810 protein-coding genes, 6 tRNA genes, 1 other RNA gene, 11 pseudogenes, 3 riboswitches and 1 other annotated feature (1 of these 832 only partly in view) are annotated in these 892,973 nt (G+C 49.5%); of the genes and pseudogenes, 641 read left to right on the top strand and 187 right to left on the bottom strand.

The window, feature by feature from the left end; genetic code table 11:
- Positions 1 to 328 precede the first annotated feature (328 nt).
- Entirely contained in the window at positions 329 to 922 is a 594-nt protein-coding gene (locus ACTJKB_RS06835) for a TetR/AcrR family transcriptional regulator (RefSeq protein ID WP_440832659.1), read from the bottom strand.
- Between the two features lie 54 nt (positions 923 to 976).
- Between ACTJKB_RS06835 and ACTJKB_RS06830 the strand changes: the two genes are divergently transcribed.
- Complete coding sequence (locus ACTJKB_RS06830; protein ID WP_440832762.1) at positions 977 to 2,458, top strand: MDR family MFS transporter; 1,482 nt, start codon at positions 977 to 979, stop codon at positions 2,456 to 2,458.
- A gap of 387 nt (positions 2,459 to 2,845) precedes the next feature.
- On the opposite strand, the gene ACTJKB_RS06825 is transcribed toward ACTJKB_RS06830, so the two are convergent.
- The 3 genes and pseudogenes from ACTJKB_RS06825 to ACTJKB_RS06815 all read right to left on the bottom strand — a co-directional run bounded on the left by ACTJKB_RS06825 (position 2,846) and on the right by ACTJKB_RS06815 (position 5,979).
- Positions 2,846 to 4,006 carry an alpha/beta hydrolase gene (locus ACTJKB_RS06825; protein WP_440832657.1) on the bottom strand — a complete coding sequence of 387 codons (1,161 nt, stop codon included), beginning with the start codon at positions 4,004 to 4,006 and terminating at the stop codon, positions 2,846 to 2,848.
- A gap of 221 nt (positions 4,007 to 4,227) precedes the next feature.
- Positions 4,228 to 5,283: a HAMP domain-containing sensor histidine kinase gene (locus ACTJKB_RS06820; protein ID WP_440832655.1), complete on the bottom strand. Its 1,056-nt coding sequence runs from the start codon at positions 5,281 to 5,283 to the stop codon at positions 4,228 to 4,230.
- A 1-nt stretch (position 5,284) separates the two neighbouring features.
- A pseudogene (locus ACTJKB_RS06815) lies at positions 5,285 to 5,979 on the bottom strand (response regulator transcription factor).
- 315 nt (positions 5,980 to 6,294) lie between these two features.
- On the opposite strand from ACTJKB_RS06815, the pseudogene ACTJKB_RS06810 reads away from it, so the two are divergent.
- Positions 6,295 to 6,458, top strand: a pseudogene (locus tag ACTJKB_RS06810) (S-ribosylhomocysteine lyase); the annotation flags it as partial.
- A gap of 276 nt (positions 6,459 to 6,734) precedes the next feature.
- Here ACTJKB_RS06810 and ACTJKB_RS06805 read toward each other — a convergent pair.
- A tRNA-Pro gene (locus ACTJKB_RS06805) sits at positions 6,735 to 6,811 on the bottom strand.
- Between the two features lie 260 nt (positions 6,812 to 7,071).
- Here ACTJKB_RS06805 and ACTJKB_RS06800 point away from each other — a divergent pair.
- The 15 genes from ACTJKB_RS06800 to ACTJKB_RS06730 all read left to right on the top strand — a co-directional run bounded on the left by ACTJKB_RS06800 (position 7,072) and on the right by ACTJKB_RS06730 (position 24,266).
- A complete protein-coding gene (locus ACTJKB_RS06800; protein ID WP_440832653.1) occupies positions 7,072 to 7,269 on the top strand; it encodes a hypothetical protein in 198 nt (65 codons plus the stop codon).
- A 26-nt stretch (positions 7,270 to 7,295) separates the two neighbouring features.
- Positions 7,296 to 9,929 carry an alanine--tRNA ligase gene (gene alaS / locus ACTJKB_RS06795; protein ID WP_440832652.1) on the top strand — a complete coding sequence of 878 codons (2,634 nt, stop codon included), beginning with the start codon at positions 7,296 to 7,298 and terminating at the stop codon, positions 9,927 to 9,929.
- A 394-nt stretch (positions 9,930 to 10,323) separates the two neighbouring features.
- Positions 10,324 to 10,599, top strand: coding sequence for an IreB family regulatory phosphoprotein (locus ACTJKB_RS06790; RefSeq protein ID WP_440832761.1), 276 nt, complete (start codon positions 10,324 to 10,326; stop codon positions 10,597 to 10,599).
- A complete protein-coding gene (gene ruvX, locus ACTJKB_RS06785) occupies positions 10,599 to 11,015 on the top strand; it encodes a Holliday junction resolvase RuvX (RefSeq protein WP_440832760.1) in 417 nt (138 codons plus the stop codon). The genes ACTJKB_RS06790 and ruvX overlap by 1 nt, the downstream gene beginning before the upstream one ends.
- 14 nt (positions 11,016 to 11,029) lie before the next feature.
- Positions 11,030 to 11,338 carry a DUF1292 domain-containing protein gene (locus ACTJKB_RS06780; protein WP_038588104.1) on the top strand — a complete coding sequence of 103 codons (309 nt, stop codon included), beginning with the start codon at positions 11,030 to 11,032 and terminating at the stop codon, positions 11,336 to 11,338.
- Positions 11,331 to 11,639 (top strand): DUF1292 domain-containing protein, encoded by a 309-nt coding sequence (locus ACTJKB_RS06775; RefSeq protein ID WP_440832650.1) that lies wholly within the window; start codon positions 11,331 to 11,333, stop codon positions 11,637 to 11,639. Before ACTJKB_RS06780 ends, ACTJKB_RS06775 begins: the two co-directional genes overlap by 8 nt.
- Positions 11,640 to 11,857: 218 nt before the next feature.
- Complete coding sequence (gene mltG, locus ACTJKB_RS06770; RefSeq protein WP_440832648.1) at positions 11,858 to 12,907, top strand: endolytic transglycosylase MltG; 1,050 nt, start codon at positions 11,858 to 11,860, stop codon at positions 12,905 to 12,907.
- Positions 12,908 to 12,960: 53 nt separating this feature from the next.
- Positions 12,961 to 13,893 (top strand): peptidase U32 family protein, encoded by a 933-nt coding sequence (locus tag ACTJKB_RS06765; protein ID WP_440832647.1) that lies wholly within the window; start codon positions 12,961 to 12,963, stop codon positions 13,891 to 13,893.
- Positions 13,894 to 14,159: 266 nt separating this feature from the next.
- Complete coding sequence (locus ACTJKB_RS06760; RefSeq protein WP_440832645.1) at positions 14,160 to 15,491, top strand: peptidase U32 family protein; 1,332 nt, start codon at positions 14,160 to 14,162, stop codon at positions 15,489 to 15,491.
- A 229-nt stretch (positions 15,492 to 15,720) separates the two neighbouring features.
- Positions 15,721 to 18,012, top strand: coding sequence for a methyl-accepting chemotaxis protein (locus ACTJKB_RS06755; protein WP_440832643.1), 2,292 nt, complete (start codon positions 15,721 to 15,723; stop codon positions 18,010 to 18,012).
- A gap of 203 nt (positions 18,013 to 18,215) precedes the next feature.
- The gene (locus tag ACTJKB_RS06750; RefSeq protein ID WP_440832642.1) at positions 18,216 to 20,102 is read left to right on the top strand and encodes a sensor histidine kinase; all 1,887 of its coding nucleotides are present in this window, start codon (positions 18,216 to 18,218) and stop codon (positions 20,100 to 20,102) included.
- A gap of 22 nt (positions 20,103 to 20,124) precedes the next feature.
- Positions 20,125 to 21,405, top strand: a complete 1,281-nt coding sequence (locus ACTJKB_RS06745; protein ID WP_440832758.1) for an ABC transporter substrate-binding protein — start codon at positions 20,125 to 20,127, stop codon at positions 21,403 to 21,405.
- A 58-nt stretch (positions 21,406 to 21,463) separates the two neighbouring features.
- Positions 21,464 to 22,528: a LacI family DNA-binding transcriptional regulator gene (locus ACTJKB_RS06740; RefSeq protein ID WP_440832640.1), complete on the top strand. Its 1,065-nt coding sequence runs from the start codon at positions 21,464 to 21,466 to the stop codon at positions 22,526 to 22,528.
- Between the two features lie 41 nt (positions 22,529 to 22,569).
- Positions 22,570 to 23,358, top strand: coding sequence for a class I SAM-dependent methyltransferase (locus ACTJKB_RS06735; RefSeq protein ID WP_440832638.1), 789 nt, complete (start codon positions 22,570 to 22,572; stop codon positions 23,356 to 23,358).
- A gap of 56 nt (positions 23,359 to 23,414) precedes the next feature.
- The gene (locus tag ACTJKB_RS06730; RefSeq protein ID WP_440832637.1) at positions 23,415 to 24,266 is read left to right on the top strand and encodes a hypothetical protein; all 852 of its coding nucleotides are present in this window, start codon (positions 23,415 to 23,417) and stop codon (positions 24,264 to 24,266) included.
- Positions 24,267 to 24,442: 176 nt separating this feature from the next.
- Here ACTJKB_RS06730 and ACTJKB_RS06725 read toward each other — a convergent pair whose 3' ends face one another.
- From ACTJKB_RS06725 to ACTJKB_RS06715, 3 genes are all read right to left on the bottom strand, one after another.
- The gene (locus tag ACTJKB_RS06725; RefSeq protein ID WP_440832635.1) at positions 24,443 to 25,627 is read right to left on the bottom strand and encodes a glycoside hydrolase family 130 protein; all 1,185 of its coding nucleotides are present in this window, start codon (positions 25,625 to 25,627) and stop codon (positions 24,443 to 24,445) included.
- 1 nt (position 25,628) lies between these two features.
- The gene (locus ACTJKB_RS06720) at positions 25,629 to 26,858 is read right to left on the bottom strand and encodes an AGE family epimerase/isomerase (protein WP_440832633.1); all 1,230 of its coding nucleotides are present in this window, start codon (positions 26,856 to 26,858) and stop codon (positions 25,629 to 25,631) included.
- An 82-nt stretch (positions 26,859 to 26,940) separates the two neighbouring features.
- On the bottom strand, positions 26,941 to 27,891 hold the full coding sequence (locus tag ACTJKB_RS06715) for a glycoside hydrolase family 113 (protein WP_440832632.1): 951 nt from the start codon (positions 27,889 to 27,891) through the stop codon (positions 26,941 to 26,943).
- Positions 27,892 to 28,166: 275 nt separating this feature from the next.
- Between ACTJKB_RS06715 and ACTJKB_RS06710 the strand changes: the two genes are divergently transcribed.
- The 8 genes from ACTJKB_RS06710 (at position 28,167) to ACTJKB_RS06675 (ending at position 39,272) form a co-directional block, all read left to right on the top strand.
- Positions 28,167 to 28,928 (top strand): response regulator transcription factor, encoded by a 762-nt coding sequence (locus ACTJKB_RS06710; protein ID WP_440832631.1) that lies wholly within the window; start codon positions 28,167 to 28,169, stop codon positions 28,926 to 28,928.
- 394 nt (positions 28,929 to 29,322) lie between these two features.
- On the top strand, positions 29,323 to 30,696 hold the full coding sequence (locus tag ACTJKB_RS06705) for an ABC transporter substrate-binding protein (protein ID WP_440832630.1): 1,374 nt from the start codon (positions 29,323 to 29,325) through the stop codon (positions 30,694 to 30,696).
- A 126-nt stretch (positions 30,697 to 30,822) separates the two neighbouring features.
- Entirely contained in the window at positions 30,823 to 31,704 is an 882-nt protein-coding gene (locus ACTJKB_RS06700; protein ID WP_074084708.1) for a carbohydrate ABC transporter permease, read from the top strand.
- A 5-nt stretch (positions 31,705 to 31,709) separates the two neighbouring features.
- On the top strand, positions 31,710 to 32,543 hold the full coding sequence (locus ACTJKB_RS06695) for a carbohydrate ABC transporter permease (RefSeq protein ID WP_440832629.1): 834 nt from the start codon (positions 31,710 to 31,712) through the stop codon (positions 32,541 to 32,543).
- A 60-nt stretch (positions 32,544 to 32,603) separates the two neighbouring features.
- Positions 32,604 to 33,629: a glycoside hydrolase family 130 protein gene (locus ACTJKB_RS06690; RefSeq protein WP_074109612.1), complete on the top strand. Its 1,026-nt coding sequence runs from the start codon at positions 32,604 to 32,606 to the stop codon at positions 33,627 to 33,629.
- A 544-nt stretch (positions 33,630 to 34,173) separates the two neighbouring features.
- Positions 34,174 to 35,133, top strand: coding sequence for an acetylxylan esterase (locus ACTJKB_RS06685; protein ID WP_440832628.1), 960 nt, complete (start codon positions 34,174 to 34,176; stop codon positions 35,131 to 35,133).
- A 42-nt stretch (positions 35,134 to 35,175) separates the two neighbouring features.
- The gene (locus ACTJKB_RS06680) at positions 35,176 to 37,242 is read left to right on the top strand and encodes a methyl-accepting chemotaxis protein (protein WP_440832627.1); all 2,067 of its coding nucleotides are present in this window, start codon (positions 35,176 to 35,178) and stop codon (positions 37,240 to 37,242) included.
- 233 nt (positions 37,243 to 37,475) lie between these two features.
- Positions 37,476 to 39,272, top strand: a complete 1,797-nt coding sequence (locus ACTJKB_RS06675; protein ID WP_440832626.1) for a peptidoglycan D,D-transpeptidase FtsI family protein — start codon at positions 37,476 to 37,478, stop codon at positions 39,270 to 39,272.
- Here ACTJKB_RS06675 and ACTJKB_RS06670 read toward each other — a convergent pair.
- Positions 39,233 to 40,432 carry an AI-2E family transporter gene (locus tag ACTJKB_RS06670; protein ID WP_440832624.1) on the bottom strand — a complete coding sequence of 400 codons (1,200 nt, stop codon included), beginning with the start codon at positions 40,430 to 40,432 and terminating at the stop codon, positions 39,233 to 39,235. The genes ACTJKB_RS06675 and ACTJKB_RS06670 overlap by 40 nt on opposite strands.
- A 184-nt stretch (positions 40,433 to 40,616) precedes the next feature.
- Here ACTJKB_RS06670 and tnpB point away from each other — a divergent pair, with 184 nt between their 5' ends.
- The 5 genes from tnpB (at position 40,617) to ACTJKB_RS06645 (ending at position 47,545) form a co-directional block, all read left to right on the top strand.
- Complete coding sequence (tnpB, locus tag ACTJKB_RS06665; RefSeq protein ID WP_440832622.1) at positions 40,617 to 41,696, top strand: IS200/IS605 family element RNA-guided endonuclease TnpB; 1,080 nt, start codon at positions 40,617 to 40,619, stop codon at positions 41,694 to 41,696.
- Positions 41,697 to 42,004: 308 nt separating this feature from the next.
- Positions 42,005 to 43,384 carry a polysaccharide deacetylase family protein gene (locus ACTJKB_RS06660; RefSeq protein ID WP_440832620.1) on the top strand — a complete coding sequence of 460 codons (1,380 nt, stop codon included), beginning with the start codon at positions 42,005 to 42,007 and terminating at the stop codon, positions 43,382 to 43,384.
- A 172-nt stretch (positions 43,385 to 43,556) separates the two neighbouring features.
- The gene (locus ACTJKB_RS06655; RefSeq protein WP_440832619.1) at positions 43,557 to 45,179 is read left to right on the top strand and encodes a spore germination protein; all 1,623 of its coding nucleotides are present in this window, start codon (positions 43,557 to 43,559) and stop codon (positions 45,177 to 45,179) included.
- 8 nt (positions 45,180 to 45,187) lie between these two features.
- Positions 45,188 to 46,417, top strand: coding sequence for a Ger(x)C family spore germination protein (locus ACTJKB_RS06650; protein ID WP_440832618.1), 1,230 nt, complete (start codon positions 45,188 to 45,190; stop codon positions 46,415 to 46,417).
- Between the two features lie 33 nt (positions 46,418 to 46,450).
- Positions 46,451 to 47,545, top strand: coding sequence for a GerAB/ArcD/ProY family transporter (locus tag ACTJKB_RS06645; RefSeq protein ID WP_440832616.1), 1,095 nt, complete (start codon positions 46,451 to 46,453; stop codon positions 47,543 to 47,545).
- Between the two features lie 271 nt (positions 47,546 to 47,816).
- On the opposite strand, the gene ilvD is transcribed toward ACTJKB_RS06645, so the two are convergent.
- Both ilvD and ACTJKB_RS06635 read right to left on the bottom strand, forming a co-directional pair.
- The gene (gene ilvD / locus ACTJKB_RS06640; RefSeq protein WP_074109619.1) at positions 47,817 to 49,502 is read right to left on the bottom strand and encodes a dihydroxy-acid dehydratase; all 1,686 of its coding nucleotides are present in this window, start codon (positions 49,500 to 49,502) and stop codon (positions 47,817 to 47,819) included.
- A gap of 302 nt (positions 49,503 to 49,804) precedes the next feature.
- The gene (locus ACTJKB_RS06635) at positions 49,805 to 50,845 is read right to left on the bottom strand and encodes an acyltransferase family protein (protein ID WP_440832615.1); all 1,041 of its coding nucleotides are present in this window, start codon (positions 50,843 to 50,845) and stop codon (positions 49,805 to 49,807) included.
- 205 nt (positions 50,846 to 51,050) lie between these two features.
- Between ACTJKB_RS06635 and ACTJKB_RS06630 the strand changes: the two genes are divergently transcribed.
- From ACTJKB_RS06630 to mgrA, 4 genes are all read left to right on the top strand, one after another.
- Positions 51,051 to 51,791, top strand: a complete 741-nt coding sequence (locus tag ACTJKB_RS06630) for an alpha/beta hydrolase (RefSeq protein ID WP_440832613.1) — start codon at positions 51,051 to 51,053, stop codon at positions 51,789 to 51,791.
- Between the two features lie 33 nt (positions 51,792 to 51,824).
- Positions 51,825 to 52,595 carry an HAD family hydrolase gene (locus ACTJKB_RS06625; protein WP_440832611.1) on the top strand — a complete coding sequence of 257 codons (771 nt, stop codon included), beginning with the start codon at positions 51,825 to 51,827 and terminating at the stop codon, positions 52,593 to 52,595.
- A gap of 30 nt (positions 52,596 to 52,625) precedes the next feature.
- Positions 52,626 to 53,363 (top strand): NAD-dependent protein deacylase, encoded by a 738-nt coding sequence (locus ACTJKB_RS06620; RefSeq protein ID WP_440832609.1) that lies wholly within the window; start codon positions 52,626 to 52,628, stop codon positions 53,361 to 53,363.
- Between the two features lie 228 nt (positions 53,364 to 53,591).
- The gene (mgrA, locus tag ACTJKB_RS06615) at positions 53,592 to 54,596 is read left to right on the top strand and encodes an L-glyceraldehyde 3-phosphate reductase (RefSeq protein WP_440832607.1); all 1,005 of its coding nucleotides are present in this window, start codon (positions 53,592 to 53,594) and stop codon (positions 54,594 to 54,596) included.
- 759 nt (positions 54,597 to 55,355) lie between these two features.
- Here the strand turns inward: mgrA and ACTJKB_RS06610 are convergent.
- A complete protein-coding gene (locus ACTJKB_RS06610) occupies positions 55,356 to 56,216 on the bottom strand; it encodes an AraC family ligand binding domain-containing protein (RefSeq protein ID WP_440832606.1) in 861 nt (286 codons plus the stop codon).
- A 236-nt stretch (positions 56,217 to 56,452) separates the two neighbouring features.
- Between ACTJKB_RS06610 and ACTJKB_RS06605 the strand changes: the two genes are divergently transcribed.
- The 13 genes from ACTJKB_RS06605 (at position 56,453) to pulA (ending at position 74,607) form a co-directional block, all read left to right on the top strand.
- Complete coding sequence (locus tag ACTJKB_RS06605; protein ID WP_440832605.1) at positions 56,453 to 57,631, top strand: galactokinase; 1,179 nt, start codon at positions 56,453 to 56,455, stop codon at positions 57,629 to 57,631.
- A gap of 1 nt (position 57,632) precedes the next feature.
- Positions 57,633 to 58,619 carry a UDP-glucose 4-epimerase GalE gene (gene galE / locus ACTJKB_RS06600; RefSeq protein ID WP_074084689.1) on the top strand — a complete coding sequence of 329 codons (987 nt, stop codon included), beginning with the start codon at positions 57,633 to 57,635 and terminating at the stop codon, positions 58,617 to 58,619.
- Between the two features lie 26 nt (positions 58,620 to 58,645).
- On the top strand, positions 58,646 to 60,226 hold the full coding sequence (locus ACTJKB_RS06595; protein WP_440832603.1) for a UDP-glucose--hexose-1-phosphate uridylyltransferase: 1,581 nt from the start codon (positions 58,646 to 58,648) through the stop codon (positions 60,224 to 60,226).
- A 180-nt stretch (positions 60,227 to 60,406) separates the two neighbouring features.
- On the top strand, positions 60,407 to 61,570 hold the full coding sequence (locus ACTJKB_RS06590) for an iron-containing alcohol dehydrogenase (protein ID WP_440832601.1): 1,164 nt from the start codon (positions 60,407 to 60,409) through the stop codon (positions 61,568 to 61,570).
- 184 nt (positions 61,571 to 61,754) lie between these two features.
- Positions 61,755 to 62,291, top strand: coding sequence for a protease (locus ACTJKB_RS06585; protein WP_440832600.1), 537 nt, complete (start codon positions 61,755 to 61,757; stop codon positions 62,289 to 62,291).
- Positions 62,291 to 63,841, top strand: a complete 1,551-nt coding sequence (locus ACTJKB_RS06580) for a flotillin family protein (RefSeq protein ID WP_440832598.1) — start codon at positions 62,291 to 62,293, stop codon at positions 63,839 to 63,841. The genes ACTJKB_RS06585 and ACTJKB_RS06580 overlap by 1 nt, the downstream gene beginning before the upstream one ends.
- A gap of 92 nt (positions 63,842 to 63,933) precedes the next feature.
- Positions 63,934 to 64,644 carry an ABC transporter ATP-binding protein gene (locus tag ACTJKB_RS06575; RefSeq protein WP_440832596.1) on the top strand — a complete coding sequence of 237 codons (711 nt, stop codon included), beginning with the start codon at positions 63,934 to 63,936 and terminating at the stop codon, positions 64,642 to 64,644.
- The gene (locus ACTJKB_RS06570) at positions 64,637 to 66,253 is read left to right on the top strand and encodes a hypothetical protein (protein ID WP_440832595.1); all 1,617 of its coding nucleotides are present in this window, start codon (positions 64,637 to 64,639) and stop codon (positions 66,251 to 66,253) included. Before ACTJKB_RS06575 ends, ACTJKB_RS06570 begins: the two co-directional genes overlap by 8 nt.
- Positions 66,254 to 66,403: 150 nt before the next feature.
- Positions 66,404 to 67,273 carry a glucose PTS transporter transcription antiterminator GlcT gene (gene glcT / locus ACTJKB_RS06565; protein ID WP_440832593.1) on the top strand — a complete coding sequence of 290 codons (870 nt, stop codon included), beginning with the start codon at positions 66,404 to 66,406 and terminating at the stop codon, positions 67,271 to 67,273.
- Positions 67,274 to 67,544: 271 nt separating this feature from the next.
- On the top strand, positions 67,545 to 69,608 hold the full coding sequence (ptsG, locus tag ACTJKB_RS06560; protein ID WP_440832592.1) for a glucose-specific PTS transporter subunit IIBC: 2,064 nt from the start codon (positions 67,545 to 67,547) through the stop codon (positions 69,606 to 69,608).
- 101 nt (positions 69,609 to 69,709) lie between these two features.
- A complete protein-coding gene (locus tag ACTJKB_RS06555; RefSeq protein ID WP_440832591.1) occupies positions 69,710 to 69,985 on the top strand; it encodes an HPr family phosphocarrier protein in 276 nt (91 codons plus the stop codon).
- On the top strand, positions 69,978 to 71,690 hold the full coding sequence (gene ptsP / locus ACTJKB_RS06550; RefSeq protein WP_440832590.1) for a phosphoenolpyruvate--protein phosphotransferase: 1,713 nt from the start codon (positions 69,978 to 69,980) through the stop codon (positions 71,688 to 71,690). Before ACTJKB_RS06555 ends, ptsP begins: the two co-directional genes overlap by 8 nt.
- 520 nt (positions 71,691 to 72,210) lie before the next feature.
- Entirely contained in the window at positions 72,211 to 74,607 is a 2,397-nt protein-coding gene (gene pulA / locus ACTJKB_RS06545) for a type I pullulanase (protein WP_440832588.1), read from the top strand.
- A gap of 145 nt (positions 74,608 to 74,752) precedes the next feature.
- Here pulA and ACTJKB_RS06540 read toward each other — a convergent pair whose 3' ends face one another.
- Together ACTJKB_RS06540 and ACTJKB_RS06535 are read right to left on the bottom strand one after the other, a co-directional pair.
- The gene (locus ACTJKB_RS06540) at positions 74,753 to 76,243 is read right to left on the bottom strand and encodes a diguanylate cyclase domain-containing protein (RefSeq protein ID WP_440832586.1); all 1,491 of its coding nucleotides are present in this window, start codon (positions 76,241 to 76,243) and stop codon (positions 74,753 to 74,755) included.
- Positions 76,244 to 76,965: 722 nt separating this feature from the next.
- The gene (locus ACTJKB_RS06535) at positions 76,966 to 77,280 is read right to left on the bottom strand and encodes an ABC transporter permease (RefSeq protein WP_440832585.1); all 315 of its coding nucleotides are present in this window, start codon (positions 77,278 to 77,280) and stop codon (positions 76,966 to 76,968) included.
- 180 nt (positions 77,281 to 77,460) lie between these two features.
- Positions 77,461 to 77,747 (top strand) — a binding site (T-box leader).
- Positions 77,748 to 77,812: 65 nt separating this feature from the next.
- Here ACTJKB_RS06535 and pheS point away from each other — a divergent pair.
- From pheS to ACTJKB_RS06490, 9 genes are all read left to right on the top strand, one after another.
- A complete protein-coding gene (pheS, locus tag ACTJKB_RS06530) occupies positions 77,813 to 78,847 on the top strand; it encodes a phenylalanine--tRNA ligase subunit alpha (protein ID WP_440832583.1) in 1,035 nt (344 codons plus the stop codon).
- A gap of 338 nt (positions 78,848 to 79,185) precedes the next feature.
- On the top strand, positions 79,186 to 81,630 hold the full coding sequence (gene pheT, locus ACTJKB_RS06525) for a phenylalanine--tRNA ligase subunit beta (protein ID WP_440832582.1): 2,445 nt from the start codon (positions 79,186 to 79,188) through the stop codon (positions 81,628 to 81,630).
- A gap of 196 nt (positions 81,631 to 81,826) precedes the next feature.
- Positions 81,827 to 83,998: a cell division protein ZapA gene (gene zapA, locus ACTJKB_RS06520; protein ID WP_440832580.1), complete on the top strand. Its 2,172-nt coding sequence runs from the start codon at positions 81,827 to 81,829 to the stop codon at positions 83,996 to 83,998.
- Between the two features lie 139 nt (positions 83,999 to 84,137).
- Positions 84,138 to 85,121, top strand: coding sequence for a sugar-binding protein (locus ACTJKB_RS06515; protein WP_440832578.1), 984 nt, complete (start codon positions 84,138 to 84,140; stop codon positions 85,119 to 85,121).
- A complete protein-coding gene (locus ACTJKB_RS06510; protein WP_440832576.1) occupies positions 85,118 to 86,551 on the top strand; it encodes a sensor histidine kinase in 1,434 nt (477 codons plus the stop codon). The genes ACTJKB_RS06515 and ACTJKB_RS06510 overlap by 4 nt, the downstream gene beginning before the upstream one ends.
- A 30-nt stretch (positions 86,552 to 86,581) precedes the next feature.
- The gene (locus ACTJKB_RS06505; protein ID WP_440832575.1) at positions 86,582 to 88,162 is read left to right on the top strand and encodes a response regulator; all 1,581 of its coding nucleotides are present in this window, start codon (positions 86,582 to 86,584) and stop codon (positions 88,160 to 88,162) included.
- Positions 88,163 to 88,399: 237 nt separating this feature from the next.
- Entirely contained in the window at positions 88,400 to 89,458 is a 1,059-nt protein-coding gene (gene xylF, locus ACTJKB_RS06500) for a D-xylose ABC transporter substrate-binding protein (protein ID WP_440832574.1), read from the top strand.
- 78 nt (positions 89,459 to 89,536) lie between these two features.
- Entirely contained in the window at positions 89,537 to 91,048 is a 1,512-nt protein-coding gene (locus tag ACTJKB_RS06495) for a xylose ABC transporter ATP-binding protein (RefSeq protein ID WP_440832572.1), read from the top strand.
- An 83-nt stretch (positions 91,049 to 91,131) separates the two neighbouring features.
- The gene (locus ACTJKB_RS06490) at positions 91,132 to 92,244 is read left to right on the top strand and encodes a sugar ABC transporter permease (protein WP_440832757.1); all 1,113 of its coding nucleotides are present in this window, start codon (positions 91,132 to 91,134) and stop codon (positions 92,242 to 92,244) included.
- 117 nt (positions 92,245 to 92,361) lie between these two features.
- Here ACTJKB_RS06490 and ACTJKB_RS06485 read toward each other — a convergent pair whose 3' ends face one another.
- On the bottom strand, positions 92,362 to 92,754 hold the full coding sequence (locus tag ACTJKB_RS06485; protein WP_440832571.1) for a cupredoxin domain-containing protein: 393 nt from the start codon (positions 92,752 to 92,754) through the stop codon (positions 92,362 to 92,364).
- Between the two features lie 260 nt (positions 92,755 to 93,014).
- Here ACTJKB_RS06485 and ACTJKB_RS06480 point away from each other — a divergent pair, with 260 nt between their 5' ends.
- Positions 93,015 to 94,100, top strand: coding sequence for a diguanylate cyclase (locus ACTJKB_RS06480; protein ID WP_440832570.1), 1,086 nt, complete (start codon positions 93,015 to 93,017; stop codon positions 94,098 to 94,100).
- Between the two features lie 78 nt (positions 94,101 to 94,178).
- Here the strand turns inward: ACTJKB_RS06480 and ACTJKB_RS06475 are convergent, their stop codons facing one another.
- Positions 94,179 to 94,526: a phage holin family protein gene (locus ACTJKB_RS06475; RefSeq protein WP_440832568.1), complete on the bottom strand. Its 348-nt coding sequence runs from the start codon at positions 94,524 to 94,526 to the stop codon at positions 94,179 to 94,181.
- Positions 94,527 to 94,678: 152 nt separating this feature from the next.
- Between ACTJKB_RS06475 and ACTJKB_RS06470 the strand changes: the two genes are divergently transcribed.
- The 7 genes from ACTJKB_RS06470 (at position 94,679) to ACTJKB_RS06440 (ending at position 103,849) form a co-directional block, all read left to right on the top strand.
- Entirely contained in the window at positions 94,679 to 97,045 is a 2,367-nt protein-coding gene (locus ACTJKB_RS06470; RefSeq protein WP_440832566.1) for an endonuclease MutS2, read from the top strand.
- Positions 97,046 to 97,076: 31 nt separating this feature from the next.
- Positions 97,077 to 97,496: a DUF350 domain-containing protein gene (locus ACTJKB_RS06465; RefSeq protein ID WP_074084671.1), complete on the top strand. Its 420-nt coding sequence runs from the start codon at positions 97,077 to 97,079 to the stop codon at positions 97,494 to 97,496.
- A 128-nt stretch (positions 97,497 to 97,624) separates the two neighbouring features.
- The gene (locus ACTJKB_RS06460) at positions 97,625 to 98,170 is read left to right on the top strand and encodes a hypothetical protein (protein ID WP_440832565.1); all 546 of its coding nucleotides are present in this window, start codon (positions 97,625 to 97,627) and stop codon (positions 98,168 to 98,170) included.
- 69 nt (positions 98,171 to 98,239) lie between these two features.
- Positions 98,240 to 99,451: an MFS transporter gene (locus ACTJKB_RS06455; protein WP_440832564.1), complete on the top strand. Its 1,212-nt coding sequence runs from the start codon at positions 98,240 to 98,242 to the stop codon at positions 99,449 to 99,451.
- Positions 99,452 to 99,487: 36 nt separating this feature from the next.
- Positions 99,488 to 101,113, top strand: coding sequence for a DcuS/MalK family sensor histidine kinase (gene dcuS, locus ACTJKB_RS06450; RefSeq protein WP_440832563.1), 1,626 nt, complete (start codon positions 99,488 to 99,490; stop codon positions 101,111 to 101,113).
- Positions 101,088 to 101,804, top strand: coding sequence for a response regulator (locus ACTJKB_RS06445; protein WP_440832562.1), 717 nt, complete (start codon positions 101,088 to 101,090; stop codon positions 101,802 to 101,804). Before dcuS ends, ACTJKB_RS06445 begins: the two co-directional genes overlap by 26 nt.
- A 515-nt stretch (positions 101,805 to 102,319) precedes the next feature.
- Positions 102,320 to 103,849, top strand: a complete 1,530-nt coding sequence (locus ACTJKB_RS06440) for a flavocytochrome c (protein ID WP_440832561.1) — start codon at positions 102,320 to 102,322, stop codon at positions 103,847 to 103,849.
- 120 nt (positions 103,850 to 103,969) lie between these two features.
- Here the strand turns inward: ACTJKB_RS06440 and ACTJKB_RS06435 are convergent, their stop codons facing one another.
- Positions 103,970 to 105,196 (bottom strand): NAD(P)/FAD-dependent oxidoreductase, encoded by a 1,227-nt coding sequence (locus ACTJKB_RS06435; RefSeq protein ID WP_440832560.1) that lies wholly within the window; start codon positions 105,194 to 105,196, stop codon positions 103,970 to 103,972.
- 176 nt (positions 105,197 to 105,372) lie between these two features.
- Between ACTJKB_RS06435 and ACTJKB_RS06430 the strand changes: the two genes are divergently transcribed.
- The 12 genes from ACTJKB_RS06430 to ACTJKB_RS06375 all read left to right on the top strand — a co-directional run bounded on the left by ACTJKB_RS06430 (position 105,373) and on the right by ACTJKB_RS06375 (position 114,747).
- Positions 105,373 to 105,609, top strand: a complete 237-nt coding sequence (locus ACTJKB_RS06430; RefSeq protein WP_054939665.1) for a hypothetical protein — start codon at positions 105,373 to 105,375, stop codon at positions 105,607 to 105,609.
- A 46-nt stretch (positions 105,610 to 105,655) separates the two neighbouring features.
- The gene (locus ACTJKB_RS06425) at positions 105,656 to 106,042 is read left to right on the top strand and encodes a spore coat protein (RefSeq protein WP_440832558.1); all 387 of its coding nucleotides are present in this window, start codon (positions 105,656 to 105,658) and stop codon (positions 106,040 to 106,042) included.
- A gap of 173 nt (positions 106,043 to 106,215) precedes the next feature.
- Entirely contained in the window at positions 106,216 to 106,716 is a 501-nt protein-coding gene (locus ACTJKB_RS06420; protein WP_074084663.1) for an Lrp/AsnC family transcriptional regulator, read from the top strand.
- A gap of 15 nt (positions 106,717 to 106,731) precedes the next feature.
- Positions 106,732 to 107,949, top strand: coding sequence for an aminotransferase class I/II-fold pyridoxal phosphate-dependent enzyme (locus tag ACTJKB_RS06415; protein ID WP_440832557.1), 1,218 nt, complete (start codon positions 106,732 to 106,734; stop codon positions 107,947 to 107,949).
- A gap of 134 nt (positions 107,950 to 108,083) precedes the next feature.
- Positions 108,084 to 108,341 carry an aspartyl-phosphate phosphatase Spo0E family protein gene (locus ACTJKB_RS06410; RefSeq protein ID WP_083606739.1) on the top strand — a complete coding sequence of 86 codons (258 nt, stop codon included), beginning with the start codon at positions 108,084 to 108,086 and terminating at the stop codon, positions 108,339 to 108,341.
- A gap of 82 nt (positions 108,342 to 108,423) precedes the next feature.
- A complete protein-coding gene (locus ACTJKB_RS06405) occupies positions 108,424 to 109,368 on the top strand; it encodes a phosphotransferase enzyme family protein (protein WP_440832555.1) in 945 nt (314 codons plus the stop codon).
- Between the two features lie 142 nt (positions 109,369 to 109,510).
- On the top strand, positions 109,511 to 110,074 hold the full coding sequence (locus tag ACTJKB_RS06400) for a cob(I)yrinic acid a,c-diamide adenosyltransferase (protein WP_074109657.1): 564 nt from the start codon (positions 109,511 to 109,513) through the stop codon (positions 110,072 to 110,074).
- Between the two features lies 1 nt (position 110,075).
- A complete protein-coding gene (locus ACTJKB_RS06395; RefSeq protein WP_440832554.1) occupies positions 110,076 to 111,170 on the top strand; it encodes an RluA family pseudouridine synthase in 1,095 nt (364 codons plus the stop codon).
- Positions 111,171 to 111,432: 262 nt separating this feature from the next.
- Positions 111,433 to 111,798, top strand: coding sequence for an arsenate reductase family protein (locus ACTJKB_RS06390; protein WP_440832553.1), 366 nt, complete (start codon positions 111,433 to 111,435; stop codon positions 111,796 to 111,798).
- Between the two features lie 45 nt (positions 111,799 to 111,843).
- Complete coding sequence (locus ACTJKB_RS06385) at positions 111,844 to 112,770, top strand: 5'-3' exonuclease (RefSeq protein WP_074109660.1); 927 nt, start codon at positions 111,844 to 111,846, stop codon at positions 112,768 to 112,770.
- A gap of 191 nt (positions 112,771 to 112,961) precedes the next feature.
- Complete coding sequence (locus tag ACTJKB_RS06380) at positions 112,962 to 114,458, top strand: alpha-N-arabinofuranosidase (protein WP_440832552.1); 1,497 nt, start codon at positions 112,962 to 112,964, stop codon at positions 114,456 to 114,458.
- Positions 114,459 to 114,471: 13 nt separating this feature from the next.
- Positions 114,472 to 114,747 carry a DUF6171 family protein gene (locus tag ACTJKB_RS06375; RefSeq protein WP_440832550.1) on the top strand — a complete coding sequence of 92 codons (276 nt, stop codon included), beginning with the start codon at positions 114,472 to 114,474 and terminating at the stop codon, positions 114,745 to 114,747.
- Here ACTJKB_RS06375 and ACTJKB_RS06370 read toward each other — a convergent pair.
- The gene (locus ACTJKB_RS06370) at positions 114,737 to 114,877 is read right to left on the bottom strand and encodes a hypothetical protein (RefSeq protein WP_440832549.1); all 141 of its coding nucleotides are present in this window, start codon (positions 114,875 to 114,877) and stop codon (positions 114,737 to 114,739) included. The genes ACTJKB_RS06375 and ACTJKB_RS06370 overlap by 11 nt on opposite strands.
- 16 nt (positions 114,878 to 114,893) lie before the next feature.
- Positions 114,894 to 115,832, bottom strand: a complete 939-nt coding sequence (locus ACTJKB_RS06365) for an ArsR/SmtB family transcription factor (protein WP_440832548.1) — start codon at positions 115,830 to 115,832, stop codon at positions 114,894 to 114,896.
- Positions 115,833 to 115,957: 125 nt separating this feature from the next.
- Positions 115,958 to 116,149: riboswitch (cobalamin riboswitch) on the top strand.
- 198 nt (positions 116,150 to 116,347) lie between these two features.
- Here ACTJKB_RS06365 and ACTJKB_RS06360 point away from each other — a divergent pair.
- The 17 genes and pseudogenes from ACTJKB_RS06360 to ACTJKB_RS06280 all read left to right on the top strand — a co-directional run bounded on the left by ACTJKB_RS06360 (position 116,348) and on the right by ACTJKB_RS06280 (position 133,743).
- Positions 116,348 to 117,115, top strand: coding sequence for an energy-coupling factor ABC transporter permease (locus ACTJKB_RS06360; RefSeq protein ID WP_440832547.1), 768 nt, complete (start codon positions 116,348 to 116,350; stop codon positions 117,113 to 117,115).
- Complete coding sequence (locus tag ACTJKB_RS06355) at positions 117,112 to 117,399, top strand: energy-coupling factor ABC transporter substrate-binding protein (RefSeq protein WP_440832546.1); 288 nt, start codon at positions 117,112 to 117,114, stop codon at positions 117,397 to 117,399. Before ACTJKB_RS06360 ends, ACTJKB_RS06355 begins: the two co-directional genes overlap by 4 nt.
- Positions 117,392 to 118,180, top strand: coding sequence for a cobalt ECF transporter T component CbiQ (gene cbiQ / locus ACTJKB_RS06350; RefSeq protein ID WP_440832544.1), 789 nt, complete (start codon positions 117,392 to 117,394; stop codon positions 118,178 to 118,180). The genes ACTJKB_RS06355 and cbiQ overlap by 8 nt, the downstream gene beginning before the upstream one ends.
- Before the next feature lie 211 nt (positions 118,181 to 118,391).
- Entirely contained in the window at positions 118,392 to 119,087 is a 696-nt protein-coding gene (locus tag ACTJKB_RS06345) for an energy-coupling factor ABC transporter ATP-binding protein (protein ID WP_440832542.1), read from the top strand.
- Positions 119,088 to 119,193: 106 nt separating this feature from the next.
- Positions 119,194 to 120,021, top strand: a pseudogene (cobJ, locus tag ACTJKB_RS06340) (precorrin-3B C(17)-methyltransferase); the annotation flags it as partial.
- Positions 120,022 to 120,087: 66 nt separating this feature from the next.
- A complete protein-coding gene (locus ACTJKB_RS06335) occupies positions 120,088 to 121,782 on the top strand; it encodes a CbiX/SirB N-terminal domain-containing protein (RefSeq protein ID WP_440832756.1) in 1,695 nt (564 codons plus the stop codon).
- Between the two features lie 5 nt (positions 121,783 to 121,787).
- Complete coding sequence (cobK, locus tag ACTJKB_RS06330) at positions 121,788 to 122,567, top strand: precorrin-6A reductase (protein ID WP_440832541.1); 780 nt, start codon at positions 121,788 to 121,790, stop codon at positions 122,565 to 122,567.
- A 9-nt stretch (positions 122,568 to 122,576) separates the two neighbouring features.
- Positions 122,577 to 123,248, top strand: a complete 672-nt coding sequence (locus ACTJKB_RS06325) for a precorrin-8X methylmutase (RefSeq protein WP_440832540.1) — start codon at positions 122,577 to 122,579, stop codon at positions 123,246 to 123,248.
- 53 nt (positions 123,249 to 123,301) lie between these two features.
- Complete coding sequence (locus ACTJKB_RS06320) at positions 123,302 to 124,453, top strand: cobalt-precorrin-5B (C(1))-methyltransferase (RefSeq protein WP_440832539.1); 1,152 nt, start codon at positions 123,302 to 123,304, stop codon at positions 124,451 to 124,453.
- On the top strand, positions 124,446 to 125,690 hold the full coding sequence (cbiE, locus tag ACTJKB_RS06315; RefSeq protein WP_440832538.1) for a precorrin-6y C5,15-methyltransferase (decarboxylating) subunit CbiE: 1,245 nt from the start codon (positions 124,446 to 124,448) through the stop codon (positions 125,688 to 125,690). The genes ACTJKB_RS06320 and cbiE overlap by 8 nt, the downstream gene beginning before the upstream one ends.
- A gap of 48 nt (positions 125,691 to 125,738) precedes the next feature.
- Positions 125,739 to 126,467, top strand: a complete 729-nt coding sequence (cobI, locus tag ACTJKB_RS06310) for a precorrin-2 C(20)-methyltransferase (RefSeq protein WP_440832537.1) — start codon at positions 125,739 to 125,741, stop codon at positions 126,465 to 126,467.
- Positions 126,464 to 127,266, top strand: a pseudogene (cobM, locus tag ACTJKB_RS06305) (precorrin-4 C(11)-methyltransferase). Before cobI ends, cobM begins: the two are co-directional and overlap by 4 nt.
- Entirely contained in the window at positions 127,259 to 128,365 is a 1,107-nt protein-coding gene (locus ACTJKB_RS06300; RefSeq protein WP_440832755.1) for a cobalt-precorrin 5A hydrolase, read from the top strand. Before cobM ends, ACTJKB_RS06300 begins: the two are co-directional and overlap by 8 nt.
- A gap of 1 nt (position 128,366) precedes the next feature.
- Positions 128,367 to 129,860: a cobyrinate a,c-diamide synthase gene (locus tag ACTJKB_RS06295; protein WP_440832535.1), complete on the top strand. Its 1,494-nt coding sequence runs from the start codon at positions 128,367 to 128,369 to the stop codon at positions 129,858 to 129,860.
- Positions 129,861 to 130,481: 621 nt separating this feature from the next.
- On the top strand, positions 130,482 to 131,363 hold the full coding sequence (locus ACTJKB_RS06290) for an ROK family protein (RefSeq protein ID WP_440832534.1): 882 nt from the start codon (positions 130,482 to 130,484) through the stop codon (positions 131,361 to 131,363).
- 279 nt (positions 131,364 to 131,642) lie between these two features.
- Entirely contained in the window at positions 131,643 to 132,662 is a 1,020-nt protein-coding gene (locus ACTJKB_RS06285) for an HRDC domain-containing protein (RefSeq protein ID WP_440832533.1), read from the top strand.
- A 136-nt stretch (positions 132,663 to 132,798) separates the two neighbouring features.
- Entirely contained in the window at positions 132,799 to 133,743 is a 945-nt protein-coding gene (locus tag ACTJKB_RS06280) for a 1-phosphofructokinase family hexose kinase (protein WP_440832531.1), read from the top strand.
- A 71-nt stretch (positions 133,744 to 133,814) separates the two neighbouring features.
- Here the strand turns inward: ACTJKB_RS06280 and corA are convergent, their stop codons facing one another.
- Positions 133,815 to 134,750 carry a magnesium/cobalt transporter CorA gene (gene corA, locus ACTJKB_RS06275; RefSeq protein ID WP_074084643.1) on the bottom strand — a complete coding sequence of 312 codons (936 nt, stop codon included), beginning with the start codon at positions 134,748 to 134,750 and terminating at the stop codon, positions 133,815 to 133,817.
- Between the two features lie 427 nt (positions 134,751 to 135,177).
- Positions 135,178 to 135,316, top strand: a riboswitch (SAM riboswitch).
- 87 nt (positions 135,317 to 135,403) lie between these two features.
- On the opposite strand from corA, the gene metA reads away from it, so the two are divergent.
- From metA to ACTJKB_RS06255, 4 genes are all read left to right on the top strand, one after another.
- Positions 135,404 to 136,333, top strand: a complete 930-nt coding sequence (metA, locus tag ACTJKB_RS06270; protein WP_440832530.1) for a homoserine O-acetyltransferase MetA — start codon at positions 135,404 to 135,406, stop codon at positions 136,331 to 136,333.
- A gap of 146 nt (positions 136,334 to 136,479) precedes the next feature.
- The gene (locus ACTJKB_RS06265) at positions 136,480 to 137,646 is read left to right on the top strand and encodes an aminotransferase class I/II-fold pyridoxal phosphate-dependent enzyme (protein ID WP_440832528.1); all 1,167 of its coding nucleotides are present in this window, start codon (positions 136,480 to 136,482) and stop codon (positions 137,644 to 137,646) included.
- Positions 137,647 to 137,889: 243 nt separating this feature from the next.
- Positions 137,890 to 139,026 (top strand): cyclic dehypoxanthinyl futalosine synthase, encoded by a 1,137-nt coding sequence (gene mqnC, locus ACTJKB_RS06260; protein WP_440832527.1) that lies wholly within the window; start codon positions 137,890 to 137,892, stop codon positions 139,024 to 139,026.
- 284 nt (positions 139,027 to 139,310) lie between these two features.
- Positions 139,311 to 143,645: a bifunctional 2',3'-cyclic-nucleotide 2'-phosphodiesterase/3'-nucleotidase gene (locus ACTJKB_RS06255; RefSeq protein ID WP_440832525.1), complete on the top strand. Its 4,335-nt coding sequence runs from the start codon at positions 139,311 to 139,313 to the stop codon at positions 143,643 to 143,645.
- 175 nt (positions 143,646 to 143,820) lie between these two features.
- On the opposite strand, the gene ACTJKB_RS06250 is transcribed toward ACTJKB_RS06255, so the two are convergent.
- Positions 143,821 to 144,003 (bottom strand): transcriptional regulator, encoded by a 183-nt coding sequence (locus ACTJKB_RS06250; RefSeq protein ID WP_440832524.1) that lies wholly within the window; start codon positions 144,001 to 144,003, stop codon positions 143,821 to 143,823.
- A 162-nt stretch (positions 144,004 to 144,165) separates the two neighbouring features.
- Between ACTJKB_RS06250 and ACTJKB_RS06245 the strand changes: the two genes are divergently transcribed.
- Positions 144,166 to 145,008, top strand: coding sequence for an SPFH domain-containing protein (locus ACTJKB_RS06245; RefSeq protein ID WP_440832522.1), 843 nt, complete (start codon positions 144,166 to 144,168; stop codon positions 145,006 to 145,008).
- A 12-nt stretch (positions 145,009 to 145,020) separates the two neighbouring features.
- Positions 145,021 to 145,191, top strand: a complete 171-nt coding sequence (locus tag ACTJKB_RS06240) for a toxin-antitoxin system HicB family antitoxin (RefSeq protein ID WP_074109682.1) — start codon at positions 145,021 to 145,023, stop codon at positions 145,189 to 145,191.
- Between the two features lie 158 nt (positions 145,192 to 145,349).
- Here ACTJKB_RS06240 and ACTJKB_RS06235 read toward each other — a convergent pair whose 3' ends face one another.
- Complete coding sequence (locus ACTJKB_RS06235; protein ID WP_440832520.1) at positions 145,350 to 145,661, bottom strand: hypothetical protein; 312 nt, start codon at positions 145,659 to 145,661, stop codon at positions 145,350 to 145,352.
- A 57-nt stretch (positions 145,662 to 145,718) separates the two neighbouring features.
- On the opposite strand from ACTJKB_RS06235, the gene thrS reads away from it, so the two are divergent.
- The 17 genes from thrS (at position 145,719) to ACTJKB_RS06150 (ending at position 167,316) form a co-directional block, all read left to right on the top strand.
- Positions 145,719 to 147,656, top strand: coding sequence for a threonine--tRNA ligase (thrS, locus tag ACTJKB_RS06230; RefSeq protein WP_440832518.1), 1,938 nt, complete (start codon positions 145,719 to 145,721; stop codon positions 147,654 to 147,656).
- 432 nt (positions 147,657 to 148,088) lie between these two features.
- Positions 148,089 to 148,664 (top strand): 3D domain-containing protein, encoded by a 576-nt coding sequence (locus ACTJKB_RS06225; protein ID WP_440832754.1) that lies wholly within the window; start codon positions 148,089 to 148,091, stop codon positions 148,662 to 148,664.
- Between the two features lie 167 nt (positions 148,665 to 148,831).
- Complete coding sequence (locus tag ACTJKB_RS06220; protein WP_178382567.1) at positions 148,832 to 148,969, top strand: hypothetical protein; 138 nt, start codon at positions 148,832 to 148,834, stop codon at positions 148,967 to 148,969.
- Between the two features lie 257 nt (positions 148,970 to 149,226).
- Positions 149,227 to 150,306 carry a cell wall-active antibiotics response protein LiaF gene (liaF, locus tag ACTJKB_RS06215; RefSeq protein WP_440832516.1) on the top strand — a complete coding sequence of 360 codons (1,080 nt, stop codon included), beginning with the start codon at positions 149,227 to 149,229 and terminating at the stop codon, positions 150,304 to 150,306.
- A 2-nt stretch (positions 150,307 to 150,308) separates the two neighbouring features.
- Positions 150,309 to 151,364, top strand: a complete 1,056-nt coding sequence (locus ACTJKB_RS06210) for a HAMP domain-containing sensor histidine kinase (protein ID WP_440832514.1) — start codon at positions 150,309 to 150,311, stop codon at positions 151,362 to 151,364.
- Between the two features lie 78 nt (positions 151,365 to 151,442).
- Positions 151,443 to 152,096 carry a response regulator gene (locus tag ACTJKB_RS06205; protein WP_440832513.1) on the top strand — a complete coding sequence of 218 codons (654 nt, stop codon included), beginning with the start codon at positions 151,443 to 151,445 and terminating at the stop codon, positions 152,094 to 152,096.
- Positions 152,097 to 152,522: 426 nt separating this feature from the next.
- Positions 152,523 to 154,196, top strand: coding sequence for a S1C family serine protease (locus tag ACTJKB_RS06200; protein WP_440832511.1), 1,674 nt, complete (start codon positions 152,523 to 152,525; stop codon positions 154,194 to 154,196).
- 124 nt (positions 154,197 to 154,320) lie between these two features.
- Complete coding sequence (locus ACTJKB_RS06195; RefSeq protein WP_440832509.1) at positions 154,321 to 155,007, top strand: response regulator transcription factor; 687 nt, start codon at positions 154,321 to 154,323, stop codon at positions 155,005 to 155,007.
- 1 nt (position 155,008) lies between these two features.
- A complete protein-coding gene (locus tag ACTJKB_RS06190) occupies positions 155,009 to 156,460 on the top strand; it encodes a sensor histidine kinase (protein ID WP_440832507.1) in 1,452 nt (483 codons plus the stop codon).
- 59 nt (positions 156,461 to 156,519) lie between these two features.
- Positions 156,520 to 157,476 carry a 4-hydroxy-3-methylbut-2-enyl diphosphate reductase gene (locus tag ACTJKB_RS06185; protein ID WP_440832506.1) on the top strand — a complete coding sequence of 319 codons (957 nt, stop codon included), beginning with the start codon at positions 156,520 to 156,522 and terminating at the stop codon, positions 157,474 to 157,476.
- Positions 157,477 to 157,780: 304 nt separating this feature from the next.
- Positions 157,781 to 158,827: a 3-deoxy-7-phosphoheptulonate synthase gene (gene aroF / locus ACTJKB_RS06180; RefSeq protein ID WP_440832504.1), complete on the top strand. Its 1,047-nt coding sequence runs from the start codon at positions 157,781 to 157,783 to the stop codon at positions 158,825 to 158,827.
- Between the two features lie 282 nt (positions 158,828 to 159,109).
- The gene (gene glnA / locus ACTJKB_RS06175) at positions 159,110 to 160,534 is read left to right on the top strand and encodes a type I glutamate--ammonia ligase (protein ID WP_440832502.1); all 1,425 of its coding nucleotides are present in this window, start codon (positions 159,110 to 159,112) and stop codon (positions 160,532 to 160,534) included.
- A gap of 673 nt (positions 160,535 to 161,207) precedes the next feature.
- The gene (locus tag ACTJKB_RS06170; protein ID WP_440832501.1) at positions 161,208 to 163,943 is read left to right on the top strand and encodes a GH36-type glycosyl hydrolase domain-containing protein; all 2,736 of its coding nucleotides are present in this window, start codon (positions 161,208 to 161,210) and stop codon (positions 163,941 to 163,943) included.
- A gap of 315 nt (positions 163,944 to 164,258) precedes the next feature.
- Positions 164,259 to 165,143 (top strand): hypothetical protein, encoded by an 885-nt coding sequence (locus ACTJKB_RS06165; protein WP_440832499.1) that lies wholly within the window; start codon positions 164,259 to 164,261, stop codon positions 165,141 to 165,143.
- 105 nt (positions 165,144 to 165,248) lie between these two features.
- Positions 165,249 to 166,340, top strand: coding sequence for a 3-phosphoserine/phosphohydroxythreonine transaminase (serC, locus tag ACTJKB_RS06160; RefSeq protein ID WP_440832752.1), 1,092 nt, complete (start codon positions 165,249 to 165,251; stop codon positions 166,338 to 166,340).
- A gap of 133 nt (positions 166,341 to 166,473) precedes the next feature.
- The gene (gene trmL / locus ACTJKB_RS06155) at positions 166,474 to 166,938 is read left to right on the top strand and encodes a tRNA (uridine(34)/cytosine(34)/5-carboxymethylaminomethyluridine(34)-2'-O)-methyltransferase TrmL (protein ID WP_440832497.1); all 465 of its coding nucleotides are present in this window, start codon (positions 166,474 to 166,476) and stop codon (positions 166,936 to 166,938) included.
- A 123-nt stretch (positions 166,939 to 167,061) separates the two neighbouring features.
- Entirely contained in the window at positions 167,062 to 167,316 is a 255-nt protein-coding gene (locus tag ACTJKB_RS06150; RefSeq protein ID WP_025706451.1) for an AbrB/MazE/SpoVT family DNA-binding domain-containing protein, read from the top strand.
- A gap of 57 nt (positions 167,317 to 167,373) precedes the next feature.
- Here ACTJKB_RS06150 and ACTJKB_RS06145 read toward each other — a convergent pair whose 3' ends face one another.
- From ACTJKB_RS06145 to ACTJKB_RS06135, 3 genes are all read right to left on the bottom strand, one after another.
- Positions 167,374 to 167,520 carry a hypothetical protein gene (locus tag ACTJKB_RS06145; RefSeq protein WP_440832495.1) on the bottom strand — a complete coding sequence of 49 codons (147 nt, stop codon included), beginning with the start codon at positions 167,518 to 167,520 and terminating at the stop codon, positions 167,374 to 167,376.
- 225 nt (positions 167,521 to 167,745) lie between these two features.
- Positions 167,746 to 168,813, bottom strand: coding sequence for a phosphodiester glycosidase family protein (locus ACTJKB_RS06140; protein WP_440832493.1), 1,068 nt, complete (start codon positions 168,811 to 168,813; stop codon positions 167,746 to 167,748).
- On the bottom strand, positions 168,810 to 169,217 hold the full coding sequence (locus tag ACTJKB_RS06135; RefSeq protein ID WP_440832491.1) for a hypothetical protein: 408 nt from the start codon (positions 169,215 to 169,217) through the stop codon (positions 168,810 to 168,812). The genes ACTJKB_RS06140 and ACTJKB_RS06135 overlap by 4 nt, the downstream gene beginning before the upstream one ends.
- A gap of 281 nt (positions 169,218 to 169,498) precedes the next feature.
- Between ACTJKB_RS06135 and ACTJKB_RS06130 the strand changes: the two genes are divergently transcribed.
- The 4 genes from ACTJKB_RS06130 (at position 169,499) to ACTJKB_RS06115 (ending at position 173,855) form a co-directional block, all read left to right on the top strand.
- Positions 169,499 to 170,155, top strand: a complete 657-nt coding sequence (locus tag ACTJKB_RS06130) for a DNA-binding response regulator (RefSeq protein WP_440832490.1) — start codon at positions 169,499 to 169,501, stop codon at positions 170,153 to 170,155.
- A gap of 68 nt (positions 170,156 to 170,223) precedes the next feature.
- Entirely contained in the window at positions 170,224 to 171,441 is a 1,218-nt protein-coding gene (locus tag ACTJKB_RS06125; protein ID WP_440832488.1) for a PLP-dependent aminotransferase family protein, read from the top strand.
- 921 nt (positions 171,442 to 172,362) lie between these two features.
- Positions 172,363 to 173,055, top strand: coding sequence for an ABC transporter ATP-binding protein (locus ACTJKB_RS06120; RefSeq protein ID WP_440832486.1), 693 nt, complete (start codon positions 172,363 to 172,365; stop codon positions 173,053 to 173,055).
- A 26-nt stretch (positions 173,056 to 173,081) separates the two neighbouring features.
- Positions 173,082 to 173,855, top strand: a complete 774-nt coding sequence (locus tag ACTJKB_RS06115; protein ID WP_440832485.1) for a hypothetical protein — start codon at positions 173,082 to 173,084, stop codon at positions 173,853 to 173,855.
- 68 nt (positions 173,856 to 173,923) lie between these two features.
- Here ACTJKB_RS06115 and ACTJKB_RS06110 read toward each other — a convergent pair whose 3' ends face one another.
- Entirely contained in the window at positions 173,924 to 174,784 is an 861-nt protein-coding gene (locus ACTJKB_RS06110; protein WP_440832484.1) for a DUF2161 family putative PD-(D/E)XK-type phosphodiesterase, read from the bottom strand.
- Positions 174,785 to 174,958: 174 nt separating this feature from the next.
- Between ACTJKB_RS06110 and ACTJKB_RS06105 the strand changes: the two genes are divergently transcribed.
- Positions 174,959 to 176,854, top strand: a complete 1,896-nt coding sequence (locus tag ACTJKB_RS06105; RefSeq protein WP_440832482.1) for a PrkA family serine protein kinase — start codon at positions 174,959 to 174,961, stop codon at positions 176,852 to 176,854.
- A gap of 258 nt (positions 176,855 to 177,112) precedes the next feature.
- On the opposite strand, the gene ACTJKB_RS06100 is transcribed toward ACTJKB_RS06105, so the two are convergent.
- A complete protein-coding gene (locus ACTJKB_RS06100) occupies positions 177,113 to 177,838 on the bottom strand; it encodes a hypothetical protein (protein WP_440832481.1) in 726 nt (241 codons plus the stop codon).
- A 398-nt stretch (positions 177,839 to 178,236) separates the two neighbouring features.
- Here ACTJKB_RS06100 and ACTJKB_RS06095 point away from each other — a divergent pair, with 398 nt between their 5' ends.
- Positions 178,237 to 178,701, top strand: a complete 465-nt coding sequence (locus ACTJKB_RS06095; protein WP_440832480.1) for a DinB family protein — start codon at positions 178,237 to 178,239, stop codon at positions 178,699 to 178,701.
- A gap of 241 nt (positions 178,702 to 178,942) precedes the next feature.
- On the opposite strand, the gene ACTJKB_RS06090 is transcribed toward ACTJKB_RS06095, so the two are convergent.
- From ACTJKB_RS06090 to ACTJKB_RS06075, 4 genes are all read right to left on the bottom strand, one after another.
- A complete protein-coding gene (locus tag ACTJKB_RS06090) occupies positions 178,943 to 180,484 on the bottom strand; it encodes a DUF3502 domain-containing protein (RefSeq protein WP_440832478.1) in 1,542 nt (513 codons plus the stop codon).
- A 137-nt stretch (positions 180,485 to 180,621) separates the two neighbouring features.
- A complete protein-coding gene (locus ACTJKB_RS06085; RefSeq protein ID WP_074084613.1) occupies positions 180,622 to 181,506 on the bottom strand; it encodes a carbohydrate ABC transporter permease in 885 nt (294 codons plus the stop codon).
- Positions 181,507 to 181,518: 12 nt separating this feature from the next.
- Positions 181,519 to 182,505: an ABC transporter permease gene (locus ACTJKB_RS06080; RefSeq protein ID WP_083606735.1), complete on the bottom strand. Its 987-nt coding sequence runs from the start codon at positions 182,503 to 182,505 to the stop codon at positions 181,519 to 181,521.
- Positions 182,506 to 182,799: 294 nt separating this feature from the next.
- Complete coding sequence (locus tag ACTJKB_RS06075) at positions 182,800 to 185,028, bottom strand: helix-turn-helix domain-containing protein (RefSeq protein WP_440832476.1); 2,229 nt, start codon at positions 185,026 to 185,028, stop codon at positions 182,800 to 182,802.
- Between the two features lie 211 nt (positions 185,029 to 185,239).
- Here ACTJKB_RS06075 and ACTJKB_RS06070 point away from each other — a divergent pair, with 211 nt between their 5' ends.
- Complete coding sequence (locus ACTJKB_RS06070; protein ID WP_440832474.1) at positions 185,240 to 186,805, top strand: glycoside hydrolase family 43 protein; 1,566 nt, start codon at positions 185,240 to 185,242, stop codon at positions 186,803 to 186,805.
- Positions 186,806 to 186,822: 17 nt separating this feature from the next.
- Positions 186,823 to 188,277, top strand: a complete 1,455-nt coding sequence (locus ACTJKB_RS06065; protein ID WP_440832472.1) for a glycoside hydrolase family 28 protein — start codon at positions 186,823 to 186,825, stop codon at positions 188,275 to 188,277.
- Between the two features lie 32 nt (positions 188,278 to 188,309).
- Here the strand turns inward: ACTJKB_RS06065 and ACTJKB_RS06060 are convergent, their stop codons facing one another.
- Positions 188,310 to 189,173 (bottom strand): AraC family transcriptional regulator, encoded by an 864-nt coding sequence (locus ACTJKB_RS06060; RefSeq protein ID WP_440832470.1) that lies wholly within the window; start codon positions 189,171 to 189,173, stop codon positions 188,310 to 188,312.
- Positions 189,174 to 189,245: 72 nt separating this feature from the next.
- Here ACTJKB_RS06060 and ACTJKB_RS06055 point away from each other — a divergent pair, with 72 nt between their 5' ends.
- Genes ACTJKB_RS06055 through ACTJKB_RS06045 form a run of 3 tightly spaced genes read left to right on the top strand, consistent with a single transcriptional unit; the run spans position 189,246 to position 192,367 of the window.
- Positions 189,246 to 190,136 (top strand): pectinesterase family protein, encoded by an 891-nt coding sequence (locus tag ACTJKB_RS06055; protein WP_440832468.1) that lies wholly within the window; start codon positions 189,246 to 189,248, stop codon positions 190,134 to 190,136.
- Positions 190,137 to 190,180: 44 nt separating this feature from the next.
- Positions 190,181 to 191,209, top strand: coding sequence for an alpha/beta hydrolase family protein (locus tag ACTJKB_RS06050; protein ID WP_440832466.1), 1,029 nt, complete (start codon positions 190,181 to 190,183; stop codon positions 191,207 to 191,209).
- Between the two features lie 42 nt (positions 191,210 to 191,251).
- Positions 191,252 to 192,367 (top strand): glycoside hydrolase family 88/105 protein, encoded by a 1,116-nt coding sequence (locus tag ACTJKB_RS06045; protein WP_440832464.1) that lies wholly within the window; start codon positions 191,252 to 191,254, stop codon positions 192,365 to 192,367.
- Here ACTJKB_RS06045 and ACTJKB_RS06040 read toward each other — a convergent pair.
- On the bottom strand, positions 192,362 to 192,847 hold the full coding sequence (locus tag ACTJKB_RS06040; protein ID WP_440832462.1) for a DinB family protein: 486 nt from the start codon (positions 192,845 to 192,847) through the stop codon (positions 192,362 to 192,364). The genes ACTJKB_RS06045 and ACTJKB_RS06040 overlap by 6 nt on opposite strands.
- 156 nt (positions 192,848 to 193,003) lie before the next feature.
- Here ACTJKB_RS06040 and ACTJKB_RS06035 point away from each other — a divergent pair, with 156 nt between their 5' ends.
- On the top strand, positions 193,004 to 193,927 hold the full coding sequence (locus ACTJKB_RS06035; protein ID WP_440832460.1) for an AraC family transcriptional regulator: 924 nt from the start codon (positions 193,004 to 193,006) through the stop codon (positions 193,925 to 193,927).
- Positions 193,928 to 194,178: 251 nt separating this feature from the next.
- Here the strand turns inward: ACTJKB_RS06035 and ACTJKB_RS06030 are convergent, their stop codons facing one another.
- The 4 genes and pseudogenes from ACTJKB_RS06030 to ACTJKB_RS06015 form a co-directional block, all read right to left on the bottom strand.
- Entirely contained in the window at positions 194,179 to 196,065 is a 1,887-nt protein-coding gene (locus tag ACTJKB_RS06030; protein WP_440832458.1) for an FtsX-like permease family protein, read from the bottom strand.
- 82 nt (positions 196,066 to 196,147) lie between these two features.
- A pseudogene (locus tag ACTJKB_RS06025) lies at positions 196,148 to 196,546 on the bottom strand (ATP-binding cassette domain-containing protein); the annotation flags it as partial.
- A gap of 140 nt (positions 196,547 to 196,686) precedes the next feature.
- On the bottom strand, positions 196,687 to 197,682 hold the full coding sequence (locus tag ACTJKB_RS06020) for a sensor histidine kinase (RefSeq protein ID WP_440832456.1): 996 nt from the start codon (positions 197,680 to 197,682) through the stop codon (positions 196,687 to 196,689).
- Positions 197,679 to 198,380: a response regulator transcription factor gene (locus ACTJKB_RS06015; RefSeq protein ID WP_440832454.1), complete on the bottom strand. Its 702-nt coding sequence runs from the start codon at positions 198,378 to 198,380 to the stop codon at positions 197,679 to 197,681. Before ACTJKB_RS06015 ends, ACTJKB_RS06020 begins: the two co-directional genes overlap by 4 nt.
- 294 nt (positions 198,381 to 198,674) lie before the next feature.
- Here ACTJKB_RS06015 and ACTJKB_RS06010 point away from each other — a divergent pair, with 294 nt between their 5' ends.
- Complete coding sequence (locus ACTJKB_RS06010; RefSeq protein ID WP_440832452.1) at positions 198,675 to 200,177, top strand: alpha/beta hydrolase family protein; 1,503 nt, start codon at positions 198,675 to 198,677, stop codon at positions 200,175 to 200,177.
- A gap of 143 nt (positions 200,178 to 200,320) precedes the next feature.
- Here ACTJKB_RS06010 and ACTJKB_RS06005 read toward each other — a convergent pair whose 3' ends face one another.
- Both ACTJKB_RS06005 and ACTJKB_RS06000 read right to left on the bottom strand, forming a co-directional pair.
- Positions 200,321 to 201,715, bottom strand: coding sequence for a SpoVR family protein (locus ACTJKB_RS06005; RefSeq protein WP_440832450.1), 1,395 nt, complete (start codon positions 201,713 to 201,715; stop codon positions 200,321 to 200,323).
- Between the two features lie 427 nt (positions 201,716 to 202,142).
- Complete coding sequence (locus tag ACTJKB_RS06000) at positions 202,143 to 204,287, bottom strand: alpha-amylase family glycosyl hydrolase (RefSeq protein WP_440832449.1); 2,145 nt, start codon at positions 204,285 to 204,287, stop codon at positions 202,143 to 202,145.
- Positions 204,288 to 204,907: 620 nt separating this feature from the next.
- On the opposite strand from ACTJKB_RS06000, the gene ACTJKB_RS05995 reads away from it, so the two are divergent.
- From ACTJKB_RS05995 to ACTJKB_RS05970, 6 genes are all read left to right on the top strand, one after another.
- Positions 204,908 to 205,819, top strand: coding sequence for a DUF4362 domain-containing protein (locus tag ACTJKB_RS05995; RefSeq protein WP_440832448.1), 912 nt, complete (start codon positions 204,908 to 204,910; stop codon positions 205,817 to 205,819).
- A gap of 114 nt (positions 205,820 to 205,933) precedes the next feature.
- Positions 205,934 to 206,662 (top strand): response regulator transcription factor, encoded by a 729-nt coding sequence (locus ACTJKB_RS05990; protein WP_440832446.1) that lies wholly within the window; start codon positions 205,934 to 205,936, stop codon positions 206,660 to 206,662.
- Entirely contained in the window at positions 206,659 to 207,594 is a 936-nt protein-coding gene (locus tag ACTJKB_RS05985) for a sensor histidine kinase (RefSeq protein WP_440832445.1), read from the top strand. The genes ACTJKB_RS05990 and ACTJKB_RS05985 overlap by 4 nt, the downstream gene beginning before the upstream one ends.
- 138 nt (positions 207,595 to 207,732) lie before the next feature.
- Positions 207,733 to 208,650 (top strand): ABC transporter ATP-binding protein, encoded by a 918-nt coding sequence (locus tag ACTJKB_RS05980; protein WP_440832443.1) that lies wholly within the window; start codon positions 207,733 to 207,735, stop codon positions 208,648 to 208,650.
- A complete protein-coding gene (locus tag ACTJKB_RS05975; RefSeq protein ID WP_440832441.1) occupies positions 208,634 to 209,335 on the top strand; it encodes an ABC transporter permease in 702 nt (233 codons plus the stop codon). The genes ACTJKB_RS05980 and ACTJKB_RS05975 overlap by 17 nt, the downstream gene beginning before the upstream one ends.
- A gap of 327 nt (positions 209,336 to 209,662) precedes the next feature.
- Positions 209,663 to 211,327 (top strand): ATP-binding protein, encoded by a 1,665-nt coding sequence (locus tag ACTJKB_RS05970; RefSeq protein ID WP_440832439.1) that lies wholly within the window; start codon positions 209,663 to 209,665, stop codon positions 211,325 to 211,327.
- 906 nt (positions 211,328 to 212,233) lie between these two features.
- On the opposite strand, the gene ACTJKB_RS05965 is transcribed toward ACTJKB_RS05970, so the two are convergent.
- The 6 genes from ACTJKB_RS05965 to ACTJKB_RS05940 form a co-directional block, all read right to left on the bottom strand.
- A complete protein-coding gene (locus ACTJKB_RS05965; protein ID WP_440832437.1) occupies positions 212,234 to 213,079 on the bottom strand; it encodes a DegV family protein in 846 nt (281 codons plus the stop codon).
- A 174-nt stretch (positions 213,080 to 213,253) separates the two neighbouring features.
- A complete protein-coding gene (locus tag ACTJKB_RS05960) occupies positions 213,254 to 214,114 on the bottom strand; it encodes an AraC family transcriptional regulator (RefSeq protein WP_440832750.1) in 861 nt (286 codons plus the stop codon).
- A gap of 114 nt (positions 214,115 to 214,228) precedes the next feature.
- On the bottom strand, positions 214,229 to 215,917 hold the full coding sequence (locus ACTJKB_RS05955; RefSeq protein ID WP_440832435.1) for a glycoside hydrolase family 13 protein: 1,689 nt from the start codon (positions 215,915 to 215,917) through the stop codon (positions 214,229 to 214,231).
- A gap of 281 nt (positions 215,918 to 216,198) precedes the next feature.
- Entirely contained in the window at positions 216,199 to 218,517 is a 2,319-nt protein-coding gene (locus tag ACTJKB_RS05950; RefSeq protein WP_440832433.1) for a glycoside hydrolase family 65 protein, read from the bottom strand.
- Between the two features lie 293 nt (positions 218,518 to 218,810).
- On the bottom strand, positions 218,811 to 219,473 hold the full coding sequence (gene pgmB / locus ACTJKB_RS05945; protein ID WP_440832431.1) for a beta-phosphoglucomutase: 663 nt from the start codon (positions 219,471 to 219,473) through the stop codon (positions 218,811 to 218,813).
- A 303-nt stretch (positions 219,474 to 219,776) separates the two neighbouring features.
- The gene (locus ACTJKB_RS05940) at positions 219,777 to 220,814 is read right to left on the bottom strand and encodes a LacI family DNA-binding transcriptional regulator (protein WP_440832430.1); all 1,038 of its coding nucleotides are present in this window, start codon (positions 220,812 to 220,814) and stop codon (positions 219,777 to 219,779) included.
- A gap of 742 nt (positions 220,815 to 221,556) precedes the next feature.
- Between ACTJKB_RS05940 and ACTJKB_RS05935 the strand changes: the two genes are divergently transcribed.
- Positions 221,557 to 229,155, top strand: coding sequence for a pullulanase (locus ACTJKB_RS05935; RefSeq protein WP_440832429.1), 7,599 nt, complete (start codon positions 221,557 to 221,559; stop codon positions 229,153 to 229,155).
- A gap of 148 nt (positions 229,156 to 229,303) precedes the next feature.
- Here ACTJKB_RS05935 and ACTJKB_RS05930 read toward each other — a convergent pair whose 3' ends face one another.
- A complete protein-coding gene (locus tag ACTJKB_RS05930) occupies positions 229,304 to 230,335 on the bottom strand; it encodes a LacI family DNA-binding transcriptional regulator (RefSeq protein WP_440832749.1) in 1,032 nt (343 codons plus the stop codon).
- Positions 230,336 to 230,638: 303 nt separating this feature from the next.
- Here ACTJKB_RS05930 and ACTJKB_RS05925 point away from each other — a divergent pair, with 303 nt between their 5' ends.
- Together ACTJKB_RS05925 and ACTJKB_RS05920 are read left to right on the top strand one after the other, a co-directional pair.
- Positions 230,639 to 232,138, top strand: a complete 1,500-nt coding sequence (locus ACTJKB_RS05925) for a DUF5605 domain-containing protein (RefSeq protein ID WP_440832427.1) — start codon at positions 230,639 to 230,641, stop codon at positions 232,136 to 232,138.
- 11 nt (positions 232,139 to 232,149) lie between these two features.
- Complete coding sequence (locus ACTJKB_RS05920; RefSeq protein ID WP_440832426.1) at positions 232,150 to 233,184, top strand: Gfo/Idh/MocA family protein; 1,035 nt, start codon at positions 232,150 to 232,152, stop codon at positions 233,182 to 233,184.
- A 242-nt stretch (positions 233,185 to 233,426) separates the two neighbouring features.
- On the opposite strand, the gene ACTJKB_RS05915 is transcribed toward ACTJKB_RS05920, so the two are convergent.
- Positions 233,427 to 235,172 (bottom strand): alpha-glycosidase, encoded by a 1,746-nt coding sequence (locus tag ACTJKB_RS05915; protein ID WP_440832424.1) that lies wholly within the window; start codon positions 235,170 to 235,172, stop codon positions 233,427 to 233,429.
- Positions 235,173 to 235,616: 444 nt separating this feature from the next.
- Positions 235,617 to 236,015, bottom strand: a complete 399-nt coding sequence (locus tag ACTJKB_RS05910) for a hypothetical protein (protein WP_440832423.1) — start codon at positions 236,013 to 236,015, stop codon at positions 235,617 to 235,619.
- Between the two features lie 28 nt (positions 236,016 to 236,043).
- Between ACTJKB_RS05910 and ACTJKB_RS05905 the strand changes: the two genes are divergently transcribed.
- The 6 genes from ACTJKB_RS05905 (at position 236,044) to ACTJKB_RS05880 (ending at position 244,581) form a co-directional block, all read left to right on the top strand.
- Complete coding sequence (locus ACTJKB_RS05905; protein WP_440832421.1) at positions 236,044 to 237,381, top strand: sugar ABC transporter substrate-binding protein; 1,338 nt, start codon at positions 236,044 to 236,046, stop codon at positions 237,379 to 237,381.
- Positions 237,382 to 237,495: 114 nt separating this feature from the next.
- Entirely contained in the window at positions 237,496 to 238,809 is a 1,314-nt protein-coding gene (locus tag ACTJKB_RS05900) for an ABC transporter permease subunit (RefSeq protein WP_440832419.1), read from the top strand.
- Positions 238,806 to 239,654, top strand: a complete 849-nt coding sequence (locus tag ACTJKB_RS05895; RefSeq protein ID WP_440832418.1) for a sugar ABC transporter permease — start codon at positions 238,806 to 238,808, stop codon at positions 239,652 to 239,654. Before ACTJKB_RS05900 ends, ACTJKB_RS05895 begins: the two co-directional genes overlap by 4 nt.
- Positions 239,655 to 239,756: 102 nt before the next feature.
- Positions 239,757 to 241,811, top strand: coding sequence for a methyl-accepting chemotaxis protein (locus ACTJKB_RS05890; protein ID WP_440832416.1), 2,055 nt, complete (start codon positions 239,757 to 239,759; stop codon positions 241,809 to 241,811).
- 196 nt (positions 241,812 to 242,007) lie between these two features.
- Complete coding sequence (locus ACTJKB_RS05885; protein ID WP_440832415.1) at positions 242,008 to 242,958, top strand: AraC family transcriptional regulator; 951 nt, start codon at positions 242,008 to 242,010, stop codon at positions 242,956 to 242,958.
- A gap of 108 nt (positions 242,959 to 243,066) precedes the next feature.
- Positions 243,067 to 244,581 carry an alpha-glucosidase/alpha-galactosidase gene (locus ACTJKB_RS05880; protein ID WP_440832413.1) on the top strand — a complete coding sequence of 505 codons (1,515 nt, stop codon included), beginning with the start codon at positions 243,067 to 243,069 and terminating at the stop codon, positions 244,579 to 244,581.
- A gap of 145 nt (positions 244,582 to 244,726) precedes the next feature.
- Here ACTJKB_RS05880 and yhbH read toward each other — a convergent pair whose 3' ends face one another.
- Positions 244,727 to 245,884, bottom strand: coding sequence for a sporulation protein YhbH (gene yhbH / locus ACTJKB_RS05875; protein WP_440832747.1), 1,158 nt, complete (start codon positions 245,882 to 245,884; stop codon positions 244,727 to 244,729).
- 210 nt (positions 245,885 to 246,094) lie between these two features.
- Between yhbH and ACTJKB_RS05870 the strand changes: the two genes are divergently transcribed.
- Positions 246,095 to 247,036 (top strand): hypothetical protein, encoded by a 942-nt coding sequence (locus ACTJKB_RS05870; protein ID WP_440832412.1) that lies wholly within the window; start codon positions 246,095 to 246,097, stop codon positions 247,034 to 247,036.
- Positions 247,037 to 247,145: 109 nt separating this feature from the next.
- Here the strand turns inward: ACTJKB_RS05870 and ACTJKB_RS05865 are convergent, their stop codons facing one another.
- A complete protein-coding gene (locus ACTJKB_RS05865) occupies positions 247,146 to 247,547 on the bottom strand; it encodes a hypothetical protein (RefSeq protein WP_440832410.1) in 402 nt (133 codons plus the stop codon).
- 173 nt (positions 247,548 to 247,720) lie between these two features.
- On the opposite strand from ACTJKB_RS05865, the gene ACTJKB_RS05860 reads away from it, so the two are divergent.
- Positions 247,721 to 248,098: a DUF423 domain-containing protein gene (locus ACTJKB_RS05860; RefSeq protein WP_440832408.1), complete on the top strand. Its 378-nt coding sequence runs from the start codon at positions 247,721 to 247,723 to the stop codon at positions 248,096 to 248,098.
- A 104-nt stretch (positions 248,099 to 248,202) separates the two neighbouring features.
- Here ACTJKB_RS05860 and ACTJKB_RS05855 read toward each other — a convergent pair whose 3' ends face one another.
- Positions 248,203 to 248,739: a hypothetical protein gene (locus ACTJKB_RS05855; protein ID WP_440832407.1), complete on the bottom strand. Its 537-nt coding sequence runs from the start codon at positions 248,737 to 248,739 to the stop codon at positions 248,203 to 248,205.
- A gap of 219 nt (positions 248,740 to 248,958) precedes the next feature.
- Here ACTJKB_RS05855 and ACTJKB_RS05850 point away from each other — a divergent pair, with 219 nt between their 5' ends.
- The 9 genes from ACTJKB_RS05850 to ACTJKB_RS05810 all read left to right on the top strand — a co-directional run bounded on the left by ACTJKB_RS05850 (position 248,959) and on the right by ACTJKB_RS05810 (position 259,517).
- Positions 248,959 to 249,261, top strand: a complete 303-nt coding sequence (locus ACTJKB_RS05850; RefSeq protein WP_074102771.1) for a YunC family protein — start codon at positions 248,959 to 248,961, stop codon at positions 249,259 to 249,261.
- Between the two features lie 294 nt (positions 249,262 to 249,555).
- On the top strand, positions 249,556 to 250,017 hold the full coding sequence (locus ACTJKB_RS05845) for a Dps family protein (protein ID WP_074109741.1): 462 nt from the start codon (positions 249,556 to 249,558) through the stop codon (positions 250,015 to 250,017).
- 294 nt (positions 250,018 to 250,311) lie between these two features.
- A complete protein-coding gene (gene sufC / locus ACTJKB_RS05840) occupies positions 250,312 to 251,094 on the top strand; it encodes a Fe-S cluster assembly ATPase SufC (protein WP_074083897.1) in 783 nt (260 codons plus the stop codon).
- A 27-nt stretch (positions 251,095 to 251,121) separates the two neighbouring features.
- The gene (sufD, locus tag ACTJKB_RS05835; RefSeq protein WP_440832404.1) at positions 251,122 to 252,423 is read left to right on the top strand and encodes a Fe-S cluster assembly protein SufD; all 1,302 of its coding nucleotides are present in this window, start codon (positions 251,122 to 251,124) and stop codon (positions 252,421 to 252,423) included.
- Positions 252,420 to 253,646 carry a cysteine desulfurase gene (locus tag ACTJKB_RS05830; RefSeq protein ID WP_440832402.1) on the top strand — a complete coding sequence of 409 codons (1,227 nt, stop codon included), beginning with the start codon at positions 252,420 to 252,422 and terminating at the stop codon, positions 253,644 to 253,646. Before sufD ends, ACTJKB_RS05830 begins: the two co-directional genes overlap by 4 nt.
- The gene (sufU, locus tag ACTJKB_RS05825; protein WP_440832401.1) at positions 253,633 to 254,073 is read left to right on the top strand and encodes a Fe-S cluster assembly sulfur transfer protein SufU; all 441 of its coding nucleotides are present in this window, start codon (positions 253,633 to 253,635) and stop codon (positions 254,071 to 254,073) included. Before ACTJKB_RS05830 ends, sufU begins: the two co-directional genes overlap by 14 nt.
- A 19-nt stretch (positions 254,074 to 254,092) precedes the next feature.
- Complete coding sequence (sufB, locus tag ACTJKB_RS05820) at positions 254,093 to 255,490, top strand: Fe-S cluster assembly protein SufB (RefSeq protein WP_074109745.1); 1,398 nt, start codon at positions 254,093 to 254,095, stop codon at positions 255,488 to 255,490.
- A gap of 401 nt (positions 255,491 to 255,891) precedes the next feature.
- Positions 255,892 to 257,661 carry an ABC transporter ATP-binding protein gene (locus ACTJKB_RS05815; protein ID WP_440832400.1) on the top strand — a complete coding sequence of 590 codons (1,770 nt, stop codon included), beginning with the start codon at positions 255,892 to 255,894 and terminating at the stop codon, positions 257,659 to 257,661.
- Between the two features lie 32 nt (positions 257,662 to 257,693).
- The gene (locus ACTJKB_RS05810; protein ID WP_440832746.1) at positions 257,694 to 259,517 is read left to right on the top strand and encodes an ABC transporter ATP-binding protein; all 1,824 of its coding nucleotides are present in this window, start codon (positions 257,694 to 257,696) and stop codon (positions 259,515 to 259,517) included.
- Between the two features lie 52 nt (positions 259,518 to 259,569).
- Here ACTJKB_RS05810 and ACTJKB_RS05805 read toward each other — a convergent pair whose 3' ends face one another.
- The gene (locus tag ACTJKB_RS05805) at positions 259,570 to 259,818 is read right to left on the bottom strand and encodes a DUF7667 family protein (protein WP_440832398.1); all 249 of its coding nucleotides are present in this window, start codon (positions 259,816 to 259,818) and stop codon (positions 259,570 to 259,572) included.
- Positions 259,819 to 260,171: 353 nt separating this feature from the next.
- Between ACTJKB_RS05805 and licT the strand changes: the two genes are divergently transcribed.
- The 3 genes from licT to ACTJKB_RS05790 all read left to right on the top strand — a co-directional run bounded on the left by licT (position 260,172) and on the right by ACTJKB_RS05790 (position 264,624).
- Positions 260,172 to 261,017, top strand: a complete 846-nt coding sequence (gene licT / locus ACTJKB_RS05800; RefSeq protein WP_440832396.1) for a BglG family transcription antiterminator LicT — start codon at positions 260,172 to 260,174, stop codon at positions 261,015 to 261,017.
- Between the two features lie 241 nt (positions 261,018 to 261,258).
- A complete protein-coding gene (locus ACTJKB_RS05795) occupies positions 261,259 to 263,118 on the top strand; it encodes a beta-glucoside-specific PTS transporter subunit IIABC (protein WP_440832394.1) in 1,860 nt (619 codons plus the stop codon).
- Positions 263,119 to 263,166: 48 nt separating this feature from the next.
- The gene (locus ACTJKB_RS05790) at positions 263,167 to 264,624 is read left to right on the top strand and encodes a glycoside hydrolase family 1 protein (RefSeq protein WP_440832392.1); all 1,458 of its coding nucleotides are present in this window, start codon (positions 263,167 to 263,169) and stop codon (positions 264,622 to 264,624) included.
- 787 nt (positions 264,625 to 265,411) lie between these two features.
- Here ACTJKB_RS05790 and ACTJKB_RS05785 read toward each other — a convergent pair.
- Positions 265,412 to 266,452, bottom strand: a complete 1,041-nt coding sequence (locus tag ACTJKB_RS05785; protein ID WP_440832391.1) for an HD-GYP domain-containing protein — start codon at positions 266,450 to 266,452, stop codon at positions 265,412 to 265,414.
- Positions 266,453 to 266,539: 87 nt separating this feature from the next.
- Positions 266,540 to 267,253, bottom strand: coding sequence for a molybdenum cofactor biosynthesis protein (locus tag ACTJKB_RS05780; RefSeq protein WP_440832389.1), 714 nt, complete (start codon positions 267,251 to 267,253; stop codon positions 266,540 to 266,542).
- Positions 267,254 to 267,406: 153 nt separating this feature from the next.
- Between ACTJKB_RS05780 and ACTJKB_RS05775 the strand changes: the two genes are divergently transcribed.
- The 15 genes from ACTJKB_RS05775 (at position 267,407) to ACTJKB_RS05705 (ending at position 284,751) form a co-directional block, all read left to right on the top strand.
- Positions 267,407 to 268,846 carry a bifunctional metallophosphatase/5'-nucleotidase gene (locus tag ACTJKB_RS05775; RefSeq protein WP_440832387.1) on the top strand — a complete coding sequence of 480 codons (1,440 nt, stop codon included), beginning with the start codon at positions 267,407 to 267,409 and terminating at the stop codon, positions 268,844 to 268,846.
- Positions 268,847 to 268,923: 77 nt separating this feature from the next.
- Positions 268,924 to 269,751, top strand: coding sequence for an undecaprenyl-diphosphate phosphatase (locus ACTJKB_RS05770; protein ID WP_440832385.1), 828 nt, complete (start codon positions 268,924 to 268,926; stop codon positions 269,749 to 269,751).
- Positions 269,752 to 269,860: 109 nt separating this feature from the next.
- On the top strand, positions 269,861 to 270,964 hold the full coding sequence (locus ACTJKB_RS05765) for an HD-GYP domain-containing protein (protein ID WP_440832383.1): 1,104 nt from the start codon (positions 269,861 to 269,863) through the stop codon (positions 270,962 to 270,964).
- A gap of 222 nt (positions 270,965 to 271,186) precedes the next feature.
- A complete protein-coding gene (gene yfkAB / locus ACTJKB_RS05760; protein WP_440832381.1) occupies positions 271,187 to 272,323 on the top strand; it encodes a radical SAM/CxCxxxxC motif protein YfkAB in 1,137 nt (378 codons plus the stop codon).
- Positions 272,324 to 272,341: 18 nt separating this feature from the next.
- Complete coding sequence (locus ACTJKB_RS05755) at positions 272,342 to 273,700, top strand: hemolysin family protein (protein WP_440832379.1); 1,359 nt, start codon at positions 272,342 to 272,344, stop codon at positions 273,698 to 273,700.
- Positions 273,701 to 273,982: 282 nt separating this feature from the next.
- A complete protein-coding gene (locus ACTJKB_RS05750; RefSeq protein WP_440832377.1) occupies positions 273,983 to 274,867 on the top strand; it encodes a carbohydrate ABC transporter permease in 885 nt (294 codons plus the stop codon).
- An 18-nt stretch (positions 274,868 to 274,885) separates the two neighbouring features.
- The gene (locus ACTJKB_RS05745; protein ID WP_440832375.1) at positions 274,886 to 275,719 is read left to right on the top strand and encodes a carbohydrate ABC transporter permease; all 834 of its coding nucleotides are present in this window, start codon (positions 274,886 to 274,888) and stop codon (positions 275,717 to 275,719) included.
- A 6-nt stretch (positions 275,720 to 275,725) separates the two neighbouring features.
- Positions 275,726 to 277,486: a cache domain-containing sensor histidine kinase gene (locus tag ACTJKB_RS05740; RefSeq protein ID WP_440832373.1), complete on the top strand. Its 1,761-nt coding sequence runs from the start codon at positions 275,726 to 275,728 to the stop codon at positions 277,484 to 277,486.
- A gap of 11 nt (positions 277,487 to 277,497) precedes the next feature.
- A complete protein-coding gene (locus ACTJKB_RS05735; protein WP_440832371.1) occupies positions 277,498 to 279,126 on the top strand; it encodes a response regulator in 1,629 nt (542 codons plus the stop codon).
- Between the two features lie 114 nt (positions 279,127 to 279,240).
- Positions 279,241 to 280,632 (top strand): ABC transporter substrate-binding protein, encoded by a 1,392-nt coding sequence (locus ACTJKB_RS05730; RefSeq protein WP_440832369.1) that lies wholly within the window; start codon positions 279,241 to 279,243, stop codon positions 280,630 to 280,632.
- Complete coding sequence (locus tag ACTJKB_RS05725; protein WP_440832367.1) at positions 280,632 to 282,569, top strand: alginate lyase family protein; 1,938 nt, start codon at positions 280,632 to 280,634, stop codon at positions 282,567 to 282,569. The genes ACTJKB_RS05730 and ACTJKB_RS05725 overlap by 1 nt, the downstream gene beginning before the upstream one ends.
- Positions 282,570 to 282,793: 224 nt before the next feature.
- Positions 282,794 to 283,009 (top strand): spore coat associated protein CotJA, encoded by a 216-nt coding sequence (locus ACTJKB_RS05720; protein WP_074109764.1) that lies wholly within the window; start codon positions 282,794 to 282,796, stop codon positions 283,007 to 283,009.
- Positions 283,010 to 283,011: 2 nt separating this feature from the next.
- Positions 283,012 to 283,278, top strand: a complete 267-nt coding sequence (locus tag ACTJKB_RS05715) for a spore coat protein CotJB (RefSeq protein WP_074109765.1) — start codon at positions 283,012 to 283,014, stop codon at positions 283,276 to 283,278.
- Positions 283,279 to 283,395: 117 nt separating this feature from the next.
- Entirely contained in the window at positions 283,396 to 283,965 is a 570-nt protein-coding gene (locus ACTJKB_RS05710) for a manganese catalase family protein (RefSeq protein WP_440832365.1), read from the top strand.
- Between the two features lie 183 nt (positions 283,966 to 284,148).
- On the top strand, positions 284,149 to 284,751 hold the full coding sequence (locus ACTJKB_RS05705) for a hypothetical protein (RefSeq protein ID WP_440832364.1): 603 nt from the start codon (positions 284,149 to 284,151) through the stop codon (positions 284,749 to 284,751).
- 104 nt (positions 284,752 to 284,855) lie between these two features.
- Here ACTJKB_RS05705 and ACTJKB_RS05700 read toward each other — a convergent pair whose 3' ends face one another.
- Positions 284,856 to 285,446: a TetR/AcrR family transcriptional regulator gene (locus ACTJKB_RS05700; RefSeq protein WP_440832363.1), complete on the bottom strand. Its 591-nt coding sequence runs from the start codon at positions 285,444 to 285,446 to the stop codon at positions 284,856 to 284,858.
- A 145-nt stretch (positions 285,447 to 285,591) separates the two neighbouring features.
- Here ACTJKB_RS05700 and ACTJKB_RS05695 point away from each other — a divergent pair, with 145 nt between their 5' ends.
- From ACTJKB_RS05695 to ACTJKB_RS05640, 12 genes are all read left to right on the top strand, one after another.
- Positions 285,592 to 286,593, top strand: a complete 1,002-nt coding sequence (locus tag ACTJKB_RS05695; RefSeq protein WP_440832362.1) for an NADP-dependent oxidoreductase — start codon at positions 285,592 to 285,594, stop codon at positions 286,591 to 286,593.
- 12 nt (positions 286,594 to 286,605) lie between these two features.
- Entirely contained in the window at positions 286,606 to 287,616 is a 1,011-nt protein-coding gene (locus tag ACTJKB_RS05690) for an NADP-dependent oxidoreductase (protein ID WP_440832360.1), read from the top strand.
- Positions 287,613 to 288,389: an SDR family oxidoreductase gene (locus ACTJKB_RS05685; protein ID WP_440832359.1), complete on the top strand. Its 777-nt coding sequence runs from the start codon at positions 287,613 to 287,615 to the stop codon at positions 288,387 to 288,389. Before ACTJKB_RS05690 ends, ACTJKB_RS05685 begins: the two co-directional genes overlap by 4 nt.
- Before the next feature lie 127 nt (positions 288,390 to 288,516).
- Positions 288,517 to 289,269 (top strand): SDR family NAD(P)-dependent oxidoreductase, encoded by a 753-nt coding sequence (locus tag ACTJKB_RS05680; protein WP_440832358.1) that lies wholly within the window; start codon positions 288,517 to 288,519, stop codon positions 289,267 to 289,269.
- A 49-nt stretch (positions 289,270 to 289,318) separates the two neighbouring features.
- Positions 289,319 to 290,398, top strand: a complete 1,080-nt coding sequence (locus tag ACTJKB_RS05675; RefSeq protein ID WP_440832357.1) for an alkene reductase — start codon at positions 289,319 to 289,321, stop codon at positions 290,396 to 290,398.
- A gap of 868 nt (positions 290,399 to 291,266) precedes the next feature.
- The gene (locus tag ACTJKB_RS05670) at positions 291,267 to 291,944 is read left to right on the top strand and encodes an Lrp/AsnC family transcriptional regulator (protein ID WP_440832356.1); all 678 of its coding nucleotides are present in this window, start codon (positions 291,267 to 291,269) and stop codon (positions 291,942 to 291,944) included.
- Between the two features lie 66 nt (positions 291,945 to 292,010).
- A complete protein-coding gene (locus ACTJKB_RS05665; RefSeq protein WP_440832354.1) occupies positions 292,011 to 292,829 on the top strand; it encodes a patatin-like phospholipase family protein in 819 nt (272 codons plus the stop codon).
- Positions 292,826 to 293,128, top strand: a complete 303-nt coding sequence (locus ACTJKB_RS05660) for a phasin family protein (protein WP_440832353.1) — start codon at positions 292,826 to 292,828, stop codon at positions 293,126 to 293,128. Before ACTJKB_RS05665 ends, ACTJKB_RS05660 begins: the two co-directional genes overlap by 4 nt.
- A 13-nt stretch (positions 293,129 to 293,141) precedes the next feature.
- A complete protein-coding gene (locus ACTJKB_RS05655; RefSeq protein WP_440832352.1) occupies positions 293,142 to 294,800 on the top strand; it encodes an ABC1 kinase family protein in 1,659 nt (552 codons plus the stop codon).
- A 120-nt stretch (positions 294,801 to 294,920) separates the two neighbouring features.
- Entirely contained in the window at positions 294,921 to 295,961 is a 1,041-nt protein-coding gene (locus tag ACTJKB_RS05650; protein WP_440832351.1) for a putative ABC transporter permease, read from the top strand.
- 31 nt (positions 295,962 to 295,992) lie between these two features.
- Positions 295,993 to 298,458 (top strand): efflux RND transporter permease subunit, encoded by a 2,466-nt coding sequence (locus ACTJKB_RS05645; RefSeq protein ID WP_440832350.1) that lies wholly within the window; start codon positions 295,993 to 295,995, stop codon positions 298,456 to 298,458.
- 185 nt (positions 298,459 to 298,643) lie between these two features.
- The gene (locus tag ACTJKB_RS05640) at positions 298,644 to 299,459 is read left to right on the top strand and encodes a serine/threonine protein kinase (protein WP_440832349.1); all 816 of its coding nucleotides are present in this window, start codon (positions 298,644 to 298,646) and stop codon (positions 299,457 to 299,459) included.
- 404 nt (positions 299,460 to 299,863) lie between these two features.
- On the opposite strand, the gene ACTJKB_RS05635 is transcribed toward ACTJKB_RS05640, so the two are convergent.
- Together ACTJKB_RS05635 and ACTJKB_RS05630 are read right to left on the bottom strand one after the other, a co-directional pair.
- Positions 299,864 to 301,114 (bottom strand): sugar efflux transporter, encoded by a 1,251-nt coding sequence (locus ACTJKB_RS05635; RefSeq protein ID WP_440832348.1) that lies wholly within the window; start codon positions 301,112 to 301,114, stop codon positions 299,864 to 299,866.
- Positions 301,099 to 302,439, bottom strand: a complete 1,341-nt coding sequence (locus tag ACTJKB_RS05630) for a DUF6271 family protein (RefSeq protein ID WP_440832346.1) — start codon at positions 302,437 to 302,439, stop codon at positions 301,099 to 301,101. Before ACTJKB_RS05630 ends, ACTJKB_RS05635 begins: the two co-directional genes overlap by 16 nt.
- A 312-nt stretch (positions 302,440 to 302,751) precedes the next feature.
- On the opposite strand from ACTJKB_RS05630, the gene ACTJKB_RS05625 reads away from it, so the two are divergent.
- Both ACTJKB_RS05625 and ACTJKB_RS05620 read left to right on the top strand, forming a co-directional pair.
- Positions 302,752 to 303,759 carry a S8 family peptidase gene (locus ACTJKB_RS05625; protein ID WP_440832345.1) on the top strand — a complete coding sequence of 336 codons (1,008 nt, stop codon included), beginning with the start codon at positions 302,752 to 302,754 and terminating at the stop codon, positions 303,757 to 303,759.
- A gap of 22 nt (positions 303,760 to 303,781) precedes the next feature.
- On the top strand, positions 303,782 to 305,251 hold the full coding sequence (locus ACTJKB_RS05620) for a M6 family metalloprotease domain-containing protein (RefSeq protein WP_440832344.1): 1,470 nt from the start codon (positions 303,782 to 303,784) through the stop codon (positions 305,249 to 305,251).
- Between the two features lie 166 nt (positions 305,252 to 305,417).
- Here the strand turns inward: ACTJKB_RS05620 and ACTJKB_RS05615 are convergent, their stop codons facing one another.
- Both ACTJKB_RS05615 and ACTJKB_RS05610 read right to left on the bottom strand, forming a co-directional pair.
- The gene (locus tag ACTJKB_RS05615; protein WP_440832342.1) at positions 305,418 to 307,154 is read right to left on the bottom strand and encodes an SGNH/GDSL hydrolase family protein; all 1,737 of its coding nucleotides are present in this window, start codon (positions 307,152 to 307,154) and stop codon (positions 305,418 to 305,420) included.
- Between the two features lie 180 nt (positions 307,155 to 307,334).
- Entirely contained in the window at positions 307,335 to 308,444 is a 1,110-nt protein-coding gene (locus ACTJKB_RS05610) for a GerAB/ArcD/ProY family transporter (RefSeq protein ID WP_440832341.1), read from the bottom strand.
- A 183-nt stretch (positions 308,445 to 308,627) separates the two neighbouring features.
- Between ACTJKB_RS05610 and ACTJKB_RS05605 the strand changes: the two genes are divergently transcribed.
- The 6 genes from ACTJKB_RS05605 (at position 308,628) to ACTJKB_RS05580 (ending at position 313,327) form a co-directional block, all read left to right on the top strand.
- Positions 308,628 to 310,115: a spore germination protein gene (locus ACTJKB_RS05605; protein WP_440832744.1), complete on the top strand. Its 1,488-nt coding sequence runs from the start codon at positions 308,628 to 308,630 to the stop codon at positions 310,113 to 310,115.
- A gap of 9 nt (positions 310,116 to 310,124) precedes the next feature.
- A complete protein-coding gene (locus ACTJKB_RS05600) occupies positions 310,125 to 311,348 on the top strand; it encodes a Ger(x)C family spore germination protein (RefSeq protein WP_440832339.1) in 1,224 nt (407 codons plus the stop codon).
- A gap of 5 nt (positions 311,349 to 311,353) precedes the next feature.
- Complete coding sequence (locus ACTJKB_RS05595; RefSeq protein ID WP_440832338.1) at positions 311,354 to 311,584, top strand: hypothetical protein; 231 nt, start codon at positions 311,354 to 311,356, stop codon at positions 311,582 to 311,584.
- 56 nt (positions 311,585 to 311,640) lie between these two features.
- A complete protein-coding gene (locus tag ACTJKB_RS05590) occupies positions 311,641 to 312,222 on the top strand; it encodes a TetR/AcrR family transcriptional regulator (protein ID WP_440832337.1) in 582 nt (193 codons plus the stop codon).
- Positions 312,223 to 312,242: 20 nt separating this feature from the next.
- Positions 312,243 to 312,665: a GNAT family N-acetyltransferase gene (locus ACTJKB_RS05585; RefSeq protein WP_440832336.1), complete on the top strand. Its 423-nt coding sequence runs from the start codon at positions 312,243 to 312,245 to the stop codon at positions 312,663 to 312,665.
- Between the two features lie 107 nt (positions 312,666 to 312,772).
- Positions 312,773 to 313,327, top strand: a complete 555-nt coding sequence (locus ACTJKB_RS05580) for a hypothetical protein (protein WP_440832334.1) — start codon at positions 312,773 to 312,775, stop codon at positions 313,325 to 313,327.
- Between the two features lie 112 nt (positions 313,328 to 313,439).
- Here the strand turns inward: ACTJKB_RS05580 and ACTJKB_RS05575 are convergent, their stop codons facing one another.
- Entirely contained in the window at positions 313,440 to 313,733 is a 294-nt protein-coding gene (locus ACTJKB_RS05575; RefSeq protein WP_440832332.1) for a phosphatidylinositol kinase, read from the bottom strand.
- 180 nt (positions 313,734 to 313,913) lie between these two features.
- Between ACTJKB_RS05575 and ACTJKB_RS05570 the strand changes: the two genes are divergently transcribed.
- The 4 genes from ACTJKB_RS05570 to ACTJKB_RS05555 all read left to right on the top strand — a co-directional run bounded on the left by ACTJKB_RS05570 (position 313,914) and on the right by ACTJKB_RS05555 (position 317,736).
- Positions 313,914 to 314,852 carry an aldo/keto reductase family protein gene (locus ACTJKB_RS05570; RefSeq protein ID WP_440832331.1) on the top strand — a complete coding sequence of 313 codons (939 nt, stop codon included), beginning with the start codon at positions 313,914 to 313,916 and terminating at the stop codon, positions 314,850 to 314,852.
- An 18-nt stretch (positions 314,853 to 314,870) separates the two neighbouring features.
- Positions 314,871 to 315,893, top strand: coding sequence for an SDR family oxidoreductase (locus ACTJKB_RS05565; RefSeq protein ID WP_440832329.1), 1,023 nt, complete (start codon positions 314,871 to 314,873; stop codon positions 315,891 to 315,893).
- A 67-nt stretch (positions 315,894 to 315,960) separates the two neighbouring features.
- Positions 315,961 to 316,620: a class I SAM-dependent methyltransferase gene (locus tag ACTJKB_RS05560; RefSeq protein WP_440832328.1), complete on the top strand. Its 660-nt coding sequence runs from the start codon at positions 315,961 to 315,963 to the stop codon at positions 316,618 to 316,620.
- Between the two features lie 123 nt (positions 316,621 to 316,743).
- Positions 316,744 to 317,736: a CapA family protein gene (locus ACTJKB_RS05555; protein ID WP_440832742.1), complete on the top strand. Its 993-nt coding sequence runs from the start codon at positions 316,744 to 316,746 to the stop codon at positions 317,734 to 317,736.
- Between the two features lie 86 nt (positions 317,737 to 317,822).
- Here the strand turns inward: ACTJKB_RS05555 and ACTJKB_RS05550 are convergent, their stop codons facing one another.
- Both ACTJKB_RS05550 and ACTJKB_RS05545 read right to left on the bottom strand, forming a co-directional pair.
- On the bottom strand, positions 317,823 to 318,275 hold the full coding sequence (locus ACTJKB_RS05550) for a hypothetical protein (RefSeq protein WP_440832327.1): 453 nt from the start codon (positions 318,273 to 318,275) through the stop codon (positions 317,823 to 317,825).
- 22 nt (positions 318,276 to 318,297) lie between these two features.
- A complete protein-coding gene (locus tag ACTJKB_RS05545) occupies positions 318,298 to 319,167 on the bottom strand; it encodes an AraC family transcriptional regulator (protein ID WP_440832325.1) in 870 nt (289 codons plus the stop codon).
- A gap of 109 nt (positions 319,168 to 319,276) precedes the next feature.
- Between ACTJKB_RS05545 and galA the strand changes: the two genes are divergently transcribed.
- From galA to ACTJKB_RS05510, 7 genes are all read left to right on the top strand, one after another.
- Positions 319,277 to 321,655, top strand: a complete 2,379-nt coding sequence (galA, locus tag ACTJKB_RS05540) for a beta-galactosidase GalA (protein ID WP_440832323.1) — start codon at positions 319,277 to 319,279, stop codon at positions 321,653 to 321,655.
- A gap of 174 nt (positions 321,656 to 321,829) precedes the next feature.
- Positions 321,830 to 323,566 (top strand): sensor histidine kinase, encoded by a 1,737-nt coding sequence (locus ACTJKB_RS05535; RefSeq protein ID WP_440832321.1) that lies wholly within the window; start codon positions 321,830 to 321,832, stop codon positions 323,564 to 323,566.
- Positions 323,567 to 323,603: 37 nt separating this feature from the next.
- A complete protein-coding gene (locus tag ACTJKB_RS05530) occupies positions 323,604 to 325,175 on the top strand; it encodes a response regulator (RefSeq protein ID WP_440832320.1) in 1,572 nt (523 codons plus the stop codon).
- Positions 325,176 to 325,358: 183 nt separating this feature from the next.
- On the top strand, positions 325,359 to 326,285 hold the full coding sequence (locus ACTJKB_RS05525) for an ABC transporter permease (protein ID WP_440832318.1): 927 nt from the start codon (positions 325,359 to 325,361) through the stop codon (positions 326,283 to 326,285).
- A 17-nt stretch (positions 326,286 to 326,302) separates the two neighbouring features.
- Positions 326,303 to 327,226 (top strand): carbohydrate ABC transporter permease, encoded by a 924-nt coding sequence (locus ACTJKB_RS05520; protein ID WP_440832316.1) that lies wholly within the window; start codon positions 326,303 to 326,305, stop codon positions 327,224 to 327,226.
- Positions 327,227 to 327,290: 64 nt separating this feature from the next.
- On the top strand, positions 327,291 to 328,871 hold the full coding sequence (locus ACTJKB_RS05515; RefSeq protein ID WP_440832314.1) for an ABC transporter substrate-binding protein: 1,581 nt from the start codon (positions 327,291 to 327,293) through the stop codon (positions 328,869 to 328,871).
- Positions 328,872 to 328,970: 99 nt separating this feature from the next.
- Positions 328,971 to 331,331, top strand: coding sequence for a beta-galactosidase (locus ACTJKB_RS05510; protein WP_440832312.1), 2,361 nt, complete (start codon positions 328,971 to 328,973; stop codon positions 331,329 to 331,331).
- Positions 331,332 to 331,487: 156 nt separating this feature from the next.
- Here the strand turns inward: ACTJKB_RS05510 and ACTJKB_RS05505 are convergent, their stop codons facing one another.
- Positions 331,488 to 332,324 (bottom strand): carbohydrate ABC transporter permease, encoded by an 837-nt coding sequence (locus tag ACTJKB_RS05505; protein WP_440832311.1) that lies wholly within the window; start codon positions 332,322 to 332,324, stop codon positions 331,488 to 331,490.
- Positions 332,324 to 333,214, bottom strand: a complete 891-nt coding sequence (locus ACTJKB_RS05500) for a carbohydrate ABC transporter permease (RefSeq protein WP_074107327.1) — start codon at positions 333,212 to 333,214, stop codon at positions 332,324 to 332,326. Before ACTJKB_RS05500 ends, ACTJKB_RS05505 begins: the two co-directional genes overlap by 1 nt.
- 226 nt (positions 333,215 to 333,440) lie before the next feature.
- Here ACTJKB_RS05500 and ACTJKB_RS05495 point away from each other — a divergent pair, with 226 nt between their 5' ends.
- The 5 genes from ACTJKB_RS05495 to ACTJKB_RS05475 all read left to right on the top strand — a co-directional run bounded on the left by ACTJKB_RS05495 (position 333,441) and on the right by ACTJKB_RS05475 (position 341,500).
- A complete protein-coding gene (locus tag ACTJKB_RS05495; protein WP_440832309.1) occupies positions 333,441 to 335,270 on the top strand; it encodes a histidine kinase in 1,830 nt (609 codons plus the stop codon).
- The gene (locus ACTJKB_RS05490) at positions 335,263 to 336,909 is read left to right on the top strand and encodes a response regulator transcription factor (RefSeq protein ID WP_440832308.1); all 1,647 of its coding nucleotides are present in this window, start codon (positions 335,263 to 335,265) and stop codon (positions 336,907 to 336,909) included. Before ACTJKB_RS05495 ends, ACTJKB_RS05490 begins: the two co-directional genes overlap by 8 nt.
- A 124-nt stretch (positions 336,910 to 337,033) precedes the next feature.
- Complete coding sequence (locus tag ACTJKB_RS05485) at positions 337,034 to 338,365, top strand: ABC transporter substrate-binding protein (RefSeq protein ID WP_440832306.1); 1,332 nt, start codon at positions 337,034 to 337,036, stop codon at positions 338,363 to 338,365.
- A gap of 400 nt (positions 338,366 to 338,765) precedes the next feature.
- Positions 338,766 to 340,862, top strand: coding sequence for a glycoside hydrolase family 36 protein (locus tag ACTJKB_RS05480; protein ID WP_440832304.1), 2,097 nt, complete (start codon positions 338,766 to 338,768; stop codon positions 340,860 to 340,862).
- Positions 340,863 to 341,242: 380 nt separating this feature from the next.
- Complete coding sequence (locus tag ACTJKB_RS05475) at positions 341,243 to 341,500, top strand: AbrB/MazE/SpoVT family DNA-binding domain-containing protein (protein ID WP_042211697.1); 258 nt, start codon at positions 341,243 to 341,245, stop codon at positions 341,498 to 341,500.
- Positions 341,501 to 341,637: 137 nt separating this feature from the next.
- On the opposite strand, the gene ACTJKB_RS05470 is transcribed toward ACTJKB_RS05475, so the two are convergent.
- Positions 341,638 to 341,868: a hypothetical protein gene (locus tag ACTJKB_RS05470; RefSeq protein WP_440832302.1), complete on the bottom strand. Its 231-nt coding sequence runs from the start codon at positions 341,866 to 341,868 to the stop codon at positions 341,638 to 341,640.
- A gap of 84 nt (positions 341,869 to 341,952) precedes the next feature.
- Here ACTJKB_RS05470 and ACTJKB_RS05465 point away from each other — a divergent pair, with 84 nt between their 5' ends.
- From ACTJKB_RS05465 to ACTJKB_RS05430, 8 genes are all read left to right on the top strand, one after another.
- Entirely contained in the window at positions 341,953 to 342,636 is a 684-nt protein-coding gene (locus ACTJKB_RS05465; RefSeq protein ID WP_440832301.1) for an HAD family hydrolase, read from the top strand.
- Between the two features lie 316 nt (positions 342,637 to 342,952).
- Positions 342,953 to 345,517: a LuxR C-terminal-related transcriptional regulator gene (locus tag ACTJKB_RS05460; protein WP_440832740.1), complete on the top strand. Its 2,565-nt coding sequence runs from the start codon at positions 342,953 to 342,955 to the stop codon at positions 345,515 to 345,517.
- Between the two features lie 165 nt (positions 345,518 to 345,682).
- The gene (locus ACTJKB_RS05455) at positions 345,683 to 349,000 is read left to right on the top strand and encodes a GLUG motif-containing protein (protein WP_440832299.1); all 3,318 of its coding nucleotides are present in this window, start codon (positions 345,683 to 345,685) and stop codon (positions 348,998 to 349,000) included.
- Between the two features lie 34 nt (positions 349,001 to 349,034).
- Positions 349,035 to 350,231 (top strand): S-layer homology domain-containing protein, encoded by a 1,197-nt coding sequence (locus ACTJKB_RS05450; RefSeq protein ID WP_440832298.1) that lies wholly within the window; start codon positions 349,035 to 349,037, stop codon positions 350,229 to 350,231.
- Positions 350,232 to 350,510: 279 nt separating this feature from the next.
- On the top strand, positions 350,511 to 355,403 hold the full coding sequence (locus tag ACTJKB_RS05445) for an S-layer homology domain-containing protein (protein WP_440832296.1): 4,893 nt from the start codon (positions 350,511 to 350,513) through the stop codon (positions 355,401 to 355,403).
- A 319-nt stretch (positions 355,404 to 355,722) separates the two neighbouring features.
- Complete coding sequence (locus ACTJKB_RS05440; protein ID WP_440832294.1) at positions 355,723 to 357,672, top strand: serine hydrolase domain-containing protein; 1,950 nt, start codon at positions 355,723 to 355,725, stop codon at positions 357,670 to 357,672.
- A 57-nt stretch (positions 357,673 to 357,729) separates the two neighbouring features.
- Entirely contained in the window at positions 357,730 to 358,407 is a 678-nt protein-coding gene (locus tag ACTJKB_RS05435; protein WP_440832293.1) for a response regulator transcription factor, read from the top strand.
- A complete protein-coding gene (locus tag ACTJKB_RS05430) occupies positions 358,404 to 359,762 on the top strand; it encodes a HAMP domain-containing sensor histidine kinase (protein WP_440832291.1) in 1,359 nt (452 codons plus the stop codon). Before ACTJKB_RS05435 ends, ACTJKB_RS05430 begins: the two co-directional genes overlap by 4 nt.
- Before the next feature lie 431 nt (positions 359,763 to 360,193).
- Here ACTJKB_RS05430 and ACTJKB_RS05425 read toward each other — a convergent pair whose 3' ends face one another.
- The gene (locus ACTJKB_RS05425) at positions 360,194 to 360,382 is read right to left on the bottom strand and encodes a hypothetical protein (protein WP_440832738.1); all 189 of its coding nucleotides are present in this window, start codon (positions 360,380 to 360,382) and stop codon (positions 360,194 to 360,196) included.
- A 186-nt stretch (positions 360,383 to 360,568) separates the two neighbouring features.
- Here ACTJKB_RS05425 and ACTJKB_RS05420 point away from each other — a divergent pair, with 186 nt between their 5' ends.
- From ACTJKB_RS05420 to ACTJKB_RS05410, 3 genes are all read left to right on the top strand, one after another.
- The gene (locus tag ACTJKB_RS05420) at positions 360,569 to 360,793 is read left to right on the top strand and encodes a LuxR C-terminal-related transcriptional regulator (protein ID WP_440832290.1); all 225 of its coding nucleotides are present in this window, start codon (positions 360,569 to 360,571) and stop codon (positions 360,791 to 360,793) included.
- Between the two features lie 17 nt (positions 360,794 to 360,810).
- A complete protein-coding gene (locus ACTJKB_RS05415) occupies positions 360,811 to 360,885 on the top strand; it encodes a hypothetical protein (RefSeq protein WP_440832736.1) in 75 nt (24 codons plus the stop codon).
- Positions 360,886 to 361,017: 132 nt separating this feature from the next.
- Positions 361,018 to 365,358 carry an S-layer homology domain-containing protein gene (locus ACTJKB_RS05410; protein ID WP_440832289.1) on the top strand — a complete coding sequence of 1,447 codons (4,341 nt, stop codon included), beginning with the start codon at positions 361,018 to 361,020 and terminating at the stop codon, positions 365,356 to 365,358.
- Between the two features lie 106 nt (positions 365,359 to 365,464).
- On the opposite strand, the gene ACTJKB_RS05405 is transcribed toward ACTJKB_RS05410, so the two are convergent.
- From ACTJKB_RS05405 to ACTJKB_RS05380, 6 genes are all read right to left on the bottom strand, one after another.
- Positions 365,465 to 366,514 carry a YheC/YheD family endospore coat-associated protein gene (locus tag ACTJKB_RS05405; RefSeq protein WP_440832288.1) on the bottom strand — a complete coding sequence of 350 codons (1,050 nt, stop codon included), beginning with the start codon at positions 366,512 to 366,514 and terminating at the stop codon, positions 365,465 to 365,467.
- Between the two features lie 62 nt (positions 366,515 to 366,576).
- Positions 366,577 to 367,098, bottom strand: coding sequence for a GNAT family N-acetyltransferase (locus tag ACTJKB_RS05400; RefSeq protein WP_440832286.1), 522 nt, complete (start codon positions 367,096 to 367,098; stop codon positions 366,577 to 366,579).
- 31 nt (positions 367,099 to 367,129) lie between these two features.
- Positions 367,130 to 368,242 (bottom strand): YheC/YheD family endospore coat-associated protein, encoded by a 1,113-nt coding sequence (locus tag ACTJKB_RS05395; RefSeq protein WP_440832285.1) that lies wholly within the window; start codon positions 368,240 to 368,242, stop codon positions 367,130 to 367,132.
- On the bottom strand, positions 368,239 to 369,612 hold the full coding sequence (locus ACTJKB_RS05390; RefSeq protein ID WP_440832284.1) for a YheC/YheD family endospore coat-associated protein: 1,374 nt from the start codon (positions 369,610 to 369,612) through the stop codon (positions 368,239 to 368,241). The genes ACTJKB_RS05395 and ACTJKB_RS05390 overlap by 4 nt, the downstream gene beginning before the upstream one ends.
- 40 nt (positions 369,613 to 369,652) lie before the next feature.
- Positions 369,653 to 370,795, bottom strand: coding sequence for a YheC/YheD family endospore coat-associated protein (locus ACTJKB_RS05385; protein ID WP_440832283.1), 1,143 nt, complete (start codon positions 370,793 to 370,795; stop codon positions 369,653 to 369,655).
- Between the two features lie 10 nt (positions 370,796 to 370,805).
- Complete coding sequence (locus ACTJKB_RS05380) at positions 370,806 to 372,173, bottom strand: YheC/YheD family endospore coat-associated protein (RefSeq protein WP_440832282.1); 1,368 nt, start codon at positions 372,171 to 372,173, stop codon at positions 370,806 to 370,808.
- Positions 372,174 to 372,310: 137 nt separating this feature from the next.
- Between ACTJKB_RS05380 and ACTJKB_RS05375 the strand changes: the two genes are divergently transcribed.
- On the top strand, positions 372,311 to 372,655 hold the full coding sequence (locus tag ACTJKB_RS05375) for a YlbF family regulator (protein WP_074084006.1): 345 nt from the start codon (positions 372,311 to 372,313) through the stop codon (positions 372,653 to 372,655).
- 117 nt (positions 372,656 to 372,772) lie between these two features.
- Here ACTJKB_RS05375 and ACTJKB_RS05370 read toward each other — a convergent pair whose 3' ends face one another.
- Positions 372,773 to 373,348 carry a hypothetical protein gene (locus ACTJKB_RS05370; protein WP_440832280.1) on the bottom strand — a complete coding sequence of 192 codons (576 nt, stop codon included), beginning with the start codon at positions 373,346 to 373,348 and terminating at the stop codon, positions 372,773 to 372,775.
- Positions 373,349 to 373,523: 175 nt separating this feature from the next.
- Here ACTJKB_RS05370 and ACTJKB_RS05365 point away from each other — a divergent pair, with 175 nt between their 5' ends.
- Entirely contained in the window at positions 373,524 to 373,811 is a 288-nt protein-coding gene (locus ACTJKB_RS05365) for a hypothetical protein (protein WP_440832279.1), read from the top strand.
- Positions 373,812 to 374,019: 208 nt separating this feature from the next.
- On the top strand, positions 374,020 to 375,354 hold the full coding sequence (locus ACTJKB_RS05360; RefSeq protein WP_440832278.1) for a DRTGG domain-containing protein: 1,335 nt from the start codon (positions 374,020 to 374,022) through the stop codon (positions 375,352 to 375,354).
- Between the two features lie 165 nt (positions 375,355 to 375,519).
- Here ACTJKB_RS05360 and ACTJKB_RS05355 read toward each other — a convergent pair whose 3' ends face one another.
- From ACTJKB_RS05355 to ACTJKB_RS05340, 4 genes are all read right to left on the bottom strand, one after another.
- Positions 375,520 to 376,371 carry a leucine-rich repeat domain-containing protein gene (locus ACTJKB_RS05355; protein WP_440832277.1) on the bottom strand — a complete coding sequence of 284 codons (852 nt, stop codon included), beginning with the start codon at positions 376,369 to 376,371 and terminating at the stop codon, positions 375,520 to 375,522.
- A 32-nt stretch (positions 376,372 to 376,403) separates the two neighbouring features.
- A complete protein-coding gene (locus tag ACTJKB_RS05350; RefSeq protein ID WP_440832275.1) occupies positions 376,404 to 376,691 on the bottom strand; it encodes a YtpI family protein in 288 nt (95 codons plus the stop codon).
- A 69-nt stretch (positions 376,692 to 376,760) separates the two neighbouring features.
- Entirely contained in the window at positions 376,761 to 377,264 is a 504-nt protein-coding gene (locus ACTJKB_RS05345) for a hypothetical protein (RefSeq protein WP_440832274.1), read from the bottom strand.
- A gap of 7 nt (positions 377,265 to 377,271) precedes the next feature.
- Positions 377,272 to 377,595: a YtrH family sporulation protein gene (locus ACTJKB_RS05340; RefSeq protein WP_074084013.1), complete on the bottom strand. Its 324-nt coding sequence runs from the start codon at positions 377,593 to 377,595 to the stop codon at positions 377,272 to 377,274.
- A gap of 145 nt (positions 377,596 to 377,740) precedes the next feature.
- On the opposite strand from ACTJKB_RS05340, the gene ACTJKB_RS05335 reads away from it, so the two are divergent.
- From ACTJKB_RS05335 to pyk (ACTJKB_RS05310), 6 genes are all read left to right on the top strand, one after another.
- On the top strand, positions 377,741 to 381,484 hold the full coding sequence (locus ACTJKB_RS05335; RefSeq protein ID WP_440832272.1) for a DNA polymerase III subunit alpha: 3,744 nt from the start codon (positions 377,741 to 377,743) through the stop codon (positions 381,482 to 381,484).
- 73 nt (positions 381,485 to 381,557) lie between these two features.
- A complete protein-coding gene (locus ACTJKB_RS05330; RefSeq protein ID WP_440832271.1) occupies positions 381,558 to 382,058 on the top strand; it encodes a phosphatidylglycerophosphatase A family protein in 501 nt (166 codons plus the stop codon).
- A gap of 146 nt (positions 382,059 to 382,204) precedes the next feature.
- Entirely contained in the window at positions 382,205 to 382,393 is a 189-nt protein-coding gene (locus ACTJKB_RS05325; RefSeq protein ID WP_074111519.1) for a glutamate decarboxylase, read from the top strand.
- Positions 382,394 to 382,468: 75 nt separating this feature from the next.
- A complete protein-coding gene (gene accD / locus ACTJKB_RS05320; RefSeq protein WP_074084017.1) occupies positions 382,469 to 383,362 on the top strand; it encodes an acetyl-CoA carboxylase, carboxyltransferase subunit beta in 894 nt (297 codons plus the stop codon).
- 1 nt (position 383,363) lies between these two features.
- A complete protein-coding gene (locus ACTJKB_RS05315) occupies positions 383,364 to 384,365 on the top strand; it encodes an acetyl-CoA carboxylase carboxyltransferase subunit alpha (protein ID WP_440832270.1) in 1,002 nt (333 codons plus the stop codon).
- A 330-nt stretch (positions 384,366 to 384,695) separates the two neighbouring features.
- Positions 384,696 to 386,120: a pyruvate kinase gene (gene pyk, locus ACTJKB_RS05310; protein WP_440832269.1), complete on the top strand. Its 1,425-nt coding sequence runs from the start codon at positions 384,696 to 384,698 to the stop codon at positions 386,118 to 386,120.
- A gap of 123 nt (positions 386,121 to 386,243) precedes the next feature.
- On the opposite strand, the gene ACTJKB_RS05305 is transcribed toward pyk (ACTJKB_RS05310), so the two are convergent.
- Positions 386,244 to 386,987, bottom strand: a complete 744-nt coding sequence (locus tag ACTJKB_RS05305; protein ID WP_440832267.1) for a G1 family glutamic endopeptidase — start codon at positions 386,985 to 386,987, stop codon at positions 386,244 to 386,246.
- A 117-nt stretch (positions 386,988 to 387,104) separates the two neighbouring features.
- On the opposite strand from ACTJKB_RS05305, the gene ACTJKB_RS05300 reads away from it, so the two are divergent.
- From ACTJKB_RS05300 to ACTJKB_RS05290, 3 genes are all read left to right on the top strand, one after another.
- Positions 387,105 to 388,286 (top strand): MFS transporter, encoded by a 1,182-nt coding sequence (locus tag ACTJKB_RS05300; protein ID WP_440832266.1) that lies wholly within the window; start codon positions 387,105 to 387,107, stop codon positions 388,284 to 388,286.
- 80 nt (positions 388,287 to 388,366) lie between these two features.
- The gene (locus ACTJKB_RS05295; protein WP_440832264.1) at positions 388,367 to 388,894 is read left to right on the top strand and encodes an acyl-CoA thioesterase; all 528 of its coding nucleotides are present in this window, start codon (positions 388,367 to 388,369) and stop codon (positions 388,892 to 388,894) included.
- Positions 388,891 to 389,289, top strand: a complete 399-nt coding sequence (locus ACTJKB_RS05290) for an FxsA family protein (RefSeq protein ID WP_074084022.1) — start codon at positions 388,891 to 388,893, stop codon at positions 389,287 to 389,289. Before ACTJKB_RS05295 ends, ACTJKB_RS05290 begins: the two co-directional genes overlap by 4 nt.
- Positions 389,290 to 389,404: 115 nt before the next feature.
- On the opposite strand, the gene ytvI is transcribed toward ACTJKB_RS05290, so the two are convergent.
- The gene (gene ytvI / locus ACTJKB_RS05285; RefSeq protein ID WP_440832263.1) at positions 389,405 to 390,520 is read right to left on the bottom strand and encodes a sporulation integral membrane protein YtvI; all 1,116 of its coding nucleotides are present in this window, start codon (positions 390,518 to 390,520) and stop codon (positions 389,405 to 389,407) included.
- 388 nt (positions 390,521 to 390,908) lie between these two features.
- Here ytvI and citZ point away from each other — a divergent pair, with 388 nt between their 5' ends.
- From citZ to ACTJKB_RS05265, 4 genes are all read left to right on the top strand, one after another.
- Positions 390,909 to 392,021 (top strand): citrate synthase, encoded by a 1,113-nt coding sequence (gene citZ / locus ACTJKB_RS05280; protein ID WP_440832262.1) that lies wholly within the window; start codon positions 390,909 to 390,911, stop codon positions 392,019 to 392,021.
- A 159-nt stretch (positions 392,022 to 392,180) separates the two neighbouring features.
- On the top strand, positions 392,181 to 393,476 hold the full coding sequence (icd, locus tag ACTJKB_RS05275) for an NADP-dependent isocitrate dehydrogenase (protein ID WP_074111510.1): 1,296 nt from the start codon (positions 392,181 to 392,183) through the stop codon (positions 393,474 to 393,476).
- Positions 393,477 to 393,562: 86 nt separating this feature from the next.
- On the top strand, positions 393,563 to 394,504 hold the full coding sequence (gene mdh, locus ACTJKB_RS05270) for a malate dehydrogenase (RefSeq protein ID WP_440832260.1): 942 nt from the start codon (positions 393,563 to 393,565) through the stop codon (positions 394,502 to 394,504).
- A 122-nt stretch (positions 394,505 to 394,626) separates the two neighbouring features.
- Positions 394,627 to 395,052 (top strand): hypothetical protein, encoded by a 426-nt coding sequence (locus ACTJKB_RS05265; protein WP_440832259.1) that lies wholly within the window; start codon positions 394,627 to 394,629, stop codon positions 395,050 to 395,052.
- 182 nt (positions 395,053 to 395,234) lie between these two features.
- Here the strand turns inward: ACTJKB_RS05265 and ACTJKB_RS05260 are convergent, their stop codons facing one another.
- Positions 395,235 to 395,660, bottom strand: a complete 426-nt coding sequence (locus tag ACTJKB_RS05260) for an NUDIX hydrolase (RefSeq protein WP_440832258.1) — start codon at positions 395,658 to 395,660, stop codon at positions 395,235 to 395,237.
- A 235-nt stretch (positions 395,661 to 395,895) separates the two neighbouring features.
- On the opposite strand from ACTJKB_RS05260, the gene ACTJKB_RS05255 reads away from it, so the two are divergent.
- The 5 genes from ACTJKB_RS05255 (at position 395,896) to thiH (ending at position 399,997) form a co-directional block, all read left to right on the top strand.
- Positions 395,896 to 396,765, top strand: coding sequence for an SDR family oxidoreductase (locus ACTJKB_RS05255; RefSeq protein ID WP_440832257.1), 870 nt, complete (start codon positions 395,896 to 395,898; stop codon positions 396,763 to 396,765).
- A gap of 168 nt (positions 396,766 to 396,933) precedes the next feature.
- Positions 396,934 to 397,035, top strand: a riboswitch (TPP riboswitch).
- A gap of 123 nt (positions 397,036 to 397,158) precedes the next feature.
- The gene (locus ACTJKB_RS05250; protein ID WP_440832255.1) at positions 397,159 to 397,761 is read left to right on the top strand and encodes a thiamine phosphate synthase; all 603 of its coding nucleotides are present in this window, start codon (positions 397,159 to 397,161) and stop codon (positions 397,759 to 397,761) included.
- 53 nt (positions 397,762 to 397,814) lie between these two features.
- Positions 397,815 to 398,018 carry a sulfur carrier protein ThiS gene (gene thiS / locus ACTJKB_RS05245; protein WP_440832254.1) on the top strand — a complete coding sequence of 68 codons (204 nt, stop codon included), beginning with the start codon at positions 397,815 to 397,817 and terminating at the stop codon, positions 398,016 to 398,018.
- Between the two features lie 71 nt (positions 398,019 to 398,089).
- A complete protein-coding gene (locus ACTJKB_RS05240) occupies positions 398,090 to 398,854 on the top strand; it encodes a thiazole synthase (RefSeq protein WP_440832253.1) in 765 nt (254 codons plus the stop codon).
- 30 nt (positions 398,855 to 398,884) lie between these two features.
- Positions 398,885 to 399,997, top strand: coding sequence for a 2-iminoacetate synthase ThiH (gene thiH / locus ACTJKB_RS05235; RefSeq protein WP_440832252.1), 1,113 nt, complete (start codon positions 398,885 to 398,887; stop codon positions 399,995 to 399,997).
- A 569-nt stretch (positions 399,998 to 400,566) separates the two neighbouring features.
- Here thiH and yfbR read toward each other — a convergent pair.
- On the bottom strand, positions 400,567 to 401,211 hold the full coding sequence (gene yfbR, locus ACTJKB_RS05230; RefSeq protein ID WP_440832250.1) for a 5'-deoxynucleotidase: 645 nt from the start codon (positions 401,209 to 401,211) through the stop codon (positions 400,567 to 400,569).
- A gap of 103 nt (positions 401,212 to 401,314) precedes the next feature.
- Here yfbR and ACTJKB_RS05225 point away from each other — a divergent pair, with 103 nt between their 5' ends.
- The 12 genes from ACTJKB_RS05225 to ACTJKB_RS05170 all read left to right on the top strand — a co-directional run bounded on the left by ACTJKB_RS05225 (position 401,315) and on the right by ACTJKB_RS05170 (position 421,539).
- On the top strand, positions 401,315 to 402,988 hold the full coding sequence (locus tag ACTJKB_RS05225) for a fumarate hydratase (protein WP_440832249.1): 1,674 nt from the start codon (positions 401,315 to 401,317) through the stop codon (positions 402,986 to 402,988).
- A 515-nt stretch (positions 402,989 to 403,503) separates the two neighbouring features.
- A complete protein-coding gene (locus ACTJKB_RS05220; RefSeq protein WP_440832247.1) occupies positions 403,504 to 406,473 on the top strand; it encodes a carbohydrate binding domain-containing protein in 2,970 nt (989 codons plus the stop codon).
- A 72-nt stretch (positions 406,474 to 406,545) separates the two neighbouring features.
- The gene (locus ACTJKB_RS05215) at positions 406,546 to 410,343 is read left to right on the top strand and encodes a carbohydrate binding domain-containing protein (RefSeq protein WP_440832245.1); all 3,798 of its coding nucleotides are present in this window, start codon (positions 406,546 to 406,548) and stop codon (positions 410,341 to 410,343) included.
- An 864-nt stretch (positions 410,344 to 411,207) separates the two neighbouring features.
- Positions 411,208 to 413,001, top strand: a complete 1,794-nt coding sequence (gene pnpS, locus ACTJKB_RS05210; protein ID WP_440832244.1) for a two-component system histidine kinase PnpS — start codon at positions 411,208 to 411,210, stop codon at positions 412,999 to 413,001.
- Positions 413,002 to 413,196: 195 nt separating this feature from the next.
- Positions 413,197 to 413,925, top strand: a complete 729-nt coding sequence (locus ACTJKB_RS05205) for a response regulator transcription factor (protein ID WP_440832242.1) — start codon at positions 413,197 to 413,199, stop codon at positions 413,923 to 413,925.
- Between the two features lie 255 nt (positions 413,926 to 414,180).
- On the top strand, positions 414,181 to 414,936 hold the full coding sequence (gene pstB / locus ACTJKB_RS05200; protein ID WP_074084040.1) for a phosphate ABC transporter ATP-binding protein PstB: 756 nt from the start codon (positions 414,181 to 414,183) through the stop codon (positions 414,934 to 414,936).
- Between the two features lie 68 nt (positions 414,937 to 415,004).
- On the top strand, positions 415,005 to 415,664 hold the full coding sequence (gene phoU, locus ACTJKB_RS05195) for a phosphate signaling complex protein PhoU (protein WP_440832240.1): 660 nt from the start codon (positions 415,005 to 415,007) through the stop codon (positions 415,662 to 415,664).
- A gap of 206 nt (positions 415,665 to 415,870) precedes the next feature.
- Positions 415,871 to 418,543, top strand: a complete 2,673-nt coding sequence (polA, locus tag ACTJKB_RS05190; protein WP_440832239.1) for a DNA polymerase I — start codon at positions 415,871 to 415,873, stop codon at positions 418,541 to 418,543.
- 50 nt (positions 418,544 to 418,593) lie between these two features.
- A complete protein-coding gene (mutM, locus tag ACTJKB_RS05185; RefSeq protein ID WP_440832238.1) occupies positions 418,594 to 419,430 on the top strand; it encodes a DNA-formamidopyrimidine glycosylase in 837 nt (278 codons plus the stop codon).
- A 196-nt stretch (positions 419,431 to 419,626) separates the two neighbouring features.
- Positions 419,627 to 420,373 (top strand): manganese efflux pump, encoded by a 747-nt coding sequence (locus ACTJKB_RS05180; protein ID WP_440832236.1) that lies wholly within the window; start codon positions 419,627 to 419,629, stop codon positions 420,371 to 420,373.
- A 9-nt stretch (positions 420,374 to 420,382) separates the two neighbouring features.
- Complete coding sequence (coaE, locus tag ACTJKB_RS05175; RefSeq protein ID WP_440832234.1) at positions 420,383 to 420,979, top strand: dephospho-CoA kinase; 597 nt, start codon at positions 420,383 to 420,385, stop codon at positions 420,977 to 420,979.
- Positions 420,976 to 421,539 (top strand): lytic transglycosylase domain-containing protein, encoded by a 564-nt coding sequence (locus ACTJKB_RS05170; RefSeq protein WP_440832734.1) that lies wholly within the window; start codon positions 420,976 to 420,978, stop codon positions 421,537 to 421,539. The genes coaE and ACTJKB_RS05170 overlap by 4 nt, the downstream gene beginning before the upstream one ends.
- Before the next feature lie 117 nt (positions 421,540 to 421,656).
- Here the strand turns inward: ACTJKB_RS05170 and ACTJKB_RS05165 are convergent, their stop codons facing one another.
- A complete protein-coding gene (locus ACTJKB_RS05165) occupies positions 421,657 to 421,875 on the bottom strand; it encodes an alpha/beta-type small acid-soluble spore protein (RefSeq protein WP_074084046.1) in 219 nt (72 codons plus the stop codon).
- 165 nt (positions 421,876 to 422,040) lie between these two features.
- On the opposite strand from ACTJKB_RS05165, the gene nrdR reads away from it, so the two are divergent.
- The 7 genes from nrdR to ACTJKB_RS05130 all read left to right on the top strand — a co-directional run bounded on the left by nrdR (position 422,041) and on the right by ACTJKB_RS05130 (position 428,006).
- Positions 422,041 to 422,517 carry a transcriptional regulator NrdR gene (gene nrdR, locus ACTJKB_RS05160; protein WP_074084047.1) on the top strand — a complete coding sequence of 159 codons (477 nt, stop codon included), beginning with the start codon at positions 422,041 to 422,043 and terminating at the stop codon, positions 422,515 to 422,517.
- Between the two features lie 304 nt (positions 422,518 to 422,821).
- Positions 422,822 to 422,897, top strand: a tRNA-Ala gene (locus tag ACTJKB_RS05155).
- Positions 422,898 to 422,909: 12 nt separating this feature from the next.
- Positions 422,910 to 422,982, top strand: a tRNA-Lys gene (locus ACTJKB_RS05150).
- 671 nt (positions 422,983 to 423,653) lie between these two features.
- A complete protein-coding gene (locus ACTJKB_RS05145; protein WP_440832232.1) occupies positions 423,654 to 424,250 on the top strand; it encodes a hypothetical protein in 597 nt (198 codons plus the stop codon).
- Entirely contained in the window at positions 424,133 to 424,993 is an 861-nt protein-coding gene (locus ACTJKB_RS05140; protein ID WP_440832732.1) for a reverse transcriptase domain-containing protein, read from the top strand. Before ACTJKB_RS05145 ends, ACTJKB_RS05140 begins: the two co-directional genes overlap by 118 nt.
- A gap of 1,102 nt (positions 424,994 to 426,095) precedes the next feature.
- Positions 426,096 to 427,106 carry a zinc-dependent alcohol dehydrogenase family protein gene (locus tag ACTJKB_RS05135; protein WP_440832230.1) on the top strand — a complete coding sequence of 337 codons (1,011 nt, stop codon included), beginning with the start codon at positions 426,096 to 426,098 and terminating at the stop codon, positions 427,104 to 427,106.
- Positions 427,107 to 427,217: 111 nt separating this feature from the next.
- A complete protein-coding gene (locus ACTJKB_RS05130) occupies positions 427,218 to 428,006 on the top strand; it encodes an SDR family oxidoreductase (RefSeq protein WP_440832228.1) in 789 nt (262 codons plus the stop codon).
- Between the two features lie 152 nt (positions 428,007 to 428,158).
- Here ACTJKB_RS05130 and ACTJKB_RS05125 read toward each other — a convergent pair whose 3' ends face one another.
- The 7 genes from ACTJKB_RS05125 to ACTJKB_RS05095 all read right to left on the bottom strand — a co-directional run bounded on the left by ACTJKB_RS05125 (position 428,159) and on the right by ACTJKB_RS05095 (position 434,503).
- Positions 428,159 to 429,466, bottom strand: a complete 1,308-nt coding sequence (locus tag ACTJKB_RS05125; RefSeq protein ID WP_440832226.1) for a TerD family protein — start codon at positions 429,464 to 429,466, stop codon at positions 428,159 to 428,161.
- Between the two features lie 57 nt (positions 429,467 to 429,523).
- Positions 429,524 to 430,084 carry a hypothetical protein gene (locus ACTJKB_RS05120; RefSeq protein WP_440832225.1) on the bottom strand — a complete coding sequence of 187 codons (561 nt, stop codon included), beginning with the start codon at positions 430,082 to 430,084 and terminating at the stop codon, positions 429,524 to 429,526.
- A gap of 112 nt (positions 430,085 to 430,196) precedes the next feature.
- Positions 430,197 to 430,685, bottom strand: coding sequence for a GNAT family N-acetyltransferase (locus ACTJKB_RS05115; RefSeq protein WP_440832224.1), 489 nt, complete (start codon positions 430,683 to 430,685; stop codon positions 430,197 to 430,199).
- A gap of 3 nt (positions 430,686 to 430,688) precedes the next feature.
- Complete coding sequence (locus tag ACTJKB_RS05110) at positions 430,689 to 431,687, bottom strand: ABC transporter ATP-binding protein (RefSeq protein ID WP_440832223.1); 999 nt, start codon at positions 431,685 to 431,687, stop codon at positions 430,689 to 430,691.
- The gene (locus ACTJKB_RS05105) at positions 431,684 to 432,466 is read right to left on the bottom strand and encodes an ABC transporter permease (RefSeq protein ID WP_440832221.1); all 783 of its coding nucleotides are present in this window, start codon (positions 432,464 to 432,466) and stop codon (positions 431,684 to 431,686) included. Before ACTJKB_RS05105 ends, ACTJKB_RS05110 begins: the two co-directional genes overlap by 4 nt.
- A 28-nt stretch (positions 432,467 to 432,494) precedes the next feature.
- The gene (locus ACTJKB_RS05100; RefSeq protein ID WP_440832220.1) at positions 432,495 to 433,313 is read right to left on the bottom strand and encodes an ABC transporter permease; all 819 of its coding nucleotides are present in this window, start codon (positions 433,311 to 433,313) and stop codon (positions 432,495 to 432,497) included.
- The gene (locus ACTJKB_RS05095) at positions 433,313 to 434,503 is read right to left on the bottom strand and encodes a serine hydrolase domain-containing protein (protein WP_440832219.1); all 1,191 of its coding nucleotides are present in this window, start codon (positions 434,501 to 434,503) and stop codon (positions 433,313 to 433,315) included. Before ACTJKB_RS05095 ends, ACTJKB_RS05100 begins: the two co-directional genes overlap by 1 nt.
- 253 nt (positions 434,504 to 434,756) lie before the next feature.
- On the opposite strand from ACTJKB_RS05095, the gene ACTJKB_RS05090 reads away from it, so the two are divergent.
- From ACTJKB_RS05090 to ACTJKB_RS05075, 4 genes are all read left to right on the top strand, one after another.
- The gene (locus ACTJKB_RS05090; protein ID WP_440832217.1) at positions 434,757 to 435,533 is read left to right on the top strand and encodes a lysostaphin resistance A-like protein; all 777 of its coding nucleotides are present in this window, start codon (positions 434,757 to 434,759) and stop codon (positions 435,531 to 435,533) included.
- A gap of 115 nt (positions 435,534 to 435,648) precedes the next feature.
- Positions 435,649 to 436,725, top strand: coding sequence for a sensor histidine kinase (locus ACTJKB_RS05085; protein WP_440832216.1), 1,077 nt, complete (start codon positions 435,649 to 435,651; stop codon positions 436,723 to 436,725).
- A complete protein-coding gene (locus tag ACTJKB_RS05080; RefSeq protein WP_440832214.1) occupies positions 436,725 to 437,381 on the top strand; it encodes a response regulator in 657 nt (218 codons plus the stop codon). The genes ACTJKB_RS05085 and ACTJKB_RS05080 overlap by 1 nt, the downstream gene beginning before the upstream one ends.
- 270 nt (positions 437,382 to 437,651) lie before the next feature.
- A complete protein-coding gene (locus ACTJKB_RS05075) occupies positions 437,652 to 438,962 on the top strand; it encodes an APC family permease (protein ID WP_440832212.1) in 1,311 nt (436 codons plus the stop codon).
- Between the two features lie 74 nt (positions 438,963 to 439,036).
- Here ACTJKB_RS05075 and ACTJKB_RS05070 read toward each other — a convergent pair whose 3' ends face one another.
- Positions 439,037 to 439,405, bottom strand: coding sequence for a VOC family protein (locus ACTJKB_RS05070; RefSeq protein ID WP_440832210.1), 369 nt, complete (start codon positions 439,403 to 439,405; stop codon positions 439,037 to 439,039).
- Positions 439,406 to 439,608: 203 nt separating this feature from the next.
- Here ACTJKB_RS05070 and ACTJKB_RS05065 point away from each other — a divergent pair, with 203 nt between their 5' ends.
- Entirely contained in the window at positions 439,609 to 440,478 is an 870-nt protein-coding gene (locus ACTJKB_RS05065) for a LysR family transcriptional regulator (RefSeq protein WP_440832208.1), read from the top strand.
- Between the two features lie 130 nt (positions 440,479 to 440,608).
- Positions 440,609 to 441,268, top strand: a complete 660-nt coding sequence (locus ACTJKB_RS05060) for a type 1 glutamine amidotransferase domain-containing protein (protein ID WP_074108909.1) — start codon at positions 440,609 to 440,611, stop codon at positions 441,266 to 441,268.
- Positions 441,269 to 441,352: 84 nt separating this feature from the next.
- On the opposite strand, the gene ACTJKB_RS05055 is transcribed toward ACTJKB_RS05060, so the two are convergent.
- Entirely contained in the window at positions 441,353 to 442,240 is an 888-nt protein-coding gene (locus ACTJKB_RS05055) for a fructose bisphosphate aldolase (RefSeq protein ID WP_440832205.1), read from the bottom strand.
- 132 nt (positions 442,241 to 442,372) lie between these two features.
- Between ACTJKB_RS05055 and pyk (ACTJKB_RS05050) the strand changes: the two genes are divergently transcribed.
- The 6 genes from pyk (ACTJKB_RS05050) to ACTJKB_RS05025 all read left to right on the top strand — a co-directional run bounded on the left by pyk (ACTJKB_RS05050) (position 442,373) and on the right by ACTJKB_RS05025 (position 450,319).
- Positions 442,373 to 443,482 carry a pyruvate kinase gene (gene pyk, locus ACTJKB_RS05050; RefSeq protein ID WP_440832203.1) on the top strand — a complete coding sequence of 370 codons (1,110 nt, stop codon included), beginning with the start codon at positions 442,373 to 442,375 and terminating at the stop codon, positions 443,480 to 443,482.
- Between the two features lie 195 nt (positions 443,483 to 443,677).
- Positions 443,678 to 445,753 carry a serine hydrolase gene (locus tag ACTJKB_RS05045; protein WP_440832201.1) on the top strand — a complete coding sequence of 692 codons (2,076 nt, stop codon included), beginning with the start codon at positions 443,678 to 443,680 and terminating at the stop codon, positions 445,751 to 445,753.
- Between the two features lie 46 nt (positions 445,754 to 445,799).
- On the top strand, positions 445,800 to 446,483 hold the full coding sequence (locus ACTJKB_RS05040) for a response regulator transcription factor (RefSeq protein ID WP_440832199.1): 684 nt from the start codon (positions 445,800 to 445,802) through the stop codon (positions 446,481 to 446,483).
- Complete coding sequence (locus ACTJKB_RS05035; RefSeq protein WP_440832197.1) at positions 446,480 to 447,550, top strand: sensor histidine kinase; 1,071 nt, start codon at positions 446,480 to 446,482, stop codon at positions 447,548 to 447,550. The genes ACTJKB_RS05040 and ACTJKB_RS05035 overlap by 4 nt, the downstream gene beginning before the upstream one ends.
- Positions 447,551 to 447,636: 86 nt before the next feature.
- The gene (locus tag ACTJKB_RS05030; RefSeq protein WP_440832195.1) at positions 447,637 to 448,422 is read left to right on the top strand and encodes an ABC transporter ATP-binding protein; all 786 of its coding nucleotides are present in this window, start codon (positions 447,637 to 447,639) and stop codon (positions 448,420 to 448,422) included.
- Positions 448,423 to 448,438: 16 nt separating this feature from the next.
- Complete coding sequence (locus ACTJKB_RS05025; protein WP_440832193.1) at positions 448,439 to 450,319, top strand: FtsX-like permease family protein; 1,881 nt, start codon at positions 448,439 to 448,441, stop codon at positions 450,317 to 450,319.
- A gap of 17 nt (positions 450,320 to 450,336) precedes the next feature.
- On the opposite strand, the gene ACTJKB_RS05020 is transcribed toward ACTJKB_RS05025, so the two are convergent.
- Positions 450,337 to 451,227 carry an AraC family transcriptional regulator gene (locus ACTJKB_RS05020; RefSeq protein WP_440832190.1) on the bottom strand — a complete coding sequence of 297 codons (891 nt, stop codon included), beginning with the start codon at positions 451,225 to 451,227 and terminating at the stop codon, positions 450,337 to 450,339.
- Between the two features lie 145 nt (positions 451,228 to 451,372).
- Between ACTJKB_RS05020 and ACTJKB_RS05015 the strand changes: the two genes are divergently transcribed.
- From ACTJKB_RS05015 to ACTJKB_RS05000, 4 genes are all read left to right on the top strand, one after another.
- Positions 451,373 to 452,287, top strand: coding sequence for a nucleotidyltransferase (locus tag ACTJKB_RS05015; RefSeq protein ID WP_440832188.1), 915 nt, complete (start codon positions 451,373 to 451,375; stop codon positions 452,285 to 452,287).
- Positions 452,288 to 452,314: 27 nt separating this feature from the next.
- Complete coding sequence (gene uvrA / locus ACTJKB_RS05010) at positions 452,315 to 455,182, top strand: excinuclease ABC subunit UvrA (RefSeq protein ID WP_440832186.1); 2,868 nt, start codon at positions 452,315 to 452,317, stop codon at positions 455,180 to 455,182.
- A 190-nt stretch (positions 455,183 to 455,372) separates the two neighbouring features.
- Positions 455,373 to 455,445 (top strand) — tRNA-Lys (locus ACTJKB_RS05005).
- Between the two features lie 76 nt (positions 455,446 to 455,521).
- Complete coding sequence (locus tag ACTJKB_RS05000; RefSeq protein WP_440832184.1) at positions 455,522 to 456,424, top strand: PhzF family isomerase; 903 nt, start codon at positions 455,522 to 455,524, stop codon at positions 456,422 to 456,424.
- Positions 456,425 to 456,492: 68 nt separating this feature from the next.
- On the opposite strand, the gene ACTJKB_RS04995 is transcribed toward ACTJKB_RS05000, so the two are convergent.
- Together ACTJKB_RS04995 and ACTJKB_RS04990 are read right to left on the bottom strand one after the other, a co-directional pair.
- On the bottom strand, positions 456,493 to 457,260 hold the full coding sequence (locus tag ACTJKB_RS04995) for an ABC transporter ATP-binding protein (protein WP_440832182.1): 768 nt from the start codon (positions 457,258 to 457,260) through the stop codon (positions 456,493 to 456,495).
- Complete coding sequence (locus ACTJKB_RS04990; RefSeq protein ID WP_440832180.1) at positions 457,260 to 458,366, bottom strand: FecCD family ABC transporter permease; 1,107 nt, start codon at positions 458,364 to 458,366, stop codon at positions 457,260 to 457,262. Before ACTJKB_RS04990 ends, ACTJKB_RS04995 begins: the two co-directional genes overlap by 1 nt.
- A 196-nt stretch (positions 458,367 to 458,562) precedes the next feature.
- On the opposite strand from ACTJKB_RS04990, the gene ACTJKB_RS04985 reads away from it, so the two are divergent.
- From ACTJKB_RS04985 to ACTJKB_RS04965, 5 genes are all read left to right on the top strand, one after another.
- A complete protein-coding gene (locus ACTJKB_RS04985; RefSeq protein WP_440832178.1) occupies positions 458,563 to 459,630 on the top strand; it encodes an ABC transporter substrate-binding protein in 1,068 nt (355 codons plus the stop codon).
- Positions 459,631 to 459,998: 368 nt separating this feature from the next.
- On the top strand, positions 459,999 to 461,054 hold the full coding sequence (locus tag ACTJKB_RS04980; RefSeq protein ID WP_440832176.1) for an LLM class flavin-dependent oxidoreductase: 1,056 nt from the start codon (positions 459,999 to 460,001) through the stop codon (positions 461,052 to 461,054).
- Positions 461,055 to 461,069: 15 nt separating this feature from the next.
- Positions 461,070 to 462,401 (top strand): SMI1/KNR4 family protein, encoded by a 1,332-nt coding sequence (locus ACTJKB_RS04975; RefSeq protein WP_440832174.1) that lies wholly within the window; start codon positions 461,070 to 461,072, stop codon positions 462,399 to 462,401.
- A 107-nt stretch (positions 462,402 to 462,508) separates the two neighbouring features.
- Positions 462,509 to 463,183 (top strand): hypothetical protein, encoded by a 675-nt coding sequence (locus tag ACTJKB_RS04970; protein ID WP_440832172.1) that lies wholly within the window; start codon positions 462,509 to 462,511, stop codon positions 463,181 to 463,183.
- Between the two features lie 209 nt (positions 463,184 to 463,392).
- Positions 463,393 to 466,563, top strand: a complete 3,171-nt coding sequence (locus tag ACTJKB_RS04965; RefSeq protein WP_440832170.1) for a choice-of-anchor I family protein — start codon at positions 463,393 to 463,395, stop codon at positions 466,561 to 466,563.
- 67 nt (positions 466,564 to 466,630) lie between these two features.
- Here the strand turns inward: ACTJKB_RS04965 and ACTJKB_RS04960 are convergent, their stop codons facing one another.
- From ACTJKB_RS04960 to ACTJKB_RS04950, 3 genes are all read right to left on the bottom strand, one after another.
- A complete protein-coding gene (locus ACTJKB_RS04960; protein ID WP_440832168.1) occupies positions 466,631 to 467,596 on the bottom strand; it encodes an aldo/keto reductase in 966 nt (321 codons plus the stop codon).
- Between the two features lie 103 nt (positions 467,597 to 467,699).
- Complete coding sequence (locus ACTJKB_RS04955) at positions 467,700 to 468,110, bottom strand: MerR family transcriptional regulator (RefSeq protein WP_440832166.1); 411 nt, start codon at positions 468,108 to 468,110, stop codon at positions 467,700 to 467,702.
- 188 nt (positions 468,111 to 468,298) lie between these two features.
- Complete coding sequence (locus ACTJKB_RS04950; protein ID WP_440832164.1) at positions 468,299 to 468,838, bottom strand: hypothetical protein; 540 nt, start codon at positions 468,836 to 468,838, stop codon at positions 468,299 to 468,301.
- Between the two features lie 119 nt (positions 468,839 to 468,957).
- Here ACTJKB_RS04950 and ACTJKB_RS04945 point away from each other — a divergent pair, with 119 nt between their 5' ends.
- Entirely contained in the window at positions 468,958 to 469,545 is a 588-nt protein-coding gene (locus tag ACTJKB_RS04945; RefSeq protein ID WP_440832162.1) for a TetR/AcrR family transcriptional regulator, read from the top strand.
- A 26-nt stretch (positions 469,546 to 469,571) separates the two neighbouring features.
- Entirely contained in the window at positions 469,572 to 469,955 is a 384-nt protein-coding gene (locus ACTJKB_RS04940; protein WP_440832160.1) for an iron chaperone, read from the top strand.
- A gap of 96 nt (positions 469,956 to 470,051) precedes the next feature.
- On the opposite strand, the gene ACTJKB_RS04935 is transcribed toward ACTJKB_RS04940, so the two are convergent.
- Positions 470,052 to 471,743, bottom strand: a complete 1,692-nt coding sequence (locus ACTJKB_RS04935; RefSeq protein WP_440832158.1) for a M3 family oligoendopeptidase — start codon at positions 471,741 to 471,743, stop codon at positions 470,052 to 470,054.
- A 139-nt stretch (positions 471,744 to 471,882) separates the two neighbouring features.
- On the opposite strand from ACTJKB_RS04935, the gene ACTJKB_RS04930 reads away from it, so the two are divergent.
- Positions 471,883 to 472,350: a DUF1801 domain-containing protein gene (locus ACTJKB_RS04930; protein WP_440832156.1), complete on the top strand. Its 468-nt coding sequence runs from the start codon at positions 471,883 to 471,885 to the stop codon at positions 472,348 to 472,350.
- Between the two features lie 5 nt (positions 472,351 to 472,355).
- On the opposite strand, the gene ACTJKB_RS04925 is transcribed toward ACTJKB_RS04930, so the two are convergent.
- Positions 472,356 to 473,096, bottom strand: a complete 741-nt coding sequence (locus ACTJKB_RS04925; protein WP_440832154.1) for an alpha/beta fold hydrolase — start codon at positions 473,094 to 473,096, stop codon at positions 472,356 to 472,358.
- 182 nt (positions 473,097 to 473,278) lie between these two features.
- Here ACTJKB_RS04925 and ACTJKB_RS04920 point away from each other — a divergent pair, with 182 nt between their 5' ends.
- Positions 473,279 to 473,716 (top strand): GNAT family N-acetyltransferase, encoded by a 438-nt coding sequence (locus tag ACTJKB_RS04920; RefSeq protein WP_440832153.1) that lies wholly within the window; start codon positions 473,279 to 473,281, stop codon positions 473,714 to 473,716.
- A gap of 115 nt (positions 473,717 to 473,831) precedes the next feature.
- Complete coding sequence (locus tag ACTJKB_RS04915; RefSeq protein WP_440832151.1) at positions 473,832 to 474,713, top strand: GNAT family N-acetyltransferase; 882 nt, start codon at positions 473,832 to 473,834, stop codon at positions 474,711 to 474,713.
- 113 nt (positions 474,714 to 474,826) lie between these two features.
- Here the strand turns inward: ACTJKB_RS04915 and ACTJKB_RS04910 are convergent, their stop codons facing one another.
- The 6 genes and pseudogenes from ACTJKB_RS04910 to ACTJKB_RS04885 all read right to left on the bottom strand — a co-directional run bounded on the left by ACTJKB_RS04910 (position 474,827) and on the right by ACTJKB_RS04885 (position 480,385).
- A complete protein-coding gene (locus tag ACTJKB_RS04910) occupies positions 474,827 to 475,291 on the bottom strand; it encodes a GNAT family N-acetyltransferase (protein ID WP_440832149.1) in 465 nt (154 codons plus the stop codon).
- A 201-nt stretch (positions 475,292 to 475,492) separates the two neighbouring features.
- Positions 475,493 to 475,957 (bottom strand): hypothetical protein, encoded by a 465-nt coding sequence (locus ACTJKB_RS04905; RefSeq protein ID WP_440832147.1) that lies wholly within the window; start codon positions 475,955 to 475,957, stop codon positions 475,493 to 475,495.
- A 270-nt stretch (positions 475,958 to 476,227) separates the two neighbouring features.
- Positions 476,228 to 477,550 (bottom strand): annotated as a pseudogene (locus ACTJKB_RS04900) (phosphotransferase).
- A 172-nt stretch (positions 477,551 to 477,722) separates the two neighbouring features.
- On the bottom strand, positions 477,723 to 478,661 hold the full coding sequence (locus tag ACTJKB_RS04895; RefSeq protein WP_440832145.1) for a VanZ family protein: 939 nt from the start codon (positions 478,659 to 478,661) through the stop codon (positions 477,723 to 477,725).
- Between the two features lie 172 nt (positions 478,662 to 478,833).
- Positions 478,834 to 479,307 (bottom strand): hypothetical protein, encoded by a 474-nt coding sequence (locus ACTJKB_RS04890; RefSeq protein ID WP_440832143.1) that lies wholly within the window; start codon positions 479,305 to 479,307, stop codon positions 478,834 to 478,836.
- Positions 479,308 to 479,569: 262 nt separating this feature from the next.
- The gene (locus tag ACTJKB_RS04885) at positions 479,570 to 480,385 is read right to left on the bottom strand and encodes a sugar phosphate isomerase/epimerase family protein (protein ID WP_440832141.1); all 816 of its coding nucleotides are present in this window, start codon (positions 480,383 to 480,385) and stop codon (positions 479,570 to 479,572) included.
- Between the two features lie 176 nt (positions 480,386 to 480,561).
- On the opposite strand from ACTJKB_RS04885, the gene ACTJKB_RS04880 reads away from it, so the two are divergent.
- The 3 genes from ACTJKB_RS04880 (at position 480,562) to ACTJKB_RS04870 (ending at position 483,773) form a co-directional block, all read left to right on the top strand.
- Positions 480,562 to 481,554 (top strand): Gfo/Idh/MocA family protein, encoded by a 993-nt coding sequence (locus ACTJKB_RS04880; RefSeq protein WP_440832139.1) that lies wholly within the window; start codon positions 480,562 to 480,564, stop codon positions 481,552 to 481,554.
- A 38-nt stretch (positions 481,555 to 481,592) separates the two neighbouring features.
- Positions 481,593 to 482,405 (top strand): GNAT family N-acetyltransferase, encoded by an 813-nt coding sequence (locus ACTJKB_RS04875; protein WP_440832136.1) that lies wholly within the window; start codon positions 481,593 to 481,595, stop codon positions 482,403 to 482,405.
- Between the two features lie 75 nt (positions 482,406 to 482,480).
- Positions 482,481 to 483,773, top strand: a complete 1,293-nt coding sequence (locus ACTJKB_RS04870; RefSeq protein ID WP_440832134.1) for an amidase — start codon at positions 482,481 to 482,483, stop codon at positions 483,771 to 483,773.
- Between the two features lie 50 nt (positions 483,774 to 483,823).
- Here the strand turns inward: ACTJKB_RS04870 and ACTJKB_RS04865 are convergent, their stop codons facing one another.
- A complete protein-coding gene (locus ACTJKB_RS04865) occupies positions 483,824 to 485,077 on the bottom strand; it encodes a S8 family peptidase (RefSeq protein ID WP_440832132.1) in 1,254 nt (417 codons plus the stop codon).
- 205 nt (positions 485,078 to 485,282) lie between these two features.
- Between ACTJKB_RS04865 and ACTJKB_RS04860 the strand changes: the two genes are divergently transcribed.
- From ACTJKB_RS04860 to ACTJKB_RS04825, 8 genes are all read left to right on the top strand, one after another.
- Positions 485,283 to 485,609: a hypothetical protein gene (locus ACTJKB_RS04860; protein ID WP_440832131.1), complete on the top strand. Its 327-nt coding sequence runs from the start codon at positions 485,283 to 485,285 to the stop codon at positions 485,607 to 485,609.
- A gap of 208 nt (positions 485,610 to 485,817) precedes the next feature.
- Positions 485,818 to 486,558: an alpha/beta fold hydrolase gene (locus tag ACTJKB_RS04855; protein ID WP_440832129.1), complete on the top strand. Its 741-nt coding sequence runs from the start codon at positions 485,818 to 485,820 to the stop codon at positions 486,556 to 486,558.
- Positions 486,551 to 487,546, top strand: coding sequence for a hypothetical protein (locus ACTJKB_RS04850; RefSeq protein WP_440832128.1), 996 nt, complete (start codon positions 486,551 to 486,553; stop codon positions 487,544 to 487,546). The genes ACTJKB_RS04855 and ACTJKB_RS04850 overlap by 8 nt, the downstream gene beginning before the upstream one ends.
- Before the next feature lie 370 nt (positions 487,547 to 487,916).
- On the top strand, positions 487,917 to 488,894 hold the full coding sequence (locus tag ACTJKB_RS04845; protein ID WP_440832127.1) for a phosphotransferase enzyme family protein: 978 nt from the start codon (positions 487,917 to 487,919) through the stop codon (positions 488,892 to 488,894).
- A 38-nt stretch (positions 488,895 to 488,932) separates the two neighbouring features.
- Entirely contained in the window at positions 488,933 to 489,655 is a 723-nt protein-coding gene (locus tag ACTJKB_RS04840) for an MBL fold metallo-hydrolase (protein WP_440832126.1), read from the top strand.
- A gap of 3 nt (positions 489,656 to 489,658) precedes the next feature.
- The gene (locus ACTJKB_RS04835) at positions 489,659 to 490,498 is read left to right on the top strand and encodes a phosphotransferase (protein ID WP_440832125.1); all 840 of its coding nucleotides are present in this window, start codon (positions 489,659 to 489,661) and stop codon (positions 490,496 to 490,498) included.
- 238 nt (positions 490,499 to 490,736) lie between these two features.
- Complete coding sequence (locus tag ACTJKB_RS04830) at positions 490,737 to 492,161, top strand: FAD/NAD(P)-binding protein (protein WP_440832124.1); 1,425 nt, start codon at positions 490,737 to 490,739, stop codon at positions 492,159 to 492,161.
- Between the two features lie 446 nt (positions 492,162 to 492,607).
- On the top strand, positions 492,608 to 494,440 hold the full coding sequence (locus ACTJKB_RS04825; RefSeq protein ID WP_440832730.1) for a UbiD family decarboxylase: 1,833 nt from the start codon (positions 492,608 to 492,610) through the stop codon (positions 494,438 to 494,440).
- A 121-nt stretch (positions 494,441 to 494,561) separates the two neighbouring features.
- Here the strand turns inward: ACTJKB_RS04825 and ACTJKB_RS04820 are convergent, their stop codons facing one another.
- Positions 494,562 to 495,728 carry a copper amine oxidase N-terminal domain-containing protein gene (locus ACTJKB_RS04820; RefSeq protein ID WP_440832122.1) on the bottom strand — a complete coding sequence of 389 codons (1,167 nt, stop codon included), beginning with the start codon at positions 495,726 to 495,728 and terminating at the stop codon, positions 494,562 to 494,564.
- Between the two features lie 207 nt (positions 495,729 to 495,935).
- Here ACTJKB_RS04820 and ACTJKB_RS04815 point away from each other — a divergent pair, with 207 nt between their 5' ends.
- From ACTJKB_RS04815 to ACTJKB_RS04800, 4 genes are all read left to right on the top strand, one after another.
- Entirely contained in the window at positions 495,936 to 496,508 is a 573-nt protein-coding gene (locus ACTJKB_RS04815; protein ID WP_440832121.1) for a GNAT family N-acetyltransferase, read from the top strand.
- A gap of 4 nt (positions 496,509 to 496,512) precedes the next feature.
- Positions 496,513 to 497,430: a helix-turn-helix transcriptional regulator gene (locus tag ACTJKB_RS04810; protein WP_440832120.1), complete on the top strand. Its 918-nt coding sequence runs from the start codon at positions 496,513 to 496,515 to the stop codon at positions 497,428 to 497,430.
- A gap of 284 nt (positions 497,431 to 497,714) precedes the next feature.
- Positions 497,715 to 498,734, top strand: a complete 1,020-nt coding sequence (locus tag ACTJKB_RS04805; protein ID WP_440832118.1) for an SDR family NAD(P)-dependent oxidoreductase — start codon at positions 497,715 to 497,717, stop codon at positions 498,732 to 498,734.
- Between the two features lie 82 nt (positions 498,735 to 498,816).
- Positions 498,817 to 499,209: a MerR family transcriptional regulator gene (locus ACTJKB_RS04800; protein ID WP_440832116.1), complete on the top strand. Its 393-nt coding sequence runs from the start codon at positions 498,817 to 498,819 to the stop codon at positions 499,207 to 499,209.
- A gap of 369 nt (positions 499,210 to 499,578) precedes the next feature.
- On the opposite strand, the gene ACTJKB_RS04795 is transcribed toward ACTJKB_RS04800, so the two are convergent.
- Positions 499,579 to 500,739 carry a glycosyltransferase family 4 protein gene (locus ACTJKB_RS04795; RefSeq protein WP_440832115.1) on the bottom strand — a complete coding sequence of 387 codons (1,161 nt, stop codon included), beginning with the start codon at positions 500,737 to 500,739 and terminating at the stop codon, positions 499,579 to 499,581.
- Positions 500,740 to 501,087: 348 nt separating this feature from the next.
- On the opposite strand from ACTJKB_RS04795, the gene ACTJKB_RS04790 reads away from it, so the two are divergent.
- Positions 501,088 to 501,774: a response regulator transcription factor gene (locus ACTJKB_RS04790; protein ID WP_440832113.1), complete on the top strand. Its 687-nt coding sequence runs from the start codon at positions 501,088 to 501,090 to the stop codon at positions 501,772 to 501,774.
- A gap of 15 nt (positions 501,775 to 501,789) precedes the next feature.
- The gene (locus ACTJKB_RS04785) at positions 501,790 to 503,238 is read left to right on the top strand and encodes an ATP-binding protein (RefSeq protein WP_440832111.1); all 1,449 of its coding nucleotides are present in this window, start codon (positions 501,790 to 501,792) and stop codon (positions 503,236 to 503,238) included.
- A gap of 123 nt (positions 503,239 to 503,361) precedes the next feature.
- Here ACTJKB_RS04785 and ACTJKB_RS04780 read toward each other — a convergent pair whose 3' ends face one another.
- Positions 503,362 to 504,342, bottom strand: a complete 981-nt coding sequence (locus ACTJKB_RS04780) for a zinc dependent phospholipase C family protein (protein WP_440832110.1) — start codon at positions 504,340 to 504,342, stop codon at positions 503,362 to 503,364.
- A 270-nt stretch (positions 504,343 to 504,612) separates the two neighbouring features.
- Between ACTJKB_RS04780 and ACTJKB_RS04775 the strand changes: the two genes are divergently transcribed.
- The 3 genes from ACTJKB_RS04775 to ACTJKB_RS04765 all read left to right on the top strand — a co-directional run bounded on the left by ACTJKB_RS04775 (position 504,613) and on the right by ACTJKB_RS04765 (position 508,305).
- Positions 504,613 to 505,029 carry a VOC family protein gene (locus ACTJKB_RS04775; protein ID WP_440832108.1) on the top strand — a complete coding sequence of 139 codons (417 nt, stop codon included), beginning with the start codon at positions 504,613 to 504,615 and terminating at the stop codon, positions 505,027 to 505,029.
- 567 nt (positions 505,030 to 505,596) lie between these two features.
- Entirely contained in the window at positions 505,597 to 506,328 is a 732-nt protein-coding gene (locus tag ACTJKB_RS04770; RefSeq protein WP_440832728.1) for a helix-turn-helix transcriptional regulator, read from the top strand.
- A gap of 186 nt (positions 506,329 to 506,514) precedes the next feature.
- Complete coding sequence (locus ACTJKB_RS04765; RefSeq protein WP_440832107.1) at positions 506,515 to 508,305, top strand: methyl-accepting chemotaxis protein; 1,791 nt, start codon at positions 506,515 to 506,517, stop codon at positions 508,303 to 508,305.
- Here the strand turns inward: ACTJKB_RS04765 and ACTJKB_RS04760 are convergent.
- Positions 508,285 to 509,190 (bottom strand): NAD-dependent epimerase/dehydratase family protein, encoded by a 906-nt coding sequence (locus ACTJKB_RS04760; protein ID WP_440832106.1) that lies wholly within the window; start codon positions 509,188 to 509,190, stop codon positions 508,285 to 508,287. The genes ACTJKB_RS04765 and ACTJKB_RS04760 overlap by 21 nt on opposite strands.
- 92 nt (positions 509,191 to 509,282) lie before the next feature.
- On the bottom strand, positions 509,283 to 510,044 hold the full coding sequence (locus ACTJKB_RS04755) for an RNA polymerase sigma factor (RefSeq protein ID WP_440832105.1): 762 nt from the start codon (positions 510,042 to 510,044) through the stop codon (positions 509,283 to 509,285).
- 179 nt (positions 510,045 to 510,223) lie between these two features.
- Here ACTJKB_RS04755 and clpP point away from each other — a divergent pair, with 179 nt between their 5' ends.
- The 22 genes from clpP (at position 510,224) to ACTJKB_RS04645 (ending at position 534,756) form a co-directional block, all read left to right on the top strand.
- The gene (gene clpP, locus ACTJKB_RS04750; RefSeq protein WP_074112810.1) at positions 510,224 to 510,805 is read left to right on the top strand and encodes an ATP-dependent Clp endopeptidase proteolytic subunit ClpP; all 582 of its coding nucleotides are present in this window, start codon (positions 510,224 to 510,226) and stop codon (positions 510,803 to 510,805) included.
- A 20-nt stretch (positions 510,806 to 510,825) separates the two neighbouring features.
- On the top strand, positions 510,826 to 511,032 hold the full coding sequence (locus ACTJKB_RS04745; protein ID WP_074112809.1) for a hypothetical protein: 207 nt from the start codon (positions 510,826 to 510,828) through the stop codon (positions 511,030 to 511,032).
- A gap of 299 nt (positions 511,033 to 511,331) precedes the next feature.
- A complete protein-coding gene (locus ACTJKB_RS04740; protein ID WP_440832103.1) occupies positions 511,332 to 512,324 on the top strand; it encodes a YiiG family protein in 993 nt (330 codons plus the stop codon).
- A 194-nt stretch (positions 512,325 to 512,518) separates the two neighbouring features.
- Positions 512,519 to 512,869, top strand: a complete 351-nt coding sequence (locus ACTJKB_RS04735) for a hypothetical protein (protein ID WP_440832101.1) — start codon at positions 512,519 to 512,521, stop codon at positions 512,867 to 512,869.
- Positions 512,870 to 513,482: 613 nt separating this feature from the next.
- Complete coding sequence (locus tag ACTJKB_RS04730) at positions 513,483 to 514,682, top strand: saccharopine dehydrogenase family protein (protein WP_440832100.1); 1,200 nt, start codon at positions 513,483 to 513,485, stop codon at positions 514,680 to 514,682.
- A gap of 11 nt (positions 514,683 to 514,693) precedes the next feature.
- On the top strand, positions 514,694 to 515,839 hold the full coding sequence (gene nspC / locus ACTJKB_RS04725) for a carboxynorspermidine decarboxylase (protein WP_440832099.1): 1,146 nt from the start codon (positions 514,694 to 514,696) through the stop codon (positions 515,837 to 515,839).
- Positions 515,840 to 516,105: 266 nt separating this feature from the next.
- Positions 516,106 to 517,086, top strand: a complete 981-nt coding sequence (locus tag ACTJKB_RS04720) for a phosphotransferase enzyme family protein (protein WP_440832097.1) — start codon at positions 516,106 to 516,108, stop codon at positions 517,084 to 517,086.
- Positions 517,087 to 517,324: 238 nt separating this feature from the next.
- Positions 517,325 to 517,948: a deoxynucleoside kinase gene (locus ACTJKB_RS04715; RefSeq protein ID WP_440832096.1), complete on the top strand. Its 624-nt coding sequence runs from the start codon at positions 517,325 to 517,327 to the stop codon at positions 517,946 to 517,948.
- A complete protein-coding gene (locus ACTJKB_RS04710; RefSeq protein ID WP_074086031.1) occupies positions 517,945 to 518,598 on the top strand; it encodes a deoxynucleoside kinase in 654 nt (217 codons plus the stop codon). Before ACTJKB_RS04715 ends, ACTJKB_RS04710 begins: the two co-directional genes overlap by 4 nt.
- Before the next feature lie 257 nt (positions 518,599 to 518,855).
- On the top strand, positions 518,856 to 520,181 hold the full coding sequence (locus tag ACTJKB_RS04705) for a sensor histidine kinase (protein ID WP_440832094.1): 1,326 nt from the start codon (positions 518,856 to 518,858) through the stop codon (positions 520,179 to 520,181).
- Complete coding sequence (locus ACTJKB_RS04700; RefSeq protein ID WP_440832092.1) at positions 520,178 to 520,921, top strand: response regulator transcription factor; 744 nt, start codon at positions 520,178 to 520,180, stop codon at positions 520,919 to 520,921. Before ACTJKB_RS04705 ends, ACTJKB_RS04700 begins: the two co-directional genes overlap by 4 nt.
- A 417-nt stretch (positions 520,922 to 521,338) precedes the next feature.
- Positions 521,339 to 522,253 (top strand): ABC transporter ATP-binding protein, encoded by a 915-nt coding sequence (locus tag ACTJKB_RS04695; RefSeq protein WP_440832091.1) that lies wholly within the window; start codon positions 521,339 to 521,341, stop codon positions 522,251 to 522,253.
- 1 nt (position 522,254) lies between these two features.
- Entirely contained in the window at positions 522,255 to 522,959 is a 705-nt protein-coding gene (locus tag ACTJKB_RS04690) for an ABC transporter permease (protein ID WP_440832089.1), read from the top strand.
- Positions 522,960 to 522,962: 3 nt separating this feature from the next.
- Positions 522,963 to 523,835, top strand: coding sequence for a DUF4097 family beta strand repeat-containing protein (locus ACTJKB_RS04685; protein ID WP_440832088.1), 873 nt, complete (start codon positions 522,963 to 522,965; stop codon positions 523,833 to 523,835).
- A gap of 81 nt (positions 523,836 to 523,916) precedes the next feature.
- Positions 523,917 to 525,095 carry a MalY/PatB family protein gene (locus tag ACTJKB_RS04680; RefSeq protein WP_440832087.1) on the top strand — a complete coding sequence of 393 codons (1,179 nt, stop codon included), beginning with the start codon at positions 523,917 to 523,919 and terminating at the stop codon, positions 525,093 to 525,095.
- A 108-nt stretch (positions 525,096 to 525,203) separates the two neighbouring features.
- The gene (locus ACTJKB_RS04675) at positions 525,204 to 526,154 is read left to right on the top strand and encodes a nucleoside hydrolase (protein ID WP_440832086.1); all 951 of its coding nucleotides are present in this window, start codon (positions 525,204 to 525,206) and stop codon (positions 526,152 to 526,154) included.
- Between the two features lie 116 nt (positions 526,155 to 526,270).
- Entirely contained in the window at positions 526,271 to 527,515 is a 1,245-nt protein-coding gene (locus ACTJKB_RS04670; protein ID WP_440832085.1) for a stalk domain-containing protein, read from the top strand.
- 213 nt (positions 527,516 to 527,728) lie between these two features.
- Positions 527,729 to 528,688, top strand: a complete 960-nt coding sequence (locus ACTJKB_RS04665) for a radical SAM protein (RefSeq protein WP_074086040.1) — start codon at positions 527,729 to 527,731, stop codon at positions 528,686 to 528,688.
- Between the two features lie 612 nt (positions 528,689 to 529,300).
- Positions 529,301 to 531,337: a methyl-accepting chemotaxis protein gene (locus tag ACTJKB_RS04660; protein WP_440832083.1), complete on the top strand. Its 2,037-nt coding sequence runs from the start codon at positions 529,301 to 529,303 to the stop codon at positions 531,335 to 531,337.
- Positions 531,338 to 531,544: 207 nt separating this feature from the next.
- Positions 531,545 to 532,846 carry a response regulator transcription factor gene (locus ACTJKB_RS04655; RefSeq protein ID WP_440832081.1) on the top strand — a complete coding sequence of 434 codons (1,302 nt, stop codon included), beginning with the start codon at positions 531,545 to 531,547 and terminating at the stop codon, positions 532,844 to 532,846.
- A 275-nt stretch (positions 532,847 to 533,121) separates the two neighbouring features.
- Positions 533,122 to 533,388, top strand: coding sequence for a CD3324 family protein (locus tag ACTJKB_RS04650; RefSeq protein WP_440832079.1), 267 nt, complete (start codon positions 533,122 to 533,124; stop codon positions 533,386 to 533,388).
- 219 nt (positions 533,389 to 533,607) lie between these two features.
- On the top strand, positions 533,608 to 534,756 hold the full coding sequence (locus ACTJKB_RS04645; protein WP_440832078.1) for an amidohydrolase family protein: 1,149 nt from the start codon (positions 533,608 to 533,610) through the stop codon (positions 534,754 to 534,756).
- Positions 534,757 to 534,916: 160 nt separating this feature from the next.
- Here the strand turns inward: ACTJKB_RS04645 and ACTJKB_RS04640 are convergent, their stop codons facing one another.
- Positions 534,917 to 536,191 carry a histidine--tRNA ligase gene (locus ACTJKB_RS04640; RefSeq protein ID WP_440832076.1) on the bottom strand — a complete coding sequence of 425 codons (1,275 nt, stop codon included), beginning with the start codon at positions 536,189 to 536,191 and terminating at the stop codon, positions 534,917 to 534,919.
- A 348-nt stretch (positions 536,192 to 536,539) separates the two neighbouring features.
- Here ACTJKB_RS04640 and ACTJKB_RS04635 point away from each other — a divergent pair, with 348 nt between their 5' ends.
- Both ACTJKB_RS04635 and ACTJKB_RS04630 read left to right on the top strand, forming a co-directional pair.
- On the top strand, positions 536,540 to 537,202 hold the full coding sequence (locus tag ACTJKB_RS04635) for an HD domain-containing protein (protein ID WP_440832074.1): 663 nt from the start codon (positions 536,540 to 536,542) through the stop codon (positions 537,200 to 537,202).
- A 36-nt stretch (positions 537,203 to 537,238) separates the two neighbouring features.
- The gene (locus ACTJKB_RS04630) at positions 537,239 to 538,684 is read left to right on the top strand and encodes a DEAD/DEAH box helicase (protein ID WP_440832073.1); all 1,446 of its coding nucleotides are present in this window, start codon (positions 537,239 to 537,241) and stop codon (positions 538,682 to 538,684) included.
- A gap of 708 nt (positions 538,685 to 539,392) precedes the next feature.
- On the opposite strand, the gene ACTJKB_RS04625 is transcribed toward ACTJKB_RS04630, so the two are convergent.
- Positions 539,393 to 541,654, bottom strand: a complete 2,262-nt coding sequence (locus ACTJKB_RS04625; protein ID WP_440832727.1) for an FAD-dependent oxidoreductase — start codon at positions 541,652 to 541,654, stop codon at positions 539,393 to 539,395.
- Positions 541,655 to 541,784: 130 nt separating this feature from the next.
- Between ACTJKB_RS04625 and ACTJKB_RS04620 the strand changes: the two genes are divergently transcribed.
- Positions 541,785 to 542,537, top strand: a complete 753-nt coding sequence (locus ACTJKB_RS04620) for a helix-turn-helix domain-containing protein (protein WP_440832072.1) — start codon at positions 541,785 to 541,787, stop codon at positions 542,535 to 542,537.
- 168 nt (positions 542,538 to 542,705) lie between these two features.
- Here ACTJKB_RS04620 and ACTJKB_RS04615 read toward each other — a convergent pair whose 3' ends face one another.
- Positions 542,706 to 544,421, bottom strand: coding sequence for an ABC transporter ATP-binding protein (locus ACTJKB_RS04615; RefSeq protein ID WP_440832071.1), 1,716 nt, complete (start codon positions 544,419 to 544,421; stop codon positions 542,706 to 542,708).
- Positions 544,422 to 544,637: 216 nt separating this feature from the next.
- On the opposite strand from ACTJKB_RS04615, the gene ACTJKB_RS04610 reads away from it, so the two are divergent.
- The gene (locus ACTJKB_RS04610) at positions 544,638 to 544,739 is read left to right on the top strand and encodes a YjcZ family sporulation protein (protein ID WP_440832069.1); all 102 of its coding nucleotides are present in this window, start codon (positions 544,638 to 544,640) and stop codon (positions 544,737 to 544,739) included.
- A 201-nt stretch (positions 544,740 to 544,940) separates the two neighbouring features.
- A complete protein-coding gene (locus tag ACTJKB_RS04605) occupies positions 544,941 to 546,170 on the top strand; it encodes a CynX/NimT family MFS transporter (protein WP_440832067.1) in 1,230 nt (409 codons plus the stop codon).
- An 11-nt stretch (positions 546,171 to 546,181) separates the two neighbouring features.
- On the opposite strand, the gene ACTJKB_RS04600 is transcribed toward ACTJKB_RS04605, so the two are convergent.
- Positions 546,182 to 546,790 carry a LysE family translocator gene (locus ACTJKB_RS04600; RefSeq protein ID WP_440832065.1) on the bottom strand — a complete coding sequence of 203 codons (609 nt, stop codon included), beginning with the start codon at positions 546,788 to 546,790 and terminating at the stop codon, positions 546,182 to 546,184.
- Positions 546,787 to 547,254, bottom strand: a complete 468-nt coding sequence (locus ACTJKB_RS04595) for an Lrp/AsnC family transcriptional regulator (RefSeq protein WP_440832063.1) — start codon at positions 547,252 to 547,254, stop codon at positions 546,787 to 546,789. The genes ACTJKB_RS04600 and ACTJKB_RS04595 overlap by 4 nt, the downstream gene beginning before the upstream one ends.
- 223 nt (positions 547,255 to 547,477) lie before the next feature.
- On the opposite strand from ACTJKB_RS04595, the gene ACTJKB_RS04590 reads away from it, so the two are divergent.
- The 3 genes from ACTJKB_RS04590 to ACTJKB_RS04580 all read left to right on the top strand — a co-directional run bounded on the left by ACTJKB_RS04590 (position 547,478) and on the right by ACTJKB_RS04580 (position 551,410).
- Positions 547,478 to 547,561, top strand: a tRNA-Leu gene (locus tag ACTJKB_RS04590).
- Positions 547,562 to 547,718: 157 nt separating this feature from the next.
- Positions 547,719 to 551,192 (top strand): PAS domain S-box protein, encoded by a 3,474-nt coding sequence (locus ACTJKB_RS04585; RefSeq protein ID WP_440832061.1) that lies wholly within the window; start codon positions 547,719 to 547,721, stop codon positions 551,190 to 551,192.
- A gap of 29 nt (positions 551,193 to 551,221) precedes the next feature.
- Entirely contained in the window at positions 551,222 to 551,410 is a 189-nt protein-coding gene (locus tag ACTJKB_RS04580; RefSeq protein WP_440832060.1) for a DUF6954 family protein, read from the top strand.
- A 25-nt stretch (positions 551,411 to 551,435) separates the two neighbouring features.
- Here ACTJKB_RS04580 and ACTJKB_RS04575 read toward each other — a convergent pair whose 3' ends face one another.
- The 3 genes from ACTJKB_RS04575 to ACTJKB_RS04565 are packed head-to-tail and all read right to left on the bottom strand — an operon-like array spanning position 551,436 to position 554,367.
- On the bottom strand, positions 551,436 to 552,311 hold the full coding sequence (locus ACTJKB_RS04575; protein ID WP_440832058.1) for a TIGR03943 family putative permease subunit: 876 nt from the start codon (positions 552,309 to 552,311) through the stop codon (positions 551,436 to 551,438).
- A gap of 29 nt (positions 552,312 to 552,340) precedes the next feature.
- Positions 552,341 to 553,330 carry a permease gene (locus ACTJKB_RS04570; protein ID WP_440832057.1) on the bottom strand — a complete coding sequence of 330 codons (990 nt, stop codon included), beginning with the start codon at positions 553,328 to 553,330 and terminating at the stop codon, positions 552,341 to 552,343.
- Positions 553,327 to 554,367, bottom strand: coding sequence for a CobW family GTP-binding protein (locus tag ACTJKB_RS04565; RefSeq protein ID WP_440832055.1), 1,041 nt, complete (start codon positions 554,365 to 554,367; stop codon positions 553,327 to 553,329). The genes ACTJKB_RS04570 and ACTJKB_RS04565 overlap by 4 nt, the downstream gene beginning before the upstream one ends.
- 199 nt (positions 554,368 to 554,566) lie before the next feature.
- Here ACTJKB_RS04565 and rpmG point away from each other — a divergent pair, with 199 nt between their 5' ends.
- From rpmG to ACTJKB_RS04520, 9 genes are all read left to right on the top strand, one after another.
- A complete protein-coding gene (gene rpmG, locus ACTJKB_RS04560) occupies positions 554,567 to 554,716 on the top strand; it encodes a 50S ribosomal protein L33 (protein WP_074086058.1) in 150 nt (49 codons plus the stop codon).
- Positions 554,717 to 554,781: 65 nt separating this feature from the next.
- On the top strand, positions 554,782 to 555,987 hold the full coding sequence (locus ACTJKB_RS04555; protein WP_440832054.1) for a GTP-binding protein: 1,206 nt from the start codon (positions 554,782 to 554,784) through the stop codon (positions 555,985 to 555,987).
- Between the two features lie 305 nt (positions 555,988 to 556,292).
- Positions 556,293 to 557,000 (top strand): metal ABC transporter ATP-binding protein, encoded by a 708-nt coding sequence (locus tag ACTJKB_RS04550; RefSeq protein ID WP_074112773.1) that lies wholly within the window; start codon positions 556,293 to 556,295, stop codon positions 556,998 to 557,000.
- The gene (locus tag ACTJKB_RS04545) at positions 556,946 to 557,779 is read left to right on the top strand and encodes a metal ABC transporter permease (RefSeq protein WP_440832725.1); all 834 of its coding nucleotides are present in this window, start codon (positions 556,946 to 556,948) and stop codon (positions 557,777 to 557,779) included. Before ACTJKB_RS04550 ends, ACTJKB_RS04545 begins: the two co-directional genes overlap by 55 nt.
- 20 nt (positions 557,780 to 557,799) lie before the next feature.
- On the top strand, positions 557,800 to 558,852 hold the full coding sequence (locus ACTJKB_RS04540) for a metal ABC transporter substrate-binding protein (RefSeq protein ID WP_440832052.1): 1,053 nt from the start codon (positions 557,800 to 557,802) through the stop codon (positions 558,850 to 558,852).
- Between the two features lie 42 nt (positions 558,853 to 558,894).
- Positions 558,895 to 559,164 carry a 30S ribosomal protein S14 gene (gene rpsN, locus ACTJKB_RS04535; protein ID WP_440832723.1) on the top strand — a complete coding sequence of 90 codons (270 nt, stop codon included), beginning with the start codon at positions 558,895 to 558,897 and terminating at the stop codon, positions 559,162 to 559,164.
- Between the two features lie 189 nt (positions 559,165 to 559,353).
- Complete coding sequence (locus ACTJKB_RS04530) at positions 559,354 to 559,512, top strand: DUF6157 family protein (protein ID WP_440832051.1); 159 nt, start codon at positions 559,354 to 559,356, stop codon at positions 559,510 to 559,512.
- Complete coding sequence (locus ACTJKB_RS04525) at positions 559,482 to 560,240, top strand: GNAT family N-acetyltransferase (RefSeq protein ID WP_440832049.1); 759 nt, start codon at positions 559,482 to 559,484, stop codon at positions 560,238 to 560,240. The genes ACTJKB_RS04530 and ACTJKB_RS04525 overlap by 31 nt, the downstream gene beginning before the upstream one ends.
- Before the next feature lie 14 nt (positions 560,241 to 560,254).
- Positions 560,255 to 560,881, top strand: a complete 627-nt coding sequence (locus ACTJKB_RS04520) for a class I SAM-dependent methyltransferase (protein ID WP_440832047.1) — start codon at positions 560,255 to 560,257, stop codon at positions 560,879 to 560,881.
- Positions 560,882 to 560,940: 59 nt separating this feature from the next.
- Here the strand turns inward: ACTJKB_RS04520 and ACTJKB_RS04515 are convergent, their stop codons facing one another.
- Together ACTJKB_RS04515 and ACTJKB_RS04510 are read right to left on the bottom strand one after the other, a co-directional pair.
- Positions 560,941 to 561,747 (bottom strand): MBL fold metallo-hydrolase, encoded by an 807-nt coding sequence (locus tag ACTJKB_RS04515; protein WP_440832046.1) that lies wholly within the window; start codon positions 561,745 to 561,747, stop codon positions 560,941 to 560,943.
- A gap of 294 nt (positions 561,748 to 562,041) precedes the next feature.
- The gene (locus tag ACTJKB_RS04510) at positions 562,042 to 562,626 is read right to left on the bottom strand and encodes a helix-turn-helix domain-containing protein (RefSeq protein ID WP_440832044.1); all 585 of its coding nucleotides are present in this window, start codon (positions 562,624 to 562,626) and stop codon (positions 562,042 to 562,044) included.
- 201 nt (positions 562,627 to 562,827) lie between these two features.
- On the opposite strand from ACTJKB_RS04510, the gene ACTJKB_RS04505 reads away from it, so the two are divergent.
- The 10 genes from ACTJKB_RS04505 to ACTJKB_RS04460 all read left to right on the top strand — a co-directional run bounded on the left by ACTJKB_RS04505 (position 562,828) and on the right by ACTJKB_RS04460 (position 569,754).
- Positions 562,828 to 563,115, top strand: a complete 288-nt coding sequence (locus ACTJKB_RS04505) for a Dabb family protein (RefSeq protein WP_440832043.1) — start codon at positions 562,828 to 562,830, stop codon at positions 563,113 to 563,115.
- Positions 563,116 to 563,335: 220 nt separating this feature from the next.
- Positions 563,336 to 563,776 carry a DUF86 domain-containing protein gene (locus ACTJKB_RS04500; RefSeq protein WP_074086069.1) on the top strand — a complete coding sequence of 147 codons (441 nt, stop codon included), beginning with the start codon at positions 563,336 to 563,338 and terminating at the stop codon, positions 563,774 to 563,776.
- A 74-nt stretch (positions 563,777 to 563,850) separates the two neighbouring features.
- Positions 563,851 to 564,516 (top strand): helix-turn-helix transcriptional regulator, encoded by a 666-nt coding sequence (locus ACTJKB_RS04495; protein ID WP_440832042.1) that lies wholly within the window; start codon positions 563,851 to 563,853, stop codon positions 564,514 to 564,516.
- A gap of 103 nt (positions 564,517 to 564,619) precedes the next feature.
- Complete coding sequence (locus ACTJKB_RS04490) at positions 564,620 to 565,069, top strand: YtxH domain-containing protein (protein WP_440832040.1); 450 nt, start codon at positions 564,620 to 564,622, stop codon at positions 565,067 to 565,069.
- Positions 565,070 to 565,292: 223 nt separating this feature from the next.
- On the top strand, positions 565,293 to 566,099 hold the full coding sequence (gene racE / locus ACTJKB_RS04485) for a glutamate racemase (RefSeq protein WP_074112763.1): 807 nt from the start codon (positions 565,293 to 565,295) through the stop codon (positions 566,097 to 566,099).
- A gap of 242 nt (positions 566,100 to 566,341) precedes the next feature.
- Positions 566,342 to 567,550 (top strand): M14 family zinc carboxypeptidase, encoded by a 1,209-nt coding sequence (locus tag ACTJKB_RS04480; protein ID WP_440832039.1) that lies wholly within the window; start codon positions 566,342 to 566,344, stop codon positions 567,548 to 567,550.
- A 267-nt stretch (positions 567,551 to 567,817) separates the two neighbouring features.
- Positions 567,818 to 568,069 (top strand): hypothetical protein, encoded by a 252-nt coding sequence (locus tag ACTJKB_RS04475; protein WP_440832037.1) that lies wholly within the window; start codon positions 567,818 to 567,820, stop codon positions 568,067 to 568,069.
- 125 nt (positions 568,070 to 568,194) lie between these two features.
- Complete coding sequence (locus tag ACTJKB_RS04470; RefSeq protein WP_038589576.1) at positions 568,195 to 568,497, top strand: HesB/IscA family protein; 303 nt, start codon at positions 568,195 to 568,197, stop codon at positions 568,495 to 568,497.
- Between the two features lie 41 nt (positions 568,498 to 568,538).
- Positions 568,539 to 568,778 carry a DUF1450 domain-containing protein gene (locus ACTJKB_RS04465; protein ID WP_074086075.1) on the top strand — a complete coding sequence of 80 codons (240 nt, stop codon included), beginning with the start codon at positions 568,539 to 568,541 and terminating at the stop codon, positions 568,776 to 568,778.
- Between the two features lie 151 nt (positions 568,779 to 568,929).
- Positions 568,930 to 569,754 carry an aldo/keto reductase gene (locus ACTJKB_RS04460; RefSeq protein WP_440832035.1) on the top strand — a complete coding sequence of 275 codons (825 nt, stop codon included), beginning with the start codon at positions 568,930 to 568,932 and terminating at the stop codon, positions 569,752 to 569,754.
- Between the two features lie 80 nt (positions 569,755 to 569,834).
- On the opposite strand, the gene ACTJKB_RS04455 is transcribed toward ACTJKB_RS04460, so the two are convergent.
- Complete coding sequence (locus ACTJKB_RS04455; RefSeq protein WP_440832033.1) at positions 569,835 to 570,974, bottom strand: THUMP domain-containing class I SAM-dependent RNA methyltransferase; 1,140 nt, start codon at positions 570,972 to 570,974, stop codon at positions 569,835 to 569,837.
- A 193-nt stretch (positions 570,975 to 571,167) separates the two neighbouring features.
- Here ACTJKB_RS04455 and ACTJKB_RS04450 point away from each other — a divergent pair, with 193 nt between their 5' ends.
- Entirely contained in the window at positions 571,168 to 571,797 is a 630-nt protein-coding gene (locus ACTJKB_RS04450) for an O-methyltransferase (RefSeq protein WP_440832031.1), read from the top strand.
- Positions 571,798 to 571,816: 19 nt separating this feature from the next.
- On the opposite strand, the gene ACTJKB_RS04445 is transcribed toward ACTJKB_RS04450, so the two are convergent.
- Positions 571,817 to 573,034 carry an MFS transporter gene (locus tag ACTJKB_RS04445; RefSeq protein WP_440832029.1) on the bottom strand — a complete coding sequence of 406 codons (1,218 nt, stop codon included), beginning with the start codon at positions 573,032 to 573,034 and terminating at the stop codon, positions 571,817 to 571,819.
- 223 nt (positions 573,035 to 573,257) lie between these two features.
- On the opposite strand from ACTJKB_RS04445, the gene hemE reads away from it, so the two are divergent.
- The 10 genes from hemE to ACTJKB_RS04395 all read left to right on the top strand — a co-directional run bounded on the left by hemE (position 573,258) and on the right by ACTJKB_RS04395 (position 584,029).
- Positions 573,258 to 574,325: a uroporphyrinogen decarboxylase gene (gene hemE / locus ACTJKB_RS04440; protein WP_440832028.1), complete on the top strand. Its 1,068-nt coding sequence runs from the start codon at positions 573,258 to 573,260 to the stop codon at positions 574,323 to 574,325.
- Positions 574,326 to 574,371: 46 nt separating this feature from the next.
- Positions 574,372 to 575,328 carry a ferrochelatase gene (gene hemH / locus ACTJKB_RS04435; protein ID WP_440832027.1) on the top strand — a complete coding sequence of 319 codons (957 nt, stop codon included), beginning with the start codon at positions 574,372 to 574,374 and terminating at the stop codon, positions 575,326 to 575,328.
- On the top strand, positions 575,325 to 576,815 hold the full coding sequence (gene hemG / locus ACTJKB_RS04430) for a protoporphyrinogen oxidase (protein WP_440832025.1): 1,491 nt from the start codon (positions 575,325 to 575,327) through the stop codon (positions 576,813 to 576,815). Before hemH ends, hemG begins: the two co-directional genes overlap by 4 nt.
- Positions 576,816 to 577,055: 240 nt before the next feature.
- The gene (locus tag ACTJKB_RS04425; RefSeq protein WP_440832023.1) at positions 577,056 to 578,441 is read left to right on the top strand and encodes a CapA family protein; all 1,386 of its coding nucleotides are present in this window, start codon (positions 577,056 to 577,058) and stop codon (positions 578,439 to 578,441) included.
- A 39-nt stretch (positions 578,442 to 578,480) separates the two neighbouring features.
- Entirely contained in the window at positions 578,481 to 579,212 is a 732-nt protein-coding gene (locus tag ACTJKB_RS04420; protein ID WP_440832022.1) for a glycerophosphodiester phosphodiesterase, read from the top strand.
- Positions 579,213 to 579,252: 40 nt separating this feature from the next.
- Entirely contained in the window at positions 579,253 to 579,876 is a 624-nt protein-coding gene (locus ACTJKB_RS04415; RefSeq protein WP_440832021.1) for a fumarylacetoacetate hydrolase family protein, read from the top strand.
- Positions 579,877 to 579,900: 24 nt separating this feature from the next.
- Positions 579,901 to 580,701 (top strand): DUF92 domain-containing protein, encoded by an 801-nt coding sequence (locus ACTJKB_RS04410; RefSeq protein ID WP_440832721.1) that lies wholly within the window; start codon positions 579,901 to 579,903, stop codon positions 580,699 to 580,701.
- Between the two features lie 75 nt (positions 580,702 to 580,776).
- A complete protein-coding gene (locus ACTJKB_RS04405; protein WP_440832020.1) occupies positions 580,777 to 581,382 on the top strand; it encodes a TetR/AcrR family transcriptional regulator in 606 nt (201 codons plus the stop codon).
- Between the two features lie 45 nt (positions 581,383 to 581,427).
- On the top strand, positions 581,428 to 583,356 hold the full coding sequence (locus tag ACTJKB_RS04400; protein ID WP_440832018.1) for an ABC-F family ATP-binding cassette domain-containing protein: 1,929 nt from the start codon (positions 581,428 to 581,430) through the stop codon (positions 583,354 to 583,356).
- A 187-nt stretch (positions 583,357 to 583,543) separates the two neighbouring features.
- Positions 583,544 to 584,029: a tetratricopeptide repeat protein gene (locus ACTJKB_RS04395; protein ID WP_440832016.1), complete on the top strand. Its 486-nt coding sequence runs from the start codon at positions 583,544 to 583,546 to the stop codon at positions 584,027 to 584,029.
- Between the two features lie 193 nt (positions 584,030 to 584,222).
- Here ACTJKB_RS04395 and ACTJKB_RS04390 read toward each other — a convergent pair whose 3' ends face one another.
- The 6 genes from ACTJKB_RS04390 to ACTJKB_RS04365 form a co-directional block, all read right to left on the bottom strand.
- Positions 584,223 to 585,056, bottom strand: a complete 834-nt coding sequence (locus ACTJKB_RS04390) for a hypothetical protein (RefSeq protein ID WP_440832015.1) — start codon at positions 585,054 to 585,056, stop codon at positions 584,223 to 584,225.
- Positions 585,040 to 586,083, bottom strand: a complete 1,044-nt coding sequence (locus ACTJKB_RS04385) for a M42 family metallopeptidase (protein WP_440832014.1) — start codon at positions 586,081 to 586,083, stop codon at positions 585,040 to 585,042. Before ACTJKB_RS04385 ends, ACTJKB_RS04390 begins: the two co-directional genes overlap by 17 nt.
- Positions 586,084 to 586,279: 196 nt before the next feature.
- Positions 586,280 to 586,600 (bottom strand): LapA family protein, encoded by a 321-nt coding sequence (locus ACTJKB_RS04380; protein WP_440832013.1) that lies wholly within the window; start codon positions 586,598 to 586,600, stop codon positions 586,280 to 586,282.
- Between the two features lie 86 nt (positions 586,601 to 586,686).
- Positions 586,687 to 588,477, bottom strand: coding sequence for an oligoendopeptidase F (pepF, locus tag ACTJKB_RS04375; protein WP_440832012.1), 1,791 nt, complete (start codon positions 588,475 to 588,477; stop codon positions 586,687 to 586,689).
- A 206-nt stretch (positions 588,478 to 588,683) separates the two neighbouring features.
- Positions 588,684 to 588,854, bottom strand: a complete 171-nt coding sequence (locus tag ACTJKB_RS04370) for a hypothetical protein (protein WP_379153789.1) — start codon at positions 588,852 to 588,854, stop codon at positions 588,684 to 588,686.
- Positions 588,855 to 588,860: 6 nt separating this feature from the next.
- Positions 588,861 to 589,094 carry a hypothetical protein gene (locus ACTJKB_RS04365; protein WP_074086091.1) on the bottom strand — a complete coding sequence of 78 codons (234 nt, stop codon included), beginning with the start codon at positions 589,092 to 589,094 and terminating at the stop codon, positions 588,861 to 588,863.
- 172 nt (positions 589,095 to 589,266) lie between these two features.
- Here ACTJKB_RS04365 and ACTJKB_RS04360 point away from each other — a divergent pair, with 172 nt between their 5' ends.
- Complete coding sequence (locus ACTJKB_RS04360; RefSeq protein ID WP_019911834.1) at positions 589,267 to 589,464, top strand: cold shock domain-containing protein; 198 nt, start codon at positions 589,267 to 589,269, stop codon at positions 589,462 to 589,464.
- Between the two features lie 180 nt (positions 589,465 to 589,644).
- Here the strand turns inward: ACTJKB_RS04360 and ACTJKB_RS04355 are convergent, their stop codons facing one another.
- On the bottom strand, positions 589,645 to 590,880 hold the full coding sequence (locus ACTJKB_RS04355; protein WP_440832011.1) for an MFS transporter: 1,236 nt from the start codon (positions 590,878 to 590,880) through the stop codon (positions 589,645 to 589,647).
- 225 nt (positions 590,881 to 591,105) lie between these two features.
- Here ACTJKB_RS04355 and ACTJKB_RS04350 point away from each other — a divergent pair, with 225 nt between their 5' ends.
- From ACTJKB_RS04350 to ACTJKB_RS04335, 4 genes are all read left to right on the top strand, one after another.
- A complete protein-coding gene (locus ACTJKB_RS04350) occupies positions 591,106 to 592,188 on the top strand; it encodes a tetraprenyl-beta-curcumene synthase family protein (protein WP_440832719.1) in 1,083 nt (360 codons plus the stop codon).
- 64 nt (positions 592,189 to 592,252) lie between these two features.
- The gene (pfkA, locus tag ACTJKB_RS04345; protein WP_440832010.1) at positions 592,253 to 593,224 is read left to right on the top strand and encodes a 6-phosphofructokinase; all 972 of its coding nucleotides are present in this window, start codon (positions 592,253 to 592,255) and stop codon (positions 593,222 to 593,224) included.
- 118 nt (positions 593,225 to 593,342) lie between these two features.
- Positions 593,343 to 595,799 (top strand): CoA-disulfide reductase, encoded by a 2,457-nt coding sequence (locus tag ACTJKB_RS04340; RefSeq protein WP_440832008.1) that lies wholly within the window; start codon positions 593,343 to 593,345, stop codon positions 595,797 to 595,799.
- A gap of 15 nt (positions 595,800 to 595,814) precedes the next feature.
- On the top strand, positions 595,815 to 596,075 hold the full coding sequence (locus ACTJKB_RS04335) for a metal-sensitive transcriptional regulator (protein ID WP_074086095.1): 261 nt from the start codon (positions 595,815 to 595,817) through the stop codon (positions 596,073 to 596,075).
- 45 nt (positions 596,076 to 596,120) lie between these two features.
- On the opposite strand, the gene ACTJKB_RS04330 is transcribed toward ACTJKB_RS04335, so the two are convergent.
- The 4 genes from ACTJKB_RS04330 to ACTJKB_RS04315 all read right to left on the bottom strand — a co-directional run bounded on the left by ACTJKB_RS04330 (position 596,121) and on the right by ACTJKB_RS04315 (position 600,340).
- Positions 596,121 to 597,491, bottom strand: a complete 1,371-nt coding sequence (locus ACTJKB_RS04330) for an MATE family efflux transporter (RefSeq protein WP_440832006.1) — start codon at positions 597,489 to 597,491, stop codon at positions 596,121 to 596,123.
- A 126-nt stretch (positions 597,492 to 597,617) separates the two neighbouring features.
- Positions 597,618 to 598,868, bottom strand: a complete 1,251-nt coding sequence (locus ACTJKB_RS04325; RefSeq protein ID WP_440832004.1) for a putative glycoside hydrolase — start codon at positions 598,866 to 598,868, stop codon at positions 597,618 to 597,620.
- A gap of 283 nt (positions 598,869 to 599,151) precedes the next feature.
- A complete protein-coding gene (locus ACTJKB_RS04320) occupies positions 599,152 to 599,340 on the bottom strand; it encodes a hypothetical protein (protein ID WP_178382026.1) in 189 nt (62 codons plus the stop codon).
- Positions 599,341 to 599,512: 172 nt separating this feature from the next.
- The gene (locus tag ACTJKB_RS04315) at positions 599,513 to 600,340 is read right to left on the bottom strand and encodes a YitT family protein (RefSeq protein WP_440832003.1); all 828 of its coding nucleotides are present in this window, start codon (positions 600,338 to 600,340) and stop codon (positions 599,513 to 599,515) included.
- A 317-nt stretch (positions 600,341 to 600,657) separates the two neighbouring features.
- Here ACTJKB_RS04315 and ACTJKB_RS04310 point away from each other — a divergent pair, with 317 nt between their 5' ends.
- The gene (locus tag ACTJKB_RS04310; protein ID WP_440832002.1) at positions 600,658 to 602,316 is read left to right on the top strand and encodes a DEAD/DEAH box helicase; all 1,659 of its coding nucleotides are present in this window, start codon (positions 600,658 to 600,660) and stop codon (positions 602,314 to 602,316) included.
- An 86-nt stretch (positions 602,317 to 602,402) separates the two neighbouring features.
- Here ACTJKB_RS04310 and ACTJKB_RS04305 read toward each other — a convergent pair whose 3' ends face one another.
- The gene (locus tag ACTJKB_RS04305; RefSeq protein WP_074086101.1) at positions 602,403 to 602,498 is read right to left on the bottom strand and encodes a dihydroorotate dehydrogenase; all 96 of its coding nucleotides are present in this window, start codon (positions 602,496 to 602,498) and stop codon (positions 602,403 to 602,405) included.
- 179 nt (positions 602,499 to 602,677) lie between these two features.
- Here ACTJKB_RS04305 and ACTJKB_RS04300 point away from each other — a divergent pair, with 179 nt between their 5' ends.
- The 3 genes from ACTJKB_RS04300 (at position 602,678) to ACTJKB_RS04290 (ending at position 604,348) form a co-directional block, all read left to right on the top strand.
- Positions 602,678 to 603,511 carry a YesL family protein gene (locus ACTJKB_RS04300; RefSeq protein ID WP_440832000.1) on the top strand — a complete coding sequence of 278 codons (834 nt, stop codon included), beginning with the start codon at positions 602,678 to 602,680 and terminating at the stop codon, positions 603,509 to 603,511.
- 93 nt (positions 603,512 to 603,604) lie between these two features.
- Positions 603,605 to 603,796: non-coding RNA, 6S RNA (gene ssrS, locus ACTJKB_RS04295), on the top strand.
- Between the two features lie 162 nt (positions 603,797 to 603,958).
- Positions 603,959 to 604,348, top strand: coding sequence for a DUF1499 domain-containing protein (locus ACTJKB_RS04290; protein ID WP_074086103.1), 390 nt, complete (start codon positions 603,959 to 603,961; stop codon positions 604,346 to 604,348).
- A 166-nt stretch (positions 604,349 to 604,514) separates the two neighbouring features.
- Here the strand turns inward: ACTJKB_RS04290 and tpx are convergent, their stop codons facing one another.
- Entirely contained in the window at positions 604,515 to 605,033 is a 519-nt protein-coding gene (gene tpx, locus ACTJKB_RS04285) for a thiol peroxidase (RefSeq protein ID WP_440831998.1), read from the bottom strand.
- Positions 605,034 to 605,149: 116 nt separating this feature from the next.
- On the opposite strand from tpx, the gene ACTJKB_RS04280 reads away from it, so the two are divergent.
- Both ACTJKB_RS04280 and ACTJKB_RS04275 read left to right on the top strand, forming a co-directional pair.
- Positions 605,150 to 605,776, top strand: coding sequence for a rhomboid family intramembrane serine protease (locus tag ACTJKB_RS04280; RefSeq protein WP_440831996.1), 627 nt, complete (start codon positions 605,150 to 605,152; stop codon positions 605,774 to 605,776).
- Between the two features lie 14 nt (positions 605,777 to 605,790).
- A complete protein-coding gene (locus ACTJKB_RS04275) occupies positions 605,791 to 606,705 on the top strand; it encodes a LysR family transcriptional regulator (RefSeq protein ID WP_440831994.1) in 915 nt (304 codons plus the stop codon).
- Between the two features lie 37 nt (positions 606,706 to 606,742).
- Here the strand turns inward: ACTJKB_RS04275 and ACTJKB_RS04270 are convergent, their stop codons facing one another.
- Together ACTJKB_RS04270 and ACTJKB_RS04265 are read right to left on the bottom strand one after the other, a co-directional pair.
- Positions 606,743 to 607,417 (bottom strand): zinc metallopeptidase, encoded by a 675-nt coding sequence (locus tag ACTJKB_RS04270; RefSeq protein ID WP_440832717.1) that lies wholly within the window; start codon positions 607,415 to 607,417, stop codon positions 606,743 to 606,745.
- Between the two features lie 40 nt (positions 607,418 to 607,457).
- Positions 607,458 to 607,889, bottom strand: a complete 432-nt coding sequence (locus tag ACTJKB_RS04265) for a MerR family transcriptional regulator (protein ID WP_440832715.1) — start codon at positions 607,887 to 607,889, stop codon at positions 607,458 to 607,460.
- 579 nt (positions 607,890 to 608,468) lie between these two features.
- On the opposite strand from ACTJKB_RS04265, the gene ACTJKB_RS04260 reads away from it, so the two are divergent.
- The 3 genes from ACTJKB_RS04260 to ACTJKB_RS04250 are packed head-to-tail and all read left to right on the top strand — an operon-like array spanning position 608,469 to position 611,728.
- Positions 608,469 to 609,863: an ammonium transporter gene (locus ACTJKB_RS04260; RefSeq protein WP_440831993.1), complete on the top strand. Its 1,395-nt coding sequence runs from the start codon at positions 608,469 to 608,471 to the stop codon at positions 609,861 to 609,863.
- 36 nt (positions 609,864 to 609,899) lie between these two features.
- Positions 609,900 to 610,982, top strand: coding sequence for a DUF294 nucleotidyltransferase-like domain-containing protein (locus ACTJKB_RS04255; RefSeq protein ID WP_440831992.1), 1,083 nt, complete (start codon positions 609,900 to 609,902; stop codon positions 610,980 to 610,982).
- The gene (locus tag ACTJKB_RS04250; protein WP_440831990.1) at positions 610,979 to 611,728 is read left to right on the top strand and encodes an exonuclease domain-containing protein; all 750 of its coding nucleotides are present in this window, start codon (positions 610,979 to 610,981) and stop codon (positions 611,726 to 611,728) included. Before ACTJKB_RS04255 ends, ACTJKB_RS04250 begins: the two co-directional genes overlap by 4 nt.
- Here ACTJKB_RS04250 and ACTJKB_RS04245 read toward each other — a convergent pair.
- Positions 611,715 to 612,185 carry a Mov34/MPN/PAD-1 family protein gene (locus tag ACTJKB_RS04245; protein ID WP_440831988.1) on the bottom strand — a complete coding sequence of 157 codons (471 nt, stop codon included), beginning with the start codon at positions 612,183 to 612,185 and terminating at the stop codon, positions 611,715 to 611,717. The genes ACTJKB_RS04250 and ACTJKB_RS04245 overlap by 14 nt on opposite strands.
- Before the next feature lie 148 nt (positions 612,186 to 612,333).
- Between ACTJKB_RS04245 and ACTJKB_RS04240 the strand changes: the two genes are divergently transcribed.
- Positions 612,334 to 612,894 carry a TlpA family protein disulfide reductase gene (locus ACTJKB_RS04240; protein WP_440831986.1) on the top strand — a complete coding sequence of 187 codons (561 nt, stop codon included), beginning with the start codon at positions 612,334 to 612,336 and terminating at the stop codon, positions 612,892 to 612,894.
- 101 nt (positions 612,895 to 612,995) lie between these two features.
- On the opposite strand, the gene cimA is transcribed toward ACTJKB_RS04240, so the two are convergent.
- A complete protein-coding gene (cimA, locus tag ACTJKB_RS04235) occupies positions 612,996 to 614,615 on the bottom strand; it encodes a citramalate synthase (RefSeq protein WP_440831984.1) in 1,620 nt (539 codons plus the stop codon).
- 278 nt (positions 614,616 to 614,893) lie between these two features.
- On the opposite strand from cimA, the gene ACTJKB_RS04230 reads away from it, so the two are divergent.
- The 3 genes from ACTJKB_RS04230 (at position 614,894) to ACTJKB_RS04220 (ending at position 618,218) form a co-directional block, all read left to right on the top strand.
- Complete coding sequence (locus ACTJKB_RS04230; protein WP_440832714.1) at positions 614,894 to 616,186, top strand: DNA polymerase IV; 1,293 nt, start codon at positions 614,894 to 614,896, stop codon at positions 616,184 to 616,186.
- 159 nt (positions 616,187 to 616,345) lie between these two features.
- Entirely contained in the window at positions 616,346 to 616,588 is a 243-nt protein-coding gene (locus tag ACTJKB_RS04225; protein ID WP_025705212.1) for a ferredoxin, read from the top strand.
- A gap of 193 nt (positions 616,589 to 616,781) precedes the next feature.
- The gene (locus ACTJKB_RS04220) at positions 616,782 to 618,218 is read left to right on the top strand and encodes a L,D-transpeptidase (RefSeq protein ID WP_440831983.1); all 1,437 of its coding nucleotides are present in this window, start codon (positions 616,782 to 616,784) and stop codon (positions 618,216 to 618,218) included.
- Here the strand turns inward: ACTJKB_RS04220 and ACTJKB_RS04215 are convergent.
- A complete protein-coding gene (locus tag ACTJKB_RS04215) occupies positions 618,215 to 618,352 on the bottom strand; it encodes a hypothetical protein (RefSeq protein ID WP_167374753.1) in 138 nt (45 codons plus the stop codon). The genes ACTJKB_RS04220 and ACTJKB_RS04215 overlap by 4 nt on opposite strands.
- Positions 618,353 to 618,563: 211 nt before the next feature.
- Here ACTJKB_RS04215 and ACTJKB_RS04210 point away from each other — a divergent pair, with 211 nt between their 5' ends.
- The 15 genes from ACTJKB_RS04210 (at position 618,564) to ACTJKB_RS04140 (ending at position 634,084) form a co-directional block, all read left to right on the top strand.
- Complete coding sequence (locus ACTJKB_RS04210; protein ID WP_440831981.1) at positions 618,564 to 619,658, top strand: quinone-dependent dihydroorotate dehydrogenase; 1,095 nt, start codon at positions 618,564 to 618,566, stop codon at positions 619,656 to 619,658.
- A gap of 28 nt (positions 619,659 to 619,686) precedes the next feature.
- Positions 619,687 to 620,499: a GTP pyrophosphokinase gene (locus tag ACTJKB_RS04205; protein ID WP_440831979.1), complete on the top strand. Its 813-nt coding sequence runs from the start codon at positions 619,687 to 619,689 to the stop codon at positions 620,497 to 620,499.
- Positions 620,489 to 620,953, top strand: a complete 465-nt coding sequence (locus tag ACTJKB_RS04200; protein ID WP_440832712.1) for a DUF309 domain-containing protein — start codon at positions 620,489 to 620,491, stop codon at positions 620,951 to 620,953. The genes ACTJKB_RS04205 and ACTJKB_RS04200 overlap by 11 nt, the downstream gene beginning before the upstream one ends.
- A gap of 61 nt (positions 620,954 to 621,014) precedes the next feature.
- Positions 621,015 to 622,562, top strand: coding sequence for an RsmB/NOP family class I SAM-dependent RNA methyltransferase (locus tag ACTJKB_RS04195; RefSeq protein WP_440831978.1), 1,548 nt, complete (start codon positions 621,015 to 621,017; stop codon positions 622,560 to 622,562).
- A gap of 3 nt (positions 622,563 to 622,565) precedes the next feature.
- On the top strand, positions 622,566 to 623,330 hold the full coding sequence (locus tag ACTJKB_RS04190; protein WP_440831976.1) for a pseudouridine synthase: 765 nt from the start codon (positions 622,566 to 622,568) through the stop codon (positions 623,328 to 623,330).
- Positions 623,331 to 623,438: 108 nt separating this feature from the next.
- Complete coding sequence (locus ACTJKB_RS04185) at positions 623,439 to 624,239, top strand: Cof-type HAD-IIB family hydrolase (protein WP_440831975.1); 801 nt, start codon at positions 623,439 to 623,441, stop codon at positions 624,237 to 624,239.
- 244 nt (positions 624,240 to 624,483) lie between these two features.
- Positions 624,484 to 628,593: an HNH endonuclease gene (locus ACTJKB_RS04180; RefSeq protein ID WP_440831973.1), complete on the top strand. Its 4,110-nt coding sequence runs from the start codon at positions 624,484 to 624,486 to the stop codon at positions 628,591 to 628,593.
- Positions 628,593 to 629,030, top strand: a complete 438-nt coding sequence (locus ACTJKB_RS04175; RefSeq protein ID WP_440831971.1) for an SMI1/KNR4 family protein — start codon at positions 628,593 to 628,595, stop codon at positions 629,028 to 629,030. Before ACTJKB_RS04180 ends, ACTJKB_RS04175 begins: the two co-directional genes overlap by 1 nt.
- A 336-nt stretch (positions 629,031 to 629,366) precedes the next feature.
- A complete protein-coding gene (locus tag ACTJKB_RS04170) occupies positions 629,367 to 630,701 on the top strand; it encodes a hypothetical protein (protein ID WP_440831970.1) in 1,335 nt (444 codons plus the stop codon).
- A gap of 16 nt (positions 630,702 to 630,717) precedes the next feature.
- Positions 630,718 to 631,041: a DUF6572 domain-containing protein gene (locus tag ACTJKB_RS04165; RefSeq protein WP_440831968.1), complete on the top strand. Its 324-nt coding sequence runs from the start codon at positions 630,718 to 630,720 to the stop codon at positions 631,039 to 631,041.
- A 24-nt stretch (positions 631,042 to 631,065) separates the two neighbouring features.
- A complete protein-coding gene (locus ACTJKB_RS04160) occupies positions 631,066 to 631,722 on the top strand; it encodes a hypothetical protein (RefSeq protein WP_440831967.1) in 657 nt (218 codons plus the stop codon).
- A gap of 179 nt (positions 631,723 to 631,901) precedes the next feature.
- A complete protein-coding gene (locus ACTJKB_RS04155; RefSeq protein ID WP_440832710.1) occupies positions 631,902 to 632,117 on the top strand; it encodes an immunity protein YezG family protein in 216 nt (71 codons plus the stop codon).
- Between the two features lie 122 nt (positions 632,118 to 632,239).
- A complete protein-coding gene (locus tag ACTJKB_RS04150) occupies positions 632,240 to 632,662 on the top strand; it encodes an HNH endonuclease (RefSeq protein WP_440831965.1) in 423 nt (140 codons plus the stop codon).
- Positions 632,616 to 633,437, top strand: a complete 822-nt coding sequence (locus ACTJKB_RS04145; RefSeq protein WP_440831964.1) for a hypothetical protein — start codon at positions 632,616 to 632,618, stop codon at positions 633,435 to 633,437. The genes ACTJKB_RS04150 and ACTJKB_RS04145 overlap by 47 nt, the downstream gene beginning before the upstream one ends.
- The gene (locus ACTJKB_RS04140; RefSeq protein ID WP_440831962.1) at positions 633,434 to 634,084 is read left to right on the top strand and encodes an SMI1/KNR4 family protein; all 651 of its coding nucleotides are present in this window, start codon (positions 633,434 to 633,436) and stop codon (positions 634,082 to 634,084) included. The genes ACTJKB_RS04145 and ACTJKB_RS04140 overlap by 4 nt, the downstream gene beginning before the upstream one ends.
- Before the next feature lie 356 nt (positions 634,085 to 634,440).
- Here the strand turns inward: ACTJKB_RS04140 and ACTJKB_RS04135 are convergent, their stop codons facing one another.
- Positions 634,441 to 634,668, bottom strand: a complete 228-nt coding sequence (locus ACTJKB_RS04135; RefSeq protein WP_440831961.1) for a hypothetical protein — start codon at positions 634,666 to 634,668, stop codon at positions 634,441 to 634,443.
- Between the two features lie 50 nt (positions 634,669 to 634,718).
- Here ACTJKB_RS04135 and ACTJKB_RS04130 point away from each other — a divergent pair, with 50 nt between their 5' ends.
- From ACTJKB_RS04130 to ACTJKB_RS04120, 3 genes are read left to right on the top strand one after another with little or no spacing between them, the layout of a single operon-like run.
- The gene (locus ACTJKB_RS04130) at positions 634,719 to 635,237 is read left to right on the top strand and encodes a hypothetical protein (RefSeq protein ID WP_440831959.1); all 519 of its coding nucleotides are present in this window, start codon (positions 634,719 to 634,721) and stop codon (positions 635,235 to 635,237) included.
- Entirely contained in the window at positions 635,216 to 635,875 is a 660-nt protein-coding gene (locus ACTJKB_RS04125) for a hypothetical protein (protein ID WP_440831957.1), read from the top strand. The genes ACTJKB_RS04130 and ACTJKB_RS04125 overlap by 22 nt, the downstream gene beginning before the upstream one ends.
- Complete coding sequence (locus ACTJKB_RS04120) at positions 635,872 to 636,078, top strand: hypothetical protein (RefSeq protein WP_440831955.1); 207 nt, start codon at positions 635,872 to 635,874, stop codon at positions 636,076 to 636,078. Before ACTJKB_RS04125 ends, ACTJKB_RS04120 begins: the two co-directional genes overlap by 4 nt.
- On the opposite strand, the gene ACTJKB_RS04115 is transcribed toward ACTJKB_RS04120, so the two are convergent.
- Genes ACTJKB_RS04115 through ACTJKB_RS04105 form a run of 3 tightly spaced genes read right to left on the bottom strand, consistent with a single transcriptional unit; the run spans position 636,035 to position 637,903 of the window.
- Positions 636,035 to 636,400: a GntR family transcriptional regulator gene (locus ACTJKB_RS04115; protein ID WP_440831954.1), complete on the bottom strand. Its 366-nt coding sequence runs from the start codon at positions 636,398 to 636,400 to the stop codon at positions 636,035 to 636,037. The genes ACTJKB_RS04120 and ACTJKB_RS04115 overlap by 44 nt on opposite strands.
- The gene (locus ACTJKB_RS04110; RefSeq protein ID WP_440831952.1) at positions 636,397 to 637,053 is read right to left on the bottom strand and encodes an ABC-2 transporter permease; all 657 of its coding nucleotides are present in this window, start codon (positions 637,051 to 637,053) and stop codon (positions 636,397 to 636,399) included. Before ACTJKB_RS04110 ends, ACTJKB_RS04115 begins: the two co-directional genes overlap by 4 nt.
- On the bottom strand, positions 637,046 to 637,903 hold the full coding sequence (locus ACTJKB_RS04105; protein ID WP_440831951.1) for an ABC transporter ATP-binding protein: 858 nt from the start codon (positions 637,901 to 637,903) through the stop codon (positions 637,046 to 637,048). The genes ACTJKB_RS04110 and ACTJKB_RS04105 overlap by 8 nt, the downstream gene beginning before the upstream one ends.
- A gap of 181 nt (positions 637,904 to 638,084) precedes the next feature.
- Between ACTJKB_RS04105 and ACTJKB_RS04100 the strand changes: the two genes are divergently transcribed.
- The 21 genes from ACTJKB_RS04100 to ACTJKB_RS04000 all read left to right on the top strand — a co-directional run bounded on the left by ACTJKB_RS04100 (position 638,085) and on the right by ACTJKB_RS04000 (position 664,840).
- Positions 638,085 to 640,388, top strand: a complete 2,304-nt coding sequence (locus ACTJKB_RS04100; RefSeq protein WP_440831949.1) for an AAA family ATPase — start codon at positions 638,085 to 638,087, stop codon at positions 640,386 to 640,388.
- Between the two features lie 2 nt (positions 640,389 to 640,390).
- Complete coding sequence (locus ACTJKB_RS04095; protein ID WP_440831948.1) at positions 640,391 to 640,963, top strand: DUF4255 domain-containing protein; 573 nt, start codon at positions 640,391 to 640,393, stop codon at positions 640,961 to 640,963.
- 276 nt (positions 640,964 to 641,239) lie between these two features.
- On the top strand, positions 641,240 to 642,778 hold the full coding sequence (locus tag ACTJKB_RS04090; protein ID WP_440831946.1) for a phage tail sheath family protein: 1,539 nt from the start codon (positions 641,240 to 641,242) through the stop codon (positions 642,776 to 642,778).
- 23 nt (positions 642,779 to 642,801) lie between these two features.
- The gene (locus ACTJKB_RS04085; RefSeq protein WP_074087859.1) at positions 642,802 to 643,245 is read left to right on the top strand and encodes a phage tail protein; all 444 of its coding nucleotides are present in this window, start codon (positions 642,802 to 642,804) and stop codon (positions 643,243 to 643,245) included.
- Positions 643,246 to 643,387: 142 nt separating this feature from the next.
- A complete protein-coding gene (locus ACTJKB_RS04080) occupies positions 643,388 to 643,756 on the top strand; it encodes a hypothetical protein (protein ID WP_074087861.1) in 369 nt (122 codons plus the stop codon).
- Positions 643,753 to 643,938, top strand: a complete 186-nt coding sequence (locus tag ACTJKB_RS04075; RefSeq protein ID WP_074087862.1) for a DUF6760 family protein — start codon at positions 643,753 to 643,755, stop codon at positions 643,936 to 643,938. The genes ACTJKB_RS04080 and ACTJKB_RS04075 overlap by 4 nt, the downstream gene beginning before the upstream one ends.
- A 9-nt stretch (positions 643,939 to 643,947) precedes the next feature.
- Entirely contained in the window at positions 643,948 to 644,424 is a 477-nt protein-coding gene (locus ACTJKB_RS04070; RefSeq protein ID WP_440831944.1) for a phage tail protein, read from the top strand.
- Positions 644,425 to 645,981 (top strand): hypothetical protein, encoded by a 1,557-nt coding sequence (locus ACTJKB_RS04065; RefSeq protein WP_440831942.1) that lies wholly within the window; start codon positions 644,425 to 644,427, stop codon positions 645,979 to 645,981.
- Positions 645,981 to 646,592, top strand: a complete 612-nt coding sequence (locus ACTJKB_RS04060; RefSeq protein ID WP_074087865.1) for a CIS tube protein — start codon at positions 645,981 to 645,983, stop codon at positions 646,590 to 646,592. Before ACTJKB_RS04065 ends, ACTJKB_RS04060 begins: the two co-directional genes overlap by 1 nt.
- 12 nt (positions 646,593 to 646,604) lie before the next feature.
- Entirely contained in the window at positions 646,605 to 647,648 is a 1,044-nt protein-coding gene (locus tag ACTJKB_RS04055) for a phage late control D family protein (RefSeq protein WP_440831941.1), read from the top strand.
- Positions 647,645 to 648,367, top strand: coding sequence for a phage baseplate assembly protein V (locus tag ACTJKB_RS04050; protein ID WP_440831940.1), 723 nt, complete (start codon positions 647,645 to 647,647; stop codon positions 648,365 to 648,367). Before ACTJKB_RS04055 ends, ACTJKB_RS04050 begins: the two co-directional genes overlap by 4 nt.
- A gap of 15 nt (positions 648,368 to 648,382) precedes the next feature.
- Positions 648,383 to 648,778, top strand: a complete 396-nt coding sequence (locus ACTJKB_RS04045) for a PAAR domain-containing protein (RefSeq protein WP_440831939.1) — start codon at positions 648,383 to 648,385, stop codon at positions 648,776 to 648,778.
- 3 nt (positions 648,779 to 648,781) lie between these two features.
- On the top strand, positions 648,782 to 649,177 hold the full coding sequence (locus ACTJKB_RS04040) for a GPW/gp25 family protein (protein ID WP_440831937.1): 396 nt from the start codon (positions 648,782 to 648,784) through the stop codon (positions 649,175 to 649,177).
- Positions 649,177 to 652,815 carry a putative baseplate assembly protein gene (locus ACTJKB_RS04035; protein WP_440831935.1) on the top strand — a complete coding sequence of 1,213 codons (3,639 nt, stop codon included), beginning with the start codon at positions 649,177 to 649,179 and terminating at the stop codon, positions 652,813 to 652,815. Before ACTJKB_RS04040 ends, ACTJKB_RS04035 begins: the two co-directional genes overlap by 1 nt.
- A 26-nt stretch (positions 652,816 to 652,841) precedes the next feature.
- Entirely contained in the window at positions 652,842 to 653,714 is an 873-nt protein-coding gene (locus tag ACTJKB_RS04030; RefSeq protein WP_440831933.1) for a hypothetical protein, read from the top strand.
- On the top strand, positions 653,711 to 654,460 hold the full coding sequence (locus ACTJKB_RS04025) for a phage tail protein (RefSeq protein ID WP_440831931.1): 750 nt from the start codon (positions 653,711 to 653,713) through the stop codon (positions 654,458 to 654,460). The genes ACTJKB_RS04030 and ACTJKB_RS04025 overlap by 4 nt, the downstream gene beginning before the upstream one ends.
- 27 nt (positions 654,461 to 654,487) lie before the next feature.
- Entirely contained in the window at positions 654,488 to 657,340 is a 2,853-nt protein-coding gene (locus tag ACTJKB_RS04020) for a tail fiber domain-containing protein (protein WP_440831930.1), read from the top strand.
- A gap of 18 nt (positions 657,341 to 657,358) precedes the next feature.
- Positions 657,359 to 657,541, top strand: a complete 183-nt coding sequence (locus ACTJKB_RS04015) for a hypothetical protein (RefSeq protein WP_440831929.1) — start codon at positions 657,359 to 657,361, stop codon at positions 657,539 to 657,541.
- 37 nt (positions 657,542 to 657,578) lie between these two features.
- Complete coding sequence (locus ACTJKB_RS04010) at positions 657,579 to 663,374, top strand: tail fiber domain-containing protein (RefSeq protein WP_440831927.1); 5,796 nt, start codon at positions 657,579 to 657,581, stop codon at positions 663,372 to 663,374.
- A gap of 219 nt (positions 663,375 to 663,593) precedes the next feature.
- Entirely contained in the window at positions 663,594 to 664,490 is an 897-nt protein-coding gene (locus ACTJKB_RS04005; RefSeq protein WP_440831925.1) for an RCC1 domain-containing protein, read from the top strand.
- A gap of 104 nt (positions 664,491 to 664,594) precedes the next feature.
- On the top strand, positions 664,595 to 664,840 hold the full coding sequence (locus ACTJKB_RS04000) for a hypothetical protein (protein ID WP_074087884.1): 246 nt from the start codon (positions 664,595 to 664,597) through the stop codon (positions 664,838 to 664,840).
- An 87-nt stretch (positions 664,841 to 664,927) separates the two neighbouring features.
- Here the strand turns inward: ACTJKB_RS04000 and ACTJKB_RS03995 are convergent, their stop codons facing one another.
- Positions 664,928 to 665,755 carry an SDR family oxidoreductase gene (locus ACTJKB_RS03995; RefSeq protein WP_440831923.1) on the bottom strand — a complete coding sequence of 276 codons (828 nt, stop codon included), beginning with the start codon at positions 665,753 to 665,755 and terminating at the stop codon, positions 664,928 to 664,930.
- Between the two features lie 143 nt (positions 665,756 to 665,898).
- On the opposite strand from ACTJKB_RS03995, the gene ACTJKB_RS03990 reads away from it, so the two are divergent.
- The 5 genes from ACTJKB_RS03990 (at position 665,899) to ACTJKB_RS03970 (ending at position 670,332) form a co-directional block, all read left to right on the top strand.
- The gene (locus ACTJKB_RS03990; protein ID WP_440831921.1) at positions 665,899 to 666,510 is read left to right on the top strand and encodes a TetR/AcrR family transcriptional regulator; all 612 of its coding nucleotides are present in this window, start codon (positions 665,899 to 665,901) and stop codon (positions 666,508 to 666,510) included.
- A 172-nt stretch (positions 666,511 to 666,682) separates the two neighbouring features.
- On the top strand, positions 666,683 to 668,155 hold the full coding sequence (locus tag ACTJKB_RS03985) for a DHA2 family efflux MFS transporter permease subunit (protein ID WP_440831920.1): 1,473 nt from the start codon (positions 666,683 to 666,685) through the stop codon (positions 668,153 to 668,155).
- A gap of 157 nt (positions 668,156 to 668,312) precedes the next feature.
- Complete coding sequence (locus ACTJKB_RS03980) at positions 668,313 to 668,906, top strand: YkoP family protein (RefSeq protein ID WP_440831919.1); 594 nt, start codon at positions 668,313 to 668,315, stop codon at positions 668,904 to 668,906.
- Positions 668,907 to 668,933: 27 nt separating this feature from the next.
- Positions 668,934 to 669,632 (top strand): polysaccharide deacetylase family protein, encoded by a 699-nt coding sequence (locus ACTJKB_RS03975; protein ID WP_074102498.1) that lies wholly within the window; start codon positions 668,934 to 668,936, stop codon positions 669,630 to 669,632.
- 139 nt (positions 669,633 to 669,771) lie between these two features.
- Positions 669,772 to 670,332, top strand: coding sequence for a hypothetical protein (locus tag ACTJKB_RS03970; protein WP_440831917.1), 561 nt, complete (start codon positions 669,772 to 669,774; stop codon positions 670,330 to 670,332).
- A 119-nt stretch (positions 670,333 to 670,451) separates the two neighbouring features.
- Here the strand turns inward: ACTJKB_RS03970 and ACTJKB_RS03965 are convergent, their stop codons facing one another.
- Positions 670,452 to 671,225: an AraC family transcriptional regulator gene (locus tag ACTJKB_RS03965; protein WP_074107809.1), complete on the bottom strand. Its 774-nt coding sequence runs from the start codon at positions 671,223 to 671,225 to the stop codon at positions 670,452 to 670,454.
- A 5-nt stretch (positions 671,226 to 671,230) separates the two neighbouring features.
- Positions 671,231 to 671,821, bottom strand: a complete 591-nt coding sequence (locus tag ACTJKB_RS03960; RefSeq protein ID WP_440831916.1) for a LysE family translocator — start codon at positions 671,819 to 671,821, stop codon at positions 671,231 to 671,233.
- Between the two features lie 168 nt (positions 671,822 to 671,989).
- Here ACTJKB_RS03960 and ACTJKB_RS03955 point away from each other — a divergent pair, with 168 nt between their 5' ends.
- Both ACTJKB_RS03955 and ACTJKB_RS03950 read left to right on the top strand, forming a co-directional pair.
- Positions 671,990 to 672,874: an AraC family transcriptional regulator gene (locus tag ACTJKB_RS03955; RefSeq protein WP_440831915.1), complete on the top strand. Its 885-nt coding sequence runs from the start codon at positions 671,990 to 671,992 to the stop codon at positions 672,872 to 672,874.
- Between the two features lie 51 nt (positions 672,875 to 672,925).
- On the top strand, positions 672,926 to 673,408 hold the full coding sequence (locus tag ACTJKB_RS03950) for a DinB family protein (RefSeq protein ID WP_440831913.1): 483 nt from the start codon (positions 672,926 to 672,928) through the stop codon (positions 673,406 to 673,408).
- 180 nt (positions 673,409 to 673,588) lie between these two features.
- On the opposite strand, the gene ACTJKB_RS03945 is transcribed toward ACTJKB_RS03950, so the two are convergent.
- Positions 673,589 to 673,816 carry a hypothetical protein gene (locus tag ACTJKB_RS03945; protein WP_440831911.1) on the bottom strand — a complete coding sequence of 76 codons (228 nt, stop codon included), beginning with the start codon at positions 673,814 to 673,816 and terminating at the stop codon, positions 673,589 to 673,591.
- Positions 673,817 to 674,095: 279 nt separating this feature from the next.
- On the opposite strand from ACTJKB_RS03945, the gene ACTJKB_RS03940 reads away from it, so the two are divergent.
- From ACTJKB_RS03940 to ACTJKB_RS03920, 5 genes are all read left to right on the top strand, one after another.
- Positions 674,096 to 674,650 carry a hypothetical protein gene (locus ACTJKB_RS03940; protein ID WP_440831909.1) on the top strand — a complete coding sequence of 185 codons (555 nt, stop codon included), beginning with the start codon at positions 674,096 to 674,098 and terminating at the stop codon, positions 674,648 to 674,650.
- 148 nt (positions 674,651 to 674,798) lie between these two features.
- On the top strand, positions 674,799 to 675,197 hold the full coding sequence (gene tnpA / locus ACTJKB_RS03935; protein ID WP_074103530.1) for an IS200/IS605 family transposase: 399 nt from the start codon (positions 674,799 to 674,801) through the stop codon (positions 675,195 to 675,197).
- A gap of 139 nt (positions 675,198 to 675,336) precedes the next feature.
- Positions 675,337 to 676,392, top strand: coding sequence for an RNA-guided endonuclease InsQ/TnpB family protein (locus ACTJKB_RS03930; protein WP_440832708.1), 1,056 nt, complete (start codon positions 675,337 to 675,339; stop codon positions 676,390 to 676,392).
- A 177-nt stretch (positions 676,393 to 676,569) separates the two neighbouring features.
- Positions 676,570 to 677,022: a hypothetical protein gene (locus ACTJKB_RS03925; RefSeq protein ID WP_440831906.1), complete on the top strand. Its 453-nt coding sequence runs from the start codon at positions 676,570 to 676,572 to the stop codon at positions 677,020 to 677,022.
- A gap of 45 nt (positions 677,023 to 677,067) precedes the next feature.
- Complete coding sequence (locus ACTJKB_RS03920; protein WP_440831905.1) at positions 677,068 to 678,075, top strand: HD domain-containing protein; 1,008 nt, start codon at positions 677,068 to 677,070, stop codon at positions 678,073 to 678,075.
- Positions 678,076 to 678,096: 21 nt separating this feature from the next.
- On the opposite strand, the gene ACTJKB_RS03915 is transcribed toward ACTJKB_RS03920, so the two are convergent.
- A complete protein-coding gene (locus tag ACTJKB_RS03915; RefSeq protein WP_440831903.1) occupies positions 678,097 to 678,960 on the bottom strand; it encodes a hypothetical protein in 864 nt (287 codons plus the stop codon).
- A 227-nt stretch (positions 678,961 to 679,187) separates the two neighbouring features.
- On the opposite strand from ACTJKB_RS03915, the gene ACTJKB_RS03910 reads away from it, so the two are divergent.
- On the top strand, positions 679,188 to 680,090 hold the full coding sequence (locus ACTJKB_RS03910; RefSeq protein WP_440831901.1) for a WD40/YVTN/BNR-like repeat-containing protein: 903 nt from the start codon (positions 679,188 to 679,190) through the stop codon (positions 680,088 to 680,090).
- Here ACTJKB_RS03910 and ACTJKB_RS03905 read toward each other — a convergent pair.
- From ACTJKB_RS03905 to ACTJKB_RS03890, 4 genes are all read right to left on the bottom strand, one after another.
- Positions 680,087 to 680,893, bottom strand: coding sequence for an alpha/beta fold hydrolase (locus ACTJKB_RS03905; protein ID WP_440831899.1), 807 nt, complete (start codon positions 680,891 to 680,893; stop codon positions 680,087 to 680,089). The genes ACTJKB_RS03910 and ACTJKB_RS03905 overlap by 4 nt on opposite strands.
- A gap of 284 nt (positions 680,894 to 681,177) precedes the next feature.
- The gene (locus ACTJKB_RS03900; RefSeq protein ID WP_440832706.1) at positions 681,178 to 682,074 is read right to left on the bottom strand and encodes an alpha/beta hydrolase family protein; all 897 of its coding nucleotides are present in this window, start codon (positions 682,072 to 682,074) and stop codon (positions 681,178 to 681,180) included.
- Between the two features lie 33 nt (positions 682,075 to 682,107).
- Positions 682,108 to 682,983 carry an AraC family transcriptional regulator gene (locus ACTJKB_RS03895; protein WP_440831898.1) on the bottom strand — a complete coding sequence of 292 codons (876 nt, stop codon included), beginning with the start codon at positions 682,981 to 682,983 and terminating at the stop codon, positions 682,108 to 682,110.
- Positions 682,984 to 683,093: 110 nt separating this feature from the next.
- Positions 683,094 to 683,351, bottom strand: coding sequence for a hypothetical protein (locus ACTJKB_RS03890; RefSeq protein WP_440831897.1), 258 nt, complete (start codon positions 683,349 to 683,351; stop codon positions 683,094 to 683,096).
- A 192-nt stretch (positions 683,352 to 683,543) separates the two neighbouring features.
- Here ACTJKB_RS03890 and ACTJKB_RS03885 point away from each other — a divergent pair, with 192 nt between their 5' ends.
- From ACTJKB_RS03885 to ACTJKB_RS03875, 3 genes are all read left to right on the top strand, one after another.
- Entirely contained in the window at positions 683,544 to 683,927 is a 384-nt protein-coding gene (locus ACTJKB_RS03885) for a hypothetical protein (protein ID WP_440831896.1), read from the top strand.
- 160 nt (positions 683,928 to 684,087) lie between these two features.
- Positions 684,088 to 684,585 carry a nucleoside kinase gene (locus ACTJKB_RS03880; protein WP_440831894.1) on the top strand — a complete coding sequence of 166 codons (498 nt, stop codon included), beginning with the start codon at positions 684,088 to 684,090 and terminating at the stop codon, positions 684,583 to 684,585.
- Between the two features lie 63 nt (positions 684,586 to 684,648).
- Positions 684,649 to 684,990: a hypothetical protein gene (locus tag ACTJKB_RS03875; RefSeq protein WP_440831893.1), complete on the top strand. Its 342-nt coding sequence runs from the start codon at positions 684,649 to 684,651 to the stop codon at positions 684,988 to 684,990.
- 409 nt (positions 684,991 to 685,399) lie between these two features.
- Here ACTJKB_RS03875 and ACTJKB_RS03870 read toward each other — a convergent pair whose 3' ends face one another.
- A complete protein-coding gene (locus ACTJKB_RS03870; RefSeq protein WP_440831892.1) occupies positions 685,400 to 687,274 on the bottom strand; it encodes an LTA synthase family protein in 1,875 nt (624 codons plus the stop codon).
- 229 nt (positions 687,275 to 687,503) lie between these two features.
- On the opposite strand from ACTJKB_RS03870, the gene ACTJKB_RS03865 reads away from it, so the two are divergent.
- The 5 genes from ACTJKB_RS03865 to ACTJKB_RS03845 all read left to right on the top strand — a co-directional run bounded on the left by ACTJKB_RS03865 (position 687,504) and on the right by ACTJKB_RS03845 (position 692,624).
- On the top strand, positions 687,504 to 688,193 hold the full coding sequence (locus ACTJKB_RS03865) for a response regulator (protein WP_440831890.1): 690 nt from the start codon (positions 687,504 to 687,506) through the stop codon (positions 688,191 to 688,193).
- The gene (locus ACTJKB_RS03860; RefSeq protein ID WP_440831888.1) at positions 688,190 to 689,194 is read left to right on the top strand and encodes a sensor histidine kinase; all 1,005 of its coding nucleotides are present in this window, start codon (positions 688,190 to 688,192) and stop codon (positions 689,192 to 689,194) included. The genes ACTJKB_RS03865 and ACTJKB_RS03860 overlap by 4 nt, the downstream gene beginning before the upstream one ends.
- Positions 689,195 to 689,753: 559 nt before the next feature.
- Positions 689,754 to 690,509, top strand: a complete 756-nt coding sequence (locus tag ACTJKB_RS03855) for an ABC transporter ATP-binding protein (RefSeq protein ID WP_440831886.1) — start codon at positions 689,754 to 689,756, stop codon at positions 690,507 to 690,509.
- Positions 690,506 to 692,434, top strand: coding sequence for an FtsX-like permease family protein (locus ACTJKB_RS03850; protein WP_440831884.1), 1,929 nt, complete (start codon positions 690,506 to 690,508; stop codon positions 692,432 to 692,434). Before ACTJKB_RS03855 ends, ACTJKB_RS03850 begins: the two co-directional genes overlap by 4 nt.
- 31 nt (positions 692,435 to 692,465) lie before the next feature.
- Positions 692,466 to 692,624: a hypothetical protein gene (locus ACTJKB_RS03845; RefSeq protein ID WP_440831883.1), complete on the top strand. Its 159-nt coding sequence runs from the start codon at positions 692,466 to 692,468 to the stop codon at positions 692,622 to 692,624.
- A 238-nt stretch (positions 692,625 to 692,862) separates the two neighbouring features.
- Here the strand turns inward: ACTJKB_RS03845 and ACTJKB_RS03840 are convergent, their stop codons facing one another.
- Both ACTJKB_RS03840 and ACTJKB_RS03835 read right to left on the bottom strand, forming a co-directional pair.
- The gene (locus tag ACTJKB_RS03840; RefSeq protein ID WP_440831881.1) at positions 692,863 to 693,696 is read right to left on the bottom strand and encodes a DUF6544 family protein; all 834 of its coding nucleotides are present in this window, start codon (positions 693,694 to 693,696) and stop codon (positions 692,863 to 692,865) included.
- Between the two features lie 5 nt (positions 693,697 to 693,701).
- On the bottom strand, positions 693,702 to 694,169 hold the full coding sequence (locus ACTJKB_RS03835) for a MarR family transcriptional regulator (RefSeq protein ID WP_440831880.1): 468 nt from the start codon (positions 694,167 to 694,169) through the stop codon (positions 693,702 to 693,704).
- A gap of 237 nt (positions 694,170 to 694,406) precedes the next feature.
- On the opposite strand from ACTJKB_RS03835, the gene ACTJKB_RS03830 reads away from it, so the two are divergent.
- The 3 genes from ACTJKB_RS03830 to ACTJKB_RS03820 all read left to right on the top strand — a co-directional run bounded on the left by ACTJKB_RS03830 (position 694,407) and on the right by ACTJKB_RS03820 (position 698,053).
- Positions 694,407 to 695,972 carry a DNA-binding protein gene (locus ACTJKB_RS03830; RefSeq protein ID WP_440831879.1) on the top strand — a complete coding sequence of 522 codons (1,566 nt, stop codon included), beginning with the start codon at positions 694,407 to 694,409 and terminating at the stop codon, positions 695,970 to 695,972.
- Positions 695,973 to 696,221: 249 nt separating this feature from the next.
- The gene (locus ACTJKB_RS03825) at positions 696,222 to 697,235 is read left to right on the top strand and encodes an ATP-binding cassette domain-containing protein (protein WP_440831878.1); all 1,014 of its coding nucleotides are present in this window, start codon (positions 696,222 to 696,224) and stop codon (positions 697,233 to 697,235) included.
- Positions 697,236 to 697,240: 5 nt separating this feature from the next.
- Positions 697,241 to 698,053, top strand: a complete 813-nt coding sequence (locus ACTJKB_RS03820) for an ABC transporter permease (RefSeq protein WP_440831877.1) — start codon at positions 697,241 to 697,243, stop codon at positions 698,051 to 698,053.
- Positions 698,054 to 698,154: 101 nt separating this feature from the next.
- Here the strand turns inward: ACTJKB_RS03820 and ACTJKB_RS03815 are convergent, their stop codons facing one another.
- Positions 698,155 to 699,165 (bottom strand): ABC transporter substrate-binding protein, encoded by a 1,011-nt coding sequence (locus ACTJKB_RS03815; protein WP_440831876.1) that lies wholly within the window; start codon positions 699,163 to 699,165, stop codon positions 698,155 to 698,157.
- Between the two features lie 87 nt (positions 699,166 to 699,252).
- Positions 699,253 to 700,878, bottom strand: a complete 1,626-nt coding sequence (locus ACTJKB_RS03810; RefSeq protein WP_440831875.1) for a helix-turn-helix domain-containing protein — start codon at positions 700,876 to 700,878, stop codon at positions 699,253 to 699,255.
- A 124-nt stretch (positions 700,879 to 701,002) separates the two neighbouring features.
- Here ACTJKB_RS03810 and ACTJKB_RS03805 point away from each other — a divergent pair, with 124 nt between their 5' ends.
- Entirely contained in the window at positions 701,003 to 701,878 is an 876-nt protein-coding gene (locus ACTJKB_RS03805) for an alpha/beta fold hydrolase (protein ID WP_440831874.1), read from the top strand.
- Between the two features lie 76 nt (positions 701,879 to 701,954).
- Here ACTJKB_RS03805 and ACTJKB_RS03800 read toward each other — a convergent pair whose 3' ends face one another.
- Positions 701,955 to 702,773 (bottom strand): lipase family protein, encoded by an 819-nt coding sequence (locus tag ACTJKB_RS03800; protein ID WP_440831873.1) that lies wholly within the window; start codon positions 702,771 to 702,773, stop codon positions 701,955 to 701,957.
- A gap of 201 nt (positions 702,774 to 702,974) precedes the next feature.
- Here ACTJKB_RS03800 and ACTJKB_RS03795 point away from each other — a divergent pair, with 201 nt between their 5' ends.
- Positions 702,975 to 704,093: a copper amine oxidase N-terminal domain-containing protein gene (locus ACTJKB_RS03795; protein WP_440831872.1), complete on the top strand. Its 1,119-nt coding sequence runs from the start codon at positions 702,975 to 702,977 to the stop codon at positions 704,091 to 704,093.
- Positions 704,094 to 704,167: 74 nt separating this feature from the next.
- On the opposite strand, the gene ACTJKB_RS03790 is transcribed toward ACTJKB_RS03795, so the two are convergent.
- Entirely contained in the window at positions 704,168 to 704,608 is a 441-nt protein-coding gene (locus ACTJKB_RS03790) for a DUF6376 family protein (RefSeq protein ID WP_440831871.1), read from the bottom strand.
- Positions 704,609 to 704,733: 125 nt separating this feature from the next.
- On the opposite strand from ACTJKB_RS03790, the gene ACTJKB_RS03785 reads away from it, so the two are divergent.
- The 3 genes from ACTJKB_RS03785 (at position 704,734) to ACTJKB_RS03775 (ending at position 706,817) form a co-directional block, all read left to right on the top strand.
- Positions 704,734 to 705,291 (top strand): cysteine hydrolase family protein, encoded by a 558-nt coding sequence (locus ACTJKB_RS03785; protein ID WP_440831870.1) that lies wholly within the window; start codon positions 704,734 to 704,736, stop codon positions 705,289 to 705,291.
- Between the two features lie 143 nt (positions 705,292 to 705,434).
- Entirely contained in the window at positions 705,435 to 705,851 is a 417-nt protein-coding gene (locus tag ACTJKB_RS03780; RefSeq protein WP_440831869.1) for an RrF2 family transcriptional regulator, read from the top strand.
- Positions 705,852 to 705,947: 96 nt separating this feature from the next.
- Positions 705,948 to 706,817 carry an aldo/keto reductase gene (locus tag ACTJKB_RS03775; protein ID WP_440831868.1) on the top strand — a complete coding sequence of 290 codons (870 nt, stop codon included), beginning with the start codon at positions 705,948 to 705,950 and terminating at the stop codon, positions 706,815 to 706,817.
- Here the strand turns inward: ACTJKB_RS03775 and ACTJKB_RS03770 are convergent.
- Positions 706,810 to 707,658, bottom strand: coding sequence for a helix-turn-helix transcriptional regulator (locus ACTJKB_RS03770; RefSeq protein ID WP_440831867.1), 849 nt, complete (start codon positions 707,656 to 707,658; stop codon positions 706,810 to 706,812). The two genes, ACTJKB_RS03775 and ACTJKB_RS03770, sit on opposite strands and share 8 nt — an antisense overlap.
- A 169-nt stretch (positions 707,659 to 707,827) precedes the next feature.
- On the opposite strand from ACTJKB_RS03770, the gene ACTJKB_RS03765 reads away from it, so the two are divergent.
- From ACTJKB_RS03765 to ACTJKB_RS03700, 14 genes are all read left to right on the top strand, one after another.
- Entirely contained in the window at positions 707,828 to 708,130 is a 303-nt protein-coding gene (locus tag ACTJKB_RS03765; protein WP_440831866.1) for a Dabb family protein, read from the top strand.
- A 90-nt stretch (positions 708,131 to 708,220) separates the two neighbouring features.
- Positions 708,221 to 710,866 (top strand): LuxR C-terminal-related transcriptional regulator, encoded by a 2,646-nt coding sequence (locus ACTJKB_RS03760; protein ID WP_440831865.1) that lies wholly within the window; start codon positions 708,221 to 708,223, stop codon positions 710,864 to 710,866.
- Between the two features lie 112 nt (positions 710,867 to 710,978).
- Positions 710,979 to 711,905, top strand: coding sequence for an NAD(P)-dependent alcohol dehydrogenase (locus ACTJKB_RS03755; RefSeq protein ID WP_440831864.1), 927 nt, complete (start codon positions 710,979 to 710,981; stop codon positions 711,903 to 711,905).
- Between the two features lie 196 nt (positions 711,906 to 712,101).
- Entirely contained in the window at positions 712,102 to 712,473 is a 372-nt protein-coding gene (locus ACTJKB_RS03750) for a DUF952 domain-containing protein (RefSeq protein ID WP_440831863.1), read from the top strand.
- Positions 712,474 to 712,502: 29 nt separating this feature from the next.
- Complete coding sequence (locus ACTJKB_RS03745) at positions 712,503 to 713,978, top strand: protein adenylyltransferase SelO (RefSeq protein ID WP_440831862.1); 1,476 nt, start codon at positions 712,503 to 712,505, stop codon at positions 713,976 to 713,978.
- Between the two features lie 23 nt (positions 713,979 to 714,001).
- Complete coding sequence (locus ACTJKB_RS03740) at positions 714,002 to 714,541, top strand: DNA topology modulation protein (protein ID WP_440831861.1); 540 nt, start codon at positions 714,002 to 714,004, stop codon at positions 714,539 to 714,541.
- Complete coding sequence (locus ACTJKB_RS03735) at positions 714,538 to 714,864, top strand: class I SAM-dependent methyltransferase (RefSeq protein WP_440831860.1); 327 nt, start codon at positions 714,538 to 714,540, stop codon at positions 714,862 to 714,864. Before ACTJKB_RS03740 ends, ACTJKB_RS03735 begins: the two co-directional genes overlap by 4 nt.
- A complete protein-coding gene (locus tag ACTJKB_RS03730; RefSeq protein ID WP_440831859.1) occupies positions 714,854 to 715,147 on the top strand; it encodes a hypothetical protein in 294 nt (97 codons plus the stop codon). Before ACTJKB_RS03735 ends, ACTJKB_RS03730 begins: the two co-directional genes overlap by 11 nt.
- Before the next feature lie 82 nt (positions 715,148 to 715,229).
- The gene (locus tag ACTJKB_RS03725; protein ID WP_440831858.1) at positions 715,230 to 716,462 is read left to right on the top strand and encodes an NAD(P)/FAD-dependent oxidoreductase; all 1,233 of its coding nucleotides are present in this window, start codon (positions 715,230 to 715,232) and stop codon (positions 716,460 to 716,462) included.
- Positions 716,463 to 716,607: 145 nt separating this feature from the next.
- The gene (locus ACTJKB_RS03720; protein ID WP_440831857.1) at positions 716,608 to 717,078 is read left to right on the top strand and encodes an NUDIX hydrolase; all 471 of its coding nucleotides are present in this window, start codon (positions 716,608 to 716,610) and stop codon (positions 717,076 to 717,078) included.
- Between the two features lie 46 nt (positions 717,079 to 717,124).
- Positions 717,125 to 720,295, top strand: a complete 3,171-nt coding sequence (locus tag ACTJKB_RS03715; protein ID WP_440831856.1) for an N-acetyltransferase family protein — start codon at positions 717,125 to 717,127, stop codon at positions 720,293 to 720,295.
- Complete coding sequence (locus ACTJKB_RS03710) at positions 720,282 to 721,157, top strand: amidohydrolase family protein (protein WP_440831855.1); 876 nt, start codon at positions 720,282 to 720,284, stop codon at positions 721,155 to 721,157. Before ACTJKB_RS03715 ends, ACTJKB_RS03710 begins: the two co-directional genes overlap by 14 nt.
- 92 nt (positions 721,158 to 721,249) lie before the next feature.
- On the top strand, positions 721,250 to 722,806 hold the full coding sequence (locus tag ACTJKB_RS03705; protein ID WP_074087970.1) for an ABC-F family ATP-binding cassette domain-containing protein: 1,557 nt from the start codon (positions 721,250 to 721,252) through the stop codon (positions 722,804 to 722,806).
- A gap of 247 nt (positions 722,807 to 723,053) precedes the next feature.
- Entirely contained in the window at positions 723,054 to 724,175 is a 1,122-nt protein-coding gene (locus ACTJKB_RS03700) for a PTS transporter subunit EIIC (protein ID WP_440831854.1), read from the top strand.
- A 95-nt stretch (positions 724,176 to 724,270) separates the two neighbouring features.
- On the opposite strand, the gene ACTJKB_RS03695 is transcribed toward ACTJKB_RS03700, so the two are convergent.
- Positions 724,271 to 724,924 (bottom strand): VOC family protein, encoded by a 654-nt coding sequence (locus ACTJKB_RS03695; RefSeq protein ID WP_440831853.1) that lies wholly within the window; start codon positions 724,922 to 724,924, stop codon positions 724,271 to 724,273.
- Between the two features lie 233 nt (positions 724,925 to 725,157).
- Here ACTJKB_RS03695 and ACTJKB_RS03690 point away from each other — a divergent pair, with 233 nt between their 5' ends.
- Positions 725,158 to 726,558 carry an ADP-ribosylglycohydrolase family protein gene (locus ACTJKB_RS03690; RefSeq protein WP_440831852.1) on the top strand — a complete coding sequence of 467 codons (1,401 nt, stop codon included), beginning with the start codon at positions 725,158 to 725,160 and terminating at the stop codon, positions 726,556 to 726,558.
- Between the two features lie 115 nt (positions 726,559 to 726,673).
- On the opposite strand, the gene ACTJKB_RS03685 is transcribed toward ACTJKB_RS03690, so the two are convergent.
- Entirely contained in the window at positions 726,674 to 729,262 is a 2,589-nt protein-coding gene (locus tag ACTJKB_RS03685; RefSeq protein WP_440831851.1) for a glycosyl hydrolase, read from the bottom strand.
- 224 nt (positions 729,263 to 729,486) lie between these two features.
- On the opposite strand from ACTJKB_RS03685, the gene ACTJKB_RS03680 reads away from it, so the two are divergent.
- Positions 729,487 to 729,924 (top strand): DUF1259 domain-containing protein, encoded by a 438-nt coding sequence (locus ACTJKB_RS03680; protein ID WP_440831850.1) that lies wholly within the window; start codon positions 729,487 to 729,489, stop codon positions 729,922 to 729,924.
- A gap of 240 nt (positions 729,925 to 730,164) precedes the next feature.
- On the top strand, positions 730,165 to 730,983 hold the full coding sequence (locus ACTJKB_RS03675; protein ID WP_440831849.1) for a hypothetical protein: 819 nt from the start codon (positions 730,165 to 730,167) through the stop codon (positions 730,981 to 730,983).
- 275 nt (positions 730,984 to 731,258) lie between these two features.
- Here the strand turns inward: ACTJKB_RS03675 and ACTJKB_RS03670 are convergent, their stop codons facing one another.
- Together ACTJKB_RS03670 and ACTJKB_RS03665 are read right to left on the bottom strand one after the other, a co-directional pair.
- Complete coding sequence (locus ACTJKB_RS03670; protein ID WP_440831848.1) at positions 731,259 to 732,206, bottom strand: VCBS repeat-containing protein; 948 nt, start codon at positions 732,204 to 732,206, stop codon at positions 731,259 to 731,261.
- A gap of 283 nt (positions 732,207 to 732,489) precedes the next feature.
- On the bottom strand, positions 732,490 to 733,209 hold the full coding sequence (locus tag ACTJKB_RS03665) for a class I SAM-dependent methyltransferase (protein WP_440831847.1): 720 nt from the start codon (positions 733,207 to 733,209) through the stop codon (positions 732,490 to 732,492).
- Positions 733,210 to 733,313: 104 nt separating this feature from the next.
- Here ACTJKB_RS03665 and ACTJKB_RS03660 point away from each other — a divergent pair.
- Positions 733,314 to 733,442: pseudogene (locus tag ACTJKB_RS03660) on the top strand (DUF255 domain-containing protein); the annotation flags it as partial.
- Positions 733,381 to 733,650, top strand: coding sequence for a hypothetical protein (locus ACTJKB_RS03655; RefSeq protein ID WP_440831846.1), 270 nt, complete (start codon positions 733,381 to 733,383; stop codon positions 733,648 to 733,650). The pseudogene ACTJKB_RS03660 and the gene ACTJKB_RS03655, both read left to right, overlap by 62 nt.
- Positions 733,651 to 733,765: 115 nt before the next feature.
- Here the strand turns inward: ACTJKB_RS03655 and ACTJKB_RS03650 are convergent, their stop codons facing one another.
- Positions 733,766 to 733,990 carry a helix-turn-helix domain-containing protein gene (locus tag ACTJKB_RS03650; protein WP_440831845.1) on the bottom strand — a complete coding sequence of 75 codons (225 nt, stop codon included), beginning with the start codon at positions 733,988 to 733,990 and terminating at the stop codon, positions 733,766 to 733,768.
- A gap of 123 nt (positions 733,991 to 734,113) precedes the next feature.
- Here ACTJKB_RS03650 and ACTJKB_RS03645 point away from each other — a divergent pair, with 123 nt between their 5' ends.
- From ACTJKB_RS03645 to ACTJKB_RS03605, 9 genes and pseudogenes are all read left to right on the top strand, one after another.
- Entirely contained in the window at positions 734,114 to 734,386 is a 273-nt protein-coding gene (locus ACTJKB_RS03645) for a DUF6809 family protein (RefSeq protein ID WP_440831844.1), read from the top strand.
- 124 nt (positions 734,387 to 734,510) lie between these two features.
- The gene (locus ACTJKB_RS03640) at positions 734,511 to 734,954 is read left to right on the top strand and encodes a hypothetical protein (protein ID WP_440831843.1); all 444 of its coding nucleotides are present in this window, start codon (positions 734,511 to 734,513) and stop codon (positions 734,952 to 734,954) included.
- A 556-nt stretch (positions 734,955 to 735,510) separates the two neighbouring features.
- A pseudogene (locus ACTJKB_RS03635) lies at positions 735,511 to 735,724 on the top strand (DUF255 domain-containing protein); the annotation flags it as partial.
- Positions 735,725 to 735,968: 244 nt separating this feature from the next.
- Positions 735,969 to 736,598 (top strand): TetR/AcrR family transcriptional regulator, encoded by a 630-nt coding sequence (locus ACTJKB_RS03630; protein ID WP_440831842.1) that lies wholly within the window; start codon positions 735,969 to 735,971, stop codon positions 736,596 to 736,598.
- The gene (locus tag ACTJKB_RS03625) at positions 736,595 to 737,569 is read left to right on the top strand and encodes an alpha/beta hydrolase (RefSeq protein ID WP_440831841.1); all 975 of its coding nucleotides are present in this window, start codon (positions 736,595 to 736,597) and stop codon (positions 737,567 to 737,569) included. The genes ACTJKB_RS03630 and ACTJKB_RS03625 overlap by 4 nt, the downstream gene beginning before the upstream one ends.
- 180 nt (positions 737,570 to 737,749) lie before the next feature.
- On the top strand, positions 737,750 to 738,352 hold the full coding sequence (locus ACTJKB_RS03620; protein ID WP_440831840.1) for a lysozyme inhibitor LprI family protein: 603 nt from the start codon (positions 737,750 to 737,752) through the stop codon (positions 738,350 to 738,352).
- Positions 738,353 to 738,651: 299 nt separating this feature from the next.
- A pseudogene (locus ACTJKB_RS03615) lies at positions 738,652 to 738,809 on the top strand (DUF255 domain-containing protein); the annotation flags it as partial.
- Between the two features lie 88 nt (positions 738,810 to 738,897).
- Positions 738,898 to 739,719: an AraC family transcriptional regulator gene (locus ACTJKB_RS03610; RefSeq protein WP_440831839.1), complete on the top strand. Its 822-nt coding sequence runs from the start codon at positions 738,898 to 738,900 to the stop codon at positions 739,717 to 739,719.
- 184 nt (positions 739,720 to 739,903) lie between these two features.
- Positions 739,904 to 740,338: a VOC family protein gene (locus ACTJKB_RS03605; RefSeq protein ID WP_440831838.1), complete on the top strand. Its 435-nt coding sequence runs from the start codon at positions 739,904 to 739,906 to the stop codon at positions 740,336 to 740,338.
- 198 nt (positions 740,339 to 740,536) lie between these two features.
- On the opposite strand, the gene ACTJKB_RS03600 is transcribed toward ACTJKB_RS03605, so the two are convergent.
- Complete coding sequence (locus ACTJKB_RS03600; protein ID WP_440832704.1) at positions 740,537 to 740,677, bottom strand: multicopper oxidase domain-containing protein; 141 nt, start codon at positions 740,675 to 740,677, stop codon at positions 740,537 to 740,539.
- A 340-nt stretch (positions 740,678 to 741,017) separates the two neighbouring features.
- Here ACTJKB_RS03600 and ACTJKB_RS03595 point away from each other — a divergent pair, with 340 nt between their 5' ends.
- The 11 genes and pseudogenes from ACTJKB_RS03595 to ACTJKB_RS03545 all read left to right on the top strand — a co-directional run bounded on the left by ACTJKB_RS03595 (position 741,018) and on the right by ACTJKB_RS03545 (position 747,950).
- Positions 741,018 to 741,359 (top strand): hypothetical protein, encoded by a 342-nt coding sequence (locus ACTJKB_RS03595; RefSeq protein ID WP_440831837.1) that lies wholly within the window; start codon positions 741,018 to 741,020, stop codon positions 741,357 to 741,359.
- Between the two features lie 9 nt (positions 741,360 to 741,368).
- Positions 741,369 to 742,010: a hypothetical protein gene (locus ACTJKB_RS03590; protein ID WP_440831836.1), complete on the top strand. Its 642-nt coding sequence runs from the start codon at positions 741,369 to 741,371 to the stop codon at positions 742,008 to 742,010.
- 14 nt (positions 742,011 to 742,024) lie between these two features.
- Entirely contained in the window at positions 742,025 to 742,285 is a 261-nt protein-coding gene (locus ACTJKB_RS03585) for a helix-turn-helix domain-containing protein (protein WP_440831835.1), read from the top strand.
- Between the two features lie 67 nt (positions 742,286 to 742,352).
- A pseudogene (locus ACTJKB_RS03580) lies at positions 742,353 to 742,519 on the top strand (DUF255 domain-containing protein); the annotation flags it as partial.
- A gap of 241 nt (positions 742,520 to 742,760) precedes the next feature.
- Positions 742,761 to 742,913, top strand: a complete 153-nt coding sequence (locus ACTJKB_RS03575) for a hypothetical protein (RefSeq protein ID WP_440831834.1) — start codon at positions 742,761 to 742,763, stop codon at positions 742,911 to 742,913.
- 56 nt (positions 742,914 to 742,969) lie between these two features.
- Positions 742,970 to 743,131 carry a hypothetical protein gene (locus ACTJKB_RS03570; RefSeq protein WP_440831833.1) on the top strand — a complete coding sequence of 54 codons (162 nt, stop codon included), beginning with the start codon at positions 742,970 to 742,972 and terminating at the stop codon, positions 743,129 to 743,131.
- A 230-nt stretch (positions 743,132 to 743,361) separates the two neighbouring features.
- Positions 743,362 to 744,006: a hypothetical protein gene (locus ACTJKB_RS03565; protein WP_440831832.1), complete on the top strand. Its 645-nt coding sequence runs from the start codon at positions 743,362 to 743,364 to the stop codon at positions 744,004 to 744,006.
- Between the two features lie 253 nt (positions 744,007 to 744,259).
- Positions 744,260 to 744,709, top strand: a complete 450-nt coding sequence (locus ACTJKB_RS03560; RefSeq protein WP_440831831.1) for a hypothetical protein — start codon at positions 744,260 to 744,262, stop codon at positions 744,707 to 744,709.
- A 203-nt stretch (positions 744,710 to 744,912) separates the two neighbouring features.
- Entirely contained in the window at positions 744,913 to 745,656 is a 744-nt protein-coding gene (locus tag ACTJKB_RS03555; protein WP_440831830.1) for a toll/interleukin-1 receptor domain-containing protein, read from the top strand.
- A 169-nt stretch (positions 745,657 to 745,825) separates the two neighbouring features.
- Positions 745,826 to 745,987, top strand: coding sequence for a DUF255 domain-containing protein (locus ACTJKB_RS03550; RefSeq protein ID WP_081759022.1), 162 nt, complete (start codon positions 745,826 to 745,828; stop codon positions 745,985 to 745,987).
- Between the two features lie 37 nt (positions 745,988 to 746,024).
- A complete protein-coding gene (locus ACTJKB_RS03545) occupies positions 746,025 to 747,950 on the top strand; it encodes a thioredoxin domain-containing protein (RefSeq protein WP_440831829.1) in 1,926 nt (641 codons plus the stop codon).
- A gap of 120 nt (positions 747,951 to 748,070) precedes the next feature.
- Here the strand turns inward: ACTJKB_RS03545 and ACTJKB_RS03540 are convergent, their stop codons facing one another.
- On the bottom strand, positions 748,071 to 748,859 hold the full coding sequence (locus ACTJKB_RS03540; protein ID WP_440831828.1) for a PaaX family transcriptional regulator C-terminal domain-containing protein: 789 nt from the start codon (positions 748,857 to 748,859) through the stop codon (positions 748,071 to 748,073).
- A 205-nt stretch (positions 748,860 to 749,064) separates the two neighbouring features.
- On the opposite strand from ACTJKB_RS03540, the gene ACTJKB_RS03535 reads away from it, so the two are divergent.
- Positions 749,065 to 749,751 (top strand): metal-dependent hydrolase, encoded by a 687-nt coding sequence (locus ACTJKB_RS03535; RefSeq protein ID WP_440831827.1) that lies wholly within the window; start codon positions 749,065 to 749,067, stop codon positions 749,749 to 749,751.
- A 161-nt stretch (positions 749,752 to 749,912) separates the two neighbouring features.
- Positions 749,913 to 750,899 (top strand): aldo/keto reductase, encoded by a 987-nt coding sequence (locus ACTJKB_RS03530; RefSeq protein WP_440831826.1) that lies wholly within the window; start codon positions 749,913 to 749,915, stop codon positions 750,897 to 750,899.
- 187 nt (positions 750,900 to 751,086) lie between these two features.
- On the opposite strand, the gene ACTJKB_RS03525 is transcribed toward ACTJKB_RS03530, so the two are convergent.
- Complete coding sequence (locus ACTJKB_RS03525; RefSeq protein WP_440831825.1) at positions 751,087 to 751,305, bottom strand: hypothetical protein; 219 nt, start codon at positions 751,303 to 751,305, stop codon at positions 751,087 to 751,089.
- Between the two features lie 165 nt (positions 751,306 to 751,470).
- Here ACTJKB_RS03525 and ACTJKB_RS03520 point away from each other — a divergent pair, with 165 nt between their 5' ends.
- From ACTJKB_RS03520 to ACTJKB_RS03490, 7 genes are all read left to right on the top strand, one after another.
- Positions 751,471 to 752,310 carry a DegV family protein gene (locus ACTJKB_RS03520; RefSeq protein WP_440831824.1) on the top strand — a complete coding sequence of 280 codons (840 nt, stop codon included), beginning with the start codon at positions 751,471 to 751,473 and terminating at the stop codon, positions 752,308 to 752,310.
- A 309-nt stretch (positions 752,311 to 752,619) separates the two neighbouring features.
- On the top strand, positions 752,620 to 753,324 hold the full coding sequence (locus ACTJKB_RS03515; protein WP_074088018.1) for a response regulator transcription factor: 705 nt from the start codon (positions 752,620 to 752,622) through the stop codon (positions 753,322 to 753,324).
- The gene (locus ACTJKB_RS03510) at positions 753,302 to 754,720 is read left to right on the top strand and encodes an ATP-binding protein (RefSeq protein ID WP_440831823.1); all 1,419 of its coding nucleotides are present in this window, start codon (positions 753,302 to 753,304) and stop codon (positions 754,718 to 754,720) included. Before ACTJKB_RS03515 ends, ACTJKB_RS03510 begins: the two co-directional genes overlap by 23 nt.
- Positions 754,721 to 754,754: 34 nt before the next feature.
- Complete coding sequence (locus ACTJKB_RS03505) at positions 754,755 to 755,861, top strand: AI-2E family transporter (protein WP_440831822.1); 1,107 nt, start codon at positions 754,755 to 754,757, stop codon at positions 755,859 to 755,861.
- Between the two features lie 106 nt (positions 755,862 to 755,967).
- Complete coding sequence (locus ACTJKB_RS03500) at positions 755,968 to 756,315, top strand: Asp23/Gls24 family envelope stress response protein (protein WP_440831821.1); 348 nt, start codon at positions 755,968 to 755,970, stop codon at positions 756,313 to 756,315.
- A 79-nt stretch (positions 756,316 to 756,394) separates the two neighbouring features.
- A complete protein-coding gene (locus ACTJKB_RS03495; protein ID WP_440831820.1) occupies positions 756,395 to 756,760 on the top strand; it encodes a hypothetical protein in 366 nt (121 codons plus the stop codon).
- 134 nt (positions 756,761 to 756,894) lie between these two features.
- Positions 756,895 to 757,911: a S66 family peptidase gene (locus tag ACTJKB_RS03490; RefSeq protein WP_440831819.1), complete on the top strand. Its 1,017-nt coding sequence runs from the start codon at positions 756,895 to 756,897 to the stop codon at positions 757,909 to 757,911.
- 49 nt (positions 757,912 to 757,960) lie between these two features.
- On the opposite strand, the gene ACTJKB_RS03485 is transcribed toward ACTJKB_RS03490, so the two are convergent.
- The 7 genes from ACTJKB_RS03485 to ACTJKB_RS03455 form a co-directional block, all read right to left on the bottom strand.
- Positions 757,961 to 758,257 carry a YxcD family protein gene (locus ACTJKB_RS03485; protein WP_440831818.1) on the bottom strand — a complete coding sequence of 99 codons (297 nt, stop codon included), beginning with the start codon at positions 758,255 to 758,257 and terminating at the stop codon, positions 757,961 to 757,963.
- A 1-nt stretch (position 758,258) separates the two neighbouring features.
- Complete coding sequence (locus ACTJKB_RS03480; protein WP_440831817.1) at positions 758,259 to 758,696, bottom strand: hypothetical protein; 438 nt, start codon at positions 758,694 to 758,696, stop codon at positions 758,259 to 758,261.
- Between the two features lie 197 nt (positions 758,697 to 758,893).
- On the bottom strand, positions 758,894 to 759,472 hold the full coding sequence (locus ACTJKB_RS03475; protein WP_074088029.1) for a beta-class carbonic anhydrase: 579 nt from the start codon (positions 759,470 to 759,472) through the stop codon (positions 758,894 to 758,896).
- Positions 759,473 to 760,127: 655 nt separating this feature from the next.
- Positions 760,128 to 760,589 (bottom strand): nucleoside deaminase, encoded by a 462-nt coding sequence (locus ACTJKB_RS03470; protein WP_440831816.1) that lies wholly within the window; start codon positions 760,587 to 760,589, stop codon positions 760,128 to 760,130.
- A gap of 197 nt (positions 760,590 to 760,786) precedes the next feature.
- Positions 760,787 to 761,995, bottom strand: coding sequence for a tyrosine-type recombinase/integrase (locus ACTJKB_RS03465; protein ID WP_440831815.1), 1,209 nt, complete (start codon positions 761,993 to 761,995; stop codon positions 760,787 to 760,789).
- Positions 761,996 to 762,073: 78 nt separating this feature from the next.
- Positions 762,074 to 762,484 carry an ImmA/IrrE family metallo-endopeptidase gene (locus ACTJKB_RS03460; protein ID WP_440831814.1) on the bottom strand — a complete coding sequence of 137 codons (411 nt, stop codon included), beginning with the start codon at positions 762,482 to 762,484 and terminating at the stop codon, positions 762,074 to 762,076.
- A 17-nt stretch (positions 762,485 to 762,501) separates the two neighbouring features.
- Positions 762,502 to 762,936, bottom strand: a complete 435-nt coding sequence (locus ACTJKB_RS03455) for a helix-turn-helix transcriptional regulator (RefSeq protein WP_440831813.1) — start codon at positions 762,934 to 762,936, stop codon at positions 762,502 to 762,504.
- A gap of 217 nt (positions 762,937 to 763,153) precedes the next feature.
- On the opposite strand from ACTJKB_RS03455, the gene ACTJKB_RS03450 reads away from it, so the two are divergent.
- Genes ACTJKB_RS03450 through ACTJKB_RS03440 form a run of 3 tightly spaced genes read left to right on the top strand, consistent with a single transcriptional unit; the run spans position 763,154 to position 763,831 of the window.
- On the top strand, positions 763,154 to 763,375 hold the full coding sequence (locus ACTJKB_RS03450) for a helix-turn-helix domain-containing protein (protein WP_440831812.1): 222 nt from the start codon (positions 763,154 to 763,156) through the stop codon (positions 763,373 to 763,375).
- Positions 763,372 to 763,560 (top strand): helix-turn-helix domain-containing protein, encoded by a 189-nt coding sequence (locus ACTJKB_RS03445; RefSeq protein ID WP_440831811.1) that lies wholly within the window; start codon positions 763,372 to 763,374, stop codon positions 763,558 to 763,560. Before ACTJKB_RS03450 ends, ACTJKB_RS03445 begins: the two co-directional genes overlap by 4 nt.
- Before the next feature lie 55 nt (positions 763,561 to 763,615).
- Complete coding sequence (locus tag ACTJKB_RS03440) at positions 763,616 to 763,831, top strand: hypothetical protein (RefSeq protein ID WP_440831810.1); 216 nt, start codon at positions 763,616 to 763,618, stop codon at positions 763,829 to 763,831.
- A 46-nt stretch (positions 763,832 to 763,877) separates the two neighbouring features.
- Here ACTJKB_RS03440 and ACTJKB_RS03435 read toward each other — a convergent pair whose 3' ends face one another.
- The gene (locus tag ACTJKB_RS03435) at positions 763,878 to 764,045 is read right to left on the bottom strand and encodes a helix-turn-helix domain-containing protein (RefSeq protein WP_440831809.1); all 168 of its coding nucleotides are present in this window, start codon (positions 764,043 to 764,045) and stop codon (positions 763,878 to 763,880) included.
- Positions 764,046 to 764,207: 162 nt separating this feature from the next.
- On the opposite strand from ACTJKB_RS03435, the gene ACTJKB_RS03430 reads away from it, so the two are divergent.
- From ACTJKB_RS03430 to ACTJKB_RS03200, 47 genes are all read left to right on the top strand, one after another.
- The gene (locus ACTJKB_RS03430) at positions 764,208 to 764,570 is read left to right on the top strand and encodes a hypothetical protein (protein ID WP_440831808.1); all 363 of its coding nucleotides are present in this window, start codon (positions 764,208 to 764,210) and stop codon (positions 764,568 to 764,570) included.
- Positions 764,571 to 764,666: 96 nt separating this feature from the next.
- Positions 764,667 to 765,071 (top strand): hypothetical protein, encoded by a 405-nt coding sequence (locus ACTJKB_RS03425; protein ID WP_440831807.1) that lies wholly within the window; start codon positions 764,667 to 764,669, stop codon positions 765,069 to 765,071.
- Positions 765,064 to 765,453, top strand: coding sequence for a hypothetical protein (locus ACTJKB_RS03420; RefSeq protein ID WP_440831806.1), 390 nt, complete (start codon positions 765,064 to 765,066; stop codon positions 765,451 to 765,453). The genes ACTJKB_RS03425 and ACTJKB_RS03420 overlap by 8 nt, the downstream gene beginning before the upstream one ends.
- Before the next feature lie 117 nt (positions 765,454 to 765,570).
- On the top strand, positions 765,571 to 766,743 hold the full coding sequence (locus ACTJKB_RS03415) for a hypothetical protein (RefSeq protein WP_440831805.1): 1,173 nt from the start codon (positions 765,571 to 765,573) through the stop codon (positions 766,741 to 766,743).
- 281 nt (positions 766,744 to 767,024) lie between these two features.
- The gene (locus ACTJKB_RS03410; protein WP_440831804.1) at positions 767,025 to 767,387 is read left to right on the top strand and encodes a hypothetical protein; all 363 of its coding nucleotides are present in this window, start codon (positions 767,025 to 767,027) and stop codon (positions 767,385 to 767,387) included.
- Positions 767,388 to 767,401: 14 nt separating this feature from the next.
- Positions 767,402 to 768,949 (top strand): PcfJ domain-containing protein, encoded by a 1,548-nt coding sequence (locus ACTJKB_RS03405; protein WP_440831803.1) that lies wholly within the window; start codon positions 767,402 to 767,404, stop codon positions 768,947 to 768,949.
- The gene (locus ACTJKB_RS03400; RefSeq protein ID WP_440831802.1) at positions 768,946 to 769,947 is read left to right on the top strand and encodes a DUF3102 domain-containing protein; all 1,002 of its coding nucleotides are present in this window, start codon (positions 768,946 to 768,948) and stop codon (positions 769,945 to 769,947) included. The genes ACTJKB_RS03405 and ACTJKB_RS03400 overlap by 4 nt, the downstream gene beginning before the upstream one ends.
- Positions 769,947 to 770,231, top strand: coding sequence for a hypothetical protein (locus ACTJKB_RS03395; protein ID WP_440831801.1), 285 nt, complete (start codon positions 769,947 to 769,949; stop codon positions 770,229 to 770,231). The genes ACTJKB_RS03400 and ACTJKB_RS03395 overlap by 1 nt, the downstream gene beginning before the upstream one ends.
- Positions 770,215 to 770,511 (top strand): hypothetical protein, encoded by a 297-nt coding sequence (locus ACTJKB_RS03390; RefSeq protein ID WP_440831800.1) that lies wholly within the window; start codon positions 770,215 to 770,217, stop codon positions 770,509 to 770,511. Before ACTJKB_RS03395 ends, ACTJKB_RS03390 begins: the two co-directional genes overlap by 17 nt.
- Before the next feature lies 1 nt (position 770,512).
- The gene (locus ACTJKB_RS03385; protein WP_440831799.1) at positions 770,513 to 770,836 is read left to right on the top strand and encodes a hypothetical protein; all 324 of its coding nucleotides are present in this window, start codon (positions 770,513 to 770,515) and stop codon (positions 770,834 to 770,836) included.
- Positions 770,837 to 771,015: 179 nt separating this feature from the next.
- Positions 771,016 to 771,543 carry a hypothetical protein gene (locus ACTJKB_RS03380; RefSeq protein WP_440831798.1) on the top strand — a complete coding sequence of 176 codons (528 nt, stop codon included), beginning with the start codon at positions 771,016 to 771,018 and terminating at the stop codon, positions 771,541 to 771,543.
- Positions 771,536 to 771,736: a hypothetical protein gene (locus ACTJKB_RS03375; RefSeq protein WP_440831797.1), complete on the top strand. Its 201-nt coding sequence runs from the start codon at positions 771,536 to 771,538 to the stop codon at positions 771,734 to 771,736. The genes ACTJKB_RS03380 and ACTJKB_RS03375 overlap by 8 nt, the downstream gene beginning before the upstream one ends.
- Complete coding sequence (locus tag ACTJKB_RS03370; RefSeq protein WP_440831796.1) at positions 771,733 to 772,377, top strand: hypothetical protein; 645 nt, start codon at positions 771,733 to 771,735, stop codon at positions 772,375 to 772,377. Before ACTJKB_RS03375 ends, ACTJKB_RS03370 begins: the two co-directional genes overlap by 4 nt.
- 197 nt (positions 772,378 to 772,574) lie before the next feature.
- A complete protein-coding gene (locus ACTJKB_RS03365) occupies positions 772,575 to 772,952 on the top strand; it encodes a hypothetical protein (RefSeq protein ID WP_440831795.1) in 378 nt (125 codons plus the stop codon).
- Positions 772,953 to 773,105: 153 nt separating this feature from the next.
- The gene (locus tag ACTJKB_RS03360; protein WP_440831794.1) at positions 773,106 to 773,954 is read left to right on the top strand and encodes a hypothetical protein; all 849 of its coding nucleotides are present in this window, start codon (positions 773,106 to 773,108) and stop codon (positions 773,952 to 773,954) included.
- 629 nt (positions 773,955 to 774,583) lie between these two features.
- Positions 774,584 to 776,434 (top strand): hypothetical protein, encoded by a 1,851-nt coding sequence (locus tag ACTJKB_RS03355; RefSeq protein ID WP_440831793.1) that lies wholly within the window; start codon positions 774,584 to 774,586, stop codon positions 776,432 to 776,434.
- 300 nt (positions 776,435 to 776,734) lie between these two features.
- A complete protein-coding gene (locus tag ACTJKB_RS03350) occupies positions 776,735 to 777,268 on the top strand; it encodes a hypothetical protein (RefSeq protein ID WP_440831792.1) in 534 nt (177 codons plus the stop codon).
- Entirely contained in the window at positions 777,255 to 779,084 is a 1,830-nt protein-coding gene (locus ACTJKB_RS03345) for a phage terminase large subunit family protein (protein WP_440831791.1), read from the top strand. The genes ACTJKB_RS03350 and ACTJKB_RS03345 overlap by 14 nt, the downstream gene beginning before the upstream one ends.
- 10 nt (positions 779,085 to 779,094) lie before the next feature.
- Positions 779,095 to 779,358 (top strand): hypothetical protein, encoded by a 264-nt coding sequence (locus ACTJKB_RS03340; RefSeq protein WP_440831790.1) that lies wholly within the window; start codon positions 779,095 to 779,097, stop codon positions 779,356 to 779,358.
- 13 nt (positions 779,359 to 779,371) lie between these two features.
- A complete protein-coding gene (locus ACTJKB_RS03335; RefSeq protein WP_440831789.1) occupies positions 779,372 to 779,695 on the top strand; it encodes a hypothetical protein in 324 nt (107 codons plus the stop codon).
- Positions 779,696 to 779,703: 8 nt separating this feature from the next.
- On the top strand, positions 779,704 to 781,365 hold the full coding sequence (locus ACTJKB_RS03330) for a phage portal protein (RefSeq protein WP_440831788.1): 1,662 nt from the start codon (positions 779,704 to 779,706) through the stop codon (positions 781,363 to 781,365).
- A complete protein-coding gene (locus ACTJKB_RS03325) occupies positions 781,346 to 782,488 on the top strand; it encodes a head maturation protease, ClpP-related (protein ID WP_440831787.1) in 1,143 nt (380 codons plus the stop codon). Before ACTJKB_RS03330 ends, ACTJKB_RS03325 begins: the two co-directional genes overlap by 20 nt.
- Positions 782,489 to 782,493: 5 nt before the next feature.
- On the top strand, positions 782,494 to 782,865 hold the full coding sequence (locus ACTJKB_RS03320; protein ID WP_440831786.1) for a head decoration protein: 372 nt from the start codon (positions 782,494 to 782,496) through the stop codon (positions 782,863 to 782,865).
- 15 nt (positions 782,866 to 782,880) lie between these two features.
- Entirely contained in the window at positions 782,881 to 784,023 is a 1,143-nt protein-coding gene (locus ACTJKB_RS03315; RefSeq protein ID WP_440831785.1) for a major capsid protein, read from the top strand.
- 14 nt (positions 784,024 to 784,037) lie between these two features.
- Positions 784,038 to 784,385: a hypothetical protein gene (locus ACTJKB_RS03310; protein ID WP_440831784.1), complete on the top strand. Its 348-nt coding sequence runs from the start codon at positions 784,038 to 784,040 to the stop codon at positions 784,383 to 784,385.
- Positions 784,372 to 784,689 (top strand): hypothetical protein, encoded by a 318-nt coding sequence (locus tag ACTJKB_RS03305; RefSeq protein WP_440831783.1) that lies wholly within the window; start codon positions 784,372 to 784,374, stop codon positions 784,687 to 784,689. The genes ACTJKB_RS03310 and ACTJKB_RS03305 overlap by 14 nt, the downstream gene beginning before the upstream one ends.
- A complete protein-coding gene (locus ACTJKB_RS03300; RefSeq protein ID WP_440831782.1) occupies positions 784,686 to 785,270 on the top strand; it encodes a phage tail protein in 585 nt (194 codons plus the stop codon). Before ACTJKB_RS03305 ends, ACTJKB_RS03300 begins: the two co-directional genes overlap by 4 nt.
- A gap of 28 nt (positions 785,271 to 785,298) precedes the next feature.
- Complete coding sequence (locus ACTJKB_RS03295; protein WP_440831781.1) at positions 785,299 to 785,718, top strand: hypothetical protein; 420 nt, start codon at positions 785,299 to 785,301, stop codon at positions 785,716 to 785,718.
- On the top strand, positions 785,715 to 786,086 hold the full coding sequence (locus ACTJKB_RS03290) for a hypothetical protein (protein ID WP_440831780.1): 372 nt from the start codon (positions 785,715 to 785,717) through the stop codon (positions 786,084 to 786,086). The genes ACTJKB_RS03295 and ACTJKB_RS03290 overlap by 4 nt, the downstream gene beginning before the upstream one ends.
- Entirely contained in the window at positions 786,076 to 787,524 is a 1,449-nt protein-coding gene (locus tag ACTJKB_RS03285) for a phage tail sheath family protein (protein WP_440831779.1), read from the top strand. The genes ACTJKB_RS03290 and ACTJKB_RS03285 overlap by 11 nt, the downstream gene beginning before the upstream one ends.
- 15 nt (positions 787,525 to 787,539) lie before the next feature.
- Positions 787,540 to 788,055 carry a phage major tail tube protein gene (locus ACTJKB_RS03280; RefSeq protein WP_440831778.1) on the top strand — a complete coding sequence of 172 codons (516 nt, stop codon included), beginning with the start codon at positions 787,540 to 787,542 and terminating at the stop codon, positions 788,053 to 788,055.
- A gap of 11 nt (positions 788,056 to 788,066) precedes the next feature.
- The gene (locus ACTJKB_RS03275) at positions 788,067 to 788,384 is read left to right on the top strand and encodes a phage tail assembly protein (protein ID WP_440831777.1); all 318 of its coding nucleotides are present in this window, start codon (positions 788,067 to 788,069) and stop codon (positions 788,382 to 788,384) included.
- A gap of 199 nt (positions 788,385 to 788,583) precedes the next feature.
- Positions 788,584 to 791,448: a phage tail tape measure protein gene (locus tag ACTJKB_RS03270; RefSeq protein WP_440831776.1), complete on the top strand. Its 2,865-nt coding sequence runs from the start codon at positions 788,584 to 788,586 to the stop codon at positions 791,446 to 791,448.
- Positions 791,445 to 791,648: a tail protein X gene (locus tag ACTJKB_RS03265; protein ID WP_440831775.1), complete on the top strand. Its 204-nt coding sequence runs from the start codon at positions 791,445 to 791,447 to the stop codon at positions 791,646 to 791,648. Before ACTJKB_RS03270 ends, ACTJKB_RS03265 begins: the two co-directional genes overlap by 4 nt.
- 11 nt (positions 791,649 to 791,659) lie before the next feature.
- On the top strand, positions 791,660 to 792,682 hold the full coding sequence (locus ACTJKB_RS03260; RefSeq protein ID WP_440832703.1) for a phage late control D family protein: 1,023 nt from the start codon (positions 791,660 to 791,662) through the stop codon (positions 792,680 to 792,682).
- Between the two features lies 1 nt (position 792,683).
- Entirely contained in the window at positions 792,684 to 793,079 is a 396-nt protein-coding gene (locus ACTJKB_RS03255; RefSeq protein ID WP_440831774.1) for a phage baseplate assembly protein V, read from the top strand.
- Positions 793,076 to 793,480, top strand: a complete 405-nt coding sequence (locus ACTJKB_RS03250) for a phage tail protein (protein ID WP_440831773.1) — start codon at positions 793,076 to 793,078, stop codon at positions 793,478 to 793,480. Before ACTJKB_RS03255 ends, ACTJKB_RS03250 begins: the two co-directional genes overlap by 4 nt.
- Positions 793,477 to 793,812 (top strand): lysozyme, encoded by a 336-nt coding sequence (locus ACTJKB_RS03245; protein ID WP_440831772.1) that lies wholly within the window; start codon positions 793,477 to 793,479, stop codon positions 793,810 to 793,812. The genes ACTJKB_RS03250 and ACTJKB_RS03245 overlap by 4 nt, the downstream gene beginning before the upstream one ends.
- Complete coding sequence (locus ACTJKB_RS03240; RefSeq protein ID WP_440831771.1) at positions 793,813 to 794,943, top strand: baseplate assembly protein; 1,131 nt, start codon at positions 793,813 to 793,815, stop codon at positions 794,941 to 794,943.
- Positions 794,936 to 795,487, top strand: coding sequence for a phage tail protein I (locus ACTJKB_RS03235; protein WP_440831770.1), 552 nt, complete (start codon positions 794,936 to 794,938; stop codon positions 795,485 to 795,487). The genes ACTJKB_RS03240 and ACTJKB_RS03235 overlap by 8 nt, the downstream gene beginning before the upstream one ends.
- A gap of 12 nt (positions 795,488 to 795,499) precedes the next feature.
- Entirely contained in the window at positions 795,500 to 798,475 is a 2,976-nt protein-coding gene (locus tag ACTJKB_RS03230; protein ID WP_440831769.1) for a phage tail-collar fiber domain-containing protein, read from the top strand.
- A 2-nt stretch (positions 798,476 to 798,477) separates the two neighbouring features.
- A complete protein-coding gene (locus ACTJKB_RS03225; protein WP_440831768.1) occupies positions 798,478 to 799,149 on the top strand; it encodes a hypothetical protein in 672 nt (223 codons plus the stop codon).
- A 22-nt stretch (positions 799,150 to 799,171) separates the two neighbouring features.
- Positions 799,172 to 799,558 carry a hypothetical protein gene (locus ACTJKB_RS03220; protein ID WP_440831767.1) on the top strand — a complete coding sequence of 129 codons (387 nt, stop codon included), beginning with the start codon at positions 799,172 to 799,174 and terminating at the stop codon, positions 799,556 to 799,558.
- 30 nt (positions 799,559 to 799,588) lie between these two features.
- Positions 799,589 to 799,717, top strand: coding sequence for a hypothetical protein (locus ACTJKB_RS03215; protein WP_256701914.1), 129 nt, complete (start codon positions 799,589 to 799,591; stop codon positions 799,715 to 799,717).
- A 215-nt stretch (positions 799,718 to 799,932) separates the two neighbouring features.
- Positions 799,933 to 800,157, top strand: a complete 225-nt coding sequence (locus tag ACTJKB_RS03210) for a hypothetical protein (RefSeq protein ID WP_440831766.1) — start codon at positions 799,933 to 799,935, stop codon at positions 800,155 to 800,157.
- 100 nt (positions 800,158 to 800,257) lie between these two features.
- On the top strand, positions 800,258 to 800,665 hold the full coding sequence (locus ACTJKB_RS03205; RefSeq protein ID WP_440831765.1) for a phage holin family protein: 408 nt from the start codon (positions 800,258 to 800,260) through the stop codon (positions 800,663 to 800,665).
- Positions 800,665 to 801,351 carry a M15 family metallopeptidase gene (locus ACTJKB_RS03200; protein WP_440831764.1) on the top strand — a complete coding sequence of 229 codons (687 nt, stop codon included), beginning with the start codon at positions 800,665 to 800,667 and terminating at the stop codon, positions 801,349 to 801,351. The genes ACTJKB_RS03205 and ACTJKB_RS03200 overlap by 1 nt, the downstream gene beginning before the upstream one ends.
- Before the next feature lie 93 nt (positions 801,352 to 801,444).
- Here ACTJKB_RS03200 and ACTJKB_RS03195 read toward each other — a convergent pair whose 3' ends face one another.
- From ACTJKB_RS03195 to ACTJKB_RS03185, 3 genes are all read right to left on the bottom strand, one after another.
- Positions 801,445 to 802,005 carry a hypothetical protein gene (locus tag ACTJKB_RS03195; RefSeq protein ID WP_440831763.1) on the bottom strand — a complete coding sequence of 187 codons (561 nt, stop codon included), beginning with the start codon at positions 802,003 to 802,005 and terminating at the stop codon, positions 801,445 to 801,447.
- Positions 802,006 to 802,094: 89 nt separating this feature from the next.
- Entirely contained in the window at positions 802,095 to 802,250 is a 156-nt protein-coding gene (locus ACTJKB_RS03190) for a hypothetical protein (protein ID WP_440831762.1), read from the bottom strand.
- A gap of 59 nt (positions 802,251 to 802,309) precedes the next feature.
- A complete protein-coding gene (locus tag ACTJKB_RS03185; protein ID WP_440831761.1) occupies positions 802,310 to 802,519 on the bottom strand; it encodes a hypothetical protein in 210 nt (69 codons plus the stop codon).
- 130 nt (positions 802,520 to 802,649) lie between these two features.
- Here ACTJKB_RS03185 and ACTJKB_RS03180 point away from each other — a divergent pair, with 130 nt between their 5' ends.
- Positions 802,650 to 802,946 carry a helix-turn-helix domain-containing protein gene (locus ACTJKB_RS03180; RefSeq protein WP_440831760.1) on the top strand — a complete coding sequence of 99 codons (297 nt, stop codon included), beginning with the start codon at positions 802,650 to 802,652 and terminating at the stop codon, positions 802,944 to 802,946.
- A 110-nt stretch (positions 802,947 to 803,056) separates the two neighbouring features.
- Positions 803,057 to 803,449, top strand: coding sequence for a hypothetical protein (locus tag ACTJKB_RS03175; protein ID WP_440831759.1), 393 nt, complete (start codon positions 803,057 to 803,059; stop codon positions 803,447 to 803,449).
- A gap of 39 nt (positions 803,450 to 803,488) precedes the next feature.
- On the opposite strand, the gene ACTJKB_RS03170 is transcribed toward ACTJKB_RS03175, so the two are convergent.
- From ACTJKB_RS03170 to ACTJKB_RS03160, 3 genes are all read right to left on the bottom strand, one after another.
- On the bottom strand, positions 803,489 to 804,184 hold the full coding sequence (locus ACTJKB_RS03170) for a hypothetical protein (RefSeq protein ID WP_440831758.1): 696 nt from the start codon (positions 804,182 to 804,184) through the stop codon (positions 803,489 to 803,491).
- A gap of 205 nt (positions 804,185 to 804,389) precedes the next feature.
- Positions 804,390 to 804,803 carry a type II toxin-antitoxin system HicB family antitoxin gene (locus ACTJKB_RS03165; RefSeq protein ID WP_440831757.1) on the bottom strand — a complete coding sequence of 138 codons (414 nt, stop codon included), beginning with the start codon at positions 804,801 to 804,803 and terminating at the stop codon, positions 804,390 to 804,392.
- Positions 804,804 to 804,853: 50 nt separating this feature from the next.
- The gene (locus ACTJKB_RS03160; protein ID WP_440831756.1) at positions 804,854 to 805,069 is read right to left on the bottom strand and encodes a type II toxin-antitoxin system HicA family toxin; all 216 of its coding nucleotides are present in this window, start codon (positions 805,067 to 805,069) and stop codon (positions 804,854 to 804,856) included.
- A gap of 233 nt (positions 805,070 to 805,302) precedes the next feature.
- On the opposite strand from ACTJKB_RS03160, the gene ACTJKB_RS03155 reads away from it, so the two are divergent.
- The 10 genes from ACTJKB_RS03155 to ACTJKB_RS03110 all read left to right on the top strand — a co-directional run bounded on the left by ACTJKB_RS03155 (position 805,303) and on the right by ACTJKB_RS03110 (position 813,155).
- On the top strand, positions 805,303 to 805,560 hold the full coding sequence (locus ACTJKB_RS03155) for a YolD-like family protein (RefSeq protein WP_440831755.1): 258 nt from the start codon (positions 805,303 to 805,305) through the stop codon (positions 805,558 to 805,560).
- 234 nt (positions 805,561 to 805,794) lie between these two features.
- Positions 805,795 to 807,312, top strand: a complete 1,518-nt coding sequence (locus ACTJKB_RS03150) for a carboxypeptidase M32 (protein WP_440831754.1) — start codon at positions 805,795 to 805,797, stop codon at positions 807,310 to 807,312.
- 93 nt (positions 807,313 to 807,405) lie between these two features.
- Positions 807,406 to 808,053: a PAQR family membrane homeostasis protein TrhA gene (gene trhA / locus ACTJKB_RS03145; protein ID WP_440831753.1), complete on the top strand. Its 648-nt coding sequence runs from the start codon at positions 807,406 to 807,408 to the stop codon at positions 808,051 to 808,053.
- A gap of 148 nt (positions 808,054 to 808,201) precedes the next feature.
- A complete protein-coding gene (locus tag ACTJKB_RS03140) occupies positions 808,202 to 808,558 on the top strand; it encodes a putative DNA-binding protein (protein WP_440831752.1) in 357 nt (118 codons plus the stop codon).
- Between the two features lie 21 nt (positions 808,559 to 808,579).
- Positions 808,580 to 809,965, top strand: a complete 1,386-nt coding sequence (gene ffh / locus ACTJKB_RS03135; RefSeq protein WP_440831751.1) for a signal recognition particle protein — start codon at positions 808,580 to 808,582, stop codon at positions 809,963 to 809,965.
- A gap of 393 nt (positions 809,966 to 810,358) precedes the next feature.
- The gene (gene rpsP / locus ACTJKB_RS03130) at positions 810,359 to 810,631 is read left to right on the top strand and encodes a 30S ribosomal protein S16 (RefSeq protein WP_019910363.1); all 273 of its coding nucleotides are present in this window, start codon (positions 810,359 to 810,361) and stop codon (positions 810,629 to 810,631) included.
- A 22-nt stretch (positions 810,632 to 810,653) separates the two neighbouring features.
- Entirely contained in the window at positions 810,654 to 810,884 is a 231-nt protein-coding gene (locus tag ACTJKB_RS03125) for a KH domain-containing protein (protein WP_074088041.1), read from the top strand.
- Positions 810,885 to 810,989: 105 nt separating this feature from the next.
- On the top strand, positions 810,990 to 811,514 hold the full coding sequence (gene rimM / locus ACTJKB_RS03120; RefSeq protein WP_440831750.1) for a ribosome maturation factor RimM: 525 nt from the start codon (positions 810,990 to 810,992) through the stop codon (positions 811,512 to 811,514).
- Positions 811,514 to 812,266 (top strand): tRNA (guanosine(37)-N1)-methyltransferase TrmD, encoded by a 753-nt coding sequence (gene trmD, locus ACTJKB_RS03115; RefSeq protein ID WP_440832701.1) that lies wholly within the window; start codon positions 811,514 to 811,516, stop codon positions 812,264 to 812,266. The genes rimM and trmD overlap by 1 nt, the downstream gene beginning before the upstream one ends.
- Positions 812,267 to 813,081: 815 nt before the next feature.
- Positions 813,082 to 813,155: transfer RNA gene (locus ACTJKB_RS03110), tRNA-Pro, on the top strand.
- A 174-nt stretch (positions 813,156 to 813,329) separates the two neighbouring features.
- Here ACTJKB_RS03110 and ACTJKB_RS03105 read toward each other — a convergent pair.
- Complete coding sequence (locus ACTJKB_RS03105; RefSeq protein WP_440831749.1) at positions 813,330 to 813,536, bottom strand: hypothetical protein; 207 nt, start codon at positions 813,534 to 813,536, stop codon at positions 813,330 to 813,332.
- Between the two features lie 230 nt (positions 813,537 to 813,766).
- Between ACTJKB_RS03105 and ACTJKB_RS03100 the strand changes: the two genes are divergently transcribed.
- Positions 813,767 to 814,018: a hypothetical protein gene (locus ACTJKB_RS03100; RefSeq protein ID WP_074088046.1), complete on the top strand. Its 252-nt coding sequence runs from the start codon at positions 813,767 to 813,769 to the stop codon at positions 814,016 to 814,018.
- Between the two features lie 92 nt (positions 814,019 to 814,110).
- On the opposite strand, the gene ACTJKB_RS03095 is transcribed toward ACTJKB_RS03100, so the two are convergent.
- Positions 814,111 to 815,058 (bottom strand): hypothetical protein, encoded by a 948-nt coding sequence (locus ACTJKB_RS03095; protein ID WP_440831748.1) that lies wholly within the window; start codon positions 815,056 to 815,058, stop codon positions 814,111 to 814,113.
- 366 nt (positions 815,059 to 815,424) lie between these two features.
- On the opposite strand from ACTJKB_RS03095, the gene ACTJKB_RS03090 reads away from it, so the two are divergent.
- The 11 genes from ACTJKB_RS03090 (at position 815,425) to ACTJKB_RS03040 (ending at position 824,746) form a co-directional block, all read left to right on the top strand.
- Entirely contained in the window at positions 815,425 to 815,712 is a 288-nt protein-coding gene (locus ACTJKB_RS03090; protein WP_440831747.1) for a hypothetical protein, read from the top strand.
- 148 nt (positions 815,713 to 815,860) lie between these two features.
- A complete protein-coding gene (gene rplS, locus ACTJKB_RS03085; RefSeq protein WP_074088051.1) occupies positions 815,861 to 816,205 on the top strand; it encodes a 50S ribosomal protein L19 in 345 nt (114 codons plus the stop codon).
- 190 nt (positions 816,206 to 816,395) lie between these two features.
- The gene (lepB, locus tag ACTJKB_RS03080) at positions 816,396 to 817,016 is read left to right on the top strand and encodes a signal peptidase I (protein WP_440831746.1); all 621 of its coding nucleotides are present in this window, start codon (positions 816,396 to 816,398) and stop codon (positions 817,014 to 817,016) included.
- Between the two features lie 29 nt (positions 817,017 to 817,045).
- Complete coding sequence (ylqF, locus tag ACTJKB_RS03075) at positions 817,046 to 817,906, top strand: ribosome biogenesis GTPase YlqF (RefSeq protein ID WP_074088054.1); 861 nt, start codon at positions 817,046 to 817,048, stop codon at positions 817,904 to 817,906.
- A gap of 199 nt (positions 817,907 to 818,105) precedes the next feature.
- Positions 818,106 to 818,717, top strand: a complete 612-nt coding sequence (locus ACTJKB_RS03070; RefSeq protein WP_440832699.1) for a ribonuclease HII — start codon at positions 818,106 to 818,108, stop codon at positions 818,715 to 818,717.
- A 153-nt stretch (positions 818,718 to 818,870) separates the two neighbouring features.
- On the top strand, positions 818,871 to 821,090 hold the full coding sequence (locus ACTJKB_RS03065; protein ID WP_440831745.1) for a hypothetical protein: 2,220 nt from the start codon (positions 818,871 to 818,873) through the stop codon (positions 821,088 to 821,090).
- The gene (locus ACTJKB_RS03060) at positions 821,087 to 821,389 is read left to right on the top strand and encodes an EscU/YscU/HrcU family type III secretion system export apparatus switch protein (protein ID WP_440831744.1); all 303 of its coding nucleotides are present in this window, start codon (positions 821,087 to 821,089) and stop codon (positions 821,387 to 821,389) included. Before ACTJKB_RS03065 ends, ACTJKB_RS03060 begins: the two co-directional genes overlap by 4 nt.
- Positions 821,386 to 821,772, top strand: a complete 387-nt coding sequence (locus ACTJKB_RS03055; protein ID WP_440831743.1) for a YraN family protein — start codon at positions 821,386 to 821,388, stop codon at positions 821,770 to 821,772. The genes ACTJKB_RS03060 and ACTJKB_RS03055 overlap by 4 nt, the downstream gene beginning before the upstream one ends.
- A 132-nt stretch (positions 821,773 to 821,904) precedes the next feature.
- Complete coding sequence (locus ACTJKB_RS03050; RefSeq protein ID WP_440831742.1) at positions 821,905 to 822,321, top strand: hypothetical protein; 417 nt, start codon at positions 821,905 to 821,907, stop codon at positions 822,319 to 822,321.
- Between the two features lie 45 nt (positions 822,322 to 822,366).
- Positions 822,367 to 822,876: a metallophosphoesterase gene (locus ACTJKB_RS03045; RefSeq protein ID WP_440831741.1), complete on the top strand. Its 510-nt coding sequence runs from the start codon at positions 822,367 to 822,369 to the stop codon at positions 822,874 to 822,876.
- A gap of 199 nt (positions 822,877 to 823,075) precedes the next feature.
- Entirely contained in the window at positions 823,076 to 824,746 is a 1,671-nt protein-coding gene (locus tag ACTJKB_RS03040; RefSeq protein WP_440831740.1) for a YifB family Mg chelatase-like AAA ATPase, read from the top strand.
- Positions 824,747 to 824,844: 98 nt separating this feature from the next.
- Here ACTJKB_RS03040 and ACTJKB_RS03035 read toward each other — a convergent pair whose 3' ends face one another.
- Positions 824,845 to 825,273: an organic hydroperoxide resistance protein gene (locus ACTJKB_RS03035; RefSeq protein ID WP_074107692.1), complete on the bottom strand. Its 429-nt coding sequence runs from the start codon at positions 825,271 to 825,273 to the stop codon at positions 824,845 to 824,847.
- A gap of 147 nt (positions 825,274 to 825,420) precedes the next feature.
- Between ACTJKB_RS03035 and ACTJKB_RS03030 the strand changes: the two genes are divergently transcribed.
- The 67 genes and pseudogenes from ACTJKB_RS03030 to ACTJKB_RS02700 form a co-directional block, all read left to right on the top strand.
- Positions 825,421 to 825,885, top strand: a complete 465-nt coding sequence (locus ACTJKB_RS03030; RefSeq protein ID WP_440831739.1) for a MarR family winged helix-turn-helix transcriptional regulator — start codon at positions 825,421 to 825,423, stop codon at positions 825,883 to 825,885.
- A gap of 350 nt (positions 825,886 to 826,235) precedes the next feature.
- Positions 826,236 to 827,393: an ADP-forming succinate--CoA ligase subunit beta gene (gene sucC, locus ACTJKB_RS03025; protein WP_440831738.1), complete on the top strand. Its 1,158-nt coding sequence runs from the start codon at positions 826,236 to 826,238 to the stop codon at positions 827,391 to 827,393.
- Between the two features lie 30 nt (positions 827,394 to 827,423).
- Entirely contained in the window at positions 827,424 to 828,353 is a 930-nt protein-coding gene (gene sucD, locus ACTJKB_RS03020) for a succinate--CoA ligase subunit alpha (RefSeq protein ID WP_074101788.1), read from the top strand.
- A 198-nt stretch (positions 828,354 to 828,551) separates the two neighbouring features.
- On the top strand, positions 828,552 to 829,670 hold the full coding sequence (gene dprA / locus ACTJKB_RS03015; RefSeq protein WP_440831737.1) for a DNA-processing protein DprA: 1,119 nt from the start codon (positions 828,552 to 828,554) through the stop codon (positions 829,668 to 829,670).
- Positions 829,671 to 829,702: 32 nt separating this feature from the next.
- On the top strand, positions 829,703 to 831,799 hold the full coding sequence (topA, locus tag ACTJKB_RS03010; RefSeq protein ID WP_440831736.1) for a type I DNA topoisomerase: 2,097 nt from the start codon (positions 829,703 to 829,705) through the stop codon (positions 831,797 to 831,799).
- 24 nt (positions 831,800 to 831,823) lie between these two features.
- Complete coding sequence (gene trmFO / locus ACTJKB_RS03005; RefSeq protein WP_440831735.1) at positions 831,824 to 833,182, top strand: FADH(2)-oxidizing methylenetetrahydrofolate--tRNA-(uracil(54)-C(5))-methyltransferase TrmFO; 1,359 nt, start codon at positions 831,824 to 831,826, stop codon at positions 833,180 to 833,182.
- 115 nt (positions 833,183 to 833,297) lie between these two features.
- Positions 833,298 to 833,840 carry an ATP-dependent protease subunit HslV gene (gene hslV, locus ACTJKB_RS03000; RefSeq protein WP_440831734.1) on the top strand — a complete coding sequence of 181 codons (543 nt, stop codon included), beginning with the start codon at positions 833,298 to 833,300 and terminating at the stop codon, positions 833,838 to 833,840.
- Between the two features lie 32 nt (positions 833,841 to 833,872).
- Entirely contained in the window at positions 833,873 to 835,273 is a 1,401-nt protein-coding gene (gene hslU / locus ACTJKB_RS02995; protein ID WP_440831733.1) for an ATP-dependent protease ATPase subunit HslU, read from the top strand.
- Between the two features lie 378 nt (positions 835,274 to 835,651).
- A complete protein-coding gene (flgB, locus tag ACTJKB_RS02990) occupies positions 835,652 to 836,059 on the top strand; it encodes a flagellar basal body rod protein FlgB (protein ID WP_440831732.1) in 408 nt (135 codons plus the stop codon).
- A gap of 6 nt (positions 836,060 to 836,065) precedes the next feature.
- Entirely contained in the window at positions 836,066 to 836,515 is a 450-nt protein-coding gene (gene flgC, locus ACTJKB_RS02985; protein WP_440831731.1) for a flagellar basal body rod protein FlgC, read from the top strand.
- Positions 836,516 to 836,548: 33 nt separating this feature from the next.
- Positions 836,549 to 836,857: a flagellar hook-basal body complex protein FliE gene (gene fliE, locus ACTJKB_RS02980; protein ID WP_440831730.1), complete on the top strand. Its 309-nt coding sequence runs from the start codon at positions 836,549 to 836,551 to the stop codon at positions 836,855 to 836,857.
- A gap of 34 nt (positions 836,858 to 836,891) precedes the next feature.
- The gene (gene fliF / locus ACTJKB_RS02975) at positions 836,892 to 838,481 is read left to right on the top strand and encodes a flagellar basal-body MS-ring/collar protein FliF (protein ID WP_440831729.1); all 1,590 of its coding nucleotides are present in this window, start codon (positions 836,892 to 836,894) and stop codon (positions 838,479 to 838,481) included.
- Between the two features lie 4 nt (positions 838,482 to 838,485).
- Positions 838,486 to 839,502, top strand: a complete 1,017-nt coding sequence (gene fliG / locus ACTJKB_RS02970) for a flagellar motor switch protein FliG (RefSeq protein ID WP_074088093.1) — start codon at positions 838,486 to 838,488, stop codon at positions 839,500 to 839,502.
- Positions 839,495 to 840,346 carry a FliH/SctL family protein gene (locus ACTJKB_RS02965; protein WP_440831728.1) on the top strand — a complete coding sequence of 284 codons (852 nt, stop codon included), beginning with the start codon at positions 839,495 to 839,497 and terminating at the stop codon, positions 840,344 to 840,346. The genes fliG and ACTJKB_RS02965 overlap by 8 nt, the downstream gene beginning before the upstream one ends.
- Positions 840,327 to 841,652: a flagellar protein export ATPase FliI gene (gene fliI, locus ACTJKB_RS02960; RefSeq protein WP_074088096.1), complete on the top strand. Its 1,326-nt coding sequence runs from the start codon at positions 840,327 to 840,329 to the stop codon at positions 841,650 to 841,652. Before ACTJKB_RS02965 ends, fliI begins: the two co-directional genes overlap by 20 nt.
- 6 nt (positions 841,653 to 841,658) lie before the next feature.
- A complete protein-coding gene (fliJ, locus tag ACTJKB_RS02955) occupies positions 841,659 to 842,102 on the top strand; it encodes a flagellar export protein FliJ (RefSeq protein ID WP_440831727.1) in 444 nt (147 codons plus the stop codon).
- Between the two features lie 18 nt (positions 842,103 to 842,120).
- Positions 842,121 to 843,068, top strand: coding sequence for a MotE family protein (locus ACTJKB_RS02950; RefSeq protein WP_440831726.1), 948 nt, complete (start codon positions 842,121 to 842,123; stop codon positions 843,066 to 843,068).
- A 25-nt stretch (positions 843,069 to 843,093) separates the two neighbouring features.
- On the top strand, positions 843,094 to 844,632 hold the full coding sequence (locus tag ACTJKB_RS02945) for a flagellar hook-length control protein FliK (protein ID WP_440831725.1): 1,539 nt from the start codon (positions 843,094 to 843,096) through the stop codon (positions 844,630 to 844,632).
- Positions 844,633 to 844,656: 24 nt separating this feature from the next.
- Positions 844,657 to 845,142: a flagellar hook assembly protein FlgD gene (flgD, locus tag ACTJKB_RS02940; RefSeq protein ID WP_440831724.1), complete on the top strand. Its 486-nt coding sequence runs from the start codon at positions 844,657 to 844,659 to the stop codon at positions 845,140 to 845,142.
- Positions 845,139 to 845,522, top strand: coding sequence for a TIGR02530 family flagellar biosynthesis protein (locus ACTJKB_RS02935; protein WP_440831723.1), 384 nt, complete (start codon positions 845,139 to 845,141; stop codon positions 845,520 to 845,522). Before flgD ends, ACTJKB_RS02935 begins: the two co-directional genes overlap by 4 nt.
- Positions 845,523 to 845,638: 116 nt before the next feature.
- Positions 845,639 to 846,457, top strand: coding sequence for a flagellar basal body rod protein FlgG (flgG, locus tag ACTJKB_RS02930; RefSeq protein ID WP_440831722.1), 819 nt, complete (start codon positions 845,639 to 845,641; stop codon positions 846,455 to 846,457).
- Positions 846,458 to 846,578: 121 nt separating this feature from the next.
- Complete coding sequence (locus ACTJKB_RS02925; RefSeq protein ID WP_074088105.1) at positions 846,579 to 846,803, top strand: flagellar FlbD family protein; 225 nt, start codon at positions 846,579 to 846,581, stop codon at positions 846,801 to 846,803.
- Positions 846,800 to 847,267, top strand: a complete 468-nt coding sequence (locus tag ACTJKB_RS02920; RefSeq protein ID WP_440831721.1) for a flagellar basal body-associated FliL family protein — start codon at positions 846,800 to 846,802, stop codon at positions 847,265 to 847,267. The genes ACTJKB_RS02925 and ACTJKB_RS02920 overlap by 4 nt, the downstream gene beginning before the upstream one ends.
- A 44-nt stretch (positions 847,268 to 847,311) precedes the next feature.
- Entirely contained in the window at positions 847,312 to 848,310 is a 999-nt protein-coding gene (gene fliM, locus ACTJKB_RS02915; protein WP_074088109.1) for a flagellar motor switch protein FliM, read from the top strand.
- Positions 848,300 to 849,595 carry a flagellar motor switch phosphatase FliY gene (gene fliY / locus ACTJKB_RS02910; protein WP_440831720.1) on the top strand — a complete coding sequence of 432 codons (1,296 nt, stop codon included), beginning with the start codon at positions 848,300 to 848,302 and terminating at the stop codon, positions 849,593 to 849,595. The genes fliM and fliY overlap by 11 nt, the downstream gene beginning before the upstream one ends.
- A 27-nt stretch (positions 849,596 to 849,622) precedes the next feature.
- Positions 849,623 to 849,988, top strand: coding sequence for a response regulator (locus ACTJKB_RS02905; protein ID WP_019910416.1), 366 nt, complete (start codon positions 849,623 to 849,625; stop codon positions 849,986 to 849,988).
- Between the two features lie 9 nt (positions 849,989 to 849,997).
- Positions 849,998 to 850,528: a flagellar biosynthetic protein FliO gene (locus tag ACTJKB_RS02900; protein ID WP_440831719.1), complete on the top strand. Its 531-nt coding sequence runs from the start codon at positions 849,998 to 850,000 to the stop codon at positions 850,526 to 850,528.
- Entirely contained in the window at positions 850,525 to 851,289 is a 765-nt protein-coding gene (fliP, locus tag ACTJKB_RS02895; protein ID WP_440831718.1) for a flagellar type III secretion system pore protein FliP, read from the top strand. The genes ACTJKB_RS02900 and fliP overlap by 4 nt, the downstream gene beginning before the upstream one ends.
- A gap of 22 nt (positions 851,290 to 851,311) precedes the next feature.
- Positions 851,312 to 851,581 (top strand): flagellar biosynthesis protein FliQ, encoded by a 270-nt coding sequence (fliQ, locus tag ACTJKB_RS02890; RefSeq protein ID WP_074088117.1) that lies wholly within the window; start codon positions 851,312 to 851,314, stop codon positions 851,579 to 851,581.
- 10 nt (positions 851,582 to 851,591) lie between these two features.
- A complete protein-coding gene (fliR, locus tag ACTJKB_RS02885) occupies positions 851,592 to 852,377 on the top strand; it encodes a flagellar biosynthetic protein FliR (protein WP_440831717.1) in 786 nt (261 codons plus the stop codon).
- A 21-nt stretch (positions 852,378 to 852,398) separates the two neighbouring features.
- Positions 852,399 to 853,493 (top strand): flagellar biosynthesis protein FlhB, encoded by a 1,095-nt coding sequence (gene flhB, locus ACTJKB_RS02880; RefSeq protein WP_440831716.1) that lies wholly within the window; start codon positions 852,399 to 852,401, stop codon positions 853,491 to 853,493.
- Between the two features lie 21 nt (positions 853,494 to 853,514).
- A complete protein-coding gene (flhA, locus tag ACTJKB_RS02875; protein ID WP_440831715.1) occupies positions 853,515 to 855,548 on the top strand; it encodes a flagellar biosynthesis protein FlhA in 2,034 nt (677 codons plus the stop codon).
- Positions 855,545 to 856,966 carry a flagellar biosynthesis protein FlhF gene (flhF, locus tag ACTJKB_RS02870; RefSeq protein WP_440831714.1) on the top strand — a complete coding sequence of 474 codons (1,422 nt, stop codon included), beginning with the start codon at positions 855,545 to 855,547 and terminating at the stop codon, positions 856,964 to 856,966. The genes flhA and flhF overlap by 4 nt, the downstream gene beginning before the upstream one ends.
- On the top strand, positions 856,963 to 857,844 hold the full coding sequence (locus ACTJKB_RS02865; RefSeq protein WP_440831713.1) for a MinD/ParA family protein: 882 nt from the start codon (positions 856,963 to 856,965) through the stop codon (positions 857,842 to 857,844). The genes flhF and ACTJKB_RS02865 overlap by 4 nt, the downstream gene beginning before the upstream one ends.
- 35 nt (positions 857,845 to 857,879) lie before the next feature.
- Positions 857,880 to 859,280 (top strand): protein-glutamate methylesterase/protein-glutamine glutaminase, encoded by a 1,401-nt coding sequence (locus tag ACTJKB_RS02860; RefSeq protein WP_440831712.1) that lies wholly within the window; start codon positions 857,880 to 857,882, stop codon positions 859,278 to 859,280.
- A gap of 34 nt (positions 859,281 to 859,314) precedes the next feature.
- Entirely contained in the window at positions 859,315 to 861,393 is a 2,079-nt protein-coding gene (locus ACTJKB_RS02855; protein ID WP_440831711.1) for a chemotaxis protein CheW, read from the top strand.
- A 28-nt stretch (positions 861,394 to 861,421) separates the two neighbouring features.
- On the top strand, positions 861,422 to 861,883 hold the full coding sequence (locus tag ACTJKB_RS02850) for a chemotaxis protein CheW (protein WP_074088129.1): 462 nt from the start codon (positions 861,422 to 861,424) through the stop codon (positions 861,881 to 861,883).
- A 36-nt stretch (positions 861,884 to 861,919) separates the two neighbouring features.
- Positions 861,920 to 862,513: a chemotaxis protein CheC gene (locus ACTJKB_RS02845; RefSeq protein WP_372237746.1), complete on the top strand. Its 594-nt coding sequence runs from the start codon at positions 861,920 to 861,922 to the stop codon at positions 862,511 to 862,513.
- Positions 862,506 to 863,003: a chemotaxis protein CheD gene (locus tag ACTJKB_RS02840; protein ID WP_440831710.1), complete on the top strand. Its 498-nt coding sequence runs from the start codon at positions 862,506 to 862,508 to the stop codon at positions 863,001 to 863,003. Before ACTJKB_RS02845 ends, ACTJKB_RS02840 begins: the two co-directional genes overlap by 8 nt.
- Positions 863,004 to 863,005: 2 nt before the next feature.
- The gene (locus tag ACTJKB_RS02835) at positions 863,006 to 863,425 is read left to right on the top strand and encodes a hypothetical protein (protein ID WP_440831709.1); all 420 of its coding nucleotides are present in this window, start codon (positions 863,006 to 863,008) and stop codon (positions 863,423 to 863,425) included.
- A 50-nt stretch (positions 863,426 to 863,475) separates the two neighbouring features.
- Positions 863,476 to 864,264 carry a FliA/WhiG family RNA polymerase sigma factor gene (locus ACTJKB_RS02830; protein ID WP_074088136.1) on the top strand — a complete coding sequence of 263 codons (789 nt, stop codon included), beginning with the start codon at positions 863,476 to 863,478 and terminating at the stop codon, positions 864,262 to 864,264.
- Between the two features lie 30 nt (positions 864,265 to 864,294).
- Entirely contained in the window at positions 864,295 to 865,698 is a 1,404-nt protein-coding gene (locus tag ACTJKB_RS02825; protein WP_440831708.1) for a DUF342 domain-containing protein, read from the top strand.
- 79 nt (positions 865,699 to 865,777) lie between these two features.
- Entirely contained in the window at positions 865,778 to 866,086 is a 309-nt protein-coding gene (locus ACTJKB_RS02820) for a hypothetical protein (RefSeq protein ID WP_440831707.1), read from the top strand.
- A gap of 36 nt (positions 866,087 to 866,122) precedes the next feature.
- A complete protein-coding gene (locus ACTJKB_RS02815; RefSeq protein WP_440831706.1) occupies positions 866,123 to 866,698 on the top strand; it encodes a hypothetical protein in 576 nt (191 codons plus the stop codon).
- Positions 866,695 to 867,351 carry an endolytic transglycosylase MltG gene (locus ACTJKB_RS02810; protein WP_440831705.1) on the top strand — a complete coding sequence of 219 codons (657 nt, stop codon included), beginning with the start codon at positions 866,695 to 866,697 and terminating at the stop codon, positions 867,349 to 867,351. The genes ACTJKB_RS02815 and ACTJKB_RS02810 overlap by 4 nt, the downstream gene beginning before the upstream one ends.
- Before the next feature lie 188 nt (positions 867,352 to 867,539).
- On the top strand, positions 867,540 to 868,241 hold the full coding sequence (rpsB, locus tag ACTJKB_RS02805; protein WP_020434093.1) for a 30S ribosomal protein S2: 702 nt from the start codon (positions 867,540 to 867,542) through the stop codon (positions 868,239 to 868,241).
- Between the two features lie 133 nt (positions 868,242 to 868,374).
- Complete coding sequence (tsf, locus tag ACTJKB_RS02800; protein ID WP_074088145.1) at positions 868,375 to 869,025, top strand: translation elongation factor Ts; 651 nt, start codon at positions 868,375 to 868,377, stop codon at positions 869,023 to 869,025.
- Positions 869,026 to 869,123: 98 nt separating this feature from the next.
- A complete protein-coding gene (gene pyrH / locus ACTJKB_RS02795) occupies positions 869,124 to 869,852 on the top strand; it encodes a UMP kinase (protein WP_074088146.1) in 729 nt (242 codons plus the stop codon).
- Positions 869,852 to 870,406 carry a ribosome recycling factor gene (gene frr / locus ACTJKB_RS02790; RefSeq protein ID WP_074088147.1) on the top strand — a complete coding sequence of 185 codons (555 nt, stop codon included), beginning with the start codon at positions 869,852 to 869,854 and terminating at the stop codon, positions 870,404 to 870,406. The genes pyrH and frr overlap by 1 nt, the downstream gene beginning before the upstream one ends.
- Before the next feature lie 78 nt (positions 870,407 to 870,484).
- Complete coding sequence (locus ACTJKB_RS02785) at positions 870,485 to 871,255, top strand: isoprenyl transferase (RefSeq protein WP_440831704.1); 771 nt, start codon at positions 870,485 to 870,487, stop codon at positions 871,253 to 871,255.
- 21 nt (positions 871,256 to 871,276) lie between these two features.
- A complete protein-coding gene (locus ACTJKB_RS02780; protein ID WP_440831703.1) occupies positions 871,277 to 872,077 on the top strand; it encodes a phosphatidate cytidylyltransferase in 801 nt (266 codons plus the stop codon).
- Between the two features lie 24 nt (positions 872,078 to 872,101).
- Entirely contained in the window at positions 872,102 to 873,241 is a 1,140-nt protein-coding gene (locus ACTJKB_RS02775; RefSeq protein WP_440831702.1) for a 1-deoxy-D-xylulose-5-phosphate reductoisomerase, read from the top strand.
- Between the two features lie 146 nt (positions 873,242 to 873,387).
- Positions 873,388 to 874,662 (top strand): RIP metalloprotease RseP, encoded by a 1,275-nt coding sequence (gene rseP, locus ACTJKB_RS02770; protein ID WP_074088155.1) that lies wholly within the window; start codon positions 873,388 to 873,390, stop codon positions 874,660 to 874,662.
- A gap of 138 nt (positions 874,663 to 874,800) precedes the next feature.
- Entirely contained in the window at positions 874,801 to 876,249 is a 1,449-nt protein-coding gene (gene proS, locus ACTJKB_RS02765) for a proline--tRNA ligase (protein WP_440831701.1), read from the top strand.
- 181 nt (positions 876,250 to 876,430) lie between these two features.
- The gene (locus ACTJKB_RS02760) at positions 876,431 to 880,756 is read left to right on the top strand and encodes a PolC-type DNA polymerase III (protein ID WP_440831700.1); all 4,326 of its coding nucleotides are present in this window, start codon (positions 876,431 to 876,433) and stop codon (positions 880,754 to 880,756) included.
- A gap of 244 nt (positions 880,757 to 881,000) precedes the next feature.
- A complete protein-coding gene (rimP, locus tag ACTJKB_RS02755; protein WP_074088160.1) occupies positions 881,001 to 881,468 on the top strand; it encodes a ribosome maturation factor RimP in 468 nt (155 codons plus the stop codon).
- 26 nt (positions 881,469 to 881,494) lie between these two features.
- Positions 881,495 to 882,592, top strand: a complete 1,098-nt coding sequence (gene nusA / locus ACTJKB_RS02750; RefSeq protein WP_074088162.1) for a transcription termination factor NusA — start codon at positions 881,495 to 881,497, stop codon at positions 882,590 to 882,592.
- Positions 882,593 to 882,627: 35 nt separating this feature from the next.
- Positions 882,628 to 882,936 (top strand): RNase P modulator RnpM, encoded by a 309-nt coding sequence (gene rnpM, locus ACTJKB_RS02745; RefSeq protein WP_019910454.1) that lies wholly within the window; start codon positions 882,628 to 882,630, stop codon positions 882,934 to 882,936.
- Positions 882,929 to 883,247: pseudogene (locus tag ACTJKB_RS02740) on the top strand (YlxQ family RNA-binding protein); the annotation flags it as partial. The gene rnpM and the pseudogene ACTJKB_RS02740, both read left to right, overlap by 8 nt.
- On the top strand, positions 883,245 to 885,908 hold the full coding sequence (infB, locus tag ACTJKB_RS02735; RefSeq protein ID WP_440832697.1) for a translation initiation factor IF-2: 2,664 nt from the start codon (positions 883,245 to 883,247) through the stop codon (positions 885,906 to 885,908). The pseudogene ACTJKB_RS02740 and the gene infB, both read left to right, overlap by 3 nt.
- Positions 885,909 to 885,925: 17 nt before the next feature.
- Complete coding sequence (gene rbfA / locus ACTJKB_RS02730; protein ID WP_020434078.1) at positions 885,926 to 886,279, top strand: 30S ribosome-binding factor RbfA; 354 nt, start codon at positions 885,926 to 885,928, stop codon at positions 886,277 to 886,279.
- A 21-nt stretch (positions 886,280 to 886,300) separates the two neighbouring features.
- Positions 886,301 to 887,278, top strand: coding sequence for a DHH family phosphoesterase (locus tag ACTJKB_RS02725; RefSeq protein ID WP_440831699.1), 978 nt, complete (start codon positions 886,301 to 886,303; stop codon positions 887,276 to 887,278).
- Positions 887,275 to 888,189, top strand: a complete 915-nt coding sequence (gene truB / locus ACTJKB_RS02720; RefSeq protein ID WP_440831698.1) for a tRNA pseudouridine(55) synthase TruB — start codon at positions 887,275 to 887,277, stop codon at positions 888,187 to 888,189. The genes ACTJKB_RS02725 and truB overlap by 4 nt, the downstream gene beginning before the upstream one ends.
- Positions 888,190 to 888,228: 39 nt before the next feature.
- A complete protein-coding gene (locus ACTJKB_RS02715) occupies positions 888,229 to 889,176 on the top strand; it encodes a bifunctional riboflavin kinase/FAD synthetase (protein ID WP_440831697.1) in 948 nt (315 codons plus the stop codon).
- Positions 889,177 to 889,326: 150 nt separating this feature from the next.
- Complete coding sequence (gene rpsO / locus ACTJKB_RS02710) at positions 889,327 to 889,596, top strand: 30S ribosomal protein S15 (RefSeq protein WP_019910460.1); 270 nt, start codon at positions 889,327 to 889,329, stop codon at positions 889,594 to 889,596.
- Between the two features lie 461 nt (positions 889,597 to 890,057).
- The gene (gene pnp, locus ACTJKB_RS02705) at positions 890,058 to 892,160 is read left to right on the top strand and encodes a polyribonucleotide nucleotidyltransferase (RefSeq protein WP_440831696.1); all 2,103 of its coding nucleotides are present in this window, start codon (positions 890,058 to 890,060) and stop codon (positions 892,158 to 892,160) included.
- A gap of 243 nt (positions 892,161 to 892,403) precedes the next feature.
- Positions 892,404 to 892,973, top strand: the 5' portion of a protein-coding gene (locus tag ACTJKB_RS02700; protein ID WP_440831695.1) for a polysaccharide deacetylase family protein. The gene runs 417 nt beyond the window's last position; the window shows 570 of its 987 coding nt (coding positions 1–570); it begins with the start codon at positions 892,404 to 892,406; the stop codon falls past the right edge of the window.

The raw sequence follows: 892,973 nt of genomic DNA, 5'->3' as shown, positions 1-892,973 counted from the left end.
TGCCATCTACTACGGGTGTGCGGATACGGTTACGGGCCTTGCCTTTACCACCGTGGATGAGTTGCTTAAATATATGAGGGAATACCCTTTGGAGATTGAGGAATAGCATCAATGAACAGTAGCAGGGCGGTAATATTAAGGCATAATTGAGACGACAGGATTTGACCTTGCGGCTTCTTGCTCCCGATGTAATGGGGCGGGGGGCTTTTGGTGTTTATGGGGCTTGGAGTTGAGAATCACCTGATGCACTGAGCAGGATAAAATAATGTTGAATAGGAAACCCATTGTATATCATATGGAATATTTGCGGAGGGACAGGCGTTGGTAATCACCGCTTCAATACAAGTGGCAAGAACACTTCGTCCACAAGATTAGTAATCGTCTGCTCGGACATTGGTTTGTTATACAGCATTAGCTCATGGCGGGCCAGATCTGCCGGCAAAGTAAGCATCCGGGGCGTAACGGCTTCGGCCGACACCTCTCCCCGGTCAACGGCCCGCTGCAGCACAATCGTCATTGTCCTGTTATGACGCCCTTGGGGGAATAATAAGGATGCAAGCGGCATGGCGCCGATTTCCGTTACGAGCCCATAAAAGGCCTTTATCATCACTTCAATGTTGTTCTGATTCATCGATCGAAGCACGCCGCAAACATCGTCCCTCAAATTCCCGTAATCGGGTACCTCCTCCAGCGGGAGAGGCACGCGTTCCCGGATCGCCGCTAGTACAATCTCAGCGCGGTTGGCCCATCGACGGTACAGCACGGCTTTGCTTGTCCCCGCCCGTTCCGCCACTCCATCCATCGTAAGATTAGAATAGCCTTGTTCTGTCAACTCTTCCCGCACGGCTTGCAGGATAGCCGCTTCCAGCTCTTTGCCTCTGCGTCTGTTTTTCAATTTATCCGGGTGTTGAGAATTGGACATGTTGTTCTCGTACTCCTTTAAGAAAATTCGTTGCGTTTCATATAGGGATAGTATATCATAAACGCAAATAAGAAACTAAAAGTTTCTTATTTTTCGATCAAAAGGGAGGCAATCAACTTGCAAAAACAAGGTTCTACAGCGCTTGAATCAGTTGAACAGCAGGCAGACGAGAAGAAATTGATGTGGATTCTAATGGTTGGTATTCTGGCTCCGCTATTCGACACGACGATAACGAATGTGGCAATTGATACGCTGGTTCGGGACTTCAATACCTCGGTGTCAACCATTCAATGGGTTATGACCGCTTATCTGCTTGCGCTTGCTATGGTCATTCCCTTCAGCGGCTGGGCGGTGGAGCGATTCGGGGGCAAGCCGATGTGGCTATTTTCGCTTGGCATGTTCTTGCTCGGTTCTGTGCTATGCAGCTTGGCATGGAACGTGGACAGCCTGATTTTTTTTCGTACCATTCAAGGGATCGGCGGGGGATTGCTGATGCCCATTATGCAGACTTTGGCAGTACGCGCCTCTGGAGGACGAAATATGGGCAAAAAGATGGCCACGGTGGCCTTGCCGGCGCTGCTTGGGCCGATACTCGGGCCAGTGGTGGGAGGCCTTATCATCAATCATCTGAGCTGGAGATGGATTTTCTTTGTAAATATTCCGCTCTGCATCGTTGCCATCATTATGGCGTGGAAGGGGCTGCCTAATGAACAGCGCCGAACCCGAACGTTGCGGCTGGATCTGTTGGGACTGATGCTGCTCTCCCCAGCCATCGTGCTCATTATTTACGGTCTTGGGGAAGTGAGCTTGAGTCACGGTTTCGGTCATGCTGCGGTTCTCGTTCCCGTTATAGCAGGGTTAACGCTTTTGGCTGGGTTTGTTGTTTATGCCGTTCGAAAAGGAAACGAAGCCTTGCTTGATGTTAGGCTGTTCCGGGTGCGTTCCTTTACCGTGTCCGCGGCACTGCTTTTTCTATCCGGCCTGACTTCCTACGGGGCAATGCTGTTGCTGCCGCTGTACTTCCAGCAAGTCCGCGGCGAATCGGTGCTTCTATCCGGTCTGCTGCTTGTTCCGCAAGGGGTCGGGATGCTGTTGACAAGATCGCTTGCCGGCAAACTAACGGATCAGATCGGTTCGAGGCCAGTCGTTCTTGCCGGAACCCTCCTTACCATGCTTGGAACATGGCCGCTTACGCAGCTTAGTGGAGATACGAGCTATTATTATTTGAGCGCGGCATTGATCGTGCGGGGAGCAGGATTAGGCGCTGTTTTTCTGCCGGTCATGGCTTCCGCCTATATTGGCCTGTCTTCGAAGCAAATCCCGCATGCCAGCAGCACCACTCGTATTATGCAGCAAATCGGCGGCGCCTTTGGCGTATCGGTTATCGCTATTATTTTGCAGAACGAGCTTAATTCAGTCATGTCACATGATCCGGCGATTGTGGCTGTTGCGTTCGATCATACGTTTATCTGGTCGATTGCCTTCTCTACATTGGCGCTAATTCCAGCGGCACTTCTGCCGAGAATAAAAAGATAAATTCGAGTGAATTCACTTCGTGATAGCCCCTGAGCGTAAACTGTATAACTCGTATAAATCTAGTGAAATAAGGGGAATGGCTGTTACCCGACTAAAAATCTAAACAAACGGAATTTGGCCCCTTTATTAAGTAAATGGGTGGCAAAGCTATGTCGTATAGCTTAATTTCCTTCTACCAGAGTAAGAGATTTGCTCTGCGTTTACGGAAGATATTCGTATCCGCTGAGGGTTATCCCAATTCGTTCGGTGAATAATTCAGCTTGTATTCCTTGGGACTCATCCCTCATAAAGAGAGAGCTTGTACAGGATTCTAAGGACGATATTCCTGAACAAGCTCCATCGGAAATGTTTCAATAAATCTACTGCTTTATGATGTTATGACAATCCCTAAGACTGGCGGGGCGCGGCTGGACCAAGCCCAATGGAGCAGAGCCAATTCAGCGCTACCTCATGCAGCACGTTGATGTTGTCTACCTGACAGTGTTCTAATCCGCCAAGTCGTCTATCCTCTATCGCGTAGAATGTCTTGTTTTTCGAACCCGCCTGCTCGTAATTCTTCATGGCTTGTGTCAGCGGATTGGGCTGAACCAATATCTCTTCCGCTCCATGCATTACAAGTAGCGGACATTCGATCTGGTGGAGTACGCCCTCAAGATCATAGGCAAAACGCGGATTCCCCGCAAAATCCTCCAGGCTTTCTGCCCCCAGAATTCTCATGCCGTGTACGGCCAGACTTGGCGGCATCCATGTAAGCATGGCTTTCCAGTCGAAGGCATGCGTACCGCCGTCGGAGATGACGGCAGCAATCCTGTGATCGAACGAAGCGAAACGCAGCGAGTCGTAAGCCGCAAAACTCTCCCCGTGCACGATAATTTTATCGGGATCGACTTCCGGCCGTGTTAGAAGAAAGTCGATGGCCCGGGAATGGAAAGCCTCGCTGTCCGCCCGTCTCCCCTTCCCCTTTTCGTACAGCGAGAGGCCGGTGCCGGGCTGGTCATAGACCAAAAAGTTATATCCACACGAAATGAAGGCAGGACCTAGCCAGAAATAATTTTCAATGGACCACTCGTCACCACCGTTAAGCGCAAACACGGTCGGCTTTGGGCCTTTGATCCAGGAAGGGGAGAAGAAGTATCCCTCCAGCTTGACATCCTCGTAATCGACCTCGATTTTCTCCGGGCGGACATCGAAGTACTTTCCGGCAGCTTCGAAGAGTTCATTAACCTTCTTAAAAATACGGATTTTCTCGGTGTCATCATCCATCACCGCATACTCTGCGATTCTGTAGTAATTGCAGGCACGAATGTAGCAGTTCCGTGCGGTATACCAGTTTCCAGCCGTTTCGGCCTCCTTGCCGTGTCTTTCCAATGCCTGAGCGGTGATGAGCCATTCCCTGTGCCACGTATCCTTGTCATCAGGGTCGATTTTTTTGCAGGCCTCGTAGATCTCAGTGACGTCCGTAGCACCGAGACTTGCCATACCCAAAGCTTTGGTAACTTGGTATGACATCATGTAGTTATTGGGCCAGCGGCTGAACTCAATTGACATTGCAAAATCCTCCTTTTCCGGTTCTAGTGATTGTAGTTTTTTTACTACAAGTAATTTTTACATCCAAAGATAAAGCTTCTTTAAAGGAAAAATAAATGTTTATAAAGAGAATATAAAAAACTATAAACCGCTAAAAAACAAAGTTAAAGGCTATCGCCTGGGTGTTGACACCCGGCAGCAGCCTTTAACTTTGTTGTAAAAGAAGATATGCAAAAATAAAGTTAGCGTTGTGCCGCCCGGGGAAGGCTGAATCTTATCCCCAAACCGCCATATTCGGAAGAGTAGGCAACAATTTCGCCCCCGTGATGTTCAATAATGGATTTACAGCTTGCAAGCCCCAGCCCGAGTCCGCCCTTTTGGATTTGCCGCGATTTATCCACAGTGAAAAATTTGAGGAACAGAGAAGAAATATCCTTATCAGGCACTCCAATTCCATTATCCTCGATTTGGAAATAGGCATAACGTTCTAGCGGGTATCCGGTCATATACACTTTCAGCTTATTTTTCCCTCCATATCTTACAGCATTGCTAAAGAGGTTGCCGAAAACCCGGCGGATCATAGGTTCATTGACCATTAGCAATATATTTTCCGTGAATGAATGACGGCAAGTAAGTTCGTAGTCAAGTCCCGCTAACTCGTACTCATATTCAAGAGCAATTTTTTCAAAAAATATTGATGCTTGTACAGGTTTAGCTACCATGGATTCCAACTCCAGTTTTTCTTTGGTGAAGCTGGAGAAATCATTGATGAGTTCGACCATATATTCTGACTTCCTTTGAATCAAATCATAATATTCCTGCTTTTCAGTTTCTGGTAAGTCCTTGTGTGTAGCCAGCAGTTCAGTAAAACCGTTAATAGATGTCAGGGGTGTTTTCAAATCGTGGGTGATTGTCGCAATCATATCGGTTTGCTCTCTGTGGGCGAGTTGAAGCCTATGCTCCATCTTATTGAAGTGCTTATAAAGTTCTCCGATCTCGTCATTACTCCTCAAAGCTAACGGAGGCATGGGATGTACAATATTTACTTCTTCCAGCCTGGTATTTAGAAGCCGAATGGGCTTCTCTATGCAAAAATAAATATAGATAATCAGAATAATAAATATACAACAAGCGATGGCAAATATGGGCAGAAGCAATGCTATATAGCGTGAGTCCAACAATGTACCGCGTATAGGGGAATATACTGCAAAGACAAACTTCAAGTACATTCCAATGGAAAACATAAGAATTAGAAGCATCAGCAGGAATAAGAGGGGAAGTTTTATTTTCAGTTTCATACTATTGCTCTCTTTCCGTATATTTGTATCCTATGCCCCATATGGTTTTAATAAAGTTATGATCAGGACCCAGTTTTTTACGGATATTTTTGATATGGACCGTTACGGTATTTATTTCTCCGTATTCGTCTCCCCAGACATTCTCATAGATCTGCTCACGACTCAATACCTGATTAGGGTGACGCATAAGAATAGACAAAATTTGAAATTCTTTCGTTGATAAGTCGAGCTTCCTGCTATGCAGGAAGGCTTCAAACGTTTTATCGTTCAAAATGAGCGGAGCATCCGCCTTTTCGCTACTGGGACTAAGTTCATCCCACTCTTTAAACAGCCTGTCCAATTTCTGAAGTGGGCCTTTATCCTGGAGGCAAGCTCCTGAATACTAAATGGTTTGGTCATGTAATCGTCAGCTCCTATTTCGAGGCCGACGATTTTATCAATGTCCTGATCACGCGCACTTAGAAACAGGATGGGAACATTATAAGATTTTCGGATACTTCTGCAGACATCATGTCCATCCATATCAGGCATCACTATATCCAAAACGATAAAATCAATGTGGTTTTCATCCAATGCAGATAAGGCTTCTTTCCCGGAACTTGACGTGATTACTGCAAATTGCTCGTACCTTAAACTCTTTGTGATGAGTTTTACGATTTCTTCATCGTCGTCTACAACTAATATCGTTTTTGACATTTTTCTACCTCCCAACCGCTTTAAATGGACTGCATTTATAACACAAGAGCCGTATGGACTTGAATTGACAAAAAAATGGAGCTCAAAGCGCCTCTACAGTTCCGGATACGCTGGAATAAGAGCTTGAGCAACGCCATTTCAAGTTCCAGAATTCTTTGGTACCGGCTAGTGTAGGCTATTCTTAAACAATTGATGATCAGAATTACGCAAACGAATCTGGTATAAATAATATTCTCTTCATCTTGTTGATGCAATTGTCCACTTCGTAAATAGAATCAAGGCATAAATATTGAATTGCATAGTCCATAGAAGTACGTGCACCACCATGAACACAAAGCTTGGGGTTTGGATCATGACGAAAAAGGGAGTGCGATTCAAAATATGATTTGAGTTTTTTGCAGCCCAATGCCGATATCATTCCGACAGCGGCGGTACACACGCTTGAGCACTTATTGGCCACGCATTTGAGGGATGGGATTTTGTATTCTTGGAGAGGAATTAATTCAAAATAGGGGGGATCATTATTTAGAGGAATAAAGGCTTTCTGCATTATGGGATTACGTTTGACTAACAATTTCTTTTTTCAGTTATTGAACGGTCATTCGTTCCTTCTGTATAAATGAAGTTTATTAATTAAATCGTGTCGAAATCATATATGTTTGTTAGTCGAGTAAACGAAGAAAAAGAGTTTTTATCGATTCATCCTAATTCGAACAAAAAAACCCTTATTAATCAAGGGTTTTAGCATTTTAGCATGGTCGAGACGACAGGATTTGAACCTGCGACCTCTTGCTCCCGAAGCAAGCGCTCTACCAAGCTGAGCCACGTCTCGTCATTACAGGTTAACCCGTTGTTAACCGCAGGGTTGCTCTGAACAATCCACATTATACGCCTGCAAGTAAGCGCTGTAAATAATCATTTTTCTGCTTCATTTCGCCCTTTTCTCTACCCGAGATTGACAGAAATAGGGGCGCTGGCTATACTTGAAATGTTAAAATGAAAATCGGAAAAAACGTTGATGAAATAAAGTACGCCGGAGATTGGCTTGGATCAGAGAAGAGGTTCCTTTTACGATAGTCTTCGTAATTGGCTGTGAGAACCTTGAAGACAGGCCGGCGGAAAGCTGATTTCGGAGTGCGGGGACAATCCCGCCGGGGGCACCCGTTAACAGCCACACAAGGCGATCGTCTGACCATGGTCCGTGACTTCACGGATATTGGCGATAACCAGGGTGGTACCGCGATAATCATCGTCCCTGAATTTATTCAGGGGCGTTTTTTTTGTTTTTAATAATTATGAGACAGGGGCTGTACATGATGAAAGCAAGTGAAATCCGTTCCAAATGGCTGCAGTTTTTTGAGAGCAAAGGCCACCGTATCGAGCCGAGCGCATCGCTCGTGCCGCATAATGACCCGTCGCTGTTATGGATCAACGCCGGGATGGCTCCGCTGAAGGCGTATTTTGACGGCCGGGAAATCCCGGAGAATCCGCGTCTGACCAATTCGCAGAAATGCATTCGTACCAACGATATTGAGAATGTAGGCAAAACGCGCCGCCACCATACGTTTTTTGAGATGCTGGGTAACTTTTCCATTGGTGATTATTTCAAGGAAGAAGCGATAACCTGGGCTTGGGAGTTTCTGACCGGAAAGGAATGGATCGGCTTTGATCCGGAACGCATTTCCGTAACGGTATATGCTGAGGACGAAGAAGCCTTCAAGCTGTGGAATGAAAAGGTCGGCCTGCCCGCTGAGCGCATCATTAAGCTGGGTGACGACAACTTCTGGGATATCGGCGAAGGTCCTTGCGGTCCTTGTTCGGAAATCTTCTATGACCGCGGCGAAGCCTACGGCAGCGACATGTCCGATCCAGAAATGTATCCGGGCGGGGAGAATGAACGCTGGCTCGAAGTGTGGAACCTCGTATTCTCGCAGTTTAACCATAATAAGGACGGCAGCTATACGCCGCTTCCGAACAAGAACATTGATACCGGTGCAGGTCTGGAACGCTTCGCGTCCATTCTGCAGGATGTGGATTCCAACTTTGACACCGATCTGTTCCAGCCGATCATCCAGAAGACGGCCAAGCTTGCAGGTGTAACCTACAAGGACAACCTGGAGCAGGATATTGCTCTAAAAGTAATCGCCGACCACATCCGGACTGTAACGTTTGCTGTAGGGGATGGCGTGCTTCCTTCCAATGAAGGCCGCGGCTACATTATCCGACGTCTGCTCCGCCGCGCGGTGCGCTATGGCAAGACCTTGGGTCTGGACCGTCCGTTCCTGTTCGACCTTACGGAGACTGTGGGCGAAGTGATGGGCGTCTACTATCCATCCGTTGTCGAGAACCGTGATTACATCGCCAAGATCATCCGTACCGAGGAAGAGCGTTTCCATGAAACGCTGTCCGACGGTCTGGCCATCCTGGGCGAGATCAGTGCCAAAGCTAAGGCTGACGGGCTCAGTGCCATTGCCGGCGCCGATGCGTTCAAACTGTATGACACGTATGGCTTCCCGTTTGACCTGACTGAGGATTTCGCCTCCGAGCAGGGCCTCACCGTGGACCGCGAAGGCTTCGACGCTGCCATGCAGGAGCAGCGCGACCGTGCCAGAGCCGCCCGTCATGACGGCGGCAGCATGAAGGTTCAAGGCGGACCGCTGGCTGAGCTGACGGTTAAAAGTGAATTTGTTGGTTATACTGACTCCGTAGCAGAGTCTAAGATATTGGCTATTGTTGCAGGCGGTACATTGGTGGACATCGCAGGCGAAGGTACCGATTGCCAGGTTATCCTGGAATCGACGCCATTCTATGCTGAAAGCGGCGGCCAGGTCAGCGACACCGGTCTTCTGACTGGAGGTTCGGTGACAGCCAAGGTGACGGGACTGTTCAAAGCTCCGCACGGCCAGCATGTTCATCTGGTTACTGTGGAAGCCGGGGAGCTGAGAGTGGGCGACAGTGTCCGCGCCGAAGTGAACCGGGAGCAGCGTGAAGACATTGTTAAGAACCATACGGCAACCCACCTGCTGCATAAAGCACTCAAAGAAGTGCTTGGTGGTCACGTGAATCAAGCCGGCTCTTTAGTAGAAGGCGCACGTTTACGTTTTGACTTCTCACACTTCGGCGCAATTACGCCGGAAGAGCTGAGCGACATTGAACACCGGGTGAACGCGCAAATCTGGCGCGGCCTGGATGTAGTGATTGAGAACAAGCCGATTGATGAAGCCAAGGCTATGGGTGCCATGGCGCTCTTCGGGGAAAAATACGGCAACATCGTACGTGTGGTTCAGGTTGGCGATTACAGCCTTGAGCTGTGCGGCGGTATCCATGTTTCGAACACCTCGCAGATCGGGATTTTCAAGCTGGTCAGCGAGAGCGGCATTGGCTCCGGGGTGCGCCGGATCGAAGCGGTAACCGGACGTTATGCGTACCAGTTCACCGAAAGCCAGCTGGATCTTTTGAAGCAATCGGCAGGACTGCTGAAGTCTTCGCTAAACGATGTGCCGAAACGGATTGAAGCGCTGCATGCCCAGGTCCGTGAGCTGTCCCGTGAGAATGAATCCCTGCAATCTAAGCTGAGCGCAACCTTTGCTGCCGAACTGACCAGCAGTGTGAAAACGGTAGGCGGCGGTACACAGCTGCTCGCGGTTGCCGTTCAAGCTGGTAATATGGACGCGCTGCGCTCCACTGCCGATGAATTGAAATCCAAGCTGCCGGATGCTGTACTTGTGCTGGGTGCGGCTATGGACGACAAAGTCAACTTTGTCGTATCGGTACCGCAGGACCTCGTCAAAAAAGGCTTCCACGCTGGTAAGCTGGTGAAGGAAATCGCAGCGGTATGCGGCGGCGGGGGCGGTGGACGTCCGGATATGGCGCAAGCCGGAGGCAAGGATGCTTCCAAGCTGGGCGAAGCTCTTCTGAAAGCCGAGGAGCTTGTAGCCGCTCAGGGGTAAGCGGTAAAAGTGACGGAGCAGGTTTCGCAGCTGCTGCATAACGCCAGGGATTGATGGATTTCGCAGCGCAGACAGATGGACAGGGAAATCGGAAATGAGGGTTGCCGCAGCGGTACTGAGAGCAATATATCAGTACCGCTGCTTTATTCACGCGAAGCTGGAAAATGTATATTTTTTGTCAATATTCACTTTCAGCGAACATCTGCAATAGCTTAAAACCCAAAAAAATCTCTATTTTTGTAGACGAAATACCAAAAAAAGCGTTATCACGGTGGCAGGATTTCCTCGTTGGGCCATGAATATGTTATGATGAGAGCAGCAAGTCAGCTGTACAGCAGCAACTTTGCGAAGCCGCCCAAGAAGCGGGTGATTTTGCAGAAGGAAGGTGTCACAAATGGACTCCATGGACAAAACGGTCAAATTCAATGTAAAGGGCGATGAGAAGGAAGCCTCCTCCGAGGAGATACTGCTCGCAGTATACGATGCGCTGGTGGAGAAGGAATACCATCCCATCAACCAGATCGTAGGGTATCTTATTTCTGGAGATCCGGCTTACATTCCGCGCCACAACAATGCGAGAAGTTTGGTCCGGAGGAAAGAACGTGATGAGCTGATTGAGGAACTGGTTCGTTTCTACCTCGCCAATCATCGGGTGGATCATCCGAAATGATGAAGAAGCTGGGTCTGGATTACGGCGACCGCAGAATCGGAGTTGCCACAAGCGATATTTTTGGATGGACAGCACAAGCTCTGGAGACGATTGAGCGGCGCGGCAACGGAAATGAGTTCCAGCGTATCCGCGAACTGGTCAAGGAACATGAGATTGGAGAGATTGTAGTTGGCCTTCCGAAGAATATGAACGGCTCCGTAGGACCCCGTGGTGAGATCTGCATTGAGTTTGCCGATCAGCTACGGGAGCAATTCGAAATGCCCGTACACCTTTGGGATGAGCGTCTGACGACAGTATCCGCCGAACGGGTGCTGATTGAAGGGGACGTCAGCCGGAAGAAACGCAAAGGGATTGTGGACAAAATGGCCGCAGCCCTGATTTTGCAAAATTTTTTGGATGCTAACAGTAAAAGGTGAGGGGTGTGTTGGATATGACAAACGAGCAGATTGGCCAAGAAGAAGAACCGGAAATTATCTACATTCCTGATGAGGAAGGTAATGAAGAGGAATTTGAGGTCATTATGAAATTTGAAGTCGACGGTTCGGATGCCAAGTATATGATGGTGGTTCCACTGGATTCCGAGGATGAAGAGAGCGATGAGGTGTATGCGTTCCGTTATGAAGAAGACGGTGATGATCTTCAGCTCTTTATGATCGAGAATGATGAGGAATGGGCCATTGTTGAAGAGACCTTCAATACCTTGGTAGATGAGCTGGACGGAGGAGCGGAGAATGACTGATTTTTCCGCCGATCAGGTAGTTTGGACTTCAAAGCTCAAAGAAGTATATGGAGAAACAGTGGAACTGGAAGACGAGCAGGGCAAATCTTCCGTTTACGATATTATTGCCGAATTTGAAGTTGGTGACCGCGCGTATGCGGTGCTTGCCGGTTCCGGGAAAGGCGCCGAACAGGAGATTCTGCGGATTGTGGTTTCGCCTGACGGGCTTCCTGAACTGGAGAGCATCGTGGATGATGAGGAATGGGAAAATGTCAACGAGCTGTATGATGAGCTGACTTTTCCTGCTGACGAGAGCGAATAAGCTTCCATATGTACGCTATAGCATGAGTAGCACGGAAGAGGGCGGGAATTTTTCCGCGCTCTTTTTGCTTGAAATAGAAGTTTTGGAGAAAAAAAGCCGCCTCTTTCGGAGGATAGCGAAGCCTTCCACTTGAGCAATTCATACTGTTCGCAAAAATATATGTTGAATTTGAGACAATACAATTTTATACTTTATAGTCGGAAAGTGAGGAGTGACATTTGAAAGCCGCAATCCGCACCTTGGCTCTTATTATCCTTTTGCTGGCTGCAATTGGCGGGGGAGGAGTCTGGTACATCTGGAATGGCATGCAGCCGGTGAAGCCGGCAGGCCCGCCGGTAACCTTTACGATAGAGAAGGGTATGGGCAGCGCGCAAATTGCCGACCTGCTCGAACAAAACGGCATTATACGCAAAGGATTATTTTTTAAAGGCTACTTGAAATGGGTCAAGGAAGGGTCCAGCTTCAAGGCAGGCACCTATACCGCCAGTCCAGGCGAAACCTATGATTCACTCATTGCCCGCCTGAATGCAGGGGATGTGGTGAAGAAGGATACCGTTTCATTTACGATTCCGGAGGGATATACGGCCAGGCAGGTTGCTGATAAGCTTGCTGCAGCCTGGAATCAGAAACCCGAAGTATTCCTGAAAATTATAGATTCTGGAGCGGGCCTTGAAGCCGTGGGCAGACTGGGTATTCCTGAAGACAACAAGCTTCGCCACCGTCTGGAGGGATATTTGTTTCCGGAGACGTACGAGCTTGTGAAGGAGAGTACACCGGAGCAGGTTGTTGAAGCGATGCTGGAGCAGCTTGAGAAGAAGCTGGACAGTATTGAAGGCTGGCAAGGCAAGCTGAAGAACCGCGGACTCTCCCTGCATGAACTGCTGACTGTGGCCTCGCTTGTAGAGCGTGAGGTTGTAGTGGACAGTGAACGTCCGATTGTGGCCGGAGTGATCTACAACAGGCTGGATAAAGGGCAGAAGCTGGAGATCGATGCGACTGTTCAATACCTGCTGGACAAACAGAAGGAACGGCTGTATGAGAAGGATCTGAAGGTCGACAGTCCTTATAATACCTATAAAAATGAAGGTCTGCCGCCCGGGCCGATCAGCAGCCCCGGTCTTGCGTCCATTGAGGCGGCCCTGACACCGGAAGCTTCGGATTATTATTTCTATGTAACCAAAAAGGATGGCTCACAGGGCCATTTATTCGGCAGGACCTATAAGGAACATTTAGCCAATATCAAAAAAAGTGAACAAAATTCGCAGTAACCTATTAAAATAGAGTGTGATGCGGTTTGAACCGCGAAGTAGGAGGGTGCAACATGAATAACAAACCGGAGCTGCTGGCGACAGCCGCTTCCTTGGAAGAAGCGGCTGTACTGCTGGAGGCCGGGGCAGGCGCGCTGTTGATTGGCGATGACCGCTTTGGCATGCGTCTGGCAGGCCATTTCTCGCTGGAGGATACAGCGAAGGTCGTCAAGCTGGCTCATGCTAAAGGCTGCAAAGTCTACGCAGGCCTGGGCGGTCTAATGTCGAACCGGCTGCTGGACGAGCTTCCCGCTTATGTAAAAGCCATTGGAGAACTGGGTGTAGATGGCATCGAATTTGGTGATCCGGCCGTGCTCGCCGCAGTGAAGAAGGAAGCGCCGGGACTGAAGCTGCACTGGAATGCAGAAATGACTTCAACCAATTATGCAACCGCCAATTACTGGGGACGCAAGGGGGCTTCACGGGTTGTTCTGGCCCGTGAGCTGAACATGGATGAGATGACCGAAATGGTGCCCTTGCTGGAAGTTGAAGCCCAGGTGCAGGTACACGGCATGACAAATATTTATCACTCCAAGCGCAAGCTAGTCGCAAGCTACATGTCCCACCAGGGCCGCCCGAGCGATGGCGGAAGCCTTGGCAAGGAGCGCGGATTGTTTCTGATCGAAGCTGAGCGCCCCAATGAAAAGTTTCCGATATACGAGGATGAGAACGGCACGCATATTATGAGCTCCGATGATATTTGCATCCTGGAGGATTTACATTTTCTGCTGAAGGCAGGAGTGCAGAGCCTGAAGATTGAAGGACTGCTGAAGCCGGTTGCCTACAATGCAGCCGTCGTTAAGGCTTATCGTCATGCGATTGATCTCTACGCTGCAAATCCTGAAGGCTATGCCTTCCAAGAGGATTGGATGGATGGCATACGTGCGCTGCAGGACCCTGATCGCGAGCTGTCCTTCGGCTTTTTTTACAAGGAACAGGTATATTAAAATATAATAAAAAAAGCAATGACTCAGCTTTTTAAAATAGATCTATAAACAACATTCAGGTGTAGCAGTGGAGGGGAAGTTTGGAACTGTAGGAGCGTCAGCGTCCGCCTTTAGGTTTGGATTTCTACTGCGGCCAGCGGTTAAATTCAGGAAATCCAAACCTAACAGCGGCCGGAAGTCCAAACATTCTCCGCAGCTGCGTTCAACACCAAAGTGTAAGGTTTTTAGCTATTTTAACTGGTGAGACAATGGAGGGGAGAACAGGAATGGGAACCATGACCAAGCCGCAATACAAGGGCAAACGTTACCGTCTGGACAAACCGGAGCTCCTCGCTCCGGCGGGTAATCTGGAGAAATTGAAATTCGCCGTGCATTATGGTGCGGATGCAGTATATATTGGAGGACAGAAATATGGCCTGCGCTCGGGAGCAGATAACTTCAGCTTCGAGGAGATGCGCGAGGGTGTGGAATTTGCCAAAAAATACGGCGCCAAGGTTTTTGTCGCAACGAATATTTATGCCCACAATGAAGATATCGCGGGGATTGAAGAATACCTGCGTAACCTATATGAAGCGGGAATCGCTGCCATTATCGTGGCCGACCCTGCCATCGTCGATACCGCCCGCCGCCTGGTGCCGGGTCTTGAAGTTCATCTGAGCACCCAGCAGTCCACACTCAACTGGCAAGCCGTATCCTTCTGGAAGGAAGAAGGACTTCCGCGTGTCGTCCTCGGCCGTGAAACGAGCCTTGAGGAAATCGCTGAAATCAAGCAGCATGTCGATATTGAAATCGAGAGCTTCATCCATGGAGCGATGTGCTCCTCGTACTCCGGCCGTTGTGTGCTGTCTAACCACTTCACGGACCGCGATTCGAACCGTGGAGGCTGCTGCCAGTCCTGCCGCTGGAAATACGATCTGTTCGAGGATGCCCGCCCTGAAGGTACTTGGGTATCCGAGGAAGAACAGGCTCAGGCACAGCAGTCTCCTCTGCCGCTGCAGCCGGGGGTAACCCAGCTTCCGCTGCATCAGCCGGAGGATAACCCGTTCTCGATGGGTTCCAAGGATTTGTGTATGCTGGAGAGTATTCCTGAGCTAATCGAAGTCGGCATAGACAGCTTCAAGATTGAAGGACGGATGAAGTCCATCCACTACGTGGCGACGGTTGTCAATGCTTACCGCAAAGCCATCGATGCCTATATGGCCGACCCGGAAGGGTACGTACTGAAGCCGGAATGGCTGGAAGAGCTGCAAAAGGCGGCGAACCGTCCACTGAACACCGGGTTTTTCTACGATACACCGGATCATGAGGATCATATTTATGAGCCAGAAGAAAAGGCCGCGCCTTATGACTTTGCCGGACTGGTGATGGAGTACGATGCGGCCAGCGGAACCGCGCTGATTCAGCAGCGAAATCACTTCAAGCCAGGGCAGGAAGTGGAGTTCTTCGGACCTGACAATACGTTCTTCAAACAAACGGTAGGCGAGCTGTGGGACGAGGAAGGTCAGCCGCTTGATGCTGCACGTCACCCGCTGCAGCGGGTGCGCATGAAGGTAGATCAGCCTGTGGCCTATTTCGACATGATGCGTAAGAAGAAATAGTGTGTTATTGAGTTATAATTGAGTACTTTGAAAGGAATGCCCCTAGAGGGATGCACCTCTTATGAGGGGCATTCCTTTTTGACATATAGGATAAAATGGAAAATGACTAAAATATATAAAGATTCTGTGGTAATTTCTAAAGAAAACTAAGAAATTATACCTAAACTGCCGATATAAATAGGAGCGAACGCTTACATATGTCTTCTATTCTAACTGGCAGGTGATTATGATGGTTGCTCCTAAACGGGAGAGCAATGGGGAAGAGCGGAAAGAGAGAAGGATGAAATTGTCGAAGAAGAATAAGTCCAATAAGAAACCGCCGTCGAACGTCCAGAAATCTGAGCCAAACCTTACAGATGCAGTACAGGAAGCAGTTAATAAAGCTGCGCCAGCCAAAAAACGTATAGGCTCAGGTCTTTCTGTTAAGGGTATGCTGCATAGTTCGGTAAGTCAGGTCAAGAGAGTCAATCCCAATAAGTCGGTTGGGGTTAAGCTGTTCCTGATCTTTTTATCCTCCATTGTGGTAGTTGTATTGGCTTTAGGGCTATTGTCCTATAATAAAGCTAAGAACACCATTAAGGATAATGTGTCGGAAGCTAACCGCCAGACGATTATCCAGACCTCGGAGAAGCTTGATATTACATTGAAGCAATATGAAAATTTGGCCATGCAGCTCTTTTTTGATCCGCAAATGCAGAACAATCTGACAGATCTGGCCTCTGCGCAATCCAGTTACGATAAATTCGTGGCTACGGATGCGTTGAATAAAAAGCTATCCAGCCAGACGACTACAGACGCTAATATTGTGGCGATTACACTGGTTCCGACTTCCCCAGGTTTTGATATTATCACAAGTGGAAGCTCCAGCATGCAGTTGGATAGTGTAAAAGATCAGGAATGGTTCAAAACAGCGGTTGCAAATGCAGAGAATTATAAGAACTATTATTCCACAGAGGAAAAATCGGCACAGAATTATTGGTTCCCTACATCCGTAGCAGGAGAAAACGGGAAGAATATTGCGATGGTCAGAGTGCTGAAAAATCTTGGAGCCAATTCAGGATATGTGATTATGCTAGAACTGAAGAATTCACTGCTGGAGGAAGCCTTCAAGAGCGTAACACTCGGAGACGGCTCACGGATTCAGCTCGTTGCACCCGATGGAACCGTAGTGGCCTCCTCCATCCCTGAAGAGGATGGTAAGGTATCAGAGCTTGGATTTATTAAAGAAAGCAAGACCAACAGTAAGAGTGAGGATGCCACGGATTCAAAAGGCGAAGACGTTTTGGCTGTCTACAATCCTATGACCAAAGCGGACTGGAAGCTGACAGGTATTGTCCCTACCGGTGAACTGGTGAAGGCTGCTACTCCAATCCTGTTCACAACATTTATGGCTGCTGTTGCTGCTGCGGTGCTGGCCGTTCTGGTCGGTATTGTAATGGTACGGATGATTGCCCGCCCACTGGCACGTTTGAAGGATCTTATGGTGGAAGGCGCAAAGGGCGACCTGAGTGTACGCACGGAATATGTATCCAAGGATGAAATCGGTGAATTGTCTGCATCCTTTAATACAATGATGGAGCGGATCACCGAACTCGTTGCCCAGACGACGGATACCGCACGCGAAGTGCTGGAAACCGCCGGAGAGCTTGGAGATGCTTCCCGCAAGACGGCAATTTCCGCTAAGGAAATCGCGGCAGCTACCGAAGAGATTGCCGGTGGCGCCGGAAGTCTGGCGCAAGAGGCTGAGCGTGGCAATGAGCTCACGGATCTGATTGGAACTCAGATGCAGAGCGTCATCACAGCGAATGCCGAGATGGATGAAGCGGCCCGCGGAGTGGGAGAAGCCAGCGGTCAAGGTGCAAAGCAGCTGGAAGAGCTGCTGACGCAGACCAGCCGTACGGGTGAGATGACTACTGCGCTGGTTGATCGGGTCAACAATTTGAAAGACACGGTATTCTCGGTCATCAAAGTACTGGATGTGATGAAGAATATCACACAGCAGACGAATATCCTGTCGCTCAATGCCACGATCGAGGCAGCAAGAGCGGGTGAAGCTGGACGCGGATTTATGGTCGTAGCCGATGAGGTCCGGCAGCTGGCTGACCAATCCAAACAGTCCATCGCCGTCGTCGCCGGCATTACCGATAAGATTATTACGGAAATGAATGAGACAGTGGCAGTATTGTCCGAGGTTGCACCGCTCTTTAAACAGCAGATGACTTCGGTGAAGAGCACCAGTGATATCTTTGTATCCGTACAAGGACAAATGGAAGATTTCATATCCAGCCTGGAGTCGGTTACCGGAGCCATTGACAGTCTAAATCATTCGCAGGGTGTCTTGTCGGATGCCATGGGCAATGTAAGTGCAGTGGCTCAACAGTCTTCGGCCACCTCGGAAGAGGTTGCTTCCTTGAGCAATGAACAGCAGAATGTCAGCGATCAGCTCGTTGCGCTGTCCGGCAAACTGGAAAGTGTCTCAACCCAGCTGAAAGACAAGCTTTCACTGTTTACGATTAAATAAAGAAAAAGAGTTTCCAAGATCTAATGAACAAGCGTTCCGCAAGCCGGCAATCGGCAGCGGGGCGCTTTTTTTTGCAAGATATTCAAAGCTTGGGAATGTAAATTCCTTGTACATCAGGGAACTAACACGTATAATTATTTTGTTAGGGGATTGTTATTTTTTCTTGAAATGTTAGGTGAAGCTGGAACAAGGAGAAGGACCGAATGAAAGTAAAACGCAGTTACACCTGGTGGTCCTATGTGGGAGACATGAGCATGGAACGCAAGTTGCTCCTGGTCTTCCTGATTATTATTACGCTTCCGCTTTCGTTCATTAGTGTGATCAGCTTCAAGAGCTACTCCGAATCGATTCAGGCGAACACCGTTGCCTATTCAGAGAAGCTGATTGACCAGATGATGGATTCCATTGATGACTACATAGAGGATATGAAACGGATTTCGTCCATGCCTGCCTATGTAAACGATATCAAGCAGAATTTGATCCGCTCGAACCGCTACTATGAACAACAACAGATGATGGAGAGCAAGGGGAACAGCACTCAGGTTGCTCCTGGCGACTTCGATTTACTCCTGTCCATTCAGCGGGGTATTGAAGGGAATATCTCCTTCATTAACAATATTAAGCGGGGAACCAATTCGGTATATATTTTCGACGGCTACGGCAATGGATATTATTCTGCCAAGGATGGCGGTGTTCGTCTGGATCTGAAACAGAGCTACAAATTTTGGAGCGAGCAGGCCAAGAATTCCAGTGGCGAGGCGCTGCTCTTTGGCACCCAGGCGTATACGAGTAATCTGCAGAGCACCCGCTATGCTTTCACTGTGGTCCGCAAAATTGTTGACGGGCTGTGGAATCCGATTGGACTGATTGCAGTTGAAGCCAACATCAGCAATCTGGAAAATCAGGTGGCCGAGCTGGATACCGTAACCCACGGTAAGTCAATCATTGTGGATGAGGACGGCAAAGTGATTTTTGACAGCGAGCAGAGACTTCTGACGACCGATATTTCCCATACCAGCTTGTTCCGTCAGGCTTCAGGCAATGCCGGGAGTTTTTATGATACCGTGTCAGGCGAGGAACGGCTTAATATTTATTCAAGCTCTTCCAAGACCAACTGGAAGGTCATCATTTCTATTCCTGTGGATGAGCTAACGCGCGGGGTGAAGCTGACCCGTAACGCTACCTTTGCCGCTACCCTGATTATTATCGTACTGGCGCTGATCATTTCGATTATTCTGTCGTTTGCCTTAACCAAACCGCTAACCCAAATGATCGAGCTGATGAAAAAGGTGCAGAACGGCGATCTGGATGTGACTTTCCGCGTCAGACGGCGGGATGAGATTGGCCTGCTCGGCCATCAATTCAACCGGATGCTGGCCCGTATCCGGCAGCTGATTCAGGATATATACCGGATTGAGGAACAGAAGAAAGAAGCAGAGCTGCAGGCGCTGCAGAGCCAGATCAATCCGCATTTTATATACAATACTTTGGAATCCATCCGTATGACTGCAGAGATCAATGATGACGTGGAAGCCGCGGATATGATCTCCATTCTGGGCAAACTCCTGCGTTACAGCACCAGTGAGTTGTCCGGTATAACAACCATGAAGCAGGAACTGTTGTATGTCCGCAATTATGTCGAGCTGCTGGGCTGCCGGTATCCCGGAAGGTTCGTACTGCAGATCGATGTTCCCGAGACGCTGGACAACTACTCCATGATTAAGCTGGTTTTTCAGCCGATTATTGAGAATGCCGCTTACCATGGATTGGATGATACCAAGGACCAGATGCATCTGAGCATTAAATGCGAAGTGACAGAGCACAAGCTTCTGTTCCATATCCGGGATGACGGCTGCGGGATGGAACAGGCTACACTCGATAAGCTGAGCGACAGTCTGAAGCATGAAATGCCTCCGAAGAAAAGCATCAATGGCGGGATTGGGATGAAAAATGTTCATCAGCGGATACAGCTTCATTACGGAGCGGCCTATGGTATTGAGGTCTTTAGTGAGGCGGGAGTAGGGACGGATGTGATTTTATCTCTGCCGCTGCTGAGCCCGCTAGACCAGGAAATGAAGGGAAGAGAATAGAGGAGGAATCCGCTTGAAACGGATGAAATTACGTTGGCCCATGCACACCATCCTGCTGCTGTTCCTGCTGTCTGCCGGCTGTGACAGCCAAGGCAGTCAACAAGCATTGCCCTCACCATCTCCGGCTGGAGGCGATAGTCCGCCCGAATTGTCCGGTACCATCGTAATGCTGACGAACCGGATCGATCTGATTGAGAACGGGACGTTCAAAGGCTACGCCGATAAGTTCAATAAGAAATATCCGGGAGCCAATGTGGAATTTGAGGGTTTGTCCAATTATGCTACTGACATTCTGGTCCGCCTGTCTACCAAGGATGCGGGGGACGTGCTGCTGCTTCCGGTGAACCTGCCGGCTAAAGAGCTGGGACTTTTTTTTGAACCCTTGACCGATGAATTGGCTGCACAGGAGAAGTTCACCACCTTCGCCACGTATGACGGCAAAAGATATGGGTTGTCCACCGGCACCACTACGAGCGGAATTGTCTACAACAAGCAGGCTTTTAAAAAAGCCGGGATTGAGAAGGTACCTCAAACGCTTAATGAATTCTATGCAGCCAGCGCCAAGCTGAAACAGGCAGGCATTATCCCGCTCTATATGAATTACGGTGCTGTCTGGCCGCTGCGGGATTGGGGCGACAACCTGGTTAATTATATGTCAGGCAATCCTGATTACCTGAACAATATGGTACATGAGGACAGTCCCTGGAAGATCGGCAATGAATGGGGCCAGGCGCTTGAGATTGCCAGGACCATGCTTGCCAAAGGTTATGTGGAGGATCAGCTGTTCTCAAATAACTGGGAGATCTCCAAGACCATGCTGGCCAAGGGGGAAGCAGGGATGTATCTTCAGGGGAACTGGACGATCCGACAGATTCTGGATGCCGGTGCGAAGTCAGAGGATATTGGCTTTTTCCCGTTCCCTTATGATAATAGTACCAGCCACAACGCCCTGCTGAATCCCGATTGGTTCATAGGGGTGAGCAGGTATAGCAATAACAAGGAGCTTGCGATGGCCTGGGTGAAGTTTTTTGTAACAGAAACCTCTTATACCACGAACTCGGGATTTCTGCCGGCTGACGACACGGAGGAGCCCTCGATGCCGCAATACAGCGAGTTTCTCTCCTATCATCCCAAGCTGATCGAGGCTACTGTGCAGTCAGACGCCTTCATCGACATGTCGAACCGGGCGAAGCTGTCCTTCTGGTCAGGAGATTATATTCAGGAGCTGCTCGCTGCACCGGATTTACAAAAGGCTTTTGACGTATTAAATGAGAAGTGGAAAGAAGCACGGGCAGGCCAATAAGCTTCTCCCGGACCACAGGCGGCTGCTGTGCAATCAAGATAATCTGGAGGTATTTCCTATGGCAAAAAAAGTGACCATGCAAAAGATCGCCGACCACCTCGGTGTATCCAAGTTCGTAGTCTCCAAATCGCTTTCCGGAAAAGGAGGCGTCAATGAAACCACCCGGGAGCGGGTCATTCAAGCTGCGTCACAGCTGGGGTATTTTACTCAGAAGAATGCATATGTGCAAAATGTGAAACGCCCGTCTCCGGTGTCCGGCAATGACCGGGGCAAGCAATCTGTGCTCGTTCTGATGCCGAATATCCGGGCGCAGACCCAGGATTCCCTCTATTGGGGGAAAATTATCGATGGCATCGCGCTGGCTCTTGATCAGGAAGGCCTGGGCATGGTCATTGTCTCGGAGCACCGCGCCGATAACTTCATCCATATTCTCAATCCGAGCGGTCTGCTTGGTCTAGTGGGGGTGGGGCAGATTTCCACTTCACTCCTGCTAGAGGTGCACCGCATCGGCCTGCCGATGGTGCTGATTGACCATGAGGACCCGCTCATTCCCAGCGATACCGTGTTCGCCAACAACATTGATTCCATGACCCGGCTCAGCAACCATCTGATGGGTATCGGACATACGCTGTTTCATTTTATCGGCAATATCCGTTATTCCCGGAGTTTCCGTGATCGCTGGATCGGCTTCCGAAGTGCCCTAGAGGAGAATGATATGAAAACGCCAGCCGGTGACGACGAGATGCTGCTGCTGGGGGGCATGGATGACGGCTCGTTCCGTGATGAATTCAAGCTCTGGATAACCAAACGCAAAAAAGCCAAAAACCTGCCGACCGCACTTATCTGTGCCAACGACTCCACGGCCCTGTCCGTGTGTGAAGTCCTTAGAGAAGAAGGGGTATCCATCCCCGCTGATATTTCCGTTACGGGTTTTGATAATATTGAGGATGCCATGCGCGGCGTTCCGCCGCTCACAACCGTACATGTGCCCAAGGAAGCTATGGGCCGGGCCGCGGTGGAGAAGCTGCTGAGCCGTATCCACAACCCGTCTGCGCCGCTGGAAAAAATTCTGATCTCCGCTGATATTGTCCACCGGGATTCGGTGGCAGGACCGCGGGAGTAGCAAGCATTCAGCTATCTTTTATGAACAGGGAGGTTGATGAATTGACAGCAGCGCTTATAGACCCGACAACACTCAAAGACTGGATTATGCCGCATTCGTTCCAGTGGTATGCCGGGCTGGGAAGTCTCACCGGGAAATACGCCTATCCCTGGAATTCAACGATCACGGGGCCGGATGCAGAGCAGATATTTGCGCAGGAGGTCGCCGGAATGGTTCCGGGGAAAAAAGTGCTCGACGTTGGCTGCGGCCATGGCGATTTTACGATTGGGTGGAGTCCTGTTGTCCAGCACATAGTCGGCCTTGATGTTACAGCCGATTTTATACATACCGCGAACAGCACTGCCCCTGCCAATGTGTCCTTTGTTACGGCTAATACCAAGATCAGGCTCCCTTTTGAGCAGAATGAGTTCGATTGTGCGTATAACCGTAAAGGGCCCACATCCGCATACCCTGAGCTAACCAGAATTATTCGAAAAGGAGGACAGCTGATTGCTCTCCACCCCGGTGACCGGTTGTCTCCTGAATTGTCAATCCTGTTCCCTGGGTTGTATGGTCCACGGCAGGAAGGGACTCCAGTATTGGACAAGATTAAGCAGCGGCTTGATGCGAGCGGATTTGCTGAAGCTGAAATAGAGACGGTGCTCAGTACACAGTACCTGCATGGGCCTATAGACATTGTACGACTTCGCTGCTTTGGGCAAACGTCTGCCGTACATGAAATGGTTATGGAGAGCAGTCTGCCAGAGATCAGCCGGATCTTCGCTCAGCATCAGACTGCCCATGGCCTGCCGACCACGGTAGAATATTACATCGTGCGGGCTACAGTTTAGAGTAGTCGGTGGCCGGAAACGCTGCTGAAACAGGATGGAAAATGGAGGGGGATATGATGAAACCGAAGTTAGTTCTGGTTGAGGGGCTACCAGGTTCCGGCAAAACAACAACGGCTCAAGTGGTTCATGAAATCCTTACGGAAATGAATCTTAAATCCCAACTGTTTTTAGAAGGGGATCTGGAGCATCCGGCTGATTATGATGGAGTCGCCTGTTTTAAGAAAAGTGAATTCGATGAATTATTGAGTACCTATGAAAAGTGTAGAGATTTGTTGAGTAATCATGTGATTATACATGGTGATAATTACTTCCTGGAATATCGGAAGATGAAAAATAAATTCGGGTCAACTTTCCCGGATGAATTACTGGATACAGTCGCTAAAAATGATGTGTATGAATTGCCGCTGGATCAGCACAGGAAACTGATAGCAGAGCGATGGGAGAAGTTTGCGGCAAATGTGATGAATGGCTCAGATACCTATATTTTTGATTGTTGTTTTATACAAAACCCTGTAACCATGGGGATGATTAAATATGGCGCAAAGAGGCAAGACGTTATTAGTTATGTTACAGAACTGGCTACGATTGTTGAGCGTCTGAATCCACTGTTGATTTACGTGAAGCAGAACGATCCTGATTATTCATTCAGAAAGGCTGTTGAAGAAAGGCCGAAAGAATGGTCTGAGGGATTTATTGAATATTATACAAGCCAAGGGTATGGGAAAAAACAGGGTTGCACAGGGTTAGAAGGAACTTTACAGGTTCTGAAGGCAAGAAGTGGATTGGAAGAAGAAATACTGAACAGCATCAAAATGGCCACGGAAATAGTGGATAACTCTTCTTATGATAAAAACGAATATAAGCAAATTTTAGTGGGGATTGTATCAGAATATTTCACTAACTTATAACAAAGACGGCCCAGTGGAATTCCACTGGGCCGCCTTTTACCTCTGCTTACTCTCTTATAAAAGAACTTCAGAAAATAACATTAAGGGTGAAGTAACGGAGGGGAAGTTTGGAACTGAAGGAGCGATAGCGGCCGGAAGTCCAAACATTCCCCGCAGTTACGTCGACACCCGACATGCTAGGCTTTCAGGTTCATTTTAACATTCCGGTCAATCATCGCAATCCGCTGCTGCACGCACGCATAGGAGCGAAGCGGGTCTTCAGGTGTATTCAGCACATAATCCAGCATCTGGTCAACCGTTGTGGTAGCCACGTGGATGCGGGTGTCGGAGGACGCATAATAGATGTAGATGTCTCCGTTATCCCGTGCGATCACACCGTTGCAGAATACAACGTTGGATACATCGCCAACACGTTCTTCGCCATCGGGAGCGATGAAATGTCCGCCTGGTGCATGCGTGACTTTATTAGGCTCTTCCAGATCGGACAGGAAGGCATACAGCACATAGCGCAGCCCTGCGGCGGTGTTGCGGACACCGTGAGCGATGTGCAGCCAGCCGCGTGGTGTTTTGATTGGCGCCGGGCCTTGGCCGTTCTTCACTTCTTTGATCGTATGGTAGTAACGCTGGTCCATGATGGACTCGCTCGTAATTACAGCGTTCTCGATGGTATCCGACAAACCCCAGCCAATGCCGCCGCCGGAACCGGCGTCGATGAATCCATCCTGCGGACGGGTGTAGAAGGCATACTTGCCGTCAACAAACTCAGGGTGCAGCACCACATTGCGCTGCTGTGCAGAGCCGGTCTTCAGGTCAGCAAGGCGTTCCCAGGTCTTCAGATCCTTGGTACGGGTAATACCGCATTGGGCAACTGCGCTGGACAGATCGCCGTGAGGGGCATCAGGGTCTTTGCGTTCGGTGCAGAACAGGCCATAAATCCATCCGTCCGCATGCTTCACGAGGCGCATGTCATAGACGTTGATATCCGGGTCTTCCGTTTCAGGCAGCACTACCGGGTGATCCCAGAAGCGGAAGCCGTCCACGCCACTGTCGCTTTCGGCTACAGCGAAGAAGGATTTGCGGTCATTGCCTTCTACACGGGCAACAATATAAAATTTGCCGCTGAGCTCAATGGCTCCGGGATTGAAAATACCGTTAACCCCGATTCTTTCTGCGAAATAGGGGTTGGTCTCCGGATTGAAGTCGTAGCGCCAGATCAGCGGTGCGTGTTCGGCAGTGAGCAGCGGGTACTGGTAGCGGTCATAGATGCCGTTGCCGTAAGGAACCTTCTCATTTTTGCGGCCAATCAGTGCCTCGTAGCGCTCCGTAAGCTTCTGTTTGCGTTCTTGAAAGTTTGCAGTCATTTTATTTTGTCTCCTTTATGGTGGATGTTGAGGTAAGGCGTCCGATCATTTCGAAGCAGGCTCTGCTGTTATGATATGGACATTTCCAGGCGCTGACCTTGGGTGCATGGGCTAGCGGCTGCAGGGCTTCGTCAATCCCCCAATACCATTCGCCATACTTGTGGTCGACGATATATTTGTCAGTGAACGCCCAGGCATTCTCGGCAGCTTCCAGGAAGCGTTGATCATCCGTCAACTGGTACGCATTGTAAAAGCCCACAATGGCTTCAGCCTGCGGCCACCAGTCTCTTGACTCTTCAGACGTGTCAATGAATCCGTTCTTGTCCGCTTCATTCCAGATTCCGCCATCCTCAGCAATGCCTTCGGCAAGCACGGCGTCGGCCATGGAAATAGCCACCTTGCGCACACGCTCAAGCAGATCTTCATCTCCAAGCACTTCTGCGGCTTCAACCAGCAGCCAGCTCCCTTCGATGTCGTGGCCAAAAGATATGCTCTCGGATTTGACATGCCACTCTTCGTCCAGGAACAGGTGGAAATGTTTGCCGTCGGCATCAATGATATGCTCCAGCATCGTTTCAATCAGTTCGGCCAGCTTGCTCTTCAGTTCTTTCGATTTCCATACCCGGTACAGGCCGGTATAGCCTTCCAGCACATGCAGATGGGTATTCATGGATTTCTTCTCGTTCATATCCTTCGAGCTGAGACTCAGATTATCTGTCATTTGCCATTCACGGGACAATGCTTCAATATAACCTTTATAAATGGGATCATAGCCGTATTTCTCTACCATATGGAACAGGTCAATCGCTTGCTGCAGCGCATCAGCACGTCCCGTAGCATGGTGGAATTCAGCAAGCGCATATATGGCAAAAGAATGGCCGTAGATTTGTTTCTTCGGCTGGGAAGGGACTCCATGCGCATCCACCATCCAGAACAAACCGCCATGCTCTTCATCTATGAAATGCTGGTTAAGATAGTCGTAGGCACGTTCAGCCATCTTTAAGTATTCAGCTGTGCCATACAGGCGGTAAGCGCTCGCAAATGTCCATAGAATCCGCGCATTGAGCACAAGGCTTTTCTCGGCACCGGCAATGACATTCATCTGGTTGTCGATCTCGCCCACAAAGCCGCCATGTGCTTCATCCAGTGTGTGTTCCATCCAGAAGCGCAAAATATTACCCTTCAGCTCCTCCTCCAGCTCGTTCAGCCATACCTGAGGTGAATTCTTCATTTTGTTGTAGTTCCTCCTTTAAGTTTTGTAAGCATCTGCTTACAGTATTACTTCGTACAACACCCGCTTTTGAAGCAAAAACTTAAGTGGTAGTCTTGGAACTGTAATACTCCTTAATAACACCTGCCGCCGATTTCCCGTACATGCAGTAGTCATCGTTCACTGCCGCCGTCTCCAGTGGATAAAGGCGCGCCGGCCAATCCCAGAGCATAAAGCCCTGGACCCATTCCCGGCCCTCACAGCTGCGGAACATGGCCTCATAAAAGCGCTTTTGTTCCTCCTCGCTCGGTTCACCCTTCAGTGACCAGTCGTTTGGAATGGCGGCACTGCCGATGCGGCTTGGGCAGCCCGCTTCCATGAAGAAGAAGGGCTTGCCAATGCGTTTCACCACTGCCTCAATCCGGTCAAGCTGCGCTTCCCAATCCGACTCGGGGTAATAGCCGCTCGAAGAAATTACATCCAGGGCATCCCACCAGGTCACATTGTCCTCTTGATACTTGTCGCAATTATAAGTAAGGATTCCGCTGTATACGGTGCGCACTTCTGCAATCAAGGCCCGCCACTCTGCAGCCCGTCTGTCGGACATGACCAGCTCGCAGCCGATGCAGAACATCTCGCAACCGCTTTCTTCTGCGATCGCGGCAAAATGCAAAATAAAGGCAGTGTAAGAACTGAACCAGTCCGACCATTTGGGCTCGCAGGGAACATCCTTATCAAAGAAATTGATGTGAGCGCGCCAAGTGCCGTCTGCACAATTTACAATCGGTTTCAGGCATACCTTCAGACCAAGCGAGTGCGCCTTGCGGATTGCCCAAAAGACCTCATCGTCGGTAACTGTGGGTTTATCCCCATAGGGAATTTCCGTGGATTGCGGAGTAGCCTGAACCGCACTTAGAGCGATAGCCGTCCAGTTCGCTCCAGTGACCGACTTCATAAGCTCCATTGAAGCTTCAGCCTCTTCATTTGCCCAGGTCCCGCGTGTGCCCATGAAACCCCAGGTAACGCCTCCGACATATTCATTCTGCAGTGACATCTCAGTAACCTCGCTTTGTCGGAATAGTAGGATAAAGGGATCGAAACATTTAGGTATTTTGTTATCTTGTTATTATTATTTTGTTATTTAACAATAACAACAATATAATTTAGTTATAACCCTTTTCGGGAGTGATTTCAAGGATAAAATGGGCAAAGTAAATTCAAGACTAGAAAAGTACATTAGAGCACATATGCTAATAAGAAAATGAAGCTTATAATTGATAATGATAGCGCAAACATTTGTGGCAGTAACTAGACTGGAGGCGATTTGTGGTGATCAGGGTCATGATTGCGGACGATGAGGAAGTGATTCGCCGTGGGCTTGAGAAAATCACTTCCAGAATGGATTTGGAAGTTGAGGTTATCGGTTCCTACGGCAACGGGCTGGAGGCCTGGAATCATCTGCGGGAGCTCAGCCAGAATGATATAGACCTTCTTATTACAGACATTAAGATGCCAAGAATGGATGGCTTCAAGCTGATTGAAGAGGTCAGAGGGCATCTGAAGCATCTCCCCATAGCGGTATTGAGCGGGTTCAGTGAATTCGAATATGCCCGCCGGGCCATGCGGCACGGAGTGCTCGATTATTTGCTTAAACCCATTGAGAAGGCCCAGCTTTACGATTTGCTGAAAAGTGTGGAAGAGAATAAAAAGCTTCAACTTGTAGAGGCAGAGCCGGAAGGTACAGCGCAACTGGCCCCCGAGGGTGGGGAACATTATGTGGTTGAACAGACCAAAAGTATCCTGGAGAAGGAATACGGCCATAACTTTGAACTCGAACGGTTGGCGGAGACGGTGGGAATGAACGCGAGCTACATCAGCCGGTTGTTCAAATACAAGACAGGTCAGACGATTACAGACTATCTGATAGGCATTCGCATCGCCAAGGCCAAGGAACTGCTGATCGGTCAGCCGGATTTGAAGAATTACGAAATTGCTGAACGGGTCGGCTACAGTGATCCGGTATATTTTAATAAGCTGTTCAAAAAAATGTGCGGCATGACGCCGAAGGATTATAAGAGCCGTTGCAGATAGATGGAGGAGCGGCCGAGATAATCATGGTCGAGAAAAATCTTATAATACAAATTTAGCCCCGCTTTGCTGCGGGGCTATTCTGCGTGTACTGTATGAAGGCGGATTCCCTGCAATGGGGAGATTTCCTTTTTCTTCATATAATAGTAGATAACAAATTGGATATATAAAAAACAAAAATAACAAATTGAAGACCAGAAAAAACAATTGAAACCATCGTTTTGGGTTTGGAAACGATTTATAATGTGTTTGTAAGCGATAACATCATCACTTTTCAAACGAAATAGAGAATCAACTGATTTTTCTGGAGTAAAATCGTTAATTTGTGGTGATTATTGTTAGTGTTTTGTTATTATTTGGTTCAAGGTTCAAAATGAAGAGAGGGGTCAAAAAAACAATGAAGAATACCAAAGCAGTTACTAGTCTGGCAGCACTAACACTGATGGCGGGTTTGTTCGCAGGTTGTTCATCGAACAACAATAACACAGACAATGCTGCAGCAACCAATGCAGGCAATACTGGAACAAACACCGAGGCAACAGCAGCGCCTGAAGGTGACGCAGCCAAGGATATCAAAGGGGATATCACGGTCATCACACAAAGAACGGATATTGTTGATACCGTATTCAAAGACTATGCAGCCAAATTCAATGAGAAATATCCGAATGTCAAAGTAAACTTTGAAGCGCTGTCCAGCTACGAAGATCAGATTAAAATCCGCATGAGCACAAATGATTACGGCGATGTTCTGCTGCTGCCTACAAGTGTAGCCATCAAAGACCTGCCGGACTTCTTTGAGCCGCTGGGTAAAATGTCCGATCTGGAGAAGCAATATACCGGGCTGGAAGAACGCAGTGTAGATGGTATCTCTTACGGGATTCCGATCACAGTTAACTTCTCCGGTGTCATCTACAACAAACAAGTATTCAAGGATGCCGGAATTACTGAGGTTCCAAGAACGTTTGACCAGTTCTCTGCTGCGCTGAAGAGCATCAAGGACAAAACGGACGCAGTTCCTCTCTATACGAACTACGCTGCCGGTTGGACACTGACACAGTGGGAAGCGGATCTGGCTACCGTAGCCGGAAATCGTGATTATGTAAATATCGGACAAGTAGCATCGGACGATAACTTCGTTCAAGGCCAGCCGCACTACGACTTGTACAAAGTATTGTATGACGCTGCCAAGAATGGCCTGATTGAAGAAGACCCTACGACTACAGACTGGGAATCTTCCAAGGCTGACCTGGCTAATGGCAAAATCGGTACCATGATGCTGGGATCTTGGGCAATCGGTCAAATCAAAGGCCTGGCAACCAACCCTGACGATGTAGGCTTTATGCCTTTCCCAACTAACGCCGACAAAGTTTTGGTTCCACTGTCTGACGACTATAACCTGGGTGTAAGCATCCACAGCAAAAACAAAGAAGCTGCAAGAGCCTGGGTGGACTGGTTCATCAACGAATCCGGCTATCCTACCACTGAAGGCGGCGGCATGAGCCCGGTTAAAGGCGCTGAGCTTCCGGAAATCCTGAAACAATTTAATGGTACGGATGTAACGTTTGATACGATTGCCCCTGCAAAAGCCGGTGAAGAAGGCTGGGTTGATGCCATCGACAAAGAAGCTGAAATTGGCCTCTGGCAGCCTGACTTCAAGAAAGTGATCATCGAAGCAGCGATCGGCAACAGAAAAGATTCCTATGACGACATTATGAAAGATCTGAATGATAAATGGAAAGCTGCAAGAGCCAAAGTAACGGCAGCTAAGTAAATTTTGATCATACGCAGGAGTGAAGACAGATTGAAGAGAACGGGGAGATGCCGGAAGCGGCGTTTTCCCCTTCACTTTTGTGGTGTGGAGAAGGATTTGGAGTGATAAGCAGTCTTCTTAGGAGGTGTGGAGAGATTGTCCAACTTAAGTTATAAAAATCAGCGGATATTGATCATTGTTTTATTCTCATTAGTTCCGGTAGTTCTGTTGCTGACGTTCTCATATTTGCCTGTATTTAAAATGTTCCAGTACAGTTTCACAAGCTGGAATGGTCTTAGCAAAAACATGGAGTATATCGGCTTTGACAACTACAAGACGATTTTCACCAAACCAGAGTATTTCGCCGTGTTCAAGGTGAGTTTGTATTATTTCTTCGCCACCTTCGTCCAAATGGGGCTGGCGCTGTATTTTGCCACGATCTTAAGTTTTAATGTCCGCATGAAGAACTGGTTCAAAGGAATCCTGTTCTTTCCGACACTCTTGAACGGTGTGGCCATCGGATTTATTTTCCTGTTTTTCTTCAAGCCGGAAGGCACCCTGAACACCATCCTTGATCTCGTTGGACTTGGAGCCTGGCAGCAGAAATGGCTGCTCAATCCCCACCTGATCAATATCTCCCTCGCCTTTGCATCGGTATGGAGATATATGGGGATGAACTTTATCATCTTCCTTGGAGCGATTTCCTCCATCGGCAGTGATATTTACGAAGCTTCCGAAATTGACGGAGCCAACCGCTGGCACCAGTTCCGACACATTATTATTCCGAGCATCAAACGCATTCTGCAGCTCAATCTGATCCTCGCGGTAAGCGGAGCGATCGGTGTATTCGAAATTCCGTATGTCATGACCGGCGGTTCCAACGGCAGCGGCACCTTTGTCATCCAGACCGTCGATGTGGCCTTCAAATACAGCAAGCTGGGTCTTGCTTCGGCAATGGCCGTAGTGCTACTGGGTATTGTTGTTCTCGTCACCATTCTGCAGCGTGTTCTGATTAAGGAGGAGAAGTAAGAACTATGCATACTTTAAAATACAACGTAGCCTCTTTCTTCAAATACCTCAGTTTGATTTTGGGAGCGCTGATGGCCCTTATTCCGATTGCTGTCGTCTTTTTCGCTTCATTAAAAACGAATGAAGAGTATGCGACAACGGGTCCGCTTACCCTGCCGGAGAACTGGCTGAATTTCGCCAACTATACCAAAGCTTTTGTGGACGGGAATATGCTCCTGGGCTTCTTGAATACTCTTATTATTGTAGTCATTTCTATTGCCGGTGCTACACTTACCGGATCGATGATGGCATACATTCTGGCACGTTTCCGGTTCAAAGGCAGCAAGCTGCTGATGGGCGCTTTTCTGCTCGCGACGCTGATTCCCGGAGTTACGACACAGGTAGCCACCTTCCAGATCATCAACTCGCTGGAATTGTTCAACACCCGCTGGGCACCGATTCTGATGTACCTAGGTACGGATATTATCGCCGTCTATATATTCATGCAGTTCCTGGACTCTATATCCGAATCGCTTGATGAATCAGCAATGCTGGATGGAGCTTCATACTGGACAATTTACTGGAGAATTATCCTTCCGCTTCTGAGTCCGGCCATTGTAACGGTGATTATTGTGAAGGGCGTAAACATCTACAACGACTTCTATACCCCTTTCCTGTATATGCCAAAAAGCAGCCTGCAGGTGGTCTCCACCGCGCTGTTCAAATTTAAAGGTCCGTATGGTTCACAGTGGGAGGTTATCTGCGCCGCTATTATGATCGCCATTATCCCTACACTGATAGCCTTCATTGCTTTGCAGAAGTACATTTACAACGGTTTTGCCCAAGGGTCGGTAAAATAAAATCGGTTCTTCATTTAAATTATTCGCAGCACCGCTGCGCTCACGGAGGGAATTGTACTTATGAAAGAAGTTAAGTTGATCGCCAGTCAGAATATCCCGAATATACCTTGGCAGGACAGACCTGCAGGCAATGATAGTCCGGTATGGAGACACAGTGATAATCCGGTGATCAAACGCAACCCGGCAAAAGGCGTGGCACGTATTTTCAACAGTGCGGTTATTGCTTATGATGGCAGCTTTCTGGGGGTATTCCGTGTAGAGGACAACACTACCCGTCCTCATCTGCGCATGGGCCACAGTGCAGACGGCTTAGACTGGAAAATCGACGATGCACCGATTCAGTTTATAGATGAAGCAGGCAATCCGTACATGCCTCGTTATGCTTACGACCCGCGTCTGGTCAAAGTCGAAGATACCTATTACATCATCTGGTGTACGGATTTCTACGGCGCCGCGATCGGTGTTGCCAAAACCCAGGATTTCAAAACCTTCGTCAGCCTGGAAAATCCGTTCCTGCCGTTCAATCGTAATGGCGTACTGTTCCCAAGAAAAATAAACGGCAACTTCGTGATGCTGTCCCGTCCGAGCGACAGCGGCCATACGCCTTTTGGCGATGTGTTCCTGAGCGAAAGCCCTGATTTTGTATACTGGGGTAAACATCGACATGTCATGACCAAAGGCGGTCAAGGCTGGTGGCAGAGTACCAAAATCGGCGGCGGCCCTGCCCCTATCGAGACCACCGAAGGCTGGCTGATGTTCTATCACGGCGTTACTGGAACCTGCAACGGCCTCGTATACAGTATGGGTGCAGTCATCCTGGACAAGGATGAGCCATCCAAGGTCAAATACCGCTCCAAGAACTTCGTGCTTACACCAGAGGAGTGGTACGAAGAAAGAGGCTTCGTGAACAACGTGCTCTTCCCTTGCGCCACCCTGAATGATGCTGAAACTGGCCGCATCGCCATCTATTATGGCGCAGCAGACACCTATGTAGGCGTTGCTTACACCACTGTTGAAGAAATCGTCAACTACGTGATCGAAACCCATGAGGAAGTCGGCGACGACGCCGGATTGGGCAAGATCTAAACTGGAAGTTGCAGTTTGAGCAGATGTAAATGTCTGCGAAGCGGCATTAAGGAATCTATGAGGTAGTTGAATCTGTGAGCTTTATGCCCTTACCTTTGCAGCGAGTGGCGGCCATCTCTGTGGCCGTCACGTTGCTGCATCAACCCAAAACCCATGCTTAATGGGTTTTTCATTTTGTTTTTGATCTTAAAGGTTTTGATCTTAAGGTTTTGATCTTAAGGTTTTGATCTTAAGGTTTTGATCTTAAGGTTTTGATCTTAAGGTTTTGGTCTTAACGGTTAAATCCGACTTATTGGATTTAACTTGTTCTTGCAAACCCTGTTGGTGGATGGGGAGTGGGGAGTAACGGAGGGGAATGTTGAGTGGAGAAGCGGAGCGTTCGCCTTTGTTCCCGGATTTCTACCGCCTGGCGGTACAAATCAGGAAATCCGGGAACAACAGCGATCGGAACCAACATTCCCCGCAGTTACGCCGTACACTCCCCATGCCTGCAACCAACGCATTTTGCCAACACAATTCAATCCAACCCTAAGGAGGATTTCTTATGTCCGAAAGATCCCTGCCCCAACTAAAAGCCTACGAAGGCTCCAGCCCGAAGCCTGCCGATTTCGATGCATTCTGGGAACGCGCCCTGGCTGATCTCGAGGCACAGACGCTGGATTACGAACTGGTACCTGCGGAGTTTACCAGCGAGCTGGCGGAATGCTTCCATCTGTATTTTACCGGAGTAGGCGGTGCCAAAGTGCATTGCAAATACGTGAGACCGAAGAAATCGGAACAGGTGAAAGGACCAGGCGTGGTCATGTTCCACGGCTACTCTTGCGATAGTGGCGATTGGATGGAGAAGGTTACCTACGCCGCACACGGCATTAGTGTACTTGCTATGGATTGCCGCGGACAAGGCGGCTTGTCCGAGGACAACCTTACGGTCCAAGGCACAACCATCCGCGGTCATATCATCCGTGGAATCGATGATCCGAGTCCGGACAAGCTCTATTACCGGAACGTGTTCCTGGATACCGCCCAGACGGCACGGATTCTAATGAATATGCCCGAAGTAGACCCCGCACGGGTCGGCGCATTCGGCCTGTCCCAAGGCGGAGGACTTACCGTAGCCTGTGCTGCCCTTGAACCACGGATTAAGCTGGCCGTTCCGGTCTATCCGTTCCTTTCCGATTATAAACGGGCATGGGAGCTGGATATTACGACTTCCGCCTATGAAGAGATTAACTACTATTTCCGCTTTTTTGATCCGCATCATGAACGGGAGGAAGAGGTTTTCAACCGGCTCGGGTACATCGACATTCAGAATCTGGCAAGCCGAATTCAGGCCAAAGTGCTATGGGTAACCGGACTTGTAGATACGATCTGTCCACCTTCGACACAATTCGCAGCATACAATAAAATCACAGCAACAAAAGACCTGATGGTATATCATGAATACGGTCATGAGTATCTTCCATATCTTGCCGATCGGACGCTACAGACCTTCATGACCTTGTAACGGGAATCCGTGCAAGAATATCGTAGATCTGGCGGTGATTTTTTGAGTAAACCAGCAGCAGGCAGCAAAGGATTTCTTACTCGGCTGCACCCCTCCAAGTCGCTAGGGGTGCGGCTCTTTCTCGTGTTTTTCATTGCGACGATGGGGATTGTATTATCCCTTGGATACACCTCATACTCTGTAGCCAAACGAACCATAGAGAGCAACGCCTTGACATCCAATCAGCAGACCGTCGAGCAAACGGCAGAGAAGCTGGACGTTATCCTGATGCGATTTGAAGACAGTCTGGGTCAGCTTTTTTACAGCAGGGATATTCAGGATGCAGTCAGCCAGGGAAGTGCGAGCATGGACAGCAGTGCTGAGCACGAGAATCCGACGGAACGAATCAATAGCGAATTGAAACGCTGGATGTCTTCGGTCAATGGAGTCCAGGCAGTCTACCTGATCCCGCTAAATGAGGACCTTCCTGTATCTGCGACCGGAACTAAGGATAATACATTTATGGATGGGATCAGGAAGGCTTCCTGGTTCAAGCAGCTGAAAGAGAAGCCTCAGAGCTTGTTTGTTACGGAAGGGTTGAAGCAGGGGGATACTTCGGGTGTATTTCATTTAGCCAAGTCCATCGCAGCGGATTCGGAAGGAATGGGCTATATTGCTGTTGCCGATATCAGTACGGGAGAATTGGATAAGCATATGAAAAAGGTTAACCTTGGGACGGATTCCTACATCCAACTGCTGACAACCAAAGACGAGCTGATCGCCTCTTCCCAGGAGCAGGCGGATTCCTATCTGCGCTTGGGAGGAACCTTGTTCAAGGGGCTGACCGAGGCCTCAGGGTCTTTGCCGACCGAAGACGAAAAAGGCAAATCCATTCTGGCAGTCTACGGCACACTGCAGAGCTCAGGCTGGAGAGTGCTTGGTGTTGTGCCTTCAGAGAATCTGGTTAAGGATGCAGGCCGTATTCTGTCTACGACCTACATCGCAGTTGCGGCCGCTGCGTTCATTGCAATTCTGATCGGATTGTGGATGGTCAGAATGGTATCCCGTCCGCTATCCCGGCTTAGGGACCTGATGTTCAAGGGTGCGGAAGGTGATCTGCGGGTCCGGACGGCAGTGTCTTCCCGCGATGAAATCGGCCAGCTGTCGGGCTCTTTTAATTTGATGATGGAGCGGATCACTGAGCTGGTAGTGCATACCAACGAGACGGCGCGTGAGGTGCTGGAAACGGCGGATGCGCTGGGCAGCGCTTCGCGGAAGACGGCTGCGTCGGCCAGGGATATTGCGGCGGCGACGGAACAGATTGCCGGTGGAGCCGGAAGCCTTGCGCTGGAAGCAGACCGCGGCAATGAGATGACAGCACAGATCTCCGGGCGGATGGATATGGTGATATCTGCGGCCCACGAGATGGAGAGCACCGCACATGATGTGGGACAATCCAGTCAGGAAGGTGTTGGGAAGCTTCAGGAACTACTTACCAAAACGCAGACAACAGGCGATATGACCAACAAGCTCGTCATGAAGGTCAATGAACTGAAGGATACCGCTTCTTCGGTCATTAGAGTTCTGGATGTGATGCAGAGCATCACGCAGCAGACCAATATTTTGTCGCTGAATGCGTCGATAGAAGCGGCTCGTGCAGGTGAAGCAGGTAAAGGATTCACGGTGGTGGCCGATGAAATCCGCCAGCTGTCGGAACAGTCCAAGCGCTCCATTGCCATGGTGGCTGAAATTACCGACAAAATTATGTCGGATATGAATGGGACAGTAGCTGCTCTGTCTGAGGTAGCTCCACTCTTTGAGGAGCAGACCGTTTCAGTCCGGAACACGAGTGACATCTTTGTAACGGTTCAGGGCCAGATGAATCATTTCATTTCCCGGCTGGAATCTGTGGGAGCATCCATTGATGGGCTGAATCAATCCCAGCATGTGCTGTCGGAAACGATTAGCAATGTCAGCTCCTTTGCAGAGCAATCCTCGGCAGCCTCACAGGAGGTGGCTTCCCTCAGCGGAGAGCAGCAAAGTGTCAGCGATTATCTCGTCGACCTCTCCGGCAAGCTGGAGCTCGCTTCAAGTATGCTGAAAGAAAGACTCTCGAAGTTTAATGTATAGGCAAGGTGCAAAGGCTGTGGGCCGATGTATTTATATGAACACTTCAAGCAAAGACGCCTCTTTCCAATCGGGAAGAGGCGTCTTTTGGCGTGCAGGAAGCTGAAGAGAAACGTCCATACGTGGAGAGGTATGGGATGTAGCGTTTTGAACGCTTCAGGTAATATATCCGCCATGTGGGCATAATAGATGCCATGGAGCTTTTAGTGAGTTAACAAACATCAGGAGGAATGGCTTTGCACAAGCTTGCTCATAAACGTATCATTTGGGGTTCGCTCATCTTGTGTGCTCTGGTGGGGGTGTTGATTCTAAGGCTTGCTTGGGTCCAGCTGTTGCTTAAGGACCGTAAGGTACCGGGGGCGGAATACTCTATGGCACAAATGGCTGCCATTCAGAGTGAGCGGGAGATGGTGCTGGACAGTGGTCGTGGCCGTCTGTATGACCGCAATGGCCAGCCGCTGGCGGGTGAAACCGTGTGGACTGCGGCCTTTTTTCCGCAGGAGGAGACTAAAGCTGCGGCGGACAGTACCGCGGGCAAGGAACAGCTGCAGCGTCTTGCCACTGTGCTGGGTGTGACCTATGAGCAGCTTCAAACAAGGCGCAGGGGGCTAAAAGAACCGCTGCTTTGGCCGTCCGGCAGTGGCAAGAATCCTCTGGAGCTGACCCTGGGACAGGCTGAAGAGGTGGAATCACTTGCCATCGACGGTGTGCGGGCGCTTCCTTTTGCCCGCAGGTATGAAGAGCAAGTTACAGGGCGCCAGTGGCTTGGGTACATGTCAGAAGCTTCGGCAGCCCAGATGAAGAAATCAACAACGGGTTTAAGAATTCCAATGACGGGAACCGACGGGCTGGAGAAGACGCTGGAACCCCTGCTGCAGGGGGTGGGCCATACTGAAGTGTATGCGCAGGTAGATGCGCGGGGCAACCGTCTTCCGGGTAGTCCCCTTAAGGTAAGGGCACCGGGAAATCCGTATTATCCATTGTCCTTATACACAACGATAGATAAGCATCTTCAGGAAGGGATTGAGAAGCTGGTTGTGAAATCCGGAATTAAGAAAGGCGCAGTTGTTGTTCTGGATACGAAAAACGGGGATATTGAGGCCATGGTTTCATTCCCATTCTATAATCCGGGGCACATCTCGCCTGAGGGCGGTGAGTGGAACAACCGGGCGCTGCAGGCGGCGGTTCCTGGCTCGATCTTCAAAATTGTTACCGCCGCTGCGGCACTGGAAGCCGGACTAACCTCTCCCGAAGACAAGTTCTTTTGCTCTGGACATTACGGGAAATATGGATTGTCCTGCCGGAAAGGCAAAGGACACGGCTCCCTTACCCTGGCGCAAGGGTTCGCCGTGTCCTGCAATACCGTATTTGCTTCACTGGCTGAGCGCCTGAACGGGGCGCAGCTGGAGTCCGCAGCCCTTGCTCTGGGACTAGGCAGGGATATCAGCTGGCAAGCGGAGAATACGCTTGGACTGCCGCTGCTCCGACCGTTGTCGGGAGAGCAGCCGGGTAGCATCTTCACCACCCTGCTGCCGGATGACGGCGGGGCCAGAGTGCAGACAGCGATCGGCCAGCGCGATGTCCGGGTTACACCGCTGCAGGCAGCTAACCTGTTAGTCACGCTGCTGCATGGTGGCGAAGTGCGGGCACCGCGCATTCTGGAGCGGGTGGCGTTTGCCAACGGTCAAACGCTTCAGGAGCTGCCGTCGCATCTGTCTCCGGTTCCGCAAGGCAGTATCTCGCCATCGACAGCCCGGGTGCTCCTGTCCCTAATGCGCAAGGTTGTAACGGATGGAACGGGCAAAAGCCTGCTGGGCACGAAGTGGCCCGTAGCAGGCAAGTCAGGGACAGCCCAGACATTAGTGAAGGGGGTGTCCCGCAATAACCAATGGTTCATCGGTTATGGGCCGGTTGGCCATCCCAGATATGCTGTATCCGCTCTGGTAGAGGATGTGGCTCCTGGGAGTCCGCATGCCGCCACCCGGCTGTTCGGTCAGGTGTTTGAGCTTCTGTCGGAATCTGCGGGAGCCTGAGCTCCGTCCCCTTCCCCTGAAACCGCTGCTCCTCCCGGTGTCGATGGCTCACCGGATGCAGCAAATGGCGAGACGATGAACTCTTCCTGCGGCAGGAAGATCCAGCGCTGGAGATAACCCTGCTGTAACAGCTCCTTGAGCAGAATGAGCAGGATCGGCGAGAGGATCAAACCTGCGAATCCGAAGAGAGAGCTGGACAAAATCACGAACGATAGCATCAGGAACGCCGAAGATACACCGATGGAGTTACCTGTGATCTTGGGCTCCAGCAGCTGCCGCACAATCAGCACTACTACAAGCAGCACAAGCAGCCCAATGGCAAGCGAAGTATTTCCGACAATGAACAGATATACAATCCAGGGAATCAGAATCGTGGACACGCCGAGCAGCGGAAGCACATCGAACACGGCACAGACCAGTGCCATGGTAATTTCATTACCGCTCCTAAGAATGAAGAGGCCCACCAGCACAATCACAAACGTAATGCTGATCAGAATCAGCTGCGCTTTAAGATAGGAGCCGATAGCTTTGAAGACATTGCCCTGCAAAAAGGCGAAAGCGGTCTTGAAGGTTTTCGGCATTTTGTCATGCGCAATTTTACGCCAGTCTTTAATCTCCATGCTGAGAAAGAATGCTAAAATAATGGCAATGCCGAAATTAGCCATAAATGACGAGAAGGAGCCAAGAACTCCGATCATATATTTAAGAAAGATCACCAGCCAGCCCGAAAGAACATTGGTTGCCTCTTTGAAATAACCGTTGATTTTGTTAGTAAGATCAGGAGGGAGCGCATCGACCTTATGCTGCAAATAAGTAGTTGTCTCAGCAAACTGCTGCTGGACTATATATGTATATCGGGGTAGATCATCCTGGAACTGGAGCGCTTGCATCGTAATGAGAAGTCCGGCGCCGAACAAAACGCCCAGTAATACAATCAGGAACAGGATTACCGAAATGGCGGATGCGAACGATTTGGCTATTCCCCGGCGGTTAAGGAAACGGGCCAGCGGCTCGATCAGCAGAAATACGAAAAAGGATAAGAATACAGGCGCTGCTAAGCGGTAAAGCATACTGAAAGCTAACATTACAAGATACACTGTCAGTACGACCAGACCGATGTCGAAGAAGGTGCGCCAATATTTTTTGTACAGAGGCAGCATAGGTATAAACGACTCCTTTTTAGATAAATTTACAAATTAACCACTAGTTGTTAGAATTCCCCTCGCTTCTAAAGTGGTGGGATGAATGTAAACGGTCTTTCTAATCCAAAGGAAATGAACATCCATGCATGCGAACATTTGTGCTATAATAAATTCGTAAATTCCTGGAAAGGAGTTGTGTGGCATGTTCGTACTCCAAGCGTATAAGTACCGGATCTATCCCAACCACGAGCAACAACAATATCTAGCCAAGGTGTTCGGATGTGTCCGGTTTATCTACAACAAAATGCTTGCGGATAAGATCGAACACTATAAACAAACAGAGAAAATGCTCCATAATACACCTGCCCGGTACAAGAAAGAATTCCCGTGGCTGAAAGAAGTGGATAGCCTGGCATTAGCAAACATTCAGCTCCACCTAGAGAAAGCTTATACGCATTTTTTTCGGGATAAGAACGTGGGCTTCCCTAAATTCAAAAGCAAGAAAACGAACAACCATAGCTTCACAACAAACAATCAAAACGGAACGATAGCCATTGATGATGGAGCGATTAAAATTCCGAAACTAAAGACAAGAATCCGAATCAAGGTCCATCGTCCATTCACCGGGCGAATCAAATCCTGCACCCTATCCAAAACACCATCAGGAAAATATTTTGCATCCGTACTGGTGGAAACAGAACGAATCCCTCTGCCGAAAACAGAAAAGAAGATTGGCGTGGATCTGGGACTAAAAAACTTCGCGATTACTTCGTGTGGCGAAGTCGTTGCAAACCCGAAACATCTTCGTCACTCTGAACACCGATTAGCCAAGTTGCAAAAGGACCTGTCGAGAAAGAAAAAAGGAAGCCATAACAGAAATAAAGCAAGACTGAAGGTTGCCAAGCTTCATGAAAAAATAGCGAATCAGCATAAAGACTTCTTGCACAAAACGTCCACCCAAATGATACGCGATAACCAAGTGATCGTGATGGAAGACCTGCGTGTAAAGAACATGATGCAGAATCACAAATTAGCGAAAGCCATATCCGAAGTATCATGGAGCATGTTCAGAGAAATGCTGACCTACAAATCAGAATGGTACGGTAGAGAATTGATGATTGCGCCTAAACACTTCGCAAGTAGTCAATGTTGTTCCTGCTGTGGGTACAAAAACTCAGAAGTGAAGAACCTTGCTGTACGTGAATGGACATGTCCTGAATGTAGTGCACAACATGACAGAGATGTAAACGCAGCTAAAAACTTACTGAAATTAGCCATATAATATGGCAAGGATTTGGGCTAGGAACTAGCCTATAAGCTTGGGTAAACTTGGAGCAGTAGCTCTATTGACCAAGAAGCACCCACCTCTTAGGTGGGGTGTAGTTCACCTTGAATTCATTGTACACGATTTTAACAAAAAAGCGTCTATTTCTTTGATACCTGTGTTAAAATAGGGGGTAACGTTTTTTCGTGGGACTCTGCCTACCTAAAAACCATGAGGCATACTTTACTCTACTTGGCCGTATCACAGAATCTGCTTGCAGACGTATAGGCGAGCCAAAGTCAACTCTGGAAAAGCGGGGAATTTACATGCAGACTTTGCTGCTCTGGTTATTTTACATTTCATCCTTCTATGCATTTATCCCTGGCATGATCAGCCGGATATTTGGATATCGTGTCTTTCGCAAAGGGACCGGCCGCACTGAATTTGCCCTTACCTTTGATGACGGACCAGACCCGCAGTATACCCCGGTTTTGCTTGATTTACTGAAGCGTTACGGGGCTAAAGCTACTTTTTTTGTTGTCGGTTCCCATGCGGAGAGCAATCCGGAAATTATCAAGCGCATGCATGAAGAAGGGCATTTGATCGGGATTCACAACTACGTGCACAAGACAAACTGGCTCATGCGTCCGCCTACCGTGAAACGACAAATCCAGCGCACCGACGATATCATTTACAGCATTACCGGTGAACGGAGCACCTATTACCGTCCACCTTGGGGAATCGTCAATTTGTTTGATTTCTCCAAGCGCCGTCAGGTGCAGATCGTGCTGTGGTCAGCCATGTTCGGCGATTGGAAGGAGAAGCTTGGCGCGGACCGGCTGACGGAGAAGCTGATCAGCAAGCTGAATCCGGGTGAAGTCATGCTGCTGCATGATTGCGGCAATACGCTTGGTGCGGATCCGAAAGCGCCTGAACATATGCTGATTGCCCTGGAACGAATGCTCCAGGAGGCGGAACGGCGCGGGTTGCGCAGCATTCGGATCGACGAGATGATCAAGGGGGGGCAGAGTTCTCCCATTCAGCAAATTTCTTTTGGCAAAAGACTGATTGTCGGCTTGTGGCTGGCATGGGAACAGCTTTTTCAACTGATGTTCCGGCTGAAGACCATCTCCCCGGCAGATCCGTTCCTGCATTACCGCATACGCAAATATCAGGGTGGACCCGTGCAGATGGAAGGCGGGGAGCATCTAAGTAAAGGCGATAAGGTGATAGAGCTGCATATCGACAACAGGCAATTGTTCGAGCTCGGTATGCATTCCCGTTCCTCGGCGCAGCTGGCGATCCGCATGATCCGCCGTATGGAGAAGGATATGCCAGTGCTTGCGCAGCGGATTGCTGCAGATGTGGACCTCGCCGAAGCGAAAGCGCTGTACGGTGTCAGTATGATTAACCGCGGGCCGGAGAAATTCGGGTTTATGGTGCTGGATCTGCCAAACGGCTGGTTTGCCCGGTCAACCAAGTTCTACCTGAGTATTCTGCTGAGTGTCATTCATCCTGCTGGAGGGGCAAGGCTTAAGGAACGGAGCGAGGTACTGGTTCCCAAAATGATGCTGATGCCCATCTCCCAGCTGCTGGACCAGATGAATCAACAGCGTCCGCAGAAACAAGTCAAGCCGCGTGAGCGGGTAAGGGAAGAAGAGATGACCCTGGAAGCCGAGCTTCCCGCAGCCACGGTCGTGCATTAGCAAATCGTAACATAATGAAATAGCAATTATTAGCTTCAGTGGCCTTTGGGTCCTGGAGCTTTTTTATGTTTTCACATGGATTTTTTCAGCCCAGCAGTTTGTTTATGGATGTCCTGCTATGCATACAATGGGGAATCACCGCAAATAGTATACACAGGAGAGGAGGTTAGTTATGCTAAAAAACTGGATTAGAAATGTATTTAAACCAGCGAAAGGTTCCAGCCAAGATGTGGAAAAGTCCAAACTTGAGGCCTTGAATGAACCTATAAATATATCATTAGCCAGTACCCTTAGCACTCTTAAAAAGAGACTGGGTCAAAGCCCTGACTTTACCATCCGGGACTTCTCCGCTGATCCTGAGCATACCGGACCTCTTGCTATTTGTTATATTGAAGGGCTAATCGATTCAGGTCTGTTATCCGATCTTATTGAAAGTTTAGTTAAAGAAACAGCACACGCACCCTCTAACCATTTAGAAGAGAATCTTGCTGCTTCTTTATTAAAAAAAACACTGCCTGCAGGAAATATTCAAATGATTGATTCACTAAATCAGATCTATCAAGCCGTCCTTACAGGCAATGCCGTCATTGTACTAGACGGGTTACAATCTGCTCTGGCCGTCTCTATTGCCGGCGGGGTCAGAAGGGCCGTAGAGGAACCTACTTCACAAGGTGTGGTCCGGGGGCCGAAAGAGGGTTTTACAGAGGATATCTCAACCAATATTACTCTGATTAGAAGAAAGCTGCGGACACCTGATCTTAAGTTTGACAGCCACATTATCGGACAATATTCACAAACCATGGTTATTGCAACTTACATAGAAGGTATTGCTGATCCTGGTGTGGTTCAGGAGATCACTAAACGGCTTCAGGCCATTGATACAGATAGTATCCTTGAAAGCGGCTATATCGAAGAATTCATTCAAGATGCGGCGCTCACTCCCTTTCCCACAATGCTAAATTCAGAACGCCCGGACACCGTTGCTGGAAGTCTTTTAGATGGACAAGTAGCCATTTTGGTGGATGGGACACCATTCGCATTAATCGCCCCGGTAACTTTTTATAATTTTTTTCAGACAGCGGAGGACTATTACCAGCGCTACGACATTTCATCTTTTTTGCGTGTGATCCGTCTGATATCGTTCCTGGTTTCCTTGCTGCTTCCTTCCCTATTCATTGCTTTGACAACGTTCCATCAAGAAATGATTCCTACCATCCTGTTAGTAACTCTGGCCGCACAACGGGAAGGGGTCCCATTTCCAGCTCTACTGGAAGCCTTGCTGATGGAATTAACTTTTGAAGTGATTCGAGAAGCAGGTGTCCGGATGCCCCGTGCGATTGGACCTGCTATATCCATAGTAGGAGCTCTGGTTATTGGGCAAGCGGCTGTGGAAGCAGGTCTGGTCTCGGGAGCAATGGTAATCGTTGTTTCCTTTACGGCGATATCAAACTTTGTCATTCCATATTTCAGTATGGCAACTGCCGTACGATTATTGCGTTTTATTCTCATGCTGCTGGCAGGAACTCTCGGTTTATTCGGGGTCATGGCAGGGGTTGTTCCTATTTTAGCTCATCTGCTCTCTCTTAAGTCGTTTGGTATTGACTATCTATTGCCATACAGTCCATTTTACAAGTCAAATATGAAGGATCTAATTATTCGGGCACCCTGGTGGGCAATGAAAACAAGACCCAATTTAAAATCAGGAGCTAATAAAAAAAGACAGGCATCTCATCAATATCCTGTCGGTTCGAATAATATTGTCCGTAACTCAGACGAGCCTGAGCCCAATGCGTAAAGGAGTGGATGTATGTGCACCGATGCCGGGGAGTTGCCATTTTGCTTGTTACAGGACTAATGCTTGCAGGATGCGGAAACCGCATTGAAATGAACGAATTAGGCATTACAACAGCAACGGGATTTGATGGACAGCAGGGGGACTGGACCATTACTTACCAGGTCATCATTCCACCGGCAATGTCTTCCGGTGCAGGCGGATCATCCGGCGGGGCCGGATCTCAAGCGGCTGTGCATACCTTCTCTGCACATGGCAAAACCATCAGAGAAGCTTTAGCGGCCAGCAGCCGGGAAAATCCGCGTAAGCTGTATTTTGCACATACTAATATTCTTATTATTGGTAAACAAGCAGCAGAAACCGGAATTGAAGAAATTCTAGACACGTATTATCGTAATCCGGACGCGCGGGAAACCGTTAAAGTCTTAATAGCCAACGGCGTAGCCAGAGATTACTTGAATAAGCTGATTCCCCCGGAGAAGCTTCCCGGCAGAGCGCTATCCGAAATACTGGAAAAAAATAAGCAATTAAGTTCGTATTATCCTTCGGTATCCGTACACGAATTAGCGCTCGGCATCAGTTCAGAGAGCGCTGCCGCCGGGGTTCCACAAATATCCATAAGGGGCACTGACAGCTCAAGTTTGGAGTCAGCCAATGTATTCCAACAGACTTCGACCAGCAGCAAATTAAAAATTTCCGGGTTAAGCGTCTTCCACAAAGCAAAAATGGTTGGAACACTGGACCAAAACGAGAGTTTGGGAATTTCCTGGCTCACCAATCATATTCATTTAACCACATTAAGCTATAACAGTAAGGACGATACCGATGTGTCCGCATTCCTGGTTCGTAACGCTAAGGTTAAAGTTACACCAGTAAAAGGAGCCCTGCACTATACATTAAAAGTCAAGGCTAAAGTGGTTGTAGGTGAGTTTTTGGAGACCACTACCCATGAAGATCTTTTGAAAACGCAAAGTATAGGCAAGCTGGAGCAGCGGGCAGAAGAGATCATCCGCGCGCAAATCCTGGAAGGATGGAAAGCTGTACAGCATCTAAAAATCGACCTTGTGGGAATCGGCGATAAAATCCACCGTAAATCTCCTAAGGAATGGAAAAGATTGAAGAAAGATTGGCCCGGAGAATTAGCAAACATGGACATTGAAGTCGATGTAAAAGTGAACCTGAAACGACCGGGTTTATTTCAAAGTTCATTTAGCCGGCTCCTCCAATCTGATGAGGATTAATGATTACACACACCTAAACAGGAGATGAAATAAATGAGCCAACGCACTTCAATTCGGCTATCGGAGCTGGCCATATGTATTTCATTATTCGAGGTAGGCAGTACAACTTTATTTTTTATTGGAGGGGAAGCTAAGCAGGACGCCTGGTTAGCCATGCTGGTAGGGGCATTAGCAGGTCTATTTGTACTCCTGATGCACTTAAGTATTCATCATCAGGAACCTCTTTTAGATCTATTTTTATTGTTTCGGCGCTATATGGGGAAGTATCTCGGGACATTCGTGAATCTTTTGTTTGTGGGCTATTTCTCGTATGAAGCTTCGCGGAATTTGCGCGATTTTGGCGAAATCACTGTAATGACATTGTTAAACCAGACATCACTTTGGATTATCATGCTGATCGTTGTCCTTGTTATATCCAATTCGATCCGTTATGGATATAGAGTAATGTTCCTGATGTGTGTCATTTTTTTTCCTGTTGTGTTAGTTAGTTATGCCCTAATCAGTATTCTGATTCCTGTCACGGGCCTCTTCCACTTTGAATTTATGTTTCCTGTTTTGGAATCGGGGTGGAAGCCCGTGCTAAATGCGGCTTTACCGGAGATTGTCTCTTTTCCGTTCGGACAAACTGTTTTATTTCTTGTGTTCTATCCCTATGCCCGCACAGGAAAAGGACTTAACAAAGCTGTGATTATCAGTTATGTGCTTACAGCACTCTCACTAACATTCATTAATCAATTGAACATTTTTGTTTTGGGGCCAAAGATTGCACTATACAGCACTTTGCCACTTCTGGAAACCGTTCAATTGATTGACTTGGCAGAAGTATTTGAGCGGCTGGACGCTCTATTTACCTTGCTGCTTTTTCTTGGATTAGGTGTAAAGATGGGAGCTTTTTTTAATGGTGCCGTAATCGGACTCGAAAAAATAACTGGTGTTACATATAAAAAGTGGGTGGTGCCTGTAGCCATTTTAACTTTCGGATTGGCCTTCTTATCTCCAAATTATACCCATCATATCGTTGCAGGCAGACAAATTGTTCTTAATTACCTTTTTCCATTTTTTCAGATCATTCTACCTTTGTTGCTGCTTATCATCATCCTTATCAGAAAGCGGACAAGGCAGGATTAACGTGAGCACTTGGGTGTACGCTCCGCGAACGAAACGTTGTTCCAAAATCCGGAGACCAAGGCGACCGCTACCGCTTTTCCACAATCATTTCGTTCTCTCCGCTGTTTAAGCGGGAGATGTACCTTTCACTTGCCCACAATCTAATGAAGCAAGCCGCAAATGACCAAAAACGCAAAACAGCGATCCTCCGATAACCGGAGGATCGCTGTTTTGCTGCTTTTTTACTCTTTCAAGAGCCTGGTTTTATAGTGCGCTATCCTTTAAAACAATATTAAATCTTCAGCACGCCGCCCTTGCTGGCATTGGTAACCAGCTTGGAGTAGCGGGCCAGATAACCGGTTTTCACCTTTGGCTCAAAGCCCTTCCAGCCAGTGCGGCGGACAGCCAGCACTTCTTCATCAACCAGCAGCTCGATCTTGCGGTTGTTGAGGTCCAGCTCGATGATGTCGCCGTCCTCAACAAAGGCAATCGGTCCGCCTTCAGCGGCTTCCGGCGAGATATGTCCGATACTGATTCCACGCGAAGCGCCTGAGAAGCGGCCATCGGTGATCAGTCCTACCTTAGCGCCAAGACCCATGCCGACGATCTGCGAGGTTGGAGCGAGCATTTCCGGCATGCCTGGTCCGCCCTTAGGACCTTCATAACGGATAACAACGACGTGCCCTTCCTTGACCTTACCGTTGGCGATACCTTCCAGCGCCTCTTCCTGAGAATCGAAGCAGATAGCGGGACCTTTATGGTAGCCGCCAACAGAAGCATCTACAGCACCGACTTTGATGATCGAGCCTTCAGGAGCAAGGTTGCCGTAGAGGACAGATAGACCGCCTACTACGGAATAAGGATTGTCCAGCGTATGAATGACACTCGTATCCTGGATTTCATGCCCGGTGACATTTTCAGCCAGTGTTTTGCCGGTAACCGTCATACAATCCCCGAAGATTGCCCCCGGCTTCTTGAGTAGCTCGTTCAGCACGGCGCTTACGCCGCCTGCCCGGTCCACATCCTCGATGAAGATATCGGATGCCGGAGCCAGCTTGGCCAGGTAAGGGACACGGTTGGCAACCTCATTGATACGTTCCAGCGGATAATCAATTTCAGCTTCCTGAGCGAGTGCCAGTGTGTGAAGCACAGTATTGGTAGAACCGCCCATCGCCATATCCAGTGCAAAGGCATTGTCAAGTGATTCCTTGGTTACGATATCACGCGGTTTCAGATCCAGCTTGATCAGCTCCATCAGCTGAGTCGCTGATTTGCGTACGAAGGCTCTGCGTTCTTCTGCTACAGCGAGGATAGTGCCGTTACCCGGAAGGGCGAGGCCCATCGCTTCAGCCAGACAGTTCATGGAGTTCGCTGTGAACATCCCGGAACAAGAGCCGCAGGTCGGACAGCCGTATTGTTCAAGTTCAAGCAGCTCAGCATCGTTGATTTTGCCGACCTGGTGAGCGCCGACGCCTTCGAATACGGAAGTGAGAGAGAGCTTTTTGCCCTTGCTGTCTACGCCAGCCTTCATTGGCCCGCCGCTGACAAAGATGGTCGGGATATTCACGCGCAGGGCGCCCATCATCATGCCCGGGGTGATTTTATCACAGTTGGGAATGCAGACCATGCCGTCGAACCAGTGTGCGGAAACGACAGTTTCCAGTGAATCGGCAATGATCTCGCGGCTTGGCAGGGAATAACGCATCCCGATATGCCCCATGGCGATACCGTCATCGACGCCAATCGTGTTGAATTCAAAAGGAACGCCGCCGGCTTCACGGATGGCTTCCTTGACGATTTTGCCGAATTCCTGCAAATGCACGTGGCCGGGAACGATATCGATATAGGAGTTGCAGACCGCGATAAACGGCTTGCCGAAATCCTCCTCTTTTACGCCTGCTGCCCGCAGAAGACTACGGTGCGGAGCGCGGTCAAAGCCCTTTTTGATCATGTCTGAACGCATTTTCTTGTCTGCCATGATGATATTCCCCTCCTAATTAAATGTAAACCGGATATATTGTCGCATTAACGCATTACAATCCCAAAAGCTGCGTATCTGCGGTTTATAGAAGGAACGGGGTCCAGCTTCTTACGGAAACAGAAGGAGGGCGAAGCCGTTTCTATAAAATATCAGCGGATATAATACGAACGTTATTAGAGAGTCTATCACAAAAGACCTCATTTTTCTACCGGACAATGTGAAGTTTGTCGAGAGGAGACTCCCTTGCTGGACGTGAAAAAAAGCCCATCCCGGATGGGATCGGCTCATTTGGAATTATGTTACAGTGAACGGCGCAGGGCGGCGCGCTGCAGGGTAATCATCCAGTCTACGGAAGGCTCGACCAGGGGATGGAGCAGGCGCTTGACTACTGGCTGGGCCAGAAGGACCGTGAAGGAGACCGCACAGAGCAGTACAATTGCGGCCCCGGCGGCATTGCCAAGATACGCGTAAATCCCTGACACGGCAGCAAGGCGGACCACAAATCCGTGAAGCAGGAAGACGTAGAGTGTGCGGCGGCCCCAGTCGGTCATCCGGCTCAGCCGATAAGGCACCCATCCCAGAAAAGCGAGGGAGGCAGCAAACTGTAGCCCGTACATTCCCAGCCGGTACACCCCCGCATACCATTCAGAAGCATCAAGCTGCATATAGGTCATGCTGCCGTACAGCCAGCCCAGCGGTAGTTGTGAACCGAGTGTGCCCAGAAGAAGGAGCAGCAGTATAGATGCGGCAGCGGCAGTGATTTTGACAGTTTTGGTATAGATCCGGGCCAGCGCCTCGAAGGAGAAATGATAGCCGATGACGAAAAATGGCAAATAGACAAAGGTACGGCTGATGCTGAACCAGACACCGTCAAGCTGCAAATAGCCGACCGCAACACCAGCAGAAACAGCGAAAATGATTTGTGCGGCTTTACTCCATCTGCCCATGCCGAGCATCAGGAGACGCCAGCAGGCATGACTGGCCAGGAACCACAGCAGCAGATAAGGAGCGAAGAAGGAGTGGTGAATATTGGATACGCGGAAGACGGAAACGTCCAGCGCTGAATACAGAGTCTGAAAAATAAGGTATTGTAGTCCAATCTGGAGCAGAACCTTGCGGCCAGCGGCTCCAGTGAGGCTTTTTCCGGCAAAATAGCCTGTTACGAGTACGAACAGCGGCATATGGAAGCTGAAAATCCACAAATACAGGCTGTGCATTCCGCTAAGGGTGCCAATCAGAGGCTCAATCGCATTGCCGGCAAATACGGTGACAATAAGCATGAAGCGCAAGTTGAGAAAAAAGGTTTCTCCGCGTGCTGCAAGCGAGCTTTCCCCTGCCATGAACTAACCTCCAATTTGGTTGCGTTTAGCAAATTACTTTAATTTTAAAATACAAGATTTCTGTAAAAACAATTGTGAAATACATCACAATACCACCTATAGTAAGCGTTATCATAGCGGGTAATTGTGGCGATGTCTTGAAGGTTGTTTGATTTCATTGATTCCTCTATAATTTTCTGTATGCAGTAATCGGGAGTGAACACCATTGAGAAAAAAAATAACCAAGCGCCGCGTTCTTTTGGGGATTCTAATCATTCTGACTGCGGCGGGTTTTTGGGTATGGAGATATCTGACACCTTACACACCGGGAATAAGGGCTGAGAATGCACTGATTTCTGCAGGTGGTGTCAGCGTGAAGCAAAATGATAACTGGATTTCGTTTGAGCCTTCCGTCACGCTCGGAACGGCTGTGATTTTCTATCCGGGTGCGCTGGTTGAAGCGGAGGCTTATGCTCCCCTGGCCAAAAAAATCGCCGCTGCGGGGCATCCCTTCTACATCGCCAAAATGCCGCTGAATCTCGCAGTGATCAAAAGCGATGCCGCTGAAGAGATCATCCGTGTGCATCCGAAGCTGTCATTCGTGCTGGGCGGCCATTCGCTGGGCGGGGTTATGGCTTCGCGTTTTGCGGCAGAGCATCCAGACCAGTTGAAAGGCGTGTATTTTCTGGCCTCCTATCCGGATGAGAAAGGCAGTCTGAAAGATACTACTTTATCTGTTTTGTCGGTTCTGGGCACCGAGGATCAAGTGGTTGATCAGGATAACTACAATAAAGGACGTTCCTATCTGCCAAGCAATACCGTATATTATTCGGTCAAAGGCGGAAATCATGCCCAGTTCGGAAGCTATGGCAAGCAGAAGGGGGACGGGGAAGCAACCATCTCAGAGGATGAGCAGCAGACGCTTACCGCACGGTCAGTGCTGGATTGGCTCAGCAACCTGCGTTAACCCATATCCTGTCCACAGGAAAGGAGCCGGAAAATGGCCGTACTGCATGTAAATGAGTTAGCTGTACCCTGCAAGGGTATATTGTTCGATAAGGATGGCACCCTGCTTGATCTACTCGCTACCTGGGGAACCTGGGCAGAACTGATGCTTGAAGGACTGGAGAATCAACTCGCACTTATTGGAAAAGAAAACCGTCTGGGCTCAGGCATCGCCAAGGTGCTGGGCACGGTCCATGACGCCGCGGGGAAAGTGATCGGCTATGACCCTGCCGGACCACTGTCGATGGCTACCGCAGAGGAGACGGGGGGCATTCTGGCCTGGCAGCTGTATTCAGCTGGAGTTCCCTGGAATGAAGCTCTGGCCCGTGTAACGGCCATCGGCAAGGAAGCGATGAACGAGCTGCGCCGCCGTAAGTCGGCACAGCCGCTGCCGCATCTGCTGCCTTTTCTGCAGCAATGTGCGGCAGCCTCATTGAAGCTTGGCGTAGTCACCTCCGACAGTTCTTCCACCACCGGGGAGCAGCTGGAATGGATGGGGATCACGGGTTATTTTGACACTGTGGTTACGAGAGACCGTGTGACCCACGGCAAGCCTGCGCCTGAAATGGCGGAGACTGCCTGCAGGGAGCTGGGCCTCAGGCCTGCGGAGACGGTTATTATCGGCGACAGCAATGCCGACATGCAGCTCGGCAAAGGCGCAGGCCTGCGGCTGTCCGTTGGCATATCCCCAGCCGGGAGTACTGCCCATTTACTGGATGCGGATACTGTTATCTCGGGTTTTCATCAGCTTAGCCTCACAATCTGAGCTATATATAGAAAGGATGCGTGCAGACTTATGGATTCATTGCAGACACTGGTTTCCTGGATCAAGGACAGCGGCAACATCGTTTTTTTTGGAGGCGCCGGAACATCCACGGAAAGCGGGATTCCGGACTTCCGCTCGGCGGCAGGTCTATATAGGGAGCAGCACAATTCACCTTATCCGCCGGAGGTGATGCTGAGCCGCAGTTTTTTTATGTCCTCTCCGGACATTTTTTTTGACTTCTACCGCAGTAAAATGATTCATCCGGAAGCGAAGCCGAACGGTGCGCATCTGCTGCTGGCGGAACTGGAGCGCGGTGGCAAGCTTAAGGCTGTCATTACGCAAAACATCGACGGCCTGCATCAGCTTGCCGGAAGCCGGCGCGTGCTGGAGCTGCATGGTTCCATTCACCGCAACCATTGTATGGATTGCTCGCGTGCGTATGAACTGGACCAGGTGCTTGCGAGCAAGGACATCGTTCCGCGCTGCCCGGCCTGCGGCGGGATCATCAAGCCGGATGTGGTGCTCTATGAAGAGGAGCTGGATCATGATGTCCTTATGGAATCTGTCGCGGCCATCGCGGCTGCAGATATGATTATCATCGGAGGTACTTCGCTTACTGTGCAGCCAGCCGCCAGCCTGATTACTTATTTCCGTGGCCGGCACACAGTGCTGCTGAACGGAGAACCGACCCCGTATGATCATAAGGCAGACCTGATCTTGACGGATCGGATCGGCGCAGTGATGGGCAGAATACAGGAGTTGCTGTAGCTCTCTGCAAATGCCATACGGTCACTGTAGTACATACTGCATGATCCGGTGGGAGATTACATTCATTCCGAGAGGTTTAAAATAAGGAATAGAACGTGAACTTGAGAATGTTTGGCACATCATTGCGGAATGCTTTGTTATTCAAGGAGATTCCGTATTGATCGTTACCCATTCTCAAGTTCATCTTGTATTGCGCGACATCAGCGAAACGAGAGGCAGGGATGGATAATGGTATATGTGGCTAGCGAGGAGCGGTATGAAGTGATGCGTTATAACCGCACAGGCAAAACCGGCCTCAAGCTTCCGGCAATCTCACTGGGACTCTGGCATAACTTCGGCGGGATCAATGCCTATGAGAATGGCCGGGACATGATCACCCGTTCGTTCGATCTTGGAATTACCCACTTTGATCTGGCCAATAACTACGGCCCGCCTGCGGGGTCCGCAGAGGAGATGTTTGGCAGGGTGCTCGCCCGCGATTTGGCGCCTTACCGCGATGAGTTGATTATTTCAACCAAGGCGGGGTATTTTATGTGGCCGGGTCCTTATGGGGACTGGGGTTCACGTAAATATATGCTGGCGAGCCTCGATCAGAGCCTGAAACGGCTTGGGCTGGATTATGTGGATATTTTTTATTCGCACCGTCCTGACCCGGAGACGCCGATGGAAGAAACCATGGGTGCACTGGATACTGCTGTCCGTTCCGGCAAAGCGCTGTATGTGGGGTTATCCAACTACACAGCGGAGCAGACCATGGAGGCCGTCCGTATTCTGAAAAACCTTGGCACACCGCTGCTGATCCATCAGCCCCGTTATTCCATGCTTGACCGCTGGATCGAAGGCGGCTTGCAGGATGTGCTGGAGGAGCACGGCGTCGGCAGCATCGCCTTCACCCCGCTCGCACAGGGCCTTTTGACTAATAAATATCTGAACGGCATTCCGGATGATTCCCGGGCAGCAGGCCCGTCCGTATTTCTGAACGAAAGCCGGATTACACCCGAAGTGCTGCGCAAGATCCACGCGCTCAATCAGCTTGCCGTCTCGCGCGGCCTGTCCCTGGCGCAGTTCGCGCTGCTCTGGACCCTGCGCGGCGGCAGAGTCACTTCCGCGCTGATCGGCGCAAGCCGGGTCAGCCAGATCGAGGAGAACATTGCCGCATTATCGCATGGCGAGTTCTCACAAGAGGAGCTGGACCGGATCGAAACGATCCTGAAGACGGACAGCGAATCCTGAGAGCAGCCGCTCTTATAATCATCTGCACTCACATAGCAAAAGCCCGCTTCCTGGTAGGAAACGGGCTTTTGCTGCAAGCGGATGAGAGGCAATTGCTGCGGCGTGCCAATTCGAATAGCAGCATCTCGTATTCAATTCTAAGGGATGGTCACCCATTCGGAGAACAGCTGATGATCCGTGAGCGAAGTGGAAAAAGTAGACCTTATTCGAGACATTTGGCCATTCAAGCACCAATAGTGGGAATAAGTAGACCTAATCTGCTCCATATCGAGTAATCATCCTCATTTGGCTCAAAATAGGTGTGCAAAATCCACTAAGCGTCTGTGCGAGGTGGAATTCTACAGATTAGTGATACAAATTCCAACATAGCACTCATCGGGTGCTGGATGCAGCCGAGTTGGTGCTGCATCAACGCACCGGATCGATGAAATTTCTGCTGCGCTCCATCCGGGGGACTACTGTGCGCTATCCATTGCCAACTGTTGCGCCATCCAGTGCACTACTGTGCGCAATCATTGCCTACTGCGAGCCATCGGGGAGGATTACTGTGCGCATCCAGTACCTGCTGTCGCACCATCCGGGGGACTACTGTCGCGCTATCCAGTGCTTACTGTTGCTGCTATCCGGGGGACTACTGTCGCGCTATCCAGTGCTTACTGTTGCGCCATCCAGCGGCCTACCATCCGCAGGCTCTTGTCTGCAAGCTCCGCCCTTAGCCAAAGGACATACATTTGTTCTAAGTTACAACATATGAACAGCCTATTTCTTCTCTCCATGCCTTGCCGTTGTAATGCGGTAAGAGGTGGGGGATTGGGCACAGAGGCGTTTGAACTGGCGGGAGAAGTACAGAGCGTCCGTCAGTCCGACTGAGGCGGCAACCTGCTCGACGGACAGCTCCGGGCGCTCGCGCAGGAGCTGCCGTGATTTCTCGATTCGCAGCTTGAGCAGATAGGTGACGGGCGAGAGGCCCGTTTCCTGCTTGAAGATGCGTGAGAGGTAGGCGCGGTTGTAGCCAAGGCTGGCGCACATCTGCTCTATCGAGACGGGATGGGCATACTGGGCGGCCATGTAGTGGATCATTTGCTTCACGGTGCGCTTCACTTGGGATTCTGCGCCGGGGAGCCGGGAGGAGGAGAGAAGCAGCTCGGCTGCTTCGCCGACGATCAGGTATAGATAGCCCAGCGAGGTCAGATGGGCGCTCTCTTTGCCCGCATAGAAGGCACGCATCATCCCGGCCATCGCGCCGGGAAAGGCACTGCCTTCGAGGGTGGACAGGACCGGCTTCTGCGGAGTGAAGCCGGCCTGCAGCACGAGCGCGTCTGCGTCCGTGCCGGTGAATGCAGCCCAGCGGTAACGCCAGGGCTGGTCTTCATCAGAGAGATAGCTGACCAGCTGTCCGGGATGAATCAGGAAGCAGTCTCCCGGTCCCAGCTCGTATTTCCGCTCTTCCGTCCGGAAGGTTCCAAAGCCGGATTCGATGAAATGCAGCAGGAAGTAATCATAGATTTTGGGGCCGGCCTGATGCAGCGGAAGCGTCTGGCTCTCGCCGGCAAAAAGCACATGTAAATGCTGACTGTCGTAAACCACCGGATTTGATCCTACGGAATAAGTATGTTCCACACTGGAACCGCCTTTCCCCCGTTAGCGCTATCATAGCCCTAAGGGCGGGTGAATGAGATGAATAATCTTACTTTTGATTATATCGCTTCTTTTACGGGAAGTCACATTTGTCCATACATTACACACATGATTGCATTATCAGGGCAAGTCTGATTTTATTATAATGTAAGCATAAACGAAGCAATACGATTTCCAAAAGTTAAAACGAGAAGCAGCGAAAGGATGGAGTGGCATTAATGAGCATACAGGATCTGAAAGTCAAATTTATCGAGAAATACGGAGAGAGCACAGAGGAGGCGCGTGTATTCTATGCTCCGGGCCGGGTAAACCTCATAGGTGAGCATTTGGACTACAACGGAGGTTACGTGTTTCCGGCAGCGCTGGACTTCGGAACTACACTGATCGTGCGTCCGCGCAAGGATGGCAAGGTTCAGTTTGCATCGACGAATTTCCCATATGAGGCCTCGATTGACTACAGTGAAATCGGCAAAGCCAAAACTGGTGAATGGGTAGACTACCCGGTTGGTGTGATGGTGGAGCTGGCCAAAAAAGATCTTCCGGTATCCGCAGGCTACGACCTTCTGTTCCACGGCGAAATTCCGAACGGCTCAGGCCTGTCCTCCTCGGCTTCCATCGAAGTGGTCACCGGGTTTGCCTTCCTGACGCTGCTTGGCGGAGATACGGATACTGTAGAAATCGCTTTGTTGTCCCAACGTGCGGAGAATCAGTACGTAGGTGTGAATTCAGGAATTATGGACCAGTTCGCCGTAGCCAACGGCAAGCGTGACCAGGCGATCCTGCTCATGTGCGACACCTTGGAGTACAGCCTGATTCCTTTTGTAACCGGCTCCTACAAGCTGGTGATCGGCAACACGAACAAGAAGAGAGGCCTGGTGGACTCCAAATACAATGAGCGCCGCAGCCAGTGTGATGAGGCCTTGGCGATTTTGAAGCAGGAGGTTCCTTCCCTGTCTTACCTGGCAGAGATGAAACCCGCACAATTCGAAATATACAAGGATAAAATCACTGACGAAACGGTAAGACGCCGCGCCCGTCATGTAGTGGAAGAAAATCAGCGTGTGCTCGATTCTGTAGAAGTACTGAAGAAAAACGACCTGAAGCAGTTCGGTTTATATATGAATGATTCCCATGTCTCGCTCCGCGACCTCTATGAAGTCAGCTGCGAAGAGCTGGATGTTATGGTGGAAGAAGCACAGAAGATTCCTGGTACGCTCGGCTCACGCATGACCGGTGCAGGCTTTGGCGGCTGTACCGTATCGCTGGTGCATGAAGATGATGTGGAACGGTTTATCCGTGAAGTAGGAGAAGCCTACAAGAACAGAACCGGCCTGACCGGTGAGTTCTATGTATGCGGAATCGGCAATGGAGTAGAAGAACTGAAAGGAGTGAAGTAAGATGGCGATTCTAGTAACAGGTGGAGCAGGGTATATCGGTTCTCATACAGTAGCGGAGCTGCTGGATCGTGGCGAAGAGGTTGTAGTGATCGATAATCTGCTGACAGGGCACCGTGAGGCGCTTCTGGGCGGCAAGCTGTATGAGGGCGACCTGCGTGACAAGGTAACACTCTCCAAGCTCTTTTCGGAAAATAAGATCGACGCCGTCATCCACTTTGCTGCAAGCTCACTGGTTGGCGAGAGCATGAAGGACCCGGTTAAATACTACGACAACAACGTTTACGGCACACAATGCCTTCTGGAAGCGATGCAGCATGCCGGTGTGGACAAAATCGTCTTCTCTTCGACAGCCGCAACCTATGGAGAACCGGAAAAGGTGCCGATTGAGGAAACCGACCGCACCGAGCCGGCGAATGTATACGGCGAAACCAAGCTGACCATGGAACGGATGATGTCCTGGTTCGACAAGGTGCTGGGCATCAAATATGTGGCGCTGCGCTACTTTAACGCCGCAGGTGCACATGCCAGCGGCAAGATCGGTGAAGATCACCGTCCGGAGAGCCACCTCATTCCGCTGGTGCTGCAAACCGCGCTGAAGCAGCGCGAGAGCATTGCGGTATTCGGTGACGATTACCCGACAGAAGACGGAACCTGTGTGCGCGACTATATCCATGTCAGCGATCTGGCCGATGCCCATGTACGGGCCGTCAACTATCTGCGCAGCGGCAGCGCCAGCAATATTTTCAACCTGGGCAACGGGCTGGGCTTCTCCGTCAAGCAGGTCATTGAAACTGCGAAAAAGGTAACCGGCCTTGATATTCCGGTGGTAATTCAGGAACGCCGCGCCGGAGATCCGGCTGTACTGGTAGCTTCCTCCGACAAAGCCCGCTCTGTGCTTGGCTGGAATCCGCAGCATGCTGATGTTGAGGGGATCATTCAAAGCGCCTGGAACTGGCATTCGGCCAATCCGCAAGGGTACGGGGAATAAGCTACAGCACATGAAGGAGAATTGAAATGAATAACGATAATAGTGCCGCTCCAGCTGCGGTAAAGGCGCTGTATGCGATCGAACAGCTGGTAGGCTTTGCTATCCACAAGCAGTTGATTCAGCCCGCGGATGTGGACTACAGCCGCAATGAACTGCTGGATCAGTTTGGTTTCAGCGAGCCGTATGCTGCCGAATTCGCAGAAGCTCCGCTGGAGAGTCCGCAAGCCCCGCTGGATGTTCTGATTGACTATGGTTTTGAAATGGGCCTGATTCCCGAAAATTCGGATACGTACCGCGACCTGCTGGATGCCAAGATCATGGGCCTCCTCATGGCCCGTCCTTCCGAGGTGAATGCCGAATTCTACAGCCTCACAGCTGAAAAGGGCATTCAGGCGGCGACGGACCGCTTTTACAAGTTAAGCATAGATTCCAATTATATCCGCATGGACCGGATCTCCAAAAACGTGTTCTGGCTGCAGGAATCGCCGTACGGCGACATCGAAATGACGATTAATCTGTCCAAGCCGGAGAAAAACCCGAAGGAAATTGCCATGGCCCGGCTGCTTCCTCCTCCGGTCTATCCGAAATGTCTGCTGTGCCGCGAGAATGTCGGTTACGCCGGAAGGCTCAATCATCCGCCCCGGCAAAATCTGCGTGTTATTCCGCTGAAGCTGAATAATGAGAAATGGTTCCTCCAGTATTCGCCTTACGTCTACTACAACGAGCACTGCATCGTGTTCCATCACGATCATGTGCCGATGAAGCTGACCAAAGATACGCTTAAGCGTCTGCTGAGCTTCGTGGAAACCTTCCCGCATTACTTCATCGGTTCCAATGCGGATCTGCCGATTGTCGGCGGCTCGATTCTGACCCATGATCATTTCCAGGGCGGCCGCCACACCTTTCCGATCCAGAAGGCGCCGAAGGAGGCTACCTTCACTCACGATGCTTATCCGGGTGTAAGCCTCAGTATCGTGAAATGGCCGATGTCGGTACTGCGTTTGCAGGGTTCAGATCCGGCAGTGCTGCTGGAATGCGGGAATTCGATCTATGAAGCCTGGCAAACCTATAGTGATCCTGCAGCTGAAATACTGGCCTCAAGCGAGGTGGACGGGGAGCAGACGCGGCATAATACCGTTACGCCTATCGTGCGCCGGGCGGAAGACGGCGGTTTTGAAATGGATCTGGTACTGCGCAACAACCGGACCAGCGAGGCATATCCTGAAGGGATTTTTCACCCGCACCGGGAAATGCACCATATCAAAAAAGAAAATATCGGCTTGATCGAAGTCATGGGTCTCGCGATTCTTCCAGGCCGCCTGAAGGAAGAACTGGATGCCATTGCCGGTATTCTGGCGGGGGATACGGCTCTGCTGGATGCTGTCCAGTCCCAGGCAGATCACGCGCTGGCTCAGCATGCTTCATGGATTCAGGAACTGACCGTCCGCTTTGGCACGGCCATGGACCGTGAAAAAGCAGTCAAGACAGTGCAAAATGAGGTCGGCATCAAGTTCACCCATATTCTTGAGCATGCCGGTGTGTATAAGCGTACCGCGGAAGGTCAGGCGGCGTTCCACCGCTTTGCCAACAGCCTTGGCTTCAAGTGAGCCTACACGGCTCCTGCTAATCCAATAGCTCTACCCTGTGAGATGTCCCCTGCCGCTTGGCACGGGGGCATCTTTTTACGGAGAGCGGCTGTTCGCCAGGAGCTGATTTGAATGCTGCCGATCAGAGGTCTATAATAGAATATTGCATCACATTCCTGAACTAAACGGAGGTTCGTCCTTATGCGCAAGTTTGAATTTTATAATCCTACCAAGTTGATTTTTGGACAAGGTACCCTTAGTGCACTCCAGACGGAAGTGCCCAAATACGGTAAGAATGTACTGCTTATGTACGGCGGCGGCAGCATTAAGCGCAGCGGTCTGTATGCGAATGTAATCAACGAGCTGAAGGCCATTGGTGCAGTAGTTACGGAATTGTCCGGTGTAGAACCGAATCCGCGTCTGTCCACAGTACATAAGGGTGTAGCCTTGTGCCGAGAGAATGGTATTGACCTGATCCTCGCCGTAGGCGGCGGAAGTGTCCTGGACTGTGCCAAGGCGGTTGCAGTGGGTGCGAAATATGACGGGGATATGTGGGACTTTGTAGAGCGCAAGGCCGCTCCGCAGGGGGCGCTTCCGCTGGGAACCGTGCTCACTATGGCTGCTACAGGCTCGGAAATGAACAATGGCTCCGTGATCACGAATGAAGTCACCCAAGAAAAAATGGGTTGGGGCAGTATTCACGCCTTCCCGGCTTTCTCGATTCTTGATCCGGAGAATACCTTCACTCTGCCGCGTGACCAGACCGTTTACGGGATGGTGGATATCATGTCCCATGTACTGGAGCATTATTTCCATACTGACGGTAATACACTGGTGCAGGACGGGTTCTGTGAGGCGCTGCTTCGCACAGTGATTGCCACTGCGCCGAAGTTGGTTGAAGACCTGAACAACTACGAACTGCGCGAGACGATTATGTACTGCGGCACGATGGCACTGAACGGAATGGTAAGCATGGGATTTGCGGGAGACTGGGCAACCCACAATATTGAGCATGCCGTATCGGCTGTATACGATATTCCACATGGCGGCGGATTGGCGATTCTCTTCCCGCACTGGATGAAATACAACCTCAGCACGAACCCTGCCCGTTTCCGCCAGCTGGCTGTTAATGTATTTGGCATTGATGCTGCCGGCAGATCCGATGAAGAGGTGGGTCTTGAGGGTATCGAAGCGCTGCGCCGTTTCTGGGATTCCATTGGCGCGCCGAAGACACTGGGCGACTATGATATCGATAACAGCGAAATTGGCAATATGGCCGACAAAGCCGTCCGCTTTGGACCGTTTGGGAATTTCCGCAAGCTGCAGCGTGAAGACGTTGTGGAAATTTATACAATGGCACTGTAAGAGAAACGGCAGCCTTTTGCCGGTCAATACTTAAATGAGCGAAGAACCGTCCCTTTCGGGGGGCGGTTTTTTGTTTTCCAGTATACAATATTGAGATATTTACCCAAGATTGTGAAACCGGGGACATGTTTTGTGCGTTTAACTTAGTATGACAGTCCGGAAGTAAAGACGGGAGGAGAACGATATGGAGACGCTGTATTTGGGCTGTTTGGCGCTTGGCGTCATTTTTGCCGTGGTCAGTGTGATTGTTGGAGATCTGATCGGCAGTGCCCTTCATGGCATTTTTGATGTGGTTTCCTTTCATTTCATCAGCCCTGCGGTTCTGGCGGGAGGCATCACCGTATTCGGGGGAGCAGGCATTCTGCTGACCCGATACAGCAGCCTGGAGGAAGGCCCAATTCTGGCCCTGTCCTTGCTGTCTGCGGCGTTCATGGCTGTTGTCATGTATTTGGGAGTAGTAAAGCCCATGGACAAGAGCGAGATGTCCAGCGGGTTCTCTATGAGCGAGCTGCCCGGCAGAATCGGTGAAGTAACGGTTCCTGTTCCGGCACAAGGCTATGGCGAGATTATGGTGAAGTTCGGTGCAAGCAATAGTCTGCATACAGCGGCAAGCTTTGATCATCTTCCGCTTCCTGCCGGGATTAAGGTTGTAGTGGTTGAAGTCAAAGAAGGGGTTGCGGTTGTGTCTGAATTCGAAAAGCGAAAAGGAGAGGACGCGTAATGTACGGTTTGCCTGAATACTTATTTATACCTGCGGTGGTTGTTGCGGTGCTCTTTGTGCTCGGTATTGCATTTTGGGCACGGTATAAAACGGTTGGCCCAGATGAAGGGATGATTGTCACCGGTTCATTCCTGGGTAACAATCATATTTCCGATGATGGCTCCGGCCGCAAAATTAAGATTGTCCGCGGGGGCGGAGCGTTTATTCTACCGGTTTTTCAAAAGGCTGAATTCATGTCACTGCTGTCCCACAAGCTGGATGTGACGACGCCGGAGGTGTACACCGAGCAGGGGGTACCTGTAATTGCCGACGGGGTGGCGATCATCAAGGTGGGCAGCTCCACCGAGGACGTGGCTACGGCAGCTGAGCAGTTCATGGGGAAGCCGATTGAAGCCCTGAAGAGCGAAGCACAGGAGGTGCTAGAGGGTCATCTGCGGGCGATTTTAGGCTCTATGACGGTGGAGGAGGTATACCGCAACCGGGACCGTTTTGCCCAGGAGGTTCAGGGGGTAGCGGCGCGTGATCTGAAGAAGATGGGGCTGCAGATCGTTTCCTTCACGATTAAGGATGTGCGCGACAAGCACGGATATCTGGAAGCGCTCGGGAAGCCGCGGATTGCGGCCGTGAAGCGCGATGCAGAAATTGCCGAAGCCGAAGCGCTGCGGGATGCGCGAATCCAGAAGGCGAATGCGGAAGAACAGGGGCAGAAGGCTGAACTGCTGCGCGATACGAATATAGCCGAAGCGTCCAAGGAAAATCAGCTGAAGGTTGCTGCCTTTAAGCGTGATCAGGATACCGCGAAGGCGGAAGCCGACCAGGCGTACCACATTCAGGAGGCGCGTGCCAAGCAGACGGTGGTTGAAGAGCAGATGAAGGTCGAACTGGTGCGTAAGGAACGGGAGATTGATCTGCAAGCCAAAGAAATTCAAGTGCGTGAGAAACAGTATGATGCCGAAGTGAAGAAGAAAGCCGAAGCTGACCGCTATGCGGTAGAGCAGGCGGCGGAAGCCGATAAGGCCAAAAGAATGCGTGAGGCGGATGCCCTGCAATACAGTATAGAAACTCAGGCCAGAGCCACTTCAGAGCAGAAAAGGCTGGAAGGTCAGGCAGTGGCGGATGCCGAGCTGGCTAAAGGTAAAGCAGAATCTGAGGTTATCCGGTTGCGCGGTCTTGCGGAAGCGGAAGCCAAAGAGAAGCTTGCGGAAGCGTTCCAGAAATTCGGTGAGGCCGCAGTGCTCGATATTATCGTGAAAATGCTGCCTGAGCTGGCTGGACGTATCGCTGAGCCGCTGGCTTCCATCGATAAGCTGACTGTGGTGGATACCGGCAACGGAGAGGGAGCTGCCCGTGTCAGCAACTATGTGACTCAGCTAATGGCTACGGCTCCTGAAATGCTCAAAAGCGTCTCTGGGATTGATGTAGAAGCCTTAATCAAGGGATTGACGGCAGGAAAGGGAGGCTCCAAAGCGCCGGCGGCTTCACCTGTCAGCCAGCCTTCAGCTCTTACGGCTCCCGCACCTGTTACGCTGGCAGAGAAGCCCGCAGAATAACAGGACCATGAACCTGGGGATGACCGGCAGCTTCAGCCTATCATCCCTTTATTTTTTAGTACTCGACTTAATGAGAAGTGTAGGGAGGCCATATGCAGCTGATTCTGGATAATATCCGCAAAAGCTTTGATGACAAATCTGTACTTAAGGGCATCGACTTTACATTTGAAAAAGGTAAAATTTACGGCTTGCTGGGGCGCAACGGTGCCGGCAAAACTTCACTGTTCAACTGCCTGAGCGGAGAAACACGCATGGACAGCGGAGGCGCTTTTCTGCGAAGAGATGAAGTCAGTCTGCCGCTGCTCGAAGAGGAGATCGGATATGTATTTTCGCTGCCCATTCTCCCTGAGTTTCTGACAGGTTATGAGTTTGTGAAATTCTATATGGACATCAACCGGGACAAAATCCAGCCGGGCAAAACCATCGGGGACTATTTTGATATTATCCGTTTCGAAGAAGAGGACCGCCACCGGCTGATCAAAGGCTATTCTCACGGCATGAAGAACAAAATCCAGATGCTGTGCTTCATCATCACCCGCCCGCCTCTGATTCTGCTGGACGAGCCGCTTACTTCGTTCGACGTAGTGGTGGCGCTGGAGATCAAGAAGCTGCTCCGTGAGATGAAGCGGGATCATATTATTATTTTCTCGACCCATATTCTGCAGCTTGCCGCCGATCTGTGCGATGAGCTCGTGGTGCTGAATAATGGCGTGCTTCAGGAGATCCCTGCAGACATCCTGCATAGTCCTGAGTTTGAGGAACGGATTATTGCATTGCTGAAGGATGGCGGCGAACATGATTAGCACGCTGAGCACCATTATGCAGATCCGGGGGGCCTCGGGTGCGAACCGTCTGCTGTATTATTTTGGGAGATTACCTCTGGTCGGCAAACTGGTGAATGACAGCGTGTATTCCCGGACCTCCCTGAAGAAGACTTTTACCATAGTGGCCCTTTTTCTGAAAATCATCTGGGGTTTCCTGTCCAAGTTTGCCTATCTGGGGCTTATCGTGTATCTGCCTGTCGTTCTCGCCGCCAAGGAGCTTCCGCTTCCTGAGCAATACGATCTGTACCTGCAAGTGCTTGTATTGCTGAGTTTTGGGGTGGGCACTGTGTCCAATGCCATAATTTTGGAACCGAAGCGGGATAAATATATTTGTGTCAAGCTGATGAGGTTGCCCGCCGACAAGTACATGCATGCTGTCCTGACGCTCAGGTCGCTGACTTTTTTTATTTATTTTGTGCCTGCGATGATGGTATTTGCTCATGTATATAGCGCACCGCTCTGGCAAGGACTACTTTTGTCCTTACTGCTTTCATTATGGCGTATTGCTGGTGAAGCGCTCCATCTGTGGATATTTGATACGAGGGAAATGGTGCTTGTCAAAAAAAACGGTCTGGTCTGGTCCGCCATTGGAGTGGGTTACCTGCTGGCATTTGTGCCTCTGTACAGGGGAAACGCGCTAATGGATATGGATGGAGTAATATTCAACCTTCCCCTGAGTGTGGCGCTTGTGGTCCTAGGAGCTTTGTCTGCATTGTATATTGCCAGGTATCCCGGCTACCGTAACGCAGTGGACGCGGTCACCAAGATTGATGATCCGCTGCTGGATATGGGACGGATGATGAAAGAGGCAAATAGGAAGCAGGTCGAGACGCATGAGAAGGATTTCACATCCAATCAGCTGCGGCCCGGACAATTTGCGGACAAAACCGGCTATGCCTACCTGAACGCGATCTTTTTCTCCCGGCACAGACGCTTCCTGATTCAACCCATCCAGCGGCGGCTGCTGATTATTGGCGCACTGTTTGCAGCCGGTCTGCTGATTCTGCTGACTGCGCCGGATACATTCACGAAGCTGGTCCAGTATGTAATGAGCACTCTGCCCATGCTTGTCATTGTCATGAGTTTCACCTCTATTGGGGAGCGGGTATGCAAGGCGATGTTTTTCAACTGCGATCTTAGTCTGCTGCGGTATGGCTTTTACCGTGAGCGGTCTGCAGTCCTGAGCAATTTCCGCGTTCGACTGCTTCGCATCAGTGGTCTTAATCTGATTCCGGCTGCAGCGATCTGTGTGGTAGTGAATGTGCTCATTCTCTTATCGGGGGAAAGCTGGGGAATGACGGACACGCTGATTTTCAGCGGTGTGATTCTTGGCCTGTCGCTGTTTTTTTCCGTGCATCATTTGTTTATGTACTATATTTTTCAGCCCTACAGCACAGAGCTGAACGTGAAGAATCCGTTTTTCAGTATCATGAACAGTATTGTATTGGGTGTGGGCATTATATGCATGCAGTTTCAGAGTACTCCAGCCCATTTTGCAGTAACGGTGCTGCTGGCTTCTGCTGTCTATGTGCTGATTGCCTTGTTTCTGGTCTACAGATATTCGGCAAAAACCTTCCGGGTGAAATGATTACTTTCGCTGCTGTTTACTGATTCTGGACTAAAAAACATGTATTATGGCTTGATGTTTAGAATGAATATTAAGTATAATGGTGTTTAGTCTTATTTTAAAGTATTTGCTGCTTAAGTTCGAAATCCGTAATTCGAAGAGGTGTACGTAGTGAGCAGCATAACAGTAGCGAAAGTACTCAACAATAATGTGATTATCGCCCAACATCCCCAATATGCCGAAGTGGTTGTCATTGGCAAGGGCATCGGGTTTAACCGTAAAACACGCGACCGGATCAATCTGTCCTCTGTGGAGAAGATGTTTATTCTCCGCAACCAGGAGGAACAGGAACAATATAAGCAGCTCATTCCCCAGGTCGAAGAGAAGCTCATAGAGGTCATGCAGGAGATTGTTTTGCACATTATGCAGAGCAGCCGCCAGCCGCTGAATGAGCATATCCATATAGCGCTCACTGACCATATCTCGTTTGCCATCCGCAGAAACGAGCAGAATATAGCTATTCATAATCCGTTTCTGTACGAAACCAAAGAAATCTACCCGGAAGAATACAACCTGGCGGAGTATGCGGTGGAGCGGATTAACGAGGCGATGGGGGTAAGGCTGCCGCCGGATGAGATTGGTTTTGTTGCCTTGCATATTGTCAGCGCACTCAGCAACCGGCATATCTCTGAGGTCAAGCAGCATTCCCTGTTGATCGGTGATATGGTGAACCTGGTGGAAGACAATCTGGATTATCATATCCCGAGAGACTCGCTGGATTATTCCCGTCTCGTGACCCATCTGCGTTTCGTACTGGAGCGCCTGCGCCGGGGGGAGACTGTGCGGGAGACCTCATCGCTCGATGGACTGATGAAACGCGAATACCCTGAGATGTATATGCTGGCCTGGAAGCTGACTAAGGTCATTGAGCAGCGGGTGCATATTCCCGTCTATGCTGCAGAGGTAAGCTACCTGACGATTCATTTGCAGCGGCTGGCCCAGAAAAAAGAGGATGAAGCAGATATGGAGCTTCTGGAGTAGGAAACAAAACAAAATAACCCTGCATTTGTAGGGCTATTTTTGTGCTTGCATGTTCAAAAGAACGGTGCTACAATGATCCCTGGTTAAACTAAACAGAATACAAAGCGTGTAACTGATTCGATCAGGCATGAGTGATTTACAGTATTTTGGTTGTCCAGCCCCAAGTCGGGGTAATCTAACCTTGTGTTAGAGGAACAACCTGTATGCTGTGTTGCTCATGCCTTTTTTGGCTTCTGTTTGAACGAAATTAACAATTAAGGAAGTGACCTCAATGTTCAAAAAACTGTTTGGTGTGTTGCAAAGGGTCGGTAAGGCGCTTATGCTTCCAGTGGCCATTCTGCCTGCGGCAGGCTTGCTCCTTGGGATCGGCAACATGCTGGTTAACCCTGACTTCCTTCAATACGTTCCGGCACTGGAGAATAATGTGGTTCAAGCCATTGCCAATGTATTGATGAATTCAGGGCAAATTGTCTTCAGTAACCTGTCACTTCTCTTTGCGGTCGGGGTAGCCATCGGGCTTGCCGGCGGTGAAGGGGTAGCCGGACTTGCGGCTATTATCGGGTTCCTGGTCATGAACGTGACTATGGGAACCGTGCTTGGCATCAATGAATGGGTGCTGAGCAAGCAAGACTTCGCCTATGCCAGTGTCTTGGGGATTCCAACCCTGCAGACCGGCGTATTCGGCGGTATCCTCGTCGGGGTCTTGGCTGCGTCCATGTACAAAAGGTTCTTCCGCATAGAGTTGCCATCCTATCTCGGCTTCTTCGCGGGTAAACGTTTTGTTCCAATTATGACGGCAGTAACTTCCCTGCTTCTCGGGCTTGCACTGACGATCATCTGGCCGCCGATCCAGCACGGCCTGAACTATGTATCACAGAGTATGATCAATACGAATCTGACGCTGTCGGCCTTTATCTTTGGGGTGATCGAGCGTTCCCTGATTCCGTTTGGTCTGCATCACATCTTCTATTCACCGTTCTGGTATGAATTCGGAAGCTATATCGATAAAGCGGGAAACCTGGTCCGCGGGGACCAGCGGATCTTCATGCAGCAGCTTCGTGACGGTGTGGATTTCACAGCGGGTACCTTTACAACCGGTAAATATCCGTTCATGATGTTCGGTCTGCCTGCAGCGGCCCTGGCGATCTACCATGAAGCCAGACCAGAGCATAAGCGGGTTGTCGGCAGTTTGATGGTTTCAGCAGCACTGACTTCCTTTCTGACCGGGATTACTGAGCCACTTGAATTCTCATTCTTGTTCGTGGCTCCGCTGCTGTTCGCCGTACATGCAATATTTGCCGGCTTGTCCTTCATGACCATGCATATCCTGAATGTCAAAATCGGGATGACCTTCTCCGGCGGTTTCATCGACTATGTATTGTTCGGTGTGATTCCGAACCGTACAGCGTGGTGGCTGGTTATTCCGGTAGGTCTTGTGCTTGCGGTCATTTACTACTTTGGATTCCGCTTTGTAATTCGGAAGTTCAACCTCAGAACACCGGGACGTGAAGATCCTTCCGATGATGAGGAGGAAGTAAGCACAGAGAATGTATCCAGAAGCGGTGATGATCTGCCGCGCAACATTCTGTCCGCACTGGGCGGCAAAGAAAACATTACTCACCTGGACGCTTGTATTACACGTCTTCGTGTAGAAGTTAAAGATAAGGCCGGCGTGGATAAGAACCGTCTGAAGAAGCTTGGTGCATCAGGCGTACTCGAAGTCGGCAATAACGTGCAGGCGATCTTCGGAACCCGTTCCGATACGATCAAATCACAGATTCAGGATGTAATGAACGGCAGAACTCCAGCCGCTTCACCAGCCGCAGCTGCTCCACAGCCTGAGCTGGAGAAAAAGGCAGGAGAAGAAGGCACAGCGATTATTCCTGAGGATATCGTATCTCCGGTCAACGGGGAGCTGCTCGATATTACACAGGTGCCGGATGCGGTGTTCTCCCAGAAGATGACCGGTGACGGCTTTGCGTTCCTGTCAGACGACGGTAAGATTGCTTCGCCGGTATACGGTAAAGTGTTCAACGTCTTCCCAAGCAAGCACGCGATTGGCATCATGTCCGATGGCGGCAAAGAGGTACTGGTTCATATCGGCGTAAATACGGTCAAGCTTAAAGGTCAGGGTTTCACGATCCTGGTCGAAGAAGGCGATCTGGTAGCCGCAGGACAGCCGATTATGGAGGTTGATCTGGAGTACGTTAAGGCTCATGCGCCTTCCGTAATTTCACCAGTCATTTTCTCCAATCTGCCAGAAGGTTCTGCAGTTACGTTGAAGAAGCCGGGTAAAGTGGTTATCGGCGACAAGGATATCATCAGTATCCTGTAGAATGTGCAATGGGGCAGCGCTTCCTTTATACTTAAAGGGAGCGTAGCCTTCACCATAAAAAAACAAATCCTATATGAACAGAAAGCGAGTTGGATATTATCATGCAAAAAACATTCAGAATTATCGACGAAGACGGAATTCACGCACGCCCGGCAACAGCGCTGGTAAATACGGCAACAAAATTCAAAGACACCGAAGCTTTTGCAGAAGCTAAAGGTAAAAAAGTAACACTCAAGTCCATCCTTGGCGTTTTGTCTTTGGGTCTTGAAGCAGGCGACACTCTGACTTTGATTACTGAAGGCAGTGAAGAGTCCGAAGCGCTGAGCGCACTTCAGGAAGTTATGGTTAAAGAAGGGCTGGGAGAGCTGCATGAGTAAAATTTCAGGAATCGCGGCTTCAGCAGGTATTGCCGTAGCCCGTGCCTTTATCCTGGAACATCCGGATTATACCATTACGAAAACGGCTGTAGGCGATGTGGAGGCAGAGGTTGCCAAACTGACAGACGCGCTGGAGAAGTCCAAAGCCGAGCTGCAGAGCATCAAGGAACGCACCCTCGCTGAACTGGGCGAGAAGAAAGCGGAGATCTTTGAATCCCATCTGTTGATTCTGGAAGATCCTGAGCTGATCAGTCCCGTAATGGACAAAATCCGTGAGGAATTGGTAAATGCGGACTATGCCTTAAATGAAGTTGCCACTCAGTTTATTGAGATGTTTGAAAATATGAAAAGCGCGTACCTTCAGGAACGTGCAGCCGATATGCGCGATGTGACCAAACGGGTGCTGAACCACCTGCTGGGTATCCATTATGTCAGTCCTGCCGAGATCAGTGAGGAAGTCATTGTTATCGCTCAGGATTTGACGCCTTCCGATACAGCACAGCTGAACCGCAACTTCGTTAAGGGCTTCACAACGAATATCGGTGGACGCACCTCGCACTCGGCCATCATGGCCCGCTCCCTGGAAATTCCGGCGGTAGTCGGCACCAAGAATGTACTGTCCGAAGTCAAGGCAGGAGATCTGGTGATTGTGGATGGTCTGAACGGTGATGTTCTGATCAACCCGAGCGATGCTGAAGTAGCGGAGTACAAAGCCAAGCAGGCAGCCTATGATCTGCAAATCGCCGAGTGGAAAAAGCTCCGCGACGAGCCGACCGTATCTGCTGACGGCAAGCATGTGGAGCTGGCTGCCAACATCGGTACACCCAACGATGTGAACGGTGTGATCGAGAACGGCGGCGAAGGTGTAGGTCTGTACCGGACGGAGTTCCTGTACATGGGCCGCGACAAGCTGCCTTCCGAAGAAATCCAGTACAATGCGTACCGCACAGTGCTGGAGAACATGAACGGCAAGCCTGTTGTTGTGCGCACGCTGGATATTGGCGGCGACAAGGAACTGCCGTATCTGGATCTGCCTAAGGAAATGAACCCTTTCCTCGGTTTCCGGGCGATCCGCCTGTGTCTGGACCGTCAGGACATTTTCCGTACCCAGCTCCGCGCACTGCTCAGAGCAAGCGCCCACGGTGATCTGCGGATCATGTTCCCTATGATCGCTACACTCGGCGAGTTCCGTGCAGCACGTGATCTGCTGCTGGAGGAGAAGGCCAAGCTCCGCGAAGAAGGCAAGGAAGTGTCTGACAACATTCAGCTTGGCATAATGGTGGAGATTCCTTCCACCGCTGTTCTGGCTGACCAGTTCGCCAAGGAAGTGGATTTCTTCAGTATCGGAACCAATGACCTTATCCAATATACAATGGCTGCAGACCGGATGAACGAACGGGTATCTTACCTGTATCAGCCATACAATCCAGCCATTCTGCGCCTTGTCAAAATTGTAATCGATGCTGCGCATGCTGAAGGCAAATGGACCGGCATGTGCGGTGAAATGGCTGGCGACAGCACGGCGATTCCGCTGCTGCTGGGCCTCGGTCTTGATGAATTCAGCATGAGTGCCACTTCTATCCTCCCGGCACGGAGCCAGATTTCCAAGCTCTCTGCCGCAGATATGAAGGAAATGGCTGCCAAAGCGCTGCAACTCGGTACCGCCGAGGAAGTTGCTGCCCTTGTGCAAAGCAGTGTGAATTAATTATTGCTTCAAGCATTACTCCGTTTTATAGCAAGTCTACTTTTCCAACTACTTTATACCAGCCTCCTAATTGGGGGGCTGGTTTTTTTATTACTAAGCGGATCGCCTGTGTCTAAATATAAGTTGTAACATTGTGCATTGGTGCTGCGTCAGAAGGATATGACCGGCTATGAGTGAGTACATAACATCAATTTACAGTAGCTATCCAATCCATAGCAGGTTATACTTCCGATAGAATAGCTGCTTTCGCTTGATAAGCTTAATTGGGAAGTCATTACTACCGATATAGGAAGTATAGACAGCAGAATAGGCTGCTGGACCCAAACTTGTGAACATCGTGTTACATATAATATGTTGAGCCAAGTCATGGGTTGGACCTGAGTAAAGACTGTACTCTTAATGCTCTGCTTGCAAAGCCGTGCAAGTATTATTTTTAAGTGATATGGAAATAGTTGGATACTAATAGCAGTAGATCCGTTTTCCGGCAACTTTGGGGAGAACACTGGGATGGTGATTATGAATGAACAGCAATTATATAAATGCAGAGAAAGAAATAGAGATCTATACAGGCAATGATCTTGGATTGACCTATACTGCGGATTACAGCCTCTTCAAAGTATGGGTGCCCACAGCCTTCACCGTGTCGCTGGTATTGTATGATACCGGGGGGAATGGGATAGAAACCGTGAACTATGGTGGCCGGGACAGCGGCCGTATCGTGAATATGCAGCGTCAGGAGGGTGGGATCTGGCAGGCCCGTCTCTCTGGGGATTTGAAAGGCAAATATTATATGTACCGTGCCGTTTTTGAAGACGGAACGATTAAAGAGGCAGCGGACCCTTATGCTAAGGCGGTATCAGCCAACGGTATACGATCAGCCATTGTGGACTTGCGTGGCACCGATCCGGAAGCTTGGCTCTTAGATAGGTCACCTGCTCTGCCTCATCCTGCTGATGCCGTGATCTATGAGCTGCATGTACGGGACTTCTCTTCGTCAGAGGACTCTGGGATGCTGCATAAAGGCAAATTCAAGGCTTTTACTGAATTCGGGCTGCGGGATCCTGAGGGACATGCAATGGGCATTGATCATTTGAAGGAGCTAGGCATTACCCATGTGCATCTGCTTCCCGTATTTGATTTTCAGACCATCAATGAACTCGGAGCAGACAGCAGAAGAGGAGCGGAGCCGTATTTCACCGAATACAACTGGGGATATGATCCTCAGCACTATAACGTTCCGGAAGGTTCGTACAGCACCAATCCGTCAGATCCGGAAACCCGCATTCGTGAGATGAAGGAAATGGTGCAGGCACTGCACAGTAAAGGGATATCCGTGATTATGGATGTGGTATACAACCATACCTATTCTGTGGAAAAAGGACCTTTTCAGCCGTTGGTTCCCGATTATTTCTATCGGCATGACTATAACGGCCGCCTCTCCAATGGTTCCGGTGTCGGCAATGAGCTGGCCACGGAACGGCCGATGGTCCGCAAGTATATTAAGGATTCATTGGCCTACTGGGCTTCCGAATATCACATTGACGGGTTCCGTTTTGATCTCATGGGACTGATGGACAGTGTAACCATGCGTGAACTTACGGAAGAACTGCGTCTGGAGATCAACCCGAATCTGCTGCTCTACGGTGAGCCGTGGACCGGCGGGGATTCTCCGCTAGCTACCAAAACACTAAAAGGTGTGCAAAAGGGCAAGGGATATGCTGTTTTCAATGACAACTTCCGGTCTGCAATCAAAGGCGACAGCGATGGCTGGGGCAAAGGCTTCGTAACCGGGGAATATGGCAAGGAAGGTGCGGTTGCTTCCGGAATCAAGGGAGCTATTCATGAATTTACCGATTCCCCGGTGGAAACGGTGAATTATGTTACCGCACACGATAATTTGAATCTGTGGGATAAGGTACTTGCCACGCAAGGCCTGCGCCAGGCGGCCAAGCTGCCGGAACTGGAGAATGGACGGCTGAAGAACGGTGGTGCGTTGGAAGCAGCAATTGCCGAAGCCGATCCTTACTTCGCGGTTGACCGGCAGGATGTTCTCGGCGATGAGACTGTACGGCGGTCTCTGCTGGCGAGCGGGATCATTCTGACTTCACAGGGCATTCCCTTTCTGCAAGCCGGTGATGAATTCCTGCGTAGCAAATACGGTGACCACAACAGCTACCGGAGCCCCGACGCCATCAATGCCATCCGTTGGGTGAACAAAGCAAAGTTTCTTCCTGTCTTTGAGTACTACAAAGGACTTATTGCGCTGCGGAGCAACCATCCGGCCTTCAGGCTGCATGGACGCCAGGAGATCGAGCGTTCGCTGGAATTCCTCCGCTGTGACGGCGGAGTGGTCTCCTATCTGCTCAAGAATAACGCCGGCGGTGACGTTTGGAACAATATCGTGGTGATTTTTAATGCAAATTCCGGGCCGATCAGCCATAAGCTCCCCGAAACGGATGGCTGCTGGAATATCGTTGTGGACCATACCTCTGCAGGAATAGATGCCTTCCGTACTGTCGAGGGTGCAGAGGTAGAGCTTGAAGGGTTGTCCATGATGGTCCTCTATGATAAATACGGTCAGCCTGAGCCAAGGTCCAAAATCATTGAAATCCACTATGAACGTCCGGATGGTGATTACCGGGGCTGGAACCTATGGTTGTGGGGTACAGGCATCCAGGATGGACAGTGCGATTTCCGGGAGATGGAAAATGGCCATGCTGTAGCGCGGATCGAAGTGCTTCCAGAGACTACGTCGGTAGGCTACATTCTGAGGTTGAATGACTGGGAAGAGAAGGACGGGGCCGGAGACCGCTTCATCGACTGCTCCGGCAGCGAGGAGCCAGTTAAGGTAACCATCTGTGAACGATTGCAGGAGAACAGCGGGGGGAAGGATGATCCGCTGCAGCTCTCCAGTTAAGATACAAAAAAAGAGCTGTTCTGTACGGCAACCCATCAGTGGGCCGTCAGAATAGCTCTTTTTGTCAAGATATAAGAATTTAGTTTTGACTTGGAATATCAGTTATATGTCCTCTGGCGCCAATGCTCCCCCTTGCAGGATTAGCTTATTTGGGCTGGTCCGAATATTCTTCATCCACAAACTCGCTGTACAGATTAGCTTCGTTGCCGCCGTGATTCTTGGAGCGGTACATTGCCAGGTCGGCAGCCCGGAGCAATGCATTAATACTGTTGCCGTGCTGCGGGTACAGCGCTACTCCTATGCTGGCTGATGTATGGAAGCTGGAGCCTTGGTTGATCGACCAGGATTTATTGAAGAGCTGCAGCAGCCGGTCCAGGATCTCATCGAGCATCTTAGGGCTGGTAAAACGGTGCAGCACCACCGCGAACTCGTCTCCTCCGATCCGGAAAGCCTGGCCTGACCCCTTGACGGTCTGCTGCAGCTCACGTGAGAGCAATTGCAGGAATTCATCTCCGGCCAGATGGCCGAGAGTATCATTCAACTGCTTGAACCGGTCACAGTCGAGCAGGGCCAGCGCAATATTCTGTTTGCGTTCCTCCGGCTGATTGATCAGATTCTCCATGTACATTTTGAAATGGGCTCTGTTAGGAATTGCAGTCAGATGGTCATAAAAGGCCAGCTTGTGCAGGCGTTCCTCATATTGCTTCCGCTGGGTGATTTCACGCGATACCAGCATGAACTGCGCCGGAAAAGCACCGCTGCCCTTAATCGGGGTAACCTTTGTTTCAAGCCATACCCAGTGTCCCTCAACTGAACGCATCCGCAGCTCGGAAATCCGCGGGGTAGCCTGTACCACGCTTTTGAGCTTCGCCCAGGTAATCTCCGCTTCCCGGATATAATTGGAGAGCGGAACCCCCTTAGACGGGATATATCCGAGCAGGCCGGAATGGGAAGGGGAAGCATACAAGATCAACCCGTTAGGATCCGTCAAAATAATAAAGTCGGACATTGTCTCCCCAATCAATTGATACAGGGACTTCTCCTCAAGCATTTCATTTTGAAGGGTAATCAGCTTGCGGCAGAGATAAATTATAACGAGCACCAACAAAAACAAGAATAAAGAGTATAACGCAAACAGCGAGCTTTTTTTATCCCGGAATTCCTGTGTTACCTGCCGTGCATAGCCGTCAATCAATTGCTCGGATTTGTCTAGAGGGTCACGGACTTGCTCCAGCAGCCCATTGGTTTGGAGTGGAGAGAAAGATTCGGGGTTCCAGTTGCTCTGCACCCGCTGTGAGATAAGTTCCCTGCCTGTATCCTTCCAGGTTTGAAAAGGGCCTTCGACGTCTTTCAATACATTTTTGAGCTGAGTAAGCTGCAGTTCACTCTGCTTCATCCCGCTGAACGGATTCTCCACGGAGTTGATATTATAGCTGGCCATGCTAAGACGCTGCTTCGCCTGGGCATTGTTTTCTTCAAAATCCTGAGACAGTTTGCTGCGCTCCTCGCTGGTAATATTTGCGTTTATAGCAGTATGGAGGGCTAAGGCAGACTGGTACAGGTCGCGGTCGGCATTCAGAATAAGCTCGGAATTCTGATACACATCGTTATATAAGGAAGCTGACAATTTGTTCATTGTGTTGTTTAAATATAGGAGGGAAGCAATACTGATACCCACCAGAAGAACGGAGATAGCGGCAAATAAAAGGATTAGTCTGCGTGTGTTTTTGATCTCGGGAAAACCTGCCACTTCATCCACCCCCTGCAAAAACTATTAAGTATTCTACAATGCTGTCTAATAACACACTAAGGTATATCCATAAGTGGACCTTTTGCTTGTGTGAGCAGGATAATGAAGAGATTGTGATCCAAGCGAGTCATACAGAGCAGGGGAAGAATAAGGTGGCAGGAATGGGAATCTCCCGGTATGATCGAAGTTTCTTCTCATCAGTATAAAGGAAGCACTTATGTTGAGCAATCGCCTGGGTAAAAGTGGATATAGCTTAATAATCTCCAGACTCCGGAAGCTTCGGCTCAGGTTCAGATCCGTGATCCGGGGGAAATTTGTCTTGAAATCTCAGATTTATGGTCGCGAAACATAAATCCTTATTATAAAAAAAGATTATGTATAGCCTGCTTCCTTATAGATATTCCAGCCCTTGAGTCCTATTACCCAACTTTTCCGCAAACGATACCCTCTCTGATTAATAATCCGCATAGAAGGGTGCAGGGTCATAGGCATAACGCAGCATTCCAGGCAAAAAAAAGCCGGAATTCTCCCAAAAAAAGCCACAAACCTCCAAAAAAGAGGCTTGCGGCTGTATGTCTTGCATAAACATGGGTAAAACCAACTATAGTCTATTCATTGTGCAGGGCGTAGATAGGGCGCATTCTTGCCGCTTTGTTCGCAGGCATCATTCCAAATACCACACCGATAAACAAAGAGAACAGGAATGAGATGATCACCATGTTCCAGGAGGTGGCTACATTCATTGAGGTGTAATGTCCAACCGCCCAGCTGATGCCTAGTCCCAATCCGACACCAATCAAACCGCCAAATCCGCTGAGTACAATAGACTCGATCATAAACTGTATCAGAATATTGATCTTCTTGGCGCCGATTGCTTTGCGGATACTGTTCCTTATCTTTCTCGCTGAAACGGAAAATATCAAATCCGGCAGAACGCCCGCTGAAAATGATTCCTGAAATACGTCTTGAAGCTTAAGGGAAGCTTAAAAGAAGATAAAAAATTGGCCCGGATTTGTCCCGCTTGTCAAAACGGCTAATTTTGCATATAATATATAAACATATCTTCTTAAGCAGAAGATGCGATTGATTCAGCAGCATCCATGATAAATGCAGTGATGGAGAAGAGTACGCAGTGCCTGGCTTACAGGGAGGAGACGCCGTTGATTGAGAGCGTTTCTAGGAAGCAGAGCTGCCGAAGTTCACTCCGGAGCAGTTCCTTGAATTTCTTTCAAGCCGTGCTTGATGGAGAGCGTAGGGGAAACCGGCCGCAGACCGTTATTTCTGCTAAAGTGAGACAGGTCTATGTCATGCCGAAAGCAGGAATAATGCTATTAGGGATGTTCATCAGGCAGTCTAACAAGGGTGGTACCACGGTCTTTTCGTCCCTTACCGGGAGGAAAGGCCTTTTTTTGTTGCAAATAGGACAACACCATGATAAGGGGGCAGTACACGGCCATGAAAGAGAAGCTTGAAGCATTGAAGGTCGAAGCGTTAGGGAAGCTGAAGGAAGTTACCGATCCGCAGGTTCTGAATGATTTGCGTGTAAAGTACTTGGGTAAAAAAGGCGAACTTACAGAGGTTCTGCGCGGTATGGGCGGACTCAGCGCGGAGGAGCGCCCGGTGATCGGCCAGGTAGCCAATCTGGTGCGGGGCGCCATTGAGGAAATTATCGAAGCCAAACAGGAGGCCTTCCAGCAGCAGGAGACACAAAACCGCTTGAATGCGGAAAAAGTGGATGTAACCCTGCCGGGCCGCAGTCTGCCGCAAGGCGGGATTCATCCGCTGAGCCGGGTGGTTCAGGAGATCGAGGATATTTTCATCGGCATGGGTTACCAGGTGGCGGAAGGGCCAGAGGTGGAAACGGATTACTATAACTTTGAAGCGCTCAACCTGCCGAAGAACCATCCGGCCCGCGATATGCAGGATTCCTTCTATTTGACGGAGGATATCCTCATGCGCACGCAGACTTCACCGGTTCAGGTCCGCACTATGCAGGCGATGAAGGGCGAAGCCCCTGTCAAAATCATCTGTCCCGGCAAGGTATTCCGACGCGATGACGATGATGCAACCCACTCCTTCCAGTTCCATCAGATCGAGGGTCTGGTGATTGACCGTCATATCCGCATGAGCGATCTGAAGGGCACGCTGCAGCAGTTTGCCAAAGAAATGTTCGGGCCACACGCGGGCATCCGCTTGCGTCCAAGCTTCTTCCCGTTCACCGAGCCGAGTGTTGAGGTGGATGTGAGCTGCTTCAAATGTGGTGGAGACGGCTGCCGTCTGTGCAAGCAGAGCGGTTGGCTGGAAATCCTCGGCGCCGGCATGGTTCACCCGAACGTGCTGGAAATGGGCGGCTATGATCCTGCCGAGTACAGCGGCTTCGCCTTCGGTATGGGTGTCGAACGGATAGCAATGCTGAAGTACGGTATTGATGACATCCGTCATTTCTACACGAATGATATGGCTTTTGTGAAGCAGTTCAAAGGGATTTAATTTTTTGGCGGGTGAGAGGCTGGGCGGGCAGGATCAGCTATCGATGATCTTTGTTTCTGTTTTATCAATCTGTAAAAAATGGACCGGAGGGGAAGTTTGGAACTGGAGGAGCGAACGCGTCCGCCTTTAGGTTTGGATTTCTACCGCGATCAGCGGTTTAAATCAGGAAATCTAAACCTAACAGCGGCCGGAAGTCCAAATATTCCCCGCAGGGACCCTATTAACAGTATGATTTTAAAACGGAAGTACAGAGATCCAATGCTGCTCACTGTTTCCGCATTGCCAAGTAAACCCGGCACGTAGATAAATACATCTGAAACAAAAGGAAGTGTGCGAATATGAAAGTATCAACCTCCTGGCTCACGGATTATATATCGCTTGAGGGCGTTACCGCAGATGAGCTGGCAGAGAAAATTACGACCGCCGGCATCGAGATCGACGGTGTGGAGCGCCGCAACAAAGGCCTTTCCGGCATCGTGGTCGGCTATGTCAAATCGAAAGAAAAGCATCCTGATGCCGATAAGCTGAATGTATGCATCGTAGATGCAGGACAAGACGAGGATCTGCAGATTGTCTGCGGAGCCAAGAACGTGGCCGCTGGACAAAAGGTTCCGGTAGCACTGGTGGGTGCCAAGTTGCCCGGTCTGGATATCAAAAAAGCCAAGCTTCGCGGCGTATTGTCGCAGGGGATGATCTGTTCCGCCAAGGAGCTGGGGCTGAACGATAAATTGCTGCCCAAGGAACTGCAGGAGGGCATTCTGGTGCTGCCTGAGGACACCGAAATCGGTCAGGACATTCTGAAGGTGCTGGATCTGAATGATGAGGTTCTGGACTTCGATCTGACGCCTAACCGTTCAGATTGTCTAAGCATGATTGGTGCCGCCTACGAAGTAAGCGCAATTCTCGGACGTGAGCTTAAGCTGCCTGATCCGGCAGCTGATCTGGTAGAATCGGGTGGCTCGGCCTCCGACTCCATCTCCGTCCGGATAGAGGACAAAGACTATTGCACGAATTATTCGGTTCGCTACATTGCCGGAGTGAAGACTGCCCCATCCCCGCTCTGGATTCAGAACCGCCTGATGGCAGCGGGGGTCCGTCCGATTAATAACATCGTGGACATCACCAACTATGTGATGATGGAGTACGGACAGCCGCTGCATGCATTTGACGGCGACAAAGTGGAAGGCGGCATCCTGGGGGTGCGGTTTGCCAAGGACGGCGAGATTCTGACCACGCTTGACGGGCAGGAGCGCAAGCTGGAGCCTCAAATGCTGGTGATTGCCGATGGGGTGAAGGCTGTGGGTCTGGCCGGAGTCATGGGCGGACTGCAGACTGAAGTAACAGATGAAACCATCAATATTGTACTGGAGTCGGCCAAGTTCGACGGCGGGACGGTCCGCAAAACCTCACGCCAGCTGGGTCTGCGCTCCGAAGCTTCCCTGCGCTTCGAGAAAGAAGTCGATCCGAATGCCGTGATCTCTGCATTGAACCGTGCGGCTTCCCTGATAGCCCGATATGCCGGAGGTTCTGTGCACGAGGGTATTGTGCAGGCTGGGACGGGGACTGCGGAAGAGAAGGTACTCACCTTATCCATGGAGAAGCTGAACCGTTATCTCGGTACAGAACTGTCACTGCTGGAAGTGAAGACTTTGTTCAGCCGTCTGCACTTCAAGTGCGGAGATGCGGGACAGGAGCTCGTAGAGGTGCAGGTTCCGACAAGACGTGGTGATATCAGCTATGATGTCGATCTGATTGAAGAAATTGCCCGGTTATACGGCTATGACAATATCCCTACAACTTTGATTGAGGGTGTGACTACACCTGGAGCGCTGACCAGCGAGCAGTCCCAGCGCCGTGAACTGCGCCGTCTGCTGGCACATGGGGGCTATCAGGAGGTTATGGGGTATTCCTTCATTCAACCGGAGCAAAGCAAGCTTTTCCCGGCGCTTGCTGAAGGCAAGCTTTCTGTCAAGCTGGCGATGCCGATGAGCGAGGACCGCAGTGTGCTGCGCACCAGTCTGATTCCACAGCTGCTGGAAATTGCCCGCTATAACACGAACCGCCGTCAAAGTGATCTGGCGCTGTTCGAAATTGGGAATGTGTTCTTCACAGACGAAGAGCAGCTCACCCGTCAGCCCCGTGAGCTGCCGGTGCTCGGACTTCTGCTGAGTGGAAGCCGTGCGTCCAAGCAATGGAATGTAGCAGTGCAGCCTGTGGACTTCTTCGACCTGAAGGGTGCGGTGGAAACTGTATTTAGCCACTTGGGCCTTGCGGACAGCGTGGTTTATGAAGGCGATGCTCCTGAGGATTACCACCCGGGGCGTTCGGCTTCGATATACTTGCAGGGTACCGAAGGCCGGGTGAAGCTGGGAACGCTTGGACAGCTTCATCCAGAGCTGCAGCGCGGGTTGGATCTGGAAGATACGTACGTGGCGGAGCTGCTGCTTCAGCCGCTCTACAGCAACGCACGCACCAATATACAGTACACTGAGCTGCAGCGCTTCCCGGGCATGGAGCGGGATATCGCAGTTGTGGTGGATTCTGCAGTGCCTGCAGGTCACCTGCTGGCTTCCATCCGTGAGAACGGCGGAACTCTGCTGCAGAATGTTCAGGTATTTGATGTGTACACTGGCGGCAAGATGGAGAGCGGCAAGAAGAGCGTAGCCATTTCCCTGCTCTACCGCCATACCGATCACACACTGACCGACGAAGAAGTTGTAGAAGTTCATGATAGGGTCGTATCAGCACTTCAGCAAACTTTTGGCGCAGAATTAAGAAAGTAGCAGGAATTGTGCAAAGCCGCAGCGAATCCATTTACAAACGGAGTTCGCTGCGGCTTTTTTCTAACCCTTGGAGCTACGGCGGCTACCGGCAGAATCTATGAATGAACGGCTTTTTGGCAAAAGAGAATAAATGACGCTACAATAGGAGCAGGGATACCAGCTTAGAATCCGCACACATACAAAGGAGGGCACAACTGTGGCTATGGACCGGACTCGTGTCGCCGTGGAGATATATGGAACATCTTATAAACTTGTAGGAAGCAGCACTGAATATATGAAACAGGTTGCCCGCTATGTAGACGAGCATATGCGCGCAATCTCCAAATCACATTCCCAATTGGATACTCCGCGGATCGCGGTGCTTGCTGCCGTGCATATGGCGGAGCAGGCCATCCAGGTGCAGGACTTTAAGAATGAGTTGAATATGCTGACCGGAGAGCGTACGGAACTGCGTATTGAAGTCACACGCCTTACGGAAGCGCAGAAGGAGCGGCAGGAAGAGTACGAACGGATGGAGGCGGCAGCCAAGGAGGAGGCCGCCCGTCTGATTGCCGCTGCCGAAGAGGAGCGCAGGCGGCACCTGGAGATCCAGGAGCAGGAGCGGAAGCTGCATGCCGAGGCGCTGCTGGAAGCGGAGACGGCTGCAGCTGCTGCCCGCGAGCTGCTGGCTGAAGAGCTTAAGGCGCGTGAAGCGGAGCTGTTGACCCTGCGCGAGAGCTATGAGCAGGAGCAGACTGCTGCCCGTGAGAGCCGCCGGCAGGAGCTTGCTGCCGCTGAGGCGGCCCGTCTGCAGCAGCTTGAAGAACTGAAAGCTGCTCACCTCAAGGAACTGCAGACCCTGCGCGAGACATTGGAGCGGGAGAAGGCGGAAACGCTATCCCAGCTTGAAATGGAGCTCACGCAGACCCGGGAGTCGCTCGGAGGCGAGATTGTGGAGATCCGCTCGTCACTCAGCAAGGAGCTGGCGGATACCAAGTCTGCACTGGAGAAGGAGCTCACAGAGGAGCGCGAGGCGCTCCAGAAGGAGCTTGCCAAGAATAAGGAACTGCGGCAGTCGCAAGGCACGCAGGAGCATCGGCACAAGCAGCAAGTACTGGAGCTGGAGAAGCAGCTTGGTGAGCTGCGCGGCGGCACCGGGCAGCTGCAGTCCAGGCTGCGTGCAGCCGAAGCTGGCCTGAAGGGCGAGCGTGATGCACGTATGACCCTGCTGGCTCAATACGAAGCGGTGCTGAAGCGCGAGGAGCAGCTGACAGAAGAGCTTCATACCGCCGCACAGCAGGGAACATTGCAGCATGAAGAGCTGGAGAACCTGCGCCAGCGTCATGAGGCCGTGCAGAACGAAGCGGCAGGGCTTAGAACTTCGCTGCAGGAAACTGCGGAGAGCCTGAGCCGGATGCAGGAAGAGCTGCGTTCTGCTAATGAACTCGGAGACCTGCTCAGTGACGAACTGGGAGAATTGCGCCAGCGTTATGAGGTGAAGCAGGAAGAAGCTTCAACGCTTCGCCATTCCCTCGCTGAAGCTAAGGCCAGCCTGCATCAGCTGCAAGGTCAGTTCACCCAGTCCGCAGCGGAAGCGGCAGACTGGAAAGAGCTTGCCGACAAGCATATGGAGGATATCGGGGAGCTGGAGATGAAGCTGCTGGAAGCGGAAGAGAAGTCTTTAGCTCTGCAGCGTGAGATCGATACGCTGCGGGGGCAAGCGGACGGCATGGTGCAGCAGCTTGACCATGAATCCGGACTACGGGCCGAGGCGGAGACCGAAAGCCGTCAGCATCGCGAAGAAGCTGAAGCCTCCCGTAAGGAACTGGTAGCGCTCCGCGGACGTTATGAGGAGCTTATCGCGCAGTATGATGAGGTGCTGCAGGACGGTGAACAGCTGAAAGAAAGATACGAGCTTTTGGAGGCGGAAGGTGAAGAAAATGCCCGCCGTCTGGAAGAGCTGTATGAGGCTGGGCGGGAAGCCGCCGCTGCGGCGGTGGAGCAGCAGGAAGCGCTGCGGGAAACCCGCGAGGTGGAAGCTTCCTGGAAGCGCAAGTACGAGGAGCTTCAGCAAAATCAGCGGCTGTGGAACGAGACGGAAGCACAGCTGCGTGAGGAGATTGAGATTTGGGAGCAGGAAGCCGGCGAGGCCGAAGCGAAAACGGACTCCATGAGCCGGGAGCATGCTCAAGTCCAGCAGCAGCTTGCTGAGATCGGCGAGAACTATGAGCTGGTTCAGGGCCAATTGCGCCTGGTACAGGCACAGTTTGAACTGCGGCAGGAAGAGCTGGACAAGCTGTCAGAGGAGCATCGCAGACTTCAGGCGGAATATGCCAAGCTCCAGCGCGAATATAATGAATGGATTCAACTGATCGAACAGGACAGTTGAATAGCGGACGCATGAAGAGAAGGGGCTGTCCCAAGCAGAGGTTCTGCATGGGGAACAGCCCTTTTCTGTCTGGAAAAGATCATACGCAAATATTGCAACCGTTTACATTCCGGGTTAGGATGTGGATGAGGTGACTTGAATGGATAAAAAATGGCTGGGCGGTGTCATTGTATTATTTCTTCTGCAGGCTTATCTATTTATTGGTTTTGCAAATCATTCCGCCCGCATGGGCAACATTGTTAAGGAATTAAGCGGGCATCCGGGTGACAGTAAGCCTGGTTACCATATTGTGCTGATCGAACAGGAACGATATCACCCGTATTGGGAGATGGTTGAGAAGGGTGCAAAAGAAGCCGCAGAGAAATACGGAATTAATATTGAATTTACCGGTCCCGTCCGCAATAACATGGAGGAGCAGATCAGTCTGCTGGAAAAAGCGATTGCGGCCCGCGTGGACGCCATTATTGTACAGGGACTGAATGATGAGAAGTTCACTCCAGTGATCGATAAAGCCGTGGAGCGTGGAATTCCGGTGATTACCATTGATACCGATGCTCCGGAGAGCAAACGACTGGCTTATGTAGGGACCGATAATGTAGCAGCGGGCGAAACCCTTGGCCGCATGGTTGTGCAGACAACCGGAGGGAAAGGGAAAATCGGGGTGATCATCGGCAGTGAGTTGGCCAAAAATCAGCTACAGCGTCTGAATGGCTTAAGCCATATTGTGAAGAACTACAGCGGGCTGGAAATTGTGGATGTCCGCAGCTCCAACATTTCCCATATGGAGGCGATTCAGCAGGCTGCTGACATGCTGCGGTTGCATCCTGAAATTGATGTGATGGTGGGGACCAGCTCCACGGACGCGCTGGGGGTTCTCAAGGCTTCCAAAAGTTTAAAGAGCGGTTCGCTGACGATCATAGGCTTCGATAACCAGGAAGAGACACTCGCTGCGATAACAAGGGGCGAGATCAAAGCCACTGTGGCACAGCAACCCTTCCTTATGGGAGATACGGCTGTAAGGCTGCTTCATGAACATTTTCAGGGAACCTCGCTCCAGCGGGAATATTACACTGAGGTAAAGGTACTGGACAAATCCAATGTCCAGGAAGGGGAGAGCCTGTGAGTATCCGCAAAAAGCTGTTGCTGTGTATTCCGCTGCTTGTGTTGCTGATGAGCTCTGTTTCCTTTTTTCTGTTTGAGAGCGGGAAAAATGTGCAGGAGAGCTATCATCTGATGATGAACCGGATTTTGCTATACAAGGAAGTTTCATACGAGGTTGGGGAGACCATGCGCTCGATGAACCGTTTTATCATGCAGGTGGATGCAGACAGCTTTCCGGAGATGGAAAAGCATTTGAACGCCGTGAAGGAATTGCGGGAGAGGCTGGAGAGAGTGGAGACGATAGGCGGCAGCGATCTTCCGCTTATGAACTACCGGAATATCATTGATACGTTTCTGGACCAGGCGGAGCGGATGATTGCGGAGATTGATGATCAGGATTCCAATACGTTGGCCGGGGCTTATATCGAAACGGAGCAGACGGAAAAGTTCATCCGTGAGGAGGCGCAGGCTCTGGTTGATATGGAGCTGGATCAGTATAAGCCGATATATGAGGAGATCATGTCCACGACGGACAAGCTCAACGAGCTGGGGATTCTACTGGTTATCACTGCGGCGGTGCTGAGCATCTTTATGGCGATCTGGCTTTCGAGCAGTATAACGGGACCGATTCGCCGTCTGGTGGCGACCGCCAAGCAAATATCGAAAGGCCGGATGGATACCAAGGCTCCGGAAAGTATTAACAACGACGAAATCAGTATTTTATGCCGGGCCTTTAACGGAATGATCGATAATATCCAGGAGCTGATGGCGGAGAATATCAAGAGCCTGGAGAAGGATCGTCTGGTCAAGGAGCTGGAGCTGAAAATGCTGCAAAGCCAGATCAACCCTCACTTTCTGTTCAATACGCTGAATTCTGTTGCCAAGCTGGCTTATCTGGAAGGGGCAGCCAAAACAAGTGATCTGACCGTCTCCGTTTCGCGTCTGCTCCGATATAACCTGCAGAAGCTGGATCAGGCTGTTCCGCTGCGTGAGGAGGTGGAGCATGTTACAGAGTATATCAATATTCAAAAGGCGCGTTTTCGCGACCGGATTACCTTTGTTATGGATATTGAGGAGCAGGCGCTGGAGGGGATGATTCCTTGTCTGACGCTGCAGCCGATTTTTGAAAATGCCTTCGTGCACGGACTGGAGCAGATGGAGGAAGGGGCGGTGCTGGAGCTGTCGATCAGACATGACGGCGGACGTGTCAATATCAGGATCAGTGACAATGGCGTAGGGATGAACCGGGAGACCGTAGCCCGGCTGATGGAATCAATTCGCGAGGAAGCCCCCCGTTTTAGCGGGAAAGGCCAGTCTACCGGACTTGGCACACACAATGTATTCAAAAGGCTGCATTTATTTTTTGAAGGAGAACAGCAGATTGAAATCGACAGCAGTGAAGGGCAAGGGACAGCCGTACTGTTCAGACTGCCTTACCGCCCGTTGGTTTAAGACCTGGGAATCAGAGAGGGGAATACACGGATGTACAACCTGCTTATTGCTGATGATGAACCACTGGAACGGGAAGGCCTGGAGCTGATGATCCGGCATTTTTTTTCGGATATGTTTGAATTTCTGCATGCTGAGAATGGACGGAAGGCCATTCAGCTTGCGGAGGAGCACAGGCCGGATTTTATCTTCATGGACATCAAAATGCCGGGCATTCAGGGATTGGAGGCGGTCCGGCAAATTTCGGCTAAGCACCCTTCAGCTAAAATAGTCATGATTACTGCCCATGATTACTTTTCCTACGCAAAGGAAGGTCTGTCGCTGGGGGTGCGTGATTATTTGCTGAAGCCGGCCAGACGTGAGGAAGTAATAGAGGTACTGAAACAGCTGATTGCCGAGACACAGGAGGAGAGGCACAGGCGGAATGAACAGCTCGAACTGCAGGAGAAGCTGGCCCACCTGGTCCCGCTCGCCGAGAATGAGCTTTCCCTGATGCTGATGCTGGAATATGTGCAGGAAGTGGAGGTTGAACAGCTGGCCGGGCTGCTGAACCTGCAGTGGAGCAAAGGGTACGCCATGCTGCTGTCATTTCCCCGGCACTCAAAGGAGGAATGGAAGGACTTCCAGTTGGTCAAGCGGGATATTTACGAGGCGGTTAAGCAATTTGCAAAGTCGGGTCTGGGCTGCATCGCCGGACCTGTGATTGGCCATCAGATGGCCCTGTTTATCCCGTTGTCTCCGGGCCGTACGGGGTATTCCCAGCGTGTCAGCTCCCTGGACTGGGGGGAGCGTCTCCGCAGCCTGGCTGAGGACCGGTTTCAACTGCCGATCTCTGTCGGCATCGGGTCCATACGGGAAGGCTGGGACGGGCTTAGCCGTTCCTACCGGGAAGCAGTTCGTGTATGTGCTGACAACAACGATCCGCTGAGTGTACGCCATTTTGATGATATGATACAGAGCTCAGGCCAGACAGCCATTTCATTGGATGATGAAAAAAAACTGCTGGATGCCCTGCTGCAGCATAATAAACAGGAGGCTGTGGAGCGCTTTGGCGTATTATATGACCATTTTGAGGAAGACGGAAACCGCTCCTTTGCTGCTTTGCGCGGGGAAGTAATTGGCTTGCTGCTGTTTCTCTCCAGAGGAGTACATTTCGGTGCTAGCGCGGAGATGATTGCTACGCTTAATGCTTTGGAGGACCACAGCTCTTTGAGGGTGACGGCAGAGTCCTGGCTGGAGGCTATCTTTGACAGCCTGAGAGAAGAGCGGGAGCACAGCCGTTCCCATGTGCAGCAGCGGGCGCTCTCCTACATCAGCCAGAAATATAAAGAGGACATTTCCATGGAGCAGACAGCAGAGTATGTGAATCTGAGTCCCCATTATTTCAGTAAATTATTCAGGCAGCATGCAGGTGAAACCTTTATTGACTACATTACGCGATTAAGGATCGATGAGGCAAAACGTCTGATTTCCGAAGAGCGCTTAAGCCTCAAGGAAATCTGTTACGAGGTAGGGTATAAGGACCCGAATTACTTCAGCAGGGTCTTCAAAAAAGCTGCCGGCATGACGCCGAGCGAATTCAGACAACAGCACGAGAAGCAAAGTCCTTGTTAACCGACAAGGACTTTTTTGTGCTGTATCCCCGTTTTTTCCTATGAAAGCCGCCGGGAAGAATTTCATTACATAAGAGAACAACGGAATGCAGGCGGAAGGTAAAAGAGTGCAGGTATTGGGGGCACCGGGGCTGGAAAAAACATGCTAGAATTTTTTTGTAAGCGCAATCAAATTAATTTGACGGAGAAAAGGGGCGAAGAAAGCGTGAGAAAATACGGGAAATTGATTTCTTTAGGGATGGCTGCTTTATGGTTGACTGCCTCCCTGGCGGGCTGTGGGGTAGTCTCAAACGGAGATAATCAGAAAACGGAGGAAACAGCAGCCAACACCAAAGACGGAGGCAAAATTGTAATTGGAATGTCGATGGATACGCTGAAAGAGGAACGCTGGCAGAAGGACCGGGACATCTTCACTTCCAAAGTGGAGGAACTGGGAGGCGAAGTGAAGGTGCTGGCCGCCAATGGGGATGATGCAACGCAATTGAGCCAGGCGGAACAGCTGATCTCCCAAGGTGTGGATGTGCTTGTGGTTATTGCACACAACGCTGAAGCTACAGCTCCAATCGTAGAAAAAGCCCATAAGGAAGGCATTAAAGTGATTGCTTATGACCGTCTGATCAACAACGCAGAGGTCGATTATTACATCTCTTTTGATAATGTGCGGGTCGGGGAGTTGCAAGCCCAGGCCGTTATCGATAAAGCGCCTAAAGGCAACATCGTCTATATTGGCGGAGCTGATACCGACAATAATGCCCATATGTTTAAAGAAGGGGCCATGAATATTTTGAAGCCGCTTGAAGAAAAGGGCGATATCAAAATTGTCTATGATCAGTTCTCCAAGGACTGGAAGCCTGAAGAAGCATTGAAAAATATGGAGAATGCTCTGACTGCGAATAAGAATGACGTTCAGGGTGTGGTCGCTGCCAATGACGGAACCGCCGGCGGTTCAATTCAGGCGCTGACAGCACAGGGAATGGCTGGTAAAATCCCGGTATCCGGACAGGATGCAGATTTGGCTGCTGTCCAGCGCATCGCCGAAGGCACACAACTGATGACAGTCTACAAGCCTATCAATTCAATTGCGACCAAAGCTGCTGAAATGGCGGTAGCGGCTGCCAAAGGCGAAACTGTTTCTACTGAAAAAACAGTCAATAATGGAAAGATTGATGTTCCCTCAGTGCTGCTTGATCCACTTGCGGTCAACAAGGAGAATCTGGACGTGCTGATTAAAGATGGTTTTCACAAGCTTGAGGATGTGTATAAAAACGTTCCCAAGGACCAGTGGCCGAAACAATAAGTCAGCTTTTGCGGCAAGAGAGACGGAACGGAATGTTTCGTCCTCTGCCGGTTAAAGGCCGGAAGGGGGACAGCAGTAATGTATGTATTGGAAATGGTGGACATCAGCAAGGAGTTTCCTGGAGTCAAGGCGCTGGATCATGTGAACTTCAAGGTCAAGCAAGGAGAAATCCACGCCTTGTGCGGTGAGAATGGTGCCGGGAAATCTACGCTGATGAAGGTGCTAAGTGGTCTGTATTCCGCAGGCTCTTACAGCGGTGAAATCATTATCAGCGGCGAGAAGAAGGAATTTCATAAAATCACGGATGCGGAAAAGGCCGGTATCGCTATCATTCATCAGGAGCTGGCACTCGTCAAAGAGATGACTGTCGGCGAGAATATTTTTCTGGGTGCCGAGCCCTGCAGGCGGGGGGCCATACAATGGGATGAGCTGTATCATCAGGCTTCGCTTTGGCTTAAGAAAGTTGGCCTGAACCTTTCGCCGGATACCAAAATCGGTAATCTCGGAATTGGCCAGCAGCAGCTGGTGGAAATCGCCAAAGCCCTCTCCAAGCACACCAGGATTCTGATTCTGGATGAGCCTACAGCAGCCTTGACCGAAAGCGAAGTGTCCATCCTGATGGGTATCTTGAACCAGCTTCGGCGCGAGGGCGTTTCCTGCGTCTATATCTCACATAAAATGCCGGAGGTCTTTGCGTTGGCAGATTCCATAACCGTGCTTAGGGACGGCCGGACCGTTGCTACGCTTGACCGCAAAGAAACCGATGACGACAAGGTTGTGTCCTTAATGGTTGGCAGAGAATTGACGGAACGCTATCCACGCATGGAGCATTCGCCGGGAGAAATCGTGCTGGAGGTTAGGGATTACAACGTTTGGCATCCGGAAAAGCGTCATCAAAAGGTGCTGCATGATATTCATTTTACACTCCGCAAGGGTGAAATTCTCGGGATTGCCGGGCTTATGGGAGCGGGACGGACAGAACTGGTAAGCAGCTTGTTTGGAGCTTATGCGGGCAAGTCTGAGGGAAGTGTGCAGATTGAAGGGCAGACTGTGAAGATCCGCTCCATTGCTGAAGCCATTAAAGCGGGGATCGCGCTGGTTAGCGAAGACCGCAAACGTCAGGGGCTGGTGATGGGAATGGACGTAAAAAGAAACACAACCATGGCAACGCTTGGCAAGGTATCCAGGTGGGGCGTCATTAACGAGAATGAGGAAATTAAATGGGGACGCCGGTATGTGCAGGACCTGAAGACGAAAACGGCTTCACTGGAAACACCTGTGGGTACACTTTCCGGGGGGAACCAGCAAAAGGTGGTTATAGGCAAGTGGCTGATGTCCGATCCGAAAATACTGATTATGGACGAACCTACCCGGGGAATCGATGTTGGAGCGAAATATGAAATATATAATTTGATGAATCAGCTGGTAGAACAGGGAGTGGCGATTATTATGATTTCTTCAGAGCTTCCCGAGGTACTGGGAATGAGTGACCGAATTCTGGTTATGAGCGAAGGGCAATTCGTACGGGAATATCATTGGCGCGAAGCCACGCAAGAGAACATAATGCTGGCCGCTACGGGAGGTAAATAGAGATGCAGCTGCAAAATGAATTTCAGGACCCGGAGAAAGTCCAAGCTGCGGGAAGATCACAGTTGCGCGGCCTGTTCGGCAAAATGGATATACGTGCGTACACGATGGTAGGGGCGTTGATTTTGATATGGGTGCTGTTTGGAGTCCTTAATCCCACCTTTTTGACTTCGCGGAACTTGTCGAATCTATTTACGCAAATGTCAGTGACATCCATTCTGGCCATTGGTATGGTGCTGGTTATTGTGGCAGGGCATATCGATCTGTCCGTTGGCTCCATTGTCGGGTTGACCGGCGGGATTGCTGCAATACTGAGCAATTGGCTGGAGCTTCCAGCCATTGTTGTCATTCTCGGCACCCTTGCCGCCGGGGCGGTGCTGGGATTGATTCAAGGCTGGCTGGTGGCGTACAAAATGATTCCCGCCTTCATCGTCACCCTGGGCGGGATGATGGTGTTCCGGGGCGTACTGATGGGGGTGACGGAATCCATGACGATTCCGGTATCCGACCCTGCGTTGGCCATGCTTGGAAATGCTTATTTTGCTCGGGGTTTTGGCATTTCGCTTGGCGTTCTGGCTGTTGGATTTCTGCTCTGGAGTGCATTCAATAAACGGCGTTCCCGTAAAAAATACGGCTTCGAAATTGCTCCGCTAAGTATGGATATCGCGAAGGTTGCAGGGCTAGCATTGCTAGTTGTGGTCTTCGTAGCTGTAATGAACAACTATAAAGGGATCCCATTTCCAATTATTTTTGTAATCGTCCTGGCAGCGATTTTCTATTTTATTTCAACCCAAACGACATTCGGACGCCATATCTATGCAATTGGGGGGAATATTGAGGCCGCTCGTCTCTCCGGAATCAATATCAAACGAAAGACCATGCTGATCTTTCTGCTTAGCGGACTGCTGGGCTCTATCGCTGCTATCGTGTTAACCTCGCGTCTTGCTTCTGCCACGATCACCGCAGGGAATATGGCGGAGATGGATGCCATTGCCGCTTGCGTGATCGGGGGAACCTCACTGATGGGCGGAGCCGGGACTGTGATCGGCGCACTCATCGGGGCGCTGGTGATGACCTCGCTTGATAACGGAATGTCACTCATGGGGCTGGAATCTTTTTGGCAGTATGTAGTTAAAGGCTCCATTTTGGTGATAGCCGTTTGGCTGGACATTTCCAACCGGAGTAAAGGAGTGAAGTAGAGTTACTACGGGGTGTCCGTAATTATTTTAACCGGCAGGTTGGATAGGCAACCGGCTAGGAACAGCAGCAGCCGGCCTGGGGAAAGTCCCTTGGGCCGGCTGCTGCCTTTTAATCTTCTATTCTACAATCACCTTAGCACTCATCCCGCTGTGGCCCGAGCCGCACATGATCGCGCAGGTCATTTCGAATGTTCCGGCTTCGTCCGGAATAATAACCCGGGAGGTGTCTTTGCCGTCCAGCCGCAGATTTAGCTCTGGAATCAGGATGCCATGATTGCCGCTCTCATTTTTAAAAACGATCTTTACCGGAACCCCTTTTTTTAGATGATATGTCTTCTGATCGAAACTGTAGTTCGTTGCTGTAATGGTGAGTTCTTCCTCTGCTGTGATGCTGGCTTCAGCCGCTTCATTCTGGGTATTTGCGGTACTGGCGTTATTGCCAGTGCCCCCGCAGGCGGCTAAAATAAGCAGCAAACCGATGGACAGCAGAATGGCAAATCTCCGGATCATCTTCATCCTCCTCCAGGAATAAGGGTGGGCCTTGCTTGCCCTTAGCATAGCTCAATTGGGCCAAGAAGTCTTGGAAAATCAATGGAAAACACCCATCCCGCAAATAAACTCCAAACTTTGTCGAAATTTGCAAAAAAATGATGCAAAATAGTTTAAAATTCATTATACTTAAAGCTATTATATTATAGCTTGAGAAGTAGGGGATCCACATTAATTTAGCCCAAATTTCGCTGAATACGGAGAAATGGCACCGTAAAATATTGACCGGATATTGGATCATTGTTTTTTGCATGCTGGCGGCCCAGCTGTTATTTGTTTTGTCGAATTCTGCGGTTGAGGTCCGGACGGTTCTAATGCCCGCTAAAGGACATCTGTTTATCGGCTGCAATCTCATGATTCTCATAGCGATGATGACAGCGGAAATGTGGCTCCGGTCCACTTTGCTGTATCACAAGCAGGTGGTGGTCGTATGCGGGTTCATTGTGTCTTATCTCATGTATTTTGTCCTTGAGCCCTTCGTGGATGGAGCGCAGATGGCGCTTATGATGCCTATAATGATATCTCTAATTTATTTTGACCAGAAGCTTCTGGGTGTGCTCGGCGCAATCAGCTTGTTGTTCTATGGCGGGATTTACTTCGGGCTGGAGCGGAGAACACTGGAGAAGCCATTGCTGGAGTTTTTGATGGTGGAATGTGTGTTTATCGTGTTCGTTGCCATGACTCAGGCGGTCATTATCCGGGCCCGCGAGGTGCGTGAGCATCTGGAACAGTTGACCAAGTCTGAACAGGGGCTTATGGTGGAACGGGCGATCTCTGACAAGTTGCTGAAGATTGACGCTCTGACCGGACTTTACAACCATAAGACCTTTCATGAATATCTGGTTTCGCTGCTGGAGAAGTGTGAGAGTAACGGCCTCAGGCTGCAGCTGGCGTTGTTCGACATTGATAATTTTAAGCGCGTCAACGATACCTATGGCCATTGGGTCGGGGACCTTGTGCTTAAGGAGGTTGCTGCGAAGGTCGGCAGCCTGATTGGTTTGAATGATTTTGCGGCACGCTATGGCGGGGAAGAGTTTGCGGTTATTTTTACAGATAAAAGCTTTCACGAGGCATATGCCGCTGCTGAAGAGCTGCGACTGAACATTGCGGCTATGGAGCATCCCTATGCCGGCGGCAAACCAATTACAGTCAGTATCGGGTTGTGTGACTACGAGCTTGGGGACGGCAAAGAAATGCTGTTCCGCAAAACGGACCATGCCCTGTATGCCGCCAAACGCACCGGTAAAAATGCGGTAGTCACCGCATCTATGGATCATGGAGATGATAACATCCTGTCTTATGCATAAGTTAATACAATAAACCCCCTGATTCCGCTATAATTCCGGAGTAGGGGGTTTCGTGTCTGCAATAAGACCAGCAGATTTTTATTTTCCAGCTTCAAACGGTGTGGAAACTGGCAGGAACAAGTCGATGATGCCTATGACCAGTGCCGCCAGAAGTGCTCCCAGGACGGTGACGCTGACACCGCTCACGATGAACTGGGCGATCCAGATCACCAGTGCGCTGACGAGAAAACCGACGATGCCGCGGCCGAAGGGCGTTGTTTTTTTGCCGAAGATGCCCTCAATGACCCAGCCGAGCAGTGCAATGACAAGCGCAAGAATAAGCGCACTCCAGAAACCGCCAATCGTGAACTGCGGGACAATCCAGCCAACCACCAGCAGCACGATCGCTGCCACGATAAAACGGACCACATGACCTAAAAATCTCACTGAACTAACCTCCTTTGGCCTTCGCATAAGGATATGTGCAGTTGTTATTGTGGCCTGCATCTGATTTTCTATTCCTGAAAACTTACCCAAATAGCGAAACCCGGCTGAATTAGGTATAATGTAACCATCTATGAAGGGAGCTGTGACTGTAATTGGACGACAAAATTTTGCATACGCTTGAATATCGCAAGATTTTAAATAAATTGGCGCAATATACGCAGACCCCGATGGGACGGCTGCTGGCGGAAAGCCTCAAGCCTTCCGGTGATTTTGAAGCTGTGAAAAAGCTGCTGCAGGCTACGGACGAAGCGGCGAACGTCGACCGGCTGAAAGGCATTCCTTCCTTCGGCGGCATAACGGACATCAAAATGGCCCTGAAACGTGCCTCTATTGGAGGAATGCTGGGAACCAGCGAGCTCCTTTCTGTTGGCAACACTATCGGCGGTGCACGCAGAGTCAAGCGGTTTTTGGCGGCGATGCATGAAGATGAGAACATCGCCCTTTTGTTCGCACAAAGTGATCTGCTGTCGGAACAGAAGCATGTTGAGGATGCCATCCGCAGCTGCATCGACGAGAATGCCGATGTACTGGACACGGCCAGCCCTGAGCTGGCCACCATCCGCCGTGAGCTGCGGGGAGGCGAGACCCGAATCCGCGAGAAGCTGGATTCGATGATCCGCTCTTCCTCCGTAGCCAAAATGCTGCAGGATCAGCTTGTGACGATTCGTGGTGACCGTTTCGTCATTCCGGTCAAAGCGGAATACCGTGCTCATTTCGGCGGGATTGTGCATGACCAGTCGGGCTCCGGTGCCACGCTTTTTATCGAGCCGGAATCCATTGTGGCCATGAACAACAAGCTGCGTGAAACCCGGCTGCGCGAGGAGCGGGAGATTGAGATTATCCTGCACCGGTTAACCGCTCTCGTTGGCGATATTGCCGAGGAAATGACCTATGATGTGGATATTCTGGGCGAGCTGGACTTCATCTTTGCCAAGGCGCGTCTGGCCCGTGATATGAAGGCGACCCAGCCCCGCATGAATGACCGGGGCTACCTTAAGCTGCGCAAAGGACGGCATCCGCTGATTCCGGCGGAGCAGGTGGTCCCGCTGGATGTCGAGCTTGGCAACCACTATAGCTCGATCATCGTGACCGGCCCCAATACGGGCGGTAAGACGGTCACGCTGAAGACCATCGGCCTGCTCAGCCTGATGTCGATGTCGGGATTGTTCATCCCGGCAGAGGAAGGCAGCCAAATGTGTGTATTTGATGCGATTTATGCCGATATTGGCGATGAGCAGAGTATTGAGCAGAGCCTTAGTACCTTCTCCAGCCATATGACCAATATTATTTCCATTCTGCGCAGAATGACTCCAAAAAGTCTGATTCTTCTGGATGAAGTGGGTGCGGGCACGGACCCTGCGGAAGGCTCTGCCCTGGCCATTGCCATTCTGGAGAATATTCACCGGACCGAATGCCGGATGGTGGCCACTACGCATTACAGTGAGCTGAAAGCCTATGCTTACGAACGCAAAGGTCTTATCAATGCCAGCATGGAGTTTGATGTACAGAGTCTTAGTCCAACCTATCGGCTGCTAATCGGTGTACCGGGACGAAGCAATGCATTCGCCATTGCCGAGCGCCTTGGTATGCCAAACGCCATACTTGAGCATGCACGCGGTGAGGTTAAGGAAGAGGATTTGCGCGTCGAGCACATGATTGCTTCGCTGGAAGAGAATCGTCTTGAGGCAGAGAACGAGCGTGAACGTGCTGAAGTAATCCGCCGTGAAGCGGAGGAATTCCGCAGCCGGCAGCAACAGGAGCTGGAGAAGCTCGAGAGCCAGCGCGACAAGCGGCTGGAAAAGGCTGAGAAGGACGCCAGCGCGCTCCTCGACAAGGCACGCAAGGAAGCTGAACAGATCATCGGTGATCTGCGCCGGCTCGCTATGGAGGAAGGCGCTTCGGTTAAGGAGCATAAGCTCATTGAAGCCCGCCGCCGCCTGGATGAAGCGGAACCTGCGCCCCGTAAGAAGACTGTAGCCCGCAGCAACGTCAAGACGCCAAGAAAAATTCAGCCGGGCGATGAAGTAAAGGTACAGAATGTGAACCAGAAGGGCTACGTTGTTGAGCTTAGCGGTCCCAAGGAAGCTATTGTGCAGTTTGGGATTATGAAGATGAAAGTCAACCTGGAGGATCTGGAATTCCTGTCCTCCGCACCGGATTCCCCATCTCCTGCACTCCGCCGTGCAACTACGGTCAAGCGCACCCGTGATGAGAATATCCGCAGTGAGCTGGACCTGCGCGGAACAAATCTGGAAGAGGCGATTATGGAGACAGACCGCTTCATTGACGAGGCTTTTCTCGGCAATTTAGGGCAAATCTCCATTATTCACGGCAAGGGTACCGGAGTGCTGCGCACCGGCATTCAGGAATACCTGCGCAAGCATAAGCATGTGAAGAGCTACAGGCTGGGAAATTATAACGAAGGCGGCGCGGGTGTAACCGTGGCTGAACTGGAATAGCGGCTGGAGGCCAGTAGAAAGAGGGAGAAGCATGCAAGAAAATATTGATCTTTTGCTGGATCATCCGCTGGGTGCGCTGCTCGGCTACTTCACAGTGGCCATACTTGGCCTTGTGGTATTTCTGTCCTTCTTCGAAATGGTCACCAAATATAACTGCTGGGAAGAAATCCGCAAAGGGAATGTGGCTGTGGCAATGGCCACCGGAGGCAAAATCTTCGGCATCTGTAACATTCTGCGCTTCAGCATTGATGCCGGAGCCTCAATCTACGAAACGATGAAATGGTCGGTAGTGGGATTTCTGCTGCTGCTGCTCGCCTATTTCCTCTTTGAGTTCCTGACTCCGGTCTTTTCCATCGATGATGAGATCGCTGCAGACAACCGGGCTGTTGGTCTAACTGCCATGCTGATTTCCGTGTCCCTGTCCTATGTGATTGGTGCCGCTATTTTTTAAATGAGGTGTGGAAAATGAAGATTTTGGTGAGGGTTCTGTTCTTTTCTGCACTGGCTTTTATAGCGGCCGGTATAATTTATCTAATGATTAATTGAATTCAAATGTGAGGTAAGAAGGAGATATTTCAGATGGAAACAACAGTTTGCCCTTGGTGTCATACAGAAATTGTGTGGGACGAGGAGTTCGGGCCGGAGGATACCTGTCCCCATTGTAACAATGAACTTAGCGGCTACCGTACGGTAACTCTGGGTGTAGATGACCTGGAGGATGAAGACGAGCCGGAAGAAGCAGTGGAACCGGAGCCAGAGGATGTAAGTGACGAAGATCTGTGGGATGACAGCGACAAGGATAGCGTTGTGCCGATCTTCAATACACTCGTCCAATTCGGAGACGATTATGATTTGAAGCGCTATGAGTCAAGCGTATCCGCTATACTGGCGGCGCAGCTGGAAGCGCCTGAGTGTCCGCAGTGTCATGAGCTGATGCTGCTCTCCGGAACCCAGAACGTTGAGGGCTTCGAGCCATCCTCGCCGGAAGCCTTGGGTGGGCCTGTCCTGAAACCGCCGTTCTCGCTGAATCTTTTCGTCTGCCCTTCGTGCTTTCATGTACAGCATAGCCTGGCGCAGGAAGACCGCATTCAGCTTGTGCGCAATCTGAGCACCGGCACTAAGTAATACACGTTATGGTTTCTCCGCGAGCTGGGCATGTTAAGCAGACACGTCCAGTTGGCAAGGAGGAACAGCATGAAGGATTCATCACAGAAACAAGAGGTACTGCTGCTCGCGGTCAACGGATTATGTTCCTTGGCCACAGTACTGGCAGGTACATTTTTGAACGTCTACTTGTGGAAGAGCAGGCAGGATTTTTCTATGGTCGGCTGGTTTACGGTAGCTCAGCAATTGGCCGTGGGTCTAAGCTTCTGGCTGGCCGGGAAATGGGTTAAGGAACATAACAAGATGAACGCCCTGCGGCTGGGCTTGGCCGTTTCGGGCCTTTTTTATTTGCTCGTACTGTGGCTGGGCAATCGGGCGGTTAATTATATATGGCCGCTTGGATTGATTTTGGGCGTAGCGATCGGATTATTCTGGCTGGCCTTCAACATTGTGTATTTTGAGATAACGGATGCAGGTAATCGGGACTTTTTCAATGGCTGGATGGGATTACTGGGTTCATTCACCGGTATCGTCGGGCCTTGGGTATCAGGCTGGATCATCACTTCACTGCATGGAGAGCGCGGTTATCGCCTGGTGTTTATTTTATCGCTTTCCATATATGGAGCAGCCGTGGGCTTAAGCTTTTTTCTTAAGAAACGTAAGAGTGAAGGGGCTTATTTGTGGAAAGAACCATGGAGGGAGCTGCACCGCAAGGGCAGTGCATGGAGACCGACAGCGGCAGCCTTGGTGTTCCAGGGTTTGAGGGAGGGCGTATTTTCCTTTCTGATTGGTCTTCTTGTGTACATAGCCGCTAAAGAAGAAAGCAAGCTGGGACAATTTGCACTGATTACTTCAGCGGTTTCACTAGTCAGCTACTATGCTGCCGGCAAATGGTTCAAGCCAAAACTCCGTTCGGGTGGGATGCTTGCCGGAGGCATTCTGCTGATTGCCGTCATTACACCGCTTCTCTGGAGGGTTAGTTACGGCACCTTACTGGTTATGGGGATTGGAACCTCCCTTTTTCTTCCATTATATATGCTGCCCATGACCTCCAGCAGCTTTGACCTGATGGGCGAGTCGAAGGAGAGTGTGGGCAAACGGGTAGAACTGGTGGTTCTGAGGGAGCTTTGTTTGATGACGGGCAAGATTCTGGGCGTTTTTGTCTTCATAGCTATGCTATCGGTTAACGAATCGCCCCGTATGATTACCTTGCTGATGCTTCTCCTGGGCGCTGCTCCGCTGGGAAGCTGGCTTACTCTGCACCGGCTGCTGAAGCGTAAAGCGGAGGAATCCCTCTTATAGTCAATAGAAGAAGGTTGGAACAGGGGGAATACAGCATTGGCCAAGAAAAAGGATTACGGTCTGAGGACAAAGGTTACGGTCATGGTCTCCACCGTAGTGATGCTGGTCATGGTAGTGTTATACATTATTTTCAGAAATCAGATTATTCCGCAGACCAGACATGCCCTGGAGGACAAGGCAATAGCTATAGCCCGGACGATTGCTTTGATGCCGCTGGTGTCAGAGGGACTTAATGAAGGGCATAGTAAGGAGATTCAGGCCTACACCTCCAAAATCACCCGCCGCAATGATATTATGTTTGTCGTAGTCATCGATATGAACAGTATCCGTTATTCGCATCCCGATCCTTCAAGGATTGGTAAGTCCTTCGTCGGAGGAGGGCAAGAGCTTGCGCTGCGTGGTGATGAAAGTATCTCTGAAGGTGAGGGACTGTTAGGCAAATCGCTACGGGCCTTCGTCCCCGTGTATAGTAACAAAGGTTCCCAGGTAGGAGTGGTCGTGGTAGGCCTTTCCATGGAACGGGTGCACCGGCTGATCCGGCAGAATGAATGGACTATTATTGCAATCCTGCTGTCAGGAGCTGTACTTGGAGCCGGAGGAGCAATGGTGCTGGCCCGTAAAATCAAACAGATGATGTTCGGCATGGAGCCATCCGATATCTCTAAGCTGCTGCAAGAGCGCAGTGCCATGCTTCAATCCGCACGTGAAGGTATTATTGCGGTCGACGATCAAGCCCGGATCACCATGATCAATTTGGAAGCGGAACGGCTTCTTGGAACGGCTGGTATTATAGGCAACGCGATGACCCGCTATATCGCCGATTACTGGCCGGAGCTGCGCCTGGAGCAGGTGCTGGTCAGCGGTGAGGCGAGGCAGGATCAGGATTTGGAGCTGAATGGTATCTCCATCTTGGCCAATAGTGTTCCGATCCGGGTGAATGGCCAGATTGCGGGGGCCATTGCCACGTTCCGGGACAAGACCGAGCTTGCAGTACTGGCGGAACGGCTGTCCGGTATTTCCGTCTATGCGGATGCTCTCCGGGCAGGGGCGCATGAATATATGAATAAGCTCCATGTGATCATGGGAATGACCCATATGGGCCTGTACGATGAACTGCAGCAATATATTTCGGGGACCGTCAGCAACTACCAGAATGAGATTGGTTCGATCACCAGGCAGATCAAGGACCCGGTTATGGCCGGCTTTCTGCTGGGGAAGCTTAGCAGGGCCAGGGAAGCGGGGATTGAGCTGCTGCTGACAGAGGACAGCTACCTGCCGGAATCCGCAGATCCGCAAGTGATGCATGAACTGATTACCATCACCGGCAATTTGCTCGATAACGCCATGGAAGTACTCGAAGGCCACAGCGTTAGGGAAATTGAACTTGCTTTTGATTATGACCGGGGGCGCCTGATCTGCACAGTGAGTGACAGCGGACCGGGAATCCCTGAAGCGCTTCGGGAGCAGATCTTTGTGCAAGGATTCTCCACCAAGGGAGAACACAGGGGAATTGGACTCTATCTGGTCCGTAAAAGTGTGGAGAAGCTGCATGGCCAGCTCCAGATCATACCCGGTGTGGAGCTGGGAACTACATTTATGGCCGATGTGCCATACGCGGTAAAGGAGGATGAGCCAGATGACCATAAAAGTGCTGATCGTTGAAGATGATCCGATGGTAGCCAAGTTCAACCGCCACTATCTGGAGCAGGTTCAGGGCTTTGACTTCGCGGGCTGGGCTGCATCAGGTGATGAGGCCGTGCAGCTGCTTGAGGAGCTTAAGGTTGATCTCATTCTGCTGGATATCTACATGCCGCGTACCAGCGGGCTGCAGCTGTTGTCCGCCTTGCGGGAGCAGGGGAGTATGGCCGACATTATTGTCATTTCTGCAGCCAGTGATAATGCGAGCATCCGCAAGGCCCTTCAGCTGGGGGCCGTTGATTATTTGATCAAGCCATTTGAGTTCGCCCGTTTTCAGGCCGCGCTGTCCGCTTACCGCGAGGATTACGCTCTGATGAAGCATAAAGAGAACCTCAGTCAGGAGCAGCTGGATAAGCTTCTGCGTCATTCTCTCGGTACCGAGGAGGACAAGAGCTGCAAGCTGCCTAAGGGTCTTACCGAAGGTACGCTCGAGAGCATTTGGAGCATCATACATAAGCTGGAGCAACCAGTGTTTTCGACCGAGGATATCACGGCAGCGGCTCCGATTTCGCGGATCTCCGTCCGGAAATACCTGGCGTTTCTCACAGAGGCGGGTGTTCTGGAGATGGAGATCAGTTATGGAGCGGTGGGCAGACCGGTATATATGTATACCGTGGCCGCTGAGGGACATGAAATTATTGCAAAATATATATAAGCGGATGCTTCCCCTTATGCCTAGCTGTTTTTACATCAGTTTCATTTCCTTAGGACCAAGATCCTTTTAGCTACATATTTGATGGAGAGAATCGTCTTCCATAGTGGAAAAAGTATCACTAATTGAGCCCAGTTGGCTTATGGGGTGTCTTATGTGGGAAAAAGTACCACTAATTCTGCTGAGAACAACCGTATGGGATGATTATGCAGGAATTAGGTGTACAAAATCCCACTAAAACTATCTGTAGTAAAGATTCAGCCCATTTAGTTATACTTATTCCACTTTGCTTCAGCTTCTGAGGACTTTTATGGCGTTTGGCTACCTGAAACAATTATCTTTGAAGGATGGGATCGGGATCGGCTAAACATCCTTTATGGAAATGTAATGTGATTTTTATATAAGAAATTCGCTTACTTTAGTTACTTAACTATTTCTTTAATTACGTAAGCTTCCATGAACAGCCCCTTTACAGCTATGATAATTGTGAAAATATGCACAAGGGGGCAAGATTCAACATGAAAAAGAAATCAGCCGCTGCTCTTATTCTCATTCTTTCTGTCATGCTGGTGATCGCAGGATGCGGCAACAACGGCAACAGTAACAACGCTGAGAGCAAGAGTAAGAACACTGAGACCAAAAAAGAAACAGAAGCAGTTTCAGGGGCATCTGAAGCAAGCTATACACCGTACGATCAATTAAAAGATAAATACGATATCATCATTGTCGGAGCGGGTGGTGCCGGTATGTCGGCAGCGCTTGAGGCCAAAGCTAAAGGCCTGAATCCGGTTATTCTTGAAAAGATGCCGGTAGCGGGCGGCAATACGTCCAAATCCTCTTCCGGAATGAATGCTTCGCAGACGAAGTTCCAGAAAGAGCAAGGCATTGAAGACAGCAATGATTTATTTTATGAAGAGACCCTAAAGGGCGGTCATGATACCAATGACAAAGAGATGCTTCGTTTCTTCGTAGATAATTCCGCGAGTGCGATCGACTGGCTGGATTCCATTGGAATCCGTTTGAACAACATCACGATTACCGGCGGTATGAAGGAAAAGCGCACACACCGTCCTGAAGACGGTTCGGCAGTAGGGCAATATCTGGTCAAAGGTTTGGTGAAAAACGTACAAGAAAAAGGCATTCCACTATTCGTGAATGCTGATGTTAAGGAAATCACCGAAAAAGACGGCAAGGTTAATGGAGTCAAGGTCCTCTTTAACCAGGCAGATGAAAAAACAATAACAGGTTCTGCTGTTATTGTGACAACCGGCGGTTTTGGAGCCAATAAGGAAATGATTGCCGAGGTAAGACCTGATTTGAAAGGGTTGGTAACGACCAACCAGATTGGCAGCACCGGCGACGGCATTAAGATGATTGAGAAACTCGGCGGTACAACCGTCGATATGGATCAAATCCAGGTTCACCCGACAGTACAGCAGGAGAAATCCTATCTGATCGGGGAAGCCGTTCGCGGGGAAGGCGCTCTGCTCGTTTCCAGTGAAGGCAAACGGTTTGTTAATGAAATGGATACTCGGGATCATGTCACCGCAGCCATTAATACGCTTCCTGAGAAAGCTGCGATCCTTGTCTTTGATTCCGGTGTCAAATCCCGTGTCAAAGCGATTGAACAGTATGAGAAGATGGGATTTGTTCTAAAAGGGGATTCTATCGAAGCCTTGGCTAAAGAAATGGGTGTACCTGCAGAACAGCTGAAGACAACCGTAGATACATGGAACACTGCGGTAAAGAATAAAAAGGATGCCGAATTCGGCAGAACTACCGGTATGGATCACGACCTTTCCGGCGCGCCATTCTATGCGATCAAAATCGGCCCTGGGATCCACTACACCATGGGTGGTGTGAAGATTAATACAAACACAGAAGTGCTTAATAAAGAAGGCCAACCTATCGCAGGTCTGTACGCGGCTGGTGAAGTGACTGGCGGTCTGCACGGTCAAAACCGGATCGGCGGCAACTCTGTAGCAGAAATTATTATTTTCGGCCGTCAAGCGGGAATCAAGTCGGCTGAATTCGTACAAGCACAATAGCAGATCAGCTTTACCTAAAGGGTCGTCCCGGAAGCCACGAAATTGGCTGCCTGGGACGGCCTTTTTGGTGAGCTGGATTATGGGTGGACGCCCTGCGGACAGAACGCAAGGAACAGCCCCTTATGATACCGGAGAAGGTTTGGTTGTCCGGGTGAGTGAAAATAGTTCAAGCTCCGGCCGGGCTGTTCCTGCCAGGATGTCGGACAGCAGTTCTGCAGCAATCATACTGTAGACCGTTCCATTACCCCCGTATCCTTCAATGAAGTAACAATGGGGATACTCGGGATGAGGACCTATAAAAGGCAGCCCGTCCCGGGAGGTCCCGAATACACCGCCCCATGAGAACTCCGCTTCTACTCCTTTGATCTCCGGAAAGAGAGCTTCAAGCTCTTCAAGCAGCCTCTGGCTCTGGGAAAGCACTCTGTTTTCCCTCTCCAGGGGACCCGTTAACTTTTCGTCCCTGCCTCCTGCAATGATGCGTCCATCAATAGTCGTGCGGAAATACAAATAAGGCCGGGCCGTTTCCCAGATCATGCTCTGTTCATGCCATTCGGGAAATTTCTTCAAGGGCGGGGTCATGATCGCATACGTGTTAATCAGCTCTGCTCCCCGGTCTTTTTTCATCTCCTGAGTTTCATAACCCATCGCAAAAATTACTTTTTTGGCGGAAATCCGGCCATGCTCTGTGTAGCAGGTGACCCCGTCTGTGCCGAACTCCAAATGGCGGGCCTTCGTATGTTCGTATACCCGGACACCACTTGCGTGGGCCTTATGGATCAGACTGTGAAGCATACGGAATGGATTGGTTTCTGCATCCCCTCTGGAGTAGAGTGCCGCAGGCTTGGAGAAGGAGTAATGTGCCTTAATTTTGTCTTCCTCCCAGAATTCCGCGTTGAAACCATGTGCCGCAAGATTTTCATACTCCAGCCTTATTTGAGCAACATCCTCCGGGAAGCTGGCATATAACAGGCTGCTTCTGGGAATAATGTGCGGATCAATATCCAACTTGCCCGGCAGCTCCAGGATCTTCCCGATAGCTTCACGGCATAATTTGTAGAATAATAAGCCTTCCTCTGCTCCAAAAGTATTCATGCAGGAGGTAAGCGATTTGTCATTTGCCACCTGCAGCAAGCCTGTGTTGGCGTGTGTGCTGCCTTGACCCACTGCCCTTTTATCAATCAATACGGTACTCGCTCCGCTGCTGGACAAACGGTATGAAGCCATTGCCCCTCCCATACCCCCGCCTACGATCAGACAATCGCATGTGATATCCCCATCCAGCACAGGATATACAGGAAAATGGGGCAAGGTTCTCTCCCAGGGCGTCTTCCCGCTGAGTAATTTCATCTGTTGATCTCCCCTTTATGAGATTCCGATAAGGTATTATTGGTCGCTGTACAGGCTCTCATACATCATTGCGGTCTTCTTTACATGTAGGGAGCTGTGCTTTTTGGCACATATTTAGCTTCTATCCGCAGCATACTAATACGGCTTGAACCATATAGAAGGAGGGACACAAGAACATGCAATCTACGCAAATGCAGGCACTTAGCGGAAAAGAACTGGAATATATTGCGGACTCCATCTCCAATGAAGATCTGCTGATCAAGCAGCTGGCTGCAACCGCCGGCAGTACTCAGAACTCGACGGTGAACCAGATTTGCAACCAGCAAATCCAGAGCCATACCCACCATATGGGAATGCTCATTCAGCTTCTGCAGCAGCACCAGCAATATGCCCCCTCACAACCGCAGCAATAAGTGCTTTTAAGCATGAAATCTAAAATTATTTCAAGGAGGTTATTAAGTGTACGCACAAAACGGAGCTCAATTTATGGCGGATGAAGATCTGTTAACTATGATTCTGGATGACCTGAAACGGACCGTACGCGAATATACGACAGCGGCTACAGAATCGAATTGTCAAACCGTGCGCCGGGTCTTCAATGACCTGACCATGGATACACTGCGTATTCAAGGGGATTTGTATAACCAGATGTCTCAGATGGGATTCTATCAAGCACCGGACAAAGCCCTTCGCCAAGCCGTGGACAAGCAGATCCAAAGCGCACAGCAGATCCAGCAAAAAAGCCAGCATTTTGTACAGCAAAAATTAAATGGGACTAGCGATTACAGACAGGCACCTAATGTATCGCAGCATCAGCCTAACGTGCAAAGTTCCTACTATATGTAACCCGGCTACCCCCTACCCGACGCAGCAGAGCGATCTCTTTCCTGCATCCCGGGGAGAAGAAGCTTCTCCAGATCATGCAATCCGTTAACCCCGCTCCTGCGGGGTTATTTTGTTTGCAGAAGTGCCATTTTCATGTCATATTAGTATTAAACTCTTTTCGCAGGAGGGAAGGCATGAAGGAAATGAATGAACTGAAGAGGAAAGTGCTGGAACTGCTCAAGGAGGACGCGCGGAGCTCTACAGCACTGATGGCAACGCTGCTTGGAGCGGAAGAAGACGACGTCAAACAAGTGATTGAGCAAATGGAGAAAGACCATGTCATTGTTAAATACGCCACTGTTGTGAATTGGGATAAGGTGGACGATGAGCGGGTTACAGCGCTGATTGAAGTACAGATCACCCCGGAACGGGGCCGGGGCTTCGAGGGGATTGCTGAACGGATATATCTGTATCCCCAGGTGAAATCGGTCTACCTCATGTCGGGAGCCTATGATCTGTTAGTAGAAGTGGAAGGCCGGAATCTCCGGGAGGTCGCCAATTTCGTATCTGAGAAGCTGTCTCCAATTGATGCGGTACTCTCGACCAAAACCAATTTCACGCTCAAAAAATACAAACAGGACGGTATCATCTTTGAAGAGCATGAGGAAGACAACCGTCTCATGATATCTCCGTAAAGGAAGTAATCATCTATGATCACGAATAACAGTCAGCATACCGGAGATACAGGCAAATCGATGAATTCCTATTTGGCGCCGCTGGTCCAGCAGATTCAGCCTTCGGGCATCCGCAAGTTTTTTGATCTGGCGGCAGGCAGCAAAGATATTATTTCACTTGGGGTCGGGGAGCCGGACTTTAAGACGCCGTGGCATGTTAGAGAAGCCTGCGTATACTCGCTGGAGAGAGGTTTTACGGGCTATACCTCGAACGCGGGTATGCCGGAGCTTCGGGAAGGCATCGCCGAGTATCTGCACAACCGTTTCGCCGTTGATTATAATCCGGCCAATCAGATTATTGCCACAGTGGGCGGCAGTGAAGCCATTGATCTGGCATTGCGCGCCTTGATCTCGCCCGGAGATGAGATTCTTATTCCTGAGCCTTGTTATATTTCCTATTCTCCGATTACCGCGATCGGCGGCGGGATTCCTGTCGGCATTGAAACGTTCGGGGAGAACAACTTCAAGCTTACCGCAGAGGGGCTGGAAGCCAAGATTACCCCGCGCTCCAAAATTCTGATTCTCTGTTATCCCAGCAACCCGACGGGTGCGATTATGAGCCGTGAGGACTGGGAGCCCATTGCCAAAGTTGTGGAAAAGCATGATCTCATCGTGATCTCCGATGAAATCTATGCGGAACTCACTTACGGCAGCAATCACGTCAGCTTCGCTTCGCTGCCGGGGATGATTGACCGGACGATTCTGGTCAGCGGCTTCTCCAAGGCATTTGCCATGACCGGCTGGCGGATGGGCTATGCTTGTGGACATCCGGACTTAATCTCCGCGATGCTGAAGATCCATCAATACACCGTCATGTGTGCGCCTTCCATGGGTCAGGTGGCTGCGCTGGAGGCATTAACCAACGGCATGGAAGAGAAAGACCGGATGACCGACTCCTATAATCAGCGCCGCCGCTTGATTGTCAAGGGCTTGCGGGATGCCGGACTGGAATGCCATGAGCCGCAAGGTGCATTTTACGCTTTTCCGAGCATACGCCGCACCGGGCTCACTTCCGACGAATTTGCCCAGCGCCTGCTGCTGGAGTACAAGGTAGCCGCGGTTCCCGGCAGCGTCTTTGGACTTGGGGGCGAAGGGTATCTCCGCTGCTCTTACGCCACTTCTGTCACCCAGCTGAACGAGGCTGTAGAACGGATAGGGGCATTTGTCTCACAACTAGAACGCGAACATCTGTAATAGGTCAAGAAGATGAAGATAATCGGACTATAGCGGATCTCTTTATTGTATGGTATTATTTTACTCTGAGGACAAGAAACACCTATGTTAGTACTTACATGGATTTTCTTTTCTGAATCATACATTTAGGAGGGATGATTGTGCTCAGCGCCGATTATTACTTGCCTTCCTATGGTGGGGAATGTTTGACCGGAAGCGGAAAAAGGCCCCCCAAGGGTGATGTTAACGCACACAGACTCTCTTTGGAAGATGAAATCCGTATTCTTCGCAGCAGAATGGAACAGCTTTTTGCACAGGAGAATTCGTTCACTTCGGCTAATGTGATCGAAATCAGCAGCCTGCTGGACCTGAAAATTAATGAATACATGAGAGGGCATTTCCGCAGACGCTGAAGCTGCGAATGTTCTTTGACTGGGGACCTCCGGGTCCCTTTTTTATATTAGTGAGCTTTTTGCTGGGGGTGGAGGTGTAGTGATGATTACGAAAAAGGTGAAAAAGCAAGCTTTTGCAGCACTCGGCTGTGATCCTGATCAGGCTGAGCTCCTTGGAGGATACAACGGCAATGTGTTCGGGATTAACCGTGGCGGTGAAGAGATTGTTGTTAAAATATTGGAAAATGCTGTCATAAACGTTGAGGCGCTTTTGTCAGAATTGGAATGGCTGGAGTATCTGCGCAGTAAGGGTCTGAGTGCAGTCAAGCCGCTTCGTTTGGAAGCCGGAAAGTTCATTCATCCCGTTTCGGAGGAGTACTGTTGTGTTGCCTATGAAAAAGCTCCAGGTATCCCACTGAATCCCAATGACATCATGAGCTGGAATCCTAACGTCTTTGAACAATGGGGAAAGGTCATGGGAAAGATGCATGCGTTGGCCAAAAGCTATGATCCGGTCCATATACGCCCGCAGTGGTTTCAGCACAATCTGCTACAGGACGAATTCCTGCATAAAGATCCGCTCATAGCAGAAAAGTGGCGGCAGTATAGAGCAGCTTTTAAGCAGCTTTCTGTCACGCGGGACGAGTATGGCCTAATACATGGCGATCTGCACCATTCCAACGTTCTGCTTCATCAGGGAAATCTGACACTGCTTGATTTTGGGGACAGCGAGTATCACTGGTATGCATATGATATCGCCATATCGGTGTATCATACGGCCTATACTGTTCCAGCGGGACCGCAAAGGGATGCTTTCCTACAAGTGTTTTTCAATTCCTTTATGAACGGATACGCCCAAGAGAACAGCAATATCGGCTTTATTTCGCAAATTGATGCTTTTATAGATTATCGGCATCTGTTCTCCTATACCTATCACACGGCTTATGCTGATTTGAGTCAACTCAAACAGGGGCAATTGGAGTTTCTGGGCCAGATGAGATCGGCAATCTTGAATGGTTCATGTTGTTTAGGTTTTGCTCTGGTATAGTATTCTACGAGCAGAACATTCAATGGATAACCCTGGTTCAGGGAGTTATTTACATGTCAGAAATGCCGAACTTTGTTTGCCTTATCTGCATAGGAGCGTTTAAACTAAGAATATGTGACTTTAGAGGCAGGAGGGACAATGAATGGCGATCTATACACGTACGGGGGACAAAGGGGAAACATCAGTCATCGGCGGCCGCGTAGGCAAGGACGATGTACGCGTTGAGGCCTACGGCACGATTGACGAGCTGAACAGCTTTGTCGGCCAGGCACGCAGTCTGATGGAGGACGAGAAGTTCACAGATGTGCGGGAGCAACTGCTGGAGATTCAGCATGAGCTGTTCGACTGCGGCTCGGATCTGGCTTTTGTGAAGCTTAGTGAGAATAAATATAAGGTAAAAAGCGAGATGGCTGAGCGCCTCGAAGGCTGGATTGATGAGCTGCAGGCAGAAAATCCGGTGCTGGAGCGATTCATCCTGCCGGGAGGAAGCCAGTTGTCGTCCGTGCTGCATGTCTGCCGTACGGTGTGCCGCCGCGCGGAGCGTCGCGCAGTTACACTGGGACGGAGTGCGGATATTAACCCGGAGGCAGTGATCTATCTGAACCGGCTGTCGGATTACTTTTTTGCGCTGGCCCGCACGGCCAATACACGGCTCGGGATTGCTGACGTAGAGTATGTGCGCAGCAAAAAGGTGTTCCGCAATTAACATGACGACGAGTTATTATTCACCCATTTCATATCAAGTGCCGCCGTCTGAGGACGGCTGGCTGCTTAAGACCATTCTGCAGAAGCGGATGGATGTCTCCCGCAAACTGCTGTCCCGGCTCAAAATGACGGACCAGGGTATTATGCTGAACGGGGAACGGGTCTATATCAGCGTGAGGGTAGTCGCTGGCGATACTGTGGAGATCCGCATGGAGCAGGAGACTTCGGAGGATATTTTGCCGCAGCCGATTCCTTTTGAGATCCTGTATGAGGATGAGCATCTGCTGGTCGTCAACAAGGCGGCGGGAATTATTGTGCATCCTACCCACGGGCATTATACCGATACGCTTGCGAATGGAGTCGTCTATTATTGGGCGCAAAAGAGCGAGCAATTCCGCTTCCGTCCCGTTCACCGGCTGGATCAGGAGACGTCGGGTGTGCTAGTGATTGCGAAGAATCCATACAGCCACCAGCATATTTCCGAGCAGATGATTGCCGGAACGGTGGACAAGCGCTACAACGCCTGGGTGCACGGTGTTCCTGCTGTGCCGAGTGGCGATATCGATGGCCCTATCGACCGCGACCCGGCAGAGCCGCACCGGCGGATAGTAACGCCGGATGGTTACCCTTCCTTGACCCGCTACGAGGTCAAGGAGGTGTATCCCGGCGCAGCAAAGGTCGAGCTGAAGCTGGAGAGCGGCCGCACCCACCAGATCCGGGTGCATATGGGCTCCATCGGCTGCCCGCTGATCGGTGACGGCATGTACCGTCACCCGCTATACGCCAAGGAGGGAGTGCCCGGCGGGGTGCCTCAGGCGCAGATAGCGGAGGAGCAAGCGCAACTGGAGCGTGTAGGGGAGCTGGATGCAGAGAAGCAGGTGCAGCAGGAGCATGTTGTGGCGCTGGATGGTGCAGAGCGCGCGCAATTGAAACGTATAATGGAGCTGGACGCCTCCATTCCGCGCCAGGCGCTGCACGCGGTTCGGCTGTCCTTCCAGCATCCTGTGCTGCGCACGGAACTGGTTTTTGAAGCGCCGCTGCCGCCCGATCTGGCGCTGCTGCAGGAGAGACTGCAGCGGGATGCGGCCGGGAAGTAGCAAACGGCTCTGTGGGGAAATGAGAGGTAAATGTGCACTTGATTTCCCCACATATGGGCTATACAGGGAGATCAGAGGTAAAAGTGCTTTTGATTTCGCCTCAAGTGTGCTATTTAGGTAGATCAGAGGTAAAAGTACCTTTGATTTTGCCAAAGGTGAACTATATCGGCAAATCAGAGGTAAAAGTGCCTTTGATTTCACCTCAAGCGTGCTATACAGAAACAAGGTTTATATTTTTCAATGTACACCGAAGGAGCAGCTGATGAGTCACTTAAAAGTCTATCAATATCCAAAATGCAGCACCTGCCGCAGTGCCGTGAAATGGCTTAGGGAAGCCGGCCATGAGCTGGAGCTACAGCATATAGCCGAGCAGCCGCCTACAGTGGCTGAGCTGCGCGGGCTGGTGGCGGGCAGCGGGCTGGAACTGAAGAAGTTTTTTAATACAAGTGGTGAAGTGTATAAGAATCTTGGACTGAAGGACAAGCTACCCAGTCTCAGTGAAGCGGAGCAGCTGGCACTGCTCTCCAGCAATGGCATGCTCATCAAACGTCCGATTGTCACTGACGGCACTAAGGTTACTGTGGGCTACAAGGAAGAGCAGTACGCTGCTGCATGGAACAAGGCCTGATTCCTTTTACAACCGAAAATAAGAAGATACAAGGAGAGGTTACACATGAGTTCAGAAACAAAGGGCCGGGTAATGATCGTCGACGGAATGGCTCTGCTGTTCCGGGCTTTTTATGCGACCGCTTATGGAGGATATATCCGCAAGACTAAGGCTGGAATGCCGACGAATGCGGTGTACGGATTTTTGCAGTATTTTTTCGATGCGGTCAGCACGTTTGAGCCTACCCATGTCGTCTGCTGCTGGGATATGGGCAAAGGGACCTTCCGCACCGAGAAATATGACGGTTACAAATCGAACCGGATTGATGCGCCGCTGGAGCTGATTCCGCAGTTCGATCTGGTCAAAGAGGTAGTAGCTGAGCTGGGTGTGCCGAATATCGGCCTGGTGGGCTATGAAGCGGATGACTGCATCGGCACGCTTGCGTCCTGCTACAGCGGAGAGTCTGAGGTCTATATTCTGACCGGAGATCATGATATGCTGCAGCTGGTCAGTGACAGCGTTAAGGTCGTGATTATGAAAAAAGGCCGCTCCAACTACAAAGTGTACGATCCTGCGGAGCTGCTGGAAGAAAGAGGGCTAACGCCTGCCCAGGTGATTGACCTGAAGGGCTTCATGGGCGATACCAGTGACAATTATCCCGGCGTACGCGGCATCGGGGAGAAGACCGCGCTGAAGCTGCTGACGGAATACGGTACCGTGGAAGGTGTGATCGAGAATCTCCACCTGCTGCCCAAAGGAGTGCGCGCCAAAATCGAAGCTGATCTCGATATGCTCCATCTCTCGCGCGAGTTGGCTGAAATCCGCTGCGATGTGCCGGTTGTCTGTACACTTGCAGAATGTCTGTGGGAGCTGCAGCGGGAGAATGCGGCCCGCAAATTTCAGGAGCTGGAGTTCGGCAGCCTGATGCATTTAGTCGGCACGGTACAGGATGAACGGGGCATTGTGCAGATCGAGCTGGGGGATCTGGGTTAAGCTCCTATTCCATCTATTCAGCAGGACGAACCCATTGCCCAAATAGTTAATTTGTAACATAGCGCTTCTTGTGCCGCCAGCGGCAGGGAGGCGCTTTTTGTTATTGACGAATGTGAAGCAAAGCTACTATAATATTAATATACTTATTAAGTGATTAACGAATATATTAATCTTGGAGAGGCGGCATTGGAATGGCTCAACGTGCAGTGCTTAACACGGATATCAGCAAGGGAACGATTAACCGGAACATTTATGGACATTTTTCCGAACATTTGGGACGGTGTATTTATGAGGGCATCTGGGTAGGAGAGGATTCGCCGATTCCGAATACCAAGGGCATCCGCAATGATGTGGTGAAAGCGCTTAAGGAGATCAAGGTGCCGGTGCTGCGCTGGCCGGGCGGATGTTTTGCCGATGAATATCACTGGAAGGATGGCATTGGGGAACGCGAAGGCCGCAAACGGATGATCAACACTCACTGGGGCGGTACTGTGGAGAATAACCATTTTGGAACGCATGAGTTTATGGAGCTTTGCGCTATGCTGGAGTGTGAGCCCTACATCAACGGTAATGTAGGCAGTGGAACGGTACAGGAGATGTCCGAATGGGTAGAGTATCTGACCTTTAACGGCGTATCTCCGATGGCTGAGCTGCGCACGAAGAATGGCCGTGAAGAAGCGTGGGCAGTCAAGTATTTTGGCGTAGGCAATGAAAACTGGGGCTGCGGAGGCAATATGCGTCCTGAATTTTACGCCGATCTGTACCGGCAGTTCCAGACCTACGTCCGCAACTACGGGGACAACAAGATTCACCGGATCGCTTGCGGGCCGAATTCGGACGATTATCACTGGATGGAAGTGTTGATGCGCGAAGCTGCCAAGTTTATGGACTCCATCACGCTGCATTACTATACCGTTCCCGGCGCAACTTGGGAGCATAAGGGTGCGGCTACCGGCTTTGAAACTTCGGAATATTTCACAACACTGGAAAAGGCGCTGCACATGGAAGAACTGTTGTCCCGCCACAGCGTGATTATGGACAAATACGATCCTGAGAAAAGAGTAGGCCTGATCGTCGATGAATGGGGGACCTGGTATGATGTGGAGCCGGGCACGAACCCGGGCTTCCTGTATCAGCAGAACTCGATCCGCGATGCGCTGGTTGCCGGATTGACACTGAATATTTTCCACAAGCACAGCGACCGTGTGCGGATGGCGAATATTGCCCAGACGATTAACGTGCTGCAGGCCGTCATTCTTACCGAAGGCGAGAAAATGCTGCTGACTCCGACCTATCATGTATTTAATATGTACAAGGTGCATCAGGACGCCGAACTGCTCGATCTGACGCTGGACAGCGGTTCTTACAGCTATGACGGCAAGGAGATTCCTGAAGTATCCGCTTCGGCATCGGTAACAGCTGAAGGTGTCATTCATGTCAGCCTGTGCAACCTGAATCATGCAGCCGCAGCGGTGCTTCCGCTGGAGCTGCGCGGACTTGCCGGTAAAGAGGTGCAGATTTCCGGCACTACGCTTGCCGGGGCGACCATCGATGCCCATAACTCGTTCAGTGAGCCGGAAGCGGTTGCTCCGCAGCCGTTCACTGCCTTCAAGCTGGAAGGGGATACGCTTACTGTGGAACTGCCGGCGATGTCGGTAACGGTACTGGAAATTACACCGAACGCATAAAAGGAGTACTGTTATGGCCACAACTACTGCCTGCAAAGGCTGTCGGGACGATTATAAAGTAACAGAAGCGCAGATCGCCCGTATTCTGGCGTCGTCGATGTTCAATGAAGGCAACACTGCTTCAGATCAGGTGTATGCGGAGCGGGTCGCCATGTGCAGCACCTGCCCCAAACTGCAGGATGGTGTAACCTGCACCGCCTGTGGCTGCATCATTCCGGTTGTTGCCCGGTTGAAAGCACGTGGCTGTCCGCTTCCCGGCGGCGGCCTGTGGCAGCCGGTTAACGAATAGGCGCGATACAGATGTCGTCCAGGCCTGGCTGTCTAGAATACAGCATCGCATGAACATGGCTGAACCCAAAACCCCCGAATTCCACCAGCTTGGTAAACTGTGGAATTCGGGGGTTCTTGTTTTTGTTCACTCACGTATAAGTGGGCTTATGCAGATCCGGCCGCCTCACTGCTATCCGGCATATCTGTATAGTATAGATCAACCAGCATGTCTTCGTTATAATTGCCAAACCCTTTACCGAACAGGGTAAGACCCCCGATATGCTCGGCGTCCTCTTCCACCGAAAGCATGAACGTCCATTGTTTGCTGCGAATGCCCACCTGGTCAAGTGTAACCTCGGACAGTTTATGACCATCCATAAAAGTACCCTTGGGCGTAACCCTCAGCTGCTTGAGCAATCCGTATTGATTGGTGAGTGCGGGCCACCAGGAGGGGGTATATTTGCCCTGTCTGTCTCCGTAATCACCGGGACTGGTCCAATAGCCCAGTTTGTGCCCGTTCAGGGTAAAGGTGATGTCCGAAGGCCAATTGTTATTGATGGACGGCGCTTCTGAGGCGATCTCCATCGTAATAACCAGTTCCTCCGGCTGCTGGCTGGACAGCAGAAAGTTGGGGATTTTATATTCGACATACCCCTTGCCAAACCAGAGAATACCGGCATTCATCCGCTCCAAATCCCAGAAGTAACGCGGATCGTCAAAGTTGCCGATGATTTGCTCAGTGGTAGCCAGTCCACAGGTCGGTTCGATCTGAAAATTGGAATAATGCCCGACCGGAATCTCTTTCCGGTGGCATTTACGCTCTATTTTGTCTTGGCCCGGGAACAGAATCTCAGCATGGTCCACGTCAATCGTACAGATTTTCTGCAGGCCGCTCCGTCCGGGAGCCATATGGGTGCGGATCAGCCCGGCGGCTTCCAGCTTACGCACATGCATGGTCATGATCGCACTGCTGAGCTTGACTGCTCCGGCTAATTCCTTGACATTCATGGGCTGAACGGCGAGCAGACGGAGCATATGCAGGCGTACAGAGCTGGATAATGCTTCGTACACCGGCAGGGATTCTTCAGTAAGATCAAGTTTCATGAAAAGCCTCCGATACAGGATTATAGTTAATAATTATATTACTCAAGCGGCATTCTTACAAGCTTCCTGCGGCTGCACTTTTATCACAGACATGTGTGAGCGATGTCCGCTATGATGTACAGGATGAATCAGCGACGAAACAAGGTGCCTTTGATTGTATATCAAGGGATAACAGGGAATCGGGTGCAACTCCCGAGCGGTCCCGCCACTGTAAGGAAGAGCCGGCTTTCAAAAGGTCACTCGGTGATAGCTCCGGGGAAGACGAAAGCCATGCTGTGATCCCGAGCCAGGAGACCTACCTTGTTTGCGCACACACGACTCTACGCGGATAGGAGCGGTGTACGAACGGATGATCAGATGGGGGTGCGCTGCTTGTTTTGGCGGCGGAGCAGCCTTCTCTTTGTGATCTGAACACGTACATGTAACTCCCACCCCTACAGGGCGGGAGTTTTTGGTTTGAAATCTAAGACTTATATGTTTCTCACCATGTCAGAATTAAGGATGGAGGTTTTTGAATGCACAAACGCAGTTTTTGGCGTTTTGCAGCGTTGGTCTGTGTATTTGCCGTTTATTTGTTGCTGAATGAACCGGGCACAGCTGAAGCGATGCACATTATGGAAGGTTTTTTACCGGTAGGCTGGGCGTTGTTCTGGTGGGTGGCCTTTCTGCCATTCTTTTTGCTGGGAGTCCGTAAGCTTACCCGAATCACCCGGGACAATCCCGAGCTGAAGCTGCTGCTGGGTCTGTCGGGTGCCTTCACATTCGTACTGTCCGCCCTTAAAATGCCGTCGGTAACCGGAAGCAGCTCCCATCCTACAGGGACGGGACTTGGCGCTGTGATGCTGGGGCCGCTGCCGATGAGTGTGATCGGATCGGTTGTGCTGTTGTTCCAGGCACTGCTGCTGGCGCACGGAGGGATTACTACACTTGGCGCGAACGCCTTCTCCATGGCGGTGGCCGGACCTTTTGCCGGTTATGCGGCCTATAGGCTGATTATGAAACTGAATGGACGGGAAAAGCTGGCAGTGTTCTGTGCGGCTGCGGTAGCGGATCTGATGACCTATGTCGTCACTTCCTTTCAGCTTGCGGTGGCTTTTCCGTCAGCAGATGGCGGCGTGCTGGCTTCCTTTGCTAAATTTGGCGGTATATTTGCCGTGACCCAGATTCCACTGGCAGTCAGCGAAGGACTCTTGACCGTGCTGCTCTGGAACTGGCTGAAGGCTTACAGTCCGCAGGAGCTGTCACTGCTCAAACGTGCAGCCGGAGGAGGAAGCGAACGGTGAAGAACAAATGGAGAAACCTGTTGATGCTGCTCGCAGTGATTCTGCTGGTGGTCCTGCCGCTTCTGCTCGTGAACGGGGATTTCGGCGGAGCCGATGACGCGGCCGAGAGCGCAATCACGGAGATTGATCCCGCATACAAGCCCTGGTTCAAGCCGCTGGCCGAGCTGCCGGGTGAGACGGAGAGCATGCTGTTCGCGCTGCAGGCGGCTCTTGGTGCAGGAGTTATCGGCTATACGCTGGGTCTCTTGAGGGGGAGACAGGACCGGCAGAAGCTGAATGATTAGAAGAATGGATGCGTTATCCTGCAGCAATGCCCTGAGGCAGCTGTCCCCGATGTGGAAGAGCCTTTTTGCGTCCGTTATGTTCGTACTCGCTTATGTGCTGCATCCGGCGCTTCAGATGCTTATTGCACTCTGGATGATGCGGTGGTGTCTTCTCTACGCCAAAATCCCTCCGCGTGCATATGGCCTACTTGTCGGCACAGCATTGTTGTTCTTCGGCCTCAGCCTGCCGGCATTGCTGGTGGAGCTCGGCCATCCGGCTGCCGGAGAGGCTTCTTGGTATCTGCAGATACCAGGAATGTCCCGGGTTTTGTACATGACCCCGGCAGGGGGAATGCGGGCTGTGCTGCTGCTGGCCCGGGTGTCAGCCTGCCTGGCCTGCTGCCTGTTCATTATACTGACGACACCGTTTGGCGAGCTGCTGCAGGTGCTCCGCCGACTGCGGATGCCGCAGATTGTGCTGGAACTGATGCTGATTATGTACCGCTTCCTGTTCCTGCTGGATGACACAGCCCATGGCCTGCTTCTGGCCAGGCGCCTGCGTGGCGGTCAAAGGGGCTTCAGGTCCAAACTGCGGGAGGCTGCAAGTATGGCAGCTTCACTGTTCGCAAACACCATGCACCGGTACTATGGGCTGTCGCAGGGGCTGGCAACCCGGGGATTTACCGAGGAGATTCTTTTACCGCCCTATGTGAAGCGCACAGTGCCGCTAAGGTTTGCTTTTGAAGCCTATGCCGGAATCGCGCTCCTGGTGGCTGCGCAACTGTGGCTGCTATGGGCTTGATGCAAAAGATGATGATCCATGAGTGAAGCCGCCTGGAAAAGAGGAGCAACATGAATATAGAGTACAGTTTGGACTTTGAAGATGTCATATTTCATTATCCGGACACGATGGAGCCTGCACTCCGCGGGTTGACCGTGGCCATCCCCAAGGGCTGTAAAACAGCCTTGCTTGACATAACGGATCCGGCAAATCAACGTTATTTCTCCATGCGGTGGGTCTGCTGCGGCCGCAAAAAGGTACGCTGCTGCAAGCGGGACTGCCTGTATCGTACACCAAAAAAGAACTGGCCGCCCTGCGCCGCAGAGTCGGTCTGGTCTTTCAGGACCCTGAGCAGCAGCTGATCTTGAGCACGCCACTGGAGGATATCTCCTTCGGGCTGCGGGGCACCGGTATGGATGAGACGGAAATTGAATCACGTTGTGCTGCCGTTCTGGAGCAATTGAACCTTACTGCTCTAAAGGATAAACCCATTCATCAGCTCAGCCTGGGCCAGAAAAAGCGCACTGCGCTTGCAGGCGTGATAGCGATGGAACCGGAGCTGATCTTGCTCGATGAGCCAACGTCCTACCTGGACCCGCTGTCCGAGGCGCAGCTTCTAGATGGCCTGGACAATATACACCATAAGGGCACAACTGTGGTTATGGCCACGCATGATATGAATCTGGCCTACCGCTGGGCGGACTGGATCATCGTACTCGATCATGGTGTCTGCCGGGCCGCCGGAACTCTGGATGATATTTTTGCAAGGCCGGAGACTCTGCAGGCGATTGGCCTGGAGCTCCCGCTGCTGGCAGAGCTGTGGCACAGCCTGCCCCTGCGCGTAACGCAAGGAGTTACGGCTCCCCGGAACGCCGGGGACTTCAAGGCGCTGCTGGGCAGTCTGCTGGGTGAAAGCCTGGGCGTGTAGTGCCAGGCTGGACAGTTGGTGAGGAGCTGCGGCCCGGGTTGATGCGCTGATGAGGGCCATAGGAGGAAGCAGTTGAAAAGCGTCACACACGAACGGGGGAACATGAATGAACAAACTAGGAAAGCTGCTGATTATCGGCTTTGGGCCCGGAGCTATGGAGCATATTACGGGCCGCGCTTTGGCAGCGCTGGAAGAAAGTGAGGCCGTGATCGGCTACAGCACTTATGTGGACTTGATCCGGCCGCTGCTGCGCCATCAGGAAGTTGTCGGTACAGGCATGACCGAGGAGGTCAGCAGGGCCCAGGAAGCGGTTCGCCGGGCCGAAGCCGGGCAGACCATTGCTGTCATCTCCAGCGGAGACGCGGGTGTATATGGAATGGCGGGGCTGGTCTGCGAAGTGCTGATTGAACGGGGCTGGAACCCTGACACAGGTGTAGAGGTCGAAGTGATCCCGGGTATATCGGCCATTCAATCCTGCTCCTCACTGCTGGGGGCACCGATTATGCACGACTCCTGCACCATCAGCCTGAGTGACCATCTTACCCCTTGGGAGAGCATTGCGGCACGTGTAGAAGCGGCGGGAGCCACGGACTTCGTAATTGCCTTTTACAATCCGCGCAGCGGGAAGCGTACACGCCAGATTGAAGAGGCCCGCCAGATTCTGCTCCGTTACCGGGATCCTGCCACTCCGGTCGGGATCGTAAAAAGCGCCTACCGCGACCGTCAGCAGACCATCGTTACGACGCTCCAGGATATGCTGAATTATGAGATCGGCATGCTCTCAACGGTGATCGTCGGCAATTCCGCCACATTGGTCTATGAAGGCCTCCTGGTTACACCACGCGGCTACGGGCGTAAGTACAGCCTTGGCGCAGATGCGCAGGTATTGAAGCCGCATGAACGGCTGCGGACCTCAGCGGAGCCTTGGTCGCTGGCGGCGGCACTGGCAGGCGGTGAAGCTTCCACTATCGGGCAGACCTTGGCTGGTCCGGTACTGAAAGTGCAAGCAGAACGTGAAACGGATGCAGTGAACGCGGGAGCGGTGCAGATAGGCGGGTATCCACCACAAGTGAAGGGGCTCGCAGCGGCAGGGCTGAACGACTCGCTTCCGGGCGACTACGTGAGGGTGACAACCTGTGGCTTTTGTAACTTGAGAAAAGAAGGTGCCCGGACAGCGGCAGAACGGTTATTTCAACAGCTGAACGGCAGGTCTGCGCCTAGAGAGCTGCAGATCAGCGTAACTGGCTGCGGGATGGCCTGCAACTCGGCAGTGCTGGAGGATATCGGCCTTATCTATTCCAAAGGAAGCTTTGAGCTATACCTTGGCGGCAAAAAAACCGGACGTGCCGCTCATGCGGGCACACGGGTCCGTGAGGGAATGAACGAAGAGGAAGCGATAGCCGCTGTAACAGCGGTTGTGGAACAATACTGTGCGCAAGGCTATCCGAATGAGCGGTTTTATACTTTTTTTGAACGGATGGGCCGGGGAATTGCTGTGAACTTCACAAGTTCGAAGAGCATACTGCATGCTGAACACAAGCATCTGCAGAACCCGGAAAGTTCCCGCCGGAGAACGGCTGTGCTGTTAGTAGGACATGGCAGCCGTGTGGAAGAGGGGAATGAGGAGCTGCGGAATTTCACCAGCTTGCTGGCTGCCCGCAGGCCGGAGCTTACGATTGAAACCTGCTTTATCGAGTTGTCGGCCCCCTCCATTTCCGAAGGGATAGATCAATGTGTGCGTGGAGGAGCCGGTAAGGTCTATGTGGTGCCGATTATTTTGTTCGCGGCAGGACATTCCAAGCTGGATATTCCGATGGCTCTGGATCAAGCGAAGCTGAAATATCCGGGTGTGGAATTTATATATGGCCGTCCCCTTGGCGTGCAGGAGAGAGCGGTAGACATTCTGATGGACCGGATCGCCGGGGCTATGCCGCTGTTGCGGCCGATATCGGCATCGTCTCTGCTGGTAACGGCGTCTGGGCTGTCAGAGGAAGAGGTCAAGGTACCGGATGAAGATACTATTGTGCTGGTCATGGGCCGGGGAGGCAGCGACCCGGATGCGAACAGTGACCTCTGCAAACTTACACGGATGCTCTGGGAAAGAACCTCCTATAAAAGCGTCGAGGCCTGCTTTATTGCCATGGCCAAGCCTTCGCTGAACGCAGGATTGGAGCGGTGCCTGGCACTTGGAGCGCGTAAAATCATCGTGCTGCCGTATTTATTGTTCACTGGGGTGCTGATGAAGCAGTTCAGCGAAACGGTGAACGATTTTACTGAAGCTCACCCGGAGATTGAAGTAGAGGCAGGGACCTATCTAGGCTCACATCCGCTGCTGTCCGACATGCTGCTGGATCGGATTGATGAGACTGTAGCAGGCCGGACCGCAGCCAACTGCGACAATTGTAAATACCGCGATGAAGCATCTATTCATCACCACCATCACCATGGTGAAGAGGGGCATAATCACGGCTCCCATGGGGAAGAAGGTCATGGATGTGGTCACGGGCACGAATGCGGTCAAGGGCATCATGGCGGGCATCACGGGCACGATCACACACATGATCATCATGTACACAACCATGAGACAACAGTAGGTGAACCTGCAACTACGGCTGTAGAGGCGGCGGATACCCTGACCCCGTCTGATGTTTCACGGGATGTGCTGCACCTGGCAACTGCTCCAAAGGTGCGTTGACCGCGATGATATTTATGCTGTGTGGTACCAGTGATGCCCGTGAATTGGCGCTGACCCTGTCCCGTGAAGGGTTTAGGCTGCTGGCATCCGTCGTGACGGTAAGCGGTGCGGAACGCCTTGAAGCAGCGGCCATTCCGGCCCGTGTCGGCAGGCTGGATCAACAAGGAATGATCGCCTGTCTGCGGGAGAACGGCTGCAGCGCCATCATCGATGCAAGCCATCCCTTTGCACAGGAGGCGCATGCCCATGCGATGGGAGCTGCTGCTGCGCTTGGGCTGCCCTATTTGCGGTATGAGCGGCGCAGCGTCAGTTATGACAAGCATCCACGATTAATTGTTGTGCATTCCTATGAAGAGGCTGCCCGCAGGGCCAAGCAGCTGGAAGGCTCTATTATGCTGACAACCGGCGGCAAAACTTTAGAGATTTTTACAGAACAGCTGCTGGGTGATTCTGCGATCCGGCTGACAGTAAGACTGCTGCCTTGTCTGGAAAATATACAGAAATGCCTCTCCCTTGGGATAGAGCAGCGCAACATCATTGCCCTGCAGGGACCCTTTTCACGTGAACTGAACGAAGCATTGTACAGACAGTACGGCACACAAGTCATGGTTACAAAAGAGAGCGGAGCCGAAGGTTCCCTCGATGAGAAGGTTTGTGCGGCGCTCGATATGGGAATCTGCGTCATTTTGATTGCACGCCCCGAAACGGCTTTCGGAGATAGCAGCCGGGTGTATCAGTCCTTTGAAGCGATTGTCTCCGCGGTTACAGCTTGTATTAAGAAATGAGGGATAGCTATGGAGTTTGGCACGGGTTTTAAGCCGCTTACGGTGCAGCCGCAGGAAATAGAAAGCCTGAGCTTTCAAATGATAACCCGGGAGCTGGGGGGGCATGAATTTAGCCCTTTACAGTACCCGGTCGTGCAGCGGATCATTCATGCTTCTGCCGATTTTGAACTGGGTCGGAGTCTGGTGTTTCATCCCCGGGCGATGGAGGCGGGAATTTCCGCTATTTTGGAAGGGAAGCCCATTATTGCAGATGTGCGTATGGTGGAAGCCGGGATTGCCAAGGAGCGGATTCACAAATATGGCGGCGAGGTCAGGGTACATATCTCTGATCCGGATGTGATCGAGGCTGCCAAGGCGGAAGGGACAACACGCGCCATCCTCGCCACCCGCAAAGCCTGCGCCGAAGCACCAGGCGGAATCTATGTGATTGGCAATGCGCCAACGGCGCTGCTGGAATTGATCCGTCTAATCAAAGAAGGCGCTGCACAACCGGGACTTGTGATCGGCATGCCAGTCGGGTTTGTATCTGCCGCCGAGTCGAAGGATGAGCTTCGCAAGCTGGATATTCCTTATATCACTAACATCGGACGCAAGGGCGGCAGTACGGTTGTGGTTGCAGCAGTCAATGCACTCAGCTTGCTGGCCGTCCGTCAAGCGGCAGAATCACAAAAACAGGGCTAGTAGAGCGGCGGTGAAAATACTCCAATGCAGCAGAGAAAGGGGGCATTCAGGTCATGGGACAACAAGAGTCACTGGATTTGCAGGGCAGTACGCCCAGCGCGGATTTGGGGAAAGGTGATCCCCCGGTGCCGCTGCGCCGGGGCTATACGACGGGGGCCTGTGCTACCGCAGCCGCCAAAGGCGCAGCACTTCTGCTGATTACGGGCGAAGTTCCTCAGCGCGTGGAGATCAATTTGCCCGCCGGTTACCGGCATACGTTCGAGCTGACGGGGGGCGGGCGCAGCGGCATGGACTCGGCATTCTGTGCAATCGTAAAGGATGCCGGAGATGACCCGGATGCGACACATCAGGCCAGGATTGAGGCAGCTGTAAGCTGGAGCGATATACCCGGCGTAGAGATAGATGGCGGCAAAGGTGTGGGAAGAGTGACCAAGCCGGGATTGCCGGTGGCGGTTGGGGAAGCAGCGATTAATCCGGTGCCCCGCCGCATGATCCTGGAGGAGGTATCCGAGGTGCTCGAGGAGCATGGTGCCGCCCGGGGGCTGCGGGTGGTCATCAGTGTGCCGGAAGGCGAAGCCATTGCGCTGAAAACGTTGAATCCCCGGCTTGGCATCCTCGGCGGCATTTCCATCCTGGGCACGCGCGGCGTGGTGACGCCGTTCTCCACCGAAGCCTATAAGGCAAGCGTGGTGCAGGCGATTTCAGTCGCTGCGGCAATGGGAAACCAACAGATAATTTTGACTACCGGCGGCAGCAGTGAAAAATATGCTATGGCGATGTTCGAAGCGCTTCCGGAGGAAGCTTTTATCCAGATGGGGGAATATGTCGGCTACTCTCTGAAACACGCCAAGGCCTTCGGAATCCGCAATGTTACGCTGGTAGGAATGGCAGGTAAGTATTCGAAGGTCGCGCAGGGCGCCATGCTGATTCACTCCAAACATGCTCCGGTCGACTTCAGTTTTCTGGCCAGGATTGCAGCGGAGTCGGGGGCAGATTGCGAACAGGTGGCGGAGATTGCCGGAGCCAATACAGCCTCACAGGTTGTGGACTACATGACGGAGGCCGGGAATGGCGTTTTTTTTGAGCAGCTGTGCCTGCATGCCTGCAGGCATTGTCTGGAGCATGTGCACGGCGGCATGACGGTGGAGATGGTGCTGATCACCATGAAGGGCCGGGTGCTGGGAAGGACGGAGATCCGTGGCTGAAATTATATATATTATTGGTATCGGTGAGGACGGAGCCGGAGGCTTGACCCCGGACAGCCTGAGCAAGGTACATAGAAGCGAAGTACTGCTCGGCGGGGAGAGGCAGCTGTCTTTTTTTAACACCTACCAAGGGGAAAAGATTGTTCTGAAGAACGGCCTGAAGGCCTTTGCAGACAAGCTGGAGGAAGTATGGAAAGAGCGCCGTGCCGTGGTGCTGGCTTCGGGAGACCCGCTGTTTTTTGGCATTGCCGGGTATCTGGTCCGCAGATTCGGCCCGGAGCATGTCGAGGTGATTCCGCATTACAGCAGTGTGCAGCTGGCGTTTGCCCGGCTTGGGGACAGCTGGCAGGACGCGGAACTGGTCAGTCTGCACGGCCGTCCGATACGGGGCCTGGCCCAACGGATCGACGGTAAGCGCAAAATCGCTTTACTGACCGATGAGGTCAACAGCCCTGCAGTCATAGGAGCCTATTTATGCGAGTTTGGAATGACGGAATATGAGGCGTTTGTCTGCGAGCGGCTGGGCGGGGAAGAGGAGGTCTGCCGGTTCTGGGAGCTTGATGAGCTGAAAAAAGGGAGCTTTGCTCCGCTGAACGTGGTGATCCTGCGGCGCAAGCCGGAGGCCGTCCGTGAAGTGCGCCGCGGATTTGCCTATCCCGACGAAATCTTCCAGCAGCGGCGTCCGGAGAAAGGCCTGATCACGAAGCGCGAGGTGCGGGCTTTTGTCTTGTCAGAGCTGAATTTATCCGAGGACGCAGTGGTCTGGGATATCGGTTCCGGATCGGGAGCAGTAGCAGCAGAATGTGCGCGGATTGCCCGCCTCGGCAAGGTGTACGCCCTTGAAAAAAGTGCGGAGAACCTGCCCAACATGGAAGCCAACCGCCGTAAATTCCGCGCTGATTTTGAGATCATCCATGACACAGCACCCCGCGGCCTGAACCGGCTGCCGGACCCGGATGCGGTGTTTATCGGCGGCAGCGGAGGCGGCCTGAAGGAGATTATTACCCTTTGCGCTCAGCGGCTGCGGCCCGGAGGGCGTCTTGTTATCGGAGCGATAACGATTGAAACGCTCTATTCCAGTATGGAGTCGCTGAAGCTTGAGGAAATGGCTGTCGAAGTGACGCAGATTCAAGCTTCCCGGGGGAAGCCGATCCTCGGCATGACCCGGTTTGAGGGGATGAACCCCGTTTACGTGGTAAGCGGCCGCAGGCAGAACTGCAATAACCCAAAAGATTAGGATGCAGCACTTACTTAGCAGTACACAGTACATAGGAGGGAAACGCAGATGACAACACAAGAAATGGATAACAGGACCGGCACCTTGTACGGTGTGGGCGTGGGTCCCGGTGATCCTGAGCTGATTACACTGAAGGCCTGCCGTTTGCTGAGGGAATGTCCGGTGATTGCCTACCCGGCGACCAAAAAGGGCGGGAAATCCTATGCCCACGAGATTGTAGAGCTGCATGTCAATGCAGACGAAAAGGTTATGCTGGGCCTGGTGTTCCCGATGACCAAAGATCCGGAACTCCTGGCCAGCGGCTGGAACCACACGGCAGAGCTGTGCTGGAATGAGCTGAAGCTAGGCCGGGATGTTGCTTTTGTGACGGAGGGTGATCCGAATCTGTACAGCACCTTCATTCATCTGGCCCGGCTGATGCAGGAGCAGTATCCCGGTGTTCCGGTTGTTTCAATTCCGGGGATTTCGTCGGTGCTGGGGGCAGCTGCCGCGTTGGAGCAGCCGCTTGCCGACGGTAATCAGCGGGTGGGGATTATTCCGGCCACGGACGACCGCGAGGCGCTGAAGGAGGCGTTGCTGCATCATGATACAGTAGTGTTTTTAAAGGTGGCGAAGGTGTTGGACCTGGTACTGGATGTGCTGGACGAGCTAGGCCTTGAAGGAAAAGCATCTGTAGTCACCAAGGTGACCTCCTCGTATGAAACGGTGTGGCGGGATGCACGCGAGCTGCGGGGTCATGAGCTGGAATATCTGAGTCTTATGGTGGTGAGCAAATGACGAAGGCGAGCTTGGAGCCAAAGGTTTATATCGTAGGAGCCGGCCCGGGTGATCCTGAACTGATTACGGTAAAAGGCAGCCGGATCCTGCGCTCCGCGGATGTGGTGCTCTACGCAGATTCATTGGTTAGCGGCGAGCTCATTGCCGGCGCCAAGCCGGGAGCCGAGGTGCTGCAGAGCTCCGGAATGGATCTGGAGCAGCAGGTAGAGATCATGACAGCGGCGGTGAAAAAGGGTAAAAGCGTAGCCCGCGTTCATACTGGCGACCCTTCCATGTACGGGGCGATTCTGGAGCAGATGTCGCTGCTGAAGCGTGCGGTGTCAGCTATGAGATCGTGCCGGGGGTCAGCTCAGTATTTGCTTCGGCGGCGGCGCTGGGCGCGGAGCTGACGGTACCGGACCTGACGCAGACGGTGATTCTGACCCGTGCTGAAGGGCGGACGCCGGTGCCGGAGCGGGAGCAGCTGCGGCAGCTGGCTTCGCATCACTGCACCGTAGCCCTGTTCCTCAGCGCTTCACTGGCCGGACATGTGTCTGCAGAGTTTCTCGCTGCCGGGTGGAGTCCGGACACACCTGTGGCTGTCGTGAAGCGGGCGACCTGGCCGGACCAGCAGATTCTGCGGACTACGGTGTCCCGTCTTGCAGATGATCTGCGGGATGCGGGCATTACCATGCATGCGATGATCCTAGCCGGATGGGCGCTTGATCCGACGCTTACAGAACGTGATCAGCACCGCTCGAAACTGTATGACAAGACGTTTACCCACGGCTGCCGGGAAGGAACCGAATCCGATGGCTAACCGGTATGCGGCGGTTGCTATTACCACAAATGGCATCCGCCTGGCGCTGAAGCTGGGAGCGCTGCTCGCGGATACGGAGGTTTATGGTTATGCCAAGTACAGCGGAGACTTGCAGGAGACTTCGAGCGCCCTTCAGGTGTTCGCGGAGCCGGTCAGAGAGCTGCTTCCGAAGCTGTTCCGGCAGTACGAAGGGATTATTCTGTTCTTTTCGCTGGGGGCGGCGGTCAGGCTGACGGCTCCTCTGCTGACGGATAAAAGAACCGACCCCGCCGTTATCGTCATTGACGAACGCGGAGAGCATGTCATCAGCATGCTCTCCGGGCATCTGGGCGGGGCTAACAGGCTGACGCTGCAGATCGCGCAGCTGCTGGACAGCCATCCGGTGATCACTACCGCCTCGGATGTGCAGGGCACCTTCGCCGTGGATCTGCTCGGTGCTGAGTTCGGCTGGCGCGCAGACCACTTCGCGCCGATGAAAACGGTCAGTGCCGCCTTGGTCAACGGGGAGGCGATGGCCTTCCTGCAGGAGAGCGGCGAACGTGGCTGGCTGCCGCCAGGGGCGGTGCTGCCTGCTCATGTCCGACTCTGCGGAAGCATGGCAGAGCTGCAGGAAGCGCCGTTCAGCGCGGTGATCGTGGTCACGGACCGGTTATTAACCGGGCCGGAGTCGGCAGCGCTGGGCGAGCGGGCCGTTATCTACCGTCCGCGCAGCCTTGTGCTTGGGCTCGGCTGCAACCGTGGCACCTCCCAGGAGGAGCTTGAAACGGTGGTGGGGGATACACTGGCGGAGCTGGGGCTTTCGCTTCTTAGTGTCCGCAATGTTGCCACCGCAGGGATCAAAGGGGATGAGGCCGGTCTTGTAGCCTTGTGCGCCAAATACGGCTGGAAGCTGGCCCTGTATTCGCCGGAGCAGCTGAATACGGTCGTGCTGGAGCAACCTTCAGAGACGGTCTTCAAGGCGACTGGAGCTTACGGCGTCTGCGAGCCGGCGGCCCTGCTGTCCTCAGGTGCCCGTGATCTTGTACTCAAGAAGAAAAAAAGCGGCAATGCAACCATTGCTGTAGCGAGAGTCAGCTTAAACGAAGCGGAGGAGAGCTAGCATGAATGAGGAGAGCAGAGCGGAGCGGGAGCGGCCTTCACAGCTCCGTCCGCGCTTTGTGGTGGCTGGCACGGGCAGCGGATCAGGCAAAACAACGGTGACACTGGGACTGCTCCGGGCGTTTGCCCGGCGCGGTCTTAACGTACAGGCCTTCAAATGTGGCCCGGATTATATCGATCCTGCCTACCACGCGGCTGTGACGGGACGGCCGGCCCGGAATCTGGATGCCTGGATGACTTCCAGCGAATATATGCTGGAGTATTATTTGCGTTCCTCGGAGGCCGCCGATCTGTCGGTCATTGAAGGCGTTATGGGGCTGTATGACGGCAAAGAGGCGACCGCGCTTACCGGATCAACGGCGGAAATTGCCCTGCTCACGGACAGTCCGGTGCTGCTGGTGGTCAATGTGCGCAGCATGGGCCGCAGTGCAGCCGCGATAGTCCTAGGCTTCCAGGTGCTGGAGCCAGGGGTACATATCGCAGCAGTGATCGTGAACTGCTGCGGCAGTGCCAGCCATTACCGGACAGTCAAAGCGGCGATTGAAGCGGCTTGCCATATTCCGGTCATCGGATGGCTTGAACGGGACCGGGGCCTGGATATCCCGGAGCGGCATTTAGGACTGTTGCCTGCTGTCGAACGCGGTGAGCTGGAGCCGTTATTCGACCGCGCCGCAGACCTACTGGAGGCCGGTACCGATCTGGATCTGCTGCTGGAGATTGCTGCGGCAGCGCCTAACCTTCGCCATCCGGCAGCAAAGAGAATTGGGCCGGAGGAGGTTTCCGCCGACGGGAATCCGTCTGAGGAATCTCCCCAAGCCGTTGTCACTGCATATGATTCTGCACCGGTCATAGCCATTGCAAGGGATGCGGCATTCAATTTTTATTATGCTGATAATCTGGAGCTGCTAGCCCGCGCAGGGGCAAGGCTGGTTTACTTCAGTCCGCTTAGTGGAGAGGGGGTACCGCCGCAAGCAGACGGAATCTATATCGGTGGCGGCTTCCCGGAAGAATTCGCCGCCGGGATCGCCGGAAATAGTATCTTCCTGGATGGCCTAAGGGCTGCTGCGGCAGCCGGGATGCCACTGTATGCGGAATGCGGCGGCTACATGGTGCTGGCCCGGAGTCTTACCGACCGCAGCGGGGCTATACATCAGCTGGCCGGGATTATTCCCGCTGACACGGTCATGCAGGAGAAGCGCTCTGCACTCGGCTACCGCGAAGTAACCGCCCGGGCGGACTGCCTGCTGCTGAAGCAGGGGGATCGCCTGCGTGGTCATGAATTCCACTATTCCCAGATGAACTATGCGCCGGGGGAGCCACAGCTGTATGCCTATGACAGTCATGGCAGAAGCGGCAGCCAGCCGGAAGGGTATGTATCCGGGAATGTCATGGCAGCCTATGCACATATCCATCTGGCTTCCTATTTTCCGGCAGCAGCCCGGCTTGTAGAAGCCTGCCGTATCTACCGGGGGAGAAAGACAGGCTTCACGCAGTAATAAGGCTAATACCTAAGAAGGAGAAGTGATTTTGGCTGACCAGAATGGACTGTTCGCACATTTGGGGGACGGTGAAGCTTTTCAAGCCATGACCTTAGTGGAAAAAGTAAAACTAAATCGCTGATATACGCTCCGAAAAAGAGTTTAGTGGGACGGAATAGACTTAATTCAAGCGAATTTACCATTTTAGGATCAATTGGACCAGATTAAGTCTACTTTTTCCCACTACAGGTGATGGGTCAGCCATACGGCACAGATTAAGTCTACTTTTTCCACATCGGTTCGCTCCAGCCTGGCGGATGCGTAACGTGAGGTGAATTTATTCTACTTTAATTTTACTAAATCGGCTCTGATCCTGAGTGTGGTAGAAGCCTGGACTTCCGTCTACTAACTAGTTTCTTTTTTGATGTGTCAACCGCTTGTCATATATCATCAGGCCACGTATAATAAGGGCATAAGCCACCCATACCGCTCTTTCCGCGGCACTATCAGAGGATGGGATTTCGGAGAAGACCCTCGACTTAACTTCGTCCAATTCGAGGCTTTATTTCAGAAGAGAACGCTTTATTACACGGATGGCCTGTCTATGGCTGAACGTTTATGGGAAGGGAGAATGCTGCAGTGAAAGTACTTGGAGCTATTGAAGCAGGGGGAACAAAGTTTGTATGCGGGATTGGAAATGAGGACGGTACGATTATCGAACGGGTCAGCTTTCCGACAACCACACCTGAGGAAACAATGGGGCTTGTGCTGGATTATTTTACCGGGAAAAATGTAGAAGCCATCGGCATTGGCTCATTCGGTCCTATTGATCCGGTGATTGGCAGCCCGACCTACGGCTACATCACAACCACCCCTAAACCCTATTGGGGACAATATAATCTGGTTGGAACGGTTGCTGGGCATTTTTCCGTACCTATCGGCTTCGATACGGATGTGAATGGTGCGGCGCTGGGAGAATACAAGTGGGGTGCGGCCCAAGGGCTGGACAGTTGCCTGTATATCACAGTCGGTACAGGGATTGGGGCCGGTGCGGTAGTGGGAGGCAAGCTGGTTCATGGCCTGTCTCATCCTGAAATGGGACATATTCTTGTACGCCGCCATGCGGAAGATACTTTTGAAGGTTTTTGTCCTTATCATGGCGATTGCCTGGAAGGATTGGCGGCAGGTCCGGCGATTGGCACCCGCTGGGGCAAACCGGCAGGCGAGCTGCCGGCGGATCATCCGGCTTGGGCAATGGAAGCCCACTATCTGGCGCATGCGCTGATGAATTACGTGCTTATTCTCTCGCCGCAGAAGATTGTCATGGGTGGCGGAGTCATGAAGCAGAGCCAGCTTTTCCCGCTGATTCACACACAGCTTCAGGATCTGCTGGGCGGCTATGTTCAGCATCCTGCACTGAATGAGGCGATCGGCAGCTATATTGTTCCGCCGCAGCTCGGGGATAATGCGGGTCTGTCTGGAGCACTTGGACTAGCTAAGCTGGCATTGGACCGGGAGTAGCAGGAGGGCGGTTAAGCCATTTCTGCTTGGAATAAAAAGAGATTGACTGTTTCTCTATAAATAGGTATTGTAAGCATTAACAGTATAGCATCCAGAGGAAGCACCTCTTTCACGCAAATCGTGAGAGAGGTGCTTTTTTGTGTGTAAATTTAAGGATTATAGGCTTTAGGCTTACAGCCATCCTTTATTTTCCTGTGCTTTTGGCCTGTCCAGTGAAGCGGGAATCCGGTCAGCACTTGGGTAATGCATACTGTAAGATGAGAAAGGTAGGGGACGCAGATGCAAATTGTATTTATGAACCGTTTGTCCAGAATATCCGTGGCTGATCAGGAGGTATTCGCCCAGCTCTGGATCGGGGAAGAAGAAGGCCATTGGCGCCTTGGATGGCGTGAATTCTCTGGCACTGAGGAAATGGGAGACAACTTGTGGTATGAAGGCGGCTCCTGGAATGAGATGCTCTGCGTTTACCGGCATGAGCTCGCGGTGAAGATGGGCGATGGTTATCGGCCGCTAATTGACGGTTCCTTTCACGATGATGATAGCCTCACTGGAGGCCGCAATCAGGAGCAGCTGAAACTGCAATATTTCAGCGAGCAGCATGGGAATGAATCTGTCTATGAGGAGTTGTGCGCCTGGCGCCGGGGGAAGGCCTCCAGTGAACGGAAGGCGCCTTACATTCTAGCCAGCAACCGGCTGCTGCGGATGCTGAGTGCCTTTCTTCCCCGTACACCGGAGGAACTGCTGCAAATTCCGGGTGTTGGCGAGGGCAAAGCCTCGCAATACGGTGGAGACTGGCTGAGCATCACCTCTGTCATAGAGCGGGAGCACAGTTTTCCGCTGGGCTGGGTGCATCAAGCCGTTGACGAGGAGCATTTTGTGTCTTGGCAGTACAAACAGAAGGAGCTGAAGTACAAGAAGCAGCTGGAGCGGCTGCGGCTGCGAAGGGTTCTGCTGCAGGGAATCGAGGAAGGTCTTGGCATGGAGCAGTTGAAGGCACAGAGTGGTGTGAGCCGCCGTGAGGTGCTTGAAGCTGTAGAAGAATTGGAAAAAGACGGATATTCCGTGGAGAAGTTGATTGCACTTGAAATGGCCGATGTATCCCCTGATGAGCAAGCCGAGGTATGGACCGCCTACGAGCTTATGGGAGATACCTTCCTGAAGCCTGTCCTTTACAAGGCCTATGGGGAAGGCTTCTCTCCTGCAGAAGGGCTGGATGTCTACTATGAGCGGCTGCGCCTAATCCGCATCCGTTACCGGCGGGGGCAGGCGGTTCAACTAGGTGTGGCAACGATTTTCTAGTTAGTCTGGTCATCTTCTTCATAAGCATTGTTGGCAGGTGTCTTCATTGAAGCATTCCCTTTGGAGATCTCCCTTTAGGAAAATACAGTATCTTGGAGTAAAATACATGTATTCCGAGTATAAGGAGAGAAACCCTATGATCGTAACATTAACGGTTAACCCCAGCGTAGATGCCAGCACAGGGATTGAGAAGGTAGTGCCGGACCATAAGCTGCGCTGCCGGGAGGCTTCCTATAAACCGGGGGGTGGAGGGATCAATGTATCCCGGGCCATTCACAGATTGGGCGGGGAGTCCTTGGCTCTGTATGCATCTGGCGGACTTCACGGACAACTGCTGCATGAGATGCTGGATAAGGAGGGCGTCAGCCACCAGGAAATCCCGATTTCCGGACAGACGCGGGAAAATCTGATTGTCGTGGAGGAATCCACTGGACAACAGTTCCGGTTCGACATGCCAGGCCCTCGGTTTATTGAAGGCGACTGGGAGCAGTGCCTGAATCAATTGAAGTCGTTGACCGGGAATCCGAGCTATATTGTGGCTAGCGGCAGCTTGCCTCCAGGCTGTCCGGCAGATTTTTATGGCCGTGTCATTGACGTTGTGAAGCCATGGCAGGCGAAGGTTATTGTGGATACCTCGGGCGAAGCGCTGCAAAAAGCTGCTGATGCAGGAGTATATCTGCTCAAACCCAATGCACGCGAGCTTGAGGAACTGGCAGGACACGCAATTACAGGTGATGCGGAGGTTCGGGCAGCTGCGCTGGAACTGATCGAGCAAGGACGGACAGAGGTAGTATTGGTATCCCTTGGCGGCGAGGGCGCTCTACTGATAACAAAGGATGGCTGTGAACATCTCAAGGCGCCTGAAGTTCCTGTACTGAGTGTGGTGGGAGCCGGTGACAGTCTGGTAGGCGGGCTGGTCTACAGCCTGGAACGGGGCTGGCCGTTGCGCCGGGCCGTTCAATTCGGAATCGCCTCTGGAGCGGCGGCCGTAATGAACCCTGAGCGTCAGCTGTGTAAACGCGGAGATGCGGAACGATTGTTCGCACAAATAGAGGCGGCGGATGCAGAAGCTCTAAAGTAAACCAAAAAGACGAAGGCTTCCTTACCATGCGGTATAGGGGGCCTTCGTCCTGCTTATTCGTCCAGTATGATTCATAGCCATTCCTTTTTACGGAATATAACCAGCATCCCGCAGCCAAGTGTAACCATGACGGCAATGACTCCGTAGTAGCCGTAGCGGGTATGGATCTCAGGAATATTATCAAAGTTCATCCCGTAGATCCCGGTGATGACCGTTAGCGGCATGAATATAGTGGTAATGGCGGTGAAGACTCTCATGATCTCATTGGCACGGTTGGCGATACTGGATTGGTATGCTTCACGTAAGTTCCCCATGAGATCGCGGTACGTTTCAAAGGTTTCAGAGATCTTGACCGCATTTTCATAAATATCACTAAAATACTTCTGCAGCTGATCATCGATCAGACGGAGGTCTTTTTTGTTAAGTGTGTTGATAACTTCCTTCTGTGGTCCCAGCATTTTCTTCAACCAGAGAATTTCACTGCGCAGACCGATGATCTCGCTCAAATGCGATTTCTTGGTGTGCATCAGGATATCCTCTTCGAGTTTCTCAATCCGCGCTTCAATCCGGTCACCGACAGAGAAAAAGTTGTCTACGACAAGGTCGATCAGCAGATAGAGGAACCGGTCCGGCTCGCTGACTTCCTGCTCCCACAGAACGGGCTTCAGCACGCGCAGCTCGTGAATTTTTTGCTTGGTCACGGTAATAATGAAATGTCTGCCCAAAAACACGTTGAGCGCACGGAGGAAAATCTCTTCATCATCAAAACGGATGCTGTTAACTACAATAAAATAATGGCTTTCGTAAATTTCAAGCTTTGGACGCTGATCCTCTTCACTGAGGCAGTCCTCCACGGCCAAATCATGCAGATTATACAAAGGCTGAAGCAGCTCCAAATCCTCAACATCCGCATCAATCCAATAAAATCCCTCTGCGGGGACAGTCAATGTTTCTTCAATGTCATCCACAGGTGTAAAAACCCCTGCGTTTACCAACCGGATTTTCATCTGATTCCACTCCTCTTGACCCTAGTCTTCTCCAGGGTCTGTGCTAATATAGGCACAGGGAAAAATCAGCTTGGCCGGGGGTACGGTCAATCCATGAGGCCAAATGACGGTTCGAGGGCATGAAGAAGAAATGCTCCCGCCGCCGGCAAGCTGATGTTAATCCTGTGTGGTTGCTCTTTCTGGACGCTTAACTGCGAACTCGGGTCGCCTTCCATTCTTCTCTCACCTCTTCTTTTCGTCAGGTAGGGCCTTTGAAACCCTTGTCTAGTATAACCTCCGGGTATAGGTCTTTCAAGCTAAATTCTTGAGGCTTTAAGGGACCCATTAGCATTGTATGGACTTGACGAAAAGGAGGTTCATGATTTAAAGTAAATTTTAAGAAAAGCATTTAACGTTATGTGACTTTTTCTCAATTGAATACAGCTAAATCTTATCAAGAGCAGGTGGAGGGACTAGCCCGATGAAACCCGGCAACCGGCGTGTGAACGCACGGTGCTAATTCTTGCGGAAGCTTTTGCAGGTAAGCCTTTCAGGCTGCTTGGCACAAGTTCTCTGGCAGATGAGAGAGGCACATATGACTAACAGATATATGACCTTTCTCGCCCGAGAAAGGTCTTTTTTATATTCATCTCAATGAAGGAGTGGAAACTGATATGCCAATTAAAATTCCCGACAGTCTGCCGGCTAAAGAAGTTTTGTCCGGAGAAAACATTTTTGTAATGGATGAAAGCCAGGCCTTCCACCAGGACATCCGCCCGCTACGAATCGCTATCCTGAATTTGATGCCTACCAAGGAAACCACAGAGACGCAGCTGCTGCGTCTGGTCGGGAATTCACCGCTTCAGGTAGATGTAGTGCTGCTGCACCCGAGCTCCCATACCTCGAAGAATACTTCGGCAGAACACTTGAAGAGTTTTTACAAAACCTTTGATGAGATCAGCGACCGCCGCTTTGACGGGCTGATTGTAACCGGCGCTCCAGTGGAGCAGCTGGAGTTCGAGGACGTGAACTACTGGGAAGAGCTAAAGGGAATATTTGAATGGAGTAAGCATAATGTGACCTCGACCATGCATATCTGTTGGGCGGCACAAGCCGGGCTTTATCATCACTTCGGTGTACGCAAGGTTGATCTGGAAGAGAAATGTTTTGGCGTTTTTCCGCATACCATGAGCCACACTAACGTGAAGCTGCTGCGCGGCTTTGACGAGGTGTTCCATGTTCCGCATTCCCGCCACACGGATGTCTCGCGTGAAGATATTCTTGCGAATCCCGAGCTGCAGATTCTTGCCGAATCCGAGGAAGCCGGAGTGTATCTGGTTTCGACGCTTGACGGAAAACAAATTTTTGTGACCGGACATTCTGAATATGATCCATTTTCGTTAAAATGGGAGTATGACCGGGATATTGCCAAAGGGATGGACATTGCCATTCCGAAGCACTACTATCCGCAGGATGACCCGCAGCGCACACCGCCGGCTGTCTGGCGTGCCCATGCCAACTTATTATTCGCTAATTGGCTCAATTACTATGTATACCAGGAGACCCCTTACGATATAGACCAGGCCGATTATTTAGTATTCTAACAATATAAGAATCTATAGGTTTCACGTTATTGATTATCCTTCTATTTCTCGCTGAAATGGTACCATCCTTTTAGAGAACGGTGAAGTCATTTCTGTATGATATATAGAAGAGATTTACGCATACACACACTTAGGAGGCTGCAGCAATGGATGAGAAACTGAGGATTGAGAGCAGATTGGCGCAGATAGGTTCACAGGAGGACCCGGCCACAGGTGCGATTAATTACCCTATTTACAACGCGACGGCATTCCGTCACCCCAGACTCGGGCAGAGCACGGGGTTTGATTATATCCGTACCAAGAATCCTACCCGCTTGGTGCTGGAAGAAGCTGCGGCACAGCTGGAATCCGGCGATGCGGCTTTTGCCTGCAGTTCTGGAATGGGGGCGCTGACGACAGTGTTTGCCTTGTTTGGACAGGGCGACCATCTGGTAGTTTCGCTGGACCTGTATGGCGGAACATACCGTCTGCTTGAACGGATTCTCTCCAAATACGGCATCAGTGCTTCCTATGTGGATACGAATGATCTGGACGGGCTGGAGGCTTCACGGCGTCCAAATACCAAGGCTGTATTTATCGAAACGCCGACCAATCCGCTGATGATGATTACGGATATCGAAGCGGTCTGTACATGGTCACGCCATCATGGGCTGCTCACCATTGTCGACAATACGTTGTTGACGCCCTTTTTCCAGCGGCCGCTGGAGCTAGGAGCGGATATCATCGTTCATAGCGCAACCAAATATTTGGGGGGGCATAACGATGTCCTCGCCGGACTGATTGTAACCAAAGGCACCGAGCTCTCTGCAGAAATGGCGGTTCTTCATAATTCACTGGGGGCAGTGCTTGCGCCGAACGACAGCTACCAGCTAATGAAGGGGATGAAGACGCTCGCTCTGCGCATGGAGCGACATGAGAGCAATGCCCTGGAGCTGGCCCGCTATTTACTGGAGCATCCAGCCATTGCTGAGGTATTCCACCCTGGACTGCCCGATCATCCCGGCTATGAGATTCAGAACCGCCAGTCCTCGGGCAACACTGGAATCTTCTCCTTCAAGGTAAAAGACGCCAGATATGTCGAGCCGCTGCTGCGCCATATCCGTCTGATCGCCTTCGCCGAGAGTCTGGGCGGCGTCGAGTCACTGATGACCTATCCGGCGGTCCAGACCCATGCTGATATTCCGGTGGAAATCCGCGATGCGGTCGGTGTGGATGACCGTCTGCTGCGCTTCTCTGTTGGCATTGAGCATGTAGACGACCTGATTGCAGATCTTGGTCAGGCACTGGAAGCTGCCCGGGTCGAGCTGGAATAAACATCCGGCCAGACTTTGGCAGCCGAATAATGAACTTGCAGCAGCCCGGAGGCTGCTGTTTTTTTGAGAATATATGGATTAGTGTTTCACGCCATCGAACCTCAATATTGTTCCCGCTGCGACGGTAAAGGTTTTTCAAGCCGTTCGGATTGTGATACGATGGAGAAACGAGCTTATATCAATGTTGTACAAATTTAATTTATCCAATCTTATAGTATGGGCATACAAAGGAGGCTGCGAACGATGAGTGCAATAGATCTGATTCTGGACAAAACGCTGAAGGGCGAACGTCTTGGGCTGGAGGACACGATTCGGTTGTTCGAGAGCAACGAAATTGAGAAAATGGGCGCTGCCGCTGACATCATCATGAAACGCTGGCATCCGGACCCGCTGGCTACATTTGTGATTGGCCGCAATATTAATTATACGAATGTATGCGACGTGTACTGCCGTTTCTGTGCTTTTTACCGCAGACCGGGCTCGGAGGAAGGTTATGTGCTTCCGGACGAGACGATTTTCCAAAAAATCCAGGAAACCATCGACGTCAACGGAACGGAAATCCTGATGCAGGGCGGAACCAACCCGAACCTGCCATTCAGCTACTATACGGATTTGCTGCGCGGGATTAAGCAGCGTTTCCCGGAGATCACGATGCATTCCTTCTCCCCTGCGGAGATTATGAAAATGGTCGAAGTATCCGGTCTTCCCCTGGAACAGGTGGTCCGCGAGATTCATGCGGCAGGCCTGGACTCACTTCCCGGCGGTGGTGCGGAAATACTGGATGACCGGACCCGCCGCAAAATCAGCCGTCTCAAAGGCTCGTGGCGTGAATGGATGGATGTGATGCAGACCGCTCACAAAATAGGCATGAATACTACGGCGACCATGGTGATCGGCCTTGGCGAGAGTATGGAGGAGCGGGCACTTCATCTGCTGCGGGTACGCGAAGCCCAGGATGAGTGTATTGCGAATAAATATGATTCCGAAGGGTTCCTGGCATTTATTTCCTGGACCTTCCAGCCGGATAATACGAACCTGAAGCTGGATCGGCAGACCCCCGAGGAATATCTGAAGACGGTAGCGATTAGCCGCCTGGTGCTGGATAACATCAAGAACTTCCAGTCCTCCTGGGTAACCATGGGGCCTGAAGTCGGCAAGCTGTCACTGCAGTATGGCTGTAATGACTTTGGCAGCACCATGATTGAAGAAAATGTGGTTTCCTCGGCAGGTGCTATCTACAAAGTGAACATCGAGTCCATTACACAGCTGATCCGCGAGGCTGGCAAAATTCCGGCACAGCGCAACACGCGCTACGATATCCTGCGGACCTTTGAGGACGGTAATATAAAGATTGACAATGATTTTGTAATGCAGAACTAATTCTTCAATAAAAATCTATTTATTCATAACGTTGTGTGTAAGATTTTTTTGCGGCGTCTATCCTTGAGTGATTTCGTTAATGAAAACCTCGAGAATAGGCGCTTTTTTTGTTTTTTGTAAACATATATCGTCATTAAGAACAAAAAAAGCGCCAGTGATGTGATATTTTACACAACTATTAATCAGATTTAATGGTTTTTGCTAGATTCATATTTTTGGATATGATACAATCTTGCGGTCAGCATAAGTAGGAATAAGAAACATATGGGGAGGATATCTGACTTATGGTAGAAAAAAGATGGAACAAGCCGGTAGCAACCTTATTGGCGACCACCGTTCTGGCAGCACAAGTGCTGGGCGGAGTTTTTGCAGTTCCGGTTTTGGGGGCGAGCAAGGCAGAGGCGGCAAGCGCTAATGTAACTGCTGCTCCTGGAACAGCGAAGTTGCGCTTGATGAGCACCACAGATGTTCACACCAATGTGATGGGTTGGGATTACTTTAAGGGCGCTGAATCCCTGACAGTGGGACTTGACCGGACGGCAACACTGGTCAAAAATGCTCGCGCAGAAGAAGCTGGTAAAAACAATCTTCTCCTCGACAATGGCGATTTGATTCAGGGAACACCGCTTGGCACATACATGGCGAAGCAAGCGGATGCATCAGGCAAGCTGAATCAAACGCATCCGATGATTGCTGCCATGAAAGCTATGCACTATGATGCGGCAACCTTAGGCAATCATGAATTTAACTACGGACTGAATTACCTGGAAAGTGTAACTTCTGCAACCTATGCTACTTATAATCCTTCAGGCATTCCGTTTTTGAATGCAAACGTGTTTGTCGACGACGGCGACAATGATGCTACAAATGATGTTAATTATTTCAAACCATATAAGATTTTGGACAAGAAAATTATAGACAGTAACGGGAATGAACAGATAATTAAGGTGGGCCTTATTGGTTTGGTAACACCGCAAATTATGGACTGGGATAAAGCCAATTTGGAAGGCAAGGTCATCACTAAGGACATTGCTGCAACAGCTAGAGAATTTGTTCCCAAGATGAAGGCCGATGGTGCAGATATTATTGTTGCTATGGCACATACTGGTTATGATGTGTCTGCAGTGGAAGGAGACGGCTCTGAGAATGATATTAATGCACTTAGCAAGGTTCCGGGCATTGATGCAATTACGTTCTCCCATACTCATAAAATCTTCCCTGCTGCAGATGTAAAGTCTCTGGATGCATTGTTTAAAGATGCTTCAGGCAACGCATTGCCCGGTATCGACACTGTCAAAGGACAGATTAACAGTGTTCCGGCAGTTCAGGCGGGTTATGGTGGCGGGTATCTGGGTCTGATTGATCTTGCAATTATTCCAGACCCTAACAATAGCGGGCATTGGATGGTCGACAAGCCTAATTCCCTGTCCTCTACACGTTCCATCTACAAAACAGAAAACAAGGTGAATATCGCCACTGTTCAGCCGGATGCTGAGGTGGATGCGGCTGTTGTTGCTAATCATCAGGCTACGATTAATTATGTCAATCAACCGCTTGGTACAACGAAAGTACCTATGAACAGCTATTTCGCTATGGTGCAGGATGATCCGACCGTCCAGATCGTAACCTATGCCCAGAAGCGTTATGTTGAGAATCTGATTAACACAGATCCTGCTTTAGCTGGTTACAAAGGGGAAGCAATTCTCAGTGTAGGTGCACCATTCAAGGCAGGTCGTAACGGTCCGGATGAGTATACTGAAATTCAAGCTGGCCCCTTGACTATCCGCAGTGCAAGCGACTTGTATCTTTACGACAACACACTGAAAGCAGTCGAAGTCACTGGTGCCAAGGTAAAAGAATGGGTAGAGATGAGTGCGGGTGCATTCAACCGCATTGATCCGGCAGTCTCCACACCGCAGGAACTGCTCAACTCCAAGTTTGCCGTATATAATTTTGACGTTATTGATGGAATTCAATACAAAATTGATGTGACCAAAAATGCAAAATATAACCCGGATGGTACGATTAACGACATTTCCTCCAGCCGGATATCTTCTATTACGTATAACAATAAGCCACTTGATATGAATCAAAAGTTTATTGTCGTTACTAATAATTACCGTGCGAGCGGCGGGGGGAACTTCCCGGGCCTTAAGGGTATCACACCGGTCATTGATACGCTGGAAGAGAACCGCCAAGTCCTGATGGATTATATTAAGGAAGCGGGCACTGTTAACCAGCCAGCCGACAACAACTGGTCTATTATGCCAATTAAAGGGGATGTCAAAGTTACCTTTACCTCTTCTCCAAAGGCTAAGACCGTATTACTCAAGGATAGCAAAATCACTGATACTGGCACGCTGAACGACAAAGGATTCGGGATCTATAATCTGGATCTGAGCGGGGATATCAAGGTTCATCTTCTTGGAATCAATGACTTCCACGGCCAACTCGATACGACTTCTTTTGTAAACGATAAGGCTGTAGGTACAGCTGCAATTTTGGCGACTTACCTGAAAACAGCACGCGCGCAATATGAGAACTCGCTACTTGTCCACAATGGAGACTCTGTGGGGGCTTCTGCTCCGGTGTCCTCAATGGAGCGCGACAAGCCGACGCTCGAATGGATGAACATGATGAAGTTTGATGTCGGAACTTTGGGCAACCATGAATTTGACCAAGGGGTTGCAGCACTAAAAGCCCAAATTTTTGGAGGCGTAGACCCCGTTAATAAGAACGTTACACATGCACCTCTTAATTTTGACTATGTAAATGCTAATGCAGTAGACAAAGTTACCGGAAAACCAATTATCGCTCCTTACGTCATCAAAGAAGTAGGCGGCGTGAAAATCGGATTTATCGGTGTGGTTACCAAAGCCACCCCAAGCAAGGTATCCCCGGCAGGCACTGCTGGTGTGAGATTCCTGAGTGCCGAAGAGGAAGTTACAGCGATTAATAAATATGCTGCTGAGATTCAGGCCCAAGGGGTTCAGACTATTATCGTCCTTGCCCATGATCCTGCATCAACCAAAGCTGATGTGACAACAGGAGAAGCTGCAGATTTAGCCAAGGCTCTTCCGGCAGACTCTCCGGTTGACGTAATTGTAGCAGGTGACAATCACGCGCTGGCTAATGGCGTGGTGAACAACAAGCTGATTGTTCAAGCGTATTCTTACGGTATGGCGTTTGAAGACATAAGACTGGTTATTGACCCTGATACTAAAGACGTTAAAGCCAAATCTGCAACTGTAAGCAGCACCTTCCAGGAAGGCGTGACTCCAGACGCAGAAACTGTGGCCCTGGTTAACAAATATCTGGCCAAGCACCCTGAATTGACTCTGCCTGTAGGTACTACAGACGGGACAGTTACCCGCACAGATGCTTACAATAATGAGGCCGCTCTAGGCAACCTGATTGCCGATGCTATGCGTCAAGCTAACTTCGGCGATGGCAAAGGCTCCGCAGATTTTGCCTTTATGAATCCGGGCGGTATACGCGCTGATCTTCCAAAGGGCAATGTGTCTTTTGGCGACTTGGCCAAGATCCAGCCATTTGGCAACACGCTTGTTAAGCTGACCCTTACCGGTGCACAGATCAAAACACTGCTGCAGCAGCAATGGGCAACCAAAGCTGATGGAACTGCAGATACGAAGACACTGCAAATTTCCGGTCTGAAATATACGGCCAACATGTATTTGCCGGTTGCTGATCGTATCGCTAATCTTACCAAGACAGACGGAACACCAATCAGCATGACTCAGAACTATACTGCAGTAGTTAATAACTTCATGGCTGCAGGCGGCGACAACTATAAGGTGCTGACTGCAGCCAGTGAATCCCTGGCCGGTCCGATTGACCTGGATGTATTCTACGATTACGTTAAGAATACTTTCAAGGGTGGTCAAATCACAGCAAAAATTGAAGGCCGGATTACGAATAATCTGACAGCTTCAACTCCTGTTCCGGGTAGCGGAGGAACTGCTGCAACACCAACTCCTTCGGCAACACCTGCACCGTCAGCAACACCTGCACCAACTGCAACCGCAGCTCCAACAACAAAGCCTGCAGCCACTTTTGGGGATTTGGGTAAAGTAGCATGGGCCCAAACAGCAATCAATTCTTTGGCTGACAAGGGAATCATTAAGGGAGTTGGCGGAAGCAACTTCGCACCGAACAAAACAGTAACGCGTGCTGAATTCGTAACGATGCTGGTTCGTGCCCTGAATCTCAGTACTTCAGGAGCAAACGCCTCATTTAACGATGTGAAGCAAGGAGTATGGTACACAGATGCCATCACTGCTGCTGTTAAAGCGGGTATTGTGAAAGGTTCCGGCAACGGCAAGTTTGAACCGGGACGTGAAGTGACCCGCGAAGAAATGGCGATGATGATCGCCGCTGCACTTAAAGATCAATTGAAACCAATTGATACCAAGTCAGCACTGGCAAACTTTAACGACAAGTCAAAGATTGCTTCTTACGCCCAGGATGCAGTAGCTCAGCTTACACAGCTGGGAATTGTCAACGGGGTGGATGGAGAGAAATTCGCACCGAAGAGCGATGCAACCCGCGCTCAAGCGGCAGTAATCATTTACCGTATGCTGGAAAAGAAGGCTTCCTAAGCTTTGAATCCAGCATAAAGTAACAAATGCAAAAAGGAGCTCCGCGCGTCATCTTTGGATGGCAGCGGAGCTCTTTTTTTTGAAAATATAAGAATTTATAAACTTAACGCTGGATAGATGACCAGTAAATGGCGAGACCCGTGCATTTTACTGCTGCACGGGCCTCTTTGGGATATTACTTGGTAGCAGCTTCCCACTTACAGCGGACCGGAGAGACAATCGCATTTTCCTTTTTCAGCTCGGTGAAGGCTTTATCGATGGCTTTGCGTTCCAGACCAGACAGTTTTTCAACTTCGCCTGCGCTGAGCGGCATTTCCGATGCCTTGATAATATCCAGTACTTGTTCCTTAACACTCATGTGTTCCACATCCTTCTCCATTAATCGTATGGCTATGACTTTAGATAGATTATTTAGTATAAGAGAAAATCAGAGGGAATGCAGTGATATTTTTAGTTTACAACAATATCCATAAGTGATATCATAATCATATCAAATACATATCTTATGGAGGTGCCTTTCATGAAAGAAAAAACATTGCGTCCAGTTAGTGGTTTTCTGGTTATTGCGCTTATTGCCATTTGTTTGGCAGGGGGGATTTACGGTGCAGCATATGACTATGCTGTGGTCCCGGTTATTCTGTTCATCATTGCGGGTGTGCTATGTACGAGTATTACGGTAGTGCAGCCTAATAAGTCGGTCGTGGTAACCTTTTTCGGCAAATATGTCGGTACCATTTCCAGTAGCGGACTCTTCGCAGTCATTCCGTTTAGTATCCGCAAGACCGTATCCCTGCGGGTGCGCAATTTCAACAGCGTTAAGCTGAAGGTCAATGATGTGGAGGGAAATCCGGTTGAGATTGCTGCAGTTATTGTATTTAAAGTCATCAACTCGGCAAAGGCGTTGTTTGATGTCGACAAATATATGGCGTTTGTGGAAATCCAGAGCGAGACCGCGCTGCGGCATGTGGCCAGCCGGTATCCTTACGACAATTTTAACGAATCGGGCATGTCCCTTCGTGCGAATTCGGATGAGATTGCCAAGGAACTGGCCGCCGAGCTTCAGGACCGCCTTTCCTTATCCGGTGTTGAAGTGATTGAAGCGCGGCTGACACATCTGGCTTATTCCACTGAAATCGCCAGTACTATGCTGCAGCGTCAGCAGGCCTCAGCGATTCTGTCCGCGCGGCAGATTATCGTCGAAGGGGCGGTCGGAATGGTAGATATGGCGATCCGTCAGCTGAAGGAAAGCGGTGTAGTCGAACTGGATGAAGAGCGCAAGGCGGCGATGATTAACAATCTGATGGTAGCGATCGTGTCGGAGCGTGGAGCGAGTCCGGTCATTAACGCCGGCTCGTTGTACTAAGGACGGTTCATCATGGCGGCCAAGAAAAGCTTTCCGCTGCGGATCGATCCTGACCTGCACGAAGCGCTGGAACGTTGGGCGGGAGAAGAGTTTCGCAGCGTAAACGGACATATCGAATATTTGCTGCGTGAGGCTTTGAAACGCGCAGGCCGCTTGCCTGAACGGAAACGCCGGGAAGAATAGACTTGCAGGGCAGAAGATGGCTTCTGCCCTTAAGCTATTTTAAAATGAAAGGATTTATATGTTTCACGCTATAGATCATCTTTCTACTTGCTGGTGGTGGTGTTGCGGATGATAAATACAGGGACTGACTTGACGGAAGGCTGGAGAGAGAATTATAATTACACAAGATTCACGTTATCAGCGTTGACAAAGATATGGATGATTACTTTTAGGGCCGCTTCAGAGAGAGGAAACTTCAGGCTGTGATTTCCTCCGGTATCCGGTAATCCATCTACCCCTTTGTAGCTGCGGTTATGAACTCCCAAGTGCTGTTGGGCAGCCGACAACCTGCCAGGGATAGTAAGAACCGCCGGTTCATGGCCGTTATCTCCATGCTGACGAAGGATTCCTGCTAGCCGGGAATCGAATTTGGGTGGAACCACGGGTGCAATCACTCGTCCCTTTGCGGGACGGGTGTTTTTTGTGTTCATGGACATTTCCGTTCCGTTACTTATGCGGCCTTACCAAAATATTAGGAGGAATAAATCATGTCAGTAAATATCAAGCTTCCGGACGGCTCGGTCCGGGAATATGCCGATGGCAGCAGCATTGACGATGTAGCCGCTTCTATCAGCAGCGGTCTCCGCAAGAACGCAGCAGCAGGCAAGCTGAACGGAATCGTTGTAGACTTGTCTACACCGCTGCAGGAAGGTGCATTGGTCGAGATCGTCACTTTGGATTCGCCGGAAGGCCTGGAAGTGATGCGCCACAGTACAGCCCATTTGATGGCACAGGCAGTACGCCGCCTGTTCGGAACTAAAGAAGTTAAGCTGGGTGTAGGCCCGGTGATCGAAGATGGCTTCTACTATGACATGGATCTGGAGCACCCGCTGAATCCGGAAGACCTGCTGAAGATTGAGAAGGAAATGGAACGTATTGTCTCGGAGAATCTGCCAATCGTGCGTATTGAGGTCAGCCGTAAGGAAGCACTGGAGCGTTTCGGTGAACTGGGTGATCCATATAAGCTCGAACTGATTGAAGCATTGCCTGAAGATAGCGTGATTACGATTTATGAACAGGGAGAATTCTTTGACCTTTGCCGTGGCCCGCATGTACCTTCCACTGCGAAGATTAAGGTCTTCAAGCTGATGAACGTAGCCGGAGCCTACTGGCGTGGCGACAGCAAGAACAAAATGCTGCAACGTGTATATGGTACTGCCTGGATCAAAAAAGCACAGCTCGATGAGTATCTGCACCTGCTGGAGGAAGCGAAGAAACGCGACCACCGTAAGCTGGGCAAAGAGCTGGAGATCTTTACCTTCAACCAGCTGGTAGGACAAGGCCTGCCAATCTGGCTTCCAAAAGGCGCGAAGCTGCGCAGTATTCTGGAACGCTATATCGTTGATCTGGAAGCAAGCCTAGGGTATCAGCATGTATATACTCCGGTGCTCGGCAATGTAGAGCTGTACAAAACTTCAGGACACTGGGAGCATTATCAAGAGGATATGTTCCCCAAGATGACAATCGACAATGAGGAATTCGTGCTTCGTCCGATGAACTGCCCGCATCACATGATGATTTACAAGAGTTCGATGCACAGCTATCGTGATCTGCCGATCCGGATTGCCGAGCTTGGTATTCAGCACCGCTATGAAATGTCTGGCGCGCTGACTGGGCTGCATCGTGTCCGTTCGATGACACTGAATGATTCACATATTTTCTGCCGCCTGGATCAGATCAAAAGCGAATTTACCCGTGTGCTTGAGCTGATCAAGCAGGTATACAGCGATTTCGGCATTGCCGACTACCGTTTCCGTCTCTCATACCGTGATCCTAAGGATACTGAAAAATACTATCCGAACGATGAAATGTGGGAAACTGCACAGCGCATGCTGCGAGAAGTAGTGGAAGAAGCGGGCCTGCCGTTCTTTGAAGCGGAAGGCGAAGCAGCGTTCTACGGTCCGAAGCTGGACGTTCAGATCAAGACTGTACTTGGCAAAGAAGAAACATTGTCTACTGTGCAAATCGACTTCCTGCTTCCTGAGCGTTTTGAGCTGGAATATGTCGGAGACGATGGCCAAAAACACCGTCCGGTTGTGTTGCACCGCGGAATCCTTGGTACCATGGAACGTTTTGTAGCCTTTTTGCTGGAGAACTTTGCTGGTTCGCTTCCATTATGGCTGTCCCCACAGCAGGTGAAGATCATTCCGGTGTCCTCCGCATTTGATGATTACGCTAAGGATGTAGAAGCGAAACTGCTTGCCAGTGGAATCCGGGCCGAAGTAGATCTGCGCAACGAGAAAATGGGCTATAAAATCCGTGAAGCACAGCTGGAGAAGATCCCTTATATGTTCGTGGTGGGCGAGAATGAAATGAACGCCGGAAGTGTCTCCATCCGCAAGCGCGGAGAAGGCGATATCGGTGCCCAGCCGTTGCAGGAAGTGATCGCTTCCTTAGTTAAGGAAGTTGCGGAGCGTGTAATCTAAAGCTTCTGGTATAACATCATTTATATCTCTTTAATGTCATTCATTAACCTCTGTCATAAGCCGCTTGCGGCCGGGTTTTAAACGGCTGCAGGTATAAAATTTTGTGAAACGGGAAACCTTCGCTAATAGGGGGAGGTTTAACAAATGAACAAAATGGGCTTATGCCAGAGGTTTTGGTGTCTTTTCGTAACGATTGTGCTTTTGCTGACTGCCGCTGAGGTCTATCCTGATTTTGGACGCAAGCCGGTGGAAGCTAACGGGGCGGGAGACACTGCAGGTCAATTAAGCAATTACAGCATAAACAAGTCACTTGATCGGCAACATACACAAGATTCTGTACAGTTCAGCAATATCAGCAGCTACAACGGGCCGGAAGTGCTGACGGTCGGCCAAGCCGCACTGTATGCACAAGGAGAATCTGTCTCCAGAGGGGTGTCCCGTTCAGAAGTGCTCGCACAGTCCGGCAAGCCGGCAGCCACTCAGGCTCCAAAACATACAGCAGCACCTCAAGCCGTCAAACAACCGGGTAATGCTGCATCCAAGCCACCGGCAACCGTTCAGGTAGCGGCACCAGCGCCGGAGCAGATTATTACTTCTTTTAAGGTAACAGCAACAGGCTACACAGCAGGGTTCGAATCTACAGGTAAAACCTCAAAGCATCCGCAGTACGGCATCACGTATTCTGGTGTTAAAGTCCGCCGGGACAAAAATGCTGTATCGACCATCGCCGCTGACCCTAAAGTGATTCCGTTAGGCAGCGTTTTGTATATCCCCGGCTATGGCTACGCGGTTGTGGCAGATACCGGTTCGGCTATCAAAGGCCGGAAGATTGACCTTTATTTTTCCACCACTAAGCAGGTGTATAAGGAATGGGGGAAAAAAACCGTAGTGGTGCAGCTCATTAAGCGGGGGAACGGAAGATGTACCGAGAACATGCTGAAGAGTCTGGGCCAGGCTGTCCAAACCTATAATGCCATTCCGCAGGATCTTCTTGAGGAAGTCATCTAGGGTTGCCCTATGCACTGCCAGTATGAAATTTATTTCACTTAAGTATGCATAATAAGGTCCCGCCCTTCCCATAATACGGACTGGGGCAGAATTAGCAGCCTCTTTCGTTAGATTCTTGGTGTGTACTCTGATGTCAGACTGCACACGAGACAAGGGAGGTGAATTCCGTGGCCAATTCTAAAAAACCAAAGGTTCAAGAAAACTATAAAACACCGAATGAGAAATACAACGCTGAGTTTGCTGTAGAAAATGACGGCGCATCTAAGCAGAGTATTGCAAAACCGGTTCAAAAACCACAGCAATAATGCTGGAGTTCAAACTTTTGTAGCACCACCTTCTAACTGCATCTGATCAATCACCGTCTGTCCCGTTTTCGTTCAGTTTCTGAGCGGCGGGGCAGTTTTTTTGTGAGCAGAGCTTTACTGTTATTTTTCAACCCCCTCGGTCCAGAGGCTGAGTCAAGTTTCCTTCTCACGGCGCTGTTCTCCGGCTGCTTGTTCCTGTAGACTAAGGCTATAAGAGTGAATGAGTGAGCTATACCAACATAAAGGGGAAATGAAGGATGAAAAGACGATTCACCAGCCAGATCCTCGGGGGTCTGCTCCTGATTGGACTGGGAGCGATGTTTCTACTGCGGCAGATGGGGTATACCGATTTCAGTATAGGTTCCCTTTTTGCTGATTATTGGCCGGTTATTCTCATTATTATGGGGATCCAGAACGTTCTGTCCACGAATGAACGTGGTTCCAAGGGTTCATCTGCTTTTTGGGGATTCCTCTACTTGGCTCTTGGGGTGTTTTTCCTGGGGCGCAACCTGGATTGGTTTGATGTTTCAGCCGGCGACTTTTTCAAATTGCTGATTCCCGTGATGCTGATTGGTGGAGGATTATATGTTATCTTCAAGCCGCGGGACCATACTCCGCCAGTACCTCCGGCACCGCCAGCACCGCCACCTTTCTATCCTCCGGGACCAGGAACGGGTTCTCTGGATGTCGAACCTCCCAAGCCCCTCGAATCCACGCTGGATGAGCAGTTCGAGCAGAAATTCGGCAAGCCTGAAGGGCAACGGGATTGGAACGAGTATCTGCATAAGGATGAAGAAGACGACGAGGATGATAACGGAAAATTCCACTCTACTGCCGATTCCCGTTGGCAGGAGAAGCACGAGCGGCACGAACGCAGACGGCAGGAGCGTCAGGAGCGCCACGCCCGTCGGCATGGCGAATGGCATGAAGAGTTCCATGGTACCGCTGATCGTAAGGAAACGACGAACCGTTCCGCTTTTATTGGGGATGTTCATATGGGCAAGGATCATTTCCAGCTGAAAAATACTAATATTTCGCAGTTCATTGGCGACACCGTCCTGGATCTGACCAATGCGCAGATTCCCTACGGAGAGACGAAGATCAATATCTCTGCTTTTGTTGGTGACATCAAGGTGTATATACCGGAAGATATGAACCTGGGAGTTAAGGTGAACAGCAGTTCTTTTATCGGAGACATGCAGGTTATGGAGCAATCGCGCAGCGGGTTCATGAGCAGCGTCCAATGCAATACACCTTATTATAAGGAAGCCGGCAAAAAAGTCCGTATTAATGTCAGTGCCTTCATTGGCGACATTAAAATTAAAACGGTGGGTTAAGCATGGGGAAATTATTAAGCAATACCAAATGGATGCTGCTGGTGTATTTTCTGCTTAGTGGCGGTGTAACCGCCGGACTTATGTATGCCGGGACATGCCTGGGCTATATCAAGGTTCAGGATTACCGTATGTGGCTGTATCTTTGTGTGGGGATCGTGTTGTTCACTGTAGTGGTGGGCTATATGGCCGGCCAGCGGATTCAGCGGCGGATTGATCTTCTGGATCTGAACATGCTTCAGGTGGCCAAGGGCAACCTATCGGTGAGGATGCCCGAGAGTGATGACCAGTCTTTTGCCAGAGTGTACCATGAGTTCAACATGATGATGGACACTGTGGAGAATAAGATGCAGCTACTGCAGCGATTGGGTGAGCAGGAAGTGATCGAGAAGGAAAAGGCAGCGGAGAGCGCGGTGCTTGAAGAGCGGAGGCGAATGGCACGGGATCTGCATGATACCGTAAGCCAGCAGCTGTTTGCGATTCATATGTCCGCTTCTTCGCTGCCTAAAGTGCTGGAGCGGAACGCGGAGCATGGCAGAACCGTTATGGATCAGCTGATTACCATGTCCCAAATGGCCCAGAAACAGATGAGAGCCCTGATTGCCCAGCTCCGGCCGGTAGAACTGGAGGGGCGGAATCTGTTCGAGGCACTGGAGAAATGGTTCCCGGATTATTGCCGCCAGAACGGGCTTAAAGGTGTGAAAGAGCTTGAGCTGCAAGGAGAGTTGTCCGAAGCCATTGAGCATCAGCTGTTCCTGATTATCCAGGAATCGATGGCCAACATTGTCAAGCATGCGGGAGCACGGCTGGTTAGCCTGTCGCTGCGCGAAGTGCCGAGACAAGTAGTGCTTAGCATCAGCGATGACGGGCAAGGCTTCGAACATGTACAGCATAAGCAGGGTTCATATGGACTTACAACAATGCGGGAACGCGCGGAGAAGCTCGGCGGGCAAGTGGAGATCATCAGCCGCAAGGGAGCGGGCACTACGATCCGTGTACATATACCAAAATTTGTGCAGGGCAACCCGGAGCTGGAGAACGCCGGTGCTGCCGAGAGCTGATCAATTAAGCGAATGCTTACGATGCATGTTTTATTGTATGCAGGAGGTTTAGCTCTATAAACACTGAGGAGGATAAAAATGAGTGTCATTAAAGTTCTGCTAGTAGATGATCATGACATGGTCCGGATGGGCCTCAAAACATATTTGATGCTGGACCCGATGTTTGAAGTGATTGGAGAAGCTGCAAATGGGCAGGATGCCCTGAAGACGCTCCGGAGCTGGGGTAAGGATGCACTTCCTGACCTGGTTCTGATGGACCTGATGATGCCGGTGATGAACGGTGCGGATACCACCCGTGCGGTACTGGCTGAATTTCCGGGTCTCAAAATCGTGATTCTCACCAGCTTCCTGGAGGATGATCTTGTCGTGGATGCCATTGAAGCCGGTGCTGTCAGCTATGTACTCAAAACGGTCTCGGCTGAGGAGCTGATCTACGCGCTTCAAGGCGCTTTTCGCGGCATGCCGGTGATGACCGGTGATGTATCCCAAGCCCTTACCCGCGGCATTCGCCAGCGGACGGTGCAAGGAGATTCTTCGGGTCTCACCGAACGGGAGAAGGAAGTGCTGCTGCTCATTGCCGAAGGCAAGACCAATAAGGACATCGGCGAGGAGCTGCATATCAGCATCAAAACTGTAAAGACCCATGTCAGCAACCTGCTGATGAAATGTGAGCTGGATGACCGTACCCAGCTGGCGATTTACGCTCACCGCAAGGGCTGGGCGCAGGGATAAGGCGGCTAAATCTCTTTATTTGAGTTGACACATGTCTATCACACTCCGGTTGCACTTCATACTGTCCTATTAATATTAATTTTGCTATATTGTTTCTGGCCCGGCGCGTTCTGTGCGCTCGGGCTTTTTTTTCGCTTCTATTCGCTAATATCATAGCGAATATCATATCTCTGCTACCCTGCCAGGGACCCTAGTGTCGGGGCGGAAAGTTTACGGCCGCCTTTAAACTCGTGTTCCACCCGCAGGGTCCATTCAAGGGAACACGGGTTTAACAGCGGTGTAGCCTGACACTAGGGTCCCCCCACTTTTTATCTCCGCTTAAATTGTTTTTAATGTGACCTTAAGGTTTAAAGTACAAAATAAGATCAAGAAAACAAAACAAATTAATCCTTGCCGCATACGCAAGGTACGGGAGGTAAGAAAAACATGGACGATAACAAAAATAACTATGATCGTGAAAACAACTTTAATCGTGATAATGGACCGTCTCCTGAGCGGGAATGGGATAGCAATAGCAATGATAACGGCAATAGCAATAATAATGAGACTCCTGAAACCGGATCTTCCTACTATTACTCTTACGGACCTTTCAAATCGCTGAATAAAGATGAGGTGAACCCGGATGACCCGCAGCATTATAACCGCCGGGAACCGGAACGTGTAGAGGTTAATCCTCCGCAGCCGGTCAGACCGGTGCCGTACAGCACTTCGCTGCGCACAACCGGGATGGACGGCAACGGCGGGCGGGGTGGCAATGGAGCAGATGGAGGCAATGGCTGGCAGTACAACCGCAAGCCCAAGAAACCGGTAAAAGCGGTACTGGTATCTTTTCTCGCTGGAATGATCGTTCTCTCAGGCTCCATGTTCGCAGCGGACCGCGGCAACTGGTTCACAGGGGACCCTGTCACTACTTCGGCAGTATCCAACACTGCGGCCAAGACGGCGAATGGAAGCGTAAATGTTACACCGTCCACCACCACGACATCGCTGCTAACCGGGACAACAGATGCTTCGAGAGTGGTGGATTCCGTAGGCCCGGCCGTTGTCAAAATCGAGACCTTGGTAAAAGCTAACTCTGGCAGAAACTCTACTAATCCGAATATGAGTGATCCGTTCTCGCAATTTTTCTTCGGTGATCAATTTGGCAGCAATGGCTCTTCCGGGTCGAATTCGGGCCCGAATTCAGAATCCAATTCAGGTTCGAATTCTTCTTCCCAGCTTACACCTTATGGAATCGGAACAGGTTTTATCTATGATTCCTCAGGTTATATTTTGACCAACCAGCATGTTGTTGACAAGGCCGATGTAATTCAGGTTACGGTTGACGGCACTACGAAGACCTATGAAGCCAAATTGCTCGGGACCAGCAAGGATCTGGATTTGGCTGTTCTGAAGATTGAAGGGAAAAACTTCCCTACGGTACAACTTGGTGATTCGGACAGCATTAAGGTCGGCTCCGAAGTGGTAGCGATTGGTAACCCGCAGGGTTTTGACCATACCGTTACAGCGGGTGTGCTCAGCGCCAAAAACCGCAGCATTGATATCAATGAAGAAGACGGAAGCGGTACCCGTAATTATAAAAACCTTCTGCAGACGGATGCTTCCATTAACCCTGGTAACTCCGGCGGTCCGCTGCTTAACCTGAATGGCCAGGTTATCGGAATGAACGTAGCCGTAAGCACGGATTCACAAGGGATCGGATTTGCCATTGCGGTGAATACCATTAAAAATGTTGTAGACAAACTGGAAGCTAACCAGGAAATCCCTAAAGAACCGGTTCCATTCATTGGTGCTTCTCTAATGACGATTACCGATGAAGTTGCCAAACAAATGGGTACGAATATTAAAGAAGGTTCTGTAGTAGCCGACATTATCTTTAAATCGCCAGCCTATACCGCTGATCTGCGTCCTTACGATATTATTACAGGTGTTAACGGCAAGAAATATGCAACCAGCCAGGATCTGATTACCTACATCCAGACGCTCAAAGTAGGTGACAAAATCACACTCAACGTCGTTCGTGATGGTAAAACGCTAGAACTTCCTGTAACCATTGGCAATAAAAATGACTTCAATACTACTCAAACTCAGCAGCAGTAACAGACACCGGACGGTGAAGTGCACAGCGGAAGGGGAGACCCTTCCGCTTTTGCTGCACGGTCTGCGAACCGGTGTAATCATGTTACAATAGAGATATACGATTTGGACAATGGGGGCTGTTTGGATGCGACCGAATATTTTAATTATTGATGACGATGAAAAGATTATTTCCATGCTGCGCCGGGGACTTGCTTTTGAAGGGTATGACGTGAAGACTGCCACAAACGGAGCCGATGGCTTGCGCGCTGTTTTGAACAGTGATCCGGATGTGGTTGTGCTGGATGTCATGATGCCCCAGGTGGATGGCTTCGAGGTCTGCCGGCGTTTGCGGGAGGGTGGCAGTACGGTTCCGGTACTCATGCTCACAGCGAAAGACGAAATTGAGCACAGGGTAAAAGGTTTGGATCTGGGAGCGGATGATTATCTGGTGAAGCCGTTTGCGCTGGAGGAGCTGCTTGCCCGTGTACGTGCATTGCTGCGCCGTAAAAGTGAGCAGGGGGGAAGCACAGACCAGGCAGTATCCTACGAGGATATTACGCTGGATGTGGATTCGCGTGAGGTAACCCGCGCGGGTAAACGTCTGGAACTGACAGCGAAGGAGTTTGAGCTGCTGCATCTGTTCATGCAGAATCCGAAGCGGGTGCTGTCCCGCGATCTGATCATGGATAAAATCTGGGGCTACGATTACAGCGGGGAATCCAATGTACTTGAAGTATATATTGCCATGCTTCGCCAGAAAACCGAGGAGCACGGCGGCAAAAGACTGATTCAGACGATCCGGGGAGCCGGTTACATCCTAAGAGGTGACTAATATGTCGATACGATTGCGGCTGACAGCTTGGTATTCAGGAATTCTGGCCGTTATGCTGCTGGCCTTATCAGCCGCAATTTACGGATTTGTCTATTTTAATACGTATGGTGATCTGAAGGAACGGCTGAAAGAACAGTCGAATCAAGTTCAGTTGAAGCCGTCTTGGAATATTGATGGTACGGTGAAACTTAACCTTGTGGGAATTCAGGCACAAAGTTTGTATGCCCAGATTTACGTCTATAGTGAGAAGACATTAATTCCAAGTATCAATATGGAAAACCTCGGTCTTCAGTTCAAAATTCCCGAGCAGGATGTCGTTAAAAATCAACAGGGGTTTATACGCGCAAATTATGAGGGTAACCCTTTTCTTATCTATCAGATGTCGATTGATGTTACTACCTCAACAGGAGGGGCGCTTCCTGCTGTACTTCAGGTGGCGGCATACACGGGTGAACAGGACCGTCTAATGCAGAATTTGCAGAATATCCTTCTTGTCGGCTCCTTCGCCACCCTGATTGCAGCATTCACCTTTGGCCTCTTCCTCGCGCGTAAAGCGATGAGTCCGATCGGCAATGTCATTGAAGCAGCCAACGGGATTCAGACGGGAACCGACCTCAGCTCACGGATTGTATACGATGGACCACAGGATGAGATTGGACGGCTGATCCAGACCGTCAACAGCATGCTTGGGCGGATGGAAGGCTTTTATACAGAGCTGGAGGATTCTTATGCGACTCAACGCCGCTTTGTGTCCGATGCTTCGCATGAGCTGCGGACACCGCTGACGACGATACGAGGGAATATCGATCTGCTGCAAAAGATATGGGAGATGAACCCCGAGGAGAGCCGGATGACGGAAGCCGAGATCCGCCAGCTGTCGATTGAATCGGTAAAGGATATCGCGGACGAATCCAAACGCATGAGCCGGCTGGTGGCGGATATGCTCTCGCTGGCCCGGGCCGATACCGGACGGACCTTCGACATTGAACCGGTAGCGCTGGAGCCGATGATGACCGAGGTGGCCCGCCGGGCCTCATTCCTGCCGCGGCAAGCCGACTGGACGGTTGGGGATCTCAGCCAGCTGAACGGCAAATATATCGTAGGCAACAAGGATTATTTGCAGCAGATGATGTTTATTTTTATTGATAATGCCTTTAAATACACTCCTGAGGGAGAGGTTACACTGGACGCTGTTTTTTATCAGAATCAGGTGGGAATCCGGATTGCCGATACAGGAATCGGTATGGATAAGGATGAAGTTCCCCATATCTTCGACCGTTTCTATCGTGCAGATGAATCACGGGGGATCACGGAAGGAATCGGACTCGGCTTGTCGATCGCCAAATGGATTATTGATGAGCACGGGGGTTCGGTTGAGGTGGTTACGCGCCAGGGAGAAGGTACGACTTTTGTCATCTGGCTGCCGCTTCTCTTTGCTCCGCCGCTGGAATAGGGTATAATTAGACCGGTTCTATTACAAGCAGTTAACGACAGCAGAAAGCCGGTGAATTCATGGAAGTCATCAAAATTTCTCCCCGGGGCTATTGCTATGGCGTCGTCGATGCCATGGTCATGGCACGGCAGGCCGCGCAAAATCTTGATTTGCCCCGGCCGATTTATATACTTGGCATGATTGTGCATAACAGCCATGTCACCCATTCGTTTGAGGACGATGGAATTATCACTCTGGACGGACATAACCGTCTTGATATTTTGGATAAAGTCGATAGCGGGACGGTGATTTTCACCGCTCATGGCGTATCGCCGGAAGTCCGCCGCCTGGCCCGTGCCAAAGGACTGACCACGGTCGATGCCACCTGCCCGGATGTGACGAAGACCCACGATCTCATCAAGGAGAAGGTAGACGAGGGTTACGAAATTATCTATATCGGCAAGAAAGGCCACCCGGAACCGGAGGGGGCAGTCGGGATTGCGCCTGAGCATGTCCATCTGATCGAGAAGGAAGAGGAGATTTCCAGCTTGTCGATCCCTTCATCGCGTATCGTGATTACGAATCAGACCACCATGAGCCAGTGGGATATCAAGCACATCATGAAAAAGCTGCTGGAGACCTTCCCTGGCGCAGAGGTGCATAATGAGATCTGCATGGCAACCCAGGTGCGCCAGGAAGCGGTGGCGGAGCAGGCCGGACAATGCGAGCTCGTTATCGTAGTCGGCGATCCGCGCAGCAACAACTCCAACCGTTTGGCCCAAGTGTCGGAGGAGATTGCCGGGGTGCCTGCGCACCGGATTTCCGATTTGTCCGAGCTGAAGACAGAGTGGTTGCAGGGGATCACCAAAGTAGGTGTTACTTCAGGTGCGTCTACACCCACTCCGATCACTAAGGAAGTGATCAGCTACCTGGAGCAGTACGATCCTGCGCTTCCCGAGACCTGGGAAATCAAGCGTACTGTGAATATGGCGAAGCTCCTGCCGCCAGTGAAGAATAAGAGTGCAAGCACGACCTGATCCAATAGCCAAATGGACTTATACATTTTTTGAAGAGCACGCAACTTCCGGTTTCTGGGGGCTGTGTGCTCTTTGCTGTGGATGGATTTCCCTATGTACCCTTAAGTTACCTTAGGGAATTGGTGGAAACCAGCCATAATATGGACACAGTCGAGTGGATATGGCTGATTACGGATTGACTAATACAGCGGAATGAGTTAAAATTACTTTAGCGCTTAAAAGCGTACACGCGTCGTAGCGAAATAGTATATAATTTATCTTTCAAGCCGATTTAAGAATATTCATCCAAAAGGGGAGCTATAATATGATCGTCATTACATCGAATCAAACACCACAGGAGCAGGTCAATGAGATTATCGCCGTAATTGAAAAAGAAGGCCTTCAGGTTCATCTCTCACGCGGAGCGGATCATACCGTTATTGGTCTCGTGGGCGGAGTGACTCCGAAGCTCGCAGAACATCTGCGCCAGATGAAAGGCGTCGAGAACGTGGTGAAGATCTCCAAATCCTACAAACTGGCCAGCCGTGATTTCCACCCGGAGGATACGATTATTGATATCCGCGGTGTAAAAATCGGCGGCGAGAATCTGGTCATCATGGGCGGACCCTGCGCTGTGGAATCCCCGGAACAGATCGACGAGATTGCCCATCTGGTCAAGGCATCGGGCGGCCAGGTGCTGCGCGGCGGAGCCTTTAAGCCACGGACGGGTCCTTACAGCTTTCAAGGTGTAGGTGTGGAAGGTCTTACGATGATGGCGGAAGCCGGCAAACGCCACGGCCTGCTGACCATCACCGAGGTGATGACACCGGAGTATGTTGATATTTGTGCGGAGCATGCGGATATTCTGCAGGTAGGCACACGCAATATGCAGAACTTTGATTTGCTGCGCAAGCTGGGTACCTGCGGGCGCCCTGTGCTGCTCAAGCGCGGCTTCAGTGCGACTTACGATGAGCTGTTGAATGCGGCTGAATACATTCTGGCCGGCGGCAACCGTGATGTCATGCTCTGCGAGCGCGGTATCCGCACATTCGAAACGTACACACGTAATACTCTTGATCTGTCAGCGATTCCTGTGCTCCAGAATCTGAGCCATCTTCCGGTTATTTCCGATCCGAGCCATGGTACAGGACGGCGTGAACTGGTTGAACCAATGGCCAAGGCATCAGTGGCTGCCGGAGCCAACGGCCTGATTATTGAGATGCATACCGACCCGGACAACTCGATGACGGGAGATGGTGTACAGTCACTGTTCCCTGAGCAGTTTGACAAGCTGCTGAGAGACTTGGAGAAGCTGGCACCGCTTGTCGGACGGAAGTTCTCAAGTTCGCTGGAGGCAGCCCCTGCCCTGTAACAACAGCGTCCAATAAGGATTTTCACCAGTTCTCCATCCCGCTTCCGGGCGGGGTGAGAGGGCTGTTTTTGCATATGGCGGAGTGAATGTAACATGTAATTGGCCAGGATGTGCATTTTTCACCAAAGCGTCAGAATATCTTACATTGTCGTCAGAAATACCTGACATAAGCATTGACGATGTTAGGTTTGAGATTTATAATGACGACAGCAAAAAAATAAAAACAAGAACATTTGATACTGTGAGCGGCCTAATGTTCGGAACTTGGGGAGGAATTAATTCATGTCGGTTGAAAAAGTGTTGCAGACGATCAAGGAAAACAATATCGAGTGGGTGGATTTTCGGTTTGTAGATTTAGGTGGACGTGCTCACCACATCTCATTGCCAGCATCCGCAGTGGAAGAAGAGACATTTGTAAATGGTGTAGCATTTGACGGTTCTTCCATCAAAGGGTTCCGCGGTATTGAAGAATCGGACATGGTTATGATGCCAGATCCAAGTACTACATATATCGATCCTTTTACAGCTCACCCAACACTGAATGTTATGTGTGACATTTTCACTCCTGATGGCGAACGTTATGAGCGCGACCCGCGCGGTATCGCAGTAAAAGCAGAAGAGTTCCTGCAAACAAGCGGTGTGGGTACAGCAGCTTTCTTCGCACCTGAGTCCGAATTCTTTATCTTTGACGATGTACGCTACGAAAGCGGAATGAACAGCGCTTCTTTCTTCGTAGATTCCGAAGAAGCAGCATGGAACACCAACCGCAAGGACGAAGGCGGCAACATGGCATTCAAAGTAGCCGTTAAAGGCGGTTACGTGCCAGTAGCTCCGGTGGATTCCCAACAGGATATCCGCAGTGAAATGTGCCGTTTACTTGGTGAAGCAGGTCTTGAAATCGAACGCCATCATCATGAAGTGGCAACTGCAGGCCAAGCGGAAATCAACTTCCGTTTTGACACCCTGAAGAAAACAGCTGACAATCTCCTGACTTACAAATATATTGTGCAAAACACTGCACGCCAATATGGCAAAGTAGCAACTTTCATGCCAAAACCGCTGTTCGGCGACAATGGTAGCGGTATGCACGTTCATCAATCCATCTTCAACGGCGATTCTCCTTTATTCTACGAAAAAGGCGCTTATGCCAACCTGAGTGAAATGGCTTTGAACTACATCGGTGGTATCCTGTATCATGCTCCGGCATTGATCGCGCTGACTAACCCAAGCACAAACTCGTTCAAACGTCTGGTTCCTGGTTATGAAGCACCGGTTAACCTGGTTTACTCCAAAGGTAACCGCTCCGCTGCAGTCCGTATCCCGGTAGCTGCTGTAACTCCTAAGGGCTGTCGTATTGAATTCCGTACACCTGACTCCACTGCTAACCCTTACCTGGCTTTCTCGGCTATGCTGATGGCTGGTCTGGACGGAATCAAGAAGAAGATCAACCCTGAAGAAATGGGTTACGGTCCACTGGACAAGAATATCTACGAATTGTCTGATGCCGACAAAGAGAAGATCCGCAGCGTTCCAGGCAGCCTGAACGAAGCGCTTGACGCTTTGGAAGCTGACTACGAGTTCCTGACTGAAGGCAATGTATTCACCAAAGACTTCATCGACAACTATATCGCTCTGAAACGTGGAGAAGCACAAGAGGTTGCTATCCGTGTTCATCCGCATGAATACTCCCTGTACTTTGATGTATAAGACCGTATAACTATATAGTTAATCAAGAAGCCTCCGGGAAACCGGGGGCTTTTTGATGTTCTAAAGAAGATGGAATAGTAGTGAGCAAACCACAATATGTGGGGAATTGGTGCTGCAATGTGAACATGGAGACGCTGGGCGCCTCTCTGTTGGCTTCACAGCGGCGCAGTGGTGCAATTATGAAGCGAAGGCTTTGAGGCCATAGCGAGGGCGTCAGCGGCTTCTGGAATTACACCGGGGCCTGGAGGATTGTGTGAATCCGATATGTTTTCAGTCTCTCTGTAGAGAAGGGGGAAGTTAGGTTGGGTAATTGCATGAGATGAGGTGCTAAGAATAGAAGATTATTATCTAGCTACGAAATTTTTCGTAAAAGCCATCAGAAAAACCCCATAATTTATGTCGAGTAAATTGGGTTGCGCTTACATAGATGCGGTTTGCTTATAATTAATGAAAGGAATCAAAATTATTTACTGTTTTCATACAGTATATAACTGTTTACGAAAATGGTTTCGTTGATCTGAAATGCATAAATAATTTCTCGAATGGCTGTATTTACAGGGCTATTATAGAAATAATTGATGTTTTAGAAATTACTTTACAAAGAAATCCAACGGTGTGATAATAAAAATCGAAACCGGTTTCTGTAATATGAGCGGTAGAAAGGATGAATTCAATGAAACAAAAGGGAACGGGATGGATTTTTAACGGAAATAACGGGGATTTCAGTCTGAAACAGCCAGACCGGAGCAGTTTTTTGTATTTTCCTCTGGTGAATGAGGGGGGCATGATGTCTTCCGTTAGCCCGAAGCTTCACGGTCAGGTCACTTCGGGTCACAATACCTTTCTGACACCTCCACTGTCGGTGGAGGATCTGCATAACTCAAAAGCTTCCCGCAATTTCTGGGTCTACGTGGACGGTAAAGGCGCCTGGTCAGCAGCAGGGAATTCCGCCCGGCAAAATGCCAAGATGTATGGTGATGAAGCTGACGATGCCATATTGGAAGCCGGATTGCTGTGGCACCGCGTGACCCGTGAGAGCCGGGAGTTAGGGATCAAAGCGGAAATCACCAGTTATGTGCCGGCAGGTAACGATAAAGTGGAGCTTATGAAGGTTGTGCTCACTAATTCCTCGGCAGAGGAAACTACAATAACGCCGACAGCGGCGGTTCCATTGTATGCACGTTCAGCGGACGATCTGCGCGACCATCGTCATGTCACTTCACTGCTGAACCGGATTTATACCTCTGCGTATGGCGTTGAAGTACAGCCGGCTCTTTCCTTCGATGAGCGTGGACACCGGGTCAATCACACCTCTTATGGGGTGTTTGGGGCCGCAGAAGGCGGAGGGCAGCCCGTTGGATTCTTCCCGGTACAGGAGGAATTCATCGGTGAAGGCGGTAGCTTGGATTGGCCGGAAGCGGTGGTAATGAATCTGGAACCGCAAGTCGGAGCAGGTGGAGGTGTGCATAAGGAAGGCTACGAAGCGCTTGGAGGGCTGCGGTTTGCCACGGTAGCTTTACAGCCAGGCCAGAGTATTTCTTATGTGGTTTTGCTGGCCATAGGGAATGATAGAATCAATGTTCCGGCGTTGATGGAGAAATACGGCTCCATCCATGCTTTTGATAATAGACTTCAGGAGAATAAATCGTTCTGGGCGGAAAAGGTGAATACGGTGGAGTTCCATACCAGCGACCCGGCTGCGGACCAATGGATGAAATGGGTTACACTGCAGCCGGTGCTGCGCAGACTTTATGGCAATTCTTTTTTACCGTATCATGATTATGGGCGGGGTGGCCGTGGTTGGCGCGATCTCTGGCAAGATTGTCTGGCGCTGCTGATCATGGAACCGGCGGATGTCCGCAGTCTGCTCCTAAATAACTATGCAGGTGTGAGAATTGACGGCAGCAATGCAACGATTATCGGCCAGCAGCCGGGTGAGTTCATTGCCGACCGAAACAATATTCCGCGCGTGTGGATGGATCACGGGGCGTGGCCATTCCTAACAACCATGCTGTATCTGGATCAGAGCGGAGATCTGGACTTCCTGTTTGAACAGCAGAGCTATTTCCGTGATTCGTTCATGGCCCGCTGCAGGGAGCGCGATTCTTCCTGGGAGGCGTCCGCTGGCAGCAGCCTATTAACTGCGGACGGTGAGCCTTATTCGGGGACGATCCTGGAGCATATTCTACTGCAGAATCTGGTTCCGTTCTTCAACGTGGGCGAACACAACAATATTTTACTGGAAGGCGCTGACTGGAATGACGGGCTGGATATGGCGGCACAGCGTGGTGAGAGTGTCACCTTCACTTCCTTCTACGCCAGCAATCTGCTGGATCTCTCCCATTTGCTGCGCACGCTGCAAGAGCACAAAGGGCTTGAAATGCTGGAGCTGGCAGAAGAAATAACGCTGCTGCTGGATTCATTGCATGAAGCGGTGGACTATGAGTCCGTATCTGCCAAGCTTGCGCTCCTCGACCGGTACTATGCTGCTGCACCCAACAAGGTGAGCGGCAGACGTGCAGAGCTTGCTGTGGAAAAGGTGGCGGATGATCTGGCTCATAAAGCAGAGTGGATCTTCGAACACCTGCGCCAGAGCGAGTGGGTACAGAGCGGACAAGGAGACGGCTGGTTCAATGGCTATTATAATAATGACAGCGAACGTGTCGAGGGAGAATTCGAAAGCAACGTCCGAATGACACTGACGGGGCAGGTGTTCCCGCTCCTCGGCCATGCGGCCTCACCTGAGCAGATTCCGCAGATCATCGCAGCGGTGGAGCGCAATCTGTATGATGAGAAAATCGGGTACCGGCTGAATTCGAACTTTGGCGGGATTCAGCAGAATTTGGGCCGTGCATTCGGGTTTGCCTTTGGACACAAAGAGAACGGAGCTATGTTCAGCCATATGACGGTGATGTATGGGAACGCGCTTTATAAGCGCGGCTATGTTAAAGAAGGGCGCAAGGTGCTGGATTCACTGTACAGCCTGAGCGCCAATTTCGAACTCAGCCGGATGTACCCCGGCATTCCCGAGTACATTAATGAACAAGGCAGAGGGATGTACACGTATTTGACCGGCTCCGCAAGCTGGATGCTGCTGACTATGGTGACTGAGGTGTTCGGCGTCAAAGGCAAACTGGGTGATCTGCTTCTGCAGCCCAAGCTGATGAAAGAGCAGTTCGACAAGGAAGGCCAGGCGTCGATCAAGACAATTTTCGCGGAACGTGTGCTGGAGGTCGTCTACGTGTCCACAAGCCGCGCAGATTACGGAGAGTACCAAATACATTCGGTTACGCTCAACGGCGCTGAGGTGACGCTTCAGCGCGTCTCAGAGGGTGTTGTGATTCCCCGCAGCCTGCTGACAGCCTTGCCGGAAGGAGAGGTCCACCTCCTGCGGGTGGAGTTGGTCTAGCAGGATAAATAGAGGAAGCGCCAGGTTGGCCGGATATACGGCGGCAGGCGCTTTTTTACTGAAAGATAAGAATTTATATGTTTCACGCCATAATTTATCCTTCTCTTTCTCGCTGAAAAGGATGCCTGAAAGCGATGCGTAGTATCGCTGCTTCGGAAGCATAAGCTTTTATAAGGACGGCGTAGCCGTTTCCACTTGAATACACAGACCTTGGCGAAATGCATAACCGAAATAAGCTGTATTCTTGATGAATGTTATGGTTAATTAGAATATGTTAAGAAAAGAATAGCAGTTGTAGAAAGGAAGGTTTCAAACATGGCTTACAGTCTCACAAATGGCATTCTTAAGGTGGATATTGCCGATGTTGGGGAGTATAGCGGTACCCGCTTCGATTGGACCGGGTTTATTACAGGAGTGACTTTACTTCAGGGGCAGCATACCTTTGGCGTGCCGGAGAGCCTTGTTCCAGGTCAGGGAAGCGGCGGTATGGGCTTCTGCAATGAGTTCGGCATTTCCCGGGCAATTGGTTATGAGGAAGCAGCGGTTGGCGAGTGGTTTCCGAAGCTCGGGGTTGGGCTGCTGAAGAAGGTGAGCGACGCGCCATACGATTTTTTCGGGAGCTATCCATTGATTCCTTTTGAGGTTGAAGAGGAACGCAGCGCGGTATCCGTTACTTATACCGTTCAGCCGATGGAGTGCAGGGGGTACAGCATGCTTTTGACCAAGACCATTCTGCTGGAACAAGACCGGCTGAACATTAACTATACGCTGGAGAACAAGGGAGACAAACCTCTGCATACGGAAGAGTACATCCATAACTTTGTGGGGATTAACGGTGCAAATGTAGGGCCGGACTATGAGCTTAGAATCCCGGCTGGACTCAAAGTGGAGGATCCGGAATCGTCGTATACGGCAGAGCTGCTGGCGGTATCGGGCAATACCCTCAGCTGGAGGGCAGAGCCTGACCGTTCATTCTACTGCAAGCTGGCAGGCCAGGAGCAAGGGGAGGCCGATTGCTTCTGGGAACTGCGACATTATCCGAGTGGAGCCGCAGTGAAGGAGGGTGGAGATTTCATAGCTGACCGGATGGCGCTGTGGGGTGAAAAACATGTAATTTCTCCCGAGGTTTTTGCGGACATCAGTATTTTACCGCGTCACAGCAAGCATTGGAGCCGCAGCTACCGATTTTTCAACTTCTAAAGCCTGCGATCTTACCTCCTATGTGAATAATTATACTTGATGGTGTGTGAGATTATTGCTATCATAGCGATATCCATATTCATAGGAGAGAAAGGGTGGGGAGCAATTTTGAACAAGAGAGCATACAATTTTAACGCAGGTCCGGCGGCACTGCCGCTTACAGTACTTGAACGCGCACAAGCGGAGTTTGTTGATTTCCGGGAAAGCGGAATGTCCATTATGGAGATGTCGCACCGTGGGGCAATATACGAATCCGTGCATAATGAAGCGCAGGAACGTCTGCTTTCGCTCCTCGGCAATCCTGAAGGCTACAAGGTTCTGTTCATCCAAGGCGGAGCAAGCACACAGTTCGCCATGATCCCGATGAACTTTATCTCTGAAGGCCAGGTAGGCAGCTATGTTATGACAGGAAGCTGGGCGGAGAAGGCATTTAAGGAAGCAAAGCTTGTTGGGGGCGCGCATGTCGCCGCTTCTTCCGAGGACAAGAAGTTCCTGGCCATTCCAGAGCTGAGCAGCATCAAGGCAGCAGACAATGCGGCTTATCTGCACATTACGTCGAATGAGACGATTGAAGGTACGCAGTACGCGGAGTATCCGGATGCCGGTTCCATTCCACTGATCGCGGATATGTCCAGTGACATTCTCAGCCGTTCCTTTGACGTGAATCAATTTGGGCTGATCTATGCCGGTGCGCAGAAAAATCTTGGACCTTCCGGTGTAACCGTAGTGATTGTTAAGGAAGAGCTGATTGCCAAGTCTCCTTCGAACATCCCAACGATCCTGCGTTATGATACACACTCGAAGAACAACTCTTTGTACAATACACCACCATCCTACTCTGTATATATGGTTAACGAAGTGTTAAAATGGATTGAGGAGCAAGGCGGGCTGGCCGGCATTGAAGTCAAGAACCGCGATAAAGCAGGCCTTCTGTATGACCATATCGATGGCAGCGACGGTTTCTACCGCGGGGTCGCGGAAGCAGGCAGCCGTTCCATTATGAACGTTACCTTCCGGATGCATTCGGAAGAACTGGAGAAGCAATTTGTCAAAGCAGCCGAACAGGAAGGTTTTGTTGGGCTGAAGGGACACCGCAGTGTTGGGGGCTTACGCGCTTCCATATACAACGCTGTTCCTTACGAGAGCGTAAAAGCGCTATCCGATTTCATGAAGCATTTCCGGCAAACTCAAGGTTAATGAATGCAAATTTTGCGGCCTTCCGCCAACAGGCGGAAGGTTTTCTGCTTTAAAATAGTCCCATTACCCGGCCGCCATGCCTCCTACACACACCAATAGGCCGTTGAGCCTGCAGAGAGGAAGTTCATACATTATGGCATTACACATTGTGCTGGTAGAGCCGGAGATCCCGGCCAACACCGGCAATATCGCCCGTACCTGTGCAGCTACAGGCACCCACCTTCATCTGGTGCGTCCGCTCGGCTTCCGTACAGACGATGCCACGTTAAAACGTGCCGGCCTGGATTATTGGCATGCGGTGCACATCGAATATCATGACTCCTTTGCGGAAGTGCTGGAAAAGTATGCGGATGGCCGTTTCTTTTATGCCACAACGAAGGCGGACAAGCGCTACAGCGACTTCATGTTCCGGGATGGGGATTTTTTTGTATTCGGCAAGGAAACCAAAGGTTTGTCCCCGGAGATTCTGGAAGCTGGCAAGGAAACCGTCATGCGGATGCCGATGAGTGAAGCGGTAAGATCACTGAACTTATCGAATTCAGCGGCAATTATTGTCTATGAAGCACTGCGGCAGATGGATTTTCCGCAACTGTTCTAAAAGAAAACATGATTTTTTAATTTTTTCAGCAGGATTCGACATTTTGGTAACGAAATAGTTGAATAGTGCCGAAATAAGTAGTAGCTACTAATTTTTAGTTGAACAGGAGAGTGTAAGTTAGATATGAAACCTGCTGGCGTAGTTCGAAAAGTAGATCAGCTGGGTAGAATTGTTCTGCCTAAGTCCCTGCGTAAAAGGTACCAAATGAATGAAGGTGATCCTGTAGAAATTCTGGTGCAAGGCGACCATATCATTCTGGAGCGTTACCGTCCCAAATGCGTCTTTTGCGGATCGATGGAAGGCGTAAGCGAATATAAAGATCGTTATATTTGTGCTGATTGCCTGACGGAAATGACCCAATTGCCAAGACACGCCTAGATTACCACGGACATTTCAGTAAAATGTGCAAGAGGCATCATGTACATAGAAACGGCATCAACCTGCGCCCTCTTGCGGGAACACCCACTCCAGACGTTGCTTCACAAGTGGGCTGCAGCCAAGCGGCGACTGCTGTACTGAAATGGAGCCTGACCGTCCCTGCGGGGATAGCAGGGTTGTTCCCCCAAAAAAAGCGCCGCACATTTGTGCGGCGCTCTTTTTTACAGGCCATTGGTCTTGTCATCGTTGTACGAAGCAGTAAGGATACCGGCAAGAAACAACAGGAACACAAGGGTGATAATCCAGAAAGTCAAGGAAAACGACATGCGTACACCTCCGTGAGTGACTGTATTCGTTTTCCTGATTATAACCCGCAGGCTTCCAAAAATAAACGAAAATGTGATCTGCCTCATTGACATTACATAATATTTATCTAAAGAAGAGAAAGTTAGTAGGAACCTTGCGCAGGTTTCCATCCGACGGCCGGTTAATGACCCGTCCATTGAAAATCAGCGAGGAGGATCCGCCGCCATCCAGATTGTAAGCATCAATGACGCCCATGCTCCATAGCTTGTTCTGAAGCTCCGCCAGAGTCGCTCCGGAGTTGCCATTTTCATTATATCCGTCAGCTACCATGATCAGCATCTGGTCATCCTTATACTTTCCAATAACCGTGCGGGGGGCACGTTTGGGTGACAGCTGCCATTTGGATGGAATGGGCATCTTGTTACTGTTCTTCAGCAGGACCGGGACAAAAGTGGCACCGAAGACCGGATGCAATTGGTCCAGCTGGGTCCGGCTGTAGAATTGGCCGCCGATCAGTTGACCGGAAGCATTTAGTCCTACAAAGCTGAGATCCTTATAGCTGGATTCAAAGCCGTACAAGTACTTGCCGCCGACGACCGTTGTGGAAAGCGGGTAGCGCTTGCCGTCCTGGTCAGCAAAGCCTCCGGCGTTGATGCCGGCAGTCGCACCATAGCGGTTGACAGCCTGCATTGTCGTTTCTGCTGCGCCTTTGCCGTCACCGGCCAGACTCATTTTCATGGCGGTAGGGTCTTTAAGTTTTACTTTTAAAGCGTAGGCTGTATAGTTGCCGGGGTTCAGCCGGTAGAGTTCAATCGTAATCCGGTCGCTTTGCACGACATCGGCAGGAATCCCCAGCCTGGAGGTAATCCGGCGGTTGTAGATCTGTTCCGGCCGCGGGGTTTGAGACTTGGCCATGTGAACCAGCGCATTCATGGCATTTGTAGTCTGATTATACAGCTTCGCACTGGCACCGATGGAACCTATGGTAGTTGAGGCCGATGCTTGAGCGGCGGTTAAATCAGTCAGCAGCGCGGCCGTTTCCTTGACGGGTCCGGGTTCCGCAGTGAACTTTCCTGTACCCAGGTTCAGGTCAAGAGGTGGCTGATACCACCATAAACAGAGGAGCAAGCCGAAAAATGGCGCGGTCAGAAGCATGAAAAAACGGTTGACTCTTTTAACCGGTGTCATCATTTCAACAGATCCATTTCTTTTTGCAGTGCAGCCAGCTGTTTGCGCACCTCGTTCAACTGGGTGTACAGCTTGTTGCTGTTATCTGTTTTGTTGCTGGCATTATCTTTGGTGAAGGTAAGAAGTTCGTTAAAGGTCTGCACAGTGTTCTGCAAATCCTTTACTTGCTGGGATAGAACGTCAATTCGCGACTCGTAATCGGTCTTCAAAACGGTAAGTTGCTGCTGGCTCTGGGTGCCGAGTTCGCTCAGCACTTGTTCCTTAAGATGGTTGGTGTAGCTGTACACGGCGTAAAATCCGAGTCCGATCATCAAAATCCAGAACAGTAAAAACCATTTTACGGAAGATCGGCTTCTCGCTGAACTAGAGCGCGAGTGTATCGGTGTCGATTCCGCTAGCGGTTGCATGTGATCACCTCAGGCAAATTTTTTTCAAGTTCTCATTCTATCAGACTTTTACTATTTTCGCAAAAGTGAAGAGGCCTTTGAAAACATGAAAAAGTAATTGCACTCTATTTAACTACTGCGATACAATTTCTATAGATTGGAAGTTATGAGGGGCGTATTCAAGGGAAAAGAAGGGAATATTGACAAGTCATCATGTAGCCTTGCTTGCGTACCGACAGGAAACGCTATGGCGCTTCCCATTCTGGGTAAATATATATAGATAGCAGGAGGATTGGGCATTAATGATGAAGGTGTGGCAGGTGGTCATCGTGGGGTGTCATCCCACAAGTATGCTGGGAACAAAATTAATTTTGGAGGAAGAAAAAGAGATTGAGGTTGTGGGAATGTTCTCCACATGGAATGAGGCTGTCTACACAGTACAACAAACGCAGCCGGATCTGGTGCTGACGGATTATGAAATGCCGGAGGGCAAGGTCGAGGGTGCGCTGGTGGAGATGAAGCAGAGCTCGAAAGGCACCCATTTCATTATCATGACGGAGGAAGAAGACAGCGACCTGTTCCAGCCGCTCATGGAGCTGGGTGCCAGCGGCGTGTTGTCCAAGGGAGCTTCTCCAAGGCAACTGCTGCAAATGATAGGTGGGCTGCGTGAAGGATTTCTCTCCATTCCGCTGAACTGGGTGGAGAAAGGGCTTCGGCCGATGACAACATCCCGGGGGCAGGATGGGCTGCTACAGCTGACCCAGACGGAGACGTTCATCATGGAACGGATTGTTCAGGGAATTACATACGATAAAATTGCTCTTGAAATTGAAGTCAGCCGCCGTTCGATTGATAATTATTTGAGGAAAATATATGTGAAGCTGGAGGTCTCTACAAGAGCGCAGGCGATTGAGAAATTCGCTCTTTTCTCCAGACAAAATAAGCAAATGTACGCATAACCCAAGCATGACGACATATTGCAGGCCCGGAAGGAATATTCTTGGTACCAGGGAGAAGGGGGGAGCATATGAAATATGAGTTTTCTGCCCGTGCACATACATTGAACTCATCACCACTGCTGAGCATACGTACAGAGACACGCAGGGGTACGTTGATTTCACTGGCCGAAGAGCTGCCGGCTGAAGAATTGTTTCCATTGTCTCTGCTGGCCGAAACAGCTTCCACAGTAATCTCGGCTGATGCTGGAGCGCTGCAATATGGCGATCCTGAAGGGTATGGACCGCTTCGTGAATGGTTAACCGGAGACTGGCTGAAGGCCAAAGGTGTGAGTGTTGCCGATGGCGGAGTTCTACTGACAACGGGAAGCCAGCAAGCGATTGATCTGTTGTCCAGGGTCTATATTGATCCGGGAGACCGTGTACTGGTGGAGAACCCGACATCTCCGGGAATTCTGCAGGTGCTGCGGATGCAGGGGGCGGTGATTATTCCGGTCCGTGGTGACCGGGACGGGCTGCTGCCGGAGCATCTGCGGACTCAAATCCGCCTGCATCGGCCCAAGATGCTGTTCGCTACGCCGAGTTTTACGAATCCGAGCGGGATGTTATGGAGCCTGACCAGACGCAAGGAAGTGTTGGAGCTGTGCACCTCTCATAACCTGCTGATCGTTGAGGATGATTCTTATGGTGATCTTCATTTTCAGAGGTATACCGAACATCCGTCTGTGAAATATCCGTCGCTGTATGCGCTCGAGAATGTCAGTGAGGGTGGCCATGTACTCTATATCGGCTCCTTCAGCAAGACGGTTGCGCCTGCCCTGCGGACGGGCTGGGCGGCAGGCAGCCGTGAGCTGATCGGGATGATGGCTGCTGCGAAGCAAATGGCCGATTGGCAGTCCAGCTCGCTGAACCAGCGGCTGCTGCATCATCTGCTGGATGTGACCGCTTTTGACCTGCGCGAGCATATTGCACTGTTGAACCGCGAATACAACACCCGTCTGAAGCTGATGGCAGAGCTGCTCAAGCGTCCTGCATGGAAGAGCAGCAGCTACGATCTGCCGGCAGGCGGTATGTTCCTGTGGGTGACGCTGCCGGAGGGCTTGGATGCGATGGCGCTCCTGAAGGCCTCACTGGCTAAAGGCGTGGCTTTTCTACCCGGCCCGCTGTGTAGCGTGAGCGGCGGGAACGGACACATCCGTCTCAACTTCAGCCATCCCGGACGGGATGAGCTGCTGCTGGGCATGAACCTGATTAGCGAGGCAGTGACCGAGTTTACCGCCCGGAGCTGATTGGGCGGAGCAGAGAATACGTGTGTCATCGGTTAATATAATCCTTTAAAGCGGGGAGAACCCTCCCGCAGCACATAGCAGTAAGGCGGTCCCGGCAGGGCCGCCTTTTTTGGTGTAAAGGAAATTATACTGTGAAAAAACTGTGAATCACTCCGATTGAAAAGTGAGAGGGATAAACGTGAAGAAACAGACCGGAGGAAACGAAATGAACTAAACGGGCCTATGAGGAAATACCTCTGATCTCGCCGTAAACGGGTTACCAGAGGGAATGTGAGGTATAAATACCTCTGATCTCGCCGTAAACGGGTTATCAGAGGGGATGTGAGGTATAAATACCTCTGATCTCACTGTAAACGAGCTACCAGAGGGAATGTGAGGTAGAAATACCTCTGATCTCGCCGTAAACGGGTTACCAGAGGGGATGTGAGGTATAAATACCTCTGATCTCACTGTAAACGAGCTACCAGAGGGAATGTGAGATAGAAATACCTCTGATCTCGCCGTAAACGGGTTACCAGAGGGGATGTGAGGTATAAATACCTCTGATCTCGCCGTAAACGGGCTACCAGAGGGAATATGAGGTATAAATACCTCTGATCTCGCCGTAAACGGGCTATCAGAGGGAATGTGAGGTATAAATACCTCTGAACTCGCCGTAAACGGGCTACAAGAGGGAATATGAGGTATAAATACCGTTGATTTGGGAGCAATGCCGTTACCTGTGGATACTGGATTCACCCGTTCGGGTGAGTCAGAGAGGCTTTTCACCTCCAGGATCGAAAAGCTTGTTATAGCAATTCCAAGGATAATGACCACAATTTCATTTCAGTTGCGGTGATTGGGCGGTGTCAGGCGTCTAAAAGAAGCAGAGGGACTGATCCGAAATGAAAAGTTGAATACATAGCTGAGGAGATGCAAGGGATGGAGAATGTGCTGGAGTGCAGTAACCTGACCAAAAGGTATGGAAAAAAGGTGGCTTTGGACAACCTGAATCTTACTCTTCCAAAGGGGAGAATTGTAGGGTTACTGGGTCCTAATGGGGCGGGAAAAACAACTCTGATGAAGCTGATTGTATCGTTATTGCGCGATTATAAAGGGTCCATTACCGTTTGCGGACAACGACCAGGAATGGATACCAAAAGGATGGTGTCTTATTTGCCTGACCGTGAATTTCTGTATCCCTGGATGACTATAGAGGAGAGTATCTCTTTCTTCCATTACTCCTTTGCCGACTTTCAGCTGGATATGGCTTACGCTATGATCGAGGAGCTCGGCCTTGACCCTAAGGAAAAGGTGAAGAATTTGTCCAAAGGGATGCAGGAGCGTGTAAGCCTTTCTCTGGTATTTGCACGCAAAGCGAAATTGTATGTGCTGGATGAGCCCCTGGCTGCAGTGGATCCTTCGACGCGGGACAAGATTATGCGGATGATACTGGATCATTTTGACCCGGAGAGCTCCATACTGCTTAGCACACATCTGATTCATGATGTAGAAAGCCTGTTTACGGATGTAGCGATTGTAAATGAAGGCCGGGTGCAACTGTATGGAGATATAGGCGAGCTGAAGCGGGACTATGGGATGCCTATCGAGGATATTTTTAAGCAACTGGTCTGAGTATTTAAAGAAGGGGAGAGCATTTGATGATTCAATTTAATCAATTCAAACTGGAATGCAGAAAACATGGTGCCGTATTCGCGGTATTCACCGGGCTTAGTGTGCTTACGAATCTGTACTTTTTATTCAGTCAGGATCAGGATCTGGCCTTTGTGTTTCTATTGGTGAACATGGTGATCGGTATTCTGCTGCCCGTGTACATCTATCTGGATTATTACCGGGAGTTTTATACCGGAACCATGCCGATTAATCATTTGCTGCCCCTAAGAACATCGGCGTTATTCGGTGTGAAATCGGCGGTTTTTATGCTGGGTCTTACCCTGGTGTGGGTCCCCTCCCTACTGGATGTATTTCTGAACCCGGCAGGTCTGTATCAGCAGCGGATTCTGCATTCAGACAGCCCGGCTCTGGGGATTGCCTATCTGGTACTGTCAAAGCTGTGCAGTATCCCTGCCGGTCTGGCTTTGATGGGGCTGGTGCTTGCCGCTGGGAAAAGACTGCGTAAACCGGCGTTCAGTCATTTCTGCATCGCACTCGTTATGGCCCTGGTAGTCGGTATCCAATTTGCCCTGGTGGTCAGAAACAGCTGGCACTGGAGCCTCGGAACGTCTTCGGCAGAGACCTTTAAACAATATGCGAACTTGCTTACAGTCAGTCCGGTAAGCCGGACACAGCCCGCTGATATTAATGAATCCATAAACTGGACCTCGGTGGTCATGAATCTTCTGGTAACCGTGACGGCGGGAACGATAGGCGGTTGCATGTTCAATTCCCGGAAGTATGAAATCCTCGGGAAGTAAGCGCAGCAGGCCTGGGTATTCAGAAAGGCTGTCCATCTCAAATTGCGAAAGCTATTACTCTTAGCAGGCTACATTTTGCCCGCGCTGATCTCTGCGATTGCGGCATATTCGATCAGCGCCGCGGTTCCGGCGGCCGTGAGCGTGTAGCGGCCGCGCCCCACCCGGAAGAACCACCCATAGTAGTTCTTCTGCAGGAACGCGGCGGCGCCCGGCACGCCGCTTCTCTTGCGCAGCTCGGCGGGGGTCACGCCGAGCGGTGCCTCCGCCCGGCTGTGCGCAGCCGCCGGGCCCAAGGCAGACATAGCAGCGCTGGCCGCTGCTATGTCTGCCCCTGGCGCGCCGCTACGCGCAGCGCGCCTTGCCCCGGCGAGGCCGGCCGCGTGAGCGGCTTCGGCCTCGGCCGCCTGCAGCGCGAGGGCCACGCGCAGCGCCTTCTCGCGGTAGGCTGTCACGAGCTTGACGCGCGTGCTGCCGCCGGTGTTGTAGTCCCCGCTGCGCCCCTTGAACTCATAGAGCAAGCGCTCGCGCCGGCGTGCGCCGCTGCGGACCTGCGGCGGCGCGTCGCCCGGCTCCGCGAGCACCTCGACGAGCGGAGCCTTGGTCTTGTAGAAGACCACGGTGACCAGCCCGAGGCCGAGGCGGCGGCACAGCCCGGTAAGCTCGCCCCAGCGCTGGTTCACCGCGCCTTTTTTGTCCCGCACGCGTTCTACCGCGAGGTAGACATTGGGACTGAGCCGGAGTCGTTCAACCCCCTGCAGCAGCAGGGCGAGGTTGAACGATTTTTTCATCTCCACAATCAGTGGCAGCTCCTCATCCTCCCGCAGGCCCACCAGATCGCAGGTCCGCACCTCGCCTTTGATGGTATAGCCCTGTTTCTCAAAAAAACTCTTCAAAGGAGCATATAGCTCCGTCTCATGCTTAACCGCCATAGTTGTCACTCCTGCGCCCTATTTTACAGGAATATGCATTTTCCTGGTTTATTAACGATTCTCTATTATAGCACAGCAAAAAAGAGGTCAACTATTCCGGGGCCGCCGCATAGTTATGTAATACACTTTCTAAGCTGGTGGAGCAAGTAGGAGCGCAAGAGGAGGCAGCGAGCAATGGATATATTTGAGCGTATAGCTTCGTATCGGGCTGAGAACGACCGTTTGGCGTGGAGCGGCACCTTCAAGGAGTATATAGAACTGCTGAAAAAAGATCCCTCTCCCGCGAAAACGGCTCATTCCCGCGTATACGACATGATCAAGTCACACGGCGTAGAGGACATCAACGGACGCAAACGGTATAAGTTTTTTGAGCAGGAGATCTTTGGACTCGATCGTGCGGTTGAGAAGCTCGTGGAGGAGTATTTCCATTCTGCCGCCCGGCGGCTGGATGTGCGCAAACGGATATTGCTGCTGATGGGACCGGTCAGCGGGGGCAAGTCGACATTGGTTACCCTGCTGAAACGCGGACTGGAGCAGTATTCGCGGACGGATGAAGGCGCGGTGTATGCCGTGGAAGGCTGCCCGATGCACGAAGATCCGCTGCATTTGATTCCGCTGGAGCTTCGTCCGGAGATCGAGCGGGAGCTGGGGGTGCGTATCGAAGGCAACCTGTGCCCGTCCTGCCAGATGCGGCTCAAAAATGAATACCACGGCGACATTGAACAGGTAAAGGTAGTGCGTGTGCTATTGTCGGAAGAGGAGCGTGTCGGCATCGGGACCTTCAGTCCTTCCGATCCGAAATCGCAGGATATCGCCGACTTGACGGGCAGCATCGACTTTTCGACCATTACCGAATACGGTTCGGAATCTGACCCGCGCGCCTACCGCTTCGACGGGGAGCTGAACAAGGCCAACCGCGGGCTGATGGAGTTCCAGGAAATGCTCAAGTGCGACGAGAAATTTCTCTGGAACCTGCTGTCACTGACTCAGGAAGGGAACTTCAAAGCCGGCCGCTTCGCGTTGATCTCTGCTGATGAGATGATCATCGCGCACACGAATGAAACGGAGTATAAATCCTTCATCTCGAATAAAAAGAACGAGGCGCTTCAGTCCCGCATGATCGTCATGCCCGTCCCTTATAACCTGAGAGTGTCTGAAGAAGAAAAAATCTACGCCAAGCTTATTGCCCAAAGCGACATGAAGCATGTGCATATTGCCCCTCATGCGCTGCGTGCGGCGGCGATTTTCTCGATTCTGACCCGCCTCAAGGAGAGCAAGAAGCAGGGCATGGACCTGATCAAAAAGCTGCGCATGTACGACGGCGAAGAAGTGGAAGGCTACAAGGAAGCCGATCTCAAGGAAATGCAGACCGAATATCTGGACGAAGGCATGTCCGGCATCGATCCGCGGTATGTCATCAACCGGATTTCCAGTGCGCTGATCAAAGGCGATCTGCAGTGCATGAACGCACTGGATGTGCTGCGGGCGATCAAGGACGGCCTGGATCAGCATCCCTCGATTACGAAGGAGGAGCGCGAGCGTTATCTGAACTTCATTTCCATTGCCCGTAAGGAATATGACATTCTGGCCAAAAGCGAAGTGCAAAAGGCCTTTGTCTACTCTTTTGAGGAATCTGCCAAAACGCTGTTCGAGAACTACCTCGACAATATCGAAGCCTTCTGCAACTGGACCAAAATCCGCGATCCGCTCACGGATGAGGAGATGGAGCCGGATGAGCGGCTGATGCGGTCCATAGAAGAGCAGATCGGCATTTCTGAGAATGCCAAAAAAGCCTTCCGCGAGGAGATTCTGATCCGTATTTCCGCGTACTCCCGCAAAGGCAAAAAGTTCGAATACAACAACCATGACCGGCTGCGGGAAGCCATCGAGAAGAAGCTGTTCACCGATCTGAAGGATATCGTCAAAATCACCACCTCCTCCAAAACGCCGGATGAAAGCCAGCTGAGGCGCATCAATGAGGTCTCCAGACGCCTGATCGATGAACATTCCTATTGCCCGATCTGCGCCAACGAGCTGCTGAAATATGTTGGAAGTCTTCTGAACCGCTAAGAAGTATTCAGCCTGTAATGCAAAACAGACTGGACTCTACTTATCAGCGGGTGGTCAGGTTATTAGTGGAACATGCATGGACTGCCTGCTGGCGGTCCTTTTTTCTGTAAAATAATGTGTACCTTGCAACGGACCATTGAAGGTTTATATAATGTACTGCTTGTCCCACAACAGGTTTACTTGTATGTATGGCGGTGTGAGAGGGCGGGGGCTGGCCGCCCCCTCCTGCAACCTTACAAGGAGCTTTACTATGTTGACTTATTCCTGGGACTCTTTGGCCCCAGCGTCTTTGCCGCCAATCTTAAAGCCTAACTGTCCATTATATTTGCCTACCTGACCGCCAACCCCTAAGCCTGCTCCTTGACCGCCTCCGAGTTGTGCCGTGGCATGTGCACCGAGACCATTATCTCCGCCGAGCTGCAAATGGGTTTGAAGCCCTGCGCCCTGGCTGAAGCCCAGATGTCCTTCAGCATCCGCACTCAGACCGTAGGCTCCACCGGCTTGCGCCCCCGTGTGAAAACCTGCGCCTTGACCGCCACCCAGCTGGGTTTTGGCCTGAGCAGCCACTCCGTACTTCCCTAGGGCCTGAGCTTCTGCATTCAGCCCCAGACCCTGGCTGCTGTTCAGATGGGTATTGCCTTGCGCCTGGATTCCATACGATGGAGCGCCAATGTGACCGCCTGCATGCATACCCGCGCCGCCGTAGTCAACATTCCCGCCAGCATTTAAGCCAATGCCGTGTTTGCCGCCTACTTCTCCTCCGGTATCTACATGAATCCCTTGCCCGCTCCCCACACCTGCGTTCATATGACCACTTATCAGTTCCTTTGTTGCGGATTGGTTGTCTGACGGCTGTGCTGACGGGCTGCTGTCTGAGCGGACCAGGTGGTAGTAATGAGAGTAAGGGTAGGGGGTGGAACGGGGGAAATAAGGATATGCGGATGGATAAGCCTGGCTGTTAGGATATTCATTTCCAAAGGTCATGTGGGATACCTCCATTATTCAATTAATTACAACAGCCTATTCAGGGTACCGTGGAAATGATACATGACTTTGGCTGGCATTTAGGGATGATACATGCTGCGGTGCCGGGATGCCGGCTGTATGAAAAGAATAAAAGTGTGCCCGCCGGTAATCGGGGCACACTTTTTTTAATGCCTATCTAAGCAGTTTTCGATAAACATATAACAACTCTATTACTCTTTCAATGCGCCAAACTGTACGGCACAAAAGTTCGAGCAGTTTAGCGCAACGGAATGTTGTTTGAATGAAGTGTGCTTTATCGTAGAAACGGGCGGTTATCCTCCACGGTAAGATCTGTTAAAATATGGACATGGTTATGCGGTGTAGCAACCATAATATTTTCAAGGGGAGAATGAGGTATGGTTAATTATCTTTTTAAACAATTACGATTTGTTAGAGGTAATACAATAAAACTGGTTGACGGGATGAGCGAGGAAGAAGCACGCACTGTACCAAGAGGTTTTAACAACAATATTCTGTGGAATCTGGGGCACATTCTTCTTGTTCATGAGAAGTTTTCTTTTGCGTTAACGAATGAGAAGATGGATTTGCCTGAGCATATTGCAGAATTGTTTGCTCCTGGGACTAAGCCGGAAAGCTGGGGAACGCAAGTACCTAGCTTGGATGAAATTGCTGTTTTACTATCTAAGCAAATCGATCGGATTAAGCAAATCTTGGAGCGCAGGCTAGAAGACAATCTCGAGAAACCATTTGTTACTTCGGCTGGTCTTGAACTATTGACCGTTAAGGAGTGTCTTAGTTTTTGTTTGTATCACGAAGGCATGCATTTTGCAACGATAAAAGCCATTAAACAGCAAATGTAGGATCATGAAACTCCGATCAATATAATAAGTTTCGCCAGAGCACGTCAAAATCGCTCAACCATGGAACAAAAGACATTCAACTAACGAGGAACGTTAGTTAAACGACAACAGCGGCAGAATAAGACTTTATTTATCAAGTCTTATTCTGCCGCTGCTTCTTTAAATTGATCAGTCAAAAACTTATTCTTCAAAAGCTGGCGATTCCGAGTTTTCAACGAACAGAGGTGCTGTGTATATCAGCTTATTTTGATTTCGCGTACCACTCCGAAAACTGTTTTTGGTACTCGGCGATATATTTGTCGATGCCTGCTGCCTTCAGCCGTTCCAGCGCTTTCGGGAAGGCGGTCTCGTAGTCGCTGAAGCCGCTGCCGATCGGGGCGAGGTATTCGGTGAATACGCCGTTCAGCTTGGTTTCTTCATTTTTGACCGGTGTGTTGTCAAAGTTGAAGCCTGCACCTTTGGAGATAATCGCTCCGTCATCCCAGGCTTTGTACTCGGCGATGAAATCATCCGGCACGGTGTTGTCGAAGCGGATGAAGTTTTTATTCATCAGCAGCCAGTCGGGAATCAGCGAATCGGTGCTAATTTTGGTCAGACGGCCGTTATCATCCAGGGTATAATCGGTTCCCTTGATCCCGTAGGCGAACAGGTCGTACAGCTCCTGATTTTTTTGCAGGAGATTGAAGAACATAACGTAGCGTTCAGGGTCCTTGGCGGCAGCAGAGACGAAGAAGGCGGTGCTGTACGTGCCGCGGCTGATTTTCGGGCGGCCGGTGCCGAGGAAATAGTTGACCAGCTTGGCGTCAGGTACTGCCTGGGAAATGGTTGCCGCACCCTCGAACGGACGGGCCGCCGTGCCTGCCCAGAACATCGCTTTGCCGGAATTCCAGTCGGACTGCAGCTGCGGAACATTGGTAGCAGCATATTTCGGGATGATGCCTTTTTCATACCAGCCGCGCATCAGCTTGGCATAAGCTTTGAACTCATCGGATTCAAACCAGTTAATGATCTGATCGTTCTGTGCCGATTCATCGAGCGCAATGAAATCATTCTGCCAGTACAGATTTTTATCGGTGAAGTCATATTGCAGCATTCTGCGGGCATCGGTACTGGCGTAGCCGATCAGCTCGGGATGAAGGGCATGCACTTTATCATAAAATTGTTCCAGCTCTGCCAGTGAAGTTACCTGCTTCATCCCGGCTTCTTCCAGTAAATCCTGGCGGACGAGCACGCTGTAGAATTCTGCGGAATTCGGCTTGTTGCCAACCGGGATTGCATATTGCTTGCTGTCGAGCTGAAAGGCAGTAAAGGAGGCTTCATCCACCGTTTTGCTCAGATCAGCCGCAGCTCCGACATAGGGGGTAAGATCGGCATAGAGTCCTTTGGCTACAGATTTTACCATGTAATTGGCATCGGTATAAGTGGCGAAATCCTCACCCGTTGAGAGCATTAGATCGGTTTTGCCGCCGCCGTATTCCGTCCAGGGCAGGAACTGAAACTCTACCTCGGCATTGATTTCTTTTTTGATTACATCATAGAAATCAGTCTTCGCCAGCTCCTTCATCCGGTTCGACTCATCCCCGTACAGGATAATTTTCAGCTTGGCCGGCGCCAGGGTGCTGCCTCCAGTTCCGCTGTCCGCCGTAGCTGCAGGTGCTTTACCTCCGCTGCCGCTATTGCCGGAATCAGCGGAGTTAGCGCTTTCATTATTGCCCTGAGAGCAGGCGCTTAACAGGAACACAGCAGAGAGGAGCAGACTTAACCAACCTTTTTTCTTTTTCATGATGAACCCTCCTGAAATAGAATGTACTTATGAGGCATATATTGCATAGGCTGTGCTCCCTTAACCCATTGTACAACAAGTCGGCAGCGGGGAGCAGGGGCCCGGAGCAATCCATATTGCGGCAGCTGCGCCGGAAATCAGCCTTTGACTGACCCGACGACAATGCCCTTGACGAAGAAGCGCTGTAGAAAAGGATAAAGAATGGCGATCGGCAGAACGGTCAGACAGGTCATGGCCATCTTGGCTGTCTCGAGCGGTGGAGCGATAATGGCGCCTCCAACCTGTGCGGCGTTGCCGGAAGCGAGGAACTGGATGTTCGCCATCATGTTGTACATTAAATACTGAATCGTGTAGAGATCCTGGTCGGATACCAGCATCAGCGGCAGGTAGAAGTCATTCCAGAACTGCAGCGCATAGAATAACGAGATGGTGATAAGCCCGACCCGGCCGAGCGGAATCATAATGCTGAAAAAGATCCGCAGGTGGCCAGCCCCGTCGATTTGCGCCGACTCTACAATTTCATGCGGTATGCTGCGGAAATAGTTCGCCATCAGGAACATCAGAAACACGCTCAGTACATAAGGAATGAATAGCCCGAGCAGTGTATCACCTAAGTGATAATATTTGGTGCTGAGCAGATACCAGGGCAGTGTTCCGCCGCTGAACAGCATCGTGAAATAAGCGAAGAAGGCGAAGAAATTTTTGAGTTTGAAGCCTTTGACCGAAATGACGTAAGCATAGGCGGTAGTTACAAGCACGGCGGTGAGGGTACCCAGCACAGTTACAACCACCGACATGGAGTATGCCCTCAGAATCTGCTCTGCTTTGGAGCCAAACAGGAATTCGTAGGTTTCAAAGGTGAAGCCTCTGGGCCAGAACGAGTATCCCTCAGCGGCGATCCGCGATTCGGTGGAGAGTGAACCGGATACCGCCAGCACAAACGGCACGAGACAAATGGCTGAAAAAACGGCTATACAGGCATAAAAGAGGATGAGCAGTCCTTTGCTTTCGGTAGTTTGCATACGTTTGGTCTCCTAAAATAGTTTGCTGTCTTTGTCGTACCAGCCCGCCAGCTTGTTCGCCAGCAGCACCAGAATGAAGCCAAAGACGGATTGGTATAGCGTAATGGCTGAAGCAAAGCCGAACTCGCCGGACCGGATGGCGGTGCGGTAGACATACACATCGATGATGTCGGTAGTCGGCAGAAGCAGCGGATTGAGGAAGGTTACACCCATAATCATGCTGAGATCGCCTTTGAGCATTCCGCCGATACCGAGCAGAGTCATCAGAATGATGGATGGAATCAGCATTGGTATGGTGATTTTGGTAATAATCTGCCACCTGGAAGCCCCGTCGATCCGAGCGGCCTCATAGTAGGAGGTATCGATTCCCTGCAGTACAGCGTAGTAAATAATCGCGCCATAGCCTGCACTTTTCCAGATATTCGCCAGGACCAGGATGATTACGAACAGCCAGGGGCTGGAATACCAGTCCATTTGGGCCAAGCCAAGTGACTGAAACAGCTGGTTCAGAATCCCTTTGTCGTAGTCTAGCAGGGAGAAGAGAATCGCTCCGATAATAATCCAAGAGATAAAATACGGGAAGAACATCACGCTCTGCGTTACTTTAATGAACCACTTGCTGCGCAGCTCATTCAGAATTACGGCGATAGCCACTGAAAAGAACGTGCCGGTCAGCATATAAAGCGCATTCAACATTACGGTGTTGCGTGTAGCTCTCAGGGCGTCCTCCATACTGGAGAAGAAGAACTCGAAGTTGGAGAAGCCCGCCCAGGGGCTGCCGAAGATTCCGTCGTTATAGTTGTAATTTTTGAAGACGAGAATCAGTCCGCTCATCGGCAGGTACGCAAAAAGAATTAAGATGATGATACCTGGAAGCGCGAGCAGGTACAGGGAGCTGTCCTTTCTCAGGGATTTGCGGAGGCTTCCGGTTCTGGCGGCCTTAAGCTTCAGGCTCAGGCTTTGCCGTCCCGGCTTCTCCGGTGCAGCCTCTTGAATCATTAAACATTCACTCCTTTGTGACTAGCGTTATCACATCTCCCCGTATTTCAGGGGCATGCTTTACAAGGCAAATCATAAATCCGCAGCAAATGTAAACGCTATCATAATAAACGGGAAAAGGTTAAAAAAACGGAATTAGCGGCCTTAAAAAAACGAAAAAGGTATCACATTTCTGCTTTTTGAGCACATTATGGGCTTTTTTGGCCCCAAAAAAAGGATGCCCGGGCCATTTAAACGGCCGCTGGACATCCCTCGATTTTTACTTTGACTGATTAATTAAGCGGATCGGATAGACTAATCCTGATGCTGCAGAATATGATTCATTCTCCATTTGGAGGGCGTTACCCCGTATCGCTTCTTGAATTGAGTTGTAAAATAGGTACTGCTGTTGTACCCGACCTTTCCGGCAATTTCCTGGATATCCATCCCGAGCTCCGTAACCAGCAGCAGCTGTGCCTGCTCCAGGCGCAGGAGATTGACGAAATCGGGAAAGCTGCTGTCCACTTCATCGGCGATCAGCCTGCTGAGATAGGCAGGACTAAGCGACATTTTCTCGGCAAGCGCGTTCAGCGACAGTCTTGGATCATCATAATGGTCCCGGATATAACAGATCGCTTCGGCTGCAATACTCCGGGTCTGTACAGCGCTCATGGCGGAGATCCGCGCGAGGGCGGAATAACAGCCGGCTTCTATCCATCTGCGCAGCTCTTCATAGCTGCGGATCTGCCAGATCCGCTGGTAATCATCCAGAAAGCCGGAGTGCTGCGCTTCGCTGCTAAGCTCGGCGGTGCGGCTCAGCTCAAAAGCAAGCCTTGACAAGGCGATGGTGGCAGGCTCTGCACGGTAGCTGGTCACAACCGCCAGCAGCCGTTCTACCGCCTGCGGAATGTGTACCCCCTGCTCCGGCAGCCTGACTGCCTGCAGTACAGGTTCAAGTGTACTCTCAGGTACCGGACTGCTGTTCAAGTGGATGGTATCATCAGCAAAGATAATATTCTGCTTATTATGAAATTTAATATATTGCAGGCAATCGGCTGCTTCATTATATTTGGGCTTTAGGTTGCTTAGATCACCCGACAATCCGCTAATTCCAAAGGCGCAGCGGATACTGGACGGGGGGAACAGGGCAGCGGTCTCCTCCCATTTACTGCGGTATAAGGCATAATCCCCGAAGCTTCCGCTATTCAGCTCACTGAGAATGAGAACTGCCGACCCTTCATGCGGCCGGAAGGATTGCACCTCAGCCAGCGCGGAGAATTCTGTGCGGATCTGCTGGATCACTTCACTGCATATACTCCAGGCATCCCCGGATGGTTCTTCGGCCAGTACCTCCAGCACGCATACGCAATAGGCTCCTCCAGACGAGCCTAAGCTCATATTGGGATTATCGCGATTATCCGCAGCTCCGCGGGGCGAGAGCAGCCAGCGCATCAAGGCACTGTCATGATTCTCCTTCTTCAACTGGTCCAGCTTGACTCCGATCATCTCTAATTCCTGACTGGCTGCATCGAAATCCCCACCTGTCTTCAGTGCCTCTTCATTGCCGGACAGATGGATGATATTGCCGAACAGCCGGCCGATAGGCTTGTAGATTTGCCGGGAGATCAGGCCTGAGATGATGGAGGCGGCCAGAATAAGGGCAAGACATAGGCCAATCATCAGATTACGTGCGCTGGAGATATCCCGGATGCTGTCCTTATAGGAAGTCTCCGAGACAAACCACAGCTTATCCCCCGGTGAGTACACGAAGGTAATCAGTTGGGGTTCGCCGGCACCTTTATAGACGAAAGAACCTCTTTCAGCGGGGGAGGCAACGATCTTCTCCAACATACCGGAATCCAGGGAATTTCCGGAAAGTGCGCTGTGCATAAGTACTGTAGCGTTCGAATCGAGCACGGCATAACGTGTCGCTTCACCGTCTGTCTGCGTAAACAGATTATTCTGCAGCTTGGACAAATTAACCGTTAACGCCACTGCCCCGTAATACGCACTGTCTGCGAAGGCCCGATCATTATAGAAGACAGTTAACAGTGTCACGGGAGCGCCATTGTTCAAGGTAGCCTTCCACAGGAAAGGTGATTCAATAATACGGCTGTTCCGCATCAGCTGTGATAACTCTAGCTTGGACGCCGGGCTTAGCGGCATATTTTCGAACATGGCAACGGGCTCTTTTACACCAAAGATGTATGCGTTCTCAAGATACTGGTTGACTACCAGTGCGCCGCGGATCTGGCTTAGGGCGCTGTAGAGCTGGTCGCTCCAGTCGGTATCACCACTCATCATCAGCGCATTGATATTCGGATTGGCATAGAAGTCCATCGTATAGTTCTGGACGATCTCTTTATAGTTTGTAAATACGGTTTCCGTATTCAGCAGCACATTCTGGTTCGCTTTATTGACACTTGCTATCGAAATATTCCGGTACCAGTAAAAGATTACAACTGCCAGCACAAGGATGCAGCAGACAGATATCGTGGTCAGACTGATGAAAAACCGGGTGTGTAATTTCTTTTTTTTGCCCATGCTGATCGCCCCTTTGTGTAAATCCTACTACACTCATTCTAGAGGGACAAGTGATTCCCTGACAAGGTAGGATAAGATGGGAATACTAATGAAAAGAGCATAGAAGTATAAAAATAGAGAAATAGAGCATAGAAAATACAAGAAAGTTAAACTTATACGAACTATAATTGGTTATGCTTACATTTCAAATGCTCTGAGGAGGCTTCCTATATTGAGAACATTCCGCAATCCGGTACTGCCGGGCTTCTACCCTGATCCTTCGGCCATCCGCGTAGGTGAGGATTACTACCTTGTGACTTCCAGCTTTGAGTTCTTCCCCGGTGTACCGGTCTTTCACAGCAAGGATCTGGTGAACTGGCGGCAGCTTGGGCATGTGCTGGACCGTCCGTCGCAGCTGAATCTGGACCATTCGATTCCGTCTATGGGCATCTGGGCACCGACCATCCGCTATCATGAAGGCATCTTCTATATGATTACTACCTATGTCGACAATGACAAAAATCAGCACAATTTCTATGTTACGGCGACCGACCCCGCTGGGGACTGGTCCGACCCGGTATGGCTGGAGGATGCGCCGGGCATTGATTCCTCTTTGTTTTTTGATACCGGCGGCAAAGTATACTATACCGGTAACCGGGTTCCGCCGGAAGGCCAGGATTACCCGAAGCATATGGATATTTGGCTGCAGGAAATCGATCTTGCAGCGGGCAAGCTGAAAGGACCCAAGATCAGCATTTGGCAGGGGGCACTCAAGGTGGCCCATGCACAGGAAGGTCCGCATATCTACAAAATCGGCGGCTGGTATTACGTCCTGATTGCTGAAGGCGGAACTGGCCATACCCATGCGATTACCATCGCCAGAAGCAGGAATGTAACCGGCCCTTATGAAGGCCATAAGGCCAATCCGATTCTGACCCACCGGCATCTCGGCAGACAATATCCTATAGTCAATGTCGGCCACGGGGAACTCGTGGAGACCCAGCATGGGGACTGGTGGATGTTCTGCCTGGCTTCACGGACAAACGGCGGTTATTACCGCAATCTGGGACGGGAAACCTTCCTTACGCCGGTTGCATGGGAGAATGAATGGCCTGTAGTGAATCCCGGCAAAGGGGTGCTGGAATTTGAAGCAGCGGCTCCGGATTTGCCGGAGACGAAATGGCCGGAGCTGCCGGTGCGTGATGATTTTGAAGATCGTGAGCTTGCACCGGTATGGAACTTCCTGCGGACACCGCGCGGCGGATTCTGGAGTCTTACGGAACAACCGGGGGTACTACGGCTGCAATTGAAGCCGGAGCGGCTCTCCGAGATCAGCAACCCGTCCTTTGTCGGAAGACGTCAGCAGCATCTCAGTTTCAGAGCGGCTGCGGACATGACATTTAGACCGGGTACAGAGAATGAAACCGCAGGCTTTGTCCTGCTGCAGAATGCGGACTATCATTTCAGGTTTGAATTGGGGCTGGATGCCGGGGAGCAGGTGTTGCGCCTGATCGAACGCCGGGGCGGCAGTGAACAGCTGCTTGCTGCAGAGCCGTATCCGCAGGATAAGGTGCAGTTTAAGGTAGAGGCCAAAGGGCAGGAATACAGCTTCTTTTACAGATCGTCGGAAGCTGTCAAGTGGATTGCTCTGCACGAAGGAGCTGACGGAAGAGTACTCAGCACCGATCTGGCCGGAGGTTTTACAGGGGCTTACATGGGGATGTATGCAAGCTCACAGGGGACAGAGAGCGGTAATTACGCCGATTTTGACTGGTTCAGCTATGAAGGACTTGAGTAAAGGGGAGGGACAGGACGATGAACGGCAAGCAGAATTCTAATTCTTATCCGCTGCCTGAGCTTCCGCAGATTCCTGATCGGACGTTTAACATAACCGATTATGGGGCGCAGGGCGACGGATTTTCACTGTGCACCTCTGCTATTCAGGCTGCGCTGGACAACTGTGCTGCCGCCGGAGGAGGAAAGGTAGTTATTCCGTCCGGAATCTGGCGCACAGGTCCGCTTACTCTGCATAGCCGGATTAATCTGTCCGCCGAGCGGGGAGCGCTTGTGTTGTTTGCCGCTGACCCGGAGCTGTACCCGCTCCTTCCCTCACATTATGAGGGAACGTCCGGCTGGCGCTGCCAGGCGCCTCTGGACGGAGAGGCATTAAGTGATGTGGCGATTACGGGAGAAGGAATCTTCGACGGCAGCGGTGAAGGCTGGCGGCCGGTAAAACAGTTCAAAATGACGGAGCAGCAGTGGAAGAAGCTGACCGGCTCCGGTGGTGTGCTTGATGTGGAGAATGAAATCTGGTGGCCTTGCCGTGAAGCGATGGAAGGGGAGGCCTACGTCCGGAAGCTGCGGGAGAACGGAGAAACCGGGATGGAGGCTTATTTGCCGGTGCGGCCCTATCTCCGTCCGGCTTTGCTCAGCTTGCGGAACTGCCGCAGAATATTGCTTGAGGGGCCGACGTTTCAGAATTCCCCTGCCTGGTGCCTTCACCCCATGGGCTGTGAGCAGGTTACCGTGCGGGGTATCCAGGTGCGCAACCCGTGGTATTCGCAGAACGGGGACGGCCTTGATCTGGAATCCTGCACACATGCGCTTGTTGAGCACTGCAGCTTCGATGTAGGGGATGATGCGATCTGCCTGAAGTCGGGCAAAGACGAAGAAGGCCGCAGGATGGGCATGCCCTGCCGGTATATTACGATCCGGCATTGCACCGTGTATCACGGGCATGGCGGGGTGGTCATCGGCAGCGAGATGTCCGGCGGAGTACACGCGGTCAGAGTCAATGACTGCCTGTTCATCGGCACGGATATCGGCCTGCGGTTCAAAAGCGCCAGAGGCAGAGGCGGTGTAGTTGAGGATATTGTTATGGAGAATATCACAATGAGCGGCATTCTTCACGAGGCGGTGTCATTTCATATGTTCTATGCAGGAGTTGAGGGCTCGGAAGGGTATGACGGACAGCTGTTCCCGGTAAACGAGGCCACCCCGGAGTTCCGGGATATTTCCTTACGGAACATCATCTGCCATGGAGCGGCCACCGCACTGCTCGTAAACGGGCTGCCGGAAATGCCGCTGGCCGGTCTTGCTGTCGAGAACTTTCATGCGGTAAGTGAGCGCGGGATCATTCTGCGCCATGCCGAAGGAGTGCTGCTGGACCGCATCAGCCTGCAAACCCCGGCAGTGCCTGCACTGCAGATCCATAGTAGCAGCGGTGTCACGTTAACGAACTCGGGAGACTTGGTCCTTACAGAGAGTTAACGACTGCCTGCGGGCCTGAACCGGAATTCACACTATGCTCTGGATGAAGGGCGCGACCGTGCTTCCTTCCGGTATTGGAGCGGGGTCAAACCGGTTGATTTTTTAAATGTCTTATTGAAGTGGGAGAGATGCTCGAACCCGACGGCGGAGGCGATTTCCTGAATTTTGCCGCCTGACCCGGCGAGCAGCCGCTCGGCTTCCCTGACCCTGATGTGGACGATGTATTCACGGAAATGGAAGCCCGTCAACCGGTGGAATACCCGGCTTAAATAAGAGGGGCTGATGAAAAAATGTCCGGCCGTCTCTTCAAGGGTCAGTGACTCCCGGTAATGATCTCGAATATAGGTTGCGACTTCCGTAACCAGCTGATGCAGCGGATGCTTCGTGCCCCCAGCCTGTGAGGTGGTCTCTGAACGCTGCAGCAGGATCATCAGCTCAGTCAATAAGGTGATTACGCAGGTCTCATAATACGGGCGCTGCAGGCGGCATTCCTCCAGCATCCGGGTCAGCAGGCTCTCCGCCTCGTCCTGTTCGCGCAGTGTCAGCCTGAACAAGCGGTAGCCCCGGCTGTGAAACCACTGAGCTCTATTCCGCAGCGCCGGCGGCAGCAGGCTAGGATCATAATTGATCAGAATCCGCTCGAACTCGGCTATCTCGGAGCTTGCGGTGGCATGAAGCTCGTTGCCGGGAATCAGGATCAGCTCGCCTTTATGTACCGTAACCACCCGGTCATCCACAAAATATACGCGCTCCCCCTCCAGCAGGTAGTAGAGCTCGGTCCATTCGTGGCTGTGGGGACGCGGCATGGCGGTAATGCCCTTACGCTTCATATGCTGGATGCTGTACCGGCCGTCTTCAATATGATATTTGGGATTTGGACTGCTTACGCTGGTCATGAATCTCCTCTTCTCTCCTAACCGTTACGGTTATTATAGAATAAATACAGGTTGATATGAAAGGAGCCGCACATGCTAATTACAGTCTCCAAAAATAGCACTGAAGGATTTGCCAGTCTGCAGGCGGCGCTGGATTCCATTCCGCAGGAGCATACCTCAGAGGTAACGATCCGCATCAAGCCCGGAATTTACGAGGAGAAAATTACGGTAGGGACAGAGGCGCCTCCGATCCTGTTGCTTGGCGAGGACCCGCTGTCGACCATTCTCACCTGGTCAGATAATGCCCATACGCTTGGTGCTGACGGAGAGCCGCTGGGCACATTCCGATCGGGAACGCTGAATGTGTTTGCCGAACATTTCACGGCAGAGAATCTGACGATCCGCAATGCCTCCGGTCCGGGCACCGGGCAGGCGGTGGCGGCCTTCATCGATGCCGGACAGGCGGTCTTCCGCCGCGTACGTCTGCTTGGAGATCAGGACACGCTGTATACCGGACAAGGCAAGCAATATTACGATAACTGCTATATCGAAGGCGATGTGGACTATATTTTTGGTGCCGCTACGGCTTTATTCGACCACTGCCACCTGCACAACAAGCGTTCCAGAGGTTACATTACAGCCGCTTCCACCCCTGAAGGGGCAGATTTCGGCTATGTGTTCCTGGATTGCCGGATTACCGGAGGGGAGGGCGTAAGCGAGGTGTACCTTGGACGCCCTTGGCGTCCCCACGCGCATGTCGCCTTCATCCGCACTAACATGGACGGTTCAGTCATCGGCGAAGGCTGGCATAATTGGGGGCAGCCTGAACGGGAGGCAACCAGCCGCTATGAAGAATTCGGGAGCAGCGGACCCGGCGCCCATCCGGAAGCCAGGGTAGCGTGGTCCCGGCAGCTAAACCCGCAGGAAGCTTCAGAATACAGGGTACTCACCGTATTGGACGGCTGGCATCCGGAGGGGTATTAAGCGTCTGCGTATGGCACGGAATGTATTTAGGAGGCGAACCACGGATGGATGTACTACAGCAATACATGAATAAGTTGACGGGTTCAACACCCCGCAGTGCTGAATTCCGTGCTGACATTCCTTACGGGGAATGGCGTTCTATGCTCGCTGCCGGCTTCACCGGGCGGCTGGGCGGATTCCCGGAGGCTCCGGCTGAGCTTCAGCCGGTATTGCTGGAGCGGGTTGCCTGCCCCGGATATACAAGGGAGCGTATAGAGATCATTACCTATGACGGATTGAGGATGCCTCTATACCTCCTCATCCCGGAACAGGCGGCTACTTCAGCGGCCCCTGCTATCATTGCAGTTCACGGACACGGCTACGGCAGCCGGGAGATTACCGGCCTGAATCCCGACGGGTCAGACCGTGAGGGAGAAGCGGGGCTGCATAAGGATTTTGCTGTCTCTCTAGTGAAGCAAGGGTTCGTGGTCGCTGCCCCGGAAGTGCTGGGATTCGGTGACAGACGGCTGGCAGAAGACCTAACCAGCGGTGAGCCGGGACGGAATTCCTGCTTCCGCCTGTCCTCGGCGCTCTTAATGGCCGGTCAGACCATGGCTGGCTACCGCATCTATGAAACGATGCGGACACTGGATTATTTGCAGACCCGGGATGAAGTTATAGGTGAGCGGATAGGGATCATGGGCATTTCCGGCGGCGGACTGGTGGCCGGCTTCACAGCAGCACTTGACGAGCGGATACGCTGCGCCGTGGTAAGCGGATATGCGAATACTTTTGCAGACAGTATTCTGACGCGGAACCATTGCCTGGATAATTATATCCCCGGGATTCTGCTCGATGCAGAGATGCCTGATCTGCTGGGTCTGATTGCACCGCGCGGACTGTTCCTGGAGTCGGGGGATGCGGACCCTCTGTTCGGCCCGGCAGGGACGAAACAAGCCTTAGCCAGACTGCAGCTTATTTACAGTGCAGCCGGACAGGGCGGGCAGGTTGAGGCGGATTTTTTCGCAGGCGGTCATGAAATTCATGGAGAACCGGCGTTTGCCTGGCTGCGCAGGCAGCTTGCCGGTAATTAAGGCCAAACTTAGCTTGCAAGGCAAGCGACTGGAGGAATTGGGATGTCTATATCAGAAGCAAGCACAACAAGCTGGTCCCGCAAAATTGCGGACACGATTCTCAGCCAGTGCAACGAACAGGGTGAGCACGCCTTTGTGCTGGAACGCTGGGCTTATGTCCCTGGCATGCTGCTGATGGCAGTGGCGCGTGCCGGTGTCCAGCTTGGTGAACATGAATATGTGGGCTATATGCAGAGGCATATGGACAGCTTCATCGGCGAGGACGGATCAATCCGTACGTACCGGCTGGAGGAGTATAATCTTGACCAGATCAACCAGGGCAAAAATCTGTTCCTGCTGTATCAGCAAACCGGAGAGCAGCGTTATGCCGAAGCCGCTCATATGCTGGCTGCCCAGCTAATCGGACACCCCCGCACCTCTGAGGGCGGATTCTGGCATAAGAAGGTATATCCGTTCCAGATGTGGCTGGACGGGCTGTATATGGCATCGCCGTTTCTTGCGGAGTATGGCGCAGTCTTTCAGCGTCCTGAACTGATCGACGAGGCGGCTCATCAGCTTCTGCTGATTGAACGCAGAACCCGCGATCCGCGGACCGGGCTGCTCTATCACGGCTGGGATGAATCGAAGGAGCAGGAATGGGCTAATCCGGTTACAGGCCTGTCCTCCCATTTCTGGAGCCGGGCGATGGGCTGGTATGTGATGGCGGCGGTGGATTGCCTGGAGCATTTCCCGGTTACTCATCCTAAGCGGGGAACGATCATCGGAATATTCCAGCGGATGTGCGGAGCACTTGTGGAGGTACAGGACAAAGAGACCGGACTCTGGTATCAGGTGCTGGATCAGGCGGACCGCAAGGGGAATTACCTGGAAGCCTCCGGCTCATGTATGTTCGTCTATGCAATGGCCAAGGGGCTAAGACTAGGCTATCTCGAACCTTCATTTCATGAAGCCATGCGGAGCGGCTATGAGGGGATTCTGACGCATCTGGCCAGCGAAGATGATCAAGGCGTTCACCTGCATCGAATCTGCCATGGTGCCGGGCTGAGCAAAGACCGCAACGGCTCCTATGACTATTACATTTCTGAAGCCGTATTGTCCGATGTACCGATGGGCGTTGCTCCTTGGCTGCTGGCTTCACTTGAAGTAGAGAAATTATGATATCGCACCCGGCCGTATGTACTGCTCCATTTGCTGCTTATGGTGTTTGTCATGGGGAATAAAGTCTTCCAGATAACCCCGGATGCTGAATTTCTGGCCGTCCCCGTCTATATACTCCTTCACCAATTCTTCATCGTTTAAGGCTGTGGCGGCATCAAGGATTTTAGTCCGGTAGAGCACGAATTGTCCGATAGCCGCCTGCTTCGTCAGTGACTTGGCGTATTCGATAGCGCGGGCGTTGAACTCATCAAAGTTTTGCTGCCGGAGGGTCAGCGGCTGACCTTTCATTATTTTAGCGAAAGCTTCTTCATAAAAGTACTTGTCCCACTGCGTAAGGTGGCAGAGCATTTCTTTTAATGTCCATTTGCCTGCCGCGACCGGAGTTTCCCAATGCATCTCATCAAGGGTACCCAGCGATTGGATGTAGGGGATCAAAGACCGAAATTCAAACATCAGTTGCTCGTTCGTAGCCGTTGCCATAAAAAAGACCTCCAGTTCAAATATATATTCAGCTTCTTCTATATCTTCACTATATCCTATGAACTTGACTACAGTCCGTCAGGTTAGAATAATTGCTGCGTGAAGATCTCAAGTATAGCAAAACAGGAACAGCCCACCTGGCAGGCAGTTGTTATAATGAAATCACCGATCGGGGAAAGGCTGGGTGGCTGCTTGAATTACAGTAAGGATATGGAGAGATGCATTGAATATATTGAACAAAATATAAAAGAAAATTTGACTACCGAGGAAATTGCCGCGGAGACGGGATATTCGCTGTATCATTTCAGCCGGGTGTTCAGCCTGTGTAAGGGGATGTCTGTGATGGAGTATGTGCGCAGCCGCAAGCTGTCTTTAGCAGCGGTGGAGCTGTTCAGCGGCAAGCGGATCATTGATATCGCACTGGAGTACGGCTTTGAGACGCAGAGCGGGTTCACGAAGGCGTTCCGCAAGGCTTTTGGCTACAGTCCCTCGCAATATGCGGCGCGGATGAATGGTTATCTTCAGGACGGTCCTATTTTTGAAATCGGAGGATATCTAATGAATCCAGTGATTGTACAGAAACCGGCTTTTAAGGTCGCAGGCTACGGTATAGCAACAAATGTGGCGGAAGGCAATTATACGAAGGATATGGCTTCCTTCTGGAGCCACTATGAAGGTGAAAATCTGGAGTCTAAAATGTACGAAATCCTCGCTCCGCCCAAACATGGAGAAGTAGGGTTATGTGTTCCGGCATTGGACAACGGCAATGCTACTTATCTGCTTGGTGTGATTGTGGACGATTTCTCCATGGTCACACCGGATATGCTGACAGCTGAAATGCCGGAGGCCCAATATGCCGTATTCACTACACCGCCTGTGGATACTTCAGAGGGGAAGGATCAAGAGGCGTTCGTGCAGGTGATTAAGAGCACATGGAAGTATATTTTTGAGGAATGGTTCCCGGGGGGCGGGTACGATTATGATGACGGTAAGCTTGATTTTGAGTTCTACGATGAGCGCTGTCATTCCCGGGTGGATACGGTGATGGAGATTTATGTTCCGGTGAGGGTGCGACTTTAAAAAAAGAAAAACGGGGCAAAGGCTGGACGGTGAATGGCCGTATCTGCGGGAATGTTTGGACTTCCGGCCGCTGACGCGCTTCCAGTTCCAAACTTCCCTCCGTTACTCTCACCTATCCAACCTTTGTCCATTATTCCTATTTTAACGGTCGCTAGGGGTAGCGACCGCAAAGAAAGGCCCGCTCGCACCTTTGTGTGCTGGCGGGCCTTTTGCAACATGCCGGTCCGGTGGACCTTTAGAAATAGGGGCAATCAGTTAAAGCCCGCTGAGTGTTTCAAATGCTGTAAATAACGGGCACGGATCAGCAGAAAGTACAGGATTTGCGCGGCAAGGAAAACGATGTAGACCGTAATGGCCGATTGAGTCACCGGGGAATCGAATAGATTATGCAGAGCGTAGAGCGCAACTGAGCTGTGGATAAGCGAGACCGTGAGCGGTACGAAAAACAACAGCGCCAGCTGTAGAGTTGTAACCCTCTCAAGCTCTTTGTCGGTCAACCCGATTTTCGTTATGGAACGGTACTTCTGCCTGTCATCATTCAGGTCGGTAAACAGCCGGAAATATAGAAAGCTTCCCGATGCAACAAAAAATACTGAGCTGATGAACAACCCGACGAAAAGCATCAGATTATAGGTCCGCTTCATCTGCTCCTCCAAATAGGCAGAAGATGCGAACCAATACCCGGAAGTTTGTGCATGTCCGAGCTGCCCGGCAATGGCCTCCCCCGTATCCGCCGTTGAATCAACGCTGTCCGTATTGTAACTGGTCAAAAGCTGTTCTTTATTCGGATTGCCCAAGGAGTCAAACATCCGATCCGGAACGATCAACAGCGGTTCATCGATCAGGGGAGGCGTGACCGCCTTTCCGACGGTTTGTTTCATGTTGAATGTGATGGATGTTCCCTTTATGGACCACTCGTGTTCCGGAAACGGCCGGTTTGTCATGGTCCAAATGGTCACAGCTTCATTTCCCTGCAGCGACAGTTCCGGGTAATCCAAGGCTTTGGCTAGCTTGGTATACTCGGACAGGCGGATGAGGTTCAGAGATTGTCCATTTATTGAATCGAAGCTCGCTACATGAACAGACCATTTATCATAACGAATTCCCCGTTCTTTGAGCACTTGTTCAATTATTTTCGTGTGAGAGGCTGCTTGCCCGGCATCGCCGGTAGTTTGAATGTAATTATAGGCGAACGGGTAAGCAGCCGAGACTTGTTTGTGGATGGTTTCCAGAAATCCCATCAAGCCGCCCATAGCGCAAATGGCGACTGTCGAAACGATCGTCACGAGAAAGAACATGCGGGCGTTGTCCTTCATACGGTAAGCCATGTCAGATAAAACGAGCACATTCGTTTTGCGCAAAAAGACAGCGCGGTTGCTTCTTAAAGCATGAATCACAAATACGCTTAATTGGGTGTATAAAAAGTAAGTGCCGATGATGACAATGACCGTGACCGGCAAAAGAGCGAAAACGACCGTGGCACCTTTCACCTGGAACGAGATGATGTATCCGGCAAGCAGAAGGCAGAACGCTGTAATGGAAAGAAAAACGGATGCTTTAGGCTCAGGCTTCGGTTTGGCGCTGCTTTTCAGCAGATCGATCGGCTTGCTGGCCCGTACGAATACGGCTGTGAACGCGGAAATGACGAGAAACAACAGCACGAATGCGGACAAAGTGAGCAGAATGGCTGTGCCAGGCATGTAGTACGGCAGCGGGCTCATGTGCATCACATCGGCTCCGATCATCATGAATAGCTTGGCGAACAGCATGCCGGCGGCAAGACCTGCCACAATGGAAGCGAAACCGATCACCATATTTTCGATAAAGACGATCTGTCGCAGCTGATTGTAGGTCATACCGTGCATGATGAGCACACCGAATTCCCGTTTGCGGGATTTCAGGAAAGCACTGCCGGAATAGAGTACGAAGAAGATGGAGAATACATATACGATATATTCCGCAACAGTCATTGCCTCAACCGCTGAACCGTTGAAACCGGAATTTTTAATGGCAGGGTGAAAAATAAAAACAGCATACATGAAAAAGATCATCACCGAAAACGTGCTGCTCAGAAAAAAAGCGGCATATGTTCGTTTGTTCCGGCTAACATTACGGAAGGCAAATTGTCGCAACGTCATTTATTGACCCTCCGGGCTTGTTACCAGAATGGTCATCATGGACAGGATACGCCGTGAACTCCTCTTAATGAACACGAAGCGGTGAAAGCTCATGTGCATTCCCTCCCATTAGCGAAAGCATATCGATAATCTGTTGGAAGAAGGCCTGGCGGTTATTGCCCCTGTAAAAATTTTCCCCGATGGTCAGCGTATCCAGCAGATTAAAATCCTGAAAGACAAAGCCCAGCTTCCGTCTGCGGAACAGGGCCAGATCGTGTTTGGATAACAAATGGGGGTTTTCCCCATTAATCAACACTTCCCCGGAGGTAGGATTGTCGATTGTGGATACTACGTTCAGCAGCGTTGTTTTGCCACTGCCGGAAGGACCCATAATGCCGACGAACTCGCCTTTCCCGACAACCAAATTCATATCACTCATCGCCTTATACCCCATGCTGCCATCATATACTTTTGCCAGATTGCGCACGATTAACATATCCATATCAAGCATTCTTCCTTTCATGGGGCTGGAATTTCGAATATCCAAGGCTCTCCCGCATAATCATAACCGCTCCACAATCGCTATCCCATCGATTATCCTTAAACCAATCTTACAACGCTGTAATAAAAAACAAAGCATGTTCATGGAGCTTGAACATGCGTGATTCCCATCCATATACGTACTGTGGTTCCTTGTTCCTGCTCGGATTCAATCTCGACTTGATGATCAAGCCGTGAGGCGATTTCCCGAACCAGGTAGAGACCCATGCCGGTGGATTCTCCGAACCGTCTTCCGTTTTCCCCAGTAAAATACGCATCGAACACCCGCTTGATATCCTGTTTCGGGATTCCGGCACCGTTGTCCCGAATCTCAAGAGCGGCTCGTTCTCCGCGTACATCCGAGCTAATCATGACACGGCTGCTTGCGCCTGCCGAATACCGTACCGCATTGGTGATTAATTGGCTGAGTGCGAAGGCAAGCCATTTGTCATCGGACATGACCATCAGCCGGTCATCCACCTGGATTTCCGGGAAGACCTTATTGCGGATAAATAAATTTTTGTGTTCAGCCACCACTTTCCCGACCAGCTGATGAAGATGCACCGGTTCCGCCACGAAATCCTGCTCGAATGCATCCAAGCGTGAAGTATACAGCACCGTGTCAAGCCCCTTCTTCAGCTTGTCTATTTCCTCTCGAATACTGTCAAAGAAGGGGGCGGTTTCATTCTGAACCGCAAGATGCATAACGGAGAGCGGGGTTTTCATCTGGTGCACCCACTGATTGATAAAGGTGATGTGATCATTTAGCTTTTTACGGTATTGTTGGATATCGTTCTGATACAGACGATAGTTCCCCTGGAGCAGATGCCCAAGTGCATCCGCGAGCGGTGCGTTCCCGGCAAATTCGGCCGATTCGTCAATGGACAGAAGCGGACGAGTCAGCCTCCGGTAAAACCGGTAATGGCGGATATAACGGTATATTAGGTAAAACGCGAATAAGGCCGTATTTACGATGCAGATGTACACAAGATCGAAGGTATTCCGGAAACCGGATAAGCGGCACATATATACAGTCAGCAGAAGCTGTCCGGCATACATAAAGATTAACGGAACCTGCTCTCTCCAAAACAGCCTCATGGCTCCTCCCTCCAGAAAGGCCGCAGTTTATATCCGGCTCCCCTTACGGTTTCCAGCGCTTCTTCAACGCCGAGCTCGGATAATTTTTTACGGATACGCGTGATATTGACATTAAGCGTGTTGTCATCAACTACCTGTTGACTGTTCCACAGCTTGTCCAGAAGATAGTCGCGGCTGACCACCTTGGAGCTGTTTTCCATCAGTGTTTCGATCAGCAGGGATTCTTTATGACTGAGATCTACGGTTTTGCCGGATAAGGTCAGCTCAAGCCTTTCGGGATACAACACGAGTCCTGTGCATTCCACGGTCCGTTCCCTCTTGCTCAAAGCGTATGAGCCGTAAGCACGGCGAAGCTGGCTCTTGATCTTGGCCAGGACCACTTCATAATCGAAGGGCTTCGCGATATAATCGTCCGCTCCGTTCTCCAGCGCCATGACCAGCTCCATCTTGCCGTCGCGGGCGGAGATGAACAGAATCGGGCAGGTGGAGACCGTCCGGATTTGCCTGCACCAGTAATAACCGTCGTAACGGGGCAGATTGACATCTAGCAGCACCAGATCTGGACGAATGTCCTGGAACACCTCCATTACCCGGTCGAACTCCTGGACCGCTTCAGCCCGATACCCGTATTTCTCCACATAGGATTGAAGCAGCTGCGCCAACTTAAGATCGTCTTCTACAATCAGGATACTAAACATAGACTTGGCTCCTTTTCTGATTTGAAAAAACACCAGCATGCCGTCTCCGAGGAGCGATGGGAACTTACTGTGTTTCTATGGTTTGAAATACGCTGTATTAGGTTAGCTGTAAACTATTATAACCTCAAGCGGCGCTCTTTCAAGCTGATGAGAAACCGTTATACGGGTCTTCCACTCCCGCAAGCGAATTTCATACTTGTAAGATTAATGTAAGGTAAATCGATAGCTTAGGCCGGTCTGTGAGGATAAGATTGGAACAAACAAAAATAGAAAGTTTTAAAAAGGAGAATCGGGATGAGACTGTTTGAACTGTTACTTTTTTTATCAAACATCGGCTTGTTTGCATGTACAGTCCTATTCAAAAAAGGACGGCGTAAAATTCCGGTATTCGTTGCAAGCGGGATCGCTACACTTTTACTGGTCATTCATTGGACGGTGGAAGGATACAGAGTTCAGCTATTGTTCCCATATTGCCTAACGATCCTTTTTTTAGCCGTTTCAGGTTTTAGCTATTTTAAAAAAAACGGACCCCAAAAAATTCCGCGATTCATGTTGGGTGCAGCTTATACCGTTATAGCGGTAATGCTGGCCGTAACAGCGGTTCTTATGTATGCCTTTCCTGTATTTAAACTACCTGAACCCACAGGAGGATTTAAGGTAGGAACGCAAACCTTTCATTTCATGGATACCCATAGGAAAGAGATTTACGGCGAAGCCAGAGAGGGTCATAGAGAATTAATGGTTCAGGTATGGTATCCGGCTCAAGCTGGCACCGGCAAGCATGCTCCCTTTATTCCTGATCCCCGGATTTTACGTTATATGGCCGCGGACTATGGACTTCCCGGGTTTACTTTTGGGCACCTGAGGTACGTATCCAGTCATACTTATTCGGGGGCTGAAGTCTCTCCGGCACAGAATTCATACCCGCTGATTCTTGCGAATCCCGGCAACGGCTCTTCCAGGTTCCTCCACACGTCGCAAGCTGAATATCTCGCGAGTCACGGATATATCGTGGCTGTGATCGACCACACCTACAATACATTTGCCACCGAGTTTCCAGACGGGCGAATCACGACCAGCACCACCAACGACTTATTCTCACCCGACAATGATTACCGGACAGGAATAGAGATTCGTGACAAGCTGGGAGCAGTCTTAACCGGGGATGTGGCGTTTGCGCTGGACCAATTCGAGCTCATCCAATCGGGGCAGATTCCAAGTCATATCAAAGGGAAGCTTGATCTCGGTCATGTCGGGGTGTTCGGTCATTCCATCGGCGGAGCAACGGCCTATGACGCTGCTTACGATCCGCGGATCGCGGCTGGCATAGACCTTGATGGAGGGCTTTATCGTCTGCGAGACCGGGAGGGTCTGCGTAAGCCGTTTTTGTTCATCAACTCGGAAAGCTATTTCGAAAAATTAAAAATGGTGATGGATAACCGGGTATACACGGATGCAGAGCTGAGCCGTATGGGCTCAACTAGAGAGTGGGAGGATCAAGTAACGGAAGATAAAAAGTTGGAGCTTGAACGGATGCGTGAAACGGTCGGCGTAGGGGGACGAGTCCTATATATCGAAAATACGGAGCATTTAAATTTTACCGACGTACAGTTTATTTCTCCGATATTCAAAATGCTGGGCATTACAGGAAAGATTGAGCCCGAAAGAGCGGACTCCGTGATCAATGCCTATATGCTGGATTTCTTCGATATGTATCTGAAAAAGCAAGGCGGAAGCTTAATGAAAGGACCGGATATCCGCTTTCCGGAGGTGAAGTTCGTAAATTCTCTTTCATAAATTATGGAACAGGCTATCCCAGCCGAGCATAACTCTCCGATTGGTTGAAGCTGTGGAGAGTCGGATGCTTGCTTGTCTAAAAGAAAAGGGCACGAACCAGCGCTTTTCCGCTAGGGAAACGCGCTGATAGTGCCCATTTACTTCTACATGAATTTCCGCTGAACCCTTTTGCCGTCATAGGTAAAAAGGGCCTTTTTGTCTTCGACCACGGTTTGCAGGTGGACGGTACGGCCCCAGAGCGCATAGATGTGCGGCAGGGTGCGCTCCAGGTACTTCAGATCCAGCTCGATGCTCTCATAGCGGTGGGCGATCAGCAGTTCCCCGTTTCGCTCATAATCCGCATCCTCAATGACAAGGTATGGCGAGCCGCCATTGACACGGGCCAGCACCAGCTGGTCACGGACATTCTCCCAGGCCTTGTCGGTGATTTTCCATTCCGGGCCTTTTTTCTCGAAGACGTACAGGTCCAGGTCATTGACCAGTTGCTTCGACAGATAGCTGCGGATAAAAGAGATGTCGGAGTCCAACTCCCGGACCTCGAACATTTTGTCACGGTCCCAGCGGCGCTCGATGTCCTCAAAAATCTTCAGCCCCAGGTAGTAGGGATTGAGGCTCTGCCGGGAGGGCTGCACGACCGAGGAATTCAGCTTCGCGTATTCGATCGTCTCCTCAGGCGTCAGGTCCAGCTCGCGCATGATCCGCTGATGCCAGTAGGAGGCCCAACCTTCGTTCATGATCTTGGTCTCCATCTGCGGCCAGAAATAGAGCATCTCGTCATGCAGCATTGTCATGATGTCGCGCTGCCAGTCCTCCAGCGCCGTCGAATATTGCTGGATGAACCAGACGATATCCTTCTCCGGCTCGGGCGGGAACTTACGTTTTCCGGCGGTTTCCGGTTCCGGGCCGGCAGCCTTGCCGTTCTCCAGATCCCACAGCTCATCATAGGGATTGGCCGGGCCAGGACTTCCGGGGGGCGTATCTTTACGTTCCTTCATCTTGGCTTCAAGCAGGTGGGTTTTGCCCAGCTTGCGGGGCTGGATCAGGCTGGGGTCGATGTGCTCCTGTACCGCCAGGACAGAATCAATGAAACCCTCTACGGCATCCATGCCGTAGGTGACCGAATAATCGGCGATCCGGTCTGCCGTGGCCGACATGCTCTCCACCATGTCGCGGTTCGACATGGAGAAACGCATATTGTTTTTGAAGAAATCGCAGTGGGCCAGCACATGTGCCACGATCAGCTTGTTCTGGACCAGCGAGTTGCCGTCCAGCAGGAACGCGTAGCAGGGGTTGGAGTTAATGACAAGCTCATAGATCTTGCTTAGACCAAAATCATATTGCGATTTCATCTTATGAAACGTCTTTCCGAAGCTCCAGTGCCCGAATCGGGTAGGCATCCCGTAGGCACCGAACGTGTAGATAATGTCAGCCGGGCATATCTCATAACGCATCGGGTAAAAATCCAGCCCAAACCCGGAAGCAATCTCCGTAATCTCGGCAATCGCCCGTTCCAGCGCTTGAATCTCATCTCCGGGCATGAATCCATCTCTCCCTCCAGCTTGGGCTTAAGACTGCAGTATATTCAGGCCAAGCCGCAGATGTGCGGCGACGACCGGAACTGTTCTATTTATGTATATGGGAGGGGAGAGAGGTGTATGACGTTCTGAATCGTCTCTGGGGCAGCAGGGTTTTGCTGAGAATGCCTGAAGGTATAGAGCTGTCGTAAAAAGGATGAGGGAATTCAAAAACCAACTTATTGCACAATTGCAATCACGTTGAGAATGTATCAGGTAAATGAGGAAGCAGCGGCCGATGAAGTTGACGCAGCATTTCATCTTTGAAAAATTGACTACAGGACAGAATACAAGCAAAGCAAAAAAAAGATTAGGCATCTCACACCTAATCTTTTTCTTTGGTTGGATACATAACAAGCTCTGCCAAATTCCTTATACCGGTAGCTCCCGTTTAATTTTGCCAGTCGACCGTCACTGTGCCTACGCCGCTGGTTGGTGTTGTATACGTGTGGTTGCTGCCGCCTTCCCAGTTGACGGTGGTGCCGTTCGACTTGATGAACTTGAACTGCAGCGCCGTCCCTGCCGGTACGCTGACGTCGAAATACCATGTTGGATAGGATGCTTCAACTACGTTGTACATTGGGCCAATTGCACCAGAGGCGTTCCAGGCACCAAGCTCAGCTACATTGCCGACCAGGGATACACTTGTTCCAAGGGCTGTGGTGGCGTTGTTGACTTTAAAGCGCACGGTGACCTGATCGGCCGTCAGTACGCTGAAATTGCTGAAAGCATTGCTCTTTGTACTGGAAGCAGTGGCTACCGATACATTTGTCTTGCCGGCAGTGACACTTGGGATTTTCACTTTAATCTGGGAGTCCTCCCAGCTCACAATGTTTGAACCAGTGACAGCCGTAGTGCCGAAATAGACTGTACCCGCCGTGTTGCCAAAGCCGCGGCCGTCAATCGTCACGGTGTTGCCCGGTTTACCCATTGTCGGTCCGACATTGGCGATGGTCGGCGAGGTTTCTGCCGCCCCATATTGCCAAACCGCCGTTCCTCCGGCCGCAAGCGTGAAATTAGTGACGGAGCCGCTGCTGCCAACGGTAATTGAATTGCCGTTTAACAGGCCGCCCAGCACATCCGAATAGGTGCCCGCAGGCAGCGACGATGACAGGTTCGAAATCGGATAAGGCGTGGACGTGTTGCGGTTGATAGCAACGAGGGCGACGCTTTTGCCGAATTTCCGTTCATAAATGAAGACGTCGTCATTGACCCAGCGCTGTGTTGTCGTTCCGTAAGCAATAGCGGGATTGGACTTGCGCAGCGGGGCCAAGGCTTTAATCAGCTTGTAAGCTGTTGTGTTGGTGTTAAACCCTGTCATCATAGCCCGGTTATTCGGATCACCAACGCCGGTCATGTACTGCTCGGTACCATAGTAGATAGCCGGTACTCCGCGGGATGTCAGGGTGAGCGCCAGTGCTTGTTCGGTTGGCCGCGTGCTGGAACCCGCCACCTGGAAGCGATCCATATCATGATTGTCGATAAAGGTCACCATATTATTAATATAATTATAGCTGGATGCGGTAGAGGCTAACACTGAGTTGAGATCGTTCATAGTTTCCGATTTGTCCTTGAATACTTCCCGAACCTCCTGAGCGTATGCGAAGTCAAGGAGGTTCATACCGCTGTTGTTGGCAAAATTGACATTGTCCGTACTGGTCTCGTCAGTGCCAAGGAACCATTCGCCGAAGGTGAACACCGGATGACTGCCGCTGTAGATGGAGGAGACGTAGCTTTTTTGCCAGCCGAAAGGCATATGTTTCACCGCATCAAATCTGATTCCGTCTACACCGAGGCCAAGCCAGAGGTCTATGGATTCCTTGAAATAGCTGTCAATCGTGCTGTTGTTTTGATTGATGTCCGCCAGATCATAGAGGTTTCTGTAAATGCCGTCTTCAATGGTGGAAAAATCAGTGCCGCCGTTGTGATGGAACAAACCAGCGGAGTCGCTTCCATAAGCTCCGAGCAACGTGCCGTTATTATACAGCTTGCCATTCTCGGCAAAGCTTGCGTTCGTGGACGAAGCCGGGCTGGTATGGTTTGGAGCAAAGTCGATAATGACCTTGATGTTATTCGCATGCGCTGTAGAGATCAGGTTTTGAAAATCGGTAAAGCTCCCGAAGGCAGCGTTGGTTTTTTTGAAATCACGGGGCCAATATCCGTGATAAGCTGTGTTGTTAACGCCGGAATAGTTGATGACAGAGGTGATGTTCTCCACAGGCTGAGAAATCCAAAGTGCCGTAACTCCCATACCGGTCAGGTAGCCGTCATTGATTTTATTGATGATTCCCTGCCAGTCTCCTCCGAAATACAGTTTTAAATTGGAATGATCGCTGCTGAATGCAGAACCTGTCGGATTGTTAGACGAATTGCCGTCTGCGAACCGGTCGGTCACAATTTGATAGACAACGTCCGTACTGTAATCAAGTTTGTTATTAACGCTTGTATCTGGGGAAGCCCATGCGGGCAATGCGGCACCTAGTACCATGCTCATCGAAAGCGATAGGGTTGTCAAAAGCTTTGAGTACGTTTTCATGGTTCGACTCTCCTTTTAAATGGTCTGCCTTTAATCATCGGATCGGTCCTGCTTTGCCTCCAGACAGCGGTGCGCAACCGCTTGGGAGCCGGCAGGGCCAATAAGACACTTACTTTATTTTTCTTCAGCATCTGCCTGTTTCACGGTGAACCGTATGCAATGATGAAAAAAATCGTTTCGCTTAGCAGACGCAAACAGAGGGTTATCTCTGCATCTTACGTTGAATCTAGTGACAAAATAGTTTGCATAAATAAGAGGAAACCGGTTTCCAAACCAAAATACCACTCTATCAGGATCAAGTCAATGACTAAAATGGGATTATTTATAAAAAATACATTTTTTATGTTGGAGAACTGTGAGTACAATCTATTCCAGAAGGAAAATCTTCATTCCGTACCAGCGGTTGAAGACATACGCTGTACTGTAAAACCAATTCTGAAGAGCCTGGTGTGGGAGATCCGCAAGCCGGGTTCTGTGGGGGTTAGGGTCACCAGTTGGGTGACATCTACCTGGGTTCCCTTTAGTAAAACTGAAATAGAAATGGACCGGATGATTTTCATTAATGGTATACTTTAGCAAATGTTCAACTTCCATCAGCCCTGAAAAGGAGGCTTCATGCGATGAGTCCACACCTTTCATTAAAATGGCCCCGTCTGCCTAAGGTGGTCAGCAGACGTGCCATGAGAGGATTCCTTATGCTTCTAACGGTCTTGCTGACCCTGTTTATATTTACAGGCTGCTCCCTGCTGCCTTGGAATAAAGATTCGGCAAACCATCCGAAGATCAGCCACAAGCTGAACGAGCAGGAGGATGTGATCAACCGCAACAGCTTAGGCACGGAGAATCTGGACAAACTGGATGCTTTTATCGGACGGAAGAGCGGTGTTCAGCGGGTGGTGCAGCATACCATTGAGGGTGATCCGATATTTAAGGTGTTGGAGTACAAGGAAGGAAGACTGCAATATACAGTTGACACAACGGAGGATGCCTTTGGCACTCCTGAGGTCCGCACGGTTTCCTGCGCAGAGCTGGAGCGGGTGGAGACCAATACCCTGCTGACATATACCCTGACAGGGTGCGATGGCGAGCAAGCGGAGCGGCAGCTGTTATCAGTCGAATATGATGTGGCGAAGCAGGACCGGTTCGAGTTTGTACTGAAATATGGAGTGGACCGCAAGAATGAGATCAACACTGGAGAGCAGAAGCTGGTCAAGGACTTGCGGAATGGTTCAGTGGCTGAAGTTAATAATTATACATTGCCGGATAAGGACCGCCAGCGTATTTATCGTGAGCTGGTGCTCAGCAATGACCTGGAAGAAAAGCAGCTGTCCACAGAATGTAACAGGAAGCCTTATGTAAGCTACGAGCTGACGGTCCAAATCAATGGTGCTGAGCGTCATTATGTCTGGAGTGAATGCGACACGAGCACGGACGGCCAGAGCATGACCGGAGTGGCACAGTTCATCATAGACACGGTTGAAGCCAATGAAGCTTTTAAGCAGCTGCCGGAAGCTGAGGGCGGGTACAAATAAGACAATATACGGATGAATCTGCACAGCAAAGCCTGATATAATTTTAAGGACTCAAGCTATAAATGGTGATTGGCTGTACGTGCGAAATATTTTTAATTACAGGGAGGTTCAGATATGCCACAGCGTGTGCTGCTGATAGAGGACGACGAGGCGATAAGCGAAATGGTGCGCTCGTATTTGGTAAAAGAGGGGTATGAGGTGGAAACGGCATTTGACGGTGAGGCAGCGGAGAGGCTGTTTCACCGCAGCGGCGCCTATGATCTGGTTCTGCTGGATCTGATGCTTCCCAAACGAAGCGGCAATGATGTGCTGCAGACGATCCGCCGGGACAGTCTGGTGCCTGTGCTGATCATGTCCGCAAAGGACAGTGATGTTGACAAGGCGCTGGGCCTTGGCTTTGGCGCAGATGACTATATTACGAAGCCGTTCTCAATGATCGAGCTGGCGGCACGGGTGAAGGCAGCGATCCGAAGAGCCGGATATGCCGCTGCAGGCAGTGCCAGCCAGGAAACAGCTCCGGCGGAGGCGAAATCGAACAGGATATCGCTTCGTGGACTCACCGTGGATTTTGATAATTTCTCGGCACTGAAGAACGGTGAGGAGGTCAAGCTGACCGCCAAGGAATTTCAGATTCTGAAGCTGTTCGTGAGCAGCCCCGGCCGGGTGTATACCAAAGCGCAGATTTACAGCAGCGTCTGGGAAGACGATTATTACGGGGACGAGAATGTCATTAATGTACATATGCGCAGATTGCGTGAAAAAATTGAAGATGATCCATCCAAGCCGGAATACATCAAAACATTATGGGGCATCGGCTACAAGCTGGGGGATGTGCTGGAATGATGGCTTTGCTCAGTGCGGCTATCCTGTTGCTTCTAATTGTGATCCTCTGGCAGTACCTGCGTCTGCGGGAGCATTCCCGCCAGCTCGAATATATCCACACCAAGCTTGAGGGGATTGTGGACCGGGGCTCGCACGAAAGACTGCTGCTCTTCAACAGTGATCCTCATCTGCAAAAGCTGCTTACCGATCTGAACCGGCTGCTGGACGTCAACCACAAGGGTGCAGTGGAACTGGCCAAGCTGGAGAAGTCCATGCGCAGCATGCTGGCGAACATTTCTCATGATCTGAAGACTCCGCTGACGGTGGTGCTCGGTTATATTGAAACGATTCTTCATGATCAGGCGATGACGGTAGAGGAGCAGGAGCATATTCTGCGGACGATTCACGGTAAGGCAGAAGAAGTGATCCGGCTGATGAACATTTTTTTTGATCTGGCCAAGCTGGAGTCGGGGGATAAAGAGATCGCTCTATCGCGGGTGGAGCTGGGGGAGGTCTGCCGGCGGAACATTCTTTCCTTTTACGATATTCTGAGTGCCAAGGGCAGTGAGGTGGAGATCGAGATTCCGGATGAGGCGATGTACATCATGGGCAACGGAGAGGCGCTGGACCGGGTGCTATCGAATCTGCTGTCTAATGCAATCAAATACGGGGATGCAGGCGGAGTACTTGGACTTCGGTTATACAGCGACGGGGATCAGGTGTGCATCGAGGTATGGGACCGGGGGAAGGGCATCACCGAAGGCCATCTGGATAAAGTTTTTGAGCGGCTCTACACGCTGGAGGATTCCCGTAACCGGGATTATCAGGGGAGCGGACTTGGGCTGACCATCACCAAAAGGTTAACCGAACAAATGAACGGCAGCATTACTCTGCGCAGCAAACCTTTCGTCAAAACCGCTTTTACGCTTTCTTTTCGCAGGCTGACCTTCTAACAAGCCCTCCTGGTCAGGCGGTTTACCTGGATTACGGCAGCTTAAGATTTTCGTAAGATTCAGGTAATAAAAAAGAAAATTCCGCTGTGTACAATAAGAACCAGGAAGACAAACGAAGAGCTAAAGGGGATAACGGAAATGACTACCATATTGCGGACCTGGGATTTAACGAAGGAGTATCAAGGCAAAGAGGCTGTGAACGGCGTGAATATGAGCATCAAGCAAGGCGAAATCTACGGGTTCCTGGGACCCAACGGCGCGGGCAAAACCACTGTGATGAAAATGATCACCAATCTGGTAAAGCCGACGGCGGGGAACATTGAATTTTTCGGTGAAAGTATGACCGACCGCTCGTATGAAATGCTGAAACGTATGGGCTGTATTATAGAATATCCGGTGTTTTACGATAAGCTTACCGCCAGAGAAAATCTTCAACTGCATGGAGAGTATATGGGCTACTACGATGCGAAGGCCATGGAAGAGGCACTGGAGCTGGTGAAGCTGAAGGGTGTGGACAAAAAGCCGGTCAAGCAGTTCTCTCTCGGGATGAAGCAGCGGCTGGGCATTGCCCGGGCGGTGATGACGAAGCCGGAGCTGCTCATTCTGGATGAGCCGATCAACGGACTAGACCCTATGGGCATCAAGGAGCTGCGCGAGGTGTTCCGCATGCTAAGCCGGGAATACGGAATGACGCTGCTGATCTCAAGCCACATTCTGGGGGAGATTGAACAGGTAGCCGATACCATCGGTGTCATCCGTGAGGGAATCCTGCTGGAGGAAGTGGCGATGGATACGATCCGCAGCCGGGATACGCAGTACATTGAACTGATTACCGGAGAGAGCAGCAAAGCGGTGTATGTTCTGGAGCACAAGCTGGGCCTCACCAACTTCAAAGTGATGGATCCCCGGACCATCCGCATTTATGATGCCGTGCAGCAGAGGGAACTGAACAAAGCGCTGGCAGAAGCGGATGTGGAGCTGGAAAGTCTGAGTAGAAAGAATCATTCGCTGGAAGATCATTTTGTGGAACTGATGGGGGGTGAAGGCATTGCTTAAGCTGATTCAACTGGAAATTCGTAAAAACAAGCTCCTCGGCATGCTCAAGGGAGTCGTCATTACCAGCCTGGCTATTCTTGCCTTCATGATTCTGGTCACCTACATTGACACGAGTGAAAGCGGCGGTGAATTCAAGACGTATGCGGATATGTTCGATGGCGTGTATCTCTTCACCAAGTCAGCCTTTATCATCTTTGCTTCGGTTGTGATGAGCAAGCTGGTGATCGAGGAGTATAAAAACAACACCATTACTCTATTGTTCATGTACCCCATTTCCCGCAAGAAGCTCATGACTGCCAAAATCATCATCGTGTTCCTGTTTACAGTCGTCTGTATTTTTGTCTCAGATATTCTGCTTAACGCTATCCTGGTGGGGATTAACTCCTTCACTCATGTGATTCCGGGTTCGCTTGATCTCAACAGTATTCCGTCAGAGCTGATCAGAATCAGTACCGACGCGGTGTATGCAGCAGGCATTGGTTTAATCCCACTATTCATCGGGATGCGCAAAAAATCCGTACCGGCCACCATCGTTACTGCGGTGCTGGTTGTCAGCCTGATTTCCTCCGGCTTCGGTAATTTCCGGATGGGCAACCAGGTAGGGGTTTCTCTGGCACTGGCCCTTGTTGGCGCAGGTATCGCCTACCTGTCCATACGGAATATTGAACAGAAGGATATTGCCTGAATGTTTTTGGAATCACGCTAGATTCACCTCAATTATTGGCATTCACAGTTCAAAGGTTCCTCTGCGGATAGTAAGGATTTCCATATATCCTTGCTCATCTGCCGGAGGGACTTTTTTTTGCTTGAAAACCGCATGGCGTCAATGTTTTGATGGCAGTCTGCTGCGGTTTTTTGCTATAATAGTATATATTTCAGCAATTTTGATCATATCCACTAATGGCTGATTGTAGCTGCTGCCTGAGGGCAGTCGAGATTGAGATTACATATATAGTTTATCCGCAGCTTCTGAACAGACGAACGCAAGATTGAAGCTCGGAGGAGGTGGGTTATGCCTAAAGAATGGTCATCCATTCTGAACCGGGTGCTTTCGGAGGAAAGTGCTTATAAAGTGTTATACGATCATCATCCTGATCTGATTATTGTGCTGGACAGGCAGGGGCAGTATGTGGACAGTAATCGTCCATTGGAAGATGCCACTGGAACAGGTGCAGAGCTCCATAAGCAATCCTTTCATTTGGAACTGAAGCTTCCTGGAGAAGAACATTTTGCCGCAGCACTCGGCGGTATCGGCTCCGGGTTTGAGTTGGAGGTTGAAGAGGGAACAGGAAGCAGCCTGACTACTATTACCTATGTGCCGATAAAAGCAGAAGAAGGAATCGCAGGCATATTCGCCATTATCCGCTATGACCAGAGCTGCAGATTGCCTCAGCCGCTTCAGGAATGGTTCGGCCGGCTCCTGACTGGGGAAGATCCTCCTCCCGTGGTTTGGACAGATGACCGGATACCAGAATTTGAAGAGGAGCGGATTGAAAACGCTACAGCGCAGGAACAGCAGAAGGCGGAACTGGTGCTGGAAATGTCTGAGGACAAGCATCTCGCCCTGATCCTCAACTCTGTTGCAGCAGGAATCTTCGGACTGGATACACAGGGCAGGACGTTCTTCATCAACCGTGAAGGGGCGGATATGCTGGGCTATGCGCCTTCTGAGCTTATCGGCCGTGGTCTTGCTGATCAGATTCATCACATCCGTGGAGACGGGTCCAGGTACCAGCAGAGTGAATGTCCGATCTTGCAGACCCTGCAGGATGGCATTACCCGCAGCAAGACGGATGAGATTTTCTGGAGAAAAGACGGGACCAGCTTTTTTGTCAGCTACCGGATTGCACCGCTTTTGCACAAAGGAATAATATGCGGCGTGGTGGGTTCCTTCAGTGATATTACCAATGAACGTGAGGTTCTCCAGGCCAAAGAAACGGCGGAGCAGGCAGCACAGGCCAAGTCCGATTTTCTCGCGATGATGAGTCATGAGATCCGCACGCCGATGAACGGGATGATCGGGATGGCCGATCTGCTGCTGGAAACACAGCTTGCGGAAGAGCAGCGCACCTATGCCGAGATTCTGCGCAGCAGCAGCTATAGCCTGCTCAAAATTCTGAATGATATCCTCGATTTCAGTAAGATGGAAGCCGGTAAAATGCCGCTGCTATCGGAAAGATTCGATCTGCGTGAAATGATTGAGAGCATCATTGATCTATTTACCCCCAAAGCGGAAGAGAAAAAACTCGCGCTGCGGTGGTGGGCAGACACTAGTGTGCCAGCCATTGTGACCACGGATCCCAGCCGTTTGCGGCAGATCATTGTGAACCTGGTAGGCAATGCACTGAAATTCACTGAACGGGGGAGCGTAACCCTGTCTGTGAAGAATATCCAGCTGCCGGCTTCCCCGGAGTACCTGCTTGAATTCTCTGTAAGGGATACAGGGGTCGGGATTGCGGACAGTAAGCTGAATCTGCTGTTCCAGTCCTTCTCCCAGCTGCATCCGTTCATTAACCGCAAATACGGAGGCACGGGTCTTGGACTGGCCATCTGCAAGCAGCTGGTGGAGCTGATGGGCGGAACCATCTTTGTGGAGAGTGAAGAAGACCGGGGATCGACCTTCCGCTTCATGCTTCCTTTCGTCAAAGAAGAGATAGAGGCGGATATGACATTCTGAATTAGCCTCTGCGTGCCGAACACCAGGAGGCGGATATCACCTTCTGATTAACTCCGGGTCGAACAGCTGGAGGCTTTTACAGTAGGAAACAGCATGTCTCTGGTGAACGCTATGACCGGGGCTTGCTGTTTTTTTGTGCAGCAGCCCGGTTATGTGTGAACTTAGTAGCTCAATGCGTTTATGTGTGAACCAACCGGCTCTGTGCGTTTACGAGTGAATCTAGTGGCTCAATGCGTTTATGTGTGAACTAACCGGCTCTGTGCGTTTATGTGGAACCTATAGGCTCATTGTGTTAATGTATGATCCTAATGACTTATAGCGTTAATGTGTGAACTAAGTGGCTCATTACGGTTATGTATGTGAACCAATCGGCTCAGTGCATTTATGTGGAACCTACCAGATCAATGCGAGTTCGCTGTTGCTAAGTGGAAAAAGTAAACCTAATTTATCAAAATATCAGGTAAACCTTAAGTTAGGTGGAAAAAGTAAATCTAAATAAATCGGGAAAGGTGGATAGGGGCCATTTTGGTTGTTTCCTCAGAATGTAAGTGGAAACATTCCACTTACATTCATAAAAAGAACAAAAGACAAAAAAATAGGTGGAGAAAATCCACTTAGTTAGAACCCCGAACCCCGAACCCCGAACCCCGAACCCCGAACCCCGAACCCGAACCCGAACCCGAACCCGATAACCCCGGAGGACACTAAATAGATCAAGGAATTCTTACAACAACAGCGGCCGGAAGTTCAAACGCTTTAATATTCATGTGGAAAAATAGGGCAGCCACAAAGAAAACGAACCCATGGCTGCATAAATGCAGACATTGGATTCGTTAAAGTGAGCACTTGCTATTTGATTGCGGTGTCAGCTGGAGCATGATCGCTTGCCAGCCTTCAATAGTCTTATTAATGCATATACATGAGGCCTACTGTTCCAGGGCCGCAGTGGCTGCCGATCACGCAGCCTGCATGGATGGTGGCGATTTCGTCCACCCCTGTCTGTTCCCGGAGTGCTTGTTCCAAGTATCTGGCATCCTCTTCTGCCAAGGTGTGGGCGACTATCAGGAGCTCCCTGTCGATCTCACCTGCATGGGCCAACGCGTGCTGTAGCATCTGCTCGACGACCTTTTCCTTCTTGCCGCGAATCTTGCTGACCGGGACGATGGCACCGTCAATCAAACGCAGCACAGGCCGGATCTTAAGCAAACTTCCAATAAAATTCTGCATACCGGAGCAACGCCCGCCCATATACAGATAGTCCAGCGTATCCACAACAAATTCTGTCTCCACCCGGCTGCGGCACTCCTTCAGCATAGCGGCAATCTCCAGGGCACTTTGGCCTTTTGCAGCCGCACGGGCAGCTTTCATGACCAGGAGGGCTATGCCTCCGCACAACGTTTCGGAATCGACTACCTGCACCCGGCCTTCCGGGAACTCTCCGGCAGCCAGCAGGGCATTCTGATATGTAGAGGATAAGGCAGAGGAAAGACTGATATAGACGATATCTCCTCCATCCCGGATCACCGGCTCGAAGGCAGTCATGAAATCGGCAGGTGAGGGTGCTGCTGTCTTGGGAAGGGCACCGCGTGCAGCTACCTGTTCGTACACTTCCTCAGGCGTGATATCTACCCCATCCTTGTAAGTGGCATCGTCGAACACAACGTACAGCGGCACAATACGGATATCATATTTTTCCTTCCAGCTTTGAGGCAAATCAGATGTGCTGTCTGAAAAGATTTTTACGATAGACATGAATTTCTCCTTCACCGATTCTCGGATGACAATCTTTCATAGTATAAAAGCCATATAATCTGTAATTATACCAAGCCAGCACCAATTCTCAAAATGAAAATAATAGTTTCGCTCCTATATCTGCAAAAAGACCAGCCGCACCTGCGGCTGGTCTTGAAAATAAACGCATAACGGTTACTTCTTCATCACCGGAATCCACACTTCACAGACGTAATCCTCGGCACTCGGATCTCCTGGTGGATATAGCTCAAACTCGGGTCCGCCTGTATGCTCATAGCCCGTTCCCGGGAACCACTCCTGGTAAATCCGCTGCCACACCTGTTGAATCGCATGGGGCATAGGGCCGACTGAAGTGAATACAGCCCAGCTTGCAGCCGGAACCACAGCAGTCTCATAACCTCCGGTATTCGTCTCCGGGGTACCCTCAACTGCAATCCAGTAGGACAGCAGTTCTTTTTCCATGTCCATACTCATACAGATTCCGAGCCAGTTGGGGTCAGTGCCAAGCTGAATCAGCTTATCCGAAGTGCCGTCTGCATTGCACTCATTCCAGAATTCAGGGATTCTGCGAAAATTTTCTCCATCCCGTGTGGTAACCTCCATAGATTTTCCGATAACGGTAAAAGCTGCTTTCTCCACGATTTTGTATTCCATTTCCTGATCTCCCTTCAAAGATAGATGGAAGGAGAGGCGGGGGAATGCTTTGAGCTGCACCCCGGGCTCACGCGCGGCCGATGGGGTTAGCCCATGTGCCTTGCGGAACGCTTTGGCGAACGCCTCGGGGGAGTCGTAGCCGTATTTTAGCGCCACGTCCAGCACCCTGATTTTTGAAATAGCCAGCTCCTGAGCCGCCAGGGTTAATCTCCGTTTGCGGATATAGTCTGCCACCGTTACCCCGGTCAGCATGCTGAACATACGCTGGAAGTGAAAAGGAGAGGCATGGGCTTCCTTGGCAACGTCTTCGATGCACATCGGTTCAGTCATCTTGCTCTCCATATAATCCAGTGCATTTTTCATGCGGATCAGCCATTCCAAATCTGCCATCTCCCTTTGTAACCATACTATCATGCCAATCGTACGCCGGTCCTGTCATTCTCTGCTCATTGAAGACAGGTCTGATAATAGTATAGCTCAAGAGAGAGGAAGGAGTCAGCTCCCCAACCTGCAGACTCTGGCCTCATAAGGACGCAGGGTTCCCCGGTCCATGGCTGCCTGCTCCTCCGGATAATTGCTGATGATAGTTTCAGTTACAGCGTTAAGCTCATCCAGGAGCTCTACGGTTTGCGGCGTTTCACAGAAATTCAGCAGTATCAGCCACCGCTCGCCCTCAAGCATCCGGGTATAGGCATAAATGTTCTCATGCTCCGCCAGCAGCAGCTCGTAATCGCCGTATACCATAATAGGATGCTCTTTGCGCAGCCGGATCAGCTTCTGATAATAGTAAAATATCGAATCCGGATCGGCCAGCGCCTGTTCCACATTGATCTCCTCATAACGCGGATTGAGCTTCAGCCAAGGAGTTCCTCCCGTGAATCCGGCGTTGTCTGAAGAGTCCCATTGCATAGGTGTACGTGCATTGTCACGGCCTTTGGCATGGATGGCCTTGAGGATCGAATCATGATCACCGCCGCCCTCGGTCACCTTTTCCCGGTACATGTTATGAATTTCAATATCCTTGTAATCTTCAAGCCGGGAGAACTTCACGTTCGTCATGCCGATTTCCTCACCCTGATAAATGTAAGGTGTCCCCTTCAACGTGTGCAGCAGGGTAGCAAGCATTTTGGCCGAAATGACGCGGTACTCCCCGTCATCACCGAACCTGGAAACCATCCGGGGCTGGTCGTGGTTGTTCAGGTACAGGCTGTTCCAGCCGCGTTCCGCCAGACCCACCTGCCATTTATGCAGAATGTCGCGCAGCTTGGTCAGGGTCCAGGGTGCCACATTCCACTTGCCGCCAGGGCCGGAATCCACGTCCATATGCTCGAATTGAAATACCATCTGCAGCTCATGCCGGTCTTCAGCGGTGTAGAGGATGGCGTCCTCTACCGTAGCTCCAGGGGTTTCACCCACTGTCATCACATCATATTTAGAGAGAACCTTGCGGTTCATTTCCTGGAGATATTCGTGTACACGCGGCCCGTTCATATAATATTCCCCGCCACCGGCTAGCTCGCCGGGAGCAAGGCCTTCCTGATCGGCAGAAGGCAGGCCTTCGACCTTGGAGATCATGTTGATGACGTCCATCCGCAGTCCGTCCACTCCTTTGTCCAGCCAAAATCCCATCATCTTGTACAGCGCGTCCCGCAGCTTTGGGTTCTCCCAGTTAAGATCCGGCTGCTTGCGGGAGAACAGATGCAGGTAGTATTCGCCTGTCTTCTCATCCAGCTCCCAGGCCGGACCGCTGAAGATGGAACTCCAATTGTTCGGCGTTTCGCCATCAGGACCGGCGGGACGCCAGATATAATAGTCCCGGTATGGACTATCCTTGGAAGAGCGGGACTCCAGGAACCATGCGTGCTCGTCCGAGGAGTGATTGATGACAAGGTCCATCATCAGCTTGATGCCACGTGTATGCAGCCCTTTCAGTAGCTCCTCCCAGTCCTGCAAGGTGCCGAATTCATCCATAATATCTTCGTAATCACTGATATCATAACCGTTGTCATCATTTGGAGACTTATAGACCGGCGAGAGCCAGACGACATCGACCCCCAGCTCCTGCAGATAATCGATGCGCGAGATAATCCCCCGCAGATCCCCGATCCCGTCTCCGTTGCTGTCCTGGAAGCTGCGAGGGTAGATCTGATAGACTACGGCTTCTTTCCAAAAGGTTCTGTTCATGCGGATTCGCTCCTTTGAGTGGTATTGGAGATATAAGATAAGCTTTGAAAATGGAAACAGCAACAGTCTTGGCTCCAGAGAAGATTTGGAGTTCTGGCCGCTGTTATGTTTGGATTTCCTGATTGGACCGCAGATTGCGGTAGAAATCCAAACATAAAGGCGGACGCTGACGCTCCTACACTTCCAAATTTCCCCTCCACCAATCTTGCTGATTCAATTTTCTGTTCAACTTATATAAAAAGCCCCGAAGGAGCGTAGAACCTCCGGGGCTGTAGCAGCAATTACACAGTAACAGAAGAGCCTTCAGACGTAACGCTGCTCAGCCCGTTCACAGTATAATCCTTGCCATGAATCGTGATGGACGCCGGAATATCGGTTTCGTTGACCACGGTAACCTTCGCATCGGTAACGTTCACCTTCAGACGGGAGCCGCGGAACATGATCTTGAACGAATATGCCGTCCAGTGGCCGGGATTCGATGGATTAAGAATCAGCCGGCCCGACTGGACACGCAGTCCGCCGAAGCCGTGCACGATCGACATCCAGGTTCCCGCCATGCTGGTGGTATGGCAGCCGTCTTCCGTATCGTTGTTGTAATTGTCGAGATCCAGTCTCGATGTGCGCAGATACATTTCATAAGCCTTCTCCTTGTACCCCAGCTCGCAGGCGAGAATCGAATGGATGCAAGGGGAGAGGGAGGATTCATGAACAGTGATCGGCTCATAGAAATCGAAATTACGCTTTTTGGTCTCCAGATCATAGCGGTCACCCAGGAAGTAGAGTCCCTGCAGTACATCAGCCTGTTTGATGAAGCAAGAACGCAGGATGCGGTCCCAGGACCATTTTTGATTCAGCGGCAGATTCTCCGGTAGTACATCCTTGACCTGAATGATCTCCTTGTCGAGGAATCCGTCCTGTTGCAGGAAGATCCCGCGTTCCTCATCGGCTGCATAGTACATTTTGGCAATAATCTCATTCCACTTCACCGTTTCAGCCTCTTCAAGCTCCAGCTTGTCGACCAGCTCGGCATAGCGGGTGGACTCATTCTCCTGCAGATAAGCCAGCGCTTCCAGTGTATATTCCATCGTCCAGGAAGCCATCCGGTTCGTATACCAGTTGTTGTTGACATTGTTCTCATATTCATTCGGACCGGTGACGCCAAGCATTACATATTTGTCCTTGTGCGGCACATAGTGCACGCGTTCCTCCCAGAAGCGGGAAATTTCCACCAGCACCTCGAGGCCATATTGGCCAAGATAGGCTTGGTCTCCGGTATAGTTCACATAGTTATAGATCGCATAGGCAATCGCGCCGTTGCGGTGAATCTCTTCGAACGTAATCTCCCACTCGTTGTGGCACTCCTCGCCGTTCATCGTCACCATTGGATAGAGGGCACCTTTTTTGAAGCCGAGCTTGCGGGCGTTTTCCTTGGCCTTCTCCAGATGTTTGTACCGGTAGATCAGCAGGTTGCGGGCAATCGAGGAATCCGCAGTACTTAAGTAGAATGGCACACAATAAGCTTCCGTATCCCAATAGGTGCTGCCGCCGTATTTTTCCCCGGTGAAGCCCTTGGGTCCAATGTTCAGCCGGTCATCTTCACCGGTATAGGTCTGATTCAGCTGGAAAATATTGAACCGGATCGCCTGCTGTGCCGACACATCGCCTTCGATGATAATGTCGCTTTCCTTCCATTTATCTTTCCAAACTTCCGCCTGTTCGGTCAAAAGCGCTGAAAAACCGGCTTCCCGGGCACTGTGCAGCGCGGTTTCTGCGGCCTCAACCAACTGGCCCAGCCCATGATTACGGGAGGTGACATTTGCAGCATACTTATAAATAACCACCTGATCGCCGGATTTTACCGGAAAGGATACTTTGCTGGCTACATATTTTTCCTGTTCGATAGCTTCAGCTGTACGGGTAAGCTTGTCACCATTCACGAGAATGTCGAACAAATAAGCCGAGGTCACGTGAAAATCAAGTTTCTTTGTTTTAAGCGTCAGATGCCCGCCGTCCGGTGCGCCTTTTTTCTCGACTTCATTCCAGAATTTCTCGTCATAGTTGGCATCTTTGTTCTTAATGTCACCGTCGAGGTAGGGGGTAATGGTCAGCTCTCCGGCAAAATTAAGCGGGGTGATGGCATAGCGGATGGCACCAATCTCGCGGCGGGCCATGCTGACAATACGGATGGTCTCGACCCGTACCTCCTTGCCGCCCTCTGTGGTGGCTGTGAAGCTGCGGGACAAGGTGCCTTCCTTCATATTAAGCTCCCGGTGGAAATCGCTAACGGTGCAAGTCGCCAAATCCAGAGGTGTGCCATCGATGTCTATATCAATCCCGATCCAGTTCGTACTGTTCAGCACTTTGGCAAAATATTCGGGATAGCCGTTTTTCCACCAGCCCACCCGCGTTTTGTCAGGATAGTAGACGCCAGCCATGTAGCTGCCTTGCAGGCTATGCCCGCTGTATTGCTCTTCAAAATTAGCGCGTCCGCCCATGTACCCGTTCCCGAGGCTAAAGACGCTTTCGGAAATTTCCTGGGTCTGCGGATCAAAGGATTCTTCGATAATGGACCATTCGTCGATTTTCAAATATTGTTTCATGGGTACCGGCTCCTTTTAAATGGGGGATGATATAAATGGAACTATCTGTTCAATGTTGCAAGTTACGTGCAGGCCGCTCCACAAGCGAAAGGTTGCTTGCTACGATCGCTGTTGTCCCCGGATGCTCCGATTGAAGCTTTAAGGTAAGCATCCGGGGACAAAGGCGAGCGCTGACGCTTCTTCACAATCCTTTCGTCCGCTCCGCTCTCACGTAACCCCAGTTCTCACATATAGTTCTTTTATAAAAAAGTAGGGCAAAAGAGACTCACATTACTTATAACTGTTAATGTTCGTCAAACACTTGTAAATGATCCCCGGAGTGCTGCAACGCTGATATGCGCCAGCGAAGGGACGACGATATCCGCTGCCGAAAGTGTCTCCGGCGACCCGATTCCTACACTGCGCATGCCGGCGCGGATAGCGGCGGTGATTCCTGCTTCGGCATCCTCGAAGACAACGCATTCTTCGGGTTCAACGTATACGGCTCTGGCTCCGAGGAGGAAGACTTCCGGATCGGGTTTGGCCGCGCTGGTATGTGTGCCGTCAATAATGGCATCGAAATAGGGCGTAAGGCCGGTGTTCTGCAGGATCATCATTGCGTTTTTACTGGCGGAGCCGAGAGCGGTCTTGATCTTCTGCGCACGGCATTCCTTCAGGAAATCCAGGGCGCCCGGCAGAATCTCCGAACTGTCCATCTTGGCGATGTATTCGACATAACGTTTGTTCTTCTGCTCGGCGAGCTCGGCTTTGCGTTCTTCATCCAGGGTCAGTCCGCCGATCTCCAGCAGAATGTTGAGCGATGCCGTCCGGCTGACGCCCTTGAGACGTTCGTTGTCCTTCTCGGTGAAGACGAAGCCGAGCTGCTCGGCGAGCTCTCTCCAGGCAATGTAATGATATTTGGCGGTATCGACGAGCACGCCGTCCAAATCGAATAAACAGGCTTTGATTTCTGACATATTGAACCTCCTAAAAGTTTTGTAAGCATAACGTCATCGATTCACTTCGTACAAAACTCGCTTCGAAAGCATAGGCTTAAGTTTTGTAAGCATAACGTCATCGATTCACTTCGTACAAAACTTGCTTCGAAAGCATAGGCTTAAGTTTTGTTAGCGTAACGCCATTGATTCACTTCGTACAAAACCCGCTTCGAAAGCATACACTTAAGTTTTGTGAGCTTGCTCTTTATGTAGCGCAAACGTTTGTACAAGTGTCGAAAAAATAAATGAAGCATCAATAGCTTCATTTATTTTGTTGCGCGGTTACTTCTTCACTGGTGAATACATGGATGATTCTCTGACGATTAAGCGGTGCGGAATCACGAACCGGTTCGTATATCCGTCATGGTTATCCGGTTTCTGGATGCTCTGGATCAGCACCTGGGAAGCGGTGTAGCCTAGATGATAGATACCGATATCGATACTGCTGATCGGCGGGCTCGACAATTCCGAAAGCGGAATATTGTTAAAGCTGACGATCGCCAGATCCTCAGGAACCTTGTATTTCAGCTCATTCAGCCCGCGAAGGACGCCGAAAGAGACCATATCATCGACTGCTACAAGTGCTGTGGGACGGTTCGGGAGATTCATGAAGAAAGACATCGCCCTGTAGCCGCTGTCCTGCAAAAATTCACCTTCGACAATCCATTCAGCCCGCATTTCCAGTCCGCTCTTCTCCATCGCTTTGCGGTAGCCTTCAAGCCGGTCGCGTGAAACGATGAGGTTGGGCGGCCCGCTGACGAAGCCAATGCGTTCATGTCCCATCGATATCAAGTGGTTGGTAGCATCGTAAGCAGCCATGATGTTATCGTTATCCACCGATAAGATGTCCTCATAGCGGTCACTGCGCCCTACCAGAACAAAAGGGTAGCCACCCGATTCCAGAAAATCAATCACCGCATCGTCTTTGCGTGAATACAGCAGAATAACGCCGTCAACACGGCGGCCTTTGAGCAGGCGGGAGACAGACTCAAGCTCTTCCTTCTCGTTCGCGCCGGAACTGATCAGCACATCATAGCCGGATCGGCTGGACTGTGTGACGATCCCGCGGATCAATTCCATAAAAAACAAATTAGAGAACAGCTCTTCAGCCGGTTTCGGTAGGATGATGCAAATGCTGTTCGTCGTCTTCGAAACCAGGCTTTTGGCCATCATATTCGGAGTGTAGCCCATTTCCTCCATAATCACTTTGACTTTACGGGAAGTTTCTAGGCTAATTCTGGGATGGCCTGACAACACCCGGGATACAGTGGAGGGAGATACTCCCGCTTTCTTAGCCACGTCCTTGATGGTAACTGTCATAGAAACCTCCTTATGGAACCGTTTGCTTTACTCTGTAATATTAATCGAAGTGCTGTGAATTGTAAATAGTGAAACTCTTGTTCAGGGATATGATTAGTGGTTCTGCAGGACAGCCGGAGACGCATGCTTCCCTGGAATTTACCTGTGAGATCAGGTGATTAACAGGGGGAGAGGGATTGTTCCACGGAGGCTGCAGAAAGGGTTGGATGTATTTTTCTGTCATCAGCTATGTAAATGAACGGACTTGCTAATGGTTGTTCTGATCTGGATTTTTCAAACCCGATGAGCCACAGTGTTGTGCAATATTGTGCAAATTCCGTCAGTGTTTGTGTGCAAATAGTGCCTGTTGCAGAATTGGAATTCTAGATGAGGTCTACATATTCATTTGGAAATGTTTGTTGACAACGCTCCAGATAGAGGATTAGTATGTTGAACAGAAATGAAAAGCGCTTACAATCACTAGCTTTGCTTGATTATCCTTTCTCTATCCCTAATTTTATATGGCTTATCCGCCACACACCAATTTTTGCAAACGTTTGCGCATAAACGGAGTAAATCAGCGGATAGCAGACAAAATTATTTGGCCGGGGGGAGTTAGGTGACGGGGATTAAAAGGGGGGGATTAGAGAGGGTTAAGGGGATTGAAGCCGCAATGAACAGCACGAACCGGCCCAAGAATGAGCGGTGAGATGGAAGAACAGCTGCTTTTCAGGCAAATTCAATTACGGGGGGTATTCGCACAATGAAACGAGCGTTATGGGGCAAGAAGGCATTTGCCATCTGTATGATTATGGTTTTTGTATGTTCTTATTTCTCTTATCCGGTCAATGTGAAAGCGCAAACGTCTAAAGTCGTGCTTGTTGGCAATCTTCAATCGGAACTATCAACGGAGGCAGCGCCTACAAGTGACTGGAATCCGGATGCCAGCGTGACACAATTAACCTATGTGGACAATGGAATGTACAAGTTCACGGGAACCTTGCCGGCAGGTGTATATGAATACAAGATCGCCTTGAACGGCACATGGGATGAGAGCTACGGATACAGCAGCTATACCCATCCCGCCGGAGTCAATAAAGACGGCAATATTGAGTTAACACTTACTGCCGAGACTAGCGTAACCTTTTATTATAATGATCTCACCAAGAAAATCGCTGATTCCACGTACTATACTCCTCTTTCGGTTGATAAGCTGCCGAGGCTGACAGGAACACTGCAAACGGAGCTGGGCGATGCCCGGGATTCTTCTCCGGCTGACGCGGGAGCCACGTTGACCGATCCTGATTTTGACGGGATCTATGAACGGGTGGCCGATCTGCCTGCGGGAGAATATGCCTATAAGGTGTATGTTCCCGGAGATACCCCTGAAGCAGGTAAGCTCTATCCAGACCAGGATAAGACCCTGAAGCTTCCTGCCGATCTGAAAGTCACGTTCAGGTACAATGCACAGGACCACGGGGTCAGTGCCTCTTTTACAGCGCCGGCTGTACCCGGAAAGGTGATTCCTGTACCGGAGGGGCAACTGCGGATTCACTACAACCGCCCGGCCGGGGATTACACCGATCAGGGACTGTGGCTGTGGGATGATGTGGCTTCACCTTCTGCAGGCTGGCCGGCAGGGGCAACCCCTTTTCCTGAAGGGCAGACCGATGCTTATGGAGCTTATGTCGATGTGCCGCTGAAGGCGGGGGCCAAGAAAATCTCCTTCCTCGTCGTCAACCGCAGCACACAAGCCAAAGACAAAGGCGACAAGCTATTTACTATCAACACACCGCAGACCAATGAGCTGTGGATCAAACAAGACTCGGATGTTGTGACTCCTTACGAACCGGTGTTGCTTCCAGCCAATACCGTGAGGGTCCATTATACGAGAGAGGACAGCAATCAGAATCAATACGGCTTATGGCTGTGGGATGATGTGGCTTCGCTGCCGGTCACCTGGCCGGGAGATGCAACTCCGTTTCTTGCGGAGCATACCGATGCCTACGGGGCCTATGCCGATATTCCGCTAAAGGCAAATGCCAAAAAAATGGGTTTTGTGGTGGTGAACCGTTCCAGCGGTGACAAGGACGGAGGCGACAAAACGTTCGGTCTGCTGGACCGCTACAATCAGCTGTGGATCAAAAAGGGCGATGATCACGTGTATGTGTCTCCTTTTGGCGAACTGCCTGTGAGTCTTGCCTCGGCGGAGGTCCTGTCTACCAGCAAGATTCTTCTGACCTTTACCTTAACAGATGGACTGGACGCTGCCGGGATGAAATCTGCCATAACGGTCACGGATAAAGCGGGCACTCCGGTTCCTGTCACTGCCGTGACGATCAAGAGCACGACTTCAGTAGAGGTGGACACAGGAGCTTTTGAACTGGATCAATCTCCGCTTAGTGTGACTTATTCCGGGAAAAGTGTATCCGCTTCCGCAGGCTGGAGAATGCTTGATGAAATGTACAATTACACCGGAGATGATCTGGGAGCAACCTATCATCCGGCGGACAAGTCGGCAAGCTTAAAGCTCTGGGCACCTATGGCCAGCAGTGTAGTGGCGAATGTTTACAGCAAGACCGACGCTGCTGAAAAAGTCGGACAGGTCAGCCTGACTCCAGGCGATAAAGGCGTCTGGTCGGTGGAGCTAAAGCCATCTGATCTGAGTGGTGTGGGGGATGTGCGTGGCTACTACTACCAATACGAAGTAACCAATAACGGCGTAAGCAAGCAGGTACTTGATCCTTATGCCAAGTCAATGGCTGCATTCACTGTCGATACCACGGGTGCGGCAGGTCCTGACGGTGATAAGGTAGGTAAAGCGGCAATCGTTGACCTCAGCGGGACGAACCCGCCGGATTTCAAGGCAGGGGCTATTGCTGGCTACCAAAAGCGCGAGGATGCTGTTATTTACGAGGTTCATGTGCGGGATTTCACCTCTGATGTATCGATTGAAAGCCAGCTGGGCGGCGAACGCTGGGGCTCTTACGCGGCTTTTGAGAAGAAGCTCGATTATATCAAATCCCTGGGCGTGACCCATATCCAGCTGATGCCGGTGATGGCCTGGTATTATGGCGACGAGACGAAGATGGGCAACAGGGAATCCGCCTATTCAACCCAGAACAATGAGTACAACTGGGGGTATGATCCGCAGAGCTATTTCTCACCGGATGGGGCATATTCACAGCATCCAGCCGATCCCGAAGAGCGGATCAAGGAGCTGAAAGGCCTGATTGATGCGGTCCATAAGGCGGGCATGGGGGTCATTCTCGATGTCGTGTATACCCATATGGCCAAAAAAGATTTCCTGGACGACATCGTGCCGAATTACTATGCCTTCCAGGATGCGAACGGCAACTTCATCGGGGGGTTCGGTAACAATCTGGCGACCAGCCACAAGATGGCCGAGAAGCTGATGGTGGATTCCGTCAAATACTGGTTCAACGAATATAAAATAGACGGCATGCGCTGGGATATGATGGGTGACGCGACAGCAGATGCCGTTCAGGCAGCCTATGATGCTGCTGAAGCGATCAATCCGAAGGCGCTGTTCATCGGAGAAGGCTGGAAAACCTTCGGCGGGGCGGCCTCCGATCCGGTACTAACCGGCAAAGGTGCAGACCAGTCCTGGATGGACAAAACGGATAGTGTCGGTGTATTCTCCGATGAATTCCGCAATGAGCTGAAGTCCGGCTATGGCTCGGAAGGGGAGCCGCGATTGATCACGGGCGGAGCACGTTCTATCGCCACGATCTTCAACAATATCAAAGCACAGCCCTCGAACATTCCTGCGGATGATCCGGGCGATGTCGTGCCGTATATCGAAGCCCATGACAATCTGACGCTGCATGATGTCATTGCACAGTCGATCAAGAAGGACCCGTCAATAGCCGAGAATGAGCTGGAAATCCAGAAGCGGATCCGGCTGGGTAATCTGCTGGAGCTGACTTCCCAAGGGACAGCCTTCCTGCAGTCAGGCCAGGAGTATGGACGCACCAAGCAGTGGAAGGCAGCGGGGGTGCCCGAGCAGAAATATACGGAATTGAAGGACGGGAACGGGCAATCCTTTGGCTATTTCATCCACGACTCCTATGATTCTTCGGATGCGGTCAACCATTTTGATTGGGCCAAAGCAACGGATGAAGTCAACTATCCTGTTCAGAATACAACCCGTGCTTACACGGCGGGGCTCATTCAGCTGAGACAATCCACCGATGCGTTCCGGCTTGGTGACAAAAGTCTGGTAGACTCCAATGTCAGCCTGATCACAGCGCCTGAGATCAAAGCAACCGATCTGGTGATCGGCTACAAGAATAAAGCGACCGATGGAACCGGGCTCTATTATGTCTTCATGAACGGGGACAATACAGCAAGAACCCTGACGCTTTCCGAGGATCTGACCGGAGGGCAGGTGCTTGTGGACAACGATCAAGCGGGTACAGCAGCGATCCCTGCGGGGAGCCAGACGGGCTTTACGCTTACAGCGAATTCGATTACGCTGGCCCCGCTTACTGCCGTGGTGATCCGCAAGGATGCCGCCGCCGCTGTTCTGGCTTCTCTAGGAACGGACAGCCCAAGCTATTCGCTCCAAACCGGCAGCACGCATCAAACGGCTGTAATGGCTAAATATGATGATGGCAGCTCCAGAAAGGTCACCGATAATGCGGCCTATATCTCCAGCAATCCGCAGATTGCCACGGTGACAAACAAAGGACTGGTCAAAGCCGTTAAGGCAGGTGCAGCCACTATTACAATCTCCTATGGCGGCCTCTCCACCAAGGTTACTGTTGAAGTGACCAAAGATGCGGTGGATACCAAAAGGTATGTCCAAATCACCTATGTCCGCGACGACAAGGATTATACAGACTGGAATCTCTGGGTGTGGAATACGGGGGTCAAAAACGATCAGATCGATTTCACCACCTTCAAGGACGGCAAGGCTAGTGTGCGGATTGAGGTGGCACCGAATGCCACAAGTGTGGGCTTTGTGCTGCGTAAGGGAACAGACTGGAACACCGGCAAGCAGGATTATCCGGATGACCGGGTTATTCCGCTGACGGCGGGCGAAGCTTTTACCAAGGTGATTGTGACCAGTATGGTAAAAGAGCTGGATATCAAACCGGTGATTAACGGTCCGGTGATGAAGGATGGGACGATTACCTTCCGGTACCGGGATGATGCCCTGTTCCGCAGTGATAATCTGACTGCAATCAGCGGGGTTAAGGTCAAAGTGAACGGCACGGAGTATCCAATGGTGTACGAAGCGGCCAATGAATGGTTCAGCTATCAGCTGAAGGATGTGCAGGAAGGCACGTATAAGTATACCTTCCTCGTGACTAAGGACGGAGTGACCGAAGAGCTGACCGACCCGAAAAACACCGTGAACGGTGAATCGGCCGCAGTCTATCATATCCCGGCAGTCACGATTACTGCATTGACCCAGCCGGAGGCAATTAACTCCAATGAAAATGCAGTGGTTACCGTTAAGGCTGCTTCAGCGGAAGATGTATCCTACGTGGACGGTTATATGGATCTGACTGCCCTCGGCGGCCCGGGTGCAGTGAAGCTGGATACAGCGCTCATGAAACAGACGGTTGCGGTTAAGGACACTGTGCCAGCGGGGATCAAGACCATCCCGATCACGCTAATGGATCAATACGGGAATTCGCATAAAGGTGCAGCCAAAGTCGAAGTAAAGGCTAGAACGTATACAGATGACCGGCTTGATTTTGACTGGGATGAAGCCCGGATCTACTTCGCGCTGACTGACCGGTTCAAGGACGGGGATACCTCGAATAATGCCAATGTCGACAAGACCCATCTGGAAGCCTATCACGGCGGAGATTTCCGCGGAATGATCGACAATCTGGACTATCTTCAGGAGCTTGGCATTAATACTCTCTGGATTACCCCGATTGTAGACAATATCGATTTCAACAAGGGTGTTGATTTCGGCGGTACGCAGTATGCTTACCATGGCTACTGGGCCAAGGATTTCACCCAGCTGGATGAGCATCTTGGCGATATGGCAACGTTCAAGGAACTAATCGAGAAAGCCCATGACAAGGGCATCAAAATTATGGTGGACGTTGTGCTCAACCATGCCGGTTACGGCCTAAAGGCGGAAGATAGCTATCCGGGCGTTACGGCTGAGGATAAGGCACGTTTTGAAGGTATGCTCCGCACAGACGGTGTATCCGCTGACACCGACCCGGTTAAAGGTGAATTGGCAGGGCTGCCTGACTTCAAAACCGAAGATCCGGCAGTGCGCAAGACTGTCATCGATTGGCAGACGGGCTGGCTGGACAATGCCCGGACAGAGCGCGGAGATACCATCGACTATTTCCGTGTGGACACAGTGAAGCATGTGGACGGTACAACCTGGAAAGCGTTCAAAAATGCGCTGACCGCGATTGATCCGGAGTTCAAGCTGGTCGGAGAATATTACGGCGGTACTTTGGACAACGATGGCGGTAACCTGAAGTCTGGCCAGATGGACGGACTGCTTGATTTTGGCTTCAAGAACGCCGCAAAAGACTTTACAGACGGGAAGATTTCAGCTGTGGATACGTATCTGCAAACCCGGGAAGCACAGATGGACAACACTGGAATGATGGCTCAATTCCTGAGCAGCCATGACGAGAACGGCTTTTTGTCCAATGTTGTAGGCGGAGACAAGGGCAAGCTGAAGGTGGCTGCCGCGCTGCAAATTACGGCCAAAGGACAGCCGGTTATCTACTACGGGGAAGAGCTGGGCCGTTCCGGTGCGAATGCCGGAGACATGTCCAAAGGAGAATTCAGCGAGAACCGCGGGGATATGCCTTGGGATCAGCTGAGTGCGGAACAGGGCCTTCACGACCACTACCAGAAGCTGCTGAACATCCGTGCGAAGTATTCGCAGATCTATTCCAAAGGTGTGCGCACCAAGCTGGCCGGCTCGGATGAGCTGGGTTATCTGGCTTTTGACAAGCAGTATGGAACTGAACATATTGTAACAGCGATCAACACGAAGACAGAGGCGGTATCCGTCAGCCTTCCTGTTCCTTTTGCCGCGCAGGCTGCAGTGGTGGATGAATACAACGGCAAGACGTATACGGTATCTCAGGATCAGAAAGTGACGGTTGAGCTGCCGGGCAGGGATGACGGCGGGACGGTTATTTTGACCGCAGTGCCGAAGGTAACACCGACGCCAACTCCGACACCTGTGTCTACGCCAGTCTCGTCTTCGGCTGTTGTACCGACAGCGGTACCTGCTGCAGATACGCAGGTTGTGAGCGGAGACACTCTGAAGAATGGCAAGGACGGTAAAGTCAATGTGGAACTCGCTTCAGGCAAGCAAGCAGTGCTATTGCCGCTTCAGGCTGCAGCCTTGCTGGGGTCGAATGATCTGGTGCTCCATATGAATAGTCTCACAATCACGCTGCCCGCCCGGGTTCTGGGTGGAATTCAAGGGACATTGGCTGGTGCGGATGCGGAGGGTGCGCAGATTCTATTAAGAGCAACGCCGCTGCAAGACAATGCATCAAGCGCTCTGCTGGCTGGTCTAAGTAAGGACCATACGGCTGTAAAAGCGGCATCGGATGTCTATGAGTTCAAGCTTGATATTGTGCGCAAAGACAGTATGCTTCTTCCGGTAACCTCATTTGCAGAACCGGTTACGTTAGCCTTCCAGATTAAAGGAAACCCCGACAAGGCGCTGCTTGGTATCTACTATCTGGGTGACAGCAACCATTTGGAGTATGCCGGAAGTGCGCAGCAGGGGGATGTCGTCACTGCTGAGGTTACACATTTCAGCAAATATGCAGCGCTTGAGATCAACAAATCCTTCTCGGATGTTCCGGCTGGCCACTGGGCAGTGACGGCGATTAAATCGCTCAGCGCGAAGCAGGTGATTTCGGGGGTTACGGCTTCCGAGTTCAAGCCGGGAACCTCTGTCACCCGTGCGGAATTCACCGCACTGCTCGTACGGGCGCTGGGACTTCAGGCTGACGGGCAGGCTGCATTTGCGGATGTGAAGCCAGATGCCTGGTATGCTTCCTATGTGTCCGCAGCAGTCCGTCAAGGGATTGTGACTGGACGCAGCAAGGACTTGTTCGCTCCGGGTGCAGCAATCAGCCGTGAAGAGATGGCTGTCATGATCATTCGGGCACTGGAAGTGAAGCAAGGTAAGAAGATGGAAGCTGTAAATGGCAGCCCGGCATTTGCCGATGCTACCAGCATCAGCTCATGGGCAGCTGTTTATGTCCATGCTGCTGCAGAGCAAGGGCTTTTGCAGGGCAGAGCGGACAACCGGTTCGCGCCGAAGGCATGGATGACCCGTGCTGAAGCTGCACAGGTGATCTATAGATTGCTTGGGAAGTAGCCATTCGGGAAGGCCTCAAGAGCTGACTACATCAACAGGAGTAAATCAACAAATCAAATAACACCTAAAGGGCACTCTCCACCTGGAAGAGTGCCCTTTAGGTGTTGGAAGATATATTCTTGTATCTTTATTTGAGACATCATAATCATTAGTGGGAAAAGTCCTGCCGCTTACAGGAGGATCGCTCCATAAAACGGGTATCGATTTTAATTTTTGCGCTCACGCCTGAGCTTGTGTGAAGTGAAGTCAAGAGGTCAACAGCCCAATACGCCATCTGCTGTTTTTCTACGTGAACGGTGGTCAGCTCTGGCGTCAGAACGAGAGATTCGTTGATATTATCGAATCCGACGACCGATACATCCTCTGGAATCGACAAGCCAAGTTCAGCGAGTGCCTTCATGGTGCTGATGGCTATATAATCACATTCACAGAAGAAAGCGGTAGGAAACGGTTGTCCATTATCCATTAATTTGCGCAATTTTTCCCTTAAGGGTCCTTGGGAAGTGAACATGGTTGGAGGCACAGCCACAATATTGCTTGTGGAAATCTCCAAATGATGCTCGGCCAACGCAGACAAAAACCCTCGTTTGCGCTCATCAAAGTTGTGAATCCGTTCCTCGGAGGCAATATACCCCAACTGCTGATGTCCCAGCTCTGCCAAATATTTGCCGGCTTGATATGCCCCCATAAAATTATTGATCTCTACAAAATGAACCGGAAGCGAATCGAAGCAGGTATCCAAGACTACCAAGTTGGGCAGTTTGTCCGCAATATCCGAAATTCGAGGGGCATGTAAATTGGTGCCCAGAAGAATGATTCCGTCCGTCCGTTCGGTCATAACAGTCTGAATGCCTTGTTCATAGCTGTTCTGTTCAATCGCAGAGAAGATCAGTGTATATCCTTTAATCCGGCAGCGTTCTTCAATATGATGAATGAGTTCTCTGAAAAAGGGCTGCTGATAATATTCCTCATGCACAAGTCCATCATTGGTAAATACCAAAAAACGCAGGGACCTGCCGTTGCTTTCGCCAGGGGCTTTCTGTTTTTTTAACTTATAGCCTACTTCATCGGCAATGCGAAGGATTCTCTCGCGTGTGTCTTGTCCAATTCCAGGCTTCCCGGACAGTGCCAAAGAGACTGCACCTTTGGATACTCCGGCAAGCTTAGCAAGTTCCTCCATATTCACAGGTTTTTCCTCCGTTCGTATTTTGTTTAGTTTGTTTAGTATATAATATATTTCTTTATTTCGCAATATAATCGCTATATTGACGATCTATTTGACTTCGTATAAGATACATTTAAGCACATTTTTTGTATTATTATATGTTTTGTTTAGTTGTTTTGTTTAGTTCTTTTGTTTAGTTGTTTTGTTTAGTTAGTTTGTTTAGTTACTTGTTTTGTGTTTTGATTTGCCTTTTTAGTTCATTTTAGCTCTTTTATGGATCGATTATATTCTTTACAAAAGTTGAAAGGAGCTTAGGTTATGACGGATAGAACACAAGGAAAGGTCTCCATTACGATCCCGGAGAAGGTGTCCAAATGGGGAGTATGTGAAATTGTACTGCATGAAGGGCCTGTACAGGGCAATCCTTTTGTGGATGTTGTCTTGCATGCAGCGTTTACTTATGGCGGACACTCTGTTCAGACCTCCGGGTTCTATGATGGAGAAGGTGTATACCGCATCCGGTTTATGCCTGACAGAGAAGGCACGTGGTCGTTCAGAACCAGCAGCACAGAGCGCGCTCTTGACGGAATTGAAGGTGAATTTGAATGTGTAGCTGACGACACAGGGAATCATGGCCCGGTCCGTGTCAAGCATACCTTTCATTTTGCCTATGAGGATGGAACCCCCTATTTTCCGGTCGGTACTACATGCTACGCCTGGACCCATCAGGGAGATGAGATGGAACAGGAGACATTGGCAACGTTGGAAGCGAGTTCATTCAACAAACTGAGAATGTGTGTTTTCCCTAAATCGTACTCCTACAACGCCAATGAGCCGCTATACTATCCATTTGAAGGATCGATTGAGCAGGGCTGGGATTACACCAGGTTTCATCCGGCTTTTTTTAGGCATCTAGAGGAACGGATTGTCAATCTTGGCGATCTTGGAATAGAGGCTGACTTGATTCTATTTCACCCCTATGACCGCTGGGGGTTTGCTGATATGGGGAAAGAAGCAGATGACCGTTATCTCCGTTACATTGTGGCAAGACTGTCGGCTTATCGGAATATTTGGTGGTCACTTGCAAATGAATACGATTTCATGGAAAGTAAAACCGCTGAGGACTGGGAACGGTTCGCTCAAATTGTAACAAACAATGACCCGTATGGGCATCTGATCTCCAACCACAATGGTATCCGATTTTACGACTTCCATCAGCCTTGGGTGACGCATTGCAGTATTCAACGCGTTGACGTATACAAGACAGCCGAGAACACAGAGGAATGGAGAAAACAATGGAATAAGCCAGTAGTGATCGACGAATGTGTATATGAAGGCAATGTGGAACACGGTTGGGGGAACATTACCGGGCAAGAGATGGTCCGGCGCTTCTGGGAAGGATATATTCGCGGGGGATATGTCGGGCATGGGGAGACGTATCTGCATCCGGAGGATAAAATTTGGTGGGCCAAAGGCGGCCGGCTCTACGGAACCAGTCCAGAGCGTATAGCATTTCTACGCCGAGTAATGGATGAAGGGCCGGCAGACGGCCTAAACCCGTTGACTTCCGATTGGGATCTGCCCCGCGCCGGGATTGAAGATGAATACTACCTGTTCTACTTCGGATTCAATCAGCCCAAGTTCCGTGAGTTCAAGATGAAACCAGGCATTCGCTATCAAATTGAACTGCTCGATACCTGGAACATGACTGTTGACAAGCTGGAGGGCAGCTATGAAGGCCATTTCCGGATCGATCTGCCCGGGCGGATGTACATGGCAGTTAGGATGACGCGCTTGGAAGATACCAGCGGCCGATAGGGGGGAAGGATATGTGGAAAATAGGTGTGGTGGGTGCCGGATATTGGTCGGATAAGCATTTGAAAGCTTGGCAGCGCATCCCTGGCGTTCAGATTCAAGGGCTGTGCGACCCGGATACGCTTAAGCTGCATAAGAAAGGAGAGATCTATGGTCTCTCTGCCGATACGCTGTACGCCAGTTTGGATGAAATGCTGGCTAATGCCGATTTGGATGTAATTGATATTATTACGGCACCGGGTACCCACCCTGAATTAGTAGGCAGAGCGGCTCAAGCAGGAAAGCACATCATGTGCCAGAAGCCTTTTGCCCGTTCCATAGAGGAAGCAAGACACATGGTAGAAACCGCCAAGGGCGCGAATGTACGGTTGATGGTCACAGAGAATTGGCGCTGGCTGCAGCCGATCCAGAAAATCAAACAAATGCTTGTTGACGGTGTTGCTGGACACTTGAACACGATCCGTTACATCCATACCGATTATTATTCCCCGCGCTTTGCACCGGAGAATGAGCTTCCGCAACCGTTTTTTCGGGAGATGCCCAAGATGCTGTTCTATGAAATGGGGGTTCATTGGTATGATACCTGGCGTTTTCTGTTTGGGGACCCCAAACGGCTGTATGCTGAAACCAGACGAGTCAGCCCTTACATTAAGGGAGAGGATGCCGGACTGATAACCCTGGGATATGAGGATTATATGGGATTAATGGATATGAGCTGGGCAACGCGGCAAAACCTGCCGGACAAGTTAACAACACCTGTGCTTCCCAATCATCAGGAACAACTGATTATCGAGGGTGATAAGGCAACGGTGAAGCTGTATAGCAACGGCACCATCAGCGTGATTGACAACAATGGCATCGAAGTCAAGGTTTCGGAAAACAACAGCCTCGATTTTGAAGAAAGCCATTACCGTCTGCAATCTCATTTCATAGATTGTCTGAACACGGGCGAGGAATTTCAGACGAGTGGAGAAGACAACTTAAAAACGCTGGAGCTTGTCTTTGAAACTTACAGGAGCGCAAAAGAACATAGAGTCATTCATTTTTGACAGCAGCGTCAAAGATGGCGTCGTCGAGCCGATTCCACGGCGGCACCATTGGCAAGCAAAGCTGGTCCATAGTAATTTTTAGTACATTTCCCGCTTAACCAGCGTTCCATTCGCGGAGCGACCGCACTGAGCGAGAACATCCATCTAAATCCCAAAAACAGGGGGTGCAGTTCAAAGCCATTTTACGCGGCTTTGAACTGCACCCCCTTCGGATTCATAACTCGTATAGCTGCCTTGTACTATTACAGCAGCGCCTTAAGCACCGCATACCCGTAGGCAGGCAGCTTAATCGACAGCTTGCTGCGGTCGGCGCGCAGCGCTTCGCCTGTGAATAAGTTCTCCCAGTTGCGGTCTTCCACATCAAGGCGGAAGGTTTGCGCTGTTTCCTCTGTGTTGACCAGTACCAGGATGATATCGTCACCCAGACGTCGCTCATAAGCCAGCTTGCTGCCCTGTCGTCCGGCTTCCAGGAAGGTGAAGCTGCCGGTACGAAGCGCCGGATGACTGCTGCGGATTTCAATCAGCTTGCGGTAGTAGCTGAACAGGTCCAGGTCCTGATTCTCAGGATTCCATTCCATGCATTTGCGGCAACCGGGATCACCCTCACCGTCCATCCCGATTTCATCGCCATAGTAAATGCAAGGTGTGCCCATGAAGGTGAATTGGAACAACGAAGCGAGCTTTTGCTTGTTCTTGTCTCCTTCGGCCAGGGTTAAAAGACGCGGGGTGTCATGGCTGTCCAACAGGTTGAAGGCCACTTCACTGGCCTGCAGCGGGTAGCGGGAGAGCTGTTTGCCAATGGCGTTGGCGAAGCCTTCAGCATCAAGTGTGCCATAGACGAAGAAGTCGAGCACCGCATCGGTGAACGGGTAATTCATGACCGCGTCGAATTTGTCGCCTTCCAGCCATGGTGCAGATTCATGCCAGATTTCGCCCAGGATATAGGCATCCGGGTTCGCTCTTTTGACGACCTTGCGGAAATCGCGCCAGAATTCATGATCTACCTCGTTCGCAACATCGAGCCGCCAGCCGTCAATGTGGGCCTCGGTAATCCAGTATTCCGCGACCTTCAGCAAATAGGCCTTCACTTCGGGGTTCTCGGTGTTCAGCTTCGGCATCAACGGCTCAAACGCAAAAGCATCATAGGTAGGAATACTATCCACTACCTGCAACGGGAATTCACGGATATGGAACCAGTCTTTGTAGCGGGAAGCTTCGCCCTTTTCAAGTACATCCACAAAGGGGGCGAAGGTTCGGCCCGAGTGGTTAAACACTGCGTCGAGCAGGACCCGGATGCCGCGTTCGTGGCAGGCGTCGACCAGTTTTTTCAGCGTTTCGACATCACCGAAATGCGGATCCACAGACATATAGTCTTCCGTATCATATTTGTGGTTGGTGGTGGCGGTAAAGATCGGCGTGAAGTAGATACCGGTAATGCCAAGCTCGCTCAAATGGTCCAGATGGTCGATGACTCCCTGCAGATCACCGCCGAAGAAATTCTCCGGTGTAGGCGTTCCACCCCAGGGCTGCACATGGGCCGGATTGAGGCCGGGATCTCCGTTCGCAAACCGCTCAGGGAAAATTTGATAAAAGATGGCGTCCTTCACCCAAGCCGGAGGAGTAAAGACGTCGCCGCGGTTTATGTACGGAAATTCAAACAGACGGTTGGGATTGGAAGGGCGTTCGGTCTGGAAATCACTTTCGGTCATCCAAATGCGTTCATGTCCTTTTTGCAGCAGAAATCCATATTTAAGCCGCCGGTGCTGGGGCACCGAAGAGCATTCCCAATAGTCAAACATTGCATCGGAGGTGAAAAGGGTCATCGGGATCAGTTCCTTGGTGGCATCCCAGGCATATTTGTCTCCAGCCCAGGCGAAAACCTCGGTTAAATCCCCTTTTTTGGCGCGCAGGCGCAGATGAATCGTCTCGTGATCATAGGCATATGACCAGTTTAAGCGCGGACGGTGGTAGACAGCTTCAAGCAACATTTATAATTCCTCCTAAAAGTTTTGTGAGCATAAGCATCCTAGAACAGCTTCGTACAAAACTGGCTTCGGAAGCTCACGCTGGGTTTTGTGAGCATAAGCAACCTGGACGGAATCCCCGCTAAATAGGCCACAGGCAACCCTTAGGTGTTACTGATACATGAGGCGTATGTGACCATAAAAAGGTAAAAATGCAGAAATATGAATCTTTATGCCTTGTTGCACGCTTTTTTTATGCCCTAATGCACCAGCCGGTCCGCTCTATGTCCACAACAAAGAGGCACAACCGCCGCCGGGTAGCTTGTCCGAGGTTGTACCTTTTTGAAGTAACATTGCCTTTTAATTGTTTGAAATTAGGGGACGACAGTGGTGCCATGAGGAAAGGAACAGGCTGCTTATAATGTTTTGGATTATAGCACGGAATAATTATGGGTTCAATACTTTAGTTCAAACCATTGCACAAAATCTAAAGGCATAGAAAACCGGTTTTCTTTTGGGATAAAAAAGATAAATAACATAAAAATAACCATTTATTTCGAATAAACTCCCGCTGAACACAATCATTTCGTGATTAATTACTGTAAAACGGAAAAAATAAGAGTTTCCTTCTGAAAAAGAGAGGAAACCGGTTTTTTTATGAAAAAAACGAACAAATTCGCCTAAATTTACTATGTGCAAACGTTTTTGCAATTTAGATTCCTGTTGTATTATGAAATAGGAAATGAAGCGCTTTCCAGAACTTGTTGAAGCGTATATTGAAGGGGCATCTAAGAATACATACTTTTTTTTTGAATTCCCTGAAATCGTTTGCGCAAGATCTGGGGCATCATCGTAAGCGTGAGGCAAGATACACAAATTAGGAGGGGTTTAAACAATGGAAATGAAAAAGCTCATGGTTCTTACCGCAGCATTCTCTATGGCAGTATCCATTACGGCGTGCGGCTCTAACAACAACGGTAATAACGGGGGAAATGCTGCGGCAACCAATGCACCAACGGACAACGCTACAGCTACTAATGCTGCTACGAACAGCGGCAACACTGCGGCAGAAGGCGAAATTGCACCAGAAGACGGCGCATCCTTGCTTGTATGGGAGAGTAAAGAAGAGAGACCGTTTGCCGAAGAAATCGCTAAACAATTTACAGCTAAATATAACGTTCCCGTGAAAATTGAAGAGATAGCTCCACCGGATCAAGTAGGCAAGCTTACACAGGATGGTCCATCCGGTCTGGCTGCAGACGTAGTACTGATCCCGCATGACAATCTGGGCAAAGCCGCAAGCGCAAGCCTGCTGCTTCCAAATGATATTTTTGCTGAACAGACCAAAGCAGACAACACTGAAGCTTCCATCGTGGGTTCCTCCTACGACGGCGAATTGTACGGATATCCTAGAGCGGCAGAAACCTATGCCCTCTACTACAACAAATCATTGGTCAAAGAAGCCCCTAAATCCTTCGATGACGTGATTGCCTTCAGCAAAACGTTCACAGACAAGGCGAAGAGCAAATACGGAATTATGTGGGAAGTGGGCAACATGTACTTTGGCTATCCGTTCATTGCCACTACCGGCGGTTACCTGTTCGGTAAAGACGGCACAGACAAAGACGATATCGGCCTCAACAACGAAGGTGCCATTGAAGGTCTGAAGACTTTCGTCAAATTGAAGGAAGCACTGCCTGTCAAGAGCGGTGATATCACTGCAGACATCAAACGCAGCTTGTTCAGCTCCGGTGATGTAGCCATGGATATGACAGGTCCTTGGGAACTTGCCGCCTACAAGGAAGCGCTTGGTGACAAGCTGGGTGTTGCCCCAATTCCAACCATTGACGGCAAAACAGCAATTTCATTCTCCGGTATCAAAATTTTCGGTGTCAATGCTTACTCGAAATATCCGAACGCAGCCAAATTATACGCTCACTTTGCGTCAAGCAAGGATGCACAGCTCCTGCTCAATAAATTGATCGGTTCCATTCCAACCAACAATGAAGCGCTGAAGGATGCACAGATTACGGGTGATCCGTACATCTCCGCTTTTGCTGAGCAGGCGAAGAACTCCCAGCCAATGCCGTCCATTCCTGAAATGGGCAACGTATGGAGCCCTGTGAATGCGGCCCTTCCGGAAATTTGGGATAACAACGCTGATCCGAAGGCGGCAATGGATAAGGCCGTTCAGCAGATCAAAGACCTCAATAACGGTTCAACTTCTAAGTAACAGAGGTTTTTAAACAGCACATCAATAGCACATAGTGGATATTCACTCGCCCGCCGCTCCGGGTAGCGGCGGGCGGTTTCCTGAATTCCGCGCGGAGAGGAGAACGGAAGAGAAATGCAGCGACACCGCAGCAGAGCCGCAATACTGTCGACTATTTTTATGGGATTGGGACAAATATATAACCGCCAATTCATTAAAGGGCTTATTTTCATAGCTGTAGAGGCTGGAGCTCTGGTCTATTTCATCGCTAATTTGGGAAGAGCTTTTTGGGGGATTACTACACTAGGGGATTCTCCAAGCCATTTTGTAAAGGTAAAGGGAATTGCGAAAATGGTAGCTGGAGACCATTCCATCGTCATTCTGATACAAAGCTTGATTACCCTGATGTTCTTTGTGTTATTCCTGATTGCCTGGTATATGAATATTAGGGATGCCCATAAAACCGGAGAAGAACGCGATAACGGTCGTCCTTCGAATACATTCAAACAATCTGTACGCTACATTCTGGATTACAAGTTTGCCCAGAGCTTTTTATTGATTCCGGGTCTCGGTATTTTGTTCTTTACGATCATGCCGATTATCTTTATGATCATGCTGGCCTTTACAAACTTCGCCGCACCGGATCATATTCCGCCGGCGAAGCTGGTGGACTGGGTCGGCTTTGAAACCTTCCGCAATCTGCTAGTCCTCAAATCCTGGAGCCATACCTTTTACGGTGTACTTACCTGGACGATTGTCTGGGCGGTTCTATCCACAATTACTACTTATTTCGGCGGGATGCTTGTCGCTCTGCTGATTAATCAAAAAGGCATCCGTTTCAAGGGTCTGTGGAGAATGATTCTTATTTTGCCCTATGCTATTCCGCAGATGATTTCCCTGCTGCTGATGCGCAATCTGTTCAACGGGCAGTTCGGCCCGATCAACCAGTATCTCGGCTATTTCGGACTTGGAAAGCTGCCTTGGCTGACAGATCCGTTCTGGGCCAAGTTCACTGTTATTATTGTCAATATGTGGGTAGGGATTCCGGTATCGATGCTGCTGATTATGGGTGTGCTCACTACGATCCCGCGAGACATGTACGAAGCAGCCGAAGTCGACGGGGCGACCAATTATCAAAAGTTCCGTATTGTTACGCTGCCAATGATCTTGTTCTCTACTGCACCTACGCTGATTATGCAATTTGCCGGTAATATCAACAACTTTAATGCGATCTACCTGTTGACTCAGGGGAATCCGGTTAATGGGGATTACCAGTTTGCCGGATCAACGGACTTGCTGGTAACGTGGCTGTACAAGCTGACGGCGGATCAGAACAAAAATAATATGGCTTCCGCAATAGGCATTATACTCTTCATCATTGTAGCCGGGTTCTCCCTGTACAATTACCGCCGGACCAAATCATTCCAAGAGGAGGATATGATTCAATGATTATCGGACGCAAGCTTGCGAACATTATTCGCTTGAGCCTCAGTTATATTGTTCTCGTTGCGCTGGCGATTGCTGCAATCTATCCGGCACTCTGGATTCTGCTCGCATCCTTCCGGCCGGGCAAGTCTCTGTACAGCAAAACGCTGATTCCCGAACACTTCACGTTAGCACACTACAAGGAACTGTTCACTTCACCAGTCTATATGTTTGGGACCTGGTATGCGAATACCCTTAAGATCGCCGTATTCTCTATGCTGATCGGTGTGGTGCTGACCCTTCTGACCAGTTACGCTCTATCCAGATTCCGCTTCAAAACCCGTAAGACTACCATGTCGGTACTGCTCATTCTCGGGATGTTCCCGGGCTTCATGAGTATGATTGCGATCTATCTGCTACTCAATCAGTTCGATCTACTGGATACGCACATGGCACTCATTATCGTCTACGCGGCAGGAGCGCCCCTTGGCGGTACGCTGATCGCCAAGGGCTTCCTGGATACCATTCCACGATCATTGGATGAAGCGGCGCGTATTGACGGAGCCAGCAATTTCGGTATTTTTGTCCGGATTATTCTTCCGCTCTCCCGGCCTATGATTACCTATATGGCGCTTACTCAGTTTGTCGGCCCGTGGGTGGATTTCATCTTTGCCAAGCTGATTCTGCGGACCAAGGATAACTGGACGGTCGCTGTCGGGATGTGGGATATGGTCAATACGATGCAGAATTCCAATTTCACTCTGTTTGCAGCGGGGGCGGTGTTGATCTCTGTGCCGATTATGATTCTGTTCGGATTCCTGCAGCGTCTGCTCGTTGACGGTTTGACCGCTGGCGCCAGCAAAGGATAGTTGTCTTGCCTGCTTCATGAATCACCGAAACACAAGGTACGGCCTTTATGTTGTCTATTAAGGGCTGTACCTTTATTTTGTCCTGTTGGGAGAGAGTGTGTAATGAAACGGCCGCGTAACTTACGATTTAGATCGGTAGGCATCAAGTTGTTCGTCATTTTGTTCTGTACGATTGTGCTGCTGTCCTCAGTCCTGGGCTTGACCTCTTATTATGCCGCCAAGGGCATTATCACAGATCAGGTTGCTGTCGCCTCCTCACAGTCCATCGTGCAGGCTGCAGACAAGCTGGACTTTTTATTTGCCGAGTATGAAGCACTCTCGCGGCAGTTTGCCGTGGATTCCATTTTAAAAGCAGATATGGAGACGGTGAACCGTCCGGGAGCCGGAACTGTCGCCAAAGTGACGGCTGAGGACCGGATCCGCCGTAAACTAGAGTCGGTGAAGGGCTCGGATGAACGGATGCTGGGCATCCGGCTTATCTCAAGAAACCTGGTGGATGCCGAATCTTACAAGTCGACAGGCATCAGCGCCGTCCGCAGCGACGAAGGCATTCTGGCAAGAGTGAAACAGATTGATGAAGCCAAGGGCGATCCCGTCTGGTTCCCGGTAAGGGCCAAAGGCTTCTTCGATGTGTATGCCGAGTCTTCGCTGACGATGGGCAGGCTATTGCGGAATATCAAGCATCCCGAAGCGGAGTACTACATGTTGATTGAGATCAAGGGCCAGGCGCTTACAGATATCCTCTCTAATCTGCATATCGGGCGTGCCGGTGAGATCCGTATTCTGGACCCGTCAGGAAATATTGTGTACGGATCGGACAACAAGCTGCTCGGCGAATCCTCATACATACACCCTGAAACAGAGTCACCACAGGTGGAGCTTCATTCGTTCACAAGAGAAAATGAGCAGGGTGCTCCTCAGCTTGTGGTCTATCAGCCGCTGGATACGGCCAAGTGGACGCTGATGGGATATGCTCCGGTCAGTGATTTTACCAAATCTGCGGACAAGCTGCTCTACATTACACTGTTGGTTGTCCTCGCTGCGATTGTGATTGCTCTGCTGATCGGCTACCTTCTGGTCCGCCAGATTGGCCGTCCGCTGGGCAAGCTAGCCCGGCTAATGGAGGAAGGCGAGCAGGGCAATCTTCAGGTGCGCACGAGCTTCAAAGGCCAGGATGAGATTGGCCGGCTGGGCCACAGCTTCAACAAGATGATGGAGCAGATCTCATTATTAGCAGGCCAGAGCGGCAGCTCGGCGGCTCAGGTTCTGGCTACCTCGGAGCAGTTGGTGAACGCGTCCAGTACGACCTCCACCCATGCGAGAGAAGTGGCAGCCGCTACGGGAGAAATTGCCCGCGGCGCAGCCAGCCTGGCGCTTGAAGCAGAGAGCAGCAACCACAACGTGGAAATGATGAATCTCCAGATCAAGGAAGTGAAGGAGATCAATCAGGCCATGGATATTTCGGCAGAGAAGGTCATCACAGTCAGTGACCAGGGAGCGGAGCTGATGAAGACACTGGTTTCCCAGAGCGAATCCACTGTGCGGATGATGGATTTGATTCAGGAAAATTCCATCAGACTGAGAGAAAGCACACATCTGATCCGCAGCATCCTGACCCCAATGGTTGCTGTGAACAAGCAGACGAATATTCTGGCGCTCAATGCTTCCATAGAGGCTGTTAGAGCCGGAGCAGCCGGAAGAGGATTCATTGTGATTGCCGACGAAATCCGCGGGCTGGCCAATCAGTCCAACCAATCGATTGCCTCCGTGTCAAGGATTACAGAGGAAATCAGCAGTCATATTGAAAATACGGTTCAGGTTGTGGGCGAGACTGCTCCGCTATTTCGTGAACAGATTTCTTCCGTACGGGAATCTTCTATTATCTTTGAAGATGTCCGGGCAGAGATGGAGCAGTTCATCGGCTATTTGAATGAGTCGTCGGCGTCGGTCACGGCACTGACCGAATGCCAGCACCTGCTGGGTGAGTCCATGGCTAGTGTCCGGGCGGTAGTTCAGCAGACCAGTGCCTCCACTGAGGAAGTGGCCTCCATGTCTTCGCAGCAGTTCATCGTGAGCGAGGAGCTGGTCGCTCTGTCCGGCAAGCTGGAGACGCTGGCAGAGGAGCTGAAGCTGTCGCTGGTTTCATTTCATGGATGAGCTTGATTGAAAAAAAATGGCCCCTGCGTCGAGTCATCGGCGGCGCGGGGGTTTTTTGGCATAGTCTGTTTCCTGTTGTACCTATCCGGTTCTTGTCCTGGCAGGGTTCAAGGGATACACTTGTCCTATATAGAAGGAATTGGGAGGTCTTATAGGAAGGGATGAGCACTCTGCAGACCGAAAGGAGGAGACTTGCATGCCAGAATTAAATGGAAGCCTGTTTCAGCAGGATTTGCTGGAAGGGGAATATGGTCCGCATTTTTTTGCCTACTATTATAAGCAGTGGAATTCATATACGATGGCGTACCATCAGCATCATTCGACGGAGATCATGTACCTGATCTCGGGAAGCTGTATAGTCGATGTGCGGCAGGATGCGGATACGGAGGAACGCTTCCGCCTGAAGCGGGGAGAGCTGATAATGCTCGATGCTAATGTGCCGCACCGTCTGATTGTCGAGGAGGGTACGTCCTGCCGGATGCTGAATGTTGAATTTGGCTTCACAGCTTCTACGGGAGCGACCCCTTCCATTGCCAGACTGGCCGGGGAGGAAGAGGACCTAGCCGGACTGCTGCGTATGCCATTCCGCAGTCTGGTGCTGCCGGACCCTGAAGAGGTATTTCATGTGCTTAAATCGCTTGTACTGGAGCTGGACCGGCATGGCGGCGACGGTGAAGCACGAAGGGCCGGGCAAGGGGGCATAATGATCGGGCTGCTGTTTGCCGAGCTGCTGCTGCGCTTATCCAGACTTCGCCTGGAACAGCTGCAGGCCACCCAGCAACCCTCGCAGCTCTATGTGCGGCGCGCGATTGAATTTCTGCATCAGAATTATGACCGCAGTATTCAGGTCAAAGAGGTAGCTGCCGAAGTCAGCGTTCACCCCGGCTATTTGCACCGCATCTTCCGGGTGCATACGGGCCGGACACTGACGGACTACCTGAATATGCTGCGTATGGAGAAGGCAAAGATGCTGCTGGGACAGAGTGAAATCCCTGTTGCGGAAATCGCTGACTATGTGGGGATCAGCAGCAGGCAGTATTTTCACCTCCTGTTCAAGAAGTACACGCGCTGTACTCCAGTGGAATATCGTAATTCGATAGAACGCTTCTCATGGAGTGATCATCAGCCTACGACTACAGACAGGTGAGGATTGTTGACAGGTTACCGGCAAAATAGTCATGATATTGGTAACGCTTCCCGCGGCCACCTTGCTACAATGGACAGGAACCATTCATTCATTGGGAGGATGATAGCAATGTCTTTTAAAGTAGCTTTTATAGGGGCGGGCAGTATCGGCTTCACCCGCGGCTTGCTGCGTGACCTGTTGACGGTACCGGAATTCAAGGAGATCGAAGTCTCTTTTATGGATATTAATCCTCATAATCTGGAGATGGTCACTGAGCTGTGCCAGCGGGATATCCGGGAGAATGGCCTTCAGATTGAGATCACATCCACGACGGAACGCAGAGAAGCGCTAAAGGATGCGAAGTACGTATTTTGTACTATTCGTATGGGAGGGCTTGAGGCGTTTGCAACCGATGTGGACATTCCGCTAAAGTATGGCGTAGACCAGTGCGTGGGGGATACCTTATGTGCAGGCGGAATTATGTACGGGCAGCGGGGGATTGCCGAAATGCTGGGGATTTGCCGTGATATCCGGGAGGTGGCTGCGCCGGATGTGCTGCTGCTCAATTACTCGAACCCGATGGCAATGCTGACCTGGGCCTGCAATACATACGGGGGTGTACGGACGATCGGACTGTGTCACGGAGTGCAGCATGGGCATCAGCAGATTGCCGAGGTCTACGGGCTGGAGAAATCCGAGGTGGATATTATTTGTGCCGGGATTAATCACCAGACCTGGTATATCTCCGCGAAGCATAATGGCAGGGATCTGACCGCAGGGCTGCTTGAAGCTTTTGAACAGCATCCGGAATTCAGCCGGACGGAAAAGGTGCGGATTGATATGCTGCGCCGCTTTGGGTATTACAGCACCGAGTCAAATGGACATTTGAGCGAATATGTTCCGTGGTACCGCAAACGCAGCGGTGAAATTATGGACTGGATTGACCTGGGCTGCTGGATCAACGGAGAAACCGGGGGGTATTTACGGGTCTGCACAGAAGGACGCAACTGGTTCGAAACCGATTTTCCCAATTGGATGAAGGACCCGGCGCTGGAATACACTTCTGAGCAGCGGGGCGAAGAGCATGGCTCCTATATAATTGAAGGATTGGAGACAGGCAGAGTATACAGAGGCCATTTTAATACCGTCAATAACGGTATTATTGCTAATCTGCCGGATGATGCCATTATTGAAGCGCCGGGATATGTCGATCATAATGGTATCTCTATGCCGCTGGTCGGAGAGCTGCCGCTCGGTCTCGCCGCTGTGTGCAATGTCAGCATTTCCGTACAGCGTCTGGCCGTTGAAGCTGCCGTACATGGCGATGACAAGCTGCTGCGCCAAGCCTTCATGATGGACCCGCTGGTCGGAGCAGTCTGCAATCCGAAGGAAATCTGGCAAATGGTCGATGAGATGCTGGTTGCCGGAGAACCTTGGCTGCCGCAATACGGTGCAGCAATTGCCGAAGCGAAGGCGCGCCTCTCCTCGGGTGAACGGATCCCGACCCTCACTGATAATGCCGGTGCTGCCCGGCTGAAGGTAAAGAGCGTGGACGAAATGATGCAGGACCGTGATGCCGCGAACAAAAACGCCGGTGAATCCGATAAGGGTAAGGATAGAGAGAAGGTAAACTCAGTAGATTGAACTGAAAAATAAATCACAAGTTCATACTGGACCACCGAAGTTGTGATGTGAGAAGGCTGAATATTTGCTGTATGCTAAGAACCCCTATCCCGGCTTTACGGGACAGGGGTTCTTAGCATATGTGGAGGACTGGTGGAATGTTATTTTAAACAGGTTCTCTTTTGCCGAAAAAGGTCTTCAGTGCCTGATAGACTTCCTTTTTGTCCTTGATCACATAGTGCATGAACTGCTCCTGCTTCAGATGGCGGTATGCGGACATCAGGGTACTGCTTCGGTTGTATTGGTTAACCTCTCCATAGCCGAACATATTGCTGCGCTTCAGCAGCTCTCCGATCAGCTTGACGCAGCGTTCATTATCCGAGGTGAGGTTATCGCCATCAGAGAAGTGGAACGGATAGATATTGTATTTGGCCGGCGGATAGCGGCTGTCGATAATCTCGAGCGCCTTCTGGTAGGCTGACGAGCAGATGGTGCCCCCGCTTTCGCCGCGAGTGAAGAAGTCATGCTCGCTGACTTCCTTGGCTTCCGTATGATGGGCCAGAAAGACAATTTCGACCTTTTCATACTGGCGGCGCAGGAAGCGGGTCATCCAGAAGAAGAAGCTGCGGGCACAGTATTTTTCAAAGGTGCCCATGGACCCGGAGGTATCCATCATCGCAATAATTACCGCATTGGAATGAGGCACCGTGATATCGTCCCAGGTTTTGTAGCGCAGATCGTCGGGGCTGATGCTGTGAATGCCGGGGTTGCCCCGGCTGGCATTGCGGCGCAGGTTCTCAAGCAGGGTACGCTTCTTGTCAATGTTGGACATCATGCCTTTTTTGCGGATATCGTTGAAGACGATGGATTTGACTTCGATCTCTTCTTGTGACTTGGGGGCAAGATGAGGCAGCTCCATATCCTCAAACAAGATGTCCTCCAGATCCTCCAGATCGACCTCCGCTTCTACCGTATCCTGACCGGGCTGATCGCCTGCCTTATCGCCTTTACCCGGCTGAGCGGACTGGGAATCGCGGCCGAGCACATCTCCGACCTGACTTTCACCGTCGCCCTGGCCGACATGCTTTTGCTTGCGGAAGTTGTAGATAATCCGGTACTCATCCAGACTGCGGATAGGCACTTTAACGATTTGCTTGCCGTCGGACATAATAATATTTTCTTCGGTCACAAGGTCGGGCAGATTATCCTTGATGGCTTCCCGGACCTTCTGCTGATGACGTTCCTGATCCTGATGGCCTTTACGGTGAAGGGACCAGTCTTCTTTGGATACAACGAACGCGTAATGACCGGATGATTGCGGCAGAACGACCACCTCCCATGGAATATGAATCGGTGCGGGCACAAACGGTAAACGAAGGGCAGGTTGTAACTAAAGTATATTCATGGGGCTGGGGGATATGTGAACTGAACAGAAGGGAAAGTTTATGCAACCCGGGCGAAGGGTTATTCGTTAATAAGAGTAAGCCTAGCCAGGCGATTCAATTACCGTTTCACCAAAGAGGAGGCAGTCAACATGAAATCACAACGTAAACTACCTGTTCTGGCAGCAACTGCTGTATTCATGCTGGCTATAACCGCATGCAGCGGTAATACCCCGGCTGAGGCTCCAACAGAGCCATCGGCCACTGCTTCTGTCTCTCCAGCACAGAGCACGGCATCACCGTCACCAAGCCCTACGGCTGAAGCCAGTTCATCTCCTGCAACTGAACCTAGTTCAACCCCTGCAGAGGAAGCACAGACGATTCACGGTACAGGGATCTATGTCGGACAGATCGACAATCATTCGGTAGAGATCAAGACAGAAGAAGGGGCAACATCATTTGAGCTTGGCGCGGGGGTGGAAAAGTCTCTGGAGACTTTGAATATGGATGATCCCGTAGTCTTCGAATATGCCAAGCGGAGTGTAGAAGGAGATTCCTCTATTTCACAGCGGGTGCTGTCGAAGCTGGAAAAGAAGTCTGCAGAGAGCGAAAGCGCAGCACCTACAACAGGTGAACTCCCCAAGACGAAGACATTCAAGCTGACGCTGGAGGGCATGAAGGAAGAAAAGACGGCAACACTGGCGACTGGAGAGGGATATTCACTCTATGTATTCGATATCTTCACATTTGATGCGAAGACTGGCAAGCTGGCAATGAAAGTTGATCCTGGGTATTACGCCGAGATTACCAAGCTGCCCTCCGACTTCAATCTCGATGCTCTTACACTGGAGGGTGAGAAGGAGCTGGCTTCCACTGGCAAAGTAACTGTACTTGGTCAAAAGGAACGTGACCGGCGGATGACCGGCATCCGGCTCTATCTTACTGCTATGGGATCCGGTGTGACCCGCGAGTATGTGGTGAAGGAAATGGACGGGCAGGGTTATATCATCCAGCTGAACATTCCGCAGCGTGAAGCTTCAGAGGGATTTGGGCCGCATGTCTACGCTTCGCTGGACAGTCTGGTCAACCGGTAATTCCGTTCCGGGCTGCAGGTAGCACTTGGGAAAAAAGGAAAAGGGCCGCTTCCGAAAAATCGGGGCGGCCTCTTCTTTTGAACGAGCAAGTGTCTGAAATGTTGAAGCTTTAGGCTGATCCGGCATTAACGAGAACGGTGGCAATCATCAGCATGAACAGCAGCAGAATGACTCCATTAATAATAGTGCCGATGACTGCAAAAAACCTGCGGCGCTTGCGGAGGGTGAGTCCTACAATACCAATGACTGCCCCGATCACATTAACTGCTGCCAGGACGAGTACAGACATTCCCAGGTAAAAGATCGACTCTGCAGAATTGGTAATGAAAGAGTCGCTTCCACCTGTAACGGAGGAGGCGTTTACACCTACAACGACAAAGGTGATAATATAGCCGGCAAGGGTAATCAGGGCGATAACGAATGAGGCAATACCGGGTCCGGAATGTTTGGAATTCCGAGGGTTTTCTTCATAGAGAGCTTGTTCTTCTTGTGGCGGAGAATAATTGTCCATGTGTGGCACTCCTTGTAACCTATTTGATATAAATGATGGTAGTACCCACTTTTCCATAAGATAGCGGCAAAAGCAAGCCTAGTTTGTAAAAAGTTCCAAACTTGCGGCCGCTGGAAATAAACGGTCTAATTACGGTAAGATAGGAGGAGTTCAATAGAAGGAGCTGTGTATCCATGCAACGAAGATTTATAGCCTTAGGAGCCTTGCTGGCCATGCTGTCTGTCGGCATAGGCGCGTTCGGAGCGCATCTGCTTAAAACTGTGATCAGCGAAGACAACCTGAAGGTCTACGAGACCGGTGTGCATTATCACATGATTCATGCGCTTGGACTGATTCTCATTGGGCTGGCTGCGGGTCAATGGGGGGAGAGTTCACGTCTGCGCTTAGCGGGACGGTTGCTGACGCTGGGAATTATTTTCTTCTCCGGCAGCTTGTATGTGCTGAGTATTACCGGCATTAAGGTGCTTGGAGCGATTACTCCTCTTGGCGGGGTATGTTTTATTGCCGGGTGGCTCTGCCTGGCCTGGGAAGCTTTTTCCCGGAAAGATTGATGGATATCCAGAACGAAGACTATAAAAATACAAACAAGCACCTGCCCCGAAGAATTCCTTCCGTGGCAGGTGCTTGTTTGTCTGGTGGTGAAGCTGTAGTTGGTTTACGAAAATTCGTCGATCTCATTGAGCTTGAAAGTATACACTTGCTTCTCATCCACATGATATACGCTGAGTGAATTGGCGGCTTCATCAAAATTCAGGATACGGCAGGGCATAGACACCTGTTTGCCATGCCGGTTAGCGCGGAGCCGGACCAGTTGGTTGTTCTGAATGTATAGTCTGATTTTACCGTACGCATCTGCAGGAGTTGCCGCAGTTGTAGCCGCAGGTGTGTCTGCGGGGACATTCTTGGGTTCAGGCTTTTCGACCTGTTTACCCGGTTGCTTCACTGGCAATTTAAAAGGTACTTGAGCAGCCGTAGCGGGTTCCTGCTTCAGTGCAAGCTTCGCGGACCGGAGGAGATTATCAATTGTTTTTCCGAGCTCAAGACCTGAGTTAATGTTGAAATCCGTGATCTTCTCATTGCTGTTCAACATCTCAAGCAAGTATTGCAGTGCAAGCGGGTTAGTACGGGCGTTGATCAGGATGTCGACATTGAATAAATAATTGCCGTCCGTGTGTTGTAGTTTCTTGTCCATAAATCCCCCAGCTTTGTCAGTAGACACTATTGGAAATACTATTTAAAAAGTATATAAACTATACCATTAATTAATGAATAAGCATATACCTCCTTATTGGGAAATCAGGACTATTGACCCTCATTAAACGGAGATCTAGTCCTTCGTCCACACACTGATCCCCAATAAAGCATACACATACAACGTGATGGAGGATCAAGAACAAGGAGGTCATGTTGGTTGGTTACCATGGAGCCTGTTGTCGTAGGTGGTCATGTAATGATTGGTGTCGAAGTGAAGCTTCCCAAGACAACGCTGCTGTCGATCAGCACGGATAAAGGGTATATCATGTGCGGAGCGCTCGATGTTGGCCTGCTCAATGAAACGCTTAGCGACCGCAGGATTATAGCAGCCCGGGCCGTTGGTGTGCGGACATTGCCGCAACTTCTGTCAGCACCTATGGAGTCCGTAACCATAGAAGCAGAGAAGCTGGGAATTGTACCGGGAATGACCGGGGCGGAGGCTTTGCTTCTTATGCTGTAAGCTGCTCTCACTCTGCCCGGTACTTCATTAGGGGAGGCCTCCGGGCCTCTTTTTGCTGCCTCCGACGCTTCAGTCCAAAGTTGATATTTCTGGAATAGCATAAGCCGGACAGGCTTGGCTCATCCTACAGAATAAGCCATCAACAAGGAAGACGTCTGGACATTGGCGTCTTGCACCGGAAGGGATATTTCATGTTTCGTCTTCAGTAAGGAAGGGTAAATTCAGTATAGACAACTGCATGCCGGACCATGGACAGGCAGCCGGCTAAATTATGGATAAGGAAGGGATATTACAATGGCTAAAGCATCTGGAAAAGTTAATACTACTTCACTCGAACAAGTACTCAACCGTGAGGTTGCAAACCTGAACGTACTGTACGTCAAAATTCATAATTATCACTGGTATGTGAAAGGTGAGCAATTCTTTTCCCTGCATGTGAAGTTCGAAGAGCTGTATGATGATGTTACCCTCAAAATGGATGAGGTGGCTGAACGTCTGCTGAGCATCAAAGGCAGCCCGGCAGCAACCATGAAAGAATATCTTGAACTGGCTACTATTCAGGAAGCAACAGGCAAAGAAGATACACGCGGCATGGTTCAGTCGTTGATTGAAGACTTCGCCACCGTGGCTGAAGAGCTTACGGAAGGTATTGAACTGGCCGAGCAGGTGAGCGATCAGCCAACGGCCGATTTGTTCATTAAAATCCGCAGCGATTTGGAGAAAAATCAGTGGATGCTGCGTTCTTTCCTGGGCTGATCATACATTGCGAACAATCGCATCTACAATAGAAGTAAAGCCTCCAGTGCGGGGGCTTTCTTTTTTGATTTTTGTTCAAATCTAAGACCTTGTATGCTGAGCGCTGTGTGAAAATAGATATTTGTAAAAAAACATGGTTTGTAATAAAATTAGTGAGAATCATTGATAATCACTCCGTTACACTTTATAATAATTATAATATGATATAAAATCTAATTTTGCTGGCATCAGGGATAACCTGTTACAATACAGCTTTCTGATTTCGCAAATCGAACAATGGGGGGAAACATTATTATGGCAGCAGATTTTGTCATTGAGGGACTGAAAGCATCAATTGAAGGGAAAGAAATTCTGAAGGGAATTAACCTTCAAATGAAGGGCGGCGAAATTCACGCCATCATGGGACCGAACGGTACCGGTAAAAGTACCCTGGCTTCAGCTCTGATGGGTCATCCCAAGTACGTGGTTACTGAGGGTACGGCTGTTCTGGAAGGCGAAGACCTGCTCGAAATGGCTGTGGATGAACGCGCGCGTGCCGGTCTATTCCTGGCGATGCAGTATCCAAGTGAAATCAGCGGCGTAACGAACTCCGACTTCCTGCGCAGCGCGATCAACTCCCGTCGTGAAGAGGGAAGCGAGATTTCCTTGATCCGCTTTATCCGTCAAATGGAAGCGAAAATGAAAGAACTGGATATGAACCCTGAGTTTCTGCACCGCTATTTGAACGAAGGTTTCTCCGGCGGTGAAAAGAAACGCAACGAAATTCTCCAAATGATGATGCTGGATCCTAAGATCGTCATTCTTGACGAAATTGACTCCGGCCTTGATATTGATGCGCTCAAAATTGTCGCTGAAGGCGTTAACTCCATGCGCAGCCCGGAACGCGGGTTTCTTGTGATTACCCACTATCAGCGCCTCTTGAATTACATCAAGCCAGATTATGTGCATGTCATGATGCAGGGACGGATCGTAAAATCCGGTGGCTCTGAACTGGCTGAGCGTCTGGAAGCCGAAGGTTATGAATGGGTAAAGGAAGAACTTGGCATTGAAGATGAAACTGTAGGACAAGAAGCTTAAGAGACGCCAGGAAGGAGGAAACCACTTATGACGACGCAAACCATTCTTCCGGTGGATGCACAGCTGCTCAGCGAATTGTCGCAGAGCAGCGGCGAACCGGGCTGGCTGAAGGACAGCCGTTTGAACGCACTTACGCTGGCCGCAGGGCTGGCACTGCCGAAATTGGAGAAGACACGGATTGACCGCTGGAATGTGAATACTTATGGAAGCTATAAAGCAAGCCAAGCCATTACTGCACTTAGTGAAGCCCCTGCTTCAGTTGCGGCTCTGATCAAGGATCAGGAGGAAGGCAGCCTGATCATTCAGCGCAACTCCAGCGCCGTATATGTCCGGCTTGCTCCGGAGCTAGCGGCTCAGGGCGTTATTTTCACCGATCTGCAAACGGCAGTCAAAGAGCATGGGGATCTGGTGCAGCGTTATCTGCACAAGGCTGTCCTGCCTGACGAGCATTCCATTGCTGCGCTGCATGCGGCCCTTTGGAACGGCGGGGTATTCCTCTATGTTCCTAAGAACGTCATTATTGAGACCCCACTGCAGGCGGTTCTGCTCACGGATGATGCTGAAGCTGCTTTTGTTCCGCATATTCTGATTGTTGCCGAAGCTAATAGTTCTTTGACCTATGTTGACAACTATGTATCGGACAAAACGGAAGCCGGACTTCACAACGGTGCGGTGGAAGTATTTGTAGGCGCTGGTGCCAAGGTGCGTTATGCTACGGTTCATCAGCTGGGTGAGGACACGACCGACGTGACTTACCGGCGCGCTATTGTTGAGAATGATGGAACGATTGAATGGATAGTAGGCGAGATGAACTACGGCGATACAGCCAGCGACACCAAGTCTGTGCTGAAAGGCAACGGATCCAGCTCGGATGCCAAAGTCATCGCAGTGGGATCAGGCGCACAGAAACTCAGCTATACTACACAGGCCCAGCATTTCGGCAAAAATACGCCGAGTGATATGATTACCCGTGCGGTTATGCGCGATTCCGCAACCTCGATTATTAACGGTATTACGAAAATTGAGAAAGGTGCAACCCGGGCCGATGGCCAGCAGACGGAGAAAGTTCTGATGCTGAGTCCAAAAGCGCGTGGAGACGCTAATCCGATTCTGCTTATTGATGAAGACGATGTTACAGCAGGCCATGCCGCTTCCGTAGGACAGGTCAATTACGAGCAGGTATACTACCTGATGTCCCGGGGGATTTCACGGCATGATGCAGAAACACTGATTATATACGGCTTCCTTGCACCTGTAGTGTCGCAAATTCCACTGGAGGGACTGCGCAATCAGCTCCAATCTCTTGTGGAAAGGAAGTTAGGCCAATGATTAACAGCGCCATCCGGGAGCAGTTTCCCATACTGAACCAGAAGATCAATGGACATCCTCTAGTGTACCTGGACAGCGCGGCAACCTCACAGAAGCCACGCCAGGTCATCGAGGCCGTGAAGTCTTATTATGAATGGGATAACGCCAACGTGCACCGCGGTGTCCATACACTGGGCAGCCGCGCTACGGACGCATATGAAGGAGCCCGCGAGAAGCTGGCCAAATTCATTCATGCCCGCAGCACGAAGGAGATTATTTTTACCCGCGGTACAACAACCGCCCTGAATATTGTGGCTTCGTCTTACGGCCCTGCACATGTGGGGGAAGGCGACGAAATTGTCATCACCCAGATGGAGCATCACAGCAACTTTATTCCTTGGCAGCAGCTTGCGAAGAAGACAGGGGCAACCTTGAAATTCCTTCCGCTGCAGAAGGATGGAACCATTACACTTGCAGATGCCGAGGAGACGATAACGGATAGAACCAAGATCGTCGCCATCGCCTATGTCTCGAATGTAATGGGCGTTACCCATCCGGTAAAAGAGCTGGCAGCCATCGCTCACCGCCACGGCGCTGTAATTGTTGTGGACGGGGCTCAGAGCACACCGCATATGAAGGTGGATGTTCAGGATCTGGACTGCGATTTCTACGCATTGTCCGGTCATAAAATGCTTGCACCTACAGGCATCGGCGCCTTGTATGGCAAAAAGGCCTTGCTTGAAGCTATGGAGCCTGTCGAGTTCGGCGGTGAAATGATCGACGATGTGGGCCTGTATGAATCCACATGGAAAGAGCTTCCATGGAAGTTCGAAGGCGGTACACCGATTATCGCTGGCGCCGTTGGCCTCGGGGCAGCGATTGATTTCCTTCAGGAAATCGGGATGGATGTAATTCACCGCCATGAGATGGAGCTTGCTGCTTATGCAGAAGAGCGCCTCTCGGAGGTGGACGGACTGACCATTTATGGCCCGCGCAGCCGTCAGGTCGGCGTGGTTACCTTCAATCTCGGGGATGTTCATCCTCATGATGTGGCTACTGTGCTGGATGCTGAAGGCGTTGCTGTCCGTGCCGGGCATCACTGCTGCCAGCCGCTCATGCGCTGGTTGCAGGTCAGCTCAACCGCCCGTGCCAGCTTCTACCTGTACAATTCGGAACAGGATGTAGATGCGTTGGTGCAGGCTTTAATCAAGGCAAAGGAGTATTTCGCCTATGAACTTGGATGACTTGTATAGACGCGTAATTATGGATCATTATAAAAACCCCCGGAACCGTGGTTCTTTTGCAGATGACGCCCTGAAGATCGAGCTGAACAACCCTACCTGCGGCGACCGTATTACGCTTCAGCTAAAGGTGGAGGACGGCGTCGTCAAGGATGCCCGTTATAGCGGCGAAGGCTGTTCGATCAGCATGTCGTCGGCTTCCATGATGACGGAAGCGGTCAAAGGTCAGACCATCCAGCATGCACTTGAGCTCGCTGACCGCTTCTCCTCCCTGATGAAGGGCGATGCAGTGGATTTTGGAGACTATGAAGATATCGAAGCCCTTTCCGGTGTTAATAAATTTCCGGCGCGGATCAAATGTGCGACACTCGCATGGAACGCACTTCGCAAAGGTATAGACGTGGAAGAAGAGCATCATCAAGAACACTAAAAACAAGGAGGCTGACACCATGGCTAAGAAAGCGCCTGATATGGAAGAGTACCAATACGGGTTCCGTGACGAGCATAAGTCGATATTCCAGTCTGGTAAGGGACTTACGGCCGAAATTGTTAAAGAAATCTCCGCCATTAAGAATGAACCGGAGTGGATGCTGGAATTCCGTCTGAAATCTCTGGAGCAATTCTACAAAATGCCAATGCCTAATTGGGGCGGCAATCTCGACGAGTTGGATTTTGACGAAATCCAGTATTATGTAAGACCGTCCGAGAAGCAAGGAAAGACTTGGGAGGAAGTTCCTTCCGAGATTAAAGAGACCTTCGACAAGCTGGGTATTCCGGAAGCGGAACAGAAGTTCCTGGCCGGGGTCTCCGCCCAGTACGAATCCGAGGTTGTCTATCATAGCATGCAGAAGAGCCTTGAGGATCAAGGTGTGATCTTCACCGATACCGACACAGCACTGCGTGAACACCCGGAACTGTTCAGAAAGTTCTTCGGTACGATTATCCCGCCTGCGGATAATAAATTTGCTGCACTGAATAGTGCGGTATGGTCTGGCGGAAGCTTCATCTATGTTCCTAAGGGTGTGAAATGCGAAGTGCCTCTGCAGGCCTACTTCCGTATTAACTCCGAGAATATGGGCCAGTTCGAGCGTACACTGATTCTGGCCGATGAAGACAGCTTCGTGCATTATGTTGAGGGCTGTACGGCTCCAATCTACAGCACAAACTCTCTTCACAGTGCGGTGGTTGAGATCCTGTGCATGAAGAACGCGCGTGTTCGTTACACAACCATTCAGAACTGGGCACCGAACATCTACAATCTGGTTACCAAACGTGCTGTTGCGGAAGAGAACGCTACGATGGAATGGGTCGATGGCAACATCGGTTCCAAGCTGACCATGAAATATCCTGCAGTAGTACTCAAAGGCCGCGGAGCCAAGGGTTCTGTATTGTCCATCGCGGTTGCGGGCAAGGACCAGCATCAGGATGCAGGTGCCAAAATGATTCACTTGGCTCCGGACACGACTTCGACGATCGTCTCCAAGTCGATCAGCAAACACGGCGGTAAAGTAACGTACCGTGGTCTTGCTTCCTTCGGCCGTAAGGCGGAAGGTGCGAAATCCAACATCAAATGTGATACGCTCATTCTGGATAACCTGTCCACTTCGGATACGATTCCTTACAATGAGATCATGAACGATAACATCGTGCTTGAGCATGAAGCGACGGTCTCCAAGGTCTCCGAGGAGCAGCTGTTCTACCTGATGAGCCGCGGCCTTACTGAAGCCGAAGCGACTCAGATGATCATCATGGGCTTCATCGAGCCATTCACCAAAGAGCTGCCGATGGAGTATGCGGTAGAAATGAACCGTCTCATCAAGTTCGAGATGGAAGGCTCTATCGGTTAACAAAAACAAAAAGTAAAGGGTTGAAGGCGAACTGTAAAGTTCGTCTTCTTCTTGATTTAGGCTGCCTTCTTTAACAGATGAATCTGTTTGAGAAGGCAGCTTTTTGGTTGCATCAATTTGTTTGAAAAGAATTAATATACATAAAATACACTAAAAGTCTGTACTCACTGGCAGGAAAACAGGTAGAATCTTGGATAATCTTAATCCAATAGGATTTAAGAGGAAATGGAAGCATTTAAAGCTGAAGCTGTCCTTTTCCTGGAGAGGAAGACTGATTCTTTCGGGAAAAAGCGAGAAAATGGTGATTTCTCCCCTTTGCTGCATTAAATCAAGGGTGATAAACTGCATAAAGTCACTAAAAATGGAAGCGCTAAAAATCTAAAGCTTTAAGGAGGAGAGATATGGATGTTCTCAGGCAACTGCGGGGCTTTTATCGGGAGAAGCTGCACTATCTGATTCTGTCGATTGTTTGTTTGGCGGCCGCAACTGCAGTGGGGCTTATTACCCCCAACTTGTTAAGACGTTTGATTGATGATGTTATTGTGCCCATGAAGTTTACTGAGGTGCCCGTTCTTGCTCTCAGCGTATTGGCTGTCGTTTTTGTTAAGGCTTGTCTGCAGTTTGCGCATGGTTTTTTCGGAGGACGGCTGGGTAACTTTCTGGCCTACCGCCTGCGCAATGCCTGCTATGAGAAGCTGCAATTCCTGTCTTTCCGCTATTATGACACGGCGAAGACAGGTGACCTGATGTCCCGGCTGACCGGGGATCTTGAGGCCATCCGGCTGTTCATCGGCTTCGGATTTGCCCAACTGCTGAATGTGTTTTTTATGGTGCTGTTTGGCTCTATTATGATGTTCACGATCAATTGGCAGCTAACCCTTGTCACACTGATCACTATGCCGTTTCTGGCTGCTGTTGCATTCAGATTCGAATCCAAGATTCACCCGGCCTTTCAGGAGATGCGGCTTGCGCTCAGTGCTCTTACAACGGCTGTCCAGGAGAATGTTACCGGTGTGCGGACGGTCAAGTCCTTCGCCAGAGAATCCTTCGAGGTAGAGAAGTTCTCACATCGTAATGAACGCTACAAGGATAATCAGATTTTTGCCGCGGAGCTGTGGAGCAAGTTTTTTCCGGTGATGGAGCTGTTGGCTTCGGTCAGCGTAGCGATATTGCTCGGGGTTGGCGGAACACTGGTCATTAAGGGACGGATGTCGCTTGGTGAGCTTGTAGCCTTTTTCAGCTTAATCTGGTATATTATCGGCCCTGTCTGGGGTCTTGGCTTCCATATCAACAACTATACGCAATCCAAAGCATCGGGAGAACGTGTGCTTGAAGTGCTTAACCAGCCTATCGATGTAAAGGATAAAGATAATGCCCGTGAGCTTGTGGCAGCTGAAGTAAAGGGCGAAGTCGTCTTTGATCACGTGACATTTGCCTACGGCAACAAAATGCCTGCAGTCAAGGACATTCATTTTGCCGCCAAGCCAGGGGCGGTCATCGGATTCCTGGGCGGTACCGGCTCCGGGAAATCAACCATTATCCAGCTGATGATGCGGGCATATGATGTGAATAATGGCAGCATAACCCTGGATGGTGTGGATATCCGTGAATACAATGTGCGCAGCCTGCGGTCACAGATTGCCACGGTGTTCCAGGAGACTTTCCTGTTCTCCTCCTCCATCCGCAACAATATTTCGTACGGCCTGAAGAATGTGAGCATGGAAGAGATCGTCCGTGCCGCACAATTGGCGAAGGCTCATGATTTTATTATGGAAATGCCGGACGGGTATGATACGGTGGTTGGCGAACGGGGGATGGGACTCTCAGGCGGCCAGAAGCAGCGCATTGCCATTGCCAGAGCACTCCTGAAGAATCCGCGGATCCTGATCCTCGATGATGCCACCAGTGCCGTTGATATGGAGACCGAGCATGAGATCCAGGCCGGATTCCAGGAGGTTATGCGCGGACGGACCACCCTGATTATAGCCCACCGGATTTCCTCGCTGCGGCATGCCGATCAGATTATTGTCATGAATGAAGGCCATATGGTTCAGCAGGGTACCCACCATGAGCTGATAGAGGTTCCTGGTCCTTACCAGGATGTCTACCGGATTCAGTATGCTGATTATCTGGCCAGGGACAATGGAAGAGGGGCAGGTGATACGGCATGAAGCTGGAAGCTAACCAAGAGAAATCCGTAAAAATGAAGCAAGGTTCGGCCCAGGAGCAGACGCTTGACGAACGGTTCGTGTACAAAGATGATGACGTCATTGACAAGGCGTTCGACTGGAAGCAGTTCACCAGGCTGTTCAGCTATATGAAGCCTTATGCCAGACAAATGCTGCCGCTCGTGTCAGTGATGATGATCCTCGGCACTATTACGAAGCTGACGGTCCCTTACCTGACGAGTATGGCTATCGATAAGGCGATTGCTCCGAAGTCGGGGAATCCCAGTCTAACTCTGCTGTACACCTTGACGGCTGCTGTAATTGTACTTTATCTGATCCAATGGATCGCTGGGGTCTACCGGATTAAATACACGAATGTAATCGGGCAGCGGGTCATATACGATTTACGCTCAGACCTGTTCCGGCATATTCAAAAGCTGTCCTTCAACTTTTTTGATAAACGTCCAGCCGGCTCCGTGCTGGTTCGGGTCACCAATGATATCAACTCCCTGCAGGATCTGTTCACCAACGGGGTCGTCAATCTGATGATCGACAGTGTGCAATTGATCGGAATCATGGTGATTCTCCTGCTGATCAACTGGAAGCTGGGGCTTGCGGTGATGATCACTGTACCGGTTATGTTCTTTGTCTCCACTAAGCTGCGACAGAAGATCCGGATAGCCTGGCAGGATGTGCGGATGAAGAACTCGCGGATCAATTCCCATTTGAATGAGTCGATTCAAGGGATCAGAGTGACCCAGGCCTATACCCAGGAACAGGAAAACATGAACTATTTCGACGCCATGAATATGGATAGCCGGAAATCCTGGAACAAGGCATCGGCGATGAACCAGGCGTTTGGACCGATTATTGAAATTACAGGCGGCTTCGGAACGATGATACTTTTCTGGTTCGGGGCATACCTGATCCAGACCGGTGATCTTACAGTGGGCTTTCTGGTGGCATTCAGTACCTATGTCAGCAACTTCTGGGACCCGATCAACCGCCTGGGCCAGATGTATAACCAGCTCTTGGTGGCGATGGCTTCCTCGGAACGGATCTTTGAGTATCTGGATGAGCAGCCTGCCGTACAAGACCAACCAGGGGCAACATCGCTGCCGAAGATTCAGGGCGACATTCAATTTAATAAGGTAGTGTTTGAATATGAAAAGGGCCGGGCAGCGCTGAAAGGCATCGATCTCGATGTGAAGGCCGGCCAGTCGATTGCGCTTGTCGGTCATACGGGCTCAGGGAAAAGTACCATCATCAACTTGATCGGCCGATTCTATGATATCAAGAGCGGACGCATCACCATCGACGGCAGGGATACACGTGACGTGACGCTGCAGAGTCTGCGCGAGCAGATCGGGATCGTGCTGCAGGATACGTTTATTTTCTCAGGGACAATCCGGGATAATATCCGCTTCGGGCGGCTGGATGCTACGGACCAGGAGGTCGAGGATGCGGCCAAGGCAGTGGACGCCCATGATTTCATCAGCAAGCTGCCCGGAGGCTACGAGACTGAGGTCGAGGAACGCGGCAGTGCGCTCTCCATGGGACAACGCCAGCTGTTGTCCTTCGCCCGTGCGCTGCTGGCCAATCCACGGATTCTGATCCTGGATGAGGCGACAGCAAGCATTGACACCGAGACGGAGATCAAGATTCAGGAGGCGCTGAAGATTCTGCTTCAGGGCCGGACTTCCTTCATCGTCGCTCACCGGCTGTCCACCATCCGGCATGCGGATAAAATTGTCGTTCTGGATCACGGCGAGATCAAAGAAGAAGGCACCCATGCCGAGCTTACAGCGCGTGATGGCATCTATAACGGTTTGATCGAAGCGCAGTTTCGTTTCCTGTAGGCCCTAACAGCAGCAGCCCTTTCCAGCACGTTCAAGTGTGGAAGGGGCTGCTTTATTTGCGCCGTTTGCCTGCTCTGCCGGTCACCCTGACTTCATACATTTGCGCGCTGATCTCCTGCTGCCACTCGGCATCATCTGTATCTGCGGCAAGTCTAGCTTCATTGTTCAGCCGTGCCATTTCCCAGCAATATGCGGCGTTAGCCTGCAGACAATGACGTTGCTCGGTTTCTTCATCGTCTGTCAACGGGCGCTTGCGGCTTAAGGTATACAGCTCTGCAAGTCGTTGATGAATGTCAAGCATTTTTGCCTCCTAGTAAGTTTTGTTTGTAATCATATCCTTGAACACCCTCGAACAAACGGGGTTCATAGCATCCGCCTAGTTCGTGAGCATAAGCCATATTTAGTATCTGCTATCAGCTTCGTCATGGGACCAATGGTCCAAACCTGGGGGAGAGACCTTGGACATAAATTTTCCGTAAAATTAAAAACAAAAGTCTTGTAATCGCTTTTATTTATGCTACAATAGCAGTAATACAGGATTGTGACCGGTAACGCGGGCAATGCCTAAGCTGATTCGAGTATCATTTTATTTAATGATATTGGAATCAACTTAGGCTTTTTTTGTACAAACTATGTGACAGGAGGTGACTACAGATGATTATAGAGAAGGTGCTGAACAACAACGTTCTCCTGACGAAAAACCAGAAGGGCAAGGAAGTTATTGTGATGGGAAGAGGTATTTCCTTCAATAAAGTGGCAGGCGATTATGTGGATCCCTCCAAGGTCGATAAAATCTTCCTGCTTAACGAAAACGAATTCACGGCCCGGCTAACCGAACTGCTGAATGATATTCCAGTGGCTCATCTGGAGCTGGCGAGTGAAATCGTAACCTATGCCAACGGGATTCTGGGCACCGAGCTCAGCGATAATCTATATCTGACCTTGACGGATCATATCCACTTTGCTGTGCAGCGTATGGAGAAGGGGATATTCCTGAAAAATGCGATGTTGTTTGAAATCAAGCGGTTCTATAAAAAGGAATTCTCCATCGGAATGGACGCGCTGAAATTTATCGAGAAGGCTACCGGGTTTGCGTTAGGTGAGGACGAAGCGGGCTTCATTGCACTGCATCTGGTGAATGCGAAAATGGACGGAAATGAAATGAAGTCCACGATCAAAATGACGGAGATTGTCCAGAATATTCTCAACATCGTCACCTATCATTATAACGTGGTGCTTGATGAAAGCTCACTCAATTATTCGCGGTTCCTGACGCATTTACAGTATTTTTCCATGCGTGTACTGAAGAAGGAAACCAGCAACAGTGGAGAGGATTTCTTGTACAATCAGGTCAAGCAGACGTATGTCAAAGCTTTTGAATGCGCAAGCAAAATCAATGATTATCTGGAAAAAGCGTATTCCCAGAGCCTGAGCAAGGACGAATATGTCTATCTGACGATTCACATCCAGCGTGTCACGGAGCGTAACAGCCTGAAATAGGAGCGGTATCGCCAAGGGTATAAGGAACAGACAACTGAATACGATCATCTGACAGGGTGTTACTGGTAAAGCAGGCAAAACCTGAACTGATGGCAAAATAAGCGTGAATTTGACGTTTCCTTTTGCTGTGAGTTCAGGTTTTTCTTGTTTGCAGAGGGATTAAAGATAACTGCTGGCACATCATAACCCTACTGCAACGATCACAAGATATATCCATCTTAATTTAAAAGGAGCAAACCATATGAGCAACAAGGACTTGTCCAAACAGATCATCGCACTTGTTGGCGGTGAATCCAATGTGAATTCGGTTTTCCACTGCGCCACACGCTTAAGATTCAAGTTGAAGGACAATGGTAAGGCGGATAAAGCAGCACTCGAAAAAACTCCCGGTGTCATTACAGTAGTCGAGAACAGCGGCCAGTTCCAGGTTGTCATCGGCAACAATGTCGCCCAGGTCTTTGAGCAGATCATGAAGGAAACCTCACTACAGGATGCGGAGAAAAACGGCAAAGAAGATGATTCCTCCGAAAGTACAGGTGTTCTCGGTAAAGCGGTAGATATTATCTCCAGTATCTTTTCTCCTATACTCGGGGCACTTGCAGGTGCAGGGGTCCTCAAAGGGTTGCTGGCGTTAATTCTGTCACTGAAGTGGATCAGCGCCACAAGCGGTACCTACCTGATTCTGAATGCGGCGTCGGACAGCGTGTTCTACTTCCTTCCGGTGTTTCTCGCAGTAACAGCAGCACGGAAGTTCAAAGCCAATCAATTCGTATCCGTGGCTATTGCCGGAGCACTAATCTACCCGTCGGTCATTACTGCTGTCGGCTCCACGGAATCGCTGAACTTTATAGGAATACCGATTGTACTGGTCAATTATTCCTCCAGCGTTATTCCGATCATTCTAGCGGTATGGGTACAATCCTCTGTAGAGAAATGGTTCCGTTCGATTATCCATGAATCGGTCCGGAATATCCTGGTTCCGATGTTCGCGCTGCTGATTGTCATTCCTTTGACATTCCTGGCGTTTGGTCCTGTAGGCTCACTGATCAGTGAAGGACTGGCTTCCGGGTACACCTGGCTGTATAATCTTAGTCCGCTTGTCGCTGGGGCCATCGCCGGAGCGTTCTGGCAGGTGTTCGTTATCTTTGGTGTTCACTGGGGCTTTGTCCCGATTATGCTCAGCAATATTGCCACTCTTGGTTACGATACCATGCTGCCGATTCTGGCCGCTGCTGTACTCTCGCAAGCTGGTGCTGTATTCGGTGTGTTCCTGAAGTCCAAGAATACGCAGCTAAAAGCGTTATCCGGATCATCTACATTGGCTGCTGTGTTCGGGATCACCGAGCCAACCATCTACGGGGTCACCTTGAAGCTTAAAAAGCCTTTTATCTACGCCTGTATCTCAGGGGCAATAGGGGGAGCTATTATCGCTGTGGGTGGTGCCAGAGCTATTGCCTTTTCCTTGCCGGGGCTGTTAGCGCTGCCAACGTATTTCGGCACCGGGTTTGCCTGGGCGGCTATCGGGATTGTGGTGGCCTTTGTACTTGCCGTTATTCTGGTATTCGTGCTTGGGTTTGACGACCCTGAAGCAGCAGCTACAGAGAATGCTTCCCGGCCGTTCGTGAACCAGGAGATTACAGAAATCGATAAAGAGATGATCTTCAGTCCGCTTACGGGTACTCTGTTGCCGCTGGAAAGTCTGCCTGATGAAGCCTTCGCCACAGGTGCAATGGGAAAAGGGATTGTGATAGAGCCGTCCTCCGGCGTATTAACTTCTCCTGTGAATGGGACTGTAACGACCGTATTCCCTACGGGTCATGCCATCGGTATCACTTCTGAAGGCGGTGCTGAGCTGTTAATTCATGTTGGGGTCAACACGGTCAAGCTGAAGGGCAAGCATTTTCATAAAAAAGTGCAGGAAGGTGACAAAGTCGAACAGGGCCAGCTGCTGCTGGAGTTTGATGTGGATGCGATCCGCGCAGCCGGATTCGTGACAGCAACACCTGTGATTGTAACCAACTCTGCCGGTTATCTGGATGTCCTGAAGAATACGGGTACGGAAGCAAGAAACGGCGAGCTTTTGCTAACACTAATACACTAGAAGCCAGAGGTGGCAGCAAGCCACACTGGAGGAGAAGGAGCGTAACAGATGACTGCAATCCAAAAAGGATTTCCGGGAAACTTCTTATGGGGCGGTGCAACCGCCGCCAACCAGCTCGAGGGTGCATATAATGCAGACGGCAAAGGCTTGTCCAGTGCGGATATGGTCGCTTATGTGCCCAAGGCCGAGCGCAGCAATGATCATGCTATTGAAATTACATCCGAGCGGATCGATCAGATCCTGTCCGGGGAGTTCACCGCACGGTTTCCGAAGCGTGAAGGGGTGGATTTCTATCACCGGTATAAAGAGGATATTGCTCTTTTTGCCGAAATGGGATTCAAGGTCTTCCGCCTGTCGATCAACTGGGCGCGGATCTTCCCGAATGGCGATGATGCGGAGCCGAATGAAGCGGGTTTGCAGTTCTATGACAATGTATTTGATAAGCTGCATAAATACGGCATCGAGCCTCTGGTAACACTAGCCCATTACGAGACGCCGCTGGGACTGACGCAGAAATACAACGGCTGGGCTTCACGCGAAGTCATCACCTGCTTTACCCGATATGCGGAGACTGTCTTCCGTCGTTACAAGGATAAGGTGAAATACTGGATTACCTTCAATGAGATTAATATGATGACTCTGAGCCCTTTTACCGGAGGCGGGGTTGTGATTGACCGGGCGGAGAACAAGCTCCAGACGATCTATCAGGCGCTTCATCACCAATTTGTGGCGAGTGCACTGGCAACCAGGCTGGTGCATGAGATCATTCCCGGCTCGCAAATGGGCTGCATGCTGGCACGGATGGAGAGTTACGCCAATACCTGTAACCCTGAGGATGTGCGTCTCAATCAGCATGAGAATCAGATGAATCTGTACTTTACGGATGTGCATGCCCGTGGCGAGTACCCCAAATATATGGAGCGTTACTTCGCAGAGAATCATGTGGTTCTCCTGAAAGAACCGGGTGACGATGAGATTCTGAAGCTTCACACAGTGGATTATGTGGCATTCAGCTACTATATGACGCTGACCGTATCGGCTAGTCCGGAAGGCGAGCGTGCGCAAGGCAATCTGTTCGGAGGTGTGAAGAACCCGTATCTGAAGGCCTCTGAATGGGGCTGGCAGATTGACCCCATCGGGCTGCGGATCATGCTGAACACGATGTACGACCGTTACCAGAAACCTTTGTTTATTGTAGAAAATGGTCTGGGTGCGTATGACAAGGTGGAAGCAGACGGATCCATTCATGACACTTACAGGATTGACTACCTTCGCCAGCACATCGCCCAGATGAAGGAAGCTATCCTGGACGGCGTTGAGCTGATCGGCTATACCAGCTGGGGCCCTATTGATCTGGTGAGCATGTCCACCTCGGAGATGTCGAAGCGCTACGGGTTTATCTATGTGGATCTGGATGACGAAGGCAACGGAACCTTGAACCGTTCGAAGAAGGATTCTTTTCACTGGTACAAAAAAGTCATCGCCAGTAATGGTGAAGAGCTGTAGAAGGGGGCTGCAAGCGGCTACGGTGGAGCTATAGCTGTAGTGGATAGCGGCTGAGCTGGACCGGATATTGATTGGCCCGCCGCTGCAAGTTGAAGTTCTACGAGCCGAACCTAGAAACGTGCAGAAGACCAGCTCATAATAATAACAGGGGATTCCCATACCGTCCGGTGAGGGAGTCTCCTGTTTTTTGTTATTATTCAGCTAGGAATGAGTGATTAGAGCTGAGTGTGTTTGGACCTGTGTGTTCTGCTGTGCTGGAGGGACGACGGGCGCAGAAGGTAAACGTGTAGTGCGTAGAACTGCAGTTACGTAAAGTGGAATTAGTTCACTTAAATAGATGGAAAAACGTTATACCGGGGGTAAAGTGGGAAAAAGTAAACTTAATTGAAGAGAATTCACCCAAAACGACGGAAATCGGTCGAATTAGGTATCCTTTCTCCAACTAAACTTGCTGGGAAGCTGGAAGCTGTAATTTAAGTTCACTTTTTCCACCTGAGCCTACACCCAGGCCGGATAACTGAATACATACTCTGTAAATCCAGGACACAATTAGTTTATTCCTGATCCCAAGGGTGCTGGTTACGCAGTATAGCATTGAAACTCCCTGCTTTGTATAGCAAAGCAGGGAGTTTCAATGCGGACCAATGCGCCGAACAATCCTTCCGTCCGCTACAGCAGCAGAGCTCCACCGAGCTCCTGGTGCCCAAAGGGTGGAACCCTTGGAGCATCCCTTGGCTAAAGGAGGGCTTGGGAGGGATCAGAAAACCGTTTGGGGAGGGATTGCCTCCTATTCCATATAAATCTCCACCACTGTAATCTTGCGTTCGCGGGCCAGGTCCAGAAATTTGCCTCCGCTCTGCACGAGCGGACGGAAGACGTCGAGCGGATTGTTCATGATGATCACACCCATGTCCCCTGTATTCAGCAGCACATGTTTGCCAATGAAATTGGGCATCAAATGCTGGATAAAGGCTTGTACCGGTTTTCCGTTCAGCTTACCGAAGCTGAGGGTGTTGATCTCACGAAGAACGGAAATCAGTTCCTGCTTAGATTGATATATCCGGTGAGAGGTCATGGCGCTGTAGATGTCGGCCACAGCGGCAATCTGGGAATAAGGGTGAATATCATCTTTGGTCAACTGATGAGGATACCCGGTACCGTCTTCACGTTCATGATGCTGAAGTGCCACAAGGGCGGTGCTGGGGTCATCCATGGAATTGCGGATTATTTCATAACCATAAATCGTATGTAGTTTGACTTCGTCAAATTCTGCCGCAGTCAGCTTGCCGGGCTTGTTCAGAATGTCTGGAGAAATCCGGCATTTGCCGATATCGATGAGATAGCCTGCCCGGCCGATTTCATAACATTCCTTCTTCGGATATCCAAGCCATGTTGCTATATAATAAGAAAGCATGCCCACCTGCAACGAGTGGTTATAAGTATAATTGTCTTCCCGGTCAAGCAGTAACAGTAAGGATACCACATCCTTGTGTTTGTCCAAGGAATTCAGCGAAGGCTGAAGGATGTCATCCACCACCGTTTGATTGAAGCTTCCCTTGGTTAACGCTTCCATATACACCGATTCAAAACCGTCAATCATGGTATCGAAATTACTGGAAGCTGCCTGGATGACAGATGATCTGATGGAAGGCGCCGGATCTTCCTGAATGGATTCGATATCAACGTAATCTACTCCAAGCTGCATCAGTTTAGCGATCTCTTCTATTTGGAGATGTGTTCCTTTGGGCAATACATGCAGCCCTTTTGAGCTAAAGGTATCCATCCGGAGGGAATCTCCCGGTTTCAGATCCGTCACGTGTACTCTCAATGACTATGCCACCTTACTATAGTTATTTTTTTCCAGCATAGCAACAAAGTTAAGATTATTCAATAGGTGGAAAAGTTATTCTGGGCGTTACAGAGTGCGGTATTTCATAGCATTGGAATCCGCTCCAAGCCACTGTTCTCCGGAGTCGCCAATGTCTTTTTTCCAAACGGGTACTATTGCTTTCAGCTTCTCAATGGCATACCGGCTCGCCTCATAACAGGTATCACGGTGTGGGGCAGATACAGCGATCATCACGCTTGCTTCCTTAAGGCCTACAAGCCCGGTTCGGTGTGCAATCGCACAGCGGGCATCCCACTTCTCCTCGACCTCCTTGCCGATTTCCTGCAACTTGGAGAGGGCCATGGGGACATATGCTTCATAGTACAATGCTGTTGTGCGCTGGGTGCCGGTCATCTCACGGGTTGTGCCGACGAAGAGCAGGGAGGCACCGTGACCTTCATCCAGCACTTTGTTCAGCAGAGCTTCTCCGTTCAGGGGCTGGCCCGTTATGCTAAACCGTCCGTCCGGTGTCTCCAGGTCCTCTTCAGCCGGTTCTCCCCCGGACACAGGAGGGATAAGCGCTACCTCGGAAGCTTCGGAAATGACGGAGACCTCCGGAGCATACTCATGGTCAATGGCAACCAGGGACACTTTGATCTGCGGGGCTGCATCCGGATAGGAGGCAGAGAGCAGTTCTTTGAGTCTTCCGGCAGTAAGCGGAACCTCATGGGAATGGAAGTCCAGCGAGGAGGAGCCGATGATTTCGGCCAGACCAGCGAACAGACGAATGGACACATGCATGCTTGATTCACCTCGGAATGTAGGGTTAGTGGACTTTCAATAATGATTCCAATATACCATATTGAATCTGAAAATGTTATGCTATGCACTATAAGATTACAAGCCTGCCGCTAATCATAAAACGGCTTTACAGGTGGGAGGGAAAAGAAGCGTATGGAGCGAGCCGTGCAGAGGTTGGTTCTGATTCACACCAATGATATACATAGCCACTTTGAAATGATGAGCCCCGTTGCTGCTGAAATAGCCAAGCTGAAGGCAATAGCAGGGGACGAGCCTGTGCTGTTAATGGATATTGGCGATCACATGGACCGGTTTTCTGTGGAGACCGAGGGGACCATGGGTCAGGCGAATATCGATATGATTAACCTGACCGGTTACGATGCCATAACTATAGGCAACAATGAAGGGCTGACCTTTCCCCGGGAGATGCTCTCTGTCCTGTATGCAGGCATCCAGTGTCCGGTGGTATGCTGCAACATTCTGGAGAGCTCTACCGGAGAGCCTCCCGGCTGGATGAAGCGCCATGCGATCCTGGAGAAAGATGGTATCAAGATAGGGGTTACGGGAGCTACCGCTGCATTTGCCTCTTTTTATTCGCTGCTGGGCTGGGAGGCCCTGGATCCGGAGAAGGCGCTTCGTGAACAATGTGAACTGCTGGCTCCGCAGGTAGATCTTCTGATTATTCTGTCCCATCTGGGGCTTCCGGCAGATAGGCGGCTGGCCGAGCAACTGAAGGGGGTTCATGCCATTCTTGGCGGCCATACCCATCATATGCTGGAGACGCCGCAGATTATTAACGGAACTGCGGTCTGCGGTGCCGGTAAGTTCGGCCGTTATGTGGGACGGCTTATTTTTGAGCGGGCGTCTGCCGGTAACCCCTTTGAGCTGGCAAGCGGCCAATGTTTCCCTGTAGACCCATCGCTTACCGAGGATGTGATACTCCCTGCTGCGGCGCTGCATTTACAGCATGGGCGGGAGGTTCTTAACGAGACAGTAGCCATCACCGACCGCGAGCTTGCGCTGGATACGCAGGGGGAATCCCCATTTGGCAACCTTCTGGCGCAGGCTGTAAGACGATATACAGGAGCACCGATATCACTGGTCAACAGCGGGCAACTGCTTGAATCTCTACCGGCAGGCAACATTACTGCAGGGATACTGCATGCGCTGTGTCCCTCTCCGATTAATGCCTGTGTTGTTCAGCTTAAGGGAGAGGATATTCGTAGTGCTCTTGAGCAGAGCCTTACAGAAGAGTACCGGACCAAGGCAATTTTCGGCTACGGATTCCGGGGGAAAGTACTGGGCAGCCTTGCTGTGGATGGATTAAAAATCCTGTACGATCCAAGAGTCATGCCTTATGATAACGGTATTGCCGTTTTTGTTGCCGGGGAACCGCTGGATGACGATGCCATTTATTCGGTAGGAACACTGGATATGTTCACGTTCCGCACAGGCTATGAGAGCATTGCAAACGGAACGGAACCGTTGTATCTGTTGCCTCATTTCCTGAGGGATTTGCTGCGGATGGAACTGCAGCGTCCGGGAAGCCTTGAAGAAAGCGAGTCTCTCCGCTGGGAGAATAGGTCTGTATAGGTATTGACTTTACTATGTATGAGTACTAGGAACAGTGGCCGCATTAGGTTTCATTTTCTTAAGATCAGGAGGATTATATGGATACTATTACAGCAATTATTCTGGCAATTGTAGAAGGAATAACAGAATTTATCCCGGTATCATCTACGGGACACATGATTTTAACAACCAAGCTGCTCGGATTTGATGAGCAGTCACCGATTATGAAGACGTATGAGATTGTCATTCAGCTCGGAGCGATTTTGGCTATTGCGCTGGTGTACCGCCAGCGGATTTTGAACTTGTTGGGCATCGGGCGTCGCCGCACAGGCAGAGGCGGAGTCATGCCGGCCTCCAGACTGAATCTGATCCATGTCCTTCTAGGAATTGTACCGGCGCTTGCGGTAGCTTTCATAGCCCGTGACTTCATCAAAAGTCTCTTTGGAGCCCCCACAGTACTCTGGGCGCTTGTCGCCGGCGGGATTCTGATGATTGTTGCGGAATGGGTGAATCGGCGGAAGATCCGGATCACGGCTCACGAGCTGGATGATTTATCTTACGGCCAGGCGCTGGCCATAGGTCTCTATCAGATTATTTCCGTACTGTGGCCGGGATTTTCACGCTCCGGCTCAACCATCTCGGGCGGTATGCTGAGTGGGGTCAGCTATAAGGCTTCAGCGGACTTTTCGTTCCTGATTGCAATCCCGATTATGTGTGCGGCATCAGGTTATGAGCTGCTCGATTCCTATCAATATTTCACGAAAGATACGATTATGGATTTCGCGATCGGGTTTGTGATTTCATTTGCAGTCGCATATGTGGTTGTCGTGGCATTCATGAAGATGATCCAGAAGATTAGACCGACCCATTTCGCGATCTACCGCTTTATTCTGGCAGCTGTCTTCTGGCTGTTTATTATGCGTTAATTCACAAGCTCTTGACTAATCGCTAAAGGTAACGGTATATACACAGAGAGTCACCTGGGGATTTTGAAACAGAATAGCAATTTACCGTTAAAGGCAGGAGTGAGCCAAGGTGCGTCTAGTATCCGTGAATCGGCTTCAGGCGGGAATGAAGCTGGGTAAAAAAATATATAATGATGAAGGGCTGGTTCTCCTTGCGGATGGAGTAGAGCTTACTGATGCATTGATCAAGCGTCTGGCCAAGATTGACATCGGCTATATCTATATAGAGGATTCCCTCACGGAAGATGTTGAGATTACCGGCATGCTGCAGGACGAGACACGCAATCAGGCGCTCAAGGTCGTCAGGAACCAGTTCCAGAAGATGTCAGGAGCTTCCGGCATTACCAAGGGCTTTTATCATCTGGATAAGAAATTCTCCAAAGTGATGGATTCCATTCTGGATGATTTGGCTACGCAGGAGGATCCCATGATTATGCTCCTTGATATGCACACAGCCGACAACTACCTGTATGCTCACTCTCTGAATGTATGCCTGTACACGCTGGTGCTTGGAATTGCTTACGGCTACAGCAGGGAAGAACTGCGGGTTATTGGACTGGGTGCGCTGCTACATGATATCGGCAAAACGCAAATTCCCGTCAAAATCGTGCAGAAGGCCGGCATGCTCAGCGACGAGGAGTTCCGGCACATGCAGGCTCATACGGAGATCGGCTACCGGATTCTCAAGGAAGAGCCGAATATCCCGCTGCTTGCAGCGCACTGCGCACTGCAGCACCATGAGCGTATCGACGGCTCGGGGTATCCGCGCGGGTTGACCGGTCCGCAAATTCATGAATATGCTAAGTGGCTCGGCGTTGCAGACTCGTATGATGCGATGACCTCGAACCGGATCTACAAGAAAGCCATGCTGCCACATCAGGCGGTAGAAGCGCTGTATGTAGGGTCAGGAACACTGTATGAACAGAAGCAGCTCGAGCTGTTCAGAGACCGTGTGGCCATCTATCCGCTTGGATTAACCGTCAAGCTTAGTACGGGGGAGAGCGGTGTCGTAGTCAAAATTGACCCGTCAACGCCGCACAGACCGGTTGTGCGTGTGCTGAACGGACCTGAAGGTGAACCGGTCGTTCCGTTTGAGCTTAATTTGGGCAGCAAGCTTTCTGTAGTAATTGTGGATGTGACCGATGAAGACGGGGCTGTGGTGAGAACCACCTGAGTCCCGGTTCGAAGCGAGGACAGGAAACGGGCAGGCCGCATGAGTGCGGAGCATCGTTGCCGTCCCGCTTTTTTATTTTACAGATGGGGGCATAAGCGGCTTGTGTTAAGCCCTTTCTGCAGTTTTTTGCAAAGTCGTGGTATGATATAGGTTAAGTTACCGTTCTTTTTCACTTCTTTTGGGTTAATAATAAGGAATACGCATCGAAGGAGCACCATGAAAATGAGTATATTAGAGCCATCTTCATCACCAATACGGGAGCTGTCGCCAAGCTACGATCCCTGGGACCCGATCACTTCACTCCGCCAGCATGGGCGTCATGTGCTGACCAGTGTGGAGATGACGGTGACCAATCTGTGCAACATGCGCTGTGAGCATTGCGCAGTTGGCGACAGCCTAGCCACCAGAGAAGGAGAAATGCTGCCGCTGAAAAATATGCTGGACCGTCTGGAAGAGGTTGAACATCTGCAGACGATCAGTATTACAGGCGGCGAGCCGATGTTCCGCGCCAGTACTGTGGAGAATATCATCGTGCCGCTGCTCAAATATGCCCGTGAACGGGGCATCCGTTCACAGATCAATTCCAATCTCACTATGCCTTACTCCCGTTATGAGCAGCTGCTGCCGTACCTGGATGTCATGCATATCTCTTTCAACTATGTGAATGGAGATGACTTCCATGAGGTGGGCTTCGCGAACAGCGGCCATCCGGTTTCTAAGGAAGCGGCTTACCGGCTCTATGACACTATGCTGGAAAATTCCCGCCGGCTCAGTAATGACGGTATGCTGATATCAGCGGAATCAATGATCAATTACCGGACGCATAATAAGCTGCCGGCCATTCATAAGCTGATTGGCGAGATGGGGGCAAGGCGGCATGAGGTACATCCGATGTACGCGTCCAGCTTTGCATCGAAGCTCCCTGTGCTGTCCCTGAAGGAAATGGGGGCAGCGATCCATGATCTGCTGGACCACCGCAATCCCGAAATGTGGATGCTGTTCGGCACGCTTCCTTTCTTTGCCTGCAGCTTTCTGGAAGAAGACCAGAAGCTTCTCCGCCGATTGCGGGAGGAGAAAAACGTTACCTTGCGCAATGATCCGGACGGCAGAAACCGGGTGAATGTCAATTTGTTCACAGGGGATGTGTTTGTGACGGATTTTGCCGATATTTCCGCCTTTGGCAACATTGGCAGCGGCAAGCTGGATGATATCTTTAGCGAGTGGCAGATGAAACACCCGCTCAATCAGAAGGTGAATTGCCACTGTGATGAAGCCGGCTGCTGTGGTCCCAATCTTCTCGTAGCCGATATGTATTATCCGAAGGTTGATTTCAAAACAAGAAAAGCGATCACTCTGTAGAAATGAGGCGTTGTTATAGTGCATGCGGAATTTGAAGTAGGGAGATTGCTGCTCAATCTTTTGCTGGTTCTGGTGCTCGTATTGTTGAACGGCATCTTTGTGGCAGCCGAGTTCTCGCTTGTGAAGGTGAGGCAGTCGCGCCTTACGCAGCTGGTCAGTGAAGGCAATAAGATGGCCGGGTATGCGCTGAAGGTTAACAAAAAACTGGACTCCTATCTGTCGGCTACCCAGTTCGGGATTACACTAGCCTCGCTGGGGCTGGGTTGGGTCGGGGAACCGGCCATTTCCGAATTGCTCGTCGAGCCGCTGATGGTTCAGATTGGTGTTACTGACCATACTCTGATCTCCACAGTGTCCGTGATTGTCGGGTTCTCGATCATTACGTTTTTACATATTGTGCTGGGGGAGCTTGCACCGAAGTCCCTGGCCATTCAAAAAACAGAAGGCTCCGCGTTGCTGCTGTCCGCACCGCTGATGTTCTTTTATAATGTGTTTCTGCCGTTTATCTGGGTGCTGAACGCTTCGGCCAATGCGCTCCTGAGGCTGGTGGGTGTAGAGCCGGCCAGTGAGGCGGAGGCGGCTCACTCGGAAGAAGAAATCCGTATCCTGATGAATCAAAGTGCCAAAAGCGGGGTCATCGATAAGGATGAGATGAAGCTGATGGACAACATCTTTGAATTCTCCGATCTGCTGGCCCGTGAGGTCATGCTCCCGCGCACGGATATGGATGTGTTATACAGCAATCTTTCTTTGGAAGAAAATATGCGGATTATTACGGAAACGAAGCATTCCCGCTATCCGGTGGCTTTTGAGGACAAGGACCGGATCATCGGCTTCATTCATATCACCGACCTGTTGTTTGCAGAGGCAGCACAGCAGAATGATCTGGCTTCGCTGGTCCGCCCTATCCTTAATGTACCGGAATCCATGGAGATCAGCCATGTGCTGCGGCTTATGCAGAAGAACAAGGCCCAGCTTACGCTGGTGGTGGACGAATATGGCGGGACAGCCGGACTGCTCACAGCCGAAGAAATCCTAGAAGAGATTGTAGGCGACCTGCATGATGAGTTCGAGGATGAACGTCCAAGTGTAGAACGCAACGGAGACTACCTCTCTGTAGAAGGCCGGATGCTGATCGAGGATGTAAATGACCTTACGGGTGTAGTGATCGAAGACGATGAAGTGGATTCGATCGGGGGCTGGCTGTTTAAGGAGCTGGAGGGCAATCCTTCCAAAGGCAAGCGGGTAATCGTTGACGATGTTACCTTTGAGGTGGAAGAATCTACGCGTCTGCGGATTACCAGAATCAACATCCACCGTGAAACACCGTTGGCAGTGGATGACGATGAGGCTGGGGAAGATGAGGAAGGCCTGTAACAGGCGAATTAACAGCCCAGGCATGTCTGGGGTACTTGATTGTTCTGACTGGAAGTAAGGTTCCCTGATAAATCAGGGGCCTTTTTTTATTGTCCGGCAATCTTCAGTTCCTTGTCTCTATGTTATGTTTAATCACACACATTCCGATGAATATAATTTGTATCCCTTTTCATTTGCAAATCAAAGTAACAATACCCTACATGATAAAGTTGATACGCCTATCTCGCCAGAGTTCTTCCCTCTTATATACTTTTCTCAAGGAATAAAGAGGGGGATTGCAAGATGAGCAAAAGGACCGCGTATATTTTTATTTTTCCAAGCCTGCTGCTGACATTGGTACTGGGCGTATATCCACTTCTCTGGGCTCTGCGGTATATGTTTTACAACTATCAGGGCTATGGGGAGCCGGTGTATATCGGGCTTGACAACTTTTCCCGTCTGATGAGGGATGGGGAGTTCTGGAATTCAGTGGGGAATACCGGGATCTATGCCGTAGGCAAATTGGTAGTCACGATTCCGTTGTCGCTGATCTTTGCGTTCATTCTGAACCGGAAAATCAGAGGGCGGACGCTGCTCCGGGGCATTTACTATTTGCCTACGGTCTTTAGTGCATCGGTCATGTCCATCGTGTTCTTCATCATTTTCAATTCTTACAATGGCGTGCTTAACCAGTTCCTGCTGAAATATCACGTGATCGGCGAGCCGGTGAGCTGGCTGGGTCCTAAATACGCTATGCTGACTACTATCATGATTGCTATCTGGGGTGCCGTCGGAAACTATATGTTACTGTTCCTCGCCGGACTTCAGGGAATACCGGAGGATCTGTATGAAGCTGCTTCCATAGATGGGGCAACCGAAGCCAGAAAGCTGTGGAGTATTACGATTCCGCTTTTGGGACCCGTAATGCAGATGATCATTATGCTTGCAATTACGATTTCCCTGAAGGGCTATGAGAGTATCATGGTGCTTACCCAAGGGGGACCGTACAACAAGACTGAGGTGATGTATCTGTATCTGTTCAAGCTTCTGTTCCCGATATCGCCGGAAGTACAGACCCAGCAGCAGTTGGGGTACGGTAGTGCGGTAGGCTTTGCAACAGCGCTTATTGTCGGTGTGGTAACGATGATTTACTTCTATTTCTCCAAAAAAATGAGCAACATATCTTAAGCCGGGGAGGATTAATCTATGGTACGGAAATTACTGGGGAAAACCATCCTGTGGGTCTTCCTTCTTGTCAGTGCCGCAATCACCTTGTTTCCCATTGTTGTCGTGATCTTCGGCTCGCTGAAGACGAACCTGGAGCTGACTACTGGCGCTACGGTGCTGCCGGCTACCTGGGAGTTTGGCAACTATGCGACAGCCTGGAAGACGGCGAACTTCTCGCGTTTTACCTGGAACAGCCTGTTTGTCAGCACGATGACGACGATCGGCTCGCTGCTTGTGGCCGCGATGGCGGCGTATGCCGTGGACCGGGCTTCATTTCCGGGGAAAAAAATATATACAGGTCTTTTGGCGAGCACCTTGTTCATTTCAATTGGTGCGGTGGTATTGCGCCCGCAATTCGATCTAATGGTCCAACTGGGCTTGCAAAAATCACTCTGGGGCGTCATTCTTATTCTAATAAGTGCCCATGCTGCGACTTATTTTATGATGATTGGCTTTCTGAAGAATATTCCGCGCGAGCTGGATGAGGCGGCTTGGATCGACGGCTGCAGGCCCTCGGCGGTGTTCTGGAGAATTATTCTCCCATTGCTTCGGCCAGCGCTTGCGGTCGCGGGGCTCAGTGTGTTCCAGAATTCATGGAACGAATATATTCTGCCGTTGGTGTTCACGCTGAGCAATCCTGCGCTGCAGACGCTGCCGGTGGGACTGGCGAATCTGAGATACGGCATCGGCGCGGCCTCCGAATCCCAGCTGATGCTGGCAGGAGCCTGCATTTCCATTTTGCCGCTCCTGGCCGTCTATCTGTTCGCGAACAAATCTTTTATGCAGGTTACACTCGGTGCCGTAAAAGGATGATGAAGGATGAAGTGGAGCTTCTACAAGCTGTCGCTCAAGAACCGCATTCAGATTCTTTATGTATTGCTTACCTTTCTGTGCATCAGCGCGACCGGGCTATTCTCATATAATTTTGCTGCGGATGTAATTGAGGAGAACTCGCTGAAGCTGAAGCAGACCATGCTGAACAAATCGGTGCAGGCACTGGATGAGAGTATGCGGCATATGATCGTATCCCCGTATTCCATGATGATGAGTGAAACCTACGGCAAGGTTATGTCGGATGTGCGAAACGAAAATACCGAACACTTTTACCAGAATCTTTCCCTGCTTCAGACACCCTTCGAACAGCTGCGGCAGGTCGAGCCGGCCGTAGAATCGACGCTGCTTGTTACACCTGTCGGGGAGTTCTATGCTACCAAGGATACGGTGATTAGCCGGGGAAGATTTAATCTGCTATACCAGGAGGAGCTGAAGGACGACTCCTGGAATGTGCACTGGGTGACAGGACATGAGGATACCCTCTTTCAGGGGGAGAAACGTGTGGTATCCCTCATTCTGCGTCCTTTGCGCAATACCTTGAATAATTACAGCCTGCCTGGCGTGTACCTGATGGTGAATTATAAAGAAGACTATATCCGCAATGTGATTGAGCAGAATTTGATCGATGATCAGATTAGGCTTTTTTTGCTAAAACGAGATGGTACCCCTGTCATTCCTACCTCCTATCCCGCGCTTGACGAATTCAAGGATGCACCATTTCTGAAGAATATCGGTGAAAAGGACCAGGGGGCCTTCACTTATGCCAACAGGGAGGATGAACAGCTGATCAACTTCTCAGCGCTTGGCGTGAGTAAGGACTGGATGCTGGTAAGTGTCCAGACCAAGGGGGACCTGCTGGGGCCTATGCGGCAAATCCGCTGGCTGATCCTAGTTATCATGATCGTGTGCATGGCTGTAGCGCTGATGTTCTCCAGCTTCCTGTCCAAGCTGCTGCTGAAACCGCTGCATAAACTCTACAATCTGATGCTCCGGGTCGAAAATAACGATCTGGAGGTACGGTTTGAGAGCAAGTATGAGGATGAGGTGGGCGTGATTGGGCTTCGGTTCAACCGGATGCTGGCACAGATTGAGAATCTGATTGAGGAGATCAAGATTTCGGAGGAGGAGAAGCTGAAGTTCGAGATCAAAGCGCTTCAGGCTCAGATCAATCCTCATTTTCTATATAACACGCTGAATACCATTCTATGGAAAAGCGAGAGCGGACGGAGTGAGCAGGTAGGAGAAATGATCGTCTCGCTATCCTTGCTGTTCCGGCTGGGCCTGAACAACGGACATGAAATGACCACACTCCGGCAAGAGCTGGACCATGCGGAGCAGTATATGCTGCTGCAGCAGCAGTGTTATGATAACCTGTTCACCTATTCGATTCAGGTGCCGGATGACCCTGGTCTGCTTCAGGCTCCTGTCCTGAAGATTCTGCTGCAGCCGCTTGTCGAGAATTCGATCCTGCACGGCTTCAAGGATATGGACGAGCCGGGTCATATTATCATCGAAGCACTGCGTGCCGGGGACGCTCTAGAGCTGCGGGTTAAGGACAACGGCCGCGGGATGGATGCGGACAAGCTGAATAGCCAGGTGGAGCAGCAATTCGAAGGACACTCCAGCTATGCCTTGTACAATATCTTCAGCCGATTGCAGCTGAATTACGGAGACCGGGCTTCGCTCCGCTTCTCAAGCGTTCCACAGATGGAGACTATGGTTGTAATAACAATCCCATTACACTAGGAGGAGTGTTCATGAGTGTTCTGACAATGTGCGTAATGGATGATATCCAAATGGTAGTGAGCGGTGTGGCTTATCAGATCCCTTGGGCAGAGCATGGAATAGAAGTGATCGGAACGGCAGGAGATGGTGAAAAGGGTCTTCAAATGATCCGGGAGCTTCGGCCCGATATCGTCCTTACTGATATTTGCATGCCCAAATTGGGAGGCTGCGACATGATCCGCGAGATCGTGAGGGAGGAGCTACCGACCCGGGTGATTTTTATGAGCGGCTTCAATAATTTTGACTATGCCCAGGAAGCGGTGCGTCTTGGTGCCGCTGATTATTTGCTGAAGCCTTTTACGCGGAAACAGGTGCTGCAGAGTGTGATCAAGGTCAGCAAATCGATTGAGCTGGAACGGGAAAAGGAGGACAAGCTGCTTCGTCTGGAACAGGAAGTGCTTAGAAGCAAGCACCACCTCCGCGATGAGTATCTTCGCAGTCTTCTGCACCAAAGTGTTGGGATGAACCCGCTTGAGCAATGGAGTGAATTCGGTATAGGCGACCTGCTGCCTTCCTACCAGGTACTGATCCTGGAAGCGGAGTACCATTCGGGCAGAGAGCCGTTAGGATCGGAAGCTTATTCAAACAGGTTCATCTGGGAGGAAGCTGACAGAACGCAGATAGAGGCGCTGCTTGGCGCGGCGGTTCCTTCTATTCTGCTGCAGCAAAATGGACATCGCCTGGTAGCGCTGATCCGGAGTACGGCTGTTGATGAGGGAGAGCGGCTGTGGGAGCAATGCGAGAATTCCTTGAAAGGCTTATGCCTGTATCCTGTATCTGTTGGAATCAGTCTGGTCAAACAAGAGCCTTCCGCCATGCAGAGGGCGTACCAGGAAGCGGAGAAGGCACTGGAATACGGCTTCTACAGCACTGGCGCCAGTGTGCACAGCTACGCCAGACTTGATCTGGAGTGCCCTGTGCCGCGGTACTCTCCCGAGAAGGAGCGGGATCTGCTGTACGCACTCCGCAGCGGCAGCAAGGAGCAGATGCGCCAGAGACTGGATGAAATCTTCCTGATGTGGATTCTGCAGGCCGGAGTGCCGGACCCGGCAGCAATCATTCAACTGTTCCAGACCTTGATCTCAACCATTTACAGAACGATGCTGGAACTTGTTAAGGATGAGCAGCATGTGGAGCTTGAGGCGAAAATGTCGCAAATTCAGAGCCGGCAGCGGCAGAATTACGCGGAATGGATGCAGGCCTTGGCAGATTTCTGCGAATTCTCCTGTGATCTGATACAGAGCCGGCAGCTTAAGAATTATTCCCAGCTCATTACACAAGTCAAGCTGTATATTGAGCAGAATTTGAATATGAATCTGACCGTCAACAGCTGCGCCAAGGCGGTGCATATCAGTCCAAGCTATCTGGCCAACCTGTTCAAGAAAGAGACGTCCATGACGCTTGCCAGCTACATTGCCAATGTGCGTATTGAGAAGGCAAAGGAATGGCTGATGGAGGGAATTCAGGTGCAGCTGATCTCCGCGAAGCTCGGTTATGAGGACCGTCCCTATTTCAGTGAGATGTTCAAAAAACACTGCGGAGTTACGCCTTCCACCTTCCGTCAGCAGTATTTTGATGATATGAACCCGAAGAAAAGATGAATTTCCCACTCTACCGCAGTTGATATACCATACTCACATGTCATATCGCACCTTGTATCCTATTAGCAAGGGATCATCAATACCATCCCAAACTAATAACCGGGGGGATTGAAAATGCAAAAGAAATGGTTGGCAATAGCAGGGAATACTCTTCTTACATTGGCTTTGGTCGCTTGTTCATCGACGAATAGTACGAAAAATGAGAAAACGGATTCGGCAGGAGCGTCCGCATCATCAAAGACGAAAGTTGTCTACTGGACACCTGACCGGCATGATGCAGAATTCATGCAGGCGAAGGTGGATGAGTTCAACAAGACGAACACCGATAATATTGAAGTTGAAATGAGCGTAATGGGCGATAACTATCCGCAGGCTGTCGACATTGCTTTTGCCAGTAAGCAGGCCCCCGATGTGCTGCAAATTGACGATTTTCAGACGTATGTCAAGAAAGGGTACCTGACTCCGATCAATGATTATATGAGCGCTGAGATGAAGAAGACCTTTGAAACGACTTTGATTGACCATAAGAACGAAATCGACGGAAAGATATATACATTGCCGAATACCGGACAGACCTGGCGGCTGATTTACAACCAGGATCTGTTCAAGGAGGCCGGTATTGCGAATCCGCCGACAACGCTGGACGAGCTGGTGGCTGATGCCAAGAAAATCACCGAAATGGGCAAGAGCAAGGGCATCTACGGTTTTGCAAGTCCGTTCAAAGGCTCAAGCGGCTTCTTCCGGCCAGCTAATACCATTGCGCCTGCAAGCACAACAGTAGGTGTGGACGGCTTCAATTATGTTACAGGTGAATTTGATTTCAGCATGTATAAGGGAGCGGCCCTTGCGCTTCGCCAGATGATGGAGGACGGCAGCATGCTTCCAGGCGTGGAGAGTCTCGACATTGACCCGCTGCGTGCGCAATTCGCCCAGGGTAAAATCGGCATGTACTTCAATCACTCCGGTGAACCGGGTGTCTACAAAGAACAGTTCCCGACAGAGATCAATTGGGCGGCTGCACAGCCTCCAACGGAAGATGGAACCATCAAGGGCGCTGTACAAATCGTAGGCGGTTCCTACATCGGCATCAGCAATGACTCTGCACATAAGGATGCAGCCTGGAAATTCATGGAGTATGTCTACAGCCTGGATCTTCAGACGGCTTATTACGAGAATGGTTATGGCGTATCTTTGATCCCTGCAGTGCTGGAGAAAGGTAAGAAACCGGAGATCAAGGGTATTGAAGGCTTTCTTCCGAAAAAATACGATGCTCTCTATCCTGCAAATCCTACGGTTGCTACAGAGAGCCAGGTGGAAGGTTCCAAGTGGGCGGAGGAATTCTCCAAATTCGTCCTTGCCGGCGGCGACGTGGACAAGGTAGTTACGGATCTGAACACCCGCTACAACGAAGCACTCAAGAAAGCCCGTGAGTCAGGCTTGACAACCATTCAGGCAGATCCAAGCTTCAGTTCAGTCAACCTGCAAGGGAAGCTATCGAACGAATAATGAGTACTTATTATCTAACCCATAAAGAGCTGGAGCAAGCTGCCCGGCTATACCGTGAGGAATATCCGGCGCTTGCTGATGCCTCATTACTCATCGCGGACCATGCCTGCGCCAATGAGCTGATGATTCCGTACACGAATGATCTCTCGACCTGGATCCATATGGGGGAGCAGGTTGACTGGCTCTATAATCCCTCGAAGGATCCCGAGTTCATCTGGGGCATTAACCGGCACTGGCATATGCTCGACCTGGGCAAAGCCTACCTGCTGACAAAGGACGAGAAATACGTCCTGAGCTATATCCAGCATTTCCGGGGATGGTGCACACAGAATCCACCTCCGGGACTGCCTTACGAAGAAGCGGTATACTTCCAGCTGCCAGGTCCGTGGCGGCTGCTGGAAACCGGCCTGCGGGTGCAATCCTGGATTTCGGCTTACGCTTATATGCAAACCAGTGAGCTGCTTGATGCGGCATTTGTCTCGGAGCTGCATGCCGCTCTGGAGCAGCATGCAGAGTATCTGACCCGTTATCTGGGCGGGACGGAGATCAATCACGCCATAATGCATATGCAGGGCCTGTCCATGATCGCCGAATTCCTTGACCGCAACGAACGGGCACCGTATTGGCGCCAGCTCGCCATGGAGCGATTGGAGCTGTGTCAGCATCATCAGATTGGCCCGGAAGGGGTGCAATCCGAGCTGACCACCCACTACCATGATGCCAGTATTGAGATGTTCGGTACGCCTTATCTGCTGGGGAAGCTTGCCGGGTACCCTTTTCCAGAAACGTATGGAACCCAGCTGCGGCGGATGGCTTCCTTCTCGCTGGCGATGATCCGCCCGGATCACCGCTCCACAGCGATCGGAGACTCGGATTGGGTCAGTAATGGAAGAGAACGGGTCGCCTTTCTCGGAGCTATACTGGAGGATGACGATTTAATTGCTCAAGGTGCCGTCAGTTCTGAGTTTCTGTGGCTGTTCGGTGCTGAGAAATATAAACGGTATGCCGAATTACAGCAGAACATGCAGGTGGAAGCGGGTAGCCAGGCCTTTCCGCAGACCGGATACTATATGCTGAGGGACACGAATCAATATCTCTTCTTCGATGCGGCGCCGATGGGAGGCGCACATGGCCATGCCGACGCACTTAATCTGGAGTGGTACTACAAGCGGCAGCTGATCTTCGCCGATCCCGGAAGGTACACCTATGAGGAAGGTGAGTGGAGGCATTATTTCAAAAGCACCTCCGCACATAACACGGTTCTGGTGGATGGGCTGGATCAGACACCGTATGTATCAACACAGCAATGGGGCCAACCCTTGGCTGAATGCCAGACCCACCGCCGGGTGAGCACAGAGGATTATGACTTCATCGATGCTTCGCATAATGGCTATATGCGGCTGGAGCAGCCGCTGCTGCACCGCCGGTGGCTGCTGATGGGGAAAAGCGTACCTCTGCTGCTGATTATCGACTGGCTGGAAGGCGAGGGAAGACATGAGGTGGAACAGCGTTTTCAGCTTCACCCGGATGCGGCAGTCTCTGGGACTGTGAACGAAGAGCTTTATCCGGCGGTGAAGATTGATTATCCCGCCAATGCGCTTAGAATGCAGATCTTTTGGGCAGCCTGTGGGCAGGACTCACAGCCGGAGCATCCGCAGATAGATCTGATACCAAGCTGGGTATCGGAGATTTACGGCTCCAAGCAGGAAAGTATGAGCCTCGCTGCCAAGCTGGTGACCGGGGAAAGCTCGGGAATAGCGGCGGTCGTGCTGCCTCAAGATTTGAAGCTCCCGGCAGATGGAAAAGAGTGGCGGCTTGAACGGTTGGATCTGAATCGCACGGAGCAGACGGTAACCCTCGCATTGATCTGCGGCAGCCACAGACTGGACGTCGGGGTCAATGGAGAACAGGTCCATTGGAATATGAGAGACCTGTAGAGCTTGTGAAAAAATAAAGTAGATAGCAGTGGGCAAAGTGTCCCAAGGACCATTTAGCGGTTCTTGGGACACTTTTTTGCGTAATTCTATATCTGATGGCCGTTTCGGCTTAAGCGGATAAGAACTTTCCTTGGTCTACTGGCTGGCTGTGGGTCATAGATTTATTACAAAGTACTGTGTTTACTCCGGTAAGAAGCTGAAAGTAAACAGAGGAGGAGAAAAGTATGAATCCCCAGGAACGCGTATGGACACCGTACCGTGGCCCGTTTGATCCTTGCCCGCCGGTGCCATTCAAGACTTATGTGGTACCCCCGAATCAATTTATCAATTTCCAGCCGCCTAACTTGCCGCAGTTTACCTTGCCCGAAGCCCTAAAAGCAGGTACACTTTGGCCTGCTCTGTTCAGCCCGTATGAATCCAAGAGCAAAGGAGGCAAGTAGACATGGAAGCAAGTCCTTGCGAACCGCGATACTATGAGATGCTGGAGCAGCTGCAGGTACTCGATTTTGCATTGGTGGAGCTGAATCTATATTTGGATACTCATCTTGAGGATTTAAAAGCTATCGAACAGTTCAACCAGTTGACCCAAGAGCGTACCCGGCTGGCGAACCAGTTCCAGGAGCTGTACGGTCCGCTGCAGAACTTCGGCCGCGCCTATTCGAAATGTCCATGGGAATGGAACCAGACCCCCTGGCCCTGGCAGGTCTAGCTGGCTGGTGCTTTCGTAGTGAGACCAAACCAAGCGTATGCTTCCGAAGTGAGTTTTGTACGAAGCGGATTCAAGGAGGTATATGCTCACAAAACTTTGAGGAGGGATAGTTCCCAAATGTGGATATATGAGAAAAAGCTGCAATATCCGGTACGTGTCAGCAAATGCGACGTACGGATGGCGCGTTATCTAATGGAGCAGTACGGGGGAGCGGACGGGGAACTGGCGGCTGCGCTGCGGTATATGAATCAGCGGTATGCCATTCCGGACAAAGTAATAGGTGTGCTGACGGATATCTCAACCGAAGAATTTGCCCACCTCGAGATGATCGCAACAATGATCTACAAGCTGACCAAGGATGCCACCATAGATCAACTGGAAGCCGCCGGACTGGGTCCGAACTATGCAACACGGGATCATGCGCTGTTCTACCAGAATGCAGCGGGAGTCCCGTGGACAGCAACGTATATCCAGGCCAAAGGGGATCCACTGGCCGATCTCTACGAGGACATTGCCGCCGAAGAAAAGGCCCGGGCTACATACCAGTGGCTGATCGACATGACCGATGACGTAGACCTACAGGACAGCCTGAAGTTCCTGCGGGAGCGGGAGATTGTGCATGCGCTGAGGTTCCAGGAATCGGTGCAGATCATTATTGAGGATAGGGATAAGAAGAAGGTGTTCTGAGCAGTTTAGGTGCTCATTCTCACTATATAAGTCGCCATTTTGGCGGCTTTTTTGTTGTAATGAATAAAAGTTCTTGTCCCAAGCTAGGGATAACAACGAAAAGATCGATAGTAGTCAGACGCTTGGTTGGTTAACATACGCTGTGTTAATATAATTGAATAATAAACCAGAGGAGGAAAATCATTGGGTTTTAAAAAGATTTATATCTTATTGACATCAACTCTTCTACTTTTTGTACTGGCAGGTTGCAGCAGCAGTTCAGGGGCCAGTAATTCCAAGGCCGCCAAGTTGGAGCCAGATACGTTCTCGGAGCAGGATATGGCCATCTACAAAGTAGATAACAGCAAAGAAAGGGTCAGCTACGGCATGCGCCGCAAGGATGCGGAGAAGGTGCTAGGGACCGGAAGTGTAGGGATTACCAATTCGTATACATATGAATCTGGAGTAAGCGTGCTCTACAGGGATGATAAGGCCGTAGCCATAACGCTGAAAAGAGAATCGCAGGGGACATATAGAACTGCCCGGGGAGCTGAAACCGGCATGACGAAAGCGAATATTAAAGAGTTATATGGAGAGAAATATGCGTTTGAGAGTAGTGAGAAATATATGGAGTATTACTACGATACAGAAGTGAAGCAACTTGTGGAAGGATCTACAATAAAGTTGAATTCGCTCTCGGGGGAAGCTCTTAAAGCCAAACAACTGGTATCAACAGCCTATGATGCGGAAGGGAATGCTATCTTGATCATCCTGCTGGATGGGCAAGCCGCCAACACTTTCAAATAATATCTAATGGTTCATTTAGGAACTACTTCACACACACCGTCATTGTATGCCGGTGTGTTTATTTTTGTAAATATAGCTTCTATAAAAGAGCGGTTTTTTTGGATTCACAGCCCCTGTTTGATCAAATTCCATATCCGCTCGAATCTGTCTTGGTAGTCTGGGTAATTCCAGGATTCTTTGAAGGATGGGAGGCTAAATACCGCAAATGCGGATAGAATCGCCTCTGCTCTTTCTAAGTGGGGATCGTGATAGTCCATGAAGCCGTCAATAATCTGGTAGGAATCCCATAGAACGTCGCGCAGTACCAGTGGATTGCTATCAACGTATTGCGTATTCAGGGCGAACATCTTGGGATTATCGTTATAGGCGCGTTTTTTGGCATTCGCAAAGGCCCAGAGCCAATCATAGAGCAATTCCTTTGGACTAGCCGAATTAGTCATATCGATTTGGATTTGTTCTGAAATCATCCGGTTGAACCAGTTCTTAGAGACGGCTGCCCAGAGCTCTTGCTTATTCTTAAAGTGTTTATAGAGCGCTGCGTGGGTGATACTTAATTCATCTGCAATTTGGGAGAGCGTCACTTCGGATTTTTCCGTGCGCTCCATTAATGCCTCGGCTGTTTCAATAATGAGCTCTTGTGTGATTTTAGCCATTTTGCTGCCAACCCTTTCTTCTTCAATAAATTCCTTAATCATTGTTTGTCCACCTGCCTGTATTTTATCATATACAATAGTAAGTAACAATTGTTGACTTTTGTAACCTGTGGGTTTATGCTTGTTGTGCAAGTTACAAAAACCAATAAATGTTACTTATTTTTCAGTGCAAAGGAGACCATCCATTATGAAAGCAGCACGGATCACTAAATATTCAAAAAAGTTCAAAGTAGAAGTCAACGATATTCCAGTTCCGGAAATAAGTGCTAACGAAGTCTTGGTCAAGGTGAAGGCAGCAGCGGTTAATCATTTGGAATTGCTTATCGCTACCGGAAGCGTGAAGCTGATCCAGGATTATGAGTTTCCACTGGTACTTGGTAACGAGCTGACGGGTGTTATTGAGAAGGTCGGTAAGAACGTCCATGAATATAAAGTGGGTGATGCCATTTATTCACGCCTGCCACTACATAAAATCGGTGCTTTTGCAGAGTACGCGGCGATTAGTGCAGATGCTATCGGGCACTTACCCGCTAATTTGGATTTTGTGACCGGTGCTGCTGCGCCATTAACAGGCTTGACTGCCTATCAAGGATTACATGAAGAATTAGCTGCAAAAGCTGGTGAAAGCGTGTTTATCCCCGGGGGTTCGGGTTCATTTGGCCAAATGGCCATTCCTATCGCCAAAAGCATGGGGCTTAAGGTCATTGTTAGCGGAAACCCGCAAGCACGTGAACGGACGATAGCGGCTGGAGCAGACCAATATATTGATTACACGACGGAGAACTATTGGGAACAGCTTCGTGGTGTGGATTATGTGATGGATACCTTGGGACCAAGCGAATTTGATCATGAACTTTCAATTATTAAAGCAGGCGGACGACTTCTTTCTCTGCGTACGGGTCCTAACAAACGTTTTGCCGAAGATATAGGCTTGTCAGGCTGGAAGCAAAAGCTCTTCACCATTGCCGGGGCAAAGTATGATTACAAAGCGAAGAAAAAGAGAGTTCAATATCATTTTATTTTTGTGCGCAGTGATGGCGAACAGTTAAAAAAAATTACGAAGATCATTGAAAATAACGGGATTGTTCCAGCGGTGGACCCGACAGAATTCCACATTGAAGATATTAACGAAGCACTGAATTTTGTGGCTACAGGTCATCCCAAAGGAAAAGTGATCATCCGTTTTTAAGGAGAGAACCCAATGAAGGCTGCACAAATTTCTCGGTATTCCAAAATACTGGCCACACAAATCAACACAGTTGCTGTTCCATCAATCACATCAACTCAGATTTTAATCAAGACTAAGGCAGCTGGTGTTGATCCACACCTTGTCTTGGCGATTACAGGCAAAGTGAAGTTGTTTGATCATTACGACTTTCCGTTGACTCTGGGCAACGAGCTTGTTGGAGTTGTAATCGAAGTAGGCGCCAGTGTCTTGGATTTTAAGGTAGGGGATCAGGTGTACACCATGCCACCGCTGGATAAGATGGGGGCGTTTGCCGAATATGTAGCAGTGGATGCGGCGATTGTGGCTAAGATGCCAGCCAATCTTTCCTTTAAAGAAGCAGCGGCCGTGCCATTGTCTGCTTTGACGATCGTCCAGGCGCTAGCTATTGTAGATGCCCGGCAAGGCGGTAAATTATTTATCCCCGGCGGTACGGGGGGATTTGGTCAGATTGCCGTTCCTTACGCGAAGTCACAAGGACTGTTTGTAACTGTTAGTGGCAGTGGATCAGCACGTGCCTTGGCGGAGCGACTCAGGGCAGATGAGTTTATCGACTATGCAACGCAGGACTATATTGATTTACTGACAGGCTATGATTACGTTATTGATACCCGCGGCGCAGGCGAATTTAGTAAACAAATGAAGATACTGAAGCCCGGTGGCAAATTACTGTCGTTAAACGCTGGTCCCAATGCCCGTTTCGCTAATCAACGCGCAGACTTGACAACGGCGAAGAAAATCCTCTTTAGTTTACTGGGAGCACCTTTTGATGGGATTGCCAAATGGCAAAAGAAAAGTTATGACTTCTTATACGTGCAGCCGAATGGTCAGCAATTAGCAGCTTTCACACCGTATCTTGAAAAAACAAACATTAAGCCGGTGATTGATTCCGAGTATCCCTTTGACCAAGTGAATGCCGCGATTGCTAAGATTGCGACTGGGCATAGCCAAGGAAAAGTCATATTGAAAGTAGATGATGAAGAATGAAATTAGTAAATAGAACGATATTGGTGACAGGCGGGACATCCGGGATTGGCTTTGCTTTTGCTAAACGTTTTCTTGAGATGGGAAATACCGTGATCATTGCGGGGCGTTCACAAGAGCGCATCGACAAGGCAGTAAAAAACAATCCCGGTCTCATTGGGCTGGCTGCAGACGTTAGTGATCCCTCAAGTGTTGAGCAGCTTGCCAAAGAACTCGCTATACACTATCCAAAACTGGATATTGTTTTTAATAATGCTGGTATAATGCACGAATTTGACTTATTTGATGAAAGTATCACCTATGAGCGCCTTACCGCAGAAATCACCACAAACTTAAACGGCACAATCTATGTCACTAAGGCTTTATTGCCACTGTTAGCCAAACAGCAGGAGGCAATGATTGTTAACGTCAGCTCATTACTTGCTAATATTACAGTTGCTAACGCACCGACTTATTCTGCAACGAAGGCTGGCGTCCACATGTTCAGCGATGCATTACGCGAGCAAATCCGTGCCAAAGGAAAAAATATTCATGTGATGGAACTTTGCCCACCCGTTATTTCCGAAACCAATCTCACAGACACGTATAATGAAGGGTTTATGAATAAGATGATCTCTTTGCCGTTAGCCAAGCTTGTTAAGTCGGGGATTAAAGGGATGGAAAAAAACAAACTACGAGTGAACGCAGGTTTTACTAAGATTATGCGCTTTTCCATGAAGTTCGCTCCGGATTTCATCACACATACCTGGGGTCAAATGATTCTAAAAGCAAAATAATTCTTTACTGATCGTTCTATAATTGTTATACTAGTGCAAGTAAGGTCTAACAAAGTCTTGTTTGCCTAAACTAGAATGATCATTCTCGAATGACTATTTAATTCAAAACCAAAGGGAGAGAATAATGATGAAGTACACAGTGATTACAGGAGCAAGTTCAGGAATTGGATATGAGACGGCATTGGCGTTTGCTGCACGCGGTAAAAACTTAATTTTGGTAGCTAGACGATTAGATAAATTAGAAGAGCTTAAATCAACAATCCAGGTTATGGATCCTAATGTAAATGTTATTGTTCATACAAGTGACCTGTCTGACTCCAAACAGGCCTATACACTGTATAACGATTTAAAGGAATATCAAATCGAGACCTGGATTAACAATGCTGGGCTTGGTGAAGCTTCTTTTATAGCAGAGCAGAATTTAGCTAAAGTTGAAACTATGTTACGTGTTAACATCGAATCCTTGACGATCCTGTCCACACTATTTGTGCGGGATTATGCTGATGTAGAAGGCACTCAGTTAATTAACGTAGCATCCGCACTCGGATATGCCATTGCTGTTGGGAGTGTTGCTTATTCTGCATCTAAATATTATGTTAGTGCCTTCACCGAAGGGCTTGCCAAAGAACTGGAGCTTAAAGGTGCGAAATTAAAAGCAAAAGTGTTAGCACCGGCAATAACCGAAACGGAATTTGTGAAGAAATCGATCGATGCTGAAGAATTTGATTACAAAGCAAACATGCCTAAGTACCACACTGCCGAACAAATGGCGGGGTTCATGGTTGAGCTTTATGATAGCAACGAAGTGGTAGGGATCGTTGACCAGAACTATGACTTCAATCTGAGAAGTCAAATCTATCCAATAATTTCAGAATTCTAAATCGAATTAAAATATCCGTGTAAATTCATTTGAAGAGGTGAATATCAGTATGGAAAAATTGTGGAGTAAAACGAAAATTGGAAACATGGAATTGCCCCATCGTCTAGCGATGGCACCAATGACACGTAGTCGAGCGCAAGAGGACGGTACGCCTGGAGAGTTGGCTGCACTTTATTATGCTCAACGTGCATCCATGGGACTTATTATTACAGAAGGTGCACAACCTTCAGATGATGGTCAAGGTTACTTAATGACACCTGGGATCTATATGAAAAAGCATATTGAAGGGTGGAAAAAGGTTACCGATGCCGTGCATGAAGCCGGCGGGTATATTTATATCCAATTAATGCATGCCGGTCGTATGTCGCACCCTGACAATACACCACATCATCGGCAGCCGGTTGCACCATCTGCAATTGCACCAGGAGTAGAAACGTTTACGGCTACAGGTATGCAGGATATCCCTGTACCACGCGAGTTGAGTAAGGAAGAGATTCAAACGACCATTGCAGATTATCGCAAAGCTGCGGCGGCTGCTATTGCCGCAGGTGCTGACGGTGTTGAAATTCATGGGGCAAATGGTTATCTAATCAACCAATTTATCGGAGAAAATTCCAATAAACGGACGGATGAATATGGTGGCTCTATAGAAAATCGTGCCCGCTTCGCGATTGAAGTAGCCAAAGCCATCGTTGACGAGATTGGGGCAGAGAGAACAGGATTCCGTATTTCGCCAGGGACCCCTCTTGGCGGGATTCAAGATGGGGAACAAGGGCCTGAACTTTATCGTTACCTGACGCAAGAATTAGAAAAATTGGATTTAGCCTACCTTCATATTATGCACCTAGGAAACGATGAATTGCTTCAAGATATTCGTTCCTTATGGACGAATTCGTTGTTAGTCAATCGGGCTGGACGGGGACTTGAGAATATTGGTGTCGATATCGAGAGTGGCCTTGCTGATCTGGCACCTGTTGGGGTATGGTCACTGGCTAATCCGGATTTTGCGGAACGACTTAAAGCAGGCGCTCCATTAAATGAAGCAGATCCTGCAACATTTTATGGTGGTGGAAGCAAGGGTTATACGGATTATCCTACGTTGAAAGAAATGGAGTCGCAGAAGAGCTAATTATAGGCTGTATCAAGAAAGTCAATGTTTCGCAGACAGATATTTTACCAATGGACAGTAATGCTTAAAAATGGCGTACAACTGAAAAATTGTACGCCATGAATTTATCTGCAAATCATCGGGAAAGTAGTTGACGTTTTATCTCTGAGCAATCCCCAACTCCACTTTAAACCGTAATATCGAATTCGGTTTGCTTGCTGCCACAGCGAAATACGGAAAGGGTGTTTTGGTTTGGAGCCCACTTTCGGGAGGTTTATTGACTGGTAAATACCGTTTTGCTAGTAAAAAAATAAGAACAACTAGGAATCGAGTACTAACACTACTCGAAAATCTTAGGTGTTCTTATTTTCAAATATTCGGATATTTATACACCAATTCCATCACCGGCTGGATCTGGACCATTGGGTTTGGCGAGGTAAGCGGACGTAGGATGAGGCAGATAAATTCCATAGGCTCCATCATTTTTTCGGTAAGCACCGTATCCCCAATCTGTGCCTACCCAACTTACCCACACACCATTTCTCAAAAGTTCAGTTTGAGACCAAGTCGCCGTATTATGCTGAACATATCCATATTGGTCCTTGCAACCGTGGGTATATGCCACACGTGCAGTGGTTGGATGTGTTCTGTAATTCGGCAAGACCCAAATCATTTTTCCATTGACCCACATTTTGGAGTGCGTTCCGCCCTGAGTAGGGACTAGTGTAAGGGTAACTGTATTACTAAAGCCAAAACTTAAGCCTAAATCGGAGATGTTCTTGGACCGCCAGTATACAAAAGGAACAGCAGAAAGCGGACGCCTTGACGAGCGGAAATGCTAATGGTAATATAAACACAAAAAACCCAAAAACTCTTGAGGTGAACATCAATGCCGCTTACGAAGCGACGGTTGCAATTGTTGGGACAACTGGTGGAGCTATATCAGCGCACCCGCTTGCCTATCCATTATGAGACATTGGCCCGTGCATTGGGAGTCAGCAAATGGACTGCTTATGACATGCTGAAGGAAATCGAAAAGCTCGGCTTTGTAACACGGAGCTATGAAGTGAATTCCAAGGAAACCGGCCGTTCGCAGGTCGTGTTCTCGCCTACGAACAAGGCATCCGAGCTGTTCAAGCAGAACCGGAGCGATTCCTTAAATCCGGCGGACTGGGAGCAGACGGTGGCCCATATCCGCGATCTGCTGCAAAGCGTAAAGAACGGCAATGTTAACGACCTGATCCGAAAAGTGATGAACGAAATTCCTTCCAAGGCATCCAGCATTGAGTTTTGCGGCTATATTCTCGGCCTGCTGCTTGTTTATGTGAAGAAGCTTGGCGGCAAAACGGAAACGTTGATCCGTCTGGTGGTAAGCAAAACACCGGGCAGCGTGAATGGAACCCTGATGTTTGTGGGCACGGTTCTCGGCACCATTATTCAAACGATCAATGACGAGCTTGGCACCGAATTCACAGAGCTGGTATCCGAATTTCTCCGCACCATGGATGAGCTGTCCCATCAGGAACAGCAATTGTTGTCAAATATGCTGCACGAAGCTTTAGCTTGAGAAAGCTTTTGCTTTTCATTAGTTTTTGGGTCTTTTATGTTTTTTGCGGCGGGAGTGGAGTGCATTATGGGAAAAACAGGACTTGTTCTGGGCGGCGGAGCCGTCAGGGGGCTGGCGCATGTTGGCGTATTGAAAGCTTTTGAGCGACACGGAATCCAGATAGACCGCATTGTGGGCACAAGCATGGGTGGCGCCATCGGAGGCTTGTACGCGGCTGGTGTTTCTGCCCGGGAGATTGAACAATTGTTGTTAAATACACCAAAATACCGTTTGCTCGATGTTGGTATTCGCCACCGCGGCTTGCTTGCCGGCAATGCGGTTCATAATACGATCAACGAATTGCTGCGAAGACACGGTAAATACGACTTGCCGATCGAACAATTTCCAATCGAGTTCAGAGCCATCGCGGTTGATCTGATGCAGGGAAAGCAGGTGGTGCTGGATCAAGGGGATCTCGGTACTGTCCTCAGAGCAACCACCGCATTTCCGGGTGTTTTTGCGCCACTGATGGATGGAGATCAGATGCTGGTGGACGGTGGGGTATTGAACAATTTACCGGTGGAGGAGGCGCTGGCCGAGGATACCTGCTTTGTGATTGCCGTGGATGTGGCGAGAGAACATGAGAACAAGCCGCCGCGCAATATGGTCGAAGTGGTGTACCGCTCGTACAGCCTGATGACGGCGGAGCGCAAGCATGCCAGTCTGAAGCTGGCAGACTTTGTGATCCGGCCTGACGTTGGAACTTTCGCGGCCTTTGACTTTACCAAATCACAGGAATGCATCAAGGCGGGCGAGGACGCTGCGGAACAAAGTATAGAAGAGCTTCAACGGCAAATCCGTATAGCAAAAGCAAATCATTTGATCAAAGGAGCTGTAAACGAATGAAAACAACGTTGGAAAAAGCGATGATGCTGGGGATCGGCCTGGCGGCTGCGGGTAAGGAACAAATCGAACTAACCGTGGGTGATTTGGTCAAAAAAGGAGAGGTGGGACGTCTGGAAGCCCGTGCACTGGCGGAGAAGCTTATCCATCGCAAAGAAGAAGAAGAGCAGCGGCTGGAAGCACGAATTACCGAACGGGTTCAGGCGATTTTGTCGGAACAAAACCAGGCGGCTCTGGAAGAACTTGAGCAGTTAAAGCTTCGTGTGCTTGCGCTTGAACAAAAGAAAGATCTAAACAACTAACGGGGGTGCCGGATTGGGGGCGCAAAAAAAATTCAGACAATTGCAGCGTTACCGCACGATCAGTTCCGCACTTGCCCGCAACGGATTCGAATTTATCGTCTACAGCAATAGCGGGGAGGCCGCTGCTTCCGCAAATGGTGAAATGGATTGGGACAACGCGGGCAAACGTATCCGCTTGCTGCTGGAAGAACTGGGCACCACGTTCATCAAGCTGGGACAGATGGCAAGCACCCGGCCGGATTTGGTTCCGCGGCCCGTTTTGAAGGAGTTGGCTAAGCTTCAGGATGCAGTCCCCCCGTTTCCGTATGCCGACGTATCCAGAGTAGTTGAAGAAGAATTGGGAGCTCCCATATCGCAGCTCTTTCGAACCTTTGAAACCTTACCGACGGCTTCTGCTTCGATCGGGCAGGTTCATCGTGCTGTTCTGGCTGATGGCAAGGAAGTGGCAGTCAAGGTACAGCGGCCACAGCTTTCCGCACTTGTCGAAACAGATCTGGATATTTTGGCAGACCTGGCGCGGCTGGCTGACCGCCGGGGCAGCTGGTCAGCCAGCTACCGTTTGACCGAGGTGGTGGAGGAACTTGGCCAGGGCCTGCTTGCTGAACTCGATTACAGGCAGGAGGCTGCTCATCTGGAACGTTTTGCCCGCTCGGCGGGTGAAATGAAGCATGTACGCATTCCGGCCGTATACCGACCTTATTCCACTCAAAAGGTATTGACCATGGAGTATATCCAAGGCATACGTCTATCGGATAAGGCACAGCTCAAGGAGCAGGGCATACGGACCCGTGTAGTGGCCGAACGGATTGCGGGTGCTATTTTTCAGCAAATACTGGTGGACGGTGTGTTTCATGCCGATCCCCATCCCGGTAATATTCTGGTTCTCCCCGGGGAAGAGATTGCGCTTCTGGATTTCGGGATGGTGGGGCGGCTATCCGCTCATACACAAAAACATTTTGCTTCCTTTATTATCGCTTTACGGAACAGAAGCTCCAAGGGGGTGATGCGTGCCATCGAGCAATTGGGTATGATCCCTGCAGAAGTGGACCGGGGGAAGCTGTACGCGGATGTAGAAGAGATGCGGACGAAGTTCTACGATGTTCCTCTAAAAGAGGTGAGTTTGGGAGAAATGATTACTGATTTATTCGGTGTGGCTTTTAAGCACCGGATTCGTATCCCCTCCGAGCTGACCATGGTTGGAAAATCCATTCTCACTACCGAAGGGGTGGTTGCCGAGCTTGATCCGGATTTCAGTGTGTTTGATGTCGCAGAACCGATTGGGAAAAGGCTGTATTTGGAACGCCTGAACCCCTGGAGCTTTCTGAAGAACGCGCTGGAGGATGTCCCGGAATACTTGCAGATCGCGAGCGAACTGCCCGTAACGATGGGCCGGTTAAGTGCAATGCTGCGCAAGGGAAAGATGCAAGTGGAAGTAGTTTCTCCGCAGCTTGAGCAATTGGTGAAGAAGCTGGACCGGATAAGCAATCAGATGTCCTTCAGCATTGTGCTGCTTGCGCTTAGCCTGGTGCTGCTCGGCCTGATTATCGGCTCCTCCATCAGCGGGGCACAAACGATACTCTGGAGGCTGCCGATGCTGGAAATCGGTGCCGTAATCTCACTGCTAATGTTCGCCTGGCTGCTGTATGCTATTTTTCGCTCCGGTCGCTTCTAAGACGGTTTATCATCAGTTGGTTCATGGAGTTACTTCCAGCAGGTGGAGACTGTCTGTTTCTTGTGTAGTTTTTGGGTCTTTTGTGTATTTTGATTTCTTTTTCAAATGGGAGTGAGGCAGATGAGTACGGGTTTCTCCACGGAGCTTCTATTTTTTGCCGTCTATGCTTTGGGAGGCTGGCTGCTGGAGACGATATATGCCGGTGTAAGACAACAGCATTTTGTGAATAGAGGATTTATGTTTGGTTGCTTTTGCCCGATTTATGGTTTCGGTGCGTTGCTGATCATTCATGTCGCGGAATGGACGGGGGCCAGGATCGAAGATCCGTTTGTACGCATGATGGCTCTAATCTGCGTTTCAGCGTTGCTGGTTACGTGGCTGGAGTATTTCACGGGTCTGATATTGGATAAGGTCTTTCAGCGAAGATGGTGGGATTATAGTGGAAATCAATGGAATATCGGCGGATATGTGTGTGTGGAATATTCCTTGCTGTGGGGATTGATTGCTTATCTGCTGACGGAATTCCTGCATCCGGCTGTAACGCGGATGCTCGCCTTGGCTCCGGCCGGAATCATCACGGCAGCAGCGTGGTGCGTACTGGTGTATTTCATTTTGGACGCGGCAATTTCCATAAGCGTGGAATGGTTCCGCTGTCAGTCAGCGGCCCGGCCTGCGCTCAGGCACTCCAATGCCGAGGAGTATTCCGCTTGTGTCGAAGACCTGCTCCCACATGAGCAGGTGCAGCGTATGGATATGTTCATTCAGCATGGCCGGACGACCTGCCTAAAGCATTCCCAGGCCGTTTCTTTTCTGAGCTATCGAATTTGCCGGAAGTGCAAGCTTGATTATCGCTCGGCGGCCAGAGGCGGGCTGCTTCATGATCTGTTTTTATATGATTGGCATGATCCGGCTGCGGGAGGAAGATGGCATGGGTTCACTCACCCCAGGGTTGCACTGCGTAATGCGGAAGATATCTTTGCCCTCAACAAGATTGAGCGGGATATTATCGCTAAGCATATGTGGCCTTTAACACCAGCCGTCCCTCGCTTTAGAGAATCCTGGGTAGTGTGCCTGGCCGACAAGATTGTGACCTGTCATGAATTCATAGAGGGGGTGATGGGAAGACACGAACATTGGAACAGTGGAAAAAAAGCTTTATAAAACAGATTAAATATAGAAATGGAGTGAGAGAATGTTCTTGAGAAATGTAACATCGGAAGCCGGAAAACTGATTTCCAAACGTGCGGTTCTGCTGCTCGTCATTCTGGCTTTGATTACCGGGGGAATGGCATACGGACTAACCCGCATAGAGGTAAAGACAAGTGTAGATATGCTGCTGTCAAAGGATGATCCGGTTTCGATTCATAATGAGCGCTTTCAGAAGCAGTTTGGAGGGGAAAGCCTAGTGCTGCTGTTACGCGGCGACGACAATCTGCTGCTGAATGGTGATGCGCTCCGGGAGATGAATGCGCTGCAGCAGGAGCTTGCTGCCACTGAAAAAGTCTATTCGGTGACCAGTCCGGTTTCCTTGGCCGGCGTGTTTGCCGAACAAGCTGAGCGGCAAATGACGCAAATGCAACAGCAGATTGCAGAGCAAGTGCAGCAAGCGATGGCGGAGGGCGCCGCGGCTGCGAAAGCTAGCGGAGGTGATGAAGAACAGCAGGCCCAGGCGGCGGATGCCGCGAAACAGAAAGTGGAACAGGCGATTGCAGCTCAATATGGAGAGCAAATCCGGCAAATGAATGAGCTTGGTGAATTGTCCGCAACCAATACGGCGTTTGTGCGCTATGCCTTGTTCGATGAGTCCGGAGCTCCTCAAACAGCTGTAGCACCGCTCTTGCCCGAAGACGGGCAAAGCGTTCTATATAATATACAGCTGGACAGCGGACTTACGATGCAGCAAATGGCAGAGGTGACCGACGAATTGGAGCGGATCATCGCGGAGCATCCGATAGAGCATTCCAATTCCTTATTTTCGGGTATTCCGGCCATTTCTAAGACGATAGAGGACTTCATTGCGCAAGATATTGTGACGATGCTGCTCACAGTCATTGTCCTGATGGTCATTGTGCTGTTGGTCGTATTTCCCGTCCGGTGGCGTCTTCTTTCGTTGCCAGTTGTCTTGACCGGCATGATCTGGGTTTTTGGTTTGATGGGTTACATCGGCATGCCGCTGAGCATTGCGACAATGGCCTTGCTGCCGATTCTGATTGGTTTAGGGACGGATTTTGCGCTGCAGTTCCATAACCGCTATGAAGAGGAGTTGGTCAAAACAGAGGATTCCTCCAAAGCAGTAACCCATGCCGTAAAACATATGGCGCCGGCGGTGGGCATCGCGGTCATTATTATGGCGGCGGGCTTCCTGACGCTGTTGTTGTCGGAAATGCCGATGATCAAGGAGTTCGGTCTGATGCTGGCGGTTGGAGTCTGCATAATGTACACTGTGAGCTTACTCCTCCTGCTCCCGGTGCTGGTGCTGAGAGACCGTAAAGGTATCAAACTGCGCAAAGGGAAAAAGGGGAATGCGGTTGAACGCGGTCTTGGCGCATTGGCGAAGAACGTCATTGAGCGGCCGAAGCTGATGCTGGTGATTCCAGTCGTTATCGCAATCGCTGGATTTTCCGTGGATTACAAGCTGAATGTGGAGAGTAATATTGAGAAGCTGATGCCGCAGAATGCACCGGCGCTTATCGAAATGAATGAGATTCGCCAGGTTCTGGGCAGCACGCTAACCCTGGATTGGATGGTTGAGGCAGAGGACGTGACCCGTCCGGAGGTTATAAAGTGGATGGATACCTTCCAAAAGCGTGCCGACACAGAAAATAGAGAGATTTCAAGCAGCTCAAGCATCGTTAGCGCCATGTCGGCGGTCCAGCCCAATATCGCCGCCGCAGATTCATCCGTGATCGGGAATGTGCTGGACCAACTGCCGTCCGAGCTGACTGCCCCGCTGCTGTCCCCGGATCGGCGGATGGCGCATATTGTTTTTACCCTGGAAAATATCAGCACACAGGAGCAGGAGAAGCTGCTGGGGCGGCTGGAACAAAACATGGATCTTCCTGAAGGTGTAAACGCAAGTCCGGTCGGCATTCAGGTGTTGCAGGTGAAAAGCTTGAACGGCTTGACAGACAGCCGGCATACTTCGCTCATTTCTGGATTGCTGGCCATACTGATCGGATTGTTTATTGTTTACCGGAATATTAAAAGGGCGTTCTTTCCGCTTTTACCTATCATTCTGGTCAACGGGTGGTCAACCGCTCTGCTCTTTGTTCTGGGAATTGACATTAATCCGTTGACCGCAGTACTTGGCGCACTGGTGCTTGGAATCGGAACAGAGTTCACTATTTTACTGATGGAACGCTATTTGGAAGAAAAGGCGAACGGAATGAATACCGAGGCAGCCATTATTACGGCGATGACCAAAGTCGGCCGCGCCATTTCGGCCTCCGGGCTTACGGTTGTGGGTGGCTTCAGCGCCCTGCTGTTTACGAACTTTGAGGTTGTTAAGCTGTTCGGAGTGACCACCGTCATGGATACGTTGTTGTGCTTGCTCAGCACTTTAATCGTATTGCCAGCGATCATCGTGCTTCTGGATAAAGATAAAGAGACGGTAAATGCCGATGATCACTTGGCTGTGCCTTCTCTTGTTAAGGAATAGCACATAGCAAAACACACGAAGGGAACGGTTTGTAGTTTTTCCCTTACAAGTTCATTTCACGAAATCTCCGGTGCAGAAGCTTTGGGCGCAATCCCCTCATTTTTTGCTGCGCCGGGAGTCATCTATGAGATAATAATAGTACTAGCATTCTATACGCTTATAGAGAACGGAGGGGAGCAAGAGAAATGGCATTTGAACGGTGGCGAGGATTTGTTCGGGCCTGGCGCGATTACCCGCTTCCGGAAGGGAGCCGGATCGGTGAATGGTATACGATAGAATCCCTATTAGGGGAAGGGAGCTACGGGCTTACTTACCGGTGCAGTGACTCCAGGAATGGAGCCCTTCTAGCCGTCAAGCAGTCCAGACCGAGCAAGAAAGCGGTGGGACGGAGTATGCTGGCCAAGGAGCGGGATATCTTACAGGCCATGAACCATCCTCACATTCCCAAGTGCCGCGATTACTTTGAAGAGAAAGGTTCAAACTGGCTGGTAACCGATTATATAGAGGGTAAGACGCTGGAGGATTTGATCTTCGATGGGCACATTATCTACGGGGAGCGGGAGTGTCTGGCCACGACCTTGAGACTGATGGAATTGGTGGCCCATGTCCATTCGCGTGGATATGTTCACCTTGATCTGCGGATTCCTAATGTGATTCTCCAGAATGAAGAAATATACTTAATTGATTTCGGGTTGGCAAGGCGGATCGGAGAGGTGGAAACGGTGCTGGAGAGGCGGAAGCCGAAGGTGGAGGAGATACCGAAACGGATGCCGCCGGTTATTACCTCAGATTTGTATGATATCGGACAATTAATGCTGTTCATGCTGTATTCCGGTTACAGACCCGAACCGGGAGGGGAGGAGCGGAGCTGGCGGGAAGAACTGGATTTGTCGCCAGGAATGCTGCGTATCGTATCCCGGCTTCTCGGAGAGCAGGAAGCCTATCCGGATACAGCCTTTTTTGTCCGTGAAGCCGAAGCTTTACATGAGAGCCTGCGGTGATATTAATATCCGCACAAAAAAGGCGCCTTCATCCAAAAGATGAAAGGCGCCTTGTGATTTTGGAACAGTGCTCAAATGGGCAAGGATCAGCTTGAGCTGCCGTAGCGATTCTTATAATATTTATGTCCATTTCCTCCGTGGTGCGCGTCCGAAGATGAGTGGTGCTTGTATCCGTGACTACTGCTTGAATGTCTGCCGTACACAGGCCTCCCTTTATGACCGCTTGAAGATCTGCTTCGCCTTCCATGTTGGGAGTGTTCCATGGAGTGCAGGACTTTGCCGAGAATTTTTTTTAGCATCATGTTTCCTCCTCTAGGGTTGTATAGGCCGCTTAGTGCGGTCTTATTCTTTAATTACCCTATAGTACGGTATTCATACCTGCAGGTTTCGTGTTTAGTTAGTGGTTATGTTAACGTTTCAGCCTTTTTCATGAAATCTTTCTTATTGCTTAGTAAGCTTGTGCTGTTAATAAGCACGAGTCCAAGGCCAGCCAAGGTGGCACAGGCGATGAAGATCGCGCGGTTCCCCATCCACTCTCCAATACTCCCAGCCATGAATCCGTCAAGCATAAGTCCGATGGTTGTAGCATTGGAATACATTGTTGTCGCGGTGCCAGGGGATTCAGGGATCAGCTCCTGACAATAATTGAGGCCAACGCCAAGTACAATAGATACGTAGGCAGCATTCAGAATCTGACAAGCTGCCAGCTGCCAGGTTGTATCCGCCCCAGACGATAAAACAAAATAAAGAACGCCAAACACACCAGCGGCTTTCATTATAAACGTATTGCCGTACCTTTTAGCCAATAGACCGAATCCAAGCATGAACGGGATTTGTAGCAGAGCGCCCAGCCCAACCAGCCAACCGACGGTTTGGTCTGTAGCGCGAAGATCAACCGTAGTAAGCAAAGGTAAGGCAATTCCTGACATGGCATTGCTGGTCTCGAAAATCATGAAGGCAGAGATGGACACCCACAGCAGCCAGCGTCCCGTTTGTTTGGTAGTCTTCGTTCGCGCCAAAGTCAGGTCCGCGTCAGTCATGGAAGGACGATCATATCTAACCAGATATACATATACAATCAACGCTATTACAGCATAAAGACCCGCAACGAAGAGGAATAACGGGCTATAATTCCGATTTCTGATCAACAAGGGAGCAAGCAGGGGGCCTACTACCCACGAAAGGGAAAATAAGGTTCTTTGCAGAGATATCGCAATGTCTGCGTCCTTGTTCACCGCAGTGGCTGCATCTCTTACATAGGCAAATATTTGCGGGAATACAGAAGTCGCCAGAGCAATGAATGTAATGGATACGATCAGTAAAGTGTAATAATTCTCAAAAACAGCAAAAAGAGAATAGCCGATGATTGCAGCTGATGACGCGGCCAAAAGTATGGTTTTTCGATTAAGCCGTCTGTCAGATAACCTGCCGATCCAGCTGGACACCCCCACCTCGAACATAGAGGAGACGGTCAAAAATATCCCCAGCATCCATGAGCTCATTCCAATTTGCTGCATTCCGAACAATGGCATGAATGTCATGGTCAAGGAGAAACCGACACCCATCAGAAAGGTGCAAGCCAAGGCGGGAAGATATGTCGGGATGCCTCTCGATTCTGCTAAATCGGCCAGTAGTTGTTTCAATATGCGTTGCATCTGGATTCGCTTCCCATCTGCTCAGAAAGACGGATTAATTCTCTCCAGATATTTTGCAGCTTAATGCTTCTTCTATAATCTTCATCGAGTTCATCAATCAGACGGCTTGCACCACGTTCCAGCTCCTCAGCAACCAAACGATATTCGTCCAGCCCGGAGGGCAGTAGAATTTTGTGTGCCAGGTCATGCACCAAGCCCAACCTTGTCTTCCTGTCCAGGTTCATCTGGCATTCGGATAGCAGATTCACCAAAGTGGAGGGTCCTGTATCCCGGAGAATATGAAAACCGTTCTCTTCAGGCAGGGCTAGCCGATGCAAATAGTTGCAGCGGAATTCCGTTATAAAAAAATTGTAATCGGCCAGCTTCGCGATGCCTTTCCAATAGTTCAAGGTCCCATCCTGCTGTTTACGGGTGTATTCATGGGCATGAATAATCCGCTGGGTATGATAGACGGCGGGGACTTTTAACAAGGAGCCCAATATATAGGTGTGATAATCGAATCCGATACAGCGGGAGCCGATAAAATTGGGAATCCACTTAAAAATCTCCATCATCGCAATATTTCCGCATTCAGGATAATTGGGGACAATCTCAGGGATATCGGGAAGCTTCTCACAGGTGATTAATAACGGCCGAGTGCGGAAGTTCAGCTCGACATCACTGTATTTGGCGTCAATGTAAGCAGGTATCCGGGTTTCGGGTATGCTTAAGAGGGTCAGGAATTCATTAAGTGTCTGTGCGTTATGCTGCTGAAGCAGCTCCAGAGTCACATTCCAATCCCCGATATAATCGCTGCCTGCGATCCAGATCTCTTCTGGCAGTAATTCATCAGTAAGGCTCTCGCAGGTATCCATCCTATGAAGCACCTCGGCAACTTTTTTGCCGATAAACTGCATTTCCCCCGAAACGGGATACAAGGTCTCATCACCCAGGGGAGTAAAACAATCCGAATCTCTGCGATGAATCACCTTCCGCCCGTACCTGGCAGCAGCGAGATAGAGCATATTAAAAACCTTACCATAATCGACTTCCTCCGGGTGAGGATAGAGCAGTCGGGTTAATTCAGCGAGATCCCATTGTCCATGCTCAGCGAGGTCTCGAATCCACTCTAATTGGTCATTGAGATCATGGTGAATGATCGGAATGGAAGTGGTCTTCTGAAGTGCCATAATGTCTTTCTTGTTTTTTATCACTACATGGGAAGGTCCATTATCTAGGATGATTAACTCTTCCGGATCGATTCCCCGTTGCTGCATGGATGTCATTTCAATAAGGATAGATTGGACAGCAGGCAGTACAAGGCGATTGGTCGGGATTGCAAACATTAAATGGGTCATCTCCTATTATATAGATAGAATAGAGGCAGGGAAATTATAGCATATCTGATAAAATTACGGAATCGATAGTTTGCCCCCGTTCACAATCCTAGTAAGCTGGTAATAAAAAATTCCCTTCCCCAGCAGAATGTCCGCCGGAAAAAGGAATTTGGAATAGTGGATAATAAGCGAAAGCATGGAGACCCTAGATTTTGTTGCCAAATGTTAAAGGTAGCAAATGATGTAGATTACCTTTCTCAAAGATAAAATTATGCTCTGACCGTCCATTTCAGCATCAGAAAAATAAAGAGGTGGTGAAGCATGGCGAATTATAACCTAACTCCATTCAAATTAGAGTCTACACAACGGAATATAGATGAAGTTCCGGAAGGTGTAAAGATGATCAATGCTGCGCAAATGTGGGATCAAGGATACAAAGGCGAAGGCGTGGTTATTGCTATTATTGATAGCGGTTGCCAAATAGACCATCCAGATCTTAAGGACCGCATTATAGCTACCCGGAATTATGTTGTTTCGGAAGGAACTGCGGAGGATGTGACTGATATAAACGGTCATGGAACACATGTCGCGGGAATAGTTGCAGCATCTGAAAATGGGAAAGGGATTTTAGGCGTAGCCCCTCAGTCCAAGCTGGTTATTCTTAAGGTATTTGAGCGTCAATTGGATGGTAAAGGCCAGCCTATTGTAGACGGATTTGGAAATGATAAGTATGGAGCTGCGGATGAAGATATAATTCAGGCGATAAAAGATTGTATTGCGTGGCGTGGTCCCAACCAGGAAAAAATTAGAATTATTAACATGTCACTTGGTGGGAAAGATAATACACTTCTCCATGATGCGGTAAAAGAAGCGGTTAATAATGACATTCTAATAATATGTGCTGCCGGAAATGAAGGTGGGTCTGACAGCGACGGGGACTGCGGTATTTTACAGAATGAGTTATCTTATCCGGGAGCTTATTCTGAAGTCGTTGAAGTTGGAGCTATCGGACTAGATAATATACTCCCTTGTTTCACGAACACAAATGCACAAATCGATTTGGTTGCGCCTGGAGTTGCGATCCGGTCAACTTTTAATCGTTCCGATTATGCTGTTATGAACGGCACTTCCATGGCCAGCCCTCATGTAGCGGGTGCTGCCGCCTTACTGATTAATTTCTGTGAATCACAGTTCAAAAGAAAATTCACGGAACCAGAAATTTATGCTCAGCTGATCAAACGAACGGATTGCCGGAATGAAGATCCACAGCTTGTTGGGAATGGATTTCTCGTTTTGCAAGGCAATTGTTTAAGTACACATAACATCTAAAAGTTAAAGGAGATACATTACAATGAGTAGATTAGACGGAGAAATAACCAGTTTTGTTCAGGATAATCAGGAAATCCAATTACGGGTATATGGTGATGAATTTTATGCCCGCCACGAGACATTGGATGGTTATACGGTGATTTATGATCAAGCTGCACAAAAATTTTATTTTGCTACGCTGCAGGAGGGAAAGCTTGTTTCAACAGGAATTAGAATAGATGAGCCGGTTCCAGGAGGACTTGCAATGCATATTAAGGAAGATTCGATTATCCGAAGCCAAAAGTTTATGAATCGGTTTAAAGAGCTCCGACCCCAGCAAAAAAAAACTGAAGAAATAAACCTCTTAGCTCGGGGTAAATATAGAGGTTTAATTGACAATAATCTTCTTACAGAGGGTGACATCCACGGTTTAACAGTAATGGTCGATTTCGCTGATCTGTCTTCAACAGTTTCTAATGAAGATATCGATGAAATGCTAAACGGGGAAAACTACCATAACAACGGAAATTACTCTTCTGTTCGCAAGTATTTTGAAACGATGTCCTCCGGGAGATTGAATTACATTAATCATGTCGTGGGTCCAGTAAAATTGCCGCATAACATTAATTATTATAATCAAACACTTTTGGTAAAAGATGCTATGGATATTCTAATGAGAGATTTTAATGTTGAATTATCGAAATTTGACTCCAAAAATAGAGGCATCGTGGATGCTGTTAATTTCTTTTATGCGGGAACATCTGTTTTTCAAGGCAATCTATGGCCTCACAACTCCGAAGTTGATTTGCAATACGGTAACTATAAAATTAAATCCTATATGTTAACGGGAGCCGGCAGAAGCAGCAGAGATTTGACTATTGGAACTTTCTGTCATGAGACAGGGCATCTGCTATGTCGTTTTTGCGATATCTATGATTACGGCGAACGTGATGGTGATTTTGAAAAGAGTCAAGGTATCGGAGAATATTGTTTAATGGGCTCGGGTAACCATTTGGATAATGGACATACTCCTTCTCCGATATGTGCTTATCAGAGAAAGCTGGTCGGATGGTACGATAATGAGGTGATTCTGAATGAACACAGCGGTAAAATTAACGTTAAGCATGGAGACTACAATACCATTTATAAATACAACACGGACAAAGAACAGGAATATTTCCTGGTCGAGAATAGAGCAAATATCGATTTAGATAAGCATCTGACTTCCTCGGGATTGGCCATCTATCATTGCGATATCTTGGGATCAAATGAATATCAGGATGGAACCGCTACCAGGCACTACCAGGTTGCCTTAATGCAGGCGGATGGAAACCTGGACTTGGAAAGGGATCGGAATCGTGGAGATCGAACCGATCTGTTTGGAAAGGTTGACGGGGTAGCTTTTGCTTTTAACACTAATCCGTCAAGCAGACAATGGGATATGAAGGATTCTGGCTTCATGATCTCCAATATAACCAATCCTGCAGAGAAGATTGAATTCACCATTGGGTGAAAGTGTGAAAAGCGCAACCATTAATAGAGATTATCTCAAAGCCCCAATGAGCTGTGACCCACAAGATGTACACTTCGAAAAAAAGTGGCCTTCTTATGGGTCATTTTTAATCAAAATAACAAGTCAAGAACGGATAGGGTAAACATGGAAGGATACCAAACAACTCTTAAGCATTATATCCAAAGCCCAGAATAGTAAAGCATTTATCCTGATCTTCAGGCGCCATTTGGATTTCGATTACATGCTCCTGGCTGTGCTCATTCTGGTAGAGAATCACCGGATTGCAGTGGGTCCAGTTGTTCTCATGCGGATCAGCGGTGACTGCCAGCTTGCCATCTACGAAAATCTCCGCTTTACCGAACTCGGGGCTGCCCGAATCCTTGTATACCAGGATAAGGTTTTTACTGGTTATACTCAGCTTGAAGCTGTCCGGCCCGGACGCTGCCGTATGCATCCAGTTATAGGGGAATTCGGGACTCCCAACCGGACTCAGATCCATTTCCACCATCTGCAGTTCTGTATCCGTACCCGTAAATCCACCCGCTTCGATGACAGCGCCTGTATGGCTATTTCGGTCAAGCAAACGGGTCCCGGCAAAATCATTCCCAAGAACCGGTAGTTGATCCACCGTGATATCCTCATCGTCCATATGCGATTTATAGGTTTCAGAGAACAAGTAGGCGAGACAATCCGCCATGACCAGGTGACCATCATTAGTAGGATGGTAGATGTCATAGAAAAATTGCCGTTTCGATATGATGTTGCCCTCAGCCTTGCTCAGACGGAACTGCCCGGTCACCGCGTCCTTTACGCTCACCATGGGAAGATTATAGTGCCTGCCCACGGGGGAGAGCCGTTCCTGCAAATTCCAGTCATTCACAAACACGCTGAACAGCAGAATTACGGCAGGCTGGTTACGTGCAGAAAGGATTTTCAGGCAGAGGCTTTCATAGCAATTGCCCTTCGTTTCATCCCCCTCGTCATTGACTGCAAATTCAACCACCACGATATCCGGCGTTAGGGCGCCGTCCCTAAGAATGTCCCTGTCATAGCGGATCACTCCAAGCTCCGAGGGTGTACCCCCTACACCGGCTTTTACATAGTGAATGTTCTCTCCCCCGTCCCGGCCGAACATTTCCTTGAATCTTACATAAGATTGATAGGCATAACATTCCGTATGTATCGGCTTCGCCCCCGCACCCTGAGTAATGGACCCTCCGATGAAAGCGATCGTAACGTCCTCACCCCGTATTGCTTTATCTATGGCGGATTTCAATCTTTTATTATTTCCTGAATGCATCAGGGACTTCGCGATCATGTCCCTGTATTCCTTGGAACCGAATGCAACTGGTGGCTCAGCTATAAGCTCAGGCGCAGTATATCCGTCGTTCAGATAGAACATAATGCTTGCCGTTGCCAGCTCGCCTTCGTGGCCGAACTCAAAGGCGAATTTGCCGGGGATGTCATCCTCCTCTGCCCACTCGATATCCTCCAGCCTGAGCACCATTTCTGTTCCGTCGTTCGGGCATGGAACAAGCAGGCGGGTGCCTGTCTCATACTTGCTTGTTCTGCCCCAGTTCTGCAGAAGAAAAGAAACTGCGGCCTCCCCGCTGTTCGTCTTGACGGAGACACCGATACTGTGGACTAATTTGCGAAATCCTGCCCAACTGCCCAGTAGAGCCAGCATCTCTTCATCCGTAACGCCGCCAATATATCTGGCCTTGTCAATCAAATAGCTGCCGTCCAGATAGATTTCCTGAGAAGGCCGGCCTTCGGCCCTGGCAGTCGCCTCAATAGCTGTTTCAAATAATATGAAAAAGCCGCTTCTTTTCTCCACCGGGTCCTTAGGTGCCGTAGGGCCTTCGTTATTGCCGTCAGCAATGATCCTGTTATTGTCTTTCACTTCGACCAGCCTCGCTTTTATATAAGTATGAATGCGTTCACATTAACTTATATTATAGACATGGACGCAAGATCAGCTCAACGAGCAAAAGGGATTTGTATTTAGTTATTACAAAGAGTCTTTAGTTTACCCAAAGCATTCCCATCGGTCATCGTATGCTGTATCTCAACCTGAAGGCTGTTATTGCCGGGCGTTGCGGCCGAAGCGCTTCCTGATATAATTCACAATGAGCAGGAGTGAGGGGAAGACCAAAGCGTAGGTGATATCCCAATCCAACCAGCTAGGGGTGACTTCCTTAATGTAGAAAATAATATCTTTGGCCAGTAGATTTGACATGCCGTAAATCAGAAATCCTACCGGAAAGATCAGATGCCGATAGGTTTTCAGCTTCAGCAACTGGGCTGTCCCCAGGACAAAGGCGTAGAAGTAAAGCGCTGTTTTGAAGTATGTGCTTATAATCCATGTGGTGGCCATCAGCGCTTCAATCCGCTGCAGAAAATTGCCAATGTTGATTCTTTGGGCAAGAACATAAGCTGCATAGAATACATGCTCGGAAAAATAAACCCCAAGTATCGTCAGGGAAAGAAACAAAATCAGGTTAAGACTAATAGCTGCGATGAATAAGGTTATAAAAATGTCCCGGCTGGTTTTACTATGTTTTTGGGCAAACGGATAGATCATGAAGAACACGCACAGTTCCCCGAACGGGTAAAAGATGCCGAACAAAATGGTATGCAACATGTCAGGAAGAGGTGTATGCAAAATAGGATGAATCCGATCCATTTCGACATTGGGAAACAGCAGGACGATTAGGCAGATTAAAAAAACCGCAAAAAATGGAAGGAAAATCTGCGCGGACCGGCCCAGATTTTCCAAACCCAGCCTGATGCCGTACACTAGCAGAACAATTGCCATGAAGCGGATCACTCCGCCGGGTGTACCCTCGTAAATTTGTGTACACATGAAGTCTTCAATTTCCCTGACATAAGTGGATGCTGCCATCAGGAAAAAGAATAAATAACTCACCGCTACTGCTCCGCCCGCCCATTTCCCCAAAATTTGCATGGATAGCTCGATAATTGTTTTATTTGGATTGATATTTGCGGCAGATATCATTATTTTAACGGTTGCCAGTCCCAGCGGAATACTGATAAGTCCGGCAATCCATGCATCCTCGTGGGCTCCGGCGGTCATGATTGAAGGATAGACAAGCGCCATATCCCCAATAAGCGTAAAAAGCCCTAGAATGATCATTTGAGCCGTACTGATCCGGTCCTTTTCAAGACTCATGAGGTTCCTCCGTATCGGCTGCAAACGGTCCTTCAGCCACTTATTATCCTTTCCTTAGCATGCAAATATCTTCCACAATTATGCATCAAAGACATAAATGATTATAGATAGGGATAATTATCAAATTCCGAATCATACTATGTACACTTATTCGTGGAAAGTGGAGGATGCGAATTGAAAGATATGAATTTGGGCACATTGTCACCCTGTCTTAAGGATAATCAGATGCAGTTGGTTCAGCTTCTCGGGAAAAGCACCGATTTGGTGATTAAAGAGCTGCAGCCGGATCCTTATACGCAAATCGCCGTGATATATATAGACGGTCTTGTGGATACCCAGGTGCTGCATAATTCCATACTCTTTTCGCTTCAGGAAGGCTGTACCCCGGATCGGCTGAAAGATCTGGATGCGGGGCAGAAACTTGATCTTCTGTACAAACGCATACTGATGGCAGGAGATATGTCCGTCACCCATGACTTGAAACCATTCGTTCATCAGTTGTTGTCCGGCAATGTAATGGTGCTGGTAGACGGAACACCCAGCGCCCTTCGGATCGGATTACCCGGATGGGATGATCGCAATGTTAGCGAACCAAGCTCACAGACGGTTGTACGGGGCCCGATGGAAGGATTCACGGAGAATTTACGGACGAACACGGCGCTGATCCGGAGAAAAATCAAAGACAGCCAGCTATGGCTGGAGACTTTTCAGATTGGCAGGGTGTCCCAGACCAGTGTATCCATTATGTATCTCACCCACATTGCAAGCCCTGATCTGGTACAAGAGGTAAAACGCCGGTTGGGCAAAATTGATATAGACGGCATTCTGGAGAGCGGATATATCGAGGAATTTATTCAGGATACGGGGGCAACACCTTTCCCGACCATTTATAACAGTGACCGCCCGGATACGATCGCGGCAGGAATTCTTGAAGGCAAAGTGGCGATTCTTGTTGACGGTACGCCATTTGTCCTGCTGGTGCCTACTTTTTTTGTTGCCTTTTTTCAATCTGCAGAAGATTACTATCAGCGGGCGGATATTGGCTCCTTGCTGCGTTTTATCCGTTTCTTATCCTTTTTCATTGCCGTGCTTGCCCCGTCTCTTTATGTGGCAGTTACTACTTATCATCAGGAGATGATCCCTACCACTCTTGTCATCAGCCTTGCCGCACAAAGGGAGAGCGTTCCCTTTCCGGCGTTCGTGGAGGCGCTGCTTATGGAATTAACGTATGAGATTTTGCGGGAAGCGGGAGTGAGAATTCCGAAGAACGTAGGGCAGGCTATCTCGATTGTCGGTACGCTGGTGATCGGGCAGGCGGCGGTTTCGGCGGGTTTTATCTCCTCGGCGATGGTCATTATTGTATCCATTACAGCTATTTCCAGCTTTGTCATCCCTGAAACGGGAATGGCCATTGCTGCGAGAATCATTCGTTTTGCATTTATCGTTCTGGCTGGTTTTATCGGATTGTATGGCATTTTGTGCGGTGTCTTTATCGTTGTGATGCATTTGGCAAGCCTGCGTTCCTTCGGGATGCCGTATATGAGTCCAATTGCTCCATACCAATCCAACAATCTCAAGGATTCGCTCTTCCGCTTCCCCTGGCCGCTCTTGAAGACCAGACCGGCAAACAGTAAAATTCAGAACCTCAACCGTCAAGACACAAATAAGTGAGGACTATCTATGGACCTTAAAAAAGGTAGAACTTTTTCTATGCTGCTGTTTGCTGTTCTCGGACCCCTGCTGCTCAGCGGCTGCTGGGAAAGAACGGAGTTAAATGAAATGGCTTTTGTGCTCGGAATGGGTCTGGATAAGGCGGAATCCGGGTACAGGGTCACGATGCAGGTGGTTATTCCCTCCGCGATCTCCTCACAGACGGTTGGAGGATCGGGAGGCGGCGGGGTGCCGGTGGTTGTATCCAGCTTCACAGTACCGACAATTTATGAAGCTGACCGCCAGTATAGTCTTCTCAGTTCGAGAGATATCTACAAAGGACATATCCGCGTGCTGGTAATTGGAGAGGAGCTCGCTCATGCCGGAATCGCCGAAGCTCTTGATGTGTTCCAGCGGAGCCGGGAACCGCGAAATGATTACTATGTCATGGTTGCGAAAGATGCCACGGCAGAAGAGGTACTCAAAGTTCTTACCCCGTTGGACAAATTGCCAGCCAATAAATTGTTTTATGCCATGGAGAAATCCCATAAGTCATCCGCCAGGACAGTTGCGGTTCCTCTGAACGAATTTATTGAAAATATGATCTATGAAGGAATAAATCCGGTATTGACTGGTGTTGAGTTGTCCGGCAGTGCTAAAGAAGGTGAGATGATGAGCAATCTTGACAAGAGTACTCCCAGAACGAAATTGCAATACCGCAGTGTAGCTGTATTCAAGAAAGACAAGATGATCGGGTGGTTAAAAGATAATGAGGTGGTCGGTTACAATTATATCTCCAATAGAGTTAATCATAGCTCTGGCCCTGTAAAAGGAGACGATGGCAAACCCATTGTTATTGAAGCGCTCCATACATCCACCAAACGTAAAGTGAAGATCATTGACGGGGAGCCGCATATTTTCATTCATGTAAAGGCGGAATGCAATGTGGAAGAGGTGGAGAGCAAGGATAACCTGGAATCGGAGAAGGTAATCACTGAGCTGGAGAAGAAAACGGAAGAGCGGATTATCTTTCTGATGAAATCAGCCGTTGAGCAGATTAACGAGGATTTCAATTTGGATATCATGGGTTTTGGCCAGCTGATCTACCGTGCCAAACCGAAGGTCTGGGCCAGACTGCAGCAGCAAAAGGGAGACGATTACCTGAAGTCGCTGCCTATTCATTATAGTGCCAGCGTGTCGATTACCCGGATCGGGGTTACGGACAAGTCTTTTATTGGTGATATCAAGGAGTGAGCGTAATGATGTTGCTGTTCTTTCTGGTGATTGCGGCAAGCTGTGTTGTCATCGATCTCCCTTTGCTGAAGCAGAAAGGCAGACCCCGTGACCGCCTGGTCTGGGTGCTGTACTGGATCCTGGGCATTGCTGCGGTCTACTGTTCGTTGAACAAAATCAAAGTCCCTAGCCCGCTGTATCTGGTAATGTTCATTTATAAGCCGGTCAACAGCTTGTTTGAAATGTTGTTTCATTGACAAAAAAGAAGGAGCATGTGATAATTGCCTGACGATCGTCAGGGAGGTGAGCCATTATGACTGCTAATGCTATTTTGCAAGCCGCTATAGCACAATTTGCCGAAAAAGGCTTTGAGGGGGCATCACTGGCTGGGATAGCCCAGGCGGTGGGCATTAAAAAACAGTCCATTGCAACCTATTTTCCTAAAAAAGAAGATTTGTTTCTAGCAGCTTTTCAGGAAATGGCCCGGCACTATATTGAGTTTCTGGACCAGTTGTTCAAGGGCATTCCGGGTACACCTGTTGAGGCGAGGCTGCGCGGGATTGTGTACCGGACCTACTATTATAGGGTGGAGCATCCCATACTGACCTCTTTTTACAAAAGAAGTGTTCAATTTCCGGCGCCTTTCTTTCAAGAGATGCTGGAGCAGCAGATATCAATGATGGAGAAGCAGTCCTCCGCCTTTTACCGGGCTATTTTTGAGGAAGGCATGAATACCGGACAGATTCGGCGGCAGCACACGGAAAGTCTGCTATCGGCTTATTATTGTTTGCAGGATGGGATTTCCATGCAGATGTTTTTTTACAATCACGAAGAATTCGAGCGGCGCTTGAAGGATATCTGGGAGATTTTCTGGGCGGGCATTAAGCAAGCATGAGGAAGGAGAGGATTAAGAATATGAGGGTAGACCGGGTTGTCACCGAAGAAGGGCTGCAGGAAGCTTTTAGGATTAGGCGGGAAGTGTTTGTGGAGGAGCAGGGTGTGGTGCTGGCCGATGAATTTGATCAACATGAGCAGGCTGCTGAGCATATATTGATCTATCAGGAAGAGGCAGCTGTGGGAACGGCCAGACTCCGGATTGTAGACGGCTGGGCCAAGCTGGAACGGATCTGTCTCCTTGCCCCATACCGCAAAAGCGGTCTGGGTTCTGTTCTTATCGCAACACTGGAGAAAATGGCGGCGGAACAGGGGCTGCGGCAAGCCAAGCTGCATGGCCAGAAGCAGGCCGAAGGCTTTTATCAGAAGCTGGGGTATGAGACGGGTTCACCCGTTTTCATGGAAGACGGAATCCCCCATGTGCTTATGGTTAAGAACTTATAATAGAAAGAACTGCACATGAATGTGGCGTTGCTGCTGTTTGATACCTTACAGGAAAGGGTAAGTTTTCTGTGGTTGGGTCATCTGACTACAGAGAGGAGTTGCAGACAATGAAGCCAATACGGAAGTTTGGCGTTGCAGGTTCTATTATTCTAAGTATCCTGTTGAGCGCTTGCGGTAATTCGAATGAAACAGCTGATCATGCTGTGGCAACAGCCAGCAATCAGCCGGCCAGTCCGGAAGCCAGTGCTCCCGCGGCTAGTGCAGAGGCCAGTGCAATAGCTAGTGCAGAACCCAGTGCATCAGCTTCTGATTCTTCTAAGAGCCAGGCAGCGGATGACGGAGTGAGACCGAAGTATCTGCCTGCTGATTTCCCGCTTCCCAAGGACGTGAAGGTTCAAACTTCCAGTACGGCGGAGAACGGCGGGAAGAAGTCTGTTCTGTTTATTTTTACCACTACAGAAGATATGGCTGCAGTGACCAAGATGTACAAGGATTATTTCGCGACTCAGAATCTGACCGATGCCGGCCAAACCATGGATGAGAAGAACCTGATTATCCAGGGAACGAATACCGGGAAGCAGGAGGAATGGTCGCTCATCGGCGGGCCATTGACCTCGCAGAAGGGTGTTATTGAACTTACGCTGAACTGGTCGGAGCTGTAGAATAGGACAAGCAGACTGACGAAAGGGCGCGCCGGTACTCCATTGGCGCGCCGTTTTTGAGTTGGCTGTTTATACTCACATAACTCATACAAAAGCTATTCCAGCTCCATCATTAGATGAAAAATGGAAGCAGGAACAAAGCAGCGATTGCACCAAAAGGTACGCGTCTCGGATAAAAACGGCGGCGTGGATAGAAACCCGGATAGTATCCAAATTGTCTGTAAGTAGACGCATTGGCAGGCATTCCGTTCATTTGCCCCATCATTTCGTTCGAAGGAATGGCCAGTGTAACATAGTCCTGATCAATATGAGCAATAAACCCGTCAAAATTCTGTCCGTCAGTAGTAGTTATACCCACATATTTATTCATACAGTTCCAAGCGAGTTGCTGATAGTTTGTATCCATGGATAGCCTCCTCAAATCATGTCTCGACAACAGTCTATGGACTGTAACCTATTGTGATCACGGCATATGCCCATAGCTCAAAAATATCGGGATCTATATATTCAATACAAACTATTTTAAAATGGATATGAAGCGCAAATTAACCGGACAAGAGCCGGAATCGAGAGGAGCATGTACAAGATGAAATACCGCAGATTGGGTGGAACCGGACTTAAGGTGAGTGAGATCAGCTTGGGAAGCTGGCTGACCTATGGAGGTTATGTAGAGCGGGACAATGCTGTTAAAGCTATTGAGACCGCTTACGGTTTGGGTGTGAATTTTTTTGATACGGCAAATGTGTATGAAAAAGGCGCAGCCGAAAAGGTGCTGGGTGAAACGCTGCGCGGTTTTCCCCGTGAATCCTACGTGCTGGCTACCAAGGTATTCGGTGTAATGGGAGACGGGCCCAATGACCGCGGCTTGTCCCGCAAGCACATTACAGAGCAGTGCCATGCCAGTCTGAAACGGCTGGGAGAAGATTACGTGGATCTGTTGTACTGCCACCGTTATGATCCCGAGACACCTATTGAGGAAACGCTGCGCGCGCTGGATGATCTGGTCCGTCAGGGCAAGGTACTCTATGTGGGTGTAAGTGAATGGACGGCCGCACAAATGGCGGAAGCATTGGCCGTTGCCGACCGTTATCTGCTGGACCACATCGTGGTCAATCAGCCGGTCTACAATATGTTCGAACGTTATATCGAAAAAGAGATTATTCCGCTGGGGCTGCGCAAGGGCATCGGACAGGTCGTGTTCTCCCCGCTGGCCCAAGGCCTGCTGACCGGGAAATACAGCTCGGTCTCCGATATTCCTGAGGACAGCCGCGCGGCGAAGCTGGATTGGATGCGCAAGGGGATTACCGAGGAGAAGATCGCCAAGGTCCGCGAGCTGGGTACAATCGCCGCTGAGCTGAATATTTCTGTCGGCAATCTGGCCCTGGCCTGGATTCTGCGGCAGCCGAATGTCGCGAGCGCCCTTGTAGGCGCCAGCCGTCCTGAGCAGGTGGAAGAGAACGTGCAGGCTTCCGGCATAGAACTAACCGATGATGTTCTGACAGCGATAGAAGCCATAATCAGCTAAGGAAAAGGAGGGTGACCGGTGAAGGTACTATTTATTGGCGGTACAGGACTAATTAGCGAGGCGGTCTCCAAGCTGGCTGTAGAACGGGGTATAGAGCTGTATTTGTTCAACCGCGGCCAACGGGACGAATTCGTACCGGAGGGGGCTAGGGTGATTCAAGGCGATATCCGCCATCCGCAGGAAGCCGCTGAGGTACTGGGCGGTTATGAGTTCGATGTGGTGGTGGACTGGATCGCTTTTACTCCTGAGCATGTGCAGAATGATATACAACTGTTCACAGGCAAGACGAAGCAGTATATCTTTATCAGCTCCGCTTCAGCTTATCAGAAGCCGCAGCAGAATTATCTGATTACCGAGGAGACCCCGCTTGCGAATCCTTATTGGCAGTATTCCCGCGACAAAATCGCCTGTGAGCAGCTGCTGCTGGAAGCCTATACGAATGGCGGTTTTCCAGTTACTATTGTCCGTCCCTCCCATACTTACGGGGTAACGGCGATACCGGCAGCCCTAACAAGCTGGGCGCATCCCTGGTCGCTGATCGACCGAATCCGCAAAGGTCTGCCGATCGTGATTCATGGAGATGGAACATCGCTGTGGACCCTGACCCATAACACAGATTTCGCCAAGGGCTTTGTCGGCCTGCTGGGGCAACCCGGGACGATCGGAGAAGCGGTTCATATTACTTCCGACGAGTCGCTGAACTGGAACCAGATCTATGCGGCTATCGGGAAGGCGGCTGGACATGAACCACAGGTTGTGCATATTTCCACCGATTTTATCACGGCCTTTGCCCCGCCGGGAACAGCAGATGGACTGATCGGCGACCAGGCGGTGAGCAGTGTATTCGACAACAGCAAGATTAAGCGATTGGTGCCGGATTTTGCCGCAACCGTTCCTTTTGCCGAAGGCATCAAGCGGTCTGTGGACTGGTTCGATCAGCACCCGGAGCTGTGCACCATCGACACTGAATGGGGTACTATGGTGGATAACCTGATTGCGAAGCATGATGTTGAAGCGAAGCCGCTCTCCTTTTACGTATGATGGCATGAAACCGGGATTCCTGAATATACTCTCACTACCGAATTTCCTCTAAAAGGAGTCCTGGCCTATGCCTACCCATCCGTATGTTTCCCGTTTTTTTGTGAATGCCGATGCCCGCCGCGATAAGCTTGTTTACGATTTGCCGGAATCCTGGTGGAGCCGGCCCTATGAATATGAATGGTGCACGAATTTCGTTTCCCCGCATGATGTGGTGCTGGATGCTGCCTGCGGGATCTCCCATCCGCTCAAGTTCTATCTTGCCAGCTACAGTGCGGAGGTTCATGCCTGTGACATGGATGCAAGAATTCTGTCCCGGGATGCCATCATGGAAGAAATTGCCGATGATATCGGAGAGGAAGCGGCACAGCTGGCGAGAGCAGCGCGGACGAACCGCCTCCACCTGGCCCATGCCAATCTAACCTCACTGCCGTATGAGAACGAGTTCTTCGATACGATCTTCTGTATCTCGGTTCTGGAGCACCTCTCTTTGGAGGATTCTGTACGAGCCGTTAGGGAATTTCACCGTACGCTGAATGGAGAGGGGCTGCTGGTGCTGACTTTTGACTATCCGACTGTTAATCTTTTGCGGATGAATGAAGTGCTGCTGCAGGCCGGATTTGAGTTCTGGGGGGAGACGAATTTCAAGCTTCCGGCGGATGCCGTGCGTACGGAGCAGTGGGGCGGGCTGAACTGTTTTCGGGCCGTGCTTAAAAAGGCGAGACTCTAGCATCTGCCCTTTATTTGGATATTCCTCTTTTCATATAGTAGAATAATAGGAGGTTACCAAATAGAGAGGGGTCAAAAGATTTTGCGCAGATTTGCAGTCATAACATTAACATTCATAGTACTTTTGCTGATTCCTGCACCTGCTGTTTTTAGTCAAGCTGCTTCCGCGGGTGATAAGGTTAATCTTGTTTTTGCGGGAGACATCCTGCTGGATGGCTTTGTCGGTGACCAGATCGCCAAGTACGGGGTGAATTTTCCGTTTGCCAAGGTAGCACCTGTTCTGAAGAAAGCGGATATTGCTTTTGCCAACCTGGAGACACCGGTATCGGTGAGAGGGCAGGCTGCCGAGAAGACTTTTGCGTTCCGTTCCAAGCCAACAGCTCTTGCGGGACTGAATTACGCGGGGATTGACGGTGTGACCGTGGCGAACAATCATATTCTGGACTTCGGACAGAATGCTATGCTGGATACACTCGTTCACCTCGACAAATACAAGATCGGGCATACCGGTGCAGGCAAGAATAGTAATGAGGCTTTTAGACCTTACACCCAGACGGTAAAAGGAAAAAAGATCGCCATACTCGGTGTAAGCCGCGTGCTCTCCAGCCCTTCATGGTATGCGGGGAAGAACAGTCCGGGCGCAGCTTCGGCCTATACGCCTGAGCCGCTGATGGGCGCAATCCAGAAATCGGCCAAAGAGAATGACTACACTATTGTATACATCCACTGGAACAACGAGTTCAAGGACTACCCTGAGAATTACGCCCGCAAGCTCGCGAAACAGATGATCGACAGCGGTGCGGATATCATTGTCGGCGCGCACAGCCACTGCCTGATGGGGATTGAATACTACAAGCACAAACCGATCTATTATTCGCTGGGTAATTTTGTGTTCAACCGTTCAACTCGCGGCGGCGACAAGACACTTCATTCTATGCTGGTGAACTTTGAGATCAGCAAGAGCGGTGTAACCGGCAGAATCACTCCGGTCAAGATTATCGGCGGCCAGCCCAATTTTATGGGAGAAGCCTATAATCAAGATACGATCAAACGGATGAACCAGCTCTCGTTCAATGCCCGTGTAGCGGCGAATGGAGCGGTTAGCGAAAAGCTCTGAACCGAAGTGCTGAACGGAACATTACTGAACGGAACACTACTGAACAGAACAGAATATCCATCCCAAAGCCTGAGCGATTAGCTGGATCATCGCTTGGGCTTTTTGCTGCTTAAGAGATCAGAGGTAAAAGTGCCTCTGAATTCAGCGCAGTCAGGAAAAATGAGGAAATGTGAGGTAAAAGTACCTTTGAATTCGGCGTGGGCAGGCAATATGGGGAAATGTGAGGTATAAGTACCTTTGAATTCGGCGCAGACAGGCAATATGGGGGAATCAGAGGTATAAGTACCTTTGAATTCGGCGTGGGCAGGCAATATGGGGAAATGTGAGGTATAAGTACCTTTGAATTCGGCGTAGGCAGGCAATATGGGGAAATGTGAGGTAAAAGTACCTTTGAATTCGGCGCAGGCAGGCAATATGGGGGAATCAGAGGTATAAGTACCTTTGAATTCGGCGCTGGTAGGCAATATGGGGGAATCAGAGGTAAAAATACCTTTGAATTCGGCGCAGGCAGGCAATATGGGGAAAGGTTGGGCAACCATTCAAGTTGCGTCAGGCACCAACCTAAAAGTCTTGGTTTGTGTTAAAGTCAGCCTTATTCCATAGATTCTCCCGGTACATTCCCGGTGCTATTCCGTAAGCCTTTTTGAAGGCACGGATGAAATAATTGGGCTCCAGTCCCAGGCGGCCGGCAATTTCTTTGATGGGCATGTCCGGATGTTCCTCCATCCACTTCACGGCTTGATTCAGACGCAGCCCCTGTAAATATACATGTGGAGTAATGCCGTAGGCCTCACGGAAAATCCGCATGAAATGCTGTACCGAGTAACCCACAACATGGGCTATGTTGGACATCTGCAGCGTTTCGGTGAAATGTTCCTGCATATATCCGGCGGCGCGGCGCAATGCTTCCTGTGCAGGGCTGCTGCTTGGAAGAGAAGCAGGACCAGAGGAGAGCTCGGCCATCTCCGACAGCATCAGGACAAATTCATAGAGCCTGCCGGAGATATATGCGGCTCGGGAGGTTTCCGACTGGTCCGCAAGCTCCCATAGCTGTTTCAGGGGATTCATCAGGGCCTCTGCGTCTGTCAGACGGATCACTGTGCTGAAAGGCAAGCCGCAACCGGTTACCAGCTCTTCCGCAATCCTGCCCCTGAACCCGATATACCCAATCAGCCAGGGTTCACCAGGGAGCGCATAGTATTCATGAGGCTGTCCCGCCGGCAGGATCAGCGCCTGACCGGCCCCGATAGTCAGGCTTTTCCCGTCCTTAAAGTGTACCCGGCCTTTGCCTCGGAATGCGATGAAACACTGTGGCACAAGATAACCGGACGGGCGGGAGATAGGATGCTGCACGTGACAGCCTATGTTGTACAGAGCCAACGGCAGCCGTTGGTTCAGATCATCCGCGGACAGGCGGAAAGGCAGAAGCATGCGTATCCCTCACCTTCAATTTGTGCTGTTCCATATTAGCATTGTGCTAACTATATTCTAATAATCTACTCTACAATGTGAATATAGTCTAGTAAGGAGGCGGTCGTTAGTGAGTGTGGCAGCAGGGAGATGCAGAAGCCGGTTTGATGAGGATTGGAGTTTTTACAAAGGGGATATCCGCATTCCGTATGCAGTCAAGGCCGGTATGACAGGCGGGATTACCGATTGTGGTTCCTTGCAGGAGGGGGAATGGCTGGATATTGCTTTTAACGATAAAGGGATGGGCCATCAGCAGCTGGAATGGGAGCCTGTATCCCTGCCGCATGACTGGTGTGTGGAGCAGCAGTATGTGCAGGATGCATCGCTCGGCTCGAGGGATGGCAGCCATGGCTATTTACCGGGTGGAATCGGGTTTTACCGCAAAAGCTTCGAGCTTCCGGCAGAAGGCGCAGAGCGTAAATGGACGGTATCCTTCGACGGAGTTTCGGGCGTGAGCACCGTATGGGTCAATGGACATTTCATTGGCGAGCATCGGGGAGGATACACCGGATATTCCTATGATCTGTCCAACGTGCTTCGTTATGGCGGCGAAGGCAAGAATGTCATATTAGTCAAGGTAGACGCGCTGGAGAATGAGGGATGGTGGTATGAGGGCTGCGGCATCTACCGCCATGTGTGGCTCGAAGAGACGGACCGCCTCCATGTAGCGGAGTATGGAACCAATATCACGACACCGGATGTGGGGGAGCAGCAGGCCCTGGTGCATGTCAGCACCCGTATTTGCAATGAATATTCAGAAGGCCGGGCGGTCTCTCTGCACACGGAAATTTACGATGCTGCCGGGAGACAGGTAGCTGCTTCTGCGGCGCAATCCGTTGTGGACTGGTACGAAGAGACGGAGCTTGAGCAAATTTTCACAGTGGAGCAGCCTTCGCTGTGGTCGCCGGAGCACCCGTACCTCTATAGAGCCATATCCATCCTAAAACACGAGGGAACCGTGGTGGACCGGTATGAGACATCATTTGGCATCCGTAGCATCCGGTTTGATCCGGAGCTGGGCTTTTTCCTGAATGGAGAACCGCTGCTGATCAAAGGCACCTGCAATCATCAGGATTTTGCGGGAGTGGGAGTGGCGCTGCCTGACAGTATCATTGAATATAAGCTGAAGCTGCTTAAAGAGATGGGCTCTAACAGCTACCGCAGTGCTCATCATCCCCCTACCCCTGAACTGCTCGATCTCTGTGACCGGATGGGCATACTGGTGATGGATGAGAACCGCAAGCTCGACAGCAGCCCGAATGGCATAGCCCAGCTGAAGCGGATGCTATACCGGGACCGTAATCATCCCTCCGTGATCATCTGGAATCTGGAGAATGAGGAGGTTCTGGAAGGCACCGTAACCGGCAGACGTATTCTGAAGACGCTCGCGGATACCGTCCGCCGGATCGATCCAACGCGCCCGACCTCAGCGGCTATGAACCATGGCTGGTATGAGAATGGATACAATGAGGTTGTTGATATTACAGGCTACAATTACGGACACCGGGATCATCTGGATATCTGGGATCATGAGCTGCATCCGGAGCGCCTTATGATCGGCAGTGAATGCGCGAGCTATACGGTAACCAGGGGCATATACGAGGATGATCCGGTGCGCGGCTATTGCTCCGAATACGGCACGAATATTCCTTCGTGGGGCTGTACTCCGCAGCGGGCGTGGAGCGATGCCCTGAACAACCGTTTTCTCACCGGGGTATTCATGTGGACCGGGTTCGATTACCGCGGAGAGCCCACCCCCTACCTGTGGCCATGTGTGAATTCCCATTTCGGGCTGATGGATACCTGCGGTTTCCCTAAGGACAGCTATTACTACATGCAGGCCGTCTGGAAGGACGAGCCTATGGTTCATCTGCTGCCGCATTGGAATTGGCCGGGTTCCGAGGGACAGCCGGTAGAAGTGAGGGTGTTCTCCAATGCCGCTACAGTTGAACTGATTCTGAATGGCAGAAGTCTGGGTGAACAGCAGGTTGAGCGGACAGGATATTTGTCATGGGAAGTCATCTATGAACCAGGAGAGTTAAAAGCGCTTGGAACACGCGATGGCCGGATCGTCGCTGAGAAAGCGGTGGTTACGGCAGGCCAGCCGCATCAGATCTGCCTGTACCCTGACCGGACTGAGGTTGAAGCAGACGGCTCGGATACCATTCCAGTCCGCGTGGCTATAGCGGATGAACAGGGGCATATTGTTCCAACTGCAGATCATGAAATCCGCTTCGAAGTGGAAGGCGCTGGAATTCTTCTTGGGGTAGGCAACGGCAATCCCAGCAGTCATGAGCCGGATAAGGCGCCCGTGCGCCGGGTATTCAATGGCTGGTGCCTGGCCTTGATCCAGTCTTCCACCGAAGCAGGTCCGATTACCGTGCGGGCAGTCTCAACAGGACTTGCACCGGCAGAGGTGGTATTGCATTCATTAATGGCTCCTAAATAGCAAAAACCAGCGACGGAAGGAATTCCGGCGCTTTTGCTGTATCTCTCGACTGAAACGGATGCCGCCTCTTTCAGAGGACGGCGAAGCCATTTATTCTTATGCCTATTTATTTCTGGGCATGGGGACGTTAATATAGACATACCGAAATCCATACCAAAGGATGTTCTGCAACTGATGCCCAAGCTGAAGAAATATATGCCTTTCACCTATAAAATGATGGTTCCCTATTTGCTGCTGGTTCTTCTGACCGATGTAACTATCGGCTATATCTCCTATTCCATGCTTACTGATTCGCGGACGGAGATGGCTGAGTCGAACATCCGGACGGGAATGGAGCAGTCAAGGAACAATATCCGATATCAAATGGACGAAATTCAGCGGATGTCGGACAACCTGTTCGGCAGCCAGCCGTTTCAGCGCGCCCTTGAGCTCAAAGGTACACCGTTTGATATCTATCTCGCCATGATCGACCAGATCGTTCCGCAGATCACGGCACCGCTGCAGCTGTTCGGGAACAAGATCCGTTTCATGCTCTATACGCCAAACAGTGATCTGAACATTGTATCCGGCGACAATCTGAATGAGCCGATCATAGACAGTGATTATTATATTCTGCCGCTTAAGGATATCGCTGATAGCGAGTGGTACAAGTCCCTCAAAGATTCGAAACGGGACAATCTCTGGCTGCAGATTGATACGGACAAGAAGCTGGGTAACCTTTCGCATGTCCGCAGACTGCTCAATTTCAGCGATTATAAAACCGTGATCGGCTATGTTCGTATCACCGTATCCCTTGAGGATCTGTTCGGGGGCTTTGACACCTTCCCGCTGGAGGAGGGAATTACCCTCCGGCTTGTGGAAGAGACCACCGGCGATATTCTGTTCCAGCGCGGCACGGCGAATTATGATGAACCGGGCAGTAATTTCCTGAGTCTGCATGAAAAGATCCCCGGCAGCAGCTTCGTCATCGAATCTCTGGTGCCCTATACGTATTTAACGAAGGATGCCGGCAGGCTGCGCCGTGTAATTTTTGCAGTATGTGCCCTTAGCTTCCTGGTGATGACGGTGATTGGCTATGTGGTGGCGCGTCTGTCCGGGCGCAAGATGAGCCGGATCGTGGGGCTAGTGCGGTCCTTCCAGGAAGGGAACTTTCAGAAGCGCATCCGCTTTTCGGGCAATGATGAATTTGTACAGATCGCGGACTCCTTCAATGTGATGGCAATCAATATTCAGGAATTGATCAACAGCGTGTATGTGCAGGGCATCCAAAAGAAGCAAGCGGAACTGGAAGCGCTGCAGGCGCAGATCAATCCGCATTTTCTGTATAATACACTTTCAACGATAAGCAGCCTGGCAAACCTCGGGGAGATTGACAAAGTCACAGGAATGGTACAGGGACTCTCGCGCTTTTACCGGTTAACGCTGAATCAAGGCAATGTCTATATTGAACTGGAGAAGGAACTGGAGCAGGTCGCCACGTACCTTGAAATCCAGCGGGTTAAATATGCGGATGCGTTCACGGTATATGTGGATGTAGACGAGGAAATTCTGCACATGCAGGTTATCAAGCTGGTACTGCAGCCTTTTGTTGAGAATATCTTCAAGCATGCTTGGTTTGGGGAGACGATTGCGATCCGGCTGACCGGCCGGCGGATAGGCAGTAATCTTGAGCTGAAAATCATCGACAATGGAATTGGCATGCGCCCTGCGGACATCAAACGAATGATGCAAGGACCGAGCCAGGCCGGGGGTTATGGAGTGAAGAACGTGAATGAGCGAATCAAGCTTAGATACGGGGACAACTACGGAGTGACCATTGCGAGTTATTATGGTGCGGGCACAACCGTTCAACTGCTGCTTCCCGCCGGGATGAAGGATAATGAGGAGCAGGATGTAGAATTTGCCCCATAAATTGCAGCTTGTACTGACACAGGAGGAACATTAAGATATGAGCATTAACGTATTGCTGGTGGACGACGAAGCCATTGATCTGGAATGGATGCGCCGAAGAGTGCTGGCCAGCGGATTAAATATTACCGTAGTGGGCACCGCGAGCAGCGGCTTTAATGCGCTGAAAATTATGGAGGAAGTACAGGTCGATATTATTTTATCTGACATCCGGATGCCGATTATGACCGGTACTGAATTTGCGCGCAAGGCCAAGGTGCTGAGTCCTAAGACCAAAATTGTGTTCATCAGTGGACATGAGGATTTCAGTTATGCCAAAGAGGCCATCGAGATCAATGCCTCGGGATATTTGCTGAAGCCCGTTCAGGATAAGGACTTGTACGAAATGCTGCGGACACTTTGCACCAACATGGAGCAGGAAAGGGAGCAGGACCGCTCCTTCACCGAAGCCTTGTCTCTGGTGAACAAGGAGCTGCTTCTGCGCTGGTTCGATGAGGCATCACCTGAGCCAGCGGAGCCGCATCTGCGGAGTCTTCTGATTCCCTTGCTGCAGAAAGGTGCAGCAGCGGCGGTTGTGGAGATCGATGATCTGGAGTGGAAAATGCGCGATTGGTCCGAGGAAGACACCCGGAGCATTACGCGGCAAATTGCCGGGGTGATTAAAGCCTTTGTCGAGGACGCCAAGCTGGGCATCTGGATTGCTGTCCACCATACCCGGTTTGTCATTCTGTCTTCACTCCCGCAGGACAGCTTTCTGAGTCTGCTGGAGGAATTGATCCGCAAAGTAGCAGATTCATCCCCCTGCACGGTAACCGTAGGTGTAGGACAGTATGCAGCACAAGAGGCAGGATTGCACGGGTCCTATCAGCAAGCGCAGGCGGCGCTGAGTGCGAAGTGGCTGCTGGGCAAGAACCGCCTGATTCGCGATACCATACAATCTTCGCCAAAGGGAACACCCGGCGGGCATATTGAACAAACGGTAGATCAGCTGCTGGAGGCCATCATCCAGTATGATCTCGTAGCGATAGATGACCATCTGATGGTTTTGTTCACGAAGGACCTTCCCGGCGCCGGAAGGAAGGAAGTCTACGAGCTGATCATCCGCATTACCTCCAAGCTTCATGCTGACCTTCAGCAGCAGAACGAGAATCTGTACGAGCTGCTGCAATGGGAATCCCATCAGCCGGATATTCTGTTCCAGTTCGAGACCATCCATGACATCCTCTCTTGGATGCGGCGCAGGTTCTTCGAGCTATCGGAGCTGCTGTACGTGAAGCGGCAGCGGCAGAAGCGCAAGCTGATTGATGAGATTATGCGTTATGTTGAGGAGAATTTGGAGAAGAAGATTACGTTAAAAGAGGTGGCAGCCCATTTTGACTTCACTCCTAATTACTTGGGCTTTCTGTTCAAGGAGGAATATGGGCTTCCCTTTAGTGAATACGTGAATGAACGCAAGACGAACCGGGTATCCGAGCTGCTTAGCGATCCGACTCTCAAAATATATGAGATCGCCGAACGCATGGGCTACAAAAACATTATCTATTTCAACCGGCAGTTTAAACAGATCACGGGCATGACGCCGGGAGAGTACCGCAAAAAGCATAAAATATAGCCGCAAAAACGTTGCCCCGGCCGTTTTCAGACCCCGGGCAACGTTTTTGCATTTTAGAAAAGCATATGTTTCAACCGATCGTTGAAAAAGTATTACTTTTAGTTGATGGGCTGAATCCACACCAGGTAAGCGGTTCTCTATAATAAAGCTATAGAGAAAAGTGACATGGAAAGGGGATTCGAGATGAAACAGAAACAACACGGATTCTGGGATGATGTCAAGAAGCACAAAGCTTTGCTGCTCATGCTGACTCCTGCGGTATTGTTTTTCCTGTTATTCGCTTACGTGCCCATGGCGGGTATTGTACTGGCGTTTAAGCAATTTAACTACACTGGCGGTATCTTCGGCAGCCCGTGGAACGGACTGGATAACTTTAAATTCTTCTTTGGTTCAGGTGACGCCTGGCGCGTAACCCGAAACACGGCGCTGTACAATATTGCATTTATCATTGTGAACAACGTGCTTCAAATTTTTGCGGGAATCCTGCTGTTTGAGGTCGCCGGCAAATGGTTCCGGAAGATTACACAAACGATGCTATTCCTGCCTTACTTCATTTCCTGGGTTGTGGTTGGGGCCATCGCGTACAACCTGTTCAACTTCGACGTGGGTACCGTGAACGTATTGCTGAAGGGTCTCGGCATGGAGCCGGTTGACATTTACAATACTGCCTCTTATTGGCCGGTTATTCTCGTAGTTGTGTCTGCCTGGAAGACACTGGGGTATGGAACGATTATGTATCTGGCGGCTATCACAGGCATTGATACAGAAATGTACGAAGCAGCCGAAATTGACGGTGCGAATATTTTCCAGCGTATTATGAAGATTACGGTTCCGAACCTGATGCCTACAGTAATTATTCTGGTTCTGCTGGCCATCGGCAACATCTTCAGGGGTGACTTCGGGATGTTCTACAACATGGTCGGTAACAACGGACTGTTGTTCTCGTCCACTGACGTTATTGATACCTTCGTATTCCGGTCGCTCACAACCTCGAATGAGATTGGAATGTCCGCTGCGGCAGGCTTCTATCAATCCCTGCTTGGTTTTGTAACGATCATGCTGGCCAACTATGCTGTACGCAAATACGATAAAGACCGTGCCCTATTCTAAGAAAAGGAGGTAATGCCATGAGTACTACTGCAAAGATTCAAACCACAAAGGTGCGCAAGCGTGTTAATACGGACCGTCTGCTTCTGTCGGTTATCGGATATGTGTCACTTACCTTGCTTGCGATATTCTGTATCTTTCCCTTCATTCTGGTAGTGTCCTCCTCACTTAGCGAGGAGAGCACCATTATCGAGAAAGGCTTCCAGCTGATCCCGACTGACTTTTCCACAGATGCCTACAGCCTGCTGTTTAAGTATCCGGAGGATATGCTCAAAGCTTACGGTGTAACGATCACTGTAACATTACTCGGCACTTTGTTCGGACTGTTTTTGACTTCAATGACAGCTTACGTGCTGTCGCGGAGAGATTTTAAATGGCGTGGACGTTTCTCCTTCTTCTTCTTCTTCACGACATTGTTCAGTGGAGGTCTGGTGCCCTGGTATCTGATGATCGTCAACTACCTGCATCTCAAAGACACGCTTCTCGTGCTGATTCTGCCCATGATGATGAATGTATTCTACATTATCGTAATGAAGTCGTTCATGAGCAGCATCCCGGATGCCATTACGGAATCTGCCAAAATTGACGGAGCGGGTGACTTCCGGATTTTCATGCAGCTGATTGTGCCTTTGTCCAAGCCTGCACTGGCTACCATCGGCCTGTTCATCGCACTGGCCTACTGGAACGACTGGTATAATGCCCTGCTCTTTATTTCCAATTCTGAGCTGATGCCGCTTCAATACTATCTCTACAAAATGCTGGGCAACATGGATGGCATGCGTAAGGCCATGATGGCCTCGGGTGCGGTAGTGAATTCCGATCTGCCTACGGAAAGCTTGAAGATGGCCATGACCATCGTGGCTACAGGACCAATCCTGCTTGCTTATCCATTCATTCAAAAGTATTTTGTGCAAGGACTCACTGTTGGTGCGGTCAAAGGATAATCCCGGGGCAACCCGGTTATCAATATAAAACCCAATACTAATTCATTAGGGGGCACTATCTGCCATGACAAACAAGAAAAAGAAACTTACAGTTACGCTGGCAACGATGATGACACTGGGTACAATCCTCAGTGCATGCGGAGGCGGCAACAACAACAATACAGCTGCGGAAGCCACGAACGCCGGAGCAACAGCTACAGAAGGGGCAGCCACGAATTCCGGCGCTCCTGACACTTCCAAAGAGGTCAAGCTCAAAATGCTCCTGATCGGCGGCCAGCCGGGGGATTATGACAAGGTATTTGGAGAGCTCAACACCAAATTGAAAGAAAAAATCAATGCTACTGTAGAAACAGAATTCCTGGACTGGTCTGACTGGACACAGAAGTACCCGCTGAAATTCGCAGCGAATGAGGATTTTGACCTCGTGTACTCAGCGAACTGGGCCTTTTATAACGACCAGGCACTCAAAGGCGGATTTCTGGAACTGACGGATGACATGCTGTCCAAGTACATGCCAAAAACCTGGGAAGCTATGCCAAAAGTGAACTGGGAACAAGCGAAAGTGGACGGCAAGCTCTACATGGTTCCGAACAATAATGTGGAAGTTACTGACAAAGTTGTCCTGTATCGTGAAGACCTGCGCAAGAAATACAATCTTCCGGAAATCAACAGTCCTGAAACCTATGCCAATTACTTGAAAACGATTGCTAAGAGTGAAAAAGGTATGAATGCATTCGGAGCAAAACCTGCCGATGGCTGGAAGTTCCATGAGTTGGATCAAATCCTGCTGGAGCAGAACAACAACTTCAACCTGGTGGATGCGAACCTGCTGCCACTGGCTTATAAGTTGGATGATGCTACTGGTAAAATATTCGACATTTATGACACTCCAGAATTTACAACATTGCTGAAATACTATAAAGATCTGGCCGATAATGGCGCATGGTCCAAAAACGTAGTAAGCAACAAAAATGATGTATGGCAGGATGTCAAAGCAGAAAAGGTTTCCTCTTATGCCCACAACCTGGGTACCGTAGCTGCTAACCTTGCCGAAATGCGCCGCGACAAACCGGATGTGGAGCTGGCCATTGCCGACCTTACTCCGGATAAGAAGAAAATTGCTGCTATCGCAACTCAGAACGGTATGTCCATTCATGCCACTTCGAAGAACGCAGAACGTTCCCTGATGCTGATTGATCTGCTGCAGAATGACAAGGAAATTCACGATCTGACGATGTACGGTATTGCCGGAACCAACTATGTTCCTCAAGGCGATGACAAGTTCACTGCCGGTCCTGCGGCTGCGAATTACACAGGCTTCTCGAACTGGGGCTGGAATTCCCCGCTGAACCGTCAAGATGCGGCTTATCCGAAAGAAGCTGACGATATGTTCAACACTTGGCAGTCAAGCGTCTACCACTTCCCGCTGGAAACTTTTGTCTTCGACTCCGCAAAAGTGAAGAACGAAGTGGCGAATATCGGAAACGTAATGCTGCGGTACGCTATTCCATTGGAATATGGTTTGATTGATGATGTCGAAAAAGGCCAGGCTGACCTGATCAAGCAGTTGAAAGCCGCTGGCATTGACAAGGTCCAGACGGAAATGCAAGCTCAAATTGATGCTTTCCTGGCCACAAAAAAATAATAGCTGAATAAGAGTGAAGCTTATGTATCGGCTTCCGGGCTGCTCCAAAGCATTTGCTTTGGGGCAGCCCTTATTTATATAGAAATGGAGCTGCAAAATATGACTTATACCATTCATGCGGGCATTGCCCCGAAAGACATTTATCCGGCGACCTTACGGCTGGGCGGAACCCATCCGCAGGGAGATCACATCAGCTTCACCAACTACTATATGGAACTGAACGGCAAGCCGTATTTTGCCATCTGCGGCGAATTCCATTATTCCCGTTACCCGGAAGACTGCTGGGAGACGGAGATCCGTAAGATGAAAGGTTCCGGGATCAATATTGTGGCCACCTACATCTTCTGGAATCATCATGAGGAAATCGAAGGGGTCTTCGAATGGCGGGACAACCGCAATGTGCGGAAATTCGTAGAGCTGTGCGCACAGAATGGAATGTATGTCATCCTGCGTGTGGGTCCCTTCTGCCATGGAGAAGTCCGCAACGGCGGACTGCCGGACTGGCTGTTCGGGCGTTCCTTCGATGTGCGTTCCAACGACGAAGGCTATCTGTATTATGTCCACAGGCTGTTCTATGAGATTGGAATACAGGCGACGGGGCAGATGTTCAAAGACGGAGGGCCGGTGGTTGGCATTCAACTGGAGAATGAATTCAATGCCGCTGCCGCCTTGTGGGAGTTGACCGCGAAGCAAGGGGATGAATACCTGAGCGGCGGACTTGGCGGGGAAGCCGGCACCGAGCATATGCGTCTGCTTAAGCAGTATGCAGAGGAAGCAGGAATGGTTGCACCTTTCTATACCAGTACAGGCTGGGGCGCTGCGCCATTTTTGGAGGATGAGGTGCTTCCGCTGTACGGCGGCTATGCCTATACGCCGTGGAGCATCAGCGAGCAGAATCCTGACCAGAAGCCGACACCGGAGTATGTATTTGTCAATTATCATAATGAAGCTGCTGAGACGGGTGAATTCAATCCTCCCTATCCCAAGACTAAATATCCGTTTGCCTGCTGTGAAATGGGCGGAGGGATGCAAACCTGGTATTTGTCGCGGTTCCAGGTTGAGCCCGAAAGTGTGATGGCAATGAGCCTGATGAAGATTGGGGGCGGATGCAATTTTGTCGGCTATTATATGTTCCATGGCGGCACGAATCCAATAGGGAAAACGGGCTACCTGAATGAGAGCACCACTCCAAGAATCACGTATGATTTCCAGGCACCGATCGGAGAGTTCGGGCAGATCCGGGAATCGGGCCATCTGCTGCGGCCACTGCATTATTTCCTGCACCGGTTCGGGGAACGGCTTGCGCCAATGGCAACCGTCCTGCCGGAAGGTGCGGAGAACATTACTCCTGAAGATGCGCATTCGCTGCGGTATGCCGTCCGGACAGACGGCAAAGCCGGGTTCCTGTTCGTGAACAACTATCAGGATCATGTCGTGATGGATACCCATGAGGATGTCCGGTTCTCCATTGTGCTGGCTGACGAATCCATTGAATTCCCAAGGAAAAGCTCGCTAACCGTCCACAAAAACGCGTCGTTCATCTTTCCGTTCAACTTTGCGCTGGACGGACTGAACCTGCGCTTTGCTACGGCCCAGCCGGTGACGCGGGTGGAGTCTGCGGAAGCGTCTACGTACTTTTTCTCGATGCCGGAGGGTGTGGACGGGGAGTTTCTGATTGATGCACATGCAGCCATTACCGGCATATCAGCATACACCGGAACGGTCGAAAAAGGTGCGGAGAACGAGTACTCGGTTCTCATTCCGCATGACCGTTCGGAAATGATCCGGATTACACAGGACGGAGCCCGGGAGATCCGTATTTACGCTATGAGTGCCAAAGAAGCCGCCATGCTGTGGGAGATGGAGGATGAAGGGCAGCAGCGGATTATTTTCTCAGAAGTTCCGCCTGTACAGACGCAGGACGGCATTGAATTCTTCAGCAGCGGCCAGAGCAGCTTCTCCTTCCGGGAATATGCAGGCGGCCCGGCGGCGCCTGCCCGGTGGACAACGGCGCACGCCGCCTGCTCGATTGCGCAGCATAGAGAGGAGTGGTTCCACAGCTTCGATCTGGAACTCCCGGCTAAGGAGATCCGGCTGGATATCCACCGGATTCATGACCACAAAATCGCGCTTCAACTTGCGCCGGACCTCCTGGAGGGTGTGGAAGAGGTGCTGTTAAGCGTCGATTACACCGGAAATGTCGGCTATGCCTTTGCGGCCGGCCAGCTCTTTCACGATCATTTCTATAATGGTGCGCCATGGGAGATCGGGCTGTCGCGCTTCAGGGATACACTGAGAAGCGGAGAGATCATCCTTGAGACGACCCCGCTGCGCAAGGGGGTCACTACTGTGGCGGCAGATGCCGCGATGGCGGTCGAGAAGCAGTTTACCGGGGAAGCGACCGCTGTGTTCCACAGCGTTACGGCGGTTCCGGTATACCGGGTGGCATTGCGGAAATAGGCGGACGATAGAGTGGGTCAATTTTCTGCTATGTAGTAGTCGCTTTATCCGCTCATCAAGCGACGGAAAAAAGAACCACAAAAGCCCCGCCCAAGCAGATTTCTCTGCTGGGCGGGGCTTTTGTCTGTCAGCAGCAGCTTCCAGGTTGAATCTGAATCAGCCTTTCACGGCTCCGGCTACAACGCCTTTGACGATATACTTCTGCAGGAAGATGAACACGATGATGGAAGGCAGTACAGCCATTACCATCGCTGTCATCGCATACTGCCAGTCCGAGGTATATTGTCCAACGAAGGTGTAGGCAGCGAGCGTCAGAGTCTTTGTATCCGGTGAACCATTGACCATCAGGAGCGGGAGCAGGAAGTCATTCCAGATCCACATTACGTCGATGATGACGATGGTTGTCGTTACCGATTTCAGCAGCGGGAAGATGACACTGAAGAACAGCCGGAAGCTGGAGGCTCCGTCGATTGTGGCGCTCTCATCGATTTCCAGCGGAATTCCTTTTACAAAACCATGATAGATGAACACAGCCAGCGGTGCGCCGAATCCCCAGTACAGCAGTCCCAGTCCCCAGGTGCTCTCGGAGAGGTTCAGGTTCTTGGCGGTTTGCAGCACGGTCAGCATGATGGACTGGAAAGGGATCAGCATCGGCATGATACACAGGAAGTAGATGATTCCGCTCAGTCTAGATTTGGTCCGTGCCAGCTTATAGGCGGCAATGGATGAGACGAATACGATGCCCAGCAGACCAAGGCCGGTAATTACAAAGTTGTTCAGGAACAATCTCGGATAGTTGATAAATTTCCAGACATACGAGTAGTTGCTGAGCGTCAGATGCTTCGGAAGTGCAATTACGTCGGTCATGACCTCGCTGAAGCTTTTTAGCGAGTTGATAATGGTCAAGAATAGCGGATATAGGAACAGAAGAGAGAGGATAACCAGAACCACTTCGAGAATGATCCGGCCTGCTCTGTTGTTGTTTGTTTTCATTATGCCTCAACCTCTCTTCGTTTGAAGACTGTCAGCTGGATAATCGTCACTACCAGTACAGCTACGAACAGGATAAGCGCTTTCGCTGTTCCGTATCCGTACAGATTGTTCTGGAAAGTATCCCGGTAAATATCGTAAGCGATACTGTAGGTAGTTCCTCCGGGACCGCCGCCGGTCAGCGACAGAATCACATCGAACACCTTGATCGAGTTGGTCAGCGCCATAAATACCGAAATCGTTATGGATGGAGCGAGCAGCGGCAGTGTGATGCTGAAGAATCTTCTCATGGCGCCTGCACCGTCAACCGTGGCTGCTTCCTTAAGATCCTCAGGGACAGACTGCAGACCTGCGATATAGATTACCAGGTAGAATCCGATGGACTGCCAGATTGAAACGCCTAGAATCGAGATAAATGCCAACCCCGGTGTTCCCAGCCAGCTCAGTCCGAAGATCGACCAGCCTGTGCTGTCACCCAGCGAGTTGAAGCCCTGCATGAAGATGAATTTCCAGATGAAGCCGACGATGACAAGGCTGAGAATGTAAGGGATGAAGAAGGCCGCTCTCAGCCAAGAGGTGGACTTCAGCTTCATATCGAGCAGTACGGCCAGCAGGATCGCCAGCACGTTGACAATCACAATGTAGAGGACCGCATATTTGATCGTGAACCAGGCCGCATTGGAAAAGTTAGTATCGCCGGAGAAGATCATTTTGAAATTGTCCAGGCCAACGAATTTGGGATGTTTGGATATTCCGTTCCATTTCGTCATGGAATACCGGATGGTCATGACAAAAGGAATGTAGAACGCAACAGCGATACAGATTAGAACAGGGAGTGTAAACAGCCCAAAGTCTAATTTCTCGCGCCATCTTCTGCCGAGTGTTTTTAACATGGAAGCACCTCTTCTTGATTTATAGGGTGGGAGTCTTGTACTGGCTTGCCACACATAACCATTCCGGTTAGTCTATATTGTGTATTATAGAGCAGACCCCTATACTCAAAAATGGATTTAAGAGTACAGTTAGGGGTAAAAAGGTGAACTGAACATTTCCCCGCAAAGTCCGTGCAAGAAGGAGGAAGGCACCATCAAAAGAATCTTATACAAGCTGTTTGAGCCTTTGCTGGAGCGGATTTCCCGGCGTTTGGCGAACAAGCTGATCCTGTTGTTCACGATTATCATTATTCTGGTTGTGACCTCACTGACGTTCATTTCCTACGGCATGCTGCGCAAAGAATCGGTGAACAGCAGCATTTCCAGCACCCGTAACAACCTGCTCCTGGTGGGGCGTAATCTGGAGAGTTATCTGGACGGGATCGGCCAGCTGTCACTGCCGCAGATCTCCTATGATGAGTTCAACTACGCGATTCTGCATGAATCCGGGGACTATGCGTCCAAGATGTATGTAGAGGATTATTTGAAGAATCTATATTTTTCGCGCAATGATCTGGAAGCGATTTACCTGTACGTCATCAAGGAGCACAAATATTATTATGTGACCAAGGAGAACTATAATATTACCGTCCGGGTGGCACCGCATCCGCCGATCGAGAATCTGTCGTGGTACAAGCGTGCACTGGCCAGCCCCTTCAACCGCTCGTACCAGTCCTTCGTGATGGATCGGTCGCCTGAGGAGAGTAGTGGCGATTACCCTATCAATACTGAGAAAAGCTTCATGGGCTACCACCGGCTGCTGCGTTCCATTGTGACCCGGGAGCCGCAGGCTGTGCTGTCCCTGTATTTCAATTCCAGTGTGACGGATGAGATTATGAAGGATATTCCTTTTAATGAGGGGGAGCATCTGATGTATGTCAGTCCCGACAATCAGCCGTTTGTGGTGGATGACCGTGAATTTGTTCTCAAAAGTGAAAAAGCGGGGCTGCTGGAGAAGCTGACTCCGGCCCAAGGCGGACGTTTGACCTGGTCCGACAGCGGGCAGAAATATCTGGTCATGTATGATATCAGCCAAAAGGAAGGCTGGAAGCTCATTAAGCCGATTCCCTACAAGCAGATCTATGAAGCAGCGACGACGACGCGCAAACTGAGCTATTCGATCGGTCTGCTCTTTTTGATGGTGTCCGTCATTCTCGTCAGCTTCACTTCCAATAAGATCACCAGTCCCCTGAAGAACCTGTCGCTGCAGATGAAACGCTTCAGTACCGGGAGCTTTGATGCCGAAGCAACCGTGGAGGGCAGTGATGAGATCGCTTACCTGTCACGCCATTTCAACAAGATGGTGGAAAAAACTAATGAGCTGATCAATGAGCGCTATAAAATGAAAATTGTCGAGAAAAACGCTGTGCTTAAGGCACTGGAGGCGGAGATTAATCCGCATTTCCTCTATAATGCGCTGCAGGCCATCTCCACCAAGGCACTCAAAAACAATAATGATGATATTGTCGAGATGGTTGATAATCTGGCACTTACCCTGAGGTACTGCATCAGCGGCAGAGATGTGGTGCAGGCGCGGGAGGAGCTGAAGCATATCGAACGTTATCTGGCCCTGCAAAAAGCCCGCTTCGGCAGCCGCATGCAGGTGGAATACGCCTGGAATGACAGTCTCCTGGAGCTGAGAATTCCCAAGCTGTCGATTCAGACCCTGGTGGAGAACTGTATCAAGCATGCATTGGAGAAGGTATCCAGTACGGTTACCATCCGGATTGAAGCTCATATTACCCCCGAATATAGCGTGATCTCTGTACTGGATGACGGACCGGGTATATCGGAAGAGCGGCTGCAGCAGGTAATTAGCACCTTACAGATTCAGTGGGATGACCGCGGCGGAGAGTCAGCAGAAGAAGGGTATACGGAGAGCATCGGCCTTAAGAATCTGAATACCCGCCTGAAGCTTTTATACGGTGACGAAGCGGGGCTCACTATTGCCAGCAATGAGCAAGGAACACAAATGGATATGCGGTTACCGCGGGGAGGGCTGGGACAACATGTATAAAGTACTGATCATAGACGACGAAGAGCCGCTGCGCGAAGCGATCAATATTCTTGGCGATTGGAAGGGCCTGGGCGTTGACCAGGTGCTCGAGGCAACGGACGGGAAAATGGGGCTGGAGATGCTTCGCGGGCATAAGATAGATCTGGCCCTGGTGGACATGAAAATGCCGGAGCTGAACGGGAGCGAGCTGCTTAGAATCGCTGAACATGAATTTCCCGATTTGCTGCTGATTGTGATTAGCGGCTACAACGATTTTGAATATACCCGGCAAGCTATCCGCTCCAAGGTTGTGGATTATCTGCTCAAGCCGGTCAACCGTGCGGATCTGAACAGTGCGCTGCGGAAGGCTGTCGATGTGCTCGAGGCCAAACGCAAGAAGGAGAGCGAGTTCATTAACCGCAATATCACACTGAATATGTCCCTTCCGAAGCTGAAGGAGAAGATGTATCTGTCGATCATTGAACGCAGCTTCAAGAACCAGTCCAATGAGGCATTTCTGCCGCTGATCGGCGCGGACAAGCCCGGCAATCATTTCGCTGTAGGCGTTCTTCGGATGCTCAATCTGGAGCAGGTGCGTCATCACCGGTTCCATGAGGACCGGGATTTGCTGCATTTTGCCGTCACTAATGTCATGAGCGAGAACAGTGACGGCCATTTTGAGGCCTTCAGCTTTGCCAGTCCCCGCAGCGAGCGGGAATTCATCGTTATATTTACCCTGAAAGGCAGCTACGGGGAAGATGCGGCGTTTCTCTCGCTTCATCATATGAAGAAGGCGGTATCCACGCTGAAGGAACTGTTCGGGATGATTTGTGCGAGCGGGCTTGGACAGCCATACAGTGATTGTCTGGACATTGCGCAGTCCTATGAGCTGGCTACGGCTGCGCTGGATGGTATTGATCTGCTGAGCTTGAAGGGCAGCATAGTCTCAAATAGCGGATATACGAAACCAGCCGCCAAAGACAGCCCTTCTCTGACAGGGCGGATGCCGCTGATCCGAAGCAGCCTGGAGAGCGGAAATACGGGCCATGCGAAGAGCATTCTCAGTGATTTTACGCGCAAATGGAAAACCTCGGAGAAGTTCAGCCTGGGCGAAGCGGACCGCACCATTCAGGAATTTATTATTTTGCTGGGGGATATCGCCCAGGAGCTAAATGCGGTCCCTGAGCGTTTGCTCAGTACAAAGCGCCAAGGGCTGCGGGGGCTTGGGATTGGCAGTGATTTTGCCACCTTTGGAGAGTTCGAGGCCGTGCTTAGCCGAATTCTGGATGTGTATGCCGGAGAAATCAGCAGATCGCTTGCCGGTGACCGGGGCAGTGTGCTGGAAAATATTAAAGCATACATTGATAACCATTATTTCGAGAATATTAAAATATCGATGTTTACGGATAAGTACTTCCTGAGCAGAGAATACTTAATGAAGCTGTTCAAGGGCCAATATGGATATGGCATTCATGAGTATGTGCAAAAGGTGAGAATGGACAAAGCCAAAGATCTGCTGTCGGACCCCGCGCTCAAAATCCAGGATATCTCCGAGAGGCTGGGGTATAAGGACAAGAACTATTTCAGCAAGGCGTTCCGTAATTACTATGAATGTTCACCTTCTGAATTTCGGCTGCTGCTCACAGAGGGAGAAAAGTGAAACGGTTACATCAGCACACTTTTTTACCCTCATAAGATCACTTATGTACATTCTTATCCTTTTTCTTTTTATTTAAAATAACACCAAGACCACAAGAAACATGAGGAAAAGGGGGCAACACATCATGAAGGTAAAAAGATTTATGGCTCTATCCGCGAGTCTGCTGCTCGCAGGAGGACTGCTGGCCGGCTGTGGCGGGAATAACACCAATAATGCCGCTAACAACACAGGCGCAACCAATGCGCCAGCTAATACGGCGACAGATTCATCTAAGCCTGTCACGATTAATATGTTCACCGCATCTCCTGAATACACTGATGCTTTCAATGCTTACATTGCCGAATACAAAAAGGTAAAGCCGAACGTTACCATTAACCTGGAAATTATGCAGGCCGACTATAATACGGTCCTCAAATCGAAAATTGCCGCAGGCAGCACACCGGATGTCTTCCAGACTACAGCCGGCGGAGATATCGACACTTTTGCTGAATATAGTGCCGATCTGACCAACGAACCATTGGCAGGTGCGATGACTGATGCCGTACGCTCCAATATGTCATCCACGGATGGCAAGGTACTTGGACTTCCGGTCAAAGGTAACCTGTTCGTCCTGATGTACAACAAAAAGCTGCTTGCTGATGCAGGCATCACTGAAGTTCCAAAAACCACAGCTGAGCTGGATGCTGCAATCACCAAGCTCGAAGCCAAAAAAATTACGCCTTTTGCCAACGCTTATAAAGAGTGGTGGGTCTGGAAACACATCTTCCAACACTTCGTGGATGCAGCTGCTACGGATGCCGGCATGGATGCTAAGACACTTGTAGGCAAATTCATCGCCGGAGATACTACCTTTAAGGATCATCCTGTACTGTACAACAACTTCTTCAACTTCATTGACACCACGGTCAAACACGGAACGGACAAGCCGCTGGAACGCGACAGCAATGCGGAAGTCAGTGACTTCGCTCTTGGCAAAGCAGCGTTTATGACGGGTAAAGGCGCATGGGATGAAGAAGCCATCAAAAAGATTACCCCTGACTTTGATCTGGGCATCGCCGGATATCCGGTCAGTGACAAGCCAGAGCAGGCACAGATCATTACCGGTGCCGACCAGGCGCTGCGCATCAACAAGGATTCCGCTGTAGCTAAGGAAACTATTGAATTCTTCAACTGGCTGTATACTTCCGAGTACGGTAAAAACTGGTTCTCCACGGTGGCAAAAGTCATTCCGCCAATCAAGGATGCTCCAATGCCTGACCTGCAAATGCCTAAGGAAATGGAAGAAATCCTCAAAACCGAGAAATCCGGCGACTTGTCGGTCAACTACTCTCTGGATACCTTCCACCAGAAATTCGGTGAGCTGATGCAGGCATATATCGGCGGCAGCAAATCCAAAGATCAGGCCATCGATGAAATTCAAAAAGCCTGGATTCAATTCGGATCGGCTGAACAATAAGATTTGAATTGCTTCCATCCTGGACGGCTCTTGAAGGTAAGATTTCATTTACCGGATAAGCCGTCTTTTTTATGTAACACAGATTTCAGACACCTGCCTAGTGAATTGCCGTAACTGCGGGAAATGTTTGGATTTCCGGCCGCTGTTGTCTGCAGATTTCCTGATTATACCGCTGTTCGCGGTTGAAATCCGCAGAGCTTATGCTTCCGAAGCGAGCTTTCCTGCGGAAAGCTTTTAGGCGGACGCTATCGCTCCTCCAATTCCAAACTTTCCCTCCGTTACTTCTTCACTTTTGCAACAGATCTAAAAATCTTCAGTTACGAATACAAAAGACACCTTATAATTAGGAGACACAAGACAGGGTAGAGACAACCACATTTGTCAGGAGGCCGAATGATCTATGGACAGCAAGCTCATTGAAATTGCCGAAAACGGACTTTATCTTACGATTGAAATTACGGAGCAGCAGGATGTCCGGCTGCTGCATTTTGGTGCAGCGCCATTAGAGGATGGAGTAATTGCGGAGAAGAACAAACCGGGGTTCCGGCTACTGGAATTACAGCTCTCAGGGGAGGACCGGGATGAGTATCACGGGCGCACGCACCGCGCTTCCTACCCGGGGCTGCGGATGGAATATGCAGGCCATGAGGATAGCGTAAATGCCCTTGGCCGTAAGCTGGAGATCGGTCTGGTTGACCCGGTTACCAGAATTAGAGCTGAACAGCATATTCAGTTTTATACCGGCGTACAGACGGTCCGCTGCTGGACGGTGCTGAAGAACGAAGGTACGGAAGTAGCCGCTGTCGAATATCTTTCGACTTTTGCGCTTACCGGAGTAGATAAGGAAGGCAACGGAGACCGTAACGATAAAATAGAGGTCACCCTTGCCCACAGCGGATGGCAGAGTGAGCTGCAATGGCGGACCTACCGCCTGCCGGAGCTGGGCATGTCCCATCTGGCGGACCGTGGCTCCAAGCGTATCGCCGCCAGCAACACCGGCTCCTGGTCGGCGGCAGAACTGCTTCCTATGGCTGTCCTGCACAACAAGGAGAGCGGAACAAGCCTGTTCTGGCAGATTGAGCATAACGGCTCCTGGCACTGGGAGCTGACCGATCAAGTGGACCAGCTCACACTGCTGGTCAGCGGACCGACCGAGCATGACAACCACTGGTGGCTGAAGCTTGAGCCGGGTGAGGATTTCACCTCGGTTCCGGTAGCCGTCGGCGCAGTGCAGGATGGCTTTCAGGGAGCAGCAGAACAGCTTACCGCCTACCGGCGGATAATCCGCCGTCCGAATGAGGATAACGAGCTGCTGCGGATTATTTTCAATGACTATATGAACTGTTTGTGGGGCAGTCCGACGACGGAGAAGCTGTTGCCGCTGATTGATGCCGCCGCCGATGTCGGCTGTGAATATTTCTGCATCGACGCAGGCTGGTATGCACCAGGAGAATGGTGGGATGGCGTCGGGCAGTGGGAGCCCTCCGCCGAGCGCTTCCCTGAGGGAATTAAATATGTGCTGGATTATATCCGCAGTAAAGGGATGATTCCCGGCCTCTGGCTGGAGCTTGAGGTGATGGGGATCAACAGTCCAAAGCTGGCTGAGACCGATGACAGCTGGTTTTTCATGCGCCATGGCAAACGGGTGAAGGACCGCAGCCGATATCAGCTGGATTACCGGAGTCCTAAGGTTATTGCGCACGCTGACGGAGTTATCGCCAGATTGGTGGAGCAGTATGGAGTCGGCTATATCAAGATGGACTATAACATCAATGCAGGCATAGGGACGGAGACGGATGCTGACAGCTTCGGCGACGGACTGCTGCAGCATAACCGGGCTTATCTGGCCTGGCTGGACAGCATTTTTACCCGTTACCCGGATCTGGTGATCGAGAATTGCTCCAGCGGCGGCATGCGAATGGACTATGCCATGCTCAGCCGGCACAGCATCCAGTCCACCAGCGATCAGGAGGACTATGTGCAGTACGCGGCAATTGCTGCAGGGTCGCCGGCAGCACTCACGCCGGAGCAATCAGCTGTCTGGTCCTACCCGCTGCGTGAAGGCGATGATGAAGAGGTCATCTTCAACATGGTCAATGCACTGCTGCTCCGTGTGCACCAGAGTGGACATCTGGCGGAGCTTGAGCCCCGGCGCAGAGAACTGGTGAAGGAAGCCTTGGATTATTACAAATCCATCCGCGCCTACATTCCGCAGGCGACGCCTTTCTGGCCGCTGGGCCTGCCTGATAGCGAAGGCGCATGGGTCAGCTTTGGGTTGCGCCATGGCGATACACGCTATCTCGCAGTCTGGCGGATTGCCGGAGAAGAAGCAGAGGTTAAGCTTCCGATTCCCGGGCTGCAGGGCCAGGCCGCGGAAATATGCTGTGCTTATCCGAAGCAGCATCATTCCGATTGGAGCTGGGACAAGCCGGCTGGCGTGCTGACTGTCTCGATCCCGCAGGGCAAGACCGCCCGTCTATTCGAAATTCACGTCTGATCCTCTGACATGAACTGATATTATGAAATTCATATCAACCCTCCATCAGCAGAAACCGTCTTTCTGCTGGTGGAGGGTTTCTTGTTCTGTAAATGCGTCTATTTAGTTTTCTAGCGGATTATATTCTTTTTGTAAAATAAAAAACTGTTAATGGGTATGAATTTTGGATAAAATAGTGCTTAACCTAATATTTTGTCGAATTTGCTCTAAACTTTGTTGAATATTTTGTCGATATATATCAAAAGATGTAGAAATAAAATTGACAGGAAAGAAATAGCACTTTACAATGCAGATATAGGTTAATCATTTCTACTATTTAGAAGCTTTGATAGCTTTTAACACCAATGATTATTAAGTGTTATTTTAAGGGAGGATGCATAGTGATGAAAGCAACAGGAATTGTAAGAAAAGTGGATGAACTGGGAAGAATCGTGATTCCGATTGAACTGCGCAGAACGATGGGAATTGACATAAAGGACCCGCTCGAGATTTTCGTTGATGGGGAAAAGATCATTCTCAGAAAATATGAGCCTACCTGCATCTTCTCCGGCAGTGCGGAAAACCTCATTAACTTCAAAGGCAAAATGGTCAGCAAAGATGTGCTTGACGAATTGATTGCCAGCTTCGACCACATATAAGCCAGTAGCCAGCAGCATTACATTTTAGACAAAAGGGACCGTAGGGCGTTCACCATAATGGTGGATTGCCCTACGGTCCCTTTTGATGGGCACAGCTAAAAGACGGCATCCCGCAAGCCCTTTGGCTTTCTCGCAAATCAGCTTGTGCCGTGGTTGTCCCCACCTTCGCGGAGCAAAGTATCCATGGTTTCTTCATCCGCCATATCCCCGAAGCAGGGATGCATCAGAAAGTCCGAGCACAGCACTTCTTTTTCCGCAGGTTGAATCAAAATAGTTCCGGAAACGCTCTTTACCTGCATCTGTGATGGGATATTGATATATTTATCACAAGCTACAATGGCATGTACATAGACAGCACCAGCTTCCATCCTATATTATAGGGCGTAAGACGGAAGCATACTGCCTGCAGAAGGCAGCACCTACAGAACAATAGAGAAGGGCTGGGTCATCTCATGAGTACGAAGTTGAAGAAACCGGAAGCGATCATTTTTGATATGGATGGAACGTTGTTTCAGACGGAAAGTTTGCTGCTGCCTGCTTATCATAAAATGTTTGATGTTTTGCGGGAAGAGGGTCTTTATTCCGGGCCTACTCCACCAGAGGAGCTAATTCTAAGCAGCCTGGGCATGCTGCTGTCACAGATCTGGAAGAATGTGATGCCGGATGCCGATGAGGCTGTTCACCGCCGCGCAGATGAGCTGCTGCTGCAGCTGGAAATAGAGGGACTGGAGGCAGGCGGTACCCTTCTGTACCCCAAGGTAACCGAGACGCTAGCGGCACTGCATGAGCGCGGAGTCAAGCTGTTCGTAGCGAGCAACGGGCTGGAGAGTTACATTCACAGCGTTGTTGTAGTGCATAAGCTCAAAGAGCTGTTCGATGGCCTCTACAGTGCAGGCGGACAAGGTACCGCCACCAAAACCGAACTGCTGCGCATCCTTCTGGACGAACATGGTATTAAGGACGCCTGGATGGTCGGTGACCGCTCCTCCGATGTGGAGGCCGGCAAAGGCAACGGGCAGACGGTCATCGGCTGCGCCTACGCAGGGTTCGGACGCCAGGATGAGTTGAACGGGTCGGATGTCATTATCTCCGCTTTCGATGAGCTGATCGGCCTTTACGACAACAGCACGGAGTAAGTGCTGAAATCGAAGCGAATCCCAATAATCAAAAGCACGTACACACGGGTGTCACTTTCGCCGTATAATCCGGCATGAGGGGCACCCGTGTTGACGTCTAAGGGATTAACGGAAGGCACGTTAACAAAGTTGCCAGACGATTTACTATTCTTAGGGCTGGTGTTTCGATGGGGGTACAGAGCCCGTTCATATTTTTAATTCAGATAGTCTGGTATAATATGAGATTAAAGAGACCGCGCTAACGTATAGCGAATATAAGCATTACGTTTACAAATTCATCGTTTACTATACATATACGGAGGGATATTTATTGTTGGTGAGCACAAAACTTCATATCCCCCATGTGCGTAAATCTCTGGTATCCCGGCCGAGGCTGATTCATAAGCTGAATGAAGGAAGAACGGCCAAATTGACACTGGTTTCCGCGCAGGCTGGATATGGGAAAACCACAGCGTTAAGTGAATGGGTCAAACAATGCCGCAGCGTTGTGGCCTGGGTGTCACTGGACCCGCAGGATAATGACTGGATTCAGTTCTGGAGTTACTTCACCGCCTCCATTCAGGAGAGAGAGCCGGGGTTTGGCTTGGGAGTTCAATCCCTGCTTGAGATAGGGCCTTCAACGTGTTCCGAGCCTGCAATCATAGAACTGCTGAATGACTTGAACGGCTATCCCCACGATCTGGTTATTATTCTCGATGATTATCATGTGATTGAACTTTCAGCTATCCACCAGTCCATGATCTATCTGCTAGAGCATTTACCACCTCATATTCATCTCTATATTGCCAGCCGTACAGATCTGTCCATACCGACCGCCAGGCTTCTGGCCAAAGGTGAATTACATCAGATTCAAATGCAGGATTTGCGTTTTCAATTGGACGAGGGACTTATCTTTTTTCGCGAAACAACGGATTTAGGCTTATCCCCGGAGCAAGTGAAGACGCTGTTCCAGCAGACGGAAGGCTGGATCAGCGGATTACAGCTGGCAGCTCTTTCTTTGAAACAAAGTGAGAATATTGCGGATACCCTTCAGCAGTTCAGCGGTCATCAGCATCATATTTCTGATTATTTGCTGCAAGAGGTATTTGAACATCTGCCGCAGCAGACACGTGATTTTTTATTGGAAACTTCGATTTTAAACCGTATGAACGCTTCATTATGTGGGGCGGTAAGCGGTCAACTGGACACTCAGACACAATTGGAAAGACTGGAGCAAATGAATCTATTCATTGTCCCTTTGGATGATCACAGGAAATGGTACCGGTATCATCATCTGCTCTCTGATTTTCTGCAGCAGCAATTGTTCCGAATGGACCCGGACCGGTGGGTGCAGGTGCATATCCGCGCAGCAAACGGGCTGGAGCATCTGGGATTTGACGAAGAAGCGGTGGAGCATTATTTAGAGGGACAACAGTTTCAGGATGCCGTCCGGTTAATTGAGAAAAATTTACATATGCTAGTACAGACAAAAAGTGTGGTATTGATCCGCTGGGTCTCCGTGTTACCAGAAAACTCCTTTGCGGAGAAGCCGATGATCGAATTGTTTGTGATATCCGTCTTATTGGGCGTTGGAGAATGGACAGCAGCTTTCCGCAGAGTGAAACAAGCTACCATCCGGTTCCAAGCTTTGGAGGGAAAACTGGCTGAGGTGGAATGGAAGCAGGCCATGGGCAATATCTACTTTTTCCATGCGATCACCGCTTATCTTCAAAAAGACTTGGAACAAACGTCAGCCTACTTCGGGTTGGTTGAACAGTATATGCCGGAGGGCAGTTTCTTTCAAACGGTGGGCCGCAACAGATACCAAGGTTATGATTCATTTGATGATCTGCTCGCACATATCAGCGATCTTCAGGCAGCGGATGCTTTTCTGTTGAGATGGATTACACTGTGGCAGAGCAAGCAGGAATACCCTTTTCTCGGCTTCTTATGTGCCTCTTACAGCAAGTTATTGTATGAGTGGAACCGGCTGGAAGAGGCGGAGCGGGTTGCTGCTATGGTAGTTGGACGCCAGGATATGTTGCCTTTTGCGCGGATTCTGATTCAAATATCCATTAGTGCTTCAAGAATCCAGCAAGCCAAAGGGAATCGGAGTCGGGCCACAGCGCTGCTGACCGAGTTAAAATCGCAGATTAACTCTCCGGATAACGAATTATTTATGTACAGAATCGAAGCGGAACAGGCTTGTCTGTCCCTGCGGCAAGGCTCGGTTCAAGAAGCAAAGGATTGGCTGCATAGATGCGGGATGACCCATACGGATGAGGTTTCGCTGAACCGGGTCTCAGAGTATCTTGCTTTTGCCAGAGTACTGGCTGCTTGTGAACGGATGGAGGATGCACTGTACCTGCTGGAACAGTTAATTCGCATGTTGGATAAGGAAGACCGTCTGCGGGATCGGATTCAGGTCCTCATTCTGCGCAGTATGGTACTTCAACGCTCTGGTCAATTGGAGGAAGCGTTGCTTCAGTTAGAGACAGCCCTGCATTTGGCAGAGCCGGAGGGGTATATCCGCAGTTTTATAGATGAAGGCCCTGCGATGGCTGAACTGCTGGCGGCTTATGGGAAGAGACTTCAGGGCAATCAATGGGGGGACGCGCCGCTTGTTACATCTGGTTATGTACAGCAACTGCTCCAGGTTATCCAGGTCACGAGCCAGGGCGGCTTACCAGTCGAACAGCCTCGTAAAGAATTACTTACCGATCAGGAAACGAAGGTCCTATTATTGATCGCGGGCGGATTGACGAATAAGCAGATCGCGTCAGATCTTAACATCACAGGTGAAACCGTAAAGTTCCATATTCGGAATGTGTACAGAAAGCTTGAGGCGAACAATCGGATACAAGCGCTGCAGCGTGCCAAAGAATTGAGTATAATGGATTAATTATCCTATATTTTTGCCCGTACCTCCCCAAATGGGGAGGTACTTTTTTGCATAGAAAGGCTTATAGTGGGATGAACACAATGAATAATGACACAGTGGAGCTTGGAGAACGGAATTATTTGTGAGAAATATATGAAGTTGAGAAGCGTTGGAGGAGAGAATGCGATGGATAGGATGTATCAAAAAGGATTGTCGATTTTCTTGGTGTTGTTAATGGTAATGGGTGGAATGTCAGGAGTTATTGCACCTAGCGGAGGTACGGCTCATGCTGCGGGGGGCTTCGCTGGAGGAACGGGTACAGCAAGTGATCCTTATCAGATCGCAACGGCGGATCAGTTGAATGAGGTTAGGAATCATTTAGAAGCGGGTCTTTATTTTGAGCTGACAGCAGATATTGATTTGAGTGGTTATGCAAATTGGGTGCCGATAGGAACATATGACCCATACAACTTTAATTTAAGGTTCTATGGGAACATGGACGGCAATGGATTTAAAATCACAAATTTGATGATTGTAAACCAAGCGGGAGATATTTTGGGATTATTCGGAGCGAGTATAGGGAATATTTCCAATATAATTCTGGAAGATATTGTGGTGGAAGGCGGATCCGCTGTGGGTGGCTTAGTGGGAAATAACGAAGGAACCATTAGTAATAGTTCCGCCACCGGAAGTGTTAGTGGATATCAATTTGTGGGCGGCTTGGTGGGAATTAACGATGGAACTATCAGTAATAGTTCCGCCACCGGAAATGTGAGTGGAGGTAACCATACGGGCGGCTTAGCTGGCGTTAGTGTTGGAAATATCAGCAACAGTTACACCACGGAAATTGTGAAAGGAAATCAATATGTGGGCGGCTTGGTTGGTAGCACTATGTTAGATAAATATCCATGTAGTATCAGCAACAGTTACGCCACCGGAAGTGTAAATGGAGATCAATATGTGGGCGGTTTGGTTGGTTTACTCGATCGTGCTACAAGCATCAGCAACAGCTACGCCACAGGGAGAGTGAATGGAAATCAATATGTGGGCGGCTTGGCTGGTTACAAAAATGGCTATGCAACTTTCAACCACAGCTTCTATGATAGCGACACAACAGCGCAGTCGGATATAGATAAAGGCACTGGTAAAACAACTGCAGAAATGAAAGATCCAACCACATTTAGTGATTGGAATTTCAGTGAAGATTGGTATATGCTAACAGGTCATTATCCTGAGTTATGGGCGTTTGTAGGTTTGACACCGGGAACGAATGTCGGAACAACGAAGTTAACTGGCGTATCGAGTGAGATGGAGTATAAAGTCAACACAAGCTCGTACATGCCGATAGTGAATACAAGCGTGGACAACATTGTAGTCGGAGTGGGCGATAAGATTTATTTACGAGTAAAGGGAGTTAATCAACCGGCACCTGCTGAGCATATTCGGAGTGTAGAAGCCCGGGATATCAAGATCGTAACTATCCAATCAGCAGCGATAGCAGGAGTAACCGTGCCGGTAGCTGGAGAAGCACCGGTTGCGGTACTAGCGGACACAGCAGAGTATACAGCGGCGATAGTCTGGACCCCGGCTGATGCGAAGTTTGCCGGAGCAACACTGTACACTGCGAAGATTACCCTCACGCCCAAGCCGGGCTATACTTTAGCCGGAGTAACTAAAGACTTCTTCAAGGTAGCGGGAGCGGCAACGACAAATGCAGCAGATTCAGGCGTTGTGACCGCCGTATTCCCAGCGACGGCAGCGTTGCCTATCACGACGGCAGCGATCGCAGGAGTGACAGTGCCGGTAGCCGGGGAAGCTCCGGTTGCGGCTATAGTGGACACGTCAGAGTATACAGCGGCGATTGCTTGGACCCCGTCAGATGCGACCTTTGCGGGAGCAGCCAGCTATACGGCAACGATTAGCCTCACACCCAAGCCGGGTTATACTTTAGCCGGAGTGGCAAAGGACTTCTTCAAGGTAACTGGAGCGACAACGACAAATGCAGCGGATTCGGGTGTTGTAACCGCCGTGTTCCCTGCGACGGCAGCGGTGCCTATCACGACAGCGGCGATTGCTGGAGTGGCATTGCCAGTAGCCGGAGAAGCACCGGTTGCGGTACTAGCGGACACAGCAGAATATACAGCGGCAATTGATTGGACTCCGGCAGACGTGAAGTTTGCCGGAGCAGCGATCTACACTGCGAAGATTAGCCTCACGCCCAAGCCGGGGTATACGTTAGCCGGAGTGACTAAAAACTTCTTCAAGGTAGCGGGTGCAACAACGACAAATGAAGCGGATTCAGGTGTTGTGACCGCTGTATTCCCGGTTACGGCAGCGGCGCCTATCAAGACGGCAGCGATAGCAGGAGTGACAGTGCCGGTAGCCGGAGAAGCACCGGTTGCGGTACTAGCGGACACAGCAGAGTATACAGCGGCGATAGCCTGGACCCCGGCAGACGTGAAGTTTGCGGCAGCAGCCAGCTATACGGCAACGATTAGCCTCACGCCCAAGCCGGGGTATACGTTAGCCGGAGTGGCTAAAGACTTCTTCAAGGTAGCCGGAGCAACAACGACAAATGCAGCGGATTCGGGTATTGTGACCGCTGTATTTCCTGCAACGGCAGTAGCGTCTATTTCAACCGCAGCGATAGCGGGAGTGGTGTTGCCAGTAACAGGGGGAACACCAGTCGCAACTGTGCCCGAGACGGCAGAGTATACAGCCTCAGTTGATTGGACTCCGGCAGACGCAACCTTTGCTGGAGGAACAGCCTATACCGCAACGATTAAAATCACGCCCAAACCGGGTTACACCTTAGCCGGAGTGCCGGAATACTTCTTCAGCGTAGCTGGAGCAATCACGACGAATACAGCAGATTCCGGTGTAGTCATCGCCAAATTCCCGGCGACGGCAATAATACCAGCGACAGCCGTTCCCATCACGGCAGCAGGGATAGAGGGTGTAATGTCACCGGTAACCGGGGCCACGCTAGTAACGACAGCGACCTACTCGTCAGAATATACTGCGACGGTTAGCTGGTCGCCAGCGACAACCGTGTTTGCCCCGGGCACGGTGTATACGGCAACGATCACAGTCACGCCAAGGGCGGGTTATACCTTAACGGGAGTGCCGGCCAACTTTTTCACGGTGGCAGGCGCAAGCACCACGAATACAGCAGATTCCGGTGTAGTCACCGCCGAATTCCTGGCAACAGCCACCGTGCCCGACACGGAACCCCCTGTGACAGCTATTCCTATCACAGCAGCAAGGGTAGCGGGTGTAACCGTACCAGTAATTGGAGCCGTTCCAGTAACAACGGCGACCTACACGCCAGAATATACGGCCACGGTTAGCTGGTCACCAGCGACAACCGTATTTGCCCCAGGCATGGTTTATACGGCAACGATTACAATCACGCCCAAGGGTAGCGGGTGTAACCGTACCAGTAATTGGAGCCGTTCCAGTAACAACGGCGACCTACACGCCAGAATATACGGCCACGGTTAGCTGGTCACCAGCGACAACCGTATTTGCCCCAGGCATGGTTTATACGGCAACGATTACAATCACGCCCAAGCCGGGTTATACGTTAACGGGAGTGCCAGCCTACTTCTTTACCGTACCCGGAGCAAGCACCACGAATACAGCGAATTCCGGTGTGGTAACTGCCGAATTCCCGGCGACAGCTCCTGACATCACCGACACGGGCACGGGCAATACTGTTACACCATCGACCAACAACATCATTACCAGCACAAATGGTAAAATAACGCTTCCGGTAAACCAGGCGGGCGAGGTGAGCTTCGAGGATGGGGTCAAGATTTCGATTCCTGCCGGAGCAGCAGCCAAGGAACTGATCGTATCGATCGAAAAGGTGCTGGAGCCACAAAAGCTTTTCCCGAATAAAGAAATCCTGCTCAGCCCCGTATACGAGATTACGAAAAACTTTGCAGAGGACTTCAGTAAACCGGTCACGTTGAAGATTGCGTTTGATCCGGCCCTTGTGACGAGTAACCAACAAGTAGTGATATTCTACTATGACGAAGTGAAGAAAGCCTGGATTGAAGCCGCAGGCAGCAAGATCGAAGGAAATCACATTATTGTAGAGGTTAATCGGGTAGGGAAATATACAGTACTCAGTGTGGATAAAGTGACAGGATTGCCAGTAAGAACACCGGTCACGGAGAGTCCTACAGAAATTACTCTTAGGGATGTCGCTGGACATTGGGCAGCAGCAAGCATCCAGCAAGCGCTAAGCATGGGAATGGTTAAGGGTTACCTGGATGGAACATTCCGGCCGAACCATTCGGTGACGCGTGCGGAATTCGCGGTGATGCTGATGAATGTATTAAAACCTCAAGGCGCAGGAGCGAATCTGACGTTCACGGATACAGCAACAATCGGAGCCTGGGCGCAGAGTGCAATCGCTCAAGCGGTGCAAGCAGGCATCATTACAGGGTATGAAGACGGCGGTTTCCGTCCGAATGCGGAAATTACCCGTGCAGAGATGGCGGTCATCCTCGCCAAAGCGCTAGGTGTGTCTACCGAAGGGAAGACAACAAGCAGCTTCTCCGATGACAAGGATATCCCAGCGTGGGCGAAATCCAGCGTGGATTTCGTGAAGCAAGCGGGAATTGCGCAAGGGAAAGGGGAGAATGCGTTTGCTCCTCAAGACTCTGCTACAAGAGCTGAGGCTGTGACAGTTCTGTTGAAGCTGCTGGCACAATGGAGTAACTAACAGCGGATTAATGGTGAACATTATTGTAGAATTCATAAGGTAAGTTGCTTTAGAACGTCAGGCAGATACGCTCCAAGGCGAGAGGATTTCTAAAATAGCCGGAAATCTCTGAGATATCGATAAATATTTATGCGTACCTCCCCATTTGGGGAGGTATTTTTTTGCGCGGAAAGGCTTATAGTGGGATGAACACAATGAGGAATGACACAATGGAGCTCGAAGAAAGGAATTGTTTGTGAGAGATATATGAAGTTGAGAAGTGTTGGGGGAGGGAATGCGATGGATAAGGTGTATAAAAAAGGATTGTCGATCTTTCTGGTGCTATTAATGGTTATGAGCGGAATAACGGGAGTTGTTGGGTCTGGCGGAGGGAAGGCTTCTGCGGCAGCGTCGGACTTCGCTAGAGGAACGGGTACGGCAAGCGATCCTTATCAGATCGCAACAGCGGATCAGCTCGATTTGGTTAGGGATTATTTAGGTCCAGGTCTTTATTTTAAATTGATAGCTGATATTGATTTGAGTAGTTATGCAAATTGGGTGTCTATAGGAACGACAATTAGTCCAGGTTATACTAAAATCGAAATTTTTTATGGAGACTTTGACGGTAATGGATTCAAAATTAAAAATCTGAAGAGTTATGATAACCAAAGCTCTTTTGCCGGCTTGTTCTCCATGATTGGTGGGAATATTACCAATATGGGACTGGAAAATGTAGACGTGTCTGGAGTTGTGGCGGGCAGTCTGGCAGGAGTTCTCTACAATGGAACAATTAGCAATAGTTACGCCACGGGTGTTATAAGTGCAAATTACTCTGCGGGCGGCTTGGTAGGAGGACAGAACCCAGAGGGAACCATATGGAACTGTTACACCAAAGTTAGTGTGAGTTCTACATCTTATTTTAATAGCGGTGCTGGCGGCTTGGTAGGGTGGAACAGCGGACCTATCAGCAACAGTTACTCTATAGGAAGTGTGAGTGGAGGTTCTTATGCAGGCGGCTTGGTCGGGATTAACTATAGCTCGATCAACAACAGTTACGCCACCGGTAGTGTGAACGGAGGTACTTTTGTAGGCGGCTTAATTGGTAATAACTACGGAACCATCACTCAAAGCTTATACGATAGTAGCACAACAGGACAATCCGATACAGGGAAAGGTATTGGTAAAACGACCAAAGAAATGCAAGATCCAAGCACATTTAGTGGGTGGGATTTTACTAAAGAGTGGTATATGATTACAGGTCAATATCCTCAGTTATGGGCATTTGTAGCCTTGACCCCAGGAACGTTTGTGGGAACAACGAAGCTAACCGGTGTGTCGAGTGAGATGGAGTATAAAGTTAATATAGGCTCGTATACGCCGATATTGTATACAAGCGTGGACAACATTGTAGTCGGAGTAGGCGATAAGATTTATTTACGAGTAAAGGGGGCTGCACAACCAGCGCTTGCAGAACATATTCGGAGTGTAGATGCCAAGGATATCAAGATCGTAACTATTCAATCAGCAACGGTTGATGGAGTGACTGTGCCTGTAACAGGGGCAACGCCAGTTGCGACAATAGCGGACACATCAGAGTATACAGCGGCAATAGCTTGGAACCCGTCAGATGTGACCTTTGCCGGAGCAGTCAGTTATACGGCGACGGTTACAATTACTCCAAAAGCAGGGTATACCTTAAAGGGAGTGCCAGCAAATTTCTTCACCGTAGCGGGAGCAACAACAACGAACGCAGCGGATTCAGGCATTGTGACCGCCGTATTCCCGGAGACGGAAGCGGCGCCAATCACGACGGCAGCGATAGCGGGAGTGACAGCACCAGCCGCAGGTGAAATTCCGGTTGATGCTCTAGCGGACACGGCAGAGTATACAGCGGCGATAGCCTGGTCTCCGGCAGACGCGAAGTTTACAGGAGCAGCGATCTATACCGCGAAGATTACCCTCACGCCAAAGCCGGGTTATACTTTAGCCGGAGTGACTAAAGACTTCTTCAAGGTAGCGGGAGCAACAACGACGAATGCAGCGGATTCGGGTGTAGTGACCGCCGTATTCCCGGCGACGGGAGCGGCACCTATCAAGACGGCAGCGATAGCGGGAGTGACAGCACCAGCCGCAGGTGAAATTCCGGTTGAGTCTCTAGTGGACACGGCAGGGTATACAGCGGCGATAGATTGGACTCCTGCAGATGTGAAGTTCGCCGGAGAAACAATCTACACCGCGAAGATTACCCTCACGGCAAAGCCGGGTTACACTTTAGCCGGAGTGGCTAAAGACTTCTTTACCGTAGCGGGAGCGACAACGACAAATGATGCGGATTCGGGTGTTGTAACCGCCGTGTTCCCTGCGACGGCAGCTGTGCCTATTACGACAGCAGCGATTGCTGGAGTGACAGTGCCGGTAGCCGGGGAAGCACCGGTTGCAGCACTGGCGGACACGGCAGAGTATACAGCGGCGATAGCCTGGTCTCCGGTAGACGCGAAGTTTGCCGGAGCAGCAAGCTATACGGCAACGATTAGCCTCACGGCAAAGCCGGGTTATACTTTAGCCGGAGTGGCTAAAGACTTCTTCAAGGTAGCGGGAGCGACAACGACAAATGATGCGGATTCAGGCATTGTGACCGCCGTATTCCCTGCGACGGCAGCGGTGCCTATCAAGACGGCAGCGATAGCAGGAGTGACAGTGCCGGTAGCCGGGGAAGCTCCGGTTGCGGCTCTGGCAGACACGGCAGAATACACAGCGGCGATAGCCTGGACTCCTGCAACTACAATCTTTGCCGGAAAAGTAAGCTATACAGCAACGATTAGCCTGACGCCCAAGCCGGGCTATACTTTAGCCGGAGTGGCTAAAGACTTCTTCAAGGTAGCCGGAGCAACAACGACGAATGCAGCGGATTCGGGTATTGTGACCGCCGTATTCCCTGCGACGGCAGCGGTGCCTGTCGCGACGGCAGCGATAGCCGGAGTAACCATACCGGTCGCAGGTGAAGCGCCGACAACATCGATAGCGGATACAGCAGAGTATACAGCGGCGATAGCCTGGACCCCGGCAGATGCGACCTTTGCGGCAGCAGCCAGCTATACGGCAACGATTACCCTCACGGCAAAGCCGGGCTATACTTTAGCCGGAGTGGCTAAAGACTTCTTCAAGGTAGCGGGTGCAACAACGACAAATGAAGCGGATTCAGGTGTTGTGACCGCCGTATTCCCTGCGACGGCAGCGGTGCCTGTCGCGACGGCAGCGATAGCGGGAGTGGTGTTGCCGGTAGCAGGGGGAACACCAGTCGCAACTTTGCCAGAGACGGCAGAGTATACAGCCTCAGTAGCCTGGACCCCGGCAAACGCAACCTTTGCTGGAGGAACAACCTATACGGCAACGATTACCCTTACGCCCAAACCGGGTTACACCTTAGCCGGAGTACCCGAATACTTCTTCAGCGTACCCGGAGCAATCACGACGAATACAGCAGATTCCGGTGTAGTCATCGCCAAATTCCCGGCGACGGCAATAATACCAGCGACAGCCGTTCCCATCACGGCAGCAGGGATAGAGGGTGTAACGTCACCGGTAACCGGGGCCACGCCGGTAACGACGGCGACCTACTCGCCAGAATACACCGCCACGGTTAGCTGGTCGCCAGCGACAACCGTATTTGTCTCAGGCACGGCGTATACGGCAACGATCATAGTCACGCCAAGGGCAGGTTATACGTTAACGAGAGTGCCTGCCAACTTTTTCACCGTCGCAGGCGCAAGCACCACGAATACAGCAGATTCAGGTATAGTAACCGCCGAATTCCCGGCAACAGCCGTTGTGCCCGACACGGAACCCCCTGTGACAGCTATTCCTATCACAGCAGCAAGGGTAGCGGGTGTAATTGCACCAGTAACCGGGGGCATTCCGGTAACGACGGCGACCTACTCGCCAGAATATACGACCACAGTTAGCTGGTCTCCAGCGACAACCGTATTTGCCCCAGGCACGGCGTATACGGCAACGATCACAATCACGCCCAAGCCGGGTTATACCTTAAGCGGAGTACCCGCCTACTTCTTCACCGTACCCGGAGCAAGCACCACGAATACAGCGGATTCCGGTGTGGTAACCGCCGAATTCCCGGTGACAGCGCCTGACATCACCGACACGGGTTCGGGTAATACTTTTACACCGTCGACCAACAACATCATTACCAGTACAAATGGTAAAATAACGATTCCGGTAAACCAGGCGGGCGAGGTTAGCTTCGAGGATGGGGTTAAGATTTCGATCCCCGTCGGAGCAGCAGCCAAGGAACTGATCGTATCGATCGAAAAGGTGCTGGAGCCACAAAAGCTTTTCCCGAATAAAGAAATCCTGCTCAGCCCCGTATACGAGATTACGAAAAACTTTGCAGAGGACTTCAGTAAACCGGTCACGTTGAAGATTGCGTTTGATCCGGCCCTTGTGACGAGTAACCAACAAGTAGTGATATTCTACTATGACGAAGTGAAGAAAGCCTGGATTGAAGCCGCAGGCGGCAAGATCGAAGGAAATCACATTATTGTAGAGGTTAATCGGGTAGGAAAATATACTGTACTCAGTGTGGATAAAGTGACGGGATTGCCAGTAAGAGCGCCTGTCACGGAGAGTCCTACAGAAATTAACCTTAGGGATGTCGCTGGACATTGGGCAGCAGCAAGCATCCAGCAAGCTCTAAGCATGGGGATGGTTAAGGGGTACCTGGATGGAACATTCCGTCCGAACCATTCGGTGACGCGTGCGGAATTCGCGGTGATGCTGATGAATGTGCTAAAACCTCAAGGCGCAGGAGCGAATCTGACGTTCACGGATACAGCAACAATCGGAGCGTGGGCTCAGAGTGCAATCGCTCAAGCGGTGCAAGCAGGCATAATTACAGGGTACGAGGACGGCGGTTTCCACCCCAATGCAGAAATCACACGTGCCGAGATGGCAGTCATCCTCGCCAAAGCGCTAGGTGTGTCTACCGAAGGTAAGACAACAAGCAGCTTCGCTGATGACATGGATATCCCAGCATGGGCGAAGGGCAGCGTGGATTTCGTGAAGGAAGCGGGAATCGTGCAAGGGAAAGGGGGAAATGCGTTTGCTCCTCAAGCCTCTGCTACAAGAGCGGAGGCAGTAACAGTTCTTTTGAAATTATTGGCTCAACAGAAGAAATGAATTAGAGCTACATCGTAATTTAGATAAAATATTGATAGTAGTATCCAAACAGCAACAGCCCCTTCCTTACCTGCGGAGGGGCTGTTGTTCTATGAGGATCACGTGCTATTCCTCAACCGTTGATTTGGGATAGGTGTATACTCGCTAATCGGTTTATTCGAATGTTCGGCAGGATTCGTGTAATGAATTTGCCCATTGATAGTTTATACCCTTGTTAACGTTCTATTCACAATACTCTGATAATCTCTATAAGTGTTAGGCGGATGATCATCGGGCCTCAATATATAGAATGATGCGGAGGATAATAATGTTAATATCTATGAAAAAAGGGCTGATCGCTGGTCTGGCAATATTAGCTGTGATTGGGTTAGGCGCGAGCCTTGTATTTCCCGGGAAACATGCCACGGCCGAGAAGGGTCAGACCAAGCCATCGGCATCTCCGATTGAAGCCCCTGCCAATCTTGATGATATCGCGGGTCTGACTTCCTTCGTTGATGGAATCATGGAAGAAGATATGAACCGGCTACAAATTCCGGGAGCGGTCATCTCCATTGTAAAAGACGGCAAAATCATTTTAGCCAAGGGTTATGGCAGTTCCAATCTGGCACAAGCGGCTCCGGTTGACCCTACAACCAGCATGTTCCGGATCGCTTCAACGACCAAGCTGTTCACCTGGACAGCGGTGATGCAACTGGTTGAACAGGGCAAGATTAATCTGGACACTGATATTAACACCTACCTGAAATCAGTGAAGATCCCTGCCACTTATCCTGAGCCAATCACGATGCGTCATTTGATGACACATACAGCAGGGTTTGAAGAGGGGGGAGTAGGTTATCAAATCACCATAGATCCTGCTAAATTGCCGGGGTCCATCTCGGAAACACTCAATAAACATATGCTGGCACGGGTGAGACCGCCTGGAGTGATGAGTTCTTATTCTAACTATGGAGCTACTCTTGCGGGTATGATTGTGGAGGATGTCAGCGGCGTTCCTTACAATGATTATATTCAAAAGTATATTTTCGATCCGCTCGACATGAAATATTCGACGGTAGTGGAGCCTTTGCCGGAGTCATTCATGCCCTACAATGTTGTGGGGTACAAGAACGAGAACGGAAGCTTTATTCCTGGTACACCTACATTCGAAGGCGGATTTCGTCCTGCAGGGTCGGGTACCGTATCTGCAATAGATATGGCACACTTTATGATCGCCCATCTGCAGAATGGGAAATATGGTGACCAAGAGATTCTGAAACCTGCGACCGCAGAACTAATGCATTCAACGGTGTTCCAATTCGATAAACGTCTGCCGGGAGTGGATCTTGGGTTCGCAGAGAAACGAATCAACGGGATAACGCTAATCACTCATGGTGGTTCGGACCCCATGTTTAATACGGAATTATATCTTGCGCCTGCCAAGCAAGTAGGTATCTTCTTATCCTACAACGGCGGTCAAGGTGATGAATCCGCAGCAGGTCTAGTCGAGGCCTTTTTCAATCGGTATTATCCCGATTCTGTAGCTGAGCCGACTAAGTTCTCCGCAACTGCGGAATCTGTTCAGAAATATGCAGGCTCCTATCAATTTACACGCCGAAACATTAGTGATATTGATAAGTTCTTCAACTTTTTTGTCCAGCTGAATGTCACGATTGTGGATAATAAGTTATCCTTGGGAAGTGGTAGTGAACAACAGCTGTACAGAGAAATCGGTCCGAACCTGTTCCAGCATGAGGGAGGTACCGAGCAAATTGGCTTCCGGACGAACGGGGCCGGTAAGGTTACACATATGCTCTTGGGCATGGCTCCGGATATGCCGCTGGAGCGTACGCCACTCTTGGATCAGAACAAGTTTTGGCTTATCGTTCTTGGCGTATCGGGGTTGATTTTCGTCACTGCATTGCTCGGATTAATCTTCTCCAGACGCAAGATCAAGGCGATGACGCCTCCGGAAAAGTGGGCCATCCGACTATCTGCGGGAACGGCTGGTTGGGCGCTACTGTCTGTCGTCATCATATTTATGGTGATTATGTCTATGGACACGATGCAGAAGTTCACCGGGATCAGTCCTTGGCTTTCTCTCAGTTTGGTTATGCCAGTCCTTTTTGTTGGTTTGACCGTATCTTTGCTAGTCTCGGCTATTTTGGTTTGGAAGAATAAGTATTGGTCAGCTTTCAAACGTGTGCATTACACGCTAGTGACGCTTTCGGCTGTCGCGATAACTCTATTTTTTTACTATTGGAATCTGCTGGGTTGGCAGTTCGGATAACGTCATTTCTTGCCAAAAATAAATCATATATAATATAAGCCTACGAGGAGGATGATCGTGGCTACTATACTTATCGCGGATGATGATGATAATATCCGAAAGCTGATGTCTCTGTTTTTGCGAAAAGAAGGATTTGACCTCAAAGAAGCCAGGGACGGAACTAAAGCGCTGTCCATTATAGAGAACTCGCAAGTTGATCTCGTCATTCTGGATATTATGATGCCAGGACTTAACGGTTGGGATCTGTGCAGGGAAATCAGGCGCTCTGATGCCAATCTACCCCTCCTCATGGTGACGGCCAAAGCGGAATCTGCACACAAAGTGAAAGGGTTTCAACTCGGTACGGATGATTACCTGACCAAACCTTTTGATCCGCTTGAACTGGTGATGCGGGTAAAAGCGCTGCTGAAACGCTCGCTGGTTGTTTCTTCCCAGTCTGTGCAGCTGGGCGATGTGATGCTCAACCGCCGCACTTTTCAGGTTACGCGTGGTGAAGAACCTGTTATCATTCCTTTAAAAGAATTTGAGCTTCTGTTTCTGTTAGCCAGTCACCCCGGGCAAATCTTCACAAGAGAACAGTTGATCATGCAAATCTGGGGATTAAATTATGAAGGTGACGGCCGGACTGTAGATGTGCATATAAGCCGGTTGAGGGAGAAATTCAGCGGCAACGGCGAGCGGTTTCAAATCGAAACGGCCCGCGGCCTTGGATACCGGCTGATCCCTGAGCCATGATCAAGACATTGTATGTACGCGTCATTCTTACGTTTCTCGGGATCATTATCTTTAGTCTAATCTGTTCCTTTTTCATTGGCTTGTATGTTTTTCAGCAACCAATCAGTGATAAGGGACAGAACGAAATGATTGCAGTGGGGAAGGAGATCATTCACCGCTATGATGAAGCCAAACCTAAAGATACAGATGAGTTCCTGAATAGTATGGTTAAGGTATCGGAACACCCTATTCACCTATACAATCAGTCCGGGGAACATACTTTTTACGGGCTCATGGGCAGTCCTGCTGTCACCATCACCCCCGAAGCTGTCGGGCAAGTCTTGCAGGGGAAAATCTATCGTTCCTCCGCGGAAGATAAGGATACGTTCATCGGAATGCCCTTTATGTTGAAGGGGGAGTGGCGTGCAATGTTCTTGCAGTACTCTGCCGAGAACGAAAATATCGTCAACCGGATGATACTCTTTGTGCTGTTGCTCGTGCTTTTGCTGGGGAGTGTATGCATTCTTATAGCTGCCAGATATTTGGTGGAGCCGATCAAAGCTTTGACGATTGCAACCAAAAGACTAGCCAAGGGTGATTTTGAGGTAGATCTTAAAGTGAACCGTGTGGACGAGATCGGGGATTTGACGCAAAGCTATGTGGAGATGGCAGGGGAACTGAAGCAGCTGGAGCAGATGAGACAGGATTTCGTATCCAACGTCTCTCATGAAATCCAGACACCGCTTACGTCTATTGCCGGCTTTTCCAAGGCGCTGCAGAACAATGATTTGATTCTGGAAGAGGAACGTAAGGAATATCTTGATATCATCATTGCGGAGAGTGAACGTCTATCGAGGTTAAGTGATAATTTGCTGAAGCTCGCTTCTCTAGATTCCGAGCATCATCCCTTCACAGCAGAATCCTTCCATCTTGACGAGCAGATTAGAACAGTCGTTGTGACCTGTGAGCCGCAATGGTCTGCCAAAAGCATCGTATTCGATCTGGAACTTCCGGAAACTGTCAATATTACGGGGGATGAAGATCAGCTGAAGCAAGTATGGATGAATCTGCTCAGCAACAGCATTAAGTTCACGCCTGTAGGCGGGAGGATCCGCATCAGTATAGTCAACAGTGCAGCAGAAGTACTTGTCACCATCAGTGATACTGGCATCGGGATTTCCCCGGAAGAGTTCAACGCCGTATTCCAAAGATTTTATAAAATAGACAAGTCGCGAAACCGAAATAACAATGGGAACGGCCTGGGACTCGCGATCGTGAAAAAAATTGTCTCCCTGCATCAGGGGAGCATTGAGGTGAACGGAGCAATTGGAGAGGGAACGACGATGATCATCAGGTTGCCCGTAAGCCAAACATGATGAAATCTTTGAAATGCCAATTAGATCATAGAAGAGATAACAGAGATTAAACGGAGAACCATACATTCTAACCGGATCTATGGTTCTCCGTTTTTTTGTGGATTATTTAATTAAACCGGACAGATATACATAAAACAGGTTAACAATTCGATAATTCTATTTAAAGGGAATATTTACAATCAATGCCCATATTTTCAGTCTGCTGATGGACGCAAGGGAAGGAATGATATTTATATGAAGGTGTACAGTAACTCACTATCGTTCTTTGGGGAGCAGTGACTTTAGTATGCATGTTCAATTTATATTCGGGATTTTTTAGTTGCGCTGGATTTCTAGGATACAATTTAAATGGGTATCTTTCAGGTAATGATCAAGCAAGGATGATCTACTTAGGGATATTAATAATAAGTTTAATGTTATTCATTTCATCGTTAATTTGGTCTAAGTATTATCTTTACTGTATTGTTTCGTTTCTGCTTTCTGTAATGATATGTATATTTTACGTAGCTATATAAAATTATGAAGGTTTCATCCCCTAATTGACCTTTAATGCTTGCTCCCCATGACCATACACTACCAGATGTTTTGGATACTACTGTAAACTGAGATCCGCTATCAATAGCTGCGTCGTGACTATTTATTTAGATGGTTGGGTCCCGGATACGAAATATATTCACCTTTAATTGCTTGGCAAGTTTGAGCAGAACTGCTTACATATTTTAAATGTGTCCTATCTGATGTACGTAGGAGTTTAAAGATGCGGCGCTACTTAAAGCAAATATCAGCATCACTTTCACAAATTTTGGATGATCACAGGAAATGGTACGGGATGGAGGAAGGGCTGCTTCTTACATCTGGTATGTACAGCGACTGCTCCAGGTTATGCAGATCACGAGCCAGGGCGTCTTACAGCAAAACTGCCTCGTAAAGAATTACTGACCGATCAGGAAACGAAGGTCCTGTTGTTGATCGCGGTCGGATTGACGAATAAGCAGATCACGTCAGATCTTAACATCACAGGTGAACCGTAAAGTTCCATATTCGGAATGTGTACAGAAAGCTTGAGGCGAACAATCGGGTACAGGCGCTGAAACGTAGCAAAGAATTGAATATTTTGATTTAATTATCCTATCATTTTTGCCGTACCTCCCCAAATGGGGAGTTATTTTTTTGCGCGGAAAGGCTTATAGTGGGGTGAACACAATGAATAATGACACAGTGGAGTGTGGAGAACGGAATTATTTGTGAGAAATATATGAAGTTGAGAAGCGTTGGAGGAGAGAATGCGATGGATAGGGTGTATCAAAAAGGATTGTCGATTTTCTTGGTGTTGTTAATAATGGTATTGGGTGGAATGTCAGGAGTTATTGCACCTAGTGGAGGGACGGCTCATGCTGCGGGGGGCTTCGCTGGAGGAAAGGGTACAGCAAGTGACCCTTATCAGATCGCAACGGCGGATCAGTTAAATGAGGTTAGGAATTATATGGGCGGGGGGATTTATTTTGAGTTGACAGCGGATATTGATTTGAGTAGTTATGCGAATTGGGAACCGATAGGAACATATGCCATCAATAATTATTTCTATGGGAACATAGATGGCAATGGATTTAAAATCACGAATTTGAAGATTGATCGACCAGGACAACATTATATTGGATTGTTCGGAGCAAATAAGGGGATTATTACTAATATAATTCTAGAAGTTATTGAGGTAAAAGCTGATCAATTTGTGGGCGGTTTGGTGGGTTTCAATGACTCCGGAACCATCTCCAACAGTTACACAGCAGGAAGTGTGAGTGGTTTTTCAACTGTGGGTGGATTGGTTGGTTATAACGGCTCCGGAACTATCAGTAATAGCTACGCCATAGGAAGTGTGAGTGGGAGTGGGATTTTAAATTTTACTTTGGGCGGCTTGGTTGGAGTGAGCGAAGGAACCATCAGTAACTGCTACGCCACAGGAAGTGTTTCTGGATATGATGGCTTGGGTGGCCTGGTTGGCTTAAACTACAACGGATCAATCAACACCAGCTACGCCACAGGAAATGTGAGTGGAACTACGAAAATAGGCGGCTTGGTTGGTCACCAGTACGCTGGTGCAAGCACGGACAGCTTCTACGATAGCGACACAACAAAACAGATGGATACCGGAAAAGGTACAAGTAAAACAACCTCAGAAATGCAAGACCCAAGCACATATAGTGGGTGGGATTTTACTAAAGAGTGGTATATGATTACAGGTCAATATCCTAAGTTATGGGCATTTGTAGCCTTGACCCCAGGAACGATTGTGGGAACAACGAAATTAAGAGGTGTGGCAACTGGGATGGAGTATAAAGTCAACGCCGGCTCGTATACGTCGATTGTGGGTACAAGCGTGGACAACATTGTAGTCGGAGTAGGCGATCAGATTTATGTTCGAGTCAAGGGGAGTGCTCAACCGGCCTCCGCTGAACAAACGCGGAGCGTAAGTGCCCAGGATATGAAGATTGTAACTATCCAATCAGCGGCAATTGATGGAGTGACTGTGCCTGTAACAGGAGCAACGCCAGCTGCGGCAATAACGGACACCCCAGAGTATACAGCCTCAATAGCTTGGAACCCGTCAGATGCGACCTTTGCCGGAGCAGCCAGTTATACGGCGACGGTTACAATTACTCCAAAATCAGGGTATACCTTAACGGGAGTACCAGCAAACTTCTTCACCGTAGTCGGAGCCACAACGACAAATACAGCGGATTCAGGCGTTGTGACCGCCGTATTCCCTGCGACGGCAGCGGTGCCTATCAAGGCCGCAGCGATAGCGGGAGTGACAGTGCCAGTAGCCGGAGAGGCTCCGGTTGCCGTACTAGAGGACACAGCAGAGTATACAGCGGCGATTGCTTGGACCCCGTCAGATGCGACCTTTGCGGGAGCAGCCAGCTATACGGCGACGATTAGCCTCACGGCAAAGCCGGGTTATACTTTAGCGGGAGTGGCTAAAGACTTCTTCAAGGTAGCTGGAGCAATCACGACGAATGAAGCAGATTCAGGTGTTGTGACCGCCGTATTCCCTGCGACGGCAGCGGTGCCTGTCGCGACGGCAGCGATAGCCGGAGTAACCATACCGGTCGCAGGTGAAGCGCCGACAACATCGATAGCGGACACAGCAGAATACACAGCGGTAATAGCCTGGACCCCGGCAGACACGAAGTTTGCAGGACAAACAATCTATGAAGCTACGATTACCCTCACACCTAAGCCGGGGTATACTTTAGCGGGAGTGACTAAGGACTTCTTCAAGGTAGTCGGAGCGACAACAACGAATGAAGCAGATTCAGGTGTTGTGACCGCGGTATTCCCTGCGACGGCAGCGGTGCCTATCACGACAGCGGCGATTGCTGGAGTGGCATTGCCAGTAGCCGGAGAAGCACCGGTTGCGGTACTAGCGGACACAGCAGAATATACAGCGGCAATTGATTGGACTCCGGCAGACGTGAAGTTTGCCGGAGCAGCGATCTACACTGCGAAGATTAGCCTCACGCCCAAGCCGGGGTATACTTTAGCGGGAGTGGCTAAAGACTTCTTTAAGGTAGCCGGAGCAACAACGACAAATGCAGCGGATTCGGGCATTGTGACTGCGGTATTCCCGGCGACCGCAGCATCCCCTATCTCAACCGCAACGATAGCGGGAGTGGTGTTGCCGGTAGCAGGGGGAACACCAGTCGCAACTGTGCCAGAGACGGCAGAGTATACAGCCTCAATAGATTGGACCCCGGCAAACGCAACCTTTGCTGGAGGAACATCCTATACGGCAACGATTACCCTTACGCCCAAACCGGGTTACACCTTAAACGGAGTGCCTGAATACTTCTTCAGCGTACCTGGAGCAATCACGACGAATACAGCAGATTCCGGTGTAGTCATCGCCAAATTCCCGGCGACGGCAATAATACCAGCGACAGCCGTTCCCATCACGGCAGCAGGGATTGAGGGTGTAATGTTACCGGTAACCGGGGCCACGCCGGTAACGACAGCGACCTACTCGCCAGAATATACCGCTACGGTTAGCTGGTCGCCAGCAGCAACCGTATTTGCCCCAGGCACGGCGTATACGGCAACGATCACAGTCACGCCAAGGCCAGGTTATACGTTAACGGGAGTGCCTGCCAACTTCTTCACCGTCGCAGGCGCAAGCACCACGAATACAGCAGATTCAGGTGTAGTAACCGCCGAATTCCCTATAACAGCCACCTTGCCCGACACGGACCCCCCTGTAACAGCTATTCCTATCACAGCAGCAAGGGTAGCGGGTGTTACTGTGCCAGTTACCGGAGCCATTCCAGTAACAACGGCGACCTACTCACCAGAATATACCGCCACGGTTAGCTGGTCGCCAGCGACAACCGTATTTGCCCCAGGCACGGCGTATACGGCAACGATCACAATCACGCCAAAATCAGGTTATACCTTAAGCGGAGTGCCTGCCTACTTCTTCAGCGTACCCGGAGCAAGCACCACGAATACAGCGAATTCCGGTGTGGTAACCGCCGAATTCCCGGCGACAGCGCCTGTGATCACCGACACGGGTTCGGGTAATATTGTTACACCATCCAGCAACAACATCATTACCAGCACAAATGGTAAAATAACGCTTCCGGTAAACCAGGCGGGCGAGGTGAGCTTCGAGGATGGGGTCAAGATTTCGATTCCTGCCGGAGCAGCAGCCAAGGAACTGATCGTATCGATCGAAAAGGTGCTGGAGCCACAAAAGCTTTTCCCGAATAAAGAAATCATGCTCAGCCCCGTATACGAGATTACGAAAAACTTTGCAGAGGACTTCAGTAAACCGGTCACGATGAAGATTGCGTTTGATCCGGCCCTTGTGACAAGTAACCAACAAGCATCGGTATTCTACTATGACGAAGTGAAGAAAGCCTGGATTGAAGCCGCAGGCGGCAAGATCGAAGGGAATCACATCATTGTGGAAGTGGATCACTTCGGGAAATATGCAGTACTCAGTGTGGATAAAGTGACGGGATTGCCAGTAAGAGCGCCGGCCACGGATAATTCTACGGAAATTGACCTGAGGGATGTCGCTGGACATTGGGCAGCAGCAAGCATCCAGCAAGCACTAAACATGGGAATGGTTAAGGGTTACCTGGATGGAACGTTCCGGCCGAACCATTCGGTGACACGTGCGGAGTTCGCAGTCATGCTGATAAATGTATTAAAACCTCAAGGCGCAGGAGCGCGATTGACCTTCACGGATACAGCAACAATCGGAGCATGGGCGCAGACAGCAATCGCTCAGGCGGTGCAAGCAGGCATCATTACAGGGTATGAGGATGGCGGTTTCCGCCCCAATGCAGAAATCACCCGTGCAGAGATGGCGGTCATCCTCGCCAAAGCATTGGGTGTGACTACCGAAGTCAAGACTGCAACGGGCTTCACCGATGACAAGGATATCCCAGCGTGGGCGAAAAGCAGCGTGGATTTCGTGAAGGAAGCGGGGATCGTGCAGGGGAAAGGGGAGAATGCGTTTGCTCCTCAAGCCTCTGCTACAAGAGCGGAGGCGGTGACGGTTCTTTTGAAATTATTGGCTCAACAGAAGAAATGAATTAGAGCTACATCGCAATATTTAGATAAAGGTTGATAATATTATCCACACAGCAACAGCCCCTTCCAATCTTGCGGAGGGGCTGTTGCTGTGTGAGGATCACGTGCTATTCCTCAACCGTCTTCGCCGAACTCGGCGTGTTCTTGTTCTTATACACCCACATCGCATACTCCAGCGGGCGCATTAGCGCTTTGCGGTAGGTGCCGCTATCGCCTGAGCGGGCGAAGACTTCGCGGGCGGGCTTGGGGTTGACCTCCAGCACGTAGATGCGGCCCTCGCGGTCAATGGCGAGGTCCAGCGCCAGCTCGCACAAGGCACCGAAGCTCTCCTCCAGAAAGGCTGCGGCGTCGAGGCCCAGCTTCTCTGCGGTCTTCATGGTTTTGCCGGCCTTCTCTTCGCTGCCGAGCCATTGCTTCAGCAGGATCTCGGCGCGGATGGCATGGCCGCCGCCGTGGAGGTTCGAGGTGACGCTGCGGGCGGCGCCCACGCGGCCGGCCATGCCGGTCAGCTCCCACACGCCCTGGCCGTTCTTTTGCACCAGCATGCGGTAATCGTGGTAGCGTCCGCTCGGCAGGCGCAGCGGGATACCCTGCTGTACCAGGAACCGTCCGCCGAGACACCATTGCCGCACGATAGAATCCAGGCGGCTCAGCGACACCTTCCGGGGCGAAATGATCTGCCGGCTCTGGCGGCGTCCCTGGATATCGTAGAGGGATTTACCTTGGCCCTGCCGTTCGATCCGCAGGATGCCGCGTCCACCCGTGCCGTTAATCGGCTTGACATAGACCACCGGACTGGATTTCAGCATCCGGTGAAGGTCAGCGGAGGACTGATACAGCAACGTTTCCGGCATGTGCTGCCGGAAGCGGCTCCGCTGGGAGAACGTCTGGTGGACGGTCCATTTATTGCGCAGCGGCCGGTTCAGGAAGGTCAGGTGGCTGTACCGCGCGCGGAAGCGCAGCAGCTGCTGGAACCGCTGGCTGCGCTGAATCCGGCAGCGGTCATAGATCATATTCGGAAAGGAGCGCCATTTGCGCGACCATGTTCCGCTTTTCACATCATAGACAAGGGCGTGAATCTGTTCTTTACTGACATGCACGTCGGAAGGAGTAAAAACAAAGACATCCAGGCCAATCCGGCTGCCTTCAATAATCATCCTCCGGTATACGCTTTTCTCTTCAAGCTGCCTCGCTTCGTTCAAATAGAGCGTAAGGATGCCTAAGACGGGTTCTGGCACAGGAGTTCACCTTCTTGTGGAAGAGTTGTGGACGGGCTGCCTGGGAGAAGCGGCGAACGGAGCAGCAGTGTGGGTTTGCCCGTAGGGCCATCGTTTAGTGCTACCGCCACAAGCCCTGTATTGAAGCACATCTTCAGGCTTGCCGTATTGTCGCAGGCTACAGTGCATTCCAGACTGCCCAGGCGTTCGAGCTGTGCGGACAGCAGCGCTGTTCCGGTATGACGGTTCCGGTACAAGGGATGGACGGCAACAAGGCTGGCCTCCTTGCCGAAGCCGGACACGAAGCTGACGCCGGCAAGCTGTCGTCCGTTCTGGCCGCGTACCGTGGCAACCAGCAGAGACACACCAGGCTGTGACAGCTGCTCTGGTGTGAGCCGGGCCAGCACTCTGCAACCGCGAAGCGTGATTCGCCGCTCACCGTGCTCTCTCAAGAACTCCAGCAAACCCGCCAGCCTGATTTTCCACCGCACCGGGTCACTGTCATAAATGGAGGATATCTGCATGGTGGTCACTTCCTTTACAGGGTTTCATGGGCTACTTGCTCTGACGGGACAGATGCTGGCCGTAGTGAAAGATCCGTTCCAGCGACAGCTTCCGGATTGCGGGCTCATCGAATTTCATTGGACGGGAGTTGGCCTCGAAGAACCACAGTCCGCCTTCCTCATCCACACCCAAATCCATGGACATCTCTCCAAGCAGGGTTTCCGATGCCCGCTCAATTTGCCGGGCGATCAGCAGCGCGGTCGTAGGCACATTCTTCAGAATAGCTGCCGTCCGCTCGGTACCGAAGGTGCCTTCCAGCATGGTGGCAGGCTCCTCAATGCTGCCCCCGCGCGGAACATGGGTCGTAATGCTCCGGGCCCCAGCCAGCCGAGCGCCGATTCCGGTTACCGCCCAGGCCCCTTTGCCGTTCTTTTGAAGAAGCACACGCAGATCAAAAGGGCGGCCGCGGTGTGCGGCAAGCGCAATCGCTTGCTGTACAATATAGCGTGAGCCTCCCCGTTCCCGACCGATCCGTGCCCAGAGACGCTCAATGGAGGCTGCTTTATAGGTCACGTTTTTTTTGCCGCTCTGAATTTGCAGGCGGTAAGGGAGGCTGGTGTCCAGGCGGTACCTCAGACGCATGATCCCTTTGCCCGCTTTTCCGTTCTCTGGTTTGAGATAGAGGCTGTCATGGTTCTTCAGCATCGCAGCCAGCGTATTTGCACTGCGCAGACGTCTTGTTTTGGGCACATGCTTTGAGGTGGCACGTGATTCCTTCAACCATTCAAATAAATTCCATTTATTGAAAAAACTAGGATTGTAGAGGTGGATTTCAGGATGCTCCAGACATTCTGCTATTTTGCGGGCGACAGGTGCTTTTTCCTCGTCTTCACGGTTTGGAATCCGGTTATATATGACCTGCGGCAGCGGCATGGGAGTACTGTACCAGATTTTGCCGCTGGGGGAGGGGACGTAGCCGTTCACCACCCGCTCATCCAGTTTCAGATCGCGGACGGTGACGACATACACCCAATATCCCATTTCCTTGCCGGTGCGGATAATATCACGGAAGTTTTCGCGGTTGCCGCGGAACTGCCGCAGCCGGTCGCTGGTTGTCAGAATGGCGATCACAGGTTTGCCGGGGTCGGGAATTCGGCTGTTCACAATTCATCCCTCCTGCGGAATTTGCTGAGGTACAGACAATGCTCCAGAATATGCTCGACGGAAGCTTTGCCCTCAGCGCGCAGGGAAGGATGGCGGAAGATCGAGCGTCCCGGCTTGGCGTTTGCCTCAAACATCCAGATGTCCTCATCCTGGTCAATGCCAAGGTCAAAACCGATTTCACCGAGCAAATGCCTGTGCTGTATCTCCAGAGATTCGGCAAGCTTGACAGCCGTTGTTTTGGCCCGCTGCAGTACTTCGTCTGCTCTGGCCCCGAAGACACGGCCCAGAGCCTGCTGCGGAGTAAGCAGTGCGCCGCCGTTCTTGAGGTGGGTGGTGACACTGCCCCGGCCGGCCTTTTTGGCGCCGATCCCGACAACAACCCACTGATTGCTGCCGTTCTTGTGCATGTGAAAACGGAAGTCGATCGGGCAGCTGTCAATTTCAATCAGCCGGATGCCCTGCTGCACCACATAGCTTTGCAGACTTTGGCCATGCCGGCCCCGCAGCATCCGCATCAGGCTGTCGAAGCTGGCGAAGCGCAGAAGCACATTTTTACCGTTCTTCCGGTAGCGGGCGAAGTAGCCCTTCTTCGGCAGGTAGGTCAGCCGGTAGATCCCGTGCCCCAGGCTGCCCGCCGAAGGTTTGTAATATACGAAATGATGGCGGTCGAGCATATCCCGCATTTGCTCCGGGCTCGGGTTGCTGTGTGTTTCAGGCACGAAGCGGCTCGCCGCGCTGTCATTCTCAAGCAGCCGGTAAATATCTGATTTATTGAAAAAACTCCAATTGAAATAGGGAATCTTCTTCCGTCCAAAACGTTCACGTAGCTGGTTGATGTAGGGAGAGGTCTCAGCTCTCCGGCTGGGGAGCCGGTTGTAGACGACATCCGGGAGCGGGACCAGCTTGCGCTCGAATTTACCACTGGAGTTCAGGAAATAGCCATTGACCTGCTCCTGCTGCCAGTCAATGTCCCGCGGCATAAACGCGAAGATATAGCATTTGTTGCTTCCTTCCCGCAGCAGCTGCTTGATGAAGCCGGTACGGGAGCCAAAAGGCTGTGCCGAAGAAGACGGACCGTCGGACAACACGCCGACCAGCGGACCGAGCTGAACTTCATCATTCTGCAGATTTCGCAGATAGACGCCGCCGGACTTCGGGATTTTGATGGCACTCTTCACACCCGAGGCGAGAAAAAGATGTTTACCGGCGCGTTTGATCGGCTTAATCATCGCCGGGATCGCATCTTTGCCCAGCCGCAGGCGGATATTTTTCTTACCGGTCAGTTTCAGGCTTCTCATCAGTTCACCCGAGACGTAGACTACTCTTTGGGGCTGCTTGGTAAAATGAACATTGCAAAAAGTGAGACCCATTTATGAATCCTCCTTAGGAACCATTGATTTCATTCTCCCGTTAATAACGGAGCGGTTCAGCGGCGAACACGCGGGTGTTCGCCGCAGAAGTAAGCAGCAGATGCCTGGTATAGCGCAGAGGGTTCTCGGCGGCGAGCCTAGCAGCCCGGCGGTCGCCCGTCAGCCGGAACACCGTGCGCCCTGGTTTGGAATTGGCTTCGAGCAGATAGATTCTGCCGGCGGGATCCAGGCCGAAGTCGAGACCCAGCTCCCCGAGTCTGCCGCAGGCCTCCTCCAGCAAGGGAGGCAGAAGAGCTGCTGCCGTGGCTAGCTCCTGCAGCAGTTCTTCTCCGGACTTTCCGTATTCTGCAAGCAGGAACGGCAGCGGAGCGACGGCTGTCCCTCCGCCATGCAGATTTGAAGTAAGTGAATCCGGTCTGCCCAGCCGAACGGCCATGCCGGTCAGCATCCAGGCGCCATGGCCGTTCTTTTGCATAAGCACGCGCACATCGAACGGCTGGCCGCAGCTATCTGTAAGCTGCAGATAAGGCTGTATAATATAGCGGCGCGAGCCGGTGAAATCCTGGACCCAGCCCAGACCTTCATCCAGCGAGCCGAACACATGTTGAAAAGGAAGGTTTGCCCCATCCCGTCCGCGCAGGCTAATGCCTCCGCCTTTGCTTCGGGGTAACCTTACAGCATGAAGCGTACGTTTGCCGTGCGATCCGGCCCGTGGCTTCAGGAACACGCCTTGTTCTCTTTCGGCAAGCATGGTTCCGAGCTCTCCGGTATCCTTGTAGAGCCGGGTTTCGGGCAGATACCCGGCAGCCCTTCGGCTGCGCCGGAGTATTTCGTAGACGCCCCATTTATCCGGAATTCCGCGCGACCAGGGGAGGGAGCGTGAAAGGGCGGCCAAGGCGGAGGATGCTGCTCTTTTGTCCTGCGGACTTGTAATCAGGCAGCGGTTGTACAGGACATCCGGGGCAGAGGTGCATACAGACTTCCATTGTCCATCCTCCCAGCTATATCCGCTGACGGTTCGGCCGTCGCTGGCTACGCCATACGGGTGGAACACGATGACCTGGAGATCGTACAGCGGGGCCGCCCGGCACAGCCTTGTGCAGAACTCCGGTTCTGCGATAGGGGGATTCCCATGGCTTCTCCCTGTCATAATGCCCAGGAACCCTAATGCTGTCTCCGTCATGATGTCCTCCTTATAACCCGGCCAGATAGCGGCAATATAGAATCATTTGCTTCACAGACGGCCGGATCTTCTGATCGTTCAGCGGGGTATTGTCGTTCTTGGATGGCTTGGAATTGACCTCCAAAAGCCAAATTCTCCCGGATTGGTCCAGGGCGAGGTCGATGCCCAGCTCTCCGAAATGCGCGGGAATGTATGTTTCTACACCTCTGGCGATAGCCAGAGCCGCCCGGGGCAGCTGGACCTGCGAGCTCTCTTTTACACCAGAGGGCAGATTGCTCTTGGTGATCGCTTCCCGTACAGTGCTAAGCGTCCCGCCACGGGCCAGATTGGAGACGAAATGATTGCTTCCGGCCGTACGGGCGACAATGGAGGTGACGCCCCATTTGCCGGTGCCGTTCTTTTGCACAAGAGCGCGGAAATCAACAGGCCGCCGCCCCAGCTCCATCAGGTGCAGACCCTGTTGAATCTGATAACGCGTGGTCTTCATCTTGGGAGCGAAGGACTGGAACAGCTTGGTCAGGCTGGGATAACTTTGTTTGCGGGTACCCAGCGGTGTAGTGGACAACAGCTGGTAACCACCGCCCTCTTCCTTGGAAATGCGCAGAATCCCTTTGCCGAGACTGCCGCGAACCGGTTTGAGGAACACACTGTTATAGGTACCGCACATTTTCTTTAACACCGCAAAACCTTTCAGGGCATGGGATTCCGGTAAATACCTCTGCAGCGTGGCATCTTGCGCCAGCGCTTCAAACACCTCTGTCTTGTCAAGAAACTTTTCATTAAAAAAATGTGTACCATAGCGGGATTTTACATCGGCCAGAAAATGCTGTACGCTAGGTTTGTTCTCTACCTTTCGCGTCGTAAGCCGATTGTTGATCACATCGGCAACAGGAAGACTCAGCTTTCGCCAGCCCTCATCGTATACCCAGCCCTGAATGGAAGAGCTGCGCGATTCCAGCGCTTCAGGGGTAAAGAAATAGACATAGGCGCCTTGCGCATGGCAGGCATTGGTAAGCTCCCGGCAGAACATGGTGATCGGCCCGAACAAACGGTCAGGATGATCCGGGTAGTCACGGCTCACCAGTACACCGATCATCGGCCCGAGGCGCAAGGTACGGCTTCCCGGGCTGTAGGAGACATTCAGCGTAAGCCGCTGTCTGAGTCCGAGCCTGCGGGCCAGGGCTTCACTGACACGCAGACTGTCGGTTTTGGGAACCGGAATGACAGTAACCTCCTGCCGGAATGACCCGAAGGTGAGCTGGATGGAACCATGCGCCGGTATTTTGAGCCTCTTCATGGATTTGTCGCCAAGCATTACAGCGTTTTCCTGCAGGATGCCCGAGTGGACCGTGTGGACCGGGATCTTGAACTTAGACATCGTGGATCTCCTTCCGGTAGGCAGCATGATGCCGGCTATTGAATCTTTAGGGTTACATATCATTCATCATATGGAGACATCTGACCCTTGGTGATTGACCTATTCTTTATACTCACAAAACTTTAGGAGGAACTAATATGAACGTAATCGACAAGGCGCATGAATTGGCGCGTGCCATTAAAGACAGCAGCGAGGTCGCGGATATCGCAAGTGCAATGAAGGTGATTGAAGCGGATCAGGAGAGCAAGCGTATGCTCGATAACTTTCGCCAGAACCAGATTGAGCTGCAGCAGCGGATGATGAGCGGAGAAATGCCTCCACAGGAGGAAATGGAGAAGATGGAGAAGCTGTTCGAGGTGCTGAACCTGAATCTGGGCATCCGCAGATTGTTCGATGCCGAACGGCGCCTTAGCGTGGTTATTGAGGATGTGAACAAAATCATTACAGACAGCCTGTCGCAAATGTACGGCGGGGCACAGTAGTCTCTCAGTCTGTACGATACATGCAGCGTCATGAAGAAACGGGGGTCGTCCTTCAGCCTATGTGGCTGGAGGACGACCCCCGTTTTGTAGTTTCAACCTAAATTCAGCAGCTGTAGGCTAATCCTGCTTGCCCTCCACCGCGCACAGTAGAATCCCGGCAGCCAGAGCGAGACGGCGGTCAAGCAGGCCTTTGCGGTCCTCGGAGAAGTCGGCGATAATTTTGGTGACAAAGGGATTGAAGTTCTGCCGGAAAGCAGGGATGGTAACGTCCCTGAGCTCGATGTTATATTTTTGCGGAATCAGTGTAATGAAACGCCGCAGCAGTGCCATAAGGGCGCTGTCTTCCTTGATCAATCCTATTTCGGAATCGTGGCTGTCCAGCAGAATCCATTCATCCTTTACAATCGATTTGAGCCCTTTGCGGCGCAGTGCGCCGAGATGTTCGCCAGTCTCCGAGTCATGCACATCATAGGTGGCGCTGAAATCAATGACATTTCGCGCCTTGATGCGCAGCAGTTCCGTTGTCATACTCTCATCGTTGTAAATGGCAATATCTTCTTTCAGCTTGAAAGCCTTCATTTGCGAATACAGCACAAGCTCCTCTGAACTGTTGTAGATATGCAGTTTGGCTCCCATGATGGAGAATACTTTTTTACGGATTATGTACTCGGTATAGTTAAATGCATTGTTCAATGGAAATCCCTCCCTGGAATGCATCCATCATCTCATAACAGAGCGCTCCTTGCTATAAGCAAAACCTCACCTTCGCATGTTTTTTCATGACTTGTCTCATAATTCAGTTAGCGGGTTCATAGAGTAGAGATATAGATTCAATTGAACAACCCTTGAGAGAGAAGGAGCGGTCTTCATGAAAAAAAGAAACAAATTCAAGCATGTTATCTACATGCTGGCGGCACTGGCCATGCTGCTCTACGCGCTGCCGCAGCTGTCTTTTCAGAACGGCCCCGGCTGGGTGCTTGGTTTCGGTGTGGTCTGGTGTATTTTTGCCTTTCTGGTCATTGCTTCACATCTGCATTTCATTATCGGCGTGGATGAAGAGAAGCACAAACGGCTGGAGGCTGTCCGCAAGCATAAGCTGGAGCAGTGGCAGGGCAAGTGGAAGGATGAACCGGCCAGAGTATCGCAAAGATCCTGAGCTTGGGAATAGCAGACATGTCCATCCTCTGAGTCCGCTACAGCAGCGGGAACGGGGGATTTTTTCATATGGTCCCTCCAGCGAACATCAGGTTCTCCACTGTATAATCCATGCCATCCAAATGCCCGGACAAGCGGTTGTGCTCCTGCGTTCCAAACGTGTATAATGGGTACAGAATAGTACAGATCGGAGCATGGGGGTGTAACAGTTGGAAGGTCAAGTCGATAACATAACCAAGCATGAACAACTGCTGCAACACATCGAAAGCCTGAAGGTAGGGACCAAAATTTCCGTCCGCAAGCTGGCAAAGGAAATGGGTGTCAGCGAAGGTACGGCATACCGTGCAGTGAAGGAAGCCGAGAATCTCGGTATCGTCATTACCAAAGAGCGGATCGGCACAGTCCGGGTGGAAAAGAAACCCCGCAACATCTCCGACCAGCTGACCTTCGGGGATGTGGTTGATATTGTTGAAGGCCATGTGCTGGGCGGAGCGAATGGACTGAACAAACATCTGCATAAATATGTTATTGGCGCCATGAAGGTGGATGCGATGATCCGCTATATTGATGCGGACAGCCTCCTGATCGTCGGGAACCGTGAGGATGTGCACTCGCTTGCACTGGAGCAGGGCGCAGGGGTGCTGGTGACCGGGGGCTTCGGGACAAGCCGTGAAGTCAAGGCACAGGCCGATGAATTGGATCTGCCTGTGATTTCCTCGCGGCATGATACGTTTACGGTGGCGTCGATGATTAACCGGGCGATTTTTGACCGGCTGATCAAGAAGAAAATTATGCTGGTTGAAGATATCGTAGACAACAAGCCTCGCCTGAACACACTCAAAATTTCCAGCACGGTCGGTGAGCTCCGTCAGCTGTCCTTGGACAGCGGGGAACAGCGCTTCCCGGTAACGGATGAGTGGAACCGGGTCATTGGGATCGTGGGCCGCCGCGATGTGGAGGAGCTTGCCGAGGGGTTGAGTATTGAAAAAGCGATGGTCCGCAGCCCGATTACTGCCGGACTTCAAACCTCGCTGGCATCGGCGGCCCAGATTATGATGTGGGAGGGTATTGACTTCCTGCCGATCGTTGACCGCAACCGTAAGCTGGTCGGCTCGCTGACCCGCAGAGAAGTACTGCAGAGCCTACGGGACGTTAGCAACCAGCCTCAGCTCGGAGAAACCTTCGATCATCTGATCTGGAACGGCTTTGCCGATGAGCGGGACGAGGAGGGGAAGCTGTTTTTCCATGGCTTTATCACCCCGCAGATGGCAACGGACCTGGGGACTATCTCCGAAGGTGTATTGTCAACACTGATGACGCTCTCAGCCTTCAAGGCGGCCAAGGATATCACGGGCAATGATTATGTGCTTGATAACATGTCTACCTACTTTATCCGTCCGGTTCAGATCGAGCACTCCATTATGGTGATGCCGAAGCTGCTGGAAATTAGCCGCCGGTCCTGCAAAATGGAAATCGAAATCAGCCACTTGGAAACCCTTGTCGCCAAAGCGGTACTGCTGCTGCAGTCGATAGATCATGGCTGACGGCCGCATTTATTCGTGAAGTAGGCAAGCGAGTACTAATTAATTGCCGGCTGCGACTAGATTTAACTATGGACTCTTTTTAAATGTTAGTCCTGCTATACTTGTCAAAAAGACTATCCCGTGCGCTTGTGCAGGCCGAGGATAGTCTTTTTGCGATACGACTAATTACAAATATACGATACAGCCGTTGTCCTCCAGCCTCCGCAGCCAGCCCGGAACGGTCAACTCATGATTCCAGCGCAGGTCCAAGCGTTCCAGCCCCTTGATTTCCAGCAAGGATTCGGGGATTTCCATCAGCTGATTACTTCTCAGATCCAGCTCCAATAGATTCGTCAATCGTCCGATTCTCTCAGGGAGCACGGAAAGCCGGTTATTCCGCAGATTCAGCCTCCGTAGCCGGGTACACTCGCTTAAAGATTCCGGCACATGAAGCAACTGATTATCTTCAGCATCCAATACCCGGAGAAGCGGCAGGCCGTCAAATATCTCCGGGAGTCCGGAGAGACGGTTATTTTTGAGATGCAGTTCCCTAAGGTTAACGAGTTTCCTGCATGCTTCGGGTAAGGCAGTTAAATGATTGTTCATGATCCGCAGTTCGACCATTCTGGTAAGACCGCCAAGCTCAGCCGGCAATTCCGCAAGTGAATTATCGCTGAGATTCAAATATTTCAGCTTGGCCAGCTGTCCTATTTCAGGAGGTACGGTATGGATACGATTGTTATGAAGATAGAGGTAATCCTCCAGCTGTGCCAGTTTTCCAATTTCCGCTGGAACCGTCTCGATTTGGTTATGGCCGAAATCAATCATTTTGACCTTGCAGAGTGTTTGGATTTCAGGTGGAATGCTCTGCAGCCGATTAACTGAAAGATTCAAGATTTCCAGATTGTTCATCAGGAATACCTCATCGGGAATGCTGCTGAACATATTGTCATAGAGATTCAGATCGGTTACTTCACTTAAGGGCTGACCCAGATCCGGCATTGCTGCCAGCCTGCTGTGGGATCCATCGATTTTCACGGGGTTACCTCCTGAGTATCTTCTTCTTTTTTTCAAGCTTTGTAGAATCCATAGCTTCGCAGCCCGGAGAAGATGTTGAACGCACCGATCAGCAGAAACAAGGCCTCGATAATCACATTGACCGTGGAGCCGCGGAACACAAACATACAGATCAGGGAGAGCGACACCAGCATGGCGCCAAGCAGAATGTTCATGATGGACCGTTTGACTCCTTTTTCCAGCGGGTCCTGCGCTCTGCGGGAATAAAAGCTGTAGACGGCGGCACCAATCAAACAGACCATCATCAGAATGAACAGCACATATTTGATGAACAGAATCATGGACAGGCAGCTCCTTTGTAGCCGGATGGTAAAAGCCGTGTTTTGCCAACTATTGTACCATGATTGTCCTCAACTGCGTCGATTGGGACTGATTTCAACCCAGATTTGCAGTACGCCTTCCATGACGAGCATAGTGCGGATGCGTACAGCGTATTCCTTCTCGCGCACAATGTAGATTTTGCCATCCAGAAGAAGCCGGGCCAGCTTGCCGTCGGTGTCAATATCGAACATGCTGCGCCCGCGCATCGGCTCAAGGTCTGTGCTCATTTTGCGGATAATTTCCTTCGTGGTGACGGGATCGAGGAGTGCTGCGCCTTCTTTCCCCGTGCTTTCCTCTGTGCGCAGTTTAATTTCCCGGATCACAGTAGAGGTATTGTTGTATTTCTTGAGTGTCTGGATATCCTTGCGGTACTGCTCGATCTGCACGCGAAGAGCCTGATTATTCAGCCAGAGCACATTATAGCCCATGTGAAAAATGGCGTTATACATGACGCTTCCCACAACCATTCCCAGCACGAAGATAGCGGAAATCTGCGAAAAGCGGCGGTAGCGCTGGAAGGGAGGAACCCTCATGTCCTGCTCACCCCTTGCCGCACACCCATTTGACCAGCTCGCTGCCCATATGAGCGCCTAGAAAGGCGAAGACTAAATAAAGAACTTGCTTGATGGCTGGGGAGAGATTGCCGCCCAGCATGTTGCTCTCAATGACCCGCATCGGGTCGATGGTTCCGCCGACGGCGGCGGCAAGCGCCCAGATCTTAATCCGGTCGGCCACATCCAGCATGGTTTGTGTCGGCGGCTGCAGCGAGACTACAGCCCCCATGCCGCCCAGCATGGCTCCCCCCAGCACAATCCCGAAGGCAATAAAGAAATCGAGGACGGCTTTGCTCAAAAAAATATTCATCCAGAAGGCCCCTTTCCGATCCAGGCCGCACTTGACTCAGCCTGTCCTTGTGCTCTTTCTTCATTCTATGGGCGGCTCCCCCTTGAATATGATAAAATAGTTTCATCTTATGTTTTGATTTTGGAACCTGAAGGGAAGTGGGGATATGAGCTCTTTCGTGCATTTGCATGTGCACAGCGAGTACAGTTTACTGGACGGGGCGGCACGCATTACAGATCTGGTGCGCCGGGCCGGCGAATACGGCATGAAATCGCTGGCGCTTACGGATCATGGAGTGATGTATGGGGCCATCCCCTTTTATAAAGCGTGCAAGGCCAGCGGCATCCAGCCGATTATCGGCTGTGAAGCCTATTTGACCGCAGGCTCGCGCCGTGAGCGGGGCAGCCGCAAGGATCAGCCGATCTACCATCTGATTCTGCTCGCGAAGAATCAGACCGGATACAAAAACTTGATGCGGCTGGTGTCCATCGGCCATCTGGAGGGCCAGCACTATAAGCCGCGCATTGATATGGAATCCCTTGCCGCCCATGCCGAGGGTATCATCTGCTTAAGCGCCTGTCTTGGCGGTGAGGTCCCGCAGCATTTGCTGCATGGGCGCGAAGAAGAGGCGCGCAAAGCGGCGCTGCGGTACAAGGAGATTTTTGGCGAGGACTTCTATCTGGAGCTGCAGGATCATGGGATTCCCGAGCAAAAGCGGGTGAACCCGCAGCTGATTGCCCTCGCGGCCGAATGTGGCATCCCGCTGGTAGCCACGAATGATGTTCATTATCTGGCCAAAGAGGACGCCGAGGTCCAGGATGTGCTGATCTGCATCGGCACCGGGAAGACCGTCGATGACGAGGAGCGCCTGAAGATTGGAACCGACCAGCTGTTCCTCAAGAGCGGTGAGCAAATGGCCGCTCTGTTCCCTCATGTGCCGCAGGCACTGGCGAACACACTCCAAATCGCTGAGAAGTGCAATCTGGAGCTGACCTTTGGCGAACATATCCTGCCGGCCTATTCTCCGCTGCCTGAAGGCATGGATGCTGCCGCCTATCTCCATGAGCTCTGCTGGAGCGGGCTGGAAGCCCGCTATGCGGATACACCGCGCTGGTCTTCGCCAGAGGAGAAGGAAGCAGCCGGGAAGCGTTTGGCCTATGAGCTGGGCGTCATTGAGAATATGGGGTTCAGCGATTATTTTCTGATCGTATGGGACTTCATTGCCTTCTGCCATCGCAATGGGATTGTTACAGGTCCGGGAAGAGGTTCCTCCGCAGGCAGCCTGACCGCCTACTGCCTGCGGATTACCGATGTGGACCCGCTGAAGTACAACCTGCTCTTCGAGCGGTTTCTTAATCCCGAGCGTATTACGATGCCGGATATTGATATCGACTTCAGCGATGAGCGCCGTGATGAGGTTATCGCCTATGTGGTGGATAAGTACGGCAAAGAGCATGTGGCGCAGATTATCACCTTCGGAACGATGGCTGCCAGAGCGGCAGTGCGTGATGTGGGAAGAGCGCTCAATCTGCCCTATAACGATGTGGATAAAGCGGCGAAGCTGATTCCGGGGCAGTTGGGAATCAGCATCACCCGGGCGCTGGAGGGGGCTCCGGAACTGAAGGCGCTCTATGACGGGAATTCGAAGATCAAAGGACTGCTTGACATGGCGATGAAGGTTGAGGGCATGCCCCGCCATGCATCGACCCATGCGGCAGGTGTCGTGATCTCCAAGGGGCCCCTGACCGATGCCGTACCGCTTCAGGCCGGTAATGAGAGCACAGCGCTGACGCAGTACTCCATGGAGCATCTGGAGAGCGTGGGTCTGCTGAAGATGGATTTTCTGGGGCTGCGCACGCTATCCATTATTGAGCGCAGCATGAACTGGATTACGGAAATGACCGGCAGTGCTCCAGATTTCCGTATCATTCCCGATGATGATCCGCTAACCTATGAGATGCTGAGCGCAGGAGAAACCACCGGGGTCTTCCAGATGGAGTCTGCAGGCGTACGGCGTGTTCTTAAGGATATGAAGCCTACAGGCTTCGAGGATATCGTATCGGTGGTGGCATTGTACCGTCCGGGTCCGATGGAGTTTATCCCTAAATATATCGCAGGCAAGCATGGCCAGATCGAAGTGGAGTATCCGCATGCCGATCTGAAGCAGATCCTGGATGATACCTACGGCATCATCGTCTATCAGGAGCAGATCATGCAGATCGCCTCGCTGATGGCGGGATTTTCGCTCGGTGAAGCGGATCTGCTGCGCCGGGCGGTCTCCAAGAAGAAGCGGGAGACGCTTGACAAGGAGCGCGGCCATTTCGTGCAGGGCAGCCTCCAGCAGGGCTATACAGAGGTGGATGCCAATGCCGTCTATGACATGATTGTGCGGTTTGCCAACTACGGCTTCCCGCGCGCCCATGCAGCGGCCTATGGCGTGCTGGCTTTCCAGACGGCCTATCTCAAGGCTCATTATCCCGTCCAGTTCATGGCAGCCATGCTGACGGCTGTGATGGGGACCCATCGTAAAGTGGCGGAATATGTACTGGAATGCCGCCGCAGCGGGATCGGTGTGCTGCCGCCGGATGTCAACGAGAGCGGCGTGCTGTTCACTCCTGTCCCGGGCGAAGGTGCAGGGCATATCCGCTTTGGACTGGCAGCCGTCAAAAATGTCGGCACCCTGGCCGTGGAGAATATTATGGAGGTCCGCAAGGAGCGGCCGTTTGACAGCTTGCTCGACTTCTGCCGCCGTGTGGATCTTCGTGTCTGCAACAAACGGGTGGTGGAGTCGCTGCTGCAGGCGGGAGCATTCGACCGTCTTCCAGGCCATCGTGCCCAATTGCTTGCCATGCTGGACGAGACTGTGGATGCCGCGCTGAAGTGGCGCAAGGAACGCGACGAACTGCAGATTCAGCTCTTCGACGATCTGATAGAAACGCCGAACTGGGAAATCCGCTACCCGGATATCCCCAATTTTACGGTTACCCAGCAGCTGGAGCTGGAACGCGAACTGCTCGGGCTCTATCTGTCCGGGCATCCGCTGGACGATGCCTCAGAGCTGCTTGAGGAGCCGGGCATGCAGCGGCTCATGGATCTGGGCGAAGCGGCGGATGAGAGCCAGACCGTGACAGCGGGCATGGTCGTGTCCGTCAAGGAAATCACCACGAAGGCCGGGAAGGCAATGGCCTTCGTGGAATGGGAAGACCAGATTGAGCGCTGCGAGGTCGTACTCTTCCCCGAGGTCTGGAAACGCAGCCGCGCCCTGATCGTGAAGGGTGCTCTGCTGGCCCTGCGCGCCAAGGTGCAGCAGGAGGATGAGGGCTTCAAGCTGCTGGCCGAAGAGGTCGCGCCGCTTGGCGCGGACACGCTCCGCGGCCTGCTGCAGCGCCGCAGCGCAGCCGCTGCCCGGGCCGGAGGCCCCGGCCGGGCGGCCACAGCCGGAGCGCCCGGCCGGGCTCCGGCGCAGCTAGCGGGCGCCGGCGGCACCGGCGCCTCCCGCAGCAACGCCGGCGGCGGAGCCCCGCCGGCTGCGGCCGTGCCGCGAGCCGCTGCTGCGCCCGCGGCTGCGTCAGCACCGGGCGCAGCGGGGGCAGTCGCCCCGCGTCCGGCGCAGGGACCCGGCGGCCAGCCCGGCCCGGCCGCTGGAGAGGCCGCTGCCCGGGACTCCGGGGCAGCGGGCAGCGGCCAGCGTGTCTTTATCAAGATCACGCCAGCCGCCGAGAATCCGGCGCTCCTGTCACGTCTCCAGGCGCTGCTGCAGACCCACCCTGGCCCGGCCGACACCCTGCTGTTCTATGAGCGGAACCAGAAGCTGCTGGCGCTCAGCGACGGCTACCGGATTAAGCCCTCGGACGAGCTGGTTGCAGCTATTGAGGCGATGATGGGAACGGGGACCGTCCGAATAAAATAAGAACATTTCCGTCCTTTTCCGCATACATTAGGAAACCACAGGGCAAGGCCCGTGCGGAAAGGGGAATGTCATCATGTCCTATCAAATGGCAGCAGAGCTGCTGGAGCGCAGGGGAGTATCCCTGTCGTCCATTGCTGAGATCGTATATATTTTGCAATCGGCTTATTATGCGGATTTAACAGAGGAAGAGTGCCTGTCCAGTGTCAAGGCAGTACTCGGCAAAAGAGAGGTCCAGTACACGCTGATGACCGGTGTTGCGCTGGATGAACTGGCGGAAAATCGTCTGCTTCCCCAGCCACTGCAGGCGGTACTGGAAGCCGATGAATCGCTTTACGGTGCAGATGAGACGCTGGCACTCGGCATTACGGGCGTATACGGAATGATCGGGCTGACAGGTTTCGGATATCTTGACAAAATAAAGCTGGGAATTATCGGGAAATTGAACGATGATAAAGGGAGCATTCATGTTTTTCTGGACGATCTTGTCGCGGGAATTGCGGCTGCAGCTTCAGCAAGAATCGCCCACCGGCACGAAGGAGCAAAGGTGTATCCCCATATCAACGGGACGGAATAATTGCCTGCCCGGGAAACGCCAGATGATGCCCCCTGGTCTGAATTTCATCGCTCTGCTCCTGTTGCGGGAAAAAAGAAAACTGTGTTATCATGATTCCATTATACGGGATACGGCTGGGAATTAAGATTAGGGAGGCTTTGCAGGGCATGTGGACGGTAATCTATATAGCGCCGACCGCCAGAGTGGCGGATATGATTCAGAGCAAGCTTGCGGAAGAAGGTTTTCTGATAAAATGCCGTCCGATTAATATGTCCAAGCAGCAGTTTGAGATTCTGGTTCCTTCAGGTGAGCTTGAGGAAGTGCAGGAAGCCCTTAATCTGATTCTGCATCCCTGAGATAACATTTAGATTACAGTCATAACAGCGGCATGCTGCTGTATACGCAAATAAACGGCTGAAGAGGTGCGACCCTTGTTCAAAGATTTATTTCAGAAAAAACGGAAGTACGCGACCATTCCTTCAGAACGTGTGGAGCGGACCGGCGGATCGGCGGAAGGCGAAAGGCCCAAACGGGAGATTCCCGAGGGACTAATGAGCAAGTGCAGTAAATGTGGCACGATCCAGTACAGCAAGGAGCTGGAGAAGAACCTGAAGGTATGCCCTTCCTGCGGCTACCATATGCGCCTGAACGCTTCCGAACGGATCGCGATGACGCTGGACCCTGAAGGGTTTATTGAGTTTGACAGTGAAATGGCCTCTGTGGACCCGCTGCAGTTTCCCGGCTATGCGTCAAAGCTGGAACAGCAGCAATCCAAAACTGGACAGGTTGAGGCTGTCATCACAGGCCAGGGAACCATTAATGGCCATCCTGTAATTGTAGCTGTGATGAACTTTGAGTTCTTTACCGGCAGCATGGGCTCGGTAGTCGGTGAAAAGATTACACGTGCGGTGGAAGAAGCCACTGAGAAGAGACTGCCGCTGCTGATTTTCTCCACATCGGGCGGTGCCCGGATGCAGGAGAGCATCCTCAGTCTGATGCAGATGGCCAAAACCAGTGCCGCGCTTGCCAGATTTGGCGAGGTTGGCGGGCTGTATATCTCCGTGATTACCGATCCGACAACGGGCGGTGTATCGGCAAGCTTTGCCAGTCTGGGCGATATCATTATCGCCGAACCGGGAGCGGTTTTCGGCTTTGCCGGACGGATTGTCATTGAGCAGACGATCCGCCAGAAGCTGCCGGACGATTTCCAGACTGCTGAATTCAACCTGCAGCATGGACAGCTTGATCTGGTGGTGCACCGTAAGGAAATGCGTGCAACCCTTGCCAAGCTGCTCGATTTACACGATGTGAAAGGGGGCTTTTAGGTTGGCGGGAGAGTTGCCTTTTGAAATGCCTCTGTTAGAAATGCGTAAAAAAATTGCCGAACTGAATCAGTTCGGTGAAGAAAAAGGGATTGATTTCAGCGATGAAATCGCCCGTCTTGAAGAACGCTATCGTGTGCTTGAAGATGAAATATATTCTAACATTTCTCCGTCCCAGAAGATGCATCTGGCGCGGCATCACGGCCGTCCGACTTCAATGGATCTGATGAGCCTGATCTTTACCGACTTTATTGAGCTGCATGGAGACCGCCTGTTCGGAGATGATCTCGCCGTAGTTGGCGGAATCGCCAAGCTGAACGGGACTCCCGTCACGGTGATCGGCCAGCAGCGGGGCAAGGATACGAAGGAGAATATTCTCCGTTTCTTTGGGAGCGCCCATCCGGAAGGATTCCGCAAGTCACTGCGGCTGATGAAGCAGGCCGAGAAGTTCGGCCGTCCGGTCATTACCTTTGTCGATACCAAGGGGGCCTACCCCGGCAATACGGCAGAGGAAAGAGGGCAGTCGGAAGCTATTGCGAGAAATCTGTATGAAATGTCGCAATTAGCGGTACCCGTCATTTGCGTAATCATTGGCGAAGGCGGCAGCGGCGGGGCGTTAGCTATGGCGGTGGGCAACCGCGTCCTGATGCTGGAGCATGCCATCTATTCAGCGATTTCGCCGAATGGCGCGGCTTCTATTCTGTGGAAGGACGCCTCCAAGGCGGAGCAGGCTGCGGAAGCCATGAAGATTACAGCGGCCGATCTGCTGGAGATGGAAGTGATTGAGGAGATCGTTCCTGAACCTAGAGGCGGAGCTCACCGTGACTACGAAGAGACCGCTGCGGCGATCAAGGATGCCTTATGGCGACATTTGCAGGAGTTGTCGGGTATGGACTGCGCCGAGCTCAAGGAAGACCGTTACCTTAAATTCCGCAAAATTGGTGTGTTTGCCGAAGCTGAAGCTGAGCTCATCAGTGTTGAGGCCGAAGTGCAAAGCGTCGACTGAGGAAGGGTTTCCATTTGCACTTTTAGACATAAATCGCGATTTGGCAGCCTTTGATCTGGACGGGCAGAAGTATACATTTATTACCACCAGAACAACCCTGTGATCACTCCGGGGTTGTTTTTATTTTGTTGCCCTTCTTTGAAAATCCGGAGTAAATTTACTGTAAAAAGTCGCCGCAACATTGATTTTGTGTCCAAGTTGCAGTAATATTCATAAGGGTGCAGTAAAAGGTACATGTGACAAAGTTCCTATGCAGATTGCATGCCTTATAGTAGATTTTGTAGTTGGAAAAAGTGAGACAGAGAGAACGAAAAAACGGAGGAAAACCTAATGCGGAAAAGTAAAATTGTATGTACGATTGGTCCTGCTAGTGAATCGTTGGAGAATATCAAAAAATTGATTTTGGCCGGTATGAATGTAGCCCGTCTGAACTTCTCCCACGGCGATTTTGAAGAGCACGGCAACCGGATCAAAACGATCCGTCAAGCTTCTAAAGAACTTGGCAAAACTGTTGCTATCCTGCTCGACACCAAAGGACCAGAAATTCGCACAGGCAAGCTGGAAGTAGAACCGATTGAACTGGTTCAGGACGAGTATCTGACATTGACTACGGAAGAAATCCTTGGCGACCAAAACCGTATCTCCATCACTTACAGCGACCTGCCTAACGATGTTCAAGTAGGATCGACTATCCTGATCGACGACGGCCTTATCGGACTTACCGTTGTTGACGTTCAAGGCACAGAAATCAAGACCCGCATTGTTAACGGCGGTACGATCAAGAGCAAAAAAGGCGTTAACGTACCAGGAGTTGCAATCTCCCTGCCGGGCATTACGGAAAAAGACACCAATGATATCATTTTTGGGATTGAACAGGACATCGATTTTATCGCCGCTTCCTTCGTTCGCAAAGCCAGCGACGTTCTGGAAATTCGTGCATTGCTTGAGAAGCACAACGCTTCCCACATCCAAATCATTTCCAAAATTGAGAACCAGCAAGGTGTTGACAACCTTGATGAAATCCTGGAAGTTTCCGACGGCCTGATGGTTGCCCGCGGTGACCTTGGTGTGGAAATTCCAGCTGAAGATGTGCCTTTGGCTCAAAAATTGATGATTCAAAAATGTAACATTGCCGGCAAACCGGTAATCACTGCTACACAAATGCTGGATTCCATGCAGCGCAACCCGCGTCCTACCCGCGCCGAAGCGAGTGACGTAGCGAACGCAATCTTCGACGGAACCGATGCAATCATGCTGTCCGGTGAAACAGCTGCCGGGAAATATCCGGTAGAATCCGTACTGACCATGTCCCGCATTGCTGAGAAGGCTGAATCCGCACTGAACCACCGTGAAATCTTCATGAAGCAGCAAATTGCTCAGGAAACTACTGTAACTGAAGCAATCAGCCAATCCGTTGCGATCTCCGCTCTGGACCTGAACGCTAAGGCTATTATTTCTTCGACAGTAACGGGCCACACTGCACGCGTGGTTTCCAAATACCGTCCAAAATCACAGATTATCGCTGTGACAACACAAGAAAGAACTATGCGTCAACTGGCTCTCGTATGGGGCGTAACTCCGGTTCACGGACTTGAAGCTACTTCCACAGACGAATTGCTCGAAACTGCTCTTAAAGGCGGTAAAGCATCCGGTCTGGTGAAAGCTGGAGATCTGGTTGTTATTACAGCCGGTATTCCACTTGGACGTTCCGGTTCCACTAACCTGGTAAAAGTAGATACGATCCCTGCTGACTAGTCTTCAGGAATCTGTCTCAGCCATGTTTGATTGAATCCCAAAAAAGCAATGGTGCAAGACGCCATTGCTTTTTTTATTAATATGGATGTTATATATTGAATGGAGAGTTTTGGGGAAAGTACATTAAGATCGGACAAAAATAGGGCTTCTGGAATGAATCAGAGGTTTCCCTTTACGATAGACGCGTTTGACGATAAAAGCATCCCCGCTTGCATTAGGGCAGGCAGGAACGGCTACTGTAACCTTATTCTGGACCATGATACCGCCGTCGGCAGGCGTAAGTCTTGGACTTTTGCCATTCACCCGGCAACATAAGAACCGGGTGGGCGACATTTTGGTAAGTCCCCCTATGCTCCCGCCTACCTGGGGCGCTTCCAAAATCCACTCGGCAGAGGTTTGCGGACCTGAGTATCGCTGAACAGTGCGGAAAGTCCAGGATTTGCTGAGATTGCAGAGCGTAATTCGCCATTTGCCGCTGCTAAGCTTGACGATGGAAGCCCGCATGTGGTCCCCCGCAGAAACAGGAAGCGGGATTACAGTCTCTGCTGCAGGGAGAATTTCCCACCAGGCATAGTAGTGTAGAACTCCATTTATGGATTCGTGACCGGTTCCTGTCTGGATCAGACTGCTATTCCTGAAGCCGTCGATTCCGATCCAGGCAGAGGAATAGGTGGGACTGGAAGTGGGTTTGACAAAAGGAACTGTCCATTCACCGGAAATCCGCCGGAAGGAAGCCTTTTTGCCAGAGATGGCATACCCGCTCCAGTTGCCGGAGGTCCAGCCAAAACCGGTGCTTCGGGCTCTGCCTGCATGGGATTTATCCGTAATACAAGGCCGTGTACCTTTTGAAAGATTAGCTTTGCTCACAGTTTCACCACCTTTTATCAATAAGAGAAGTTAGGTCTGCTGCTCTATTTAATGCGGTGTAGACTTATAAAGTATGGGTATTCCGTTAAAAAGGAATAGAGAGGACTTATCGTACAAATGGATAAATTATTGAAGCTGCGCGGGTTTTATCTTTTTTTGGGACTTGCCGGCGGCTCATTTGGCTCGTATCTTACACTACTGCTGAAAGACAACGGACTCGGCAGCGGCCGGATCGGAATGCTGATGGCGACGGGCACCTTGATTGCTATCTGTATTCAGCCCCTGTGGGGCGTAATCTCAGACCGTTACAATCAGGCGCGGCTGGTGCTGATCCTTAGTGTGGCCGTACCTGCTGTGCTGGCGGTTTTTTACCAGTCGGAGTATTTCATTGTTTTGCTGGTGGTGTATACCGTATCAACCATCTTCTCCTCCACACAGGCTCCTATCGCCGATTCCTACGCCATTGTAGCGGCGAATCAGGCTGGCTCCACTTACGGGAGCATCCGGATGATGCTGAGCATAGGAGCGGCCGTAGGGGCCTATGCCGGGTCACAGTATGTGTCGCATTTTTCTGTATCCACGATCTGGCTGCCATTTCTGCTTCTGAACAGTGTCGCGGTTATTTTTGCGCTCACCCTGCCCAAGCAGGCGGAAGAGAACCGGATGATGACCCAGTCGTTCTCCAAAGGAATTAAAAACCTGCTGGGCAATAAGATCTTTCTGGCTTTTCTGGGCGGGAGCTTTCTGGTCAACCAGACCATGACAGCTTTCGGTACCTACTTTGTGATTGCCTTTCAATCGGTAGGCGGGTCGACCAGCCATGCGGGGATCGCGCTGTTCATCGCTTCGTTCACGAACTTCCCCTCCATGCTGTTTGCCTCCAAGATCATCCGGAAGCTGGGGAGGGAGCGCACGCTGCTGCTGGGTGCGCTGATCTATGTGCTGCGGTGGGGAATCCAGTTCGCTTTTCCGGCCCCTGCGGTGATGATTGGTGTTCAGGTACTGCATGGAGTGTCTTTCGGACTCTTTTATATTGCTGCGGTGGAATACGTATCGCACATCACGCTGCCTGAGATGCAGGCTACCGGCCAAAGCGTGTTCAACATCGTATTCTCCGGTTTTGCGGGGATTCTGGGCAATCTGCTGAACGGGATTTTACTGGACGAGGGTGGTGTGTGGCTGATGAACTTGTCCTGTATGATCAGTTCTGCGGCGGGTGCGCTTCTGATTTTCTACGTCGTTCGAAGCTCACGAAAAAATGTTCCGCTGCCGGTGGCTTCTGAAGGAGCAAGCCTCTAGGAGGCACTGTAACAAATAATATTCTATAGAGAAGATAATAACGCAGCAGCCGTTTCTGCTTAGAAAGGGGCAATGTATTTATGGGATCACGTAATCCGGGATTGGCCAGCCGCTGGTATGCTACTTCATTCCGTGTCCGCTACCAGGAGACAGACCAGATGGGGGTGGTCTATCACGCCAATTATTTAAGCTGGTTTGAGAGTGGCCGTACAGAAATGTTCCGGGGGCTTGGCTTTGCCTACCGCACACTGGAAAATATGGGTGTGCTTCTGCCAGTCACGGCTGCAGATTTGCAATTTAAAAGTCCGGCGCGATATGATGATCTTGTCGCTGTGTATGCGCGCCTGACCACTTTTTCGGCACTACGGGTCGTATATGAATATGAAATCCGCCGGTTAGCGGAGCCGGGAACGGGTGAACCTGATTCCTCCGTGCTTACAACTGGGCCTGTATATCTAGATAAGCTGCCTGGTGAATTGCTCGTTGCCGGTTCAACCAGCCACGTGTGGCTGAATATGGACTGGAAGCCAGTTAGACTGGACCGGATACTTCCGGAATTGTTTCACGCCATAACCTTGGCGCTTAGGGAAGAAGGAGGAGCAGTATGATCAGGAACAAATGGCTGTGGGCTGCATTATTCATTATCCCGGCCGTGGAATTATTCGGGTTTATTTATGTGGCAGGTTTTCTCGGAGCACCCAAGACAATGCTGCTCATGCTGGCCAGCTCTGTGATCGGTTTCTTGATGATGCGTTTTGAAGGCAAGAAGGTGCTGCTCGACAGCAGAACACAGATGCAGGAGGGCCGGGTACCGGGGCGGACCATGCTGGACGGCTTGTGCATTTTTTTTGGCGGCCTGCTGCTTATTCTGCCGGGCTTTGTGACGGATATTGTCGGATTTTCGCTGGTGTTTCCGCTGACCCGGCCGCTGTACCGGGTTTTTCTGCTAAAATGGATTGAGAAAAAAATGAAAAACGGCACCTTCACCTTTTACCGAAGATAAGCCGGTAAGAGGAAGGTGCCGGAATTCCCGGTTCAGCTGGAGCGTTTCTATTGCAGGTTTATGCAGTAGAACGCTCTTTTTATTTACTCAATTTCACGACAAGCACGCTTTAGCTTTAATGCAGCCTGCCGCTCACAATATAGCTATGCAGTGCGCGGAACACGCCGGCCCGGTGAAAGGCATCGAGCACGACCAATAGGACGGGGCCGAGGATCAGACCAAGCATGCCGAACAGCTGCAGGCCGGCGAACATGCCGATTAGCATAGCAAGCGGGTCCAGGCCAATGCTGCTTGCAAGTACCTTAGGCTCCAAAATCTGGCGGGTGATGAGAATTACGGCATAGAGCACCGATAACCCGATGCCAAGCGCCAGATTGCCGGTCATGTAGGAGTATAGAGCCCATGGCAGCAGCACAATCCCCACCCCGAGATAAGGCACTAGATCGACCAGTCCAATCGTCAGCCCAATGGCAAATGCAGAATCTACGCCAAGCACCAGGAGGCCGGTAATGACGATGATCGCCGTGATTGAAATCAGCACCAGCTGTGCCCTAAGGTAGCCAAACAGCGCCTTGCGCAGATCCTGCCAGATCTCGGATACCGGTCTGCGCATCGGTGCAGGCACAAGCGCTCTCAGCTTCGCATTATGCCGGTCCCAGCCGGTGCTGAGGAAGAAGGCGGATAACATGATGACGATAAGGATGGTACCCAGACTGGGCAATGCGGAGATCAGCTTCAGGATCATATTGAAAAATCCGGTAATGAACTGAGTCATGGCTTGGCCTACCGTCTCCGTAGTCCTGCTGATATTACTGTCGATAGTGGCATGATAGTTTGGGTTATCGTGGTAAAACTGATTGATCTGGTTGATAATATTTTGAATGCTGGCATTCCGGCTAATGGACAGCAGCAGCTCCCGCCACTGGTCGGTGTGCAAATCGAATGTCTGCAGCAGGACAATCAGTTCCTTAACAAGTCGGGTGATCAATGCAGTCAGAACGAGCGCGGTACCCCCTACATAAAAGAGCAGTGACAACGACACGGCCAGCCAGCGCGGAAGCTTGAAGCCTATTAGAATAAGCACCAGAGGATGCATCAGGTAGGCAAGCAGGTAAGCAAGCAGCAGAGGATACATAAGCGGGAGCAAGACATAGACGGCCACCAGCAGTGATGAGGCCGCCAGCACGACCCACAGGCCGCGCAGCACTCTTTTTAATACCAGCGAATCCATGCCAGATCCCTCCAAATAAAGGCTGCTGCTACTGAACCAGCTCGTCTAATATATATTCAGAGATTGGATATAAAGACTATCCCGACACAGGAATCCGCTTTTTCACAGCAGACTGTATAAACTGAAAGCGTAAACATGAAACAGGGATTTCAGAAGTTTTTTTCTATCTGTCCGATAAAATCATTTGATGCGTCTCAAAGCTTCCATGTTGTTCACATAACCGTCAAAATCCGGTATGATTATTAAAGGTTACACACCGAAAGTTCGTTGCATTCTCTGCAGCATGTCAATCTGCATGATTATTGATTGTTCGGATACATCAAAATGTAAATGTTTTCATCCCTGTAATAACAGTATTTATACCTAGTTGGCAAAGGAGAGAGATACTATGACAGCTACTAAAGGATTGGAAGGCATTGTTGCCACAACCTCCTCGATCAGTTCGATTGTGGATGGCGTACTCACTTACCGCGGATACGATATCGATGATCTTGCGGAGAACGCTACTTTCGAAGAGACCGCTTATTTGCTGTGGTTCGGCAATCTGCCGACGACTCCTGAGCTGCAGGCCCTGCGGCGTGATCTCAGCGCCTTTGCGCCAATCCCTGATCAGGTGATTGCACAAATGAAGCTGTACCCCAAAGATGTGAGCACGATGGCCGCTCTCCGCTCGGCTGTATCCAGCCTTGCCCTGTATGACTCAGACGCCGACGATATGAGCCGTGAAGCAAATGAGATCAAGGCTGTTAAGCTGCAGGCGCAGATCCCGACAGTGGTTGCTGCGCTGGCCCGTATTCGTAAGGGGCTTGATCCTATAGCCCCTAAGGAAGGTCTGTCCATTGCCGAGAATTTCCTGTATATGCTCTGGGGCAAGCAGCCGGATATAGTATCGGTCAAAGCACTGGACACCGCGCTTGTACTGCATGCCGATCATGAGCTGAATGCGTCCACCTTTGCCGGACGGGTTACGGTTGCTACACTTTCGGACATTTATTCAGGTGTCACTTCGGCCATCGGTGCGCTCAAAGGACCACTGCACGGAGGCGCGAATGAAGCGGTTATGAAGATGCTTGAGGAAATCGGCAGTCTGGATGCGGTGGAATCGTACGTCAGCGGTAAGCTTGCGCGCCGTGAGAAGATCATGGGCTTCGGGCACCGTGTCTACAAGAATGGCGATCCGCGTGCCAAACATCTGATGAAGATGTCCCGTGAGCTGGGGATGATGAAGAATGACACCACACTCTATGATATGTCTGTCAAAGTCGAGGAGCTGATTACTTCACAGAAGGGCTTGAAGCCTAACGTTGATTTTTATTCGGCTTCGGTCTATACACAGCTGGGCATTGAGCGGGAGCTGTTCACACCGATTTTTGCAATCAGCCGTGTTTCGGGTTGGACTGCGCACATTCTGGAGCAGTATGAGGACAACCGCATCATCCGCCCGCGTGCGGAATACACAGGAATGTCCGAACAAAAATACGTTCCGGTGGACGAGAGATAAAGCAGCCCTTGCGGGCCGCTGCACCCCTTTAGTAGAATGAACTATAAACCAAACTCACAGCCTATGCTTCCTGAGAGAGTTTTGAACGAAGAATATTCGAAGACTATTCTAAGGAAGTCTAGGCTCACAAAACAAAATTTTTAGGAGGAATACCCACTAATGTTGAAACTGGAAAAATACGATCTGCCGACAGAAGGCGAACAAATCACAATCGAAGATGGCAAGCTGCTCGTTCCGGATCATCCGATCATCCCGTTCATTGAGGGTGACGGTACAGGCCGCGACATTTGGAAAGCCTCCAAACGGGTACTGGATGCCGCAGTAGCCAAAGCATACGGCGGTAAGAAACAGATTGCCTGGTACGAAGTATTTGCCGGCGAGAAGGCCTTCAATACATATGGTGAATGGCTGCCGAATGATACGCTTGAAGCAATTCGTGAGTACATTGTAGCGATCAAAGGACCTCTGACGACTCCAATCGGTGGAGGCATCCGTTCCCTGAATGTAGCACTGAGACAGGAATTGGATCTGTATGTCTGCCTGCGTCCGGTTCGCTATTTTGATGGAGTGCCTTCACCTGTGAAGCATCCTGAGCTAGTGGACATGGTGATTTTCCGTGAGAACACAGAGGATATTTATGCCGGAATCGAGTATCAGGAAGGTTCCGCTGAAGTGAAGAAGGTTATAGAATTCCTGCAAAACGAGATGGGTGTGAACAAAATCCGGTTCCCGGAAACATCCGGAATCGGTATTAAGCCGGTTTCCATGGAAGGTTCGAAACGTCTGGTGCGCTCCGCTGTTGAATATGCAATCAAGCATGGCCGCAAGAGTGTAACACTGGTACACAAAGGCAATATTATGAAGTTTACCGAAGGCGCATTTAAGAACTGGGGTTATGAAGTAGCCGAGCAGGAATTCGGCGATCATGTCTTCACCTGGAATCAATATGATGCCATCAAGGAGCAGAGCGGTGAGGCTGCAGCTAATGCTGCTCAGAAGGAAGCAGAAGCAGCAGGCAAAATCATCATCAAGGATGCGATTGCGGATATTGCCCTGCAGCAGGTATTGACCCGTCCAACCGATTTCGATGTGATTGCAACGCTCAACCTGAACGGTGATTACCTTTCCGACGCACTGGCTGCGCAAATTGGCGGAATCGGCATCGCTCCCGGCGCAAATATCAACTATATTACGGGTCACGCTATTTTTGAAGCTACTCATGGTACTGCACCTAAGTATGCGGATAAGGACGTGGTAAATCCGGGTTCAGTGATTCTGTCCGGCGTTATGCTGCTGGAGCATCTGGGCTGGCAGGAAGCGGCTGATCTGATCTACAAAGGCATGAGCACGGCTATTAACAATAAGACCGTAACCTATGATTTCGCCCGTCAGATGGAAGGCGCAACAGAGCTGAAATGCTCGGCATTTGCTGACGAGATCATCAATCACCTGTAGTCCCTGAAATCTATTGCATATGCTTACGAAGTGAGTTTGTACGAAGGGATATGAGTATTCCTAACAAACGCTTAGGAGGATCACTCGTGGCTATCAAACGTCATAAAATTACAGTTGTGGGCGCCGGTTTTACCGGTGCCACCACGGCGCTGATGCTTGCCCAGAGGGAGCTTGGCAATGTGGTGCTTCTGGATATTCCCCAGCTTGAGAACCAGACCAAGGGGAAGGCGCTGGACATGCAGGAAGCCGGTCCGGTACAGAAGTATGATGCCCAGATCACAGGAACTTCCAGCTACGACGATGCTGCGGATTCGGATATCGTCATCATTACGGCGGGTGTTGCCCGCAAACCGGGGATGAGCCGCGATGATCTGGTGAATACGAACGCGGGCATCGTAAAATCAGTCTGCGAAAATGTGAAACGTGTGGCTCCGGAATCCATAGTAATTATCTTGAGTAATCCGGTGGATGCCATGACTTACGTTGCTTATAATGCCCTAGGGTTTCCTAAGAATCGTGTAATCGGTCAATCCGGTGTGCTGGACACCGCGCGGTACTGCACCTTCATTGCTCAAGAGCTTAATGTTTCTGTAGAGGATGTGCGCGGCTTCGTGATGGGTGGCCACGGTGATGATATGGTTCCGCTGATCCGTTACTCCAGTGTCAGCGGCATTCCGATTGATAAGCTGATTCCTGCGCAGCGGATTGCCGATATTGTAGAGCGTACCCGCGTTGGCGGAGGGGAGATTGTCAGCCTGCTCGGTAATGGCAGTGCCTACTACGCTCCTGCAGCATCTCTGGTGCAAATGGCCGAAGCGATCCTGAAGGACAAAAAACGGATTATTCCCGTCATTGCCCTGCTGGAAGGGGAATATGGTTATTACGGACTGTTCCTGGGAATCCCGGCGCTGCTTGGTGCCGAGGGTATTGAGAAAATCTACGAGCTGGAGCTGACTGCGGAAGAAAAGGCAGCTCTGGATAAGTCAGCAGATTCTGTACGTGCGGTAACTTCAGTGGTTATGGTATGATTTCCAGTGGTCACAAGCCCTCATTTCTTGAATGGAAATGAGGGTTTTCTTTTCATGAACGGCGGGGTTGGGTATAATAAGAATGTAACTTATATCACAGCGAAAAGTGAGGAGGTTAATCAATGGACCGTATTTTCTTTTTCTTACATATGATCGGGACATTGGCGGTCGGCTTTTACCTGGTGCTTCCGTTTATTCTGAGCGGCACCGGTAAGCTGTCTGCTGCAGCCAAAGAAGGGACGCTTAGCGCAATCGGCGGATTGAACCGGTTTGCCCAGTATGGTCTTGTCATTCAGCTGCTGACCGGCGGATACATGATCTCTCAGGGGGATTACACCGTAGCCTGGATGGTTATCGTGGTTGTACTCCTGCTGGCGATGTTTGCCTTGGGCGGCATCATGGGCAAGCCGCTGCGTCTGGCTGCAGCCGGCATGCGCGAGAACCGTGATGTGTCAGACCATACCGCGAAGCTTCGCACCATGAGCCTGCTGCTGATGGTTGTGCTGATCGTAATGGTGTTTTTCATGGTGTATAGACACATTATCTAGAAATATAAGGATTTATAGGTTTCACGCTATAAATCATCCTTCTATTTCTCGCTGAAACGGATTCCGTCCCTTAAAAGGACGGCCAAGCCGTTTCCACTTGGTATGGGTGATTATTCGCCAAACCGTCAAGCCTGCCCCTGGTTCGAGGGGGCGGGCTTTTACTGCATTCTGGCCTGCATATCTTATAAAAGATCCTCTGACGAAAACACATTGCTTTTCTCAAATTCCGCTTGTATCCCGGGTGGGAGCAGGGCCTGAAGCTCCTGACGGGTACACCATTTATAGTCTGCATGCTCTTCGGAGAGCACCACTCTATTCTCATCGGTCCGGCACCAGTAGGTGATAATGACGAGTTGCCTGCCCGGATCGGTCAGAAAGGACACGGCATACAATAGCTTTTCCACCGTGACCGTGAGTCCGGTTTCCTCCTGAATCTCCCTCTCCAGTGCAGCCTCCAGGCCTTCTCCGAATTCCATTTTTCCGCCGGGGCATTCCCAGCTGCCTGCTCCTATCACATCTGCAGCTGCCCGCTGTACGAGCAGGATTCTGCCTTGATGCAAAATGACTCCTTTGACCGCGACGATGATGCTCCGTGCATTTCTGGTCATATAACTTATGCGCCTCCTTATCCTATGGGTTAATCGCTCCGAATCTCATCTCGGATCTATACTTCACTAAATTATATCGGCCCTTTACGTCAAAAACGACTGTATTTTTGTTTGGACAGCCGGGAAGTGTGGTAAGTAACATAACGAAAGCGATTGTATAATTGATGATGCATAAGCCATCCTAATACGATGTGGTTACTTCAACAAAAGGTACACAGCGAAAGGAGAATGGATCATGCCAGAAAATAAGCAGACTACCAAAACCTTGCCTCCCCAGGTGCAGGATCATCAGCCCGGTATCGAGAGCGAGATGAATCCGCGCCCTGAATTTGAAACTTCCAGCTACAAGGCGGCAGGCAAACTGCTGGGTAAGGCGGCGCTCATTACGGGAGGCGATAGCGGTATTGGACGGGCGGTTGCCGTTCATTTTGCCAAAGAAGGTGCGGATGTGGTCATTTCCTACCTGAATGAGCATTCCGATGCCGAAGAGACCAAACGCCAAGTGGAGCAGGAGGGACGGAAGTGTATTCTGATTGCCGGTGACATCGGCGTAGAAGCGTTCTGCCAGGATCTGATCAACCGGGCGGTGGAGGGACTGGGCAAGCTGGACATCCTGATCAACAATGCGGCCGAGCAGCATCCGCAGGACAAGATCGAGGATATTACCTCCGAGCAGCTGGAGCGGACGTTCCGTACGAATATTTTCTCTATGTTCTATTTGACCAAGGCAGCTATGCCGCATCTGAAAAAGGGCTCCACAATCATCAACACGACGTCGATTACCGCGTACCGCGGCAGTCCGCAGCTGCTGGACTATTCGTCCACCAAGGGCGCGATTCTCAGCTTCACCCGCTCGTTGTCGATGAATCTGGCGGAAAAGGGTATCCGTGTGAATGCTGTCGCTCCGGGTCCGATCTGGACACCACTGATTCCATCCACATTTGATGCCAAAAAGGTCAGCGAGTTCGGCGGTACACAGCCCATGCAGCGTCCGGGACAACCGGAAGAGCTGGCGCCAGCCTATGTCTATCTGGCCTCGGATGATTCATCCTATGTCAGCGGTCAGGTAATGCATGTTAACGGCGGGGAAATTGTCAACGGCTAGAAGTTACTGTGCGGCCAGTCGGTTTCGGAAAATATAACGGTTCAAGAGCAGGCCCATGCGGTCTGCTCTTTTTTATGTCCCTTGCAAGCAGTGAAGCTTTCGGTAAAAGGGATAGCTTTTCCGAGGAATAATATGTTAATATGAACCACGTCAGCAACTGAATACAGCAATTGTCCCTAGGGGTGCCGCAAGGCTGAGACGAACGTGACGTTCGGACCCTTTGAACCTGATCTGGTTAAAACCAGCGTAGGAAAGCGGAGAATGAATGAACTGCAGCGGGGTTGTATTTCTTACACCCGTATTCCTGTACAAATTTATGACTGCCTCCTATCGCGGGGGCGGTTTTTTTGTGTTGCCCGTTTGTCGCAAAAGAGTGGAGCAGGAGGTGAAGAATTGGCGGAAATTCATTTGATCTCTGATGGGAAGTTGGAGCCGGGGCGGTTCGTCAGCCTGGCGGCCGCTGTGCATCCGCTCGTGGACTATATTCATCTGCGGGAAAAGCACCGGTCTGCCCTGGAGCTGCTGGGCATGGCAGAGCAGCTGATGCGTGCAGGAATCCCCGCATCCTGTCTGGTCATCAATGATCGGCTGGATGTTGCGCTTGCCGCCGGTGCAGGTGCTGTCCAGCTAGCCTGGCACAGCTTGCCGCCTGCAGCAGCCCGTGCAGCCGCTTCCGGTCTCCGGCTGGGAAGGTCAGTGCACTCCGCGGCAGAAGCCGCTGAAGCAGGCCGGCAAGGGGCGGACTTTTGCCTGTTCGGGCATATTTTCCCTACTGGCTGCAAGCCCGGTCAGCGGGGGCGCGGTTTGGCGCTACTGGAGGAAGCGGTCCGTAGCACCCGCATTCCACTGATTGCTATCGGCGGGGTGGAGCCTGGTAATGCAGGTCAGGTGATCCGTCACGGTGCTGCCGGGATTGCGGTCATGTCCGGCATTTGCGGAGCGGATGACCCTGTAGCTGCTGCCCGTGCTTACTGGTTGGCGCTCCAGGAGTCGTAAGATCTGTGTGTTTGAATGTACCGTGGGTGACCACGTGAAGGAGGTGAGAAGGCATGAATCTAATCATCAATGGCAAACCCGGAGTAGTTGCGGAAGACTGCCGGACCGTTGCCGATCTGTTAAACCGGCCTGAATGGAGCTTTCGGCTTGTGATCGTGGAACGAAATGGTGAGATTGTCAGCAAGGAGCATTACGGGGCGGTGGCATTATGTGAAGGCGACCGGCTGGAGCTGGTGCATTTTGTGGGCGGGGGCTGATGCCGTGAGGCTATCATAAAATATAAGAATTTATTTTCACGCTGTCGAATTTCATTACAGGAGGCGAGTTCATGTTAGATCCATTCGTGATTGGCGGCATTACGTTATCGAGCCGGCTGTTCATCGGCACCGGCAAATACAGCCGCAATACACTTATTCCCGAGGTGGTTTCAGCTTCAGGCTCACAAGTGATCACGGTTGCCCTGCGCCGTGTAGATCCGGAGAGCCAGGACAATATTATTAGCCATATTCCTTCCCATATGACTCTGCTTCCGAATACTTCGGGTGCGCGCAATGCCGAGGAAGCTGTGCGGATCGCCAGACTGGCCAGAGCCGCCGGCCTTGGTAATTGGGTCAAGATTGAGGTCATCAATGATCAGAAATATCTGCTGCCGGACAACCTGGAGACTATCCGGGCTACGGAAATACTGGCCGCAGAAGGCTTCGTAGTGCTGCCCTATATGAGCCCGGACCTCTCAGCCGCGCTGCGGATGCAAGCAGCGGGAGCCGCCGCCATTATGCCGCTGGGTTCACCCATCGGCTCGAACCGCGGCCTGCGCACCAAAGAGCTGCTGCGCATTCTCATCTCTGAGGTGGATCTTCCGGTGATCGTCGATGCCGGTATCGGCCGCCCCTCCGAAGCGGCAGAAGCGATGGAGCTTGGCGCATCCGCTGTGTTGCTCAATACGGCAATCGCTACCGCCCGTGATCCGCTGCTAATGGCAGAAGCCTTTCGCGAGGCGGTAGTTGCAGGCCGCAAGGCTTATTTGGCTGGACTCGGTCCAGTGGAAGAGACGGCTGTCGCGTCTTCGCCTTTGACCGGATTTCTGAAGTGACTCACAAGCTAACGGAAATGGGGGAGTAACATGAGCTTTTTTGAACCACTGACTCGTCTGGAGCAACTGCCTTACGAGAGCTTGTGGCGGGAGTACCGGGTGGAGGATGTGAAGCGGGCGCTTCTCAAGGATCGTCTGGATGAAAAAGACCTGCAGGCCCTGCTGTCTCCGGCTGCGGAATCTTGTCTGGAGGAGATGGCTCAGCGAGCGCAGCGGTTGACCCGTACGCATTTTGGGCATGTGATGCAGCTGTTCACACCGATGTACCTGGCTGATTTCTGTGTGAATCACTGTACGTATTGCAGCTTCAGCTCGATTTATGATTTTCCGCGAAAAAGATTGACTCTGGAGGAGGTCAGACAAGAGGCTATAGCAATCTCCTCCACGGGCCTGCGCCATCTTCTGATTCTGACCGGGGAATCGCGCAGGGAGAGTCCGGCCACATATGTGAAGGAATGCGTAGAAATTCTGCATGAGTACTTCTCTTCTGTCAGTATTGAGGTGAACCCGCTGTCCACTGAAGAGTATCGGGAGCTTAGGGAAGCGGGAGTGGACGGGCTGACCCTGTATCAGGAGGTCTACCACCAGGAAACCTACCGCAAGCTGCATGTGAAAGGTCCCAAAAGAGTCTACCGCAACCGTCTGGATGCCCCCGAACGGGGCTGTCAGGCCGGTTTCCGCTCTGTCAACATCGGTGCTCTTCTGGGCATGTATGATTGGCGCCAGGAAGCCTTCATGACCGCGATGCATGCCCGCTATCTGCAGGACAAATATCCGGAATGCGAAATCGGCTTATCCGCTCCGCGCTTTCGTCCGTATCTGGGCGAGTTCAACCCGGACAGCGATGTCACCGACCGTGCGCTGGTGCAGATTATTTTGGCGTATCGCCTGTTTCTGCCGCGCTCCGGCATAACCCTTTCCACCCGGGAGCCCGCCTCCCTGCGGGATCATCTGATCCATCTTGGGATCACCAAAATGTCGGCAGGTGTCTCCACCGAAGTAGGGGGACACACCCAGGATGGCGGGACTCCGCAATTCGAAATCTCGGATGAACGGAATGTGCAGGAGATCACGGATATGCTTCAGGCGGCCGGCCTGCAGCCTGTCTTCAAGGATTGGGACCTGCTGAAGCTACAGGCATAATAAGGGTTGCCGTGGCAAGAGTGCTAAAGTGCTAAGGTGCTAATTGTCAGAAAAGCATGCAGGAAATCTGGCGAGGCTGGAGAGTGTGAGAAGATCCGGTGGCGTTCATCAATCTCCATGAATGGAATCATCAAGCGAACCGTTTTCTTCTTTTGGAGTAGGGGCAGCCCATTGCCTTGCAACGGACTGAGGAGCTCTTATATCAAGCGTAAGCCATGGTTTCGCCCAGCTAACGGACTAGAGTGCAGTTATTCTCGGAGATTCACCCGAAAAATGCCTGTTAGAGGGGCGATAAGCGCGATACAGTCCGTTAGCCCTACTAGATGTATCCTCCAGAGAAAATAACGGCTTTAGGGTCCGTAGCTGTCTGCAGGACTGCTATTAGAAACCTGAAACCAAGAAGCAAGGCACTAGGTTGAAAAAGATTACTGAAATGTTGGTCCAAGTAGAGCGTAAATCTTAAATCTTATGGAACTCTGGTGCTATTCCTGCATGAAGCAGCCCGTTCTGTATCCACTGATTAGAATTTGATTGAGGCTCCTACGGGTCCGATCATAGGAGCCCATTGTTTATAACATGTGGTCCGCGCCATCCACCGGTTGTCCTCCGTCTGAACCGGCGGACAGCTCATCCAGGGACATCTCGAAGCCGGGAGCCATATGAATCAGAAAGTATTCCATCTCCGGCATTTCAAGACCGCGCAGTTTGGCTGCGGTCTGCACCTTGGCTGCTGCGAATTCACGGTTGCCTGCAGCGACCTCCCAGACGCATTTCAAATAAGCGTCGAGATGATCTGCAGCTTTGACATAACGCAGCAAAAGGGCATCCTCGGAGCCGGAAGGACTGTCCTGAGGCTGCAGGAGCGGTGCGTAGACAGAAGTAAGCTCCTGCGGAATCATCCCCTTCAGCCGTTCGGCGGCGACCCGCTCCATGTCGCGGAAGCTGGACAGCAGACGCGGATTGTTGTGCTTGACCGGCGTAGCAATATCGCCGGTGAAGACCTCAGTGGCGTCGTGAAACAGCGCCATTGCGGCCGCACGGTCGGCATTCAGCGAGCGGGCGAAGTGGACGTTGCCGATGGAGCAGAGCATATGGGACAGCAGGGCAACCTGGAACGAGTGCTGCGCCACGTTCTCCGGTGCGGTGCTTCGCATGAGGCTCCAGCGCTGGATATACTGAAGCCGGTACAAATAGGCTGAAAAATGGTAATTCAATTTTTACGTAACCCCTTTCATGCGTGGTTTAATATGTTATGATAAAACTAATTGTAACAGAGTTTGGACAACCGCGAACGCATGGAGAGGAGCTGGACTGAAGATGCAGCATTTTGAAAACAGCGTGTATGATCTGATCGTGGAAACCTCAACAAACCTGCCGGGCGATGTACGCCGGGCAGTAGCCAAGGGACGTGCTCTGGAGGACCGGGCTACCCGCTCCGGCCTCGCGCTCACTACCATTGCGCAGAATATTGGCATGGCTGAGCTCCAGGTATCTCCAATCTGTCAGGATACAGGGATGCCGACTTTTATCATTCATACACCTGTGGGTGTGAATCAGATCGAGATGAAGAAGGATATCCATAACGCCATTATCCGTGCGACGAAGAATGGCAAGCTGCGCCCCAATTCCGTAGATTCGCTGACGGGTGAGAATAGCGGGGATAATCTGGGTGCAGGGACTCCGGTGATTCACTTTGAGCAGTGGGAAGAAGAAAGCATAGAGGTGCGGCTGATTCTGAAGGGCGGAGGCTGCGAGAACAAGAACATTCAGTACAGCCTGCCTGCGGAACTGGAGGGCCTTGGCAAAGCAGGCCGTGATCTCGACGGCATCCGCAAATGCATCCTTCATTCGGTATATCAGGCACAAGGCCAGGGCTGTAGTGCCGGTTTCATCGGCGTCGGCATTGGCGGGGACCGTACCACCGGGTATGAGCTTGCCAAGAAACAGCTGTTCCGCAAGGTGGAGGATGTGAATCCCATACAGGATCTGGCCAAGCTTGAAGACTATATTATGGAGAATGCTAACAAACTGGGTATCGGTACGATGGGCTTTGGCGGTGAAGTCACACTGCTGGGCTGCAAGATTGGTGTAATGAACCGGCTGCCGGCCAGCTTTTTCGTCTCCGTAGCCTATAACTGCTGGGCGTTCCGCCGCCAGGGCATCCTGGTTGATCCGGCAGCCGGAACGATTCAGGAATGGCTGTATGAGAGCGGTACGGGAATCTCCGTAGAGACGGAAGATAGCTCTGCACCTGCTGCTGTGCTTGAGGCTGTTGGCGCCGCTGCAGACGGTGCAGGCTCCGGTGTTGTTCCAGAGGATGCCACGATTACTGCAGCACCTGCGGTGCTCTCGGCTGCTGAAGCAGCAGCGAATCCGGCCGGGGAGCAAGCGGCAGCAGCTGCTGGAGAATCCCGTGAGGTCCGGCTGACTACTCCGATCAGTGAGGAAGATATCCGCAGTCTTCGGGTGGGAGATGTAGTTATTCTGTCAGGAGAGATGCATACCGGGCGCGATGCGCTCCACAAGTATCTGATGGATCATGATGCACCGGTGGATCTGAACGGGGCGGTGATCTATCACTGCGGCCCGGTCATGCTGAAGGACGATGCAGGCTGGCATGTAAAAGCGGCAGGCCCGACTACCAGCATTCGTGAAGAGCCGTATCAAGGTGATATTATGCGGAAATTCGGCATTCGTGCCGTGATCGGTAAAGGCGGAATGGGTCCCAAGACATTACAGGCGCTGCAGGAGCATGGCGGTGTCTACCTCAATGCCATTGGCGGCGCGGCGCAGTATTATGCGGAGTGCATTAAGAAGGTGAACAGCGTCGACTTCATGGAGTTCGGGATTCCGGAGGCCATGTGGCATTTACAAGTGGACGGGTTCGCAGCCATTGTGACCATGGACGCGCACGGCAACAGTCTGCATGCAGATGTGGAAAAGGATTCTGCAGCCAAGCTGGCGCAGTTCAGGGAACCGGTTTTTAAATAAGCTGTGAAATGAAGCTAGATTATAGATATTCCGCAAGCCTTCTTCCATTGCTGATGGGGGAGGGCTTTTTGCATTCGCCGGGAGTGGACTGTTTGAAGAAAAGAAAGGTAGAAGTGCTTTTGATTCCCCCCCGGAGTGGGCTATTTGAGGAAATGAATTGTAAAAGCGCCTCTGATTTCCCCCAGAGCGGGCTGTGTTGAGGAAAAGAAAGGTAAAAGTGCCTCTGATTTCGCCCGAAGAGGGTTGTTTGAGGAAATGAAAGGTAGAAGTGCCTTTGACTTCCCCCGCCAGAGTAATTTTGTTTTTTCTGGGGCAGGGACGAGTCACCTTGGGACAAAAGCCAGGAGATCACCGTCAGCGGACGCTAATTATAATACTTGACAACGCATACATAGCCATGGTAATTTTTATGAGGGAAACCGGTTTCCTTGTCCGCAGCATCGTCTTGCAAGTGATGGAAGGGTATTCACAGGCAGTATGGTTCGATATGCGCTCTTATGAGAGGGAGATGAGGAATGAAACGCAAGCTATGGCTTATTCCGGCATTAATCACGTCAATTGTTCTGTCCATTACGGCTAACTTGTTTGTGCTGCCAGCCGCAGAGGTTGAAGCAGCGAGCATTGGTACTGTTACTGAGAATGACACGATCTACCAGATTATGGTTGACCGCTTCAATGATGGGGATACCTCTAATAATGCCACTGGTGCCGCTATCCGTTACGGAGAAGCTTCCGAGGATGATTTTCGCTACATGAAAGGCGGAGACTGGCAGGGTATTATCGACAAACTGCCTTATATTCATAACATGGGATATACCGCGATTTGGATTTCTCCGGTGGCAGAACCGCAGATGACTAACCGCGATAACAACGGTACAGGAAAAAACACAGCCTACCACGGATACAACGTAAAGGATCCCAATAAGGCCAATCCTTACTTTGGAACCAAAGAGAAGCTTAAGGAACTGGTGGATTCCGCCCATGCGCTTGGCATTAAGGTGATTATCGACGTAGTGCCGAATCATATTGGGGACTATATGCTGGGCAGTCAGGCGTATTATGATATAGCAGGTCTGCAGCCTGCGGCGCCTTTTAATAATCCGGCCTGGTATCACCATAATGGTGATATTAACTGGTCGCTGGCAGACGGAAGATACGATCAATGGGCTCAGGATTATTTAGAGAATCACGATCTTGGCGGGCTGGATGATATCGACTTTGACGTTCCTGCCGCCAAACAGGCTGTATTTAATTCTATTAAAGGCTGGTTTGACTATACGGGTGCGGACGGAGCGCGCGTGGATGCTGCCAAGCTGGTCAAGCCGACAGACATCGGTGAACTGCAGAATCTTTTAGGCGTGAATACCTTTGGTGAGAACTTTGACGGCAACGCCGAATTTGTCTCCCGCTGGGTAGGCAACAACAAGGAATGGGGCATGCTTGATTTCCCTATGTTCTTCTCGGTGCTGAACAGTTTTGCTTACGGGCAGTCCTTTGATTCCAACATCAAAAGCACGCTCGCTCAGGATTCTTATTACAACGGAAATGCGAACCATATGGTTACCTTTATCGACAATCATGACCGCAACCGCTTTTTGACGGAAGCAGGCGGCAACTTGGATAAAATGCAAAATGCTTTGTCCTTCATCTTTACTGTCCGTGGAACACCCGTGGTCTTCCAGGGTACAGAGCAGAATAAAGGCAACGGCAACGGTCAGATTATGACAGGCGGGATCGCTGATACCTGGAACCGCTGGTCCATGGTGAAACGGGATGCGGGCGGCAATGTCCTCGAGAACTATTTTAATGAGAATACCAGCACTTATAAGCATATTGCCAAACTGAATGAAATCCGCAAAAATAATCCCGCACTCCGCACAGGCACCCAGCGTGAAATGTGGTCCGCCCAGAACCTGTATGCCTTCTCTCGGCGTGTAGACAGCGGAACGAATGTGGGCCAGGAAGTCATCTCTGTATTCAGCAATGCTTCCAGCGGTTCACAGACCGTTACCATCCCGCTGCGCGCAGAGAGCACACTAACTGCAGGCACAGTACTCATTAATCAACTGAATACTTCTGACACTATAACCGTGCAATCGGGAGGCGCAACCGGCAAACAAATTACAGTAACTGTGGGAGCGAATTCGGCTAAAATCTATTCCAAAACCCAGCCGGTAATCGATACCGTGGCTCCTTCTGTTCCAAGCAATGTAGCGGCTACTGTGCAAAATGCATCCAGTGTGCTCGTAAGCTGGACTGCCTCCACAGATAATGTCGGGGTAACCGGTTATGAAATTTACCGCAATGGAGTCAAAGTCGGAACAACAGCAAACACGTCTTATACAGATAACGGACTGGCATCGCAGACCAACTATAGCTATACGGTAAAAGCATTGGATGCCGCAGGCAATCTGTCGGCACTCAGCGCAGCCGCACTGGTCTTCACCCCGCCCGGAAATAATGTAACCATTTATTACAAGCAAGGCTACACGACGCCATATATTCATTACCGACCTGTAGGCGGAACCTGGACGACAGCACCAGGCGTGGTTATGCCAACAGCTGAAGTAGCCGGCTATAATAAAATCACGATCAATATCGGTTCTGCCACACAGCTGGAGGCAGCTTTCAATAATGGCAGCGGGACCTGGGACAGCAACGGTGGCAGCAACTATTTATTTGGCACTGGCACCTGGACTTACACGCCAACCGGAAACATCAAGTCGGGCGGCCCAGTGACGCCGACAGCGACCCCGACGGCTACGCCAACCGCAACACCAACTGCTACCCCAACGCCGACACCAACGCCAACCGCAACACCAACTGCTACACCAACGCCAACAGCGACCCCAACGCCAACAGTTTCACCTACAGCAACCCCTGTTGGCAATTCAGTAACCATTTACTACAAGAATACCGCTTATACGAATTCTTATATTCATTATAGTCTGGATGGATCGGCAGTCTGGACCACATCTCCTGGAGTGCAGCTGCAGTCGTCATCCTACGCTGGTTATAAAACGGCTACGATTCAGCTGGGAAGTGCCGCTGGCTTGACAGCAGCCTTTAATAACGGCAGCGGGACCTGGGACAACAACGGCGGCAACAATTATCACTTTGGAGCAGGCACGTGGAGTGTAGTGAACGGCAGCATCGCAGCAGGTGTGCCGCAAGCGGACAGTGTGACCTTCAGGGTCACTGTTCCAAGCACGACTCCAGCAAGCGGGCCGGTGTATTTAACCGGCAGCTTCAATAGCTGGAATGCAGCGGACCCTGCGTACCAGCTGACCAAAGGCAATGATGGCGTATATTCCATCACATTAAGCCTGCCGGCGGGAACGGCAGTACAATATAAGGTTACACGCGGCAGCTGGGCTTCAGTGGAGACCAGCACAAGCGGGCCGGATATTGCGAACCGGACGCTTACACCTGCGGGTGGGGCGCAGACCGTCAACCTAACCGTGCAGCGCTGGAAGGACCTATAGTTCATGAAATGGGAGCACTGAGGAATCAATGCTCTCATTTCTTTTATAATAAGAGAGGAGCTGAAAAAGGATATGAAGCACTTAAGATCTAGGCGCAAAATTGGAGCCCTGATGCTGGGCCTCCTGCTGTTCGGCCAGACTATGGTCACAAATGTATCGGCAGAAATTGCCGCTTCGAATGTGTACCATAACCATATGCCTAATTTCTGGGCTTATTATGATTTGAATTCCTATAATTCCGCCCCGATCGGCAGTCCGATTCGCTATACGTATGACGGTGAAGTGATCCAACTGAAGCAGAATCCGCCTGCCGGATATACTTATTACTTGCCTAATGGTTCGCCGATGCCGCACGATGACCTGGTATCCTATTACTCCCATCATGCTAAGACCGGCGCGTATCTAACTTGGCCCTGGAGTGTGGCGAATACGCTGAACAGCAATTATCCACAAGCGCAGATGTATGTCACGATGTCTGGTGCTGTCGTAAACAACGTGAACAGCATTGTTCAACAAGGGAATGTAAGCGGATACAATAATCCGGCTTGGGGCACTCCCTGGAAGAATGCCTACGATCAGCTCAAAACAACCAACGGAAACAAAACACTCGATATGATTCATTTCTCCGGACATCACTCGATGGGACCGCTGGCCGGCAATGAATATTTGCTGAAGGACATTATCTATCATGGGGCCACGCTGGCACAGCCTTATTTTTTGGGAAGCAGCTACAAATCCTCCAAGGGATTCTTCCCCACGGAGCTGGGCTTCTCTGAAAGGATTATTCCGGTGCTGCAGAAGCTGGGCATCCAGTGGTCCGTTATTGGCAATAACCATTTCTCGCGCACACTAAAAGATTATCCGCTGCTGAACAGTCCCGGTACAGACACGATGGTATCACCGCCCAACCGGGCAGACCTGCAGAACGTCAGTACCGCAGGAGCCTGGGTGAGCCAGAACATGTTCAATGAACAGCAGGTGGTATACAACAAATATCCTTTTGCCTCAACTGCGCATTGGGTTCGCTACGTCGATCCTGCAAGCGGAGCGGAGTCCAGAGTAGTGGGCGTTCCTGTAGCGCAGGCAGAGTCCTGGGAGGAAGGATATTTGGGCCAGGTCAAAGCAGACGCGCTTAAGCCGTATGAGAATCTGGTTGCCCAAAAGCAGATTTTTGTCGTAGCTCATGATGGGGATAATTCTTCGGGCCGGGCAGGCTCTGAAGAAACCTGGCGTAATGCCGGAAATGTTACCTATGCTGACAGCGGCGTTAAGGGTATGGGTATCGATGAATATCTACGTAGCAATACGCCAGCCGCCTCCGATGTGGTTCACGTGCAGGATGGATCTTGGATCGATACCCGTGATTCCTCTTCCGATCCGACCTGGTATCACTGGCATCTTCCATTCGGTATTTGGAAGGGACAGTTCGCCACCTTTAACCAGGTTAACGGAACATCGCTCGCCCCGAAGAAGAATCTTTCTGGTGTTGAGGAGGGGATGACGGTATCCTTCGAGAAGGGCTATCATTATCTTGAACGTAATTTCGCCTTGCTCCAGGCGTCCTTGAATTATGCCAAAACGGCAGAGCAAATCTGGTTAGACGATCATCCGAATTACTGGAAGCCGACTACGGCGCTGGATCGTGAGATTACGTATGACGGGAATCAACTGAATCCCTGGATGCTCTCCTTTCCTGTAAAAGGGAACAGTTCCAGTGATTATTCCGGTGGTGCGAATCCGGCCGAATTGGCTTGGTATTTCCTGCTTCCGGCGATGGATTCCGGCTTCGGATATTACGACGAGAATGTTGATGACAGCGTGAAGCCGGCCTTGTCCTTTAACCAATCGTTGTACTTTTCCAAGCCTTATGTATCGCAAAAGCTGGCCAAAGACAAAACAGGCCCTTCTGTCTGGTGGCCGCAGCGTTACCCGTACAATCCCGGCAGCGCTAATGTCAGTAAGGCGGAGGGCTGGACCCTGCAGCACTTTAACAACGTTTTCTCCATCTATACCTATGCTTTTGATACGAGCGGTATCAGTGACATCAAAGTCAAAATCCGTGCCCACCGTGACAAGACTGCAGATGCTTCAGATAATACGTTTAAAGTCTATGATCCGGCTGCTCTGGCGGCCTCCGGTGTGTCTGGTATTGATCCCGCCAAGGTTGGACAATGGGTGGAGTACCCGATGAATGTCCGCGATTTGAGTCCTGATATCAATGGAGTCGATTGGCAGCCAAGCAGTAAAGCCATCATGCAGAAGGTTCCTGCAACGGATATCGGAAATCTCTATTACAGTTACATCTCTGATTACCGCGACCAGTTAGTGGATTATTATATTGAAGCCAAAGATGCCAAAGGTAATGTAACCCGCAGCGATATCCAGCAGGTATTTGTCGGAGCAGGCAAGTATACGCTGGCTAACGGCAAATATACGGAAAGCATGCAGGGGACTGTTGAAGGTACGCATCCATTTATTACGGATCAGCCGGCAATTCCAGATACGGAAGCGCCAAGCACACCGGCTAACCTTCAAGTCTCCGTGACCAATGCTTCTTCTGCTGCCCTCACATGGAACGCATCTACCGATAACATCCGTGTAGCTGGTTATGAGATTTACCGCAATGGGATCAAGATCGGATCTACTGCAGGCAACTCGTATACAGACAACGGGCTGGCATCTGAAACCAGTTACAGCTATAGGGTAAAAGCTTTTGATGCCGCAGGCAATCTGTCGGCACTAAGCGCAGCCGCACTAGTCTTCACCCCGCCCGGAAATAATGTAACCATTTATTACAAGCAGGGCTACACGACGCCATATATTCATTACCGTCCTGTAGGCGGAACCTGGACGACAGCACCAGGCGTGGTTATGCCAACAGCTGAAGTAGCCGACTATAATAAAATCACGATCAATATCGGCGCCGCTACCCAGTTGGAGGCTTGCTTCAACAATGGAAGTGGAACTTGGGACAGCAATGGTGGTAGCAATTATTTGTTCGGCACTGGCACCTGGACCTACACGCCAACCGGAAACATCAAAACGGGTGGCCCTTTGACGCCGACAGCCACGCCGACAGCGACACCGACGGCTACGCCGACAGCGACACCGACGGCTACGCCGACAGCTACGCCGACAGCAACGCCGACGGCTACGCCGACAGCCACACCGACGGCTACGCCGACAGCAACGCCGACAGCAACGCCGACGGCTACGCCGACAGCCACGCCGACAGCCACGCCGACGGCTACGCCGACAGCCACACCTGTGGCCACTGCGGCAACAATCTATTACAAAAATACGGCTTACAGTAACGCGTATATTCATTACAAATTAGATAATTCCTCAGTTTGGACAATAGCGCCGGGAACTCAAATGCAAGCCTCCGCATTTGCGGGCTACAAGGCCCTCACGATTCCACTAGGTGCAGCCTCAGGCCTGACCGCAGCTTTTAACAATGGCAGTGGGACCTGGGACAACAACGGCGGCAGCAATTATTACTTCGAAGCAGGCACGTGGAGTGTAGTGAACGGCAGCATCGCAGCAGGTGTGCCGCAAGCGGACAATGTGACCTTCAGGGTCACTGTTCCAAGCACGACTCCAGCAAGCGGGCCGGTGTATTTAACCGGCAGCTTCAATAGCTGGAATGCAGCGGACCCTGCGTACCAGCTGACCAAAGGCAGTGATGGCGTATATTCCATCACATTAAGCCTGCCGGCGGGAACGGCGGTACAATATAAGGTTACACGCGGCAGCTGGGCTTCAGTGGAGACCAGCACAAGCGGGGCGGATATTGCGAACCGGACACTTACACCTGCGGGTGGGACGCAGACCGTCAACCTTGCCGTGCAGCGCTGGAAGGACCTATAGCAGGATCAAAGCTGCTGACAACAGCACATATGAACCATGCAGGCATTCAAACAAGGAGCGGCTCAGTCCAGAGCCGCTCCTTGTTTTATCCTTGTATAGGGACTTATACTGTGTAAAAAAACTGTGGATCACTCCGATTGAAAAGTGAGAGGGATAAACATGAAGAAACAGACCGGAGGAAACGAAATGAACTAAACGGGGCCAAAGAGGAAATACCTCTGATCTCGCCATAAACGGGCTAGCGGGCAGAATGGAAGGTAGAAATACCTCTGATCTCGTCATAAACGGGCTAGCGGGCAGAATGGAAGGTAGAAATACCTCTGATCTCGTCATAAACGGGCTAGTGGGCAGAATGGAAGGTAGAAATACCTCTGATCTCGCCATACACGGGCCAGCGGGCGGAATGAGAGGTAGAAATACCTCTGATCTCGCCATAAACGGGCTAGCGGGCAGAATGGAAGGTAGAAATACCTCTGATCTCGCCGTAAACGGGCCAGCGGGCAGAATGGGAAGGTAGAAATACCCTAATTTAGGAGTAATGCTGTTACCCGCGGCAATGAGATGCTGGATTCACCCGTTAGGGTGAGTTTGTTCAACAGATGGATTGTGAAAGCGCTGAAGGTGCAAAGCCTATATCTATTGCCTGACGGTAGATTCGCGAACAATAAACAGCCAATAAATGCTGGCTTGCAATATCTCTGCCCGAGCAACCGGCTTGTCATCATAACTTGATTTCTACAGCGCCGGGGCGTCCCGCTACCCGATTTTACACTGCGTTGATAATCGGTGCGGGAACTGGTATTTTACTGAAAATGAAGGTAGGATGTTCTCAAGGACACAATCATAAGGATGAGGATACAATTCATGAGACCGTTTCGCATTCGTCTTACACTAATACTAATGGCCCTGATTGGCATATCCATGATCGGTGCAGGTATTACCATGGCCAAGCTCTTTAAGGATTCACATATTTCCGCGCTGGAAGAAAACATGTCCCGGGAAATAAATCTGCTGTCCGGCACCCTTCAATTTAGAGATACGGCAAGTCCGGACGCAGTCAGCTATTATACTAAGCAGGCAGAGGATATCGCCAAGTTAACCAGTTCCCGGATTACTTTTATTCTGAAGGACGGCAAGGTTATTGGCGATTCAGAGAAAAATCCGATGGAGATGGACAACCATTCTACTCGTGAAGAGGAAGTGCTGGCAGCCAAAGAAGGGATTGGGCGCGCGATCCGTTACAGTGATACCCTTAACCGGGAGATGCTGTACGTAGCCGGAGCCGTTGTATCTGATCAGGGATTTGATGGTTATATCCGTCTCTCCATGGGGCTCGATGCAGTCACAGAGGGATTGAACCGGGCCTGGATGATCATGGCAGGCGGGCTGGTGCTGCTGTTCATTGCAGCGACTTTTGTTAGCTATAAGGTTGCTTCCAGCATGACCTCTCCGCTTGAGCAGATTACCAGAGTCGCCCGGCGGATTACCGATCTGGATTATGATGCAAGGGTTCCGATGAACCGCAGAGACGAGATTGGTCAGCTTGCAAATGCAATCAATGCGATGGCAGACAGTCTTCAGGACCAGCTCAAGACGATCCGGAATAACGAGGATCTGCTGCAGAGCGTGCTGGACAATATGACCGGCGGTATTGTAATGATCAATGCAGAAGGTGAAATTGCACTCTTGAACCGGGCATCCGAGCGGCTGCTGGATGTGAAGAACAGTGAGATGGCAGGGCGTTCGTACAAGGAGCTGAAGCATCACTATGAGCTTACCCGCCTGATCGAGGAGGGGGTCTCCCGTAATGAGCCGATCCATGAAGAGCGGAGCATCTATAATCCCGCGGAGCGGATCGTGCGGCTGGACGGCGTGCCGATGATTCAAGACGGCTCCTGCCGGGGAATGCTGTTCCTGCTTCAGGAGGTAACGGAAATCCGCCGGTTGGAGAAAATGCGCAGCGAGTTCGTAGCCAATGTATCCCATGAGCTGAAGACTCCAGTCGCTGCGGTAAAAGGTTTTGCCGAGACACTGCTTGGCGGTGGAGTCACTGATGAGAAAACCGCGCGCTCTTTTCTGCAAATTATCTATGATGAGAATGAGAGGCTGAACCGCCTGATTGGAGACATTCTGGAACTCTCCAAAATCGAATCCAAACGCGTCCAGCTTGAATGCTCACCGGTGCATTTGATTGAATTCTTCGATTCCGTGCTTGAAACGCTCAGCAAGGTAGCTGAGAAGAAGAATATCAGCTTGCGCGCGGATGTGCCTGCAGAGCTGTTCATGGAGGGGGATGAAGATAAGCTGCGCCAGATCTTCATGAACCTGTTGTCCAATGCGATTAATTACACTCATGAAGGCGGAAGCGTAAATATAATTGTGGTTAACACCCAAAAGAATGACGGGATAGAGACGGTTACCTTTACCGTAAGAGATACCGGGATGGGAATTCCACGGAAGGACCTGCCGCGGATTTTCGAACGCTTCTACCGGGTGGACAAAGCCAGATCCAGAAGCTCCGGCGGAACCGGGCTTGGATTGTCCATTGTCAAGCATCTGGTTGAGCTGCATCACGGATCGATTTCTGTAGAAAGCGACCTTGGAATCGGCAGCTCCTTTATTTTGGAACTTCCACTGCTGCAGGAAGGTTCTCACTAAGCGGACAGTGTCAATATTAGGGGCAGTTTTGTTCGCTGCCCGGATTGCCAGGAAGGGTTCAAAGGTCTAGTATTAATTCTAGGGTCTGAAATATTATGAATCCTTTGTTATTTTACACCGGGTTAACATTCTGGTGATATGATGGGCTTGCCTGCAGTTTTGTAAATTTGAAAACATATGAATACGGGGGAAACTATGGCACAACGATTGCTTGTCATTGAAGACGAACCGACACTGTCCCGGCTGCTGTCGTATAATTTGACGCAGGAAGGCTATGAGGTCACCGTTGAGGATCATGGAACGGCAGGATATGACCGTGCGACTAGAGAACCTTTTGACTTAATCGTACTGGATCTGATGCTGCCTGGAATGAATGGGATTGATATTCTGGATAAGCTGCGTGGTCAAGGCATCCGCACGCCTGTGATCGTGCTGACTGCCAAAAATGCTGAAGAGGACGTGGTTCGGGGGCTGAAGTCAGGCGCCGATGATTACATAACCAAGCCCTTTGGCGTATCTGAACTGCTTGCCCGCGTAAGTGCAGTGCTGCGCCGGATTTCCGGTCTGGCCGAAGAAGTTCAGCCGGATACTGCAGTGCCCGCTTCTACCATAATCCTGGGACAGCTGGAGATTTACCCTGAGCGGTATGAGGTATTGCTAGGTGGTCAGAGCATCAATCTCCGGCCCAAAGAATTCGAGGTTCTACTGTATCTGGCCCGCAAGCCGGGGGTTGTGCTTACACGTGATGATCTGATGAATGCCGTCTGGGGCTTTGATTACATCGGAGGACAGCGAACCGTAGACGTACATGTCAGCTCCCTGCGTAAGAAGCTTGAGCTGGACCCGGAATCCGTGCATATCGATTCAATCCGCGGGGTGGGCTACAAACTTGTGGTGAACAAAAAAAGAAGCCCGGTTATGTAATCTTACGGAGTTCTTATATAAGTGAATGCATAAACATCTAGCATTTTGGCAAAAGCTATGAATTGGATTCGTAGGTTGACTGAAGCAAGTCCTCACAATGTGAGGGCTTTTTGTTATTCGACCCGGAACAGTGGTCCTCTTGTCTTCCAAACCTTACATGTGATTTTACATTCTGTTAACAATTCTCTTCAACTCTATTTACACTGAAAGCTTATCATGGGGTACGAAGATGATGAGAAGGAGACACAAAAACTAATGAAATCCATCATTGACATAGAGAAGCTAGATCTCTACTATGAGTCATTTCACGCGCTGAAAAGCGTGGACCTTCAAGTGCCTGAGAAACAGGTAACCGCATTTATCGGACCCTCCGGTTGCGGGAAGTCCACCCTTCTGCGTACACTTAACCGTATGAACGATATGATCCCGGGTACACGTATTGAAGGTAAGGTTAACATCAGCGGTAAAAATATTTACAGCGATGAGGTGGAAGTGGAAAGCCTGCGCAAGCAGGTAGGCATGGTGTTCCAGCAGCCGAATCCATTCCCCAAATCGATCTATGACAATGTGGCTTACGGTCCCCGTCTGCACGGAGTCCGCGGCAAAGCGGAGCTGGATGTGCTGGTGGAACAGAGCCTGCGTCAATCCGCCCTGTGGGAGGAAGTTAAGGATTTCCTTAAGAAATCGGCTCTCAGTCTCTCCGGCGGGCAGCAGCAGCGTCTTTGCATTGCCAGAGCGCTTGCGGTACAGCCGGATATTCTCCTGATGGATGAGGCGACCTCCGCTCTGGACCCGGTATCCACACTTAAGATCGAAGAACTGGTGCAGGAGTTGCGGGACAAGTATACGATTGTCATGGTCACACATAATATGCATCAGGCCGCACGGGTATCGGGCCGCACAGTGTTTTTCCTGAACGGTGTAATCGTGGAGGCTGCGGATACCGAGATGCTGTTCTCGAATCCGAAGGACTCCCGCACTGAAGACTATATATCAGGACGCTTCGGCTGATCCAAGTGATTGGCATGTTCCCGGAGTGACAGGCTGACCATACGTTTTTGAGGAGGATCGCTTTTATAATGATTCGCAGAAAAGAATTCGATAAAGATTTGGAAGAGCTGCGCAACCTGCTGCAGCAGATGGGCGAGCATGTGACAGACGCGCTGGAAGGCGCGGTACTTGCTCTGCAGAACCTGGACACTGAGCGTGCTCAGGAGATCGTGAAGGCCGATTTGCGGCTCAATGCCATGGAAGACAGAATTATGGAAATCGGTTCGCGGCTCATTATCACCCAGCAGCCAGTAGCCAAGGACCTTCGCCGTATTATTGTAGCGTTCAAAATATCAAGCGATCTGGAGCGTATGGGTGATTTGGCACTGGATGTAGCCAAGGTCACTATGCGGATCCAAGGTCAACAGCTGATTAAGCCACTTGTGGATATTCCGCGTATGGCAGAGATTGTAACAGGAATGATCACGGAAGCGATTCAGTCTTATCTGGACGAAAATACGGATTTGGCTTATAAAATGGCCCAGGATGACGACCATGTGGATCAACTGTACAGCGGGATGATTAATGAGCTGTATGCCTATATGGTCGAAAAACCGGAGTTCTTGAATCAGGCGATGCTGCTGACGCTGGTTGGCCGGTATATTGAGCGGATAGCGGATCACGCCACCAACATTGGCGAGAGTGTAGTCTACCTGGTGACCGGCAAACGTCCCGATTTGAATCAATAACAGTTTGACCTGGTTTCATTAGACACGTTTATAAGAAGGGGCGATATTGCCTTTGTAGCTCAGACAGCAAGCTTTCTTCAGAGAAGGCTTGCTTTTTTTTGTATGAATAGAGTATTTCCGCGCTTGAATGTCTCTTGCCGTTTCTGCTTGAGCAGGGCATATGGTAAAATGTAAAGAAGTATGCAAGATAAAGGCGAGGTGCAGAAATGGACAAGTTGATTCTAATAGATGGCAATAACATTATTTACCGCGCATTTTTCGCAATGCCGCCGCTGACAAATACCGCAGGGCAACAGACTAACGCAGTGTACGGATTTACAACCATGCTGCTGCGCTTGATTGAAGAGCATAAGCCCACCCATATGATTGTAGCCTTTGATGCAGGGAAGATTACATTCCGGCATGAAGGCTATGAAGACTATAAAGGAGGCCGTCAAAAGACACCACCCGAGCTCTCCGAACAGTTTCCGATGCTAAAAGAACTGCTGCGCAATCTCGGTGTGCCGCAATTTGAAATTAACGGCTACGAAGCTGACGATATTATCGGAAGTATATCCCGGGAAGCCGATGAGGCTGGACGCCAGGTTATGATTGTGTCCGGGGATAAGGATATGCTGCAGCTGGCATCGGATCATACGACAGTGGCGTTGGTGCGTAAAGGGGTTACCGAGGTCGAAATGTACGGGCCTCAACAAATCCGCGACAAATACGATCTCACACCACAGCAGATCATCGATCTCAAAGGTCTGATGGGAGATGCCAGTGATAATATCCCCGGCGTTCCAGGGGTTGGTGAGAAGACAGCGCTGAAACTGCTGCAGCAGTTCGGTTCGGTAGAAGGCGTGCTGGCCGGAACGGATGAGCTGAAGGGTAAAATGAAGGAGAAGCTGGAGGAACACGCAGACAGCGCTGTAATGAGTAAGAAACTGGCGACGATCTACCGCGAAGTTCCACTGGAGCATGCCTGGGAGGATATGGTCTTCAACGGAATCAAAAAGGATACTGCCGGCCCGGCGCTGGCCAAGCTGGAATTCAAGTCCCTGCTGGAGCGTCTGTCTCTGAGCGCCTATGCTCCTGCAGGTGGAGTCCCTGAAGATGGAGCTGAAGCGGCACCGGCTGCGGAGCTGGATATCACCATCGTAGGGGAAACAGAGCTGCCGGAGCTGCTGGCTGCTTTGCCTGGCATTTCTGCGCTACATGTGGAGTCAAACGGCGAGAATCCGCACCGTTCGGAAGTGATCGGCATCGGCTTGTCCTCACCAGAGCAGCACTTTTTCGTGCCCTTTGCACTGCTGAAGAGCCCTGCTGCTGCGAAGCTGCGGGATTGGCTCGGAGATGAGAAAGCACCCAAAAGCGGATATGATCTGCACCGGGCGGATCTGGCGCTGCACTGGCAGGGAATTTCTTTTGCCGGAGCCGCTAATGACGTTCAGCTGGCTGCCTATCTGCTGGACCCTACGGAAGCCAACCAGAATCTGAATGACCTTACAGCCAAATATGGCCTGCCCCGATTGTCTCCGGATGAAGAGGTATTCGGCAAAGGCGCTAAATATAAAATACCGGAGCTTGAAATCCTGGGCAATCATGTTGCCCGCAAAAGCGCCACTGTACTCGGTATCGTACAGAAACAGCAGCAGGAGTTGACGGACACGGATATGACCGGCCTGTTTGTCGATCTGGAGATGCCGCTGTCACGCATTCTAGCTGACATGGAGAAGCAGGGCATTGCTGTCAACAAACAGGATTTGATCGATCTCGGCAAGGAGTTTGAGGCCCAGATTTCCAGGCTGGTATCGGATATTTATTCGATTTGCGGTACTGAGTTCAACCTCAACTCACCGAAGCAGCTGGGGGAAATCCTGTTCGTGAAGCTGGGCCTGCCTGTTGTCAAAAAGACGAAGACGGGTTATTCCACGGATGCCGAGGTGCTGGAGAAGTTGGCTCCCTACCATGATGCCGTTAGGCTGATTCTCCAATACCGTACCATTGCCAAGCTTCAGTCCACCTACGTAGAAGGTCTGCTTAAGGAAATCTCTGCGGAGACCGGTAAGGTACATACCTTTTACCGCCAGACGATCGCAGCAACCGGACGACTTAGCAGCCAGTTTCCAAATTTGCAGAATATACCGATCCGGCTGGAGGAAGGCCGCAAAATCCGTAAGGTCTTTGTGCCCTCCGAGCCGGGCTGGTCGATACTGGCAGCAGATTACTCGCAGATCGAATTGCGGGTGCTGGCGCATATTTCCGGCGATGAACGGATGAAGGAAGCTTTTCTGGAGGATATGGATATTCACACCAAAACAGCGATGGATGTGTTCGGTGTTGCCGCCGACCAAGTGGATAGCAACATGCGCCGTTCCGCCAAAGCGGTCAATTTCGGGATTGTATACGGCATCAGCGATTACGGCCTGTCCCAGAACCTGAATATTCCGCGCAAAGAGGCCGCACATTTCATTGAGCAGTATTTCGAAGTGTTCAAAGGTGTGCGCCGTTATATGGACGATATTGTAGTAGAAGCCCGCAAGCAGGGTTATGTGACCACGCTGCTGGAACGCCGCCGCTATCTGCCGGAGATTAATGCGAAGAACTTCAATCTGCGCTCTTTTGCTGAACGTACAGCGATGAATACCCCGATTCAGGGAACAGCGGCAGATATCATCAAGCTGGCTATGGTTCACATGGACAAGGCGCTGCACCAGCGCGGGCTTAAAAGCCGCATGCTGCTGCAGGTACACGATGAACTGGTGTTCGAAGTCCCCGAAGATGAGCTTGAGCTGATGAAACAATTGCTGCCGGAGGTAATGGCAGGAGCACTGAAGCTATCTGTACCTCTCAAGGCAGAGGTAAGTTATGGAAGCAACTGGTATGAGGCGAAATAGCCCCCCGCAAGAACCGTATATCCGGTATAATGAAGGGGAGGTGAGTCATTATGCCGGAATTACCGGAAGTAGAAACTGTCAAAAGAACACTTAATGCCTTAATTATAGGCAAGCAGATACAGAACGTCACCGTCCGGCTGCCGCGGATCATTCAACGTCCGGACGATATTCAGGCTTTTGCGGGCATGCTGGCAGGCCATACTGTAGTAGAAGTGGAGCGTAGAGGAAAGTTTTTACGTTTTGTGCTGGATGGCCTTGTCATGGTATCTCATTTGCGGATGGAGGGCCGCTATGGTCTTTATCAGGGAGATGAGCCGCTGGACAAGCATACCCATGTTATTTTTCATTTTACGGATGGTACGGAGCTGCGGTACACGGATGTGCGCCAATTCGGCACCATGCATCTGTTCCAGCCGGGGGAGGACTTGCTGCTGCCGCCGCTGAAGAAGCTGGGGGAGGAGCCGCTTGCGCCATCTTTTACACCAGAACGGTTCAAGGAAATCGTCTCGGGCAAAAGCACCAAAATTAAGCCGCTGCTGCTCAATCAGGAATATGTAGTCGGTATCGGAAATATTTATGTAGATGAAGCGCTGCACCGTGCCCGTATTCACCCGGAAACGGGTGCCAAGTCGCTTACCGGAAGTCAGCTGGATCAGCTGCATCATGCCATTGTCGCTACATTGACGGAGGCTGTGAATGCAGGGGGATCTTCGGTGAAATCGTATGTCAACGGCCAGGGAGAGAGTGGAAGCTACCAGCATCAGCTGCTCATCTACGGACGCAAGGATCAGCCTTGTGCGAGCTGTGGCACACTGATCGAGAAAAGTGTGGTGGGAGGCAGAGGCACGCATTATTGTCCAAACTGCCAGCCGCAAAAGGGATTATAAAGTAAGCGTTACATCGTAAGATTTGGCACTGCCGTACTTCCGGTTTTACGCTAATGTTGTCCATGCAGCGATAAAAGTCAGGCACTCAATACTTGTCCCGCCCATATACTGTGTGAAGAATGCTGATTAGAGCCAACGGAGCCTTGCCCGGAGCGTTTTCGGGTAGGCTGCCGGTTCTTCACGGGAGGGATTGCGGGTGCTCAGCCCATTTTTTTCATTGCTGCTGCTGGCGTTTGCCCTGAGTTTGGACGGTTTTGGTGTTGGTGTTACATATGGGCTGCGTAAAATGAAAATACCGCTGCTCTCGATCCTGATCATCTCGCTGTGCTCTGGGATCGTCATTGGTGTCTCTATGCAGGTCGGTGTGCTGCTGGCCAAGGTGGTTTCTCCTCATGCCGCATCCAGTATTGGAGCGGTTATTCTCGTCTTGATGGGCTGCTGGTCTTTGTTCCAGATGCTGATGCAGAAGGAGAAAGAGCATAGTGCGGAAGACGATAGCGGGAAGGCTGACGGGGTGGCTAGACAGGAGACCGCTGCTGCTCTTGCCGGGAGCGCTGGTTTTGAGGGTTCTTTGGAAGCAGTGGACGGGGAGTCGCCTAAATCGGCGGTTTTCTCGCTGGAGCTGCGGCATCTTGGAGTAGTGATCCAGATTCTTCGTACGCCTTCTTCCGCCGATATGGACGCTTCCGGCAGCATCTCTTCCACGGAAGCGATGGTGCTTGGAATTGCATTGTCGCTGGATGCATTCGGTGCGGGACTTGGAGCAGCATTACTGGGATTCAGTCCGGTCTCTACGTCGCTGATGATTGCCCTCTTTAGTGGAACTTTTCTGCTGCTGGGGATGAAGACGGGGTTGAAGCTGTCGGGAAGCTACTGGATGAGGCATGCTGCCGCATTGCCTGCGTTATTATTAATTGCAATGGGAATAATGAAGCTATTATGAGGTGAGTACATGATTATGGGCTTAACCGGAGGCATTGCCTCCGGAAAAAGCACCGTATCCGCAATCTTTGTGGATAAGGGGGCGCGACTGGTTGATGCCGATGTCATTGCCAGAGAGGTGATGCTTCCGGGGTCTCCGGTGCTGGCCGCTGCCGTGCAAGAGTTTGGAGGAGAAATCCTGCAGGCAGATGGGACGCTGAACCGGGCCAGGCTTGGAGAGATCGTTTTTCATGATCCTGAGGCACGGCAGAAGCTGAATGATTTGACACATCCGGCGATCCGCCGGGAGATTAAGAACCGCATGTATGCTTTGGAACAGGAAGAACCCCAGCGATTGGTTATTGTGGATATTCCACTCTTGTATGAATCCCGTCTGGACAACCTGTTTCAGGAGATCATCGTGGTCTACATTCCGCGTGAGCTTCAGCTGGCCCGTCTGGTGGAACGCAACACGCTTACGATGGAGCAGGCTGAAGTCAGATTGAATGCCCAGATGGACATTGAGCAGAAGCGTAGTAAGGCTACCTATGTCATCGACAACAGTGGTAATCTGGATGATACAAGGCAGCAGGTTGCAGCTTTATGGGACAGGCTGGGTCTGTCATGAAATGGCTGCGTAAAAAAAGAGTGCTGCTCCTGCTGTTTGTAGGCTTTACAGCCATTCTGTTCTTGAGTACGAACTGGATGTCCTGGTTTTATCCCATTTATTATAAGAATGAGATCCGCACGCACAGCCTTACCTATGAGATGGATCCGTTCCTTGTGGCGGCAATCATCCGGGTGGAGACAAATTATAAAACCGGACGTGAGTCCAAAAAAGGTGCCATAGGTCTTATGCAGCTGATGCCGGATACTGCCAAGTGGGCGCTCGAAAAGGCCAAGCTCCCGGACGTATCACTGGACAGGCTTAAGGAAGAGCCATCCGCTAACATTGAGCTGGGCACCTGGTATCTGTCTTCGCTGTCCCGCAAGTTTGACGGCAACCGCACAGCGGTTATTGCCGCATACAACGCTGGCCCAGGCAAGGTGCAGCGCTGGCTGGATGAAGGGGACTGGGACGGGAGCGAGGCGGCTGTGAAGGATATTCCGATTGGCGAGACCCGTCATTATGTGCAGCGTGTCATTTATTATTACGAACAGTACACAGAGATCTATAATGAGTTCTAGAGTTTAGTAACCCTACATTTGCTGTAATTTTCTTATGAATTCTTATATTTTAAAAAAAGAAGTATTACACGACCCGAAAGTCGAATAATACTTCTTGGTAAACTTATGGAGAAATGTTTATTTGAACTGACCTGCCAGTGATTGTTCAGCCAGGGTTACAAGACGTTTTGTGATGTAACCACCGATCGAACCGTTTTCGTAAGAAGTTTTATTGCCTTGGTATCCATCTGGGGAGAGCGTGATACCGAGTTCTTGGGCAACTTCGTATTTCAGTTGATCCAAGGCACCGCGTGCATTTGGAGCTACCAGGTTATTGGAGCTGTTATTTTGGCTCATTACTGTTCACCTCCTATCGGTTGGTAACAGTATTATGTGCTGGACTTGCCATCTTCATAACAACAAATAAACGGTGATTTATGGAAATTAGAATGAGCGCTTCGAAGCCGGATTCCTTGCCGGACCGGGACGACACCTATAATGTAAAAGGAAGTGATTAAGCTTATGAAATGCCCATACTGTGATCACACGAATACCAAAGTACTGGATTCCCGTCCGGCCAACGAAAATAAGTCAATCCGCCGTAGGCGGGAATGCGAGTCATGCAGCCGGCGGTTCACCACATTTGAGATGATCGAAGAAACGCCACTGATTGTGATCAAAAAAGGCGGGAGCCGCGAAGAATTCAGCCGCGATAAAATCCTGCGCGGCCTGATCCGCGCCTGCGAGAAACGTCCCGTTTCCGTCGAGCGCCTGGAGGTCATCGTCTCCGAAGTCGAGAAGTCCCTGCGCGGGATCGCCTTAGCTGAAGTAGAGAGCCGCCAGATCGGTGAGCTTGTCATGGAGCAGCTCTACCCTGTAGATGAAGTCGCTTACGTCCGCTTCGCCTCCGTCTATCGGCAGTTCAAGGACATCAACATGTTCATGAAGGAGCTGAAAGGCCTCTTGTCCAAGAGTACCGGAGAGCTGGAGGGATTATAGGGAGCTGCTGAGGGTTATGCTATATGGAGTGAGAGCGTTCTCTCTTTAGCCTGCAAGCTGTGTGGAACTGTCCCTGTGAAGCAATAAGCCGCCGTACTGTAAGGTGGTTTATTGCTTCTCCAAATCCTTAAGCGGACGGGCAGAGGATCAATCCAAAAACTTTTTTAAGAAAAGTGTTGACACTGAGTCCGGAATTTTATATTATATAGAAGTCGCCTACGAAACAAATTAACTTCTAAGTAACATAAACATTACAAATAAAGTCAGTTTTTAGAATACATATTGTAGTTCTAAAACGCTTCATGGGGCCATAGCTCAGCTGGGAGAGCGCATCGCTGGCAGCGATGAGGTCAGGGGTTCGATCCCCCTTGGCTCCACCAATAATTTCATATGGACTCTTAGCTCAGTTGGTAGAGCAGTAGACTCTTAATCTATTTGTCCAGGGTTCGAGCCCCTGAGAGTCCATCCTAAAGAAACGGCAGAAATGCCGTTTTTTTTGCGTGCGCCTCACAGTCGCACTATCTAGGTGGTTCAAATCCACCCGGTAACTTTACCCTTTAAAGTGCCGTAGCTGAAGCAGACTTCCGGCAACCGAAGGTTGCCGGAAGGGCAGGGTGTCTTCCGTAAGGAAGAATCCGAAGGGCATGCAGGCAAAGTCCAGCCCGGAATGCAGTGAACCAGAGGTGGCGGCGATGCTGGGTGACCCGCCGTAAAAACGGGGAAACCTATACGAAATCGTATATCTTACAGGAAAACACACAAAGGGAAATGACCTGCAAGACTCATCGACGTGATTAGGGTCAGGATGGATGGAACAGAAGGTGCAGATAACTGAGGGAAGTCTCGTAGTCTCCTTGACGCAAACACGAACAAGGTAGGGGCGGTATAACCGAAAGGGAAAACCAAGCCGAAGGGTTGCGAGATGGCGGATCGTTCCGTAGTAGTGAGCAAGTCCGGGCCAATGAAAGCTGGTAACAGTCTGGGGGAGAAAACCCGGATGAGTATGCGCCTGAAAATTTTTTTTTGAAGGCGAGCAGCTAGAAAAAAAGTGGTGCCGCATACCCTGCTCTCACTCCAAGAGAGGAGAGACAGAGGCGAAGGGAACGTGCTTTGTCAAAGACTGTGAGTGTTCGCGAGTGGATATCGTAAGCGCCGTAAACCAGCGAGGGTTTGATCGAGAGGGTGAGTCCCGCCGAGAGCGAGAGAGCACTTGGGGAATGAGGCAAACTGGCGACCTGAGTACATCCAAGGCAGCAGGAGCGATTGAATTTTTTTTTTCTAACACGCAGTTGCCGGGATGGAACAAGAAAGGAATCGATATCTGTAACGGAAACAAGACCAGCCTGGTGAGTAGCGGTAAAGGTGGTGAAACACCAATGAAACCGAAAAGACGTTACTATTCCCTAATCGATAAGGTTTACCAAATGAACAATCTGGACAAAGCCTGGCTGTCGGTGAAAAGGAATCAAGGAAGTGGCGGTATTGATGGTGTCAGCATCGGGATGTATGAGAAGAATGTAAGCACGAACCTAAGGGAACTCCAAAGGTTATTGCAGCAGGGCCGTTACGTTCCCGATCCGGTGAGGCGGCATTACATCGAGAAGGAAAATGGGAAATTAAGACCTTTGAAGAGGATTTTTATTACTATAGCTTTGGTTTTCGAGCAGGATATTCGGCGCATCAAGCCATACGTACCATCCGGCGGGCCAAACGTAATGGATATGAACATGTAGTAGACCTGGATATTGTATCTTTCTTCGATGAAATCCCCCATGAAGGACTCATGGAGAAGGTGCAAGAAAGAATCTCGGACGGAAAAGTACTGACGCTCATTCGCGGGTGGCTGACGTCGGGAGTCATGGAAGATGATCAGTTCCATGAAACAGAAATCGGGTCTCCCCAGGGCGGAGTCATCTCGCCGCTCTTGGCAAACATCTATTTGAATGCGTTCGACTGGGGCATGAAAGAGCAGGGATTTGCCGTAGTCAGGTACGGGGACGATGCCGTAATCCTATGTAAGACAAAGGAACAGGCACAAGAGGCGTATAGGGCAGCAAAGAAGATATTAGAAGAAGAACTGCGACTGCGAATGCACCCGGAGAAAACAAAAGTGGTGGATTTCGATGAGGGATTTCGTTTTCTGGGATTCGACTTCCGAAGGGATTATATCGCCTTGCCAGACGCGAAAGTGAAGAAATATAAGGATAAAATCCGAAATGCAACGCGCAGGCAACAAGGAAAGAACCTGGACGGAATGCTCAAGAAGCTAAACGAAATCAGCCGAGGATTTGGAAACAATTTCGGGATAGGAAATGTAAAGAAAAAGTTTGAACGTCTGGATCAATGGACGCGAATGAGGGTGCGAGCCTTTATGCGCAAAAAGAGATCTATGGTGTCAAACCGGCTGATACCAAACAAAGTACTGGAATCACTCGGAATGGTATTTCTAACAAGCTTACTCACCACACGTTCCTAATTCAGGAGTGAAATAAGCAATCCGGCGACGGATGAAGGAAACTCACACCTGAAGATGGGGAACTGACGAAGGAAAGCCGTGTGCGGGAAATCCGCATGCACGGTTTGACGGGGAGTCCGAAGGAGTAATCCCTCGTCTTACCCTACTGTTTCGGGAAGTGGGAGGATGAAGCAGAAGTGGGGAACACAGATCTGTTTAAGATCACTGGTCTACTTCTTCTTAGAATGGAACGTTCATTATTTCACAAATCGTTTGCTTAACGAACAGTTGAGACAATTCATTTTTCATACCACTTGTGTGCACCGATTATTAAAAGTAATGGGGGGAGTTCCTAAAGCCATGAACGGCTGGTTCGGATATCCTCTTTTTTTTGACAGGATTGACGTAAGCGCTTGGTGTGGACACTCCGCAACGAATTTTGGATATTTAGAAGCCTGCAACGGGTTCTGGGAACCTACAGACCGCCTTATGATGGATAGCCTGCAATCCATAAGGCGGTCTTTGTGCTGTCTTCAGATTGTTGCGGATTCGCTCTGAGATAGGCGTATAAGATATATTCTTGCTTTAAAAGGCCTCAGAAGCTGTGATTCCAGCAGTTCTTCCGCAGAAGGATAATTAGTCATCAGTAGGATCGGCTTTGAAGGCGGGGCATCCAAGACGACGGTCTGCTCTTGTGCAGAGAAGTTAGTGACTACAATTGGCCGGGAATTTCTCCTTGTTCTTGCGCGTTGTTGATCACGGTTAATCATTGCCTCATGGCCGTTACAGTACTGCGCATGCTTTCCTCGTCGAGCTTGTGAAGATTTTCAGTATTTTGCATGCGACTCATGGTAGGTTTTTAACTTTCGTGTGTTCGTATTGGAGGAGGCATCTTTGCAGGAATTGTATACAGTTGTCCTTCACTTGTCTATAAAACGATGGAGGCTCAAAGATCATATTGACTTTCTAAAATCGAGTGGGTACAATGATACCGATAGGAAACATTGTTACCGTAAATGCGCGGTACTTAACTTTCATAAGAATCGGAAATTACTTCTGAGCAACGGTAACGGTGTTTCTATATTGTAACACAGTAATTTGATCTTGCAGGGAGGACAATACGATGAAAGCTGTACAACTGACAAACGGCTTCGGCTTTGAGGAATTAACCATGACAGAACTCGACAAACCAACGCCAGGTCCTAAGGAGGTGCTGATCCGCATGAGGGCAGCTTCTCTCAATTATCGGGATCTAGTAGTCCTCGGAGGATTAATGCCGATCGAAGTCAAATTCCCCTTCATTCCATTATCAGACGGAGCGGGAGAAATTGTAGCCATTGGCCCAGGAGTAACCAGATTTCAGGTCGGACAACGAGTAGCAGGTAATTTTCAACAGCGCTTCATTGGTGGCAACCCAAGACCAGGGGTGTTAGAAGAAAGTCTGGGAGGTCCGTTGAATGGAGTAGCGGCCGAGTATGTCGTTCTACATGAAGACGGAGTCGTCCCTATTCCCGATCACCTCACTTATGAGGAGGCCTCCACCCTGCCGATCGCGGCATTAACCGCATGGAGCATGCTAATCGAATACGGTGGTTTGCAAGCGGGTGATACTGTGCTGCTGCAAGGAACAGGCGGTGTCTCCATCTTTGGACTTCAATTCTCGCTTATGGCCGGAGCACGAGTCATCATCACGTCGAGCAGCAACGACAAGCTGGAACGAGCAAAAGCTCTTGGCGCATGGCAAACGATCAACTATTCGGAGGTTCCTGATTGGGATAAGGCAGCGTTAGAGTTGACTGGCGGCGTCGACCATGTTCTGGATGTTGGAGGAGCGGCAACGATGGGGAAATCCATAAATGCACTTCGCACAGGAGGGACCGTGAGTATGGTCGGGTTCTTATCGGGCTTGACCATTCCGGAATACGATGTCTCCAGTATCTTGCATAAAGCCGCAACGGTTCGCGGCAGTCAAGTCGGCAACCGGGATCACTTTGAAAAGATGAATCGAGCGATTGCCCATCATCGTTTACATCCCGTCATCGACCGTGTATTCCCTCTAGATCGAATTGGAGAAGCGCTCGCGCTCTTGGCTGAAGGAAAGCAATATTTTGGTAAAATCGTAGTCCAAATCTAAAGTCTCTCAAAAATGACATTGGAGGCGCAAGCAGGAACGGCACCCAGAGGCAACAAGGGCGTTCATCGTGTGCTTTTAACAAAATAAGGTTGGAATCTGGGAGGGTGCGAAATGAATCTGGATGATTTGGAGCTATCTTGGAATGAAAAGGAGAGTCTGTCCGGCAAAGTGGCCTTGGTGACAGGCGCTAGCAGCGGAATCGGGGCATCGATCGCCAGGAAACTGGTAAAGCGCGGAGCCCATGTGACTGTAGTGGCACGTCGACGGGATCGATTGGATGAGCTGGTTCAGGAATTGCATAAAGAGGGATTGTACGAGGTTATGGCGGTACCTGCTGATATTCAAAAGGCTGAAGAAGTACAGCATGTGGTCAATGAAACGATTAACCGCTGGGGCCGTCTTGATATTATAGTTGCCAATGCCGGATTCGGGTATCGAAGTCCTTTGGTAGAAGTGGATCTGGAAAGATGGGAGGAGCTGTACAGGACGAATGTACACGGTCTAATGTTGACGCTGCACTACGGGCTTCCGCCAATGCTGGGTCAGGGCAAGGGAGATGTCATCATCATCTCCTCCATTGCCGGCAAGGAAGTGATTGCCGGAGGAGGTCCATACAGCGCTACCAAATACGGCGTTAACGCCATAGCGTCTGCATTACGTTTGGAGACAATCGATCAGGGGATTCGCGTTACGACGATTCAGCCCGGGGCGGTGGCAACAGAATTTTCTCAGGTGGCCGGGTATTCCGAGGATGAAATACGCGCGTTTGCTTCGAAAGTACTGCCGTTACATCCCGATGATGTTTCAGAGGCGGCACTCTATGCATTGGAGCAGCCTGAGCATGTCAGCATTCCGGAACTAACCATCATGCCCTCAAGGCAAGCCCAGCGGTTCAAATAAAACGACGTCCAAATAGTAACAAAAGGTCCGTCCAAGAGTTGGCAACGGATCTTTTGTTTTTCCTAGGGAAACCAAACTTCCGAATTATGATGAATTAGTTCTTCAACCGGCAAAATGGTTGCATTTCTGGACTCATTTATCTGGAGAGATCACTATTTGCTGCCGGCTTCCCATCGAAGATTCCAGTTATAATACTGATCCAATTCCTGGTGCCCGGCGAAATATTCTACGAGTCTCTCCACGCTGAAGGTCTCATCCTTCTGATTACGAATCATGGCGATGGCACACATCCCCTTATGGTTGTTATGCTCATCCAGCTGGACCTCGATTTCTGGTCCGCCTTGCTGCTTGATGGTTACAATGGCGTCAGCCTCAGACCAGTTCGTGATTCCCTCATAGATAAAAGCAAAGATCACAATTCTGCTGATTTCGGAAAGATAATGGCCATTAATCCGCAGATTCTCGCCCGTGGCTATGGTTCCGGTGCGGTCATCCCCGTCTAGGGAGATGTAAGGCGGTCTGTTTAAGCTTCCGAAGGATTCACCGAGTGCTTGGACAGAGCCCTTAATCCCATTTTTTAATTCAAACAGACAACCAAGGTCAAGGTCGACGCCTTTACTTCCGAACCAGCCCGATGTTTTTTTTTGATACCAGTTGAGATTGATCAGTATCTCGCCCAGGGATTCAGTCCCTTTCTGGAGATTGATCACCTCCCCGCGTTTCTTAAGCAGGATGGTATTGAGATTTAAAGGTGCAGCTGAAGGTGACGCTGGTGAAGAGGGGGGCAAATGGCCCGCCGCCTTAGGCCGTGACCGCAGCTCTGGGAGAGAGAGGGGGGACTGCTGCGATTGAATGACTGGGCTGGCGGGCTGAACTGACGGCAGGATGTTATTGACCTGTATCCCATAACTTTCGCACAAAGCAGCTAAGCCTCCTGCATATCCGGAACCCACAGCGCTGAATTTCCATTCATTATGATATCTATAGATTTCTCCGGCGACAATGGCGGTCTCTACCGAAAAAGCTTTACCAAGCCTGTAGCGCAAAAGTTCTGTTCCATCAGCAGCGTTGACGATCCGTAAATACACATCGTCCAATAGCGAGAAGTTTTGTAACCGTTTCTCACCTTCATAAATCGTTAGTGCAAATGCAATCCGTTCGTAGTCTGTAGGGATTTGACTGAGCTCGACAGCGATTTGTGTGTTGTCGTTTAACCCTGTGTAGACTCTTTTATCGGATGGCAATATAGCTATGGATTGGTTCGGAGTAGAAGGATTACCATAATAAATAAGGTCGTCATCTTTAGAGACAGTCTGGGATGGCGTAAGCAAAAACACAGAAAAATCAACCTCAACCTCAGATCTTGTATTATGCCAGCCCATCCCTACTATAATACGGGTAAGGAGTGGATCGTCTTTTGTTAAGTTGCATTTTTGTCCCTTTATAAGTTCAAATGTCATTAGAACCAGCCTTTCAAAAGATTAGTAGCACCTGGACCAATACCTGCAGGAAGGTTACTATCTGCCGCGTCTTCCGGTGTCGAGATTCGGACCGTTCAGACTGGATAACATATCCAAGGAATGTTCGTAAATGCGTACAATATCCTGCACCTTTTGGAACTCCGGATCCGAGGGACCCAGATTGTCCATGAACATACGCTGCAGAATTTCTCTATAAAAGGAGATACGGTTTTCGACAAGACTACATTCGTAATCAATGACCTCTTCAACCGAGTGCTGCTGAACAAATTCCATCAGGTCATCAGCCGGGTTATCGCGATACTCCCGCTCATTACGTGCGGCAATCGGAGTGTTCACATTATCAAGGTTAACCGTGGAACGTATATCGGTGAAGAGAATACCTTCTTTCGCCAGCATGACCTGAAAAGGCTTATGTTTGAACAACTCTTGTGCGACAAGAGCACACATCGCCTGATTCCTTAGCAGGATGCCGTCAAAAGGGTGAAGAACCCATCCTCTGTCATCCCGGTAGAGGCTGAACGTGAAGTACTCGCCTCCATACTCATATTTCAGATTGATATTAGTCTCCGAAGTAAGCTCATATTGAAATGCATCCATTCAAATTTCCGCCTCCTGCTTCTTCTATGTGATTATATTAGCATAGCAGAATATGGGGAATCTTGGGAGAGAGGATTTTTCCCTATGCCAGGAGGCGCTAGTACACATAAACTTACTCTACAAAATATACATAATCTATGCGTTCACCCACAATATTTGCAGCATTCTGAGTTTCTATTTTTTGATCTATTACGAATCCGACACGCTCATACATTCGTTGAGCAGGGATTAGGTCATCATTCGTGAATAAAATAATTTTTCTCACATCATGTTGGAGAATTCTATTGACCGCTTCTTGAAGCTGTATGTTACCATAACCCTTGCCTTTGTGTTTTGACGCAATGCAATTATGACCAATTTCCGCATACTCAGGCATATTTCTCGGGTCCCATGAAACAAATCCGATAGCTTCATCATTTAGTGTAGTGATAAGCCCATATTTATCAGCAATTTCTAAATGGTCAAAGAAAAAGTTATCAAAATCCTGCCAATCAGAAGTACAGCTTTGTTCATATCTGCGATCAAATGAGTACGCATCTGTCAATAATTCAAAGAGTATTCCCCGGCTAAAGTCGCTCACTTTTTTAAATATCACACTCATGGGCTAATAACTCACTGCGTTCTCATAAATATTCATAACTACCTGCTGGATCGGCAGTTCCTTGACCGAAATGTCGGAGAACCGGTGCTTCCGGGAGATATCTTCTAGAAAATCGCTGATCGAAATATAGGCCGTATCCACTTCAAGCGTAATCTGAAAGCCGGAAGGCCTATCGATTACCTTGGTATAGGCATTGTCGAAGTCGGTACCCTGTACGGACTCTGCAAAAGTAAAACTGACTCGTTTCTTCTCTCCCAGAAAAAGCTTCAGCTGCTGAAGCGAATCATCAAATACCTTTTCCCCGTGGTTAATGACAATGACCCGGTGTGCAAGCTCCTCCACATCCTCAAGATCATGGGTGGTCAGAATACATGTCATATTCTGCTTCTTGTTCATCTGGTGAACGAATTCGCGGATTTTGACCTTGGCGATCACATCAAGCCCGATGGTGGGCTCATCGAGGAACAAAATATCCGGCTGGTGCAGCATAGCCATGACGAATTCGCATTTCATGCGTTCGCCAAGAGACAGCACTCGAGTGGGCTTTTCGATTACATGGGCAATATCCAGCAGCTCCGTCAGCTCTTCCAGTCGGCTTTTAAAATCCGGATTGGCGATCCCGTAGATGGCTTTGTTCATGTTAAAGCTGTCGATAGGCGGAATATCCCAGATGAGCTGGGATTTCTGACCGAATACGGCTCCGATTTTGCCGACATAGCGCTTTCTGTCCCGGGCAGGCGAATACCCCAGCACTTGAATTTCCCCGCTTGTAGGATACAGTGCTCCGCAGAGCATTTTGATTGCCGTTGATTTCCCTGCCCCGTTGGGACCCAGAATGCCGCAAATTTCTCCCTGCTCAATAGCAAAGCTGATATCGTTGACCGCGTGGACCATGACTTCTTCGCGCTGGAAGAAGCTCTTGAAGGTCTGTCCCATACCTGCGCCACGCTTGTAGGTTTTATAAGTTTTGGTTAAATGCTTCACATCAATAACCGGCATCATCCGCCTACCCCCTCGTACAATCTGATCATATGCCGATAAATCCATACTCCCGCCGCCAGAAATAAAAAGCACGGCAAAATAGCCGCGAAATCGCTGGCTTGCGCCCGTCCAAGAAGCGCAGACGCAGGGAAGAAGCCTACCATCCCCACCGGAATGATCATCGAGGCTACAGCCTGCACAGCCTTCGGGAAAATGGGCAGCGGATATTTTCCAATGTGCAGCACACTGTCGGCAAGCTCGGAGATTCTCGAATTGCCTACCCATTTGAAGGACATAGCAGCCATCATTAGGGATAATCCTGCCAGGACAGCTGTTCCTGCGATAAATAATCCGGTGAACTGCAGCCAGTACAAGGCCGAAATAGCGCCAACATGCGCAGCAGAGAAAATAAATAGAGAGATCCCGCCCAGTAATAAGCCGATACTGTCGGTAGAAAATGTAGTGGCAACAATATAAAACAGCGGATTTAGCGGCTTAAGAAGTATAACCTCGAAGCTTCCCTCACGGACATGCGACATGGTAGTCCATAGAACGCCGCCGAAAATAACACTTGAAAGCCCGCTGGACATGGTGAATACAGATTGGATTAGCAACACCTCATACAAGCTCCAGCCGGGAAAGCTGGTTCCCGCCCGGTAAATAAGCAGGGTCACCAGTGGGAACAAAATGTTGCCGACTAGTGTGATCAGACTGCTGACGATGAAATTCATGCGATAGGCCGCAGCTGATTGCACAGCAGAATACATACACTGCTTGTAAACATCCAGATACCGTTTCATGGTAAGAACTGTCCTTTCATGGGGTCATTCACGCACCGACAGCGGTAAACTGCTTCATAGCCTGGCGGCGAACGAGCTCGTTCAATCCGAACGTAATAAGCACTGCTATGGCCTGCATACCTACAGCTTGCTGTATGGACAGCTCAAGGCCTCCAAGAGAATAATGGCCGGTGAATACCATTGCCGGCAGGTAAGCCATGTACTGAAATGGCAGAAAGAACTGGATCACCTGCAACGAGTGCGGAAAAAAATCAAGCGGAATAAGTGCGCCCGAAAAAATACCCGACACCAGCATAAACGCGCTTCGAATTCCGCCCGACTGGACAAGCCAAAATGAAGTCAGGCCAATCATGTAGTTCACATAAAAATTCATTAGAAAGGCAAGCAGCACCGACAGAAAAGTCCAGGGAAGGCTTGCGGGACGCATATCTACTCCAAAGATAAAAATAAAGATCAGAAGACACGGTAAAATTTCAAACAGGAAGCCTAAAGACCGATGGCCGATTTTCTGAAATAATGCGAACGAACGGTGATGAATCGGGCGCAAATGAAAGGTGAGAAATTTACCGGTGCGGACAAGCATGGATAAGTTCCAATCGGCAAAATCCATGATGAGGTAACCGATAAGCGCAGTAGCGCCAAAGTAGCGGATCATCTGGGGGAGAGTCATGCCGCCGAGTGAAGAATGATCTCCATATACCGCCGTCCAGATGAAATATTGCACCATAAAATATACAGGGCCGACGATAACGGACACCATAGAATGAGTGCGGTAAGCACTCCACTCTTTGTAGGTTACGCCCGCTACCATCCGGCAAATAAGCCAATTGTGCTTCAAGCTGTTCATTAGATCAGTCCTGACCAAATGATATTGGTTACATTAAACAATCCTTCCGCGTACCAATTATCACCGACAAAAGGCACAAACCATACGGCAGCGAGCTGTTCTGTGGGGTCAATGGCCATGCAGCAGGCCCCCGCACCTTCATGGAAATAGCTGGTCTCCGAGTAGAGGAAGGCAGGGCCTCTTCTCATATCGAGACCAATACCGTAGCTCCGGTCTTTGACATCATTACCCCAGCAGTAATCGGGAACCCCGTACAGGGTGCGGGTTGTGATTTTTTCGACTGCTTTGCGGCCGATAATACGGGTATCGCCCAGCGTTCCCATGCCCAGGAGCATATTGGCGAACCGGATGAGGTCGGCGGGTGTAGAGGCCAGGCCTCCACCGGTTTTGGAAACCGTATCCCACAGCTTTTCCTCCTGTGAGAATTCAGGCTGATTGCCGTTGATTAGATCGCTTAGCCGTTTTTCATATCGCTCATTTCTAATAATCGCACGTTTGGCCAAATCGGGAGTCAGTTCCCAAACCGTGTCATTCATGCCAAGAGGCTCCAATATATGCTTTTCTATGTATTGCTCAGCGGTAATACCGGTCACTTTCTTGATGATTTCTCCAAGTATGCAGAAACCGAAGGAGCAGTATTGCCATTCCTCGCCTACTTTTTTATTGACCCCGCAACTCAGAGCAGCGGTAATCCAGTCCAGATCGCCATCTTCAGAGTTATATTTTTCAAAATACTCACCGATGAACTCCCAATAAGATTTATGATAGGGAATGCTCCCCGCACAGTCTGGAAACAAACCAGAGGTATGGGTCAGAAGGCTATAGATATCGATTTTATCAAACGGGGCCACATTAAACGGTTCAAGTATGGCGCCAACCGGGATGTCAAACCGGAGAATTCCGTCCTCCACAAGCTTAGCGATAGCTACTGAGGCAACGGCTTTGGTAATGGACGCGATATTATGAACAGTTGTTGGTAAAAGCGGGTCTGCCCTATCTTCCCGGAAAGAAAGCGGTCCCATAGCCCCGTGCATAAATGTCTTTCCATACCTGGAGACGCAGTAAGATGCAGCCTGGATCTTTTTTTGATCGATCAGGGTCTGGAAATGGGCATTCAAAATCTTAATTCTTGAAGTGTCGTAACCTGCCTCTGCCGGTGAGCAGTCGGTAACTCCTGGTGTATACAGCATATGATATGTGCCTCCTTATCTATTTTTACGCATGCTAAGATGACCGCTCTATCTAAGCGCTCTCAAAATGACTACGTTAAGTATATTTCCAAGGTATGGATGTTACAACAGAGAGTTTGTTTTATAACCAAACTTGCCCAAGTAGATAAGCCCCGAAGCGGATGGGTTTATGACGATCGTCAATTATCATATGACGGTCTATTTTTATATATTTATTTCAGAAAATAAATCAGTCCTATAAGGAGTGGAAAGTGTGCATAACGAAAAGGAAGTACAGCAATACAGTGTCAGAAAAATAGTAGGCTTGTGGGCTTTGGTTGCTTTGCCGATGCTAGTCTTCCGCTTTATCTTGATGCCGGTTTTGGTGCCGAGGGTCAGCATCCATCCGGGTATACTCTATTGGCTATTCATGATTGTGGGTATGATCTGGCAATTTGTCCTATCTGTCATAATCTTGAGAAGAGAATTGGGTCCATTGACTTGGGAGAAGCTGAAGCAGCGATTATGGCTAAATCATCCTGTGCATCCGAAAACCTTCAAAATCTATAAGCTTGCATACTCCTTCACGATTCCTGTTATTCTTTATGCTTTTTTCTTTGAAGGTTCAGGGTTGTTCTCGTTTATGGGAGACACAATCAACCGGTATCTCCCGGCGTTGGCTCCTGAGAATTACGCGGTAATCCAGAATCTGGCAGTTCCTGAATTTGAAGGTGCCTGGTATCTGCTCGGTATTGCTCTTGTCAGCTGTCTGTTTAATTATTTGCTTGGGGAAGAGCTGTTTTTCCGTGGTATACTGTTGCCCAAGATGAAGGGTGCATTCGGAAAATGGGATTGGGCTATGAACGGTGTATTATTTGCTGCCTACCACCTTCACAAAATATCAGAGATCCCTTTGTTTATCATCGGATCGCTCTTTTATGGGTTCTTAAACGTTAGATATCGCAGTTTTTGGCCGTCCGTCATCATTCATGGGGTAGAGGCCATTCCATTGCTTTTAGGGGTTACTGCAATTATTCTAGGATTGCAGTGAGGTAAGACATGTCTTAAGGATGGGGGAGTTCATGAATATTTCAGTCGTTCACACCCTAAGCAATACAAAAGTGTCGAGAATTTTTTTTTACGGGCTGGCATGCGCATATGTGTTATTGCTGTTACTTTATGTAGTGATCACTCCATTTAAGGGTATAACGGCTGTTGCGGTTCTGATCGGGCTCTATTTTGTAAGACATTTGAAAAGCGTGTTGAATCATCCCAAGTATCGTCATATAGCAGCTATATCCCCGTTTGTTGAAATTGTTCTGCTCTTTCTGTTGTTCTTGCGCAGCGGCACAGAAATAGAGAGAATCGTCTTCGTTCTATTCGTTGCGGATCTCCTGCTTCACTACAAATCATGGTACGCTTTTCCATTTGCTTATGGAGGATTTGTGGCATATCTGGTATTGTGGCCGGCGAACGGAGCGGAGCTGTGGCAGCAGGTAATTGATATTCTAAGTTATTCGTGTCTGGTTATTCCAATCTGGAGCACTAAGCTCCTGCTTAATCAAAGGGAAATGAGCCTTCGGTTGAACGAGGCTTTGCTGCAGGAAGCGAGGACGAGGGAGGAAATGGCAGCTTTAAAAGAAAGAACCCGTATTGCGGAAGAGGTCCATGATACGGTGGGACATACATTAACAACTGCGATCGTTGCCCTTGAAGGCGCCCAACTGCTCTTTGACCGGCAGCCGGAGGAAGCCCGCCGTAAGATAACTGTTGCCCGCGAACAGATGAAACACGGGCTCGGCAATATCCGTCAGGTCGTCAGAACCTTAAAAACAGCAGACGGAACTGCAGGCGGCTTGGGACTAAAAGATGGAATAGAGCAGATCATAGCCGATACAGCCAAGCAGACAGGAGTTTATTTTATTTTCCATTATAGGGTGGCAATCCGTCTCATTTCCCTTCAGGAGTATGTCGTGATCAACTTCATCAAGGAATCGATCACCAATGCGCTAAGACATGGCCAAGCCACCAGAATTGAAATATCAATCCTGGAGCAGCAAAATACAATTCAAATAAAAGTAAAGGATAATGGAAAGGGCTGTGATTTGGTCAATTATGGCTTTGGTCTGAAAACGATGCAGGATAGAATAGAGGCTATCGGAGGTCAGCTGAATGTGCACAGCAAGCCAATGAATGGGTTTGCACTCGATGTCCGCATACCTGTTGCAAAGGGGGATGGTTAATGGACAGGGATCGCAAAATAAGTGTCATGCTTGTAGATGATCAGAAGATCATGCTCGAAGGTCTTGAGACATTGATATCTGTAAGATCGGAGATGGAGATCGTGGAGTCCGCTCAATCCGGAGAAGAAGCCATTGAACGGCTTCGTTCGGTGGTTCCGGATGTCATCCTGATGGATATCCGGATGCCAGGCATGGGAGGCGTAAAGGCGACCCAAACTATAAAAGAACTCTATCCCCGGGTAATAATAATTATTTTGACGACCTTCGATGATGATGCCTATATTATAGAAGCATTAAGCCATGGCGCTTCTGGATATCTGTTAAAAGACATCGACGGGGAGAAGCTTATCCAATCCATATATGAAGCACTCTCGGGAAATTTGCTGCTCACCGGTAAAGTGGCACACAAGCTAGCCCTTAATATACGCAATAATAACAAAGGGATTGAGAAAAAGGTTGCTGAACTAGACCTGACCCCAAGAGAGCTTGACCTGGTAAGGTTGCTTGTACAAGGTTATAATTCAAGAGAAATTGCTGACACATTATTTTTAACTCAAGGAACGGTTAAGAACTATTTAAGTGACATTTATGCAAAGATCGGTACCAATGACCGGGCTAAGGCTGTTTTGTTACTAAAAAAGTATCTATCTCCATGAGTGCAGATACAGTGATAATACACAAGAAACGGCAGAGATGCTGTTTTTTTGTTTGCGTATTTGTTCCCCCAATGGAAGACGCCAACGGAATAGCTGGCCGGGAGCGGGGAATAATGCACGATATAGGTCTGGAAATGAAGTTATTCGCTTTCAGAGCTATAGCTTCATGATAATATCAGACAAGGGGAGGAGATATAATAGGACAGGCTTATCACTGGGGAGAGGCATAACCGTTATAATTTCGTGACAGGAAGGAATAGAATTTTTACTATGAATAATACGAAGCCGCTTAAAAAAACTGTAACATTCTTTGAAGCACTGGCCCTTGTAATAGGGATGATTATCGGTTCAGGGATTTTTCTGAAGCCGGGTATTGTGCTCAATAATGCCGGTACACCATGGATGAGTATCTTGGCCTGGGGGGTTGGCGGAATCATTACCCTGGCTTCGGCGCTAAGCGTAGCTGAAATCGCCGCTGCCATTCCGAAGTCTGGAGGACTATATACGTATCTGGGAGAACTATACGGCGGGGTATTCGGTTATTTGCTGGGCTGGGTGCAGGCTGTAATCTCCTATCCGGCTTCGGTGGCAGCCCTGGCGATTGCCTTTGCCACATATTCCGGCTATTTTTTGCCGCTGAATCACTGGCAGCAGAAGCTGCTGGCTGTTTCGATTCTGGCGTTTATTCTTATTATGAACGTCATTGCAACCAAATTCGGCGGGATCATCCAGACGGTTGCAACGGTTGGCAAGCTGATTCCGGTGGCGGGAATTGTAGGGGTGGGTTTATTCTCGAATTTGGCTCCAGGCTTTGGAGGGATAGGGGCTTCGGCAGCGGGGGCCGGCTTTGGCGCAGCTGTTCTGGGCACACTCTGGGCATACGACGGCTGGATCGGTGTGACGAATATGGCAGGAGAGATTAAGGACCCGGCCAAGACGCTGCCAAAAGTCATTTCCATTGGAGTTGTTTTTGTGATTGCCGTTTATGTGTTATTCAATATTGCCATATTTCAGATACTGCCTTACGACCAGATCATTTCTTCCCAGACTCCAGGGGCGGATGCGGCAGAGGCATTGTTCGGCAGCGGCGGTGGGGCTTTTATTACTGCGGGTATTATTGTGTCCGTGCTCGGTGCGCTGAATGGTTATTTGATGACTGCTGCACGGGTACCTCAGGCGATGGGGGAGAAGAACCAGATTCCTTTCTCACGGGTGCTCCGCAGCATCCATCCCAAATTTCAGACCCCGGCCAATGCACTACTCTTTCAAAGTGTGCTCGCGGTCATCTATATTTTCTCGGGGACCTTTGATACACTGACGGATTTGCTGGTGTTTGTGTTGTGGATTTTCTTTACCATGGGTGTGTTTGGAGTATTTATTTTGCGTAAAAAAATGCCGCTGGAAAAAGGACGGTACCGTGCGCCGTTCTACCCGGTTACTCCTATCATAGGCGTGGCAGGCGGAATATATATTCTAGGCAGCACGATTATCAGTGATCCGCTGCGCTCTATTATAGGAATTGGCATAACACTGGCCGGACTCCCAGTCTACTATGTGCTGTCCCGCAAAAACCGATCGTAGGGAGTTTCTTTTATATCGTAGGAAAGACCGCACTTCATTGGTAGAAGGCGGTCTATTTCTTTTTAACCACTGCACTAGATGTGCTCCGCTAGCTGTACCTCGAAGCCATCCGGGTCCAGTACATACAAAAACCTCAGGTGAGGATTGGGCATGATCGGTCCGCGTGCTAACGGGATACCCTGGCTCTTCAAATGATCGATTGCCTCATCCAGCGACACCACCTCGAAACCAACAGAGACACCGCACTCGGGCTTCAGAATCGTCTCATCTCCCTGAATCAGTTCGATCTTAGGCTGTCCCTCTCCTGTACCTAACATGACAATTTGTCTTCCTCTGCTCTCAAACCTGCGTTCAACCGGTAGGCCTAGAACCCTGTGATAAAAGTCGAGAGAAGTCTCCAGATCGCGTACCCTCAGCGTAATCCAATTCAGGCTCAATTTCATAGATTTATATTCCCCCCTTCATTTCAACAAGACGTATAAGGATGTCGATCTCTTGAACATAGGTTCAATCATAAGATTATTTGACCCGTTTGTAAAATTGTATGTTGACGGTAAGAATGCTGGAGTTTATTTTATATCCAAGACCCGGGTCAAATACCATCCGTCAATGATATAGATTGCTTGAAGCAAAGGAGCTATAAGAAATGATTGATTTTGAGTGGTACAGGAGCTTTTGCATGATCTATAAGTACAACTCTGTGTCCGAAGCAGCAAAAGTGCGGATGATGACGCAACCGGCAATGAGCCAGCACTTGGCCTCCTTGGAAGCTGAGGTGGGTGAAGTGTTATTCAATAGAACTTCGCGGAAAATTGTTCCAACGGAACGGGGGAAGCAGCTATATTCACAGCTGGCTCCGCTTATCGAATCGCTCGAGGAGACCACGGTGAATTTTAAAATGGCTTCCTTACCTTCGCTCACCTTTATTAAATTAGGCACGGCGCATGAATTTTATACTGAAAAAGTACTTCCTCAGCTGCATAAATCCAATAGCTCGGTCATTTCAAATTTGGGAACCGCCGATCAACTGTTGGAGCTGCTGAAGGAAGATAAATTAGACCTCATTGTAACTTCGCAAAAAGTTCCTACCCCAGGTATTGAGTATCAGTCTTTTATGGATGAAGAATTTGTTATTGTTGCCCCTATGCATTACAAGATACCGGATATAGTTAGTCTGGAGCATAGTGAAAGTTGGCTCTCATCGCAAAACTGGATTAGCTATGGGCTTGATTTACCTATAATCAGAAGGATTTGGAGAGAGCACTTTAAGAAACGCCCTGTAATCAGGCCGATCCATATCATTCCTAATCTGCATATGATTCTAAAGGCTATCGAGAATGGAATGGGTCTTAGTGTGCTTCCAACCTATCTGTTAAGAAATCTGGATGAAGAGAAAATAAAAGTTCTTTTTCCGGAATTAAGAGTGAACAATGAGTTGTTTTTCGCCTATAAACTAAAAGATAAACAACTGCCACAGATTCATGAGATGATGACAATCATACGCGAAAGTGAGTAGAGAGAACGGCTAGTATTTATTCAATCTATAAATATATTTATGTATAATCTACTATTTCATAATTTGTTTTATACTATTAACGGAATTAGAATGAAGGAGGCAGAAAAATAGTGTATTGGAGGCAATTATAATGGCAAAAAAAGTGTTGATCGTCGTAACTAATCATACGGAAATTCATGCAGGCAAACCGACTGGTATTTGGTTGTCCGAATTTGCCGAAGCCTATATGGGATTTACTAACCAAGGGTATGAGATTTTAGTGGCAAGCCCGCTTGGAGGTAAAGCACCAGTCGATCCTGGTAGTGTGGATGAGAATACACCCAAGGAAATTTTGGATGCCGAAAAATATCTGGAGAACACAACAAAGCTTGATGAAGTATCCGCCGAGGGCTTTAATGCTATTTTCTTACCGGGTGGTCACGGAACAATGTACGATCTGCCTGATAATCAGGCCCTTCAGAAATTACTGCGTGATTTCTATGAAGCAGACAAGATTGTAGCTGCCGTATGTCACGGGCCAGCAGGGCTGGTTGGAGCTACTTTGTCTTCTGGTCAACCGCTTGTGGCCGGTAAACGTGTAAATGCTTTTACAGATCGTGAGGAGGCGGATACGACGCTCGATAAACATCTGCCGTTCCTGCTTGAAAGCAAGCTTCGTGACCTAGGTGCTATCTATGTGGCTGCGCCGAATTGGACTTCTCATTACGAGGTGGATGGCAACCTGATTACGGGTCAAAATCCGCAGTCAACAGTAGCGGTCACCCAAGCAGTTATCGCTAAGCTGGGCTAATTCAGACCATTAGGTTTACAACTGCGTCAAGCTTAAAAACGACCCCTGAGCTGTAAAAAGCCCAGGGGTCGTCCTATTTCTCCCTTAAGTAATAGATGCTTCGTAGATGGCTTGGGTGGATCGTGCGAGCATGGTGCTAAACTCTTCGTCGGTTTGCTGATCGCTGAGCCCTTGTGATAATGCCCGGGAGAAGCTGGCAATCAGTCCATGGTTACGGGCCAGCTTGTCATTGGCCTCTGATTGGGTGTAGCCGCCTGACAAAGCAACGACCCGTACCACATGCGGATCTTCAATGAAATCACTGTAGAAATTGTCCTCTGTCGGTATGGAAAGTTTAAGCATAACCTTCACGTCTTTATCCAGAGCGGCTAGTTGGGTAGAGATCTCTTGTTTTAAAAGCTTCTCCGCTTGTTGTTTATCCTTACTATGGATATCCACTTCCGGTTCGATAATCGGCACCAGGCCAACACTGGCGATTTGGCGGGCGATGGCAAACTGCTGTTCTACAACTTTTTGTATGCCGGCCGGGTACGCTTCCTTAATCAGTGAGCGCATCTTGGTTCCAAATATATTTTTCTGGACAGCGCGCTTCAGAAGGTCATCCAGACCGGGAATGGGTTTCATGAGCTGAACCCCGTTTTCAGGCTCGGCCAGGCCCTGGTCGATTTTTAAAAAAGGCACAATGCCTTTCTGATCCCAAAGATAATCGGCAGTGGCTTGTCCGTCAATGAAACGATCCATCGTGTTCTCAAAAAGTATAGCTCCCAAAATGTGCTCGGAATTAAACGCCGGGCTCTTGATAATACGTGTTCTCATCTCGTGCACCAATGCAAACATCTCTTCTTCATTGGAATAGCGGTCTTCCTGAATGCCATATTGCAGCAGAGCTTTTGGAGTACTTCCTCCGCTTTGATCCAAGGCTGCAATAAAACCTTTTCCTGTGTGAATCCGGTCCAATTGTTTCGTATTCATGAATGTGTCCCCTTTCCTTCTTAAAGTGAATGGCAGTGGTGTGCAATCATGTATAGTTTAGTTAGAATAAACGAACAATGCAAACTAGAGAATGAGGTATGAATGCCAATATGATATGGGAGTTGAATTCATTTGAGTATCGATTTGATCTGCACAATAGGCCCGGCTAGTTCCTCCCCCGCTGTTCTTAAGGAATTACTCCTGAGCGGTATGACCATCGCACGGCTGAATTTGTCCCATGGGAGCCATGAAGAGCATGGACGGGTTATTGAAGTATTGAGAGCCGCCGCCGCCGAATCGGGCCAGTCCGTGCGGATTATGGGTGACCTGCAGGGACCGAAAATCCGTCTGAAGAGCGTGAAGGGGGAGTCCGTTCGATTAGAGGAGGGCCACACATTTATCCTTGATCAGTCAGACGAACCGGGAGGGCAGGAGCGGGCAGCGCTCGATCAACCTGTCGTGATGGAGGATATTGTACAAGGTGCTTCCATCTTGATCAATGACGGTGAAGTGAAGCTTGAGGTGACGGATAAGCATCCGGGAAGGATTACTACAAAGGTTATCGTTGGTGGAACGATCGGCAGCCATAAAGGCGTCAACCTTCCGGGAACGAAAATCCGCTTGCCGGCCATTACTGAAAAAGACAAACAGGATCTTGAGTTCCTGCTGGAGCATCATGTGGATTGGATCGCTTGTTCTTTTATCCGGGAGGCATCGCATCTGGAGGAAATTCGGGCGTATGTTGCTGGACTGGGGAAATATAGCCAGCCGGGCCTTGTTTCCAAAATCGAAACCGTTCAAGCGATACAGAATTTCTCATCCATTATGGAAGCATCCGACGGTATCATGATTGCGCGCGGAGATCTTGGCGTAGAGCTGCCTTTTGAGCGAATACCCTTCATTCAGAAAGCCATTCTTCGCGAGTGCAAGCAATCAAAGACCTATGTAATCACTGCTACCCAAATGCTGCAATCCATGGTCGAACATCCGGTTCCAACACGTGCAGAGGTAACCGATGTCTCTCAGGCGGTAATCGACGGGACTGATGCTGTGATGCTGTCAGCAGAAAGCTCTGTGGGCGATTATCCGGTGCAGAGCACAAGAGTCCTGAATACGGTCGCCAAATTTGCAGAGAACATGCGGGAGCAAGGGGAGAGCGGTTATGAGCTGGGGGAGCTATCCACAGAGTCCCCGTTTGATAATCTTTATAAGAAAACTGCAGTGAATAACCGGACGGACTAAATGGACGCCCCGAGTTTATACATAATAACCCAACTCGTATTCCAAAGTGACAACAATGTCACGATCCCGCTCATGCTTATCATCTGAATCGCACGACAGTATGGGTTCCGGGCCATACAATTAGTGTGTTGGAACGGCTTGTTCGTTCTGATTGGGTTAACCCCAAATTTTAGAGAAGCAAGGAGAGGATTAGGTTTGAACCAGAATAGGAAACGAATACGCCGTATGTGCAGCTGCCTAACCGCTGTGCTGATGCTGAGTTTTGCCGGGGAAGCAGGGGCTGCGACGCAGCAATCTCAACCTGACTCGCCGGCCTCCGTCCAGCAGAATGCGTTATCCGGCAGGAATTCCAAGGGGGATTATACCGGCGGACCTCAGGATCCGAAGGAAGTAAAGGCATTTCTCGACGCTTTTTTTGCCCGGGATGCAGTTAAGGGAAAAGCCGGGAATGCTGCGGTATCCATTGTTCAGGGCAGTAAAGTGCTTTTGTCCAAAAACTACGGGATTTCAGCTCCAGCATTGAAGCCGGAGGAAGCGGGGATGAAGGATACATTTCGGATCGGCTCCATCTCCAAAGTATTCACGGCTGCGGCCATTATGCAGCTTGTCGATCAGGGAAAACTCTCCCTTCAGGACAATATTGAAAAATACCTGGACGGTTACAAGGTGACGAATCCATTCGATACCCCTGTAACGATAGAGAATCTGTTAACGCATACCACAGGATTTGAAGTACGTGAACCTTCGGATGCCAGCTATTTGACCGACCCTTCCCAGCAGCCAGTATCCTTAAAAGAAAGCATCTTCGACGTGTTCCCCCCAGTGATCCGCAAACCGGGAACGGCCTATATGTATGATAATTTCGCTTCGCGGCTGCAAGGTTATATTGTCCAGCAGGTAAGCGGAGAACCTTTCGGGAGTTATATGCAAAAGCATTTGTTTGGCCCGCTCGGCATGAACTCAAGCAGCTTTGGCATGACTAAGGATTTGACCCGGAGGCTTGTCCCTTCTTACGACGAATCGGGCAGCCCTATCCCGGTGTATGGTTTTTCACCCAGTGAATGGCCGGAGGGTAGCATGCTATCCAGCGCTTCCGATATGGCGCTTTTTATGACAGCATTTCTGAACGGGGGGCGGGCGGCGAATGGTACGGTAATTCTGTCTCCTGAATCGGTAAAGGCCATGTCTGCCTATCAGATGGCCATCCATCCTGACTTGCCGGATACGACCTACGGCTTCGAATCGCCAGTGATTCCGTCCAAGACAAATGGTGAGCTTGTGATCTCCAAAGGTGGCGATATTCTGGGCTATAGTTCGCTGCTGTGGCTCCTTCCCGACCGGAAGACAGGTGTTTTTGTCTCGTATAATACCAATCAGGATTTGCGCAACGACCTGTTTACCGCATTTATGGATCATTATTATGCGAAGGGCGAACCCACTTACGAAACCAAGGGGGGCAAGTCGCAGTCCGTTGATACCCTTGCTAAATTCGCAGGGTTATACTCCGATTTACGGATCAAGTTAATGACCAGGGTCGAAGTGACCGGCAATGGCACGCTGAAGGTTAGCGACGTTTTTGGCAGCCACACGCTGCAGCAGGTTGACGATCTGTTATTCTTGGATGGCGAGGGCAATCCGCTTGCATTCCAGATGGATGCTGACGGCCGTATCACTTATATGAAATATACTAATCTGTACAGCTATGCAGCGAAAATACCGGTGCAACTATCCACCTTCCCGGATGTTAGTGCAGATCATCCCTATGCGGGCTATATTCTCAGCCTGAAGTCACTCGGCTTCTTGACAGATGATTTGACTCAGCCGTTCCAGCCGCTTCAATCCGTCAGCCGCGGAGCATTCATTCATGCCTTCAATGCGATGTGGAGCATTCCCGGATCCTCTAACCCGGACCTCTTCAAGGACACGGAACATTCTGAGTATCGAAAAGATATCCAAGCCGCTGTTGAGGCCGGCATGTTGACTGGGACGGGTAACGGGTTATTTGAACCGGACCGTCCGATTCTCCGGGAGGAGGCCGCGGCTATTTGTTACCGCTTGCTGACAGTAACTGGAATCCGTGTGCCGGATTCTGCGGTGGTACTGGCGCCAGGCACATCGAAATGGGCTGTGGATGCCGTCCGTTCTGTGGTAGCCTGGAAGCTTCACGGGCCTGAGGTAACAGAAGTGGATGGTGTGTTCGATTACGGCTCTCAGCGGGCAATTAACAAGCAGGAGCTGGCCGCACTGATGTTCACGATGCTGCTTCCTTAATGGTATGATGGGGGAAGCACGGGACCCCAGGAAGGATTGAACTGCTATGAATCTTAATATTTTTATTATAGAAGATGATGCGGCGATTTTTCGTGCACTTAAGGACAGATTAGAGCAATGGTCTTTTCATGTAACCGGACCGGAACGGTACGATGATGTGATGTCCACCTATATTCAAGTACAGCCCCAACTGGTCATTATTGATATCCAGCTCCCGATGTATGACGGATTTCACTGGTGCCGTGAGATCCGGGCGGTGTCGAAAGTACCGATACTCTTCCTGTCCTCGCGGGATCATCCTATGGATATGGTGATGGCGATGAACATGGGGGCGGATGATTATATCCAAAAGCCGTTTCATATGGACGTCCTGCTGGCACATATTAAAGCAATTCTCCGCCGGACCTATGATTACAGAGAAGAAACGGACGATCTGATGGAATGGAACGGCACGATCCTTGATATGAAACGCGGTCTGCTCCGTAAGGAGGGGCAAGACGTAATCCTGACCAAGAACGAATTTTTCATTCTGGTTGTGCTTGTCAAAGCCAAGGATAAAGTCATCTCACGCCAGGATCTGATCCGCAAGCTGTGGGATGATGAACACTTTGTCAACGACAATACACTGACAGCGAATATTACCCGGCTTCGTCAAAAACTTGCGATTTTTCATCTGGAAGAAGCGATTGTTACGAAAAAAGGGCTGGGTTATATGGCGGCTACGCTATGAAGGGAATCCCCTTGCTGCTCCGCTATTTGAATGACAGAAAAAGCTGGATCCTTTTTTATCTGCTTTCATTGTTGTTTGTGGATTTGCTGATCTGGATAGATACTGGCATTGCCATCAGACATGATTCGCTGCTGTATTTAAATCTGCTGCTGATTCTGGCCATGGCAGTGTTCCTGGGATGGCGTTTCCGAAAAGAAACGAAGCATGCGCAGGCTCTGGCGTTACTGGCTGAAGAGATCCATGAGGGCTGGGTTGAAGCACTGCCGTCTGCCCATTTTCTTCAGGAGAACGCTGCTAATCAATTGCTTCGGGTAGTGGAACGCTGGTATATGCATAAGCTTTCGGACAACCAGACAACTCAGGCCGTGGAGCAAGATTATATAGCGGCATGGGTGCATGAGGTAAAGACGCCGCTGACTGCAGTGAAGTTAATGCTCGATGCCAACAGGGAGAATCCCGCACTTCGTCAAATCGAACCGGAATGGCTGCGTGTCCATTTGCTGATTGACCAGCAGTTATACATTTCGCGATTGCCGTCACTGGAGTCGGATTATGTGCTGGAGGAGACAGGTATTCAGCGGCTTGCCGCGAAGGAACTCCGCGAGCTTGCTTCCTGGTGTGTGGAGAAAAATATAGCTGCCGGGTTTGAAGGGGAAGAAATTCGGGTCAGAACGGACAGCAAATGGTGCCGCTTTATTATCCGCCAATTGTTGACGAATGCGGTCAAGTATAGCCCGGAGGGTGGTATGATCCATCTGTCGACTAAGCTTACACCTGAGGGACAGGTCAGGCTGACGATAAGAGATGAAGGACCGGGCATCGCCCCGCACGACTTGCCGCGTGTCTTCGATAAAGGCTTTACAGGAGGAAATGGACGAATGTACAATGCGGCCACTGGAATGGGTCTCTATTTAGCCCAAACGGTTGCGTCCAAAATTGGGATTGCATTAACGGTCCAATCAGTCCCTCCTCCGGGGACTGTAGTGCAGATGACTTTTACGGCCATCAACGCATTTGAATCCGTACGTACATTAACAGATATACCAAATGATAAAATTGTCACTTAAGGCTTCCTCGTTGTCATCTGATCCGGGCGACGGGAGAAGCCTTTTTCTCTACAATGAAAGGGATATCAGAGCAGGGAGTTGTCATGATGAGTCAAAATCATATACTGAAAACCGTGTTACAAGCGCAGCAAGTCCGTAAATCTTTTGGTGCCAGAGGCAATGTCCAGCAGGTGCTGAAGGGCATAGATCTTCGTGTAGTGGAAGGAGAATTTGTCGGAATTATGGGGCCGTCAGGGTCGGGTAAATCGACGTTGATCAATGTCCTGGCTACGATCGATACCGCTACGGAAGGGCGAATATTCGTCGAAGAGACAGAGATTTCAAGAATGAACCGTGCCGAATTATCTGCTTTCCGCCGCCAGAAGCTCGGCTTCATCTTTCAGGATTACAATCTGCTGGACACCTTGACTGTAAAAGAGAATGTCCTGCTGCCCGTCTCACTCGGAAGGATGAAGAAGACAGCGGTGGAGGCAGAATATCAGGAAATTGCCGCTCAGCTTGGCATTGGTGAGATTGCCCACAAATATCCGCATGAAATTTCCGGCGGTCAGCGTCAGCGTACATCAGCGGCACGGGCGCTGATCCACCGGCCGTCCATTGTATTTGCGGATGAACCGACAGGTGCACTTGATTCCAAAGCAGCCTCAACTCTGTTGGGGATGATCGAGACCATTAACCGGCAACGCAGTACTACGGTCATGATGGTGACTCATGATCCTGTAGCCTCCAGCTATTGCAGCCGGGTCGTGTTTTTGAAGGATGGCATCCTGTATTCCGAATTGTATCGCGGCAATAAGACGCGGCAAACGTTTTTCAAAGAGATATTGAATGTCCAGGCTGTGCTCGGGGGGGATCATGTTGACACTGTTTGAGCTCCTGATCCGAGGCATGCGCAAAAATATTAAATACTATTACCTGTATTACTTTGCACTTATTTTCAGTACTGGCTTATATTTCGTGTTTGCTTCATTACAAAATGACTCAACGGTCATGGCGGCGTCCTCCGCAGATATTCAGTTTTCTACCGTGTTCAATGCGGCCGGAGTACTGGTGGTTATGATCGTGGTCATATTCATGGTCTACGCCAACAGCCTTTTTCTAAAAAGGCGCAGCAGGGAAATCGGTCTGTATCAGCTGGTAGGGCTGACGCAGCACGCGGTAGGGCGGTTGCTCATTATGGAGCATGCTCTGCTTGGGGTGGGGGCGCTTTGGATCGGGATCGCTGGCGGCGCGCTCTTTTCAAGGCTATTTGTGCTCATTTTGATGAAATTGACCGGTATTCAAAGTGAGGTCGCATTATCGTTCTCCAGTAAAGCAGCCGTACAGACGATCATTGTATTTGCTATACTCATAAGCCTGACCTTGATCCAAACCCTATTCAAAGTCTACCGTACCACGCTGCTCGATCTATTCAATGCTGACCGGCAGGGTGATCAGCCCAAACAGCCGAAGACGTTCCTGTCCGCCCTGATGGGAATGCTCGGGATTATACTGATCGTGCTGGGCTACCTGCTCTCCAGTCAAACCTTGGGACAACATCTGTTTCTGCAAATGCTCGTTATTCTCGGCTTGACCATACTCGGGACGTACCTGTTGTTTCGCGTGACAATCGGCTGGTTATTCTACCGGTTCCGTAAGGAGAAGAACGGCCAGCTCGGACTGTATAACAGCTTGTCGCTAGCCCCGATGATGCATCGTATGAAAGGCAATGCAAGCTCACTGACACTGATTACCGTACTATCCGCGATGACCCTAACGATGGTGGCTATCTCTTATTCGCTGTACTATTCGGCTGAGGGCGAGTCCCGCGCCATGCTCCCCTACGATTTTATTTTTGAAAATAAGGAACAGGAGGCCAAGTCCTTTCAAGAGGAGCTTGAAAAAGCAGGCTACTCCTATGCTTACCAGCCCGTTGAGGCGGTCCGGCTGATGGGCAGATCCCTCAAAGGGGAAGGGGATGGAAAGGAGATATTGCTGCTTACTGCTGAGCAACTCCAGGCAAGTGGTGCTGATATTCCCGTGCCCCGCCAGGGTGAGGGCATCTTTTACAACGGTTTGAGGAAGGGGTTAAGCGGGGTGGACACGGGGCTGTTACCTCCAACACTGGATCTGGGCGCACCCGGCGGATGCCTGGCTATCAGCCTGATCCGGGGGGAGGACCGCTATGCTATGAATTACAGCGTACATGGACGTCAGCTGGTAGTATCGCTGGCGACGATAAGGATGATTCATGAGCAAACGCAGATCTCAAAAGAGTATGAGGATGTCCGCTTTGATACCTACCGGATGTCTGATAAGAAGCAGCGTGCTGCGGCATCTGCGCTCTATGCGAAATATATCAGCGAAGAAGAGTTCAGTCCGGATTTCGATGCTTATTATAAGGAGACGCTCCGCAAATTCGGGCTGATCATTTTCATCACCGCTTTTCTGGGGCTGATTTTCCTGATTTTCACTGGCAGTATCCTGTATTTCAAACAGATGACAGAAGCAGAGCAGGAGCGGAAGAGCTATACAATACTACGGCAGCTTGGGTTCGGAGAACGCGAGATAATGGGCGGTATCGTCCGGAAGCAGATGCTGGTATTTGCATTGCCACTGCTGGTCGGACTGCTGCATTCCATCTTCGCTGTTAAAGCGGCTTCTGCGCTCAGCCTGTCCGATCTCACCTTCCCGGCCGCGGTTGCCATGATAACCTACACGCTGATCTACTTCGTGTTCGCTGTGCTTACTGTTGGTTATTATCACCGCATTGTGAAAGCTGCGCTCTAGCAGCTCCGCAGCTGTGTTCATATCTTCGAAATCGGATAATACAAATTACATTCACAGTACTTCTTATTACATCTGGCGTAATTGATGAGCTCGAAGCTGAATTTCTCTTCCAGATCGAATTGTATGGTGGGCATCCAGGTGTCAAAGATGTGCTTCCAGATGATGCTTAAGGACTTCGAATTGATCTCCTCAGGCCGATGAGGGCCCATATAAGTGAACACACCGTATCTGTGGGGAGCAACATGCTTGAGTGACATATCCGGCGGAATGATGCTGCTCTGATTCACTTCGACAGAGGGCTGGTACCAGGTATAGCCCTGGAACGGCTCCGGAACGGTGGTATACCCGATATAAGTATCTTTGTTGACTGGATTAATGATTCTTGGACGGTCCTTATAGAAGAAGGCGACACCCAGCCGGTTGGCCGTCTGATTTGCCATATTGTCGTTCACATCCACCTGATATTCCAGTCCTGCAATTGAGAAGGGAGGCAACACGCTTGTGGAATGGAAGTAGACAAGACCTTCTCCTGCCCGGTGCAGAAAATCGGCATTGAACCTGTCCATGATCTGCAGTGGAGAAGGACTTCGCCGCCATTTGGCCGGACTGATGTTGAATTCCTCTTTGAAGACTCTGGAATAGGTGCGTTCACATCCGAAGGAGTATTTGTACGAGATGAACTCGATGCTGTTCCGTTCATGGATCAGATCTCCCAGCGACAAGGCAATCCGCCTTCTGCGCACATATTCCATCAGGCCGGTTGCCGTGGCCCCTTTCCAGATGCGGAGTAAATGGAATTTGGAGATGTTCACCTGCTCCGAGATACGGTCCAGGCTTAGCTCTTCAAGCAGATGATCTTCGATAAATTCCGTGGTATGGTTGATCGTTTCCAGGAGATGAAGTTCCATATTTGCTCCTTTGCAAGTTGAACTTGTTGAATGATAACCCAGCAATTTTTGTCCGGTTCTTTAAATCTCAATGTAGTATGATTCTACCATAAACGGAAAACACAAAAAGGCAATTTTTATAAGAAGAAGGAGGAGAGCTGGAAGGATGGATATTGCAGCGCAGGCAGAGCTGAGAGCACGCTACATAGCCGCACAGAACAGCTTTATCGGCAAGGTCAGTAGCGATCCGAATGTGATTGCTATTATTATCAGCGGGAGTCTGGCCTATGATGTGATTTGGGAAAAAAGCGATATTGATATGACCATGGTTGTCCGGGACCAGCCCCTTGCCACAACAACCTATTGTATCGACGAAGACGGTATTCTCATTAATGTATATCTTGTGGTTCGCAGCGATTTCAAGCGGGGAATGGAACGGGCGCTGGGCGGGTCCTTTGCCCAATCCTACTACTCCAAGGGTAAGATGGTCTATTCCACGGATGACAGCCTGATCGAATACTTCGAAGACCTCAAGATCATAGGCAGTGATGATATTGCGATTTCCGCACTTCATATTGCGGGTGAGCTTGTATACTTGAGCGACAAAACCCGGAAGTGGCTGACAGTCAGAAGGGATCCGCTGTATGCGCAGTATTACTTGTTAAAAGCAGCAGAGGCGGTTGCCCATATGGAGCTCTGCATCCGCGGTGAAGCCATATCCAGGGAGGCTATTCAGAGAGCACAGCTCTTGAATCCAGAGGTTCTTGTTCCATTTTATCAAGATGCGATGTCCCATCATATGAACGTAGCGGAAATTGAGAGCGGATTAGAATGTTTGGACAAGGTGCTGGAGCGGCATCTCCCTATCTTTATGAAGCCGGTGCTTGAATTCATGAGGGATCAGGAGATCAAAACCGCAACGCTGATCAATAAGCATTTTCATGTGCAGAGTGATCAGCTGCTTGGTGTTATGGACTATCTGGTTCAGCAAGGTATCATCGAAAAGGTCACCCAAACGATTCGGATCACGCCCAAAAGCAAGCCGGCTGTTGAGGAAGCAGGTTATCTATACATTCCGTAAATACGATTGCAGAAGGGAGTTTGAAGCATGTCCATTAGAACAACTATCGAGATCTCCGGGGCCAAGCAGAACAACCTGAAGAATATCTCCGTTGAAATCCCGCGGGACCAGTTAACGGTGATCACCGGGGTATCCGGCTCGGGGAAGTCCTCACTCGCTTTTGACGTCATTTACGGAGAGGGGCAAAGACGGTTTCTCGATTCCATCTCCACCTTCGCCAAAAGCCGGATCAGCCAGCTCAAAAAGGCAAAGGTCGACTATGTGCGCGGCTTGTCCCCGGTCATCGCGATTGAACAGAAAAAAAGCAATAACAATCCGCGTTCAACCGTCGGCACGGTCACGGATATCAACGATTATCTTCGTCTGCTGTATTCCACGGCGGGTGTAGGCAAATGTCCGGAATGCAGCCATTCCCTGAAGCAGCTGTCTGCCGCCCAGATCGCCGAGCGTATTTCCTCCTTGCCTTTCGGAACCGTGGTAGAGCTGCGGGCTCCCGTCTATAAAGTATACGGAGAAGACTACAGCTTCACATTCCAGCAACTCCGGGATAAGGGGTACAAGAATCTGCTGGTGGATGGTGAGCCATTTTCACTGGCGGAAAAAAGAGAACTGGATGAAGCACAGGAATATCACATTGAAATGGTCATTGACCGCTTTCAGCTGAAGAAAGATACCTATATTCAATTGACCAAATCCATCGAAGCTGCAATGCTGGCACTGGAAGAGGATATTATGATTAAAGTGGTGGTTCCGGGCGGCGTTGATCCGACCTTTTACCAGGATTTCGGCTGCCCGGAGCATCATTTCTTCCTGTGTGACATGCAGCCTTTTCATTTCTCCTTCAACACGCCTGTAAGCGCCTGCCATACTTGCCTCGGGGTAGGGATGTCCTATGTGGTGGAGCCTCGTTTTCTGGTAGTAGCACCGGAGAGAAGCATCAACAAGGGTGCGCTCAAAAGTACAGTTTTCAACCCTGCGGGCAAGGACAGCTATCGTTCTGTGCTGATGTACAGCTTGTCCCAGAAGTATCATTTCGATCTCGACACTCCTTTCTGCGATCTGCCGAAGGAAATTCATGAACTTCTCTTCTACGGGACCAAAGGTGAGGTGCTTCCCTTGCTCCAGCCCCCTAATTCAACGAAGAAGAACTGGATGATCGGACGGGACCGTCCATTCTGGGGGTTCGTTCACGAGATGGAGAGCTGGTACAAACATTACATACGGAAAAGTTCTACCACGGAAGCCTTCGAACCGACGTTCATCAAGGATTGCATGATCGAGAAGATTTGTCCGGAATGCGATGGAGCAAGGCTCAAAAAACAGCGCCTCCAGGTTACCCTCGGAGAAGAAAATATTGACCAGCTATGCCGCAAACAGCTGCCTGAGCTGCTACATTCGCTGGAAGCATTGACGTTTGGGGCAGAGATTCAGGATGTGGCCTCCTCGATCATTCACGAGATCCGCACCAGGGTGTCTCTGCTCGTTGATATCGGACTGCATTATATCAGTCTTAGCCGGAGAAGCGACAGTATTTCGGGCGGTGAGATGCAGCGGATCAAAATGTCGACCCAGATCAGCAGTGAGCTGATGGGAATGCTGTACGTCATGGACGAGCCAAGCATTGGCCTGCATCCCCGGGATTCCAGCCGTGTGATTGACACCATGAAGAAGCTGCGGGATATCGGCAATACCGTAATTGTAGTTGAGCATGATATGGACACCATACAGAGTGCGGATCATATTATCGAAATCGGCCCGGGTCCGGGAATTCATGGGGGCCAGGTTGTAGCGTGCGGAACCATCGAGGATATTATGAGTGAGCCCCGGTCAGTGACAGGCCAATATTTATCGGGAAAAGCCAGCATTCCCGTCCCCGGCAAGCGCAGAAGCCTGGGAGACGATTTTCTAAGCATTCAAGGCGCCCGGGAAAACAACCTGAAAAATGTGGATCTGGATATCCCACTGGGTGTGTTCATCTGTATTACCGGTGTATCCGGTTCAGGGAAAAGCTCATTGATTAACGAAATTCTGTTCAAGCAATTGAAGATCGACAAAACGGCTGCGCGGATTGTTGCAGGCGAACATGACTTTCTGTTCGGTGCGGATCTGCTAAACAATGTCATTAATATTGACCAGACCCCTATTGGAAGGAACAGCAAATCGAACCCGGCAACCTACATAGGCATCTATGATAAAATCCGGGATCTCTTCGCCATGCAGCCGGAAGCGGTGGACAGGGGATACCAGGCGATTGACTTCAGTCTGACCCATGCAGGAGGCACCCGCTGTGAGCAATGCGCCGGAGACGGAGTGATCGTCACCAATCTGCAGTTTATGGCCGATATCGAAACGATTTGCCCGGTGTGCAAGGGGCAGCGGTTCTCGGAGGAGGGTCTGGAAATTAAGGTCCAGGGTAAAAGTATCGCCGATGTACTGGAGATGACGGTGGAGGAAGCCCGTGAATTCTTCAGCGGCCATAAGTACCTGAAGCATAAGCTGGAGATTATGGATGAACTCGGACTTGGCTATATGCGCTTAGGTCAAAGCTCGACCACCTTGTCCGGCGGGGAGGCACAGCGTGTCAAGCTGGTGTATGAGCTGTCCAAAATCAAGAGGGGAGCCCGCAATTTGTATATCCTTGATGAACCTACCACAGGGCTGCATCTGTCGGATATCCAAAAGCTGCTGCTGTCTCTGGGCAAACTGGTGGATAGCGGGCATACGGTTATCGTTGTTGAACATCATCTGGATGTCATGAAGTCCGCCGACTATATTATTGATATGGGCCCGGAAGGAGGCCATGACGGCGGGTATGTGGTTGCCGAAGGCACACCGGAGCAGGTAGCTGAAGTGGAAGCTTCCCACACGGGCAGGTTTTTGCGTTCGGTGCTGTGACCTGCTGGAATAGACTGTACTTCATTTTTGAATGAGGTCAGTCTATTTTTTTGTGGGTATTTTATTCGAATATCTCAGAAAAAAATAAACCTTGATCTGCGTTTTGTATCATGATATAATCTTTTATACGAGAGATTTGTTCCATTCTTCTGCAAATGAGCTGAAGGCGGTATGATTCGACCAATGATGTGGACTCTTAGCTCAGTTGGTAGAGCAGTAGACTCTTAATCTATTTGTCCAGGGTTCGAGCCCCTGAGAGTCCATCACAGAAGAAACGGCAGAGATGCCGTTTCTTTTTTTGTCTCCAAAGGGCTAATTTCAGGAATGGAGCTGATAAGATTGAGAACTTACAACCTATATCAAGTAGACTCGTTTACCACTGAACTTTTTAAAGGAAATCCTGCGGGAGTCGTATTGGATGCGGATGGGCTGTCGGAGCAGGATATGCTAAAAATTGCGCGGGAGCTGAACAATTCAGAGACAGCTTTTGTAATGGCGCCGGATGGGCCTGATCATGAGGTGCGGATCCGATATTTTACACCCAGAATCGAAGTGCCGGTATGTGGGCATGCCACCGTTGCAGCGCACTATGTCCGGGCCGTGGTGAAGCAACTGGAATCTGGCAAGGTCATGCATAAGATTGCTATCGGAGTTTTACCGGTTGAGATTATTAAGGAAGACCATGAATATTCTGTCGTCATGACACAAGGTGGCATTGAGTTTTCCAGGCCTTTTTCTAACGGTGACCGCGATCAATTAATGAAGGCCTTAGGACTGCAAGCAGAGGATATGGACCCAAGGTGTCCGATCCAGATCGTGTCCACAGGACACTCCAAAGTGATGATCGGAATCAAAAGCAGACATACACTCGACCGCCTGCTGCCGGATATGCGTGCACTTACTGCATTGAGCAGCGGGATTGGCTGCAACGGATACTTTGTGTTCACACTGGATTCGGAAATGGATGGTATATTGACACATGGGAGAATGTTCGCCCCCGCCATTGGAATCGATGAGGATCCGGTCACAGGAAACGCCCATGGTCCGCTTGGGGCATACTTGGTCAAGCACGGATTGGCTGAGCACAACGGCTCTGCCTTTTCTTTCCGGGGGGAACAGGGGTCTGCGATCGGACGGAGCGGCATCATTAGTGTAACTGTAGAAATTGAACAGGGGGAACCTTCACTGGTGAAGGTTGGGGGAAGAGCGCTTATCGTATTTAAGACAGAGATTCAGCTCTAATGATCAATGTATAAGCTCTTCCGACTTCTGATAGGGAAGCGGAAGGGCTAAAAAGGTTGCTTTCGTAACTAGCGTGTCTCCAGATAAGCAATGCCAAGCGCCCCGGTCACGGGGTTGCGGTAGGTCTCGCAGGCCACATCAAATACCTGGCCGATTAATTCCTTCGTCAATATATCCTCCGGCTTCCCGCAGGCGGCCACTTGGCCCTTTTTCATGACATAAAGATAATCGCAGTATTCCGCAGCAAGGGTGAGGTCATGGAGTGCGGCGAGAATGCCGATGTCGAGCTTTTTAACGATATTTAGAATTTGCAGCTGGTATTTAATATCGAGATGGTTAGTCGGCTCATCCAGAATCATGAATTCGGGCTGCTGGGCCAGAACACGGGCGAGGATGACACGCTGTTTTTCACCACCGGATAGCGAATTGTAGCTGCGGCCTGCATAGCCTTCCAGGTTGACCTTGCGCAGAGCGCCTGAGACAATACTGAAGTCCTCTTGATTATCTGTCTCCAGCATCCCTTTATGTGGGGTTCTCCCCATAGCAACCATTTCCCGCACGGTGAAGTCAAAGCTGAGTTCGTTGAACTGGCCGACTACACCCAGCTTTTGCGCCACGATTCGGGGGCTTGATTTCATTACATTCATTTCAGACAGGAACACATCGCCTTGGCGAGGTTTGATCACTTTATAAATACTCTTGAGGAGTGTAGATTTGCCGCAACCGTTCGGACCAATGAGGCCGACAAATTGCTTGTTTCTGACCTTCAGGGATACATCTTTGACTATATTCGCATCTGCAAAAGAGACGCTTAGGTGATCAACGTTCAAGTTCATTAGCTTTTCCCTCCAAACGCGTAGCCTTTTTTGATCAGCATGTACATGAACATCGGTGCGCCGATTAAGGCGGTAATGATCCCAATGGGGAGCTCTACATTTGGCACAATCGTCCGCGCAATGACATCTGTCCAGATCAGAAAGATCGCACCGAACAGAACGGACGCGGGCAGGAGTCTCCGGTGATCCGAGCCAACAAGTCCTCTGACCAAATGGGGGATGATCAGACCCACGAATCCGATCATGCCGCAGCTTGCCACCATCACCCCTGTAATCAGCGCAGTAATCATCATATAGGCTTTGCGGTAAGCACCCAGATGAATGCCCAGGGTGACCGCTGCTTCATCGCCCAGCATCATAGCGTTCAAGACCCGGAATTGCATCAGAAAAAAGAAAACGGCAAGAAGGATGGCTATCGAGATTAGCGGAAGTTTGTCCCAGCTCGCAGCGGCCAGGCTGCCCATCGTCCAGAATGTAACGGTCTTGATGCCTTCTGCGTTGTTGGCAAAATAAACAATGAAATTGGCAAAGGCGGTACATAAGGCGTTAATAACCATACCGGCCAGGACGAGCTTGACGGAGGTCATTTTGCCGCCCGCGCTTGCCAGAATCAGGACCAGCAGGGAAGCGCCGACCGCACCGGCGAAGGCCCAGAAGGCAACTCCTGTCTGGCCTAGTAATCCCATGGAACCAAAGCCGATCAGGATAGCGAACGTTGCTCCGAGGGAAGCACCGGATGAAATACCCAGTATGTATGGATCAGCGAGAGGATTTTGAACCGCCGCCTGCATGATCGTTCCACATAACGTGAGTCCGGCACCGATGAACAAAGCCATCAGAACGCGGGGAAAGCGTATTTTCCAGATAATATCGACGAAGGAACCGGAAGTCAGTTCCTGTACATCTCCAATTTGAATACCCGTGAGGTGGTGGAGCAGGATCCGGTAGGATTGGGAAACGGGAATGTCAACCTGCCCAAAGGATACAGCGGCCCCGGCCGACAGTATTGTAATAATAAGCAGAATGCCAATGACGGTCATAAAGCCGTAACGGGTATGGATAATAGACTTCTTAGGTTCAGATTGTGCAACTAGATCGGTTTGCATGGCACTCAGTGGGCTCCTTAGTAATATGTTTAATTTAAAATATAATTCATATTGAGAACCGTTGTCAATGAGAATTATTATCATTGACAACGGTTCTCACATTCTATATTCTACGGTTGTATCACCTGCCAGATATCGGCTCGTCACATAGAATGCAGGATATACAAATGTATATATAGAAAAGGGGATTAAGGCAATGAAGAATGTATTCAAAAGATATGTGCCGCTGCTCGCGGTTTTGGTAATGGCGGTAATGATAGCAGCATGTTCTTCGGACACGAAGAACGCGAATAAAGCGGCGGAATCGGCTGCGCCTGCAAGCAGTCCAACTACCACCGAGGAAGCTGCTCCAAGTACCAAGACGGTATATCCGCTTACCATTGAGAACTACACCAATAATGGTGAAGGAACGGAATGGAAAGCCAAATCACAGACCTTTGACAAGGCGCCTGAAAAAGTGGTAGCCAATACCCAGGGAGCTGCTGAGCTGCTGATCAAGCTGGGCTTGACCGATAAAATGGTCGGTGTTGCGGCCCTTTATGGTGCAGGTGATCCGGCGGTGCAGGAAGAATTCAAGAAGATTCCTGTTATTTCGAAGGGATATGCCAGTAAAGAGCTGGTTGTTGGGGCAAGTCCTGATCTCGTTCTGGGGCGCAGCGACCTGTATGCCGATGCTGATTGGGGCGTTGGGACTGTAGAAGGATTGAACGAACTGGGCATCAAGACATTCGTTCAGAATACCAGCGTTAAGGGTTCTACACTGGACAGCTTGTACAAGGATATTGAACAGATCGGCCAGATCTTTGATGTACAGGAGAACGCTGCTGCCTATATCGCTGAATTGAAAGAGCGTGCACAGACGCTTAAGGATAAGTCTGCAGTCAGTGGAGAGAAGACCTTTGCGTATGTATCCGACGGCGGCAATGGGGCAATTGCCATTTACAGCGGAAATGTTGACACGTTTGCAGGTGATGTACTCGGTTTGCTGGGACTCAAAAACAGCTTTGGTACAGTTACCGGAGATATCAGCAAAGAACAGCTGATTGCAACTAATCCGGATGTCCTGCTGCTCTCGGTATATACCGGAGGTGTGGATCCGGAGCAGACGTTGAAGGCATTCTACGCCGATCCGTCGCTGCAAAGTCTGAATGCTGTCAAGAATAAGACGATTTATCCGATCGACTTCAACCAGTTCTGGGGCTACAGCTACTCGATTTTTGATGGAGCTGAGAAGCTGGCATCCGAAATAACCGCTAATAAATAAGAGTAGTAGAGAAATCCGCATACTAAAAGCAGATTGGGCCGTCATCCATGTGACGGTTCGATCTGCTTTTTGCTGCCTGTATAGATTGATCTTTAAAATTACCAATAAGGAAAAGTGACGGAGGAGAAGTTTGAAACTGTAGGAGCGGAAGCGTCCGCCTTTGTCTGCGGATTTCCACCGCGAACAGCGGTATAAATCAAGAAATCTGCAGACAACAGCGGCCGGAGGTCCAAACATTCTTCGTAGTTACGCCCCGATCCTTATTAGAAATTCTTAAAACTCAATCTATTGTTTTTAATTTTGAATATTCAACTATAAAGATATAGAATATAGTAATTGAATTGACAACAGCTTGGGGGAACAAAATAGTGGAACTTGGAATTAGTACTTTTGTCGAAACAACACCGGATGTAATCACAGGGGAAACGATGAGCCACGCGGAACGTTTGCGCGAAGTGGTGGAGGAGATTGTACTCGCGGATCAGGTGGGATTGGATGTATACGGGGTGGGTGAGCATCACCGTCCGGATTTTGCCGCTTCTTCACCAGCGGTTGTAATGGCAGCTGCTGCATCCCTGACTTCCAGAATCCGGTTGACCAGTGCTGTAATGATTCTGTCATCAGCCGATCCGGTGCGTGTTTTTCAGGATTTCGCCACACTGGACGGTCTGTCAAACGGGCGGGCTGAGATTATGGTGGGCCGTGGTTCCTTCACAGAGTCCTTTCCATTATTCGGCTGTGATCTGAAAAACTATGAAACCTTATTCGAAGAGAAATTGGATCTGCTGATGAAGCTCCAGCAATCTGAGAAGGTGAGCTGGGAAGGCCAGCATAGACCTGCCATACATAACCTGGGGATTTATCCGCGTCCGGTGCAGCAGCCTTTGCCCGTATGGATAGCCAGCGCGGGAAGTCCGGAGTCTGCGGTCCGTGCAGGTGAACTCGGGCTGCCGTTTGCGCTGGCTATGATTGGACCGGTGCAGCCCCTGGATTTTGCTACACAGGTCAAGCTCTATCAAGAAGCTGCTGCCCATGCAGGCCATGACAGCTCGCGGCTGCCGATTGCGGCCCATGCGCATGGTTTTATCGCGGAGAATAGGGAGAAGGCGATTGAACAATTCTTCCCTTCCACTTATGCCCGGACCAATGTCAGGGCGGTGGAGAAAGGTCTTCCGCCATATCACCGTTCAGATTATGATGCGGCATGCAGCTTCGGCGGAGCTTTATATGTGGGAGACCCTGAAACTGTAGCAGAGAAGATCATTCATCTGCGTACGCATGTGGGCATCACGAGATTCCTGCTGCATGTTCCGCACGGCACGATGCCCCATGCTGAGGTGATGGAAGCGATCAGGCTGTTCGGTACCGAAGTAGCTCCCCGTGTCCGTGAGGAAGTAGCGCTTTGGGAGAAGAACAATCTGTAAGATAAGGCAAATGAAATGGCAGTTAAGCAACCTGGGGAGGTGGCGGCTCTGATAAGAGAGCAAATGAATGTCTGGAAACGGCAATGGCAGGAGCTTATTCAGGCGCTTGAGCAAAAGGGTGCAGACACTCAATTCAGTGTGGGTTCTCCTGCGGCAGAAAGCGGGCTTGCTGAAGTGGAGTCGAGGCTCGGAATCCGGCTCCCGCAAGAGCTGCGCTCTCTGCTGAAGGAGGGGGCAGGCCAAGCTTATGTCTATTGGAGTCTGCCGGACGCTGCAATTCTTCCCTTTGAGGTGAGCGGAGGGCTGGGCTGGGATGTGGACCAGCTGGATTTTTTTGTTTCTAACGAAGAAGAATATACCGGGGAGCAGCAGCGTTATCTGAGCTTTCATCTGGCAGGCAACGGGGATGAGCTGCTGCTGGATTTGCATAGCGCTTCTGGAACCGCAGTCGTCCATTGGGCACATGAGACGGCAGAATATCTGCTGCTTGCACTGTCGGTCACAGAGTTCGTCGACAAGATTACGGCGCTCGGTTGTGTAGGTGCAGAGGAATGGCAATACCCGGAATTTTGCAGTGAGTCAGGGTTGGACCTGGAAAAGCAGGCCAGCAGACAATGGAGAGCCTGGTTGCATGAATATTTGACATTGACTCTGGGGCAGGCACAGAAGGAGCTGCCTTCACTTCTTCGCTATACTGAGATGTTCGGAACGGATCAGGAGACTGCTGAAGCCTTTGGTCAATATAATGCCGAAGAGGTACTGCAGGCTTTTTTGAAACGGGCAGAACAGGAACGTAACAGCCATAATACGAAAGAGGCTATCCTTTGTCTTGCCGGCGATGTGCTTAAGGAACAGGCAGCAGGCTTTGTGCGTTCCCTGTGGTCAGAGACTCCATCCGTTAAGGTAAGCCGGAGTACGCTGGCTTATCTGTCTGCTCAGTGTTTGCCAGGCGATGAAGGGCTGGAGCATGTATTCCGCATGCTGGAGGTGTCTGCGGCAGCGGCGAAGCCTAGCGGGTATGCAGCGAACTCGCTGTTGCAGTATTTTCACAGCCGCAGGGTGCTGGTATGGATGGAGGACAAGATCGCTTTTCCTTATGACGGGTGGGATGCATTGTACGTTCACTCACAGCCCACACCGTCTGACATTGTGCAGTGGCTTGGGGGCAGTGATGTTCAGCGCCAGATCGTCATTGCTGCGTTCCCTGCCTTGTATGACAAGGGAGCTGGGAGCTTCGGGCGTGCAGATTTGCTGCAGATCCGCAGCCTGCTGGAACAGGCACTGGAAGAAGCTGTGCTGAAAAAGGAAAAGCAGGCAGTCCGTGATGCACTGGGGCGGCTGCCCTAAGCAATGTTTTTTAACATTTTTATTTACAATATTGTCTATTACATGTCTTGTCCATAACATGATGTCGCTTCCAGCCTTGGGATGGTATGATAGGAAGTGGGGTGAATATGAAAATGAACAATAAGTCAACGACTGATGAAGCAATGAACGAGGTAGAAACCGGCGAAGAAGCAACCAGCGAAGAAACAACCAGCGAACCGCAACCCATGACTGATGAGCAAATGGCTGAGCTTGTACAGGCAGTTCACCATAATGGTATGGTTGCGCTGAAGATGCATTTCAATGAGGTTCAGGGCCAAGTGATGAATCTGGAGGCTTACGGTCCGGTATTTGTATTTCATGTCATGGATGAGGCGAAGGATGTATACTCCTGCGGGTTTTTCCTGCGCGAGCTGATCGCCAGATTCCAGACGAACAACAGTCCGAATATCTGGATGGCTTCGTTTTTCATCGACTTGATGAAGGTCAAGGGAGGCAAAGCCCTCACACCGCCGCCAACCAGTGAAGAAGAGGCCAAGGCCATGATCGATAATGTACTTGTGCCGCATTGCATTGCAGCCGTACGTGAAGAATTTGCTCCAGAGCAGGTTCACGCCGGGCTGGCCTGGAATGAAACCCATGGTCCAGTGTTTGAAGCCGGATTTCCGGCTCTAACCGAAGGCAATAACGTCTGTGCCATTCCGCTGCATATGCTATTAATTCATCTGCAGCTGAACCGCGATCCGTCGGAACTGCTGCTGCAGGGATTGTACAATATCCGGAAAGAACACGGGTTGGATTAATCCCAATGCTGTATTTTCTGTGAATCCTTCTCGAAGAACAGACCGCATCCTGTATAGGATTGCGGTCTGTTTTTGTGCAGCTATTGATCCAGCGTGAATTGGGGGTATTGGTTTTGTTAACATAACTATCTTAAAATTTAACAAAGTACTGCCCGTGATTTTACAGATGCCTCTTAAAGTTAAAGAGATTAAAAACCAGGGAGGTATATATGTTAATCAAACATCCAAAACGGATATTAAGCGCATTCATGAGTTCAGTCATGCTGCTGATGACGCTGTCGGTATCCCATACTGTTCATGCAGCATCTGACGTAACCATCGGAGAAAGGGACTTGGTCAATGAATCTGATCCCTCCACAAATATAGCCGCCCTTACCGCCACAGGTGCCGTTTATGGCCCAAGCACAGTGACACTCGCTACTTACGTATGGGAGCATGGCAAGAGTATGAATAAAATCGGCAGCTACTCCACAGGTTTTTCCGATTTGGAAGGCGGAGTTGCGGAGATTGTTAAATATAACAGCGACAATCAGAAGTTCTATCTGATAAACGGCAAGGAGAAACAGATTGATATAGTCAGCCTTAAGCCGCTGGTTACCGGAGGGGAAACCCAGCTGACGCTGGATAAACGGATCGATGTCAGTACGATGATTGACAGCTTCACCTTTGGAGATATTACCAGTATTGATATCGATACAGAACTGAACAGGATTGCAATTGCCGTGCAGGAAGCGGACTATCAGAAATCCGGCGCAGTACTGCTGCTGGACTATGACGGGAAGTACCTCACGCACTATACAGCAGGTGTTCAGCCGGATATGGTCACCTTCACACCTGACCACAAATATTTGCTGGCCGCTGATGAAGGAGAACCCAGACAAGGTTATGCCGCCCCGGCTGTTGACCCTGAAGGCTCTGTTACTCTAATCAATCTGCAGACGAAAACAGCCAAGGTTATTGATTTCACCGGTTTCGACAGCAGCGAAGCGCGGAGTAGTCTTTTAGCAGATAATGTGATTCTCAAAAAGCAAACCGCACCTTCTGTGGATCTGGAGCCGGAATATATAGCCGTGTCCGCTGACAGCAAACAAGCGTTCATTTCCCTGCAGGAGGCGAATGCCTTAGCAACGCTGGATGTGGAGGCGGGTGCTTTTACAAGCATCAAAGGTCTGGGCTTTAAGGACCACAGTGTTCCCGGCAACGAGCTCGATATGCGCAGAGACGGCAAAATCAACATCAAAACTGAACCGGGTGTTCTCGGCATGTACAATCCCGATGGGATTGCCACTTATACCGCTGGAGGTAAAACCTATGTGATCACAGCGAATGAAGGGGATTCCCGGGACTGGAGCGGTTACAGCAATGAGAAGGATGTTACGCTGGGCAAAGGCCAGGATGGTGATGCCACCAAAAGTATGAAGGTGACCACCTTTGACACTTCCGATTATGAGGTGGGACCTGCGGGAGCCGGATTTGTAAGCGGGAAAACTTATCTTTTCGGCGCACGTTCCTTTTCGGTCTGGAATGCGGGGGATATGTCTCTGGTCTACGATAGTGGAGCGGATTTCGAGAAAATCACGGCAACTTTGCTTCCCAAAGGCTTCAACTGGTCTAATGATGACTTTGTCTTTGAGAAAAGGAGCGCCAAAAAAGGCCCTGAGCCGGAGGATGTCAAAGTTGGGGTCGTGGACGGGAAGCCTTATGCCTTTATTGGACTGGAGCGGGTCGGCGGCAATATGATGTACGATCTGTCAGAGATCAGCGCTCCGGTCTTCTACGACTATCTGAATACAAGAGATCTGGAGCATTCGGTGGATTATTCCGGAGCCAAACCGGCCTACCTGGCTGCTGGGGATGTCTCTCCTGAAGGCCAGAATTTCATTGCGGCAGAATACAGCCCGACAGGTTATCCGCTATTGCTGGTTGCCAATGAGGTATCGGGAACGGTCTCTATCGTAGAGATTCCAGAAGGCAAGTACACACCGGAAGAACCAGAGACACCGGCAAACCCGACACCGGTAGCAACAGCATCTCCAACCCCTACAGTATCAGCATCACCGTCAGCATCGGCGTCACCGTCAGCATCGGCGTCACCAGCAGCTTCGGCAACGCCGGCACCCACACCAACGGCCGCGCCAACCCCAGCACCGGCACAAGCAACGGTAAGCCCTAGTGCTTCACCGCAAACAGCGGCATCCGTTACGGATACTGTGGCTGTGACCGCTATGACTCTGAATGCAGAGACAGGAGAAGCGACAAGCAAATTGACGGACGAAGCAGCCCGGAAGCTGATGGATAATGTAAAGGCGAGCGAGAAGGCGGGTAAACCAGCCTTGGTGGAGATTCGCGGGGAAGCTTCGCAGGGAGCGTCCAAAGTAACATTAGAGCTGAGCGGTACCTTCCTGGCACAGCTGTCCGCTGACACCCGGGCTGATCTGAAAATCAGCAACGGGCTTGCATCCATTACTTTCGGCAGCAAGGTTATCGGAGCCATCAGCAAAGCAGCCTCAGGCCAAGCGATTAAGATCAGTGTTGCGCGGGCCTCAGGGACGGATGGGACCAGCAGTACCCGTGACCTGGTCGGCAGCAGACCGATATATACTTTTACCATAACTGGTGGAACAACCGGCATCACAAGCTTTGGAGGTGAATCGGTTAAGGTCCAAATGCCATATACTCTAGGAGCAGCAGAGAACGCTAATGCAGTCGTAGTGTTATATTTGGACAACAGTGGAAATGCCGTACCTGTAATCAGCAAATATAATGAAACTGCACAAACGGTTGATTTTAGAACCAGTCATTTCTCCGCCTTTGCCATTGGCTATCATGCTGCCGGGTTCAGCGACACGTTGAATCACTGGGCAAAGGATAACATTGATTTTACAGCGGCGAGAGGATGGTTAACGGGAGTTGGACATAACACCTTTGCACCGGATCAGACAGTAACCCGGGGGATGCTTGCTGCAATTCTGGGTAAAATGTCGGGTGCCGAGCTGTCAATGGGAGCGGCGTTCACCGATGTTGCGGCAGCGAAATATTATTCGCCTTATGTGGCCTGGGCCGCATCGAACGGTATAGTTCAGGGTACTCGCAACAATACCTTTGAACCTGACCGGGCAGTTACGAGGGAGGAACTGGCGGTTATCCTGAAGAATTATATAAAATTTTCGAAACTGCCAGCGGGGAACTTGAGTACTCCTGCTACTTTTGCGGACAATGGGCAGATTTCAGCATGGGCCAGTGAAGCCGTCGAAGCGATTCAAGGCTATGGTCTCATCAGCGGCAAAACAGGAAATATCTTTGATCCCAAAGGCACTGCAACCAGAGCCGAGGTAGCCACTGTATTGAAACGGATGATTGTAGGCAGTTTTGCAGAATAGCATATTAGATAAAGAGGAACAGACCGCGCTTTTAATGTACAGTGCGGTCTGTTCTTTTTTTGATGGTTTAGTTCCTGCCGGACGGGCTACCCTGATTGAAAATGATCTCAAGATGGGCAATATCTTCTGGAGTCAGATGAACAGTCAGTGTCTGGAGATTGGATTCGATTTGTTCAGGTTTTGTCGCCCCAGGCATGATGAGATCCACGCCAGGACGGGTTAATAACCAGGCGAGTGAAATTTGGGCCGGAGATACCCCTTTAATTTGGGCGAGTGCTTTTAGCTGCTCAACACGATCCAGGTTGGCGTTATAGGCATCCTTTTGAAACAACGGATTATTAAGCCGCGAAGTGTCGGTAAACACCTCTCCCTTCTTGTAACCTCCGGCCAGCAGACCTGAAGCAAGCGGGAAAAAAGGGATTAGGGATATGCCATGCTCCAGGCAATAGGGAATGACATCTGCTTCCGGCTGTCGGACCAGCAGTGAATATTCAGCCTGGAGTACATCCAGGTGACCATCCGCGTTAAACTCCTGCAGTTGCTGGAACGTCAGGTTAGAGGCGCCGACGGCTCTGATCTTGCCCGACTTCTTCAGCTCTGCCAGCGTATGGGCTGATTCTGCAAGCGGGGTAGAACTGTATGGAAAGTGCATAAAGAATATATCAATGTAATCCGTCTGCAATCTTGTCAGACTGTCATCCACAGCCTGCCGCAATGCAGCCGGACTGTTGTCGACCTGTAGGCCGCTTTCGGTGAACTGGGGATTGGTTGATGCCTTGGTGGAGAGGATTAGTCGTTCCCGCTCTCCATGTTTCCGGATCGCTTCGCCGATTAGTTCTTCGGAGTGGCCCAGCCCGTACAGAAAGGCAGTATCGATGAAATCAATGCCTTGAGACAGAGCGGTGCGAATCAATTGCCGGCTCAGGGTATCATCAACCTTTGGATACATCATGGAGTTCCCTATAACTCCAGCTCCAAAGCCTATCTTAAAGGCTTCCAGTCCGGTACGGCCCAGTGTATTTCTGTTATTCATATGCTTTTTGCTCCTTTTGTATATGATGTGGAGACCGTGGATTGTGGCCCTGTTTCACATCCTACAACCTGGTGTTCGCACCAGGTCAAGCGAAGGAGCTGAATTATTTTTCTGAAACTCTGGAATATACGTGTTCTATATTATCGGGCTGGCCGAACTTTTCACCTCGTTGCAGCTTCATATCAATCATTTCCCACATTTGCTGCAGATTTTGCTGCTGCTGCTCTATTTTTCTCTGATAACTGCGAAGCTGGTCAACCCACTCGGTATTTGCTCCAGCCTGCCCTTCTTTTTGAAGCAGAAGAATGGGCTTTAATTCCTGCAGCGACATCCCGGTCTTCTTCAGGCATTTGATCATGATAATGGACTCTCTGTCCGAAGCACTGTAAATTCTGTGGCCATTCTCTTTCCGCTGAACTTCAGGCAGAAGGCCAATTTTTTCATAATACCGCAAGGCATCCTCACTGATCTGGCATTGCTCCAGGATCTCCTTCATCGTAAAACTTCCGGTCATGCTGCTCGCCTCTTTTCAGATTCAAATTGATGAGCTCATTATAATACTTGGAGTTAACTCCAAGTCAATATACCGAATTATAAGAAGGAAACCTTAGAGCTCAGGTACCAGAATCAGTCCCGGCAAATCCTGCGAATTGAAGAGGGCTACACCTTGGCTGTACACCGGATGTAGAAACGATCAGTTGTTTAGCCTTTAGCTTTTCTCGGCCAAATGAAATACGAGCTTGTGATGATCAGATCAATACCCACCACAACTGACCATAGGGATACTATGCTTATGAGCGCTTCTGTACGGGCAGGGTCGTCAATCCAGATAATGAGACCATATAGAATCCCTCCCCCAAGCAGAAAAGAGAGCACATGCTTCATCCAGCCTTTGAAGTAATGCCTGGCATGGTCCATGCCATATCGTTTGACCGGAGCAGGTCCCTGCTTGGTTACATAATAGCGGAAGCGTTCATCTGCCCAATGGATCATGCTTTTGCCGAACACGATAGATACAGAAATATAAATGGCTGCAAGCGCATGAGCCGTGGTGGCAGCAGCACCGTTGTACAAATCAATTCCGGCAATGATTAGCAAAATGAGGTCCAGGACGGGGGTTAAGGCGAGGAAGAACAGCCCTAGCTTCCTTCGTTTGAATAGATAACGTGCCGAGAAACCGGCAAGAATGACAACCCAGAACAAAACTTCGCAGGCGACAATCGCCCAGGCAACCAAATTCATAATCCACCCCTTGTGTAAAATAATGTATTGGATACTTCGGATTATAACAGCTGAATTTAAATAATACAATTGTATTATTTAAATTGCGCTCGAAGTTTTCTTCATGATACAATATAGACATGCCAAAAATTGTAGATCATTCAGAGAGAAAATCGCATATTGCAGAAGCAACCTGGCGCGTCATCATGAATCAGGGGATGAAAGGGGCGACAGTACGGAATATTGCGGAGGAAGCAGGCGTTTCGCTGGGAGCTCTGCGCCATTACTTCTCCACACAGCATGAGCTGATTGCTTTTGCCATGAATCTTGTAAAGGAACGGGTCGATGTCAGAATCAATGCCCTGCTTACCCTCGATCTCCCGCCTAAACAGCTGATTACGAAGATTCTGATGGAATTGATTCCTGTAGATGACCATACTATGGCCGAGATGGAGGTATGGTTTGCTTTTGTCTTTCATCGTAAGTACGTGGGGGATCACTATGACGAAGTAGACGATGGGGTATATTCCGCTATACACATGCTGGTCGGGTATCTGCATGAACAGGGGTTGCTGAGACAGGGCCTGGATAAGGACAATGAACTTGAGCGGCTGTATGCGCTGGTTGATGGACTTGCTCTGCATGCGATGCTGGAGCCTGAGCGGCTGGACAAGCAGCGGATCCTTAGAGTGGTGACCGGTCATATGGATTCCATTTGCAACGAATAAATTCAGGAAGCTGAGAGGAGCAGGTTATGGAACCCGTAAAAATCACCTACGCGTCGATAGACGATTATATTGCCAAAGCCCCTTTCGAGGTGCAGGATAAGCTTGAAGCGGTAAGAAAGGTAATTCGTGAGTCTGCGCCGGAGGCTGAGGAGAAAATTAGCTACCAGATGCCGACCTTCTTCTTGCATGGGAATCTGGTGCATTTCGCAGCATTTAAGAAGCATATCGGATTTTATCCGGCACCCCGCGGGATTGAAGCTTTTCAGGAGGAACTGGCGCAGTACAAGGGGGCAAAAGGGTCCGTGCAGTTTCCGCTGGATGAGCCGCTGCCACTCGATCTGATCAGCCGGATTGTGAAGTTCAGAGCGGACGAGAATAGGGAGAAGGCGGCGGCAAAGGCAAAGAAATAAACGAGGCAGATCATACCAGCAGCGGACAAAAAAAGGAACCCCCAAGTTGGGTTCCTTTTTTGCTAACGTACGGTTTACAGGGAGCGGAAGCGGCACTTACAGCTGCTTATCGTCTACACTGTTCAGCCAGCCTTCAATATCACCAATCACGGAGCTGATGCAGCCGTCCTCAAAGGGGGATTTCAGTCCGGCCAGCTCGACCAATTGAAGGAAAGACAGGCTTCCGCCAGCCTGACAGAGCCGCAGGTAGTCGGCCCATGCTGATTTGAAATCCTCATTTGACCGTTTCCAGAACTGGAAGGCGCAGAGCTGAGCCAATGTGTAGTCAATATAGTAGAACGGAGAGCGGAAGATATGGGCCTGCTTATGCCAGAATCCCCCTTGCTCCAGATAATCATTGCCGTCATAGTCGCGCAGGGGCAGGTATTTCTTCTCAATTTCGCGCCAGGCCAGTTTGCGCTCAGCAGGTGTGGCATCCGGGTTGGCATAGACAAAATGCTGGAATTCATCTACCGCAACCCCATAGGGGATGAACTGCAGACTGTCACCCAGATGGTTGAAACGGTATTTGGCAGCATCCTCCTCGAAGAACAGGTCCATCCATGGCCATGCGAAAAACTCCATGCTCATGGAGTGGATTTCCGCCGCTTCATAGGTTGGAAAAGCATACTCAGGCAATTGAATATGACGGCTCTGGTATACTTGGAATGCATGCCCCACTTCGTGTGTCAGCACATCGATATCCCCGGAGGTTCCGTTGAAGTTGGAGAAAATAAATGGAGCCTCGTACTGGCTGAGATAGGTGCAGTAACCGCCAGATTGTTTACCTTTTTTGCTGACCAGATCCATCAATTCATTCTCCAGCATGAAGCTGAAAAACTCATCGGTCTCAGGGGACAGCTCTTTGTACATTTTGGCCCCGTTTGCGATAATCCAATCGGGATCGCCTTTGGGTGTGGCATTGCCGTTGTTGAAATTTAGACTTTCATCATAAAATTTCAGCTCCGCAAGACCCAGACGCTCAGCCTGGCGTTCCTTCAGCTTGCGGGAAGCAGGCACGATATGCTCCTGCACCTGCTTGCGGAAATTAGCTACCATTTCAGCGTTGTAGTCCGTACGCATCATCCGGTCATAGCCGAGTTCTACGAAGCTATGGTACCCGAGCTTTTTGGCAATACGGGTCCGTACCTGGACAAGCTCGTCGAATATACGGTCAAATTCAGGCTCATGTTCAGCCATAAAGTGGTATCTTGCCGCAGATGCACGCTTACGCATATCCCGGTCTGTTGACAGCTCGAATGGGGCGAGCTGGGACAACGTCCGTTCTTCCCCTTCGAACTGGATTTTGGCGGAAGCGATAAGCTGGGAATACTCAGTGGACAGCTTATTCTCGAGCTGGAGATCCTCTATGATGTCCGGGCTAAATGTCCGCAGCGAAATTTCGGCAATCTGCAGCAGCTGTGTACCCCATTCCTGTTCAAACTCTGCTCTGAACTTAGAGTTCACGAGGGCTCTGAAGTAGTCCGTTATGTACTCCTGAATCACCGGTCCCACTTCATCCATGTAATCTTGTTCAGCTTTGTAGAATTCATCCTCTGTGTTGATCGAGTGTCTGATGCTGGCCAATGTCTCCATGGTGCCAAATTCATTACGCAGCTTATTAATCGCGGTAAAAGAGGCTCGCTGCTCTTCCAGACTTTCAGCACTAAGACCTTTAAGAAGCTCTGTAAAGCCGGCCTTTAGCTTCTCTACATCCGGCCGTTCGTACGGGTATTCGCTAAATTTCATGTAATCATCAACATCCCTTCGGGTAACTTTGAGAAACATATCGTTTTTATTATAGTATCTGGAAGAAATTAAATCACTAATTTATGCTTGTAATTCCATGTGAAGGTAATCCTGTGGATAACAGATAGGAGGAGAACGGATGAAATACGAATCGGCCAGTCCTGAGGATTATATCAGACAGCTGCCTGAGGAACGGAAGGAAGTCATAATGAAGCTGAGACAGATACTGAGGGACAACTTGCCTGTGGGGTTTCAGGAAACCATGTCTTATGGAATGATAACCTATGTTGTTCCCCATCAGATTTATCCGCCTGGTTATCATGTTAACCCCGATCAGCCGCTCCCTTTTGTCAGTATAGCCTCACAGAAAAATTTCATTGCACTCTACCATATGGGCCTCTACATGGTACCCGGGCTGCTGGCTTGGTTCAAGGAAGAATATCCGAAGTATGTTCAAACCAGGCTCGATATGGGGAAATCCTGTGTGCGGTTCAAAAAAACAAACAGCATCCCGTATGATCTTATTGCACAGCTAAGCAGCAAGATTACTGTGGATGAGTATGTTCGAATAGTTGAGGGTGAAGTGAAGAGGGCTAAGAAGAACTAGCGGATCTACACTATAGGATGCTGTTTCAAAAAATGCAGGATTGCATCATTTACCAATACGGGGTTCTCTCTCAGCATATGCGGCCGGTGGCTGCCTCCAGGAACAACAAGATACTGAGAGTTCTCTACCAGAGCAGTCAAGTGCTGGAGCTGGAATTTCTGTACAAAGGGATCATGCTCCCCGGCGATAAACAGGGAAGGGCAATCGATACTGTGGATCTGCTCCTCGGTTAGTTGCGGGAATAACCGCCAGTCTGCGGCGCTCTGCCGCATGAATTCCTGCCAGTTTCCGCGGTGCGCCTCCTCATGCCGTTCGAGCATTTGTTGGATGATGACGTCCTTGCCGTGTGCAGCAAGCCATTCCGGCTCGTACTCATCCGCACCGGACGGCTCTTTGAACCCGCTAGAACCGATGGTCGTCATTGAAAATACACGCTCCGGCGCATTTAACGCGACAACCATGGCCACTCCTGCCCCCAGGCTATAACCGATTAAATGCGCTTTGGGGATGGACAACTGCTCCATAAACGCAGCAATATCATCCGCCAGCTGTGGGGTGCTCCAGGTCAGATTCGCGCACCGGGTTCTGCCATGCCCCCTGAAATCCGGGAAATAACAGGTGTACGCATTCTGAAAATCAAGGATTTGACTCGCAAATGCCAATATCCCCCTTGAATAAGCGCTGTGCAGAAAGATAACTGGCTCTCCGGTACCCATCTTTTCATAGAACAACTCTAAGTCACTCAACTGAATATATGGCACGATATCCTCCTTGTAGGAACAAACGTTCCTTCCATTGTACTCCTGGAATATGGATATGTCACGGGGGAAACTCACTTAAGGGAAGGCAGGTTTCGGTCCGTCTGTGATCCAAGATATGGTATAATAATGGGTAAACGGTTGCTTTTATTAGAGGAGAGAACTTACGGATGATTGATCTTAGAGTGATTGATAAGGAGAATTTCTGGACGATTATTAATCTTAGTGTTGGTGAAGAGCAGAAGAGTTTTGTGGTTTCGAACGCAGTATCCATTGCACAATCCAAGGTCCAGCCCGAGTGCATCCCGCTTGCCGTATATGACGGGGAGACCCCCGTCGGATTTGTCATGTACTGCATCGATACGGAGGATAACGAGTACTGGATCTACAGATTGATGATCGACCAAAGATATCAGTCCAAGGGATACGGACAACAAGCGATGAAGAAGCTGATCTCTCTCATTCAGCAGGACAAGAGTCATCATGTCATCTACATAAGTTTTGAACCTGAGAATAGAAGAGCAGAGATGCTCTACCGCAGTTTGGGGTTTACCCAGGATGGCCGGATTATAGATCATGAAATCGTGTATAAATTGGAATATGAATGAATTGGAGTCAGAATGTTCTGTGGGCAAAAACATTTTTCAGTTGAACTTGGCATACGTCTTGTACAGTGAATCACTTACAATTAAGTAAAGACAATGCCAAGGGAGAAGGATACATATGGGGACTCGTTATAGAGACTATACATCAGATGACATGATGAAAGTGAGCCGGTTCTTGTCACATGCCCATTCAAAATTAAATCGGCCGAGCAGCTGGACGATTGCCCGTTTTGAATTCGAGATTTTTTTCTATAAGTGGAGGGCGGGCTTGCTCCCCGAGTGGGAACAAAATATCGGACTGTGGGAACGCGACAATGGGGAACTGGCCGCTGTGGTTTGCAGGGATGGGGATTTCTACTTTCAATTGGATACAGATCATCCGCAGGAGGAGCTGCTGTGTGAGATGTTAGAATTCATCGAAGCGAAGTCTGCTCCGGCTGCCGTGAAGCTTGCAGTGCCAAAGGAGATGTCAAAGCTGCAAGAGTTGGTCCAGGGCAGGGGATATGTGCATCTTCTGAACGAGAGCGATAATATTATCTCCATCACGCTGGAGAAGGATTTTCCGGTGAATATTCCTGTGGGCTTTTTGCTTCAATGCGGGGAAGAGGTGTCAGACCAGGCTAAAGCGCAAGGCCATATAATGGCGTTTAACTACCCGGGAACTGCACATGCAGAGCAGATGCTGCGGTTATACGGGGGCATCCGTCAAGCACCGGGTTATCGTCCGGATCTGGACTTGTCTCTGGTTAATGAGCAGGGTGAGGTCGTGGCGTTTTGTAATGCTTTTGTGGATGAGGTGAACCGGATAGGAATTCTTGAACCGGTGGGAACCCATTTGGATTACAGACTGAGGGGGCTGGGCCAGGCTGTAATCTATGAAGCGCTGAACCGTCTGCGGTCCCTCGGAATGGTTAAGGTATATACAGGTCCCATGCAGCCATTTTACCAGCGTATCGGATTTCAGATGGATGTGGAGTTTGAGGTGTGGAAGAAGGACTGAAAGATAGACCCTTCGAACAAACCCGTCAGGATCTAATTATAAGTATCGGACGTTCTCCATTAGAGCTTAATGATCATTTACTGATTCAGTACACAAGGAACATTTGAATTTCATCATATATTACTTATCAAGTATTTTTCCATTATCGCATTTCCATCATTGTTCTCAACTTCTTTATATTTTAGTTTTTTATATAGATTGTAGGCAGGTTCATTGAAATTAAATACACTAAGGCTGAGTTTTCTAATTCCTTTATCTTTGGCATCCTGCTCTATCAATTTCATAGTTTCAAATCCATATCCCTTATTTCTATAATTTTGCATAACCAAAAAATCACAAATGAATCCTGATGTATTCTCTTTTTCATACCAAATAAAACCAATTTCTTCTAAGCTATGATTTATTATTACATATATATAATTATTTTTTGTTAATAAACCCATCGGAAGTAGTTCATTGAATTCTTTTTCAGCACATTTATAAGCATCTTTATCGCTACACATTTTAGATTTGATTAAATCTTTTGCATAGTCATTAACAGACCACTCTTTAAATTTTTCAAATTCATTTTCTGACATATTTCGGATCTTTATCATTTATTAACCCCTATTCATTTAAATTTCTTGTTTGCTAATAAATTACGCGAATTTATTGAGCTATCTTGCCCGATAGTTGGAAAGGTAGCCAATAATACCGACAACCTGTTCGTCATGATGCTAGCGCTTCCCGTTAGGATAAAGGCAGCCGATCGCGTTTACTGACCGGCTGCCGTGATTAAGCTAACGTTTCCCCGTTAGCTTAATCTTCAATTTCACTTCACTTACAACGGGCTCTGACATTGATACAATATCAACTATGTGGTCTAAGCAACTAATTCCGTAATGTTTAAACGGACCAGGGAAGTCTTCCGTTGCAAATGTGCTCACCCCTATAAAGTCGAGATATCTTGATTTGTTGTAGATTCTAAATATTTTACCTTCGAATTTCTCATATTCATCCCATGAAGTAAAGGATTCATTTCTTACCGAGTAAGCGATGTAGCTCTCAAATTCAATTTGTATAAGAGGTGCATTTTCATCAACGTTAATCGGATAGGCTTCTAAACTTGTCTCCCCAATCATCACTTGTTCTGGAGTATCTCCAGAAATACTCTTACTGAAAACTACCCTTAGGGAGTTAGTTTTGGGTTCTGTGAGCCCTATAAAGAATACATCTTTTAGTTCCATTAAATCTTGAAATATCATGGAAATTCACCTCTATTCGCGGTGGGCGGACTAGTCGCATTGACCTTTTTCACACAACTTAATTTTAACACATATTGTAACTATCCTGCCCGTTACTTCAATATAAAAAACAGATTGCATTCGCAGTCTGCTTTTTGCATATCGTTCTTCTTTAGCTTAAAGATGCTCTTATAATATCCTCCCATTTCGATAGATAAAGTAAGAGCACTTCTTCATCAACCAGGGTGTAAGTACAAAAGGCAGCTTAATGAGTAAATCAGTTTAGGAGTTCTAGAACTCATCGATCAACGAAATCCCTTTAGTAATACGGATTCTACTATCTTGCAAGAAATCGCGGGTCCAATCATCGGGTTGAGTTAAATCCCAACTCCGGTACATACCGACGACTACGATAATTTCACGTAGTTTAAGAAAAATCTTCATCTGACTTTTCCAGCCGTCAGGCATTTGTCGGCCATCCTCAGTGTAGCCTAGCTCGAAATGTTTAATAAAAAGTTCGTATTGTGCCTTGCGTTCAGACTGCGAATCTTCCCCGAATACATACAGCAAGTAATAGAGCTGGATAGCAATGTCCTCGACATACCAACTGTACTGACACTCGTCGAAGTCGAAGAGCGTTATTTGCCCTGATTCATTGACCGTGAAATTACCTATATTGATATCTCCGTGAATTAAACCAAAATGATCAGATGTAACAGGCAGACCACCCAGAGTTGCTTTAAGTTCATCAAGGGCATGAATAATGGGTTGAAGCTCTGTCGGTAAATAATCTTTCGCTCGTAGGAGGTAATCATTAAATTCTCAAGTGTGCCTTGTGGATATAGGTTTATACAGCTTGGTCAGTTCATGAAGACGGCCTGTTATGCGACCACATTGTTCATAAAGTATTGGATTGCCCAGGCATTCTGGATATCCGATTTTTCTGCCAGGTGCATAGTTGAAAGAGGTTGCGTAAAAATCCATCACATTCCCTTCGATATATTCAAAATCCTTTCCATTAACCGATAGAACCGGGTCTGATACCGACAAACCATTGTCCGAAAGATAACGAATCCATTCTATTTCAGCTGCAAGTCCTTCCGACGTGCGAAGTGTGCTCGGAGTAAAACGGAGAATATATTTTGATTCATCGCGAATATAGGAATAAATAAAGTTTTGAAAGCCTCCAATGAAAGTCAGATCTTTTGGACTGATCCCAAAGCGCTCAGCACCTTCAGCAGCATGTTCGTCCAGGAACATCAATTTTATTTTTGGGTCCATGATTTCTCCTTGGTAATTGAATTTAGATCGAATACATATATGACGATATATTATAGGGGAATTGAACGGCCAGTTCAGCTTTGAGGTCTCCATACCTTTTGGCTCATAACCTTGATAGACAAGTTGCTCATTATAGTTATCTACTCGATAGATGTCTTTGACAATAGGCATCATGTCAATTATAGGCTTAGCATTTAACCCTGGGACAGACGTACTCCCTATATGATGTATTTCAATAATCTCCGCACCAAGAACCAGTCGAAGGTTTTCTGCTTCTTCCTCAAATTTTGAAACCCAGAGGGGGTTATAGGGCAGAACTTTTACTCTCCTCATTTTTGTGTTCTCACCATCCATTCAGTCTGATATTATATTTTGAATCTACTGCATGACTACTGTGTTATCCTGCCCGTTACTCTGAAAATAAAGTCAGCCGATCGCGTTTACCGACCGGCTGACTTATCGTGTTTACGCTAGCTTTTCCCGTTCGTTGAATCTATCTATGAATTCAGTTCCAAAAATATTTCATTTCCCTATACCCAACATCCCATATTTTTTCGTCCCCCTCAATGGTTATCGTGAGTTCGCTCCCAGCCTCGATAGGAATCTCAAACATCGCCGGAAACAGTTCCGGATCACTGCGTTGAACTTCTCCAGAACTGGTCAATACCTCGTGTCCATCGACGGAAACACGGATGCTTCCGGAATAATCCGTTGGTTCAGGTATTCCGTAATACAAGGAGAAAATCATCTTCTTCTTATTCGAATACGTAAACGTTTCTAAATTCCCACCTGCAACGCCATACATATTATAGTGGGGTTTTACGTTTTGAGCGCTTATTGTAAAGCTATTCAGATTTTTTCCAGTTGATGAATTTCCGGAGCTGTCCATCAATTCGTTTATTGCCACAAAGGGACCTTCTTCTTTGGTGAACGCTTTATCTACAATCCCACACAATCCCCATACCCCTAATAAAAGAACCATACAGGAAATGGCGGTTATCAAAAAAATGCGCCAATTGTTTTTTGAACGAACACCAAGCTTGTATGCCCCAAAACCGACTGCTGCGCCTAGTGTATTTTGAATGGCATCATTAACATCGAAGCTGCCCAGAAACGAAAGGGCCTGTATGATTTCCATTACGATAATCGAAAAAAAGAACGTTGTAATGAATCGAAGAAATCTAATCCGATATAACAATAGAATCAATATACCGTAAGGGATGAAAGCTATGATATTTCCAAATCCAACAAAATCCATGAGGGTAGGGTGTAGAAGATCAGATATATTAGGCAGTTTAAAGAAACTATCTGGTAAAAAAATAAAGGTGTAACCAGCCGTTCGCTCTGCGGCACCCATTCTACCGAATGCGAAAAATAAAAAATAAAGAATTAAGATTGTATAGAGCATGGTTATGGTAAAAATAACTTTACGTTGTTTTGACATGGTTAACTCCTTTGTCGGGTACGTACGTCCTGTAAAACTGAACTTGCTGCCTCAACCCATTTTACTGCTATTACTACTAACCTGCCGTTACTTCAATGAAAACAGCAGACTGCCGATGCAATCTGCTCATTTCCGCTATCGTTCCCAGTTTGCGTATTGATTTAAATCTACTTTAGTCCCAAAAATTAAAAATAACATCCCCGACTGTTTTTGGTTTCCAGTGAAAGATTTGGTTTAATTCCGCTTTATTTAAGTAATTTTTGTTTAGCACGTTATGAGTTCTTTCATCGAGTACTAATCGTTGATTAAGTGAATTTGCAGATAGTACCCTAAATTCATTGCTCAATGCATCTACAACACTAGAAAGTGAGTGGTCGACAAATTCAATATCGAAGTATTGAACTGAGGAAGCAAAAGCAACGAAGGTATAGGAACTATTTAACAAGATAAAAATGCTCCCGTTATCTAAACAGAGCTCTGCTTTGTAAAAATTCTGTGATACATGTGGTTCTTCAAAGTACAAAAGCTTCCCTTTTGAATAGTTTGCCAACATGTAACAAAGTCGTTTGAAATGGAATGAAAAGACCTCTGGTGAATCCTTGATAAGGAATGCAGATATACCTTCCAGAAGTAACACTTCCGTCACCTACCTCTTATTCCGTCTTCCAACCCAATACCGCAAAGACACTTTAACTTTAACACATATTGGAATGCGGCCCGTTAGTTCAACGCCTTCTTCAAATCAATTCTGGTATAAGTTTATTTTTTTTCATACCCATCTTGGTAATGAGCTTTATCATCATTGTATTTTCAATTGCAGTGGAAGGCGCGGCATTTATGACAGCTATGGTGGATGCTTTGCGGTCGGGACTCAAGGCCGGTGACGATAGCATTACGCAGTTATTATACTATTTGAATTGGGCCTGAAGCCATTCTGCCGACAGCTGCATGTAACCTAGCTGATCCGCAGCGTCAAAATGCTCAATCGCTACCGTATCCTTGTACCCGATGGACTTCAGCCGCTCCAGGATTTCTTGTATCGGAATGCAGCCGGAGCCGACTGAAGCCGGGAACAGCTTCGTCCCGTTTGTGCTGATCTTCGGCGTTTCAACAGGGTGCTCCTTCAGAGAGCGGTCTTTGCAATGGACATGAACAATTCTCGATTTCAGCTTCCCGAAGGCTTCCAGCTCGTCTTCGCCCTGATAGATAAAATTGCCGGTGTCGAAGGTACAGCCCAGCTTCGGAACCTTATCCATAAACCATAGTAATTCTTTGGATGTGGAAAATGGCGCACGGCTGTCATCGAAATCCTCCAAAGTGATTACCATACCTTTGGACTCCGCGTACTCGCACATCTCCCGGAGCGCCGCAACCATTCGCTGCAGCGAGCTATTCCGCAGCTCCTCGCCGGCTGATTCCTCAATGAAACCCGGAATCACAAGTACCTTGTCCGCCCCCAAATACTCGGCCGTGTCAATGAAATCCAGTCCAGGCTGCACATCAGGAGCATTACCAAAATCAAAAAAAGCGTACATTGAAGCTACCGAAATTCCAGCTTGCTCCAGCTGATTTTTCATGGCCCCGCGGCTGGGCTGTACCTCGTCCAAATCCAGCTCAACGGCCTGGATGCCCCATTCGCGCACCCGGCTCAGTACCTCTGGTACTGGTAGCCCAGCTTGCTTGCTGGCGGTAACAATATGGTTGTAAAACACAGATATGTTCATAAATGTGCTCCTTCCGTCCTATCAGAGTCTTGCAATCGCTTCCTTGAATCAGTATAGGGGATATTCAGCAGGGGTTCCACTGTGGAATTCAGTATGCAGGACAGGTGTCCTTTTATTGTTCTCTACATTACTCTAATATGATGAATAGGAATTCTGATACAGGGGAGAGATTCAACTTGAATACAGTAAAGCTCAGTTTTATCGGTGCGGGATTTCATGCATCTACCAATATTTACCCTTCTGCTATCCAAGCAGGGGCTGAAGTTGCCGCGATAGCGACCCGTGATCTGGAACGTTCGAGGGCCGCGCTTCAGCGGTTTGGCAGCAGGGGCAAGCCTTATGACGATTACCGGAAAATGCTCCGGGATGAAAAATGCGATGGGGTGGTGGTAGTCGCGCAGCCGCAGGATCAAAGCGCATTGGTGCTAGACTGCATCCATGCCGGAAAAAATGTATATGTGGACAAACCGTTAGGCTGGAATGGTCCGGAAGCTCTTCAGCTAGCAGATGCAGCCGAACAGGCCGGAGTGGTGCTGATGGTGGGATTCATGAAACGTTATGCTCCCGTCTATTTGAAGCTGAAGGAGCTGATTACAGGAGGGACATTGGGCAGCGCCCGCTCCTTCCAGGCACGGTTCGCAGTAGACAGCACACCTTTCTGTAAAGACGAGGAGCAATTTATAAAGCTCGCTGCCATCCATATTGTAGATTTACTGCGTTTTTTGTTTGGTGAAGCAGTACAGATTTCGGGATTTACAAACAATGACAAAGCACAGATCTCCCAAAGCATTTCACTGAAATTTGCAAACGGCATTGTGGGCAGCGTCTATTTTTCCGGGATGAGTGCCTGGTCCAGAGAAAGTGAGAGCCTGACGGTTACCTTCGATCATGGGTTTGCCTGTGCGGATGAAGTGGTGAAGCTATCGGTTCATCATTCTCTTACAGCCAGCGGACTGCCTTGGCAATCGCTTGCTGAGCAGGATACCGTGTTCACCCCTTCAGCGTCCGCGATGTCCGGCGGTTACAGAGATCTTTATCTGCGGGGCTTCGTCGGAGAAATGGCTCATTTCATGACATGCTGCCGTGAAGGGTTGACCCCTGTCTCCAGCGGACGGGATAATGTGAAGACCATGGAGCTGTGTGATGCGATATTGTCGGCTCTGATGTAAATAGGCTTATCCAGCGGATAAGACAGGGGGAAAGTTCAATGATCACAGAGTTGCCGAAAGCAGACTTTTATAAAATTAAGCACCTCACAGATGCATGCTGCAACATAGAGGTAAAGGCTATAGTAGGTGGAAATAATCCTGGTTGGGTATTCGCGGATGATCCGGCTGAACCCAAGTCTGCACTAATCTGGATTCAGGGACAGACAGGCTTTCATCTGGTTGGTGATCCGCAGAGCGAACCTTTTTTAAACGGTCTGGAAGCCTTTATGCAGAGTGAAATTGAATCCAAATTGACCAAGTTAAATATGAACTGGGTGGAAATCAGCTGTGAATCGGAGAGCTGGAGGAAAACGATAGAGGTTATATTTAATAAACGTAAGATTTCAAATAGTCTGCAGCATGTATTTAAGCTTGGCGAAGCTTTGGATACTGTTGCAGGTCTGAGTAGTGATGCTGAGGTACATAGAATGGACAAGAGTATGTTCGAGACCGGTAGGATAAGCAACCAAGCTTTTATTGAGGAAAAGCTTGCCCGGTTCTGGGACTCCCCAGACCACTTCTTCCAGCAGGGGGTTGGATATTTTGTTGAACGTGACCATAAGGCAGTTAGTGTATGTTTCTCGGCATTTATTACCGGCCACAATCATGCTGTTGATATCGAAACGATTGAAGGGTACAGAAATCGAAACTATGCTGCATCAGCCGCCCGGGCGTTTGTAGAGGAATGCAGGCGTTCAGGCATTCAGCCGTATCGGGATTGCTCCCCGGATAATTCCGGCTCGATTCGCTTAGCGGAGATGATGGGGTTGGTACATGATTTTGACTACCGGATATTCTGGTATAACTTCTAGAGTGGCAACAAACGCTACCAAATCCAATGCCATCCGTAAGTAGAGAGAGATAAATCTACCTACGGAGATGATGATATGCTTCTCAATCAAACTTCTTTAATTCCTCCTGCAGTTCCGGATTCCCCGGAGAACGCACTTCCTCCTTCCTGGGACCTGTTCCGGCAGCGTTATGAGTGGCTTGAACCTCAAATTCACGCCTTTGTAGCTGAGGAAAAAGCTGGGGAACGGTTGGCCCGGGATGAGGGCTTCTTGCTTAAGAACTATGCCGGAAATGTGGCGAAGCCTGTATTCTACGGAGTTCCTGTAGGCATCAAAGACCTGCTGCATGTGGAGGGATTGCCTACCCGGGCCGGGTCCGGCTTGCCGGCTGAGGTGTTGACCGGCCCGGAAGGGTCGTTGATCCGGCGCCTCCGCTCGCTAGGTGCGCTGATCGCAGGAAAGACAGTTACCGAGGAATTTGCTTATAATGGCCCTATTGCCACACGTAATCCCCATCATACAGATCATACCCCAGGTGGTTCAAGTGCAGGGTCAGCAGCAGCGGTTGCTGCAGGATTATGCCCGTTGGCAATTGGCACCCAGACCCTCCGTTCCGTGATCGCACCCGCGTCCTTTTGCGGCGTGGTGGGCTTCAAGCCAAGCTATGGCAGAGTGCCGCTGGATGGAGTTGTTTTGCTGGCCCCTTCTTTTGATACCGTGGGGTTCTTCACACAGAATGTATCTGATATGCAGGTTGCTGCAGCTTCGCTTCTCCCGGACTGGAGGAACCAGCCTCAGCAAGCCCGCAGCAAACCGGTACTTGGCATCCCTCAAGGGGTATACATGGAGCTGATGAGCAGTGAGGTCAAAGGAGCTTTTAATGCACAAATCTTAAGTCTTCAGCAGCAAGGCTATGTGGTAAAGCAAGTGAGTATGCCGTGGGAGGATGAGTTTATCTACGGAAATGCCATGCTGCGGTTTCTGGAAGGTGAAATGGCCCGGGAGCATGCCCTGTGGTTCGGTCGTTACGCAGAGTGCTATGGCAATCCCGTAAGGGAGGCTATTCTCCGGGGCCAGGAAATCTCCGATACGGAGCTGGGGATGTACCGCCGGAAGCAGTACAGGCTGCGCCGGGAGCTGGAGACCGTCCAAGCGGCACAGGGAGTGGACCTCTGGGTATCGCCAGCCCAGGGTGGAACAGCACCTAAGATCGGTGAGGGCACCGGGTGGTCCGGGATGACCGCTATCTGGACCTTCGCGGGTTGTCCTACCATCAGCCTGCCATCAGCCAGTATTAACAGCCTGCCGCTTGGCTTTCAGTGCATCGGGCGTTATGGGGAAGATGAAGCACTGCTGGCTTGGGCGCAGGAGATTGCAGGACATTTGTAAGTCATTTACGGAAGCATAAAGGTCTGCTGTTATTCAATTTTGAAAATTCGTCATTTTCGTAGCAGAAACCGCATATTGATCTCGCCGCTGCCTGCGGTGTTTGGCCTAAGGCCCAGGCGGAAGGCGTTTTTCTTCAATCTGGCTTTGACCTGGCAAGGCGAGAGCGAAGGACAGCTTTGCAGCAGCTGGGCGGCTGCACCGGAGACAATGGGGGTAGAGATGCTGGTGCCGGACAACACGAAATATTGTTGGCCAAACCGCAGGTACGGGAAATTACGGGCCAACTGGGAGCCGGGGGCGCGAAGCGAAATGACAGATTCCCCCGGGGCGACAATATCCGGTTTGACCTTGACGCAGGGTGCCGGGCCACGGCTGGAATAGAAGGTAATGCGGTCATCTTTTTGGGTGAGGGTCCGGCGGTCATCTACAGCTCCTACAGTAATAGCGGACGGACTGATGCCCGGTGACTCAATGGTTTTGCGTCCGGGTCCGCTGTTGCCAGCTGCGATTACAACGGTAAGTCCGGCTTTGACTGCTTTTTCTACAGCCTGGCAGAGCAGGTCGTCTTTGCATGATGTGCTTACAGGTCCGCCGAAAGACATCGATAGAATGCGCAGCTTCAGACATTTACGCTGCGCAACACACCATTCGATCCCCTTAATAATGGTTGAGTCGTAGCCATCTCCGTTGATATCGAGTACTTTAACACCTACAATCCCCGCTTCAGGTGCAGGACCTCTATATTTCCCTTTGCTGAGCCAGCCGTTACCCGCCGCATCCCCGGTAATATGAGTGCCATGACCGTTGTCGTCATAGGGGCGCTTGCGGTGGTTGATGAAATCCTTGAACGCTACGATGCGATTCACGGGCCGGACCAGATCGGGGTGAGGGAACACTCCGGTGTCAAGCACAGCAATGTTGATCCCTTTTCCGGTAAGCCCCCTTGAGCGCTTCACAGCAGTTGCACCGATGGATGGAGTGGCAATATCCAGTGACATACTTTTAATGTCATCCAGGTATATCTTATGAACGCCCTCCCAGCAGCACATCCGTTCCAGGCATTTCATTGAAATACGTGAGGAAACCGCATTAAGCATAGGAATACGATGTTTGACAGACATAACGTGTGAGCCTAAATGATTGTGTAAGGCTTGCATCCTGCCCTGGGTTAACTTGTGATTGAATTGAATAATAACAGGCAGCGCCGCTGATCCCTTACTGGAATGAACCGTTTTGCGAATACAGTTCCTCAGCGGACGGTTCATTTTGGAAGCATACTGCTTCATCCACATTTTTTTGCCCATGGCTATCCCTCCGATACAGGGTATGCGCGGAAAGGGATGATGGGTACATTTCTATAAATCTGAGACAATACCACATTTCTGGAAGAGTAGGCAAGAACGCGGTTCACTACAAGCGCAAATTGCATCTAATACTGTATCCTATCAGAAAGTGGTGAAGCAAATGAAAGCTCCTGACAAAAAAGCAATCCTGGCAAAAAAAGCTTTAATGGCAAAAAAAGCAATGATGGCCCGCAAAACAAATGCAAAAAAGGTAGTGAAGAGACGCAGAATCAGACAGACCTTTGACAGATTCGTAGTGCTTGCTACAAGCCTGGGCAATGTGAACAAGGATTCCTCCGGATGGACAGCTTCCTTGACCAGCGGTACAGTAACGGTAACTGCCGATTTTGACGATTTTGGTGTTGCCAGATTCCCTACAATCAGTACGTTAACAACGGTATCCTATACTTTGAGAATAAGAGATGAAGCAGGTAATCTCTTAACGACCAAGTCCGTCTCTGCCAATCGTGAGTTTTATGTTGCCAGATTCTAATTCTAGCGACCTTTGAGATGAGCCTAAACGGCGCGTACTAGATGGTACGCGCTTTTTGGTACGCTTAATAAGTATTCGAACAGGGAGTTCCTGTGATCATCTAGTGATAGAGCCGTCAGGACCTATAGCATTTCAAATTTATCGGCCACCATGATATTCTTAACGAATACGAACCCTAAATTTATCCAGCGCCTGAGGAGATGTAGAATTGAAAAGCTATTTTGTACATAACGGAGCTGTGGTGCTGCATGTGCTGGAGAATGGAGAGCCTTCTTCCACGATGCCATCGCTGCTTGTGATAGGCGGACTGTGGGAGCCTGCGGAACGGGCCCTTCCGCTATTGTCGAATTTACCGGGACATGCCGTATCCTTCAGCTTCCGGGGACGCGGACTCAGTTCAACACCTTATGGCGGCTATGATCTAGAGGATCATTTATCAGATATTGCCGCTGTCGTTGCCCATACCGGAATTGAACATTACTGCGTGCTGGGATTTTCCAGAGGCGCTTCCTACGCGCTTGGCTGGAGTCTACAGAATCAAGAACAGATAAAAGGCCTTATTCTTGTAGACCAGCCGCCAATCCATCGAAGTGTATCACCGGAAACCGTGGATTTCTGGTGCGGTCTGACTTATCAGCAGGTGCCTATACTCAATTATATGCGGCGGGAAGCGCTAGAGGGGCTGGGACGTGAAGCAGAGGAGCGGGACTTCACTTCACAGCTGGCTCAGCTTAAGATCCCAGTAACCTTGTTTGCCGGAAGAAATAGGGCGGCAGAGATTCCATCTGATATCTCTGAAGAGACCTTGGACAAGTACAAGCAGTACCTTTCCCCGTTTCACGTTGTAGAATTTCTTCACTCCGGGCATATGATTCCCGACGAGGAGCAGCAGAAATATATTGCTGAAGTCATTTTGTTTCTTTATGAGAGGGGGCTCGCCGATGTATGAGTGGATCAAGGGTTATAGCCGGGTGGAATACAGTGAGCAGGCAGAGAGGCTTGATTTCGGCAAGGATTCAAGCTTCCGAATGGAGAAAATGGAGCAGGAATCATCGCCTTCCGGTATGACTGCAGCCGCGCAGTATTTTATTGCCCAGAATGCATGGCTGTCTGATGATTTCCGGCAAAACATTCCTGCACATAACGAGAATATCCGCCAGCTAATCCTTACAGAAATTGCACCGCATTTTGCAGATGTGAAGCAGAGTATACGCGAAGGAAGCGTTGAAACGATCTATTTACAGGAGTTGAAGCCGGAATCACGGCAGCTGTTCGGGGATACGCAAACCGGAATTCTGCCGGTGCTGGAAGATCTCTACAGGCATCATGATATGAATGACAGAATCAGCGGGGGTAAGCGGACGATCATCAACTATATGGTAAATAGGGATGCCTTGGAGCCTTATGAAGCGCCGGACACCGAAACACTTCAAGCCCTGCTGAGTTCGTATCTAGACCTGCCGGATGTAGAATATAGCGTGATGCCGCTCGGCTGGTTCTTTGACGAGAATTTGCGGTATTCTGCAGCGCTTCGCTTTTTTGCCGGATTTGTTCCCCATCTGATGCTTGGGGTGGATGAAGACACTGGTGAGGTCATCCTGCTTCAGATGTCCGGCAAGGAGTTCGCCTGCAAGGTCCTGCTGAATTCGGCACGTCCCCAGCCTCCACGGCGAAAGGACAGCCATTTATATGTGGATATGGGCCATGGGGTTGTGTATGCAATCGGTCTAAGCAGACAGTCTCCGGTGAGCAACTGGAAAGAGCTTGCAGAGAAACAGGCCTATTGGCTGAAGGAAGGCATGGATTTTAATGACTTCAATCATGAAACGGCAGAACCGGTCCCGGCCAATATCGGGTTTTTTTATGACCAGGATTCTATCCAGTCTATAGTCGATAGGATCAATCAGGAGCTGGAGGATATTCAGGTACAGGATTAACCCGGTGATGTCCCCCTTGTCGATATAGCACTCGCCAGTAGCCCGCAGAGTTTCTGCGGGCTGTTCTAGCATGGAGAATGCTTTTTCATTCTACTCATTCTTTACCTATAAATCCGCCAGTCATTTGCATATAATGGAAGTTAATGATTGCAAGGAGGTTCAAAAAGAGTGGACATGCAAATGGAGAAGAGCGGGGGGAATGGGGAATGACGAACTTACCATCGGAGTTCAGGGAACTTTTGCATGTTTTTTTGAATCAATATAATGGAGTTTCGGAAAACAGGCAGGTGCAGTCCGGTCCATTGACCGCTTTTGCCAGATATATGCTGGGTGAAATAGATAATAAGAAAAAAGAAGAGAGGTGTACACATTGAGTATACAAGCTGCAGAAGAAGTGCTCTCATTCTATACGCTTCAGGAGCCGATGGTTGAATTTATCAGACATAATGAAAATATGACGTTTAAGGTTACGGATCTAAAGGCAGGCAAGCTATACTTGCTGCGTATTCATAGTCCGTCAACAGCAGGCCTGCTCGGGATTCAGCATACGCGGCAGGGCTTGGAATCAGAAATGTACATACTGCAGGAGCTGTCCAAGGACCAGGCACTTCATGTGCAGAAGCCGGTAGCCAACCGGACCGGAGGGCTCGTAACCGAATATGTAAAGGATGGCAACGATGTTTGTTATGCTACCCTGCTGGAATGGATAGAGGGCGCAACGCTAACTTTACAAGAAGACAACATGGAGCAAATTGCCTATCAGCTGGGGGAAAAGCTCGCGGCATTTCATCATTTCTCCCGTCATACTGAGCTTCCTGGTCTGCAACGACCGGTGTATGATGCAGAAAGGATCGATACTGCGGTTGAAGAATTGAAATACGGCGTAGATTCAGATCTGTACAGTCAGGCACAATATGAGATCATTGTCCAGGTCCTCGGAATTATAAAAAGGCAGCTCCAAGTGCTGGAGACCCTTCCAGGGCAATGGGGGCTTGTACACGCGGATGTGCAGCTTGGGAATGTGATTATCACCGAAAGCGGGCCTTGTTTAATAGACTTTGGCTTTTGCGGGTATGGCTACTATCTATTTGATCTGGGCAGCGCGGGGACTGTTCTTCCCGGTGAGCTGCGTCAGCTTTTTTTACAGGGCTATGCTTCAGCAGCAGATTTTTCATGGGAGCAAATAAGGTATATTGAAGGGCAGATATTTATGGATACTTTTATCAGCTATCTTTTCTTTATACATGACTCCACACGCAATAACTGGATCAAAGAGAGTGCGGCAAAGCTTTGTAATACCCTATGCAAAGATTTTATTGCAGGCAAAGAAGTATTTTACTCATTCTAAACATGAAAGGGTCCTTGAAACGGCAGGAGGAATTAAAAATGAATATCGCAGAAGGCGCAGCCATCATACCCTTAGAAATCGAGGGCATCATTTTGAATTCCACTTTGGTGTGGGACGAACACAGGGCGATCCTGATTGATGCGGGCTTTTACGGGCATGGCACACAGATAGTAGAAGGCATGAGGCGGGCCGGCGTAGCTGTCGAGCGGTTATCTGCCGTGATTTTGACCCATCAGGATATTGATCATATTGGCGGTGTGCAGGACCTGATGGAATTAGCAGATAGACCGCTGAGTGTGTATGCCCACGCACTGGATCAGCCTTTTATCGAAGGAACGGTTCCGCTATTAAAAAGAGAATTGCCTCCACAACTTCAGCATATGTTCGACCTTCCTTATCATGTAAAGGTGAATCATACGCTAAATGACGGGGATGTGCTTGATTTTTGTGGTGGTGTTGAAGTGATTTTTACTCCTGGGCATACCCCGGGACATATTAGTTTATATTTGCAGACAAGCAGGATACTGATTGCCGGAGACGCATTGCCTTCCATAAACGGGGAGCTGCAAACCCCAACAAATCAAACCACACCTGACCTGCCGGCGGCGTTCAACTCCTTGAATAAATTGCTGGATTACGACATCGACCAAATTGTCTGCTATCATGGCGGGCTGTGTACGGAGAATGTACAGGAGCAGCTTAGGCGTATAGTGGAACACTCATCCGTTGAGACCGCTTTTTTCAAAGAAGGAGGCATCTGAGCAGTGAATGGATTACTGGGAATGAAGCTTGGCGAAGGCGGATGTGCGGAAATTTACGAATGGGAAGATAAGTCAAAGGTTATTAAGCTAGCTAAAAGCCATACTGCAATGGAGGCGTTGGCAAATGAATTCGGCAATACGCAAGCCGTTTGGGAAAAAGGACTGACTGTGCCGCGCCCCTATGAATTAACCGAAGTCGATGGCTATCCGGGGATGGTAACAGAGCGCATCTATGGAGAGTCGCTAATGGAGCGGTTCATGCAGCTGTTCATGCAGTCGTCTGCAGACAGGGCATGGACGGACAGTGACGATGAGAATATCCGCATCACCGCCCGCAGCCTAAGCTCCATTCATAGCCATGTGATCCCTTCGATGCCACCGCAGCGCGAAGCGCTGCGGTGGCATCTCCATTCAGCCCGTTATCTGACTCTAGATGAGAAGAAGCGGGTTGTTGAGCGGCTGGATCGTCTGCCTGTGAAGCACCAGCTCTGTCATGGAGATCCCAACCCGGGAAATATCCTGATGCGGGATAGTGAGCCTGTAGTTATCGACTGGATGGATGCCTCGACCGGGAACCCCGAAGCGGATCTCGCTGAATACATCATCATGATCCGCTATTCGGTTCTGCCACCGGGTCTGCCTGTGGATGTGCCGGGTTTCTTTGACTCTGTGAGAGAACATATCATCTCTGTATTCAGCGAAGAATACGAACGGTTGACGGGGCTTGCTTACCGTGAGGTGGAACAGTGGCTGGTTCCGCTCGCTGCGCGTAAACTGAACGTTGGTTCTATAGGTGAAGAAGAGAAGCAAAGGCTGCTGGAGTTTATCAGAGCGGAGTTGTAAGTGAACAATGAAACAGTCCAACCAGTGGCGGGAAATCTAACACAGAAATCATTCGATAGCAAGATTGTATCTTTTGTCAATATAATAGTAGGGTCGGGCCCCAAATGTTAGTAATCGGATACAATCCGGTTCAGGGATTTTGGATACAATGACAATAAACCTGACATATCCATTCAAAAGACGGGGATTACACGCTATAATATGGCCTAAAGATGCTACCCGAAAGGTCTGAGGAATAATGAGCCTGGAAACCTTAAACGAACGAGTGAAAATGGATCTTTCCTATCTTGCCTATGGAGCCGCAGACTGGGTACGGCCGTTGAGCCATCCGGCAGGCCATGTATATGATGTTGTAATTGTGGGCGGTGGGCAAAGTGGCCTCGGAGCGGCTTTTGGACTGCTCCGTGAACGGATATCGAACATTCTGCTGATCGATGAGAACAGTGAAGGGCTGGAAGGACCTTGGGCAACTTACGCCCGGATGGTCACGCTGCGAACACCGAAACATTTAACCTCGGTTGATCTGGGGATTCCTTCATTGACCTTCCGCTCCTGGTGGGAGGCGAAGAACGGGCCTGAGAGCTGGGGGGCCGTCGATAAAATCCCGCGCGGCGACTGGATGGATTATCTGCGCTGGTACCGGAGGATTCTGGGCCTGCCCGTGGTCAATGAGGTCCGGCTAGAGCTGATAGAACCTGGTGAAGATGGAATTCACCGCCTGCATATCTCAGGTGCTGGAGCGCCGAAGGAGCAATTGCTGGCACGTAAGGTTGTGTTGGCTACAGGTATCCAGGGGGGAGGCGAATGGCATGTTCCCCCGATGGTAGCTGACCATCTGCCGAAAGCCATGTATGCCCATACCTCAGAGGATATGGACTATACGTTCCTCCGGGGAAAAAGAATCGCCATTCTCGGCGGCGGAGCCTCAGCGTTCGACAACGCGAATTTCCTGCTCTCCGGGGGAGCAGCGGAAGCCCATGTGTTTGTCCGCCGCGAGCAGCTTCCGAATGTCAATCCGATCCGCCAGATGGAAGTCTCAGGTATGATTGAACGGTATCATACGCTGTCTGACCCGGCAAAATATGCAGTGATTTCACATTTCTTCAAATTCAATCAGCCGCCGACCAATGATACCTTTGCCCGAGCGGCGGCTTGGCCGGGCTTCCAGCTTCATCTCGGTTCGCCGTGGCTGAAGGTGGAAGCTATCGGCGACAAGGCAGTGGTGACAACGCCGAAAGGTGAATTCTCCTTTGACTTTCTCGTAGTCAGCACCGGTCTGCTCAGCGACCCGGGCCTGCGTCCGGAGCTGCGGCTGGTCGAGAGCCGTATCGCCCGCTGGAGCGACCGCTACGAAGCACCTTCTGGAGAAGCGAATGCGCTGCTGGATGCGCACCCGTATCTGAGCCCGGGCTTTGCGCTCCAGCCCCGTGAGGAAGAGGGACGCAAGTTTGTACACGGACTGTTCGTCTTCAACTATTCCGCGCTTGCCAGCTGCGGCCTGTCGGCATCCGCCATCTCCGGCATGAAGAATGCGGTACCGAAGCTAGTGGCCGGGGTGGCAGATCAGCTGTTCACGGATGACCGCGAGGAAATTCTAAGTGCCTTTTTCGCCTATGATGAGGCTGAATTTACCGGGGTATGGCCCTTGAAAACTTTGGGCTGATAAGATTGATGAACCGTAAGTGTATATTTTATAGTAGGGGGCTGTCTTCCCGCAGAATGTTCTGCGAGGAGAAGCCTTCTTTTTGATTCGTGTTCCAGCGCTGCGAGAGCGGAATCAAAGGTATTTCTGCCTTTGATATAGTACGCCAGCGCTGCGAGAGCGGAATCAAAGGTATTTCTGCCTTTGATTTGGTGCGCCAGTGCTGCGGGAGCGGAATCAAAGGTATTTCTGCCTTTGATATGGCGGGTGAGCGCTGCGAGAGCGGAATCAAAGGTATTTCTGCCTTTGATTTGGTGCGCCAGCGCTGCGAGAGCGGAATCAAAGGTATTTCTGCCTTTGATATCGTGCTCCAGCGCCTGTCGGACCACCGCTTGGCGTTGACCTCGGGCCTCCCCTCATTGATAATAAAAGGAGTTCACATTTCTTCTGGAGATTGGAGTAAGACCATGAGATACCGCAATATGGAAGAATGTATTACCGATTTGGAAAAACACGGGCATCTGGTCCGTATTCATGAGGAAGTCGACCCGAATCTTGAGATGGCGGCGATTCATCTGAAAGTCTACGAAGCGGGCGGGCCCGCCCTGCTCTTCGAGAAGGTCAAAGGCTCTAAGTACCGCGCAGTGTCGAATCTGTTCGGTACGATAGAACGCAGTAAATTTATATTCCGCGATACCTGGGAGTCGTCCCAGGATGTGATTGCTCTGCGCACTGATCCAATGAAGGCGCTCAAGCAGCCGCTGAAATATATCGGCACAGGTCTGGCGGCCAGAAAAGCCCTGCCACTGAAAAAAGGGAGCGGCGTTCCGGCGGGCTTCGAGGAGATCCGAATATCCGACCTGCCGCAAATTAAGCATTGGCCTGGGGACGGTGGCGCTTTTATCACCCTGCCGCAGGTGTATTCCGAGGACCCGGACAAGCCCGGCATTATGAATTCCAATCTTGGTATGTACCGTATTCAGCTTAGCGGTAATGAGTATGAGATCAATAAGGAAGTCGGCGTGCATTACCAGATTCACCGGGGCATCGGCATTCACCAGACCAAGGCTACGAAGAAAGGCCAGCCGCTCAAGGTCAGCTGCTTTATCGGGGGACCTCCCGCACATACCTTGTCTGCGGTCATGCCTCTGCCCGAAGGCTTAAGCGAAATGACCTTTGCAGGGCTTCTGGCTGGGCGCCACTTCCGCTACAGTTATGCGGACGGCTTCTGCATCAGCAGTGACGCCGATTTTGTCATTACCGGTGAGATTCATCCTGGGGAGACCAGACCGGAGGGGCCTTTTGGCGACCATTTAGGCTACTACAGTCTGACCCATCCGTTCCCTGTGATGAAAGTGCATAAGGTCTATGCCAAAAAAGGGGCGATCTTCCCGTTCACCGTTGTAGGACGCCCGCCGCAGGAGGATACGGCCTTCGGTGAATTGATCCATGAGCTGACTGGCGGTGCGGTGAAGCAGGAGGTGCCTGGAGTCAAAGAGGTGCATGCGGTCGATGCTGCTGGCGTACATCCGCTGCTGTTCGCCATAGGAAGCGAGCGTTATACCCCTTACCAGCAGTTGAAGCAGCCGGCGGAGCTGCTTACCATCGCGAACCGGATACTCGGAACAGGACAGCTCAGTCTGGCGAAGTATCTGTTCATTACAGCGGAAGAAGACCGGCCGATCAGCACGCACAAGATCGGGGATTTCCTGATCTATATTCTGGAGCGGATCAATTTGCACCGGGACATTCATTTTCAGACCAATACTACGATAGACACCCTGGACTATTCCGGCACGGGGATTAACAGCGGCAGCAAGGTGGTTTTTGCAGCGGTGGGAGAGCAGAAGCGAACCTTGTGTACGGAGGTACCAGGGATTTTGGAGAATCTGCAGGCGTTCGGACAAGCGAAAATGATTTTGCCGGGGATCGTGGCACTACAGGGACCGAAGTTTATTGATTATGCGGCAGCCCGGGAGGAAACAGACAGACTGAGTGCCGCGATTCAGGAGCAAGGCGTACTTGATAGCTGCCCGATGATCATCCTGTGTGACGATAGTACTTTCATGAGTGAAACGTTAAACAACTTCCTCTGGGCAACCTTCACGCGCAGCAATCCCTCACATGATATCTATGGGGTGAACAGCGGTGTAGAGAACAAACACTGGTTCTGCGATAATGTGATCATTGACGCCCGTGTGAAGCCGCATCAGGCGCCTCCACTGATCCCGGACGCTGCGGTGGAGCGGAATATTGAACGCTTTTTTGCACAGGGAGCCCCTCTGGCCGGGCGGAAATAAAGAAAACCACGGCAGGCGTATCGGACGCTTGCCGTGGTTTTTGTTGATATCGGGTCATAAGAGTTCAAGGCTGCAGAATGGAGCTGTGGTAATGGATATGCGATTGCTTATTTCTATCCGGTTACTCTCCGTCCGGAAGGGTATAGGTATACACTTCATCCTTGCCGCCGGTGATATACCCGGTAAAGGTTAAGGTGTTGCCAGTCCGTCCGGTCAGGAAGATATTGTCTCCCGGGAACATCGAATCGACCTGTTCCAGCACCCGCTGCCGGTCTGCATCCACCAGCACTTTGTAGAGCGGGGTTTGTGCACCTGTGTTGCGGTTCACCAATGTCAGGAATCCTGTATCACCAGGACGAATTACCGCCACATCCGAATACCAGCCTTCGACGTTATAGTACACGGCAGGAGGGTTGCTTTTACTTATGCCCATCAGTTGGGGCAGATCTATGGTTTCAATTACATCCCCTGTCCCATCCTCGATGAGCCGCAAGGTGCGGCCGTTGTTCAGCAGCAGCTTGCCTCCGGACCATACGGCTGGCTCGCTGAAGGTGGAATGGAAACCTGTATGGGCCTGGCGGATAAGGGCAGTGTTCTTGAGGAGGTAGGTGAAATATTCCCGATAAATATGAGGCTCCCCGTAACTATTGCTGATGCGCAGCATGGTAAGTCCAGCCGGTGTCTGTTCAAATTTGAAGTGGACCAGATCCAGCCCGCTACCCAGGGAAGCAAGCTTGCGCTTGGGGCTGCCTCCAGTGGTGATGAATAATTCGCCGGTATCGAGGGATACGGTGTAAACGGAACCTGCGTGGCTCTCGGAGTAGGCACGGTACATATGGAGTCCGTCTGCCAGGAGTTGCTGCGTTTGTGGATTCCAGCGGACGGTTTTACCCTCAAGAGCGGATACGATGAATTTTACAGGCACATAGAGCTGATGATTGAAGAGGTAAGGAGTGCCGCCGGTGTCGAGCTTTTTGCCATCGAGCACACCGGTGCGGCTGCCAACCTGAACGGTGAAGCTTTTCTCCCAGCCACTGAAAACAGCTTTTTTACTGGAATTGTCCCACTTGAGTGCAAATCCTGCAGGCGTGATTATAGAAGCTGGCATATAGGTGACACCATTCTTGACCTGTGCATCCCCTGTCTCGCCGCTTGAGAGTGTGGAGTGATTGGTGAAGGTCAGCACGACCTGCACGGTTGCAGCCTTTTGGGCGGATACCGGAGAAGGGGATGCACCCGATAACAGCAGCAAGGCAATGGCGGCGGGCAGAAGCATTTTTTTAGCCATACATGATGTTCTCCTTTCAAAAAAATGGGTGAATGAGGTGGGGAACTGGCTTCAACGTGTGCAATTGTTCATATAGACGGCTTCTCCGCGGGAATGTTTCGGTAAAATATGGATTTACCAAGAAAATATATTGAATAAATTGGATCGCCATTGCTACTATTGTGGAGAGTTCTAATACGGTGAAGTTGGGATGAAGGGGACAAAACTATGGAAGTTCTGGAAACGCAGCGGTTAACGATGAGAGGCTTCAAGCCGGAAGACTGGGAGGATTTGCATGATTATCTTTCCCGGGAAGAGGTGGTGAGGTACGAGCCTTATGGGGTTTTTGATGAGGAGGCAAGTAAGGCGGAGGCGCTTAGACGCTCTACGGATCATGCTTTTTGGGCGGTATGCTTAAGGGAGTCCGGTACAATGATAGGCAATCTCTATTTTCAGCAGCAGGAGCCGCAGGCGTTCCAGACTTGGGAGCTCGGCTATGTCTTTGGGAGTGGATTTCAGGGCCAAGGCTATGCAACAGAGGCCTGCCTAAGGCTGCTGGAATATGCATTCAGTGAATTGCGGATCCGCAGAGTAACTGCTCATTGTGATCCCCGGAACCATCCCTCCTGGCAATTGCTTGAGCGGCTGCAGCTGCGCCGGGAAGGGCATTTGCTTCAGACGGGGTACTTCAAAAACGATTTTGAAGGACATCCGCTCTGGCATGATACCTATGCCTACGGCCTGCTTGGAAGTGAATGGCTAAGCATCCAACGGACGGCTTTGGACAAGCAGCAGGCATAGCGGGATGAAAATGGACCGTCTGCTAGGGATTGTAATCTATCTGTTGAACCGTGAAACGGTCAGTGCCCGGGTGCTGGCTGAGAAATTCGAAGTGTCGCAGCGCACCATTCAGCGTGATATCGAATCCATCAGTCTTGCGGGAATTCCCGTGGGTTCGCTGCAGGGGCTTAATGGAGGCTACTATATTCTGGACAGCTTCAAAATGAGCAGGCAGCTTTTGCAGTCCGAGGATTATGAGTATATTCTTGCAGCGCTTAAGGGATTGCTATCCGGGTATGACAATCTGCGGGCGCAGGATACCGTTGAGAAAATGACTGCCCTCGCTCCGGACAAGCCTTCACCGGGACTTACGTTCCAGCTTAATCTGGGTGTACTGCGTGAGGGGGAACATACGGCTGAGAGTATAGCGCTGATGGAAAAGGCGATAAAAGAGCAAAAACGGCTCTGTTTTCAGTACACAGATACTCACAATACTGTATCAGATAGAGGCGTTGAGCCGCTGATCTTGACCTTTCAATGGTATGCCTGGTATCTATTCGCCTATTGCTGCGACAAGCAGGATTACCGGCTGTTCCGAATCTCCCGGAGCCGGGGGGTTCAACTTACATCCCTACCGTTTACCCAAACGCATGGGGATGCGGAGGTGCTGCTGGCACAGCATGGGGACACTCGGCCGCTAGTCCATGTGCGTCTTGCCAGCAAGACAGCGAACAGGGTTCTGCTGGCAGAGGCTTTTTCGAATGCGGAGATTCAGGAGGTTGGGGGTGATGAAATGATACTGTCCTTCAATGTTCCACAAGAGGAAGACGGCTGGTTTGGACGGCTGTTGCAATACAGCCACCTGGTCACGGTGCTTGAGCCTGAGAGTCTTAAGCAGAGGATGCGGAGCCAGGCTGAGCTGATTCTGAAAAAGTATTGCTGAAATGGTGACATACTGGTATCTGAATTGCTCTTCTATAATCGGTTTATCCCAACTGGTTCTATAGATTCGTACGGCTAGAAGATGCACAGGAGCTGCTGGAATGCGTAGGTATTGTACTGAAAATTACATTGAGATTGACACTGGCACATGAACGTTCCCGTAGGGGAGTTCATGTGCTTTTATTGTGTGAGGAAGCTGATCTGTTATTAATAAATTAAGGCTTGCCTTAAAGTGAACTTTAAGGAATATGATGATCCCGAACAAGCGAAATGGAGGGATAATACATGGAAGCACAACAATATAATCATCGAACGTTACAAGCTCCGCTTGCAACGGGGTTCAACGTCCAGACAACAGCCAAAGAAGTAATTGGTGGTCTGAACCTGACTGGTAAAGTAGCTATAGTTACTGGCGGATATTCCGGAATTGGCCTGGAAACCTCACGTGTGCTTGCCGAAGCGGGAGCCACTGTAATTGTGCCGGCGCGTACACCGGAAAAGGCTAAAGCTGCAGTATCCGGCATACCTGGTCTGGAGCTGGAAGTCCTTGATTTGATGGACCCCGCTTCTATTGACAGCTTCGCACGGCGGTTCATCGCTTCAGGCCGGCCGCTTCACCTTCTCATCAATAGTGCAGGCATAATGGCTGCACCCCTGGCACGTGATACGCGCGGCTATGAGTCGCAATTCGCCACCAATCATCTGGGGCATTTTCAGCTAACGGCCCGTCTCTGGCCTGCATTGAAACAGGCGGGACAGGCCCGGGTCATCTCGGTCTCCTCCCGGGCACACCGCCTGGGTGGTGTTGATCTGAGCGATCCGAGCTTTGAACGGCGGGAATATGACAAATGGAAAGCTTATGCCCAGTCCAAAAGCGCGAATGTACTGTTTGCCGTAGCTCTGGATGATAAAGCCAAAGCGTACGGAGTCCGGGCTTTCGCTGTCCATCCAGGCCTCATTCCTTCCTCGGGAATTGGCCGTTTCCTGGAGTCAGAAGAGGGAGGCGTGAAGCCGATCCAGACCGTTCAACCCGCCAAGGAGGAGGGGGAACTGTCTTCGGGCATGGTCCAGCCCGACTTCATGAAGACTCTGGAGCAGGGAGCTGCAACCAGCGTGTGGTGTGCGGTCAGTGAACAACTTGATGGCCTGGGAGGCGTCTACTGTGAGGATGCCGATATTGCCGAAGCTGTTCCGGCAGACAGTGTGCAGGGCTCGGGAGTCTGGCCGTGGGCCGTTGACCTGGAGTCTGCTGGGCAGCTGTGGGTGCTCAGTGAGCAGATGACCGGAGTGAAATTCAATATCTGAGCCGTCTTGACGTAAAGTACACTTTAAGCTGTATACTAGGGGAAAACTGGATCACTATAGTGGTCAGAGGGAAGTGGCTTTCTTGGGAATCTCCATCAAAGAGGCTTCGGAGAAGCTGGGGCTGCCTCCGCATACCATCCGCTATTATGAAAAGGAAGGGCTGCTTCCATCGCTTCAGCGGGACGAGTACGGGAACCGGATATTTGAGGAAAAAGATCTGGAGTCTATCTCGCTTCTGAACTGTTTTCGGGTAACCGGATTACCAGTGGCCACTTTGAAGCAAATGGTAGACCTTACGCTTCAAGGCGATTCGACGATTCCGCAGCGTGCGGCCATTCTACGGGAATACAAGCAGGATCTGACGCGTCAACAGCAGGAGCTGGACCGGGCCTTTGCCATTGTAAATATGAAGCTGTCCAAATATGACTTACTGGAACAAGGACAGCTGGCTCCTCAGGACCGCATGGGACTATAGCACTGAGGGGAGTCAAGTGGAATTAGAGAACCTAAATATGCTCAAAAGCCTTTCTGCAGAGGTGTTAGTGGGAATTTCTCCAACTAGCGTATTCGGGAGAGCAGGAGGCTTAGTTCTACATTCACTTTTTCCACTTAGGTCTGCCTCCACCGCAGGGTTCAAGGAGGAAGGGAGTGACAAGGGAAGCACCGGTTTGCCTGCCGAGTGGGAAAAGCAAGGTACCCCGGTATTCCCAACGCAAAACGGCTGTGCTGTCCAGTAAAGGACGGCGCAGCCGTTTCTATATGCGTAAACACATAAAACCGTACTGCTGACATACATTCATCCCATCTTCCAGCGGAACCGGGATAGGATTCTTCCGTTGCTCCTTCAGGCTGTGAATATCTTCGCTCTGGTCTTGATGCGTCTGCTGTCGATCACTTCTTCATAATCGCGGATCAGGCTGTCAAAAATCTGTTCCCAGGAACGGCCAAGCGCCTGTCTCCGTCCCTCCATCCCCATGATCTCCCGCAGAATCGAGTTGTTGGCCATGCGGCATATTTCCTCAACCAGCGCTCCCGGATCATTCGGCTGAAACAGCTCGCCGTTAATCCCGGGCATCACCAGTTCCTTGGACCCGCCTGCACCGGCGGCAATAACAGGCAACGCTGAGGCCATAGCCTCCAGCACCACGTTGCCAAAGGTTTCCGTACAGGAAGGGAACACGAACAGATCGGCAGAGGCGTACAGCTCTGCGAGTTCCTCGCCGTGCTTCACACCGGTGAAGGTAACATTCAGCGGTGCCTGCGACCGCAGCTCGGGCAGCAAAGGGCCGTCGCCGACCACCAGCAGGTGAACCCCGGCCGCAACAGATTCGGGCAGCTGCCGTATAGCTTGCAGGAGGGTGGAAATATCTTTTTCCGGTGCAATCCGGCCTACATAGAGCAATACCAGCGGTGCGGTGATTCCGTAGCGCTCCCGTACTTCAGCGGCATTACGTTTGTCCGGAGAATACTGCCGGCAATCAATGCCCCTTGACCAGAGCTGCAGCCGCTCGAAGCCTTGCTCCTGCAGTGTGCGTATCGTTTCCTGGGATGGGGCAAACGTAGCATCGCAAGAGCGATGAAACCATTTCATGTATTTCCAATAAAGGGGGACAATTCTGCGTACCCGGTAATATTCCAGGTAACGGTCGAAATGGGTATGGTAGGAGGCAACATGAGGAAGGCCTTGCCTGTGCGCATAACGGAGGCCGCACAGGCCAATGTTGAACGGAGTGGCCATATGCAGCAGATCTGGCTGGAAGGAATTCAGCTGGCTCTGAATCGAAGACATGCTAGGCAGAGCCAGCCTGCACTCCGGATACAGAAAAAAAGGAATACTGGCGACAGGACGAACCGGATCGGGGTAGCTGCCTTCAGTGGCGGATTTGGGTGTAAACAGCAGATGCTCAATCCCCCGGCGGTTCAGGTGGCTGGTCAACCGGCCAAGCGTGCGGGCGACACCGTTGGTTTGCGGAAGAAACGTGTCCGTAAATAAGGCCAGGCGCATGGAATCCCTCCCAATGGTCTTCTTGCCCTGATCGTAACAGGCGAATATTACAAGGGAGTTAACCGGAGGTTAAACAATTACAGCGGACAAATTGTATTCGGATAAACATTATCAATTTTTTATTTTCTCTTGTTAATCTGTCTCGCTGATCCGACCAGTGCGTACAGCGGGACTTCCGTATGAGATTCACCAGGCCTTTATTCAGTCGGCTAGTATAGTTCTGCCTGTAAGTATGGTCTCATTCCAGCCTGTATGGTAGTTCATGCTAGTGACTGTTTGTAGTATACTATAGTTTTGTAGATGAGAAGGCCGTGACAGCTACGAATAGCGAGGGGCAGGAGGGATAAAATGAGCAGAATTTTGATCATCGATGATGAAGAGGCCTTGGTTCAACTGCTCACAGATGAGCTGGAGGCCAAGGGGCATGAGGTGCTGTCCGCTGCTGACGGAATCGAAGGCGTCCGGCTTGCGGAGCGTGAACCGGATTTGATCATCCTCGACATTATGATGCCGGGGATGAATGGTTTTGAAGTCTGCCGCAGCATCCGCGACGAGGTAAGCTGTCCGATTATCTTCCTGAGCGCCAGACAGTCGGAAGCGGACCGAGTCCGCGGACTGACGCTGGGCGGAGATGATTATGTGATCAAGCCGTTTGGCCTCCGCGAGCTAATGGCCCGGATTGAGGGCAACCTGCGGAGGGAAGAACGGACGCGGCAAAAGCCGCATCAGCAGAGCAGGCTGCGGTTCGGCAAGCTGGAGCTGAGTCTGAAGGAACGGCTGGTAAGCGTCGAAGGGGAGCCGGTCACACTGACCCGGCGGGAATTTGATATCACCGAGCTGCTGGCGCTGCATGGCGGCCAGGTTTTTTCACGCGAGCATATTTATGAGAAAGTCTGGGGTTATGATGCCGAAGGAGATGCATCGACCGTAGTTGAGCATATTAAGAAGATCCGGGCCAAGCTGGCCGCGGCCGATCCTTCCGGCGATTATATCTCTACCGTATGGGGAATCGGCTACAAATGGACCATTCACTAAGCTAGGAGCTGCCGTATGAATAAAAAACCGCTTAAGACCCAGTTTCAACTGGCCTTCACCTATATTATCCTGTCCAGCGTGGTAGCGACGGTGATCACTTATGCTCTGGCTGTGCTGCTTTTTATGCGGGTGGAGAATAAGCTGGTGTATCCCGCCAATCATTATGAGAAACGTCTGCCTGCCATCGAAAGCTATATTCTGCAGGAACAAACAGCGCTGCTTGCCTTATCCGCCAGAACGGCGCTGGAAGCGGCGATTCCGGGTGAGGGCATCACCTACCAGGTGGTGGACGGGAATGCACACATCTTATATGGCACACTGGATAATGTGCAAATTCACGGCCGAACGGAGCTGTACAAGCTGTTGAACACTACCATGGGTATCCAAAGCAGATATGTGCACACGGTGCCGGTCATCGATACGGAAGGCGCAGTCAAAGGTGCGGTACTGCTGTCCTACGCGCTGAAGCCTACTTATGTGAATGAATCCGGAAACATGTGGATGACGGTGATTTTTATCGGTGCATTAGTGTCGCCATTTCTCTATATTCTCTTATTCTCGCTGTTATTCTCGCGCCTTGTTGCCGGCAATATCAATAAGCCGCTGCGCCTGCTGATGGAGGCCGCCCGCAAGATCAAAGAGAAGGATCTTGACTTCGAGATCAGCTATCATTCGGATAATGAGCTGGGCCAGCTTAGCAGTGCTTTTGCCGAGATGAAGGCGGAGCTTGCAAGCTCGCTGTCGGCACAATGGCGGATGGAGCAGGAACGGGTGGAGATGGTCGAAGCGCTGGCACATGATCTCAAGGCTCCTCTCTCCATCATTCGCAGCTATACCGAAGCGTTGATCGATTCTGGGGACCCGAAAGACGGGAAGCTTCTTCGCTATCTTGGCGTGATCCGGGAGAATGCGGCCAAAAGCAGCGAACGGGTGAGGCAGATGCAGTATACCTCGGATTTGGAAAAGGCGGGCACCGTAGTCCATCCCGAAATATTTGAGCTGGGAGCGTTTCTGGACCGCAAGATCAGGGATTACTCGCTGGAGGCTGACCGGAAGGGCGTTAAAATCGTTCTGAGGATGGGCGAGGCTACAGGAGTATCCCTTTACACTGACCCGGAACTTCTGGAGCGTATTCTCGACAATGTGGTAATGAACAGTCTGGAATATACGCCTGACGATGGCTCCATTTCTGTGACGGTTACCGTGCACGGCAGCCGCATCTCATACGAGATCTGTGATACCGGACCCGGATTCAGCCGCAGAGACCTGGAGAAGGCTGTTCAGAAATTCTACCGGGGGGATGACGCCAGGAGCAGCAGGAACGGGCATTCCGGGCTCGGTCTGTATATTGCAAAGCAGCTGGCTGCGAAGCTGGGCGGGGAGATCCGGTTGAGCAACACACCCGGGGGTGGAGCATGCGTGGTTATAGAGCATGAAGACGGCAGGATGAATGGTGTAAGGTGAATGGAACGGGTCATAGTATCGATAAACAAGCAAAAAAAGCAAAGCAGCTTTTCTTATATAGAACAAGCGCTGCTTTGCTGTCCCTTGGATATGCCTTAAGGAAATCGGAGACTGCTTTGATTTTCAGGATATAATTCCTGCTTCCCAGATCGGTTCGGCATACCTGTTCTTAAGCTTGCTGCTGCACTCTTTGCCTGTATCATAGGAACGGTCGCCCAGCACCAGCTTGAACTGCTCCAACGCCCGGGCGCCTTCAGCTGGAACCGTGCTGTTCAGCCACGAAGCCAGAGCCCGCAGCACCGTCCGTCCTTCTGCAAGCGCCTCCTCCCAGAGGTCCCAGACACTTTCGGTCCGAACTTCGGAGTAGAGTGCAGAATGCCGCCATTCCCCATGTTTTTCGTTCAAATAATCGAGCTTCTCCTCGGCTGTGGACAGCTGCTGTGAAAACAGGCGGCGGGCTTTGCCCCTCAGCAGAGATTTCTTCCAGCCCTTGGGATCGAATAAGCATTTATGCGCCAAAATCATGTCCAGGTACGCTTCATGCCAGATTTCAGCGGGAAGGCGCCGGGTTTCGGGATACCAGTCCGATGCGGTTTCATGCAGAATAGTGTGGATGGGGATGGGCAAATGGGAGCCCACATTGATTTTTTTCCAGGCGGCATGCCGCCACGTATCCAACTGTCTCAGCCGCTTCATGAACAAGGTGTCAAGGACGATCTCAAAACGCTGGTGATTGCGGTGCTTGTAGCCCGCTTTCCAGTTGATGTAGGGATGAAGGTTGCGGTCCAGCAGATGGTGGGTAAGGAAGCCGAGAAAATATTGCTGCGCCTCCTTCAGCTCCGCGGCGGGAAGCGCCCGGGCTCTCTGCCAGAATTCGACCAGCACCGGACCGCAATTCTCCGTATGCATGAGATCGCCGAGCTGAAGCGCCCGGGTATCTTTTTTCCAGGGCAGAAAGCTGTGGTACAGCAGGAAATCCGGTCCCTGGCAGCCGAGCTGGTACAGCTCAGGACGGGATTTCATCTCCGCAAGAAAAGGGAACTCACCGCTGAACTCTTCCGCTAACTGTTGCCCATACTCCAGATGCATCCAAATGTTAGGCATTCATTTCACCCCTCTGATCGTTGTTATCTTCAGCATACAGAATTTGTGTTAAAAGAGATGGAATATTACTCGTGCGGATTGTAATTCTCTTGATTCCGCCTTTCTTTTAGGTTACTCCTCACCCGAATCAATTTCAATAAGCCGCTTGAAGTAAGTTCATCGAGCCCATTCAACGATATGGGACAATCAGCAATCGGGAAGAAATTCTTCCTGTCCTTTCATGCTATAATCGAGCGGTAACACTACAATACATGCAGAGGTGATTAGAGAATGGGATTTCAGGCAGGCCAGCTTTTTGTGAATTTGCCGGTAAATGATCTGCAGGCTTCGATTAACTTCTTTACCGCACTTGGTTTCGGGTTCAACCCTCAGTTTACGGATGAGAACGCGACATGTATGATTCTCAACGACAATACGTTTGTCATGCTGCTGACTAAAGAATTCTTCAAAACCTTTGTTTCCAAAGAAATCGTTGACACCTCCAGCCACACCGAAGTGATTCTGGCATTCTCCGCATCCAGCAGGGAAGAGGTGCACGAGCTGGTGGATAAGGCGCTGGCCGCAGGCGGCAAGAAATATAATGACCCGATCGACCACGGTTTTATGTACAGCTGGAGCTTTCAGGACATCGACGGTCATCTATGGGAGTCCGTGTATATGGAAGAGGGCACACCAGAGCAGGCATAGTTCATGCATGTAAAGAGAATCACCAAATAGGACAGGCAGGTTTCCGGGCAGCCGGAGCCTGCTTTTTTTGTTGCATAGGAAATGATACTGTGTAAAAAAGCTGTGGATAACTGTGATTAAAAGTGAGAGGATTAGCGTGAAGAAATAGACCAGGGGAAACGAAATGAACTAAACGGGCCTAAGAGGAAATACCTCTGATCTCACCGTGAACGGGCTAGCGGGCAGAATGAGAGGTAGAAATACCTCAGATCTCGCCATAAATGGGCTAGCGGGCAGAATGGGAGGTAGAAATACCTCTGATCTCACTGTAAACGGGCTAGCAGGCAGAACGGGAGGTAGAAATACCCTTGATTTGGGAGCAATGCCGTTACCTGCGGCAATAAGATGCTGCTTTCACCCGATAGGGTGAGTTTGTTCTGATGCAAAAGGGAGGTTCCAATTCATTTAAATTTGTGATATCATTTATGCGAACTTACGTTCTTAATATCTTCCCGAAGAAGGGTGGAACTTACGTTGACAGAACGGTTTGCAGAGATTGATGGAGTTATTGCCTACATTCATGAGCATATGTATGACCATCTGCCGCTGGAGCGTCTGGCCCGCTATGCCGGTTACAGCCCGTATCACTTTGTTCGCATCTTCAAGGACCGGACTGGACTGTCTCCTCTGTACTATGTGTCCTCCCACCGCCTGCAGCGGGCGAAGGACATGCTGCTGCGCACGGGGCTTACGGTCCGTGATATTTCGCTGGAGATCGGTCAGCAGAGCCTCGGGACCTTCACTTCCCGTTTTGCTGCCCGGGTGGGCATGTCTCCGGCGGAATTCCGCAATTCGGTGCAATATGCCGGAGACCAGATGAGCTCGCTAAGGAAGCTGCGGGATTGGAGTTTTTCGTACCCGATCAGCCGGATGCCTTCTTCTGTGCACGGGACGGTATCTGCTGAGGCACCTGTTGACGGGGTGATTCTGATCGGCCTCTTCGCCAAACCTATTCCCGAGGGACTGCCGCTGTATGGTACCTTGCTCTCCTCCCTAGGTCATTTTCACTTTGAACATGTGGCTCCCGGGACCTACTACCTGCTTGCCACCTCCATATCATGGGGAACGCATACGCTGGATTTCCTCCTTCCGCACACCACACTGCGCACCCGGTCGAAGACTCCGATCCATGTCGTACCAGGTTCTCTGGTCCCGCATCAGCCGGTGACCCTACATCCTCCGAGGCTGGACGACCCGCCGATTCTGATCTCGCTGCCGCTGCTCATGAACCGCTTTATGAACCGGATGGCGGTTAGATAGCAGTCACTGCAAGCGCCCTTCTGTTAACATAATCGCAACAATTTCTTTACGAATCCCATACAAAAGTTAGGAAAGCAGTTAATATCCAGCTTCTACAATGAGTGTGTTAGTAAAATATACCTATTGTATTTTGAAGCTTGATATGAAGGGATGATTCGTTTGAAGGGACAACGGCTGCACTTTTCTATGAAATGGAAGCTGATATTAAGTTTCTCCGCCATTACGCTTATTTTTCTGGGGGTGGCCCTGTACCAAGGGAATAAGATCGGACAAGTGGAGCTTTCCATGAAAAAGCAAAAGACAGAGATGGAAAAACGAATTACTGTCTCAACGGTTACCCAGTTGCTGCAGGAGTTGAACCGTGTAGAGACGGCACTCGCCGAATCAAGTGATCTGGAACTGGCTGGTGATTTGAAGGACAAGCAGCAGCAGCTTGCCGCTGAATTGGCCAAACTTAAATTCGAGACAGATACACCCGCCGCCCCAATCCTGGGACTGCTGCGAACCCAAGCAGGAGAATACAACGGGATTTTTGATCAACTGATTCAGACTATGGGTGACGACAGCCTTGACCCGTTAGCGGTACTGGAACAAATAGATAACTTACATACGAAGGCGCTGGCACTTAGCCAATCTATGTTGGAGACGAACGGCAAGCTGTATGCCGCAGCTGCGGATAATGCCGAGCAGGCACAAAATCATTCTTTTCTCATGCTGGACGACACGATTTCCATCATCATTTATGCAGCAGGGGGTGTATTCCTGTTCACGCTGCTGCTTGGCTGGCTGCTGATCCGTTCTTTCGTAACCCCGGTCGGCAAGCTGCAAGCGGCCCTGCGGGAGATTGCTGATGGTGATTTGCGGCAGCAGATCAACTCTCCTTATCATGATGAGCTTGGACGCTTGAGCCACCATTTCGACCATATGGTGTGCCGGGTCCGTGATATGCTACGGCAGACTATGACTGCGGCTTCTTCCCTTGCAGATTATTCGCATTCCTTTCAGCAGTCATCGGTCATCACTGCCCATACCAATCAGGAAATTCTTCATACCATCCAGGAAATATCCGTCGGAGCGGGCCAGCAGGCGGAACAATCTGAACATAGCACATTGTTGCTGCAGGAGCTGGAGCGCGGGGTTCATGAGATAACGGATTACACCGATGGGATGCTGTTGACCAGCGAAGCGGCCAATCAGAATACACGCAAAGGTTCGGAGATGGTAACTGCTCTCCGGCAGACCTCTTATCATTCCCGTGCATCCATTACCAAGGTGTATGAAGCACTGGACAAGCTCGTTCAGCAGTCCGGTGATATTTCGCGAATCACCCGGTCCATTACGGAAATTTCCAAACAGACGAATATCCTGTCCCTGAACGCCGCCATTGAAGCAGCCCGGGCGGGGGCTTCGGGCAAAGGTTTTGCCGTCATCGCCGATGAGGTCCGGCATTTATCCGTACAGACGAACGACTCCTCTATCCATATCAGCCGGATGATTAGCGATCTGCAGGACAGTATGGCGGATGTTCAGGAATATATGCTGGAAACCCAAAAAAGCCTAGAGGAACAGGACCACCAGGTGGCACAGACTCTTGCTTCCTTCGAGGCCATTGACGAATCCATTACCGGTATCAGCCACCAGATTGGACAAATTCACCAGAAGGTGGAGCAGACCCGGAAGATCAACACCCGGCTGGCAGATTCTGTGCATTCCGTAGCTGCAGTGGCTGAACAGACTGCTGCAGGTGTGCAGGAGGTCAATGCCTCCAGCACCCAGCAGGATCAAGCGATCCGTGACATTGCCCGGCAAGCGGTGGAGATCAATGAAATTTCACAGCAGCTGTTCCGGGAGATTCATGTGTTCCGAATCGAAGAAGAGACCGGAGCAGATGCCCCGGCCGGTCTGTTATTAATCATGGATGAATCCAGAGCAGAGGACGTGAAGACGTCAGGCCAGCTACTCGCGATGGCCGAGTGAAGTGTTACGTTCACTTACCAGTTCCAGGACTAGCTCTGGGAACCACTCTGCAAGCTTTAGAAACGTGAAGCCCGCCTCGCGGGCTTTTGCTGTATCCATGTACCAGGATTCCTCTATTCCAAACGGAGACCGATCTTTATCGGCCGTTTCGCTCTGAACTTCCGCCTGCTGTCCGGTTGCCTGCCCGATGATGGAGAGGAGATTTCCAATGGTAAGCGTCCCGTCGGAGCATGCGTTCACGGGTCCTGTCAGCGGCGAGAAGCCCAGCCAATAGAGGAAATCAGCCGCCTCATCAGAACGGATGAACGAGATCAGCGCTTGCGGATTGGGTACCCCGATGGGTTGTCCTTCCTGCACATGCTCAATATGAAAATGCAGCCGCTTCGTATAATCATCTGTCCCGAGCACGATTGGAAACCGGACCGCTGCCACGGGAAAAGCCGCTTGTCTCAAGAGGACCGTTTCAGCCAGTCTTTTGCCCTCCTGATAGCTGAAATCTTCCTTTGGGCCCAGCCGCAGCGGATAAGATTCCGGATCAAAGTCTGCTTCGCGGAGAATTTCAGATCTTGGATCATACACGGATAGGCTGGAGGTCAGAATATATCGCTTAGCCGTATCTGCAAATATACGACAGGCCGCAGCGGCCTCATCCGGGGAGTAGCATATGTTGTCGTAAACTACATCCCAGGCGGTATCTCCAACAGCTTCAGCAAGTGCTTCCGTATCCGTGCGGTTCACATTCAACCGGTTCACACTGCTGCCAAAACCGTCCTCCGTCAGGCCCCTTGTCAGAATGGTAACCTTAGTATCTTCATCCCGGAGCAGGCGCTCCACTAACCGTTTGCCAAAAAAACGGGTTCCCCCGAGTACAAGTATATTCCTCAATGTATTCACTCCTAAAGTTTTGTTAGCAACGCTTCCTGGAATAGGCTTCGTACAAAACTGGCTCCGGAAGCGTAAACTTAGTCTTCTAATGATTACGCAGCCATCTGCAGCTCCGTCATGCTGCCAGCTACCATGCATGGCCAGGAACCTCTCACACCTGTATGCAGCGCCTGCACCGTGCCGGTACCGACTGCCATCGTCATCTCCGCTTTAGTCTCCTGACGAAGCAGTTCCAGCATCACAGGCAGTTGGCCTTTTTCATAGGACTCTGCCAGCGCCCGCAGCAGAATCCGGAAATCCAGGTCCTGTGTCCGCGCTGGACCCTCGTGATCTCCGAGTTCTTTACGGACTGCACCGAGCGTCTGACGCGCGCGGTGCAGGGCCGCTTTGACGGCTCCTCCGGTGGTCTTCAGTATCTCTGCGGTTTCATCCGCTGAATAGTCCAGTACATCGCGCATCACGAACACTGTTCTTTGCAGCGGAGATAAATGCCGGATAAGCGCCTGAAAAGCTAGCTCGATCCCAGACCGCGCCTCCCCTGGCGATTGGCCGGGCATTTGAACTGAGCTTGACGATATCAATGCTTGAGTACGCTCCAGCGCCCGTCCCATTGAACTTTTGCGCCGAATCGTATCAATCCATGTTGTTTTGGCAATCCGTAGCAGCAGTGCTTCGGGGTTCGGATTGTCTGCAAATTTGGCATAAGCCAGCGATTTGGTCCAGGTGTCCTGGGCCAAATCCTCGGCCTCAAGTCTGGATCTAGTCAAAGATAGACAATACCGGAACAAAGCGTCTCGAAGCGGCAGCATCTCATCCATTGATTCTCCGGTGCTGAACGGTACTAGAGTCGACACTTGCGATCATCTCCTTTTTGGTTATCCTGAGTTTTCCGTTGCCTCTATTATATAAACGATCAGCACAATGTAAAGGATACGCTGCCTTTACGGTTATTTTGAAAGATAAAACCCGTATCCTTTTGAGGACTCCATCCGTTTACAGGGTATAAACCAAAGCTATACAAGGAGGCATGAACATGAGCATTATTCCTTATGTCATTGAACAAACAAGCAGAGGCGAGCGATCCTACGATATTTATTCCCGGCTGCTGAAGGACCGGATTGTATTCGTAGGTGCGGCCATCGACGATCAACTGGCGAACAGCATCATTGCCCAGCTGCTCTTCCTGGCGGCAGATGAGCCGGATAAGGATATCCAGATGTATATCAACAGCCCGGGAGGCTCGACTACCGCAGGCTTCGGTATTTATGATACGATGCAGGTAATCAAACCGCAGGTCAGTACCATTTGCACGGGATTTGCGGCTTCATTTGCTTCACTTTTGCTCCTGGCCGGAGCTACCGGCAAACGGTACGCGCTGCCAAACAGCGAGATTATGATTCATCAGCCGCATGGCGGTGCCCAGGGCCAGGCCAGCGACATTGCCATCAGTGCCCGCCGGATTCTGCAGATTAGGGAGAAGGTTGTGCAGATCAGTGCCGAGCGCACGGGTCAGACGGCAGAGAAGGTAGCCAAGGATATGGACCGGGATTATTTCATGTCGGCCCAGGAGGCACTGGAATACGGCATTATCGACAAAGTGATTACCAAACTATAAGCAGAGGAGCGGATTCTGAAATGCTGGAAGCTTTGCAAGGTCAAGAGGTTACCGTGAATTTTCTGGATGGTTCTAGTGTCAGAGGCGGCATTCTGGAAGAAATCGATGAGCGCTTCGTGAAGTACCGTACCGAATATCAGGTACTGTACATTCCGATTACCTCGATCCGAGCTGTAGTTGTAGAGACGAAAGAACGCGAGCGTCCGCGGGTTGGATTCGGGCAATAAGGAATAGATCGAAAAGGACGACGAATATACAGCCTTCATTTCTCCCCCTGGGGAAGTGAAGGCTGTTTGCGCTGGAGCCGCAGCTCTCCGATGGTGTGACAAATTTAATTAACTTTGTTACTCAAGTCTCAAGACCTATTCACCAAATAATACTAAAATTGAATAGTTGTGTTTCGCAATATTAAAAAGTGGTGAAAAGAGAAATTAATCGACCAGAAGAGACCGTTGTTCTCTCGCCTATTCAGACATCTTACAAAAAGAAAAGCACGCTAATTTACTAAGCCGGAGGGAACACTATTTTGAGAAAACTATCATTCGTTCTTGCCATTATCATGTTAGGTGCAATGTTGTCCGCTTGTTCTGCTAATTCATCTGCCTTGGATCAAGCGGTTTCAGGTGTTACGTCCGGAGAAAACAAGGAAATTGAGAAATACAATGCGTATGTGAGTCTGAATAACTTGATGACAGGAAGAATCAATGAGGTTTTGGTTCATTATTTCGAGAAGTTCGGAGTGGATACACAGCCTGTAATCGAGAAGAACTTCAGCTTCATTATGCTTGACGTTGCTGGAACGGAGCGGGAAGTTATTGATAAAGCGAACGGATATACCTCAAGCCAACCTGCTTTTGCGAACGCAGACCCCGTAGTGACCAATCTGACTCCAGCCATCAAGGATCTGTTGTCCGTCCTGGACGAAATGAAAGCTTATTATGATGCAAGAAGCTACGTGGATGATGATTTTGCAAAAGGAAAACAGCTGCATACCAAACTGGTAAGTGCCAATCTCGCCTATGAAACTGTCGCCAGACAATACTTCACGGCTTTACAAAAATTGGCTAACGAGAAGCGGCTGGCTGAACTGCAAAAATTCAAGGATGCAGACCAGCAGATCAGGTATAATGCCTTGAAGTTTATGATAGATGCCGAGGCCACCGCCATTGAAATGGATGAGCAGGGAATCAACGCCGGCAATGTGCTACAGCTGGATATGGCGAAGTTTAAAGCCAAATACGACATCATGGCCGCAGATCTGAGTGCGCTCATGACAATCTCAAAAGACCAGAAACGGATTCAAAAAGAAGGGATTAACAGCTTCAGTATCGGGAACTATGTTAATTCTGCCACGGAGGCAAAAGCAGCCGCTTCAAAAATCATTGAACGCATCAATAAGAAGGAAGCTGTATCTGATTCTGACCTGAACGGCCAGTTTCTGAACACTACGGATGGTACACCTGAGAATTTCAATTATCTGCTAAGTAAGGCGGTCGAACGATATAATGAAATGAATTAAGGAGCGGTCTGGAGCCAAACGTTTGAAAGGAGCGGAACAATATCCAATACATTAAATCGGTTGTCGAAGATGAGATTTATTATTTTGAAGTAGATGATGAACAGACAGCTTACCGGCAGATCGTTGCGAAACAAGGAGGCGCCTTCGAAATTTCGGGCAGCCCGGATTTTTTCTTAACGGACCAGGCTGTGGAGATGTTGGAAGAGGATATTTCTATTGAACGGGCTGAATTTGAAAAGGTTTGGATATCGGCAATGGCTTCCTACCAGGAAGAGTGGACCCGGATGAAGCAGAGATATTCACCAGGGCAGCATGTAGCTGGAGCGATTCTGTTCTTTACGATCCATGGCATTCATATTGCCTTATCTGACGGGGGATTTGCAGTCACAGCTTATGAAGCAGTTCGTTCCCGGGTCGATCATAGCTTCCTGTATCCGCACTATCTCATCGAAGGCACAGTTCAAGGCTGGGATGATGTAAACTGCTGGCTGATTATTGAAAATTGCACGATGAACGGGAAGAAAGACAGCAAGGAGATCATTTAATCACCTGCTGAGCCGTGTGAACCGCAGATTCTGTTTGCTGCTATGGTTCTCCATGGCTTTTTTATTTATACAAACAGGATGAAATATTCACGACTGACGATCACGAGTATTGGATTAACAGGAATACATATAATAACCCCAACGAAGGGCTGGTTAGAGTAGACAAGCATTCTGGTGGCGGGATAACAGTTAATATAGGAAGGAAATCGGGTAAAAGAGTATATTGTGCGATGATGAACAGCCATTTCATTGCTTTTCAAAAAAAATTATGAAGCAGGCAGCTCCTGTGATACAATTATCTAGTTGTCCTGGTCCGTGGAGTCCCATTTCTTATAATGCTTTTACACACACTGGGAATTGGAGAAAAAAACGCAGGAAATCAGAGCATTTCAGTGTATTTTCATGCGTTCGTGAGTATTAACAGGGTAATCATGAGATTTTACAGTCTCGGTATCAATTTTTGTCGTTATTTATTGATTTATTGCGTTGCTTTATGTATAATCAGCCTTGTTGATTTTTCAAATGGAATAGCCATTGCTTCCGAAGCAAGTTTTGTACGAAGCTATTCTTATGAAGCAACGCTAACAAAACTTTTTTTGGGAGGTAATCAATTTTGGGAAAAGCGTTAATTATTGGCGCTGGCGGTGTAGCGAGCGTTGTTGTTCATAAATGCTGCCAGAACCCGGATGTATTTGAAGAGATCTGCATAGCGAGCAGAACTGTCGCGAAATGTGATGCTCTGAAAGATAAATTGGCCGGAGGCCAGACGAAGATTTCTACGGCTCAGCTTGATGCAGATAACACGGACGAGGTAATCGAACTGATTAAGAGCTTCCAGCCGGATGTCGTGATTAATGTCGCTCTCCCATATCAGGACCTGACCATTATGGATGCCTGCCTGGCAACGGGAGTGCACTATGTCGATACTGCCAACTACGAACCGCAGGATACTGCGAAATTCGAATATTCCTGGCAATGGGCTTACAAAGAAAGATTCGAAAAAGCCGGAATTACCGCGCTGCTCGGCAGTGGCTTTGACCCTGGGGTAACCGGAGTATTCACGGCCTATGCGCAAAAACATTATTTTGACGAAATCCACACGATTGATATTGTTGACGCCAACGCGGGTGATCATGGTTATCCGTTCGCGACCAACTTCAATCCTGAAATCAACATTCGTGAAATCACGGCCAACGGGCGTTACTTCGAGAATGGCGAATGGATCGAAACTGCACCATTGTCCGAGAAGAAAGTCTATGATCTCCCGGAGATCGGCCCGAAGGATATTTACCTCTTATATCATGAAGAGCTGGAATCTCTGGCTGCCAACATCCCTGGCGTGAAGAAAATTCGCTTCTGGATGACCTTCTCGCAGAACTATCTGACTCACCTGAAGGTGCTTGAGAATGTGGGTATGACCTCCATTGAGCCGATAATGTATGAAGGCAAGGAGATTATTCCTTTACAGTTTCTGAAGGCCATTCTACCTGACCCGGCTTCCCTGGGACCAAGAACCAAAGGTAAAACTAACATTGGCTGCATTATCCAAGGCACGAAAGACGGCCAGCCTAAAACGTATTATGTCTACAATGTCTGCGATCATGAGGAATGCTACAGAGAAGTGGGCTCCCAAGCCATTTCCTACACAACCGGCGTACCTGCAATGATCGGAGCCATGCTTATCATAAAAGGTATCTGGAAGAAACCGGGCGTATATAACGTGGAGGAATTCGATCCGGATCCATTCATGGATGCACTTAACAAACACGGGCTGCCTTGGCAAGAAGATTTCTCGCCGACGCTGCTGGATTAGGGCCTAAGATCATGAAGGATATAGATATCAATATCAGCAATCTGCCGTCACCCGCGTATCTAGTTGATGAACGGCTGCTGACGAAGAACCTGGAAACGTTGAATTACGTGCAGGAGCAGACAGGAGCCAAGATTCTTCTGGCGCAAAAAGGCTTCTCCATGCATGCGCTGTACCCGCTGGTCGGCAAGTATCTGCATGGGGTGACCTCCAGCTCCTTGTTCGAAGCAAGACTCGGCTATGAGGAAATGGGCAAAGAGGTGCATGTCTATGCACCGGCTTATATGGACCGTGAGTTCGATGAGCTGCTTACCTATACGGATCACATGGTGTTCAATTCATTTGACCAGTGGGCCCGGTTCAAGGAACGGGTCCAGAACGCGCCTAAGAATATCAGCTGCGGTATCCGCGTTAATCCGGAGTATTCCGAGATTGAAGTCCCGCTGTATGATCCTTGCTACAACAACTCCCGGATGGGAGTGACCTTGCCTAATTTCCGGCCGGAAGAGCTGGACGGCATTGACGGACTGCATTTCCATACGATGTGCGAACAGAACTCGGATACACTGGAGCGTACGCTCAAGGTAGTCGAAGAGAAGTTCGGTGAATATCTGCATGGCATGAAATGGCTCAACTTTGGCGGCGGTCATCACATTACCCGTCCTGATTATGACTTGGACACGCTGATCAAATGCATTCTTCATATGAAAGAAACCTATGATGTGCAGATCTACCTGGAGCCGGGTGAGGCGGTTGCGCTGAACACAGGGTACCTGGTAGCCACCGTACTGGATACCATGCGCAATGGCATGGATATTGCTATCCTGGACACTTCGGCAGAATGCCATATGCCGGATGTGCTGGCGATGCCGTACCGTCCGGGCATTATCGGTGCAGGAGAGCCAGGAGAATATCCGTACACGTATAGACTCGGCGGCATGACCTGCCTGGCAGGGGATATCATCGGGGACTATTCCTTCAAGGAGCCGCTGAAATACGGCGACAAGCTGGTTTTCCTCGATATGGCGCATTACTCCATGGTTAAGAATCATATGTTCAACGGTGTGAACCTGCCGGCTATCGCTTCATACAACGATGAAGAAGGCCTCAAGGTCATCCGCGAGTTTGAATATAGCGATTTCAGCGGCCGTTTGTCTTAATCCATTTATAGTCAGGTGTCCTGTAAGCCAATCTTATGGCTTGCAGGACACCTTTTTTGCTTTTTCCTATAGCCAGTATTCCAGAAGTCGGACACGGAGAAAATGGTTATAACGATTCTGTACATAGTTCTGCAGGGTGCAGAGTGATAATCTGAAAACAGTGTATAACCGGAAGGGAGTGATCGGCATGAAACGCCGGGCTAATCAAACCACTGCTGCAGTGAAGGTGAAAGAAACTTGAAGATCAAAAGGAGCTGCTGCAGAGCGTGCTAAAATTGAAATATTTGTTCAATAATGAAGAGTTGGCGGAAATGATACTACGGAATTGGGCGTATGATCAGGAATCGCTGCATTTGTTCCAGTATTACCGGATTTCCTCCAATGCGATATATCCTTTCGAGAACGGAGGGAAGAATCAGCTGCTCCGGTTCGCGCCACAGACAGAGAAGCTTAGAAGTAATCTGCTGGCGGAGCTTGAGTTCCTCTCGTACCTGCGTGAGCGTGGATATGGAGTGCTTGAAGCTGTGCCTTCCCGGGAAGGTTCAGAGCTTGTAGAAGCGCAGACACCTTGGGGGGCTTATTATGCAACGGTCTTTAAGCGTGTCCCCGGGGTGCGAATGGATGATACTACTCTGGATGACCAGATCGTATTCCGCTACGGTCAGGCTTTGGGGGAGCTTCATCGGCTATCCAGTGACTACAGCCCTGTGCAGAGCAAAAGATGGACACACAGCGAGGTGCTGGAGTGGATTCGCCGGGTCCTGAGGCCACACCCGGAACAAACAGCGGCATGGGCAGAGACAGAGAGGCTTGCGGACTATTTCAGCACAATTCCGGTGACACCGGCCAATTACGGACTGATTCATTATGATTTTGAGCTGGATAATATCTTTTATGATCAGACACAGGATACGGTTAACGTCATTGATTTCGACGATGCCATGTACCACTGGTATGCCGTGGATATTGAGCAAGCCCTGGACAGCCTGCTGGAAGCTGTTGCAACAGCGGAGCAGGATCATAAGAAGGAGCGCTTTCGGGAGGGTTACGCCAGCCGGTATGATCTGTCAGAGGATGGACCGTCTTTGTCAGCCTGTAGACGTTTTGCTGATTTGTACAGGTATGCGCGGATCCTGAGGTCTACGGCGGAACAGTGGGAGCATGAGCCGGAATGGCTGTTGGCTCTGCGGAGCCGCCTGGACAGCTCGCTGAAAGTCGGCAGCAGCCGGTTCGGGGAGAAGCTGTAGCTGGAGAAAAAGTGAATTTTGTACACATAAAGAGCCTCAGTCCCACTGGAAGTGGGGGCTGAGGCTCTTTTGCAGCAGCAGGGAACGAAGAGTGACGAAAAATTAAAGCACTCCTGGCCTGCTCTCTGTGATACAATAATTTAGTCTGTTTTTTGAGGAACCTTGCAGACTTCGGAGTCATGCTCCATACCGGAGCCAGCTTCGGGATTGACCGTACTTGAGGAGGATATCAGCATTAATGGAACATGCACCTTTTATTGCAGTAGAGGGCCCGATCGGAGCTGGAAAAACCACCCTAGCCACGATGTTGGCCGGCGAATTACAGCTCCCGGTGATTAAAGAAATCGTGGACGAGAATCCTTTTCTGGACAAGTTCTATCAGAATATGGACGACTGGAGTTTTCAGCTTGAGATGTTTTTTCTCTGCAACCGATACAAGCAGCTTGAAGATACCGTGAACCAGTTCATAGATAAAGGCAAACCGGTTATTTCGGATTATCATATTTATAAGAATCTGATCTTTGGGGAGCGCACACTGAAGGGAACGAAGCGGGACAAATACCGCGAAATCTACCATGTGCTGACGGACGATCTGCCGAAGCCGGATATTATTCTCTACATTCGTGCAGACCTCGATACGTTGCTGGCGCGCATCGCGAAGCGTGGGCGTTCGTTCGAGGAGGAGATTGCCCCTGCCTATTTGCAGCAGTTAATCGAAGATTATGATGCAGCCATGGCCTCGCTGGCACTTTCGGAGCCGTCCACCATCATTGTTACGATCGATGGAAATCAGGTAGATTTTGTAGAGAACAAGGAAGACTTCGCTGCGATCGCCGAACACTTAAAGGAGCTTATGACATGAACCCATACAACATCCCGGATAATGCCATTATTACAGTAGCCGGTACGGTAGGTGTCGGTAAATCGACGTTGACCGCAGCCCTGGCCGAGCGCCTGAACTTCCAGACGTCCCTGGAGCAGGTGGACCATAATCCATACCTGGAGAAGTTTTATCATGATTTTGAGAGATGGAGTTTTCATCTGCAAATTTATTTCCTGGCGGAACGCTTCAAGGAGCAGAAGAAGATGTTCGAACTTGGCGGCGGGTTTGTGCAGGACCGTTCGATCTATGAGGATACCGGTATTTTTGCCAAAATGCATGCCGATCAGGGTACCATGTCCAAGACCGACTATGACACCTACACCAGCCTGTATGAGGCCATGGTCATGACGCCGTATTTCCCGCATCCAGACGTGCTGATCTATATCGAAGGCAGCCTGCCCTCGATCCTGACCCGCATCAATGAACGCGGACGCGAGATGGAAATCCAGACCGATGTCTCCTACTGGGAGCATATGCACGGCCGCTATTCGCAGTGGATTGGCGAGTTCAGCGCCTGTCCGGTACTGCGCCTGAACATCGACGATTACGATGTGAAGGACCCGGGATCGATGGCGGAAATTCTCCGGAAGGTTGGCGCGGCGATTGGCCGGGCACCGGTGGGGAAGTAAGGAAGCGCAGGGATGAAGAAGAAGACACTGTTAATAATGAGAAGCTACTGTATAGTTCAATTGGAGCGGCGCCTTGGAGCGCTGCTTTTTTTTGAAAAGATAAGATAATATTTGCTTCGCGCAATAAAATGATCCTTATCTTTCTCGATGCTGTTGTTAATAAAAGTTTAGTGCTAGACTGGGGAGTGTCAATAAACCGATAAGGAAATTAGTGGGAACAGGTAACTTTTTTCTTGTGAAGACTGGCGGTGCACAAAATGATTAATTTAATTATGGCGATTCAGATATTAAGCTTCTTTTTTATTTTCCGATCCATCTCACGCTATCACTTTACAATCAAAGAAATAACAGTTTGGCTAGTGGTATTTTTAATGATTGGATTTGTCTCTACATATTTTATAGGCGTATGGGGCGCGATTACGCTATTTTTCTGTTTTGTGGGCATCTCCTACTTTAAAAATCATAGAACGTTTACCGCTTTAGGTGTTTTTTATGGAGCATATGCTTTAGTAATGAATTCATTTATCGGTTATCTCGCAGCAGATCCGATTACAAGCGTGGTTGAATTTATCTTCAAACAATCAACAGCGAATATGGATTATCTGCCGTATCTTTTTACAGCTATTGCACCGCCTGTTATCAATGAAATCGGCCTTAGATTGGTGCGTCATTATGTTCCACAGCTCAACAAAGAAATCCTGCAGGAATCCAGTAAAGTCATTCTTTTTCCAGTGATCGTTCTCTTCATTATCATCATTATCTCAGTGTATCCGATTTTAACCATTGGTAATGAAACGGGTGATTTCAATTCATTCCATAGAGCATTACTTGTAGGAATGTGGCTGCTATTTATCATTGCGTTGCTGTATATGCAGTTTCAATACACTCATATTCATAAAAGAGAAATTGAAAAAGCTAAAAATGAACAATTGGTGCAACTTAAGGATTATGCAGCGCAGCTTGAAAAAATATACGATGAATTCAGAGGTTTTCGTCATGACTATGCCAACATCCTGTTGACCCTGGAGGATGGGATTTATCGGGAGGATTGGGAGCAAGTCAAACAGGTGTATGAACAAACCGTTAAGCCAACCGGGCAATTAATGCGTAAGAATGAGTATAGCTTTGTTAAGCTGCGAAACCTGCATGTATCAGAGGTCAAAAGCATCTTGGCTGCCAAAATCATAATGGCCCAGCAGATGAAAATTGATGTTGCATTAGAAATTGAAGAACCCATTCATCTGATTCAGATGGAATTGATTTCTTTTACCAGGATTCTCTCGGTTCTGTTAGATAACGCGATTGAAGCAGCGGCAAAGACGGAAAAAGCAAAGATATCGATTGTGTTATTGGAGGACCCGACCATTCAACGAATCAAAATTGAAAATAGCAGCGGAGAGCAGGTCAGTTTACGACGGCTGGGACAACGCGGATATTCGTCCAAAGGCAGGGGGCGTGGCTTGGGACTTTATAATGTACAGCAAATGTTAAAAGAAAATAACTTCGCGTCATTAGAGACGGAAGCTCAATCGAACTTATTCTCACAGACGCTTATTTTGAGAAAGACTGGAGAACAGAAATGAATATTTATATATTAGAGGATAACCTTATCCAGCAGCAGCGGTTGGAACGAATCATTAAATCATTGTCGTTAAAGCATCAGATCCGTTACCGGAATCTATTCTCAACCGCAAAACCGGAGCTTTTATTATCGCAAATTGAAAATGTGGCCGATCATCAATTGTATTTTCTGGATTTGCAGATCAAGCATGAGGAGCACAAAGGGCTCGCTGTCGCTAAGGAGATAAGAAAAAAAGATCCATATGGCACGATTGTTTTTGTGACCACACATTCTGAGCTTGCGCCGATAACGTTTGAATATCGTGTGGCTGCTTTGGATTTTATTGAAAAAGAGTTACGGGAAGAAGAATTTATTCAAAAAGTTGAAGAGTGTCTATTGATTGCCGATTCGCGCCGGACGATTCCGGTAAGTCCCGATAATTTTTCTTTTGAGAATAAATACACCAGCTTTCAAATTCCTTTTTCAGATATTTTTTATTTTGAAACCATGGAAATTGCACATAAAATAAGATTAATTACTAAGTCTAAAGTTCTTGATTTTTATGCTGAATTAAATGAAATTGCAGGTTATGATGAACGCCTGTTCCGTTGCCATCGAGCGTTTGTAGTGAATTTAACCAATATTAGATCCGTTGATAAGAAGAACAAATTAGTCTTGTTTGATCATAATGAAAGCTGTCCGGTTTCAAGAAGATTACAAAAGGAAACCATTGAAAAGATAGAAGCTTTAAGGCAACAATAATATTTTGCTTGAATATGAAATTTTAAATATATAAGTTGAACTTAAAAAATCATAAAAAGGTAGGAGTGCGGAGGGGAAGTTTGGAACTGTAGGAGCGATAGCGACCGCCTTTGTCTGCGGATTTCCACCGCGAATAGCGGTATAAATCAAGAAATCTGTAGACAACAGCGGCCGGAAGTCCAAACATTCCCCGCAGTTACGATCAGACCCTAATATGAAAATCTAAAGTTCAACTTATATAGAAGTGCTGGAAGCTATTTCTTAAATGGCGGCCGGCACTTCTTTTCTTTTACAAAGCGTACCATCTATGAAGGTTAAAGGACTGTTGGTGATGTTACCATCTTGAATGGAGGGCCAAAGCCTTATGCTGGAAACGTAGCAGGGAGATAGACCACACCGCATAAGGAGCGAGAAATCATGGAAACCATAATCCAAATCAATCACTTGTCAAAAGCTTATAAAGGAAACGAAATCGTTTCAGATGTAACCATGCATATTGAAAAAGGCGAAATTTACGGGTTTCTGGGACCCAATGGTGCGGGAAAAACAACAATTATGAAAATGATCTTAAATTTGGTGAAGCCAACATCAGGCGAGATTGTTGTGCTAAATCAACCTGTATCACAAACCTCTTTTCAATACTTGCAGCATATAGGCAGTATCATTGAATATCCCGTTTTTTATAACCGGATAACAGCCATTGAAAACTTGAAATATCATTGTGAGTACACTCAGTATCATGGTGAGAATCGCATTCATGAAGTGCTGGAAACGGTTGGCTTAAAAGGAGTGGGAAACAAAAAAGTAGATGAGTTTTCTCTTGGGATGAAACAGCGCCTTGGAATTGCCAGGGCCATTCTTACCAAGCCGGAAATTTTGATTTTGGATGAGCCGATTAATGGTTTGGACCCTGTGGGGATCAAAGATATCCGTCTGCTTTTGCTGGAACTGAAGAATGACTACGGTATGACAATTCTAGTCTCCAGTCATATTGTTTCAGAGATTGAATTCATTGCGGATACGATCGGAATCATTAATCATGGACAATTAATAAAGGAAGTTAAGATGAGTGAAATCAGAAAAGAAAATGCCCAATACCTGCAAATTAAAGTGATTGACAGTAAGCGCGCTTCGCTTGTGCTGGAGAGAAAATTGAACATTCATGACTATGAAGCTATTGATCTGGAAACCATCCGGGTCTATCAACAAGATGTATCACAATCGGTCATAAATAAAGAGCTGGTGCTAAATGATATTGTTGTAAATCGCATCGAAACACAGCAAAACAACCTGGAAGAGTATTTCCTGAATCTTATTCATGGAGGCAAATAACATGTTCAGATTAATGAGGATCGAATGGAAGAGAAATCATCTGGCGGGATATGGGATAAGGGCTGTGATTTGTATGGTTATTATTTTTGGAATGGTTGCCGGTATGGCTTTAATGTCAAATGCGCAGGATGAACCCATGTTTTTAGATTTTACAGCCTTCATGTCACTGGCTAACATCTTTGTTCGTATTACCTTTGTTGTTTTTTCAGGCATCATTATTTCCAGGCTAGTGATTGATGAATATAAAAATAAAACCATTCAATTGTTATTTTCGTATCCCCTGCAGCGGAAAAAAGTGATTCAAGCAAAGCTAATGATTGTGCTTGGTTTCTGTTTCTTCAGTGTAGTAATCTCTACCTTCATCATTGAAGTATTGACCGTCTTATTAAATCCGACAGTACACTTTTTCGAAACAGCAGCAACAAAGGAAGATGTGTTGGCTACCATTCCATCAATCCTTGTTGCTTCAGCAATGACAGCCGGCTTAAGTCTTATTCCTTTGTCTTTCGGTATGCGTAAAAAATCTACTGCCACAACAATTACTAGTTCAGTAATCTTAGGAATCCTGCTAAATTCTATGGTTTCTGATGGAAGCAGTTCTGTATCCATGTTTCAATTTATCGGCGTACCCATCGTATTCTGCTTGCTGGGTTTAGCTGTAGCTTATCTATCGTATCGAAAAATTGACAGAACGGATGTTGCATAAACTATGAAATCAAATAAGTGGATTTGGATATCGATGGCGGTTATTCTGGTGGGAATCCTCGTTATTGGCTTGCAAGGTGGATCTCAAAATTTTGAGCTAACAGAAGATATCCCGGCGAAAGAAATTCAGAGCATCGAAATCAATAATGATTCATGGGAGCTTCTTGTGAAGGAATCAACAGACAATCAAGTCCATGTAGACATTGAGGGGAATCAGACGGATAAGAAGAAGGCCCCTGTTGCAGTGACACGTCAATCGAATAACTTAGTTATTCAACAAGATAAGCAAATTGGCGGGGCCTTCTCAGCTTTTTCTTTTCATAAAGAGGGAACCATCACGGTTTTAATCCCCAAAAATACAGTAGAACAAGTCAGAATAGTCAACAATGAAGGAGATATCCATATTCGAGCGCTAGCAACCCATAATTTAATCGTTGAAAATAAAGCAGGCAGTATGAAATTAAATCAAGTTGAAGCAGATTCAGGGGACTTAAATTTAATTGAAGGGGACCTGAATGTAAAGGATAGCTCATTTGAACGAATAGACGTAGCTGCCAGGGGGAATGACCTCTATTTTAAAAATGTAACCAGTCCAGTCATGAATCTTTATTCTAAAAGCGGCGAAATCGTGCTTAATGGGGTAAATGAAAAAGGTGAAATGAGAGTTGAAACAAAAACTGGGGACATTCAAGTTGATTATCAAACAGCGCCAGCCAGCTTGAAAGTGGCAGTGGAAAATGCCAAAGGAGATACAACGGTTCACTTGGCGAATCTCTTAACCACGGAGAAAACAGACGAGAAAGTAGATGGTACTATTGGTGCCGGGGAGAATTCCTTATATGTCAAAAGCCATTCAGGAAGCATCGGTATTAAATAAAGGTCAACCTGAATCAGGGTGCCGGAAGTGTCTCCCCATGTTACAATAAATGAACAAGCAGAAAGGATGGGGTGATTTTAGTTGAAGTACGATTTTAACCGTATCATTGACCGCCGCAATACCCGTTCATACAAATGGGACCAGTCCGAAAAGCTGTTCGGAGACAAGGAGATTCTTCCACTCTGGGTGGCGGATATGGACTTTGAGAGCCCCCCTGCGGTACAAGAAGCCATTCTGCGCCGTGTGCAGGAGGGGATATACGGCTACAGCGTGACGAGCGATTCTTATAAAGAGGCGATTACGGGCTGGTACCGCAGACGTCATGACTGGGAGATTCAAAAGGAATGGATTACGGATTCCCCCGGAATCGTTACATCGCTGAGCCTTTCGGTAGAGCTGTTCAGCAACCCGGGAGATCAGGTGATTCTGCAGTCGCCGGTGTATTATCCTTTTTATGATGTGATCCGGATGAATGACCGCAAGGTGGCCATCAATCCGCTGAAACTTGAAGAAGGCCATTATGTCATGGATTACGACCAGCTCGAAGAGCTGATGATCGGCGGTGCTAAGCTGCTGCTGCTGTGCAGTCCGCATAATCCGGGCGGGAGAGTGTGGGAGCGGGATGAGCTGCTGCGTCTTGGGGAACTATGCCTGCGGCACGGCGTAACGATAATCTCGGATGAAATTCATTGTGATCTGGCAATGCCGGGCCACAAGCATATTCCGTTCGCCTCCTTGTCTGAGGAGCTGTCGAATATCACACTGACTACGCTTGCGGCTACCAAAACCTTTAATCTGCCGGGACTGCAAACCTCATACACCGTTACCTCCAATCCGGAAATGAGAAGGAAATTTGAGTACAAGCTTAAGACGCTCAGTCTGCACATGTCTGCTTTCTTTACGCCAGAGGCTGTAGAAGCAGCATACAATGAAGGCGCGGAATGGCTGGATGAGCTGGTGCAGCATATCAGCGGAAATGTGGAGTATGCCACCCGTTACCTTGGAGAGCATCTTCCTCAAGTGAAGCCAATGACTCCGGAAGCCACTTACCTGTTGTGGATCGATTGCCGCGCACTCGGACTGGACGCTGACGGTTTGAAAAAGCTGATGTACCGTGAAGCGAAGGTGGCCTTTAATGAAGGTTCTGTATTTGGCACAGAGGGACAAGGCCATCTGCGCATTAATCTGGCTTGCCCGCGTTCCGTTCTTGCAGAAGCACTGGAGCGTTTCTGTCAGTCTGCTGCACCTTATGTAAAATAAGAACACGATAATCATAGGTCCGCCGTATCTCCTTAGAACAGGTTATGTTCGGGAGGGACGGCGGACTTCTACAAATAGAGATACATCATAGGAGTGGAGATCATAGAGATGAGTACAACCCGAATGATTATAGACTGCGATACCGGCATTGATGACGCACTTGCCATCCTGTACGCATTGCGGACTCCAGGCGTGGTGGTTGAAGGCATAACCACAGTGTTTGGCAATATTGATGTTGCGCAGGCGGCGGACAATACCCTTAGACTGCTGGCGCTGGCGAATCCGGGGTATGAGGTTCCGGTTGCCATCGGCGCTTCCCGGGCATTGGTCCGTGAGCTTACCGGTTTCTCCACCCATGTGCATGGCGAAAACGGCATTGGCGGCGTACAGCTTCCACCTTCAACCCAGCGACCGGTGAGCGAGACGGCGGCAGAATTTATCGTACGGCTGGCGAATGAGCATCCCGGCGAAATTGTGCTGGTTACACTCGGACGTCTGACGAATCTGTCGCTTGCGCTAGATCTTGACCCAGAACTTACAGGCAAGCTGAAGAAGGTAGCTGTGATGGGCGGCACTATTTTTAAGCCAGGGAATGTGACGCCTGTTGCCGAGGCCAATATTTGGGGCGACCCCGAAGCGGCTGACCGGGTATTCACTTCAGGGATGCCGGTACTGATGGTGGGACTGGACGTTACGCTGAAGACACGCATTACTTCAGAACATTTGGAGCTTCTCAAACGGTTCGGACGGGAGGATTGCAGGGACATCATTCAATTTATGGACGAATCACTGGCGTTTTATTTTAAATTTTACCGGGAAGCCAATTATCTTATCAACAGTGCGCCGCTGCATGATCCGCTGGCGCTGATGGCTGCACTGCAGCCGGACCTGCTGACCTGCCGGCAGATGAAGGTGCGCGTGGAGCATCAGGGTGAGCATACCGCCGGTATGGTGGTCGCGGATCTCCGGGCTCAGCCCAAGGTAGGCGAGTTCATCGAGGTGGCAGTAGATGTGGATGCAGAACGTGCAGTGGGGATCTTTCTTAGCGCATTCATGTAAGGGGAGTTATGGTTACAATCTATTAATTTGCTATAAATACCTGGTTTGGTAAAATGATAGAGGTATTGCTAATTGAGAGATTTGAAATCATATCCTACAGAATGGAGAATGGAGTAATGAAGCGTATAGCTACAATAGTATTGTGCGCAGCGATTACAGCGGCAGGTTTTACTTCGCTTCCTACAGACGGGGTTCACGCCGCAGCAGGCGGTGTAAGTATTGTACTCGACGGATACCCGCTACCGTTTCCGGTAGAACCGGCAGTGATGAGCGGGACCACCATGGTACCGTTCCGGGCGATATCCGAAGCGCTGGGTGTCAAGGTGGAATGGAATCAGGCGGCCAAACAGATTACCGCGACAAATAATGATGCTTCAGGCACCAAGAAAGTCATTCTTACTCTGGGCAAAACAAGCGCGTCTGTCAACGGCGCAGCCGTGAAGCTGGCCGTCGCTCCCCAGAATGTCCGCGGCACGACGATGATCCCGCTCAGCTTTTTTGGCCAGCAGTTCGGCGCCGGAGTAACCTGGAATCAGGCTACAAAGACGGTCTCGATCACTTCGCCAAAGAAGGATATATACACGCTTGGCTTCTACGCACAGGGCGCTTACAGCGAGGTTTCGCTGATTCCGGATTTTGATGCCGTTGCCTTTGGCTGGAGCCGAATTGACCGCAGTGGACAATACACTACCTCGGGCACAGAGTTCCGGTGGCCACAGGCAGCAGGTGATGTCACACCAGAATCGATTGTTCAGAATGCAGCTGCTGGGGGAACAGCTCCATATCTGATGGTATATTCTGGCGACAAGGAGCTGGAGCTGACCAAGAATGTGGAGGATCTGCAGCTTCAGCAGCAGACGATATCCAGTATTGTGGACACCGCGACGCAGAAGGGCTTTCAAGGGATTGCCCTGGACCTGGAGGGGCTTGGCATGACCGGGGACAAGGCGCTTGTGCAGAGTCAATACAACACCTTTGTCAAGAATCTGTCCGCCAAAGCAAAGGCTGCGAACCTGAAACTTACGGTTATTCTGCATCCCCTCAATAGTTCATATAAAGGATATGATTACAAGACGCTGGCCTCACTGGCCGACGATCTGGTCATTATGGCTTACGCTTATGAGGGTGAGACCGGACCGGAGCCGATGAACAAGGTCGATGAATCCATCCGTCTTGCCTTACAGCAGGTCAGCAAGGACAAGCTGATTCTTGGCATTTCGGTATACAGCGAGAACGAAACCTCGGTCAATGCCAAGATTGGTTTGGCCAAACGCTACGGCCTTAAGGGCATCGCCATCTGGCGTCTGGGTCTGATCGGCCAGCCGGTGTTAAGCGAGATGGGGAAGTCGGTAGAATTGTAAAGAATACCAAATCTGCTTCATGCCCATTGCATTCATATAAGCCATTATAGCCACTCATGCACCATAGAGTGGCTTTTTGCGTTTTTACATCACAACAAATGTCACATTAACCTGTGCGGCAAACCTGTATAATTTTTAAGGTTCACCTAAGTAGTACCTGCAACCTTTATGTTGTGGGCAGACAACGATGACATCTTATTTTCAGGAGGACTATTGAGCATGAGCATGAAATATAAATCACTTGAGCTGGACAAACCGCTAACGTATGAGCTGGAAGGGCTGGAGGTTGGAGTAACCTCGAATTGCAATTTCCGCTGCGATTACTGCTGTGCTTATAACAGAAACGACGGACAGAGCATCAAAGGCAAAGAAGTAATCCGCATCCTGGAGGAGCTGCCCCATCTGAAGCGGGTCCGTCTTTCCGGCGGAGAAGTGACCCTGAAGTTTCAAGACTGTCTGGAGATTGTCAGCTACTGCGCATCCCGGGGCATTCAGACCCAACTGAATTCCAACGGCAGCCTTTTGACCGAGGAACGGATCGGCCAGCTGGTCCATGCCGGACTGACTACGATACATATTTCCTTCAATTTCACAACCGCCGAGGCCTTCTCGCGCTATTATAATATCCATACCAGCATCTATGATAAAATCAGAGAAAACATCACGATGTTCGCCAAGACCAGTGTGGATGTGGTGCTGGAGACTCTGCTGTTCAGCGAGACACAGGACAATATGCAGGAAATCAGCGATCATGTCTATGCAATGGGAGTCAGAACCCATGAAATCCAGAACAGCATTATTATGGGCCATACCGGCTGGAAGGCGATCGCGGCCCGCGAACAATTGAAGAATGCCGTAAGCGAGCTGATTGCCCGCAAAAAAGAAGATACCACTCTATACTTCACCTGCATGGACCGTTTTATGGAGGCGCTGGGCTTTCAGGAGCAGCCTGGAGTATATTTCCCGCACTGCATCGAAGGTAAGAAACAGCTGCACCTGCACGGCAATGGCGATATCCTGATCTCCGAGCTGTGTCACCCGGTCATTATCGGCAATATTTATAAAGGCACCTCGTTAAAGGATCTCTACAGCAACATGCCTGCACCGCTGTCTGAGTTCCTTGACAAACAGCCTTGCCCGGCGCTTGATGCTTTGTTCCCGCAGGGTGTCTGAATCGTTCTCCGCCAGCTCTAACTGCTGCGCGGCTGGAAGTTCAGGTAATATTCCTTACAAGACAAGACCGTAGCCTAACGCTGCGGTCATTTTTCTGATTTTTTTCATGTATTTCTGTAGCCGGGTTAGGCTCGGCGGCAATGAATAGCTGTGGCGGGGTGGTTGGCCTTTAACGGCTTATCCTTGATCATCAGTAGCGCCTGGGGGCTTAAGGATGGAGAATGGAAGAGGTTTGCTGCTCCGAAAAAATTACTGATTTGGGGGAACATTGTCCTGATTCTATCCTGGGTTGTAGTGGAGATAACTAACAGTATGGCCTGAATAACGCCGTGATCTAAAAGCATCTAAGCCGGAGAACCTCCGTGTCTAAGGTGCTTGTTTGAATTCAACCAGAAATAATAGGTTTGCTGCACTGTTTCAATTTCTCCAAGATATTTATCGTTATGACTAAAGTCCTAAATTTTATCTAAAATTTCGACAAAATACGATAATATTCCCCAAAAACATCCAAAAAACATTAACTATTTCGGTCTTGAATCCGATAGTAATTGTAATAAATGTTACTGCTTTAGGGTTGGAACAATAGATTAGGGCGGAAGGATGTAGAGAAAAATGAAGATTCGGATGAAGCTTTCGGTGTTGATGATCGTCGTTACACTGATTTCTACGTTATTAATGGGGGTTTTTACGTACAGCAAATCTACTAAGACTATTCTGAATCTGACCGATACTGCAATGGGGCAGGTGAACACCAACAAAGCACAGACCATTGAAGCGATGATTGACAAAGAAAAGCGCAATATGGAGCTTGTTGCAGGTGAATCTGAAATCGCTGAACTGCTGCTGAAATCTGAAGACGGCAATTTGGCAAGTACGGGGGACCCGCTGCAGGCTGGGGTGAATACCAAACTTCAACAGATGGTGAAGGACGCAGGCAATCTGGAGCATATGTTCGTGGCCAACATGAAGGGGATCCTGATAGCAGATAGTGATACCAAGCTAATCGGAACAGACTTAAGTGAAAGAAACTACACCAAGAATGTGATGAAAACTGCCGGACCTGTAATCAGTGAAACGCTGAAATCCAAGTCAACAGGCGCCTATATTCTGGCATTTGTGCATCCTGTAACCAGTGGCGGCAAGATGATCGGTTTCGTGGCATCAGCAGTGTATGCGAACAGTATCATTAAATATTTGTCCGATGCGAAGGTGGCCAATGCACCTTCTTCCTACGCGTACCTTGTGGATGAGACCGGGAACATCCTGTTTCATCCCGATGAAACCAAGATCGGAACAGCGATAGAAAATGCTCAGATCAAAGCAGTGGTAGAAAAGATCAAAGCTGGTGAGAAGGTTGCAGACGGTAACGTTCAATATACCTACAAGGGTGCTGAGAAAAAAGCTGCCTTTACCGTTCTGCCGGTAACGAATTGGACACTGGTGCTGACAGGTGATCTTGGCGAAATTATGAAGCCTGTTGACAACATGACGAACTATATTATTTTATTGGGTATCGGGAGCCTGCTGCTGACCTTGCTCGTAGGGATCTCAGTGGCTACCCGGATTTCTTCGCCGATCATCAAGCTGACTGAGATGATTAACCGCACCGCGGAGCTGGATCTCAAATACGACTCGCAATACGAGTATCTGTTGAAAAATAAAGACGAAACCGGAACCATCGCCAAAGCGATGTTCCATACCCGGGCGGTGCTGAGGGAGATGGCCAGCAGCCTGGTTACCATCTCCACGAAGGTGCTGGACAATGCGGAGATGCTGGAGAAGCTGTCCAATGACGTGCGGGAGAATGCCCATGATAATTCGGCGACAACAGAGCAGTTGTCAGCAGGGATGGAAGAAACCGCAGCCTCCACGCAGGAAATGTCAGCAGCTATTCATGAGATTGAGAGTAATGTCCGCAGCATCTCAGGGCGTGTTAAGGACGGTGCCGGTGTGTCCGGTCAGATCACCGAGCGGGCGCTTGCGCTACAGCATGACGCCACCGAGTCTATAGACAATGCCAAACGGATCTATGAATCGGTGCGTGTGGAGATGGAAAAGGCCATTGAGCAGTCAGGCTCGATTCATGAAATCAACGTACTGGCGGACACCATTCTCTCTATTACCAGCCAGACCAATCTGCTCGCATTAAATGCTGCGATTGAGGCCGCACGGGCCGGAGAAGCAGGGCGGGGATTCGCTGTGGTAGCGGGTGAGATCCGCAAGCTGGCCGAGAAATCCTCCGAAACAGCGGCAGGTATTCAGGGAGTTGTCAAGAATGTCTATTCTTCTGTAGAGCAAATGAAGGAGCATTCCGAGGCTATGCTTGAGTTTATCGATCATAATGTTTTGGGAGATTATGAGCGTCTTGCAGAGGTCAGTGAGCAATATAACAGTGACGCTTCTGCCATTGATGAGCTAATGAATCAGTTCGGAGAAGCCGCCGACCATTTGAGTGAGACCGTGTCCAGCGTAGCCATTGCGATTAATGAAGTTGCGACTACTGTAAATGAAGGGGCCATCGGCGTGCAGGATATTGCTGAGAAAACGGCAGATATCGTAGAGAAAACCTTGCATGAAGCAACGATGGCCGATGAGAATACGCAAAGTGCAAAAGAACTGCAGGGATTGGTGGAGAAATTCAAAATTTAAGCGGTTTAATGCAATCTTTAGCTTACTTTCATCTGGATTTAAGCTTGCGGGTATATATTGAATTCATAACCCCCCTTTAATATAATCTTTGGCCCCGCCGGTCGCCGGCGGGGTCCTTTTTTTGTTTTTTTTGAACAGGGGAACAGCAATACATCTCAGGTTATTGGTCCATACTGATACCAAGGAGTGAGGATCATATTTGAGAGCATGCTTGTAGATAGTGAACAGGGAATCCGCAGCAGCATCAACGGCAAAGGGGATTGGGAAGCATTGGGTTTCCCGATTGCCTCGGAAGCGTCAAGCGGGAATGAAGCGCTGCAGCGGCTGCAGGAGAGCTTTTTACTGCAGTTAATCAAGGATGAATGGAACAGTATGGCCGTTATTAGAGAACGTCTGCAGCAACTGCAGCTTAATCCGTTGACAGCAAATGATTTGAAGCTGCAGATTGCCGCCCTGGAGATCAAAGTGCCCTCAGCAAAAGGGACAGACCGCCAGGAGTGGAAGGACCTGTTGAAGCTGGCGTATCAGAAGATCTGCCGGGAGACGTCCGCCGGGTGGAAGGGAATCTATCCGTTCAGAGATGAATTTAACTCTGCGATGATGTACTTTCTCGTTATTTTGAAATCTGGACCGGAGCATGCCCATAAATCACAGCGTTTCATAGAGGGACTGAAGCAGAGTACTGCCAGCAATCTGAAGCTGGAATGTGCAGCAGGGATTGGGGAGCAAGTGAAGGGGCTGAAGCGGTTAAAGAATGCTTATACCTCGTGTATGCTCTCTTGGAACCAGAGTCCCAATTACAGGGAAGCGGAAGGTGAAAGCAGACAGGTGCGGGAGCTGATGGAGTTTTTTACTCCTGAGGTGGAACGGATGTTGGCCCGAGTGATCGAAAATATGGACATGAATGCCTTCCGAATGCACCTTGATGCCCTTATCAGCAGCGAAAGGGATACACCCATGTTTGTATTTACCTTTCTGGCGCTGCGTCTGCTTCTGGTATTCAGCTCGATTGCCCAAAAGTTCGAGCTCGGCGGCTCTGCTGTGCAGAAGTATTTATGGAAATGCCAGATTACCATAGCCGATTACCAGTCGCGTGAAGGGATACGGGAGAAGATTGAAGAACTGGCGCTGCTTGTGATGGATGAAGTGCAGAAGATCCGCTTATCCAGCGGCCGGCAGATGATCGAGGCAGTCCGGAAAGATATCGGGGAGCACTTTTGCTGCGAGCAGGATCTTTCATCCCTGGCAGAGAGATTCCATTTCAATGAGACGTATTTGTCGGGGCTGTTCAAGCAGCATGTCGGCATTCCCATGGACGATTATGTTACAAGACTGCGGATGGCCGAGGCCGAGCAGCTGCTGCAGGGAAATACGCTGAAGCTGACCGATATTGCCATGTTTACCGGCTATTCCAGCTTCACCGGTTTCTGTCGCGCCTTCAAGAAATACAGCGGCAAAAGCCCGAAGGATTACCGGGAGCGTTATGTGAAGCGGCATGCCCGGAACTGAAAGCAGGAGACGATACCCTTTTTTTCTCAACCCAATCAATGGTATTATAAGGAAAAGGTATTCAGTTATAATGCCTAGGGTTAAAGGAGAGGAGGGTATTTGATGAGAAGATTAGGGTTCAGCTCTATGCAAAGTCTACGGATGAACAACAACAGCGGTTGTTTGTATAGAGCTGAAGATAAGATGCCGCTTTGATTCATGGATAGGGAATCGTTGTTTGTACAGTAGACTTTGCTACCTTAAAAAGTTCATTAATTTTAAGGAGCGGAGCTACCATGAAATATGTAAATGCAGATATTGTACTACCGGAAAAGTTACTGAAGGAAATCCAGAAATATATGCACGGCGGAATGCTGTATGTGCCTAAACCGGAAGGGCAACGGGCCAAATGGGGCGAGCACTCCGGCGGCAGAACGTATCTCTCCAACCGTAATAATGATATTAGGAAGCAGTATTCCTCAGGCCTCACCACCCAGGAGCTGGCAGAACGGTTCTGCCTGTCCTGCGACAGCATCAAAAAGATCGTCTATGGTAAAAAATAGACTGCAAACAAGCCGCACCGGGTTTCTGCCGATGCGGCTTGTTTATGTGAGTATGAGGTGGTATCAATCGATACTAAATTCATTCGTGGACATGGAAAAGAGTAGATTTAAAAGTAAGTAAAAAACGAATTATAAAGAAATAGTATCTTCGTCTAGTAATTATTGTGTAATATACTTTCTCTGGATGAAAAACAATCTTCACTGAGGAGTTACTCTACCATGAGAAACGAAACATTGTTACTAACAAACGTGACTTTAATCGATGGAACGGGTAGGCAGCCGATAAAAAATGCAACAATAGAAGTTGTAAACGGTAGATTCGGTACCATAACAGAATATCGGAATACCCAAGTTAAGAATGGAAAAGTAAAAGAAATAGACCTGAACGGACTTGTGATGTTACCAGGATTTATTCATACACATGCGCACACCAGCTTTAAATTTTTGCAGAATGAGCCTTTTCAGGGGTACCATAAAGAGTATTTAGCTGCATGTTTTGAAGAGGGAATTACTACGATTCGCGACGAGGGAATGACTACAAATGCAACGATTGATGATGTTATAGCACATTCGAACAGGCTGGATAGTGTGCTTTTTCCCAGACTTATCACGCCAGGTAAAGTTTTTACGGCTCCCGGGGGATATGGAGGGCAAGAACCCATCGGTGTTGGAAATGTGGAAGAAGCCAGGCTTAAGGTTCGCGAGGTATTAGAAAAAGGGATTCACTTTATAAAGACCGCTCTTGAAGATGGATATGACCCCAGTACGTTCGGACTGCCTAAGCTTAATCAGGAGATTCTGGAAACCATTTGTAAGGAAGCTAGGGAAATGGGAGCCCATGTGTCTGCTCATGTAACCAACGCCAAAAATCTCCAGATTCTAGTGAATTCGGGAATTCACGATGCTGCACACATGATCTATGACCGTTTAGATGATGACTTGATACGTCAGATGGTAGAAAAAAACGTTCGAATAGTACCTACACTCACTGTATTAAAGATGTTTCAAGACAAATTTGGAGCCCCTCTTTTAAAACAAGGGCTGGACAATGTCCGAAGGTTTGTCCAGGCGGGTGGGGAGATCGGCTTGGGTGATGACTTTATTGAAGAAGAAAAACCATGGTATAGGTTAGGAATGCCATGGGAAGAAATCCGCTTGTTAGGCGACGCTGGTCTCACACCGATGCAAATAATTGTAGCGGCAACTTCAGTAGGTGCAAAGATATGTAATCTGTCTCACGAGATTGGAACTATCCAAACTGCTAAGAAGGCTGATCTATTTGTCATTGAAGGAGATCCACTTGCCAATATAGACAATCTTCGAAAGGTTAAATTCGTGATGAAAGAAGGCAATATTAGATTCTGCTAACTCCAGCTTCGGATAATAATTCATCGCGTTCGGGGCAGATAACATCAGCATTGCGTCCTACCCAATTGTCTGCTCAACACGTTCACCAGCTTTTTGCCAATGCCCTTGCGGTGGTATTCCTCACGTACGGCCGCTCCAGATCGTCCGCTGGACGCTCCGGTTATTCGGCAATTTGTGCAATTGCCGCTTCTACTGTGACCAGCTCTTCGCTTTGCTGCGACATATCTTTAAGCCGGAGCTTGCCGTCAGCAGCTTCGCTTTCTCCGATCAGTATAACGTAGCGGGTACCCTTCGTATTCGCTGCGGCCAGTGTTTTCTTCAGCTTGCGTTTCCCGGTATCCACGGCAGTGCGGATGCCTGCAGCGCGAAGTGCTGCGGCGGCAGTCAACGCCTGCGGCATAACTTCCCCAATCGGTATAATCAGTACCCCTGAAGCTTCTTCCCGGATAGGCCGTTCTCCCAGCAACGCCATAATCGACTCCATGCCGAAGGAGATGCCCACTGTAGGATATTCGATGTCATCTCGTCCCACAAGCTTGCCAATAATAGAGTCATACCTTCCTCCACCGCCAAGACTGGAAGTATAGGCACCGGAAGCGTCGAAGATTTCATAAACGGTACCCGTGTAGAACGACAGGCCGCGGGACAGAAAAGGATCGAAGACGCAGATCTGCGCAAGTCCGATTCCTGCAATCAGCCGCTGCAAGGCTAGCACCTCCAGCAGGCCTGGCTGTCCGTCCAGCTCATATTTTACCGCTAGCTCTTCAAAGGAAGGGGAATCCATGTCCAGCAGTTCCTTAAGTGTGCCTATGGCAACCGGAGTCAGTCCTTTCTGCATAAGCTCTGCAAGTACCCCGGTGCTTCCGATTTTGGCGAGCTTATCGAGAGTCAGCATCACGGACAGGTGATCTTCAAGCGGAACTCCAGTTGCTTCCAGTATCTCCCCAAGGAAGCGCCGGTTGTTCCATTTCAGGATGACGGGAATCTCTAGTCTGCGGAAGGCCTCCGCTGCGAGCTGCATCAGCTCTGCTTCTCCCTGCGGGCCTGCGATGCCCACCACATCGGCGTCGCATTGCAGGAATTCGCGCAGACGGCCTTTTTTGACCGGTCCATCCCGGAACACCTTGCCGATCTCATAGCGTTTATATGGGAACTCCATGCCCGGATTCAGAGCGATCACCTTGGCAAAGGGAATGGTCAGATCGTAGCGAAGCCCCAGCTTGCGGCCGCCTTGGTCGGTCAACTGATACATCTCGCGGAGAATCTCGTCGCCTCCCGCATATTTGGAGGTCAGCAGCTCTAGCTCATTAAGCAGGGTTGTATCCATCGACTCAAAATCATACAGCTCGAACAGTTCGGTCAGCGTGGAGCGGACTTTTTGGCGGATGGACTGCTCCCGGCCGAAATAATCATAGGTACCTTTAACGTTCTGCATGTTTAGCAGCTCCTTATTATTTTTTGTGTAAAATGAAGCCTGGGCTTTGAATGGCATTCCCGGTTTCCCAGTACGCTTGCGCGAAACGCTCCGCTGAAACCATATTGCCCATTAATAACAAAAAACGCGCCGGACCTCATGGTCCCGCGCGCCTAATATGCGGCAGGGAGGCCAAACGCGAAAAGCGTCAGCCCTCCCTGAAAAATGTTCAGGAGTGCTAACGCTGCTTGTGATGATGAAGCTGATTCAGTATGATGGTTATGCTATTCATGCGAATCATGTCCCTTCAAGGCTGGATTACTGCACATTATATCGAATAACAACTTCAATAACAAGGGAGAATTATTTATGAAGGATACACAAATTATCGCCCAGGCCGAGAGCTTTGCCAAAGAGCAGCTGGGACAGGATAAAACCGGCCATGACTGGTTCCACACGGACCGTGTGCGCAACATGACGGCACTGATCGCGGAGATGGAGAATGCGGATGTGTTTATCTGCACAGTAGCCGCGCTGCTGCATGATGTGGCGGATGAGAAGCTGAACCCGTCCAAAGAAGCGGGCCTAAATAAAGTACATAACTGGTTGAAGAAGCATTTGAACGATGAGGGACAAATCGGGCACATCATGCAGATTATTAAAACGATGTCCTTCAGCGGCGGCGGAGGAGTACCAATGTCCACACTCGAAGGACAGGTAGTACAGGATGCAGACCGGCTGGATGCACTGGGTGCGATCGGGATTACACGGGTGATGGTTTTTTCAGGGGCTAAAGGCCGCCCGGTCTATGATCCGCAGATTCCTCCGCGTGATGAATCTCTCCAGAAGGAGTACCGCGACTATTCCAAAGGTACGGCGGTCAATCATTTCTACGAAAAGCTGCTGAAATTGAAGGATTTGATGAATACTGCCTACGGGCGCAAACTTGCGGTGGAGCGGCATGAGTTCATGCTGAGCTTTTTGGAGCAATTTTATAAGGAATGGAATCAAGGGGGCCAGAAGCTGTTATAATAATAGAATGCACAATATGGAAGGAATAACAACTACATGAGTGAATTGCAATTTAGAGATTATGGTTTGAATGAAGAGATTATCCGCGCGCTGGACGTACTGAACTATCTGGAGCCGACTGAGGTACAGAGTAAGGTCATTCCTGTTGCCCTGAAAGGTCAGGATTTAATCGTTAAATCACAGACCGGCAGCGGCAAAACCGCATCGTTCGGCATCCCGCTCTGCGAGCTGGTGGATTGGGCGGAGAACAAGCCCCAGGCTCTGGTGCTGACGCCGACGCGCGAGCTGGCTGCACAGGTCAAAGAGGACATCACCAATATTGGCCGCTTCAAGCGGATCAAGGCAGTCGCATTGTTCGGCAAGCAGCCTTTTGCCCCGCAGAAGATTGAACTTACGCAAAAAACACATGTCGTCGTCGGCACCCCGGGACGTGTGTTTGATCATATCGAGCGCGGTACGCTGCCGCTGAACCGGATTAAATATCTGGTGATCGATGAAGCGGATGAGATGCTGAGCATGGGCTTTATTGAGCAGATTGAACAGATTATCCAGAAGCTGCCCCGTGATCGCGTTACAATGCTATTTTCCGCCACACTGCCGGATGCAGTGAAGAACCTGTGCCGCAAATATATGACGGAGCCGGTGGATATTGAGATTGAAGCCAGCGGTATCACGACAGCGACGATTGAGCATGCACTGATTGAAGTGAGACAAGCTGCAAAGTTTGGACTCTTATGCGACTTGCTTACGGTGGAGAATCCGGACAGCTGCATTATTTTTTGCCGGACGCAGGATCAGGTGAACGCGCTGTTCCGGGGGATGGCCGATCTGGAGTACCCGGTAGACAAAATTCACGGCGGCATGATGCAGGACGAGCGCTTTGAGGTGATGAACGCTTTTAAACGGGGTCAGTTCCGCTATCTGATCGCCACTGACGTAGCCGCGCGCGGCATTGATATTGAGAACATCACCCATGTGATCAACTACGATATTCCGATGGAAAAAGAGAGCTATGTGCACCGTACCGGACGCACCGCACGCGCAGGCAAAAGCGGCAAAGCCATCACCCTCGCTACGCCGAACGAGCACAAATGGGTGAAAGACATTGAGAGCTATATCGGCTTCAGTCTGCCGGTGATGAAAGCTCCCTCAGAGGATGCCGTGGCTTATGCCAAACCTGCTTTTGACGAGAAGCTGGGCAAACAGCAGGTCCGCAAGAAGGGCAAAACCGAGGTCATGAACCAGGACATCATGAAGCTGTATTTCAACGGAGGCAAGAAAAAGAAGCTGAGAGCTGTTGACTTCGTCGGCACCATTGCCAAGCTGGAAGGGATCACCGCTGAAGACATCGGGATCATCACGATCCAGGACAATGTAACCTACGTGGATATCCTGAACGGCAAAGGCGCACTGGTGCTGCAGGCGATGAAGGACACAACAGTGAAGGGCAAGCTGCTGAAGGTGCATCTTGCGAAGAAGTAGGGCAGCTGTAGTCCGGTAAGTAGCTCCCCAATGTACGCAGTCGATATCCGTATGGACATAGATGTGTCAACAAACAGATATCACAGGTAATCACACAGACCATTAATATTATGCCGTATGAAAAAGCCTCCGCATAGCCTTATGGGCAAAGCGGAGGCTTCGTTTTATTTCAATGAACTTGAGAAGGCATAGCGATATTTGAGGAACCGCATTGAATAACAAGGCATTCCTCATGTATGAGCCTAACATGCTCAAGTTCACGCTCTATATTCCCGTAGATGTGGGTCCGTTTACTTAATCAAACTAAGGCCCCGCAAAGCCCTCGTAAAGCCCCCGCAAAAAAACCTCAAAGCCCCTCGGAAACTCTCAAAGTGACTCTCATGTATTCGGCCTCTCGTCCAAGCAACGGGAGAAATAGATGGAAAAAAACTTTATTTGTTGAAAATAAACTTTATTGGGTTATTATATGGAAAAAGTAGACCTATTTTAACCAAAAACCCCGGCAACAGGGTTCAGCAGGCGAATTAGTGATCCTTTCTCCACTTAGCATGCTGAAATGCGCGTATACCTCAGAAGTAGTGATCCTTTTTCCACCTAATTATGAGCCGCGTACTCGGTTTCCAGTAAATTAGAATTTTCCTCGTGCTCAGCATGCTCTAATAAATTTGTGTTTCTGTTACTACGTAACACCTGCCGCAGATTGAAGGTTTAGTGAGCTTCCTCATACGCCCGGATTTCGATTAACTCCGCGTGCCGGCTTCCGTTTGTTGCGTCTATGAAGACTCTTATACGCTGTGCCTGCACAGGCTCCGGCAACAGATGGATTACTTTGCGTTTGCGGTTACCGGTGCCGCCTGCAATCTCCGTCCACTGTCCGCCAGCACCCTGGGCCTCCACCCGGTAATCACGGACCAGCTCGGGGATGACCGTAAAAGGAGTACGGTGATGGTGCAGATTCACCAGATCTTCGTTCACATCATCGTTGAAGGTCAGGTGAATCTCGGCAATACTCTGCTCTGTATCCCACTCCAGCTGCAGCCATTCCGACTTGCCGGCCGTGATCGGCTCTGACATCCACAGCTGCGGACCGCCGAACGGGCGGTGATAGCCGTTCACCGCTTTGTCCGGCGCGAACGCCGCCGTCGGCGAGCTGAGCCGGAAGCAGAACGGCCGCCTGGCCTGGCCCTTCATCTTCCAGAGGACGACGAGCTGATCCGTCGAGTGGTCCTCCAGATCCTTCGAGATCTGCGGGTGCTCATCCTTGAAGAAGACCAGCACGCCGCTGTGCGGCTCCAGCGAATGATGAAGGCTGACCGCAGGGTTCGCCTTGATGATTACAAAAGCGTTCTGCGGCTCCTCCGGCTGCCACTGCAGATCGAAGGCAACCCACTGCCGCCGCCCGGCTGCGGCATGTGCCGTTGCACGTGCCCGCAAAGTATGCGGCACGTAATTCTCCCCGCGGCCGGTGTCCCACAGCTCGGCCGTCACTTCCGCTGCCTGCTCCGCGTCCAGCAGCAGCTCAAAGCCGTGGATTCCCGGGTCTGCCGGGAATAGCACGGCAACATCGCTGCGCAGCGGCCAGGCTTCGCCCGGCTGCGTCAGCCCGAGCGCGCAGCGCGCGCTAGAGGCGCTTACCCGCGCCTCCCGGGCCAGATCCGCTTCATCGCTGCTGCGCAGGCCGATGATCGAAGCGTCCTGCCGCAGCAGCGTCTGCCGCAGCTCCGGCAGGTGCCGCGCCTGCAGCTCGCCCGGCGTAAGCCCCAAGCGGCTGGCGAGCGCCGCCCCGGTGCCGGCGGCTTCGCCGATGACGGCGCAAGTTGCCATCACCCGCGTCGTGCCGAAGGCGACATGGGTGGCGCTGATATCTCGCCCGGCCATGAGCATATTCCGCACATTTACGGAGTACAGGGATCGGAAGGGGATGTGATACACCCCGTCCGCATGCATATGCTTCGAGCCGCTGGCATCGGCATACATCCCCTGCGGGGGATGGAGGTCGATCGACCAACCGCCAAAGGCCACACCGTCCACGAACCCGCGCTGGGCGATAATATCATTCTGGTTCAGCACGTAGTCGCCGGTGAACCGCCGGTATTCACGTTTGCCGGGCAGTGAGCCGACCCATTCCAGCGTCATGTTCTCGGCACCGAACTTGCCGGAATTTTTGATATAGTCCCAAATGCCGTAGATGACCGACCACAGCTCGTCGCGGATCATTTCATTGTCATGTACCGTGTCGTGCTCGCCGCCCCACTCAATCCACCAGTAGTGGCAGCCGGAGTCGCCGCTTTTAATGACCCGGCGGAGCGGAATCGTGGTCTCCGAGATATCCTTGGCAAAGGAAGGCGGAACAAAGTTTACCGGTATCCCTGTATCCTTCGTATAAAAGAGAATGGTACTGCCAAGCGTAATCCCGTCGGCAATCTCTGGAGCCCACTCCTCGCCGTATTCACTGCGGGCTTCCCGGCCGAGGGCAAATTTGGCCCCGGCCAGAAAGCCGATCAATCCGTCGCCTGTACAGTCCAGATACAGGCTGCTCTTGAACGTGATCCGCCGCTCAGAGGCCATCATCCAGCCTACCACGGCAGTGATCATCCGGTCATGCTCTGGGCCTTCAGCCTGTACCTCATGAACATCTGTATTTAGATACAGTGAAATATTCGCTTCAGCTTTTACGGCCTCCAGCACAACCAAATCCCATATATAAGGATTGCCTTCGGGGTTCCGGTACTGGTTCTCGATGAACAGCTCGCCCATAATGCCGGTTTCGCGGGCATATCGGTTCGTACCATGCGCAGTTGCTCCGCAGACCCAGACACGCACTTCACTGCTGGAGTTGCCCCCAAGAACGGGGCGGTTCTGCACCAGCGCCACCTTTTGTCCCAGTCTGGCTGCAGCGATTGCCGCACATACCCCGGCCAATCCGCCCCCGATCACCGTAATGTCATTGTTCACTAGCTCCTGCTTCATCACTACAGCACCTCTTATCGGTTGATGTTTGAACATATCTATAGTTTCATAATGAAGCTGCCACTTTACTTTTTAAATGCATGTATTTATCATTTAGCATATACTTTATTTCAGATCAAGGAGGCGGGGCATGGAGCTGCTGAACCATATCTACTGGAGGCAGAAGAGGGAGTTTGCACTGCCGAGCGACCGTTATGATACATGGGTGGTTTTTGCTGTTGAAGAGGGCGTGTTCCGCTTTGAGATTGGCAGGCACTCGGGGGAAGCGGGATTTGCAGATCTGGTGGTCTGTCCGCCGGGAGTCCCCTTCATCCGGGAAACGGTCACGCCGCTGACCTTTCATTATATCCAGTTCACTGCGGATGCCGGATGCGAGCTTCCTCCGGGTCTGCTTCATTTGAATGACACGAAACGGCTGAGCTCCACTTATGCCTATCTGCGCCAGCTTGCCGAGGACAGCAGTCCTGAAGCCTTGGGATGGAAAACGCACCTCGTTGCGGATTTATGGCAGCTGTACCACATGGAGAGCAGAGAGGCCGCTGGGGTGGGCAAATTTACAGAAGATGCCCTGATGGCGGATGCGGCAGCGTTCATCACTGCACAGGCCTGGGAACCGTTAAGTCTGCTGGACACCGCACGGAGCCTGGGACTAAGTCCGGTGCAGTTAACACGGCGGTTCCGTGAAGCGTTCGGGGAGACGCCATCCTCGTACCTGAAATCCATCCGTCTAACCAAAGCACGCACGCTGCTGAAGGACAGTGAGCTAACCCTGGCACAGATCGCCGAACGCTGCGGCTATGAGAACGGATTTTATTTAAGCAGAGTGTTTACGAACACCTCTGGAATGAGTCCGGCAGAGTACCGGAAGCGGCACAGGGTATAGCGGGGAGGTTAGAAAGTGACTTTTCCGGAGATATTACACCACAAAAAACCTTCCGTATTCGCCCTGGTTCTGAGGCGTCTCGCGGAAGGTTTTTGCTTGTTCAGCATGCTCATGAAAAGCTGAGGATAGACATTCTGTAAGGGACGTTTGATTTATGAAGACTTACGCCTATGCATTATACTGTGCCTGATACAGACGGCTGTAAGTGCCTCCGGCATTTACGAGTTCCTCATGACGGCCTTCCTCGGAGATGCCGTCTTCGTTGACGACGATGATCCGGTCAGCATTTTTGATGGTCGTCAGACGGTGGGCGATCACAAGGGTTGTCCGACCAACGGACAGGTCCGCCAGCGACTGCTGAATCGCGGCTTCCGTCTCGGTATCCAGTGCCGAGGTCGCTTCGTCCAGAATCAGGATCGGCGGATTCTTCAGGAACATCCGGGCGATGGCGAGCCGCTGCTTCTGCCCGCCGGACAGCTTCACGCCGCGTTCGCCAATTACGGTATCCATTCCGGCAGGCAAGCCGTTAATAAGTTCTTCCAGATGCGCGCGTCTCGCTGCCTCCCAGATTTCAGGCAGCTCGGCATCGAGTTTGCCGTAAGCGATATTCTCGCGGATGGTGCCGGAGAAGAGGAAGACATCCTGCTGCACAATCCCGATTTGCTTCCGCAGCGCATTCAGCTTCATGCTGCGGATATCGGTTCCGTCAATGGAAATATAGCCGCCGGTCACATCATAGAAGCGGGGCAGCAGGCTGCAAATGGTGGTTTTACCTGCGCCGGATGGCCCGACAAAAGCAATGGTCTCACCTGCATTTACCTTCAGACTGATGCTGTCCAGCACCGGACGGCCCGGATCATAACCGAAGCTGACACGGTCAAAGACGATATCTCCGCGTAGGGAGTGGACATCTACAGCGCCGGGCTGATCGGCGATATCGGGCTCTGTATCAATGACCTCAAGGTAGCGTTTGAAACCGGCAATGCCTTTTGGATAGCTCTCTATGACAGCATTGATCTTGTCAATCGGCCGGAAAAAGATATTGGACAGCAGAATAAACGCAACAAATTCGCCAATCTCAAGCTCACCCTGAATGAAGAACCAGGCACCGCAGATCATCACGACGATCGTAATCAGACGGGTCATCATATAGCTGACCGACGAGCTTTTGGCCATCAGCTTATACGCCATGAGCTTGGTCTTGCGGAACATCAGATTGTCGGCGGCAAACAGCTGTTTCTCATACTCCTCATTGGCAAAAGATTGAACCACGCGGATTCCCCCGACATTGTCCTCAATCCGGGCATTGAAATTGCCCACATTGCCGAAAAGCTGGTGATAAGTGGAGGTCATGTTACGGCCAAAATGGATAATGATCCAGGCCATAAGCGGAACAATGATGAAGGTAATAATCGCAAGCTTGAGATTGATATCGGCCATCAGGATAAATGCGCCTACAAGGGTCATCACTGCGATAAACACATCCTCCGGCCCATGATGCGCCACCTCGCCGATATCGTTCAGATCATTCGTAATCCGGCCGATCAGATGACCGGTTTTATTGTTGTCAAAGAACCGGAAGGATAATTTCTGGATATGATCGAACATTTTTTTGCGCATATCGGTCTCAATGTTGATTCCTAGCATATGCCCCCAGTAGGTAACGATATATTGCATTGCGGTATTCAGCGCGTAAATGGCCATCAGTGCGATGCAGGCGATCAGAATCAGCGGCCAGTCCTGCCCGGGCAGCAATTCGTCGATGAATTTATTTACCGCCACTGGAAATGCCAGTTCCAGCAGACCGGCTCCCACCGCACAGGTGAAGTCGAGTATAAATAATTTTTTGTATGGACGGTAATAGGAAAAAAAACGACGCAGCATCTCTTATTCACTCATTTCTGTATAGTGATGTTTCTCTGTTGAGATTCATTCTCAATAGGAGCCTCATGTTAAGGATACTAAAGAGGGTGAAGTGTTTTGTCAACGGAAAGATATTTTTAATGGAGAACAGTACCTGCGTATTTTTGCTAAATCACCCAATCCCCGGATGTTCTATGTTCATAGTGTAGTGTATAGAAGTATAAAGGAGGAGTTAACATGAGTGAAAATGTAAGAGGATACGGTGCATTTACTTCAACTGGCGCAATTTTGGTACTGTTCATCCTGCTCGTTATCATTTCTAAATCCCTCTGGGTTTAATTAGTGATCTGTCTCTAAACGTAAAGCCAGTCCCTCAGACTGGCTTTTTTGCTGCGCGCTGCGGAAACTTTGCCGGAAAATTAGTGCAGAGCATTCTGGGAGGGGATATAATGTAAAAATGTGATTATTTCATAAGACAGCCTTTTTACCCGGACAAGCCTTTGGAGTGTAAGGGTGAAGGACTGCAATCGGGAGGACAACATGAAAGCAAAACATCAAGATGCTGCATTACCGGAATTGGGCAAGGCCCGGCCGGACAAGGAAGCCAGCGGTATTCTGCTTGTCGTGGGGATAATCTGCGTCGCTGCGGCTCTTCGGGCTCCCTTCACCTCCGTTGGACCTTTGCTGGGCATGATCCGTGATGATCTGGGATTGTCAAATACTCTGGCGGGAGCGATTACCACATTACCGCTGCTGGCATTTGCTGTGCTGTCACCTTTTGCGCCACAGCTGGCTCTGCGATTTGGCACCGCCAATGTTCTTATGCTGGCTATGCTGGCCTTGTCCATGGGCATTCTGATCCGCTCGGGTTCTGGAACGGCTATGCTGTTCACGGGCACAGCGATGATCGGGTTGTCTATCGCCGTCTGTAATGTACTGCTGCCGGGATTGATCAAGGGAAGATTCCCGGAAAATATCGGACTTATGACCGGAGTTTATACCCTATCCATGAATATCTGTGCGGCGGCTGCCTCAGGCATCAGCGTCCCGCTGGCGCAGCATGCCGGTTTCGGCTGGCGGGAGACACTGGCGATGTGGTTTGTCGTGGCCGCCCTGGCGACACTGTTCTGGATTCCTCAGATGAGGAATATGACAAGGGGCAGCGGCGAAGCTAAACGGCAATCCTCTGTTCAGCTTTGGCGGTCTCCGCTGGCCTGGCAGGTCACCTTGTTCATGGGGCTGCAATCGCTGCTGTATTACGTGCTGATTGCCTGGTTTTCCGTGATATTGGTTGAACGGGGAATGACCTCAAGCCATGCGGGCTGGATTCTTTCTCTCATGCAGCTGGCCCAGCTGCCGTTTACTTTTTTCGTGCCCCTTTGGGCGGGCAAAATGAAAAACCAGCGCAGCCTGGTGCTCATTACATCTATTCTTTTTATGATTGGGATTCTCGGGGTCTGGCTGGGCAGCAGTGGCTGGATGGCAGTTTGGGCTATCTGCATCGGAATTGCCGGCGGGTTTGCCTTCGGCCTCGTCATGATGTTCTTCAGTCTGAGGACCCGCAGCACACAGGAAGCCAGCGGGCTGTCCGGTATGGCCCAATCTGTGGGGTATCTGCTCGCTGCAATGGGTCCCGCCCTGTTCGGACTGCTGCATGACGTGACCCATAGCTGGAACGTGCCGCTGGCATTACTTGCTGTGGTAAGCATTTTACTGTTCATAGTAGGACTTGGAGCGGGTAGTAGCCGTTTTGTGGGTGATAAGAGTTAAACTCAGTGAAGTTATCCGGTAAGTGCGGTGAGGATGCCGTACAAGCTGAACAGGATCAGAAGCAGTGATGAACAGAGGTTCAGCCAGCGGGTGAAGGAGGTGGGAAGTTTGGCGCAAGTCCAGTACATTGTAGCGGTGAGCAGCAGCCACCAGCAGGTGGAGCCAATCGCGATACCCGCAGGCAGAAGCCATGAAATCCCGATCGACGTTCCAAGTGAAGCCGAGAGCGCCGCAAAGCTCAGGATCGTGGCCGGATTGGCCAAAGTCAGCAGGAAGGATGACCCCAGACAATAGAGGATGCCCCTGTGGCTGGCTTCAACCTTAGACCTGGCCATGACGGGCAGCAGACCTCTGATGCCCAGATAGCCAAGAAACAGGCTGCCCAGCAGCCGGAGTGGCAGAGCATATGCAGCAGTGAATTCATTCACTATCCTGAAGCTGGAAACGGTCACCAGGGCATAACCCGCATCCGCCAGAGCAATCCCTAGACCGGTGGCAAGACCTGCCGTGAATCCCTGCTGCAGAGTCCTGTTCATACATAGCAGGGACATAGGGCCGACTGGAACAGCAACGACGAAGCCAAAGCCGATACCGCCAAGGAGTGCACTCCAAAGAATCATGGCGTACGTTCCGAAGGAGGGAGCGGGATATTTGAGGTTTCTTTGACCGTTCCCAAAATAATGGTGGTGCGGGTGCGGACAATGCCCGGCAAGCTTTTCAGCTCCTCACTGATAATCCGGTCTAGGTCACTCGTCCCCTGGCAGCGCACCTTCATAATATAGTCATCATCTCCAGCTGTATGATGGCATTCCTGAATCTCCGGCAGCTTCTGCACCAGCTCCAGAAAAGCCTTCCGGTGCGCAGGGCGCTCCAGCGAGACCGCAATCATCGCCCCCAGTCCGTAGCCGGCGGATTCAGCATCGATTAGTGTGGTGTATCCTTTAATCACGCCTTGTTCCTCCAGCTTCCGCACTCGGTCCGCCGCTGCCGGTGAAGAGAGGCCTAGCAACCCGGCCAATTCAGCCCAGGTGATCCTTCCATTATCCATAACAGCCCTGATAATTTTGTAATCAATAGCATCCAAGGAGAACAACCTTTCTTTATTAAGTATTTATTATAACTTACTTTGATTAATTAACTATTTCAAGTGATATTTTGTATAATGAAATCCGGAATCCGCTATTTACTTTAACTTAATAAGATATTCGTTCTTAGCTCAATAAGCTCCAACAAAATTCTCTTGCAATTGATTAGAAAAGAGAGTATAGTCTTATTTACAGCGATCAAAACGCTGAAGTTCATATTGTGCGGTCATGGCGGAATTGGCAGACGCGCTGGCTTCAGGTGCCAGTGATAGCAATATCGTGGAGGTTCGAGTCCTCTTGACCGCATTACTTTACAAACATGGTTCGTAATTGCTTAGGCAATTGCGGACCTTTTTTACGTACTCTTTCATATCTCGTCATTCACACCAGAAGCATCTTTTCCGAAAAAAAGGTATACTAGGATTAGTTTCAGTCCCCACTTTCACAGAGGAGGCTCTATCACTTGACCGACATACTCTTTAAGCATCTGTTTTTGCGGTCCTCTATAGGGTTCGCAGTAGTCTCCACGAAAGACGGTACCATGATTATGGCGAATCCCGCGCTCTGCAGTATGTTCGGGTATTCGGAAGCAGAAATGATGAATCTCCGTTACCTGGATATTGCGTACCCGGAGGATAAGCCTGCTGCTGATCATGATATGATTATGCAATATTTGCTGCGCAGTCCCGGTGCGGCTGTAGATAAAGAGAGACGTTTTGTGCGCAAGGACGGCAGGATCATTTGGATTGCATTACATATTTTCTTAACGTTTGATGAGACTACCGGTGATCCTCTTCACCTAATTGCCGAATTGACGGAAATTACAAGCCGTAAGTTCGCCGAGAAAAAGATTGAGGAGGACCGGCTGCTCTATAATCTGATTACGCAGAATACACCGGATATGATTTCCTTTGCGGATGCGGACGGAACGGTACGCTACGTGTCTCCATCCGTTGAGAAGCTGCTTGGTTACCCGATGGAAGAGGTGATCGGCAGGAAAAGACCGGATTTCTATCATGAAGAAGATGTGATAGAAATGACTGAGCACGGGAAGGCTTATTCCGACAGTGATGTGTTTACCCGCCGGGCCCGGCATAAGGATGGGCATTATCTGTGGCTCGAAAATTCATTTCAGGTGATGCGTGACAGCGATGGGAATGTAGAGCAGGTACTGACTATTGCCCGTGATATCACAGAACGCAAGAAATATGAGAATATGCTGGCAACTGCCCAGGCACTGGGCCAGATGGGTTCATGGGAATGGGATTCCCCAAGCGGGCAAATGACTGTTTCGAAACAGCTGCGGTTTATTTTTGATATGTGCGAAAATGGCGAAATCGGCACGCACAGCCATATCGATTACTTGCAGCTGTTAGCCCGCGTGGTTCCGGAGGACCTGGCGCAGCTGCGGGTGGAGCTGTACAAGACATTGAAGTCCGGGGTTAATGGTCAATCGGTGTTTAGAATTGAGAACGACAAGGGTGAGCGCAGGGTTATCTATACCTACTGGGAAGTCGTGCTGGATACAGCAGGTAAAACCTTACAGATGAATGGTATTGTACAGGATATCACCGAACGCTACCGGATGGAGGAGCAGCTTCGTGAGAGTGAGCGGAACTACCGGCTGATTTCTGAGAATTCATTGGATTTTATCTCCCGGAATACCACAGACAGCGAGGCTGCTTACTTATATGCTTCGCCAGTTTGCCAGCCTATGCTAGGTTACACACCAGAGGAGCTGGAAGGCTCGAGTGGCATGCAGTACGTTCATCCGGATGATGTTGACAGAGTTCATTCTTATCTGCAGAAGAGCATGGAGGGCAGCAAGCTGGAGCCTATCATTTTCCGTTTCTTGTGCAAGGATGGCTCTTACTTATGGGTGGAAACGACGCTGCGCCATATCAGTGCAGGCCCGGGCGGCAAAGCCGAAATGGTCTGTGTCACCCGAAATGTTTCCGAGCGCAAGCAATATGAACTCAAGCTGCTGGAAAGTGAGAACCGTTATAAATCCCTGTTTGAGTATAATCCGTCTGCGATCAGTGCGATGGATTTGGATGGGCATATCCAGTCACTGAATGCCAGTCTTCAGCAACTGAGCGGCTATCCGCGCGGGAGTCTTCTGCATTCCAGTTACAGCGAAATTATTGATCCGGAAGAGCTGGATTTTGCCCAGGAACGTTTTGAGCAGGCAGCGAAAGGAATACCTCAGACCTTTGAGAGCAGACTGATCCACAGGGGAGGTTATCCGGTTGAGGTCAGCGTGATCTATGTGCCGATTATGGTGAACAGCCAAGTCGTGGGTGTGTTCGGTATTACCAGCAACATCACAGAACGCAAACGCCATCTGCAGCAGATTGAGAAGCTCAGCTATGAGCATGCGCTGATCCTGAATTCGGTCTCCGAAGGTATCTTTGGTATGAATCTTGAGGGCGAAACGATGTTTATTAATCCGGCTGCATCGACGATGCTGGGGTATGAGCCAGGTGAACTGGCGAGGAATATTAAACTGCATACCGTGGAACAGACGTGGCTGGACGCCGAACCGTATACCAGCGGACGTAGGTCACTATCGGACTCCCTCGCAAGCTATCTATCTTACGAGGACAAGGAAGGGGTGTTCTGGAGACAGGATGGTTCCAGCTTCCTGGTGAAATACCGCATGTCTCCATTATTTGATCATGGGGAACGGAAGGGTGCGGTTGTCGTCTTCCGGGACATTACGGAAGAGAAGGCTATTGTAAGGGCAAAGGAATCAGCGGAGCAGGCAGACCGGGCCAAGTCGGAATTCCTGGCAATCATGAGCCATGAGCTGCGCACGCCGATGAACGGGATTATTGGCATGGCGGATCTTTTGGCTGGAACCGAGCTTGATGAAGAGCAGGAATACTACACGCAAATTATCAATAAAAGCAGCGAGTCCTTGCTGCATATTCTGAACGAGGTACTGGATTTCAGCAAGATTGAAGCCGGGATGATGACGCTGGATCTGCAGACGGTGGATTTGTCCCAGGTGCTCCAGAATGTGACTGAGCTGTTTTATCCAAAAGTCAAGGAAAAGGGCCTGCTTCTCCACTGCGAGCTGGACTCGGATTTACCGGTACTTGTGGTGACAGATGAGGCCAGATTGCGCCAGATTCTGGTGAATCTCCTCGGCAATGCAGTGAAATTTACTGAAGAGGGCGAAATTCACATTACTGCGAAGCTGCAATCCATTGCTGATACCGGTGATCTGGTTGTTAAATTCACTGTGAAAGATACAGGAATTGGCATTCCGCAAGGTAGCCAGGGCCTTCTGTTTCAGTCCTTCTCCCAGCTTCACCCCTCGATCAACCGTAAGTATGGCGGCACTGGACTTGGGCTGGCGATCAGCAAAAAGCTGGTGGAACTGCTGGGCGGAATGATCGGCGTAGACAGCAGCGAAGGAGAAGGGGCGGAATTCTTTTTCACTATCCATGTTTTCCTGCCACTGTCGGAACTTTCCTATGATCAACTCTCCATAAGTGCCGCTGATACGCGTAATGAGAAGAATGCTGAGGACAGAACCTCCTCGGAAGGTGAATACGGTCCGTTGTCCATCTTGATTGCTGAAGATCACCCGGTGAATCTGCAATTGCTTCAGACCTACCTCAAAAAGCGCGGATATTGCGCCGATGTGGTGTTGAACGGAGAGAGGGCTGTTGAGGCAGTGCGCTCGCATCATTATGATCTGGTGTTCATGGATATTCAAATGCCGCTCATGGACGGGATTGAAGCGACCAGCATCATTCGCCACGAAATGGGACTGTCTCCGGTTATTGTTGCTGCTACGGCTTTTGCCCGCAAAGAGGACAAGGAGCTGTGTCTTAGAGCAGGTATGCAGGACTTTATCTCCAAGCCGATCTCACCGGCTGAAGTAGACAGGGTGCTGCGGGAATGGTCCGCCCATATCCATAGATAAGTTGTATTTTTTTGAAAAGGGGCTTGTGAATGAGAGGGCTTTTGTATGTGCTGTTTGCAATTCTGTATCTGTTGACCACATTCTTCGGCCTGGGTCCGGTGCTATTCGCCGACGGCTCCGCCAAAGAGCGGACGCTCACCCTAATCGTGGTTCTTGTGATCTATGCGGCGATTACAGTTTGGCTGCGGTTCATCCTGAAGAGGCTGCGCAGGCGTTGACACACGAAGATTTTAAAGGCTGAGGTTATTCAGCCATGAGTCCGGGTTCATGGATCTCAGCCCAGGCAGCCACCGAGTCAGCATTGGTATAGACATAGGGAGTGGAGGGAGGCGGAACCGGAACAATGCTGTCGGGTATTATTTCTATGACTTCCTTGCCCTGATAAAACGACATATGGAGCTTGCCCCTAACCTCAATCCAGGTATCAGCGGGCAGGCTTATTTGCGTTGCGGGATCAAGGAGGATGCCCAGGGGAGTTGCATCCGCCGTACAGCACTGCACCAGAAAGCGGCTAACTGCATACGCCTTTTTGGACCCTTCCCCGTTCTCCTGATACAAAAATCCGGTCACAGTTATCAATTTGCCCTCAAATTGCGGCTTGAACAAGTCGATAGCTCCCAGGGTTTCCGAAAAAATCTCCGGATACACCTGGATTACAGGCTGCACATACAGCTTCCCGGCGAGCTCGGCGAACTCCTCCAGGTAAGGACTTGCGGCATTGAATTTCACATGCTCAGCGGCTTCCTCGGCAATGTACGATAAGGCGATACCTTTCTTGGCCGCTGCCTCACTGCCTAGCGAGCGGTCGGGAAGGAGGAAGCCGAGCAGCAGCGGGAACAGAAACAGGCTGTACAGCATGGCGCTGCCCAGTCCGGATCTCGGCAGGCGGTGCTCGCAGTCGCAGAGCAGCGTGCTTTTGCCGAATAAAGCCTGGATTCCGAGACTTAGCGCCATCAGTGCCAGCGGTACCGGACAAAGGCGAATCCAGCGTGCCAGCTTGGGGGCGACATAGTAATGCAGCGCATCCTGCTGAACCAGGTGCCCGATATAGAGCGCGAAGAGCAGCAGGACCAGCGACCTGAATCCATAGTGCAGCCGGATGCTACGGGAGTCATTCATATGCGGACCTCCTGAACGTTCATGAAGTGTCATAGCCACAGTGAGGCTAGAACGGAAGAGATAAACACAGCAGAGAAGATCAGAAAAAACAAATAAAAAGCAAATTTGGTCTTGAATAGCGAGAGCAGCATCAGAGAGTTTTTGAAATCGAGCATCGGTCCCAGCACCATAAAGGCTAGCAGGGAGCCGCTGGGAAATGTATGCAGAAAAGTGGAGGCAACAAAAGCGTCTGAGGTAGAGCATAGCGAGAGCACATAGGCCAGCCCCATCATGAACAGATAGGAGCCCAGCGGCTTCCCGCCAATGGCGGCCAGGCTGCCTTGATCCATAAAGGTCTGAATGCCGGAGGTGAGCAGACAGCCGATAATTAGATATTTGCCCATTTCAAAAAACTCTTCCGACGTATGCACGAATACAGCAACCAGTTTGCCGCCGCGCGTACTGCGTTCATGAATTTCTCCGCCCTCCCGGCTGATCGAGAGCCGGAGCGGTGATTTGCGGACGGTGGCATACACCACAAAACCGATCACGGCGGCCACGAGAAAGGCCAGTCCCATCCGTGCGTAAGCCAGCTCCGGATGGGCACGGAAGGCCGTCAATGTGGCTCCGTAGACGACTGGATTCAGGATTGGACCCGACAGGATGAAGACGATGGCCACGTATAGCGGCATCCCTTTATGCATCAGGCGGCGGACCAGCGGGATCATCCCGCATTCACATACAGGGAAAAGAATGCCAAGCAGGCAGCCGAACAGGATCGCCGGGACCGGACGACGCGGAATCCAGCGTGAGATCATCTCATCCGGTACGAATACACGAAGGAGTGAGGAGAGTAGCGCTCCCAGAAGGACAAACGGCAATGCTTCCAGCAGAATGCCGATAAATCCGGTTTTAAAGGCTGCGGTATAGGCATTGTCCAGCACCTGCGGGTGACCCGGAAGCCAGAGGACACCCGCTGTAATCAGGAAAGCGGCAGGAATCAGCAGGGGCAGCATTTTGAGCGGTGAAAGGGTGGTCAAGGCTGCTGGAACAAGGCGGACCAGCGGTCCGTCAGCTGCTTCTCGTCCAGATGTAGTCCGATGAATACCAGATAAGGCTGACCGGGATAACGCGAGAACTCCCAGTTGCAGCGGTTTCCTGCGTATTGGACCAGTTGGACCCCGTCCTGCCCGGCGAGCCGGACATGCCCCTTGGCTCTCACCAGGCTGTCTCCCCATTCACGGAAAAAGCCCTCAAGCTGCTCCATCCGGATTCCGTTTGCCGCTTCTGGCGGAAAAGTCAGTGTCACAGCCGCTACTTGCGAATACGAGGCCTGCTGAGCGGATTCCGGTTCCTGCACAGCGGTTGCTCCTTGTCCGCCATGGAGACTATTCATCCGCTTCAGTGTGGTGCCGTTCATATCGCTGCGCCCGCGCTGTGGCACCGAAGTACGCTGTTCACGGGGGATGATACCTGCCAGCAGCGGAGTGAGATTGATTTCGCTGTAATGTGTAAATACGATCTCGGATTCTGCATTATGACGACTGGCCATTTTTTCAATCCGCCATAGGGTTTCCGGTTCCACGAGGTCGCTCTTGTTGACAATAATCAGATCGGCGCTGGACAGCTGGCGGCGCAGTGTCCGCACAAGCTGCTTGTCGGCAGAGAAGCGGCTTCCATATTCCAGCACATTCTCCGCATCCAGCACGGTTATGGAGTAGTGCAGCTTCAGCCGCTCGCTAAGCGAAGGCTCCAGCAGTGATTTGGCGATTTCCTCGGGGTCGGCAACGCCGGTAAGCTCGATGAAGATCACATCCGGCCGACGTGAGAGCAGCAGGCCCAGAGTTTTTGGAAGTTCCTCCTTGCGGCTGCAGCAGACGCAGCCGTCCAGGAGCTTTTCGACAATGGTGCCGCCATGCTCCTGCAGAATGTAGCCATCGACATCCTTTTTACCCAGTTCATTCATTACAACACCGGGATTCAGCCCTCTTGCCTTACTCTCCTTAAGTAGCGTGAGCAGCAGCGTTGTTTTGCCACTCCCCAGAAATCCGCTCAGGATTATTACCGGTATCTTCATGTTTCTCCCTCCTGCTACATTCCTGCTATTGCAAGAATCATATTTTCATAATTCCATCTATACGTAATAGATCTGCCAGAAAGACCACAAATCTAAGAGAGTTGAAATTTTTTAGGGTTGCTGTTGACAGTGAACAGAATAAACCTGTAGAATGTTTAAATCGTAATAATTACGATTAAAATGAAAGGAGCTGATGTTTGTGAGAGTTATCGTGACACTGGCCTGTACAGAAACCGGCGACCGCAATTACACCACCACCAAGAATAAGAAGACTCAGCCGGGCCGAATCGAGATGAAGAAATACAGCCCCCGCTTGAAGCGGGTTACGCTGCACCGTGAGACCCGATGATCGACGGATCGTTGTAAGACAAGCTGTAAACCTATAACATCTCAGGCGAGATAAGGAGATAATCTATGAATCCCATTCCTGTTACCGTGCTCAGCGGATACCTGGGCTCAGGCAAGACCACATTGCTTAATCACATTCTTCACAACCGGGACGGCCTGAAGGTGGCCGTAATTGTCAATGACATGAGTGAAGTCAATGTGGATGCGGGCCTGGTGAAATCAGGCAACACCCTTTCCAGGACGGAGGAGAAGCTGGTTGAAATGTCCAATGGCTGCATTTGTTGCACGCTGCGTGATGACCTGCTGCGTGAAGTGCAGAGTCTGGCGGCGGAGGGGCGTTTCGATTATATTCTGATCGAGTCCTCCGGCATCAGTGAACCTGTGCCTGTAGCCCAGACGTTTACCTATGCCAATCCTGAGCTGGATATTGATCTGACCGCTCTGGCCAGACTTGATACTATGGTTACCGTAGTTGATGCCAACCGCTTCTGGCATGATTTTGCTTCGGGCGACAGCCTGATTGACCGTGGTACTGTTGCCGGAGAAGGGGATGCCCGCGATATTGTTGATCTGCTTATCGATCAGATTGAAACCTGTGATGTCCTGCTGTTGAATAAATGTGATCTGGTGGAGGAGCGGGAGCTGAACAAGCTTGAATCTGTGCTGCGGAGACTACAACCTGCCGCAAAGATCATCCGTACGGTTAATGGTGTGGTTGATCCCAAAGAGATTCTGAATACAGGACGGTTCGATTTCGAACGAACCAGCATGTCCTCCGGCTGGATTGCGGAGCTGAACAAGGAGGAGCATACACCGGAGACGGAAGAATACGGTATTAGTTCCTTTGTGTACCGCCGCAGAGCGCCTTTTCATCCGCAGCGGCTAAGCTTCTTCTTCAGCAATTGGCCGGAAGAAGTGGTTCGGGCCAAAGGGCTGGTTTGGCTGGCGGCCAACGGTGACCTTGCCGCAACGATTAGCCAGGCGGGGCCCTCGATCCAGTTCGGCCCTGCAGGCTACTGGCTGGCAACGCTGCCTGAGGAGCAGCAGCTTGAGGTACTTGCCACCGAGCCCGATATGACAGCCAGATGGGACGAGCGCTGGGGCGACCGCATGAATGAGGTCGTATTTATTGGCATCGGAATGAACCGGGCGGATATTGAGGCCCGGCTGGACAGATGCCTGTTGACCAGCGGTGAGATGCAGCAGGATTGGAGTAGCTTCAATAACCCGCTGCCTTGGCCAGCCGGGGAAAGGGTCGCAGCCTCGGAGTAAGCAGGCTTAAACCAATCTAATTGGAGCGGAATCTAGAGCTGGAGTTTGGAATCATGGAAAGAGCCGGGATCATGAATCTGTGATTCCGGCTCTTTTGCATGAGGATAACCTGACAACTAGAGTGGGCGAAATATGACGTTGATTTATCAATGGTTCGTGACTCTAATCATAATTATTACGATTAATCACTCGTTTTGTATTTACAAATCGTAATTATTACGATAATATCATTGGAGTTAATACGTAATTATTACGAATAACCTCGTCCGAAACAGACGCGAAAAGATAAAGGGAGGGGATAAGCCGTGATTTTATCATCCATGAAGGATGTGGTATTCGGTTACGGAAATGAGCCGGTCATTGACAACCTGTCGCTCGATATTGAAGCCGGGCAGTTTATCGGGATCACCGGTCCGAACGGAGCAGCCAAAACCACACTGCTCAAGCTTCTGCTCGGTCTGCTTCGGCCTTGGAGCGGAACCGTTTCTCTTAACAAGGAGATGACGGAGGGAGGGAAGCTTGTCATCGGCTATGTTCCGCAGCAGGTCGCTTCCTTCAATGCCGGATTTCCGAGCAAGGTCATCGAACTGGTCCGGTCCGGCTGCTATCCGAGGCTGGGGTTGTTCGGACGTTTTACGAAGGAGCAGGAGGAGCTTGTGGAGCGGAGTTTGCGGCAGGTGGACATGTGGGAATACCGGAACCGCAGGATCGGGGAGTTGTCCGGCGGGCAGAAGCAGCGTATCTGCATCGCACGGGCACTGGCCCAGCAGCCGCAGGTACTGGTGCTGGATGAACCGGCAACAGGCATGGATATCGGGAGCCGCACCGGATTTTATAAGCTGATGCGTCATTATGTCAGCAACCACGGCCGGACGGTCATTATGGTCACACACGGTCTTGAAGAGACTAGTCCCTATCTGGACACCACGATTAGTCTGGAACGAAAAGAGCAGGAGGGCTGGACATGCTTGGTTACGAATTCATGCAGCGCGCATTTTGGGCCGGGGGCCTGATCGGCATTATCGGTCCGCTGCTGGGTGTATACCTGATGCTGCGCGGGCAGGTGCTAATGGCCGATACGCTATCTCACGTGTCGCTTGCCGGCGTAGCGCTGGGTTCAGTGCTGCAGCTGAATCCGGTGCTCAGCGGATTTGCAGTGGCAGTGGCCGGTGGCCTTGTCATTGAGCAACTCCGCCGTTCTTACCGTACATACAGCGAGCTTCCGGTAGCGATCATAATGACCTCCGGCCTTGCGCTGGCTGTAGTACTGATGAGTCTGAAACAGAACCTGAGCCGGAGCTTCAGCTCTTATCTGTTTGGCTCCATCGTCGCTGTCAGTAATACCCAGCTGGGGCTGATTGCCATAGTGGCTGCAGTGGGCCTATTGTATTTCATTCTTCTTCGGCGTCCGCTCTACAGCCTGACCTTTGACGAGGAGACTGCCTCGATCAGCGGTGTTCACACCGGCTTGTTGTCATTCTCATTTGCTGTGCTGACCGGCATGACGGTAGCAGCGGCGATGCCTGTTGTCGGCGTACTTCTCGTATCCGCGCTGATTGTCCTTCCGGCGTCCATCGCTTTGCGGATTGCATCCGGTTTTACCGCCGCCATTCTGATTTCAGTCGGTGTTGGCCTTGCGGGTGTTTTCAGCGGCCTGACCGCTTCATACTACATCAACACACCGCCCGGAGGTACGATAGCCCTCATTTTATTATGCTTTCTCTTGGGTGCCATTTCCATTCAGAAGCTGATGGCAGTTCGAAGACGCCGCAATGTCCGTAAGTCCACATAAAAAAGGAGCTTGATCCCAATATGCTGAGTTTTAAAATCCGCCACCTTGCCGTTCTTTCCCTAGCCCTAACCCTGATTGCCACGGGCTGTAACAGTAACAAAACCCCAAGCAATGCGGGAAGTTCCGCCCCTGCTTCATCCGGAAGCACAGAGCCGCCAGCCGCCGGTACCGATGTCAAGGCGGACAAGCTGGACATCAAAGTCAGCTTTTACCCGATGTATGAGTTCACCAAAAATATTGTCGGCGATTTGGCCGATGTGGAAACGCTGATTCCAGCCGGAGTAGAGCCGCATGACTGGGAGCCGACGGCTCAGGATATGGCTGAAATATCTGCTGCCGACGTGCTTGTATATAACGGTGCCGGTATGGAGGGCTGGGCGCAGCAGGTGATCGGCAGTGCTTCCGGCACCCCGCTGGTTGCTGTTGAAGCGAGTAAAGGGCTGAATATTATGGAAGGTGCGGAAGAGGAAGAAGAGGATCACACCGGAGCGGAAGATGATCATTCTCATGAAGAAGGCGAACATGCCAATGAAGGCCATGACCATGGCGGTCTTGATCCGCATGTCTGGCTGGCACCTTCTCTTGCCATCAAGGAGGTTCAGACGATCACCGCCGCTTTGTCCGCAGCTTCTCCTGAGAATGCTTCAACCTTCAAATCGAATAGTGATGCCTATATCGCCAAGCTGGAGCAGCTTGACCGGGATTTTAAGGAAGGTCTGAAAGATACAAAGCGCAAAGACTTCATCACCCAGCATGCCGCCTTCGGCTATCTGGCGAAGGAGTATGGCCTGACGCAAGTCCCTATCGCCGGTCTTTCTCCGGAACAGGAGCCTTCCGCCGCCCAAATGGCCGGTATTGTGGAGTTCGCCAAGGCGCATGATGTGAAAACCATCTTTTTTGAAACCCTGGTATCATCCAGTGTCGCAGATACGGTCGCCCGGGAGATTGGTGCCAAGACCGCGGTGTTGAATCCGATTGAAGGCTTGACCGATGAGGACCGCAGTAGCAATCTGGATTACTTGAGCATTATGCGTAAGAACCTCGAAGCGCTGAAGACAGCGTTGAGCGAATAGAGTTAGATGCAATACACCAATGAAGGGGGAAGATGGAGCAGTATGGCCAAGAAATCGAAGATCGTAAAGGAAATGAAGAGACAGGGGCTGGTGGCGGAATATGCTGACAAACGCAGAGCGCTGAAGGCTGAGGGGGATTACATGGCTCTGCAAAAGCTGCCGCGCGATTCGTCGCCTACCCGGCAAAAGAACCGTTGTGCCGTTTCCGGCAGACCCCGGGGATACCTAAGCAAGTTTCAGGTTTCAAGGATTGTTTTCCGGGAGCTTGCGCTCAAAGGCCAGATCCCCGGCATTACCAAATCAAGCTGGTAACCGCTTTGACTGCACACCAGTTTCACATAGAACGGCTGTTTCTCTGCTTAAGCGGAGAGATGGCCGTTTTGCTGTATATTTAAGGTTTTACCAAATATCGGGCCGTTAGACTTTGCTTGATGAAGCAAGGTGAATTATGATAGTAGACAAATGTAACCTACCTTGAAGGAGGCCAGATCATGAGCCTCCATGATGCCCAAAAGGTACGGCTGGGGTATCCACTATAATCGTGAGGGGAAAATCGCCCTGTATGGCAAAGAGTCCCCGGAATATGATCATTTCACATCCGGGAAAATGACAAAGAGGAGCATCGAACTTTGCATAAATATATTGAAGAAATCACGCTGAATACCTGGCCTGCGGAGCAAAGTGTGCTGCTGGAGGGCTGGGTACTCCGCACCTCGGCAGGCTACACCAAACGTGCGAATTCAGTAAATCCGCTATACGGACTGGATGCACAGCAGAGCGGACTGGAAATCATGGACAAAATCCGCCTCGCCGAGCAGTATTATGCGGGTGCCGGGCTGAACACCGTGTTCAAAATCACTCCCTTCATCCAGCCCGGAGACCTGGACGAACGCTTGGCGGAGCAGGGCTACGAGATCGTGGAGCCTTCGTCTGTTAGGACTCTGGATCTGCAGGATCTGCCCGCTCCAGCTGGAAGGTACAATGTCCAAATCCGGGAGGAGCTAACAGTAGACTGGCTGGAGGCTTTCGCGGAAATGTCAGATCTGTCATCTGCTAGCCGGGATACCCTGCGAAGAATGCTGTCCGCTTCCTCTTTGAAGCAGGGATATGCCCTGTTGCTAAAGGATGATATACCAGCGGCTTGTGGGCTAGGTGTAATCCAGCACGGGTACATCGGACTATATGATGTATGTACAGCTCCTGCATTCCGCCGGCAGGGGATGGCGGAGGAAATGCTGCGCAGCCTGTTGAACTGGGCCAAAAATCTGGGGGCGGCCCATTCTTTTCTTCAGGTGGTGCAGGCCAATGCAGGGGCTTCAGCACTATATGACAAGCTGGGCTTCCAGGAAATTTATCAATACTGGTACAGAGTGAAAAGCCGGCATTAGGAGGAGAAAACCGTATGTCAGAGTATTGGAGTACAAGATTTGCCCGCGAGGGTATGATCTGGGGGAATCAGCCGAGTCCATCGGCTTTTCAGGCCAAAGCTTGGTTTCTTGAGCACGGAGTACAATCCGTTTTGGTTCCCGGTGCTGGATATGGACGCAACACCAAGGTGTTCTCCTCTGATATGGATACTTATGGGGTAGAACTCAGCCACGCTGCCCTGGAACTTGCCGCAGCGTGGGACGGTAGAACCCGGTTTATTGAAGGATCGGCATTGGAGCCTCAGCTGGACATTAGGGTAGATGCAGTATATTGCTATGATGTCCTTCATTTATTTCTTGCCGCAGAGCGCCGACAGCTCATAGATGCCAGTCTTGCGCAGCTCCGGCCCGGAGGTCTGATGTATTTCACCAGCTTCTCTGATGAAGACCCGAACAATGGCCAGGGGATAATGCTGGAACCGGGCACATATGAATATAAGGAAGGAAAGTACGCTCACTTTTTCAGCGATGCGGATTTGCGGGAGCATTTTGCCGCGGTGGAGATTGTGGAGACGGGAACCTTTACCGAATCGCTGCCAAGCCCCGGAAGCGGGACACATGAGTACATATTGAGGGCTATCCTCGCGCGTAAAAGAAAATAGGAATAAAAGGAAATCATTGCAGGGCGCGGCCCCATATGATGTACAGGCCGCGCCGGGAATTAGACGAATTTCCCCTGAGTGGGGACCGATAGCTCCTTGAATGTCTTGCATAAATGGGCGAATTCCGTGGACAGCTCGGGCACGGACATGGGCAGTCCATGTCCGGTTATTACGATCCTCGGGTCAAGGAGAGCGAGCTTGCGGACGGACTTCTCCGCTTCTACCCAGTTCGTTGTGAAATAGGCCGGAGGACCGTGCAGCTCCTTGTGCTGGGTGATGACTGCAAAAGCCGACTCCTGCTTGACAGTGATCACGGCATCCCCGGCAATAAGCACCTTATCGTCAGGCCGGAAAAGAGAAATATGGCCAGGACTGTGGCCTGGTGTATGCACCCAGGTCCAGCCTTCCGCGTAAGGGACCGTGCCATTTTGCGGAAGCGGATGAACAGCATCCCCAAGATTAATCCCCCTGTGCGGGTATAGCGGCGATACAGTGGCCATGAGGCCTCCGCCTACAGCAGGGTCAGCTGGAGGATAATCCCGGGAGCCTGTGAGATAAGGAAGCTCCAAGCGATGTGCGTACACCGGAACCCCTTTCCATTCCTCCAAAAGCTCCTTTAGATTGCCAACATGATCAAAATGACCATGTGTCAGGACAATGGCTGCCGGCGGCTTGCCGAACCGCTCCCAGGAAGTTTGAAGAATGCTCCCTGCGAAATTGCCTAGTCCGGTGTCAACCAGGATCCAATCTGATGCAGAATGACCTATATAGACAACGTTGACAAATAATGTCCGAAGACCGGCTACACCCTCTGCTACATCCCAAGAGTCGGTCAGGCCGGCCGTCAATATTCCATTCAATTCCACCCGCGCACCTCCTGTGTTTTTATGAAGATTAATCTGGACGTCTTCTTGTAGTATGACCTTTTATTAACATATACATTAAAGGTTTCACGCTGAGGAAGCAGAGGAACACCAAAAGGCCCTCTTCCAAAGGAAGCAGGGCCTGGTGATGGTATAATAAGCAGTTATGCGCAGTTGCAGTATGTAGCTTGCGGCTTTCCAGATTTCTCGCTGAAACGGATACCTGAAAGCGAAACGCAGAATCGCTGCTTCGAAAGCATACGCTTTTTTAACAGATGGCGAGGCCGTTGCTACTTGTTAACGCCGTTCGCAGTCAGCAAACAGGATATGGCGCGGAATATGGAAGAAATTCTCGGCTTTTTCCTGCAGCGCCAGTGTAGGAAGGTGGCATTGATGCAGCCATTTGCGGAACGTTCCGGGATGGACTCCAATCCAAATGCTGACATCTGTAACGGAAAAATCATATACCATGCACAGCCCCGTAAGAATCACATTACTCTGAGGGGAATGGGCATTGGCTCTTTTCATGAAGCGTGAAGGCGTCGGCTGGCATACAATCGGACTTTGCCGCAGAAGAGCCTCATTGAACAAGATATGGGACGGATAGCCTAGAATACGGCAGACCTTCTCCAGATTGGTTCTGGAAGGAATACGTCCTTCATAGACCCATGCGCTAACGCTGCGCGAAGAGACGGAGAGCTCTTCCGCAAGCCGGGACAGCTTCATGTCTTTAGCCATCAGAATGGCAAGCAGCACACGGTTGCGGATTTGGCTGCGCTTCGGCCGGCGGAATCTTTTGACCCGTACACCTTGTCCAAGATATTTGCGGTTGATCAGAGACCAGGCCTGAATTTTATGTGATTCTTGCTGATTCTTAGGCATAATTCCTCCGATATACTGATTTAATAATTTAGTAAATATTCTGGGTCGGCTTTATATGACTTTAACATTTTGGTTACACTTTCGTCCAGGGTGAAATGCTTGACGGTCCGCCTGTGCTTAAGTTTCTTTCAGAAGTGATGCTGGTATGATATATTTTTAGTAATCTATTTTACAATACTTAAGGCGCAGGGAGCGATATAGATGATTAAGCACATTGTATTCTTCAAATTAAAAGACCGTGCTCCGGAAAAAGTCCAGGAAACCGTAGCGGTGCTCCGGAACATGGAAGGCAAGATTCCACAGCTAATCTCCATCGAGGTGGGGGCTGATCTCATTCACTCTGAGCGTTCTTTTGATATTGCGCTGGTGACGGTAGTTGCATCTATGGAGGATTTACAGGCGTATCAGGTGCATCCGGCCCATAAGGAAGTCATTGCACACATCAACGAGGTCAAAGAAGTCTCATTTGCCGTGGATTACGAAATCTAGGAGAGAATGCAGAATAAGGCGGGAACCGCCATCAATACCGGAAGGTGTGACGTCTATGCGAGAGCTTGAATACCCGATGGAAGCGTTAACCTATTTGGTCGTATTTCTGGCCGCGTGCATCATTATGCTGTTCTGGCTGAAACGCCGTGGCAAACGGGGGAAATAGTTCGGACTCTGCTAGCCGCTCAATTGCCACATCACCTGATTTGGAGGGTCTACTGTGTACTATGTCAACCGGAAACAGATCGAAACTATACTCGGGCAGATTCCCGATATCAATACCGGACTGCGGGGAGCGTCAGCCTCGTGGGATGGCGGAACATTCATGGGATTAGTTCAGGAAAGATGTCTGCATCTGGCGATCGAGGTCGTTACCGATGTAGGCAGCTCTTTGATTGACGGATTCATTATGCGTGATGCCGGAAGCTACGAGGACATTATTTCCATCATCCATGAGGAAAAGGTTTTTGCCGGCAGCGGCCTATATGATTTGCTGATCCAGCTTGTGGCGCTCCGCAAGCCATTGGTACAGGATTACTATGTATGGGACCGAACGGCGCTGCACCCTCTTGCCGCGCTGCTGCCGGAGGCGCTGGAGCAATTTGCGGCCGAGGTGCGAAGCTATCTGGATCAAGAGCTGGGCGCACAGGCTCCAGTATAACATTGCAGTCGCAACAGGGAGATAATGATATAGAGGTGACCACAGGCGTCAGCTGTGAAAGGAAGGGGTCCTTGATGATGAAGAAGGGGCAGGAAAGCGGATCGACGAGGCGCATGATAATGACGCTCCTGAAGATGAAAGGCCCGCTGACGATCGGTGCGCTCGCGGAGGAACTGGGAATAACCGAAATGGGTGTCCGGCGGCATGTGCTGCAGCTGGAGCAGGAATCGCTGGCCAAAACCAAGGTCGTCCGCCAGGCGCTGGGGCGTCCGCTGCATGTGTATTCGCTGACAGAGCGGGCAGAAGACCATTTTCCCAAAAGCTATCATAATCTGGCACTGGAGCTGCTGCGTGAGCTGGATCACGGAAGTGGGCTGGATGCGGTTAATGTGTTGTTTGAAGGCCGTAAAAGGCGTATGCTGGCTCAGTATTCACCCATGATGGAGAACCGTGGTCTGGAGGAACGGGTTGCCGAGCTATCCTCCATTCAGAATGCAGGCGGCTATATGGCCGAGTGGAACCGGGAAGAGGACGGCACATTTGTGATGCAGGAGTACAACTGTCCAATCCGCCAGGTGGCAACCCAATACCGCAAGGCTTGCCAGTGTGAACAGGGGCTGTTCGAGGAACTGCTGGGCGCGAAGGTAACCCGAACGGAATGTATGGCTGAAGGCGGTCAGAGCTGCCGGTATGCCATAGCGCCCCTCAAGAAAGACAAAACTTCGGAAATGAGCGGATAATCTGTCACAAGACAAACTCTCTTTGCTTATGATGTAGCAGAACTAGGCGATAGCCCGGATGGCCGGGCAGAGGCTCAAAACGATTCCAAGGGAGAGATGAAAGATGAAAAAAGACAAAAGCTTGCTGTGGGGAATTCTTGCCGGCACTGTGGTAGGTTCTGTAACGGCATTACTGTTCGCCCCTAAGCCCGGCAAGGAGCTGCGCAAGGACATTGCGGACGGAACTGCGGGAGCCATAGATAAAGTGCAGGAAGTTGCCGGAGCGGTAAGTGAAAAAAGCACGGAGCTGTACAGCAAAACCAAAGACGCTGCCCTCACTGTCGTCACTGAAGTCAAGGAATGGAGCAAGCAATATACCTGTGCCGATGAAGAGGAGAAGGCTGCGGTAAGCGGTATTGTTGCAGAAGGTGAAGAGGCTGGAATCATTTATGATGAAGCTGGTGAAGAGCTTGATGAGTTGGTAGAGCTGGATGTGCTTGATACTGAAGCCGAGGCCGAAGCAGCTTTGGAAGATGACACCGAAAATGACAAAGATGGCAGCAGCATCGCCTAGGCTGGGCGGATATCACTTTTTCAAAAAAGATTTACATGGTTCACGCCATCAATCATACTTGTTCTTCCCGGCCATGAGCCGCTTTTCGCATTCCGGCGGAGGGCGGCTCTTGAACTGTCCCGCAAATTGGAGTATTATCTGCAATTGGGGCTGAAGCCCAGGTACATTTTGTTTTTGCTCTACATAAGCTACACAAAACAAGTAAAAAGGAAGCGGTGTGTTCGTGCAGCAAGCTATCGCAATACTAGACTCAGGTGTAGGGGGACTAACAGTTGTCAAGGAAGTGATGAGACAGCTCCCGCGGGAGAAAATCATTTATTTTGGCGACACCGCAAGGGCCCCGTACGGACCCCGTTCGACAGAAGAAGTGAAAATGTTCACCGAACAGATTGTGGACTATTTAATTCAATTTAATCCCAAAATGATTGTTATCGCCTGCAATACAGCAACTGCTGCCGCACTTGACTATATCTCAGCCAAAGTATCTATTCCCGTCATCGGCGTCATTCATCCCGGCGCACGTGCAGCCATAAGCGCAAGTAAAACAGGTCAGGTGGGTGTCATCGGCACTGTGGGCACGATCAAGAGCGGTGCCTACACCGCTGCTCTGAAGCAGCTCTCCCCGTTCGTTCAGGTGGTCAGCCAGGCCTGTCCGGCGCTTGTCCCCTTTGTGGAGCAAGGCATGTTCCGTTCGGAGGAGAGTCATATCGCAGTGGCAGAATCGCTCAATGGCATCAAATACGAGCCCATCGACACGCTGATTCTGGGCTGTACCCATTACCCGTTCCTGGTGGAACCCATTGGCAAGGTGATGGGACCGGGGGTGAAGCTGATCAGCTCAGCGGACGAGACCGCAAGAGAGATTAGCACGATCCTGTATGACAAAGGAAAGCTGGCCAGCGGGGACGAAAGCCCAATTCACCAGTTCTTCTGCAGTGGAGATGCGGAGATGTTCCAGCGGATCGCCCGGGATTGGCTCGGGGAGCAGATTAAGCGCACGCCCGTAGTATGGCAGGTGTCTTCGCTCTAAGAATCGCAGCAGTGAGTTGAATAGGGACAAACTCCTGATTCAGGGGTGATTTTAGAACGGAAACTTGAGGCCGGGACAGCAAATGTTCCGGTCTTTTGCTGCATCTGCCTCATCAAAAATTTCATGGTGGACAGCACTGTCTGCATAGAATGGATTAGTGGGCTGTGTCCGAATGTCTCCCGTGAACTTTCCGGCTGATGGCATTGGATGACACTAACTAGAGGGCCGGGAGGATGAGACATATGCAGCAATATATTGCCCGCAAGGGGGACACTATTCACCGGATTGCCGCGAGGCATGGACTTACACCGGAGCACGTGATACAAGGAAATCCATGGGCAGGCAAGCAGCCGTATTTATACCCGGGGCAGGTTTTGTATCTGCCTTCTGCTCCGCGCAAACGCTATGTAGTGCAGGAGGGCGATGCTGCCTTGAGCATTTCCGCCTTGTTTGGAGTGGATGTAGGGGAACTTGAAAAGCTGAATCCGGGCGTTAGTTCGGCCTACGGGTGTTCACCCGGCAAAGTGCTGGTCATTCCTGAGGCAGCACCTCAAACGGCTGTATTCCTGCGCGGGGAGTACGGACCTGCGGACGTGGATGAGGATATTGGAAAGCTGCTCATCAGGTATCCTTTTCTTCATGCTGAAAGTATAGGCACAAGCATTCTGGGTAAGCCGCTCCATCTGCTGCGGATTGGCCGCGGGCCGCGCCATCTTCACGTCAATGCGTCACTGCATGCGAATGAATGGCTGACATCGCCATGTCTTATGTCTTTTGTTGAGCAGTATGCGGCGGCCTATGCTGCAGGCAAGGACTGGAATGGCCACAATCCTGAAGCGTGGTACAACAACTGGACATTATGGGCTGTGCCCATGGCCAATCCCGACGGGGTGGAACTGGTTCAGGAAGGGGGATGGCCTGGTCATCCCTATTACGATGAGCTGAGAACATGGAACTGTGGACGGCGCAGCTTCCGTCACTGGAAGGCCAACATCCGCGGGGTGGATCTCGGAGACCAGTTTCCCGCCCATTGGGAGGAGGAGCGGGATCGGCGGGCCGTGTCAGCTCCGGGACCACGTGATTACAGCGGGACGGCTGCGCTAAGTGAGCCGGAAGCTGCTGCCCTGGCGCAGCTGGCGGAGAAGGTTCCCGGCGATGCTGCCGTATCACTGCACAGCCAGGGGAGTGAGATCTACTGGAATTACCGGGGCTATGAGCCTCCAGAGAGCAAGGTACTGGCAACCCTGCTCGCGGCATCCTGCGGCTATAGGGCGGTGGAATTGAACGGCAGTGATGCCGGATACAAGGATTGGTTCATTCAGCGCTTCCGCCGGCCCGGTTTCACCGTGGAGCTGGGGAGTGGCAAAAATCCGCTGCCGCTGGCTGATTTTGAGGATATGGCACTGGAGACCGGTCTTGTTTTAGCAGCCATTCTTTCAAATTTCAAATAAAAATGAAACAATTTCTGCAAATTTGCGTAATATACCAGCAAAGGGTACGGCCGCATTCATTCCTAGATGCGCTTCGCGGCTGGATCCTTTTTTTGAAGAAGTAGCCGCACATAAAACTTAAAGTGTATGCTTTCGGAGCGAGTTTTGTTTGATGCTTAATCAGGAAGCTGCCACGTACAAAACTTAAAGTGTATGCTTTATGGAGCGAGTTTTGTCGAAGCGATTTCCACAGTAGCCTATGCTAACAAAACTTTTAGGAGGCCCCATATGAAACTGAGAAAACTGCTGTCGCTTAAGCAATGGTCCCATATATTCCGCAACTCCTGGCAGTATGTCATCTCCCCGAATGTGGCAATGCCGGACAAGCTGCTGTTCACAATACCGGTAATCTTATATTGGGTGCTGCCTGATTTCATGCCGTTTCTGCCGATTGATGATATTGGTGTGACGATGCTGCTCATGGGCTGGTTCGTCTCGCGGATGGAACGCAAATACCCGGCTCTGGGAGCAGGAAGATGAAGGTTTAGAGAATTTTTCCCGCCTCATCCGGATCTATTTCGCCATTATGGTTGCTTTTACGGGCTGATTTACTTAAAATAAATTATTGAGTATTTAAACTATAGATGCCTGGGAGATGGATGAGGATGAACGTCAAAATTACCCGCAATGCGGCTAAAGTGATAAAGAAAACGATGGAACTTGAAGGCAACAGCGAGTTGAAGCTGCGCGTAGCCATTACACATGCCCACGGCGATCATGCTCACTACGGCCTTGACCTGGACACGCCCAAGGAAAATGATGTTGTCGTATCCACGGATAAAGAAATTGATGTAATTCTTGACCCGAACCAGCCGTTGCTGGACGGTGTGAAGATCGATTATCTCTACTTCCCCGAAGAAGGTTTTGTCATCACTAATCCGTCTAAAGGAAATCATGGCGATCACTAAGTGTTCGCCCGTATTTTACGGACATAAAGAAGGGTTGCTCCATGGCTAACGATATACGTATTTGTGACGAATGTAATCATATCAAGATGAAAAGTATCCTCCCCAAGCTGCGCAAGATGGCACCGGACGCCGAGATCAAGACCGGTTGCATCTCTTATTGCGGGCCTTGCGGCAAACGGCCGTTTGTCTATATTAACGGCCGGTATGTCAGTGCCCCGACGGAAGATGAGGTGCTGGCCAAAGCCGAGGCTTTTGTCAAACAGCCGGTTACCAAAGACTAGACACAGTGCTACAGCATCACCTCCGCTAAGAGAAGCGGAGGTTTTTTGCTTTTTTCTCCTCTATCCTTCGTGTTTGGGTTTGTGCAAATGCCCATGATATAATGGTGAAGTTCTCAAAATCAGATAGATACATAGGAGGTAATGGAGCCAAATGAAGCATATTGCCGATGGAACGATTCTGAATAACGGGATTGTCATGCCCCGGTTTGGACTGGGTACTTACAAGGCAGAGGGTGAAGAGGTAGCCCGGGCTGTTGCAACTGCGCTTGAGCTGGGATACCGGAGTATTGATACCGCTGCGGTCTATGGCAATGAGGAAGAGGTGGGCCGCTCGATAGCTGCCAGCGGCATTGCGCGGGATAACCTTTTCGTCACGACAAAGGTATGGAATTCCGACCAGGGCTACGATGAGACATTAAGGGCGTTCGAAATCAGCAGCAAGAAGCTGGGTCTGGACATTATTGATCTCTATTTGATCCACTGGCCGGGCACGGATAAATATAAAGCTACCTGGCGTGCACTGGAACGGTTGTATGCTGAAGGCCGCGTTCGTGCAATAGGTGTGAGCAATTTCCAGATTCACCACCTGGAAGAATTGCGTAAGGATAGTGAAACAGTGCCTGCGGTGAACCAGGTGGAGCTGCATCCGCGTTTTATCCAAAAGGAGCTGCATGACTACTGCGCCAGCCGCTCCATTCAGATTGAAGCCTGGGCCCCTCTGATGAAGGGCAGACTGCAGAATAATGAGCTGCTGCAAGGAATTGCAGGCAAGCACAGCAAGACGGTATCCCAGGTCATTTTACGGTGGGGGCTGCAGAATGGAATCGTGATCATCCCGAAATCCGTAACCGCATCGAGAATTAAGGAAAACAGTGAAATCTTCGATTTCGAGCTGTCGGCGGATGAGCTGGCTGCCATCAGCGGACTGGATGCCGGTGAGCGAGTGGGCTCCGATCCGGACAAGGTGCTATTCTAAATACAAAAACGGACATATTCCTCATTGGGAAATGTCCGTTTATTTTTTTGCGGAGTGGTGTTGCCTGCCTATATGCTGGTTTATTGCGGATTGCGCGGCGGCAGGGGGCCCAGGTATTGATAATACTGGCACTCGATACGACCGTTGTACAGCTTGCGCCGTTTGTCCGCCTTGCGTCCATAGAACTGTTCGAATTCCTTATAGGGGCTGATGGCGAAAAAGGACCATGTCGGAAGATACAGCATCATTTCACCGAATTGGCGGGTGAGCTTCTCCACTTCCTTGTCATTACTGATTCGTTCCCCATATGGGGGATTGGTGATGATGCAGCCGTATTCGCCTTGCGGTCTGGCCTTGGCGGCAGCGATAGCCTGAAATGTGATCTCGCCGGCAAGTCCGGCACTCTTGGCGTTGGCTTCGGCGATTTCAATCGCTGCGGGATCGATGTCTGTGCCAGTCAGCTGCAGTGGATAGTCGTCGCGCACAGCGTCAAAGGCTTCCTCGCGTGCTTCTTCCCAGAGACGCTGCGGAATTTCCGGCCAATGTTCAGATGGGAATGAGCGCCGCAGGCCTGGTGCAATGTTCCAGGCAATCATCGCTGCTTCAATCAGGAGCGTTCCGGAGCCGCAGCATGGATCATACAAAGGACGGTGGCCGTTCCAGCGGCTGATCTGGATCAGCGCGGCAGCCATAGTTTCCTTCAGCGGTGCTTCCGTTGCCTGGCGGCGGTATCCGCGTTTGTGCAGCGCAGGACCGGTGGTATCCAGCGTAATCAGAGCGGTATCATTTAGAAGAATCACTTCTACCACATACCGGGGGCCGTTCTCCGGGAACCATTCGGTACGATAGGATAGCTTCAGCTTTTCGACAATGGCTTTCTTGACAATGCCCTGACAGGCAGGTACGCTGGTAAGCTGGGATTTATGCGACCTTCCTTCCACAGGGAATTCTCCGTTTTCGGGAATCCAGTCCTGCCACTCAATCGCTTTGACCCCTTCAAACAGCTCGTCGAAGGTTTTGGCCGGGAACTGGCCCATTTTCACCAATACACGGTCAGAAGTCCTGAGCCAAAGATTACAGCGGCAGATATCGATATAATCTCCACTGAACAATACCCGGCCATTCTCGACCGTAGTCTCATAACCCAGTTCGTTTAATTCACGTGCTACAACAGCTTCCAGCCCCATGGGGGCGGTAGCAATCAATTGTAATTTGCCCAAATTCGCTCAACTCCGTTTAACTTGTGGATGAATACATATTACCTTTACAATAAGGGAAGCGGTGCTTCCGGTAGTCCTCATACGGCTTGCTTATCAAGTATAGGGGAATGATGGACGCAGCACAATGCCCGTCCTGCCGTATTCTGCCCGCTTGATGTTCTAGGAACAGTACTAACCATAAAGGAGAATACATATGCCCCATCAAGAAGAATATAGTGAACAATTATATACAGAGGATATGCTCCTGCTTAAGGTGAAGCAGGCTATTAAGGAGAGCGGTATGCCCGAGGTGTCCATCGCGCCCGGATATGGACGAATGCTGACTATGCTGGTTGCGATGTCCCGCTCTACCCGTATTTTGGAGATTGGGGCACTCGGCGGGTATAGCGGTATCTGCCTCTGCCGCGGACTCCGAAACGGGGGGCGGCTGACCTCGCTTGAACTGAAAGCCGAATATGCAGAGCTTGCCGGACGGCACCTGGAAGAGGCCGGATTCGGTGAAGCCGTAGAATACAAGCTCGGCCCTGCGCTGGACAGTCTGAAGCTGCTGGAAGCGGAGGGACGGACCTTTGATTTCTTCTTTATTGATGCCGATAAGGAGAACTATCCGAATTATCTGGAGTATGCCATCAAGCTCGCTTCACCGGGTGCTGTGATCGCCGGAGATAATATTTTTCTGCGCGGACGCACTTTGAATACAGAGAAGAATGGACCCGCCGTACAGGCTATGCGCCGCTTCAATGAGATGATTGCCAGTGATGAACGGCTGACAAGTACACTGCTCCCCGCCTACGATGGCCTGGCGCTGGCGATTGTCAAATAGCGTGCAGCCGCTGGTCTTATCAGCGGAATAATCGCGGAGCCGCGCCTTTGTACAGCTTCAGACGTACCCATACCGTATTGACCAGCAGGAAGCCACCGGAGATGAGGAACAATCCTTCAATGCCGATATAGCCGGACAGAAAGCCGCCGATAACTGCTCCAAGCATGTTCCCGAGAGCCAGCATACTGCTATTGAAACCGAAGGCCCGGCTCTCCTTGCCGTCAGGTGTATAGGAGCGGATGAGAGCGTTGACGCTAGGCAGCAGGCCGCCCATGAAGACACCCATGAGAAAACGGACGACAACCAGCTGCCAGACGGTTGTCACAAAAGCCTGTGGAATGATAAACAATGCAGCGCCGATCAGAGCGTAGGTGAGAATCCGGTGAGCGCCAACCTTGTCGCTCAGCTTGCCGAGTACAGGTGATGCCAGCATGTTGGACACGCCCGTAACCGCGCTGACGACTCCTGCCCAGAAAGCAATGTCCACTGCGGTACCATGCAGCTTCTCTACATAGAGCGGAAGCAGGGTCATCGGGGCGATCATGGCAAACTGCAGGAGAAATGTTACACCGAACAATGCAGGAAGCTGCGGGACCTTTGCCAGCTCTTTGAAGCCTGCAAAGACGGAAATCTGCGGGACCTGAGCAGCTTCGGCACGGTCGAACTTCTCTTTCACGAGAAATAATGCCAGCAGGGATGCGGCAAATAATAAGGCGCCCACGATATAAAAGATCGGGCGGTAACCGATCCAGTCGGCCAGAGCCCCGCCGATCAGCGGACCGAGAATGGTCCCGGCGACCGAGCCGGACTGCATCAGCCCCATGGCGAAGCCCATGCGGGCTTTCGGGGTATTGCCCGAAACAAGTGCGATGGAAGCCGGATTGAATCCGGAGATCGTCCCGTTGAGCAGACGGAGCAGCAACAGTTGCATAGGTGTCTGGGCAAAGCCCATCAGCACAATGACTATCGCCATACCGAAGCTGGAGCGCAGCAGCATGATTTTGCGCCCGTATTTGTCGGCCAGCTTGCCCCAGAGCGGCTGGAACAGGAATGAGGTCATAAAGTTAGCTGCAAAAATAAGTCCGGCCCACATCCCTAGCGCATCCCCATGAACTCCCAGGTCTTTAGCCAGATACAGGGACAGGAATGGGGTAATCATGGTCATACCGGCATTAACCAGAAATTGACCGAACCAAAGCACAATGAGGTTGACTTTCCAGGTCTCCCAATTCTTCAAAGTGCTTTCACTTCCTTTCAAGGGATTCAAAGATCACGAGTTCTCAAAAAAAGACATTTAATCAGTATATCATAGTTTCAGAGACAGATGATGCAACACTTGTCATAGTAATGTCATGGGATTGTCATTACCTCGCGGGTTCGGCGGTTGTTCCGAACTTTTAAAAAGAGCATAATAAAGGATAAGCGTTACCCACATTCTATCAACTAATGGAGATCTTATCATGACCTACAATGACACTTTTATCCGCGCCTGCAGGAAGCAAGACACGGAGCACATTCCCGTATGGTACATGCGGCAAGCTGGCCGGTATGATCCCGAATACCGTAAAATTAAAGAAAATTACTCGCTGCTCGAAATTTGCGGGCAGCCGGAGCTGGCAGCAGAGGTCACTATGATGCCTGTACGCAAGCTGGGCGTGGATGCGGCCATTCTGTACTCCGATATTATGAATCCGGTAGCTTCGCTGGGGGTAAAATTCGATATCGTGAAGAACATCGGCCCCGTTATTGAGAACCCGATCCGCAGTGCTGCCGATGTGGACCGCCTGAAGCCTATTGATGTGGAAGGCGACCTTAGCCACATCCTGAAGACCATTGCCATTCTGGACAAAGAGCTGGAAGTGCCGCTGATTACCTTCGCGGGGGCACCCTTCACCATTGCCAGCTATCTGATCGAAGGCAGGCCTTCCAAGAGCTACCACCGCACCAAGGAGTTAATGTACAGCCAGCCACAGGTATGGTTCAAGCTGATGGATAAGCTTGGTGATATGGTGATCGCTTATTTGCGTGCCCATGTAGCCAGCGGAGGCAAAGCCTTTCAGCTATTCGACAGCTGGGTAGGCGCACTCGCTCCACGTGATTTCGAGCACTACGTGCTGCCGACCATTTCCCGTATTTTTGCCGGGCTTTCGGATCTTGATGTGCCGAAGATTTATTTCCCTGGTGTCAGCTCAGGAGAGCTACTGTCAAGCCTGAGAAATCTTCAGGCGGATGTAATCGGACTCGACTGGCGCGTCAGCATTACGGAAGGCAGACAGCGCACCGGCAACGGGTTTGCGGTTCAAGGCAATTTGGACCCTTATCTGCTGACGGCTCCGATGGATCTGCTCAAGGAACGGGCCAAGGCGATTATAGATGAAGGCATGCTTGAGCCGGGTTATATTTTTAATTTGGGGCATGGATTATTTCCCGAGGCATCTTTGGACACGCTAAAGGAACTGACGGAATATATCCACGACTATTCCCGCGAGGTTTTGAAGAAAACCCAAACCCCTCGTCTTTCATTATAATCAGATCACCTGTTGCGCCCATTATCCGCAGAAAGGGATGGAATCCATGACTACTAAAATTGGTGTACTCGTTATGTCTTACGGCACTCCTGAAAGTCTGGAAGGGGTAGAAGCCTATTATACTCATATCCGCCGGGGCAATGCGCCGTCTCCAGAGCAATTGAAGGAATTGAAGGACCGCTATGAAGCTATAGTCGGCGGGGTTTTTCCGCTGCGGGAGAACACGGACCGTCAAGTGGAAGCGCTACAAGCCGCGCTGAACAGCGGTCATACCGGTGAAGAAGTAGAATATGTCTGCTATCAAGGGCTTAAACATGCACACCCTTTTATTGAGGACGGTGTTGAAGCAATGGTCCGGGACGGAATTACCCATGCTGTGGGCATTGTGCTCGCGCCGCATTATTCCGTCATGAGTGTAGGCACCTATATCAAACGTGCCAAGGAAAAGGCGGAGACTTGCGGAATCGAAATGGCTTTCGTGGAGAGTTATCACCTTCATCCGGAGCTGATCGATGTTCTTAGCCGCAGAGTGTCGGCCAAGCTGGACCTGTTTGAGGAAGCAGGTGCGGTGCGTGAAGAGGTGCGGGTCTTGTTCAGCGCCCATAGTCTGCCTGAGCGTATTCTGTCGATGGGAGATCCCTACCGTGACCAGCTGCTGGCCACCTCTGAAGCTGTCGCCAAGCTGGCGGGAGTCAGCTCCTGGCAGTTCACCTGGCAAAGCGCCGGCCGCACAGCCGAGCCATGGCTTGGACCGGATATTCTGGTGACGATGCATGAGCTTAGTGAGGCGCAGGTGAAATATGTGCTGGTTGCTCCGGTTGGATTTGTCTCCGACCATTTGGAGGTGCTGTATGACCTGGATATTGAAGCGCAGGCTTTGGCCTCTGAGCTGGATATGCGGCTGATGCGTATTGATTCGCTCAACAGTGACCCTGCGTATATGTCTGTGCTGAGCGATGTAGTGCGCACCAAGACCAGAGGGCTGAAGGTGGGCCAATCATGACTGGCACTGCCCGTAAAGTAGTAATTATCGGCGGAGGCCTCAGTGGCCTCAGCGCCGCTTTTTATGTCCGCAAATATTACCGGGAAGCCGGGATACAGCCGGATATCGTTTTGGTCGAGAAGGAAGGGAGCCTTGGCGGGAAGATAGAAACGCTGCACCGCGAGGGTTTTGTGATTGAGAAGGGACCAGACTCTTTCTTGGCGCGCAAGACGGCGATGAGCGAGCTGGCAAAAGAACTGGGAATCGATCATGAGCTGGTAACCACGAACCCGAATGCCAAGAAGACGTACATACTGCAACGTGGCAAGCTGCACCCCATGCCAGCCGGTCTTGTGCTGGGTATACCCACAGAGCTCAAGCCGTTTCTGAAGAGTGGCCTCGTCACTTTTGGCGGTAAAATGAGGGCGATGATGGATTTCATCATTCCGCCGCGGCGCAGCTCTGAGGATGAATCACTAGGTGATTTGATCGAACGGCGGCTGGGGACAGAAGTTCTGGAGAATATGACAGAGCCGCTGCTTGCCGGAATTTATGCCGGAGATATGCGCAAGATCAGCCTGCAGGCTACGTTTCCGCAATTCGGTGAAGTAGAGCGGCGGTACGGAAGCCTCATTCGCGGAATGACGACGGGACGGAAACCGGCTGAAACGCATACCGGCACCAAAAAAAGCGCCTTTCTCACCTTCCGCAAAGGTCTCCAGAGTCTCGTCCATGCCTTGATTCATGAACTGCATGATGTCGAGCAGCGGACGGGAACGGGAGTTACAGCCATAAAGGTCTTAAGCGGAACAGAGTCCTCAGTTTGGTCTTCACAGACTTCGGAAACAGTTCCTGCACCCCGTTATGAAGTAGTATTGGATAACGGGGAGCAGCTGATGGCAGATGATATCTACGTCACCGTGCAGAATTATGCTGCTGCGGAGCTGCTTCGTCCGCATGTGGATGTGTCAGCGCTGGACAATGTTAACTATGTATCGGTTGCGAATGTAGTCATGGCTTTTGCGAAGCAGGATATTGTGACTGAATATGACGGTTCCGGCTTTCTGGTGCCGCGTAAGGAAGGACGTAATATAACGGCTTGCACCTGGACCTCCACGAAATGGCTGCACACCAGCCCGGATGACCGCGTCCTCCTGCGATGCTATGTCGGCCGGTCTGGCGATGAGCAGAATGTAGACTTGCCGGATGAGGGACTGGCTGAGCTGGTACGTAAAGACCTGCGGGAGATCATGGGTATTTCTGCCAAGCCGTTGTTTACGGAAATTACAAGGCTGAAACATTCCATGCCGCAATATCCCGTGGGACATCCGTCCAGGATTGCCGGACTGCGCAGCGAGCTCGGACAGAAGCTGCCCGGAGTGTATGCTTTTGGCGCAGGCTATGACGGCATTGGCATGCCGGATTGCATCAAGCAGGCCAAGCTGACGGCGGAGAATGCTGCCGGAAGCCTCGAAAGTCAGCCGGAACAGGCTGTTGTAATGAGTTAATCGTAACGGTGAAGTGCACCATATGGCGCGCTTCACCGTTTTTACTTGAAATATAAGGATTATATGTTTCACGCTATAAATCATCCTTCTATTTCTCGCTGAAACGGATTCCGTCCCTTAAAAGGACGGCGAAGCCGTTTCCACTTATCCACTTTGGGTGAGCCTCTCTATTTTGGAGGATGGGGCGGGACTTATGCTATAATAGAAACAATTTTAGGGCAAAGGAGATTACTTGCATTCATGTATCCGCCGCGTTCACGTACCCGAAAAAACAACAAGCAAAGCAGTAAGCGCCGGCGCAGAATGGTTTGGGCATGGATTAACGCAAGCCTGCTTCTAATGATCGCTGCACTGCTGACTTATGCTTTTATGGGCGATCGAGAGTCAAGCGACAATCCCCCGCCGGCTGCAGCAATATTTAGTTCTCCATCACCGGAGCAGGGAGAAACAGTACCCGAAGCTACAGTATCCTCTCAGCCGACTCCGGAATCTTCACCAGAACTGGAGCCTTCATCTGAACCGGCTGTGGAGACAACTCAGGCCCCTACGGCCCCCGTTCCTTCACTTGCTCCTGAAGCAAGCGCTGTACCGGAAGGGACGGCCGATCCCGATGATGCGGGCTCCCCTCAGAGCTCCGGCAGCAGCCCAATTTCAGGCCTTCCAGAGAATGCCGGGAAGACCGTGAAGCTGAATTTTGCGGGAGATGTCATTTTCTCAGGCAAAGCGGGTGAAATCCTGCAGCAAAAAGGCTATGACTACTCTTACGCCGCTCTGGATGGCATGTTCAAGAAGGATGATCTGACCGTTCTCAATCTGGAAACACCAATCACCAACGGAGGGATAGGCGCCGCTAACAAGCAGTTTGTATTCAAAGGCGATCCCAAGGCACTGGATTCCTTGAAGGCTGCTGGTGTGGATGCGGTGAATCTGGCGAACAACCATACTCTGGATCAGGGTGAGGAAGGTTTGCTGGACACTCTTGAACATTTGAACAAACGCGGCATTCCGTATGTAGGGGGCGGAGTGAATGCAGCTGAGGCATACAGCGCCAAGTATTTTGAGCGAAATGGCATCCGTATTGCCCTGCTTGGATTCACACGTGTAATGCCTGTGATGGAATGGAAGGCTGAGGCTGGCAAACCCGGAGTGGCTTCGGTGTATGACAGCACAGAGGCACTGAAGGCTATCGCTGCCGCCAGGACCCAAGCAGATCTGGTCATTGTAATGGTACACTGGGGCAAAGAGCGGATGGAACAATATGATTCCGTCCAGCAGGCACTCGGGCACAGCTTCATTGATGCGGGAGCAGATCTGGTCATGGGCGGGCATCCGCATGTGCTACAGGGGATTGAGCCGTATAAGGGCAAATGGATCGCCTACAGCGCCGGCAACTTTATTTTCACCCGTTCCCAAACCCGGGCCACCTGGGATACCGCTGTGTTTCAGGCGGAGTGCAGCGCACAAGGGCAGTGTTCGATGAAGCTCAGACCGATGAATGCGGAACTGGCGCAGCCGGTGCCAATGAATGAAGTGGACGGCCAACTGCTGCTGCACAAAGTGGAATCCCTGTCCTCCGGTCTTGTGAGGATCGGCAATGACGGAAGCGTAGTTGAGGTTGTCAAGTAGGCGCAGGCATAGACCATACTTCTGCCGGAGGTGCTAACGATGAAAAATATGTGTGTGGCCCATCGCGGTTTTTCCGGAAAAGCTCCGGAGAACACCCTTGCTGCCATAAGGATGGCCATTGCGCTCCCTTTTGTACGATGGATGGAGATTGATGTTCAGCTTACCAGAGATGGTGTCCCCGTAGTCATTCATGACTTCTCGCTAGACCGCACAACCAACGGCCACGGCAAAGTCAAGAATATGGATTATGAACATGTCCGGCGTCTGGATGCAGGGAGCTGGAAAGGCCGTGCATTTCGCGGAGAACGCGTTCCTTCTCTGGAAGAGGTGCTGCAGCTTGCCTCCGGCAGGTTGCGATTGAACATTGAGCTGAAGACTAGCGGTGAAATGTATCCCGGGCTGGAAAAAGCTGTGATTGATCTTGTCAACACTCACGGCATGCGTGATGAGGTAGTTCTGACCTCGTTCGATGCCGGCGCGCTGCAGCGGATCAAGGAACTGGACCCCCGTTTCCGCACAGGATTGATCTATGACGCAAGGTCCGGCGACCCGGCGAGGAAGCTGACGGAGCTGGGCTGCTCCTTTCTGTCCATCAGCTTTGACCGGCTGAATCCGGGTCTGGCGAAGCTGCTTGCCGAGCGCGGGGTGCGGGTGATGGCCTGGACGGTGAATAAGGCAAAAGAGATGCGCCGTCTGGCTGCGATGCATTCAGATATCATGATCTGTACGAACCGTCCCGACATTTGGGGCGATACCTTTCTGGAAATATAGCTTAAGCTTATAATTGACGGGAAAGAGAGCTGAAGAATGAATGTGCGCTGATGTTAACAATATCTACTGCGTTGGACGAAACTACAAGCAACATGCGGAGGAGCTGGGCAACAAGGTACCAGTGGAGCCATTGATCTTTCTGAAGCCTTCCCATGCGGCGGTTCCCCTCGACAAGGCCATTATCCAGCTTCCGAAGGATGCCGGACTGATTCATTACGAAGGTGAGATTGTTCTGCGGATTGCTCGGGACTATGTACCTGGCATGAGCGTGCAGGAGCTGGTGGATGTCATGGCCCTGGGGCTGGATTTCACCCTACGCGATGTGCACAACGATCTGCAAAAAAAGGGTCTGCCCTGGACGCCTGCCAAAGGCTTCAGGAATGCTGCTCCGTTGACCCCCTATATTGCGTTTCCGGAAACGGATGAGCTGGAAGCGACGGATTACACCGTTCGCAAGAATGGTGTGGAGGTGCAGCGCGGGAACGTCAAGAACATGATTTTTTCACTGCAAAAAATTGTAGAGTTCATTGCCGCCCGTTACGGTTTGGGCAAAGATGATATTATATTTACCGGTACTCCGGCAGGTGTCGGCCCTGTGGCTTTAGGCGATTCGTTCGAATTGTTTTGGGGCGATCGCTTATTGGGCACCTGTCTCATCGGTTAGCATATGGTAACGGGACTTGAAGTGCTGCAATGGGTGATCGGCTTCTGCGGCGCCTTGCTGGTGGCTGGGGCGGCTTATTATAAGCAATCGCTCAGCTTTTCCGGGATGCTGGCGGCGGTTGCGATGGGAACGATCTACTTTGGGGCAGGGAATGCCTTTTGGTTTGGTATTTTGCTGCTGTTTTTCATTTCTTCCAGCCTGCTCTCGAAGCTTCACCATGAGAATAAGGCAGAACTGGAAGCCACCTATGACAAAACAGGACGCCGGGACGCCGGCCAGGTATTCGCCAACGGCGGGCTTGGCATGCTGCTGGTGCTCTTGAACGCCATATTTCCCCTGGAGCTTTGGGGATATCTGTTCATTGGCGTCATGGCGACCGTGACGTCCGACACTTGGGCGACGGAGATTGGCACCCTCGCCAAGAAGCCGCCCCGCTCTGTGCTGACGGGGCGTATTCTGCCGCCCGGCACCTCGGGTGGTGTCTCGCTGCCGGGCACCCTGGCTGCCGCTGCAGGCGGCGCCCTGATCGGCGTTGCCTCCTGGCTGCTGAGGGCAGCCTCCGGCATGCCTGAGCACTCCGTCCTGCTGCTTACGCTGGCAGGACTTCTAGGGGGGCTCGTCGGCGCTTTCGCCGACTCGTTCCTGGGGGCAACGGTGCAGCGCATGAACCGCTGCACCGTTTGCGGCCGCGAGGTGGAAGCCTCGCGGCATTGCGGTCAGCCTACGGTGTACGCCCGCGGCTGGCGCTGGATGGACAACGATGCGGTCAATGCCGTCAGCTCCATTCTGGGCGGTCTTGCCGCCTTGCTGGTCGGCGGGCTATGACGCGAGGCGGCAGATCGTTGTGCTTTTCATATCATATATAAAACCTATATTCGCATTATTGAAGGAGGTGAACCGGTGAGCAGCGCGTCCATTCACAAACATACAGCCATTCTGGATGCCGCTTACGAGCTCTTCGGTTCAGGCGGTTTCTACGAAACGAAGATGTCGGAAGTGGCAGAACGTGCAGGGATTGCCAAAGGCACGGTGTATTTATATTTCAAAAATAAAGAGGATTTGTTCATGGCGGTCACCCGGAGGGACTGTGAAGGTTTTCTTCAGCAGCTGGAAGGCAAGCTGCGGGCCAGCGGTAGTCTGACCGGGAAGCTGTCCGTCATTGCAGAGCATCATTTATTTTACTATTACGAGCGCAAGCAGCACACGAAGCTTTTTTTTCGGGCGCCGAATAACAATCCTGAGCTGGTAGCCTACATGGCGCTATTTATGGATGAGTATATGCAGGCTGTAGTGAAGGTGCTGCTGGAAGGCGGGGCATCCGAGCCGGAGCTGATGGCGAAGTCGTACATCGGCATGCTGGACCGGCTGAAGATGGATATTCTGTTTGACCCCTCTTTCTCGGAAGAGGATGCGCACAAACGGACTAAGTTTGCAGCCAGCCTCTTTATCGGCGGTGCCGTCGCCAATATGAATGCGTCACTTGGAGATTTACCGGCAGGACAATAAGGAATACAGATCCGGTTTAAAATATAAGGCAAGCGAGGACAGATCATGATTATTATGACCGTGGAACATCTTTCCAAGAGCTATGGGGAAAAAACATTGTTCCGGGATGCGTCGTTTGGAATGGATGACAGGGATAAGATTGGCGTCATCGGTGTGAATGGTACAGGAAAATCGACTTTTTTGAAGATTATCGCGGGTTTGGATACAGCTGATGACGGACAAATTTCCATAGGAAATTCGGTGCGGGTGCAGTACCTGGCACAGAATCCTCCGTATGAGCCGGACAATACTGTGCTTCAGCAGGTTTTTGCCGGGGATGAACCAGAGCTCGCTACCATGCGGGAGTATATGGAGACGTTGTCTCTTCTGGATAAAAGCCCGGGCGACTCTGTCCTGGAGAGCCGTCTGGTACAGATCGGACAAGCCATAGACGCCGCCGGGGCGTGGCAGCTGGAGAGCGAAGCCAAAACCGTGCTGACAAAGCTCGGCATCACGCAGTTTGATGCGCGCATGGAGACGCTGTCCGGTGGACAGCGCAAGCGGGTTGCTCTTGCAGCAGCTCTGATTACACCTTCTGAGCTGCTGATCCTGGATGAGCCTACGAACCATATCGATACAGATTCGGTAGCCTGGCTGGAGCAATATCTCCAGAAGCGGCGCGGCGCACTGCTGATGGTAACCCATGACCGCTATTTCCTTGAGCGGGTAGCGAGTGTCATGCTGGAGCTGGACGGCGGACAGCTGTACCGTTATGAAGCGAATTATTCGCGGTTCCTGGAGCTGAAGGCTGAGCGCGAGGAGCGTGAGGCATCCATGGAGCAGAAGCGCAAGAATCTGCTGCGCACCGAGCTGGCCTGGATCCGCCGGGGCGCCAAGGCCCGTTCGACCAAGCAGAAGGCCCGAATCGACCGTTATGAGAAACTGAAGGACAGCCAAGGCGCGGCTTCAACGGGCGCACTGGACATTTCCGTGGCTTCGACCCGTCTGGGCCGCAAAATCATCGAGATGAAGGATCTTACCAAATCAATGGATGGACGGACACTGATTAAGGATCTGACCTATATCGCGGTGCCACAGGACCGGGTAGGCATTGTGGGTCCGAACGGCAGCGGCAAATCAACCCTGCTGAATCTGATTGCCGGCAAGCTTCAGCCGGACAGCGGAGAGGTGCAGCTGGGGGCAACCGTCAAGCTGGGGTACTTCACCCAGGAGCATCAGGATATGGATGACACTATGCGGGCCATAGAGTATGTAAAAGAAGAAGCGGAGATCATCCGCACAGCGGACGGGAGTGTAATTACAGCCGGACAGATGCTGGAACGGTTCCTGTTCCCGCCGGCTATGCAGTGGACGCCCATTTCCAAGCTCTCCGGAGGAGAGAAGAGACGGCTCTATCTGCTGCGTGTCCTGATGGGAGCGCCTAATGTACTGCTGCTGGACGAGCCGACCAACGATCTGGACATCGGGACACTTGCCGTGCTGGAGGATTATTTGGATGAATTCCCGGGTGTAGTGTTTACCGTATCCCATGACCGGTTTTTTCTGGACCGCACGGTGGATAAGCTGATTGCTTTTGAACAGGGAAGCATTCGTCTGCATGTAGGTGACTACAGTGAATACGAGGAATGGATGGCGAAGAATGTCCCGGCTGGTGGAGTAGAAGAGAGTGCAGGCAAGCGCGGCTCCGTACCAGAACAAGGAGGACAGGCTGCCCCAACCGCAGCTTCTTCCAGAGAAAAGCTGAAATTCACCTTCAAGGAACAGCGTGAATATGAGGGGATTGACGAGGCCATTGAGCAGGCGGAGCAGCATCTGGCGGACATCAGCGTACAGATGGAAGCAGCCTTTGCAGATTCCGGTAAGCTTCAGGAGCTGGTGGAGAAGCAGCGGCAGGCAGAAGCGGAGCTGGAGCGACTGATGGAGCGTTGGACGTATCTGAATGAGCTGGCAGAGAGAATTGCCGGCAAAGCTTAGGACTCGGGTATCCGTTAATCTGTGATACCAAGCGACATTTTAACGTCATCCCAGAGATGGCTACCCTGCTTTTAGGCTTGATGACTCACCAATTTGTGACACTAGCACAGCAATCAGAGCTCCTGCCCTGGTTGCTGTGCTTTCGTATAGCGTGCGGCTTTACAGCGCAAAGAGGAGGCAGAAGAGATTGACTTATTCGTTTGAAACCGCGGTGGCCCTTCGCACCGCCGGCAAGGCTGAAGAGGCAAGAGAACTGCTCCTTGCACTGCTGAGCGGGGATGAAGAGAATGCTGAGCTGCATTATCAGCTGGCCTGGACGCATGATGTGCTGGGCCTCGAACGGGAGGCCATCCCTTATTACGAGCGCAGTCTGTCACTGGGCCTGCCCACCGAGCAGCGCATGGGTGCACTTCTGGGACTTGGCAGCACCTATCGAACACTGGGGGAATATACCCGGTCCAAGGAAGTGCTTGAGCAGGGGCTGCACGAGTTTCCGCAGCAGAAGGAATTTGCGGTTTTTCTGGCCATGACGCTACACAATCTGGGCGGCCATAGTGAAGCGATGAAGTTACTGCTTACATTGCTTGCGGAGACTTCTGTCAACGAAGGAATCAGCAGCTACCGCCGTGCAATCCTGTACTATTCGGATAGAATAGACCAGGTATGGGAATAAGCATTCAGAAATCCAAGCAGGCAGGTTTCCGTGATTGGAAACCTGCCTGCTTATTATAAAAAAGCGGGCGCCATCACCAGCCGGTAGATACCTGGCTGTGCAAGCGTCCGCCTATACGAGCCAACAGGAGACTTCCTGTTGGCTATTGATGATGTTAATCCGTTATTTCATCCGGCGGATCCTGCCCGGCAGGCTAGCTGCCGCCTGCCAGGGCAATCATCTGCACAACCGGACGCGAGTCGCCGGTCAGCACAGCCTCTTCGGCATTCATCTGCGAGGAACCGTCGCCGTCGAGGAAGATCCCTTCCCGCGCTTCGCCGGGGACGGTCTCCAGAATGGCTGTACGGAATGCCTCTGCCGTACAGAGCGATGGTGTGACGATCAGCCACAGCTTCCCGTTCCCATCGTAGACCAGCCCCGAGCGCATCCGCTGCTCGTCAGCATAGGGCAGATGCTCTGCGGCTGCCGCTGCCTGCCACACCTCTTCATGCTGCAGGTTCATGCTGATCCCGCCCTGCGCCCAGTAATGCCTGCGGTCCGTGACGGACAGGTCATCTCCCGAGGAGACGACCTGAACCGACATCGTCCCGCTCGCCCCGTCCCATACCAGTGTTCCACGCGGATATTTGGCGTTGAACCAGCCCGAGCCATACGCCCCTTGAACTCCGTTCACCGGGCGGTCATTCAGGATCGCCACCGACAGCAGGTCGCTGCCGTAGAAGAAGCCGCCGTTAATCCCGTAGGCGGCAATCGGGCGCAGCGGTGTACCTGCGCTGCGCAGCACGATGTCAGCCGGTGCCGCTGACATCATATGCAGCTGCACTTGGCCGGAGCTGTCCGCCTGCAGGTAGCTGTACGTGTGAGGGAGGCCATGGAATGCCTCCCTAGGTTGTGGCTTCGTCAGCATCACGATAGCCGCCGTCACAACAGCAACAGCCGCCGTCAGGAGAACGGCGGCTGTGAGCCATGGCCTGCGCTGTGAAGCCCGCCTCAGGCCAGCAAGTGTGGCCTCAGTTCGCGCCCACATATGCTGCGAGAAGCTTGGCTGTATTCAGCACAGCCTGCTTGTGGGTGCGCTCCATGGAGTGGGAGGCATGTACGCCTGGGCCGATCAGCGCAGCCCGGATATTGTTCCCGCCTCGCAGGGCGGCGGAGGCATCGGAGCCGTACTGCGGGTAGATATCGACTGCGAACGGAATTGCCAGACTATTCGCCAGTTCGATCAGCCGGCCGGTCATGGCATAATCATACGGTCCGGAGGAATCCTTGGCACAGATGGAGACATCGGTCTCTTTGCAGCTTAGATCATCACCCATGGCACCCATGTCGACCGCGATCATCTCGCTGATCTCTCCAGGAATCCAGGCAGCACCGTGCCCCACCTCTTCGTAATTGGAGATCAGCAGAGAGAGGTTATGCAGCGGTTTCCAGCCTTCGCGTTTGATGCTCTCTAGCAGCCCGAGCAGAGCGGCTACACTGGCTTTGTCATCCAGATGGCGTGATTTGATATAGCCGCTGGGTGAGATAACCGCCCGCGCATCGAAGGAGATGAAGTCACCTACGGCAATGCCGAGCTTCAGCACATCGTCTTTGGTGGAGACCAGCTCGTCGATCCGGATCTCCATATTTTCCTCTGAGCGCTTGAAGTCACGCGCATCTGCGTAGACATGGACCGAAGGATGGCTGCTGAGAATTGTGCCGGTATAGGTTAATCCGGTGCGGGTGTGAATGACGCAATATTCATTTTCGATGCTGTTCATGGTAAAGCCGCCGACAGAGGTAAGACGCAGTGTGCCGTTCGGTTTGATTGAGCGCACCATGGCTCCAAGCGTGTCCACATGGGCACTGATGCCGATGGTGCGAGCAGGATCAAGTCCGGGAACGTTCAGAATCACTCCGCCTTTTTCGTTCCAGCTCAAAGGTACACCCAGTGCTGCCGCTTCCTCAGCCACAAGGTTCATGGCCGCAGTCGTGAAGCCGCTGGGGCTGGGAGTATCGAGCAATTTTTTGAGAATGGTTAGAATGTACTCTTCATTAGGTTGGATGGTAAGCAAGGTAAAGTCCTCCTGTTCTTTATAAGCGATATAATCAGTACATGCTATTTTGGGTTATGCTCATTTTTATATAGCTTTTCTGTGAAACTGTGGATTTACATTCTATATACTGTAGCCAGGGTTTCAACCAATTTAGTTTTACTTATTCCAAATAGCTTCAGTTCAACACATATATTTGATTTTCTTACGGGTTATCTTATAGCTGGGACGTGCTGTTTGCGTTAAAGCTATCCTGATTTACTGGCACCGCATCCAGGGAATTTCCTGCATCACGGAGCTTGTTTAGCTCTGCCGTAAGGCCTTTGATCTGCTTCTGCAGTTTGTATTGGCGAAAAATGCCGTAAGAGCCGACAATCACCCCGCCGATCAGCGCACAGCCAAGAATGACCAGGATCAACGGAATGCTGACAACATCAAAATAGAAATTAACCTGAACCGGGTCCACATTGATGACTGCGAACACGGCTGTGAGCAAGGCGAAAATCAAGCCTAAGATAAGTGACCATTGCAATCTCATGAAACTTCCTCCTCTAAGCATAGATGACAAGATAAATCCCCTGCCCGCAGAGGGCAAGGGATTACAGTAATACTAAGCTTTATGCCTTATTTGGTCAACTGTTCCATTTGTTCGATCACGCTTTCGAAGACACTCATCGCTTCGCGGATCGGTGCAGGTGAGGACATGTCAACGCCTGCCTTGGAGAGAATGTTGATCGAATAATCGCTGCCGCCGCTCTTCAGGAAGCCGAGATATTTATCTACCGCCGGTTTGCCTTCTTCCAGAATCTGCTTGGCGAAGCTGGTAGCTGCCGAGAAGCCGGTAGCGTATTTGTACACATAGAAGCTGTTGTAGAAATGAGGAATCCGTGCCCATTCCATTTCGATATCCTGATCCACGACCATATCCTTGCCATAGTACTTGACGTTAAGGTCATAGTAGATTTCCGACAGATCCTGAGGTGTCAGGGACTCGCCTTCTTCGGCGCGCTGGTGGATGATTTTCTCGAATTCAGCGAACATGGTTTGCCGGAACACCGTAGTACGGAACTGGTCGGCATAATAAGTGAGCAGGTACATTTTTTCCTTCGGATCGGTTGACTTCTTCAGCAGATAATCCATCAGCAGCGCTTCGTTGGTTGTGGAAGCTACTTCTGCGAGGAAAATTGTATACTGTGCATCCCGGTATTTCAGCGTGTTGTCCGAATAGTAGGAATGCAGGGCGTGGCCCATTTCATGAGCCAGTGTGAACATGCTGTTCAGGTTGTCGTTATGGTTCAGCAGCACATAAGGATGGGTACCGTAGGCTCCCCAGCTGTAAGCGCCAGTGCGTTTATTCTCATTTTCGTAGACATCAATCCAGCCCTTGTCATAACCTTCCTGCAGCACACCCAGATAGTCCTCGCCGAGTGGTTTCAGGCCTTCTTTGGTAATCTTCTTGGCTTCTTCAAAAGTGATATCCAGCTTGTATTCGTCCACGAGCGGTGCGAACAGGTCATACATATGTAGCTCGTCAACACCCATCAGCTTCTGGCGAAGCTTCATGTAACGGTGCATCAGCGGCAGGCTCTCATGAATGGTATCGATCAGGTTTGTGTAGACCTCTTTGGGGATGTTGTCGCCATAGAGGGACATTTCCAGAACAGAGGGATATTTGCGCACACGAGAGTAAAAGACATTTTTGTTGACGTTTGCGCTTAGCGTGGCAGCAATTGTATTTTTTTGCTTACCGTACGTCTCATACACCGCTTTGAAAGCATTCTTGCGAACCTCACGGTCGGGGCTCTCGAGGAACTGAATGTAGCTGCCATGTGTTAGCTCGACTTCCTTGCCTTCCTCATTCTTGATCTTCGGGAACTTAAGGTCTGCATTGTTCAGCATACTGAACACGGTTTGCGGCGCTTGCGCAAGAGTACCTACCTGGGCCAGGAGTGCTTCCTCCGCTTTGGACAGAACATGAGCTTTCTCGCGTTTCATTTCCGTCAAGGTGAAGGTGTAGTCTGACAGGGAAGGGTCGGTAATGAACTGGTCGAGCTTTTCATTTGGCAGGGCAAGGATTTCCGGTGTAACAAAAGAAAGGGCTTCCCCGGCTTCCACTCCAAGCTTCTTCGCCTTCTGGGAGAGGGCCTGATAGGTCGGGGCAGCCGTATCCTCGTCCTGGCGCATATGCGCATAGACATAGAGGCGTTCGGTAAGCAGGGACAGCTTATCGTCGAGCTCAAAGCATTTTTTGAGTGCTTCGGGAGAGTCAAGTTTGCCCTGGAAATCAGCGGCGCCATCAATCAGCTCCTTGACTTCCTTATATTCTGCATCCCATTGCTCCTGTGAGGCGAACATATCCTCAAGCTTCCAGCGGTTTTCGGCGGGCACTTCACTTCTCTTCAATAATTGTTCCATAGAGATCCTCCTCGGATGATGGGATGTAATAGGCATATTCTTCTGTGGTGCCGCGTATGAAGCGGGAGCACCCTGCAGCAGGCTTAAGGCAAGCAGCAACGGGAGGGACTTGACGGAAAAGGACATAACGGAAGCCTCCTTAACATTTTAAGGTTGACTTAGTATGCCCTACCAAATCCTGATTATTTATGATCCAGCCTCAGAAGCTATGCCAGCAAGCTATAAATAATGAAGATAAAAGCCATGGCGATCAGAATGACCGCAGTCAGAGCCATGCCGCGCTTGAGGCGCGGCGGCACTTTTTCCTTGCCCATGACCAGTACTGCTCCAAGACAGAGAACAACAATAATAAAAATAACTAAATTCTCGTTATCCATTCCCGGCTAGACCTGTTTGAAGGCAGCGATGATATTTTTGTACTCTTCTTCATTATCTTTGTACGATTCTTTGTTGAAACGGTTGTTGACCCATTGCATCATAGCTGGACGGCTCATAAAGGTGTGCGTTTCTTCTCCCCATTGATCGGAAATTTCGCGGAGAACAATATAGCGCCCCTGAACTTCTACCGTCATCATATTCCATTTGTCTGTTTTGTATATTTCATGTTTTTTGATCATTATCATTACCACCCTGGCGATTTTTGGCTTTTGGCTCAATGATAACGCACGGGGGAAGTGAAAAGCAAATATTATCACTGGAGCAGGGAAATGATGGATTGATTTGCAGGTATAGTTGGGGTATAATGTAAGCATACGTCATATATGGCGGTATTTTTAGGAGGTTGTTCATTTGAAAGGTACAGTAAAATGGTTTAACGCAGAAAAAGGCTATGGTTTTCTTCAAGTAGAAGGCGGCGAAGATGTATTCGTTCACTTCTCAGCAATTCAAGGCGACGGATTCAAGACTTTGGATGAAGGCCAAGCGGTAGAATTCGATATTACTGATGGTAACCGCGGTCCTCAAGCAGCTAACGTAGTTAAACTATAATAAACGGCTGGACAGTTTGTCTGTCAGTCACAACATATATTTTTGGAATGGCAACACTTACAAGAGTGATAATCAGCAATTTCAAAGCACACAGTTCTTTCGGGAACTGTGTTTTTTTATTTATCCGGTTAGAACCACAAAGGGCCGCCAATCGCAAGAAATGCAGCCCCTTGATAGAAACTAATTGCCTTTGCGGCGGGTATAACGGGCGATACTGAAGCCAGTGTCCACCAGGTGTTTAGACAAAAAACCAACGAAGGCGAGCAGTGAGAAGCTCATCGCCACCACATAGAATACCGTCCGTCCGGCATCCTCATAGATGAACCCGCCAAATGTTCCACTGAGCAGACCTGCAGCACTCGACCATACAACAGTGAAAATCGCCATGCCGGTTGCACGGAGATGATCGGGGATAATGCGCGTAATATACCGGACGGCCGTCACGTAGTATATGCCAAATGAAATGCTGTGCATGGCCTGTATAGCAATCACCGCACCGGGTTCATTCGCCAGAGACATGAACAGGAACCGTGCGGCAAACATCAGACTGGCAAAAGCGAGCAGCGGCAGCTCTTTGAATCTGTCACCGTATTTGCTCAGGACGAAAAAGACCGGAATTTCACTCAAGGCTGAAGCCAGCAGCGACCAGCCGATAATTTCATCCCCGGCATTCATGGCTTTCAGGCTGAGTGTTAAGAAGGCTTCATTCATCCGGTAACCGATCGCAAGCACGAAGACACTGCCGAAGAACCATAGCACTTCCTTTTGCAGCAAAATCTGCTTCAGGCCTCCGTGTTTAAGTGGCTCCTCTGCGGAAGCGGCAGTATCTGCCTTGTTGTTTTCTTCGGTCCGTTTGACATCCTTCAGTCCAAAGGTAATAAGTAGCGCAATCACTACGATTACTATGCAGACGGCTATGCTGGACGATGAGCCCAGAGCCCTCAGCACATACCCGATCGTCAATGCGAAAAAGGAGTAGCCAAGCGACCCGAATACACGGATCGTAATGAAGTTGCGCCCATGGCGCTGGGCAATTTTGATTGCCATCGTATCCGCAAGCGGGAATAACGGGTAATAGAAGAAATAGAAAAGGGACAAAATAAACATCACGGCCCCAAAATCCGTAGTTCTTGCCAGCAGCAGTGCGGTAACCAGTTGACCGGCCAAAAGAATGGCCATGATTTTTTTGATGGTTCCCAGCCGGTCGCTCATCATGCTCCAGAACAGGTTGGACAGAATGGAGATCAGAGGTCCGATAGAATACAGGATTCCGATCTGGGGGCTGCTGAAACCAAGGTGAGTATAAAATAAAGGGAAATAAGACACTACCAGCACACTTGTGCCGTAGAGTGTGAACATAAAGGATCGCAGCCAGTTTTGATCGCTGTACTGGCCTCCGGTCCGTCTTGATAACATGAAGTTGCACTCCTCCGAATATGAAATACGGCTTCCTAATCCATACTTTAGTGTTGAACGCGTTCTAGTATAGCACAAAGCAAACGCCGGATGTCCGCAGAAATCTGGAGATTTCTGAATCTTTCACTGTTTTGCGAAAGTGATTTTGTTGTTTGTACAAATACGCTCAGCATATTATAATAATGATGATTTGGATAAGGAGACAACAATGTGGAGGCACTGTCATTGAATGAATTTGAGCAAGGCCGTTACCTTAGCCCTCGCGGTCCCATAGGGATGATGAGCAGGGTCTACAAGTACGTGCTGCCGGAAGTGCGGGAATGTCTCCATTTCTGGCGCCAGGATGCGGAAGGGATTCCCGATCCCGAGCTACGGAAGCAAGCGCTTGCCAGCATTGAGACTAAAGAGTTTCACTGCCAGGGCGGCGGAATATATGCCGCTGGCAATTTGTCGATGAGACATATACTGATTCCGCTTATTGTTGCTTATCAAACGATCAGTGATTATTTGGACAACCTGTGTGACCGCAGCACATCTCTTGATCCTGCTGATTTCAGGCTGCTGCATCAATCCATGCTGGATGCCATTAACCCCAAGGCTGAGCTTAGTAATTATTATGCGCTTCGCAATGAGCAGAACGACGGGGGATATCTACACAGGCTTGTCCGCAAATGCCAGGAGATGACTGCACTCTTGCCCGGCTATGCTGCGGCAGTTGAAGAAGTGCATGGTCTGGCTGTGCTGTATACGGATTTGCAGGTCTATAAGCACATTCGCCCTGATCTCAGGGAGACTGCCCTGAAGGAATGGTGGGAGGTGGAAGGCAAGCGGGCCCCGCACTTGCAGTGGAATGAGTTTGCGGCGGCAACAGGCTCTACGCTCGGCGTATTTATGCTGTTTCTGGCTTCTTGCGACCCCAAGCTGAGCACATCAGCAGCGGCTTCCATTCGGGCGGCGTACTTTCCGCATTTATGCGGTTTGCACATCATGCTGGATTACCTGATCGATCAGGATGAAGACCGGGCTGGCGGGGATCTTAATTTCTGCAATTATTATGACAATAGCGAAACCATGTTGAATCGGATCGCCTCCATTGTGGAGTGGGCCCGCAGGGATGTCCGGAATCTACCCGAGACCTCAATGCATCGCATGGTCATCGAGGGCTTGCTGGCACTTTATTTATCCGATCCGAAAGTCAGCGAACAGCGGGAGGTTCGCTCTGTATCCAGACGTCTGATGAGAAGAAGTCCTCTGACAAGATTATTCTTCTTCGTGAACAGCCGCTGGATACGAAGACATATGTATTAGAGGCTGCGGGGCGTTATTCTGATCAAGAACGGGCTCCGCACAATTTTAAGGAGGAACTAACAGGATGGCAAACGTAAAAAAAATCGCAGTATTAACCAGTGGAGGAGATTCACAGGGCATGAATGCCGCTGTACGCGCAGTAGTACGCAGCGGAATCTACTATGGTATTGAAGTGTTCGGAATCCAGCGTGGATACCAGGGCTTGCTGAACCGTGACATTTTCCCTATGGATTTGCGCAGTGTCGGTGATATTATCCAGCGCGGAGGCACCATTCTTCAATCCGCCCGCTGTCTCGAGTTTTTGACCCCCGAAGGTCAGCAAAAGGGTGCAGATATCCTGAACGAGATGGGAATCGACGGATTGGTCGTTGTCGGCGGAGACGGTTCTTATAAGGGAGCTAACAAACTTAGCAAGCTTGGCATTAATACCATGGCCTTGCCGGGTACCATCGATAATGATATTTCGTTCACCGACTATACCATTGGCTTTGATACTGCGGTAGGTGTTGTAGTTGATGCCATCAATAAGCTTCGTGATACGATGTCCTCGCATGAGCGTTCATCTATCGTAGAAGTTATGGGCCGCCACTGCGGGGACATTGCACTTCATGCCGGTCTTGCTTCCGGAGCGGAAACGATTCTGGTACCGGAAATGCCTTATGATCTGAACGAAGTAGCCGACCGTATGCGCGACAACTTTGCCAGAGGTAAACGTCACAGTATCGTAATTGTCGCTGAAGGTGTAGGCAAGGGTGAGGATGTGGCTCAGGCACTGAAAGACCGTCACGCCTCCCTGGACGCGCGCGTTACAGTTCTTGGGCATATTCAGCGTGGCGGAACTCCAACTCCAGGAGACCGCAATCTGGCCAGCCGTTTAGGCGACTTTGCTGTGCGTTCCCTGATCGAAGGTCAGTCTGACAAAGCTTGCGGCATTATCAAGGGTGAGCTTACGCTTACAGACATCGATCTGGTTGTTAATACCAAAAAAGACTTTGATACCGAGCTTTACGAGCTGGCATCCCGTCTTTCCCAATAGAATGATAGATATTTTCAATCAAGGCCGCCTAGAGAAGGCGGTCTTTTTTATACTTGACTATATACCCCCACCCGTATATTATATACCCCATAGGGTATATTAACGAGGAGGCAAAAGAATGAGCAAGAGAATTGTAATTGTTGGGGGTGTAGCGGGCGGGGCTTCAGCGGCTGCCCGTCTGCGGAGATTAAATGAACAAGACGAGATTATCCTGGTGGAGCGGGGAGAGCATGTCTCTTTTGCCAATTGCGGACTCCCTTATTACATTGGAGAAACTATAGACTCCCGGGAGAAGCTGTTCCTGCAGACACCGAAGGGGATACAGCAAAGATTTAATATCGATGTGCGGACATTGACTGAGGTAACAGCCATAGATCGCGAGAGCAAGCAAGTGGTTTCCCGTAATGTAATCACAGGTGAAGTCGTTAAGATTCCTTACGATATCCTTATCCTGTCTCCCGGTGCAAGACCGATTGTTCCCCAAATTCCAGGGATCACCAGTGCGAATAATCTGTTCACGCTAAGAAACATTCCGGACACAGATCGAATCAAGTCATATGTCGATCATCAGCATCCAAAGCACGCAACGGTTATCGGAGCGGGATTTATCGGACTGGAAATGGCGGAGAATCTGCGGGAGCGCGGACTTGAGGTGACGGTGATTGACCGGGGAACACAGATACTGAACCCGCTCGATCCTGAAATGGCAAGACCGGTTGAAGAACACATGCGCCTGAACGGTGTGGAGCTGCGATTGAACGAGGGTGTTGAGGCGATTAAGGAGGAAGGGAGATTGCTTCAGCTTGCATCCGGTACGACGCTTGCTACGGATATGATTATTCTGGCCATTGGAGTTTCACCGGAGAATGAGCTAGCCAGAAACAGTGGACTTGAGCTGGGAGTCCGGGGAGCTGTGAAAGTTAACGCTACACTGCAGACAAGCGATCCTGAGATCTATGCAGTAGGGGATGTTATTGAAGTCAGAGATAAAGTTCAAGGCTTTGAAACCATGGTATCACTCGCTTGGGGTGCCAACCGCCAGGGCCGTCTTGCCGCAGATCATATCAATGGCCGGTCCATTGCTTATGAAGGCGCTTTGGGTACAGCGATTATCAAAACCTTTGGCCTGACCTCAGCCCTTACCGGGAATAATGAGAAAACACTGAAATCTCTGGGAGTTCCATATGAAGCCATACACATCCATCCCAATTCACATGCGGGCTATTACCCTGGTGCAGCCCCGATTGCAATTAAGCTGCTGTTTAGCCCTCATACAGGAGAAATATATGGGGCTCAGGCAGTGGGAAGTGAAGGCGCCGATAAACGGATTGACGTGATTGCTACAGCTATCCGGGGAAAGCTCAGAGCAGACGAACTGGCGGATATAGAGCTAGCCTACGCGCCACCGTATTCTTCTGCCAAAGACCCAGTGAATATGGCTGGATATGTTGCTTCGAATGTAATGGAAGGTATGGTGAAGAACCTTCAATGGCACCAAGTGGATGACTTCGCACGGACCGGGGGGCTTATTATCGACGTCAGAGATGAGGTGGAGCTTCTTGCCGGTTATATTCCCGGGTCCATCAACATCCCTCTTTCAGAGCTGAGAAACCGCCTTACTGAAATACCTTCTGGTCAAAAGATTGCGGTATCCTGCCAAGTCGGTCTCAGAGGGTATATTGCGGCAAGAATGCTGATGCAGCATGGATTCAACGTGCAAAATGTTGACGGGGGCTATAAAACCTACGCTGTGATGGCCATAGACAGGGGTGTAGATCCAGAAGGAGAAAAGAAAAATCGGATTGCTGTTCCCGAAGTTTCCGGTTCCACTGAACAGCGGCTTATGCTGGATGCTTGCGGATTGCAGTGCCCTGGCCCTATACTCAAAGTATACGAGACCGTGAAATCCATGAAAGAGGGACAGCAGCTTGAAATTGTAGCAACAGATTTCGGCTTTGCCCCGGATATCCGGCAGTGGTGTCTCAAGACGCAGAATACTCTGGAATCCTTGGATGTCTCAGGGGGCAGGGTTCAGGCCCTTGTGCGCAAAGGAGTTCAGAAGCCAGTGAACGCAGATGCAGCTCCTCTTACCTCAACAGTCGAGAAGGAAGGAACGACTATGGTTGTCTTCAGCGGGGATCTGGATAAGGCGATCGCTTCCTTTATTATCGCCTCCGGTGCAGCTGCTATGGGCAAGCAAGTCACGATGTTTTTTACCTTTTGGGGATTAAATCTGTTGCGTCGTGAGCAGGCTCCAGAGGTTCAGAAAAAGGGACTGGATAAAATGTTTGGCATGATGATGCCTCAAGGTACCCGTAAATTGTCCCTCTCCAAAATGAATATGGGCGGTCTCGGGGCAAAGCTGATCCGGCACACCATGAAACGAAAAAATGTGGACTCTCTTGAACAGCTGATGTCGGGGGCCATCCATGCAGGTGTAAAACTGATGGCCTGTACAATGAGTATGGATATCATGGGAATCAAGCAGGAGGAATTAATAGCAGGCGTTGAATTTGGCGGCGTCGCCAGTTACCTAGGGGCCGCTGAGGATTCAGGCGTCAATTTGTTCATCTAAAGGAAGTGTATAGCAATGGAATATGATAAAGGGATCAAGAACAGACTGAAACGCATTGAAGGACAAGTGCGGGGCGTGTTAAGTATGCTGGAAGAAGGACAAGACTGCAGGGAGATTGTTATCCAGCTCACCGCAATACGAACAGCCGTAGACCGTACGGTAGGTGCCGTCATCGGAGCCAACCTGGAGCATTGTATCCAGGAGGAGCTGCAACAAGGGAATTCTCCCAATCAAGTCATTCAAGAGGCGGTAGAACTGCTGGTGAAAAGCCGATAACAAAAAGAACAGCTGCGGGATTGATTCCGGGCTGTTCTTTATTTGTTATATCTGAGCAGTATTGGTTTTGGTATGTCCGTACTGGCGCTGTACTTTGACAAGACGGGACAGCAGGAGGATAGCACCGATGGCAAGACCGGTGATCAGGCCGATCCAGTAGCCGTAAGCACCTAACGCTGTATAGGTTGCGAGTAGATATCCGGTGGGCAGGCCGATTACCCAATAGGCGACAAAACAGATAATAAATGCCGGATTCACATCCTTGTAGCCCCGAAGTACCCCTTGTGTAGGAGTAGCGATTGCATCGGATATCTGGAAAAAAATAGCGTAAATTAAAAAGTGTTGAATAAGTGAAATGACCTCGGGCTCATCTGAATACAAGCCGGCGACGTGATTGCCTACGAACAGCAGCACGAGGGCTGTAACCAGAGAGAGTACAGCAGCAGTTCCGATGCCCATAATTCCGTATTGCCGCGCATCCTTCAATCTGCCGGACCCGCTCTCGAAGCCGACGAGGATCGTCAGGCTCATGCAAATGCTCAGCGGGATCATATACAATGTGGAGGCAAAATTGATTGCCGCTTGATGGGCAGCAATTGTTACGGTATCGAACCGGCTCATCAGCAGTGTAACTGCGGAGAAGACTGCCGTTTCGAAGAAAATAGAGAAGCCGATGGGTACTCCGATCTTAAGCAGTTCTTTGAAACTTCGCCGGGACATGGAGTAGAATTTGCGGAACAATTGCAAGCTTCGGAAGGGTTCGGACCGGTAGACGAAGAGCAGAGCGATGGCGAAGATCACCCAATAGGTTGTGGCTGATGCAACCCCTGCACCAACACCGCCAAGACGGGGAAAGCCGAATTTTCCGAAAATCAGTAGATAGTTGAGGCCTACATTTACCGGTAGTGCAATTAGCGTGATGAACATAGAGACCCGTGTTTGCCCGAGAGCATCAATGCAGCTGCGGATAACGGTGTACCCAAACAGCGGAATGATTCCTACGGAGATAGCGCAGAGGAAACGGAAGGCAATATCACGCACCTGCGGTTCCAGGTTCATGAAATTAAGTACTGGCGAAAGGGCAAAGGCACCGAACACCAGGACCAAGAGCGATATGAGCAGAGACAGCCACATGCCTTGAGTGACCTGATAAGCTACGTCTTTTTCTTTTTTATTTCCCATCAAATGAGATACTATGGGCGTAATACCCATGAGGATACCGCTGAGTCCGGTTTGGATGGGAATCCACAGGCTGGTTCCAATTGCTACACCGGCCAAGTCATTCGTACCATATTTGCCTGACATATTCGTATCAAAAAAAGTGATGGCGGACAAAGCAACCTGCGTAATAAGAATAGGGAATAAAATATACAGGAATTGTCTAGCTTTTTGCTTCATTGAACTCGTGGGTATCATTGTACATAAGCCTCTTCATTCGATTTATTTAATTCCGGGACAGATCCCAGTAAAATGACCCCACAACGTGGGGTCTAGATGGATGTTTGTAAAAATAGAATTCGAAAATGGCAGTAAGCTGTTTTCTTATTTTTCGTAATCTACACCGGAAGTATAGCGGTTATTGGCATTCCAGAGCAGGAATTCATCGACGTTCTTTTCTTTTAGGGCACGTATCTGGTCTTCAACCTGCTGTTTGCCATATTTGACGTAATGTCCGCTTCCGAGCCAGCTTGCGGTGAAGTCTTGAATCCAGGGACGGATGATTGGTTTGTAGCTGCCCAGGGGATCAAGCTTCTTATGTGTATCCACCATGGAGCCTTTGATTGTGGCGTATGGGTTCTTATCCGGATCTTTCACATCAAACCAACCGGTTGAGTAATGGCTTGGATATATCATTGGGCTGATGACATCGACATTCTTGGATATCTTTACAAAGTCCTGGCCGATGCCTTCCGCAGCAGGGACAGAGGCTGCATAGCCAAAAATATCAACCGAAACGCGGACGCCAAGCGGCCCAAGTTCTGTTTTGGCATATTTAACAAAATCAGAAATGATTTCTACCCGTGGACGGTCACTTTTTGTGTATTTGAGTGTATCTGCTCGTTTTTCGAAGCCTTCAGGAAAACGCACATAATCGAACTGGATTTCCTTGAAGCCGAGTTTGACGGCTTCTTTGGCGATATCCACGTTGTATTTCCATACATCCTGGTTATATGGATTCACGAAGCTGTCTCCGCCCTTATTGGTCCATACTGAACCATTGGCAGTAACAAAGGACATCTCAGGTTTTTTCTTGGCGAGCACGGAATCCTTAAATACAACAATACGTGCAATGGGATAGACGTCATGTTTCTTCAAACGTTCCATTAGTTTGTTGATGTCACCAATGAACGGCTGAGGATGGCCCAACTGCTGAAGCTCTGCGTTATCTGTTTTATATGTGATGTATCCGGCATCGTCTTTAATATCAATGACCATGGAATTCAGCTCGGTTTTGTCGAGCAGGTTGAGCAAAGTCTCCATCCGGGATCCACCGGCGCTATATGCAGTTACGTAAATGCCTTTGACCTTGGGGGCATCCGGCTGAGGATCGGTTAGAAGGGCGGTGTCTGTAGCACCCGGAGAAGCTTCAGCGCCCGGCGTAGCGCCTGGATCAGGTGTTGCTTCGTTTCCTCCCGCAGTGTTCTGTGTAGCGTCAGGATTTGATGAGTGCTGTGCGGTGATGGACGTGTTCATGGCGGACTGCAGTGTAGCGGTCACGTCAGCTTCGTGTGAATGATGCTGAACGCCGACGCTTCCCAGAGCCATCATCAGTAGAGCCCAGGTGATATTCATTTGTTATTCTCTCCCTTTATGTACATTCCCTTAAAGTATAAAGGAACGGCAGCGTCCAAAAAGAACAGACTTGTAACAATCCCCGTAATTTTGTTCGCATAAAAACCGCTCTTGTTGTTTATAAACGGGATGTACAGATTTTAAACCATGCAATTCATCTGAATGACTCCCCCGGCCATTATAAGAAGGTTAGCATTCAGCTTTAAAAAGTAAATGCCGCCTGGGTCCGGCACACGGCCGAATCCAAAGCGGCAACTATTAAAACGGGTTCCAAGCATTTTACTTATTGAAGATAAGCAGAATTCTGATGCTCGTAAATGCTGTAATGGATAATATCCATGGCATCTTCCGGTTCCAGAATACTCAGACCGTCACGCAGAACAATCACGGAGTTCAATTCATCCTGCTTCAGAAAAGGTATCATATCCGGATACCATCTCATGACGATTGCTGACAGTTTTACCGTTTCCATTTCCACAACAATCACCCTTTCCTTTTTCGAATAGTGCTGAATTGAATTCAGGTTTCATCGGAAAACGAAGTGCCAGGAAAAAAGAGGGTAAATCACAATCTTCATGAAATTTGTAAGGTCCTGCGTGAGTCTAATATATCATAATTTTAAAGTATGCGCATTTTTTTTGAGCCTATCTTTTGCGGAAGGAACCCATAACCCCAACTGTTTCTACGATGTTCACAAAAGCCTGCGGGTCACTGTTTTTGATAATCCGCTTTAATTCAGCCAGCTCATAGCGTGTAGTCACTGTCATTAGCATGTCCCGTTCCACATGAGAATAAGCACCTTCAGTTTTAATCTTTGTCACCCCACGCTGCAGTCCAAGAAGCTGTTGAAGCAGTTCATCGGTGCGTGTGGTAACAATGTAAACCGTCACTTTAATGTGGCTGACGTGGATCAGATCTACGACCTTGCCTGACACGTAAATGGAGACCATCGATGCCAGCGCTAAATTCCAATTTTCGTCAAAATAGGCTGCGGTTAGAATGACAAGCCCGTTGAGTCCAACGAGCACATTACCAATTGGAAAGTCACGGTGCCTAATGATTATGGAGCCCAGAATATCGAAGCCCCCTGAAGAACCGCCCACCCGGAAGGATACACCAGCGCCGACACCAACAAGCACTCCCCCAAATACGGAGGCGAGTAACATATCTGAAGCTACAGTGGCCGTTGGGATTAAAGCCATAAGCCAGGTAGTGGCACCTACCGACAGGATGCTTAGAACAATAAATCTCCGCCCGAGCTGAAACCAGCCTGCTACGAGCAAAGGTACATTGAACAACAGATACATTAAGCTGATATTGAACGGGGTAAAGTATCCGACCAGCATGGCGAGCCCGGAAACCCCTCCGCTCAGCAGTCTGTGAGGAATTAAAAACAGGTTAAAGCCACATGCAATCATCGCTGAACCGAAGACAATTGCAAGGTAATTCCCGATTTGTTTTAGTCTTGACAAGCAAATTCACCTCTGACGCGTAATGTAAGTAATGAAAGTAAGGAATACACTGGTATTCCTAATCGGGTTTGTGATATAATGTATAGGATATTCTTGAGTAGGACGTTACAATAGTGTTTTTTGCATTGATTAGAGTGCAAGACACAATTGTTCAGGCATATTCACCCAGGCCTGATCAGGACATCTTTTGGTCCCAATGCGAGCTAAACCATGCAGAAAATCCGGCATGATTGGACAGCCTATAAATGTGTTTACCGCTACTTAAGAATACAGACAAGCATGTGGAATGTCCACTGTATAGAAGGAGCATGAATAATTTGAAAACATTCGCAGAATTCGGCTTGGAGCCAAAAGTGCTGCAAGCAATCACAGAGTTAGGATTTGAGGAATCTACACCCATTCAGGAGCAGGCTATCCCTATTGCAATGGCAGGATCTGACCTCATCGGCCAGGCTCAGACAGGTACCGGTAAAACGGCTGCTTTTGGTATTCCCCTCATTTCCAAGATTGCCCGTGAAGAAGAGAAAATCGTAGCTCTCATAATGACACCGACCCGTGAGCTTGCTATTCAGGTCGCCGAAGAAATCGGCAAACTGACCCGTTTCAAAGGTCTCCGTTCCCTGGCTATTTACGGTGGTCAGGATATCGGCCGTCAAATCCGCGGTCTGAAGAAGAAACCGCAAATCATCATCGGTACACCGGGACGTCTATTGGATCATATCAACCGCAAGACTATCCGTTTGGATGATGTTCAAACCATCGTCTTGGATGAAGCGGATGAAATGCTGGATATGGGATTCATGGAGGATATTCAATCGATCCTCAAGCTTGTACCGGAAGAACGCCAAACCATGCTGTTCTCAGCAACAATGCCCCCTAACATTCAACGTCTTGCCCAGCAGTTCCTGAAGAATCCACAGCATGTTTCCGTAATTCCTAAGCAAATCAGTGCACCTTTGATTGATCAAGCTTACATCGAAGTTCCTGAGCGCCAAAAATTTGAAGCGCTGAGCCGCTTGATTGACATGGAGTCTCCTGATCTGGCGATCGTATTCGGCCGTACCAAACGCCGGGTTGACGAGCTTGCTGAAGGATTGCAGAAACGCGGTTATTCTGCAGACGGCCTTCATGGTGACTTGTCCCAGAATCAGCGTGATGCCGTAATGCGCAAATTCCGTGATGGCAGCATCGACGTGCTTGTTGCTACCGACGTAGCGGCACGCGGTCTCGATGTTTCTGGCGTAACACATGTAATCAACTTTGACCTTCCGCAGGATCCGGAAAGCTATGTACACCGTATCGGCCGTACTGGCCGTGCCGGCAAGGAAGGTACAGCCTGGTCTTTCGTGACACCACGCGAGATGGATCACCTGCATTTGATTGAGCGCGTTACCCGTCACCGTATTACCCGTAAACCTCTTCCAACAATGGCTGAGGCTATTGAAGGCAAGCAACGCATTACAGCTGAGCGTTTGCTGGCAATGGTTGAAGACGGCGGTGAGCTGAACGAATACAAAGGTATTGCTATTCAGCTTCTGGAGCAATATGATTCAGTTCAACTGCTGTCTGCAGCAATGAAGCTGCTTACCGGTGATACCAAGGATGCTCAGATTGAATTGACACCGGAAGATCCTATCCGTGCTAAACGCCGCGGTGGCAAAAATGATATCCGCAGCGGACGCAAACCTAGCGGCGGATATGGCGGTAACCGCACTGGTTCAGGAACAGGCGGAGGATACCGAGGCAATCGTGACAATGCAAGCGGCGGTAGCAGCAGTAGCAGCAGCAGCCGTGGTGGTTACAGCAGCGGATACGGCAGCAATAGCAGCGGCGGATATGGCGGCGGCTACAAAGGCAATCGCGATTCCAGTGCAAGCCGTGATGCAGGCGCTGGACGCAGTGGTGACCGCAAACCATCCACACGCCCAAGTAGCACAAGCACACGCCCGGCTAAACGCGAAGATTACGATATTTAATCAGCAGGCCTGATGACACAAGAAGACGAGAAGCCGTCAGACGGCTCTCGTCTTCTTTTTTGCATAAAAGCAAGGTTTTATTTTTTTTAGACAAAAGTACGAGTGATGATTACAAGCAGAATAAACAGAACAAGAATTGTGCCGGTGGAAGTCCAAGGATTGTAGCAGCCAGGTGCGGACATGAGGTCAACCTCCTTCAAAAGTTGGTGATTTGTGTGGTTACGTTTCTAATATATGGACTCTCCGCCATCGATGCATAGACATTAACCCAGAATCTCAAACTTGGGCGCTGGAAAAGTTCGGGTCAAATAAGGTATAGTTAAGATACGCAGTATGTGCGAGACAGACAGGAGGAAGGAAATTGGAGTTTAAAGGAGCAATGGGTGGTTTATACCGCATCACGGAGTGGATTTCGCGTATCGCCTTTAGTAATATTTTGTGGGCGTTATGTTCGGTTCCGTTTCTGTTCATGGCAGTAACAAAGATGATCATGCTGGGTTCAGGTGCAGGGGGCCCTAATGAACAGATCACACTCAACTGGGCACTGGGTATTTTGGCGCCTTTTACTGTATTTCCGGCAACGGCAGCATTGTTTACCGTTGTTCGTAAATGGGTTATGGGCAATACGGATGTAAGTACATTCCGCACTTTTTTTCAGGGATACAAAGAGAATTATTTGAAGAGTATGCTAGGAGGGGCGATCTATACCCTGCTGTTCGTCGTGATGTACGTAGATGTGACCGTATACATGACGCAGATGGCCAACTTTAGAATTGTCGGTATACTGATGCTGGTGCTGATGATTATTTTGTTCGTCTCTATGTTTAACTTCTTCTCGATTGTGGTTCACTACCAAATGACATTCAAAGAAGTGGTGACGAATTCGATTCTGTTGACCATCGCCCGGCCGATCCGTGTGTTCTCGACACTTATTGGTTCAGCGGTTCTAGCCTACATAGGTTTGCGGTATACAGTGCTTTATGCCATTTGTATTCCGACACTGATTTCTATGCTGGCCTTCTTTAATTTCTATGCTACCTACAACAAGCTTCAGGAACAGGTGGAGAAGAAGAAGCAAGAGGAAGAGCTTGCGGCGCTGGAGGCGGCTGAGAGAGAAGCGGAAGACGATCTGGATGATGAAGATGAAGATGAAGAGAACGACAAAAGATCTCGACCGGATTTAACAAAACAATAATATAAACCGGGATTTATAAGCGAAAACTGTATTCAAGTGTTAAATAAAGCGCATACAGGTTTACATTTTCGTCAAAACGCAATATAATAAGGGTAATTCCTGCGATGTACGTTACGGTTGCTCGTTGTTTTGAACCAATGATAATGTCTTGGGAGATCTATATGAAGCGCAGCTGAAATGCCCTGTCTATACGACTTGGGGAATTCAAAAACGACTTCTGCGGTCACCCACCTGCTCTAGCAGGTTCAGAAGACACTGTAGCCGGACGGCATAGGCGGGTTTTCTACTATTATTGACAAGGTGCCCTGTTTCCCGCTTTGTTGCGGATACGGGGTGCCTTTTTGTGTATAAGAGTAATAACCGAAAGTGAGCAATGCCCTTTTGTTCCGGGGTTAAGAATGTTACACTTAGACTAATGAACTTGGGATTTGAAGAGGGGGAAGTATTTTGTCGTTGAAAAGAACCTTGGTCGGTTTATTTCGCAGTCATGACGGAACAAGCGACCGTGCTAAAGACCCGGCATTAAAGACGCGTTATTACAATCTTTCAAGAGACAAGGCGTGGGATGAAGTATCCTCAACGCTTAAGAAGGTTCCTGGATTCAAAGTGCTTCATGAAGTACAGTCTGTTGGCGAAATTACCCTGGAAAAAAGGACGGGCTTTGGGCGGACGCTTGATATCACGGTGTCGGTACTGAATACTTCTCCGGTACGCTGTGCCGTTGATATTTATTCGGCATCCAGAGGATCGCTTGGCGATTTGGGTGCCAACTACCGTGTTATTCAGCGCTTATACCAGACACTGGAGAAGAAGCTGGGCAAATATAAAGTGGACTGAACGTAAATCATGGAATTTTTCCTGTACATGGATTGTATGCGGTTTCGGGCTTTGCCCGAATAACCTTTTATGTTGGATCATAAACCAAAAGCGGGAGAAGGATGACCTTCTGCCGCTTTTTTTAAAAGATGAGCTATTGCTATATGTGATTTGGTTCTCTTTCCAATTACAGCAGTGCTTTTACCGCAGCTACGGCAGCTTCATAATTCGGATGCTCGGACATTTCAGTCAGGTATTCTACATAGGCCAAGGTATTGTTTTTGTCTATAACAAAGATAGAACGCATGTCCAGGCGGAATTCCTTGATCAGCACGCCATAGGCTTGTCCGAAGGATGCCTCTTTGTGGTCAGACAGTGTTACAACACGGTCAATACCGGCTGCGCCGCACCAGCGGGCTTGAGCGAACGGAAGATCCATGCTGATGGTTAGAATGACCACATCATCACCGAGCTCAGCAGCTTCAGTGTTGAAGCGGCGGGTCTGTGCATCGCACACGCCGGTATCCAGAGAAGGCACAACGCTGATCAGCTTGATTTTGCCGGAATAATCGCTGAGTGAAGCATCTTCCAGAAGATTCTTGCTTACCACAAAATCGGGTGCGGTGTCCCCGGCTTTTAGCTCAGGCCCTACGAGAGTAATGGGGTTGCCCTTGAATGTGGCTACGCCTGTTCTTTCTTGCGTCATATCCTTGTTTCCTCCTTGAATTGCATGATTGGATTCTTACTGCCATCATAAATTATAATCTTTTTAGAAGCTGGATGTCCAACGAGGACCAATTATGTTACATAAGGGATGGTGCTATGATATTCATAAGATACGAGAAATGGAAAGGTTACATCCGCTATTATCCGGTTACCTGTATTCTAATTCTGCTAAATGTGCTTATGTTCATTGTATTGATGGTCAATGGCGGTTCGACTAACCTCGAGACGCTTAAGAAGTTTGGGGCGACCTTAAATGCCGGGCCGGAAAAGGATGAAATGTGGCGTTATGTGACAGCAACCTTTTTACATAACGGGTTTGCCCATTTATTCTTCAACTGCTTTGCACTTCTGGTATTTGCCCCCCCGCTTGAGCGCCTGATGGGCTGGTGGCGTTATGCCCTGCTATATATGGCTGGCGGATACATCGCCAATTATCTGTCCGTTGTTATCAGCAGCCGTTCGGTTGTGGATACAGTGATGGTCTCCGTGGGGGCCTCAGGGGCAATCTATGCTATTTATGGCGCGTTTCTATATATTGCTCTGATACAAAGGGAGATGATGGACGAGAGCTCACGCAAGACGCTCTACGGCCTTCTGGTGATGGGGGTCATTATGTCCTTTGCGACTCCGAATGTGAATTGGATGGCCCATCTCAGCGGGCTGGCTGCCGGCTTTTTTCTCTATGGACTCATAATTCGCATCTTTAAAAGAAGCCGACGATAACGGGAGGTGCTCAAGTGGAACTCAGACAGCTGCAATATTTTCTAAAGGTGGCCCAGAAGGAACATGTAACAAGAGCAGCGGAGGAATTGCATGTCGCCCAGTCCGCAGTCAGCCGCCAGATTCATCAGCTGGAACAGGAGCTTGGTGTCGACTTGTTCATGCAAAAGGGGCGTAACCTGCAGTTGACCCCAGTGGGGCAGCTCTTTTGCAAAAGAGTGGAGTCCGTACTTAAGGAACTGGAGCGCTCCGTTGCTGAGGTGCATGAATTTCTGGACCCGGAACGCGGCGAGATCCGTATCGGATTTCCCCACAGTCTGGGAACTCATCTAATACCAACCATTGTTGCTGAATTCCGCAAGCATTATCCTCATGTGAAATTCCGGTTTAAGCAGGGTGCGTACCCTTCTCTGATCAAGGATGTAATCTCAGGAGAGGTGGACCTGGCATTTATCTCGCCTTTTCCGGAGGATGATGGACATGTCGCTGGAGATATTGTCATGACCGAGGAGTTGTTCGCGATCCTTCCTCAGAATCATCCTTTGGCCGGGGAGGAGGTCATCCGTCTTGAACAGCTCCGCGAAGAAAAGTTTGTCCTGTTCAGCCAGGGGTATTCACTGAGGCCCATTGTATGGCAAGCCTGTCTGCAGGCAGGGTTTAAGCCGCAAATCGCTTTTGAGGGCGGAGAAACAGACACGATACGCGGTTTGGTTGCTGCGGGAATGGGAGTAAGCCTCCTGCCTGAGATGGCGCTATATCAGACCAATCCGATGCAGCCGGCCCAGGTTCGGGTCGTCGACCCGGCTATAACTAGGACGGTAGGGCTTATTCACAGAGCCGATGGGAAACTGCCGCTGGTGGCCCGGTCTTTTCGGACTTTTCTGCTAAACTATTTCAAAAACAGGAATAACAATACCCCGGTAGGCTCTTAGCCTCCGGGGTATTGTTATGAATAAGGTCAATTAGCGGTTAGTCGCGGTTTCCGAGGAACATTGTGATCAAACGCAGGAGTTCGAGCAAGGAAACCAGGGCGGCTGCCACATATGTCAAAGCTGCTGCATTCAGTACTTTGGCTACACCGCGTTCTTCTTCATTACGGATATAACCTTGCTCTACCATGACCTGGCGTGCCCGGTTGCTTGCATTGAATTCAACAGGCAGCGTTACAAGCTGGAAGGCAACAGCGGCGGAGAAGAAAATGATGCCCAAGCCAATAAGGTTAAAGGAACTGAACAGAAAACCCGCCAGCAGCATAAATGGTGCGATACCCGAAGCGATGTTGACCACGGGGAACATCCGGTGACGCAGCGTAAGCATTGGATAATGGACTTTATGCTGAATTGCATGCCCCACCTCGTGACAGGCCACAGAAATGGCGGCTATAGAGCGCTCATAATACACAGGCTCTGACAAACGGACAACCCGGTGGATAGGGTCATAATGGTCAGAAAGGGAACCGCGCACGGGCTCGATCGGCACATCACCCAGGCCATTTGCATCGAGCATACGACGTGCTGCATCATAACCGGTCATCCCGCTTGTGTTAGCTACCTTGGCCCATTTGTTGAAGTTGCCCTTCACGCGGAACTGGGCCCATACAGAGAATAGAAAAGCGACTATTACCAATAGATACATAAAAGAAATCATATGTCATTCCTCCGAAGTGATTTATTAAGCTTTTTTCTTACATTGGCGGCCCCTGAGTGAGTAGGAGCTTGATCGCCTCCATACACGCAACCCCTTGAGGAAGGAGTGCAGCAAGTGCTCGTCTGGCTTGCCCGGGCTTCAAACCGTTAATTACGGGCTCGAGTGCCTTTACCTCACGTTCCAGCCGCTGCATTTGAAGCTCAAGCTCGACCAACCGGTCTGAGACGTCATTTTCAGGTGTAGCCTCATTCCACTTGCTCATCATGGTCTTGATCTCGTCCAATGTATATTTCTCTTGCTTTAGTTGATTAATACGTTCCAAAGCAGCCAGGGTTTCATGGCTATACAACCGGTAATTTTTATCACTTCTTGATTCCGGCACAATGAGTCCCAGCTTTGTGTAATAATCAATCGTCCGTTCGCTGATGTGAGCAGCTTTTGCCAGCTCGCCGATCCGGTAAAGGGTCATATCCCCATGGGTTCTCACCTCGATGAAAGAACTTAAGTTCTTCTGAATTTTAACTTTTCTTTCTATATATAAGAGCATAGTTAATGATACCAAAATAAAAACCATACAGTCAAACGTCACACTTACTTTAAGTATATGCTGACAAAGCACGCTCAATGCTCGGCTAATGCACTCTTATAATAACCATGTTCAATGAATCAGGAAGGGCTGAATTCCCTCGTTTCAATAAATCACATGTCATGTAAGGTGTTTCTCGGAAAAGTGTTTGTGCTGAAAAAAATAAATTCCATTAAGACATGATTCAATGAAAAATTAATAAAAATACATATATATGAATTTAAAAATAATGTTCACGATGTATCCGCTGTCATGATATGTCCCTCGAGAAGCTGGGGAATCCCGCGACTTATCCGAAAGATAGAGGGGGTGGTACTGATCTGTGGAGAAAACATGACCTTCCATAAATAAAATAAAACATTCAAAAAAATAGTCTTGTCAATTTACCTGACTTCTGATTATAATGACATTAAGAGTTTCACGCTTTGTTAGAAAATATAACATTGGGGAGTGGGGTAAAGAATGAGAAAAAAGATGATAATGATGTTTTTGGCCATGATTACATTGATGGCCTATCCGGTTAGCGCATTCGCGGCTGACGGCCCGACAGCGCCGGATTTGCAGATCGGATTGGACACAGTATTTACTTTCCTGGCCTTCATTCTGGTATTCTTTATGCAAGCGGGATTTGCAATGCTCGAAGCCGGTTCGGTCCGGATGAAGAACGCTGGTCACGTTGCCGGTAAAACGGTACTGACGCTTGCAATTGCAAGTTTGTGTTTCTGGGCTATCGGTTTTGGTCTTGGATTTGGTAACGGCAATGGCTTTTTCGGAACTACGGGTTTCCTGTACGGTGGGGATACCCAAGGCGCTTCATTTGATTCCCTCGCCTTCTCCGATGTAACCCTAAATGTTAAGTTCCTCTTCCAAATGGCGTTTGCGGCAGTCTCCTTGGCTATCGTATCCGGTGGTATGGCAGAACGGGCAAAACTTAGCGTATACATTGTTTTCGGAATATTGTTCTCTATCGTGATTTATCCGGTTGTTGCCCACTGGGTATGGGGCGGCGGCTGGTTGTCAGAACTGGGTATGCAGGACTATGCAGGTTCGACAGTTGTCCATCTTACAGGCGCAACGGCTGCAGTAGTAGCAACCATCTTGCTTAAGCCCCGTCTTGGCAAGTTTAACAAAGAAGGCAAACCTGTTATCATTCCAGGTCATAACCAGGTATTCACTGTACTCGGTGTAATCATCCTCTGGTTTGGCTGGTTCGGATTCAATCCAGGCAGTGCGTTGTCCCCTATGGGCGGTTTCTTCGGACATGTGGCTTTGACAACGAACATTGCAGCTGCAGCAGGCGGTCTGGCTGCACTAATCGCATCCTGGTTGTACTTTGGAAAGTCGGATATTCCGGCAATGCTGAACGGGGTTCTGGCTGCGCTGGTTGCTATCACTGGTGCTTGCGCATATGTAGAGCCTTGGGCTGCTATTCTGATTGGCTTCATCGCTGGTGCATTCACATTCATGACTTCACAGTGGCTGGAACGTGCAGGACTTGATGATCCTATCTATGCCTTCTCCGTGCACGGTATTGCAGGGATGTGGGGTGCGGTTTCCACGGGTTTGTTCGCAGCCCCTGATCTGATCACTAAAGGCGCACTTGTAGGTAAGGCTGGTTTATTCTATGGTGGAGGATTCCACCAGTTGGGAGTCCAGATTCTCGGTGTAGCGGGTACGTTCGTATTCGTAGCTGTAATGTCCTTCATCATTCTGTATGTAATGAAGATGGCTATTGGACTTCGTGTTACAGAGGAAGAAGAATTGATGGGTCTGGATATCAGTGAGCATGGTACTTACGGTTATCCGGAACAAATGAAATTGATCGCAGAATCAGAATCCAAAACCCTTAAATCTTAAATAACTTATAACTTTACTTGTTGGGAGGCGGACCGTGTGGCTTCGATGGAGATGGCAGATTGGAACGAAGATAAAAGTTATTTGTCCATCGTAACAGCCGGTTCGCCGCAGGAGCTTAAGGCAAAGCGTACCGCTTGTCAAAAAGTACTGCTGGAGCAGTTAAACGTTATTCCGATTGAGGAATGGATGTCCCGGGTCAATGACATGCATGACCGGATTGCCGGGACAGCGGTCAACATATGTGAGGCACAGATGAAGGAGGCGGGCTACGGCCCGCCTCCCTGTGCCTATTCCTTTATTGTATTCGGCAGTGCCGGCAGACAGGAAGCTACAATGTGGAGTGATCAGGATAACGGGCTAATTGTTGAAGGTGAGCCGGATGGACTTAAGAAAAGTTATTTTGAAGCTTTTGGTGTGATGTTATCTAATATGCTTGAGGAAGTTGGTTATGAGAAATGCGACGGGAAAGTCATGTGCTCCGAACCCTTGTGGCGCAAGACACTCCCTGAATGGAAACAGCAGCTGGAAAACTGGATGAACCAGCTTGAGTGGGAGCCGATCCGTTATCTCATTATTGCTTCAGATATGCGCCATGTGGCCGGGAGTATTGCATTGTCAAAGGAGTGGCGTAAAGCCCTTCATGCCGGATTTGTGAATAACGTGAAGCTGTCTACCGCTGTGCTTCGAAATACAGTCCGTCATAAGGCAACGCTTAATTTACTAGGGCAGGTGCTTACAGAGCGTTTTGGTGATTATGCCGGTGGCTTTGATGTTAAATATGGTGTCTATATTCCTTTGGTCAATATCGTCAGGCATTTGTCGCTACTGCATGGTGTGTGGGACAGTTCAACACTGAAGCGGCTGGAGCATCTGGCAGAGCTGGGGAAGTACGAGCATCTGGAAGAAATCCGGCGGGCTTTTTTGACCGCTTTGCGCATGCGTGTGAATACCCCTTTTACAGTTCAGGACGGATTATTGTCGAGCAGTGATTATATTGCTGAGAATGATCTGAAGAATAAGCAGCTCATGTCCGAGCTGCGGGATAGCCTGCTGCTGGTCAGGCGTCTCCACAAGGCCCTGCAGCGTCAGCTTCGGTCAGCGGAAAGGAGGCAGTCATGAAGGAGCCGAATAAAGGCGGAGGATTCTGGAACAACCTGAGACAGGGCGGAATGCCATCCGCCATCGCGTCCATAAGGGGCGGGGAAACGGCACAGCAAACCGCGCAGCAAATGGCCTTTATCAGATCTCTTATGCGTGAGAAGCGTCGCCCTGAAGTACTGCATACCCCGCTCTCGGAGCTGGAAACGGTTATCTTTGATCTGGAAACGACAGGTTTTTCCCATCAGCATGGTGATGAGATTCTGTCTTTTGGCGCCATTAAGGTCGTAGGGGAAGAAATCAAGGAAGAGGAATGCTTCTATACGCTGGTGAATTGCCAAACCACGATTCCGGAGGATATTACGAAGCTAACCGGGATCTCGGAAGAGATGACTTCCAAAGCACCTTCACTGATGGACGGACTGCATAATTTTATGTCTTTTGTAGGGCAGCAGGTACTGGTCGCACATGGAAGCAATCATGATAAATCTTTTTTGAATGCGGCTCTGTGGAAAACTTCGAAGGTTCAGCTAACCCACAGAGTGCTGGATACGATGATGCTGGCCCGCTGGCTGGAACCCCACCGCAGCAACTACACGCTGGATGAGCTGTTGGCTATTCATGACATTCCTATCCAGGGCCGCCACCATGCGCTGGAGGATGCCAAAATGACAGCAAAGCTGTGGGTATGCTATATGCGGGAGATTTCACAGAAGAAACAGGTAGAAACCTTAGGGGATCTGTACTCCTATCTCAGCAGAGCATGACAGGAGATTGCAGCAGCTTATGGATTAGCTGACCGGAGGGGTCTGGCTGCCGGAGGATTTGAAACCCGTACAAGCACATAGGCTCCCCGCTCTTCGGACCAGGAGAACCAATCAGATAGATCTGAAATTCTGGCCCTAGTGAAGGCAGTCCTTGAATATCTGCGCTGGATGGCCAAGGTGCGGTATGCGGATGGGAATGAAATAAGCCAACAGGTGCCTGCTCATGATAGAGTGCTCTAATCCACTCTTTCGGATCAGGGACAAAAGTATGCAGCGGGTCAGGCGCTACGTTGCGCAGAGGCAGATATCTGTCAATGCGCATGCCCCCCGCTGCGGCAGTACCCAGCAGTACACCGCATGCTTCATGCGGATAACAGGACAGCAAGTGCTTCCCCAGCGCCTGCTGTACGGAGGTATTCAGCTTAATCGGCTGGATATTTCCCTGGAATGCTGTCACTTGTTCACCCCTCTCTCTTCATAGGGTTTCGTCTTCGACGGAATCCTCTTTTTTTGTTCTTTTTTTTGCAGATCATGGCTGGTTTGAAACTATGGACATTGGGGGTACAATAGGAGAAAACCATCTCACATGCAAAGGACAAACAACTATGAAAGCAATAAACAAACGTAATATAACGGTGCTGGCCGTCATTGTTTTTTTAGTCTTTCTGGCGGTGGAGCGAACCACTAAATCTGAGCCGGAAGCAGTCCCGGCGATTCAGCAAAGCGCTGAACCGGATAGTGGAATACATGCCGGGCTGCTCGCCCCAACGTTTTCCCTGCAGGAAGGCGGTAAAACTTACACTGTAGGAGGCGAACGGGATAAGGCAGTGCTGCTAAATTTCTGGGCTTCCTGGTGCGATCCCTGCCAGCAGGAGGCACCGACACTGAATGCACTGGCGCTAAAATACAAAAATGTGCTCGATGTTTACGGGATCAATGTGACCAGCCAGGATTACAAGCCCAATGCGGAGCGTTTTGTCCGGAAATATATGCTGGCTTTTCCGATTATGTATGACCTGAAGGGCGAGGTGTTCGACAAATATAAAGGGATGGTATTCCCCACAAATGTGCTTGTAGATAAAAATGGAGTCGTCTCCGAGGTAATCCTGGGGTTTCTGTCTCCAGAAGAGCTTGAAAAGAAAATCATTACCCTAACTGGTTCCTGAACAAGCAGGTATCGGTTAGGTGGCAAAGCCCCTCTGCAATACGGGATATTCCCGGCTGCGAGGGGCTTTGTCTTGACTGGTCCATAAAACACTTGGCTCAACTAGTGATTCACGAGTCCTCTGGGCTCATTGTTTGTTTCGGTTTCATTCTTCAGTGAAATCTGCCCCAGAAGTGCATAACGCATACTGTCTACCAACGCTTCCCAGCTGGCCTCAATCACATTGCTGGATACCCCGACGGTGCTCCAGGTGTTATTGAAATCCTTGGACTCAATCAGCACACGAACCTTCGCGGCTGTCTGATCCTTCTCGTCAAGCACACGCACCTTATAGTCTGAGAGATGCATGTCTTTGAGCTGAGGGAAGTAGGTCAGCAGAGCCTTGCGCAATGCGTTGTCCAGTGCATTAACTGGACCGTTGCCTTCAGCAGCGGTATAGAGGTTCTCACCGCCGACTCTGAGCTTGACAAAGGCCTCGGAGACAACAGGACGATCAGCTGTCTTCTCCACAAGCATCTTGAAGGATTCAAAGGTGAACAGTTCGTTTACCTCCCCGGTGGCTTCGCGCAGGAGTAGTTCCAAGGAAGCGTCGGCACCTTCGAACTGGTAGCCCTGATGCTCCAGAGTTTTGATTTTGTCGATCACCTTGCGGGCTTGCTCACTGCTTGGATCCAGGCTGAGGCCCATATCCTGTGCCTTGGACAGAACATTGCTCTGACCCGCAAGCTCGGAGACGAGCACCCGCTGCTTGTTGCCTACCAGCTCGGGGGCGATATGCTCGTAAGTGCGGGAATCACGCAGGATTGCCGACACATGGATGCCGCCTTTGTGCGCAAATGCAGCATTGCCTACATATGGCTGATTTACAGGCAGATTCACATTGGCAACCTCACTGATAAAGTGGGCGGTATTGGTGAGCTGGGGCAAGGAATCGCCGGGGATGCAGTGATATCCCATTTTGAGCTGCAGAGTAGGAATAATCGAGCAAAGGTTGGCATTTCCGCAGCGTTCACCGTAACCATTGATCGTTCCCTGTACCTGCCGTGCACCTGCACTGATGGCGCTGAGTGTATTTGCGACTGCGAGTTCGCAGTCGTTATGGGTATGAATTCCAAATGAAGCCCCAGGGAGCTTAAGGGCCATGCCGGAGACCATTTCCTGAATTTCATTCGGAAGTGTTCCACCATTCGTATCGCACATTACCAGCCAGTCTGCGCCTGCTTCACGAGCCGCTGTCAGGACGGCAGATGCATATTCGGGATTGTTCTTATAACCGTCGAAAAAGTGCTCTGCATCAAAGATGACCTCCAGGCCTTTACGTTTCAGATAGGCAATAGACTCACCGATCATGGCGAGGTTCTCTTCCAGAGTGGTCTGAAGGGCTGTGTGAACATGGAAGTCCCAGGTCTTGCCGACCAGGGTGGCTGCCGGAACACCGGCATTAATCATTCTCTGCAGGTTGTCATCATGTTCGGTAATGGAATTCTTGCGCCGGGTGCTGCCGAATGCAGTGATTTTGGCATTCAAGTGCAGTTCCTTGACTCTTTTGAAAAACTCAATGTCCTTGTTGTTGCTCCCCGGGATGCCACCTTCAATATAATGCACACCCAGATCATCGAGTTTCTTGGCAATTTTCAGCTTGTCATCCGCCGACAGACTGATGCCTTCACCTTGGGTGCCGTCACGCAACGTCGTATCGAAGATGGAAATGGACTTAGACATGAGAGTCCTCCTAAAAGTTTTGTGAGCATTACTTCTGAAACGACTTCATACAACCCTCGCTTCATTAGCAGATGCCTTAAGTTTTGTGAGCATTTGAATAGATTTGGTGGGCCTTGGAAGCACACGTTTTAGGTAAATGAATTTTTATATTATAGCATTTTTACGCGGGAATGTAACAAAGAACTTTACAGGAGCCCTGCGTCCGGTTGACCTTGCGCCGGGAGAAGAGGTATGCTGAATTTGACAATGGAAACCCTGAAGATAAGAAGGTAGATATTGTGCAGAATGTGGATCACTATTATCCGACAAGTGGCAGGGTTATTCTACATGTGGATATGAATGCTTTTTACTGCTCTGTACATGAGGCAGAAGACCCTGAACAATACAAAGGAAAAGCAACGGCCGTTGCCGGCAGTGTAGAGCTCCGCAGGGGGATCATCGTTACCTGTTCCTATGCTGCGCGCAGGCTTGGGATTTCAACGGGTATGCAGGTACAGAAGGCACTGCGCATTTGTCCTTCGCTTCTAATAATTAAGCCGAATTTTCATCTCTACCGCAAGTACTCCAACGCCTTTATGCAGATTGCATACAGTTATACTCCACTCCTGGAAGCCGTCTCGATAGATGAATGTTATCTCGATATTACCGGTTCACGTCAATTCGGTACGCCTTTAGATATAGCCGAAGCGATCCAGCGGCGAGTTATGGAGGAGCTTGGGCTGCCATGCTCTATCGGTATCGCCCCGAACAAGCTGCTGGCCAAGATTGCTTCCGATCTGAAGAAGCCCAGCGGCATTTCTGTGCTGCGGCTGCGTGATGTGCCGAGCGTTTTGTGGGATAAGCCCTGCAATGAAATGTTCGGTATTGGGGGCAAAACGGCGGAGAAGCTGCGTAAACTTGGAATTTACAGCATCGGTCAGCTCGCGGCAGCAGAAGAGCGGATGCTTGTGGAGCATTTTGGAGTGATGGGCGCATGGCTGAAGCGGGCGGGGAATGGAATTGATTATGGCGTTGTGAACCCGGAACGGGAGCAAAGTAAGTCCATCGGGCACACTACAACACTTCCGAGTGATGTTGTCGGATTAGCTGAAGCGCGGCCGATTCTGCTAAATCTGAGCGACCAGGTGGCGAGGCGGCTACGGAAGCAGGGACTGGTAGCGTCAGGGGTACAGCTCACGATCCGCACGCCGGATATGAAGACCATCACGAGATCACGCCAGCTGGAGACGCCAACGGAGAGTGCCGAGGATATTTATAAGACAGCCTGTGACCAGTTCGCCCGGCACTGGAAAGGTGACAAGCCTGTGCGGCTGCTGGGAGTCACGCTGCATGGACTGACCGCCAAGGAGGATTCTGCAATTCAGCTGGATTTGTTCGATTACCAGCGGCAGCCGAAGAAAGAATCGCTTAACCAAACGATGGACATGCTGCGTAACAAGTTCGGTGAAAATGCAGTACTTACGGCGGGGATGCTCAGCGACAGTCATTCAGCGCGTCTGCGGAACCACAAGGAGCGGGGGACTTCCCTGCAGAAGGACAATCTTCACAAAGTGGACCCTGCGGAGGAGTGAACTGAACCCGGTTACATCGACCGATTACCGTTCCACATGAAGCGGTAAAAATGGAAATGTGCTGAAATTTCATTGATATTGTTTTCTATTTATATTAATATGAGAAAAATAACAGGCTGCTACAGCAGTCTGTATTGTTTAACGGGAGGCAGAGATAAAATGGCTAAATACACTTGGGTCGAAAAAGATACTTGCATCGCATGTGGTGCTTGTGGCGCGACGGCCCCTGATATTTTTGATTACGATGACGAAGGCTTGGCAGAAGTGATCTACGAAAACGACGGCAACCACGGGGTAACCGCGATTCCTGACGATTTGTTCGATGATCTGCAGGATTCTGCTGACGGATGTCCTACGGACTCCATCAAAATTGCAGACGCGCCTTTTAATAAAGAGGGCTAAAGCCCTCCGGGTTATTCGTATCTGCGCAAAAGATAAGGATCAGAGATAAGGTTCTCCTTGTCTCTGATCCTTATTATTCCAAAAGACATCTTTTTGCCGTTATAAATGCGGCTGGAGATGTCTTTTTTTAATACAGCGGCCGATATAGAATATAAAGATTAATTGAAGTACTTCACAATTCGCGGAGGCCCCCATGAAAAACTCGCAGCATCTCAAAGCATATGTTCAACTGCATCCCGAAAACAAGATGGCATGGTACTTGCTGGGTAAGGAATATTATAAGAACGGCCAGCAGGGGAAGGCGAATTATTGCTTCAACCAGGCGGGGGAAGTATATGAAGCCTTTGAGCATAGTAAGGTACCGGCGGATATGCTCCGTGAATATGAGGAAGGTCTTCTCAGGGAGGGCCGGCAGCGGCGCGATTCCAGGCTGCGGATGCGCCGGACATTCCTTGCGCTGATGCTGTTTCTGCTCGTGCTGATCCCCTCTGCGCTAGCTCCTGTGGCAAGCACGGATGAATCCGAAGAGCCGGCCTCGGCTGCTGCTGCCGGTAACCTGGAAGAGCCGGCGGTTGCGGAGCCGTCAGAGGACGCAACGGAAACTTCAGCTCAGCCAGCCATGGCTTTTACGGCAGCAGGTGAAGACATGGCTTCAGCGGGCCAGGCATTGGTGAAGATTATACAGAGCCGGAAGGCTCCTTCTGAAACAGCAGTTCTTGCTATGAAAAAGTCGGGACGCTGGCTGGTCTGGAAGAGTAACCTGCCTCTTGTGGCTACGGTTGAGAAGAGCAAGCAAGGAAAGGCTGTATACCAGTCTTATGATCCGGCTGCCTGTGCCTGCGTACCGCCGGAAGCAGGCGGGCTGAAGAAGCAGGCGGCGATATGGCAGGATAAGCAGGAAGAGTTAGCGGCACTTTGGAGCGCCATCCGATCTTATCAGAACAGTAAGGGTACGTTGCCGAAATCGTTGAAGGAGCTGGCCAAACCTTTTCCGGGGAATTATCTCGGGGGGACGACGCCGCTCATGAAGCAGGAATTCAGTGCGCTTCGGGGAGCATTAAATTCCCAGATGCCCCAATCCTCAGCAGTTAAGGCTTCACCTGTGCCAACGACGGGAGCGGGTGAAGAAGCAGGGAGTCTGGGTACCAAGACTGGTAAAAGCAAAGAGACGCAGCAACCCTTTTTTAGCAGTCCGCTGAAAATTATCGTGGATAAACAAAATCACCGTCTGGCAGTAACCAGCGGCAGTATTATTCTGCGGAACTATGAGGTTGGCCTTGGGGGTAACAGGACACCAGAAGGAGAGTTTGCGATCTCTGATAAGGTAGTCAATCCGAATGGGCATGACAATGGGGAGTTTGGCAGCCGCGGTATGCAGCTCTCGGACACAAATTATGCCATACATGGCACGAATGAGCCGGACAGCATTGGCAAGGATGAGTCACTGGGCTGTATCCGTATGAAACGCGGAGATGTGGAGGAACTGTTCGCTATGGTACCGATGGGGACGAAGGTCCAGATTAGTAAAGGGGTTCTGCCTGACGAACTGCTGCTGCCTGAGGAACGTTTCCCGTCCGGCACACCGCTAGATCAGACCAACCCCAACAAAGTCTACCATTGGCTGAATTAATTTCCTGCAACAATAAATAGAACAACAATTAGAAGAACCAGCAGCACCAGACTAACACTGATCCATAGTATGGCTTTGCGGTTGACTTCTTCTTTTTTTTGCTGCAGTGTTGGAGGTTTGCGTTTTGTAGACATATTGGCCATCCTTCTTTCTCTATTTATCATTGATTACCCTTACATTGTAATGCGTTTACAACAAAATTACTATACTCTGCATTTCGCACGGAAGCGCCGCCCGGTAAAAAACTTTTCTTTTCCCCCGGAAACAGCTAAAATTAAGAAGAAACCTACAGAATCGGGGAGTCACCTGACCTACTTAAGGGTTCCCTTTGAAGGAGCGAGAACGGTGCTGTATCGACATTTAGGCAAACCTATTTTCTTTAAAATGGACCCGGAGAAAGCGCACCATCTCGTCATTAGCGGACTGAACAAATCAGATCTGGTGCCCGGCGGCAATAGCGCGATGCGTCTCATGTACGGCGTTCCCGAGACCGCTGATCTTGCAGTGGATTTATTCGGCCAGCATTTCCCGACACCAGTGGGACTCGCGGCAGGATTGGATAAGAATGCTGAGGCTGTGGGAGGATTTTCTTCCATTGGCTTTGGATTTATGGAAGTGGGCACGGTGACACCGAAGGGACAACCCGGAAACGACAGTCCACGGTTATTCCGGCTGCTGCCTGACGAAGCGCTGATCAACCGGATGGGCTTTAACAATGAAGGTGCTGATGCGATGGCACGGCGGCTGAAGGCGCTGGGGAAACGAAGAATTCCGGTTGCGGTGAATATCGGGCGCAACAAAACAACGCCTAATGAATCGGCACATGAGGATTACCGCCAGTGTATCCGTACGCTATATCCGTACGGTGATTTTTTTGTGGTCAATATCAGCTCGCCGAATACGCCGGACCTGCGAAGTCTTCAGCACGGCAGCGAGCTGTCTAATCTTCTTGCCCAGGTCAAGGAGGAAATGGAGCTTCAGTATAAACAGAGCGGCATTTCCAAAAGCCTGCTGGTCAAGATCGCGCCAGATGTCAGCGACGGCGAACTGGAATATATGGTACATACAATCGCTGACGCCGGAATGGACGGTGTGATTGCCACCAACACTACACTCAGCAGGGAAGGGCTTAAGAGTGACAAGGCAGGAGAGACAGGTGGCCTCAGCGGTAAACCTCTGCGTGACCGCTCCACTGAAATTATCAGCAGGATTTACCGCCAGACAGGAGGTAAGCTGCCGATCATTGGTTCGGGCGGTATTTTTACCGGCCAGGACGCATATGACAAGATCCGGGCAGGCGCGAGTCTGGTCGAAATTTATACAGCTCTCATCTATGAAGGACCGGAGGTTAACCGCAGAGTGCATGCTGGATTACGGAAGCTGCTGCGGCGGGACGGATTCTCTCATATCCTGGAAGCAGTGGGCGCTGATCATCACTGAAGGATGAATGGACAGGAGGACGAAGGCGATGGACGTCAGGGACTGGGGAACATTTTTACTTCCATATGAACAAACTGTGGAGGAATTGAAGGTTAAATTCAAAACAATGCGTTCGGAGCTCAAGAAAAGAGAAGAGTATACACCGATCGAGTTCGTAACCGGGCGCGTCAAGCGGCTGTCAAGTATACTGGAGAAGGCCAAACGCTTAAATGTAAAAATGGAGGATCTGGAAACAGGGATTGAGGATATTGCCGGCATTCGCATCATGTGCCAGTTCGTGGAGGATATCCGCAGAGTGGCCGAATATATCCGCGCCCGCAAGGATCTTGAGGTTCTTTACGAGAAGGATTACATCACGAACTATAAGGAAAGCGGCTACCGCAGTTTCCATATGATCATTAAATATCCGGTGCAGACAGCTCTCGGGCAAAAGATTGTGCTCGCCGAGATTCAGATCCGTACGCTGGCTATGAACTTCTGGGCAACCATTGAGCATTCCCTGAATTACAAATACCGGGAAAGCCTGCCTGATGAAATGCGCCTGCGCCTGAAAACGGCTGCGGAAGCCGCGTCGATACTGGACAGTGAAATGTCCAGTATCCGTGAAGAGATTCTGGAGGCGCAAAAAACCTTCGAGGAAAATTCGAATACAACGACCCAGCTTCTGAAAGCCATACATCAGTTGTACTTCTACCATCTGGTGAATGAAGCCATTGAAAGCCAGGAACGCTTCAATCAGATCTGGCAGGCGCAGGATATGGAAGCGATGAAGGACCTGCTGGAACATGTGCGCGAGCTGCTGTCGAATGCCAAAAAGGATAGCCAGCCGGATGGCTTATGAACCGCTGTACCTGGCTTACCTGGTCTATTTCAACCGGGACAGGGATTATTTTGAATGTCATGAGGTTCTTGAAGAGCTGTGGCTGGCCAGGGAACGTGATCCGCTGTACAAGGCTCTGCTGCAGACTGCAGTAGGTTTGTATCATTTCCGGAACAACAATGTACGCGGCGGCTTAATGATGTTGAACCGGTCGTATGAGGTGCTGCAGCAGTATCCTGGGGATACTCTGGGTATCAATCTCATCAAGCTGGCCCGTGAAGTTGAAGATTATGCCCGTAAGCTGGACTCCTATGCAGACCAGCCGTTTGAATATTATGATCTCACGATTGAGCTGATTGATCCGATTCTGGTAGAGGAAGTCACCGCTACAGGTAAGGAGATTGTACCCAATCGTCCACAGCGCCGCGGTCCGCAGAGACCATTACCTTCCCACCGCGCGAATAAGGAATTCTGAATAGCAAGACTACCACAGGAGCACCCGCAGGGGTGTTCCTTGATTATTGGAGGACGGCATCATGGCAGTGCAACTGCCCGGCACTTTTATGCAGCGCATGAAGGAAATGCTGGGACCGGAGTATGAGCAATTTGCGGAGTCGTACAAGGAGACTCCTTATGGCGGCATTCGTGCCAACACATTAAAAATATCGGTGGAGGAGCTGCGCGCTCTCTCCCCCTTTAAACTTGCTCCAATTCCCTGGTGCCCCACCGGGTTCTATACAGAAGAAGGAGCGAGACCCGGCAAACATCCGTATTATCATGCGGGACTGTACTATATTCAGGAGCCAAGTGCGATGGCGCCGGTAGAGCTGCTCGGCGTACAACCAGGCGACTATGTGCTTGATTTATGTGCCGCTCCAGGAGGTAAATCTACGCAGATTGCGGCCAAGCTGAAGGGCGAAGGGCTTCTCATCAGCAACGATCTTCACCCGGAGCGGACCAAGGCCCTGGCTAAGAACCTGGAGCTGTACGGTGTCCGCAACGGAATCGTACTGAATGAAAGTCCGGAACGGATTGCTGCGGCTTTTCCTGTTTTTTTTGACCGTATTCTGATCGATGCGCCTTGCTCGGGCGAAGGCATGTTCCGCAAGGATGAAGACATGGTCAAGCAGTGGGAGCCTGAAACGCCTTTGAAGTATGCTGCTATGCAGAGGGATATTCTGAATTCAGCCGTAAAGGCGCTGAAACCGGGGGGAACCGTGGTGTATTCCACATGTACCTTTGCCGCGGAGGAGAACGAAGGTACGATCGGTGAGTTTTTGGATACTCATCCTGAGTTTTCGCTTGTTACAGTAGGCGGAACAGGTTCTTTTGCACCTGGCCTAAGCGGATTGCCCGGAGCTGCCCGGCTGTGGCCGCATAAGGTCAAGGGTGAAGGGCATTTTATGGCTGTACTGCGCCATGACGGAAGTCCCCGTTCCCTGGAGGAGACTGCATCCGATCCGGGACAGGCTGTTGCAGAAAGAACACTTTCCGCCTCCTCGCGGAACAATGGAGTCAAGGGGGAAGCCACTGCCAGAGCTGGTTCTGCCCGACAGGTAAGCGGACGGGGCGGCAAAGGGGGACGAACCTCAGGAAAGTCCAGCGGCACTTCACCCGGACGTCAGTCTGAAGGCGGGGGAGAAGAGGTTGCAAGAGCTGCGTATTCCCTATTCGCCGAAGACCAGCTCGGCTGGCAGCCATCCGGATTTCCGGTGCTGTTCGGTGACCATTTGTATCTCTCACCGCTGCCCAAGGCTGCACTTGACGGCCTAAAGACGATTCGTCCCGGCTGGTATGCGGGTCATATCCGCAGCGGCAGATTTATTCCCGGACATCCGCTCGCTACCGCTCTGCATCCCGCCGAAAGTATCCGCAGCCTCTCATTATCCAGCGGGAGCGGCGAAGCGGTCTCCTATCTGAAAGGGGAAACATTGTCTATCCCTGAGGAACGCTTAACGGTACGGCCTGGCAATCCCGCCAAAGGTTACGTGCTTGTCTGTGTTGACGGCTATAGCGCTGGCTGGGGGAAATGGCAGGACGGCATGCTGAAGAATGAATATCCCGCAGGCTGGAGGTGGACGTAAAGGATGAGTGCATCAGGAAATTCTGCAAAAAAACAGCGGATCGATAAAGTATTGTCCCATATAGGCAAAGGTTCACGGAGTGATATCCGCAAACAGGCTAAGCAAGGGCTGATTACCGTGAACGGCGCCGTTATTAAGGATAGCGGTTTCCATGTTGATCCTTACACGGACAGGATTGAGGTGGGTGGAGAGCTTGTGATTTACCGTGAATTCATCTATCTGATGATGAATAAGCCACCTGGTGTATTATCGGCCACAGAAGACAAGCGGGACCGCACAGTGCTGGACCTGCTAAAGCAGGAATATGCACAGTTCGAGCCTTTTCCGGTCGGAAGACTGGATAAGGATACGGTAGGATTGCTGCTGCTGACTAATGATGGGCAACTGGCCCATGAGCTGCTCTCGCCCCGCAAGCATGTCCCGAAAACCTATGAGGCTACGGTCGAGGGTGAGGTGGATGCTGCAGATGTGGCAGCTTTTGCTGCAGGTGTTGAGCTTGAGGACGGCTATTTGACTTTGCCTGCACAGCTTACCCTTCTGGGAAGGGAACGCGGAAGCAAAACCCTGTCCCAGATTTCACTGACCATCACGGAGGGGAAATTTCATCAGGTGAAGCGGATGTTTCTGGCGGTTGGCAAAAAGGTGATTTTCTTGAAACGGGTCTCTATGGGCGGGTTGAAGCTGGATGAGCAACTGGCACCCGGTGCTACCCGGGAGTTGACTGCTGAAGAACTGGCGCTGCTTGGCGGCGGGGAAGCGGAAACTTAAGGGGAATCAGCGGAGGTTTTTGCCACGGTTGATTAAATTAACAGTCTCCGTTAACGGATGTAATATACAATAGTTAATACAGATAAAGACAGACAAGGATGGTGGGGTATGAAATACAAGCTGATTGCACTGGATGTAGACGGCACGCTCCTGAATGACGATCACCAGTTGAGCTCTGAAAATAAGGAGGCTATCGCTGAAGTGACAAAGCAGGGCGGGCTGATTGTCCTGTGTACAGGGCGCAGCCCGCAGAATTCGATTCCTTTAATGGAGGAGATGGGACTGACCGGGTATGTACTGGGACATAATGGTGCGGCTACGGTGCGTGTAGAGGATCGAGAGGTACTGCATATCTATGGACTGGATGCCCGGGGACTGGACCCATATATAGAGTACTGCCGTGCCCATAATATTCATTATGATGTGAATACTGCCTTTGACATGTATGTAGATAATGTCGCTAATCTGACCTCGGAAGCTAATCATATGTACGAGCATTTTCGGGTGACACCAGCGACGTTACCAGCCTGGGAGGATTTTCGCGAACCGGTTGTCAAATTTACGGTCTTCACCAAATCGGATATTCTGGATGAAGCCCAGCGGGAATGGAGCACCTGGACGCAGCAGTATAATATTGTGCGCAGTGGGGAGTTTTTCGTAGATTTAATGCATCCGGAAGCCTCCAAGGGCAACGCACTGATGAATCTGGCTGCACATCTGGGAATAGCTCAAGAGGATGTTCTGTCCATCGGGAATTATTATAATGATATTTCCATGCTTACATACGCCGGTCTTGGTATTGCCATGGATAACTCACCGCTTGAGGTTAAGGCGGCTGCAGATGTAATTACAGGAAGCAATAACAATAATGGCGTGCGCGATGCACTTGTGAAGTACTGCTTGTCGTAATAGTAATCAATCATAGGATAGGAATTAGAAGGGTATAGAGTGGAGTGCTTGACGGCTCTGTTTTATGCTCTTTTTTTGTTGTTTAGAAAAAGTAACTGTTATCCTGCCTGGTTTTAAACATTGGTACTGTTGCGTATTGTGTTGATGAGAGGCGGAATAGATTAATTTCTTAACCCGGCTGTAAAAAACGCTATGGATTTTACTTAATCTATAGGACCGATTTTTTACAGAGGGGGGAAACCGTTTGCAGACCCATGCAACCGTAAGCAAGGAAAAAGAGAAAACTTCGGGTAGCCATCAACCATACAGCAATCCATTGGCTTTTGTGAAGCCAGCAGTAACCAAGCTGCCGGACCCGGTGGAGATCATCCGGCGTACACGGCAGAATCCGGCTTCCTTAAGCCGGGAAGACAAGCTGGCGCTCCAGCGTACCCTGGGCAACCGGGCCGTGGTTCAATTATTATCCAGTTTGAAGGATAGCAAGGAAGGTAAGCAGACAAGTGAGGCAGCAGGTGCGAAGCAGGGTGAGCAAGGGCAGGGGATTGCGGGGGATTCCCGGACTGAGCAGGAGCCTGCTCCTCCGGAAACGGATCCATTGGCACCTTCAGCCACTACGGAGCCGTCTGCAAGTAAGCAGCAGCCTCAGGTGCAAGAACCTGCACTAACGGCACAACCAGTCAGTGAGCAGACTGAGCCGAAGGCCGAGCAGAATGAAAAGTCCGGCATTCGAGCAAAGACTGCCACTACACTCAAAACGTGGGTGAAATCCTTGGCGGGAACTTCTCCTTCCAGCAAAGAAGGTAGCAAGGGTAAGGCAGATGTAGGGCAGCTGGCCGGTAAAGAGAAGGTAGAAGCTCATCAGTCAGCTGAAGAAGAGGCAATGGGTTCGAAAGCTAAAGAGGATGGAAAAGAACAGCCGGTGGAAGGTAAGGATGCAAAGGATCCTAATGAAGCTAAGGATGGGCAAGAGTCCAAGGCAGGCAAAGAGGCCAAAGCAGATAAGGAATTGAAGTCAGGAAAAGAAGCGAAGGAAGCACAAGTGGAACCTGCACCTAAGGGAGCCGCGAAGGAGCCTTCGCTCGGAGATGCGTTGGGCGCTTTGGCCGGAGACGGAAAGGAAGAGCCGGCCAAGGCTAAAAAGGTGAACATCCACGGAGAGGATCCCGGACAGATCCTCGATCAGCTGACCCGGGTTCAGCCGACAGAGATGGGGGACGCTTACGCCCAGGCGGTGGATGTTTCTGCTGAGGCTTTCGCGAAGCAGAAGCAGAAGACCCGGCAGGGGCTGCCGGCCATTCCAGCCCCGACAGGGCTGAAAGGCAAAGTCTTTCAAGCCCGGAAAAAGCCAGCGCCACTGAAGCACTCCGCACCGGAGGGGTACAGAAGCGAGCGCACCGGCGGGACTGCGACTACAGGCAACCTGGAGCGAATGAACATCGGATCTTCCGGCTCGGAAGGTAATCCCGAAGCCATTATGGGTGAAATCCGGTCCGCTGCGGCGCAGCCTCCGGGCATCAGCATGACTGGTGAGGCGGACCCTTCCCAGCTTGAAGGCTTCAATCAGGAGGCCTCCCAGCAGGTAGGGGCAGCCAAGCAGGCGGAGATGGGCCAGATCCACACTCCGTTTGGTGAGAATGACATCTATCCCGAGCCGGACGGCACTACGGTGAAGGCTTCCGCAGAGCTGCAGGGCGGGAATGCCCCCGGAGCCAAGAAGCTCCCTGCACTGGGAGTGCCTGCGGACATGACGGCCGGACTCAATCGCAGCCTTGCCCCGGAAATGAAGAAGCAGTTAGGTGCCAAGCAGGCGGAATACAGCAAGGAAAAAGCGAAATTCGACAGCAGGGTGCTGATCTCCAAAGCAGACAGCCACGCGCAAATCCAGCAGGCGGAGGCCGAGGCCAAGAACAAGCAGCTCAGCCAGCAGGCCGGGGCCAAGGCTGAAGTCGATAACCTGCGCGGCGAATGGAAAAACGAACTGGATACAGCCGAAGCTGACTATGCCGGACAGGCTGGAGCGGCAGCGCAGCAGAAAAAAGGCGAGATCAACAGCGTCCGGACCGAAAAAGAACGGGAAGCGCAGAAAAAGCAGTCTGAAGCGGAGCGGGAAGCCACTCAGGCCTACAGCAAAGCTAAGAAGGATGCCGACGGCAAGCATGCAGAAGAGAAAGCAAAGGAAGAGAAAAAAGGCGGCTTCCTCGGCTGGGTGAAGGACAAACTCGAAGCCGTGGTCGATCTTGTCAAAAAAGCGGTCAACTTTATTTTTGAGGGTCTCCGCAAAGCGGTGAAGTTTATTTTTGAAAAAGCCAAACAAGCCGTGCTGGGCATTATCGAACTGGGCCGCAAGCTGATCACCAACCTCATCAAGGGCCTGGGCACGCTGCTCAAAAAGCTGGTCTCCGTGGTATTTGCCAAATTTCCGGGCATCGCTGCCAAAATATGCAGCAAAATTGACGGTGTCGTCAATAAGGCCGTGAAGGCTGTCAACCAGCTGGCAGAGAAGCTCAAAACCAAAGTCACGCAGGTCATGGACTTCCTGGCCACCAAGGTGGATCAGGCGCTGGCTGCGGTACAGAACTTCTACAGAAAGTTAATCTCAAGCCTGGGCAACCTGCTCATTGCTACATTTCTGGATGTGCTTGCCCGGATGGGGGCGCTCGGCAAGGCGGCGAAGCGTTCGCTCAGTCACCTGGAAGGCAAGATGTGGGAATATCTGCTCGGAGTAGACATCTCCAAGCCTATGGGGGCAGGAGCGGCAGAAGGCGGAGCGGCGGAGCAGGTGCAGGCATCCGGTCAAGCGGACGAGAAGCTTACTGCCGACGACATCGAAATGGAGTCGGTCGAAGCGGGTGAGATGGATCCGGCGCTGGTGCAGGAAGCGAACCTCAAGGACGGGGAGAGCAAGCAGCTCTCCGGCAGCCGCGATCCGGCCACCATGGACAGCATCATGGCGGAATTCGATACCGGAAAAGCAGATCAAAGCCTGGGCGGCAAAATAGCCGATGGCGCGAAACTTCGTGCGAGTAATGCGAAAATGCTATTTGACCAGATAAAATCATATGTAATAAAATGGATGAAGAGTAATGGATTGAAGCTTTTGGCTGCTCTTGCAGGCATCTTGGTTGGCGTCGTGGCTGCGGAGATTATCACAGGCGGGGCCATCACGGCTGCACTTCCGATGATTATCAACCTGATCACGATGTATCTGCAAGCGGATGCGATTAAATCCGTCGCCCAGACCCTAGTCCAAGCCTCGGGCTACATTGGCACCTACCTGAGCCAGGGCTGGCAGAAGATGATCGAACCGGCTGCCATTGCGCTGGCAACCGCACTCGCGATGGGACTCGTGGAGCTTGCGATGGAGCTTGGCTTCAAGGCGATCGGCAAAGGGCTGAACAAAGCCGGACAAGCCGTGAAGAAAGGCGTTGGAGCTGCGGCCACTGGTGCGAAGAAGGTAGCGGGTGCAGGAGTCAAGGGCATCAAGAGCCTGTTGAAAACCGGAGCCAAGCTTGCGTCCAAGAGCGGCAGCATGATCATCCGTAACGGAAAAATCGTGATCAAGAGCCTGCAAAAGGGGCTTATGAAGGGGGCCAAAAAGCTCCAGGGTCTGGTGGACCGGATTCTGCAGAAGTTCAAGTTCAAGCGGTTCAAGCTGGAGCGCAAGGGAGATCATGTTCTACTCTACGGAGAAGTTAATCCGTGGGTGTTGCTGGCTAATGGGCGAATCAAAAAAATAGACGACATTGATGGTAAAAAGGCAGGAATAAGTACTCAGGCTGAGTATGACAAAATCAAGAGTCTGAAGCCTTCTGAGAGAAGAGAAGTCTATAATAATGCAGTAGCTAAAGAAGACGGTAAGATTGATTTTGATAGTATTGTGAATTCTGAAAAAGATGCCATTCATTTAGAAGTCGATGTTGAATTTGATTCTAAATTAGCAAGGAGCTATATTAAAGATATTGAAGCACGCACGGGGAGAAAACTACCAAAAGTACAGCTCGATAGATTAAAGGATGCTTTGAGAAATAAGCAGTATACCAAAAAGTCTGCTAAGCAAACGGCTAAGAACAGAAAGGAATTCGATAAAGTACGAGATGAAGTAATTACGGAATGGGAATCGAAAACAGGTCAAAAATGGCCCACTTATGAAGAAGATATCATCTCAGAAAATAGTGGGAAAGTTATTAGGAAAAAAGGTGATAAGTATGATGCACATCATATCATTGAAAATAGTTTTGGTGGAGAGCATGAGTGGTGGAATATGCATCCAGCTAAATTTCCTGATGAACATCAAGGTGGTATCCATGGAGCAGGTTCTCCAGCAAATAGTTTATTTAGCGGAGGTGCGAGGTAATGAGTTATGACTTCATAAAAAGAAATTCATTTAATACTTTTTATCCAGTAACTGAGAATGAGATAAGTAACATGGAGAAAGCCTTGAATTTAAGAATTCCAAATGAATTAAAAAAACTCTTTTTAGAAGTTGGTTATGGATTTATTAAAGGTTCTGAAAATAATGTAAATCGAATTATGGATCCTTATTCTATAAGGGATTTTCGATTGAGGGAGAATGATTACAAATATTATCCTGATATAGAGATTTACGATGAATTCGAGGTTAACAAACTGATATTTTTTGAAGGTAATGAAACAGCGTTGATGTCAATCGATCTAAACGAAAGTATTAATAATCCGATATATTACTATGATACTCAGATTGCAGATTCTCTTAAAGATTTCTTAGTTGAAATAGAGAAGGATGACAAGTACTATCTTGAATTTGTGGACTAATAAACAGGTTTTTATGGAAAAATAATTTTAGGTCAATTTTGGTTGGATTATACCAATATTGACCCTTTTTTTGTTTTTTTACAAAGCTAAAAGAACTATAGGGACCAAGTCCAAATCGAATTCCCTTCCCCCACATGAGCTCTTGGTTCTTCAGGTCCTGAAATCTGGAAGCCTTCTAAGAGTGAAATCTGTTCCGTCTCAGTCGAACTCAGGAATCTGGACAGTGAACAGAGTTTTAATAGTATGAGGGCTTCAACCAGGACGTATCACATCAAATATGGGTAGCTTAATAAACAGTATAGGGTATTAATACATCAATCATATGTAATAAAATGGATGAAGAGTAATGGATTGAAGCTTTTGGCTGCCCTTGCAGGCATCTTGGTTGGCGTCGTGGCTGCGGAGATTATCACAGGCGGGGCCATCACCGCTGCACTTCCGATGATTATCAACCTGATCACGGTATATTTGCAAGCGGATGCGATTAAATCCGTCGCTCAGACTATTGTCCAAGCTTCCGGCTATATTGGCACCTACCTGAGCCAGGGTTGGCAGAAGATGATCGAGCCTGCCGCTATTGCGCTGGCAACGGCCCTGGCGATGGGACTCGTGGAACTAGCGATGGAGCTTGGCTTCAAGGCCATCGGCAAAGGGCTGAACAAAGCCGGACAAGCCGTGAAGAAAGGCGTTGGAGCTGCAGCCACTGGTGCGAAGAAGATAGCGGGTGAAGGAGTCAAGGGCATCAAGAGCCTGTTGAAAACCGGAGCCAAACTTGCGTCCAAGAGCGGCAGCATGATCATCCGTAACGGCAAAATCGTGATCAAGAGCCTGCAAAAGGGGCTTATGAAGGGGGCCAAAAAGCTCCAGGGTCTGGTGGACCGGATTCTGCAGAAGTTCAAGTTCAAGCGGTTCAAGCTTGAGCGCAAGGGCAAGCATATCCGTCTGTATGGCGAGGTTAATCCTTGGGTGCTGCTGGTTGACGGGGAACTGCGGGACATCGATGAGAAGCAGCTTGAAAAGGAAATAAAAAAACTAGAACTCGATGGCAAGAAGCCGATCAAGCTTAGTGAAACCGATTATAAGAAACTTGAAAAGCTTGATGCTACAGAGCTAGAGGTTATTGCTAAACATGCAGATGGAAATAAAGATAAGATTGATTTTAAAAGCGTAAAGAAGACGGATAATGATCTATTGTCTTCCAATGGAAAATTTAAAGATGCTAAGATGCAATCAAAATATGATGAATATTGTGAAAGGAAATATAGAGCTGGTGAAACACCTAAAGACCCTCTAGAATGGAAGGAAGCAAGTGAAAAATGGGCATCTCTTAGAGAACAGGGAGAGATTTTCTCTGATGAAAGTTTTGCTAAATTCTCACAACAATATGAAAATGCACAAAAAGAAATAACAATTGTTACTAATGAAGGAACTAAAATAAGGGTTGACGCAATTGCAACTGATGATCACGGTAATGTTATTATACAAGAATATAAAAGTTCCGATACTGCTCCATATACTCCAAATCAAGGTAAGGGATTCCCGGAATTGGAGAAATCGGGCGGATCAGTTGTGGGTGAAGGGAAGGGGGATTTTACAGAGGGATACGAAATACCTAGTGGAACAACAGTGCAAACTGTTCGGCCCGAAGGTAAAACCTATTCAGATGAATAAATGAGGTGAGATGCAAGTGTCAGTATTAGACAAGAATAAAATAGATGGTATTGGCAAAAGTAAAAGTGAAAATAAATTAGCTTTAATGATTGCAGACCATTTAGATTGGGAAAATGAACACCAACACTTAACATTTTTGCAGGACAAAATTAATGCTTATATTTCTTTTATTGAAAGTGGACAAGTTTATAGTTTATATCCAGATTCAAAGTTAGTAGATGGATTTATTTTTGATCTAAGATTTGCATATAAACCAACCGAAAATTGTAATAAATTAGTGGAGCTTTTTAGAAAAAGCACGCAAGATTTGAAGATTGATTTTGAAATCTATGAATCCTAAACGGTTTCGATTTGAGGTGTAAATATGAAAGCAAATGAGGTATTTGATGACGTATGCAGTTTAATATCTGAGAAATATACAGAAAGTGGGTGGAAATACTCTAAGTCAGATCATTGGATGACAAAAAAAGATAAGAATTTCACGTACAAAGTGTTTTTTTATACAAGTTGGAATAATATATCTGATAAAAATGTAGCATTTTATGGTGAATGTGCAATTATGCCTATAAAATCAAAAGATAAATTATTTCATATCAATACCCGTCAATGTAATATTCCAAGTGGTCAATTATATTGGAACATCGCAAATGAGGATAATTGGGATTATGCAGTTCAGGAATTCACTAATTGGTTAGATAGTGTATTCATACCGATTGTAGAATGCTGTATGAATGATCTGGATAACTTCGTTAAACAAGTTACAGTGGAAGGATTTTATCCTTCAAGGGGTTATGTGGTAGATATTAGTTTTATCTTAACATATGGTTCACGTGAATTAGCAGAAGAAGCCACCAAAAGATACTATGTTAGTTTAGACGAGTCGATAAAAAAAGAATTTAAAGAAAACTACGAGAGTATGATAAATGGAAATAAGACGGTAAGTGTATACGGTAATAATATGATGAGAAATTATTCTAATTTTAGAACTGTAGTGGAAAATAAAATAATTATAACGTTTTAGCACATGAAATTGTCTAACATCGCTTGCGGTAACTGGTAACCCAGTTATCGCTTTTTATTTTCCAAAATTACTACTAAGGGGAGAAGGTGGAGCAGGAAATAGTTTTTCACAAAGATCACCGTCGTTATTGTTAATATCAGCATGCTATTATATCAGCATTCAAAGGGCAATAAGACGAACTGAAGGTTTTAATACAAGTATTTATCGACAATGATCAAGAGCCATGGACAAATTTAACCCTTACATTGAAGTCTCCTGGAAAGATGAATATTATTTATGATTATGAAGATGTGCTCGCATCAAAAATTTTGCCAAGTCAACGACAAATGGTCTTTGAATACCAGAACTTAGGTATGTTTCCTCAAAATGAGAGGGACAAACTCTTTCTATATTAGAAGATACAGAAATAAAAAATATCTCTAAGAATGCAGATGGAGATAAAGGTAAGATTGTTTTTGATAGCGTTGAGGGAACGGATAAAATTCCTAAAGTAACAAAAGGTTATGATGTAACACCTTTGAAAAGCACTTATAAAGAAAGGTTGAATCAAACTCCGGTAAGTAATGGTAAATGGACTGGTGAAAGAGGTGAATCAACTTTTATTTCCGATAGTCCCGAAGTAAAACCATATTTTAATGAAGCAGGCGTTCAAGGTGTAGAATATAAGAATGCAGTACCAGATTTATCTCCGTTTTCTAAGGCGGAATTTGAGATTACGGGTATGTCTAGTTCAAGAACTTCTAATTTTTCAAAAGCTGACGAGTTGCTCGCAAAGCAGTGGTCAACACCAGAGAAGCAGTGGACAAAGGCTGAAGTGGCAAAATGGAGAACACAAAACAAGTACAATTGGCACGAACTTAATGATGGAAAAACCATACAATTGATTCCAAGTAGTGCAGAAGTTCAAGTTCAAGCGGTTCAAGCTGGAGCGCAAGGGTAAGCATATCGGTCTGTATGGCGAGGTTAATCCTTGGGTGCTGTTGATTGACGGGACGATGAAGGACATCGACGAGAAGCAACTTGAAAAGCAATTGAAAGAGCTGGAGCTTGATGGAAAGAAACCGGTCAGATTAAGCGATGCAGAACATAGTAAACTCAGTAAGTTAGAAGATACAGAAATAAAAAAAATCTCTATGAACGCAGATGGAGATAAAAGTAAGATTGATTTTAAAAGCGTTGAGGGGGCGGGTGAAAGTAGAGCAGATTATTTAAGGGAGAAGTACGGGAAATTAAGTTCTGAACAACTTCATGCCAATATTAATGATAGAGCAGGAATTAGTTTTCCACAAAGATCAACTAATAGTAAACTTAAACAGGGTGGCTATGGTACTAACGATGTAGATGCTTACAAGAAAATGAGTCCCAATAAGAACCGTGCTCCAGGATTCGGTACGTCGAAATTAAATGGACTGGTACAGGCTCACCATGCAATACAAGATGAATGGGCCAAGCTTTGGGCAAAGAGAAATGGAATGAATTATAGTAGTTCTAATGCACCGTCGTTATTGTTAAAATCAGTATCAGGTGAATCACATGCTATTATATCAGCATTACAAAGGGCAAGAAGACGAACTGAAGGTTTTTATACAAGTATTGTGCATGAATTTAATGAGTCGTATAGAGAAATGATTAAAGCTGGCGTTGACCCTAAAGTTGCCAAAAAGGTAATCGGGGAAGCATACAGATTCTTTGATGGACTAGGAGGCTTTAAATGATAAATTCAAAATCTTTGTCAAGTTTCAATCTTTATCCTGTTGTTGATGAAAATGAAATCAACAAGGTGGAGGTAGAAATGGGTTTGAAATTCCCTAAGGTATTTAGGGAACTTCTAAAATTGACTAACGGCTTTGAAACAGAAGAAGGTGTCGCAATTTTTGGTACTGATATTATTATTGAAAGAAATCAAACATATGAGGTTTCAGAGTACGCTCAGGGTTATTTAGCTGTAGGGAGTAACGGCGGAGGCAAGTTCTACTTGATGTCGGCAAATGAGGACTCTACTGAATTATTACAAGTAGATGCAGGAGTTATGAATCCAGAATTCGCTTCATTAGTCAGTGAGGATTTTATAAAATGGATAAATAATGGGGCAATAAACATTGATTTGTTAGAAGAAGAGGATGAGGCGGATAACGAGCAACTTTGTGATCTTATTCTAGTAAATCCGCTTATGGGTGGGGCTACTGATCTGAAAAAAATACAAGAGGTCTTTAATATTAAAAAGGGTCTATTTGATTTATTGAAGGGCTCGAAGCAACTTCCTTTTGTTTTAATGAAAGACATTCCTGTTGATGTAGCTAATAAAAATTTAACAGAGTTAGGCGAACTTAGTGCATTATTGGAAATATCAAATGTTAACTAAGGTCATCTATATTACAGTTATAATTGCATACCATTACGAAAAGAACGATTTTTTAAATCCTTGATTTGCTTCGTTCCTCTCAGGTTTCTTATTTTGGAGGGGGGGTGATGAATGAACCCATCATTCAACCAATAACACACTTAACCAATGTAATATCCGAATAATGTTTCGTCAATTTGGTTGTACGCACGACAACGCTTGAATTTTTACCCTAAATAACGCTAATGCGTTACATTGAACAGGTCGATTATGGTCAGGTACTACCATGATTGACCTGTTTTTTGTTATCTTTGTTTTCTTACGGTTTTTCAAAAATTCCAACAAGTACTTGCCCCTCTAATATAGTCCGAAATTCGTTAGGAATTTGAGAAGTCGACAACCTGCGGGGCGAATGGAAAAACGAACTGGATGCAGCCGAAGCCGACTATGCCGGACAGGCTGGAGCGGCAGCGCAGCAGAAAAAAGGCGAGATCAACAGCGTCCGGACCGAAAAAGAACGCGAAGCGCAGAAAAAGCAGTCCGAAGCGGAACGGGAAGCCACCCAGGCTTACAGCAAAGCCAAGAAGGATGCGGACGGCAAGCATGCAGAGGAGAAAGCCAAGGAAGAGAAGAAGGGGGGGGGTTCCTCGGCTGGGTGAAGGACAAGCTCGAAGCCGTGGTTGAGGTCGTTAAGAAGGCCGTCAACTTTATTTTCGAAGGCCTCCGCAAAGCGGTGAAGTTCATTTTTGAAAAAGCCAAACAAGCCGTGCTGGGCATCATCGAACTGGGCCGCAAGCTAATCACCACCCTCATCAAGGGACTCGGCACGCTGCTCAAAAAGCTGGTCTCCGTGGTGTTTGCCAAATTTCCGGGCATCGCCGCCAAAATATGCAGCAAAATTTACGGAGTTGTCAACAAGGCCGTGAAGGCCGTCAACCAGCTGGCGCAGAAGCTCAAAACCAAAGTCACACAGGTCATGGAGTTCCTGGCCGCGAAGGTGGACCAGGCGCTGGCTGCGGTACAGAACTTCTATACCCAGTTAATCTCAACCCTGGGCAACCTGCTCATTGCTACGTTTCTGGATGTGCTGGCCCGGATGGGAGCGCTTGGTAAGGCGGCGAAGCGTTCACTCAGCCATTTGGAAGGCAAGATGTGGAGTATTTGCTCGGAGTAGACATCTCCAAGCCTATGGGGGCAGGGGTGGCAGAAAGCGGAGCAGCGGAGCAGACAGCCGAAGCAGGTCAAGCAGCGAACGAGAAGCTTACCGCAGACGACATCGAACTGGAGTCGGTCGAAGCGGGTGAGATGGACCCGGCGCTGGTGCAGGAAGCGAACCACAAGGACGGGGAGAGCAAGCAACTGTCAGGCAGCCGCGATCCGGCTACGATGGACAGCATCATGGCGGAATTCGATACCGGAAAAGCAGATCAAAGCCTGGGCGGCAAAATAGCCGACGGCGCGAAACTTCGTGCGGGCAATGCGAAAATGCTGTTTGACCAGATTAAATCATATGTAATAAAATGGATGAAGAGTAATGGATTGAAGCTTTTGGCTGCCATTGCAGGCATCTTGGTTGGCGTCGTGGCTGCAGAGATCATCACAGGCGGGGCGATCACGGCTGCACTCCCGATGATCATCAACCTGATCACGATGTATCTGCAAGCGGATGCGATTAATTCCGTCGCCCAGACCCTAGTCCAAGCCTCGGGCTACATTGGTACCTACTTGAGCCAGGGCTGGCAGAAGATGATCGAACCGGCTGCCATTGCGCTGGCAACCGCACTGGCCATGCATCCAAGAGCGGCAGCATGATCATCCGTAACGGCAAAATTGTGATCAAGAGCCTGCAAAAGGGGCTTATGAAGGGGGCCAAAAAGCTCCAGGGTCTGGTAGACCGGATTCTGCAGAAGTTCAAGTTCAAGCGGTTCAAGTTGGAGCGTAAGGGCAAGCATATCCGTCTGTATGGCGCCATTAATAAATCTTTTTCAGCAGCCCAATCACTTCATCGAGGGTGAGGCCAAAGGACTTGTAGTAGGATGTATCGCTCTCCATTTGCTTCAGGACCATCTCGTTGCGTATCTGCAGCATCTCGTCGGGCGAGAATTCGGCTACAAAACATCCTTTACCTGTTACCGTATTGATCAAACCGCCTCGTTCCAACTCCTCCCAAGCTTTCTTAACGGTGATTACGCTAACGTTAAGCTCCAGGGCTGCCTGACGAATGGGTGGTAGACAATAGCCGCTTTCCAGCTCGCCTTTCAGGATTTGTGCGCTGATCTGTTCGTAAAGCTGCTGATAAATCGGTTTCTCGGATGTGTTCGAAATCGTTACATTCATAATATCTCCACTTTCAGGAATCTCTTTACGGCAATCCGATAGGCAATTAAGGTGAATGCTATAAAAATTACGATACCTGCGATCAGAATGGATAGCTGCAGTGCAGTATTATCCGTCCCTGGGCCATAGAAAGTGTCGTTTACCCAAGGACTTTGGATTCCGGCCCATTGGGCAACTCCGGCAAATAGTATAGCAGCCGTAGTGGATGCGGTCGTTGCCGCGCCATACTTATACGCTGTCTTGTAGTACATAGATATAAATACGATGTTGAAGATCGCCAGCATGATGAAACATAATCCCCAAAAACCCATATGCGGCGGATAGAAGATGTAAGTCAGATGAGGATACAAACGAAACGTAAATATACTGAAGATCATTGCAACGAGAAGATGCATGAGTTCAAGAATGACAACAACAGTTATCCTGGACTTTACAATGTCTGTTTTGGTCACAGGCATCATCGTACTAAACATCAAATCATTCTGGCTTTTAAATCCGCCAAACATATTCGGTATCGTTATGAAGCAGAAATATAGCGGTACGATAAAGTAGATCCAGCCGGGAATTAGCATTAAGCCGCCAATAATTAAAGGTAATACGAAGAACCAAGGGTTTACTCCTAATTTCAAATCTTTCATCACCAAATTATACATATACATCCTCCTTTTTTTTCGCGAAGTAGATCATGATTTCATCGAGGCTGGGTGTGGTTGCTCTTAGGTTGGAGAGAGGATCAATATCTTTGGTATGAATCAATCCGGTAAAGCCGAACGAGTTGAGCTTGTAAGAAATCAAATGTTCCTTCACTTCGCTCAATTGGGCTTCGCTGCCACTGAGTAAACGGTAGGACTCCTTAAACTCGTTTTTCTCCGAACTGGCGACAATTTGTCCGTGTTCAATGAAGGTTATATAATCCGCACACCGCTCTAAGTCGGATGTAATATGAGTTGAGAAAAGAATACTAATCTCGCCGTCAATAATGAGCTCCTGAAAGATATCCAGCAGATCGTCTCTTGAGACAGGATCGAGTCCGCTGGTCGGTTCATCTAGGATGAGCAGCTTGGCGCCATGCGATAAAGCAAGGGCTAAGCTGTACTTTACTTTCATGCCTGTAGACAGCTCTGCTATTTTTTTGTTTTCATCCAATTTGAATCTCTTCAGATAGTTGTAGTAGGCTTCATCGTTCCAATTCTTATAAAACTTCTTAGTAGCATTGGTCAGCGTTTTGAGCTTGCTGCGGGTATAGAAATCAATATCACCGAAGGCGCATCCGATTTCCTGCTTCAATTCGATTTCGTGTTCAGCGATGTTCTTGCCCAAAATGCATATCTCGCCGCTATCGGCTTGAACCATGTTCAAGATCGTTTTGATCGTGGTCGTTTTTCCCGCACCGTTGACCCCGATAAAACCCATTATATAGCCCTGCTCCAATTGAAAAGATACATCTTTGATCTGAAAATGAGGATATTTTTTATTTAAGTTTCTAATATCTAGTGCTAGCATACGATACCTCCTAGAAAATTGTGTATTCCGTGTATGCACAATGTATCACGAGACTTTTAAGAAAGTCAATTGGTATTTCACTTACTCCTCCAAAATTTCCTCCCCACCCAGTTGTAATTCCCCTCCCCAAACTTACTTTATATATGAACGAGAAAATATAGAGTGAGGACATAAACAGGCGATGAAATTCAAAAAATTGGCCAGAACCTTTCGTCAGGAAACGCCGGAAGCCGAATGTACGGAACATGGAGCTGCACCTGTCCTTGATCCAGCATCAGATCGTAACCTTGCTTCCGAAGTAGCTCTCGAACCGGAAGACAATGAGGCTGCTCCCCCCTACAGCTCCAACCACGAGTATCTGGCAGAGGAATTGCAGCGGCTGGAGCTTCGGCTCAAACTCAGGATGCTGGAAGCACCCCAACTGGACTCCGGGCTGTCTCAAATGGACGAAGAGATCCACGATTTGCTGGATGTCCAGTCCACAGATGAAGACGACACGAATCTGCTAACAGCGAAGATCAATCAGGTAGAGCAACGCATCGCATCCAGACTGAGGGCCAGTCATGGGCAAGAGGTCCGGTTGATGCTCCAGCAGGTGGCTTCCACGCTTAACCTGTCTTCTCTGGAGGTAAACATCGTTATCGCATGTCTTGCACCTGAACTAGACCGCAAGTATGAACGGATCTACGCTTTTTTACAGAATGATATGACGGACAAGCGCCCTTCGGTTGATTTTGTCCTGGGGTTGTTTACCAGGTCAGAGGAAGAGAGGCTTGAGGCCCGGTTGCTGTTCGATGCCCATGCCCCATTAATGAAATTTCTGCTGGAACGAAGAGGCGAATACGGTGACAGCCGCACACCGCTGATCGGCAGACCGTTGAAGCTGGAGGATTGGGCAGTGAACCTGTTGCTCGGTTATGAGGTGCTGGACGAGCGGTTGACGAAGGCAGCAAGCCTGAACACTCTGGTAATTCCGCAGCAGACAAGATTCCCTGAAGAGCTGGAGCAGAACCTGTTGCGGTTTGTGAAGCATTACAGCAGCGGCGAAGAACGCAGGGCCGGCAGTCTCCTGTACTGCAGTGGTCCGGATGAAGCCGGGAAGCTTAGCGGCATTCGAGGTGTCTGCAGCAAGCTGGGATTATCTGTGCTGGTTGCCGATATGGACAAGCTACTGCTTCCAGAGGTGGATTTCAGCGAAATGCTGAGGCTGCTTGGACGGCATGCGCTCCTGGAACATGCGGCTCTTTGCTTCGCAGGCTTCGACAGCATGGTGACCGAAGACGACCGTTATCGCGTGAAGATCCGGCTTCTAGTAGAAATGCTGGATACTTATGCGCCTCTGACTTTTATTCTTGGAGAAGCAGAGTGGGGCATAAGCTTAACCGGGGTTCAACTGAATTTCATGCAGATCGAGTTCCCCTTCCCGGACGCAGTAGCCCGCAAGCAGGCTTGGACGAACTTTGGTCAGGACTATAGGCTGTCTCCAAAGATTGAACTGGCGGATTTCAGCGGCAGCTTCCGATTCACTTCCGGACAGATCCGGGCCGCGCTGACCGGCGGCGAGAATATCGCCGTATGGAACGGTTCCAGCGGGGCTGAGGTAAGCGCCAAAGATCTGTACCAGGCTTGTTACTTCCAGTCCAGCCGCAAAATCCAGGCGCTGGCAACGAAGATCCGGGCCATGTACACCTGGGACATGCTGGTGCTTCCTGGCGAACAGCTAAGCCAGCTGCGGGAAATTTGCCGCCAGGTGAAATACCGCTCGCTTGTCTATGGAGAGTGGGGCTTCGCGGGACGGCTGTCCCTGGGCAGAGGGCTCAACATTCTGTTTTCCGGCCCGCCGGGCTCCGGGAAGACAATGGCAGCCGAGGTGATCGCCACTGAGCTGAACCTGGAAATTTACAAAATCGATGTCTCGCAGATTGTGAGCAAGTACATCGGGGAGACGGAGAAAAATCTGTCGCGGATTTTTGATGAGGCAGAGACGTCCAACGCTATTCTCTTTTTTGATGAAGCGGATGCCTTGTTCGGCAAGCGTTCAGAAGTCAAGGATGCCCATGACCGGTATGCGAATGTGGAGATCAGCTATCTGCTGCAGAAGATGGAGGAGTACACCGGGATCGTGATCCTGGCTACCAATTTGAATCAGAACCTGGATGATGCCTTTGCGCGCAGGCTGCATTTTAAGCTGGAATTCCCTTTCCCGGAAAAAAATCAGCGTGCGCTGATCTGGCGGGGTATGTTCCCGGCGGGAGCGCCGCTTGATCCGGACATCGATTACGATTTTATGGCGGAGAAGTTCATTCTTGCCGGAGGCAATATCAAGAACATTGCCTTGAACGCTGCCTTTTATGCCGCGCACGAGGGCTGTGCAATCGGGATGAAGCAGATCATGCTGGCAGCGAAGCGGGAATATCTCAAGCTGGGCAAAACCTTTTTGCAATCCGATTATGCTCCGTATCACAAACTGATCGAGGTGAAATAAGTATGGCTGTGGATACCGGTACAGTAATTAGAGATGTCAGCACCAGCCTGAAAGCACTGCTCAAGGCACATGTGCCTGAGCTGAACGATGACAGCTTCATCAGTTTTGGCTCCCCAAGCGACATCGACAGCTCCACAATGAAGCTCTCGATGTGCCTGTATTATTTGAGCCACAGTCCGAGCATGCGCAACAGTGAGAAGGAAGAGATCAGCGGCACGAACCAGTTCAATTATCCGCCCGCTTACCTCGATTTGTATTATCTGCTCACCCCGTATGCCAAGGATAGAGAAACGGAGCAGCTCATACTGGGCAGGATTTTTCAGCTGTTTCATGAGCACCCGGTGCTCAGCGGCACAGACCTCAGGGGAAACCTCGCCGCATGCGGCAATGACAAGATCCGGATTTCGTACAACAATCTGACGATTCAGGATATCAAGCAGCTGTGGGAGGTTTTTCCCGGCAAGCCTGCCAAGGTAAGCCTGTCTTATCTGGTATCTCCGGTAAAGCTGCCTGCGGATAGGTCGATTACGATTCCTCGGGTACAGGTAAAGGATCTGGGCATTCACCCCATTTAAATAGACAGGTCCAGGCTTCTTCTTTGAAAGGAGTGATTCATGGAGGGAACCCGTTGCAAGTCAACCGGAAAAGCGGATTTTCCGCAAAATCCAGCACATGCTCAACAGGAGCATAGGCTAACAAAACTTAGGCGTATGCTTTCGAAGCGAGTTTTGTACGTAGCTCAGTCATTGGAGTATAGGCTAACAAAACTTAAGTTTATGCTTTCGAAGCGAGTTTTGTACGTAGCTCAGTCATTGGAGCATAGGCTAACAAAACTTTTAGGAGGGTAAGAGATGGCAAATTATTTATCGCCAGGTGTGTATGTAGAGGAAGTCTCAAGCGGTGTCAAACCGATTGCCGGCGTAGGCACATCTGTAGGGGCTTTTGTAGGGATTTCAGAGAAGGGCGTGATCGGCAAAGCAGTGCTGGTTACGAACTGGAGCCAATTCGTCAACGAATTCGGCCAATTTATTCCGAATGGCTATCTGGCTTATGCCGTGTATAACTTTTTCGCTGAAGGCGGCACCTCCTGCTATGTGGTAAGAGCAGCGCCTACAGATATTCAGCCTGCCTCCCTTGCGATCAGAGACACCGATAACCTGGATCTGTTCAAGGTAGTTGCACGCTCGGAAGGGGTATGGGGCAACCGGATTTCGGTCAAGGTCAGCCAGTCCTCCAATAAGCAGCAATTCGGTTTCAAAATGGTGGTGCAATATTTGGAAGACAGTGAATTTAATGATGAATACAACGGGGAAGATGAAGCCGGCAAAATCGTTGAAATCTTCGACAATATGCTGCTGATCAATTTTGTGGAAAAGGTAAACGAGGTTTCTGCTTTTGTGAAAGTGAAGCCGCTGGTCGATCTGACCATCCTGGAGAACATGGAGAAAACCCCGGCCTTTAATGAAACGGCCTTGTCGCTCAGCGGCGGTGTGAACGGGATGTCTCCGATTGATTTCCTGGGGGATTCGGTTAGCCGGGCCGGGATTCACGCCTTTGACACCATTGACGGCATCAATATTGTGGCTGCTCCAGACCTTGCGGATATGGCCTACAGCCGGGGCACGATCCTGGACATGCTCAATTATTGCAAGCTGCGAAAAGACTGCATCTTCATTGTTGACCCTCCACATGGGCTGACCCCGATGCAGGTCAAGGATTTCAAGGAAGGTGCAGGCAACTATTCAGGTAATTCGTTCAACACCTCCTATGGGGCCCTGTATTATCCTTGGGTCTACATTAACGATCCGCTCACAGGCAAGCAAAAGCTCGTACCGCCGTCAGGCGCGATTGCCGGAACCTATGCTTATGTGGATTCTGTTCGCGGTGTTCATAAAGCACCAGCCGGAACTACAGATGGTTATCTGGATACGGTTGTGGGCATTGAGAAGATCATCACCAAAGCGGAGCAGGAGCTGCTCAACCCGGAAGGCATCAACGTGATCCGTTCCCTGCCGGAAGGCATTTGTGTATGGGGGGCCAGAACCCTGTCCTCCGATTCCGAATGGAATTACGTCAACGTCCGGCGGCTGATGATGTACATTGAGGAATCGCTTGACGAGGGCAGCCAATGGGTGGTGTTTGAACCCAATGATCCAAGCCTCTGGGGTAAGGTGAAACGCAACCTGACAGCCTTCCTGACCCGGGTCTGGAGAGACGGCGCTTTGTACGGAACTACGCAGGAAGAGGCTTTTTTCGTCAAAGTGGACGAGGAGAATAATCCTCCGGCTGTTCGGGATGCAGGTCAGCTAATTATCGAGGTCGGTGTGGCACCGGTCAAACCTGCTGAATTCGTAGTCATTCGGGTCAGCCAGAAAACCCTATCCAAATAAGAGATTGAGAGGAGATTTATCCTATGGCAACCGGCAAAAGAATGGACCCCTACCGCAATTACCGCTTCCGCGTCGTGATTGATGGTATTCAAACTGCAGCATTCGCTGATGCAACAATTCCAGATACCTCTACTGAGGCTGTGGATTACCGCGAGGGCATTGATGCTCCGCATGCACGCAAGCTTTCAGGGCTGACCAAATTCGGCAACATTACCTTGAAAAAAGGTCTGACCGACTCCCTGGAGCTCTACAACTGGCGCAAGTCGATTGAAGACAAGGGTGCCCTGAAGAACCGCAAGAGCTTGTCGATCATTCTGGTGGATGAAGAAGGCAATGACAAGGCGCAGTGGGATATCCTCGAAGCCTGGCCGATCAAGTATGATGTCAGTGCACTCAGCGCCAAAGGGAACGAAGTCTCCGTTGAATCCATGGAGCTGGTTCATGAAGGTGTACGCAGAGTGAAATAGCTTTTTGCTTTTTCCCCATCGTCACAAGGAATTTGATACGATACGCCAAAACATGAGATGGACGGTATAGGGATCAAATTCACAGCCTGAGGATGCGGGCGAAGTGAAGGAAACTAGAATTTTCTGAAGTGAGGGATAACACTTGGAACTTTTGCAAACCGAATTCAGCTTCACATTGCCTAAGGGCTACGTGGATGAGGCAGGCACTCTCCATAAGCAGGGAACGATGCGCCTGGCCACCGCAGCAGATGAAATCACGCCGCTCCGGGATTCCCGGGTCCAGTCGAACCCCGCGTATTTGACGGTCATCCTGCTCTCCAGAGTGGTAACCAGCCTGGGCGGGCTTGGCATGATCACACCGCGAGTGATTGAAGAATTGTATACTTCGGATTTTGCCTATCTGCAGGATATGTATAACCGGATTAACCAGAACGGCACCAATACCGTACATGCCAAATGCCCCAAATGCGAGCAGCCGTTTGAGATTGAACTGGAACCGCCGGGGGAATAATCGGCTACCCCCTTGACCGCCTCTATGAGGAGGTAGCCTTTCTAACCTACTATCTGCATTGGGACTATCCAGCCGTGCTGAACCTCGAACACGCTGAACGGGACCGCTGGTGCAGGGAAGTCAGCAAAATCAACCAAAAGCTGGGTGGCGGGGAAGAGAAGAAGAACTTCTTTGAGGCTTAGGAGGATAACATGAAGGCGAATATTTTGAATATCGGTGCAAAAAGCAATTGGGTACCCGGCTATCGGGAGGATCCCTATCTTGCCTATAACTTCATCGTGGAGATTGACGGGATATCCGTCGCCGGTTTCTCCGATGTCTCAGGTCTCAGTATTGAGACACAGGTGGAACGGAAGAACTTCGGAGGCGAGAACCACAAGGAATTTGTCTTCCTCGGCCAGACGAAATATTCCGACCTGACACTGAAAAATGGGGTCACGAACGACGAATTTCTGTGGAACTGGTATCAGAAAGTGATCAATGGAGTTGTGAAACGCCGCAACGGGTCTATTTGCCTGCTGGATCATTCCGGCACACCAAAGGTGTGGTGGAACTTCATCGAAGCCTGTCCCATCAAGTGGGAAGGACCGGCATTCAGCGCCAGCAGCAGTGCAGTGGCTGTGGAAAGTCTGGTGCTGACCCATAACGGGCTGTACAGGTACCGGTAAATGAATACAGCAACAGCTGATCAGAAAAGGCAGGATTTCGTCCAGTCCATTCTGGGGAAGTATGGCATCACCAGATGGCGGAGCCGGTTTCAGAATCTGATCCTGCGGCAATTCCCTTTGCTGTTCACAGAGCCTGAGGCGGAGAAATCCGTAGGCGCAGTTGTTCATCAGGTGAACCTGATTCAGCAAACGCATATCCATCAGTCGATCATCCATCCGCTGACACAGGTCATGCTGCAGCAGCAATCTCCAAATCGAAAGCTGCAGATCAGCACAGGCAGCGGTGGAGCTGTAAAGGGCAGTCTTGATTCCTATCCGGGAAACCAGGGTAGTGAACAGAATGCGCTTCATGGAGAGACCGGCAATCTGGACCTCATCCCTGTCTTACAGGAGAGAGGCAGAAAGCAACAAAGCAAGAGTGAAATTCCTGTAACAAGGGGATATCGAACTCACAGGCTAGCTAAAAGTGAACCGGAACCTATAAGCCCGCAAGATGCACGGGCTCAGAAGAGAACAGCTGAAACAAGGCAATTATACCTGTTAGAAGTGCCGGGGGCCTCAACAGTCGGAACTGAACAGAAAGAGCAGCACCAGAGGGACGGGATGGTGCCGCATGCCCGGAAATCCCGGCAGCATGAAGTCCTCAAGGACGATATCCCGCAGCCATTGCGGGCCGTCCATCAACAGTTGAATACGCTGCGGACCCACGCTGTATTCCAAGCTGTTGACGCCTTGAACACTCAGCGTCATGGGTCGCTGAAACGGGATCAGGCGGATAATCGGGACGCGCAGCCGGGGCAACCTCCTGCACTGGTGCTAAAGGATAGCATAGAGGTTGTCTCCAGCTCTGGCGGGACCGCTGCGAATGCACAGCATCACTCTTCTCCATGGATCTTCATGCCAAGTCAGGATTTCCTCCCTTCCACAAGCCCCGGTCTTCATCTGAGCTTAGGCCCGGGGGTTGCGGCAGTGCTGGAGAAGATGGAGAGCAGACAGGTTCCCCGGAGTCCGCTGCCACAGGAGTCTGCTTCACGTCTCAACATGCTGCAGCCCCTGGCCGTCCAGCCCATACTGCTTCTTGCCGCTCCATCAGAACCCCAAGGTAGAGTTCTGCAGCAGGTTTCAACCCTGCTCGGCAGCACTGCACGCCGGGCGAATGCTAGAGCCTTTCCAGCAGAAGATCCGATACCCGGCTTAATTCATGCGGCTCAGGAGCCCGGAGCGTCTTCCGCACAGCGGAAGAGCGGACGCGGGAACTGGTCAAACATTGCTGCTCCGTTGCAAGAGGAGATGCACCCGCCCGCAGGCCGATATTCCAGCCTGATTCTGCGGAAGCAGGAAGCACCTAAGGCTGCAGGGAAGGTGACGGTCCAGCAGCTGCAGGAGGCGATGCCTCAGGAGCAGGCCGCCCAGCAGATTAAGGCTCAGCCATCCCCCAGAGCGGCAGCCCCTGCTGCAAAGATGGACACTGCGGAACTGAATCAGCTGGCTGAACGGGTCTATCAGGTGCTGGAGAAGAAAATGGCGATCCGCAAGGATCGGAGGGGGCTTAGATAATGGCGGAAAAAGCGAAGATTATCCCCCTGGATATGGGCGGCGGAGCCATTGAGGTGATGTTCAACCCCAATGAGTACACCGTTTCCTTCGAAGGAAAATATACCGGGGAGAAGAACAACAAGCAATTTCAAATCACGGAAACACCAGAATTCAAGGTTTCTTTATTCTATGACACATATGAAAAACGCACGGATGTACGCAAGAAAACCAGGCTGCTGACCTCGCTGCTTGATCCCAAGGTCAGCGGGAAAAGCACGAAAAAGCCTCCGGTCTGCATGTTCGTCTGGGGTGGTTTCACCTACCGGGGCCTCCTCAGCAAAATTGAGCAGAAGTTCACGATGTTCATGGAGAACGGCACACCGGTCCGCTCTCTGCTTGATGTTACCTTCATCACGGACGAGCCGGACAAAACCGTGGAGGACAGCCAGGGCCTGAATGCCTGCCGTAAGCTATGGGTGGTTAAAAGCGGTGACCGGCTGGACCTGATCGCGAATGAGGCGCTGAAGGAGCCGCTGGCATGGCGCAGGATTGCCGAGCTGAACCGGATTGTGAATCCTGTCGGTTTTCCTGGAAAAAACGATATCGGGAGGACCTTGGTCATCCCGGATTAAGGCGGGGGTTACATGGGTACCAGTGTAGCGAATTATAAGATTGAGCTGAATGGAAGCAAGCTGTCCGCAGAGCTTACAGCCGCGGTCGAGGGAGTTACGCTGGAGGATGAGATCAATCTGCCGGCTTTATTTTCCATTCAGATGAATATGGTCAATTCTGGCAGCGGGATGTGGAGGGGAACCGATCTGAAGAGCATCAAGCCGGGGGACAAAGTGAAGCTGTCGCTTGGTCTCGACAAGCCCCAGCCGCTGATCAGCGGGGAGGTTACGTCGCTGGATCTGAATTTCTCGGAGCACTCTGTACTGGAGATTCGCGGATATGACCTGCTGCACAGGCTGCGGATGGGGACGAGAAGCAAAGTGTTTGCAAAGAAAAAGCTTAGTGATATCGCCTCGGAAATCGCTAAGGAGCATGGCCTCACCCCAGTCGTTGATGATACGGGAACCGTCTATCCCTACCTGTTCCAGAACAATCAGAGCAACTACGAGTTTCTGCTGGAGCGGGCGGCCATGCTGGATTATGAGCTCTATGTTGACGACAAAAAGCTGTATTTTGTCAAGTCGCGGTCTGTAAAAGCTCCGGGGCTCCCCGAGATGACCTTCAAGAAGGATTTTGAACGGCTGAACCTGGAGCTTCGGGCACTTACGCGGGGGAGTAAGGTGAAGGTCAAGGGCTGGGACGTGAAGGAGAAAAAAGAGCTGGAAGCTGAAGCGAAAACCGGAGACGAGACGACCAAGATGGGCGGTACCGAATCTGGTTTCTCATTAAGCGCCAAAGCCATCCAGGAATCACCCATCTCCATCATGGCGGAAAATTTGCTCGATATGAGCGAGGCCAAAACACTGGCTTCTGCTGCCTACAACAGCCGTCTGCGCGATTTCATCGCCGGGGAGGGGATGTGCTGGGGAAACCCGCTGCTCCGGGCCGGCCAGACGGTGAAGCTGATGGGCATGGGCGACCGCTTCAGCGGTATTTACTATATTGTCTCTACGGTTCACAAGATTGACAGCAAGGGGTATACAACGACTTTTAAGGTGAAGAGGACTGGCCTATGAATGAGGGACCCGGAATTACCAGTTTTGTCGATAGCATCATCAGCGAAGGACGGCTCTTCGGGGTAATGGTGGGGATTGTGATCAACAATGATTCCACGAACCATGCGGATAAACCGGGACCTGGACGGGTGAAGGTGAAGATCCCGCTGATGGGCATGCCGGAATCCAACTGGGCCCGGATGGCCTCCTGGATGGCCGGGAAGGAACGGGGGGCTTTTTGCCTGCCTGAGGTGGACGATGAGGTGCTGGTGGTTTTTGAGAACGGGGATGTTAACCGCCCTTATGTGATCGGGTCTCTGTGGAACGGGAAGGATACTCCGCCGGAGACCAACAAGGACGGCAAGAATAATATCCGTATGTTCAAGTCACGCAGCGGACATATCCTCCAGTTTGCTGATACCGAGGGGAAAGAGAACATTATGCTCACTTCCGCCAAAGGTCATGTCATCAAGTTGGATGACAAAAGCGGCGCAGAGCAAATCCAGATCATGGATAAATCAGGGAAAAACAAAATCGTTTTTGACACCAAAGCGAATAAGATATCGGTCCTGTCGGGACAGGATATTGAAATTTCCGCCCCGAGCGGCAAACTGTCCCTCTCCGCAAAAACCATTGAAATGAAATCGTCAGCGGACACTAAGATTGAAGCGTCGGCGGGCATGGATGTCAAAGCAGCAGCCAGTATGACGATCAAAGGGGCAACGGTCAACATCAATTAAAAAGGAGGCAAAATGATGGGACAACCTGCTGCGAAAAAAGGCGACCGTATTCTGGCCACCGATACGCATATCGTGATGCTTCCTGCCGGAGCTGCACTTGTTCCGACGCCTCTGCCTCATCCGTTTACGGGGATTCTGGACGGTGCGCTCAGCACGAACGTCAAGATTATGGGCCAGCCGGCAGCTACAGTGGACTCCACGGCAACAAATACACCGGTACATGTTCCGCAGGGAGGCCCGTTTCAAAAACCTCCCAAAAATCAGGGGAAAATTATCGCCGGAAGCGCAACAGTAAAAATCAACGGGAAAATGGCCGCCAGAAACAGTGATCCGGCGCTGACGTGCAATGATCCGGCCGACCTGCCGGTGGGCAAGGTGGTTGCGGCGGGAACGGTCTTAATAGGAGGCTGAGTTATGGAAGTCGTAGATTTTTTGGGACGGGGCTGGAAGTATCCCTTCGCTGTCCAAAGAGGCAGATCTGGCGCATCGGAGGGAGAAGACTCCATCCGGGAATCGGTCATTCTGATCCTTTCCACCGCCCGTGGCGAACGGGTAATGAGACCGGATTTTGGCTGCCGGCTGAACGAGCTGGTATTTGCGCCGAATACGATGAGCACTGCCACATTGTTAAGAAGCTTTATTGAAGAAGCACTGTTGAACTGGGAGCCGCGGATCGAAGTGGATGATATTACAGTCACACCGCGCTCCGACCAGTCTGAGCTGGAAGTGTCTATTGACTATACCATCAGGGCCAGCAACAGCAAATATAATCTCGTCTATCCATTCTTCCTTGAAAGCGTGGGGAAATAATGACAAACATTGTACCTACCATTGACAAGCGGAATCAGGAACAGCTGGTTTCAGAGCTGAGACGCTTAATCTACCAATACTGCAGCAGGGAATGGACAGATTTGACGGAGCTGGAAGCGGACAAGAAGGTGGACGCTCTGGTTCATATCTTTACCAATATGACAGGTAAGGTCATCGACCGGCTGAACAAGGCACCCGAGAAAAATTTCATCTCCTTTCTGAATCTGATCGGCATTCATCCTACTCCGCCGAGAGCAGCCAAAGTACCGCTGCTGTTCAAGCAAAAGCCGGATGCGGACCCTATCAATACGATTCCGGCAGGGACCAAGGTATCGGCACAGCCTGACAATCAGGCGGAGGTTATATATGAAACGGAAAAGGATATGACGGTCATCCAGCCACGGCTGGTGAGAGCCGTTAGCCTTGATCCAGAAGAGGACCAGTGGAGCAATCAGGATTACCTCTTCTCAGAGGAGCCTTCCGGCCAAAACGCCAAATTGTTCAGAGGTGATTCGACGGTAGTCCACAGGCTGTATCTGGGACAATCGGAGCTACTGGGGTTCGGGGAAGAGAGCAGCCGCTTGTCTGTGTACTTCAACAAGCCGGAAGCCGCGTTATCTATGGCTGTGCAGAATCAAGGTGTGACCGAAGGTCTGCTGCTGAATATGGATTGGTTCTGCTTTGATGAAGAGGGCAATACCGTTCAGCTGCATCCGGAGATGTCCGGGACTGCGGAGGATACCGCGTGGAGGGCTGTGTTCCGCTTCAATCATCTGTCCGGGGTTCATGCGAAGACGATAGCCGGCTATGAACAAGCCGAAGTTCGGCGTGAATGGTCCAATAAGTGGATATTTGCCGAACTGAAGACACCTATAACAGCCTCTACCCAGATGCCGGATATCGAGGACATCCGCATGGAGCTGAATGTAGTAAGTCCGCATCCGCTGACTCCGGATTTGACGGTCAACAACGGCAATCTGCTGGATATGGGCAAGGATTATTATCCTTTCGGGGAGAAGCCCAAAGTGAACGACACCTTTTACATCGCTTGCAGGGAAGCTTTCTCCAAAGCAAATGCACAGATTACGCTGGCGATTGAGCTGTCTGATCCGGAAATCAGCAAGCTGCCGGATACTTCATACGTGCGGCTGGGCTGGGAGTACTGGAATGGCAAGGAATGGCTCGTGATCGGCAGCCTGGAAGAGCTTCCGGGTGATGATGCTTCGGCTGAAGTCGGCAACACAGGCAGTGCAGCCAGTCTTACAGCAAGCGGAACCCTGAGATTTCAGTGTCCCGGGATCAAACCGCTGACCCTGAACGGTGAAGAAGGCTACTGGATTCGCGTCCGCATCATCGGCGGCAATTATGGTGAGGAAGCGAAATATGAATACGAAGATGAAGCGGTCAAGCTGGGAGAGGGAAGCATCACCGTAGCCCAGCTGAAGGTTACGCAAGCGACCTATGCGCCACCTTCGATCCGCAAACTGGGTATTGCCTACACCTACACGCTGGAGGCGCATCCGCAAACAGTGCTCACAGAGAATAATTTCAGCTTTGAGGACAAGACAGCCGAATGCCTGAAGGCCGGGGAATTTTTCAAGCCCTTTTATCCTTGTGCCGAGCCTGCACCTACATTCTACCTGGGCTTTGACCGTGACATCAGCAATCTTCCGGTTTCGCTCTTTTTCCCGTTAACCGGCGAACAGCTCGGGCGTCCGGTTGTGGCCTGGGAATACTGGGACGGCAGAAGATGGCTGACCTTAAGTGTCAATGACGAGATCCGGGGCTTTACCCGCAGAGAGATCCTGCAGTTTGCCGTGCCATCGGATATCGAGAAACGCGCGCTGTTTGGAACCGAGCAGTATTGGATTCGCGCCCGGCTGGATGAAGGACGCTTTGAGATCTTTCCCCAGGTAGATGCTATCCCCTCTAATGCGGTGTGGGCCCGCAATTCTTATTCGGTTGCAGGCGAAATTCCGGGATCAAGCAACGGGGAAGAAAACCAGAGCTTTCAGTTGTCGAAGTCACCTGTTCTGCCTGGCCAGAGTCTGCGCGTCCGGGAGGCCTCGGGCCAAGGGGAATGGGTGCTGTGGGAGGAAGTCGACACCTTCTCCTTGTCTACATCGGATGGCAGGCACTATATGCTGGACAGAAGCAGCGGAGCAATTGTTTTCGGTGACGGCAGGAACGGGATGATCCCGCCTACCGGAATCGACAATATCCAGTGCGACTACAAGCATGGAGGGGGGGCTTCCGGCAATGTTGCGGCAGGTGCAATAACGAAGATATGGGACAGCTTCAGCTGGCTGGATTCGGTGACCAATCCAGTGGCGGCGGACGGCGGATTTGACCAGGAGGAGGCGGATCAGGCTGAGATCCGCGGGCCCCATACGCTGAAAAGCTGGGACCGGGGCGTTACCGCAGAGGATATGGAGTGGCTGGTACGCGAGGCCATGCCCCAGATTGCCAAGGTAAAATGTCTCAGCGCCATGAATCGTGACCTGGAGTTCGTTCCCGGCACAGCCACAATCATTGTGGTCCCGGATACAGACGAGCCGAAGCCGGTTCCCAGCCAGGAATTGCTCAGTGAGATTGAAGCCTATCTATGTGACAGAGCTTCGGCGACGCTGGACACGAATGTGCCGGGAATCGCAGTGATTGGCCCGGATTATGTACAAATCGGCGTAGAGGCTGCAGTAGCTTTTACCTCGGTAGAGCAGCGTAAAGTGGCGGAGGGCCGGATCATAGATAACCTGAAGCAGTTTTTTCATCCGCTCTATGGAGGGGACAAGAACAAAGGCTGGGAGCTGGGCCAAAACCTGTATGTTTCCGAGGTCTATGCCGTGATTAAGAATACGCCAGGCGTTGATTATGTTTCCGGTATTGTCATCAAAGCTTCGGTGCAATGCTTCACTGTAAGTCTTGAACCCTTGGAGAACGGACCTTATAAACCTCTTGCCCCTTACCCGAAATACAGCGCGGTCCGGTCTGACGACAATTCCATTCAGTACGCGCTTGCTGAGCGGGTGGAGGCCGGAAGCGGGGTGAAATCGCTGGTGCTTAAGGGCTTCAAGAAGAAAGGGATGATCAGGCTCCGCTACAGAACCTATGAACCGGTACAACTGATCGTTATCTCCATTGACGGTGACATTCTGGAATGCCAGACCCTGGACGGACAACCGCTGGAGCGCAGCTATCCCGAAGGCAGTGACCTCGAATTTGATATCACCGATGATTTGACGGTCCGTACCTATATTCTTAACAGTCTGGATAAGGGTACAACTTCGTTTTTTGTAAAAATCGCCGTGTTTGAGCGGGGGGACATCGTCTTTTTAAGCCGGGCCGATGAGTATGTCAACACTACGCCGCTTAAGATCCGTGGAATCCACTCGGAAAATATCTTCCTTGAGGAAGACGAGCTGATCTATGGAGGGACACACCTGATCAACAAGCCGGAGGAACATCTCTTTTCATATCTTCTGGATAAGAACACGGGCCTATTGCATGATTTGACCGGGACAACGGCAGATTGCAGGCTTGCGGCGATCCTCAAGGAGGACCGGAAGTTTCTGACCGAACGGGTTGATGCTCCGGGATCAGCGGTACATTGCCCTTATTGTTTTCCGGCGGAGCAGTAAATTGACCATAGAAAGGAGGAAGACTTATGCCGCTTCCAGTACCGAGTCTGGATGACCTGGGCTTTGACGAGCTTGTGGCGGATGCCAAAACGCTGATTCCGCTCTACGATCCGGACTGGACGAATTATAACCCCTCGGATCCGGGCATTACGCTGATTGAGCTGTTTGCATGGTTCAGTGAAATGGTTCTCTACCGGATTGACCAGGTGACAGAAGCCAGCCAGCTGCAGTTTCTCAAACTGCTGGGTGTAACCCTGGCTGAGGAAGAGGAGCTGACAAGCGGGATACGGCGCGGGGTGAAGCAATTCTCAGAGTGTTACAGAGCAGTAACTTCGGCGGATTTTCAGCTTTTGGCGGAACAGGGCTTGCTGGAAATCCCAGGCATCCTGGAGACATATCCTGACCTTGCAGTGCGTATCCTCTGTCTGATCAATACCGACATGGAGAACGGCACAGGCGTGAACAAAGAGGCTTTCGGTCATGTCTCTGTGATCTTGGTTCTGCAGACTGCGAATCAGAAGGATCTGCTGAGAGAAATGACGGCAATCAAGCAGAGTGTCAAAGCCTATCTGGATGCCCGCAAGCTGCTGACCACCCGTGTCCATGTGGTAGAGCCTGATTACCGGGATGTTGCGATCGAAATGGTGGTTTCAGCCATGGACAAAAGCATCGGCAGTACGGTTACCGACAGCATTACACGTTTTTTAGATCCGGTAAGCGGAGGAGAGGAAGGCCAGGGATGGCTTCCGGGAAGAAAGCTGTACGCCTCCGATTTGTATCATCTTGTAGAAGGCCTAACCGGAATCAATCATGTGACGAGTGTGACACTGGACGCTCCTGACCTGCTGCCGTATCAATTATTTAAGCTGAAGGACTTGAAGGTTGAGGTGGAATCATGAGCAGTCCGAACGATTACAGTTATGTGCAGTATCTTCCAAGAGTATTCCAGCAGAAAGCAGGGGAAACCGACGAGAAGTTTTTTCTGGGCCGGTTCCTGAAGGCCTTTGAAGCCATGCTCTCTGGTAAAACAGGCGCAGCAGGCCAAGAGTCACTTGGAATTGAAGCGCTGCTGGATAACTTGCATCAGTATTTTGACCCGGGCAGGACACCTTCCCAGTTTCTTCCCTGGCTGGCAGGCTGGGTAGGCTTGGAGCTGGAAGAAGGACTCGAATATGACGGAGAGCAGGATAACCGGGAAAGAACGCTTTCCCCCCGGCAGATTTTGCCGCTTCCAGCCGCCCGCAGTACGGTCAACCGCAATTTGATCGGCAGCATTGTCCAGCTCTACAAAAAACGCGGAACACTGGATGGGCTCGCGAAATACTTGCAGGTGTATGCGGGGGAAGAGGCTGCCATTCACATCAGTGATTTCGAAGAGCCTGTCCGCTGCGGCCAGTCGCTACGTGTGGGAATCAATACGATGGTGGGAGCGGCGGAGCCGAGCTATTTTTCTGTCCATGTCATCCTTCCCGCATACAGCCGGAGCCTTCTGCAGAACAAAGTGCAAATCCTGCAGGAGGTCATCCGGAAGGAAAAACCTTTTCACACCAATTCCAGCCTGAATATTGAAGTTCCGCACATGTGCCTGGGGGTATATGGACGCGTAGGAATGGAGACCTTGCTCGGGGGTATGACAGAGAATTAGAGAATAGAGAACGGAGGCAAGCGAATCATGGGAAAAGAATTTGCAAGAATGCGTTACTTTGACGGGCTCTTCCTGAATGCGGAGGATTATAGGCTGGACCAGGATTTCTACCTGCGTCTGCAGCGGCTGCATAACCGTTATCTGCATACCTGGGGCATTATTTGCGGCCTGAAGGTGCTGCCTTTGCTGGATCAGGGTGAATACATGAAGGTAAAGATTGCGGAAGGCCTGGCTTTGAATCAGGCAGTGATTAAGGGGACCACTCCCCAGAAGAATGAGAGCATCAGCCAGGAGATCCTTATTTATGAGGGGCATCCGGACAATCCGGTGGATCTTTCCGAGTATAACGCTAACGAAAGTATCTACATCTGGGTCAGCTATGAAGAGATGGAGACCGACCGCAATATTGAACGGGGTCAGGGAGAAAAGATTCATATCTGGGAGCGGGGACGGATCAGCCACGGTACCGTGAAACCTGACAGCTCTGAACATATTGTTCTGGCCCGGGTCGTCCCGCGCAGGACCCCCACTGAAACAGTAATCGACAGCGCATGTATCTTTGACTACGACAGTGACGCTGCCCGCACGCCACTTCGAACCTACGCAGGCGCAGCCGGTAAGAAGATGGTGACAGAGAAACTGATTATCAAAGCAAAAAGTGAAGACAGCATCGACAATATGCAATTGAATGAAGAAACGCTGGCTGCGATGCCATCAGTCTATACGCTGCAGGAAGGCAAGGTGCTGGAGGTCAACGCCCCGGATACCCAATTTACAGGAAACCTCTTGGTTGCCGGTGACTTAACCCTCCAGGGAGAGCTCATTCTGCAGAGCAAGGATAAATCGCAAAGTGAAATGCGGATCATGAACAGCTTCGTTGAGGTTAACAGTCCCAATACGGATGATCCGAACTATGAATTTCCCGGCCCGCGGGACGGCGGACTTGAGGTCTACCGCGGCGACGGAGGCACTCATGACGCACGGATTGTCTGGGTGGAGGCGGATCAATGCTTCAAGGCCGGGATTGGCACGGATCTCAAAAAAATCGCTTATGGCAACGAGTGGGACAGTCTGATCAAGTATGAGTTCGCTGACCTGCTGCACAGACACAGCAAGCTCTCGTCGCCGGGCGGATCGTCGGTTGGCTTCAACAGCTCCGGCAAGCTGTACAGCGATGCAGATTTGGCGCTGAAGGACGGGACCACCTTATGGCTGAAAGGCACAAATCCGGACACCATAGACGGCTCACATGGTCTGGGCTGGTTCGGAACCGGCAAGCCTTTTGCCGCTGCTGAGGTGGACGGACCTGTATTATTCGGGAACAGCGGCGGTGTTCTGGGCACCAGAACGGCAAATAGCGACGGCACCCGGACAGACAAGCCGGTTCTTTCCTGGAACAAGACGGGGTATGTCGGGATCGGCCCCCGCAAAGCTTTGGAGGATTCGCTGGATGTCGATGGCAGCCTGCGGATTCTTAGCGGTAAAAACCCGGTCCGTTTCACTTCTGTGTGGTCAGGCTTCCCCGACAATCAAATGAATGGCGCAGAGATCAGCAATGACATTACCGATCACAAAGCATTGATGATCGTGGGCAACCAGTCCGCCGGCCAGGGGAGAAAGGTTGCAATCTGGGACCGCCTCGATGTGAATGGATTTCTGTATGTGAACGGTAAAATGCAGGCATCACAAGAAATCATTCCAAGTGCAGGCAAAGGTGAGCACAACGGCATCATTTTCCCGGCCAACCCGGGAGGCGGCGGTTCGGACCTTGCCTGGATCAAATACTATCCGCGCACAGGCGAGGATTGTACGTTGGAAATCGGCACCTCGAATGATGCCAATGATCACATCTCGCTGAACGCCTCCGGCAATGTCGGTATTGGTACGCTGACACCGGCGGACAAGATGGATGTAGACGGGGAACTGCGTGTCCTGAGCGGCAAGAATCCGATCCGGTTCACATCGGCCTGGTCAGGGTTCCCGGACCAGGCCCGGAACCAGGCGGAGATCAGCAATGATACCACAACCTACAAATCCTTGATGCTCGTGGGCAATTCTTCCTCTCCAGACGGCAAACGGAAGGTTTCGGTCTGGGACCAGCTGGATGTGAACGGATTTCTGCAGGTGAACGGCGGCGCCCGCATAACAGGAGATCTGCAGATTACAGGCAGCATCAAGACAGATGTGTTCAACTTTGACGGCAGATTCAAAAAGCTGGATGTCGCTGATAATTTTGCAGCCTATGTACGTTGTGCCGATTTCTATATCGGCTACTCGGGCCGCCGCGGAGCTCCGGGCAGAGCCTTAGTCGATAACGGAAGCCATCTGGTGCTCAATTACGGCAACGACTGGTCTTATGCTTCCGTACACAGCAGTCTTGAAGTCAAGAATGCGCTGAATCCCAGTGCGGGCAGCGGGAATAACGGCATTATCTTTCCATCCGACCCCGGCGGGGGCAGCGGTGATTCAGCCTGGATCAAATTCTATCCGACCAGCGGGGAGAACTGTGTACTGGATATCGGTGTATCTAATGACGCCGGGGACCGCATCTATCTGCATGCCAGCGGCGGCGTTTATGCGAACGGCAGTATGTACTGGTGGTCCTCACGCGAACTCAAGGACAACATCGCCGATATTCCTGTCAAAGAAGCAAAGCAGCTGCTCGACGGGCTGAACCCGGTTTCTTTTAAGTACAAAGGAAGTACGAAGGAAAGAACCCTTGGTTTTATCGCTGAAGAGGTGCCTGCAGTTCTGGCGGACCCTGATCAGCGGGCTATCAGCGGGATGGATATCATCGCCGTTCTGACCAGTGTGATGAAAGATCAGCAGAAGGCTATCGCAAGAATGCAAAAACAAATCGCAACCCTGCAGGGTGCTTAAAAAATGGAGGATAAAATAATGAAAGAACAACTGGAAACACGCGTGAAAGAATTGAAGGCAGAACTCGAATCCGGCCGGCAAATGATGCAGGAGCTGGACGAGAAACGCAGTAATCTAGGCTATGCCATGACACGGATCAGCGGGGCCATTCAGGTACTGGAGGAGCTGGCTGCGGGGGAAGAAGAGTCTGTTCAAGCCTGAATAAGCTGTAACTATGAAAGCCGGGAGGAGTGGGATTGTGCCAAAGGATATGAAACGCATGAATTATTTCAACGGGCTGCTGCTAAAAGAAGAGGACTTAACACTGGATCAAAAATATCATAAGCGCGCACGTGGGCTGCATAACCGTTATTTTCATAATTGGGGAGTCGTAACCGGACTGAAGGTTAATCCAAAAGAGTTGACCAAAGTAGAGATTGATCCGGGGCTTGCCTTGAACCGAGTTACGGACCTGGACAACAATGAAGAGATCAGCCAGGAGATTCTGGTCAGTGACACCCATCCGGCGAGGGTTCTGGATCTGTCCGGATACAGCACCTCGGATCAGATCTATATTTCAGTCAGCTATAAGGAAGAACTGGCAGACCCTGATCTGCTTAAGGGGGGCGGGAATAAAATTCATGTGTGGGAGGTCGCGGATATCAAAGCCAGCTCCCTGAAGCCTGAGGATGTGCGCAAGGACATCCTGTTGGCCCGTGTTACCCTGAAGCATAATCAGGATGGAGCGCTAAGCATCGACCGGATTTATGAGACTGACGTAGATGGAACGCTGCTTGTGACCAGAGCCGTGGGCGGCGAAACGCTGAAGGCTAACAAAATTATTCTCGGTTCGAAGGAAGATCCCGATCAGCCCTTCTTGAGCAACTCTGTGAAAGAGGATGGTAAAGAGGGGAATAAGCTTAATGTTCATGCAGGCCTGACAGAATTTACAGGCAATCTGAGAACCGGTGCGATTAGTACCTACGGGACTCTGGATGTAAACGGCGAGCTTACCGTCACTGCTGGCAGTGAGCAAGTGTTCAAGGTCAATGAATCCGGGGATGTGGAAATGACGGGTTCCGTTGCCATCGCAGGGCCCTTGTCCGCGAAAAGCGGGATTGAAGTCAGCGGAGGCATGGCGGTACTGGATGTGCCTCAGGTTATGATTGGCGGCAATATGGTGACGATCAACAAAAATGCCAGTGCAGAAAATAGCAGCGGCATTGAAATCATCCGCAAGGACCAGCCCAGTGCCAAGCTGCTGTGGGATGAAAAAAGCAACGGGTGGATGATAGGGACTGCAGAGAAAGAGGGTGACCCGGTCAGCGGCATGTTCCATGTAGCCTATGGCCACGAGTGGGAGCAGCTGCATGGGGGCGCGATAGCGGATAGCCTGCATACCCACAGTCAGCTGCATTCGGCAGACGGAAAGCCGGCTCTCCGTACCGACACAGCGGGAAATATCCAGATTGACCAGACATTGACGGTGTCCGGAAGTCTTGTGTCCAAGCGGGACGGCTTGGAAGTCTTCCGGGGAGAAACGCTGCCCAATGCCAAGATTGCCTGGAATGAGAAGGCCAAATCCTGGCAGATCGGTACGGTTAACGGGGATATGTCCAACATTCCTGACGGGAAGCAGTGGGATGAGCTGACCGGTGGCAGTAATGCGGATGCTCTGCATACCCATAGACAATTTCATAATGAAGACAAAAGCCTGCTGGCCCTGGAAATTGGTGCGGACGGGAATGTGAATATCCCGCATGAGCTGATGGTCGGCGAGACACTTACGGTCAATAAGCTGATTGTCAGAGAAGAAGAGATCGTCATCAAAAAAGTCGAGCAGGAGGTGACGGACAGCTTCCTGACCGTAAACAAGGCGGAGAATGATGCGGCACTCAGCAGCAAGGGTGGTCTGGACGTGTACCGGGGCAGCCACAATCCGAAGGCCCGGATGGAATGGAATGAGACAGACCGCAAATGGAAAATCGGAATCGAAGGCAGTATGTCTGACATTCCGTATGGAACCAAATGGGATTCCTTGACAAACGGTTCAGTGGCCGACACCGCTCATAAGCACAGCTCCCTGAGCACCCCTTCAGGCGGAACCGTACTGTCTGCCGACGAGCAGGGGAAGCTGTCCGCTTCAGGGAATATAGAGATTGCCGGAACCCTGAAGGGTAAAGGCAATGCTGATCTGAATGCCGATCTGAAAGTAGGCGGTTCCGCCACTATCGAAGGCAACCTTACGGTAAAAGGCAAAACTACCTATGTCAATAAAGAAGATATGGTTGTCGTCAGCAACCGGATTGAACTGAACAAGTTCGAAGGCAACAGCTCCGCCTTGAAGCAGAGCAGCATTGAAGTCTATCGGGGCAAGCTGAATCCGAGCGCCAAGCTGGTCTGGAGCGAGACGGACGGCAGATGGAAGCTGGGGCTCGGAGATGAGCTATCCAATATTGCCTACGGCAGCAATTGGGATGCTCTGACCGGAGGAGTGAGCTCGGATGCGGACGGTCTGCATCGTCACAATTCTCTGAGTGACAGTAAGGGGAAGACTGTCATCCAGGCAACCGCTGAAGGCAATATTGAGATTGCCAACAGTGCGGAGGTACAGGGAACCCTTACTGTCAACAACGGCGCGGATATCAGCGGCGGTCTGGCCGTGGAGGGCTTGCTGAAGGTGGACGGCAACCTGATTGTCAAAGGCACCACGACAACCGTTAAGCGCGACGATCTCGTCGTAACCAATAATGTGATCGAGATTAACAAGTTCGAAGGCGAAACGCCACCCGCGAACGAGAGTGGTATTGAGGTTTACAGGGGTGAATCACAGCCCGCTGCCAGAATTATCTGGAATGAGAGTGAACGGAAATGGAAGGTGGGCATCGGCGCTGCGCTGGAAAATATCGCAAGCGGCAACTCCTGGGACAAGCTGACACAAATGGTTAGTGCGGACTCCCTGCATATCCACAGCCAGTTGTATAACCCGCAGACCGATATTCTGGCACTTAGCGCCAGTGCCGAGGGGGATGTGGATGTTCATCATGATCTGACAGTCGGCAGCAATCTTACGGTGGCCGGTGACCTGGAGGTCCGGGGGAAGTCTGCCAGCATTCATACGGATGAACTGGAAATCGGAAGTCCATGGATCACGCTCAATCAAGAGGATGATCATGTCTCTTCGCTTTCCGGCGGAGGATTGGAGATTTATCGCGGCCTGAATGAGCCGGCAGCCTCCATCTCATGGAACGAGGATAAGGATCAGTGGCAGCTTGCAACCCCTACGGAATCTGCCGCATTGGTTGTAGATACTTCAGGTAATGTCAATGCAACCGGGGGGCTGAAGGCGGAGAATGCCAATATCCTTGGTGCGGTTACCGCAGCCAGTGCCGCTATTGCCGGAACGGTAACCGTCGGTGATGGACTTGAAGTTCTCCAGGGAACAGAGACCAGTGCACAGATCAAATGGGCGAAGGACCGCTGGAAGCTGGGAACCGCAGGCAAGACTGTACTCAGCTTGACCCGCAGCGGGAAAATGGGTGTGGGTACGGATAATCCCACCGAGGTGTTGGATGTAGCCGGGAAGGCGATCTTCAGGACGGAGGCGGAAATTGCCGGTGCAGCAACTTTTTCAGGCAAGGTCACTGCAACAAATGAAGCGGTCTTCGATGGAGATACTTCATTTAACAAGGCACTGAGTGCTGTGAATGTCGCAGTAAGCAAGAATGCAATTGTTGCGGGCAGCGTTGTGGCAGGTGGATTTGAAGCCCCCCGCGGGCTGGACAGCAACGGTAAAGCCCTGCCGAATGCGCGGATCGTCTGGAATAATGTGCAGAAGGCCTGGTTCTATGGCGACGGAGATACGCTCTCGGAATTCGGTACAGGCAAAGGCGGGCAGAACAAGCTCTATAACGCGCTTGGAGATACAATTGCCCTGTTTGCTGATTCTGAAGGCAAGGTAGGGATCGGTACCAATACCCCATTGTCACTGCTGGATGTGAAGATTAAGGGCGGGAATACAGCATTCAGCGTAACCGGAACCGGGAATGTCGGCATCGGGACCTATGCTCCCAAAGTGAAGCTCGATGTACAAGGCGACACATCTGTAACAGGAAACCTTACGGCTACAGGAACTGTTACTGCGGTAAATGCGGTCATCTCTAAGGATTTAACAGTAACCGGCAATCTAACTGTGAACGGTGATACGGTAACCCTCAACGCCGCTACACTGGAAGTCGAAGACAATATAATCAGGGTCAACAAATATACACCACAGGCAACCCCGATTGTGGCAAATGCCGGGCTGGAAGTATTCCGCGGCGGGACTGCACTTCCTGCCCAGCTTCTGTGGGATGAAACGGCTGATCAGTGGCTGGCTGGTCTCTCCAATTCGCTGAAGGCGATAGAATTCAAAGGCCATACTCATCCGGAGTTTGCTGAGCTATCCGGCGCATTTACAGTGGTGTCCGGGAATATTGGGATCGGCACGGCGACACCAGCCGCCAAACTGGATGTCAATGGCAATGTAGCTGTCTCCGGTAAGCTGAATGCTGCAGACGTTGCTGTTAGTGGTATATTAACTGCCAAAGATGTTGCGTTAACCGGTATGGCAGCCTTAAAAGACGCAACGGTAAGTGGTGTACTTACTGCGAAGGATGCTGCTGTCAGCGGTTCATTGACGACTAAGGATGCGGAGGTTAGCGGCAAGCTGACCGTTAAGGATGTTACCCTCAACGGCAGCCTGACGCTCAGCCAGGGCATCGAAGTGAACAGGGGAACAGATCCGAAAGCGCAGATTATCTGGGACGAGTCCACGGATGCCTGGCAGGTGGGCGTAGCCGGCAGTCTGAAACAGCTTGCGTACAGCGGCCATACCCACCAGGAGCTGACGGATTTGACCGCAGTTCTGAAGATTGCCTCTGGAAATCTCGGGCTTGGCACTGCATCGCCAGCCGCCAAGCTGGATGTGAACGGCAATGCGGCTGTCTCCGGCAAGTTGACCGTTGCTGACGCCAGCCTCAGCGGTACATTAACCGCTAAGGATGCTACAGTGAGCGGCATATTCACAGCAGCCAATGCCTCGGTCACCGGTAATCTGTCAGCAAAGGATGCATCCATCAGCGGCACCCTTACGCTTACCCAGGGCATCGAAGTAGGCCGAGGCACGGACGCGAAAGCCCAGATTCTATGGAACGAAGCTCTGGACGAATGGCAGGTGGGCACGGCTGGGAGCATGAAACAGCTCTCGTACAGCGGCCACACGCACCAAGAGCTTACAGATCTGGCGGGAGTGCTGAAGATTGTTTCCGGCAATGTCGGAATCGGCACCGCAGCACCAACTGCCAAGCTGGACGTAACCGGTAATGCGGCAGTATCCGGTAAGCTCTTGGCAGCCGACGCCGAACTAAGCGGGAAGCTGACTGCGAAGGATGCTTCGCTAACCGGTCTTCTGAATGCGAAGGATGCATCCATCAGCGGCAGTCTGACGGTTAGCCAAGGCATCGAGGTGAACCGGGGAACGGATAAAAAAGCCCGGATATTCTGGGACGCGTCAAACAATGTATGGCAAGCTGGAATTGAAGACAATATGCAGACCCTCGTCTGCAAAGATGCCGTCTATGACGAGCTCATCCAGGTGGCCGGTGCGCTAACTGTCGATAAGAGCAGCAATATAGGGATCGGCAAAACCCCAACGGATGATTACAAGCTGGACGTGAACGGCAACCTGCGGGCGACTAATTTTGCACAAACCTCTTCCAGAACCTTCAAGGAGAACATCACCAGTCTTCCGGTGAAAAAAGCTATGGAGCTGCTGAACAAACTGAAGCCCGTTACCTTCAACTACAAAGCAGAAAATGCCAAGAAACAGAACATCGGCTTCATCGCCGAGGATGTGCCGCAGATCTTCTCGACTGCTGATCACAAGTCGGTTGTTCTGATGGATATCATCGGTGTACTGACTACTGTTGTACAGAAGCAGCAAAGAGATGCACAAGACATGCGGAATCAGGTGAATGAACTTCAGATTCAGGTGGCAGCCCTAACAGGCGCATAACCCGATCAGCACTTGTAAGAAATAGATTAAGCAGCCCCTTCAGTTATAGCGCTAAGGGGCTGCTTTTTTTTCATGTGGAATAGTCATTCAAGCTATGAAAACAGACAAAAGATGTGAAAGTTTGATACCATATATGCGTAGCTACGGAGTGAAAAGTGTGATGAATTGGGCACACACAGGGTAAATGAGAAATAGGGGTTGTTTTCAAGGAGGTAAGACATGGAGTACATTTCTCCGAAAGTTGCAGGGGAAAAGGGGAACCGCTGGCCTATTGATGCCATTGCGGCGGGTCATCGTCATACCGTCCTGCTTAAATCTGACGGAACGGTGACGGCTGCGGGAGATAATAAATATGGCCAATGTGATGTGAGCGGCTGGCGCGATATTGTGGCAGTTGCGGCTGGTAATGTTCATATGGCGACGAATACGGGTAATGCTCACACCATTGGTCTTAAATCTGACAGAACTGTGGTAGCTGTGGGTTGGAACAAGCATGACCAATGCAATGTAAGCGACTGGGGCGATATTGTAGCGGTTGCGGCGGGTTGGCGTCATACCATTGGGCTTAAAGCGGATGGCACGGTGGTAGCAGTGGGCCGAAACCATGAAGGTGAATGCAATGTAAGCAGCTGGAAGGATATGGTGGCGGTCTCAGCGGGTGACTGGCATACTATCGGTCTTAAAAGGGACGGCACGGTGACGGCTACGGGCAATAACCGGTATCGCCAATGCAATGTAAGCGACTGGTGCGATATGGTGGCGGTTGCGGCGGGTTATCTTCATACCATCGGTCTTCAATCGGACGGTACGGTGACGGCAGTGGGTTTGAATAAACATGACCAATGCGATGTAAGCGGCTGGAGTGGTATTGTGGCGATAGCGGCGGGCAGTAGTCATACCGTAGGCCTTAGATCAGACGGTACGGCGATGGCTGTGGGCTCCAATGAGTATGGTCAATGTAATGTAAGTGATTGGCGCGATATAGTAGCGATTGCAGCAGGCTGTGCCCATACCGCCGGGCTTAAATCAGACGGCACAGTAGTTGCTGTGGGTAATAATGAATATGGCCAATGCGAGGTAAGCGGCTGGCGCGGCCTCCAACTACCCGGCAATTAGTTTTGCAGTCTGTTTTTTCATGAGCTAGTCAGTCTCTGGAGTGTGAATTCGCAGAATAAAAGTGTAAAATGGTCAGTAGATGAACACCTCAGGAGGAACATGGGATGTCAAAAGAGTATTCGCGCACATATATTGAGAGTGTAAAGCTGGAATTGCTGAGTAGGCTTGGCCTGAAGCAGGTATACTATAAGGGACAGGCAGGCGATGATCTTCTTTATGAAGCCACGGGCTTTGACAAAAAGACACAGCATAAATTCTGCGTCAGAACCAAAACCGGGACCATCGACGAGTTCGTTGCCGGGAAATGGATGAAGGTCCGCAGCTTTGAGATCAAGAGCAAACAACAATAGCAGATAGTTAAGGCCTTTGCACACTCAGATAAATAAAACAAGCCACCAAACCCTTATCATGGGCTAGGCGGCTTGTTTTGCTGCATTTTACATAGAGAAGTCATTGCCCAGATATACATTCGGTGCAGCCAGATACAGTTCACGGACCACTACGTTCTGTGGCTGCTGCAACGCGTAGACTACGGCTCTCGCGATATCATCACCACTCAAAAAAGTCTGTCCCATCGCCCCGCGAATCCGGGCAATCAGCTCTTCCGGCAGATGGTCTCCCTGATTGAACTCCACCTCCATGCCCAGCTTGCGGGCAAGCTCCATGACCGTCTCAGGTTCCAGGTTGCGGCCAAAGTTCGTCGCCACAGCACCGGGGAGAATAGTTGTTACCTGAATCGGTTCTTTGGCCAGCTCATGTGTCAGTGCTTGTCCGATGGCATTCACCATATGTTTGGTGGCACTGTAGAAATCCCTACCAGGTTCGTAGGCGTTGCCTGAAGAGATGTTCATAATATGCCCTGGCACACTGCCTTCGTTGAGTCGCATTTCATGGACCGCTGCCTGTGACCCGGCAAGAAGCGCGACGATATTGACATCGATCATCTCCCGCCAGTCGTCCACCTTTGTATCCACAATATTGCCATGAATATGAAGGCCCGCATTGTTGACCATAATATCCAAATGACCGGTCTGCTCGCGGGCCTGATGGATAAAGCCCTGAAGCTTGCCGGTATCGCGGAGATCAAACGCACTATACGTCGCCTGACCGCCAGACTGTTCGATTTGCGATTTCAAGTCCTCAAGCTGCTCTTGGCTTCTTCCGGTGATGAAGACATGTACACCTTCTGCTGCAAGCTGGCTCGCAATGGCGCGGCCAATACCGCTGGATGCTCCTGTAATGACGGCTGTTTTATGGTTTAACATGAATTTTTCCTCCTTCAAATAATGAACATTGTGTTGATTTATGAACCCTGTGTTTATTATAATCAGAGTAAAATACACTTACAATCGTCACTATTTCGAATAGTGTTCATTAAGGCTAACAGGAATGAATGGAGGAGACTTTCATGGAAAAAGCCGCTGACCTGCGTGTAATCCGAACGAGAAAACTGATTGATGAAGCTTTCCTCTCACTAGTGGAGGAGAAAGGGCTGGCAGGCGTGAATGTAAGGAGTCTGACCGCCAAGGCGGGTATTAACCGGGGTACCTTCTATCTGCATTATCAGGATATTTATGACCTGATGGACAAAATGGAGGATCAGATTATTGAAGAGATGGATCGCCTTCCTGCCCGAAGTGAACCGGAACAACTGCTCACCAGCGGGTATGTAGTAGAACCTTATCCATCGATTGTGGAGTTTATCCGGTTTATGAATGAGCAGCACCGTTTTTTTGCAATTTTTTTCACTCAGGAAGGAACGGCATTTGGCAAAAGATTAAAAGCCCTCATTCGCAGCCGCATGTATGAAAAACTCCCCCGGCAGGTCTTGAGTCCGGATGCGCTCTCCGTCCCTGACGAATATATTGTCGCTTATTTCAGCTCAGCACATTTTGGGGTCATCCGGCACTGGTTTGAAACAGGAAGAATATTGCCTCCGGAGCAAGTGGCGTTAATCTTAACCCGCCTGGTCCGCGATGGCCCGCTGATGACTGCCTTTAACCGCAAGTTGGAGCAGTAGCATAAATGATTGTTCTTCGAAAAAAGGAAAGATAACCGTGACTAATCGTCACTATTTCAGAGAGTGTCTGATAACAGACAGTTTGTCAGGCATTGTACTTTGTCATTTGGGCTGAACGGAAGTACACTGATTCCACGACGTCGTGCTACTATTTTCTAGAGGATGAGTGGAGATGAGTGTAGACAACAAACAAGTCCATATAAAAAAGGGCCCGCTGCTGTTTGTCATGATTCTTGGCGCGTTTATTGCAGTGCTGAATCAGACAATTATGAGTGTGGCCACACCTGAGCTGATGGGAGATTTTCAGATTTCGGCGGCTACCGCCCAGTGGCTGACCACCGGATATATGCTGGTTAACGGGGTGTTTATTCCTGTAACAGCTTATTTTATGCAACGTTTCACAACCCGTGAGCTGTTCCTGTCGGCAATGCTGATTTTCCTTGCGGGTTCGATTCTTTCCGGAGCAGCTCCGAATTTTGAACTGCTGCTGGCAGGACGTCTGGTTCAGGCTGCCGGGGCAGGGATTATTATGCCGCTGCTGATGAATGTCGTGCTCGCAGTATATCCTGTGGAGCAGCGTGGAGGAGCGATGGGGATGATCGGATTTGCCATCATCTTTGCTCCTGCAATCGGGCCAACCTATGCAGGCTACATGCTGGATCATTATTCCTGGCGGTCGCTTTTCTATGTCATTATTCCTTTTGCCCTTATGGTGGTGGTTCTCGCCTGGTTCTATTTAAGGAACGTGACGGAGCGGAGCTATCCCAAACTGGACATATGGGGGCTGATCTTATCTACTCTAGGCTTCGGAACATTATTGTACGGCTTCAGCAGAGCGGGAAGTATGGGATGGTCAAGTACTGAAGTGCAGTCTACGCTTGCTGCAGGCGTGGGGCTGCTAATCCTATTCACTTGGCGGCAGCTCACCGGAAGCAATCCGTTACTGGAGTTAAAAGCATTCAAATATAGCATGTTCACGTTAACGACCCTGATTAATGTGGCGGTAACCGTGGTCATGTATGCGGATATGCTGCTGCTGCCGTTGTACCTGCAGAATATGAGAGGCTATTCCGCTCTGGACTCAGGGCTGCTTATGCTTCCAGGTGCACTGCTGATGGGTGTGATGATGCCGGTCGCCGGGAGACTGTTTGACCGCTTTGGCGCCAAATGGCTGTCCATTATCGGGATTGCTATAACGATTCTAACTACATTCGGCTTCATCCACCTTACTGATTCTACGGGGTACGCATATCTTCTGCTCATGTCAACCGGAAGACGGCTCGGTATGGCGCTATTCCTTATGCCGGTCACAACCGCAGGTCTGAACCAGCTTCCGGAATCCATGAATGCACACGGCACCGCAATCGCGAATACTGTAAAACAGGTAGCCGGTGCGATCGGAACATCACTGCTGGTCACGGTTCTAACGAATCGTACCCAATTTCATTTTGCGGATATGACAGCTTCCGGAGCTTCGGGTGAGCCCAAGCATATGCTGCTGCAGGCTTCCATATCCGGGATGAACGATGCCTACCTCGCTGTTATTGTGTTTGGAGGGATCGGATTGATTCTTTCCTTTTTTATCAAAAGGACGGGTAGTGTTGAGTCAGGGGAACAGGATCAAGAGCTGGTACCCGTTCGGTAATTTCGTAAGGTTCATAAATAAATTCAACCCCGCTTTGATCATTAGATCAGGCGGGGGTTTTTGTTATGCAGGGAATTCCCATCACGCAACGTCAAACATAGGAGAGCTAATAAGAGACGTATAAATCTAAACAGCTGTTAGAGGAAGGGTGAACGGGTTGGAACTTAAATTAGGCAAAACAACCGTGCAATCGCTCTGGATGGCATGGGAAAAAGTGTTTGCGCTGGGTTCACATTTTCGTGGAGCGGGAACCTCCCACTTTGGCATTTGCAGCGTGATGCTCAAAAAACACAGAGGCCAGGCTATCATATGCGAGGATTCGACGGTTATTCATGATGGGGAATGGGTAGGAGAGCTGCACCTTGATAATGGAAGTATCCTGAAACTGATCAAGTCTGAAGGCTCAGACCGGGCTGCTCTGCGTACAGCGAGGCTACTGCGTCAATCCATGCGCCAGATCAATGAAGCCTTCGAGACACAATCAGAGTTCAAACAGGTCAAGGCTTTGCTAGGCATTACACTGCTTCACCGGGGTCTTACACATGGTCTGGGGTTTGAGCAACAGGCGCTGCAGCCCGGGATTTTTAGACGGATGACTACCATTTATTTACGTCTGCTTCTTTCTGCGCTACATCCAGAAGGAAAGAACAGAATCAGTCAGCGCACGGAAAAGCTGGTCCCGATGCTGTTGATTCATTCACGTTCCTCTCTGAAAAGCCGTTTTTCCCCCGGAGAGAAGCTGCCAGGCTAATATACATAACGGATGAAGGAGGAAGCGATGCTCATTTATCTAGCAATTGGAATGGTCACTATCTTTTTTCTGTACATGTTAGCACCAAGTCTGATCACAAGGCTGACCGGATATGGTGTATTGCGCCAAGGGACGACTCCCAAACAGGTGGCCTTTACATTTGATGACGGGCCGCATCCGGAGTATACACCCAGACTGCTGGATCTTCTGAAGCTGCATCAAGTGAAAGCCACCTTTTTCGTCCTTGGTGCTCAAGCGGAACAATACCCCGAGCTGATCCGAAGAATGGACCGGGAAGGCCATCAGATTGGTATTCACAACTATGTTCATACGTCCAATTGGCTGATGCTGCCAGGCACCATCCGGCACCGACACCTGGAGCGGACTGCAGATATTGTGGAGTCTATTATTGGAACCAGGCCCAATCATTACCGTCCGCCCTGGGGACTCATCAATGTGTTTGATTTCTTGCGGCTCCGGCAGTACCGGATTGTACTGTGGTCGATAATGGGACATGATTGGAGCCGCGAGAGATGTCAGACCTCCCTGCGCTCCACACTGTTAGACCGGATGAAGGACGGGTCCATTATTTTACTGCATGACAGCGGGGATACACTGGGGGCAGATGGCAATGCTCCGCATTATATGCTGCAGGCGTTGGAGGAAGTATTGCTGCAGCTGAAGACCAGGAATCTGAGATGTGTAAGGCTGGATGAAATGGCTTAACCTGTTAGCGTCTATACACCCAATATCTTAATTTTTTGTAGAAAAAAAGTGATAGACACAATTTCGTGAAATTAATCACGTTGTTATTATTAAAATTTTAATATATAATATGAATATACCAAAAACAGGGGGAATTTTTGTGAAGCTAGTAAAAGGATTGTTGGTTGCAGGTGTGGCGGCAGCGTTGTTGTCGGGTTGCGGAAATAATAATAATAATGCGAAAGAAGCGGCTAGTGCATCACCGGCTGCAAGTGCAGCGGCAACTACTACAGATGCAAAAAGCTCAGCATCCATCGTCAACCAGGCAGATGCTTTTACCAAAGCCGTTAGTGCAGAGGGTAACTGGATCGTAGCGATTCTGAATGATCTGACCGTTGACACTGATGTGGTTGTTGCGGGTGAATTCCATGATAAAGGCGCTGCAGAAAATGCAATCTACCGTAAACTGGCTCTGTACGCACAGGATGCAGACCACAAGATCACTGCCAGCTACACGCTGACTGCTCCTAAGGTCACTGTACAAAGTGAAAACTTCAAAGTTCAGGGCGGAACGATCAAAGGTGACGTTTATGTAGAAGCCAAAGGATTTACTTTAGATAAAACTGCAACAATTGACGGTAACCTGTACTTTAAAAGCGATGATCTGAAAACAAGTGCTGTTCTTGAAGGTAAAGTTACCGGCGAAACAGCCGTTAAATAATTGAGCTTCTAAATCATAGCTATTATAAAATTTTATTGAAAAGCCTGTAGAGCTGACCCATTCCGGGTTCAGAATCTACAGGCTTTTTTTGCAACAGGGAATAAAAGACTGCCGATCTCTCAATTCAGCTGTGACCTATATTCATAGGCCGTAATGCCGAACATACTTTTGAAATGCCTGTTGAGATGGGTCAGATCCGTAAATCCGCATTCGGTGACGGCGGTATAGACATCCTTGGTCCGCTCGATGGCTTGCTTGGCATGCTCTACTTTGCAGTTCAGGAAGAATTGATAAGGTGAGATGCCGGTATGGCTCTTGAATGCCCGGATGAACTGGTATTTGGACATTCCAAACTCCTGGCAAAGATCGTCCAGCTTCAATACGTGATCTATGCTGAAATACATTTTTTCTTTTGCTTGCTCGACAAGCTTGTTATTCGTTCTCTGCCCCGTATCGAAATGTGTCTGTGAGACGAGACCGGCTATTTTCATTAGCAGCTCGCTGCACAGCACTTCATCTTTGCCCGACTGGATGGCATAACTCAGTCTTAATATGCACGACGCTAACTCTGCATCGTAGACAATGGGAGAGGAGAAGCGCAATTCTTGGCCGCCGAGGATTTCCGAGAACAAGTCCGGCTTGATGTACAGCATCACATAGTCAATGCCTTCCCTGTCATAAGAGCTGCCGTCATGATACTGTTCCCGGTTGAACAGCATGACGCCATTTCTATGGGAGGCCTGATAGCTTCCCTCCAGATTATACTGCTGTATGCCGCGCAGGGTTACGCCGATGGCATATTCCTCGTGGCAATGCTTTTTGTAAGTGAAATCAGTAAAACTTGCCGACAAAGCCAGGATATCTGCTGATTTGGCATAGTTGAATTTCTCCACGCGGCTCACCTCCAAGTTAGAATTCCCGATACCATTACTGCAGAATATAACATAAACAAGGCCATTAGAGAATTAATCAACCGGTGATGCTCCTGCAGCAATCTTCTGAAGACAGCGCCGCACACGACCCAGGTCACAAACGCCAGAAATCCGATAACTGTAATCATCAGCACAAACAGAAACGAAGCGGATGATGAAGTATAATAGGGTAGGACGTAGCTGGGAATAACGGTTAGAGTGAACAGCAGCACCTTCGGATTGATAAACTGCATCAGCAGGCCTGAGGTAAAACTGGTTGTCTGCACCGGCGTGGCGTCCGCTCGCCCCATTCGATAGATCTGATAAGCAAGGTAGAGCATATATACACTGCCTGCGATCTGCATGATGCCAAGTATATTCGGAATAATTCCGGTAAGCACACGGTTAAGCAGAGCGGAAGCAGCAAGCAATAGACCAAAGGCAATTGTCGCTCCCCACACATACTCCATAGCTTTTCTGGCACCATAATGCTGAACGGATGATAGAATGACAATATTGGTAGGACCAGGGGTAAAGGTGACCACAATACAGTAAAGAATGAAGGATGCGATGTTCATAATGACCTCCTATACAAGTAGTCACATGAATATACACCCTGAAGTCTAATGCCTATAGTATATTATTGCAGCAATCAAAAGGGAATGACCCGTCAATATGGTGCACCAACTGTCGGAACCGGGTCCTGAAGGGCTGTTATTCTAGGGATGAGGGGAGGAGGAAGTGAAATGAATCTGCTGGAGAACATGAATGATGCTCTAGCTTACATTGAAGCACATCTCAAGGAAGAGGTGGATCTCAAGGAGGCTGCCAGACGGGCATTATGCTCCGAATATCACTTCAAGCGGATGTTCTCATTCCTTGCCGGAGTATCGCTATCGGAGTATATCCGTTTCAGACGCCTGACGCTGGCTGCATTTGAGCTGCAGCAAAGTACGCTGCGGATCATCGATGTTGCTCTGAATTTTGGCTACAGCTCACCGGATGCGTTCACGAAGGCGTTCCAGCTTTTTCATGGAGTGACTCCATCGGAAGCGCGGGCGGGCGGGTTCTCCCTGAAATCCTTTCCTCGGATGACTTTTCAGTTGACGATTAGGGGAGGCAGTGAAATGAATTACCGTATCGAGGAAAAAGAGGCTTTTCGCATTGTTGGACTGAAGAAGAGGGTTCCGATTCAATTTGGCGGCGTGAATCCGGAGATTGCTGCCATGTGGCAGAGTCTGAATATGCAAATGATTACCGAGCTCAAGGGGCTGTCGAATATCGATCCGGCCGGGATGATCAGCGCATCGGTGAATTTCTCTGAAGGGCGCATGGAGGAAAAGGGGGAGCTGGACCACTATATCGGTGTAGCTACCTCGCTTGAAGGTCCGAGGCATTACGCGCAGCTTGAGGTTCCCGCCTCCACATGGGCAGTATTTGAAGCGGTTGGGCCGTTCCCGGATACTCTCCAGAATATTTGGGGCCGGATTTACTCCGAATGGTTCCCTTCTTCCAATTACGAGCTGGTAGAAGGGCCGGAGATTTTGTGGAATGAGAGCAAGGATACGGCCTCGCCAGCGTACAGAAGTGAAATTTGGATACCTGTTCAATTGACCCGCCTGTCGGGTTGATATGGTAAGGTATGATTACATCCTAATATCGACAAGGCAGGTGTATTAGAAATGGTTCAGGCTAAGGAAGTGCTCAGCAACCAGCTGCTCGCAAATGCAAATGACCCTAGCTGGTATGTTACCTTTACAGAATCGGTGCAGGGGTTAAGCGAAGATGAGGCACTGTGGAAGGCGGACGAAGACAGCAACAGCATTGCCGAACTGGTTCAGCATCTGCTGTATTGGAATCAGACCTGGCAGACAAGGTACCGGGAAGCCAGTGTTCATGCTGTGCCCTCTGTGCAGAGCAATAATCATACCTTTGAGCTTCCCCAGGAGATCTCGTTTGAGCAGCTTCAAACAAGGTTGCTGGAGGTGCTGTTGGATTGGCAGAGTCTGTTAACCGAAGCACAGCTGGCGGAAGACGTGCTGGAGTTCCCAGGCAGCCAGTGGTGGGAAATCGTCGGGAATGTGACTACCCATAATGCCTATCATATCGGGCAGATCGTATTTATCCGCAAGCTGCAGAAGAGCTGGAAACGAAGTAGGGAATAGATGAGCAGACACTAAAAGGCAGGGGGTGGATCTTACCCGAATAAAATTAACCCACAGGGATTATTTAACCCGGTGGGTTAGTTTTTTTGGAAAGATAAGAATTTATTTGATTCGCGCAAAAATTATCCATATCTTTCTTGCTGAAACGGGTCCCATCCTTTTAAGGACGGCATAGCGTTTCTACTTGTGGTTATTTTCTAATTCTGTCCATGCTTGGTTGATTATTTTTATTGCCTCATCTCTCTGAGAGACGATTTCACACTTATACTCTCTGGTACCCATATTATCTGTAAGGACGATTGAAGCAACAATTTGTCCATCTGGAAATTCAGTTAATAGTGCCCGGTAAGGTATTCCGGAAAAGTATCCTATTTTTAGTTGCTCGGGTTTACCCTCATTCATATTCAAATTTCACACCGCCTTTAATTTTTCTTACCAGTGGCACAAGTGGATATACATAATGTCCCGATTTTTTTGTGATCTCCCAGCGCAGAATTTAACGGAGATGAAATGTTATAATAAGGTAAATTGCTGTCTGGGAGGCGAAAACAATTGAGGGCAAGATTGTTGAGAATATTATCAATACCGGCAATATGCTTGATTATGATCTCTTGTGATCCGAGTGCCCCGTCTGGCAAAGTATCGGAAGAGCTCCCCCATAAGTTAAATTCTGAGCAGGCGGGTGCATTGATTCTGGAGAATAAGAACTTATCTGCTTCCAGCGAAATGGCTTCACACCTGATCGACATCACCCCCTCTGACATTTGGGAACAAACAGGGCATCAGCTTTTTAAAAATATAGAATCGACTTCGAGCTGGGATACCTTTGCCGTGTCTGATGGGAGTGCTGTGCAGATCGGTATGGGGTTCGGTGGATTTGGGGTAACAAGCGCTGTCCCTTATGATGTCAATAAAGATGGTACAGTGGATATGGTCTATGCATATTCTTTTGGCTCAGGTCTTCACCGCTCGGTTATTGCCTGGCTGGACCTGCAGAATTATTCCGAGCATATCATTTCGAGTAAACCAGCACAAATGGATTTCCGCCAGTATGATCTGATCCTGAAAACTGAAGATAAGCAGATCGAAGTGTACCGTATTAAAGACATGGGTACGAGCAAAACCAGTTTAGATGTATTACGTACATACCCTTCCAAGACAGATATTGAGAATATGACTCTAGTAAAGGAGGGGGAACTGGTCTGGGAGAACGGTGAATTCTTTAACATTCCTGTGAATTGATTACAGAATTTTTTGAGCGAGAAAGCCCACTCCTTTAGGTGTGGGATGATAGCGAGATTGGAACAGGCGTGTCCTAAGACACGTTAATGTTCCAACATTTTTTGGTTATCATGTTTCAGTTTTTAACATAAACTGATACAATTAATGTATGGATAATTATAGAAGAACCAACACAACCGTATCGCTAATCCATTATCACTTTGTTTTTTGTCCACGGTATCGAAAGAAAATCTTTCTTGAATTTGATGTTGAAAGTAGATTTAAGGAGTTGATTAAAGAGGTTTGTGATGATTTGAAAATAGAGATTATCGCAATCGAAACAGATAAAGATCACGCACATCTATTTTTGAATGCTTTGCCGACATGTAGTCCTGCTGATATTATGGCAAAAATTAAAGGAGTCACATCTAAACGACTAAGAGAGGAGTTTAAACATTTAGCTCATTTGTCTTCACTTTGGACACGTTCATACTTTGTAAGTACCGCAGGAAATGTGTCTAGTGAAACAATTAAAAGATATGTTGAACAACAAAAAACAAGGGGGTGATCGAAACGATTGCGATAAGTCTTAAATAGATAGACGACAAATATGTTGGCTAGGAGGCTGGTCATTAATTAGAGAATTAACATATGAAGAGTATAAATCAATCAAAAGAGCGAAACAAATGAAGGAGAGGTGAAAACTTATACAGTCGGTCACTATAAAGATAAGATTCTTTCCAAGTCACTCCATCGAATTGAAGTTATTAAGCAGAGAATATATTCGAACGATTAATTCATTAACAGAACAAGCAGAAAAAGAAGGTTCATTCCCCAAACTCACCACGAAAGATGTAGAAGCTAAACTCCCTTCTGCTGTACTTAATCAAGCGATTCGTGATGCTAAAAGCGTATTTAAGAAAACGAAGAAGGAAATGAAGCGTCCAATATTAAGGAAACCAACCTACTATATCAACAACCAAAACTATTCCATTGGCCATTCCTCTATTGCTTTTCCTATCATCGTGGACAACAAAGTGAAAAAGATGATTTTTCCTGCTCATTTAACAGAAAGAGATAAACAATTTCTTCAACATGCAAAATGTGGTCTTATGAGAATCGTTGAGAAATCAGGAAAATGGTTTGCTCAAGTTTCACTTGAAATTCCTACAGAGACAACAACAGGCGAAGAGGTAATAGGCATTGATTTAGGATTAAAAGTCCCTGCTGTTGCTGTGACTAGCGAAGGAACGACGAGATTTTTTGGAAATGGTAGAGAAAACAAATATATGAAACGCAAGTTCCGTAGTGAACGAAAAGATTTAGGAAAGAAGAAAAAGCTACGTGCAATTCGTAAACTGAATCATAAAGAACAAAGATGGATGAAAGATAAGGACCACAAAGTAAGTAGACAAATTGTGAATTTTGCCATAGAGAAACAAGTGTCTGTCATTCACTTAGAGAAGCTGACAAACATCAGAAAAACGACAAGAACAAGTCGTAAAAACGAAAAAAATGTGCACACATGGTCATTCTATCGCTTGGCACAATTCATTGAATACAAAGCAAATATGGCAGGGATCAAAGTGGAATATGTGAATCCTGCGTATACATCGCAAAAATGTCCATCTTGCTCTACGCTAAATAAAGCGATAGATAGAAAATATTCGTGTCCATGTGGGTTTCATACTCATCGAGATAGAGTCGGTGCAATGAATATTATTCACGCACCTGTGATTGGTGGTCATAGTCAATCAGCCTAAGATGCTAAAACGCACTGTCTTAGGAGGGCTGATGGCACAGCCCAATCTTGGGGTCAGACTTCGATCGCAGAAATGCCCTTCGACTTAATCACCCAAGAATCCCACTGCTTTAGCTGTGGGAATGTCAATATAAGGATTTCAAGGTGGAATTCTTGAATCTTGGTTAGGGGGATCATCATGTTTCATCCTGTAAGCCTTATAATACCGCTGATGATATTGCTGCCCAATGTGCTATTTTTCAAATTTGAGCCTCAGAATATGCCTGGCGAGACGGCCAGAAATTTTCTTTTGACTGGGGCCGAATTCATTGGGCGAATGGGTGTGATCACCGTTCCACTTTTCTATTCCTTTCATGTGCAAAATGGTTATGAGGTCCTGGCTCTGGTAGTGATGCTGCTCTCACTGCGCATGTACTATTTTGGATGGGGAAGATATTTCAGGGATGGAAGAGTGCACAGACTGTTGTTCACACCGCTCATGGGTGTTCCTGTGCCTTTGGCCTTAAGTCCGGTCCTCTATTTTCTGTCCGCTTCAGTGATTCTGCACTCCGGCTATCTGCTTATCTTCAGCGTAATACTTGGAGCGGGACATATTCCCGCCAGTCTCAGTGATTATAAACGGAATACATAAGCTCTTTCTCGGAGCAATCAATGGAATAATATGGGGGGCAGGAGTTTGAGCCAAATCATCTATGAATACAGCGCCCAGATAACGGGCGGAAGAGAAATATGGGAACCGGTGTGGGGTCTTAGGACAAGGTTAACGAAAATCGAAGTTGCCCTGCTGCAATCATCTCCTGTACGCAGGCTGCATTTCATTCACCATAACGGCTGCAGCTACATCAATACTCAGCATGTGGCAACACGTCTGCAGCACACCATCGGTGTGTTCTCTCTAATTGCCTATATTTGTCCGGAATCGGCTGAGCTTAGGATTGCAGCGCTTCTGCATGATATCGGACACAGTCCCTTTAGCCATGTACTGGAGAAGATCGAAGGGATCGATCATCATACAAGAACCCGTGAGCTGTTATTCTCTTCTGAGATTGGTGATATCCTTGCAGGATACAATGTCGATCCAGTTGCTATAATAGATTTAATAGAAGGCAATACCGCAAGTCCTTTAAGAAATAAAGAAAACAAAGTCCATTTGGACCATCTGGATTCATGGCTGAGGAGTGCACAAATTACAGGACTCGTGCCGTCGCCGGGAATGCTCTTAGGCCAAATCACAAGGGAAGGCAATCACATCACGATGGATGTCGAGACTGCCGAAACAGTGCTGCAATGCATTCTTTCCGAGGCAAGGTTTCATTGTTCTGTAGCCAATATCGGGCCGAACGCAATTTTCAAGCATCTGGTTTCGATTCTACTTGAAGCAAATATAGTTTCAGTTGAATCACTTCTAGGAATGACGGATGCCAGAGTCCAATCGATTTTGCTTGATACCAGGCAGACTTGTGAAGAAGCGTACCGTCTTTTTTATCGCCCACATGAAATCGAGGTTACCCGCAGTGCAAGCAATCTTCCTGATAATTCACATATCGTTGTTCTAAATAAGCTCTATCTCTCAGAACCGCTAATTACCCGCCGGGCAGGATCAGTTCAATCTCTTCCGTCATATCCGCTAATGGATGAAGTTAGCTCTTTGCTGGGGACGTATTACGTTTACTGGAAGTCATAAGGAATCAAAAGGGATTAGCATCTAAATATACTCTCCAAACAGCTGAACCAGAACATCTCTGTTCACGCCAAGCTTACCTTGCCAACCAGCCCAGGGCATCTCCATATCGGAGCGGCCTTTGGTATTGCTTAATTCATGCTCACCGTTCAGGATCTCTTCAATATTCGTCCAATAACCTGGAGCCAGCGGTAGGATGGTGTTTGGGAGCACACCTAACATGGCAAGCGATTGCAGAATGCCCCTGCGTGTGCCTGCGGTTCCTTTGAGCAGCTTGGACGAAGTCAGACGTTTCTCAAACTGGCCGGGTGTTTCTTCATCTGCCGCTGCTTCAAGCATCTCTAGGAGCTGTTTGAACAGCTGAATATCTTCGTTCTTTGGGACCCCATATCCACGCTCCAATAATTCATATAATTCAGATAAATCCGTATATGCTCCTGTGGTGCTGCTGTAGGTGTTACCCAAATGAATAGCGTACCTTATCCGGGACAGGTTCTCCCATTGATCGCGATGGAACCCGCAGTACTTGCAGCACACAAAGCGTTCGGCTTGTTCATAATCATGCTCCTGCATATGGATCATCCGCTGATAACTCATGAGAGAAGAAATGCCTCTGGGGAAACTTCCGCCAACCCCCGCAATAAAAGCTCCCGTGATACGGGACCAGTCTGCACGCCCGTCCGATTGCAGAGCAATGAGTTTCCTGTTGATATCATGATGTGTAATTTCATGCGTGTCATTAGCCTTCCACCCGTACTGCTCCAGCTGCTTGCGCTCAGCAGGCTCCAGGGTCTCTGTTCGATACAAGCTAACACCGCGTTCTGCGTCATATTCGGAATTCGTATGATGATAGAGTTTCTTTAGTGCAGCCAGCATTTTTTTGTCCATTCATATAGTCCTCTCTGCGCGGAGATGTGTCTGTTCCTTGACTACTAGATTAATAGAAGTGTCCGCCGAAAGCAAAATAATGTATATCCGTGTATACCGATTGTGAGTATAAGTCGAACAGGAATATTATACAAAATAGTATTAAGAATGATAACTTTATGCCACTTTTAAAGCAGGACAATCGTTTATTGTAAGAAATATACAGGAATATAGGAGGAGGATTGGTGATGCGGAGAGGATTATTTTTGAGGAAAATCCCTTGGTTTGGAGCGTTGCTATTGATATCGTTATCGGCAATGTTTGTCTCCGGAATCAGCGAGGGCAGCAGTGTAGCGCTCAAACCAGGGACGGTATATACACGCGGTTCGGCAGGGGAGCAAGTCATTGCCTATAATGCCGGTCATTCGTATTCACTCGACAAGGATGGTCATGTGATCATTTCGTACAGCAACGGTAAATCAAAGGTCAAAGCCCCATTGACCCTGATCCCGGGCTATCGAGAAGACACGGGAATGTCCGAACATGAAACGGGTTTTTTTATCTCCATAGACAAGACAGCCATTACTTATGGAGGCTCCAGGGGAACTCCGGTTCAGGTGCTTATCTCGAACGATCAGGGGAAAACATGGAATACGTACCCAGTGACAAAAGAACTCATCGGCACGACCAAAAACATCGGATTCATTTCCAAAAATGAAGGCTGGATAGTGCTCAGCAGATTCAACGGGATGGGCAGTGAATATCATTATATCTACAAGACAAAAGATGGCGGGAAGTCTTGGAGTGAAGTGAAGGGGAACGCCAATACAGTATACGCAAGAGTATTAACCGGAGCAGGCTTTGCCAATGACAAGATATGGTTTATGGGGTTCAGATATGAAACAGACTTCCAACCGGCCATATGCTGGACACAGGACGGAGGGAAGAGCTGGACTAAGCTTCATATCAAGCTGCCCGATGGTTTTGCAGACTATAGCTTGACGCCGCTCTCTCCGGTATTCGATGGGGCAACAGGACAGTTCCCTATACAACTCAGTAAGGATGGAGCAGGTAATGTAGTGGGTACGGTCTATTTGACTAGCCATAATTACGGGAAGACGTGGAAGTACAATAAAGCAGTGTTTCGCTAGGCAAATCTGGACAGCTCCCGGTTGAATCTCTCACGTTCGTCATAAAAAAGTCCGTGGCCGCTGTTCTCAAATGGCACAAGCACCGAATTTCGTATCCCTTGATGCTGCGCCACAGCCAGCGGATACAGACATACTTGATCATGAATGCCATGAAGAATCAATGTGGGTACGTGCACTTTTGGAAGATCAACAAATAATTCTTCAGCAAGCCAGGCTCTGGAGACAGCTATCGTGGACCAGCTTGCTGCTTGCAACCCTAATTGGAAAAACCAATCCGAGAATGGCTCAGAAACCTTTTGATAGAAAAATTGTTCTCCGAAGTCGCGGAGCATCTTGGGCCGATCCTGGTAGGTTGCCTGAATGATCTGCTCAATCGCTTCTTTGGTGGTGCCATAGGGGAAACCCGGCCGCAGAATCAGACTGGGGGCGGCCGACGCAAACAGCGCAAGCTTGGAAACACCATATCCGTTGTGCCGGGCCATATACCGGATGGTTACTGCTCCCCCGGTGGAGTGCCCGGCTAATGTAATATCCCGGAGCCCCAAAGCTCCGATCACACACCGGATATCATCCGCTAACCGGTTGTAGTCGTATCCTCCCAGCGGTTTATCCGAATTACCGAATCCGCGCATGTCTATCCCGATACAACGATACCCCAGGGGCACCAGAGAATTGTATTGATATTCGAACATTTTATGGTTTGCAGGCCAGCCATGGACGAACAGAATCGTTTTTCTGCCCAGCGGATTGATATCATTGACATATACATTCACATTCGGTTCTACTCTAATCCAGTGCTCCATAAGGCATTCCTCACTTATCCTTTGTTTGGGTCTAGTTGGGATATACTATTCCGCTCACCTTATTAAGTGCCCAGTGTCAAAGGAAAATAAAGTGTTAGACTGGAAATTATCAAGACCTAAACTTAAAAAAATCAAGCAAAATAAAGGGCTCTACATATTATGCATGACTAATATGTGGGAACCCTTTATGTTTAACTATCGTCACCCATTCGCCATCCATTAAACATCATATTTCCCTCCCGATGGGTAGTGCACACTTATACGCTTGCAATACATTTCGTTTCCTAATCAGAAGTCAACAGAAACTTTACTACCTCAGTCTTCAGCGTTTCGTGAAATTGCACGCGATCAAAGCCAGGGGGGTCCTGTGAGGGGGGGAAGGCGGGTGAAATCATCGCAGCTGGGAAAGGACTCAGGAAGGAAAAGTGTCCGGCATTCTCCACCGTCCGATAGCGAATCATCCGTGGTTCGGCAACACCATTCAAGATGATTTGTGCGTGGAATGGAGGTGTGTACGGGTCTCGCTCCGCGTCCAGCATGAGAATGGGGAGACGAACGTCGCTTAATGCCCCCTCATTCCGGAACCAAACGGACGCCGGGGCCAGCAAAATCAGGGACTGAATTCGCGAATCGCGAAGGACATCTATTTGCTGAGGCTTCCCGTTTGGGCTCTCATTAGGGAAGGAGGTCGGGACGCCGCCAGCTGCTGCCAACGCGGTGTAGCCACCCATGGAATGCCCGATGACCGAGAAGCTTCCCGGCTGGATAAGCCCCTTAAACCTCTCGTCTTCAAAAAACCAGTCGGCTGCCATACGAAGATGCTGGGGTCGATGAGTGAGATTTTGGACCGTACCTTCCAAACTATTATCGTTGCGGTTATTGTGCGGATGTTCGGGCAGGCCAACGATAAAGCCGTTGCGTGCCAAATGCCGAGCAAGCGACCAGTACAGAAGCGGCGAACCGCCTGTACCGTGTGAAATGAGGACCAACCTAAACTTTCCTTCCCTCGGCGCTGCGTCTCTGGCCACTTCCAACGAGTACGGCCCTAGACGATCTGCTTGTTCCGGTACGTCTGTCGGATACATCACGATCATAGGAAAGGTCACCCTCAATGAGTTTTCTGTAATTTGTACCTCGCAGCATCCTGCGTATCCTTCATTAATGTCTGCTTCTTTGTTCATCATGATTTCTTCCTCTCCTTGAGCAATACGCTCCTAAGATGGCGAGCTAACGGGAATATATATGTCCAATACCGAATCCTCGTTCGTTGGTCCTAGATATCGTTGGTCGTAACGCGCGAACTCCGGGGCATTCGTACGAACGCTGCCTGACTGGGGTAACCACGTTTCGTAAATGTATTGGAACGTATCGTTGAGTCTCGCTAATGTCCCCTTATGAGTAAAAACCGCATAAGTTGCCGCTGGTAGCAGCTTAGCGACCATTCCCAAGAGAACCGTATTCTCCTCGCTGGTCGCCTCGACACAAGCGGTATAAGTGACTTCCCATTGCTCGCCCGTAAGTTCAATGACCGCATAAAATATGTCTTCCGTATCCGGCTTTCGCTTAATTTCATACACACGATGCCTAAAGCTCCGCCATAGCATTCCGACCTCGTCCGAATTGACACCCGGTATCGACATGCCGACCAAATGCAGATTGTCCAGGCAGACAAAAGCTGGCATTAAGGAAAAGCCCTTATGCAAATGTTGCAGCCCCACTTCATCCAAAGGAAGCTTCTCCATGGCCCGGAACAACGTGTCCTTCATGTCCCTTTGCTTACGAAATTGTCCTGGCGAGATGGAGAACATTTTCCTAAAGGCTCGGGCGAAGGATTCCTGGGACTCGAATCGGTAATGGATGGCAATATCTATGATCCTTTGGTTGGTATGAAATAAATCGTATGCCGCGTGCGTCAATCTCCGCTTGCGAATGTACTCTGAGACGGAGCATCGAGTAACTGAAAGGAAGATCCTGTGAAAATGGTAAGGCGAATAGCCGGCAGCTTCCGAAACCTTGGCGCTTAAACTCTCATCGGTCAGATGATTTTCAATATAGGAAATAGCCTTGATTACCGAATCCTTATAGTTCACATTAATGCCTCCATAGAGATATTATCACTGTACGACAGATGAAACGATCGGTTATGATATTTTTTGCGGAATGTTACTTTTCTTACCGTTCAATGAAATGCAACTAAAATTTATCGTAAATCTGAGCATAAGCCATTTTCATTTCTTCTCGTAATTCTTTGTTCTCGTTCTCCAGTGCTTTGATGGGTTTTAAAGTGAAATACATTCCCATTTTCAGCGGTGATATTCTTTTTCATAGCCAGTTCATATAATTGTATCAGAAGCCAATGCTGGTTGAATGGCCTTCCTTTGCGAGCGCCACGATAACGAATAAAAATTAACCCTTCTGGATTATTATCTTGATATTCATTATCATCATATATACCCAAGAGACTTAGAAGATGTTTCTAGTCAAGTTTCTCATTCTGCTCCGACGAATATAGATGGGTATAAACCTGTCTATATCGATATAAGGTCAAAATTATCGTACGAATAAGACTATAAGCCTTTCGTAAACGAAAATGGATTCAACTCCCACGGAAGACGATAGCTCAAATACAACCTAATATAGGAGATTGTCTATGTGCTTTTCGAAGCGTTATGTATGGATTGAAGCTGAAATATGGCCCGTAGGCTCATGGGATTGTAAGGATGATAATTCCGATGTTATTGTTGTCCTTCCGGAACGCTCCAAATGGATGGCCACCGTTTTCACTTACCAAAATATCGAGACGTTGAGGCGGAAAAATATACAAACCGGTGAATGCATGAACGGTGCTTATTTTTGGTCCAGCGATATGGTGTTGGTTGATATTATAAGTAGGGAAAGAATAGAACAACTAATCGACCATTTGATTAAACACGACAATTTCCAATCAGTCTTTAATCGATATCCTGATGTAGAAGCAGAAGACGACGAGAACTATCCTGTTGGATTTTTTATAACCGAAGAATCGTCGAGCTAACGGGAACGTTAGCTTAAACACGATAAGGCAGCCGGTCAGTAAACGCGATCAGTTGCCTTTATTCAACTAATGTGTAGGATAGTTATAATTGTTTACTACCTTATATATCGTTTGCGAGATGCTATAATTTTAAAATGAAGTGGACGGGGGGATTGCAACTATGGGAATTAAATTACCTTTATTTATCGTAACAGGCGCAAGTGGGTCAGGAAAAACATATGTAGTTCAAGAATTACGCGGAATAATGCCAAATTTCGATGTATTTGATCCTGATCATATTGTAGAGTTTATCGGACATGATTGGGAAAAAGTGCGGAATATTTGGCTTAGGGTTGCACAAAATATCGCTCAAAGTGGACGCATGACTATTATATGCGGGTCAATGATGCCTTGGGATATTGAAAAGTGTGTGGATTTTCCTTGTTTTAAGCAAGTTTATTACCTAAACCTACACTGTAACGATGAAACTCGTGAGCGTCGCTTACGCGAAAGAGATTGGTCTGTGGAAATGATTCAGGAACACAAAAACTTTGCAAAAGCATTGCTTGATATCGCTGATAAAGACTTTGACCCACCTATGCCTACTATTGATACAACGGATACTGATGTAACTTTAGTTGCATCTCAAATCAAAGAATGGGTTCTCCGGTACGTTTGAACTAATGGGGAAGTATAGCTCAACAACACATGAGGCACCAAGTGAATTCACTGGAGGGATACTTTGAGAAAGATTACAATTCTACTTCTCTTTGTTTTAACTATGACGAGTTGTGGTTTATTAGAATCTGAACATGAAAAACCAATTGAGATGGTAGCATTTGGTGCCCTATCTGATGAAGAATCGGAATTAATAACAGCAAGCCCTAAAGATTCTAATGTAAAGATAGTATCCATGAATGACGAAATAAAATCTGTAATAGATAGAAACTATGATAAAAAAGAAGTCTACTCCATTACTTTTAATCATACTGAAACTAATACTTCAGGGAACCTTATAGTTTTTATTGCTTTGGACAAAAAAACAGTTGTTGGTAAAAGTAAACAAAGCCTAAATAAAAAATAATGATTTGTTAAGCTATTAGAAAACGTTAAATCAATTCACGAATACCTTTGGTATATACTTTCAATTTTGCTGATAATAATTGGGTACGCGACTCCAGATGATAAAGTTTACGCATATTTAGATGAGCATCTTCCGAAAAGGGCAAGCCACACCTCTGGATAACACCGTTAGACGAGTAATCAAAAAATCACTTATGAGATACAGGAAACGTTAGCTCAATAAAATAGCGACAGTCTAGGACTTTATTTTTCTCGTCCTTGGCTGTCGCTGTTTATTTCCTAGGCTCAGTCTAAAACTTATTTTAGGGAGTTTGACGGTATGACTACTTTATTTTCTGCATACACCCAGAAATGCGATGGATTGCACAAAAAAAGAACCCCGCCTCGAGTTCACGAAGCGGGGTGTGCTTTTAATTGTCCTCAACTACAACTTCCCGGTCGGGCAATTGTGTGACATAGCTGTCTGACAGGTGCAGCAGCTCCAGTGCACGATTGAATTCATCTTCTGTGGCTTTTAGCGGCTGATTGCCATTACCGGATAAGGTATAGTGCTGTCCATCCTCAAACCCGCTGCCGGATAAGAAGAGCTCCTCATTATTAACAAATGACCCTGTTGGTAAATAATAACGCTGCGGAAGCAGATTATAGGCGGATTGATTCAGGATATCCTGTCCGAAATGGATATGGTTGCTAAGGGATACCCCTAATAAATTGGATACCGTCGGCAAAATATCAACCTGCCCGCCTAATTGTTCCTTCACGCTGGACGTTGTCAATCCCTTGGATGCGATAATGAGCGGAATATTAATCAGATCGCGTTCTGTATATTCATGATGCAGAATTTCCGCGAGCAAGGTTTTATCCGCTTCCTTCAGTGAGAAAATAGGGAGTCCCCGATGATCGCCGTACAACACGATTAAGCTGTTATCCCAAACCCCATTCGCCTTGAGTTCGTCAATAAATTGTCCAAGTGCGTAGTCCGCATAATTCTGTGCACGGATATAATCTCCCACGAGTGTTCCTTCGAATCGTTCCGGAAGTGTCATCTTGTATTTGCTCTCCGGAATGGAAAAAGGATTGTGAGAGGACATGGAGATTACATGTGAATAGAAAGGCTGGCTGCTCTGGTCCATTCTCGCCAGTTCATCGGATGTCTTCTTGTACAGAACTTCATCAGAAGCCCCGTAGAATACGGTGTCGTCTTCCCCGAAGAAGGCTTTGTCATAATAGCGGTCAAATCCCACTGCTTGGTAGAGCTCCCCGCGGTTCCAAAAGTCAACTGCATTGGTATGAAAAGTCGCCGTATCGTAACCTTGCGCCTGCAGCAGCTTAGGCAAGCTTGGAAGCTCCTTAGGAGCATAAATGTCGGTAGCCGGTCCATCCGGTGGAACATAAAAGGAAGTGTTCACAATAAATTCGGCATCGGATGTATTTCCTTGTCCGACTTGCTGGTAGAAACGGGGGAAGTAAAAGTTCCCGGCAGCCAGCTTATTCATATTTGGTGTAATTTCTTGTCCATCTATAGACAAATTAATCAGGAAATTCTGAAAGGACTCCATTTGAAGGATGATCAGGTTCTTTCCTTTGGCGGCACCGAACATGACCGGATGGGCTGGCGCTTGAATGCCCTTTGTTTCATCAATGGCGGATTGTGTGATTTTGGACAGCTCAATCTGTTCTTCCTTATGCTCGGCAAGCAGAGCGTAGGCTTCATAATTGAGAATACCCATTTGTTCGGCCTGAACGTTTTCATTCATGCTGGCCTGGTTCGGGAAAATATTCATCATGCAGATCGCGAAGGAAATACAGAACAAGGCGGCAACCGCTTTGCGGTTACTCTGCCGGGACATGGCTGTCTTCCAGGCGAGAGCTTTTTTCCGGCTGAACATAACCAGGCTAATGATGATGATATCCAGGAAAATCAGCATGTACTGCGGGTGGATGACCGAAAAAATACTTTTCTTAACGGCTCCAACCTGTTTGGCCTGACCGAATACCTGAGATGTGGCAATAATCCCAAAATGATTATGATAGATAATCAGAGAGAAGAACAATACCGTAATCAACAAATTCACAAGCATGTAGATGGCGATCTTCCGTTTGGTGGCAAACCATTCAATTAAGCAGAAGATAAGCAGCACAAAAGGAAGTTCTTTAAACAAGGTAGTCCAGGTTGGCCCGTCTTCGAATAAGTAGTACCAGGCAAAATAGCTTTTAGCAAGCATGATCAGAGAGAAGAAAATGATAGATCTTTTGCTGAGAGTACGAGTTTCCTTCAACCGCATTTCGTATGCGCATCCTTTTCTATATAATTAGTTCATTCTATTACATGGAAGCGTTCAAAATCAACTAGAGGGATAACCTGATTTTACATAATATGTGACTATTATTCGATAAAAACAATGGCTGAAGTATGCTGTAGAATGGAGGACGTAACCCAATCTACAGGTTCTATGTTAAAATAACCCTGGATTCTATCCCTAAGCTGCACAGATTTGAAACGAGGTGTCTCTATTGTTCAAAATTATGCTTATTGAAGACGATATCACCCTATTCGGTGAGATAAAAGAGCGGTTGTCTCAGTGGTCTTATGAGGTGCACGGCATATCCGATTTCGGAAAAGTCGTTCAGGAATTTACACTGGTCCAGCCGGAGCTGGTCATTATTGATATTCAGCTGCCGCAGTTTGACGGGTTTCATTGGTGCCGGATATTAAGGGCCCATTCCAATGTGCCGATTATTTTTCTGTCCTCCCGTGACCACCCGAGTGATATGGTCATGTCCATGCAGTTCGGAGCAGATGATTTTATACAGAAGCCGTTCCATTTCGATGTGCTTATCGCCAAAATCCAGGCCACCTTGCGCCGGGTGTATAACTATAACACCGAACGAATCGAGCTGAAGACGTGGCGGGGAGCAACGATTGAATACGTGAAGAATACTGTAACAAGAGGCCAAGACTCCGCACTGCTGACGAAGAATGAAATGCTAATCCTCAAAATCCTGATAGAGTGTAAAGACCGGATTGTAGAGCGCGAGGAGCTCATAAAAAACCTCTGGGACAACGAGCATTTTGTGAGCGACAATACGCTGACTGTGAATGTGAACCGGTTGCGTAAGAAGCTGGAGCCTCTGGGTCTGGATGCGTATATTGAAACCAAGGTGGGGCAAGGCTACATGGCGACCGAAGAGGCGGCACTATGATTAGGAAATACATAGAGGAGAAGCTTAGCTGGCTGCTCTTGCTTGGCGGGCTGCAGATCATCTTTCTATTCGTGGCCTACGTAGATTCTTCCATTCCCTTCATGCCTGTGCTGTACATTGTCGGACTGAATGTTATGGTATGTACTGTTTTTGTGTTCCTCAGATATCCTAAGGAAACCCGCTTCTATCACCGGATCGGGGCTTGGGATGAGGTCTATGATCTGAGTACCTTCAAGGGAGCGGACAGTCCGTTCGAGAGGATGGTCGAGGAAGCAGTGACTGCCCAAACCGAACGCTACAGGCTAGAATCTTCAGCGAATTTCCATCTGCTGGAGCAGGAGAAAGACGATCTGCTGTCCTGGATTCATGAGGTCAAAACCCCGCTTACAGCCATGCAGCTCATGATCGAAAGGCTTCCGGACGAAACGCTAAAGCGGCAAATTATGTACGAATGGCTGAGAATTCACCACTTGCTTGACCAGCAGCTTCATCAGAAACGGATTCCGTTCATGCATAATGATCTGTATATCGAGAAGACCCGGCTTGAACCGATCCTCAATCAAGAGATCCGGGCGCTGAAATCATGGTGTATTCCCAAAGGAATAGGGTTTGACGTTGAACTTACTGCAGAAGAAGTGCTCACTGACGGCAAATGGCTTGGTTTTATGCTTAGACAATTGTTGACAAATGCTGTGAAATATAGCGAATATTCCGATATCCTCATTCAGAGCAGGGAAGCTGGAGGACATGTCGTGTTGACCATCCAGGATCACGGAAGAGGGATTGACCCCAAAGACTTGCCGCGTATTTATGATAAAGGCTTCACTTCCACGACCGGCCGCCAGGAAGGAGCGGCCACAGGCATGGGGCTCTATTTGACGAAACAGGCGGCGGAGCCGCTGCAGATCGATATTCAGGCAGCATCCCAACCCGGGGAAGGTACTACCTTTACGTTAACGTTTCCACGCAAAAATGACTTTTTGAGTATTTCGGGCATGTGACAACAATGTCACATGCCTCTTTGTTTTGTTAGGTGAAACGCAGGAAAACAGAAAGCGATCCGCTTATGATAGAACTATAGAGATCAGACATAGTGAAACATCAGAAGATCAAGGGGTGTCGGGTTTTGATTGCTTTTAACGATCTGACATAGTAGAACATCAGAAAATCAAGGAGGTTTGATCTTATCTTTTTAAAGATCTGACATAGTACAACATCAGAAGATCAGGGGGTCTTGTACTTCGTCTTTTGATCTTAATCTTTTGATCTTAATCTTTTGATCTTAATCTTTTGATCTTAATCTTTTGATCTTAATCTTTACCCCGTATCCAGGTGCCGCTGCAGTTAAGCGTGTCCCGCAGGGACGGCAAGCGTTCCTACTCCCCACATTCCCAAGTCCAGCCAGTCTGAACACCTACGCTACTTGCTCTTAGCCGGGTGTCCAGAGGGCAGAGCCCTTGGGGCCCTCCCTTGGCTAAGGGAGGGTTTGGGAGGGATCGAAACGATTTAGGGATCGAAACGATTTAGAAATCGTAATTTTATATGAGGAGTGCACAGAACATGATGATTCTAGAAGCTAACAAAATTTATAAGACGTATGGTAACAAATTCAACAAACAGGAGGTGCTGAAGGGGATTGACCTTCAAGTCAGCAAAGGTGAATTCGTCGGCATCATGGGGGCATCCGGTTCAGGCAAAACAACACTGCTGAATGTCCTGTCCTCCATTGACCAGGTGAGTCAGGGGACAATTGAAATTGAAGGCAAGGAATTTACGGGCATGAAGGAGAAACAACTGGCCGAATTCCGTAAACAGCATTTGGGATTTATTTTTCAGGAATATAACCTGCTGGACACGCTAACGGTCAAAGAAAACGTGCTGTTGCCGCTCTCCATTACAGGCATTTCCAAGAAAGAGGCCCATCAGAAGTTTGAACAAGTGGCCGGTGAGCTGGGCATCTATGAATTGAAAGACAAATACCCGGCGGAAATCTCCGGCGGACAGAAGCAACGGACATCGGCGGCACGGGCGTTTATACATGATCCGAGCATTATATTTGCCGATGAGCCAACAGGTGCGCTTGATTCCAAATCAGCTTCCGACCTGCTGAACAAGCTTGCCGACATGAACACGAAGCGCCAGGCGACGATCGTAATGGTCACGCATGATGCGGTTGCCGCCAGCTACTGCAGCCGGGTGGTGTTTATCCGGGACGGGCAAATTTACACGCAACTGAACAAAGGCGATGAAGCCCGGCAGTCCTTTTTCAACGACATCATCAAGACCACGAGTGTATTGGGCGGTGTTCAGCAATGAGCCTGAACTACATCATCCTGCGCAATTTGAAGAAAAACATCAAAAACTATTATCTGTACGTCTTCGCGCTTATCTTCGGGGTGGCGCTGTACTTCTCCTTTGTTACGCTTCAGTATGACCCGTCCATGGGTGAACTCAAAGGAACGGTAAAAGGAGGAGCAGCCATTGGTGCATCCTCGGTGCTGCTAGTCGCGATTGTTGCGATTTTCCTGCTGTATGCCAATACGATCTTCATTAAACGGCGCAGCCGTGAGATTGGGCTGTTTCAATTGATTGGATTAACGAAAGGAAGAATCTTCAAACTACTGAGCGCGGAGAACCTGATCCTCTATTTCGGTTCCATGATTATCGGGATTGGTGCCGGGTTCGCGATGTCGCGGCTGATTCTGATGATTTTGTTCAAAATCCTGGCAATTGAAGCCGTGGCCAAGCTCCGCTTCTCTCCTGAGGCGCTGCAGCAGACCATAATCGTCTTTGCCGCAGTTTACCTGCTCATCATGCTCATGAACTACATGTTCATCAAAAGGCAGAGCATTCTCTCCCTGTTCAAGGCTACTTCCACCACACAGGAGCGCATTCGAAAAATGCCGCTGTGGGAGATTGTCTTTGGCCTGCTTGGCCTCGCCTTTATCGCGTCAGGGTATTATTTGTCCACTCTGCTCTTCAGCGGGAAAATAAACAGCATGAACGGACTGATGACCTCGATGATTCTCATCCTGGGTCTGGTTATTGTCGGCACGTATCTGTTCTATAAAGGCTCAGTCAGCTTCGTATTCAACGCAATCCGCAAGAGTAAAAAAGGTTACCTCTCCATCAATGAAGTACTTTCGCTCTCGTCTATTATGTTCCGTATGAAGTCGAATGCGCTGCTGCTGACGATCATTACAACGGTATCCGCGCTGGCTATCGGTCTGCTGTCGCTCAGCTATATCTCTTATTATTCGGCGGAAGCGAACGCCAAGGATAGCTCGCCTAACGATTTTGGGTTTGCCCGGGTGGAGGCCAAGGAGAAGTTTGTACAGGCACTGGATGCGGCGCAAATCAAATACAAAGAAATTCATATGCAGCCCGTGGAGATGGAAGTCGATGCTGCGAAAATTATGGAGAAGGATTCCAAAGACACGGTTCTTTCTACTTCCGTAGTCAGCGACAGCACTGTAGAAGGGGTAGATGTAAAGCCTGGCGAAGCCCGAATTATGGGGTACAACAGAGCTATGGATTCGCTTTTTAAATTGAATGAAACCGGCGAGATTGGCCTTAAGACTTTGAAAGGGACGATTAAGCAGAAGCTTATAGGCATATCCAAGGAATCTATTGTGCCCTATTATTACGGTGGAGGCGCTGGCATATTTGTTGTCGATGAGACGGTCTACCAGGAGCTGGTTAAGAGCCTGAATCCCAAGCTGCAAAAAGCAAAAGAAAAAGCGAATTACTACGGGATTGAGCTTGCTAACCGCTCGCAAATAGAAAAGGCAAATCAAATTTTTACGAATCAGTCACCCGAGGATCCAAGCTTTTCGCAGTATGATTTCGAAATCAAACAGCGCAACAATATGGGCGTTATTATGTTTATTGTCGGCTTCTTGGGCTTAACCTTCCTGGTTACTTCAGGCTGCATTCTGTACTTCAAGCAAATGGATGAAGGGGAGGAAGAGAAAGCGGGCTACACCATTCTGCGGAAACTGGGCTTTACCCAAGGGGACCTCTTGCGCGGCATCCAGTTCAAGCAGTTGTTCAACTTCGGGATTCCGCTGGTCGTTGGCCTGAGCCATAGCTACTTTGCCGTCAAGTCCGGCTGGTTTTTTTTCGGCACAGAAATGCTCACACCGACGATCCTGGTTATGCTGCTATACACGGCGCTGTATTCAATTTTCGGCTTCCTGTCGGTGCTGTATTATAAAAGAGTGATCCGCGAGTCGTTGTGACCAAATAAGCAGAAAGTAAAGGTGGGTGCAAGTGGCTTGTGTTGCTGATGATTTCCTGAATGATTGGTGGGGCGATTTGATTATGTTAAAAGATAAACAATCTAAATCATCATCTGAATTGATAGATTTAATGAGATTGTTGAGACAGGCCATTGAAGAAAAGAAATATGTTATTCATTATGGGGTTTGAGTGTCTATTATTACAGGAGGCTGACTCATAAGTAGCTATTCCTACACAAAGACAGGAGTTTATCATCTTAAATGTGTAAAAGGCAGCAAAACAGCGATCCTCCGGTATTGAAGGATCGCTGTTTTGTGTTTTTGGTCGTTTGCAGCTTGCTCCAGCAGATTGTGGGCAAGCCAAAGCCATCCGACTCCAGCGTCACTTTTTCCCTGCTGCGAAGCAGATCAGCCGCGAGGCATTGCGTTCAACGATACTTCATCTGAACATTCCGGCTGTCAAAATAGACGAGATCCCCACTGTCATAATGCCACACAGCCTGCAGGTGTGTAGGTTGTCTAATACCGTCAATCCACTTGTAATCCTTCATTAGGGCGGACCAGCGCACACGCTGCTTGGAGCCGTCCATTCCAATGGCGGTGCGGTCGTTTGTTGTAAAAGATTGGCATTCCCCCTGGTCGTTAAAGCTGAATATTCCGCCCGCTGTAATCCCATAACACGAAATGATCGCCTGCGCATGATGATCGTCAATGGGAATCCAGGTAATGTAGTCCTGTAGAATAGCACTCGGCACCCAGAGAGATTCTGACAAAAAGGTAACCAGACTCGCCTGATCCATCTCCACGCCTAGTTGGTTAAAGAGAGTGAATGTCTTGCCCAGGACGCCCTTCATACTGCCGGTACCCTCTACATAGGAATCAAGGCCCTGAAAAGGGATGCCGTACATAGCTGTCTCAATCAGAGCGATTCTGACGGGATGCTGAACGAAGTTGTACTGCGTATATTTTATGGGAATAGCAGGTTTTTTGGGCGACAGGATAAACTCAACTTGGTTAAATACGGCTTCCATCGAGGACATTTTCGGCATGCCGGTAAATCCGCTGGTCTCAAAATACTTCCGGACAGGGGGAGGAAGCAGCTTCCAGTCTTCACTTGTAAACGTCTCGTTCGGAATGGAAGGTTTGACGAGGTACTTGTCTGCGATCCTCCGGAATTCTGCTTTGGTTCTGGAGTAGGGAATCTTGAAAAAAACAATCAGGGCAGCTGCGGTGCCAGCCAGAATAACCAATAAAAGGGCCATATGTTCTACACCTCTCTGTCTTCGTATGAGTCTGCTTCCATTTGGGCAATGTTCTCTGTGAGCCGGGTCAAGCCGTAGAATAAGCCTTCGGTTAGTCTGTAATCGAATGACTGGAATAGTGAATCCATGAAACGGGCTTCCCGATCGCTTCTCTCCGCAAAATAGGCTCCACATTTCCCGGTCAACTGCAGCCGGAGGATACGGGCATCTTTGTTATCTTTTGTAAGCGTAACGAACCCCTGCTTCTCAAGCAAAAGGGCCATCTTCTTTACATTTTGCCGCGAACTGCCGATCATCTCCGCAACATCACTTAAGGTGGGGGAGGATGAACCACTCTTCAGGATGACTGCAATCAGCAGCCACTGCTTCATGGTCATTTGATCGTCCAATTTATCTCCCAGTACCTGAAGGCGGTTGGCAAGTGTCAGCACAGCACCCAAAATGTAAGCCTGCTCATCCTTTTCATCCAACATACTCAGCTCCTCTTTATTAAATAGGTAACCTATTACATATATATTATACGCAACAGATTACCTATTTGTCGATAGCTGATGTTGGCTCAGTCATCCCGCCGGTTTGTCATCCTTTGAATAAAATTGTTTTAAAATTGTAAAAAATAGCAAATAGTACTTCTGTTCCAAATTTTACTATGATATTCTATTGTCAGCCGTAATGGCCTCAATCCTATGAAGAGAATGGAGGAATGAAGAATGTTTCCAAGCTTTCCGCGTCTGCGTAAAACCTGGACATGCCTGTCGATTGCCGCAATGCTGGCGTCTGCTGTAATCATCCCTGTCCCCCTGGTTCAAGCCGAAGGGGCATCTGATCCGGCTCCCAGCATTACCCCCACCACCGCGAACGGCAAGAAGGTATTGTTCGATAACACGCATGCCCAGACTGCCGGTGCGGCCGATTGGGTTATTGATGGCGGCTTTTCGGATTTTGCGAACGGCCTGGCAGCCGAAGGATACTACATTAAAGAGCTTCGCAAGACTACTGCGATCACCTTGTCCGATCTGTCTGGCTACGACGTATTCATCATTCCGGAAGCCAATATCCCGTACAAGACGTCCGAGCAGAGTGCACTGCTTGACTATGTTCAAGGCGGGGGGAGCATTTTCTTCATCAGCGATCATTACAATGCAGACCGGAACAAAAACCGCTTCGACGCCTCCGAGGTCTTCAACGGCTACCGGCGGGGAGCTTGGGGAAGTCCTGCTCTAGGTATGGGGGCGGAGGAAGCTGCTTCACCGGCGATGTCTGGAGTTTCGAGCTCGGATTGGTTGGCTTCCAACTTCGGTGTGAGATTCCGTTATAACGCACTGGGCGATGTGTCGGCAAACCATATCGTGACTCCTTCGCAAGCCTTCAATATTACAAGCGGGGTATCCAGCGTGACTGTTCACGCCGGTTCCACACTTGCCATCACAGACCCGGCGAAGGCAAAGGGAATTGTCTATGTTCCGGCAACGGCTACCGCTTGGTCCAGCGCAGTGGATGCCGGTGTGTATAACGGCGGCGGTGTCGCGGAAGGGCCCTTTGTTGCGGTAGCCAAGGTTAGCGCAGGTAAAGCGGGCTTTATAGGCGACTCCTCTCCGGTAGAGGATGCCACGCCTAAATACAAAAAAGAAGAGACGGGCGGCACTAAAACAACCTATGATGGCTATGAGGAGGCGGATGACGCCACACTTTTGGTCAACATGGTGAACTGGCTCGCTACACCGGAGAGCTATACGACATTCTCCGCAGTTCCGGGCCTAACCTTGGATACGGCCACTCCGGTATACAGCTGGGAAGCGCCCGCCAGTTCCACGGAGCCGCAGGCTGAACCTTGGGCATCTCCGGCTGCCGGCTACAAATGGTATGATTCTTCCACTTTCAAGACCGGTTCTTACGGTGCCGGCTCCACTTCTCCAACAACACCTTTATATGCATTCGAACATCAGGCAACGCTTCCTAATCATTATGAGTTCGAGGTGAAAGTGACACTCTCCGGTCTGACACCGGGCTCGACGACCTCCGGATATAGCCTTGGGGTGTATACCAGTTCAGGTACACAAGTCGCAAAGGTGAAGAACAGTGACGGTTCGTGGCCGTCAGCGTATGGCTATAGCTCAACCTTTTCGCTAACGGCCAATTCAAGCGGTATTGCCACCAGAAGTTTAACCCTAACAATCAATCCAGCTACCACCGGTGCAGCCAATATGCGCTTGAGATTAAGCGGTACTGCAAAATTTACCGAACCGGTGAACATAGCAAATGTACCTGTCGAGTAATAGCAAACCGTATGAATAAATATATGGCTTGGGTTTAAGGCGAAATGCCTTTTCCCAGGCCTTTTTAATAATGAAGTGGTTGCTTTCTACATCCGGAGACTGAGGGATAAATGCGTTTGGAGACCGTTAAGCTGCTTACCCGTTGGCGTTATAATGAAGCGGCACAGAAGGAATACATAACATGTTTATATTCAGTTTAAATAAGCGATTTATGATCCAACTATATTAGTTGTCAAGGAGGAGTAACAAATGAGTCAACTTAAGGCAGCAACCCCGAAGAAAGAATGGGCCATCGAGGCAGAGCGGCTTGTCAAAATTTTCGGGGACAATCGCGCAGTAGATGGTGTGGATCTTAAAGTAGCCACAGGTTCAATATATGGCGTACTGGGTCCGAATGGGGCAGGTAAGACTACAGTAATCCGGATGCTGGCGACGCTGCTGAGGCCTGATGGCGGATCCGCCAGGGTTTTCGGGCATGATGTGGTGAAGGAGCCGCAGATTGTGCGTCAGCTGATTGGCGTGACCGGACAATATGCTTCTGTAGATGAATCGCTCAGTGCCACTGAGAATCTGGTGATTTTCTCCCGGTTGCTCGGTCTGGGACGTGCCGAGGCACGGCGCAAGTCCGAGGAGCTGCTCGAGGAATTTGGATTAACGGAGGCTGCCAGACGTCCGCTTAAAAACTTCTCGGGCGGAATGCGCCGCCGGCTGGATTTGGCTGCAAGTTTGATTGCGCAGCCGCCGCTCATTTTCCTGGATGAACCGACGACCGGTCTGGACCCGCGCACACGGAATCAGATGTGGGATACCATCCGGCGGTTGATTCAGTCCGGTTCAACGGTTCTGTTAACCACACAATATCTTGAAGAGGCGGATCAGCTGGCAGACCGGATCGCTGTAATCGACCATGGCCGGGTAGTCGCTGAGGGTACCGTAGATGAGCTGAAATCATCTGTCGGTACTTCGTCCCTGCAGTTAAAAGTTCAGAATCCGCTTGACATCGGCTTTGCACGCCAGACTGTTGAACGGGTGCTGAATGTAAAAACCATTATATCAGCGGAATCTGCGAACATTACTGCACCTATGGGGGATGCGGACCGGGTCACCGATCTGCTGATTGCTCTCCGTGAAGCGGGGATTTCTTTGGCTGAGCTTAGTGTACAGAAGCCAACGCTAGACGAGGTTTTTCTGAGTATTACGGGGCATGGGGTAGAAGAGAAATCCACGTTGGCATCCGCCAAGTCAAACCAAATGGAGGGGTAAACAGTATGAGTACATTCATTAAGCCAGGCGCTGAACGCCAGCTCAAAAACCACACGAGCTTCGGCCAATCGGTGCGGAATTCATTAACGATGGCCTATCGGGGGCTGCTCAAAATCAAACGCACCCCTGAACAATTATTCGATGTTACGCTTCAGCCGATTATTTTCACCCTGATGTTTACGTATATCTTTGGAGGAGCGATCTCCGGGGATATCCACAATTATTTGCCGGTGATCATCCCCGGAATTCTCGTGCAGACCGTAATCACTACTTCGATTGTGACAGGCGTACAGCTGCGTGAGGATATGGAAAAGGGCGTCTTTGACCGCTTCAAGTCTCTGCCAATTTCACGGATAGCCCCGCTTGCCGGAGCCTTGCTTGCAGACACAGTCCGCTATACGATAGCGACTGTGCTTACGTTTGCGATGGGATATGTGATGGGACTTCGTCCTGAAGGCGGATTCGGGCATGTTGTCATGGCCGGTGTGCTGGTAATTATCTGCTCCTGGGCCATCAGCTGGATCTTTGCTTTCTTCGGTGTTATCGCACGTACAGCCTCCAGTGTTCAGGGGATATCCATGATCGTGCTATTCCCGCTGACCTTCCTGTCGAATGCTTTTGTGCCGGTGGACACGATGCCGGACTGGCTTCAATGGTTCGTCAAAATGAACCCGATATCGCATCTGGTGACAGCCGTCCGTAATCTGGTCAACTTAGGAACCATGGGCTCGGATCTGGTCTACTCCCTCATCGGAGCCGCTGTCATTGTGGCGGTCTTTGCGCCCATCACCGTGCGGGCATATATGCGGCGTACCTAATCAAAATATCTTCCGGGTATACCTTTACGGTAAATATCGCAAAAGAGCCATTTTCCTGAGTTAGGAAAATGGCTCTTTTGGTGTTCATAGAATGACTTGCATTATTTTTGTCCGGCGGTGAGCCAAGCCGCAAGCTCTTCCGTTTGGGAAAGAACGGCAATGGGATCATAATACCAGGATGTTCCTTCCTTCCAGACATAAATATGATTATTTTTGACCGCAGGCAGGCTGCCCCAGATCGGATCATCCTTGTAGTCCTGCACGGTTTGTTCGTTGTCGGTTACGATGAGGTAATCCCCTGCATATTTGTTAAGCATCTCAGCAGAAATTTCAGCCCACTGCTTCTCCATGATTTCCTTAGCAACTCCAGTAGGAGGTTTGCGGCCCAGCGCCTGATAGACAGGCTGTCCACCGCGTCCAAAGTTGTCTCCATAAGCCCAAGTGGCTTTATCGCCATGCTCGAGAATGCTGAAGGTAGCATCAGTAGGGATAGCTGCGTCCACCTTGGCTTTGGCTTCAGCAATACGTTTGTCGAATTGAGCCAGCCAGTCCTTGGCTTCTTGCTCTTTACCCAGCAGCTCTCCGAAATAAGTTAACTCTTCATGGGCATTTTTTAGATCCCCATAAGGCACGATGATGGTAGGAGCAATTTGGCTTAAAGCCTCATAGCTGTCGGCCATACCGGAAATAATCAGATCGGGTTCAAGTTCGAGGATCTTTTCGGGTGACATTTTCCCGTAGGTTCCGGTATCGGCTATGCCGGCAAGGGCTTCTTTGAAGTACATATTCTCCAGTGTCAGGCCGGGAGCGCCGACAGGAATAGTATCCAGGGCAATCAGGCTGCCCAGGTATTCCTCGGCAACGATGCGTTTAGGTTCAACCGGGATTTTAATCTCCCCGTTTATGGTTGTAACCGTTTTGAATGCAGCGGGTTCCACCGTCTGCTCCGGTTGCTGCGAAGCCGGAGGGGCTTCGGTGGCGCTTCCTGTATTAGCGGCACTTCCCTTGGAAGTGTTGTCTCCACAGGCTGAAGCCAATAAGGTCATTGCCAGCAGCAGGGAAAAGATGAGCCAATGTTTTTGTTTCGCGCTGCGTTGTTGCAGGTTATTCAACTTGTGTGCCTCCTTATGTACAATGATTATCATTCTCATTTATACTTTACAGACTTCACCCGGTGAAGACTATGGTCTGATGTGATCTCACCTCATGTAAATTTGTGATGTGATCGTCTGCATAATCATTTTCAATTGCGCCAGCGAGGATAAGGGATCGAAGCCGTAGAATAATTCCGGCTGGTTCAGTTGATAGACATGGCCATTTTGAACTGCGTCAAGCTCCTTCCAGCTTGAGGAGTGCAGCAGCGCTGAGAACCGCTCCAGTCCTTCACTTGTTGAGGGAATACTGGTAATGAATATATGTTCTGCAGGATAAGCAGCGATATTCTGGGTGGGTGACTTCAAATAACCGCTATGGAGCAGGCCTTGCTCCAGCAGGGCAGCAGGCGGGCGGAAACCCAAATCACCATATAGGATCTGACATCCATGCCCAAAGCTGCTGCTGTAGGAATAAGCGGTATCTTCGCCAATTTCCCAGACGATGGCTGTGCCCCGCGCTCCGAGCAGCCGGTCCAACTCCAGATTGGCGGTATGACACAGCTCACCGTAGCGGCTCAGCCAGGCCTCAGCCTGCGGCTCGCGGTTTGCAATAGCGGCGATCTGCCGGAATTGCTCCCGCCAGCCCATACGCATAAAAGGCAGCTCAATTACCGGTGCTACCGGCAGCAGCAGCTTGCTCTCAGCGGTAAGGCTATAGCTGATGATAACATCGGGCCGTGCTGCGACTACTGATTGGTATAGCGAAGCGGAGCTTGTCTCTTCAAACCGCAATTTATACCGGGAAGGGGCAAGCTCAAGATGCTCCATCCAGCCTGAATACACACCCAGTTCAGGCATGACTTCTAACGCTCTTAGACTCGCGGTGTGATTGAAGTTCAGAGCAACAATTCTTTTGTTCTTGCGGTGGTAGGCTGCCGGAGATACGCCGACCACCTGCTTGAATTTCCTGCTTAAATAGGTTCCTTCGCCATAGCCAACTTCCAGTGCCAGTGCGGTCAAATTCGGTCTGTCTGTCAGAATGAGCTGCTGTGCCCTGCGGATCCGAAGTAAAGTAAGATATTTATTAAAGGTTTGACCCGTGGCCTTGCGGAAGGTGCGTGAGAAATGTTCCGGACTGACCCCGGCTAGTTCTGCCATCTGTACTCTTGTCAGATCTTCGTTATAATGCGTTTCTATATGTTGCAGTACTTGATCAAGCCATTGCACGGATGCTTGGGCACATTCCACTTTTGTGCGGTACAGCTCTACCAGAAGCTCCGAGAACAGCTTCTGTAAGTCGAACGGTTTATCCTGTGCCGGCGCTTCCCAGGTTTTTAGCAGTTCTGAAGCCAGTGTACAAGCTTTTGAGCTGCCTGCATTCAAAGGTATGCCGTTGTTCAAGGGATTGGCCCCGGCTGGCTGCGGAGGCAAGGTGGAGTATTCAATCCATAACCCATGAAGCTGGTATTGTGGATGTAAGGAAATGCTTAGCGAGCTGGAGCAGCACAGCAAGGTTCCGCAAGCAATGTTATGCGGTTTCCCTTCAAGCTCAATCGTGCCGTTCCCGCCGGTTACAATCATCAAAATAGAATGCTGTTGCCCGGTAGAGGGTTCTCCACTGACGGATAATCCGTTAAGATTTGCCAATCGCGTGGGGATATAGAAGCTATGGGGATGAGCGATGGAGCTGTCACAACGCTGAGTGAGCATATGTACGTTCACTACCTTCATATTTGATAATCGTTCTCAATTGCAGTATAACAGTTTTTATACTTAACTCAACTTTCACACTGAATCTGATAGAATCCATAGGGTATAATGAAGTGAATGATTTTACATATTGGAGGCAAAGTACATGCTAGAGGAACTAATAGACTTAGGGCACATAGGTATCAATGTGAAATACGTAATTGAACAGAAGGAAGCCGTTCTCTTTCTCCACTTTAGCGGCGGGAATTTGAACATGTGGGATGGTATCATCCCGCAGTTTGAGCAGGAATATAGTATCATTGCTCCGGACTGCCGGGGGCATGGCAAATCAGATAAACCTGAAACAGGCTATCATATTGATGATATGGCTAATGATATGTATATCCTGCTGCAGCATCTTAATGTGGAGCATTGTCATGTTGTCGGCAGCTCCATGGGGGCGGAGGTGGGACTTAGTCTGGCTGCATCACATCCCGAGCTTGTTCAATCCCTTATCTGTGAAGGTGCTATGTATAATGAGTTTGGTGAGTATGGTCTATTTAAGGGTTCAGAAGAAGAAATTGAACAGAAGAAGGAAGCCCTGCGGGCCCAATTGGCACAGCGGGAAGAACGTGAATTTACCACTAGAGAAGCCTATGAGGAAGAAGAACGGATGGAACTCGAGGCGGACGGATTGTGGAACGAATACTTCTCGGCTTTTATCAAAAATAATCTGCAGCAGCTGCCGAACGGTAATTTTACCTATTGTTTTTTAAATCGGGTTAGAACTGAATATGTTCAAAAATACTGGGATGTAAAATTTGAACACTATTACAACAAGGTGAAGTGTCCGGTTCTTTTCCTGCCGAGCGAAGGAGAGTGGGCAGATGAGAACATGAGAAGCAGTCTGCATACATTTGCCCGTCTAGTTGATACCTATGAAATTGAACGTATCGAGAACTCCCTCCATGCTTATGTGTGGATGCAGCTTCCGGCGGCAGCAGGTGACGCAGCAAAGAGATTCATCAGGAAACACAAATGAAAATTCACTTTACATAGGTGAGAATGATCCATGACATTAGCCCTTCGGCTAGTGTCTTTTGCTTATTCAAGGCCTGCTAAGCTCGAGTCGCTTGGGGGAGCTCTTCCACAACCGGACAAAAACCGGGGGTTGAAGCGCATAGCTGCTGAGTAAACTCCGGACGGAGCTTGGAAAGTTCACTGAAATAACTGCTGAGTGCGTGATTGAGGCTGACGGAACCTTTTTGAAAAGAAAGGGGGTAGAAGGTTTGGACATGGCTGTAATAATACCGTTTGTCCCGGCCAGGCATTATGAAGATCGAGGGCGGAACATAAACGGCAGCGTCAAAAAGATTGCCAATACGGTAGCTATTCGGAACATATCGCGTACAAGCTTTTGCGAAGGCCGGATCACCCACACGGGGAGAACCATAGGTATATAGGTGCGGAGTATTAAATGCAGTATTAGCAGCAACATCGGGAGCGCATAGCGTTGCGAGTGCCCCACCGAGGCTGTGACCTGTAATATATAGCTTTTTGCCGGGGGACAACCGGGAGAGTGCGGAGTGAATACCGCTTCGTGCAGAGGAATAAATGTTGGTGAAGCCGCGGTGGGTAAGGCAGTTTTCTTTGATGTATTTGTACTTTTTTTGCGTGGCATTGGCATTAGAAATCCAGTTAGCCGTTGAACTGCTCCCGCGGAAGGCAATAATGATCTCTTGCGGCGATTCCATAATGAATCCAAACGGTTCCCATACATGGCCTAACGATTTCGCTTGAATGATATGGGTGACTGAATATCCTGTTGGAACAGTGAATGCACCATCCGTATGATTAAACTGGACATAGGTCTGTCCACAGACAGCCGCCAGAAAGATGGCCCGTTCATCAAAAGCCTGATTGTTGTTCACCTGCATCCCGCCTTCCTTATAACCTTTTTATGACTGGAGCCTAAGATAGGTGCATGCCGCTGGAAAAAAAGTTAAGGATACGATTATTTGGATGTGGGTGGAGATTATGGGCCAAGACCCAGCTACCCTTAAAATGAAACCTATCTGAACCGTTTGCGTCTATACATACAGGAATGAATGCTGTGCCAAGAGAGGATGGAAAGATGTATGGTGAAAAAATGGCTGTTTGCCCCTTTGCTCGTGACTTCTCTGCTAATGGCTCCAATTATAGACGCTGCTTCTTCGGCATATTTCAAGTACTCAATGGAGGGCGGAGGACAGAGCACCAATTCGGCGCTGATCAAGAATGGAATTACCTATGTGCCCGCTTATCTGTTGGAGTCGGCAGGTCTTCAGGCCATTTGGGATCAGGCTCATCAAAAGGTGCAGTTTGTTGGATGGAAGAAAAAGGTTGGTATTCGCATAGGGAGCACAAAGGGCGTTCTCGACGGAGCTATCGTTGATCTTGGCGGCACTCCTTTTATCTATGAGGAGCAGCTCTATGTTCCCGCCCGTTTCGTAGTACGTTCACTGGGAGGAACCACGGTGGGCTGGGATGCCGCGCATAGTGTCTATACAGCTGAAGGGCTTAAGTCCTTCGCATCCGCAAGCGCTGTTTATGGTGGTAACCAATATACTATTGATAAAAAAACAGGGAATCTCTATGTAACCGCTCCTTCCGGTGAGTTCAGATTGCTGGCAAAACTCGGTTCGGAGCTGTACGATATGGTTCAATTTGATTTTAAAAAGACTCCAAAGGGCTTGATTTACCTGACTATCACGGATATTTACGGCGAACCCCATATCAACAATAAATGGTATACGCTGATCCTCAAGGATGGAATGGTTATCCGCCAGGATAGTGTGAAGTACTGGATGCGCTATGGGGATAATGTGAAAATGTACGGCAATCACTTGGTGCTTACTGACGGGAAAACGCTGCGGCTGATTGAAGATGGTACAGGGAAGGTAACCTCATCCATAGACATGGTGAAGCTTGGGGGTGTAGCTGAGAACTATTTGGTGGAAGGAATGGATGATGATTTTCTGCTGATTCGTCCGAATCAGAAGGGGCTGCTTACGCTGATCGAACGCAAGTCAGGTAAACAGACATTATTGTACCAAAAGCTGCTCGACACCAAGCAGCAGGAATATGCGGAAACCAACGATATTCCGTTCTATGGGGACAATCTGAAATTCATCAAGCGTGAAGGGGACGCTCTGCTGTTCACTAATGAGTATGTACGGGATGGGAAGATATATAAATATTTGCTGACGGGAAACTAAAGCTGTATCCAACCCATGAACCTAAAAAGCGCTCAAAGCAGTTACTCCTATGCTTTGAGCGCTTATATGTGCTGTTATTGCGGGATCAGCTGAGTAAGCTGGTTTAATAATTCGTTGATTTTGTTTATTGTATCGGGAATGCCTGTCGATTCAAAGGCGGCTTTTCCTTCTTCCAGATTGGTGATTGCCTGATCCAGACCTTGCTGGAGTGTTTCATTATACCCTACAATGGATTGATGCAGGTCCGCTGCATATTCGGGAACCTGCAGGTCAGCATATTGAACGATCTGTTCCTTGAGCGCAAGGAGTCTATCCGTCAATGCCTGTCTAACCTGCGGATCTGTGGCAGCACTCTCGGCCAGTGTATCCATTTCCTGCCCGAACTCCGTCAAGGTTTGCATATATGAAGCTGTATCGGCGGCGAAATTGACGCTGTTCCCCACCTTTTCTGCAAACCCGCAACCTGGTACAACCAGCAAAATGAAAAGCAGCAGACTTATTCCGTATTTCTTCATTCGCTTCACTCCTCTTGAGATATCTTATGTGCCAAGTATACTGAAGGTAATACGGGAGTGAGCTCTTTAGGTTGCGTAAGTAACGGATCAGAGCCGTTTTCTAGCCTATTAAAGGGGGAATTTGATTGAACCAGCTATTGTTAATCATTGATGCGCAGCAGGAATTAATGGATGGGAACCAAGAGGAAAGTGCAGTATTTAATAAAGAGCAGCTCATTCACACGATCAATAAAGTGATTGAGAAGGCAAAAGAATCTGGTGTTGAAGCGGTGTTTGTAAGGGATCTCGATGTAGCTCAGGGAAAGGGTGCAGGTTTTCAGGTGCACAGTGAAATCCATATGCCTGCAGATGCCAAAGTGTTCGATAAGCAGGCAACAAATGCTTTTCACGGGACCGGACTTCTGCAATATTTACAAGATCAACAGGTCGAACATGTGGTGATTATGGGCTGTAAGACACAGCACTGTATCGATACCGCAGTCCGGACGGCTACCGTCAGTAAGCTGGATGTTACCCTAGTCGGAGATGGACATTCTACAACAGACAGTGAGGTTTTGAGTGCAGAACAGATCATCAGGCATCATAACCGTACACTGCATGGACACTACAATGTCGAACATTTTTCGATGGTCAGAGACTCTGAGGAAGATCTGTTTCGTCCAACGCATGACACTTACAGATAGTGGTATACACGCGGGCAGCACTCTGAGAGTGCTGCTTTTATTATCTTTTTTAGGCTGCTAGCTCGATATTTAATTGCCTGCTTGAAATCTAAATCTAAAAGATATATAGTATATTTAGAAATCGATAGTTAGGGTGAATACAATTGTCATACTCGACAGCCTTATCGCAAGGGATCTCCATATTACTCTATATTCATGGTATCTCGGAGGAAAACTGTGCTAACTTTTTATCCACCAAAGTGATTTCCGAGCAGCTTAATATTCCAGTACCAACCACGGTGAAAGTCATCCGCAACCTGAATAATGCCAAACTGACGATTGCCAAAGAAGGGGCTAAAGGTGGCATCCTGCTGGCAAGACCGTTATCCGAGATCACGATATTGGATGTTTTTCTGGCCGTAGAGCCTGGAAAAGCCTTATTCAAACTCCACACGGATGTAACCCTGCAAGGAAAAGAAGTGGATGAAGTGAAACAAAAAATCTCAGACAGTCTAGAGGCTGCAGAGATAGCGATGCAGGATCAATTAAAAAAAGTAAGGTTAACGGATTTATTAACGTGATAAAGTTAACCTATTTTTTTTGAATTAACTAAATATAATAGGTATAAAGAATATTGTGTATATTTCGATTTTAAATTAGCGAAAAGGAGCATTCAAATGAGTCTAGAATCAACAGTAGTGAGAGCAAACAATGGCGTTGCAATCCCGCAATTAGGGTTTGGAGTTTATAAAATAACTAAGGAGGAAGAGTTCAGGACAGCAATCAGCGAGGCTATTCAGATAGGCTACCGGCATTTTGACACCGCCAAAATTTACGGGAATGAGGAAGCTTTAGGCAGAGCGATCCAGAACAGTCAAATCCCGCGTGAGCAATTTTTCATCACCTCCAAAGTGTGGAACACAGATCATGGGTATAAAGCGACCAAGAAGGCCTTTGAACGAACCATTCAAAAGATGGGTGTAGATTACCTGGATATGTATCTAATCCATTTCGCATCGCCTAACTATATAGAGACGTGGAAAGCGATGGAGGAATTATATGAAGCGGGGAAGATTAAAGTCATTGGGGTGGCTAATTTTGAGATTCAGCATCTGGAGCATTTAATGAAATACAGTACAATCCCGCCGATGATCAATCAGATTGAGACCCATCCAGAGTTTCCGCAATTAGAGCTGCATAACTATCTTAAGGAGCATCAGATCCTGCACGAGGCCTGGGCTCCGCTAGGACAAGGCAATCAGACACTTCTCCAGCATCCGGAATTAAAAAAGATCGCTGAGCAGCATCATAAAACGGTGGCTCAGGTCATTTTACGCTGGCACCTGGAACGGGGAGTAATCCTTATTCCCAAGTCCTCTAATCCCAAAAGAATCAAGGAGAACAGCGAGATCTTTGATTTTAGCCTGACCAGCAGGAATATGGAAAAAGTCAGCCAGCTGAATACAGGCAAACGCTATTCGATGAATCCAACGGGGTATATGATTAACCCAATCTATAATCGTCTGATGAAACTATTTCTTAAATAAAGTTACCTTTATTCATCAGCAGCTCCATTTTTGCAATGGTGCCGTCTTGTTGCGGAACGTGAATGGACACAGTCAGGTTTGGATTCTCCAGGGATTGGAAGGAGACCAGGTCGAAATTCAGCTTCCCCAGGTTAGGACACCGCAGCACTTTGTGGCTGTCAATGGCATCCCTTATGTCATGAGTTTTCCAGAATTCCCGAAACTCGGGGCTGGCCTTGGATAAAGCCTCGTATTGCTCAGACCACCAGGGATCGTCTGCACAACGGGCGTAGCCGGCATGGAATTGAGCTGCGATTCGGCGGGCGTGAAGCTCCCATTGATCGCCTTTGAGATACCGGAATTGCGGGGAGGTAAAGGTCATCCATACGAAATTCCGTTCCCGTTCAGACATGGAGGATAAGTCACCGTTAATGGCACAGTAAGCCGAATTCCATGCGACGATGTTCATTCGGGTATCCATGATACTGGCAGGAGAAGTATCGAGACTATCCAGGAAACCTTGCAGCGACGGGCTGACAAAGGAGGCGTCAAATGGCAGCTCGAGGGGCAGCTCCCTGCGTGCCAGCGAAAACAGATGTTTACGTTCGGAGGCATCCAGCATGAATACGTTGGACAATCGTTCAAGGACTTCAGGGGATACATTAATGTGCCGGCCCTGTTCCAAATAGGTATACCAATCCAATCCTACTTCCGCCAGCATAGCGACTTCTCCGCGGCGAAGCCCGGGAGTGCGTCTGCGTCCGCTATATGGCAATCCGACTTGCTCAGGCCGAATCCGTTCTCTGCGAATCCGCAAGAATCGGGCTAATTCCTGAAATCTATCTAATTGGGGTGTAGACATATAATTCTTCCCTTTCACATGAATTTCACAAGGAGAGTGGGACTGACAATCCCAGGATAATCAAATCTCTTACTAACCCGGAGGGTTCTTTATACAATAGCTTATGTCATCTATGGAGAAGAATCAATGAAGACCAAGATAATATCAATACTCGAGTGGAGGGTACATCATGTACGAACATATCGTTCTTTTTAAATTCAATAACAGCGGCACGGCAGAGAAACAAGAAGAAGTCATCCAGACCGTGAACTCTTTCAAAACCTCGATTCCCGGTATTATTGAACTGAGCGCTGGCATCAATGTAACGGAAGAAGTTGAGAATAAGAATGGATATACTCTGGGTATCCGGATTACTTTCGAAGACAAACAGGCAAGCCGGAACTATTTTCACCATCCGCTGCATCAGCAATTTCTGCAAAACGCAGGCAGTTTGATTGAAAGTGTTATTGTTGTAGATTACCCGTTCCATTGAACGGAGGATGAGGGCTCGCAGGCTATCCAGCTGATCCCGGAACGAGCTGCTTTGTTGACGCTGCAGGATTACAATCATTATAATCTAGCTATGACAATATCTATTGTATCTACCAAGCTGTATATCCCCCCGGCCAGGTCAAAAATCGTTGTCCGCCCGCGTCTGCTGGAGCGGCTTAACGAAGGTTTGCAAGGCAAGCTGACTGTCCTCTCCGCCTCTGCCGGTTATGGTAAAACGACACTCGTCAGTGCTTGGCTCTCCGTCTGCGGACGCAGAGCCGGGTGGCTGTCGCTGGATGCTGGTGATAATGATCCTGCGAGTTTTCTCACGTATTTGTGCGCCGCTTGCCGGACCATTGGCGTGAACATCGGAGAGGGTATATTTGCTATGCTTCAATCCCCGCAGCCCCCGCCAATCGAATCACTGCTGACGGCACTTCTGAATGAAATCACCTCTGTATCTGAGCCTTCCATTCTTGTCCTTGACGATTACCATCTGATTGATTCGAAGCCGGTCAATGAAGCCGTGGCTTTTCTGATTGAGCACCTGCCGCCGCAGATGCATCTGGTCATCGCCACACGCGAAGAACCGGTTTTACCGTTGCCGAGGCTCCGTGTGCGGCATCAATTGACTGAACTGCATGCTGCAGACCTGCGGTTCAATGCCTCCGAAACTGCTGAATTTCTAGATCAGGTGATGGGTCTGATGCTTTCCGCTGAAGATGTTATGCTCCTTGAAACCCGCACAGAAGGCTGGATAGCTGGCCTTCAATTAGCCGCACTCTCTTTGCAGGGGCGCAATGATACCACCGGTTTCATCCAGTCGTTCTCGGGGCGCCACAAGTTTGTCCTGGATTATCTGGTAGAAGAAGTGCTGCAGCAGCAGTCTGCAAGTATTCAGGCCTTTTTGCTGTTCACATCGGTCCTGAGCCGGATGTGCGGCCCGCTGTGTGATGCTGTTATGGGTGAAGAATCTGGAGAGTCAACTTTTTCTTCCGGACAACGCACCTTGGAATATCTTGAACATGCGAATCTTTTCCTTATCCCTTTGGACAACGAAAGACGCTGGTACCGCTATCACCACCTCTTTGCGGATTTGCTGCGGGAACGTCTGTCTCAAGGCCTTCCCGTTGCTGAATTTCATATTCGGGCGAGCGTATGGTATGAGGACAATGGATTTGAACTTGAAGCTTTCCACCATGCAGCCGCTGCCGGGGATATCGAACGCGCTGCCCGGTTGATGGAAGGAGAAGGGATGCCGTTGCTGTTTCGGGGAGCAGTAACTCCCGTACTGAACTGGCTGGAATCCGTACCAAGGAAAATACTCGATTCAAGGCCTTCATTGTGGGTTATGTATGCTTCCGGACTCCTCATGCAGGGCTGGATATCGAGTGTTGAACAGAAGCTGCAAGCTGCAGAACAAGCGCTGCACGGCACTGTACAGAACGAGAGAACCCGTGATATTACAGGACATATTGCCTCTATACGTGCTACGCTCGCGGTAAGCAGACACCAGGCTGAACCCATCATGGCCGAATCACGCCGCGCCTTGGAATACCTCCATCCTGACAATCTGCCGGTGCGTGCAGCGGCCGCGTGGTCGCTGGGGTATGCTTATCAGCTCCAAGGAGATCTCAGCCTGGCCGAAACAGCCTATGCCGAAGCCTTGTCGATCAGCAAGAGAATCGGGCATGTGATGATCACTATCATGGCGACCCTAGGCCTCGGAAACATTCAGGAAGTGGAGAACCAGTTACCGGCTGCGGCTGGGAGTTATCATCGTGTGCTGGAATGGGCTGGGGAACCGCCACTGCCGGCTGCATGCGAAGCACACCTGGGATTAGCGCGGATCTTTTATGAATGGAATGAATGGGATCAAGCCCTCCTGCACAGCCGGCAAAGCGTCCAGCTTGCGCAACAGTTTGAAGATTCGGACCGGGGGGTGGCAGGCGAGGTGCTGCTCGCCAAGCTGAAGCTTGCACGGGGAGAGGTGAGTGCGGCAGCTGCTATTTTAGCACAAGCAGAGCTTCTCGCCCGCAAGGAACATTTCTGGGCACAGATTCCCCAGATTGCAGTTATGCAAGTGTCGGCTTTGCTTCATCAGGAGAACCTGGATGCAGCCGCTATCCTTGCTGAGCAGCACGGGCTTTCACTCTGCCAGGCAAAGGTATACATGGCACGCGGAGATACTTCTGCCGTGCTAGCGGTGCTTGAGCCAATGCTTGGGCAAGCAGCCGTCAGGGGTCGTCCGGACGAACGGCTAAAGGGAATGATTTTTTATGCAGCAGTCCTTTACAGAAACGGAGATAAGTCTGCAGCGACGCAAGCATTGGCTGAGGCTATGACAATGGCCCAGCCTGGCGGCTATATCCGCGCTTTTGTCGACGAAGGGCTGCCGGTTGAAAGGCTGCTGCGCGAAGCACAGGTTGGTGGGGAATTACTGGACTACCGGAGGAGACTGCTGGCTGCATTTGAAGCCGAGAATCCACAACACAGCCAATTGAGATCTGCTAATCAACTGCCCAGTACGTCCCAGCCCCTTATTGAGACACTGAGCGGACGGGAGCTTGAAATATTGCAGCTCATTGCACAAGGTCTCTCGAACCGCGAGATTAGCGAGCGGCTATTTCTAGCACTAAGTACTGTTAAGGGGTACAACCGCAATATCTTTGACAAACTTCAGGTCTCGCGGCGTACAGAGGCTGTTGCCCGTGCCCGTAGGCTAGGTTTGTTGTAATGTCTTTTAACAGCACTGTTTCAGTTTTTGGCGAAAAGCATACTTAAGTATCTACATTATCGTCCCCGCTGAAGCTATACTTATTGCAAATCGACACCCGGGGGGGAAACTTATGAAAGCCATAGTATGCTCCAACTACGGATCACCAGAAACACTGCGCCTCATAGAGCTGGAGAAGCCTTTGCCCAAGAGCAAAGAACTGCTGATCAAGGTTCATGCTTCAACCGTAACCGCAGGGGATGTTAGAGTACGGACTTTCAAGAGTCCTGCCTTGCTATGGCTGCCTATGCGGATCGTATTAGGTCTAAGAAAACCCAGAAAACCTGTTTTGGGTGTAGAGTTAGCCGGTGAAGTAGTAGCTGTAGGCTCTGAAGTGGAGCATTTCAAGCAAGGTGACCTGGTTTTTGCATTAACGGGGATGCACTTTGGCGCCCATGCTGAGTATGCCTGTCTGCATGAAGATAGAATGGTATGGTTCAAACCGGCCAATACGACCTTTGAGGAAGCTGCTGCAGCGCTTTATGGGGGAACCACCGCATTGTATTTTCTTAGAAAAGCAGGTGTTCAAAGGGGACAAAAAGTTCTGGTCTATGGAGCTTCAGGCACTGTAGGGACATTTGCATTACAGCTTGCTAAGCACTTTGGGGCTGAGGTAGACGCGGTATGCAGTACAGCAAATCTGGAATGGGTACATTCCTTGGGCGCGGGTCAAGTGATCGATTATACGATAGAGGATTTTACAACAAGAGACGTTCGGTATGACATTATCTTCGATGCCTCCGGCAAGCTCCCAAAATCCAGGTGCAAAAAAGCACTGAAGCCCACCGGAGTATATGTTACGGTAGCCGGGCAGGGAATGGCCAGGGTCCGCATCCAGGATCTGCAATTCCTAAAAGATCTAATGGAGACGGGGAAGATTAAATCGGTGATCGACAGGTACTATTCATTAGAACATACGGCCGAGGCTCATCGGTATGTGGAACAAGGGCATAAGAAAGGCAGTGTTGTGATCAGAGTGAGTCAGGGCAGCGACCATTAAATTATAAACCCAACATCACCCTGCAGGAGGCAGGAGCAATCCGTGTTTTGCTTATGAACGAGGCTGCCGGTAATCAGACTGGATTTTCTGCAATACGAAACCACTCCTTTGAAATGGTTGTCGCACTTCCATTTTTCCAAAGGTTGGTTTCTTTTTGCTTTTTTTTTGACACAACCTATATAAGGAGGGTTTTGGTATGATATTTGTACATGCTGTGCTCAAAACGGAATGGGAGTCAGCGATTTTGAACGGAGTCTATAAAGGTCCTACTTTAGAAACAGAAGGCTTCATTCATTGCTCACCGATTCATAAAATAGTGCCGGTCGCCAATGATAATTTCCAGGGAGTTCACGGGCTTATTTTGCTGTGTATTGAGGCGTCAAAAGTAAAGGCTGAGGTTAGGTGGGAAGATCTATACAATGAAGGAAGCGAATATCCTCATATCTACGGTGAACTCAATTTTGATGCTGTAGTGAAGACTGTTGAGTTCGAGCCTAATGTAGATGGCTATTTTTCGCTGCCTCAAGAATTAGCAGAGCTGCAGCAGTGTACACTAGAAGGAAACTAATTACGACTAAAAGTAAACAAGGAGGCACTATGACGGAGAAAAAAGAAAGTATAGACCCGGGGTGGCACTTCGACAATAGTTACGCCAGTCTGCCGGAATCTTTGTTTACCTTACAGAAGCCGACACCTGTCCGCTTGCCGGAGCTTGTTATTTTTAATGATCCGCTCGCCACCTCATTAGGGCTAAATGTCCCGGCTCTGCGCAGCAATAACGGTTCAGCGGTTCTCGCAGGCAATGAGGTTCCCGATGGTGCTGAACCTCTTGCGCAAGCTTATGCAGGACATCAATTCGGTCATTTCAATATGCTGGGAGACGGCCGGGCAGTGCTCATTGGTGAACAGATCAATCCGCTCGGCGTGCGAGTAGACATTCAGCTTAAGGGATCAGGAAGAACCCCCTACTCCAGAGGGGGCGATGGCCGGGCGGCGCTCGGCCCGATGCTGCGCGAATACATCATCAGCGAAGCCATGCATGCGCTTGGTATTCCTACGACCCGCAGTTTGGCGGTTGTGTCAACCGGTGAGTCCTTATTCCGTGAAACCGAACAGCCGGGTGCCATTTTGACCCGTGTAGCTGCCAGTCATTTGCGCGTCGGGACCTTTCAATTTGTTGCCGCAAGGGGCAACACCGAGGAGCTCCGGGCTTTGGCAGATTACACCCTGCAAAGACATTATCCGGATGCGGATGCGGAAGGGAACCGTTATCTGATTTTGCTTCAGGAGGTGATTCAACGTCAGGCGGATTTGATTGCCAAATGGCAGCTTGCAGGTTTTATTCATGGGGTGATGAACACCGACAACATGGCTCTTAGCGGAGAAACTATTGATTATGGCCCATGCGCGTTCCTGGACGTATATGACCCTGCAACCGTATTTAGTTCCATTGATCTTCAGGGCCGCTACGCCTATCGCAATCAGCCCCGGATTGCCGCCTGGAATCTTGCGAGGTTTGCAGAAACTCTTCTTCCGCTGCTGCATGGCAACCAATCGGAGGCTATCCAAATGGCTGAGGCTGCCATAGCTGATTTTTCTGTAAGGTATGACCGGATTTGGGTGGCAGGAATGAGAGCGAAGCTCGGAATCTTTAACGAAGAACAAGAGGATATCCATCTTATAGAAGAACTCCTCCGTATAATGCAAACGTATCGTACGGACTACACGAATACTTTTCGTGCCTTAACATTGGGGAAGCCGGAAGATACAGTCTTGTCTGGCACGGAGGAATTTACCCAGTGGCATAAGCTCTGGCAGGAAAGACTTGGAAGACAGGGCGAAACCCCGGCTTCCTCGCAGCAGCTGATGCGCAGCAGCAATCCTGCGGTCATTCCGCGTAATCACAGAGTGGAAGAAGCACTGGAAGCTGCGGTGAAACACAAAAACTACAGTGTTATGGAGCAACTCCTGAAGGTTCTTTCAGACCCGTATGCCTACTCTGACGAACAGACGGATTACTCGACATTGCCGGAGGAAACTGCGCGTCCCTATCGAACCTTTTGCGGAACCTGATTTGCTGGCTCTTAGTCTGTTTCATGAAAGGAGAAACTGTGGAAAGGATATTGGTTATTGGCTCGGGAGGATCGGGGAAATCTACACTTTCCAGGAAGCTTGGCGGCATTCTTAAGCTACCGGTTATCCATTTGGATACCTATTTTTGGAATGCGAACTGGGTCCCCAAAGAAAATGCAGAATGGGATCAGATCGTAGAGCGCTTCACTCACGAAGATCAATGGATCATTGACGGCAACTATTCCAGGACGATGGACAGCAGAATAAAGAGAGCAAATTTAATTATTTTTTTGGACATGCCGAGAGTTCTATGTATGTACCGGATATTTAAACGGCGTATCATGTACCACAAGAAGGCCAGACCTGATATGAACGAAGAGTGCCCGGAAAAGATAGACTGGGACTTTGTAAAGTGGGTCTGGAATTACCGGACAAGAAGCCGCAAGAACACAATAAAGAAACTGGAACGTATCCAAGAACCACAACAAGTTATTACTTTGAAAACAAGAAAACAAGTGGATGAATTCATCAGGTCGCTGCAAGAGAACGGAGGTGCCAAATGAGTGATATCATTGATTATTATTCAAATTATGATGAATGGGGGCGCCTAGACCGGGAACCCCTTGAATTTAGGGTGAACTGGCATTTTATTAAGAATAGCCTGCCTCCTACAGGAATAGTTCTAGACAACGGGGCTGGCCCAGGAAAATACTCGATGGAATTGGCCAAACTGGGATACGACGTAACGCTGACTGATTTAACACCCAGGTTAGTTGATATAGCAAAGGCAGTGAGCTTGGTCTGGTTCATCAATTTTCGGACTTTCTCGTGCGGGATGCGAGAGATTTATTCAGCTCGACAGCTTAGCAGAAATAATGGAATTTAAAAAAACGGGTGTGTTTAACCATTCAGATCAAGGAAGGTTTACTGGGGCATATTTTTTTAATATTGAAGATATCCTTCCCTTTTTTGAAGGTCATGGCTTTGAAACCATAAAATTAGTGGCTTCTACAGGAATTGGTGGGAGATTAACGAAAGAGAATTGGGATTACTGGTCAGCACGAGGCGAAGAAGATATGCTTATGGAACTTATTTATGAATCAGCGGAAGACCCCTACATTCTAGGGGCAAACGCATCCCATTTGCTCTATATCGGCAGAAAAAAATAAAGCTTCAGCCTGCAGTAAACCGTATGAATCCTAACAACCGGGTAATAATAAATTCCAGTCTGTTAATTGCAGGGGGAATTCCATGAACTTACAATCGGGAACTTATTATTGGCCGACCACCTTTCCAGAAGCTCCGTCCTACCCTCCATTGAAGGAGAATGTTACTTGTGACGTGGTGATTATCGGCGGAGGAAGCTCCGCAGCGCAATGTGCGTATTACTTAGCCGACAGAGGCATACAAGTCACTGTTTTGGAAAAAGGGACCATAGGCAGCGGAAGCACGAGTACGAACACCGCTATCATTCAATATTCGGGCGAAAAAATGTTCACGGCCCTGGCCCACACCTTCGGGGATGAATATGTCGGGCGGCATCTGAAACTGCTTAAGGAGGCGATCGATGAGATCGAAGCGGCTTCACGGCATGTTGATATCGATTGTGAATTTCGCCGGAGGGATACGCTATATTCCGCTAGCTGTCACGAGGATGTAGATCGTTTACGGAATGAGTATGCTTTTATCAAGCGGCATGGCATAGAATTGGACTTTTGGACACAAGAGGACATTGAAGCGAAGTACCCGTTCAGCCGGGACGCCGCGATCTACTCCTACAATGATGGTGAGTTGAATCCGTACAAGTTCACCCATGCATTGTTTCAGTATGCGGGGCAACAGGGAGTTGCTGTTTATGAGCACACGGAGATGAACGGCCACCGTTATGACCGGGAACAGCAGCGCATGATTATCTACACGAAAACCGGGTACGAGGTGAGCGCCCGATATGTCATTTTTGCAGCAGGCTATGAAAATATGGATATCCGAAAAGAAAAGCAAGCCTCTTTCGTTAGTACCTATACAGTCACCACTGAGAAAGTAGCGGACTTCTCCTCCTGGTATAACCGGACCCTTCTCTGGGAGACGGCACGCCCCTATTTATACATCCGCAGCACCGCCGATAACCGGATTATCATCGGTGGTCTCGATGACAACACGACTTTACCAGAGGACCGGGACAGCAAGCTGATGCACAAGAAGGATAAGCTGATCGAAGATTTTAATCAATTGTTTCCTGGAATCAAGGTGAGGCCTGCCTTCTATTCCACGGCATTTTACGGCGGGATCGTGGACGGTTTGCCTATAGTCGGAAAATACGATCAATTCCCGAACAGCTACTTCCTGCTCGCTTACGGCGACAACGGAACGGTCTACAGCCAACTGCTGGCCAAGATTATTGTACAGGAAATCGTCGAAGGACATAGTCCTGACCTGGAGCTGTATTTGCAGGACCGTCCGCTCCTCAAGCGTTCGTTCATTTGAATCCACAGTTAGAAGCTTCTGCCAGAGATTGGCGGAGGCTTTTTTTCATTGAATTATTTTTAGTAATCGTAATATTCTTCCATTTAATAGTATAATTAACGCTAGACGAAGTATGGGCAAAATGAAGGATGAGAGGAGTTGTGAAATGGAGGTTTCTCCGAAGCATACAGTGACTGCTGCTGTGGTTGTGATTAATGATCGTAACGAAATACTGCTAAAATACGGACCGAAGCGTGGATGGGAAATCCCAGGAGGCAGAGTCGAAGAGGGGGAATCACTGTCTGCTGCAGCTTTGCGGGAAACGAAAGAAGAGACAGGCATGGATATAGAAATCATTAAATTTTGTGGTTTTTTTCAGAATGTTAAGGGATCAGTTTGTAACACCTTATTTATGGGAAGACCCATCGGTGGAGAGTTTAGAACATCGGCTGAAAGCTTAGAGATTCGATATTATTCTATTGAAGAGGCACTTGAAAAAATAACCTGGAAGAGTTTCAGAGAACAAATTGAATATTGTTTACATTATGAAGAGCAATTTTTAGTCGAATATAATAACCGTAATTATAAGAAAAAAGTATTTTGCGGCGATATTGAGGAAGGTCCGGATTTCATATAGCAAGGCATAGAGTTGCACTATCAAATGAAAATAAGGGGATATGAGCATGACAATCAATATTACTGCTGAACCTATTCGTATTGTTGAATATGATCCTTCTTACGCTGGAGCGCTCGCTGATATGTGGAACCGCAGCAACGAAAATTGGGGCGGGGGCACCAATCTAAGAACAGAGGACAGCATTCGCCGGAAAATGGAGATTTCGTCCAATCTGCATGCTTTTCTTGCCGTCGATGGCGAGGAGGTTGTGGGTTTCTGCAGCTTCGCCCATTACCAGCAAGATGAAGGCGCTTTGTATGTACCGCTGCTGAATGTGAGGCCCGATTATCACGGACGTAAGGTCGGCCGCAATTTGATATTGAACGCTGTCCGCAAGACCGTCGAAGCGGGCTGGCCACGGCTCGATCTGTTCACCTGGGCGGGCAATACCAAGGCCGTGCCCATGTATAAGAAATGTGGGTTCTTCTGGGAAAAAAATGATGATTACGTTCACTTGATGAACTTCATTCCGACGATATTACAAACGGAAGCGCTCACACCGTATTTCGAGGAGCTTGACTGGTACGCAGACAGCACCCGTGAACTTGTGATCGAACCGGATGGCCGCCATAAGCACGGCTTCGATTTCCTGGACTATACGTGGCGTAAGGGAGAACTGGCCTTGCGGGCAGAATTTGAGACGACGGGCCGCGGGCTGACCGCTCTGGATACGCCAGAATATGCGATCTCAACAGAGATCGAAGAGCATAACCTCGTATTTGGTTCTGCTTACAAGGTCCGCTACCGAATCGAAAACCGCTTGGCAACCGAGCTTTCAATAGAAATCAAGGGGCATAACGATAAGAATATCCGGTTTGCCCTGGATATCGCCCGAACGATCGCTCCGGGAGAAGCAGTAATCGTGGAGGGGGATTTCCAGCTCGACCCGATCCTGGAGGAGCAGAATAACAAGAAGACCCATCCTGTTGTCATGAGCACCTGGATCATCGGTGGCAGACAGGCCAAGTTCTGTATAGGTATCACTCCGAAATTTCCGGTCAAGATGCAGATGGTACTGCCAGCCAAAGAACTGCATCCGGGTATTCCGGCCGAGCTATATCTGAATGTGGAGAACAATTTCACCTCACAAGCGGAGTTCACGTTTGACTGGCCTGAGGATAAAATCGTGGAGTGGGCTGAACGTTCGGTCCGCATCACCATACCGGCTAAAGGCAAAACCTCTATTCGGGTACCCTTCACCTTGCAATCATACGGTCTTTACTCTCACGAAGTTCAGGTAACGGCGGTTCCGGTAAACGGCAAGCTAGTTATCTTTACAAGCAAGCTGTCCGTACTTATGAAGGGAACAGAGGGGCGTTACGGAGGACAGAACGGGGAGCAATGGGTCGCTGTGAACGGTGCTTTTTCGGTTCACCTTCACAAGCTAAGTAATAACATGTGGATCGAATATCCAGACTCCCGCCACAACTTTTGGTGGAACTATCCCAAGCTTGGAAAACCGTTTGCGGAAGAATTCTCGAAGAAGCAAGCTACAGAAGTGAAGATCTATCCGGAAGGAGAGAGTCAGGTTCTGGAAGCCTTGTACGAGTCGGAGAACTTTTCTGGTCTGCAACTGAAATCAGTAACCAAGCTGTTTGCAAGCGGGATCGCCGAATTTCATTATGAAGTAATGAATAGCAGCAGTATTGAGCTGGAGGAGAACGTATATTTGCTGACGAACTTCGGTTTCTTCGGCAATCGGCTCATTCTGCCGTATCAGGGCCGTTATGTTGATATGGGCGAGGCGTACTCTGGCAGTCCGGATCGCTGGGATAGTGCTCAGATCACGGAGAACTGGCTGTTCAACAAGGAAGAGAACGTGGCTTGTGGAATCTGCTGGGACCCTTCCTTGAAGCTGCTACGCTCGGAATATCCGCTCGGACTAGAGCATGATCTCGGTCGAATCGCTCCTGGAGCAGCAGTGAAGACGAAGCCGACGATATTTGCTCTGAACACCTTCGCTAACTGGTCGGATTTCCGTTCCTTCGCCCGTAAATGTCCGGCCCCGGTTGTACCTGTGCTGGATAATCATCTGGAAATTGTGCTTGGAGGCGGCAATCCGTTCAAGTCTCCGGTACTTCATGCGGAGCTGATCGAACGAAAGCTGCTTCCGCTTGCCGGGGAACTCGAGCTATATGTCCAATGTGATGGGGAAGAAGATCAAAGAATCGCGAATGTTGTGCTTCGCCCAGAGCAGAACCTGCATTCTGCAAATGTGGAATTCTCTCCTGAGGACAAGAGGATTCAGGGAACCGGAGAATCCACTTGGAAAGTGCGTGCCGTCTATCGAGGTGAGGATCGGATTCAGGAACGCTCTGCAGTGTGGTTCCCTCAGACGGATGCGAGTGTCAGACGTGAAATTCAGGAGGGGACGGCCGGGACAATATATTCAGTGAGCAACGGTGTCCTCTCTATTGCGGCTGACCCCGGATTCGGCAGTGTTGTGCATTCCTTGAAGCACCAGGGTGAAGAATGGCTGGATAGCTCGTATCCGGTACCGGTTCCGCGTTCCTGGTGGAATCCCTGGTATGGCGGTCTAGGCGTACATATTCCCGGAATGAATGGCTTTAGCCGGCAGCAGGAGCCAAGGCATGCGGCATGGGCGGAATGTACGGATGATCAAGGCAACGTCTGGACAGGAATGAGTCTAACCACCCGGATCGAGCAGCATAAAATGTATCGGGGAATGTCGATCAAGCAGTTTTACCTCATGCTGCCAGGTGCTCCAGTCCTCTGTATGCTGCATTCGGTCACCAATGAGAGTGGTATGATGCTGCCAGAGTATAAGCTGCAAGAGTCTCATTTCTTCCGGCCTTCACCATCGTTCAACGAAGGCTGGATCGATGTTCCCGGAGAAGGACGATTCCTTACCGGGAACCTGGAAGCTGAGCTACACGCCAAGGGGCTGCTGCGGATTGGCGTTGTTACCCGCCTCAATATGCTGCATGCAGTGAATAACTATCCTAATCAAACCGCCTCAGCTTATGTGAACAACAAAGTAATCGAATATGGCACGGAACATCAGCTTGCTCTTTTGAACGGGGAGACTGCCATGACACAGCCGACCTTTCTGATCCTGGGAGGAATCGAGCTGAATTCAAGGGATATCCAGAGCCTGCTTAAGCTGAAGTTCGCCAGCCCGGCCGCAGATAAGGAGACCTTACATGCCGATCATTGATATTCATATCCACCTCTCCAATATCGAGAGCTTTCATCAGACAGCAGCGGATCTGTCCAAAGTTGATTACACTACCGCAGGCCTAAAGGCGGAGTTTGACAAGAACGATGTCATTCTTGGTATTGGAATGGGTGTGACTGAGCAGACCAAGGGAGCTTTTCCCGATTCCAACTCACCTAACCCGATGGGCCTTGATCTGGAAGAGAGCGTCCCGCCATTTCTGATGGAATGCGTCGGCATCAATCCGAATCTGCTCACCGGGAAGCAAGCCTGGCAGGAGCTGGACCGGATCGAAGCACGGCTGCAAGCGCCGGAGGTGGCGGGGATCAAGTTGTATGCCGGGTATTACCATCATTATGTCTACGACAACATCTACACACCCGTGTATGAACTCGCTGCGAGGTACGGCGTTCCTGTGGTCATTCATACCGGTGATACCTATTCGATGAATGGATTGCTGAAGTATTCGCATCCGCTTACCGTAGATGAATTAGCCTATCAGCAGCGCGGGGTGAACTTCATGATCTGCCATTTGGGTGATCCCTGGGTCATGGACGCTGCCGAAGTGGTGGCCAAGAACCCGAATGTTTATGCTGATTTGTCTGGTCTTGTCGTCGGTGACCGGCCTCATTTTGACCGGTTCATGAATGAACCGCTATTCATGGACCATTTCCGCAGGGCGTTGGTGTACTCGGATCACTACGAGAAAATGCTCTTCGGAACCGACTGGCCGCTCGCACCGATCGGCTTGTATGCTGAGTTCGTCCGTCGACTTGTACCCGAGCAGCACCATGAGAAGGTGTTTTATCAGAATGCCATGGGGCTGTTCCCGCGCATTCAGCGGCGTATAGCGGAGCTGTGAAATTGCAATTTTTTAAAACCTGTCTGGAGTTGTGCCGCTTTAGCCTTTATAATATGACAAGAGTACAGTATAAAGGAAAAGGTGTTTATTACATGAGCATATTAAATGTAGAAAAGCTGAGTCACGGATTTGGCGACCGCGCGATTTTCACCGATGTATCATTCCGTCTGCTAAAGGGCGAACATATCGGACTGATCGGCGCCAACGGTGAAGGTAAATCCACCTTCATGAACATCATCACAGGCAAGCTTCAGCCGGACGAAGGTAAAGTCGAATGGGCAAAACGTATGCGGGCCGGTTATCTGGACCAGCACGCCGTACTGACGAAGGGACAATCGATTCGCGATGTTTTGCGGGGTGCCTTTCAATATCTCTTTGACATGGAACAAGAGATGAATGACATGTATGGCAGAATGGGCGAGGTGTCTCCTGAGGAACTGGAGCAGATGCTGGAGGATGTCGGAACGATTCAGGACACACTGACAAGCCAGGATTTCTATATGATCGATGCCAAAGTGGATGAAACTGCCCGCGGGTTGGGACTGACGGATATCGGTCTGGATAAGGACGTTCATGATCTCAGCGGTGGTCAGCGGACCAAGGTCCTGCTGGCCAAGCTGCTGCTGGAGAAGCCGGACATTCTACTGCTGGACGAACCTACGAACTATCTCGACGAGCAGCACATTGTATGGCTGAAGCGGTATTTGCAGGAATACGAGAATGCTTTCATTTTGATTTCGCATGACATTCCGTTCCTGAACAGTGTCATCAACCTGATCTATCATATGGAGAATCAGTCGCTGACGCGTTATGTGGGCGATTACGAGTACTTCCAGCAGGTGTATGAGGCGAAGAAATCGCAGCTTGAATCTGCGTTTAAACGCCAGCAGCAGGAGATCGCGGATCTGAAGGACTTCGTTGCCCGGAACAAAGCCAGTGTGGCTACACGTAATATGGCGATGTCCCGGCAGAAAAAGCTGGATAAGATGGACGTTATCGAACTCGCCAGAGAAAAACCGAAACCGCAGTTCAACTTCAAGGATGCGCGCACTTCCGGCAAGCTTATTTTCGAAACCAAGGAGCTCGTGATCGGATACGATTCTCCGTTGTCGAGACCCCTGAATCTCCAAATGGAACGCGGACAAAAAATTGCGCTCGTCGGCGCGAACGGTATCGGTAAAACGACATTGCTGCGCAGCATTCTCGGCCAGATCCCGGCAATTTCAGGTTCGGCCAGACTCGGCGATCTGCTGGAAATCGGCTATTTCGAGCAGGAGATCAAGGGAACGAACTACAACACCTGTATTGAAGAGATTTGGACAGAGTTCCCGTCCTACACTCAGTTTGAAATACGGGCGGCTCTTGCCAAATGCGGTCTGACGACCAATCATATCGAGAGCAAGATCGCGGTCTTAAGCGGTGGCGAGAAAGCCAAAGTCCGTTTGTGCAAGCTGATTAACCGCGAGACCAATCTGCTGGTGCTGGACGAACCAACCAACCATCTCGACGTAGATGCGAAGGACGAGCTGCAGCGTGCGCTCAAAGCCTATAAGGGCAGCATTTTGCTGATATCCCATGAACCCGAATTCTACCGCGATATCGTGACAGAAACGTGGAACTGCGAATCGTGGACGACAAAAGTATTTTAAACAACCTGCAGGAATGCGGGTCTGACCGGTGACCCGTAAGATGGAAGCTTTGAAAAAAGCGACCCTCTTGCGGGTCTTTTGTTTGGAAGTATAGGTGCCGTATATCCGAAATGCGGTCTTAGTCTGCATGAAATGCACTAATTATTGGGGTGCCTCACCCGCAGACCACTATGCTATAGTAGACGTCGAAAGATTGGCTGAAATCTATTGTCAGTCAGATATCACCATAAGGACGCAGGGGGATCATATGGAAGTACATAATCAGGCAACATCTGTGCAGCACTCCAAAAGAAGCGCGGTTAATATCATTATTGACGGCATCTCTGGAATCTTTCTTCCGATTGTTAATATTCTGAGTGCAGCAGGCATTATGAAAGGGTTATTGGCTGGCGCGGCGGCGCTGGAACTGATCAGTAAAACGGAAGGCACGTATACAGTGCTGAACGCGATGGCGGACAGTCTGTTCTACTATCTTCCCATTCTTCTGGCGTATACAGCAGCCCGAAAATTCGGGGCGAATCCATTTACCGCTGTTGTGGTCGCCGGGGTGTTGCTATACCCAAGTCTGACCACACAGTTTGCAGGCCATGAGACCATACAGTTTTTTGGCATGGGGATTACTTCTGTTAACTATCCGGCAAGTGCCATTCCCATAATTCTCGCAGTTGGCTTGCTGGTCTATGTCGAACGAATATGCATTAAAGTGTTACCAGAGATTATTCGTGAGTTTTTTACACCTTTGATCTCTATTGTTGTGGTATCGTCCGTGACGCTGCTGGTGTTTGGACCGATGGGCACACTTGCCGGGGATGCGCTCGCCAAAGGGTACAGCTTTGTATATAATCTCAGTCCGGTAGGAGCGGGAATGGTTCTGGGTGCAATCATTCAGCCGATGGTCATCTTCGGTCTGCACTGGAGTCTGGTGCCGCTCGCAATCAATAATATCAGTCTGAATGGTTCGGATACCCTTTTGGCTCTGATGGGCCCGGCCTCGTTCGCACAGGCAGGAGCGGCGCTCGCGGTATTCTTCAAAGCCAAAGATAAAAAGTTCAAAACCTTAAGCTTGTCCGCCTCCATTTCGGCCTTGTTCGGAGTCACCGAGCCCGCGATGTTCGGTGTGAATCTGCCCTTGCGCAAGCCGATGGTCATTGTCTGCTGTGCTGGGGCCGTTGGCGGCGGAATGGCCGGGATGTTCGGATCGTCCGCGATCTCCTTCGCTTTTGCGGGACTGCCGACTTTACCTGCTTACCTGGGCGACGGGTTCGGCGGTTTCCTGATCGCCTGTGCGACTGGATTTCTGATTGCTCTGATTGCAACGCTGCTGATAAGACTGGAAACTGAGCCTGGAATGGATGCAAAAGCAAAGTAAATGACAGAAGAAATAGGCTTCGTCGTCCGAGGGATCAGCTTGGATGCGGAGCCTGTTTATAATAGATTTAGAAGCTAGTTGATGAAAATGCCCCTTCATTCGGGATCGTTTACCGCTTTATGAATTTCAAATTCCCCGTGTTCCTTTAGCAGGACAGAGATATATTGTGGCTCTGCTTTCACATCTGACATAAACCATACTCTTCCTTGCTTCACCAAAATAATCAACCCATTCTCATCACCAACGGCTGTAAATGTTTCACTTTGGCCTCTCCAAGGAGAAAGATTATATTTCTCTCCAAAAAACGCTGCAGCAGATAATACATCTGGGACAGGTAAGCCAATTTCACTTACGTTTAAAAGACATTTACCAGAAAACTCAAGAGTTGAACTATTATTAAGATTATGACGGGCGATCAATTCCACTATATTTCCGTCGGGATCCTTAAAATAAATAGAGTGGGCGTTCCAATCCTCAAAGAAAATAATTAAATCCCCGTTGTCATCCAGCAATTCCACTCTATTTTTAAGCCAATTCATCGCATCTTCAATCTGGTTTTCTGGGATGTTGAATGCAATATGATATGGTGAATTATGATTACTTTGGTATTCATACTCCAATTCAGAACTCCCAACTGAGAGAGTAAATGATTGTGCATCATTACTGCTTATCGGGAGATTCAATACACCCGTGTAGAACTCAATCATCTGATTCAAATTACTGCAATAGAGTTTTAGTTTCTTAATCAAAATGGGTATCCCTCCGGTTTCATCCAACGAATATAGAGGATTAGATTTATTTTACAATGAGACGGACCTGAAAATGTGCAGCTTATCCTGAAATTCTGGGGTAGGAGTACTTAATGCCTTTCTCGAATAATTCTTGATAGAACGATTTAGAATGTTCTTCTATCATTTGATACATTGAGGTAAGTTGTCAATGAAATAAGAATAAATTCTAATTTGGACAAAGGAGATGCAGCATGCTACCATCACTCACATTTCTTAAACGTCAATTGGAGGGGGTTCTCCGCAATAAATTCGCGCAGGGGCATCAAACCTCGGGTTATTTAGCCAAGCTGGAACAGCTTCCTGCAAGCTATGATGCCTATCTGGAATTCGCTCATAGCTTGGCTGCTATTCCAATGAGGGACAATTGGACATACTATGAGCCGGATGATTTAGAAGAGATATGGCGGGAATGTGATCCGGCTCGACCTCTAGGCCAGGTCGGAATCCTGAATCTGAAGGACAGCTCCAAGCGGGTAGAGGCGGGATTCCTCGCTTCGGTCTGCGGCTCCATGCTGGGCAAACCGATCGAGGTAAACCCCAGCTTGGCGGAATTGCGTCAAGCGCTTACTTCCGTAGGGGAATGGCCACTGAACGATTACATTTCTGATGATATCCTCCATGCGTTGGATCGTCGTCATTGGTCCTGGTATGAGACGACTCGGGGGCGAATTCATTATGTAGCACCTGACGACGATATCAATTACACCTTAATGGGAATGCTTGTGCTGGAGCAATTCGGCGAGGGTTTTACGAAAAGAAATGTAAGGGATTTATGGATAAATCATCTTCCGATAAGTACAACTTGGGGTCCGGAGAGGTCCATCTTGCTTCAATCGGGGATTAGCTATTTGGAACATGACAGGGAGATATTCAATCACTCTGAAATAGAGGCTTGGCCCGATCTTTGGGTACAAGATACGGAACTATGCGGGGCAGCGATTCGTGCAGATGCTTACGGCTATGCCTGCCCCGGTCAACCCGCGCTTGCGGCTGAGCTAGCTTGGCGGGATGCAAGTTTTACACATCGCCGGACCGGTATCTACTCCACGATGTTCATTGCTGCTGCGATTGCTGTCGCACATGTGCTGCGCAATCCTGTCGAAATCATCAGTACTGCACTGCAATTCGTACCTAGAAGGAGCCGATTCTATGAGATTACTGAGGATTGCCTGACGATGGTAGCGAATGCAGATAACTGGCTGGAAGCCTATCAGAGCATTAACGATAAGTATGCGAATTATTCCCACTGTCAGGTTTATCAGGAAATAGGTACTTTAATAAATACATTTCGATTTGCAGAACATGTAGGTGACGGGATATGCAAGCAGGTAATGCAAGGCAATGATACGGACAGCTTTGGGGCAACAGCCGGCTCTCTGCTCGGGGTTTATTTTGGTTCTGATGGCTTAGAGTCAAGATGGCTTGAGCCTTTCCAGGACCGGATTCATACGGGGTTATCTAATTTTCATGAGCAAAAACTTTCCCGTTTGGCTGAGCGGATGGGGCGTTTGCCAGAACTGCTGCACACCGGCCAGCATCGAATTCAACCCAGCGAGCTCTATGTGAACGAGAACACGGATTTAGGCCTTTGAATTTGATTTCATCATAAAAATGTACGAGAAATCAGTTAATTCTCATTTTTGTCTAACATAACAGAAAGGGCTGGAGTAGGGTGAAACCCCGATCCAACCCTTTTTTCTTGCCTCCTTACGGCTCAATCCCCCATACAAGCTGACCGTTCATATACCCGGTAACCTGTTCATTGTTTACGAACTGACTGCTGGATGCCTCGAACGAGTAATCGTCAGCCTGGTTGTAATTGGACCAGTTGTTTTTGGAGAACCGTGCTTGAATCTCTGCGCTCTGGCCGGGATTAAGCGTTCCAGCCGAACTCGTAAAGCCAATTTCCAGAACATAATCAGCTCCGGCAACCGGAGTCGCCAGTTTAACGAATTTGCTGGTTACATTCGTACCCCCGATACTGGCCCAGTCACACCAGAAACTCTGCGCGTCTTCACCGTCAATCGTATAGTAATACCGGAGCTTGACATCACCAAGCTGAATTGCTGAATCGCCGGTATTGACTACTTTGAATTTGGGTGAAATTCCGGTGGTAGAAGCACTCGTATTGCCGTTAAAGCTCTGGATCGTCAAGTCTCCCGCGGGTACAGGAACACTGCTGTCCACTACATTTACAGTAAGAATGGCATTATTTCCTCCGTTGAAATGAAAGGTTATCGCGTTCTGGCCCAGCGGTAGCGTGGAAAGATAGGGTTTGCGCAGAACGACAGCAGTGCTTGATGATGTATAATCCTGGCCTGGTATAAGCGTATAATTTCCATTCGTTATACTTGCAAGCTGGAGTCCGTTTAAGGTAAGGGATAGGGAAATATCCTGCTGCAGATTTGCCGCTTTATCAAATGCCGCATTTACGGGCGAAATCGCAGCGCCCGGTGTGGAATCGACAATGTTGACTTTTAATACGGGATCTTGCCCTTGATTAAAATCAAAGATGATTGAATGCTCGCCAACCGGCAGCCCACCCAGGAAGGCTTTTTTTAGCAGCAGTGTACTTCCGCTCAAGGTATAATCCTGATTCACGGTCAATGCACTTCCACCTGCCCGGAGAGCGGTTAATGTTTTGCCGTTAGCATTCACGGTTATGGCTTTGTCGTTCTGAGACGGCCCATATTTGTCAAAATCAACGTTTGCAGGTGTAATAGACGCGCTTGGAGTGGGATCGTCCACCTTTAGATCGGGCAGCTCATCCAGCGTGATTACATAATTACTTTGATACAGTGTTTTCAGAGTAGCCGGATAATTAAAAGCGGTACTCATGAGATGCTCACCATACCACGGTAAGAAGTAGAGCCAGCCCGATTTTTCCTCGGTCAGGTTCTTCACACTAGGTACGGTATCATTCTCGGTCATCGCAACCATCTTCTTGCCACCGGTCAAGTCAACAAGCTTATAGAAAATCGAGGTAATGGCATCCTCATTGGGTACGCCGGACAAACCGTCATAGCGGTTGTAGACCGTATTGTATTTATCATAACCGACCATATCCACCTGATCATCGCCGGGATACCATGCGGGAGAGGTGCTATACACATAGCTGTTGTAGGTCCAGATCAAGTTGTGCAAGCCGTATGTCTCCGTAAGTTCGGTGTAGAGCAAATCCCACAGCTGTTTATACACGTCCGCGCCTGCCGAAGCCCACCAGAACCACGCGCCTTCGCCATTCAACCCGCCGTTGCCCTCTGCCTCATGAAAGGGACGGAAGATAACCGGCACCTTGTTATTCTGCAGAATCTGCAGCTGTTCCGCCAGATCCTGGATAGCCATCATTACGTATTGATATTCTTTGGTACCGGGAATGACCGCATTGGCTGTTTTAAAATTGGTTTCTGTCGGTTTGTAGGTGGCTTCCTTCCAATCCACGGCCTGTCCTAGCTGATAGCTGGTGAAATTACGCGGCACAGTGATATGCCAGCTGTTTGTTGCGATCCCTCCCCGGTTATTCACCCAATCGATCATCCGGGCGGTTGTGCCGTCCTCCCAGCCGTACAGCGGATTATAGTTCATTAGATCGAAGCCGCGGATGGCCGGATACTTTCCGGTTAGATTATGGATCCAATCGAACTCGAGCTCGGAGTTGCCGTCATTTCCACCTCCATAAATTTCTTGCTGGCCAGAGATCATATGTTTGCCGTAAACCTCTGTTAAATAATTCATCAAAGCGTGCGTTTCCGGTGTAGCCTTAGGGTCGGTAAGGACAGGCTGCACATCCAAAGGATCAAGAACAGCAACATCTACCGTAAAGGTGTCAAAATAAGCAAATCCCCAGCCAGCCTTTATTTGGATGGTGTTATTGCCTTGGTTCAGCTTTTGAAAGCCAAAATCGAAATTCGACCACGTAGTTGTATAGGGCAGCATATACGAACCTTTGGTAACGCCGTTAACACTTAAAGATTGAAGACGTCCGTCTGGACTGAGCTCCTGCATGTATCGGGTCCGGATCGAATACATGCCGGTTTCCGGGACCGCCACGGTAAAGGTTAGTGTACCGGAGTTCTGCATCCAGACAAATCCGTTTCCAGAGTACCCGGGCTTAGGTTGTCCATAAATTTGCGTCACCACTTGCAGGTCAGAGCTAAGTTGTGCGTTCTCACTTTCAATCGTGAATAATGCGGGGGGAGTGTTGGTGTCTGCATGAACGGGGGCTGCTGTCACCCATCCAAGCATTAGAGTCATTGCCAGCATCAGTGCACTTGCCTTTTTGAGCCAAGTTTTCATTGTCATCTTCCTTTCGATGTGGAATATGATGAATACCTGTTCAATCTACCGATTCATGATGGCGCTTTCATAGAAAACATAGCATATGTATCAATAAATGTAAATATATGGGTGTTAAAAGTTTTGGGTTAATCTACTCAATTTTTTCTACTAGATGATAAACACCGTTCCAAAAGTTTTCACTTCAAATACTATAACTTATCAAACGATGGGGAGTGATAGATATGAGTATAAGTCCACAATGTAAGAGGTTTGCCGAGATTTTTGGCGGTGAAGCACAAGTCGTAAACGGAGTATGTGTAGCCACAAAGTTACGTACAAATATTAAGGTGAAAATTTTAGGTAGACGTTCTAAGGGCCTATTCACACTTCCTTTTGGTATTTCCTACGAGAGTGTGGGGGCAGATGGCAGAGCGTTATGTCTTGGAGAATCAGTGATACTAACGAAGGAAATCAATCCGTTTATCTCCAGACTTCGAAAATCAGGAATAAAAGTAACAGCTCTTCATAACCATTGGTTATTCACAAATCCAAATATCTGGTATATCCATTGGGAGGCAATTCAGCGTCCGTTAGTTTTTGCTAAAAACGTGCGTGAAGCGTCCCGGGTATTGACGAACAAACCTGTCGGTCCATTTATTTGTAAACCTGCAAAAAAATAAGAGTGTAATAGTGACAAGACACTAGCTCTTGTTAGTGTCTTACATACTGATTAGAGCGTTGTATGGCAAATCGTACGGCTATTTTCAGAATAAAATAAATGTGTTGAGTATTCGTGACATTCGAATAATCAGGTGACAAATCAGGTGACAAAAATTTACATGAATAATTAAGTTTTGTACACTTGTTGTACTTATCATAGTTATATACTCGGAGTATAAATTTATTTGGAGGAAAGAATGATGACAAAAAATAGCATGAAAAAAGCCATGATTTTTTTGAGTTTCTCAATGGTTATAACAGCATTTTCCGGTCAAGCCTGGGCGGAGCAAGGTGCAAATAATTCAACACCTGCTTATGTAATGAGTTCAGATAGCAACAATCCTTATGAGGTTGCTGGCATAGACGATCCAGCAGAATTTACGGCTTATTTTTCCAAATTACAAAAAGCGGTTAAGGATAACAAACCTGCAGAAGTGGCAGATCTAATCTCCTATCCCATGAATTTGAACAAAGACAACAAACAGTATGTTATTTATAACAAGCAAGAATTTATTAAGAAATACGATCGCATCTTCACTTCTCTAGTACGTGACATTCTGCTAGCTCAAAAAGTCGACAACCTGTTTATGAACTATCAAGGAGTTATGGTTGGAGATGGAGATTTGTGGATGGGCGTACGAAACAATAAACTTGGAGTTATTGCGGTTAATATTACTAGCAATCCATTTGAGATAGCAGGCATCAAAAATCCAGTCGTATTTGAGCATAACTTCAGTTTGCTGCAGAAATACGTTAAAGCAGGAAAAAAATCTGACGTCGCCAATTTGATGGTGTACCCATTGAAAGTGAATAATAAGGGGAAAACCATAGAAATCAAAACCAAGAAAGATTTTATTGCAAAATATGACAAAATCATGACTGCTAAAGTCAAGAAGGCGTTATTAGCTCAAAAACTCGATAAAGTATTTATTAATTCGAAAGGTGTTATGATTGGCAACGGAGAGCTGTGGATGGGACAGTTCGGAGAGCAAGTTGGTGTGATTGCTATAAACCAGTAATTATTCATACGCTCTTAGAGGCTAGCATTAACAGGCAGACGCGATTTGAGTTACAATAAATAAAGGCCACCGCTTCATTCGCTTGCGTTGCTTAATTCTCTTACTCCAATCAGACCCTAGACAATAGCAATACTCGAAAACATAAAAGCGACTATGCTCCTTGCATGGTCGCTTTTATGTTTAACTTAGCAATACTTTACCCAAATCCCACAGAAAAGTGGTGACTGCATGTTATCAATTGTAGTTACTGAAGAACTACCTCATCATAAAATTGATCAATAAAGGGCAATTAAATTAGTACCAAGTATGGCTACTAACAATCTTGTTGAAATAAATTTAGTACCTTCCCATGTTAAAATATTTTCTACATACCCTAATGTATCCGAATTAGTAGTGCCGATAATTCGTTGAATCGCGAGTAAATCATAACTATTACTTTTTGGGTTTGTAACAATGGGATATAACGCACCTAAAGCAAGAACCTCTCCTTTTACGGGTTGTTTTAGTTTGCCATCTTCGTTGTAGTATTGTGATAAATATTCTACGCCCTTATAGCTAATGTCTATAGTGAATAGCACGTTTAATTGGGGATTCCCTATGCTTACCTTGTAAAAATCCTCATAATTTACATTGAATTTATATTCAGTATTGTATTTCTCAACATTAAACATTTCTTGTAGATGGTTATCCTTAAAGGAATACACATAGAATATGCCATATCCGCCGCTTCCTCCAGAGTCAATACTTATTAAAATATCCGCTACGCCATCTTTGGAGAAATCCCCCAGAAAAAGTCTGGCATTATATCCAGCATTGTATTGAAGATTTACCGTTGTAGTTATGTTAGAATGTCCATCTTGGATCGCAAGTGTGATTTGATCAGCAAAGTCTCCAGTTCCTTCTGGTTTATTGCCGAATAAATATATGTTATCAAGCGTTCTGTCCCCATTTACATCGGCTTGCTTTATATCCAGCAAAGTAATGTTTCTAGAAAGAGTCAAGTTACTATACCCTCGGTCTGGGTATATTTGGTTTGAATATTGGTGTGGAGTCCCAAAGTAAACCTTTTGCTTATATTGCGGATCATTGGATTCATAATACATATAGATAGGATTATTGTGTGCATATCCATTATCTAAATATAATTCAGCAGAAAGAGGTTGCAGTGAAGTGGCAGGCGGAATGTATTTCACGGTTAAGTTTTGTCGGTTCAAATCAGACATATATATTCCTCCATGATAATTGGGTTATAATCCATACATTCAGAACGAACGGCGCATATCCTGTGTTAGAAAAGAATGAGGAGGGGAAATCAATGGGATATCCTGATGTTTGTCACGGATTTACTTCTACGGCTGCAATTTTGGTTCTTTATATTTTGTTGGTAATCATTTTATCTGCTGGTTTCTTTGTTTAGTTACAAAGCCTATGAAGCGCATGAAGCATGAACAATAGCCTATATTGCTAGGCTTTTGTTCTTTTTTTGTAGCATGGCGAACAACAAGTTTATTTAGTTCCAATCACAAGAATAAATCCGATATATTCTGCATAACTGTCCATTATACTGTTGTACTTACTGATTACTTCCCAAATGGAGGGGTCAAGAAAGGAACCTTCATCAATTTGTTGATGAGCGTCAGGTTGCTCAAACAAATCCAGATTTGTTTTAGGAAACCGGTAGGGACCCTCTATCTTTGAACGATTAAATCCTATGATTTCTACTAAAGCTAACCACTCCTTAATGTCCCATAGCTTATCAAAATGGTAAAATTTAGTAATTTCTTGCTTGATTTCAGTAGACATGGGTTTTCGTTGGGTCATTTCTCTGTCAAAAAGTTGGCCTCCAGACCGCAAAACCCTGTAGTATTCCGAGAATGCCTTCCTTGTATCGGTGAAGATGGATACAGACTCGACAAGAATCACATCAAATGATTCGTTAGGAAAAGGCAGTGAAAGTGCGTCTCCTTCTAGGAATTTCAAGGTTACATTCTCTTTTTCAGCCCGCTTTTTTGCTTTTGCAATCATATCTGGGCGAATATCTATACCTACTACATCATGACCCTGAGCAGCTAAATAACAAGATGTTCTACCTGTGCCACAACCAATTTCAAGAATTCTGGAGCTAGTGGGTAGGGGATAATGTTCAAACTGCTTCAAGGTTGCAGAAAATCCCCCAGGATGAGCATTACCAACACCTAATTTGGACAGCATGTCGAAATATTCCATATATTAAATTTCCTTTCATCGAAGGTTTTACCCTATAATATGTAAGGAAATTTACTTTGCACCGCAGTGGAGGATTTTATTGACTAAAACATGGTGAGTATAGAAAATCCCCGTATCTTTTGCAGCATGCCCACAATCCCGTAGACTGGTATCCATGGGGAGAAGAGGCTTTTGCCAAAGCACAGTCTGAAAACAAGCCGATCCTCCTGTCGTTCGGCTATTCAACATGTCATATTTGAACAGCCTTGGGGACAAAGAGTAGTTAGAGTATATGAGCCAGATAAATATATTATAGAATTAGGCGAACCGATGAATGTGGTAATCAAGAGATACTATGTGACTGGTATGACATTGGAGGAGGTAGCGGAGAGGTCTTCAACACCTATTAGTATTGTTAACAAGCCGATTTTCCATTCAGTCAGCGATGAGATGTTCGAGTAAATCATTATTAAAGTGAAGTGATCTTCACAATCAATCAGGCATTCGGTGAGATGTGGTGGCAGTAACATAAAACAAGCTCCTATGGTTCGTCACAAGAGCTTGTTTCTGCTACGGATTATTCTTTTTTTACAGGATAACGCTTGGAGTTGTCTGTCTGACCTAGAATATAGTCGATGCTTACTTTATGGAAATTGGCTAGAGTAATTAAAACAGCACTCGGGACATCCAAATTTCCATTCTCATAGCGGGAATAAGTGGCTTGTGTGATATGTAAAAGCTCAGCCATTTGTTGTTGTGTCAGGTCTTTGTCTTCGCGTAAGTCACGGATTCTCTTATACAATGCTCATCACCCAAGCCAAGTTTACTTTATGCGAAAATTGCATATTGATATTTATGCGGTTTTCGCATAAAATTTATGCATGGAAAGATTGTTAGTCTGCGAAAGGAGGCCTAATGAATCATTTTGGAGGATTTTTATTATGGCAGGTTGCGCCCGAATGAGTTGGTTAAGCCAAGCGATCCGGAGTTCCAGAAGATCAATCAGAAAATCACCGAATCCTTACAAATGCTCAAAGAACAATTTTCCGAAGAGGAATTTGAGCAAGTCGAAAAGCTGTTCGATCTACAAAGTGATTCGAACTCTTTGCAATCAGCATTATCGTTTATCCAAGGCTATAGAATGGGGGCATTGATGATGATTGAAGTATTTAAAGGAGACAGCGAATCTGTGAAATAAAGGTGAATAATGATCGTAGCAGAACCGGGGCGGATCAGATACGCTTCGGTCTTATTATTTTAAGCGAATGAGTTTTGATAAGTTCCAACGATTGTATTACGATCAATTATATGGTGGTGAGTAAATGAAGGAGTGGAAATATTCCACAACAGATGATTACTTTGACTCGCTGGATTTTCATGATGCTGTGGTCGGGAAAATTGAGGTAAACGAAAATCAAATAATAGTTGAAATTGAATCAATCAACATTCTGCCGCAACATCCGCTTAACCCATTTGATGTTGCAAAATACACAGATAACTGTCGATTGGTTTTTTCACAACCCTTATCAAGTGAAGCAAAGTTATTTTTGGAGGGCAACACTCAACATCAAATAGAATGTACTGATTTCAGGGAGTTGGAAATTCTGAAGTTTGACCGTAAGGAACATTCCGAATATAAAATGTATGAAGTATTTGGTTCAGACCATGGGTTCTGTGAGTGGAAAGTAGCAGCAAAAGGATTTGTCCTATATTGGAATGATTTCGTGGCTGATGCTTGGTTTGTTAATTGGGGAAAAGATACATAAACATAGATATTGTTTACCCACGGAGTGGATTCATTTGAATCGGAGAAACTTTATGTACGCTTTTATCTGTTCTGATACATTGCACTCGAAATGCATTAGAACAGTGGTGCTTGAGGAATATTTGTTGTCCGACTTAAAGTTTAATAAGGAAAGCAATTTGAAATTTTTTAAGGAGATAGGTGGAGAGGTCATTAGAATTAACTGTATATCTGCTAACTCGCAAGGAAACTATGCGTATGTTTCGCTTGAAGGGGTCGAGGAAATTAATTTAATTGCTGTCCCTTGGAAAGTCACAGGGGATTCAGAAAAAGTAGTAATTGACATGCTAATGATATAACCAAACAGTTTTCATGGATGATGGATGAAAATCGAACTAAGCTACAAATGACAAAGAAGCCACTCCATTGTCAGGAGTGGCTTTGTCTTTATAAACTGATGTATATTTGTGGTCAAACTGTACTTTGCGCTTAGATTCATTACGGTGAACCGCATCATAAAGAGTGTGAAGTCGCTGAACTAACGGGAAACTTTAGTTTTTTATAAATCAAAAAACTGTTTGAGAACAACACCTTCAGTTCAACCCAATTTAAGGAACCACAAGCCCAATAGATTAATCGCTGAGAAATCACCGTATTTGCTCCAACATGCACATAATCCAGTCAACTGGTATGCGTGGAGTGAAGAAGTGTTTGATACCGCGAGACGAGAAAATAAACCTATTTCTTATCTGTTGGACATTCGTAGTAAAGCTTAAGTCAACCTGTCATTGGTGAGATGTTTGCGTGAATCAATTATTGTAGAACCTCTTGCAGCATATGCTGGTGGAACCTGATATAAACAAGCCGGAGGCGCATGTTGGGCAGCACTCCAGCTTGTTTTTATTTGTTGAGTTTCATCCTGCTCGTAAGTAAGATAAATTCACTCTTGCTATTAGTCGTAATTAAAGATACATTATTAATTAAATAAATGGTCATTTAATTAATAGAAGTTTTGTTTAAAGAGAGGAGAATATATTTGGCCAGACCCGTCAATGAAGAAAAAAGACAGGAGCGGCGTAAACGTATCCTAAAAGAAGCTGTAGTCCTGTTTGCAGAAAGTGGATATTCAAATACCACAACGGCTATCATTGCCCAGAGTGTGGGAGTGACCCCCGGAACCATTTTTCAATATTTTCCTAGTAAAGAAGCTTTATTCTACGCCGCTGTCCTGGAGCCGCTTGCTGATATTCAGTTGAAATCACTTGCTTGTCTACAACAAGAGGGGATGCCGGGCGCATTGATTAAGAACATGGTGGAAGAACAATTCAACCATATCTACTTCTATACAAATGAATTGCGGCTTGTTCAATCTGTTTTAGGACAACGAATAAGATTCCCTGAACTTACACAGAAGGTCCTTGAAAGTATAAAGGTAATGACAGATGCGATCGAATGTATCTATGCCAGGGGACAGTTAATAGGAGAATTCAACAAAAGCTTTTCTCCAGCAATGATCTCTCGTGCCTATATCTCTTTCTTAAATGGAGTGGCCTTAACTCTTGGAGATAGTATTATTCATCATCCCGAGTGGGAAAATTTGAAGGGGCATGCCTTTTACTTGTTCGCACCCATACAACCTAAAGAAAAACTGGAGGAGTCTGAATGAGTCAAACATCATTACAACCCGATCTGACATATAATGTTCGTGTGAAAAAACGGAAGAAAATTTTTTGGAGCCTAGGGATCGTGCTTTTGCTTGTGATGGCTCTTGTATTTTTTATATCTTATAAAGTAGTAGACACCTTGTTGCACCATCCTAGAGACACTAATGTCAGCTACGGATTGAATATCGATAAAACTCCCTACGAAGAGGTTGAGTTCAATAGTTTGAAAAATGATAATACAATTAGAGGTTCCTTCTTTCCTGCAAGTGGTCTTTCTGGTAAAGAACGTAATAAGACGATTATTGTCGTCCATGGATATACGAGCAATCGTTTAGTCAAAGGGCGGACCCAAAAGTTAGTAGAGCATTTCGTGCCGAAAGGCTACAATGTATTGGCATTTGACCTCAGCTCACAAGGTAAATCCGATGGTGATTTGATTACCCTGGGCCTCAATGAAAAATACGATTTGCTGGGAGCGGTGAGCTACTTAAAATCCAGAGACCATACGGGTGATAACATTGGAGTGATCGGCTTTTCAATGGGTGCTGCTACTTCTTTACTGGCCGCAAGTGAAAGTGATGACATCAAAGCCGTAATTGCAGATAGTCCTTTTCGTAATGCCGGTCTATTTCTGAGAGAGGGTTTGCCCTTCTTTTCAGGTTTACCTGCGTTTCCCTTCAGTTATACATCGACATGGATGGCAAATTGGGCCTTTAAGGTTGATCTTGATTCCATATCTCCTATGGATGCGGTGAAAAAGATACAAGACAAGCCAGTTATGCTCATTCATGGTACTGGAGATCAGCAAATTAGTTATAAAAATACAGAAATTATCTACGAGTCCTTAAAAAATAACCCAAGTGCAGAAGTATGGTACCCGCAAAATACGGAGCATATCGATGCTCTCAACCACTACCCGACTGAATATTTCCAAAGGGTAGACCGCTTTATGGATGAGTATGTAGGAAAATAATTTCAGCCCAAGAGAGCTTTTAAATGAATATACAGAGCATGGTGATAAGATCGGACACTAACACTTCTGTTAGTGTCTTTTTCATTCCCATTGGATAATATAAACTTATATGCGTTTGAGTCAAAGGAGGTATATATTGGAGAACAGAGAAGGAAAAAATTCTATATAAGGAGATAATTTATGAAAGGTAAGATCCTCTTATTATTTTTTATTACGATAGTGATTTCGATAATGAACTCTGAAATGCCTCCTGATGTAGTGAGTACAGGTAATGGAACAGAAATGAAAGAAATAACTGAAGGTCGATCAGAACTTTCTAACAATGAAGTGTTACCCATGAGCATTGGGAACTATGATTTGACTGGGGATTTTTATGATGAAATGCTTCGAAATCCTATAGATCATGATTATGAAGTGGAATTTAATGAATTTAAAAATTCCAAAGAGATTATTACAACATTGGGATGGGGGGCTTTGGAAAGCAAATATACAGAGATTTGGGATAAAGAGTTGAATCAAATATATAAAAAGCTTCTTTCTAAGTTGGATAGAGAACCAAGAGAAGCACTAATTGAATCGCAGAAAGAATGGTTACAGTATCACTTAAGGGAAACAAAATTTGTAGAGAAGACATTTATTAATAATGGTTACCTTGGATCACAAGGATCGGTAAGCCTAGGCACGGTTATACGGGAGAGAATTAGGGAAAGAACAATGCAATTATTTGAATATCGATATTTGCTAGATCGTGAAGTTGAGTTTTTATACCAAAGCAAAAAATAGAGTTGGAATCTTGATCAAAGGTTTTTGGTGATGCTTCGAAGACAGTAACTTGGATTTTACAACGAGCGACGCTTTCCCGGTAGTTAAACCGATTGAGTCCTAGCCAATACGATGCAGCTTGGAGAGCAGGCCAGTTGGATGAGGTGGGAATCTCACTTTAATAAACTGCGAAATACAGAGTTTACAAGAGAATGACTCCATAATTACTTTTAATTATTTGCTATTTCCCTCAGCCATTTGGGTAAAATACATTAAGCTTTATTTTACCAAGAATCCGACACGAAACGTGCTGATGCCCCATGACAATTCACAAAGTACCCAATAGATTACTCAAGGAGAAGTCGCCGTATTTGCTGCAACACGCGCAAATCCGGTTAACTGGTTCCCTTGGTCCGAAGAGGCTTTTGAAATCGCCAAGCACGACAACAAGCCTGTCTTCTTATCTATTGGGTATAGCTAGTTGTTGATTCACAAATACGTACTTCCTAAGAAAGGTGGAGCGACTCCGTGGATTTAACATCCATGGCTACTGTCGCGAATATGCCATGAAGTTACGCACTTATACTCCGCAAGCCCCATTATTAAATTTTGTCGATTATTTCTGGTATCTCGAAGGATATAGTCCTCCTTATTCGAAGGAGCTAACGCTTCCTAATGGTTCGATAGAACTCGTGATCAACCTATGTGAGGATAAGATTAAATTGTTTGATCGAGATTCTAACGGCCTGTTACGGACGTATGACAGCTCTGTCATTTGCGGGCCTCATTCAGAGTTTTTCATGATTGATACTTCCGCAGAGACCACGGTTTTGGGAATACATTTCAAACCGGGTGGAATCTATCCATTTCTTAAAATACCAGTGAATGAACTACATAATATTCGTGTATCCTTGGATACACTGTGGGGAGCAAGAGCTCATGAACTGCGTGAGACGCTGCTTCCCTTGAAAACGGTGGATGATCAGTTTCGAATACTTGAAGAAAATCTTTTAAAATTGGCTTCCAGACCTCTGATACGACATCCAGCAGTAAGTTTCGCACTTAACGAGTTTTTGAGTTTGCGACATAAAAGACCCCTCTCGGATGTAAGCGGACAAATCGGTTTAAGCCAACGGAGATTTATCCAGATTTTTAAAGAAGAAGTGGGGATGACTCCCAAGCTCTTCTGTCGTCTTCGCCGTTTTCAAGAGGTATTGAACAGATTAAACCACACAGAAAGCGTCAATTGGTTGGATGTCGCTCTCGCTTGCGGTTATTATGATCAGATGCATTTTATAAAAGATTTCCAAGCTTTCACCGGTCTCAGTCCTACAGATTATTTCTCAAGGCAAGGCAGGCATCACAATCATGTTGCGATTTACAATTAGCCATATTCAAATGCAGACTATGTTATTATTGGACGGAAAATTATCTTAAAAAGGTCAATTTTTTACTATACGCTCGTTTGAGGGGCGATTAGAATAGTATGTGAGCGGGAATGGTCAGCTTAAGCGCATCAGACGATACTGCATAGGGCTTATCATCTTCCGGGAAAGAGAGAGGTGGATTCTATTGGGTAAAGCAACCCCGTTTCTATGGATCAAGAATACTGCGGAGGCGATTGAGTTCTATAAGAAAGCTTTTGATGCCGTAGAGAAATATCGCTTGACGGAGCCGGAAGGCAAAGTGGCTCATGCTGAGATTACAATCGGCGGAGCCAACATTTCAATTGCTGGCGAATATCCGGAATTTGACATTTTAGGGCCGGAAACTATTGGAAATACGACAGTTGGTATCCATCTGAAGGTGGACGATGCGGATAAGTTGTTCCATCAGGCGATTGCGGCTGGAGCTACAAGTGTTAATCCTATGGCGGATCAATTCTACGGTGACCGATCGGGAAGTGTGAAGGATCCTTTCGGACATTATTGGATGATCTCAACCACGATTGAAGTCGTGGATCCGGAGGAAATACAAAAACGATTCCTCGCTTTGTATGTAAATTAATCTGTTCTCCATTGACTAAGGTGCCTCCGATAGAAATGAAGATGTCTAAGCCCAAAGGTTGCAGTGGCATCCTTTGGGCTTACTTCTATTTTGGTTTTCGTGTGAATCAATATTATTATAGATATCCTCGCTTAGTAATCAAAATAACAGCCTGGATCAATGCTAGACGAAGCTTCAACCTCCGGTACGCCGTCCACTTCATCTTGGAATATCTAAACCATGCCAGTGTACGCTTGTCGGCTGAGGCAATTGATTATGTACTCTAATGCATACATAGTCTTCAGGGTATACGCAGATCGTTGGACCTGGAGTTATTCCATTATAGCCCCATGCATTTATGTAAATTCCGGGAAGTATCTTGGTCTTTACTACTTCGGCAACAAACTTGAAATACTTAACTCCATTTGTCGCGGTAAAGGGTAGATGTGGGATATTGGGAGCAAGAACAATGCTGATTGAACCTATGGAATTTCCGTGGGGTATTTGTTGTATTTAAATACTTTTTCGGTTGAACAAGGCATGGAGTAGCGCCATTTACAATATATTGCAAATGTCATACAGTAAGCAGTAAGTGATAAGTAGTAAGTAGTAAGTAATAAGTAAAATGAATTCAAAAAAATTCTTCGTACACACGAAATACGAACCGGCTTGTCTAAATCATGGGTAGGGGTGGATGGCTATGATGGATTTAAAATTAGCACAAAGTTTTGCGCTGACCGCATTAAATGCACAGAGTAGTCTTTACATGACTAATGCAAAGAAAGTGTCTCTACGATCTATGGCTGCTGCGGTTATTTTGGAAGCCTACTTAGAGGGATATTTTACACAAGCTGATAACGAGCTAACTTTCCGCAAAGAAGTTCTTGACCAATCCAGTTCAACGCTCTACAGAGAAACTGTTCTATTACCCTTGCTCCATAATCATGCTGAGGTACAAGGTGATCTGGGATGGTGGCTGAAAAAAGCTTCCATGCTGCCTAACAAAAAATTAAAGAAGTTTGAAATTGCGATATCAGATTAACTAAAGGCAATGAATTTGTTGGAAGAAATTCCGAGTTTGTTAGGGAGCGACATGTATTATGATTCAGCGGGCGTTGAAATGAAAGCCTATCGCAGCAACATTGGGGTTTATACAAGCATTACAGAGAACCTTCGAGCAGAAATTTTAGAAGAGGGAACGGTAACGGATGAGATCATTTGCATGCTTTGGCTGCTTCGCGAAAGTGGATGTATGCATGATGTCTTCTCACGGAATGAACTGGAGAAGATCAATACCAGAATGCACGATCTATACCGTAGTAACTTATGGGCAAAGTCATTGTTTCGGATCCAAATCCATCATGGAATTGAGTTAGGGATCAAACAGTTCCTGCAAATGAAGTCGAAGTTTATGAAGACATATGCGGGCAGCAGTATCAATTTTTTATTCCCTTTCCTTGAGCGATCACAGGCTGTCTTTATAGAGACAGAGGCTTGGTTCGATAATTCTAATAAAAGGCTAAACTCCGTCCTTACAAGGTTAGAGTCTTATGGACATGAAGTTAAGGTTATTGAGAGAGGATCAATTGCGACCATCAAAATTGATAATTTGTTATACGATGCGATGCCGCATTTTGTGATGATGAAAATACCGATTCAAGGTGTGCGTCTTGTTCCGAAGCGCCCACTGTAAAGGAGTTGGTATCTATGTCTAGGCAACGTTCCATCGAGGCGATTCTGGCCTCAGAGTATGTGTCTATAGGTGAATTGGTAAGAATTACAGGTTCTCGTTATAGCACGCTGAAACATTACACCGAAGAAGGTATGCTGCCCTTTGAACAGGCTGAAGAGAATTTAACACGAAGATATAAAAGAGAGGAAACCGTCGCACGCATTATTCGGATAAAAGAACTGAAAGCGAACGGTTTATCTATCCCGCAAATTAAAGAAGCTATAGGCATGAATTAACATAGGTTGAGATACTGTCTATCATGAGCAAATACTTCAATTGTTTTCACTGCGCAGGTGATGCCCCATGACAACTCAAAAAGTACCCAATAGATTAGCCAAGGAAAAGTCACCGTATTTGCTGCAACATGCTCATAACCCGTGAACTGGTTCCCTTGGTCGGACGAGGCTTTTGAAGTCGCCAAGCGCGACAATAAGCCTGTTTTCTTATCCATCGGTTATTCCAGCTGTTATTGATGAGATGATCGCTTGAATCAATTTTAAGATGCTTTCGCCATTGGAATTGGCGGAGGCTTTTTGTTTAGAAGTAAAGGAATACCATTCGTTATATTTTTCCATTTCATAGTATAATAAGAGCATAGCCCTCGGTTTGTTCGTTTATTTAATTGTATTCTGTAGATTGATGAACTTCGTCAATATTATGTTATGTGAAATGAACGAAAGCAGAAATCTACAAGTAATTAGGAGGACTCAAATGAGCGATGAGGTTACTCTTAATAAAATTGTAACGATAGTAATGGAGGACCTAAGGGATAAATCTATTAATTACTTCGAAAAGTTTATTAAAGGTAAATGGAGATCGCCTTCAACTCAAACTTTACAGTCTGAATTTAAAGAAGTTTTATGAAGAGCAGATTAATATTATTCGAAGAGTTCTAATTACTAGTTTAGATATGGGCATTCATGATTTTTTTATTTAGAATTCAAGAACAAGATGAAGAAGGAATAAAAAATAATAGTCGATGGGGAGAACATACAGAAATAAGTGATGGATTGCACGGTGAATTATTCACGGAAGATGGATGGTATCATAGATTTAGTAAATATGGAGAGAATCAAGAATAGTTGAGAATGCGAAGAAGTCGTTTACTTTAAATAACACCATATTCACGCTTCGGGCCATACGGCCCTTGGTCTGCCAGACGCAAATACGAGGAAGTGAAGTCAGACAGACAACCCTGCGAGGCTAAGTCTCCGCCCGTTCGCGTACGCTCACTTAAGCCTCTCGGGTTCGTGAATACAACAACGTTAAGTGATATCACCTAAATCATAACTGCATTATGGAGGTTAGAACATTGGAGCTATCAGAAATAATAGACTTTATGAGCCATTCAAGTAGTGATTGGTCTTCGCGAGGACATGAAGTAATTAAAATTCCATTTGATGTAACACCCAATGAATATCTTACTTTCGCAGAATTAGACATTGATTTGAATAAAGAAAAGCATAGTTTAATAAATGCTTTATCAAATGCCAAAAGAGCTATAGATTGTCAAATTGATTCATTACTTGTTGCATTCCAACTATATGATTTAGCAAAAAAGAAAAATTGGAATATACCCAAGAAGATTGAAATAATAAAGAGCTTAGGTATATTAGCTCCAAGGATTCTGAATAAAATAAATTCTGTTAGAAATATAGTAGAACATGAATTTATGGTGCCAGATGAAGAGCAAGTAGTAGATTTTGTTGATATTGTTGCACTGTTTTTAGTGAGCACTGAAAGGTACATTATTAATTTTCCAGATGAAAGCCAAATTGAAAACGGTAATTACGAACATATTTTTTTGGATATTAAGTTTAATAGAGGCAATGAAAATATTGTAATTGAAGTGAGATATAGAGGGAAGATTAAAGATACAGAACAAATTATCTTGAATACCTTTCATGAAGATTATATAAGATTTTTAGCTCTATATTTAAGGATGTTACATAATTAATAAGGATTTTGTAAGTTGTGTAAGTATATTCAAAGAAGAGGTGACACCTTATTCACGCTGCGGGCTTGCACCCTTGGTCCGGGCCGAAGTAGAAGTTCCGAGGATAAATTCAGCCGGACAACTCCTGCGAGGCTAAGTCTGATGACCCGTTCCCTACGGTCACTTAAGCCTGTCGGGTTCGTGAATACAAGAACGTTATATGACATTCCCCACGAGCAACATTTATTAATAACTCAAAGGAGTTGTTACTAAGATGGAGGAAAAAATCAAAGTTAGACTTAATACAGATTTAACTAAGTACCTGAATGGACTGATTGCAGGATCGGAAGGATATACCATAGGCAGATTCGGTATGTGGTCACGCGGAAATGATGATTTTACTGGTGTTCACTTCCTAGGTATTGGTTCTTTGGATGTTCTTTGGTCTTCACTTGAAATTATCGACGAGGAATATTTAAAAAAAGCCGAAGATCGTAAGAAGAAGAGACTAGAAGAATATAGAAGTGCGAAAGACATAATTAAGTATGTTGGCCCAAGAGGTGGTTTTAAGGGATTGAGTTTTACTTATATAACACTTGAAGGTTCTACAGTTAGTTACTCAAACGGATTTAAACAAGAATCAGAAGAACTAATAAGCTATTTTAAAGAAATAGGATTAAACATACTGAGAAGATTTTATAGAAATCTTGTTTGTAATTCGTAGAGGAGGGAACGTCAACACAGTATTCACACGGCGTGCTTTTGGCCTTGGATCGCCAGAAGTGAATATGCCAAGGAGCGGTGTCAGACGATTAACCCTGCAAGGCTAAGTGGCGTAGCCATCCGTCAAGCTGCCTTAAGCCTTTTGGGTTTGTGAACACATGAGACGTTATCTGAAATCGAGACGAATAAAAAAGGAGTGGGATTATGGCACTATATTATGGTTGTCCGATATTCATAACAGAAGGCAAATTAAAGGGACGAATCGGGTATTTTGATGATGATGAATTAGATGAAAATGGCCAACCGATTGGATTTGTTAGTCTAGGAAATCCTCTTTATTCCAGTGAACACGAGGTGCCAATGGCATACCTAAGAGAGATTACTACTGAAGATTTATACAAGCGTCAGGGAGACATTCAAAATGAACTACTGAAAATAAATTACTCAAAAAGAAAAGTCAATCATGAGAAAACAAAGGTTGATTTATTAACGGAATTTATTTATATAGAAACCCTATTTTCTGATAAATATTTTAAAGCGAGATTCTTACATAATAGCGGTGGTAAAACTTTGTTTATTTCGCACTCTTCAATGGATAAGCCGTTTGCTAGATTATTAGCAACGGACTTAGCTGAGGCAGGGCATAGTCCATGGCTAGATGAATGGCACATAAAAATTGGTGAATCAATTCCAGGAAGTATTTCTCGAGCCCTACAAGAAAGTGATTATGTACTTGTCTTACTCTCGAATAATTCAATCGAATCCGCATGGGTTGAACAAGAATGGTACACAAAATATTGGGAAGAAATTACCGAAAGGAAGGTTAAAATACTTCCTATATTAATTGAGAATTGCAACATACCTGAATTGTTAAAGACAAAAAAATATGCCGATTTCAGAGAAGAATATGATAGAGGGCTTAGAGAGCTACTTCTTGCTATTGACTAATTTGTATGATCTTAGCGAGAAATTGATGACCATGAATGTCCGGTCCTTTACTGAATATTTCTCTGATGTTTGTAGTCGTTTTCATATCCTGCGCTTTCCCCCACCTTTTTGGGTAAACTAACCCTAAGCAATACTTTACCCAAATCCAACACGAGAGAGGTGATGCCCCATGACAACTCAAAAAGTACCCAATAGATTAGCCAAGGAGAAGTCGCCATATCTGCTGCAACACGCGCATAATCCGGTGAACTGGTTCCCTTGGTCTGAAGAAGCTTTTGAAATCGCTAAGCGCGACAACAAGCCAATCTTCTTATCTATTGGGTATAGCTAGTTGTTGATTCACACGTACTTGTCATTGGTGTCACGTAATGGAACGCGAAAGTTTCGAAGACCAGGATGTAGCGAAACTTCTTAACGATCACTATGTCGCCATCAAGGTAGACCGCGAGGAGCGGCCGGATATTGATGCGCTGTATATGTCGGTGTGTCAGGCGCTGACGGGGAGCGGGGGGTGGCCGCTGACGGTGCTGCTGACGCCGGAGAAGAAGCCGTTTTATGCGGGGACGTATTTTCCGAAGCGGCAGATGTTCGGGCGCATTGGGCTGATGGATGTGCTGGAGCAGATTCACCGCAAATGGGAGCAGGATGGTGAAGCACTGGACAAGCTTGGAGATGATCTGCTCGCGGATCTTCAGTCACTGGACCGCAAGAACTCGCTAAGTGACAGTGAAGGCAGCGGGGGAATTCCCGGGGAAGAGCTGCTGCACGAAGCCTATGAGCTGTACCGCCGTCAATTCGATGAGGATTATGGCGGGTTCGGCAATGCGCCGAAGTTCCCTTCGCCGCATAATCTGTCGTTCCTGCTGGCTTATAGCCAGACGTACAACCAGCCGGAAGCGCTGTGTATGGTCGAGAAGACGCTGGAGTCGATGTACCGGGGCGGCATGTACGATCATGTAGGCTTCGGGTTCGCGCGTTATTCCACGGACCGGGAGTGGCTGGTGCCGCATTTTGAGAAAATGCTCTACGATAATGCACTGCTGGCGATTGCTTATTTGGAGGCTTACCAGATCACGAAGAAACCGCTGTATGCGGAGGTCGCTGAGCAGATCTTTGCGTATGTTGAGCGTGATATGACTTCGCCGGAGGGTGCTTTCTACTCAGCGGAGGATGCCGATTCCGAAGGGGTGGAAGGGAAGTTCTACGTCTTCTCCCGTGAGGAGATTGAAGAGGCGCTTGGCCTGGAGGATATGCATTCCTACTGCCATGTGTACGGGATTACCCCTGAGGGGGATTTTGAAGGTGAGAATATTCCGAATCTGCTGCAGGGCTTGCCTGATGAGATGTCGGAGCGCTTGGGTATGAATCCGCTGGGTCTGCGTACAAGGATGGAGGAGTGGCGTGAGAAGCTGTTCGCCTACCGGGAGCAGCGTATCCATCCGTCAAAGGATGACAAGGTGCTCACTTCCTGGAACGGGCTGATGATTGGGGCGCTGGCGAAGGGTGCGAAGGCGCTGCAAAAGCCTGAGTATGCCAAAGCCGCAATAGCGGCAGCAGACTTTATCTGGGACAAGCTGCGGCGGGAGGACGGCAGGTTGCTGGCCCGCTACCGTGACGGTGAATCCGCGATTCCCGCTTATTTGGATGATTATACGTTTATGATCTGGGGCCTGACTGAACTGTACGAGGCGACGGGTCAACCCGTCTATCTGGAGCGGGCGCTGACCCTGAAGGATGGACTGCTGGAGCTGTTCGTTGATAAGGAGAACGGCGGATTCTTTTTCACGGGGCATGATGGGGAAGAGCTGCCGATCCGTTCCAAAGAATGGTATGACGGAGCGATACCTTCGGGAAACTCGGTGGCTGCGAAGCTGCTGTGGAAGCTGTCGGTAATGAGCCAGGATGTAGAACTGAAGATGGTTGCTGAGCATACAGCAGCAGTGATGGCTTCAGCAGCATCTGCTTATCCGCCGGGCTATGCCATGTATTTGCAGGCCCATCTGGCGATGGCTTCTGGCGGCAGGGAATGGGTGCTGTCCGGCAAGCGGGAAGACGCTGCCCTCCACAGCATGTTGGCCCAGGTCCAGCAGGCGTATCTGCCAGACGCTGCACTCCTTGTCAACTGGGAAGGGGATGCCGAAGGGATTCTCCGTCTGCTGCCGCATCTGGCGGACAAACCGGCCATAAACGGGGAAGCCACGGCTTATGTCTGCCGGAACTTCGCCTGTCGTGCCCCGGTTACGAATATGGAAGCGGTCAGGGAACTTCTGGTCTCCGGTCATCGGGAAGTATAGCGATAGGAATATGAAGGGCAGCCTGCGGTTTGGGCTGCTTTTTGGTTTGTGCGTTCTTCCGAAGCACCACAAAAAAGCCAACCATAGGTCAGCTTCTTCATTTGCCGCAGCTCATACGGCTCATCTGATAAATTGTGTATAAAAAGAATCCTGGGGAATCGCTCCAGCAATTGTAGCCGCATGTTCACTCATTTGTTGAAGAACGCTTTTGCCTGCCCAATCGTCCGGCAGCAGTTCATCCGGGAGGTACGGGTCGGTCATGAACATCCCGCTTAGCTCCTCGCCCATCTGCAGATACAACAGGAAAAGCTGTAAAGGCTGCCCGGCTTCAAGCGCCTCATGCATTAATGGAGCAAACTCCTGCTGCAGCCAGGCTGATTTTTCCTGGTATAAGGTATTGACCTTATCTAGCTGCCAGATGGACTGTGCTTTGCGCGGTGTAATCGAGCCTTCCAGGAATTGGCCCTGCAGGATAGATACCTTGCCTTCCATCTCCAGCTTCCGGATCTGTGCAGCGACTTCATTACGGTAATTCCATGGAGAAATGTACACACTGTTATACAATGGTCCATAGCCTAACTGTAAAAGTGCCGAACGAAACAGATCGCGTTTTTTGCGTTCGGATTCAGGGACTTCGAGCATGACCACATCCCAGGTCTGATCCCACTGCTCCTGATAACGGGCGGGCTTGCTGTTAATCGCTTTGATATATGCAAGGCCGGCTGCTGTGACTTGATACCAGGAGCGCGACGGGGATGCAATATAACCTTCTTTTTTCAGGCGGGATAAGGCATTGCGGATATAGGTGGAGGTATACCCCCTTTGTTGGTAGATCTCCACAAACTGCTGGGCGCCCATCTGCTCCACTTTGGATAACAGAAACAGCATGGTTTTTTCAACGGACAGCAACGTTCTTCACACCTCTCTTGACAATAGGCATTGATAAATATATCATAAAAACATACGAACGGCATAAAAATAGTTATATTAACGATTTCCGGTGACGACCGGACTTCTGTGTATTTGGTGTCATTGTAACGTAAACTTTAGGGTTTTGCACGGTTTAGTCCATTTGCACCCAATGAATTTCCATTCGAGAAGAGGAGAGATACTTATGAAAATCATTTATCATGGCCATTCCTGTATACAGATTGAGGTGAACGGCAAGTCGCTGATTATCGATCCGTTTCTCAGAGGCAATCCTGCTGCGGTCACCAAACCGGAGGATATTCGGACGGATATGGTGCTGCTGACACATGCTCATGTGGATCATATTCTGGATGCAGCACCGATTGCACTGCAGAATAATGTGCCGGTTGTGGCGAATGTGGAGCTGGCTGGCTATATGGAAGGGAAGGGCGTCCAGACCATTGGAATGAACATCGGGGGGACGGTTGATTTTGGTTTTGCGAAGGCGACGATGATCCATGCGTTCCACACTTCAAGCATTACACTAGAGGATGGACAGCGCATCTATGGAGGTACACCTGCGGGCTTCATTATTGAGGCGGAAGGACGCACTGTTCTGCATACGGGAGACACCGGACTTTTCGGAGATTTGAAAATGTTCGGCGAGCTCTATGACATCGATCTGGCGATTCTGCCGATTGGTGGACATTTCACCATGGGACCGGAGCATGCGCTAATCGCCGCCAAATGGCTGGGGGCCAAACACGTACTGCCGATTCACTACAACACTTTCCCGCCCATTGTGCAGGATGTGGGAGCTTTTGTTCAGGCGTTGGGTGAAGCCGGGATCAAGGGAACACCGCTTGCCTATGGGGAGTCGCTTGAGCTGTAAGAAGGCTGAAGATAGGGTGAAATAGCACATGTTTGAGATGAAGGACATCACTTTGGTGGTGTTCTTTTTTTGCGTTCATATTTACATCATTAGGGAGACTGAAACTTAAGCATTAGAAGCCCCTATGGTATGATAATTAGAATAAAGGAGGCGGTTTGGAAATGAAGACCAGAATTCTGGGAAGTGGCAAGCTGCAGGTTTCGGCGCTGGGACTGGGCTGCATGGGGATGTCCGACTTTTACAGCGGTCGGGATGAAGCGGAATCTATCCGTACCATCCACCGGGCCCTTGATCTGGGTGTGACTTTTTTGGATACGGCAGATATGTATGGGGTCGGGAAGAACGAAGAACTAGTGGGACAAGCGATTAAGGGGCACCGGAATCATGTCGTGCTCGCCACCAAATTCGGCAATGTGCGGAGTGCAGAAGGGAAAATGCTCGGTGTAAATGGCCGTCCTGAATATGTGAAGTCTGCCTGTGATGCCAGCCTTCGGCGTCTGGGAGTAGATCATATCGATTTGTACTATCAGCACAGGGTAGATCCTAACACACCAATCGAGGAGACTGTAGGCGCGATGGCTGATCTCGTAACGGCCGGAAAAGTCCGCTTCCTCGGTTTGTCAGAAGCGGCTCACGATACGATCCGCCGTGCCCATGCGGTTCATCCGATCACGGCACTGCAGACAGAGTACTCGCTGTGGAGCCGCGACGTGGAGGATGAGATCCTTCCTGTTTGCCGAGAGCTAGGCATCGGCTTTGTTCCGTATAGCCCGCTGGGCCGGGGATTCCTTACCGGCCAAATTCAAAAATTTGAGGATTTGGCAGAAGACGACTATCGCCGTTTTTCTCCGCGTTTTCAAGGGGAGAATTTCGCCAGGAATCTGGATCTGGTGAAGCGCATCCGTGAGATCGCTGCAGCGAAGGATTGCGAGCCTTCCCAACTGGCGTTGGCCTGGCTGCTGGCGCAGGGTGACGACATTATTCCGATTCCCGGTACGAAGCGGATGAAATATCTGGAGGAGAACATCGGTTCACTGAATGTCAGCCTAAATGACGATGATCTCAAGAGTATTAATGCTGTTGCTCCCCTAGGAGTGGCTGCCGGAACCCGATATCCGGAACAGAGTATGAAGAGTCTGAATCTCTAGTGCAAAAGTCTGGCGATTAGTGATTTGACATTAGATTCAGGGAACAGTTATGAATGTCTATGAGGATACGACAAACAGGCAGTGGCGTAGGAATTACGCTGCTGCCTGTTTTTTGCCGCAATATTATACGCTTCACGCCAGAATTGATCCTTATATTTCTCGCTGGAAATTCATTTCCTTAACTGGTTTATGACTTCTTCTCCGGCTCCTTAGGTGTCGTCCGGGACGGCCGGGTCACCCAGTTGCTGCGGTTCATCGGCTTGACCGTATCAATGCGCGGAATGAAACTCTCCTCAGTAGCCTCTACAGGCTGCGCTTGGACCTCTGTTTCTTCTGACGCTATATTTTTCTTCGATAGACCTCTTCCGTTATGTTTGCCTTTATTCCATACTCTTCCCTTGCTCATGATTACACTCCATTTCTGTAGGCTTATACTTTCACCATATCACATCACGAACCGTTAAGAAAGATCGGAAAGCATAAAACATGACTTTTGACAAGTTATAAAATGTACTATTGATTGCCCATCAGGCTGGCTATAATAATATAGAATTGAAAGGAGAGCACTCTGATGCCCATCAAGATCATTACCGACAGCGGTTCGGATTTACCCCTTGAATATGCAGAGAAATATAATGTGGATATCGTTCATTTGCCCGTTCACTTCGAGCATGATCTCATGCCGGAAGATACGGATACGAAGGCTTTTTATGCCAGAATGCGGGACTCCAAAGAGCTGCCGAAGACGGCCAGTCCCAGTCCGCAGGTCTTCCTGAACAAGTTCAAAGAAGTGGAAGCAGGCACTGACATTATGGTCGTCTGTATGTCATCCAATATAAGCAGCACTTATCAGACCGCATTGATTGCCAAGGAAATGTATGAAGAAGAAGGCCATCCCAATGCGATTGAAATTATAGATTCCAAAACCTTTTCCGGGGGCTTATCCCTCCTTGTCGCCATGACGGCTAAATGGTCACTGACCTGCTCAAGCCTAGAAGAGCTTAAGGTTATGGTTCTGGACAAAGCCGAGGAAGTGACAGCCTACTTTACCCTGGACACCCTGGAGAATGTAATTAAAGGCGGGCGTTTGAACCGGTTATCCGGTGCCGTGGCTTCCGTGTTGAATATTAAGCTGCTGCTGAAGATCAGCGACGAGGGGACTGTCGAGGTAGTTGAGAAGACACGGGGTCTTCCGAAGGCCCTAACTCATCTGCTGGCGAAGCTCGAAGACAAGCAGCATGATTACGAAAAGGCGGTTATCGCCATTGTACACAGCAATTGCGAAAAACTTGCGCTGGAGATCAAGGAACGTATTCTTGAGAAGCACCCCTTCAAAGAGATTTTGTTCTCCAGTATGGGACCTGTGATGGGTACATATGCCGGAGAAGGCGGAATCGGCGTGGCTTTTTAACCACCGCTCCGCACCTCACCAGTCAAGCCGTACCTGGGATTCGCCCGGTGTACGGCTTTTTTTAAATTTAAGATTTTATATGTTTCACGCTATATATTATCCTTCTATTTCTCGATGAAACGAATACTTGAAAGCGATACGTAGTATCGCTGCTTCGGAAGCATAAGCTTTTAGAAGGACGGTCAAACCATTTCCACTTGCTTCAGTAAACTTTATCTATTCTTAAGATTTGGTTTAGACAGGATAAAGAATGGCAGGCTATAGTTACAATTAACGCACCTTGCGGAAAAAGATAGAGGGGGATTCACGATGTATACCATTCTGATTGCCGATGATGAATCGGAAATTGTAGAGCTGCTGCAGCTCTATCTGGAGAAGGAATACAACATTCTGCAAGCACAGAACGGGAACGAGGCGCTCAAGCTGATGCAGAGCCATACCGTTGATCTGGCGATTCTCGATATTATGATGCCGGGCATGGACGGGCTGCAGCTGCTGAAGCGAATCCGTGAAAATAATCATTTTCCAGTGCTGTTTCTATCAGCCAAAAGTCAGTATCATGATAAAATCCTGGGGCTTGAGCTGGGGGCGGATGACTATATTTCCAAACCGTTCAATCCTCTGGAAATTGTCGCCCGTGTAGGGTCAATGCTCCGGCGGGTTCACCAGTTTGACGCCCCGGCGGTACAAGAGGCGAAGAAGGAGCAGATTGTGCTCGGACGCCTGCTGCTCGACCGGAGCAGCTGTCAGGTACAGGTGTCTGGAGAGCCGGTTAGCTTAACCTCTACAGAGTACAAAATTCTGGAGCTGCTGATGGAACAGCCGGGCCGGGTCTTCACCCGGAAGAAGATTTACGAAGCCGTATGGGAAGACTTTTACGTCTATGAAGATAACAGCATCATGGTGCATATCAGCAATATCCGGGATAAGATTGAACGTGATTCCAAGAAGCCGGAATACCTGAAGACGATCAGGGGATTGGGGTACAAAATTGAAGCACCCGTGGAAAAGTAGGGATAACCGTCCGCTGCAGACGTCACTTACGCTGGATTTCCTGCTGTTCAATTGTATGCTGCTGATGATTGTACTGATAGTCTACCTGTTCATCCAGAAGGATATCACCCATCTGATTCTAAACAAACAGCTCACGGACCCGAATCTTTCCGTTGAGGCTGGGGATTACCGGGAAGAGCTGGGCGAGGGCATTCAGAGTAGGCGGCTGCTGCATAGCGGGGGCTGGCTGGAGCTCCTTGATTCCGATAAACAGGTGATCCGCGTCATTGGAGAGAAACAGGATCAGACCCTCTCCTATGATGAAAATAGTCTCTTTCTGGGATTAGAGAACCGCACAGATCAGCCTTATTACTATTCGATTACCCAACTAGATGGAGAGAGCCATGCAGCCTGGCTGCTGCTCAAAATCCCCCGTGATGTAATCAAAGTATCCATTAACAACGTAGTTCTGGTTTCCTATTTGAATCATTCTGTGTTTTTCTATGTGTTTATGGTCAGCGGATTAATTCTCATGCTGATCTTTGTATATAGCTATTGGGTCACAAGACGCATCAAGAAGCCGCTGCGGGTGCTGAATCTCGGTCTGAAGCAGATGATGGAAGGGCACTACAGCACACGGATTGCGCTTTATGCCGAGACAGAATTCCTCCGGATCGGCGAGAGCTTCAATTACATGGCCGACGTGATTGAGAAGACAACAGAAGAGAAGCGGAAGGCTGAGAAAAGCAAGCAGAGGCTGATGGTGGACTTGTCCCATGATCTGAAAACACCGATTACGAGTATCCAGGGCTATGCGCAGGCCTTGATGGAAGGCCGGGGGACTGACCCTGAACGCCAGACGAAGTACTTGAATTATATCTACACCAAATCGGTGCAGGTGACGAAGCTGATCCAGCATATGCTGGAGCTGCTGAAGCTGGACTCTCCGGATTTCATTCTTCATACAGAACGTCTGGAGCTGGGGGATCATCTGCGGGAGATTGTTGCTGATACCTACGGCGAAATTGAGCAAAAAGACTTCCAGCTTCAGCTTCAGGTTCCAGATGAAGAAGTATATGCCCGCTATGATCCGGAGCTATTCGCAAGTGTTATCAATAATCTGATCTCCAATGCGCTGGCCTACAATCCAGAAGGGACCAGCCTGCGGGTAACCGTCATCCCGGAGGATACAGAGGTTCGTATAGAGATTGCAGATAACGGAATAGGTATCCCCAAAGAGCTATGGTCAACGATTTTCGATCCGTTTGTACGTGGGGACGAATCCCGGACGGCAAGTGGCGGAACAGGGCTTGGATTATCCATTGCGAAGAAAAACGTAGAGAAGATGGACGGTTCGCTTACGCTTGAGAGCAGAGAGGGAGAACCAACGGTTTTCACCGTCCGTATTCCAAAATAGGACGGCAGGATGAATTCAGGAACGGGAGAGGGTCATGGCCAAATTAAATTTGTTTATCCGCATTTGTATCGCTGTGCTTTTGGTGCTGGGAATTATTTATGTAGGCACCCTAGTGAATTTTATTTTCACACCGGTTTTCTCGTTATTCCGTGTGGTCATCGTGCCTTTAATGCTGGCGGCGTTCTTCTATTATCTGCTGCGGCCGCTGATTGATCTGCTGGAGTCGCGGAAGCTGAATCGTACAGCAGCTATTTTGCTGGTCTATTTGGTCATAGCCGTGCTGTTCATGTGCTTCAGTGTTGGGGTTTGGCCATCGCTGAAGAATCAGCTGGTGAATCTCGGCAATAACATGCCAAACGTGTTCACGGCAGTGGGCGAACAACTGAAGAAGCTGGAGGACAGCAAGTTGTTGTCTTCGCTGATTCCTGCGGATATGAATCCGGCGGGCCAACTGATGAATTATCTGAATAAAGGCTTTTCCCTGATGTCGAGTTCTGTATCGGAGTTGTTCTCTTTTGTATCCAATTTTGCCATGGTGTTGTTTACTTTTCCTATTCTTCTGTTCTACATGCTCAAGGAAGGTAGTAAGTTCGGCGCAAAAGTGGTGAGCTTTTTCCCAAAACGCTTTCAGGCAGAAGGCGCCGGGGTGGTTTCGGACATTGACGGGGCGCTCAGCGGATTTATCGTAGGCAGGGTACTGGTGAATCTGGCCCTTGGCGTGTTGATGTATATTGGTTTTTTGATCATAGGCCTGCCTTATGCGCTTCTCCTGACACTGCTAGCTGTGTTGATGAACTTTATTCCCTTTATAGGAGCCATTCTGTCTACAGTTCCTATCTTAATTATCGGTCTGTTTGAGTCACCCTCAACGGCAGTCTGGTCCATTGTGGTTGTGCTTGTTGCCCAGCAGATTCAGGATAACCTGGTAGCACCCTATATTTTTGGGAAAAGCCTCGATATCCATCCGATTACTACGATTATTCTGGTATTGGCCGGTGGGGATTTTGGCGGTATTATCGGTATACTCCTGATTATTCCGGTCTATATGATGCTCAAAATTATTACAGTGAAGCTGTACCAGATGTTTATCCGTCAGCGCTGGCCGGAAGAGCCGCAGCTGGCTGCGGATTCAGGAGAGTAAACCTATCTGTACTTAGTAAATATTAAGCGCATGCTTTCGAAGTGAATTTTGTACGAAGTGATTCGGCCGATGCTTAAACTAATCAAACTTTGAGGAGGAATTTACCATGGATCAAGGTGTTCAAAAAGGGCTCGTTGATATTTCTGATCGGGTGATATCGGCTATTATTAGCTATGTAGTTATGGATACTCCGGGGATCGCAGGAATGTCCGGGAGTTCCGTTACGGGGAATCTGGCCAAACTTCTGGGAAGCAAAATCGGGGCCAAAGGAATGTCCGTGGAAGTGTCAGAGGAGGAGGTTGCCGTTCATCTTCAAATCATAGTGGATTATGGCTGCCGGATTCAAGAGGTATGTAAAAGTCTGCAGCATAATGTCCGCAGCGCTGTGGAGAACATGCTTGGGCTGTCGCTGGCTGTTGTGAATATTCGGGTGGAGAAGCTGGCTCTTCCATGAACCTGGTTCACCGTATAGGCACCGTGCTCTGGGCAGATGCATAGAATGGAGCAAATCCATTTACGGAGGTTATAAAGCTATGTCATACTATCAGTCCGGCCAGCCTGCAACGTTGATCTATCAGGCCGATCCCGCCGTTGTCCAGCATCTGCACAAGGTCCGCGATTCCCTGCACCACTCCTGTAAGCCTTATCTCAACCACCAAGTCAATGTACAGACGATTGACGGTCAGATGCATGAAGGTACGATTGCCGGAATGGACAGCAAACATCTGTATCTCATGGTGGGGGGGACCGCAGATATGGAGCGCGGATATTACAATCCATACTACAATCCCTATTACCAGCCTTATCCAGGCCCGGGCTACCCTTACCCTGGACCCGTCAATAACAATGGGATTCTGCCGTTGGTGCTGTTCGAACTGCTGGCCATATCCTTGATCTGACCCTATCTAAGTTCCAAAAAACATGAACCGGATGACCGGCAGTGTGCCGAATCTAAGTTCATGTTTTTTTTGCCCCGAAAACGCCGGAGAATGATAGACTAAGTATAAAGCAAGTAAGTTATAGGAGGTTCAAGATGATTACATACCCTGTACTTGAAAAAAGAGCAACCATTGGTGTGACCGCATCCTCGGCAGGGGTTGGCCCAGGATCTGTGGAAGTGTTCGGTGAAGCCTGCAGCCGCATGAAGGAGAGAGGGTTTCAGGTTATTTGCGGCGATACGGTCTATAAGCATGACAAGGCCAAATCCGCGTCCGGCAAGGAGCGTGGCACTGAGTTCAATCAGATGATGAGTGATGACACGATTGACCTGATCATTCCGCCCTGGGGCGGTGAACTGCTGATCGAGATGCTGGAGCATATCGACTTTGGGAAGGTGCGGAACAAATGGATCATGGGCTTCTCTGATATTAGCCTGCTGCTGCTTGTGGTCACCCTGCGGACAGGGGTAGCGACCGCGCATGGACCAAGTTTTGGAGATTTGCGTGGAAAGATTACAGACCAGACTACAGGGATGTGGCAGACGGTGTTATCCACCGCGAGTGGACAATCGGTCGTCCAGCGCTCTTCGCTGAACTACCATCAGGAGGTGGAGGGAGCGGAACCCTCGCCGTCTCTATTCCATTTAAATACCAGAACACAGTGGAAGACAGTCTCAGGGAATGCTGTGTCTCTCAGGGGCCGGCTGCTTGGTGGCTGCATAGATATCATCCGCCATATCATAGGCACACCTTACGGCGATGTGCGTCACTTTCAAGAAGCCTTCATTCATCAGGAACCGGTCATTTGGTATCTGGAGCATTGTGAATTGAACACAGTGGATCTACGCCGGTCTCTGGTGCAGATGAAGCTGGCCGGCTGGTTCGAGAACTGTTCCGGTGTGATGTTCGGCAGAAGCGGCACCAACACACCCATAGACAATTACACGGAAGAGGATGCATATAAGGAATTGTCCGAAGAACTGCAGTTACCCGTTGTTTATGATTTGGATTATGGTCATGTTCCACCGCAAATGACGCTGATCAATGGAGCATACGCCGAGGTAAATGTTGCTGGTGGCTCAGGGGTAATCACACAATATTTTTATGAATAGCAGCATCATTAGAAAAAAGAGACAGCACCTTGGCTGTCTCTTTTTGGAACTATAAATTTGACGTATTCACAACCGCCGTGATCTCGTCATCCAGTTCCAGTCGAACATCTTCACGGTAGGCACGAATGCCATACTCACTGTGCGTGTAACGGAGGATTGCTTCGATCATATTGGACTCCACCAGGAACTGGCTTCGGCCTCCGACCCACACCTCTGCGGTGTATCCGGTGTCTTCTTCCCAGCTAAGCTCCACCTGGACATCCTGTACCCGAACGCTCTTGCGTTCAGCCATATGCATGCAGATGGCATTAATAATCTCATCCATGCTAAGAATGGTAGTCCCCATGTTAGTAACGTCCACCCTGTTCCTGTAGTCTGCGCCGTTCCTTTCTGCGGCGGAAGAAGGACATAATCAGGATTACGACCAGGTAGATGGCCAGCATATTGATGGCAAATCCGATCAGGTTCCCGAAGGCGCCCATGCCGGCGAACATACCACCGAAGAGGAAGCCGGCGATTCCGCCGATCATCAGGCCTTTCATTAAGCTTCCGCCGCTGAAAAATCCACGATTTGCTTTGCCGGCTGTTCCGGCTTTTGTTCCTGCAGTGCTATCGCTTTGTTTCACATTATTTGTAGTTGATTTCTTCGGAGTCGTGGTGTATCCGCGGGTTCCGGATTTGAAGCCCCCGCCACCACGTCTCGCATCCGCAAAGTCCGGAGCGGTAACTGCAAAAAACAGGGTAAAAGCCATAAGAATCATCATTACACGTTTCATTGGTTTCATTGAGTACAAGTACCCTCCTAAAGGTGTTGGAAGCATCTGCTCCACATGAATTTTGTGTATCTGTCCGGTAATACGTGGCACACAGTAGGAAGTTTCAATTTTAAATATCATAATTACAATTAACGGATAGTGGAAGGAGAAGAGGCTGCGGGCAAAAAAAATGCGCGGATCGTATGATCCACGCAAACAGCAGATTATCAGAGAGTTGCCTTGTTCTCCACGTAACCGTCAGACACCAGTTCAAGCGCTCCTGTAGCCGGATCGATGATCATGCCGTGAACAGGTACGTTTGGGGGGAGTAAAGGATGGCGCTTAATCAGCTCCACAGTCTGAATTACCCCTTCTTCCACATTGTCAAACCCGCGCAGCCACTTCGTGAGCTTAATTCCCGAGTTCTCCAGAGTGGACAACACCTGCTCTGATACTCCGCGCTCTTTAATGGAGTTGATCATTTTGTCCGCATTCAGTGAAGCCATCCCGCATTCATAGTGGCCCACGACAATTACCTCATCCGCATCCAGCTCATACAGGGCTACCATAACGCTGCGCATTACGCTGCCGAAAGGCTGGGATATGACGGCACCGGCGTTTTTGATGATTTTGACGTCCCCGTTCTTGAAATTCATAGCCTTGGGCAGAAGCTCTACAAGCCTTGTGTCCATACAGGTGATAATCAGCATCTTTTTGTCAGGAAAGCGGCTGGTCAGATAGGTTTCATATTCTTTTTGTTCGACGAATTTCTTGTTAAACTCCATAATATCAGTGATTTGGCTCATGACCTGCTGCCTCCTAAAAGTTTTTTTAGCGATACCCCTACGATTCAGCTTGGAAAAACCGCCTCAAAAGCATACGCCAAGTTTTGTGAGCATCCTGCTCCGAGAATGTTAATTCTTAATATACTCCTTAAACCCCCTTTTCGCACATATGTACTTGATAAAAAGGATGTTTACACATTATTTGGTGGTTACGCTACATAAGGTTCTGGTGACCTCCTGCTGGCGGCTGATGACAAAAGGAAGATTGTATGTTTTTTATCGTTGTATCTCCGGCTTCCGCTTGATTCACGATCAGGATACCGTCACAGCCGCAACCCTCTGTGTCATAGAAAAGCTTGAATATCCCTGGCTGATCCTTCAGATCTGCTAGCAACTTCCTTTCGGCAAGAGGTGTAATCAATCTGAATGTACATAGGCAGCCCACACTCCTTTGGATGAAGTTTGAGGATTATTTCAAATTAAAGATATGATCCTCTGAAGTTGATTATACGGATTATATAACCTGCGTCAATATTCCGTATTTTTCTGGACACTTCACTAGAAAAGGAGTGGATCGGTATCTAAGACAGAAGTAACAACAAGTTTGTACAAAAATAAGGGGCTGACATAGCCCCTTTAGATTCAAATATACTGGTCTCAGAAAAACATTGAGGAGTTAATGGGAGAATGTATAACCATCGAATACTTTTAGCCCTTCGGCATTTAATACTTGTTCTATTACGACCGGCTTATGCGGACTTTTATCGATAACTTCTTGACTTGAAATCATTATATTACTGCCTGCAATTTCTGCTAGCTGATCATGTGACACACTATAGACTACTTTCCCTAAATTAGCCCATACCATAGCTCCTGTGCACATTACGCAAGGTTCGCAGCTGGTGTACAAAGTATATTCATTCAGATCAAAAATGTTGTTTTCAGAGCAAAAAGTACGTATAAGTCCAATTTCAGCATGGTGTGTAGGATCACAATGACTGTTTATTTTATTTTCTCCATACATTACAATTTCATTATTTTTTACCAAGATTGCACCGAATGGTTCATTTCCCTCTTCTCTAGCCTTTAAAGCCATTTCAATAGCTACTTCAATAAATTGTTCATCATTTTTTATCATAAATAGCACCTCCTAGGTAAAGCTACTATAACAGAAATAAATCTATAAAACGCTGACCTTATTCGGAGTAATTTCGTTTAAGCCATATTCTTGCAGGTGCGGTTGATTATATGGATTATAAATAACAGGCTTCAAGAACCCGCGATATTCAAAGTTTTTTCGAAAACGTTACCCACACGTTACCCACAATAGATTATTTAATTATTAATTGCCCATTCAAAGTCATCAGCCATCTGCATTTGTCTATGCTTAGTCACGTGTAAATAAATAAGTTCAGTTACTTTAGAATTGCTTTTGTGCCCAATCCTAGCTTGTATCTCTGTAAGGCTTACTTTTGGATTTGAGGCAAGAAGTGAAACATGTGTATGCCTAAAACTATGCGGTGTGATGCTAAGAGGGAGATTCCCGGCTCTTAACACCCGCTCCATCATTCGTACAATACTATTTACTGAAATAGGATACCCAGGATATTCGCTCCAGAATACGAAATTATCATTTGGATTAAATCCCTTAGCTGCTGCGCGTTCGCCTTCTTGCCAATCTTTTAGCTGATTGAGCGCCTTTTGCACGGTTTTTCCGTAGCTTATAATACGTTCGCTTTGTATATTTTTTGTAGGTGCGAAATGGTATTTACGTACACTAGTACCTTTGAGTTGCTTGTTAATGTCAATTGTCATTGCCTGCTCATCGATGTCTTCCCATTGTAAACCGGCTGCCTCTCTGATACGCATCCCAGTATAGGAAAGAACAATGAAAAGCGCCCAGTAGTTTACGTTCATCATGAAACGTACTAACTGCAAAAATTGCTTTAGCTGTTCTTTTTCAAGGAATTTTGGGAGGACAATCCGTTTTTCTCCCGGTTTGCGCGATTCTCTTTTTTCTCTTGGGATGGTAGCACCGTTTGTAGGAGTCTCCTTTAAAATTCCCTTGCGAACGCCATGTCTGAACATGAGGTTCGCCGATGAATGAATCATTATAATCGTACTTCTAGCATAACCTTCTGATTTCAATTTGAGTAAATATTGTTGGTATGCATTTGGCGTTACATTGCTGAGAGTAAAAGCCCCGAATTCTTCATTCAATTTTTTAATTCCATATTCTCTCAACCTCAGCGTTTCTTCTGCGGGTTCCTGTTCGAGATCGTAATCCTTTAGCCAAACCTTACCCCAAGCGCTAACCGTAACCTTTTCAGCGTAGTGTAATTGTTTGGTGATTTTCTGTGCCTTGATCAGAATTCCAAACTCTTCAGCTTCTCGAACGGTGTCAAACCGGGGGGATTCCATGTTTTTGCTGCCTTTGACTTCGATCCCGTTAACAATCTTGGTAATGGGTACACGGTAGCGATAAGTGTACTTTCCGTCGCGCTCACGAATGTTTGTGGGCAGTTTCTTATTGGTTTTTCTCATCCTTTTTCCTTCCTTCACCAAACATATGTTCTATTATTAAGTATATGTAAACAGCCTTTTGGCCGGGAAGCACGAAGGTTAGTAAAAAACATGAAATTGTTCAGGAATCCCACAGCGTAATAAAAAATTATGCCTTGTTTCGTCTCGTTCTGGCTGAAAATCTCCGATCAATAAATATAGAGCAAACTGATTTGCTTCCCATTCAATCTTTTCAATTGAAAACAGCGTATTGCCTCGTAGAAATGGCGTGTTTACACCAGGGTGGAGAAAGTGATGTCCTAATTCGTGCGCCACAGCAAAGGGACGGCGGAATCCCTGCAAATGATAATTGACATGAATGACTGGTATCCGCCGAATACAAGTGTAATACCCCCATGTGTTTTTCCCTAAATCCTCATACAGAACCGTTATGTTTCTCTCAGATGCAATTCTTGTTGGACTATTGGTTCCATGGGTTTGGATGAGTTCTCTGGATATGTGTTTCCCCATGAGTTATCCCCCGGATGTTAATTTCTGAATTTTTTTGGAGTAAACTTTTTCTTCGCCATTTTCTTAGACATCCGTAGTGTATTCTCGAGCGAGATTCTCAACAACTCACGGTCTTCTTCGTCCATAGGTTCGCCCATGAACGCGAGAGATGTCTCACTATTGAGGTCATTCATCATACGTTCTAATTCCGTGGCGATGTCACGCTCGTCTTTACTAGTGAGGTCATAATATGGCTTGTCCTCGACTGAAGGATTCTTTTCCTCTGAAACGCCCATCAAGTAATCAACGGTCACTCCAAAGTAGTCAGCCACTTTTTGAAGTTTTTCACGTTTAGGTGTGTATTTCCCTTGTTTCCAGCTAGTGAATGTTGTAGTTGTTATGCCAGTTTCTTTGGCTACCCGATAAGGTGTAACACCGTGTTGTTCTAAAAGTTTCTCGAATATCTCGTACATAGTTTTCCTCCACAGTTTATTTCGTAAAATAAATCAGGAAAATAAGCTAGCCATTGTTGACTAGCTCAGAAAACTATGCTAGTATACAAACATAGCTTAGATAACTGAGCTAAAAAATGAATGGTAGCTTTGATTTCTTATTTAACTTAGGTGGCACTATGATTATATAAGAAATCTTAGCTAACAGTCAATACTTTTATTGGAAGGAGATAGAACTGTGTACGATAACTTTCTGAGCCTACTAGAGCAGTCTGGTAAAACTCCATATCAGGTTTCTAAAGAAACAGGCATTTCTACTGCAACACTGAGCAATTGGAAGCAAGGTAATTACAAACCTAAAACAGACAAACTGAAAATTTTGGCTGACTACTTTGGAGTGACTGTTGATTATTTTTTGCAGGGAAATCAAAAATTTAACGTGGCGGTGGTGAAGAAATGACCGAATGGCTAAAACCAACCATCGACGTACTCGACGCTGCGGATTACCTGAATATTAGCAAATATACAGTAATCAATCGCATCAAGGCAGGTGAATTAAAGGCTTACAAACAGGGGAAACATTGGAAAATCAAGCGGGAGTGGCTGCTGGAGTATGAAGAGGGGCTTTCAGGATTTGCTAAGTAACTCTATCAGCATCATAACCACTAATAAACAATCCATACCTGAAAGGAAATATGCTATGGACGAAACAACGCACCGCATCCTTGATCAGGCCGCTGAAGAATATTTCATCCGGGTAACTCTGCAGTCCTGTCTGGATGCTGGAGCCGCACCGGATCTGCTGCGGCAAATCATTGCCATGTACCGGAGACACTTCTACGGATCAAAGCAAATGCAATTATTCATTAATGACATGGAAGTACGCTATATCACTTCACTGGAGGGAGGTAACTAACACATCTGAAGTCGTATCAAGGCAGAACCCTCCGGGCCGTATTAACTTAGGCTCTGCCTAAGAGATAATCTCCGGAGACATCAAGAGCATCGGTGAGGCCCGGTAAGTTCTTGAATCTCGGTTGGTTTATTCCATCCATCCAACGTTTCACCGTGCGAGGGTTAACGTTGGCAAGCATAGCAAGGGCGACATGGTCTAAATTACGTTCTTCCATCGCGGCCTGTAACCGCTTGGAGAAATCACTTCTGAAATCAAAATAGAAGAAAAAGAACGCGCATCACTCTCCATTCGCCCGGAGGGTTCCGCCTTGATACGACGGGATAACTACCAATTCGACAAGGGAAGAAAGAAAACCTACATGAAGGAGTGAAAACGCGTGAAGTTAACAATCAACATGCTTCGCAATGTCTGCGTCATGTTCCTTACCCTCCGCGATCAGGCAGAAGCGGAGGGATTGACTCAAGCAGCTGCTAATGCAGACAAGGCATACCGCAATTATCAAGAGTTATTATATCAGGCAAACGGAAAACGGCCGTCCGGGGTAGGAGCCGGACAGCCGTCAGTAACTTTCAAATTCACAATTAAGTCCAGATTACCATTGTTAGGAGTTGAAGGCAATGACCAAACGAGTGATATCTGCCAAGCGGACAGAATTACGGCAGAAGATCCACGAGTTATACCTCTGCCAAGTGGAGTATCTCTCCACACACCAAAAACCATCAACGGCTATCAACTATAAGATTGCCAAGGCAAAGGCAGCGCTAGCGAACGTGGACAAGGCATCTGTACAGGTTGACCTTCCGCCGTGTCGGGGAACATGGAAAGCGAGGAAACTATGAGAGCTGATGAATTGGACTGGCACATCGAACAGAGTAACAAACTGCGGGACCAGGCGAAGGCATACGACGAGGATGCGCCTGGAGCTATGATCGAGATCGTTCGGCTCTTAACGGCAGCATATGACCTTATGGGACGTATCTCCGCTCAGATTGACGGAGACTACGAAAAACTCTATACCCTGCGGCAGAATACCTTCACTTTGGCTAAATCACAGGCGAAAAAGGGAGACAAGATCTTGACGGCTGAACTGGCTGTAATGGATCTTCGCAATCTGGAGGCTGAAGCCTACGAACAGAAAATGTACTGGCGTAATGAAAGGGATTCAGTCAAAGAAAAGATTTACGAACTTAGAATGCGTGTCCGAGTGGAGATGCAAACAGGAGGTTTCACCAATGGATAAAGTCACTTTCGGGTTTCATCCGGTGCAGAAGCCTGATCACAAGCGCGGCAAGCGCAAGCAGAGCCAAGAGACGGCTATTACAGCTAGGGTGGACAAAGAGATCTACCGACGGGCCAGCGAGGAAGGTTATACGGTCTGTGAGCACTGTGGCTGCAGTGTTCCGAGGTTCCGCTTTGAACGGTGCCATATGCTCAACGCTTCGCAGTATGGGACAGGTCGGGCACCCTGGAACGTGGTTATCCTGTGCGGACCACGCAACGATAACGGCAGCTGCCATCATTGGGCAGATGAGACGGTAGAGGGCCGGGATTGGAAGGCCCGGAAGCAGGCAGAGCTTTACCTTTACTACACGGCTGGAGACGGTCAGCAGTATTGGAAATAGGGGCATGCAGGATGTCCGATGGACGTCCATTGGACATCCATCGGATAACAACCGGACAGCGCGCGGATGTCCGTGTCCTGTCCATGCATTGTCCGCGCAGGAGGCGGTGAACAGCAATTGAGTGAATCAACAGAAGCCCCAAGGTTATGGATTAAGAGCTATCAAGCGACAGATCGGGACCCTATAACACGACGTTTTTGCCGTTCGACCGGCTTAAATACTCCCGCTGCAGTAGGCACGTTACACATGCTCTGGTGGTGGGTATTGGACTGGGCGCAGGACGGTGATATCAGCAAGTACCATGACATTGATATCGCTGAAGCGGTGAACTTCGAAGGTGAACCCAAGGTACTTATGAGAGCGTTGATTGATGCCGGTTATGTCGTTGAAACCCAGTCAGGGCGCGAGATTGCCAACTGGTTCAAAATCGGTGGACAGATCATAGAGTCCAAGAAAAAGGATGCTGAACGCAAGGCGGAAGCACGGGAAAAGAAGCGGTTAAAGAAGGAAGGTCTTTCGGATGTCCAAGAGAAGTCCGGCGGACATCCGGCGGACATCCCCAGGACATCCGATGGAGTTCCAGCAGAAGTCCACTCTATAGATAAAGATTTAGATTTAGAGAAAGATTTAGAACTAAATAAAGATTTAAAGATAGACGGTCATGCAGAGCCAAATGCAGATCAAGAACCAAAGCAAGATCAAAATCAAGAGCAAAACCCGCCAGCGAAGCCGCCCGCCGACAAAACGGCAGCGCCGGACGAGTCCGGAAGACCGGAAAACCCGGGTAAAAAGGTTCCAAAAACCCGGGTAAAGCCCGAATATCCGCCGGAAAGCCCGTATATGCGAATGGCCGTTCACTGGAAATCGCTGCTTGATGCACTGGCAAAATCCGAAGGTGTGGCGACGCTGACACCGCGTGCGAACCTGCAGAGCTGGGCCGACGACTTCCGGAAATTGGTGGAGTTGGACGGCCAGGACGATAAGCAGCAAATTGCCGATGTCATGGATTGGGTAGTTAAAGACAAATTTTGGAAGTCGAATGTATTGAGCGGGGAAACGTTCCGTGAAAAGTACCCTACGTTGCTGCTTCAAATGAACCAGTCGAAGAAACCAGCTACGGGTAATAAGGGTTCCGGCGGCGGGGGCCGGGGCTATGGCTATCAGAAGCCTGAAATCCAGATAGTGCAAGATGATGGTAATGCCGGAGCCGTTTCAGAGGAAGAACACGCCGCACTTATGAGAAAGGCCGCTGAGATTAAGGCCAACAAACAGGGGGCGACAGGCCGATGAGCTACCTTCTACGCGCTCCAGGGATGCACCGCTGCGTATGTGGCTGGGAAGGCAAGCCACAGCGTGATAAGAAGGCCATGAAGCCCGTTGATAAATGCCCAATATGTTCTGAGGTTACAGCACTCTTACCCTTACGGGAGATACCCGGATACTGCTTTTGCTGCGCCGGATCTGCCGGCAGGCTGTTGATTATAGACCACACAATGATCCGCGAGTGCCGCATATGCGGTGCCCGACTCAATTTACACACGGTTACGCCGTGGATATGGGAGGTAACAGGGATGGAACAAGCGGTTGCGAAGTTGAAAACGGAAATGGAAGCAAACAAGGGAAACGGGATGGTTCAGCAGGTCGGGAGCTATCTACTGCAGGTAATTGCCACAAACCCTGCTGCGGTTGAAAAGGTTATTGCTACGGATAAGACGATTGAAAAGAGCTGCAGCGCAATGGAGTCGGCAGCTCTAGCAAAGGGTCGGAACTACTGCAGCGATGAAGAAGGCTATGCCGAGGTCCGGAAGTATTACGGCATTGAGGGCGGTGCTGTTCCCGCTCCTGCTGTAGCTCCTGCAGCTCCAGCGGCGGCGCCTGCTCCAGTGGCCGCACCGCCAGCATTTGGCCTGGATATTGATTTTGGCGATTTGTAAAGGAGGAGCGGGACATGAAAAAACATGAGTTTCATGAACATTTCCCCGACGACATTGAACCAAAGCTGCGTGATTACATCACGAATCAAGTCATGGACTGGAGCCGCTACCTAATCACAAACCGCGAAGGCCGCAAACAATGGGCGCATTGCACCAGTTGTGGAGAGGAGTTCCCTCCGGATAAAACGCTAAAGCATGGTACCCGGGAAGTATGTGTCCATTGTGGCCAAGAAGGTAAAGTGCTGGCAAGCGGGAGAGGTCGGAAACGCCTTTTCGATACAGCCTATCTGCTCTGGTACGAGCGTTCGCAGGCTGATCCTGATGCCCTTATAGCTCGCGGGTTCTACTGCAGCCGGGATTACACCGGGGATTATCGCAGGACTCGGACGGAAGTAAAACAGATTGCACGCTACCTTTTCCGCTGGGGAAAGGGCGGAATAAAGATGCATCGGCCCTATTGGAGAGGAGAAGAGTGGTATTCACAGAAGAGCGTTACATCTGAGACTAGGGGATCAATGCGCCAGGTTATGAGCTATCATATGCCGGCGGATGAAATAGCAAAGGTAGTGAAGGGAACACCTTGGCAGTATTGCACCTGGGATAAATATCATTACAACGATTATGTGGAAGTGTTTGAGCTTACTTCACGTTATCAATGTATTGAGTTCCTGACCAAAGCAGGATTCAATTCTTTTGTCAGCCAGAAACTGTGCGGTGGCTCCACATATGGTGCAATTAACTGGCTGGGCAAGACGCCTGCGAAGGTTTTACGTTTAAGCAATGTCGAGATCAAGGAGCTGGCAAAAAAGGATTCTATCAGTCTCCAGACGTTGAGAAGCTACCAGGTTACTAAAGCAGAAGGTTTAAATTTTAGTTATGAAGAAGCGCAGGCAATATCTGATCTTGTAGATCCTCGTGTAGCTGCTGAATTTAGAGGGGCGCTACATACGCTTAAAGGCCGCTTATCTTCTGGGGATTTGAAACGGTACATTCTGAAGCAGATGCGGAAAAATCGAACCTCATTCTACAATGCTAGAGCTGTTCTAATTAATTACCGCGACTATTTGGGAGAGTGTGAGAAATTGGGCCTTGATATTACCCGTCCAGGTGTATATCTGCCTAATAATCTCCATGAAGCCCATCGGAGCACAACTAAACGGGTTCAGGCAATCGCCAATCAACAGTATCAAGAGAACGTCCGGAAGCGTAAAGAGGAGCTGGAGAAGATGCGCTTCCAGTATAAGGAGCTGATTCTATTTCCCGCTCCATCAACAAATGCTCTTGTCAACGAGGGAAAGGTGCTAGAGCACTGTGTTGCCGACTATGCAAGAGATTACGCACGGGGCACAACTGATTTATTCTTTGTCCGCCGCAAATCCGATCCGGATAAGCCCTTCTACACGCTAGAAGTTCAAAACGAAGAGGTTCGGCAGTGCAGAGGCTTTGATAACTGCGATATGACACCCGAGGTAGAAGAATTCATTGAAAGATTCAAGAAAGACAAGCTGGCAAAGAAGAAGCGTTCAACAAAATCCAATAAACCGCAGGGGGTAGCAGTATGAGCCAAGTAAGTATGAGAACACCGGAAGTCATTGCCATTGAGATTAACAGTATTCGGGACCAGGCACAGCGGATCTTGCTTTCCGCTAGCGTGGAGATCGGCAGACGGCTTACAGAGGCAAAGGCAATGCTGCCACATGGCGAGTGGGGAAACTGGCTTGCTGATTCGGTTGATTATAAGCAGAGCACGGCCAACAACCTAATGAACATCTTTGAAAAATACGGCTCCGATCAGCTCAGCCTTTTCGGAGACAACACAAATTCCCAAGCGTTTGCGAATTTGACATATACGCAGGCAGTTGCCCTGCTTGGTGTTCCAGACGAGGAGCGGGAGGCCTTTGTAGTTGAAAATAATGTTTCTGAAATGACAACCCGGGAGCTGCAGGTAGCCATCAAGGAGAAGCAGCAGGCCGAAGCAGAACGGGAAGCTGCCGAGAAAGCCAAGGAGAAAGCAGAGAAAACAGCCAAAAAGGAGCGGGAAGCCAGGGAGAAGTTGGAGAAACAGCAAACGGAACATGCTGCCATTGTGCAGCGCCTGCAGGTGCAGCTTGATGCAGCTCAGGCAGCTTCCGACGCTGGCGACGACGGAGCAGCCGAAGAAGCTGCCGAAGCCGCCGAACAGCTCCGGGCAAGCCTTACTAAATCCGACGAGCAATTAATTGAATCACAGAAGCGCATTAAGGAACTTGAGGAAGAGCTGAAGGCGAAGCCGGTTGAAGTGGCTACGGCAACCACAACGGTATTTGAAACCCCGCCGGAAGTGCTAGCCGAGCTGGAAACGCTCCGGAAGAAAGCCGCTTCAGCTACGGGTGAAGAAACAGCGCTGTTCAAGGCTCATGCTAAGGGGCTCAGTGACAGCTTTAATGCAGCACTTGGCGTTATCAGTAAATTGACAACCAAAGACGTTGAGGTCGCCAAGAAATGTGTAGCCATCCTTCTGAGTTCAATCGACCTTATGCCGAAAATGCTTCAAGCCGCGACACGGACTGAGTCGGAATAATGTTTTTCTTCTTCAGCAGTGAAGATTCCGGGAAATCAGCTATTGAGGAGCTGATTGGCGAAGGCGTCCTGCTCCAGCGGCAGTATCACTGCTATCAAACACATACAGGGCAGATAGCCCATTACTACGCGCTGACAGCTGTATCACTGATTGACCTCTGTATAGCCGAGGACGCACAGTACAGTCGGGTATTCGCCCGGTACGATCTTTCCGTCTTGAAGCGGGACAACTACTTCCCAGGGGCAGGGGTGTTCCTGGATCGTATATTTGGCAAAGCAATTTGAGAAAGGGGCAAATGATGCCATGAAAAAGGAATTGATTTTGAAAAATAATCAAGGAGAGGTATTCGCCACTGTTTCCGGAACGACCGAACATATTGAATACCTTGCCTCCTTCATCCACGCGTGTTTCATTGATGAGGGAATAGATCCCGGAGTCAATTTCGAGGGGGACGCTATTGAAATCATAGAGGCATACCCGAACATAACCAAGATTGATAAATTGAGTTTTGATACAAAAAGCCTTCAGGAACGGGAATATCCTGAATGGGATAGGGGCGAATAGCATGGATTGGGATAAGCTCGTGAGGGATCTTCGGGAAAGCAATGTTCTGGCTAAAGCGGCAGCGGATGCAATTCCAGACGGAGGGAGCGCGAATTTGGATTCTGTGTTCCTGTGCGTCCCGCGACAGCCTGAAAGCAAGGTACTGAATGCTATTAAGGCAGCTGGCCTGTATTGCCGCGCAAAACGGCGCTGGATTGGTTCCGGGTACATGATTAACCCGGACAGCGGCGGCCAAGGAGACAAACGCTGTCAGGCTGTAACGGTGATGTATAAGGAGTTAGCCGGGCGAGGGTGGGACGTTCTCACATACCGCCAAGCGGATTAGAGGGCATGATGTTCTTCTTTTTCTTCTTTGAGGAAGAGCGTCCACCATGCCAAATCATTGATTACCGAGACATATACAACAGGCTTAAGGATAAACCAGCAGGGGAATGGACGCGGGAGCTTGATTTATTCCACGTCCTGCACCTCTGGAAACTAAATGATTCAAGGGAGGCATAATTAATGAGCGACCAAGACAAAGGACTCTATAACAAATACCGGATTACTCACAGGGAAACAGGATCGGAGGTAGAAGGCGCGTGTTTCGTGCTTCGGCCTGAACGGGACCCGGCGGCGCGGGTGGCGCTCCTCAGATATGCTGAGGCAACGAACAATATGGAGCTGTCAGCAGACATTTGGAAATGGATTCAGAGCATTGACCCACATGCGGAGTGCTCAGAGGACGTATACCCGCTTCTGGACGGAACAGAAGTTCTATTATCGCCGGGTGATCGGGTGTTGTTCCACCGGACAAGTCGGGAGTCTATTCCGCTTACAATAGACGCTGACAGTATTATTGATGATGTGTTGATGGCATATGGAGCAGCATTGCAGATAATATCCCAGCAACGGGAGGCGCTAGAGTTCTATGCTTCTGAGGAAAACAATAATTGGTGGATCGGTGGCCTGGATGAAGTTATCCCGTCTGAAGTGATGAAAGATGCTGGAGCTAAGGCACGTACTATCCTGAAGGCGATGCATCATGAATAACTGGCATTTTGGTAATAAGGACAAATCAGCAGAGCTTGCAGCAGGCGGACAGGGAGAGGTAAAGCGGTCCCAGCTCACGCCGGAGGAACTGGAGGAGATCCGGAAGAAATATCCGGCTCCTACCGGTACCAATGCCAAGAAGCCAATCCCCATTGATGGATATATCAAAAATCGGAAGGATGATAAAATATGACAAATCTAAAATTGACCATGAGCCAAGGGAACAAGAATGCTTCACTGGAGATTGAGCAGGCCAATGATGAGCAGAAGCTGACTGTAATTGAACGCCTCATGCGCTTCTTTGGTGTCAGACAAGCAGAGGAAGTCAAACCTTCTGTCGTACAGGTAGCAGCTCCGAAGGTTGAACTGATTCAGAAGCGGGAAGAGCACCGAGAGGATCGTAAAATACAGCGGCAACCTTCAGCAGTAACCATACCATTGGAACCCGTCAAACAGGTTGAACAATCAGGAAGTCCCAAGCAGCTGCCGCTTATCGGATCAGAGCGGACTATGCACACGGAGATCAGAGAGCTAATATCTGAGAATCCAGGAAAGACCATACCGCGCCAAGAGGGTAACGGGGAACCGGAATGGTATAAGACCGGTATCAAGTATAGAGACGGTGAGCCTCAGTATAAATGCCGTGTCCACTGCAAGAATCCCGAATGCCAGCGGAAGACAAACGCGTATGTTCCGGTTGATCAACTCCAGATTGAATGCCACGACTGCGGGACGGCATTGACGATTCGACCAGCAGCACCCAAAGGGGAGCGGGACGGCAATGGTAATTTTTTCATTGCTGATGATCTGGTGAGGGCTGCTGATGAAGGTTAAGGAAGTACAGGCTGCATTAAAAGCTGGAGAACGCTATTTTGTGGATTATAAGTTTGACGAGCCGGTTGAAGTGGTTAAATGGGCAATGGCCTGGGTGCGGTACCAGACACCGAGTATGACTCATTGGATATCTACCAACATACGGACATTTGCCATGGGACTGGACGGTGTATATAAGCAAAAAGGGGAGTGTTCTTGTGGGGGCGGTGGTGCAAATGGAGTTCTTCCCAAGGGTGACGGAAGCGGACAAGCGGGCAACAAAAGTATTACTGAGCGAGTACCCCAAGCTGAGCCAGGCAATCAAAGTATACCAGCGGAAGGAGTCGCTGACGGAGCGGGAGGCAGTAATGCTTCAAAGCTCAAGGCAGCAGGTACAGGAAATCGACGCCGCGTTTGAACTGATCTTAGATAAAGAGGTAAAGGACATCATCAAGCACAGATACGTTAATGCCCGTAAGCATAAGCTGACTATCGCAACATTCAGAGCAACAACCAGTACGGCGACTATTAATCGGCGGATCGATGCCGGGGTCGAAACAATTGCGGAGTGCCTGAAGCTGGCCGGAATCATATGAAATTCTTGTATGCTAGGGCAAAATTCCAAGCGCTTAGTAATATAAAAGTCTGTGGGTCGCTGAAAAGCGCCCCTTTTTTATTCATACGATGGTTTCAATCAGAAGGTAAATCCTTCCTTGTGTCGAAATAGACATAAAAAAGGAGGCTCAATTATGTATTTGCCTAAGTTAAGCTTAACAATAAATGAATTGCGATCTTTAGTCCTAGAAGCATTAAAAAGTGTTGATTCTACTAACTACCTAAACGTATGCAACTCAGTGGCAGGTTTGTTAATTCAAAAAGGAATTGTTACAGATCCTAATCAAAATGGTAGAGTCTTTTACACGAATGTTGATTATGCACTTAATCCTTTAGATGAAGATAATGTAAGGGAAATTATTTGGAATCTTATTGTTGAAGGTGTTCTCACAATAGGCATTAACCCTTCAAATGCTAATTGGCCTTGGCTTAAAGTTACGGAATATGGAAAAGTAATGCTTCAGTCAAGTGAGCCTATTCCACATGACCCTTCTGGGTATTTAGCAAGACTAACTACAGAAGTTCCAGATATTAATACTGTGATTCTCACCTACATAACGGAAAGCTTAAGGACTTACAATATAAACTGTTTATTATCCGCGACTATTGCTCTTGGTTGTGCTTCAGAGAAAGCATTGCTTTTGTTAATTGAGGCTTATACTAACTATATATCTACAGATGAAACACGTAAGAAATTCATTCAAGCAACTCAGGGGAAAATGATAAAGAGGCAATTTGAAGAGTTTAATAAGCGCTTTGAAACAGTTAAGGGCACATTACCTGGTGATATTGAAGATGGGTCAGCAATAACATTAATAGGCGTATTTGAAATGATTCGGAATAATCGAAACGATGCAGGGCATCCAACGGGTAAAATGGTTGATAAAAATATTATTTATTCAGGCTTGCAAGTGTTTATTCCTTATTGCAAAAAAGTTTACCAGTTAATTAGTTACTTTAATGACAATGCTTCAACACGTTAAAAATAATATATACATGCAGGCTGTTTAGAATACCATCCAATTTTATGTAGAAAAAATAATGAGACTAAATTGAGACTAACGTGAGACTAATTTGATACAAAAAAGGATTTACAGTAGGGACATAGGACGGGAACAACGTCCGGGTGTCCCTGCTGCCCCTTATCGCTGGCAGGACTCGTCAGAGCTGAATCAGTGATGAAGCCCGTTGCAATAGCAGCAGATACCATAGGGGTGGAACTGTAAGCACAAGTAGCCAGTAGATGTTATAGCGGCGGCCTGATGCGGGGGAAGAGGGTTCAATAACCACTCTCGACGCGCTCCGCCCGGGCGCGATATGAGCATAAGGGATATGTGCCGGCATTGGCCGAACGTCACTGTGCAAATACGGGCATTACATAATATGGCCTTATGGTTAAGGTGGGTTCGATTCCTACAAAGGCCGATAATCCCAAACGCTTGGGAATTTTAATATGTAGGAGCAAGTCGCTGAAAAGCGGCCATTTTGTGTTGCAATAAGGAATGTTTGTATTGGTGTAAATAGCAATTAGGTATTGCGGAGGTCTAACGCAGGGGAAATGAGTTTATTATAAATACAGCTATTTTCTTTAATATTCTATTAAATTCTACAAATGTCCACAAATTTTAATGTTTTCGGTAGGAGGTTTAAAGGATTTGCTCCCCTTTTTGTAGAAACTCTAGGAATACAAGGGGGCGGAAAAATGAATTTGGGTCCAATCTTTATTGCTAATATGAGAAATGGCGAAGAGTTTATATCTGGTATGGATAAAGTGCTTAGAGATTTACGATCGGATTTTGATGTTGCTACAGAAGAACATTCGAAAATTAAAATAACTGAACTTAAGAAGGTTCATGTTGACGTTACTGGCTCAGTATCAACGCTTGCCAATTCAGCAGCTGGGTCAAACGGTTGTATAAGCGGGCTTAGAGGAACAGGTAAATCACATCTAATGTTAATAGCTCGTGACATTATAAATAATGAACGCAAGAGTTTTTGTGTTTATATAAATTTAAAAGAGTTATTTAAAATAGGTGATTCAACTATTGTAGATGAACGCTTTTATGTTTGGGGTATCTTAAAGCAATTACAGAGGCAACTCATTTCGCTGATTGATGATGACACTCCGGAAACAAGATTTCGGAAAATGATGAATCTTTTCAGGAAAAAACGAGACAATGATGTGAAGATCGAACGCTTAGAAAAAGTGTTTTCCAAAATTGAAAAGCTTATATATATGGGTGATATGGAAATGCTTGCACTGGCGAGAACAGTTACTACTTCTTCACTAAATGGGACTTCAAGCAGTAGCAGATCCAATGTAGGAGGGGCCCTTGGCGTTACTGGACCAAAACTAGAGTCGGTGGCTGAACAAATTAATGGAAGCAGTAGTTCGAAAAAACATGATGAGAGTTACAATGTTGATATTTTTCTCAGTACATCGTCATTACAACAATTATTAATTGAAGTGATCGAGGTGTTAGGATTAGAAAGTATTGTGTTTTTTTATGATGAGTGGAGTATGTTGGAGGTTGCGGAACAGAATCTGTTATCTAAGTTGATTAGATCAATGAGTACATCTCCAATTTACCATTGGATTGGATATATCCCTTATAAATCAACTTTAGGGGTTTTAGAGCAAACTGCTGATATGCCACATAGGATAGACTTAGATTTACAATTTATCTATGAAGAGAACAATGAGATTTGCAAAGAATACTTTAAAAGATTTATGAATAACAGAATTGAGTCCGTCTTCGGTTCAAATGTATTAACAGTAAGTTCAATAATTAAACCCCAATTTTTTGATTCTTTAGTTATTGCTAGTATGGGAAATACAAGAGATTTTGGGGTTATGCTAAATAAAGCATGGCAGTTTTATAAACAGGATTTTCTCATTAAGGGTAATACGAGATTTATTAATAAAAAGCATGTTGTCAGTGCTATAAAAGCTGTTGCTGATGAGAAAATGAATAACTTAAAAAGCAAAAATATTAAGTACTCTGAACGTTTATGGAATGAGATAGTGAAATTCGTTGGTGAAAAAAAACACACACATTTCTGTATAGAACTTGATAATTCAAATGTTCAGTACATTGGTGAAGAAGAAATGCAAGATCTCATGTATCATAGGCTTGTTCATCTGAGAAAAAAGGATATGACGCCAAAAGACGGAGGTGTGTGGCGATTGTCAATGTATGCTGTAGATGCTAGTGTACTCTTTTCAAGAATTTTTGAAACAAAATCTGACAGGAAAAAAATTAAACTTGTTACGGATGTAAATGTAATTCATAACCAAGTTAGACGCTACCTATTTGAAATGTCTAGTGTATTAGATGAGTTCAGGCTTTTACAGGGAAAACAAATCAAGTGTAGCTGTGGAAAATATATAACTGAGGATATGAAACTTGCTTGGGAAGTGAAAAAATGCCCATATTGTGCTACACCACTGCTAATTAATTGAAATAATAATCTTTTTGGGTCGCTGAAAGGCGGCTCTTTTTGTTTGTATTAATTTTAGGAGGTGATAAAAAAGTTTAATAGTTTCTGGATTTTGGTTCTGGGTCCCTCTGGACTTTTGAATAGAATGCGGGTGCGCGTGAGCCCGATTTCTGGCTAGATATAATTTCAAAATGGTCGCTTCGTTTCGTTATACAGGGCCATGCATAAAAAACCGCATATTGTGAATATCGAAAAAACCCTTGATCCATAAGGGTTTTTGTTATGTCCTGGGCTGGTATGAGGAGGGGGTGAAGGGGAGGGGATGGCGAAATTAGGTGATGGTCAAAGCGAAATGGTTGTTACCGCCATACAGATGGCGGACTTGCTCGGGCTGACTCCAAGACGAATTCAGCAGCTGGCAGAAGAAGGCATCATCGTCAGAAGCGGCCGGGGTAAGTATATGGCGGCCGGCAGCGTTCAGAATTACATCCGATTTCAGGCGGAAACGGGTGACGGCGGGTCTGGAGTGGACTACTTTGATGAACGAGCGATGCATGAACGGGCAAAACGGAAGAAAGCGGAGCTTGAGCTGGCTGTAATGGAGGGAGATTTGCACCGATCTGGTGATGTTGAACTGGTTATGAACGACATGGTGGCAGCATTTCGCTCCAGAATTCTTGCCATGCCCTCCAAATTAGCACCTCAATTGTTGGGGAAAGACGAACTACCGGTCATATTGAGCATGCTTACCCGCGAGGTTCACGATGCATTAATGGAGCTATCGGACTACGATCCCCAGAAATTCTACGCAGCAAGCTCGGAATTCGTGGAGTTGAGCAACGATGATACCAGCTAAATTATCGAAACTGGTACGTGGTGTAGCCAAGCTTGCAGCGCCGCCGCCGGATCTTACTGTTTCCGAGTGGGCTGACGCTTATCGCCGCCTGTCTCCCGAAGCATCAGCGGAGCCGGGCCAATGGAGAACTAGCCGTGCACCATTTCAGAAAGATGTTATGGACGCCATTAATGATCCGCAGGTCCAGAACATTGTCATGATGTTTTCCGCCCAGGTCGGGAAGACGGAAATCCTGCTGAATGCAATCGGCTACTTCGTAGACCATGACCCAGCGCCTATCATGCTGGTTCAACCGACGGAGCAGATGGCCGAAGCCTTTTCCAAGGACCGACTTGCCCCAATGATTCGGGACACTCCTACGCTCGGCAAGAAGATCCGAGATGTAAAGAGCAAGAGCAGCGGTAACACATTGATGCATAAAAAATTTCCCGGCGGTCATATCACTTTAGCCGGTTCAAACGCGCCGGCTTCACTGGCCAGCCGCCCGATTCGGGTTGTGCTGTTGGATGAAGTGGACCGTTACCCAGCATCTGCAGGGACGGAGGGCGACCCGGTCAACCTGGTTTCCAAGAGAACCACTACATTCTGGAACCGCAAGCGGATTATGGTCAGTACGCCGACAACGAAATATGCATCTCGTATCGAATTTGCGTATGAAGAGAGCAGTATGGAACAGTGGTGTTTGCCTTGTCCGAGCTGCGGGGAGTATCAGCCCTTCAGTTGGAAGCAGATCATTTTCGAATATGACGAAGAAGCGCGAACCACTATTAAGGTGGATCACGCCTGCCTTACATGCGGAGCACTCCACGGTGAACATGAGTGGAAGGCCGGCACGGGGAAGTGGATTGCCCGGAAGGAAAACGCGAAAACGCGCGGCTTCCACTTAAATGAAATGGCAAGCACCTTCGTGAGCTGGAAAGAAATCGTTCATAACTTCAAGGAAGCGGTCAAGGGCGGTAAGGAAATGCTCAAGACCTGGACCAATACTTCGTTAGGTGAAACGTGGGAAGAGACCGGCGAAAAGCTGGATGATGAAGAGCTGTATAAACGCCGGGAAGATTACGGCCATGAAGTTGATGTTCCAGATAATGCTGTGCTGCTTACGGCAGGGATCGATACACAGGATGATCGGCTAGAAATCGAAGTCGTAGGTTGGGGAGCCGGCAAAGAAAGCTGGGGAATCCAATATCATACGATTCACGGTAAACCGGATCAGCCGGAAACCTGGCAGCAGCTGGATGCTTTCCTGGAGCGCAAATGGCTGCGGGAAGATGGTTCTGGCGTAATCATTGCGGCAGCGTGTATAGATTCCGGGGGGCATCATACCACGGAGGTCTATAAGTATTGTGTGAAGCGTGAACATCGCCGTATCTATGCCATTAAGGGGGAAGGAGGACCCGGCAAGCCGATCATTATCGGCTCAAGCCGGAAGAACCGGGAGAAATGCTTGCTGATCCGTGTCGGCGTTGATGCCGGCAAGGAGCGGATTACTTCAAACCTGCAGTTGGAAGGAGAAGCGCCGGGTTATTGTCATTTCCCGATTGCTGCAGACAAGGGGTATTCTCAAAAGTATTTCAAAGGGTTGACATCAGAGCGCAAGGCACTTCGTTTTTCGCGGGGAAAGCCCCGGTATGAATGGATCAAGACCACCGCCCGAAATGAGCCGTTTGATTTACGGAACTATGCATTGGCTGCGTTGGAAATCATTCAGCCGATCTTTGAACAAGCCCTGCGAACAGGGGTAGCTCCGGCACCGAGCAGTGCTAAGAAGCCGGTCAGCAAGAAGAAGTATGTTAAAAAGCAAAATATATGGTAGGTGATTCAAGATGGACCAGCGTCAGCGCCTCCGGATAGAGCAGCGGCTTGAGTCTGTAGTTAGGCGGCTAGATGGATATTACGCTGCAGAGGAGGCTATTCTTGGCGGTGCTCAAGAGTATAGCCTTGGAAGTCGGAGCTTGAAGCGCGGCGACCTGAATGCGATCCGTGAGCAAATAACGGAATTGGAAGACAGAAAAGATGAGCTGGAGAATGCACTGACGCAAGGATCAGATAAACGGAAATCTTACCGGGTAGTGTACCGGGATCTATAGAGGAGGAATGAAAATGCAACATCCATCAGTAGGAAGAATGGTCCATTATCAAAGCTATGGTACACCGGGCGGGGAATTCAAAAGCGAACCGAGAGCAGCCATCATTACAAAGGTTCACAATGCAACCTGTGTCGATTTGTGCGTGCTCAACCCAACGGGATTTTTCTTTAATCAAAATGTTGTTCAGGGGAAGGACGGCGGTAAGTGGGATTGGCCGCCAAGAGTTGAGGGGGAGAGCACCTCAGGCACACCTATTCATATTGATGGCATTCAGGCGTCTGCGGCCAGTATTATTGCGATGGCAGCCGAGGAAATAGGTTTCCCAGGGAAGAGGTGATTTAATTTGTGAACATTATTGATCGAGCAGTATCATGGTTCTCGCCTGTTCAGGCTTTAAAGCGGCAGTCGGCCCGTGTGCATATGGCCGTACTTCAGCAGTTTACGAACAGCGGCTACAGTCACAGCGGAGCCAGTCGCCGGAAAAAATCGATGCAGGGATGGGAGAGCGTCAGCCGCAGCCCGCAGGAGGATCTGGGCAGCAATCTTCCGTTGCTACGAGAACGTTCGCGTGATTTATACATGAGTGGCGGCCTGGCTACTGGGGCAATCAATAAAAACAAGTCCAATGTTCTCGGTTCCGGCTTGTCACTCAAGTGTCAACTCAATTACCGCATGCTCGGCATGACACCGGAGCAGGCGAAGGAATGGGAAGACAAAACCGAATTTGAATTTGGTTTGTGGGCCAGTTCCAAGATTGACCATACCGGATTAAATGACTTCTATGATGCCCAGCGTATCGCACTTACCGGCTGGCTGCTTAACGGTGATTCGTTAGGTGTCATTAAATACACGGATCAGAAAGAGCTGCTGAATCCGTACCGCCTACGCCTGCACCTGGTTGAAGCGGATCGTCTGAATAACCCGCAGCAGCATTTCGGGCAGGCGTTTTTCGGTGCGGAGAGTGTGGCCCCGGGTACCTATGCAGAGTTACCGTCCGGCGGTGCAATTCAAAACGGAGTGGAGACAGATGCGAGCGGCAAAGTTATTGCTTACTGGATCAGTAATAAGCATCCGAATTCATTGCTGCCTACCCGAAAACCGATCAGCTGGGCACGGGTCGAATCAATTAACCGGGTCACAGGGCTTCCCAATTGTCTGTTTATCGTTGATCCTGAGCGGCCTGACCAATATCGCGGTGTGCCTTATCTGGCTCCGGTAATTGAGCAAGTGAAGCAGATGAACCGTTATGCTGATGCTGAGATTGCTGCGGCTATTGTTAATAGTTTCTTTGCGGCCTTTATCAAGGTGGACGGAGGAACAAAGAATGATATTCCGTTTTCCAGTTCGATTGCGCCGGAAGACCAGATTGAAACGTCCCTGGAGGACCGGTTATCAAGTTATGAAATGGGTCCAGGTACAATCAACGTTTTAGGTGCCGGCGAAGATGTGACCTTCGGAGATCCGCAGCACCCGACAGCGGGCTTTGATTCCTTCACCATGACGATGGCAAAGCTTGCAGGTTCGGCGTTAGACATGCCCTTTGAGGTGCTGCTGGGCGTGTTCAATAGCAGCTACTCGGCGTCGCGGGCAGCGCTGCTGCAAGCTTGGAGAACGTTCCGGGACCGGCGCGATTGGTTCGCAACCGATTTTTGTCAGCCATTATATGAAACCTGGCTCTTTGAAGCCATCTCTACCGGGCGCATTCAAGCACCCGGTTTTTTTGCGGACCCGGCACGCCGGAAACTTTGGAGTGCTGCGCTTTGGATTGGGCCAAGCCCGGGACAAATTGACCCCATTAAAGAGGTGACGGCTTCCGCGATGCGGATCAATTACGGGTTCTCCACATTTGAAAAGGAAACCAGCGAGCTAACCGGTATGGACTGGGATTCTAATATCGATGTGTTGCGCCGGGAATGGGACAGCCGCGCCGGTCTGCCGAACATCAGTAACCCGAGCAAGGGACCGGACGAAGGAGGTGATAAAGAAAATGACGATTCCAAAACTTAAATTTTGGAACATGGTGAGCACCAGTGAGGACGAAGCAGAGCTGTATGTATATGGCCCGATTGTAAACGGTGACGGCTGGGTGTATGAATACTTCGGGGAAGAGGTGTCAGATAAAGTAGCATTTGTACGTGATCTGAATGCACTCGGAGCCAAGAAAAATATCACGGTGTATATCAACAGTGACGGCGGAGATGTGTACGCCGCCCACACTATTCACAATGTACTAAAACGGAATAAAGCTTCCATCACTGTGTATATCGACGGAATTGCGGCTTCTGCCGCCAGCGTAATTGCAATGGCGGCGGATAAACTAATCATGCCCGTGAATGCTACGCTGATGATACATGACCCATTGATTGGGATCAGTGGGTATTTCAATACCGAGGATCTGGCGGGAATGAAGGATTTACTGGATCAAGTGAAAAACAGTATTGTCGCCGCCTATATGATCAAATCAAACCTAACGGATAAAGAGATTTCCAAGCTCATGAGTAATGAAACCTACATGACCGGCAAGCAGGCGTTAGAGATGGGCTTTGCTGATGAAGTTCTGTATGACAAATCCGTTGAAGTTGTTAATGCTGGAAAATATGCAATTGTCAATTCGCTTGCCGTGGACACAAGCAGGATGAAGAACAACCCATTTTTGAAACAAGAAGGAGAGGAACCGAATATGCCAGGAACACCAGCAAGTCCAATTAATACTCCGGTGCCTGTCTCACCGCCTGCAGTACCACCCATTGCAGCGCCTCAAGCTGCAGCTGTACCGTTGGCAATCGTCGATGCAGCGGCTGCTGAACGTGAGCGCCTGAAAGGAATCGACGCAATTGCAGCAAACATTGATCCTGAACTGGTCAATGATGCCAAATACAACAACCCGATTTCCGCCGAGCAGTTGGCATTCAAGGCGATGAAGGAAGGAAAGATGCTGAACACAGGGTTGTTTAATCAGGCAGTAGCAGCCAATGTAGCAGCGGGAACCGGTGGGGTAGAGGGCCAGCCGTTGAATCAGGGCGGCGAAAAGGAGTATGACCTAAACAATCTTAAAGATGTAAATGCCGTATTCAGCACATTTGCAGCAGCATCCCAATCCGGACGTCCGCAGAATCTGAGAAGGGGGTAATCAGTTTGGAAAATAACGTTGCAAGATTTGAGAACGGTGGATTTCATACTTTCTTTGCTGGGTCTGAGGTTTCTGCATTAACGACGTCTGTTACCTTGGCTCCTAACCAGGGCGTGTTGAAGAAAGGCGCGGTACTTGGTATCGTCACTGCAAACAAGCAGGCGAAGCTGGTTGACTCTGCGGCAACGGATGGTAGTAAGGTTGCGCGGCTTGTTCTGGCTGAAGATGTGGATACCGGTACGGTCGCGGTGAAGGCCGTTGCCTTTAAAACAGGCATATTTAATGCTGATGTCTTAATCGTAGCCGCAGGAGACACCTTGCTTGCTCATGCAGAGGAACTACGCGAAGTCAATATTCACTATAGAACAGACTACTAAGGGAGAGTTGAAGAGATGAAATTAAGACAGAGCTCTATTGTCAATCGCCTGCAGCGCGGTCTTGCGCGTCCGCAGAATTCAATTGCTGGATTTAATGGGAATATTAACATCAATGAACCACAAACCATGGGGCAGGCACATATTCACCGCATGCCGGTTACTACATTTTTACGGGATACCTTCATGCCGAGTTTTCAAACGTTCCCTACCAAACATGTAATGATGGATTTTTATAAAAATCGGCAGCGCGCGGCACCATTTATCGCAGAGGGATCACGTCCGGTTAATATCCGCCGGGATGGGGTCAGAACGGATATCTACACGCCGCCATTTATTAACATCTCCCGCCCGTATGATGTAGATCTGCTGCAGCAACGGACGCCTGGAGAGAATGTATTTGGAGGTATGACTCCGGAAGAACGGGCACTCATTATCATGCAGAATGATTACAACGAGCTGGAGGATATGACTATTCGCCGCGAGGAAATTATGATTGGGCAGTTGATGCAATCCGGAATCGTAACCGTCTCCGGATATGTAGACGACACTGCTACAAAGGTACGGGAAGATACACTCGATTTTGGATTCGATAATATCATCAACTTGACCGGAGCCAATCGCTGGAATCAATCGACTTCAAAAAAATACAGTGATCTATTCGATGCAGTCACCCTAGTTCGGCAGGCGGGTTGGAATCCAGAAGTTATGGTATTAGGGCAAGGAGCGGCTCGCAATTTGTTGGATGATGAAGCGTTCCTGAAAAAGTATATGGATTTGCGGTATGCCCAATTTGGTGCATTCAATCCTCAGCTGAATCTCCAGAATGGCAATGGTTATGCATATATTGGCCGCCTGATCGAACTGGGAATTGATCTATATTCGTATAATGCTTGGTACTATGATGATGTAGCGGGGCTACTCAAACCTTACATTGAACATGATAAGGTTATTGTGGGCTCTCGGGAACTGGGTGAAATGCTCTATGGCGCCATTACGGTTATCCCAGAAGATTCAATTAACTTTGTAACCGTTGAAGCACCGCGCCTCTCGAAGGTAACTGTAGATAGAACCACAGATACCAAATCTCTGATTCTCAAGTCCAGACCGATTCCGAAGGCATTTGATGTCGATTCTTGGGCCGTAATTAATACCATCTAAGGGAGGCGGACGCTTTGAAGTATCAAGTGAATAAAGGGTTTATCAAGCATGAAGGAGTCCTGCATCCAAAGGGCTCCTTTTTTAATGCAGATCCTACTGAGGTGGAGCATCTGTCCAGCAAAGATATAGTCTTAGCATCAGAATTCGTAGCCGAAGATCTGATGCTTAATAAAGATCTGCTCTCTGGCAATCAGGGAGATCTGCACGAACTGCCTACTGTTGAAGAGTTTGGCAAGCTGAAACCTGCAAAGCAAAAGGAGCTACTGCTTGAATTGGAGATTGAACCGGACTCTAACGAAGCGTTGCGTCTGCAACAGTACACTGAGTACTATGATCAGGCTGACTCCGATGAAGACGTTTAAGGGTTTTCTTGCAGCGGACATCCAGCGCACCTTTCTGAATCCAAATGAATTTGCAGATAACTGTACCATCGACGGTGAAGAGGTTAAGGCTTCGCTTGAATCGTTGACCGATAATAAGCACCCCCTAGCATACGCTGAGGGAGTTTCGCTTGTTGCTGATACATTGTTTGTGGATGTGTTGGAGCTGGGATATATGCCAGATCAGGGACAGAGAATGGTTATTAACGGAAATGAATATTCCGTCATTCGTGTTGCTTCCGATAAGGGGATGCTTGCTATCTATCTGGAGGCGAACGCCGGGTGAAAGTAGAGGGATTAAGCGATGCAATCAAGGGAACAAAGGCCCTTAAGGAAAAAATGCAGCCTGCCGCGTCCCTCGCTCTTAACCGAGTGGGCCAAGGGGTAGTGACCGAAGCAGCCCGTAAGGTCAAGGAGACATACAACATCAAGGCAGCTGACGTTAAAGGGGCTTTGAGGCTAGTGCTCTCGTCTCCAGAAGAGGGACAGGTACACATCAATTCCAAAGGTCGGAACTTGCCGGTTACTCAGTTCAAGGTCACCCCGAAAGCACCGACGCGCAAGCGTCAGAAGATGGTCAAAGTTGCCATTAAACGGGGTGAAGCTAAAAAAGTCGGCAATGCATTTGTAGCCTTAAGGCGCGGTGCTGTCGGTATCATGAAACGGCAGAAGCCTGCGGGGCAAAGTGGCCGTGACCGCGTGCTGAATGCTAAAGGTTATCGGCCGGAATTGCCGATTGAGGAACTGCATGGTCCGGCTATCCCTCGTATGCTCAATGAGCCGCAGGTTGTCGAACATATCCAAGAAGAGGCAAGAGATCGCATGGACAAGCGTCTTGACCATGAGATTAAGCGTATTTTGAAATGAGGTGAAGGGCATATCAACTCCAGTTTTGTTGCTGCAGGCTATCAAAAAGTACATTGAGGAACTGGTTAGCGATAATGTGCAGACAAAGCCTGCTGTTCACATTGGATTTTTACCACCAAAAACAAAGGAGACTGCGGGAGAGAGTGAGTTTCCGTTTATACTTGTCCGACCAACAGTAGGGGAAGACAAGCAGGACGATTCCAAAGTTACTGTAAAGCTTATTTTTGGGGTTAAAGCAGAAGATTCGCAGGGCTTTGTTGATCTTTTCAACCTTATGGAGCAATTGCGGATATCTCTGCAGCGGCAGCGAATTATTGAAAAACGATTTAGACTGGAACTCCCATACAAGTGGGAGTTTTATGACGAACAGCCATATCCGGAGTGGTTGGGAGAAGCGACAACTATCTGGACGCTGCCAACCATTCAACAAGAGGAGGGATTTTTATGAGCAATAAAAATATTAAAGCTGAAGAGTCAGCCGGTCCTAACGCCGGGATACTTGAGGTCCTGCATGAAGTAGAAACAGTCATTCCGCAGACAGAGATAGGAAACGTACCAGCTGAGTCGGAAAAAGTCGTTTCACAGATCTACCTGGGGCCAAATCTTTCGGGGGGCCGCCTGCTGCAGTCCACAGTATTCCGTGGCGGCATCCCGGCGTACTTGCAAACACTACTGGACGAGCAGCCGGATGTTGCTGCATTGATCGTGCCGGTGGGCGAAATCGCAGGAGTACAGGCGCGAATCGTTCAGACTGGGACGCCGGAGTATGGATCATACCAAGCAATTCTGAAGAGAGGTGAAGCAAATGGCGTTTAAACACGGCGTTACAATTATCGAGCAGGCTACATCCGTGCTCGCGCCTACAGAGGCAACAAGTGGAATTCCGTTTGCCGTGGGTACAGCCCCGGTCAACCTAGCCTCCGCGCCAGTACCGGTGAACACCCCGGTCCTGGTGTATTCTTACGCCGAAGCGGTGGCGGTTATGGGATATTCGGACAATTGGAAGGATTACACCCTGTGCGAACTGATTTACTCCCACTTTGCATTGTATGCCAAGGCACCTATGATCTTGGTCAATGTACTGGACCCAGTGGTTAACAAAACGACGGTTGCACCTGCGGTGCTGCCAGTGAGTAACCGGGTAGCAACCTTAGCGGTTGATGGTGTGCTGTTACCGTCTCTGATCGTTAAATCCTCGGATGGCGCAACCACTTACAGTAAAACCACTGACTATACAGCGGCCTTTAATGATGACGGTCATGTGATGATCACCACAAAATCTACCGGCGTCATTGGTGCCAGCGTCGCGCAGCTGCAGGTTGGCTATGACAAGCTCAATCCCGATGCAGTTGATGCAGACGATGTAATAGGTGGTGTAACTCTGGAGGGGGCATATACCGGCTTTGAGCTGGTCAACCAGGCATATCCTCGCTTTGGTATCCTGCCGGATCTGCTGCTTGCTCCCGGCTGGTCGCACCTGCCCGCAGTCGCTGCCGTTATGAAGGCTAAGGCAGGCAATATCAACGGCAACTTTAAGGCTATGGCCCTGACGGATATTGACCCGGCGCAGAAATACACCGATGCCGCAGCCTGGAAGTCGGACAATAGTTATACCGGGTCTTTGCAAATTGCGACGTACCCTATGCTGACGTTGGGAGATAGACAGTTTCACTTTTCAACGCAGCTGGCCGGGTTGATTGCGGCCACAGACGCGGCGAATGGCGGCATTCCTTTTGTATCGCCGTCCAATAAGGTGCTACAGGCAGACGGTACAGCGCTGGCAAATGGAACAGACTTGTTCCTTGGCATTGACCAAGCAAGCTATCTAAACGGCCTGGGGATTGTTACAGCTGTCAATCTCGGTACAAGCGGATGGAAATCTTGGGGTAATAATTCCGGGGCGTTCCCGGGCGTTACAGATCCCAAGAACAGCTTTATCCCGATCCGGCGCATGTTCAATTGGATAGGTAACAGTATCATCCTGACCTATATGCAAAAAGTGGATGATCCCATGAATACACGGCTGATCACAACAATAACTGACAGCATGAACATTTGGCTGAACGGGTTGACAAGCACAGGTGCTTTGCTAGGTGGGCGCGTTGAATTTAATGAGTCTGAAAACCCTGTAACGGCTTTGATGGCTGGGAAAATCACGTTCCATTTGCATATTACACCGCCTGGACCGGCGCAGGAAATTTCATTCTTACTTGAATACGACACAACATATCTGTCCGCGCTGTTCGCGGCGTAGAAAGGAGACAAATTTATGATTATTCCTGAGCGGTTAACAGGATATAGTGTTTTTCGTAACGGAGTCGAGCGGCTGGGCACCTCAAATGTAGAGTTGCCTAATCTTGAATCCTTGACCGATACCGTGAGTGGAGCGGGCATTGCGGGTGAATTGGATTCGCCAACTATTGGGCATTACGGGAGTATGCGCACAACACTTAACTTTCGGACGATTGAAAACGGCATGCTCAAGCTTGCTGCACCAAAAAACCACGCACTTGATTTTCGTGGAGCACAGCAGGTCTATGACTCTGCGTCCAGTGAATATAAAATTGCTCCCGTACGTGTCAGCGTAAGAGGAATCCCTGTAACCACGACTTTAGGATCGCTTGAAACCAACGCTGACACTGGTAGCTCTATTGAGTTGGAATGCACCTATCTTATGGTTATGGTAGACGAAATTAAACAAATTGAAATCGACAAATACAACTACATCGCTTATATCGACGGGGTGGACTACTTGGCCGCCTATCGTAAAAGCTTGGGACTGTGAGGGAATGAATAATGGCAAACGAAAAGAATATTGCAGTTGAGGCTGACGAGCGGGTTTACACGCTGAGTCGGCCTTTTGTTTTTGAAGAGCAGGAATACACCCGCCTGATATTAGATTTTGATGCACTTACTGGTGCCGATTTGCTGCGGATTAACACACAATTTGAAGCCGATCAAAAGAGCCCCGTGTTTGTCAAAGCACTTTCCCTGTCTTATCAGATCAATATTGCAGCTGCAGCAGCAAAAGTACCCGTTGAGTTTTTCAACAAACTTTCTGCCAAAGATGTATCCAAAGTGGGGCTGCTGGCGCAGAATTTTTTGCTCATTTAGGATTAGCAGACAAAGAGGGGCCGCGCAAGCTAAAAAAGCTGGCAGCGGCCCTTTCTTCTGCTTATTATACGCCGATCCCGCATTGGTTGGGCATGCCTCCTAGTGAGATGTATGACTGGATAGAGACAGCAAATGAAATGGCTAAAGAACGAGATGAGCAGCAGAAACAGCCACGGCGGAATAAGAGGTGATATAACCCATGGCCGGAAAAGAGTACAAAATAGCATTTGACCTGCAGGCCAAGCTGGACTCCAGTTATAACACGGGCATGCGTAAGGTACTGGACAATCTTCAGGAACTGCAGACCACTGCCCGAGCAATCGAAGCAATTCGGATATCTGGCGATATGGTCCGACCACTCCGCGAAGGATTGCAGGCGGCAGAGCGGGAGTTTGATCAATTGCGCCAGATGCCGCATATTGACGGTATATTTACGGAGACGGTCAAGGAGCTCAAAGAAGCCGTCAAGGAGTCGGCGCAACTATCCCGTAACCTGCAGGAGATTGCCCGGATTCGTATGCCGTCCAACATGTTCGGGAATGACTTACAACGCTATACCCGGGATATGCAGGAACTGGAGCGACGTATGCGAGAGATTAACGACATTCAAGGACCGCAGCCGGGAGATTCTGGCGGTGGCGGTGGAGGCGAAGGTGAAGGCGGCGACAGCTCAGGTATGTGGGCTCTTAGCGGGGCGGTTATCGCAGGAGGTGCCATTGCTGGTGTTGCAGCCGGGGCCGGATTAGCTGCACATGCAGTATTTTCGTTCTCAGAAGAGTATCAAGAAGCAATGAACCAAATTCAATCATCTACCGGGGCTACTGATAAACAAATGCAGGGATTCAGTAAGATTGCTGAGGACCTTTACAACAACAATATGGGTGAGAATTTTTATGATATTGCTGAAAGCATGAGCACTGTTCTACAGGTGACAAAACAAACTGGAAAGGCACTTGAAGATGCAACCAATAGTGCGATTGTGTTCAGAGATGCCGCAGGAGAAGATGTTGCCGAATCAGTGAAAGCGACTGATACAATGGTTAAAAATTTTGGTGGTGATTCGGTAAAAGCGTACAACCTTCTTGCTCAAGGATGGCAAAAAGGATTAAATAAATCCGGGGAATTATTAGACAGTGCCAATGAGTATAGCGTCTATTTCGACAAAATTGGGTTCAATGCTAATCAGATGTTTGATACATTTGCTGCCGGGCTTGAAGCAGGGGCTTTTAACTTGGATAAAGTTGGTGATGCAGTTAAGGAGTTCGGCATCCGGTCAAAGGACGGTTCAAAGACGAGTGTCGCTGCGTATCAGTCACTCGGATTAAATGCAGAGAAAATGACAGCGACATTTGCTGCTGGCGGTCCTGCAGCTAAAAAGGCATTTGATCAAGTTGTTGCGGCTATTGCAGCTGTAAAAGATCCGGCAAAACAATCAGCAGCAGCTGTAGGGCTATTCGGAACGCAAGCAGAGGATATGGAAATAGGAGTCATTACATCTCTCGGAAATGCAAAGAGTCAATTTGATTCTACCAAAGCAACTATTGATGAGATTGCAGCAACAAAGTACAACACGATAGGCCAGGCCTTCGGCGGAATCGGACGGACGCTTCAGACCAGCCTGATCCTCCCAATCTCAAAAAAACTACTACCTATATTTTCAGAACTTGCTGGCAAAATGACAGTTTGGGTGCCTGCTGTAATGGGGGCATTTGGTAAAGTTGGGGATGTTGTCTCTGATACCGTTGGAGTTATAAGTAAAGTTTTATCTAGTGGATTTAGTGATCAGAGCGCGGCGGCTTCAGTCAATTTTTTAGACAGGATGGGCCTTGACTTCTCCACGGCTACTCAAGTTGTGGATACCGCAAAAAATATTTTCGGCAGAATCAGTGGAGTTATTGAGAATGGTAAAAAGCTATTCACCGGGGGGTTTGACATCGCCGGTTTATTTGGCTTTAAGAAAAAGGACATGAAGGGCATCACTTCCGGGTTTGAGGATGTTGTCGGCGGGCTTATGGATTACTGGGCCGACTTCGGCAAGAATCTGCTTGGATTATGGCCGAGTATCAAAGGTGTCTTCGCTTCACTCGGCAATATCACCAAGACAGTAGCCCCGATTTTCGGAGTTCTGGTTACGACAGCAGTATCCGGATTCAAAGCTGTTTATAATGCAGTTTCTCCTATAGCGACTTACCTTGCAGGCAAACTCTGGCCGATTATTCAAAACATCTTTACTTACTTAGGTACTCAGGTATTTCCACAGATTTCCCGACTTATTGCAGCGCTTATGCCTCAGATCATGAGCATAGCATCCAAGACACAAGAGGCTTTCGGAGCTATCGGAGGGTGGATCAGTGGCATGTTTGAGGCCGTAAAGCCAACACTGGACGTGCTGTTCCTCGCTTTTCAATTTGTCTGGGGTAATATAAAAAATGTTGTCTCTAATGCAATTGATACCATTGGCGGAGTGATCAGTGGGCTGCTTACCTCTTTAGGCGGGATTATCGACTTTGTAACCGGAGTGTTTTCGGGTAATTGGGGTAAAGCATGGCAAGGTATCCGAGAAGTGTTTGAAGGTATATTTGACGGTCTCGGCGCAATCCTTACATTTCCCATCAACGTAGCAGTTGACGCGATAAACGCGGCCATACGTGGGATTAACAAAGTGAGCTTTGATATCCCCGATTGGGTTCCCGGTATGGGTGGGGAAACTTTTGGCTTTAGCATCCCGGAATTACCAAAAATCGGCGGGTATGCAAAGGGCGGATACGTGGATAGTCCGGAACTGGCTTGGGTTGGTGAAGGTCGTTCGCCGGAGTGGATTATTCCGGAGAATAACTCCGCACGCTCCCAGGGGCTGCTGCAGGCTGCTAACCGGAGCATGGGCGGTGGACAGGTCTCCGGGCAAACAACCGTAGGCGATTTTGTTTATAACCCAGTGTTTAACTTTAACGGGCCAGCTGATCAGGACGCAGTGAAGCAAATGGACCAGCGTAACCGACAAGATTTTTCCAAGCAATTCGCGGATTATAAACGTCAGGCCCAAAGGGTGAGTTTATCTACATGACATATACAACAATACAAGGCGATACCTGGGATGGTATCGCCTTTAATCTGTACGGCGATGCTCATCTTATGACGCTTCTGATCAATGCAAACAAGCAGCACGCCGCGACGGTTGTATTCTCCGGCAATGTTACATTGAACGTGCTAGAGAAGCCCGCTGAAGCTTCTGACACTCTGCCTCCGTGGAGAAGGGAGGAATAGCCTTGGAAAAGATGCAGGATGCTCGCAGGGCGGTGCTGGTGATCAATTACAATGGCAAGGACGTTTCTACTGACCTTGCAAAATTTCTAATTGATTTCACATATAACGATGCTGCGCCGGGTGATGCGGACGATATATCTATCAACTTGGAGGACAGAGCACAAAATTGGCTGGGGCCGTGGTCTCCAGTAGAAGGAGACAAGATCAAAGCAGAGATCAGAACAGTAAATTGGGAGAAGCGAGGGGAGATTAAGAAGCTCCCTCTTGGCTCTTTCGAAGTTGATACATTTGAGTTTAAGGGGCCTCCAGACGCGGTATCAATCAAAGCTCTGTCTATTCCCATCGGCGCTGATATAAGGCAAGAAAAACGTTCGCGGAGTTGGGAAAAGGTCGCGCTGAAGACTGTAGCTGCGCAAGTCGCAAAGAATTCAGGACTGAAACTCCTCTACGAAACCAAGGACAATCCGTCATATGACAGATTGGAGCAGGGCGGTATGTCTGACCTGGCATTTTTGGTGGACACAGCAAAAAAAGAGTCCATTGCCATCAAAGTTGCAGGGGGCCGGCTCATTTTATTTGACGAGTCGGATTATGAGCAAAAAAAGGCCATCGCTACCATAACCCGGGGCAAGGATAATGTGCTGTCGTATGGATTTGCTTGGAGCACAACCCTTGTTGCTTACCGTGCTTGTGAGGTGAGTTACACCGATACCAAGGCCAAAAAGACTTACAAAGCGACATATACACCGCCCGGTTCGCCAAAAAAAGGACCTGTGTTGAAGCTTAACGAGCAGGTGGATTCTCAGGCGGCAGCTCTCCGACTGGCTCAGAAGAGCTTACGAGAGAAGAATAAGGAGGCAGGCAAGGGGAGTTTGACACTTATGGGTGATATCCGTATGGCGACCGGCTTAACAATCAATATCAAGGGTTGGAAACGATTTGACGGAAAGTACATCATTGAATCTTGTTCCCATTCCATCGGCAGTGGAGGGTATGTAACATCGCTGGGAATTCGGAAAGTATTGGGGTGGTGACATGATAAAAATAGGCACTGTATCCACGGCTGACCCTGCAACCGGTAGCGTACGGGTGGCTTTCACAGATAGGGACGACATGGTATCTGCGCCGTTGCCGGTTATTACTACAGGCGGCTGGGGGAGAGGTATCGCCGTACCAGAGCCAGGCGAAACCGTGCTGTGTGTCTTTTTAGATAACGGACAGTCAGCAGGCTTTTGCCTCGGCACATATTACGGTGGGGGAGAACATCCGCCAGGCAATGGCAACCAGCTTGGAATCTGGTTTGAAGACGGAAGCTATGTCTATTATGACCGTGTTGCCAAGATGCTTCAGGTCAAAGCTGCCAGCGGTGTGCAAATCGACGGAAATTTAACCGTGACAGGCTCCATAACGCGGGGAGGTGTCAGCATATGACCATGAGCAAGATCGGCAGTTTGGGTCCAGTCGTTTTCGTCGTATCCCCGGAGGCAATCCGGACCTTTCAGGATTTCACCAGAAACAGCGCCGGGAGATTTGCGAAGCATGATATCATCGGCCAACAGCCCAAAACGCAGTTTCTTGGTCCAGGACTTGATACGATAGCATTCACCATGTGGTTCGACGCCCGTTTTAAGCTCAACCCGCGCAAAGAACTGGATAAGTTGAAAGTGATTGAGCGAGCAGGAAAGGCATTGCCGTTAATTATTGGCGGAAAGAGTATCGGAACCGGTCTATGGGTTATAACGGGTTTAAACCAGGCGTGGACAAAGATAGACAATGTTGGTAACGTACTGCACGCCACGGCAGCCGTCAGTCTGGAGGAATACGTAAAATGAGCACATACACAGTGGATATGACGCAGCCATCAACAATTGATTTCGCTCCGGCAACAACTGCGGTGGAAGTTGCCCAGAACATCCGCACCATCTTGACTACACCGCTGGGCAGCGCTCCACTCGCCCGGGATATCGGCTTGGATTACTCTATAGTTGACGATCCGTATCCAATCGCACGAGCGCGGCTGATAGGCGAGATCATGACTGCTGTAGCCATGCAGGAGCCCCGCGCCGTTGTGACTGAGGTATCTTTTAATGGTGACCTAGTTGACGCCACAACAGGCCGCTTACTAGCTGTGGTGCGGTATAGTTTGGCTGAGGGGGTGCAATAGTTGGTTCAATATGTAGATTTGCCAGAAATACAGTTTACCGTTGAGGACGCGGCAGACATACAGCAGAACGTGATAACCGTATATGAGGGCCTAACTGGCCGCACCCTACAGCCTGCCGATCCGGTAAGGCTGTTTTTGTCTTCACTGGCGACAATAATCGTGCAGCAGCGGGTGCTGATAAATCAGACGGCCAAAGGTAACCTGCTACGATATGCATCGGGTCCGTTGCTGGATCACATGGGGACGTTTCAAGGCTCAGAACGGCTGGAGGCATCTGCGGCAATTACCACGCTGCAGTTTACGCTCTCTATTCCACTTTCCTCGGCTACGGGTATACCGTCTGGAACCCGGGTCGGAGCTCAAGGCGGGGACGGCTCCATTTACTTTGCGACATCTGAGTACATGGAGATTGCAGCGGGAGCCACATCCGGAACGGTGACAGCGGCGTGCTCGACAGCCGGAACAGCAGGCAACGGATTTTTACCGGATCAGGTCAATGTCCTAATGGATCAGTTGCCATTTGTTCAGGCGGTAACCAATCTGACGGCTAGTAGTGGGGGAGCGACGGCAGAGAATGACGATGCATTTAAGGAGCGTATTCGTACCGCGCCAGATTCGTACAGCACTGCTGGCCCGCAGGGAGCCTATGAGTTTTGGGCAAAGTCCACCTCTGCAGCGATCCTGGACGTACATGCATACTCCCCGGCAGCTGGCAAAGTTACGATTGTGCCCCTGATGGTAGGCGGGCAGATCCCTGGGCAGGATGTGCTGGATGCAGTAGCGGAGAAACTGGAAGATCGGGGCATACGGCCATTGACGGATCAGGTAACAGTAACGGCTCCAACGCCGATATCCTATGACACGACTCTGACCTATTACATCAGCCGTAGCCGGGCGGCAGAGGTGCCGACGATTCAGGCGGCGGTGACGGCGGCGGTCGCTGCTTATCAACTCTGGCAGCGGTCCAAACTTGGCCGACATATTAATCCCTCAGAGCTGATTGCACGCGTTATGGCAGCGGGAGCACTACGGGTTGTGCCTACTTCGCCGGTATATACGGCTTTAACCCCGTTACAGGTTGCGCAAGAGGGCACGACGACAATCACCTATGGAGGGCTGGTTGATGATTAATATCCAAACAGTAAGCCTGCTCGACTTCCTGCCTCCGTCTATACGTAGTGATCCGGCGATGGTTGCCGCAGCTGCCGCGCTAGACACTCAGCTGCAGGAGACAACCGGCATGATTGCAGCCCTTGATATCTTTGGACGGTCGGCAGAGTGGACAGACGCCGAAACCGACGAGTTAGCTTGGCAATATAAGCCGCCGTATTATGATCCGGATTTGCCCTTGGATCAAAAGAGGCTACTGGTTAAAAACGCTATTCCCTTCCACCGGCATAAAGGTACGCCGGGAGCTGTCGAGGATCTGATTGCAATCTTGTTCGGTGAGGGGGCGGTTGAAGAGTGGTGGCAGTATGGGGGTGATCCGTATCATTTCCGGGTGTTGACTAATAATGCTGATGTGACAACTACCCGGGCGCAGGAATTTGTCGCGGCAGTCGATGCGGTCAAACGTCTATCTGCTGTCCTGGATAGCGTCACAATATCTCAAGCAGAGGAGCTGCCGTTATATTTCGGCGGCTTTTTACATTTTGGGGAAACGATCACAATTTAAGGAGGGGCGAACGTGGCAGTATTTGGCGGTTTGTCATTAACAAATAAGGGCCTTGTGTTGCAGGGCAAGGCACAGGCGGGGGCGCAACTCAATTATACAAGGATTGCTGTAGGTGATGGGTCACTTAGTGGGCAGTCAATTCCAGCCATGAATAGTCTTATATCTCAAAAAAAGAACCTACCCATTACTCGACTTCGAACACAGCCTCCTAATAAAGCTATAGTCGGGGCAGTGCTGAAAAATGCAGATGTAACAACGGGCTTTTTTTGGCGAGAGGTGGGACTGTTTGCGCAAGATCCAGACGCTGGCGAGATCCTTTATGCCTATGCTAATGCTGGTGTAACGGCGGACTATATTCCGCCGGGTGGCGGTTCGGATGTGATCGAGAAGCAATTCGATTGTGTTGTAGTGGTTGGCACAGCATCCAATATCAGCGCGGTGATTGATGATTCTTTGGTCTTTGCTCTGAAATCTGAGCTGGACGCTGTAGCAGCTGTGAAGGTGGACAAAGTTGCTGGTAAGGGGCTGTCTGCTAATGATTATACGAATGCTGAAAAGAACAAGTTAGCGGACATAACTGCCGGAGCAGGCGGCCCTGGATCGGCTACGGATACGGTAATAGGTAACCGTACTATTGTTGATACTACGGTCCCGGGAGATACCGGTACATTAACAGGGTTGCTCTCGGGCATTGCAAATATGATCAAACAGATCACCGGCGAGGCCACATGGCGGACAGTTCCGGGTATGACCATAGCAGCAATCAAAATAATCTTGGACGCTGCCACCAATGCCGCAACAGCTTCCACACTTATCAAACGTGACTCTGCAGGCCGGGCGAAAGTTGCTGCACCAAGCGCGGCAGATGACATTGCAATTAAGTCAACGGTGGACGATGCAAAGACTGCGGCTATAGCGGCATCTATCCCGCTAGCACAAAAGGGTGCGGCTGGTGGTGTGGCGGCGCATGACGCAAATAGAAACGTTGTAGCCGACGGTATACTACTTCCCGGATACTCCGAGCGGCGGTACACCTGGACTTTCGAAAATGGTACAGCAAATCAGAAGATCGATTTTACACTCCCCTTTTCTGAGGCAATCTCCGGGTACATCGAGATAGAGGTAACAGGGACGTGGGCGTACGCTCCGGTACCGGGTAAGCTAGTAAAGAGGCTTGACATCGTGGCTGACGGCGCAGGTGTGGTGAACACTCAGACGGGGAACTACACGGAAGTAACAGGCGGTGTGAGCAGCCAAATAGTAATATCAAATGTGTGGGCAGACGCTGCCAACTCGCGGTACGTTATAACAGTAGAGAGCTTAATTCCAGCAGGTAATTCGTTCTCTGCGCTAATCAGGCGACACTCGCCCAACAGCGTAACACCTTTTACTATGGGGGTTGTTTACACGGGTGCAGCATCCACACTTTCGGTGGCTGTACAGACGATCCCGGACAACACGACGACGCAATCCGGGTACCTCATTCAAAAGCATAGGTTCACCACAGATAATGGTAGAGCTATACCGCTAGTAACTGGTTCAGATTTAAACTATCTACAGGACACCGGAATTTATGATGGTTATCAATTACTCAACGCTCCAGATAATAGTGCAAGTTACTACTATGTCGAAGTTGTAGGTCACTCAAACGGCCCTGAATCTTGGAGAAAACAGCGGGCCACTGCACTAACAGGTACAGCGTCTACACCTGTAATTTACGAAAGGGTAATGCAAGGTGCTATTTGGGGAGCATGGAAGAGGGTTCTGACGGCAGGTACTGTGTCCGGTATTGGCGATATCGGCAACTACATTACCGATGCAAACGTCTTGTACGACAACGGCTTTTATAACGTGCCCGCCGCATGGACAGGTAGCCCGTTTGCAGGGGAGGATGGAGCGAATCAAGGGTATGTTAATCATTTAAGTTGGAACAATGGATCAACATATGCCATGCAGACTTTCATGCCCATTAATGCAGCGGCTACAAGCCAGAAAGGCCTACGGTACAGACGAAAGATCAATGGGGTGTGGGAGCCGCAGTGGAGTAAGATTTATGGTGCCGACGATAACGACTTTGAGTTGTTTAAGATTAGGGGCTTTGTAACCGGGAATGTTAACTCCTACACAGAACCAGGGGTGTACGTGTTTTTTGCTACTGGAGGTATCCTTACCAATGGCCCAACGGTAGGCATGGACTACGGGATACTGAAAGTATTCATCGGAGTCAACGGGTATCTGGAGCAGGAAGCAACAGCAGTTACTGCGCCTTATGCAAAATCGTACAGAACGCGTACGGAAACCGTATGGGGACCCTGGAAGAGAATACTTACTGACTCTGATTCAGTATCTTTCGCACCTGCTGTACATGAGCATAGCCGCCTAATAGCTACTACTACTGCACGGGATATCAGGCCCAGTCTGACAGGTAAAGGGCAGTTTGCGCCTTACTTTGTCTCACGGGCAGGGTTGAACGGTGCTGTTTCGACAGACTACTCAGACATGCTGGTGCTTAACACCTATGATGATGCAAGCGGAGGAAAAGTGAACGCGCTCGTTTTTGATAAATCCACAATGCAGATTTTTCATTATCAAGCGGCACAAACTGATCCGGCGTGGGGGCCATATAATACGCTCGCCTATAAGGAGCATGTATCAAAAACCCGTTCGAACGATGTTGAGTTTCTGGTAACTACTACAGCAGCCAATACGCTAGTGTCCGCAGCATCTTTTTCCTCATCGGCAAATGTGACAGTTAAGGCTTACCTGCGCCTGACGGCTGCCGCTACGGTAGAAATAACCGTTTGGTATCAAGATGCTGGAGGAGCAAACACGGCGTATATAGTGCCATCTAAGTATTTTGACGCAGCTGGTAGTTATTGCTTTGTACCGCTATTCCTGAACGTTGCAGGCGGTAGCAGTATGAATGTTGTAACCACATGCAGCGGTGCCAATGTAGCGCATATATCCGTTGTAATTGAGGAGGCTTAAGCATGACTAAGCTGATTTTACCCGGAACAGCTGCTGCTTCTGATGTTGTTGCAGGAAAGACATTTAGTGCAGGAACATTGTACAACGCAAATGGCTCAATAATTGAGCGCCCAGCACAGCAAGCAGCGGTCTCAATGGGAGCGAATGGGTCAAATCTCTACGTACGTATTCCTACGGGTGCTTACCGAACACCGGCTAATGGAGCAAATGCGGAAATAGTAATTCCATATTCCATGATCGCTAGTAACGAAGGAACAACAATAAAACCAGCAGATATCAAATCAACGGCAAACTATTATGGAGTACAGGGAACATTAGCTGAACGTCTGTACGCCAGCGGTACGGGCACTTCTGACAACAGTTCATTTACAACGCACACAGCTATAAATGGGGGAACACCCTCGTATATAACCTGTTCAATCACAGGACTATCTTTCTCGCCCAATATAGTTTTAGTTCGTACAACGGGCGGTGGAAGCGTATGGAACAGTACCTTACTATTCAACTTGTGGGGGTACGGGGTTTCTGCGGTCGTCAAGGATGAGGACAATGATGCCTATATTGTTACGCAGAACGCTAACGGCAGCGCGAAAATTAACCTTACACAAAGCTCTTGTGTATTTCCATTGTATACAGCCTCGGGGTACCCATTTACATGGGAAGCATGGGGATAAAATATAAAAAGGAGTGGTGATAATGGAGATCGGACGAAAAATCTATTATGAAAAATCTACGGGGAATGTGCTGGTGGATACCGGGGAGCGATCTGGGAGTGTAGTGGAAACGACTTGGGAGCAGGACTTTGCCTCCTACAAATCCCTCAATGAGCGCGTCCCAGAAACAGTGGGCGTGATCAAGCTGACTTATCGGCAGTATGCATATGAATTTTCTGAGGCGATCGGTTACCGGGTCAATCTCGAAACTGAGGAGTTGGAGTTTGCTTACCTGGACCAAAATGCCGAGCCGGGAGAGCCAGTTGAACCAGTCTATCAGCAACCATTAACCGATCAATTCTCTGCATTGAAGGAGCGGACTGAAGCCAATGAAGCCGCAATTCTAGCGTTACTTGATTTTGGCTTGTAGTCAGCCGCGCATGAGGGGAGGTGAAAATTGATGTATCCATTTTTGCTTAATATGTGGGTCATGGGTAAGGTCACAGAGACTAAGCTGCAGACATTCAGCCCGAAGTATCTGACAGCTGATGAGCTGGAAATGATTTTGGCCACACCACAAAAAGATTAGAGCTGGCGCCCATAGAGGCGTTTTTATTTTGCCCACAGATCCCCGGGGGAAAATTTTATTCAAAGATGGAGTAAAGGAGGTCGGGCGCTTCTATGAAGTAAACATTTTTTATTATTTTCAATAAAATTGTAAGTTTACGTCTGTTTTTTGCATCGTTTTTGTTAACAATTTTCTTTTGGGCTGCTACACTTAAAAGAAAAAAGGCGGTGCGAACAATGGAAGATTTTTTGATCACAGCTGAATTCGGATTTACTGATGAAGAAATAGAAGCAATCGAGAAAGAATTTTCGTTTTCGCTGAGTTATGAGGATTGGGAATCGATAGCCATCTTAGATGAAATTGAAGAAGAAGGCGAGCAGACGTTACTACTGGCCACAGGGAAAATGGTATACTTCCCTGACGATTTGCTTCGTAAAGAAACTCTAGCCCAGATTGATTAGTAGATTACTATGCAACAAGGCACGTCCACATCAGACGTGCTTTTTCTTTTGCCCTCGGTGAGACTCCGGGGGCTATTTGTATTGAGAGGATGGATGATAAGTGGATAGTATTGCTAAATTTCTGCTGCCAGTGTTCAGCGTGGCCGCATCATTTTTTTTCGGAGGCTGGTCTGCATTGCTTAATATTTTGTTGGTGTTTGTTGTGTTGGATTATGTTACCGGCGTGGCTGCCGCAGCCAAAGAGGGAAAGCTCAAAAGCAATATTGGATTGTGGGGTATTGCCCGAAAGATAGTGATCTTTGCCATTGTGGCTGTAGCGCACTTAGTTGACCAGGCGCTAGGCGGCAATCATTTGTTCAGGGACGCGGCAATCTTTTTTTACCTCGCGAATGAACTTTTGAGCCTTATTGAAAACGCTGGGCGGTTGGATGCACCGATACCGCCAGGGCTGCGGCAGGCCGTTGAAGTCCTCAAGGGTAAATCTGGAGATAAGGGAGCTGACGAGTAATGTTGACTCTTGAGCAAGTCAAAGCAAAGTCCGCGTCTAAACTGAGCGGGCTTCTTTCGGCGGACCGCGCGGCAACTGAGGCGCTAATAGAGTTTGCGTATGCTCACGGTGTACCGATTGTCATTACCCAGGGGCTGCGGTCAATCCCTGAGCAAGACGGCCTGTATGCCCAGGGGCGGACCAAGCCGGGGCAGATCGTCACCAATGCCCGGGGCGGATACTCATACCACAATTTCGGCGTGGCGATTGATTTCGCGCTGTTGCTACCAAATGGCGGTGTGAGCTGGGATACCAAGCGTGACGGAGATGGTGACGGCGTAGCGGATTGGGATGAGGTAGTAGCTGATGCAAAGCGTATCGGGTGGGAGTGGGGTGGGGACTGGACCAGTTTTAAGGATATGCCTCACCTGCAGATAACCTATGGCCTGAGCACAGCAGACTATCGGACAGGTAAGCGGCCAACACAGGCGCAGTTAGATGCGGTAATTACAAAAATAAATAAATCAAAAGGGGAAGATGAGATGAGAAAGGATGTGCCGGTTAAGGTACTGCTGAATGGTAAAAAGCTGACTGATGGTCTTTTGGACGATGGCACGACATACATCCCGGTGCGGGCCTTGGCTGGAGTGCTAGGAGCAACGGTAGCCTATGACGCTGCTACCAAGACGGTTAATATAACCAAGTAAAATCCCAAACGCTTGGGATTATGCCCACTGGCTCCGGCTGGTGGGCTTTTTACTGTTCATGAATTAAAAAAGCCCCGGGGATCGGGGCCATTCCTAAAATAACTGAATAATCTCAATTGCTCCGTCCTTGAAAATCTTTATATGAGTGCGGTCCCCTAATAACTCATCCATTTCTATTGCCTCATCGCGGGTTAGGTTCGCATCGTCGGGTTGTTCCTGACGCCTCTTATGTTTCCTACTCATAAAGTCAAAATACTTGGCCGGGTTATTGATGAAGGCAAATGCCTTCCAATTATCTTCTGGATCATCTGACGCACCGGCTTCGAACATTTCATATCCATTGCTCTGAAACCATAAAATAACATCCCGCCGACGCTTGTAACGAGAAAGAATATATTCCACTACAAACCTATCTGTCCATAGATGGCCGATCCGAAATTCCAAAAAACAAAGTTTGCATATCCCTAACCTATCTACAATATCAGGTGAGAAAACATGCTCCATTTCTTGATATTCGCGTTCCTTCCCGCAATAATAACAGGTTGCATCAGGATGATTTTCCTTCCAGTCTTTAATGAATTCAATCTCAGTTTTTGCATAGATGAATTCTTCGGGCGCCACATAATCAGCCATATTCGAACTTTTCCAGCCCATCGGCTCCACTCCCCCAAAACGCCTATTTCGTTATAAGTGTATTCTGGCAAATTGATGAAAATCCTTTAAGACCGCTTAACCCAGTTGTGTCAAGCTTTTCGTTGCTTATGGATCAGTTCAACCTTTCCCTTATCACTGGCATCAATTAAGGCGCTGAATAAAGCCTCGTTAACCAGCAGCAGGGGGAAAATCACATTGTCCATAACAGCGTAATCCAGATATCCAGTTCGACGGCGAGGTTTCATAACCAATTTCCTCCTCCGGTTTTATTTAGGGGAGGAGCCTTGCGGCTCCTCCTGACTTGCTAACTGCGACGTTGTTTGGTAATCTGACTATAGATACTGTAGGCTGTTTCTTCGGCTTCCGTTAGCGCGTATTGACGAAGAATTTCAGCCTGTCTTTCCTTGAACTCCTCCCGGGAGCTGCGACCGAGTGCAAATCGTTCGCGGGCTACTCTCAGGAGGTGTTCTCGTTTTTGGAGCTTTTCAAAAGCTGCCATTGTGATTTTGTCCATCATGTTCACCTCCTTTCTATACTCTTATTATACAACGAATTATGTTGAATGTCAACAAAATAAGTTAAATACCAACGATAATAGTTGAATTATTGTACGGAGTGCTGTATATTATTGGTGAGGTGATATTATGTTGAAGTTAAGGCTTGGAGAATTAAGAGGGAGTAAACCGAGTGTCAAGGAGCTGAGCGAAACACTTGATATTCGTTGGAATACATTGAAGGATTACGAGAATAACACAGCAAAAACTTGGTCGCCTGAGCATCTGGAAAAGCTCATGAAATATTTCGGCCTGAAAGACGTTTCGGAGCTTATCGAGTACCGGGAGGATGAGCAGGTCAATCCTGGAGGCTTCTCGCAGGCGGAGTTGGATATTTGGCGTAAAGTCAATGAGTATTACGCGAACAATGAAGTGAGTAAAGACTAGGGACATTCTCCCCGGTCTTTTTTTTGTTGTGAGGTAAATCAAACCATTGCTAAAAAATCCACTACGGGCATATAATACAAACAAACGTTCTTATTTTGGAGGCCTGCTGGATGAGTAACATAACAATAGAGGAGCGGACCATACTCCGCGATTACATACTGCTGCAGTATATGGAGCAGATGGTGCGAAACAGTTTAGGGGATATAGAGCACTCCACGAATATTCTCAAGCGACTTTACTTGATGGCCGGGAATGCCTTGTTGGAGCGGATGAAACAGGACCAGTACCGGATGCGACGAGAGCTTAAACAATCCAATATCAAAATCCTAGGCGATGAACAGGATGATTTTGTTATCTACCATCATATTAATTGTAGGGGGTATACTGAGCGCTTTGGACTGACCCGGGATGTCTTGAAGGCAGAAATCAGCCTGCAGCTGACCAAATATACCTCAGAGCTGGGGGATAACTTAAAAGAAGCATCGACTAAAGTGAAATCCTGAGCGACATAGCAAAACCCCGGAGAGTCCCCGGGGCTTTTTTTATTTTACTGTAACAAATTTATCAACGAATTTTTGTCTATCCTCTTTGTTGAAGTGGGGATCACTTATCTTCTCACGCCATATTTCATTTGAAGTAAGCGTACTGAAGTCTACGTTATAAAAGCTTTCTACGGCTCCCTTAGTCAAATCCACAGAGTACGTTTTCCCATCATAGGGTATGGTCATGTCAACCGTTGCGGTTCCTGGGAATTGCTTAAATAGTCGGCTCGTTTCTTGCATAAGTAGCTTATTGATCTGATCTCCAGTAGCGAAATAATCTACATAATCCTCATTTTTTATACCAGAATTCGGGTTGGCATCTTTGTATTCTTTGAAATTTTTGAAGAAGATCACGCTTATACTATCCGTACCAACTTTGACCTCTTTGATAAAGGTTTTTCCTGTAAGGTTTGCTGTGTATGCCAGCACCTCATCCTTTGACAAAGGCACTTTATCAGCGGCTATTGCTTGAGTAGGTGCTGTGGTTGGTTGGAGAGTGGGTTTAATCGATGGTGCTTCAGTAGGAATAGTTGTTGGTTCTGGTGTGGTCTCGACTACAGCGGGTTGAGCCTCTTCGGTAGCTAATGGATCTGCCTGATCTGCTGGATCATCATTGCCTGTGGTCAGCCCAATTATGCCTCCTACTACGATTACAATCGCCCAAAAGATCCAGCGCTTATAGAATGGTTTCTTCATGATGTTCCCCCTAAAACTGATAATAATTTCAAATTGATTCTACCAGATTAAGGGATGGTAATCTATGTATTTTATAATGAACATTATATAAAGGCTAGTCTTGCAAAACCAATTCGTAGCGGGTTCCCGCGACCAACCTGCTTTAAGCAGATTGGTTTCGGCCGGTTCCCATCCGGCCATCATCAGGCGGGCGGTTCAATTGCCATTATTGGCTACTTGCTTCGATGCGAAGCGCTTCTTTAACCGCGTTTTGTAGCAGCAAAGAATAATTCAATCCTGCCGCATCACCCGCGTCACGCATCCATTTTGGAATTGAACAATTCTTAGTTACTGACTTATTAGCGGCCGCGTCCTTATACGGCGGCAGGAACACATCAACGAAGACAATACGGTCTGTAGAGTCTTCAAGCTCAATATGATCTGGAAGGGAAGGCACGGGGAACGCCTCTCCTTTTTCCTCCAACTCCAGAAGACGAAAGGCAAGCAATTCCTTCGCGCGCCAGATGCCATCTGCTAAATCCTTCGGGATAATCGCAGTCCCAGGGAAGTCAGGGAAATACATGCCGATGCCGCCGTCTTCTGCTTGTTCAACGACTACTGGATACACATGGGTATTCAAATTATCACGCTCCTTTAAAATAGAGAGGTAAGCGGAGGGGAAAGCCGGGGTTAAAACTCAACCCCGGAAGTCCGTTCTATGTTCTTGAGTGTCCCCTTCGGTATGGAGCGCCCGCCTGCATGGGCGCTAACATCAGCATATCGGGTTGGGTCTGTCGGGTGTATGTACCGTTGATGACTGGTGCCTTTCCCGTGGCTCGGTGAAGGTTTGAACCCTGCCTCCCGAAGGGCTTGGATAACTTCTCGGACTGTTTTTTGTTTTCCCATCGCTTACCTCCTTTCTATATTCTTATTGTAACACGCATTATATTGCGCGTCAACAATTTATTGCGTAATATAATACGCATAATTGAGGTGTGCTGAAGTTGTTATGGTTCTGGAAAATTTTCCTGACCTAAGCGGCATGGATTAGAATTTCATATAAATTCCTCAAAATCATTGAAATACGAACGCTTATTCGTATACAATACAAGAACAAATGTTCGAAAGGGTGATGTGAAATGAGAACACATGAAGAGATTGATTATCTTGACCCACCTAATCATGATGAATATGCTTTGCAGGATCTAGGTGATGTGCTTCAAGAAGCAATGACAGGTAAATCTCCGACAACGCTAACTGTGTACAAAATAGGGAAAATAACCGGACTCATTAAGAAGATAGACGTACCAACCCGAAAAGTTCATTTACAGACAGAAACAGAAGGGATATATAAATTTCCCGTACTAGACATATGGAAGGCTGAACCGGCTGAATAAGCTGGTTTTTTTATTTATGCAGTCCCTATACATTCCCCACACTTTACCCTCATGAGTCGTTGTAGATTGATCTTTTTCAATGTAGGTGAATGTAGGTAAAGAATCCGATAAACATATATTCTATGCGGCTTTGACTCGTGTTAGCTATATTCTTGTAGGAGCTGTTGATTATATGGATTTAAAAAAGTATCATCAAGAGGAGCTGGTAAAAATAGAGAAAGCGGGTGTTCAATCATGGAACAACTGGTCCAGGAAGAGTGGGAGAAATTCAGCGAGCTATTATCCAAAATTAGCGGGTACACAGAAGCGATTGGCTTACTGCATTGGGATTTGCGCACAGGGGCCCCACGCAAAGGTGTGGAGATTCGTTCCAATACCATCGGGCTGATCAGCGGCGAGATCTTCAGACTGCAGACTTCTCCGGAAATGGGTGAGTTCACGAAATATTTCAGCCGTCCGGAAGTCATGGCCCAATTAAGCGACATTCAGAACAAGATCGTTAAAGATTGCCGCAAGGAGTACGAGCGCAGCCAGAGTATACCTTCCAAAAGCTATGAGGAGTACTCCATGCTCACCGCCCATGCCCAGACGATTTGGGAAGAAGCTAAAGAAAGTGATGATTTCGATACCTTTGAACCTTATCTAAGCAAAATTGTTGCGTTCACACAGGAGTTTATCGACCACTGGGGTGTGAAGGACTCCCGCTATGATACGCTGCTTGACATGTACGAGCCCGATCTGACGGTTGAGAAGCTGGATGATATCTTCGGACGTCTGCGTAGCCGCCTTGTTCCGCTTGTCGAGGCTATAGCCGCATCCAAGAACAAGCCCGATACAGAGTTTCTGGCCCAGATTTTCCCTAAGGAGCAGCAAGAGAAGTTCGGATTATTCATTCTTGAGCAAATGGGTTTTGACTTTGAAGCCGGACGACTGGATGAAAGTGTGCATCCGTTCGCTACCGGGCTGAACCCGGGGGATGTGCGCATCACGACAAACTACTTGCTGGACAATGTTTTAAGCGCTGTATTCAGCTCACTACATGAAGGTGGACATGCTCTATATGAACAGAATATCAGCAAGGATCTTGTAGGCACACCGCTGGCTCAAGGGGCGTCCATGGGTATTCATGAATCCCAGTCCAGACTATGGGAAAATATGATTGGCCGCAGCCGTTCATTCTGGCAACGCTACTACGGAGATCTCCAGCAGCATTTCCCTGAGCAGCTGGCCAATGTTGAAGTGGAAGACTTTTACCGCGCGATCAACAGTGTAGCGAATTCTTTCGTCCGCATTGAAGCCGATGAATTGACGTACAACCTGCACATCATTGTCCGCTATGAGATTGAAAAGCTTATTTATAATGAAGGACTGGAAGTGAAGGATCTGCCTGGGGTATGGAATGCCAAGTATCAGGAATACCTGGGGATTACCCCTCCGAGCAATGCCCTGGGAGTGCTGCAGGATGTTCACTGGTCCGGCGGGGACTTCGGTTATTTTGCCTCATATTCACTGGGAAATATGTATGCCGCACAAATTTTGAATACACTTCGCAAGGAATTGCCGGAGCTCGAAGATCTGATAGCCGCCGGTAACCTGCTACCAATCAAGGAATGGCTAACAAACAAAATCTACCGTTATGGTCAGAGCCTGACTCCATCACAAATCATTGAACAGGTGACAGGTGAGCCGCTGAATCCTGATTATCTGGCTGATTATTTAGAAGCTAAATATACGGAGCTGTATAAACTATAATCAGCTTATGGACCCAGTGTCTGCAGCAGAGTGGAAGGACTTCGCGGAAGGGAATATAATAGAAGGAAAGCGCAGAATGGAAGGAATAGTGGAATGGCAAATACACACACATACAGTCGCAAGGAAGAGGTCGCAAATGCGGTAACGCATGGGGTTGGAGCCGTATTAAGCTTAGCAGCGCTTGTGCTGCTGGTCGTCTTCGCTGTACAGAACGGCACAGCCTGGCATGTGGTCAGCTTCTCCATTTACGGTGCCACGATGCTGTTGCTGTATATTAATTCAACACTGGTGCATAGTCTTAGAGAAGGGAAAGCCAAGGACTTCTTTGAATTTCTGGACCATTCCTCCATCTACTTGTTTATTGCCGGTACGTACACACCCTTTATGCTGGTGGCGATCCGGGGGACGCTGGGTTGGACCTTGTTCGGGATAGCCTGGGGTGTCGCAGTGTTCGGCGTTTTCTTCAAAGCCTTTTTCGTTAAGAAATTCCTGTTCATGTCCACCATTTTTTACATCGCCATGGGCTGGATGATTGTGATTGCCTGGAATCCGCTCTCAGCGGTGATGGCAGATGGGGGCATGGCCTGGCTGCTGGTCGGCGGGCTGCTGTATACACTGGGAACGGTTTTTTATGTGTGGCGGGGATTCCCTTACCATCATGCGATCTGGCATTTGTTTGTGCTCGGAGGCACTATTGTACACTTTTTTGTCGTGCTTCTTTACGTTTTGCCGATTCACTGAATGGTGTTCTCCACCATGGGGAAATCCACCTTTAGAACAAAGAATAAGATGACAAGCAAAAAGGCTTGACATCTTTCTTTGTTTTAGGTATCATAAGGGACGTTGTGAAGCTGTAAAGTGTTTTTCCTTGACGAAGGGAGTGCCCTTAATGAGTCAGGAGAATAGGCTCGAGAAAACTAACCGGATTAACTTGTTATTTGCTTTTTATGAACGCCTGCTTACGGATAAGCAGCAAACGTTTCTTAAATATTATTTTCACGATGACTTCTCCCTGGGAGAAATCGCCGCTGAATTTGAAATTAGCCGCCAAGCCGTGTATGAGCACATTAAGCGTGCGGAGCAGGTTCTGGAGAATTACGAAGAAAAGCTCGGATTGCTTTCGAAGCATGAGAGCCGCAACAAATACTTAGAAGAACTGCGCAGACTGCCGGAGAATGGGATGCTGCCTGAGCAATATACACTGCGGTTCACGGAGCTCGTGGATCGTTTGCAGAGGTTAGAGTAGCATGAAGGGAGAAAGCTGCATATGGCGTTTGAAGGTTTAACCGGAAGATTGCAGAATGTGTTCAGCAAGCTGCGTGGCAAAGGTAAAGTATCCGAAGATGACGTAAATGAAGCCATGCGCGAAGTACGGCTGGCCCTTCTGGAAGCCGATGTTAACTTCAAGGTAGTCAAGGACTTTGTGTCCAAGGTGAAGGAGAAGTCCGTTGGCAAGGAAGTAATGGACAGCTTTACTCCCGGCATGGTAATTATTGATATCGTCAACAAGGAACTGACCGAGCTGATGGGTGGAAGCCAGGCAAAGCTGGCTAAGTCGAATAAGCCGCCGACCGTGATTATGATGGCTGGTCTGCAAGGGGCAGGGAAGACGACCACTTCAGGCAAGCTGGCTAAGCTGCTGCAGAAGGGGAATCACCGCCCGCTGTTGGTAGCTGCCGATATTTACCGCCCGGCTGCGATCAAGCAGCTGCAGGTGCTGGGTGAACAGATCAAGGTTCCTGTATTTTCGCTGGGTGATCAGACGAGTCCGGTAGAAATCGCCAGACAAGCTGTTCAGCATGCGAAGGATAATAACCTGGATTACGTGATTATCGATACTGCAGGCCGACTGCATATTGATGAAGAGCTTATGGAAGAGCTGAAGCAGATTCATAACGTTGTAAGTCCTGACGAAGTGCTGCTCGTTGTAGACGCCATGACGGGTCAGGATGCCGTTAACGTTGCCGACAGCTTCAATAAGCAGCTCGAGCTTACCGGGGTTGTACTGACGAAACTTGACGGCGACAGCCGCGGCGGCGCCGCGTTGTCTGTCAAGGCGGTCACTGGCTGCCCGATCAAATTCGCTGCACTAGGCGAGAAGATTGATGCGCTGGAGCCTTTCCATCCTGAGCGGATGGCATCCCGTATTCTCGGTATGGGCGACATGCTGTCGCTGATCGAGAAGGCACAGGCCAACATCGATACCGAAAAAGCCAAGGAAATGGAACGTAAGATGCGCAATGCAGAATTTACGTTCGATGACTTCCTGGAGCAAATGGATCAAGTTAAGAAGCTTGGCCCCATCGACCAGATACTCGACATGCTGCCTGGCATGAATAAAGCCAAGGGCATGAAGGACCTCAAGGTCGACGACAAGCAGATGGGCCGGGTCGAAGCCATTGTTCATTCCATGACCAAGGCCGAGAAGGCTCAGCCTGAGATCATCAACCACAACCGCCGCAAACGCATTGCCACCGGCAGTGGTACCAACGTGGCTGAGGTCAACCGCCTCATCAAGCAGTTCGATGAAATGCGCAAGATGATGAAGCAGTTCTCCGGCATGATGGGCGGCGGAGGCAAGGGCGGCAAGAAAAACGCCATGAAGCAGCTCAAAGGCCTTGGTGGTAAAGGAATGAAGTTTCCTTTCCGTTGATCACATCTTTTGATCTCAATCCTTTGATCTCAGTCCTTTGATCTTCATATAGATCAGACATTGTACAACATCAGATGATCAAGGGTTCTGATCTTAGTCTTTTGATCCTAGTCTTTTGATGATCTTAGTCTTTTGATCTTAAATGTTAAATCTTTACCCGTCGCCAGGTACCGCTGCAGTTAAGCGTGTCCCGCAGGGACGGAAAGCGTTCCTACTCCCAACATTCCCAAGTCAGAGACATCTGAATGCCCACGCCAGTTGCACTTAGCCGGGTGTCCAGAGGGCAGAGCCCTTGGGGCCCTCCCTTGGCTAAGGGAGGGTTTGGGAGGGATCGAAAAAGGTTTCTCAAACATATTGTAAAATTTTCGATATTCTTATAAGGAGGTGAATTTCGTGGCAGTACGTATTCGTCTGAAAAGAATGGGTGCACATAAAGCGCCTTTCTATCGTGTAGTGGTTTCCGATTCCCGGTCCCCTCGTGACGGTCGTTTTATCGAGGAAATCGGTTATTATAATCCGATTGAAGTACCGGCAGTAGTTAAGATCGATGAGGAAAAGGCTCTTAAATGGCTTCAAACAGGTGCGCAGGCATCTGATACCGTCCGCAATCTGCTTTCCAAAGCAGGCGTGATGAAGAAGTTCCATGAGCTGAAGCAACAGAAATAATGACTGATTGCGAGGGTCCTCTATGGAAGAATTAGTTGGAGTTATTGCTAAGGCTTTAGTGGATCATCCAGAGGATGTGGCTGTACGGACCGTGGAGAAGGAACACCTGATTGTCTATGAGCTTTCTGTGCATCCAGATGATGTCGGCAAAGTCATCGGCAAGCAGGGCAGGATCGCCAAAGCGTTCCGTACCGTGGTCACATCTGCAGCAGTCAAGAGCGATAAACGCGTTACCGTGGATATCTTATCTTAAAGAATGCGTTCAATGAGGGGCTAGGGATAGTATATCCCGGCTCCTTTTTGTTGAAATATATAAGCAGGAACATACAACACAACTATAAGTAAAGGAGAGGATCAGATGACGGAAGAGCTGAACGTAGGCAAGCTGGTCAATACACATGGAATTCGCGGGGAGATCAAAATATTATCCTCTACCGATTTTCCGGAAGTCCGATTTGCACCGGGAAAAAAACTGCTCGTGGTTCCCGCCGACGGTAGCCCAAAATTCGAGGTAACGGTGGAAACGGCAAGAGAACATAAAGGAATGTATATTGCCAAGCTGAAGGGTTACACCAACATTAATCAGGTCGAGAAATATAAAGGAAGCATGCTGAAGGTTCCGAGTGACGATTTGGTGGAACTGCCAGAGAATGAATACTACTTCCACCAGATTGTCGGCTGTGAGGTATATACCGATGTGGACGATAGTCAAGCTCTCGGCCAAATTACTGAAATTCTTCAGCCTGGTGCCAATGATGTATGGGTGGTAAAGCCCGCCAAAGGTCCCGAAATCCTGATTCCGGTGATCAACGATGTTGTACTGGATGTGGATATTCAGGCCAAGAAGATTAAGGTGCACTTGATGGAAGGGCTGCTGCCATGATGCGGATTGATGTGCTGACGCTTTTTCCTGAAATGTGTGAAGGTGTATTCGGCACTAGCATTCTAGGCAAAGCACGAGAAAAAGGGATTGTCTCACTGAACGCGGTTAACTTCCGTGACTTCTCTGGAAACAAGCATAACAGCGTGGATGATACGCCATATGGTGGTGGAGGTGGGATGGTGTTGAAGCCAGACCCTATCTTTGCCGCTGTGGAGCATGTGCTTGCTGAATCCGGAGATCAGGAGGAACCGCGCATCATTTTGATGTGCCCTCAGGGCCAGAAGTATACTCAGCAGATGGCAGAGGAATTGGCACAGGAAGAGCATCTGATTTTTATCTGCGGTCATTATGAAGGCTACGATGAGCGGATCAGAGAGCATCTGGTGACGGATGAATTGTCTATCGGAGACTACGTACTCACCGGGGGTGAGCTTCCTGCGCTTACAGTGATCGATTCGGTTGTGAGGCTGCAGCCGGGGGCGCTGGGCAATGAGACCTCTGCGGTGACTGATTCGTTCAGTACCGGTCTGCTGGAGTATCCGCATTATACCCGTCCGGCTGAATTTCGAGGATGGAAGGTACCTGACATTCTGCTCAGTGGACATCATGCGAACATCGAAGTGTGGCGGCGTGAGCAGGCACTGCAGCGTACTTTGGAACGCCGGCCGGACCTGTTAGAGACAGCTGAGTTGACGGTGAAGGATAAGGCTGCTCTGGAACGATTGAAGAGATTGAGCAGTGATACACTTTAGTGGATATTTACTATAAAATGGAATATATAGCGTCTCGTTAACATATACTATGTTGATGAGGCGTTTTTTGTTGTGTTTGTTCGGGAATACAAATCTATGCAAAGGCTGAAAGGAAAATGAGACCCATAGAATATCTAAAAAAATACGAGCAGATGTGCGTTACTATCCTGTTTTTTGGGTAATTAGAAGAGGCGACGGAAATTGAAGCTCAGATGCAGCTATTTCAACTATCGAAAGGAATGAACATTAGTGACTACGAATACGCGTGAAGAATTCAAGCCAGACGTGGACACTGTCCACAAGGAAGCGGAGCCGCTCCGCACAGTAAATGATATTATCGATTTCTATACCAATCGTAAATCATAAGACCAATATAGCATGCATAAAAACCACTACCTCAGCTGACCTGGAGTAGTGGTTTTTTATATCGGGATCTAAGGCATGGCATAAGGAGATTTGAAATATAAAAAAGACCGTCCGAAGACGGTCTCTTTACCCGAGGCGCTAGTTAAAACTTTGATCCGTATCCCGCGCCACCAGGGCTACAACTTCAGCCGTTGGTCCGGGTAAGGGATACGTTCAACATGTCATGATTGATGTGAACGCACCTCCTTTCCTTGTGCCAAGAGTATAGCACAGCTGCTGCAAAAAAACCATGAATTTTAAGAAAAAAATAGTTTTGAGATTTGGAAAATTCTACTTGAATCTATTATAAATCTGCGGTATACATAGGTGAAAATCAGCGTTGCTTCGGTTCTACTATTGCGTTGAATGCGTATATTGAACAAGAGGCATACAGCAGCATACATATGCGTCGGGGTATAGCGCAGCCTGGTAGCGCGCACCCTTGGGGTGGGTGAGGTCGCAGGTTCAAATCCTGTTACTCCGATCAACTGGATATCATTGAGACAGAGAGAATCACATTCAGCCGGTTAAGATACCGGAAGCGATGTGATTCTTTTTGCCGTGCGCGTAGGGTGCTTGTGGCCGCAATAAAAAACACTCCCTGCTGAACCAAAGGTCCAGAGGAAGTGTTACGGAAGCTTATGGAGGTTACGCGCGGCTAAACCCTAGAACGGTGATCGCGTTGATTCCGGTGATCTTTGGCAAGCATCACAATACCCGAACCGAGCGCATAGATAGCTACTACCGAAAATAATACGACTACCCACGTGTAATTCCGTACAGTATAGGTAAGCGATGCAAAGATGATGAACCAGGCGATACGAAGCACCCCTTCATTGATAAATCTTTTGCCAGCTGCACTCATGAGAATTGCCTCCTCTGATTAAAATGAAATTTGTCCATCCTTCGTAAGCGCTCTAATTATGAATATTATATTAATAATAACCCCTTTTGTTCTAAAATGATACACAATGTTCACAAGTTCTTTGTTTCACAGCTATTTTTTTTATTGCTATCTGCCACACGGCTACTGCCGTTCCCGGCTTATCCCCCTCCGCATACCATACAGCATCACGAATGAGGAGGGGTTCTCAGGTGGAAGCCTATTATAATTGTCTGCATTGTATGAACAAAAGAGTTCGCATCATGACTACGGACGGCAAGCGGCATGAAGGAATCATTGTGAATGTGGATAGAAACAATGTATATTTGAAAACAAAGGGCAACGGTAAAATGAAGACATCAGCATTTAATCCTTACGGAAATTACTATGGCGGGTTCTACGGGTACGGCAGTGAGATTCTGACGTTAAGCTTGTTCACTTTGCTGGCCATAGCGCTGATTTAGGTCGAGACACACAAAAGAAGCCAATCTCAAGGCGAGACTGGCTTCTTTTGTGTGTCCTAGTGAAGCTGGTACAGCCCCACTGATTTCGTATGCTATTGAACTGTAATGGAACCGATTTGTGTGGATAGTGAGATGAGTGGACCGCCGCCATTCATTTCCTTTCTTGCGGATCCGTTTCCGGTAATTTGGCCGAGCTCGCTTTTAGTGGATACGGTGCACTTGAGTCCGCTGCTGAGATCTGCGGTTATTTTGCCGATATCACTGCGTACCTTAAGGGAGCTTTCAGACTTCATGCCTCGGATATCCAGTTCGATGCTACCCGTATTGGATTCCACTGTTGATTTTCCGCTGAATTGTACAGCCTCGAGAACTATTGCGCCTACATTGCTGTCAATGTGGAAAGTGCCTTTCAGGCCATGCAGCCGAATTGCCCCGACATTGTTGCTGATATGGTATTCATCCATAGTAGCTGGTATCTCAATCTCATAATTGATGCTGAAATCGGCGAAGCCATACTTCTTTTGGGCCCAGGTCCATAGATCTTTTTTGGGCTCACTCTTGGCATGTGTGGATACCTTAAGCTCATTGCCGTCAGCTTGAACTGTAACTTCTGCGCTGCCTAGAATTTTACGTTCTGTCTCCTGATTAAGACCAGAGTGTGCGACGACCGTTGCTTTTACGGTGATGGAATCACTGTTCCCGGAAGTGATCTTCACTTCACCTACGCTATTCTCCAGAACTAGTGCTGACGCAGAATCGGCTTTTTTAGCAGTATTGAGCTCTTTGCTCAAACTGCCCGCATTTATTTCTTCTGCCACCTTTGCAACACCACTCTGAACAGCCTGCTCCACACCTACGGTGGCCTCGCCCAAACCTTGTTTTACTGCCTCAACGGTTTCCTTCTGGAAATCCCCGTTTAATCGCTGTTCAAGCTGATTGTCCGCAGCTTCTTTGCCTGGTAGCTCCCGGCAACCGGATAGCAGTGCAATAGAGAGAACGGCGACCGCCGCGATGATTGCTGTATTATGATTTCTTTTCAATTTCAGACCCTCCCATAATTGCTTGTTGCTTATGTATAATCCATACTATATCTTATGGGAAAAAATTGAAAAACAGGCCGGGGACGGGTTACTGTACTGGACTAAAGTCTAGGATGCCTTGATCGGCTACATTTCATTGAAGAGGTATGCTAGAATAAACAATGAAAGCGATGTTTTTAAGGTGAAGTCATTTTTTATTAGCGAGGCTGAAGCAAACGGCTAACATATATTTGGATGTAGGGCTGTTGCAGCCAGCTTGAATAAGCTTTGCATCAGCGATGGAGACAGTGTTATCGTCGCCATGCAAGGCCCGGGATAGTCTGTTTACTATTAGACTGACACCAGTCAAGGGAGCGGATGATACAGATGCAATATGTGGCAGTTGTAGTTGTGTTGTTAGTTGGTGTGATTGTATATTTTGGTTACTTCAGCCCGAAAAGACAATCTTCAAGGCCGAAAAGCAGTACTGCCAGTAATGTGATTTCTATGGACCGTCACCGTAAAGCCAAGCAGAGTGCTGGGGAGCAGCCTTGCTCTTCCTGTAAAAAGAAAAACGGTAAGCTGATCTTCTATGCTCAGGATAACGGGACGGTTGTCGGCTTGTGCAAGGACTGCAAGGTTAAGGCGAAGAAGCGGGATATGATGCCTCTCTGAATCTCAAAAAACAAGTTGTCTTTTCTGGTGATTTATGATAATATTATTTCTGTTGTGTGGAATACGGTGGTCCTCTGCGGATAATGAGGGAGAGCAATGGTCTCTCCGGAAGAGGCAAGAACACCTGTACGGAAGGAGGAAGTCCTAAATGAATATCCTACAAGCAATTACGCAAGAGCAACTTCGCAAAGATATCCCGAGTTTTCGCCCGGGTGATACTTTGAAAGTGCATGTAAAAGTTATCGAAGGAACTCGTGAACGGATCCAGTTGTTCGAAGGCGTTGTAATCAAACGTCGCGGCGGTGGAATTGGTGAGACTTTTACGGTTCGTAAAATCTCTTACGGTGTTGGTGTGGAAAGAACTTTCCCAATCAACTCGCCAAAGATCGAGAAAATCGAAGTGGCTCGCCGTGGTAAAGTGCGTCGTGCGAAGCTGTATTACCTTCGTGACCTGCGCGGTAAAGCTGCAAGAATTAAAGAAATCCGTCGCTAATATTGCGGTAAAGGAAAGGGGCTTGATTTCAAGCCCCTTTCGTTTATTCATCTATAATAAAGTACAGATCATATATGCCTTAGGATCAGCTTCTCCGAAAAGGCCTCCTGACGGAGTATTCGTGGAGGAGTTTTTGGTAGGAGTTTTTTTGTTGTATAGTGAGGGTAGCATATAGAGAGGACGGTGAACTATGCAGCAGGATTTTCAGCAGGGACAAGGTGAAATTGTGGAGCCTGACGGCAAGAATCTCCGCAAGCCCAAAAATGAAGTTCTGGAATGGATTAAGGCAATTGCTATTGCTTTGATTCTGGTGATTTTGATACGCTGGCTTTTGTTCAAGCCGTTTATTGTGGATGGACCTTCCATGCAGCCAAATTTCCATACCGGCGAACGTGTGATTGTCAATGAAATCTTATATGACATCCGCTCGCCTCAGCGGGGTGAGGTTATTGTGTTCCATGTGCCATCTGAAGGAAAAGATTTCATCAAACGTGTAATCGGCGTAGCTGGGGATACCGTAAAAGTCGAAGGCGATGTTGTTACTGTGAACGGCGAACCGGTGAATGAAACTTACATCAAGGGTGCGATTGACCAGGCACATAATAACAACGCATTGTATAATAACAAAAATTTCCCCAATGAAGATTTTACAGATGGAACAGTGCCAAAAGGGCATGTCTTTGTTATGGGAGACAACCGCTCGGACAGCACCGACAGCCGGATGATCGGCTATGTGCCGCTGGGCGATATTGTCGGCCGCGCAGACCTGATCTTTTGGCCGGTCAAAGATATTACAATGATTAACCATTAAGTTGACGGAAGTCAAAGGAGGTGACGGCAATGGCCATTCAATGGTTTCCTGGTCATATGACGAAGGCTAGGCGGCAAATCGAGGATAAGCTGAAGCTGATTGATGTGTGTATAGAATTGCTCGATTCCCGTCTGCCGCTATCCAGCCGTAATCCGATGATTGACGATATTTTGCGGGACAAGCCGAGACTGATCATTCTGAATAAGGCAGACTTGGCTGACCCTGAAGCTACACGGAAATGGCTGGCCTATTTCAGGGCAGAGGGCCATGTTGCGCATCCGGTAGATGCAGCTACTGGCACGGGCATCAAGGAGATCCCTGAGCAGGTTAAGCTGCTGCTGAAGGAGAAGATCGACCGGCAGATTGCCAAAGGTATGAATCCGCGTCCAAGCCGGGCGCTGATCGTTGGGATCCCCAATGTGGGCAAATCTACGCTCATTAACCGGATGGCTGGCAAAAATATCGCGGCGACGGGTGACCGTCCGGGTGTTACCAAAGGACAGCAATGGATTAAGACGGGCGGAAATCTGGAGCTGCTGGACACGCCAGGGATTCTATGGCCGAAATTCGAGGATCAGGATGTAGGCTACCGTCTGGCGGTAACCGGTGCAATCAAAGAAGAGATTCTGAATATTGAGGATATCGCTTTTTTTGCAGTGAAGTATCTGGTCAAGGATTACGGAGCAAGCTTCCAAGAGCGCTTTGGGATCGAGAAGCTTCCTGAAGATCTGGAGAATCCGGACGAAATTGTTGCTGTTATGGAAGCTGTCGGCCGCAAGCGGGGTTGTCTGATTAGCGGTGGCCGGGTGGACCTGGAGAAGGCTTCACGCCTATTGCTGCATGACTTGCGGGCAGGGAAGCTGGGACGGTTTACACTGGAAACGCCTTAATTACAAAAATATGTGGAATGGAAGAACCATCCGAGTCATTGGGGTGGTTTTTTGTTATGCATGCATGAATGATCCTGAATTTGGAAGGAGTCTTTTGAGCAAAAAGTGGGATGACCAGGGCGTATTCTTATGATAAGCTGGCTTGTACAAGGAATGGGAATTTAGAATTGGTGGTGGAGGAACAGTGAGTTTAATAGATATGTTAAGCTACGAAAAGGGATGCTGGGAACAGGATTACCGGAGAATAGCAGGTGTTGACGAGGTAGGAAGAGGCTGTCTGTTCGGCGATGTCGTAGCGGCTGCGGTGATTTTACCGGAAGGCCTCATTATAGAGGGTGTAGATGATTCTAAGAAGCTGACTGCGAAAAAGCGGGAGAACCTGTTCGAGCAGATTATGGAGCAGGCGCTGGCGGTAAGTGTAGGTCATGTCGACTCAGTGGTCATAGATGAGATCAATATCAAGCAGGCCTCTAGGCTGGCGATGAAAAAAGCAGTGGAAGGTCTGGGTGATCCTCCTGACTATATGCTGATTGATGCGGAAAAGGTGGATCTTTCCTTGCCTCAGCGTGCGATTATTAAAGGGGATGCAAATAGCCAGTCAATTGCTGCTGCTTCTATAGTGGCCAAGGTTACACGTGACCGGCTGTGCGAAGGCCTGTGGGAAGAGTTATACCCGAACTACGGTATTAAAATACATAAAGGTTACGCGACTAAACTGCATAGGGAACAGATCCTGGCTTTGGGGCCGACTCCCATGCACCGCCGCAGCTTTCTGGGGAGAATTCTATCGGATGAACTGACATTGTTTTAAGATTTAAGAGATGGATAGATATAAAGCTTCTTATTATATAAGTTGTGATAATAACTGCACTTAATTGAAGTCCGGGTTAAGGGGTCATCTTATAAAATGCTTTAAAATACCGATATAAATGAAAAGATATATACGAAAGGAGGGGAGATAGACATGAACATCGGATCTTTGATTCGCGGATTACTTGGAGACAATAAACCGGGTGAGCCTAAGACGGTAGAGCTAAAGGAAGGGCAGGTGGTCCGCGGTGTGGTACTCAGTGTGTCGGATTCCGGCAAAGAGGCAGTGGTACAGATTCAAGGTACGCCTGTCCGTGCGGAGCTGGAGACACCGCTGCAGCCTGGACAAACGTTGAATTTGCAGGTTGCTCCTCCGGGAGAAGGCGGCTTACCCGTATTAAAACCTGTCTCCTCCGGTGAGGCCGCATTGGCTTCGTCTCAAAGTATGGGGGAAGCACTCGAATCACTGGGGCTTACAGATTCCAAGGCAGGAAAGGAAATCATTCAGGCTATGGTAACTGGCGGCATCGCTCTTACCAAGGAAACAGCAGCGAAGCTGGATGCTGTAATGAATGCCAAGCCGCCTAATGTTCCGGTGTCGGAGTGGCTGGAAGCGGCAGTCATTTCAGTAAAACGTGGACTTCCTGTTACAGCAGAAAGTGTGAAAGGACTGCAGCAAGCCGTGTTTGGGCCTAAGCTGCATCAGCTTGTGGCTCAGCTTGAAACGGCGATCGGACAATGGGCTCAGCAGGAAAACGATGCAGCGGGTAGAAATACTACCGCACCGAATGCTTCCAGTAAGCCTGCAGCGGCTGTTATTCCAGGAACGGCGACTCCTCCGGCAGCAGGAACACCTGTGAACGGAGGTGCGGGGGCTTCTTTGGCAGCAGAAACCCCCGGAAACGGAAATCCTGCGGCTCCTGTAAATACTGCAGCAAATCAAGTTGCTGCAGTTAAAGTAAGTGGGACGGATGTAACAGCGGTGCCAGCGGCTGCAGCCGATTCAACAATGGCTATTGAAGGGGCTGACATTCCCGAAGTGCCTTCTGGTGGCATTGTGAAAACCGTGCAGCCTGCCGGGAACGAAGCTGCAGCGGTGGCGGCCAATGTAGCTGCTGCCGATGCGGAACCATTGGTTGCGGTCTCGGTCGGCCAAGCGGGGACGGCACCCGCTTCGCCGGATGGAGAAGCGGATGCTGCTGAGGCAGGCCCTACTCTAATGGCGGGCAATACACCGAAGGCAAGTAATGCCCAGCCTGCGGCTGCGGGATCTGGAACAGCAGCGGTTAATCCTCCTTCTGCAGAGCAGGAAGAAGGGACGGAAGTCCGTTCCGGTGTGCAGCCGGAACGAACGGCATTGCCAGCAGCAGAGAACTCTGCTGGCAAAGGTGCCGCCCTGCTCGCGAAGCTGCAGGGCGTGCTCACCGAGCTGCGCGGCACACTGCCGCAGCTCGCTTCCACCCCGCCCGCTGACGCGGCGGGGCAAGCCCCTGCCCCTGCGGCCGCGCAGCCGCCGCAGGGAACTACAGCCCCGCCAGCGGCTGCGGGGCAAGAGCCAGCCCCCGCGCCTGCAGGGCAGCGCGGGGAGGGTCCGTCTGCGGCTGCGGCGCAGCAGACGGGGACCGCAGCCACCCACGATACGGAGTCGTGGGTGGGGCGGGTGCTGAAGCTGCTCGGTGCGGAGCACGAGCAGCAGGCCGTTCGCGGCGGTGGACATGCCGCCGCTGAGGTGCGGGCCGCGGCAGTGCCGGCAGCCGCGGCAGGGCGTGAGGCAGCGCTGCCTCAGGTGGCGCTGGCGAGTACAGCTGTCGGCGATGATACGGCTGCCGATACGCTGAAGGGTGTGCTGCTGCAGGTGCTGGGCAGCAGCGAAGTGCCGCCCGCAGTCAAGGAGGCCGCGGGCCAGCTGGTGCAGCAGTTGACGGGGCAGCAACTGCTGCTGAATACGGATCGGACGGCTCCGTTTGCGCAAGTCACGATGTTCCTGCCGCTGCACGGTCCGGACGGGCAGGAAACGGCTTCCGTCCATATCCAGTCGAGACGGGGCCGTAAAGGCGAACTTGATGCATCGAACTGCCGCCTGTGGTTTGACCTGGAAATGAAGCAGCTGGGCCAGACACTGGTTGATGTACAGGTGGTGGACAGAATCGTAAGTCTGAAGCTGCATAACGATACGCCATGGGTATTAGAGCTACTCGAAGAACGTAAGGATGAAATTGGAGTAGCAGTGGAATCGATCGGTTATCAGCTGTCCAGCTTGAGGACAGAACCCCTCCCGCAGCCTAATGCTGCATCTACAGCCACTGCGGGCGGCGCGGGCAGACTGGCAGACTATGTGCCTGATTCCTACAAAGGAGTGGATTACCGCATATGAGTGAGTCCGCCGATGAAATTTCTCAAAACCTGAAAAAAGCGGTTGCCCTCAAATATTCGCCCGGTCAAAGTGAAGCGCCGGTCGTAGTCGCCAAAGGGCAAGGTGCGGTAGCAGATAAGATTCTGCAGATGGCCAAGGACAGCGGGGTGGCTGTCCAAGAGGATGCGGCCCTTGTAGAAGTGCTCTCCAAGCTTGACCTGGACCAGCAGATTCCTCCACAGCTCTACCAGCTGGTAGCGGAGATTCTGAGCTTTGTTTACCAAAGTGACCGCTCTGCCGGAGAACGGAGGCAGAAGTGAGTGAGGTTTCGTCTGAGGAGCCCTATACCCGCAAGCAAAAAGGTGCTGATGGCGAGAAAGCCGCTCTGCAATACCTAACTGCACAAGGTTACCGGATTATAGAATGTAACTGGCGGTGCCGCAGCGGGGAGCTGGATATTATTGCTGAATACGATGAAGTACTTGTTTTTATTGAAGTGCGAAGTCGCAGTGGAAGCCCGCTTCAAGGTACCCCCGAAGAATCTGTGGATGAGCGGAAGATTCGTCAAGTGCGTGCCACCGCCCAGGTATACATGCATATGAAGAGCGTGTATGAACGCCGGGTCTCTTTTGACGTCATCACGGTTATGCTGAATGAGGATAGGAGTATCGCATCACTTCATCATATACGGGAGGCTTTTTGAAAATTTTTATACATTTTGTTAACTTTTCAAACATAGAGTCTTGACATACCCTCCGTACTATGGGTCATTTCTCCAAGGAAATGGGTAAACATTATTGTAACTTTTAATGCCACCATGAGGAGGGCTGTCCGAGTGAACAATCAACCGTTGGATATACAGGTGAATTTTACTTGCCAATATTGTAACACCAAAATTGCAGTAGAGCTGGGCGGAGAGCCTGTGTCCGTTATTTGCTGCAGCAAGTGTAACAAGACCTTTACCGTTATGCGGCCAGCCATAGCGGAGGAGATTTTGATTGATTGGGAGAATGAAGCATTATTCCAAAAAATCCGGGCCGAAAAAACCCAGAGCAGCAATAGCAGTCTCTTGTCGCTAGTCATCAGGGTGATTGAGCTGCTGACCTGGCGTGACAAAGGAAATGGGCAGGTGGAAGCCATCAAAGAGATGCGCCACTGGCTTATAGAGCATGAGGAAGTGCCTCCGTTAGCGGAGTTGATTAAGCTGGATATGAACAGTCAGCGTTCCGCCAAACGGAACTGGAACGATTGAAGTGTTCACAGAAACCATTTCTGAGTGAAGAAGAAGGGGATAGGGATGTCAAATATATTTTTCACATCAGATCAACATTTTGGGCATAAGCTGATTATTGATTTTGAGTCCCGTCCCTTTGGCAGCGAGGAAGAAATGGACCGGGTGATGATCGAGAAGTGGAATTCTGTTGTCGGTACAGAAGACACGGTCTTTCACTTGGGAGATTTTTCTTTCTTGAACCTGGAAAAAACACAGGAGATTGTTTCTGCCCTCAAAGGCTATAAAATCCTGATTCTAGGCAATCATGACCGCAGCCGAGGCCGGAACTGGTGGCTTGAAGCCGGTTTTAATGAAGTCAGTGAGTATCCTGTAATATATAAAGATTTCTTTTTTCTTTCACATGAACCCATGTATATGAATAAGCATATGCCTTACGTAAATGTGCACGGCCATATTCATAGCCAGAAGTATGAGGGGAAGAATTATTTTAACATTTGCGTAGAACACTGGGACTATACACCTCTATCTTTTGCCCAAATCAGAGATTATGTTGTGGTGAATGAGGAAGGATAACGAAATTTTTGTATTTTGATGTTGCATAATTATGCAATATGGGGCAATATACCATTTTCATATCGGTAACTCTTGATTAAGCCCATGGAATATAAGTATACTAAGGATAATAGAATAACCGGAAATTGAGGAAGCACCCTTTTTCTTGAATTTAGTCCGCCTGTCATGGGCGTATTTCAAGAGAAGAGGTGTTTTTGTTATGTATGGAAAAATGCACAGCGCATGCTTGTATGGGATAGAGGGTGTCATGATTGGTGTGGAAATCGATCTGGCCAACGGTCTGCCGCAGACGAGCATCATTGGGTTGCCTGATTCGGCGATCCGGGAAGCTGTAGAGAGAGTACGTGCCGCCGTCAAAAATTGTGGTTACCGTTATCCGCAGCAGCGGGTCACCATAAATTTGGCTCCAGCTGACCTCCGTAAGGAAGGATCTGCATTCGATCTTGCCATTGCTCTTGGTATTTTGACCACAAGCGGGCAATTGGATATGCCTGAAGCGGAACAACTGTTATTAATTGGTGAGCTGGCGCTAGACGGAAGTTTGCGGCCCGTTACCGGAGTGCTGTCTATGGTAGAAGCAGCTCGCCGCAGCGGCATGAAGGGTGTACTCGTTCCGAAAGACAATGCCGCCGAAGCGTCATTAATCAGCGGAATGACCGTATATGCAGCGGAGCATTTACGACAGCTGCCGCCACCGGATGCAGATAGGGAGCTATTAACTGTTCGCCCCTTATCTACTGTTTCTTCGCAACTAAGTGAGCTTCCTTTTCCAGTTACGGTTAGTACAAGCCAGACTGAAAAAGACCGCCCACCAGTTAAAGTGCTATCTCTGAATCATCTTAGATTCATTCCTGAATATGCGCACACTGATTCAGGAAGCTCCGAAGTGAATATGATGGCGGAGGACTATAGTGATGTTCTCGGGCAGAATCATGTGAAGCGCGCCTTGATGATAGCTGCTGCCGGGATGCACAATATTGTTCTGATGGGACCGCCGGGAACGGGAAAGACCATGCTGATCAAACGGCTTCCAGGCATACTTCCGGAACTTGATGATAATGAGTCGCTAGAGGTGACCAAAATCTTCAGTTCCGCAGGCAAATTGAAGGAAGCGAACAGCGGATTATTGCGTAGCCGCCCGTTTCGTTCCCCCCATCATACGATCTCAGCTGCAGGACTGATCGGTGGCGGGGGGATTCCCAAGCCGGGAGAGGTGAGCCTGGCACATCGAGGTGTTCTCTTTTTGGACGAGCTGCCCGAGTTCTCCCGCAATGTGCTTGAAGTACTCCGTCAGCCCCTTGAGGATGGAGTGGTAACGATCAGCCGCGCCCGGGCTGCATTTACATTTCCGGCACAATTTTTACTCGCATGTTCAATGAATCCTTGCAGCTGTGGATATTTAGGGAGCATAGGGACGACGAAGCGATGCACCTGCAGTCCGGCAAAGATCGCCCAATACCGCGGCAAAATTTCCGGACCGCTGCTGGACCGGATTGATATGCAGGTGGATGTACCCCGTCCGAGAGATTGGGAGGGGCAGGGGAACTCGGTATCCTCGGCGGAAATGCGCCTCGAAGTGCTTAAGGTACAAGCTATTCAGGCGGATCGTTATAGAGGTCTGCCGATCTCCTGGAACAGCGAGCTTTCAGGGGCTGCTTTGCGCCGTTATGCAAGGCTTCAAAAAGACGGCAGACAATTACTGAATGATATTCTGGAAAGTCTCGGCTTAAGTATGCGGGCGCATGACCGGATCATTAAGCTGGCCCGTACTATTGCTGATCTTGAAGGTGCAGCAGATATCGGTTCATCCCATCTTGCCGAAGCTGTCCAATACCGTAATTTGGACAGGCAAGTTATAGTAGATGAGTGATTCTGTAAGTATACAGAGCCTCACGGTTTACCTATACAAACAAGCCGTCCGGGAGACCGGACGGCTTGTGCTATGTTAACGAGATGTGCAATTAGTGCTTACAGCACATTCAACTCGACTGCAATGTTACCGCGGGTTGCGCGGGAGTATGGGCATGCACCATGAGCTGCTTCTACCAATTGTGCTGCGGTTTCTTTGTCAACGCCTTTAACCAGGACATCCATCTTAACGGCAATACCGAACCCGCCATCCTCTACTTTTCCGAAACTGACGGTAGCCGTTACTTCGCTGCCTTCGATTTTCACTTTTCCCATGCGGGCAACCATGTTCAGTGCACTGTCGAAGCAAGCGGAATAGCCAGCTGCGAACAGCTGCTCCGGATTGGTTCCTTCGCCGCCGGCACCGCCCATTTCACGTGGAGTGCTGATGGTGAGATTCAGTTTTGGGCTTTCGGATTCAATATATCCATTTCTTCCACCTACTGCTTTTACTGTTGTTTCGTACATTTTTTGTTGGATAGTCATCATTATTAATCGCTCCCGTTCATTTGATAATGTATTGTACACAATTAAATTTAACACAATAAAAATAATAGTCAATATATTTTTTGCTATTAACATGATATTAATTAGAAATTGTGATAAAATAATGTCACAAAGGCAGGTGAAGAAGATATGCAAGAGACAACTACAACCCCCGAGCTGCTGCTTGAGAATCAATTGTGTTTTACTATTTATGCCTGTTCACGTGAATTCACAAAGCTGTACCAGCCTCATCTGGACAAGATTGGACTAACGTATTCCCAATACCTTGTAATGCTTGTACTGTGGGAACGACACCAGTGTACAGTTAAAGAGCTGGGCGAAGCGCTTTTTTTGGATTCAGGCACATTAACGCCACTGCTGAAGAGGTTGCAGGCTGCCGGTCTGATTCTTCGCGAACGATCGCTTCAGGATGAACGGAAGGTACTGATCTCCTTAACTGAACAGGGTAAGGCTCTACGGAGTGAAGCAGCATGCATCCCCGGTAAAATGGCGGAAGGTACGATGTTATCGGCAGATGAATTTGTGGGTCTGCTGGGTCAATTCAAGGACCTGCTTGCCCGTGTGCACGAAGCCAATACCAATGCCGTAAAATAGCTTGTTTATGTAAAGTCAATGCAATCGTTCGCATTCCGGCATGAAATCGAGCGAAAATGTATGTATAAATCATGAAAGTTTTTAAGGAAAGCGTTTTTAAAACATGTTACAATATTCTGGGTTTCATATTTTGGCTCTGGGCGGAAATCGGTTCAATACGATATTTTCGTCCCGGATGCCATAGACAGAAACCTGTGCCGATTTCAAATGATTCCGGCACGGGTATTCTGTGTGTACCGGGATATTACTATATTTTACCGGTCTGGACCCGGCTTTGGACAATCAAAACGGAAAGCGGAATGGCAGCAGGCTGCCTGCTTGCCACCGCAATACTTTAGGAGGCTTCCGGTATGAATATCCACGAGTATCAGGGAAAAGAAGTACTTAAGAAGTACGGCGTAGCCGTACCGAACGGAAAAGTAGCTTATACAGTGGAGGAAGCGGTAGAAGCCGCAGCGTCGCTGGGTACCCCGGTGGTAGTGGTCAAAGCGCAGATTCATGCTGGCGGACGCGGCAAAGCCGGAGGTGTAAAGGTCGCCAAAACAAGCGAAGAGGTTCGTGCATATGCAGAAGAGATTCTCGGAAAGACGCTGATTACCCATCAGACCGGGCCCGAAGGCAAGATAGTGAAACGGCTGCTGATTGAGGAAGGCTGTCAGATTGTAAAGGAATACTATATTGGACTTGTTGTTGACCGTGGCTCCGGCCGTGTGGTAATGATGGCATCGGAGGAAGGCGGAACTGAGATTGAAGAGGTTGCAGCTACGCATCCTGAGAAGATTTTCAAGGAGATTATTGATCCGGCGGTAGGATTGCAGACGTTTCAAGCCCGGAAACTAGCGTACAGTATAGCGATTCCGACAGAATTGGTTAATAAAGCGGTCAAGTTCATGCAAGCGCTCTATTTGGCTTTTGTGGATAAGGATTGCTCTATTGCTGAGATTAATCCGCTTGTGGTTACGGGGGATGGAAACGTTATGGCACTTGATGCCAAGCTGAATTTCGATTCCAATGCCTTGTTCCGGCATAAGAACATTCTGGAGCTGCGTGACCTGGACGAAGAGGATGCGAAGGAGATTGAAGCTTCCAAATTCGATCTGAGCTACATCGTACTGGACGGCAACATCGGATGTATGGTGAACGGTGCCGGCCTGGCCATGGCCACTATGGATATTATCAAATACTATGGCGGTGAGCCGGCCAACTTCCTGGATGTAGGGGGCGGTGCCACCACCGAAAAGGTTACAGAAGCATTTAAAATTATTTTGTCAGACGACAAAGTTAATGGAATATTCGTCAATATTTTCGGCGGAATCATGCGTTGTGATGTTATTGCCAGCGGAGTAGTGGAAGCTGCCAGACAGCTTGGACTGACCAAGCCGCTTGTTGTCCGTCTTGAAGGCACCAATGTAGCACTGGGCAAGCAGATTCTTGCCGGATCGGGGCTGAATATCGTAGCTGCGGATTCCATGGCGGATGGAGCCCGTAAGATTGTAGCTCTTGTGTAAAGACAATTCTAAGTAGGGATGTGACTATAGATGAGCATTCTTGTAGATAAAAATACGAAGGTCATCACGCAAGGGATCACAGGCTCGACCGGCTTGTTCCATACCAAGGGAGCCCTGGATTACGGTACCCAGATGGTAGGCGGGGTTACCCCAGGCAAAGGCGGGACCACTGTCAATATTACTTTGGACAATGGCAGTGAGGTCAGTCTGCCAGTATTCGATACGGTTGTAGCTGCTAAGGCAGCTACGGGTGCGACGGCAAGTGTGATTTATGTGCCACCGGCTTTTGCGGCGGACTCAATCATGGAGGCAGTGGATGCCGGCCTTGAGCTGGTCATCTGTATTACTGAAGGAATCCCAGTGCTGGATATGGTAAAAGTTTCACGCTATATGGAAGGACGCCCTACCGTGCTGATCGGCCCTAACTGTCCGGGTGTCATTACACCAGGTGAGTGTAAAATAGGAATCATGCCGGGGTATATTCATATGCCTGGTTACGTGGGAGTTGTGTCCCGCAGCGGAACGCTTACCTATGAAGCGGTACACCAGTTGACTGAGCGCGGAATTGGACAGTCTTCAGCAGTCGGTATTGGTGGGGACCCTGTAAAAGGCTCGGAATTCATCGATATTTTGAAGCTGTTTAATGAGGATCCTGGAACCAAGGCTGTCATTATGATCGGAGAGATCGGTGGTACAGCAGAAGAGGAAGCGGCGGAGTGGATCAAAGAGCACATGACCAAGCCGGTCGTCGGCTTTATTGGAGGCGTAACTGCGCCTCCGGGTAAACGAATGGGGCACGCCGGAGCCATTATTTCTGGTGGGAAGGGGACGGCCAGCGAGAAGATTGCTGTGCTGGAATCCTGTGGTATCAAAGTTGCGCCAACTCCAGCCGAAATGGGCTCTACCCTTGTGAGCGTCCTGGAAGAACGCGGCATTCTGAACGCTTTTACGACTCACTGATTTTTCACAATACATTTGCGTCCAGATTAGGTATAATCAATTTATAAGGTAAGCAACCTTTTGTTCTCTTTCATGGGGATAAAAGGTTGCTTTTTTGGCGTTCGGCCTTTTTCACAAGGAGGATTCCTGCTATACCTTACCTCAATCAGATGGTTTTTTATTAGAAGGCTTGCCTTCATCAAAAGGGGAGAAGTACATATGGAAAGACGCGGTCTGCTGATTGGATTGAATGAAGTAGAGGGTGTTGGCTGGAAAACCATCGACAGAATTCACCAGGCAGGACTTTTGACGGAAAATGCATTTTCGTGCAGTTCTGAGGATTGGGTAAAAGTGGGGGTCCATCCGAAAATTGCTCAGAAGCTCGCTGCTGATTTTAATGAAGACTGGATTAGTTCTCGCTGCAATTTAATGAAGGAAAGCGGTGTAGATGTGGCTACTCTGTTTGATGAAGATTATCCTGAGCGACTTAAACAAACACCGCAGCCCCCGTGGGTGTTGTATTACAGAGGCAATCTGAAGCTCGCTTCCTGTCCTTCAATCGCAATGGTTGGAACCCGTGTGCCAACGGCATATGGGCGTAAGGTGGGTGAAATGCTGGCTTCAGAGCTAAGTGAGGCAGGCTTCACGGTGGTAAGTGGACTTGCCCGGGGCATTGACAGTGTCTGCCATGAAGCTGCACTAGGGAGTAAAGGTGGTACCATTGCTGTGGTTGCTACAGGACTCGACAGGATATATCCTCCGGAGAATAGGGAGCTGGAGCGGCAGATTTCACGTGAAGGCCTGGTGCTCAGTGAATATCCGCTGGGAACCAAAAGCCATCCCGGACTTTTCCCTCAGCGTAATCGAATTATAGCGGGACTTACACTGGGAACGCTGGTAGTCGAGGCGGATACCCGGAGTGGCTCACTGATTACCGCTGACGCCGCCCTTGAAGCCGGGAGAGATGTATTTGCCGTACCGGGACCGATCACTTCACCCAAAAGCCGGGGAGCGCTAGACTTAATTAAGCAAGGGGCAAAACTAGTAACCGGAGCCATCGATATTATTGAAGAATACCTGTCGCACCTGCCTTCAAAGTCTATAGGGGATACAGAAAATGCCCTTTTGCTGCCGGTAGGAGAAGACAGGCTCAGGGAAAAGAAATTGACAAGTGAGGAGTCTCACCTATACCATATACTGCATCAAGGCCCTTTTACGCTGGATGAGCTGCTGCCCAGAACGGGATGGGATTTTGGACATTTGCATTCAGTTCTGTTATCTTTAATCATAAAAAAAGCGGTATCACAATTACCAGGGGCAATTTATAAGGTAATTTAATATAGAAGGAACACTTTTAGGAGGAACAACCTATGGCGGAAGCATTGGTTATTGTCGAATCGCCGGCAAAAGCGAAGACAATTGGCAAATATTTAGGAAGTAAATATATCGTAAAGGCTTCTATGGGGCATATCAGGGATTTGCCGAAGAGTCAGATCGGTGTAGAAGTGGAAAATGATTTCAATCCCAAGTATATTACGATCCGTGGTAAGGGTTCGATTTTGAAGGAACTTAAGGACGCCAGCAAAAAAGTGAAAAAAGTCTATCTGGCGGCTGACCCGGACCGCGAAGGTGAAGCCATTGCCTGGCATCTGGCGCATGCGCTGGATCTGGACAACACACAGGAATGCCGGGTCGTTTTTAATGAGATTACGAAGCAGGCTGTAAAAGATGCTTTCAAGACACCCCGTAAGATTAATATGGATCTGGTTAACGCTCAACAGGCACGGCGTATTCTGGATCGTCTGGTCGGCTACAAGATTAGCCCGCTATTATGGAAGAAAGTCAAAAAAGGTTTGTCCGCCGGCCGTGTGCAATCTGTTGCCGTTAAAATCATTATGGACCGGGAGAATGAAATTTCGGCATTTGTACCTACGGAATATTGGAGTATTACCGCGAAACTGGGCATTCGGGATTCACTCTTCGAAGCCAAGTTCCACAAACTGAATGGTGAAAAGAAAGAACTTGGTCAGGAAAGTGATGTTCAGGAAGTCCTGGAAGCAATCAAAGATGCTGCCTTCAAGGTAAGTGAAGTAAAAGAGAAAGAAAGACAACGGCATCCTTCCGCACCTTTCACGACGAGCTCCTTGCAGCAGGAAGCAGCACGAAAGCTGGGCTTCCGTGCAGCCAAAACCATGTCTGTGGCACAGCAGTTGTATGAGGGTGTTGAGCTGGGCAAAGAAGGAACGGTCGGTTTGATCACTTATATGCGTACCGACTCCACCCGTCTATCCGTAACCGCGCAGGATGAAGCCAAGGAATTGATCCTTTCCAAATACGGTGAGAAATTCGTCCCTGAGACGCCTCGCCAATATTCAAAAAAAGCCGCCGGATCGCAGGATGCGCATGAAGCTATCCGCCCTACCTCCGCCCTACGTGAACCTGAAATGGTTAAAGAATACATGAGCCGTGATCAATTCCGGCTGTATAAACTGATATGGGAGCGGTTTGTATCCAGTCAGATGTCTTCTGCAATTCTGGATACGCTCTCGGTAGATATCACCGTTGGCGCTGCTGTGTTCAGAGCCGTCGGTTCCAAAGTGTCTTTTGCGGGTTTTATGAAGGTATATGTTGAAGGCAATGATGACGGAACCACGGATGAGGAAAAGTATTTACCTCCGCTCAAGGCGGGCGATGACCTGGCTAAGCATGAAATAGAGCCGAAACAGCATTTTACACAGCCGCCTCCACGATACACAGAGGCACGTCTGGTCAAAACGTTGGAAGAGCTGGGAATAGGGCGTCCAAGTACTTATGCCCCTACACTGGAAACGATCCAAAAGCGTGGTTATGTGGCGATTGAAGAGAAAAAGTTCATGCCGACAGAACTTGGCGAATTAATCATCGAGCAGATGGAACAGTTTTTTCCTGAGATTCTAGATGTAGAATTCACGGCGCATATGGAAGGCGATCTTGACCATGTAGAAGAAGGCGTGGAGGATTGGGTTAAAGTATTAGCTGAATTCTACACGTCCTTTGAGAAGCGGCTGGTGTTTGCTGAGGAAGAGATGAAGGAAATTGAAATTGAGGATGAAGTGTCGGATGAGCTGTGTGAGAAATGCGGCAAACCGATGGTATATAAGCTTGGACGGTTCGGTAAGTTTCTGGCTTGCTCCGGATTCCCGGATTGCCGGAATACTAAGCCCATTGTGAAGGATATTGGGGTAAGCTGTCCGAAGTGTCATGAAGGTAAAGTCGTGGAGCGCCGCAGTAAAAAAGGCCGTGTCTTCTATGGCTGCGATCAATACCCTGGCTGTGATTTTGTATCGTGGGACAGACCATCTATTAAACCATGTCCGGTCTGCGGTTCCTGGATGATTGAGAAGCGTAACAAGCAGGGGACAAAGCTCCAGTGCACTTCTTGCGATCATACCGAAGCTGTACTTGAGGGTGAAGAACTAGCAGAATAAATGTCTCTACAGGAGGAAAGGAAATTGACAGAATTAGCTAAGGTTACAGTAATAGGGGCCGGCCTCGCAGGGAGCGAAGCAGCCTGGCAGATAGCTTCCCGGGGGGTTCCGGTTAGATTATATGAGATGAGACCTGTTGTGAAGACTCCTGCGCATCATACCGATCAATTTGCTGAACTGGTATGCAGCAACTCGTTGCGCGCCAATGGACTTGGTAATGCGGTTGGTGTACTTAAGGAAGAAATGCGGCGTCTGGATTCACTGGTACTGGGTGCAGCTGATCGTCATGCAGTTCCTGCTGGTGGAGCACTTGCTGTTGACCGTGATGGATTCTCCGGTGAAATCACTTCCAAACTGCACAATCATCCCCTTGTAGAAGTCATAAATGAAGAACTTACGCATATACCGGAGGAAGGGATCGTTGTGATTGCGACTGGCCCGTTGACTTCCCCGGCATTATCCGCCGAGATCAAAAGGCTGCTAGGTGAAGAGTACTTTTACTTCTATGATGCCGCAGCTCCTATTGTGGAAAAAGATACAATCGACATGAGCAAGGTATATCTGGCCTCCCGATACGACAAAGGTGAGGCGGCATATCTGAACTGTCCGATGACGGAAGAGGAGTTTGACCGTTTTTATGATGCGCTAATTTCTGCAGAGACTGCAGCAATCAAAGATTTTGAGAAAGAGATTTATTTTGAAGGCTGCATGCCGATTGAAATCATGATGAAGCGCGGCAAACAGACCGCCTTGTTCGGACCCATGAAACCGGTGGGCCTCCTGAATCCTCATACAGGCAAACTGCCTTACGCGGTTGTGCAGTTACGCCAGGATAATGCTGCTGGAACGCTATATAATCTGGTTGGCTTCCAGACGCATCTGAAATGGGGCGAACAGAAACGGGTATTCTCACTGATTCCGGGCCTGGAGAATGCCGAGTATGTCCGCTATGGAGTAATGCACCGTAATACATTTATTAATTCTCCGAAGCTCTTGCATCCTACCTATCAAATGAAGGGTCTGGAAAGACTTTTTTTTGCCGGTCAAATGACGGGGGTTGAAGGTTACGTAGAGTCCGCTGCATCGGGGCTGATTGCTGGTGTGAATGCTGCGAGGGCAGCGCTTGGGGATGAAGGCCTCATCTTCCCTCAGGAGACGGTGCTGGGCAGTATGCCTGCTTACATCACGTCTGCCGATCCGGAACATTTCCAGCCGATGAATGCCAATTTTGGTCTATTGCCCAAGCTTGCGCAAAGAATCCGCAGTAAAAAAGAAAAAAATGAGTTTCTTGCTCATCGAGCCTTGGATAGTCTCGCCGCGTACGCCGCTCATACTGGGCTTCCGCACAAAGAACCGGAGAATGCGGATCAGACTTCTCAATAAAATAAGATATCCAGTAACGCGCACAAAACTTAGGGTTATGCTTTCAAAGCGAGTTTTGTACGCAGATGATCCCAGGCAGTAACGCTCACAAAACTTTTAGGAGGTTGCTTAAATTATGTTACCTAGCTTTCATGCAACTACAATTTGTGCGGTGAGACATAATGGCCATGCGGCAATAGCCGGAGATGGCCAGGTTACATTTGGCGAGAGTGTTATTATGAAGACAACGGCCAGAAAGGTACGTCGTTTATATAGAGGGCAGGTTATCGCGGGCTTTGCGGGATCCGTGGCGGATGCGATTACGTTGTTCGAGAAGTTCGAGGGCAAGCTGGAAGAGCATCATGGAAACTTACAGCGTGCGGCTGTGGAACTGGCCAAGGATTGGCGCCAGGATCGTATTTTGCGAAAGCTGGAAGCACTGATGATTGTGATGGATAAAGAGGGTATGTTGTTGATTTCCGGTAATGGAGAAATTATTGAGCCGGATGATGATGTGCTTGCCATCGGTTCAGGAGGTAATTTCGCGCTCGCTTCAGGACGTGCTTTGAAACGGCATGCCTCCAATCTAAGCGCATCAGAAATAGCCAAAGAAGCGCTGACGATTGCATCCGAGATATGTGTGTATACTAATTCAAATATTATTGTCGAAGAACTGTAGGCACGGTGCCACAGAAAAGGGAGGACGTCACAATGGTGAATCAATCGCTTACACCCCGGCAAATCGTAGCAGAACTTGATAAGTATATTGTAGGCCAAAAGCAGGCTAAGAAATCAGTGGCTGTTGCGCTCCGCAACCGCTATCGCCGTTCACTGCTGTCTGAAGACCTGCGGGATGAGGTTGTCCCGAAGAATATTCTAATGATCGGACCTACTGGTGTCGGCAAAACCGAAATTGCACGGCGTCTCGCCAAGCTGGTCAATGCCCCGTTTATTAAAGTGGAAGCTACTAAGTTTACAGAGGTTGGTTATGTGGGGCGTGACGTAGAGTCAATGGTCCGTGATTTGGTGGAGACCTCCATTCGAATGGTGAAGCTGGAGCGGACCGAGAAAGTAAAGGACCGCGCTGAAGAAATGGCCAATGAGCGGATTGTATCTATTCTGGTGCCTGGGGGGTCCAAGAATAAATCACAGCGGAATCCGTTTGAAATGATTTTTGGCGGAAACAACGGCGGAAGCGATGATACCAAAGAGGAAGCGGACGATGGCAGTCTTAGTGAGCGCCGCCGTGGAGTCAAGTTCAAATTGCTCGCAGGACAGCTGGAGGATGACATCATTGAGGTGGATGTTGAAGATACGGCACCTAATATGCTTGACATGTTCGCTGGACAAGGTAATGATCAGATGGGTATGAATATGCAGGAAATGTTCGGCAGTCTTTTACCTAAGCGGACCAAGAAGCGCAAACTTCCGATCAGAGAAGCACGGAAAGTCCTGATCCAGGATGAAGCCGCAAAGCTGATCGATATGGATGATGTTATTCAGGAATCGGTGGCACGTGCTGAGCAGTCTGGGATTATTTTTATCGACGAGATCGACAAAGTTGCAAGTCAAGGCAAAGGTTCGGGACCCGATGTATCCAGGGAAGGGGTACAGCGCGATATTTTGCCTATCGTTGAAGGTTCTACAGTAATGACTAAATATGGTCCTGTTAAGACTGACTATGTGCTGTTTATGGCCGCTGGAGCATTTCATGTTGCCAAACCTTCTGATCTTATTCCTGAACTTCAGGGTCGGTTTCCGATCCGTGTGGAATTGAGCAGTTTGACACTTGAGGATTTTGTCTCAATTCTGACTGAACCGGAGAACGCCCTAACGAAGCAATATGTTAATCTGCTGAGAACGGAGAATATCGAAGTTCAGTTTCAGCAAGAAGCGATTTATGAGATCGCTAGGATTGCAGCCTCAGTAAACCAGAATATGGAGAATATAGGTGCGCGTAGACTGCATACTATTTTAGAGAAACTGCTGGAAGACCTATCTTTTGAAGCTCCTGAGCTGACTTTGGATACGATGGTCATCACTCCAGAGTACGTTCGTGAAAAATTGGCAGGAATCGCACAGGATCGCGACTTAAGCCAATATATCCTTTAGTACATTGGGACTCGGGACAATTCAAATTTAGGTATTTGGAATTAGCTATATACAAAAAGCCCCCTTAATCGGGGGCATTTATGTAATTATATGTTAAAAAGAGTCATATCATGGCGTTGAAAAGTAAATAAATAGAAAAAACATGCTATAAGCCCTCTCTTTTCAGAAAAGATAGGGCTTATTTCTTATTGTAATAATATACAAATTCTAAGAGAATCAATGTATATGAGATTGACATTATTTTTGTCCATCGACAACTTTCGACCTATATTCGGCAAGTGTGGAAGATTTTTAGCTTTTTTTGTCGAATCAAGCAGGAATTCGTAAGGAGTTTGTGGAATTCTTTTCATCACAAAGCTTTTGGAAGGGGGATTTCCATTGGGTTTATTGAACAGTGTCAGTTTTCAAAGATTACAGGGAGGCATAGATGCCGCCACCAAACGACAAAGTGTTCTGGCTAATAATGTCGCTAACGTTGACACTCCTAATTTTAAACGCTCTGATGTCAATTTTGAGAGTTTTTTACAGCAACAGGAGAGTGGACTTAAGTCAACACTTAATGCGAAGGTGACAGATTCCCGGCACTTCCAATTTGGAACAGGTACTATAGTACCAGCAGCAGTAGTCAGTACAGATGAAACAACTTCAATGAACAATAACGACAATAATGTGGATATGGATCGTGAGCAGGCGTTAAGTGCTGAGAATCAGCTCAGATACAATGCATATGTAGAGCAGCTGAACAGCCAGATTACAATGATGCGTACAGTGGTTGAAGGGAGATAATGAGAAATGAACTTTGGTAGCAGCTTTGGGATCAGCGCTTCAGCATTAACCGCCCAGCGGCTAAGAATGGATGTGATTTCCTCTAACATTGCAAATGCAGAGACAACAAGAGCCTCTGTGGTTGATGGCAAAGCCGTGCCTTACCGGCGAAAAATGGTTGTACTTGAAACAACCCAGAATGACAGTTTCTCCAATATCTTGCAGTCGAAGATGAGCAGCGGTGGAAGCCAAGGGGTTAAGGTACAGTCCATCATCGAAGATTCATCACCGCTGAAGCCTGTGTACAATCCAAGTCATCCGGATGCGGATGCCGATGGATATGTGTATATGCCAAACGTGGATATTGCCAAAGAAATGGTGGATATGCTGTCTTCGACTCGATCCTATGAAGCTAACCTCACGATGCTGAATGCATCCAAATCCATGGTAAGCAAAGCGCTCGAAATCGGGCGGTAAAATAAAATATAAAACACATCAGGAGGGAAACAGTTGATACAAAATTTGAGTATCGGGGCGCAGGCAATCAAGCCGTTAGCTATGAAAACCCCAGCTGCTGAGTCAACAACCGTTGAAGGTTCAGGCCAGAGCTTTAGTTCTTATTTGCAGAATGCTTTGGATCAGGTAGCAGGTCAAGAACAGCAGGCAAAAGATATGAATAACAAATTCGTCCTGGGTGAAGTCAACGTTGATGAAACAATGATTTCTTCCCAACAGGCATTGCTGAGTTTGCAGTTGACTACACAAGTCCGGAACAAAGTGATTGAAGCCTATCAGGAAATTATGAGAACTCAAATCTAAATAATCCTAGCTTAGTTTCGGATGGGGTGACACTGTGAATGAAAGATTTGCCCAGTACCGGGAAAAAATCACCCAGTATTGGAACAGATTCAGCGGTAAACAGAAAATATTATTTTTTTCCACGCTGTTTATCATCATAATCATAATCGTAGTTTTATCGATGCAATTATCGAAGACGGAATACGAAGTGGCTTTTCAAGATTTAGATAGTACCGATTCAGCCGGAGTAATGAGTTACCTGGACACAGCTGGGGTTTCATATCGCCTGAGTCCTGATGGTAAAAGCATCTCCGTCCCAAGTACAGATGCCGCCCGGATCAAAGTGGACATTGGATCGCAGGGGATTGTGCAGGGGGGTTCGATCGGATATAAGGTTTTTGACGAATCTTCGTCGATGATTGGTACAACTGACAGCGAGTTTAATGTGAAGTACAACAATGCTTTGAATGGTGAAGTAGAGCAGCTAATGAGAAGAATGCAGGGTATAAAGGATGCCAAGGTTCTGATCAATCTGCCCAAAGAAACCGTTTTTGCCTCACAGGAGGATCAAGAGCAGGCTTCTGCTTCCGTAGTCCTTAGCTTTGACCCTGGATTTAGACCTTCACAGGAAAATATCGATGGTTACTTCAACCTTGTGAAGACTGCTGTGCCAAACCTGCCAATTGACAACATTACGATTGCCAATAATGAAGTCGAATTAATGCCAACGGCTAAAGGCGGGCAAGCGGGAGTTTCTAGTCAGGTTGAAGAAAATTTCACTCTCAAAAAGAAATTTGAAGAGGAAGTTAAAAAGAATGTAAAGCAGTTCCTTAGTACGCTCACGGGTCCGGATAAAGTTGATGTTCTAGTCTTCTCCCAATTGAATTTTGATAAGGAGAACAGACAGGAGAAACTGGTAACGCCGGTAGATACGGAGAATATGAAAGGGATTGAGATCAGCTCGCAGATTATCAGCAATTCCTATTCAGGTAAGGGAAACACTACCGGAGGGGTTGCAGGTACAGGCTCTCAAGATGTCGCGGGTTATCCAGCGGATACAGGTTCAGGAAATTCTTCATCTGAGGAGTCTTCGGAGACAAGAAACTTTGAAGTGAACCATATCACTAAGGATATTATTGCAAGTCCATATTCTGTTAAAGATTTAACCATAAATGTTGCGGTTGAACCACCTACAGGACAAACAACTTTGGATGCCACTACTTCGGCAGCCATTCAGAATATTTTGGTGAATATCGTTCGGGCGTCTCTGGCTGATTCTGGTGTCACTTATACAGACGCAGACTTAGCTAAAAAAGTTTCGGTATATTCCCAACAATTCGGAAGTACGGATGCTAACGCAGCTGCAGGCGGACTTGCAACGTGGATGATTTGGGCTATTGCCGCAGCGGCTTTACTAGTTGGTGCAGGAGGCGGGTTCCTTATCTACCGCAGCCGTAAGAAGAAGGCAGAAGAAGAAGTGGAAGAAGATATTCCGCTTCAGATTCCTACCGAATTCCCATCAATTAATATGGAGAGTGTGACGAACGAAAGTCAGGTTCGTAAGCAACTGGAAAGTCTGGCGAAGAAGAAACCGGATGAATTCGTAAATCTGCTGCGTACATGGCTAGCAGACGAACAGAGGTGAAATAATGGCAAAAGCCGCTCAGCAGGTGCTTAGCGGCCGTCAAAAGGCGGCTATCCTGCTTATCACACTTGGGCCCGAGGTATCGGCGCAAATATTCAAACATCTGAGGGACGAGGAGATCGAACAGCTGACTCTGGAAATCGCCAATGTCCGTAAGGTAGACAGTTCGGAAAAAGAATCCATTATGGCTGAGTTTCATCAAATCTGTCTCGCTCAGGAATATATATCGCAAGGCGGTATCAATTACGCTAAAGAAATTTTGGAAAAAGCGCTTGGCTCGACCAAGGCGATGGAGGTTATCAACCGCCTGACGGCAACACTTCAGGTACGGCCGTTCGATTTTGCCCGTAAGGCTGATCCAAACCAAATCCTGAACTTTATCCAGAATGAAAATGTACAGACGATAGCACTTGTATTGTCTTATCTGCAATTTGAACAGGCAGCATCCATTCTGTCTTCGCTTCCACAGGAGAAGCAAGCTGAAGTGGCCAGAAGAATTGCAATTATGGATAGCACCTCTCCTGAGGTTGTCACACAAATTGAGCGGGTGCTGGAGCAAAAGCTATCCGCTACAGTAACGCAGGATTACACTAATGCAGGCGGTATTGAATCGATCGTGCAGATCCTGAACGGTGTTGACCGCGGGACAGAGCGCACGATTCTGGATTCACTGGAGATTCAGGATCCAGAGCTTGCTGAAGAAATCAAAAAACGGATGTTCGTGTTCGAGGATATCGTCAATGTGGACAATCGTTCGATCCAGCGAATTATCCGCGACATCGAAAATGCCGATTTGCAGTTGGCTCTCAAGGTGGCCAGCGAGGAAGTACGGGATGTTATTTTCCGCAACATGTCCAAGCGCATGGCCGAAACCTTCCGCGAGGAAATGGAATATATGGGTCCGGTACGGCTGCGTGATGTCGAGGAAGCTCAGACACGCATCGTAGGAACGATCCGCAGACTCGAAGAATCAGGTGAAATAATCATCGCCCGTGGTGGAGGAGATGACATCATTGTCTAGGCTGATCAAACATTCACAATATGTTCCGGTTGATGTACTGAAACGGCTGGAACAAGCCAGACAGCATGTAGGTCTGGATGAGGAGCCCACTGGTTCTGATGAAGCGACAGGTGAGGTGCATGTTCAGGACTCTGCTAAGGAAGCGGCGGAACAGGCCCGTAAGCAAATGCTGAAGGATGCACAGGAGTTTGCCGAAGGACAGGTCAGAAACGCAGCGCAGGAAGCGGAGAATATTGTGGAATCGGCTCGGACAGAGGCTGAAGAATGGTGGCGGCAACGCAGGGAGCAGGATGAGCATCTTGTAGAGGCTGTCAAATCTGAGGCATATCAGCAGGGTTATCAGGAAGGGCTTGCACAGGCTGATCAGGAAATGTCGCGTAAGTTGGCAGAGATGATGGAGGAAGCAAGACAAGTCCTTCAAGATGCCTACCGGGCCAAAGAAGTAATTATTCAAGAGGCGGAGCCTTTTCTGGTAGAGCTCAGTTGTGATATAGCTGAGAAAATTGTGGACAAGCAACTGACGGTGGAGCCGCAATTCGCAATGGATCTGATCCGCAAGAATCTTGCCCGCAAACGCGAGCAGGGGCTGATCTCCTTATGCGTTTCACCTGCGCAGTTCTCCTTTGTTAATGCAGCTAGGGAAGAATTGGCTATGGCGGTTGATTCGCAGGCGGAACTGCAAATACTCCCTGATTCAACCGTTAGAGATCATGGTTGTGTCATCCGTTCTTCTTTTGGCAGTATTGATGCACGAATTGATACGCAGCTTGCTGAAATCAAAAAAGAATTGATTCGAATAGCGCTGGATACCGATGAGAACAGAAATGGGGAAGAGGATGCTTGACAGCGGACGGTATAAGGAGCAATTGCGGAATTTTGACCCTGTCAGAATCAACGGGAAAGTCACCCAGGTGATTGGACTAATGGTCGAGTCGGAAGGGCCGGATGCCAGCATAGGTGATGTATGCTACATTTACCCGGCCAAAGGGAACAAGCCGCTACAGGCTGAAGTTGTTGGCTTTCGCGACAACAAGGTGCTGCTGATGCCGCTCGGTGAGCTGCAAGCCATCGGACCAGGCTGTGATGTGGTAGGAACAGGCAAACCGCTAAGTGTACAGGTGGGTTCTGAGCTGCTTGGCAAGGTGCTTGACGGTTTGGGACAGCCGCTTGATGGTTCACTTATTCCGGCACGAATGCCACACAGCTCAACATTCAACATTCCATCGAATCCATTAAACCGCCCCCGGGTTCATGAACCCATAAGTATTGGGGTTAGAGCGATCGACGGGTTGCTTACCATAGGTAAAGGCCAGCGGGTGGGTATCTTTGCGGGATCAGGGGTCGGCAAGAGCACACTAATGGGTATGATTGCACGCAATACGTCAGCAGACGTGAACGTGATTGCCTTGATTGGAGAACGGGGCAGAGAGGTGCTGGATTTCATTGAACGCGATCTTGGACCAGAAGGTCTTCAGCGCTCAGTCGTTGTTGTCGCTACCTCTGACCAGCCCGCACTTATCCGCATCAAGGGTGCCCTTATCGCCACCACGATAGCTGAATATTTTCGTGACCGCGGCTTAAATGTCATGCTGATGATGGATTCGGTCACACGATATGCCATGGCACAGCGTGAGGTTGGACTGGCAGTTGGTGAACCGCCTGCGATGAGAGGCTATACACCTTCAGTATTCGCAAGCTTGCCTAAGCTGCTTGAAAGAGCCGGAACGGGACCTTCGGGATCGATCACCGCATTTTACACAGTTCTTGTAGACGGTGACGATATGAATGAGCCTATTGCTGACGCAGTTAGAGGGATTCTGGATGGTCATATTGTGCTAAACCGGAATATCGCCAATAAGGGTCACTTCCCAGCCATAGATGTACTCTCAAGTATCAGCCGAGTGATGAAGGATATTGCTCCCGAGGAACAAATCGCTGCAGCCGAGAATGTAAAACGGCTTATGGCTGTGTATAAGGATTCAGAGGATTTAATTAACATCGGTGCCTATCAGAGAGGCTCCAATGCCCAAATTGACGAGTCAATGCACTATATCGACAGCATTTGGAATTTCACCAAGCAGAAGGTGAATGAGAAGGTCACGTTAGCCGAAGTCCAAGAGTCTTTAATTTCTCAGTTCTCAAGGAGTTGATTGATAGTGAGATTCCATTATACTTTTCAAAAAGTTGTGGACTTGAAAGCAAATGAAAAAACACAGGCAGAGTGGTTGCTCTCAAGCGCGCTCGGAGAACTGCAGGCCCAGGAGAAAAGTCTTGAAGACTTGATTCAGCAACGGCGGGAGCTAATGCAGTCACTTCAGCAAGAAGCTGAACAAAGAACGCCCTTATCTAAGCTCCGGGAAATGCAGGATTATGTGGATTACCTGGATCATTGCATAGCCCGGAAGCATTCAGATATCAGCCGTGCGCATGTTGAAGTTCAGCATAAGCAGGACCACCTCAGCACGAAGGTTCTGGATGAAAAGGTGTGGCTGAAGGCCAAAGACAAAGCACAGACCGCTTTTCAGCAGAACATGACTTTACGGGAACAAAACGAACTGGATGAGATGGCTACCGTCCGCTTCGCGATGAAATCCCTCTAACCCAGGAGGTTTCCGCTAGTGGCTAATAATGATATGGAATTTGATAACGAAGGGTCAGCGAGTAAATTTGAACGGTTTTTATTTTTAATGATACCGATTATTTTTACGCTTGTGCTGCTTGGAGTATTGTTGACCCTGTTCAATATGGATATCCGCCAAGATGTGCTTTCGATTGCGAATAAGATTCCTGTTGTGGAGAAGTGGGTTCCTGATCCAGAGCCAACGACTGAAGAGGGCACGGAAGCAGATCCACAGAAGCAAGTGAAAGAACAGGCTGCGAGCTCGGCAACCACGATTAAGGAACTGAAAAGCCAGTTGGCAGCTCAGGCGGAGCAGCTCAAGAAGGCTAATGAAGACAAGACGGATCAGGTTGCCAAGACAGAAGCACTGCAAAAACAGATTGACAGCATGAAAGACGAAGCTGCGGCTGCGGAAGCAAGCACAGGGGAATCAGAAGATCCCTATGTGAAGCAGGTGACTGAGCTGGCCAAGCTGTATGCAGGAATGAAAGCTTCCAAAGCTGCTCCAATCATGGAGAATTTAACCACGGATGAAATGGTGCAAATCTTCAGTGTAATGAATAATACGAGCAAAACGGCGATTTTAGAAAAAATGGATCCCAAAAAAGCAGCGGATGTATCCGTGAAGCTAAAAGAAACTACGAATTCAACCGATATGGCTATTGCAGCCCTTCAATCCAGACTGAAGCAGGATGCGGCGGCTACAACGACGGCCACAACATCAGCTAACCTGGATAAAGAGAAACTGAGTCAGACCTTTACTACAATGCCTGCTGCAGATGCTGCTTCGCTGCTAGGGTCAATGTATACCATTAGCCCTGATAAAGTAATCACGATTCTTAACACGGTAAGTGACAGTGTCCGGTCCTCCATTCTTGGGGAGATGACTAAGAAAAATAGCACTCAGACCGCTAAGGTCGTTAACCGCCTGATGGGCGGCAAATGATCCACTTGAGAGGAGGTGAAAAAGAATGAGTTTAGTCGTTCAATCAATGAGTGGCGGCAACACTGCCGCGTCTAGCGGAACTCCAACAGCTGCAAACGCGGGAACAGCTGCTGCTGGTGGAACAGCTTCTGCCGGTGGGACAGCTGCTGCCGGTGGAACAGCACCAGTTCTGCCTTTTGCGCAAACTCTTGTTCAGAGCATGGGTGGAGCACAGACCAAAGAAACGTCAGTGCCTGCAGCTTTGGGGAATTTGGCTTCCTTGCTGCAAGGTCTTATGAACGCCGTACAAGCAGCTGGTAAAGAAACAGGTACAGATGATACAGCAGCGAATAGTGCTAAGCAGATGCAAGTACTTGCAGAAGATGTAGAGAAGCTGGATGACAGTATCAGCAGTGATCCTGCTTTGATGGCAGCACTACAAGGTTGGTTGCTCCAGGTATCGGCTTTGTTGTCTGGTAGTACTCCTAATGGAAAAGTCGATGCAGAAGCTGAGAGCAGCTCTACTGCAGCTCTATCCCCACTAGCGCAGAACCCGGAGACTTTGCGGTTTGCTGTTCAAGATGAGCTTAACAGCCTGGTTAGCCTGATCCAGCAATCTGCTGTTGGAGGAGATGAGAAGTTAGCCTCCGAGGGTATTGCAGTGTTGAACAATTTCACAGCAATCCTGGCAGAAACGCAGATTCCAGATGCTAAAGTTAAGCCGGCTAAAACAGCAGTCAGCACAGAAACCTCGCCAGTTGTTTTGACACCATTGTCCGAAACGGAATCCAAAGCATATTCTAAAGCGAAAGCTCCTGTTTTTACAGACCTCCGTACAATACAAACGGCAACAGTTAAAACTGACAATACAGCTTCTACTCCTGCTGTAACTGCAACGGAAGAGAATACAGTTGATGTCTTGGCTACACCTCTTGCCAAAACGGCTGGATCAGCAGAAGCATCCAAAATCGGAGAAGTAGAAGAATCGGTATCTGGTGCAAAGCCGGCTGAAGAAAATAATGAGGTCGTAACTGCAGGGCAGCTATCCTTGCGGGGAGGAATTACCGCACCACTTAAGGCAGAGAAACCACCGGTTCCGGTCCACCAGTTCGCACAAGAGATGACTTCGTTTATTACTGGCAAACTGGAGATTGTCAAGAAGGGCGGAGTGGCTGAAGCTTCGATTACGTTGTTTCCGGAGAATCTTGGACAAGTGGATGTAAAGATCACCATGCAAAACGGCCATTTGGTAGCCCAGTTCTTAACGCAGCATACGGGTGCCAAAGATATGCTTGAACAGCAAATGAGCCAGTTGAGATCAGCACTGCAATCCCAAGGGCTTCAAGTTGAGAAATTAGAGGTCACTCAGAACAACACACCTTTGCAGTCTCAATTTAATGGTAGTCAGCAGGGGCGTGGAACCGGTTCTAACGGTCAGCAGCAGGAGAGACGTTCCAAGGAACGAACGGAGGAAATTGGTGATGCCGTGCTTGCAGCTGAACTGAATGATGAATGGAAAGAATGGGTTGCAAACACGCAACAGGAAAACCGCTCACAGGGCGGAGGTTTCTCAGCCAAGGTATAACACAGACAAGCGAGGTGAAAAAGAATGGCATCATCCACTAATCCTATTTCAACAAAGGATCAATGGAATTATTCAGTACCAGACAGCTCGAAAAAAGCTACTGGTAATTCAACACTCGGAAAGGACCAGTTCCTGAAGATTCTCATTACGCAGCTTCAGAACCAGGACCCTATGCAGCCGATGGAGGATAAGGAATTTATTGCCCAGATGGCCCAATTCTCGTCTGTAGAACAACTAATGAATATTTCAACACAAATGACAGCGATGAATCAGTCCCTTGGTGCAGTGTCTGGTCTGATTGGCAAGGATATCACTTGGACGGATTCAACAACGGAGCAGCCGAAATCAGGAAATGTAGAGTCTATAGTAGTCAGCAGTGGCGTTCAGTACGCTGTTGTAGGCAAAGATAGAGTTGCATTGACGGACGTGACTCAAATTAAGAATCCTGTAACGCCAGTGGAGAATGCGGCTGACAATACCGGTTCTACAGATGGCGGGGCGACATCATGAGCGACAGACTTACAATAGGCCAACTGTATCCAACCAGTGTGCACCCTACAACGCTTCAGCGGCCAGCGAACGCTAAGAACACTGTGAATTCTGAAGTTTCATTTGAAAGTGTGCTGCAGAAGAATATGCTGAAGTTCAGCAATCATGCAGCTAAACGGTTGGAACAAAGAGGAATTGAGCTTGGCAGCCGCCAATTGGATCAGATCTCGTCCGCAGTCGATAAGGCAGCCGCCAAAGGCAGCAAAGAATCACTTATATTAATGAAAGACATGGCTTTAATAGTTAGTGTGGCCAACCGAACGGTAGTGACTGCTATGGATGGAAGTTCCATGAAGGACAATGTATTCACGCAAATTGATAGTGCAGTTATCATTTCTTAAACCGGCCGGTCCTTACTGGAGAGCCGGAATGGCCACCGATCGACTGACGTGGCCATAGCTCGAATTCACACCAATTGGGAGTCTAAGAACTCTATAATCCGGGAGGAAGATAAATTATGTTAAAGTCTATGTACTCAGGGGTTTCGGGAATGCGTGGTTTCCAGGCTAAGCTGGACGTTATTGGTAACAATATTGCGAATGTGAACACGGTCGGTTTTAAATCCAGCCGCGTCATGTTCAAAGATATTATGAGCCAGACGGTATCGGGGGTTTCTGCTCCTGTGGAAGGCGGACAAGGGGGCGTAAATGCTAAGCAAATCGGTCTTGGAGTCAGCATAGGTTCTATTGACAACATGCATATGCAAGGAAGTCCCATGACAACTAATAATCCGACAGACCTGCGTATTGATGGTGATGGATTTTTCCTGGTTAAGCTCTCCGAAGATCAGGAAACACCTTTCCTTACCCGCGCAGGCGACTTCCACGTAGACACCAACGGTAACTTGATTACCTCTGACGGTCTGCATGTAGTTGATACTGGCGGTACTCCTATTCAGTTGGATGCAGAAGCCACAGCCTTCACTATTGGGTCTGATGGTACAATTATGATGACAATGTCAGATGGTACTATTCAGGCGGGTGCGCAGATTGGTGTAGCCAAAGTAACTAATCCGCAAGGTCTGGAGAAAATCGGTGGTAATCTCTACCGCATGACGATGAATGCAAATGCCGAAGGTGTGATTACTCCAACTACAGCTAACAATACCGCAGATGGAACGGGAGCCATTGTGTCCGGACAACTGGAAATGTCCAATGTGGATCTAACCAGTGAGTTTACGGAAATGATCGTTTCCCAGCGTGGGTTCCAGGCCAACTCCCGCATTATTACGACCTCCGATGAAGTGTTGCAGGAAGTCGTGAACCTGAAGCGTTAATTTGAAGGGCCATAATCAAAAACTAGCTGTATAATAGTAACGTTTCGCCATCTGGTGCAAAGGTTATTGCGAAGTCGTGGGGGAGGAACTCCTCCCCCTATTTTTTGTTAGGAGGCCTGTTATGATTTCGGTAACCAGATTGAATGGTACACCAATGTTTTTAAATGCTTTGTTGGTAGAAATGGTAGAAGAAAGTCCGGATACGTATATTACACTCGTAACTGGAAAAAGGCTAATCGTGCTGGAAAAGGCTGATGAAGTCATCCGTAAGATCCGTGAGTATAACAGGGACATTGGCACATATGCTGCCACCATTAAAGTCCAGTCAATGGAGGAGCTTTCATGAAAAAGATGCTGCCGTGGCTCATTACAATTTTATTAGCAATAACTCTTATCGTAGTAGCTGCATTTTTACTTATGGATAAGATCTTTCCGAGTGATTCGAACGACGTGAATACGGCAGTCCAGAAGGTTGAGACCAAAAAACTCAGCGCTGATGAGATTGTCGAATTGACCGCACAAATCACCGACATCAAAACTAATCTTGCCGATCCCGATTATATCCTTTCAGTAGACATCGCGTTCCAACTGGATTCAGCGACGTCCAAGGAAGAATTCGAAAAGATAAAAGCTATTAAAATCACGCCGCTAATTATCAAGGCGATTGCCGATGCCAAGCCTGAGGAACTAAATGGGGCTAGCGGCAAGGATCAATTCAGCAGCAAGCTGGTGAATATAATTAATAAGAATTTGACCGAAGGTACTATAACCCAGATCGAATTCATTAAATTCATTTTGACTTCCATGTAGCTGTAGCTGCTGAAGGATTATTCTTTGATAGGGGGGTGATTGAATTGGTTGATGTACTATCACAAAACGAAATTGATGCTCTGCTTGCCGCTCTATCATCCGGTGAAATGGATGCTGACGAACTAAAAAAAGAAGAAACCCAGAAAAAAATCCGCTCTTACGATTTCAAACGGGCTGTACGTTTCTCAAAGGACCATATCCGAAGCTTAACCCGGATACACGATAACTTTGCCCGCTATCTTACGACGTACTTTTCGGCCCAATTGCGCACCTTCGTACAGATCAATGTCGTTCAAGTAGAGCAGCTCCCTTATGATGAGTTTATCCGCTCCATTCCGAAAATGACGATCTTAAATATTTTTGAAGCTGAACCGCTCGAAGGCCGCATGGTCATGGAAGTGCATCCGAATATAGCCTTTGCCATGCTGGATAGACTGCTAGGCGGCTTTGGTACGGCACCTTCCAAGATCAATGCTTTGACTGAAATTGAAACCACTATAATGGAGAGGATTTTCAGCAGATGCTTTGAAAGCCTGCAGGAAGCCTGGAAGACAGTGCTTGATATCAATCCCCGCATGGAGGCTTTGGAGACAAATCCTCAATTCATGCAAATCGTATCGCCCAATGAGACCATTGCACTTATTTCCTTAAGTACCAAAATTGGCGATACAACAGGGATGATCAACCTGTGTATACCTCACGTTGTTCTTGAACCTATCATGTCCAGGCTGTCGGTACACCAATGGTTTGTTTCTGAAAAAAAGGCGCGTGATGAAGTTGAGCTTGAGGCAATCCGGGCTAGAGTTCATAGAGCGCAGCTGCCGATTGTGGCGGAGTTGGGTGAATCGAGTCTATCCATTGCTGAATTTCTCGGGCTCAGCGTCGGCGACGTGATTTCTCTCAACAGGACTGTGGATTCAGGACTGTCAATCAAGGTGGGGGACAAGCTGAAATTCATCGGAAGTCCTGGGATGATTAAAGAGCGTGTAGCTGTGCAAATAGACGAGATAGTCAGCGAAGGAGTTGAAGATTTTGACGAGTAAAGATTATTTGTCCCAAGAAGAAATAGATGCTCTGCTCAGACAGTCTGCGGAAGGATCGCTAGCTCCCTCGACGAAGACGGTGGATGATTACTTGACACCCTTTGAACAGGACGCACTGGGAGAGATCGGGAATATTACATTCGGGAGTGCAGCTACTGCGCTGTCCACCCTGCTGGGCAAGAAAGTAGATATCACTACCCCTGAAGTATCTATTATCACACGCGGAGAGTTCGAAGAGGCTTTTCCAAAACCTCATGTTGCTGTACATGTACAATATGTAGATGGTTTTCAGGGCATCAATTCATTAGTCATTAAAATCAGGGATGCACAGGTTATCGCTGATCTGATGCTTGGTGGTGAAGGGGATCCAAAGGATGAAGAGCTGAATGAAATTCACATCAGCGCAGTCCAGGAAGCAATGAACCAAATGATGGGTTCTTCGGCTACATCCATGTCGACTATCTTCAATCGCTTCGTGAATATTTCCCCTCCGGGTATCGACATTTTGAATATGTCCAGCGGAGAAGGCGTTGGCAGTCTTCCGGATGATGAGACACTCATACAGATTTCATTCCGGCTCAAGATTGGGGATCTGATTGATTCCACCATTATGCAGCTGCTCCCGGTGCAATTCGCCAAAGATATGGTGACTATGCTTCTGGGAGATGTTTCGCAATCGGAACAAGAGACGGCAGCAGCAGCGGTGGAGGCCCCGCCTAAGCCAGCAGCAGCACCGGAACCTCCAGCAGCCCCTCCGGTGCAGCAAGCCCCTCCAGTGCAGCCTGGAGCAGTTCCACCGCCATATCCTCCTCAGGGTATGCCGCCTTATCCGGGAACGCCGGAGGGAGGGTATTATTATCCTCCAGCAGGAATGCCAGCATATGGGATGCCGCCTTATGGAATGCCACCTCAAGGTATGCCGTACCAGCAGGCTCCGCCCCAGCAGCCCGCTCCTAACCGCAATGTAAATGTACAACCGGTGCAGTTTGCCAACTTAAGCTCCGGTGCCTTTGGAAATATTGATGAAAATAATTTAAATTTATTGATGGACATACCACTGAGAGTAACCGTAGAATTAGGAAGGACCCAGAAGCAGATCAAAGATATTCTGGAAATGTCGCAAGGCTCAATCATTGAGTTGGACAAACTCGCTGGTGAACCTGTGGACATCCTGGTTAACAACAAGCTTATTGCCAAAGGGGAAGTCGTAGTTATCGACGAAAACTTCGGAGTTCGCGTTACGGATATCGTCAGCCAGTGGGACCGAATTCAAAAATTACAATAAAGCATACTTAGGGAGGATTTTGTAAAAATGGCTAACCGAATTCTAATCGTGGACGATGCAGCATTTATGAGAATGATGATCCGTGACATTTTGTCGAAAAACGGATTTGAGGTTGTGGGTGAAGCCCAGGACGGGTCACAGGCTATTGAGAAATTCAAGGAACTGCGCCCGGATTTGATCACGATGGATATCACCATGCCTGAAATGGACGGAATTGCCGCCCTTAAAGAAATCAAAAAAGTAGATGCCAACGCCAAAGTCATCATGTGTTCTGCCATGGGTCAGCAGGCTATGGTTATTGATGCAATCCAAGCGGGTGCCAAGGACTTTATTGTGAAACCTTTCCAGGCAGACCGTGTTATTGAAGCGATTAACAAAACACTGGGTGTGTAATAAGAAATTATGCCAGTCACTGTAGAGCCGCATCTGGGAACAGGTAACAATCTGCTGAATTTATTAAATGTTATTTTTGTCCTTGCGGTAATTGTTGTGCTCATAGTGCTGCTTATCCGTTTTCTTGGACGCCGTAATCAGACTCTGATGAGTGGGCGTTCCATCCGTACACTAGGCGCTTTGGGTCTTGGACCTAACAAGTCCATACAAATTATTGAGCTCGGAGGCAGCCTCTATCTGATCGGGGTCGGTGAGAATATATCCATGATGGATAAAATCACCGACCCGGCTGAGGTAGCGTTGATCATTTCGGCATTTGAGGATCAAACTTCAGGACAGAATAACTTTCTTGCGCCGCTCATGGCCAAGATAAGAGCCAAATTCCGTGGAGAAGTAACATCACAGGAAATTGAACTTAGTGAAACATCCTCATTTTACGAGACACTGCAATCCAAACTTGCGTTGGCACCTGAACGTAAGGGGAAAATGGAAGAGTTGCTTCGTGATGATGTACTCAAGGATGAGTCGAGGGATTTATGAAAAAAAAGCTAATATTTTCATTTTTGCTGCTCACTGTATTCAGCGTTATGTTCCTGCACACTACTCATGCCGATCCTATACCTAATATTAGTATTCAGGTCGGTGATAATCAGGGGTCAACCGGTGGTACGAGTTCTATATCTATTTTGCTGCTCACTACGGTTCTGAGTGTTGCTCCTGCTTTTCTTATCCTGATGACCAGTTTTACCCGGATTGTCATCGTTCTCGGATTTGTCAGAACCTCACTCGGTACACAGCAGATGCCTCCCAACCAGGTACTTGTGGGATTGGCATTGTTTTTAACTCTATTTATCATGTCACCGACGCTTGCAACGGTGAATGAGACGGCACTGCAACCGTACATGAAGGGAACAATTACCCAGACCGAGGCGCTTAACAAAGCAGCAGATCCAATGAAGGAGTTTATGTTCAAACAGACCAACACCAAGGATTTGTTGTTATTCATGAATTATACCGGCAACAATGCTTCGGTTAAGCCTGCGACATACAGCGACATTCCATTGACGGTGATCGTGCCTGCCTTTGCCATCGGAGAGATGAAAAAAGCTTTTACCATGGGATTTATGATTTTTATACCTTTTTTAATTATAGATATTGTGGTAGCCAGCACCCTGATGGCTATGGGGATGATGATGCTACCTCCGGTAATGATTTCATTGCCATTCAAAATAATGCTCTTTGTACTGGTAGACGGGTGGTACTTAGTCGTTAAATCACTGCTGTTAAGTTTTAACACCTGAGATTCAAGAGGAGGCATAAGGGATGAATGCGGACTTTATTATCGGTCTAGCCGGCCAAGCCGTATATTTGGTGCTCGAAACCAGTGCTCCCATGCTGATTCTTGGTCTGGTGGTAGGACTGATTGTCAGTATTTTTCAAGCAACAACGCAAATTCAGGAGCAGACCTTAGCGTTTGTTCCCAAAATTGTTGCGGTGCTGCTTGCTCTGCTCTTGTTCGGACCGTGGATTATCACGAAACTGGTGGATTTCACCAGCCAAATTTTGGGCAATCTCAATATGTACATCGGTTAATTTGATGAGTATGGAGACCTTGCTGCAGAGTTTTCCCGTCTTTCTGTTGATTTTTTGTCGAATTTCAGCTTTTTTTGTTGTAGTACCGGTGTTTTCTTCTCAAAGTGTGCCAGCCACCTTCAAAATTGGGCTTTCTTTTTTTGTAGCATTGGTTGTCTTTAGCTCAGGAGGAACAGGAATTACCGTGCCGCAGGATCTTACTTATATTTTGTTGATTGCCCGGGAAGCTTTAATCGGATTATTGCTGGGTTTTATTGGGTATTTGATGTTTATGGCGATTCAAACCGCCGGTTCATTCATTGATATTCAGATTGGATTCGGGATTGCGAATGTAATTGATCCTATGACTGGAGCGTCCGCACCGATTATCGGTAACTTCAAGTATATGATTGCCTTGCTGATGTTCCTCAGTATGAATGGTCATCACTACTTGTTGGATGCGATCGTATACAGTTACAAATGGGTGCCGATAGATAATGATCTGTTTATTAAAATGATAGATGGAAGTCTTTCGGAGTTTTTTGTCCGTACTTTTGCACAATCCTTTATTTTGGCTTTCCAAATGTCAGCACCTTTAGTAACGGCTTTATTTCTTACAGATGTGGGGCTGGCATTTCTGGCTAGAACTGCACCACAATACAATGTATTCGTCATTGGGGTGCCTCTCAAAATTATTATTGGCCTTGCGCTGCTTCTTATTCTGATGCCGGGTCTGGCTATGCTGTTCCAGAATCTCTTCGACATTATGTTTGAGTCCATGCACAATCTGCTGGGCCTGATAGGGAAGAGTCCTTAGGTGGCTGTAAGGGGGAGAGCTATGCCGAAGACGAGACGTTATAAGCTTAATCTTCAGCATTTTGGGGGAGACAAGACGGAAAAAGCTACCCCGAAGAAACGGCAGGACGCCCGTAAAAAGGGTCAGGTGGCCAAAAGTGCAGAACTGTCTGGTGCAGTTGTACTTTTATCTGCATTGTTAACCTTGTCTTTGTTCGGCGGCTTCATGAAAGAACGGTTCATCACACTGTATACAGATGTTTTTCAGAACCGGATGATGATGGAAGTGACTCTGGAAAATGTATCTGAGATGTTCAATCATTATGGCATTCAGATCCTGATTTTATTAGCTCCTTTGCTGGGCATTACCTTTGTACTGGCTCTGGTGGCAAATTTGGCCCAGGTTGGTTTTATGGCAACAGGGGAAGGGATTACACCCAAATTCAGCAAAATCAATCCGATAAAAGGTTTCAAGAATATTTTCTCCATGCGCTCCTTTGTGGAGTTTTTGAAATCCATCTTCAAACTCATGCTGATTGCTTATTTGGTCTACAGCACTCTTTGGGGACAAAAGGAGAGCTTCGCAGCATTGTCTCATGTCAATGCGGAAGGCGTTTATCAGTTCGCTGCCAAGCTCGTAATGAGCCTCGGCATCAAAATTGGAGCGGCTCTGTTAATCATGGCGGCTCTTGATTATATCTACCAGAAATATGAGCACGAAAAGAGCCTGAAGATGTCAAAGCAGGACATCAAGGATGAGTACAAAAAAATGGAAGGCGATCCCATCATTAAAGGCAAGATCAGGGAGCGCCAGCGAAGAATGGCTATGCAGCGCATGATGCAAGAGGTACCCAAAGCGGATGTTATTATTACCAATCCTACGCACTTTGCAGTCGCTTTGAAATACGACGGTTCAAAAATGGAAGCTCCGCAGATTATTGCTAAAGGCCAGGATTATGTAGCGCTTCGAATCCGTGAATTGGCCAAAGAGCATGGTGTTATGACTATGGAGAACAAACCGCTCGCGCGGGCGTTGTTTCAAAGAGCGGAGATTGGTGATGTAGTTCCTGCAGACCTGTTCCAGGCGGTTGCGGAAGTACTCGCTTATGTATACAAGCTTAAAGGTAAAAGGAGATAAGTCGGGGGAGGTTCACGGACATTGAAAGCTAGAGATCTAACGGTTCTACTGGGTGTTATCGGTATTGTGCTTATGATGATTCTGCCCATCCCGGCTTGGCTTCTGGATGTTCTGCTAATTGTCAATATATCAATTGCCTTAACCATCATCTTAGTAGCAATGAACACAAAGGATCCGCTGCAGTTCTCGATTTTTCCCTCGCTGCTGTTGATCACAACATTATTCCGGCTTGCGCTGAACATTTCTACGACCAAACTGATTCTTTCCAGTGGTCATGCAGGTGAAGTAGTAGCCACGTTCGGAAGTTGGATTGCCCGGGGACAAATTGCAATAGGTTTTGTTGTCTTCCTTATTCTGGTGGTAGTTCAGTTCATAGTTATCACTAAGGGTTCAGAACGGGTTGCTGAGGTAGGAGCCCGCTTTACACTCGATGCAATGCCCGGTAAACAGATGAGTATCGATGCTGATTTGAATGCGGGGATGATTAATGAACAGCAAGCCCGGGAGCGCAGACGTAATGTTGAACGTGAAGCGGACTTCTTCGGGGCAATGGATGGTGCGAGCAAATTCGTTAAGGGTGATGCTATCGCCAGTATAATTATCCTGCTGATCAACCTGATCGGCGGGTTTATTATCGGAGTATCTATTCACGGGCTTCCTTTTAAGGATGCACTATCGACATACTCTGTACTTACGATCGGTGATGGTCTGGTCAGCCAGATTCCCGCACTGCTTATCTCTACTGCCTCGGGTCTGATTGTTACCCGCGCGGCCTCTGAAGGCAATCTGGCAGAGGATTTGACGGGTCAGCTCCTATCTTATCCTAAGCTTTTGTACATTGTTGCCGTAACCATTGCTTTTCTGGGATTCTTCACACCTATTACCGTGATGTCTACACTGCCGCTGGCTGGCTTAATGGGATATGCAGCTTATAGTATGAGCCAGAAAGCCAATCAGAAGCAAATTGCAGAAGAACAGCTGGTTGAAGAAAAACAGATTGAGGAAGTACGCAGTCCGGAAAGTGTAATCAATTTACTCACTGTAGATCCGATTGAATTTGAGTTTGGATACGGGCTTATTCCTCTGGCAGATACAGGGCAAGGTGGCGATTTGCTTGACCGGATTATCATGATCAGGCGGCAATGTGCCTTAGAGATGGGACTGGTTGTTCCTGTAATTCGCATTCGCGACAATATTCAACTAAAACCGAATGAATATGTTATAAAAATTAAAGGAAATAACGTTGGCGGTGGTGAATTATTACTTAATCACTATCTGGCTATGAGTCCTGGGTATGATGATGAGTCGATTCATGGCATCGAGACAGTGGAACCGTCATTTGGTTTGCCAGCGTTGTGGATTGACGAGTCTGTCAAGGAAAGGGCGGAATTATCGGGATATACGGTAGTTGATCCCCCTTCTGTAGTGGCCACTCATTTGACTGAGCTTATTAAACGTTATGGGCACGAACTGCTTGGACGACAGGAGACCAAACAGCTGGTTGACAATCTTCGCGAGAATTATCCAGTACTTGTGGATGAGCTGATTCCTTCTGTTTTGGCTATTGGAGATGTACAGAAGGTGCTAGGCAAGCTGCTGCGTGAGAAAATATCAATCCGCGATTTGGTAACTATTTTCGAAACATTGGCTGATTATGGTACCTATACCAAAGATCCTGATATTCTGACTGAGTATGTCCGTCAATCGTTGTCCAGACAAATTACCCAACAATTCTCCCAGGCTGGAGAGACGCTGCGGGTCATCACAGTCGGACCCAATCTGGAAAAGAAAATTTCGGAAAGTGTGCAGCAGACGGAACAGGGCAGCTATCTTGCGCTGGATCCAGTCTCGACACAGACGGTGTACCAGCGTCTCACAGAGCAAATTAACCGTCTTCTTCAATCCGGACAGCAGCCTATCGTGCTGACTTCACCAACGATACGGATGTATTTACGTCAAGTGATTGAGCGGACAATGCAGGACATTCCAGTATTATCTTACAGTGAACTGGAGCCTAATATTGAAATTCAAAGCGTTGGGGTGGTGAATCTATGAGAGTGAAGCGTTATGTGGTCGATACGATGCCTGACGCCATGCATTCCATCCGCACCGAGCTGGGAAGTGACGCCGTCATCCTAAGTACCAAAGAGGTCAAAGTTGGCGGTTTCATGGGAATGTTCAAAAAGAAAAAGATCGAGGTTGTCGCGGCTGTTGAGGACGCCCAAAAGTCGGGTGCATCTGAAAAAAAACCGGCCGCTCCTCAGAGCATTCCGCGAAGCGCAGTTCCCCAAGCATATCAGAAAGCTGCTGCAGCTTCATCTGCACCAGCAGCTGGTGGTGCAACTGAATCTGTGGCTTTGGCATCCTCCTCGGCGAACGAGGCAGCGGCGAAACGGGCATTTGCCGAGATCGCCGCTGCCTTGTCTGATGCATCAGAGAATAGAGGGGCTGTGGCAGTGCTTCCAGCCGTTGATGATGAAGAGGATGAAGATTTCATTGAACCTCAAACTGCTCTACCTATTGGCAATTATCCCAGCATGTCATCAATAGATGAGGCTAGGGGTAAGGGGACTGCTGTAGCTACATCAACTGGCTTGGAGGGTGATGTGCTCAAGGAAATTCGCGATATGAAACAGTGGATGGAGCGGATCGCCCGGTATTCTTCAGGCGCTGTTGAGCTTCCAGAACAGTTGGAGCAACTGAGGGATCATCTGATTGAACAGGAGACAGATGTCGTTCTGGTAGATGAGTGGATCAGTAATATTTTTGAGCAATGGAGTGAGGAAGGCCGTACTTGGCTTCCGCAACAGTTCGCTGAAATGCTTGAAACTCAGGTGGAAGGATTTTTGTCCGGACGCATTGCAAACGGAATAGCACCTGATACACGGATTGTCTATATTGCCGGACCTACAGGTGTGGGAAAGACAACTACGATTGCCAAGCTAGCTGCAGAGCAGCTTTTCAAGCAAGGGCGTAAGGTGGGTTTGATAACCTCCGATACGTATCGTATTTCAGCAGTTGAGCAGCTTCGTACCTATGCGGCTATATTGAATATGCCTCTAGAAGTTGTTCAGTCACCGGGTGATCTGCAGAGGGCATTGTTCCGTTTGGAAGGCTGCGATCTGGTATTAATGGACACAGCAGGCCGTAATTACCGTAACGAAATGCTGGTTGCAGAACTTCAGAGTCTGCTGGCCAGAGAGCTTAAGAGTGAAACTTTTTTGGTGCTCAGTCTTACATCAAAAAGCCGCGATATGAAGAAAATTGCCGAGCATTTCGGCCGTTATCAGCTGGATAAAGTCATCTTTACCAAGCTTGATGAAACTGGGACCTTTGGCCCGCTCTTCAATGTTTTAAATGATTTCCCGCTTAAGCTTTCATATATTACCAACGGTCAGAATGTTCCTGATGATCTGCTGTTGGCTACCAAAGAGCAGATCAGCGGGATGATTTTGGGAACAGGAGGCGTATGATGGATCAGGCGCAATCCCTGAGACAGCTTGTTTCCAGCCAGGAACCCAAACGATCATCCGGTGAAGGGACATCAGCCCGGATTATCACCGTTTGCAGTGGTAAGGGTGGTGTCGGAAAATCGAATTTCACCTTGAATTTCGCGCTCGCACTTAAAGCGATGGGCAAGAGGGTGCTTTTGTTCGATGCCGATATTGGTATGGCCAATATAGATGTGCTTATGGGGGTGTCTGCCAGATATAATCTCTATCATTTACTGAAAAGAGAAGCGGACATCAGTCAGATCATTCAGAAAGGCCCCGGTGGGCTTCCTTTTATCGCAGGCGGCTCGGGAATGGATGAGCTTTTTTCGCTCTCCGAGGCGGATTTGAACTATTTTACAGACCAGATTGCCGGGATTGCAGACTCGATGGATTATATTCTGTTTGATACAGGAGCCGGACTCTCTAAAGAGACGATGAAATTTATTACCTCAGCAGATGACTGCCTAGTGGTGACTACACCTGAGCCTACTGCAATAACTGATGCTTATGCACTGATTAAGGTAGTGAACAACTCATATCCTGATGTTTCATTCAAGCTGATAGTCAATCAGGCAGGGGATGAGAGAGAGGCAACTGGAACCAGCGACAAAATTCGTATGGCAGCCAGTCGTTTCTTGCAGCTGGAAATTACTTTTCTTGGATTTATCAGCAGTGATAGTCATGTGGTACAGGCAGTGAAAAAGCAAATTCCATTCTCAGTGGCTTTTCCGAACAGTGCGGCAGCCAAAGATGTACAGCGGCTTGCGCTAAGCTATTTGGCCGCAGATTCGGCAGACACCACTAAAGTACAAGGCATCAAGGGATTTATCAGCAGGTGGTTGAAGCGAAAACATTAATTGTTCTGAATTTGAGGAACAGAGGTGGAAATGGTATGAAGCCATATCAAGTTTTGGTTGTTGATGATTCTGCGTTTATGCGCAAAATTATTTCCGATTTGATTGAAAATGACGCTAACTTTCAGGTTGCGGCTACGGCTGCTAACGGTCGTGAAGCCATTGACAAAGTAAATGAGCTTTCTCCGGATCTTGTAACCATGGATGTTGAAATGCCGGAGATGAACGGCCTGGAGGCGCTAAAAATAATCATGGCACAGCGTCCGCTGCCGGTAATTATGCTCTCTGGCATCAATGAAGAGGGGATGAAGGAAACCATTCTGGCTTTGGAATGGGGGGCATTTGATTTTATACGCAAACCGTCCATTTCGAACTCGCAGGATATTATATCTGTGGGAGTAGCGCTCAGGGAGCAAATGAATGAGGCCATGCTTGCCCAAAAGCAGCGTAAGGCTAGAGCTTCTGCATATAAGACGCCCGAGGTTCCGGCTGCAGATGTGCCTGTGGTACCTGAGCCGATGCAGAGTCCTACCAAACGGATAATGGAGCCAATCAAGAAGTTTCCGGATCCTGCAAGCAAATTAGTGGAGAAACCAAAGGCAAAGCCGGAAATGAACCTTGCAACAGAGAACAACAAGGGCAAAAGTTCACTTGGTAGAACAGCTTCGGAGAGTGATTCTCCGCAATTCGGGGCCAAGTCGGCTGCTGCACTTCCTAAACCGGTATCTGATACATTTAAAAACCGTTCCAAGGAGGAAGCAAAACCGGTCTTACCGGATTCAAAGCCGATACCTCAAACTTCAACTGGTGCCAGGAATGATCCTCCTTCCGTTGCTGGGGACCGCAAGTCTTCCTTTACAGGTTTGAGCAAGCTGGTTGCTGTGGGTTGTTCCACTGGAGGACCGAGAGCTTTAAAAGAGTTCCTGGAAAATATTCCTGCTGATTTCCCGGCACCGATTGTTATTGTGCAGCATATGCCGCCCAATTTCACGAAGTCGCTGGCACAGAGGCTCAATACGTTCAGCCCTCTTGAAGTTGCAGAAGCAGAACAGGGAATGATTCTGCGTAAGGGGGCGGCATATATTGCTCCCGGCGGTTATCATATGAGGATTGTTCCGGCAGCAGGAGGTCAGTATTCGATTGATCTGACTTTGGGAGAAGCCCGAAATGGACACCGTCCTTCCGTGGATACACTCTTCGAATCCATACTCCCTTATACCTCACTGGAGCGGCACGCGGTGATTATGACAGGGATGGGAAGCGATGGTGCCAAAATGATGAAATCTCTTTATGATTCGGGTGTAACTTCCACCTTTGCTGAGAGCGAAGAAACCTGTGTGGTTTACGGGATGCCGCGCTCCGCGGTAGAGTTGCATTGTGTAAGATATATCCTGCCGTTGCAAGAAATTGCTCCAAGGCTGGTACAAGCCGTTAAATAACGGAAAAGTGAACTTGAAGGGGAGGTGCTCGTTAGTGGACATGAACCAGTATTTATCCATGTTTATTGATGAGTCAAATGATCATCTGCAGTCATTGAACGAAAGTATGATGGGGCTTGAAGCAAATCCTGAAGACCTGAGCATTGTGCAGGTCATTTTCCGCTCAGCACATACTTTAAAAGGTATGGCGGCTACAATGGGCTTTGAAGATTTGGCTTCACTTACACACCAAATGGAAAATGTTCTGGATTTAGTGCGCAATAACAAGCTGAAGATGCAGGATTTCATTTTTGACACGCTGTTCAAGAGTCTGGACGCCCTTGAATCCATGGTTGAGGATATTACGGGTGGTGGAGCAGGCAAGGCCGATGTATCGGCTATTGTCGCTTCTTTGCAGGCAATTGTCCGCGGTGAGATCCCGACTGCTGCCGGTGCTGCGTCTGCGGCTACAGCAGCAGCGGCTCCAAAGGCTGCAGACGCTCCCGTATTCCTTGATGAGTTTCAATACTCGGTCCTGGAGCAGTCGCTCCAGGAAGGCCACAAGGTGCTGTACGTTGATGTTGCAATCCGCAAGGACTGCCAGCTCAAAGCAGTACGGGCCTACATGGTCTTTGATCTCCTCGAACGTTCGGGCGAGGTTGTTAAATCCTTCCCTTCGGTTCAGGATATAGAGCAGGAGAAATTCGAACATAGTTTTTCGCTCTATTACATAACCCAGAAGGAAGCAAGTGAAATTCAGGCGATGATCCTGAATCTGTCGGAGATCGATAAGGTCACTGCGGTTGCACTTGATCAAGAATCCCTGCGACAAATGGGTCAGGAAACGGTGGCAGCTACTTCAGAAGCACCCTCACCGGTCAAAGCATCAGCACCTGCTGTGGATAACGGGAATGCTTCTCCCGCAGCTGCGGCTCATGCCAAAGAAGAAAGCAAAGCTGCTCCAGCGAGAACTGGAGGAGCGCCTTCACGGACCATCCGTGTAGACATTGAACGCCTTGATGTGTTGATGAACCTGTTCAGCGAACTCTTGATTGACCGTGTTCGGCTAGAACAGCTTGCTTCAGAAGTCCAGAATGGGGACCTGACAGAAACGGTCGAGCACATGGGCAGGGTCAGCGGTGATCTTCAGAACATTGTTATGAAGTTGCGAATGGTTCCTGTTGATACCGTATTTAACCGTTTCCCGCGCATGGTTCGGGATCTGGCCAAATCATTGGATAAGAAAATTGATCTGGTGGTTACTGGTGCCGAGACGGAACTTGACCGCACGGTTATCGATGAGATCGGTGATCCACTGGTACACTTGCTGCGAAATGCTGTAGACCATGGTGTTGAAGGGATACAGGAACGTCTGGCTGCCGGTAAGTCCGATACAGGAACAGTTAACCTGCGGGCATTTCATAGTGGCAACCATGTATTTATCGAAATCGAAGATGACGGGGCTGGAATCAATCCGCAAAAGATTTTGCAGTCGGCGATAAAAAAAGGAATTCTTTCCCAAGAACAAGCATCGAATTATTCCGATGATGAGGCGAGACAGCTCTTGTTCGCTCCGGGATTCAGTACCGCAGAAATTATCTCCGATGTATCAGGCCGCGGTGTGGGACTGGATGTCGTTAAATCAAAAATCACCTCACTGGGCGGGAATGTGGTAATTTATTCCACACTAGGCAAAGGTACCAACTTCTCTGTTCAGCTCCCACTGACTTTGTCCATTATTGCAGCAATGCTTGTGCGTTTGGGTTCAGAGAAATATGCAATTCCGCTCTCATCCATTGTAGAAACTGGCATTGTGAAGCAGTCCCAGATCCGGACAATTCACGGCAACAAAATGCTGGAATTCCGCAATAGCCATATTCCGCTTGTATCGCTTAGCAAAATCTTCTCTATCCCGGATTATGATGAAAGCACGGAAGAGGAGACTGAAATCGTGGTGATTCGCAAGGGAGAACGTCTGGTCGCTCTCGCAGTTCAAGATTTTATTGGGCAGAACGAAATTGTGATCAAGAATCTGGGCAAGTATTTGCCGGAGGTTCAAGGCATTTCAGGTGCTACTATTCTCGGTGACGGACAAGTCGCACTCATTATCGATCCGAACGCTTTTATTAAATAATTTAGGATAGAACAGGGAGGTTCATTCCATGGCTGAAGACATCAAGGTGATTGTGTTTAAACTCGGAACTGAAGAATATGGCATTGAAGTGGAAAAGGTGCAAACGATCGAGCGTATGATGCCGATCACCCGTGTGCCCAAGACGTTTTCCTTTATCAAAGGGGTCATCAACTTACGTGGTGTGGTTATTCCGGTTATCGATCTGCGCGGCCGGTTTGGCATTGCGGAGGCGGAACATACTGATCAGACCCGTGTGATCATCGTAAACGTTAATGAAATGGAAGTTGGCTTTATTGTTGATTCCGCTAATGATGTCATTGACCTGAACCGGGATTCCATTGATACACCTCCGGACGTTGTGGGGGGCATCAAAGCTAAATATCTGGATGGGGTGGCCAAAATCGGAGAAGATCGTTTGCTGATTATGCTCAACTTGTCCGAAGTGCTGAACAAGAACGAAATCGTGCAATTGGAAAGTTTAGAGGGCTAACCTGTGGAGCTATTCAAAAACTTTAAGGATTTTAAAATGGATGTGCTCAAGGAAGTCGGGAATATTGGAGCTGGCAATGCAGCCACCGCGTTGTCGCAGCTTCTGGGGAAACCGATTGATATGGCTGTCCCTAAAGTGCAACTTCTGAATTTTGATGAAATTACTGACAAAGTCGGCGGTGCTGAAGAACTGGTATATGCCGTGTTCCTAAGAGTGGAAGGTGAAGCACCGGGTAATTTGTTCTTCATACTTACACCAGAGGCAGCCATTAACCTGCTTAGCCGAATAGCCGGCATTGAGCTCTTGGAGGGTGAAGAATTGGGAGAGATGGAACTATCCGCGCTGAACGAAATCGGCAATATTCTCGCGGGTTCCTATTTATCTTCACTTGCAGATTTTACTTCGTTGTCTATGTACCCGACTGTACCTGCACTTGCTATGGACATGGCTGGCGCGATATTGAGCTATGGTCTGCTGCAATTCGGGCAAATGGGGGATGACGCTTTGCTGATTGATACGACCTTTCTTGAAGGGCAGAATGAAATTGAAGGGCAATTTTTCCTAATTCCCGATCCGGAATCTTTCCCGAAAATCTTCAAATCATTAGGAGTACCTTTCGAGAATGATTGAAGAACAAAGCATTATCAAAGTAGGCATGGCGGATCTTAACGTAGGCAGTCAAGAAAGCCTTGTCCGTACAACTGGACTTGGCTCCTGCGTAGGAGTAACCTTGTTCGATCCTGGGAAAAAGCTTGCAGGGATGGCACACGTCATGCTGCCCTCATCTGAAATCGCCCGGGAAGGACAAATGAATATCGCCAAATTTGCGGATACCGCTTTGCCGGAGCTATTATCCCGCTTGCTTGCGCTTGGCGCCGTCCGGAGCCGTCTTGTAGCCAAAATGGCTGGCGGCTCACAGATGTTCGCTTTTGCCGGGGGGAGTGACACCATGAGGATCGGGCCTCGAAATGTGGAATCCTGCAAGATTGCCCTTCAAGCCTTGAGTATTCCGCTGATTGCGGAGGACACAGGTGGAAATTTTGGCCGAACGATAGAAATTGCCTGTAGCACCGGAATATTGTATATTCGCAGTGTTCAAAAAGGCACTAAGGAAATATAGCGATGAATGGTAAACTTCTATTAAGTCTGTTGTTTGGATTGCTTGGCTTTGGCTTTACCTTTCTAATAAACTATGGGCATAATTTACTGGGAACCAGTTTGATTCGAGGAATTTTTGGATTTATTGTCTGGTTTCTGCTTGCCTTTCTCTTAAGATGGGTATTGGGTTTTATTGTTAAGCAATCCGGTTCTCCGGAGAACGGCGAGACAGCTTCCATTGATGGGAGTGAGAACCTCGGTAGTAATTTCGATATCAGCACTCCGGGCGAAGATGAAGAACTAATCAATATGCTAAAACAGAAACCGGAACAACAAGGGAGTGGGGATGTGGGGGGCTTTACACCGCTTCAACCTCCCAAACTGGTTTCTATGAAAGATCCTGAAGAATTGGCCAAGGCCGTTCGTCACCTGAAAGAAGAATAAGCGGGTTCTGCTTATGCCCGCTGACTAAACTTTGGGAAGGGTGAAAGCCGTTGAACGAGCATAAAGCTTCTCAATCGGAAACCGACGGGCTCTGGGAACAGTGGAAAGAGCACGGGAATCCTGATGCCAAGAAGAAGCTGATTGAGAGTTACCTCCATATTGTTGATTATGTGTCCAGCCGCTTGGCAGTTGGGTTACCCAAGAATGTCTCCAAAGATGATTTGGCCAGCAATGGTGTGATGGGCTTGATTGATGCTATAGAGAAATTCGACTACAAACGAGGGCTGCAGTTTCAGACTTATGCCTCCTGGCGAGTGCGTGGAGCTATCCTTGACTCTTTGCGCCAAAGTGATTGGGTTCCCAGATCGGTTAGGGAAAAAGCAAAGAAAATCGAGGACGCTTACCAACAGCTTGAACAGAAATACTTGAGATCTGTGAGTGACGAGGAAATGAGCCAATATCTGAACATTACGGAGCCGGAATTTCAAAATATGCTGCAGGACGTGGCAGTCATGTCACTTTGCTCACTTGAAGATCCCATCCGTGAAGAGGAATCAGAAACCCGCATGTCAATATTGGTGGATGATAAGGCTAAGAATCCAGATCGAAAAGTAAATGAATTTTATTTACGTGATACCCTGACCAAAGGCATCGAGAAACTAACAGTGAAAGAACGGACAGTCGTGTCCCTTTTATATTATGAAGATTTGTCTTTGAGCGAGATCGCCGAGGTGATGTCACTGTCGCCTTCACGGATTTCGCAGCTTCATTCGAAAGCTATTTTGCGGCTGAGAGGAACACTTGAAAAAAACCGTGATCTTCTCATGCAAAACGACTAACCGGGCGACGGTGACAAGGGGGAGCAGAAATTGATCGGTCATTATGCTTTGAGCCAGTATATTAGTATTACCTTTTCGGAGGATAAGGGGATTGCTTACCTTCAGTTTTCTAAGAAGGATGAAAATTTCTCTTGTACGATTGAAGATCTGGAAAGCTTCCTGCACAGTCACAACATTCGCTACGGGGTTCAGCGGGACATCGTTCAACGTATCAGCAGCAACCCAGAGGAATACTTTTTCAGCAGGGTGCCTATAGCGATAGGACAACCTTCTGTGAATGGTACAGACGGCCGGGTAGTACTCACTGTCGATATGGAAGAGGACCGCAAACCGCTGGAGATGGCGGATGGGAAAGTAGATTACAAGGACCTGGTAAGGCTTCATAATGTTCTGAAAGGTCAGATTATCGCCAAAGTCATTCCCCCTCAGCCAGGAAAACCCGGCATGATGGTTACCGGTGAGGAGCTGCCGTTCAAACCGGGCAAAGAAGCTCATTTCAAAGTCGGGAAGAATGTGCTTGTCGATCAGGAAGAGACGGCTATGTATGCGGCTATTGATGGACTAGTGACTTTAACAGAAAAAGGGAAGATCAATGTTTTTCCGGTATATGAAGTCAATGGTGATGTTGATTACAGTACGGGCAATATTGATTTTGTCGGAACGGTTGTGATTCGCGGCAACGTACTGACTGGCTTCACCGTCAAATCTGCAGGCGACATACGTGTAGTTGGTGGAGTTGAAGGTGCAGAGTTGATCTCGGGCGGTTCAATCGAAATTACCGGAGGAATCATAGGCTATAACAAGGGACTTGTGAGCGCAGGTAAAAATGTGAAGGTTTCCTTCATCCAGGATGGGAATGTAGTGGCAGGTGAGGATGTTATTGTGTCACAGAGTGTAATGCATTCCAATATTAGAGCCGGCAAGGATGTATTATGCAATGGTACGAAGGGCTTGATTGTTGGTGGCATAGTGCAGGCTGGTGAACGTGTAGTGGCACGGACCATCGGTAACACAATGTCGACAGCAACGGCTATAGAGGTAGGCGTAGTACCCGAACTAAGAAATGAGATCAATGAACTGCGTCAAGAGCTGCGCCATCTGCTTGAGAATGAAGATAAGACCAATAAAGCTTTATATCTGCTTAATCAGCTTGCAAACAATGGTCAGCTCTCTCCAGACAAGGTAGCACTTCGTGTGAAACTGAACGCAACCAAGCAATCTCATATGCGTGAAGAGAAGAAGATCAAAGAGCGCGTGCTTGAGATCGAGAAAATGCTTGAGGATACAGGCAGAGCCAGAGTAGAGGTTATTAAAACCATCTATGGAGGTTCTAAGATTGTGATTGGCAGGTATACCCGCTTCGTCAAGGACCCAACAGAACGGGTTACCTTTATTTACAGCGATGGGGATATCTCTATGAGTCCTAATATTTAATAATGGTGGACGATACATTTCTGATTGGCGTTGCTTTGGTAAACCGGTTCTGCAACCACTTCAGTGAGGAGAGGGTATTATGAGTCTGAAACCGGTGGAACTCCAAATTGCTTTGCCCCGGACAACCGAAGCGGGAAAGATTCAAAATGGGCTGCAGCATCGGCCTGCACTGGATCAGCAGCAGTTGGCTGGGCAGAATGTGAAGCAAACGGAGCAACTCGCTCAGCGGAGCAGTGAAGTGGATGAGTCTGCTGAATCTGCTTTACGTGATGGCAGAAGTGGACAGCATCAATCTGGCGGTCATACACCCCCTCACAAACATCAGCCGGAGACCAGTCATGATGCCGAACACCCCTATAAGGGGCATCGCATTGACCTCAGCCTATAATATTCTTGAATTGAACTTCTAAAGGAGATATGGCACTTGCAACCATGGGTATACATCGTGCTGGTAGGCGCTGTCGCTATCGTTTATGCCCTGAGACTGCCAGCACGTGCTAAAGACGAGTCAGCAGACAGACAGAGTCTGAAAGAAACGGAAGCTGCGCTTGAATTGTATATGGCCGACATCGAGCGTGATCATGACAACATGCTGCAACTGGTCGGCAGTATTAAACAACAGTCGCAAAACAACAGGGCTGCGCTTCAAGAGGAGATTACCGGATTGAAGGAGCTAGTAGCTGAGTTGCAAAAAAACTCAATGTTGCTTGACGCCAGACTGACTGCTGAGGAGAAAAGCCTACTACAGCTATCAGCGGCTTTTGGCAAAGGGAATGCAGCTGTTTCACCAGCTCCTGGTCAGAATATGCATACCGAGCCTATAATCGATGCGCCTGTTACCAAACCGAAACCGGTCAGTTCAATCAAACAGCGTTATCCCAGGTTATTTGAACTGCATGAAGAAGGAAAATCTATTGACTCCATTGCCAAGACGGCAGGCCTTCAGCGAGGTGAAGTTCAGCTGATCTTGCAGCTTGCTAAACAGGAGGAGTCTGTATGATCAAGAATCGTTCTTTCATGTTAGGATTGGGTGCCGGGCTGATTATTGGTGCATTGCTGCTGCAGTTAATGCTCTCCGGAGGAGCTGCACCCATGACCAAAGATGAGCTGGTCAAGGAAGCGGCTAAACTTAATTTAACCGTTAACGATCCTGCCGCAGAAGCACCAGTTGAAGATGGAGCTGATCCTGCGCAGGGAACAGAGGGGACTGCCAAAGAAAATGATACTGCAGCAGTTGCCGGATCTCCCAAGCCATCGGCTTCACCAAAAGCTTCACCAAAAGCCTCACCTGCAGCATCACCTAAGGCTGCTGCTAAGCCAACAGATGCTAACAAACCTCTGGAGCCTTCAGCTCCCGCCAAACCATCCTCCTCAGCTGCAGTTAAGCCAAAGGTAACTTCGTCGACGGTGGATACGCCTGCTACACCTGCTCCTGCGGTTGCAGGCACCATATCTGTTAAGATTCCTACGGGAATTACACTCTCCGAGACTGCTGACCTTTTGGCAGAGGCGGGTGTCATTGATGATGAAGCTGAGTTTTTGAAGAGTGCGAACAGCCGCAAAGCGAATACCAGAATTCAATATGGCGGCTACAGCTTTACAAAGGGTGAGAGTATTAATTCTATTATTGATAAACTGATAACCGTAAAGTAGCTATTTGCGGAAGAAATTCATTTGAAGCGTTGCATACGTTATTTTAATATGGTATAGTAATAAACGGTGTTAAAACACACGCCGGTTGATTTCGACAAGGGGTGCTTTCTTCTGAAGAAAGTCTTGTAGGAAAATGACACGCGGCGGAGGAGACACACAAAAAAACCAATACTAGGAGGTGTGTGAAGATGGCAGTAATCTCCATGAAGCAGCTTCTAGAAGCTGGGGTTCACTTCGGTCATCAGACTCGTCGTTGGAATCCAAAGATGGATCGTTATATCTTCACTGAAAGAAACGGAATTTACATTATTGACCTGCAAAAAACGGTTAAAAAGGTAGAGGAAGCTTACAACTTTGTAAAGAGCGTCGCTGGCGACAACGGCACAATCCTATTCGTAGGAACAAAGAAACAAGCACAAGATTCCGTAAAAGAAGAAGCTGAACGTTCGGGTATGTTCTTCATTAACCAACGTTGGCTGGGCGGTACCCTGACTAACTTCCAAACTATTCAGAAACGGATTGACCGTCTGAAGAAATTGGAACTTTGGGAAGAAGATGGTACCTTCGCAGTTCTGCCTAAGAAAGAAGTAATCCTTCTCCGCAAAGAGAAAGATCGTCTTGAAAAATTCCTGGGCGGTATCAAGAACATGAAAGGTCTGCCTAGCGCGCTGTTCATCATTGACCCGCGTAAAGAGCGCATCGCTGTTGCGGAAGCTCGTAAACTGGGTATCCCAATCGTAGCTATCGTTGATACTAACTGTGATCCGGATGAAATCGACTATGTGATCCCGGGCAATGACGACGCGATTCGCGCCGTGAAATTGCTTACTGGTAAAATGGCTGATGCAGTTGTAGAAGCTCACCAGGGCGAAGATACAACAACAGCTTAAGTAGTAGCCGGAACTTAACTAGAACTTAAATGAAAAGGGTGGTTGGCAGGTGGATAACCTCTCACTGCCCTTTTTTTAGGATAATAGACAAGAAACGTGTAACATAATGACAATTATCTGGAGGGAATTAACAATGGCAGTAGATGCAAAAGCAGTAAAAGAACTTCGCGAAAGAACAGGCGCGGGAATGCTGGATTGCAAAAAAGCGCTGGAAGAAGCTAATAACGATATCTCGAAAGCAGCAGATTTGCTTCGTGAAAAAGGCCTTTCCGCCGCTGCTAACAAAGCTGGACGTATTGCTACAGAAGGCGTTGTTGAATCTTATATCCACGCTGGCGGACGTATCGGTGTGCTTGTCGAAATCAACTGTGAAACTGACTTCGTAGGTAAAACGGATTCATTCAAAGAATTTGCACGCGATATCGCTATGCAGATCGCTGCAGCAAATCCGCTGTATGTTCGTCGTGAAGAAGTGCCAGCTGAAGCTGTTGAGAAAGAAAAGGAAATTCTGAAGGCTCAAGCTCTGAACGAAGGCAAGCCTGAGAAAATCGTGGAAAAAATGGTTGAAGGACGTATCAGCAAGTTCTATGAAGAATACTGCTTGCTTGAGCAAACCTTTGTTAAAGATCATGAAAAGACAATCTCCCAACTGCTGAACGAAAAAATCAGCACTATCGGTGAAAATATCTCCATCCGTCGTTTTGTCCGTTACGAACTGGGCGAAGGCCTGGAAAAGAAAGTCGACAACTTTGTAGAAGAAGTTATGGCTCAAGTGAATCAATAATAGTAATCTGCATACAGAATTGAATAAAGGCAAGCATCAAAAGAGCGGAACACATACACGTAGTGTTCCGCCTTTTGTAAGAAAGTGAGGGTATACAATTGGAACAGCCGGTATTTAAGAGAGTAGTCCTTAAGGTTAGCGGTGAATCACTCGCGGGACAAAACGGATATGGCATTGATGCCGAGACGATTATTTCCATCGCGGAACAGGTCAAGGAAGTCGTTGAGCTAGGGGTTCAGGTTGCCATTGTGTGCGGTGGAGGCAATATCTGGCGTGGAATCGCTGGCAGCGCAAGTGGGATAGACCGGGCTACAGCTGATTATATGGGGATGCTCGCCACAGTCATGAACTCGCTTGCACTTCAGGATGCGTTGGAACAAATTGATGTACCGACACGGGTACAGACTTCAATTTCCATGCAGCAGATTGCTGAGCCCTATATTCGCCGCCGTGCTATTCGGCATTTAGAGAAGGGCCGTGTGGTTATTTTTGCAGCGGGTACGGGGAATCCGTTCTTCTCCACGGATACAACAGCAGCTCTAAGAGCAGCCGAAATTGAAGCGGAAGTCATTCTAATGGCGAAGAATAAAGTGGACGGTGTATATTCTGCTGACCCATTCAAAGACAGTACAGCCGAGAAATACGAGCAGCTCACGTATATGGACGTACTCAACAAAAATCTTGGTGTTATGGATTCCACCGCTTCCTCTCTGTGCATGGATAATAATATACCGCTCATTGTGTTTGCTATTACAGAACAAGGCAATATCAAACGTGTCGTTCTCGGTGAGAAGATCGGAACGATTGTTAAAGGGAGTGTAGATTAATGCCACAATCGGTTAAGAAAAATGCCGAAGAGCGTATGGAAAAAGCGATTTTATCTCTGAAACGAGATCTGGCGACACTGCGGGCAGGCCGTGCTTCTACGTCACTACTGGACCGTATTCAAGTTGAATATTACGGTGCGCCCACGCCAATCAACCAGTTGGCCAATATCAGCACTCCGGATTCACGGACGTTGTTGATCCAGCCTTGGGATAAAACCTCGATGTCGGACATCGAACGCGCGATCATGAAATCGGATATTGGGATTACTCCAGCCAATGACGGTACAATTATTCGCCTTTCTATTCCGCCGCTTACTGAAGAACGCCGCAGTGAACTTGTCAAATTCACCAAGAAATTTGGTGAAGAAGCCAAGGTAGCCATCCGAAATATCCGTCGGGATGCCAATGACGACATCAAAAAGATGGAGAAAAATGGAATTTCGGAAGACGAATCCCATGGACACCAAGAAGACATTCAGAAGTCAACGGATAAGTTCATAGCCGAAGTTGATAAAGTGCTCTTGGCCAAAGAAAAAGAGATTATGGAAGTATAATGAAATTCAAGAGACTTCAGGCCCCTCCGTATATGGTGGGGTTTGTCTCTTTCTGATAAGAGCTTGGAGGAAACGGAAATGATCAAACGGATTCAAGCATGGCTGAGCCGTAAAGGCGGGCAGCCGGAGCCAGTTGAGATTTCACCGGATAACATTCCCCGTCATGTGGCTGTCATTATGGATGGAAATGGCCGCTGGGCTAAACGTCGAGGATTACCGCGGATCGTTGGCCACCAGAACGGGATGAAGGCAGTCAAACGTACCACGATTGCCGCAAATGATCTGGGTGTGGAGTTCTTGACCATGTACGCTTTCTCTACCGAGAACTGGAAACGGCCGAAGGAAGAAGTAGACTTTTTAATGCGTTTGCCAGTCGAGTTTCTGGCTCTAGAGCTTGACGAGCTTATCGAAAAAAATGTACAAGTACGTGTGATGGGCGACACTGACGCACTGCCATCTCATACCCGTAAGGCTATGGAGGAAGCAGTCAACCGTACTAAGCACAATACAGGCCTTATTTTGAATTTTGCCTTGAATTATGGTTCGCGCAAAGAAATTGAAGATTGCATGCGAGGATTGGGACAGGACATTCGGGATGGAGTAATATCACCGGAAGACATTACATCTGAACTGATTGATAGCAGACTATTGAGTTCAGGGATGCCTGACCCTGACCTTCTAATCCGTACGAGCGGAGAGATGCGACTTAGCAACTTTATGCTCTGGCAGGTCGCCTACAGTGAGCTCTGGTTTACAGATGCTTACTGGCCGGAATTTGATAAGTCGCATTTGCTGCAGGCTGTGGCGGAGTATCAGCGCCGCACACGCCGTTATGGTGGACTGAAGTAGCCTGATGGGAGATGGGAACCTTTGAAGCAGCGATTGATTACCGGAATTATAGCCGGAGCGGTATTTTTAGGATTGTGCTTTTTGGGAGGCTGGCCGTACCAGCTGCTGCTGACAGCTATGGCGCTCATCGGTTTTTATGAATTTGTGAAAATGACAGGCATACAAACTTTCGGTGGTACAGCTATAGTAGGTTATCTGTCTGTAATGTGTTTTATGATCCCTTGGGATTTGATAGGTATCTCTGAATGGTTTTCTTGGGAGCAAGGGATGTGGCTATTAATGCTGGTTTTCCTCTTGCTTACAGTAATCAGCAAAAATAAGTCGGATATTAAAATTGCAGCTATATTGTTTACCGGAATTGTATACATAGGAATGGGTTTTTCCTATATGGCTATTGCGCGTGGTGCGGGGGACGGGCATGGTTTGATCTGGACTTTCCTGCTGCTGTGCTGTATCTGGGGTAGTGATGCTGGTGCTTATTTTGTAGGCAGAAGCTTTGGCAAAAATAAGCTGTGGCCGGCTATAAGTCCCAACAAAACAGTGGAAGGAGCCCTTGGCGGGGTGTTGATCTCCATTCTGATTTCAATTGGTTTTGCCTTATTTGTTCCTGATCTGCTGACTATAGGACGTGCGCTTCTTATCGGGATTTCCTGCGCGATTCTGGGTCAGCTCGGTGATCTTGTACAATCTGCCTATAAACGGGTGTACGGTATTAAGGATTCAGGCTCGCTGCTGCCTGGTCATGGAGGTATTCTTGACCGCTGCGACAGCTGGATTATCGTATTTCCTTTCGTACATATCGTAATGCTTATGCCATACTAATAACGCCAGGGAGAAGGTTCTACTGTGAAAAGAATAAGTATTCTCGGCTCCACGGGTTCGATCGGGACACAGACGCTGGATGTAATCGCCATGCATCCGGATGCCTTTGAAGTGGAGGGTCTGGCCGCAGGTAGCAATACTGCTGTACTGTTGGAGCAGATTCAGCGTTTCAAGCCACGTCGTGTTTCTGTATCCACCAAAGAGCTGGCTGAGGAAATTAGAGCAAGTCTTCCTGACGGAGTTGAACTTTTCTTCGGAAATGAAGGACTGGTTGAGATCGCTGCCGGCGGAGATGCGGATACTTTGGTAACAGCGGTAATGGGAAGTGTTGGGCTGCAGTCCACGCTTGCGGCAATTGATGCTGGAAGACATATTGGCTTAGCCAATAAGGAAACACTCGTTACAGCCGGACATCTGGTGACTGAGCGTGCCCTGAGAAAAGGCATTCAACTGCTCCCAGTCGACAGTGAGCATTCTGCTATATTTCAGTGTCTTAATGGTGAGAACCGTGCGGATATTGCCAATATTACGTTGACTGCCTCCGGCGGCTCTTTTCGGGACTATTCCCGCGATCAGCTTAAGGTGGTTACGGTTGAAGATGCCCTTCGGCATCCGAACTGGAGCATGGGGCCCAAAATCACGATTGACTCGGCCACTATGGTAAATAAGGGCTTGGAAGTAATTGAAGCTCATTGGCTGTTCGGTTTGCCTTATGATCAAATTCAGGTAATACTGCATCCGGAAAGCATTATCCATTCCTACGTTGAGTTCAGGGACAGCAGTATAATGGCTCAGCTGGGTAACCCGGATATGCGCGTACCCATCCAGTATGCGCTAACCTATCCGGATCGATGGGCTTCACCGGCCAAACGATTGTCTCTGGCTCAAGTTGGCCAACTAACCTTCAGGGAAATGGATTATGTGCGTTTTCCAGCGCTGAAGCTTGCGATAGAATGCGGGAAGGCCGGAGGGACGAACACTACTGCCTTTAATGCCGCTAACGAAATCGCAGTTGCCCGTTTCCTTCGTCATGAGATTCCTTTCTTACGGATTGAAGAGATTATTGAAGAAGTACTGCAGCATCATGAAACGGTTGCATTCCCGGATCTGGAACAAATTGAGTATTGTGACCGTGCAACACGTGAACTTGCAAGTAAGCTGTAATCTGTTGGGATCCAGTTATATCCGTGGATTTTTGCTTTACCCTGAAAAATAGGCTGGAGCTGTTGATTCTCTTGTGCAGGGTCTTGGAATAATGATAAATTAAGAGGACATACTTCGGTCTTACACCTAAAGGGGGAAAGTTACGCATGGAAATGGTAAGAGTCGTTTTTTTAACGGTGTTCATGTTCTTTGTACTGGTAACAGTGCATGAATGGGGACATTATTATTTTGCCAAACGCGCCGGTATTCTTGTGCGGGAATTTGCCATCGGTTTCGGCCCGAAACTGTTTTCTTATAAACGAAATGAAACCCAGTTCACGCTTCGTCTGCTGCCCTTTGGGGGGTATGCTAGGATGGCCGGAGAAGATCCGGAAATTATTGAGATTGGTCCTGGACAAACCATTGCTGTTAGGCTGGGACAAGATAACAAGGTCAAGAACATATACCTGGATTCCCTCGACACACGCAGAAATGTGATCCGCGGGGAAGCACAGTACACGGATCTGGAAAACGAATTGAAGATCCGTTTGGATGTAGACGGGGAAGTGACTGTATATGACGTTCATCCTCAAGCAATGCTGATTAAAGGTACCCAGCAGACACAAATTGCACCTAAGGACCGTCAATTCGGCAGTAAAACCGTTGGTCAGCGCGCGATTGCTATTTTTGCCGGACCGGTGATGAATTTTATTCTCGCCTTTGTGCTGTTTGCCCTTCATCTGCAAATGGCAGGAATTCCAATCGAAAATCCTACGTATGTGAAAATCGGTGATGTTAGTGCCAACATGCCCGCAGAAGAGGCCGGACTGCAGAAAGGCGATATCGTCGTATCCGTAAACGGGGAGAAAATCGGCGGGGATTATCAAAAGATGATCTCGTTAACCTCGGCTTCCAAAGGTAAAGAAATGCAGTGGACATTACAGCGTGGTGAAGAAACCTATAATGTGGCTATGATTCCCCGTAGTATGGAGGGAGAAGAAGGCGGCAAAGTAGGTATTACTCCTGAGCTGCCTACACGGCAGGCCGGGTTTGGGGAGACGTTCTCCAAATCAGGTATAGCTATGGTGGATACGACCAAGGCGATATTCATGGGCTTTAAACAGTTAATCAATAATTTTAACATGGATGATATTTCAGGACCTGTTGGTACGGCAAAAATGACCGGCCAGATCGCTCAGCAGGGGATTCAGTATTTAACCTATTGGGCGGCTATTCTGAGCCTGTATCTGGGAATATTTAATCTGCTGCCGATTCCTGCGCTGGACGGAAGCCGGCTGGTCTTCCTTGGTGTAGAAGCATTGCGCGGCAAGCCGGTTGATCCTGGCCATGAGGGTATGGTCCATTTCGTCGGCTTTGCGATGCTGTTCCTGGTGATGATTGCTGTTACGTATAATGATATATTGCGTCTCATAAGCGGCTGATTTTCCTTGTTTCACCTAATCTTTTTCATTACGTTTTTCGCTTGGGTTCTACATTTTTGGGGGTCCCCGCAAAGCACCTGAATTAGCTTTGATGAATATTCAACACTTTGTGGGGCGAATTTAGGAGGATTTCACTACATGGCCAAAGATAAGCAGTTCGTTACAGAGATTACGCCGCAGGGCGAGGATTTCTCACGCTGGTACATTGATGTTATTAAAAAGGCGGATTTGATGGACTACTCACCGGTCCGCGGTTGTATTGTATTCAAACCGGATGGATTTGAAATCTGGGAACATATCCAGGAGGAAATGAACCGGCGCTTCAAGGCAACAGGACATCGTAACGCTTATTTTCCGATGTTCATTCCGGAGAGCTTTTTCCAAAAGGAAAAGGACCATATCGAAGGATTCAATCCTGAACTGCCTTGGGTAACTGAAGCCGGCGGCGATAAATTGGAAGAACGTCTGGCAATCCGGCCTACGTCAGAGACCATGATTGGGCATATGTATTCCAAGTGGATTCAGTCATACCGTGATCTCCCGGTTCTGATCAATCAATGGGCCAACGTGGTCCGTTGGGAGAAGCGTACACTTCCTTTCATCCGCACCAGTGAATTCCTCTGGCAGGAAGGACATACCGCTCATGAGAATGAAGCTGAAGCACGTGAAGAAACGATGCAGATGCTGGAAATCTATCGTGATTTTGTAGAAGGGTATCTGGCGATTCCGGTAATTACCGGACAAAAGACCCCATCGGAGCGTTTTGCCGGTGCTGTAGATACGTATTCCATTGAAGCCATGATGAAGGATGGACGAGCTGTACAAGCGGGAACTTCGCATTACCTGGGCACCAAATTTGCAGTTGCTTTTGAAATCCAGTACCTGAGCCGGGAGAATGTGCTTGAGCATGTACACACCACTTCATGGGGAACAAGCACACGTCTGATCGGTTCCATGATTATGGTTCACGGTGACGACCGGGGGCTTGCGTTGCCGCCGAAAGTTGCGCCTACTCAAGTTATTATGATTCCGATCGGACCGCCTAAGACTCGTGACGCTGTCATTGGCAGAACGGATGAGCTTTTCAAGGAACTCAAAAACGCAGGTGTTCGCGTACGCGTGGATGACCGGGCGGATGTAACCCCAGGATGGAAGTTCAATGAATACGAAATGCGCGGAGTACCAGTCCGACTTGAGCTGGGGCCACGTGATATGGAGAACGGCGTCTGTGTGCTGGTCTCGCGTATCAGCGGAGAGAAGAAAGTCATCCAGCAAGCGAATCTGGTGGAAGAAGTACAGACGATGCTAGAGCAGGTGCATAACGAAATGTTCGAGCGCGCGCTGAAATTCCGTGAGGATCACTTCTATTCGGTGGATACACTCGATGAAATGAAGGCTTCCATGGAGGAGAAACGCGGCTTTGCACTGGCAGGCTGGTGCGGCTCCGAGGAGTGCGAATCCAAGGTGAAGGAAGAGACGGGTGCTACAAGCCGCAACATTCCTTTCAACCCTGCCGAGACGAAGCAAGTGTGCATTTGCTGCGGCAAACCAGCAGCACATACGGTTGTTTTTGCCAAAGCCTATTAATTTGATTCAGCATTGTTTATGATAAAGATTCTAGTACGTTAATCTAGCTTCTGGTGAGAGGAGTCGGCGGGCCGAAAGAACCCAAAGCTTTTTGACCCGGAAGCTTTTTAAAATCTGTCTTATTCTTATGATTTGCTGAAATCAGGCGTTTTTATTATTGCGTAAGTTAGGTGGGGGAAGCATGGAACAGAACGTGGAGAGAAGAAAGCGGTTCGAGCTTTTGATGAAGCAAGGAGAAATTCCGCCCGCGATCATTGATCCTTACTTCTTGGATGGATATATTGAACGTGTGGAAATCAGCCGCGGCAATCATGACTGGCATATCGTTATTGTCAAAGAAAGTTTGGTTCCGGCCCAGACGTACCGGACCTTTGTACTGAGAATGCGTGAGAAGCTGCAGCATATTGCCAAAGTCAGCTTCTTGTTCCTATATGATGACAAAATCAGCAGAGCGGAGCTTGTGCAGGAATATTGGGGGCTTTTTCTGGAATGGGCGCAGCGTGAAATCCCTTCTGTTAATGGCTGGTTGACACGCTCCACACAGGAGCTGCAGGAAGATACACTTTTACTGAGCCTGAATGACTCCATGTCCCTTGAGCTGGCCCGCAAAAAAGGGATCGAAGGCGCGATTGTGAAATTTTACGATAAATTCTTCGGTCTCACCCTGAAGGTTAAGCTCCAGATTGCCGAGAGTGAGAGCAAAGCGGATGCCTATGAGGAATTCCAGCAGAAACTGCAGCAAGAGCAGCGTGAACTGGTGGAAATGATGATGATGGCCAGTGAACCTGATGAACCCGTAGATGAGGGGGATCCGAACGAGGTTATTAAGCTCCAGGTCGGTTATGAGATTAAGGAACAGGCTGTGCCCATTCTTGAGATTCAGGATGAGGAAAAGAAGATCACGATACAAGGGACTATTTTTGGTCTCGAGAGCAAGGAACTTCGCAACGGAAATACGCTGTTCACTTTCTGTATTACAGATTTTACGGACTCTCTGCAAATCAAGATGTTTGCCAAGACCAAAGAAGATCTGAAGGTCATGGGACAACTGGCTAACGGCAAATGGGTACGAGCACGCGGTAAAGTGGAATATGACCGTTTCATGCAAGTTCCCGAGCTGGTGATGATTCCTTCGGATCTGTCCGAGGTTCAGGCACCTCCTGCCCGTAAAGATATAGCCCCAGTGAAGCGTGTTGAATTCCACCTGCATACGACAATGAGCACAATGGATGCGGTCGCACCGATCGATGCGTATGTCAAAACAGCCGCGAAATGGGGTCATCCGGCAATTGCCGTAACGGATCATGGAGTGGTTCAGAGCTTCCCTGATGCAGATCACGCCGCCCATAAGCACAAAATCAAAATGCTTTATGGCGTAGAAGCCAATGTCGTCAATGACTCAGTGAATATTGTAGAGAATCCGCAGCCTTTGGAACTGAAGACAGCCACTTACGTTGTGTTTGATATAGAAACTACGGGTTTATCAATTACACGCAACAATATTACCGAACTTGCGGCGATCAAGATGTGCGAAGGCAAGGAGCTCGACCGGTATTCAACGTTTGTGAACCCGCATGAAAAAATTCCTTATCATATCCAGCAACTGACCAATATTACGGATGAAATGGTGAAGGATGCACCGGACCTGGAGCCTGTGCTTCAGGAATTCGTGGATTTTGTAGGTGATAGCATCCTCGTTGCCCACAATGCAAGATTCGATATGGGATTTATTCAGGCATCACTAACAAAGCTGGGCAAACCGATATTACCAAACCCTTCGCTGGACACACTGGAGCTGGCGCGTCTGTTGTTCCCGAGCATGAAGAATCACAGGCTGAATACATTAGCGGACAAGTATAAAGTACTGCTGGAGAGCCATCATCGTGCGGTGGATGATACCGTTGCGCTGGGGGGAATCCTAAATGGCTTGCTCGCTGATGCGGAGAAACTCAAGAATCTTACCCGGTTAGACCGGTTAAATGATTATGTCGGTAATGATCTCTCCAACACCCGGCCGTTCCACTGCGGTATTTATGCGCTGAATCCGGTGGGCAAAAAGAATCTGTATAAGCTGATTTCCATGTCTCATACCGAATTTTACAAGCGGGTACCGTGCATACCAAAGTCCAAGCTCGAAGAGCATAGGGACGGTCTGCTTGTGATTTCCGGTTGTGAACGGGGCGAGTTTTTTGAGGCGGTGCTGAACAAGACTGTGGAAGAGGCAATGGAAGTTGCACAGTTTTATGATGTTCTTGAGATTCAGCCGCTGACCATGTACATGCATCTGGTAGACAAAGGTTTTGTTGCCAGTCCGGAAGATTTACGGGGAGTAGTGCGTAAAATCTGTGAAATTGGCGAGCAGTTGAACAAGCCGGTCATTGCCACAGGTAATGTGCATTACCTGGAGCCAAGGGATAAGCTGTTCCGTGATATTACGATTCACGGAATTACCGGCTTCAGTCCGCTGAAGGACCAGCGCAAGCCGGACGCCCATTTCCGCACTACGGATGAGATGCTGGCTGAATTTGAATTCCTGGGTGCGGAAAAAGCGATGGAGGTTGTTGTTACTAACACCGTAGCCTTAGCTGAGCGATTTGAGGAATATCCGCTTTTCCCAAGCGATCTGTTCACACCTATTATTGAAGGGGCAGACGATGAGATCCGGGAAACCTGCTACAATACAGCAAAATCGATCTATGGTGAGGAACTGCCTGAGGTGGTCGTTGCCCGGCTCGAAAAGGAGCTTGCGCCAATAATAAAATACGGTTTCTCTGCCAACTATCTAATCTCTGAGCGGCTTGTCAAGAAATCGAATCAGGATGGTTACCTGGTAGGATCGCGTGGTTCCGTAGGATCATCTGTGGTGGCAACCTTTCTCGGGATCTCCGAGGTAAATCCGTTGCCTGCCCACTATATCTGTACGAATTCGGACTGCAAGCATAACGAGTGGTTTCTTGACGGCAGTGTGCCGAGCGGCTTCGACCTTCCGGATAAGACATGTCCGAACTGCGGAGGCAAGCTCAAGGGCGAAGGGCAGGATATTCCGTTTGAGACGTTCCTCGGTTTTAAGGGAGACAAGGTTCCCGATATCGACCTTAACTTTTCGGGTGAATATCAGCCGAATGCGCATAATTTTACCAAGACCATGTTTGGACCGGACAATGTATTCCGTGCCGGCACCATCGGTACTGTTGCAGAAAAGACTGCTTTTGGCTTCACAAAAAAATACGAGGAGCATCATCAGAAGCGGTGGCGCGGAGCCGAAGTCGGACGCCTGGCGGCAGGCTGCACCGGTGTGAAACGGAGTACGGGGCAGCATCCCGGCGGTATTGTTGTTTTGCCGGATTATATGGAGATTGAAGATATAACCCCGGTGCAGTTCCCGGCGGATGATGTCACCGCAGAATGGAAGACGACTCATTTCGATTACCATGCGTTTGATGCCAATCTGCTGAAGCTCGATATTCTGGGCCACGATGATCCGACAATGATGCGTATGCTACAGGATTTAACCGGTGTTGACCCGACGACCATTCCGATGAACGATCCAAAGGTCATGAGCATGTTCAACTCTACCGAGGCGCTGGGGGTAAGGCCGGATCAGATCCGGACACCTGTGGCAACCTATGGGGTGCCTGAGATGGGGACCAAATTTGTCCGCCAAATGCTTGTGGAGTCGAAGCCGTCCAGCTTTGCCGACTTGCTGCAGATCTCGGGATTATCCCACGGCACCGGAGTTTGGCTTGGTAATGCCCAAGAGCTTATTAAGAACAACACCTGCAACATCAAGACGGTTATTGGTTGCCGCGATGATATCATGCTCTTTCTAATTTATAAGGCGGGAATGGATGCAGGACTAGCTTTCAAAATTACCGAAAGCGTTCGTAAAGGCAAGGGGTTGTCTGCCGAATGGATAGAGGAAATGAAGAAATGTAAGGTTCCGCAGTGGTATATTGATTCTTGCCTGAAGATACAATACATGTTCCCGAAAGCACATGCTGCCGCCTATGTAATTTCTGCAGTACGGACCGCCTATTTCAAGCTGTACCATCCTATTGAGTATTATGCGACTTATTTTACGGTACGGGCGGCTGATTTTGACATTGAGTTGTGCTGCAAGGGTTATGAGGCCATTGCCCGGCAAATTGTTGAGATTGAGCAAAAAGGTTTCCAGGCACTTCCGAAGGAAAAAGCGATGCTGCCTGTGCTTGAAATGGCTCTGGAGATGACCGCACGCGGCTTTACCTTCAAAAATATCGATTTGTACCGTTCCGATGCGACCAAATTCACCGTTGACGGCAACAGCTTGATTCCTCCATTCTCTTCACTTGCTGGAATCGGCGATAACGCAGCGATCAATATTGCCGCTGCCAAGAATGCTGGAGAGTTTCTGTCGATCGAGGATTTCCAGCAGAAATCCAAGGCAAGCAAGACGGTTATCGAATTGCTGAACAACATGGGCTGCTTCCGCGGATTACCAGAGAGCAACCAGCTTTCGCTATTCTAATACCCACAACAAGTGGAGGAATGCTAGGAGGAATCCTAAAAAAAGTCCCCTTCATAACAGGGAGGCAGCAGGCTTTTACACCTTGTTACATGAGGCAGTCAAGGGCTGGCACTTGTCAGTGCTGATGCACTATGGTATAATTTTTTTGGTAATAATGAGATAAGTCCGTTGTGTAAAGAGTGGGGAAACCCACTCTTTATCTTTGGTATATAGCAAAAGACAAGTTCGTGGAGGTTATTTTCTTTTGAGCACACCTAAATCCCAAATTAAACAAACGGTAGAGCAGATGCTTGGGCCCTATCTGGAGGACAATGGTTTCGAACTGGTGGACGTTGAATATGTGAAGGAAGGCTCCAACTGGTTTTTGCGCATATTCGTAGATAAAGAAGGCGGCATTGATATTGATGATTGTGGTGCCATCAGCGAATATTTCAGTCAGAAGCTGGATGAGAATGATCCTATACCTGAGGCTTATTTCCTTGAGGTATCCTCACCGGGTGCTGAACGCCCGCTTAAGAAAGCTGCGGATGTCGCCAAAGCGGTTGGCAAGGACGTCTATGTAACGGTGTATGAGCCGATTCAAGGACTTAAGGAATTCGAAGGTCGTTTGCTCTCGTTCGAGAACGAGGAACTGCTCATCTCCGCGGGCAAAAAAGAACATGTTGTACCGTATGCCAAAGTCGCCAGTGCGAGATTGGCCATTATTTTTTAACGTCTTGAAAGGGGGACCGGAATTTCATGAGTATGGATTTTATCGAAGCTATGAATGAACTGGAAAGGGAGAAAGGCATCAGCAAGGATGTGCTGTTCGAAGCCATCGAAGCTGCACTGATCTCCAGCTATAAACGCAACTTCAATGCGGCGCAGAATGTGCGTGTGGATATGAACCGCAACACTGGCGTAATCAAGGTGTTTGCCCGCAAACTGATTGTTGAGGAGGTACTGGATACCCGGACTGAGATCTCGCTGATGTCTGCCCGTGAGATCAACCCTCATTTTCAATTGGAGGATATCGCCGAGCTTGAAGTAACACCGCGTGATTTCGGCCGTATTGCCGCCCAGACGGCCAAGCAGGTGGTGACTCAGCGTATCCGTGAAGCGGAGCGCGGACTCATCTATAACGCTTTTATCGACAAGGAAGATGACATTGTTACCGGCCTTGTACAGCGTCAGGACATGCGTAACATCTACGTTGACCTTGGTAAAATCGAAGCGGTTCTGCCGCTCAGCGAACTGATGCCGGGAGAAAAGTTCAAGCAAAGTGAGCGCATCAAGGCATATATCACTAAGGTTGAGAACACGACCAAAGGGCCGCAGATCATGCTGTCACGCAGTCATCCCGGCCTCTTGAAACGCCTGTTCGAGCTGGAGGTTCCGGAAATTTTTGACGGTGTCGTCGAAATTCGTTCCGTAGCCCGCGAAGCTGGCTTCCGTTCCAAGATTGCCGTCTTCTCTCGCAATCCTGAAGTAGATCCAGTCGGTTCGTGCGTAGGCCCTAGAGGCACACGTGTTCAGACGATCGTCACCGAACTGCGCGGCGAGAAGATTGATATCGTCCGTTATTCCGAAGCGGTTCAGGAGTATGTAGCCAACGCGCTTAGCCCGTCCAAGGTGCTTGAGGTTCAAGTCTTTGAAGCGGAAAAGATGGCTCGTGTCATTGTTCCTGATTATCAATTGTCGCTCGCAATCGGCATCAAGGGACAGAATGCCCGTCTTGCCGCGAAGCTGACCGGCTGGAAAATTGATATCAAGAGCGAAAGCCAGGCAGAGCAGGAATACGGCAGACCAAGAACTTCTAATGATGAAATGCATCAGGATTCCGTCTCCATTGACTAATCAACCTGCTCTATTTTAGAGGGGAGGCGATTGACATGAAACAGCGTAAGGTACCGCTGCGCAAATGCGTTGCGAGCCAGGAGATGATGCCCAAAAAAGAGCTGATTCGCGTGGTGAGAACGCCTGAGGGCGAAGTACTGATAGACCTGACCGGCAAGAAGTCAGGCCGGGGAGCTTATATTTGCGGCAAACTGGAATGTTTTAAGCTGGCACAAAAGAATAAAGCACTTGACCGTGCACTTAAATGTCAAGTGAGTCCTGAAATCTATGCCCAGCTTGCACGGGATTTTGCATCCGTCGAGGAGCAGTTTCTGGCAGCAAAGGATAGTGAGGACAATGAGTAAGGCACTTTCTTATTTAGGGCTTGCCATGAGAGCAGGCAAGATTGTCACCGGCGACGAAGCTGTGCTAAAAGCAGTACGGTCTTCGGAAGCGAAGCTGGTCGTCCTCGCAGGTGACGCTTCAGAAAATACTCAGAAAAAGTTCCGTGACAAGTGCGGAACCTACGATATTCCACTAGTAATCGCATTTCACCGGGATGAACTCGGTGCAAGTATTGGTAAGGACCAGCGCGTTGTGCTGGCCATTACGGATAAAGGATTCGCGGAAATGATCTCCAGAGTGCTTGGAGATACTGTCGGAGGTGGAGTTATTGACTAAAGAAGACAATAAGGATAAGCTGCGCGTGTATGAATACGCGAAATCGCTCAATATGAGCAGTAAAGAAATTATTACAATTCTGAAGCGTTTGAATGTCCCTGTGAATAATCATATGAGTGTCATGGAGAATGGCTCCGTGAACAAAGTGGAACAGTTCTTCAAGGATATCAAGTCAAACGCTGCAGCCAAGCGGGACAGCGGAACCAGCAGCCGTTCGGCATCTGCCGGAACGGTAGCCGCCGATCCCCAAAACGCTCAGAATGCCAACAAAAATCAACCGGAAAAGCAGGTAGGTATGAACAGTAACCAAAACAACAACCAATCGACGACGTCCCCAAGGCCCCAAAGCGGACAAGATTCCCGCAGAGCAACAACAGGTTCCACACAGAATTCCCGTCCGCAGAGCTCTACTAGCGGCAACCGTCCACAAGGCACTTCCACTGGCAGCCGCCCACAAGGCAGCTCCACCGGCGGCAGCCGTCCGCAAGGCAGCTCCACCGGCGGCAGCCGTCCGCAAGGCAGCTCCACCGGCGGCAGCCGTCCACAAGGTAGCTCCACTGGCGGCAACCGTCCACAAGGTAGCTCCACTGGCGGCAGCCGTCCGCAGGGCAGCTCTACTGGCGGCCGCCCACAAGGCCAAGGCAGCGGTGCACCACGTACTGGCGCACCACAAGGACAAGGCGGAGCACGTACGGCCGACAGCCGTCCGCAAGGTCAAGGTGGCGGTGATTTCTCCCGCGGCGGCGACAAAGGTCCCAAGAAGAATACAACTGGCGGCAGACCAAATAACAACAGCGGCCAGAAGCGTTTTGAAGACGGTAAAGGCGGCAACTTCCGCGGCCGTGGCGGCAAGAACAACCGCGGCAGAAATCAGCCGACGGTGTACCGCGAGAAGATCGACAACACACCGAAGAAGATCATTGTACGCGGCAGCATGACTGTCGGTGAAACAGCTAAGCTGCTTCACAAGGATGCTTCCGAAGTGATCAAGAAGCTGATCTCGATGGGCGTTATGGCCACGATTAATCAGGAACTTGATATCGATACTATTCTGCTTCTGGCCGGTGAGTTCGGTGTAGAAGTTGAAGTGAAGATCCCAGTTGATGAAGACAGCTTCGAAACCGTGGAAGAAAATGATTCCGAAGATGATCTGCAGACCCGTCCTCCGGTTGTAACGATCATGGGTCACGTTGACCATGGTAAAACAACTTTGCTGGATGCCATTCGTTCCACGAACGTAACCGGTGGCGAAGCAGGCGGAATCACACAGCATATCGGAGCATACCAAGTCGAAATTAACCACAAAAAAATCACATTCCTTGATACACCGGGCCATGAAGCGTTCACCGCTATGCGTGCCCGTGGTGCCCAAGTTACGGATATGACAATTATCGTCGTAGCAGCCGATGACGGTGTTATGCCGCAGACGGTGGAAGCAATCAACCACGCCAAGGCAGCCGGACTTCCGATCATTGTTGCAGTTAACAAGATTGATAAGCCGGGCGCAGATCCTGACAAGGTGAAGCAGGAGCTTACTAGTTATGAGCTGGTTCCGGAAGAGTGGGGCGGCGATACGATCTTCGTCAACCTGTCGGCCAAACAGCGTATTAACCTGGAAGAGCTGCTGGAAATGATTCTGCTCGTTGCTGAAGTGAATGAGTACAAGGCGAACCCGGACAAACGGGCACGCGGTACTGTTATAGAAGCTGAGCTTGACAAAAACCGTGGACCGGTTGCCCGAATTCTCGTACAGAATGGTACGCTGAAAGTCGGCGACGCTTTTGTAGCAGGTAACTGCTTCGGACGCGTACGTGCTATGGTTAATGACAAGGGACGCAAGATCAAAGAAGCAGGACCTTCCACACCAGTAGAAATTACCGGTTTGACGGAAGTGCCGCAGGCTGGTGATCCGTTCATGGCCTTTGAAGATGAGCGTAAAGCCCGTGCCATCGCTGATAGACGTTCTACATCGCAGCGCCAGTCCGAGCTGAACACGAACACCCGCGTAACGCTGGATGATCTGTTCAAGCACATCAAAGACGGCGAGATCAAAGATCTCAACGTAATCATCAAGGGTGACGTACAAGGTTCGGTAGAGGCACTGAAAGGCTCCCTGGCCAAAATCGAAGTTGAAGGCGTGCGCGTGAAGATTATTCACAGCGGTGCTGGCGCGATTACGGAATCCGACATCACCTTAGCGGCAGCATCCAATGCTATCGTCATCGGCTTCAATGTTCGTCCGGATACTCAGACGAAAGCGGCTGCCGAACAGGAGAAAGTGGATGTACGTCTGCACAACATCATCTACAATGTAATTGAAGAAATTGAAAGTGCGATGAAAGGGATGCTTGATCCCATCTACAAAGAGAACGTTATCGGCCATGCTGAAGTGCGCAATGTCTTCAAAATCAGCAAAGTGGGTACTATTGCGGGATGTATGGTTACTTCCGGCAAAATTACCCGTAATGCCGAAATGCGCCTGATCCGCAGCGGTATCGTTGTCTTCCAAGGCAAGATCGACACCTTGAAACGTTTCAAAGATGATGCAAAAGAAGTGGCGCAGGGTTATGAATGCGGCATAACTTTGGAACGCTATAATGATGTCGTTGAAGGCGACATTATCGAAGCGTTCATCATGGAAACGGTAGAGCGCTAAGCGAAGAGGTGATATAGATGTCTAAAATCAGAGCCGGACGGGTTGGCGAACAGATCAAAAAAGAACTGAGCCAGCTCATCCAAAGCGGTCTAAAAGACCCGCGCATCGGGTTTGTGACAGTAACCGGCGTAGACGTGACCAACGATCTGTCGCAGGCGAAAGTCTACCTGAGCGTATTTGGGGACGAAGAGCAGGTCACAGGTTCTCTCAAAGCGATTGAGAAAGCCAACGGTTTTCTCCGCTCGGAGCTTGGCAAAGCGATCCGCCTTCGTCATACCCCTGAGCTGATCTTCAAGATTGACGAATCCGTTGCTTACGGAAGCCATATCGAGAAGCTGCTTGGTGAAATTGGCAAGAACGAAGAAAGCTAGGAAACATAAAGGAGACGGCGAATGCAGAGCTATGAACAAAGTCTCCAGCAGACCCGTAAGTTTCTGCTGGAACACGACGATTATCTTGTAGTGTCGCATGTTCAGCCGGACGGAGATGCAGTCAGCTCCACCCTCGCGGTGGGCTGGCTTCTCTCATGTCTGGGCAAAAAATATACTATGCTGAACGAAGGGCCGATCCCGCAACGGATGGAATACTTATGGCATGCTGGTGAGATTGTCAATCTGGCTGACGGCGGTCTGCCTCGGCAATACCAGAATGTCATTTGTGTTGATTGTGCCGATTTTCAGCGTGTAGGGCTTACCCAGCGTCATTTTGCCACCGATGCCCTTATCGTGAATATAGATCATCATCCTACGAACAACGGTTATGGCTACGTTACGCTGATTAAACCGGATGCTGCTGCGACTGCGGAAATTTTGTTCGATCTGTTGAAGACGTTTGAGGTGAAGTGGGATATCGATATCGCCACAGCTCTCTATACCGGATTGTTGACGGATACCGGAGGTTTTCGTTACAGCAATACTTCCCCAAAAGTGATGGCGGCGGTTTCCGAGCTGCTTGAGCTCGGTGTAAATGGGCCCATGCTTGCGGAAACGCTGCTCGAGGAGATGACCCTGGCACAAGTCAAGGTGCTGAACCGGGCACTAAGTACTTTGCAGCTATCGCCTGAAGGCGAAATAGCCTGGGTATCAGTGACACCTCAAGATATGCTGGATTGTGAAGCCGCAAACGAAGATCTTGAAGGTATCGTGAACTATCCGCGCAATATCCGTGGTGTGGAGGTAGGAATTCTGTTCAAGGTTATTCATGAGCGTGCCGTGAAGGTTAGCTTGCGTTCCGCAGGTAAAGTAGATGTTGCCGCTTTGGCGCAAAGTTTTGGTGGAGGCGGACACACCCGTGCTGCGGGTGCACGTATTGATGCCACACTGGAAGATGCTATTCCAATGGTACTTCAGGAGGTCAGACGTCATTTATGAGTGAGCTTACAGGTGTCTTGGCTGTGTATAAGCCTGCCGGATTCACTTCCCATGATGTTGTTGCCAAAGCCAGACGTATTCTCGGCATGAAACGGATCGGGCACACGGGCACGCTTGATCCCCAGGTGACCGGTGTTTTGCCGCTCTGCCTTGGACGGGCAACACGTGTCGTTGAATATATTCAGGAGCTCCCCAAAGAATATGTAGCCACTGTGAGACTGGGAGTATCCAGTGATACAGAGGATTTAACCGGAACGATTACGGAAACGGTTGAAGAAGTTAATGTCACTGAAGCAGAAGTACTTACTGTGCTTAATTCTTTTAAAGGCGTGATTTCTCAGGTTCCACCCATGTATTCCGCTGTCAAGGTTGACGGCAAACGTCTATATGAACTCGCCAGAGAAGGCAAAACAGTGGAGCGAAAAAGCCGCGAAGTGGAAATTTATGAGATTGAGATGACCGGTATGGTCTGGAACGGTAAGCATCCCGATATTACATTTCGTGTCCTGTGTTCCAAAGGTACTTATATCCGTACACTTTGTGTGGATATCGGACGGGCACTCAGTCTTCCTGGAGTCATGGTTAAGCTTGAACGAACCATGTCAGCAGGGATAGCGGCCGGCCATTGCTTAACCCTAGAGCAAATAGCTGAATACAAAGAAGCAGGTACACTTGGGGAACATTTAATTGCAGCGGATGAAGCCATATCCCATTTACCCAGACATACAGTGATGGATGAGAAAAAGAAAGCAGCTCTGCAGGGGCAGCGTCTGTCGATCCGTCATGTGGCGCCTGAAGTGAAACAGAATGGACATTTTCGTCTTTATGATGTTCAGGGCGAGTTCCTGGGTATTTATGAATTGGAAGAAACAGGGGCGATCGCGCCCGTTAAGGTATTTGCACAAGCATAACTTTTAATTTCATTTAGTGAATTGTAGGTGAGAAACAGCGTGAGAACCGTAACCTTAAGCTATCCGATACCGCCCGAGACCGCAGCACTGTGGGCACGGCCGCAAGTGGCCGCTCTGGGTCAGTTTGACGGACTGCACCTTGGTCATGCCAGTGTCATTGCATCCGCTGTTGCTCTGGCCCGCAAAGAAGGTATACCGGCTTCAGTCATGACCTTCCATCCGCATCCTAAGGATGTTATGGGCAAAGGAGACTATGATGGATATCTGACTCCTCCAAAGGACAAGCAGGAGATCCTTGCGGGTATGGGTGTCGATATTTTGTATATCATTGAATTTAATGAGCAGCTTTCAAAAGTAAGTCCGGAGGATTTTGTATCAGTGATGCTGCTCCCACTTCAGATTGTAACCGCCGTGGTCGGTTTTGATTTCCGTTTCGGCTACCATGGAGAGGGTGACCCTGAACGGCTTCAAAAGCTGGGTCAAGGGGCAATGAGTGTCGTGACTGCGCCTCCGTTCCTGATTGAGGGAGAGAAGGTAAGCAGCTCCGGGATTCGGAAAAGTCTCCAGAATGGCGAGATTACCCTGGCGAATACATGGTTTGGACGCTGTTATCATCTGCGGGGAACAGTGGTGCATGGAGAGAAGCGTGGACGCACGATAGGGTTCCCAACAGCAAATGTGCAACTTAAGGATCGTTATGTTATTCCCGCCAAGGGAGTATATGCGGTCAGAGTACTTTATAAGGATGAAGTTCTTCATGGGGTAATGAACGTTGGTGTGAAGCCAACCTTCCATGAAGGAGTAACAGCGCCTAGCTTTGAGGTACACCTGTTTGATTTTGCGGGGGATATATACGGACAGGAGCTTGAGTTGGAGCTGGTCTCATTCATCCGGCCTGAGCGCAAATTTGACTCCATCGGCGCCTTGATCGCACAAATTGGTGAGGATGCCGAGACAGCAAAAAGTCTGCTGGAAGATCAATCCTGATTCACGGTGGACATGCCGTTTACATTTGTCTGCGAAGGTGCTATACTGATTAACGTTGCTGGAATGACAGCATCATAACCTTAGCTTGGTTGCATGTTCTCACCGACGGTGACGAGGCTATTGGCGATTATATTGAAGGAGGTGAACAGGATGGCATTGACTCAAGAACGTAAACACCAATTGATTGACGAGCACAAAACTCATGAATCCGATACAGGATCCCCTGAGGTGCAAGTTGCTATCCTTACGGAGAACATCGTTAATTTGACTGACCACTTGCGTACGCACAAGAAAGATCATCATTCCCGCCGCGGATTGCTGAAGATGGTTGGACAACGTCGTAAACTGCTGGCGTATTTGAAAAACAAAGACATCAGACGTTACAGCGCCCTGATCGAAAAACTGGGATTGCGTCGCTAATTTTCCATAATCTTTACCCTAAAGCAGCCTGGTTGTATACCGTATGTCCTTCTTACGAGCGACAGCGGGACAGCCGGGTTGCTTTTTGAAAATTTAGGGGAAACTATGGTAAGCAGCAAGTGGATATGATTTGCACAAAACGGCTACTTAACCTCTTTTTGAGGACAAGCCGTTTTTGCTTGAAATATAAGAATTTATAGTCTTTGTGCTGTAGGTGATCCTTATATTTTTGAGGAAATGGGAGAGCTTAATTTACATACGGCGAAGCCGTTTCTTCATAAAAGATAAGGATTTATTATGTTCCACGCTATAAATTTTCCTTCTCTTTCTCGCTGAAACGAATACCGTCCTGATTAGGACGGCATAGCCGTTTCCACTTGTACAACTTACGTGTTACTTAAGGCTAACATTGAACCTGCGATCGTGAACGGCGGGTCTACTACCATTCAAGGAGGGATTTTATGGAAAAACGTGTAGAAATGCTACTTGGCGGAAGACGCCTTGTACTCGAAACGGGCCGATTGGCCAAACAGGCAAATGCTGCGGTTATGGTCCGCTATGGTGATACTTCAGTATTGTGTACGGTTACAGCGTCGAGTGAGCCTAAAGATCTGGATTTTTTCCCGCTTACAGTTAACTACGAGGAAAGATTATATGCAGTTGGTAAAATTCCTGGAGGATTTATCAAACGTGAGGGCAGACCCAGCGAGAAAGCGATTTTGTCCAGCCGTCTGACGGACCGCCCGATTCGTCCATTGTTTCCGGAAGGATTCCGCAATGATGTACAGGTTCTCAATCTGGTAATGAGTGTAGATCAGGATTGTGCGCCAGATATTGCTGCTATGATTGGTACTTCTGCTGCACTCAGTATTTCTGATGTGCCTTTCAGCGGTCCGATCGGCGGTGTGGCTGTAGGCCGCATTAACGGTGAATTCATCATTAATCCTGATGTTGCACAGCAAGCGATCAGTGATATTTATGTAGTTGTAGCCGGAACTAAGGACGCCATTATGATGGTGGAAGCAGAAGCCAATGAAGTGCCGGAAGATGTAATGCTGGAAGCCATCATGTTCGGACATGATGAAGTCCGCAAGATCGTAGCTGTGATCGAAGAACTGGTTGCGGTTGCCGGTAAAGAAAAAATGGCAGTGAAACTGCATACAGTAAATGCGGATGTAAATGCTGAAGTTCGCGCGTATGCACAGATTCGCTTGGTGGAAGCAGTGAAGATCGCCGAGAAGCATGCCCGTCAGGATGCCATCGATTTGATTAACAATGAAACGGTGGAGTATTTCGCAGAGAAATACATAGAAACACCGGAGCTTCTGAAGGATGTCAAGGAAGTGCTGCATGATATCGTGAAGGATGAAGTAAGACGCCTGATCACACATGACAAGATCCGTCCGGATGGACGCAAGCTGGATGAAATTCGTCCCATTGAATGTGACACTGCTCTGCTGCCACGCACACATGGTTCCGGTCTCTTCACACGTGGACAGACTCAGATCCTTAGCGTATGTACACTTGGAGCGCTCGGCGACGTTCAAATTCTCGACGGAATTGATCCGACTGAGACCAAACGCTTCATGCACCACTACAACTTTCCTCCATTCAGCGTAGGGGAAGCTCGTCCGCTTAGAGCACCTGGTCGCCGCGAGATTGGACATGGAGCTTTGGGTGAACGCGCGTTGTCCAAAGTCATCCCTAGTGAAACAGAATTCCCGTACACGATTCGTCTGGTATCAGAAGCCATTGAATCTAATGGATCAACTTCTCAAGCGAGTATCTGCGCCAGTATTCTGGCAATGATGGATGCGGGTGTGCCAATTAAGGCACCTGTAGCCGGTGTAGCTATGGGTCTGATCAAAGACGGTGAACATGTCTCGATTCTGACCGACATTCAAGGGATGGAAGATCATTTAGGCGATATGGACTTTAAGGTAGCTGGTACGGCTGAAGGGGTTACGGCGATTCAGATGGATATCAAAATCGACGGCATCGACCGTAAGATTCTTCAGGATGCGCTGCAGCAGGCCAAAGAAGGACGGATGTTCATCTTGGGCAAAATGATGGAAGCCATCTCCGAACCTAGAACAAGTCTGTCTAAATATGCTCCGAAAATCATTATCATCAACATCAATCCGGACAAAATCCGTGATGTTATCGGTGCGGGCGGCAAGATCATCAACAAAATCATTGAAGAAACCGGCGTGAAAATCGACATCGAGCAAGATGGTCGTGTCTTTATCGGATCTTCAGACGAAGCGATGATTCAAAAAGCACGCGGCATTATCGAAGGCATTGTGCGTGAAGTGCAGGTCGGCGAAATCTATGTAGGTACAGTCAGACGTATCGAGAAGTTTGGTGCATTTGTTGAACTGATTCCGGGTAAAGACGGATTGGTGCACATTTCTCAGCTGTCCACAGAGCGTGTAGCCAAGGTAGAGGATGTAGTGGCCATCGGCGATACGATTACTGTCAAAGTAACCGAAATCGACCAGCAGGGCCGCGTCAATCTGTCACGTAAAGCTGTACTGACTTCGGAAGGCGCAGCCAAAGCTTAATTTCACTGTTACTTCAAAACAGGTTAAATGTATGAATGGGAAGAGACAGAAGTAATTTAGTTCTGGCTCTTTTTTTAAATATATAGGGATGTATATCCGAGTAACAAGCTCCACGCTGTGGGGCTATTTTAAATTGCAGTCATATTTTCCTCCGGGGGTTCATAGGCTGGGACAAAGTGTCTCTGCACCTGTTCTGTGCCGGGACCGATAAATGAACCGTTTCTGCCGGGGAGGAAAGACGTCATGAAGACGGAAAAAGCGGCACTTGTACTGGCCTGCATCGCTGTGGTAATCGGCATCGGCAGTACCCAAGGACCGGTGAAGGAAATGTTGTCCCAGCTTAAGCCGCAGACAGGACTGGCTGTATGGAACGAGGTCTCCACAGAGCCGGGAAAAGATTTACGAACGATCATCGAGAGCAAGGCATCCAAGCTAAACAGCCCACCAGTGGATGCGACCGTGGACCGTGTATGGAAGGCTATACCGGGCTATAACGGTCTGGAGGTAGATGTGGAGTCAACCTACAGGAATGCACGGCTCAAGGGGCCAAATGACGCTTTGAAGCTATTCTACCGCCAAATTCAGCCTAAGGTTTCATTAAGTGACCTTGGGGCCCATCCCATCTACCGGGGCAATCCGGCGAAACCGATGGTATCACTGATGATCAATGTCGCATGGGGGAACCAGTATATTATCCCGATGCTGGACATTCTGGATCAGGAACAGGTGAAGGTCACCTTTTTTCTGGATGGCAGCTGGCTCAGCCACAATAAAGAACTGGCAATGGAAATGCAGAAACGCGGTCATGAAATG

The organism is Paenibacillus sp. 22594, assembly GCF_052044425.1.
Taxonomy (GTDB): Bacteria; Bacillota; Bacilli; order Paenibacillales; family Paenibacillaceae; genus Paenibacillus_AQ.
This window is presented reverse-complemented; position numbering and strand designations above follow the sequence as displayed.

What these genes read in the sequence shown, in the direction of transcription:
- ACTJKB_RS06835 (WP_440832659.1), bottom strand. Translation starts at nt 922, where the DNA reads ATGTCCAATTCTCAACACCCGGATAAATTGAAAAACAGACGCAGAGGC.
- ACTJKB_RS06825 (WP_440832657.1), bottom strand. Translation starts at nt 4,006, where the DNA reads ATGTCAATTGAGTTCAGCCGCTGGCCCAATAACTACATGATGTCATAC.
- ACTJKB_RS06820 (WP_440832655.1), bottom strand. Translation starts at nt 5,283, where the DNA reads ATGAAACTGAAAATAAAACTTCCCCTCTTATTCCTGCTGATGCTTCTA.
- alaS (WP_440832652.1), top strand. Translation starts at nt 7,296, where the DNA reads ATGAAAGCAAGTGAAATCCGTTCCAAATGGCTGCAGTTTTTTGAGAGC.
- ACTJKB_RS06790 (WP_440832761.1), top strand. Translation starts at nt 10,324, where the DNA reads ATGGACTCCATGGACAAAACGGTCAAATTCAATGTAAAGGGCGATGAG.
- ruvX (WP_440832760.1), top strand. Translation starts at nt 10,599, where the DNA reads ATGAAGAAGCTGGGTCTGGATTACGGCGACCGCAGAATCGGAGTTGCC.
- ACTJKB_RS06780 (WP_038588104.1), top strand. Translation starts at nt 11,030, where the DNA reads ATGACAAACGAGCAGATTGGCCAAGAAGAAGAACCGGAAATTATCTAC.
- ACTJKB_RS06775 (WP_440832650.1), top strand. Translation starts at nt 11,331, where the DNA reads ATGACTGATTTTTCCGCCGATCAGGTAGTTTGGACTTCAAAGCTCAAA.
- ACTJKB_RS06765 (WP_440832647.1), top strand. Translation starts at nt 12,961, where the DNA reads ATGAATAACAAACCGGAGCTGCTGGCGACAGCCGCTTCCTTGGAAGAA.
- ACTJKB_RS06760 (WP_440832645.1), top strand. Translation starts at nt 14,160, where the DNA reads ATGGGAACCATGACCAAGCCGCAATACAAGGGCAAACGTTACCGTCTG.
- ACTJKB_RS06755 (WP_440832643.1), top strand. Translation starts at nt 15,721, where the DNA reads ATGGTTGCTCCTAAACGGGAGAGCAATGGGGAAGAGCGGAAAGAGAGA.
- ACTJKB_RS06750 (WP_440832642.1), top strand. Translation starts at nt 18,216, where the DNA reads ATGAAAGTAAAACGCAGTTACACCTGGTGGTCCTATGTGGGAGACATG.
- ACTJKB_RS06745 (WP_440832758.1), top strand. Translation starts at nt 20,125, where the DNA reads ATGAAATTACGTTGGCCCATGCACACCATCCTGCTGCTGTTCCTGCTG.
- ACTJKB_RS06740 (WP_440832640.1), top strand. Translation starts at nt 21,464, where the DNA reads ATGGCAAAAAAAGTGACCATGCAAAAGATCGCCGACCACCTCGGTGTA.
- ACTJKB_RS06730 (WP_440832637.1), top strand. Translation starts at nt 23,415, where the DNA reads ATGAAACCGAAGTTAGTTCTGGTTGAGGGGCTACCAGGTTCCGGCAAA.
- ACTJKB_RS06725 (WP_440832635.1), bottom strand. Translation starts at nt 25,627, where the DNA reads ATGACTGCAAACTTTCAAGAACGCAAACAGAAGCTTACGGAGCGCTAC.
- ACTJKB_RS06720 (WP_440832633.1), bottom strand. Translation starts at nt 26,858, where the DNA reads ATGAAGAATTCACCTCAGGTATGGCTGAACGAGCTGGAGGAGGAGCTG.
- ACTJKB_RS06715 (WP_440832632.1), bottom strand. Translation starts at nt 27,891, where the DNA reads ATGTCACTGCAGAATGAATATGTCGGAGGCGTTACCTGGGGTTTCATG.
- ACTJKB_RS06705 (WP_440832630.1), top strand. Translation starts at nt 29,323, where the DNA reads ATGAAGAATACCAAAGCAGTTACTAGTCTGGCAGCACTAACACTGATG.
- ACTJKB_RS06695 (WP_440832629.1), top strand. Translation starts at nt 31,710, where the DNA reads ATGCATACTTTAAAATACAACGTAGCCTCTTTCTTCAAATACCTCAGT.
- ACTJKB_RS06690 (WP_074109612.1), top strand. Translation starts at nt 32,604, where the DNA reads ATGAAAGAAGTTAAGTTGATCGCCAGTCAGAATATCCCGAATATACCT.
- ACTJKB_RS06685 (WP_440832628.1), top strand. Translation starts at nt 34,174, where the DNA reads ATGTCCGAAAGATCCCTGCCCCAACTAAAAGCCTACGAAGGCTCCAGC.
- ACTJKB_RS06670 (WP_440832624.1), bottom strand. Translation starts at nt 40,432, where the DNA reads ATGCTGCCTCTGTACAAAAAATATTGGCGCACCTTCTTCGACATCGGT.
- tnpB (WP_440832622.1), top strand. Translation starts at nt 40,617, where the DNA reads ATGTTCGTACTCCAAGCGTATAAGTACCGGATCTATCCCAACCACGAG.
- ACTJKB_RS06660 (WP_440832620.1), top strand. Translation starts at nt 42,005, where the DNA reads ATGCAGACTTTGCTGCTCTGGTTATTTTACATTTCATCCTTCTATGCA.
- ACTJKB_RS06655 (WP_440832619.1), top strand. Translation starts at nt 43,557, where the DNA reads ATGCTAAAAAACTGGATTAGAAATGTATTTAAACCAGCGAAAGGTTCC.
- ACTJKB_RS06650 (WP_440832618.1), top strand. Translation starts at nt 45,188, where the DNA reads ATGTATGTGCACCGATGCCGGGGAGTTGCCATTTTGCTTGTTACAGGA.
- ACTJKB_RS06645 (WP_440832616.1), top strand. Translation starts at nt 46,451, where the DNA reads ATGAGCCAACGCACTTCAATTCGGCTATCGGAGCTGGCCATATGTATT.
- ilvD (WP_074109619.1), bottom strand. Translation starts at nt 49,502, where the DNA reads ATGGCAGACAAGAAAATGCGTTCAGACATGATCAAAAAGGGCTTTGAC.
- ACTJKB_RS06635 (WP_440832615.1), bottom strand. Translation starts at nt 50,845, where the DNA reads ATGGCAGGGGAAAGCTCGCTTGCAGCACGCGGAGAAACCTTTTTTCTC.
- ACTJKB_RS06625 (WP_440832611.1), top strand. Translation starts at nt 51,825, where the DNA reads ATGGCCGTACTGCATGTAAATGAGTTAGCTGTACCCTGCAAGGGTATA.
- ACTJKB_RS06620 (WP_440832609.1), top strand. Translation starts at nt 52,626, where the DNA reads ATGGATTCATTGCAGACACTGGTTTCCTGGATCAAGGACAGCGGCAAC.
- mgrA (WP_440832607.1), top strand. Translation starts at nt 53,592, where the DNA reads ATGGTATATGTGGCTAGCGAGGAGCGGTATGAAGTGATGCGTTATAAC.
- ACTJKB_RS06605 (WP_440832605.1), top strand. Translation starts at nt 56,453, where the DNA reads ATGAGCATACAGGATCTGAAAGTCAAATTTATCGAGAAATACGGAGAG.
- galE (WP_074084689.1), top strand. Translation starts at nt 57,633, where the DNA reads ATGGCGATTCTAGTAACAGGTGGAGCAGGGTATATCGGTTCTCATACA.
- ACTJKB_RS06595 (WP_440832603.1), top strand. Translation starts at nt 58,646, where the DNA reads ATGAATAACGATAATAGTGCCGCTCCAGCTGCGGTAAAGGCGCTGTAT.
- ACTJKB_RS06590 (WP_440832601.1), top strand. Translation starts at nt 60,407, where the DNA reads ATGCGCAAGTTTGAATTTTATAATCCTACCAAGTTGATTTTTGGACAA.
- ACTJKB_RS06585 (WP_440832600.1), top strand. Translation starts at nt 61,755, where the DNA reads ATGGAGACGCTGTATTTGGGCTGTTTGGCGCTTGGCGTCATTTTTGCC.
- ACTJKB_RS06580 (WP_440832598.1), top strand. Translation starts at nt 62,291, where the DNA reads ATGTACGGTTTGCCTGAATACTTATTTATACCTGCGGTGGTTGTTGCG.
- ACTJKB_RS06575 (WP_440832596.1), top strand. Translation starts at nt 63,934, where the DNA reads ATGCAGCTGATTCTGGATAATATCCGCAAAAGCTTTGATGACAAATCT.
- ACTJKB_RS06570 (WP_440832595.1), top strand. Translation starts at nt 64,637, where the DNA reads ATGATTAGCACGCTGAGCACCATTATGCAGATCCGGGGGGCCTCGGGT.
- ptsG (WP_440832592.1), top strand. Translation starts at nt 67,545, where the DNA reads ATGTTCAAAAAACTGTTTGGTGTGTTGCAAAGGGTCGGTAAGGCGCTT.
- ACTJKB_RS06555 (WP_440832591.1), top strand. Translation starts at nt 69,710, where the DNA reads ATGCAAAAAACATTCAGAATTATCGACGAAGACGGAATTCACGCACGC.
- ptsP (WP_440832590.1), top strand. Translation starts at nt 69,978, where the DNA reads ATGAGTAAAATTTCAGGAATCGCGGCTTCAGCAGGTATTGCCGTAGCC.
- pulA (WP_440832588.1), top strand. Translation starts at nt 72,211, where the DNA reads ATGAACAGCAATTATATAAATGCAGAGAAAGAAATAGAGATCTATACA.
- ACTJKB_RS06540 (WP_440832586.1), bottom strand. Translation starts at nt 76,243, where the DNA reads ATGAACAAATTGTCAGCTTCCTTATATAACGATGTGTATCAGAATTCC.
- pheS (WP_440832583.1), top strand. Translation starts at nt 77,813, where the DNA reads ATGAAAGAGAAGCTTGAAGCATTGAAGGTCGAAGCGTTAGGGAAGCTG.
- pheT (WP_440832582.1), top strand. Translation starts at nt 79,186, where the DNA reads ATGAAAGTATCAACCTCCTGGCTCACGGATTATATATCGCTTGAGGGC.
- ACTJKB_RS06515 (WP_440832578.1), top strand. Translation starts at nt 84,138, where the DNA reads ATGGATAAAAAATGGCTGGGCGGTGTCATTGTATTATTTCTTCTGCAG.
- ACTJKB_RS06505 (WP_440832575.1), top strand. Translation starts at nt 86,582, where the DNA reads ATGTACAACCTGCTTATTGCTGATGATGAACCACTGGAACGGGAAGGC.
- xylF (WP_440832574.1), top strand. Translation starts at nt 88,400, where the DNA reads ATGGCTGCTTTATGGTTGACTGCCTCCCTGGCGGGCTGTGGGGTAGTC.
- ACTJKB_RS06495 (WP_440832572.1), top strand. Translation starts at nt 89,537, where the DNA reads ATGTATGTATTGGAAATGGTGGACATCAGCAAGGAGTTTCCTGGAGTC.
- ACTJKB_RS06490 (WP_440832757.1), top strand. Translation starts at nt 91,132, where the DNA reads ATGGATATACGTGCGTACACGATGGTAGGGGCGTTGATTTTGATATGG.
- ACTJKB_RS06485 (WP_440832571.1), bottom strand. Translation starts at nt 92,754, where the DNA reads ATGATCCGGAGATTTGCCATTCTGCTGTCCATCGGTTTGCTGCTTATT.
- ACTJKB_RS06465 (WP_074084671.1), top strand. Translation starts at nt 97,077, where the DNA reads ATGCAAGAAAATATTGATCTTTTGCTGGATCATCCGCTGGGTGCGCTG.
- ACTJKB_RS06460 (WP_440832565.1), top strand. Translation starts at nt 97,625, where the DNA reads ATGGAAACAACAGTTTGCCCTTGGTGTCATACAGAAATTGTGTGGGAC.
- ACTJKB_RS06455 (WP_440832564.1), top strand. Translation starts at nt 98,240, where the DNA reads ATGAAGGATTCATCACAGAAACAAGAGGTACTGCTGCTCGCGGTCAAC.
- ACTJKB_RS06445 (WP_440832562.1), top strand. Translation starts at nt 101,088, where the DNA reads ATGACCATAAAAGTGCTGATCGTTGAAGATGATCCGATGGTAGCCAAG.
- ACTJKB_RS06440 (WP_440832561.1), top strand. Translation starts at nt 102,320, where the DNA reads ATGAAAAAGAAATCAGCCGCTGCTCTTATTCTCATTCTTTCTGTCATG.
- ACTJKB_RS06435 (WP_440832560.1), bottom strand. Translation starts at nt 105,196, where the DNA reads ATGAAATTACTCAGCGGGAAGACGCCCTGGGAGAGAACCTTGCCCCAT.
- ACTJKB_RS06430 (WP_054939665.1), top strand. Translation starts at nt 105,373, where the DNA reads ATGCAATCTACGCAAATGCAGGCACTTAGCGGAAAAGAACTGGAATAT.
- ACTJKB_RS06420 (WP_074084663.1), top strand. Translation starts at nt 106,216, where the DNA reads ATGAAGGAAATGAATGAACTGAAGAGGAAAGTGCTGGAACTGCTCAAG.
- ACTJKB_RS06415 (WP_440832557.1), top strand. Translation starts at nt 106,732, where the DNA reads ATGATCACGAATAACAGTCAGCATACCGGAGATACAGGCAAATCGATG.
- ACTJKB_RS06410 (WP_083606739.1), top strand. Translation starts at nt 108,084, where the DNA reads ATGATTGTGCTCAGCGCCGATTATTACTTGCCTTCCTATGGTGGGGAA.
- ACTJKB_RS06405 (WP_440832555.1), top strand. Translation starts at nt 108,424, where the DNA reads ATGATTACGAAAAAGGTGAAAAAGCAAGCTTTTGCAGCACTCGGCTGT.
- ACTJKB_RS06400 (WP_074109657.1), top strand. Translation starts at nt 109,511, where the DNA reads ATGGCGATCTATACACGTACGGGGGACAAAGGGGAAACATCAGTCATC.
- ACTJKB_RS06395 (WP_440832554.1), top strand. Translation starts at nt 110,076, where the DNA reads ATGACGACGAGTTATTATTCACCCATTTCATATCAAGTGCCGCCGTCT.
- ACTJKB_RS06390 (WP_440832553.1), top strand. Translation starts at nt 111,433, where the DNA reads ATGAGTCACTTAAAAGTCTATCAATATCCAAAATGCAGCACCTGCCGC.
- ACTJKB_RS06385 (WP_074109660.1), top strand. Translation starts at nt 111,844, where the DNA reads ATGAGTTCAGAAACAAAGGGCCGGGTAATGATCGTCGACGGAATGGCT.
- ACTJKB_RS06380 (WP_440832552.1), top strand. Translation starts at nt 112,962, where the DNA reads ATGGCTCAACGTGCAGTGCTTAACACGGATATCAGCAAGGGAACGATT.
- ACTJKB_RS06375 (WP_440832550.1), top strand. Translation starts at nt 114,472, where the DNA reads ATGGCCACAACTACTGCCTGCAAAGGCTGTCGGGACGATTATAAAGTA.
- ACTJKB_RS06365 (WP_440832548.1), bottom strand. Translation starts at nt 115,832, where the DNA reads ATGAAACTTGATCTTACTGAAGAATCCCTGCCGGTGTACGAAGCATTA.
- ACTJKB_RS06360 (WP_440832547.1), top strand. Translation starts at nt 116,348, where the DNA reads ATGCACAAACGCAGTTTTTGGCGTTTTGCAGCGTTGGTCTGTGTATTT.
- cbiQ (WP_440832544.1), top strand. Translation starts at nt 117,392, where the DNA reads ATGATTAGAAGAATGGATGCGTTATCCTGCAGCAATGCCCTGAGGCAG.
- cobK (WP_440832541.1), top strand. Translation starts at nt 121,788, where the DNA reads ATGATATTTATGCTGTGTGGTACCAGTGATGCCCGTGAATTGGCGCTG.
- ACTJKB_RS06325 (WP_440832540.1), top strand. Translation starts at nt 122,577, where the DNA reads ATGGAGTTTGGCACGGGTTTTAAGCCGCTTACGGTGCAGCCGCAGGAA.
- ACTJKB_RS06320 (WP_440832539.1), top strand. Translation starts at nt 123,302, where the DNA reads ATGGGACAACAAGAGTCACTGGATTTGCAGGGCAGTACGCCCAGCGCG.
- cobI (WP_440832537.1), top strand. Translation starts at nt 125,739, where the DNA reads ATGACAACACAAGAAATGGATAACAGGACCGGCACCTTGTACGGTGTG.
- ACTJKB_RS06300 (WP_440832755.1), top strand. Translation starts at nt 127,259, where the DNA reads ATGGCTAACCGGTATGCGGCGGTTGCTATTACCACAAATGGCATCCGC.
- ACTJKB_RS06295 (WP_440832535.1), top strand. Translation starts at nt 128,367, where the DNA reads ATGAATGAGGAGAGCAGAGCGGAGCGGGAGCGGCCTTCACAGCTCCGT.
- ACTJKB_RS06285 (WP_440832533.1), top strand. Translation starts at nt 131,643, where the DNA reads ATGCAAATTGTATTTATGAACCGTTTGTCCAGAATATCCGTGGCTGAT.
- ACTJKB_RS06280 (WP_440832531.1), top strand. Translation starts at nt 132,799, where the DNA reads ATGATCGTAACATTAACGGTTAACCCCAGCGTAGATGCCAGCACAGGG.
- corA (WP_074084643.1), bottom strand. Translation starts at nt 134,750, where the DNA reads ATGAAAATCCGGTTGGTAAACGCAGGGGTTTTTACACCTGTGGATGAC.
- metA (WP_440832530.1), top strand. Translation starts at nt 135,404, where the DNA reads ATGCCAATTAAAATTCCCGACAGTCTGCCGGCTAAAGAAGTTTTGTCC.
- ACTJKB_RS06265 (WP_440832528.1), top strand. Translation starts at nt 136,480, where the DNA reads ATGGATGAGAAACTGAGGATTGAGAGCAGATTGGCGCAGATAGGTTCA.
- mqnC (WP_440832527.1), top strand. Translation starts at nt 137,890, where the DNA reads ATGAGTGCAATAGATCTGATTCTGGACAAAACGCTGAAGGGCGAACGT.
- ACTJKB_RS06255 (WP_440832525.1), top strand. Translation starts at nt 139,311, where the DNA reads ATGGTAGAAAAAAGATGGAACAAGCCGGTAGCAACCTTATTGGCGACC.
- ACTJKB_RS06250 (WP_440832524.1), bottom strand. Translation starts at nt 144,003, where the DNA reads ATGAGTGTTAAGGAACAAGTACTGGATATTATCAAGGCATCGGAAATG.
- ACTJKB_RS06245 (WP_440832522.1), top strand. Translation starts at nt 144,166, where the DNA reads ATGAAAGAAAAAACATTGCGTCCAGTTAGTGGTTTTCTGGTTATTGCG.
- ACTJKB_RS06240 (WP_074109682.1), top strand. Translation starts at nt 145,021, where the DNA reads ATGGCGGCCAAGAAAAGCTTTCCGCTGCGGATCGATCCTGACCTGCAC.
- ACTJKB_RS06235 (WP_440832520.1), bottom strand. Translation starts at nt 145,661, where the DNA reads ATGAACACAAAAAACACCCGTCCCGCAAAGGGACGAGTGATTGCACCC.
- thrS (WP_440832518.1), top strand. Translation starts at nt 145,719, where the DNA reads ATGTCAGTAAATATCAAGCTTCCGGACGGCTCGGTCCGGGAATATGCC.
- liaF (WP_440832516.1), top strand. Translation starts at nt 149,227, where the DNA reads ATGAAAAGACGATTCACCAGCCAGATCCTCGGGGGTCTGCTCCTGATT.
- ACTJKB_RS06210 (WP_440832514.1), top strand. Translation starts at nt 150,309, where the DNA reads ATGGGGAAATTATTAAGCAATACCAAATGGATGCTGCTGGTGTATTTT.
- ACTJKB_RS06205 (WP_440832513.1), top strand. Translation starts at nt 151,443, where the DNA reads ATGAGTGTCATTAAAGTTCTGCTAGTAGATGATCATGACATGGTCCGG.
- ACTJKB_RS06200 (WP_440832511.1), top strand. Translation starts at nt 152,523, where the DNA reads ATGGACGATAACAAAAATAACTATGATCGTGAAAACAACTTTAATCGT.
- ACTJKB_RS06195 (WP_440832509.1), top strand. Translation starts at nt 154,321, where the DNA reads ATGCGACCGAATATTTTAATTATTGATGACGATGAAAAGATTATTTCC.
- ACTJKB_RS06190 (WP_440832507.1), top strand. Translation starts at nt 155,009, where the DNA reads ATGTCGATACGATTGCGGCTGACAGCTTGGTATTCAGGAATTCTGGCC.
- ACTJKB_RS06185 (WP_440832506.1), top strand. Translation starts at nt 156,520, where the DNA reads ATGGAAGTCATCAAAATTTCTCCCCGGGGCTATTGCTATGGCGTCGTC.
- aroF (WP_440832504.1), top strand. Translation starts at nt 157,781, where the DNA reads ATGATCGTCATTACATCGAATCAAACACCACAGGAGCAGGTCAATGAG.
- glnA (WP_440832502.1), top strand. Translation starts at nt 159,110, where the DNA reads ATGTCGGTTGAAAAAGTGTTGCAGACGATCAAGGAAAACAATATCGAG.
- ACTJKB_RS06170 (WP_440832501.1), top strand. Translation starts at nt 161,208, where the DNA reads ATGAAACAAAAGGGAACGGGATGGATTTTTAACGGAAATAACGGGGAT.
- ACTJKB_RS06165 (WP_440832499.1), top strand. Translation starts at nt 164,259, where the DNA reads ATGGCTTACAGTCTCACAAATGGCATTCTTAAGGTGGATATTGCCGAT.
- trmL (WP_440832497.1), top strand. Translation starts at nt 166,474, where the DNA reads ATGGCATTACACATTGTGCTGGTAGAGCCGGAGATCCCGGCCAACACC.
- ACTJKB_RS06150 (WP_025706451.1), top strand. Translation starts at nt 167,062, where the DNA reads ATGAAACCTGCTGGCGTAGTTCGAAAAGTAGATCAGCTGGGTAGAATT.
- ACTJKB_RS06145 (WP_440832495.1), bottom strand. Translation starts at nt 167,520, where the DNA reads ATGTGCGGCGCTTTTTTTGGGGGAACAACCCTGCTATCCCCGCAGGGA.
- ACTJKB_RS06140 (WP_440832493.1), bottom strand. Translation starts at nt 168,813, where the DNA reads ATGATGACACCGGTTAAAAGAGTCAACCGTTTTTTCATGCTTCTGACC.
- ACTJKB_RS06135 (WP_440832491.1), bottom strand. Translation starts at nt 169,217, where the DNA reads ATGCAACCGCTAGCGGAATCGACACCGATACACTCGCGCTCTAGTTCA.
- ACTJKB_RS06130 (WP_440832490.1), top strand. Translation starts at nt 169,499, where the DNA reads ATGATGAAGGTGTGGCAGGTGGTCATCGTGGGGTGTCATCCCACAAGT.
- ACTJKB_RS06125 (WP_440832488.1), top strand. Translation starts at nt 170,224, where the DNA reads ATGAAATATGAGTTTTCTGCCCGTGCACATACATTGAACTCATCACCA.
- ACTJKB_RS06120 (WP_440832486.1), top strand. Translation starts at nt 172,363, where the DNA reads ATGGAGAATGTGCTGGAGTGCAGTAACCTGACCAAAAGGTATGGAAAA.
- ACTJKB_RS06115 (WP_440832485.1), top strand. Translation starts at nt 173,082, where the DNA reads ATGATTCAATTTAATCAATTCAAACTGGAATGCAGAAAACATGGTGCC.
- ACTJKB_RS06110 (WP_440832484.1), bottom strand. Translation starts at nt 174,784, where the DNA reads ATGGCGGTTAAGCATGAGACGGAGCTATATGCTCCTTTGAAGAGTTTT.
- ACTJKB_RS06105 (WP_440832482.1), top strand. Translation starts at nt 174,959, where the DNA reads ATGGATATATTTGAGCGTATAGCTTCGTATCGGGCTGAGAACGACCGT.
- ACTJKB_RS06100 (WP_440832481.1), bottom strand. Translation starts at nt 177,838, where the DNA reads ATGACCTTTGGAAATGAATATCCTAACAGCCAGGCTTATCCATCCGCA.
- ACTJKB_RS06095 (WP_440832480.1), top strand. Translation starts at nt 178,237, where the DNA reads ATGGTTAATTATCTTTTTAAACAATTACGATTTGTTAGAGGTAATACA.
- ACTJKB_RS06090 (WP_440832478.1), bottom strand. Translation starts at nt 180,484, where the DNA reads ATGAAAAAGAAAAAAGGTTGGTTAAGTCTGCTCCTCTCTGCTGTGTTC.
- ACTJKB_RS06085 (WP_074084613.1), bottom strand. Translation starts at nt 181,506, where the DNA reads ATGCAAACTACCGAAAGCAAAGGACTGCTCATCCTCTTTTATGCCTGT.
- ACTJKB_RS06080 (WP_083606735.1), bottom strand. Translation starts at nt 182,505, where the DNA reads ATGATTCAAGAGGCTGCACCGGAGAAGCCGGGACGGCAAAGCCTGAGC.
- ACTJKB_RS06075 (WP_440832476.1), bottom strand. Translation starts at nt 185,028, where the DNA reads ATGGGCAAAAAAAAGAAATTACACACCCGGTTTTTCATCAGTCTGACC.
- ACTJKB_RS06065 (WP_440832472.1), top strand. Translation starts at nt 186,823, where the DNA reads ATGAACGGCAAGCAGAATTCTAATTCTTATCCGCTGCCTGAGCTTCCG.
- ACTJKB_RS06060 (WP_440832470.1), bottom strand. Translation starts at nt 189,173, where the DNA reads ATGACCAGCGTAAGCAGTCCAAATCCCAAATATCATATTGAAGACGGC.
- ACTJKB_RS06055 (WP_440832468.1), top strand. Translation starts at nt 189,246, where the DNA reads ATGCTAATTACAGTCTCCAAAAATAGCACTGAAGGATTTGCCAGTCTG.
- ACTJKB_RS06050 (WP_440832466.1), top strand. Translation starts at nt 190,181, where the DNA reads ATGGATGTACTACAGCAATACATGAATAAGTTGACGGGTTCAACACCC.
- ACTJKB_RS06045 (WP_440832464.1), top strand. Translation starts at nt 191,252, where the DNA reads ATGTCTATATCAGAAGCAAGCACAACAAGCTGGTCCCGCAAAATTGCG.
- ACTJKB_RS06040 (WP_440832462.1), bottom strand. Translation starts at nt 192,847, where the DNA reads ATGGCAACGGCTACGAACGAGCAACTGATGTTTGAATTTCGGTCTTTG.
- ACTJKB_RS06035 (WP_440832460.1), top strand. Translation starts at nt 193,004, where the DNA reads ATGAAATCACCGATCGGGGAAAGGCTGGGTGGCTGCTTGAATTACAGT.
- ACTJKB_RS06030 (WP_440832458.1), bottom strand. Translation starts at nt 196,065, where the DNA reads ATGACGTTGCGACAATTTGCCTTCCGTAATGTTAGCCGGAACAAACGA.
- ACTJKB_RS06020 (WP_440832456.1), bottom strand. Translation starts at nt 197,682, where the DNA reads ATGAGGCTGTTTTGGAGAGAGCAGGTTCCGTTAATCTTTATGTATGCC.
- ACTJKB_RS06015 (WP_440832454.1), bottom strand. Translation starts at nt 198,380, where the DNA reads ATGTTTAGTATCCTGATTGTAGAAGACGATCTTAAGTTGGCGCAGCTG.
- ACTJKB_RS06010 (WP_440832452.1), top strand. Translation starts at nt 198,675, where the DNA reads ATGAGACTGTTTGAACTGTTACTTTTTTTATCAAACATCGGCTTGTTT.
- ACTJKB_RS06005 (WP_440832450.1), bottom strand. Translation starts at nt 201,715, where the DNA reads ATGCCCGGAGATGAGATTCAAGCGCTGGAACGGGCGATTGCCGAGATT.
- ACTJKB_RS06000 (WP_440832449.1), bottom strand. Translation starts at nt 204,287, where the DNA reads ATGAAAACGTACTCAAAGCTTTTGACAACCCTATCGCTTTCGATGAGC.
- ACTJKB_RS05995 (WP_440832448.1), top strand. Translation starts at nt 204,908, where the DNA reads ATGAGTCCACACCTTTCATTAAAATGGCCCCGTCTGCCTAAGGTGGTC.
- ACTJKB_RS05990 (WP_440832446.1), top strand. Translation starts at nt 205,934, where the DNA reads ATGCCACAGCGTGTGCTGCTGATAGAGGACGACGAGGCGATAAGCGAA.
- ACTJKB_RS05985 (WP_440832445.1), top strand. Translation starts at nt 206,659, where the DNA reads ATGATGGCTTTGCTCAGTGCGGCTATCCTGTTGCTTCTAATTGTGATC.
- ACTJKB_RS05980 (WP_440832443.1), top strand. Translation starts at nt 207,733, where the DNA reads ATGACTACCATATTGCGGACCTGGGATTTAACGAAGGAGTATCAAGGC.
- ACTJKB_RS05970 (WP_440832439.1), top strand. Translation starts at nt 209,663, where the DNA reads ATGCCTAAAGAATGGTCATCCATTCTGAACCGGGTGCTTTCGGAGGAA.
- ACTJKB_RS05965 (WP_440832437.1), bottom strand. Translation starts at nt 213,079, where the DNA reads ATGTCTATCGTAAAAATCTTTTCAGACAGCACATCTGATTTGCCTCAA.
- ACTJKB_RS05955 (WP_440832435.1), bottom strand. Translation starts at nt 215,917, where the DNA reads ATGAACAGAACCTTTTGGAAAGAAGCCGTAGTCTATCAGATCTACCCT.
- ACTJKB_RS05950 (WP_440832433.1), bottom strand. Translation starts at nt 218,517, where the DNA reads ATGAAACAATATTTGAAAATCGACGAATGGTCCATTATCGAAGAATCC.
- pgmB (WP_440832431.1), bottom strand. Translation starts at nt 219,473, where the DNA reads ATGTCAGAAATCAAAGCCTGTTTATTCGATTTGGACGGCGTGCTCGTC.
- ACTJKB_RS05940 (WP_440832430.1), bottom strand. Translation starts at nt 220,814, where the DNA reads ATGACAGTTACCATCAAGGACGTGGCTAAGAAAGCGGGAGTATCTCCC.
- ACTJKB_RS05935 (WP_440832429.1), top strand. Translation starts at nt 221,557, where the DNA reads ATGAAACGAGCGTTATGGGGCAAGAAGGCATTTGCCATCTGTATGATT.
- ACTJKB_RS05930 (WP_440832749.1), bottom strand. Translation starts at nt 230,335, where the DNA reads ATGGAGGAACTTGCTAAGCTTGCCGGAGTATCCAAAGGTGCAGTCTCT.
- ACTJKB_RS05925 (WP_440832427.1), top strand. Translation starts at nt 230,639, where the DNA reads ATGACGGATAGAACACAAGGAAAGGTCTCCATTACGATCCCGGAGAAG.
- ACTJKB_RS05920 (WP_440832426.1), top strand. Translation starts at nt 232,150, where the DNA reads ATGTGGAAAATAGGTGTGGTGGGTGCCGGATATTGGTCGGATAAGCAT.
- ACTJKB_RS05915 (WP_440832424.1), bottom strand. Translation starts at nt 235,172, where the DNA reads ATGTTGCTTGAAGCTGTCTACCACCGTCCGCGCTTAAACTGGTCATAT.
- ACTJKB_RS05905 (WP_440832421.1), top strand. Translation starts at nt 236,044, where the DNA reads ATGGAAATGAAAAAGCTCATGGTTCTTACCGCAGCATTCTCTATGGCA.
- ACTJKB_RS05900 (WP_440832419.1), top strand. Translation starts at nt 237,496, where the DNA reads ATGCAGCGACACCGCAGCAGAGCCGCAATACTGTCGACTATTTTTATG.
- ACTJKB_RS05895 (WP_440832418.1), top strand. Translation starts at nt 238,806, where the DNA reads ATGATTATCGGACGCAAGCTTGCGAACATTATTCGCTTGAGCCTCAGT.
- ACTJKB_RS05890 (WP_440832416.1), top strand. Translation starts at nt 239,757, where the DNA reads ATGAAACGGCCGCGTAACTTACGATTTAGATCGGTAGGCATCAAGTTG.
- ACTJKB_RS05885 (WP_440832415.1), top strand. Translation starts at nt 242,008, where the DNA reads ATGCCAGAATTAAATGGAAGCCTGTTTCAGCAGGATTTGCTGGAAGGG.
- ACTJKB_RS05880 (WP_440832413.1), top strand. Translation starts at nt 243,067, where the DNA reads ATGTCTTTTAAAGTAGCTTTTATAGGGGCGGGCAGTATCGGCTTCACC.
- ACTJKB_RS05870 (WP_440832412.1), top strand. Translation starts at nt 246,095, where the DNA reads ATGAAATCACAACGTAAACTACCTGTTCTGGCAGCAACTGCTGTATTC.
- ACTJKB_RS05865 (WP_440832410.1), bottom strand. Translation starts at nt 247,547, where the DNA reads ATGGACAATTATTCTCCGCCACAAGAAGAACAAGCTCTCTATGAAGAA.
- ACTJKB_RS05860 (WP_440832408.1), top strand. Translation starts at nt 247,721, where the DNA reads ATGCAACGAAGATTTATAGCCTTAGGAGCCTTGCTGGCCATGCTGTCT.
- ACTJKB_RS05855 (WP_440832407.1), bottom strand. Translation starts at nt 248,739, where the DNA reads ATGGACAAGAAACTACAACACACGGACGGCAATTATTTATTCAATGTC.
- ACTJKB_RS05845 (WP_074109741.1), top strand. Translation starts at nt 249,556, where the DNA reads ATGGCTAAAGCATCTGGAAAAGTTAATACTACTTCACTCGAACAAGTA.
- sufC (WP_074083897.1), top strand. Translation starts at nt 250,312, where the DNA reads ATGGCAGCAGATTTTGTCATTGAGGGACTGAAAGCATCAATTGAAGGG.
- sufD (WP_440832404.1), top strand. Translation starts at nt 251,122, where the DNA reads ATGACGACGCAAACCATTCTTCCGGTGGATGCACAGCTGCTCAGCGAA.
- ACTJKB_RS05830 (WP_440832402.1), top strand. Translation starts at nt 252,420, where the DNA reads ATGATTAACAGCGCCATCCGGGAGCAGTTTCCCATACTGAACCAGAAG.
- sufU (WP_440832401.1), top strand. Translation starts at nt 253,633, where the DNA reads ATGAACTTGGATGACTTGTATAGACGCGTAATTATGGATCATTATAAA.
- sufB (WP_074109745.1), top strand. Translation starts at nt 254,093, where the DNA reads ATGGCTAAGAAAGCGCCTGATATGGAAGAGTACCAATACGGGTTCCGT.
- ACTJKB_RS05815 (WP_440832400.1), top strand. Translation starts at nt 255,892, where the DNA reads ATGGATGTTCTCAGGCAACTGCGGGGCTTTTATCGGGAGAAGCTGCAC.
- ACTJKB_RS05810 (WP_440832746.1), top strand. Translation starts at nt 257,694, where the DNA reads ATGAAGCAAGGTTCGGCCCAGGAGCAGACGCTTGACGAACGGTTCGTG.
- ACTJKB_RS05805 (WP_440832398.1), bottom strand. Translation starts at nt 259,818, where the DNA reads ATGCTTGACATTCATCAACGACTTGCAGAGCTGTATACCTTAAGCCGC.
- licT (WP_440832396.1), top strand. Translation starts at nt 260,172, where the DNA reads ATGATTATAGAGAAGGTGCTGAACAACAACGTTCTCCTGACGAAAAAC.
- ACTJKB_RS05795 (WP_440832394.1), top strand. Translation starts at nt 261,259, where the DNA reads ATGAGCAACAAGGACTTGTCCAAACAGATCATCGCACTTGTTGGCGGT.
- ACTJKB_RS05790 (WP_440832392.1), top strand. Translation starts at nt 263,167, where the DNA reads ATGACTGCAATCCAAAAAGGATTTCCGGGAAACTTCTTATGGGGCGGT.
- ACTJKB_RS05780 (WP_440832389.1), bottom strand. Translation starts at nt 267,253, where the DNA reads ATGCATGTGTCCATTCGTCTGTTCGCTGGTCTGGCCGAAATCATCGGC.
- ACTJKB_RS05775 (WP_440832387.1), top strand. Translation starts at nt 267,407, where the DNA reads ATGGAGCGAGCCGTGCAGAGGTTGGTTCTGATTCACACCAATGATATA.
- ACTJKB_RS05770 (WP_440832385.1), top strand. Translation starts at nt 268,924, where the DNA reads ATGGATACTATTACAGCAATTATTCTGGCAATTGTAGAAGGAATAACA.
- yfkAB (WP_440832381.1), top strand. Translation starts at nt 271,187, where the DNA reads ATGAGTATATTAGAGCCATCTTCATCACCAATACGGGAGCTGTCGCCA.
- ACTJKB_RS05750 (WP_440832377.1), top strand. Translation starts at nt 273,983, where the DNA reads ATGAGCAAAAGGACCGCGTATATTTTTATTTTTCCAAGCCTGCTGCTG.
- ACTJKB_RS05745 (WP_440832375.1), top strand. Translation starts at nt 274,886, where the DNA reads ATGGTACGGAAATTACTGGGGAAAACCATCCTGTGGGTCTTCCTTCTT.
- ACTJKB_RS05740 (WP_440832373.1), top strand. Translation starts at nt 275,726, where the DNA reads ATGAAGTGGAGCTTCTACAAGCTGTCGCTCAAGAACCGCATTCAGATT.
- ACTJKB_RS05735 (WP_440832371.1), top strand. Translation starts at nt 277,498, where the DNA reads ATGAGTGTTCTGACAATGTGCGTAATGGATGATATCCAAATGGTAGTG.
- ACTJKB_RS05730 (WP_440832369.1), top strand. Translation starts at nt 279,241, where the DNA reads ATGCAAAAGAAATGGTTGGCAATAGCAGGGAATACTCTTCTTACATTG.
- ACTJKB_RS05725 (WP_440832367.1), top strand. Translation starts at nt 280,632, where the DNA reads ATGAGTACTTATTATCTAACCCATAAAGAGCTGGAGCAAGCTGCCCGG.
- ACTJKB_RS05720 (WP_074109764.1), top strand. Translation starts at nt 282,794, where the DNA reads ATGAATCCCCAGGAACGCGTATGGACACCGTACCGTGGCCCGTTTGAT.
- ACTJKB_RS05715 (WP_074109765.1), top strand. Translation starts at nt 283,012, where the DNA reads ATGGAAGCAAGTCCTTGCGAACCGCGATACTATGAGATGCTGGAGCAG.
- ACTJKB_RS05710 (WP_440832365.1), top strand. Translation starts at nt 283,396, where the DNA reads ATGTGGATATATGAGAAAAAGCTGCAATATCCGGTACGTGTCAGCAAA.
- ACTJKB_RS05700 (WP_440832363.1), bottom strand. Translation starts at nt 285,446, where the DNA reads ATGATTAAGGAATTTATTGAAGAAGAAAGGGTTGGCAGCAAAATGGCT.
- ACTJKB_RS05695 (WP_440832362.1), top strand. Translation starts at nt 285,592, where the DNA reads ATGAAAGCAGCACGGATCACTAAATATTCAAAAAAGTTCAAAGTAGAA.
- ACTJKB_RS05690 (WP_440832360.1), top strand. Translation starts at nt 286,606, where the DNA reads ATGAAGGCTGCACAAATTTCTCGGTATTCCAAAATACTGGCCACACAA.
- ACTJKB_RS05685 (WP_440832359.1), top strand. Translation starts at nt 287,613, where the DNA reads ATGAAATTAGTAAATAGAACGATATTGGTGACAGGCGGGACATCCGGG.
- ACTJKB_RS05680 (WP_440832358.1), top strand. Translation starts at nt 288,517, where the DNA reads ATGAAGTACACAGTGATTACAGGAGCAAGTTCAGGAATTGGATATGAG.
- ACTJKB_RS05675 (WP_440832357.1), top strand. Translation starts at nt 289,319, where the DNA reads ATGGAAAAATTGTGGAGTAAAACGAAAATTGGAAACATGGAATTGCCC.
- ACTJKB_RS05670 (WP_440832356.1), top strand. Translation starts at nt 291,267, where the DNA reads ATGCCGCTTACGAAGCGACGGTTGCAATTGTTGGGACAACTGGTGGAG.
- ACTJKB_RS05665 (WP_440832354.1), top strand. Translation starts at nt 292,011, where the DNA reads ATGGGAAAAACAGGACTTGTTCTGGGCGGCGGAGCCGTCAGGGGGCTG.
- ACTJKB_RS05660 (WP_440832353.1), top strand. Translation starts at nt 292,826, where the DNA reads ATGAAAACAACGTTGGAAAAAGCGATGATGCTGGGGATCGGCCTGGCG.
- ACTJKB_RS05650 (WP_440832351.1), top strand. Translation starts at nt 294,921, where the DNA reads ATGAGTACGGGTTTCTCCACGGAGCTTCTATTTTTTGCCGTCTATGCT.
- ACTJKB_RS05645 (WP_440832350.1), top strand. Translation starts at nt 295,993, where the DNA reads ATGTTCTTGAGAAATGTAACATCGGAAGCCGGAAAACTGATTTCCAAA.
- ACTJKB_RS05640 (WP_440832349.1), top strand. Translation starts at nt 298,644, where the DNA reads ATGGCATTTGAACGGTGGCGAGGATTTGTTCGGGCCTGGCGCGATTAC.
- ACTJKB_RS05635 (WP_440832348.1), bottom strand. Translation starts at nt 301,114, where the DNA reads ATGCAACGCATATTGAAACAACTACTGGCCGATTTAGCAGAATCGAGA.
- ACTJKB_RS05630 (WP_440832346.1), bottom strand. Translation starts at nt 302,439, where the DNA reads ATGTTTGCAATCCCGACCAATCGCCTTGTACTGCCTGCTGTCCAATCT.
- ACTJKB_RS05625 (WP_440832345.1), top strand. Translation starts at nt 302,752, where the DNA reads ATGGCGAATTATAACCTAACTCCATTCAAATTAGAGTCTACACAACGG.
- ACTJKB_RS05620 (WP_440832344.1), top strand. Translation starts at nt 303,782, where the DNA reads ATGAGTAGATTAGACGGAGAAATAACCAGTTTTGTTCAGGATAATCAG.
- ACTJKB_RS05610 (WP_440832341.1), bottom strand. Translation starts at nt 308,444, where the DNA reads ATGAGTCTTGAAAAGGACCGGATCAGTACGGCTCAAATGATCATTCTA.
- ACTJKB_RS05605 (WP_440832744.1), top strand. Translation starts at nt 308,628, where the DNA reads ATGAATTTGGGCACATTGTCACCCTGTCTTAAGGATAATCAGATGCAG.
- ACTJKB_RS05600 (WP_440832339.1), top strand. Translation starts at nt 310,125, where the DNA reads ATGGACCTTAAAAAAGGTAGAACTTTTTCTATGCTGCTGTTTGCTGTT.
- ACTJKB_RS05595 (WP_440832338.1), top strand. Translation starts at nt 311,354, where the DNA reads ATGATGTTGCTGTTCTTTCTGGTGATTGCGGCAAGCTGTGTTGTCATC.
- ACTJKB_RS05590 (WP_440832337.1), top strand. Translation starts at nt 311,641, where the DNA reads ATGACTGCTAATGCTATTTTGCAAGCCGCTATAGCACAATTTGCCGAA.
- ACTJKB_RS05585 (WP_440832336.1), top strand. Translation starts at nt 312,243, where the DNA reads ATGAGGGTAGACCGGGTTGTCACCGAAGAAGGGCTGCAGGAAGCTTTT.
- ACTJKB_RS05580 (WP_440832334.1), top strand. Translation starts at nt 312,773, where the DNA reads ATGAAGCCAATACGGAAGTTTGGCGTTGCAGGTTCTATTATTCTAAGT.
- ACTJKB_RS05575 (WP_440832332.1), bottom strand. Translation starts at nt 313,733, where the DNA reads ATGGATACAAACTATCAGCAACTCGCTTGGAACTGTATGAATAAATAT.
- ACTJKB_RS05570 (WP_440832331.1), top strand. Translation starts at nt 313,914, where the DNA reads ATGAAATACCGCAGATTGGGTGGAACCGGACTTAAGGTGAGTGAGATC.
- ACTJKB_RS05560 (WP_440832328.1), top strand. Translation starts at nt 315,961, where the DNA reads ATGCCTACCCATCCGTATGTTTCCCGTTTTTTTGTGAATGCCGATGCC.
- ACTJKB_RS05550 (WP_440832327.1), bottom strand. Translation starts at nt 318,275, where the DNA reads ATGGTTGCCCAACCTTTCCCCATATTGCCTGCCTGCGCCGAATTCAAA.
- ACTJKB_RS05545 (WP_440832325.1), bottom strand. Translation starts at nt 319,167, where the DNA reads ATGCTTCTGCCTTTCCGCCTGTCCGCGGATGATCTGAACCAACGGCTG.
- ACTJKB_RS05535 (WP_440832321.1), top strand. Translation starts at nt 321,830, where the DNA reads ATGCCCAAGCTGAAGAAATATATGCCTTTCACCTATAAAATGATGGTT.
- ACTJKB_RS05530 (WP_440832320.1), top strand. Translation starts at nt 323,604, where the DNA reads ATGAGCATTAACGTATTGCTGGTGGACGACGAAGCCATTGATCTGGAA.
- ACTJKB_RS05525 (WP_440832318.1), top strand. Translation starts at nt 325,359, where the DNA reads ATGAAACAGAAACAACACGGATTCTGGGATGATGTCAAGAAGCACAAA.
- ACTJKB_RS05520 (WP_440832316.1), top strand. Translation starts at nt 326,303, where the DNA reads ATGAGTACTACTGCAAAGATTCAAACCACAAAGGTGCGCAAGCGTGTT.
- ACTJKB_RS05515 (WP_440832314.1), top strand. Translation starts at nt 327,291, where the DNA reads ATGACAAACAAGAAAAAGAAACTTACAGTTACGCTGGCAACGATGATG.
- ACTJKB_RS05510 (WP_440832312.1), top strand. Translation starts at nt 328,971, where the DNA reads ATGACTTATACCATTCATGCGGGCATTGCCCCGAAAGACATTTATCCG.
- ACTJKB_RS05505 (WP_440832311.1), bottom strand. Translation starts at nt 332,324, where the DNA reads ATGAAAACAAACAACAACAGAGCAGGCCGGATCATTCTCGAAGTGGTT.
- ACTJKB_RS05500 (WP_074107327.1), bottom strand. Translation starts at nt 333,214, where the DNA reads ATGTTAAAAACACTCGGCAGAAGATGGCGCGAGAAATTAGACTTTGGG.
- ACTJKB_RS05490 (WP_440832308.1), top strand. Translation starts at nt 335,263, where the DNA reads ATGTATAAAGTACTGATCATAGACGACGAAGAGCCGCTGCGCGAAGCG.
- ACTJKB_RS05485 (WP_440832306.1), top strand. Translation starts at nt 337,034, where the DNA reads ATGAAGGTAAAAAGATTTATGGCTCTATCCGCGAGTCTGCTGCTCGCA.
- ACTJKB_RS05480 (WP_440832304.1), top strand. Translation starts at nt 338,766, where the DNA reads ATGGACAGCAAGCTCATTGAAATTGCCGAAAACGGACTTTATCTTACG.
- ACTJKB_RS05470 (WP_440832302.1), bottom strand. Translation starts at nt 341,868, where the DNA reads ATGGAAGCTGGTGCTGTCTATGTACATGCCATTGTAGCTTGTGATAAA.
- ACTJKB_RS05465 (WP_440832301.1), top strand. Translation starts at nt 341,953, where the DNA reads ATGAGTACGAAGTTGAAGAAACCGGAAGCGATCATTTTTGATATGGAT.
- ACTJKB_RS05455 (WP_440832299.1), top strand. Translation starts at nt 345,683, where the DNA reads ATGGATAGGATGTATCAAAAAGGATTGTCGATTTTCTTGGTGTTGTTA.
- ACTJKB_RS05450 (WP_440832298.1), top strand. Translation starts at nt 349,035, where the DNA reads ATGGTTTATACGGCAACGATTACAATCACGCCCAAGCCGGGTTATACG.
- ACTJKB_RS05445 (WP_440832296.1), top strand. Translation starts at nt 350,511, where the DNA reads ATGGATAAGGTGTATAAAAAAGGATTGTCGATCTTTCTGGTGCTATTA.
- ACTJKB_RS05440 (WP_440832294.1), top strand. Translation starts at nt 355,723, where the DNA reads ATGAAAAAAGGGCTGATCGCTGGTCTGGCAATATTAGCTGTGATTGGG.
- ACTJKB_RS05430 (WP_440832291.1), top strand. Translation starts at nt 358,404, where the DNA reads ATGATCAAGACATTGTATGTACGCGTCATTCTTACGTTTCTCGGGATC.
- ACTJKB_RS05420 (WP_440832290.1), top strand. Translation starts at nt 360,569, where the DNA reads ATGATCACAGGAAATGGTACGGGATGGAGGAAGGGCTGCTTCTTACAT.
- ACTJKB_RS05410 (WP_440832289.1), top strand. Translation starts at nt 361,018, where the DNA reads ATGAAGTTGAGAAGCGTTGGAGGAGAGAATGCGATGGATAGGGTGTAT.
- ACTJKB_RS05405 (WP_440832288.1), bottom strand. Translation starts at nt 366,514, where the DNA reads ATGATTATTGAAGGCAGCCGGATTGGCCTGGATGTCTTTGTTTTTACT.
- ACTJKB_RS05400 (WP_440832286.1), bottom strand. Translation starts at nt 367,098, where the DNA reads ATGCAGATATCCTCCATTTATGACAGTGACCCGGTGCGGTGGAAAATC.
- ACTJKB_RS05390 (WP_440832284.1), bottom strand. Translation starts at nt 369,612, where the DNA reads ATGGGTCTCACTTTTTGCAATGTTCATTTTACCAAGCAGCCCCAAAGA.
- ACTJKB_RS05385 (WP_440832283.1), bottom strand. Translation starts at nt 370,795, where the DNA reads ATGACGGAGACAGCATTAGGGTTCCTGGGCATTATGACAGGGAGAAGC.
- ACTJKB_RS05380 (WP_440832282.1), bottom strand. Translation starts at nt 372,173, where the DNA reads ATGTCTAAGTTCAAGATCCCGGTCCACACGGTCCACTCGGGCATCCTG.
- ACTJKB_RS05375 (WP_074084006.1), top strand. Translation starts at nt 372,311, where the DNA reads ATGAACGTAATCGACAAGGCGCATGAATTGGCGCGTGCCATTAAAGAC.
- ACTJKB_RS05365 (WP_440832279.1), top strand. Translation starts at nt 373,524, where the DNA reads ATGAAAAAAAGAAACAAATTCAAGCATGTTATCTACATGCTGGCGGCA.
- ACTJKB_RS05350 (WP_440832275.1), bottom strand. Translation starts at nt 376,691, where the DNA reads ATGATTCTGTTCATCAAATATGTGCTGTTCATTCTGATGATGGTCTGT.
- ACTJKB_RS05345 (WP_440832274.1), bottom strand. Translation starts at nt 377,264, where the DNA reads ATGAGGGTTCCTCCCTTCCAGCGCTACCGCCGCTTTTCGCAGATTTCC.
- ACTJKB_RS05340 (WP_074084013.1), bottom strand. Translation starts at nt 377,595, where the DNA reads ATGAATATTTTTTTGAGCAAAGCCGTCCTCGATTTCTTTATTGCCTTC.
- ACTJKB_RS05335 (WP_440832272.1), top strand. Translation starts at nt 377,741, where the DNA reads ATGAGCTCTTTCGTGCATTTGCATGTGCACAGCGAGTACAGTTTACTG.
- ACTJKB_RS05330 (WP_440832271.1), top strand. Translation starts at nt 381,558, where the DNA reads ATGTCCTATCAAATGGCAGCAGAGCTGCTGGAGCGCAGGGGAGTATCC.
- ACTJKB_RS05325 (WP_074111519.1), top strand. Translation starts at nt 382,205, where the DNA reads ATGTGGACGGTAATCTATATAGCGCCGACCGCCAGAGTGGCGGATATG.
- pyk (WP_440832269.1), top strand. Translation starts at nt 384,696, where the DNA reads ATGCGGAAAAGTAAAATTGTATGTACGATTGGTCCTGCTAGTGAATCG.
- ACTJKB_RS05300 (WP_440832266.1), top strand. Translation starts at nt 387,105, where the DNA reads ATGGATAAATTATTGAAGCTGCGCGGGTTTTATCTTTTTTTGGGACTT.
- ACTJKB_RS05295 (WP_440832264.1), top strand. Translation starts at nt 388,367, where the DNA reads ATGGGATCACGTAATCCGGGATTGGCCAGCCGCTGGTATGCTACTTCA.
- ACTJKB_RS05290 (WP_074084022.1), top strand. Translation starts at nt 388,891, where the DNA reads ATGATCAGGAACAAATGGCTGTGGGCTGCATTATTCATTATCCCGGCC.
- ytvI (WP_440832263.1), bottom strand. Translation starts at nt 390,520, where the DNA reads ATGGATTCGCTGGTATTAAAAAGAGTGCTGCGCGGCCTGTGGGTCGTG.
- citZ (WP_440832262.1), top strand. Translation starts at nt 390,909, where the DNA reads ATGACAGCTACTAAAGGATTGGAAGGCATTGTTGCCACAACCTCCTCG.
- icd (WP_074111510.1), top strand. Translation starts at nt 392,181, where the DNA reads ATGTTGAAACTGGAAAAATACGATCTGCCGACAGAAGGCGAACAAATC.
- ACTJKB_RS05265 (WP_440832259.1), top strand. Translation starts at nt 394,627, where the DNA reads ATGGACCGTATTTTCTTTTTCTTACATATGATCGGGACATTGGCGGTC.
- ACTJKB_RS05260 (WP_440832258.1), bottom strand. Translation starts at nt 395,660, where the DNA reads ATGACCAGAAATGCACGGAGCATCATCGTCGCGGTCAAAGGAGTCATT.
- ACTJKB_RS05255 (WP_440832257.1), top strand. Translation starts at nt 395,896, where the DNA reads ATGCCAGAAAATAAGCAGACTACCAAAACCTTGCCTCCCCAGGTGCAG.
- thiS (WP_440832254.1), top strand. Translation starts at nt 397,815, where the DNA reads ATGAATCTAATCATCAATGGCAAACCCGGAGTAGTTGCGGAAGACTGC.
- ACTJKB_RS05240 (WP_440832253.1), top strand. Translation starts at nt 398,090, where the DNA reads ATGTTAGATCCATTCGTGATTGGCGGCATTACGTTATCGAGCCGGCTG.
- thiH (WP_440832252.1), top strand. Translation starts at nt 398,885, where the DNA reads ATGAGCTTTTTTGAACCACTGACTCGTCTGGAGCAACTGCCTTACGAG.
- ACTJKB_RS05225 (WP_440832249.1), top strand. Translation starts at nt 401,315, where the DNA reads ATGCAGCATTTTGAAAACAGCGTGTATGATCTGATCGTGGAAACCTCA.
- ACTJKB_RS05220 (WP_440832247.1), top strand. Translation starts at nt 403,504, where the DNA reads ATGAAACGCAAGCTATGGCTTATTCCGGCATTAATCACGTCAATTGTT.
- ACTJKB_RS05215 (WP_440832245.1), top strand. Translation starts at nt 406,546, where the DNA reads ATGAAGCACTTAAGATCTAGGCGCAAAATTGGAGCCCTGATGCTGGGC.
- pnpS (WP_440832244.1), top strand. Translation starts at nt 411,208, where the DNA reads ATGAGACCGTTTCGCATTCGTCTTACACTAATACTAATGGCCCTGATT.
- ACTJKB_RS05205 (WP_440832242.1), top strand. Translation starts at nt 413,197, where the DNA reads ATGGCACAACGATTGCTTGTCATTGAAGACGAACCGACACTGTCCCGG.
- pstB (WP_074084040.1), top strand. Translation starts at nt 414,181, where the DNA reads ATGAAATCCATCATTGACATAGAGAAGCTAGATCTCTACTATGAGTCA.
- phoU (WP_440832240.1), top strand. Translation starts at nt 415,005, where the DNA reads ATGATTCGCAGAAAAGAATTCGATAAAGATTTGGAAGAGCTGCGCAAC.
- polA (WP_440832239.1), top strand. Translation starts at nt 415,871, where the DNA reads ATGGACAAGTTGATTCTAATAGATGGCAATAACATTATTTACCGCGCA.
- mutM (WP_440832238.1), top strand. Translation starts at nt 418,594, where the DNA reads ATGCCGGAATTACCGGAAGTAGAAACTGTCAAAAGAACACTTAATGCC.
- coaE (WP_440832234.1), top strand. Translation starts at nt 420,383, where the DNA reads ATGATTATGGGCTTAACCGGAGGCATTGCCTCCGGAAAAAGCACCGTA.
- ACTJKB_RS05170 (WP_440832734.1), top strand. Translation starts at nt 420,976, where the DNA reads ATGAAATGGCTGCGTAAAAAAAGAGTGCTGCTCCTGCTGTTTGTAGGC.
- ACTJKB_RS05165 (WP_074084046.1), bottom strand. Translation starts at nt 421,875, where the DNA reads ATGAGCCAAAATAACAGCTCCAATAACCTGGTAGCTCCAAATGCACGC.
- nrdR (WP_074084047.1), top strand. Translation starts at nt 422,041, where the DNA reads ATGAAATGCCCATACTGTGATCACACGAATACCAAAGTACTGGATTCC.
- ACTJKB_RS05135 (WP_440832230.1), top strand. Translation starts at nt 426,096, where the DNA reads ATGAAAGCTGTACAACTGACAAACGGCTTCGGCTTTGAGGAATTAACC.
- ACTJKB_RS05130 (WP_440832228.1), top strand. Translation starts at nt 427,218, where the DNA reads ATGAATCTGGATGATTTGGAGCTATCTTGGAATGAAAAGGAGAGTCTG.
- ACTJKB_RS05125 (WP_440832226.1), bottom strand. Translation starts at nt 429,466, where the DNA reads ATGACATTTGAACTTATAAAGGGACAAAAATGCAACTTAACAAAAGAC.
- ACTJKB_RS05120 (WP_440832225.1), bottom strand. Translation starts at nt 430,084, where the DNA reads ATGGATGCATTTCAATATGAGCTTACTTCGGAGACTAATATCAATCTG.
- ACTJKB_RS05115 (WP_440832224.1), bottom strand. Translation starts at nt 430,685, where the DNA reads ATGAGTGTGATATTTAAAAAAGTGAGCGACTTTAGCCGGGGAATACTC.
- ACTJKB_RS05110 (WP_440832223.1), bottom strand. Translation starts at nt 431,687, where the DNA reads ATGATGCCGGTTATTGATGTGAAGCATTTAACCAAAACTTATAAAACC.
- ACTJKB_RS05105 (WP_440832221.1), bottom strand. Translation starts at nt 432,466, where the DNA reads ATGAAACGGTATCTGGATGTTTACAAGCAGTGTATGTATTCTGCTGTG.
- ACTJKB_RS05100 (WP_440832220.1), bottom strand. Translation starts at nt 433,313, where the DNA reads ATGAACAGCTTGAAGCACAATTGGCTTATTTGCCGGATGGTAGCGGGC.
- ACTJKB_RS05095 (WP_440832219.1), bottom strand. Translation starts at nt 434,503, where the DNA reads ATGCTGTATACACCAGGAGTTACCGACTGCTCACCGGCAGAGGCAGGT.
- ACTJKB_RS05080 (WP_440832214.1), top strand. Translation starts at nt 436,725, where the DNA reads ATGGACAGGGATCGCAAAATAAGTGTCATGCTTGTAGATGATCAGAAG.
- ACTJKB_RS05075 (WP_440832212.1), top strand. Translation starts at nt 437,652, where the DNA reads ATGAATAATACGAAGCCGCTTAAAAAAACTGTAACATTCTTTGAAGCA.
- ACTJKB_RS05070 (WP_440832210.1), bottom strand. Translation starts at nt 439,405, where the DNA reads ATGAAATTGAGCCTGAATTGGATTACGCTGAGGGTACGCGATCTGGAG.
- ACTJKB_RS05065 (WP_440832208.1), top strand. Translation starts at nt 439,609, where the DNA reads ATGATTGATTTTGAGTGGTACAGGAGCTTTTGCATGATCTATAAGTAC.
- ACTJKB_RS05060 (WP_074108909.1), top strand. Translation starts at nt 440,609, where the DNA reads ATGGCAAAAAAAGTGTTGATCGTCGTAACTAATCATACGGAAATTCAT.
- ACTJKB_RS05055 (WP_440832205.1), bottom strand. Translation starts at nt 442,240, where the DNA reads ATGAATACGAAACAATTGGACCGGATTCACACAGGAAAAGGTTTTATT.
- ACTJKB_RS05040 (WP_440832199.1), top strand. Translation starts at nt 445,800, where the DNA reads ATGAATCTTAATATTTTTATTATAGAAGATGATGCGGCGATTTTTCGT.
- ACTJKB_RS05035 (WP_440832197.1), top strand. Translation starts at nt 446,480, where the DNA reads ATGAAGGGAATCCCCTTGCTGCTCCGCTATTTGAATGACAGAAAAAGC.
- ACTJKB_RS05030 (WP_440832195.1), top strand. Translation starts at nt 447,637, where the DNA reads ATGAGTCAAAATCATATACTGAAAACCGTGTTACAAGCGCAGCAAGTC.
- ACTJKB_RS05025 (WP_440832193.1), top strand. Translation starts at nt 448,439, where the DNA reads ATGCGCAAAAATATTAAATACTATTACCTGTATTACTTTGCACTTATT.
- ACTJKB_RS05020 (WP_440832190.1), bottom strand. Translation starts at nt 451,227, where the DNA reads ATGGAACTTCATCTCCTGGAAACGATCAACCATACCACGGAATTTATC.
- ACTJKB_RS05015 (WP_440832188.1), top strand. Translation starts at nt 451,373, where the DNA reads ATGGATATTGCAGCGCAGGCAGAGCTGAGAGCACGCTACATAGCCGCA.
- uvrA (WP_440832186.1), top strand. Translation starts at nt 452,315, where the DNA reads ATGTCCATTAGAACAACTATCGAGATCTCCGGGGCCAAGCAGAACAAC.
- ACTJKB_RS04995 (WP_440832182.1), bottom strand. Translation starts at nt 457,260, where the DNA reads ATGAACTTGAACGTTGATCACCTAAGCGTCTCTTTTGCAGATGCGAAT.
- ACTJKB_RS04990 (WP_440832180.1), bottom strand. Translation starts at nt 458,366, where the DNA reads ATGCAAACCGATCTAGTTGCACAATCTGAACCTAAGAAGTCTATTATC.
- ACTJKB_RS04985 (WP_440832178.1), top strand. Translation starts at nt 458,563, where the DNA reads ATGAAGAATGTATTCAAAAGATATGTGCCGCTGCTCGCGGTTTTGGTA.
- ACTJKB_RS04975 (WP_440832174.1), top strand. Translation starts at nt 461,070, where the DNA reads ATGGCAGTTAAGCAACCTGGGGAGGTGGCGGCTCTGATAAGAGAGCAA.
- ACTJKB_RS04970 (WP_440832172.1), top strand. Translation starts at nt 462,509, where the DNA reads ATGAAAATGAACAATAAGTCAACGACTGATGAAGCAATGAACGAGGTA.
- ACTJKB_RS04965 (WP_440832170.1), top strand. Translation starts at nt 463,393, where the DNA reads ATGTTAATCAAACATCCAAAACGGATATTAAGCGCATTCATGAGTTCA.
- ACTJKB_RS04960 (WP_440832168.1), bottom strand. Translation starts at nt 467,596, where the DNA reads ATGAATAACAGAAATACACTGGGCCGTACCGGACTGGAAGCCTTTAAG.
- ACTJKB_RS04955 (WP_440832166.1), bottom strand. Translation starts at nt 468,110, where the DNA reads ATGACCGGAAGTTTTACGATGAAGGAGATCCTGGAGCAATGCCAGATC.
- ACTJKB_RS04950 (WP_440832164.1), bottom strand. Translation starts at nt 468,838, where the DNA reads ATGAATTTGGTTGCCTGGGCGATTGTCGCCTGCGAAGTTTTGTTCTGG.
- ACTJKB_RS04945 (WP_440832162.1), top strand. Translation starts at nt 468,958, where the DNA reads ATGCCAAAAATTGTAGATCATTCAGAGAGAAAATCGCATATTGCAGAA.
- ACTJKB_RS04940 (WP_440832160.1), top strand. Translation starts at nt 469,572, where the DNA reads ATGGAACCCGTAAAAATCACCTACGCGTCGATAGACGATTATATTGCC.
- ACTJKB_RS04935 (WP_440832158.1), bottom strand. Translation starts at nt 471,743, where the DNA reads ATGAAATTTAGCGAATACCCGTACGAACGGCCGGATGTAGAGAAGCTA.
- ACTJKB_RS04930 (WP_440832156.1), top strand. Translation starts at nt 471,883, where the DNA reads ATGAAATACGAATCGGCCAGTCCTGAGGATTATATCAGACAGCTGCCT.
- ACTJKB_RS04920 (WP_440832153.1), top strand. Translation starts at nt 473,279, where the DNA reads ATGATTGATCTTAGAGTGATTGATAAGGAGAATTTCTGGACGATTATT.
- ACTJKB_RS04915 (WP_440832151.1), top strand. Translation starts at nt 473,832, where the DNA reads ATGGGGACTCGTTATAGAGACTATACATCAGATGACATGATGAAAGTG.
- ACTJKB_RS04910 (WP_440832149.1), bottom strand. Translation starts at nt 475,291, where the DNA reads ATGTCAGAAAATGAATTTGAAAAATTTAAAGAGTGGTCTGTTAATGAC.
- ACTJKB_RS04905 (WP_440832147.1), bottom strand. Translation starts at nt 475,957, where the DNA reads ATGATATTTCAAGATTTAATGGAACTAAAAGATGTATTCTTTATAGGG.
- ACTJKB_RS04895 (WP_440832145.1), bottom strand. Translation starts at nt 478,661, where the DNA reads ATGTCAAAACAACGTAAAGTTATTTTTACCATAACCATGCTCTATACA.
- ACTJKB_RS04885 (WP_440832141.1), bottom strand. Translation starts at nt 480,385, where the DNA reads ATGAACATATCTGTGTTTTACAACCATATTGTTACCGCCAGCAAGCAA.
- ACTJKB_RS04875 (WP_440832136.1), top strand. Translation starts at nt 481,593, where the DNA reads ATGATCACAGAGTTGCCGAAAGCAGACTTTTATAAAATTAAGCACCTC.
- ACTJKB_RS04870 (WP_440832134.1), top strand. Translation starts at nt 482,481, where the DNA reads ATGCTTCTCAATCAAACTTCTTTAATTCCTCCTGCAGTTCCGGATTCC.
- ACTJKB_RS04865 (WP_440832132.1), bottom strand. Translation starts at nt 485,077, where the DNA reads ATGGGCAAAAAAATGTGGATGAAGCAGTATGCTTCCAAAATGAACCGT.
- ACTJKB_RS04860 (WP_440832131.1), top strand. Translation starts at nt 485,283, where the DNA reads ATGGCAAAAAAAGCAATGATGGCCCGCAAAACAAATGCAAAAAAGGTA.
- ACTJKB_RS04850 (WP_440832128.1), top strand. Translation starts at nt 486,551, where the DNA reads ATGTATGAGTGGATCAAGGGTTATAGCCGGGTGGAATACAGTGAGCAG.
- ACTJKB_RS04840 (WP_440832126.1), top strand. Translation starts at nt 488,933, where the DNA reads ATGAATATCGCAGAAGGCGCAGCCATCATACCCTTAGAAATCGAGGGC.
- ACTJKB_RS04830 (WP_440832124.1), top strand. Translation starts at nt 490,737, where the DNA reads ATGAGCCTGGAAACCTTAAACGAACGAGTGAAAATGGATCTTTCCTAT.
- ACTJKB_RS04825 (WP_440832730.1), top strand. Translation starts at nt 492,608, where the DNA reads ATGAGATACCGCAATATGGAAGAATGTATTACCGATTTGGAAAAACAC.
- ACTJKB_RS04820 (WP_440832122.1), bottom strand. Translation starts at nt 495,728, where the DNA reads ATGGCTAAAAAAATGCTTCTGCCCGCCGCCATTGCCTTGCTGCTGTTA.
- ACTJKB_RS04815 (WP_440832121.1), top strand. Translation starts at nt 495,936, where the DNA reads ATGGAAGTTCTGGAAACGCAGCGGTTAACGATGAGAGGCTTCAAGCCG.
- ACTJKB_RS04810 (WP_440832120.1), top strand. Translation starts at nt 496,513, where the DNA reads ATGAAAATGGACCGTCTGCTAGGGATTGTAATCTATCTGTTGAACCGT.
- ACTJKB_RS04805 (WP_440832118.1), top strand. Translation starts at nt 497,715, where the DNA reads ATGGAAGCACAACAATATAATCATCGAACGTTACAAGCTCCGCTTGCA.
- ACTJKB_RS04795 (WP_440832115.1), bottom strand. Translation starts at nt 500,739, where the DNA reads ATGCGCCTGGCCTTATTTACGGACACGTTTCTTCCGCAAACCAACGGT.
- ACTJKB_RS04790 (WP_440832113.1), top strand. Translation starts at nt 501,088, where the DNA reads ATGAGCAGAATTTTGATCATCGATGATGAAGAGGCCTTGGTTCAACTG.
- ACTJKB_RS04785 (WP_440832111.1), top strand. Translation starts at nt 501,790, where the DNA reads ATGAATAAAAAACCGCTTAAGACCCAGTTTCAACTGGCCTTCACCTAT.
- ACTJKB_RS04780 (WP_440832110.1), bottom strand. Translation starts at nt 504,342, where the DNA reads ATGCCTAACATTTGGATGCATCTGGAGTATGGGCAACAGTTAGCGGAA.
- ACTJKB_RS04775 (WP_440832108.1), top strand. Translation starts at nt 504,613, where the DNA reads ATGGGATTTCAGGCAGGCCAGCTTTTTGTGAATTTGCCGGTAAATGAT.
- ACTJKB_RS04770 (WP_440832728.1), top strand. Translation starts at nt 505,597, where the DNA reads ATGTATGACCATCTGCCGCTGGAGCGTCTGGCCCGCTATGCCGGTTAC.
- ACTJKB_RS04765 (WP_440832107.1), top strand. Translation starts at nt 506,515, where the DNA reads ATGAAATGGAAGCTGATATTAAGTTTCTCCGCCATTACGCTTATTTTT.
- clpP (WP_074112810.1), top strand. Translation starts at nt 510,224, where the DNA reads ATGAGCATTATTCCTTATGTCATTGAACAAACAAGCAGAGGCGAGCGA.
- ACTJKB_RS04745 (WP_074112809.1), top strand. Translation starts at nt 510,826, where the DNA reads ATGCTGGAAGCTTTGCAAGGTCAAGAGGTTACCGTGAATTTTCTGGAT.
- ACTJKB_RS04735 (WP_440832101.1), top strand. Translation starts at nt 512,519, where the DNA reads ATGTTGGAAGAGGATATTTCTATTGAACGGGCTGAATTTGAAAAGGTT.
- nspC (WP_440832099.1), top strand. Translation starts at nt 514,694, where the DNA reads ATGAAGGATATAGATATCAATATCAGCAATCTGCCGTCACCCGCGTAT.
- ACTJKB_RS04715 (WP_440832096.1), top strand. Translation starts at nt 517,325, where the DNA reads ATGGAACATGCACCTTTTATTGCAGTAGAGGGCCCGATCGGAGCTGGA.
- ACTJKB_RS04710 (WP_074086031.1), top strand. Translation starts at nt 517,945, where the DNA reads ATGAACCCATACAACATCCCGGATAATGCCATTATTACAGTAGCCGGT.
- ACTJKB_RS04705 (WP_440832094.1), top strand. Translation starts at nt 518,856, where the DNA reads ATGATTAATTTAATTATGGCGATTCAGATATTAAGCTTCTTTTTTATT.
- ACTJKB_RS04700 (WP_440832092.1), top strand. Translation starts at nt 520,178, where the DNA reads ATGAATATTTATATATTAGAGGATAACCTTATCCAGCAGCAGCGGTTG.
- ACTJKB_RS04695 (WP_440832091.1), top strand. Translation starts at nt 521,339, where the DNA reads ATGGAAACCATAATCCAAATCAATCACTTGTCAAAAGCTTATAAAGGA.
- ACTJKB_RS04690 (WP_440832089.1), top strand. Translation starts at nt 522,255, where the DNA reads ATGTTCAGATTAATGAGGATCGAATGGAAGAGAAATCATCTGGCGGGA.
- ACTJKB_RS04685 (WP_440832088.1), top strand. Translation starts at nt 522,963, where the DNA reads ATGAAATCAAATAAGTGGATTTGGATATCGATGGCGGTTATTCTGGTG.
- ACTJKB_RS04675 (WP_440832086.1), top strand. Translation starts at nt 525,204, where the DNA reads ATGAGTACAACCCGAATGATTATAGACTGCGATACCGGCATTGATGAC.
- ACTJKB_RS04670 (WP_440832085.1), top strand. Translation starts at nt 526,271, where the DNA reads ATGAAGCGTATAGCTACAATAGTATTGTGCGCAGCGATTACAGCGGCA.
- ACTJKB_RS04660 (WP_440832083.1), top strand. Translation starts at nt 529,301, where the DNA reads ATGAAGATTCGGATGAAGCTTTCGGTGTTGATGATCGTCGTTACACTG.
- ACTJKB_RS04655 (WP_440832081.1), top strand. Translation starts at nt 531,545, where the DNA reads ATGCTTGTAGATAGTGAACAGGGAATCCGCAGCAGCATCAACGGCAAA.
- ACTJKB_RS04650 (WP_440832079.1), top strand. Translation starts at nt 533,122, where the DNA reads ATGAAATATGTAAATGCAGATATTGTACTACCGGAAAAGTTACTGAAG.
- ACTJKB_RS04645 (WP_440832078.1), top strand. Translation starts at nt 533,608, where the DNA reads ATGAGAAACGAAACATTGTTACTAACAAACGTGACTTTAATCGATGGA.
- ACTJKB_RS04640 (WP_440832076.1), bottom strand. Translation starts at nt 536,191, where the DNA reads ATGCAGAACGTTAAAGGTACCTATGATTATTTCGGCCGGGAGCAGTCC.
- ACTJKB_RS04635 (WP_440832074.1), top strand. Translation starts at nt 536,540, where the DNA reads ATGAAGGATACACAAATTATCGCCCAGGCCGAGAGCTTTGCCAAAGAG.
- ACTJKB_RS04630 (WP_440832073.1), top strand. Translation starts at nt 537,239, where the DNA reads ATGAGTGAATTGCAATTTAGAGATTATGGTTTGAATGAAGAGATTATC.
- ACTJKB_RS04625 (WP_440832727.1), bottom strand. Translation starts at nt 541,654, where the DNA reads ATGAAGCAGGAGCTAGTGAACAATGACATTACGGTGATCGGGGGCGGA.
- ACTJKB_RS04620 (WP_440832072.1), top strand. Translation starts at nt 541,785, where the DNA reads ATGGAGCTGCTGAACCATATCTACTGGAGGCAGAAGAGGGAGTTTGCA.
- ACTJKB_RS04615 (WP_440832071.1), bottom strand. Translation starts at nt 544,421, where the DNA reads ATGCTGCGTCGTTTTTTTTCCTATTACCGTCCATACAAAAAATTATTT.
- ACTJKB_RS04610 (WP_440832069.1), top strand. Translation starts at nt 544,638, where the DNA reads ATGAGTGAAAATGTAAGAGGATACGGTGCATTTACTTCAACTGGCGCA.
- ACTJKB_RS04605 (WP_440832067.1), top strand. Translation starts at nt 544,941, where the DNA reads ATGAAAGCAAAACATCAAGATGCTGCATTACCGGAATTGGGCAAGGCC.
- ACTJKB_RS04600 (WP_440832065.1), bottom strand. Translation starts at nt 546,790, where the DNA reads ATGATTCTTTGGAGTGCACTCCTTGGCGGTATCGGCTTTGGCTTCGTC.
- ACTJKB_RS04580 (WP_440832060.1), top strand. Translation starts at nt 551,222, where the DNA reads ATGAGAGGGCTTTTGTATGTGCTGTTTGCAATTCTGTATCTGTTGACC.
- ACTJKB_RS04575 (WP_440832058.1), bottom strand. Translation starts at nt 552,311, where the DNA reads ATGAATGACTCCCGTAGCATCCGGCTGCACTATGGATTCAGGTCGCTG.
- ACTJKB_RS04565 (WP_440832055.1), bottom strand. Translation starts at nt 554,367, where the DNA reads ATGAAGATACCGGTAATAATCCTGAGCGGATTTCTGGGGAGTGGCAAA.
- ACTJKB_RS04555 (WP_440832054.1), top strand. Translation starts at nt 554,782, where the DNA reads ATGAATCCCATTCCTGTTACCGTGCTCAGCGGATACCTGGGCTCAGGC.
- ACTJKB_RS04540 (WP_440832052.1), top strand. Translation starts at nt 557,800, where the DNA reads ATGCTGAGTTTTAAAATCCGCCACCTTGCCGTTCTTTCCCTAGCCCTA.
- rpsN (WP_440832723.1), top strand. Translation starts at nt 558,895, where the DNA reads ATGGCCAAGAAATCGAAGATCGTAAAGGAAATGAAGAGACAGGGGCTG.
- ACTJKB_RS04530 (WP_440832051.1), top strand. Translation starts at nt 559,354, where the DNA reads ATGATGCCCAAAAGGTACGGCTGGGGTATCCACTATAATCGTGAGGGG.
- ACTJKB_RS04520 (WP_440832047.1), top strand. Translation starts at nt 560,255, where the DNA reads ATGTCAGAGTATTGGAGTACAAGATTTGCCCGCGAGGGTATGATCTGG.
- ACTJKB_RS04510 (WP_440832044.1), bottom strand. Translation starts at nt 562,626, where the DNA reads ATGCCTAAGAATCAGCAAGAATCACATAAAATTCAGGCCTGGTCTCTG.
- ACTJKB_RS04505 (WP_440832043.1), top strand. Translation starts at nt 562,828, where the DNA reads ATGATTAAGCACATTGTATTCTTCAAATTAAAAGACCGTGCTCCGGAA.
- ACTJKB_RS04495 (WP_440832042.1), top strand. Translation starts at nt 563,851, where the DNA reads ATGATGAAGAAGGGGCAGGAAAGCGGATCGACGAGGCGCATGATAATG.
- ACTJKB_RS04490 (WP_440832040.1), top strand. Translation starts at nt 564,620, where the DNA reads ATGAAAAAAGACAAAAGCTTGCTGTGGGGAATTCTTGCCGGCACTGTG.
- ACTJKB_RS04480 (WP_440832039.1), top strand. Translation starts at nt 566,342, where the DNA reads ATGCAGCAATATATTGCCCGCAAGGGGGACACTATTCACCGGATTGCC.
- ACTJKB_RS04475 (WP_440832037.1), top strand. Translation starts at nt 567,818, where the DNA reads ATGAAACTGAGAAAACTGCTGTCGCTTAAGCAATGGTCCCATATATTC.
- ACTJKB_RS04470 (WP_038589576.1), top strand. Translation starts at nt 568,195, where the DNA reads ATGAACGTCAAAATTACCCGCAATGCGGCTAAAGTGATAAAGAAAACG.
- ACTJKB_RS04465 (WP_074086075.1), top strand. Translation starts at nt 568,539, where the DNA reads ATGGCTAACGATATACGTATTTGTGACGAATGTAATCATATCAAGATG.
- ACTJKB_RS04460 (WP_440832035.1), top strand. Translation starts at nt 568,930, where the DNA reads ATGAAGCATATTGCCGATGGAACGATTCTGAATAACGGGATTGTCATG.
- ACTJKB_RS04450 (WP_440832031.1), top strand. Translation starts at nt 571,168, where the DNA reads ATGCCCCATCAAGAAGAATATAGTGAACAATTATATACAGAGGATATG.
- hemE (WP_440832028.1), top strand. Translation starts at nt 573,258, where the DNA reads ATGACCTACAATGACACTTTTATCCGCGCCTGCAGGAAGCAAGACACG.
- hemH (WP_440832027.1), top strand. Translation starts at nt 574,372, where the DNA reads ATGACTACTAAAATTGGTGTACTCGTTATGTCTTACGGCACTCCTGAA.
- hemG (WP_440832025.1), top strand. Translation starts at nt 575,325, where the DNA reads ATGACTGGCACTGCCCGTAAAGTAGTAATTATCGGCGGAGGCCTCAGT.
- ACTJKB_RS04425 (WP_440832023.1), top strand. Translation starts at nt 577,056, where the DNA reads ATGTATCCGCCGCGTTCACGTACCCGAAAAAACAACAAGCAAAGCAGT.
- ACTJKB_RS04420 (WP_440832022.1), top strand. Translation starts at nt 578,481, where the DNA reads ATGAAAAATATGTGTGTGGCCCATCGCGGTTTTTCCGGAAAAGCTCCG.
- ACTJKB_RS04415 (WP_440832021.1), top strand. Translation starts at nt 579,253, where the DNA reads ATGTGCGCTGATGTTAACAATATCTACTGCGTTGGACGAAACTACAAG.
- ACTJKB_RS04400 (WP_440832018.1), top strand. Translation starts at nt 581,428, where the DNA reads ATGATTATTATGACCGTGGAACATCTTTCCAAGAGCTATGGGGAAAAA.
- ACTJKB_RS04390 (WP_440832015.1), bottom strand. Translation starts at nt 585,056, where the DNA reads ATGTGGGCGCGAACTGAGGCCACACTTGCTGGCCTGAGGCGGGCTTCA.
- ACTJKB_RS04380 (WP_440832013.1), bottom strand. Translation starts at nt 586,600, where the DNA reads ATGAGATTGCAATGGTCACTTATCTTAGGCTTGATTTTCGCCTTGCTC.
- pepF (WP_440832012.1), bottom strand. Translation starts at nt 588,477, where the DNA reads ATGGAACAATTATTGAAGAGAAGTGAAGTGCCCGCCGAAAACCGCTGG.
- ACTJKB_RS04370 (WP_379153789.1), bottom strand. Translation starts at nt 588,854, where the DNA reads ATGGATAACGAGAATTTAGTTATTTTTATTATTGTTGTTCTCTGTCTT.
- ACTJKB_RS04365 (WP_074086091.1), bottom strand. Translation starts at nt 589,094, where the DNA reads ATGATCAAAAAACATGAAATATACAAAACAGACAAATGGAATATGATG.
- ACTJKB_RS04355 (WP_440832011.1), bottom strand. Translation starts at nt 590,880, where the DNA reads ATGTTATCAAGACGGACCGGAGGCCAGTACAGCGATCAAAACTGGCTG.
- pfkA (WP_440832010.1), top strand. Translation starts at nt 592,253, where the DNA reads ATGGCAAACGTAAAAAAAATCGCAGTATTAACCAGTGGAGGAGATTCA.
- ACTJKB_RS04340 (WP_440832008.1), top strand. Translation starts at nt 593,343, where the DNA reads ATGAGCAAGAGAATTGTAATTGTTGGGGGTGTAGCGGGCGGGGCTTCA.
- ACTJKB_RS04335 (WP_074086095.1), top strand. Translation starts at nt 595,815, where the DNA reads ATGGAATATGATAAAGGGATCAAGAACAGACTGAAACGCATTGAAGGA.
- ACTJKB_RS04330 (WP_440832006.1), bottom strand. Translation starts at nt 597,491, where the DNA reads ATGATACCCACGAGTTCAATGAAGCAAAAAGCTAGACAATTCCTGTAT.
- ACTJKB_RS04325 (WP_440832004.1), bottom strand. Translation starts at nt 598,868, where the DNA reads ATGAATATCACCTGGGCTCTACTGATGATGGCTCTGGGAAGCGTCGGC.
- ACTJKB_RS04320 (WP_178382026.1), bottom strand. Translation starts at nt 599,340, where the DNA reads ATGGAAACGGTAAAACTGTCAGCAATCGTCATGAGATGGTATCCGGAT.
- ACTJKB_RS04305 (WP_074086101.1), bottom strand. Translation starts at nt 602,498, where the DNA reads ATGTCCGCACCTGGCTGCTACAATCCTTGGACTTCCACCGGCACAATT.
- tpx (WP_440831998.1), bottom strand. Translation starts at nt 605,033, where the DNA reads ATGACGCAAGAAAGAACAGGCGTAGCCACATTCAAGGGCAACCCCATT.
- ACTJKB_RS04280 (WP_440831996.1), top strand. Translation starts at nt 605,150, where the DNA reads ATGATATTCATAAGATACGAGAAATGGAAAGGTTACATCCGCTATTAT.
- ACTJKB_RS04265 (WP_440832715.1), bottom strand. Translation starts at nt 607,889, where the DNA reads ATGACCCTTTACCGGATCGGCGAGCTGGCAAAAGCTGCTCACATCAGC.
- ACTJKB_RS04260 (WP_440831993.1), top strand. Translation starts at nt 608,469, where the DNA reads ATGAGAAAAAAGATGATAATGATGTTTTTGGCCATGATTACATTGATG.
- ACTJKB_RS04250 (WP_440831990.1), top strand. Translation starts at nt 610,979, where the DNA reads ATGAAGGAGCCGAATAAAGGCGGAGGATTCTGGAACAACCTGAGACAG.
- ACTJKB_RS04240 (WP_440831986.1), top strand. Translation starts at nt 612,334, where the DNA reads ATGAAAGCAATAAACAAACGTAATATAACGGTGCTGGCCGTCATTGTT.
- cimA (WP_440831984.1), bottom strand. Translation starts at nt 614,615, where the DNA reads ATGTCTAAGTCCATTTCCATCTTCGATACGACGTTGCGTGACGGCACC.
- ACTJKB_RS04225 (WP_025705212.1), top strand. Translation starts at nt 616,346, where the DNA reads ATGGCTAAATACACTTGGGTCGAAAAAGATACTTGCATCGCATGTGGT.
- ACTJKB_RS04220 (WP_440831983.1), top strand. Translation starts at nt 616,782, where the DNA reads ATGAAAAACTCGCAGCATCTCAAAGCATATGTTCAACTGCATCCCGAA.
- ACTJKB_RS04215 (WP_167374753.1), bottom strand. Translation starts at nt 618,352, where the DNA reads ATGTCTACAAAACGCAAACCTCCAACACTGCAGCAAAAAAAAGAAGAA.
- ACTJKB_RS04205 (WP_440831979.1), top strand. Translation starts at nt 619,687, where the DNA reads ATGGACGTCAGGGACTGGGGAACATTTTTACTTCCATATGAACAAACT.
- ACTJKB_RS04200 (WP_440832712.1), top strand. Translation starts at nt 620,489, where the DNA reads ATGGCTTATGAACCGCTGTACCTGGCTTACCTGGTCTATTTCAACCGG.
- ACTJKB_RS04195 (WP_440831978.1), top strand. Translation starts at nt 621,015, where the DNA reads ATGGCAGTGCAACTGCCCGGCACTTTTATGCAGCGCATGAAGGAAATG.
- ACTJKB_RS04190 (WP_440831976.1), top strand. Translation starts at nt 622,566, where the DNA reads ATGAGTGCATCAGGAAATTCTGCAAAAAAACAGCGGATCGATAAAGTA.
- ACTJKB_RS04185 (WP_440831975.1), top strand. Translation starts at nt 623,439, where the DNA reads ATGAAATACAAGCTGATTGCACTGGATGTAGACGGCACGCTCCTGAAT.
- ACTJKB_RS04175 (WP_440831971.1), top strand. Translation starts at nt 628,593, where the DNA reads ATGAGTTATGACTTCATAAAAAGAAATTCATTTAATACTTTTTATCCA.
- ACTJKB_RS04170 (WP_440831970.1), top strand. Translation starts at nt 629,367, where the DNA reads ATGAAGAGTAATGGATTGAAGCTTTTGGCTGCCCTTGCAGGCATCTTG.
- ACTJKB_RS04160 (WP_440831967.1), top strand. Translation starts at nt 631,066, where the DNA reads ATGAAAGCAAATGAGGTATTTGATGACGTATGCAGTTTAATATCTGAG.
- ACTJKB_RS04140 (WP_440831962.1), top strand. Translation starts at nt 633,434, where the DNA reads ATGATAAATTCAAAATCTTTGTCAAGTTTCAATCTTTATCCTGTTGTT.
- ACTJKB_RS04135 (WP_440831961.1), bottom strand. Translation starts at nt 634,668, where the DNA reads ATGCTTGCCGTCCGCATCCTTCTTGGCTTTGCTGTAAGCCTGGGTGGC.
- ACTJKB_RS04120 (WP_440831955.1), top strand. Translation starts at nt 635,872, where the DNA reads ATGATCATCCGTAACGGCAAAATTGTGATCAAGAGCCTGCAAAAGGGG.
- ACTJKB_RS04115 (WP_440831954.1), bottom strand. Translation starts at nt 636,400, where the DNA reads ATGAATGTAACGATTTCGAACACATCCGAGAAACCGATTTATCAGCAG.
- ACTJKB_RS04110 (WP_440831952.1), bottom strand. Translation starts at nt 637,053, where the DNA reads ATGTATAATTTGGTGATGAAAGATTTGAAATTAGGAGTAAACCCTTGG.
- ACTJKB_RS04105 (WP_440831951.1), bottom strand. Translation starts at nt 637,903, where the DNA reads ATGCTAGCACTAGATATTAGAAACTTAAATAAAAAATATCCTCATTTT.
- ACTJKB_RS04100 (WP_440831949.1), top strand. Translation starts at nt 638,085, where the DNA reads ATGAAATTCAAAAAATTGGCCAGAACCTTTCGTCAGGAAACGCCGGAA.
- ACTJKB_RS04095 (WP_440831948.1), top strand. Translation starts at nt 640,391, where the DNA reads ATGGCTGTGGATACCGGTACAGTAATTAGAGATGTCAGCACCAGCCTG.
- ACTJKB_RS04090 (WP_440831946.1), top strand. Translation starts at nt 641,240, where the DNA reads ATGGCAAATTATTTATCGCCAGGTGTGTATGTAGAGGAAGTCTCAAGC.
- ACTJKB_RS04085 (WP_074087859.1), top strand. Translation starts at nt 642,802, where the DNA reads ATGGCAACCGGCAAAAGAATGGACCCCTACCGCAATTACCGCTTCCGC.
- ACTJKB_RS04070 (WP_440831944.1), top strand. Translation starts at nt 643,948, where the DNA reads ATGAAGGCGAATATTTTGAATATCGGTGCAAAAAGCAATTGGGTACCC.
- ACTJKB_RS04065 (WP_440831942.1), top strand. Translation starts at nt 644,425, where the DNA reads ATGAATACAGCAACAGCTGATCAGAAAAGGCAGGATTTCGTCCAGTCC.
- ACTJKB_RS04060 (WP_074087865.1), top strand. Translation starts at nt 645,981, where the DNA reads ATGGCGGAAAAAGCGAAGATTATCCCCCTGGATATGGGCGGCGGAGCC.
- ACTJKB_RS04055 (WP_440831941.1), top strand. Translation starts at nt 646,605, where the DNA reads ATGGGTACCAGTGTAGCGAATTATAAGATTGAGCTGAATGGAAGCAAG.
- ACTJKB_RS04050 (WP_440831940.1), top strand. Translation starts at nt 647,645, where the DNA reads ATGAATGAGGGACCCGGAATTACCAGTTTTGTCGATAGCATCATCAGC.
- ACTJKB_RS04045 (WP_440831939.1), top strand. Translation starts at nt 648,383, where the DNA reads ATGGGACAACCTGCTGCGAAAAAAGGCGACCGTATTCTGGCCACCGAT.
- ACTJKB_RS04040 (WP_440831937.1), top strand. Translation starts at nt 648,782, where the DNA reads ATGGAAGTCGTAGATTTTTTGGGACGGGGCTGGAAGTATCCCTTCGCT.
- ACTJKB_RS04035 (WP_440831935.1), top strand. Translation starts at nt 649,177, where the DNA reads ATGACAAACATTGTACCTACCATTGACAAGCGGAATCAGGAACAGCTG.
- ACTJKB_RS04030 (WP_440831933.1), top strand. Translation starts at nt 652,842, where the DNA reads ATGCCGCTTCCAGTACCGAGTCTGGATGACCTGGGCTTTGACGAGCTT.
- ACTJKB_RS04025 (WP_440831931.1), top strand. Translation starts at nt 653,711, where the DNA reads ATGAGCAGTCCGAACGATTACAGTTATGTGCAGTATCTTCCAAGAGTA.
- ACTJKB_RS04020 (WP_440831930.1), top strand. Translation starts at nt 654,488, where the DNA reads ATGGGAAAAGAATTTGCAAGAATGCGTTACTTTGACGGGCTCTTCCTG.
- ACTJKB_RS04015 (WP_440831929.1), top strand. Translation starts at nt 657,359, where the DNA reads ATGAAAGAACAACTGGAAACACGCGTGAAAGAATTGAAGGCAGAACTC.
- ACTJKB_RS04005 (WP_440831925.1), top strand. Translation starts at nt 663,594, where the DNA reads ATGGAGTACATTTCTCCGAAAGTTGCAGGGGAAAAGGGGAACCGCTGG.
- ACTJKB_RS04000 (WP_074087884.1), top strand. Translation starts at nt 664,595, where the DNA reads ATGTCAAAAGAGTATTCGCGCACATATATTGAGAGTGTAAAGCTGGAA.
- ACTJKB_RS03995 (WP_440831923.1), bottom strand. Translation starts at nt 665,755, where the DNA reads ATGTTAAACCATAAAACAGCCGTCATTACAGGAGCATCCAGCGGTATT.
- ACTJKB_RS03990 (WP_440831921.1), top strand. Translation starts at nt 665,899, where the DNA reads ATGGAAAAAGCCGCTGACCTGCGTGTAATCCGAACGAGAAAACTGATT.
- ACTJKB_RS03985 (WP_440831920.1), top strand. Translation starts at nt 666,683, where the DNA reads ATGAGTGTAGACAACAAACAAGTCCATATAAAAAAGGGCCCGCTGCTG.
- ACTJKB_RS03975 (WP_074102498.1), top strand. Translation starts at nt 668,934, where the DNA reads ATGCTCATTTATCTAGCAATTGGAATGGTCACTATCTTTTTTCTGTAC.
- ACTJKB_RS03960 (WP_440831916.1), bottom strand. Translation starts at nt 671,821, where the DNA reads ATGAACATCGCATCCTTCATTCTTTACTGTATTGTGGTCACCTTTACC.
- ACTJKB_RS03955 (WP_440831915.1), top strand. Translation starts at nt 671,990, where the DNA reads ATGAATCTGCTGGAGAACATGAATGATGCTCTAGCTTACATTGAAGCA.
- ACTJKB_RS03950 (WP_440831913.1), top strand. Translation starts at nt 672,926, where the DNA reads ATGGTTCAGGCTAAGGAAGTGCTCAGCAACCAGCTGCTCGCAAATGCA.
- tnpA (WP_074103530.1), top strand. Translation starts at nt 674,799, where the DNA reads ATGGATAATTATAGAAGAACCAACACAACCGTATCGCTAATCCATTAT.
- ACTJKB_RS03925 (WP_440831906.1), top strand. Translation starts at nt 676,570, where the DNA reads ATGTTTCATCCTGTAAGCCTTATAATACCGCTGATGATATTGCTGCCC.
- ACTJKB_RS03915 (WP_440831903.1), bottom strand. Translation starts at nt 678,960, where the DNA reads ATGGACAAAAAAATGCTGGCTGCACTAAAGAAACTCTATCATCATACG.
- ACTJKB_RS03910 (WP_440831901.1), top strand. Translation starts at nt 679,188, where the DNA reads ATGCGGAGAGGATTATTTTTGAGGAAAATCCCTTGGTTTGGAGCGTTG.
- ACTJKB_RS03905 (WP_440831899.1), bottom strand. Translation starts at nt 680,893, where the DNA reads ATGGAGCACTGGATTAGAGTAGAACCGAATGTGAATGTATATGTCAAT.
- ACTJKB_RS03900 (WP_440832706.1), bottom strand. Translation starts at nt 682,074, where the DNA reads ATGAACAAAGAAGCAGACATTAATGAAGGATACGCAGGATGCTGCGAG.
- ACTJKB_RS03885 (WP_440831896.1), top strand. Translation starts at nt 683,544, where the DNA reads ATGTGCTTTTCGAAGCGTTATGTATGGATTGAAGCTGAAATATGGCCC.
- ACTJKB_RS03880 (WP_440831894.1), top strand. Translation starts at nt 684,088, where the DNA reads ATGGGAATTAAATTACCTTTATTTATCGTAACAGGCGCAAGTGGGTCA.
- ACTJKB_RS03870 (WP_440831892.1), bottom strand. Translation starts at nt 687,274, where the DNA reads ATGCGGTTGAAGGAAACTCGTACTCTCAGCAAAAGATCTATCATTTTC.
- ACTJKB_RS03860 (WP_440831888.1), top strand. Translation starts at nt 688,190, where the DNA reads ATGATTAGGAAATACATAGAGGAGAAGCTTAGCTGGCTGCTCTTGCTT.
- ACTJKB_RS03855 (WP_440831886.1), top strand. Translation starts at nt 689,754, where the DNA reads ATGATGATTCTAGAAGCTAACAAAATTTATAAGACGTATGGTAACAAA.
- ACTJKB_RS03850 (WP_440831884.1), top strand. Translation starts at nt 690,506, where the DNA reads ATGAGCCTGAACTACATCATCCTGCGCAATTTGAAGAAAAACATCAAA.
- ACTJKB_RS03840 (WP_440831881.1), bottom strand. Translation starts at nt 693,696, where the DNA reads ATGGCCCTTTTATTGGTTATTCTGGCTGGCACCGCAGCTGCCCTGATT.
- ACTJKB_RS03835 (WP_440831880.1), bottom strand. Translation starts at nt 694,169, where the DNA reads ATGTTGGATGAAAAGGATGAGCAGGCTTACATTTTGGGTGCTGTGCTG.
- ACTJKB_RS03830 (WP_440831879.1), top strand. Translation starts at nt 694,407, where the DNA reads ATGTTTCCAAGCTTTCCGCGTCTGCGTAAAACCTGGACATGCCTGTCG.
- ACTJKB_RS03825 (WP_440831878.1), top strand. Translation starts at nt 696,222, where the DNA reads ATGAGTCAACTTAAGGCAGCAACCCCGAAGAAAGAATGGGCCATCGAG.
- ACTJKB_RS03820 (WP_440831877.1), top strand. Translation starts at nt 697,241, where the DNA reads ATGAGTACATTCATTAAGCCAGGCGCTGAACGCCAGCTCAAAAACCAC.
- ACTJKB_RS03810 (WP_440831875.1), bottom strand. Translation starts at nt 700,878, where the DNA reads ATGAAGGTAGTGAACGTACATATGCTCACTCAGCGTTGTGACAGCTCC.
- ACTJKB_RS03805 (WP_440831874.1), top strand. Translation starts at nt 701,003, where the DNA reads ATGCTAGAGGAACTAATAGACTTAGGGCACATAGGTATCAATGTGAAA.
- ACTJKB_RS03800 (WP_440831873.1), bottom strand. Translation starts at nt 702,773, where the DNA reads ATGCAGGTGAACAACAATCAGGCTTTTGATGAACGGGCCATCTTTCTG.
- ACTJKB_RS03795 (WP_440831872.1), top strand. Translation starts at nt 702,975, where the DNA reads ATGGTGAAAAAATGGCTGTTTGCCCCTTTGCTCGTGACTTCTCTGCTA.
- ACTJKB_RS03790 (WP_440831871.1), bottom strand. Translation starts at nt 704,608, where the DNA reads ATGAAGAAATACGGAATAAGTCTGCTGCTTTTCATTTTGCTGGTTGTA.
- ACTJKB_RS03775 (WP_440831868.1), top strand. Translation starts at nt 705,948, where the DNA reads ATGAGTCTAGAATCAACAGTAGTGAGAGCAAACAATGGCGTTGCAATC.
- ACTJKB_RS03770 (WP_440831867.1), bottom strand. Translation starts at nt 707,658, where the DNA reads ATGTCTACACCCCAATTAGATAGATTTCAGGAATTAGCCCGATTCTTG.
- ACTJKB_RS03765 (WP_440831866.1), top strand. Translation starts at nt 707,828, where the DNA reads ATGTACGAACATATCGTTCTTTTTAAATTCAATAACAGCGGCACGGCA.
- ACTJKB_RS03760 (WP_440831865.1), top strand. Translation starts at nt 708,221, where the DNA reads ATGACAATATCTATTGTATCTACCAAGCTGTATATCCCCCCGGCCAGG.
- ACTJKB_RS03755 (WP_440831864.1), top strand. Translation starts at nt 710,979, where the DNA reads ATGAAAGCCATAGTATGCTCCAACTACGGATCACCAGAAACACTGCGC.
- ACTJKB_RS03750 (WP_440831863.1), top strand. Translation starts at nt 712,102, where the DNA reads ATGATATTTGTACATGCTGTGCTCAAAACGGAATGGGAGTCAGCGATT.
- ACTJKB_RS03745 (WP_440831862.1), top strand. Translation starts at nt 712,503, where the DNA reads ATGACGGAGAAAAAAGAAAGTATAGACCCGGGGTGGCACTTCGACAAT.
- ACTJKB_RS03740 (WP_440831861.1), top strand. Translation starts at nt 714,002, where the DNA reads ATGAAAGGAGAAACTGTGGAAAGGATATTGGTTATTGGCTCGGGAGGA.
- ACTJKB_RS03735 (WP_440831860.1), top strand. Translation starts at nt 714,538, where the DNA reads ATGAGTGATATCATTGATTATTATTCAAATTATGATGAATGGGGGCGC.
- ACTJKB_RS03730 (WP_440831859.1), top strand. Translation starts at nt 714,854, where the DNA reads ATGGAATTTAAAAAAACGGGTGTGTTTAACCATTCAGATCAAGGAAGG.
- ACTJKB_RS03725 (WP_440831858.1), top strand. Translation starts at nt 715,230, where the DNA reads ATGAACTTACAATCGGGAACTTATTATTGGCCGACCACCTTTCCAGAA.
- ACTJKB_RS03720 (WP_440831857.1), top strand. Translation starts at nt 716,608, where the DNA reads ATGGAGGTTTCTCCGAAGCATACAGTGACTGCTGCTGTGGTTGTGATT.
- ACTJKB_RS03715 (WP_440831856.1), top strand. Translation starts at nt 717,125, where the DNA reads ATGACAATCAATATTACTGCTGAACCTATTCGTATTGTTGAATATGAT.
- ACTJKB_RS03710 (WP_440831855.1), top strand. Translation starts at nt 720,282, where the DNA reads ATGCCGATCATTGATATTCATATCCACCTCTCCAATATCGAGAGCTTT.
- ACTJKB_RS03705 (WP_074087970.1), top strand. Translation starts at nt 721,250, where the DNA reads ATGAGCATATTAAATGTAGAAAAGCTGAGTCACGGATTTGGCGACCGC.
- ACTJKB_RS03700 (WP_440831854.1), top strand. Translation starts at nt 723,054, where the DNA reads ATGGAAGTACATAATCAGGCAACATCTGTGCAGCACTCCAAAAGAAGC.
- ACTJKB_RS03690 (WP_440831852.1), top strand. Translation starts at nt 725,158, where the DNA reads ATGCTACCATCACTCACATTTCTTAAACGTCAATTGGAGGGGGTTCTC.
- ACTJKB_RS03685 (WP_440831851.1), bottom strand. Translation starts at nt 729,262, where the DNA reads ATGAAAACTTGGCTCAAAAAGGCAAGTGCACTGATGCTGGCAATGACT.
- ACTJKB_RS03680 (WP_440831850.1), top strand. Translation starts at nt 729,487, where the DNA reads ATGAGTATAAGTCCACAATGTAAGAGGTTTGCCGAGATTTTTGGCGGT.
- ACTJKB_RS03675 (WP_440831849.1), top strand. Translation starts at nt 730,165, where the DNA reads ATGACAAAAAATAGCATGAAAAAAGCCATGATTTTTTTGAGTTTCTCA.
- ACTJKB_RS03670 (WP_440831848.1), bottom strand. Translation starts at nt 732,206, where the DNA reads ATGTCTGATTTGAACCGACAAAACTTAACCGTGAAATACATTCCGCCT.
- ACTJKB_RS03665 (WP_440831847.1), bottom strand. Translation starts at nt 733,209, where the DNA reads ATGGAATATTTCGACATGCTGTCCAAATTAGGTGTTGGTAATGCTCAT.
- ACTJKB_RS03640 (WP_440831843.1), top strand. Translation starts at nt 734,511, where the DNA reads ATGAAGGAGTGGAAATATTCCACAACAGATGATTACTTTGACTCGCTG.
- ACTJKB_RS03625 (WP_440831841.1), top strand. Translation starts at nt 736,595, where the DNA reads ATGAGTCAAACATCATTACAACCCGATCTGACATATAATGTTCGTGTG.
- ACTJKB_RS03620 (WP_440831840.1), top strand. Translation starts at nt 737,750, where the DNA reads ATGAAAGGTAAGATCCTCTTATTATTTTTTATTACGATAGTGATTTCG.
- ACTJKB_RS03610 (WP_440831839.1), top strand. Translation starts at nt 738,898, where the DNA reads ATGAAGTTACGCACTTATACTCCGCAAGCCCCATTATTAAATTTTGTC.
- ACTJKB_RS03595 (WP_440831837.1), top strand. Translation starts at nt 741,018, where the DNA reads ATGATGGATTTAAAATTAGCACAAAGTTTTGCGCTGACCGCATTAAAT.
- ACTJKB_RS03590 (WP_440831836.1), top strand. Translation starts at nt 741,369, where the DNA reads ATGAATTTGTTGGAAGAAATTCCGAGTTTGTTAGGGAGCGACATGTAT.
- ACTJKB_RS03585 (WP_440831835.1), top strand. Translation starts at nt 742,025, where the DNA reads ATGTCTAGGCAACGTTCCATCGAGGCGATTCTGGCCTCAGAGTATGTG.
- ACTJKB_RS03575 (WP_440831834.1), top strand. Translation starts at nt 742,761, where the DNA reads ATGAGCGATGAGGTTACTCTTAATAAAATTGTAACGATAGTAATGGAG.
- ACTJKB_RS03570 (WP_440831833.1), top strand. Translation starts at nt 742,970, where the DNA reads ATGATTTTTTTATTTAGAATTCAAGAACAAGATGAAGAAGGAATAAAA.
- ACTJKB_RS03560 (WP_440831831.1), top strand. Translation starts at nt 744,260, where the DNA reads ATGGAGGAAAAAATCAAAGTTAGACTTAATACAGATTTAACTAAGTAC.
- ACTJKB_RS03555 (WP_440831830.1), top strand. Translation starts at nt 744,913, where the DNA reads ATGGCACTATATTATGGTTGTCCGATATTCATAACAGAAGGCAAATTA.
- ACTJKB_RS03550 (WP_081759022.1), top strand. Translation starts at nt 745,826, where the DNA reads ATGACAACTCAAAAAGTACCCAATAGATTAGCCAAGGAGAAGTCGCCA.
- ACTJKB_RS03545 (WP_440831829.1), top strand. Translation starts at nt 746,025, where the DNA reads ATGGAACGCGAAAGTTTCGAAGACCAGGATGTAGCGAAACTTCTTAAC.
- ACTJKB_RS03535 (WP_440831827.1), top strand. Translation starts at nt 749,065, where the DNA reads ATGAAAATCATTTATCATGGCCATTCCTGTATACAGATTGAGGTGAAC.
- ACTJKB_RS03530 (WP_440831826.1), top strand. Translation starts at nt 749,913, where the DNA reads ATGAAGACCAGAATTCTGGGAAGTGGCAAGCTGCAGGTTTCGGCGCTG.
- ACTJKB_RS03525 (WP_440831825.1), bottom strand. Translation starts at nt 751,305, where the DNA reads ATGAGCAAGGGAAGAGTATGGAATAAAGGCAAACATAACGGAAGAGGT.
- ACTJKB_RS03520 (WP_440831824.1), top strand. Translation starts at nt 751,471, where the DNA reads ATGCCCATCAAGATCATTACCGACAGCGGTTCGGATTTACCCCTTGAA.
- ACTJKB_RS03515 (WP_074088018.1), top strand. Translation starts at nt 752,620, where the DNA reads ATGTATACCATTCTGATTGCCGATGATGAATCGGAAATTGTAGAGCTG.
- ACTJKB_RS03505 (WP_440831822.1), top strand. Translation starts at nt 754,755, where the DNA reads ATGGCCAAATTAAATTTGTTTATCCGCATTTGTATCGCTGTGCTTTTG.
- ACTJKB_RS03500 (WP_440831821.1), top strand. Translation starts at nt 755,968, where the DNA reads ATGGATCAAGGTGTTCAAAAAGGGCTCGTTGATATTTCTGATCGGGTG.
- ACTJKB_RS03495 (WP_440831820.1), top strand. Translation starts at nt 756,395, where the DNA reads ATGTCATACTATCAGTCCGGCCAGCCTGCAACGTTGATCTATCAGGCC.
- ACTJKB_RS03490 (WP_440831819.1), top strand. Translation starts at nt 756,895, where the DNA reads ATGATTACATACCCTGTACTTGAAAAAAGAGCAACCATTGGTGTGACC.
- ACTJKB_RS03485 (WP_440831818.1), bottom strand. Translation starts at nt 758,257, where the DNA reads ATGGGGACTACCATTCTTAGCATGGATGAGATTATTAATGCCATCTGC.
- ACTJKB_RS03480 (WP_440831817.1), bottom strand. Translation starts at nt 758,696, where the DNA reads ATGAAACCAATGAAACGTGTAATGATGATTCTTATGGCTTTTACCCTG.
- ACTJKB_RS03475 (WP_074088029.1), bottom strand. Translation starts at nt 759,472, where the DNA reads ATGAGCCAAATCACTGATATTATGGAGTTTAACAAGAAATTCGTCGAA.
- ACTJKB_RS03470 (WP_440831816.1), bottom strand. Translation starts at nt 760,589, where the DNA reads ATGATAAAAAATGATGAACAATTTATTGAAGTAGCTATTGAAATGGCT.
- ACTJKB_RS03465 (WP_440831815.1), bottom strand. Translation starts at nt 761,995, where the DNA reads ATGAGAAAAACCAATAAGAAACTGCCCACAAACATTCGTGAGCGCGAC.
- ACTJKB_RS03460 (WP_440831814.1), bottom strand. Translation starts at nt 762,484, where the DNA reads ATGGGGAAACACATATCCAGAGAACTCATCCAAACCCATGGAACCAAT.
- ACTJKB_RS03455 (WP_440831813.1), bottom strand. Translation starts at nt 762,936, where the DNA reads ATGTACGAGATATTCGAGAAACTTTTAGAACAACACGGTGTTACACCT.
- ACTJKB_RS03445 (WP_440831811.1), top strand. Translation starts at nt 763,372, where the DNA reads ATGACCGAATGGCTAAAACCAACCATCGACGTACTCGACGCTGCGGAT.
- ACTJKB_RS03440 (WP_440831810.1), top strand. Translation starts at nt 763,616, where the DNA reads ATGGACGAAACAACGCACCGCATCCTTGATCAGGCCGCTGAAGAATAT.
- ACTJKB_RS03435 (WP_440831809.1), bottom strand. Translation starts at nt 764,045, where the DNA reads ATGGAAGAACGTAATTTAGACCATGTCGCCCTTGCTATGCTTGCCAAC.
- ACTJKB_RS03425 (WP_440831807.1), top strand. Translation starts at nt 764,667, where the DNA reads ATGAGAGCTGATGAATTGGACTGGCACATCGAACAGAGTAACAAACTG.
- ACTJKB_RS03420 (WP_440831806.1), top strand. Translation starts at nt 765,064, where the DNA reads ATGGATAAAGTCACTTTCGGGTTTCATCCGGTGCAGAAGCCTGATCAC.
- ACTJKB_RS03410 (WP_440831804.1), top strand. Translation starts at nt 767,025, where the DNA reads ATGGAACAAGCGGTTGCGAAGTTGAAAACGGAAATGGAAGCAAACAAG.
- ACTJKB_RS03405 (WP_440831803.1), top strand. Translation starts at nt 767,402, where the DNA reads ATGAAAAAACATGAGTTTCATGAACATTTCCCCGACGACATTGAACCA.
- ACTJKB_RS03400 (WP_440831802.1), top strand. Translation starts at nt 768,946, where the DNA reads ATGAGCCAAGTAAGTATGAGAACACCGGAAGTCATTGCCATTGAGATT.
- ACTJKB_RS03395 (WP_440831801.1), top strand. Translation starts at nt 769,947, where the DNA reads ATGTTTTTCTTCTTCAGCAGTGAAGATTCCGGGAAATCAGCTATTGAG.
- ACTJKB_RS03385 (WP_440831799.1), top strand. Translation starts at nt 770,513, where the DNA reads ATGGATTGGGATAAGCTCGTGAGGGATCTTCGGGAAAGCAATGTTCTG.
- ACTJKB_RS03380 (WP_440831798.1), top strand. Translation starts at nt 771,016, where the DNA reads ATGAGCGACCAAGACAAAGGACTCTATAACAAATACCGGATTACTCAC.
- ACTJKB_RS03375 (WP_440831797.1), top strand. Translation starts at nt 771,536, where the DNA reads ATGAATAACTGGCATTTTGGTAATAAGGACAAATCAGCAGAGCTTGCA.
- ACTJKB_RS03370 (WP_440831796.1), top strand. Translation starts at nt 771,733, where the DNA reads ATGACAAATCTAAAATTGACCATGAGCCAAGGGAACAAGAATGCTTCA.
- ACTJKB_RS03360 (WP_440831794.1), top strand. Translation starts at nt 773,106, where the DNA reads ATGTATTTGCCTAAGTTAAGCTTAACAATAAATGAATTGCGATCTTTA.
- ACTJKB_RS03355 (WP_440831793.1), top strand. Translation starts at nt 774,584, where the DNA reads ATGTCCACAAATTTTAATGTTTTCGGTAGGAGGTTTAAAGGATTTGCT.
- ACTJKB_RS03350 (WP_440831792.1), top strand. Translation starts at nt 776,735, where the DNA reads ATGGCGAAATTAGGTGATGGTCAAAGCGAAATGGTTGTTACCGCCATA.
- ACTJKB_RS03345 (WP_440831791.1), top strand. Translation starts at nt 777,255, where the DNA reads ATGATACCAGCTAAATTATCGAAACTGGTACGTGGTGTAGCCAAGCTT.
- ACTJKB_RS03340 (WP_440831790.1), top strand. Translation starts at nt 779,095, where the DNA reads ATGGACCAGCGTCAGCGCCTCCGGATAGAGCAGCGGCTTGAGTCTGTA.
- ACTJKB_RS03335 (WP_440831789.1), top strand. Translation starts at nt 779,372, where the DNA reads ATGCAACATCCATCAGTAGGAAGAATGGTCCATTATCAAAGCTATGGT.
- ACTJKB_RS03325 (WP_440831787.1), top strand. Translation starts at nt 781,346, where the DNA reads ATGACGATTCCAAAACTTAAATTTTGGAACATGGTGAGCACCAGTGAG.
- ACTJKB_RS03315 (WP_440831785.1), top strand. Translation starts at nt 782,881, where the DNA reads ATGAAATTAAGACAGAGCTCTATTGTCAATCGCCTGCAGCGCGGTCTT.
- ACTJKB_RS03305 (WP_440831783.1), top strand. Translation starts at nt 784,372, where the DNA reads ATGAAGACGTTTAAGGGTTTTCTTGCAGCGGACATCCAGCGCACCTTT.
- ACTJKB_RS03290 (WP_440831780.1), top strand. Translation starts at nt 785,715, where the DNA reads ATGAGCAATAAAAATATTAAAGCTGAAGAGTCAGCCGGTCCTAACGCC.
- ACTJKB_RS03285 (WP_440831779.1), top strand. Translation starts at nt 786,076, where the DNA reads ATGGCGTTTAAACACGGCGTTACAATTATCGAGCAGGCTACATCCGTG.
- ACTJKB_RS03280 (WP_440831778.1), top strand. Translation starts at nt 787,540, where the DNA reads ATGATTATTCCTGAGCGGTTAACAGGATATAGTGTTTTTCGTAACGGA.
- ACTJKB_RS03275 (WP_440831777.1), top strand. Translation starts at nt 788,067, where the DNA reads ATGGCAAACGAAAAGAATATTGCAGTTGAGGCTGACGAGCGGGTTTAC.
- ACTJKB_RS03270 (WP_440831776.1), top strand. Translation starts at nt 788,584, where the DNA reads ATGGCCGGAAAAGAGTACAAAATAGCATTTGACCTGCAGGCCAAGCTG.
- ACTJKB_RS03265 (WP_440831775.1), top strand. Translation starts at nt 791,445, where the DNA reads ATGACATATACAACAATACAAGGCGATACCTGGGATGGTATCGCCTTT.
- ACTJKB_RS03260 (WP_440832703.1), top strand. Translation starts at nt 791,660, where the DNA reads ATGCAGGATGCTCGCAGGGCGGTGCTGGTGATCAATTACAATGGCAAG.
- ACTJKB_RS03255 (WP_440831774.1), top strand. Translation starts at nt 792,684, where the DNA reads ATGATAAAAATAGGCACTGTATCCACGGCTGACCCTGCAACCGGTAGC.
- ACTJKB_RS03250 (WP_440831773.1), top strand. Translation starts at nt 793,076, where the DNA reads ATGACCATGAGCAAGATCGGCAGTTTGGGTCCAGTCGTTTTCGTCGTA.
- ACTJKB_RS03245 (WP_440831772.1), top strand. Translation starts at nt 793,477, where the DNA reads ATGAGCACATACACAGTGGATATGACGCAGCCATCAACAATTGATTTC.
- ACTJKB_RS03235 (WP_440831770.1), top strand. Translation starts at nt 794,936, where the DNA reads ATGATTAATATCCAAACAGTAAGCCTGCTCGACTTCCTGCCTCCGTCT.
- ACTJKB_RS03225 (WP_440831768.1), top strand. Translation starts at nt 798,478, where the DNA reads ATGACTAAGCTGATTTTACCCGGAACAGCTGCTGCTTCTGATGTTGTT.
- ACTJKB_RS03220 (WP_440831767.1), top strand. Translation starts at nt 799,172, where the DNA reads ATGGAGATCGGACGAAAAATCTATTATGAAAAATCTACGGGGAATGTG.
- ACTJKB_RS03215 (WP_256701914.1), top strand. Translation starts at nt 799,589, where the DNA reads ATGTATCCATTTTTGCTTAATATGTGGGTCATGGGTAAGGTCACAGAG.
- ACTJKB_RS03210 (WP_440831766.1), top strand. Translation starts at nt 799,933, where the DNA reads ATGGAAGATTTTTTGATCACAGCTGAATTCGGATTTACTGATGAAGAA.
- ACTJKB_RS03200 (WP_440831764.1), top strand. Translation starts at nt 800,665, where the DNA reads ATGTTGACTCTTGAGCAAGTCAAAGCAAAGTCCGCGTCTAAACTGAGC.
- ACTJKB_RS03195 (WP_440831763.1), bottom strand. Translation starts at nt 802,005, where the DNA reads ATGGGCTGGAAAAGTTCGAATATGGCTGATTATGTGGCGCCCGAAGAA.
- ACTJKB_RS03190 (WP_440831762.1), bottom strand. Translation starts at nt 802,250, where the DNA reads ATGAAACCTCGCCGTCGAACTGGATATCTGGATTACGCTGTTATGGAC.
- ACTJKB_RS03185 (WP_440831761.1), bottom strand. Translation starts at nt 802,519, where the DNA reads ATGGACAAAATCACAATGGCAGCTTTTGAAAAGCTCCAAAAACGAGAA.
- ACTJKB_RS03180 (WP_440831760.1), top strand. Translation starts at nt 802,650, where the DNA reads ATGTTGAAGTTAAGGCTTGGAGAATTAAGAGGGAGTAAACCGAGTGTC.
- ACTJKB_RS03175 (WP_440831759.1), top strand. Translation starts at nt 803,057, where the DNA reads ATGAGTAACATAACAATAGAGGAGCGGACCATACTCCGCGATTACATA.
- ACTJKB_RS03170 (WP_440831758.1), bottom strand. Translation starts at nt 804,184, where the DNA reads ATGAAGAAACCATTCTATAAGCGCTGGATCTTTTGGGCGATTGTAATC.
- ACTJKB_RS03160 (WP_440831756.1), bottom strand. Translation starts at nt 805,069, where the DNA reads ATGGGAAAACAAAAAACAGTCCGAGAAGTTATCCAAGCCCTTCGGGAG.
- ACTJKB_RS03155 (WP_440831755.1), top strand. Translation starts at nt 805,303, where the DNA reads ATGAGAACACATGAAGAGATTGATTATCTTGACCCACCTAATCATGAT.
- ACTJKB_RS03150 (WP_440831754.1), top strand. Translation starts at nt 805,795, where the DNA reads ATGGAACAACTGGTCCAGGAAGAGTGGGAGAAATTCAGCGAGCTATTA.
- trhA (WP_440831753.1), top strand. Translation starts at nt 807,406, where the DNA reads ATGGCAAATACACACACATACAGTCGCAAGGAAGAGGTCGCAAATGCG.
- ACTJKB_RS03140 (WP_440831752.1), top strand. Translation starts at nt 808,202, where the DNA reads ATGAGTCAGGAGAATAGGCTCGAGAAAACTAACCGGATTAACTTGTTA.
- ffh (WP_440831751.1), top strand. Translation starts at nt 808,580, where the DNA reads ATGGCGTTTGAAGGTTTAACCGGAAGATTGCAGAATGTGTTCAGCAAG.
- ACTJKB_RS03125 (WP_074088041.1), top strand. Translation starts at nt 810,654, where the DNA reads ATGGAAGAATTAGTTGGAGTTATTGCTAAGGCTTTAGTGGATCATCCA.
- rimM (WP_440831750.1), top strand. Translation starts at nt 810,990, where the DNA reads ATGACGGAAGAGCTGAACGTAGGCAAGCTGGTCAATACACATGGAATT.
- trmD (WP_440832701.1), top strand. Translation starts at nt 811,514, where the DNA reads ATGCGGATTGATGTGCTGACGCTTTTTCCTGAAATGTGTGAAGGTGTA.
- ACTJKB_RS03105 (WP_440831749.1), bottom strand. Translation starts at nt 813,536, where the DNA reads ATGAGTGCAGCTGGCAAAAGATTTATCAATGAAGGGGTGCTTCGTATC.
- ACTJKB_RS03090 (WP_440831747.1), top strand. Translation starts at nt 815,425, where the DNA reads ATGCAATATGTGGCAGTTGTAGTTGTGTTGTTAGTTGGTGTGATTGTA.
- rplS (WP_074088051.1), top strand. Translation starts at nt 815,861, where the DNA reads ATGAATATCCTACAAGCAATTACGCAAGAGCAACTTCGCAAAGATATC.
- lepB (WP_440831746.1), top strand. Translation starts at nt 816,396, where the DNA reads ATGCAGCAGGATTTTCAGCAGGGACAAGGTGAAATTGTGGAGCCTGAC.
- ylqF (WP_074088054.1), top strand. Translation starts at nt 817,046, where the DNA reads ATGGCCATTCAATGGTTTCCTGGTCATATGACGAAGGCTAGGCGGCAA.
- ACTJKB_RS03070 (WP_440832699.1), top strand. Translation starts at nt 818,106, where the DNA reads ATGTTAAGCTACGAAAAGGGATGCTGGGAACAGGATTACCGGAGAATA.
- ACTJKB_RS03065 (WP_440831745.1), top strand. Translation starts at nt 818,871, where the DNA reads ATGAACATCGGATCTTTGATTCGCGGATTACTTGGAGACAATAAACCG.
- ACTJKB_RS03060 (WP_440831744.1), top strand. Translation starts at nt 821,087, where the DNA reads ATGAGTGAGTCCGCCGATGAAATTTCTCAAAACCTGAAAAAAGCGGTT.
- ACTJKB_RS03045 (WP_440831741.1), top strand. Translation starts at nt 822,367, where the DNA reads ATGTCAAATATATTTTTCACATCAGATCAACATTTTGGGCATAAGCTG.
- ACTJKB_RS03040 (WP_440831740.1), top strand. Translation starts at nt 823,076, where the DNA reads ATGTATGGAAAAATGCACAGCGCATGCTTGTATGGGATAGAGGGTGTC.
- ACTJKB_RS03035 (WP_074107692.1), bottom strand. Translation starts at nt 825,273, where the DNA reads ATGATGACTATCCAACAAAAAATGTACGAAACAACAGTAAAAGCAGTA.
- ACTJKB_RS03030 (WP_440831739.1), top strand. Translation starts at nt 825,421, where the DNA reads ATGCAAGAGACAACTACAACCCCCGAGCTGCTGCTTGAGAATCAATTG.
- sucC (WP_440831738.1), top strand. Translation starts at nt 826,236, where the DNA reads ATGAATATCCACGAGTATCAGGGAAAAGAAGTACTTAAGAAGTACGGC.
- sucD (WP_074101788.1), top strand. Translation starts at nt 827,424, where the DNA reads ATGAGCATTCTTGTAGATAAAAATACGAAGGTCATCACGCAAGGGATC.
- dprA (WP_440831737.1), top strand. Translation starts at nt 828,552, where the DNA reads ATGGAAAGACGCGGTCTGCTGATTGGATTGAATGAAGTAGAGGGTGTT.
- topA (WP_440831736.1), top strand. Translation starts at nt 829,703, where the DNA reads ATGGCGGAAGCATTGGTTATTGTCGAATCGCCGGCAAAAGCGAAGACA.
- hslV (WP_440831734.1), top strand. Translation starts at nt 833,298, where the DNA reads ATGTTACCTAGCTTTCATGCAACTACAATTTGTGCGGTGAGACATAAT.
- hslU (WP_440831733.1), top strand. Translation starts at nt 833,873, where the DNA reads ATGGTGAATCAATCGCTTACACCCCGGCAAATCGTAGCAGAACTTGAT.
- flgC (WP_440831731.1), top strand. Translation starts at nt 836,066, where the DNA reads ATGAACTTTGGTAGCAGCTTTGGGATCAGCGCTTCAGCATTAACCGCC.
- fliG (WP_074088093.1), top strand. Translation starts at nt 838,486, where the DNA reads ATGGCAAAAGCCGCTCAGCAGGTGCTTAGCGGCCGTCAAAAGGCGGCT.
- fliI (WP_074088096.1), top strand. Translation starts at nt 840,327, where the DNA reads ATGGGGAAGAGGATGCTTGACAGCGGACGGTATAAGGAGCAATTGCGG.
- ACTJKB_RS02945 (WP_440831725.1), top strand. Translation starts at nt 843,094, where the DNA reads ATGAGTTTAGTCGTTCAATCAATGAGTGGCGGCAACACTGCCGCGTCT.
- flgD (WP_440831724.1), top strand. Translation starts at nt 844,657, where the DNA reads ATGGCATCATCCACTAATCCTATTTCAACAAAGGATCAATGGAATTAT.
- ACTJKB_RS02935 (WP_440831723.1), top strand. Translation starts at nt 845,139, where the DNA reads ATGAGCGACAGACTTACAATAGGCCAACTGTATCCAACCAGTGTGCAC.
- flgG (WP_440831722.1), top strand. Translation starts at nt 845,639, where the DNA reads ATGTTAAAGTCTATGTACTCAGGGGTTTCGGGAATGCGTGGTTTCCAG.
- ACTJKB_RS02925 (WP_074088105.1), top strand. Translation starts at nt 846,579, where the DNA reads ATGATTTCGGTAACCAGATTGAATGGTACACCAATGTTTTTAAATGCT.
- ACTJKB_RS02920 (WP_440831721.1), top strand. Translation starts at nt 846,800, where the DNA reads ATGAAAAAGATGCTGCCGTGGCTCATTACAATTTTATTAGCAATAACT.
- ACTJKB_RS02905 (WP_019910416.1), top strand. Translation starts at nt 849,623, where the DNA reads ATGGCTAACCGAATTCTAATCGTGGACGATGCAGCATTTATGAGAATG.
- ACTJKB_RS02900 (WP_440831719.1), top strand. Translation starts at nt 849,998, where the DNA reads ATGCCAGTCACTGTAGAGCCGCATCTGGGAACAGGTAACAATCTGCTG.
- fliP (WP_440831718.1), top strand. Translation starts at nt 850,525, where the DNA reads ATGAAAAAAAAGCTAATATTTTCATTTTTGCTGCTCACTGTATTCAGC.
- fliQ (WP_074088117.1), top strand. Translation starts at nt 851,312, where the DNA reads ATGAATGCGGACTTTATTATCGGTCTAGCCGGCCAAGCCGTATATTTG.
- fliR (WP_440831717.1), top strand. Translation starts at nt 851,592, where the DNA reads ATGGAGACCTTGCTGCAGAGTTTTCCCGTCTTTCTGTTGATTTTTTGT.
- flhB (WP_440831716.1), top strand. Translation starts at nt 852,399, where the DNA reads ATGCCGAAGACGAGACGTTATAAGCTTAATCTTCAGCATTTTGGGGGA.
- flhF (WP_440831714.1), top strand. Translation starts at nt 855,545, where the DNA reads ATGAGAGTGAAGCGTTATGTGGTCGATACGATGCCTGACGCCATGCAT.
- ACTJKB_RS02865 (WP_440831713.1), top strand. Translation starts at nt 856,963, where the DNA reads ATGATGGATCAGGCGCAATCCCTGAGACAGCTTGTTTCCAGCCAGGAA.
- ACTJKB_RS02860 (WP_440831712.1), top strand. Translation starts at nt 857,880, where the DNA reads ATGAAGCCATATCAAGTTTTGGTTGTTGATGATTCTGCGTTTATGCGC.
- ACTJKB_RS02850 (WP_074088129.1), top strand. Translation starts at nt 861,422, where the DNA reads ATGGCTGAAGACATCAAGGTGATTGTGTTTAAACTCGGAACTGAAGAA.
- ACTJKB_RS02845 (WP_372237746.1), top strand. Translation starts at nt 861,920, where the DNA reads ATGGATGTGCTCAAGGAAGTCGGGAATATTGGAGCTGGCAATGCAGCC.
- ACTJKB_RS02840 (WP_440831710.1), top strand. Translation starts at nt 862,506, where the DNA reads ATGATTGAAGAACAAAGCATTATCAAAGTAGGCATGGCGGATCTTAAC.
- ACTJKB_RS02835 (WP_440831709.1), top strand. Translation starts at nt 863,006, where the DNA reads ATGAATGGTAAACTTCTATTAAGTCTGTTGTTTGGATTGCTTGGCTTT.
- ACTJKB_RS02820 (WP_440831707.1), top strand. Translation starts at nt 865,778, where the DNA reads ATGAGTCTGAAACCGGTGGAACTCCAAATTGCTTTGCCCCGGACAACC.
- ACTJKB_RS02810 (WP_440831705.1), top strand. Translation starts at nt 866,695, where the DNA reads ATGATCAAGAATCGTTCTTTCATGTTAGGATTGGGTGCCGGGCTGATT.
- rpsB (WP_020434093.1), top strand. Translation starts at nt 867,540, where the DNA reads ATGGCAGTAATCTCCATGAAGCAGCTTCTAGAAGCTGGGGTTCACTTC.
- tsf (WP_074088145.1), top strand. Translation starts at nt 868,375, where the DNA reads ATGGCAGTAGATGCAAAAGCAGTAAAAGAACTTCGCGAAAGAACAGGC.
- frr (WP_074088147.1), top strand. Translation starts at nt 869,852, where the DNA reads ATGCCACAATCGGTTAAGAAAAATGCCGAAGAGCGTATGGAAAAAGCG.
- ACTJKB_RS02785 (WP_440831704.1), top strand. Translation starts at nt 870,485, where the DNA reads ATGATCAAACGGATTCAAGCATGGCTGAGCCGTAAAGGCGGGCAGCCG.
- rseP (WP_074088155.1), top strand. Translation starts at nt 873,388, where the DNA reads ATGGAAATGGTAAGAGTCGTTTTTTTAACGGTGTTCATGTTCTTTGTA.
- proS (WP_440831701.1), top strand. Translation starts at nt 874,801, where the DNA reads ATGGCCAAAGATAAGCAGTTCGTTACAGAGATTACGCCGCAGGGCGAG.
- ACTJKB_RS02760 (WP_440831700.1), top strand. Translation starts at nt 876,431, where the DNA reads ATGGAACAGAACGTGGAGAGAAGAAAGCGGTTCGAGCTTTTGATGAAG.
- nusA (WP_074088162.1), top strand. Translation starts at nt 881,495, where the DNA reads ATGAGTATGGATTTTATCGAAGCTATGAATGAACTGGAAAGGGAGAAA.
- rnpM (WP_019910454.1), top strand. Translation starts at nt 882,628, where the DNA reads ATGAAACAGCGTAAGGTACCGCTGCGCAAATGCGTTGCGAGCCAGGAG.
- rbfA (WP_020434078.1), top strand. Translation starts at nt 885,926, where the DNA reads ATGTCTAAAATCAGAGCCGGACGGGTTGGCGAACAGATCAAAAAAGAA.
- ACTJKB_RS02725 (WP_440831699.1), top strand. Translation starts at nt 886,301, where the DNA reads ATGCAGAGCTATGAACAAAGTCTCCAGCAGACCCGTAAGTTTCTGCTG.
- truB (WP_440831698.1), top strand. Translation starts at nt 887,275, where the DNA reads ATGAGTGAGCTTACAGGTGTCTTGGCTGTGTATAAGCCTGCCGGATTC.
- rpsO (WP_019910460.1), top strand. Translation starts at nt 889,327, where the DNA reads ATGGCATTGACTCAAGAACGTAAACACCAATTGATTGACGAGCACAAA.
- pnp (WP_440831696.1), top strand. Translation starts at nt 890,058, where the DNA reads ATGGAAAAACGTGTAGAAATGCTACTTGGCGGAAGACGCCTTGTACTC.